The organism is Flammeovirgaceae bacterium SG7u.111, from assembly GCA_034044135.1.
Taxonomy (GTDB): Bacteria; Bacteroidota; Bacteroidia; order Cytophagales; family Flammeovirgaceae.
Window position 1 is genome coordinate 6,530,686 of the sequence record CP139021.1, and the last position, 922,746, is coordinate 7,453,431.

A 922,746-nucleotide genomic window follows, 5' to 3' on the forward strand; every position below is an offset into this window, starting at 1 on the left:
AACTACAAACCATCATTGGGGGGCCTGATTTAGAAGTTGATGATGACGACGATGATAATGGTTAAAAATCAACCCTGTGAAATAAATAAAATCTTTCAACTAAAAAACAAGAGTAAAATGAGAACAAAAGCAGAGAATACCAACACACAACCTGCCAACAAAGATGAGGTAAGGCAACTAAGCCAAGAGGAACTACAAACCATCATCGGGGGACCTGATATTGAGGTGCGTGATGACGACGATAACGGTTAAAAATTAATCCTTTGAAATAAATAAATCTTTCAACTAAAAAACAAGAGTAAAATGAGAACAAAAGCAGAAAACACAAATACACAGCCTACCAACAAAAACGAGGTAAGGCAGCTAAGCCAAGAGGAACTACAAACTATCATCGGGGGACCTGATATAGAAGTGAATGATGACGACGATGATAATAGTTAAAAATCAACCCTTTGAAATAAATTAATCTTTCAACTAAAAAAACAAGAGTAAAATGAGAACAAAAGCAGAGAATACCAGCGCACAGCCTGCCAACAAAAACGAGGTAAGACAGCTAAGCCAAGAGGAACTACAAACCATCATCGGGGGACCTGATATGGAAGTAACTGATGATGACGATGATAATAGTTAAAAATCAACCCTTTGAAATAAATTAATCTTTCAACTAAAAAAACAAGAGTAAAATGAGAACAAAAGCAGAGAATACCAGCGCACAGCCTGCCAACAAAGACGAGGTGAGGCAACTAAGCCAAGAGGAACTACAAACCATCATCGGGGGACCTGATATGGAAGTAACTGATGATGACGATGATGATAATTAACCCTTTGAAATAAATTAATCTTTCAACTAAAAAACAAGAGTAAAATGAGAACAAAAGCAGAGAATACCAACACACAGCCTGCCAACAAAGACGAGGTGAGGCAACTAAGCCAAGAGGAACTACAAACTATCATCGGGGGACCTGATATAGAAGTGAATGACGACGACGATGATAATGGTTAACAGTAAGTTAGATAGAAAGTGATATGGGAAAGCCTATTATAAAATAGGCTTTCTTTTTTTATACGTACCTGACGTATAGAAAAAAATGTTAGCAATACTTTGGACATCACATTAGGAATCTATAAAAAAGTACTTGTTGAAGTCATGTAAACTTGTTCACTGATTATAGTTGTAATACAGTGACTACCTGCCTCTTTAAAGAGGTCGTTTATTTTCTTTTGAGTGAGCGAGGCTTAATACCGCTAAAGCCGCACAGGAAACATCGCCTAGTTAACTGCCTCTTTTTTATAAATAGGTGCGACCTTTAGTCGTACATTTTCGATCTAATTAAAAGAGGCTTTAGCCAAAAGTTTAAATCAGTTCGTTGAATAGCCTACTTCTCTTGTTAGCTACAAGCAAAAAAAAATCTATATATTAGACTATATCACGGTGTGTAGCAACAAAGTTATTTCCAAAGATCAATAACGAGTATAATTTAGCCCAAAAACTAACATTCATGTTGTTATTAACAAAACAAAGCCTCTCGATAGTGAGAAAACCTCAATAGGCGGGGCTTTTAAGCCCCGTTTGAAAGAAAAAATGACATCGGCTTTAGCCTAAACTTTTAATCCAAAAAGTCTATACAACTCAAACCGTGATATAGTCTATTGTTACAAAGTAACCCCTCACCTATATTGCACACATCAAAACTTGCATTTACGGTCAAGTAACATTATCAATAATAACATCCCCCACATACTTAATATGATTTTCATGTAAAAAATACAGTGTTTAGAAACAATAAGGTATAAAATGCTTGGTTATACTTGTGGAAATTATCCAACAATAAGCCTTTAAAATCCAATTATGCTTATTATCTTTAGGGAGTTTCCATTTCTATTCACTCATATAAACTTAATATTACAAATGGAATCTGTAAAAACTGTAGCATCTGTAAAATCTGCAACCATTTTTATTACCAAAAACCCAGAACCTGGCAATACAAGTCTGGTCTTGTTTGACACAGAAGGAAATGTTGGTCTCCAAACAATTACTACCAAAATTGCTCCTGGAGGAACTATCACTTGGAAAATCGCCAATGAAAGCGGTGGTATCACTGAAATCACCAATATTTGCAAGAAAAACGATAGCCAAGATGTTTTTCAGTACGACCCTACAAAACAAGAAGACGGATCTTGGCTAGGAGTAGTTAGTAGCACAGCAAAAGGCACTGAATCTTATAATATAGGCTATGTAATTGATGGAGTACATTATTTAGATGACCCTGATATAGATGTCGAGGAAGATGACGATGATGATGATGATGAAAGCGGAAATTAATTTTATTTCGTTGTGGCATGATATGGGGAAAGCCTTTTTAATAGGCTTTCTTTTTTTGTATACAAGCTCTGTATACGCTCAAAGGAATCAGCAAAAAGCTGATAGTCTGATTACAGTCTTTGAAAATAAACAACAACAATTAACCGATACAGTCAAATTAAAAATTATATTAAAAATCTGTAAGAACAATAATAATACAGATCAGCGAATATATTATGGCCATAAAGCACTAGAACTTTCAAAAAAAACAAACAATTTATACTGGTTATACCAAAGCTCAATAGCATTAAGTCATGCATACAGAAAAAAAGGCGATCTCCAAATAGCTCTTAATTATCTTTTTGAAGCGTTAGAATATGCAAACCAAATGCACAATGAAAAACGGATAGCAATAGCCTATAGTGCTATTGGAACCGTTTATAAAGTTGAAGGAAACTTCGAAACAGCTCTTAAATTCCTTAATTTAGCTATCTCTCACTTAAGGAAAGTTAACGATGCTAAAAACTTAGCTAGGAGCTTGATGAATACGGGAGAACTGTACAGAACCAACCACATATTGGACACTGCCCTTCTCTACTTCCAAGAAGCAGGTGATTTATACCAACAACTTGATTACAAACTAGGAACTGCCTATAATATCGGAAATATTGGGCTAGTATATGCCGAACAGGGCAAGCATACATTAGCTGAAGAATACATAGCAAAATCTACAGCGGTTTTGGAAGAACTGGGCGATCGTTATCCAATTGCCGTATATAGTACTTGTATGTCTGATATTTATTGGGAGAGAGGGGAATGGGATAAAGCCTTTGCATATGCCCACCTTAGCCACAAAATAGGGGTAGAGGAAGGCTTGAAAGAACAAATACGAGATGCTAGCCTCAAGCTATCCGAGCTGTACGGTGAAGCAGGAGATTACCAACAAGCATTTGAGTACCACAAACAATATGTTTCGTATCGTGACAGTCTGAACAATGAGGATAATATCCGAAAAATGGCAGACTTGCGTACGAAATACGAGGTAGCGCAAAAACAAGTTGAAGTAGATATACTAGAAAAAGACAAGAAAATACAGCAGCTTCTATGGGTAGCTCTTACCATCATAACAATCCTTATATCCACCCTTGCCATTGTTTTTTACCGAAGAGGGCACAAAAAAATAAAAATCAACAAAATCCTTTCTGAACAAAAAGAAGAGCTGGCAGCCCAGCGAGATCAGCTCGACCAGCTAAACCATACAAAAGACCGTTTTTTCTCCATCATTTCCCACGACCTCCGCAGCCCTGTCAATGGTATTAACGGTTTGGTAGAGCTCATTAAAATGTACATGGAGACCAAAAACTACGATGAACTAGACGTTATGGTGAAGAACATAGACAAATCTTCTACCCACCTCTCCTTTTTGCTCGACAATCTCCTAGATTGGGCCATAAACCAACAGGGAGAGTTCCCCTACCATCCAGAGCAAATCAACCTTAAGGCAACCGCCGAAGAGATCATCGGGATATTTCAAGATTCGGCAAGGGCAAAAGAACTCAACTTGGTTATAGACATAGAAGAAGATGTATCTGTCTGGGCAGATAAGAACTCTGTAATGACTATCATCAGAAATCTGGTAAATAATGCCATAAAATTCACTTTACGGAATGGCACAATAACTATTAAGGGGTATCCTAATGGCGAATTTGTCTTTGTAAAAGTAATTGATACTGGCATTGGAATCCCTCAAGACAAAATGGACTCTCTCTTCTTGCTCAAAGAGAAAAAAAGCACCGGAGGAACCAATGGAGAAAAGGGCTTAGGGTTGGGACTCAGACTCGCCTTCGAATTTGCCGAAATGAACAAGGGAAGTATCAAGGTAGAAAGCGTGGTAAGGCAAGGAACTACTTTTACGGTAAGTTTGCCTCAAGCTTGCCCGGCTTCTTAAGAAAGTCGACAAATGTAATCATACAATGAAAACTGAGGTTTGTGGCTTACAAGCCTCTTTTTGGTAATACAACCTTATGTAACATAATGTAGAGACAATCTTAAAAACCCAACCTCTTGTCGCTACAAGGAGACGTAATAGAGATAGTTGTTTTTTTCATATTAGGTCTATGCCAAAAGGTAAGTAAATATTTTTCTTTTAGCTGGGAAAACCAAATTTGGCTTTCCGAAGCCTTGGTTTAATAAACACGGAAATTTCGTAAAAAAGACACCTACCTAACTGGCTGGCTCCCAAACCTCCTCCTCTACTAGATTGAACACATCTATTCTGAAATAAAAAAAATAAATGTAGTGGAGTCACCGTTATCCCAACAAATTTTACCTATTCAAATAGCACACAAATATTCTTTCATGCTCTCAATAAAACACAAAACTTTATGATGCACAAAAACACAATAACATTTATTGTTTTTGCCCTCCTAAGCTTAAACTCTTTATATGCTCAAGAAGCTGTTCCTGCCGCGGGGGGTGAAGCAACTGGTACAGGAGGAAAGGCAAGTTATACAATAGGGCAAGCGATTTATACCAGTCAAAATGGAAACAATGGCTCTATTTCACAAGGAATACAGCATACTTATGAAATTTCTGCTGTACTAGGAATAGACGATACCAGAATTCGTCTTGAATTAAATGCTTATCCAAATCCTACCATAGACGTCTTAAATCTTGAGATTGGTAATTATGACAACAGAAAGCTCACTTACCACCTCTACAACCTACAAGGCAAGCTAATAGATAGCAAGAACGTAATCCAAAATAGCGCATCCATACCTATGGAAACCCTTCCCAATGCCACCTACTTTTTAAAAGTAAGCAGCAATAACCAATTCCTTAAAACATTCAAAATCGTCAAAAAATAAGTACACATGAAGAAATTATTTATCTCAATAATAATAGCAATCATCTCCACAAGCGCATTTGCACAAGCTCCTGAAAAAATGAGCTATCAGGCAGTAGTAAGAAATGCAAACAACGAACTGGTCACTAATGAAACAGTAGGTATCCAATTCAGTATTTTACAAACATCTATTTCGGGTACAGCTGTATATGTAGAAACACAAAGCCCAACCACTAACAGCAATGGACTGATCTCACTAGAGATAGGGCGTGGAAATGTTATATCTGGTACTTTCAGCTCCATTGATTGGAGCAAAGGGCCTTACTTTATTAAATCAGAAATTGACCCTCAGGGTGGTACAAGCTATACAATAACAGGCACCAGCCAATTGATGAGTGTTCCTTATGCACTTCACGCCAAAACGGCTGAGTCGATAATTGGTGGTATTACGGAAGTGGACGGATCGGTGACAAATGAGATCCAAGACTTGAAACTCGAAGGAAACAACCTAACAATAACTAACAATGGAACGGCTACTACTATTGACCTGAGCCCTTACCTTGATGATACTAACACCCAACTTACAGAAGCAGAAGTAGATGCTCTTGTTGCAAATAATGGATTCTTAACTGCCGAAGTGGACGGCTCGGTGACTAATGAAATTGAACTACCTGCACAAACTGGAAACTCTGGGAAAGTATTGGTCACGGATGGCACAAGTCCTGCTTGGAGCACGGTAAGTTACAATGACTTGACAGATGTTCCAGCAAGTGTTTCTTTCGATGGTAACTTCTCTAGTTTGACCGGAGTACCTACGGGATTGAGTGATGGAGATGATGACACCCAGCTTACAGAAACAGAAGTAGATACTTACGTAGCAAACAACGGATTCCTAACGGCAGAAATGGACGGGTCGGTGACTAATGAGATTCAAGATTTGAAGCTTGTAGGGAACAACCTGACCATCACCAACAATGGCACGCCCACTACTATTGACCTGAGCCCTTATCTTGATAACACTGACACTCAGCTTACAGAAACAGAAGTAGATACTTACGTAGCAAACAACGGATTCCTAACCGCAGAAGTGGACGGATCGGTGACTAATGAGATTCAAGATTTGAAGCTTGTGGGAAACAACTTGACTATCACCAACAATGGCACAGCCACTACTATTGACCTGAGTCCTTATCTTGATAACACTGACACTCAGCTTACTGAAACCCAAGTAGATGCTTATGTAGCAAACAATGGATTCCTAACTGCCGAAGTGGATGGGTCAGTTACTAACGAAATTGAACTACCCGCACAAACAGGACAGGCTGGTAAATTTCTAACTACAAACGGGTCATCTCCTTCTTGGGAGACTCCGACAGCTACCCCAACAAGTTCAGTAAGAACAATAAGTGCCAACACTACTTTAACCACAACCGATGAGATAGTTTTTATCAATGGTGCTTTTACAGCTACACTCCCAGCTTCCCCTGTTGACGGACAAAGAATCACTCTTTGTAGCACTAATCAAACGGCAGGTTTAAATGGTAATGGGAAACTAGTTCATATAGCGGGAACCTCCTTATCATCATTAACATTTATGGATGCATCGAATAACATGTTCATCCTTATATACAGTAGTGCAATCGGTGCATGGATGACGAATTACTAATATTATTCCTTTTGAATATTTAAAAAAACAGAGATCGAGAAAGCAAAAAACTAGGCTATTCTCAATCTCTGTTTTTTTACCTAACCGGAATCCAAACCTCCTCCTCGGCATTTGGGTCAACGGGGCTATAACCTGCTGGCAACAGCTCAAAATGGGGGCGGTGGTCGAGCTGGAAGCCTGAGCTGGGCAGCCAGTCTACAAAGATCGCTTTCCAAGTTTTGGGGAAATCGCTGGGCAAGCCTTTGTGGGTGAAAACCGCATATTTCCCCCCTTCCAACTCAAACACTTCCATTCCTGCTGGCAGATCTTCTATTTCGGAAACTTCTGTCGCCGCCCATTTTTCAAACTCGGTGGTGGGTGTAACCGAAAGGTATTCCAAGCCTTCTTCGTACACTTGCATGGAAATTAGGTCAGTGCCAACTTGGTTTTTCACTTCATTTCTGTGCGGCATAAAACTGCGCCACAGCTCAGCAGTTTTTATCGGATTTGTGGCTAGGGTCATGGTCAAGTGCTTACCAACTAATTTCTTGGGGGAAAGGGTTTCTATTCTTGGGGTCATTTTGTTAAATATGATTCAATTGATATTTCTTAACTATGAGAGGTAGTATTTAACTTTTCACTTCATGGTCTATCTCTTCAATATTTCGAGCGTATTCCCTCAAATTTTCTATTGTTTTAGACAATCCTTTATCTTTATTATAAGCCATAATAAGCTCATCACTAACCCCCTGAAGTATTTTATATGCGAAAAACGCCCTTTTCTTTAAAATTTCAATTCTATCCGCTGAAAGCTTTTTGCTTCTATTTTCATACAAATTCCCAAAGCTACCTTTTTTGATGGCTCATTATGCGGAGGAATAGTGACAACTATCTCTTTCTTGCATTTTACATCAAATAAATATGGAATTATGGCTTTTTTTAATGCTTTAGTCAAATATCCTTTCTTCCTAAAAGCTTGCTGTATATACCAGTGTAAATCATTCATCATCACATACACAGCCCCAATATAACTACCTCTCTCATTTCTAATAAAAAAGAAATCCATTGAAGGAGATTCATTGTTTACTAAATCAGTTACCTCAGGAAACGAATCCCATACCTTAGCGACGTCAACAAATTCACTTATTTGTCTAATAAAAATCGTTTCAGCATATGTTTTTTTATTGAGCAGATCTATATACTTCTCAATCTCTTCATCTTTCATTTTATAATAATTTTGGTTTAACTACTCTTAATTTCAATGAGTATAACATACAAAAATAGCCATATACTTACCCATATAAGCAACGGCTATTGAAAAACTCCACTAATACAACCTAATCCCTACCAACTAATCTCTAAAACACCTCTACCTTAAATAACCGACCAATAATGGTTGGGTCGAGGGCGGAAGCTTTTTTGTTATAGTCTTTGCCTTTATTCTTCAAAAACTTGTTCAAGTTTAATATAATCGATGGCTAACTCTCCTTTTGAAGGCTTCCAATTTCTCTTGAATATACGTATCAAGTTATCACCGGCTTTCAACTCAACAATACCAAAATCTATTTCACGAAATGCTTCCGATTGTGGGAAAACAAAGTCTCTGTACTGATGGCTATTAATCAAAATATCATGATTCGATTCTCCATCTGGGGAAGCGTATCTTACTTTAAACCGATATTTTTCAGGTTTGGCTACCTGGGCTAAGATGGAAACATGGTCGTATGGATTATCAAAATTTGTAACATATCCTTTACCGCTGTATCCTTTTATCCATGTATCAACAAACACATTATATAATTCTCCGCCGGCTGCAAATCCATTTTCAGCTTCCAATTGAAGGGTTGTTTTGGTTCGCTCCGCATTGCCCAATCCTTTTTTAGAGGGTACAATTGGAATGATATTCCCTTCATTGTCGTAGTTTAAATAATCTGCCATTACCGAGCGGGTTTCACTTAAACCGCCTGAAAGCCATGCGCTGTGGTAGAACATGATATCCTTTCCTTTGTAAGTCACCGTTCCTCCGTGGTTTGTACCACCCTGACCTTCAAAATCATCGATAAAACAACCCTTAAATTCGTAAGGGCCTAGTGGCTTATCGGCTACAGCATAAAACATTTTTTCTGGCCACCGGCGTGGCGTTAATCCTGGGTATGTTAGGTAGTATTTCCCCTTGTATTTGTGTACCCAAGGCCCTTCAAACACATGTGTCAATTGAGAAGTCAAATCAACATAGGTTTCTGGCTTAATGGACATTAAATCGGCATTTAATTCTGCAGCAAAACATTTACGATCGTGCCCCCAAAACAAGTAGGGAGTTTCGTCATCATCAATAAAAATTGCAGGGTCTTGACCAAATTCTACACCTTTCACATATCCCAAGTCTGTGAACGGCCCTTCGGGGACATCGCTACGAGCAACACCCGTCCTAAAAAGCCCGATCCCAGCTTCTTTCATACAATATATAATGTAGTATTTGTCCCGGTAATATGCCGCATCCATTGCCCAAGCATGGCTCTCCGCCCATTTCACATTTTCTAAATGTAAAATACGTCCGTGGTCTGTCCAGTTCACCATGTCAGTCGTAGAAAATGCATGATAGCCGGTCATTCCATAGTGGTTGTTGGAACCAGGTTCATCGTGGGAAGTATACACCCACAAACGACCGTCGTTTGGCCAAACATGTGGTGAAGGATCCGCCGTGAAAACGTGGGTAAAAATTGGATTTTGGGCAAATGCAGACCCTGTCAGGGTTAAGCAAATTAAAAGGGTATAAAATCTCATATTTTGTATTGTATATTTTTAATGATCTAAAGCTACTGAATACACTTTGAAATTATCAATTTGTAAATGGGTTCGGGCTTGCCGAAAACCAAACCAGCCTTCGGTATAAGGATTTTGATCGTAGAAGTCCCAATAAATTCGCCCATCTCTGTACACACTAATTTGATTGTCAACACAAACAATTTTCATCTTGTAGGTTTGATTCGGACCGTTCAAATGCGTCTTATCATTTGACTCATGGACTAAGGTGCGCTCACTATTAAAATAGCGACGGAAACGCGTGGTTCTATTTTTATTCCCTCCAATGCCGGCATAGTACATATTATATTTACTATAGTCCCCCAAACTTCCTTCGCCAGTGGGCTGTTCATTGGGCAACTCAGGATTATGCGCCATCCAAAACAGGTTATGATCTCTGGGCAGACCATCTATCCCATCATCATATGTAGTCACTTCATACGTAATAACAACAGGTTGCTCCAGTTTCTGGTTGAACCACACGGTACTTCCCATCTCCGTGTTAATGTCAAGTTTCCCATCCACCAAACTTATGCTTGCAGTAGTCTCAATTTCTGTAGTCCAGTTTTCCAATGAAGTATTGAACTCATCCTGATATAATAAACTTTTCTTCAGTTTCTTATTGTCATTCATTGCACCAGCTCCGGTTTTCATGTCATATGAGCTATGGCTCGCATAGTTATAATACACGGCGCCTTCCATTTCACCAGCGGCGTTATAAAACCAGGTTTGAATAAAGGCAGGGCCTTTGGGTAAGTCCTTAATGGAAAAGTTTACTCCGTCAGCGTTTGGGTCAGCCTCCTTTTTTTCGTCTGCATAAACTTTATCTCCATTCCAGATTTTTATACGAGCACTTGCTATATCTAGCGCTTTACCCGAACCAGCAGAAGTTAACGTCGTTTCACCTTCAATCTCTTTGGGCCAACGGCGGAGATCGAAATGGTAAGTACCTGGTTTATCAAGTTCAACGGCAATAAAACCACTGCCTTTAGCACCTTTTTTAACATCATCCTGACTCCAAATCACAGTCCCATGAAAATCGTGAGCCAAAAGATGCGATTCAGGCTCTTCAGAGTTGTCCAAAATAATACGGGTGTATTCGCTGGAACGCTCATCTACAAGTTTCCACCATGCTTCATATTCTTCTTTTAGTTCGGCAACAACAGCTTTGTGAACAGGGTCGCCAATAATGTCGTTTTTCTGTGCCTCGTCAACCAAAACATCATACAGTTCCCAGTCGGAATCGCTACTAGTCCGGGTCAAGCGCCATTTGTGTTTTATGACATCACCATCCCAGCTATCTTTTTTTACAGACAATTTTTTGTACTTCTCAGGAAATTCAGTCCACATATCATTGATAGTAACTGCTCTGTTTTTATAATCTATCGGGTCGTTTGATGGGTCATCATCTAGGAAAGGCTTGAAGCTTCGTCCACGAATTTTTAGCTTTTCAGGTCTGTTTTCCACATCCTCAAGTCCTAACATATCCATAAAGGTCGGCAACCAGTCGATGTGGGCAGTTAATGGTAACACATCTCCCCCTTTTCCATCTCCTCCAAGGTTTCCATTTGCCCACCTGATAAAGCATGGAACCCGAGTACCTCCATCGTAATTAGACCCTTTTCCTCCTCGCAAGGGACCGCCTGCACCATTGTCGGTAGTAAATATTAGTATCGTGTTATCAGCAATCCCCTTGTCGTCAAGAAACTTCAATAACCTACCAAAGTTTTTATCAATATTTTCGATGGTTCCCGTTTTAGCACTCACCCCAGAACGAGCATCAGGGGGCATAACATGGGGGGCATGTGCGGTGGCAAGAGGAATATAGGCAAAAAATGGCTTATTCTTTTGGATGTTTTCATCCATAAAATCCATGGCGCAGCTGATAAAAAAGTTGGTGGTAAAAGCTCCCTCAATCCCATCATCTTCATCGACCATTTTTACCAAAGAATCATTCACCCACATGCTGGCACTTTGGTTGGTATTCCCCCAATAATCGGGCAATTGGCCAGTACCTCCGCCTTTGGTCCAAGCTACATACTCGAATCCGCGGTCTTTAGGGCGAAAGGGGTAATTATCCCCCAAATGCCATTTAAAAAATAGTCCGGTAGCATAACCATTGGCCTTAAAAATATCTGCCATGGTGATTTCATCGGCGCGCAGCATATTTCGACCGTTGATGGTATGCCAAACACCCACCACATCACTTGGCCTTCCTGTTAAAAGTGCCGCCCGTGTTGGTGAGCAACTTGGGGAAACATGAAAGTCGGTCAATCGAACAGCATCCTTTGCAAACCCATCAATACTAGGAGTTTGTGGTCCATTTTCCTTATAATACGAAAAGGCATTGTGGCTAATATCATCGGGCATTACAAAAATCACATTGGGCCTGTCCGTCGATTGAGCAGAAAGAGTAAGAGGTGTTATTAAAGTTAAAAAAAATAATAGCCGCAAAAGTTTCATGTCCTTTCTTTTTTTACAAAAATATTTTTAATGTCTGAAGTTATCCAAAGTAACAGCCCTCTCATATTTGACTAGAAAACCCTTCCTTAGATAACTTCTCCTTGTACAATTCCCCAACCTACTTCTTCACCAAAACAACTTTCTCCCCTGCCTTCGTTTCAACATCATATAGATATGTATCTGGCAGATCAAATCCCTTCAACACTGCTTTTTCAGAAATTAATGGTTCTTTGATCGACGGAGTTTGGTAAAATGGATTTTCGTTGTCTCCATTGGCAACCGTAAGGCCTCCTCCTCCTTCCAAAGCCAATTCCGAATAGCTTCTGATACGGCAATTGCCACCTAATTTTGATTTGATAATAGCCTTAACTACCTCTCCGTCTTTCCATTCCAATTCTTCTATTTCGAAACCGCCTCGTGCCCGTAAACCAGTAACTTTTCCTGTTTTCCAAGCGTCGGGCAATGCTGGGATCAGGTGAATAGCACCATCGTGACTTTGAAGCATCATTTCGGTTAAGCCCGAAGTAAAACCAAAGTTTCCATCGATTTGGAAGGGAGGGTGGGCATCCAACATATTGGCATAGGTTCCGCCACCTTTGGGAGAACCAGGACGGCCAACCAATTTAATTTGGTCGGTCATCATTTTATAAGCATGGTTACCGTCCAGCAAGCGAGCCCATTGGTTAATCTTCCAGTTCATAGACCAACCGGTTGATGGGTCTCCACGATAAACCAATACATTTCTGGTAGCCTCGGCTAATTCCGGGGTACGGAAAGGTGAAAACTGATTGGAAGGGTGCATGCCGTATAATTGCGAAATATGGCGGTGCTTATCTTCTGGGCTGTCCCAGTCGTTAATCCATTCCTGAACTTGACCATGCTGACCAATTTGATTTGGCGCCAACTTAGGAAGAGTGCCTTCAATTTGTTTAACCAGCCCGGCATCAGTACCCAATACTTTAGCTGCCTCAGCAGTTTTAGTCAGTATATCAAATATCAGTTGATTATCCATGGTAGTCGCATAAGCAATATTTACCATGTTTGGCATATGTGCAGGCCTGTTTTCAGGTGAAGTAGAAGGGGCAAAAATTAACCAGCCATTATCAGGTTCGGGCGTTAAAAAGCTAAGGCAAAACTCGGCAGCACCTTTCATGGCAGGATATACATCCCGCAAATAGTCCAAATCGCCATTATATAAGTACTTTTCCCATAAATGCTGGCTCAACCAAAGCCCACCACTTGGCCACATCCCCCAAGTTGCGCCGTCAACTGGGCCGCAGATGCGCCATAAGTCCGTATTATGATGGCATACCCACCCATCAGCTCCGTACATATCCTGGGCGGTTTGCTGACCGGCCACCGATAGTTCTTTTACCAACTCAATCAACGGTTCATGGGTTTCACTAAGGTTCGTAGGCTCAGCAGGCCAGTAATTCATTTCCGTATTAATATTTACGGTATAAGCACTTTTCCATGGAGGTGTGAGCTGATTACACCATATCCCTTGCAAATTACCAGCTTGACCACCTGGCTGCGAAGAACAGATCAACAGGTAGCGTCCATACTGAAAATATAGGGCCGCTAAAGCAGGGTCATTCCCTTGGCTAAATTCTTTAATACGAACATCAGTAGGATTCTTAACGGAATCGGTTGCGCCCAAATCAAGCGAAACCCTATTGAAATAATTTTGGTAAAAAGCGGAATGTTCAGACTTTAACTGCTCATAATTTTTCTTTTCGGCTCCAGCTAAATACCCTACGGCACGCTCGTGCTCATCGGCACTGACATCTTGATAGTTTACAAAGTTAGTCGCAATAGATACATACAAAGTAGCACTATTGGCATCGGTTAAAGAAAGGTTGTTACCAGATGTGTGTAATACGCCGCCATCAGGTACAATTTTAAGCCTCGACTCAAAATCTATGCGCCCTTTAATTGGAGTTGTATCTATGGGGGTTCTCTTGCTTTTGGTATCGGCACAAGTTCCTGTCATTTTTAGTATTTCCATCCCTTCGGTTTCAACTCTGACAGCAGCTGGCTCGGGCCTGTCCATGCCTGCGGAGAAAGAAAGCTTACCTTTTTCGCTAGCCGTAAGCCTTATTATCAACACCTGATCGGTAAAGGAGGTAAACACTTCTCGGGTATATACTACACCATCCACTGTGTAAGAGGTTTTAGCAACGGCATTTTCAATATCCAACTCTCGGTAATAATCAGAGTAATTTGCATGACCTTCAAAGTTGAGTCGCAGATTACCTACTGTTTCATAATTCATACCATGCGATATTTTTGAAATAATATTCGCATTAGCCAGATCGTGAGCTTCTTTGTATTTTCCATCAAACAACAGTTGACGAATTTCTTCTAAAACCTCCTTGGCTTCGGGGTTGTCGTTTCGGTGTGGTCCACCTGACCATAGGGTTTCTTCATTCAACTGAATATTCTCCTGATCAGGAATCCCAAATACCATTGCTCCTAGCCGACCATTCCCAATGGGTAACGCTTCATTCCAATTAGCTGCAGGGGCATCATACCATAGCTTCAAAGAAGAGGGTTGATCAACGTCAGCCTGCATACACGACATGCATAAAACACTCAGAAATACAGCTATCCAATAAGGAATAAAACGATTTGGTTTTCGGTTTTTATTTTCTGATAAAACATTTAGCCTCAACGAATCTTTACCATTCTCTTTCATTTCAATATTTTTAATTAATGTTCATCTTAGCCCAAAAGCTGTTTTGAAGCTAAATTTAAAAATGGTTATAGCTTATTTTGCCTCATTATGCACCGAAAGAAGCTATAATAAATTTGAAGGTATGTTTCCAAACAGCTTCTCAAGAAAGTAAATAATATTTAGGTCTGGCAATACCTGCAAATCACACGCCCAATGGCAATCATATGGACTGTTTCACTACAAAAACTCTCAAGTCAGAAGACTAAAAAAATCCTCATTCATGCCATTTTAGATGTTCTCCAACTCACCTCCAGAGATATTATAATTAGGATTTATCTTGTATTAAAAAGAAGCAATCAACAGTAATATTAGTGTTGACTATTGCTTGAATAAAAAATGTACTAGGCCAGGCGATCATCTCCCGACCCAGTAAATTTAAGGTTCAACAAATAAAAATGGCAACTTTATTCAAAATCAGCCTCTGAAATAGTAATTGTCTCACCCTCAGCAATTGAATACTCAAGGGTTTTCTCACCATGACGGACAACTAGTGGCTTGCCTAAAAGTGATTTGATTTTACACTGTACCAATTTTCCTTCTTCCCATTCAATATCCACCTCAAATCCATCCCTTGCACGGAGGCCTTTTACCGAACCATTTGCCCAAGCTTTGGGAAGTGCTGGCAGAAGATGAATTTCATTATTTTGACTTTGAACCAGCATTTCAGCAATGCCGGCCGTAGCACCAAAATTGGCATCGATTTGGAAAACTCGCCTTCCACTAAGCAAGTTTGAGGTCAGCCCATGCATCACATGGTTGTTGAGCATACTATGGGCACGGTCACCGTCACCTACACGAGCCCATAAAGAAATTCGCCATGCCCCTGGCCAACCGCCAGAGTTTCCTCTTTGAATCAGTGATGTTTTTGCCGCCTCAAAAAGGTCGGGAGTATCATAAGGATTAATCTGCTTACTTGGATATAGCCCATAGAGGTGCGAAACATGGCTATGAGGATTGTTGGGATTATCCCAGTCTTCCTGCCATTCTTGAAGCTGGCCATGTTTGCCAATTTTCATTGGAGCTAGGCGATCTTTTGTTTTCTTCACTTTCTTTCTAAAATCCTTATCCACCCCCAAAACCTCAGATGCCTTCATGCAATTGGCAAAAAGGTCGTTCAGAATCTGTAAATCCATAGTAGGCCCTGCACAAAGCGATGCCCCACTGCGGTCCGAACTCATCCCGTCCTTGTTTGTTCCTCCATGACTATGTTCTGGCGAAATTGATGGAGAAGTAATAAGGTATCCATCTTCATTCTTCACAAGAGCATCAAGGAAAAATTCAGCCGCCCCTTTCATGATCGGATATGATTTTTTCAGATGTTCGATATCGCCGGTGTACAGGTAATGTTCCCAAAGGTGTTGGCACAACCATGCGCCACCTGTTGGCCACATGCCCCAATGTGCCCCATCGACCGGTGCTGTGCCCCGCCATAGGTCTGTGTTGTGATGAACCACCCAACCACCAGCTTTATAATGGACTTCGGCCGTTTTCTTTCCTGGTTCTTGCAACTCGCCAACCATACGAAGGAAAGGTTCGTGACATTCACTAAGGTTACCAACCTCTGCCACCCAATAGTTCATTTGAATATTGATATTGATAGTGTACTTACTGCACCACGGAGGGTTGATCGTTCCATTCCAGATTCCTTGCAGGTTAAGCGGTTGTGTACCAGGACGAGATCCGGCAATCATCAAATATCGACCGTATTGGAAAAGCTGTTCATCAAGTAGAGGATCTGCCCCTCCATCTATTACACTTTTAAGTCGTTGGTCTGTAGGCAAATCATCATTTTTACCTCCAAGGTCAAGAGATACACGGTCAAAAAGCGCTGAGTAATCATCAGTATGCCTTTTGTAGAGTTGGCTAAAGGATTTGCCCTCTGTATTGGCTATGTATGCATTTACTTTTTTTACAGGATCACCGCTTACATCTTTGGCATTAACAAAACTGGTGGCTGCTACATAAACAAGCGTAACCGAGTTGGCATCCCTTACAGAGATTTTACTTCCTTGATCAATAACCTCCCCACCTTCTGCCAATACTTTCACCTTTGCCGCAAATTTGATCCCCTCGCCTTCCCATGGACCAATCAACCCTCTTTCCTTGCGTTTCCCTAGCTGACCGGTCATCAAAAGGGCATTGCCATCTAATACTTCGGATGTTGAGCGATGTGGACTAGTCAGCAACAAATCGAAAGTGATTTTCCCTCGCCCGCTGCTCTCAAGCCGCATAACGATGGCTTGGTCAGGATACGAGGCAAATGTTTTGCGTGTATAGTCAACTCCTCCAATAGTGTAGCTGACCGTACTTACTGCTTTTTCTAAATCGAGCTCGCGTCGATAATTCTGTGATTTTTCGCTCTGGGAAAACATGAGAAAAAGATCGCCAAGTGGCTGGTAGGCCATTTGCTTAACTGGGTTACCCATCATTTTCCCGGCCAGCTTTTCAGCTTCTATGTACTTCCCTTCGTCGAGCAACTTACGGACAGCCGCCAGATGCTGATAGGCATCAGGATTAGCGTAATCGTGCGGGCCACCATTCCATAAAGTTTCTTCATTTAGCTGCAGTTGTTCTTGGTGGATTCCTCCATATATCATAGCTCCCAATCGACCATTTCCGATGGGCAACGCCTTGGTCCATTCTGTTGCCGGCTCTGTGTACCAAAGCGATAACTTGTTGTCTTTGGTTGTAGTCTCTTGCGACTGGGCAAAACATATAGTTGGTTTTCCAAACAGTGAACTCAGCCCTCCTATTATAAGGGCAAAGAGAAAGTGCTTTATTTTCATATTATTTTAGGGTCTTGAAGTTTTAAAGCATGTTTAAAATAAATCTGCTTCGCTACAAATGCGCATATCGCACCCGTACCCGAGTCGAGAACTTTACTTCGAAATATTATAGTTTTCACTGAACAGCGCTGTTCCACGGTGGCTGCTACTGGGACACCAGTCCGATAAAACATTTACTTCTTTGGTAAGAATCACAATCTGAGCATTTTCCCTTGAAAGGATAATTTTAAACAAGCTCTTATTTTGATGAAAAAAGGTAAAAAAACTGATAGTATCGATTGTCTATCCTTATAATAAGGACTTCAATCATGTCTAGAAAATAGGCCACCGAAAAAAACCAGTGGCCTCACTAAAATTTATACTAACGCTCTATTAATATCCTGGTGTTTGTGTAAGTTCACCGTCTGTAGCATCGCCATTGGCTTTCTGAATTTCTTCAATGGCAATGGGAATAAAATACAATCTATCGTCCCAAGCTCTTTCGAATAAACTGACAGGAGTATATGTTTTTACACCGGTATCAACATCTTTGACAATATCTATCCCATGTAGGTTTACAACTTCTGTATACGGAGCAATTTTCCATCTTCTCACATCAAAGTATCTGTGCTCTTCAAAAGCCAACTCAACTCGTCGTTCGTTATAAAGTTTTGTTCGAAGTTCCTCTCCAGTAACTGTTGCCGGAATTGCAGGCATTTCAACAGTTGGCCTCGCTCTTATCATGTTTAAATACTCTCTGCAAGTAGCTTCATCACCAAGTTCAAACATTGCTTCGGCATAATTGAGGTATACCTCACCTAACCTGAAGCGGATATAAGGGCTGACGTAATTTTGGCTCCAGCCCATATCAGGCATAACATCGGTTCCTGGCATAAACTTTCTCAAGGTATAATTACTACGAGGGTTATCTCCGCTTTGCTTATACGAATCGAAGCCCCATGTAGCTCCATCTGACGAGATCCACTTCTCCATAATTACATCACGTAATTCTGTTCCATCAAAAGTGACTGATTGATAAAAGCGTGGGTCGCGATTAGCGTAAGGATTTTGCGGGTCGTATCCCGAAGCCGGGTTGATTGTAGCAGTGTTTACATGGTTCTCTTTGATAAAAGGAAGTTCTCCATTCGTCATTTCGTAATCATCTACCAGGTTTTGAGACACGCCACCGGCGCCTCCCCAACCACCATAAGCACCCCACCGGCGACCCATCATGTACATTGGCAGGTCATGGGCATTCGATGCCGTATAATTTCTAGCCCAAATTAATTCGTTATTAGCCGTTCCGCTAGGGGCATTAAAAAGTGTGGTATAATCAGGATGAAGCGAATAATTTCCATCATCGATCAAATCTAGCGCTGCATCTGCTGCCTTCTGCCATTTTGATTGATCATTACTCTCATTAAAAAGCGGAGAAGCCATGTATAAGTAAAACCGGGAAAGCAAAGCCTTGGCAACCGATTGGTTTACTTTTCCAAAATCACCATCGCTGGCAAATATTGCTTCAGGTAAGTCAGGCATAGCTGCTGCTATATCAGCTTCTACATATGCAGCACACTCATCCATTGTATTGCGTGGAAAACTAAATTCGTCGTCCAATGCATACACCTTATCAATAATGGGTACACCGCCATACCTTACCATAAGCCTAAAGTACATAAATGCACGAATAACCCGTGCCTCAGCAATTAAAGATGTTTTTTCGTCATTATCCAACACCTCGTTGCCCTCCATTTCATCAAGGAAGACTAGAATCTTTCTAATGACATCATAATCTCTGTTCCATGTATACACACTGCCTCCACCTCTGAAATTCGCCCTATCATCTACATTATCAGAATTGAGCGTGTTGTTTAATATAACACCAGGATAGCGGTTCGTCTGGTTGAAACACATTTCGTCGGTAGCTTTAGCCATCATATTGGGACCGACGGCATCTTCAATACTACTATATATTGCATTATGATAGGCTCTGATCAGACTTGCATCCGTCCAAACTGCGGTATCGGCAATCCGATCTTTTGGTTCAAGATCAAGAACACTATCGTTACATGCAACAAGCAAGAGTGTTGCTATAAATATTATTAATATCTTTTTCATTTTCGTCAGTTTTAGAATTTCACATTAACACCCAAATTGAGAACTCTCAACGGCGGATAGTATATTTCCTGACCGCTTACTTCTGGGTCGGTATACTTAATCTCCTTTGCCCATGTGAGTAAGTTGAATCCACTAACATAAAAGCGGGCGCTCTCTAAATTAATTTTGGACACTAACTCTTTTGGCAAGGTATAGCCAAGCTCGGTAGTTTTCAACCTGATAAATGAAGCATCATACAAAAAGAATGTAGACTGACCTATGTTGTTATGGTTGGATCTTGGCATGGTACCATTTGGGTTATCTACCGTCCAGCGGTCTTCTGCTCTCTCAGTAAAGGCATTCGCAAATTCATTTCTAATTGCTAAATCGGCAAACCGTCTCGCCCAGTTTACAGCACCAGCTTGTCCTTGGAAAAACACGTTCAAGTCGAAATTTTTATATTCGAACCCTAAAGTCAGCCCGTACACCCACTTAGGTGTTACTGTTTTATCCCACCTAACCCTGTCTTGATCATTGATTTCCCCATCTCCATTTTGGTCAACGATTTTAATATCACCAAGACCAGAATTACCATTATGTGGGTAAGCATCAAGCTCTGCTTGGGTGTTAAAAATTCCATCTGCCACATAAAATAGTTCTGCACCTATAGGCTTGCCAGTCTGATCTTGATACGCCTCGGTATTTGGTGTTTCATCCATAAACACCACTTTGCTTTCAGCATATGCCACATTTCCGTCAATAAAATAACTAAAATCGTTGAACGTCTTCTGATGTCCTAGCACAAGCTCAAAGCCCTTTCCATCAACCTCTCCAATATTCTCATTTGGCAAGCCAGGAAAACCTAAAATTTCTGGTATTGAAAGATTTCGTGAAGCAAGGATATTAGAGCGGTTTTCTTTCCAAAACGTCAAATCCATTTTGAGCAAATTATTCCAAAGAGCAGTTTCCAAACCAATATCGGTTTTCTTACTTACTTCCCAAGTGATATTTGGATTGGGCAAGGTATTCGGGTATACACCTGGTACATCAGAAGTACCAAACACGTAGTTATTGCCAAATGAATAAGACTGTAAATATTGCCATTGACCAACCCGGTCATTACCAATTTCACCGTATGAAAACCTCAATTTCAAATTATCTACAAACGTGAGGTTGTTTTTCATGAAAGGTTCTTCCGACATTCTCCAACCTGCCGAAATTCCGGGAAAGAACCCATAACGTTTTCCCTCAGGGAAGACTTGGGAGCCATCGTAACGGAACAGTAACTCAACCATGTACTTTTGATTAAAATCATAATTGAGCCTACCAAAGTAATTGTTGTAAGCACTTGCTCCAGAGGTACCTCCATTATCCTTGTCTTCAGCAGCAGTGCTTCCAACATTAATTTCATCAATGGCCGAACTAACATAGTTTCTCCTAAAAGCTCTAACCCAAGAAGATGTGTTTTTTTGTTGTTCTTGGCCTAACATGGCTGTAATATTGTGGCTGCCGAATGATTTTTCATAAACAAGTCGGTAATTCCACATCGCTGTTGTCCACTTATCATACCTGTCAGTAAGTTCTGGAGCTGTTAAGTCTCCTGCTACCACATCGTATTCCCCAGTATTTACATTATATTCATGTGCGTCCCAAGGAGTCCTCCAAGTCTTTTCTGTTTGGTTGCTAAAGTCATAATTATACGAACCATCCAGCCTCAACCCTTTAACCCCAGGTATTTTATAACTCGCTGTGAAAGTAGTGTATATTGGAGTTTCATCGATCAATGTATGTCCTCTTCGGTCAATTAACAGTGGGTTCTGAACAAAACGACCAGGCGCAATTAACCCGTTGGGATATTGAGCAACCATGGTTGGAATAGAGCGTGTTATGTTATAGAAATTAACAAAAGTCCCCTCTGATGAGTATTTCTTTTTATTCACCATACCACTAAGATTGGCACCAACTGTTAAATTTTTAGTCAGGTCAACATCAATATTAGCACGCATATTATACTGCTGATATCTAGTAGGGTTATTTTTCCAATGACCATCCTGATCCATGTAGGCAAATGAGAGTAAATACCTTACCTTGTCTGTTCCACCAGTCGCCGATAAACTCACGCGTTGTTGTAATGCACTACTTTTCATAGTTTCTTCAACCCAATCAGTGTTTGGATACAAAATTGGATCAGACCCATCACGGAATTTTTGGATTTCATCGTCAGTAAAATAAGGAGAAAAATCAGCATCATCTGGTCTCCCTTGAGCGTACCACTCTCCTTCATTATAAGTTTCCGCATACTCAGGTGAGCCCAACATATCAGGAACATGTGTAGGTGTTGACCATGCGCTATTATAAGAGAAATTAAATTTAGGCTTCCCGCTTTTGCCTTTTTTGGTAGTAACTAAAATAACGCCATTAGCTGCACGAGCTCCGTAAATAGCAGCTGAAGCATCTTTTAATACCGAAATATTTTCAATATCCTCAGGGTTTAACCGGCTTATATTACTACGAGGAACTCCATCGATAATAACGAGTGGAGTATTGTTACCAAATGTACCTTGTCCACGAATAAGAAGTGATGGGTCATCACGTCCTGGCTCACCTGTACGTTGGTTAGAGGTCAACCCAGGTAGTTTACCCTGCAGGTTTGCCGAAACATTAAAGCTAGGAGTTTTCAACAATTCTTCTCCATCAATATTTGACACTGATCCTGTTAGAGTTTTCTTTGATTTCGTACCGTAGCCGACTACAATGACCTCTTCCAATTGTGCCAAGTCAGTTATTAACGCAATTTCAAAAGTGGTCTGTGTTCCCACTGCCACTTCCTGAGTTTCATACCCTATATAGCTAAACTGAAGGACAGCCCCTTCAGCTACTTCCAAAGCAAATTTTCCATCTAAATCGGTAGTAGTGCCGCTTGAGGTTCCCTTTATTATTATACTTACACCTGGTAAAGGTGCTGAATCGTCGGCGGAAGTAACGATTCCCGATATTTTTTTCTGTTGAACAGCTATTTCAAGCACAGGTTGCCTTTTCCAAATTTTTGACTCCATCTTCCTTACAGTGATGGTTTGGTTCACCTGCTTGAACTTAAGCTTGGTTTCTTTAGAGATTTCTAGGAGATAATCGGCCACAGGCTTGTTTTTTCCTTCAAGGCTGATTTTAGTAAGAACAGACTCGGCAAGGCTTTCGTCGTAGGCAAATTTATATTCTGTTGCTCCTTCTATCATATTGAAGACTTCTTCAATACTTGCATTTTGTATGCGTAGATCTATCTTTTTTACCCACACATTTATTTCAGATTTGCCCTGACCAACTCCTTCTTTGGCGAACAGAAAGCTAAATGTCACCAAATGAATTAGCGATATGTATATAAAATATTTTGACAGCATAAGTATTATGCTTAGTAGTTTCTTTTTCATATTTTTACTAAGATTTTAGTTATCTAAAATTTCACAATCTTTTTAGACTGGCAGTTGGCGCTGCCAGTTTTTTTGTTTTTAGCTTGTATCATTCATTTCCATATGCTTTTATAGTTTTTCATTTTTCACAAGTAGTTACATGTTAAAATTTCAGTTCGACCTTCTTACCTTTTATCTGGTAAGAGAAGTTTTGACTAAACCCTATTGACTTTAATACATTATCGAGACTTTCATTATGAAACTCTCCTTTGAACCTCCAATTATCTGGCAGCTTTCCCGAAACGGTAAACTCTACACCATACCAGCGGGTAAGCGTTTTTAAAATATGGTTGATATTGGCTTGGTTAAAGGATATTATTTTCTTAGTCCAGCAATAATCCTCCTCCCCATCAAGCTCCGCTTTAGTAATTTTGCTAAGCTCCATATCAAGTTGGGCCGACTGACCTGCATCCAAAAAAGCTTCCTTGCAAGAAGTACCCTTCCTGTTTGGCTCTACTTTTACCCTTCCTTCGGCTAAAGCAACCTTGCCGTGATGCTCTTCATCGTAGGCATTCACGTTAAACTCTGTACCCAAGGCTGTAACATCGAGATAATCGGTTCGAACAATAAAAGGGTGCTCCGCATCTTTTGCAACGTTGAAATAGCCCTCCCCTTTGAGGTATACAAGACGGATACTGTCTTGGCCAAAAGATGCCGAAAAACGCACTTCCGACTCGGCATTAAGCCAAACATTGGAACCATCAGGCAAGAAAAAGTTTCTCTTTTCTCCTGATTTAGTAGCTCTCACCCACTCTTGAGGTGATGTAATGATTTCGGTTGGGGTATTTTGATAGGAATTGAAAATTGCAACACCCGCTATTACTAACAAAATAGAGGCGGCTATTCGGAGGTAGGGTTTGAAATCAAGTTTTTTAACTTTCTTCTCTGAAGGGGTATTTACATGCTGAGTAAGCTCGTCAAAAGTTTCCTGATGAGAAAAACCAGTGATACTCAAATCACCTTTTCCCTTAAGGGCTTTAATAAAGTTTAGTGACTTTGCCTCAGCAGGATTTTCTTGTAAATAGGCATCTAACTGACGTAGTTCTTCGTCTGTAGCTTCTCCCGTAAATACCTTAGCTATGATTGTATTTATATCCATTTAGTCGTTTCTTTCCAATTCCATTTGAAAGCATGACAACTAAGCGGACAAAAGTACCTATCCGGAAATCGCAATTTCTTCTTTCATATAAGAAGAAACTTTTTCACGAAGGGTTTTTACAGCCGTAACCAGCTGGTTATTAACTGTTTTTGAAGAAATATCGAGTAACTCGGCTACTTCATTATATTTCATTCCTCTATCTACAATAAGGTGATAGATCATTTTTCGGCGGTGGGGAAATCCATTGACAGTCTGCTCTACCAGGCTTTGTAGCTCGTTGAACCCATAGGTAGACTCGGGAGTCCGATACTCCCATAAAAAGCTAATAAAATAATCATCATCTTCTATGTCAACTTTGTTTTTACAGGCACTGCTTTTCAAATAGTTGAGGGAACTGTTTTTTACGGCTCGAAGCAAATAGGGCTCTAAATCTTTTACTCCTGCTAACTTTTGGGGGTTGGTGTATATCTTGGTAAAAACCTCAGAAACAATGTCTTTTGCAGTCTCTATCGATTTTATGAACGTATATGCAAAGGCTACTAACCTTTGATAAAACAGGACAAACAGTTCTTTTCGGGCACGCTCATCCTTACCTTCTACCAATTTATTAAGCAAGTCGCTTAAATAAACCTTTGAATTTTCCATTTTCATATTCCCTAACGGGTAGTTCTTTGTTATAAAAAAGCGTTTTTTCCGATTGGATATCGCAGTGAAAATGGGGTGTATTCAAATAAAATTATATAAAGTGTACACACCCACCTTACGAAATAAGTAATCTAATGAACTGAATATTTACCAAAAAGACAAGCTTTGTATTTGAATGATATCTTTATATATAAATCTTGATTCTAAGCATAAAAAAAAGCAATGTAAAATATATTTTAGAACAATGTTAACGTTATCAAAAACAATACTCCATGCCGTTATAAAAAACATAAAAATCAATTATTTCTGACCACCTATTACACGCCCACTTTGTTAAACTAACCCCACCTTCTATATTGCTTAGAACTTCCACCTAGCATTTACATAAAAATTTCTTCCTGGCCTTGGGATATTTCCCCAGTCTAGGTGTTCCCAGTAATTGGTATCGAATACGTTTTCTACTCCTCCTCCAAACTGGAAGGATGAATCAGCTCCCCATTTCCAGCTTTTTTGAAACCGAAAGTGCAGCAAGGCAAAGCGTGGTGTAGCATCTTCTCCAAAACTTTCCCTAAAATGGTTTTGCACTGCTCCTATTTCAGATTCTGCCTGAGCAGAAAAAGTAGGCAAACTAAAACGAAGCGTTGAAAGGTTTTTGAGCGGAGAGACCATGGGCAAAGGCTCTCCACCATTATCCACTCCGTGGGTATAATTCACCGAACTACTGAAGTTCAACTTCTCCAGTACCTGCCACTGAAACGTAACACTTCCACCCGAAATATTGGCGTAAGGCAATGTTTCATAAACTTTCACCCCTTTAGCCCCAATTGTCATGGCACTAAGCTCAGGGTCAACTACTCCTATATAATAATCCTTCACTTGTGTGAAAAACACTTTCGTGTTCAATTGTAATTGATCAAGCTGGTAGCTCCCCTCCCATCGGGCCTGCAGTGATTTTTCTAGGGAAATATCGGGGGTTCCTACGTAGTCGTAGCCATCGAGGCTGTTGAACAAATAGAACCCAAACTGCTCGCTGATAGTAGGCAAGCGCTCTCCATAACTGGCAACAAATACTGAATGAATTTTTGTGGTAGGTTTCCAGCCTAGCTGAGCCGAGAATGTTTTGGGCAATTCGCGATACGGTTGGCTGGTGTCGTAGCCAAATACCTCAAACTGGTTTCTCCCCATTTCGGAAGTCAGCCTCGTATCCGAGAAATCTATACGAGCGGTAAGTCCAAGACTAAATTGTTCGCTCATTTTCCAGTCATCATTCACAAAAAGCCCAATTACCCTTCGCTGGGCATCGGGCCAGGTGAGCATAAACATGTCTTGTTCACCTGGGAAAAACATAGTCATTTCTGCCCTAGAGGTGTTTTGGTAGCCATCTAGCTTAAGGGCGAGCTGGTGCTTCCCAACCACTAGCGTTGACTGGGCAAATGCTCCGTAGGTATTGCTCCACCCAGGCATATCCATCCTGATGGGCACATCGGGGCGTTTCGAATCGTCCATCTGGTGATGAATGTTATTTCCATAAATTTTTATTTCTATTTCCTTCCACTTGCTTCCTTCAAAAAACTTAAGGTAGCTCGCGCTGTAAATCTGTGCTTTGGCAAAACCCACATCCATGGGCAAAGCAGGGTAGCCAATATCCTTAGCATAATCGTACAACCAAAAGACTTGAAGTTGTTCCTTTTTAGAAAGCTGGTAAGCAGCATTTACCGAGAAATTGGTCTTGGAATATTGAGTGTACTCAATTTCTTCTCCACCGCCTGCTCTATAGTTTTCATTTTTCCTTACTTCCCCGTTTACCCTTGCCGCCCATTTCCCTTGGTTGATATTGCTACTAAAAAGTCCTGTCAGCCCGTTGCTTACGGCATCGTAGCCAGTCGCCAACATTCCTGTAACACTTTTTTGCGAATTGAAAATAGGCGATTTTGTTTGCAAATCTAGTCCACCACCCAGCGAGCTACCGTAGGTTGGCAGGTACGAAACTTCCAGTTTTTCAAGGTTATTGGTAGCCACGTACGAAGTCGCAGGGTCCATTTTGTCGGTGCAAGCCCCAAATATCCGCATCCCATCTATGGTCGTGTTCACTTGACCTCCGCTCAGCCCTTCAAGGGTTGGCTCCCAAGCATAATTTCCCCTCCTTATCACAGAGACCCCGTTTGTAAACGTCATCACCTTATCAATGGGAACGAGTGCGCCCGCTCCTTGGGTTCGTTCTTCAAAAGCTTTGCTATCTAACACCAGCACCTCACCCAAAAACTGGGCAGCTAGCGAGTCATTAAGCAAAACTGCTCTATTTAGGCTATCAATATTTTGCGCTATCCCATCGGCTGAAAGCAGCAGAAAAAGCACAATAAGTTTTAGAAATTTCATCTTGGAAAAAGGATAAAAGTAACCAAAGAGCCTTTACCAAATTTGAGCACCGGCTCTTTGGCTGCTAGGTTAAAAAGTAATGTCAAATGATGTTTCGGCAACTATATCCCCACCTTCTTTAATTACAAGGTTCACCCTCCAAAGTCCTGTCATAGTAAAGTTTAACTTACCTGCATAATGCCCCATTTCTGTATGAGTTGGGTTTACATTATTAGGCGAACCATGCCCCATAGTTGGCATTTCTGGAGTCATCTCAAAAGTGTAGTTTTCCTCTGGCAAGAACTCCATCATGGTTTTTCTGCTGTTCACCACAAATTCGATGTCATTGATCCCTACCTTAGGCTCTTCACCCAACTTGTAAGAAACAAACAAATTTTTCTGATCTGTTTTACTCTCAAATGTGCGGATTCTTGGCTCGCTATCCTCGGCAACCATTACCTCAAACTTTGCCATCCCTTCCTTCATATTTTTATGGTTGTGCACATGCACATCGAGTGTCCAAGTTCCCATCATGCTCGGCATGAGGAAAACCACCGCCCCCTCAAAAAAGCCCTCTTTGGCTTCGGATGAGGCTGGGTTTTCGTAAGGTGCAGAGTGGGACATTCCCGAGTTCATCGCCATCATCGGCATAAAACTCACATGGCTTTCTTCTATAAGTTCATCGGAGATAGAATCATATACCGCCACAAAAAGCTGGTTGTACCCCGAAAAAAGCTTTTCTTTTCCATAAACTTTTACTTTTGCCCCAGCACCTAAAGCATAGCCTTCTGCTATCATCACCTTTCCTTCTGTATTCAACGTAGGCTCAACAGGTTCATCCTCGCCACATCCTGCTAAAAAAACTACAGAAAAAGTGAAGCCAATCGCCAGTAAAATATTTTTTATGTAATTCATCTGTTCCATCTGTTTTTAATTTCAAAAAATTGTAGTGATGCATTTTTAGCACACCTATTTAAGTATTCAATCACTTTTTTACCTTTATAAATTTATCAAAGCAACTTTAATGAAAGAATACATCCATTATAGCTCTTTGTACATCTAGGTAAAATGTGCAATAAAGTAGCACATACGCCGATATGCCCAACCTAGGAAAACTGGTTGGCCATAAAAAAGAGTATAAAAACAGCCTCCTCCCATCGGAAAACGGAAAACAAGGAAGACGCTATTCGGCTACTTCTATAAAAAGAAAAGAGATTGGGGAGGGCGAAAAAAATCAGTATGGAATAGTTTAGTCTCTACAGCTCTTTCAAAGCCTTCAAGATCTATTTCATAAATCACTCTGCTCTTGAAAGCATAGGTATTTATATCACCGAAAACAATCGGTTTAAATTCAAATTCAGGTACTGATGGGGTTACGGGCACTTGCTCTTCTACATCGCCTAATTCTTCTACCACATGGCACATACCGTTACATTGCAGCTCAGGCTTGTCTTTGTTATCGCACAGCACCTCTGCATAGTAAGCCTTATTCAACTGGTAGTTGATAAGTACCCCTGCCGAACGTACCGTTTGGAGCATCATGCCCACTATTATCAATATGGAAAAAGCCTGTTTCAATGCCCTGCAAAGGTAACCCTTTTTAGCAAAACCAAACTATGATGTTCATCACTTATTCAACATCTCCAAGTCCAAGTAAATAGGCAAGTGGTCGCTAAACCCGCCTTTGTACGCAGGCCCTTGAAATGTACGATTGGTAGTCTGGTCGCCGTTGGCATTTTCCTTCAATAACCATTCGGCTTCAAATATTTGCCCTTTCTCTCCCCTTATTCTCAAACCGCTTTTTCCCTCTACCAATCCTTTGCTCACTATGAACTGGTCCAGCATTTCCCACCGCCCCTCAAAGCCGTGCGTTCCTTTTTGCCACTGGTCTTTTTCCATCAAATTCACCAAATCATTCCCTGCCACCAAGGAAACGCTACTGGCACTTGGGCTGTCGTTAAAGTCGCCCATAATCAGTAGGTGAGCCTGAGAGGATATGCTTTTTATCGAATCGACTTTCGCCCTTAGAACCCTTGCCACAGCTTCACGCCTTGGGGCAGAGCTTACGCTGTTCCCCCTCTTGGAAGGCCAATGGTTCACAAAAAGGTGGAGCGTGTCTCCGCTGGGCACTGTTCCTTTGGCATACAATATATCTCGGGTGGGGTATTCTTCGAAGAATGGATGGTTTATTCGGATAGGGTGTTGGGAAATGGGGTGGAAAAGGTCGGGGCGATAAATCAACCCAACATCAATACCTCGGCGGTCGCCCGAATTGAAATGAATGATTTTGTACCCAATGCTATACAGGCAACTTTTGTAGAGTAAATCTTCCAACACCTTTCGGTTTTCTATTTCGCAAAAAGCGACTATTGCTGGAGGTTCCCACTCCCCTATTGCCAACAACGTTTTTCCTGTTTTTTTGAGCTTGTCCTCGTACCTGTACTTGTTCCAATGCCTATCGCCCTCGGGGGTAAATTCTTCGTCTGCGGTAAGGGAATCGTCTTCGTAGTCGAATAGGTTTTCAATGTTGTAAAATACAACTCGCAAATGTGATTCCTTTGCCGTAAGGGTATCTGGAAAATCTATTGTCGTTTGAGAAAAGCTATGAGCAGAGCCAAAACAAAGGAAGAACAGAATAACTATAAAACATTTCATAAGCCATACCGATAATAATGTCTGGCTTTTTAACGAACAGTATTCATTTCAAATGTGAAAAACCTTTATTTATCCTGAGAACCAAGGGGCTTAAAAGGTGGGAAATAAAAAAAGCTACTCTTTAGGGAGTAGCTTTCAATGGCTGTAAGGGAAGGATTCGAACCTTCACGGAGTAGTTAGCCTGTCAAAGAGCGGGAGGTGCGCGGTACGCATCCATCCGCTCTTTAAAGGTTTGTCCAGAATCCCCACCCCCGGGATAGGAGGGCATGGCTGCCAGTTTCATCACCTTACAGTGTCGTAGTATTCGTATTTCAAATTCTGCCGATCTTCTATCGGCATGGCTGTAGGGGAAGGAGTCGAACCTTCACGGAGCGGTTAGCCTTTAAAAGAGAAGTCAGACTACAAATGCAGTCCATCTGCTCTTCAAAGGTTTCTACCGGATTCTCCACCCCCGGGATAGGAGGGCATGGCTGCCAGTTTCATCACCCTACAGTGTCGTAGTATTCGTATTTCAAGTTCTACCGATCTTCTATCGGCATGGCTGTAAGGGAAGGAGTCGAACCTTCACGGAGTAGTTAGCCTGTCAAAGAGCGGGAAGTGCGCGGTACGCATCCATCCGCTCTTTAAAGGTTTGTCCAGAATCCCCACCCCCGGGATAGGAGGGCATGGCTGCCAATTTCATCACCTTACAGTGTCGTAGTATTCGTATTTCAAATTCTGCCGATCTTCTATCGGCATGGCTGTAAGGGAAGGAGTCGAACCTTCACGGAGTAGTTAGCCTGTCAAAGAGCGGGAAGTGCGCGGTACGCATCCATCCGCTCTTTAAAGGTTTGTCCAGAATCCCCACCCCCGGGATAGGAGGGCATGGCTGCCAGTTTCATCACCCTACAGTGTCATAGTATTTGAGAGAACTGTTCCTTATTGTTGATACAAATGTAAAGGGAGTAGCTATATGTTGCAAATATTTCAATAAAAAAAATAAAAACTTTCTATATTTCTAAATAAAAAAGATTTTCATTGAAAAAATGATAATCGACATTGGTTTTTTGAGCGGTTAAATGAATTTTTTCTAATAAAGGAATGTATTTACCAAAATACACGTAATAAAATACCAGAATCAAGAAAAAAACACAGGTGATAAGTGGGATATTTCACTTAAAACCCATATTTAATTTGCAAACCCGAATGTAAGAAATGAATCTCCAAATCATATTTTAAGCTCGCTAAACCCAAAAACGGTCAGTAAGCCAAGCATCCCGACTTGAAAGCTCTGCTCATAAACAAGAAAAATCGACACGCAATGATTAATATACCAACCTTCAAAACAGATTGGTCTGAAATACATATTAAAGTTTTGTCCTGTTCGTTTATTAAGCAAAAAAATCAAGTAGTCCTTTTTTGGAGTCAAAAAAAGTTGTACTATTAATGTAACTGTTGGCATAGCTAAATCAACTACTCAACAACATTTTTGCCTAGCATAAAGGTGTTTGTTCTAAAAAAAACTCACGTCTTTAGAAGCTGTTTGGGGATGTATCTTCAAAGTAGCTTCTTAGAGAATTTATAATTATTTTTCTTTAAAATGCTGAACGCATGATTACCGTCAACAAAAAGTTAATGTCACAGGTACAGTTTTTCCTGTTGAACAATAATAGAATAAAAGCTATCGACTTATTGTGTGCACACAAATGTGATCTTGACTTGGCTTCCGAGATTGTAAGTAAATTAGCTACAAACGAAGCTTATATAGACCAATATATTATAGATCGGATCAAAAGGCTTTTGCCCCAGCAAAAAATAGCCGCTACCAAAACCCTCAGCATTTACTATGAAGTAAGGCTTAGCTATGCTAAACACCTCATTGATTCTATACTTAAAAATGATATTACGGAAGAAAATATCAGAAAGGTGTTGGACAAATTAAACCCTAAGAAAAGAAGCGGCATGACAAGTGAGCATGCCCAAAAACCTAGTGGATTTTATCAGTCAAAGCTTCTTCAGCTCATGGCAAATGGATACGATGAGCAAGGGGTAGAGCTCATTATGGATGTACTAGAAATGGATGAAGAAGAAGCTTCGGGTTATATGGAAGACTTCAGAAGCAACCTTACTAGAACCGAGTTTTAGTATGAAACAATAAACTTACCTGTGTCGCATAAGAAAAGGCTGCCTTGTTAGGCAGCCTTTTCTTATGCGACGAGATACTTAGACTTAATACATTATAAAACTAAGTTTTCGTGTTTTTTAAATAAAGCCTATTGTTGCTGACGGTCCGCCGCTGCGGTTTCTTGTTATTAGTTAATCAATACTTTGTAAACTAAGTTTTCGTATGTATTTGTAAGCTGTTTATCAATTCAAAATAGTCGCTGATTGTGGCTAGTTACTGGTTGCTCGTTGCTAGTTTTTTAGTAATGCTTATTCAATTGATGAAAACCGCAGCGGCGGACCGCCAGTAACTAGAAACCAGTAACCATCAGCAGGGTTCAAAAATCAACATAATGAAGACTATAAAACATTCGGTTATTTAGTTTACAGTGTAATCAACTCATTACTTAGTTGAAACAGTAACCCGTAACCCGCATCTAGTAACCGTCAGCAGGGTCTAAAAATCAAAATAATAAGCATCATTAAAACACTCGGTTATTTAGTTTACAAGGTACTTAATACCTTAAACACTGCTTTTAAGAACAGATACATCTATCATAATTCCTTCTGACAATACCTTGTCCTTTTGTTTATTCACATGGGCACTTAACTTAAACCAACCAAAACCTCCATCTTTCGTATTCCAGCGCCCTGCCCATTCAAATGTCTTCAGGTTATTGATCATATTTTGCAAACTAGCCATAAAGGCTGGTTTATCTTCAGGGTGTACTAATGCTAAAATTTGGTCGTAGTTAAATCCGCAAAGCTCAGTTGCACTGTAACCTATAAGTTCGGCAATATTATCGGAGAAATAAGTAAACTTGAAGTTACCTGACTGCATATCAAATTCAAGCCTATAAAAAGCCCCAGTAATTTTTTCGGCAAAGCTATCCGACACAGCTACTTGCGACTCTTGCGTAGGTACAGTTTCAACAGTTGGCAAATCGCGGGCAATCATACTCACTCCCAGTGGCTCACCATATAATTCATCTTCAATGGCAAACATAAAAACCTCACAATCAACCTCTACCTCATCCGCCCCTATCTTTCTTTTAGTTACAAAGCTGACTTCATCTCCTTTCACTGCAAGTGGCAAGTATTCGCCAAGTATCTTTTCAGACATACTTTCTGGGAAAAAGTCAGTAATAGAAAGTTTTGGATCGCCTTCTGTCAGTGATTCAAATTTCTTTTTTCCTGATTTATTTAAGTATTGAACCGTTCCATTCGAGCCAACAATTGCAACTATATCTGCCGTATTTTCCACAATTGCATTAAACATCTGCATCTCCTCCTGAACCTCTTCACTCTTTCTCTGATTATGCAATGCCTCTTCCTGCACTAAAAGCAACTGTTTTTCTTTTTCTTGGGACTCCGTCAACATCTTTTCCAGCTCGCTACTCCTACGCTGCATTTCTTCTTGGGTTGTAGCAAGCTCTTCCATATTTTGTCTCATTTCTTCTTCCTGAGATCTCATTTGCTCCGCTTGCTCTTGTGCATTTTCAAGCAGTTTGGTTGTTACCTCTTTTACTTTTACAGAAGAAATAGATGACGCGATAGTCTCTCCTAGTTTTTCAATAAATTCTATTTGGTAAGTTTCAAACAGTTTGAAAGAAGCCAACTCAATTACCCCTTCTACCTTATCATTTACTTTAAGAGGTACAATGAGTAAACTATTTGGTCGTGCATCGCCAAGACCAGAAGTAATATCTACATAATCTTGAGGAATATCTGTTAAATAGATTGTCTCCGCTTCTAAAAAAGCCTGACCAGCAAGCCCTTCCCCGTAGTCCTCTTCTATTTTAAGTTTTTTAGTTAAGAATTTATTCTTATTGTATGCATAAGTAGCCATTAGCTCCAGATACAAATCGTCCTTATTTTCAGAATTCAATACGAACAGGGCACATTGATTCGCATTTAGGTATTTGACTAAAGCAGATGTGATTTTTTCTCCAAATGTCTTAAAGTCCTCATTTTGCTCCCTCAGCAACTCGCCAAATTTGGTAAGACCTTCTGTAGCCCAGTTACGTTTTTTATCGTCATCAGCTATTTGCTGAAGCTTATTTCTCATTTGCACTAAGGCATTTCCGAGTGTATCTTCTCCACTGACTGGACTAAACTCATGATCAAATTTTCCTTCACCAATATTGATGGCAAAATGACTAGCTCTCCTCAAGTTGGTCTTTAAGCTTACCCCCGCATCTACAATCAGATCGAGCTCATTTTCATTTTTTTCTATAGACTCTGGCAGCTCCCCTTCTGCTAGCCTATTTAAAAACCCTGTAGTATGATCGACCGATTTCTTAAGATTTTTCCTGATCAAAAGCGCTAAGCCAAGAGCTATTGCTATCCCTATCAAAGCATTAATGATACTCACATTCTGAATAGAATGAGCTGTAGAGCTTAGGTCATTCATATCTTCTTCGAAGGAAGCAAACTGAGAGTCTCTCAAAGGTTCGAGCAAGGCTATAATTTGGGAAACAAGTGGGGTCAAGTCCTGATCAATTTTATCCTTTTTTTCTACAAGCGATGCTTCTTGACTTTCAATATCTTGAATGTATGCAACAATAGCCGCACTATCTAAACTATCTCCCATATAAGGTGCTTGAGCAATATAATTGTTGCTTGACCTACTTAACTGATCCATTTCTTGTGACAACGCCTCATATTTTGCCAACAAAACTTTAAATGAATCAATTTTTTGCTGCTCTTCTTGGGGCAAAAACTCACGGAGCTCAAAAAGTTTTTGAACGGAGGGCTTAATCCTCTCTTCCCAAATCTGGTCTTTTTTCTGAAAAATGACTTCATCTCCATGATAAAAGGCATCCTTCTGGATAAGCTCACTTTCATCCACTCCTTGCATAACTTCCGAGACTGCAAAAGCAAATGGATATTTAATATTCACCAGCTCCTCTCCCATCTTCGCCCCACTTTGACTTGCCACACCAATGCCCAAAACAATAGCAACTAAAATGACAAAAAATGAGGATAGAAGTAAAGTAATCTGCCCTCTCAGAGTATTAAAACCCAACTGGGTTATTAGTGATTTCATATATATTTTTATTTCACTTTTTGAATACGTTTCTTTTTCGTTTAGCACAAATGAAGCTTTTCGAAATCTATTAGGTAACGCAAAGAAAAGTGCCTTCTTATACCATATGAATGAAAAAAAGAGATTATGTTGAAATAAAAAAAGACCTACTAAAAGCAGGTCTTGAAACTGAAAAGAATAGAGGTTTATTTTTAATACGAAACTTTTATTCCGTGATATTTTTCTTGGTGCTGGTAGTCTTTCCTAAGTGGATGACCTTCCCAGTCTGCAGGAAGTAATATCCTTCTTGGGTCAGGATGATCTTCAAACTCAACACCTACTAAATCATAGGTTTCCCTTTCAAGCCAATTAGCACATCCCCAAATAAAGCTCAGCGTAGGAATGGCGGGAGCACTTTTGGGCAAAGTTGCTTTAAGCATTAGGGCAGTTTCGTTGGGTATAGAATACAAATTATACATCACATCAAGAGAGTCGCTATCAGCGCCATTATCAATACCTGTGATACAAGAAAGGCTATCAAACAACAGGTCTTCATGATCGTGAAGCAACAAACAAATATCGGCAACTCGATAGGGTTGAATCTGTACAATAGGTTGTAATCCCCCCTCTTCTACTTCCATAACCACTTCTTCGCCAAGTGCTTTTTGCAATAAGCTAACTATAGTTTCAATCGCTATCATTTCCCTTATTCTTATATTCAGAAGCTTAAACAAGCTCTTTTTCCAAAAGTTCTTCAATGGCAGTTGGTGCCATTAACGTCTCTTTTCGTACTTTTTCTTGTAATTTCAATATCCCCCCAATCAAGGCTTCTGGCCTAGGAGGGCAACCTGGAACATAAACATCCACAGGAATAATTCTATCAACACCTTTTACCACGTGGTAGCCATGTTCCCAATAAGGTCCTCCGCAATTTGAGCAGCTTCCCATCGAAATCACATACCTCGGTTCAGCCATTTGCTCAAAAAGCCTTCTTACCCTATCGGCCATCTTGAAAGTAACCGTACCTGCTACTATCATCACATCGGACTGCCTAGGTGAGTTTCGGGGCATAACCCCAAACCTGTCCAAATCATACCCCGAAGCATAAGTAGCCATCATCTCAATGGCACAACAAGCCAAACCAAATCCCATAGGCCACAGTGAGGATAGTCTAGCCCAATTTACCAAATCGTCTACTTTAGTGATCACTACACCGCCTGTGGAGAATTTCTGATCTAATAATCCCATATATAAGGTCCCTCTAAATTTTAATCCAAATATGTCCCAACCTTTACCTGCCTTAAAATTAGTTGTACCACACAACTATTTAGTATGATTAACAAGAAACTATCATAAGCTTACAGATATAGACAATTGCCAAATATACTTTCTTGATTCTGGAGGAGCAATTTATAATTGGGAATAAATAAAAAAGAAATAGTTGGAGAGATGTTATGGAGGCAAAAGGCTCTTTATATTATTTCAAACGTTCCCGATTGAGGATGTTTTTTTAGGAGACGGGGGAAAATGTCTCCTACAGGTATTTACAATAAATGAAAAAAGCCTATCTTGAATAGTCAAGATGGCGATTAATGCCCCTTTTTCCGCCTAAACTGCCTCTTTTGTACTTTGGAGCGTCTGGGTTAAATGACCCAAACAAGAGGGGAGAGAGGAGAAAGATAAACTTGAAAATGATGTACTTGAACGTTTTCATGAGTAATAGATAATAGAAATTAATAGTATCTGACATAAACACAACCTTGATGAATTAACATCAAAATCTATGCATTAAGAGAAAATGGTTAGTTTGAATTGGCGCAGTTATAAACAAAACCCATAGCTTTTATGTGACAAATACTTTGAGAGCTATGGCAAATTATAGTCGAATATAAATGATACTAGTGTTAAATCCTGCTTATTTCATGTTGCGCCATAGTTGCCTTAGCGCTTAAGCAAAAGTAATAAATAAGGAAGTAATTTCCTTCATAATCACATTAACTTATCATTTATTTAATTGTGGTTTTGCAATACTATTGTCTTGCAAATGATAAAACTCCATTTTTTATGGTATAGTTCGCAGATTTTCAAAAAATATGAGATTATTTTATGCCTGTAATTTCAGCTACCCATTCGTTTATATCGTCAAAAAGCCCTTCGGGATAGCCTTCAATTTCAGTATATTGAAAGTCCCCTCTTTTCTCTCCCAATAACATCAAGTGATTTGCCCCACTATACACATTGACCTTACTATTTTTCAGGCTTTTTTGTTCATAAACAGCAGTAAGCTTTTGCGTACTCTCTTCCACAGGTATAAGCAAATCCTTTTCCCCAAATATGGTCAGTTGCGGAATGTCGATCTTCTCTAGGAAAGGCATGGCTGAAAAATTATAATTTCTTCTCCACCATTGTACGTAGCTCTTGTTCTCAAAAGATGTAACATATCCTGACCAAATTTTGGTAGAAACAGTTTGAGAAGCTTCTGATAAAGCTACTGAATCAGCTTCCCCTTTGAGGTAATCGAACAAAAGGTTCTGATAAGCTATAGCTTCTTCAATTTCTTTTTCACTGAAACCATCTGCCCTCATTCGGAGCGCACACGCGCGGTATTCCTGCTCTTCCATACTCAAAATACTCCCCGATATATTTACCATAAATTTCACCTGCTCACTATTTGCAGCCACCATCGGCATAATCAACCCTGCTTGGTCTATACCGAGCAAACCGATTCTATCTTTATCTATACCAGGCTGAGCAGAAGCCTCGGCCACTACCGCTTCTAAGTCTTTGGCTAAGTCTTCATAGGTGTAATTTTCCAAAGAGCCCGTTGATTCGCCACACCCGCGCTTGTCATAGACCAAAGTGGCTATTCCGTAATACGGCATCAGCTTCACAAAATCATCTAAAATATTCCCCCTAGCTTGCATACCGCTACCAGGTACATAAACCACCAAAGGATGATCTCCTTCAGACTCAGGGTAGGTAATTGTCCCTCGAAGCATAACGTCACCATTTTGGGCAGTCACTTCTTGTTTGCGTTCTAAGTTTTTCAACCTCAAACCATGCTTTTCTTTCTCAATACCTGGGTAAGAAGATAGTTTTACCAACCCGCTATCCCCTCTTGAAAAGGTCAAATCAAAATCAGAAGGGTAAGGGCTCAACATTCTTTGTCCAGCCACAAATTTCAAGTCGGACTGAGGGAAAGCTACTCTTTTCTTACCTGTTTTAAAATCAAGTACCAATAAAGGGTTCAGGGTAAAATCAATGATATAAGAACTTGCTTCCACCACATGTCCAGGCGCAACTTCATACAAGCCTGTCAGCTCGGCCGTTTCACCTAAAGCCATGGGAATGGTACGCACAAAGCCACAAGAATAATGTTCTTCATTTATCGTAAGCAAGCCTATGATCGAGTCATTCTTATACTCACCGTCAAAGCTTGCTTCAAACACAGGTCCTTCTATCTTGAAACTCACCTTCCCCTCCTCATGTACAAAATCGGAGACAGGTTGGTACTCTACCTCGTTATAAAAGAGCTTCACAATTGCACCAGAATCTATGGTAAGGCTCACTAAATCAGGAAATGGTCTCGTCTCTACTGTGCCTATCCAAGCTCCACTTATCGGTTTTTGCTCTTTAGCACTTTCGCAAGAATTCAAAATAAAAATGCTAGTCAAAGCCAATAAGCTGAGTAAAAAGTGATGTTTTGCTCGCTTACTGCAAATGGCTTTGTAAAAATGAAAAAGTATATCCATTATTTTCTATAGTTTCAACTTCCCTGTGTGTAGTGGTATTGGAAAAAAACAGCCTAGGCAACCACTCTTTTACCTGAATATTTTTCACTGACCAAGCCCAATATTTTCATAAGATGACTGAGCAAATTTTCAGCAGCTTGGTAATTCCTTATTTTGATTCTCCGCAAATCTAAAACATTGAACTAAAAGAATGACCTCAGATTTCGTATTCTCTCTCCTTCGTACCATCTTTACCTTTCCAATCTGCTTTAGGCAATTTGGACCAAAACTATTTAGAAGAGTCAAACAAACCACATGTTGAGAATGGGTACAAAAGGCAAAAGCCTATTTTTGTTCCTAATGCTGGCTTCAGCATATGGAGCATTTGGGCAAAATACTACCAGCCAGTTTTTTCAATCTTTTCAGCTAAATATAGATACTGGAGTCTATACACTAAAAGACAATTCTATCCGGTATAGGGGGAAAGAATACTTATCTTTTTATTATGATAATGAAAATGAAATATGCGAGCTGTCGATTGTACCAAGACCATCTGCTAATATTGCCTCATTAGAATTGCTCAAATCAAACGATTTTGTAGCAACTGATTCACTTGTTTTTTTTAATAGTCAGTATTACCGGACCAAAATTCGGTTTAAGGACTTATCCACTGGGCGTTTCCAAAATTTCACCTTCAAAATAACCGACCGAAGCGGCAAGGAAACCATCACTGAAATAAGATTATTCCCCTACACCAATACTCAAGTAGATTTTCACCCTAAGGAAAAAGAACTTTTTATAGGAGAAGAAAAAACATTTGAGCTTTTTACCAACCACCTCGACAACATAGCCACTTCTAATACTTGGACCGAGGGAAAAGACATTGACTATAGGCTTAGCAAGGAAAATGGCAGACTGGTACTGCACGTCATCCCCCATCAGATAGGGACGCACTTGCTCAATGTAAAGATCTCTACCATCAAACCATTTCTGAAAGGAAGTAAAACACCTATTTTTTCCCTTAAACCTTTACAGGAATACTTCGAAGTAAAAGAAAGCCGATTAGCATTTTTGAGCATCAATAAAAAAGACATCACCAAAGAAGATGATTCGCACATCAAGGGTATTGAGATTGAAATTGAGGATAATCCAAAGCTCTTGCTCAACAAAACGTACCGTTTAGAACAGCAGGAGCTCCCTGGTGGAGCATTGGTTGCCGAACTATTTACAAGAAACCGCCTTAGTAATGGCCGCATACTCTGTTGGTTGCGCCCTTATACGTACCACTCACCTTCCGATGGCTACCTGTACATCAAAGATGGGGATGAAGCCAAATTCATCGCTAACTTTTCTATCTCTCCCAAAACCAGTATTTCCAAGCTCAGTCTAATGCGAAATGGGCAAGACTGGACAGAACATACTGCAATTTATCCTGGGGAAATTATTGATGTAAAAATAGAGGGAGAAGGGCTAAATAAAGCAAAACTAAAATTCGATGGGCTATTTAGGATCATGAGCGATTCGGCTATCAACAATGATAAGATCAAAATAATGACGCTCAAAATCCCTATCATGGTCTATAAAAAAAGGCTCGACTTATATAACCATGGCATTCCGACAGGTTTTAACCTAATGGTGAACGAGTTCCAAAAAGCCCAACAACTCGATTTTGTGAAAATAAGCAACGGCGAAACCGAAAGCTTACCCATTACCCAATTCAATACGCCTATACTTTATAGCAAAAATATCAACGATATAGTCCTGTCTTTTGACAATACCATGCTCGACAAAGGTGACACTCTTTTGGGGAAGCAATACCTTACCATAGATATAAAAGTGACAAACAAGCAACGGCAACTTGTAGAAAGCCATACAATTAACGACGTGGTGATTTGCCCATCTGAATCTTCCATTCGGTACAGGTATTACGATTTAAAAGATTGCAACAGAGGAAGCATCAATATCAACAATTATTTGAGAACAAAAACCCACCAAATGGAAGAATGGTCTAAAATAGAACTGACTATTTACCATAGGAAAAACATGCACAGGGAGGGAGGCTATAAGCACAAGGTGGAAATTTATTATGCAAAAACGTATACCTTCGATGTAGACGTTTCATTCCCAGCAGGTCTGCTCATTAGGGAACTGGATGGGGAAAACAGCGATATTACCAGTTTTACCGGAATTAGCTTGGCAGCCATTGCTCAGTTCACTTTTTATAACCCCAAGAGTATTGCAAAAGTGAGACCTTACAAAGTTGGAGCAGGAATTCTTGCTATCAACGCATTCAACTTTAGCTCAAGCGATGATGTACAAAGAGATTTGGCCTTGGTCGCCTTAGGCTCAGTTTATCCTCTGAGGAGGGATAACCGCAAACTTAGCTTCCCCCTTCATGCCGGATTTGGCTATTACCTGCAAGACAAAAAATGGTTCTTTTTAGTAGGTCCGGGCATTAGAATCAGGTTTTGATGCCTACCCTCTTAGTTTGTCCAGCAAGTAATTGAGCTGCGTTACTTCCTCTTCGCTCAATGACTCGAACCTGGATTCTATCTCATGGTTTTTGGCAGCTATTTCTCCCAAAAGCTCCATCCCTTGAGGCGTGATGGTTACTTCAACTTGTCTCCTATCGTGCATACATTCTTGGCGCTCTACCAAGCCCTTTTGCCTTAGCTTTTCCACCAACCTCGATGCATTAGACATCTTGTCCAGCATCCTGTCAATGATCAGGTTAATAGATGCGGGAGCTGGGTATTGTCCTTTCAAAATTCTCAATACATTGTACTGCTGAGGTGAAATTTTGTAAGGTTTAAAAAAACATGATTGAATAGTTGAAATCCAACTATTGGTATAAATGATATTCAGAAGAGCCTTCTGATATTCATTGTTGAATTTTTTTTGTTTTATTTCCTTTTCGAGTTCCATGCCCTAGTTGCTTATTTAATTTACCCAGACAACACATGTCTATACATACAATACAGGTTTGTCGCCGATTTTGTTCATTTCATTCCCTATAAAGCCCTTATGTGAAGTTACTTCATAAAAAGATAAACAGTACATCTTGAATCAAAAAACCTAAATCACACAGGCTCTTTTACCACTGATTACCGAGCTATGATTTGTTTATGAAAAGGCATATAACCTTTCATTCCAAACTTAGCGTATAAAAAAAATATATAGGCATAAAAAAACACCCCCGAGACAAAATCTTGGAGGTGTATGTTCAATTTAATCTAAAATTACTAACATAAACCAAATCTTTAGTACTAATAAGTTAGGGTTAGCATCCCTTATGAACTACAATACATTAAATATTTTTTGAACAACTACCTTAGTTGGTGTTGTTAGAAGGTAAGAGCAGGTAAACTCAATTAAAAAATCAACTATCGAAAAAATCTGTTTGAAAAAAATAGCTCAAAAAATAGTTTTCCTTCCTGTTCTTATTACAAAGATCATCTTCAAACGCCTAGTCTACTATGATGGTTGCAAATAAAAAAACTGATTTACATCAGGTTTTGCAAAGACCTATATCATTGTGCAAACGTTTGCAAAGGCACATATTTGTGTATAGCACATAAGCATAATAACACGCAAAATTTAATATTTTCACCCTGACAAACACTTTATCTTTACCACCTTAAACAGTAAATAAAAATGAAAAAGATACTAGTCCCAATAGATTTTTCTGACAATTCTATCAACGCATTAGAATATGCTGTTGAAATGTCAAAATTTTTAGGTAGTGAAATTGTACTATTCAATAGTTATCCTATAGATGTCGCTATGGGCATGGAGTATTCGTCTGGAGCATATATGCAAACCCTTAATGCAGAGGTGAAATATGACCACAAACTCCGGCTCGAAGAACTGTCCTCTAAATACACAAACACATTCTACAACAACAGCGATAGACACATTGAGTTTCTCACCATTATTACCGAAGGCGTAGCTGCCGATAGCATTTACCAAATGACCCTCGATCATGATTTTGACCTTATAGTTATGGGAACACAGGGGGCAAGTGGGCTTGAAGAGGTCTTATTAGGAAGCATTACCGCCGCAGTGATTGACAGGGTTGATATTCCCGTGCTGGCTATTCCCGAAAAGGCAAAGTTTGGAGGATTGAAAAAGCTCGTGTATGCAACTAACTTCCACGAAGATGATTGCAAAGCCATAGATGGCCTAAGCTTGATAAGCGAAAAATTTAATGCAGAGCTTACTTGTTTGCACATAAATACATCGCTAGACAAAAGTGAAGATGACAACCAAAAACTTGATGAGCTACAGCATAACTACAAGTTTGTGCCGCTCAACAAAATCAATTTCAAACTGGTACACAGCAAAGGTGTTGAAAAAGGGATTATACAATTCCTAAGGGAAAATGATGTGGATATGATAGCCGTACTGCCAGAAGACCGAGGTTTTATTGAAAGTCTTTTCCACAAAAGCACTACTAAAAAATTGGCTTTCCATTCCGAAGTTCCGCTCTATGTTGCCAAAAAAGTATAATGCTCACCAGCAGCTAAAACCCAGAGATTTAAGGCAAGCCTTTCGCTTGCCTTTTTCTTTACCTCAAATCGCCCTATATTCACAAAACTAATCGATTGAGGGCGGTTGAGGGTTATTTTTCCCCTTTTCACAACCCATAATTCATTTGAACCAACTCAAAAACTCTTTCAAATATGCCCAGCAGCAAGCTCGCTTTTTTAAGGTACATGGTCATAGACAGGATGCTTAGGAATAGGCAACATAAATACCCGACCAAAAATGAAATATTAGAAGTTTGCCACGAAAAATTTGGTGTAAGGTCTATTTCCACCATAGAAAAAGACCTCAATGCCATGCGACTAGAATTTGATGCTCCCATCCTCTATCACAAAACCTACAAAGGATATTACTACGAAGAGGATGATTTCCAGCTCTTTTCGGTCAACCTTTCCGATGAGCAAATGCTTGCCCTGAGCTTCGTGGAAACATTTTTAGAAGAATTTAAATACCTGCCTATTTTCAGCGAGTTTTCAGGTGCAGTAGATAAGGTACTCGACGGTTTGGAAATAACACGAACCTTTGGCAAGGACTCCAAAAATGTCAACAAATTCATCCAAATTGACAAGTCTCCCTATTTTAAAGGCAGCGATATATTGAGCAGGCTTATTCAAGAAATAGCCAGTAAAAAAGTATTGAGTATCGAATACCAAAAATTCAATTCGGAAAGCTCAAAATATTATACCATCCACCCCTACTTACTCAAGGAATTTGACGACCTCTGGTACTTAACAGGTTATGTTTCGGATGCTGGCTACGAACAAGTACGAACATTTGGGATAGATCGGGTTTTGGGCTTTGTACACCAAGACGACAAATATATTCCCCAAGATGAAGTAGGCTTCAATGCTGATGCTTTTTTTAAGAATTGCTATGGAATAACCGCACTCAGCGAAGAAGCCAACGAAGTAATCTTGTCATTTTCCCCTTTTCAGGGAAACTACCTCAAAAGCCGCCCACTTCATCCTACCCAAAAAGAATTGGTGGACAACAAGGATGAATATCGCATTTCCCTCGACCTTGTCAACAATTTTGAACTCAGGAAGCTGATACTTGGTTTTGGAGCAAATGTAAAAGTCCTTGCACCCGAAAAATTGAAAAAGGATATTCAAGAGGAGCTCGCAAAAGCAATAGGCTCTTACAAGAACTGATAGTATGGGAAGAAAAATATTAGTAGAAAAACTAAACGACTACCAACCTAGCGATGCAGCAGAAAAAGAAATGCAAGCTCGGATGATTGATTTTGTGGAAAAAAATGAAGATTGTTTTCTCAGAAGTAATCTAAGCGGTCATATGACAGGTTCCGCTATCGTCATCGACCTTGAAAGGGAGCATATTCTTATGCTTCATCACAAAAAGCTGAACAAATGGCTTCAGCCTGGAGGGCATGCCGATGGGGATACTGATATTTTGAATGTGGCTACGAAGGAGGTAAATGAAGAAACAGGTTTGATGGATGTAAAACCTGTACAAGAAACTATTTTTGATGTGGATATCCATGAAATCCCCGAAAGGAAAGGAGTGCCTGCCCACTTTCATTACGACCTACGCTTTTTGCTAGAAGCAGATAGAAACACCCCATTGCAGATCAACAATGAATCCTTGGATTTGGAATGGGTAGCTATAAGCGATGTACCGGCTAAAAACGACGAAGAATCGATCATGAGGATGGTTCGAAAATGTCAATCATTATTTCAGCAATCATGAATTTTTTAGGACATATTTATCTTTCCCATGGAATTGAAGAAATTACCATAGGCAACTTTATAGGCGATTTTGTAAAGGGGAACAAGCATGAAAACTATCCTCCCGAAATACAAAAAGGTATTTTGCTACACAGGGAAATTGACCGTTTTACAGATCACGACGAGCAAATCCGTGCAAGCAGCACTCGGCTAAAGCCTGATTTTGGGAGATACTCGGCAGTTGTTATCGATGTATTTATCGACTATTTGCTGGCAACTAGCTGGAAAAAATTCCATCCACTCAGTTTGGAAGAGTTTTCCCAAGATTTTTTCCGCATCATCACAAAAAACAAACCCTTACTCCCCGAAAGGGTGCAAGGGTTTGTTCCGCATATGATTGAACACAATTGGCTCACTGGCTATGCTACTTTATATGGAATAGAGCGCTCGCTTAAAGGAATAGACCGTCGAACATCGAGAGATACGCAGCTTTACAAGGCTACCGGAATTTTGGAAAAAAACTACACCGAATTCCAAGCCGAGTTCATGGAATATTTCCCACGGGTCATCCAACACACCAAAGCCTTTTTAGGCATCGACTAGAAATCGTAGCCCAAAGTGAGGTAAAACTTCGGATCGAGCACCACATTGTCTTCAAGTCCCCAAGCCACATCAAACTTAGTATAGTACCCCATCAGCACTGTTCTTAAACCAGCTCCATAGCCAATTAGGAAAGGGTTTTTGAAATTGGAAACTTTCCAGCTAAAATTCCCATCTTCATCTGTTACAGTATTAAGGGCATTTTCTCTGTTGAAAGGACTGATGCCCGTCCAAGCCGAACCTACGTCCGCAAATCCAACTAGCTGTAAATTCCTGAAAAAATTCGAGTTGATCGTATTTTTTGCAAAGAACTTAATAGGTGGGAAACGAAGCTCCGCATTGATAAGCAGATAATCTTGCCCGCTTAATTTGTTGTAATTAAACCCACGCATCGGAGTTACGAAATCTACAAAGAGCAAGTCACTATTATTACCTTGCGATACTCCCAAAGCATTATTTTCCCCACCATCATCCGTTTTGTTGAATAACCAATTGTCCATCCCCCCCAAAACAAAATCCTTAGGAGACTTGCCCAAAAACTTTCCGTAGGAGAAACGAGTAGCAAATACCAATGAGCGGGAAATCCGCTGATAATTCCTGAAATCAAGTGTAAATTTACCAAAACTCCTGTCGCCAATATTTAAACTATTATAGTTTTCGTACCTCGCCTTAAAGCGCGTTCCGTGCATCATATTCGTCCCGATCACTATGCTATTGTCAAAAATAAATTCCGCATTGAAGCCTGCATAGTTGATGATTTCATCCTGCCTGCCACTGTTGATCACAAGGTCGCTAAACCTTGTGGTAGCAAAAAATGGTTCTACACTCACCCTCGTAGTAATATTAAGCGGATAAGATACACTACCCTCAAACATGTTAATATAATACCTGTGGCTAAAAGCATCAGTCGCAGTCTCTAAGTTCCTTCTTTCATAGCGTACCCTATAATCAAACCTTTTCTTTAGGTATTCATATTCGGCATAGATGTTACTATTGTTGAGACTGGTCACAAAAAACAATCCTGCATTAATCTTATGATTTTCCAGCACATCGGTCATAGCCGCATCAAACAATAGCCCCCACCCTCTCAGCGGATCGATCTCCAGTGAAGTAGTCACATTATCAAGAGCAAACATCCTTTCGTAAGGTCTTGATTTGGAAATTTCTACCATCTCACCACTCTCGTCTTGCTCTTCTTTCCCCCCTTTTTGTTGCGCAACTTTCTCCCTATATTTTTCAAGAAATTTACTTCTTCTGTTTTTAGAAAAAGTATCAAACTGATAATCATCCGTATCTATTTCATCACCCCCTTGAGCCGTCGTAGTACTATCTGCGACAGGAGTAGGTTGCTCAATGATAATTTCATTTACGTCAGTAGAATCTGAGCCAGAAACTGCCCCTAAAGAATCTGGAACTGCTACAGCTTGGTTTTGCTGCAAAGAATCTGGCAGGTTCGTCAAAGTAGAATCTTGTATAGCCTTCAAACTATCTTGCGCCTCTTGAGTAGCCTTCTTTATTTTTTCTATAAGGCGATCTTGCTCTTGCTGTTTTATAAGCTTTTGCTCTTCTAACTTTTTCCTTCTTGCTTCTATCTCTCGCTTGCGCTTCATTTCTTGCACATAGCGCAAATCATTAAGCTGTTGGCGGTAAGTTTTTGTGGTAAAAATAGGCTTATCAGGGTTGAAATCTTTAACCTGATAGAGTAAGTCCTTTCCATCATCGAGCATGATCATCATCAACTCATTGTTCTTGCTCAGGTTATAATTCTGGATACCTGTTTGGTAATTCGTCACTTGAGTGGATACACTGTCATTCAGGTTATATTTGTATAGGTGCGAAATCCCTCTCTGATCACTTAGATACAGAATTTCACTTGTACTTATAGGAACAGGTTTTACATCTTTGCTCAACGTATTTGTCACCCTTCTCAATACTTGTGCATTATCAAAATCATACACAAACACATTGAAATTATCCTTTATATCATCCGCCACATAACCTCTGATTACATCTAGTGTATCTGTAACCCTGTTGGAGCTAAATACAATTTTCTTATCCCTTCCTGGCATAAACCTCGGGTTGATATCATCATAAATATCATTGGTAAGCTGGGTAAGTTTTCGCTGACGATAATCGTAGTAATACAAATTGTTTCTTCCTCTCCATTCCGCACTCAGTGCCAAATAATTCCCACTTGGGTCAATATCAAACCCTCGGATATTACTAAAACTCCTAAACACCCTTTTTTCTTTCCTCTTCCTTCCTTGCTTCTTGCCTAATTCGTAAAACCACAAGTGCATTCTTCCATTGTGTGGTGCAAAAATCCCAAGCTCCGCTTTATCGCGCCAAGCCAAAAGGGGCGCGTTTTTATCTATTTGTTGGTTAATAAGCTTATAACCTCCTGTCAACACCTTTTTAGTTTTATCTTTTTTAGTGTCATACACCTTTACCTTCCACCTACCTTTCGTATTGGTAGTGTAGGCAATATACCTCCCACTAGGGCTGTGGGTCATATCGTTGAAAATAAACTTCTTCCTATTTTTCTTGAATATTTGATCTTCCGTAGGATCTATATGCGATTCGGCAATTACCTTATTTTGTTTTCTATAATACTCCTCCCAGCCTTTCATAAAAGACTTGTACGAGATCCCTAACGTATTCTGAATACTATTTTCTTCATTTCTTACTATCCGAATCAAGTTCAACACGTTGGCAATATTTGACCTACCATACTCCTCCGCCATGTAGTTCCAAATAGATTGCCCAACCAGCCTCGCTTCCTCGCCTTTGAGGTTAGAAACTTTCTTTATTCTCTTCTGAGAAAACATATCTCTGATGTAATCATCCATCTCCTCGTCCCAGCCATTGGCTATATAACTAGAAGCTCCGCTCATAAACCACTCAGGCAAATTGAGCAGGTAAGAGTTTCGGAAAATATCCTTTAGAGAACCACCATACATCATCTCAAAAATCAGGATATCGGAAATACTCAGTGAAAGCTCCTCTTTAAATTCGGCTTTTAAACCACTAAAAGCCACCTCGACTTCCGAATGGATAAACCGTGTTTGCCCTCCAACCGAATAACCTTGGTAGTAAATACCGATATTACTCTGTTGCAGATCAATGATGGAGTTATAGATGAGGATTTTTGTCTTGTTGTAAGGAGAGAAACCCACCATATCGGTGATACGGTCAAAATCTTCTTCGGCAAACTGAGCCGCAAGCTTCGCTACGTCGTACCCACCGTCGTAGAAATAAATATCGAAGTTCATGGTGGAAATATAATTCCACTCTTTGTCCTTGTACTGAACCCTGTTCTTCCCAAACTTATTTTTATTAAACTGGGCATGGGTAGGCTGCACAGCGAAAAGCATGGTACCTATAGCAAAAAGTGTCCTTAGCCCAATGGTATTAAGCCCGAAGGAAGGCTTGAAGTGTTTCATATATTTTTTGATCATCGACAAACTATTTATCTTCCTGTCAATATTATTTTTCAAAGAGTATTTGGTCGCTTTTCAGCATTCGTATCAATAAATATAATAATACTTAAACTAAACTTGTTTGCAAAAGAACACCTTGATAAATCCTCAAATAAAGCAAGCATCGCTTTATTTAGGTGGATTAGCCTTTACGTTTAAGCACCCTTCTGATATCAATTTCCTTGGGAAGTTCATTTCCCTTTTCTAACTGATTTACAAAAAGCTCTGCACACCATGGAGAAAGCGAAATTCCTTTTGCCCCTAGCCCATTGAATACACCTATGCTCGGATGTTCAGGATGCAAGCCTACAAACGGCCTACGATCGTATGTAGCAGGGCGAATTCCCGCTCGCTGTTCTTTTATTTCAAAAGGAACCGACACGAGCGCAGTTAGTTTTTCTAGCAATTTTTCTTTAGCCAATTCGGTTGTTTCAAGACTCATATCATAATTATCATATGTTGCCCCTATCCTACAAAGCCCATCGTGATGAGGCAAAATCCAACAACCTCGGTTAATAGTCTCTTCAAATTGCTGATTTTTAAAATCGACCAAAAGCAGCTCACCTTTTACGGGCTTGAAGCGCAACCAATCAAAATACGGGTTGCCCTCTCCTAAAGTCCCCTCACAGAAAATCATTTTCCCTGCCCTAATGTTTTGCCATTCCACCCCATCGGGCAAAATTTTAACATCTTCTATCGATAAGCTCTTTTCTAGCAAGCATTTTTTCTCAATCAAAAAAGCTCGGTATACATCCAGCATCACAGGGATATCCACAAACCCAGCTTTGGTTATCAACATACCCCCAAACTCACCCTTGATTACCCTTTTGTACTTTTCACCTTTGTCAAAACCTTTTATATAATCGGCAAAAGAAGAGTCGGCACTTTCCGCCATCCAATAATTCTGCTTCTCTTGCGAGTCGAAAGGATGGTAAACATTCTTTTGATAGAAAAACCGCTTTCCTAGCTTTATTTCAAGTGTTGGATAGAAGTCAAATAGCTTGGGAAATAGCTCGTCGGCAACCCAAGTCTTGTTCATCCTTCGCCCAGTAATCGGGTTAAAAATCCCTGCTGCCACCCTCGAAGATGTCTTTTTTGCCCCATTGTCTACCACCAACACACTTTTACCCACCTGAAACAAGCTTTCCGCCAGTACAGTACCAGCTATCCCCTGCCCCACTAATATATAATCGTAATCCATCGCTTTCTTTTTTAGGACCTCAATTGTCAAAAATAACAAAGGACAACTACGGATTTCTTAAATTTGAAACATTATCGATTCAGGAATCCAATTTTTTCATCCATTTGTAAAGATTTCGAAATAACCTGATCGATAAATGCAGTGATTTTTGTTCAAATCAAGGCGCAAAAACTGAGCATAGCCATAGTTACATGAGGTTTTTTGTAACGCCGAGTTGGACAAAAAGAACAAGTTTATTGGTATAGGGTTATTTCTAATTATTTACATTAATTCTTCAAGCACTAAAAACTGTTATGATTACCATTCAAGAATTTACTTTTAATGCCTTTGGTGAAAATACCTATTTGTTATTCGATGACTCTCGCGAATGTATCATCATAGACCCTGGTTGCTATGATAAAGTTGAAAGAGAAGAGCTTGTTGAGTTTATAGAAGAGAAAAAACTTAAAGTGAGCAAGGTGGTAAATACTCATTGCCACGTAGACCATGTACTGGGCAACGAGTTTGCAAAAACGAAATTTGGGGTAAACCTTTACATTCCCGAAAAGGAGCAAGAAGTATTGGGTTCAGTCCCTTCTTATGCCCCAGTTTATGGCTTTCCAGCGTATAGCCACGCCGAGCCAGACGGTTTTCTTACCCCCGACCAAAAGCTCACTTTTGGAAATAGCAGCCTCGATATTCTTTTTGTACCTGGTCATTCCCCAGGGCACTTGGCTTTCTATTGCAAAGAGCAAAAATTTTGTATTAACGGAGATGTGCTCTTTCACGGAAGTATCGGTAGAACCGACCTTCCGGGCGGAAACCACCAACAATTACTCAATAGCATCAAAAATGTAATGTTCAAACTTCCTGACGATACGAGAATCTTTTGCGGGCACGGACCTTCTACCAATATTGCCTATGAGAAGAAGCACAACCCATTTTGCGGAGGGATGTAGCACGACCTTGTGCTAAAAAACTAAAAAAGGCATAAAAAAATGGGCATCCTGTAAGAAGAAATGCCCATATTTTTCGATAATGGTTTTAATAAATTAGCTAACGTAGTGTAGATACTGCTTCATATAATATTTCTTGTAGTAGATTGATTGTAGTTAATTAGTTAACACGTGTGTAGAAATAGTTAATTAGTCAACATGTAATTGTAATGGAGTTTGTTGGTAGTGTTGCAAGTAGGATTTAGTTGCTAGTGGAGTGGTTTAAATTATATTGTAAAGATTGCATTTTTTTTGCTCTAAAACCTTTCTTAGTTAGCCCTTATCTTACTCATGTAATTTCAAACCTATTTTTCACACTTTTTTAAGAGACTTAAAAACTCCTTTTCTCCTCTTATAACTTTATTGTTCTTCTAAAAAACAATTGGGAGAGAAGGATATAAGTAGTATTTATAACTGTTGTTTGCAAACGTTTTACTTTCTCAAATTGGTATAAAACCCATAAAAAAGGCTTTTTTGCTATAAAAACTCTAAAAACCACCTTCTTTCCCTATTCTGGCACAAAATGAGGAAAAAAGCATATTCCCCAACGCCGAAAATTGAAAGGATTCTATTTTTGGGAAAGCTTCAAATACTGTAAGATACCGAACAAAAACTCTTAAAAAATGAATAAAAAGCTCGACTTCGTACTCACATCAAAACACGACAACAGAAAATTCATTGGCGATATCAGGTTCAAAAAGGATGGAAAAGCTAAGCCAATCATCTTATTTGTCCATGGTTTTAAAGGGTTTAAAGACTGGGGACCTTTCAACCTCGTAGCCGATTTCTTTGCAAAAAACGATTTCGTTTTCGCAAAAATCAACCTATCTCACAATGGTACTACACCAGAATCACCCATCGACTTCGCCGACCTAGAAGCTTTTGGCAATAATAATTTCACCATCGAACAAGATGATATTGGAACTGCTATCGACTTTTTACTTAGTTACGATGAGATAAAAGACGAGGCGGACATGGAGCAACTCAACCTAATTGGCCATAGCCGAGGAGGAGGAATGGTTGTACTAAAAACAGCAGCCGATGCTCGGATAAGAAAGACGGCTACGTGGGCAGCCATCTGTGATGTGGCGGCAGGGTACAAAGATGAAACAGTAATTGAAAACTGGGAAAAAGATGGAGTAATCCACATTTGGAACAGCCGAACCGAACAGCACATGCCGCTCTATTTCCAGATTTATGAAAACTATATCCAGAACAGGGAAAAGCTTTCCATTGAAAAAAACGCAAAAACTATAACCCAACCCGTCATTCTTTTCCACGGCACGGAAGACCCAACCGTACCTTATGCGGCGGCGGAAAGCCTCCATTCATGGATTCCCAACGCTACGTTTGTCACCCTAGAGGGAAGTGGACACACGTTTGAGGCGGCGCATCCTTGGAACAGCGAAAAACTCCCCGAAAACTTGCAGACCGTAGTCGAAAAAACTGCCGCTTTTTTCAAGCAGTAGTATTTTATTGGTAGTTTTATCCACCAAAGTAGATTAAGTATGAATATCTGTTGGAACAGTATTTCCATTACAGAAACAGAAACTAGCCAAGGTATTTGGCAAGGAGAATGAAGAAAAAAGCTAAAAAACAAGTTACCAGCCGTCCTGCAAGCAACGCTAAGTTGTTTTTTTTAGTTGATGGCTCAGATATATCAGACCAGCAATTAAAACCTTGGATTGATTATACCAAAGATAGCCGCAAAGACATGAGCTTGGTCATTTTCAATGCAAACGAAAGTGATTATGCCCAGTCTGAAAATATGCTGGCTTCCCAAGGAAACGCAATTGAAGCACTCGAATTAATTCCTATATCTTCTGACAACTATATTTGTAGCCTTCATTTTGATGATTTTGAGCTTGCCAAGCAGGTTGGTTCTTGGTTTCGCCAGCACCATGCTTTACTTGGAGTAAGTAAAGCAGCAATTGGAGTCTCAGACAAAAAAGCGAGTACAGTTGATAAACTTTGGATTTCGATGGCGAGCTTTTTTGCACTTACTGGGCTTAAAGCCAAGCCTCTTGGGGCAAATATTCTTCCTCTAGAAAAGGCAAAAGAAACTTTAGGAGAAAGCACAGAAAAGCCATTGGTTCAATATAAAAAAGCTACAGAAGCTTGCCCTGAAACAGAAAAAATGCCTTTGAAGGCAACTGAAGAAACTTCAGCCATGAAGCTTTTTGTGCAGGCAAAAATGCTGTATTTCTCTTCCAAACTCCATAAATATTGCACCGGACCTATTGCAGAAATAAAACAAAAAGGCATTGGTCAAGAAATGTTGAAAGATGGAAACAGTGCTGTTTACCGCCTGTCCTTTTTCACCGTAGCCCTTGCGCTTTTTCTGCTCTTGCCAGCCCTAAGTTTCCAATATGGAATGACTTGGGATGAACCCGTGCTCGTAGAATATGCGGAAGACATTCTAACCTATTACAAATCTGGCGGAGAAGATAAAGGAGTTTTCGACATGAAAAAACATGCTCGGAACGCTACTATACACTACAGCGCCTTTTTTGACCTAGCCGCACAGGTTTTCCACGAATACCTATCACCTTTCGGTATTTACGAATCTCGCCACTTCCTCAATGCCATTTGCGGAGCATTGCTCATGCTTTTTGTTGGAAGGCTGGGAAAAGAACTCGGAAATTGGCGGATAGCTTTGTTGGCAATTTTGTTTGCCGCCTTATCGCCGCGCCTCTTTGGCCACTCCATGAACAACCCCAAAGACATTCCTTTTGCCCTAGGCTATGCCATGAGCTTGTTTTACCTCATTCGGTTTTTCAAGCAAATGCCACAGCCACCGTTTACCGCATTCTTTTGGCTGATCGTTAGCTTTGCTTTTATCATCAGCATCAAAATAGGTGGACTGATCGTATTTGGGTTTTTGGGTATTTTCGGAGGCGTATACTGGCTTTACCAAATTTCTCAAAACAACCTTTCTCATGGGTTCAAGCTTCTGCCAAGGTACATTGGCTACATGCTTATTATCATTATCCCTAGCTACTTTTTAGGAATTTTGTTCTGGCCTTGGGGCATTGAAAAGCCCTTGACCAACCCAATTACCTCACTCACGGAATTTACTAATTTCCGTTTTTTGATCACCTACGAGCTTTTTGAAGGAGAACGAATCAATATGGATTCACCTCCCGCCAATTATATATTCAAATGGATAGGAATCAGCGTACCTCTTTTCGTACTTATTGGTGCTGTTTTGAGTCTTATTCCTACAAAAGAAAGCTTGAAAGCGAAAAAAAGCGGAATGCTACTCATGATGCTTTTTGCCTTCTTTTTCCCAATCGTTTTTACCATCATCCAAAACTCTACACTGTACAGTGGCTGGAGGCACATGATGTTTACCTATATCCCTTTGTTGGTACTTGCCGCTGTGGGTTGGGACACGCTTTTCAGTCTTTTCAAATCGGTTTGGATTCCTCGCATCATCACTGCTTGTTTGGTAGTTCTGATGGCATTACCTGCTTACTGGATGGTAAAAAACCACCCAAACCAGTACGTTTATTTTAATGAAACAATTGGAGGAATCAACGGCGCTTACACCAACTACGAAACAGAATATTGGTGTAATGCGATGAAAGAAGCTACCGAATGGCTCATAGCTAACGAACCTGTGGACGAAAAGAAAATAAGGGTAGCAGCCAATTTCGAGATAAACTCGGCGCAATACTATGCCAATAAACAGACGGATAGCCTCCAGATGATTTGGACGAGGGAAAATGAAAAATTCAAGCCCAATTGGGATTATGCATTCTTCGGAACGAGGGGCATGCCTAAGTCTATGATCGAAAAATCATTCCCTCCAAAAGGGACTATCCACGTCATAAAAGCGGACACAGTCCCCCTCATAGCCATAGTAAAAAGAGAAAATAGTTACTTGCCAAATGCCCATCAGCTCCGCAGTCAAGGCAAAGCCCGTGAAGCATTGGCACAAGCCTTAAAAGCGGTTGAGTATGAACCTACAAATGCAGAAGCACTGAGACTTACAGGCATGCTTTATCTAAATGTAGGACAAGATGATAAAGCCCTTCGCTTCTTTAAGGAATGTATTGATATAAACGCAGATGACTACGTGGCCTATACCATGATTGGCATTGTGTATAACAACAAAAAAGACTACAAAAAAGCCATTCCTTTCTTCAACAAATCGGTGCAATTGAAAGTCAACAATACCAGTGGGTATTACCAACGAGGCAGGGCTTATGCACAGTTAAAAGATTATGACAACGCCTTGCAGAGCTACGAAACTGCGGCAAAATATGACAATGGGCGCAACCCATATATTTTCCTAGATGCAGCGGTAACGCTAATGCAGCAAGGTATGCAATATCCGCAAATCAAGCAGCAGCGCTTCAATATGGCTATTAGAAACTTACAGTTGGTATTGAAAATCAACCCGAACGTGGTAGATGCGTACCGCAATCTTGCTATCGCCTACCAAGAGCTGGGCGACCAAGCCAATGCGCAAAAGTTCCAAGCTATTTACCAACAAAAAGCACAGGGGCAGTAATCTGGTCCTTTATGCCCCACTTGATAAATCAATCATGGAAAAAATTAAGTATGATTGTAAAGAGATTAGAAACTAGAGGTTGGAAGTTAGAAAACGGCAAAACAGTGTTTTAAATAAGCATTTTCTAACTTCTTTCTGACCCTAAACAAGCCTCTTACTTAGCTTTCGAGTGAATCAGAAAGGTCCAATAATTTTAGCTAGAGAGAATGAATTTGAAATATAAAAAAATAGCCATCAAGCTAGGCTCCAATGTACTGGCTGCTAAAAATGGCTTGCCCGACAAAGAGCTTATGGGAAAAATAGTCGCTCAAATAGCGGCTTTGAGAAAGCAAGGGGTAGAAATTGTGTTGATATCTTCGGGAGCGGTGGCCGCTGGCAGAAGTATTTTCCCGGTAAACAAAAAGCTCGATACCATTGCCCAAAGGCAGGTTTTTTCCTCCATAGGGCAAGTTGAGCTTATCAAAATTTATACGGAACTTTTTGCATCCCAACAGCTTTATTGCTCACAAGTGTTGGTCACTCGGGAAGATTTCCGAAGCCGCACGCATTATGTAAACATGAAAAACTGCCTGAGCGCTTTGCTCGGAAACGGCATCATCCCCGTAATTAATGAAAATGACGTGGTTTCGGTCTCAGAGCTGATGTTTACCGACAACGACGAGCTAGCAGGGATGGTCGCTTCCATGCTCAATATGGATGCGCTTTTTATCCTCAGTAACGTAGATGGCGTTTTTAATGGTGACCCTAAAAAAGAAGGGACGAAAGTAATTCCCGTGTTAGATGCTGCAAAAACTGATTTTAGCAAGTTTGTGGTTTCCAGCAAATCGGACTTTGGGCGAGGCGGGATGATCACCAAATGCAGAAATGCCCAGAAAATTGCCGACTTGGGCATAGCCGTCCACATAGCCAATGGGAAAAACGAATTCACCATCGCTGAGCTTATGAAACCCGAAGCCCCAGGCACGCTTTTCCCACCTCGTAAAAACACTTCGAATGCAAAAAAATGGCTTTCCCAATCTGCCAATTATGTAAAAGGGGAAATCATCGTAAACGAAGGAGCTAAAAATGCACTGCTTTCCGAGCAGGCAACCAGTCTGTTGCCTATTGGTGTGGTAAAAATTAAAGGAAGTTTTGAAAAAGGAGATATTGTAAAAATAAAAAGCGAAGAGGGAACATCGCTAGGCGTGGGGAAAGCTGAATACAGCTCCGAAAAAGCGATCCAGCGAATGGGCAAGCAAAAACACCGTGCCCTCATCCACTACGATTATTTGTTTTTGGATTAAAAAAAATCCCAGACCAAAAGGAAGTAACCTTTCAGTCTGGGACCTCATTTCATTAGAAAACCTTATCCCTTATAATCACCAGCAGGTCCTTGGTATTTGGCATCACCGAAGGCTAAGATCGGGTAAAACACGAGTGATAATAGAATTAACCCTACGGTAAACCCTTCATCTTTTCCAAAGCTTTTAGAGAGAAGGTTTAAAGTCCAAACTGCAAAAATAATGTTCACTCCAGGAATGAACAGCAAGAAGAACCACCAAACAGGTTTCCCTACTATTTCAAGAAGGACAACAGTACTATAGATAGGAACAATAGAAGCCCAGCCTGGCTTGCCCGCTTTTTGATAGATAACCCAGTTAGAGGCGATGGCTAAAACAACGATGGCTAAAAAAATCAGCCCAACTAAAATCATTGTGATTAATGAAGGTTCTTGTTGCATGAATTCAATGTGGTTTAATAATTTAAAATTGTTTAACCTTTTAATGTCAATCAAACCTCAATTAGTATCTTTTTGATTAAAAAACTGAGTTTTTTTGCTCATTCCCTTCTATGTTGACCTGCAACTTTCAACCTTATGAAAGCCACTATTCGCTTATTGTATTTAGGTAAATAGGCAATTGTTTATTTTGATCAAACACTTATTAGCGGTATAATTAAACATATGTTTGATTACATAACTCTTCATTACTTAACATATTCACTTTTGAAGCTTCGGCTACGTAAACCAACTATTAGCTTTTGAAAACTAAACTATTTTGCGTGATAGGCGCATTTTTGATTTCGGCAGCTTCCATCGCACAAGTTCGCGTTCTACGCTACGAAATAGTGAGAAGCGGCAATCAGATTGGTAAGCTCCATGTACAACAAGACCGAGTGGGCGACGATGTCCATTATTATATAGAGGGAAATGTAAAGGAGAAATTTCTATTTGAAATCAACGTAAAATACATTTTCAAAAACAGCCTGACCAATGGCGTACTCACCTATGGGTATTCGCAAAACGTGGTGAATGACAAGGAGAAAGAGATGAGCGAAATAAAATGGGACGGCAGCAAATACCAGATTTTTTCCAAAGAAGAAGGAGAACTCGAACAGGAACGGAAAATTACACTAACACTCACCAATGTTTACCTCACAGAGCCCAATGATGCCACAGAAATATATTCGGAGCGGTATTGCGAGTTCTTGAAAATTGAGAAAATGGACGAGCCGCACAAATACGAGCTCCACTTGCCCGATGGAAAGACCAATGAATATACTTTTGAAAACGGCGTGGTGAAAGAAGTCAAAATCAACCATTTCCTCACTACATTTTATTTCCGATTGCTAAAAGACGAAGAGTAATCTTTCCTTTTTTCCTTCTTCACAAAATTAATATCCCTCTGCCCTTAGCCTTCTAATCCTAAGGTTGTAAATTTGAAACCGCTTTACGCTTACACCCTTTATCCAAAGCTGCACATATAGCTTAAAATTTACGAAGAGGGTGGCTCAATTCATAAAAAAATGCAATTTCATGGAATACTTGGATAGTTTGAACGAGCCTCAGAGAGAGGCGGTGGTGCATGCCGAAGGACCGTTGATGATCATAGCTGGTGCAGGGTCGGGGAAAACCCGTGTGCTCACGCTCAGGATTGCCTGCCTCATAGAAAATGGCGTTGACCCGTTCAATATTCTTTCGCTTACCTTTACCAACAAGGCCGCAAAAGAAATGAGGGAGAGGATAGAACAAGTGGTGGGCAACGATGCCAAAAACCTCTGGATGGGAACTTTCCACTCTATTTTTGCTAAAATACTTCGTTACGAAGCCGATAAAATTGGCTACCAAAGTAACTTCACTATTTACGATGCCGACGACTCCAAGTCATTGATCCGAACCATTGTAAAGGAAATGGAGTTGGACGATAAGCTCTACAAAGCAAATGCCGTATTGGGCAGGATTTCCATGGCGAAAAATAACCTCGTTTCGTGGAGGGCTTACATGAACAACACCGAGCTAATGCTGGAAGACGAAACTTCCCGCCGCCCAAAAATTGCCGAGATCTACAAAACATACAGTCACCGCTGCTTCCATGCCAACGCCATGGACTTTGACGATTTGCTGTTCAACACCAACGTACTTTTCCGCGACCACCTAGATGTGCTCAATAAATACCAGCACAAGTTCCACCATGTACTCATAGATGAGTTTCAGGATACGAATATTTCCCAATATATGATCACCAAAAAGCTTGCGGCTATCAAACAGAACATAGTAGTGGTGGGTGATGACGCACAAAGTATCTATGCGTTCCGTGGGGCAAACATCCAAAACATCCTCAACTTTGAGAAGGATTATCCCGACCTCAAGGTGATAAAGCTGGAGCAAAATTACCGCTCTTCGCAAAATATTGTAAACGCTGCAAACTCCGTCATCCGTTTCAACAGCAAGCAATTGCAGAAAAATGTGTGGACATCGAACGATGAAGGCGCAAAAATAAAACTGGTAAAATCGGCTACCGATAGTGAGGAAGGACGCTTGGTCGCCAATGCTATTTTCGAGACCAAGATGCAGGAAAACTTGCCTAATAGTGAGTTTGCCGTCTTGTACCGAACCAACTCCCAGTCGAGGGCGATTGAAGAATCACTCAGGAAATTGAACATTTCCTACAAGATTATTGGCGGGCTTTCTTTCTACCAAAGAAAGGAAATAAAAGACTTGATTGCCTACCTCCGCTTCACGGTGAACCAAAGCGACGAAGAGGCTTTTAAGAGAATAGTGAACTACCCAAAAAGGGGAATTGGGAAAACTACGGTAGATAAAATTGTAGTTGCTTCAGTGGAGCAAGATGTACCTGTTTGGGATGTGGTTGCTAATATCCAGAAGTTTTTTGGCTCGGGAAGGGCTGTGAAAACCGTACAGGAATTTGCCAACATGGTCAAAAACTTCATGCAATCTGTCCAGAATAAAGATGCTTTCCAAGCTGCAACAGACATTGCCAAAGGCTCGGGAATCCTGAAAGAGCTTTACGACGACAAAACCGTTGAAGGAAGAGTTCGGTACGAAAACTTGCAAGAATTGCTCAACGCCGTGAAAGCATTTGTAGACAACCCCGACAACGAGGACAAAAGCTTGCATGCATTCCTCCAAGACGTTGCCTTGCTCACCTCCTCCGACCAAACCGCCGATGAGGACACCGTTACCCTAATGACCATCCACATGTCCAAAGGGCTAGAGTTTGGGCATGTGTACCTAGTGGGAATGGAGGAAAACCTGTTCCCTTCCCAAATGATGCTCAACAGCCGAGCAGACCTGGAAGAAGAAAGAAGGCTTTTTTACGTAGCCATCACACGGGCTAAGAAAACACTCACTCTTTCGTATGCACTGCAACGTTACCGCTTTGGCAAGCTGGAAATGAAAGAGCCGAGCAGGTTTATAGAAGAAATTGACAAAACATATTTGGATGCCAGCCACACCGTAGCCCCAAGTAGTTTCGGTGCATTAAACGCTCCAAAAACCAAGTACCAAAACTTGAAAAAGCCAGCCCCATCTGCAGGGAAGGGGCATAACGTTTCTGCTTCTTTTAGCCCTAGCGACCCAAAATTACTCGCCGAAGGGATGAAAGTAGAGCACGCAAAATTTGGCTTTGGCACCATAACAAATATCGAATCTTTTGGCGGAGATAAGCGTGCCCGTATTATTTTTGATAACTTTGGAGAGAAAACCTTAATTTTGAGCTTCGCTAAATTGATGATCTGCAAATAATTGCATACCTTAAAAAAAGGAAACCTCTTCCCCACAAAGCGAAAAATTTATTTGACCCGAGAAATATGAGCGAATTAAACATGGATTACTATACAAATGACGAGCCTCTACTATTGAAAGAATATGGTAGAAATGTCCAAAGGCTGGTAAAATTTATAGCTACAATAGAGGACAAGGAAAAACGCACAAGAGCTGCCCACACACTTGTAAATCTCATGAAGCAGCTCAATCCTTCGGTAAAGGAAAACAGCGAAAGCACCCAGCAGCGTATTTGGGATCACCTTTATATCATGTCTAACTTCGAACTCGACATAGACGGACCTTTCCCTAAGCCTGACGAAACTATCTTAGATAAAAAGCCTGAACCGCTAACTTATAAAGATAAAGAACTCAAGCACAAGCACTATGGCCGCAACATTGAGCTACTTATAGACTTAGCGGCAAATACCGAAGATCCAGATGAAAGGGAAAATGCCATCATGTACATCGGTCGTTTGATGAAAACCTTCTATACTTCCTGGAACAGGGAGAATATAGGTGATGACGTGATCATTAATCACCTATATGAAATGTCCAAAGGAAAGATTGATATGAGAGATCAGCTCAAATCCGATAAGGTGGTTTTTGAAATTTCTATTCCACGAGATAAAGATTTAAACAACAGTAAGGGTAAAAGTAACAACCCAAGAAGAAGATCTTCCAAGCCTACCAACAAAAGGAAAGATAACAATAACAAAAGGAGGTCGTAAGACTTCCTTTTTTTTGCCCCTGCCCCATTTTGCCATTCATATCTGACCCAGGATATCCCGTCTATTTCCTAACAAGCTTTTTAACGACTTGACTTTTCCATTTAGAAAGTCATTCTTTCGTCCTGTTTTGAAGCCATTTAAACCAAGACGATAAAATTCTCATTGTCCCTATAATTACTATTAATAAAAATGAAAACAATAAGGAGTAAACCGATAAGCTTTCCAAGCCATCTCTCTTTTAATAAGCCACTGTTAATTGGTAAAAACCTTGTGGAGCAATAAAAATAACTGTTTAGGATTCAGTTCTTTTTATTTTTCCTGTATTTATTAGATAAATAAGGGAAAAGCCATTGCCTTTTATAAGGACACTCAAAAACATTCCCTCCAAATAGGCTACATTATTTTAGCACTATTTGCCATTAAAACGTATAATTGAAATTCAATCATTACGCCACAGGGCAAAATAACTATTTCTATCACCTAAACTCCCTAAATACCATGGACAGGGTCTATATTTTTGACACTACGCTCCGCGATGGCGAGCAAGTGCCAGGTTGCCAACTTACTACTATTGAGAAGATTGAAGTAGCTAAAGCGCTGCAAGCGCTGGGCGTAGATGTGCTGGAAGCTGGCTTTCCCATTTCTAGCCCTGGAGATTTCAACTCGGTGAGGGAAATTTCTAAAGCTGTTTCTAACCCTATTATCTGTGCACTCACCCGTGCCGTGCCCAAAGACATTGAAGTAGCTGCCGATGCCCTCAAATTTGCCAAAAGAAAACGAATCCACACAGGGATTGGCGCATCGGATTATCATATAAAACATAAATTCAATAGCACCCACGATAAGATTTTGGAGCGAGGGGTGGAAGCCGTGAAATATGCAAAAACCTTTGTGGAAGATGTAGAATTCTATGCAGAAGATGCGGGAAGGGCTGACTTGGAATTTTTGGCGAGGATGGTGGAAGCTGTGATTGCCGCTGGGGCAACCGTGGTCAACATTCCCGATACTACGGGCTATTGCCTACCAGAGGTCTATGGTGCAAAAATTCGTTACCTAATGGAAAATGTCACCAACATCGACAAAGCTATCCTTTCGGTGCACTGCCACAACGACTTGGGCATGGCCACCGCCAACAGCCTTGCTGGCGTAGTAAACGGCGCTAGGCAGGTTGAAGTGACCATGAACGGTATAGGCGAACGAGCGGGAAATACCTCGCTAGAAGAAGTAGCGATGGCACTTCGCACCCACAATAATTTGAACCTCGATACGGGAATAAATTCTACTAAGATTTACGATACCAGCCGTTTGGTTTCTAGGCTGATGCGTATGCCTGTGCAGGCCAACAAAGCAGTGGTAGGAAGAAATGCATTTGCCCACTCTTCGGGTATCCACCAAGATGGTGTGCTGAAGCATAGGGAAAACTACGAGATTATGTCTCCGCAAGATGTGGGCATCAATCAATCATCTATTTTGCTAACCGCTAGAAGCGGGAGGGCTGCGCTCAAACACCGCTTGGAGGTACTTGGCTACCAGTTTTCTACAGAAGAAATTGACAAACTCTACGACGATTTCTTGAAAATGGCAGACAAGAAAAAGGATATTGAGGATGATGATTTGTTGAAGTTGATTGGCAAGGCCAAACACGAACAGCAAATTGAATTGCTCAGGCTGCAAGTAGTCTGTGGCGATCCGCTAAGCCCTATGGCTACGGTGCATATAAAACACAATGGAGAGGAAAAAATGGAGTCTTCTACAGGCAATGGCCCGGTAGATGCATCCATCAAAGCCCTTCAGAAAATGGTGAGCATCAAGGTGAGGATAGAAGAATACTTGGTACAAGCCATTACGGGTGGATCCGATGACCAAGGAAAAGTACACATGCAACTTTCGCATGGAGAGCAGGTGTATTACGGATTTGGAACAAGTACCGACATCGTGATGGCATCAGTCTATGCCTACATAGATGCGCTCAACAAAATCACTGCCGTGAAATAAAACCATCTATAAAAATTCAAAACTAAAAAAGGGGCTTTATAGCCCCTTTTTTTTATCCCAAAACCAACATTACATTTTTAATATAGCAACCTTATTTTTTATTCTAAATAGGATTTACACACTTTCTGAATTCGTCTTCTTACTTTTGAAGTTCATTATTGAACCAACACCCATACCGAATACTCATTTCAAATGCTGTACTTAAAATTCACGTTGCCAATTTTCTTGTTTCTAAGCCTTTTTCCCGAAAATACGCTAGATACCTCATTAGCCATAAAGGGAGAACATGAAAAACTTAGCCCACTTGACTTTAGCAATAAGCTAAAGGAAATCCACGAAAGCGAAGGGCTGGAAGGCTCGGTAATGAGTGTTTTTGTGATGGAAGCATCAGAGAGCAAGCCACTTACCGACTACTACAGCCAACTCGGAATGGCAACGGCTTCTACCATGAAAGCCATCACCACGGCGGCTGGAATGAGGGTTTTGGGGAAAGATTTTACCTTCAAAACCAGGGTGGAATACGATGGAGAAATTGACGAAAACGGTACGCTCCAAGGGAATTTGTATATACGGGGCGGCGGCGACCCAACCCTTGGAAAAGATAATTTGCCTGCCCTTTTAGAAAGGATTACCGATAAAGTAAGAGATTCGGGAATCAATCAAATAAACGGTTGTGTGGTGGGCGATGCCCGTATTTTTGATAGGCAACTCACACCAGATACGTGGATTTGGGAAGATATGGGCAACTATTTTGGGGCGGGGGCATCTGGGCTTTCCATCAACGAAAACCTGTACCGATTGTATTTTAAAACCGGAAGTAGAGAAGGGACAGCCACCCAGATTACCGGCATGGAACCCAAAATTCCGGGGGTCGAGTTTGTAAATGAAATCACCACGGGCAAGCCCGGCTCAGGAGATAACGGATACATTTTTGGCGCACCTTACACCTATTTGAGGTATGTGCGAGGCTCTTTACCACCCAATTATCCTTCCTTTATGATAAAAGGCTCTATGCCCGATCCAGCCTATTTTTGTGCTTACGAATTGCAACGCTACATAGAGGCAAGGGGCATAGAAGTGAACCGAAGCGCAACTACCTTCCGCCTTTCTAAGGAAATCAAAGAAGGGCCTTGTAAAGTTATATGGAGTAAAGAATCGCCCACGCTCGACCGGATCATCACCCGCACCAATATGAAAAGTGTGAACCTTTATGCAGAGGCCATTTTGCGGATGATAGGCCATGTGAAGAAAAATGAGGGCAGTACTTCAGCAGGAATAGAGGCAATGTACGAGCTGTGGGAATCGGAAGGCATTGATATGAAAGGCTGCCACTTTGCCGATGGCAGCGGGCTTTCTCGCTTCAATGCGGTAAATGCACGACAAATGGTGCAAATCCTCCAGACCATGCTCCGCTACGATACCGACGGCAGCTACATAAAATCGCTGCCCATAGCAGGAAAAACAGGCACGCTCAAAAATATGTGCAAAGGTCGGCTAAGCGAAGGACGCATCCGAGCCAAAAGCGGGTACATCAACCGGGTTCGCTCCTATGCGGGTTATGCCGATTCCATTACGGGGAAAAGGCTGGTCTTCGCCATTATGATCAACAACTACTCCAAGCCCTACGGGCAACTCACCCACGATTTTGAAGATATTATGGATATGATTGTAAGACTGGGGAGGTAGTTTTTAATTCACTTCGATGACCGATTGACTCGAAAGACTAGTATGAGTTAAATATAAACAACTGGTTTGTAGGGGTTAAGAACAAATAAAAGCATCTACACCAAAATGGAAGAAAAAGAAGAGGTAAATAAAAGTACTTTAAGAAAAAGAGCAGATGAGATAAAAGAATTTAGGTGTAAAAATCTAATTGCAGTTCTTGAAGAACCAAACGATTATAAAAATATCGGTAAAGTAATAAGAAATATAAATGCACTTGGCGTCGAAAAATTATACATAGTTGACAGTCGAGACAAATTACCAGATAACTGGCAAGAAATGCGAAATCGGAAATCGCTTACTAAAACTTCGGTTTCTGCTATAAAATGGACATACGTAAAGAAATTCAAAAGTACAGAAGAGTGCTTAGAGCACTTGGAAAAGAAAAGGTTTGTCTCAATTGTAACGTCTCCTCACTTAAAAAGTGAAAAAAATGTAGTTTTAAACGAAGGAGATTATACACAAATAAGGCTAGCAGTTTGGTTTGGAAATGAATCAAGAGGAGTTAGTAAAACTGCAATCGAAAGAAGCGAAATGTGTGTAAGCATTCCGATGTATGGAATAATTGAAAGCCTAAATTTGGCTACCTCAACAGGAATTGTGCTTTATGAAGTAACAACACAAAGAAGAGAGTTTCAAAAAAAGTACAAACGAGGACAAAAGAAATATCAAAGAAAAGTAAAATCAGATAAAGGGAAGTAATCCTTTATCTGATTTTACTCTTTCAGAGTATATGTATATCGAAGGCCTCATTCTGAACGAGACCTTCGATGTTTTGATAGGCTACATGTTACTGCTCCATTTCAATTCCTTCCATGTCTGCTAACTTAGCTTTCAAGCCCCAGCCACCAAAGTTTTCGGTAATGGCGAAGACGATCTCATTTTTACCTTTTTTCAAGTCCAAATAGACTGCATCGAAATAGCCGATAGTACCTAGGTAGCGATAATCCCTTGTTCGGAAGGTTCGCTGCCCCGAATACACCAATTGCTCGTTCACAAAAACCTTGGCGATATCACTGTAGCCAAAGTCTAGCTTTTTCACTTGGTTTTTGCTGGAATTGATCGTCACTTTGGCAAAAACGGTATTCGTTTCTTTAGAGAAAACAACCATTTGCGCAAGGTTGGCTGTTCCGGTAAACTCGCTCCAAAGAGGCTTCCAACCCATTCCATCCATGTCTTTTTTATCCTTCAGCGAATAAACATTGTCAAGATCTGACTGAGCAAATGCTGGGGAAACTTCCCACTTTTGGATAGTCCCCAGTTCAGGTGTTGGGTTTTCTTTCACATTACTTACCAGCTCTACATTTTCCATGGACTGGTAAGATAGATTGGCAAAATAGGCACTGCCCCCTCCTGTGCTAAAACCAATACCACCCGCTTCTGCTTCTCTTTTTAAGTCATTCACATGCAATACAGGCTGTGCCATGTCATTGATGAAAACATCCATTTTATCGTCAGCAACCAATAGCTTCACATGAATCCATTCATTGAAATTGTAGCTGTAGGCAGTAGAGTGCCCTTCCCCATAGTAAAGCTGCCAACCAGAAATTCCATTGAATACGGGCGTATATTGCATGGCATCGGGGTTGCCAGATTGGTGGGCACGGATGTAGAAGTCCTCAAAGTTATTAGTGTCCTGTTGGCGAAATCGAACCCCCAAAAATTTTCTCGATTCAGCAAACAGTATATCGTATTCGATAACGCCATTTTTTAAGCTAGCGCCTTTTAAGCTTGCTGCGCCATTTTCTAGGTAAAGGGCAGGCTTGCCTTTGTGTTCTTTGAACTCGTACTTTTTGGCTTGTACTTCCCAAGCACTTTCATCAAACTTCGCCCATTCAGCTTTTTGAGCTAGGGAAATATTGAAAAGGAATAAGCTTAGGAGCAAGAAGGGGATGATTAGTTTCTTTTTCATGATCTTGTTTTGTCTTTTTTGCTTGAACATTTTGACGAATGTAAAGGCATGTACTCTAGAAACAAGATCAAGCCTTGAACAACTTGATACAAGTTTGTTCAAGGTTGTAAATCAGAGAGTTGGAATGGGGATGCTTTTTCCTTCAGATTCAAGTTGAAGGGATTTTACCGAGCCTGTTCCGTGGAATTGGTAGCGAACACCGACTACTTTCCCAGCAACTAAAGGCACTTCACCTTGGTAAGCTGGCTGCCCGTTCACCAAGATGGAAACTTGGTTGCCCGATGTTTCTACTTCCAGTGTTACCCACTCGGAAAAGTCCACTCCAAAGCCCGTAAGATCAGCTTGTGTACCGTTCATGAAATTCCCAGGAATCAGCATACCTAATTCGGCCACGCAACCCTTGATGGAAAAAGGAATGATAAAGGCAGATTTGGAACAGAGAATAGAAACCCTAGCTTCTTGGCATATGGCTTCTCCTTTGCCAAACGTATTTTTGAACTCGGTACTAAGTTTGAAATTTTGCGCACTTACCTCCCCAAAATCTTCCACAAAATGAAAGTTAGTGATGGGAATTTCACCCGAAAGGTCGACCCCATGCTCTACCAAATGAGCTTGGGTAATAGCCAGTTGCCCATTTTTAGCTACCGAGGCAAGGTCTAAGTAAAATGGCACTGGTTTTTTATCAATAGTAGCTAACCAGCCTTCCGACTTAATAAACAGATCTTTTTCAATGGCAATTTGGTCGTTCAACACCAACTTCGCTTGGAAAAAACCGGGGTAATAATAAGTGCATGCAAAAAAATCACTAGTTGGATCTACCTGATGCCTTAGCTTGGGATTCCAAGATTGTTGGATGAAAACTGAATCGGCATTCGCATGTGAAGCATCGTAGGTAAAGGTGACAGTGTTAGGCAAGCCCTTTGCCACAGGCTGGAAAGAAAAACTGGTTTTTTCCTTATAAACGGGTTTGATCCACTCGGTCATGGAAAGTAAGCCTACCACCAAAACTAATAAAACTGCTCCATAGAGGTATGAAACTTTTTGGCGAAAAAGCTTGGCAAGCCCTGACTTTCTAACACTTGGTTGTTGGGAAGGTATTTCTGTTTTTTGCCAATGTTCTTGTTGGAAATCTATCCAACTACCGTAGCCCAAAAACTTGGCAAGGGTATCTAGCGTGTTGGTAGTTGGGCTAGAATGGTAAGCTATTTTCCCCCAAAGGCGCTTAAGCGTAACAGCACTTAGCTGCACGTGAGTAGCTTCAAAAATTTTTTCGCTGAGCAAGTCAAAATGCCGATGTTGCCACTCGCTAGCCTCCGCCCAACCCAGTTTTTCCTCAATCTGCTTTAGGCATTTTTGCAATAGCTCTTTTTCCTTATCTATGGTCTGTTCGGTTGGCATTTGGCTAGGGAACATTTTGTTTTTGATATAACCAAGTTACGGAAATTGAAAGAGCGAAGCAATCAGAAGTTTATTTCTAAATTACATTTGGGTTTAATATATTATTTAATGTTGCTTGTAATTCTGTTTCTAATTTTTTTGCTCCAATAGCACTATCTGTATATTCTATACGACGTATGTGTGCAAGGTCAAATGGGAAATTTACCTCTTTGTCCTCTTGTTTTTGATATATTAGAATTGTCTCTTTTCCCACAGTATGGGCAATTCCCAACTCGTACATTACATTAGGGTTTAACTCAGTCAAATCTGCAATAATAACTTTCGCTTCACATATGCCCTTCCAGATATCTTGCATTATAGATTTATTTGTTTTGAAGTCATCAGCTCTTTGACAAACTAATCCCATTTCATTATTTTCAACAGAAGGTTTGATAATATTTATATAGATATCAGTCAAAGGGGTTGTGAAAGGCATTATTACAAATATTGATCTTTGGTTGATTTTAAAATTAGGGGTACCAAAGATTGGCTTAACTCTGACGATATTATTCATAAATTCAAATTTGTCTAATTCAATTTTTATGTACTCTTCTGTTAAATTATCAATAAATTCTTTGTGATTTGCTGAGTCAAGGTTAGCTGATTCAATTGGAACCTGAAATAGTACAGGGTCATCAAATCCAAAATCTAGAATTGAAGATTCGTATGCTTGTTGTGGGGATAATTCAATTGATTTGTCATAATGGTAGTTTATGCTTGTAATACCAAAGCTTTTTTCCATAAGAATATTTACAGAGCTTTTATCTCTAATAACAAGATACGTCGAAGGTTTCATTGCTCTAAAAATACCTCTTCGTAATTTTTTATCTTGAAGTTTTTTTTCAATAGATAAGAGTATTTCATCAATTAGCTTATCTACTATTTGTGTTTCATTAGTGGGGAAATTAACATTTATATTGCTTACTCTACCTTGATTTGAAAACATATTGAGTACTGCTTTACAGGGGTCAAAACATAATGCTATTTTACATAAAACTAAGTAAAAACTTTGTATAAACAATATATATTGTTTGCCTCTGTCAAATCTTAAACTCCAACGTCAAATAATACGCCCTTGGAGAAGATGGAATAATGCCTGGGCCAGGGTAGCCCGTTGCCCTGCGAGTAAAATATTTCTCGTCGAGTAAATTATTAACCCCAGTCTCTATTTTCACCTTTTTCACTCGGTAAGAAAGAGAAAAGTCCATGATGCTATACGCAGGAATTTCCCCAATTATTCCCTCACGGCTATCGCCTTTGGGGGGAACTGGCGTGTTCTCAGCATCCGTAAATTGCTCGCTGAGGTAAGTGTACTGGAGATTACCCATCAGGTTTTTGTAGCCAAATCGCAACCCTGTTTTTAGGTTGATGGCAGGAATGAATTCTACTTTTTTGCCAGCCACATTATTTTCTTCGCTCTGCAAATATTCCGAATCGGTAAGCGCAAGGTTCATAAACGGGCTGAGCTTGAACCTGCTGGCATCCAAACCGAAAGTTTCTACCACATTCCACTCGGCAAAAGCCTCTACTCCAAAAGTGAGAGCATTCCCAATATTTTGCCTCACTCGATCACCCTTGTTCGGACCAGAACTTTCTAGGATAGTACCTATTCGGTCTTTGTACATAACGGCGTATGCGCCCACATCGTAAGAAAGATAGTTTTTCCATTTTCCCCGCATTCCAATGTCGCTGGTAAATCCGCTTTCATCTTTTATGTTTGGATCGATGATAAACGTCGGGCTTACCACTCTGATATCACTAAAAGTGACCGAACGATAGTTTTGGGAAATATTTCCGTACAATTCCAAATTTCCGGAATGGCGGTAGCTTGCTCCCAAGCCAAGCAGTGCAAAAGCTCGGTCGAGGGTTCGGTTGTCAGTGGTATCCTTTCTGAATATCTCGTCGCCAGCATTGTTGTAGCGCACCTCGGTGTATTGCCCTTCCGACTGGGTGTTGATGTATTCCAACCTAAACCCTGGCGTTAGCGAGAACTTTTCGCTGAGCATAAAAATGTTTTCTCCAAAAAGGGCAAAGTTCAGGTTGGGGAAAGTAAAAGAAGATTGGTGTGGGTACGAAGGATAATCATTCGTGGCAAAGTTAAAATTTGCATCGAAACCACTAGTCCCTGGCCCTTGCTCGGAGTAATTCTGAGCTTGGTAATATTTCGCCCCAATCAGGAAAATAGCCTCTTTCTTTTGGATATTGTATCTCGTGAGCAACCTCGCTTCTGCTCCCCAGTTGTTGAATTGCCCTTTTATAAGGTCACGAGTAAACTCTTCTGGATCATCCATTTCGGTGATCGGGTTTCGCTCAGGCCGCTTCGGATCGCCTCGGAAGCCAAGTGCATTTCGTTCCGCATTCAACCCAAATAGGTTTACACTAAAGTCTGTTTTAGATGAAAATTTGTGTTTGAATTTGAGGGCAAAAAGTTTCCAATCTACCTCAAACCAATTTCGCTCACGGTTGCTAAACAAAGGGTCTTCTTCAAACTGCGAATCGGTCATACCGCCCGATTGCTTTGCCAAGTACTTCAAATAAGTTGTTTCTAAGGAAATAGAAGTTGACTCGCCCAAGGCATAGTTGAATGCACCAAAGAAATTTTTGGAATCGAAATTTGAATTTGGGCGAAAGCCATCGCCTTCTTTGTAGTTGAAATAAGTGTAATAACTGAATTTCCCTACCGTGCCAGAAAGGCTGTTGAAGCTGGTAAAAAGACCATAAGAACCCACTGACTGTCGAGAAGTCCATTCTATCTTCTTATCGGGATTTGGCTTTTTGAACTTAAAATTGACCAAGCCGCCAAACTGCGTTCCGTACTGCAAAGAAGCCGCCCCACGAACCACTTGGATTTGCCCTAAAGCTTCGGCTGGAGGGGTATAATAACTTTCGGGGTAGCCCAGCACATCTGCACTAATGTCATACCCATTTTGCCTTGTGTTGAAATTTGCTGTTCGGTTGGGGTCAAGCCCACGCCCGCCAATATTGAGCTGCAAACCCGCATCGCTGTTTTCATAGATATTCAGCCCCACCACTTGCGAGTAGATTTGCCTCGCATTATTAGCTGCCAAGTTCCCCACCGACTGGCTGAGCAGCACTACTTCCGACTTTTTCCCAGCAAAAATTGACGTGCCCTCCACGGGATTTAAGCGGCTTAGGCTAAAACTCATTTCCTCCTGCTGGCTCACCACCACTTCTGAAAGTTCTTTGCTGAAACCTATTAACGAAACCACGATAGACGTGTCCGAAGACAGGGAAACCTGAATGTTTTGTGGATTGTAGCCTACGCCAAAAATGGCAATACTGTATGTTCCTTTTTTTAGTCCTTCAAGCACAAACTCACCTTTTCCGTTAGTCTGGGCAAGCTGGTTGGTGGTTTTATTGAAAACATCGGTGTTGGCAACGGGCTTTTGGCTGTCGGTATCTTTCACCACGCCCGAGAGGGAAAACTGGGCTTGCGCCACCGAAACCAAGAAAAGAAAGCAGACCAAAAAATTACCCCCCTTCAAAAAGCCTCGGTCTGTGGCGCACAGACCGAAACAAAATGTCTTTAAACTGCCCAACGAAGATTTTTTATTATTTAAAAAATTATAAACCTTTAATTTCATCTTGGAATGGAAGTATCCACTGTTTGTGTTTGAATGATTCTTTTTGCGCAGCAAGATTCACTGAGCTATCTATGAAGGGTTGGCTTCGCCTGCCGTTAAGGGCGACGTAACTTTCCACATATATTTCTACTTGTTGGTGCCCTTGGCTTTCAAAATGCTCTTTGAGAAAATGGGCATATTGCAGCATAAAATCCGATTGGGTGGACATCTGCTTCTCTTGGAAAGAGCTGAGGAAATCGGAATTATCTACATGAAAACTTTCCTTTTTCACCCCATCTACCACCTTAAACTGGGCATAGCCTACTTTTTCTATCAGCATCACCCTCCACGAAAAGCGGAAGCCTTCTTCTGTCCAAAAAAGCTCTCCTGGGTACGCCAAGTGCCTGAACGGGAAGGCAATTTGGAACAGGAAAAAAAGTGCGAGCACTGCCATTTTGAGCTTGTTTGCCACAGCACTGTTGGTAATTAATTTGCGTTGGTTATCGAAGTTAGATTTGCTTGTTTTCAATAGTTTGGCCAAAGTGGAAAGGAGCTGTTCGTGTAGCTTGGCATCGAAGAAAATCAGTGCACTCACAATCATGATGAACGGAAACATGCCAATGGGAAAGAGCAGGCGTGTAAGCACATGGAAAATGACGACGAAGGCAAATGCAATAAGCCTTGTCCTTTTCCAAAGCAATAAAAAAGGGATGCACAAATCGTAAATAGCGCCACTCCAGCTAAAGGCAAAAATGAGCCATTCTTGGTGAAGAAAGTCGCCGAGCAGGGGAAGGTCGTATCGGGAAGGCAGCCAAATTTTGAGCGGCATGGCGGAAAAAAGCCAGTCCGAATTGAGCTTAGCCAGCCCAGCATAGAAATACACTATCCCGATGAGAAGCTTTAGCGAATCGATGGTCCAGCGGGGAACATACTGGAACGCTAGTTTTTTATTTCGCCTTGCGTCGAGCGAAAAATAAGCGTTAGCAGGCAAGAAGATGAGCAAAAAACTAAGGATGCTTATAAAGTAATAATGGTTGAGGTAGGTGGTTTTGTCCATCAGCTCTATGTAGGTGAAGCTGAGGAAAAAGGTGATGATAGCAGCTTTGTAACGGTAACCCAAGGCGATAGCTAGTGCCGAAATACCGCTTACTATAAATAAAATGTAGGTGTAATTCCCTAGGGGTTTTATGAATTCGAAACCGTAGTAAGAAAAGAAAAATTTGGGTTGGATATATAGTTTTTCAATCCAGCCATTAGCCCAAAACCGAACTACGCTCAAGAACATCATGACACCAAAAAAAACACGAAAAACTGCCAAAGGGGCAGCTTTCGTAGGTGTTTGGAAATATGTTTTGAGTGCAATGTTCATCAGTCCCCGTCGGCATCTACATAATCTACTTTAATATTCAGAGCTTGGAACATATCCACTTTCATCAGAATGACAATCTCCTGAAGAGCATCGTAGGTGGCGAGCATTGCCTGATTATTAGTTTCTACTTCTTGGTACAAGTTGTCGCCAAGTAGGTTTCCCTTGCTGAGCGCATTTTCAAATTTGCTTGAAATCTCTTTGCTCAGTGACTCTCCATTGGTGATGGTGTTAAGAAAATCGAGGTACGACTTAAGGCTTTCGCCAGTACTTCCGCCACTGAAATGCTTTCCAAGGAAAAAATCATAGGACGCCTGAAGCGAGGTGATGAAAAGGCTTTTAGAAACATCTTTATTGTAAAAAGCCTCAACGTTATCGCTGAGAGGCTGGTTGGAAAATACTCCTGCAGGAATACCGATTTTTCCAGCTCGCAAAAACTTTTCGTAGTAAAAAAGGTAATCGTTTACCAATTTGTTCACCGAGCTGTTGGCACTTGAGCCACTTTCCGCTATGAACGCTTCGCGGTAGCCGCCTTTCCAGTCTTTCAGCACTTGGTCGGCAAGGGAATGGATTCTGTCCGTCACATCACTGAGGTAGTTGCGGTGGTTTTCGTTGGTACTAAAAAGGGTTGTAGTTTCTGCTTCGGTAGCCGCCAAACCGTGGAGGAGGTAATCGAGGGCTGGAAATCCTTGCTGCACCCTAGTGGAAGGCAGGGCCAAGTTCCAAGTTCCCGACTGGAGGTTTGCATCAATTTCTGCCGCATTAGTGGGAAAAATATTGGTATAATCCCTGAGCGTGAGCTCTTCGGCTTTGCCTATTTCAAACATTGATACTTTCTGCCAAGCCGTATAAGCCGAAAGCCAAGTAGCTTTTAAGGTTTGGAGCTTCGTTTCGCTAGGCTCGTTTACAAAAGCGTCTTTTGCTGCAACCAAGTCGGCAGTTGTAACCACATACGCTTCGTAGGCAGGGATAATGATATTATCTGCCCAGTTGGTGAGCATTGCTTGCCTGTCGAAATTATCTTTTTCAGGCTCTTCTGCTTTTTTTTCGCTACAAGAAAAAAGAGTGCAGAAGAAGGGTATGATACATATTAGTAATAAAGTAGATGCCTTTCTCATTCTTATTTTAGAATTAGTCTTAATAAAAGGTTGGCAAATATAGTGAATTGCATAATTACCACAGCAAAAGAGCTTTATGATTTTTCCTATACTAAAATCATAAAGCTCTCTGCAAGTTGGGTAGGTATACCAAACTCAAAGTTGGTATTTGGCAAGGCTCGTAAAGGATCTGGTGTTAGTTGGTTTGCTCCACAGTAAAGTCAAACTTTGCAGCAATTTTGGTTGAAATATCATCAAGGGTGGTAGTCTCTACATCCCAAAGCCCGTTGGTTCCGTCTCCTAGCAATTGACTAAGGAAACCATCCACTTCTGCTTTGGTGAAATAAGGCTCGCTTGAATCAGGCATGCGAGTGAAACGAAGGCTATAAATAAACCCGTAACCTTCAGAAAGATCGTGGAAAGCACTTCCGTAAAGCGCAGAGTTGCCACGGTCAGTTGGAAGTGCCGCTTTACCTGCTTGCAAATAATGTACGGCACGGATAGCGATTACTTCAGAAAGCTTTTTCCTTATAATAGCAGCCTGCTCGTCGCGAAGCGTGTATTCTCCAGCTTCTATCGCAGCACGCCCTAGTTTAAAAGCATCAAAAATTTCAGCAGCAATCCCCGCAAAATCTTCGTCACTTTCTACCCTTCCCACGTATTTATTGAGGAAATTATCATCTGCGCCAATGGTAGCATTTGGGTTGGCGGCATCGGCAGAAGTTCCGTAGAGGTAGCCATACGCCTCGTCCCATTTGTGCTCCATATTCGTATAGCTTTTTCCTTCGGCAGGAGTGCCGTTGGTGTTATCTTCTCGGTTAGAAGCTTCGTCAAGCACAGCTGTGCCAAGGTAGTTGTTGGCTATTTGATCGAGCATGAGCGCACCAATTAATGATTTGTTCACCAACTGGTTGTATTCCAAGCCTTGTGCGTTTACATAGCGAGTCGAACTTCCATCGGCAATTTGCCCGGCCACGCCTGGGGCAGCAACAGTATTTTGGTTGGGAAATACTTCACTCACTTGCTCTTTTATCCACGTTTCAAACTGAGCTTTTATCTCACTCGCTTCAGATACATTTGCAGAGAAAAAGTCGACTGATGCAGCTGTTTTACTTTTGATATTTTTGGTAGCAGCGTTAAGATCTGCACTTTCAAATGGGTTGGCATCTCCGCCAGCTTCGGTCTCATTTCTAAACATCTCCAACAAAAGAGTTTCTGTCGCAGAAAAATCTTTCATTTTTCCTATCAACTCTTCACCCATCTGTATTCTAGTAGTTTGCCCGTCGAAAGAAACAGTGCTTTGTCCATTTCTTTCAAAAGTATAAGTAGCAGGGGCTACCACCTCTGGCTTTGGTTCGTCGTCGTTATCGCATGAAATAACCAGCGCAGCAATAGCTAATAGTAAAAAATATCTCTTGAGCATCTTTTGATTTATTTAGATTAAATTTAAATAGTATGCAAAGATAGAACAGGGTCTCAATGTTTCAAATTTTATTTAGATTAATTCTACATAGCCTTGCTCTCCTGCTTTATTTCTCAGAATTAACTGACAATTCATCTCAACTTAACTACCAACAAGCTAGGTTTTGCCAGCTTTGCGGTCTAACTTATTTATTCACAACGAACAAAAAAATGCTTACACTCAGAAATATATGTAGCCTACTATTGGTATGGGGACTATGTACCACTTGCTTTGGGCAAAAGCCTACACTTCTAATTAAGCCCTTTCTACAAGATGCAAGTCCAAGCTCCATAGTGGTGAAGTGGGAAACTTCCATGGGTGAGGAAAGTGTGGTAGAATACGGTACGAACCCTAAATTGGGTAAAAAAGCCAAAGGTGTGGCTTACCCAATCAATTACTCAGAGTCTAGAATCCATGAGGTGGAACTCACCGGACTTGATAGGATGAAAATGTATTATTACCGTGTGAAAACGGGTAAAATGGTCTCTGAGATTCACCAGTTTAAAACGCCTCCTTTTGCCTCGGACAAAAAAGCTTTCAGGTTAGTAGCTATGAGCGACATGCAAGAGGACAACAGCTACCCCGACAAGTTTGAAGAGTTGATAAACGACGGGTTGTTGAGTTACCTAAAGAAAGAATACGGTGGCGAAGTTCCCGAAAATGTAGCACTGATGATGATCCCTGGAGATTTGGTAAGCACCGGAACAGTTTACGAACAGTGGAAAAGAGATTTTTTTGATCCGGGAAGTAAGCTTTTCTCCCAAGTACCTATTTACCCTGTACCTGGCAACCATGAGAAAAACTCAATCTATTTCTTCAAATATTTTACCCTACCGAGAAATGGAAGCCCTGCTTATGACGAGCACTGGTGGCATAAAGATTATGGCAATATCCGAATCATCGGTATGGATTCCAACGAAGGCTACCGAACACAAGATCAACTGGAATGGCTAGAAGATGTGTTGGAAAAAACTGGCAGTAACGATTCCATAGACTTTGTTTTTGCCCAAATGCACCACCCATACAAGTCGGAAATGTGGCTGGTAGGGGAAGAAGAGTTTACGGGAAAAGCCGTGAAAATACTAGAAGAATTTAGTTCCGAAACTGGCAAGCCTAGTATCCATTTCTTTGGACACACTCATGCGTATTCGAGGGGGCAATCGAGAGACCATAAGCACCTTTGGGTTAATGTGGCCACTGCTGGGGGGAACATCGATTATTGGGGTGAATTTGCCCAAAGAAACTACGAAGAGTTTACCGTAACACAAGATGAATATGGCTTTGTGATGGTGGATGTAGATCCTAACAACGGCGACCCTAAATTGACAGTGAGAAGGTACAGCCGAGGCAATGAAAACAAATTCAGGAATAACGAATTGCGGGACAGCGTTACCGTGTGGCGATTTGATAAAAAGCCTGCTACTCCTTCACTTCTTTCCCCGAAAATGAAGGAAAAAATCCCTTACAGAAATATCATCCTAAAAGCCAGTGATTTCGAAAGTGAGCTAAACGGTGCGGAACACGGGGCAAGTCAATGGCAAGTAGCCGAAAGCAAGGATTTTGAAAAGCCTTTAATAGACAATTGGAAGCAATATGAAGATTGGTATGCCTACCAAAACCTCCAAAAAGCTGATGACCTGACCGATGAAAAAATTCATGTATTGAGACCTGCTACCACTTACTTTTGGAGAGTCCGCTACCGTGACAAGAACTTGAACTGGAGCGAGTGGTCAGAAACATTTTCATTCACTACCACCGAAGAGGAGGAATAGTTCTAGAATAAGAAGATAAAAAAAGGCTGCTTAATTATTTAAGCAGCCTTTGGTCTTCGTTTCTACATGTCGACCTTAAACCCTTACGCCTAACACAAGGATGTCATCTCGTTGTTCAGTATCTCCCTGATGATCTTTCAGAGCAGCTTCTAGAATTCCTCTTTGTTCTTCCATTGGCAACTTGCCCACCTCTTCCAACAGACTTAGGAAACGCTTCGTACCAAATTTCTCTCTGCTATTATTATTCTGATCTACCAAACCATCTGATGTTAGATAGAGAGCGTCATTTTCTTTTAGAATAATTTCGTTGTTAGTAAATTGTTTATTCTTATTTTGCCTTCCACCCACACTTTTAATATCTCCTTTGAACACCCTCACCTCTTTGCTTTCTGCGTCAAATAAAATGAGCGGTCTTTTCGCACCCGTAAATACAGCCTTGGTCGTTCCGTCTTTTTGCCTTTCTATCATACAGAGGCAAATGTCCATTCCATCATCGTTCACTTTTTCTTCTTGCCTCAAGCCTTCCCTCACACTTTTATTCAACTCTCGCAAAATACTGGCTGGCTCATATATTTTCTTCTGGTCAATAATCTCGTTGAGCATCATGTTTCCAACCATGGACATGAACGCTCCTGAAACACCATGACCGGTACAATCAACCGCAGCTATGTAAGCCCTTTCCCCATGCCCATTCTGACTTGGCAAATGGTTAAACCAATAGAAGTCTCCCGAAACAATATCTTTTGGAAAAAAGGTAATAAAATGGTCTTTCAGATAATTTTTCAAGCTAATAGGAGAAGGCAAAATAGCCTTTTGCACCGTAAGTGCATAACGCATATTATCAGTGATTTTCTTGTTCTTCAAGTTCACATCTTCGTTCAATTGCTGAAGAACTTCCGCTTGTTTTTGAATCTCCGATTTTTGTGCATTTATTTCTGTAATCGATTCTCTTAGTTGGTCAGTAGTATTTGCCAACTCTTTATTCACCAATTCAAGCTCATTTTTCTGCTTTCTGATTTTCTTACCAGTAATAAAGAAGATCAAGGCAATAGAAGCGAGGGAAAGAACAATAACTACAAAAATCAGCATCCCAAGTTCAAACTTCTCCTCCACTTTTCTCTTCTCATCGGTAATTACCTCCACTTGCTGTTGGGTAGCCACGTTCACCGAATCCTTTTTCAAAATCACATTGTTCATCCTATCGATGATCGCCTTGGTTTTTACTTGGGCATCTTCATAAGCAACATCCGTTTCTATGAGTGCACTTTCTAGCCTTTGCAATTGTCCGTGTAACTCTTGGATTTGTTCGTCGGTAAGCTCACCCTCTTGGTTTAGCTTATCCACAATTTTCTCCATTTCAGTTCTTAATTCATTACTTTTCTGAATTAATTGCTGTTTTTCAAGCTCCAATTCATTAATAATGTAATTGAAGTCATCGGCGTAAGCAGCGACTAAGGTATCTTCAGCTACCACAACTACTACCGACCCATCGCCACCTTCTTCCAAAATTGGCGATGCTACTCCAGGAGTTTCGGTCGAATTCTTTTTCTTAAGGTATAAGGTGATATGATTGTCAGATTCTAGGAAATAGGTATCTGCAATTTCAAATTCTTCAAAAGTAAAAGGATATGACTTGGGCTTCGCAAGCTTTACTTTAAAACCTCCTTGCGAATCGGTAGTGTAGGTTTTCCCTTTCACGGTTACTTCAAGACCGACAGCAGGTAGGCTAGTATCGTTATAACAAACCACAGTAAAGGTCTTTATAGGCATTTGCAATACAAGAATCCCCCCTTTTTCTTCGAAGCTTATTCCGTCTGAATCAATAGCTGTTCTGTTCACCAAAAACTTAGTTTCTTTCCCTACCCGGATATTTGGAGGAATATTCATGGAAAAAACACCGTTGCTCTTTGCCTTTACAGGGCCTACTTTTTCGCTCTCATTCAAAAGCACTTGCGCATTGGGAATCGGATCCCCATTCACGTCCAACGCTTTTCCTATCAAAAGATAGCTCACAGGGCGAACGGTTACCTTCAACTGCTCTTCCTCGAACTTCCATATTTTCATTTCGAAGCCCGTAGCCGAAATAGCTATTTCTGTAGGCTTAGTGCTACCTGCTGGCAAAGTATAATCAAAACTGCCTTGCTCATCAGAAATGGAATAGCCCGTGTTATTCACACTAACTTTCACATTAGCAATGGCAATACCATTCTCATCTATCACAGTTCCAATACTTTTATCTTGCGCAATGGCTGCACCACTGAGGAATAACAAAAGGATGAAAAATCTCATTTTAAATGTCTTCATAAATACCCGGATTCAATCTGTTTTTTGGATTTTAGCGCTCATGATATTTGTGTCAAAATCCTTGGATGGAACATCCAGTAATTTACCTCTCAAAAAAGGTTGCTTTTTTGATTTGAGCAAACACGTAGTATCAACGTAAGTAAGTGCTATTTATTAACAATAGACTAATATTTTCCACAAGAGATTCAAAAAGAGGCCGATCCCATTAACATTCTATGCTCCCAAATTCTTAACATACTACAAACTTTTACCAATTTCAATATAGCTTTTCTATTTTCGCAAAAGTCAATTTCTTAAAAGATAGTCGATATGCAAGATTGGAAAATTTGGGTGGATACAGGAGGTACATTTACAGATTGCATTGCCATTTCCCCTCAAGGAAAAGAGCACAGGGCAAAGGTCTTGAGTAGCAGTTCGCTTCGTGGAAAAATAAAAGAGGTTCACTCCTCCTCCTTGTTCACTATTTCTTGCAATTGGGACACCCAAGCCAATATTTTTGAAGGCTTTTCTTTTAGAATTTTGCAAAAAAAACAGGCTCCTATCCTTATCAAAAAACTCAATTTACACAGGAGTGAACTTTTATTATCAACCCCTTTTCCTTCAAAAATAAGGGCTGGAGAAGAGTTTGAAATAACCTCCAATGAAGAAGCTCCCATTTTGGCAGCTAGGCTAGTGACCAATACGCCTTTAAACCAAAATTTTCCCGCAATGAACATGCGACTTGGTTCTACCAAAGGGACAAATGCTTTATTGGAAAAAAAAGGGGCTGATGTAGCCTTGGTCGTAACCAAAGGCTTTGCCGATATCCTCAGAATAGGCACACAACAACGCCCTGATATTTTTGCACTCAACATCCAAAAACCTGAACCGCTTTACCAGCAAGTGTTTGAGATTGGAGGAAGGTTAGATGCAAAAGGGAATGTTATAGAAGAGGTTGGAAAAGAAGAATTAGAGAAATTGACAGCCGAAATAAAAAGTTCAGGAGTAGCCTCGGTGGCAATTGCTCTCTTGCACAGCTACCGAAATTCTGAGCAGGAAAATAGGGTGGAAAGCATGTTGAAAGACGCATTTTACACTGCCAATTCTTCTGCATTAGCTCCCGAAATAAAAATTGTCCCCCGAGCCGAAACCGCCGTGGTGGATGCTTATTTGGGTCCTATCATTATCAAATACCTCGATTCTATCAAAAAATCCTTGCCCAAAAATGCATTAAAAATCATGACCTCGGCAGGAGGCTTGGTCAGTTCCGAGTTTTTCAAGCCGAAAGACAGCTTGTTGAGTGGGCCTGCTGGCGGAGTGGTTGGCGCAGCAGAAATTGCCAACCGTACGGGGGAAGAAAAAATATTGACCTTGGACATGGGCGGCACCAGCACCGATGTAGCCCGCTACGACGGCGAATACGACTACCAATTTGAATGCAAAATAGACGATGCGACCGTATTCAGCCCTGCCTTGGCTATCCACACCGTAGCGGCAGGTGGCGGCTCTATTTGCGGGTTCGATGGGCTGAAATACACCGTAGGCCCAGAAAGTGCAGGAGCTTCCCCAGGTCCTGCTTGCTACGGGGCGGGTGGTCCGCTTTCCATCACCGATGTGAACTTGCTTTTGGGAAGGCTCGACCCTACGGGCTTCCGAATCCCTCTCGAAAAAGGGGCTGCACAAGAAGCTTTTGAAAAAGTAAAAGGAACATCAGAAACAGCCCAAGAAGAGGTGTTATCCGGCTTTCTGGACATCGCCAATGAGAAAATGGCAGAAGCTATCCGCAAGATTTCGGTGAGCAAGGGCTACGACCCCACTCAGTTTTCCCTCCTCGCTTTTGGAGGGGCTGGCGGGCAACATGCCTGCAAAGTTGCCGAGCTGCTGGGCATCAGCCGAGTGGTTGTTCCGTACGATGCGGGGCTGCTCAGTGCTTACGGAATGGGACAAGCACTGATCGAGCGTTTTGCCGAAAGGCAGTTTCTCCAACCTTTTGCCCAGCACCAACCAAATTTGCAGGAAATCATTACCGACCTTTCTGCTTCGGCTACCGAAAGTTTGCTGCAAGAAGGATTCAAAAAAGGGGACACCGAGGTGCGAAAAGTGCTGCTTTTCCTTCGCTTTGCAGGGCAAGACCAGTCCATTGAAGTAGAGTTTTCTTCCGAAAAAGCTCCTGAAAAAATATTTGAAGAAAAATACAAAAAGCTGTTTGGGCACTGGATAGCCAACCGAGAAATAGAGTTGGATACGGTGCGGGTCATCGCCTCCAACAAGCCAGTTGAAAAGCCTGCAATTCAAAAAACAGATGAAAAATATTCGCCTGCCCCTGCTCGGTTTGTCCAAAGTTATGTGGAGAAAAAATGGGTGGAAACGCCTGTTTTTGTGTGGGAAGAGTTGGAAAAAGGTGCGGGAATTCTGGGGCCTGCCTTGCTGCTCAGCTCCACCAGCACCACGTTTGTAGATAAAAACTGGAAGTTTGAATTAGATGCAAATTCCACGGGAACGATCAACCGAATAGCGGAAGCTAAAAAAGAAGGCAAGCAAGACAGCCAACCTGAGGCGATAAAACTGGAGCTTTTTACCAACCGCTTCAGCGGAATAGCCAACGAAATGGGCGCATTGCTCCAGCGCACGGCTTTTTCGGTCAACGTGAAAGAACGCCTCGATTTCTCTTGCGCTTTGCTAGATGCTTATGGAAGACTGGTGGTAAATGCTCCACACATCCCCGTTCATTTGGGCAGCTTGGGCATTTGCACCCGCCTCCTCGCCAAAGAACTCGCCATGGAAAAAGGCGATGTGGTCATCACCAACCACCCAGGTTTCGGAGGATCACATTTGCCCGACATAACCTTAGTTGCCCCTATTTTTGATGATAAAAACACCTTGGTAGGCTACGTTGCCAACCGAGCGCATCACTCGGAAGTGGGTGGCAAACGACCTGGCTCTATGCCGCCCGATGCCAAAAACTTGGCGGAAGAAGGCGTGGTTATTTCCCCCCAGTATTTGGTGAGAAAAGGCGAGCCGCAGTGGCAGGAAATAAGAAGATTGCTGACCGAGAACAAATTTCCCACCCGAGCCATTGAGGAAAACTTGGCAGACCTCAATGCAACTCTCGCATCGTTGGAAGCAGGCAAGCAAGCACTGATTTCCCTCTGCCGAAGCCATTCGAGCGAGGAGGTGGGCTATTTTATGAAAAAGCTCAACGACTACACCGCCAACTTGATGTTGGAAAAAATTAATGAGTGGAAAGGGAAAGTTTTCACCGCCGAAGAAAAATTGGACGACGGCACGCCGCTAAAGGTGAAATTTGAGGTAGAAAACCAGACGTTAAAAATTGATTTTGAGGGAACGGGGGGCGTCCATCCTGCCAACCTGAACGCCAACGAGGCGATTGTGAACAGTGCGGTGATTTATGTGTTGAGATTGATGTTGGGGAAAAATGTTCCGCTGAACGAGGGCATTATGCAGCATGTGCAAATGAATTTGCCCGAAGGAATTTTGAACCCGACCTTCCCGCCTGAACCCGAAAATTGCCCTGCCGTGGTAGGGGGAAACACCGAAACCAGTCAACGCTTGGTCGATACGCTGCTCAAAGCCTTTGGCGAGGTGGCGTGCAGTCAAGGCACGATGAACAACTTGCTTTTTGGCAACGAAAACTTCGGCTACTACGAAACCATTGGCGGGGGAAGCGGAGCAGGAAATGGCTTCCACGGCACGGACGCCGTCCACCAGCACATGACCAACACCCGCATCACCGACCCAGAGATTTTGGAATACCGCTACCCCGTTCGCCTAGAGCGGTTCGCCATCCGCAAAGGCTCGGGTGGAGCAGGAACATGGAAAGGCGGCGATGGAATAATAAGGGAACTGAAATTCCTAGCCCCAGTCGATTTGACCGTGCTGACCCAGCACCGCCAAGAAGCCCCTTACGGAAGCCAAAGTGGAGAAAACGGCTTGCAAGGCAAACAAATCGTCATCACCGCCGAGGGTGAAGAAATCCCCCTAAAAGGAATAGATGGCTATCCCATGAAAATAGGCGACAAAATTGTGATGGAAACACCCGGTGGGGGTGGATTTGGGGAGGGGTGATTTTTTTGCTTTTGGGAGTAGGAGTGCTTTTGTGTTATGTTTAGGAATGAAGACGTAATTGATTTATATTTACTGTTAGACCCAATTTCATAAATGGACGAAATAATATATCAAATTGATAATTGGAGCATTCTCAAACTTCTTGGAGGGACTGGTGTAATTCTTATAGGAACTTTGGTTCTGGCTAAAAAGCTCTTATTTGAACGAATCAAAGTAAGTTGGAATAAAAATGTCAAAAAAGAGATTGAAGAAATCAGAAGCGAGCTAACAAAAAATAACTCAACTCTCAATGCACTTCAATCAAACTACTTCTTATCAATACAAAAATTATATGATAAACGAATTGAGGCTGCAACCCATATTTGGAGTGCAACAATTGAAGTAAGAAACAAGATGCCATCAATTATATCACTGATTCTATCTATTTTAACTGATAACGAACTCAATAATCAGACTCTCGATAAAGCAAACTCAAATGGCGAACGACTAGGAGATCAAATTGCAAATCTCAATGAACTCGATGTAAAGAAAATGGTTGACCCCTCTATGGTCATAGATCAATATAAGCCATTTATAAGAGATGACCTATATAAAATTTTCAAAATATATGTAGCCGTTATGGGGCGTATAACGCTTAACATTATATTAGATTACAAAAAAGGATCCCTTAGAGGCTGGAAAAAAGATGATGGACTACACCAATTACTTCCTAACGCTCTAACAGAAATGGAAATCGATTATATTATGGGGCTTCAAATTGCTGCATTTGACAATCTTGCTAATATTTTTAATATTAAAATCGAAAACTTAATAAGGAAAATGTTATCCAGTGAAGACAGCAATATTGATACAATTAAACAACTGAAGGAACTCGAAAATGTATTAAATGCTACAAAACTAAAATAATTGAGTTTAACAGATATAGCTATGAATAAATAGGATTTTATCCGCTCGTACCTTAACAGCATTCCCTCAGCCACAAACGTAGCTTCAAGCTTTCCGCAAACCAAAAATACCTTTGCTAGCATGAAACCCCAAAATGCCCCGATGGATGTTGACATTGTAGCGTTGTTGGGGCGTAGGCGGGGGATTCCTGCGTTCGTAGGAATGACGGAAAATAGCGGGAAGCATCTGTAGCATCGACCTTTTAGTCTTGGCAAACCCGTCGTGGTCGTTTGGGACGCCCACGACGATGGGCGGGTGCGGGCAAAGCGTCGGGGGCGTAAAATAACGACCACGACGGGTACAGCTCTTGCGGAGCGCAATCAGGCAAGCCATACACCCCGTGCCTGCGGACGCTGACTCTGATGCCTGAAACATGGCTTGGGCGGCTGCTTTTCTCCCAAAACCCCTAATACAAATCCCAGTTCCCATTTCTATAATAAGCGGGCAACACTGGATTATGGATGGTATTTATTTCCACATCGGCACTGTCTATTTGGATGAGGTTTTTGCCAAAAGAGGTAATGAGAGGCATCGCATCATGATCGAGCCAAACCGTTTCTATATCGTCGAAATATTGGCTTTGGAGAGCTGGTTTGAGCTGCTCCGCAGGAATACTTTTCGCGCCAATTATCCAACCCCATTCGCCCAAGGTCAATACTTGGTTGTGAATAGGCAGTGTATTGAACCCTGCTTCCCTCATCGTTTTTTCTATGCAAATAAAAGCTTTGGTAGCATAATAGGGGCTACCCGATTGGGTGATGATCACGCCATTGGGGCGAAGGTGCTTGTGGCACATCTTGAAAAACTCTAAGGAAAATAGCCTGCCCAGTTCGATGGTTTTAGGATCGGGGAAGTCGATGATCATTACATCAAAAAACTCTTCTGTATCTTCTAGGTAATTATACGCATCGGTATTTAAAACCGTCGATTTGGGACTGTTGAGGGCATTTTTATTAAGCTTAGTGAATACGGGATGCGTTTTTGCCAAGTCTGTTACCGCCGGATCCAAATCCACCAGCTTCACCTTATTCACCCTGTCGTATTTTAATATTTCGCGCACGGCACAGCCATCGCCACCACCAAGTACCAGTACATCTACTGGACCTTTAGAAAGCTTCATCACAGGATGTACCAGCGGTTCATGGTACAGCCATTCATCAAATGAGCTAAGCTGCTGGTTTCCATTCAAGTAGAGCCAATGGTAGTTTTTCCACTGCGTAACTACTATTTTTTGGTAGCGAGACTGCTCCGAGTAGATAATCTTGTCTCGGTAACGCTTCTGCTCTCCAAAAATCACGATTGGTTTGGCAAATACCAGCCCGAGGGTGATCACCATCAAGGTAACAGCTGTACCACCCCATACCAATTTGGCAAGGCGAGGGATAATAAGCGGCTTGAGTGTGAAAAAGAGCAGCACGGCGACCATAAAATTCACAGCTCCCAGCACAAAAGGCGTGTAGGTCAGCCCCAAGTAAGGAAGCCCTACAAAGGCAAAAAACACTCCACCGAGCAAACTGCCGTAGTAGTCATTTTCCATCGCACTGGAAATATTGACCTTTAGCTCCTCAAAAGAATCGTTGAGACGGATAACCAAAGGGATTTCCATCCCAATGAGCAGCCCAATAAGTACGCTAAGACCATAAATAAGGTAATCTAGGTGATCGGGGTAAGCTGCTACGGTGTAGGTGATCAGTGCAGTGAAAGAAACTAAAAGCGAGAGGATAAACTCGATAAAAATAAATTTGACAAGCAGGTTCTTTTCAATGAATTTGCTAAACCTACTACCCAAGCCCATGGAAAAGAGCATGATGGATAGGATCATGGTCCATTGCAGAACCGAATTTCCCAAAAAATAGGTAGCTAGTGTTGAAAGAATATATTCGGCCACGATTCCTGAAAGCCCTGTGGCAAAAAGACATGCTTTGAGTATGCTGGATTTTTTCATTTATCCCCTCTTCGTTGATTTTGGTAGTAAATGCCCAAAGCTAAGAATTTGTGGAAATTTAATCACATTCAATAAGGATTTTACCCCAACACTTTGACCAATACTTCCAAGGTACTATGTTTACCTTTATGAAGAAATTTAGCTCTCAGCTCTTTTGGCGCTTATTCCCATTGCTGCTGCTCGCATTTTACCCTTTTGCCGACAAGCTGGAGGCTTTTCTTCCTTCCTTACAAATTTATACCAGCCTCGATCGATACATATTATTGGTACTTTTTGTCGGAGTAGGCTTCTTGATGTTCGATTATCTGTTTCGCTACACCAATTGGTTTGCCCACAACCGTTTTATGGTATTTGGGACTTTATTGCTAGGGTTTTCCTTTCTGATCAGAGTATCTATGTTCGGCTTCGAGTCCGACGATTACCTCGGCAACGGATTCTCCGATTGGTACGACTTCATCAAAACTAATGGAGGTTTTTCCGCCTTAGCGGAGAATAGTTTCACGACCTACAATGTGCCCTACCTTTATGTATTGGCATTTTTGAGTTACCTGCCCATTTCCAAACTCATAGGAATAAAACTATTTTCCGTGCTGTTCGATTACCTAGGGGCATGGGCTATTTTCAAGATTTTACGACTGAAAACTTCATTCAAAATCTCTTTTGTAGGAACTGTAGTTTTTCTATTTTTCCCCACCGTTTTACTCAACGGAAGCTTTTGGGGGCAAAGCGATGTGGTGTATACCAGCCTGTTGCTTTGGGCTTTTTATGGAATGCTTCTATTTGTAAAAAGTGGAAAGGAAGTAAAATTAGCGGGGCTTCCTGTACTTCTCTTTATTATGATTTGCATTGGGCTTTCTGTCAGTTATAAGCTGCAAGCTATTTTCTTTGCTTTGCCTCTTTTACTGCTTTATTTCAAAAAAACATTTAACCTCCTACATGTAGTTTTACCTCTGGTAGTTTGGTTTCTACTTTTGATACCCTGCTGGCTGCTGGGCAGAAGCCTACTCGACTTGTTACTCATCTACCCTCGGCAATTTATGCAAGATGCCGCCCTTACGCTCGATGCACCGTCTGTTTACCAGCTTTTTCCAAATGCCCCCTTCGAAAGCCTCCACAGTGCGGGCTTGCTGTTTGTTTTATTTATTTTGGCAGGGTTTGCTTGGCTCTTCACCTCCGAAAAATTTAAATTGACCGATGAAACCTTAATGTGGGTAACTATGCTCTCATTCCTGCTGTTTCCTTATTTTTTACCAAAAATGCACGACCGCTATTTTTTCCCTGCCGATGTATTCTCCATCGTCTTTGCTTTTTGGTATCCAAAAAAATGGTTTGTGCCTGTAGTGGTGGGAAGCATTTCTTTTTTTAGCTACATCCCTTTCCTCTTCGATACTTCGGTAGTTCCCTACTCATTTTTGGCAATTGGAATGGGACTGATCCTCCTTTTCTTGCTAAAAGATTTTGCCAAAAAATTCATGTTTGAGGTACAGGAAAAATAAAAAAAGGTACCCCAATCACAAGGTGACTGAGGTACACTGATTTTTTGCACTAAGGCTTGTCTGTTTTTTTAGCTTCCATCACCTAAATCTTGATGGAATTTATTTTTATTTATCTCTTTATGAACCTCTTGGTTTCAGTACCATCGGTAGTAGTGATTTTGTAGATATAGACTCCACTTGAAAGGGTCTCAATATTTAGCTGCTCTGTAAAATCACCTGCTAGCTGGTTGGTATCGATTATAGTTTCTACTAATTCTCCAGAACGATCATGGAGCGTAATTTTTACATTACCAGCTGACTTGAGGGTATAATCGATATTCACGATGGTGGTACCTGGATTGGGAGACACCATTGTGCCACCTAACTCTCCTCTTTTATCTCCGCCAAAACCAAAAGGTTCGTTCACATCCCATAGCAAAAACATTGGTCCAGCCATCATTTCTTTGCCCATCATTCCACCAGGACCTCCGCCCATTCTTCCTTTAGATCCACCATGTCCACCTCTTCGTCCGCCTTGATCCATTCCTTCACCATTGCCATGCCCTCTTCTTCCTTTTCCACCTTTCATTCCTCTGCCTTCTCCTCTCTCACCAAGGTGTTTTTCCTTAATCGCTTTCATATCATTGCGCCACTGTTCCCTGTCTTCCGCTGTAGCTGCTACCAAGGCATCTACTTCATCGGCATGATTATCCAAAATTGCCCAAGCTTGGGTCATCAACTGGCGCTGCTCTCTCTTCTTTTGCTGCATTTCGGCACGTTGCGCTTCAGTCAGCTCCCCTCTTTCTGGACGCCCACTTCCCCTCATATCTTCCCTCTTAGCCATCTTTTCTTCTTTCATCACCTTGGCTTGTACTCGTAGTTCCTCTACTTGTTTTTTTTCCGAGTTCGTCAATATTTGATCGAGTTTCTCTCTTTGGGTTTTCATCTCTGGTAAGATGTTTTCCTCAAAGTATTCCTTCATCTCCTTACGAAGCTCTTCGTTCCTTTCCCTACCATCTCCCCTTTTTGGTTGGGCAAATACGATAGTTGACACGGTAAATACCGAAAACATTAACAGGGCTAGTCTTTTCAAATTACTATTCATGATCTGTTTCATATTAATTGGTTTTATAAATTAGGTGATTACTTTTTCTCTTTTCTTATGTTACGAAGTAAGCGGGAGTGCACTAGTCTAGGAAATTTATTCAACCAATGACGGGAAGATTTCAATGAAAGCGTGATTAGTTGGTAGTTGCTGGGAATTAGAGGTTAAAATGATAAGATGAAAAAATGAACTGTTTTTTTCCACACTCTCGCCCAATACTCTCACCCCCTTGCCAATTCCCACCTATTTCTATCGTACCTTTTTTTATATTCCCCTTTTTCCTACATACTCACATCCCAACTCTTATCTACTTTCCACATTTCCCTTTATCCCTTTCCCAAGTCTGACTAATTTCTAGTAGTTTTGCCAACCCGTTGCAACCATAGATTGCAGATTCGGATAATGTGCTAGAAAATTTTTTTGAAAGATGAAAATATCAATTGATTGGCTGAAGGATTTTGTAGAGATAAAGGAAGACCCCAAAGACCTTGACCACCTGCTCACTATGGGCGGACTGGAAGTGGAAGGGCTTGAGGAATTTGAGACCATAGAAGGAGGACTTAAGGGCTTGGTAATTGGCGAGGTATTGGAAAGGGAACAACACCCCAATGCCGATAAGCTTTCGCTTACCAAAGTAGATATTGGCGGAGAAGAGCCTTCACCCATTGTGTGTGGCGCACCAAATGTAGCTGCTGGGCAAAAAGTAATAGTGGCTACTGTGGGGGCAACCCTATACCCTTCCGAAGGTGAGCCTTTCAAAATCAAAAAAGCGAAAATCCGTGGGGAAGTTTCCTTGGGAATGATTTGCGCCGAAGATGAAATTGGGCTGGGTAAAGGCCACGACGGAATTATGGTGCTAGACACTGACTTGCCAAACAGCACGCCAGCTAGTGAATATTTTGATATAAAATCGGACCATGTGTTGGAAATCGGGCTTACCCCCAACAGGGTAGATGCCGCTTCGCACCTTGGCGTGGCTAGGGATCTTAGCTCTTTGCTCAAAAGACCTATCAATTTACCAGATATTTCTGGTTTCAAGATAGATAACCAATCGCTGCCTATCGGCGTGGAGGTAGAGAAAAAAGAAGCTTGCCTACGCTATTCGGGCTTGACCATTTCTGGCTTGGAAGTAAAAACTTCTCCCGAATGGTTACAAAATAGACTTAAATCTATTGGACTTGCACCTATCAACAATGTGGTAGATGCTACCAATTATATATTACATGGCTTGGGCCAGCCGCTCCATGCCTTTGATGCCGAGAAGATAAAAGGGAATAAGATTTTGGTAAAAACGGTAGCTGCGGGCACAAAATTCGTCACGCTAGACGAAGAAGAGCGTGAGCTAGTTGCCAATGACCTGATGATCTGCAACTCGGAAGAGCCTATGTGCATAGCTGGGGTATTTGGCGGTTTGCACTCGGGCGTAACCGAAGGCACTACCAGTATTTTCTTGGAAAGCGCTTGTTTCGACCCTGCTTTCGTACGAAAAACTTCTCAGGTGCACGGTCTCAAAACCGATTCTTCTTTCCGCTTTGAAAGAGGAACTGACCCGAACATGCCTGTTTTTGCGCTGAAAGCCGCGGCTATGCTCATAAAAGAAGTAGCAGGTGGGGAAGTTTCTTCTGACATCGTAGATATCTACCCTGAGCCAGTCGCCAACTTTGAGGTAACAGTGAAGTACAAAAACGTAGATAGGCTCATTGGCGTGGTGATAGACCGAGAGGAAATCAAAGCTATTTTGGAAAGCCTCGAAATGGAGATTTTATCTTCTGACGAAGAAAAGTTGACAGTTTCCATCCCTCCTTACCGTGTGGACGTGCAGCGAGAAGCAGACGTAATTGAAGATATTTTGAGGATTTACGGGTACGAGAAAATAGAGCCAGCCGAAGCATTGGACTCCGACTACTTGGCTAGTTTCCCCGTAAAAGACCCTGATTTGATAAAAAACACGGTTTCTCAGCTACTGGCTGCCTCTGGCTACCAAGAGTTGATGACCAACTCGCTTACCAAAGATGCCTACGCAGAGAAGCACGAAGGGTTAGATCCTGCTCAAAATGTGTACATGCTCAATGCGCTCAGCGCCGATTTGAACGTAATGCGCCAAACGATGCTATTCTCTGGCTTGGAAGTAGTGCTGCACAACATCAACCGTAGGCAAACCGACTTGAAGCTTTTTGAATTTGGTAAAACTTATCATAAAAAAGCCGAGGGCGGATACGACGAGCAAGAAAACTTGGTCATTTTCCTTACCGGAAAAAAACAAGAGGAAAGCTGGATAGAGAAAACAAAACCAAGCGATTTCCACCAATTGGCAACAGCCGTTCAAAAAGTACTAGGCAAGTTGAACTTCCAAGATTACGACATGGAAGAAACGGAAGACAAAGCTTTTGCCTATGGCTTGGAATACAAATCGAGAAAAGCCACATTGGTGAAGTTAGGACAATTGAAACCTAACTTGACGGATGTATTGGGGATAGAGCAGCCCATCTTCTATGCGGAATTCGATTGGCTAACCGTGCTGAAGCAGATGCAAATGAAAGTGGTTTACCAACAAATCCCACGTTTCCCAGAAGTTCGCAGGGACTTATCGTTGGTAATAGATAGCTCTATTAGCTTTGCAGAAATAAAAAGGCTTGCACTCCGCACCGAGAGAAAACTCCTCAAGCGCATCAACGTATTCGATGTATACGAAGGAAAAAACTTGGGCGAAGGCAAAAAATCTTACTCGGTAAGCTTCATCTTGTTCGACGAAAATTCTACATTGAACGATAAAGTAATAGACAAAACGATGAACAGGCTCATCTCTCAATTTGAAAGAGAATTGGGCATCCTGATAAGAAGATAGCACAAATTGCACTTTTATAAATTGAAAAGCCGAGCAGTAAAACGCTCGGCTTTTTTTGTGAAAAATAGGTAATGTATACAGAAATAATGGACTAGGAAAAATAATGATAGGAATAGCCACATAAATTACTCATATTTAAGACATTCCTAGTAGGAAGTTAAATGACTGCTTTGAAGGGCTGAAGCTTTTTTTGAAATAGCACTGGTGCTTTTTTGATAAAATGCTACTTTTATAATGAGATTGAGAAATGCCGAAATTTAAAAAGGCGAAGTTGAAGAATTGAAATCCCAAGCAATGGAAAATAGTACTCTCGAATCCAAAATGAAAAAATTGCAGGAAACTGTGATTCTTCTATTAGCTGAACACAAAAAGCTAAAAGAGGAATATATTCTTGGCAAAAGAGAGAATGAAAAGCTAAAAGCTTTGGTAGAAGAGCAAAATGAAAAAATAAATGACTTTCAATATAAAACAAAAATTAGTAAAATTGTAGATTACTTAGCAGTAGATCCTACAAGTTCTACAGACCTGAGAATCAAATTGGATGAATATATAAAGGAGATAGATTACTGTATAGCTTATCTCAACAAAGAAGAGCTATAGACATTGTAATTGATGAAAGAAAATCTAATACAAATCCAGATATCAGACAGGAGTTATTCCCTAAAGATTAACCCTGAAGATGAACAAATATTAAGAGATGCGGCTCAGTTGATTGAAAAGAAGCTGTTGGAAAGGAAAGAGCGCGGAATTAACGATAAACAGGATTTATTAGCGATGATAGCTTTTGACGTTGCGGTACAAAACATCAGGCTAAAACAAAGTGGCGACGCAGTAGGCAAAAATATAGACGAACTAACAGAAAAGATTCAGAAAAGCCTTCAGTCCACTTAGTAAAAAACACTTCTTTCAGTACTTCTAGGTTTATTCCCTCCTAATTTGGCTCCAGCAAAAGTTAAGTAAGTCTGTGATAGGCAATGCCTTACGCATTCCTTGGTTCAGGTTTATTTATTATCTTAACAGAAAAACGATGCTAGAAAACATAGTAATTGCCGTCATAGCCCTCTTGATAGGTGCTGCGATGGGGAGGTATGCCCTCCAAAAGTTTTATAAGCGACTGGAAGAAGAGGCGAAGGCAAAAGCTGACTTATTGATAAAAGAGGCGGAAATTGAGGCAGAGGCGGCAAAAAAAGACAGAATGCTTGAGGCAAAAGAAAAATACCTCAAAATGAAATCTGATTTTAACAACGAAGCCAACAAGAAAAGAAACCAGCTCATTACCAATGAAAACAAGCTCAAGCAGATAGAATCCAAACTGAAGCAGCGAGAAGCAGGATTATCCAAGCAGCAAGAGGAAATCAAAAAGAAAGAAGATGACCTCGCTAGGCTCAAAGGAAAAGTAAGCACCCAAAATGAGATTTTGGACAAAAAACTAGACGAAGCAGAGAAAAAACTACATGAGCAGGTAAGTCAACTCGAAAAAATTGCCAACCTCAAGGCTGATGAAGCAAGAGAGCAATTGATGGAAGCCCTCCAAGATGAAGCCAGAAGCAATGCTTCTACACGCATCAAACAAATAATGGAAGAGGCAAAAATGTCGGCTACCAAGGATGCAAAAAAACTCATCCTGACCGCTATCCAGCGAACCGCTGCTGAAAATGCCATTGAAAATTGTGTATCTGTTTTCAACCTGGAAAGCGACGAAATAAAAGGAAAAATCATTGGTAGAGAAGGACGTAATATCCGTGCTATTGAAGCTTCTACTGGTGTAGAAATTATAGTAGACGATACTCCAGAAGCCATTATTATTTCTGGTTTCGATCCTGTAAGAAGGGAAATTGCCAGAATTGCCCTGCACAGGTTAGTAGCCGATGGCAGAATTCACCCAGCAAGGATTGAGGAAGTAGTAGCTAAGACCAAGAAAAGCATAGAGGAAGAAATTACCGAGCTAGGTGAAAGAACCGTGGTAGACCTAGGTATCCATGGTCTACACCCTGAGCTAGTGAAGATTGTTGGTCGAATGAGGTACAGGTCTTCTTACGGCCAAAACCTTTTGCAGCACTCAAGAGAGGTTGCCAACCTTTGCGCCACACTTGCTGCGGAGCTTGGGCTTAATGCAAAACTGGCTAAAAGAGCAGGTCTTCTCCACGATATAGGTAAAGTCCCTGAAGAGGAATCGGAGCTGCCTCACGCAGTTTTGGGTATGAAGATAGCCGAAAAATATGGGGAGAACCCAGAGGTTTGCAACGCCATTGGTGCTCACCACGATGAGATTGAGATGAATTCGATGATCTCGCCACTTGTACAGGCTTGTGATGCTATTTCTGGTTCTAGACCAGGTGCTAGGCGCGAAATGATGGAATCGTACATCAAACGCTTGAAGGACCTAGAAGACATGGCACTTTCTTTTAAAGGAGTGAACAAATGCTATGCGATGCAAGCAGGTAGAGAACTAAGAGTTTTGGTTGATGCAGAAAACGTAAAAGACGACCAAGCGAGTCAGCTATCTTTTGATATTTCCAACAAAATAGAAAAAGAAATGCAGTACCCTGGTCAAATTAAAGTGACCGTAATCAGGGAAATGAGAGCTGTAAACTACGCCAGATAAGATTTTTATCACTATTTATCAAAGAATTAGAGATCCAGAGGTGAAAAAATTTTCATCTTCTGGATTTTTTTTTAGATTTGAGTGTTAATGATTGTAAACAATCTGGTCAAACAGATGCACATTCATTTTTTCACCAGTTCTAAAAAATATTATTACAACATAAATATCGGCGCAATGGAAACTATATTCATTATTTTATCAGCTATTGTAGGAGGATTCATTTTCTCAACATTACTATTCAAAGTTTTTGCTTCTAAGGCTCTTCCTAATCCTGAAGAAGTAGATATTTATTCTAAAGTAAACCTAAGTACTAGCAAAGCTGATTTTGCCGAGGTACAGGTTGCTAAAGGGAAAGACAAAGAGAGAGTAGCTTAGTTTAAGCCAAACACTCATTGTGCCTGCTATAAACTTGATATCAATTATTTATCATAAAAAAAGGGTGGATAACTAAGTTATCCACCCTTTTTTGTTTTCTACCTGATTGGCTTAAAGTAGGTGGACATAAGTAAATACCTTGTAAACTAAGTTTTCGTGTTTTTTTAAATAAAGCCTATTGTTGATTTACTACCGTAATTGATTGTTGCTGACGGTCCGCCGCTGCGATTGCTCGTTTTTTCTTAAAAAAGTCTTTCACTTTTTAAGAAAAAGACAGTTAATCAACTCATTACCTAGTTGAAACCAGTAACCCGTAACTAGCATCTAGTAACCGTGAGCAGGGTCTAAAAATCAAAATAATAAGCATCATTAAAAACACTCGGTTATTTAGTTTACAGTGTACTTAAAATGCAAAACCAACATTAAAACTTAAGTAAGAGTAGTTAATTGTCTCTTTTGTTTTAAAGGCATAGTTGTACTTTATCTTAGCCATTAATTTCGTATCGGAAAGCCCCATTGGTACAAGCACGCCTATTTCAGGCTGAATTCCGAAGTGCCAGTTTTTATCCTCTATAGTATACACACCAAAATTAGTTGACTTGATTACGTGAGTAGTACCCAATCCTCCACCTATGTACGGCCTTAGAGAAAACTCATCAGCAAAATAGTAGTGGGCATTTATCATTAAAGGAAATGAGTTTACATATCTCCACTGCTGACCGGTAAGAGTTCTAGTACCGCCAAACGTTTCAGACCTTGAAGGAATAGCCTCATAAAAGGTATGCCAGCTAAAGTTACCACCTACAGTAGCCACATCATTTATATATCCCCTTCCATCTATACTTACACCTCTTGCACTTGTAGTGCTAATGTAGTCCTTCATTTCGCCCATAGGCACCGAAATATCATATGTTATGCTGAAAAGTCCTTGTGCACTTGCATTCATTGCAAAAGCCAGCACTACTATCGTTAAAAAGTATTTCATGGTTCTTCTATTTTATAATTTCAGAATAAGTTATTGGAGATAAGGAGACTGGTCGAACATCTGATCTATCAACTTATCGGCCCTAGCCAAGATACTCTGCTCGCTTCCTTGGATCAACCCATTGACACCTCCAAGCCATACTACAGGAACAGTATCTTCACCATCTGCAGGAGAAGGATCACCCTCAGGTTCAGCCATCATTACTACTATAGAACCAGTTGTGAAAGAGTAGGTAGAAACCCAACCAGGGTAATAACCTCCCCAACCCCATCCTGGCCCCCATCCCCATCCTGGGTAACCTGGGTAGCCCGGATAACCAGGATACCATCCACCCCATCCTGGAGGATAATAAATTGCTCCACTATTCTCGTTTCTAATTGAAGTCACAGTGACCATCACATCTGGAATAACTGTTTCTGCTACTATAGAATCTAATGGCACTCTTTCATAACCCAATGCAGCAAACTGAGCTTCCATTTTGGCTAAGATTGCGTCATCTACCTCTGGGTCTGGCTCAAAGTCCCTGTCATTGGTTACATGACCAATGGTATCTGGCATGTAGTACTTTTTGTTATCGCTGAATTTAAAGTCAGGATCATAATCGGTAACTACCAAATCGAGTTCATCAACATAATCTGCTCCACCAGGATAGCATGACACAAACATGCTAACTACCAGCAAAGAGAATAGACTTGCTTTAAATAAGAATCGTAATTCCTTTTTCATCTAAATAAAATTTTGTTCAACATAATAATTTGATATGGAAGTAACCGTCTTCACCTAAGGATAGGTTGGAAAAGACGTGAAGCTTAAAAAATTACTGTTAGTTTTATGAATAGTTTTTTCTTGGATAGGACAGATCTAATTCGAAGCAAAACTAGAATATTTCTATTTAACCAAGTAGATTAGCAGTTTTAAAATTCAACATATTTTTCTTAAAGAAACTGAGCTATGGTAAGACCATACAAAGCGATTGTCTTGCTTATTTATATAGGTTTAATGTCAGGCCTAGTTATGTTACTATCTCCTGGGAAAATTGTTTTGGGAGGGGATAGCGAACTGAAAATTTTTACTTGGGCAGATGCCTTTGAAAAACAAGCAGTTCAAAAAGACATTACGGACATTATTAACCTTGCCAACCAAGTTGATAGCCTTACAGAGGAGGAAGAGGAAACGGATTCGGTGCAAATGGAGTATAAGGAAAACCCGGACCCTAACATAGGCAAGAAAAAAGTACACCCTATCCAGTATGCATCCGATACGGTTTTCCCCCTCGATAACTTCTTTGCATCTCTCGTAAAACTTTCTTCTAGCGATGAGCTCATCCGGATATTGCACTATGGCGATTCGCAGCTGGAAGGAGACAGAATGAGTGATTACCTGAGGAACCGTTTCCAAAAAAGGTTTGGAGGCTGCGGAGTAGGTTTAGTCCCTGTTACGGAACTAGAAGGAGCACGCTCTTCGCTTTACCAAGAAGCCAGCCCCAACTGGGTGAAATACGCTACCTACGGCATAGACCGCAAGCAACCTAAGCACAAAAACTACGGTGTGTTGGGCAGTTATTTTACTTTCGACAAAAGTGCACCAAATAACACGGGCGAGATGAAGCTCTTTAGATCAAAGTACGCCTACAAACGATTTAATGTAATTGAAAACTTCAAAGTTCTGCTCAGAAACAAGCAAGACGAGGTACAGGTAGTGGTGGATATGAACGGCAAGCGGTTAGGCAAAGAGCTTGTAGCACCAGATAAAGACCTCACCGTTGTTAGGTTTCCCGTAGAAGAGGAATTCAGGAACATCAATGTGAACTTCATGAGCCAAGGCCAGCCCGATATTTATGGTATAGCCATGGACTGCAACAGGGGAATTGCGCTGGACAACATAGCCATGAGGGGAAGCTCGGGTACCGAATTTACCCAGATAAGCCGTGGCTTTTACAAAGAGCAAATCGAAAAGTTGAATGTAAAATTCCTTATTCTTCAGTTTGGTGTAAACGTGATTCCGAGCGTGCTGGACGACTACGGATTCTACGAATACAGCATGACCCAACAGCTCAAATACTTAAAGTCGCTCTCTCCCGACTTAGATATTTTGGTGATAGGCGTGTCGGATATGTCCCGAAAAAATGGAACGAAGTACGAAACCTACCCCAATGTAGAACTTGTGCGAGATGCCCAAAAAAATGCTGCGTTCAAAGCTGGCTGCGCCTTTTGGGACTTGTACGATGCCATGGGCGGGGAAAACTCGATGGTGAGCTGGGTAAATGCTGACCCGCCACTAGCCAGTACCGATTATACCCATTTTACCAGAAGGGGAGCAGGAGCTGTAGCCGAAATGGTGTACAACGAGATCATTGCCGAGTACATCCGTTACAAAAAACGCAAACTAGCTCAGTAAGCACCTTGTGTACTAAATTTTTGTATTTTTTAATAGTCTCATTTTGTTGATTTTTAGACCCTGCTGACGGTTGCAGGTTATTGGTTACTGGTTTTAACAAATTAGCATTGATTGCGAATTGTATTTCGCAACCAATACTTTCCAAAATTTAGGCTGAAGCCAAATCGTGTTTCTTTTGAGCCAGGCTTAAAAAAAACGCATGAAAGCTTAGTTTGCAGAATAGTAGGGAACAAATAGTTCCTACATCCGTTTTTCAGGTTGTCTAACCAGAAGTTGAACATAAACCGACTACACTGCTGTGAACTACCAAGGCCTTACCCGAATCATTTCTAAAGGAGAATCCCAAACGCTTGAGTTCAAGCAGACCATCACCCACAAGTACAAGCTTGCCAAGGTAATCTGCTCTTTTGCCAACACCAAAGGCGGCTTGCTGCTGATTGGCGTAGCGGACAATCAGCAGATTTTGGGGATAGATCCTGACGAAGAGATGTACAGCCTTGTAGAAATAACCAAGCATTTTTGCCGCCCCGAAGTCAGCTTCAAGGCACAAGTTGTAGAAGATAAAAATGGGGTTTCCGTATTGGTAGTCAATATCCTCGAAAGCAAAGAAAAACCGCACTATTCCCTTGGGAAAAAGAATAACTGGGAGGTGTATGTGAGGATGAACGACAAAAGCATAGCGGCGGGGAAAAATCAAGTGAAGCTCATGGAAAAAGCTGAAAGCGATGATCTTTTCCAACTCAACGATCTTCAATTTAAGATAGTAGACCAGCTCAACCGCCAAGAGTCCATCACGGTGAAGCAATGCGCCAAGTTGCTCAACCTTTCCCCTCGCAGGGCAAAACGCGAGCTTATCGAACTGATGCAAGGCGGCGTAATTTTCCAACAAGAGCTAAAAAAAGAGGAAGCGTTTTTTTTGGCTGTTTTGTGAAATCCTACGATTACTCACTTGCTTCTCCCCCTGTCGCCTTCTTGTTTTCCTTTATCTTATCGAGGATCAGTTGCTCTATTTCTTCCAGTTGGTTGAGCGGTACAGAATTGAGTGCTTTGGTTATATCTACCGTCTTTTCAGGCTTTTTCAGCTCCATGAGCGGGTGGTTCTTATCCAAAGGCAATGAATCATCGGGCTCCCACACCAGCAAGTCGTTGGGAGTACAGCGCAGCAAGTAGCAAAGCCTTTCTAGCTCCCTCAGTTCGAGCCGCCTGATCGAGCCTCGCCCACACCTCGAGGCAAAATTATCTGAAAAACCTGCTTTTTGGAGGAAGGTAAAAGGGCGGTCAATCCCTCTCGCCTTAAATATCCGCTTAAAATTGTAGTACATCATAACAGTAGGGGGAGTTTAAAGGTGAATACTGCAACTAACAAACAATATAACACCTCTTACTTACTAAAACAATTACTCTACCTACTTCCTCACTTTACTTAGAACATATATAGTTCCTTCAAACAGCATAATTATTCTTACTTATTAGCTATAACTTATTTATAAACACTTTATACTTCTTTTATACAAACCCATAGTTATCTATAAAAGGCATATAATTACTTATATATTCTATAAAATTCTCCATAGAAAACATGTAGTTACTCATAGCTTCTATAGAATTCTCCATAGAAAATATGTACTTACTAATAGATTATATAGAGTTACCCAAAGATTCCATATAGTTATCCAAATAATATATATAACTCTTCAAACAAAACATATAGTTCTTTATTCTAGAAAGTACTTAAGCACTTATACTGATTTGGGCAACTGGAAAAGCTATACGAAGACTAAAAGGCAAGACTAGCTTTTTTAAAAGGTATAATATCCTACTCCACTCCCCTCCAAACAAAGTTATTTTGTACATTTATACCGTGTTGAGCTCCTCTTCAAATAGGAAAAGGACGTTCAGCGCATAAGAGAAATAACAACACTAATTGTTGATATACAATTGTTGCCCCCAAATTTGGGGGAACATAGAATGAAGTACTTTCTATTTATGGTAATTGTTTTATGCAATAGCAACATCAATTCAGGCAAATTTCCGAAGAAGCTAATAAATACTATTCTGACGGCAACTATGATAGTGCAATTGAATTATATACGAAGGTAATTAATATCAATCCAGGCAATCTCGCCGCTTTTTTTGGATTGATCCTATGCTAGTTATAAATCATCTAGTGGGCTTTTAATTTTAGATTTTGTCACATCTGTAATATGCGTATATACTTGAGTAGTTTTTATAGAGTTATGGCCTAGTAAATGCTGAACATAGCGGATATCTGTCCCCTTTTCAACAAGGTGAGTAGCAAAACTATGCCTCAAAACATGTGGAGTTACAGCCTTATTTATTTTTGCTTTTTTTGCCACCCTTTTTACAATATTCTGAACACTTTTTTCAGAGTACCTATCTTTTTTCTGCCCTTCAAATAAATACTCTTTTGGTCGGAACAACTTAAAATATGCCCTTAAATCAGTTAATAGGTTTTCTGAAAGCATCACAGCCCTATCCTTTTGCCCTTTGCCATTTCGTACATGAATAAGCATGTTTGCAGAATCAATATTCTTTATTTTCATATCCAAAACTTCCGAGAGCCTTAAACCCGCACCATATAACAATTTTAATATACAAAGATGCTTTATGTTCTCTGTTGCTTTAAACATACGGCCCACTTCTTGTTGACTGATGAACTTGGGCAAGGAAGCTGCTTTTCTTTGTGGATATAAATAAGATAGCTTCATTTTTTTTTGAAAACATAAATTAAAAAATTTGTCTATAGCTCCAAGCATTTGTTTTTGATAAGAAGCACTGATGCTTTCTTTTTCAATAAGGTGCACGATATAATTTTCAATATTGCTTTCAACTACCTTTTCTAGATCATATCTTTGAAAGGCTCGCAAGAATTTTTGTAGGCAATTTGTATATGCGTTGATTGTATTTGGCGCATAACGTTGGAGCTTCAACTGTTGTTTGAAGCGGCTTACCAACTTAGCGATATCTTGGTCTGACATTCGTATATCCATTTATGTACAAAATATGTAATTGATATAACGTATTGATTTCCAAATTTATAGTATAATTTTAATATTTTTTATTGTCTGGATATACGAACATTGGACAAAGGGCAGATATGCGACATTCGTATATCCGGACGTTGGCTGTAATACTGGAAGACCCTGCAAAAATTGATAATTATGACAATAAAAGAAGCAATTTTAAAAACACTTGACGAATTAAACGGATTGACAAACTACATGGAAGTTTACAATCACATCGTTGAGAAAGAATACTATGATTTTAAAGATGCAAAAACACCTGCATCAACAATTTCAGCTTTATTAGGGGATTTCATTAGAAACGGTGATACGAGAGTAAAACGGATTAAAGAAACAGGTGGTACTTATTCTTACTATTTGACTAAAAATGAGTCAAACATTGGAATTGACACACTGATTGAAAAAACAACTACTGAAAATAAAAAGCAGATTAAGAAAGGCACATTCGAAGAAAGAGATTTACACTTGTTACTGAGTAGCTATTTGAAAAACGCTGACATTTATTCGAAAACAATTTTCCACGAACAATCATCAAATAGTAAGGATAATCATCAAAAATGGATTCATCCAGACATGATTGGAATAAAGTTTCTGAACTTACAGACTAAAGCAAGTCAGAATTTCTTAAAAGCTATTAATCGTGTGGATACTTTCAAAATGACTTCATACGAACTGAAAAAAGAGATTAATTCGGATTATGAATTAAAAAAATGTTTCTTTCAAGCTGTTTCAAATTCAAGCTGGGCAAATTATGGATACCTTGTCGCTTTTGAAATAAGTGATAGTTTAAATGAAGAAATGGAGCGATTAAACCAGTCTTTCGGAATCGGAATAATTGAATTGAAATCAAATCCTTATGAAAGCAAAGTGCTGTTTTCTGCAAAATATCGTGATTTAGACTTTAAGACAATTGACAAACTTTGCAAGATTAACAAGGATTTCGAGAAATTCATCGAACAAGCTGAAAAACTGATGACGGCGAGTGAAAAATATGTGACCGCAACGGAAAGAGAATTAGTTGAATTTTGCGACAAGTATTTTGAAAGCGACACGGAAATGGAAGATTATTGTAAAAAGAAAAATATAACGATTGAAGAATAAAGTACTACAGCCAACACGCGGTATAAAAAATTGCCGAGGCAGTAAGTTATTCAATGGTTGTAGCCCGCTTCAATTTTTGTGTAACTTGACAGGAAATCGCCCGCAATCGGCAACTTTTCATACCGCAAAACGTTGTGTGCAATTAGAAAAAACAAAAAAGCTTTGACAAAAAATATAATAAAAATACTTCTAGTACTTGTTACTTTTTCAATAATTAGCTGTAAACAAAAGAAAGAATTCAAGAATGGAAGCACTAAGGAAATTGTTGAATACTTTGCTAATGAATTTTTGGATGACGATAGAATTCATTCGGTTTCTATTGCGCTTTATAATAATGGAAAAGAATCTACATTCCATTTTGGAGAGCAAAATCCAAACAAGAAAAACCCACCAACTGACTCTACTCTTTATGAATTGGCTTCTGTAACTAAAACCTTTACTGGAACAATGGTTGCTAAAGCCGTTCTTGATGGCAAAATTTCGCTTGATGATGATATCAGGGATTATTTACCACAAGAATATTCCAATTTCCAATATGATAGAGAAAAAGTCACTATTAAAGATATTATTACACACACAGGTGGTTTCCCTAATTTCCCACCTGCTGGAGAAAACAAGAAAGCATTTTGGAATGGATTGCATCAAGTAGAAATTAGCTCAAAACCTGGAACGGAATTCCACTATTCAAATACTGCGCCTGAAATAGCTGCGTACATTCTTGAAAAAGCTTATGGAATTCCATACCAAGAACTTATTGAGGAATATATCTTAAAACCGAACCAAATGATAGACACCAAATTTGTCCTCAATGCAAAAGATAAAAATTTGTTGATACAAGGCTACAACGGTGAGAAAGAACCGCAAGAGCATTATCAAAACAATCTTTGGGGTGGAATTGCAGGAATTCACTCAAACACAAGTGATTTAATAAAGTATATCAAATATCATTTGAATGAATCAATACCAGAAATTGAAGAATCTCACAAGAATTTCTTCAGCACCCAATACGATTTTGATATAGGATATCATTGGAATATCGTAGAAATAGAAAATGAAGTTTGCTATCGTCACCATGGCGGAATTTGGGGAATGCAGAATTGGCTTATGGTATTTCCAAAATCTAACATTGGAATTGCTGTTTTATCGAACGCAAGTTTTGAAGGCATAGATGATAAACTTGAAAAATTAGCTCTGAATATTAAAAGAGGAATAAAATAACTGCACACAATCGAGTAGGCGGCCGTGAGCCATAAGCCCACGGTGCACCTCACTAGGCGTGCCCCTGGAACGCCAGCCCGGTCACACCACCCAGCGTACGGACTAGGCGTCCCCGATCTCGTACTGGGCGGTTCGTCAAGCATAGCATAGTCGCTCTTTACACCAACTATGCCTTTGCCGTAGTTTAAGATAGGGCTAGCTTAGCCTCCCTATCGAATTTTGGGCAACTTAACGTTCAGCCCTTCGTCAACCCGTGAGAACTCCGAGTCTTCCATCGGCTCTTTTCCCGGTCGGTACTATGGCCTCTGCCGGCAGGCGTCCCTGTGACTTCTCAACTTCGTTTCCAGAATCCCCTCCCCTACAACCTGGCTCATCGCTAAAATTGTCTACTAGACAATTTCTTTACACTCTGCCCTCTCGGTAAGGTGGATATCCCGCTGCCACGGTGGCTTGTATCTATCCCCGCTGGATCTACTATTTCGGCACTGTCCCCAATCGAAATCAGGGCTTTGGACTTCGGCAGCATGTGGTACCTCATCCGGCGGGGACGCCCAGTTCTGATAGCCTCTGTATCCAAGTTCCTCACTTCGTGATGTCCTTTCGAACTCCCGTTCTCAGGAATGTCAGTACAGATACCGCAGTCTGGCCGCTTCGGCGGTCCGATTACTTCAGTCCTTGGGTCGCCCCAAGCAACCTTGCCACTTGCTTTGCTTCGGGTACGACTCCCGCGCATACGGGTCGGGGACGCCCAGTCTTTCACCCTTTGGAACACTCAAGTTCATGAGCTATATTCACCATTCAAGGCGCACACAATGTATAAAAAACATAGGGCTTTTTGTGTTAACTCCAAAATCCTGTGTTTATTTACAAAGTCCGCCAAACCAAAACGTAAGGATATTTAATTGCCCTACGTTTCTTATACCGAACGTTGGCGTGCATTAGGTACGGTAAAGCTTCCTCCTTTACACTTTTAAACCTTCCTTGTTTACATTTTTAGGTTCAGATAATCTGACTCAAAATCGAATTATCATGGCTTGGAAAGTAAAAACAAAAATGGAACAAAAAGTAGAATTTATTTGTGAATGGAGAACCGAAAAGTATTCCATCACAGAACTTTGTAGGGCATTTAATATTTCTAGGCCTACTGCCTACAAGCTCATCCATCGGTATCTTAATTATGGAATTGAGGGCTTATTAGATCGTAGCACAGCACACAAAAGCCACCCTCTAAAAACTAACGATGAGGTTGTCAATAAAATCATAGAACTAAAGGAAAAACACAGGCTCTGGGGTGCTAAGAAAATCAGAAGATTGTTGTTTAACGTTTGTCTTGAAAAAGATATTCCAAGTGTGGTTACCGTTCATAAAATTCTTGCAAATCACGGATACGTTAAACCTCAAAAAAGAATGAAGAGGATCAAACCTCTTTTCCCTATTTTTGACCCTAAACACTGTAATGAAGTTTGGTCCGCTGACTACAAAGGAAAGTTCTTGATGGGTAACAAAACCTATTGTCACCCCCTAACTATTGCAGACTCCAAAAGCAGGTTCCTATTCACTGCAAAAGGTCATTACAACGAGACATTTAAGGCTGTTAAAGCGGAGTTTACCAAGGTTTTCAGAAAATATGGTATACCCCAACAAATCCATACAGACAACGGAAGTCCATTTGGTTCAGTCAGGGCTATTCAAAGGTTTACACAGCTCTCTTACTGGTTTATTGAACTTGGTATTTTACCCGTATTTTCTGATCCTGCACACCCAGAACAAAACGGACGACATGAACGCATGCACCGTGATTTAAAAGCCGCTTGTGCAAAACCTTCTGCCCAAGATTTAAGAGCTCAACAGCGAAGATTAAACAGCTTTGTAAAAGAGTACAATCATGTTAGACCTCATGAAGCCTTACAAATGGAAACTCCTGCTTCTGCCCATCAATTTTCTACCCGGCCATATCCCGAAATCATCAAAGATTTTGATTACAATTCTAACCTAAAAATCATGAAGGTAACCCAAAATGGTGCTATCAGATGGAAGTCTTATCATTGGATATATTTGACCGCTGCTCTTAAAGGGAAATACGTAGGTGTTGAAGATATTGGTAACGGTATATGGAGAGTCTTTTATCGTAACGTATTTTTAGGTTACTTTGACGAAAAGAACATTAGAGACAAACAAGTATCAATCAGATTAAGTCAGAATCTAGTGTAAACAAGGATCCTTGAACTTTGTAAACTAGGATGCTTATCCAACATTAAAAAGACCTTGATAATTTATAATACAATATGGAAGTAGTTTTAGGCTTAATTTTTTTCGTTATCTGTTTCGGTTCGATAATAACGACTTTTGTTGCCATTTTTCAGATCATAAGTAATGACTTCAATGGTTCGAAAGGACTTTGGATAATAATTTCAATGATTGGGATTATTGGTCCTATACTGTACTTAACCAAAGGACGAAAACTGATAATTAAAAGAGACCATAAGCAAATAATTAATAAAGATGGTAGCAACTCAATAAAGCAATATTACATTGACTTAATATCTGAACTTGACACTAAGGTTAAAGTGATATTTGGAGTTTCAACCTGCCTAATAGTCTTCGGTTACCTTATTAGAATGTTTGACCTATACTTCTTTTGGGAAAGTAAATCACTTGGATTTACTCTTCTGCTAGTATCGTTAGCAATAATTCTTAGAAAGGATATAACTACAAGAAAGAACAAAAAACTTAAAAATATCTGGAGCCATATTGGTTTTTGGCTAATTAGTTTTATCGTATTTGTTAAGGTTTTAATGTTGGTGATTATACCAAACACTGATGCATATGAGGCAGCAAAGGTCTATTTGAAAAACAATAGTGACTTGAAAACTGAAATTGGAGAAGTATTAGGACATACAATTCTACCAAGTGGTAGTATTCAGACAACTACAGATTCAAATGGGACTTATGGTTCTGCGGCTATTAGCCTGATTATAAAAGGAGAAAATAAATTTATTGAACGAACGATATATGTAAATAAATCACCTGATGAAGATTGGACAGTTGTTGCTGTTGAATAAAATAAAACGACACGCCAACACGGTATATAGCAAATAGGGCGTTCGGTGGTTTAAGAAAGTTCCGTGCTATTTACAAACACCGCCAAATCGTTGATTTGGCTTTTAAAAATGAATAAATTAAAAACAAAATACAACGATTTGGCTCAGAGCAAACTTGAAAGTTTATCGCTTTCTACTGCCCTACTTGCCATATACTAAACGTTGTGCGTCATTTAAAAAACAAAAGAACACTTAATGAAATATAGTTTAATAATCTTAACTTTTTATCTTCTAATTTCCTGTCAAACCAACGGACAGAAAAAACAAAATAACGACTCTGACTTGTCGTTAAAAATTGACTCGATTATTAACGAACAAAAATTCAATGGAGTGATTTTGGTTTCCGCAGACTCAATAGACATTTATTCTAAAGCAATTGGTTTTTCGAATTTGGAAAACGAAACTAAACTTAATATAAACGACCAATTTGTAATAGGTTCTATAAGCAAACAGATTACAGCTGTATTGGTTTTGAGAGAATATGATAAGGGAAATCTTGAACTTGACGATTCTATTGGGAAGTACTTAACCCAAATAGAGCAACCTTGGACAAAAGAAGTAACCATTCATCACTTGTTGACCCACACACACGGAATTGTTGACTTAAACAAACCTTTGGAATTTGAGCAAGGTTCGCAATTTCATTATTCCCAATTGGGATATGAACTGCTTGCTCAAATCCTTGAAAAGGTTACTGAGAAATCTTTTGAACAATTATCGACCGACCTTTTTGAAAATTATGGACTTAAAAATACATTTCATCCAAACAACAAAAAATACGGGCACCTAGTAAAAGGCTATGAAGAAAACGAAAATAGGATTTTGGTTTTTGCTGAAAATAGTTTAGACAATTATGTTCCTGCTGGTAGTTTCATATCAAATGCATCTGACCTAAAAAAATGGAACGAAAATTTATATTCGGGTAAGTTGGTTAAGAAAGAAACTCTGAAATTAATGACAACTAAATACGCAACTCGAACCCACCCGATTTTTGAAACGGTTGAATATGGATATGGACTACTTTTTAAAGACGAGGAACAAAATATTCAAGTTGGTGCATTGGGTTATGCACCTGGATTTGTATCTGCTTGCTATCATTATCCAAAAGAAAATATGAACCTTATTGTTTTGGAAAATACTGCAAACAATCTTGATGACTTTAGACAGACATTTAAGGTACATACAGAAATTATGGAATTGATAAAAAAACGAACGCACAACAATGTATATAAAAAATAGACTAAACAGTAATAAAATTAAAGCTTTTTGCTCTTGTCAAAATTTGTACTTAACTGAAAATTTAGTTCTTCTAAATCGCCTACTTTTCATATACTAAACGTTGTGTGCAATTAGAAAAAACAAAAAAGCTTTGACAAAAAATATAATAAAAATACTTCTAGTACTTGTTACTTTTTCAATAATTAGCTGTAAACAAAAGAAAGAATTCAAGAATGGAAGCACTAAGGAAATTGTTGAATACTTTGCTAATGAATTTTTGGATGACGATAGAATTCATTCGGTTTCTATTGCGCTTTATAATAATGGAAAAGAATCTACATTCCATTTTGGAGAGCAAAATCCAAACAAGAAAAACCCACCAACTGACTCTACTCTTTATGAATTGGCTTCTGTAACTAAAACCTTTACTGGAACAATGGTTGCTAAAGCCGTTCTTGATGGCAAAATTTCGCTTGATGATGATATCAGGGATTATTTACCACAAGAATATTCCAATTTCCAATATGATAGAGAAAAAGTCACTATTAAAGATATTATTACACACACAGGTGGTTTCCCTAATTTCCCACCTGCTGGAGAAAACAAGAAAGCATTTTGGAATGGATTGCATCAAGTAGAAATTAGCTCAAAACCTGGAACGGAATTCCACTATTCAAATACTGCGCCTGAAATAGCTGCGTACATTCTTGAAAAAGCTTATGGAATTCCATACCAAGAACTTATTGAGGAATATATCTTAAAACCGAACCAAATGATAGACACCAAATTTGTCCTCAATGCAAAAGATAAAAATTTGTTGATACAAGGCTACAACGGTGAGAAAGAACCGCAAGAGCATTATCAAAACAATCTTTGGGGTGGAATTGCAGGAATTCACTCAAACACAAGTGATTTAATAAAGTATATCAAATATCATTTGAATGAATCAATACCAGAAATTGAAGAATCTCACAAGAATTTCTTCAGCACCCAATACGATTTTGATATAGGATATCATTGGAATATCGTAGAAATAGAAAATGAAGTTTGCTATCGTCACCATGGCGGAATTTGGGGAATGCAGAATTGGCTTATGGTATTTCCAAAATCTAACATTGGAATTGCTGTTTTATCGAACGCAAGTTTTGAAGGCATAGATGATAAACTTGAAAAATTAGCTCTGAATATTAAAAGAGGAATAAAATAACTGCACACAATCGAGTAGGCGGCCGTGAGCCATAAGCCCACGGTGCACCTCACTAGGCGTGCCCCTGGAACGCCAGCCCGGTCCACCACCCAGCGTACGGACTAGGCGTCCCCGATCTCGTACTGGGCGGTTCGTCAAGCATAGCATAGTCGCTCTTTACACCAACTATGCCTTTGCCGTAGTTTAAGATAGGGCTAGCTTAGCCTCCCTATCGAATTTTGGGCAACTTAACGTTCAGCCCTTCGTCAACCCGTGAGAACTCCGAGTCTTCCATCGGCTCTTTTCCCGTTGACTACTATGACCTCTGCCGGCAGGCGTCCCTGTGACTTCTCAACTTCGTTTCCAGAATCCCCTCCCCTACAACCTGGCTCATCGCTAAAATTGTCTACTAGACAATTTCTTTACGCTCTGCCCTCTCGGTAAGGTGGATATCCCGCTGCCACGGTGGCTTGTATCTATCCCCGCTGGATCTACTATTTCGGCACTGTCCCCAATCGAAATCAGGGCTTTGGACTTCGGCAGCATGTGGTACCTCATCCGGCGGGGACGCCCAGTTCTGATAGCCTCTGTATCCAGTTCCTCACTTCGTGATGTCCTTTCGAACTCCCGTTCTCAGGAATGTCAGTACAGATACCGCAGTCTGGCCGCTTCGGCGGTCCGATTACTTCAGTCCTTGGGTCGCCCCAAGCAACCTTGCCACTTGCTTTGCTTCGGGTACGACTCCCGCGCATACGGGTCGGGGACGCCCAGTCTTTCACCCTTTGGAACACTCAAGTTCATGAGCTATATTCACCATTCAAGGCGCACACACGGTGTATAGTGCATACCCTTCGGGATACGCACCATACACAGAACGTTGGGCTTCATGCAGGAATAATACCCAAAGAATACGATATGTAATTTGAGTATATTTGTGTTTAAATAGTTTGAATAAATGAGAATAACAGAAAGAAGATATTTAGACACATATAAGCATTCAATTGGAGGTGAAGTTTCTCTATTGATAAAGGGTTTTGATTTTTCAGAGAATAGTGGAGGATTTGAATATTTGACAAAGTCCTCAGCAGTTTATTCATCAAATATTGAAGGAAATAGTATTGACTTAAATTCTTTCATGAATTATGAACTGAATAAGGATAAATTCAAGGTAGGAAAAGAAATCGAAGAAATTCAAGATTTGATTGAAGCTTATGAATTTGCGCAAAACAACAAATTGAATGAGAAAAACTTATTGACTTGTCATAAAATATTTTCAGACACATTATTGATCAGAAGTAAAAGAGGAAAGTATAGAATTGAACAGGTTGGTGTTTTTGGAAAATCTGGATTAGCATATATGGCAGTTGAACCTGAACTTGTTGCTAAAGAAATGAATATGCTTTTTGAGGACATTAATGAATTATTAGAATCAGAACTTGACGAAATTGAAGTCTTTTATTTTGCATCTTTAATACATTTACGATTTGCTCATATTCATCCATTTCGGGACGGAAATGGTAGAGCAGCTCGACTTATAGAAAAATGGTTTGTTTCAGAAAAATTAGGACGTGATTTTTGGAAAATACCTTCAGAAGAATTCTATAAAAAGAATCAAGCAAGATATTATGAAACCATTAATCTAGGAGTCAATTTTTATGAATTGAATTATGATAGATGTATTGGATTTTTAGAAATGTTACCAAATTGCCTGAAATAAAGTACAACACGACATAATACAAAGAAACATCTCACTGGAGGCGAGCATCCACCCGATCCACCCCACTACTCTTATGGTTTAAACAAGGGAATGCGTATAAATTTTTTCATATTTCCTGTTTTGGTTAATGACCGCAAAGATGCGGTGGACGAGCTTTGATCGGATGGCGTTTATGACGGACATCTTGTGCTTGCCCTCCTCCACTTTGCGGTCGTAATATTTTCGCAGCTCCCCCTTTGTCCTCAGGGTGGAGAGTGCCGCCATGTGGAATATTTTCTTCAGGTCCTTGTTGGCTTTTTGCGAGACCTTGTTGCGTGAGCGGATGCTGCTGCCCGACACGTACCTGAACGGGGCGCAGCCGATGTGGCAGGCAAACTTCTTGGGGTCGTCAAATTTCTGGAAGTTTTCCGTGGCCACTATCGTGGCGATGGCCGTCTGCTTTCCCACGCCCTCCACGGAGACGATCTTGTCGAAACTGTCCTTGATGTCCGGGTCGTCCTCTATCAACTGGGCTATCTGTTCCTCTATCTCCTCGACCGTTTTTTTATAGAGGGCGATGAGCTTCTTCACCCTCTTTTCTTTTTCCTTGAAATACTCTTTGTCCAGAAACCCTTTCTCCTGTTTTAGCTGCCCTTTGTATTTCGAGAGATCCTTCATGGCAAGTTCCCGCTCAGAGGACAAAAGCTTTAACTTATTGATAGTCTTGGGTGTAGGCTTTACCAATCTTGCCTTGTCGGCGAACCGCTTGGCATAGCCGGCGATCCTCTCGGCATCCACCTTGTCGTCCTTTCCCCTTGTCATTCCCTGCGAGCGGGAGATGGAATAAGGTGATTCCATCCAGAGGCAAAGCCCCAGGTCCAGGGACACTTCCATCAGCTTGTTGCCGAACTGTCCTGTGTGCTCGGCACATAGCAAGGTGTCTTCTTTGCCTAGCCCGTGCTCCCTGAACAGGGACTTGAGCCCTTTGCCCAGGGCTTTCCCGTCGTTGTCCCATTTGAGGTTGACAAGCTCTCCATGTTCGGCCAAGAGGGCCAGGTCGATGGTGTCTTTGCTGATGTCGATGCCGATAAAGTTTTTAAATTCCATGGTTATCCGTATTTTTATGTTGGACAAAAAACCTAGAGGCCAAGGACCTGGTGCGTAGCCTAACTACCTTAACGGTGGCAAACTCTTATACAGGCCTGGGCACGGGAGGGGACACGGGCATCCAGCAGTGGGATGAATCTTGTTCGTGGAGCGAGTTGAGTCGCCCATGCCCCCCTTGGCCAAAAGGAAATTAAGGTTTTACAATTAAACACAATCCTTCGAATAATACAACTGCACAAATCTAAGGTGGGGCGAGCATCCGCTCGACCCAAACAAGATAGCAATTGAAAACAGAAAACTATTATTGAAAAGCCATATCATCTTTTAGGACAGATGGGAGGTCTGCATATTTAAATCAATACCTCAAAAGTCCGAGCGGAGGCTCAATGTCGTCAACTTAAGAATATTTCTGAAAGTTCAGCGAAACGCTGAAGATCGTTTTAAACTTGAAAGCGAAATAATAAATAACTAATGAGAGATTTTAAACTAAAGGAGCTTTTTTACACACTTCTCATTCTTAAGCTACTATTGATTTCTGCATGTTCTAAGGATGAAATAACTATCTCCAAACAGGATTTAGTAAATAAAGATTGGAGCCTTCTCACAAATGAATATTTTTATCTAGATGAGTCCATTTTTCGAATAGACACAAGTATATATGAAAGTGGAATTATATTTTTCAATGGAAGTGATACGGATCGTAAAGGAAATGAAAGGATAGCATCAATAGAAAATGATAGAATCTACCTTCAAATCAACAAGAAGAAAAAGCTCTTTGGTACAATAACTTATTTAACTGCCGATACCCTTAAAATTAGTCTAGAGGAGTATTTAGATTTCAATATTCCAGTTCTAGGGGATTTTACTTTGCCTGAAAAAGAACTTCTATTTTATAATGATGATATAGATAGCTCAGAAAGCATGTCGTTTAATTCAATCTCTATCTCTTTCAGTTCATGTTGGGGGAGTTGTAATGAACAACAGCTTGAGATTGATCGAAAAGGAAACGTAAAGTATAACGGTATAAATAGTTATGCCAAATATCAAGGATTCCATGTAGGAACTTTAACTGAAGAACAACTTAAAACAATAGGCTCTCTCTTAAATAAGGCTACAAAAAATGAGTTGAGAACATTTTATCAGTCTCCAGAAATTAGTGGTGAACATTTAAGGTTAGTCCATATGATCGTAGATGTAGGTATGAGTTATCAATTAAAATTGCTCAATGGCCATGATAGGGTTGATACTCGCTTATTACCATTGTGGAATTACTTAGATACATTAGATGATATTATTGATATGCAAGCAATCCAAACTCCTTTAAGCTTTAAGACGAAGGTTTTTAAAGGAAATTGGCAGGCAAATCCATACTGTTCTATGAATTAAAAAAAGCTAAGCCCCTCTAACCCGCTGTTCGAGGTTTGCAATTCCGAAGAGCTCCTACTAAACTCAGGTGAGCATCCACCCGACCCAAACAAGCACTAAAAAAAAGGAAGCCCAAAAAAGGCTTCCTCTCAGTAAATTCATTTAGCTCCAAAGCAAATCGTTAAATTTCTCCTGCCGCTTCTTTGTCCAAATACCAGGTCAGGTTTTCTTTGCTTACGAGCGATGCAGGGAACTGCTCTGCCCCCGCTTCTTCTTTGGTAATTACCCTTACTTTCTCGGCTTTTCCCTTGCCCGTCACCAAAAAGGCAATTTGCTTGGCATGGTTAATTACTTTTCCAGTAATGGTTATCCTATTTTGCCCCGACTCAGGATGTGCCGCCACTTCACACAGGTTTGGCGAGTCCCAAAGGTTAATTTGGTAAGGAAATACCGAAGCCGTATGCCCATCGTCGCCCATGCCTAGCAGCACCAAGTCGAACTGAGGCACGCCGTTTACCGCAGGCACTCCCGCTTCTATTTCCTTGGCATAGCGAGTTGCCTCCTCGGCAGGAGTATTCTCCCCTACCATTCTGTGCACATTCCCTTTGGGGATATTCACCTTACTCAGCAAATGGTCTACCGTCATTTTATAGTTGCTATCCGAATCTGTCGGGGGGACACAACGCTCGTCCACCCAGTAGAAATGTACATTTTCCCATTTGATGGCTTCCGCTGCTTCTTCGGCAATGATATCAAAAATGATCTTGGGCGTGCTTCCTCCCGAAAGGGCGATAGTCACCTTGTCTTTTGAATTGATGAGCATTTTAAGCTCTTTGGCAAAGTCTTTTGAAAGCGCCTGTTTATCAGGATATATTTTTAGTTCTGGTTTCAATGTAATAGGGTTTAAAGTAATAATGAATCTTTCCCAAGCCCTTCAAAAATCGGATTAAAGAATGGACTTGTTTGAAAAGTTTCAAGTTACAAGTTTATGGATTTTAATAACCTGTAACTTGAAACCTGAAACAATTCTAAAGCTCACAGAAATTACCGTCGTTTGTTAGGTTTTTACAAGGGTATCTCCAAATTTCGTTTTCACCTTCTATCAAATCGTCGGCAGGCTCAGGTCCCCATGTACCCGCAGGATAGCCATACATCTTTATGGTTGGGTCTTCTTTCCAAGCTTTCAAAATTGGCTCTACAAACTCCCAAGCTGCTTCAACAGCGTCACCACGAGCAAACAGCGTACCGTCACCTTGCATACAGTCGAGCAAAAGCCTTTCATAAGCCTCTGGCAAGTCAGTTGAGGTCAGCTCCGAGTAGTGGAAATCCATGTTCACATCCTTCACCTTAAAGCCTTCGCCCGGCACTTTCACCCCAAACTTGAGCAAAATCCCTTCATTTGGCTGGATGCGGAGGATCAATACATTGTCCCCATTTCCTTGGTTTTGGTCGAATATCTGGTAATGGACTGGCTTAAAGTGGATCACAATTTCCGTCACCCTAGTTGGAAGGCGCTTGCCCGACCGAACATAGAAAGGAACTCCTTGCCACCTCCAGTTATCTATATAAAACTTGATAGCGCAATACGTCTCCGTCATTGAGTTTTTATCCACTCCCTCTTCTTCTCTATACCCAGGCACCACATCTCCTTTTATCTTAGAAGTAAGGTACTGTCCACGGATTACGTTGTTTTTCACATCGTCTGGCGAAAGTGGCTTCAACGAGCGGAAAAGCTTCGTTTTCTCATCCCTTATATATTTTGCCGACACCGAAGTAGGCGGTTCCATCGCTATCAGGGCCACCAACTGGAGCAAGTGGTTTTGGATCATATCTCGCAATGCTCCAGAGCTATCGTAATAGCCTCCTCTTTTTTCCACACCTACGCTCTCCGCCGAGGTAATCTCTATATGGTCGATGTAATTCCTGTTCCAAAGTGGCTCAAAAATGCTATTGGCAAAGCGGGTCACCAATACGTTTTGTACCGTCTCCTTGCCCAAATAATGGTCTATTCGGTAAATCTGCGACTCTTCAAAATACTGGTGCAAGCGTTGGTTCAGCTCTTTGGCAGTTTCTAGGTCATAGCCAAAAGGCTTTTCAATAATTACCCTTTTCCACCCATTATCTTGGCTGCTTAGCTTTGTCTCTTTCAGGCAATGACTAATGGTATCGAAAAGGCTTGGCGGGGTAGAAAGGTAAAATATATAATTGGAAGAGATATCTTTTTCCTTTTGGATACCTTCCAGTTTTGTTCTCAGGTTTTCATAATCTGCCGCATCTTTGGTGTTGAGCGGTTGGTAATACAGCATCTCATGAAAACCATCCAACTTCTCTTCCCTAGGCAAATGCTCGTTGCTAATCGCCACCTTATCCCTAAATTCATCATCCGTCATTTTGGTACGGCTCACGCCTACCACGGCAAAATTTTTAGGCAACAAGTTATTTTTATGTAATTGGTAAACCGCTGGTATGAGTTTCCGAGCTGTAAGGTCGCCCGAAGCCCCAAAAATTACAAGTATCTGACTTTCAGTTTTTTTCATCGATTTGATTTAAGCTTTTTACAAAATTGCGGAACGGAGTCCTTGTTAAAACCCCTTAGCCCCTAGGAGGTTTGGGAATTTTAAAAACTTAACCCTTTGGCAATTCGTCTTGAAGATTTAATAAGCTAGTTGCGGCTTCCGATTCCTATTGAAAAAAGTCTTTATTTTGAAAAAAATATAAGCTTGGAAGATGTCCTTTCAAAATCCATTACCTACATCCTGTGTTAATTCCAGACTTTCCTTTATAGCCCCAAAAATGCAACAAGTAACCCTTAAAAAACAACTTTAATCTTCATAAATCCTTTTTTCAGAAAAAACCACTTCTTTTTCTTTTGTAAAAACATGGCTTCCCCCCCAAATAGAAGCAGGCATTTCCATCCTTTTTTCCTAACTTTTGGGCACTGATCTATTCTCCACTTTTATAACCTAGCCTGGTATGCCAATAGAAGAAGAAAAAAACACCATTGACAGAAGATCTTTTTTGAAAACTACTGGCTTGGGAACAGGTGCAATGCTCTTGGGCTTGCCTACGCTACAAGGATGCATGAGCGAGGATGCCCGGCCCATAGACGATGATTTTTTCAAAGGCTTCCAACATCCCCCTGCCCTTGCTCGCCCTTTTGTACGCTGGTGGTGGAACGGCAACCATATCAGCAAAGAGGAAATACTTAGAGAGCTAGACCTGATGAAAAATGCAGGAATAGGCGGAGTAGAAATAAACCCCGTAGCTATGCCCGAAACAGCAGAGGCCGACCCCGAAGCCGGGCTCGTTTGGCTTAGCAACGAATGGTGCCAGATGGTGAAGTTTGTCTGCGACGAAGCCAAAAAAAGAAATATGCTGGTGGATTTGATAGTAGGGACTGGCTGGCCTTTTGGGGGAGAGTTTTTAGAAGAAAGCGAAACTATTCAGGGCGTAAGTGTAGAGATTATCGACATAGTCGGTTCTGGCCCTCAAAGTATCGAACTACCCAAAATAGATGAAGAAAATGAGAAGATCATGCAAATTGCCCTTATCCCAAACCACATGGGGGCTATTGGCGCAAAAAAAGACCTCAGCGACCTTCCTGTAAAGAAGGGGAAAATAGAGTTTGAAGCTCCCGAAGCCACTCACAAGCTTTATGTGGTAATTTGGAAAAATAAATTTAGGGAAGTGATGCACGGTGCACCCGGAGGAGCCGGCCCTGTGCTAGACCATTTCAACCTCCACGCTGTAGAAAAGTACCTCGACCGAATTTCCGATGCGCTGAACCCACTCTTTGAAGGATCGATGGGCAACGGCATTCGTTCGCTTTTTTGCGACAGTATAGAACTTGAAGGGGCAAATTGGACTTCGGACCTTGCCCAAGAGTTTGAAAAAAGAAGGGGCTACGAAATATTCGAATATCTCCCTCTCCTACTCGATAAAAATTTCAACCCTGAAACTAGTTTCCAAAAGGAATTTAGAAAAGTAAAATACGATTATAGCCTTACGCTGGCCGAGCTTTTTAAAGAACGGTTTGTCCAGCCATTCCACCTTTGGTGCAACTCCAATGCCTGCCAAAGTCGCTACCAAGCCTACGGACATCCATGGATTTACACCGACTTGCTCGATGGAAACCTCACCCCAGATATTCCCGAAGGCGATCAATGGCTTTTTAACGCTGGTTGGCAAAACTTCTGCGATGTGGACAATATCCGCTATGCTATTTGGAATAAGTATGCAGCTTCGGGTGGTCATATAAAAGGTAGAAAAGTCATTAGCACCGAAGCCATGACCAATACTTCGGGCGTGTTCCAAGCTTCTTTGGAATACATAAAGCAAGCGACAGATCTCAACATTGCTACGGGAATTAACCATACTATTTTGCATGGGTACAATTACTCACCTCCAAGTGCCGGCTTCCCAGGCTGGGTGCGCTATGGGACGTATTTCAGCGACCAGAATACATGGTGGCCTTATATGCCAGCATGGGCAAACTACACCGCAAGGCTTAGTTATGTATTCCAAGAAAGTAAGCCTGTTGGGCAAATAGCTTTGCTAGGCCCTACGCCAGATGTATGGAGCAAAGATGGCCTCGACCGCACCGCATTCAACTTTACCCCATGGTACTTGCACTCCTTTTGGCAAGCATTTAACCACAACGGCTTTATGAGCGACTTTGTGAACTGCGAAGTGGTGACAAAAGCAAGTGTGCAAAAAGACAAATTGGTTTGTGGGCACATGGCTTACGAAGCTATTTTTATTTGCAATGTGATAAACATGCCCCCCGAAACGGCTGAAAAACTGGTGGAATTTGCCAAGGCTGGCGGAAAGGTCTTTTTTGTAGGCTCTTTTCCCAATAAAGCCCCTGGCTACCAATCCAGCCCTGATGCCGCTAACAGGCTTAAAAAGGCAGTGGAACTGACCATGAACGCAGATGCCAAGCTTATTCAGTCTCCCCCCGACGACGACAAAGATAACCAACAGGAACTTGCCAAATGGGTAAAAGTTATTTGTAAGCAACATTCCCTTGTGCCAAAAGTCAACTTATCAGAACCGCATCACAAGGTGTTTGTAAACCATCAGCAGGCAGGAAAAAAGGAAATTGTTTTTTTTGCCAACATGGACAGGGAGAACAATAGCGTGTTTGAAGCGCAATTCCCCACAGGTAAAAAACTGCCCTGGCGATGGAATCCTGAAACAGGGGAAAGAACCCTCTACCCCCATAATGTCCCCCACATCCTAAAGTTTGACCTAGCTCCGCTCGAATCCATTCTGTTGGTATTTGAATCGCTAGGACAGTTTGATGTCCCCCGGCCAGAAGAAGCTCCTATGTTTGAAAATGGACAAACGATAAATGGCCCTTGGAAAGCCACTTTTGAGCAACCGATTACAGAGGAAACTTTTGAAAAAGAGTTTACCAAACTCGCAGACCTCAAAGACATAGAAGAGCTCAAGTACTTTTCGGGAACAGTGACCTATACGACCAGCTTCATCCCAGAAAATGTATCACTGAACATCTTAGATCTGGGAAAAGCCCATGAGATAGTAGAGCTGCGGATCAACCAACAATTGGTAGGCACAAAATGGTGGGGCAAGAAAGTATTCGATATCTCAGATATGCTCATAGAAGGGGAAAACGAGCTACAAATAAAAGTCACCACGCTGCTCTATAACTATTGCTGCTCCCTTGAAGGCAACCCAACCGTAGAAACATGGCGAAAGAGAAGCAAAGAAGTAGGCCTGCTTCCTTCGGGCTTGGTAGGTCCTGTGGTGGTTTATTAGAGGGGAGACGAGGCAACCAACAACGGGGTCTTTTCAAAAGCCCCCGTCGCTAAGCAGCCCATCCCAAGTGGGTAGCCTTTCAAGCGTCGTGGGCGTAAAAAAACGACCACGACGTGTGTGGAAAATTCAATCTTTACCTTTCTTACATAATGAAAAAACATAACCTATTACTCTTTATCATTTGTACATCTATTCTGTCTTGCCAAAACAAAAAAGAGATAAAGTATGCTGGATTTGATGATTTGGCGATAGGAAGTGAAACTATCAACCTTTATCAAAATGGTGATTTTTCTATTGAAATTGGCTTGGGGTATCACAAAGGAACTTACTCAATAGATAAAGATACTATTTTGCTCATCTACAACAATGAATCAGGCTTACCTAAAAAATTCTTGCTAAACGAGGACAAATTTGAGTCGGCTACCCTCATAAAATCTCAATAAGGCGAATTGATAACTATAAACATTCACAAAAGGTCAAAGCTAAGTTTGAGCATAAAAAGGTATTTGAAATAAAAGAAGCAATAAAATCAAACTATTACAAACCTCATGCAAAGGATTCTATCGACTGTACCGAATGGAGTTTAATAGAGCATGAAATTGAAATAATTATCAAAGAATCTGAACCTATAAATGGCTCTGAATGGCATCATCTCTTCGATCACTACCCCTGCCAAATTAAAGGAACTCTTATCCAAAGCTCTAAAAAATTTGATTATGCGATAAATATTGGAGCTTGGTTAACAATTTCCTCTGACGACACTACGTGGAGGTTTGGCAGCTTTAAAGATGAAAACAATACGTATTTTCTTTCTACAGCTTTTATAGAAGAATGAAAGGTATTATTTTGAAAGCGAGCCAACAACGGGGTCTTTTCAAAAGCCCCCGTTGCTTTGCATCCTACCAAATGAATAGCGTCGTGGGCGTAAAAAAAAACGACCACGACGTGTCTCAAAACTTTAGATCTTGCTTTAAAAGGAAACCTAAACAACAAAAACAGAGTACTAATACCCATAGCATTTAACCTACTTTTCTAAAAAAAATGGAGATAGAAACACTGAAAACAAGAACAAGCATTGACCAAAACGATAAATTATTCAAAATATACACCCAGTTTGAGGAAGTGTTGGCAGCATTGAGAAAAAAAGAGCTTCCAGAGCAAACTATTGGAGTTATCAACCAAGAAATCCAACTTGTCAACTCTATCCCCGAGAGTGGAAAAGAACTCAAAAAGCAAATCAAAAAGGGGCAAGGACGAATAGTAAAATTGCTAGAAAAGGAGCTAAAAATCGTACCACAAAGCTATTACCAATCGACATGGATGGGATTGGGCATGGCAGCATTTGGCTTGCCTATGGGCGTAGCTTTTGGCATGGCTTTAGGAAACTTGGCATTTCTGAGCATTGGGCTGCCTATTGGCATGGCAATCGGGTTAGCCGTAGGCTCAGGAATGGATAAAAAAGCACTGGAAGAAGGCAGGCAACTCGATGTGAAGATAAAGTTTTATGGGTAGGAGAAAGCAATTCAGCATCTGCCAATTTAGTTGGAAATCAATTTATTGGGACTAATTTTAGGATATATGTTTTTATGAAGATGTTTAAACCTTACTACCTATGAAAACTTTGCTTACCCTTGTTACTTTACTTTTACTCACTATGAACCTGCATGCCCAAAATCCAAACTTCCATATCTACCTATGCTTTGGGCAATCCAACATGGAAGGCTCGGCAAAAATAGAAAAACAAGACTCAACCGTTGATGCCCGGTTTAAAATGATGCCGTCTATGGACTGCTCTAACTTGGAAAGAACCAAAGGCAATTGGTACCCAGCTATTCCCCCGCTAAGCCAATGCTTTGTAGGGCTCTCCCCTGCCGATTATTTTGGCAGAACAATGGTAAAAAACCTTCCAGAAAACATTACGGTAGGGGTTATTAGCGTGGCCATTGGAGGTTGCGACATCCGCCTGTTTGACAAAAAAAGTTACAAAGACCATGTAGCCACCTACCCCGAAGATTGGTTTGTGAACAAAGTAGAAGGATATGGAGGAAATCCCTACAAACGCCTTATTAAGCTCGCAAAAAAAGCCCAAAAAGATGGAGTGATCAAAGGCATTCTTTTACACCAAGGAGAAACCAATACAGGAGATACCTTATGGACAAGCTATGTGAAAACGATCTATGAAAACATGATCGCTGATCTTTCATTGAACCCAGAAGATGTACCTCTGCTGGCTGGGGAAGTAGCTCATGCCGACCAAGGTGGGAAATGCGCCATCATGAACGAGATTATCGATACCTTACCAGAAGCTATCCCCACTGCCTATGTGATTCCTTCGAGCGGTTGTGCAGTACAAGAAGACAGTGTGCATTTCAGTTCGGAAGGAGTGCGAGAACTAGGAAAGCGATACGCAGAAAAAATGCTTTCGCTGGAGGGGGAGTAGAATAGGTAAGATAGTTATCACGATTCTGCACTATTTTCCAAGTATTCAAGCAACGAGCGACGGGGTCTTTCCAAAAGCCCCCTGTCGTTTTGCAAGCTACTCCCTAACTCTGCCCCATTTCCCAACCAAGCGTCGGGGGCGTAAAAAAAACGACCACGACGTATTTGACTTCCTTTTCCTAGGCAAGGAAAACCCTCAACTCAAACCTGATTCTAATCAGTTTTCAAAAGAAAATCTTTTTAAGGCTTGGAAATGAACCAAACATATGCTTGCTTTGTTCACGATAAAACCCCAAGGCACGTAACGTGTCATTTGGTTTATAAAGAAGAGAGGAGAGACTGGGCTCGCAGATCCTCTAGCAACCTTCCAACCCGAAAGGAAAAGGTGCTAATTCCCAGCCTAAATCTATTTTAGGACATATAAACTGAGAAAAAATGAAAAACTCAATCCAAGTAGAAAGTTCAGAATCAGTTCCGTTAAACGCAGCTCTAAGAGCTACTACCTACACCACGTGCTGTACGTGTTGCTGTTGTTGTATGCAGTAAAGCGCCGGCGTTCTACCTGAATTTCCTTTTCTAATTCTTCCAAGAAAACTGGTGCATCCTTAAAAATATGCGAGATGACCTTTTGTGTCTTCCCGCCTTTTTAAACCTATATCTTCACCCTAATCTAAACCCACATTATAATGTCTGAAAGTTTAAAATTTGAAACATTACAGCTACACGCTGGCCAAGAAGTAGATACAACTACAAACTCGAGAGCCGTACCTATTTACCAAACTACTTCCTATACATTCAACGATTCTGACCACGGGGCTAACCTTTTCGCCCTCAAAGAATTCGGAAATATCTATACCCGTATAATGAACCCTACCACCGATGTATTCGAGAAACGAATAGCAGCATTGGAAGGTGGCGTTGCTGCTTTGGCAGTTGGTTCGGGGCAAGCAGCCCAGTTCATCGCTTTAAATAATATCTTGGAGGCTGGAGATAACTTTGTGTCTTCTTCTTTCCTTTATGGAGGCACTTATAATCAGTTCAAAGTTGCATTTAAGCGCTTGGGCATCACGGTAAAATTTGCCGATGGAGACAAAGCAGCAAGCTTTGAGCAGTTGATAGACGAAAATACCAAGGCTATCTACCTAGAAACTATTGGCAACCCAGAATTCAGTATTCCAGATTTTGATGCGATTGCCGCACTTGCTGACAAGCACAACATCCCACTAGTAGTGGACAACACGTTTGGTGCAGGTGGTTATCTTTTCCGCCCTATAGAACACGGTGCTGCTGTGGTAACTGCTTCGGCTACCAAGTGGATTGGCGGACATGGAACATCTATTGGCGGCGTGATCGTTGACTCTGGAAAATTCAACTGGGGCAATGGCAAATTCCCTCAGTTTACCGAGCCTTCGGAAGGCTATCATGGCTTGAAGTTTTGGGAAGTATTTGGCGAAGGCGGTCCTTTTGGAAACATCGCTTTTATCATTAGGGCACGAGTAGAAGGCTTGCGTGATTTCGGCCCTGCATTGAGCCCTTTCAACTCTTTCTTGTTACTTCAGGGCTTGGAAACGCTTTCCCTCAGGGTGCAGAGGCACGTAGATAATACCTTGGAAGTAGCCAAATGGCTAGAAGCACATGACTTGGTGGAGAAAGTAAACTACCCTGGCTTGGAGAGCAGTGCTCACCACGAATTGGGCAAAAAATACTTGAAAAACGGCTTTGGAGGTGTGTTGAGCTTTACGCTAAAAGGAGATTTGGACAAGGTGAAAGCATTTGTGGATAGCCTTCAGCTTATCAGCCACTTGGCAAACGTGGGCGATGCAAAAACCTTGATCATCCACCCAGCTTCTACCACGCACCAGCAGCTTTCCCCCGAAGAGCAACTCTCAGCAGGCGTATTGCCAAACTTACTCAGGCTTTCGGTAGGCATAGAGCACGCCGACGATATCAAAGCCGATTTGCAAGCTTCATTCGATAAAGTTTTTAATTCATAACCTATTCAACTAAGCACCTCCTTGCCTAAGTGAGGAGGTGCTTCAATATCCTTAAAAAAGGACTAAAAAATGAGTACAAAAAAGTTTTCAATAAGCGGAAAAAAGGAAAGCCCCACTAGATTTGTGGCAAGTGCGAGAGGGTTCCGTATCACCATAGACCAACCTCGCGATTTTGGGGGAAGCGATCAAGCTGCCAACCCTGTGGAATATTTGCTAGCTGGCTATGCAGGCTGCCTGAACAGCATAGGGCATTTGGTTGCCCTAGAAATGGGATTCAGCCTGAAATCATTGGAAATTGACATTGAAGGATCGCTCAACACCGATAAGCTTTTCGGGATCCAAACGGAGGAAAGGGCTGGGTATAAAGAAATAGAAGTAAGGCTAAAAGCTGAAACACATGTAGATGGTTTTGTGCTGGAAGAATGGCTTAGAAAAGTAGAGGAGCGTTGCCCTGTGAACGATACTATCCGGAACCATACGCCAATAAGCGTTGGGGTGGAAAAAAAAGAGCCAGTGGAGGAAGTGGCGATTGTCTAGTTGCGAGTTACTAGTTTCTGGATAAAAGAAAGTAAATAGAATTAAATCAAGTGATTATCAAGAATCACATAAAATAGATACTTGATAATAATAGAAGGACGAGTAAAGCAGTTTTGTGTGGCTCGTATCAGTTAGTTGTTTAAAAAAAGAAATAAAAATGAAGTGCTGTTGTAAGAAATATAGGATAATATGATGTGTAGATAGCTGGTGGCTTTTGGGTTGCTGGCTATTCTTATTTTTGAGCCACTTTTTCGACAAAAATTCACAGCATTTCTAACCAATAATAAATTAATGCAGAACTACCTTTTTACATACGAACAAGACTTTCACCTAGAAGCAGGAGGAAAGCTTCCGGGCTTTGAACTAGCCTACTGCACCTTTGGAAAGCTCAATGCCGACCAGTCGAATGTGATCTGGGTCTGCCATGCGCTTACGGGCAATGCCGACGTAACCGAATGGTGGGGCGGACTTTTTGGAGAGGGGAAATTTTATAATCCAGAAGACGACTTTGTAATCTGTGCCAACATTTTAGGATCATGCTATGGTTCAACCGGTCCTCTTTCTACTAATCCCAAAACGGGCAAGCCCTATTACCACGATTTTCCTAAGCTGACCGTCAGAGACTTGGTGGCTTCCTTAGAAATACTGAGGCAGCACTTGGGTATCCGTCAAATAAACACACTTATTGGCGGATCGCTAGGCGGGCAGCAGGCTTTGGAATGGGCGGTGGAAAAGCCCGATGTATGCGAAAACCTGATTCTGGTTTCTACCAATGCCAAACACTCGCCTTGGGGCATCGCCTTCAATGAAGCGCAGCGGATGGCAATTGCAGCAGACCCTACTTGGATAACTGGTGGAGAAAAAGCAGGGCATAACGGCATGGCAGCCGCTAGGGCAGCAGCCATGCTTTCGTATCGAAACTACGACACCTACCGAAAAACACAAGAAGACCCCGATAACGAGAAAATTGGGAACTACAAAGCGGCAGCCTACCAACAATACAAAGGTGCTCGCTTGGGAGATAGGTTCAACGCCTATACTTACTGGACTATCTCGGAAGTGATGGATACCCACAACATAAGCCGAGGGCGAGGTAACTTGATAGAAACCTTGGAAAAAATAGAGGCTTACACCCACGTAATTGGTATCACCTCCGATATTTTATTTCCTATTCCAGAGCAGCGGCTAATAGCCCGATGGGTGAAAAATGTAACCTATGAGGAAATAAACTCTACGTATGGGCACGATGGCTTTTTGATAGAAACAGAAAAGCTTAGGAAAAGCTTTCGAGCTTTTTTCAGGCAAAAAAAGAAAAAACTATTGCACCATTCGTCATAATTTATTCTATGTGGGTGCTTCACATATATTGAACATTTTTACTAAAAAAATAACCACGAACTGACCAAGCTGGTCAAATAATTACACTTATGAGCAAGGATATCAAAATTGGACTTTTTGGATTTGGCTGTGTAGGCCAGGGACTTCACGACGTACTAAACAACAGCAAAGGAATCACAGCAGATATTCATAAAATTGCTGTAAAAGACCGCAACAAGAAAAGAAAACTGGATGCCAGCTATTTCACTTATACCAAAGAGGAAATATTGGAAAACCCAGACCTGAACGTAATAGTGGAGCTGATTGATGATGCAGAAGTGGCTTACAATATTGTAAGTTCTGCGCTGAAATCGGGCAAGGAAGTGGTAAGTGCCAACAAGAAATTGGTTGCCGAGCACCTCGAAGAATTTGTATTGCTCCAGCAAGAAACCGGCTCTTCCCTACTCTACGAAGGCGCGGTATGCGGAAGTATTCCCATCATCCGAACTATAGAAGAATATTACAACACGGAATTGCTTTACTCAGTAAGCGGTATTTTCAATGGATCATCTAACTATATCTTGAGTAAAGTATTTGAAGAAGGTTTGAGCTATGAGGTAGCCTTGAAGCAAGCACAAGACTTAGGCTTTGCCGAAACCGACCCAACCTTAGACGTTGGAGGGTTTGATGCCAAATACAAACTCGTAATCCTTACCGCACATAGCTTTGGGCTAATAGTGAAACCAGAAGAGGTTTTTAACTATGGCATACAAAACCTTTCTCCGTTCGACATGCAGTATGCTAGGGAAAAAGGATTGAAGATAAAGCTTGTACCGAAGGTGAAAAGGGTTAGCGATAATGAGATCACTCTTTACGTGATTCCTCAATTTGTGAAGGAACACGATTACTTGTACGAAGTAGAGAATGAATACAATGGCGTTACCGTGGCTGCTGCATTCTCCGAAAAGCAATTCTTTAGAGGCAAAGGTGCTGGCGGCCATCCAACTGGCTCGGCAGTACTTTCAGATATTGCCGCTTTGCGCTATGGTTACGGCTATGAGTACAGAAAATATCACGAACTCAACGGCTTGAAATACACGACTGACGTAGATGTGAAAGTATTTTTCCGCTACCTCAACAAGGAGCAATTTGTAAGAGAACAGTTTATTTCTGTGGAAGAGAAATACGAAAGCGAAGCAATCAATTATGTAACAGGCTCGGTGAAACTTAGTAGTCTCTTAAGGTCAGATTACTTCCAACAAGAAGGTACTTTCTTGGTAGAAATGCCTGATTAGGCAAGCTAAGACTTATAATTTAAGCACATTGTAAACTAAGTAACCGAGTGTTTTAATGACACCCTTCTTTCCACTTTTTGGCATTGCTGACGGTTGCTAGTTGCTCGTTACGGGTTTTAACAAATAAAGCTTCTAGTTTTAACTAGGTAGAAAACTAGTAACTATGGTAGTAAATCAACAAAAGGCTTTATTAATAAAAACACGAAAACTTAGTTTACAGGATATTAAGCTTTCAAATCAGACAATTTTTAGAAGCCCTGACCAGCAATGATCGGGGCTTTTTTTTTATCCTCCCCTCCTCCTCAAAAAAAAGTAAGAAAACAACGAGGTTAATAAACTACATACAAGTGCGTTATAGTTGCGAGCCTTCAAGAAATGCTAGTTCCATGAGGCTTTTTGTGTTATCTTGTTTTAATAAAATACAGGAATCCACTCAACCTAGAAACCTTAAAAATTCCAATGAAAAAAATTTATTTACTGATTCTCAGTTCATTCATCCTCGCCCAATCATTTGCCCAGCAAATAAGCCAAGAGGAGGCCTTGCAATATATAAAAGTTGGAAACACACTACGTGAAGCCCAACAATATGAAAATGCAGAATCTTACCTAGTGGGGGCTCTCAAAGTCATCAAAGGAAAAAACAAGTATTGGGAAGCGTCTGCTTATGAGAACCTTGGTTTGCTCTATCGTGACCAGCACAGAAGCGTAGAAGCAGTCAAATACCTCACCGATGCTTTTTTGATGTACAAAAAGCTCAAAATGAAAACCAGCGCAATGGCAGTAAAAACACTGCTAGACGGCGTGGAGGAAAAAGAACAGCTCTATGCTGGTATAGAAATTGGGGCAAAAGGAGTGAAAGCAAGTGTGATTGGGGTGTACCTCAATATGGATGGCGAGTATAAGTTTAAGGTAAAATACGATAATTCGATCAACCCAAATGTGGTAACTCTTACCGATGAGGCCATAGCCAAAGGAGCTGAGGCAGTAAATACTTTTTACAAAGAAATAAAATCGAAATACGATTTGCCAGACGAGCGAATATTCATAGTAGGAAGTAGTGGGGTAAGGATGGAAGCGATGAACCAAAACAAGCTAGATAAGCTGGAAAAAGCATTCGGCGAACAACTAAAAATTGGAAAATCCAAATTAAAGTTTATCACCCCCGAAGAGGAAGCCTACTTCGTGATAAAAGGAACTACCTTGCCCAAATACCGAGCAGTTTCTTCTACTATCGATATAGGTAGCGGAAACACCAAAGGTGGATTTTTGATAGGAGAAAACTTAGACAAAATCCAGCCTGTGAGCTTTCCTTTCGGTACAAAAACCCTTTCGGAAATGATACAGGCAAGCATGAAAGAATACCAAATTGGATACGACAGCGCCGCCAAGCTCCTAGCCAAAAAGTATGTAAGAAAAGAATTGAAGGAGCAATATGATAAAAACCGTGGGCTAAAAACTCGCTCGGTTGTACATTTGGTGGGAGGTGTAGCTTGGGCAATGACTACCTACCTTTACCCTCACCATGCCGAAGAAGCATTTGTACCTATTTCTGCTGTTTCTATTCATAAGTTTAGGCAAGAAATAATGAAAAACTACAGCATTATTACCAACCCTAACCTAGATCCTATCGATGATAAGGCTTTAAAGGCAAAGGCAGAAGCAGATATTTTGAAGGTAAAAGAAAACTTTAGTAGAGAAGAGTTGATAGCAGGCTCTATCATTTTGGATGAAATAGTGACCCAATACAATACAGAAGGACCGAAAAAGAAATTCGTGTTTGCCCGCCTTGGTTATGTAGGTTGGATCTCTGGTTATATAATGGAAGCCGTGAAAAAAGAATACGATTCCATGGAAGAACTGTAATTATTTCTTTTTCTGAGGATAATTCCAAACCCTTATCAGAAGCAAGACCAGAATAAATACGGCAATAATTCCAAAAACACCCATGTAGTAAAGAATTTATAAAGAATACAAATGTACAATTGAAAGCATGGCTTGGAAACAAGTCATGCTTTTTTATTGCCAAAAACCTTTTCTCCCCACTCCAGTTTTTAAATGGTGGAAGTTTATTAGAGCTTGTCCTCAAAGCTTGCTATTTTTGCGTTTATCGCATTGGAAAGGTAGGCTCTTAAAGCCCTAATTTTCAAATTAATTTAACAAACAATCCTACAGGAGAATTGGAAATCACTGAGACAGCAATACCTGAAGCCAACGGAGCAGCATCACCCGATTTGGAACAGGTCACGGTTATTGGAGCAAGAGAAAACAATCTCAAAAATATAAATGTAGCATTCCCCCGCAACAAAATGGTCGTGATCACGGGCATTAGCGGAAGCGGGAAATCGTCTTTGGCGTTCGATACTATCTACGCCGAAGGTCAGCGCCGCTACATGGAGAGCTTTTCGGCGTATGCCCGTTCTTTCATTGGTAACATGGAACGCCCTGACGTCGATAAGATCAACGGTCTTAGCCCTGTGATTTCCATCGAACAAAAAACTACTTCCCGAAACCCTCGCTCCACGGTGGGTACGGTCACGGAAATTTATGATTTTCTCCGCTTACTTTTTGCCCGCTCTGGCGATGCTTTTTCGTACAACACGGGCGAAAAAATGATCAAGCAGACGGAAGACCAAATCATAGACCAGATTCTCCAACACCACGACGGCAAAAAAATGATGTTGCTCGCCCCTATGGTGAAAGGTAGAAAAGGGCATTACCGAGAACTGTTTGTACAAGTACGAAAACTGGGTTTCAGTAAAGTAAGAGTGGATGGGGAAATCCTAGACCTTACACCTAAAATGCAGGTAGATAGGTACAAAATCCACGATATAGAAATAGTGGTGGACAGGATAGTGGTGAACGAAGAAGACAAATACCGCCTTACCCAATCGATAAAAACTGCATTGAAGCATGGAAAGGGTATCATGATGGCTCTTTTGCCCGAGCAAGACGGAATAGACAAGGAACTTGTCCGCCATTTTTCCAAATACCTGATGTGCCCCACCACAGGCATAGCTTACGACGAACCTGCTCCCAACTTGTTCTCTTTCAACTCGCCTTACGGCTGGTGCCCTACTTGCAAAGGCATGGGGCAAGTAAGCGAGATCACCAAAGAGTCGATCATCCCTGACCCAAGCAAAAGCATTAGCCGAGGGGGAATTTTGCCTTTGGGCGAGTACCGTGATATCTGGATTTTCAAAAAACTGGAAGCATTGCTCAAAAATTTTGAACTGAGCATAAGCACGCCCATTGAAAAAATACCCAAAGAAGTACTGGAACTGATCCTTTTTGGAAGTGATAAGGAAGTTGCGGTCAATTCGGTGAAATATCCTGGCACAAAATGGAAAACCAAGTTTGAAGGAATTATCCATTTCCTTGAAAAACAAATGGACTCTGGCAGCGATAAAACCCAGCAATGGGTGGAAGAGTTTATGGTGACCAGAACCTGCTCCGACTGCGAAGGAGAGCGACTGAACAAACAAGCTCGCCATTTTAAAATAGACGGAGCAAATATTTCTCAACTAGCGACCAAAGACATTAGCCATCTTTGGGAGTGGTTCGAGCATTTGGAAGATCGCCTTAGCAAAAGACAGCTTCAGATTGCCGGGGAAGTTTTGAAAGAAATAAGGAAAAGAATTGGCTTCATGCTCGATGTGGGGCTCGATTATTTGACCTTGAACCGCCCGCTCAAGACCCTTTCGGGCGGAGAGGCACAACGGATCAGGTTGGCCACCCAAATTGGAACACAGCTAGTTGGCGTGCTTTATATTTTGGATGAACCGAGCATTGGCTTACACCAGCGTGACAACGTGAAGCTGATAAAAGCTCTACATGACCTCCGCGACTTGGGCAACACGGTAGTAGTAGTGGAGCACGACAAGGACATGATGCTGGAATCTGACTACATTTTGGATATTGGTCCTGGAGCAGGGATGCATGGAGGAAAGGTGATAGCCGATGGACACCCTGATGAGTTTGTGAAGAAAAATGGAACGACGGCGAAATACCTAAAAGGGGAAATTGCCATTGAAGTTCCAAAGAAAAGAAGGGAAGGGAACGGGAAATCTATTGAGCTGATTGGCGCCTCGGGAAATAATTTAAAGAATGTAGATTTAGAAATCCCTTTGGGTAAAATGGTCTGTGTTACGGGCGTTTCGGGCAGTGGAAAATCTACCCTGATCCACGATACCCTTCACCCTATTTTCAGCCAACTTTTCTATCGTTCTCGCAAAGATCCTTTGCCTTACAAAGAAGTGAAAGGAATAAAAGATCTTGACAAAGTAATTGAAGTTGACCAGTCTCCCATTGGGCGAACTCCTCGCTCCAATCCGGCTACCTACACGGGGATGTTCTCTGAAATCCGTTCGCTATTTGCCAACTTGCCCGAATCAAAAATCAGGGGCTACAAACCTGGTCGTTTCTCCTTCAATGTGAAAGGCGGAAGGTGTGAAACCTGTGGTGGAGGTGGTAAAAAACTGGTGGAAATGGAGTTTTTGCCAGATGTGTACATCGACTGCGAAACCTGCAAAGGCAAACGCTACAACCGAGAAACCTTGGAAGTTAGGTTCAAAGGGAAATCAATTTCCGATGTGTTGGACATGACTGTGGAACAAGCTTCTGAGTTTTTTGAAAACCAACCGAAGATTGTAAGAAAAGTAAGGGCCCTCAACGATGTAGGGCTGGGATACATTACCCTTGGGCAACATGCCACCACACTTTCGGGCGGAGAAGCGCAGCGGGTAAAACTTGCCACCGAGCTCTCTAAAAAAGACACAGGAAACACGCTTTACATCCTCGATGAACCAACTACGGGGCTGCATTTCCAAGATATCCAGCACTTGCTTGATGTACTGAACAAGTTAGTGGATAAGGGCAACACAGTTTTGATCATTGAGCACAACCTTGACGTGATAAAAGTATCGGACCACTTGATAGATGTAGGCCCTGAAGGCGGAGAAGGCGGCGGAACCATTGTTTGCTCAGGCACTCCAGAGGAAGTAGCTAAGTCGAAAAACTCTTATACAGGAAAGTTTTTGAAAGAAGAGTTGAAGACGGGGAAGAAGTAAAGTTGCAGGTTGCGAATTTTATGCTTCAGGAGATGTTTAGATGTGCTTAATTGGGTGTATCTAATATTCTGCCTGCTCGCCCCTAAAATACATCCAACCCTTTGCGTTATTTACTCCTTACTTGAGCCAAAAGCACTGAAAAAACCACCTAACCTCCTCTATTTTAGTTAAAACCGAGACTTTTTTTTGATAAACCTTGTATCCTAGCGTATTTTTAGAGCAGATAAGGGAAAATTATTCATAGTAAAACAACCACGCTTTGGCATTAAAACACAAAGAAAGTAAGAACTATGGGGTATTGATTGAACGTACTATCAAAAAAATACGACAACATCTCCAAAAGAACTTCAACGAAAAAGAGTTGGGGTTAACCATTGACCAATGGGTTCTTCTAGAGCTATTGAACCGAAAGGAGGGCGTAAGCCAGAAAGTTATTGCCGAACAGTCAAATAAGGATGCACCTACTGTTACGAGGATTATCGATTTGCTTTGTAAGAAAAAGCTAGCCGAGCGCAGGGTAAACGAAGATGATAGGCGGCGTTTTAATGTTCACCTGACCGAACTGGGGAGAGAAAAAGTAAAAGAGGTCTACCCTGTGGTGCTTGATATGCGGCGAACGGGCTGGCAAGGTCTCGACGACAATGATTTTAATGAGCTCTCGCGTATTCTAGAAAAGATTTGCAATAACTTTGACTGACCGTCAAAGATTTTTTATACTCATACCTATTAATAACACATTATGGAATACGAAGTAGTTGTGATTGGAGGTGGCATTGTTGGCTTGGCCACAGCTTATAAAATACTAGAAAAAAAACCTGGGGTAAAACTCGCTTTGCTTGAAAAAGAAAGTGGTGTAGCCAAACACCAGACAGGCAACAATAGTGGGGTAATCCACTCGGGAATTTATTATAAGCCAGGCAGCCTCAAGGCAAAAAACTGTATTTCTGGTTACCAAAGGTTGTTAGCCTTCTGCGATGAACATGAAATTGAATATGACCTTTGTGGAAAAGTGATTGTAGCGACTTCTGAAGCCGAAAAAATTCCTTTGGAAAATATTTATAACCGAGGGCTTAAAAATGGGCTAGGCAAAATCAGGAAAATCAGCCAAGCCGAATTGAGAGAAATAGAGCCTCATGTAGCAGGCATTGCGGGAATTGATGTGCCCTACACAGGCATTGTCGACTTTAAGCAAGTATCGGCTAAGTATGCAGAACTAATACAGGAAAAAGGTGGGGAAATAATTACAGGAGCGAAAGTCATCAACATAAAAAGGCATAACCGCTACTCGGAAATAATCACCATTGACAAGACGTATACGACCAAACTGGCCATCAACTGTGCAGGGTTATACTCCGATAAAATAGCTGGCTTTTGCTCTGAAAAACTTGATGTTCGGATCATTCCATTCAGGGGGGAATATTATGAAATAGTGCCTGAAAAGCATCATTTGGTCAAAAACCTGATCTACCCTGTCCCCGACCCTAATTTCCCTTTCTTGGGCGTACATTTTACCCGCATGATTGGCGGAGGAATAGAGGCAGGGCCCAATGCTGTATTTGCATTTAAGCGAGAAGGCTATAGCAAAATGGCTTTTAATTTTACCGAATTTGCCGAATCTATCACGTGGCCAGGGTTCCAGAAAGTAGCAGTGAAATATTGGCAAACAGGTATAGGCGAATTTTACCGCTCATTCTCCAAAAAAGCATTTACCAAGGCTTTACAAAAACTCATTCCCGAAATACAGGAAGAAGATTTGGTACCGGGAGGCGCAGGAGTTCGCGCACAAGCCTGTGACAGAAGTGGAGGCCTTATCGACGATTTCAAAATAGTGGAAACCGAACACGTGATCAACGTGTTGAATGCCCCTTCGCCAGCAGCAACTTCTTCCCTAGCCATTGGCAGCACGGTTTCTAAATTGGCTATACATCATCTTAATGAATAAAAAAGTACTTTTAAAACCCCAAAAAAGAGCTTGCAGGTTGCTGCAAGCTCTTTTTTGGGGACTAGGCTTACTTGATTTCATTTCCCAATCAATTTCTTCACATCTCCCTCAGATATTTTGAAAAGGCTGATCCTAGGGAACCTTCCGGTTACATAGGTAAGTGCGGCAATCGCCATTCCCTTGTCAGCAGTTTCTACCAGCCCAGCAATTTTATACCCTTCCGAAAAACCTAAATATTTATTTCCTAAAAGCTCGCCCGTATCTTCATCATAAGAATACAAAACGATCTGATTCGATTTAGAATCCATCGCATAGATAGTCAGGTTTTGACTTTCGTAGGTCATCGAATGAATTCTCACATTTGCGTTTGGCTGCAATTCGGGGTATTCATTTCCTTCCAAGTCTTCACTTGAGCTTACACCAGCCTTATCTATAGCAATACGAGGATGTACATAATTTTTTCCAAATGTGAATCTTGAAACGGCAAAATCATCACCTGTAATATGGTTCATAGCACTGACTGCACCATCGTCACGGAAACCATTCATCACACCAGTCCATTGTCCTTCCACGTCCAAAAACATCACAGAAAGGGTATAGTTATAAAAGCCGTTTACATAAAATCCGCCTCCGTTGAGGTTACCCACAAAAAATGGCAAACGTTTGTTAGGATTGGTCAGATGATTGAAAATAGCTTCATCTGGGTCGTCCAAAATCTGGAAACTCTGCGTCCAGTCTTCAGAAAAATCTGATTTCAACTTGCTGAATGTTGAGCTTTGCCCATCCCTATTGAACCCTAGTACCCCCACTCCACCTTCGGGAGTAGCAATGGTACTGAGCGGATAGCTAATTGATCCGTATGTTCCCGCTACCTGCAAGCCCTGCCCAACTTCATCAACTTTCATAAGGTATGAACCAGAAGCACTCGGATCCATACACATAAAATAAAAAGAGCCATTGATTTCCATCAGGTTGGAAGTAGGAGCTACAAAACCCGAAGCAGGTACTTCCCACACAAAATTTCCCTCATCGTCTGTTTTCATCACATACACACCGCCAAAGTCAGAAATATCTACTTCGGTTTGCGCCAATATCAAAAAGCCGCCATCGGCAGTTTGCTTCAAATCTAAAGGGTAAAAACTACTGCTGAAATCGTAGTTGTCATATACTTTGGTAAAACGGTTGTTCGGCAGAATTACTTCTTCACTATCTGAGCTACAGCCCCAGCCAAGTAGCAATGGAAAAAGTAAAATTGAGAGTTTGCAGAGTTTAAGCATTTTATATTTTTTTCAAGAGTTTGAACTAGCTGTTGGTAAAAAAGTGAGCTTATTTCATGCGACGCATATCGTAAGGAACCACTGTTTTCTTTCCCTTACTTCCATTTCCAGGCGTATGCATGAAGCTTAGCGGAAAAAGAGCCGTCATCGAAAACTGTAAGCTTTGAAACGAGATATCGTCCATCACATCGAAAGAAAGCATGGAGGAACGGGCATCGCTATATCTTGCATTTGGGTTGGTGATATTTTTCATGAAGTGGCGGTAGCTACATTCTAGTGAAATCCTCACAAATGCAGTATTGATACTGATCCCCCCACTTGCCGCCAAGCCAAAGGTGTTGTCGTGCAATAAATTGGTAATCCCAACTTCATTGTTATCACCTGTAAGCTCTTGCAGGCCTCCGGCAGCCGCATCCATTCTGGTTTGGGTCACGGTCTTGCCCGCATCTATTAAAAAGTTATAAAACCCACCACCTTGTATGTAAGGAGAAACCACGCCTTTTAGGAAATTGAACTTCACAAACAAAGGAAGCTCCATATAGTTAAGTCTGTGGTCGTGGCGGAAGGTCATTTCCACAAACTGATCGGCAAGCTCTGGATGTTGCCAACTGTAGCTGTTTTCGTAGCCAAACTTATACGTGGCATAGCTAGGTTCAAAGCTAAAACCCAGCCCAGATCTGGTTTCCATTTGTACTAAAAAACCAAATTGAGTCCCTATTTTCCCATCAAACTGACCGTCATATTTCCTATCGAAGCCCTCAGGAACTTTTGATTGGGAAGTATAATTAAAAACAGAGTGATTTCCAGAAACTAGAGCACTGGTAAAATTCGCACCTCCTTTCATACCTATAAAGAAGTCTTGCGCGGAGAGAAGCTGGGGAGCAACCAAAACAAGAGAAAGCAGCAGCAACACAACTTTCTTCAGGGGCTTTTTTCCCATAAACATTGGTTTACTGTTAGTAAAAATCTTGACCATATTCCCTTAATGTTTGTGATTAAAATTTATAGAACGGTGACATTATTGAAACCTCGGACTTTGCTAGAAAATTGCTTATGCAATATTTTTTTGCGTTAACGTCCATTTACACACAGAAATCAGACCAAATTGAGGGGTGGGGAATTGAGGCAAAACAGAAAAAAAATTTTTATTATTTAGCAACCGTAAATAGCTTACGGTCTGAATGATTTTCTTTACATCATCAATTAAAGGAGAAGTGTCTGAACCTGACTATCTATCAAGCTCATATTTTGGTAAAAAAAGATAAGCAACAACTCACTCCTTTTTTGTAAAGAATAATTAAATTAGAAAGAATAAAATAACGCAAAATGGCAACAGAAGACAAAATAAGACAAGAGAAGGAAAAATCATTGGAGCTTACCATAGCGAAGCTTGAAAAAACCTACGGCAAAGGCGCTGTAATGAAGCTTAATGATGGAACTATCGTAGATGTACCAAGCATCTCTACTGGTTCATTGGGCTTGGATTTGGCACTTGGCGTTGGTGGTTTGCCACGCGGAAGGGTAATCGAGATCTACGGACCTGAATCATCGGGTAAAACTACCTTAGCGCTCCACAGTATTGCAGAAGCTCAGAAAAAAGGAGGCATTGCCGCATTTGTAGATGCAGAACATGCTTTCGATAAGCTCTATGCTGAAAAATTAGGAATTGATTTGGACAACTTGCTAGTAGCCCAGCCCGATCATGGTGAGCAAGCGTTGGAAATAACCGAACACCTTGTTCGCTCAGGAGCAATCGATATTATCGTAGTCGATTCGGTAGCGGCACTTGTACCAAAAGCCGAGCTAGAAGGCGACATGGGCGATAGCAAAATGGGTCTTCAGGCAAGGTTGATGTCCCAAGCACTCAGGAAGCTGACAGGGGTAATTAGCAAAACAAATTGCTGCTGTATCTTTATCAACCAGTTGCGTGAGAAAATTGGTGTGATGTTCGGTAATCCGGAAACCACTACGGGTGGTAATGCCCTAAAATATTACAGTTCTGTGAGGCTCGATATTAGAAGAATTGGAGCAATAAAAGAATCTGCGGACAATATTACGGGTAATAGAACTCGAGTTAAAATCCAGAAAAACAAAGTTGCCCCTCCATTCAAAGTAGTTGAATTTGATATTCTCTATGGAGAAGGAATTTCCCGAGCAGGTGAAATTTTGGACATGGGCGTAGATATGGAAATTATCCAAAAATCAGGCTCTTGGTTCTCGTACAATGGTACAAAACTGGGACAAGGTCGCGAAACCGTAAAAGAGCTAATAAGGGACAATCCTGAACTGATGGAAGAGCTTGAGAGCAAGATAAAAGCGATTATCAACAAAGACTCACTTCCTGCACAAGAGGAAGAGAAAAAAGAGGATTAGATTAGTGTAAATCACAATAGGGACTTCATCACACGTTGAAATCACTTGACAATTCGAGTAATTGTAAAAGTTTAATTGTGAAGAGGTTAGAAGCCAGAAGTTAGAAAAAGTAAACTACCATATCTAACGTCTAGCTTCCAGCCTCTAACTTCTTCTTAGAAGCTGCTTGGGAAACCTTGCAGCTTTTTTTATTCTCAAAAAAACTGGGAAAACTTAAATGATTTTGAAAAAAATAAAGGGTTTGCTGTAAATAGTTAAACCTAAATCGTACGCAAACAGATTAAATCTGTAATTTTGCCACCCATAAATTTTTAACTAGAAAAGGGCTTTTTTTTGCTCTTTTATTCCAAAAACAAATTACCAAAATCATGTTGAGAACTCATACATGTGGCGAACTGAGACAAGAAAATGTGGGTCAAAAAGTTACGCTTTCGGGCTGGGTACAAATTGTTAGAGACAAAGGTGCGCTCATTTGGATCGACCTTAGAGATAGATATGGCACAACCCAAATATTTGGCGAAAACGGTGTGACCGATCCTAAATTGCTAGAAGCGATGAAAGGCTTGGGTCGTGAGTTTGTGATCCAAGTAGAAGGAGAAGTTGCCGAGCGTTTTTCCAAAAATGATAAAATCCCAACAGGAGATATAGAAGTTAAAATTGAAAAGCTTACCGTACTCAACGGGGCAAAAGTACCTCCTTTCAAAATTGAGGATGAGACCGACGGTGGAGAAGAGTTGCGCATGAAATACCGCTACTTGGATTTGAGGCGTAATGTGGTTAGAAGCAAACTACAGTTGAGGCACCGTATTTCCAAGTCAACCCGTGATTACCTCGACAAGCAGGACTTCATGGAAGTAGAAACTCCTGTCTTAATAAAGTCGACTCCCGAAGGCGCAAGGGACTTTTTGGTACCTTCTAGGATGAACCCAGGTCAGTTTTATGCACTGCCCCAATCTCCACAGACTTTCAAGCAATTGCTGATGATCAGTGGTTTTGACCGCTATTTCCAAATAGTGAAGTGCTTTAGGGACGAAGACTTGAGAGCCGATAGGCAGCCAGAGTTTACGCAGATTGACTGCGAAATGGCGTTTGTGACTCGTGAAGATATTTTAAGCACATTTGAAGGCTTGATGAAATACCTATTCCAAGAAGTGAAAGGCATTGAGTTACCTGAATTCCCACGTATGTCATTTGCCGATGCTATGAAATATTATGGCAACGATAAACCAGATATCCGTTTCGAGATGAAGTTTGTTGAACTCAACGATGTGGCTCAAGGGAAAGGCTTCAAAGTTTTTGACGATTCGGAATTGGTAGTTGCTATCTGTGCCGAAGGCTGTGGCGATTATACCCGAAAACAACTTGATGCACTCACAGACTGGGTAAAACGTCCTCAAATTGGAGCAAGAGGAATGGTTTATGTAAAATGCAATGCAGATGGCACATTTAAGTCATCGGTAGATAAATTTTACTCGCAAGAAGACTTGAAAGCTTGGGCAGAAAAAGCAGATGCGAAGCCTGGCGATTTGATGTTGGTCCTTTCAGGAGAAGCTGCTCAAACCCGCAAGGCAATGAGCGAACTCCGCCTCGAAATGGGTGAGCGTCTGGGCTTAAGAAACCGTGAAGATTTCAAGCCACTTTGGGTATTGGATTTCCCACTGCTCGAATGGGACGAGGAAAGCCAGCGCTACCATGCGATGCACCACCCATTCACCTCGGCACTACCGGAAGATATGGAAAAGCTAGCCGACCAGCCTGGCGAAGTGAGGGCAAATGCATACGATATGGTCATCAATGGTGTGGAAATTGGCGGAGGCTCTATCCGTATCCACGACCGCGACATCCAGTCGAAAATGTTTGACGCACTTGGTTTTACCAAAGAAGAAGCTCAAGCTCAGTTTGGTTTCTTGATGGAAGCATTTGAGTACGGCGCACCTCCACATGGCGGTATTGCCTTCGGTTTCGACCGAATCTGTTCTTTATTTGGTGGAGTTGACTCCATCCGTGATTTCATCGCTTTCCCTAAAAACACTTCGGGCAGAGATGTGATGATCGACTCGCCTTCTGTGGCAAACAACGAGCAGCTAAAAGAACTAGGGATCAAAACCCTAGACTAAGTATAGCTATTCTTATAAACTTAAAAAGGTCATCAGTTTTAAAGCTGATGTCCTTTTCTTTTTGCCCAATTTCAATCCTACTGGGCAACTTTAAATTTGTATTTCGAAAAAATATGCTTCACTACATAGTTGATTTGGCTGTCGATCTGTGATTCCTTTTTGGTGATCTCACTTTGGGCAGCTCCGTGCCAAACTAGCTCTTTTTTTTCTGAGTCTACTAAGTCAATCATCACTGTTCCAGTTTTATAGTAGCTGACTTTTGGAATAGTTTTTCCTACGCTATAGCCAAACCCTACCCCTCCATAATAACTTCCTCCCCCAACTGAAACGGTGGTGTTATTCACCCGTTCCTGAGTTTCCACATTCACGTTGTACACGATAATTATGTCCGCATCTTCTGATTCCTTATAGCCTCTAGCCTTCATCTGATCATGAATAGCCGCTTCCAGCACATATAGCTTATCGGTCATTATGATCTTCATCTTTTGGACTTCCTCGGGAGTTGCATGCTCTACCTTGTAGGTTGTGTACTTGGCAAAATCGACACTTCTATCGTAATCGAAATACACTTGGCTGGAAGAGCAATTGGCAAAAATGGCTGTGAGTGAAATTAAAAACATTTTCACAAAAAGAGGTTTTGTATACTTAGTCATAGTTAAGTTTTTTTGAAAGAAACAAATTGAGTACTTATTTGCTTTACACCAAAAGAGTATGCACTTTTTTTACTTCGCTTTAGGACTTTCTGAGTTTATTTTGTCTTATGTATGTTATTTGATATTTAGAGCATGTTTAAGCTTTACCTATTTCGCTGTAGACGATCACAGGGCGTCTGTCCAATTATGGAACCTCACAGCAGTCCGCCACTGCGGTGATCGCTTTTGCTGAAAACTTAAATTTTAAACATATTCTTAACTAAACTTTTTACCAATCAACCCAACTCAAATGAAGAAGATTTATACTGTACTAGCAATTCTGACGCTGTTTGTTACCGCTGAAACTAATGCACAGTCGGGCCAAGTTTACACAACCTCTGGAGGTGAAATGATTTTTTCTTTTGCCCAGATAGACAATAACGGGAACGAGAAGGGAAATATCATGCGCTTTTCGCCCGTGTTCAACCTCCAGAATATGGTCAACTACGATATGAGCCCAAACTTTGGTGTGTACAGTGGGTTGGCAGTTCGGAACGTAGGGTTTATCTACAAAGACCCCAATACCGATATCAAGAAAAAATACAGGAACTATAACCTTGGAATTCCTTTTGGTGTCAAATTTGGGAACCTTGACGGACTTTTTCTCTATGGAGGATACGAGCTAGAAATCCCTTTTAACTACAAAGAGAAAACCTTTGAAGGGGAAAGGAAGACTGATAAATTTAATGTTTGGTTCAGCAAGCGCACTCCCTCTATTTATAATACAGTAGTGTTGGGAGTCCAATTCCCTTACGGGGCAAACCTGAAGTTCAAATACTACCTCACCAACTTTTTCAATAAGGACTATTCCGAAATGCAAAATGGTGTATCTGTAAAACCATTTGAAAATTTTGATGCCAACGTATTTTACTTTGCCCTTAGCTTCAAGCTATTCCGAAACACCGAGATTTATTATAAAGATATGAGAGATTAATCGTCTCGAATATGCATAAAAAAAGGCAGCCACTTGGCTGCCTTTTGTCCATAATCTATTTTATTTCTTATGGTAATTCTCCAAATACCATTCTATAAACTTCGCAGTACCTTCTTCTATACTCGTATCGGGCATGTAGTGGATTTTTTCCTTCATTTTGTCCATGGCTGCTGAGGTGGCAGGCACATCCCCAGGCTGGATAGGCATCAGATTGATCTTCGCTTTTTTGCCCAAGGCTTTTTCTATCCCCTTCACAAAATCCATCAAGTTTACAGGATTACTGTTTCCAATATTGTAAATATCGAATGGTGCACTACTAGTATCGGAAGGCAATTCTTTGATGTCTTTCCGTTGAGGAGCTACAGGCATCAGGTTGGCTATTCCATTTACAATGTCGTCGATGTACGTAAAGTCACGCTGCATTTTTCCATAGTTGTACACATCTATCGGCTCGTCGGCGAGGATTTTTTTTGTGAAAATAAACAATGCCATATCGGGCCTGCCCCAAGGTCCATACACTGTAAAAAACCGCAGACCAGTAGTCGGAATACCGAACAGGTGCGAATAAGAATGTGCCATCATCTCGTTTGCTTTTTTGGTAGCAGCGTAGATGGAAACAGGGTGCTCGGTTGGGTGGCTTTCTTTGAACTGCGCCTCTGTATTTAACCCATACACCGAAGAGCTAGAGGCATATAACAAGTGCTTCACAGGATATTTGCGGCAAGCTTCCAAAATGTTCAAAAAGCCAGAGACATTGCTGTCTACGTAAGCTTCGGGAACTTGGAGGGAATACCTCACTCCTGCTTGTGCCGCTAGGTTGATCACGTAATCAAACTTTTCGCTTTCAAAAAGCTCGTACATTTTCTCCTTACTTTCCTCCAAAGCAAGTTTGATGAAAGAAATATTTCCACTTCCTTTTATCAACTCTCCGTCAACAATATTTTTCACCTCAATTCCTTGGCGTTCTAAGCGCCCATATTTGAGGTTCACGTCGTAATATTCATTGATAGCGTCTAGCCCCACTACTTCATGCCCAAGGTCGGCAAGTTTGTGTGCCAAATGTGATCCTATAAACCCTGCTGTTCCTGTGATAAGTACTTTAGCCATTTGTTATTTTCTTTTTGAGAAGAAACCTCGGTAGTTCCTTCCGTTTTTTTGCTTTAAAGCCAATTAGTTAAGAGCTAGAGAATTGCTTTATCTAAATACAATTGGACGTATTTTTCAAACTTCTAGCCCCCAATCTCTAATATCTCTTTTTAGACCCGCCAAAATAAATTCTTTTTATCGGAATTACACTTCCACCCTATAAAAAAACTCGTCAAAATCCTATTTCTTCTTTCGGTTGAGAATCAATAAATTACGCTTTGAAGCGTTCAAATTTCCATAAACGGGAGTATTTTTTGTCCTGTTCTATGGTAATGCTTAACACGAATCCTACATAACTATTAACACTATGTCTCATTTTAAAGACGCCTTCATCTCTTATGGAAGAGCGGAAAGTATTTCTTTCGCTGCCCGAATTTACAAGCAGCTCCGCATGGCGGGGATGGATGCTTGGTTCGATAAAGTAAATATTCCCCATGGCGACGATTACCAACAGCGAATAGACAATGGCATAGAAAACGCCCATAATTTCATCATCATTCTTGCCCCCCACAGCATCAATTCTATTTATTGTAAAAAAGAAATTGACCTAGCGGTTTCTCTTGGGAAAAGAATTATTCCTATCATGCACATTGAACCTAGCTCAAAAGAGGTTTGGGATAATATTCATGTAGAGGCTAGCAAGCGTGACTATATTTTTTGTAGGGAAAAAATAGGAGACAAAGAAGAATTGGAGCACTGGGGCAAAAGCCAAGAGTGGGAGAAGCTCCAAGATGCAACGTACCTCGAAAACTGGAAGCATTATGAAGGTTTTGAAGGAATAGACAATTTTGATCGCTCGGCTACTAAACTAGTAGAGCTAATAGAAAAAGACAAGCAATACGTTCACCAGCATACGGCCATTTTAGAAAAAGCACTGATATGGCAAAGTAAAAATAAGGTGACTGCTAATTTATTGGTAGGAAAAGAGCGGATGGAAGCTGAAAAATGGTTGCTAACCGATTTCACGCCACCAGCCCAGCCTCCCTGCCATCCGTCAGACTTGCACGCAGAGTTTATTGCCGAGAGCAAGAAAAATGCGAATAACTTACTTACCGATGTGTTCATTTCGTATGCTTCGGAAAACCGCCCGATTAGGGAAAGGGTCTCGATGGCACTTTCGCACCGAGCGATTACAAGCTGGACGCATAGCAGAGATATAAAATCGAGTGCCAACTTCCACGAAGCTATACGAGAAGGAATAGAGCAAGCGGATAACCTATTGTTTTTCATCACCGAGGAATCGGTGGTTTCCGACTATTGCAAACGGGAACTGGAATATGCCAAGGAGCTAAACAAGCGGGTAATCCCTCTTTTGGTAGAGCCTGTGGACAGCTCAAAATTCCCCGAAGAAATTGTGGATATCCAGTACATCGACTTCACCGACAATACTGTTGAAGCTGATTTCCAAAAAGATATTGACGATATTTTGAGGGAGCTGGGCAACGACCAAGACTATTACAATAAGCATAAGGTTTTCCTCACCCAAGCACTCAAATGGGAACGCCAGCACAAAAACCCAAGTATCTTGCTGAGAGGCTACAACCTCGACGAAGCCTTGACTTGGCTTGCTTTGGGCAAAAAGCGCAAGACACATCGGCCGCTGGAGTTGCACGAAGAGTTTATTACAATAAGTGACCAGAAACGTGGACAGCTCGGCACAGATGTATTTGTTTCTTATTCGAGAACCGATGGAGATTTTGCCCGAAAAATAAACCATGCCCTCCAGTTCAATGGAAAAACTACGTGGTTCGACCTCGAATCCATCGCTTCTAGCAGTGATTTCCAAACAGAAATAAACAAGGGCATAGAAACCGCCGACAATGTGCTTTTCATCCTCACGCCCGATGCCATTGCTTCGGAATATTGCGCCGGGGAGGTTGCCTATGCCGAAGAGCTTGGAAAAAGGTTTGTCACTATTTTGTACCGAGATATAGACGTGGAAAAACTTCCTCCTGCCCTCGGGAATGTACAGTGGATAGACTTTAGTTCAGGAAATACAGATTTCAACACCTCTTTTGGGGAACTTATCCGAACAATAGACACCGACCGGGAATATGTGCAGGAGCATACATACTGGTCGCAACAGGCATTAGACTGGGAGAAAAAGGGCAAGCCTATTACCATGTTGTTGAGGGGGCAAGAATACGAAGATGCCGCTGCCTGGATGGACGTCTCAAAGCACGACAACAAGACGCCAGAGGTTTCGGTCCTCCAAGAGGAGTTTATAGAGCAAAGCCGCTTGGAACTAGAACGAACCACCCAGAAAGAGAAAAAAGCCCGCCAAATGATGATGGCCGGGGTAGGGATTTTCCTATTAGTCGCTTTGGTTACTGTTTGGATTTCCTTCCGCTCGGCAGAGCAATCGGAACAAGTGAGCCTTCAAAAACTGGTCTTCGACTCGCAAAATTATGCTCAGCGCAACCCGCAAAAAGCGATTCGCTTAGCTTATGAAGCATACCATTTTGACAGCGACCAGCCAAAGCCTCCGCATTTGGTAAAAAATATCTGCTCCATTATCCAAGATTACAGCGGGGAGAATTTGTATGTGAGCCTTCCACATACTCAGGTAAAAAAAATCAAATATTCCCCTGATGGAAAATACATCTTGACCATTGGAAATGATTTTGATGCCTACCTAGATGACTATGAAAGTAAGGAATCGTCGGAAGATTATTATGAAGGGACACAAGAACTGCTTGAGGAAGATGCGTATGATTATGGTAACTATGGGGAAATACTTTCGGTAAAAATTTGGACTTCGGAAGGAGAGCTGATAAATGAGTTGAATTATAAAAAAGATGAAAACCTTGACATTGTAGATGCTTACTTTGGTTTAGGCTCTCACAGCGAAGAAGAAATCCTTATAAAAACAAGTAATCCATCAGCTCCCATAATAGTTTGGGACTTTCTTAAAGATAAGTACAACAAGAAAAAAGTGAGAAGAATTGAGGACCTGAGTTTCTCACCTTCTCGCAAATACTATATTTCTAAGGAAGCTGGAAAAAATGGCTACCGCATTGTAAATACTAAGTCCGATAAAGAATTTGGGAATTTGGGAGACCTAGATATGTACATTTTCTCTCCAAATGAAAAATTTATCCTTTATACCTTAGCAGGTCAGAGTAGTGTCTATTTGCACACCATTAGCAATGGTAAAAAGCTGACCTTACCACTTGAAGCTGAACCAACTTATTTTGCTTTTTCCCATGCCACGGAAGAAGCCCCCCCTTACATCATTACTCGCTCGTACGAGTCCCCCACCTATGTATGGAATACTAGTGGAAACCTCATGTTTGAGGTCCCATTTAATGACATGTACTATCGTGGACACGATACAGAAACACTGCAACAAAGAAGTTTTGAAATAGGCGAGCACAACGGAGTGTTTTTTGCCGAAAAAGCACCTTTTGTTCTAAAAGGCCAAGACAAAAATATTACCCGCTATAATATGGACGGTACGGTAGATGCCACCATTGAACTATCAACCGACTTATATGAACAGCAGTTTTATTCTCCTAATGGAGATTATACCATTGTTGATTTGGGTGATATCTGGCTTTACAAATTCGATAAAACCTCAAACAAGCGACAAGAAGGCATCCAGCTGTTGGAGGACGGACACCTTAAAGATGTAACTTTTTCTCCTGATGGGCATAAACTGATTGTTAGTTGTGTAAAAACAAAATCCATCTCCTTTTTACAAAAACTCTCTAAAACCCTTTCTGAAGGTGATGGAGTTCAAAACACAGCAATTGAGGAAGAAAACATCGTAGCTTTATTCACGAAAGAGGGGAAATTGGTAGAGGAATTCTCCTTGGTAAGCCAAGCTCGTTTTTCTCCCAACGGAAAAAAAATCCAAGGCTTCACTCCTTATGGATCTATCATGTGGGCAACCAGCTCTCAAATAGATACTTTGGTGAGCCATTTGAAAGTTCAAGAGCTCACTTTCAACGAACGTTCAAATTATGGTTTGACTACATTAAAAGAAACCGTATTAAACTACAATGTCAGCATCTTGCTCGTATTGAGTTTATTTATCGTGTTCCTTTACAGGATAGCCAAACAATATAGGGCGCATTATTTTGAACATCATTACCTCAGCATCGGTATTTATTCGGTGTTCTATATTGTATTTGGGCTCATTCTGATTTCTCTAATGACCTCAAGCAGCACAACTCAAATGTCATTTTTGCTGTACTACTCATTAGTATTCATCATGTTGTCACTAAGAAAAATAGTAACGAAGGCAGAACCAAGACCCCAAGTGATCCTAAAGTTGGTGCTTGCCGTGATATTTTTAATCCTTTCAGTTTATAGAAGTATCAAAATCACCCAACAAGACCCATATGCGCAAGAAGACATAATTACAGGGTTCATCATAGTTACAGTACTCCTAAGCATTGCTTGGTTGTTTGTATTTATTCCTATCAGGTTTGCGTTAAGGAACTACTATGTCAAAAACTTTAAAGCCTTTTACATTCAGCTTGCCTTGCCTATCATTTTGCCGCTCATGACGCTTACGGGCCTTATCATTCTTATGCCTATTTATTATGTGCTAAAATATTGGCTAAGAAAAATGAAGAAAGTCAAAAAAATAATATCGATTTTGCTACTGATGTTTATAAACGCAAGTGTCTTTTATACAGCGGTTATTGCTACTGAAGGCATAGCCATCTTAGTATATTTGGGATTGGGGCTGCTCATCACATTAGTAAAAAGGCAAGTTTACCCAGAATCGGTACGGCAGGTGACTAGCGAGCTGTTTAAGAAGGCTACGTTCAAAAAAGCAAATGAACAATCGGTATTGGCAGTATAGCCTCAGCCAAAGTTCCATGCATAAAAAAAGCTCCAGTCTTCACTGGAGCTTTTTTTATGCCGAAGGAAAAACAACTATCTCTTTTTCTTCATAGAAGATTCTCGTACGATTAATTCAGTTGGCAGCATCTTAATTTCAGGGGTAAGCTCATCCTCTGCATCTATTTCGCGGAGCAAAATTTCTGCCGCCTGCTTTCCTATTTGGTACTCCGATAATTTGATGCTTGAAAGTGGAGGGTTAATAAGCGTATCCACAGGCTCGTCATTAAAACCAACTATGGCTATATCTTCAGGAATCCGCAAGCCTTTTTCCTTAATTGCCTTCATTGCATTGTAGGCAATCCTATCGCTCATTGCTATGATAGCATCAGGTTTTTTGTCTAATTCCAATAGCTTATTGGTAGCCCTAATCGTATCTTTCTCTGAAAAATCGCAATGGGTTACCAACTCTTTTGGTGTTGACATCCCATGCTTTTCCAGTGTTTCGGTGTAGCCCTGAAGCCTAGAGTTACTGAGCGAGAGCTTTTCAGGGCCAGCCATAAATGCAATCCTCTTGCAACCTTCGTCTATCAAATGCTCTACAGCTTGGCGGATAGCATTATAATTATCTGCCAATACTTTTGATGTATCCATTTCCTCGCATTCCCTGTCAAAAAACACCAAAGGAATTCCCTGCTTTTGAATGTAGCGAAAATGATCAAAATTGCTTGTTTCTCCGCAGATGGAAATAAGAAAACCATCTACCCTACGGGCAGTCAACTGCTTGGTATTGAGTATTTCCCTATCTACCGACTCGTTGGTTTGACACACCAAAACCGTATAGCCAGCAGCACTCGTCACCTCTTCAATTCCATCCATCACTTCAGAGAAAAAATGGTAGCCCATTTTTGGTACAATTACCCCAATGGTATTCGTCTTTTTTTGCAAAAGGCTAAGCGAAACCAAATCAGGTTGGTAATCTAGTTCTTGAGCCAACTCCAACACTGCTTTTTTTGTTTTAGGGTTGATCTCTGGGTGATCGCGCAAAGCACGAGAAACTGTTGACGTAGATATATTGAGTTGCTTGGCTAAGTCTTTTATTGTAATTCGGCTTTTTTTCATACTAACTTTATATAAAAAAACTTTGGATGGTTTATCTAATGTTGCCCTACAAACGCAGGATTGGTCATTTTCGATTCTTTAAAGGTAAAAAAACCACCTGTAATATTACAACTATTTTCGCTTGCGATAGATCACTTCTAAAACAAGCGAACTTAATTTAATCATTTTTATGAAATTCGAACCGTCTCTTTTCCCTAAATTGCTGTGTCTTTTAGGAATAAGGGCTAGATTTATGCCTTGCTCGCTTTTTCAAAACCTTGATCTGAACAGGTGCTTATAACTATGATGAATGCTTTCAAACACTGTCTATATACATTTTTTATCCTTGTAACGCTAAGCTGCGGCAGTCAAGTTTTTGCCCAACTAAACATTAGCCCAATCCCCAAAGCAGGGCAAAAGGAAAATATAGAATATAAAAGATCTGTTGTGCCTATTCCCGATACAGTTTTTGTCAATTTGCCTTTTTTCGATGATTTTTCAGGTTACGAAGGCGATGCCGATACTTTGCGATGGTCACAAATAGGGCTGGGAGCATACATCAATAATCATTATAGCGAAGAAGCTCCTTCCAAAGGCGTGGCAACTTTCGATGGGGTGGACGAATATGGAGTTCCTTACGATCTGGATGATGAGTTCAACTATGACGAGGCTGACAGCCTAGTTTCTCACTTTTTTGATCTAAGCACTTTTAAGCCGAGCGATTCGCTCTATATCACTTTCCAGTGGCAACCCGAAGCCTTTGGTGAAGCTCCAGAAAGTGAAGATTCCCTCCGCCTACAATTTGCCGATACGTCAGGTGTTTGGCAAACTGTCTGGTCCGTAAACGGTGATACCACCAAGCCCTTTGCTACAGTACAAGTTTCTGTAGATAATGAAGCCTTTTTCCATCAGTACTTCCGCTTTCGTTTCCAAAATATCGCCCGCCTTTCGGGTATTTACGATGCCTTTCATTTGGATTATGTCTATTTCTTTAAGAAAGAAGACGACATCTCTGAAAGACGCTTAGACGTAGCTTTAGTAAAGCAGCCTACTCCTGCCCTAAGCCGCTATACCGCCATGCCTCTTTGGCAGTTTTTAGCTGACCCAGCCAATGAAACGGCCGATACTATTTTCTCCAATATCAAAAACTTATCAGATACTTTCAACGTGGTGTCCCATGTCACTTCTATCAAAGATGTTTTCTCAGGGCAAGACTTTGGGAATTTGGTAACAGGCTCATCGAGAGGGAATGCCAGCTTTACGGGCACAAGTATTATTTTCGCCTTCGAAGAACTGACGTTAAAAGCAGTAAACGATCTTTCGTTTGTTACAGATAGCTACGATTCTCTCAAGCTCGAATACACCTACCAACTGGGTACAAATGAGACGAATGAGCTGATTAACACCAGAGATAACGACACGCTCCGAAGCGTTACAGCATTGCACAATTATTATGCGTACGATGACGGCACTGCCGAGTACGCTATTGGCGTATTCCAGCGCTTTGGGAAAGTTGCTTATAAATTTGAGCAAAATGAACCAGCCCAGCTTACCCACATAGATATGTACCTTACCCAAATTGGCGATAACCTCCTTGGACAAACATTCAACCTCTATGTGTGGCAAAGCATCGACACTGCAGAAGTGGACAACGATAATGTACGTTTTATGCAAAATATCCCATTGGTATACCCCTCTCGTCTCAATGAGTTCAGGCGCATAGAGCTTGCCCAGCCAGTCTATTTGGATGAGGGAGATTTCTACATTGGCTTCGAACAGGTAAGTGAAGAAAACATCACGATCGGATATGATAAAAACACTGTTTCAGGAGAAAATATTTACTATAATTTGGGGGGGAAATGGATTCAAAACAACAGTTTCCCTGGCAGTATGCTTCTCCGCCCCGTATTTTCCCAAGCCGACCCCAATGGGTTGGAAGAAGTGGAACTAGAAACCACCGTATATCCCAACCCTGCCACCAACATCCTCAACATTGAAGGCGAAGTGCTCCAAGCCCGTATCATCGACCTTTCAGGTCGAACGCTCCAATCTGCATCATTCCTTCTTTCCGAAAAAAAACAGTTCGATGTATCTACACTTCCTGCAGGACTTTATTTGCTAGAAATGCTCGGCAGGAACTCCAAATCTGTCAAGAAAATCATTGTTCAGAAGTAAAAAGTCGGCAAACTGAGTACTCGTATTTCATAAACATCTTAGCTACCTCTTTTTGTCTCTACTGAAAGTTACTGGTTTCTTGTTACTAGTTTTTAAAAGGAAAACCAGCCCAAATACTAAAGCAATTGAAAGCCAATATTTTATAATTAAAAATCAATAACCCCTAACGAGAAACTAGCAACCGTCAATAATACCTGAAAAATGGTAAAATGACTACCTTATAATAGAGCGGTAATTTAGTTTTAAGCCATTTACCAAGGCAGTTCATATTCGTAAGTACCGAGCATCAGCTCGCAGCGGGCAACCACCTTTGTGATTTCCGAATCATTTTTAAGGGCTTTTCTGGTGTTTTCCACAGCAAGTTTACAAAGCTGGAAAGGGGCAATAAGCGGGCTATTGGTACGAAGCGTGAGGTAAAGAATATTGTTTTGAATGTCATTGACCTCTACTTCTACCTGACCGAGGTCGACATAAATGGGTGTTGCTCCTTCGTTCAGCCATTGGATAAGATTTTCTTTTTGCATTGGTACACAGTTTATCGGTTAAAAATGGACTGTGCATCAAGGTTTGGGCAGGGTTTGAACTAATTTTCCCATGTACAAAATGGGCGCATCCTGCTGTTTTTTTATAACCACCGTGGCGTTCAAGCTCGGTTGGAAAACCAATTTCTGGTTTCTTGATGCGCTACAAAAATACGAGCTAAGCCTGAGCTAGGCAAGCCTTTTTTGATTTTATTCCTTATTCCGCTCAGCGCTAGCCAAGCGGAAATTAGTTTTTATTTCTCAATAAACTTCATCCCATATTTTTGAGCAAGTGAATCAATTTTGGGCTTTGACAAGGCATTGTTGCTGGCTAGTTCCGCCATTTCGTTAAAATAGCCCTCGAAACCTCCAGGAGTGATGGTGTTCATGGTGATGCCTGGAAGAGTGTCGGTATTGATAAATCCGTGGGGAATGCCTTTGGGCAAGCGAACAAAGTCACCCTCTTTTGCTTCAATAATTTCATCTCCGCAGTAAAACTCATAGGTCCCTTTCAGCACATAAAACAATTCGTCTTCATGGGAATGCACGTGCCTAGGCGGGCCACTTTGCGGTGGGGTTTCTGTAATGATCACCGAATACTCCCCGTTCGATTGCTCGCTGAGGATTTTCCCCGTAATCGTGACCCCATGGATATTCCACTCCTTCCCTTCGTCCGAAGAGACATAGACCGCAGTTGTATCAGCATGTGTATGTGATTCATTATCAGCAGCTGCGTGCTCGTGCTTATCGCAACTGAAAAGTAATAGAGCAAATAAAAGGGGCATTAGTATTTTTTGGTTCATGACAGTTGAGTTGGGTTATTCATTATTATTAATAGCTAAAAAGTATTCTTTATGATTTCACTTGACACCTTAGAAAATCTAATTTAGGAGAGGCTAGAAGTTAGAAAAAATAACCTTTTGAAGTTTTAACTTTTTCTAACCTCTAATTTCTTCACTTTCAGCCCTAAACTTTTCTTATCTCTCGAATTATCAAGTAGATTTATAAAGAGCCAATAAAAGTAAATCAATTCTTCCCCCGAAACAAACTAGCATGCTGCTCATCGGTTTTTTCCGATACTTTGGCTTCTATTTCCCCGTAGTTTTCGGGTGAGAAGGTGTGGTGGATTTTGCCTTCCCACAGCCAGTGAATTTGGTCGCACATGGAAGTGAGGGATTCTAAAATATGGGAGGTGACCAAGATTGTCCGTCCTTCTTCTTCGCTCAGGTGCTTTATGATTTTTTTCATGTGAAGGTTCGATTCTAAGTCGAGCCCGTTGAAAGGTTCGTCCAGCATTAGCACGGGTTTCTCTCGGCTGAGGGCTGCCATAAACGCCAGCTTTTTCTTCATTCCAGTCGAATAGTTTTCCACCAGTTTTTTGAGCGGGAGGTGGAAAAGCTGATTATATTCCTCTATGTTAAAGTCAAGGTTTTGCTTTTTGAAAAAGCCTAGGTATTCCTCCCCCGTCATTTTAGAATAGAAAAAACTTTCTGTTTCTAGCAGCACCGAATCTTTGCCCAGTTTCACCCCTTCACCTAGGGAAATAGTGCCTTCATCGACTTCCATTTCTTTGTTGAGCAGGCGGAGCATGGTTGTCTTTCCCGAGCCATTCAGCCCGATGATGCCGTGCACTTTTCCACTTTCCAAGTTTAAATCTAACGATTGGATAATGGGCGAACTGGCATCGTAGCCAAAGGTCAAGTTTTCTATGCTAATCATAAAGGTACAGGTTTAGATTTTTGGAAGCTTTTCGGGCATAGCGGATAAGCAGGAAAATAGGAACGGGCGCTAGAAAAGGAATGACAAAGCTGACCACCGAAAACCCGATCATCATGCTATTGAAGCCCAAGCGAAGCCCAGGCTGATAGAGCGAATATTTCATCAAAATAGCTAAAGCAAGTAGGAAACAGCCTACAAATGCTCCGTAGAGCGGCAAAAACCAAAACTCGGAATGCATAGCTATATAGACCACCGTTGGGATCGAAAACAGTAATAAATACAGCTTGAAAGCCATTCCTATTTTATGAAATAAAAATTTACCCGAACTTACTTCTGTTGCCCGCAGCATAATGAGCGGTTCGCACTCGAAATAAAAATTGGTACAAACAAGACAGCCTCCCAATAAAAGCAAGGGAAAAAAGTAGGGCGAGGGCATGAGGATGATGACAAACAGATAAATGGAAACAAGGTGGGAAATGCCTAAGCGCAAGCCACTTTTCCACTCAAAAGCTTCCGCAGGAATTATCCGAAGGGGCAATGTGAAGGTTTTCAGTTGCCGAGGTGTCCACTTCAGCAAACTCAACAGCCCAACTATTACTACATAAATAATAGCAGCCCACCAGTAAGCCGTGAGCGAGGCGATGAGCAAAATGGGAAAGGAAAGTAGTAAATATTCTGCCCAAAACACCCATTTGGTGCTTTGCCCAAAGGAATTCAAAAAAGCCTTATCGGGTCGGTAAAGGTGGAGGTAGGTAATGCTAGCCAAACTTACGCCAAGCAAGATGGCACTTAGCTCTACAAAAAAGATGGCCTTTTTGAGCAGCATGAGCCACAAAAACACAAGCAAGCCCGCACCCAAAACAGACCGAATCCAGCCAAGCTCCGCCATGTACCTGCCAAGCTGAGCAAGCCGGACTTTCAAAATATGTTGAATCATAATTCTCGTTGCTGGTTACTGGTGCGGTTAGTTCTGTACGTCATCCCGCACTCGATGCGGGATTCTCCCTGCCTACTCGCCTTCACGCTGGCTATTTATAAGGAGGGAGACCCCGTATCTCCGCTATGCTTCGTACGGGGTGACGGAGCTTTCTTTAAACCCTCTGGTCAGTGTCAAAATTCTCAAGGTAATCGGACACTCTTTTTACGAACATGCCGCCAAGCGAGCCATCCACCACTCGGTGATCGTAGCTGTGGGAAAGGAACATCAAGTGCCTAATTCCAATAAAATCTCCCTGGGGAGTTTCTACTACGGCTGGCTTCTTTTTGATAGCACCCACCGCCATGATGGCAACCTGAGGCTGCATAATGATCGGCGTGCCCATCACATTGCCAAATGAGCCAACATTGGAAACGGTATACGTTCCGCCCGAAAGCTCGTCGGGCTGGAGCTGATTGGTACGTGCCCTTTCGGCAAGGTCATTTACCTTCACCGCCAAGCCCGTAAGCGTAAGGTGATCGGCATTTTTAATCACAGGGACGATCAAATTACCACTTGGCAAAGCAACTGCTACACCAATATTCACCTCTTTTTTCACAATGATTTTATCACCATCTACCGAGATATTAACCATTGGAAAATCACGCAATGCTCTTGCAATAGCTTGAATAAAAATGGGGGTAAAGGTCAAGTTTCCATTATAATTCTTCTTGAAAACCGCTTTTTCCCTGTTCCTCCATTCTACTATCCCTGTCACATCGGCTTCTACAAACGAGCTTACGTGCGGGGAAATTCGCTTCGACTCTACCATCCTGTTGGCAATAAGCTTGCGCATCCTGTCCATCTCAATGATCTCATCTTGTCCGTTCACCGATTTGATCACCTTAGGTGCCTCAAAAGCAATAGTAGGCTGCGGAGCAGGTTTGGCTACTTGTGCAGCCACCACTGGTTGACTTTCAGCAGGAGCAGTTTTCTTTTGCTCTACATAGCCCAAAATATCGTTTTTGGTCACCCTCCCCTCCTTTCCACTACCAGGAATAGTTTCCAGTTCGGCTGAGGAAATATTTTCTTGGCGAGCAATGTTCATCACCAAGGGCGAGTAAAATCGTAAGGTCTGCGTACTAGATGTATGGCTACCATTTGATGTGCTTGCAGTAGGTTGCACTGCGGCAGCCCCACTAGTTTCGGCTACCTGGGCAGGAGCCTCTGGCGCATCTGCTTCTACTTCGGCAAGCTCTTCCGTTTCTATCAGCGCAATGGGCTTATCCACCTCTACAATATCCCCTTCTTTGGCAAGGATTTCCTTTAACACCCCAGAAAAAGGAGCGGGAACATCCGTGTCCACCTTGTCGGTAGCCACTTCTAGCACCGATTCATCCTGTTCTATTGTCTCCCCTGGTTGCTTAAGCCATTTGAGGATTGTGCCTTCCATCACGCTTTCTCCCATCCGAGGCATCACCATCTCTACTACAGCCATATGTATATTTTTTGAAGTTTCAGGTTATCTATTGGTTTTGAGGACTTGTACAACCCCTCTTATTTAACCAAAAAAACAGCATTATGTTAATAAAAGCTATCTAAGCAAAGCTAACAAATTTGAAGAAAAAAGCCGTTGGGCTGGGTGGGAATTGTGGGAAGCATCGGATACAAGAAAAGGTTTAATTTCACAAATCGCAACTGTACTTTGTTTTTAAGCGTTAAAAAAAGAACCTTATTCTTTCAGCTAACAATAATTTCATGGCACTCCAACCTTATTTTTTAAGAACTAACCGCAAAGCTATTTTCAAAAACCCTGAAGTCATATCAGGTATCCTTGTAGGCTTATTTTCATCCTACTTTATCTATCAGTTCTTTTTCTTTTTTAGAGAAACCATGCGAGCCTTCACTAACAGCTTAGGTGGGCGGGTTTTTCTTCAGCTAACAGATGAAGAGTATTTATTTTACAACCTGTTTTTAGCTAGCATAGCATGTGTTCTGGGTTTCTATATTTTTATCAAAATAGCTATTGAAGGCTCAATAAATAATCGAGATAAAAACCTGAGACGGAAACAGCGGCATATTCTGAATGAGCAAGGCTTTTTCTTTTGGTCATTTTTATCAACCTACGGGAGGTTTTCTGCCGTATTCGGGGGATTATTGATTACAATGCCTTTGCAGTTCGATTTGGATTTTTATGATGATTTTTTCTACCTATTTTTTCTTATCCCAATTGTTCTGTTTTTCAATGTTTGGCCAATCATTCTCAAGTCAGTAGGCAAAAAAGCATATAGCTGGATGCTGTATTCTTTTGTTTCTATCATGGTCATGAGTGTTTTTTATGCAAATCTCAATTTGGGTAATGACAGGGCAATGGATAAGGCAGTATTAGACAATCGAATTGATTCGCATTATAAAATAGAGCTCCCCCGTTCAAAGTTCTTTAGCTATCACTACAGAGGTATGTTTGATAATTTTCTACTCGTAAACGATACTATTGAGGGGCGTGAGCCTATTGTTTTTATAAATAACGACTTGAAAAATAAATGTTCAATCAATGAGCTGGGCAACCATATCAGCAGTTTTTTTCAGCAAATAGACGAAGCGGAAAGAGATAGGTTTATCCCTCGGTTATTGGTTGATAAAGATGTAGAGCTCAAATATGTAACTGCAGCTAAAGAAGAATTTAGAAAGTTAAATATCAATAAAACCATGCTACCTACAGCGGCTGCGTATTCAAAGTACCCATCTACCCACCCTGTATTTTTGAATAGAGGGTTTATAGGCTACATGCCACCAAGATCCGAAGAGATTGACTCTTTCCTCAATTACGCAGAAACAGTAGGTTTTAGCAACCATAAATTGATAATCTCAGAATCAGGGATGCGAAACTATCTGACTAGGACGGTCAATCATATCGTAGTTAGGGTTTCGAAGGAAAAGGTTTTTGTTGGGAAAAAAGAAGTGGACAAACAGGAATTGAGTGAGTTTATGCAGAAGGTAATAGAAAAACACACTCCCGATTACATGATAGTTTTTGAACCTGACGAAGATATTTCATACGGCAGATATATCGAGTTCAAAGACTTGTATTATTCCAAAATTGACCTCTTGAGAAAAACAGAAGCAATCCGTCTCTACGGCACTACATTTGAAAACCTCCGCTATAGAAATAGTAACGCATTTGACAAGGTTTCAGAGAAATACCCATTTGCCCTCATTGAATGGACACCTGAGGAAAAAAGGCTGAGGGCTCTGGAAAGAAAAGCTGGGAATATCAAGTAGTTTTTTGGGAGACTAAAAAATCTCCCAAGTTTTTTTTAATCAAACCATCCCCCTCGCCATTTCCTTAAGCAGCTCCCAAGCATTATCTACGTGTTTTTGGGTAATATTAGTTTGCCCAGTCACTATCCTAAGCGTGTATTTTCCTCGGATTTTGGTGTGAGTCAGGTATATTTTCCCAGTCTTGTTTATCGCTGCTACCAGTTGGGCATTTAGCTCGTTCACCTTCTCCTCGTCTTCCAGGCCTACAGGTTTGAAGCGGAAGCAAGCAAGGTTCAATGTGAGCGGGGTCAGCATCTCAAAATCAGGCGCAGCTTCTATTTTTCCCACCAAGCCCTCGGCTAAGTCCAGATGAAACTTTATTTCCTCACGGATCTTATCTGCCCCATAATTTCTCATCACAAACCAGAGCTTGAGCGCCCTAAACCTTCTGCCCAGTTGGATTCCCCAATCGCGGTAGTCGTTTACTTTTCCAGTAGTTTCTGTCCGCAAATATTCGGGCAAGATGGAAAAAGTGTTGAGTAGAGCATCCTTGTCCTTCACAAAGTAAGCGCTGCAATCGAAGTGGGTGAACATCCATTTGTGCGGATTGAACACATAGCTGTCGGCGTGCTCCACTCCTTTGAGGTAATGCCGGGTTTCGGGCAACACGAAAGCCGTTCCCGCATAAGCGGCGTCTACATGCAGCCAAATCTTATGCTTTTGGGTAATTTGGGCTATTTCTTCCAGAGGATCGAAAGCGGTTGTTCCCGTAGTACCCAATGCGGCTACCACGCAAAGCGGCTTTTTCCCCGCTGCCAAATCTTCTTCTATTGCTTTTTCCAATGCCTCGGCATCCATAGCCAAACCTTCGTCCACAGGAATTTTTACCAAATTCGCTTTTCCAAAACCAGCTATTTTCACACCTTTTTCTACCGAAGAATGCGTCTCTGTGGAGCAGTACACCCTGAAGTCGGTGAAGTTTTCAAAGCCATTCTCATTCACCTGAAATTCAGAATATTTTTCCCTTGCCGTGAGCAATGCGGTGAGCGTGGCGGTGGAAGCCGTATCTTGGATTACTCCGTGCCATTCGGAAGGCAAACCTGTGAGGTCTCGCAACCAGTTCATCATCATTTCCTCCAGCTCGGCAGCGGCAGGAGAAGTCTCCCAAATCATGCATTGCGTGCCTAGTGTAGCCGTAAGCATTTCTGCCAAAAGGGAAGGATAACTGCCGTTGGCGTTGAAATAGGCGAAAAAATTGGGGCTTTGCCAGTGGGTGATGCCCGGCATTATAACCTCCTGGAAATCTTTCATAATTTCCGACATTTCCTCGGGCTTATCTGGAGCAGATTGGGGCAATTGGCTGAAAATATCACCTGGCTGGCTCTGCGATTTCACGGGATATTCTTCCACGTTTTCTAAGTAATCGGCCATCCAGTCCACAAATTCGTGGGCGGTTTTTCTAAATTCTTTGGGGTTGAGCATTTCTTTGCGGTTGTTTCGTTGACGACCGAAAGATACGGCAAAGCACGCTTTTAAGTACCTTGTAAACTAGTTTTCGTGTTATATCAAAAATCCTTTTGTTGATTTCACTACCGTAATTGATTGTTGCTGGTTTCTGGTTTCTCGTTACTAGTAACCGTCAGCAGGGTCTAAAAATCAAAATAATAAGTATCATTAAAACACTCGATTATTTAGTTGTACTTACAAAAACCTACTTTGAAGCTCGGGGGTAGGCATGCGGCATTCATTTTTCTTTCCAAACCATTTGTACCTGTTTTTGGCTATAAGGCTATAAATTGCATTACGAAGCGAAGCGGGAATGATTATAAAAATAGACATCAGGCTCCACAACCCACCTAATTTGCTAGCTACTTTTATCGCAGCAGTGGATTTTTTGTAGATTTTACCCTTATCATAATACACAAAACTGTCAAAGTCGAATGTATCCAAATCGTGGTCTTTCAAAAGTTGCTGCCCTCCCTCTGACTGAAGCGAGGCGAAGGTAAAATAACCATCCTCATCTCGATCTATAATGAAATTCACACTACTGTTACAGAGGTTGCACACCCCATCAAAAAGAATAACTCGTTGTTGCTGGTAGTTCATAGAATGTATGACAGAAGTTGTTCAATGATACTTAAGTTCCTCCTACATAAAGGGGTTTTGAGGGTAAAATGTTCGGAGGAACAGCTACAACTTAGCCAAGTTAGCACTTTCGATACTTTCTACCATTTTATAGGCACTCCCAAGTGTTGAGGTAAAAGCATAGGGAATGGGTGGTTGGTAAACGGAATGCATGTTTTGGTAAATGGAACGCTGAATAGCATTGGGAATGACGTGGATGGCTTTCTTCACATGCAAGCTAAGCAGCTTACTATTTGTCTTGAGCCAATTGATCTTTGTGTTGATAAACTCACGTGGGATGTAAAGTGAATAGGTGGTATCGTAAATAAGGTAGACTTCTTTCGATTTATTCAACAGACCTCGAAGCTCTTCCAAATAGGACTCAAACTGCTCCCCCGAAGGGGAAACGCTATTGAATCTGACATGAATAACGATGTCGTTAATTTGAGAAATAGACGCAAACTCGATTTTCATTTAACATAGATACTTAGCGCGAAAAATATGAACTTATTCTTTAGAATAGTACTGAAGTACAACCATCAAACGGTCAATTCCATTCCCATTTTGCCAAATAAAATTTTAACTCTCACATATTATTAACTCAACAAATGAATAAAATGGATATTTTGCAGAATAAATATAATTTTATCTTTCTAAAAAGAAGAATAAGTTCATATAGTTTCGACTAAAGCCTGAAAACAGGGTATAAACCAGTTAACGAGTGGCACTGGCAAAAGCACCTTTATCACTCGTATTCAGCTTGTTATAAAGCTCAATTACCTCTAGTTTTTCATCATCTGATTTGAAGTACATCTTTTTTGCCTGAACTAATTCTTTAATTTCAGGATACTCCTTTGTCATAAGTGGAAGTAATGTCTTTTTGAAGCTAGAAAAGTGGTGTAAATCAGAACCAATTATCACTGTCATGTCATAAAGCGTGTTGGCTTTTTTAACTTTCTCGGCCTGTGTTTTGGCATAACCGTAATACTCTTGTTCAGTAGAAGTTTGAAACTGAGATTTAAGCTTGCCAATTACGGTCATATCACCAGTGATCAATACCTCGTAAAAACCCGTAGATAGGTATCCGTATTTATTAGGAATGTCCAATGAAGTAAAAACTCGTTCACGGTCTATATTTTCATCATAAAAACGAAAGTAAGTTACTTTGTCAGGCGTTAGGGCTTTTTTACCAAAAGCAGCATTCTCTATAAGGACTAAATCTTGTTTAAAGTGGTAAGAAATAGTCCCTTGGAAGGATTCTCCACTTTTTAGAACAACAACGCCAAAAGAATCATCTGTATAGAAGTTATTTGCAAACAACGCACAGTTGTAGCAAATAGCCAACATGGCTATGATAGCTAATTTTTTCATTAGTAATAAGGTGTTTATTGGTGTAAGGTGAAAGTCATTTCTTCAATAACAACGAGCTATTATCAAAATGTTTTAAGAAACAATAGATAATTTCTTGAAGAATTGAAAAAAAATTGTATCGAAATATAAGAAGTGTTTATGAGAAATAAAAATGACACGGATCATTAAAAAGTACAAATTCTAAAAACCTTTCCTTTGCCCCTTCCAAAATTCAAAAAAGCTCTTCTTCCGTTCTTTTGGAGGCTTCTCATAACTAAGTCCTACGCTATGCTTAACGCCACTCAAAAGCGTTTTGACAAGGTAATTGATCACGGATTTGTGCTCTATCCGCTCAAAATAAATTTTCCCCCTCTTCAAAAATAAAAATCGAGGGTTATCGGACTTCACCACCAAGGAGTTGGCAAGGAAGGAGGCAATCCCCAGCCCAAAGCCTGTCTTTTGCGTCTCTTTATTGATAAGAGTTACCTTCAGGTCATTATAATAAAACTTCATAATCCCATCGGCATACTCGTCATCGGCTTGTACTTTCACCAGTAGCTTCTTTGCCGTTCCACCATTTATTTTGGCAAAAGCTACATTCTCTAAAATGGGGTTCAACCTTCTCAGGTCCATTTCGTGCAGCTCTGCTTGATAGGTAAAGGCATTTTTCTCACTACCTAGCTGAAAGTTGAAAGCAGCATCGAGGTGCCCATTTCCCATCACCTCGGTAGATGCATAAAGCTGAAAAGCCTCATTGTTAGCAACAGCTACCGAATCGTTTGTGAGGTTATAGCCCCATATATTCATGTCTAAGAAGTCGATCTTTCCCGTCTGCTTTCCACCCACCGCAAGCTCTTCGTACGAAATCCTTGACCTATGTATAAATACGGTATCAATCTTAAGATAAGTACTGAGGTTCTTAATGGCCTCTTGGGGCAAAGGAGGCTTATTATTTTTTGGAAATGGAGGGCGCTTATCGCGAAAAATATCTCCGCTCAGCTTATTGACATCCAACTGGTTTGCCATGATCTTATTGGCAACCACCAGCGAGTCAAACTGAAAGTTTTTGAGGGCTATCCTATCCGCTTTAAAGTTCATCCAGTCGGTTTCGTGCCCCATTATTTCGCCAATCTCATATTTGCCCACCGTGGTATTGAACCTGAACTTGTCCACATACAGCAATTTCTCTCCTGTGGAAAACCCGACCTCGCCCAAGTCGATGCTATGAAGGCTATCGGGCAAGATATAATGATAGTTTTTGAGCTTTAGGTAAAAATCATCGGCATGCAAAAAGCGGCTATCGGAGCGGGCAATTTCCTCGTCTACCTCAAAGTGGGTAAAGCCTGTATGAATATCTTTCAGTTTAATATGCTTGCTTTCCTTCTCCCCATGGCTCACCAACTCCAAGGAAATATCTCCCATCTCAAACTTGCCAATGTTCACATCGGGGAATACCTTGGCCACAGCGCTGTAAATACTATCTACGGCAAACGGCTCTGCCTCCTCTCCATCGTCCTTGGCATAGGTCACCACCCTAAACTTTGGCTTTTGCAACTGGATACTCCCTAGCCCCAAGCTATCCCCTTTATAAATTCCGTAAGAGCCAATTCCCGAAAGGGCAATCCGTGGGGTGTACAATTCAAAAAGCTCTCGCTTATCTTCCCTTTTATCATTAAAAGTAGGGTCTGCCCAAATATCGGGAGCAAAATGCAAATAGGTGGCGTAAAACTCTGCTGTATGGGTAGAATATCCCACCTCGCTAGCCCGGATGGAGTAGCTGCTGTCGGGCAAGTAATGAACATAGTTTTTTATTTGCAGGCTCACATCGTCGGAATAGAGGAAGCGGTCTGCGCTCAGCTCCGTAGCCGAATCGATAAACAGATTCTCCACCCCTAGTTTGATAAAGCCTGTAGAAATTGTACTTGTTTTTCCCTCTTTGTGCTGTGCCAAGTTGAGCCTGCCCCTATCGAGCAAAAACTTTTGCACATTCAACAGCTTGAGCGAAGCAGTGAGTTGTTGGGGCAAGTCTTCCAGCCTAAATTTTTCTTTTGGCCCTGCCAAACTATCTTCTTTGGCAAAAAGATCGAGGTTGATCTGTGGCTCCCAAATCCTCATCTGCCCCACCACTGCTTCTTTATCGAGGTAAAACGAGCGCAGGTCAAATTCGTCTAACCGGAGCATGGGAAGGCTCAGGCGATAGGTACTGGCAGAATCGGGCAAGGCGACCCCTGGCTTGGGAGCAAGATCTGCTCCGTATGCAAATACGTAAGAACCACTAAGGGAAACACCCAGCTCTTTTACTTCTAACAAATGAATATCGTCCGCTAGCAATTGCCGATGGTTTTTGGTAAAAACCTCGAAATCTTCGGCATCGAATACCATTTTCCCCTCCATTACCTGAACTGTATCCATTTCCAACCCCCTCACGCAAAGAGAAACCTGATTCCCACTCAACCTGTTAGAAGCTCTTTCTCCCAGTTCTATCAAGCCATACGTACCACTGCTGATATTGATACGCTGAACCTCAAGCACACGAACCAACTTGTGTAGCGGTATTTCTTTTTTGAGGGTATCTAGCTCCTGCGCCAGCAGAACGGTATCTGGCAATTGGTTGGGCTCAAAAATCGGAGAGCTGAATCGCATAAAGTTAGGGCGCTTAATTTGGAGAAGGCCTACCCTCACTTCTTGGTTATAAATAAAGTCACGCATCCCAAACCCTTCTAGCCTAAAATCGAATAAACTGACATCGTAAAGAGGGCCAATATTTTCCACTACTTTTCTTACAAAGCCTCTGTTTCTATTAGTGGGGGATATACGAATGCTACTTGCCGAAACCAGCGAATCGGCACTAGAAACAAAAGGATTGTCGATTTGAAGGGTATGCAAGCCATTTCCCGGCTTCAGGCTTACCTGATTTGCTTTCACTTCGAAAGAAGAGGTGAACAACACTTTCCCACTGTCCAAATAGGTACTATCCTCAATAAGCAAATCGTTCAAATAAACTTGAGCTTCCTCTATGCTGAACAATGAAGTAGTGTCATGAGCTATTTCATTCAAATCAAAATCCGCATCGCTAATCTCTATTCCGCCGACATCTACCAAGGTAAAAACCTTTGAAATAAGTGGATAAATCCGAGCCATCAGCAAGGAATCCGCATCTACATGCTCAGCCGTTGGGCTATCAAAAAGGTTGATCATAGAAGAATCCTGCAATTGCATCCAAATAGAATCCAAGCCCTTTGCTATCAATGAATTCCCAATGATATCTCCCAACGTATCTGTTGGTAAAATACTTGCCGCACTCAGGTCTATCAGTACCACTGCCGAGTCGAGCGACCTCCGTTTTCTCCTTGCCAGTATTTCTTTTTTTACCTCAGGCGAAAAAAGACGGAGCAAGCTATCGGCCACCACCAATTCCGAATAGTCGTCTTGGGTAGGCAGCATGCTTGGTGGGGCTAGCGCAAGGGTATAGGGGTGGGAAAAGTAAAATGAATCGAATGTAAAAACAGGCTCGCCATACTTGGGCGGCGGCAAGGTATCGGGGATAGTGGCTAAAATAGAATCCACATCCATCATGAATATGAGCGAGTCCTGCAACTCGGGATCGTAGCGAGGCAATTCCGAAGGAGCCGTAACCAGCTCAGGCAGCACCAATGAATCCAACGGCAGGAGCTTAGGACGCCGGCTCGTGATCAGTACCGAATCGGGCAAGGAAGGCAATGGAGGAGGAGGCGCATCCATTTTGTATTTGTTCACTTCCACCTTGGGGCGGGTAATGTCTATTTTGTTGCAGACAAGTGATTTCCGCTGAACGAAGTCCCAAATATCTAGCCCTTGCAGCTCAACCCTCGAAAAATAAATATCGAGTAGCTTATCTTTGTTTGCTTTTTTTAGCCTAGCCTTATTTCCTCGTTTGTGCCTAGCTCCTATGTAAAAATTACTGGTAAAAAAGTGCTTTTTTGAGGTTGAAATCCCCATGCGAAACACCTTGAGCGTATGCAATCCATCGGGCAAATCGAGCGAGTAATTATTCACCACTAAGTCGGCATTGTCTACAAAATATTTCTTGCCCCGCTGCTTATAATTCAGCGAATCGAAACTAAAATTTTCTACGTCGAGGGTAAAATTATCGAGGTTTAGGTTATCGGCTGACTTGCCTTTTCCTATGGTAAGGTCAAAAGCAGCACTATCTAGCGAAAGGGAAGAAAGAGTAAACTTTGGGAAAAGCAATGAAAGTGCTTGGTGCAATCTTTCGGGCAAAGGGTTTCCTCCCCCACGCTTTGCCAAAGGGTTTTGCTGCTCATACGTAATGATCGGTTTATGAAGCGTAAGCGCTTTGGCCCTAAAGGTCTCGTAAAAATAGGCACTGTCGTAGCGAAGTTCGTCTATACGTAGCTTTGACACCAATAAATCCAGTTGGTTTCCCTCCGAGCCTTTTTTAGAACGGAGCCTAAAATCATCTAACCAAAAATACTGCTGATCGGTAGAAAGTTTAAGGCTTCCAAAAGCAACATCGTACAGCCAATCTTTGGAAGTGAAGCTATTTTCTTTGATATCCACATTTATCCCGTCCACAGAAAACTGTCTTTTGGACTGAACCGTGTTGGTAGAGTCGATTTGGAAATTTTTTATGTCCACAGAAAAGCCTTTGAGCTGGAAACTGTTGAGCGTATCGGTAGCGCCAACAGAGGCAAAAGCCACCATCGCGTCGTCTATTTCAAAACTTTCTACCCTAAAAAGATCGAGGTAACCCGAGATGATGTAGAAAAAATCGTTGAGCTGGCGGGGGTCATTGAAGGTACTATCGACTTTTCCTACATGTGGAAAAGAAATAATAGAAACTTTTGGCTTGTCCATCCTAAAAGCCTCTACCTCTAACCTATTTTCCAAATAGAGTTTTTTAAGGTCGGGCGTATTTACATACAAATTTGGAATCTGAATATTCACCAAAGCGTTAAAAGAACCTCCAGCATTCACCAATTGCTCGTACCGAAGCGAATCTCTCTGTAGGCTAAGTTCTTTGAGCTGCAGCTCTCTTTCAAAAAAGGAAAAACGGATACTTTCATAATCCAACTTGTACAAACCATCACTTTTGAGCTGGATTACTTCCTTTAGCACCCTGCCCAATATTTCGTTGGTATAATAGCGGACGTAGAGCTGAGCTCCTACAGCAAGCAAAAGCATAATTCCCACAAACCATGAAACACGCCTCAGCCATCTCCTCTTCTTTTTTTTAGGAAGGGCGGCATTTTCCTCAGGCGAGGAATGTTCCTGTATGTCTGCGTTCTCTTCTGACATAAAAAGACTGATAGCCTGTAAACCTGTGTAAATTAGAAGCTAATTACAAAAAATCGGTTAATCGGAAAGTAGTGAAGCCAAATATTTACTAGCCTAAAAATAAAAAAAGGCTCCTAAAGGGAGCCTTTTTCTTGGTAATTCTATAATTTATTTAATCAAAACTCCGTCTGCCTCAAAAGCCAAGGCCAGTTCGGGTTCCGTTATCGCCGCTATTTCTTCTTCGGTTTTCCCTGCATCTTCAGCATAGTGCTTCAACACATCTACTGCTACCGTATCCATACTTGCTACTCCGTGGATCACCACTTCTTTGCCCGCCAAGTCTTTTGGCATAAAGAGCGCATAGTCTTTAAACTTCACTCTCATTTCACTTCCGTCAGCTTTTTCGAGCTTCATCCAGCAACCTTTCTGTTGGCAAACTTCCGTTACCTTTCCCGTCACGGTCACATCTTCCAGAGCTGTTGCAGTTGCTATTTTCTCGTCGAGCGAAGCCAAGGTAATAGCAGCTTCGGGAGCTACTTCTACACCAAACTTGGTTGAGTCTGCTACCGCTACTTCTTCCTCCACATCAACAGTTTCTGCTACGGCTTCTTCTTCGTTGTGTTCTTCTTTGGGCGAGCAAGCGGCAAAAGTTGCCAGCGCCAAACCCATGATTACATACTTCCTGATCATTGTTTTTAAGTGGTTTTAGTGATGGAAAATTGTGGATTAGTTCTACTTTAAAATACATGGCAAATTAAGCTATTCTTTTCAGCACTTTTATAAGTTCTTGCCAAGGGTTACTAGTTTCACATTTTTGGTTTTAACCATAAAACCTAAGCTAAAAGATTTTGGAAATGTTTTTTTTTCAACCAGAAACAAGTAACTTTCAGTCAAAAAGCCAAAAGAAAGGAGTCGGTAAAAACTTGGTTTATAGTGTACTTAAAATACCTCAGACGCTATTGCCTTCACCGTACCCGATTTACTCATGGTATAGTAGTGCAAGCAAGGAGCTCCAAATTCCAACAATTCTTTCGACTGCTGGATACACCATTCAATCCCTACTTGCCTCACAGCTTTGTTGTCCTTACATTTTTCTACTTCTTGTGCCAAAGCCTGTGGCAAATCGAGGTGGAAAATACTTGGCAAAATTGTCAACTGCTTTTTAGTAACCATGGGTTTTAGCCCGGGGATAATCGGCACAGTGATACCCATATCTCGGCACTTATTTACAAAGTCAAAATACTTCTGGTTATCAAAAAACATTTGGGTCACTACATATTCAGCCCCCATGTCTACCTTCATTTTAAGGTATTTGAGGTCATTTTCCAAGTTTGGAGCTTCAAAATGTTTTTCAGGATAGCCTGCTACACCTATACAAAAATCTGTAGTCGGAGTTTCAATCTCTTCTGCCAAGTATTGCCCCTTGTTCATGTTCACCACTTGCTCTACAAGGTCAGAAGCATAGTCATGCCCATTAGGGTCTGGCACAAACCTCGCCTCCGATTTTATGGCATCGCCCCTGAGCAAAAGCACATTTTGCACACCTAAAAAGTTGAGATCAAACAGCGCATTTTCCGTGTCCCGCTTGTTAAACCCACCACAGATCAAATGGGGAACAGTATCTACTTCGTACCTATTGGCAATAGCAGCACAAACCCCTACCGTACCCGGGCGCTTCTTCGTTGTGATTTTCTCTAACAAACCATCATTTCCCCGCTGCTTGTACACATACTCCTCACGGTGATAGGTAACATCTATAAAAGCTGGGTTAAACTCCATCAGCGGGTCAATCGCATCAAAAAACATTTGTATGCTCTCCCCTTTGAGCGGTGGTAATATTTCAAAAGAAAATAAAGGACCTTTCGCCCTTTCCAAGTGTTCGGTTACTTTCATCTATTTTAATTTGCGGCCAAGGCCGTCGTTAGGTGATCGCACAAAATTAATTGAAAATTTGAGACAGGAAGGATGAAGGCAAAGCTTTTTGTCTTGCAAATACCTATTGAAACCATTCCCTCGCCCTAAAACTTACCCACTCTAGCTCTAGCCCTGCCCAACAAGTATAATTCCCGTTCACTCCTTTTTAGCTGTTGCAACTCTTTCCAGCCCCTATCTTGCATACATAAACACAAAGGGAACAGGATTTTATCACTTGTTTGGGTTTAATTTTTGGCAAGGTACAGACGCCAATAAACGAGTACAAGTTTTAGTGGATACCCAAAAAAGAGCGTGAGAGGAGGCATAGGTTCAAGCTAGAAGGAAACTTTTTTGGGAAATGTCAATTTCAATTTTTTTACAAACTTCAGGAGAGGCGGACGCTAATGTCCGCCTTTTTTATTGTTCTTTCGCAACTATTGCTATTTTATACATATTGGGGCGCACTTACTTCCCTCACGCTCAGAGCCAACGCTTCTGCCCGCCCCGTGCTACCAAGCCACCTTACGCACAAGCCATTTCGGTCTTGGCATTGCACTCTTCCCCTAGTGCGCAAAGATTCTTTCCATATCTAGGAAAACAGCAATCAAAACCGCAACGTACTTGGCAAATACTTGGCAGCCAAATCTTCGTAATAGGGTCGCAGCTCTTTTACATTTGGCGGTGTGGGCGATTTGGAATACAGATCGTAGGGATTAAATGCCCGTACCCATTTGAACATTTCCTTGTCATACTCGTCCATCAAATGATTGTAGGCTTCCTCCCGGTGCTGTGCATAAAAGGAGTGGTAACGGATCATGTACAATGCAGATTCTGGCAAATGATCTTTCATGATGTGGTACAAATACTCATCGTGCCCCCAAGACATGAATACATTTTTCAGCCCACAATTTCGCTCATACACACCATATTTCGAATTATACCGCTCATCGGCGGAATCAGGATTATTTTTGAAAAACTCTGGATAGACTATTTTATCGGAAAACTGGCAACCGACGGGGAAGGTATCTCCCACCACCGCCCACTGCGGCTCGCCAAATAGGCAAAGTACCTTGCCCAAATCATGCAAGAAACCCGTGAGCACAAACCAATCGGGATGCCCATCTGCCCTGATAGCTTCAGATGTTTGAAGAAGGTGTTGCGTTTGATCAAGGTCAATATCCGGATCGGAATCATCTACCAGCGTATTCAAAAAATCAACCGCATCCCAAAGCGTCATTTCCTTCTTACCGAACTTCAGGTACTCCGCCCTTTTTTGCTGTACGAAATCGTAGGTTTGGTACTGATGGTTAATCCTATAAAACTCCTTTACCGTATCCCGAGCAGGATCGTCGTAATTTCGGAATTCCTCTTTGCTCTTCTCACCGTTTTCAGGATATCTCTCTAGCAAGTCCTCTTCCCAGAGTTCTTCCATATCGAGGTTGTTCTTTTCATTTTCCATATCTCTAGTTTTTTTAAAGGTATAAGATACGGATTTTTGCTTAATCGCCATAGAACGAAAAAGCCAAGGCATGCTTTTCCCAAGTCAATAACGGATATAGTTTAGGCTAAAGCCTGTTCGTTTTTACTTCTGAGCGGGGCTTAAAAACCCCGCCTAATTAGTTTTTATCACTAGCAACGGGCTTATTAAGACTGACTAAATAACCGTCATTTTTGTAAAGATGTTTAGAGAAAAAACCCTGTAGGGGTTTCATAATTGTAGTAATTAGCGTAAACATTCTATCAACCCCGTGAGGGGTTGCAGAAACCTACATTTTACACAAATTCTGCAACATCCCACCGAAATGCGGGACAGGCTCTACGGCGTTGTTTTTATCTGCTTCGCCAAATCTACAATAATGGAACCTCCTGCTAAGGACGCAACAAGTTCTACGAGGTTCTTTTACATCTAATAAAACCTACAAACGGAACAGTTTGCAATGTTGCAGATGGACCACAGGCTACTATTAGACATATATAAGTATGTCGCTTAAAAAGTCAATCTTAATAAAGCCCCGTTTGGAAGCAAAAACAACAAGCCTATAACTTCTTAAACCATGATAAACGCTATTCTACTTCCAAAATAAAGGAAATTTCATACTTTTAATAGAAAATAGTACTGATCGTCAACTTCCATAAAAATAATGAGCGGCTCTTCCGAAAACTTATTTGACCATGCGCTACGACCTGTTACCACAGAGAATATTTATAAGAACCTAGACAGAGGTGTTTCGCTGAATGTATATGCAGCGAAAGATAAGGGGATGGACAGGATGCTGGAAGACTTGGAGCAAGCAGCTAGGCGGCACCAAACAGCCGTGGAGGTGATTCACCTAACTATGCGCTATTTTGTGGATAAATTTGAGGAATTTGGCAAGCAGCTATACCCAAAGCTGGGACTAAAAGAACAGGCTACCCCTAGTGGATCATTGGAGTCTGCCATTGACACAACCTTCACTCAACAAAATAAAAAATGTTGGATTTTTTTAGAAGAATTTGATGCCCTGCTCGATAACCCCGAGATAGATGCAGGATTTGACAATCCATTTTATGGCTACTTGAATATCCTCAAGCAACACCCCAGTGTATCGCTCTTGTGCGCCACAGAAAAAATAATTAAAAGCTATACGTATTATACAAAAACTGAAAATGCGGCTGGAAACATAGAGACCAAACAGCATGGCAGCTCACCTTTGGTTTTTAGTGAGAAAAAGGAACTTCTGGCATTGAAAGAATATGAAATCAGCCAAGAATTGAAGCGGAGAATAGCGCCACTGAATACATGGATGGAAAGCTGGCAAATAGACAGGTTGGTGCAAGGAGTAGGATCAACCCACTCCAGTTGGCTCTTGCTACAGCACAGTATTGGTGTGATTGAAGAGGAGCGGGAAGGGCTAAAAGTGCTAGATACTAAAGCATTTGAAACTTGGTGGAATACGAGTGAGGCAGATTGGAAAAAGAACTACGCACCGAGCTTAGAACGGAAGGTACTGGCCAAACAAAAAGAAGCAGGAAAACTACGGCGGCTTTTTATAGGAGTTTTAGCCATATTTATAGGAAAGCAAAGCAGCGAAAAAGCAGTGGCTAAGGTAAAAGTAAAGCTTTGGCAAAAACTGACAGGAGGGGCAATTGTAGGAGGAGGCAGCTTGTGGCTAGCCTTTCAAGAGTACATTAAAGAGTTTATTGAAGGACTACTGAAATGAAATAAAAAATAAGCGATGAAAAACCGCCCTTACATAGTAGAAGACCCTGCGTATTGGAAAAGCCACTGGACGAAGAAGCCAGGTGCTTTTGAGCCGCCGCCACCGCCAAAAAGTACTTGGGACTATTGGCGCTTACTCATTTTTGAAAGAGAGTTACTTGAAAAGTATACAAAAGGTTATTCGCTTATCAAACGATTATTCATTTTTTTAAAATGCTATTTGTGGGTAATTGTTTTTACGACTGCACTTTGGTTAGTGGGTATTGCACTCATTACGGTACTTGACCTACCTAGTAGCCACTATCCGAACCTCTTTCCAGAGGAAGTACAACAACTCTGGATACAATACCCAAGTAATTTGACCCGGGGGGGGGGGCTCATCCAGCTTTGGTATAAAGGTTTGATCGTAGGTTTGGCCTTCGGTTTGACCTTCGGTTTGGCCTTCGGTTTGTCCGTAGGTTTGGTCGGAGGTTTGGCCTTCGGTTTGTCCGTAGGTTTGGCCTTCGGTTTGGCCTTCGGTTTGGCCGGCGGTTTGGCCGTCGGTTTGGCCGGAGGTTTGGCCTTCGGTTTGGTCGGAGGTTTGGCCTTCGGTTTGGCCTTCGGTTTGGCCTTCGGTTTGGCCTTCGGTTTGGCCTTCGGTTTGGCCTTCGGTTTGGCCTTCGGTTTGGCCGTCGGTTTGGCCGTAGGTTTGGCCTTCGGTTTGGCCGTAGGTTTGGCCTTCGGTTTGGCCGGAGGTTTGGCCGGAGGTTTAAGTATTATCCGTGCCTACCTTTGGTCGCTACATGCATTGATAAAAACCAATCCTATCGTATATGATTTTTTTACACCCTTTTTATTCTTTGGCCATGAAAAACGCCTATTTGATTGGACTACAGGTAGCGCTGAAAATGCCAAAAAGCTGATCCACTTTGTAGAGACTTACCGTTCAACACAGGTCAAACTGCTGGGCAAGTTACTTCACACACAACAAGGTAGCTTGTGGTCTTTACGCTCAAAAAACCTTATAGTCCCCACCATCCCACAAGCACAAATTCGACCTCCTGAAAAAGTAGAATTTTGGTATCGCCCCTTGTACCGTTTGTTTTTGCCTTTAGAAAGTACAGATACCCTACAGCCTTCCACGGTTTGGAGAGAACAAGTACAGGCTCTTAAGGGAGAGCTTGTCCGCTTGGAGCAAGAGACTAATTTACGTTTGCAACTTGAACAAGCAAAAGCAGCCCAAGCCGCCCTTGTTACCCTTCGGAGGCAGACCCAAGCAGAGCACAAATCTTGGAACCGTTTTTACCTCCCTGCCCTTGAAACAATGGAGCGCCAGTTGGGCGAACAAATCGCTGGATGGAACGAACAATTGGAAAATGCCGAGCCTGTGGCGCAAAACCTTTATTTTGCCGGCGATGCGCTCAACCCCCAACAGCATGAGCAGGTATTTATGCGTCGCCCAGATTTGGAGGAGCAATTGCAGTTTAAAATTGCCACTGCCCAAAGTTTGCCCATGCTGGCCTTGCAGGGGCAGCGCAGAACAGGCAAGACCAGTTTGCTCAATTTCTTGGAGGTTATTTTACCCGAACGGGTCAAATTGGTTCGGTTCAACTGCCAAGATACGTATGGGAAAAATGTGCGGGAGCTTTTGCAAGAAATACGCCTGCGTGCAGCCCGTAAATTAGCGCTTCCAGTTCCAGAAGAACCCTTGCCCGAACCTTGGTTGGAAGCATGGCAGGCCACTCGGAAGTTTTTGGAAAGTACTTGTCAAAACCAAGCATTCAAGCTGGTGTTGGCATTCGATGAATACGAAGATTTCCACAACTATGCCCTTGCCCAAGACCGCTCTATGGCAGGTCAGCTATTGGGCGCAATGCGTACCTTTTCTCAAGAGCAGCGCGATGTCGTTTTTCTATTCATCGGCTCTGCCTTTTTTAGCGAATTAAAAAATCCCGATTGGGGCAGCTATTTCGTCAGTGCAGAATTACTCACCCTCGATTACCTCGACCAAAAGCGAAGCCTCCAACTTATCACTGAGCCTACCGAGGGTTTTGCCCTACGCTACGAAACTGGGGTGGCTGAAAAGTTATACGAACTCACCCAAGGCCATCCCGACCTTATCCAGCGTATCTGTCGAGAGGTATTAGACCGAGCCAACCAGCAAGCCCGTTACCAAGTCAGTAAAGCAGATTTGGAGGAAGCCATCAAAAAAGTAGTCTATCAGCCCTCCAATGGGGTTATTGATGTGTTTTGGAACGAGTTCTGTGGAGAGGCAGAACACCAAGCCGTTCGCCAATTGCTTTCTGGTGAAAACATTACCGAGAAAAAAGGCCTGCGTCGCCTGCTAGACCATCGCTTTGTTGTTCGTGGAAGCGAGCCTAGCTCATATCAAATGCGTGCCCCCTTATTCGCCGAATGGGTGCTTCGCCAAGATGAATATTTTTTGTAAAATGCATAATGCGAAAGCATTCAACTAATCCTACTCCAATTAGTAGCCTTTTTCTCAAAAAGCTCCAGCCTTTTTTTCACAAGTGAGTTAGCAGGTGAAGCTAAAGTTGAATCCGCTTCCAGTAGTTTTTCCACGGTGTGCCTTGCTTCTTTCACCACGTTGCTGTCTTGGGCGAGGTCGGTGAATTTGAGGTCGATAATGCCGCTTTGCTGCGTGCCCGCCAAGTCGCCGGGCCCACGGAGCTTGAGGTCGGCATCGGCTATTTCAAAACCGTTGGTGGTACGCACCATGGTTTGCAAGCGCACTTTTCCATCTTTACTCAGCTTTTCCCCACTCATCAATATACAGTAAGATTGTTCTCCGCCCCGACCGACTCGCCCTCTGAGCTGATGCAGTTGCGACAGCCCAAATTTCTCGGCATTTTCAATAATCATCACCGAGGCATTGGGTACGTTCATCCCGACTTCTATCACCGTAGTGGCTACCATGATGTTGGTTTCTCCCTTCACAAACCGCTGCATCTCAAAATCTTTGTCCTTGGGCTTCATTTTCCCATGGACAATGCTCACAAAAAAATCGGGGAACGCCCTTGCTACGCTCTCGTAGCCATCCATCAGGTTCTTGTAATCCAGCTTTTCCGACTCTTCTATGAGCGGATAAACGATATATACTTGCCGCCCTAGGTTCACTTGCTCTTTCACAAATCCCAAAACCCTAAGTCGCTGGGAATCGAACCAATGGATGGTTTTAATAGGTTTCCTGCCTGCGGGAAGTTCGTCAATCACCGATACATCAAGGTCGCCGTAGAGGGTCATGGCTAACGTTCGGGGAATTGGCGTGGCGGTCATTACCAAAATATGCGGATAAGCCTCGCTGGTTTTGTTCCAAAGCTTTGCCCGCTGGGCTACCCCGAAGCGGTGCTGCTCATCTATCACGCACAAGCCTAAGTTCTTGAAATCGACCACGTCTTCTATGAGCGCATGCGTGCCGACTATGATCTGAAGCTCTCCGTTCAGCAACTCTTCATGGATCACTTTCCGCTCGCTCTTTTTGGACGAGCCTGTGAGCTTGGCAATTTTTATCCCTAGCAAATCGGCGTATTCTTTCAAGCCTTCGAAGTGCTGAGAAGCCAAAATTTCGGTAGGCGCCATCATGCAAGCCTGCGCCCCGTTGTCTATCGCCATAAGCATACAGATGAATGCCACAATGGTTTTTCCACTTCCCACATCTCCTTGCAGCAGGCGGTTCATCTGCTTTCCGCTCAGCATATCTTGCCTAATTTCTTTGATCACCCGCTTTTGCGCACCCGTGAGGTCGAAGGGCAAATGATCGTGGTAAAACGTGGTGATGGAAGGAATAGAGGGAAACCTCTGCCCTGGAAATGCATAGGAACGCTGATTTTTTTGCCACAGCATTTTCAGCTGCACATAAAAAAGCTCTTCGAACTTAAGCCTAGCCACGGCTTTAGAAAGCGACTGCGGATCGCGGGGGAAATGGGCTTGCGCCACAGCATCTTGCTTGGAAATAAAATGAAATTTTTCAAGTACCTCGGGCGGCAAAGATTCGGGAATATGTTGGTACGCCTGCTTGAGCAATACTTTTTGCAGCTTGGCTATCGCCCTCGAATCCATGAATTTATTTTTGAGCTTTTCGGTGGTGTGATAGACGGGTTCTAGCCCACCTGCCGTATCGGTTTCTTGGGTGAGTACTTCTATTTCGGGGTGGGAAATGGTGTAGGTTCTGCCATAGCGAGTAGGTTTTCCAAAAATGACATAAGCCGACCCTGCTTTTATCCGCCTTTGCACCCAATTAGCCCCTTGGAACCATACCAGCTCCATCTGTCCCGTACCGTCTTCAAAGTAGGCGACCAAGCGCTGTTTTCTCCCACCTCCTACTATTTCCAAGTTACGGACCACGCCCTTTATCTGCACAAAAGGCATGTCTGGGGTGATTTGGGAAATTTGGTAGAACCGAGTGCGGTCTTCGTGCCTAAAGGGGAAATGCTCCAGCAAATCGCCATAGGTAAAAATACCCAACTCGGTTTTTAGCAAGTCTGCTTTTTTGGGACCAACCCCCTTCAAAAACTCTATCTTATTCTCAAAAAAACTCACGACTTCTTTTTCTATTTTTTCTCGACCTAGAAGGTCAGGCTACATTTCTGATTAGCCAATGCATGTATTGGCTCTACAACTAACTTTATTAATAGCGCATCGTTATCAATTTATCCCTGTATGCGGATAATATTTTTCAAGATGCGTTTTTAACTGGTGATACTTCTCCAACACTTTCGGAGGCTGGTTAGATTTGATGAGGTATTCTTCGTACAGCTCGGTAAGTCGCTCATATTTTTCACTTTTCAGCAGCCAAGAAACCACCGTTCCTTTAAAACAGCGATGTGTTTGGTTGTAAAGATACTTGCAAGGCTTAAGCGGCTTGTAATTAAAAGCCCTGTCTAAGCTCATGAGGGTGGAAACAGAGTCTAAAAATATAGAACCAACATCGACCATGAACTCGGTGATTTGCTGAATCACCAATGCTTCGTCTTCCTCATTTTGCACCTTGTATCTAAAATACTTATTGCTGGTAAGTTTCCCCACCGAAATTATCACTGTGTTCGATTCCTCCCAATGCTCTTGCTGGGTATCCAAAAACTGTTGGGCAATTTTTTCCACTTTATCATTCCTCACTCCTAGGTTCACTTCCAGCCAAATTTCGCTATCATATGTGGTGATCGAAAAAATCACATTTTGAAACCCCGTCTCTATCATTTTCCTGAACTGCTTTTTGTCGGGAAGCATTTCAAAATTTTTATCATAAAAAAAGTCGTAAAGACTATGGTATAAATTGCTTTCAAATTCTTGGATAGTCATAAAGCTAGATTCATGTGCTAAAAGAAGATTAGAGCATGTTTAAAACTTTAGGTTTTCAAGCGAAAATAGAAACTATGGTGGCGAACCGCTTTATGGTTCTCGCTTCAAAATAGGTGAAATTTTAAACTTACCCTCAGACTAGTGACTGGCGGAAACTACATAAAAAATGGAGGAAGTTCAACCAACCCTAGCACCAAACACTTCTTTTTTTTCAATCCGTCAAGCATAACAAACTACCAAACCACAAATCCTTCTTTAATGGAAATATTTCCCTGCTGTTTATCAATTAATTACATAAAAAATAATATTTTTGAAAACCTTTTTTGACGGTATTAGGTTGAAGAGGCAAGAACAACTTACAAGGTATAAGATAAAGTTCTACTACCATTCTAGCCTACCCAATAAAACAATATTACTCAACTCATCACCTAAGTTACTACCCCACCACCTTCCTTTACTAATCCATCTTGTTGCCTATCAACTGCAATGAGTTTACTTGATCATACAGCAAAGACTATCACTTCCATTCTATAGTTGTCTCTCAAAGAGCAATAGCTTTAGATCACAATTATTCATATTATTTCTATGTTTTCTAAAATTCACACAAGTACATTTATTATAGCCATAGCTATAACACTTTCACACTGCACCACAGTAAAGGAAGAAAAGCAGCAGTTTGTATCTACTGAGGTTTTACTGGAAGAAGGCACCAATATGGCAGCTGCGCTTTCCCCAGACAAATCGTCCCTCGCTATAGACCTGCAAGGAACAATCTGGATTCTACCTGTAGAAGGAGGAAAAGCAACAGCAATCACCGATGGAATGGGTGACTGCCATGAACCTGCTTGGTCGCCCGATGGTCAAAAACTCGCTTTCCACTCGTATAAAGCTGGCAATTACCACATCTGGACTGTAGATAAAAATGGTAGTTCCTTAACCCAAATCACAAAAAGTAAGTTTGATGACAGAGAACCCCATTGGTCACCTAATGGAGAAGATATTATTTTCTCATCTGACCGAAATGGCAACTACGACATCTGGAAAATAAACTTGACTAGCTCAACCCTAACGGCTCTTACAGATGATACCGCCAACGATTATTACCCTACCTATTCGCCTACAGGCGATCAAATTGCTTTTGTATCTGAGACCAAAGAAGCACCAGGCTTATACACCATGAAAGATGATGGAAGTACAAAAGAACTGTTAAAACCTTCTTCTTTTTCGTTGACTTCCCCTGCATGGAGTACCAATGGCAAACAGATAACCTATACAGCTTTTGATGGAAAGTTCAGCCATTTGTTGGTAAGCGGACTTGCCGAAGGTGACACTGCTACGGTTTTGAGCAGTGATGAAGATTTGTTTCCTTTTAGAGCATCTTGGCTCTCGGAAGAAAAAATAATTTACACCGCAGATGGGAAGATAAAAACCAGGCTGATAGGGCAAGACAGCATAGGCACAATTCCTTTTGAAGCTGTAGTGACCCTCAAGCGTGAGCCTTACAAAAGGAAGCAGTACAACTTTGATGACACTACAGCTTATCCTGTCAAAGGTATAATGGCACCGGTAATTTCTCCCGATGGAAGTGCAGTAGCGTATGCTGCTTTGGGTGATATCTATATTAAAAAATTAGATTCGGATTCATCTGAATCGATCACCAAAGATAAGTTCATAGACATTGATCCTTGCTGGTCGCCTGACGGCAACAAAATTGCCTTTCTTTCTGACAGAGGTGGAAATATTGACCTTTGGGAATATGATTTCTCTAGCAAAGAATTCAGCAAACTTGCCGACCTGGAAAATGACCTAAGTTTTCCCGCTTGGTCTCCCGATGGGAAATTCATTGCCTTTTTCAGCAGAGATACTCGAAATGTGTGGGGCTATGGAGAGATTCAATTACTAGAGTTGGCTACGGGCAACATCACCTCGTTAAAAAACACTTATTTTGTGCCTAGCAGATTGAGCTGGTCGCCAGATAGTAAAATTATGGCGGCAATGGTATTGCAACCCTATTCGAGTCGCTACAGGGAAGGACTTAGCAAGATCATGTTGATCACCAAGGAAAATAAAGTACTTGGGCAAATATCGCCGAAAGAAGGCAGGACTCCGGCCATGAGAAATGTAAACGGCCCAGTTTGGTCGCCCGATGGGAAATATTTTGCCTACATCCAAGACGGCAACTTATGGCAGCTGCCCATAGATACAGAAGGGCAACCAACTGGCAATCCCATCCAGCTCACAGAAGAGCTAGCATCCTCCCCAACTTGGACAGGAGACAGCAAAAAAATACTTTATCTTGCCACTGACCAATTGAAAATACTTAATATAGAAAGTAAAGAAGCAGAAGAAGTCCCTCTCAATTTGAGTTGGAAAAGGACTGTGCTTTCTGGATCGTATGTGGTGCATGCAGGCAAATTATTTAATGGTAAAGATTCTGTATATCAAGAAAATGTAGACATCATAGTTGAGGGAAACCGTATCAAGGATATTGTTCCTCACACATCTGATTATGATATCCCAGTGATTGATGCCTCGGACAAGACCATAATTCCTGGGCTTTTTGAAATGCACACCCACCAACATGCTTATGCAGGAGAAAAGCTTGGGCGTATTTGGCTTTCTTACGGAATTACCAATGTGAGAGAACCAGGAGCTGACCCCTACGATGCTCTTGAACGCAAAGAAGCTTGGGCAAGTGGACAACGACCTGGCCCCAGAGAGTTTTTTACAGGAGGCCTTACCGATGGAAGCCGAATATATTACGGTTTGGCTAATAGTGTTATAAATGCCGGCCATCTTTCACAAGAATTAGAAAGAGCCGAAAAATTGGGCTACGACATGATTAAAACTTATGTCCGGATGCCCGATTCTATCCAAAAAGTCATCACCACAAAGGCTCATGAGATAGGGATTCCAGTTTCTTCCCATGAAATCTACCCTGCTATGAGGTACAACGTGGATGCTGTAGAGCACATTCGCGGAACAAGTAGACGAGGTTATTCTATGAAGCAATCGAATATGAAAGCTACCTATAGTGATGTAGTCCAGCTACTGGCAAAATCCCAGATGAACATCACCCCTACTATTGGTCTTCAGGGTGGTTTCTACATTTTAGCAGAAAAAAAACCGGGTATTTTTGCCAATCGCCAGCTTAATGCACTGTACCCTGCCGATTATGTAAATGGGCTGCGGGCATCCATGGGCAGAATAACAAAAGTATTCCCTGCTTACCTAGAAAATTTTCAGACGATCCAACAAGGGGTATACAAAATAGTGAAAGCTGGAGGAAGGGTAACTGCCGGTACCGATTCGCCATTTATTCCGTATGGAACAAGCCTGCATGTAGAAATGCAGCTTTTTGTAGATGGAGGACTCAGCCCTTTTCAAGCCCTTCAGTCGGCTACTATTTTTTCTGCTGAAGCAATTGGAGTTGCCGATGATTTAGGCTCAGTTGAAAAGGGGAAATTAGCTGACTTTGTAGTAGTAGATGGCGATCCTCTCAATCATATTGAAGATGCATGGAACGTGGTAAGCACTTATAAAGAAGGAATCAGGTTTGATATTGATGAATTACTCAAACCTTCCATTACTGCACAGTAAAATTCTTGTTTAACAAATAAGCACATTTGCCATTGTAACAAAATAAAAAATTAAACACAATTTATTTCTTGTAACATAATATCTATTTTTCTCCATTTTATAAGTGAAAAATAGGGAAAGCCCTTGCGTTTAGACGAAAAACTCATTAATTTGATATTGAAAATGAAAAGTTTGCATACTCTAGAGAAAGCAAACTGCCCTTCCTATCCTTTATTTAACTTTAATTACTTCACTGTTAACAGCACAACTCTAACCGAACCATTAGCATTTATTTTGCGGCAAATCAACTAAGAGAATCACCTCTCTGTTATCATCCCTTTTTGTTTTTAGCTCAAGGTCATCCAAGATGACCCTGGTACAGGTACGTTCAATTTTAATCATAAATTTTCTACACAATTATGAAACGAAAACTATTACTGTGTTTATCGTTGCATCTCTTTTTGAGTGCATATGTGTTTGCGCAAGAGCGGGTATTGACAGGGAAAATAACTTCCAGCACAGATGGAAGCCCCCTACCGGGTGTAAATGTTTTAATAAAAGGAACAACCATTGGTTCTATCTCAAATTTTGATGGAAACTTTGCCCTAAAAATACCTGGTGACGCAACTACATTGGTATTTTCCTATATAGGATTTCAGAGCCTAGAAATGGAAATTGGAGAAAAATCCAAGTTCGATATAGTGATGACCGAAGATGCCAAGCAGCTTTCGGAAGTTGTGGTAACAGCGCTTGGCTTTGAAGAAGATGCGGACGGAAGTGGGGTCGCTTTTTCTAAAATAGGAGGCGAGGAATTAGTAAACTCAGGAGAAAGCACACTGATCAATAGCATGGCAGGAAGAGCTTCGGGGGTTCAGATATCAAAATCGAGCGGAGACCCTGGAGCAGGTGCATACATCCAAATAAGGGGGCAGAGCACCATTACCGGGGCATCTCAACCTCTTGTGGTGATTGATGGAATTCCGATGAGCAACACAACTGGGGCTCCAAACGCAGATTCTGGAAATAGCGGCGAAAATACTGGTGGCGTCCGCCAACAGAGTAGGATGAATGACTTAAATCCTGCTGATATAGAATCGATGCAAATTCTTAAAGGTGCGGCTGCAGCTGCTCTTTGGGGTTCAAGAGCTGCCAATGGCGTAATCGTCATCACCACCAAAAAAGGAAAAGCTGGTAACAAATTAAATATATCATTCCGCACAAACCTTTCTTTTGACCAAGTAAACGTTTTACACCCTTTACAAAATACCTTTGGGCAAGGACAAGGAGGAATTTATAACCCAACTTCTTCCCGTTCATTTGGCGATAAAATCTCGTTGAGATCGGGCGGAGCTGATGATCAAATCACTGACCCCACGGCAGATGGCTACACTGGTTATTTTGAAGGAAGGGATGGCACTCGTTATTACGCAATTCCTGCCGGAACTGCTGAAAACCCAAGTGGTGGAAAAAACTCTACTGAGACATTCAACAGCGAAAGAGAAAATGATGTGTTCAAAACGGGTACTATCGTAGACACCTACCTAAGCATGAGTGGTGGCAATGAAAACAGTAACTTTTTCTTGAGCTTTGGCGACCTCAACCAAGACGGTATCTATAAAGGTGTTTCGGACTACCGCCGTAGTACTGTCCGCTTAGGGCTTACCCGTAAGTTCAATAAAATATTCAAAGTTTCTGGAAATGCGAGCTATGCCAGAACTACTTCTAATCGAGTACAAACTGGATCAAACGTAAATGGCTTGTACCTAGGAATGCTTCGCGCAGCTACGGATTTTGATGGAAGCGATTATATAGGAAGCTATTATGCATCACCAGAAGCAGCACCTATAGAAAATAGCCATCGCTCGTACAGAAGGTATTTGGGCAACAACCCCAACCCTATTTACAACAACCCACTTTGGACAATCAATGAACTGGAAAACTCTACTATTGTCAATCGTTTCATTATGTCGAGTGAAATGAGCCTTAAACCTACCAAGTGGTTTGAGGTAATAACACGTGGTGGTGTAGATACGTATGATGATGTACGAAAGACACTCTTCCCAGTATTTTCTGCTGGTTCAAACAGTGCAGGTAGGTACAGAGAAGAGCTTTTCAAAGAAACGCAGCTCAATTTTGATGCAATTGGTCGCTTTACAGCCAATATTTCTCCAAAAATCAACTCTACCTTTTTAATTGGTTGGAACATCAACGACCGTACCTATACCAGACTAGGCGGCGAAATGCAGAACTTCCTCATACCTGGCGGCCCTAATGATTTTTCGAATGCTGTTGGTGCAGATCGTTTCCCTACCGACACGGAAACTCTTATCCGCGCAACTAGAACTTATGGTTCGGCTAATTTTGGTTTTTACGATCAACTGTTTGTAAATGTAACAGGTGCGTTGGAATCTTCCTCTTCGTTTGGTGCTGAAAACTTGACACACTTTTACCCTTCTGCCGACGTAGCTTGGCAATTCACAGGCCTATCCTTATTTGACAACATGACTTTCCTAAGTTTTGGTAAGCTAAGAGGAGGAATAGGCCAAGTAGGAGTGCAGCCAGATCCACACCGAACCAGCACCGATTATGTCGCCGGTTCTTTTGGAAGCTGGGGAGCTACACTTACCGGAGTTGGATATGGCAACGGTGCATTTGTACAAAGCTCACAACAAGGAGATCCGGGCTTAAAGCCAGAAATAAAAACAGAATGGGAAGCTGGTATTGACATGCGCTTTTTTGGCGATCGTCTAAAAACCGGATTTACTTACTACGAAAATGAGATCAAAGACCTCTTGTTAGAAGTAGCTGTTGCGCCATCAGTTGGTTTTACGGAGCGCTATACCAATGCGGGTATAATGACCAACAAAGGTTGGGAATTGGACCTTGGATATACTTTGATAAATAGCCAAGACTGGAACGTTGAATTATTTGCAAATGCAAACAGTAACAAAAACGAAGTAACCAGCTTAGGCGCAAGTGAAGGCGATGTGATCACTTTAGGAGGTTTTAGTACCCTAACCTCATCAGTTGCCGCTGTTGGTTATCCTCTTTCTGCACTTTTTGGCGGAAAATATTTGAGAGACGAGGACGGCAGCCTGGCACTAAATGAGGATGGGTTCCCTCAGGTTGCTCCTGATTTTGGGGTTATCGGCGATCCAAACCCCGATTGGAGAGGAGGGTTTGGCTTTAATGTTTCTTATAAAAAAGTAAGGCTGGGAGTATTATTTGAAACTTTCCAAGGAGCTGACTTTGCCCCAAACACAAAATCTGTATTGTATAACTTCGGTAAACATGCCGACACGGGTAATGAAGTTGTAGTGCCATCAGGAGGGCTTATGAACTACAACGGAGATCTAATTCCAGAAGGAACTGTAGCCAGAGGAAATATCGAAGACTTTGGTGCTGGTCCTGTAATATTGGATGAATCTTGGTATACCACCCTTGGTCAAGGGTTCAGCAACTTGCAAGAGCAATTTATAGTAGATGGAAGCTGGACTAGGCTCAGAGAAGTATCCTTAGGTTACTCAATCAGCTCACCTACTTTTCGTGAAAAAACAAAATTGTCTAGCATAGACATCTCTTTCACAGGTCGTAATTTATTGCTCTGGACGGATGTTGTAGGCATTGATCCTGAGACCTCACTTGATGGGGCTACTAACGCCAGAGGGCAAGATTATTTCAATAACCCTGGTGTAAAAACGTATACTTTCTCACTAAAAATAGACTACTAGATCATGAAAAAAATATTCATATACGCAGTTCTTATATTCGTCAGTTTCTCGTGCGAGAGCCTTGTAGAGGATTTAAATGACGACCCAAACAACCCGACCGATGCTCCAGCTTCATTGATATTTACGGGAGTACAATTGGCAAATGTCACCACGCACGAAGGTCTTACAGCTCGCCTTGCCGCTATGTGGACAAGCCAAATGAAAGGAGTTGATAGACAATGGGGAGATTTTCAAGCTTATAACGTAGGTGGTTCCAACTTCAACAACATGTGGGACAACATATACTACGGTACGCTCCGAAATGCTGATATCGTATTGTCAAAAGTAGAACCTCAAGGATTAAGAGTTTTTGCCGGTATCGTTAAAGTTACAAAAGCCCATTGTATAGGAAATGCTACTTCACTTTGGGGTGACATTCCTTTTACCCAAGCTGCTCAAATAGAACTATACGAGTCCCCAGAGTTTGATGCTCAGTTAGATATCTACACCAACTTGCAAAACTTGCTTGATGAAGCCATCACAGATCTAGAAACTGGCGTGGGTATCCCTACCGTAGATATCTATTATTCTGGTGATCCTGAGAAATGGATAGAAGCGGCTTATACTTTAAAAGCCCGTTTTTATATGGACAACAAACAATACGCATTAGCTGCGGAAGCTGCTGCCAAAGGTATCAGTGAATTTGGAAACTCGATGTACGTTCCACATGGTACAACAAACGACGTGGATTTAAATATGTATTGGGATTTCCTTGGCCCTTCAAGGGGTGGTGATATTGCTGCAGAAGACGACAAAGGAGTTGCCTACTTAGTAAGTTTGTTAGACCCTGCAAGTGATTCGTATAGAGGAAATGCCAAAACGGATGAAACAGCCCGTTTCAGATATTATTACCTCCTTGCCGACGAGGCTGTAAACACACCAGGTAAAATAGAACCCAATACGGCTTCGGTATCTCTAGGGAATATTCGCAATGGTTTTTTCGCACAAAATGCATCATTCCCACTGATAACTTATCAAGAAAATGTGTTGACCATGGCAGAAACTTCACTAAGGAGTGGCAGCTTCGAAGATGGGCTGATGTACCTGAATGAATACAGGGCATTCCTGAACGAAGGAGGCTATATTGATGCTACCTACCAAGCTGATTTTGACCTCGTGTATGAACCATTTGTTGCTGTAGATTTCGAGGCAGGTGGAATTGAAAACCCTGACGGGCTTTCAGCAAGCGATGCTTTGCTAAAGGAAATTATTGAAGAAAGATATGTTTCCTTCTATGGGCAAACTATTGCCTGGAATGATGAAAGACGAGTAAGAAGCACCAATGTTTCTATTCCGATTGTACCAAATAATGGAACAGAATTGCCTTGGAGATTTATTTATTCACAAGATGAGATTAATGGCAATCCTAATGTACCTACTCCAGTGCCAGATGCATTTGTAAGCATGCCTATTTTTGAATAAAGTTTATAGTTAAGCAATGGTTATGAAGCTTCCATTGGTTACAACCATAGGGTTCGTAGAAGTTTTCTACGAACCCTTTTTTTAATAGTTGTCTCGCCCTGAAGTAGCATTACACACCTCCATGAACTTTTAAATATTCTGAAGGAGAGCAACCTTTTAGCTTTTTAAACTTTCGGTTAAAGTTAGAGACGTTGTTAAACCCGGTCATGTAGCAGATCTGGGTGATGGTGTGGTTCTTATTGAACAGCAACTTGCAGGCTTGGCTGATCCGAAGCTCCATCAAAAAATTGAGGTAGGTTTTCCGGGTCCGTTGCTTAAAAAAGCGGCAAAAGGCAGATGGGGTGAGGTGGGCAATATTGGCCACTTCCTCGATGGTGATATGACGGTTGTACTCGTTCAGGGTGAATTGCAACACTTTATTGAGCCTATTTCCCTCCGTATCTTTCACATCATAATCATGCACTTCCAAGCTCAGCAGCTGATATTCCTCCGAATTAACTAGGGTGGCAAAAAGTTGCAAGAGCTGAATCACCCTATCTATTCCCTCAAGTTCTGGAATGGCGAGAATCGTACTTCCTATTTCCTCGGCAGTCTGCCCAGTTACCTTTATTCCTTGCTTCGATTTTAAGATAAGATCATAAATCTCCTTGGTTTCGGGAAGCCTCCCTGGTGTACCGCCAAAGGCATTTTCATCAAAAAAAACAGAAATACAATGCGCTATCAAACCCAAGTCGTCGTAATGCTCCTTGTCGCTCTTAAACACATGGGGAATATTTGAGCCAACAATAAACACATCTCCTGGCTTAAAATCGCCCACATAATCTCCCAAAAACAACGATCCAGTCCCTTCTACAACCAGCGTCAACTGCACCTCTGGGTGCTTGTGCAGCATATCGTATAAGTAAGGCTCATAATCTATCTGAACCATAAAAGTCTCCTCCGAGCTTTTAGGAATCTTGAATGGTAATATTTTCATAATACTCCAAATAAGTACAATATTTCCAAAATAAACTCAAACACTTATTCAAACATATCAAAATTGTATCAAAAGTAGGCAAAATGCCATAGACTTTATAGCATTTGCTTCTCTACTTTTGTTCCTATTCTTATTCGTTTAGACAAAATTTAATTTTTATGAAAGTCAATTGGAAAGGTATATATCCGGCAATTACAACAAAGTTTACTGATGATGACAAGATCGACTATGTAGCCTTTGAAAAAAGCGTTCAGGCACAATTAGAAGCAGGCATCGAAGGCGTGATCTTGGGAGGAACGTTGGGTGAGGCTAGCTCTCTTTCAGAAAGTGAAAAATGTGACCTTATTAAGGCAACGGTAGAGATGGTGGATGGTAAAGTTCCCGTCATCCTCAACATTGCTGAGCAGGCTACAAAAGTAGCAATCTATCAAGCGGAATTAGCTGAAAAATTTGGTGCTAGTGGTTTGATGATGTTGCCCCCTATGCGCTACAAAGCTACGGACAGGGAAACGGTACATTATTTCAAATCTATTGCCAAGTCAACGGAGTTGCCGATCATGATTTACAACAATCCAACTGACTACAAAATCATGGTTACGCTCGACATGTACGAAGAGCTTGCCGAATGTGACAACATCCAAGCGATAAAAGAATCTACCAGAGATATTTCCAATGTAACCAGGGTTATCAACAAGTTTGGCGACAGGTTCAGCGTGATGGGCGGAATTGATACGCTTGCGCTCGAAAGCCTTTACCTTGGAGCAACTGGCTGGGTAGGCGGCCTTGTTTGCGCATTCCCGAAAGAAACCGTAGCCATTTATAAATTATTCAAAGCAGGAAGGCACGAAGAAGCAGTAAAAATCTACCGTTGGTTCTTGCCATTGCTAGAGCTTGACCTTAGTCCTCAGTTGGTTCAAAACATCAAATTGGCAGAAGTTTATACAGGCATCGGTACTGAAAATGTACGTGAGCCACGTTTGCCTTTGGCTGGAAAAGAACGCGAAGCTGTAGTAAAAATAATTGAAGATAGCCTTGCTATCAGGCCTGAACTTCCTGATTACCTTAATCTTTAAGAATTTTTTATAAAACATCACAAATACTCAAAAAGAGATTTGCATATGATACATGGCAAAAATAGGATTGGCTTCGAATTGTCAGGAATAAAAACTCAAGCAACGGATACCATACAGGTAGAAGGGGCGGAATTTTTCCCAGCTACGAGCACTGACATCTCGCTGGCCATTGAAAAATCGACCAAAGCATTTTCCACCTACAAAACCTTAAGTGGCGAGAAAAAAGCGGCGTTCTTAGATGCGATCGCCGATGAAATCTTGGCCCTGGGGGATGAATTGGTAAAAACTGCTATGGCAGAATCTTCTTTGCCAGAAGGCAGAATAGTAGGGGAAAGAGGCAGGACTATGGGGCAACTGAAATTATTTGCCAGCCTGCTGCGCGAAGGATCATGGGTAGATGCCGTAATCGACCCTGCACTGCCAGAAAGGCAACCTTTGCCAAGAACCGACCTCAGAAAAATGTTGGTACCTGTCGGTCCAGTGGTCGTTTTCACTGCTAGCAATTTCCCTTTGGCGTTCTCAACCGCAGGTGGCGACACCGCTTCGGCGCTTGCTGCGGGAAACCCCGTGATTGTAAAAGCACATGAAGCCCACCTCAAAACCAACGAGCTCGGTGGAGAGGCGATCAACAAAGCCGCTGAAAAAACAGGCATGCCCGACGGGGTTTTCTCTTATTTGGTAGGAAAAAGCTACGAATTAGGACTTAGCCTCGTGAAACACCCTTCGGTAAAATCGGTAGCATTTACCGGTTCGCAAGGCGGAGGCATGGCTTTGTACAAGGCAGCAATGGAAAGGGAAGAGCCTATTCCAGTATTTGCCGAAATGGGGAGCATCAATCCTGTTGTGATTTTACCAAACAAATTGGCTTCAGAAACGGAGGCGCTTGCCAAAACGATGGCTGGCTCGGTTACGTTGGGCGTAGGCCAGTTTTGTACCAACCCTGGCCTGCTCATCGCCCTAGAAAGCGAAGCATTGAGCACGTTCATTTCAAGCTTGGGCAAAGAAATAGAGCAAATAGTACCGGGAACTATGTTGTACCAAAACGTGGCCAACGGATACCAAAAAGGCAAGGAAACTACCTTGTCACAAAAAGGGGTAAAAGCCGAAGGGGTAAGCTCAACAGCGCCTACCAATGACTTGGCGGGAGTTCCTACCGTAGCATCGGTAGAGGCAGCGGATTTCTTGGCAAACCCGAATTTGCAACACGAGGTATTTGGCCCATTTTCTTTGGTAGTCACTTGCAAAGGAAAAGAGCAGTTGGAAGAAGTTGTAGATGCGCTGAAAGGGCAGTTGACCGCTACGATTATGCACGCTGGCGCTGACCTTGAAACATACGGCTCAGTAGTGGAAAAAGCAGGTGCAAAAGTAGGCCGATTGATATTCAACGGCGTGCCCACAGGAGTGGAAGTTTGCCACGCCATGCAGCATGGCGGTCCTTTCCCAGCAAGTACCGACAGCCGCTTTACATCGGTAGGCACTGATGCGATCAAAAGATTTGCCCGCCCATTATGTTTCCAAGATTGCCCCGAAGATTTTCTGCCAGCAGAATTGAAAAGTAGCAATTCTAACAGCATTTGGAGAAGGGTAAATGGAGCGCTCACAAAAGATACAATTGCATAATCATTCAATCAAAGTGAATCAACAACAACGACAACTGATTTATTAATAAAAAGAATGGCAAGAAAATCCTTTTACTGCATTGATGGCCACACTTGTGGCAGTCCAGTGCGACTAGTGGCCGGAGGAGGCCCATTGCTCGAAGGAAAAAACATGAGCGAAAAGCGCCAGCATTTTCTTAAAGAATATGACTGGATACGCAAAGGGTTAATGTTTGAACCTCGAGGGCACGACATGATGTCGGGAAGCATTTTGTATCCTCCTTCTAATCCTGAAAATGATATTGCTGTTCTTTTTATTGAAACCAGTGGCTGCCTTCCCATGTGTGGGCATGGCACCATCGGGACTATTACCTCGGGAATAGAGGAAGGGTTGATCTCTCCCAAAATACCGGGTAAAATTAAGTTGGAAACACCTGCTGGCTTGATAAAAATTGAGTACAAGCAAGAAGGGAAAAAAGTAAAATCCGTAAAGCTTACGAATGTTCCAGCCTATTTGGCTGCGGAAAATATTACCGTGGAGTGTCCGGGTCTTGGCGTTCTTACGGTCGATGTATCATTTGGCGGGAATTTTTACGCCATTGTCGATCCGCAAGAAAACTTTGAAGGCATTCAAGCACATACCGCTGATTCCCTGATCCAGTGGAGCAGGAAAATCAGAACCTTGATAAACAAACAACACACTTTCACACATCCTTTGGACAGTACCATCAATGGGCTCAGCCACATTCTTTGGACGGGAGAAACCCTTTCCGAAGATGCAACTGCTAGAAATGCCGTATTCTACGGGGATAAAGCGATCGATCGCTCTCCCTGTGGAACTGGCACTTCGGCAAGGCTGGCCCAATGGTACGCTAAAGGAAAACTAAAAATTGGTGAACCTTTTATTCATGAAAGCATCATCGGTTCTAAATTTATTGGCCGAGTGGAAGCCGAAACAAAAATTGGCGATATCGATGCCATCATCCCAAGCATAGAAGGCTGGGCGATGGTCACCGGGTATAACCACATCATCATAGATGACGACGATCCGTATGCACATGGTTTTCAAGTGATTTAACTTGTTTTTATATCATTTATCTTAAAAAAATCGCGTGCCACCTTAACCTATTGGATGTACTCTAAAAGTTACTGGTTACCAGTTACGGGTTTCTGGTTTTTTTAAAAGAAATGATTGCGACTGTAACTGCTTTGCTAGGGCTATTTCATAAACTAAAATTGAGATCCAGCAACCAGAACCCTTCAGTAAGAATGGAAAACAGGTTTAATCGAGAAGCTTATTCTATAGTATTTTTTTAACCGGAAAAATGGCCAGCAAAAAAACAGTAATCATCGGAGGTGGAGTAATCGGCATCTGCTCTGCCTATTACCTCAATAAGAAAGGGTTTGAAGTAACGGTACTAGACCAAAACGACTTTCAGGACAGCGCCTCTTTTGGCAATGCGGGAATGGTCGTTCCCAGCCATTTTATCCCGATGGCCGCCCCTGGCATGATCGCCTTGGGCATGAAATGGATGTTTAATCCCGAAAGCCCTTTCCACATCAAACCTCGCCTCAACAAAGAATTGTTTTCTTGGGGCTGGAAATTCTACAAAGCAGCGACTCCACATAGGGTAAAACAAGCGATACCCGTCCTCAAAGACCTTAACCTAACAAGCAAAAAGCTTTTTGAAGAAATAGCTACTGACGAATCATTGGATTTTGCCTTCCAAAAGAAAGGCTTGATGATGTACTGCAAAACCGAAGCAGCACTTCACGAAGAAAAAGAACTAGCAACAGAAGCCAATAAAATTGGAATAAAGGCGGAAGTATTGGGAAAAGAAGAAGCCCAATCCATCGACTCGGGGTTGGAACTTGATATTCATGGAGCTATTTATTTCCCCATGGACGCTTTCCTCACTCCTCACCTATTTTTGAATGGATTGAAAGAAAAGTTGGAACAAAAAGGGGTAACGTTTTTGGCAAACACCCAAGTCACAGGCTTCGAAACAAACGGACAAAAAATAACGACTGCACAAACTTCAGCAGGAGCAATAGAAGCCGATGAGTTCGTCATCGCTTCTGGCTCTTGGTCGAGTTCCATGCTCAAAGGCTTGAACATTTCTATGCCGCTGATGGCAGGCAAAGGGTACAGTTTTGTGATTCCCGAGCCCAAAGCCAAACCGGAAATTTGTTCCATCCTCACCGAAGCAAGAGTTGCGGTCACGCCAATGGCGCATGGCCTCCGCATTGCGGGCACCATGGAGCTCGCCGGGATTGATTTAAGCATCAATAAAAGAAGATTAGAAGGGATTTATAAATCAATTCCCAAGTATTTTCCCCAATTTAGTGCAGATGATTTTAGGGACATCGAAGTATGGTCGGGGTTGCGTCCCTGCTCGCCAGACGGCATTCCTTACATAGGTAGGTTCCAGAAATATCCGAACCTCATTGCCGCTACGGGGCACTCTATGATGGGGCTGAGCCTTGGGCCCGTTACGGGGAAAATTGTTGCCCAACTAGTCGCCAACGAAAAGCAAGATGTAGAAAGTAAATTATTAGCCGTAGATCGGTATAACTAACTGCTTCGCAAAATAAGTTTTTAGTGGTCTTTGCTACTTAAAAACCTCTATTTTACTCTAGCTCATGGTTACAGGTTGCTAGTTTCATGTTACTGGTTTTGTAAATAAAAAACAATTCCACCAGAAATCAACAAACTGTATATCAATAAGTTTACTTATTCAATGATTGAAAAATGAGAATAACACGTAACCTTCAACCAAAGCTCAAAAAACACAAAATTTGTAATTATAAAAATTCAACAATCTAGTTTAAAACACACCAAACCTCGTAGCAGATGAAAAAAAGAGTATCAGCACTTTACCAGATTATTACTTCAACCTTCATCCTTTTATTACCATTTGCTACCTACTCACAAACCAACGATCCATCCTTGCTCAGCTTGGATAGGATTTTCACCCAATACGAATTTTCCTCCGGCTATTTCGGTCCTGCAAGGTGGATAGACGAAGGAAATGGCTACACGACCGTGGAGCGTTCCGCAGGCGGAGGGCAAGATATTGTCCGCTACAACACGGAAACAGGCGAGAAGGAAATTCTGATTCCCGCTACCCTACTTGTTCCTTCGGGAAGTGCTAGCCCTTTGCGCATCAGCAACTACGAGTGGTCAGGTGACAAATCGAAACTGTTGATTTACACCAACACCGCAAGGGTTTGGCGAACCAATACCAAAGGCGATTATTGGGTATTGGATTTGGCAAGCAAAAAACTTCAGAAATTGGGCGGCAAGGAAGCAAAGCCTTCTACCTTGATGTTTGCCAAGTTTTCCCCTCAAGCCGACCGCGTGGCTTACGTGAGGGAGCACAATCTTTTTGTAGAAGAACTCGCTTCTGGAAAAATCACCCAACTTACGTTTGATGGCACGGTCGATATCATCAACGGTACGTTCGACTGGGTGTACGAAGAAGAATTTCAAATCCAAGACGGTTTCCGTTGGAGTCCTGACGGAACTTCCATCGCCTTTTGGCAACTAGACGCCACAGACATCAAAGATTTCTTGATGATCAACAATACCGATTCTATTTATTCTTACACCATTCCCGTCCAATACCCCAAAGCTGGAGAAGACAATTCGGCCTGCAAAATGGGCGTGGTAAGCGCCAAAGGGGGCGAAACGGTGTGGATGAACGTTCCGGGCGATCCGAAAAACAACTACATCCCCCGCATGATGTGGGCACCTGATTCCAAAGCTATTTTGATCCAGCGCATGAACAGGTACCAAAACACCAACCAAATTATGCAATGCAACGCTGCTACGGGAGAGGTAAAAACCATTTTCACAGACAAAGAAGAAAATGCTTGGCTCGAAGTGGTGAACGATTGGATTTGGATGGAAGATGGCAAAAGCTTCACTTGGGTAAGCGAAAAAGACGGTTGGAGGCACGTGTACCTCATCAGCGCCGATGGGCAAACCGAAAAGTTGATTACTCCGGGGGAATTTGACATCATCAGCATAGAAAAAATTGACACGAAAAAAGGCTGGTTGTATTACATCGCTTCTCCCACTAATCCTACTCAGCGGTACTTATTCCGAAGTAAATTGAACGGGAAAGGCAAACCTGAAAGATTGAGCCCAGAAGACCAACCCGGCACGCACGGCTACACCATTTCCCCTGATGGAAAATGGGCGTTCCACAACTTTTCTTCCATGGGCGTTCCGACTACCACTTCGCTCATCAAACTTCCCGACCATTCCGTTCAGCGAGTTTTGGTGGAAAACAAGGAGTTGAAAGACAAAGTAACAGCCTTAAAACAGAAACCAACCGAGTTTTTCCGAGTAGATATCGGCGAAGGCGTGGAGCTGGATGCGTATATGATCAAGCCTTTTGACTTCGATCCTGCAAAAAAATACCCTGTACTTTTCCATGTGTATGGCGAGCCTTGGAACCAAACGGTGCTGGATAGTTGGGGCGGTGCAACCTATTTGTGGCACTTGATGCTTGCCCAACAAGGCTACATCGTGATGAGCATCGATAACCGTGGCACACCAGCGCCTCGCGGCAGGGAATGGAGAAAGATTGTCTACGGAGCAATCGGAGTGCTCGCTTCGGCCGACCAAGCAAATGGAGTGAAGGAAATCATCAAAAAATATGATTTTGTGGATGGTGACAGGATTGGAATTTGGGGATGGAGTGGCGGAGGAGCGATGACGCTCAACGCCATGTTCAGGTATCCTGAAGTATACAAAATGGGCATGTCTGTCGCACCGGTCACCAACCAACGCTTCTACGACAATATTTACCAAGAGCGCTACATGGGCTTGCCTTCGGAAAACGTAGAAGGCTACAAAAACGGTTCTCCCATCACTTTTGCCAAGAACCTAAAAGGAAACCTGCTACTGATGCACGGAACGGGTGACGATAATGTGCATTACCAAAACTCGGAAGCCTTGATAAACGAGCTCATCAAGTACAACAAGATTTTCACCATGATGCCCTACCCCAACCGTTCGCACGGCATCTACGAAGGGGAAAATACATCGAGGCACGTACGGGAAATGCTGACTTGGTATTTGAAAAATAACCTTTAGTAACTATTCAAAAAGAGTTTTGCAGAGATTCAAGCTGCAGAACTCTTTTTGTTTTAGAATAAATGGCTAAAGTTGCTACCTAATTCATACGACCACATTTAACGAACCATTTATGAGCAAAATTAAAATTTCGCTGCTGCTAGCGCTTACCTTCCAATCCCTCCTTCTTTTTGGGCAAACTATTTCTTGGGAAATTCAAGATAGTGGCAACAAGGCTTCCATTCGTGGAATTTCCGCGGTGAACAAAAAAGTTTGCTGGCTTAGCGGAAGCGGAGGAACGGTAGCAAAAACAGTAGACGGTGGCAAAACTTGGGTAAACCTAAAAGTCCCCAACGCAGATTCCCTCGACTTCCGAGACATCGAAGCTTTTAGCGCCAAAGAAGCAATTATCATGAGCGTAGGCAACGGAGCTAACTCCCGAATCATGAAAACAGTGGATGGAGGAGCGACGTGGAAAGAGGTTTTTGTGAACAAAGAAGCTGAAGGTTTTTTCGATGGTATTGCCTTTTGGGATAAAAAACACGGAATTTTGATGGGCGACCCGATCAATGGAAAACTCTACATCCTCAAAACGGACGATGCTGGGGAAACATGGACGCAAGTTCCCGAAAAAGACGCACCAGCGGTAGCAGAAGGGGAATTTGCCTTTGCCGCAAGCGGAAGCCACATCGCTGTTTTTGGCGAAAGCCAAGCGTGGATAGGCACAGGCGGAAGCAAAGCCCGCGTGTTTTACTCCACCGACGGTGGTCTTACTTGGAACGTAACCCCAACTGAAATCATCCAAGGAGAATCTTCTACAGGCCTTTTCTCTGTGGACTTCAAATCAGCTACTTATGGAGTGGGTGTTGGTGGGGATTATACCAAAGAAAAAGAAGGAAAAGACAACATCACCCTCACTACCGATGGCGGGAAAAGTTGGGAATTGGTGAAAGATGCCGGGGTAAATTACTGTTCTTCTGTCCGCTTTGTGGGCGACTATGTGATTGCCACAGGCCCTGAAACTTCTTACTATTCCGCAGATGCGGGGAAAACGTGGACGCAATTCAGCGAAGTTGGTTACCATACCCTGAGCATCGGCAACTCGCCCAAAGCAGTTTGGGCAGCGGGCAGAGATGGAAAAGTGGGTAAATTGATCATCAAATAAACAAACTATTTTTAACCTTAACCCGAACAATATGTTTGACAAAGAAATCTATATTCAACGAAGAGAAGTCTTAAAACAAAAAGTCGGTTCTGGACTCATTTTGCTGCTTGGCAATGAAGAAAGCAGCATGAACTACAAAGACAATTGCTACTCTTTCAGGCAAGACAGCTCATTTCTTTACTACTTTGGCTTGGACAAGCCTGGGTTCGTCGGCATCATCGATGTAGACAAAAACGAAGAAGTGATTTTTGGAAATGACCTTACCATAGACGATATCGTATGGACGGGGCCATTGCCCACCATGGCCGAACTTGTTGCTTCTGTGGGTGTCAAGTCAACTTTCCCTTACGCCAAAATTGCGGAAACTCTTCAAAAAGCCTTGGCGGCAAAGCAAGTTATTCACATCCTTCCCCCTTACCGCCCAGAAAACACTATCAAACTCAGCCAATGGCTTGGCTGCGGACTTGAAGAGGTAGCCTCAAAAGTTTCTACTACACTCATAAAAGCCGTTGTAGCACAGCGCTCTATCAAAAGCTCCGAAGAAGTTGACGAGATAGAAAAAGCAGTAGAAGTTTCCAATCAAATGCATTTGGAGCTGATGAAGCAGACCAAAATTGGGCAAAAAGAAGTGGAACTAGTAGGCAAGCTCCGAGGAGTGGCCATCAGCGCAGGTGGAGATGTTGGCTATCCAATCATTCTTACCAAAAATGGCCAAACGCTGCACAACCATTTTCATGACAATATCATTAAGGAAAATGACATGGTGCTTTGCGATGCTGGCGCTGCAACAGGGATGCACTACACGGGCGATTTGACACGGACAGTTCCTGCGGGGAAAAAATTCACTCCTCGCCAAAAAGAGCTATATAATATCGTATTAAACTCTTTCAAAGCGGCTGTAGCTGCACTGAAGCCCGGCGTACTTTTTAAAGATGTTCACCTCTTGGCTTGCGAAACCTTGGCCGACGGCTTGAAAGAAGTTGGGCTGATGAAAGGTGATACCAAAGAAGCTGTGGCCGCAGGCGCTCATGCCATGTTTTTCCAATGCGGCTTGGGCCACATGATGGGGCTGGATGTCCACGACATGGAAGATTTGGGCGAGCAATATGTAGGCTACACGGAAGAATTGAAAAAAAGCACACAGTTCGGCTTGAAATCCTTACGCTTGGGAAAAGCCTTGGAAGAGGGATTTGTGATTACCGTAGAACCGGGCATTTACATCATCCCTGAGCTGATCGACTTGTGGAAATCCGAAAATAAATTCACAGAATACCTCAACTACGAAAAGCTGGAAGAATACCGAGACTTCGGAGGTATCCGAGTTGAAGATGATTTCTTGATCACGGAAAGTGGTTACAGAAAACTAGGCGGCCACTTGCCTTTGGAAGTGGAGGAAATCGAAGCAATTCGTGCGGGCAGCTTTTAACAAATAGCTTTTTATAATACAGAGCATGTTTAGGATTACCCTTAAACATGCTCTCATAAATTATTCACAACTACAACCAATCTATCTATGCACCTCTTTTCTTCTATGCTTCTGAGCTGTTTACTGCTTTCAAGCATCACTTTTGCCCAAGGCACACTCGCGGATTTCAAACGGGCAGATTCCTTAAGAGAAGCCTTCAAAAACAAGGTTTATTATTCCCCCCAGCGCTTTCATTGGCAAGATAAAAGCACTTTGTGGTACAGCAACCAAACTGCGGAAGGGACGGAATACATGCTGGTAGATGTATTGGAAAAAAAGAAGGAAAAAGCATTTGACCATGAAAAACTAGCGGCAACTCTTTCCCAAGAAAGCAACAGCGAGGTAAAGTCTTTTGCATTAGAAATAAAGGACTTGAAATTTTCTAAAGAGGAAAATAGTTTTTCCTTCGAATGGAAAGACAGCACTTGGATCATAGGCAAGGGTAATTACGAAGTGCTCAAAAAAGAGGTGATCCAAAAAAACGAGCGCGACTGGGGCTACTGGGGAAATAGCCGAGATGAACTGGGAAATGACCCTATAAAATCACCTGACGGAGTTTGGGAAGCCTCTGTGAAAGAGTACAACATGTACCTACGAAACATCGAAACTAAAGAAGAATTCCAACTCAGTTTTGATGGCGCAGCCGGAGAATATTACTCTTCTTACCTCACTTGGTCGCCCGATTCTAAAAAGATTGCCACTTACAAATTTCGCCCAAACACAAAGCATTTTATCTACTTTGTAGACTCTTCTCCCGACGACCAAGTGCAGCCCAAGTTGGAGACCAGAGAATATTTAAAACCAGGGGATGCTTTGCCCGTAAAAACCCCTTCTCTTTTTTTGGTAGAAGAAAAGAAACAAATCCAAGTAGATAATTCACTTATAACCAACCAATTTTCTCTTTCAAGAATCAATTGGAAAAAAGACAGCCAAAACTTTACCTTCGAGTATAATCAGCGCGGGCATCAGCTTTACCGCATCCTTGAAGTCAACGCTTCTTCAGGTGCGATCAGAACGCTTGTGGAAGAAACCAGCAAGACTTTCATCGATTATGGTGCAAAAATGATGAGGCACTACACTGAAGATGGCAAGGAAATCATTTGGTCGTCGGAAAGGGACGGTTGGAACCACTTTTATTTGTACGATGTCGCCACGGGCACAGTGAAAAACCAGATCACCAAAGGGGAATGGGTGGTAAGGGAATTGACCTATGTAGATGAAAAAAACAGAGAAATTATTTTCCAAGCTAGTGGGATGAAAAAGGGCATGGATCCGTATTTCACCCAGTATTACCGCATCAATTTTGATGGAACGGGGCTACAAAAACTCACCAGCGAAGATGGAAACCACGCAGCTACGTTTTCTGAAGATCATCAGTACTTTGTGGATACCTACTCCAAAGTAGACGAGGCACAGATCACGCTTTTGCGCAGCGCAGCAGATGGAAAAGTCATTATGGAGCTGGAAAAAGGCGATATTTCTGCACTAGAAGCCGCTGGCTGGAAAAAACCAGATGTTTTTACAGCAAAAGGAAGGGACGGGAAAACGGATATTTGGGGGATCATTATCCGCCCTTCTACTTACGATCCCAAAAAATCGTACCCTATCATCGAATATATTTATGCGGGCCCGCACAGCTCTTTCGTACCCAAAAGCTTTTCGGGAAATTACCGCTACCTCCACGACCTTGCCGAACTAGGGTTCATCGTCGTTTCCATCGACGGTATGGGCACGTCCAACCGTTCCAAAGCCTTCCACGATGTTTGCTGGAAAAACCTCAAAGATTCGGGCTTCCCCGACCGCATTACATGGATGAAAGCGGCAGCAAAAAAATACCCTTACATGGACATTGACCGAGTTGGACTATTTGGAGGCTCAGCTGGTGGGCAAAGCACCGTTGCTGGCTTGCTTTTCCACCCCGAATTCTACAAAGTAGGTTCTTCTTCTTGTGGTTGCCACGACAACCGCATGGACAAAATCTGGTGGAACGAACAATGGATGGGCTACCCAATCGGAAAGCATTACGAAGAATGTTCGAATGTAGTAAATGCAGGAAAATTGGAAGGAAAGCTGTTGTTGATCCTCGGGGAAATGGACGATAATGTTGATCCTTCTTCTACCCTGCAACTGGTCGATGCGCTGATCAAAGAAAATAAAGATTTTGATTTTGTGATGTTGCCCGGCGTAAACCACACGCTTGGGGGAGATTTTGGTATGAAAAAGAGAAGGGATTTCTTTGTGAAGCACTTGTTCGGAGTCGATCCTCCAAGCTGGAAAGAGATGGGGAAATGAAGAAGGGACTAATCGAAAAGAACAAATTTTTAAGTAATAGATAAGGTGAAAAACATGACATTAAAAAATCAATTTTGGGCGATTGCCTTGGGAATATTGGTCATGCTGGCCTCCTGCACCCCGCAAAAGCCCATCAGCCAATTGAAGGTAATTTATACGGGTTCGGGAAAGCCTGCGGAAGGTGCGGTGGTATACTTGGATGAGCATAATTATGCGCTCAGGGTCAATAGAGAGGGGTTTGTAAGCATCCCCGAAAAATTTCAAGCCGCAGTGCTTCCCATTTCCACTATGGCAAAAAACTGCAAACCGGTAAAGCTAACCGCCACCGAAGATGGACAAACCATCGCAATCCAGATCGGCGATTCGATGGTGAGCGAAATTGAAAAAAACTTAAAAATTGACCCAGCGGATTCGCTCCGAGGCGATAATGGACCGTACCGCTCCAACTACGATTTGCTGTATTATAATTTGGATGTAAAAGTAGATCCGGCGGAAAAATACCTTGAAGGGAAAAACTTGGTTCGCTTCGAAATGCTGAAAGATGGCGACACCATCCAGTTGGAGTTGACACCTGCTTTGCAAGTAGATAAAATCCTTTACAAAGGCCAAGAACTTTCTTACGAAAGAAAATACAAAAGCGTGTTTTTGGCTTTCCCAGAAACATTAAAAAAAGACGCGACCGAGGAAATCGAATTTTATTATTCTGGAAATCCGAAGTCCGAAGGCAGGTTTGGAGGCGTAGTTTTCCAAGAAGATTCGCTTGGCAATCCTTGGATCTACACCGCTTGCCAAGGCCCTGGCCCTAGCGTTTGGTGGCCAAACAAAGACCAGCAAGCCGACGAGGTGGACAGCATGCTTATCCAAATTTCCGTCCCTTCTGATCTGGTGGATGTTTCCAACGGAAAGTTTATGGGCAAAGAAGAACTGGAAGACGGCTACACCAAATACGTCTGGAAAGTACACTACCCCATCAACAATTACAGCATTTCGATGAACATCGGGAAATACACGCATTTCTCAGATACGCTCGGCGATTTGCCGCTCGATTATTACGTATTGCCTTACCATTTAGAGCAAGCCAAGGTTCAATTTGCGCAAGCAAAACCAATGTTGGAATGCTACCAAAACCACTTTGGGGAATATGCTTTCATGAAAGATGGCTACAAACTGGTGGAAGCACCTTACTCGGGCATGGAGCACCAAAGCGCGGTTACCTATGGCAACCTTTTCCAAAATGGATACTTGGGCAGAGATTGGACAGGCGTAGGCACAAGCATGAAATTTGACTTCATCATCATCCACGAAAGTGGGCACGAATGGTTTGGAAACAGCATCACCTGCCACGATTATTCCGATGCTTGGATCCACGAAGGCTGGTGTACCTATGCAGAAGGCGTGTATGTAGAATGCATGTTTGGCTACGATGAAGCGGTAAAATACATCAACGGGTACAAAGAAAAGGTCGACAACAAAACACCGATGATTGGCCCGATAGGCGTGTACCACTGGCCTACCCAAGATATTTATTTTAAGGGCACTTTGTTTATGAACACCATGAGAAATGTGGTGAATGACGACACCAAATGGTGGGACTTTATCAAAAAGTATTCAGAGCATTTCAAAAGGCAAAACATTTATACTACCGATGTGCTCAACTATTTCAATGAAAAACTGGACAGAGATTTCAAAGCTATTTTTGAGCAATACCTCTACCGCTACACGCTTCCTGTGTTGGAAATGAAATTTGAGGGAGATTCGGTGCAATACCGCTGGAATGCCGAGGTGGCAGATTTTGATATGCCAGTAAAAATTGGATCAGGGGAAAAGGCAAAATTCATTTACCCCACCACCGAATGGAAAACCGAAACCTTAGGAGAGTTGCCCAAAGAAGATTGGAAAGTTGACTTGGACAAATTCTATATCGAGATGAGTGAGTTATAAGAATTAATTCCCTATTCAATTAATGGAAAGAGGCTGCATTTTGTAGCCTCTTTTGTTTTTTACCCCAACCCTAATTTATTGATCAATTCCATAAAATCGGAGCGGTAGGTCTGCCCAATCGGGATTGTTTTCCCTTTCATTAGGATGCAATTTCCTTCTATGGCTTCTAGCTTGTTCAAGGCGATGGCAAACGACTTGTGCACCCTAATGAAGCGGTCTTCGGGAAGCTGGGCAAGGAGTTTTTGGAATGTGCTGTGCACCATAATGAATTTGCCAGCATACTGAACCTTCACATAATCGCCGATTGCCTCAAGGTAATTGATTTCCCCCAACAGAATTCGGTAGATTTTCTTATCCGCTTTCCATAGCACAAACTCTTCTGGTTTGGACTCATTAGTTCTACTCCCCAATACCTCTATGGCTTTGTTTGCCGCCTTGTAAAACCGCTCAAAAGGAAAGGGCTTGAGCAAATAATCGATCGCATCTAGCTCAAACCCTTCCACGGCAAACTCTGGGTAGGCGGTAGTAAAAATCACAAAAGGAGGGCTTACCAAGGATTTGTAAAAATTGATGCCCGAAAGTTTGGGCATGTTGATATCCAAAAAGATCAACTGGACATCAAACGCATTGATGGCATCGGAAGCTTCAAAAGCATTTTTGCAGCTTTTCAACAGAAAAAGAGAAGGGCAATCGCCAATATATTTTTCCATCACCTCACGGGAGGCGGGCTCATCGTCTACTATGATGCAATTAATTTTCATGGTTTATCATTAAGTTGACTTTAAAGGTCGAATTGTTTTCCACAATCTCAAAAGAATGCTGATGAGGGTAAATTAAATCGAGCCGTTTTTTGATGTTGGCAACGCCGATACCGCCCTCGTCTTCCGCATCAATTTTATCTACTTTGCCTTTGTTATTTTCTATTTCAAAATAGGTTTCAGTTGAACTGGAGCGCAAGGAAATTTTCACAAAAGTATCTTCCAAATCTCCTTTTATACCATGCTTGAAGCTGTTTTCTACCAAAGGCAGGAAAAGCATGGGAGCTATTTTACCCTCATTTTTAATATCGGTCACAAATTCCACTTTGGCAGAATCGTCAATTCGGTAGCGCTGAAGGCTCAGGTAATTTTTGATCAGCTCTACTTCCGAGCTTATGCTCACCGTACTTTTCCTCGATTCGTAAATCACATAGCGCAATATATCGGCAAGCTTGATGATGGCATCGGGCGATTCCTCCGATTGCTTGAGCGCCAAGGAATGCAGCACATTCAAACTGTTGAACAAAAAGTGCGGGTTTATCTGGGCTTTTAGGGCATTCAACTGGCTCTCCGCATTTTCTTTTGCAATCTTATTGATCTGGTGGTTAAGCTCTTGTAAATGAAACCAAGACTTGGAAAGCTTAAGCAAGCTGGTAACCAATAGGTAAATAAAGACGGTAATAACTAGCTCTAATTCATCAAAATATGAAACAAAATAATAATTAGGCAATACTATATCTGCCAACCAATTGAAGGTGAGGAGATTCAAAAAAGTAGTGGAAAAAACTACTATGGCAAACAGGGAAAGGTAAATTAAGTAGCTCCTTTTTTGGAAAAACTTCGGAATCAAAAGCTCCAAGTTTATATACACACCTATCAATAAACTGATGTGAAAAAGCCCTGTAAACAAATAATCGTTTAGGGTGATTTCATCTGTGATGGCAAACACATAGTTGATGGTAAAAAAAGAAAAGACCCAAAAGAGAATATGCAGGACAATCCTGTAAAGGGCTTTGGAAGGAAATTTGTAGTTGTACATACTATTACTTGCTCAATATATACCTCATATGCTTGCTAAATACTTTTTCGTCGTTGGCATATTTAATAATGAACTTTTGTAATTCTTCTGGTTTAGCCGTAAGAAGAATTCTATCTTCATCTTCCTCATGTCTTATCCTGATCTTATCCTCGCCAAATAGATTTTCCAGCCAATCGGAATCGAACCAAACTATATTGAGTTCTTCCCCAATTTCAAGCTTGGCAAAAGTATGCACGGGCATAAGATGCTGCATAAAAAACTCATTTTCTATCCGCCCTTCTTCTGGGTAGAAATCCAAATAAGTTTTCCCATCTAGCTTTACGATATGTAATTGAAATACCGCACCGTCTTCCATCATATCATTGTAGTGCAAACTCAAAGTGTAGGTGTATTTATTCGTTTTCTTGTCATTTTGTTTGAATTCAATGCGCCAATAAATGGTATCGCCTGCATCATCGTTGCTCCCTGCCAATGACTGCCAATCCCCAATAATCCGATCATCCCTGACCAGTTCTTTTTCGGTATAAAGTGGATAAAAAGACAGCACCGTACAGCTTGAAATAAACACCAATGGAATAAATATGAGCAAAAGTGATTTAAGTTTTTTCATGGCTTTTTCTTTTTTGGGTAAAGAAAGTAGACAGCAGAGGAGTGACCAATTTTTTTCGTTGTACAAGGTCTGTTTGGGGTCAAACACTAAAAACAAACCAGAAAAACAATGCGGTTTTAATAGAAAAAGCCCCAACATCCATTCTGGTTTGGGGAAAGGATATAAACCAATATTCCCCTAAATTTAAATACCAGAATACAAACCATATCAAAATTGTACAACATCTGGGTAGAATATGCGAATTACAATGTAATTGTATTTTATACATTTGTGTAATTACACCTTAATCACCAACCCAACTCACACACTTCTTTGAAAACCTGCGAAGGTTCGAAGAAGCAATACGGCGATCCACTCGCTTCAACATACCTTCATTCAGGACCTGCCAGTATAACTGATCAATTACCATGAAAAAAGTTTATTTGCTTCTAGCGTTCATGTTGTTTTCTTTACTGCAAGCGTATTCGCAGGAAAATTTCAAATTTGATTCCCCGGGAGCTAAAAACCCGATCATCCCTGGTTGGTTTGCCGACCCTACTATCGTAAAAATTGACAACATTTACTACATCTATGCCACTACTGACAACGAAATGCTTGCCTCGGGAGCACCCACTTTGTGGTACAGCAAAGATTTCCAGAACTGGTACAACTACACCATGGAAGTGCCTTCTTTGGAATCGGTAAACCTCCGGAATTTCTGGGCGCCTGACTTGGTGATTGGAAACGATGGGAAATACTATTTGTACTTCGGGAATTGCCAAGCAGGCTGCAATATTTACGGCTATGTTTCCGACACCCCTTACGGACCTTGGGCCAAACTTCATGAAGACGACACACCCGTTATTCGTCATAGTTATCCTAGAGAAGGCTTCCCCTCGCTCGATGTACAATTCTTTACCGACGATGATGGAAAAACCTATGCCTACTGGGGAACTTGGGTGCATTACAACAACGGGTACGCCGTGGGGCAGCTCGACAACCAAACGATGGATAAGATGTTTGCCGCTGAAAATATCCCACTTGAGCAAACTCCCGAGCCTTTCGAAGCTCCGTATATGATGAAAAGGAACGGAAAATACATTTTGATGTATTCTGGCGCTTCTTGCCACGATGAAACCTACAACGTCAGGTATTCTTATTCCGACAGCCCTTATGGTTCTTTCACCCCAGGGCAGAACAACCCGATTTTGAGTACCAATGCCAACCAATCTGTCCATGGTCCGGGGCATCATTCTATCTTAAAAAATAACGATGATTATTACATAGTCTATCACCGCCACGATTACCCGTTTACCGCTGGAGGGCTTGCTAGACAAATCTGTATCGACAGCCTCGTTTTTGAAAATGACTCTACTATCCGACCAGTTGTTCCTTCCCACCAAGGCATAGCTAATTTTGAAACCTCAAAAGTGCCTGAAGACATCGCTTTTTTAGCCAGCACAAGCGCATCCTCATCTTACCATTTGGAGTCGCTCAATTACGATTACAAGCCCTCATTCGCAACCGACAACAATAATGCAACCATGTGGAAAGCTGCGAATAACACGCTGCCACAAGATCTTACGATTGATTTGGGCGAAGTAAAAAACATCAAAAGGATAATGACCCAATTTGAATTTGCCAGTTACTATTACCAATACAAGATTGAGCATTCTGCCGATGGCAAAAAATGGGAAATGTATGTTGATAAGTCGACTAACATGACATCGGGTAGCCCGATGATTGACGACAAAAATGTTGCCGCCCGCTACCTAAAGCTCACCGTGTTGGGTACTGAGAAAGTTGGGCTTTATGCTGCCGTTTGGAACATAAAAGTATATAAAGAACTTTTTGAAATTCCACTGCGACTGGTAAATAAACCTTCTGCTGAAGAACCAGCGGTGAGAAGCAAAGAAGAATTGTTGGTCAGTCTGGATTTAACAAACCTGTCCCCTCCTGATGAGCCGCTAAAAAGCATTCCAAACAAAGGCTCGGTTGGTGGGAGTTTCACTAAAAGCGGCGAAGTCTTCCTAGAAGAAGCAGGCGGAACAAAATTCCTCCATTTTAAAAAAGGGGCTTTAACCTTGAAAGACCGAGCTGTACCAAAAAGCTTGGCTTGGAACGGCGCTTACACCGTAGCAGTCTGGGCAAAAAATCCCGATATCAATAAAGCAGATGAGTGCCTAGTATCTTGGTGCGACCGAGAAGAGTTTTACTTGGCAAACTCTTACAATGCCCTATTTTACAACAGAAGCGGCTATGGAGCGGCTGCCCATTTGGATGGGCACTTTGATTTGCCTTACGAAACATTACCAACTGCAGATCAGTGGCACCATATCGTACTTACGTTCGACGGCGTGGTGGAAAAAGTGTATGTGGATGGTCTGTTGAATACTTCGCAAAACATCACGTTGGCGTCGGCTACCGACAGTGCCAAGATCATACTTGGGGCTTCCGATGTGGGCGAAAACTATACTGGTTACTTGGCATCGGTGCAAATGTACGATTATGCCCTAAGCGAAAAGGAGGTGAAAAAACTGATGGGCAAGACAAAGCCAAAAACGTACTAATATTTCCACTTTTATCTCATAAAAAAGATAGATTATGTTTAAATCGTACAACATCTAGGTAAAATGTGCGAGACAATAGTAAAAAGTATTTAATACATTTGTTATATATATATTATATAAATACCCAAAGCTAGCAACTAGCAACAACAGTCATTCAAACCACAAAAATTATTGACCACATAAAACCGGTTTATGTAAACCAGATCAGAAAAACATTTCTTGATCTGAAAATGTAGTTGCTTGAAATTTTTAAATATTATCCATAACAACTTATACTCTTGAACTACCATTAGTTAAAGCTATGTACTGAGACTTTACTTGAAAGTCTGGGGCGGGACTAGTATACCCTTAAACCACATCGGAAATAAGGGTTTCTGAACAAATTCAATTAACACTTATAATTAATCGATCAAACACTTATGGGCTTAATTCTACAATTCAACAAAAAGAGAAAGCTGCAAAGGTTCTCCTTTCGAAAACTTTCAATAACAGTGTATGCACTACTTGCAATGACTACTGTGACCATGGCACAAACTATGGTAAAAGGAAAAGTAACCACAACAGATGGGGAAGAGCTTCCTGGGGTGAGTATTATTGTGAAAGGCTCTTCCAAAGGAGCCGTTACAGGTATCGATGGTAATTTCAGTTTAGAAGTCGATTCTAAATCTGCCATTCTTGTCTTCTCCTACATTGGTTTTTTAACACAGGAAATACAAGTAGATGGCAGGACAGATTTTAATATCAGCTTGGTGGAAGACATTACCCAACTAACTGAAGTAGTGGTAATTGGTTATGGAACCCAACGCAGAGAAGATGTTACAACAGCAGTTACTACAGTAAAACCTAAAGAATTTGTACAAGGGGCTGTCCGCAATGCTGGTGAACTTCTAAGAGGCAAAGTAGCTGGATTGACCATTAGCACCTCTTCTGGAGACCCAGAAGCAGGAATAGAATTATTGCTAAGAGGGGTGACCTCAATATATGGTTCATCTGCACCTTTAGTACTTATAGATGGTTATCCGGGCGGGTTAAACTCAATTTCTCCCAATGATATAGAATCTATCGATGTTTTGAAAGATGCCTCTGCATCAGCTATTTATGGTACTCGTGGTAAAAATGGAGTAATCCTAATTACCACTAAAAAAGCCAAAGGAGATGGGTCAATGACCTTAGAGTATAGCGGCTACGTTTCAACTGATAGATTTCAAAAAACAGCAGATTTTATGAGTGCTGACGATGTAAGAGGGAAAATCAGCGAAGGTTTGATTGATCCTTCTTATGACCTTGGAGGTAATACTAACTGGCTAGACGAAATAAGTAGAAGCCCACTAAACCATTTTCACGACCTTTCTCTTAGAGGTGGAAACCAAAGAACTACTTATAGTGCAAATGTTAGCTTTCAAGACGCCGAAGGTATTTTCCTTGGATCAGATAATACTGAGGCGAAATTCCGTATGGAGTTGGATCATTACTTAATCGAAGACAAACTAAAAGTAAACGCAAATGTCCTTAAAGGAATCCAGAAATATGGTGCTTTTGACGGCTGGACGTATCGCCAAGCTTTGATTAGAAACCCTACCGATAATGTAACCGATAACGAAGGAAACTGGGTAGAGCACCCAGATCAATTCCAATATGAAAACCCTTTGGGGCTTATCAATGAAAGAAAATATGATAATAACTCCCAGTGGACATGGTTGACTGGTTCTGCATCTTATTTTCCACTCGATGGGCTAGAATTAAAAGTAGTTGGGTCTAGGCACGAATGGAGTCAAGATATTGGAAACTATGAAACCAAGAAGCATATCTCAAATGTACGAGATGGTAAAAATGGAGTTGCTTATATCTCAAATAACAAAACGGTTGAAAACTTCCTTGACCTGACTGCAAACTATTCAAAAAATATAAACAAACACCGTGTGTCAGCACTATTGGGTTACAGTTATATTGACTGGGAAAACTACGGAAACTCTATTACCAACTTTGATTTCCCTACTGACAACTTTACCTACAATAGCATAGAGCAAGGTCGTGCACTCCGAGAAGGATTAAGCGGCGCTGGCGTAGATAGTTGGAGAAGTGACTGGAAATTGATTGGCTTTTTTGGCAGGGTGGGTTATGGCTTTGACGACAAGTATAACATTTTGGCTAGTTTGAGATATGAAGGTTCATCAAGGTTTGGTGATGATAACAAATGGGGGTTTTTCCCAGCAATATCAGCAGGTTGGACCATTAGCAATGAAGCCTTTTTATCAGACGCTTCCACTATTGATAACTTGAAACTAAGGGTTGGGTACGGTAGAACTGGTTCAATTTCGTCTAATCCATATGAATCATTGACAAGATATGCCTACAGTTCCACACAGTTTTATTTTAATGGGCAAGACTGGGTAAGTGTACTTTCTCCTGTAGCAAACCCTAACCCTAATTTAGGTTGGGAAACAAACGTCGAGTATAACATAGGGCTAGACTTTGAACTACTTCAAAATGTCATTTCAGGCTCTATTGACCTCTATGACCGTACGCTGGAAGACTTAGTATACGATTACCCTGTTCCAGTTCCACCAAACTTGGTAGGTACAACTAAGGCAAACGCTGCTTCAATGAGCAACAAGGGTATTGAGGTTGCTGTCAACATCACCCCAATAAAAAGAGAGAAATTTGAATGGGTAACCAGCCTAAACTATTCTAGGAACACAAACAAACTTGAATCGCTTTCCAATGATGAATTCCAAGTTGAAAACGACTTCTTCTATGATGGTTATACTGGAGATCCAATCCAATTGAGTACTCATAAAGTAGAAGAAGGAGAGGCCATCGGTAGCTTTTGGGGATACAAGAGTGTAGGGTTGGATGATGATGGCAAATGGTTGATCGAAAGCGGAGTTGATGGAGAAATAAAAGCACTAGCAGATGCAGTACCTGATGATATGCAAATTCTGGGCAATGGATTACCACAGTGGTACGCCGCATGGAACAACTACTTTCGGTATGGACGTTTCGATTTGAATATCACTATGCGCGGCGCATTTGATTACCAAATCTTAAACTTCCAAAGAATGTTCTACGAAAACCCAACTGTTGTTTACAACAAACTAGCATCTTCTTATGATGAAATCGACGGTAAAGTATTAGCTAGTCCTCAATCATATGTTAGTCACTATATAGAAGACGGTGATTTCTGGAAAATTGACAACATCACCTTAGGGTATAATTTCAATACAGCTAACATCAAAGGAATCAAAAGTGCAAGAGTCTATGTTTCGGGTTCTAACCTGTTCACAATCACAAATTATAAAGGCTTAGACCCTGAAGTGACTAGAAACACCCAAGTAGGGGATAACTCAGGCTTAGCTCCTGGAAATGATAGTCGTGACAAATACCCAACTGTAAGAACATTTACTTTGGGAGCAAACCTTAGATTCTAGTAACAATAAAAATTTGTAACCATGAAAAGATTAAATAAACATATAATTACAGCAGCACTAGCTATAATTGGGCTGGTATGCTCATGTACAAACTTGGAGGAAAGTCCATACGATGTACTGACCGATAAAGACTTAGGTGGCTCACCAGAAGTTCTTGAAGCTCTCACTGCTCCAGTTTACACCAGTCTCACAGATGTAATGTTTGGTTGGATAGGATATTTTGATATGCAAGCAGAATGTGCCGATATCATTGTAACTCCTGCCAGGCCTAACGGTTGGGTCGACGGTGGAACGTATAGAGCAATGCACATGCACAATTGGAATGCATTTCAAGCACATCCGTCTGGACTTTGGAGCAGAGCCTATTCTGCATTAAATATTTTGAATACTTCGCTAGGTACCTATAGTCAAATGGAAGGTGTAGAAAGCCTAGTCAGCGAACTAAGGGCTTTAAGGGCATTATATTACTATCTGTTAATTGACAATTTTGGCAATGTTCCAATTGTAACGGAAGTAGATTTGACAAAAGAGGACTTTTTACCTACCCAAAGCACAAGAGCAGAGGTATTTGCTTATATTGAATCAGAACTGAAAGAGGTCATACCGATGCTTTCGGAAGAAAAAGTGTATGGGAAAATGAATAAATGGGCGGCAAAAATGATTCTTGCCAAAACCTACCTTAACGCAGAAGTTTACATTGGACAAGCAAAATATAACGAAGCAATTGCCCAAGTTGACGACATTATTGCAAGTGGGCTATATTCACTGGAAAGTAACTATCACTCAAATTTTGCAGTGGAAAATGAAGGCTCATCTGAACAAATTTTCTCAATTGTATTTGATGCCACAAGATCTGGTTGGCTCCATTACCCTTGGAAAACCTTACACCCATCCAGTTCGGCTACTTATAAATTAGGGGCACAACCTTGGGGTGGAAGTTGCGCTATTCCCCAATTCATCGACACCTATGACGAGGGCGATTCTAGGCTAAACATATGGATAAAGGGACCTCAGTTTTCAAGCTCTGGTGAGCCAATTTATAACTCCATGGATCCAGCCTTGGTAAATACCCAGCTCAATTACACCAAAGAGATAGGCAATGTTGATGAAACAAAGGAATACGAAGGCTACAGAGTTGGGAAATTTGAAATTGAAACTGGAGTAACGGGTACTGCTATCAGCAACGATGTTCCATTTTTCAGATATGCAGATGCATTAATGATCAAAGCAGAATGCTTATTAAGAAACGGGGATGCGGCTGGTGCAGCAGTTATTGTAAGTACTGTAAGGGAAAGAGCTTTCCCTGATAGTCCTGAAAAAGCAACGGTTACCGCCGACGATTTGCTCAAAGGAAGCATCTATAATTACGGAAATTATTCTCAAGGAGAAATGCTAACTACAGAAGGAGGAGATGACATCCAATACGGAAGGTTTTTGGACGAGCTAGGTTATGAATTTGCAGCCGAATTTCACAGGAGGCAAGACTTAATTAGATTTGGGGTATTCACAACAAAATCTTGGCTAACTCATACACCAAATGGGGACTACCGAACCATCTTCCCAATTCCACAATCAGCAATCAACGCGAACCCTAACCTAAAACAGAATCCTGGTTATTAATTTTAAGCATAGACAAATAAATCCTGCTTTTCCTATTAGTTTATTGGAAAAGCAGGTTCTTTCATTCAAAATAAAACTTTTCAAAACTGATAAATTAACATCATAATGAAGCTCAAACACTTTCCCCTGTTGGGATTTTTCATCGCCTCCTATTTTACAGCAGTGGGGCAAGGAAATGATTACCCGATCCAGCCCAAAGCATTTAACGAGGTAAAAGTAAAAGATGCTTTTTGGGCACCTAAGATCAAGACAAACCAAGAAGTAACCATCCCTATTGCCATCCAAAAAAGCATGGAGTCGGGCAGGGTAGATAATTTTAAGATTGCTGGAGATCTAATGGATGGGCAGTTTTGCTCTGAATACCCTTTCGACGATTCGGATATCTACAAAATAATTGAAGCGGCAAGTTATTCACTCCAAACTATTCCAGATCCTGAGCTGGAAAAAACCATCGATTCGCTCATCTATTTCGTGAGCGTGGCCCAAGAAGACGATGGATACATTTACACCACCCGCACTATAGGGAAAAACGTGCACGAATGGGCAGGTGATGAACGCTGGGAAAAAGTGAATGACCTCAGTCATGAGCTGTACAACCTTGGACATATGTTTGAAGCAGCGGCAGCGCATTACACCGCTACTGGCAAAAGAACTTTATTGGACATAGCCATCAAATCGGCAGACCTGATAGACGAAGATTTTGGTCCTGGTAAAATTGAAGACTACCCTGGCCACCAAGAAGTGGAACTGGGCCTAGTAAAACTTTATAGAGTTACCAAAGACGAAAAATACCTAAAGCTTGCCAAGTACTTTTTAGATATAAGAGGAAAAGAGGGTATAGGAAGCCCCACCACTTACAACCAATCGCACAAGCCTGTGACAGAACAAGAGCATGCGGTTGGCCATGCGGTAAGGGCTGCCTATATGTGGATTGCGATGGCAGACGTGGCCGCGCTCACTAGCAACGAAGACTACATTGAAGCTATAGACAGATTGTGGCACGATGTGGTAGATACCAAAATGTATGTGATAGGAGGAATTGGCGCAACTGGCAACCATGAGGGCTTTGACGATCCGTATGTGTTGCCAAATATGTCGGCATACAACGAAACCTGTGCCGCCATTGGTAATGCGCTTTGGAATCACCGCATGTTTTTGATGACGGGCGATAGCAAATACATCGACGTGATGGAACGCTCCATGTACAACAATGTTATTTCTGGGGTTTCTGTTTCAGGAGATCATTTCTTCTACCCAAACCCTTTGGCTTCTTACGGGCAGCATTCTCGTAGCGAATGGTTCGGTTGCGCTTGCTGCCCTCCAAACGTTGCCCGTTTCTTGCCTTACATGCCTGGCCTTATCTACGCCCAAAACGAAAATGATATTTATGTAAACCTGTTTGTATCGAGCGATGCTACTTTCAAACTGGGTAAAAATGAGCTTTCATTATCGCAAAAAGCGGAACTCCCTTGGGAAGGAACTGCCGAACTTGAAATCACGGCAAAAAAAGCGATGAAAAGCACCTTAAAAATCCGTATACCGGGCTGGGCTAAAAACCAACCTGTACCAAGCGACCTTTATACGTACGCTTCCACGTCTGACAAGAAAACCAAAATAACGGTAAATGGAGAAGAAGTTCCTTACGAGCTTGACGAAAAAGGCTACATCGACATTGACAGGAAATGGAAAAATGGAGATAAAGTTGGAATCGAATTCCCTTATGAAATCCGTGAGGTAAAGGCGAACCCAAATATTGCAGATGACAAATCGAAAGTAGCGATCGAAAGAGGGCCTATCGTTTATTGCACCGAATGGTCTGACTACAAAGATGGACACGTCCTCAACTTAGTTTTTGATCCAAAAAGTACCTTGACCGCTTCTTTTGATAAAGGTTTTTATGGGGGGGCTACCATTATAGAAGGAGATATAAACAAAGCGAAGAAAAACTTGGACGAGTCGGTAGATGTTTCGGAAAAAGATCATTTAAAACTCATCCCTTATTACCTCTGGAACAACCGTGGCCCAGGTGAAATGAGGGTGTGGCTCCCTACCGAAGTGGATGCGACCCGACCTCTCCCCGCTCCTACCAAGGCTAGTAAAAGCATCGTGACGGCATCTGTAAAAAGCAAAGCAATCATAGCTATAAACGATCAACAATATCCTAAAACATCTAACGACTCTTCAAATCCTTACCTTCACTGGTGGCCCAAAAAAGGAACATGGGAATGGGTTCAGTACGAGTTTGAAGCAGCACAAGAGGTGTCGGAAGTGAAAGTATATTGGTACGATGATGGTCCATTTGGCGGTTGCCGAATTCCTAACACATGGGAAGTGGTATATGAAAAAGATGGCGAATGGGTTCCAGTAAAAACAGATCAAGCATACAAAGTGAGCAAAGATGATTGGAACACCATTAAGTTTGAGCCAATTACCGCAAAAAAAGTTCGTCTAAAGATAAAACTAGATAAAAAATTTGCTGCTGGGCTCCATGAGTGGATTGTAGAGTAAATACACTGAAAACTAATTTTTCTGATGTTTTTCTCCTCTATTTTAGAGAACCTGAAGGTTGCTGGTTGCTAGATTCTGGTTACTAGTTTTTTTATAATTGAAACGCCTGAAAAACAAAAACTAGGAATCACCAACAAGAACTGGATAGAGGAATAAATAAGTACGGTCAAAAACCAGAAAACCTATGTTTTTGACCGTAGGTAACCAAGGGCTGCGGTACAGCCCTTGGTATTTAAAGACGGAAAATAACGAATAAATGAAACAACTTTTAAAACTGGGCATTGGCATGTCCCTGCTACTTCTTCCTTTCGGTTGTAACCAAAAGGAAGAAACTAGCAATACTTCACAAGACTACCCTATCCAACCTGTAAATTTTACTTCCGTAGAGTTTACCGATGGATTTTGGTCACCAAAAATTGAAACTAACCGCACTGTTTCTATTCCCAGTGCTTTTGGAAAGTGCAGCGTAACAGGAAGATTCAGCAACTTCGCCATAGCAGGAAAATTAGAAGAAGGCGAACATAAAGGTGATTTCCCTTTCGACGATACAGATGTGTACAAAGTGCTGGAAGGTGCATCGTACACCCTTGCTGCTCAAAATGACCCAAAACTGAATACCTTTCTCGACAGCGTAATCCATTTGATTGATGCTGCGCAAGAAGATGACGGTTATTTGTTTACAGCCAGAACCAACAACAGTGAGCACCTAAGAGGATGGATGGGCGACCATCGCTGGGAAAGGCTAAACAGCCATGAACTTTACAACAGTGGTCACTTGTTGGAAGCGGCAGTTGCCCACCACGAAGCTACTGGCAAGGATAATTTATTGAACGTAGCCATCAAAAATGCCAACTTAATCGACCAAGATTTTGGTCCTGGTGAAAACCAACTACATTGCCCATCGGGCCACCCAATTGTGGAAATGGCTTTGGTAAAACTGTACCGTGAAACGGGCGACAAACGCTACCTCACCCTTGCTCAATATTTTATTGATGAAACGGGAGTTGGTACAGATGGCCATAAACTGAACCCATATAGCCAAGACCATATGCCAATCAAAGACCAAAAAGAAGCGGTGGGGCACGCCGTGAGGTTTGGCTATTTGTACTCTGGCGTAACCGACATAGCCGCCATTACAGGAAATGAAGAGTATAAAAAAGCAATTTTACGCCTGTGGGACAATGTAGTTTCCAAAAAACTCTACATCACTGGTGGCATAGGAGCACGATCGATGGGCGAAGGTTTTGGGGAAAACTACGAGCTTCCCAATATGACCGCCTATTGCGAAACTTGCGCGTCCATTTCCAATGTCTATTGGAACCACCGCATGTTCTTGCTTTTTGGCGAATCGAAATATTATGATGTGCTTGAACGAACCTTGTACAACGGGCTGATTGCAGGAATTTCCCTCAGTGGCGACAAGTTTTTCTACGATAACCCACTCGAATCTGACGGTTCGCATGACCGCGCTCCTTGGTTCGAATGCGCATGCTGCCCGGGCAACATCACACGATTCATGGCTTCCGTTCCGGGTTACCAATATGCGGTGAAAGACAATAACATTTATGTAAACCTTTTTGCATCAGGAACTTCCAACTTGGATGTAGCAGGAAAAGAAGTGAGCCTAAAACAGGAAACAAATTATCCTTGGAAAGGAAAAGTGAGCATTGAAGTGTTGACTGAAACCGAAAGCGATATTAAAGTAAGGATTCCCGGATGGGCTCAAAACCAAGCCGTTCCTTCTGATTTGTACAAGTTTACGAGCGATGCCGCCTCGGCTTTCACCTTGAAAATAAATGGAGAAGATGTAAAGGCGGAAATGGAAAAAGGCTACGCCATTCTCTCCAACGATTGGAGCAAAGGCGACGTAATTGAACTGGAGCTTCCTATGGAAACGAAAAGAGTTCGCGCCCATGAAAAAGTGGTGTACGATGAAGGGAAAACCGCTTTCCAGCGTGGGCCTGTGGTGTATTGCTTCGAAGGAGTGGATTATAAAGAAGGAAGTGTTTTCAGCACCTACGTTCCTGAAAGCACAACCGTAGCATCTACTTTCGAACCTGATTTTTTGAATGGAGTAGTTACGCTGAGCGTAGCTGGAAAAGGACTTTACAAAGAAGGTGGAGAAGTGAAAGAAAAGGATGTGGAACTAAAAGCCATCCCCTACTACAGCTGGAACAACAGGGGGAAATCGGAGATGTTGGTTTGGATGCCGGAGGATGCGCAACATGCCAGCCTGAGAGATGAAAACAGCTTAATGGCAAAAGCAAAGCCTTCTACCCCAGATTGGGACCAAGGCAATGGATTGAAAGACGGGTTTACCCCAAAAAGCTCAGGTGATGTTGATAAAAACTTCTTCTTCTGGTGGTTGAAAAACGGAACGGAAGAATGGGTGAAATACGAGTTTGAAAAACCCGTAACCATTTCCAGTTCTGAAGTTTATTGGTTGGATTACGAGCATTACGATTATACCGCCAAACAGCCTAAGGCTTGGGAATTGCAATACCTAAAAGGAAACGAATGGATTCCCGTAAAGAACAAAAACGCCTACGGTACTGCGCTCAATCAATTTAACGAGGTAATATTTGAACCTATGACCACCACAGCAATCAGGCTCAATGCCACGCTTCAAGACAGCGTTTCAGCAGGAATATTGGAATGGAGGTTGAATTAATTACAAACCAAACTCTTGTAGTTATCAGCAACTAGCAACATCTATGTCACTCTGGCTAAAAGTCGCTAGTTGCTGGGCTCTTGTTACTAGTTTATGCTAACTGTTCACGCCCCTACTAGCAACTATCCACAAGGGCTGAGAAGTTGCGAAATGAATACATAAAAAAGTGCGCTGATTTAGTTACACAATTATTCACAACGAACCAACAAAAATGAAAAAAACAACATTCTTTCCGCTTGCTATCGCAGCTTGTATGGTCATGAGTGCTTTTTCTTGGATAAGCACCCAGAATGCTACTAGCCAAGGAAAACAGCTTCAAGAGGAATACAAAATCATTTCCCCACCCAAAAAACTGGGGCTTGACCCTTTTTATAAGAAATATGTGAACGTAAATGGCATCCATATCATTTCTTCACACAAAGTACCAGACGAAGCTGTTTTTGCAGCCTGCCGCACGGTCAATTTTATGACGGGCATGCTTCCTAAAAACGTATTGCACGAAATGGTGAAGCGCGATACAAAAGTGGGAATCATGGCGCGCTACGAAGGCACCACCGACATTCCCGAACACAAACACTTGGAAAGCGATACCACCCTGAACTGGGACCTGCGTGCAAGAGGCTTGGGAGGAACTTTGGAAGACCCATTAACCACTTGTGCCGAGGAAAACCTACTTTGCTACCAAATAGATAAATACCACGCGGAGGACATCCTTATCCATGAATTTTCCCATACCATCCACGGAGTGGGAATCCTATCAGTAGAGCCAGATTTCAACGAGACGCTGCAAAAAGCAATGGATGCAGCCTTGGCAGCGGGCAAATATCAAAATGTATATGCCGCCACCGATATCCATGAATATTGGGCAGAAGGGGTTCAAGATTGGTTTGGGGTAAATGCGGAAGTACCTGAGCCAGACGGCAAGCACAACTATGTGAACACTAGGGAAGAACTAAAAAAATACGATCCCACGCTCTATGAAATCATCGGAAGGTTTTTCCCCGAAACAGACGAAGTCGCTTCTTGCCATGCCAAGGAAAACCTTTACACAGAATAAACATTGCTATAAAGCTTAAGTCATAGATTATAAAACCAAATGAAAATCATACAACGAATCATCATTTTTGGGCTTTCCACTTTTTTATTGGCCAACTGCCAAACGAAAAAAGAAGAGGTTTTTATAAAAACAGAAGGACCAGAAGTAGTCAATTTTAAAGTACTTCCTTTTGAACTTCCAGATGTAAAACTGCTGGACGGTCCTTTTAAACACGCTACGGAACTCAACAAGCAATACCTCCTAAACTATGAGCCTGACCGCTTGATGGCAAGGTTCAGGGACGAGGCTGACTTAGAACCAAAAGCGGAGCAATACGGCGGCTGGGAAGGAGAAACACTTGCTGGCCACACACTTGGACATTATTTGAGCGCTTGCGCCTTGATGTACCAAACTTCTGGCGAAAAGGTCTTTTTGGACAGGGTAAACCACATAGTAGCAGAGCTAGATACCTGCCAACAAGCTGATAAGGATGGATACATGGGTGCATTTCCCGATGGGAAAAAAGTTTTTACCGAAGAAATAGCCAAAGGGGAAATTCGCTCCCAAGGCTTCGACCTCAACGGACTTTGGGCACCAATTTATACCATGCACAAGGTGATGGCTGGCTTGAGAGATGCGTACCACTTGTGTGGAAACGAAAAAGCCCTCGTGATTGAAAGCAAATTTACCAACTGGCTGGGCACTATCGTAAAAGACCTCAATGAGGAGCAAATCCAAAATATGCTGAATTGCGAGCATGGGGGCGTAAATGAAACCTTGGCAGACCTTTATGCCGATACAGGCGAGAAAAAATACCTCGACCTTGCCAATGTGTTCTACCACAAAAGTATTCTTGATCCTTTGGCTGAAGAAAAGGACATTTTACCCGGAAAACATGGAAACACGCAGATTCCAAAACTGATTGGCTTGGCACGAACTTATGAGCTTACGGGCAATGCCAAGGATAAAAATGCAGCTGATTTCTTCTGGGAGACAGTGGTAAAACACCACTCTTACGTAACAGGCGGGCATGGAAACCACGAGTATTTTGGCCCTGCCGATACCTTGAGAAACCGCCTGAGCGATGGAACTACCGAAACCTGCAATGTGTATAATATGCTCAAACTTTCCCGCCATTTGTTTGAGTGGGAAGCTTCTGCCGAAGTGGCCGACTACTATGAAAGAGCATTGTTCAACCAAATTCTTTCCTCCCAACACCCTCGTGACGGAAGGGTTATTTACAACATGTCCTTGGAAATGGGCGGGTACAAAGTGTACCAAGACCCTGAATGGTTCACTTGCTGCATAGGCACAGGTATGGAAAACCATAGCAAATACGCGGCAAACATTTATTACCACAACCATGAAGAACTTTACGTTTCCCAATTCATCGCTTCGGAACTAAACTGGGCGAAAAAAGGGGTGAAAGTGACCCAAGAGACTACTTACCCAGAAGGAAAAGACATCACCTTGAACTTTGAGGTGGAAAAACCGGTGTATTTCACCTTAAAAATAAGACAGCCTTATTGGTTGGTGACCGAGGATTTGAAAGTAATGGTAAATGGAGAGGAATTTACGGCGACTAAAACTGCTGGAAGTTTTTATGCCATCAAAAAAACTTGGAAAACAGGCGACAAAGTGGAAATTTCCATGCCTTTCAGGCTAAGGTTGGAAACCATGCCCGACGATTCGGACAGGGTGGCGGTGATGTACGGTCCGCTGGTTTTGGCTGGCGACTTGGGGGAAATAGAAGACCCGAAAGCACATGACCTCGATTTTGTTCCCGTCATCATGACCGAGGACAGAAACCCCGAAAATTGGCTAAAACCCGTTGAAGGCAAGCCCAATACTTTTGTGAGCACGCAAGTTGGAAACCCAAGGGACGTGACTTTCAAACCATTTTATAAAACCTCTGGACGCAGGTATTCTGTTTATTTCGACCTTTTCACACAAGAAAAATGGGCGAAATACCAAGCCGATTACCAAGCTGAGCTGGAAAGAAAGAAAAAGCTAGAGGAAATGACCTTCGACTTCTTCCAACCGGGCGAAATGCAGCCAGAACGCGACCATAATTTCCAAGGCGACAGCACAGAAGTGATCGAGTTTGACGGAAGGAAAGCCCGCCATGCCAACAGGAGCGGTTGGTTCTCATTCGACATGACGACCATGAAAGGACAGCCAATGGCTTTGGTGATAGAATATTGGGGCGGATTCACAGGCTCCAAAACGTTTGACATCCTTGTAGATGGGCAAAAAATAGTGACGGAAAATATTTCAGGCAAAAAAGACGGCTCTTACATAGATGTACAATATGACATTCCAGACGACCTGACCGTGAGCAAAGATAAGATAACTATCCGCTTCCAACCTCACGAAGGGCATAGAGCAGGACCGATCTTCGCCGCAAGAATGATCAAAAGATAACTTAGTTTTTTTAATTCACCTATTGGAAAAGGATAGAGGCTTCGTCTCTATCCTTTTTTTATGTATTCTATTTCTATAGTAAATGATTGCTTACTTTTGCGCAAAACCAATAAAAAGCAATTCGAATATGAAAAACACTGTATATCTCCTCCTATTTTTCCTATCCCTATATGTCAATATGAGTTTTGCCCAGCGGTTGTCCTCTCCTGATGGAAACCTGAAAATGGAATTCTCTTTACAAGATGATGGCTCGCCAGTCTATAGTTTGACTTACAAGGACAAAAAGGTGATTAAGCCAAGTACACTTGGTCTGGCATTGAAAGACGAAGAGGATCTTTTAACCAATTTCACGATTGAAAGCTCAGAAGAGTCTTCTTTTGATGAAACCTGGAAGCCAGTTTGGGGTGAAGAAAGTGAAATAAGAAACCATTATAACGAGCTAGAGATCAACCTCAGCCAAAAGGGGACAAACCGAAAACTAGTTTTGCGGTTCAGATTATTTGACAGCGGGCTTGGGTTCAGGTACGAATTTCCCCAACAAAAAGCGCTGGGGCATTTCGTAATAGAAGATGAAAAAACGCAGTTTGCCCTCACAGGTGACCATACCGCCTTGTGGATTCCTGGCGATTACGATACGCAAGAGTACGATTATACCGAATCGAAACTGTCGGAAATTAGAGGGCTGATGAGCAAGTCGGTAACTGAAAACTTATCCCAAACCTCCTTTTCCCCAACTGCTGTTCAAACTTCGCTGATGCTGAAAACTTCCGAAGGTTTATACATCAACCTGCATGAAGCGGCACTGATCGATTATCCAGTAATGCATTTGGACTTGGACGACAAAAACATGGTGTTTGAAGCTTGGCTTACACCCGATGTAAATGGCGACAGGGCGTTTATGATTGCCCCTTCCCAAACTCCTTGGCGCACCATCATCGTGAGCGACGATGCCCGCAATATTTTAGCATCCCGAATTACCTACAATTTGAATGAGCCTTCCAAAATTGAAGACACCTCGTGGATAAAGCCGACAAAGTATGTTGGTGTTTGGTGGGAGATGATCACAGGGAAAAGTACTTGGGCATATACCGATGAACTCAATGCTGTTTTGTTGGGTGAAACCGATTTTAGTAAAGTAAAACCAAATGGACGACATGGAGCAAATACGGCACATGTGAAAGAATACATCGATTTTGCGGCAGAACATGGTTTTGATGGCGTATTGGTAGAAGGTTGGAACGTGGGCTGGGAAGACTGGTTTGGGCATTCCAAAGATTATGTTTTCGACTTCGTAACTCCCTACCCCGATTTTGATGTGGTGGGAATTCAGAAATACGCACAAAGCAAAGGAGTGGAAATGATTATGCACCACGAAACTTCTTCTTCAGTTCGCAACTACGAGCGCCATTTGGATACAGCCTATACATTTATGAAAGAGCATGGGTACAATGCCGTAAAAAGTGGATATGTGGGAGATATTCTTCCAAGAGGGGAAAATCATTACAGCCAATGGATGGTCAACCATTACCAATATGCCCTTGAAAAAGCAGCTGATTATGAGGTGATGGTCAATGCTCACGAAGCTGTCCGTCCAACGGGTATTGGCAGAACGTATCCGAACCTGATCGGAAACGAATCGGCAAGAGGAACCGAGTACCAAGCTTTTGGCGGATCGAAGGCAAACCATGTAACCGTACTCCCCTTCACCCGATTGATAGGTGGTCCGATGGACTACACACCAGGCATTTTCGAAATGAATATCAGCAAATTAAACCCCGAAAATACTTCCCATGTAAATAGCACCATCGCTAACCAATTGGCTTTGTACGTGACTATGTACAGTCCCTTGCAAATGGCTGCCGACCTTCCTGAAAACTACAACCGCTTTTTGGATGCATTCCAGTTTATAAAAGATGTGGCTATTGAGTGGGACGAAAGCAAGTATTTGGAAGCCGAACCTGGTTATTACCTCACCATTGCCCGTAAAGAAAAAGGCAGCAACAATTGGTTTGTAGGGAATGTGAACGGCTTCGAAGCAAGAGTTTCAAATATTTCTTTTGATTTCCTTGAAGAAGGCAAAACGTATATTGCCACGGTATATTCGGATGCCACAGGTGCTCATTTCAAAACCAATCCTCAGGCTTATGAGATAAGAAAAGGGATTGTAACCAAAAAGAGCAAACTCAATCAAATTTCTGCTCCAGGCGGTGGATACGCCATCAGCATAGTAGAAGCCACAAAAGCCAATACCAAAGGCTTGAAAAAATTGAAATAAGAGCATTTTAAAAAGCAAAAAGGGTAGAGCTGGGAATAAATTTCCCAGCTCTACCCTTTTTATACAAATCTCTGAAACCTTACTGAAACCCAAATTTCTTTAGCCCTCCACGGCTGATCTTTATGGCTTCAGGCAGGTCTATTACTAAGATAAGGGAAATTTGGGAAGAAAGACTTGGCAAAATTGCTTCTAAAAAATTGCCTAGGAGGCGACATGAGCAAATCGGGCAACTTAAATAAGTTATTTTTATTGTTAAATAAAGTGAAATAAATCAAAATGATTTAACTTCGAGCCGAAATTGAAAATGAGAATTTTACTCCACACATCCACCTTAGTGTTTTTTGTTGTTACCAGCTAGACCAACAACTAAATCTTACAATCCTATTGATAGCACTTTCACGACTTACAAAATACCAATCAAACTACCTTCAATAACAAGATACAACCACGTTAATTAAAATTTACTTTTAATGACATTATTTGAAGTTACTTTTCAAGTTCGCCTGAGGCTGTCACATGCCTTTATAAAGCGGTACAAACAGTTCGTCGTACAAGGTTCATATCTTATTGGTTTGATTAAATCGAACTTTGAAAAACCTCCTATCATTCAGGAAAAAACCTCGTTTGCAGCTCTTATTCTACCTTTTGTTTTTAATTAACACCTAGTTATCAATTAATTAATTACTTAAGTATACTCTTAAGACTTAGAAAGATTCTTTTTGCAGAAACTAAAATATTCAGTTTTCTGAATACACTAAATTAAGCTTTGTTAATAATTACAATAACTATTTATGATGAGACAAAAACTAATATTCACAGTATTGAGTTTGCTGTTTGCGGCACAAGTTTTCTCGCAAACTGAGACAGTAGTTAAAGGCGTAGTAGAAGATGACGCTGGAGAACCTGTAATTGGAGCAAACGTGGTGTTGGAAGGCACTACGGTCGGTACCATCACAGATATTGATGGTAAGTTTAGTTTGAAGTTAACTGAAGGTGGCAAGCAAACATTGACCATTTCATTTATAGGTTTCAAGTCGGTATCTATTCCTTTGGACCTAAAAGGTGGTACGTTCGAGACAGGTACTCTTTCTTTGGAATCTGAGGCTATCGGACTTGCAGAAGTACAAGTTTTAGCTTCGGTTGCAGTTGATAGGAAAACCCCGGTTGCCGTTGCGCAAATCAACTCTGTGATGATTGCAGAGCAAGCTAGTAACCAAGAATTTCCTGAACTACTAAAATCTACGCCAGGTGTATATACAACTAAACAAGGTGGTGGATATGGTGATTCAAGAATAACAGTAAGAGGGTTTAATGACCAAAACGTAGCTGTAATGATCAACGGTATTCCTGTGAATGACATGGAAAACGGAAGTATTTACTGGTCTAACTGGGCAGGCTTAACTGATGTGACCGAATCTATGCAAGTGCAAAGAGGATTGGGAGCTGCAAAAGTAGCCGTTCCATCTATTGGCGGTACTATTAACATCCTTACCAAAACTACAGGAGCAAAAAAAGGTGGTAATATTTTTTACGGCACAGGTAACGACGGTTATGAAAAATTAGGTCTTACTTTATCTACAGGATTGATGGAGAACGGATGGGCTGTCTCTGTTTCCGGTTCTAAAGTAGAAGGTAACGGATATGTAGAAGGTACAGGTTTTGAAGGTTACAACTACTTTTTCAATGTAACTAAGCAAATCAATAAGTCACACATCTTGTCTTTAACAGGCTTTGGTGCTCCACAAAAACACGGTCAAAGAGTGAGAGCACAAACCATAGAAGATTATAGAAACGCCCCTCAAGGAATAAAATGGAATGAGACTTGGGGTTATAAAAATGGTCAAGAAACTTATTACGAAGACAACTTCTACCATAAACCTCAATTCTCTTTGAACCACTACTGGACTATCAACAGCAAGTCTGAATTATCAACTGCTCTTTATATGTCATTTGGCACTGGTGGTGGGGGTGGTACCTACGGTGATTGGTCGCCTGCATATGAAGCAAGATCTAAATATGAGCCCTTGGATCTTGATGTATTGGTAGACGTCAACAAAGACCCACAATACCTAGGAAATTCACAAGCATTTATGAGGGCTTCAAGAAATGACCACAAGTGGTTTGGTGCATTATCAACTTATACCAACCAGATCACAAGTAATTTCAACCTATTAGCGGGAATTGACTTGAGGCATTATGTAGGTTCTCACTTCTATGAAGTTACAGATCTACTTGGAGGCGAGTATGTGTTGGACAACTCAGATATCAACAATCCAAATAGATTGTTGAATGTTGGTGATAAATTCAACTACAACAATGATGGCGTTGTAAACTGGACAGGAGTTTTCCTTCAAGGAGAATATAGTCAAGGTAAATTGGATGCATTTGCAACAGTCTCTCTTTCAAATACTGGATACAAAAGGATTGACTATTTCAACTATTTAGATTCTGATCCATTGCAAGAAACTGACTTTGCAAACTTCTTCGGGTACCAAGTGAAAGGTGGAGCTAACTACAATTTAACTCAAAACCATAACATTTTTGTAAATGTTGGCTTTTTTGAAAAAGCACCTGACTTTGACGGCGTGTACTTGAACAATGACCAATTTGTGAATGACGCAGTAGAAAACCAAAAAATCTTGTCGTACGAACTTGGATATGGTTATAGAAGCGAGGTATTTAACGCTAACGTCAACCTTTACCGTACTTCTTGGTTAGACCGTACATTAACCGAATCATTCTCGCCAACTGAAAACGATCCTGATACTCCTGAAGACGAAAGAGACTTGATCTATAATGCAAGTTTACTTGGAGTAGATGCCTTACACCAAGGTTTGGAAATTGACTTTGTCTACAAGCCTGTTGAAAAACTTACAATTAATGGTATGGTTTCTCTTGGAGACTGGAAATGGTCAAATGATGTAGATGGACAGTATATTTTAGATGAGAACCAAGATACAGTTGGTGTGTTTGATAAACTATACATCGGCGGCTTGAAAGTAGGTGACGTTGCACAACACACCTATGCACTAGGTGCATCTTACGAGCCATTTAAAGGGCTTAAGCTTAATGTGAAAGGTAATTACTTTGACAAACTATTTGCAGAATATGATCCTATCAACCGAACTACAGCTCCTGAGGGTGGAGTGACTCAGCAACCTCTTGAGCTCCCAAGCTATATGACAATAGATGCTTTTGCTAGATTCGATTTCCCATTGGGCAATATAAATGCCACTTTACTGGGGAATGTAAATAACCTTCTCGATACAGAATACATAGCAGAGGGAACGGATAGTTCAATTGATAGAACTCAAGTGTATTACGGTTTCGGAAGGACATATACCATTTCCTTGAAATTGAAATTTTAATTGAATAAAGTGACTATTTATTTAAAGAGAAAAGATGAAAAATACATATAAAATATTGTTAGCATTCACACTGCTTTCATTGTTTGCTTGTGATCCCCTCAAAGACACATATGATGAACTCGATCAGGCTAATACTGGTCTTGTAAAGGATATTACTTATACCTTGACAGAAGATGACTATGAGCTAGTTGATAAATCTTACGGTAACTTCAACAATGAGGAGGAAGCAAAAGAGCTGACCCCAAAAATTCTAGCAGAAACTTTTGCTTATTTTGGAGCAGGTTCAACAGCGTTGATTACTTATGACATTTACAACGGAAGCTCACCTTACCTATCTGGTGATGCTGAAGAAGTAACTGTATCTGAAGATGAGTACCTTAGCTTAGGCTACACTTATAAAAACTTCGATGATTTGGAAGCTGATCTGCCTAAATACGCTGCCTTCAAATTCCCAGATGCAAGTACTGGCACCTACGCTGACGTTACGCACGATTACTACAATGGCTCTTATACTGAAAGAGACGTAGTAAGCAGGGTAGTTAAAACTGCTGCATACGGATGGAAATACACTTACGAACTAGATAGTGATTTGTATAAAGATTTCTTTGAAGAACCATTCAGCAATTTTAGCAATACGGATGAGGCAGAGGAAAAAATCCCTGTTTATCTCCCTACTTGGTTCAAATTTGCTGAAGCAGGTGATGATGTATTGGTTCAGTACATTTATTATGACGGTGGAGTAATTGAAGATTTGGCACATTACACTTTTGACGGAAGCAACTGGGTATTATACGGAGATGCTTTCCAAGTAACAAGTAGCCAGTTAAGCTTTGGCTTTAACGGAAGTGAGTGGATTCCTGACAATACTATCAAAGTTAAACTTGAATATCCTGATTACCAAGCTATTGGAACTGCTACTGCAGCTTCTAACCCTGCAGGTTCGGCAAGTATACTGTCTTACAGTAACTTTGATATTTCTCTGTGGAGCAGCTCAGAAATTTTTGACGCAATTACTGCTCATTTAGAAGATATTTATCCAGACACAGAAGAAGGTCAAAAGTACTTGGTTACCTACGATACATGGGAACCAGGAAATGGCGTAGCTACTTTGTATGTGATATACAATGGAACAGAATATATTCTATTTGAAGAATAGTAAGTTTATTATATAATCAAAACCCCTAGTATAGTTAAATATGCTGGGGGTTTTTCGTTTAAAACAAAGTACTAAATCAATGCAAAAACTACCGTTTCTTACCCTAGTGTTAACATTTTTTTGTTACCAAGTAAATGCACAATTCATTCCTAAAAAAGGGAGTTTTCCCAAAGCAGAAGACTCATATTACTATCAAAAGAAAATTGAAAATAGTTTTCATGATGATTCAGAGACTCTTTACGAGTTGATAGACTGTATTAGAGTACAAATCCGTACAGTCAGGCAAAAGTTCAGTAACATACAATTGAGCCCTGATTATAGTATTCCAATATTTCTCGATGATTTATTTATTCTAAACATAGACAGTTTGAAATCGGTCTCACTAGACGAGATAGAATCAATTACAATAGATTATAATTCAAGACGAGTGGGAATTGGGTCACAATCCATTTTTGGTGTAGTGGAGATCGAAACGTACAAAAAGAAGGAGGATTGATAAAAAAGTTTTTTTACCATCAACTAGGAAATTAAAGACTTGAAACGATACATTTATATTTTTCAAAGCTTATGATACAATTAAGAATACTAACAACATTATTTTTTTTAGCATCATTTTACGGCTCATTTGCCCAAATCCCAGCTAACTACTACGATGGCACTGAAGGGCTAACGGGGGATGCTCTAAAACTCAAACTTCACAGCATCATTCGTGACCATAAGGTTTTCACTTATTCGGAGGTGAAAGATGCTATAAGAAACCTTGATGAAGACCCCAACAATTCTGACAATATCATTTTATTCTATAAAGGAACTTCTATCCATAAACAGAGCTTTGCAACTAACAACGAGCCTGATTTTTGGAACAGGGAGCATACCTGGCCCAAATCCCACGGTTTTGCCGAAGAGTCAGACACTGCCTACACAGATTTCCACAACCTTACCCCATCCGACGCAACCGTAAACAGTTCAAAAAGCAACAAGGATTTTAACGATGTTCCCAATACTTCGGAATATGCAGAAGGCGAAGCAGAAGACACCTATACCGATGAAGACTTTTGGGACCCAAGAGATGACAAAAAAGGCGACGTAGCTCGTATTCTTTTTTATATGGCTACAAGGTACGAAGGCAGTGCAAGAGACCTTGAGCTGGTAAATCGTATCAGCCATAGTGGTGATCCTGAAATAGGCGTATTGTTTACCATGCTCCAATGGCATAAACAAGATCCGGTGAGCGATGAAGAAAAAGCTAGAAACGAAGGCATATATGGATACCAAGGAAACAGAAATCCTTTTGTAGACCACCCTGAGTGGGTTGCAGAAATATGGGGAGGGACTACATCTCCATTGAGTATTTTAAACACAGCGTCTTTCAACCAAGATTTTGGAACGGTAGCAGCAGGGTCTTCTTTAGAGCAGGTCTACAAATTGAATGCGTACCAACTAGAAGACGATATCACTGTCAGCGTAGATGCTCCTTTTGCCCTTTCTACAGACAACAGCAATTGGGCAAATACCATCAACTTAGTTCACTCGGAAAATGATAGCTCTGAAGTTTTTGATATCTACATAAGGTTTGCCCCTACAGAGGTCAATGGTGAAAGTTATACTGCTGAAGTTTTGCATAGCTCCATTAATATGGGAACAGTCAGCTTATCTGTAACGGGAACAGAAGGAACGCAAACGTTGATGACCATCGAAGAAGCTCGGCAAAAGGGCGATGGAGAAGCGGTGTATGTATCAGGTGTAGTGATAGATGCGGGAAATAACAGCTCGGATAATAGAGTGATTTATGATGGAACAGCAGGTATTGTAGTTAGAAGTTTCGATAATGGAAATGAATCAGCCAACCTTTCATTAGGTGACAGTATTTTGGTAAAAGGACTTTTAGATGATTACAATAACCTTTTAGAAATAGCCCAGTCGCCTATTACTATTGAAATATTGAAACAAAATGCTACACTTCCAGAACCTCAAGAAGTAACCATAAGTGATATTGGTGAAACATTAGAGTCTGAATTGGTCATTATCAAAAATGTAAGTTTTGTGAATACAGGTGGTACATTTGCTGGTGGAGGTTCAGCAGGCAACTTCACCGTGACAGATGGGACAAATAATCTTATCCTCAGAATAGGCTCATCAGAGCACCCACTTGTAGGCTCTGAAATTCCCGAAGGAAAATACGACATCACCGGTTTTGTAGGGCAGTTCTACAATGACTACCAACTTTCCCCAAGAACAGTTGAAGACTTGGTAGAAGTCGAGGACGATGTAACAGGGCTATTCGATGATTATGATCCTCTTTTCACGGTTTACCCCAACCCTACAACGGGTTCTGTTTACTTCGCTGACTTATTGCCAAACGAAAACTATACTTTCACCATCTATAACCTTACGGGCAAGGCATTTGGAAAACTTCAAAAGTTAACCAGCAACAAAATAGATTTGAGCCATTTGCAGAAAGGAATTTATTTTGTGAAGCTGGTAGGAAAAAATACGAACACAAGTATTAAAATTATAAAAGAATAAGGAATCCAAAAGCTCCTATTTGACTCTTTTACTACCCACAAGCAAGATCACAAAAGCTTGTGGGTTTTCTTTTTTTGAAGGACTTTGTACCGAACCTCGAAAAGGATTTAACAGTTTGGCCATGTATCTTTACAAAATACACTCAATTGTGTATAAATTTGACCGAACAAGGAAGAGTAAGAAGTGAAATTTATGCGAGCACCGCAAATCTCTATAGTAGTCCCCCTTTTTAATGAATCTGAAAGTTTCCCTTTCCTCATAGAACGGTTAGGGAAGCTGATGGACAAATGTGAGGACAGCGTGGAAGTGGTGCTGGTAAACGATGGAAGCCACGATAATACGGGAAGCCTCATCAGGCAAGTTGCTCTTTTGGACGAACGCTACCAAGGGGTGCTCTTGGCAAGGCATTATGGGCATCAAATAGCGTTGAGTGCGGGCATAGAAAAAGCGGCCGGCAGCCAAGCAATTATGGTAATAGATGCCGATTTGCAAGACCCTCCCGAAATGCTTTTTCCTTTTTATGAGGAAATAAAAAAAGGAGCGGACGTAGTGTATGGAGTAGGGCAAATCCGAAAAGACGAAGGGTGGTTCAAACGAAATAGCTCTTTCCTTTTTTACAGGGTTCTTCGCACCATCTCTCAAATAAATATCCCTTACGACAGTGCCGATTTTTGCATGATAAGCCGAAGGGTAGCCGATATTTTGAAGAAAATACCTGAAAAGGAAAAATTTATGCGAGGGCTTAGGGCTTGGGTTGGGCTTAATCAAGTTGGGCTACCTTATGTAAGGGAACAGCGGGTAGCAGGCAAAACCAAATACAGCCTAAAAAAAATGGTAAAGCTAGCCATGAATGGCCTGCTCGGTTTTAGCGATTTCCCTGTAAAATTCCTCTCTTTTTTGGGAGCGACTTCTTTAGTAGGTAGTTTTGCCTACTTATTAATAATTTCACTTACCAACATATCTTTCAACACCAACACCTTTCTCCTTCTATTTCTTTCTGGAATCCAATTATTGGCAATGAGCCTGCTGGGTGCGTACTTGTTACGAATTTTCAATCAAGTAAACGGAAGACCAACCTACATAATCGAAGAACATATATTTACAGAGGAAAAACAGTATTCAACAAATGACAAAAGCTGAACATAGCAAATTTTTGAAGGAAGCTATCAACTTAGCGCAGGAAGGAATGAACATAGGCGGAGGTCCTTTTGGCGCAGTGGTGGTAAAAGATGGGAAAATCATAGGGAGAGGGAACAATAAGGTAACGTCCACTCACGACCCTACTGCCCATGCCGAAGTAATGGCGATACGTAATGCCTGCCAAACCTTGGGCGACTTCCAACTTACCGATGCGGTAATTTATACTAGTTGCGAACCTTGCCCCATGTGCTTGGGCGCTATTTATTGGTCGAGGTTGGAAAAAATCTATTACGCTTGCACTCGACAAGATGCCGCAGATTATGGCTTTGACGATGAGTTTATTTATAAAGAGATCAACATCGATCCTAGCAAACGAAGCATTCCTGCCATTCCACTCCCCAAGAGCGAGGCAATTACTATTTTCGAAAACTGGAAACAAAACGAAAACAAAACGCCCTATTAACTGACCGTTTGAACGGCTTCTTTTCACTTTTTTGTACCTCAGTATTTTTTATATACCCAATAAGGCTGACCTATATTGGGCATATTATGTTTACTTTTGCAGCCCTTTAAAATTTAATAAGAAGTGATTGCATAGAATAAGAAAGGCAGCCTATTTTCCTGTAAGGAATTGGCTATCAAAGTAAATCTTGTTTTTTTAAAATAGCACTAGTGCTTTATGTTTATAGAACCACAAATCCATAGTAACCCCGAGCAACCCATTGGCTGGATAGAAGTAGTTTGCGGCTCCATGTTTTCTGGAAAAACCGAAGAATTGATCCGTAGGGTAAGAAGATCCATAATAGCAGGGCAAGATGTCCAGATTTTCAAACCTGCCATAGACACACGCTACGATGAGGTGAACGTGGTTTCACACAACAAAAACAAACTAACCTCTATCCCACTCGAACATTCGGACAAATTACTAGACAGCTGCAACGACCACAGAGTAATTGCTGTAGATGAAGCCCAGTTTTTTGACGAAGGTCTGGTAGAAGCCTGTGTAGAACTTGCCGAAAAAGGCAAAAGGGTAATTATAAGCGGATTGGATATGGATTTTGAAGGAAAGCCATTTGGCCCTATGCCCCAGTTGATGTCTGTGGCAGAATATATTACCAAGCTCCACGCCATATGCATGAAGTGCGGCGGGGTGGCTTCTTATTCTTTCAGAAAAATAAATTCGGGGGAAAAAGTACTTTTGGGAGAGACAGAAACCTACGAGGCAAGATGCAGAAAGTGCTTTGTAGATGGTAGAAAAAAACAAAAAGAAGTTTAAAAGCAGACTTAATCAAGAAAACTTATTCACTCCCAGTTGTTTAATACAAAATATTATTCCTAAATTTGCGCTCATTTTTGATGGACGTGATCCATCCTTTTCATAAACAAATAATTTTATGGCTGTTAAAATCAGACTGGCCCGAAGAGGCCGTAAGAAGCGACCTATCTACAGCATTGTTGTAGCAGATTCGCGTGCGCCACGTGATGGCAGATTTATCGAAAAACTGGGTGTATTCAACCCGAACGTACACAACGCAACTCAAGTCACTTTAAATAATGACAGAGCTTTGTATTGGGTACTTCAAGGTGCGCAACCTTCTGACACTTGTCGTACACTTCTTTCTAAAGAAGGCGTAATGTTCAGAAAACACCTTCAAGTAGGTGTGAACAAAGGTGCGATCACTCAAGAAACAGCAGATCAACGCTACCAAGAGTGGGTTGATAGCAAACTTGCTAAAGATCAAGCTTTCGTAGATGCTCAGGCAAAAGCAAAAGCTGATGAGGAAGCAAAAGTTGCTGCTGAAATCAAGAAAATCAGAGAAGACGAAGCGAAAGCAGAGGAAGAGGCAAAAGCGAAAGCTGTTGCTGAGGCTGCCGCTGCTGCCAAAGCTGAAGAGGAAGCAAAAGCTGCCGCTGAAGCCGAAGCCGAAGCTGCTGCTGCGGAGGCTCCTGCAGAAGAGGAAGCTCCAGCTGAAGAAGCCGCTCCTGAGGCTGCTGCACCTGAAGCTCCTGCTGAGGACGCTGCTGAAGAGAAAAAAGAAGAGTAGTAACTCTTTTCTCTTAAAAAATTTAAGCCCTGCATTTTTACAAATGCAGGGCTTTTTTATTTCTTCAAACCTGGGATGAGAGAAAGAAGCACATTTAAAACATAAACATACTCCTCTCTAAATTCCTTTCTAGTGCTTAAAGTGTCTTTTCCCAGTAAACACCATTGCCATCCCTTTTTCATCACAAAAGTCGATTGACTCTTGATCTCTCATAGATCCACCAGGCTGGATCACTGTCATCACACCAGCTTCAAAAGCCGCTTGTACGCTATCTGAGAATGGGAAGAAGGCATCAGAAGCCATTACAGACTTACTCAAATCAAAGCCAAAGTTCTTCGCTTTGTGTACCGCTTGTTGCAAAGCATCAATTCTTGAGGTTTGTCCTACTCCACTTGCAAACAGCTGACCTTTGTCGGCAAATACGATGGCGTTTGATTTTGTATGCTTCACCAATTTGTTGGCAAATACCATTGCATCAATTTCATCTTGCGAAGGCTGACGCTTGGTCGCTACGGTGAAGTCTTCTGCTTTTTCGGTGCTCATGTCCTTGTCTTGGCCAATGAACCCGTTGAGCAAAGTCCTGTACAACACGGTAGGCTGCTCAGTTTCCTTTCTTACCAACAAAATCCTGTTTTTCTTTCCTTTAAGAACTGCCAACGCATCCTCATCAAAAGTTGGAGCGATCAACACTTCAAAGAATAACTTGTGCAGTTCTTCTGCAACAGCAAGATCAACGTTCGCATTAGTGATCAATACGCCACCAAATGCAGAAACCGGGTCGGCTTGCAACGCTCTTTGGTAGGCTTCCAAGGTAGTTGCTCCTGTAGCCATTCCGCAGGCATTGTTGTGCTTCAAGATGGCAAAAGCAGTTCCTTCCGCTGCTGGAAATTCATCGATCAAACCAACTGCTGCATCTATGTCTATTAGGTTGTTGTAAGAAAGTGCTTTTCCATTTAGTTGGTCAAACATTTTTTCCAAGTCGCCATAGAAAACACCTTTTTGGTGGGGATTTTCGCCATAGCGCAACACCGCTGCATTTCTTTCGCTCACTTTCAGGCTTAAGCTTTGCTTCTCCACTTCTAACTCGCTGTTCATGTACGAGAAAATTGCGCTGTCGTAGTGAGAACTGATATCAAATGCTTGGGCAGCAAACCATTTCCTGTCATCGAGTTCGGTTGAGCCATTTTTAGCTTCCAGTACTTCTTGCAAAGGAGCGTACTGCTCACGGGAAGAAACGATTACCACATCTTTGTAATTCTTAGCCGCAGCTCTGATAAGGGAAATACCACCAATATCTATTTTCTCGATGATATCTTGATGTGCCGCACCTGATGCTACTGTTTCTTCAAAAGGATAAAGATCCACTATAACAAGGTCAAAATTTGGTATTTCAAACTCCTGAACCTGCTCTTGGTCTTTTTCAAAATCTCTTCTCGACAATATCCCCCCAAATACTTTTGGATGAAGCGTTTTTACCCTTCCTCCCAATATTGATGGATAACCCGTTACATCTTCCACGGCAATAACTGGAATACCAAGATCTTCAACAAATTTTTGCGTGCCACCTGTTGAATAAATCTTCACACCATTTTGATGAAGAAGCTTCACAATTGGCTCTAAACCAGTTTTGTAAAATACGGAAATAAGGGCTGACTCTATTTTTTTCATGTCAATAGATTTGAAGGGGAACTAATAAATAATTATAGTTTGGAAAAATAAACTGCAAAATTAAACATGTCCAGCTTTATTTCCTATTTCTTCTCCATTGATTCAAAGAGTTTATCAAGTCTAAGCATTACTTCGTCTTCAGTTCGGAATCATTCACATTAAATAAGTGCTGTTCAGTCGATAAGCAGGATTTTGGGAACAATATTTCAGGATGAGGTTAGTTATTTTAACAGTAAAAACACCGCAGAAAGCAGTAATTTTTCAAAGATTGAAAATAAAAGGGTATCTATTCAGAAATAGTATAATTACTAACTAATGACTCTCAGACAATTCTACATCTTGTTTTTCTTCTTATTGGTCTTTAGCAATGACAGCTATGAACTCAAATACTTTAAGTATGTGATCAATGATGATTTGATACATCATATAGAAGAAAGTGCACCAGATGAGATTTTTCTACAACATCAGGATAGTCTGAATGCCTATTTTGGCAACTTGGAAATTACCCTTCTCCAAAAACACAAAGAAAATCACGACAACATCCAAACCCCAGAAGACTTCCAGCAATTTTTCAGAAATGCGATTACCCTTCGCTCTAGCATGCACCAAAAATTACAAAGAAGAGCCGAATACTTTAAAGTAGAAAAAGGTGTAACAGAGTTGCCAGATGCTTCTTGGTTCAACGAAGTAGCTGTGGGAATGGAAGTAAAGCTTGTGAACAAGCTCAACTATAGGGTAATCTTTGATTACAATGACTTCATGGAAAAAGCTCGAAACACTGAGGGGAAAGCAGATGATGAATACATGATACTAATGATGGACAGCTTTGATCCTGAAACCAACTTCCCTGCATGGCTTAAAATGACACCTGATGGAAAAGTTTGCAGCGTATTAGGAAGTGGCGTTCACACAGAACTTCTTTTGCAAATGAACAAAGCCTTGGCTGAAGGGGATATTTTCTACCAAGAGGTAAATAAGGTTAAGAAACAAATAATCAATGACATTGTCTTTTCTACCGCTTATTACAAAGACTACAAAAAAGCATTGAGCGAAATGGAAAGGATTAAAAACGAAGTAGAACTAGATGAAAATGACACCGAGCTTATCTTAACTCGCCTGAACAACTTCAAACAACCTAACTTCAAAAAAGACGTTACTTTTTCCCTTGAAAGAAGCCAACCAGTTGCCCAAGTTCGCTAGTAATTAATCTTCTTTGTGATCCAAATCTTCCTCTACCTCCGATCGGATTTTTTCATGTTGCCTCTCCAAGTATTCAAGCTTCCATTTTTTCTCGCTCACCTTTTCTTTCACAATCTCCAACAGCTCGCTCAATAGCTCTATCGTCACCTCATTAATCCTTGGATCATGATTTTCGATGATCAGGTTTTGAAAAAAGGAATCTACTGCCTTCTGGATTACCAGACTTTTCTCCACAGACGACAAATCTTTCATTGCTTCGTTCACCACATTAAACACGATATCCCCTACTGCTTTTTCCAGTTTGGAGGTAACCACATCACCTAATACAGGAATTATGTCTATTGTAGCCAATTCTTTATTTTGCTCCATGGAGCGAGTTACCAAACCTTTGAGGTACTCTTGAGCGGCGTCTTTATTTTCCTCATAAGCCGTAGAAACACTAATACCAATCGCCTGGGTAAGCCACTCGGAAAGCGGCTCTTTGTGAGGGACTATAGCCTGGTCAATGATTTTATCTATAGACCGACTACCTGTTGCTACTTCCTTTTTTACCCCGTCGAGCACATTCAATACTACCCTATCAGATACTTCTTCCAAAATGATGTTGTAGTACCTCACCATGGTCTGAAAAAGGTAGGTTTTGGAGAGTTGGACAATTCCATTTTTTTCTAACCTATATAAAATAGTAAAAACCCGAAGCACCCTAAAAAACCGAAATGAACCAATTGGAATACAGCCAAGTGCATCGTACCAATGGATAAAAGGATAAAAAAGCCAGCTATGGTAGGTTTTATGCACAATCGCTACTATCCATCGTACAATGAACTCACCGAGGAAAACAGTTACAAAACATAAATCGATAACGATAAAATTCTGGTGAATAACTCGATCATACCACTTGGTTGCATCTGGTAGCAAGAACATTAAAAAATCTTGGATAACCTTGTAGGAGTAAATCCAGTCGAATAAGATCATGACCAAGTTGACCACCAAAAGTGTCAGCATCAATCCCTCCCACAGGTAGTACCTTATCTTTTTTTGGGTCTTTTCAGACTTTAGGTCAATTTTCTTCATTGTCAACTGGTTTCCATTTTAGATCATGTTTAAAAATTTTAAATAGGCATTTTTTTGATCCTATTAAGTATTATTTGGCAGTTTTGCCATAAAACCCAAGCTTCTTGGCTTTTGGTAGTTTTTTCATAGTCTTTGGACAGCCTCCGGAAGAAATTGAACGTGCCGAATGTCCTCTCGGTGACCCATCTCCACTTGATGGGCACAAAGCCCCTGGGGGTTGGGGGACAAGAGGATATCTCGACCTCTACGCCCCTTATGTTGTCCTCTACCCATCCGGTGAACTTCTTTTTATAGGCCTGGTCTGCCAGGATCTTTTCCATCCTGTGCAGGTAGCCCAAGAGGGGCTCCACCACCCGTTGCCCTATCGTGCCGTCATGCTCGTTGGCGCCAGTGGCGACCACTCCCCATACCAGCCCGAGCGTATCGGTGATGACGTGCCTTTTTCTCCCGTTCACCTTCTTGTTGCCGTCCAGCCCCGTGTCCTGCCCGATAAAAGGCGCGCACTTTACCGACTGGCTATCAATGGAAAGCATGCTCGGGGTCGCCTTCTTGCCCTTCCTCTTGCGCTCTAGTTGGTTGAGTGCCGCGTTCAGCCGAAAAAGCGTGTTGTCCCCCTGCCACTTGCGGAAATAATAGTATACCACATTCCAAGGAGGGCGTCCCTCGCCCGAGAGGCTGCGCCACTGCTGTCCGCTGCGCATGCAGTACAAGATCGAGTCCACCACGTCCCTGAGGTCATATTTGCGTTTCCTTTCCACGGGAAGATATTCTTTTATATATTGCCATTGCCGGGAGGTCAAGCGGGTATATCCTGTTTCCATAAACTTTGTTGTTTCGTCACTACAAAGTTTTAGCCTGCCCGGCTCTTTTCAAAATTTAAACATGCTCTTATACAAAAGGTGCAACCAAAACCCGACTGCACCTTTCTAATTCCATATCAAACTAAATATCTCATATTTACTTTATTACTTCAAGCATTTTCCCCACCTCGGTAAAAGCCTTCACAGCTGTATCGAGATGTTCTTTGTCATGAACTGCCGAAAGTTGCACCCGAATCCGGGCTTTTCCCTTAGGAACAACTGGAAAGAAAAAGCCAATTACATAAATTCCTTTTTTGAGCAACTCCTCAGCAAACTTTTGCGAAAGCGCTGCATCATAAAGCATTACGGGAACTATTGGATGCTCTCCTTTGGGAATATCGAAGCCTGCTTTGGTCATTGCTGTCCTGAAATACTTCGTGTTCCATTCCAGTTTGTCCCTTAGCTCGGTGGTTTTTGACAGCAAATCGAGCACCGCAATGGATGCTCCTGCTATGGAAGGCGCAAGCGTGTTGGAGAATAAATATGGCCTGGAACGCTGCCTAAGCATTTCTACAACTTCTTTCCTGCCCGAAGTAAAGCCTCCAGAAGCTCCACCAAGGGCTTTTCCCAACGTCCCTGTGATGATATCTACTTTGCCCGTTACTCCACAATGCTCGGGAACACCTCGGCCAGTTTTTCCCACAAAGCCCGTACTGTGACACTCATCGGTCATCACCAATGCATCGTACTTTTCTGCCAGCTCACAAATTTTATCGAGTTGGGCGATGATCCCATCCATAGAGAAAACACCATCTGTTACGATGATCCTGCTACGACAGCCCTGTGCTTCTTTCAGCTTTTCCTCCAAGTCCGCCATGTCATTATTTTTGTAGCGGAAACGCTGCGCTTTGCAAAGCCTCACTCCGTCAATGATAGACGCATGGTTGAGCTCATCAGAGATAATGGCATCTTCAGCTCCAAAAAGTGGTTCGAAAACACCCCCGTTGGCATCAAAAGCCGCTGCGTACAAAATGGTATCTTCCGTTCCTAAAAACTCGGAAATCTTCGCTTCCAGTTCTTTGTGAATATCTTGCGTGCCGCAAATAAACCTCACGGAAGACATTCCGTACCCATGCGAATCAATCGCCTTTTTAGCCGCATCAATCACCTGTGGATGCGATGAAAGTCCCAAATAATTGTTCGCACAAAAATTCAATACTTCTTGCCCGTTACTCGTCGTAATATTGGCACTCTGAGGGCTGGTAATCACTCGCTCACTCTTGAACAAGCCCGCCTCTTTTATTGACTGGAGCTCTTCTTCCAATCTGTTTTTCAATGAACCGTACATGATGTTTAGTTATATGTGTTGTTGTATTTTCTTTGCCTATTCATCAGTTTTAGGCTTTGGCCTTGCCCGCATCACAGGTCTAGGTTTCTTTTTCATAGGTACTTTCACCTCTGTTTCCTCTTCAGCCTGCAGCGGGTACGCCCGTCTAATTTTATTAATCAAAAAAAGCTTTTGCGCCGTAAAACTATCGGGATGGACTTGAGAAAAGACCTCTTCAAACTTATTCCATTGCACCGGTTCTGCTTTTTTGAATAATTCAGGATCTATTTTCTTTTTTTTGAGGTATTCCACCAATTCACTCATATTATTTTTTCTCTACCTATTTTTTATCAGTTTATCCTCGTCGGGAGTTTCCAGTACCGCTACAAGAAATGCGTATTCCATAGCAGTCTCTTCATACTGGGCAAACCTTCCTGATTTCCCCCCATGCCCTGCTTCCATGTTGGTATGAAGCAACAAAATATTGTCATCCGTTTTTAGCTCACGCAACTTGGCTACCCACTTGGCTGGCTCCCAATATTGCACTTGCGAATCGTGCAAGCCAGTAGTTACCAACATATGTGGATAATCTTTGGCTTCTACGTTGTCATAAGGCGAATACGATTTTATGTATTCATAATAAACAGAATCTTTAGGGTTTCCCCACTCGTCAAACTCTCCAGTAGTGAGAGGAATGCTTTCGTCGAGCATGGTCGTGACTACATCTACAAATGGTACAGCGGCAACCACTCCCTTGAACAAATCGGGACGCATATTTACCACCGCTCCCATTAGCAAGCCACCAGCACTTCCGCCCATAGCCGTAAGCTTTTCTTTGTTGGTATAATTTTCAGCAATGAGGTATTCAGCACAGTCAATATAATCGGTAAAGGTGTTTTTCTTTTTGAGCAGTTTTCCGTCGTCGTACCACTGCCGACCTTTGAGCTGCCCACCACGAATATGGGCTATGGCATACACAAAACCCCTATCGAGCAAGCTCAACCTACTTGCGCTAAAGTAAGGATCGATAGTAGAACCGTACGAACCATAAGCATAAAGTAGCAGTGGGTTTTGCCCATCTTTCACCATGCCTTTCTTATACACCAAAGAAATAGGTACTTTTTCGCCATCGCGGGCAGTTGCCCAAATTCTTTCCGTTGCATAATCTTCCGACTTGAAACCTCCTAATACTTCCTGCTGCTTTAGCAAGGTTTTTTCCTTGGTTTCCATGTCGTAGTCAAATGTAGAATTAGGTGTGGTCATAGACTGGTAGCCATAGCGCAGTACCTTAGTGTCAAACTCTGGGTTAGTAGAGGTATAAGCCAAATATGCCTGTTCGCCAAAGTCCAAGTAATGCTCAGTTCCATCTTTTTGGTTCATGATACGAAGCATGGTCAATCCATCTTTCCGCTCATCTAGCACCATAAAATCTTTAAAAAGCTCAATTCCTTCTAGCAACACCTCTGGGCGGTGGGCTATTACCTCTTTCCAATTTTCCTTCTCAGTCGCATCTACCGAAGTTTCCATCAGTCGGAAGTTTTTTGCCTCCCAATTAGTTACGATGTAAAACTTATCTTCGAAATGATCAACTGAATACTCGTGGTCCTTTTCCCTAGGCTGCAAAATCTTGAATTCACCTTCGGGCTTGTTAGCATCCAAAAAGCGGTATTCACTGGAAAGTGTGGCAAAAGAGCCAATCATGATAAAATCATCAGACTTAGTTTTAAACACATAAGCATTGAAGATTTCGTCATCTTCTTGGAAAAGGAGTTTATCTTCTGATGGATCCGTCCCCAAAATATGTTTGTATATCTGGAAAGGGCGAAGCGTTTGCTCATCTTTCACCGTGTAGAAAAGCGTTTTGTTGTCGTTTGCCCACACGGCCAAACCAATCGTATTTTTCAATACCTCAGGGTAAACTTCTCCCGTTTCGAGGTTGGTAAAAAAGATATCGTACTGTCTTCTACTCACGGTATCTACCCCATAAGCCATTAGCTTATTGTTGGGGCTGATGCTTCGGCTAGCTACTTGGTAGTAGTCGTGCCCCTCTGCCATTTCGTTTACATTAAGCAAGATTTCCTCAGCTCCTTCTTCTGACCCTTTTTTCCTACAATACACGGGATACTCCTTGCCTTCTTCGTAGCGGGTATAATACACATACCCATTTTTGAAATAAGGAACAGAAGTATCTTCTTGTTTTATCCTCCCCACTATTTCCTCATAAATCTCTTTTTGCAACGGTTTTAGGTTAGCCATCACCGAATCCTTGTAGCTATTTTCCGATTCCAAATAGGAAACTACTTGAGGGTTTTCTCGCTCATTTAACCAATAATAATCATCGACTCTAGTATCCCCGTGGATGGTCAGTTCCTTTGGTTTTTTCTCCACCGTAGGCGCTTGTGGTTGTTTTATTAACATCGTCTTTTTTGGTTTCTCATTTGTAGCAGCGGGACTGCATGCGTACATCACACATCCCAAAATTGCTAGAATTAAGCTGGTGCAAATGTAGTTTTTTAGGTTGCCAGAATAAAATTTCATGTTTTCTCATTTTTCTGAAAAATCAACTATATCACCCAATATATTTTAAAAAATTCAAACGGCAATATCTCTTATTGCCAAATGTGAAAGATTAGATATGAAACATTGTAGAAAATGAATTTAGTCACAACTATGATATTGTTTAAATATCTGATAAACAATTTGTTACAAAATATAATTATTTGTTCTTTTGAGTTATAAAACTGAACTAACCCAAAAGGATTTTGTTAGTTTTTTAGCAACCAACACGACCAATAAACTACATAATGACAGATATAAAAAAAGACGTGGTTTTGATAACTGGAGCTGGAGGGCAACTTGGCTCTGAGCTAGCAAATGGACTTATTGAAATCTATGGAAAGGAACATGTAATCAGTACCGACCTTCGTATTCCTGAAGCCGAGACGGAACATTTGTTTCTTGAGCTAGATGTAATGGACAAAAAAAGGTTGGGTGATTTGATCAGGACTTACCGAGTTACACAGGTCTACCACCTTGCCGCCATCCTTTCTGCCAAGGGTGAAAGTAACCCATTGCTTTCTTGGCAAATAAACATGGAGGGCCTCCTCAACATTTTAGAAGCTGCTCGCGAGTTCCAGCTAAAAGTGTATTGGCCCAGCTCTATTGCTACCTTTGGAGCAAACACACCCAGTAACCCTACACCGCAGTTCACCATTACCGAGCCGGGCACGGTCTATGGCATAAGCAAACATGCTGGTGAACTTTGGTGCCAATATTACCATGAAAAGTTTGGGGTAGATGTGAGGAGCTTGCGCTACCCTGGGCTGATTGGCTACAAGTCGTTGCCTGGCGGAGGTACTACCGACTACGCCGTAGATATTTTCCACAAAGCCATTAAAGGTGGGGATTTTACCTGTTTCTTGAAAGAAAACACGGTGCTGCCCATGATGTACATGCCCGATGCCGTTCGAGCTACGCTAGAACTGATGCACGCCGATGCTAATAAAATAACGGTACGAACTTCTTACAACATCCAAGCAATGAGCTTTTCCCCAAAGGAAATTTATGGGAAAATAAAAAAGCATTACCCTGAGTTTGAGATGGATTATGCGCCTGATTTCCGACAGAAAATAGCGGAAACTTGGCCACAAAAACTGGAAGACACCCTTGCCCAAAAAGACTGGGGCTGGAAGCCAGAATTTGACCTACCAGCCATGGTAGACGATATGCTCTTGAATTTAAAAAAAAGGGTGAACTATAAGAGCAAGGTACTAGAAGAGATATAGAAGTTGTCTAAAATAAAAAAGAGGCGTTGCAGATGCAACGCCTCTTCAAATATATATAACTTAACCAAATCTACTCCGCTACTTCCACTATACTACCCGTAAGTCTCATAAGGGCCGTATTTGACTCTATCAAATCTAAAGTGGCCTGAAGGTCTTGTAAGGCTGCTTGGAGATAGTTGATTTGCACTGTTCGGTAGTCAAATGAGCTTATGGAGCCCGTTTTATAACGTTCAAAGCTTAAGGTCATATTGAGCTCGGCAGCTTCTTTTCTACGTTCTGCAATACCTTTGAGCGATAGCCTGTTAGTATAAAGGTCATATTCTGAAGACAAGTCCCTTAGCAAAGATTGGGAAAATTGCTCTACCCTAAGGTTACTTATATCATACTGTACCATCGCATTTTCGATCGCTCTGTTCACCCTTCCTCCGTTATACAAATTGAAAGAAACAGTGAAATTAATGGACGCCGTATTGGTAATTGCATTACTTATAAGGTCTCTGGAAGGGTCATTTGCAAAACTAGAACCTGATAAATCTTGCCTTGCCTGATCGTAACTATAAGTAGAGCTCAACGCTAATGACGGATACCTATCGGCTTTCGCAATCCCAATATTATCTTTTATAATCGCTTGGCTGATATATTCCTTTCTTAGATTCGCATTGTTTCCTTTTAGCTTCTCTACCAAATCACTAAATTCATACGTATTCAATTCATAAGCCAAGGAGTCGGTAAAAATGTAATCTTTATTCGTGTTTTCTTCTGCCAAAAGCACGTTCAAATTTCGGATAGCATTCCTATAAACCACTTGTTGGTTGAGGTAATTGAGCGAGTCTGTAAGGTAAGTCCCTTCTTCCAAAAGCACTTCAGTGGTTACGGCACTTCCTAATTCTTTCTTCAATAAAATATACCGATACCTATCTTGGGAAACATTAAGGGAGTTTCTGATAACTTGTATATTTTCCCTTTGGTAAACCGCTTGGTAGTATCCCAAAATAATTGCCTGCATGGTGTTTTGAACTACAATAGCCGCATTTCCTTCCGACTCAGCCTGTAACTTTTCTAACCTTGACTTGGTAATATTCGCTCTGAAACCATCAAAAATTGTCCAATTTAAATTGACCTGTGGGTTAATATTGTTACTGATAATGGCTCCTTGCAAAAATGAAGCTTCATTTTCTATATTTCTGCGATTATTTTGTTGGTTAACTTGCAGATTAATAGAAGGATACCTTCCAGCCTCACCCCAATTATTATTTCTCCTATTTACATCAACAGTTAACTTTTCAAGCTTTATATCGAAGTTGTTCTCCAACCCTCTTTGTATAGCATCTGACAGCGATAAAGATTCTTGGGCCTTGGCAGCATTGACCGTTAAAAACGTAGTTGCCAAAGAGAAAAAAACCAGTTGGTAAAATTTCATGATCCGATTGTGAATTTTGTTGTTGTGTCCATTTGCTAAGAGTATGCTTGAAGCCTCAAGTATACTCTTATACTTTATTTACTGAGATATTCCCTTTTCATCTCTCGCACCGAAGGCTCTACTTCTTCCCTACTCGGATATACCACCCTGCTGTAGTCGTTAATCCAGAACCCACGGATTCCTCTTCCAGTCCAAACCAATACCCTTCTCACATCATTTATCACTACAATGAGTACCGGGAAAATAAGGAGGATAAACATGGTACCGAAAAGTACGCCATAGGCTACCGAAATAGCCATTGGGATGAGGAATTGTGCTTGGAAACTTTTCTCCAAAATAAGTGGATAAAGACCTGCTACGGTGGTCATACTGGTAAGGACAATCGCTCTAAACCTCGACAGACCAGCTTCGTAAGCCGCTTCTTTCACAGGCACACCTTCTTGCAGTAGGGAGTTAAACTTAGCCAAGAACACCACGGCATCGTTGATAATCACCCCTGAGAGAGCCAAAATACCCCACATACTCAGCATAGAAACAGGTTTTGCCTCAATGCCATGCCCCATTATTGCACAGAAAACGCCAAGTGGAATCATCATAAGAACCATTGATGCTTGAGGCAAGGAGCGGAAAGTAAGGGTCAGCAATAAGAGAATGGTGAAGACCAATGGACCAATAACCCTAGTAAATGAATTTATCGATTTAGTAGAGCGTTTTTGCTGGCCTCCATACTCGACATCTAACCCTGGATATTTTGCCTTAAGTATGGGAATTATTTCTTCGTCCACTTTTTTCAAAAGTTCTGGAACAGAAGCGTCTTGATCTTCTAGCTCAGCCTCTACCAAAACCTCTCTTGAACCATTAAAATGCTTGATATCGACCAATCCACGACCAATATCATATTTTGCTAGCTCTGTAAGTGGGTACTCATTATTTTCATTATTAGACGCCAGTTTCACTTTCATTTGTTCTAACTGACCTAGGCTATACCTATCTTTTTCTGGGTAGCGAACCCAAACCCTTAGTTCATCTGTCCCTTTTTGTAAACGCTGCACTTCTTCGCCAAAGAAACCCTGACGGATTTGCTTGGTGATATCGGCATGGGACAAGCCAAGGAAGTAAGCTCTAGGAGTAAGCTCAATTTGTAATTCCCTTCTACCCAATTTAGCATTGTCGGCAACGTCTTTTAGTTCTGCAAAATCTCTCAATGCTGATTTCAAGTCCTCTTTGGCATTTGCAAGCTCTTCTGTATTTTTACTAAAAAGGCTTATAGAGACAGGCTTTCCCCATCGGTTTCTGCCAGATACGTAGAATTTCTCTGCCTCGGGAATAGAGCCTATTTTTTGCTGTAACCTTTTGGCTATATCAAAACTTGATATATGCTGCCTATCGTCCATACCTGTCAGAATCACCCTAAGGTTTCCTGCATGAGATCCCGATTCGGTCCCATCAGAAGTATTACCCGTATTCATGTAGGTATAAGAAATATAATCGTCAGGATCGTCAAATTCCTTTTTTAACTCTTTGTTCAACTCCCATGCTTTTGTATCAAACTCACGAAGCCTTTCTTCCACTTTATCTTCTCTTGTACCTGCAGTAAAAGCTATTTCAACTTGGAACTGGTCAAAGGGAATAGAAGGGAAAAAGGTCGTCTTGATCATTCCTCCGTTCACTAAACCTAGTACAATCATGATAAATGCAATAGGCACTGCTGCATATAGGTAGCGAACTGACATAATATGCGTCAGTGCCTTTCCATACACTTTGAATTTCATAAAGTTAATAGCTTTGTTAAGTGCAGACCGGATAGCATTCGACTCTTCCCTACGGACTAGTACCTTTTCCGAAGCTAAATGAGCCGGCAACACCAAAAATGCTTCTACTAGCGAAACCGCAAGGCTGGCGATTACAACAATAGCCATTTCCTGTAAAAACTCAAAACCCTCTAGTATCAGCAAAGGAATGAAGGCAACAATGGTAGTCATTACAGAAGTAAAAACAGAAGGTAGAACCTCCATAGTACCATCTATAGCAGCATGATACGCTGTTTTCCCTTTTTCAAAATGGCTATAGATATTTTCGGCAATTACGATTCCATCATCTACCAGAATCCCAATTACCAAGATCATCCCAAACAGGGAAATCATATTCACAGTGATTCCGATGGCCGCTCCGATAATAAACATACCAAAGAAGGAGGCAGGAATACCCCAAGCTACCCACAAAGAAAGTCTCAAGCTAAGGAAAAGACCAAGCGAAACAAGTACCAAAAGAAGCCCTACACCACCATTGCCCAAAAGCAAGTTCAGCCTTTGGGTAAGTATATCGAAGAAATCAAAACCAATGATAAGTTGCATGGAAGAGTGCTTCTCGTTGAACTCATCCACATATTTACTTACATAGGTGGCTATTTCCTCAATATCTTCCTCTGCAAGCTTGTTCACTTGAAAAGAAACTGCACGCTTTCCATTGATATATAACTTATTGGGAACATCGGCAAATTGCTCTTTAACACTAGCAACATCTCTCAAATAAAGGTTACTTCCATCGTCATTTGCTCTCAACACGATATCGCCCAAATAATCTGCACTTTTAGTTTTCGCTCTCGAACGGATCAAGATCTCTTCTTCGCTCGATTTGATAGAACCGGCTGAGATATCTCTGTTATTGTTACGAACTGCAGCTGCTACTTGGTCGAAAGTGAGCCCATAACGTGAAAGATCAGATTCGGTTACTTCTACAGAAAGCTCTAGCTCAGGAAATCCTGAAAGGTTCACTTGGGAAATCACCCCTGACGCAAGAAAATCATCTTCTATATCTTGGGCGAACCGTTTGAGTGTTTCAAGATCCACATCTCCAGAAAGCCCCAGAATTACCGCTTGGCTACGAGGCTTTACCTCAAACACAATGGGACGCTCTGCTGCCGTGGGAAATGAGTTTATCCTATCCACAGCATTTTTCACCTCTGCCAAGACTTCATTGGGATCAAAGTCTTTGAAAAGAAGGATACTTACACTTACCCTGTTTTCCGAAGAAGTAGAACGCACCTCGTCGATACCCTCAATACTTTTTATAGCTTCTTCTATTTTGATGGTTATGCCTTCCTCCATTTCTTCTGGAGCAGCACCTTGCATCACTACTTCTACGTTAAGCGTACCAGGATCTATTTCAGGAAAAAAGGACTTCCTGATTTGGAAGAAATATGCTACCGAACCAAACAACACCAATGCAGCAATGATGGAGTTGGCCCAGATAGGATATTTCACAAAATACTCTATTAATTTTTTCATTCTTCGTCCTTGTGGTTGTTAAAAAGGAGTTTTTATATATAAAGCTACCATTCAGTTAATAGCAGCTATTTGTCTAAAATGATTGGTTTGGAAGAACTAAGACTTCTTTTTAGCCTCTCCCTTTTTCTTCGCTGAGTTTTCAGTTACTTCTAGGTTGATATGCTTTTCAGCATCGCTAAGTTTATAGGCTTTCATATTATTGTAAGCTCCAGCTAGCGGTTCTACTACCAAATCTGCATTTTCGTCAATCCCATTAAACACCACCGTTTCCTTATTCACTTTCAGGATATTGATCTCTTTTTCCCTCAATACACTGTCGTCTTCTATTACATACACTTTATTGTTTTTGAAGATAGCGTTCCGAGGCATGATCATCGACTGAGCAACTGTTTTGCCTGGGATATTTGCCTTGAGGTACAAACCATCAAAAATTGGTGCTCCACCAGCATTTACCGAGACAAAAACATCTATCGATTGAGTATTGGGGTTCACCACATCGCCAATCCTAGAAATTCTCCCTTCCCATTTTTGAAGGCCGTTTTCACTCGTAATAGTTACGCTTTCGCCTTGGGTAATCCACTGTACATCCTTCGTTTCTACAGGCACTAGCAACTCTACTTGGTCGGTTCTTACAATCCTCGCTATTTTATTGCCAGGGCTTACATATGACCCCACTTCCAATAGCACTTCTGAAATAGACCCGCTATAAGGAGCATAAAAACTGAAGCGTTTGAGTCTTTCTTCGGCACTCTTTATCGAATAGTAAGTTTTATAAATGTCCTTAGTAGCCAAATACATTTTCTCCGTATTGGACTTAGCCTGAGGGATTTCTGGCAAGTCTTTATTGAGGTTTATAGAGCGTAAATAACCTTCCCACATAGGGTAGGAATCTGGGAAATCTATTTTGATATCGGGTAAAACGGTAACCAGCATTTTGAGCAAATCACTCTTAGAAGACTGAAGGTTGAGCCTTTCTATATCGTCATCTATTTTAAAAAGAAGATCTCCTTTCTTAAAATTATATCCCGACCTGAGCTTTATATTTCCTTCCAAAATTCTACCCGCCACTTCCGAAGCTACATCCAGCGGTTGTGAGGACGCCACCCTACCAAAAGCTGTAATTTCAGTTTGAATATCATTGTAGTCTACCAGTTCGGTACGGACATACCTTTTTTGCTCTACTATTTTTTTCTTGGGAGGATCTTTTTTTAACCCTTCGAAAAATTTCATTAAGCCATACGAACCACCCAAAATAAGCAGTACTCCAAGTAAAATTCCTAGTTGTCTTTTAGTCATGATCAGTCGATGTTGTAGAATGGGGCTGAAGCCATCAATTTGCAGTTGCTAAGGAAGCATTTTTTTGAGAAATAAGCCATACCCGTCGAATAGTTATTAGGCCGCTTACGGAATAATACCTTCAAACAACCTAAAAGCCCTGCCCTACGCCCTGTAGCATTTTTCCTAAAACCAGAGATTGAACTTTTTAAGAGGGAAAAAGTTTGGCAATAGCACACAAAAAAGGCTTCCCATTTGCATGGAAAGCCCTTGAAAAACTCTTGTAAGAAATAAGCTACCTTACCTAGCGACCCATCCAACCGCCATCAACAGTTACGATAGATCCGCTCATATAATCCGAAGCTGTAGAAGAAAGGAACACAACAGGACCTTTGAAGTCGTCTGCTTCGCCCCACCTATCTGCTGGAATACGAGAAAGAATAGCCGGGTTTCTCACCGGATCGGCTCTCAACGCAGCAGTATTGTCCGTAGCAATATAACCAGGTGCAATCGCATTTACATTTACACCTTTAGAAGCCCATTCGTTAGAAAGTGCCATGGTAAGCTGACCGATAGCTCCTTTACTAGCAGCATAGCCCGGTACAGTAATTCCTCCTTGGAAAGTAAGCAACGAAGCGGTAAAAATCACCTTTCCGCTACCTCTAGCCACCATATCTCTACCAAACTCACGGCTCAAAATGAACTGAGCATTGAGGTTCACCTCTATTACTTTGTCCCAATATTCATCTGAATGCTCAGCAGCAGGCGCACGCAAAATAGTACCCGCATTGTTCACCAAAATATCAGGTGTACCGTTTTCAGACTTATATTTTTCTACAAAAGCCATCAGCGCTTTCCTATCCGAAAAGTCGCACTGGTATGCTTTAAATTTTCTTCCGAGGGCAGTTACTTGCTTTTCAACTTCGCTTCCCTCAAGCTCAAGCGATGCAGAAACGCCTATAATATCAGCACCAGCTTCTGCCAAACCAACAGCCATAGCTAGTCCAATTCCTCTTTTACATCCTGTCACTATTGCTGTTTTACCAGCAAGACTAAACATATCCAATACCATTTCTTTTTTATTTAATTAAGTTAAAAAAATTATTTCAACACGTCAGTTCCAGCAGGATCCATATCTGTGAATGTTTGGTTTTCACCACCCATTGCCCAAATAAAGCTGTAAGCTGCTGTTCCCGCACCTGAGTGGATAGACCATTCGGGGGAAATTACTGCTTGCTTGTTTTTCATTACTAAGTGGCGAGTTTCTGTTGGTTCGCCCATGAAGTGCATCACAGCTTGGTTTTCTGCCAAGTCGAAATAAAAATAAATTTCCATCCTACGGTTATGCGTATGCGGGGGAAATGTATTCCAAATACTTCCTGGTTTGAGAGCGGTGAAGCCCATTACCAATTGGCAACTTTTGATACCATTCTCGTGGATATATTGGAAAATCGTACGCTCATTGCTTGTTGCAGGAGCACCTAGTTCTACAGGGTTTGCTTCTGCTTGACTAGCCTTTGCTGTAGGATATTCTTTGTGGGCAGGTGTAGAACAAATAAAGAATTCTGCTGGAGCAACTGCATCATCACTGGCAAATACAACTGATTTCTTTCCTTTTCCTATGTAAAGACAGTCTTTATTAGCTAGTGTAAAAACTTCACCATCTACAGTTACTGTTCCGCTTTCTCCTACATTAAGAATTCCCATTTCCCTTCTTTCAAGGAAATATTCTGCTTTGGTGAATTCTTCACATGCAGGCATTTCTAGTGGTGTGTCGGTAGGCTTCGCTCCTATCGTCATCATTCGGTCATAGAGTGAGTAAACTCCTGTTACTTCTCCTTCAGTAAGGACATTTTCTATCAAAAAGTCCTTTCTCAGCCTTTCGGTAGTATAAGACTTGGCATCCTCTGGGTGTGCTGCGTATCTAAGTTCCATTTTCAATTATTATGTTATAGGTTTTTTGGGTATAATTATTTCGTATTATCTCAAAAATACATAAGCTAATGGGAATACCTAGCAGGAATCAGTAGCTATTTTCTCTGCAAACGTTTGTGGTTGGAAAAATTAATTTTCTGAACTTCAGAAGATTGCCAAATAAACTATATTTTTGCCCAGCTTACCAGCCAGAAAGAAGTGGAGAGGTTTTCATTCGATTTGGTTTGAGAAAAAGAGCAATTACGCCATCCTCAAAGGCAATCAGATACACATGAATCAGCAAAGTGCCTACACCAAACATGATAATTCCCTTATAAAATTGTATTTTTGACGCCTTTGCAATTAGCTTATAAAGGCATAACAACAACTAAAACTATATTCAGGATAAATTTTACCCTCGGGGTATAAACTTAAAAATTACTTATGGCATTAAGATCAGGCTTTTCAAGCAGGTTAGGGTTCGTGGCAGCCGCATCAGGTTCTGCAGTTGGATTGGGAAACATTTGGGCATTCCCCTATATCACAGGTGAAAACGGTGGAGCAGCGTTTTTGCTCATCTACATCTGCTGTACTTTTTTGATAGGATTTCCTATAATGGTAGGCGAAATAGCCGTTGGTAGAAAAGCCAAAGCAAACCCATATGGAGCTTATAAGCTATTGGGAGGCAAGCGCTGGTCGGTAGTAGGCCTGCTGGGCATCTTGTGCGGAATCATGATCCTCTCTTTTTATAATGTGGTTGCGGGATGGGCTTTTGGTTACTTCATCCAGATCGGGTTTGGCGACCTTCTCGCTCAAGGCGATTTCGGCTCTTTCTTTGGAGGCTACGTTGCCGATTACTCTGATAACCTTGTTTATTCGTTCGTATTTATGGTTCTCACCGCTATTATTGTAATTGGTGGTGTGAAGCAAGGAATTGAACTAGCAGCAAAAATCTTAATGCCTTTCTTGTTCATCATCCTTTTCGGGCTGATCATTTATGCAATGACCTTAGACAATGCGATGGATGGGCTAGCTTTCTACCTCAAGCCAGATTTTAGTTTAGTTAATGCCAAAACCATCTATTCAGCATTTGGGCAAGCCTTTTTCTCCCTGTCGCTAGGTATGGGCGCTCTTATCACCTACGGTTCTTATATAAGTAAAAACGAAAATATAATTTCGGCAGCAGCCATTGTTACTGTAGCCGATGTATTAGTAGCATTTTTGGCAGGTTTGCTTATTTTCCCATTGGTATTTTCACAAGGTCAAGACCCTACAGAAGGCCCTGGATTGGTATTCGTAGTATTACCAGGCGTTTTCCAACAAATAGGGCCAATAGCTGGACGCGTTATAGGTGGCGGTTTCTTCCTATTACTTTGTATGGCTGCACTTACTTCTACCATTTCTCTTTTAGAAGTGCCAGTAGCCTATTTTGTAGATCAGAAAAAATGGCCACGAAAATTGGTTGTTGCAGGTCTTGCAGCAGTAGTATTCTCTATAGGGCTTCTGAGCATGCTCTCGCAAGGAGCGGTTGACGGATTGACTAACTTCCTTTTCTATGAAGGAAAAAGCCAAACCTTCTTGGACTTCATCTCACACGTTTTCCTAGATGTATCCCTCCCTCTTGGAGGATTCTTACTGTCCATATTTGTGGCATATAAGCTTAAAACCAAAAATCTTTCTGAAGAGATTGCTCACGGAAATAGCGGTTATGTAGGGTCTAACATAGAAAAGTTTATCAACTTCTCTCTTACAGTTCTTTGCCCAATAGCCTTAGGCATTATTTTCGTAGTTACAGTGCTACAAAAATTTGGAAATGTGCATATTTTCTAACAGAAAAGAATGTTCTCTGATATTAAGGCGCTCATGTGTGAATCACATGAGCGTTTTTTGTAGCCACCAAATAAATAAAACTGCGGAAAGCGTATTCATAAAGTTAACCGTATGGTTATTCATATAGCCATTTCTCTGTAATGTAGCCCCCAATACCGAGTCGATATAATTTCCAACTAGCCCTGCCAAAAACACGTATGCGGCAAGCAAAACCTGACCTGAGGCAAGCAAATAAACCAGTGCCATTATTCCTGCTCCAATACCTCCCAAAAGCGTCCCTTCAAAACTCACTACTCCATCATCACCTTTCCTGCCTTCTTTCCAACTGATAATATCCACAAACCTCTTCCCATAGGCATTCCCAAGCTCCGAGGAAAACGTATCGGCAGTAGCAGAAGCCAAACTAGCCGCAAGCATGGCTAAAAAGAGTTCTTGCCCTTGGGGAAATACCCAAGCTAGCCCACCACACATTGCTGCTACTCCCCCATTCGCCAAAGCATTTGGCACTCCTCTTTTTCCCTGATTTTTTTCTGCTAACCCATTTTTGTATTTTTCTTTCTTTTTGATGAAAGTAGCCCCAGAACCCAGCACAAAAAACAAAAGCAGCAAGCTTAGAATTTCAAACCCTCCTCCTAAAAAAATCAAGAAGGCGATTATTCCTCCTACAATTGCACCTGAAATATCTATTTTCTTAGAAGCCCAGCTCAGCAAAACAAAAAGAAATACCGCGCCCAAGCCCCAAGACAAATTTGATGGAAGTACAAAAGAACCCACCATAAAAACCTTTATGAAGAAATAAGCAAAAACGGAGGCGACCAAGGGCACAACAATATTATCATCAACAAACCCTTCCAGTGTTTCGGCAATAGCAGCAACTATAGAGGAAAGAATAATAACTTGCACCCAACAAGTAAAATCAATAGTTAAGAGCGCATCACTTGGGAGAAGCAAAAGAAACAACGAGGAAAGTAGAGAAGAACTAATGATAAAAAGCAAAATCCCTCCCCATGTTTTTTTCATGTTCCAAGGCAGCGGTTTTGACCAAATACTCCTTCCGTAAAAGGCTGCGGCATCACCAAAAGCCAAAGCTCCCCAGCCTATCACCAAGTATATTTGCTGAGAAAAAAACAAGAGGGAAATACAGAATAAAACAGCTGGATAGGCTATAATTCCTATAGAATAACCTTTTTGTAAATCTTCTTGCTTTTCTAGAGATTTTTTGGTGAGCTTGGGAAGAAGAAATACATTAAATAAAAGTGCAGATAAGCACGTGAGGGAAATGGCAAGGGGGGAAACCCGCCCAACCAACAACCCAAAGCTAATCATACTTACATGCACGAACTTTCGTTTGCCTAGCTTTTCCATAGTAGTTGAAGAAATAAAGATGTGCTTACCTATAAAAGGACAATACTTAGCAAAGCTTAATCCTAAAAAGAAAACTTCTTTTTTTAACCATCTCTAAAAATCAAAATTAATTCCTACTTTTCTGAAATTACTTTCATGAAATTTGGCGTTGGTATAAAAATCGCCAAGCACTTAATATGCTTTCCATTTATTTAACAATCAATATTGGGTTAACTCAACGAGTCATATTTGATGGTGTATCCATGGAAAATCAAATATTACAAACGCAGGATAACTCAATATAATCAAGCCTAACATTACCTAACCTGATGAATAAAAAATTAATAATCATCATTGGTTTCATAACAATATCTGCTATTTCCCTGTGGCTATACTCAGGAGCAGCTAAATTTGTGAACTACTTTTCAGAAAAGCCCTTGGTCAGCCTTGAGCAAGTCTATGAAAGTGATAGTTTGAAGAAAGTATATGGTCTTGCCTCAAATAAATCTCCAATCGACTATGGGTTCAAAAATGTAGTAGAGCTTCAGTTTTCAAGTGTATCGGATAATTTGCAATTGAGTGGCTGGTTTATAAAGCCTGATTCGGCTATGCCCAACAAGTGTTTGATCTTTGCACACAGCGCAGGAAAAAACCGTCTTGAAATGCTCAAGTACCTCAAAATAATTACCGAATTTGAACTTCAAGACGAGTTCTGCATATTTATTCCAGATCTCAGAAATGCGGGAAATTCCAAAGCAGCCCCGACCTTTATGGGGTATCACATGTCAGATGATATTACTTCATCCATGATGCTGATCAACCAAAAGTTTCAGATTAATGATTTTGTACTTTATGGGGTGGCAGAAGGAGCAATGGCTTCAGCTCTTGCTGTAAGAAAAAGAGAGTCACTCTTCCGACTTAATCATGCTAATATTACTGTGGATAAGGTTATTCTCGATAGCCCAATTTCAGCTGCACGTGAAACATTGAAGAGAAAGGGAAATGATTTTTCCATTATCAATAGAAACTTGGGGCTTTGGCTTTATAATAAGAAAGTAGATGATTATTTAGAAAAAATGGATATTTCCATCTTACTCAGCAACCTGAACAAAGGCTACCTAATCATGCAAAATATTGGAGATGAAGAGACTCCTACCGATATATTACTCTCTAAATTACTTGATCAGCCAAATATAGAACTCCAGCTTTTTGATGGGGACGAGCATGCAGGAATGATAATCGACCCAGATTATTCAGAACGCTATATTCGATTGGCAGGGCTTTTCCTAAGCGAGGAATAACTTTTTGAGTTTTAAATAACCTTGGTAAGGTCTATTTAGCGATATATGGGCAACTGCCAGTGAAATAAAAAACTTATCACCAAGCTTAAGCCTATCTAATTTTTTGAGTAACCCAGCGTAGCCTTTCGCTAAAAAAAAGCATTCCATGAAGACTGCCTGCCTAAGGTGATACCGAACCGAAACTGCCAAGCAATGATCCTCTTCTTTGCTTTCATTAAGGGTAAAAGCCTTTTGGCAAATTCTTAGGGTTGATTTTAAGAAAGCATTATTTTTCCTTATAAACCATCCTGTGCTGCTAGACCCATCAGCAACTCTCTTTTTTGTAAGCATTTCATCTTGAAATAGGTATTTATACTTTCGGGATGATCTTATCCAAAAATCATAATCTTCGTAACTCAATGTTTCATCATATCCGCCCATTTCCACCAGCATACTTTTCCGCATCATCATAGTGGGACTACTAATGAGCTGCAGGCCAATCAAGTATTTATATAGATCACCTTGGGGAATAAGCTTTTTAAGCTGTCCATCACTATTTCTTGGATAAAATGTACCCTTCGCTTCAGATTTCCCATTTATAATCCACGCATCTGAGAAAGCCACCCCATAACTTTTGCCCGCTTGCTCCAAAGCTGCGACCTGCTTCTCTATCCTGTTGGGAACTAAGACATCATCACCCGCAAGATCTATTACATATTTCCCCTTACACCTCTTTAACCCCAAGTTAAAAGCAGCGCACATCCCAACATTTTTATCAAGTAAGATTAACTCTGCAAAGGGAGATTCATCCTTAAAAGCCTTTAACATAGCTGCCGTATTATCCTTACTTGCATCGTCTACGATTATCAATTCAATATTCTGATATGTTTGCTCTACAACTGAAGTAAGCGTTTCCTCCACATAGGTCGACTTATTGTAAGTAAGGCAAATTACAGAAACTAAAGGAGTTGTTTGATGGGACATAAATTGGGTTCCGGTTGAAACAAAAAACCGGTCTTCTTATAAGAGACCGGTTTATATATTTTTTAAGCCTTATGATTTCCATAAAGCAAGCTTGCTAGAAAGCTTATTACTGTAGTAAATACTACCAAAAAAGGCTAGTATTCATCCTCGTTGAAGAAAAAGTCTTCTTTAGTTGGGTAATCAGGCCAAATCTCTTCGATGTTCTCGTAAGGTTGACCATCATCCTCAAGCTCTTGAAGGTTTTCTACACATTCCATTGGCGCCCCAGTACGAATTGAATAATCTATCAACTCATCCTTAGTTGCTGGCCATGGGGCATCTTCTAAATAAGAAGCTAATTCCAGAGTCCAATACATAATTTTAATTTAGTTAATTCCTTAAAATAAGACTTATTAATAATCAATGATAACAGATCGAAAACCACAATATGTAATTTAGTTTTGTGGTTTTCCATTAATAGCAATTATATTTTCAATTTCAAACCTTAGTTTCCAAAAAAGGTTCTTTTTTTTCTCTTTTTTTCAGAGAAAGTGCAAAGAAACACTTTTTTTAGACAAAACAAACTCTTCAACCATCTGTAAATCAAACCTTTTGATTCGAGAACGTGACTTAACTCCAAATGTTACAAACCAAACTTTTTATTGAGTTTTTTTACAAGAAAAATACCAATAAACTAAAGTCATAAAAAAAAGCAACACGAATGTGTTGCTTTCAATTTTTTCAAGTTGGTTGAGAACAAAAGGTTTATTCAACATTAGCACCTTCGGCACTTCCCAATACTTCTTTGATGTCTTTTCTTTCGTTGTCTTCATAAGCAACAATCCAAGCATCTTTCACACCCATTTCTCTTATGTATTTTTTGAAAGAATCGGCTTCCCAGTAATCTCTAAAATAACCGATCGTATATTTTTTCATGCCATCACCATCTTCTTCCCAAAACTTACCTTTATTTTGGAACTGACTTAGCTCTTTGTTTCTAAAAGCACCAATCTGTACTTTATATACAATACCTTTGGTATAATCATCTCCTCCCGCAGTTACATTCTTTCCACAGTCAGCCTGAACATCTTTCAATTTCTGCTCAAGTTCTGCCAACTGTTGATCTTTAGAAGATGCCAATGCATCTCTTTCATTATTTGATTCTTGTGCCTTTTCAAGGTTTCTCCTCAATGCTGAGTTTTCTGCTTTCAAAGAGTTGTATTCTTCATACATATCCCTGAACTTAAGCGGATCCATCGACTTCATTTTCTTCTTCCACTTTTTGGCGTCTTTCTTTTGGTCTTTCTTGCTTTGAGCTGACACGTTAAAACACATTGCCAATCCTGCTAGTAGCATTATTGCAAAAGCTGTATTTTTCATAATTTTTAATTTTTACTTATTCGAAAGTTCTATTTGTAAGAGAGCGATGTTTCTTATATAAGATTAAATTGCACTATAAATATATGTTGATTAACATTTGATATGAAATAATATTGCTTGATTTTAGACGAAACCAGCCTAATTTTAGGTCAATCCCCCTGTTTTCAAAAGTTTCTAAATCTCATATCAATTATATCGATCTTGTTGTACTCCTAACAAAAAAGATGTTTCTAAGTATTTAAAACAACGAAAAACACTTGTCAAGAATCGGGCAAAAACTCCGAGCAGCTCATGCCACTCGGAGCAAATCTTGATTTTTTAGTCCAAACTACCAATCATTTTCGATGGAACAACCCATTCGTCAAATTGTTCGTTGGTAAGTAGTCCCAAATCTAGAGCCGCTTGCCTCAATGTGGTACCTTCTTTATGAGCTTTCTTTGCAATCTTAGCTGCGTTGTCATAGCCAATGTGCGTGTTAAGCGCAGTTACCAACATTAAAGAATTCTCTAAGTGTTCTTTTATCGCCTTATCGTTTGGCTCAATACCTATTGCACAATTATCGTTGAACGACTCACATGCGTCGCCTAGCAATCTGGCTGAAGTCAACACATTAAATGCCATCAACGGTTTGAAAACATTCAATTCAAAGTGTCCATTTGATCCGCCAATTGAAACTGCTACGTCTAATCCCATCACTTGAGCACAAACCATTGTCATTGCTTCGCACTGGGTTGGATTTACTTTACCTGGCATAATCGAAGAACCTGGCTCGTTTTCAGGAATCTTGATCTCTCCAATTCCTGACCTTGGTCCTGAAGAAAGCATTCTTACATCATTCGCAACTTTCATAAGGCTTACAGCCAATTGCTTCAATGCTCCTGAAGTTCCAACCACAGCATCGTGTGCTGCCAATGCTTCAAATTTATTCGGGGCAGTTATAAAAGGTAAACCTGTAAGGTCAGCTATCTTTTTAGCAACCAACTCAGAATATCCTTTTGGTGTGTTAAGACCAGTTCCAACTGCTGTACCTCCAAGTGCCAATTCGGCAAGGTGAGGAAGTGTTGCCTTTACTGCTTCAATACCATAAGCAAGCTGCGCTGCATATCCACTAAACTCCATTCCTAGAGTAAGAGGAGTAGCATCCATAAAGTGAGTTCTACCAATCTTCACTACATTGGCAAATGCTTTTGCTTTTGCGTCAAGAGTTGCCTGAAGTTTTTCAACTTTAGGAAGAGCTGTTTCTACTACATATTTGTAGATAGCAATGCTCATTGCTGTAGGAAACGTATCGTTTGATGACTGAGATTTGTTCACATCATCATTTGGATGAATTTTTTTCTTATCATCAGTAAGAGCTCCTCCTAGTAAAACATGAGCCCTATTGGCTACCACTTCGTTTACGTTCATATTTGACTGCGTGCCTGAGCCCGTTTGCCAAACTACCAAAGGAAACTGGTCATCTAACTCCCCTGCTGAAATCTCATCACAAACTTTGGCAATTACTTCTGCATTCTCTTTGGGCAAAACACCCAATTCATTATTTGTTAGAGCGGCGGCTTTTTTCAAAATAGCAAATGCATCGATAATTTCTTTCGGCATTTGGTTTCCACCAATTTTAAAATTTTGCAAAGAACGTTGGGTTTGGGCTGCCCAATATTTGTCGGCAGGTACTTTTACCTCGCCCATTGTATCTTTTTCAATCCTATACTCCATTGGATAAGTTCGATTAAGTGAAAAAAATTGGTCTATCGAGACAAATTTAGAGGAAGAAACAACCTAATTAAAAAGTTACAGCTTTTTTTTTGAAAATCTTGAGAACAATCATAAAAGAATATTCCAATCTTGATTTTCCTCTTAAAATGCTTGACAATCAATCTTCTCCATTTCATTTTACCCACAGCTTTTAAATTGTAATTTTGCAAAAGTCTAAAAGACCATTTCCAAGAACTATTTTTAAATTCAACTCAGCTCGTTTAATAAAAAACAACAACTATCCATGATCGCGATTATTCAGAAAGTAAGTTCAGCTTCAGTAACTATAGAAGGTGAAATAAAAGGAGAAATAGCCCAAGGGTTAATGGTTTTGTTGGGAGTTGGGCAAGACGATGGTGATGAGGACATAGAGTGGCTCAGTGGAAAAATAGTAAACCTCAGAATTTTTGATGATGAGAATGGCGTGATGAATAAATCTCTTTTGGACGTTAGCGGCGATATTTTGCTCATCAGCCAGTTTACACTCCATGCCAGTACAAAAAAAGGAAATAGACCTGGGTATAACTCCGCTGCCAAACCTGACATTGCCATTCCCTTATATGAAAAAATGATAAAAGCACTGGAGGGCAAAATAGGGAAAGAAATAGAAACAGGAGAGTTTGGTGCCTACATGCAAGTAGCCCTTGTAAATGACGGTCCTGTCACCATCGATATTGATACAAAAAACAAAAAGTAATATGACGATAGAAGAAGCTCAAAAAATAGTGGATGAATGGATTAATACGACTGGAGTTAGATACTTCAATGAGCTTACAAACACTGCCATTTTAATGGAAGAGGTTGGAGAGGTCGCCCGAATTATGTCCAGAAAATATGGGGAGCAGTCGTTTAAAAAGTCCGATGAAGAAGTTGACTTGGGAGATGAAATGGCAGATGTGCTTTTCGTACTTATCTGCTTAGCTAATCAAACAGGAATCGACCTTACCGAAGCCCTTAGGAAAAACCTAGATAAAAAAACAAACAGAGATTCGGAAAGGCACAAAAACAACCCAAAACTTTCTTAAAAAGCATTATTTCTCCACCAATGCTGAAATGCTAAAATTGTCCAAACACTGTTTTGATCAAAATTTGTTGTGTTGAAAATTGTGTGTTTTAAGTTTTTGATATAGGAAGGATCAAAGATTTTTTGCTCCTTCACAAAACTATCGTTCAAACACTCATTTTCTATCCAACTTCTTAGCTCTCTTTTGAAGCCTTTTGCCAAAGGAACTTCAAAGCCTCTTTTTGGTCGATTGTATAATTCTTCAGGCAATAAGTGGCGGGCAGCATCTTGCAATAAAACCTTTTTCATATTCGGCCTTATCTTGTAAGAAGCAGGTAAGCCGAAGGCAAACTCCACCAACCTATGGTCGAGGAATGGAACTCGAACTTCTAAGCTCTGCGCCATGGACATTGAATCAACTTTATGAAGCATATCGTTGGGCAACGTCATCCGCATATCTGCCCTTAAAAATTCATTGAAATCCTTTCCATTTATCCCCTTCAAAATTTCAGCTTTCCTGATTGAGTAGGCTTCCGAATCTACCTCTGCCAGTACTTCTTGGTTAAGCATTCCTCTTACACTTTGCTCTGCATTCCACGAACACAAAAACCAATAGCGCTCACTTGGAGATAGTTTCATCCCTTCAGAAAAACGGTGGAATTGCCTAATTTTATTCCCCATAGCCGTATTTCGGCTTTTAGGCAAAACTCCCAAAATTGGGTTCATTGCTTTGAGCAACTGAGCCGGCAAGGCATTTTCCCGAGCTTTAAACTCTCCAAAATGCTTATGGTATCCTGCAAAAATCTCATCTGCGCCATCTCCCGAAAGGGCTACAGTCACTTTTTGTCTTGTATATTTAGAAAGAATGTACACAGGAATAGCCGAAGAATCGGCAAACGGCTCACCGTAGAAGTCTAGCAGATCGGTGATATGCTGGAAAAAATCATCGTTGGTGAGGTTGAAAACCGTATGATTCGTTTTGTATTTATTAGCTACTTTTTCGGCATAGGCAGTTTCGTCAAACAAAGGCTCATTGCTGAAACCTACTGAAAAGGTATTGAGCAATGAAGTATGCTGGGAAGCCAAGGCAACAATTACCGAAGAATCAATTCCCCCACTCAAAAAAGCTCCAAGCGGCACATCTGAGATCATTCTTTTCTGCACTGCATCATCCAAAAGATCTATCAATTTGGACTTGGCATTATCATAACTCAATGCTGAAGAATAATCCGTAGTTTCTGGAATCTCGTACCAGTTTTTTATCTCTATTTCCCGGCCCTTTACTTTCATAAAATGCCCAGGCATCAGTTTGAAAGTATTTTTGTAGATAGTGTTGGGAGCGGGAATATAATTGAGTTGGAGGTATTGATAAAGAGATGTATGATCTAATTGAAGATCGAGATTATATGCTTTCAGTGCATTTAGTTCAGAAGCAAAAAGCAACTTGTCTTCATCGAGGTAATAAACTAAAGGTTTGATCCCGAACCTATCTCTCGCAATGAAAATACTATTTTCTTCTTGGTCAAAAATGGCAAAAGTAAAAAAGCCATTCAATTGATTCAAGCACTTTTCCCCATCTCGGATATACAATTGGAGCAATACTTCCGTATCCGTTTGGCTTTTAAAGGAAATCCCAGCTTGCTGTAACTTTCCTCGAAGTTCCTGAAAATTATAAATCTCTCCGTTGAAAGCAATGGTATACCTGCCAGTAGGATCGCTCATAGGCTGGTTTCCATCGGAAGACAAATCTAAAATAGATAACCTCCTATGTCCCAAACTCACTTTTCCTTCAGAAAAAAGCATAGCAGCATCAGGACCACGATGAGCCAATTTCTCATTTGAATTATGAGTATTGATAGTAAATATTCTGCCTAATTCATTAAAAGCGTATACACCTGTAAAGCCGCACATAGAGAGCCGTTTGGAATGATTATTATTTTGTAATGAGCGCTACGGCAAATGCTGCTACGCCTTCTTTTTCTCCAACAAATCCAAGTTTTTCAGTAGTAGTTGCCTTTATCGATATATCTTCTTCTTCAATTTCCATCACCTCGGCAAGGCATTTTTTCATAGCAGGAATATGCGGATTTACCTTAGGAGCTTGAAGGCAAATAGTAGCATCTACATTCCCAATTTCATAGCCCTTATCTCTTATAAGCTTCATCACATCCTTCAGAAGAATTTTGCTATCGATGCCTTTATATTTAGAATCTTGGTCGGAAAAATGAAAGCCGATATCTCGCATATTAGCAGCCCCAAGAAGGGCATCGCAAATAGTATGGATTAGCACATCTGCATCTGAATGACCAATAGCTCCATGGGTATGAGGGACAAGGATGCCTCCCAACCAAAAATCCGCTCCTTCGACCAATCTGTGGACATCGTACCCTTGCCCAATTCGTATTTTCATGGTTTTTATGATCTACTTCCAAAAATTAAACTCCCAACTCTGACCAAAGTGCTACCTTCCTCAATGGCAATTTTGTAGTCGCCACTCATACCCATCGAAACCTCCTTTAAATCTACATTTGAAGGAAGTTCCAGAGTAGCTACTCTATCAAAAAGTTGTTTTAATGACTTAAACTCACTCCTAACCTGTTCTTTGTCTTGTGTAAAAGTTGCCATTCCCATCAGACCTTTCACACAAATATTTTCCAAAGAAGCTAGTTTTTCATTTTGTAAAATCTCTAATAGTCCTTTTTCATCCAAGCCAAATTTACTCTCTTCCTGCGCTATATGTATTTGCAGTAAGCAATTGACTACCCGGTCGTGCTGGGCTGCTCTTTTATTTATTTCTTCAAGAAGTTTAAAACTCTCTACGGAATGAATCATGTTCACGAAACTAGCAATTTGCTTTACCTTATTGGTTTGCAAATGACCAATCATGTGCCATTCGATATCCTGGGGCAATTCCTCATTTTTGGCCACCAACTCTTGCACCCGGTTTTCACCAAAAATCCTCACCCCTGCATCATAAGCTTCCTGCAGCATGGAAACAGGCTTAGTTTTGCTTACCGCCACCAATCTACAACCTGCTCCAGAAAGTTCTTGATTTATTTTTTCTAAATTCTTAACTAACTCCACGTTCTTTCAAATTTTAGGAAATCACATCAAACCCACAATATGGTTGTAAAACCTTAGGTATTTTAATGCCTTCTGCTGTCTGATTGTTTTCTAAAATAGCTGCAAGAATACGAGGCAAGGCCAAAGCACTACCATTCAAGGTATGCGCTAAGCGCGGCTTATTGTCTTCATCTCGGTATCTCAACTTCAAACGGTTAGCTTGGAAAGTCTCAAAGTTACTTACAGAACTCACTTCTAACCACCTTTTTTGCGCAGCAGAATATACTTCCATATCGAAACACAATGCTGCATTGAAACTAATATCACCTCCACATAGGTTCAATATTCGGTAAGGAAGCTCTAATTTGTTCAACAAACCTTCTATGTGGTTTCTCATCACAATCAGGGTATCGTAAGAAGCCTCTGGAGTGGTAACTTGAATGATTTCTACCTTGTCAAATTGGTGTAATCTGTTCAAGCCTCTTACATCAGCCCCCCAAGAACCTGCTTCTCTCCTAAAACACGGGGTAAACCCTGCCAATTTGATAGGTAAATCTTCTTTCCTTACAATTTCATCTCTATAGATATTGGTTAGAGGTACTTCGGCTGTAGGGATCAAATAATAATCGTGATTTTCTATTTTATACATCTGACCTTCTTTATCAGGCAACTGCCCCGTACCCAACGCCGATGCTTCGTTCACCACTATTGGCGGTTGTACTTCGGTATAGCCGGCATCCATTGCTTCGTCTAAGAAAAAGTTTTTCAAAGCCCTTTGCAACCGAGCCCCTTTTCCTTTATAAAAGGGAAATCCTGCACCTGTTACCTTATTACCTAAATCAAAGTCTATAATGTCATATTTGGAAATCAATTCCCAATGTGGAAGAGCCATGTCGTCCAATTCGACTTTCTCACCTCCTTCCAAAACTATTTCATTGTCTTCTGCAGTTCTGCCTTCTGGCACGCTTTCATGGGGGATATTAGGAATCTGATAGAGTAATTTTGTCAGCTTCTCTTCCGTAATGGTTACCTTTTCGCTTATCTCTTTCGATTCATTTCGCATTCTAGCAGCCTCTGCCTTAGCTTTTTCAGCTTCTTCTTTATTCCCCGCCTTCATCATCGCACCTATCTGCTTTGATATCTTATTGGACTCAGCAAGGACTTGATCTCTCTGCACTTGCAAAGATCTTCTTTCCTCATCTGTAGCCAAAACTTCTTCTACCGTCTCACTAGCCTTGGGGAAAAACTTTTTTTCTAAGCCTTTGATTACTTTTTCTTTATTCTCTTTTATGAAAGAAACTTGTAACATAATATGGTGATTTTTAGATGTTGCACAAATATACTCAAACAAAAGAGCTTTAGCTTTCAACTCTTTCCAAAAACTTTTCTTTACCCAAAATGACTAAAGCAAGCTATTAAACAAAAAATATCATACCATGTATAACTTCAAATAGGTCACCGTATTCAAAAATTTGGAAATCAAAAATTTACAGCCTAATGCTATACTCCCAAAGTGGAGCAACTCTAGAAAAAATTCCAGATTTTGAAAACTTTGCAAAGTTTTTTTCTGCTAAATCGATGAAAAAACCACATACCCCAGAAAAAAACTGACAAACACCCCCAAATTCGATAAAATATTTCTTTTGCCAGACGAAACTCTCATATCATAGGGTTAGAATAGAGAGCAGTAGTTTCAGAAAAATGAGAACAAAGGGGGCATAGGTCGTTCTACAAGACCAAAACAATATGTATATCAACTTTCTATTAAGACCATATAGACTTGCTGCTTACTTCTTGCATTTTGATGGAATAAAATTTGCAACTGGAAGATACACATACTACAAGCAAAATTTTACCCCCCCTATCACGTTAAGAAATAGACTGGAGCTATCCTGATAGGAGAACTACGTAATAAACTTAAAATTAACAATCGACTGATCGTATGAATATAGCTTTCAGATTTATATTAATCGTCTCGTTGTGGTCTTGCATCGGAAGTCTTTCCGCACAGGATGATGCTATGCAAATTTTTGCAAGGGCTGAAAACCTCAGAAAAAGCAACAATTTCATCGCTGCTATAGATGAATATGAGCGTGCTATTGCTTTACAGCCAGAAAACCCTCGTTTTCCATTCTCTAAAGGCATGTGCTACTTCACCTTAAAGGATTATGACAATGCTGTTATGGCTTTTGAAGAAACATCAAAGCTTAAAAGTGATTTTGTTCCCGCTTATACCATGATGGCAAAGTCTTACCAAGCATTGGAAAGGTTTGTCAAAGTAGAAGAAAGTCTCGATTTAGCATTCAAATTTGAAATGAATGACAAAAAAAGGATGGCTTATAAAGAAAGCATTATCAAAATGCTTTTTGATCAAAAGAACTTTGAAAAAGCGTTGAGGCATATCAATGATGCTAAAGCTTTAAACCCAAATTCTTTGAACATTCTATATTATGAAGCATCTATCCATAACAGCAAAGGTAACTACGAAGCTGCCAAGCAAGCTATGGTTACCGCTACGAATGCAATACCTGTAAAAGACCCTAAAAAAGTCGCTCGTTTCTACTACGAGTTAGGATATGCTTATAATAAACTAGGTGAGTACGAAAAGTCTTCAGAGGCATTTAAATACGCTAACTTTGGTCCGTACAAATCTCTTATAGCCAAGCTTAGCCCCAAATTTTATACTACAGCTGCTATTTGCTATATGAGAATCAACCACTTTGAAAAAAGTAAGGAAATGCTCCACACAGCACTTAAAATGCAACCAAACTTCTCTCAAGCATACGTTTTCTTATCAAATATTTCAAAGAAAGAGGCAAACCAAAATGTTGCACTTGATGAATTAAAAAAAGCAGCTTCTGTAGAGTCAGACCCTAAAAACCTCGCTAATATCTATAAAAATATGGCTCAAATACAGCTTGACAACGGGTTGTATCAAGAAGCTATTAGTTCAGCTGAAACTTACCTCAAGTCCGAGCCTAAAAACTACCAAGTTTTGTTCATTAAGGGAATTGCTCAATATCACCTAAAAGATTTCAAGCAAGCTCTTGTAACTTTAGACAATGTAGCAAATACACCAGGTCTTGATGTAGAATCTTCTTCAAAATTCTACTTTGCCTTAGGTCTTGCTTATTGGGATGTAAAAGATTTTAAAATGGCTAAAAATTGCTTAAAAAGAGCTCAATACGGACCATATAAGTCAGTTTCAACCATGCTCTATGAAGAGGTTGAAACTGAAGAAAAGAACAATACTAATAAGAAAAGCTAGTAAAGGCAGTCGATAGTTAAGATGAGCAAAAGCCCTGTGAGGACATACTCACAGGGCTTTTTGGCTATTAATGATCCCCTACAATGAAATTAAAAACTTCCAAGTACCACTCATACCTGTAGATTTATCTACTAATACTATTCTATTCAGTTTATCCCCCCATACTTTTTGGATTGCACCATCTTGTTCATCCTCTCCCAATTTTTTTTCTTCAACACTTACTTTAAACCTTGAAAAATCGTAAATAATAAACAAGTTATAAGGTTTGTCATTTTTATCTCTGCCCCTCAACCTAATTTCTCCTGGCTCACTCAAAATCACATCACAAGGAGTTAGAAATACCTGAGAAGTTTGTCCGTTTGATTTTGTAAGCTTATACTTTTCAACCAAGGTTATATTTCGTTTTTGCCTATTCAGCTGTAAAGTCCTCTTCCACGAAACTACTCCAGCTTCTTTTGGGTAAGCCTTAGCCATATCCAAAGAAAACCGTGCATAGCTATTTGATGCTTTATATTTCACATCTATTGCGGCAAACTCTCGCCCATCCTTTTGCATCATCCCATTTATCACAGGAACATTATGATATGCCGACTGATTATTCCAAATAGAATAACGCTCATCGCTGAATGTTTTAGCTGTATAAGTCCCTTTTCCAGCATCGACCAAAATAGGGTTTCCATTCACATACACAAGAAAATGCCCTATATCATTATGATTGTGGCTTTCTGCATTATGCCCTCCTTTTGCCGCCAAATAAAGCCCCTTGTCAGAGTCAGGCACTGAGCGAGCTGCCATTACTTGTGTATCTGGATACCAAGTATCTCTCAAAAAAGGAGTCCATCCATTTTCCTTAGCCATCTGCAGATCAGCATTATTAAAAATACCCGCCAACACTCTATCTAAACTCCAATCGACAACGAAGGAGTTATTACTACTTGCCAAATACCCTCCAAAGGCAATCATTTGAGCATCACCAATCCGTTCGCCATACCTATGAACTAGATCATGAGAAGGAGTAAATCGAGCTGGGGCATCAGCAAAATTCACAAAGTAATTTCCCGAGACATGTACCTTATAAATATAAGCGCCCATATCCTTGACTAACTGATTGCTATACAAATCAATCTTTCCATCCGTTGCACTGTGAAGCAGTTCCAAACAATCGAATACGGAAGCCGCAGCCCTTCCCCAGTAACTTGGTCCTTCATCACAAGCCCCATCTTCAGGGTAAATATTTAAAAATTTATCTAGCACAGCAGTTGCCTTCGCAACTGACTGAATTCTCATTTTCTCATCTTTTTCAAGCAATAAGGTAGCTGAAAGCCAGCTAGAACATATCCACGGGTTCCAATTATTTACCGCTTTCTCTCCGTTCCCCATCCACCAAAAGTCATCTCTTTCCAACAGAGGAGTGAATACTCTCCGATTGGTTTCTACATATATTCTTTGGCGGATAAGCTTAGATACTTCATCTAGTTTATCACCTATCAAGTAATCTGTCCATGCAAGAGTACTTGCCGTTTGTGCTGCAAACAGGTCAACCGTTGGCTCTTCTATATTTGGCAAACCAAAACTATCTTTCTGAAGAAATAAATGCGCCGGTACTCCCCAATACGTTTCTTCACAAATAGCCCACACGCCATTCATCACCTCATCTACAAACCTTCCTTTCCCTTCTATCACCTCGGCTATGACCAAGTCCCGTAATTTCTCCCTCCGTTCAAAATGTTCCGCTTCGTATTTTGAGCGATTTGATTCTCTTACAAATTGAAGTGTTAGCGTAGCAGAAAGCACTGGCCAAGTATAGCCAAGAGCCTCTTCTCCCTTTTTTATATAAAAAGTCTTCAAGCTATCGGGAAGCGATTCCCAACTATCCCGATCCCCATACTTGGGAAATGGAGTCCATTTTTCTTTGGGGATAAGTTGTGTTTCTAAACAAGCTGCCCCACACGAAGTCTGCAAAAAATTACGTGGTGCGTCTTGTGCAGACAAAGAATTGCCTGTCCAAAATAAGAGTAAAATGGAAAAAGTAAATTGCAAAGCTGGCGTTGTGATATTTTTCATTTTCTTTAGAGCTAAGAATCTTAAAGGAATTCATGAAGTACAAAAAAGGAAGGCTTTTGAGCTATCTCTACTTAAATTCCTCAACCCTATAAAATTCAACTTCTTTTTCTAAAGATGCAAGCAATTGAGCAGACCTTTCTGGTCTGGCATCGGAAATGAAAATTTGCCCAAAACGATGGGCTTCTATCATGGAGAGGATTTTGGAGATTCTCAGGTCGTCTAGTTTGTCAAAAATATCATCGAGCAATAGAATTGGCGGGTCTTTATGCGCTTCCCTCGAAACCTCAAACTGGGAAAGCTTCAGAGCAATCACAAATGACTTTTTTTGCCCCTGCGAGCCAAATTTTTTAAGAGAATACCCTTCGCCTATTTCAAATACGAAATCATCTTTGTGTATTCCTTTTGAGGTTCTTTGTAAAAAAACATCTCTGTCCAAAGCTTTCTTAAAGACCGCTTCAAAATCACCTTTTCCCCAGTCTGACTGATACACCAAACCTACTTCTTCATGGCTTTCGCTTATATCTTTATAAAACTCTTGGAAGCAACTAGTGAACTCTTCTAAAAATAATTTCCTACGCTCAAAAATAAGTTTCCCCATTTCTAGCAGCAACTGATCGTAAGGCTCAAGCAAGTCCAAATCAACCCGCTGAGTTTCAGAAAATTGTTTCAAAAGTGCATTTCGCTGCCTCAAAGTGTGATTATACCGCATCAGATTTTGCATATAAACCTGATCTAGTTGAGAAATCATACTATCGAAATACCTTCTCCTAAACTCACTCCCTTCTCGTACCAAATCGATATCATCTGGTGAAATCATCACACACGGATACCTGCCGATATGCTCACTTATTTTCTCATGCTCTTTCCGGTCAACCTTTACTACCTTCTTTTTCCCCTGCTGAAAACTACATTGAACCTCTGTCTTATTCTCCTGCTTGATAAAATTTCCTCTCACCACAAAAAGATACTCTTCATGCTTAATATTCAACTGCTCTACAGACTGGAAGGCACTTTTAGTCAGGCATAAATAGTGGATAGCATCAAGCAGGTTGGTTTTCCCCACTCCATTAGGACCCACCACACAGTTGATGTCTTTTGAAAAACTCAGTTTTAGTTCTTCGTAATTCTTAAAATTATATAGATAAATTTCTTCTAAAAACATGCTTAACCTCTTGCTCCTGCTCAAAATATAGAGCTTATCCGCAGTAAACAAAAAAAAGCAGGACTATGATTTCACAAGCCCTGCTTTTCTATTAAAAATGCCTATTCGGCGAAATTACATATTAAATCACCAACATCGCATCGCCATAGCTCAAGAAACGATATTTTTCTTTTATCGCTACCTGATAAGCCTCCATCATCAAATCATAACCACCAAATGCAGCGGCCATCATCAATAAGGTAGACATTGGCTTGTGGAAGTTAGTCACCAACGACTTACATATTTTGAATTCGTAAGGAGGGAAAATAAACTTGTCAGTCCATCCTCCATTTTCCTTCAACCTTTCAGAAGCCGAAACCGAGGTTTCAAGAGCTCTCATGGCTGTAGTACCAATCGCACATACATTCTTTTTGTTCTCCAAAGCTTTGTTCACCATGTCTACAGTTGCCTGTGGTACTTGGAAATTCTCTGAATCCATTTTGTGCTTGGTCAAATCTTCTACGTCTACTTCTCGGAACGTACCCAAACCTACGTGCAACGTGATAGGAACCATGTCAACACCCTTGATTTCCATCCTTTTGGTCACCTGCTGGGTAAAGTGCATTCCTGCAGTTGGTGCTGCAACCGCTCCTTTATTTTTAGCAAAAATTGTTTGGAAACGCTCTCTGTCCGAAGGCTCAGCAGCACGCTCTATATCTTTAGGAAGAGGCGTTTCTCCTAAAGAATCTACAGCTTTGTAAAACTCCTCATCTGTTCCGTCAAACAAGAAGCGGATAGTTCTTCCTCTTGAAGTAGTATTGTCAATTACCTCGGCAACTAACTCGCCTTCACCAAAGTATAACTTGTTTCCAACACGGATTTTACGAGCAGGATCAACCAATACATCCCACAAGTGGGACTCTTGGTTTAATTCTCTCAACAAGAAGACTTCAATCTTCGCTCCCGTTTTCTCTTTGTTTCCATAAAGACGTGCAGGGAATACCTTGGTATCGTTCATCACCATAGTATCACCTTCTCCAAAGTAATCTACAATGTCTTTAAATACTTTATGTTCTATCTTGCCAGTATCTTTATGGATAACCATCAAACGAGACTCATCTCGGTTATCTGTTGGATATTTAGCAACTAATTCTGGGGGTAAATCAAATTTAAACGCTGATAATTTCATCTTGGGTGGGTTGAACAGTAATGTTATTAACCTTTCATCTCTATTTATGGACAAACAAAACCGCTTATCCAAAATAGGCTGCAAAATTAATAATTTGTAGGTTATAATATTAATTTTACCAAGTGAATATTCCATACTAATCCATTATCAATGAAAAAGTTATGGATAAATCCTTCAAAAACCTCAAACAAATCCGTACAAATACCCTGTTTGAATGATGTTCTTACCTATTTTCAATAGCTGTGTAACTTAAAGAAAAATGTTCATATATATCCGATTATTTCTAGAAAGTATCCGCTTTGCATTCAATGCTTTGCGTGAAAACCTCTTGCGAACTACGCTATCGCTACTTGGCGTTACCGTGGGCATCTTTGCCATCATATCGGTACTTACCGTGGTGGATACCTTGGAAAACAGTATAAAAAAGAGCTTATCTTTTTTGGGAAGTGAAGTGATATATATCGAAAAATGGCCCTGGCTGTTTGGACCCAACTATCCTTGGTGGGAATATGTAAATCGCCCAAACCCCAATATGAAGGAGTTTGAGTTCCTCGATAAAAGAATGACCTGGGCAAAAGCAGCCGCCATTTTTGATAACAAAGGTGGCGTAAACCTCAAATACAAAAGCAACAGCATAGGCGATGTAACTGTAATGGGAGTTAGCCACAATTACAATAATGTTGGTGAAATTGAAATTTCTGAGGGGAGGTTTTTTTCCAACCAAGAATCTTCAAAAGGGAAAAATATCGCCGTAATTGGCTCTACCATAGCCCAAGAATTATTTCAGGGAGGTAATGCCATTGGAAAAACCATCAAGATAAAAGGGATCAAATTCCAGATAATTGGCTTGCTAAAAAAACAAGGAGACAATCTACTGAATGCTCCAAGTAACGATGATACCTGCATTATCCCTTTTAACAGTATGACCAAAATTTATGCGTCCAAAAGCAGAGGACTTCAGCCTACTATTGCCGTGAAAGGCTTTGAAGAAGATGAAGGACTTATTGAACTGGAAAATGAAATAAGAGGGTTGATGAGAAATGTAAGAGGAATTAGACCCAAAGAAAATGATTCTTTTGCCCTCAACCGCCCCGAAGTATTTGCCGATTTCTTGGGAAATATCATTGGCGTACTCACCACTGCAGGCTGGATCATCGGTAGTTTTTCCATTTTGGTAGGAGGTTTTGGAATTGCCAATATCATGTTCGTATCGGTAAAAGAGCGAACCAACCTCATTGGTATTCAAAAATCTTTAGGGGCAAAAAATTACTTCATCCTCCTACAGTTTCTTTTCGAATCTCTTTTTCTGAGCTTCCTTGGAGGGGTTGCTGGCTTGTTGTTGGTCAATGCCATTTCGGTATTTTCCACCGAGACATTTGTCATCTCCCTCAATTTCAAGAACATAGTAGTAGGGATCACCATTTCGCTAATAATTGGCATCATTTCGGGAATTGTCCCAGCTATTTCTGCCTCCCGAATGGATCCAGTAATTGCCATCAGGTCCAAATAAGATCATGAAATCCAAAAGGCTTCCCCAGCTACAGGGAAGCCTTTTTTACCAATTCTATTCGTTAACCAAACTGCTTACATGATCGGCTCTAATTTATATTCATTCATGCTCATCATTAGTTGATTATCCATCTTTTCGAGCCTATATGTTTCTTTAAAACGAGGTTTTGTATGTGATAACTTAAAGCTCTCACCCCATTCCACACGCACTTTTTTCACTCCGTAAGTCTCCATATCAACCTGCTCTTCGTCTGTTAAGTTTACTTGAATATTATATCGAACTCCAGTTTCACTATTTCTTGCCAAGCAATCATATCTTTTCTTTAACACTTTTCCATTCCCAAGCATAATATCAATACGATTATCCATCAAATACTTTCCATAATAAAGGTATGAAGTGGGAGATGACGCTATCAAATCCAAGTTCGCTTCATTTTCTCCTAAAGTCATCACTCCATTTAATATTGCACTATCCACACCCACATTAGAGTACTTTACTGAAAGTGAATATTGATCTTGAGCAGAAACTACTAGGGTGATCATTGCCAAAAACGCTACTAAAATTACTTTTACCTGTTTCATGATTTATTTCGGTTTTTAATGGTGTCGTTTAGTCTATCAACACTGCTAAATTGCAGCGATTTCACCACATGGCACAACCAAAACCAATGAACAGGAATTTTAATCGTTGAGCAGGAATTTGAAGAGTTGGAGAATACACAATAAGCTTAAAAACGCCTTTTGGGCTGCATATAAAAGAGGTATTGGATAATGACGATCACAAAAAGGGTAAATACTGCAGTAGCTACAGTCTTGGCCAGCAAATCCCAAAACTGCTGCAGCCCACTAGCCTCAATGATAAAAAACAACAAATGATGGATAACCAAAAGCGGAAAAGCATATAAAATATACCAAGTAAGCCCCATCTCCCGCACCGCTGGCTCCGAGTCCGATTCGTAATCTGTCCTAGGTTTCAAAAGCTTTATCCAAAAAGGACGTAGATAGGCTATCAGCGTACAGGCTGCTGCATGGATACCCAGCGTATCGTAAAAAATATCGACCGAAAGCCCGAGTACAAACGCAGCGACTAGCAAATAAACTTTTGGGGTTTCTATAGGAAGGCTCAATAAAAACGCAACATACAAATAGCAAAAAGCAACATTAAACATTACCAAATTTTTCAAGAAGATCACTTGAAAAAGGACATAAATGAAAAAGCTGATTGTAAAAAGAATTATTTTTTTGTTGCTCATGCCAAGTCTTCATTTTTGTTTTGAAAACAAATATAACCGACTCATGGCAAAAAGCATCTTTCCCCCTCCCCATTGTGTTAGATTTATCCATCCTTAAGCTAAAGCTCAGCCAAAAAAGTCGATAGCTGCTCATCTAACGCATCAAAACCTTGGTAACCCCTACTCAGCGAATATAACTTCTCCCCTTGTTTCAAAATAAGAGAAGGGAAACCATTTATCCCAAAATCCCCCACCTTATTAAACTCCTCGTAAGTCAAGGTTCGGTATTCTTCGCTTCTCAGGCGTTTCAAAAACTCCTCTTTATCTATAGAAAAATCTTCTACCAATTGCCCATACACATCATCCCTATTCAGATTCTCACCATTAAAAAACAGGGCTTTTTGCAGCTTTCCAGCAAACTCCACCTGCCCCTTATCGCTCAACGACTTAAAAGCTGTCATCGCCACACCCGGCTTTTCCGAACTGTACATATAACTTCCCTCCTCCAAAATCCGCGTCAGAAACCCATTGCCAAACTTCACCCCAGACACATCTTCTACCTCCTTATATGCCCACTTTATGTAACCAGCCGTTTCCCCAACCGGCCCTACCCTTTCCCTCAGTACCATGCCACCACTCAGCGCCGTAAACTTGATCTGTTCCCCATACTTCTCACTCAGCTGCCTTATTACCGGGCTAAACCCATAGCACCAGCCACACAAAGCGTCGTACACATACATTATTTCTATATCTGCCATAGTATCTTCTTTCCTTGTCAACTAATCCCTTCCAAGAATGGTTTTGAGTTTTGTGATGAAAAAAAGATACAAGGATAAATTAAGATCTTACCTAGATAAAGTACTTTTCCCTTGCCAAGTCAATGAAACGCACTAAATTTGTAACCATTGAACAAGGTTTAACAAGATGGTTATACAAACAACTTTATGAAGGAATACTTAACATTATCAGAAACAGCCAAGCTCGTAGGCAAAAGCAAAGAAACGCTACGAAGATGGGACAAAGAAGGGATTTTAAATGCTGTCCGAGAACCTGTTTCAAATTACCGAGTTTATAAAAAATCGGATGTTCAAACACTTCTAGGCTCTTTGTTTGACGATGATGCCGAAGATGACGTTTCCAACTATGTCGAGCCTGAAAATCAATACACTGTCCTTGAACTTTTTGCAGGAGCTGGAGGCTTAGCTATCGGTCTGGAAAAAGCAGGATTGACATGCACCGCGCTGAACGAAATAGACAAATGGGCTTGCCAAACGCTCAGAACCAACAGACCTCACTGGAATGTATTAGAAGGCGATATTAAAGACTTCGACTTTTCCGAATATCACAACAAAATAGATGTGGTCACTGGCGGGTTTCCTTGCCAAGCATTTAGCTATGCAGGAAAAAAGCTGGGATTAAACGATGCCCGCGGAACCTTATTTTATGAATTCGCAAGAGTTGTCCAGCAAGTCAATCCCGCCATTTGTATAGGGGAAAATGTACGAGGGTTGTTAAGCCACGAAAAAGGGAAAACCTTGCAAGGCATGATTTCCATCCTCGATGAAATCGGGTACAATGTCGTTCCCGTTCAAGTACTAAAAGCAATCCATTACCGAGTTCCTCAAAAACGTGAGCGTTTGATTTTAGTAGGGGTAAGAAAAGATATTGATATAGAATTCGAGTACCCCACTCCTCACAAGAAAATATACAACCTTGCCGATGCCCTTAAAAAAGGTGAATTATTTGACTCGAATGTACCCACTTCGGCAGGAGCAAAATACCCAGAATACAAGAAACAAGTCCTTGACCTAGTACCTCCAAAAGGCTACTGGAGAGATTTACCCCTCGACATCCAAAAGGAATACATGGGAAGAAGTTTTTATTTAGGAGGAGGAAAAACGGGAATGGCAAGAAGAATTGGTTGGGATGAGCCTTCACTCACACTTACATGCAGCCCAGCCCAAAAGCAAACCGAGCGCTGCCACCCAGACGAAACCAGGCCCTTCACCGTACGGGAATATGCACGAATCCAAACCTTTCCAGATGAATGGCATTTTGAAGGCTCTGTAGCCCAACAGTACAAGCAAATTGGCAATGCAGTCCCTGTTAACTTAGGACAGGAAGTTGGCTATGCCATCGTTAAGTTTTTGAATACTTATTATAGCTTGTCAAAGCCTAAATAGTAACCAAAGTTTTCTACAGTGATTTGGTCAAAAACAGATCGTTTGCTCGTTTCGGTCATTTTCTTTATTTCAGCCAAAGCTGAGTTTTCAGTTTTGGCTTTTCCTTTTTCCATACTTTCCAAAAAATCAGAAATAGCCTTGGGCAATGCTCTATAGAGTTCAAAAAATGCTGTTTCTTTTCCAGTCAGGAGTGCATAAAATTGGTCACCAGATATTTTAAAAACCCTACTATGGCTATACTCTTTCCCGTTGATCTCCCCCACCCAATTTTCGTTAAAGCTACCCTTGGCAAGAATCTGCACCCAATAGCATTTGGCTTTTTTATAATCATCGGCATAGCGGGCAAGTTTTTGGAACAAACTTTCTGCCGCACTGCTATTCATCGTATTATGCTTATTTTTGATATCGGCAAATAGCGTGTCGTCCGTAGCCTTAATGTCAAAACCACTTAACTTTCCCATTTCATAGCCATTTATCCCCCCGAGAATTTCCTCGTGGAACGTCCCAATCGAATTATTGATGGACTTGTCTATTTGCCTCAGTATCTCTGCTTCAATAACACTTTCTTCGTCGAGATTATCGAACTTCACATCAAAGGTGAGCTTGACTGTATCAATTTTATTGCTGTAAAACTTCTTTTTGCTTATCCCTTCTTTAGCTCTCACATAAGCACCATAAAGATTACTAATACAATCGGTTAGATGCTCGTCTGTAATAAAATCGACATATTTATTCCCCATATTCTACGTATTTGTTGACAATTTCAAAAGCCATTTATGTATTGACGGATAAATTACATCAAAAACACGCATCCTCAAAACAAGTAGCACATCAATCTAATTATCTCACCAATACTTATTATTTTGGCGGATCAAAATAAAGAAACAAATATGATCAAGATTCCCTCACATATAGATGCTTTGCAGAGTTACAAACCGGGCAAAGCCGTAAAAAATGTTTTTGAAGGAAAAGGCTTAAAAAAAACAGCTATCCTCAGCAGCAACGAGAACAACTTGGGCTGCTCGTCTAAGGCCATTGCAGCCATGCAGGCAGCTGCACAAAATATCTACCTCTATCCGGATCCAGGTAGTATGGACGTAAAAGAAATATTGGCGAAGAAAATTAACCAAAAGCCTGAAAACATTGTCCTAGCCAATGGATCTGATGGAATCCTTTCACTCATTTTCAAGACCTTTTTCGAGCCAGGGGACGAAGTACTTTCTTCTGAGGCTACTTTTGTAGCGGTGGAAATGTACACTAAGCTCAACCAAATCCCATTCATTAAAGTACCGATGGCAGAAGGCTACCGCTTCGATATGGAGACCTTGACTACGAAAATTACAGACAAGACCAAGGCGGTGTACCTAAGCAACCCAAACAACCCTACCGGGGCGATGATCACCAAAGCCGAGTTGGAAAGTTTTATGGCAAAAGTGCCTAAAAACGTGCTGGTGATCGTAGATGAGGCTTATTTTGAGTATTCGGGAATGCTTTCCGATGAATACCCAGATAGCTTAGGTTATGGTTGGGAAAACGTGCTCACGCTGCGCACATTCTCAAAAGCATATGGATTAGCCGGACTACGGGTTGGCTACGGCATAGGTAATCCCCAGTTGATCGATGCCCTTTCGAAAGTCAAACTGACTTTCGACCCCAACTTTATGGCACAAGTTGCCGCTGCTGTTGCTCTGCAAGACGAAGCTTTTTTACAAAAAACAGTAGATCACAACCAAAAAGGGCTTGCTTATTTCTACAAAGAATTTGAAAAGCTTGGGTTGAACTATGTCCCCTCTTTCGGCAACTTCGTAATGATAGACTTTGGAACCGAAGAACGCGCCATGGAAATTTTCCAAACCCTTTTTGACAGAGGTGTATTCATTCGCCCATTGAAGTTCTTTGGCTTACCTCATTGTGTCCGCATTTCTGTTGGAACGATGGCAGAATGTGAATTGTGTGTGGAAAAACTAAAAGAAGTTTTGGGGTAGTATAGTCAAAACGTCGTGGTCGTTTCGGCCGCCCACGACGTTCTTTTTCCTACCCATGGGCTGTGACACACAGCCCACTTCTACCAAAAATCCCTTTAAATCACTCCTTCACCACCTTCCGCTGCACTTGAAAACTTCCGCTCTTCAGCAGCAAAATGTACGTGCCCGAGACAAATTTGGCAAGGTCAAAAGAGATTTCCTCCTCGCTTCCAAGTTGCTTACTCAACAATAATTTGCCATTCAGGTCAATCAATTGAAACTCTACTTTTTTGTTGGAAACTGGCAAAGTAACACTCACCTTCAACTGGTCAGAAGTTGGGTTAGGCCAAACTTCCCAAGCTGCTTCCAGCAACGCCTCATCCAGGCCCGTGACCAGTTCCACCGGGGAAATGGAAGCACAGCCCGAGCTATTGAACACCTCTACTTGGTAGCCAGCCGTACCCTCGGAAAAATCCGTAAGCTGCGTTTCATATTCCCGTTGCGTAGCCCCAGAAATACTTTTTCCATCCAAGTACCACTGATAAGCCGCACCCTCTATAGTCGAGCGCAATTGTACCATTTTCGCCTTCGCATCTTCTTTTACCAACACCTCAATTTGAGGCAAAGCAGGGGCTTCACTCACCGCAAGCATCGAAGTAGCAACACTCGCCACACAACCGTTTTCATCTCGTACAAAGGCAGTCAAACTTGTTGCTCCTAAGTTTTCAAAAACACCATCCGTTTGGAATGTGCTGCTATCCACGCTAAACGAATAACCTCCCGAACCTCCTGTTGCTTCCAAAGCTAGCAGACCGGTTTGATCCCCTTCACAGGTTGGAGCAACTTGCTCTTTAATGGTTAGTATCAGCTCATCAGGCCCTTCAATTCTCACCGCTTCCCTAGCCACATACCCAGTAGCCGAAATGCTTCGTACTGAAACCGTATAGGTTCCCGTATCTAGCATTTCGTACAGCGCTACATTGCTAAAGGGTTTTCCATCCAAACTAAACTCCAGATCGCCAGCGCCACCCGTTGCCGAAACCTCAATAGTTCCATCAGCAGCACCGTGGCAGCTAACATCTGTTTTTTGGATTGAGATTTTTATTTCTTCAATCGATTTGAGCGAGGTTTCGGCTGAAAACACTCCACATGCTCCGCCATTTATCGCTGCTAAGGAATAAGAAACTAACGACTCCCCAAAAACTGACTTGGGAAGTACCAACTCAGCTTCAGTTTCTCCAACCATCGCCAAACCATCTTTGTACCACTGCAAAGAATCGGCTGCAACCTCGCTTGAAAGCTTCAGTTCTTCGCTAATTCCTGGGATTCCTTCCACCAAAACCACGGGTTGAGCAGGCATTTCAATCTTACTTTTTAGAGCAACGACAAGCCCCACTTCACAGCCGTTGCTATCTCTCACCACAAATAAATACTCACCCTCGGTCAGGTTTAGAAAAGCAGGATCTTCCTGAAAATCACTTCCATTTTTGCTGAAAAGATAAGGTTCAGTTCCGCCCGTAGCGGCCAAGCTCACCTCACCATCAGTATTTCCTTCACATTGCAAACCGCTAGTTTCTGCTGAAAGCAAAAGCGGCTCGGGCTGGGAAATGGTTACAGAAACCGAATCGACATATTGAGGAACTTCGGAGCTTCGCACATAGATTTTATAACTTCCCGAATCGAGCTGTTCAAACAAATTTATATTGGAAAAAGCTTCTTCATCCAAACCAAACTCCAGCTCACCTTCCCCGCCCGTAGCCAAAACCTCGACGGTTCCATCTACAGCACCGTGACAACTCACGTCTGTGTGTTGGGTTGAAATTTTTATTTCTTCAATTGCTTTGAGCGAAACGTTCTCTGAAAATACTCCACAAGCTCCGCCATTTATCGCTTCCAAGTAGTAAGAAGAAAGTATATCGGTAAAAGCGGATTTGGGGAGAATCAACTCATTCGTTGTTTCATTTACTATCGCTATGCCATCCTTATACCACTGCAAAGCATCTGCTACCACCCCACTGTAAAGCTTCGTTTCCGCGCTGATTCCGGGAACTCCTTCTACCGAAACTGTGGGCTGTTCAGGAATCTTGAATTGATTGGAAAGCTGTACTTCAAGTTCAATTTCGCAATTATATGCATCGCTTACGGTTACAAAATAAGTGCCTTCAGCCAGCCCTTCAAAGCTCGAATTTTCCGTTGGCGAGTCCGTACCCATTTTGAACAAGTAAGAACCTCCTCCTCCATTTGCTTCTACTTCAAAGCTTCCGTTTGTTTCACCTTCGCAAGTCGGATCTGTTTTGGATATGAGGGACACATTCAGCTCAACCGTGTTAGGATCACAGTCGTTGTCCAAGCCATCGCAAATCTCCGGTGCGCCCGGATAAACCGTAGCATTTTCATCATTGCAATCCGTATCATCAGACACAAACCCTTCTGGCTGGGAACAAGCAAGGGTGTCCGCTGAAGGATCACCAAAGCCATCGCCATCCAGATCGGCAAACCAACGAGGGGCATCAGTTGCACTTTCATCTACTTGTCCATCGCAATCATTATCTTTTCCATCGCAAATTTCTACAGCTCCGGGGTAAGTAGCCCCATCGGCATCGTCACAATCACCCGCTTGGGAGACATAACCTACCGGTTGCGCACATGCTTTTGTAGTTTGGAGCGAGTCCCCAAATCCATCGCCGTCTGAGTCCAAGTACCAAGTGGCCAAAAATTCTTCCCCCACGGCTACCTTGAAGCTTTTCATTTCTGCTTTATTTCCCGAAGGGTCGGTGGCAAAAACCATCACGGTTGTTTCGCCAAGGGGGAAATCATACGGAGATGAAATACTTATCGTATCGTCGCTTTCCTGTTTTATTTTGTATTGAAGAGGAATTGAATTTCCATCGCAAGCATCTGTAATCGATGCAAAAAAGCTCAAGGGCACCTTACACAAGCCTTCCGCATTTTGAGCAAAAACATCGGTGGGAACAGAAATGACAGGAGCAGTCGTATCTTTCACCGTTACAGAAAAGGACTTTATATCTGCCTCGTTTCCAGCCAAATCGGCTGCATGCACCGTCACTTCAGTAGTGCCCAAGGGAAATTCATGGGGTGAAGTGATCACGATATTTTCACTGCCACTCGCTGACTTTATGGTGAAATAAGATGCAGCCAAAGCATCACAATTATCTGTTGCAGTTGCAACAAATGCGACTTGTGCTCCACACAAACCCTCAGAGTTTGTAGTATTTATATCGGATGGAAAATCAGTTATTACAGGTTTTATATCATCTGTGTAAGAAAAAGTGAAACTAGCGGTCAAGGTTTCAGCGCCCACTTTTGCTTCTACCTTCAGGTTTTTATCACAACCAGAAGGTAAATCTATGGCAACTTCAGTTCCTTCTGCATTTACAACCACGTTGGTGTATTCAGTCGCCCCGATGGTTACAGAGGTTAGTTCTTGTAGGCTTTGCCCTTTTAACACTACCTCTCCTCCTACTGAGGAAACGGTAGAAATTGAGGTGAGTTGAGGTGTACTATAAACACATTTCACCACTGCCTCCCAACCTTCTGCTTCCCAACTACTTGTCGTTTCAAACCTTAGTGTTAATTGCCCCGCAGGATTGGTAGCAGTCATTACCCCAGGTGAACTACTTTTTGTATAAGAGCCTATCAATGGTGAATTAATATCAGCCCCATCATATATGTAAAGCTTGTCTTCTTTAACAGTTGCGCTCGAGTTATAAGTTGGATCAAGGTAAAACCTACTAAAATCTAATTGGATTTTGCCCCCTGGATATTCTGGGGAAAGGGTTTGGGTCATATCAATTCCCGCAGGGTATTTAAAATGGTTTCCACTAGGATCAAACAACGTATAATCACAACCCGTAATATCTTCACCCATATCTGCCACTCCACTTTCTATGGTATAAGTCCCCAAAGATCCATAATCTGAATCTGCCCCCAAATCCCCTTTTGTACCAGATACATACAGGTAGTAAGTTCCTTCATCAAAAGAATGGCCAATACTTGCTGACCATCCTACAGGGTTGGCTGTTTTTACTATATTACCGTCCGAATCTCTCAGTTCAAGATACACATCCAAATTCGGCTTCCACTGATTTGGACGAACAGTAAGCACTTCAAACCCTCCTGAAGATGTAAAGGCAAACACATCTACGTCTGATCGATTATGAATAACTCCACTGTTATCTTGTGGACTTATTTTTCCTTCACTATTGTACAGTAACTGAGTAGCATTTAGGTAAGACTCTCCATGGTCATCGGGCTTAAAACCGATGTACGTATAGCCACTTGTATTTGAGATCAAGCCAAGGTCATCTTCTTGTCTATTTGCCGATGGATATTCTCCTTTACTCCATTGGACTACATTGGTATAATATCCAGCTCCCATAATAGTACCCCAATCATCGTGACCATAATAATATTCCTCTGAAGGGCTTACCCTTCCATCATGGTGAACCCCAAAAGTATGCCCAAGCTCATGGGATGCCGCATCAGCAGCATACCTATAATATTGATTAAAAACCCAGCATGGCGTATCGTCTACTGATGGATAATAAGGAGGAGCTCCTGTATTCCAGGCAAATGAGTAATAGTAGGCTATTCCACCATAATTACCTACCCAATCTCTAGTCGGTGTAAATATCACCCTCATTCGTTTGTTATTAGGCGCACTGAAAAACACCGCCTCACTAGTAGTGATGTTGATATTGAACGGAGCAAAGTCTTCACTCACCCTTCTCCATATATCAACCATTTCTTCTGTAGTGTAATTAGTAGATGCCGCTACTATGGGATTTCCACTATTATAGGAAGTGTTCCAAAAAGTACCAGTCACTGTTTGACCATCAAAATCCAAAAATGCTACTGCTTCTGCCCCTGGCATACTTTGAAGATCGGGAATTGCCCCTAATATTCCCCCTATCTGAGGTTTCCCTTGTACCAAGTCCTCCCTGTCATCCGCCCTTTCTAACCCAACACATATTACATCATGAATATCCTTTTCTTGCAGATAAACATTCGTACCCTCTGTTACAAAATCGAACAATTGCTCTTTATCCATCAAATAAATGCTACCATGAAGCCCCCCCTCATTGGACTCCAAAAATACTTTACTATTGCCTTCTCCTTTCACAGAACCAAAAAACTGCTCACCCCCATCTTCTTTTTTAGAAGAATGAATGAGAATATCCAACTCATTCCCTTGCGCTGAAAGAGAAACCATGCCGTTAGAGGAGGAAGTTGAATTAGTCTTAAGCACAACTTTATTGCCCCTAAAAGACTCTACCACCTCTCCTATAGGTCCTAAGTAGGACTTTCCAAAATCTTGTCCACTTGTTAAATGAGCGAACAACAATCCAAATAGTAACAAGTACAGTAATTTTATCTTCATTAGAAAAGCGTATTAATGGGTGTAAAAAAATACTGAGAAGTGAAGTGTGGATCCTGATAGCTAGGGTGTCACCTAATCAAAGGTAAATGTGAAATAGAAGACAAATGGTACTAATAGAAATTAGCCATTCATAGCTATTTAGTGTAGGTTGAGGAATGAATGTCACCAAAGCTATATTCATTACAAACATAAAACAAAGTTCCTATGTATTATTAAGGTTTGTTAACCATGAACCCAAAATATACCTCCCATTTGGAAGTTGATGTCAATTTGCTAGATGTATTTGTAAGTTTAGGCAATTCGCCCTCTGAATTGAAAACCCAGAAGTAGTGGTTACTAACCCTGTAAGACGTATAGATGCAGGATTTGGTAGCTAGTAAAATTTACTGGAAAGTTGCTCCTAAATGAGATTTTGGAGTACAGTGTAGAAGTATTATAAAAATAACACTTTCGCTTTCTTCTCCCAAGAAGAACCAATCAGGCGTTAACTGTTATTCACAATTCCTTTTCCCATTACAGAAAAAAAGCTCCTAATGCATTTATACCCTAGGAGTTGCTAAATTTCCCCTACTCCGAATCTCCCAGCAAGTTCTTAATCTCATTAAGTTTGAGCAAGGCTTCTACTGGGGAAATTGTGTTGATATCCAAGGCTTTGAGTAGCTCTTTCACTTGGGTGTAATGTGGATCGCTAGGCTCAAAAAGATTGAGTTGATAATTGACCTTTGGTACTTCTTTGAAGCGCTTTCGGTTTTTGCTGGAGATTTTATCCTTTTCCAAATGCTGCAAAATCTCGCTTGCCCGTATCACTACATTATTGGGCATACCCGCCATTTGGGCAACGTGGATACCGAAGCTATGCTCGCTGCCCCCTGGCTTTAGTTTCCTCATAAACATCACCTTGTTCCCCATTTCTTTCACCGATACGTTGAAGTTTTTGATGCGGGGAAAGTCCGATGCCAGCTCGTTGAGCTCGTGGTAATGGGTAGCAAAAAGCGTTTTGGGCGAGCTATCAGGATGGTTGTGCAAATGCTCCACAATGGACCAAGCAATGGAAATACCATCGTAGGTACTTGTTCCCCGCCCAATCTCATCCATCAATACCAAGCTTCTATCACTCAGGTTGTTCAAGATGCTGGCTGTTTCGGTCATTTCTACCATAAAAGTAGACTCCCCCTTGGAAAGGTTGTCCGATGCGCCCACTCTGGTAAAAATCTTATCTACCAAACCGATGTGCGCTTCTTTGGCGGGGACAAACGAACCCATTTGCGCCATCATCACTATCAGGGCTGTTTGCCTCAGCAATGCCGATTTACCCGACATATTCGGTCCAGTAATAATCATGATCTGCTGCTCCGAATCGTCCAAACGGATATCGTTAGGCACATATTCTTCGCCCAAAGGCAGTTGTTGTTCTATCACAGGATGGCGACCGGCTTTTATCGCCAAGGCTTTTCCCTCACTAATTTCTGGGCAGCAATAATTGTTTTCAATAGCTTTAGAAGCAAAAGAAACTAAGCAATCGAGCGTAGCCAAGGTCACCGCATTTTGCTGAATTTGCGTCACAAATTCCGAAGCAGTCACTACCAGCTCTTGGAAAATCCGTTGCTCTATCACGCCCAAGCCAGATTCTGCATGAAGGATTTTTTCCTCGTATTCCTTCAGCTCTTGGGTAATGTACCGCTCGGCATTTACCAACGTCTGCTTCCTTATCCACTCCTCAGGTACTTTATCTTTGTGCACATTTCTTACTTCCAAATAATAACCAAACACTTTGTTGTAGGCTATCTTCAAGGAAGAAATCCCTGTACGTTCAATTTCCCGCTGCTGGATTTGGTGCAGGTAATCTTTCCCCGAAAAGGCAAGCTTCCTGAATTCGTCTAGCTCCTTATCTACTCCGTCTTTTATCACTCCACCTTGGTGCAGGTTCATCGGAGCGTCTTCGCTCAGTTCTTTATCAATTTTTTCGATCAAAAATTCGCAAGCATGTAGCTTGGAAGCCAACTTTTGCATTTGCGGAAGCTCAATGCTCTTGAGCAAGTCTCGGATAGGAAGGGTATTTACCAAAGCCCTTTTGAGGTGGTTCAATTCCCTCGGGTTTATCCTCCCAACAGCTACTTTGGAAATCAACCGTTCCACATCGCCAATCTGCTGCAAGGGTTGTAGCAGCTCGCCAATGCGGTCTTCCTTTTCCACCAAATGTGCCACTACCGCCAGCCTGTCTTCTATTACCAACTTGTTTTTGAGCGGAAGCACAATCCACTTTTTCATCATCCGAGCGCCCATAGGCGTCACGCAACTATCCAAAATCTGGATAAGCGGAACACCGCCTTCGTGCTGCGGATATACCAATTCCAAGTTGCGGATCGTGAACCTGTCCAGCCACACATATTGCTCCTCTTCTATCCTCGAAATGGACGAAATATGGCTGATCTGATTGTGCTCCGTTGCTTCTAGGTAAAATAGAATTGCTCCAGCTGCAATAATGCCCGCTCGCATTTCCTCAATGCCAAAGCCCTTTAAGTTTGTAGTCCCAAAGTGCTTGGTCAGCTTTTCGTAGCCATATTCTTGGGTATAGACCCAATCTTCTAGGCGGTAGGTATTGTATTCATCGGCAAATTGGTCTTTGAACGCTTCCGACTGGTTTTTGCAATAAATCACCTCCGAAGGACGGAAGCTTTGCAACAATTTATCAACGTATTTTATAGGTCCTTGTGCCGTCAAAAATTCCCCCGTGGAAATATCCAAAAAGGCAACACCCGAAATATTTTTATCTAAAAAAACAGAAGCGAGATAATTATTCCGCTTCACGCTCAGCACATTATCGTTGAACGAAACTCCAGGCGTCACTAACTCTGTCACCCCTCTTTTCACAATTCCCTTCGCCTGTTTCGGGTCTTCCAACTGGTCGCAAATAGCCACCCTTTGCCCCGCCCTCACTAGCTTGGGCAGGTACGTATCCAGCGAATGGTGGGGAAAGCCAGCCAGCTCCATTTCCGAAGCCGAACCGTTCGAACGCTTCGTGAGCACAATATCCAAAATCCGGCTCGCCGTTACCGCATCTTCCCCAAAAGTTTCGTAAAAATCGCCAACTCTAAACAGCAACATCGCACCCGGATGCGATACCTTAATTGCATTGTACTGCTTCATGAGTGGGGTCTCTTGCCCTGCCTTACCTTTCGCCAATTTTCTAGAATATTGTTGTGTGAGATAAATTCAATTTGTGAAGTTGTTCCACCCTTTCATCAACACAAAATGACCTGTTTTAGGCAGGCCATTCGCAGATTGGAGGCTGGAAAACAATTCCATCTCAAAGCTATAAAAATTGGTAGGTAATTAAAACGTAGAGACGTAAGATCTTCTATTCTCTACCAGAATTATTTCATTTTTTCGAAAAATCAGCTAATGCTAAAACTTTGTAGTCACTGATACATTTATTTGTAACAACTCACTAATTTTGAATCAATTTAAACCGAATATTCTATCTAGTCTTATGAAAAACATCATTTTCCTTTTACTCATGGCTTTCACTTTTTCATGTGTTGAAGACCAAAATAAGAAAATCACAATTTCTATGTCGGTAGATGAGAATGAATTACTACCGTCTGAGTATGAGCAAGACTTTAAAATCAGGTATTTACTGTCAAATTCTGATACTATTGAGATTTTTTCCACAGATGGGTTTTTAGCACTGCCTTCTTACGACTCTAGTATGGTATATCTTGAAATAGTATATAAAGAGCATAAAGTTAAACTTACTAATGATTTTCTAGAAAATGTTCTACTTGATTTAAGAAATGAGCAAGTCACTAATTGGAAAGTAGAAATAGATACACCTCCATTTGTTCATGATTATGGTGAAAAGTCTGATAGTTTAAAATCCACCATTATGATCAAACATGAGTTAGGTGATTACTTCTGGTTATGCTTTGATGAATAAGCTTAACTTCCAAGTAATTGATATCAAAACTTAAAATAGCACGACCAACCCTTCTATATGAGAAAAAAACTACATCCTCGTTCTGTGATACACAGAACGAATTAAGATGGATCAATACTAAATGATTTACAATGTTATACACAGAGGACAGCATTTAAAAAAGACAGTCGAGCTACGAATTAATTTTACACTTTTTCCTAGAAATAGCAATGTCGTAGGCATCTAAAAAGGCTACGACATTTTTAAATCATCTATCTTCTCAATCAGCACATTAGCATATCATCGCATCATTAAATCATCTTCCCCATCAACTCTACCATTTCTTTCTGCAAAGAAAGCGTCTTGTCCGTGGCGTACCACTTATGGATTTGGGTAGAATATTCATGGTAAGGCGTGCCTTTTTCCCTGTTTTCATTCACTATTGCCTGAACTGGTTCTGGGCGAGGTCCCCACGTGCCCAGTTCTTCCAAGGTTTCCGCATCCAAAGCGATTAGCTTGGGGATAGACCTGCCACCGTTGGTGAGGTAAGCATCCATTATTTCCAAGTTCTCGTCTCTCAGAATGAGGCGAAGCTCGATGTTTGAAGAAGCTTCGGCTATTTTATTGATAATTGGAAGATTTTGTGCAGCATCGCCACACCAGCCTTCGGTAAGTACCAACCAGACAACTTTCTTTTCCAACTGCTGCACGGCTGCCAAAACTTCTTCGCTGAGCTTGGTGGTTTTATCGAGACGCTTCATCCGCTGCTGATTGATTTTTGCATATTCCAGCATTGCCTCACTTTGGTTTGGCCCTGTCGTTTTTCCCTCTTCAAAAAGCTGGTCGAGCAAGTTGCGATATTGCTGGTAAGTAAAAGCTTGCTCGATTGTTTCTTTCGAAATCACTGATTGTTGCGTAATCATCTGGTTGAAAATTTTGTATTATTAAGTTGATCAGTTTTTTATGCAAATTTTATTATCTCATCCACTAATCAGTTTTTGCCACAAAAGGTTCAAAAGTTTGATGCAAGTCAGTTCCGTATTTAGTTTTCTATCCGTAGAAAGTTGCAGACGAATGGCAAAAGTCTCGTGTTTATCGGAATAGCCGATGTACACCGTACCTACAGGTTTTCCCGGTACGCCTCCTGTCGGCCCGGCAATTCCCGTGGTGGAAATACCGTAGTCTGCTCCGTATTTGAACCGAGCATTTTCCGCCATTTCACAAGCCGTTTCTTCGCTCACCGCCCCGTGAGCCTCCAAGGTTTCAATTTTCACACCCAATTGCCCTGCTTTCACTGCATTGCTGTACGAAACTATTCCGCCCTCATAATAAGCCGAGCAGCCCGCTATGTCGGTAATTTTGCTGGCCAGCAAACCTCCCGTGCAGCTTTCGGCAGTTGCCAACTTTTCACCCTTACTTATCAACAGTTTTCCAATAGCTGCTTCAATTTCCTCATCTTCCAAAGAGTACACAAACTCGCTGGCTATTTTCTGGATTTGCTCCGTAGCGGTTTGCAACAAATTTTCTAGCTCTATATTTCCTTCACCAAAAGCCGAGAGTCGCAAGCGCACCTGGCCTGGAGAGGGCAAATAAGCCAACTTCAAATTCGAAGGAAATCCATTTTCCACCTCTTCCAGCATATCCGCTAACTTAACTTCTGGGATCCCCGAAGTGCGAATAAACTGGTGCCTAACTAGGCCTACTTTGAAATGGGCTAGCGCCTTAGGCAGCACTTCTTCTGCAAAAATTATTTTCATTTCATGAGGCACGCCCGGCATCGCCACAAATACGGTTTTGCCCTTTTCCATCCACAAGCCCGGAGCTGTTCCAGTCCTATTATTCAACACCGTTGCTTTGGCAGGCACCATTGCTTGTGAGCGGTTGAGGCCCAACAGTTCTTTCCCTTTTTGGAAATAAAGATTTTGGATGTTGTGGAAAATAGATTCGTTAAAAACCGATTCGGTACTAAAAAACTCAAGCAACACTTTATGGGTCACATCGTCTTTGGTAGGCCCCAAGCCACCCGTAACCAACACAAAATCTGCTCGGCTAGCAGCGGCCTCAAATGCTTCTAAAATTTTAGGACGATCGTCGCCCACGGTAATTTGCCTTTCTACATCAAAGCCATGTTTGGTAAGTTGTTCACCGAGCCATTGCACGTTAGTATTGGTGATATTTCCCAATAAAATCTCATCTCCAATGGTGATGATCTCCACAACTATTTTTTTCCTCATGTTTTTAAGGTTTTATGTTGGTTTAAGGTCATTTCTTTTCAACCACTCTCCTCCAGAACGTAAGACTTGAAACTCGTTACAATTAAAGTGATGTTACAATATACGATGTCATCCTCTTAGCAAACACAAACTTCTAGTGCTAAAAATCAAAGCAACACATTTTTACTAACTTTGCCCTATAAAAATTGAGTTTTCAAGCTTAGTTAAGGAACAAAGCAAGGGCAATCAAAGTTAGAAAAGCATCTATAATTAATCAGAAGAAAAATGCAAAACATCACCATATACACCGAGGCAAACCCCAATCCAGCTTCCATGAAATTCATGTTGAATTTTATGCTGATAGAAAATGGAGAAAGCAAAGATTTCCCAACCCCAGAAAGTGCGGCCAGCTCGCCTTTGGCACAAGAGCTTTTTGAATATGATTTTGTGACGAGGGTATTTTACATGAGCAGTTTCATCACCGTTACTAAATCGGAGGATAAAGACTGGCCAGAAATTATTCCAATACTCAAAAAGCATATAAAGGAATATTTTGAGGCTGAAAAACCAGTTTTTACCGAAGCGCAGCCAGAGGTGATCGTTGAAGCCAACAACGACTCAGAAGCAGTGAAAAAGATCAAGGGAATATTGGACGAATACATAAAGCCGGCAGTAGAAATGGACGGTGGCGCTATCCAGTTTCATTCGTACGATGAAATCACTGGAGTGCTAAAAGTGCATTTGCAAGGCTCGTGCAGCGGTTGTCCATCGTCAACGGTTACGCTCAAAGCTGGTATCCAGAACCTTGTGCAGCGCATGGTTCCTTCGGTTACAGAAGTGATTGCGGAAGGAGTTTAAAAATGTAGAGACGCGATTAATCGCGTCTCTAGCTTAATAACATTTCTTTTAACATTTCCACCTCCTTTTCCCCAATTCCCAGCACGGAATTTTGGTAATTTTCAAAAGAGCCGTGCAGTTGGTCTATAAGTTGAAAAGCATGTTTGAGGTACTCTTGCCGAACTTCCAAAAGCGGCAGGAGTGCCTCTTTTTTTACAAAAAGGCTAGCTTTTTTGGCGAGGGTCAGGTTCGCCTGCTTCCGGTACAGATTTGTAAGGATGTATTCAACCAAAATTTGCTCCGTTGAAAAGCCCAACATTTTCATGAGCAGGGCAGCAGCAAAACCCGTTCGGTCTTTACCTGCCGTGCAGTGGAAAAGGATGGGGTAATTTTTTTCTTCGAGCAAAAGCTGGAAAAACTGCTTTAGGCTATCCGCCCCGCTTTCCACAAAATAGCGATACACATCCCGCATCATCTGCTCCGATTCCTCAAAACTAATTTCCCCAGAAAGCAACTTGGCTTTTACTTTCCTAACCTCCCCTTGGTTAAAAATGGGCAAGGCATGTACTTGCATTCCCTCTTCGGCTAAGTTCCCTCTCCTTCGCTTGGAAACCTCTGCTTCGCTCCTAAAATCGGCGATGGTTTTGATGCCCAATCCTTTCATTACAGCCATTCCTGCGCTGGAAATGCTATCGGCATGCCCTGAGCGGAACAGCAGTCCTTTTTTAAGCTTCCGGCCATCGGCAAGCTGATGCCCTCCCAGCTCTCGGAAATTATCGACCCCCGCAACTATTATTTCCCGACCTTTCAGTAATTCCTCTAAATTTTCAACCTGCAAGCCTTCCAAACGAAACTCTCCGGAAATATCCATAGGGTTTCGTTCGGCATCCCAATCGACGTAATTTGCCCAAAAAGGGTAAAGCAACAGTTTGGCGGGGATGAGAATTTTCATAAGCTGTGTTTAATCTATTTGTATCTATTGGCAATTACCACATTATACAAGTGCAATTGAATTACATTTCTGTTTAACACATTAATACACCATCATGTTATCAAACAAATTTATCAGAATTTTGGTAGTAGCCAATGGGCTTATTTTTTTAATCGTAGGTAGCATTGCCCTATTTCGCCTATTCCCAGAATTTATTCGTGACCTCTCACGCAATAGTTTAGACGAGCCAGCAGGGGTAATTGTAGGAGAAGATTTGAATGAGGCAAAAAAGAATAATTTAGCTTTGCAAGGGATAGAATATGAATCACCTGAAAGAGTCTTTAATTCCACCAATTTTTATTTACGTGTCAGTGTGAAAAGTTATGACGAGGCAAAGAAAATTGATACAGGTGAAATGCTACTTTTAGAAGTACCACCCACTCAACAAGTTCCACCGGGAGGCTATCCTTTTTATGGATATGAAACACATGATATGAATATAGTTTTTCTTGATGAAAACCATGAATTGATCACTTACCTATTAAATAAAAAGGGGGTTGTCACTAAAATGAATATGCCAGTAAATTACTTCGAAAGTAAACCCGATACCACAATTAAAAACATTACTTATAAAATTGTATTTGAAGACTCTAACAAGGATGGAAAGCTCGATTACGAAGACGACCAAAACTTATACATTTCCAACCTTTCGGGACAAGATTTAACTCAAATCACCAAAGGAATTGAAATCGAATCCCATCATTTTCAAAATGACCACAAGGAGATTTTTGTTGAGTACTACGAGCAAGGAGATGATTCTGAATACCGAAGAAAGAAGTTTTTGATTTACAACATCGCCACCAAAACCTCTCGTAAGCTGGAATCGTTAGAAAAAGCCCTTGATAAAATTGAAGCACAGTTAGTGAATTGATTGTAGAGAGCTCTATTCATATGATTTATTCGTAACGCCATTACTTCCTAATTGGAGAATTTTTGTTCATTTTTAAGCTACTTCAATTCTTTTCTAACCAATTTGGAACAATCATGTTATCAAACAAATTTATCAAGTTCCTCGTCATAGCCAACGGGCTGATTATTTTGACCATTGCTGTAATCGCACTTCTCTTTATGGTTTCAGAGTTTGCGAGAGATTTTTTTGGGGGAAGTCGCTACGATGAGCCAGCAGGAGTGATAGTTGGAAATGAATTGGATAAGGCAAAAGAGAAGAACTTGGCTTTGCAGGGTATAATATACGACTCACCTCAAGAGATTTATAATTCAACAAATTTCTTTGTCACTGTAAATGTAAAAAACTACAAAGAAGCTAGGGAGTTAGTTGATAGCCATCACCAAAGGGATGAAGTATCTCTAGGACTATCTAAAAGCAGCTACTACAATTACTTTCCAGGATATATAAACATTGTTTTCTTAGATGAAAATTACCAGCCGATTATAAAGCTTTTAAACAAAAAGGGAGTTATAACAGAATACAACATTCCACAAAAGAGCGGAAACCTTTTCAATGAAATTGACACCACAGTGAAAAACATTGCCTACAAACTAGCTTTCGAAGACACAAACAAAGATGGCAAGCTTGACTCTGAAGACGACCAAGATTTGTACATTTCCGATCTTTCGGGCAAGAACCTTACGCAAGTAACCGAAAACATAGATATCGAGAGGTACAACTTCCAAAATGAGCACAAAGAGATTTTTATCGAATACTACGAACGAGGTGATGATTCGGAATACAAGCGGAAGAAATTTTTGATTTACGACATCGCCACTAAAACCTCTCGCAAGCTGGAATCGTTAGAAAAAGCCCTTGATGAAATTGAGGCGCAGTTGGTAAATTGAGAGAGATACCAGCATTATTAAAAGCCTTAATAGACTGATTAACATAAATTAAATATGCCAAAAAAGATAAACCTGAACATTTCCGTAACAGAACTAGACAGCGAAAACGAACTTTCGGAAAAAGAACAAGAATTACTTCGGGCAGCGAGAAAGGCGACCGAGAATGCCTATGCGCCCTACTCCAATTTTTTGGTAGGTGCAGCTATTTTGCTAGAAAGCGGTGAAATAATTACGGGCACAAACCAAGAAAATGCTGCCTACCCATCAGGCCTTTGCGCCGAGCGAACCGCCATTTATTGGGCGGGGGCAAACCGTCCCAATCAGCAGATCATCAGTATTGCCGTGACAGCCCGAAAAGCCGAGAGTAATGAATTCCTACCCGTCTCCCCTTGTGGAGGCTGCCGCCAAGCCATGCTCGAATATGAGCACAAACAGCAGAAAAGCATCAACATGATTTTGGAAGGAGGTAATGGGAAAATCGTCCTCGTAGAATCTATCGCTAGCCTTCTCCCATTATCTTTTACCGCTAAATCCCTCAAATGATACGCTTATAAAGTTGAGATAACTTTTACCCCCAAGCTCTTGTTAGGTTTGCTGTATCAGTTGGTTTGATAAACCAGGCTGTCGCAATAGCCGATATTACGGCAGCTTTGTTCAAGAAAGCCTAAGTCATAAAAAACACCCTATGCTCAATAGAATCATTTTCTTATTACTCGCAGCATTCCTAATGGTATTGCTGGATTTTTATGTTTTCCAAGCTGTAAAAACCGTTACCAGAAACTGGAACAATACAGCTACCCGCAGTATCCATATTCTTTATTGGACCATTAACATCTTGGCTGTTAGTAGTTTTTTGTTCTTGCTCCTTGGCAACCCCGAACTATTGAACAGGCAAGTTCGCACCTTCATTGGCGTGGGGATTTTCATGGTTTTCTTTTCCAAAATTATGGTGGCACTTTTTCTTGTCATCGACGATGTCCGACGGTTTGGGCAATGGGCTTTTCAACAGGTAAAACCCAGTAGTGAACCCAAAGGGGAAAGCGAAGGCATTTCCCGTTCTGAGTTTTTGGCAAAAACGGGCTTGCTCATGGGTGGGCTTCCTATGGGGGCTATGCTCTACGGAATTATCTCTGGAGCGCACGACTACCGCATCAGGCGACTGAGCGTATCGTTGCCCAACTTACCTTCGGAATTCGACGGGCTAAAGATCTGTCAAATTTCCGATATCCATTCGGGGAGTTTTTATAAAAAAGATCCCGTGAACCGAGGCGTCGATATGCTGCTCAACGAAAAACCCGATGTAGTTTTTTTCACAGGTGACTTAGTGAACAATGTAGCCTCGGAAATAGAAAACCATCAAGAGATTTTTGAACGAATTTCTGCTCCTATGGGTGTGTATTCGGTGCTGGGCAATCACGATTATGGTGACTATGTCCGCTGGGACAGCCAAGAAGAAAAGCGTGCAAACCTAGAGCGGCTCAAGGAAATTCACAAAGAAATGGGCTGGCGATTGCTGATGAACGAGCACGAGGTGTTGGAACGAAACGGGCAACAAATAGCGGTGCTAGGAATAGAAAATTGGAGCGCAAAAGGTCGTTTCCCCAAACACGGCGACTTGGCTAAAGCACATCAGGGCACAGAAAATATTCCTGTTAAATTATTGCTTTCCCATGATCCTAGCCACTGGGACGCACAAGTACGAAGCGATTACAAAGATATTGATATCATGTTTGCGGGGCATACGCACGGAGCGCAGTTTGGCGTGGAAATACCGGGACTAAAATGGAGTCCTGTAAAATACATGTATGAAAAATGGGCAGGGCTTTACCAGGAAGGAAGCCAATATTTGTATGTGAACCGAGGGTTCGGATATTTGGGATTTCCGGGCAGAATAGGCATTCTCCCAGAAATCACCATCCTTGAATTGAAAACAGCTTAGGCTATACGGGACGATCGTCTTTGATGCCTCTTGGGGCATCTACAGGCCATGAAATCCCTGGAGGCAAATCTATTACGGGAGGAGTTTCCCCTCTTCCCCAATCACCGCCACCATTGTCACTTCCACTGTTCCCATCAGTAGCGGCATCTTCCTTCAATGCCTTAATGATGATATAAATCACCACCACAAAGGACAGGATGAATATGATTAGGTAATCAGTTATCATAATTGAAATGGTTTAAATTATTGGTAGTCTGTTTTTTAGATAAAGCGTATTTTTCGGGAAAATGTTGACTAGAAGCCGATTTTTTTTTTGAATTCGAGAAAAACATCTAATTATCCTATTCAATCGGGGATCAGTAATATCGTTCTATATAATTTTCCTTAAAACCTCTTTTTTTTCTAACTCCTAAGCTTCAGTTTCTTGTACCTAATTTCCTAAAATTTAACCCTAAATTCAACTTACCTTTGCTAATTTGGCAGCTTGAACAAATACAGAACTGAATAAGATGGAACTTAGCAATAGGATCAAACAAGTAGTATCGGAGAATATTGGGGAAATAATAGCAAACAGAAGGCATATCCACAGCCATCCTGAATTATCGTTTGAAGAAGTTGAGACGGCAAAGTTCATTGCAGAGAAGTTGAGGTCTTATGGGCTAGAGCCACAAGAAGGCGTAGCTGGTACGGGTGTAGTCGCTCTGGTAAAAGGGAAAAACCCTGACAAAAAAACTGTTGCTTTAAGGGCAGATATCGATGCTCTTCCTATAAAAGAAGCCAACGATATAAGTTATAAATCAAAAAAAGAGGGCGTGATGCATGCCTGCGGGCACGATGTACACAGCTCATCGCTATTGGGCGTAGCCAAGGTGCTAAGCGAAGTAAAGGATGATTTTGAAGGAACGGTAAAGCTCATTTTCCAACCTGGGGAAGAAAAAGCACCGGGCGGGGCTTCAATGATGATAAAAGAAGGTGTATTGGAAAACCCAGCACCCAAAAGAATATTAGGACAGCACGTAATGCCACTTATTCCCGTAGGAAAAGTTGGTTTCAGAGAAGGAATTTACATGGCTAGTGCCGATGAGATTTACCTTACGGTGAAAGGAAAAGGCGGCCACGCAGCCATGCCCGATAAATTGATCGACCCAGTATTGACCACTGCCTACATCATCGTTGCTTTACAGCAGGTAGTGAGCCGAAATGCCGACCCAAAAATCCCCTCAGTGCTTTCTTTTGGAAGAATCATAGCTGATGGAGCTACCAACGTAATCCCTAACACGGTAGAAGTAGCTGGTACTTTCCGAACCCTAGATGAAGAATGGAGAGCCGAGGCAAAAAAGCGCATCAAAAAAATAGCCGGGAGCATTGCCGAATCGATGGGCGCTGAGGTAGATGTGAATATCGTTCATGGCTATCCTTTTTTGAGCAACCACCCTGAATTTTCCCACAAAATGAGAAAAGCTGCCGAGGAATACATGGGCGAAGAAAACGTGGTAGATTTAGATATCTGGATGGCAGCAGAAGACTTTTCTTTCTATTCTCAGGAAATTGACGCTTGCTTTTATAGGTTAGGGACAAGGAACGAAGAGAAGGGAATAGTTTCGGGAGTTCATACCCCTACCTTCAATATTGATGAAGATGCCCTTGAAGTTGGGGCGGGGCTTATGGCTTGGCTAGCTATTTCGGAACTTCACAGCGAAGACTAAAGCTCAAAATATGAAACAAATGCGGACTCAATTGGAAAAGCAATAAACATAAATTTCAATTTCCGCATTTTTTCACTTTTTTTGCCAAGCCAATAAATAAAAAAACACTTACATAGAGAGAGCTATTTCCTTGTGTTCTAAAGTCCATATTGACTTCAAAACATTCACTAAAACCTCTTAAACAAAGTAAGCTGTTACTAGTTATCGCGACTCAGAAACTCTATCCTCCAAAGGCTTAGTTTTTCTCATCATCATAAACTCACATACGTAGTATCCGATAATTTAGTAAACCCTACACATAGTAGCTATTAATTCCATCCACAATCAATGCTATAAAATTTCTTCTTTCATAGATTTTTGTAGGTTTGTGTTTGTTATCTACTTAAGTAGAAGAATCGGATTTATTTCGCTTTGATAAGGGTGCATTACAACATGCACTAAGAACAAGAGACACTTTGTATCAAAATCAATTTTGGTTAGTTATAAAATTTAAAACCAGTGAAAAAAATAGCAGTATTCACATCAGGTGGGGACGCCCCCGGCATGAACGCAGCCATTAGGGCAGCAGTAAGAGGAGCCGTTTATAACCACCTCGAAGTTTACGGAATCATAAGAGGTTACAAAGGGATGATCGAAGATGACTTCATTCCCCTTGGCACCAAAGACGTTGGCAATATTATCCAAAGAGGCGGTACCATGCTCAAATCAGCAAGATCTGAGGAGTTTCGTACCAAAATGGGCAGAAAAAAAGCCTACGAAAACATCAAGAAAAGAGGAATAGAAGGCATTGTGGCTATTGGAGGCAACGGTACATTCACTGGGGCAGAGATTTTTCATAGAGAATTTGGGATTCCTACTGTCGGCGTTCCGGGAACGATTGATAATGACCTGTACGGTACTGATTATACCGTAGGCTTCGATACTGCGGTAAATACAGCCCTCGATGCTATTGATAAAATCAGGGATACGGCCGACTCGCACGACCGAGTGTTCTTTGTAGAAGTAATGGGTCGCGACTCTGGCTACATAGCCATCCAAACGGGTATTGGTGGAGGTGCTGAGCTGGTAATGATCCCTGAAAACCCAACCGATAGCCTTGACGGCGTGATAGAAACCTTAAAAAATAGAGGCGGTCACCACAAATCTTCTTCTATAGTGATAGTAGCAGAAGGAGAAGAAATTGGCGATGCGCACTACATCTCGGTAAAGGCAAAAGAAATGCTGCCTAATATGGATATCCGTATGACTTCACTGGGTCATGTACAGCGTGGTGGAGCGCCTACTGCCATCGACAGAATTTTGGCTAGTCGCTTGGGGCTTGCCGCGGTAGAAGGGCTTATGGAAGGAAGGTCAAACGTGATGGCAGGTATCATTAACGACAAGATAGAATATACTACCTTCCATGACAGCATCAACAAGAAAAAAGCCTTGAACCACGACCTGATCAAGATGGTGAACATCTTGAGTATTTAGGTTCTAAAAAAAGAGACTGGAGGTTGGATGTTAGAAAAAAGTAAAACTCCAAAAAACATTTTTTTCTAACATCTATTCTGAATTGATACACTAACTCGGGGGCAATTCAAGCGGATGCTTGAAATTATGGTTTCGGCACGAGCGAGACGCTCGCGCCAGCTTTTTTCTTTTTTTGGAAAACCTATTTTTGATCCTAAGATACTGTGTCAGTTCATCTATTCTCTAGCTTCTCTTAATCTCCATAAACTAGTTTTCTGGGGCATTAAGTTATTCCTTGCCTTGCTCCTAATTTATACATTCTACTAATCAAGACTTCACCTTTATACTCGTACAATTTTCCGAATAGATATCTTCTTCTAAGATGATCTTGATTACCTCGTCGTGGTCGAGCGTTGTACCCAGCATTTCCATCTTTACCCCCTCTTCTTCTTGCTTAAATACTTTCCCAGACTTGTCCCATTTGTAAATACTGTGCCCAGTCCTCACCATTTTGCCATCGGCTACGGTTCGGAACACAAAATTATCGAGCGTGGTGGCATAGTTACTTCCCCTTGGCAAAGTTGTTTTCGATACATATTCCGCTTCTTTCCCCATACTTTCAAATAGCTCGCAAAGGCAAATTCCTTTGATTTTCTCATCTTCTATCTCTATGATGGAATAATGGATGCATTTCCACTCACCTGCTATTTTCTTACAAATAATATTGACCAACTGCGTACCCTTCACCAGCATACTCCCCGACTGGGAAATAGAATAATGGTCTACATAAGAAGCTATCCCGATATCATCTCTCACGATGGTGTTTAAAATATCACCTACCTTGTGCGAAATTGAGATCCCTTCATCTCGCACCATATTATCGAGGTGGTCTGCAAAGTTTTCATACCCTCCTCGCATCACATTAGTTCGGTTGGCTATGTTCACAAAAGTGATATCTACCGTAGATTTTTTGTGAAAGTATTGGAGTACTGTTTCCTTCTTCTTGGTTTTTGCCAAATCGGAATATGCCTTCGAAAAACCATAAATAAAGCTTTCTAAGCTCTTATTGGTCGACTTTACTTGTGCATTTAGCTGGTTGGAAAAAGTAAAAAGGAGAAAAAAACTAATAATAGCGAAGTAGTAACTATTTTTTATCATGTTGCTAGCTTTAAGGTTAGAGAAAAAAGGATGGTAGAGCAATTAAAGGGGCTTAGTTTAAATCTACTAATTTTTTGAGAAAAACCTGACCTTCAGCCCTTCTAGCACACAGCCTTTATTTATTTGTACGTAGTATTAGTCGCCCAAAGCCAAACATCCTCCCAAAATACTTAAAAACATCTTTACCCTCTCCAAGGTAATTTGCTTATCCTTACATTTGCAGCAAAGCAAAAAAACTGTATTCTATTCGATCAAAAAACAAGTACTCATGGATAAGCAAACCTTATTTTCCAACATACTTAGAAAAAAATCCTACCTCTGTGTTGGGCTAGATTCCGACCTTAGCAAGATCCCCCCACATTTGCTCAAGGAAAAAGACCCTATTTTCGAATTTAACAAACAAATAATAGATGCCACTGCCGATTACTGCGTGGCCTACAAACCAAATATTGCCTTCTACGAATCTATGGGAACAAAGGGCTGGGAAACCTTGGAAAAAACTTTAGAATACATCCCAAAAGATCAGTTCACCATAGCCGATGCGAAGCGTGGGGACATTGGAAACACTTCTAAAATGTATGCAAAGGCATTTTTTGAGCAAATGGACTTCGACTCCATCACGGTTTCCCCCTACATGGGCAGCGATTCGGTTACTCCTTTTCTAGAGTTTGATGGCAAGTGGGTAATCTTACTGGCCTTGACTTCTAACATTGGCAGCAGGGATTTCCAAAATCTCGAAACGGGCGATTACCAACTTTACCAAAACGTGCTCGACACCAGCAAGCATTGGGGAACAGCTAACCAGCTTATGTATGTGATTGGGGCAACCCGAGCCGAATATCTGAAAGATGTGAGGGAAATTGTGCCCGATCATTTTTTCTTAGTACCAGGCGTAGGCGCACAGGGCGGTAGCCTAGAGGATGTCTCAAAATATGGAATGAATAGTTCTTGTGGCCTACTAGTCAACTCTTCTCGTGGAATTATCTATGCCTCAAACGGAGAAGACTTTGCGCAGGAGGCAGGCAAAGCAGCCAAAGCACTACAAGAAGAAATGGCCGTGTATTTAGAGAAGTATTTGTAAAACTGGTTACTAGTTGCTTGTTTCTAGTTGCTGGTTAAAAAAAGAAAATCTAGCAACTAGTAACAAGCAACCAGAAACTGCCACCTACTTATAAGCAAGCTTAGCTGAACCAAGTAAAACTAAATTATTCAAGATTCTTACCAGTTGAAGAAAACCCATGTTCATAGATTTTAGAAGCGATACAGTTACCAAGCCCACCGAAGGCATGTTGCAGGCAATGATGACCGCCGAAGTGGGCGACGATGTGTTTGGCGAAGACCCGACCATTCAGAAGCTGGAACAAAGGCTGGCAGAGATGTTTGGGATGGAAAAAGGGCTTTACTGCCCCTCGGGCACTATGACCAACCAAATTGCTATTAAGCTGCTCACCAACCCTATGGAAGAGCTTATTTGCGATAGGCTTGCCCATATTTACAACTATGAAGGCGGGGGCATTGCTTTCAATTCTTCGGTGAGCACACGCCTAGTCCATGGAAAAAAGGGGATTATGACGGCAGATATGGTCTTGGAAAATATCAACCCCAATGATATCCACCAACCAAGCACCACCCTTGTAGCCCTAGAAAATACGATGAACAAAGGAGGGGGTAGTTATTATACACTGCCCCAAATTGCGGCGATTAGTAAGGTTTGCAAAGAAAACAACTTGTATCTCCACCTCGATGGCGCACGAGTTTTCAATGCGCTAGTAGAGACAGGAGAAGACCCGAAGGAATACGGAAAATACTTCGATACTATTTCTATCTGCCTTTCCAAAGGCTTGGGAGCACCTGCTGCTTCTGTTTTGCTTATGAGTGAAGCTAATTATCCAAAAGCACTTCGAATCCGAAAAGTGATGGGAGGAGGAATGCGGCAAGGAGGCTATTTGGCAGCGGCAGGTATCTACGCCCTCGACCATCATATTGAACGATTGAAGGAAGACCATGAACGGGCAAAAACCTTGGGCGAGACGTTGAAGATGCTTCATTTTGTTCGCTCTGTGTATCCTATAGATACCAACATTGTAATTTTTGAGGTGGACGATGCCAAGGAAATGGTTCAGCAACTCAAAGAGATGGGGATAGGCTCGGTAACTTTTGGCCCTACCCTAGTCAGGTTTGTAACCCACTTAGATATTGACGATGAAAAACTGGAAAAGGCTATTAATATTTTAAGGGGAATGTAGGATTTGTTTTAAGCGACATAATTATTATGTCTAATAGTAGCTTGTGGCCCATCTGCAACATTGCAAGCTATCCCGTTTGGAGATTTTATTAGATGTAAAAGAACCTCGTAGAGGTTCCATTATTGTAGATTTGGCCAAGCAGATGAAAACAACGCCGTAGAGCCTGTCCCGCATTTCGGCGGTATGTTGCAGAATTTGTGTAAAATGTAGGTTTCTGCAACCCCTCACGGGGTTGATAGAATGTTTATGCTAATTACTACAATTATGAAACCCCTACAGGGTTTTCTCTAAACATCTTTACAAAAATGACGGTTAATTAGTCAATCTTAATTAAGCCTCGTTCAAAAGAAAACGATTTGGCTTTAGCCTAAACTAGGCTCTGTAAATAAGCACCTAATCACTGCATTACATCTATAACCAGTGAAAAAGTTTAAATGATTTCTATTCTGAAACAACTTTTTTAAACTAACTACCTTTAGACATGAGCCTTAAAGACAACCTAGAAAAGTATCAGCTTTCATTGCCCAATGTTTCAACTCCTGGGGGTAGTTATACCTCTGTAAATGTCAGAGGGAATATCGCATATATCGCTATCCAATTCCCCATACTAAATGAGGAGTTTTTGTACACAGGGCGATTAGGAGATGAGCTTACAACAGAGCAAGGCTATAAGGCAATGGAATTATGCGCACTCAATGTTTTGGCACAGGTTGAAAACAAAATTGGGTTTGACAATATAGTAGGCCTCAACCATATTGATGCATATTTCCAATCGGGTAAGGATTGGGATGATTCGCCTAAAGTAGTCAATGGAGCCTCCGACTTATTCGTAAAAGTATTGGAAGAGAAAGGGCAACATTCGAGGGCTATTTTTGGTGTAGAAAAGCTACCAAGAAATTTTAGTGTTGGGCTTACTACTTCATTTACTACAATAGGCTAACGGTTTTACAGAAGGAGAGTAAAGACCTACAAAGTAAGTCCTCGGACATACAGACTGAGCCAATAGAAGTACAGACTGAGTCCTTGGACGTACAGACCGAGTGAAAAGAAGTACAGACCGAGTCCTTGGACACACAGACCGAGTGAAAAGAAGTACAGACCGAGTCCTTGGACACACAGACCGAGTGAAAAGAAGTACAAACCGAGTCCTTGGACGCACAGACCGAGTGAAAAGAAGTACAAACCGAGCCGATGAACGAATAGACTGAGTGTAAAGACGTTTAGACGAGCAAAAAGACATCAGTCATTACTGAATTTACAAAATAATCTTCTACATAGGATAACAAACAGAGAATATGTTCCAAAATATAGCTTGGGCAATTTTCACATTATGTTAAATAGAAGCGTGGACTTATCTATCTTAATCTGGCAATTCAACGCATACCACCCTTTGGAATTTCTAGTTTTGTCCCTACCTTCAAGATTTTATAATAGACCTATCTTAAAAGAAACATTACTTCAATACAAACCCAACAATAACATGTCAGAACTAAAACAACTAAGCTCCAAAGTAGTCTATAAAAATCGCTGGATGTCGGTGAGAGAAGATAAAGTTCAACGCCCAAGCGGTTTAGAAGGAATTTTTGGTGTAGTGGACAAGCCAGATTTCGTTGTGATCATCCCCTACCAAGATGGTTATGTCCATTTGGTAGAGCAATACAGGTATCCTGTGGAAAAGAGATTTTGGGAATTTCCCCAAGGCTCTTGGGAATTGGAAACTGATAAAAGACCAGAAGAAATAGCCATTGGAGAACTGAAAGAGGAAACGGGACTTACGTCAAGCAACATGAAGTACGTTGGGCATCAATATTTGGCTTACGGATATTCTAGCCAAGGTTATCATATTTTTTTGGCAACTGATTTGACTCAAAACGAGACCGAATTGGAATCGGAAGAAGAGGATTTGATCACTTCTAAGTTCAGCATAGAGGAATTTGAAAAGATGCTTACCGATGGAACCATAAAAGATGCAACCACGCTCTGTGCCTATAGCTTAGCCAAAATGAAAGGAGTGCTTTGATATGAAGTTGATTCTCTAAAATAATTAACTAATTTACCTCAATAACAAACTGACCCTCTGCTATGAACACCAAAATTCTAATGATCTCAAGTGCCTTCACCTTAGGCATGGTGGGAATTGCCTTATCATTTTTACCCGCTGAAATTGCCCAGTACCTAAATATCGGATCAGACGCCATATCTGCGCTTCCCTTACAGCTTCTTAGCTCCTTATATTTGGGATTTGCCATATTAAACTGGATGGCTAAGGACAACCTGATCGGCGGAATTTACAGCAGGCCAGTTGCCATTGGAAATATGACGCACTTCATCGTAGGCGCACTTGCCTTGATCAAAATGGTTACTAACATCCAATCACATCGCGAAATCGTCATCGCACTCACAGTAATATATGCTATTTTTGGCATTTGCTACGGTTATGTTTTTATGACCACCCCAAGTCAAGTAGGAAGCAAAAAATAATTTTACCCAACCACAACTATGAAAAAGACTCTCTCTCTCTCATTGTTCATGTCCATTCTTTTTCTTTTCTCTTGTAAGAAAGAAGAAAAAGCAGGCTTGGTAGAAGAAACAAAGACAATAGAAATTGATTCAGCCCAAGTGCAGGAAACCGAAACTGCTTCGGAACTCAACCAAGATTCCCTCGCCTATTGGAAGTCCATCGAACTACTTTCAGACACGGCATTGGTGGATTTGAAAAAGCTACATCCTGCCTTTATTCTCGATGTGAAATATGCCACTACCGATAACTTCACCAAGCAGGTATTGTACGAATGTGAGAAATGTTTGCTTCGCAAAAAACCAGCCCTTGCCCTTATAGAAGCGGCGAAATTTTTCGAAGGAGAAGGCTACAAGGTAAAGCTCTTTGATACGTACCGACCAAACTTTATCCAGTGGAAAATGTGGGAGATCGTATCCGATCCACGCTATGTGGCTGATCCCGCCAAAGGCTCCATGCACAACCGTGGTGCTGCCGTAGACCTAAGCCTGACCGACACAGAAGGAAACGAACTGGAAATGGGCTCGCCTTACGATTTCTTCGGGCAAGTCTCCCACCACGCCTACCAAGACCTGCCCAAAGAGGTGTTGGAAAGGAGAATCTATCTCAAAGAAAGTCTAGCAAAATTCGGCTTCGACCCCATCACCTCCGAATGGTGGCACTACTCCTACCGAGATGGGCATTACAATATTTTGAATGAATCTTTTGAGTGTGAGTAGTTCAGGTTGCGAGTTTCAGGTTACGAGTTACAGGTTTAACTTAACTCTCGCTCGGCTCTGTCGAGTGAGGAATATTTTCGGGCGTCCTCGCCCAAGGTAGCCAGAGGCTACCAAAATAGTTGCCACTCGGCTGGAGCCGAGCGGCTTGTAAATAATTTTAATTATGAAAACCCATTTTTTAATATTTCTATTTTTAGCGATAACCCTTACAGGCTGTAAAAACGACTTTTACGGTAAGACTTGGATTCCTGTTTTTGTGGAGGAGGATGGAGAAAGCCTTGAACCCAAACTACTTGATGGGTACAACATTGGTTTCAATTTTAAAAATGATACAACTGCTGAATATCATAATTTCAGAGGGAACTGGTTAGAGGAAGAGTCAATTGAATTCACTTCTGAAAAACAATTCAAACATATAAGCAAAAAGAATAAAGTCTACCTACATGATATTCTTTTTCAGTCAAAAGATAGCTTAGTTATTCAATATCATTCTTCTACTTCTGATAGCAGTAATAGTTTCTTCATAAGATATATCCCTATCCCTCAATCAAAAATTTATTCTTCTACCGATGAAATGAAGTTTTTCTTACTGAACAATTATTGGATATATGAAATCGATAGCATGCATTATGAAGTAGAATTTAGTTTTAATAAAAGCATTAGTAAAGGCTATATAGATGCTTACGACACAGAGTATCAATGTACAGTCCATCAATATACAAATGGAAAATACCAAGAAACAATGAACTGGAATTGGAACTTAGTTCAAAATGGTGATACCTTCATTTTGCAAATAGGAGATATTTATAATCACTATTATACCTATGAAACGTTTTATATTACCTCAATGACTGATAGTTCTTTAACTACTAGTGCTTGGTATAAGGGGAAAAAAGCAAATGTGACTTTCAAGCAGAAAACTTATCAATCAGACTATTGGAATAGCGTACGGCTTATTCTAACTTCAAAGAGATGGAATATTTCAGAAGCTAAAATCATAGAAAATGAATTGGACCTTGGAACGATGTATGGACTCACTTCAATAAACCCTGATTTAACTTTAAAGGAGGATGATTTACATAGCAATATTTTAAGCTATAGATTTGACTCCAATAAAAGTTTTCAACTGTTAAAAGGAGGAACAATTATTCAAGAGGGTTCTTGGCATTTATACCCTAACGGTACAATATTATCACTTTACAACCATCGCAAGGTTGATAATGAGTACTTTTACTCCATTCCAAATACACATATCAATATTTTGAGCATTGAGGATAGTATTCTTAAGATTCGCAAATGGGAAGAGTTTTATTTAAACAACCAAGATTACTCCTTTATTTCTAAAGAAACCATCCAAGTCTGGAAGTAATCAAATCACGCTTTGCCCCCAAGCTTGGACTTAAGAATCATCTCTCGCTCGACCCTGCCAAGTGAGGAATATTTTCGGGCGTCCTCGCCCAAGGTAGCCTGAGGCTACCGAAATAGTTGCCACTCGGCTGGAGCCGAGCGGCATGAATGCGGCTAAAAAAATCACACAACTGCTTTTGCCCCCTTCCTCATAAAGCCCATGTTGGCTGTTGCCAAGAAGGCTGCCCCGAGGATAAAGAAGATGATCATGGCTAAGAGGCTGTTACGCATGCTGCCTGTGAGTTGTTCTATGAAGCCGTAGGAGAAGGTACCGATGACGATGGCTACTTTTTCGGTGATGTCGTAGAAGCTAAAGAAAGAGGCGGTGTCTTTGGAGGTTTCGGGGATAAGCTTGGAGTAGGTGGAGCGGGAAAGTGATTGTACCCCTCCCATCACAAAACCTAGCACAGCTGCCAATATGAAAAATTGGTATTCCTCTTGGAGTAGATATCCTCCTACACAAACGCCCATCCAAATCAACACGGCGAGCATCAGGGAAAATTTGTTGCCTTTTTTCTCAGAAATAAAAGCAAAAACATACGCCCCTAGCACGGCTACTATTTGCAAGAGCAAGACCACCATAATGAGCTTGTCACTTTGCATATTTATTTCGGCTTCGGCAAAAAGTGGAGCGAGCAACATAACGGTTTGTACACCCATGCTGTAGAAGAAAAAGGCGGTAAGAAAACGGATGGAAACATGTCGGCTTCTGAGCTGAGCCAGTACTTCTGTAAGCTCTTCAAAGCCTTTGCCTATTACTTTTTTGGAAAGTTTATTCCCCGTTGGTCTGTCTTTCAGATACTTAAAAGCAATGTGGGAAAACAAAAACCACCAAATGCCTACTTGTAAGAAAGCCAAGCGAGTAGCCTCACCCGTACTCGCTATCCCAAACGCTTCATAATTCATGATCAAGACCAAATTGGCTACCAACAAAATTACGCTACCGATGTAGCCCATGGAAAAGCCCTTGGCACTAACCCTATCAAGTCGATCTGGAGTAGCTATTTCAGGCAGAAAGGCATTGTAGAACACCAATGCACCGGCATAGCCCACACTAGCAAGCACAGCACAGGTGATACCATATTCGATATTCCCCCCGTGGAAAAAATAAAGCGCCAAGCAAGCCAATGAACCTGTGTAGGTAAAAAGCCGCATGAAAAACTTTTTCCTTCCACTATAATCGGCTATGCCCGAAAGAATGGGCGATAAGAAAACGATGATGAGGAAGGAGAAAGAAATGGCATAGGTATAGAGCACCGTGTTTTTAATCTCCAAACCAAAGAAATTGAGCATATCCCCACCAAAGGCTTCCCTGGTAGTTGCGCTATAATAAACGGGGAAGATTGCCGCGGTGATAGTAAGGTTGTATACCGAATTGGACCAATCGTAAGAACACCACGCGTTTATGGTTTTCTTATCGTTGAGTGGCATTGCCGCAGTTTCAGAGGGTTGGTTCACGTTTTAAAAGGTTTTGTTTGGATTAACCCCCGAAATATAGGAAGAAAGTTACGGGTTTCAAGTTTCGGGTAGCGGGTTGGGCGAAAAAATTAACGACGTTACTTGAAGTAACGTCGTTAATATGGGATTTTACCTATACCTTATTTGAGACGCCCAGATTGGGCGTCTCTACGCCTTGCTGTTCCTAAATCGCTTGTAAAGGAAGAGTTTCCATTTTTCTTCGGCTACGCCCACTTTGTCCATTTCCGCCCTTGCCATGATGAAAAACAAATCTGAAAGTCGGTTGACATACGCAACAATGTATTCTTCTACGCAGTCGGGATCTTCGAAAGCGAGGGTCACCAACCTTCGTTCTCCACGCCTGATCTGGGTGCGGCAAAGGTGGCACAAGGCTGAAACTTCATTGCCCCCAGGTAAAATAAAATAATCGGAAGGTTCGCCCATGCCTGCTTCTAGCTCGTCTATCCATTTCTCACAAAACTCAGGACCATCTACTGGCTTGTCGTTTTTGTTTTCTTTGTTTGAGTCGGAAGGCCTGGCGAGGTGGGACATCATGTCCATCAGATCTTTTTGGATTTTGTGCAAGCCGGTTTGCCACTCATGGTCAGGGCCAAGCTTTGCCCTCAACATCCCTATGGTGCAGTTTGCCTCGTCGAGTGTACCATTACATTCTATGCGGGCAGAATCTTTTCTTTCCCTTTTACCGCCAAAAACACCGGTCATGCCTTTGTCGCCTTTTCTTGTATATACTTTCATTGGTTTATGGTTTTTTCTTTTCTAATTCTTATTTCAAGAAACTGCAACTCACAAAATTTCTTTAAGCTTTACGAATGGTTGCTGGTTTCTAGTTCCTTGTTACTAGTTTTTTAAAAATTTTAAAACGGCTTATAGTTTATGGATAAAACCCATTGCTAGAAGTCCCGTTCAAGTGCAAAATAATTTTGGCTTTAGCCCAAACTACTTGAAGAAGTTTCCTAAAGTAACTGGTTTCACCTGCGAAGTATTCTTTTCTTAAAACAAGCATTTTTTCAAATCGAAAAAACTCCTGAGCTGCAGAGCGACCCAGGAGTAAATTTGGATATAAATTATTTATAAAATCGTTAGAAGCTGTTTGAGCTTTTAGTTTCTGTTAAAGTGACTTCTTATTCTTTTAGAACCTAAAACGATATTTTGCCATGAAATTCCTTCCCATTAGGTTGTAGCCACGTTTCTCGTAATAGTTCTCATCGGTAAGATTAGCTACTTGTAGCACTACTTCGTGAGAAGGTGTGAAACGGTAGCCTGCTCTTAAATCGAGAGTCATAAATGGAGGATATTCAATCTCTATGTATTGGCTGTAGCTACTCCAATCACGGTCGTAGCGGTTGCCCACATAGCGCCCCGTTAAGCCTACTGATATCTTCTTCAGATTATCGAACTCTATCCCAAAGTTGATGTTCTCTTTGGCTACGTTGTGCATGTTTGTCTCAATTGGTTCGCTCACGCCATAGTGGTCGGCAATCTCTTTCGATTCAAGGATAAATACTGGGTTGGCAAATACTCTCAAAGAATAGCTATTTGCCGCCAACGAACCAAAGTCAAATGCGATGTTCATTTCCAATCCGCTCAAGGTACTTTTATCTGCATTGATGTAAGAAGTAACCGATGCAATAGTGTCGCCCGCTGGGGTCAATTCTATTCCAGTTGGGTAAGTCACTTCTTCCAAAGCATTGTTTTTGAACTTCGTGTTGAAATAAGTAGCGCTTAATAGGAATCCATTTTTGGCAGAACCGTCATAGGTAAAGCCAAGGTCAACGGTGGCGCTTTCTGGATTTTTCAAATCGGGATTTCCTTTTGTGATATTTACATTACCCGGCTTGCCCCATACACTGCTTTCGCTGTAGCCAGCTACATTGAATACCGAAGCAGGTGTGAAGCCTTTTCCATAAGTAGCTTTTAGGCTAAGATCAGGTAGTAGTTTGTAATTCAAGCCCAAACTTGGGTTAAACATGTTGATATCCTGATTCCTATCTTCATTCTCTATCAGGTCTGTCTTCTTGAAATCGTATTGCACCATTTCGTAGCGCGCACCCAGTTGGGCAATCAGTTTATCATTTAGCAAATTGAATTGTGCCTGTGCATAAACGCCTGTTGAGATATAAGCATAATTTGGATTGTAAGGGGCAATACCCGTTCCGTCTTCGGCAAATCTTTCTGAAGTGTAGCTAGCATTGTTGTGATCCAATCCTACCGTGAGCAAGTGCTTGCCAAAAGTAGTCCTGTTTTTCACCTGAAAACCTTTCCAATCGTTGGTATTATCTGCCGATTTGTATGGATCTATCGCATCAACTTCGCCTGTAGTCCAGTTCGATTCATAAACCTCGTACCGAGCTGAAGATTCCGTACCAATAAACCCTGTGATGCTCAGTTCATTATTTTGATTTAGCTTACCCGTTACATTCACGTCGTAAGAATTTCTTGCAACATCTTTCAAGCCGGGGTATTTATCTTCATCGGCAATGTCACCAGGGCTGTTCACATCATTGGCTATCAACATATCTCCCTTTACATCTATCCTCCAGTTGCTGTTCAACCGATAACCAAGGCGAAGTGCTCCAGCAATTTTATTATAGTTCGTATGTGCTCTTGTTTCTCCATCTCCACGGTTATCCATCACTGTTGCAGTAGAATCATTTGCTCTGAAATGCTGTGTTGCTTCATCCCAGCCAAAAGCATCTCTGAACACATTTCCTCCACCCATTTTGAAATCATCATTTTGGTTGAAATAATTCATACTCGCATCAAAATCGAGTTTTTCAGTAATATTTCCCCCAACACTTCCTCCAAAGTTGAAGGTATTGTACGAACCGTACCCTCCATAGGCGTTACCACTAATTTTACCTCGCGTTTTTTTGGTAATAAGGTTGATAACACCTCCCATTGCTTGTGCGCCGTAAAGCGCCGAAGCTGGTCCTTTCAAGACTTCTACTCGCTCTACATTGTTCATGTCTACAAGGGCTAGGTTGGTTGCTGCGGCAGGTCTTCCGTCTATCAAGAGTAAGGTGCGCTGGTTCAACCCGCTAAACTGAGGACGGAAACCACGGATACCTACGCCAGAAAGCATACCAGGGTACTGTACCACATCTACTCCTGCATTTTTCTTTAGCACATCGGTAAGGTCAGCTGCTACTGTATTTTCAATGGTTTTGGCAGAAATAACTTCTACACGCTGGGGAACATCTTTGATATACGCTCCCGTTCTGTTGGCTGTTACCACAACCCCATCTAATAATTGCCCGCCTTCTTTGAGGGTGATCTGCAAATCATCACCCAGTTCTACTTCTTGGCTGGTAAAGCCTACATGGCTAATCACCAATATCGTTGACCCTTGAGGCACGTTGATGGCAAATTTTCCATCTGCATTGGTAATTACACCAATGGTGGTGCTCTTTACCAATACATTTACACCTGGAATAGGCAAATTGTCTTCCGACATCACCGTTCCATTGACTAACCTGCTCTGAGCCGATACTGAACTGGGAAAGAGACTAACCAAACCAGTCAGTAACAGGCCCAAAAACAAGTTGGTAAATTTCTTATAACCTAATAGTAGATTTTCAGTCTTCATCTAAAATGAGTATTTAATTAAATTGAAAAAAGTAAGGATAGTTTGCTCGCAACATGTGCGGCTTGAGTAAAAACTTATTGAAGTTTCTTGTAGTAGTACAATTCGTAATCGGGCAGTAATTCTGGGTGGAAAATCTTGATCATATCGCTGAGTACCAAGTGAGGGTTGAGCGTTCCAGACTCCCAATAATCATTGCCTTCATTGTAGGGACTGATGCGTTTACGGTTGTTATACAAATTACCGTTTTTTACAGGTTTGAACTCTGCAAACCTTGAATCTACATCCATTGCTTCCTTCTTAGATCCCATATAGCCAATATTTATCCAGTAATCGGCCTCAAGACCGTGAGGATAAACCGCTTCTATATCGAGCCTTAAGCTCACACCCGAAGTATCGCTAGCCCAAGGCCAGTCCGCACCCGCATCTTTCAGCAACTTTCCTGCATAGGTATTGCCAGCACCAACATACCATACTCCTTTGAAAGGCAAACCTGAAATCACTTTAGGTCTATAATCTACGTCAGCAGCAAGTGCAACCAGGTCTTTATACTTCTTTTCGATCTTGTCAAACTTTTGATTGGCCAGCTCTTCCTTATCGAATAAGGCTGCAACCATTTTCACCCATTCGGCACGGGCAAGCATACTGCTTTCCATCCAGCCCGATTGGTAAACCACGGGTGTTCCGTTTTGCATTATGTTTTCAAAGTGATCAAATTCTGATGATGAGGTACCAGAAGCCATGATAAAATCTGCTTCTAACGACAAGACTATTTCAGCATTGAGCGAGCCAGAATTATTCACCTCAGCTATTTTCCCCTCAGCTATCATTTTTCTCACCTTCTCGTTCACTAAGTATTTGGCACTTGAAATACCTACCAATGCAGAAGTTTCATTTACAAAATCTACTTGAGCTACATGGGGGCTATAAAGCGTAATGATTCGTTTGGCGGGAGTTTGAATACTTGGAACCCCTTCAAAACCAACAGGTTTTTCTGTTCCTCGAGGGTATAGCAAATAAGTAACTGTATCGTTTTTGTGGCGATACGGGCGGAAAACATGCAAAAGCTTATAGCCCTCAAAATATTCTACACCAAAACCTGTAGCATACTTGACCTCCATTTTTGGAGTAACTTTTTTAGCTTCTAATTTTTCTTGAACAACAGTTTTGTCCTTTTGGCAAGAAAATGTGATGAGTGCTAAGAAAAGAATCAAAAACACAGCCTTGGCACACCCTGCACCAATCATCTGTTCGGACTTTTTTGTCCTGAGTTTTGTTGAATGAATTAATTTCATAATTTCCCTGCCTTCCACCCCGAAAGCAATAAACATGAAGTGCTGGGTAGGTCTTCTGGCTTCTCCTAAAATTGGCAGGTCTTCCCATCCCATTGCTTAAAATTGGAACAGTGACTTGGGTCTTTGCCAACTCCTTTTGGTGGAGTTACAGCAGCGGGGGCTGCACCGGAATCTAACCGGTTTCCCTTTTTAAGCTTTCTCTTGTGTTTGAAGAGAAAGCCACCGCAACACAGGGGCAAATGTAGATATCCTTTTGGATTATTCAACTCTACCTCGCTCAAAAAATAAGATGATTGTTGTCATTTTTTATAAAAACAAGAAGCAAATCAATCCTCAATATACTGAAAAACAATCAATTACATTTCAATAAAAAATATACCAAAATAGCAGATATTTTATATTCTTGACCAAATTTCAAAAGTAAAAGGATAAGGGTTCAGCTCATCTGGCTCGCAGTGCTTCGCTGAAGTGAGTGTCCATTCGGCTTCGTCAAACTTGGGGAAAAAGGAATCTCCCTCAAAGCTATGATGGATGCGGGTGAGGTACAGCCTATCTGCCAAAGGGAGTGCTAAGCGGTAAATTTGTTCACCTCCAGTGATGAACACTTCTTCCTCCTTACAACTATCAACGGCTTCTTTCAGGTCGCCAAAAGTCTCAAAACCTTCCTTTTCATAGTTTACATCACGAGTAATAAGGATATTTCTCACACTTGAAAAAAACATATCTGACGATTCGGCAGTTTTCCTACCCATGATTATGGTATGGTTTTCGACAGTTTTCTTATAATACTCTTGGTCGGTCGGCATAGACCAAACCAATTTGTTGTCTTTACCCAAAACATAATTTTCCGAAATAGCTGCTATAAGTGAAATAATCATTTGCTTACCAATTAAGATTTTTTGTAGTGGTGAATAAATTAAAAAATTGAAACTGACCTCCAAATCTTTTTTATCATACAAAAAAAGATTTTTCACTACCAAAAAAACACCTTTCTTTAACATTAAAAACCTCATATTTTGCACAAGGTTTTAGGAAGAAGAATAGTATTTGATTGATTCAACTTATTCTTTGAATAATACCACATTTTTGAGCTTACTCAGCCATATATCAGGGTGATTTACTAAAAGATTAATAGTTGGCAAATTACCAAGTAACTGGTTTAAAATTTGGCAAAGTAGCTAAGTTCAATAATTAACAATTGAAAGAAAACAAAAAATAAATTTATAATGTTAAATCAATATTGCAAAAGATGTAAATTATATGAATAGTTAAAAAAAGCGGTTTTCATAACGATATTTTTCGTTTAAAAACTTGCTTTATAGAATATAATTTCATTATCTTGCAAAGAGGCAAATAAAAATTAGTTGCACTTTAATCAAAAATGAAGCTAAGATGAGTTCACCTATTAAGCTAGATCAAACTGACAGAAAAATACTCACAATTCTGCAGAAACATGCCAAGATAACGAATGCCCAGTTATCGAAAGATATTGATCTTTCTCCAGCCCCAACTCTTGAGCGCGTCAAGAAACTGGAGAACTCTGGGATCATCGAAAGCTATCATGCAAAATTGAATTCCCACTTACTTGGCCTTGGGATTTCTGCTTTTGTAAAAGTTAGTTTGAAAAACTACAACAAGCAGAACAATGATTCTTTTTTAAAAAGAATTGACTTGGTTGATGAAGTAGTAGAATGCCATAGCATTACTGGAGAAGCCAACTTCCTTATAAAGGTAGTAGCTCGGGACATTACTTCTTATGAAGCAATTTTGAGAGACAAAGTAAGCTCTATTGAGGAAATTGGAAAACTGGACTCAATGGTGATCATGTCTACGGTAAAAGACAGCAAAGTAGTTCCTGTTTAAGGTATCAACATACTTAATACATACAAAATATCTCCAGCTTGTTATCATTGGTAACAAGCTTTTTTATTTTCACCCTTGCACTGTATTATATTTTTCGTTACCTTGTTACTACAAACATAACGCTACTATTTTCTAGTAAACTTTCACTTGCCCCTCCAAACTACCATTTGGATGAAAATGAAAACCCCAACCACCTTCAATTGTTTTTACTAGCACTCTCGCTTAACTACTGCAAATTTGCCTTAGTTATTCTTGCCAGTATTGACCCACATCAGGATAAATTAACACCTTTACAACTACCCTAACTAATGAAGAACCTATAATTGACAATAAACTACTCTTCTACAGCTTAAAAAAATTGGTTCTCCAGCGAAAGAATCACACCTCAGTATTACTACCAGTAACACTTATTAGGTTATCAATACTGCTTTATAAACTACACCAGTTTAGGCATGCCGGTATAAAGATTATCATTAGCGCAGCAGAGCCTTTTTAACCAAGATGCAACCATAGAACTGTGATCAAAACGGTGTTTGCTCTTTTAGGAGCTGAACAGATGAAATCAGGCTATTAAACAAACCAAGTGGCGTAAATCATGTAAGACATTCTCAATCAAAAACTTATGACATGCATATTTCTCTCATCAACTCGAAGAAGAAAGTAAAACTCTGTCGCAGTGGGTTTAGCCATCTGAAAAGAAATGGATTGGCTAATGGATGGAGGTTGCACTCGGCTGGTTATGCCGTTTATCAATTCACCCAATTTGGACGTGTACACACACTTTATATGCACAAGCTTTTTGCAGACTTGTTTTTGGAAAAACCTGCTACGGAAAAGAAACTATTTGTAAGAGTATTGAACGGTAACAAACTTGACTGTCGTGTGGAAAACCTCGAGTGGACAACTATGTCTGAACTTAGGAGGCAACAAGACAGCTCAGTAAGTTATCGAGGGGTATCGAAGGATGGGCGGAAATTCCGTGCTGTTCTTTACGATGGAGGAGAGCGAATCTACTTAGGAGTATTTGAAACAGCCGAAGCTGCAGCCAAAGCTTATGACGAAGAGTCTTTTGCTAGGTTTGGCCTTACCAATAGTCTTAATTTCTTGGAAGAATATGCTCAAGGACATGTTTGACCCCACTCTTTGTTGAAAATAAAAAGGGCAACGGAAACCCGCTGCCCTCTAACTTATTTGTAATAAAATGTGCTTATTTTTCTTTTGAAAGCCATTCAATATAGGTTTTCATGTCTTTATCTCCCCTACCCGAAAGGTTGACTACAACTACATCATCCTTTTTGGCTTGGAGCTTGGCAAGGTATGCCAAAGCGTGGCTTGTCTCTACTGCCGGAATGATACCCTCCATTCGGGTACATAAAAACCCAGCTTCCATTGCTTCTTTATCGGTAATGGGGAAATACTTCGCCATGCCCGATGCATAAAGATAAGCATGTACAGGACCGATACCCGGATAATCGAGCCCTGCGGAAATAGAATATGGCTCAATTACTTGCCCATCATCATCTTGCATCACTAACGAACGACTTCCATGCAATACTCCTTCTTTGCCCAGCATAGTCGTAGCTGCTGACTCCCCACTATCCACGCCAAGTCCTGCAGCTTCCAGCCCTATGAGCTGAACTCTTTCATCTTCCGTAAAATGATAAAATGCACCTGCTGCGTTACTTCCACCTCCTACACAAGCCAATACATAGTCAGGATAATCCCTGCCTGTTTTCTCTAATAGCTGGCTTTTCATTTCTTCACTGATAACAGAATGAAAACGAGCTACCATGTCGGGAAATGGATGAGGACCTACTACTGAGCCAATGATGTAGTGTGTATCTACAGGGTTACTTATCCAGTCACGAAGGGCATCGTTAGTAGCATCTTTCAATGTCATGCTCCCACTTACCGACTCTATCACTTCTGCACCTAGCATCTTCATTCTCTCCACATTAGGCTTTTGCCTTTCCACGTCAATTTTGCCCATGTACACCGCACATTTGATCCCCATAAGGGCACAAACTGTAGCAGTGGCAACTCCATGCTGACCAGCACCTGTTTCAGCTATTATACGCGTCTTACCCAACTTTTTGGCAAGTAAAATTTGCCCAACGGTGTTATTTATTTTGTGTGCACCTGTATGGCAGAGGTCTTCTCTTTTGAAGTAAATATTATATCCAAAGTGCTCGGAAAGCCTTTTGGCAAAATAAAGAGGTGTAGGCCTGCCAACATAATCCTTTAGCAAACTTTCAAACTCTTCTTTAAACTCAGGAGCATTGATGATTTCGAGATATTTTGCTTGAAGCTCTTCGATGTTCGGATGAAGCATCTCAGGAATATAAGCCCCTCCAAAATCCCCATAAAACCCTCTTTCTGAAACCTCTATCATATTTTCTATTCTTTAATAATCAATACAAAACCTTATCAAATTGGGCTAAATCCTCTATATTTTTAAGCCCAGGAGCAATTTCAAATTTACTATTTATATCTACAGCATGTATCTGTGGTAAGGATATTTCCTTGATCGAACCTGCATGCTCTAGACCTATTCCCCCGCTTAAGAAAAATGGCTTATCGTATGGATACTCTTTTAGCAAACTCCAATCGAATATCACCCCGTTACCACCAGGGTGCTTTCCTTTGGTATCAAACAAAAAGAAATCGCAACATGGCAAATAGGGTGACAGCGATGAAAAGTCAAAGGTATCGCCCATGCTGAAAGCTTTAATTAATTCGGTTTGTGGAGGGAGAATGTTTTTTAATTCTTCGCAAAAAGATGGAGTTTCTGTTCCATGAAGCTGGATAGCTTTTAGACCATACCCAATTGTTTTAGTCTTAATAAAATCTGATGAAGCATTTACAAAAACACCTGTTCTCTTGATTGAAGCAGGTAATGAGCGTGCAAACTCGGGGGAAAGGTTTCCTACAAAACGTGACGATTTCTCGTAAAATATAAAGCCAATATAATCAGGAGCCAATGCTACTACTTTTGAGAGGTTTTCCTCGATTTTTAGCCCACAAACTTTAAGTTTAATTCTTCTTTCCACAATGTATCCTTTCTAAAAACTACCATTAAGGTTTCCGTTTCCAAATTTAGAAAACCTTTTGTAGGAAAATGAAAGTTGTGGCTAAAAGAAAAGTAGTTGCTAAGCAGAAGTGGGGGATTAGCAAAAAAAATGACCAGACGTTGATCTAGAAAAACAGCAATATCATAAACACGTAACTTAGTTAGGCATTCTCAGAAATAGCGAGCGGAAGGTGAATGATAAACTCACTCCCCTTTCCTTCTTGGCTATTTACGACTATTTTCCCTTTGTGTTTTTGGATGATTCCATAAGAAATAGACATGCCTAAGCCTGTACCTTCCCCTACATCTTTTGTAGTAAAAAATGGTTCAAAAATCTTTTCTACCACCTCTTTTGACATCCCTTCGCCATCGTCTTTTATCGAAATCAGTGTCTCTTGATCTTGCTCATAGGTAGAAATCCAAATATTACCTTCGGTCTCTACAGCCTGAATGGCATTCGTAAGAATGTTCATAAAGACCTGGTTCAGCTGACCAGGATAACAATTTAACTCATGTATATTTCCATATTTTTTATGTACCTGAACTTTGTTTTTAATTTGATTTTTAAGCAAAATCAATGTAGAATCTAGTCCTTCATGAATATTGGCAAGTTTCATATTGTGCTCGTCCAGCCTTGAAAAGTTTCTTAAGCCTTTTACTATTTCCGAAGTTCGTACCGCACCAATCATAATATCTTCGATCAGCCCAAAAATATCTTCCTTAAGCTCTCCAAACTCAAACTCTTCCTTAAGCTCTTTAATTTCTTGAAGTACCGCTTCAGTATTTTCTGTCTTATCTAGCTCACAGTATTTATCCATGATTTGCATGAAATCTTCCATGCTAAACTTCAGTGTTTCCGTCCCTGCAAAAACAAAATTGATCGGGTTGTTTATTTCGTGGGCTATACCCGCAGAAAGCTGACCTAACGAAGCCATTTTCTCTGACTGAACCAATTGGCTTTGTGCCGATTGCAAGTCACTCAAAGTTGATTTCAGTTTTTGCTCAGTTTCTTTTCTGTGAGTGATATCGGACTCTAGCGCAATGTATTTTTCAATTTGCCCATATTCATTCAAAATAGGTGTCACGCTGATTTCTGCCCAATATGTCTCCCCGCTTTTACGGTAGTTCAGCATCTCTGTAGTGAATCCATCTTTCGACTTCAACTTTCTCAGCAGACCCCAAGAATCTTTCCTTACTTTTTCAGATGCATTTAAAAACTCAAAAGGCTTCTTGCCCATCACTTCTTCTAATGAGTAGCCTGTTATTTTGGTAAAAGAGTTATTCACCCACTGGATCTTACCCTTACAGTTGGTAATCATTACCGAATTGTTCGTCTTACTGGCAACTAAAGAAAGAAGGCTGATCCTTTCTGCCACCCTTTTCTTTTCAGTAATATCACGCTGTACAGTTGCATAACAAATAGGCTCATAGGTGTGCCTGTCGTACACTGTAAATACGGCTGCATCCATAGTAAGCTCCGAACCATCTTTCTGGTTAACAAGCACTAATTCACCTGACCATCTTCCATTTTTCTCCAACTCAAATGGAATTTCATCTTTCAGAATACTACTTTGTTTTTTAGTAATAAAATTTGATATACGCTGGCTAGTACAACTAATATCTGGAGCCACACCTAGCAACTTCCTACCGTTGACATTTACATATAAGAAATCTCCTTCAAAATCGAATAGGGCAATAAGATCCGAGCTGTTTTCCACCATAGCAGAAAACTTATGGTGCTCATTTATTGCTTCTTTTACTTGTTCGTTGGTATGTTTCTGAATGTCAATATTCGCCTTTATAACATCTTCTTGCGCTTGGAAAATCTCATTGTTCAAATGCGCCTCTTCCATCAATAGCCCAACTTGTTCGTGTATTTGCTCCGACTCAAGCATTGCTTTTTTCAGCGCCTCTTTTGTCCTTTCCAGTTCATCCATCGTCTTCCTGAGCTCAATTTCCTTTTGCACAAGCAAGTCGTTCTGCTCGTTATTCTCTTCCATTAACATATACTTTTCTGCTTCCACTCTTTGCAAAGCACCTCTTTCAGCAGGAGGATTGCCATGTTTAAATTGTGGCTTAGCAAACTTTTGTAGCCATATGTTTTTTTCAGCTTTCTGTTGTTTGAACAAGATAAACAGCGTACCTACATTAGATATCATCAGGATAATATAGCTGATATTTAGGTCGCCCATTTGAGGAAAAACAGAGGCATTAGCCATAGAAGAGGAAGAGCTCCCATCGCCATAAAGGAAAAAGAAGGCAAAGATAAAAGGGAAGGCAATCGTCGCCTTCCAGCTCGGATTCAAGTTTTTCACCAACAAATATTGAAGAACGGCTAAGTTGAAAACTATGGAAAGCGTAACAGCAGGGTCATCACAAATCATGGCTATACCTATACCTAGAATTTGGTAGAGAATAATGAGAAGTAAAGTGCTTAACTTCTCCAGAAGTGTATTCACCTGAAAGATAAGGACAGCAACCGATCCTGATAAAACGGCAAGGAAGAGTAGGCTCAATGATGAATTTACCATTAGCGTAAGCACAAAAAGCAAGGAGGATAATATAATGCCAACAAAAGCCATAAGCTTACCCATGTGACACTCTTCCTCACCACTTATAAACCCACAACCTACCCACATCTTAAAAGAGTGGTAGAAGTTTTTCATGTGTTTGTTAGTATTGTTAGTTTATCAAAATTCGGCGACGTAGTTTCATTCTTTACCCTATTAAATTTCCCTACATCCCGAAAACGATCACCGTAATTAGTATTTACGTAATCTCAAACAGTTTATTTATTAGTATTGAAAAAAGGTGGTTCAAACTTACCACCTATTCTTTGTGTTAGTTTTAGTTGTTTATTTGATTACGATACTCCATGATATTTCGAAGTATCTTTATTTGAAAGCTTATCTTGTAATGATTTAACTTGGGCTAGAAGCTTCTCATTATCCGTTTGCAAACTTCTCACAAAGTCTTTCTTACTTTCTTGCATCTGATATTGTTCACAAGCTTCGTCCAATATTTCTTTTAAAGTACCTATTTCCCAAGGTTTTGTAATATACCTATGTACCCCACCATCATTGATCGCATCTATAATGGCTTTTACATCACTAAAACCTGTTAATATCATCCTTCCCACATCAGGGTACTTTACCCTAGTTTTAGTAAGAAACTCAACCCCAGTCATTTGAGGCATACGCTGATCCGAAATGATAAGATGAATATCATTTGACTCTAAAATCTCGAAAGCTTTATCAACCAATGAGGCAGTATAAACCTTATAATAGCGCTTAAAGGCCGTCCGGAAAATCCGAAGGTTGCTTTCTTCATCATCGAGGTATAATATGTTGAACTTAATTGACATATATTCAATTTCTACTGGATATAATACACCTACATAGATAACTTAATATCTGTTAATAAATTGGATCGGACGGAAATTTTAAACGCATTTTCTACTGAATCCAAATAAGATTTTAGCGTAGCATGCGCATCTAACCCGTTATTCACAGATACTCTACTCCATTCTTGTAGCTTACATCTAATTGAGAAATCACTATCCTTACTTTTCTTTTCAAAGAAAAGATACTAATACACTAAGTATAAATTTTCCTTATATAGATATAAGTTTTTTCAAATCTAACTAGACTTACTTGTACATAATATTAAGTAGTTTTGCCGCTTCTAAAGAAATTTTTTTATTCAATAAGAAACAAAAAACTTTATGTCATTAGTAAACAAGCCAGCACCGAAATTTACAGCAGGAGCCGTTATAAACGGAGACGAGATCGTTGAAAACTTCTCACTCGATCAGTTCATTGGAAAGAAAGAAGTTATCTTCTTCTTTTACCCAAAAGATTTCACATTTGTATGTCCTACGGAAATCCACGCTTTCCAAGAGAAACTCGCTGAGTTTGAAAAAAGAGGCGTTGCCGTAGTAGGTTGCTCTACCGACACTGAAGAAACTCACTTGGCGTGGTTGATGACTCCAAAAGACCAAGGTGGTATTGAAGGCGTAACATACCCTCTAGTAGCTGACGTTAGCAAAACTGTTGCTTACAACTTTGGCGTTCTTGATGGTGAGTACGAATACACTGAAGCTGGAGGTCTTTCATTCCAAGGAGCTGGTATTGCTTACCGTGGTACATTCTTGATAGACAAAGAGGGCATCGTAAGACATGAATATGTAAACTTCTTCCCACTAGGAAGGAATATCGACGATACGTTGAGAGTAGTAGATGCATGGCAATATTTCCAGAAACATGGCGAAGTTTGCCCTGCTAACTGGGAAGAAGGCAAAGAAGCAATGAGCGCAACTAGAGAAGGCGTAGCTGAGTACCTTGCCGCTCATTAAAATCTTATTTTAAATTACAAAACGGGCTGCTTCTGAAGAAAAGCAGTCCGTTTTATTTTTACTTAGCTCAACTTCTTTTTCCAATATCTCATTAAACCTGCTACGCTCATCCAAGCAGGGTTTGCTGCTTCGTATTGATTTATGGCATGCTCATCCAAGCCAAACTCCCTCAATCCTTCCGCTACATAATCTTTGAACTCCTCGGTCACTTTTTCTTTATCTTCTCCACTTTCAAACCTCGGTTTCATCCAATTTGCCCATTCCATCAGGCTCTTTTCCAACTGTCCCAAATGCTTTTCTACTTCGAAAATTTCTCCATAGTGGGTAAGCATGAGCTTGGTAGGGGAAATTTTTCTGATGATATCTAATGAATTCATCCAAGCTTCAATGTCGATATCGGGAGGAGGACAAGGAGCCTGAACCACGCCATTTTCTATCTTAACCCCACCAACATCTCCTGTGAACAGCATATCAACTAGCTGCCAAGCAATATGATGTGAGGCATGCCCAGGCGTATGTTGAGCGACCAACTTTTTATCCCCCAAATCAATCTCTTCTTCATGCTCTACAGAAATGAGTTGATCCTCTGGAATACTATGCATTTGTCCCCAAAGCAAATCCATCTTATCCTGATAAATACGCTTTGCCGAGTTCATCAGCTTTGATGGATCAGCCATATGAGGCTTTCCAAAAGGGTGTAGATAAATCTTTGCCCCATGTTCGGCAAATGCCCAAGCAGCCCCAGCATGATCTAAGTGGATATGAGTAAGAAACACTTTCTGGATATCTTCTACAGCATAGCCTGCATTTTCAATACCCCTTTTGAGGTGCGGGTAAGTGGAATGTGGACCTGTTTCAATCAAAATAGGACCTTCCGCTGTCTCTATTAGATATGAGGCAATGACTTTTGGTATGCCTAAAAAATTCAAATCTATAGTTTTGACCATTTCATGTGTGTTTTGGGTGCTTCAACTTATTTTATATCAAATATACGTAGGCGAGAAATGAGTAAAAAGAGAATAGTACGAAAAGAAACAGAGGGGCACACATCCTTGTCGAAATAACATTTCCCCACTTCCAAAGGACAAAGTGGGGAATTAAACCACACTTTGGACATATTTCACACCTTGCTTTCACCACTTCTGAGCCTTGAAAACAAATTGGCAAAAGAAAAAAGTGCTTTTTTAATCATTTTGGGCACTTTGGCAAGAATACCTGCTTTCTGGCACTTTTTTTCCTAATACAGTATTCGAAAGGTTGTTAATAAAATTTAAATCTTTCATCAAAATACAATTGAAACTATATTGATCTTTTGGCTAATGATATAATGAATTGGGCGTCATGACAAAAGATTATAAAGATAATGCAGGCTCAACTGGAAAGTAGAAGTTGTAATGGTTGTAATATGAAGACAGACTCCATGTACAATCATTCAGGAAAACAGTAGATCATTTGATTTACTGTTTTTTTTATTTTCAAGAGTTTGAAAAAACACTGTTTCTTCTACACAAACCCTCTGCTTTTGAGCCACTTCAAGCCCTCCCTCTTGCTTAGCCCTGACAATTCCTCTTCATGGTTATCAATAAACTCTATCACCAAAGCCCCTTCTAATTTAGAATATTCTCGCAAAGCCCAACCTATTGCTTTTCTTATAAAAAACTCCTTTTCGTGGGCACAGGCTTCACAATAGCGAAATAAACGGCCAACATCTGTATTCTTTTTGAATTTGAGTTGATGGATAATAGCCGTTCGCCTCAGCCACATATTTTCATCAGTTATCCATTCATCCATCGTTTCCACTAGTTCTGGAAATCTTTTCACCAAGCTTCCCGCATGCCAAGTCGCTATCCAGTCCACCGAGTCCCACCAAGACTTGTTGGTCACCATAAACTCCACGGTGTCTATAAATTCTTTGGGAAGCTTTTTTACATATTTTGTCACTACTTCCAAGGCAAGGTACTGCATATCACGCTTAGGAAGAGCATAGGCTTCTCTCACAAATTTATCCAGTTCTTCGAGCTTAGGCAATCCATACGTTTTGAACAACTCCTTATTGGCTTCTTTCCGAGCGGGAGATTTTATGCCGTATAACTCAAATTTATTTTTTAGGTAGCTTTCCATCGCCTCTGCATTAATTGGGTCGGCAATGGTTTCATAAGTTGCTATGGCATTTTCTAGGAGTTCGAATGGCATGGGCTCGTCCTTTTACATTTGACATTCCTAATTTACAAAAAAAGCCTTCCCGAAGAGTTCGAAAAGGCATCTTATATTTAGACAACATTACTTATACATCTCTTGCCAACTGCACATATTCTCTCCAAACCTGGTCTTTAGGCAAAGCAGCTTGAATACGAACAGGCTCTTTTTTTACGGGGTGGATAAAATCCAATTTAAAAGCATGTAAATGGATTCTACCATCTTTATTTTTCTCTGGGTAACCATATTTTATATCCCCCTTTATAGGGCAACCAATTTTTGCCAACTGAGCCCTAATTTGATGAGAACGCCCTGTTTTAGGATGAATCTCAAGTAAATAATACCTGTTCACTTTCCCCAGAATCTTGTAGCGCAGCGTGGAAGGTTTACTTCCTTTCACCTGCCTTGTATAAGCTTTGGTAATGTTCTTTTCAGGATCTTTCACCAAGTAATTCATGATCTCGTCCTCGTCTTCTGGAGGGCGGTTCGATACCAGCGCCAAATAGGTTTTATCCAAGTCTTTATTTTGGAAAAGCGCATTCATCCGTTCCAATCCCTTGGATGTACGGGCAAAAACCACAACGCCACTCACGGGCCTGTCCAACCTATGGATCACGCCACAAAATACCTGCCCTGGCTTATTATATTTTTTCCTTATATATTCTTTTACGATATCAGCAAGATGCTCATCACCTGTTTTATCTCCCTGCACCAATACCCTTGCTGGCTTGTTAACCGCTATCAGGTGGTTATCTTCATACAATACATTCAACTCTTCCATCACAAATTATTTTTTTTCAGGTAATGACAATCTATAAAATTAATAACACTCATTCTCATTGGGGAAGTCGTTGCTTTTTACATCGGCAATGTAATCTTGCACCGCTTTAGTAATTACCCCGTGCAGGTCGGCATACCTCCTCAAAAAACGAGGGTTGAAATCTTGGTTTACCCCTAACAGATCATGGCTCACTAACACTTGCCCATCTACATGCGGCCCTGCTCCAATCCCAATTACAGGAATAGTCAACTCAGAAGCAACCCTCTTGGCAAGCGAAGCGGGAATTTTTTCCAGCACCAACCCAAAACAACCGCATTCCTCTAACATGTGCGCATCTTCTATCAACTTTTGAGCTTCCTCTTCTTCCTTAGCCCTTACTGTATAAGTCCCAAATTTATAAATAGACTGTGGAGTAAGCCCTAAGTGACCCATCACAGGTACGCCTGCACTCAATGTTCGGAGTACCGAATCTTTGATCTCGCTTCCGCCTTCCATCTTCACTGCATGTGCCCCCGATTCTTTCATAATCCTGATAGCCGAACGCAAAGCCTCCGAAGAGCTTCCTTGGTAACTACCAAAAGGAATATCCACCACTACCAGCGAGCGCCTGACTCCTTTTACTACCGACGTAGCATGATAAATCATTTGGTCGAGCGTAATTGGCAAGGTAGTTTCATTGCCCGCCATCACGTTGGATGCCGAATCGCCTACCAGCAAAATATCGATTCCCGTGGCATCTAATATTTTAGCCATGGAAAAATCGTAAGCGGTAAGCATCGAAATTTTTTCTCCTCGCTCTTTCATTTCGCGAAGGATGTGGGTCGTAATGCGTTTGATATTGGTTTTACTTTGCGTTGACATAACCTTTTTTCATCGGTTTTATAAAAAAATGGGCGAGCAATTAGCGTCCGTATTAAATTCAGTGCGAAGGTCAGCATATTTGTCTGAAATGGCAAATATTGTATTTTGCCATGAGACAACTTATTTTTTGGTTTAGAAGTCTTTACCTTAGAAAAGATAACAGATAGACAGATGCCAAGACCTTTATATTTCCATATCAAATCAATACTTTTTATAGCCCTTGCCAACTTAGCTACAAACGCTACTCTTGCACAAACAGAAAAAATCTATTGGGACGAAGCCCGAACCCTTCAGTGGGAAGATTACAAAGGGCAACCCGAAGCGCTGGAACACGAGTCGGCACTCACCACGTGCAACATAGAAGTTGGTTACAAAGCCAAGTTGGAAAATGAAAAACTGGTGATAACTCCCAAGGTAAAGGCATTTTTCAACCCTCAACGCTCTTGGGTAAATGAAACCCACAAAAACGAGCAAACCCTCCGGCATGAAAGAGTATATTTTACGATAACCGAGCTTTTTGCCCGCAAAATCCGCCAAGCCTTTGCCGAAACCAACTTCGACACAGAAACCTATAAAACAGAAATAAAAAAAATAACGAAGGAAAACCTTGATGCCATGTGGGAATACCGTGATAAATACGGGATAGAAACCTTCTTTGGCAGTAAAAAAGTAGAGCAAGCCCAATGGGAAAAAAACATCCAACTAGAAATGATGGAGCTGGGGGAGTATACAGGTAATTAGCAATAAGCAAGTTGTTTTTAATATATTTCTGTTTACTTTTAATGGCAAACAAAGCCCTATTAAAATGAAACTTACCGCCAGTCAATTATTTGATAAACTTGTCAACGAGTATAAAATCATAGGAGAGCAAGGCGTAATCAACTTCACCCTAAAAGACCTAACCATATCTATTGAAACCAAGGACACCATTGGCAACTTACTTCAGGAATGGCTAAAAGCTTGGTTCGCCAAAATGGAAATTGATTTTGAAGAAAATACCAATACTCAAAAGTTTCCCGACTTTTATTTGGATACAGAAAACAAACAAAAAGGGCTTTTAGAAGTAAAATCATTTGATTGGGATAGAGGACCGGGTTTTGATCTCGCCAATTTTGACTCTTATTGCAATTCGTTACTAACCGATGCTTACCGAATCGATTCGGATTATTTGATTCTTGCCTACCAAATGAAAGGCAGCACATTGAGCATCAAGAATGTTTGGCTGAAAAAAATATGGGAGCTTGCTTGCCCAAGTGGTACCTATCCTATAAAAGTGCAGGAGAAAAAAAGCATCATCTATAACCTTCGTCCTGCAACTTGGTATTCGACTCGAAGCACATTCAAACCATTTTCTTCAAAAGAGGAATTCCTCAAAGCCCTCAATGAAACCCGATACCAATATCCACAAACACGGCACTCAAATGGACATTGGCTCAGGAATATACTAAAATGCTATTCTTCTCAAACTGGAGTAGAACTCAATGTAAAATGACTTGATTCCAAGCATTTTTCTGCTACCCTACCTGCTATTGCTCTTACTACAGGAACAGCTACGGTATTTCCAAGTAGGTCAAACGCTTCATTTTGTTTTGTTGGAATCTCATATGTTTCAGGGTAACCGAACAAACGAAGGCCCTCACGAATAGTAAATCTCCGGAGCCCATCTCCGTCTGGAACAGCAAGCCTTGACATATCTGTGGCGACCAAAGTAGGCGCAATATCATCAGGAGAAATAACCTTATTGATCTCAAAACTTAGTTTTCCTGTCACTATATTATACCCTTTAGGCTTGGTATAGTCATAGCCCCGGTATGTTTTTACCCCCTCTAAGGTAAGTTCTTCCAACAGACCTTTTGGATGTTCAAATTTCAAATACCCTTTTTTTACCAAATCATCAAGCTGCTCCTTTAGGTCATCTGCTTGATGGAATGTCGCAATTTGATTTAATGTCAAAGGCATTCCATCCATCCATTTTATTCCAATTTCCTCTGCCCACTTTTTTTGACGACGAGCTTTGAATAATTTGCTCAACAATAATTTTTGCTCATCAGAAACAGCCCCTTTCAATTCAATATCCCACGAATGGATATTGTTTTTCCCTCCCCTCTTATCCTTTATACTTTTCCCGTACAGCTCTTCAATAGAGTAATGGCTTAAAAGTTTTTGAGAAAAATCGGTATCCATTGTAGGCAACCCCGTTTCCATCACATCTTGGAATGCCGCTCTCCTTTTTTCAAAATGCGTCAGGCTAATATCTGCATCCTTTGTCCCCACTATAAACACACGCTTTCGTGACTGTGGCAACCCAAAGTCAACCGAATCTAACACCTGCCACGAAACATTATAACCAAGTTCATCCAATACATGAAGGATTGTTTTTAAAGTTTGACCAACCTCGTCATTTTTATGCTCCAAGTCGTGCTTCACCAAGCCCTCCACATTTTCTAAGATAAACCCATATGGCTTCTTTGCTCTCAAAATTCTTTCAATTTCAAAAAACAAAGTCCCCCTTGTATCTAAAAAACCAAGGCGTTTTCCTCCAGCACTAAAGGGTTGGCACGGAAAACCTGCGAGCAAAAAATCAAAATCGGGAATTATTTTGGTTTCTACTTTAAAAATATCTCCTACAAAAAAATCATGTTCAAAATTATGCTCCAACGCCCGTACTGCATGAGGCTTAATCTCAGAAGTCATCACACACTCTGTTTCAATCCCTTTTTCTTCGAAAGCTTTTTGAAAACCTATTCTTATTCCACCAAGCCCTGCAAAAAGGTCTATGAATTTTATTGTTTTTTTATCTGAATAATCTTTTGAAGGCATATTCACTCTCGTTTAAATACAAGCTCAAAATCAATTTGGGCATTTTACTTTTTATCATACAAAATAAACCACTAACTCCGTAAGCTATTTACGTACCTATAAGTTTGTGTAACCTATTTTGATTTTTTATAACTTACCCTAGGCTCGGCTGCTACTAACAACTCACTTTCAACAATAAATTGATGGCATCCTATCACATGTAGGCACTGTAATAAAAAAGCTGCACTAAAAGTCCCCCGGCTGATTTTACTATCAATACTTGACTTGGTCTCATTAATCCCAACTTCCTTTAGCCTAAAAGCCAATTCCTCATGAGAAATTCCACGTTTTACCAATTCAGACTTTAATAGTCGTTTAGAAAGTTCATTCCAGTTTTGAGTAATCATAGCACTTAATGTTTTGCATATATGCAAATAAACTCATTAATATACAAACAAAGTAGCATATTCAATAAAAAAAAGCAAGGCATCTCTGCCTTGCTTCATACCTTTATAAAAAGCTTTTTGCGATTAAGCAAGTAAGCTCAATACTTCGTTCAATGTAGCACTTGGGCGCATTGCTTTAGCAACTAACTCCTCGTTAGGGTTGAAATAACCTCCAATCTCCTCGGCTTTTCCTTGAGCACCAATCAATTCTTCGTTGATTTTTGCCTCGTTTTCAGCCAATGCTTTTGCTACTGGGGCAAATTTCGCCTGAAGCTCAGCATCTTTACTTTGTGCAGCCAATGCTTCGGACCAGTAAAGTGCCAAGTAGAAATGGCTACCTCTATTGTCAATCTGACCAAGTTTACGAGCTGGCGACTTGTCGTTGTCCAAGAATTTGCCAGTTGCTTCGTCTAAAGTTTCACCCAATATTTTTGCTTTCGCATTTCCCGTTACACTACCAGAGTGCTCCAAAGAAACTGCTAAAGCCAAGAACTCACCTAGCGAATCCCATCTCAAATAACCTTCTTCTACAAACTGCTGAACGTGCTTAGGAGCAGAACCACCCGCACCAGTCTCAAATAAACCACCGCCGTTCATCAACGGTACAATAGAAAGCATTTTTGCGCTCGTTCCAAGTTCAAGAATTGGGAACAAATCGGTCAAGTAATCGCGAAGTACGTTACCTGTCACCGAAATAGTATCCTCACCTTTGATAATTCTCTCCATAGAAAACTCGGTAGCCGCTACAGGATCTTTGATCAATATTTCCAAGCCATCCGTATCGTGGTCAGCGAGGTACTTATTCACTTTTATAATCAACTGCGCATCGTGAGCCCTATTTTCGTCCAACCAGAAAACAGCAGGATCACCAGTTTCCCTTGCTCTTTTCACCGCTAGTTTCACCCAGTCTTGGATAGGAGCATCTTTCACTTGGCACATTCTAAAAATATCGCCTTCGGCTACTGGCTGCTCAAGCAATACTATTCCAGCAGCATCTACTACTTGCACCTTTCCTTTTCCAGAAAGTTGGAAAGTCTTGTCGTGAGAACCATATTCTTCTGCTTTTTGAGCCATCAAACCAACGTTTGAAACGCTCCCCATAGTAGAAGGATCAAAAGCTCCGTGTTTTTTACAGAAGTCGATAGTCGCCTGATAAACTCCAGCATAAGACCTATCTGGAATAACCGCTTTAGTATCTTGTTGCTTGCCTTCCGCATTCCACATCTGACCCGAAGTACGGATCATCGCTGGCATAGAGGCATCGATAATCACATCACTTGGCACGTGAAGATTGGTAATTCCCTTGTCGGAATTTACCATTGCCACTGCGGGGCGTTTCGCATAAACCGCATCAATATCTGCTTTAATTTCCGCTTGCTTTTCAACTGAAAGCGTACCTATTTTAGCATAAACATCGCCAATTCCATTGGTTGGGTCAATGCCCAACTCGGCAAATTCGCTAGCATATTTTGCAAAAACTTCTTCGTAATAAACTGAAACCGCAGCACCGAAAATGATAGGGTCAGAAACCTTCATCATGGTCGCTTTCATGTGTAAAGAAAACAACACTCCATTTGCCTTTGCATCCTCAATTTCTTTGGTGATGAAGCTCTTCAATGCAGCCATGCTCATTACCGAAGCATCTATTACCTCACCCGCTAGCAATGGGAAACTGCCTTTTAGTTCAGTAGTTTCTCCACTCTCAGCTACGAATTGGATTTTCACGCTTGTTGCAGCATCTACTGTCACTGATTTTTCACTTCCGTAAAAATCGTCACTTGCCATACTTGCAACATGGGTTTTAGAGTCCGAAGACCAAGCGCCCATTCTGTGCGGATTTTTCTTTGCGTAGTTTTTAACTGCTTTAGGAGCTCTACGGTCAGAGTTTCCTTCACGCAATACAGGGTTTACTGCACTACCCTTAATTTTATCGTATCGTGCTTTAATCTCTTTTTCAGCATCAGTTTTTGCCTCTGAAGGGTAATCTGGCAAAGCATATCCTTGCGATTGCAATTCTTTGATTGCCGCCTGAAGTTGTGGGATAGATGCACTGATATTTGGCAATTTGATGATGTTGGCTTCAGGAGTTTTTGCCAACTCGCCAAGCTCGGTAAGCGCATCACCAATTTGCTGCTCTTCCGAAAGGAAATCTGGGAAGTTGGCAATGATACGCCCGGCAAGGGAAATATCTCTGGTTTCTACTTCTACACCTGCAGGAGCGGTGAAAGCTTCAACAATGGGAAGGAATGAATAAGTTGCCAATGCAGGAGCTTCGTCCGTTTTGGTATAGATAATCTTAGATTTTTGTAAGGTCATTCTATTTATTTTTTGGATTATAAGCACTTAAAAAGTTGAGCTGCCTGGATATTTTGCAGCAAACGCAAATATATACATTGGAAAAGCTACATAATAGCCTAATAGTAAATTTGTTGGCTTACTGCGTTCCCGAGCAAAAATTATTTAGGCAAACTTTCTAATATTGATTTGGTATGTTTTTTAAAATCGTAGAGGTAAATACCAGAATCGTAACCTTTTTTCAGGTTAGCATATAAAAAATCTGCATGCCCAAGCTTTTCCCCATCCAACCAATATTCGATCTGGTAGATAATTCCACACTTTTGAGACCCTTCATATTTTTCATAAAAACCTGAAGAGATTTTCATTGTAATCACATCTTCTCCCGAAGCCGAACCCTCCCAATAGACCTGTTCGAAAAAATCTTTGTCAACAACTTTAGAAAGAACCCATTCTACTTTTTCATAATGCTTTTTTTCTACTTGAAAAACATCTTCATCGCCTATTGCCCCCACATACTCCTCTTCAAAGCAATCAGCAAATCTTGCTTGATATTCTTCAAAGACCTGTGCTTGATATTCTTCCCAGCCTATAAAGGCAACGGTATAGCTTTTTTCTTCTTGGGCAAAAACTTGAAAGGAAATAAAAAAGGCAAATATCGCGATAAAAAGAGGTTTCATTCTGTCGATTTTGTTTGGTTATATCTTACCAAAACTCAACTCGGCATTTGTTTATTATTTTGTATAAGTCAAGATGACCATTCCATTGGGGAAAGATTCGGTGCCGGCAAGCTTCCAAGTAGAATCTTTTGGCTTGTTGGGGAAAAGTGGGATGCCCTCCCCAATGATTGTAGGGGCAATGGAAATAATCATCTCATCTATGAGGTCTAAGTTTAAGAATGCTGTCACCAATTCACCTCCTCCCACTAGCCAAACATCTTTTCCTCCTTCTGCATTTAGCTTATCAACCAACTCTTTGATATCTCCAGCATAGATTTCCGTATTCTCAGTTTTTGCTTCACCTTTTCCACTTTTGGTGAGTACATACGATTTCGAATCGGGATAGGGCCACGGTACACCAAAACCTAGCACTTCTTCGTAGGTTTTCCGCCCCATGATCACTGTATCCACGCTATCATAAAAGGCAAAATATCCATAGTCCAACTTATCGGGGTTGGGAACTGCATCTAACCAATCGAGCTTTCCATCAGGGCGGGCTATATAGCCATCTAGCGAAGTTGCTATGTAGAGTTTTACTTTTTTCATCTGCTTAATTTCAGAAATATGAAGACATAAAAAAAGCCTTTTGGAATAAATCCCAAAAGGCTTGCCTATTAATTCAATAACGAACTTAATCGTTTATATCAAAACCTTTTTCACCGTGGTAAGCAAGGTCCATCCCTTCTTTCTCAATTTCTTCGTCAACACGACCCCCACTCGTAATCAGAGTAGTGACTTTAAACAATACAGCCGAAGCTACTGCCGAATAGCAAATAGTCACTACTACGCCGTAAAGTTGGGTGAGCACTTGCCCAGGGTTACCGTAGAACAAGCCTGTAGCACCGTTGATTTCTGGGTTAGCCCAAAGCCCTGTGGCAATTGCACCGAAAATACCTACCAAACCGTGGATACCAAATACATCAAGGGAATCGTCGTAGCCTAACATGCTTTTCAACTTCACCACACCAAAGTAGCCAATTGCTCCTGAAATAGTACCTATGAAAAGAGCGCCTTCTACATCTACAAAACCTGCTGCAGGCGTAATGCCCACCAAGCCTGAAATCACACCAGATGCGCTTCCGATAAGCGTCGGCTTGCGGTGAACCATGTTCCACTCTATGAGTAACCAAGTAAGACCACCAGCCGCTGCTGCAACATTGGTTACTAGCAATGCATTTGCCGTGATAAAATCAGCAGCCAATTCACTGCCACCGTTAAACCCGAACCAACCAAACCAAAGCAAAGCAGAGCCCAATACCATCAATTTGATAGACGCTGGCTTGTGATCAATATCATCGTGATTATATCTTTTTCCCATCATAAAGCTGAGCACCAAACCTGCTATACCTGCATTGATGTGGATAACTGTACCACCTGCAAAATCCAGCTCTCCATGTTGCAACAAGAAACCTGAATCACTCCATACCCAGTGCGCTACTGGTGCATACACCAAAATCACCCACAAAATAGAGAAGAAAAACCATGTAGAATATTTTACACGTTCAATGATAGCGCCGCTTACAAGTGCGACGGCAATGGCAGCAAATGTCCCTTGGAACATAATGAACAAAAATGTTGGAATAGAACCTGATACCGAATCAATTTTGATATCTCTCAGTAAAAAATGCTCCATGCTTCCAAAATAAGGATCGTCAGATCCTCCAAAAGCTAAACTGTAACCGATTACCACCCATACTATCGTAGCAGTACAAAAAGCAGTATAACTCATTCCAATAGTGTTCAACACACTTCTTCTTTGGGTAAGCCCACCATAAAAAAGGGTAAGGCCAGCTGGTGTCATTAGCGCTACCAAGGCAGTAGCAATAAGCATCCAAGCTGTATCGCCTTTGTCTATAGTAGGAACCACATCTTCGGCAAAAGTTAGTAGCGGAAGTGCTGTTAGTAATAAGGTAAAAAGGAGTCCTCGTTTTCTCATATTCTTATAAAAATTGGTTGTTTTTGCTAATTTCCTCAATAAGACATTCCACAAAATTATAAATTCTCAAGGATAATGCGATATTTTAAATAAAACATAATTGCAGTAATCCTATATTTTTTAATAAAATACCAAGAGGGATACTAAACCAACACACACCATGAAACAAAAAAAGCTGCTCGAACTTCCGTCCGAGCAGCTTTTTATATTGAAAGCTAGCTATTATTTTACTACTGAGCAATATCAGGATTCTTCTTTTTTTCTTCTAACTCTTTTTGATATTCTACCGAGCAAGGGTAATCAAACAAACAATTGGTTTTGATAGCTTCCGCTACCTGCTCAGGCATATATTTTTCCCAACCATCGTTTCCTGATTTTATCATCTCCAATACATTATCCGATACTATGTGGAGGTTTCCAATATTGCAGTCGTCCAAATCCTCTATCTTATTATTTTGCATAAAGTAATCGTAGAGCAGTTTGAGCGAAGGCTTAATTTTAGCCCCATCCGACTTCACCACTTGCATGCTGGTTCTTCGGTAAGTTGGATAAGCATATAGTTTTACATTTTCCCCAAACATAGCGCCCAAAGCTTGCAATATTCCACCAGGCACCTCTTTGTAGTACTTCTCCATAAATATCTGCTCAATATTATGTACCCCCACCAAAAGACCTATTTTTTTCTTACGGGTATAGCGGCTTAGGTAATTGACCAAGCGATAGTATTCCGGATAATTGGAAACCATTACATTATGCCCCAAAGAACACAGGATATTCACCCTATCTAAAAAGTCTTTCTCGTCTACCACACCACCCGATGTGTTTTTCAAGTCGGTAAGCGTAAGTTCCGATATGGTAATGATTTTATTTTCGTCTACTTCAGGATCATTTTTAAAATGCCTTAACCCCGCCTCCATCATGTCAATATTCACCCAAGTGATGGGCCTGAACCTTCCCCTTAGCACTAAAATATGTTTCTTATAAAGCACGTCGGAGGGTTGTAAAATACTGCCATCAGGGCCAAACATAGCCGCTCTTGTTAAGCCGTTTTTTACCAACTTTAAGCTAAATAGTCGATTATCAACATCTTCAAAATCAGGACCGGTAAGCCTAAAAAAATCAATTTCTATTCGATGTAGCATCAGCTCGTCAACCAGCGAGTTGAGCAAATCCTCTGCATTATGGTTGAGGTAATAGCAAGCATAAATCAAATTAATCCCTACCATACCAACAGCCTGTTGCTGAAGGAGCATATCATTATCACGAAGCTTGAAGTGGATAACACAATCGTTTGGCTCACTATGAGGACTCAGTTGAAAACGCAAACCTGCCCAGCCTCTTCCTTGGTTCGTCCTTGCATAGTTCAATACCTCAACGGTGTTGGCAAAGGCAAAAAAACAGGTGTCGTCAGCACGGTGTGTCAACCTGCGGACGCAAAGCTTAAATTCCTTGTCGAGCATTTTCATCACCCTTGGCTCACACACGTACCTACCACTTTCTTCCGGACCATAAATAGCATCGCTAAAGGCCATATCGTACGCCGACATTGTTTTAGCAACTGTCCCTGAGGCTCCGCCAGCCTTAAAAAAATTAGCAGCTACTTCTTGACCCGCACCAATCTCAGCAACAGAACCATACACCCTATTATCTAGATTGAGTTGGAGTGCTTTCTCTTTTATACTCAGCGTTTTTGTTTCCATATTGCAAAACCTAATAATTGGGTAGGAAATTATCTTTTTAGTAAATGAATGAGATTAGTTTATCAGTAACTCTCCACTTCGATAACCTAGATACCAGAAGAAGGTTATCAAATATCTTTCAAGTTTCAAAAAACTTAAACTCTTTACCAAAATCAACCCTTACTTTTTAGCATTATTTTCTAACCTTTTAGCTCTTTTCAAAAAAAAAGCCTTTCCGTCAACATTCCCGAAAGCTTCACCTTTGTTAATTAGCAGCCCGTTACCTAATTTGGGTTGCTGTTAAAATTTATAGAACAGATTTAGTATTCACCAAACCCAAAACAAAAAGTTAATATGAGCATGGAAAAAACATGGCGTTGGTATGGGCCAAACGACCCAGTAGTCCTCACAGATATTATGCAAGCAGGTGCCACAGGCATCGTAACCGCCTTGCACCATGTGCCAAACGGAGAGGTATGGACAAAAGAGGAAATCCTTAAAAGAAAGAAAACGATAGAAGACACCGGATTACTTCACTGGTCGGTAGTAGAAAGTGTGCCTGTTCATGAAAATATTAAAACTAGGACTGGCGATTTCAAAAAGTATATCGAAAATTATAAGCAATCTCTCACTAACCTTGGAGAATGCGGTATCAAAACCGTTTGTTACAATTTTATGCCCGTGTTAGATTGGACTCGTACTGATTTGGCTTATGAGGTAGAAGATGGTTCAAAAGCCCTTCGTTTCGAGTTTGACGCATTTGCCGCTTTCGAACTATTTATGCTCAAGCGCCCCGGAGCAGAAAATGATTATACCCCAGAGCAGATTGAAAAGGCTAAAGTATATTTTGAAGGAATGAGCGAAGAAGACAAGACACTCCTCCAAAACAACGTGATTGCAGGTTTACCAGGGTCTGAAGAAGGCTATACATTGGAAAGCTTCCAAGAGGTGTTGGACACCTACAAAGACATAGATGCCGCACAGCTCAAGAAAAACCTTGCTGCTTTCTTGCAAGAAATAGTACCTGCTGCTGAAAAAGCCGGGGTAAAACTAGCCATCCACCCTGATGATCCTCCTCGTAGTATCTTAGGCTTGCCTAGAGTTGTAAGCACCGAACAAGATCTTCAAGACCTACTGGGCGCTATAGACAGCCCATCAAATGGCTTCTGTTTCTGCACCGGCTCTTATGGAGTAAGGGCAGATAACGATTTGCCAGGAATGGTAAAAAGGAATGGGGCAAAAATGCATTTCATTCACCTAAGAAGTACTCAAAGCGACGAGGAAGGAAACTTCTACGAAGCTAACCACCTAGAAGGCGATGTGGACATGTACAGCGTAGTGAAGGCTATAGTGGAAGAACAACTCAGAAGAAAAGCTGCTGGAGAAGGGGAAACCTCTATCCCTATGCGACCCGACCATGGTCACCAAATGCTAGATGATTTGCGTAAGAAGACTAACCCGGGCTATTCGGGCATTGGTCGTTTGCGTGGTCTTGCCGAGCTCAGAGGCCTAGAACTTGGCATTGAAAAAAGCATATAAAGGTTAAGGCCTTTAAAATATACATCCAAGCCTATGTTGATAAGCATTTAATCAATATAGGCTTTTTCTTTAGCCTGCTTTACTATCATTTTGTATGTGAAAGGTTAAAGCTCTAACTTTGTTTAATACTATCTATTTTTTTGAGCCAAACTATTAAACAATCCTTCTTATGGAAGAAAGTCCCAAAAAGAAAATCCGGAATAAAGAACACTCAAAGCAACTCTTGATAGATGCCGTTGGTACAATAATTATTCGCGATGGTTTTCAGAAAATTGGAATTAACGCTATTTCAAAAGAAGCCGGAGTAGATAAAGTGTTGATATATAGGTATTTTGGCAATCTTGATGGTTTGCTTAAAGCATTTGCCAAACAAAAAGATTATTGGCTAAACGTGGAAGAAAGGCTGGATATCCAAAAGCTAGAAGGCACGCCTCAAGACCTTAAAAATGTAGCTACCCAATTACATATCGATTTTTTCAGGACTATTTGGGAAAATAAAGAATACCAAGAGCTTCTTCGCTGGGGATTGGTAGATAAAAACAACTTAACAGAAGCACTTGCATTAGAGCATGCTGAGGTTGCAAAAAAGATATTAAGCTACTTCGCCAAAGTTTCTGAAAAAGCCGGGATAGATGTCTATGCCATAGGAGCCATTACCATCAGTAGCATTAATTACCTCGCCCTCCACTCCAAAACCAACGATACCTTTGGCAGTATCCATCTCAATACCGAAGAGGGAAAGAAAAGGATAGAAAAAGGTATAATTGACTTAATGGAACTGGTATTTGACAAAATAGAATCGGTGAATAAAGAGAAATAAAAAAGCGCCTTTCTAAAGAAAGACGCTTTCAGTATTTTATAAGATATATGATCTGACCTAGGAACTTGTAAAAGTCGCAAAGGGCTGACTCCTACATTACTTATTCTTGAACCACCAGCTTCTTAGCCAATTTTTCATTCTTAGACGAAACTGACAGGAAATACAACCCTGGTGTCAGTCTATTATTTGGGCTAATGCTCAACGTTTGTTGGGGCAACCCTACAGGCTCCAATGTTGTATGGAAAATAACTTTCCCGATGGTATTGTAAAGAGTGATCTCTACTGCAGCAGATTTGATACCCTCTATATCCAAGTTAATATGCTCTCCCCTCGATGGGTTCGGATACATTTTAAAATCAAGCTTTGCACTCGTATCTATTGCCTGGGCAACTTGTTCAGTATCCACAGATTTCTTTGCTGCTTTTACCAGCGCTTCACCAGCAAATGAGTTGAAGAATAACGCTATAAGCATCAAAGTGGTCATTCCCACTGCTTTCATGCGATATCCAAATATTTTTTTTCTAGTAGTCATTTTAGTCATATATCTATTTCCAATTATTTTATTTCAAATCGACAACAAGTAATTAATTACCTACTTCACTTATATATATGCTTCAAAAACGCAAAAGGTTGCCTTGAATTTCTTTTTTAACATAACTTAACTGCTTCTATATATTAAATGGGGATTTTTGTTAAAACGCCCCTAACAATTCAGTAAAAATTTTGAAATTTTTACTGAACACAAAAATAAGCAGTGTTCTGAAAGAACGAGAATTCCCAAATAATAATTCACAAAAAGGACATTAACTTTCTTTTATTGGTTGTGTCCTACAAGATCTGATGGGTATGGTTTCTGTTCAATATAACCATTTTCATTGCCATCTCATGGAACATGTTTTTCTTTGAAAAACATGTCGTCCTCCTGACGGTTCTTTTGTTCCTTGCCCCTAAAGACGTGTTGACCCCTTCGATATCCTTGGTGAAGCTTTTGCCTATCAGGTGCTTAGTATAGGGCAATACCTTGGCGAACGCTTTCCAGTCATCGGTACAGAACCAATCGATGTCGGCATTTTCCAACCGCCCATAGAGCGACCTTGCCGTCCCCGTGTCCCTTTTCCCCCACTGCCATGTCAATATCTGCTTACTGCCCGGGCCATAGGCATATAACAGCCAGCGTTTATTTTTCTTTCTGCCCACATATGTCCAAAACTCGTCTATCCGCACCTTCTGGTGGCGCCCCGACACATCGGGCGGGTCGGTGTCCTGGAACATGCCCGACAAGCAGTTCGACACACATTGCTTGCTGATATGCAATATCTCGGCACAGTCCCTGATACCGTTGCACCTGCCCAACATCCTTGTTGCCAACCGTTTGACAAGGGGGCTTGCGCCCCAATAAAGGTATCCATGCTGGAAGTGCTTGCCACAGCCCCTGCACATGAACCGTTGGATACCTGCACGGGATTTGCCATTTTTTACTACATTGGCCCTATGGTAATGGGGACAATGGACTTTTGTTGTAATTTCGCACATTCAACAATTTTCCATACTTCCATTGCCTTTTGCAACCCATCAGATCTTCTAGGACACTACCCTTTTATTTAAATAAAGACCATCCACCCATCATTTATATTTTATTGACCACTACTGTCTTCTTGTACTTTTTTATAGAAAAAACACCTTTTATAAAAACTATAATTGAATCAGGTGGTAGATTTGAAGTCCTAAAAAATCATACTACCAGCAAAGACAAACTAACTATCTGATGAGTGAAGTCAAAAATGCAGAATGGTTTGCCAAGTGGTTCAACTCTCCCTATTATCATATTTTATATAGGCACAGGGATATCGGCGAGGCAAAATTATTCATTGATAATTTATCTTCTTATTTAGAAATACAGCCAAACAGTAGGGTACTGGACATAGCCTGTGGAAAAGGTCGTCATTCGCTTTACCTTAATGAAAAAGGGTTTAGGGTAGATGGGATCGACCTTTCGGAGGAAAATATCCGATTTGCCCAGCAATTTGAAAACGAACATTTGCACTTTGCTCAACACGACATGCGAATGCCCTACAAGTACAATGTGTTCGATTTTTCTCTCAACCTTTTCACCAGCTTCGGATATTTTTCTTCCAAACTGGAAGACCTGGCCGTGCTGAGTGCTGCCCGTTTCGGTCTCAAAGAAGAGGGAAAGCTCGTTATTGACTTTTTTAACACGAGCAAGGTGGTAGAAAGGCTTCGTCCTTCTGAAGAAGTCCATATAGATGGGATTGATTTTCAAATCACACGGGAACATTCCGATGGTTTTATTTGGAAAAACATCACCATCAACGACCACAAAAAGGAAAAAGAGTTTTTTTTCCAAGAAAGGGTACGGGCCTTCAGCCAAGAAGATTTTATGGGCTATTTCGAACTTACCGAGCTAGAATGTATAGACATCTTGGGCAACTACAAGCTAAACAGCTACGATGAAGGGAAATCGAACCGGATGATTTTTATACTGAAGCCTCGTTAGAGCTTTTTAAGTTGAAAAATCATGATTGTTTGGGTCTGAAAGGCTTGATTATTTCTTCGTTGCACACCAAATAAGGCCCTTCAATGAGGTCGATGCAATAAGGGACAGCAGGAAAAACCGCATCCAAACATTGACGGATAGCTTTGGGCTTACCGGGCAAATTGATAATAAGCGTATTGTTTCTGATCCCAGCCGTTTGCCTCGAAAGAATAGCTGTAGGTACGTATTGCAAGCTTACTTGGCGCATTAGCTCTCCAAAGCCTGGCATCATTTTTTGGCAAACAGCCTCAGTCGCTTCTGGGGTCACATCACGCTTTGCAGGCCCTGTTCCTCCTGAAGTAATAATGAGGCAGCAACCTTTTTCATCCGCCATTTCTATCATCGCTTGAGAAAGTTGGTCTGCTTCATCGGGAATCACTTTATATTCTTTTTCCCACTCGGAAACCAAATATTCATTAAGTGTTTCAACGATCGCCTTTCCCGGAATATCTTCATAAATCCCTTTGCTAGCCCTGTCAGACACGTTTATAATTCCTATTCTTATCTTCTTTTTCATTGTTATGTTCATTGAAAAAATCTTTGCCCAGCTTGTAACTTAAATACTCGCCGCTATTATAAGGTCGAGATTCTTGTAAGGCAACCCAAACTTATCAGCCATGTACTTGCTAGTTGTTCCGCCTTTGTAGGTATAAACCCCTTTGGCAAACCATTTATGGTTAAAAATCATCTCGTCTACTCCGTCAAGCTTGCCAAGTTGGAGCAAAAGTGGAGTGAAAATATTACTGACCGCCGCCGTAGCCGTTCTTGCCACCCGCGAGGCAATATTAGGAACACAATAATGAATCACCCCATGCTTACGGAAAATCGGTTTCATGTGGTTGGTCACATCCGAAGTTTCAAAACACCCTCCTTGGTCAATGCTCACATCAATAATCACCGAATCTTTTTTCATATCAGCTACAGTTTCCTCGCTCACTATTTGCGGAGTACGGCCTCTTTCTGGGCGAATGGCACCAATTGCCACATCAGCCCGAATTAATGCTTCATGCAACGATCCTGTATCTATGGTAGATGTGTAAATATTATTATGCCCTACTTGTTCCTTTAATCTTCGAAGCTTATAGATATGATTATCGAAAATCTTCACCTCTGCCCCAAGTCCCATCGCCGTTCTCGCCGCATATTCCGCTACCGTTCCAGCTCCTATAATCACTACTTTGGTGGGTGCTACACCCGTAATTCCGCCCAAAATAATCCCTTTCCCATCGTTAGCGCAGCTCAGGTATTCAGCGGCTATTAACATTACCGTACTGCCTGCTATCTCGCTCATAGCCCTTACCAAGGGCAAACCACCAACTTTATCTTCAATTAGCTCGAAGGCTAGGGAAGTAATATCTTTTTTATTGAGCGCTTTAAAATATTCATCGCTGATAACGCCTAGCTGAAGTGCAGAAATAACCGTTTTCCCCTTCTTCATATACCCTATTTCTTCTAGAGTGGGCGGAGCAATTTTTAGCACCAGATCGCTTTCAAATGCCTCTTTTGCCGAAGTGACTATTTTTGCTCCCGCCTCGCTGAACTCTGGGTCGGTATACTTGGAAGCCAAACCTGCCCCAGACTCTACCACCACCTCAAAGCCATTGTTCACCAACACAGATACTGCTTCGGGGCGTAGCGCTATCCGTTTCTCCAACCTCGAAAGCTCTTTGGGAATACCGATCTTTTGGGCATTTTTATTTTTGTTCGGTGTTTTCAGCAAGACCTCCTGTGGGTGGTATTGGTAATATTCGGCTGCAATATTGCTAAAGTCAACTTTTTTCTTGCTCATCGTATTGTTGCTTTAAGTGCCCTGCTTGTGTTAGATGTCGTAGTTAAAGAAATTTCCAAATGGTCTTCGGGAATTAGGCCTTCAATTTTTGATGGCCACTCGATGAGGCAAAGCTCACCTGAATCAAAATATTCCTCCACACCTATGTCGAGTGCCTCTTCGGGAGATTTCAACCTGTAAAAATCAAAATGATAACAGACTTGCCCCTCAAGTGTTTCGTATTCATTTACTATAGAAAATGTAGGGCTGCTCACCAGATCTACCACACCGAACTCTTGGCAAATACTTTTGGTCAAAGTAGTTTTCCCTGCCCCCATTTCTCCATCAAAAATCCAGATATTCCGTTCTTTTCCAAAATCGAGTAAGCGCCGTGCCACTCCTTGTATTTCTTCTAAAGAAAACTGATCTATACTCAGAATTTCTTCTTTTCCCATTTAGTTCAATTGATTACACCTTAGTTTTTCCCTCAAAAAGTAAAATCAAACACAGCTTTTCCTTATTCAGTAGCAAAAAACAAGTTCAAGCAATTTTCTATAAGCGAATTTCAAAAAAAAACTTTATTTTTAATAAATTTAAATAAATACAGATCGTTTTCTAAACTTTGGAAACAAAAGATAAGCGAGATTTTACGGTCAACGCTAATAAAAAAAGAGAAAAAGCTAGCTTGGCGACGTGCCCAATAAAAGCTTTTAGCCCACAAAAGTCGTAATATTCTTTTGTTGATGTATTAAACTTACAGTTATTAAGCTTTTTTGGATACAATACATTCAAACAAATTACTATTTTTGAAAGCTTTTTGGATCACAATACACTGATCCGACCATTAATTGGACGCCTAATTCAAAAGCATTTATGCTTTCTACAACTAAAACCGAGGGCTCTATACATCCTCTTCCGAGGAAACAGAGTCTGTTAAGGAACTAGGCAGGCGTCTTTCCATTAAAACTTCATTGGAGGAATAGGAGCACGTAGGGCTTGAAAAAGTATTGATCCTCTTGGTTGATCGTGCTTAATAATTTAGGCACAAGAGTTTTTTAGCCCTAAATTTAGAATGGAAAGCACACATTATTTTTTTATGAGAAGTTACTTATTACATAATATTTAAGATGCTAGTAACAGGAAATGTTGGAAGCTTAAAAGACAAGCTTAAAGAGGTATTTGGTTATGATAACTTTAGGGGAAACCAAGAAGAGATCATCCAAAATGTATTAGATGGGAATAATACATTCGTGATAATGCCTACAGGGGCGGGAAAATCTTTGTGTTATCAGTTACCGGCACTGATGCTGGAAGGAACGGCTGTGGTCATCTCCCCACTTATCGCCCTAATGAAAAATCAAGTGGATCAGCTGAATGCTTTGGGCATTACGGCGTATTTCCTCAACTCGTCACTTTCCAAGTCGGAATCGAACAAAGTTAAAAGAGAGCTGCTAGAAGGAAACGTAAAGCTCCTTTACGTAGCACCAGAGTCTCTTACCAAAGAGGCTACAATAGAGTTGCTCAAAAAAACCAAGCTTTCGTTCGTAGCAATTGATGAAGCACACTGTATCTCTGAATGGGGGCACGATTTCCGTCCTGAGTACAGAAGGATAAAATCCATCATTGAAGATATCCAAAATCTTCCTCTGATAGCCCTCACCGCTACTGCTACCCCGAAGGTAAGAGCCGATATACAGAAAAACCTCAAGATAGAAGTTGCAAAAGTTTTCCTTTCGTCCTTCCATAGAAAAAATCTTTTTTATGAGGTAATGCCCAAGGTTCAAGGAAGAAAACAGCTCATAAAATTTGTGCAGCAGTTTAAAGGGAAATGTGGGATTGTTTACTGTTTGAGTAGGAAAAAGGTAGAACAAATTGCCGAGTTGCTCAAGGTAAACGGAGTGAATGCCCTGCCCTACCATGCGGGTATGGATTCTGCCATTCGGATGAAAAACCAAGATGCTTTCCTCAATGAAGATGTAGAGGTAATCGTAGCTACCATCGCTTTTGGGATGGGAATCGACAAACCCGACGTGAGGTTTGTAGTTCACTACGATGCTCCAAAATCTATAGAAGGCTATTACCAAGAAACTGGCAGAGCTGGGAGAGATGGCATAGAAAGCCACTGCCTCATGTTCTACAGCGAAAAGGACATTAGCAAACTAGAAAAATTCAATAAAGATAAAACCGTAACCGAGCGAGAAAATTCCCTGCACTTGCTCAGAGAAGTTACCCATTATTCAAAGTCTGCGGTATGTAGGCAACGACAATTACTTTATTACTTTGGAGAATATTTGGAAGAGGACTGCGGCTACTGCGACAACTGCAAGCGTGAAAGAGACTCTTTTGCTGGGCAAGAATTAGTAACCACGGCCATGCAAACCGTGAAGCTGACTGAAGAGCGCTTCGACATGAATCATTTGGTGGATGTAGTAAGAGGAGTTGAAAATCAATATGTAAAAAGCTACGGGCATGATAAGCTTCCTGTGTTCGGAAAAGGTAAAAATGAGACCGAAGAATATTGGATGTCTATTTTCCGACAGGTGATGCTCATGAATATGCTGGTGAAAGATATCGACGATATCACCATCATGAAGATCACCGAAAAGGGAAAAAAATTTCTAGAAAACCCTCATTCGGTCTTGCTCTACAAGCTTCACGATTTTGAAGCAGATATAACCGACGACGAAGACGAAATATCAAGCGCAGCACAACACCAAGCTTCAGATCCTGTGCTTTTTGATATGCTAAAAGCACTTCGTAAAGAAATAGCAAAAAGAAAAAACTTGCCTCCTTATGTAATCTTCCAAGACCCTTCTCTGGAAGAGATGGCAACCATGTACCCTTGCAGCGAAAATGACCTTGCGCAAATAAATGGCGTGGGGCAAGGCAAGGTAAGGAAGTTTGGAAAAGAGTTTATCGCCCTCATCTCAAAGTATGTTGCCGATAACGACATTGAAACGGCATCAGATGTTGTGGTAAAATCAACGGTGAACAAATCAAAGACTAAGATTTTCATCATCACCCAAATTGACAGAATGATCGATTTGGATGAAATAGCAGAGAGCAAAGGAACTGACCTTAGTGAATTACTAGATGAAATTGAACATATTTGTTACTCAGGCACAAAGCTCAACCTCGATTATTACATAGACCAAATGATGGATGAGGATAGACAAGATGAAGTTTTCCAATATTTTATGGAAGCGGAATCTGATAGCATACAAGAAGCGCTAGACGAACTTGGGGATGAGGATTACTCGGAAGAAGAATTACGCCTGATGCGAATTAAATTCTTGTCTGAAATGTCGATGTAGGGTAAAAACAAATTTGTTTGAATACAAATGCAGTGCTGTATAGTTATGACAGCACTGCATTTTTTTTGATATTTGCCCTTTCAAACATCCTTTTCTGCATTGGGTGGAATTATTTTTTTGATCAAACATTAAGCGAAAAAGCAATGAACGTATTGATAGTTGGCTCCGGAGGAAGAGAACACGCATTTGCATGGAAACTAAAGCAAAGCCCAAAAATTGGAAAACTTTATGTGGCACCTGGTAATGCAGGCACTTCAGAAATAGCCGAAAACGTAGCAATTGGTGTTTCCGATTTTGATAAACTAGCTTCATTTTCTATCGAAAACAAGGTAGATATGATAGTAGTAGGGCCAGAAGTCCCTTTGGTAGAAGGCATTTACGATTACTTCAAAGCCAAACCAGAGCTTCAACACATCAACGTAATAGGGCCGTCGAAAGCTGGTGCAATGCTAGAAGGCAGCAAGGATGTGGCCAAGAAGTTCATGCAAAAGCATAATGTCCCAACAGGAAGAGCGCAGTCTTTTACCAAAGAGACATTGGAAGAAGGCTTGGCTTATTTGGAAACAGAAACCGCTCCTTATGTACTGAAAGCCGACGGTTTGGCAGCAGGAAAAGGTGTATTGATCATAGATAATTTAGAGGAGGCGAAGGCAAGTCTGAAAGAAATGCTAGACGGACAGTTTGGCGAGGCGAGCAAAAGCGTGCTCATAGAGCAGCATCTTAGCGGAATCGAGCTTTCTGTTTTTGTACTTACCGATGGAGAAGGCTACGTGATTTTACCAGAAGCAAAAGACTACAAAAGAATAGGAGAAGGAGATGCGGGACTGAATACTGGCGGAATGGGAGCAGTTACCCCAGTTCCATTTGCCCAAGGCGAATTCTTGAAAAAAGTGGAAGAAAAAGTGGTAAAGCCTACCGTAGCGGGGATAAAAGCTGAAGGTTTTGACTACAAAGGGTTTGTATTCATAGGGCTAATGAACGTTGAAGGCGAGCCTTATGTGATTGAATACAACGTGAGAATGGGCGACCCTGAAACAGAAGCTGTTTTCCTAAGAGTAAAATCTGATTTGCTTGATTTATTCGAGCTTGCTGGGCAAAAAAGAATCGGTGAAGCAACATTGGAAATCGACCCAAGGTTTGCCACCACAGTGATGCTTGTTTCGGGAGGTTATCCGGGAAATTACCCCAAAGGAAAAGTAATGACTGGCTTCGAAAACTTGGAAAATGTAGTTCCTTTCCATGCGGGCACTACTTTCGACGCCGAGGGAAATATTGTGACAAACGGCGGGCGTGTGATTGCTATGAGCGCATTGGGTAACTCTATGGACGAAGCGCTTGCCCTCTCCAACAAAGCTGCGGAGACTTTGCAGTTTGAAAACAAGAATTACAGAACAGACATTGGATTTGACTTAAAATAATGGCGGGAAATTTCTCAAACAAAACAGTAGGTATATTAGGCGGAGGGCAGCTCGGAAGGATGTTCATCCAATCGGCAATTGATTTTAACATAGATGTAAAAATTCTTGATCCCGACCCGTCTGCACCTTGTAAAAGCATTGCTAGCGAATTTGAATGCGGGTCGCTCAAAGATTATGATACCGTACTCAATTTTGCCCAAGGAATAGATGTGCTTACGGTAGAAATAGAAAATGTGAATGCTGAAGCCATGCAAGTACTTGCCGATGGCGGCTTAAAAGTATTCCCGAAGCCAGCTACTATCGCCATGATCCAAGACAAGCGGCTTCAAAAGAAGTTTTACGAGGAAAATGGCATCCCAACTGCTCCTTATATTTTACTAGAAAAAGGAGGCGATGAGCTTTTGCAATACAAGGATCGCCTTCCAGCAGTGCAAAAAGCGGGAAGAGATGGCTACGATGGAAGAGGCGTAAAAGTCATCAATTCCGAAGCCGATATAAAAGATGCTTTGCAGACACCTGGTTTGCTAGAGGAAAAAGTGAAGATTTTCAAGGAAATATCTATCATAATTGCCCGAAATGAATCGGGGGATGTGGCAGCTTATCCTCCTGTAGAGTTGGTGTACCACGAAGGCCAAAACATGGTAGATACCCTCATTGCCCCAGCCGATATTCCAGCAGCTTATGCTGAAAAGGCAAATAAGATAGCAAGAGACTTGGTGGAGAAATTGGATTACGTGGGCTTATTGGCTGTAGAAATGTTCACTACCGCAGAGGGAGATGTCTTGGTAAACGAGATTGCCCCACGCCCTCACAACAGTGGACATCAAACTATAGAATCGAACATTACTTCCCAATATGAGCAACACCTCCGCTCTATTTTGGATATGCCCCTCGGCTCTACCAAGCTTACCAGCCCTTCGGCTATGGTAAATTTATTGGGCGAGCCCCAACACACAGGCGAAGCATATTACGATGGGTTTGATAAAGTACTTCAAGAAGAAGGTATCCATATCCATCTGTATGGCAAGAAAATCACAAAGCCGTATAGGAAAATGGGGCATGTGACGGTAACGGGAGACAGCAGAGAGGAGTTAGTTGAAAAGATAGACAAAGTGAAAAAGCATTGCCGAATTATCACTCAGCCTTAGCTTCTTCCTCATTGGGACTTTCTGTACCAGATGAAGACTTCTTCTCATTTGTGAAGAGGTCTTCATTTTGTAACCTTAGCTCCTCTATCTTTTTCTTATAATACTTTACCTCGTTGAGTTTTTCCGATATAAAATCATCCGAAAGCGGCAATTCCCTATACCCCTCCTCATTTTTTTTATTCACATACTCCCCAATTTCTTTGTAAACACCCCCTATTCGTCCATTTAGCTGGTTTATTTCCAAGTGGAGCTTTCCCGATTCTATTGCTGTATTCGTTTTTCCTTGAAGCACCTTCAGTGTTTTGCGGGCTCCTGTCCAAAAATTTCCCATAGTTTTTCAGTTAAATATATTGATGTCCAAATTGGAACGTAATAAAAAGAAGAAAGTTAATTTGTACTATTTCAATAGAAATTTGCACATTCTAAATCAGGCGTATTTCGCATATCAAAACCCTCTCTGCAAAAGCCTTCAGTAGTTTGCTGAATTTACAATTCACTGATTTCATTTAACTTACAAAATCAGTTTCAAGTAATATTTGAGTACCATGTTTCCTTTTTTTAAAAATAACCAAACATTTTCATAATAAAATAGACCATTCATTACATTACATGAGCGGTAGGCTTCAAAAAATTTTTGATAAGCAAAAGCACTTCGGAACGAAATTTAATTGTACATATTTATCCTACACCAATTGGTTGTTTCCAATCGACCTCTATTATCAGGTTACTCCAAAGAGGTAAGCCTTTATTTACAGTTAAATAATGATAAACCTTACCAAGCATTTGTTTTTGGAAGTTAAAATGATAATAATTGTTAACGATTTCGTTTACTTGGTACACAATTAAACATCATAATCGACCAACTAGCTTCAGAATGTTAACTATTTACTTCAATTGGTTATGATCTTTTTATTAAAAATTTTATTGTTAGTATACATCTTAGTTTCAAGTGTAGCATTGCTCGTCTACATGTATAAAAGGTTTTTGCAGTATTTAACTCCTATCAAAGGATACCTTGCAAGTGCATTGATCATCTTATCGTTATTAGCTTTCGACTTGGTTTTATTCAATTTTACATCAGATAAAATCACACAACTGGCAAGTAACGACAATATAGAAAACATCGAGATTGTCGCTCAGATATAAAAAAAAGCTCCCTAAACGGGAGCTTTTTTTTATATCGCCTACTGGCAAACTCTATGGTCGAACCTTTCTCAAGTAGAATAATTCCTACTTAACTGAATATCTACATCTCACCCACACAAGTCAGAAACTATTGCGTAAGCGAAAGGGTTTATTAAAATATTTTCAAGAAATTTGAACCTCAAACCCTAAGTATTTAAAAACGCAAGCATGCTAAAACTCACTTCATTTACCTACCCTTCCGACTATCTCAACAAACTCAGAAGCGTTTTTTACCTCATGGTGGGTGCGCCTATGGGCATTTTCTTAATCCTATTTATGGCTGCAAAAAAAGGCTCACTTGAACCTCAGCTTCCCTCTTTAAGCCCTACACTTCAAATTGCCATCCCAATAATTTGCGGGCTAGGCGTTTCATTGACTTACCTACGCTATTTCAAACAGCTTAAAAAAGTAAGGCAATCAGAAAGCCTAAAGCAAAAGTTCATCACATTCTATGGGCTCAAAGCTCAAACCTTTACTTTACTTGTAATATTTACACTTCTTAGCCTACTTGGTTATTGGCTCACCGCCCATGTGCTTTTTGCAGGCTTATACATTACCCTACTCGTGCTCTTTGCCATGAACAACCCTAGCTACCACAACGTAGTCGGCGAGCTTAAGCTAAACAAAGAACAACGGGAAGCTTTTAAAACGAACCAGCCTATTGAGGGGTAAATCTTGACATATGCCCGACTCTATCCGAGTGACAGCTATCTTTCTTTTTAGAATGCTTATCAGTTTCAAGTATTCTTTTTGAACTTATTAAAGTGGGCGAAACGCCCACTGAAGAATCCTCGCTCTGCTGGATCCAAGCGATAGGTTAACCACTTTCCTTCATTTTTTTCTCTTCTCTACTCTTAATATTGTTAGCATTCATTAACTTTAGCGCTATTCACCGCCCCTAGCACATTCACCCTTCCTACCTAATTACGACTTTTCAAAAAGATTATCAATAAATTCTACAACCACAAACCAAATTAGTTTATGGATTTTCAATACCATTATTTGAACCAAAAAAGGAAAGCGCTTATGCTGTTCCTGCTCCTTTTTGCCTCTTGCGTGGCAATTGGTCAGGATAGAGATGATGATATCCCAGCTGTGAGCGATACCTATGCATTTACGAATGCAAACATTGTCACCGCCCCAGGACAACTCATAGAAAAAGGGACGATCATCATCAAAAAAGGAGTGATCACCGCTGTGGGCAGCGGTATTTCTGTGCCAGCAGGCGCCAAGGAGATAGCAGCTGACTCTATGTTTATCTATGCAGGTTTTATTGATGGGTTTTCCCATACGGGCATTCCTACTCCAAAGGACAAACCAAGCAGACCTGACGACTTGCTTCCAGCCTCTCCACCCGACGACTATGCGGGTATCCAACCGTGGCGCACTGCGGAAAGCTTCCTCGCCCCTAAAGACGGCAGCGTAGAAAGTTTACGTGAGGCAGGTTTTGCCATTGCCCACGTTGCCCCTCAAGGGAAGATGCTTCCAGGACAAGGAGCAATTATTTTGCTGAAAGGTGCATCACCAAGCGAGATGGTCTTGAAACCAAGCACTTCACTTTTCGCACAGTTTGTCGGAGCAAGCGGAGCATTTCCTTCTACCCCCATTGGTGTGATGACCAAATTCAGAGGTCTTTACAAAAATGCGGAGCTGACGTATAGCAACGAAAAACTCTATGCGCAAAATGCCGTTGGCTTGACTCGCCCAGTCTATGACAAATCGCTCAGCGCATTTTACCCAGTAATAGACAAGAAAACTCCTGTTTTTTTCAGAGCAGAAGAGTTATTGGAAGCGCACCGTGCCATGATTTTGCAAAAAGACTTGGGCTTTACGCTCGTACTCACTGGTTTGAAACAAGGTTGGGAACTTGCTCCTAAGCTCAAAGCAACTAATACTAAAGTGTTACTTTCTTTGAACTTACCTGAGAAAAAAGAGGAAAAGGAAGAAAAAGCAGATTCTACAGAAGTAGAAAAAGAATTGACAGTATTTGAAAAAGAATACGAAGCGCTTAAAAAGCGTAAGGAAGAAGCGCAGAAGATGTATTACGCCCAAGCTGCTACTATGCAAAAAGCAGGTGTAGATTTCGCTTTTTCCCTACTGGATACCAAACCAAAAGATGTGCACAAAAATATCCGCCTAATGGTGGAAAATGGTTTGTCGGAAGCGGACGCATTGGCCGCGCTAACAACCAAGCCTGCTAGTATACTCGGCATTTCCAGCTACACGGGCACACTCCAAAAAGGAAAAATGGGCAATCTGTTTGTAAGCACCAAATCGTATTTTGAGGAGGAAAGCAATATCAAATATGTAATGATAGACGGAGAGCTTTTCGAGTTTGAAGTGAAAGAAAAAGAAGACAAAGAAGCTCCAGCCGAAGGCATAAAAGCTGCTGGCACTTGGAAATATGAAGTAGAAAGCCCCGAAGGAGTGTACGACGGAAAGATGATTATAGAAGGAGACAATGACGATTTGTCGGCAAAAATGAGTGTGAACACACCAGAGGGAATCATGAATGTGAGCCCGAAAAATGTGGAGTTGAGCGGAAACACACTTAGCTTCGAGTTCGATTTCCCAAGTCAAGATGGAATGCTTGCAGTCTATGTCTCGGTAAAAATCGATGGAGATAGCTTTGAAGGTACTGCCTCTGTGGAAGGTGAGGCATTGCCAATTACAGGAACGAGAGTTCCCTAATCACTTTTCCATTTATTTTAACCCTTCTTTTCAAACCAAAGAAAATCTCACAATGAAAAAATATAGTTTACTAATAGTAAGCCTTTTCTTATCTCTTGCTGCTTTTGCTCAAGTGAAAAAGGGAAGCGTACTGATTAAAAACGGAACGGTGATCACCATCACCAATGGCATACTGGAAAACACAGATGTGCTGATAGAGGACGGCATTATCTCTAAAATTGGCAAAGACCTCAAAGCCAAAAAAGAAATGAAGACCATAGACGCCACGGGACAATTTGTGATGCCTGGCATTATCGATGCACATTCGCACATCGCACTCACCACAGTGAACGAGTGGACAAGTCCCGTAACTGCTGATGTTTGGGTAGGCGATGCACTCGACCCCTTGGACATCAATATTTACCAAGCCCTTGCTGGTGGGGTAACTATTTCTCATGCCATGCACGGCTCTGCCAATGTGATTGGTGGGCAAAACGAGACCATAAAGCACCGCTGGGGCGTAACCGACCCTGAGCTTATCCGCATGGAAGGTGCTCCTCGTACCATCAAATGTGCTTTGGGAGAAAACCCGACCCGTGTACACGGCAGAGGATTTAGAGTTCGCCCAGGTAGCAGAATGGGTGTTGAGGAAGTTTTTAGGGAATCGTTTTCTTTGGCACTAGAATACCAAGAAGCTTGGAAAAAATACGAAGCGGACAAAGCTAGTGGAGTTCGTTCATTGGCTCCTGAATACAACTACAGGCTGCAAACATTAGTAGATGTGATAGAAGGCGAAGTAATGATCCATTGCCATTCATACAGAGCTGATGAGATCTTGATGCTCATGAACGTGTGTAAGGATTTTGGTATCGACAAGATTTGTTTCCAGCACGTAAACGAAGGCTTTAAAGTAGCTCCCGAGCTTGCCGAATTTGGCGCGATGGCCTCGGTTTTTGCCGACTGGTGGGCGTACAAATTTGAAGTATATTACTCAACAGCTTTCAACGCTGCTATTCTTTCTAAAAACGGGGTAATCACTTCTATCAATTCTGATTCAGGAGAGCTTATCCGCCACCTTTACCACGAGGCGGGCAAAACCCAACGCTATGGTGGCCTTACCGATGAAGAAGCGTTAAAGCTGATCACCATCAATCCTGCTATTCAGCTGGGAATTGACAAAAAAGTTGGTTCGCTAGAAGAAGGCAAGCAAGGCGATGTGGTAATTTTCAATGCTCACCCGCTTTCAGTATATGCCATTCCCCAAAAAACATTGGTAGATGGAGTAGTGTATTTCGACATCGAAAACGATGCTGATGATATGCGAATTTTTGCCGATCCAGAGCAAGTGGTAGAAGAACCTGTTTTTGCTAATGACCACGACCATGACAGCTGCATGGAAGGTGCTGAACAGGCATTCCAATTCTTGTTTATGGGAAAATCGAAGTAAGAGCTTATCCAAAAATTTAAACTCGAACAAAATGAAATTTCAAAAAATATATACCTTGGTTTTGCTGCTAGGATTGGCTTTGAATGCCTTTGCACAAAACCCTAAGGCGGAAAGTGGCCTATTTGCCCTTACCAACGCCACCATTGAAACAGTTACAAATGGTACGATTGAAAACGGAACGCTGATCATCCAAGACGGGCTAATTGCCGAACTCGGAACAGATATAAGTATTCCTGAAGGGGCCAAAACAATTGATTGCACTGGGCTAACACTCTACCCCGGCATGATCGATGGCGGTACTAGGCTCGGACTTTCTGAAATAGGTTCCGTACCCGAAACCAACGATTATTCGGACGTAGGTGGAATCAACCCACAACTGAAAGCGCTAACAGCGGTAAACCCAAATTCGGTTGCCATTCCCGTAACCCGTACCAATGGAGTGACTACAGTACTTACCATGCCTTCAGGAGGACTTTTCCCTGGCACATCAGCCCTCATCAACCTGCACGGGTACACTCCCAAACAGATGTATGCAGACTTTGAAGGCATCAAACTCCAATTTCCAAGAGCTGGGAAAAGAGGACGCCGGGATAGAAGAACACCAGAAGAGGTTGAAAAAGAATACAAAAAATCAATAAAGGAACTGGACGATTTCTGGACAAAAGCAGTAGATTATGCCAAAATCGATTCGGCAACTGGCAAAGCCAGATACATCCCCGAGCTCATTGCCCTATTGCCCGTAGTACGTAAAGAAGCACCGCTAATGGTAGAGGTGAATGCTGCAAAAGATATCATGAAAGCCATCAAATGGGTAGAAGATAAAGGAATCAACGTGATCTTCACAGGAGTGGACGAAGGCTGGCGAGTAGCAGATTCTTTGGCAGCAGCCAAAATCCCTGTTATCACTGGACCAGTTCTTACCAACCCAAGCCGCTCTTCTGATCGATACGACCGCCCGTATGCCAATGCAGGCTTAATGCTGAAAGCGGGTGTAAAAGTGGCTATCCGTACAGCTGATACTGAAAATGTAAGAAACTTGCCATTCAACGCAGGGTTTGCTGCGGCTTATGGAATGGGCAAAGAGGAGGCGCTAAAGGCTGTAACCATTGTTCCTGCTGAAATATTTGGCGTAGCCGATAAACTAGGTTCTTTGGAAAAGGGAAAAGTAGCTAACCTCTTCGCAGCAGACGGCGATCCTTTTGAGACCAAAACCCAAGTAAAATACTTATTCATAGGAGGTTGGAAAATCCCACTAGTAAATCGCCACACCCAGCTCTACGATGAATTTTTGGAGCGTGATCCGGGGGTGAAGAAATAGTAGTTTTTTTAGGAAATTATTAGAGCTCGCCAAGATCTGGCGAGCTTTTTTTATGCCTATACCCACCTGCGTTACATATCAACAATCTGCAATAGTAAATAGATAATTTGCTATCTATTATACTATTTACAGTGTTAATTTTATAATTTTACACTCTGTCCACGCTCACAGGGCATAACTAATATCTCCTACTAGGCAATAGAACTCTATTGTCCCCACTAACCATGCTCAAAAACGAGCAAGTACTAACTTCCAAATACATTACAAGACGACAACCTACATGGGAAACATCGGAATATTTAGGGAGTTCCAAAAGCTTTGTGAGCACGATAGAGCTCCCAACTTCGACCTTATCACAGAATTAGTACAGAAAGGTATTTTCCTTACTGAAAATCAATTCTATTATTTTGTTGATTACAAATACCTGAAAATCATTTCCGTATCAAAGAGTATCGAAAAAGTACTAGGCATCAGTCCAGAAGAATTTTCGATTAAAAGCCATATGGACTCCATTCATCCAGATGACATAAAACTTGTACATACTATTGCCAAAAGGGCACATGATTGGTTTCTTTCACATACGATGGTTTCTTTGGAAACCGTGTTCATATTTGAATATAGAATAAAGCACGCTTCAGGACAGTACATTAAGGTCAATAGGAAAACTATTGTTTTTGATATGGGATTGAAAAACACATTATTGATGACTGTGGGAATTATGACAGATATTGATGGGATTAAGAAAGACAACCTCGTGAGGTATGATGTGAGCGGATCTGATACAAAGGGGTTTAATGTTCCTGAAGTAGACAAAATTCATCGAATAGAAGTAGCTATCAGCGACAGAGAGCTGGAAGTACTTCTGTTAATGACACAAGGCCTCAGCAGCAAGGAAATATCGGAGAAACTATCAATCTCAAAAGTGACGGTGGACGACCATAGGAGAAACATGCTCAAGAAAACTGGTATGAAAAATAGCGTAGAGCTGATCGTTTTTGGCGTACGGAATAATTTGATATGACTTAATAAATAATAGTTTTACACACAACCTACTTCTAATTTTCTCTTAGTTCAGGATTAACTTAACTACCAACAAGATGAAGCCATTCGACGTGTTTAAGGACTTCATAAAGCAGTTCCGAGAAGATAGAAAAACTGATTATAAACTTATAAATAATCTCATTCGCAAAAATGCTTATCTAACAAGTAATCAGTTTTGTTACTTTGTTGACTATCAAAAATTTTCTATTGTTTATACCTCGGCAGGAGTAGAAAAAGTCCTTGGCTATAAGCCGGAAGAGTTCAACATAGAAAAATATTTTGATATCATTCACCCAGAAGATAAGGAACTGGTAAAAGCCATTGCCACAGCAGGTTTTCTTTGGTGCAAAGAAAACCCTTTTGAACCAATGGAATCCGTACTTTCTGTTACCTACAGGGTGAGGCACGCCAATGGGCATTACCTCAATTCACAACGCCAGTCGGTGATACTGGACAGAAGTGAAAAGAATAATGTGCTAGCTACGGTAGGGATTTTGACTGTATTCAGTGGAAAAGAACTTGATACTGAGGTAAAGTACTCGTTTACAGGCCCAGGAACAGCAGGTTTTCATGTGCCAGAAGTAGATAAGGACAACACTCTTTCTCTCAGTAAGCGTGAATTAATGGTGTTGAAGTTAATGGCAAAGGGACTAAGCAGCAAAGAAATTGCTGAACAGCTTTTTATCTCCAAATCGACGGTAGATGGGCACAGAAGGCAAATGCTTCGGAAGTCAGGACTGAAAAACAGTATTGAACTGGTTGTGTTGGGTATTAAAAATGGATTGGTGTAAAAAATAGACAATGCTCTCATTGGCTACACGACTTCGGTTTCCTTACCTTCCTATGCTAACGACTTGAAGAATCTCAATAATAGTTTATTAAACTCTTTGGGTTGGCTTAGTTGGGTACAATGAAAGGCATTTTCAATTACTTGGATTTTTCTTTCGAAAAGAGTAGGAAAGTCTATTTGTTGAATATATTCCAAGCTTACGCCAAGCTCTTTCTCTCCGTGCGCTACCAAAATAGGGATTCCCGATTTTTTCACTATCTCGGCTTCGTCCTCTTCGCTCCAGTTGGAGATGTCTTGGTAAAGGGAAGTTTTAAATGCTGGATCGGTTCGGAGGATTTGCTGAACTAATATTTCTTGGCGCTCGACCTGGATAAACACTTTGGCAAGTACCAATGCTTCTTCGGATGTAAGCTCAGGCTTGAAAAGCAATCCAACGTCTAATGTTGGCAAAAAAGCTGTTGCCATATCTGCCACAGTTCTAAGCGGAGGAGTCCCAAAAATCCCAATCCCCCCAATGTCTCCCACCTCGCTGGCATAGTGCAAAGCGATATGACCTCCTAAAGAGTTGGCAATCACTATCGGTTTGTTCAGCTCTAGGTGTTCCACCACTGCTTGCACTTGGCTAACCATTCCTTGGATACTATAGTCTTCCGAGGGCGAAGGTGAGTTGCCCGAAGCCCCATGTCCCAAAAAGTCGAAGGCAACTAGATGGAACTCTTTCTCTAGTTCAGGGACGAATTGGGACGCAAATGTTTCGGAAGACAATGAGTTTCCGTGTAAAAACAACACAGATCGTGCATTGTTAGGGCTTTCATAAATTGCGTATTGTCTACCGTCTATGCCGTGAAGAGTAGGTGTCATAAGTAAAAAACCTAGTTAGGGTGTTAATACCATGAGCTTACATAGCTTACAGGCAGGAAAAAGACTAAGAGCATGTTTAAATTTTGAAAAGAGCCGGGCAGGCTAAAACTTTGTAGTGACGAAACAACAAAGTTTATGGAAACAGGATATACCCGCTTGACCTCCCGGCAATGGCAATATATAAAAGAATATCTTCCCGTGGAAAGGAAACGCAAATATGACCTCAGGGACGTGGTGGACTCGATCTTGTACTGCATGCGCAGCGGACAGCAGTGGCGCAGCCTCTCGGGCGAGGGACGCCCTCCTTGGAATGTGGTATACTATTATTTCCGCAAGTGGCAGGGGGACAACACGCTTTTTCGGCTGAACGCGGCACTCAACCAACTAGAGCGCAAGAGGAAGGGCAAGAAGGCGACCCCGAGCATGCTTTCCATTGATAGCCAGTCGGTAAAGTGCGCGCCTTTTATCGGGCAGGACACGGGGCTGGACGGCAACAAGAAGGTGAACGGGAGAAAAAGGCACGTCATCACCGATACGCTCGGGCTGGTATGGGGAGTGGTCGCCACTGGCGCCAACGAGCATGACGGCACGATAGGGCAACGGGTGGTGGAGCCCCTCTTGGGCTACCTGCACAGGATGGAAAAGATCCTGGCAGACCAGGCCTATAAAAAGAAGTTCACCGGATGGGTAGAGGACAACATAAGGGGCGTAGAGGTCGAGATATCCTCTTGTCCCCCAACCCCCAGGGGCTTTGTGCCCATCAAGTGGAGATGGGTCACCGAGAGGACATTCGGCACGTTCAATTTCTTCCGGAGGCTGTCCAAAGACTATGAAAAAACTACCAAAAGCCAAGAAGCTTGGGTTTTATGGCAAAACTGCCAAATAATACTTAATAGGATCAAAAAAATGCCTATTTAAAATTTTTAAACATGATCTAAGCTTATTTGAAAAAATCAATCCCTAAAATTGGGGATTTTACATATTTCTCCTTTCAAAAACCCTCACATGTGAGGATTGACTGATGTAAAATACACATGTAAATTTACATACGAATAACAGAGTAATTTTGCCCTTGTATAAATATAGGTTTGTGCTGAGTGGAAATAAAAGAAAAAGGGGGCTATTCTATCGTGCTTTTCCTTGTAGTTTTATGAGGATTGGCTTTTGTAAATGAATATAATGGAGCAATAATAAGATTGACAATTAAACCAAACTTATTTGAACAGCCCACCTAATATTTAGGTGGGCTGTTTTACTTTATCTCACTACATCATACGTCTGATGGGCTATTTCTAGCTCTTCGTTGGTTGGGATGACCAACACTTTTACCTTACTAGCAGGAGTACTAATTTCTATAGGTTCTCTTGCCCGTTGATCGTTTACTTCTTCATCTATTTCAATACCCAGTTTCTCCAAGCCTTCTAATGAATGTTTTCTCACGAATGGACTATTTTCTCCCACCCCAGCAGTAAACACGATCACATCTACTCCGCCTAATGCGGCAATGTAGGAACCAATGTATTTTCTGATACGATAGCAATAAATATCCAAAGCTGTAATGGCTTCTTCTTCACCGGCATCTTTTCTCGCTTCTATGTCCCTTAGGTCATTTTGCCCGGTCAAGCCTTTCATGCCGCTTTCTTTGTTCAGTAGTTTGTCTATTTCGTCAAAGGATTTCCCTAATGTTTTCCCTAGAAAAAAGAAAAGCGCAGGGTCGATATCGCCACTTCTCGTACCCATTACAAGACCTCCGAGCGGACTCAACCCCATGCTAGTATCTATACATTTCCCACCTTGTACCGCAGCCATACTACAGCCGTTGCCAAGGTGCACGGTAATCGTATTCAAACTTTCAAGCGGCTTATCTAAATAATCCGCAGCTGCTTTTGATACAAATAAGTGAGAAGTACCATGAAAACCATAAGCTCGCACACCATTTTCGTGGTAAAGCTCTTTGGGAACAGCGTAGCGATAAGCCCTTTTTGGCATAGTCTGGTGAAAAGCAGTGTCAAAAACAGCCACGTGGGTAGCATTGGGGAAAACCTCTTCGGCAACTTCAATCCCTATCAAATTGAGCGGATTGTGCAAAGGAGCTAGAGGGGAAAGCTTCTTTATTCCATCTTTCACTTCTTGGTCAATCACCACTGTTTTTTTGAAAAGCTCGCCACCGTGTACCGCTCTATGACCTACCGCAAAAATTTCATCCGCAGAATTTATTACACCAAACTCCTTATCCATCAGCAGCTCGTTTACTCTCAGCATACCTTCTCTGTGGTCTTGCAATTTCAACTCTTCCTTTTTGACTTTCTCCTCAGCTGAGTCTGGATGGATTACATGCTTGATTTGACTCATAGATTCGCCTATTTTTTCAACCACCCCCGAAGTAAGCACATCGTCCTTCTCCATATCAAACAATTGATATTTGATAGATGAACTTCCTGTATTTATTACCAATATTTTCATATCAACTATTTTCTTTTAATTCGTTTATTAAAGTTCTTCACCAATACTTTGCGCCTGTATAGCGGTAATCACTACGGTATTGATGATATCTGGAACAGTACAACCCCTGCTTAGGTCATTGACAGGCTTTTTCAGACCTTGCAACACAGGACCGATGGCAATTGCACCCGTTTCCCTTTGCACCGCTTTGTATGTATTATTTCCAGTATTAAGATCAGGAAAGATCAACACAGATGCTTGACCTGCCACTTCCGAACCTGGCATTTTTTGGGAGCCCACTTGCTTATCGACCGCGGCATCGTACTGGATAGGGCCTTCTATTTTGAGGTCCGGCCTTCTTTCTTTGGCTATTTTGGTCGCTTCCCTTACTTTGTCAACTTCCGCCCCTTTTCCAGAGTCTCCCGATGAATAGGAAAGCATGGCTACTTTAGGATCTACATCGAAAGCTAAGCTTGTTTCCGCAGAAGAAATAGCTATTTCTGCTAATTGTTCTGCATTTGGGTTCGGGTTCACGGCACAGTCGCCATACACCAATACCCTGTCTTCTAAGCACATAAAAAATACTGAAGAAACAGTGCTGCAGCCTTTTTTGGTTTTGATAATTTGCAATGCTGGGCGAATGGTATGCTGGGTGGTATGCATTGCGCCAGAAACCATACCATCTGCATGACCTTTGTGCACCATCATAGTTCCATAAAACGAAACATCACACATAGAGTCTTGCGCTTGCTCCTTAGTCATACCTTTCGCTTTTCTAATCTCTAAGAGAGTCTCGGTGTATTCTTCAAACTGCGGAGAAGTCGCCGGTTCAATTATCTTAATTCTGTCCAGGTCGATGCGCAAGCCCTGTTGGCGAATAGTGGTCACAATTCGATCTTCGTTACCCAAAAGCGTAAGGTCTACAATATCGTTTTCTAAGATATATTCAGCGGCTTTCAGTACCCTCAAATCACGACCTTCTGGCAATACGATATGTTTTCGAGAGCTTTTTGCCTTCTGCACCAGATTGTACTCAAACATCCTTGGAGTAACACCTCTCGACTTTATGGTACTTATTTTTTCTTCAAGCGCCTTTGTGTCTACATATTTTTCAAATATTTTCAAGCTCAACGCTATTTTAGTCGTATTCTCAGGAGCAATATGCGAATGGATAGAGCCTAGTTTGGAAGCGGTATTGAACGTATTCATCTCCACTGACAGGATCGGCACTAGGTTTGGGATACCGTCGAGCAAGCGGGTGATAGTAGCAGGAGGGTTATACTGAGTAGTGAGAATTACCCCCGAAATAGGCGGATAATTGGTAGACTGGTGAGCCTGCAACACACTCATTATCACATCTCCCCTATCACCTGGTGTAATTACCAAGCAATTTTCCGTAAGGTGTTCTAGATAATTTTGGATTTGCATAGAAGCAACCGAAAAGCGAAAAGCTTGTCTATCCAGCTGATCTTTGCCAAAAAGAATTTCTGCATCGAGGTGATCGGCTACCTCTTGCATGGTTGGGCTCTTGAGCACGATATTGTCAGGAATGACAGAAAGCACGGGGCTTTCTAGAGTGATCTTTTCCCTCATGCTCATCAGTAACTCGTGCGCATCGGCAGGATCGGCGCGGTTAAGCAACACAGCTGCTATTTCACATTCTTTTTCTATAAACTGATCGAGGTATAATTGAACGCCGCTTACCGCATCGTTTATATCACGGTTATTTGCACTGCCCAATATCAATACAGGGCAACCCAAGTTACGAGCTACTTCTACGTTTATATTAAAATCAAAAGCAGATCTTTCGCGAACAAAGTCAGTCCCTTCTACCAATACAAAATCACACTTTTGCTCTAGTTTTTTGTATTTATCTATGATCTTGTCGAGCAATGCATCTTGCTTTCCCTGAGCAATCATTTCTCTGGCCTCATGCCTTCGAAAGGCAAAAGTATCTTCATAGTCCAAGTCAAGGTCGAAGTGCCGAAGTATCAAGTCAATATTTTTATCTCGTTTTTCGGGGGAGCGCTCGGTAATGATTGGTCTAAAAATCCCTACTTTTTTAGTCTTTCTCAATACCATATCCATAATCCCCAAGCAAATCAGGGATTTTCCACAAGCTGGTTCTGGGGTTGTTACATATATTGATGCCGCCATTTTTTATAGTTAATCTGCTTTGTTTATAATTAGGTAAGATATAATCGAGTGCAAGTTAACAGTCGTACCTCTTAAATATAATGACCTTTGTCAAGCTATAAAGCCTAGTTTGGTTAATTTTTCAATCGGGAACGGTTGCCCTCTAAAAAAATATTTTCGGCCTTGAAAAGTAATCCCAAAAAGCAGGCTTCATTTCAATGCAACTCGGTACTCACCGCCAGCTATGTGAAAAGCAAAGGCGGTTTATAAGATGTAAAAAACAGAATCATAACAAACATAAAACGAAATCAAACAGCCTTTTGAATACAGAATAATCCTTTAAAAGGATGGAAAAATCCAACTTTATAACATGTCTTGAACCCCAATTGGCAAAAAAATAACGTTTTGAGTTAATAAACTCTCTGTCCTACAACCTACACTATCACTCATCACTTCGAAACAGTTTAGTTAAAAACCTTCAATTACTATGAACAAAAAGAATTTTATGAAAAAAATGTTACTAGCTATTCTTTTTAGCTTTTCATTAAATTATTTCACTTTCGCTCAAAACAACCAAGTAAATGTAATTGACCCTTCCCAAGAAGCCATGTTGGCAACCTACAACCAGGGCATTAGTTATCTCGAGCAAAAACGCTATACGGAAGCTATAAAAGAATTTGATAAAGCTATCAATGGCAGCCCAAACTTCTACAAGGCTTACTTTAATAGGGCACATGCTTATGAGAAACTAGAAAAGTACGGTTCGGCTATTTGGAACTACTCAAAATGCATAAGCTTGCAGCCTAGGGAAAGCAAAACTTATTTTGCCAGAGGGAAATGTAAGGCATCGCTCGGGCAAGCAGATAAGGCAATGACCGATTTTAATAGAGCCTTGGAGCTTGACCCTCAAAATACGGATGTTTATTACTTTAAAGGTCTTGTTTTGTTTGAGCAACAAAACTATCACGCTGCTATTTCACAATACGACCAAGCGCTTAAGGTAAACCCTTCTTTTGTAAATGCTCTTAACGACAGAGCTGGGGCTAAACGAATGATAGATGACTTGGATGGCGCTATTGAAGATTACCAAAAAGCAATTCAGGCAGAAAAAAGCCACGATTTCGTGTACAACAATCTCGCTTCTGCTTTTAGGCTCAAAGGAGACTTTGACAAAGCAATCGAAAACTACTCTGCCGCAATTACGCTAAAGCCCACTTCATTTTTATTTTACAACAATAGAGGAAGGGCTTACTTTGAAAAGGGAGAATTTTCAAAAGCGTTGAAAGATTTTGACAAGGCTATTGAGCTCAACCCTAAATATGCTTTGGCATATAATAACCGTGCAAGTGCCCACAAACAACTGAAATCGTATAAGCTAGCGGAAAACGATGCTACAAAAGCAATTTCGCTCAAGCCTGATTTTGGTGCTGCGTATTTGAACAGGGGTATTATCAGGGAAATGTTGAGAGACCAAGCAAGTGCGTGCCAAGATTGGGACAGAGCCGCACAACTTGGTATTGAAACTGCAAAACAATATACCCAAAGCTGCAAGTAACTCCTTGATGACCATTAGCATTTTATCAAAAATTAGCTAGAAATATCTATTATGAAACATTTTATTCTATATACTATCCTTATAGCCTGTTCGCTCACAGCCCAGGCACAAACAGATACACCGTTTAACAAGAAGCTTTTTTCAGACCAAAAATATGAGTTTAAAGAAGCTTACTTTCACTTAGAGGAAGGCAATGACTTTTTTGATGAAGGTCCTGTAGCTTACAAAGCTGCACTGACGAATTATCTTAAGGCTCAAGAGTTTAACCCTAATTCATCAGAATTAAATTTTAAAATTGGTATTTGCTACCTAAAATCGATCAACAAAGAAAATGCGTTGACTTACTTGGAAAAAGCTTTTCAGCTAAATGAAAGGGTAGATCCAGGCATCTTCTTTTATTTGGCAGAAGCCTACCATTACAAAAGCAACTGGAACGAGGCCATTGAATGGTATCAGAAGTTCAAAGCGCAATTGATCGCTATTGAAGATAGAAAAAACAGAGAGGTTGTAGATCTACAGCTTCAAGTAGTGAATAAAAAAATACAGGAATGTGAGTATGGCAAAGCAATGGCAGCCAACCCAGTACGAGTTTTTATTGACAATATTGGGCCAACTATCAATACTCTTTATTCAGAGTACGGCGTCACTATTTCTGCCGACGAATCGATGATGCTCTTTACTTCCAGAAGACCTGATGTGATCGGGTTTAGTTCAAAAAATTCGATTGACGAAACTACGGAAGACATCTACATGAGTGTGAGGGATAAAAATGGTAATTGGGGAGTAGCCAAAAACCTAGGAACGCCAATCAACGACAAGGGACATGATGCCACGGTAAGTCTTGGTCCTGATGGTCAATATATGATTATGTATAAAGATGAAGATGGAGGGGCATTATTTGAGTCGCACCTAGATGGCGAGTATTGGACTAAGCCCGAACTTTTGGACAAGCAGATAAATTCAAATTACCACGAAACAGAGGCTGTTTATTCTCTCGACCGAAAAAGAATTTACTTCGTAAGTAATAAACCAGAGGATAACCTAGGGATGACAGATCATGAAACAGGAGAATATACACATGATATTTTTTACTGTGACTGGGATGATAAAAAAGAAAAGTGGGGCTCTCCTAAGAATATGGGAGCATTGATAAATACAAAATATGATGAAATAGGCCTTTACCTTCACCCTGATGGAAAGACGTTGTTTTTTAGCTCTAAAGGGCATGATACCATGGGTGGGTACGATATTTTCAAGACCGTTCACAACGAAGATTATGACACATGGTCGGAGCCTGAAAACATAGGCTATCCTGTAAATACTCCAGATGATGATGTATTCTTAATCGTGTCTGCTAATGGCAAGCACGGATATTATGCTTCTGCAAGAACAGATGGGTTTGGTGAGAAAGACATCTACGTAATCACCTTTCTTGGCGCTGAGAAACAACTTTTACTTACTTCAGAAGATCCACTATTAGCCAATTTGCATAACCCTATTGGCGAAAAGCTAATAGAACCCAAGGCGGAAATGGCTATTTCCCAAGCCTCTCTCTTAAAAGGACGGGTGCTCGATGCAGTTACTAAAGAGCCGATTATGGCTGAAATTGAGTTGGTGGATAACTCAAAAAACAAACAGGTTGCCATTTTCCAATCAAACAAAGCATCGGGTAAATACTTAGTATCCTTGCCCGATGGCCGTAACTATGGTATAGCGGTAAAACATTCCGATTACCTATTCCATTCTGAGAATTTTGATATGCCAAAAGGAAATGGTTACCAAGAGTTTGAAAAAATAATTTACCTCAAAAAGGCGACCGTGGGCAGCAAGATAGTCCTGAAAAACATCTTTTTTGATTTCAACAAAGCAACTCTTCGCCCCGAATCAACATCGGAGCTTGAAAGGCTAGCCCAAATGCTTAAGGATGCTCCATCGCTAAAAATAGAACTAGGAGGTCATACTGACAGCAAAGGCACGGACGATTACAATCAAAGTTTATCTGAAAAAAGAGCAAAAGCTGTAGTGGATTATTTGGTAAATACGTCCGGAATCGCCCAAAGTCGCCTGACTTTCAAAGGATATGGCGAGAAAGAGCCTGTTGCGCCAAATACAACTGAAGAAGGGAGGCAACTGAACAGGAGGACTGAGTTTAAGATTATAGCAAATTAGGAAAGAACAGAAAAGTGGTTTTGATGAGCATAGGCTTAAATAAGTCTATGCTTTTTTTGTATTCTGAACAAAACCCAAGAATATAAAAGCTTAAAAAATACGAAACCCATACATCACTGATGTATGGGTTAAGAGTGTTTCTGAAATAGCCGGTTTCTCCGACTATCTATATTTAATACAAAACCATGCCATTTGTAACAGGCAATTATTGAAAATCATTGATTTCATTACTTACTTGATCATAACAACTACTATAGACCGAGACTGAACTTTATAAACTGCTTTATTTATTTCAATCCCTTTTTCATACTCGCAATAATCCTCTGGAGAAGGCAATGATGTATCGATTACCCTACGCCACTTGGGCTTGTCGTGCATCACGGGAAGCTCAAAATAAAGATCTTCCCAATACGCATTAAACATTACGTGGATAATCGGATCTTTTTTCTTCTTATGTAAAGTGAGAGCAATTGAATGAGAGTTTTTCCCCCAATCAGGCTTCCCGCATTTTACTCCATGCCATTGAATATGTGGAGATTTCTTTTCATGCAAATCAACCCAAAAGCGATCTTCTTGAAAAATGCTGTGCGAAATATTGAACTTGATCAGAGACTTTACAAAGCCATATACATCTTTATTATCATCCAGCATTTCCCAGTCTACCCAGCTAAGTTCATTGTCTTGGCAGTAGGCGTTATTATTTCCTTTTTGTGTCCTTCGGAATTCATCTCCCATCAAGATCATAGGCGTACCTTGGGCAAGGAAAAGGATGGTAAAGAAATTCTTGATTTGCTTGAGCCTTAATGCCTCTATTTCTTTATTGGGAGTAGGCCCTTCAACCCCACAGTTCCAACTAGCATTATTTTTCTCCCCATCTCGGTTGTGTTCACCGTTTGCTAGGTTGTGCTTCTCGTTGTACGAAACCAAATCATTAAGCGTAAAACCATCGTGACAGGTGATAAAGTTGATGCTTCGGTTGGGGTCTCTATCTCTTACCGAAAACATATCTGGACTGCCGATCAAACGTTGACCAAAGCCCCAAACAGTATCGGTATCACCTTTCATAAACTCACGGGCATCATCTCGGAACATGCCGTTCCATTCCGCCCATTTGTCTCCAATGAAATTTCCAACTTGATAAAGCCCAGCGGCATCCCATGCTTCGGCAATGATCTTCGTACCTGCCAAAACCGGCTCTGATTCAATTTCCCAAAGAATAGGAGGATTTTTCATCGGGTTACCGTATTCGTCTCGGGAAAGTACCGAAGCCAAATCGAACCGAAACCCATCTACGTGCATTTCTTTCACCCAATAGCAAAGGCTATCCATGATCAACCTTCTCACTATAGAGTGGCTGGCATCGAGGGAATTGCCACAACCTGAAAAATCTTTGTACTCTCCTGTTTCGGCATTGAGCGAATAATACGCACTATTTTCAAAGCCTTTGAAACATTGAATAGGTCCTGTATCCCCACCTTCCGATGTATGATTGTATACCACATCAAGAATCACTTCTATTCCAGCTTTGTGGAAAGCCTTCACCATTTCCTTGAACTCGTTTACCGTCTGAATAGGGTCGTCAGTAGTGCCATAGGCATGATGAGGGGCAAAAAAACTAATAGGACTATATCCCCAATAATTGACTCCACTTGGGGCATCTTGGTGATCGAACTGCTGAACTGGCAATAGCTCCACGGCCGTCACCCCTAACTCTTTGAGATATGGGATTTTTTCAATCAGCCCCAAGTATGTTCCTTTTTTATCATCTGCCACACCTGAGCTTGGGTGCTTAGTAAAGCCCGCCACATGGAGTTCGTAAATAATAGTCTTAGAAAAAGGCCTTGAAAGAGGCTTATCACCTTCCCAGTCAAAACTAGAGCTATCCAACACCACACTTTTCATTGCCTCTTTTATATTGCTACCAGGTTCTTCCCCTGCTTTTTTACTGTAACCCTTACCAATAGCAACACCTTTAGAATAAGGATCTAACAGGAGCTTAGAACCATCAAAACGCAACCCTTTGATTGGATTCATGGGGCCATATACCCTAAACCCATAAATTTGACCCTCTTCTATTCCTTGTACATTTATATGCCAGTAATAAAAGGTTTTATTCACCTTAGGATCGAGCTTGATTATTTTCGTAGGCTCTTCATCATCTGGTCCGTCAAAAAAAAGCAACTCTACCGCTTCGGCAGAGGCAGAAAAAACACAGAAGTTTACACCATTTTTAGTGAAGGTAGCACCGAGCGGATGGCTCATGCCAGGGGTAGTGGTAATCATACTCATTTCGTAAAAAAGGCTGTTAGGTTCAAGAATGTATTCAAAGCTAAGATAGAGAAAAAAATTACTCAGATAAGGTCATAGCTTAGTTTTTAGAAAATAAAAAAGCCCAATCTCAAATGGGACTGGGCTTCTGTTGAACTCTTAATCGTATTTATTTTTCTGCCTTTTGGCTAAGTTCTATGTTGAAAAGATCGTTAAGCGTTTCTGCCAAGTTTTCGGCATCTCCTCTTCTACATGCCGCTTTCAGTTGAAGCACAGGAAGCTTGATGATTTTGTTCATGATACTGCGGGTAATCATTTCTACTTTTTCCGCCTCCACATTGTCGAGTTGCTTAAGGTGTTTACTGATTTCCTCATTACGAATAAGCTCTAAAGCATCTTTAAATTTTTGAATGGCCGGAGCAAAACTATTTTCATGTACCCATTCATCGAAGTCGTGCAACGCCTCATCAATCAAACCTTTTACGGCAGGAATTGCTTGTTTTCTCGATTCTATTGCTTTCGAAGCTCGTACATTTACATCATCGATATTATAAACTATTGCGCCAACTACCTCTTCAATCGACTCGTCCACACTTCTTGGAACAGAAAGGTCAATGAATATTTTATAAGAAAGGAGGTTGAGCTTGGCCACTTCTTCTTTGGTGAAAAAAGCACCGTCCTGAGCTGCTATTGCACTAACGATGATATCAGCTCGCTCTACTTGCTCCCAAGCTTGCTCAAAAGGAACAGCTTTGTATCCAAACTCATCAGCTAATTCCGCTGCTTTTTCATGCGTTCTGTTGGTAATCACCACATCGGCAATCTCTGTATTTTTCAGGTTTCTCACTACATCTGCTCCAATCTCACCCAAACCTAATACCAATACTTTTGGGTTATTTTGCCCATATACCAATTCCTCTATCAGCTCAACAGCTGCATAAGAAACCGAAGCAGCTCCATCTCTAAAAGCTGTTTCTTGCACTACTTTTTTATTGGTAAAAAAGATAGTATGCATGAGGCGGTGCAAAATAGGCCCTGCTAAGTTCAAGTCGGCTGAACGTTGGTAAGCTCGCTTGAGCTGGTTGGTAATTTGAAGGTCTCCTATTACTTGCGACTCTAGCCCAATAGCCACATGAAACAAATGCTTCGCAGCTTTTTTATGGTTGGTAATTTTCTCGAAATAAGGGGAAAACTTAGATAGATCGGTTATACCTGCCTCAAGTGCCAATAACTTTATTAGGGTTTCAGAATAGTCAACATCAGACGAATAATAAATTTCGGTTCTATTGCAGGTTGAAACCACCAATGCTTCTGAGGTAGTAGTAATGTCTCGCACCTTATGAAGCAGGTCGTGACAGGCTTGCTCGCTGAGCGAGAGCAGTTCACGGACTTCAAGAGACGCGTTTTTGTGTGAAAGTGATATTGCTTTGAACTGGTGCTGCATAAAAATCAGGCTCTGCGCCACTTTAATTATCCAGAATTGATTTATGTTATTGAACTGGATGCCTTGATCCTAAACACTTTGTTCGTGTTTTTGTATTTTTTGTGCATTCTAACTGCAAAAGTAGTCCATAAACTTCTGGAGCACAAAAAGGAACAGGCACCACTATCTAGTTTAGATTCATTCTAAAAAAGAATCTTGTCAGTTTTAGATGGTTTTCCACCATTCTTATAATTTTAGTTCATAAACATAGCGATAGAACGCCCTCTAAGTTTATGATATCCATCAAGGCTTTCGGTGACTTTTATGATCTAAACAAGCCCTTGTGGGCAACAACTTACAAAGCAACTTAATTCCTTGAATTACTAAATTATCCCTATAATCTCAACCTTTTTCTATCACCATAATTAATTTCATTATCCATTAAAGGATTAATAACTTTGGAAGGAAAAAAATGAGAATTTGACAACAAATGAGCACAACTACTGAAAAAGACATTGCGGTATTATTGATGTACTGCCCCGACCAAAAAGGAATAGTAGCATCGGTGACAAGTTTTTTGCAAGAAAACAAAGGTAATGTCATTTACCTAGATCAGCATGTTGACACAGAACGCAAAATGTTTTTCATGCGGTTAGAGGTTGAATTGGATGATTTTGTAGTGCCAAAAGATAAAATTCGAGACTATTTCCAAACACTTATAGCTTCGAGGTATAGCATGACCTTCAAGCTTTTTTTTAAAAGCCATATACATCGGATGGCTGTATTTGTCTCTAAAATGTCGCATTGCTTATTCGATATCTTATCAAGGAGACAATCGGGGGAGTGGGAAATAGAAATACCTGTGATTATAAGCAATCACAAAAACCTTGAACCTATAGCCCAAAGCTTCGGAATTCCTTTTGAATATTTGCCCATTGCTAGAGATAATAAGGCAGAACAAGAGAAAAAACAGATAGCTATTTTGGAAAAGCACCAAATCGATCTTATTGTTCTTGCGAGGTATATGCAAATCATTTCTCCAGATTTCATAAAAGCATACCCAGATAAAATCATCAATATCCACCATTCTTTTTTACCTGCATTTATAGGTGCGAGACCTTACCATGCTGCCCATGAAAGAGGGGTGAAAATTATTGGTGCAACGAGCCATTACGTTACAGAGGAGCTGGATGCGGGACCAATCATTGACCAAGGTGTAACTCGGGTAAGCCACAAAGACTCAGTGAAAGATTTGATAAGAAAAGGAAAAGATTTAGAAAAAATAGTACTTTCTAGAGCTATATGGAATCATATCAACCATAAACTCCTTCATTTCGAAAATAGGACAATCATCTTTGATTAGGAAAATTTATTTGGAAACCGATTTTGTATTGCTGAGAAGAGATACAATTTTTTCCTTTAGAACATCTCGTTTGAAAGGCTTAGATATATAATCGTTCATCCCAACCGAAAAACATTTCTCGGCTTCACCTTTCAATGCATTTGCGGTCAGTGCCATGATAGGCACTTCGCTTTTCGGTGGCTCAAACTCATTTCTTATTGCATAGGTAGCATTGTAGCCATCCATTACAGGCATATGTACGTCCATCAGTACCAAGGAATAGTCTTTCCCCTTCATGAGGTCAAGCGTCTTTTGCCCATTTTCTGCTACATCTACCTCAAAACCCCAATCTTCTAGCAAGGTCACTACCACCATTTGGTTTACTTCGTTGTCTTCTGCCAGCAAAATTTGAGTCTTTCCTGAATTTGAATCAGCCGAAATGGTCTCGATAGGCACATCATTTACTTTTATATCCTCTTTTGGCTCTTCTCTTGGGTCTGTTTTTTTGTAAGACATTTCGAAGGCAAATGTACTTCCTTTACCCACTTCACTGTCTAAGGTCATTTTTCCACCTTGCATTTCTACTAGCGAGCGTGATATACTCAAACCTAGCCCCGTTCCACCAAACTTACGGGTTGTATCGTCACTTGCTTGGGAAAAAATACTAAATATAGATTCAAACTTTTCTTTCTCTATTCCAATCCCAGTGTCCTTCACATAGAAACGAATAATGAAATATTCGTGTGTTTCTTCCAACAACCTACCTCCTATGGTAACGACTCCTCCTTTGCTCGTAAATTTCACTGCATTGGAAAATAGGTTTAGCAAAATCTGACGAAATCTTACTGGGTCACCTACAATGTAATCAGGCAACATATCGTCTAATAACACATTTGCCTTCAATTGCTTTTCCTTGATCTTCACTTGGCAACTATCCACTACCGATTTCACCACCTCTTTTATATCAATATCCTTTTCTTCAAAAGTAAGCTTGCCCGAATCAATCTTGGAAAAATCAAGAATATCATTAATAATGGTAAGCAGATTACTGGCAGATGAACGAATGGTGTCCAAGTATTTATGTTGCAGAGCATTTAACTTAGTATCGCCCAAAAGGTCTGCTACCCCCATAATGCCATTCATAGGTGTCCTGATTTCATGGCTCATATTTGCCAGAAAAGTCTGCTTGGCCTTTGCCGACTCTTCGGCATGCTCTCTTGCTATTTCAGCTTGCTCACGCGAAAGCTCAGCCTGTTCCTTGGCACTCACCAATGCTTCGTTTTGTACTTTTATTTGCCCGAGCATATGATTAAAACCAGAAGCCAAAGTACCTATTTCGTCTTTTCTATAATCTTGATCGACCTTGATCGAGTAATCTTTTTCTGCCGAAACTTTTTTGGTAGTACTGGTGAGTTGGATAATTGGGCGAGAAATTACTCGTTGGATCCAGATTGAAAGTAAATAAGCACCAATTAAACCAATGACAAATACGATTGCCACTACGCTCCCGAAGCTTTTATACCTATCGAGAGGAATTCTTAAATCAGACCGAATAAATACCGTTAAGATCTTACTTTTTGAAGCAAAATCATCATCGTATAAATCTACCCAGATATCAATATAGCCCTGCTCGTAAATCTTAACATAGCCCCAAAATTTTTGAAGGGCACTCAGCTCGGAAGCTTCAAATCGATAAGAGGTATAAATAGGAGTAAAGCTACTTTTGTTCAAAGCCAAGGAAGGGCTGTTGGTAACGCTTAAGACAGTTTCTTTCTTTAAGGCAGCAGCACCTTGGGCTTGGTTAGGCACTTTTTGGGCTATGCCTCTTTCAATCAATTGACGGTCGTAATAGGCAAAAACCGAATCTTTTTCATCAAAGATAGCCCCATACATTATGTCTTCTGTCTCATGTAAGGCTGTCACAGTAGCCCATTGAGCTTGTTCTATAGCATTGTCACCTTTCAGGTTCACATAAATCTTATTGTCATCGCCTAAGAGGTAAGCCCTTTGTTCCAGACCTTGCACCATCCCATCGTGATAGTTCACAAAGTCATAAATACCAAAGGAGCTATAAGATAATAGTAATGCTATTACGCTGGTACAAATTGTAATAACTACTAGCTTATACTTTATGGGAGCATTATCTAGAAAGGATTGAACAACTTTGATTTTCATTAAGCACCCGAGCTAATTTACATAAAACATTAATCTAATAACTTACCTTCTCCTCTGATAAAAATTTGCATTTTCTACCAGCAAGTATTGGCTCTTTTACTTACCAGGTCCTTTAGGCGGGTTAGGGTTATTAGGAATAATTTGTTCAGCCATTTTCCAAAGCTTAGGATCGAAGTACAACCCTGCTTCGGTAGCTGCTTGCATATTGATATTAAAGGTTGGCCTTTCTCTATTAAAGTTGATAATCCCGCCTTTTTCGCAGAATCCTTCTATTCCATCGCCGATGGTGAGCACCCCGTAAGAACGGTACTTTAAAATCTCGCCAAGCGTTTCATTCATCCTGTATTCTTCCGAACGACCGACAAAAAGAATATGGGACCCTTTTAGTTCTCTGATGGTATTTCCTCTACGAATTTCGATAGTTCTACCCCCTGCTTTCCGATTGGCAACAAGCTCATCCAACACACCCCTAAACGGATCGTCTCCTAAAATGCCCAATACAATTACGTTTTTCTTGAAAACATCTTCGGGCCATGTTACGTATCTCGCAAAGTGATACACCCACCCTCCTTTTATTTCATGCTCCTTCCACTGTGCCTGTGTTTTTTTAGGCAACAAAATAATAGCACCCAATAATAGAAGACCCACGTATAATCTCTTCACATTTGGTTTTATATAGGTCAATGCTTTAACGTTAATTTGTTCAATTGCCAAAAGAATATTTGAATTTAAGGATTATTCCCAATATAATCATTCACTTTTATATTAAGATACTATTTTATATACCTTTATAACTATATACTCATCATCTTCTGCTCAATCACAATAAATAGTCACTTTTACCACATCATACACCTGATTGTTAACATAGGTATTCGTTGTCTGAGAACTATCATAGGTTAGTATTTGCGAAGAAGCCACTCCTTTTTCCATCAACTTATCTCTCAAGTAATTGAGGCGGTTAGTCGATAGGCTTTTATTGTTTCGAAGAGAATGCACATGTACTAATTCAATCTTATGCTGTCTATTTGATTTAAGAAGAGAAGCCAATTCACCTAAATCTTCTTCAAATTGAGCATCAGGACTAACTCCACTTTGTGCATAAGGAAAGTCGCCTTCTACGCATACACACCTACCTAATCTGTTAGAATAAGCACCTCTACAGGTCACGTCATTCATAAGTGAATTAAGGGGACCTTTCAGTCTATATACTATACTATATTCTCCTGTCTGAATAGCTCTATCGAGAGTTGATACCAAATTATCATATACATCTTGAACTTCAACTTCTTTAGGTATCAAAGGATCATCGACATATTGATATAGGCTATCCCTCCCTGTAGAATCGGCATACTCAATAATTTTATTTAGCACTTCAACTAGCATATCATACCGATTCGTCCTGATCTCATCTTCTGCTCCAGCATCAGTAGTGCTAGATGTTTTATACATTGGCTCTATTTCAACAATATCTGCTACAACCTTCCCAAATGCCGTAACTTCATCTATGTTTATCTGGAGGCTGTACTGATAATTAAACACATCCTCTTCAATCCTTAACTCTATATTTTCAATAGCTTGCTTCTCATAAATCACATCTACTGAGTAGAATTTATTAGGGAAAAGCACCATAAAATATTTCCCATCTTCAGGCTTTGGGCTATACACATATTGCTGGATAGCTCCTGTTCCTCCTTCTTTGACTTTAAGCTGCACAGGAACACTTTTACCATTTTTATGTAATTGAATTACCCCAGATACTTTGGTAAGAGGCATTGGGCTTTCTCCCCAAACCACTTTCAAAATATCGTATGAACCAAAAGAACCATCTCCTCCTCTGTCAGAAGACAAGTAAGCCTTACTGTTATCAGGAGTAATTTGGAAGTAATCATCATCATATACACTATTTATTGGATCACCCAGATTCAAAGCTTTTGTCCACGATGCACCTATTTTTTTAGAACGGAATATGTCAAAATATCCCATTGAATCATGACCGTTGGAACTGAAGTATAAGGAAGTATGGTCTGGATGCATAAAAGGATTTACCTCATCAGCAGAAGAATTCACTCCTTCTCCTAGGTTTTCGGGAATTGACCACCTGCTCCCATCTATCCTGTGCATTTTATAAATATCAAAACCGCCAAATCCTCCTGGCTTGTTACTAGAAAAGTAAATAACATTTCCATTGGAAGCCATACATGCACCTCTAACAGCTGTCCCCCTATCTACCATCAAGTCTATTGGCTGTGGTCTTTGCCAATCTCCATTATTCTTTCTATTGACCACAAAAAAACTTCCTTCACTTTCATCTTGACCTAAATAAACCAACAACTTTTCCCCATCATCGGTCATTGAAAGCGTTGCAACATAAGGGTATTCTATTCCTTGGGCAGTAGGATGCTCCCATCTCGTATTTTCAGCTGGAAAACTAGAAAAATAAACATCATCAAGGTTAGAGCGCAATTCTTTAGGCATGAATACAAACTGATCACCAAATACTAGTTCAAGCCTATCCTTTGGCCTATCAGAACTCAAAAACATAGATTGCCCATCACTAGAGACAATTGGAGCGATCTCATTATATGAAGTATTGATAGGAAAATCCATAAAGCTCACATTCACATCAATCCTTCTCCTTCCCAGTAATTTTTTACCATTTTGACAAAAACCAATGATTTCATTAGCCTTCTGCCTCATTTCATCACTTATGGTAGTCTTTTCTAAATACTCGTTCAATACATTCACCGCATCCACAAAACGATAATTGTAATGATATGCTTTTCCCAAATAATAAAAGGCATCGATAGGTACAGTGCCGTCATTTTCTGTTAGTGCTTTTTCAATATAAGATGCAGCATCTTTTTTATGATTTGGGGATTTCAAATAGCACAGCCCAATTTTATAATTGAAGATAGATTTGTTGTATGTGGTTCTCAATTGTCTATACGCAGAAAGAGCTTCAGCATATTCTTTTCTCAAAAACATTGCATCAGCCTGCTCTAGCGAAGCTAGCCAGTCTTGCGCCATCATGCTTAAAGGCAAGAACAGAACAAGCACCACAAATACAGATATCTTTTTAATTAATTTCATATTACAGAATAATAGTTCTGCCAATTGACTTATAAGTAAATAAAGCTGGCTATTGGAAAAAGTAAGTCGATTGGTTATTTAGTAGTTAGATGTAATATCATAAAGATTGGCTAAAGTCTTTTTTTATTGATTAGAAAAGAAACAGTCCCGAAGCTACTACACCCGGGACTGAATGATATCTTAGTTTCCTTGCGAACCAGTTGTCTTTTCTACATTTGCCTCTATCCATAAAGTGGTTTGAGGAGTTTTAGGATCATTACAAATTACCGTGATGGTTTTCCTTTGCTTTCCAGTTCTTGACTTGCTGTTAAATGTAACATCAATAGTAGTTGATTCTCCTGGAGCAAGACTGGTTTTTTGTGGGCGAGTAGCCGTACATCCGCATGATGCTTTTGTTTTTCTGATAATCATAGGAGCATCACCATTATTTGTCAATTTAAAGCTTGTATTGGCCTTAGTCCCTTCTTCGATACTTCCAAAATCATGCTTTATCTTATCGAAAGTCACTTTTGGTAACTTCGTATCGGCAGTGATCTCCCCAAAATTCTCTTTAATGTTTGCGCTTACATTTATCCTTTTTTCTGGACGATCTGAATCATCTGTCATCAGTTTGAAATAATCAAACAAATAGCCCCAATCATTTTTCTTAGTTGCGTCGTATTTGAAACTCAACGTTACTGTCTCTTTTGGAGCAACAGTAAGTTTTGAAGAAGTAAATTCAATATGACCAGGAACTTTTGTAGCTTCCAAATCAAGAGTAACAGCCTTTTCTCCAGCATTATACACAACAGTAGACGCTGTATCAACGCCATCATTCATCACATCTCCAAAAACTATGTGAGTTGTCTTGAAACGCAAATTACCAATTGCCATCGGATAGAAATCCTCAGGACCTTTTGGTTTTGGCAATACCTTACCATTAATTCTCAACACTACAATCTCAGGCTCGCCATTCGTCCATACCGTAACCGATTTATTGAAAGGTCCTGGGCGATTCTTTGGGTTATAAGAGGCTTTTACATAACCTTCTCCTCCTGGCTTTACTAATTCTTTAGTCCATTCGGGAGTAGTACAGCCACACGAAGCTTGGACTTTGGTTATTTTCAAAGGCGCTTTACCAGTGTTTTTGAAGCTAAACACAACCTCTTGAGGACCACCTTCTTCTTTAATATCCCCAAAACTGTGTTGAAGCTTATCAAATTCTACCTTTCCTTTTTCTTGTGCATTTGTAATAGCTACAGTGCCTAACAAATACATTACTGTCCCAAGGATAGTTACAAACTTTTTCATTTAATCTGATTTTTAATACAAAAGAATACTCTTACGTAATATGACTTTAAAACTAACGAAACTAAAACAAATAAGTAATAAAAGACAGCATATAGAAGCCATCTAAAATTCATCTTGTCGCCTATTAGCTACTGTTTACTTTTATCTAACAATAAAAATGCTGGTTTTGATGTTCAAAATATGATAAAAACATCAATACTGCTATAAAGTACATTGCTCCTCAATAGTTCATTTAAGAACATAATAAATACGTGCAAATACTGTTCTTACGGATGATAATACATCTTTAAAAACCAGCATTTAGTAATACTTATCATCTATTTACAATCAATCAGAATTTGGAATGGATAAATTTTATGAGCATTTCAGTGTAAAACAGTTTCGAAATGAAATCAAATCGAATTCCATTTCTATGGCTTTCCAAGGAGCTTTCTCGAAAGATATATTATCTTTGATAGCTATCAACTTAAAGAAAATTCCTAATAGTGACTTTGTTAGCAAAAAAATCTTTGCATTGGTAGTAGAAATGGCTCAAAATGTCCACCATTACTCTGCCAAAAGAGTTTACTCTAAAGAGCTTCAAAGAGATATTGGAATTGGGATATTGACCATAAGCGAAAATGATGATTGTTACATAATAAGCTCAGGGAACTATATTTACCAAAAAGATGGTATAGAAATAGATGACCGATTTGCCAAGATCAACCATTTGTCAAGTGATGAACTGAAAGAACTCTATAAAAAGCAAAGAAAGCAACCCCAAAGAAAAGACAAACCGGGAGCTAACCTTGGCTTTATTGACATGAGAAGAAAGTCAGGGCACCCACTTGATTATATGATAAAAAAAATTGACGAAAACGAATCATTCTTCATCCTTTCAGTGAAAATTAATAAAGTATAGTGATGGAAAACTTTTATATTGAGGGATCAACTTATATACCCAGAATAGATTTTAATGCAGAAACTTCAGTTCTTGAAATTGAAGGAGAATCTTACCACGAATATACACTAGAGTTTTTCCAACCAGTTTTTGAATGGCTGGAAGAATATTTAGACGAACCGGGTAAAGATGTCACGTTTAATTTTAAGATGACGTATTTCAATACGAGTTCATCAAGGAGATTTTTGGAAATATTAAACATGCTAGAAGAATATCAGGAAGATAAAGAAGGCAATGTGACCATCAACTGGTATTATGAGGAAAGCGATATAGATATGTTGGAAAGTGGGGAAGAATACAAAGAAGATGTTGAACTTGATTTCAATTTGATTCCCTATACTCCAAAAGTGGTTTAAAAAGCATAAGTTGAGTATATATATGAAAAATGTCCTCCAAGTGCTTGAAGGACATTTTTCATAACTTATGTATAGTAAGAACCACAACTTAATTAAGAAGCCCTGCTCTTTTTAGCAAAGCGTCTGGAGATGGTTCTTTTCCTCTAAACCTCTTATAAAGCGTCATAGGATGCTCGCTACCTCCTGCTGAAAGTATATTTTCCCTGAATTTTTCTGCCACTTCTTTATTGAATATCCCTTCTTCTTTAAAGTACTCAAATGCATCGGCATCTAATACTTCTGCCCATTTGTAGCTATAGTACCCAGCAGAATAACCTCCTTGGAATATATGGGCAAAAGCACAGCTTGAAGTTGTCCCTTTTACTTCTGGGAATAAATCGGTTCGCTTAATGGCCTCTTTTTCAAAAGCCATCACATCTTCTACTTTTCCATCACCTTGATGCCATGCCATATCCAGCAAGCCAAAACTCAGCTGTCTTACAGTGGCATAACCTTCCATAAATTTCGCACTGTCCTTTATCTTATTGATCAATTCCTCTGGAATTTTTTCCCCTGTTTCATAATGGATAGCAAACATATCGAGGCATTCTTTTTCATAAGCCCAGTTTTCAAGGACCTGAGAGGGAAGCTCCACAAAATCCCAAAAAACACTTGTACCGCTCAAACCTTCATATTTGCTATCTGCCAATAAGCCATGAAGCGCATGCCCAAACTCATGAAAAAGAGTGGTAACCTCATTAAAAGTCAATAAAGAAGGCCGAGAAGTAGTCGGTTTTGTGAAATTACATACGATGGATACATGTGGTCTTTTTTCAACCTCATTGTAGTTGGATTGCCCCCTATACGAGGTCATCCATGCACCATTTCGCTTGCCTGCCCTAGGAAAGTAATCGGCATAATAAACACCAATGTACCTCCCACTAGTATGGGTTACTTCATAAGCTGTAACATCTGGATGGTACACTTGGATATTTTTCCTTTCGGTAAAGACTAAACCAAAAAGCTTATTTGCCACACCAAATACTCCTTCAACCACTTTTTCGAGTTGGAAATAAGGTTTCAGTACTTCATCGTCTATGGTAAACTTTTCCTTTTTCAACTTTTCAGAATAGTAGGAAAAATCCCATCGCTGCAATTGGTCAATACCATCAAGCTTCTTTGCATACTCTTCTACCTCAAGTACATCTGCTTTGGCGGCAGGCAAACCTTTCTCTAAAAGGTCTTCTAAAAAGCTATAAACACGCTTTGGCGACTCAGCCATTCTTTCTTCCAACACAAAATCAGCATGCGTAGCATAGCCCAGCAGCTTTGCTCGTTCACTTCGAAGTGCAACTATTTTTTTTACTATTTCACTATTATCTAATTCATCACCCTTACACCCTCTTGATGCAAATACTTTGAATAATTCTTCACGCCTAGCCCTGTTTTTAGCATAGGTCATATAAGCCATATAGCTTGGAAAATCGAGGGTAAACACCCACTTCCCCTCCAAGTCTCTTTCTTTGGCAGCTATAGCCGCTGCCTCAATAGCACTATCGGGCAAGCCTTCCAACTCTGCCTCATCGCTGATCACCATTTTGAAATCATTGGTCTCCTTCAGCAGGTGTTCTCCAAAAGTGAGGGATAGCTGCGAAAGTTCTTTGTCTATTGCCCTCAATTTCTCTTTATCTACCTCTTCTAAGCCTGCACCATTTCTCACAAAACTTTTATAACTTTTTCTGAGCAAAGTTTGTGACTCCACATCTAAATCCAGTGAATCTCTTTGCTCATATACCGTCAAAATTCGTTCAAAAAGATCTTTATTGAGCAAAATATCATTGCTGTACTCAGTTAGTTTTGGAGAAATCTTTCTGGCCAAGTTTTGAATTTCATCGTTGGTTTCAGCAGAGTTCAAGTTAAAAAAAATAGTGGATGCCCTATCTAATAACTTTCCAGCAAGATCAAGTGCTACTATCGTATTTTCAAAAGTTGGAGCTTCCTTATTTTCAGTGATTTTAGCGATATCCTCCTTCCCGAGCTTTATTCCTTCTTCTATCGCAGGTAAAAAATGTGTTGTTTTTATTTCTTCGAATGGAGCGGTTTCCAATACCGTCTCCCACTTTTCCAACAAAGGATTCATAGGTTTCTGTTTCTTGTCCTCACTAATTAAAATTCACTCTGATAAACTTCAAAAATGGCGATCTGTTTGAGAAAGAAAAATTATTGGGTAGAGTAATTTGGATGGATACCTGGCAATTGTGCTCCAATATTCCTCCTCCACTTGCTAAATTCATCTTTCAGTTCTTTTGCCTTTTCGGGCATTTCCGCTGCCAGATCATGCTCTTCACCAATATCATTTTTCAAATTATAAAGCTCTACCTGATCATTTGCTCCAGTAATGTATTTTTCATACCAAAAAATAAGTTTATAATCTCCTTTCCTTAGCGCACCAGCGGGTCTCATCCCCGAACCTTCATGGTAATGGGGATAATGCCAATAAAGCGATTTTCTAGAAATAGATCCTGTATTTTGTAAGACTGGTAACATATCCTCTCCATCTAAATTTTCCACTTGAATGGAATCTTGCCCTGCAACATTTAGCAAAGTAGGAAAAAAATCTGTAGAAATCACCTGAGCTTCGGAAGTGCTTCCTGCCTCAATATTCTTATCCCAGCGGACTATCAATGGCTCTCGTATTCCACCCTCATACAACCAGCCTTTCCCTGCCCTTAGCGGCGCTTGGGATGCATGGGCTTCCTTTCCCCCATTATCAGAGAAAAACACGATCATAGTATGCTCTTCCAGCCCTAATTCTTCTACTTTTTGCACTATCTGCCCCACACTGTTATCAAGTATTTCTATCACCGCCCCGATTGTAGGATTGTTTTTCTCCTCACCCGCCCCAGCTTTTTTCTCATATTTTGCTATTGTTTCTGAGCTTTCCGTAAGAGGGTCGTGGATAGAATTGTGCGATACAAATAGTAAAAAAGGCTTTTCAGCATTCTTTTCTATAAAACTCAAAGAGCGAGAAGTAATCGCCTTTACATTGTGGGCATCTTCTTTCTTTTCCCCATTTTTAGGTTTGTAAGTAATAAAAAATTCATCGAAACCTTGCTTATCAGGATTAAAAGCATCACTTTCTGGTGAAGTTTTTTCCTTGCTCAAGTGCCACTTACCAAAAAGCGCCGTGGTGTAGCCTTTGGGTTTTAATGCTTCTGCTACAGTTATTTCTTCTAGAGGTAAAAACTTCTGCCAGAGAGGTTCAAGAAGCGTATGATCAGCCGCAGCATTTCCAGGGATAAAATCAGTCAACTTGAGCCTTGCAGGATATTTCCCTGTCATAATGGATGCCCTTGTTGGAGAACAAACAGCCGCCGCCGCATAGGCATTGGTAAACTTCATCCCCTTGGCTGCCAACTTATCTATATTTGGGGTTTGATAGTATTCGCTACCATAGCAGCCGAGCTGTGTCCAGCCCAAGTCATCTGCTAAAATGAAAATAATATTAGGTGGGAGAAGTTTGCGCTGTTCATTATCAACTTTTTTAAGCTGATTACAGCTACATACCAAAAAGATGGCTGAAAGAAAGACTAACCTATTCATTAACGAAAAGTTTTAGTTTAAAAGAAGTAAGGCTCACTGGTTAGTTTCAGTTTTTTTCATCTTTTTATAAGATGGAACTTCCTATATAGAAAAATACTTGGGTAAGTACCAATAGCAAGTAATAGTATTTCTAAATTTATACTGTTTTTTTGAAAAAAATCGGAGAACGATGATTTTGACAAATAAATAACAAAAATCTGATGAGAATAGATAAGTTTTTATGGGCAGTAAGGCTTTTTAAAACAAGAAGCTTAGCAACCGAAGCATGCAAGGCGGGGAAGGTATTAATTAACGGCCAAACACTAAAGCCTTCTAGGGAAGTAAAAGAAGGCGAAGAAATAAAAGTAAAAAAAATGCCGATTTGGAGAACATATCGGGTAAAGGCTCTATTAAAAAGCAGAGTTGGGGCAAAACTTGTAGAGGATTATATAGAAGAAACTACAGCAGAAGAAGAGGTAAAAAAATTAGAGTTGCATAAACTCGCCGAACAGTTTGACAGAACAAAAGGCACAGGCAGACCTACTAAAAAAGAAAGGCGTGATATTGAAAAATATTTCAAGTAGCCGAGCAACTTTACACGATAATTGTTTTTTTATACTTAATACCCCATCCTTTCCTATAAATCAACCACAAAGTTGCATGATATAATCAGGATGGACGTTTATGGTGGGAGTCCGAATTTCTATCAAATTATTCTGATAATAATTAACATGCTAAAAACAATTATCAAACTACAACCATTCCAAATAGCCTTAATCAGCTTTTTAAGTCAACTATTGGTTTCTTTTGGCTTATCTGCCCAGCAGCCCAAACTCCAGGTGCAGACAGGACATGCTAGTCCTGTTCATTGCCTCGACTATAGCCCCAACGGCAAAATCATAGCCAGTGGAAGTGAAGATAAAAGCCTCAGATTGTGGGATGCTGTTACAGGTAAGGAAATAAAAAATTTCTTCGGGCATAAAGAAGGCATCTATGCGCTTAGCTTCCGAAAAGATGGCAAAACCATTGCTACAGCAAGTTCCGATCAGACTATTAAGCTGTGGAACATTGAAAAAGAAACTGCTTTCAGGACATTTTACGGTCATAGAGGAGCCATTAATACGCTTCAATGGTCAGATGATGGAAGTGTTCTTGCCAGCGGAGCTGATGATAAAGTTATAAAAATATGGGATGAACTTGGAAGGGAAAAGCATTCTTTGGATGGGCACAGAAGCAGTGTCCTCGATTTATCTTTTCACCCTACCCATCCGCAGTTAGCCAGCTCGGGAGCTGATAAGCTCATTATTATTTGGGATTTGACTACGGGAAAACAAGTAAAATCCTTCCAAGCCCATACCGACTCCATCCATTCCATTTCTTTCACTCCTGATGGAAAATGGCTTGTAAGCGCTGGTGAAGACCGAACTGTAAAAGTTTGGGATACCTCAGATTGGTCTCTTAAGCAAGTGATGTTTGGACATGCTGGAGGAGTAAAAGCGGTAACTACAGACCAACAAAGTAAATTGATTTACAGCGGAGGAAAAGATGGGATAATTGTAGCATGGGAGCTTGCTTCGGGTAGAAAGGTGCTCATGATGCAAGGCCACAAAGGCAGTATAAATGCACTTTCTATTGGCGACAGGTCAGATTTGTTAGCCAGTGCCAGTGATGATGCCACGCTTGCTACATGGAACAGCATCACCGGCAGACGCTATCAAGTAATTACGAGTGAAGCTGCTAGCATCAAAACAATTGAGTGGCACCCTGAAGGCAAACAATTCTCTTTTGGAAACAAAGTAGGAATGATCTACAGCTGGGATGCTAAAGCTGGGAAAATTATTCGCTCCATTCATGCACATAAATCTCAGGTAACATCCCTTGCGTACAGCCCAGATGGGAAATACTTAGTTTCAGGTGGTAAGGATATGCTTGTGAAAGTATGGAACACAGCCACAGGAAAAGAAGTCAGGACTTTCCAAGGGCACTTCGAAGCCGTAAATGCAGTAGTTTTCTTACCCGATGGCAGGTCGGTGGCAAGTGCTAGTAGTGACCAAACTATCAAAATTTGGGATATAAATACTGGTAAAGAACTTCGAAACTTGTTTGGACACTTGGGCAGTGTCAACGGTCTTTCTGTAAGTGCCGATGGAAATTTGCTCGCTAGCGGAAGCAGTGATAAAACCATAAAAATATGGGAGTTGGCTACAGGAAATTTAAAAACGACTTTTGAAGGGCACGCCGGTGTAATTAATGAGGTCGCTTTTAGTCCAGATACAGTTCATTTAGCAAGTGCCAGCAACGATGAAAGTATCAAAATCTGGAATATTGCTACCCAACAACAAGAAAAATCTCTGGAAGGAACTTCAGCACCAATCACTTCGGTTGCCTACGATCACACAGGGGCTTTTATCGTATCGGGAAGTACAAACCAAATTACAAGAGTTTGGAAAGCACATACAGGTAAAGTTTCCCGAACCCTTTTTGAGCACGACGGAACAGTGAACGGTGCTAAATTTAGTCCCGATGGGGAATTGGTAATTAGCGCAGGTGAAGACCAACAAATTAAAATTTGGAGGTTGAAAGAAGGGATGGAAATCCTTTCCCTTATCCCCGCAGACAAGGGAAACAACTTTGTGGTCACTAACCCCGATGGATACTTCGATGGAACGGAAAAAGGGATAAACAACTTGCTCCACTTCGTATTAGAAGATTATGTAATTCCGCTAAGCGCCTTGTATGAAAAACGTTTTTCTCCAGGCTTATGGAGAGCTATTCTTTGGGGTGAAGAAGAGGCTATTGCTGATGTAGAAGTTCCAGCAACTTTTTCCACTCCACCCGAAGTTTATTTCACCTACCCAAGGAGAAAACAGAACCAAGGGCATTTTAAAGTGACTCAAAGTGGGTTAATGTGCGACACAGCCAATATTCAGGTAAAAATAGAGGCGTATGATCAAGGTGGCGGAATAGATGAAATTCAACTTTTCCAAAATAACAAACTTATTGCTGTAACCGATAGCACTTTCAGGTCGCCCGCGGAAGAAGGTGCATATAAATCTTACACATTCGATATCGTATTAGCCGAGGGAATAAACAAGTTCACAGCTATTGCACTAAATAATGATAGAACCGAATCTCTTCCCGATTTTCTGGAAATTGCATTCAAATCTTTTATCGTACCCGAATCGAACCTCTACCTTTTTACCATAGGTATAGACGAGTATAAGAATAAAAAATATAACCTTAATTATGCGAGAACGGATGCTACTGCCATTGAAGCTCAAATAGTGAAAGGAGGAAGAAAAATATTTAAGAATATCATTTCCCGAAAAATTTATGATTCCGAAGCTACAGTCGAAAATATTCGAGCAACTTTTGCGGAAATAATCAATCAAGCTACGGAAAATGATGTATTTATCTTCTTTTATGCTGGGCATGGTGTCATGAACGAAAGCCGCACAAGTAGGGAATATTATTTGTGCCCCCACGATGTCACCAAAATGTATGGAAATGAACGAATACTCAGAAACCATGGCTTATCCGCTAGAGAGTTGAAAGACCTTTGCAAAAAAGTGAAAGCCCAAAAACAATTGGTTTTACTCGATGCATGCCAATCTGGTGGAGCTGCTAGAGCTTTTAGCAGAAGAGGAGCTACGGAAGAAAAAGCAATTGTACAACTTGCGCGGAGTACGGGAGTGGCGTTGATTGCAGCCAGTGATTCGGAACAGTTTGCTGCCGAAGTAGAAGAGCTAGGGCACGGAGTATTTACTTATAGTATTTTAAAAGCTTTAGAGGGTGAAGCAGATTCAGGAAAAGGTGACAAAAAAATCACAGTAGGTGAACTTAGGGTATTTGTAGAGCAAAACATTCCCGATATCAGCGAACAATACAAAGGGGTGGCGCAATATCCAACGGTCTACACCAGCGGACAAGATTTCCCTATCGGCTTAATTGAGGAAGAATAAGATAACCTATTTCAGGACTATACAAACCGAGCGGCATAAAAAAAGCCCCGCAATGTGCGTGGCTTTCCTTTTTCCAAAAACTCAATTGAGTTCTTAGTAATATTTATAAAGCTCATTCTCAGCATCGGCAAATTTCTCCATTGCCTGAGCAATTTTAAAAGATACTGTACGGGCGTAATTTTGCTCAAGCTGTTGCTTGTATAATGCATAATTAGCAGCTTCAGAAGCTCTATCCATCCTATCTACTTCAAATACTATCACACCATTTTCATCTGCAATTGGCTCTGAAGTATCTCCTAATGACATGCTAAATACTCTACCAATTGTTTTTGGGGCAAAGCCTGCAATAGGAAGTGCAGTAGTGTTGAACGTGATATCTGTACCTGTACTTACCAAAGCTCCAGTTCCAAATTCAGTTCTCATATCATCTACAGCACCTGTCATTCCTTCGAACTTAGCCAATATCTGTTCCTTTTGCTTTTCTTTGACAAGCTCCCTGCGGATTTCATCTTTTACGTCATCCAACTTAGCAGGACCTTTTTCGCGCTTAGCAGTAAGGTTAGCACAAATATATTGCTCATCAAGGCTGAATACTTCAGAAACAGCTCCAACTTCAGTCTCATCATCATAAGCCCAACGAACAATTTGCCTTACGCCAGACTCAGTAATGTTGTTGATGTTTCTAGCATTTGGACCGATAGTCAATGCTTGGAAACGGATCAAAGTTGAATCTTTATCTGCTGCAGCTATAAAGTCATCACGACTTTCCGCTACATCGAAATTGATTGTCTTGCGGTAGATCATATCGATAGTCTCAGAGCTAGGAGCAATATCGCTTTGGACACTTGCTATATTGTATTTCGTATTGGTCTTCAAACCTGTTACTTCAATGATATGGTAACCAAATTCGGTTTCAACCAAATTTGGTAACAAACCAAGCGAAGTAGCTTTCATCACAGCATCATTGAATGGCTTAACCATTGTGTTTTCATCGAACCAACCTAGGTCACCACCACGAGTACGTGTTCCATCTGAACCGTACTGAGCTGCCATTACTGCAAAATCAGCGCCGCCTTTAATCTGGTTCAATACATCTTGAGCTTTAGTTTTTGCCGCAGCTTTATCGTCACCTTCAAACTGAATCAAAATATGGCTTGCTTTTGCATAGTCCAACGTATCTTCTACAATACTCAAAACTTTGTAAAGCATGAAAGACTCACCGCTACGAACAGGTCCATAAACACCACCTTCGGTTAAAGATGCTACGTCCAACTCAGCAGGAAGCTGACCTGGAGTATATGAGTTGAAGTTATTGTTTACATCTGAGTTTGCCTCTACAAAAGCTGTATCGTCTTCGGTAGTTTCAAACTGAGTTTTCAACCTCTCCAATGCATTTTTTTGATCTTCGATATCGTCTTGAGTAGGCTCTATTGGGAAAACCACGTACTCTATAGCACGATTAGCCTCTCTTTCATATTTTTCTTTATTCTTGTTATAATAGCTTTCAATTTCGCTATCGGTAACCGTTACCGAAGAATCAGGAATATATGTATAAGGAACGTACACGTAGCGAATATCGGCAGTTGAGTTTTGCGCCTCATATTCCTTCTTAGCCTCGGCAGTAGTTGCATAATATGTTTTGCCCAAAAGTGCTTCATATTTTGACCTTAGCCTATCTGGACGAAGGTTTTGCTCGAAGTTTCTGAATGAGATTTGGTCTTGTGGAGGAAAGGTGTTCATGTTCCTCAAGAAGTTCACGATCATGTTTCTATCTACCTGACCAGTTTCTGGGTTGGTAAATAATTGAGCGATAGATGGGTGGATGTTGTTTCCCTGTACCATGTCAATGATTTCCTCATCGGTCACATCAATCCCTAATTTCTCGAACTCTTCTTGGTAAACGATTTTGAAAATCATCTGATTCCAAGCTTCTTGCCTTAAGCCTGGCATCTGAGCCTCATTAGGTTGCTGACCTGTAGCCATTGCATAATTGTTTCGCAGCCTTTCCACTTCCGCGCTAAACTCTTCGAAAGAAACCTCCTGACCAGCGATCTCTCCTACTATTCTTTTGTTATTTCCTAGGAAAACCGAGTTAGGCGAGAGTAAATCTCCACCTACCAAGAATAGGATCAAGCCCACTGCCACAATACCTACAGCTAATCCTGATCTTTCCCTGATTTTAGTTATAATAGCCATTACTACTTAAAAATTACGTCTTTGATATATCTATTTCTTATCCCAACAATTTATGTAGAGAGTATCCCCTCTAAATTTAAGGAATGCAAAGCTACATAAAATTGCCGAATAACCATAGATAGACGTACAAGCATTCAGTATCTCAAGTTCTACTTTCTCCTATGTACTTTTCTTTCTTATAATGAAGCATTTAGAATACAAGAGCAATCAAGACTTCATTACCTTGGGCAGTGAGTACTTTCGAAACCCGATACTCTCCGCTTTCTTTGTATGGAAATGGTAACATTTAAAAAATTTGAATCGCCAAAAAATGAGTCCTGTATAACCAAGAAAGACTCTCAGTATTTATATGATTGTAGTAAAACTATATTCCAAAGAAAATAAAGTAGTCTGGGACAAATTGGTTGCTGAAGCCAATGGAGCGACTTTTATCCTTAAAAGAGACTTTATAGAGTACCACCAACACCGCTTTGATGACTACTCTCTTACGGTGTGGAATCAGGAAAAGCTAATTGCTGTTTTACCAGCAAACATATCGAAACTCAATATTTATTCCCACCAAGGGCTGAGCTATGGCGGAATGGTGTTTGAAAACGGGATTTCCGCTCAACTTGCCTACCACGCATTTATCAGTAGCCTTTTTTATCTCAAAGAAAGAGGTTTTGAAAAATTGATTTACAAACAACTCCCCTCCTATTACCATATTTCACCTGCACTCTACGATCAGTACCCACTTTTTTGTACCAATGCGAAGCTTACTCTCAGGGAAATGAGCCAAATAATAGATTTACAAAACTCAGGAGAAATTCAAAAAAGGCGCTTGAGAGGAGTAAAAAAGGCTCAAAAACAAGGAATAATTTGGAAAGTATCGGAAAACTGGGAAGACTTTTGGGAAGTTCTTTCCGGCAACCTCCAAGAACGGTATGGCAAAGAACCTGTCCATAGTCTTAAAGAAATCCTGTATCTCAAAAAACTTTTCCCCGATCACATCAAGCTTTATGTAGCAAAGAAAAAAGGTGAAATTTTAGGAGGAACAGTCATTTTCCAACATCAAAAAACAGCACATGCCCAATACATCGCCTCCACGGCTGAGGGAAAAGCCAGCAATGCTTTAGATTTCCTCTTTTTCCACCTGATCAAACATTATGAGGGCTTCAACTATTTTAGCTTTGGCGTGAGCAATACTCGAAACGGTTTTGAAATAGACAAAGGGCTTTTTGAATGGAAAGAAGGCTGGGGAACGATTCCTTGGCAACATGACATCTACGAAATAAACCTCCAGCCGCTCCCGCAAGAGCTGAAAAATAGTAGCGAAATTTTTAACTCCTTGAATAAAAAGTGATAGCAACTACCGAAACTTCAAGCTTTTCTTGTGTTCCCTTAGGTTTGGCCGTACTTTTGCAAACTGTTTTTTAGAAATAATGGATAAGACAATCACGAAAGACAAGGAAAACCTGCGAATGACTGACTATGAGGAATATGTCTTTCCCAACCGCATTCGGTTGGTGCATAAGCAAGTACCACACACAAAAATAGCCCACTGTGGCTTTTTCTTAGATATTGGCAGCCGAGACGAAAAGCCTCACCAGGTGGGGATTGCCCATTTTTGGGAACATATGGCTTTTAAAGGCACTAAAAAGCGGAAAGCTTATCATATTTTAAACAGAGTCGAGTCTGTTGGTGGCGAGCTAAATGCCTATACCACCAAAGAGAAAATCTGTTTTTACGCGTCGTTGCTCGATAATCACTTTGAAAAAGCTGTTGAACTTTTGACCGATATCACCTTCAATTCTACTTTTCCTGAAAAGGAAATTGAGAAAGAAAGAGGGGTAATTTTGGAAGAAATGTCTATGTACCTCGACGATCCGGGAGATGCCATCCAAGATGATTTTGACGAAGTAATCTTCGGAGAACATCCGCTTGGACAAAATATTTTAGGTACAAAAGAGAGCGTAAACGGATTTACCCGAGAGCAGTTTGATGAGTTCATAAAAGAGAATATCGACACAGGAAAAATCGTATTTTCTTCGGTGAGTGCACTCCCCATGAGTAAGGTGGTAAAAATTGTATCAAAATATTTTGAAAATATCCCTGATCTCAAAGCTCCCAGAAAACGCATATTATTTAACGACTTTTCCCCTAAAACCCTTTTTGTTGGAAAAGCTATTTCCCAAGCCCACTGCGCCATTGGCACAACTTCTTACTCACTTTACGATGAAAAAAGAATTCCTTTTTTCATGCTAGTAAACTTGCTTGGCGGTCCGGGAATGAATTCTAGGTTGAACCTTTCTATCAGAGAAAAATACGGGTTTGTCTATGCCATAGATGCCAGCATGCACGCCTACCAAGACACAGGACTTTTCTCCATTTACTTCGCCACTGAGGCGAAAACATTGGAGCGTTGCATCAAGTTGGTGAACAAAGAGCTGAAAAAACTAAGAGAAGTCCCTTTGGGCACTATGCAACTCCATACCACCAAGCAGCAGATAATGGGACAGCTCGCCATGAGCGAAGAAAGCAACATTGGCCTCATGCTCATGATGGGCAAAAGCATTTTGGACCTCAATACCATCGAAACACTGAACAGTGTGTTTGATAAAATCAAATCGGTAAGCCCGATGGAAATTATGGAGATGGCAAATGAAATCCTCACCGAAGAAAGAATAAGCAGCTTGGTTTTCACTCCTGAGTAAAGACATTTTAAATTTAATGCCCACTTTTTAGCTTAGTTTCCCAATCGAACTTCATATTCAATTTGTCTGTTCAACAACAAATTAGAGAAATTCCCTATCTTTAGTCTAGATAACAAAAAAATTGATTCCAATCCATTCTAAAAAAGAGGTAACCTATTTTGGAAAAACAGATATACATACGGGCTGCTTTTATCATCATTGCTATCATCTTTTTGGTGAAGCTCTTGCAGGTTCAAGTGTTCGACACCAACTACCGACAGGCTGCTAGGCAAAACATTGTAAGCAGATTGGTCAAATATCCGCTCAGGGGGATGATTTACGATCGAAATGAACACCTAATAGTTCGCAACCGCCCCGTTTTCGATATAATGGTGATCCCTGAGGAGTTTACTATCGAAGATACTGCTCGTTTCTGCGAGATATTTGAAGTAGAATTGGAGTTTGTGAGGGAAAAACTAGATGCAGCCAAACGCTACTCCCGCATCAAACCCTCTATTTTCATTAAGCAGCTTTCCACGGAAAAATTTGCCGAAATAGAAGACCGCCTTTCCGATTACCCAGGCCTGTATCCTTCTCCCCGTACTGTGCGCGATTATCCTCATTCTAGCTTGGCCAATGCACTGGGCTATGTAAAGGAGGTTGATAAAAAGTTTTTGGATGCCGACTCCTCTAAGTATTACCGCCAAGGTGATTTGATAGGAAAAAGTGGACTGGAAAAACAGTACGAAGAAGAGCTTCGTGGCATTCGTGGCGTAAGTTATGTTATGCTTAATGTACGAGGCGTGGTGAAAGGCTCTTTCCAAAATGGCGAGCTTGATACAATCCCCGAAATTGGGAAGGATTTGGTAACGGGCATCGACTTGGAACTGCAGCAATATGGAGAAAAATTGATGCAAAACAAGCGAGGGGCTATTGTAGCCATAGAACCTAGCACGGGCGAAATCCTCACCATGCTCTCGTTCCCTTCTTACGACCCCAATCTCCTTACTGGTGATGATAAAACAGCGGGGAAAAATTACTTAGAACTGGTAAGAGACCCAAACAAGCCCCTTTTCAACCGAGCTATCCAAGCGGTATATCCTCCTGGATCTACCTTCAAAACAGCTATGACCTTGGTAGGTCTGCAAGATGGCACGCTCGACTCGGCACGAACCTATTTTGGTTGCGATAAAAGCCTAGTTGGCTGCCACAACCACGCATCTCCCCTCAACCCTTACGGATCTATCCAGCACTCTTGTAACCCTTGGTACGTACAGGCTTTCCGCAAGATGATTCTTACTGGAAAATCGGAAGACAAAGACGAGGACACCCGCCTTGGTTTACAACATTGGCACGATCAAATGACCAAATTCGGATTGGGCGTTACCCCCAAAATCGACTTGCCTTTTGCTCGTAGAGGAAATATTCCTTCACCTGAATATTACGACAAGAACTACTACATAAAAAACTGGAGACTTTCCAATGTATATTCCATTGCCTTTGGGCAAGGAGAATTACTTGTTTCTCCGCTTCAGCTTGCTAACCAAGCAGCCGTAATTGCCAACCGAGGCTGGTACAAAGACCCTCACTTGGTAAAGAGCATTGGCGACAGTACCATGCAATTTGAAAAACACCAAACAGGAATAGAATATGCTTATTTCGACTACGTAGCCCGAGCTATGTCCGAAATTTATACAGCTAGCATGGCCAAGATTCCAGACATAAAAATCTGTGGGAAAACGGGAACTGCGCAAAACCCACATGGGGAAGATCACTCAATTTTTATGGCATTCGCCCCGCTCGACAATCCCCAAATAGCCATTGCAGTATATGTTGAAAATGCTGGATTTGGAGGTTCTTGGGCAGCACCTATCGCCAGCCTTATGGTAGAACAATACATAAAAGGCGAAGTAGATCCAAAAAGACAATGGCTGGAAAACTATGTTCTCAGAGGAAACTTTATGGAGCAGTAAAGCTTAAAGCTGCCTTTTTCTAGGTAAGAAATACCTTATAAGGAACACATAAGAATTTTGAAGATATTCAAAAACACAGCTTCTAGGGACTAAACCTTCAACCCTAAACTATTTTTCCCTTATTTTTGCACATATTTTTTCAACACCAAGCCATTCATACACATGTTGCATTTAAAACTTCCTTCTGACCCTAGGTGGGCAAATATTGCCGAAAAAAGCATCGGTGAAATTCTCATCGACCATGCTTTTTGCGAACAAAAAGCTGCCACTACCTGTATTTCCCTAATAGTCAAATACCCTCATTTGGAAGACTTGGTAGAGACCGTTACGCCCATAGTAGCTGAAGAATGGGAGCATTTTGACCGAGTGCTCAAAATGATGAAAAAGAAGGGATTTAAATTGGGGAAAGCCAGAAAGGACGATTATGTGAACGAACTGATGAAAATAGTGCGGAAAGGAGGACCTTGGGAAGACCGATTGGTAGACAGGCTACTAATTTCAGCCATGATAGAAGCAAGAAGTTGCGAAAGGTTTAAACTACTTTGGCAGAATCTTGAAGACAAAGAATTGAAAGATTTTTACTACGAACTCATGGTTTCCGAAGCTGGTCACTATACTACCTTCATCACCTTAGCGCGTAACTACCAAGACCGTGAAACTGTTGATGCTCGCTGGCAAGAATTTTTAGCCTACGAAAAGCAAATTATTGAAAGCCTTGAACCAAGGGGAGACAGAATGCATTAAGCTTTGGAAAAAAAAGAGTTTGACATTGGAGACAGTGGCTTTCTGCAAAAAGCCTTGAAATGGGCACAAAAATCTCGGTTTTTCGCCTATTTCGATCATAACCACATTCCCTATCCTCACGAAGCTTTTCAACGAGTAATGGCTGTTGGTGCTGAAAGTCTTTTCCTACCCGAAAGAGGGGAAGTTTTTGAACAATTAGATGGCTATTTCAACTCAGTTTCTGGCTGGAAATTTGGCTGTTGGGGCTATGACCTCAAAAATGAGATAGAAAACCTAAAAAGCAACAACCCTGCTTTCCACAATTTCCCCCAAGCTTTTTTCTTCACCCCCCTAACCCTGATCCACTTTGGGGAAAAATCGGTAACTATAGAAGCAGAAAACCCTCAACAGGTTTTTGATCAAATTCAGCAAACTGCAACCACTCCTTTCACACCTCTCCAAAAAATCACTTTCCACCAAAGGACAAGTAGACAGCGCTACCTCAATCGAGTTGAAAAAATTCGCCAGCACATTGAAGAAGGCGATGTGTACGAACTAAACTACTGCATCGAGTTTTTTGCGGAAAACATCACTCTCGATCCTGTTGAAACTTTTCTAAAGCTCAACCAAGAATCTCCCATGCCCTTTGCAGCTTGCCTGCGAATCAATGAACAGTACTTACTTTGTGCATCCCCCGAACGGTTCTTGAAACGAGAAGGCAAGCAATTGGTTTCGCAACCTATAAAAGGCACAGCAAGAAGGGGAAACTCTTCTGAAGAAGACGAAAGGCTCAAAAATTTCTTGAAAAACGATGAGAAGGAGCGGGCAGAAAACATGATGATTGTTGATCTAGTACGAAATGACCTCACCAAAAGTGCCCAAACTGGAAGCATTAAAGTTCCCGAACTTTTTGGTATTTATGGCTTTCGGCAAGTCCACCAAATGATCTCGACCGTGACTGCCACACTCAAAAAAGAGTGCAGCTCTGTTCAGGCTATCAAAAATGCTTTCCCTATGGGAAGCATGACGGGTGCTCCCAAAATTAAAGCGATGCAGCTCATAGAAGAACTGGAAGACAGCAGAAGAGGGCTATTTTCAGGAGCTGTGGGTTACCAAAGTCCCGACAAGAATTTTGACTTTAATGTGGTAATAAGAAGTTTATTTTACGATGCTGAAAAATGCAAGCTCTCTTATCAAGTAGGCAGCGCCATTACTTACGACTCTGTACCCGAAAAGGAGTACGAAGAGTGTCTATTAAAGGCAAAAGCCATTATGAAGGTGCTTGACGGAAAACTTCTTTAATGTAAGAAATGCATCAGTTTCTTTATTAAAACTCCCTCTATCGAGATTTTTTGCCGAGTATGTATTTTACATAACATCTGCTTTTGTTTTGGAGTATCTGCTACATATAGGCTTTACACCTAAACTCTTCTTGTAATTTCCATCACGTTATAAATTAAAAAATGAGCGACTTAGCCAAATTGATCATCTACCTAGTAATTGCAATAGTTCTTTTAAGTATCATATTCTTCTTTTTTAAGTTTTTATTGAAGTGGGCAATCATCGCCATAGTAATCATAGGTATTTTACGTATAGTACGACCGCTTTTTGCAAAGAAGGCTTAAAAAAGCATGCAGAGAGTCGACAATAAAGGCATGTGTAAGGTTTAGGGTGAAACTTGCGGGTAGCAAGTAAAAACGGGAGTTATTATTGAATAATAGTTAATAACTGTTAACCTAAACTATTTCAACCATGTCATACCTACCAGACCGCGACTTAGAATTTTTGAAATTTTGCACCCATGAGGACTTAGGCTTCTTGGTAAACCAGCTTACGCAAACATCAGGGGGTAAACAGAGAATCTCTAGTAAAATGGTGCATCTTGACAGGTTTAAGACTCATTTCCCCCAACACAAAAAATATTGGAACCTTATAGCTGGAGAAATCCAAATCTATGGAGGGCATGCCTTTGCTAATATATTTGCTGGCAGTGGCGTAAGCTATAGAAGTATCTTAAAGAGGGTATGCAAAAAGCTTAATGTAAGCTTTTCGGACGAAAAAAGCACTGAGGCTAATGAGGTCATGCTACTTTCGAAGGTAATGATGCAGTCATTGGAAAGGTTAACCTTTGAAGAACTACAAGCATTGGTAGACCAATTTCAGGTAGATTTGCACGCCAATACCAAAAGCTCGCTCATAAGTGAAATAAATAGGAGTATTACTTTGGGAAAAATCACCCCTAGACTAATAGCTACTCTTCTTACAGGTTCTTTGGCAAAATTTGCCTTTAATAGAAGCTTGAAATATGGATTACTCAAATTCCTTAAAATAGGCGCAAGCAAATGGTTTGGTAAAGCGCTGACAGCTTTTACAGGGCCAATTGGCTTAGCTTTCACCCTCACTTGGTTAATCCATGACCTCTTTGGCCCCGATTATAAAATATTAGTACCTATTGTTATACACATTGCTTTTTTAAGGATTATCTACAAAGAGCAAGGCAAAACACTACAAGCGGCTTAAGTACGCTGAGCAAAGTCATATGAAGATTATCGGTCTATCAGGTACTAAATATTGATGTAATATTGTTTCTTTGTTAACTTCGCATGAAGCAACAAACGAAACTTAATACTTCTATGCATAGTTCTTATTATGCAGATTGGAGGTTTCATACAAACAAAAATCAATATGTTTTATGTCCTAATAGTGTTGATCCCATTCCTTTCCGTGATGGCGTATCTGATTGATCAAAATAAAAAACTAAAGAATAGGTACGAACAAATAGAGAAGGTATTGGGTAAAGTTCAGCAAAAAGCCCAACTTGAGCATATCGAGTTTCCTATGGGTATAAATAGAGACCTGATAGTCACTAACAACTCTATCAAAAGGCTTGAATCGTTTATAATGAAGTTGGAAGAGGAATTATCGATTAAAAAAAGCTTGGTGGTTTCAAACACCTACTCTCCAAAGCTTCAGAAACTCAAAGTATTAGAGAAAAGGGCTAAAAAAATTCAATCGGTTGCCGTTGAAGAACCAGCCGAACAGATGATGAATTAGTAAAAATTATAGTATCACAAACAAAAAGAGATTGACGTTAAGTCAATCTCTTTTTTTATTTAAGTAGCTGGGAATAAGAAAACGTGTATTTGGACGAGGTTATTTTTTCGTTAGGCGAGGTAAAAAATCCTTGCATATACTATACTACGGAATGTTTTTTTATCGTGAACGGCTAGTCGAAGCATTACGGAATAAGAAACAGTCCAAAACCACGAGTTTTTATGTTCAGTTACTGAACCTCAAAGCCCCAAGTTTTTCAATAAAAAAGGGCTATTTCTTTCGAAATAGCCCTCACCATAAATTCTATATATTCAATTCTTAGAATGCATATACTGCACCGATCAAGAACTGAGAAGCACTGCTTGCAGGCATAGCATCACTATCCATAAACATACCGTCTTCTCCGCTATCAAGTCTAAACTCAGGAATAACAGTCAAAGGACCTGCTTTTAGGCTACCAGTCAAAGTAAATGCATTTACTGATGCACTCTCAGCACCATTTTCCACTTCTTTTGTCATGAAATATTCATATCTTAAACCTAAACCAAAAGCTTCAGAAATACTATACTGAGGATAAAGAGCAACACCAGTATATCCACCCTCATCGCTATCAGCATAAGTATAATCAGCTGCATTTAACCCTAAATAGAAAGCATCAGTAATTTGGTAACCTGTAGTTAAGTCAACAATAGTACCAGAAAATGGTCCAGTCAAGAAGTTTAAGTACACATCCCATCCATCTACTGGATTTAAGTATAGTTGAGCTCCGATGTCAGAAACACCATCCATATCTTGGTAGATATTCCAGTCATTGAAAAGACCAACCATCAAGCCTACTTTATCAGAAAATGCAATATCAGCTTTGATACCTGCATTTTGGAAAGGTCCACTTGTAAAAAGGTAAGAAGTAGAGTAGTTGAAGTTACCAGCAGGTGATATTACTTCGTAACCTACAAAAGTACCCATATAACCTGCAGTTAAGCTTACTTTTTCAGAAAGGGCATATGACATGTAAAGGTTTTGAACATGGAAACTATTGTTATCAGCACCAGCATTAATAAGAGACTGAGACTGTCCTCTTGGACCAAATGAAATATCCGCAACAAATGACGCTTTTCCTACTTCTTGAGAAGCAATTAGGTTGATCATTCCTATTGAAATTGAGTTTTGCTCGTTGGCAAAACTTGTTTGAATGTTAGGGTTTCCAGAAAAATCATATTTCCAGTAGGTATCAACCGAACCAGAAATAGTCAAATCTGGAGCTTCTTCTTCCTGCGCTTGCACAAATGAGAAAGAAAGCAAAAACAACATTCCGAGAGTAAATATTTTTCTCAACATAACTTAGTCTTTTTAATGAATGAAAATTTTAATTTGACAGCTTGTTAGTCTTTAAGCGCTACCCCGCACTTAGCTAGTTTGATTTTATTATTTAGGCAATTCATGCCCTGTGCTCATTTTAAATGAGCTTATAGGATTTATCAAGACAAGCACCGAGGTACTTGCCTTGATAAGTTTGAATGAATATTAAAAAGAAAGAGAGGACTATTCGTCGAAAGTGATGGTATAACCCCTGATACCGTGCTCGTGGCTATCAAGACCTTCAATTTCGTGTTGCTCAGTCACCCTTACACCCATTGTTTTGTCAAGGATGAAGAAGATAAGGAGAGATGCTCCAAAAGCAACAACACCGTAAGCTAACACACCAACTAGCTGAGCTACAAATTGCTCACCACTGGCCATTTGACCAAATACACCAACAGCCAAAGTACCGATCATACCACAAGTCAAGTGAACAGAAACAGCACCCACACAATCATCAAGCTTAAGCTTGTCCATACCAACCGCAGAGAATACAACTACGATACCGCAGATAAGACCGATGATAACAGCTTCGTTAGGCGACATTTGATCAGCACCGGCAGTAATACCTACCAATCCAGCCAACACACCGTTGAGTACCATACCTAGATCAAGACGTTTAAAAGTAATGTACGCACCAATCAGACCTCCAATACCACCAGCTGCAGCAGCCAAAGTAGTCGTAACAAATACCAATGAAATCAATGCAGGATCAGCAGAAAGAACAGAACCTCCGTTGAAACCGAACCACCCTAACCAAAGCAAGAATACACCGATAACTGCCAAAGGCACACTAGAACCTGGTTTATCAATCACTTTGCCGTCAACATATTTTCCAACCCTAGGACCAACAACAATGATACCTGCCAAAGCAGCCCATCCACCAACTGAGTGTACGATAGTAGAACCTGCAAAATCGTAGAAACCGTAAGCGTCTAACCATCCAGCGCCCCATTTCCAACTACCTAGTACAGGGTAGATAAACCCTACCAAGAAGAAAGTAAAGATGAAGTAAGCAGAGATTTTGATACGCTCAGCAACAGCACCAGATACGATAGTAGCACAAGTTGCAGCGAACATTGCTTGGAAAATGAAGTCAGTCCAATAAGTATAACCACCGTTATAAGCAAGGTCTAAACCTCCATCAGCACCTAGAGGAGCTGTAAGACCCCATCCCGCAAAGCCAATCCATCCGTTGAATTCGCCTGGGTACATCAAGTTAAAACCGAAGTATGCATAAGTGATGATACCTATACAAAGGTCAACCGTATTTTTAAATAGAATATTCACTGTGTTTTTTGACTGAGTGAAACCTGCCTCTACAGTCGCAAAACCTAATGACATAATAAATACTAAGGCTGCACTAATAAGCATCCAAATGTTATTCGCCGTCAAAAGAGTAGTATCAACTCCCTCCTGAGCGACGCTAGAAGCCGCAGCGATATCTGCAAGCTGACCCAAGCCTCCACTAAGCATTGGGCTTACCGCATCGATAAAGGTAAATGAATTAAGCATAAGCGTTTGATTGATTTAAATGATGATAATAATTCACTATATCTGAAAAAGAAATTACGTATTTATACCCACCAAAATATGGGCTAAATTATTCTACAAGTGTTTATCATGGGTGAGGACTGTTTTACTTTTGTACTTGCTATTGTTAAGTTGATAGTTATTTGATTAGTGTAATAACAAGTAAAAAACAGTCGATTGTTGGTAAGGTTTGTAAATTATGCTGCTAAATTATTACGAATTAATGAATAATACAAAGTTTACATTAAAAATAACATATAATTTTAGCTAATTCTTTACGATTCATCAAAATAGCATTTTTTCCAGCAACCCTTGCACCTTGCAAAGACTCTCCGTATTATTTAATGAATTAAGCAGGTTTATTTAATGGTGGCGCAATAATAATAAAGATTTTTAATATCAGTATTTATACTTACTTTTTTATTCATAAAATACGCATAATATATATTGCTTCCTAATTAGGGTAAAAACTGAATACTAATACGTATTTATCATGAATACACCTTTTTAACCAATCACCAAAAAACCATCAGTAGGTAGCATCAGCCACCTGACCTAAACAAAAGCAGGATATTTTAGTAAAACATTAATATTGAAGCACCCAAAAAGCACAGATGCCACTTATCTGAGTAAAAACTGGTTATTATTACTTTTGCACCTATTGAATTAGGTATATTGATAAGTAACTAAAGCAGTCATTTAAATTTACTTTAAAAATGAAATCGAAAGTTTATAGCATTTTTTTAAGCGTTATAGCAGGTTTTTTAGGCGCATACATTTTCAGCCTCATAGAAGGCTCATCTGAAAATGGGTTTTCAGGATTGAAAGCAGACAATATCCAACTCATATCAAACGATTCCGCAGAAGGCGAACTCCACATTTCGGAGAATCTTGAAAGCGAAGGTGCACACGGCAACTTACCATCCGTAAATATCGACTTCGTGAAGGCTTCACAGCAGACAAGGCAAAGCGTGGTCTATATTAAGACCATAGCAGGCGGACAATACCAAGGGTACAGCTGGTTCGATTATTTTTTCAGCAACAGGATGACCGAACGGCAGGTAACGGGATCTGGATCTGGAGTGATTTTTACCAGCAATGGCTATATAGTCACTAACAATCACGTAATTGATGGCGCTGATGAAATTCAAGTTATTTATAATAAGAAGAGCTATAAAGCCGGCTTGGTAGGGCACGATCCTTCTACCGATCTTGCTGTATTAAAAATAGAAGCAACAGACTTACCAGCCATTAAAATAGGTAGCTCTCGAGAACTTTCTGTTGGCGACTGGGTACTAGCAGTTGGCAACCCTTTCAACCTAGAATCTACTGTTACAGCAGGTATTGTAAGTGCTAAAGGCAGGAGAATAAATGTGCTTGAAGATCTTTTTCCTATCGAATCATTCATTCAAACTGATGCGGCCATCAACCCTGGCAACAGCGGTGGAGCCTTGGTAAATGGGCAGGGAGAGCTAGTAGGAATCAACACCGCAATTTTATCAAGAACAGGCAGCTACGCTGGCTATGGCTTTGCCGTCCCTTCGGATATTGTGACCAAAATAGTTGAAGATCTACGAAAATACGGGGAAGTCCAGAAGGCATTCCTTGGAGTAAGTGCCTTGGACATAGACGAAGACATTTCCGACAAGCTAGGCACAAACGACCTAGACGGAGTAGTGGTGAACACCGTAGATAAAGAAGGTGCGGCTGCAAAAGTAGGAATGTCACCCGGAGACGTAATTTCCGAAATAGATGGAAAATCTATTAAGTCAATGGCCGACTTCGATGAAATACTAAGCTATTACCGTCCGGGAGATAAAGTTAGTGTAAAATACAAGAGAGCAAAGGAAACTTTCGTTAGAGAAGTGATACTTACAAATATCGAGGGTACAACCAGTATTTTGAGGAAGATAACATACGATTCTGACCAACTGGGAGCCTTATTTGAAGTAGTTCCTAAAATAGAAAGAGCCAGACTCGGCATAGAAGGGGGGATAAGAGTGAAGAAAGTAGTCGGTAATGGCTTGATTTATAAGATGGATATAAACGAAGGTTTTGTGATTGTCGCCATCAATAATTACCTGATAGAGCGACCCGAGGACTTGGAAGAAATTCTATCTAAAATAAGAGGAAGAGTGATTTTGCAGGGGATTTCAAAGAATGGGGAGAAAAAATATTACTCTTATCGTTTTTAGGAAAATATAAATGCATTTAGTTAACATGTAGATAATCGTGAAGCGGTACCCATTTTGGGTGCCCTTTCATTTTTTAGGGCTATCCTAAAAAAAACAAAACGCCCAGTTGAATTAGTTTTCAACTGGGCGTTTTTACTTTTATACTAGAAAAGCTTAATCAAAAAGCTCTTCGTCTCTTTCTAGCATCAGGATAGAGTGCTGCGGAACTATGTAATATTTTTCGCCTTCGTACATTACTTCAAAAGCTCCTTTCAATAAAAAAATAGCCAAATCCCCTTCGTGAACTTGTAAAGGAACATATTTGACTTTCTCCTCATTCTGTTTCCAAGGCTCGTCAAAATCGTCGGAAGCCATAGGGATAGGATAACCAGGACCTACTTTTATTACATAACCAGTCTGCACTCTTTCCTTTTCCTGCACGCCAGGAGGCAAGAACAAACCGCTTTCTGTTTTATCGCCAGAAGCTTTCGGCTTTATCAACACTTTATCCCCAACTATCAGTAGTTTCTTCAATTTGTTATCTTTCGTCACCAACATAATTGTTTATCATTTGTAGTTGCTTGCTTTTATATTCATCATTCACAAAAAGCATACAGCTGCAAAACCTCCTGTCGAATTGTCATTTTCACGGAAAAATAGTCAGGACAGCCACATTAATCGTAATAATGCGTCTGATTTTTGGCACAATGCACCATAAATGTCTTAAGCTCGGCATCTGTCCCCAGCACAATCATCACATCGCCTTCTTCAAAAATAGTATCGGGAGTTGGGTTAAAAATGAAGCCATCCATTGAGTCTTTGTACCCAATTATATTCACGCCCGTAAGCCCACGGATATTCAGCTCCCTTATACTCTTTCCATGAAACTCATCCTTCATATCTTCAAACTTTAGCTCATCTAGCTTGAGCTTAGATTGTCCCACCCCATTCAACATCCCAAGAAACTCGACCACTTCTGGGCGGGTAACCAAGTTTGCCATATGCAAGCCACCTATGGCATCAGGCATTACCACATGGTGCGCACCAGCCCTTTCCAGCTTGGAAATAGAGCTTTCGTCCGAAGCTCTAGCTACTATTTTTATTTTGGGATTTAGCTCTTTTGCCGTAAGCGTCACAAACACATTTTCCGCATCGCGAGGGAGAGTGGTGATGATCGTTTTGGCTCGCTCAATTCCTGCTGAAAGCAATACATCATCCGAAGTAGCATCTCCCTGAACTAAATATACATTCTTTGCATGGGCATAGGTATCATCCACCACATCGGGGTTTTGTTCTATCAGCGCAAAAGGAACCCCGCTTCTATACAGCTCCTCACATGCCTTACTCCCATTATTACCATATCCGCACACTATCGTATGCCCCTTCATTTTGTCTGCAACCCTGTTTACCATATAGCTATTTAAAATCTCCCTAAGTTCTCCTTCAAACAAATATTTTGTGATTACCGACACAAAGTAGGCAAAAACACTGAAATTAAAGATGATATAAAAAGAAACAAATATTCTTCCCCCTTCATCCACCTTTTGGATTTCGTTCATGCCTACGGTGGAAATGGTTATCACCGTCATGTAAAACGCATCCCAAAAGCCCATGTCCTCTACCCACATGAAGCCTGAAATTCCAATAAATAAGCTGATCATTAGCAGGCCAAATGCCAAAAAAAGTTGATAGAGCCTATTTCGTACTGGGTGTATCATGTAACAACTATTCCAAGTTCATTCGACAATGTCCTAATTTCCGAGTTGAGGTTCATATATACCCGCATCAGCTCCGCTTGCTCTTCATCCAATTCCCCCATCCCTATTTCTTTTTCCCGTTCGCTCATTTTCACCTCCACTTTGGCTCGGTGATTTTTCAAAAGGTACAATAAAAATTGCTGGATAGCCTTGTAAACAATCACTCCCAAATCACTGTCCTTTGATTTCACCATCACCCCTTTTCTTTCCCAGCCGTGCAGCTCGCCTTCATCGGAAATCAGGTTCACTAGGTTTTCTTTAATGCCTGAGTCTTGAAAAATAAGGAATACCTCACTCACTTTGGGAAATACTTCTCGCTCTTCCAGTTCCTTCCGCATAAAATCAAGAACTTTTCTACTCACTTCATCTACCACTTCATACTCAGCTATACGCTCAAAAATCACTTTGGAAAGCATTACATTGTCTGCGGTAAGTTTATCGCCATGCAGGAGCAAAATCCGAAGTAATTCTTGCTCTTTTTGAGCCTGTAATGACTCAGCCGAAATTTGAAGCTTATTTTTATTTATCGCAACCTCATCTGGAGCTTCTGCCCTAGCGCCTGCTTCCCGAAAACCCTGCCCTGACTCTATTTTCTCGAGCAATTCATCTACTTCGTGGTCTTTCTGGTAGCTTTCTTTTTGCTGCTGTTTTTGCGCCTCTTTTCTGACAATTTTGTTCGCCTCAATTATCAGCGTTTCTTCGTCAATATCGAGCAACTTCCCACATTCTTTGAAAAAGACCGAGCGCTTTATAGAATCGGGAATCTTGACAATACTTTCTACAATATCCCGAATTACACCTGCTTTTTTGAGCGGGTCGTTTTTGGTTTCGTCTAAGAAAAGTTGGGTTTTGAAAAGGATGAAGTCTTTGGCGTTTTCCCCCAAGTATTTTTTGAAAGCCTCTCCCCCAATTTCCTGCACGTAGCTGTCGGGATCTTGCCCTTCGGGGAAAGTGACTATCCGCACGTCCATGCCCTTGGCAAGAATCATATCCACTCCACGGAGCGAAGCTTTTATCCCTGCCGTATCTCCATCAAACAGCACCGTTACGTTCTTCGTCCTTCGGCTAATCAGCTTTATTTGCCCATCAGTCAGCGAAGTTCCCGAAGCTGCCACCACATTGTCAATCCCCTCTTGGTGAAGGGAAATCACATCTGTATAGCCTTCCACCAAATAGCAATTGTCTTGCCTGCGGATAGCATCTTTGGCTTGGTACATGCCGTAGAGCACATCACTTTTGTGATACACCTCCGACTCTGGCGAGTTTAGGTATTTTGGTTTGTCGTCTTTTTTGAGCGTCCTCGCACCGAAGCCCAATACCTTGCCCGATACATCGTGAATAGGGAACATTACCCTGCCTCTGAACCTATCGTACTTTTTCCCCTCCTCTTTTTTGACTACTAGCCCAGCCGCTACCAAAATTTCTTCTTTGTAGCCATTTTTGAGGGCATCATTTTCCAAAGCGTTCCACTCGTTGAGGCTATAGCCCAGCTCAAATTTCTGAAGCGTTTCGTCCCTAAACCCTCTTTCCTTAAAATAGCTCAGCCCTACCGATTTCCCTTCAGTGTTGTGGAGAAGGATATTTTTATAAAAATCTTTTGCGTAGCGCAATGCGATCAACACACTGTCTTTCAGCGTTTGTTGCGCCTCTTGCTCAGGCGTGATCTCATCTTCTTCTATCTCTATTCCGTACTGCTTTGCCAAGTGGCGAACGGCCTCAATAAACGTCAACCCTTCCATTTCCATCACAAAAGAGAATGCATCGCCCCCTTTGCCCGTGCTAAAGCACTTGTAGATGCCCATGGCAGGATTCACCGAAAAAGAAGGCGTTTTTTCATCTTTAAATGGGGAAAGTGCCCACCAGTTTGTCCCTTTTTTTTTGAGGGAAACATAGCCTTCCACCACCTCCACTATATCAGCAGCTTCTTGTACTCTCCGTATGGTTTGTTCGCTTATTCTCATTCGCTAGATAAATCTCTCACCCAATATTGAACAAAATACCAAAGAATAATCGCAAATGGCAAAAGATTTTCTGAGGAAGGTGTTCGTAAACTAGATTTAATAATGATAAAGGCTTATTTTGGATACAAAACAAGGCAAAACCCTGCCTTTAATCACCAACAAAACACCATGAAAATATTCAGTGCAGCCCAAATTCGAGAAATTGACGCTTACACTATTGAGCACGAACCCATTCCTTCAATCGAGCTGATGGAAAGAGCTTCCCTTGCTTTTGTACATTGGTTTGTAAAGCGGTTTAGTGATAAAAATCCTATCCAAACCTTCTGTGGATTAGGAAATAATGGCGGAGATGGACTAGCTATCACAAGGCTTCTGTTGGAAAGAGGGTTTCAAGTAGAAGTTTTTATTTGCCGCTTTTCCAAGAATAGCTCGCCCGACTTCCAGCTCAACGAACAGCGGCTAAAAAAACTAACAAAGGTTTATGAAATAACCGACGAGGCAAGTATTCCCAAAATAACAGAAGGGTTAGTAATTGATGCGCTTTTCGGCTCGGGGCTTTCCCGGCCCATTTCTGGCTTTACAGCAAAATTGGTCGAGAAAATTAACCAAGGCAATTGTACAACTATCTCTGTTGACATCGCATCAGGGCTGTACTGCGATAGCTACAATGCTGACCCCAATATTATCAAGCCTGACCATACGGTAAGTTTCCAGTTTCCAAAACTTGCTTTTTTACTTCCGAAAAACCATAAATACTGCGGAGAATTTCATTTAGTGAATATTGGGCTTTCGCCAAAAAAAATAGCAGATTATGAAACTCCTTTTTTCTATCTTAAAAAAGAAACTGTTCAGCATTTGTACAAAAAAAGAGGGAAATACAGCCACAAAGGCACTTATGGACATCTACAAATTATAGCAGGAAGCTATGGGAAAATTGGGGCGGCGGTACTTGCACTAAGAGCTGGACTGAAAACAGGTGTAGGCTTGCTCACCGCTTTTGTCCCCAAATGCGGGTACGCCATCGTCCAAAGCTGCGTGCCCGAAGCCATGTGCCTCACCGATACTCAGGATGAACATTTGAGCACCATAGAAACTGCTCCAACTGCTAGCTATTTTGCCCTAGGCCCTGGAATTGGGAAGCACCCCGACACCCTAGTCGCCCTTCGGAATTTCTTGGAAAAAGCTGAAAAACCACTGGTGATAGATGCCGATGCCATCAACTTAATTTCGGAAAACCCCGACCTCTTAAACTCCATTCCCCAAAACAGTATTTTCACTCCGCACCCAAAGGAATTTGAGCGCTTGGTGGGGAAATGGGAAAATGAATTTGAACGGCTGGAAAAACTGAGGCAATTCTGCCAGCAACACCAGTTTGTTTGTATTATAAAAGGAGCGCATACAGCCATAGGCTTACCCAACGGGAAAATATATTTCAACTCCACGGGTAACCCAGGCATGGCAACAGGCGGCTCTGGCGATGTGCTCACAGGAATGATAGGCTCTCTCCTTGCCCAAGGCTACCCACCCAAAGAGGCCACTCTGCTAGGCGTCTACCTCCACGGGCTGGCAGGCGATATTGCCGCTCGAAAACTAGGCATGGAAGCGGTTAGCGCTACAGATATTATCAATAATATTGGGAATGCTTTTCAGGTGGTTGCACAATAAAAAAGAGCCAAGACGTACCTTGGCTCTACAAAAATTATATTTTTCGGCAAAAAATCTACTCCCCTACTCCAACTCTGGCAACATAAAGTCAGCCAAAGCACTTTTCTTTTTCATTAGTTTTTCGATCTCGTCTGAGCTGCGTGGAGCAAGGTCGGAAAGCAACTCGTAGCCCGTTTCGGTGATGAGGATATCGTCTTCGATCCTTACGCCTATTCCCCACCATTTTTTATCACAAGGGCTATCTAGCGGAATATAAATCCCTGGCTCCACAGTAAGCACCATGTTTGGTTCAAAGTTTTCATAATTGCCCTTATCGTGCACATCTAAGCCTATGTGGTGAGAAACGCCGTGTGGGAAATAATTATGCTCTGCGTCTGCGCTTTCGATCAACCCAAGCTCAGCCAGGCCTTCGTTTATTACTTTTCGGCAAACCTGTGTGGTCATGCGGATCGGTGTGCCCGGCTTGCAAATCTTGAAGGCTTCTTCTTGGGCTTTGTACACCAAATCGTAAATGGCTTTTTGCTCGGGGGTAAATTTACCATTGGCAGGGATAGTACGGGTAACATCGGCGGTATAGCCACGGTACTCAGCACCCAAGTCCATCAACACCAAATCGTTCCCAACTTTCATGCGGTTGTTGGTGATATAGTGCAACACGCAGCCATTAGCCCCAGCACCTACTATGGAAGGATAGCCTTCGTACTCCGCACCGTATTTTTTGAATACAAACTCATGGATGCCTTGCACCGCCGTTTCCGAAAGGTCTGGATTCATCGCTTTCATCACCTCGGCTTGCCCAATGCAGGAAATATCCACCGCCTTGCGCAGCAATTTGATTTCTTCGGGAGTTTTTACCTCACGGGCAGTAGCCATTATAGAATTTAGGCTGTAGGTATCTAAGTTATGCTCAGGCTCTGGGAATGAAGCTATCGCCAATTTCCTTTCCTCTTCTGTCTCACTTTTGAGGTAGTTTTTGATATTCGGATCGTTCGCCAGTTTCGGGCTCACCCTGCTGTAATAGGCAATTGTCCTTGCCACAGAAGCAGCGTTTGACATATCCGAGTTCCGAATCATGCTGTACACTTCTTCTTTTCTTGCATCATAATCGGCAGGATACGCCGCTTTGCTTTTAAAATCTTCTATAATCGAGAATAAATCTGCTTCGTCTCCTCCATCTCTCACATCATTTTTAAAATCAAAAAACAAGACTTTTTCGAACTTCCCAAACTCTGCTTCATAGCTTTTGAACTCGCTGCCATTGAAAGCATAGTCAAAACCTAACTTTTCTTTTACCCCTTCAACACCCAAGCGCTTACCAGTCCATTGCTCAGCACGAGCATTTCTTTCTTGGCAGAAAAATATTTCATTGTATTCTTTTCCATCTTTCCCCGTTTGCATTTCCTTGTAAACCAAAAGGATGGCATGTGGCTCCAAATAGCCCGTGAGGTAATAAAAATCAGGGTCTTGATGATAAACGTATTCTACATCGTTGGCTCGGTTGCGCACGGGGGCTGCAAAATACACCGCTACCGAATTAGCTGGTAACATATCCCTGATCTGCTCTCGTTTCTTTTTGTGAAAGTCCTTGGGAAGATGATCGGTGGGGTATTCCTGTGCCAATAACCAGAGTGGTAGGCAGCAGATAAGTACTGTCAATAATTTTTTCATGATTGTCAAAATAGTTTGTGGTTGACCCCAAATTTACTTCAGGGCAATAGCAAATTAAACCTAATTTGGGCTAAAAGGAAAAAAATCTATGCCAATGGGAGGGCCATGAGCCACAGGCTACTTCATTAATCCCCTTACCTCTACCTCTTCATTTTGCAAATACAGCTTACGGTATCCGACGGGGGAATACCCCAAAATTTTCTTGAATTGGCGATTGAAATTGGTAAGGGAATGATAACCACATTCCAGCGCTATTTGGGAAATACTTGTTTGCTGCTCAGCCAAAAGCTTGCAGGCATGTCCTGTTCTCACTTCGTTGAGGAAGCGGGAAAAAGTCTTTTGAGTACGTTTTTTAAAGTATCGGCAAAAAGGAGCTGGGGTCAGATTTGCCACTTCGGAAACTTCTTCCAGCCTAATTTCTTTTTTGAAATTCTCGATCACATACCTACAGACTTTGTTCATCCGAACTTGATCTGCTTCATCGTAACTATTGCTAAAATTTTTGCTGGTAAGCGTATGAAATTGAGAAGATGTTGAAAGTAAATCTAAAATATCGAGCAGCATTTTTATCCGCTCATACCCTCCTAGCTGGAGCAGATTTTCCATTTGCGTACTAACTTCGGGGATGTTCTTACCTCTAAAAACCATCCCCGAAGCCGCTTTTTCAAACAACCTTTTTATTTGTCCCAGTTCTGCTTTCCAGAAAAAATCTTTCCCCAAAAAATCTTTTGTAAAATGCACCACTACAAACTGAAAGCCATTTGTCGAACGGTGTTTATCTCCCTGCCACAAGTGGGGCAACCCCGGACCCAACAGGTACACTTCTCCTTCAGAAAAATTGCTCAAACTATTGCCCACAAACCTTTTCCCCGTTCCTTTTTGCACACAAACGAGTTCAAGTTCCGGGTGAAAATGCCAGTCTTCGTCCAGCTCATTGGTTATAATCTGCTGAACCTGAAAAGACGCTTGCTCTTGGGTAACATCTAGTGAGTTGGATAGGTACATGTTCTAATCGATACGACACTGATAGAATAAGGAGGTTCTTTTTGGTTTTACTTGATACCACTATTAATGCTATTGCTTTGGTGATGAATGGTTGAATAGAAATTAGAAGCTGGAACCTTGCCTCTTCAATATCAAACCTGCATTATCAAGTCTCTCCATTAAGAATCCAAATACAAGGGGAAAGCACCTTGATTACCGAATTTACGGTGAAAATAACGGGTCACAAGCTTTTGGCAAAGGTGATTGAAACCATATTGGAAAATTCAATATTTCTCGCTGTAGCGATAGAAAAGACTTACATCTCTTCACCCAAAAAAGGGGAGGGTTAAAGGGTTGCGGGTTTAAAGTGGCGGGTTGCAGGTTCAAAAAACATCTAACCAGTAACCTGCAATCCGAAACCCTCAAAAAGTTAGTCCATCCAAACAAGTTTTGGGGAAATAGAGGGCAAAAAGTATTTTTGGCAGAATCATTACTTACAACTACCAAAAAAAGCTATGATAAACTGCCTGATCATCGACCCCATGTACCCTGGAATAGTCGAGCTACTTGCCGAAATTGGGGTAAAAGCAGACCACCGACCAGACATCAAACCAGCGGAGGTATTTGAAATTATAGGAAACTACGAGGGGCTGATCCTTCGCAGCAAAATGAAAATAGATGAGAAATTGCTGGAAGCAGCTACAAAAATCAGGTTCATAGCCCGAGCAGGTGCTGGCGTGGACCAGATTGCAGGCGATGTACTTTCCAGAAGGAAAATCACATTGCTCAACGCACCTGAGGGAAACCGAGACGCCGTAGGCGAACATACCTTGGCGATGCTTCTTTGCCTTTACAACAATCTTCAAATTGGCAACAAGGAGGTAAGGGGAAAAAAATGGCTAAGGGAAGCCAACCGTGGAATTGAGTTATTTGGCAGAACAGTGGGGATTATCGGTTATGGAAATATGGGTAAGGCTACCGCTCGCAGATTGAGTGGATTTGGTTGCAAAGTATTGACATACGACATCAACCCTGAGGTAGAAATGAACGAGGATGCAGAACTCGTACCCATGGAGCGAATATGGGAAGAAGCCGATGTACTGTGCATGCACGTGCCCCTCAACCAAAGCAGCAAATTCATGGTGGATAACGAATACCTCGACAAATTCAAGAAAAATATCCATTTCATCAATTTGGCTCGTGGCGAGGTAGTTTCCCTCCAAACCCTGAAATATGGACTGGAAAGTGGTAAACTTTTGGGGCTTGGCTTGGACGTGTTGGAAAATGAAAAACTCCAAACCCTCACCCCAGAACAAGAAGAAGCATTTGACTTCCTCTGCCAAAGCGATAAAGTAATTTTCTCGCCCCACGTAGGCGGCTGGACGATTGAATCTTATGACAGAATCAATAGGGTATTGGTGGAGAAGATTGGGAAATTGTTGAAAGGATAGATCATCCCTTCAATATTTCTTCCACCAAAATTTCCCTACAGGTACAATGGTCGCCGAGGTGGCAGAGGGCTAGGCGGCTTGCTGTAAATTTTGCAGCAAAATTGACAGCAAGCTCCCCTGCTCCAAGGGTGATGTGCGGCCAGAAATTTTCTCCTGAATGCTTTCCTAGGTAATCGTCTACCCAGCTGAGGGAACTTTCGGAAACTTCGGGCGAACTGTGGAACATTTCTGGGCTTGCACCTTTTTCTAGTAGAAAAGTATAGTCCTGAACAAGTCGGTTGTGCAGCTGCTGTAACTCCGGATGGTCTGCCAGTTGCAAACTGCTCATTTTCTTTCCACTCGAAGAGGTTTTTACTGCAATTTCAGGAATTTCAAGCTCCATAGCACCAAAATCGGCAGCTATATTTTTTAGTATTTCCGCTGCTTCGGAAAGTCTTTCCTCGTCCAACACGCCCATGGTGAGGGAGATGTGGGGCATGACGCTTTCTGTATCCAAGGTGATTTTTGGAGGGTTGTTTTCCCTCAATTTTCTATTCAGTTCGATGGCTACATCCCGAATTTCTTCGGAGGGAAAAAGAACGATATCAATAGCTATTTTTTTCATGTGTACCAAAATCCATAAACCCAAATCATAAAAATAGGCACGAGCCAGAGGCATCGCACCAGCGTTCGCAAAGCTATAATGATTATAAAATTTCAAACTTATCTGCATCGAGTTGGGCGGGGAATTTTTCTCGGTATCGCTGTAGTTTTGCTCCGTCTAACTCTACGGTTTTTACCAATTCTTCTTCTTGCAAATCAGCTAATCTATTCCCCAAGTAATCGCAAACCTGTGAGCCTCCGCCGTAGGCAATCCTATTTCCATCTTCTCCTATTCTATTCACCCCAATCGAATAAGCCAAATTCTCTACCGCACGGGCTGGCAGCAAGGTTTGCCAAGCACTTTGCCTGCGCTGCGGCCAATTGGCTACGTACAACAGTAAGTCATACATATCCTCTGAGTTGTTCCTGCTCCAAACTGGAAAGCGGAGATCGTAACAAATAAGTGGAGAGATTTTCCAACCCTTAAGCTCTACCACCAAGCGTTCCGTCCCTGCCGAATAAACTTCATGCTCTTTTGCCATTCGGAAAGAGTGGCGCTTGTCGTAAGTCGAATAATTCCCATTGGGCTGCATCCAGACCAAACGGTTGAAAAACTCACCTTTTTCCTTCACGATATAACTGCCCACCATACAAGCACCCGTTTGTTTTGCCATCTGCGCCATCCATTTAAATGTACTCAAGTTCATGGGTTCAGCCAGTTTTGCTGCATTCATGGTAAAACCTGTGGTAAACATTTCGGGCAAAATAATCAGGTCAGTCTCCAATCTATTTCCCCATATTAGTTCCTCCAAATGAGCAAGGTTTGCCGAGGGGCTTTCCCAATACAATTCGGTCTGGATTAAAGTTACTTTAAGAATGTCCATATATTAATTTTAAAAATCGTATTCTATTTTTTTGTTTATATGTTCTGCTTTTTAAGCTAACAAAAGTATTTGTAAGCACATGGACTACCAATATCCTTCTCCTACTTCTCATAAACACCCAAAGGGCATAACATGCCCAACATTCGGCATTTTAATCAAACAAAGTAGTGTACTTCCTATAAAAAAAGCTGATCAATTTTTTGTTCAAAACTCTAAACAGTGTGGCTTTAACTCCAACTCCAGCCTAACACAAGAATTTGACAAAGCCATTATCTATTAGTAAGTTAGAGGAAGGCATCGGATCATAACACACCCTTCTTCACCTGCAAAAAACAACTACCGTTTACACTAAAATTTTTCTTGAATCCATTTTGATCTAGTGATTTTTATGCAAAAATCGAAACTAAACCTTTTGTATATTGAGGACAACCTCACTGATTTTCTGAAACTTGATACGAAGTTGAGGAAACTTGCTGGAAAATACGAATATTCCCTCATCCATTGCCTCAGCTTGGCAGAGGCAGAGAAGCAGGCAAGAAACAATTCCATCGATATTTTTTTACTAGATCTTTCCCTACCCGATGCAGCTGGTATTGAAGGATTACATTTTCTCACTCGTAAATTCCCTTCTGTTCCTGTGGTAACAGTTTCTTCCCACAAAGACAATGAAGCGTACATGGATTCGATAAAAGCAGGTGCGCAGGACAACCTTATAAAAGGAGAGTTTTCTGGAGAAATGATTTTGAGAGTTTGTGAAAATGCAATTGAAAGAAAAAAAATAAATACGCAACTTTCCAATGCTCTACAAACAGTGGAAGGGCTGAACAAAAACTTGAATGAAGTAAATGAAAAGCTGGCAAAAACAGTAGACCGATTACAAACTCAAAAGACAAGAACGGCAAAGAAAAAAAGACAGATGAATGCTTTCATCTCTACCTTCATTCACGAGCTTAAAAACCCCGTGAGCGCCATAAATTCCCTCACGGAAATATTGATGAGGGATGCCGATAACCTCACTATTCCTCAACTCAAATTCATCAATCAGATAAAATATTCCTCTAGCTCCATGCTTGACAACATCCTGACGATCATACAAACTACTAGTGCCGAGGAAGGAAGAAACCCACAGCTCAACATCGTTTTCGAAAATCCATTTTATACGATGAACGCAGCTATTGATAAGTTTATAATAGATGCGATACAGCGAAATGTGTTGTTAGAAATAGGTTATATAAAGGAGCTACCGTCGGTATATTTTGACAAAAGGATACTGGTAAATGCCATCGCCGCCATTTTGAAAACACACATCAATCACTCAGCAGATAACACAAGGCTGAGTATCCAATGTGAGTTGAATGTGGAGAAAGATTTAAAAGTCAGCTTTGAAAGCAAAGGTTTTACCTTAGATGTGGTTACACTCAACCAATTTATAGAGGGTGAGTTTGAAGAACTTGATGCCCGAAACAAAGAGTTGCTAAATGCGAATATTTCCCTTTCCTTGGCAAAAAAATATATTGAAATAATGGGAGGAGAAATAGGGGTAAACGAGACGACCGACCCAAACAAAACTTCAATTTGGTTTACTTTAAAATCGGCTAAAATGCCTAAAAACGAAACTTTTAAGCAAGAATAAAACACCCTGGTAAAAAGAAAAACTATTCCTCCATCCAGTTCCAAGCGCTCTGATAAGCATTTATTTTTTCGGTATAATCCAAAAACTGTTGGTAAAACTCATGGTGGGAAATAGTTGCGCTATCGCCCACTATCACCAGTTTTTTCTTAGCTCTGGTGAGGGCCACGTTCATTCGGCGGGTATCTTCCAAAAAGCCAATTTTGCCTTTTTCATTGCTTCTTACCAAACTGATATACATAATATCTCGCTCCTGTCCTTGGAAACCATCCACGGTGTTGATGTTGATAAATTCTTTGAAATCTCGGAGATCGGGAAAGTTGTGGATCAATTCTTTGAGATAAGCAACTTGGGCACTGTAAGGGGAAATCACCCCAACCCGAAATCCCGTTTCTAGCAAGGATTTGTTGGTTTGGTAAATGTGCATAAAAAGCTTTTCCATATGCCTAAAAAGCAGCCCTGCCTCCTCAGGGTTGAAGCGGCTCAGCGATTCTTCATTTTGCTTTTCGGTATAGCCACAGCCAGCAGTATCAATAAAATCGACTGGGCTGGCCAACATTACATCTTCTAGGTCAGCGGTAAGCAAATGATGCTGGACCGAAGTATCTGCTTCTAGCTCTCCTTTATAAAATTGTTCGTTGGAAAAACCCATTATTTTCTCGTTCATCCGGTACTGGGTCTTCAGCATCACATCCACCTTTTGCCTTTTAATACATTTCTCAAAAAGCGTTTCTTCCAGCCCCGCCTTAGCGGCTTCATGGGACTTTACCGTGGGTGGAAGTTGGCAGTGATCTCCAGCAAAAACCACTCGCTGCGATTTGGTGAGGGGAATCCAAGTTGCTGGCTCCAGTGCTTGGGCAGCTTCGTCAATAAAAACCGTGGAAAACTGTCTATTTCTGATATATCTATTAACCGATCCAACCAAAGTAGCCGTAATTACCTCAGCCTCGTTGATAAGCGCATTGACAATAAAATTCTCCAAATAGAGAGCATCAGCCTTTATTTTTCTCGACTCTTCCAACATCAACCTACGCTGCTCTCGCTCCTGCTTGCCAAACTTGCGCTTGTACTGAAAAGCCATCCTCTTGAATTCTTCTTCCTTTTTCCTCAGCTTTTTAAGGTGCCGATAATCTGAATGCTGAGCTATTTTCGCCTCCAAACTCAGGTGCATCAATTCTTCCGTCACCCTTGCCGGGTTGCCTATTCTTAGCACGTTCACCCCCCTTTGCGATAGCCTTTCAGTGAGCAAATCGACAGCAGTATTGCTAGGTGCAGCCACCAATACCTGCTCTTCATGCTTGAGGGTTTGGCAAACTGCTTCCACTAGCGTAGTGGTTTTGCCCGTACCCGGAGGACCATGGATAATGGCAACATCCTTGGCCGATAATATTTTATTTACTGCCTTATTTTGAGAACTATTTAGGTTTGGGTTTTCTATTTGGAAGTGGTTTTCGTCAAATTCAGCAGGCTTTTTCCCCAACAAAACACTTCTTAGTTCCGCTAAGCGCCCATCTTTCGCATCTATCACCCGTTCCATGGCAATGTCCATTTCCTTGTAGCTAGCCGAGTCGAACAGTACATCTACACCAAGCTTTCCATACTCCAACCAATCGGGAAGCTCATCTACATTCAGCACAATCTTCATGGAATTTTTCCACACCGAAGAAGCCACTCCGTTCACTGCTTCTACTTTTCCGCCCTGCCCGTTGTTATTAAAAAGCGAGACCATCCCTCCTGGCTGAAAAGCATGCGATTCGCCCTGAAGCGCCGTACGCTCTACCGTCACAAAATATTTTTCCCCTGTACCTATCCCGCTGTTTTCCACCACTACCGGATACCAACTTATCCCCTTCTTCCTCCTTTCACCCAGCGGGGTTTGCAGCACATTTTTTTGGTACTGCTTCAGGTCAGCCTCTTTTTCGTTGTGAAGTAAGTCTCTTATTAATTTTAACTCATCCATAGTTCTTTTTTATTGGGGCGTGTTCAGGTCTTAAAACAGGTGAAATCCAAACATACCTTTGAGGCAAAAATAGTTGATAAAGATGTGAATCAAGGATTTGTTTTACTGCTTTATGTGTTATTTCTAAAAGCCTAAATTCTTACTTCCGTCGAGAAATCAAGGCGAAACCTTGGGGGAAATCCTATTTTCGTCAAAATAACTTACCTTTTAACAATTCAGTTTTTAAGCGGTACAAAAGATTTAGTATCTTTACATATAGGTGAAAAGATAAAACAGGAATCCTAACCATTAAACATTCACCTTGTTTAATGAAATTTCACAAATAAAAAACGCCCATAAGCTACTGGGGCAAAATATTTATATATAAAACAAACGGTTATGACAACTTTATCATCAATTGTATTATTTGGAATGCCAGGTGGATGGGAAATGGCTATTATCATTTTCGTTATCTTGTTGCTTTTTGGAGCGAAAAAAATCCCAGAATTGGCACGAGGCCTAGGAAAAGGTATCAGAGAATTCAAGGATGCTACCAAGGAAATCCAAGACGAGATTGAGGAAGGTGTAAAAGACAAAAAGTAACCCTTTCCTATTCTCAGGAACTAGATATTTAATAAAAGTTTTAATACAAAAACAGGAGCAATCCTGTTTTTCATTTTTTAAGTGAAGTAAGTTGAAGAAGTACAGCTCATTTGCGGATATTAAAACCGCTCTCTCCAACGGTGATACCAGTTGCAAAGAACTGGTAAATTACTATTTGAAACAGATAGAAAGCCAGAAGCACCTCAATGTTTTTTTGGAAGTGTATGAAGAGGAAGCTCTGAAAAGAGCTGAAGAAATAGACCAGAAAATAGCAGAAGGCACTGCGGGCAAACTCGCTGGAATGGTGATTGGTCACAAAGATGTAATTTGCTACAAAGACCATCATATCCAAGCAGGCAGCCAGATTTTAGACGGATTTGTATCGCAATATTCTGCTACGGTAATAGAAAACCTATTAGCAGAAGATGCAATCATCATCGGAAGGCAAAACTGCGATGAGTTTGCCATGGGTTCTACCAATGAAAATTCTTCATTTGGTCCTACACTTAATGCTGCTGCTGAAACGCGTGTGCCAGGTGGTTCTTCTGGTGCTTCGGCTTCAGCCATTGCCGCCGATATGTGCTTAATCTCTTTAGGCTCAGACACTGGTGGCTCTGTTCGCCAACCGGCTTCTTTTTGCGGCGTAGTGGGTCTTAAGCCTACTTATTCACGAATTTCTCGCCATGGGCTGATCGCCTACGCATCTTCTTTCGATGTAATTGGAATCCTTTCGCACAATGTAGCCGATGCAGCGGAAGTGTTGGAAGTAATGGCCGGACCGGACGAATTTGATGCAACTGTTTCGAAAGAAAAAGTAGGAAAGTACGCTAAAGCACTTTCTAAAAATGAAAAATATAAGATTGGTTACATCAAAGAAACCATTGAGGCGGAGGGAATCAGCGAAGATGTAAAAGCCAATTTCATTGAGACTGTTGAACAACTGAAAGCTGATGGACACGAAGTAGAAGCCGTCGATTTCCCTATGTTGGAATATGTGCTTCCTACCTACTATATTTTAATCACAGCCGAAGCAAGCACCAACCTGTCCCGCTTCGATGGGGTACGCTACGGTTACCGCAGCCCCGATGCCAAAGATGTGGAGTCGTTGTTCAAAAAATCCCGTTCAGAAGGGTTTGGAGAAGAAGTAAGAAGAAGGATTATGTTGGGAACATTCGTACTTAGCGCCAGCTATTACGATGCTTATTTTACCAAAGCACAAAAAGTAAGGCGATTGGTAAAAGAAGAAACCGAAAAGTTATTGACCCAATATGACTTTTTAATTTCTCCAACTTCGCCTACTCCCGCTATGGAGCTGGGCAGTTTTAGCGAAAGCTCTGCCTTGGAAATGTACCTTGCCGACCTCTACACAGTGCAAGCTTCTGTTGCAGGCATTCCAGCTATTTCCGTACCTAATGGCAAAGGAGACCATAATCTTCCTTTAGGAATCCAAATTATGGCTGGTGCATTTGAAGAAGAAAAACTCTTGGCGTTCGCCCATAACTTCGAAAAAAACATCTTGGCAGACCAAACAAAAGGTTAACTCGTTAAGCTTTAAGAATTTAGATAATATGCTTATATTTTTAAAGTTTGACATATTTCTATATTTTTAAGCTTCATAATCTCAAAATTTAGCCAGTTTTATTATGCCATCATTAAAAAGGCTTTTCTTATTAGCAACTACATGTCTACTAATTAGCCCAGCATTTTCGCAAGAAATTGACAGCACTTACACTGTAGAGCCTCCAGAGGGGTATGAATTCCCTTGGGCACCCGAAGAGGAAATTGTTTCTGCTTCAGATGTGATCCAAGAGGCCAACCTTCTCAAATTTGATACTACCTCCGCTATTCTTTTGGAAGAAATAGCCTACGATAGGGATTATATCCCAACCGTATCGGATGAAGAGATCATGGCTAGGTTAAAAGAAATGGAAAAGAAAGGTGAGATCCCAATGAACTACCATGCTAGGGTTCGCCTCTTTATCGATTTCTTTTCGGTAAGAAAAAGAGAGTTTACGCTCAAAATCATGCAGCGTAAAAATCTGTATTTCCCTCTATTTGAAAAAACACTGGCAGAATATGGCATGCCAGATGAGTTAAAATATCTTTCCATCATCGAATCGGCACTTGTTCCCTCGGCTCGCTCTAGGGTGGGCGCAGTTGGTTTATGGCAGTTCATGCCCCGTACGGGCAGGGCTTATGGCCTAAAGCAATCCTATTCGATGGATGACAGAATGGATCCCGAAAAAGCTACCATTGCTGCTTGTAAATATTTGAAGTTTTTGCACGATATGTACGGAGACTGGGAACTAGCCATTGCCGCATACAATTGCGGTCCTGGCAATGTAAACAAAGCCAAAAGGCGTTCTGGAAAATTTCATTTCTGGGATATTTATGAAAAACTGCCACGAGAAACTCGTTCGTATTTACCCCAATTCGTAGCCATGGCTTATGTTCTTAACTATGCCGATGAGCACAACTTGGTGCAAGAACAGCCATTTTATGCAACTCCTTCTCAAGAAATATTTGTAAGTCAATCAGTTGACTTTGGCAAACTTGCTCAAAAACTCAACATCTGCGAAGAAGATTTAGCACAGCTCAATCCTCGTTTTAGGTACAAATATGTGCCATCAGGTGTAAAAGATTGCCCTGTAAAAATTCCAGCTGCTCGCTTCGATTATTTCATGGCAAACAAGCAAGATATATTGGATTCTGTAAAAGTTACAAGCAAGAAACCTACTTACTACGCAGGAGGAAAAGTAGGAAGTGGGGAAAAAGTATATTACACAGTAAGGCGAGGAGATGTTTTAGGAAGTATTGCGCAAAGACATGGAGTAAAGCTTTCTAACCTAAGATCATGGAACAATTTATATACAAACACCATTTACCCAGGTCAAAAGCTGGTAATGTACGGTGCTGGGGCAGCTCCAGCAAAACCTTCCACGCAAGCAGTTGCCAAGAACACACAACCTTCGGCAAACCAAGTTCAGTACACTGCCAATGGAAAAGTACATGTAGTAAGAGAAGGTGATACGCTCTGGGGAATTTCAAAAAAATACAACGGAGTAACGGTTGATAAAATAAGGAAAGCGAATAACCTTAAAACCGACAAACTTAAAATTGGTCAAAAGCTAAAGCTTGGGTAGCCATTTTTAATTCATTATAAATGAAAAAGTCCCTACAAGTCAATCAGATACTTGTAGGGACTTTTTTATATGGAAAAAGAAAATATCCAGCCTAAAAAAGAGACAACGCCGAGGAAATTCCAGGGCGCTGTCGTGGGAAATAGTAATCTGACAAAGTTTTTAGCATCACATAGGAGTTTTAGAAAGTCTAGAACTGAGCCTATATGAAGCCTTTCTGGTTGAAAGTTTAGCTCATTTATATGGAAAGGAAACCAATGTTCCTTATTCGTTATTCAGAGGGTTATCATAAAAAACCGATACTTCTGTGAAATAGGTATCTAGTTTTGTTGGCACTTCTGTTTCTATCCCAACTATTAACCAAAGCTTACCATCGGCATCGGTAGTACCTGTGATTTTTTCGTTCCTATTATCAACGGTGAAAACATTATCCTCATAAGCAGTTTTACCAATTTCAATCGAGCCCAAATAAGCCAAATCAGCCCCATCGCTACCGAGGTTACCTTTATCAAAACTAGTTGTATATCCTATGTAGCCTAATTCGGCTTCATCAGGTGTAAGAGTGGAAACAGGTTCTGTAGTGACCGCACCTGCTTTTACATATATTTTTTTAGCATCAACCACATTTGAGTCGGATTCAACATCAAATGCTACATTCATATTAATATCTAAATCATAGCTTACATTTGGTTCCAAGTTCTCTATGTGAACTTTCATGTACATAAACAATTCCCCATTCAGGCTTCTGCCTGTAAGCCTCATCGCCATATCATTATAACTTCCCCCTGCAAATGTATTTGGAAGAGTATCATGAGCCACTTCTAACCCATACTTTGCCTGTTCACTTTCCGGATAGTTAGAAAATTCGCCTACCCATTCCCCATCGCCATTTTCAAAGCTAAAAGCTGAAAAGAAATCATGACGAGAGGTTTGAGGTTCGAGATCATTGTCCATACAAGAAAAAAGCAATGAACTCAACCCAAAAACCAAAAAAATCTTTTTTATCATAACTCTATTCTCAAATAGTATTTTTTATTGATTAACTCCACACTGATGACACCTACTGCAACAAAAGAGTTGTAAAATAAAACTCGCTTCCTTTTTCCAGTTGTATTTTTAGCTTTTTACACATTTAATCCACTAAAGTACTTCTTCCTATCTATTTTTGCCTTTTCAAATACTCTTAGATGAACTACATACAAGTAATAAAGGGCAACCCGAGGATTTTGCTTTTCGGATTTTTAATGACTTTCTTCTCCAGCTTTGGACAAACCTATGTACATGCACAGTTTGTCCCTTCCATCATGAAAGCTTTCGACCTCAGCAACACTGCTTTCGGAAGCATTTATGCCATAGGTACTGTTTGTGGAGGCTTTACATTAGTTTATGTTGGGAAAAAAATTGATACCGTCCCTTTAAATAAATTCACATTTACCACAGTTGTTGGGCTAATTTTATCATTATTAGTACTGTCGCTCGCTCCGGGCGCTTGGATGCTCTGCATCGGGTTCTTTATCAACCGCCTCTGTGGACAAGGACTTTTTACCCACATTTCCCTTACTACCATAGCCAAAAGCTTTACCAAGTTGCGAGGCAAAGCCTTGAGCGTAGCAGTAATGGGCCATGCTGCCGGGCAAGCTATTTTCCCTATCACTATTTCATTACTAATCGCCTATGTAGGCTGGCAACACACTCTATGGATAGAAGCTACCATCATCACCTTGGTACTTATTCCTACCTTGTTTTATATCTTTAAGAAAGGCTTCAAAATAGTAGAGAAAAAAGGGGCTGCAGCTGTACAAGCCGATACAGCGCCTAAGCCTAAAAGTACTTGGTCGAGAAAAGAGATTTTGAAAGATCCGAGAACTTATTTGATATTGCCAGGCGCTTTTTCCATCCATTTCCTTATCACAGGTTATCATTTTTACCAAGTGGAAATGGCTTTGTCAAAAGGTTGGGCTGGTAACTGGATTGCCGCTTGTTTCATCGTCCATGCCATTGCCCGAGCAGTTTCTTCTATCTACACGGGTGTACTGATCGATAAATATTCTGCCGTAAAGCTGATGCCTTATTTCCTCACTCCATTCATGATTGGGCTGCTTCTCTTTATGTGGTTCAACAATAAATTTATTGCCATTCCCTATCTGATAGGAATTGCCGCCACGGCTGGAATGATGGCCAGCCTTAATGCCGCCGTGCTCGCCGAAATGTTTGGTGTTGAAAACTTAGGGGGAATAAAAAGCATGTACAGCACGCTTACCGTCATAAGCTCAGCGACTGCTCCGCTATGCATGGGCTTTTTCCTCGACAAAGGCTATGGGTTTGATTTTATCATAATAGGATCGGTTGCATTCATGCTTCTGGGGAGCTTTCTTAACTTTTTCTTGTACCCCAAAAGAGCAGAAGAAATACCCCAAGCCTTATGATTTACATATAATTTGGATAGCTCCACAGCTTTGTAAATCCGATTTCAATAAGAGTTTTTTAACCTTTCCATCTTTATCTCGGTAGGAAAGGGCTGCCGTATTGGGAGGCTTGTTGCCCATGGATGGCGCATACAAAATCAGGTAATTATTATTCCCTTTCTTAAGGGGCAACTCCAATTGGAGTTTCTTTTTACCTAACGTATAATTTTCAACTACCCACTTCCCATTGAGGTAAAGCGAAACCATATCGTCGTCCACTTCCCTATCGTCCCATATTTTCACTTCTAATATATCGCCTTCCACCTCTATTACTTGCTGCTTCAACACAGGTCTTCCTCCAAGCTTTTCCGCCGAAATCGTCGCCAAAAGCTCTGAAGCAACATTTTTCAAGCTATCTTCTGTCGATTGCTCGGTTCGTTTCGCTTTGGGCAATTTTATAGGTTCAAGAATTAAAGCATCTACCAAATAATAGGCGCAACTATTTCCATCTTCCGAAAAAACTTTGGGGGCTGCATTTTCATCAGTTCTAAAATTGCCTATGGTCAAATATTCGTAGGGTTTATCGGGCTTGAATGAGAAAAGATGCTTTTGCCACTTCTCTGAAAAAATCACATCGGTGGTTTCAAGTTGCGGCGTAACATCCATGGCATCATGCCCATTTTGGCTAGGTAATTCCTCGGAAAAATAAAATCCAAAGTAAGTCCCCAACCTTCCATAGTGCTTATTCCCATTGGCTAAATGCGCTATCAGTCTGTAAGTCTGGTTGGTATCGAGCGGCGAATTAAGCCTGATACTGAGGTATTCCCTAAAGCCTCGAATTACCTGATTGTATGCCATTAGCCCGACCATTCCTTTTCCTTCAAAAGGTTCTATTTTTCCAAAATAGGCTTCTGATACTTTTGCTTTATTTTTCCCATCCACTCGCAGGTAATCAGGAATGGCATAATGGAAATCATCCCCTTTTTGTGTTAGTACTTCCCAACCTTCCAAGTTATGCGCTTCGGCTTCAGCTTCAGGCACAAGATCGCTATTTTCAAAACTGTAGTTGGGAATAAGGTTTTGAGCTTGTAACAAAACTGTGCTTAGCGCAAAGAAAAATCCGCTTAGTAAACTATATCTGATTTTCATTGGGTGAAATATTCAGGTTTGTAAAATCGCCATATGAAGTTAGCACTTTTCGATAAGTATTTGACAAAGCCCCACAAACAAAAAAAGATTGCAAGTAATACTTGCAATCTTTTCAACAACAACCACAATTAGCTATCTATTAAACAGCTAAGTACTTCGAATCAGGAAGTATTTTTATAAGGCTAAAAGCCTTTATTTTTTCTTTAAATCTTTATCTACCAAGCTAGCGGTTACTTCGTTGAGTTTTTCCACTTTATAGCTAAAATCGCCTTTCAGCTTATCGCGGATAATACGCAAATTTTGCAACAATTCATCCGTTTGCTCTGGTAAGATTTCCTCCAAAACTTGGCGAAACCGTTTGGCAAATGTAGGTGATTTTCCGTTAGTAGAAATCCCTATTTTCAAATCCCCTTTTTTTACGGTTGACCCAAGGTAAAAATCGCACAAATCAGGCGTATCTGCCACATTTGTAAGTACTTTTCTTTTTTTTGCAAGCACTTTTATTTCCCTGTTCACCTCTCTGTCGGCCGTAGCCAAAATTGCAACTTCGGCATCGTCCAAATCACTTTCTTCAAAAGCTCGATGAATTAATTTAATAGATGGATGTTTTTTGGCAAGTTCCCGCACCTCGTCCTTAAAGTCGATGGATACAACTGTAACGTTAGCTTCTGGGTTATTTTTCAATAACGCCTCAAGCTTTTCTTCCCCCACATTACCCCCGCCTACTACCAACAAGTTCAGTTGGTCTATCTTCAAAAAAATGGGAAATAATACGTTGCCTTTTTCTTCCATCTATTTTCTAATCGTATTCTTAAAAGTTATTAAAATTAATTTGACACTAGGAGTTAGTTATAGTATGTTTTATTGACACTAGGAATTATAATCTGAGTATACTACCAAATTTCGGCAGTCACTTGTTTCATTTGTTCGTAAAAATACTCGTGGCTTCCCACCGCCTCCCCTATCACAATTAGCGCTGGCGAAGCTATTTTTTGAGAGGCAACTTGCTCCTCAAGTGTATCTATGGTAGCAAAATGCACCTTACCATCCTCCCAAGATCCTCGGCTAATAATTGCCACAGGCAAATGATTTTTCCCAACTCCCTCAAAGACCTCTGCAATTTCTCTCGCCTTTTTCAGACCCATAAACAACACCACTGTTGCTGTCGATTGCGCTGCCAAGGTAACATCAGCTGAAAGTTTTCCACTGCTGGTAGTCGCTGTTATCACCCAAAAGCTCTCGTTTACGCCTCTTTTGGTAAGAGGGATGCCATAATACCCTGGCAAAGTAACACTGGTTACTCCAGGAATCACATCTACTTCTATCCCAAAACTCTCGGCAAACTCTTTTTCTTCTTTTCCTCTACCGAATACGAAAGGATCGCCTCCTTTTAACCTTATCACATGCCCGTGGTCAAGCGCATTTTCCACAATCAATTGGTTGATTTCCTCTTGCTTATGATGATGTTTCCCTGCCCTTTTCCCCACAAATATCTTCTTCGCTTCGGGCTTGGCATATTCCAACAAACTTGGATGTACCAAGGCATCGTGCAGAATCACATCTGCATTGGAAATGGCTTTCACTGCCTTGAGCGTAACCAGTTCAGGATCGCCAGGACCTGCCCCCACCAACGTGAGGCGAGGGCTTTTCCTTGTTGGCTTATGCTTTGTAAAAGTTGCTAACAACCAATTTCTCATCTGATTCTTCGCTACCTAATTGTTCTTTTCTAAACTTCAACACATTATCCAAGAATGTTCTCGCTTGAGCCATGTACGACTTAGCGAAATCGAGACTAGGCTCGTTTTTGTTTACTTGCAATACCAACGAAGTAAAGTCAGTTGGCAAGTCGAATTCACCAGTTTGAACAAATTGCTCATCGAAATCGCTGATTATCTTGTTGTGCGTATTGCAATTCACGTCCTTGCTCAAAAGCAATGCTTTTGCACTTACCACAAAACTGCTGTAGCTGTAGTAAATAGCATCTGGCAATTTATCTTTGCCCAAAGCTTTGTTTGCAAAGTAGAGCTTCTCCTCTGCATCGTTGATGATGGTTCCCACCATATCATAGCTTACGCTGGCACATTCCCCCACACCAATTTCTTGAATGTACTCGTCGTTCTGTCCCCAATCTTTGTACTCGTCATCTTTCAATGTAGAAAGATCTGCCAATGGCTTCAATAAACCATAGAAATACATTTTTCCTTGGCGTTTGTAATAATCGTTGAAGTATTCGCCTTCTTCTCCGTTGGCATCAAAATCGTCTAATAGCGAGCGTAATGCATCTGGAATACGCTTAGTAGGAAGCTTAATTACCTTATCGGCGATAAAGCCTTTTCCTTGATCATCAACTCCGCCGCCCAATACTACTTGCATAGCAGGAACAATGAGCTTACCGTTTTTGATAGAACTACCGTGTAACCCAATTTGAGCAGACATATGTTGTCCGCAAGAGTTCATGCAACCGCTAATCTTTATATTTATATCAGAATCTGTGATTATATCAGGATATTCTGCTTTGATCACATTCTCCAGCTCAGTAGCTATTCCGGTGCTATTCGTTACACCCAAATTGCATGTATCAGTTCCTGGGCAAGCCGTTACATCTGCTATGGTTTCGAAGCCTGGCTCAGCCAATTCCAAGTGGTTCAAAGAATAGAACAAAAATGGAAGTGCCTCTTTGCGAACATATTTGAGCATCAAACCTTGGGTCATGGTAATGCGGATATCGTCAGCCGCATAATCTGTCACCAATTTGGCGAGTTGCTTTGCTTTTCCAGAAGAAATATTTCCTACTGGCAAGCTAATATTCACACCGTACCATCCTTTTTGCTTTTGCTCAAATACGTTGGTTTTCAGCCAAAGGTCGTATTTAGCTTGGTCAAGAATTTCCACTTCAGGAATTTCTTTTTCTGGTGCTGGCTCAGGCTGCTTCACCAAGTCAGGATCAATTTCTACCGTTTGGCTAGCCAATCCTTTTCTTTCAATCTCTACCAACTCCAAGAACTTCTCAAGACCCAAGCCTTTTTTCGGCTCAATCAAGAATTTCATACGAGCCTTGTGACGTTTTTCACGCTCTCCGTAGCGGTCAAACACCCTCAATCCGGCTTCCATAAATGGAATTATTTCGTTGGCTGGCATAAATTCAAAAGCAGTTGGGGCAATGAATGCTTGTGCTCCCAATCCGCCACCTACTAGTACTTTGAAGCCTCTTACGCCATCTTTGATTCTTGGGATAAACCCAAAATCGTGGATGTAAGCAAAAGCTGCATCTCTATCGGAAGAAGAAAAAGCGATTTTGATCTTACGCCCCATATCTTGGCATACCGCATTTCTGAGGAAATACTCAAAAGTAGCGTGGGCATAAGAAGAAACATCGAATAGTTCTTCTGGATCGACACCCGCATTGGCTGAAGCCGTTACATTTCTTACTGTATTTCCGCAAGCTTCACGTGCAGTCACACCTGTTTCTTCCAATTTTTCCCATACTTCTACCGAATCTTCCAAGTGGATGTAGTGCATCTGGAAGTTTTGGCGAGTGGTCGCATGGAGATTTGCATTTGTATATTCTTTAGCAACATCCGCCAATCTGATAAGCTGAGTGGTAGTGAGCTTACCATAAGGTATTTTGGTACGGTACATCTGCACACCTGCTTGGCGCTGACCGTAAACACCTCTTGTAAGGCGGAATGCTTTAAATCTTTCCTCTGGAATTTGCCCTTTTTTGAAGGCTGATATTTTATTGGTTAATTCTAAAATATCGTCTTTTACGTCTTGGGATAGGTTTTCGTTGTTAAGGAAATCCATGGCTAATTATGGTTTGGGTTTAGATTTTTCAACTTGTATTTTTATAAAAAAAGCCCCTGTGATTCGCTTCGCAGGGACTTTGTATATTTTTTCAATTGATCTGAAAACAATTTACGTAAGCTCTACGGCTGATATTTGGGCATACAACAGCATGCGCAACAACAACTGCACATCATAACTGCGAACATCAAAGCGATATGTTTAAAATTGTTATTCATTATCAATTACTTAGACAATTCTAGTGCCCTATCTATATCTGAAATTATATCATCGATATGCTCCAAGCCAACCGATATTCTAACCAACCCTGGCATAATCCCCACAGCTTCTTGCTCCTCGGCAGAAAGCTTGGAATGCGTGGTAGAAGCTGGGTGAGTAACGGTACTTCGTGTATCTCCTAAGTTGGGAGTCAAGGACAGTAACTCTAGGCTATCAAGAAAAGTTCGTCCCCTCTCCAAGCCACCTTTTACAATCATTGTTACCAAAGCCCCTCCGTGCTTCATCTGTTTTTTGGCAGTGGCATACATAGGGTGCGACTCCAAAAAAGGATACTTCACCAACTCTACTTCAGGGTGTTTTTCTAAAACTTTCGCCAAAGCGAAGGCATTTGAACAATGCTTTTCCATTCTTATCGCCAGAGTTTCCAAGCTTTTGGAAAGAACCCAACCGTTGAACGGGGAAAGTGCCGGCCCTGAATGGCGGGCAAAAAAACGAATATCTTTGATCAACTCTTTTGAGCCAAGTATAGCACCTGCAATAGTCCTTCCTTGGCCATCTATAAATTTTGTAGCCGAATGCGTCACTATATGTGCCCCCCATTTTATCGGGTTTTGCAAATACGGCGTGGCAAAGCAGTTATCTACATTCAATATCAAATCGTGTTTGTTTGCCAGCTCGCCCAACCACTCCAAGTCCAATATGTCCAAGGCAGGGTTAGAAGGAGTTTCCACAAACAGCATTTTTGTGTTTTCTTGTATCAAACCTTCCCATTCCTCTGGTTTGTTCACATCAGCATAGGTATGCGTGATGCCCCATTTGGGAAAGATTTGGGTTAAAATCTGGTGCGTTGAGCCAAATACTGAACGAGAAGCCAATACATGATCACCCGATTTTAGCAATGCCGCCATGCTTGAAAACATAGCTGCCATGCCCGATGCCGTCGCAATTCCGTCTTCTGCACCTTCCATCTGGCAGAGCTTTTCTACAAACTCATTATTATTAGGATTAGAATAACGAGAATAAATATTGCCTTCGATCTCATCAGCAAACAATGCCCTCGCCTGCTCAGCATCATCAAACACAAAGCTAGAAGTCATGTAAACGGGAACAGAATGTTCTCTATACAGGTTGTTTTTGCTTTGCGTACGAATCGCATTTGTCTCAAATTGGTGTTCTTTACTCATTCGTTAGTCTAAAAATAAAATGTGATTGTTATGTTTGAAGATACCGCTCAAAAAAAGGAGGGTAGTAGTAGCTTGTGATGCCAAGGAAAACCCTTTAACAACAACAGCACATGCAACAACATTTTGTTGAGTTATTGGCGGAAAGCGCTAGGCTTCTATTGGAGATATGTGGATGGAAATTTTTCACTTTTTTCATAATTCTGTAATGTTTATATTCCCCTAGATTTTACTGGGTCAGGAGTTAGCACCTCACCAAAATGGCGGCAGGTTGCTAGCGCTTCATCGAGCCTGTCTCTCCACGCTTCTTTATAAAAATTACTTCCCTTTTACCGAGAAATGTGCCGCAAGCTAGGCAATTCTTATTAATTATCAAAGAAACCTATATTTTTTTGAATTATTTTCAATAAAACCATATATATCTTACTAAAGACTAATTTATTTAGATTAGTTCCAAAAAATTCACAATTTTGATTTTAAAGAAAAACATGAAAATATGAACATACAAGTGATTAATGGGCCCAATTTGAACCTCCTCGGAACACGAGAACCAGAAATATATGGCAGCCTTACCTTCGAGCAATATCTTGTTCAATTGCAAGAAAAATTCCCCGATGTAGAACTGCATTATTTCCAGTCGAACACCGAAGGTTTTTTAATTGATAAAATCCATGAAGTAGGGTTCAGTTATGATGGAATTGTGATGAACGCAGGAGCATATACCCATACCTCAGTAGCTATTGCCGATGCCATTGCCGCAGTGAACACTCCTGTGATAGAAGTTCATATTTCAAACATACATGCGAGAGAAGTCTTTAGGCACAAAAGCTTCATGAGCCCTAAGTGCGTTGGGCAAATAGCCGGCTTGGGGCTAGAAGGATACCGACTAGCCATTGAGTATTTTGTTGAGAAAAACCGACCAGCTACAAAGTTGGTATAGCTGACTATTCCCCCGCCTTAGAAGCTTGGTGGGGGAATTTGGAAAATATGGAGCTCACCACTTTCTGCAAAAACTCTTCTTTATTTTTCCTGTTTTTCACCACCTCGGCTGTAGCCGTTCCTTCCCACACCATGTTTTTCTTTTTGGCGTCTATGATATCTATAACGAGGCTTCCTTCTTTGTAGCGACTCACTACAATGCTATCTGAGGCAGACCAACTGTAATTCCGTTGTCCCATATACCCCATCCTAGCATCTTGAATCGTACTTTCTCTTTTCTGCACCTTATCTTCAATGGTGATGAAATAGTCTACCAAAATATCAGGTGAGCTTGATTCTTCATAACCTCTTGCCTCCATTTCGGATTGGATTAATTCCATTATACGGTCCTGATCCGATTGAAGTAACACAGAGTTTGCCCTACCTGCATCTTTATCAAACTGATATGTTTGATATGCACTAAAGTCGGACGAATCACTTGTCACGCTCGTTACGTTTACGATGTTGCAAGCAGATAATGTGATACCTAGCAATACTAGGAAAATAAAGTTTCTAATAGCTTTCATCTTCTTCAAAAAAATTGAGTTGCACAAAGAATTATAATTTTGGGAATTTAACTCTCCTCAAGAATAAAGGTTTTGAGCTTTTTTCCCAACTACTCCTTATCTCAAACATAACCCTACGCTATCTCCACAACTTTTTGGCGGGTAATAGCAATAAGCTTTAGGATAGACTCTTACTATAAATTTGCCTTTGGTATTTAGATTTTTATAGCTTTGTAGCCCAATAAATTGAGAGGATATCATGCCGCTGAACATACCAGATAACTTGCCAGCAGTTGAACAACTGGAAAAGGAAAACATCTTTGTGATGAAAGAAACTAGGGCTATCCACCAAGATATCCGCCCTATGAGGATTGCCGTGCTCAATTTGATGCCGATCAAAACCACTACAGAAACGCACTTGCTCCGCTTGCTTTCTAACTCGCCTTTGCAAGTGGAAATAACTTTACTCAATACCAAAAGCCACAAGTCTAAAAACACGTCAAAGAAGCATCTAGAGTCTTTTTACAAGACTTTTGATGAAGTACACGACAAACGGTTTGATGGTATGATTATCACGGGCGCACCCATTGAGCACCTCAGGTTTGAAGAGGTGAATTACTGGGAAGAAGTCACGGGTATCATGGACTTTGCCAAGAAAAATGTCACATCTACTTTGTATATCTGTTGGGGTGCACAAGCAGGCTTGTACCATCATTATGGCATCCAAAAATATCCACTTGAGCAAAAAATGTTTGGCGTGTTTGAGCATAACCTCACGGAAAGGCGAATCCCACTGGTAAGAGGATTTGACGATGCTTTTTTTGCCCCACATTCTAGGCACACCGAAATTAGAAAATCAGATATTAAAAAGGTGAAGGAGCTGGTCTTGGTATCGGAATCGAAGGAAGCTGGAGTGTACATGGTAGCCTCTAAAGATGGCAGACAAGTGTTTGTAACAGGGCATTCCGAATACGACCCGCTCACGCTAAAGCAAGAATATGACAGGGATGTAAAAAAAGGCCTGGACATTGAAAAACCTAAAAACTATTTCCCTAACGATGACCCTACCAAGCATCCTAAAATAAGTTGGAGAAGCCACGCAAACCTGCTTTTTTCCAACTGGCTTAACTACTACGTTTACCAGCAAACTCCGTATTTATTGCAATAAAAAAAGCTACCGCAGCGGGGAAACCCGCAGTGGTAGCTAATGTTGATATATAACCCAATCTATCTTATTTTCCTTCCAGAGCTTTATTGATTTCTTCAACACTTTTATGAACTTCATCTGCCTCGGGACTCTTAGCCATTCCTATTTTAGCAAATACAGAAAGTGAGGCTCGGTAAGCTTTCATTGCTTCTGGATATTTTTCTTGTTTCTTGTACAAGTCTCCTAAAGCTTTCGAACAAAGGGTATACTCCTTTGTACTCCTTCCACTATAATTACCAAAGGTATTCAAGGCTTCAACCAGCAACGCTTCTGCTTCTTTGTCTTTCTCTTGCAAAGCTCTCATTTTGCCTTTAAGAGCCAGCGTATTAGCATATTCTCCATGATTCTTCTTGAATTTTTTCTCTTTTAGCACTAAGGTACGACTCAGAACTGTATCGGCTTCAACATACTTTTCTTGGCCAATGTAAAACTCCGCCAGCAAATCTTGTCCTTGTAAATAATCTAAATGATCTTTTCCAAGGTTTTCTTCTCTCAACTTTTGAGCTTCTATTAGTTTAGACTCAGCAAGATCAAACTTTTTGGCTTCTATATACAAATCGGCCACATCGCTAAGTGCCGAAGCATAAGCAGGGGCTTTTTTACCCAAAACTTTCTCCTTTATCTCGGCTGATTTTGCCAAGGCTTCTCCTGCTTGGTCGTACTCTTTTTCCAACTTAAGAACACCAGCCTTCTCTTTTAGCGCATCAGCATACTCTATGCTTTCTGCTCCTTTACCTTCTTCAATCAGTTTGAGCTTCTTGTCCAGCAAAACAAGTGCTTCTTTATTTTCTTCAAGCTTCACAAACAGATTGATAGTATTACTTATTTCTTTGGCATACTGCTCTTCCAAATCTTTCACCTGAGAAAGAATGCCCAAATACTCCTTGTAAGAACCGACTGCTCTTTCTTTATTTTCAAGCTTGTAGTAAGAAGCAGCCACTCTTTCATAAGATTCTACAAATTCCTTTTTATCTGCTTTTGCTTTTTCGCTAAAGGCAATATGCTCGTTGAATTTGGCTATTGCATCTTCATACTTTCTTGTACGGAAAGCAACTTCGCCAGAACCTGCAATAATCTCTCTAAATTCCTCCGAAGTAGGGCTATACACCTTTCTTCCACTTTCGTACAAAGTACCAAAATACCCTTTTGCCAAGTCATATTTTTGACCTATCAAACAAAGATTAGCCAGTTCATAAGCCGTACTCAAATATTCTTTCGAATCTTTTCCATCCAGCCTTTCTCTTGCTTGCAAACACTTCGTGAAATTCTCCGCAGCTTTTCCATATTTCTTCCCACTTAGGTAACAATGTGCTAATCCCTCAAGCATATCGGCATATTCTGACGTACCTGTAGCCCTATCTTCTTTAAAAGCCCTCTCTAAGTCCAAATAATTAACAGCAGCATTGCCATAATCTTCCAGTTCTTGGTACGATTTAGCCAAGTAAAGTACTACGGTACGATAGGTCTCATTTTTATTCCCAAACTGCTCGCTTGCTTTCACCCTAGATTTCAAAAACATCGTTACAGCATTTTTATAATCTTTGTTTTTGTAGGCTACCATTCCTTTAGAGTAAAACTCTTGCCAACCTTGTGCAAATGACAAAACAGGTAGGGAAATTAGTGCGATAAAGATGATTAGTTTTCTCAAGTTTATAAGAATTTTGAATGTATAATCCGTTACGTAATTTTGATAGTTAGACCTCCAACAGTGTATATGAAACAAGGCCTCATTATCAGCAAAAAGGATCAAATCACTTTTTCTTGATATCTAAGGACAGTTGGGTAGGATATTTGGTTTGTTATGTAATGGAACGACGGTAAAGGGATTATATTTTGAAAAAAAAGCAGATATACTGTTAGAAATACACACTTATAAAATGGATTCAGCAGAAAAGAATTTTATCAATCAAAACACTGTTTTTCAATAGGATATGTAGGTTTTATAAATTTTACTATACCATTACAAGGCAATAGAACTTGCAAGCAAACCTTAATAAATAAAAAAAAGAGAAGTAATTGTTGTTTATTCCCCTTAAGTAAGCTTTTCGAGATCAAAGCAAAATACCAATGATGAACGTTAGGATACAGGTTATTTTTTCACTTCTATTTCTCATAGCAGCTTCGCACAGTAGCGTATCAGGAACTTTCGATCCCGATAGGTTCAACAATGTGGTAGTATCCGAATACGAAATAGAAGACAAACCTTATTTTGCCGTATTGGAAATGGAATATGCCGATTTCGAGATCAAAAACCCAATTCTTTGGAAAACCGATCGACGCAAAAAAAAGGTATATGAAGTAGATTTGGTCTACACAAATTATCCCAAAAACAAAGCTGACTGGCTTACCAATTACGATACCCTGCTCCAAAAAAGAATCGATGCCATCACTAGCCTAATTCCCCAGCTCAAAGAAGATTCTCTGGTAAAATGGAACTTGGTTTTGCAAACAGACTGCCCCGATGCCGAGTCGGCCAAAAACATGTTTCATGGTGCAGTAGTCAAATACAGGGTCAAGCTTTCGAAAGGCTTACGGATAGCCATGAGCAGTGTAAGAGATATTATTATTGGCAAAAAGAGCTTTGAAGACTCTGTTGTTTTCCGAGCTTTTGAGCGCAACCCCGATTGGGAAGATATGCTGGTGGTAAACGACTGGACGGGAAGTATGTACGACTACTGCGCACAAGCTGTCCTTTGGCACCGGCTTCATGGCGAGCAAGAAAAGATTAAATACCTCGTCTTTTTCAACGATGGAAATCAAAAAATAAACAACCAAAAAGAAATTGGGAAAACAGGAGGGATTTATGCCGCTAGGGCAGACAGCATAAAAGAAATAATCACGGTAATGAAGGATGTGATGGTGGGAGGCGCTGGAGGAGACGACCCTGAAAATGATATTGAAGCTATGCTATATGGCATCAATAAATTTGATGATTTTGGAGAACTCGTCCTCATTGCCGACAATAAAAGTGCGGTTCGGGATTTGGAACTTCTGCCCAAAATAAATAGACCTGTACGGATAATCCTTTGCGGACTGACAGAGAAAAAAGGAATCCATCCCGATTACCTCAAAATTGCCAGAGAAACCAAGGGCTCCATCCACACCATCAGCGATGATTTGATAAACCTTGCAGAAACCCAAGAGGGGGAAATAATAGAAGCCCTTGGCTTGCGGTATAGGCTCACCAAGGGCAACTTCGATCAGGTAGATCGATTATAGACTCCGCAAGAGTTTGGAGTTTGAACAGGACTAGCCACCTACCAAAAGTGCTTTATGGTTTTACCTGAGACCTCAGTAAAACCTCGTTTATTGGTGATGGTTTACGGTTAAGAAGAGAGGTTGGAAAAAGTTTCAAAAAGAAACTTTTTCCAACCTCTAATTCCTCGCACCTAACCTCTTAACTATTAAACTTTTCCAATAGTTGGGTTTACCAAGTGGGGTCATAAAAAGCCCAAGCAACAAACACTGGGGAACCTTATATTTTCTCTACCCCAAGCCCTGGCGCATCGGTTAGGCGCATCACCCCATCTGTGATAGTAAAGCCGCCTTTCACTAAATCCCTAGCCAAATCCAAACTACCATCCAAGTCGATGTAGCGTGTTTTTTCACTGGCAAAAGCTGCATGGAGCGCTGCCGTGATACTGATGATACTTTCATCATTACAGCCCCACATGAGGTCTTGCCCACTATTTTTAGCAATTGTTGCTATCTCCAGCGCCTTCGACACCCCGCCACATTTCATCAGCTTGATATTAAAAATACCACAAGCTGCAGGCGGTGAAGCCAATTTGAAGCCATCTTCAGGAGAAATCAAAGATTCATCGGCTGCAATCAACCTTTTTACTGGCTCAGAAAGATGCCTTAACGGTTCAATATTTCCCGCTTCCATTGGCTGTTCTACCAGCTCTAGGTCTAAACTAGCCGTCCGCTTGTAAAACTCAAGCACCTGCTCAACACTGTAACCTTGGTTTGCATCTACCCGCTGGATAATTCTTGCACCGTACCTTTCATAAATCTTGGTCACACGCTCTATATCCTCTTCCAAAGAAATACCAAGCTTTACTTTCAGGTTGGTAAAACCTCTTTCCACATATTCCTCCGCCTCTTCCAGCGTCTCTTCTACGTTCTTAATCCCAATGGTTATAGAAGTTGGAAGTTCGTACAACTTCTGCCCCAAGAATTTCACCAAAGGAACTCCTAAATACTTGGCAAAAAGATCGTAAAGAGCGATATCCAACGCTGCCCTAACCGCTGGCTGGCTTGGGTATTTTGCATTTACCTCAAATAGAAGCTGCTGTACTTCTCGGATATCCCTTCCAATAAGCCAATCGAAGCTTTCAGCCTCAAGCGTAGCCATGGTCTCATCCAAGGTTTCGCCTATCACGTAAGGACTTGGGTTACTTGAACCTAGCCCATACATACCGTTTTCTCCAATAATCTCTACATAAGAAACCGAAACGGAATCTGTAGTTTTAAAGGCGATGGTATAAGGTCTTGTAAGCCCAAGCTCTTCCTTCCGAACTATTATGTCTTTAATTTTCATTGTTTTCTACTTAAAATTTTTCACAAAATCCGATACTACCTGCCCAAGTCTATCCACTCCTTTGAGCGGTAAAATCACTGGGATGCCCAACTCTTCTTCGGCTTTAGCCCTAAAGCTTTCCGCGTCTTCATTGCTCATCGTTTTAGTATTGAGCGTAACCGCAATGGTAGGCGCTCCATAGGTTTTGATCAACTCTATTTCTTCCGCCAAAGAGGGAATGGTATTTTTATACCCTTCGCACCCATGGAAGTAGGTTCTGTCTGGGTCGTGCTGCAGAACTACGGCATTGGTTTCTCCTGAAATAATAAACTCCGCTCCGCAAGGTCCTGACGGGTTTCTGAGTGCAGATTGCCCTTCCAATAAGATAGCATCTGGGTTTTCAGCATCAAAGCAGCTCACAATGGCATGCTCTATTTCTCCTGAAATAAAATCGTTGAGCGTTGAGTCAAAAATGAATCCGTATTTGTTTCCCTGCATCCAACCTGTTTGCCCTGTATAAATCATCTCCGCCTTGAAACCATTTTCCACCAAGGCTTCTTTTATGAACCTAGCCGTCGTCCTTTTGCCCATGTTGCAGTCTGTACCTAATACGGCAATTTTCGGGCAAGTCACTTTACTTATTTTCCCTTTCCAAAAATGAAGTTCTTTGAAGGATTTTGGCTTACGGATATCTATAATTTCTAGCCCTTTTTTGGCAGCCATCTCAGCTATTTCAGGATTATCCGAAAGGCATTCGTGCAAGCCACTCACCAATGACACACCACCATTCAAGGCGTCTTTCAGCTCAGGAATGAGTTCTTCAGGCATTACGCCTCCTTTGCTGGCAATACCCATAATGCAGTACTGGGCTTCTTCCTCACCATTTTTCAAAAAATCCTTTACTGAAGAAAAAACAGGAATATCCCTACACTTTCCATCCAATACCTCGCCTGCATCTTTTCCTACAAATTCAGGATCAATTACTCCTACTATTTTGTAGCGTTCCGTTCCTCTGATCAACCCATGCGCAGTCTTGGCGCTGTAATGATCCAATTGTCCGTTTGTTAATACGATAGCATTCCCATCCATAGTTGTGGTTGTTTTTAAAATGTCGATAAAAAGTTAGTGAGTTGGTTAATATGGTAGGTCGTTTTGCCAAAACTAAAGCGCTTTAGTCAGGCATTATTCAAAAGCATGAATAGGGCTAAACACGCCTATGTGTTGAATAGCAATGACTCAAAGCTAAATAATAATTGCTCGAGAAGGAAAAACTTTGGGGCAATTATTTGTGAGGCATGGCTAACCTCACTTTAAATCGAAAAATCGATGGTTTCAATGGTTGGCCATTTGCAGTCTTGGTGTAGCAAATACAAACACTCACAATAAATCACTCAAAAAAAACATGATTTATTCTCACTACGCCCCTTGCTCTTCTTCTGTTTGCAATTGCTTATCGTAAAGCTCTTTGTATGTCCCATTTCGCATCATCAGTTCCTCGTGAGTCCCTGTTTCTTTTACTTCTCCGCCATCTAGCACTATAATTTTATCTGCCAGCTTAGCCGAGGAAACCCTGTGGGAAATAATAATAGAAGTCCTCGCTTCCATGATGGATTTCAGATTGTTGAGAATCGCATTTTCTGTTTTGGTATCTACCGCCGAAAGGCAATCGTCCAAGATCAAAATTTCTGGTTTTCTCACAATCGCTCTTGCTATGGAGACACGTTGCTTTTGCCCTCCCGAAAGGGTAATACCCCGCTCACCAACCATCGTTTCTAAGCCCTTATTAAATGATTCGATGCTATTATAAAGGTCAGCATCTTTCACCGCCTTCATAATATCTTCTGACTTCAAATCATTGGCTCCAAAAGCGATATTATTTTCTATTGTGTCCGAAAAGAGGAAAACATCTTGAGGAACATAACCTATATGGCTACGCAGCTTGTTGATATTGTATTCGGCAATCGGTGTTTCATCTACATAAATTTCACCTCCTGTAGTATCATAGAGGCGGCAAAGCAAGTTGGCAATGGTGCTTTTTCCCGAACCAGTTGTTCCCAAAACAGCCAGTGTTTCCCCATTTTCTACTTCAAAACTCACATTTTTTAGTGCCTTTATCCCCGAATCCGGATAATCGAAGGATACATTTTCAAACTTAATTCTACCCTGTACATCCTTCTGAAGGTTCTTTTCAGAAACAATATCATTTGGTGTGTTCAAAAACTCATTGATTCTTTTTTGCGAAGCCGCCGCTCGCTGGATAATACTAGTTACCCAACCAAGAGCCGTTACTGGCCAAGTAAGCAAATTGACATAAATGATAAACTCGGCAATGTTTCCCGGTGTAATCGCCCCGTTGATCACTTCTACCCCTCCCACATACACCGTAAGAATGGTACTCAGCCCAATTAGCCCCAACATAAGTGGGAAAAATAGGGCATTTACCATCGCCAAGCGAAGGGACTTCACTTTATAATCGTCACTTTCTTTTTCAAAATTGTGCAAAGAATCCGCCTCTCTGGCAAAAGCTTTCAACACTCTTATACCCGAAAATGCTTCTTGTACAAAAGTAGACATATCGGAAAGCCCTTCCTGAATAGCTTCTGAGCGCTTGTTTATAAGCGTATTTACATAATAAATGCTGATTGAAAGTATCGGAAGTGGTGCAAGCGCATACAAAGTAAGCTTCACATTTACAGTAAGCATATAGCCGATTACCAAAACACAGGTTACGGTAAGATTGATACCGTACATCACCGCAGGTCCCAAATACATCCTCACCCTACTTACGTCTTCCGAAATCCTCGCCATCAAGTCACCCGTGTTATTTCGTTTGTAAAAACTCATGGACAAGGCTTGGTAATGGTTGAATATTTCATTTTTCAGATCGTATTCAACATACCTCGATACTACAATGATGGTCTGGCGCATGAGGAACAAAAAACCGCCACGTATAAAAGCCATCACCACAATCAGAATTCCGTAGAAAAGGACGATGTACCCAAACTCTTCGTAAAACTCTTGTTGAAATCCACTCCCTTCAAACATAGGATACACTTGTAAGGTCTCGTTCACCAAATCGAAGGCGTAACGCACCATTTGGGCAGGGAAAATCGCAAATATGTTGGCAAGGGTTACGCAAGCTACACCGAGCAATAAGCGAAATTTATACTTGAGAAAATACTTATTTAAGTAGGCTAATTCTTTCAAAAGTGAAGCTTTAAGTGGATGTCAATCTAATTAACCACAAATATCAAAAAATGATTTGGGAAATTGATGTAAAGTAAGAAAAGGCAAAAACAGAAACTTTTAAAACAGGTAAAATCAGACATTTCTTCCATCCACAAGTATGTTGCGAAGAACAAGATACAAGAAGAGCTTTCTAAAAATCCCACTAGCTTTCAGTTTGACTTTGTTTGTAAACACCTGATGAAGAACTCTTAAACAAAACCCGCATTTAGGAATAAATTTCGGAAAATATGCTGCTTTTTGCTTAGGTGTTTGCAATTTTGCGGGATTATATTTTTTAATGTTCAAAACTGCGTTTGTAGGCAGTTGGCAAAAAGTAAGATTCAGAAAAAGCAATGAAGGTACTCAAATTTGGAGGGACATCAGTAGGGTCTCCGGAAATCATTAAGCAGGTAATTAAAATTGTAAAACCTGCTACGCTCAAAGAAAAAGTTGTGGTGGTAGTATCTGCTTTTGGAGGGGTCACGGACCAGCTAATTGCCATTAGCCGACAAGCGGCCGAAGGTGACGCTACGTATAAGGAGCTTTACAAAGCCATTGAACATAGGCACATCGATGCCATAAAAGAACTCGTACACGCGCGCAAGCAAAGCGGTTTGCTAGCCGATATAAAATACCTTTTCAACGAGCTGGACGATATTCTTCACGGGGTATACCTAGTGAGAGAACTCAGCCCAAAAATGCAAGATTTCATTTTGAGCTTTGGCGAAAGGCTTTCGGCAAGAATTATAAGCGAAGCTTTCAAAGAACAGGATGTAAATACTGAATTTGCCGATGCTCGGAATTTCATTCGCACCAACCGAATTTTTGGAAATGCCGATGTTGATTTCGAAGTTACCAACAAGCAAATTGTTGAGTACTTTAAAAATACAGATATTACGCTACAAATAGTGCCAGGTTTTGTGGCAAGTACAGATCAGGGAGAAACCAGTACATTAGGAAGAGGCGGCTCAGACTATACCGCTTCTATTTTGGCAGCGGCCCTCAACGCCGATTTGCTAGAAATCTGGACGGATGTAAACGGCATGATGACTTCTGACCCTAAAAAGGTGAAGAAAGCATTTACCATCCCAGAGATTTCCTACGAAGAGGCAATGGAAATTTCCTACTTTGGGGCGAAGGTAATCTACCCACCAAGCATCCAGCCTGCGTACAACAAGCGCATCCCTATTGCAGTAAAAAACACCTACGATCCTGAAGGTGCTGACACACTTATCAACACCAATGCGCCTGACGGCAAAAGACCGATCAGAGGTATTTCTTCTATGAAAGACGTATCGCTCATTACCCTCTTTGGTAGCGGGATGATTGGGGTAACGGGTACGGCAAAAAGGCTTTTCAACTGCCTTGCCGATGCCAAGATCAACGTTATCATGATTTCCCAAGCATCTTCCGAGCACTCTATCACTATTGCGGTGAAAGAACTGGAAGCTTATGCAGCAGCCAAACTGATCAGAGAAGAGTTTGAAGAAGAAATAGCAGCGAGCAGAATTGAAGACGTGAAAGTGGAGAACGGGCTTTCGGTGGTGGCCGTAGTTGGTAAAAACATGAAAAACACGCCAGGTATCTCAGGAAAGCTATTTAGCTCTTTGGGGAAAAATGGCATTAATGTGCTCACCATTGCTCAAGGCGCTTCGGAACTAAACATATCCTTCGTAATCAACCGCTCGGACGAAAGCAAAGCCTTGAACGTAATCCATGAGGCATTTTTCCTATCCGACACCAAAGTGCTCAATATATTTGTTGCAGGGGCTACTGGCCTGATAGGAACTACACTGGTAAAACAAATAAAAGCACATTCCGAATGGCTCAAGTCAAACAACGCCATTGACGTGAAGCTTGCCGGACTTATCAACACTAAAAAAATGTTGATTTCTGAAGAGGGAATTGACCTAGATAACTATAAAGAAATTTTGGGCAGCTCAGACTCTGATGCGGATTTACCAAAATTCGTTGAGGAAATGAAAAAGGCTAATTTGCCCAACTCCGTATTTGTAGATGCTACGGCAAGTGCAGACGTTTCGGAGCAATATGCAAAAGTCCTCAATTCGAGTATTTCCATCGTAACGCCTAACAAGCTTGCTTGCTCGGGAAGCATGGAGTATTACAAGGAATTGAAAGAACTGAGCCACAAACGTGGGGCTAAATTCTTGTTTGAAACCAACGTAGGCGCTGGCTTGCCTGTAATAGGCACGCTCAATGACCTTGTGCACAGCGGAGATAAAATCTTGAAAATAGAGGCGATTCTCTCAGGTACGCTCAACTTCATTTTCAACACCGTGAGCAGCGAAAGGAAAATGAGCGATGTGGTGGTAGAAGCTAGGGAAAATGGCTTTACCGAACCCGACCCACGAATTGACCTCAGCGGATCAGACGTTGCCCGTAAGATCTTAATCTTGAGCAGGGAACTCGGCTACGACATGAACATCGACGAGGTGGAGATGAAACCATTTATTCCTGAAAAGTATTTTGAAGCAGATAGCGTGGAGCAATTCCTCAAAAACCTAGAGGAATTTGATGGTATTTTTGAAGCAGATCGCTCAAAACTCGATGCCAAAGAGCAGAAGTACCGTGTGATAGCTAAGTTGGAAAACGGCAAAGCCTCCATCAGCCTGAACACCTACGACAAAGGAGATTCCTTTTACGCAGCAGCGGGCAGCGACAACATTATCTTGTACACCACCGAAAGGTACTTGGAGCAACCACTAATGATAAAAGGTCCTGGCGCTGGAGCAGAAGTAACCGCAGCAGGCGTATTTGCGGATATTATCCGTGTGGTGGCGTAGTTAAAAAAATGTAACTAATAAGCACTGGAGCGAGCCTCCGCTCGTACCATTTCAGCACAATTCAGAAAGCAAAAAAGAAAGCATTGAAGGCTTCTTAACATAAGACATAAATCAATGAGCGAATCGGTAAAAGTATTTTCCCCCGCCACCGTGGCAAACGTAGCCTGTGGTTTTGATATTTTGGGTCTTTCCCTCCAGTATCCTGGAGATGAGATAGTGGTGAGGAAAACGGACACCCCCGGTATCAAAATCATCAACAGTACGGAGTATAAGGAAATCCCCGAAAATCCGCTCAAGAATACCGCATCGGTTGCCATGCAAGCTTTTCTCGACCACCTCGGAAGTGAGCAAGGTTTCGAGATGGAAATTTTGAAAAAAATAAAGCCCGGAAGCGGAATTGGTTCGAGCGCCGCCAGTTCGGCTGCGGGAGTATTTGCCGCCAACCATTTGCTAGGCAGTCCGCTTAGCAGAAAAGAATTGGTACAATTTGCCATGGCAGGAGAAGCGGCGGCTTGCGGTTCGCCCCATGCCGATAATGTTGCCCCTGCCCTGTTGGGTGGCTTTGCCCTCATCAGAAGCTACAACCCGCTCGACGTGGTGACATTGCCCTATCCAGAAGATTTATATTGCACCATTATCCATCCTCAAATAGAGGTAAAAACGGCTGATGCCCGAAGGATTCTCCGCAAGGAAATAGCCTTGAAAGATGCCGTGGTTCAGTGGGGAAACATTGCGGGATTGGTAGCAGGGCTTTTCAACAGCGACTACGAACTGATTGGCAGGTCTTTGGAAGATGTGGTGATCGAGCCCATCCGCTCGATTTTGATTCCTGGCTACGAAGATGCAAAAAAAGCGGCGATTGAAGCAGGCGCTTTAGGCTGTAGCATTTCTGGCTCAGGTCCTTCCATGTTCTCACTTAGCAAGTCAGAAGAAGCGGCAAAAGCGACTTCAGATGCCATCCAAGCTGTTTTTGAGAAGTTGGACATCGAAACCAACAATTACATTTCCAAAATCAACCCTGTTGGCATTTCCATTATTTCTTAAACTAAAAAAGTCATTTATTTGATAATTTAAATAGTACTGCTATTACATTTTATAAGTGCGATGGCACGAAAATCTGGCGGAGAGGAGCGTTGGGCTTGCGGGGATAAGCTTTAGATTTTTCGGCAGCCGACGCTGTTGATTTTTTCGTCCTTTTTGATCAAGCAAAAAGGACAAGAAGCTAAATTTAATTTACAGGTTTCAGCTTCTGTGCAAAAGACAAATATTACAACCTTATTTGAATCTTCCTATAATGAAATACTATAGCACAAACCAAAAAGCCCCTCTCAGCGATTTGTCATCGGCTGTGTTGAAAGGGCTTGCCCCCGACAAAGGATTGTATATGCCCGAGCAAATCCCTGCTCTTCCCGAATCATTTTTTAAGAATTTGCCTAACCTCAGCCTTGCCGAAATAGGCACAGCGGTATCTGAGGCACTTTTTGGTGAGGATGTTTCCAAAGCCAAGTTGCAAGAGATTTGCGAAGATGCACTCAACTTCGATGTGCCCTTGGTAATGCTCAACGACAAAGTCGGAAGCCTTGAACTTTTCCACGGCCCTACTTGCGCTTTCAAAGATGTAGGGGCGAGGTTTATGTCGAGGATGATGGCGCATTTCATCGAAAAAAGGGAGAAAGATACCTACGTTCTGACTGCTACTTCGGGCGATACGGGTTCTGCCGTAGCCAGTGGTTTTTTCAATGTGGAAGGAATAAAAGTGGTGTTGCTTTACCCAAAGGGAAAAGTGAGCCACATACAAGAACAGCAGTTGACCACTTACGGTGGAAATATCACCGCTGTAGAAATTGACGGCACGTTCGACGATTGCCAGCGATTGGTAAAAGATGCATTTGTGGACGATGACCTCAATGCAAAACTGACCCTGACCTCTGCCAACTCCATCAACTTGGCAAGGTTCTTACCCCAGTCTTTTTATTATTTCCATGCTTTTGCCCAGTTGGGAGAAAAAGCAAAAGACGTGGTTTTCTCTGTACCAAGCGGAAACTTTGGCAACCTCACCGCAGGGCTTTTTGCCTACAAAATGGGCTTGCCTATCAAGCGGTTCATCGCTGCTACCAATGTGAACGATGTAGTGCCTAGCTACCTCAACAGTGGTATTTTTGAAGCGAGGGCTTCGGTAAAAACTATTGCCAATGCCATGGACGTGGGCAACCCGAGCAACTTCGTCCGTATGTTGGAAATTTATAAGCACTCGCACCCTGCCATGCAAGCCGAGATTACGGGCTTCACCCAAACCGATGCGCAGATTAGGGAAACCATGGAACGCATTTACAAGAAACACGGCTACACCGCCGACCCACACGGGGCAGTTGGCTACGCTGCTTTGGAAGAGTTGCAGGAAGAAGGAGAAACAGGTATTTTCCTAGAAACTGCCCACCCAGCCAAGTTTATGGACGTAGTAGAAGAAACGCTAAACACCAAAGTAGAAATCCCTGAAAGGCTGCAAGCTTTCTTGAAAAAAGAGAAAAAAGCAACTCCTCTTTCTACGGAATATGCTGACTTTAAAGGCTTTTTGGAAGGATTGGCGTAAGAGGTTCATGCCGCTCGGCTCTAGCCGAGTGCTCACTATGTCTTGTAGCTCCAGCTACAAGAGGAAAAAATGATACTGTAGCTCGGGCAGAAATGTCCGAGTTTATTTTATTCAATTCCTCCTCAAACTAGAAGGTGAAGCAACAGGTAAGCTGCTTAAAAAAATAGAATCGTTAGAAATACACTTGCTATTATCCCAATCCCTCCAAATATAATTTTATATTTCTCAATGACTATATCCATAGGATAATGTGGATCATAATAAATTGTCACATAATCACCTTCCGTTAAGTATGCAGGAAAATAACCAATCGAACTAGTAACAGTCTTCGACTCTTTCTTTAATGTCTGAAACCTAATTACTGGGTAATAAAGAATACTTGTGCTATTTCCTCCACTTTTTTTAATTAGTTCCTGTACTATAGCATCATCAACTCTTACCCAATTCTTTTTTACATAAGCTAGACGTAGAAAGTTATATACTCCAAAACCTAACGCAGCAATTGTTATACAGTAAAATATTATCTCTTCTTCATTCATGATGATTAAAATTTAATAATCAAAAACACCCATCACTCGACTAGCGCCGAGCGAGAGGTTGAATTAAAAAAATCATTACCTACTATTCTTTTGATTCCAGCTATTTTACACAGTAGGCAGGAGATCCCGAATCAAGTTCGGGATGACCAAATAAGGGTTAAATACCCTCATATACAAATTTCCTCAGCCTCTCATCGAAAAAACTACTTCTTCTGCTGCTTAATCACTTGCTCTCGGTACACGTTGAAAATGCGGGATTTGGAGACGAAACCTTCGTATTTTCCCTTGCGGATTACGGGTAGGTTCCAGGCTTGGGAGGTTTCAAATTTGTGCATAACGGATTGCATACTCTCGCCGTATTCCACATAGTTGGGAGGAAGCTCCATAATATCGGCGATATCTACTTCTTTCTGCTTTTCGGGGTTGAACATGATGTCCCGCACATCGTCGAGGGTGACTATTCCTTCCAAGCCTCCATCTTCGTTTAGTACGGGGAAAATATTTCGTTTGCTCACGCTGATGGACTTCACCATGTCTTTCAATTTTCCATCAACAGGAACTGCTTTAAATTCCCTTTCAATAATTTTATTGATGCTCAAATTCCCCAACACCTGCATATCCTGTCCATTTTGCACGTATTCCCCTCGATGCATCAGATCGCGGATGTAGGGCGAGTTTGCATTGAAATAGGTAACGGTAGAATAGGAAATAGCCGAAACGATCATAAGTGGAATGAAGAGCGTGTAGCCTCCCGTAAGCTCGGCTATGAGGAAAATAGCGGTGAGCGGGGCATATTGCACACCGCAAAGTACGCCGCACATCCCCACCAAAGCAAAGTTGCTTTCGGAAATAAAGGCTAAACCTGAAAGGTTGATGAATTTGGCAAAAGAATAGCCCGTAACCCCACCTAGGAAAAAAGAGGGGGCAAATGTTCCACCGCTGCCTCCTGCCGAAATCGTAATGGCAGAGGCGATGGTTTTTACCAAAATTAGGGCAACGAGGTAGCCAAAGAAAGTCCAGCTATTGGTATCGGCACTCTTAAAAAAGAGCATTTTATCTAATAAGCCCGCGGTATTTCCATTGAGCATATCTTTTATAAAAAGATAACCTTCGCCATACACTGCGGGGAAAAGAAATATGGCCAAGCAAAGCAAAACACCACCAACCAAAGCCCTGTTAGTACCATTTTTTATCCTCTCAAATATCATTTCCATCCAGTGGAGGAAATCGGTGAAGTACCTCGAAATAAACCCGCATACTACTCCAAGTGCGATGTAAAGCGGAATATCAAAGGCGTTGAACGTATCTAATAACCTGAAAGAGAAAAGCGCATCCTCGCCCAGCAAGACTAACGATACCATTGTAGCACTTACCGAAGCCATGAGCAGGGGAATGAAACTGGCTACAGAAATATCGAATAGAATAACTTCGAGGCTAAAGATCAGGCCGGCAATGGGTGCATTGAAAATAGCAGAAATAACCCCTGCCGTACCACAGCCGATCATGAGTGTACGCATTTTATAGTTCATGTTTACCAGCTGGGCTATGTTGGATCCAATAGCCGAACCCGTAAGCACTATGGGAGACTCCAACCCTGCAGAGCCGCCAAGCCCGACGGTAAAGGCGCTGGTCACCATCCGCGAATACATTTTGCTTTTACCGATTATCCCCGATTTTTTGGAGATGGAGTATAAAATATCGGTAATCGCATGCCCCAACTGGGCCTCTTTGTACAGAATTCGGGCTAGGAAAATAGTGATCAGAAGCCCTAGCATGGGCAGCACTATCTGAAGATAACTGTAGCTAAAGGTCTCGGAAGTGAGCTTGTGCTGAATAAAATGTACCGACTGCTTAAGCGCCACGGCGGCCAAGCCAGCCACGATCCCTACTATACCACTTATGATGAATACAAAGTTCTTTTCGGAAATATAGCGTATTTTCCAAGTTAAAGCTCTTTCTAGCTTGCTCGATATGGCAGTTCGTATGTGAAATTTTCGCACAGGGCGCATTTTTTAAGTTAGAAATAAAACTTTTAGAAGCTGCTTGGGAATAAATTTTCAAAACAGCTTCTCTCAGACCGAACATAAAACCTCGATGCCTATCAAAAGTAAAATTATATCCTTCCTACTCAAAAGTGTAAAGATATTTTCTTTTGAAAAAGTGATTAGCTTCTGTATTTTTCTGTAATCTCGTAAACGTGGGCAAGAATACTCTTATCTTCTTCTGTCAATTCCAACCCCCTTCTAGCAAGAACTCTACTGGCTAATTCATACATTTTAGGCAGCCTAAAAGTAGCCACTTTTCCTTCCCCACCCCAACCGAAAGAAGGAATGAAGTTTTTGAGGAACCCAGCTCCGTAAAGAATAGCACCAACCCCTACTACCGTACCCGTATTGAACATGGTATTGATACCTGACTTAGTATGGTCACCCATCATCAGACCGCAAAACTGCAAACCTGTATCTACAAAACTATCTACCGAATAATCCCAGTTTTTCACATTGGAGTAGTTATTCTTTAGGTTAGAGGTATTGCTATCAGCACCAAAGTTGCACCATTCAGCTATTACGCTGTTCCCCAAGTACCCATCGTGCGATTTATTGCTATACCCAAAAATAACCGAGTTGGCCACTTCGCCACCTACTTTTGAGAAAGGTCCAAAAGTGTTGTCACCCCTGATTTTTGCCCCCATATTGATATGGGAATTTTCACATAAGCCCAATGCACCCCTCACCAAAGCACCCTCATGGATCTCTGCGTTTTTCCCTATATAAATTGACCCATATTCAGCATTTAGTATCGCTGCTTTTATGGAAGCCCCTTCTTCTACAAAAATATTTTCAGGATTATAAACTATGGTGTGCGGGTCAGTTATTGGCTCACTTTTCCGACCTTTTGTTATTAATTGGTAATCCTTATCCAATTCTGCCCTGTTCTTCTTGAATATCTCCCAGTTTTTATTGAAAATGGCAACTTTATTTTCCCAAGTCAACTTATTGCCTGATTGAGAAGCTTCTAGCAACTCTTCGGGAGTAGTGAACTTAGCAGAGCTACAAAAAGCCAACAGCATCCCATCTTTTTCGATGGATTGGTTTTCTGACAAGGACTTAACCGCAGCTATAAAGGCATCGTCAGGAGAGACCCCTCCGTGCACGTAATAGTTCAACCTCTCAAAATGTGGAGGGAATTTCTTGCTCAAGTAGCTTTCGGTAAGAAAAGAATAATCAGCAGGGAAGCGAGTCTTCCACTTTTCGGTGATCTTAATAATCCCGACCCTAATTTCGGCTACAGGCCTCAAATAGGTAAGTGGCAACAAGCCTTTTTTACTGCTAGGGTGATCGAAAAGAAGTATATTCATGAGTGGAGTTCTGAGTTGAAGCTACGGTTTAAAAAATTCAAAAATAACAATCAAGATTCGTCAATGCTACTTTTTCTTCATAATGAAATTAGAATTCAAATATATCAGCAACAGTTCAATTTAAGCTTAGCCAAAAGCAATCTATTATAACTGACAATAAACCACTGATTTTCAATACAAAACAACACACAACACACTACTTACATGAAACCTTCAAAAAAAGGGATAGTCGCAGGGGGAAATTGGATTATTGACCAAGTCAAGATCGTAGATTTTTATCCCCAAGAAGATGAACTTGCCAAGATTTTATATCAAGGCACGAGCAATGGCGGTTCGCCTTACAACCTATTGAAGAACTTCGCACGCCTAGGTGTTTCTATCAAGCTTTCGGCTGCTGGGCTAGTGGGTGGAGACTCTAATGGCAAGTGGATCATTGATGATTGTATAAAAAACGGTATAGACAAAAAATGGCTTCAGGTAAAAAAAGAGGCAATCACTTCCTTCACCGATGTTATTACTTCGGCTTCTTCGGGAAGAAGAACTTTTTTCCACCAACAAGGTACTTGCGCCCAGCTCTCCACGGAGCACTTCCGACTTGACAAATACAAGGCGGGAATGTTTCACCTAGGCTACCTCCTTTTGCTCAGCAAACTAGACGAGCTAGATGAAAAAGGAAGAACAGAGGCATCGTACCTGCTAGAAAAAGCTCAAAACCTCGGCATGAAAACTTCGGCTGATGTCATAAGTTTGCTAGATGCCGACTATCAAAAAGTTGCCACCCCCTCGCTCCCTTTCATCAATTACTTTTTCCTAAACGATTATGAAGCTGCTAAGCTCAGTGGAATAGAGGTAAAAACAAACGGGGAAATTGATATTGAAAAACTGACCTCAGCTGCGCAAAAAGTACTGGATATGGGCGTGAACAACTTGGTAAGCGTCCACTTCGACAAAGGGATTTTATTGGTAGAGAAAGATGGAAAGGTCTGGCTACAAGGCAAGCCGATAGTGCCGAAGGAAGAACATGTGGGAAATGCTGGGGTAGGCGAAGCGGTGATGACCGGAATTTTGTGGGCAATCCACGAAGGGTTGGACTTCGAAAAAGGCTTAGAACTGGCTTCTGCCATGGCGGGGTGCTGCATGCTGGATGCCTCTTGTTCCAACGGTATTTTGCCTCTGGAGCAAACGCTAGAAAAGGCAAAAGAGTGGAAAGTTCACCAATTTTAAGCTTTTCTTGAAAAGATAAACAAACAAGGCTTCCATTCATGATGAATGGAAGCCTTGTTTGTTTATGGCAACATATTATCTCAATCCTACATTTCCCCCGCTTTGTGGAAGAGCAACCAGTCTATTTCAACTGAAGCATTTTCAGTTCCAGCGTACTCAAAGGTAATGTAGATGTCTTGCGTAGCATTTACTTGTTTGCTAAACGTGAGGATGGTTTCTGAGAAATCATTCCTTTTGCCTGTAGTGAAAGGAACTTCACCCGATGCAACTATCTCACCTTTGGGGCTACCAAGCCTGAGGTTTATCTTAAAGCCTTCAGAACCTGTTGCCGAAGTTCTCATAGTGATTTTATCTACTCCAGAAAGGTCGATTCCCTTGAACATAAAATGGGAATCTGGTTGAATCCTATGAAGGTAGGTAACGTTCGTTCCAGCAGGTCTTCTCTTGGCAATTTTGAAGAAGCTGTCGTAATCTTCTGCTTCTACTTTAGCTGGGCGGAACTCAATGGTTTTCGTATTGTTTAGTGATCCTATTACCTCCCCTCCTTTATCGGTATAAGAAGATTTAAGTATATATTTCCCGTTTCCTTGGTCAAAATCCAACACTCCGGCCAATGGCAAAGATGGCTTGGTAGACTCTTCGTCAAGAGAAAGGACAAAGCCTATCATTGCCTCCGCTTGCTCTACAGATAATTGCGGATGGGCAGACATCATTCGTTCGCCCCAGTTTCCATTTCCACCGCTTATTACCTTAGCAGCCAAAGTGCTAATAGTTTCTTGGTTGGTCTCGTAGCGCTGAGCTACTTCCGTATAACTTGGTCCTACCGAAGCGGCATCTATTGCATGGCAAGTTTTACAGCCATTTTCATTTATCAAGGTTTCCCCATTCAGCACCGCTGATGATTGCTTATGCCCAGGGCCAACTGCCGCCAAATCTTCTCCTATCGAGATAAAATCAAAGAATACTTGGACTTGGCTGTCGTCAGGTGTGCCATCTTCCGTATCGGTCACTTTTATCGTGTATTGCTTCTTTTCCCCCGGCCAATAAAAAGTCTCATTAGCCATAAGTTGCAAATCTACATTCGGAATATCGTTTCCTACTTGTACTTCAATGTTTGCAACAGAAGAACCACCGCTAGGGTCGGATGCCCTCATTCTCACTTTATAAACACCAGGCTTGGTAAACTTGTAAGATGGCGCCATTTCTGTTGACTGTACTTCGTTTCCTTCAAAAATCCACTCATAAGTCAACTCATCTTCCTCGTCAAAGTCCGTAGATCCTTCTCCTGTAAACTGAACCGAGAGCGGTGCTGCCCCTACCAAACCTTCCGCACTAATCCTTGCAATTGGCTTTCTGTTTCCTTCGGCATAGTCAATCCTTGCCAGTACGGCATCTGGATTACGAGAGAACCAATTGGCTCCATATTCCAGCACATATAATGCTCCGTCAGGACCTAATTCCATGTCGATAATCTTCTCAAATTTCATATTGGGCAAAAAAGGCTCGTGTTCTATGAAATTCCCCTCTGCATCCAAAGTAACCGCATGAATCCAGTTCCTGCTCCAGTCGTAATGGAAAACCTTATTATGGTAGTACTTGGGCAATTTATTTTTAGAATAAGGGAATTGGTCATAATAATAAGTAGGTCCTGCCATGGCATTTCTACCTCCTTTGGTCATATCTTCAAAATCTGGACTTTCGGCATACGGATACCAAATAAGCGCAGGACGTGCTGGTGGCAATTTCCTCATCCCCGTGTTATTGGGTGAAGTATTTATTGGGTTTTCAGGGTCGAAAAAGTCAGAAACTTCGCCAGTCTCATAGTTCATTTTGCGGTAAGCGTAGTTATTTCCTACAAAATACGGCCAACCGTAGTAGCCAGCAGTTTTTGCCAAATTAAATTCGTCGTAGCCTCTTGGCCCTCTATTAGGGTTGTCATTACCTGCATCTGGCCCTACATCACCCCAAAATAGCCAACCTTTTTTGCTGTCAACCGACATTCGGTAAGGGTTTCTACAGCCCATTACAAATATTTCAGGTCTGCCTTGAGAGCCGTCTTTGGGGAATAAATTACCATCGGGAATACTGTATGTCCCGCCAATTTCAGGTTTTATTCTCAAAATTTTACCCCTCAAATCGTTTGTATTGCTAGAAGACTTTTGAGCATCGAAGGGAGAGCGGCCTTCCCTTTCGTCCATAGGGCCAAATCCATCTGTATCAAATTCTTGATTTGTATTGAAAGGGCTACTATCATCTCCTAAGGCAATGTACAAGTTTCCATCAGGACCAAACTGCATAGAGCCTGCTGAGTGACAGCACTCATCTCGCTGAACATCCATTTCAATAATGGTCTTTTCTGTATCGAGCAAGAGGCTATCGCCAATGTAACTAAACCTCGATACCCGCTGGATGGGCTTATCTCCTTTGGGCGAATAAAAAAGGTAAAGCCTGTAGTTATTTTCAAAATCGGGATCGAGCGCAAGCCCAAGCAAGCCATCTTCAAATTTGGTGTGGACTGGAATCTTCGCTATTTCCTTCACCTTTTCTTCTTTGGGCAAATAAAGGTTTACAGTTCCTCCTCTTTCAATAAAAAGGATTTTTCCGCTGTCCAACACCTCTAGCTCCATTGGCTCGTTGAGGTTACTGGCATAAACAGCCTTTACAAACCTATTTTCTTCAGGAACTCTTGGTTGCCTCACATGAGCATAGTCCAAATGGTTATCGCCAATAGCATAGGTGATTCCTCCTTTTATAATTTCCAAAAATTCTTTTTCCTCAAACGTTTCGTCCGTGTGGCCAAAGCCTGTATAAAACGCCCTTCCACCATCAAAATCATGATACCAAGTGATGGGATGGAAATCCCCATGTTTTCCTGCTCCATAGCTTTTTTCGTCTACGGTTATCAGCACATTTACATGCTCGTTGAAACTTTTGTAGTTATAGAACTCATCTGTTTTCACAAAAGAAGAATCGAGGTTTTCAACCGAAATATGGTCGTGGTTTATAACAGTCACTTTTCCTTCACGCACGTTAGGGTCAGAAGGGTGTCCATTGAACCAACCTCCTACAAGCTTGCCATACCAAGGCCATTTGTATTCGGTATCTGCGGCAGCGTGGATTCCCACAAAGCCACCTCCCGCTTGGATGTAGCGCCTGAAGTCGGCTTGCTGAATATGGTCTAAAACGTTCCCGGTTGTGTTCAGAAAAACAACTGCACTGTAGTTTTTGAGAGAATCTTCAGTGAAAACACTCGCATTTTCGGTCGTATCTACCGCAAAGCCCATTTCTTTGCCTAGCTTCAGCATAGCAACTTTTCCTGCGGCAATAGACCCGTGTCTAAATCCTCCAGTTTTTGAAAAGACTAATACTTTTTTTTCTCGGGTTTCGTGCGAACAAGAAAACAGCCCACTGATTATTGAGGTGAGTGCAAGGCAAATAAACGCCTGCTTCCAAAATTGTTTGTTCATATCTCGTAAATGACGATTTAGGGTATTTGTTAATGTAATTTTAAGATTAATACTATTGTTTAAATTCCGTTAGCCAGTTCTATTTCTTTCTTTTCATTTTCACGTTTGAGTTACCCTATCTTCCGTGAACGTAGTTAGTTAGTGGTGCTTTTTTGTTATCCAACAAAAAGCAGAGTATCAAATCTAGTTATTTTTATTGAATGAAAAGGGTTGATTGGGGTATGCTAATAAAAAAGCCACCTTGCCTAAGAAGACAGCAAGACGGCTTTTTCGAAGCATAGATTTATTAAACCCTAAAATTACGGGGCAAAACGATATCTAATACCGTCCCCACTTGAGCTCTTTCGTTCATTAATATTTGCCCCTGATACTTGGCAAGAACTTCGTTTGGCTTCTGAAGCAGAGTATTATTTCCTAGGCTATCACCTAAAGCTGCTGTAATAGCTGTACCCGAGAGCGAAACGGTCATGTTCATCTCATTTCTATCTAACGTCCACCACACCTCTCCTTCGGAAGGCAGGCTACTAGCCAAGAAAGAAACCAAAGGAGCAAAAAGTTGGAATAAAGCTACTCGGTCAGCAAAAATCCAACCATCAAACTCAAAGTTAGTTTGGGTACTCAGTCCTTCTGGAAAATCTGCTTTGTACAAAGAAAGCAGTGCATCCAAAAACTCATTGAGGTTGAGCAGCTCCATTTCTTCTTCCTTCGCATTCATTATTTCTTCCAGTTCTTCCAGCACTTTATCCACATTGGCAACTAGCCCTCCTTGAGCCATATCTACATCTCCGTCCTTTTGAACAGCCACTATTTCTTGTATACAAGCCTGTAGCTCGCCAGCCGAAGCACCACTATTTATCAATGACTTCAACTGAAAAATAGGATGTGGCTTTTCAGGCTCAGCAACTACTTCATCTATTGGAATTTCTTCTTGTACCTCTGGCTCTTCTACAAATGCTGAGGTTTCATGTTCTTGACCATTTTGGCTCGGCACTGGAAAGTCGTTTATTTCTGCCTGCATTTCGGTAGGTTCTTCCGGAATTTCTAACGAGGGGACAGCAACTGCATCATTAGCACTTCCTGATGCTTCAAGTGGGCTCAAGCCAATCCTGATGGCTTCTATCCCATGTACCTCAAGCAAGTTAGTGATGCTTAAGTTAAAGTATTTCTGCACACCCTCTTGGGCAAGAATAATTTTATGAGAAACGCGCTCTCCTCTTCCTGCCGAAGTAGCTTCGGAAAATAATTTTTCAAAAACACCTTTTTGTTCTTTGTCAAAAAGCGCCGCAAGTTTTCCTACCGAACTAATACTGGTTGGGGTCAGCTTCCTCGCAGTACCGTTTTGATAAAAAATATCACCGCTATCGTTGCACAGCAAAATTGATTCAGTCGCATTATCGAGCAGCCACCTTACATACAGCGTATCCTTCTCCATAGTAGCAAAAGATTGCTTGAGGTTGGTAATATTTTGACCTACAACAGCTATAGAGTTATCTTTTTTCACAAAAGAAAAGCTGACATACAGCCATTTGTTTTGCTGCTCGGGCGTCTTTATTTGAAGCTCTTTACGAATTACCTTATCCTTGCCTTTACTCAGCTTAGTTACTACCAAATCATAGATTACAGCCGACATTTCGTCCAGCATATCCCTGAATTGCATGTTGAGGGCATCCTCTTTTTTCAAACCCAAATGCCGCTCCGTATCGCCCTCTAAATAAGAAAAATCGCCTTGGTCATTGAGCATCATAAAGAGATGATCTGGGGTTTTCTTTATCGTTTGAAAAAGAATATTTTCCGTTGAGTCAAATGCGGGGGCGGGGTTCTCCAGCATCTCCACACTTTTTCCATCAATCGATTTTATCTCGAGAATAAACCCTTTGAAGCTTGAATTTTTCTCTGCATTTATCACCATCACCTTCACTTTTTTCCACAAACCATCTTTGTCCATGATCTTAATGGAAATCTCTTTCTCCTTTGTCTTACTTTTCGATGTTTCGGCTATGGCTTTTTGTACTTCTTCATGATGTTTAGAATGCACCCACTTTAGCAAGCTGTCTTTCGGCTGATACCCAAAAAGCATTTTCACCGCATTATTAGCATATTTGATAGTGGAATCTTCATCAATAAATAGCAGTACAGATGACACATTTTTAACTAATGCAGAATAAAAACTTGCTTTGAACGAAAGTTCTTTTTCTTCTTTTTTCTTTTCGGTCACATTATCGAGCTGAAAAAGCAGCCCTGTGAAAACTTTCTCTTTGGTAATGCTTCCCCCATGTGCCTCAACTTGCGCCCAGTTGCCAGATTTATGCTTGAACTGCAAATCGAGGTCGAGCGTAGCCGAATGGTCTGCCTCTAGGTATTGCATGTTGCGGAGCAAAGCAAGTTTTTCAGTTGCTGGCACAAAATCCAGCAAGCTTTTCCCTATCAACTCTTCAACTCTGAAGCCTAATTGGCTTGAGCAAGCATTGTTGACAAAGGTTATTTTCCCATTGGCATCGGTAAATACGTAGACCCTATTCGCTTTTTGGAGTACTTGTTTACATAAGGTCCCTTCTCCATTGGTACTTGCAGGAGCACTCACCGAAACTCCTGATACCGCTTTATTAAACGACATCAGCACGCTAAAGTCAGGGTCACCTCCCAAAGAGGCTATAATCAATTCTACTTTTTCCCAATTTCCATTTGCCAACAGAAAACTAATCTGTTCCGTCCCCGAATAATTTGCATCTGAATTAGCCAACTGCAAATGGTTTTGAACCTTTGACACATCATTAGAATGGATAAAATCGAGTCCACTTCGACCAACCCTGTCTTGCTGCGAATAACCGTAAAATGCCTCTATCGCCTGGTTTTCAAAAACGATATTTCCCAGCCTGTTCAATACACTGATAGGAGTAGGGATATTTTCTTGCAACATTTGTAGCTTTTTAAGCTCTTTTTTACTGTTTACAAGCTGGTTCTCTCTTTCAGTTACATCATCAATTTCTATCATCACCCCTTCAAAAGGGCTATCGCTTTCTAGGTTTACCAGCACGGTATCTCCTTTGCTCCAGCCTTTTCCTTCGGCAAAACGGTACCTAATTGAAGCACATTTCTTTGGCTCTTGTTCTCTCCTTACCTCCTCCAAGACCGATCTGATCTCAAGCTTGTCCTCTTCGTGTATGTACTCGAAAAACGTATCTTTTCCCACCAACCCTTTGAAGGCATGTTTGGCTGCCTGATTCTCATAAATCACCGAATTGTGGCTATCTAGTACTAATATAGATTTGGAAGAATAGCGGTTGATGGTATCAAAAAATGATTCTCGCCTGCGAAGAGTGGTAATATCTGTTGCTACCAACCATACTTCTTTTACAAAATATTGCTCAACTACCCCCAACAGGCTTCTTTGCACATACTGAGTCTCCCCATTTTCAAGCGAATAGCTCACCTCCTGCTTTAACACATATTCTTTCCCAATAAATTTCTGAATGAGCTCTTCGTGGTTTTCTTTACCCAAGAAATGTTTAAGGGGCGACATACCAGGCACTATTTCATCTTGACTCAACCCAAAAAGCCCTAGAAATGCATCATTATACATACTGATTACACTTTCCGAAAGCAGGGCGACTTGGTCAGGCTTTACTTCAGCGGTGCTAAAAGGACTTTTTACGGTAAATTTTGCAATGGCCGTATCTACTCCGTGAAAAAACTTTTCGAGCTTGCCAGATTCTTCCCTGAGTTCGGTACTGGCTTTGAGCCACTCATGTTCGCGATAGCTCAAAGAAATCACTTGGGCAATGAGCCGCCCGAGTGCTATTTCGCTCTCTGACCATTTCCGGATGTTGTTCTTATTTTCATAAATGCAAACCCCTATCGGTTTGCTATTATGGTACAATGTGGTGGTAAATGCCGCTACGGTACTATGCCCAGAAAAATATGCATCCTCTAAATCTGCCAACAACGGGTGACCGTGGGTATGCTCCGCAGCAATATCTTTTTCACTTAGTAGGGACCTGAAAAAGTTAGGGTGATCTACTTGGCTAAGTTTATCGTGCTTTTCGTGAGTATGACCATCGGCATTGAAAACATCGAGGCATTTCAAGCTATCAAACGCATCGTTGAGCAACCAAATACTTGCATAATTCACCTTGAGCATCGCTGCCGCTTTTTCGGTAAAGTACTCAGGCTGTTCGTAAAAGTCTCGTTCGCCTATTGCATCGGTAAAACTTTCTTCCAGCAAATGCAGCTCGTAGTTATTTTCGTTTACCTCTTTTTGATAATCATTTTTTTCTTTCAGAATATCCGTAAACCTTCTAAAGGTGCTTCGGAAACTTCCGTCTAGCAAGACCCAAACCAAGAGCACAATCAGCACTCCTGCTACAGATGTACCTACTGAGATAAGATTGGTAGTAGATTCATTTTCTACATACGAACTATAATTATCGAAAACTATCCAGCCTGTGGAAACCACTGCTTGGAAGCCCAAAATAAAAATGAGGAGGCTTTTATAAGAGCGGGTGCTCTCAAGGTACTTTATATGTTTTTTTTCCATAAATATTCTCTTTCAATCCTAACCCAGCCACCGATACAAATGCTCATAAAGAACTTCTGTGACCAATGAAAAGGCGAGCTCTAGCTTTTCGAAGCTAAGTAACAGGTTGTATAGCTAATAGTAGTATGTTCTGTTTAATATTCCAAAGTGAATATACTAAAGAATATGGAAATAACAGGGGAAGATCGGCCAAGGCAGATCCATGACCTATGGGCTAACCTGTGAAGCCACTTGTCGCAGCCGATTCGGTCATTTTATCCGACAGTTCTTTTCCCAAGTATTTATCAATAAAATGATGGACCACGTACAGCAATGGGGTAAGTACCACAGCTACAAAAAATTTATAAATATAGTTGATGATCCCGACCGCTATTACCTGCTTTAGCGACCAATTTCCAAAAACATAAAAAGCGACCCCAAGCACCACAAAACTGTCTATAAGCTGTGAGATCAATGTTGATCCTGTTGCCCTTAGCCAAATTTTGCTACTACCTGTAAATTTTCTGAGGTATTGGAAAGCCGCAACATCAACTAACTGTCCAATAAGAAAAGCCAATAATGAACCAATGATAATCCCCAAGCCTTGTAAAAATATAGTGTTGTAAGCACTATCTATATTAAAGAGGTTTCCATCTCTATCTACACTATTTACATCTATCCAAAACTGGGCTGGGGGCAGATCGGTGAGCACTACTATCACCAAAAACATATAGGCAATAAGCCCCGCCGTAAGAAATGAAATTTGCCTCACTCCTTTCTTTCCAAAATATTCATTGATCACATCGGTGGTGATGAATACCACAGGCCAAAGCACCACACCTGCCGTAAGGTTGAAATCAAGCACAAAATCTCCAAAAAGAGTGATTTGAGCTGGCTTAACGCCCAAAAAAGCTTCTAAAGAAAAGATTTTAACTCCCAATACTTCCGCCATGAGGGCATTGGAAAGAAAAATACCGAACAATACAAGAAGCAAAATATTTCTTTTGCTAAGCTCTAGGGGTGTATAGCTTACCGCTTTAAGTTGTGCCAAAAGATTAGTTTTATTTAGGTTCAATAAAATGAATGTATGCTAACTAAATTCAGGATTGAAGAGAATTGTTTCTTCGCTATCAAATATACAATACCCTTTCTACAATTCATCCAGCTGATTCTTTTGGAAAACAAAATGGCATTGGAGCACTGTAAAAAAGGCAAAAAGCATTGCTTCGCTTATTTTGTTAAATTTGTAGTAGTTGATGTTTCTAACTAAACAAATAAAATCATGGCAAAAGATTGGAAAGACAGATTAGGCGTGGTGTATTCTACCAACCCCGATTATGAATATGAAAACTCATCTGAAGATGGAGCGGAAACTCTTCCTCCTGAAAAGCAAAACTTGAAAGTTCAGATTGATAAAAAACAGCGCAAGGGAAAAGTAGCCACATTGGTGACGGGCTTTGTAGGAACTGAAGATGATCTGAAGGCCTTGGCAAAAAAACTAAAGTCGAAATGTGGTGTAGGCGGGTCTGCAAAAAACGAAGAAATTATAATCCAAGGGAGTTTCATGGACAAAGTAGTCGAGCTTCTAAAAAATGATGGATACAAAGTAAAAAGGGTGGGCTAACCTCACTCTTTCAGGTGGGTAAAAAAATAGTATTAAACCACCTATAACATGGATATATCCTAATTTTTCAGCTTTTAATTATAGAAAACACATGTAGAAGTTAACATATCTTACTGGCGAGCTGGTCTTGTTTATTTTTTAAAATTTTAAACTTTTCCTAAAGTTAAAATTATAGTAAATGAGTACGAATCCACTAGCTTATGCTTACCAACACAAACTTCAGCCCTGAGATTGAAAATTTCAAGGCACTTATAGAACAGCTTGATAAAGTTTTTTTTGTGAGAGATGCCAAATCGCAAAAAATGCTCTATGTAAGCCCAGCTTTTGAAAATTTATGGGGAATGAGCAGAGATGTTCTTTTTAAAAACCCAAGCTCATTTACCGAACTAGTCCACCCTACTGATAGGCGAAGCGTGATCAAACGCCATATTACTTTCCTATCAAAGAAAACCCAATTTGAAGAGAGTTATAGGATTATAAGAGCTGACAAATCTATTCGCTGGATCTCTGCCAAAACCATCCCTGTGTTTGATGAAAAGGGTGAACTTTACCAAATAGCTGGCATAGCCGAAGATATTACCAGACAAAAACAGCTAGAAAACATCCTACACGAAGTAGAAAAAGTTTCTAAAGTAGGAGGGTGGGAATTTGAACTTACCAACAAACAGTTCACCCTTACCGATGGTGTTTATAATATTTGTGAGCTGCCAACAGGCCATGACCTTTCCTTTGAAGAAGCCTTAAATTTCTTCACCCCCAGCTCGAAGTTCAAACTCATAAAAGCACTCAAACAAGCTTTTGTAGACTCAAAAAACTTTAGCCTTGACCTTGAATTTATTACTGCCCTAAAAACCAAAATCTGGCTTAGGACGGCTGTAAAACCTACTCACTGCAACCGAAATGTTTGCAAGTTCATTGGGACTATCCAAGACATTACTTCTACAAAAGAGGCTGAATATAAACTGATAGAACAAAAAACAGAAGCTGAGGAAGCTGCATACGCTCAGTCGATTTGCCTTTCGACCATGAGCCATGAAATCCGCACTCCTATGAATGCGGTAATTGGGATGACACACCTCCTGCTCAGTGAAAACCCAAAGCCATCGCAAGTAACCCCATTGCGTACTCTTAAATTTTCTGCGGAAAACTTAATGGTACTCATCAATGATATTTTGGACTATAATAAATTGGAATCGGGAAAATTCACTTTTGAAAATATTCCATTTTCACTTAGGGAAGTTGCCGAAGATGTTAAAGAAGCATTTGCCCATAAAGCAAAAGAAAAAAGCATCAGCATCAAACTCAAGCTGGATGCCGATATTCCAACTTTTGTAAAGGGAGACAAAGTTCGACTTACTCAAATCCTAAACAACTTGGTGAGTAATGCTATTAAATTCACCGAGAAAGGCGGAATAACTATAGATATTGAAGTAAAAGAAACAGAAGGAAATACTGTACAGATATACTTCTCGGTTGCCGATACGGGTATCGGCATCCCTAAAGACAAACAACATGCAATCTTTGAGCAGTTTACCCAAGCTAGCCCGGACACTTCCAGAAAATATGGTGGCACAGGATTAGGACTTCCCATTGCAAAAAAGCTCTTGTCGCTCCAAAAAAGCGATCTCAATCTAACTAGTGAAGAAGGGAAAGGCGCACAGTTTTACTTTGAGCTTTCTTTCGATAAAGTGAACAAAAATATAAGGACCTCACCTAAATCATTGCCAAAAGTGTACGATTTGAAAAGGATAAACGTACTTGTGGTAGAAGACAACCGAATAAACCAGCTTGTAGCAAGACGCTTTTTAGAAAAATGGGGTGCAGTTATCGACATTGTCGAAGATGGCAAAGTAGCCGTAGAACGGGTACAAAAGAAAGATTACGACATCGTACTGATGGACTTGGAAATGCCTAAAATGAATGGATATGAAGCCACAAAAATCATCAGGAAAATGGGCGGAGATTATGCTTTTCTGCCTATCATCGCACTAACAGCTTCAGCTATGCAAGATGTGAAAGAAAAGGTAATTAACGCAGGTATGAACGACTACATTCAGAAGCCGTTCCATCCAGATGATTTTTACAATACAATGACAAAATATTACAAATTAGACGAACAAAGTTTGGGCAAAAAATTCGTCGATAGTGGACAAATTCTCGATCTCGATAAACTTTGGGAACCTCAAAACTTATTTTCCATCATAAATGGAAGTGAGGATTTTTTCAACCAATTCTACGAAACAGCAGAAAACTCCTTATTAGAGTTCACAAGAATATACGAGGTAAGTCTTTTGAGCAATGACGTAAACAGTTACAGGCAAAATGCGCACAAAGCAAAATCCGTACTAAAACTTATTGGAGCTCAATCTGTTATCAAAGAGCTGCAAGTTGGCAGAAATTTAGTTGAAGACCCCCAAGCCAAACATGCCGACCTTATTCTTTCCATCGAAAAAGTACAGCGACATATCGAACAGATTTTTGCTGAAATGAAGCAATGTAAAGAAAAGCTATTAACTGGCGAAAACTGTTAACTAAGCCCCTTAACCTTCTTTACAAAAGCTGTGATGTCTTCTTCTAAATCATCACTGTTCTTTAGAAGGTTGATAAACGCACTGCCTATAATAGCTCCGTCGGCATGGCTGCAAGCCTGCTCAAATGTTTTATTATCCGAGATCCCAAAACCAATTAATTTCGGGTTTTGCAATTCCATCTTCTCTATTCTCTGAAAATACGCCAACTGAGTATTTTCTACTTTCGCTTTTGCCCCCGTAATGCTATTTGCAGCTACCATGTAGATAAACCCTCCAGACATCTCATCAATCTGCTTTATTCTTTCCTCTGAAGTCTGGGGAGTGATCAAGAAAATATTATGGATACCGTAATGCTTATAGAGCTTTTGGTAGTCTTTCACATACTCAGGCAGGGGCATGTCAGGTAAAATAGTACCATCAATTCCTATCTCGGCACATTTTTCCAAAAACTTTTCTACACCGTATTGCATTACTGGATTGAGGTAGCCCATCAAAATAATAGGAATATTCACTTCCATACGGATGTCTTCAAGCTGCTCAAAAAGGTGTGCGATGGTCATTCCCCCATCTAGCGCTTTTTGGTTGCTCTCCTGAATAGTAGGACCATCGGCCACAGGATCGGAATAGGGCATACCTATTTCCACCATGTCCGCACCGGCATTTTCGAGTGCTTTTATAATCCGAGTTGTATCTTCAAAGCTTGGGAAACCAGCTGTGAAATATATATTTAAAACTTTTCCTCCCTTTTTGAAGGCAGCATCTATTCTATTTTCTTGTATCAGTTCCATCATCTTAAATTCAACTCTTAGAAGTATTCGAGCCCAAAAATAAACTTTCAGTTTGACTTTCGTGAAATTGACTCCATTTTCAGTTTATTTTATTTGAAAGGTCTCTGCCCAATTTTCCAGCATTTTCAGACCAAAAGTAGTCAAGATTGCTTCTGGGTGAAACTGCAATCCCCAAATAGGTAATGTCAAATGCTTCATTGCCATTATTTCCCCTTTTGCAGTAGTCGCTGTTGGCACTAATGAAGGCGGCATATTTTGCAAAATGAGCGAGTGGTAGCGAACAATTTCTGTTTTTGGAGGAACGCCCTTGAACATATCTTGATCTATGCAACAAATTTCAGAAATTTTCCCGTGCATAGGTTTTTCAGCCTTTACCAACTCCGCCCCGAAATATTCCCCTATAGCTTGATGCCCCAAGCAAATACCTAGAATTGGCAACTTTTGCTCGTAATGTTCCAACACCGACATCAAATTACCTGCTTTCCGAGGGATTTCTGGACCAGGGGACAAAACCACCCCGTGATACTTCCCAGCCTTTATTTTTTTTAAGGGAAAGTCATTTCTAAGCACATCGCATTCGATATTGAGTTGCCCGAAATAATCAACCAAATTATAAGTGAAAGAATCGAAATTATCGAGTAATAAGATCAATATCGGTTATTTGGTTGTGTTAGAAATGAACGTTAAGCTCCTTTAGGGTCGAGCATAGCCCTAATATCATCGTAGAGCTCTCCTATAGAAGGCGAGAGTATCTTGCCAGTTTCCACTAGCCAAATCTGAAAGTCGAGTAACATGGGATAGATTTTAGTATCGTCGGTGATATCCTTGGGAAGTCGTAAACCTGCCGCATCCAACAGCCCAAGGAATATGCTCAAGAACACGGCATACTTAAGTCCCCCAAGTACCATTGCGGCAAAATTGTCGAAACTGTCGAAGATTGAATAATCTATTTTATTTTGAATTGCCCTCGTCATTTTGTTGAGGGCCAAAGAGCCCAACACAAAAAATAGAACATAAAACCCAAATTTAGCTATCCGAGGAGAATTCATATCCAAGGCTTTATCAGCACTCATAAAAACATTGGCTATGGCAAAAAAGATCAAAATGACCCCTGCCACAAATACAACGATAGAAATAAGCTCTACCAAAAAACCTTTTTGATAGCCTTTATAGGCTCCCCAAATAATAAAAAATGCCAATACTAAATCGACAACCCTTATGTAAGACGAAAAATAGCTCTCCACTTTGTTCGATTATAATGTGATGAATAAAAAGCGGTTAGTGAGTTTTAATAATTGTTTTTCTATTCAATCAATACTTTATCAAAGATAACATACCTTATTGAAAAGCAGTTTTCTACTTTATAAAATTAACCTGCAAGTGCTTTTTTTACCGCATCGGCTATACGCTTTCCATCAGCCCTACCTGCTATTTCGGCCCTTGCCTCGTTCATCACCCTGCCCATATCCTTCATTCCGCTAGCGCCTGTTTTCTCTACTATTTCCCCCACTATCTTATCAACTTCCTCTTCAGCAAGCTGCTGTGGTAAAAATTGCTCAATTACTTTTGCTTCTTCAAGCTCATTTTGGGCCAATTCTTCCCTACCATTGTTCATATATATATTGGCAGAATCTTTACGCTGCTTTACTGCTTTATTAAGAATCTGGATTTCGGTTTCGGCAGAAAGACCGTAGTAGCCAGGTTTTTCGGTTTCGGCTAATTGGATGAGCGACTTGATGGCCCTTAAAGCTACAAGTGCTTTTTTGTCACCTGCCCTCATCGCTTCTTTCATTGCCGCTTCAACTTTCTCTTTTAATGACATTATGATTGGTTTTGGATAAAAATTTCTTTTTAAAAAGATCAATTTTTTCTTCGCTCTAAAATGAGACTTGCCAATTTAAAATAGCAAATGGCAATTTCTATTACTAGAAGTCCTTAAACAAAGAATTTCATTATTTTCTACAAATATATTAAATCGCAGAAGGATTCTAAATTTGGAAAAGGTATGACAAAGCTAAGTGTTAATATAAACAAGATAGCCACGCTGAGAAATTCGCGCGGTGGAAATATGCCAAATGTGGTAAATGTGGCAAAGGATTGTGAACGGTTTGGTGCACAAGGCATCACCGTACACCCCCGCCCCGACGAGCGGCACATCCGCTATGCCGATGTGTTCGACTTGAAGGAAATTGTAACCACCGAGTTCAATATAGAAGGCAACCCTCAGAAAGGGAGGTATATGGAAGTGGTTCTGCAATCGAAACCTACCCAAGCCACATTAGTTCCCGATACGGATGGAGCCATCACATCAAATGCTGGTTGGGACACTATTGCACACAAAGCCTATTTGGTAGAGACTATAGCCGAACTCAAACGAAACGGGATTAGGACATCAATTTTTGTAGACCCTGATGAAAGAATGGTAGAAGGGGCGGCCGCAACCGGCACAGACAGGATTGAGCTTTATACGGAATCGTACGCTACTGGCTTTATGACAGATAAAGCAGCAGCAATCGCTCCATTTAAAAAGGCGGCAAAGCTTGCCAAAGAACTAGGTTTAGAGATAAATGCTGGGCACGACCTAAGCCTTGAAAATCTCCACTATTTTTATAAGGAAATAGAAGGGTTGGATGAAGTTTCAATCGGCCATGCACTGATAAGCGATGCGCTTTATTTGGGTTTGGAAAACACAATCCAGCTCTACCTCAAAAAGCTTACATAAACCATATTAAAACCTTCTTATTCCTAAAGCTGTGGAGTAGTTTTCTACTTGCTTTATGAAATGCAATTTTCTGATGGGGCCTGCTTTCACTTCAAAGGAAGTAATAGCCCCTTCTGCATTTCTATGGAAGCTCGCCAGGCCGTCTTCCATCGCCCATTTATCAATTTTTATCATAGAAAAAGGGGTTTTTAGTTTATTCCCAACCTTTAGGAAAAGCTTATCGCCTACCCTCGAAATACTGTAATATGCGTTTAGCTCATCGCTGTAATAGGTACCCACAAATTCATTCAAATCAACTCCATATTGGCTTGCCGCTTTCTCAGCAAAAATCTTCTTTCCGTTCAGGCTCAACCAAAAACTTGAGCCCCCTTTTTCTTTGGATGGAATAAAAGCAAGGCTCAAATCTATTTCTTTGGCAAAAAACTCACTTTTGCTTTTGGCAAAAAGCTGCATTTTTATTTGCCCCAAAAAATCGATATAAAACTCCCCTTTTTCGGTAAAAAGCTTCACCACCATCCCATTTGCTAATTCGTAATTTCCCACCAACTCTTGTAACTCCAGTTTTAGTTTGGGGTTACGACTCTCTACTTCTAGTACCTCCAAAGAAAGCTGGCTTTCAATATTTAAGCTATCTAGCATAACATCCGCTACTTGGTAAGCTAGCTTCGTTGCAGGAAGACTACTCACATTTGAGAGGCAAATTACCGTCATATTCAATTCTGGAAACCTAAGCAACTGCGACCTAAACCCCACAAAAGCCCCGCTATGACCGACTGTCTTAATACTTCGATGCTCTCCATGATCCAACCCCGCTGCATAGCTCAACTTTTCCCCATTGGAAAGCCTTCCCTTTTCCTGCATTTTTTGAGTAAAATTAGTGATAGGCAAACGGTTATAATAAAAATTCCAATCCCACTTGGCAAGATCTTCTACTGTAGTAAAAAGCCCTCCATCACCAATAATACTCAGGTTGGACATATAAATTTCAAATCCTCCATTTTCCCCACTAGCATAGCCCGAAGCCCTGTTTCTTACAATCATTTTGTGGTTATCGTGAAAATGGGTGTTGAACATTTTGAGCGGATCAAAAATATTTTTTTGAGCAAAAACACCTATACCCTCCCCCGCCACTTTTTTCACGATTTCACCAAGCAGAAAATAGCCCGAATTGTTGTAGAGCATATCCGTACCTGGTTCAAAATTAAGGTTCTTTTGCCTTTTGATCATTTCCAATACCTCTTCCGAAGTAAAGCGATCTTGCTCATTATAGCCCGAAAGCATAGCCAACTTAAAAAAATCTCTCAAACCACTCGTATGATACAATAAATGCTTCACCTGAATCTGGTCAGCATAGGCGGGAAACCCTTCAAAATAGTCGGACAGTTTATCGTCCAGCGAAAGCTTGTTTTGCTCCTCCAGCATAAGGATACACGCTGCCGTAAACTGCTTAGAAATAGACGCTACCCTAAAAACTGTTTTATTAAAAATAGGGATATTGTATTCGAGATTGGCCATGCCATAGCCTTTCGTATAAATCAAGTCACCGTCTTTTATAACCCCGATAATTCCTCCAGGCGTAGTAGGTTTATCCCATTCCTGAAAAATAAAATCGACTTTTTTCTGAAGCTCATCGCTGATTTTTTGTTGCCCAAAAAGAGGCAACGATGCCAGAAACATGACAAATGTGAGCGAACTAACGATGCGAGTGCGGAAAGTCTTCATAATTACCTGGTTTTAGTGTTGGTAGTTAGGCTGCATGGCTTTGAGAAAAACATAAAAACCACACAGCTTTCATTTCCAGCAATTTACCCCAGCCCTATCTGTCGGTTTTTATTCACATCCTCTCTATAATAATCCCATATTCTCAAATTATTGTTCACTTTCGACTAAGTTTAAGAAAAGGGTTTTTCTAAGAATAAGGATTTAGCAATTGCTAAAACGCTCAGATGGGTTCATATTATTTTGTACTTTAGATCAATTGCAGCGCAAGCATTTTATAATTTAGGCAAATGACTTGTGTATTTTTTTGAATAACTCTATAAAAAAATGTTTGAAAGTATACGTAAAAAAGCTCTCGACTTTGCAGGGTTGCAAGAGCTTAGGGAAAAGAACCCTCAGAAAAAGATAGTTTACTGCACTGGGTGTTACGATATATTACAATCGGGACATGCCGTATTTTTCAACCAGTGCAAAGCTCTTGGGGATATTTTGGTCGTAGGTGTGGGAAAAGATATTGTGATAGAAAAGCTTAAAGGACCAGGGCGACCAGTAAATCCAGAAATAAATAGGCTATACTTAGTTGCAGCTATGCAGGATGTGGATTACGCAACCTTAAATGGAGAAGAAATACTTGAAGGAAAAGTGGACTTTATGCCCGTACTGGAACACCTCAAACCTGATATTTTTGTTATAAACGACGATGACTCAGGACTTGAACACAAACAAGAGCTTTGCCATAGCCTGGATATTGAGCCCAAGCTTGTTTCAAGAGTAGTACCTCCCGAATTGATGCCTACTTCCACCACCAACATTATCAACAAAATCAATTACGCATACAGGGCTGCGCTTAGAATTGACTTTGCTGGTGGGTGGACTGATGTGCCTTACATAATGAATGGGAAAACGGGCTATGTTTCCAATGTAGCCATTAAGCCACTTATTGAATATAAAGCAGGGCAATTTAACTTCTCAGGATACCCAAGAGGCAGCGGATTGAGTACTTCCACCGCCGCCAAACTCCTTGAAATGATCAGCGCCAAAAACTACAATTCTGAGAATAAAACCCTAGAAACAATTGGTGAAGACTTATTCAACTACGAAAATAAAGAACTAAACTGGTTTATTGGCCGGCAAGACCAATACTCCATTGTGTATGGAGGGTTTCATTGTTTCGAATTTGGCAGCGATTATGCAAAACTACTTCCTATCGAAATACCTCCAGAAACGCTCGACTTATTTCGCTCCAAGTTGCTTTTGCTCCATACTAGTGTATCGAGAAATGCGCAAACTGCTGTAGAAGAAGTTTATCAGAATTATAAAACCCAAAGTGGGCAAGATGCATTGAAAAAGCTAGCAGAGTATGGCAAGGCTTTTTCTGAAGCTCTTTTGGCAAAAGATATAGAAGCCTGTGCTGAAATAATAGAGAAAAACTGGCAAGCCCAAATCCAACTTGCTCCTTCTAGCACCAATAAAGAACTGGATGAAATGTACAGTTTTGCGAAAGAGAATGGAGCACTTGGCGGCAAACTTTGTGGAGCTGGGGGAGGTGGTGCTTTTGTATTTGTTTCAAACAATCCTCTTGAACTTCGTACACAATTGAAAAAAAAGTTCTCAGCTTGTTTTGAAATTGATTTTGAGTTTGAAACCCTAGATATCAAATCTTTGAATAAGATATAACAAGCCAACCTCCAAATTCATAATTTTGTGAGCTTTTAATACAAAAATTCATAGATCAAGTAAAATGGAATTACACTTTGTAAAATATCAGGGAACAGGGAATGATTTTGTGATGATAGATGATAGAGCCCATGAGTTTGATGCATCAAATCATCAGCTAATAACGAAGCTTTGCCACAGGCGATTTGGCGTAGGGGCAGACGGACTTATTCTCCTGAGAAACCGAAAAGGCTACGATTTTGAAATGGTTTATTTTAATGCAGATGGGCACTTAGGCTCTATGTGTGGGAATGGAGGAAGGTGTACTGTTCATTTTGCCCACTCCCTTGGCGTTTTTGATAAAAAAACCACATTTTTAGCTGCCGATGGCGATCATGAAGCATCCGTTGCTGAAGGCATTGTACATCTCAAAATGAACGATGTGAGTAGGGTAGACAAAGGAGATGGATATGTGTTTATGGATACCGGCTCGCCACATTATGTGGCTCCCGTCCAAAACCTTAAAGCTTTTCCCGTGTTTGAAAAAGGGAAGGAAGTTCGCCATAGCTTTATGGATGGTGGGACGAATGTGAATTTTACGGAACAGAAAGGAGATGTACTGCATGTTCGCACTTTTGAAAGAGGCGTGGAAGATGAAACACTTTCCTGCGGAACTGGAGTAACAGCCTCGGTTATTGCCGCAAACCTGAACGGAACTCCTGAGCCTGTAAAGGTAAAAGTACTTGGCGGAGAGCTTGCTGTCAACTTTGATAAGGTCGGCGATTTGTACACCAACATTTACCTAATAGGTCCTGCTAAAGCTGTTTTTGCTGGAACTTTTGACCTTAATAATTTCTAATTACAACTATTGGGGCAAATGGAAGGTCTGTAAATTAACACAGGGAGAAAAACCTTTCTCCCTCCAAAATATTCAGCATATTTCACTAAATTCCCAACTGAATGTACTAGTACAGACAAGCTTTTGAGAAGATAAAAGACCACTACTGAAATAATATGAAAAAATTTGTATTTCCTTTTTTCTTACTGCCTCTGCTAATTTTTATAGCATCTTGCTCGTCCTCGTATAAAGTAGCCGAAAACCATTTTAAAAAAGGACACTACAACACTGCTATTCCTATTTTCCTGAAAACCGTCGAAACCTCTGGTTCGGAAGAACAAAAGGCAAAAATCAACTATATGGTGGGGGAATGCTATCGCCTTTCCAATAGATTGCCCGAAGCAGAACCCTTCTACCGCAAAGCTTTTGTGAGCAAGGCTTACAATGATGAAAACTTGCTTTATCAATACTGTTTCGCCTTGAAGGCCGCTGGGAAATATGAATCTGCCGAGAAAGGGTTCAAAAAATATATTCAGGAGGGAAAGGAATTTTTGAAAGTGAGAAGAGCCAAGCAAGAGCTTGAAAACTTGAAAGAAATAGAAGCTGTATCAAAAGTAAATCCGTATATCACCATTACCAATTGTGATGCACTCAATACGGAAGCGGCTGAGTATGGCCCCATGATGTTCCAAGATAACCAACTGGTATTCACAAGCTCAAGAATGGGCCAAGAAATTTTCGAATCTACTGGCAAGCCATTTACCGATTTATTTTACTACGACCTAGAGGCTAATGCAGATTGCAAAGGCGCAGCTCGCCCCTTCAACGAACTGGTGAACTTGGAAGGCTTCCATGAAGCCTCGGCAACGTTTAGCCGAGATGGAAAGGTGATGATTTTTGCACGTAGTAATAGTGGAAAAAAGAAAGACTTGGCCGAAGAGGTCAACCTTTATATTTCTACCCAAGAGGAGGGCGAATGGACTGAACCAAAGCTCTTCTTGCCCGTGACCACCCTTAAGTACTGGGACGGGTGCCCTATTCTCCACCCCGATGGAAAGACATTGTACTTTGCCTCTAACAGGCCTGGTGGATATGGCGGCTTGGACATTTACCGAACTCGCCGAAATACTAGAGGAGAATGGAGCCGCCCTACCAATATGGGCAAAGTGATCAATAGCGCTGGAAACGAGATGTTCCCTTTTGTTTCTAGAGAAGGCAAACTTTACTTTGCTTCGGACGGACATCCGGGAATGGGTGGTCTTGACCTGTTTGAAGCAGTAAGAAGGGATGGTAAAATTACGGTGAAAAACATGAGACCTCCGTTCAACTCTCCTTCCGATGATTTTTCACTGGCTTTCAAAACCCCAAAAACAGGTTATTTCTCTTCAAATAGAACTTCAGACGGGGCAAAGGGCGATGATGATATTTTCTACTTTGTAGATGAAACTCCCGAAACCAAAATCATCAATTATTACTTAGCAGGAACTACTTTCCAAGAGGAAAACATCAAAAAATCTTTGTTGGATGAAGTAACCTTGGAGCTGCTAGATGAGAGCGGCGATGTGATTGGCACTACCAAATCTGATTCTGTAGGAAGGTTTAAGTTTGAAAACAAGTTGCAAATAGGAATTGATTATACGGTAAGAGGTTCTAAAACTGAATTCATCGATGCCAACGAACTATTTTCTACTATAGGAAAAGGAAGGGACCCCGAAGAATTTGACGATCCTGAAAACGACGTAGTTTTTGAAACCGAACTTTCTCTTTACCAAAACATTTTTGCCGACCTCGATATGGAAGGTGGTGAAGAAACAGGCGAAGGAGGAAGAAGGTCGGTGGTGTTGGAAGGAATTCTGTATGATTTGGACGACTGGCGAATTAGACCTGATGCGGCTAGGGAACTTGACAAATTGGTCATCTACCTAAAAAGTCGCCCAACCCTAAAAATTGAATTAGGAGCGCATACGGATAGTAGGGCAAGTGACAGGCACAATATGAGGCTTTCGAAGAGAAGAGCCGAATCGGCTGTTGAATACATCGTTTCGAATGGGATTGACCCCGAGAGGATTGTGGCCAAAGGTTATGGAGAAAGTCAATTGCTGATTCCCGATGCTGTATCTGAAGAAGAACATCAACTGAACAGACGCACAACGGTTACCATTTTAGGAGAAGTTGGCGACGAGGAAGAAGGAGAATAAAATATTCTGATACAAATTACATCAATGGCTCAAAGTAGGTATGTATGGCATAGCGACTTTGAGCTTTTTTTATAACTTTTGAACAAGGAGATTTTTATACCCCCAAGCTTTATCCGCAATTAATTGAACTAGAAAAAAATGAGCATAAAGAGTTTTAGCATATTCGAAGGGAATAAAAGATTATTGTATTGGTTTTGCCAGTTCAGCGGATGGTCTCTCATGGGACTTTACACCCTCATTGTCAACATTCAAGGAGATGGGTTGCCCGAAACATATATTGTGCTCGATACGATGTTCACACTCGGCTGCCTAATGATGCTTTCGCACCTTTATAGGTATTTCATTATCAAATGGGGTTGGCTAAAAATAATATTTTCGAAGCTCATACTCAGGATAATGCTTTCTTCATTTATCCTTGCTATTGTCTCTACGCCCTTCTCGTTGCTTTCAACTTTACTTTTTCACAAAGACCAATTAGAAGTAGCGCTAACTCTTGAGAGCTTAATTGTAAGTGTAATTACCGTAACATTCCTTTACTTCGGCTGGTCGCTTGCTTATGTACTGTACCACTACGTAACCAACTACAACCGTAACTTGAAGTGGGAAGCATTGATCAATGAATTTGAACTGAATCAACTAAAATCCCAATTGAACCCTCATTTTATTTTCAATGCGCTCAATACAGTAAAAGCATTGGTAGATGAAGATCCCCAGAAGGCTAAAGATTCGATAAATCAGCTATCCAATATCCTCCGAAACTCGCTGATGATGGATAAGAAAAAGGTGATTCCATTTCAAGAAGAGCTGAATATTGTGAGAGATTATTTGAACTTAGAAAACACGAGATACGAGGAAAGATTAAGTGTTGCTTATGACATTGATGATTTGACACTTGGACATAAAGTACCACCTATGATGATCCAAACTATTGTGGAAAATGGGATAAAGCATGGAATTGCTAAGTTAAAAAACGGTGGGCAGATCACGATAAAAACTTCTTTGGGAGAAGATAGGTCAGCCATATTTGAAATAAGAAACACGGGAACTTATGACCCCAAACCAGAAAGAAGGGAAGGCTATGGTTTAAAAAGCACAAAACAAAGGCTCGCACTTCTTTACCACAACCGTGCTGATTTTTCTATTAATAATGAGAAAGACCAAAGCGTACTGACCTATATAAAGATACCCCAGTGGGACAATAGCGAGCTGGTTACTTCTACCGCTCCACAGTAAACTATTCCACAAAGTACTTAGCTAATCCTTTGGTTTGATAGGTTTTCACTTCTCCACCTTCATCGTAAATCAAAAAGCCTTCAAGGTTTGGCTGAGACTCTAGGATTTTAATTGCCCGCTCTACCCCTATCACCATAAACGAGGTAGCAAACGCATCGGCAGTCATACAATCATCGGCAAAAACCGAGGCGCTTAGCAAACTATGCTGCACGGGTACTCCAGATACTGGATCAATGGTATGTGCGTACTTTTTCCCGTCTTTTTCATAGAAATTCTGATAATTGCCCGATGTAGCCAAAGCTTTGTTTTCTACCCTAATTTTTGCGCTCAACAGATCGCCTCCTTTTTCTAGGTAATAAGGGTTATTGATACCAATTAGCCATGCCTCTCCATTTTTATTTTTTCCATAGCAAATAAGCTCACCACCTATTTCTACCATAAAATCTTTGATCCCGTGTTCAAGCAACAGCTCGCCAACCAAGTCTACGGCATAGCCTTTTGCTATCGCGCTAAAATCGAGCTGAATACCTTCTTTTAACTTCCAGACTTTTTCCTTATCAAAACCTACCTTATCGAAGCCTACATACTGAAGTAGAGAGTCCACCACACCTTTATCAGCATAAGGCTCTTTATCTGGGCCGAAGCCCCAGGCATTCACCAAAGGCATTACTGTCGGATCAAAAGAGCCTTCGGTAACCTTATAGATCTCTTTACTTTTTTGGAGAACTGGATAGAAAAAACGAGAACGGAACTCCACTGAGCTATCCCTGTTGAACTCCGATATTTCAGAGTATTGAATGTAGGTAGAAAGCGATTCGTTAAATGCAGCAAGTAACTCTTTGATTTCTTCTGTCAAATCTCTTTTCTCGACATCTAGGTATTTCACATTATAAGAGACCACGCCCATAGTAACTCCGCTCACAGTCATCTCCTGCGCTTTAGAGCTTCTATAGAAATAAACAATAAGTACAAGAGTAATTAGTACTGCCGAATAAATTAGGTTCTTTTTCTGATTTTTATCCATTTCAAAAAATATAATATGGGCTTTTGTTCGCTAGGGCAAAGGTAAGCACTTGAATATTCTATATATTTAATTAGTAGATAAATTCTAAAAGAACCTATTGTTAGATGAACTTGCTAAGCGGGCACATTATCTTTCAAATTTGGGATTTCTATTGAAAACCTCGTGCCCGAACCTGGGAGTGATTCAACAGAAAGTTCGCCTTGAAGCCTGTTTACCGTTTCCTTCACTATATACAAACCAAGCCCCGAACCAGTACTATTTTCATTTCCTCTATAGAACATTTCAAATACCCTATTTACATGTTCTTCGGAAATACCCACCCCGTTGTCGCTCACCTCAATAGAAGCTACGTTCTCGTTTACATTTACCTTCACCTTAATAAATGGTTCAGTTGTATAGGGGTTGCGGTATTGAATAGAGTTGGCTATCAAATTGCTAAAAATATCATACAACCTTCGCTGATCTGAATAAAAGGGGCTTTCTTGTATCACCTCTATTTCCTGATTGATGATAATGTTTTTTGAAGGAGGGAGCAATTGCTTAAGAATTATCTCTAAAAATGCTTTGAAGTTTATTTCTTGGCTTGCTATTTCTACCCTCGCATTTTTTGAAATATTTACGATATAGCTGATAAATCGGTCTAGCTTCCGCAGGCTTTGCTCTTGCAATCTGCTATAATGTCGGATTTTGTCTATATCCGTTTCATTCCTGTTCAATTCTAATAAGCCTAGCACAGTAGTTACAGGGGAACGGAGGTCATGTGCTGCCCTGTACACAAAATTATCTAGTTCGCTATTGATCTTTTTCAGCTCGGCATTTTGAGCTTTAAGCTGCGCTTCGTTGCGAGCAAGCTTTTCATTTACCAACATCAAATTATTAAGCGACTCTTCCAACCTAACCTCTCTATCTTGCAAGGCTTTATTCAGCATCTCTTTTTTGTGCAATAGCTGGATTTCCTTCTCGTGCCTCTCCTTATTTTCGGTAATGTCGGAAATAGTGCCAATGGTAAGCAGCGGGTGTCCTTCATTGTTTTGTGTAAAAACAGTTTCTTTTGCCAATATCCAGATCCAATTCCCTTCCTTATGCTGAACTCTGTATTCCAGCTCATCCACTACATCATCAAAAGACTTCCCTCTCTTTACCAAGAACTCGCAAAACATCTCCCGATCTTCAGGATGGACAAGTTCCAATAATTTCTTACCAGACTTTTTCATCAATTCGCTTGGGGTAAAGCCTAATAAGCGCTCGCTATTTTTACTAATGTAGGTAGGTTTTTGGCTCTCCAAATCAAGTATATATAACACCGAAGGACTAGCCTTCATTGCTTTTTCTATGAACCTCTTATTTTCTTTAAGTTGTTTTTCTGTTTCTTTTTGCGGGGTAATATTTTGGGAAACGGAAAATATTCTATTGATCTCTCCTTCTTCATTACTAATAGGGCTGGCACTCATCAAATAGTTGTTGCCCTTGTACATAATTTCAAAAGTAGTACTTTCCCCTTGTTTGACCTTTTCATACTCTTTTACAATGATTCCGGAGTTGGTCTTGTCAAAAATATCGGTAACCTTATTGCCCAAAAACTCTTCGTGCCCCAAACCTAGCTCATCAAGCTCTTTCCCTGAAACAAACTCATAAACAAACTCACCTGTCAATACCGAAACTATTCCATTAGGATAATTTTCAGCCAACAGCATATAAAGCTCCGTGCTTTCTTGAAGGTCTTTGGTTTTTACCTCTACCTGCTCCTTCAGCTGGTCATTTAGCTGGGCAAGCTCTTTTTGCTGCCTCATTACCGTTTTATACGATTCGGCCAGCCTTATTGCAGAATTGATCCTTGCTTTAAACTCTACTTTATTAATAGGTTTCTTTATATAATCTACCGCGCCTGCGCTCAAGGCATATTCTAAATCCTCATCTTCTGTTTTTTTCCCTGTCAGAATAATAACAGGAATATCCTTGGTTATACTTTGTTTTTTTAGTTTAGTTAACGTCTCTATCCCATCTAGGTCTGGCATACACCAGTCAAGAATTATTAAGTCTGGTTTTCTTTCGGAAGCTAGTCTGAATGCAATTTCCCCACTATTAGCACTAAGCACTTTATATTGTGCACTAAATGAGCTAATAAGCTGAACCAAAACCCGAATGGTCTCTTGCTGGTCGTCTGCGATTAATATTTGGTATTTTTTCATGTGGTCGGGTTATGCCTATCTCGTTCAATAGGGCTAATCTGTTCTTCTATTTAATTTCCCATTTTTTTACTATTTAAAGCAAAACATTACCTCTTCAATACTAATAAGTACTAACTGATTTTTTGCAAGAACTAAGCTAACAAATTAACATTTATTAAATAATAAACACTTGAAATATTCCTACAGCATCTTTGAATAAATCAATTTTTAACATTTTTATTCAAATAATCTATATTAAGTATTATAGAACTTAAGTTCATAAGTGTTCTTTTTCGATAAAAATAGAGAATAAATACTACATAAGTTACAATCTCAACGATAAAGTCAATACCAATCAGAAACATATAAAAAAACCCTGAGCCGAGGCTCAAGGTCTTGAATCTAATCATTAAACAGAATACGTATTTAGGTTGTTACCAACTCATTTATTTCAATTGGAAGCTCTACATAAAAGCTTGTACCTTCTCCCCCATTGCACTCACACCATACTCTCCCTCCTAACAACTCCGTATACTCTTTCACTACAGATAGTCCCGAACGACTTGCTGGTTCCCCATTTTTACTCCCACCTTTCAACCTGTATTTAGAGAAGATTGTTTCCATTTGCTCTTTCCCTATTCCTGGTCCCTGATCCTTTATTTTGGCAAGTAACTTTTGACCTTCCTGAGACAAAGCAACCTTCACCTCTTTTCCTTCAGGCGTATATTTAACCGCATTCAAGATCAATGTCTTGAACACTTGTTTTATATAATTAGGCTCAACTTTCGCTTGAGTAGTGCAATTGGCTTCCTTGCTAAATTGGATTTCAATACTTTTTGGCCTGGCAAACTCAGCTTGGGTATCAGCAATGATCCCATCTAAAGTTTTTGCAACATCTATCATTTCCATCCTAATTTTATGCTTATCCGATTTAATCTTCTCTATTTCCTCAATATCAGCTATCAGCGTTCGGAAGTGCATGGTTGATTCTGCCACCACATTCATAAAATCAATTTGAGCTGGAGTCAAGCCACTCACATGCTCATCAATAATTTCTAACAAATCTTCCAAATGTTCCAGTGGCTCCTTCAAATCCTTAGCTAGGATATTATTCAACTGACTGATTTCATCATGAAGCTCGAGCAATTTTGTGTTCTTTTCTTCAAGCTCCACATTCTGATTACGAATATTCTCCTCGCTTGCAGCAATCTTTTCATTTTGAATACGCAGTTGGATACTGCTCTTTTCTATCTCTCTTTTCTGCGATTGCAACAGCCTATTTGCTTTGTTCTTCTGAACATAAGCCCATGTAATTAGCACAACCATTACTGCGGTAAGCACTAAACCTATAATAATTGAAGTAATCAGAATTTTATCGGCTCTCAATTTAGCTTCTTGCTCTTGGAGCTTGGCATTTTGTAGTTCTTTGGTTTTCTCCAAAAGCTCAATCTCATTTTTCCTTGCCTTGGCAAGAGCAGCAATTTCTCGCTCCCTAAGTTTTATAATCTCAAGCTCTGTCTTGTGTTGTTCAAGCTCAAGTTCCGTCAACTGCTTTTGCTTTTGCAGTCTCGACTTATCAACATTAAACTGTTCGGTAAGGTCATTAATATAGCGTTGCCCTTCGTACTTAAAACCATCCGTATAAAACTTATGGTAGCGAAGCGCCTCTTCTTTATTCCCCAAAGCTTCATGAGACTTTGCTAAGTACAAATAACTATCCGTCACTTCCATGGTAGAGCTTATCTCTTTGGCTATGCTCAAGCACTCTTCCAAGTGTTGGATCGCTTTTTTTGGATTTCCACTATCAAAATTGATGATACCAAGCTGAAGTAGCGTACTTGAAATCCCAGATTTATCTTTCAACTTCCTTCGGATAGAAAGAGAATTTTTAAGATTACTGATGGCCAAATCACTTTGCCCACTCTCAGCACTGATAACACCTATATAATGATAGCCCTGTGCCGCACCATAGTCATTCCCAATGCTTTTATTGATTTCTACCGATTCGGAAAAAAACTCGATAGCCTTATCGCTTATCCCTTTATTCCAATAAAGAAAAGCAATTTGCAACAAGCTGGTATTTACATCGTCTTGATCACCTGCTCGCCTGTACTCTTCTAGGCGTTTCAAATACACTTCTATTGCCTCAGAATCTTGCTGAGCAAAGCTTTTTTGGACATCTGCCAAAAGAATTCCCAGCATGCAAGTAATTATTAAAAAAGCTGATTTCATATTCGCAATATTTTAAGGCTATGCCGAATAATTGTTTTCAATTCTAACTAAAACTAATGCCTGTAGGCACCATTAGTCAATTTAACCTTAAAAACGCCTAGCTATATGTTATCGCATGTGAATGTTAATATTATTCAATACTTATAATTGAAAGGCATGTAGGATTTGGGCAAGGTTCGAACAATATTACTCTACTTTGATAACCCTAATTTTAAAATGACCATTGCTAATGTCGGCAGATCTTGCTGCCAGAGCTTCTCGGTACGACCTACCCGAAAATTCACAATGTTCTAAGTACAGAAAAGGACTTTTTAAAGAAGGGCTAGCCACTTCAAATACAGCATCAGTACTATTGTAGCTTTCAAAGGAAGTGATTCCAGCATTTCTAAAATAATCATCCACTACTAAATAATCGTAACCTTTTTCATTGAGCTCTGCCATACTTTCAGGATAAAAAACCACATCCGCTTCTACCTCTGAACTAAGCCAAGGAAATATACCATTCCCAACAGTTGAAGCTACTTTTACTTTTCCCTGTCTATTGATCTCGCCTGCAACTTTTTGGTAATTGCTTTGGGCAAAAGGGTAGACATAACGATTCAGCTGGAATAGGTTTAAGGCGATCAAAAAAAACATAACTAAGTAAAACAAGGACTTTCGCTTGATTACTTTTTGGACGAAAAGAAAGCTCAAAACATAAACAAAAGGATACAGGAAGAGTAGCCCACGGGGAGCTTTTTGCAGCACGGACATCATTCCAAAAAACAATAAGAATACCCAAAGAAAAACACTACTCAACTTATTCTTTTCAGCATCTATAAGATTGATTTTCAGATTTTTCCTGCTTACTAAAAAGAACAAAACTGCGGTGGGAAAAGCAAGGTAATTCTCAAATGTGAGGAAGTACTTGGGGTAGAAAAAAATATCCCACTCAAATTTGGACAAATGGACGGTTGGATTTACATTTTTATCTACCGCACAGACGTAAAAACTTTTGTAGAGCTGAAGTGGATCTACTTCTAACCAGAGGTTTAAAAGTGGAAAAAACAGCCAAGGAGCAATCCCTATCGAAAATGCAACAGCAGTGTGTTTCAACTTAAATTTTCCCACGAGGACTATTACTAACAATAAATAAGGCAAAAGTAAAAATGCCTTGTAGTTCACAACAAGTAAAAACGAAAGGATGCCCGACCAAATCAGCAGATGTTTCATCTGGTCAGTTTGAAGATATTTGAACAGGTAAACACCTATTCCCACAAAGGCTGGCAAACTCATGCTTTCTATAGAAAAAGCCCGAGCATTTTGAACCAAAAAACAGGAAGAACCAACAAAAAGGAGAAGAATTATTTTTTCCCAATATGCTATCCCCAATTCCTTAGCAAGGAAGTGAACCAACCACCAAATGGCGAGCAAATTGAGCATGGCACTTATATGTACCAAAAGTGAAGCACTGGAAATAAGCTGATAAATGGGCAGATAAAAAAGGAAAAAAGCAGGGCTGACGTGGTGATACAAGTTGACAAAATCACCTTGTGCCATTTCCCTGATCACTAGAAAATTTTTAGCTGCATCATAGTCAGCAAATAGGTTTTCATTGAGCAGAAAGACCCTCAGCCCATATAAAATAAAGACAGCAACTATTTCCAAAAACCACTTAAACTTCATCGGGTAATGATATAAAAAAAAGCCCACGCTATTGGCGAGGGCTTACATATTTTATTAGCAAAGCTAGTTGATTAGAGCTTTATAGATGTCATTTCCAAAAGCAAATACCATTAAGCTCAACAACAGCACCATCCCAACTTTTTGCGATGTTTCCAAGAACTTATCTGATGGAGGGCGACCAGAAATAATTTCATAGGAAAGGAAAACCACATGCCCGCCATCAAGGGCTGGAATAGGCAAAAAGTTCATAAATGCCAATACCATCGAAAGCATGCCTGCAATGGTCCAGAAGCGAATCCAATCCCAAGTTCCTCCAAAGAATTTTGCTATGCCAATAGGGCCACTAATCGATTTGGAAGCTGACATATCTCCACTGAATATTTTCTTAAATGCCTTTAGCTGAACTGCAATAACAGAAAAAGCATCTTGCGTCCCTTTCTGAACCGACTCACCCAAGCCATAATGAAACCTTGACCTTTCCAGCATAGAACCAGGGTAAAAACCTACAGTACCATCTTCATTTACCTGAACGGTCAATTCTTTTTCTCCTTCATTCTCCCTCACTACTGTCATGCTCACCACTTCTCCTTCATTATTACGCAAGGCACTACGGAAATCTTGAAAATAAACAATTGGTGTATTATTGACTTCTACTATCTTATCACCATTTTTCAACCCTGCTATTTCAGCATTACTTTTTTCAATCACTTCCTGCACAAAAAATGGCTCAAGAACCTCGATGAAACTTCCACTTCCTTCCCGTTCGCTCATCCTATCCAAGAAGTCGGATGGAATGGGAATCACAACCTCTTTTCCATCTCTCAATACTGTATAGCTAGCATCTGTCTCCAGCAAATATTTTGGATTGCGGACATCGCTGAAGTTGCTAAACTCCTGCCCGTTGACCTTGACTATCTTATCACCTCGCTGCAAGCCAAGCTCCATTCCTAGCTCATTAACATAAATACCGTGCTTGTTCGCTTCTTCTACCGAGGTATAAGATTCACCTAAGAAATAGACGAGGCAAATAAAAATAAAAATACCAGTTATCACATTTACGATAATTCCTCCCAACATCACGATTAAACGTTGCCAAGCTGGCTTAGCCCTAAACTCCCAAGGTTCCGGCTCAGAATTAAGATGATCTGTATCTAACGATTCATCTATCATCCCTGATATTTTTACAAAACCTCCAAGGGGTAATGAGCCTATCGAGTACTCTGTTTCACCAAGTTTGATACCCCAAATTTTAGGAGGAAACCCAATGGAATACTTTTCTACCCTCATCCCAAAAGCCTTTGCGGCAATCAAATGTCCCAACTCATGCAAGCCAACTAATATCGATAGCCCCAAGATCAATTGGGCAGCCATTACTAATCCTTCCATATAAATCTTATTGTATTTTGTTTGACAGGGTAATCAGTAGCCGAATCTGTCATTTATGGTTTGTCTTAAAAAGGTGTCTTATACAAAAGTGTTGATAACCACTTATGTTTTGATAGTTAGAGAAAAAACTTCAACCTAAAGGTCAAAATTACCCGACTCCCAAAACTACATATTTCTACTTCAATAACTATGTATCCCAAAGGCTATTACCCTTCCAAAAGTTTTATTTACTTTTTTACCCCAGAATCAAGAGCAAATTGCCTTACAAACTTGTCGGTTTCCACATAGTCTTCATAGCTTGGGTTAGTTATAAAAGATGTAGCCTCCAAGCAAGCTTCATTGAGCTCCGCTATTTCTAAAAAACCTATTTCATCTTTCAGAAAACGTGCTACCGCAATCTCGTTTGCGGCATTGAGTGCACATGGCATATTCCCTCCTTCGCCTAGAACCTTAAATGCCAGCTCCAAGTTCCTAAAAGTTTTTCTATCGGGCTGCTCGAAGGTAAGCTGAGGATAGTTTACAAAATTGAACCGTTCAAAAGCATTGGGCAATCTCTGGGGGTATCCCAACGCATATTGAATCGGCAGCTTCATATCGGGCAAACCGAGCTGTGCTTTCATAGATCCATCTTCAAACTGCACCATGGAATGGATGATAGATTGCGGATGAACTATCACATCAATTTGATCTTGTTCCAGGTCAAAGAGCCATTTTGCTTCTATCACCTCCAGCCCTTTGTTCATCAACGTGGCCGAATCAATCGTGATTTTGGCTCCCATCTCCCAGTTGGGGTGCTTTAAGGCTTGTTCTTTTTTTATTTCCAACAACTGACCTCTAGTTTTTCCACGGAAAGGACCGCCAGAAGCCGTGAGGATTATTTTTTCAACCGGGTTTTGATCCTCTCCTACCAAACATTGGAAAATAGCCGAGTGCTCCGAATCTACAGGGTAAATATTCACTCCATGTTTTTTAGCCAATTCCATCACCATTTCTCCAGCTACCACCAACGTTTCTTTGTTTGCCAAGGCTATATCTTTGCCAGCTTTTATCGCCGATAAAGTAGGTTTCAAGCCCACATAACCTACCAAAGCGGTCAGCACCATCTCCACATTGTCGCGGCAAACCACTTCAGAAAGAGCCTCTTGGCCAGCCAAAACTTTGATATCTGTATGGGAAAGCGCCGAGCGGAGTTGTTCGTATTTTGCCTCATTTCCTATTACCGCCACCTCTGGTTTAAATTTCAAGGCTTGCGCTATCAGGAGTTCCACATTATTTCCAGCGGTAAGCACCGAGACTTCAAACTTATCTTTTTGCTCTTCTACTACCTCCAAGGCCTGCGTACCTATTGAGCCCGTTGAACCAAGAATTGCGATATTCTTTTTTTCCATTATGTATATTAAAAGGTGATCTTTGCAATCTTTCGATCCCAAGTTTAGCGGTTTCTACTTATGTTGCCAACAATTAGGAGCGGAAGAAAGATATTTTATTTGAGAGTAAATACTAAACAAGTTATTTGTATTAGCGTTATATTTATTATGCATGCATAATAAATTTTATTATTTTTGTTCGTGCACCCTTATTCTAAAAGAACTAATGACACCAACTCCAGAAAATAACAGACAGAAATCGGTGGACTTCAGCATCAAAGCTGCGTGGCTAGCCATTTCGAAAATGTACAACTATATAGGTGCAGATTTTGACATAACCCATTCAACTGGCTTTGTACTCTTAAATATAGACAGGGAAAATGGATCTCCTGCTACTAAAATTGCTCCATTGTTGGGCATGGAGGCACGAAGCCTTACCCGTATGCTTAAATCGATGGAAGAGCGCAAGCTGATCTGCCGAAAGCCCGATGCGGACGACAAACGAAAAGTAATGATTTTCCTTACGGATGAAGGAAAAAAACAACGAGAACTGGCTAGGCAAACAGTTAAGTATTTCCACTCAAAAGTAGAAGAGCGCGTAGGAAAGCAGGAGCTGGAAATATTTTATCATGTAATGGAACAAATCCATTTCACCATTGAACACTTAGATGAAAAAGAGGCGGAAGAAGCCATCTTTGGAAATACGGTCAAAAAGCTTGGTCTTAAAGACAAAAGCGATCTGAAAAACAACAGCAAGTAGCCTTATACTACTTGTTTTTCAATACAACTCTACCTGAATTTGCAAGTCATTTCTTGCTTTTAAGTTCTTACTAACATTTCTTTCCCAGCAAAACATCAGCCCTCCTTAAAAAAGGGCTTTGCAATGCATTTGGGAAAAATAGACACATAAAATTTCATTTAGTTACTTTCAAAAAAATCAAATATGAAAAACAGAACGATCAAGAAGGTAGCAGTGCTTGGTTCGGGAGTGATGGGTTCAAGAATTGCCTGTCATTTTGCCAACATTGGTGTGAACGTACTTTTGCTCGACATTGTGCCCAAAGAGCTCAATGATGCAGAAAAGGCGAAAGGGCTGACGCTCGAACACCCAGCGGTAAGAAACCGAATCGTGAATGATTCGCTGCAATTTGCCTTAAAATCAAAACCTTCTCCAGTGTACGAAAAGTCGGTTGCCAAGCTTATCCAAACAGGCAACTTTGATGACAACATGAAGCAGATCGCAGATTGCGATTGGATAATTGAGGTAGTAGTAGAAAAAATCGAGATCAAGCAATTGGTTTTCGAACAAGTAGAAAAATACCGCAAACCTGGCACGCTCATCACCTCCAACACCTCGGGTATCCCGATGTTCATGATGGCAAAAGGGCGTAGCGACGATTTCCGCAAGCATTTCTGTGGAACCCACTTCTTTAACCCTCCCCGTTATCTCCGCCTTTTGGAAATTATCCCTGGTCCAGAAACCGACCCTGAAATCATTGATTTCTTGATGCACTACGGCGACTTATTCTTAGGAAAAACAACCGTTCTATGTAAAGATACCCCAGCTTTCATCGCTAACCGAATTGGTATTTATGCCATCATGTCGGCTATGCACGTGGTAGAAGAAATGGGGCTTACGGTCAATGAAGTAGATAAATTGACAGGAACAGCCATTGGTAGGCAAAAATCTGCCACCTTCCGTACGCTCGATGTGGTTGGGCTAGATACAGTGGTAAATGTGGCCAGTAACTTGGAAGCGATCTTGCAGCACGATGAGTCGAAAGATAAGTTCAAACTTCCTCGCATCGTCAAAGAACTTTCCGACAGGAAATGGTTTGGTGACAAAACCAAGCAGGGATATTACAAGAAAACTAAGGATGAAAAAGGCAAGACGGTTATTTTAGAGCTTGACCTTAACACGATGGAATACGGTCCAAAATCGAAGGCTCGTTTCGAATCACTCAACCAGATAAAAGAAATAGAAGATACTCGTAAAAAAATTGAGGTGATGGTCAATTACCCCGATAAATCGGGCGAATTCCTTCGCAAAACTTTCTACGACACGTTCAAATACTGTACTTTCCGCATTCCCGAAATAGCCGACGACCTTTACAAAATAGACCAAGCAGTAGCTGCTGGTTTTGGGTGGGATTTAGGGCCATTCGAAACTTGGGACACTTTGGGCGTGAAAGCTACGGCAGAAAAAATGGAAGAAATGGGTTATAAGCCTGCCCAATGGGTGTACGAAATGCTAGAAAAGGGCATCGATTCTTTCTATTTGATGGAAGCTGGAGTGAAGAAATTCTACAGCATCAGTACTGGAAAATACGAAGTTATTCCAGGAACGGAAGGCTTCATCTACCTCGATACGCTTCGCAAAACTAACAAGGTTTGGGGCAACTCAGGCTCAAGCGTATTCGACCTTGGAGATGGCATTTTAGGAATAGAATTCCACACCAAAATGAACTCGTTGGGTGCAGAAGTAATTGAGGGAATCAATACGGCTATTGCCATGGCAGAAAAAGACTACCGAGGCTTGGTAATAGGCAACGAAGCACCGCAGTTTTCTGCAGGAGCTAACTTGGCGATGCTCTTTATGTATGCTGGCGAGCAAGAATGGGACGAGGTAAATATGATGATTGCCCAGTTCCAAAATACCATGATGCGGGCTAGGTATTCTTCCATCCCTGTAATTTCAGCACCTTCGGGCTTGGCATTGGGTGGTGGTTGCGAGCTTTCCTTGCACTGCGACCACATTCAGGCACATGCCGAAACCTACATCGGCTTAGTAGAATTTGGCGTAGGGGTAATCCCAGGCGGTGGAGGTTCTAAAGAAATGGCCTTGAGAGCAGCTGACCAATTTGTAGTTGGTGATCCTGAATTCAACAGACTACAAGAATATTTTATGAATATTGCTACAGCAAAAGTGGCTACCTCGGCACATGAGGCCAAAAAGATGGGCTACCTCCGCGATAAAGATGGAATTACACTCAATCGCTCTCGCTTATTGGCCGATGCTAAAGCTGCTGCAGTAAGCTTGGCAGATGCCGGCTATATTCAGCCTATCCAAAGAACAGATGTAAAAGTTCAAGGAAAAGCAGGGATGGCACTTTTTGAAGCTGGAATTGCAGGTATGCTATATGGAAACTATGCTTCGGAGCACGATGCAAAAGTAGCTCGCAAGTTGAGTTATGTGATGAATGGAGGAGACCTTTCTTATCCTTCTTTTGTTTCTGAACAGTACTTGCTCGATTTGGAAAGAGAAGCTTTCTTGAGCCTTTGCGGAGAGCCTAAAACGTTGGAAAGAATCCACAGTATTCTATTCAAAGGCAAACCTTTGAGGAACTAATTTTTGTTTTCCAATTAGAAATTTTTCATCAAAAAAAGATATTAAAATGGATGCATATATAGTAGCTGGCTATAGGTCAGCCGTAGGCAAGGCAAAAAAAGGAGGGTTCAGATTTACCCGTCCCGATGATTTGGCAGCCGACGTAATCAAACATTTGGTAGCTTCAGTGCCTAATTTCGATGCGAAACGTGTCGATGACCTAATTGTAGGAAATGCGGTTCCCGAAGCAGAACAGGGCATGCAAATGGGCCGAATGATTTCCCTTCTTTCATTACCAATGGAAGTGCCGGGCTTTATCGTGAACCGCTATTGCGGTTCGGGCTTAGAAGCAATCGCCCTGGCCTCGGCAAAAATCTCTTCTGGAATGGCAGATTGCATTATTGCAGGGGGTACGGAGTCGATGTCGCTTGTTCCTATGTTGGGCTACAAAACAGCCCTAAACTGGAAAATTGCAGAGAAAACCCCTGAATATTACCTCAGCATGGGCATCACGGCCGAGGAAGTAGCCAAAGATTTCGGCATTAGCCGTGAAGAAGCTGACGCCTTTGCCATTCAATCGCACCAACGAGCTTTCGAAGCAATAAAAGCAGGAAAATTCAAAGATGAAATAGTGCCAGTTACTGTCAACGAAACCTATGTTGATGCAAATGGGCAGAAAAAAGAACGCTCTTATGTGGTAGATACCGACGAAGGGCCAAGGGCTGATACAAGCCTAGAAGTATTGGCGAAACTTCGCCCAGCTTTCAAAATGGGTGGGCAAGTGACTGCTGGAAATTCATCCCAAACTTCCGATGGAGCTGCTTTTGTTATGGTAATGTCGGAGAAAATGGTGAAAGAGCTTAATCTTGAGCCAATTGCCCGCATGGTCACTTACCAAGCAGCTGGAGTAAATCCTCGTGTGATGGGAATTGGTCCAGTAGAAGCAGTGCCAAAGGCATTGAAAAAAGCAGGATTGACGCTGAATGATATTGACCAAATTGAGCTGAATGAGGCATTTGCCGCACAAGGCTTGGCGGTGATAAAGCAACTAGGTTTGGATCAGGAAAAAGTGAACGTGAACGGTGGGGCAATTGCTTTGGGTCACCCACTGGGCTGCACAGGGGCGAAACTTTCCGTCCAGCTTTTTAATGAAATGAGAAGAAGAAACCAGAAATACGGAATGGTAACCGCCTGCGTAGGGGGTGGCCAAGGTGTAGCTGGTATCTACGAGCTTTTGAAATAAAAACTAATTCTCTTCAGAAAGCTTTGCCTCTCAGTGAGCAAAGCTTTCTTTTTTTTCAACCAACTTCAACTGATTTTGGAAACAGATTTTTTACGCTACAAAAATTCCAAAATTGAGTTTCGGAAGCACGGAACAGGCAATACGTTGCTCGTAGCTTTCCATGGCTTTAGCGATAAAGCTGCTATTTTTGATATCATTCGCCCTTCTTTGGAAAAGGATTTCACCTTATTTGCCATCAGCTTTCCTTACCATGGAGCTACCGACTGGCAAGAAGGGCATTTTACAAAAAATGACATCGCCGAAATCATCCAGCTTATTCTTCAAAAAGAGAAAAAGGAACGGTTTGCCCTGATGGGCTATAGCATGGGAGGGAAAGTTACGCTCAATATGATTCCATTTTTTGCAGAAAAACTGGAAAAAGTAATCCTCCTTGCTCCAGACGGGATCAAAACCCATCCGCTCTACGATGTAAACGCATTGCCAGATTGGTACATGAATTTGTTCAAAACCTTACTGAAAGCCCCAAAACTATTTTTCAAATTGACCAAATTGCTTTATAAATGGCGGATTTTGAGCAAGTTTTTATATGATTTTACCATCAACCATTTTAGCACAGAGCAGCAGCGCAAGCGTTTTTTCTACGTTTCGGCGTCTATTAAAACATTTAAGCCTGATTTACTAAAAGTGAAACAACTGCTCAACCAGCAGCAAATTTCTACTTCTCTATTTTTAGGGAAAAGGGACGAGGTAATCCCTCCAGTAGTTGGACCTATTTTTTCCGAAGGGTTAGAGCGATGCAAAGTCCATTATTTACCCAAAGGACATTTACTAATTGACGAAGAGTTGAATGATTCGATTTCGGAATCAATTGAAACACCAACGGCCTCGCTATAAGCGAAGCCGTTGATTCTTTTTTTACAAAAAATTTCACTACTTATTCTGGTATTAATACCATCTTGGCATAATTGTCTAATGTAAAATATTTTGCCGCTACCTTTTTCAAGTCTTCGGCAGTCAATTTATCAATTCTCTCTTCGTAGTCTTCTATTTCTGTATAATCTCGGTCATACATATAAGAATTGCGGAGCGTGCTAAGCCAGAAACGGTTTTGCTTGAGATTCTCCTTCATCTCCAGCTTTTGCGTTTCTTTAATTTTCACCAAATCTTCTTCTGAAGGGCCTTCTTCTCTCAATTTCTTCAATTCATCGAGTGCTGCTTCGGTAAGTTTTTCAACATTATCAGGACCGCAAGGGAAACTGATATTGAGCATATAACTCCCTACTGGTAATTCTTGCACACTTGCTGAAGCACCTACACCGTACACACCGCCTATTTCCTCTCTCAATCTTTCAATAAGTTTGATGGTGAGGACTTGAGCCACCGAAGTCATTTTGTAGGCAGTTTTCTTGTCATAATCGAAATAGCCAGTTACTGCAAGTCGGACCATACTTTTAGGCTCAGTTCCTTTTTTGACTATTTTCTCCACTTTGCCCTCAGGGTAGCGAATGTTCAAATCCTTCCACTTTTCGTCTTTATTGAGCGCAGGCAAACTTCCCAAATAAGTTGCCAATAATGGTTTGATTTCTTCCACTTTAAAATTACCAACCAGAAAGAAGGTAAAGCCAGAAGCATCGGCGAACCGCTCTTGGTAAATCTCAAAACTCCTGTCCAAATCGATGTTGTTCCAATCTTCTTCGGTTGGGAAACCGCCACCTCTTATACTATTTTGGCTCATCACTTTAGAAGCCTGATCCATAAAATAATATTGGGGGTTTGAAAGCAAATTTTTATAAAGCGCTTTGTTCTGATTAATATAAGACTGGAACGCCTCAGGATCTTTACGAGGTGCTGTGAAATTCAAGTGCACCAATTGGAACATTGTTTCCAAATCTTTAGGGGCAGCAGAGCCTGAAATACCTTGGGTAAGCTGACGTATATACGGGCTTGCACTAGCAATTTTCCCTGTCATCAATTTCTGCAACGCAATATTATTCATGTCTTTTAAGCCACTTTGGGACATAATTGCATCTGCATTTGTTACCGATTGGTAATCTTCGTCTGGATACAATGAACTACCACCCCAAGAATATCCGTCCAAAAGGATTTCATCATTTTTAAAATCAGTCGGTTTCAATACTACTTTTACCCCGTTCGAAAGCGTCAACTCCGTTACACCCAATGCTTTCTTTTCTTCGTCCACTATTTTTCCTGCCGCAGGAAGCTCTTCCATAAGAGCCGTCGCAGACACTTCGTCCACATAAGGCTCTAGTTTTTTCTTATCTACTTTTTCAAGTAACCCTGTTATTTGAGCTTTGGTAGGAACTTCATTTCCTTCTTTCTCAACAGCTGTCACTACTACCACTCTATTGTTAGGAGTCATCCATTTTTTTGCCAAAGCATTTACCTCTTCAAGTTTAATAGTTGGCAAGAATTCTTTATAAATAGCAAACTCCGTGGCAATTCCGGGAATAGGCTCATCTTCAAGGAAGTTTCTCACATATTCGTCAGCGTAGTTACCAGACTCAGATTTGTCACGCTCATTATAAGCTCTTTCCATATAAGCTAAAAGCTCGGTTTTATAGCGCTCAAGTTCACCAGGAGTAAAGCCATGCTGCAATACACGATAGCTTTCTTCCAAAGCACTTTCCATGCCTGTCAAAATACCGTTGTCACCAGCTATAGCCGTAACTGTATAGGCATCTATTCCTGCCAAAAACCCTCCGTAAGAAGCACCACCATACATAAATGGAGGAGTCGCACTTTGGCGCAATTCATTCAAACGCTGATTGAGCATGCCATTATACAAAGAGTTCATCACCTGCTGGCGATAGTCGGCTATGGTCTTGAATGACTCTTTCTGATGTTTATAGTAAATACTGATCCTATTGTAAGTTGCTTCCTTGTCCTTGGCAATGGCTACCAAAGTTTCTTCATGCTGAGGCATGTCATATTCAATACGTTTCTTTGGCTTTTTTACCGCAGGTACTTTTCCAAACTGCTCTTTAATTTTTTTCTCCATCTCGTCCACATCTATGTCACCCACGGCTACTACAGCCATTAGGTCCGGACGATACCAGTCTTTGTAAAATCGCTGAATAGTTTCAGGCTTGAATGACTCCAGTACTTCTTTTGTACCTATTGGCAAGCGCTCTGCATACCTAGAATCTTTAAGCAAAACAGGCAACCAAACTTCGCGCATCCTGCCGTCAGCACCGAGGCCTAACCTCCACTCTTCAATTACCACCCCTCTTTCTTTCTCTATTTCTTCTGGGTCAAGTGAAGCATTAAATGCCCAATCTTCCAAAATCTGTAAGCCTTTGTTGAGCTTGTCTTCATCATCTACGGGAATAGGAAGAATGTAAACCGTTTCATCAAAGCTGGTGTAGGCGTTGAGGTGTGCGCCAAACTTCACCCCAATGGACTGTAAATAACTTACCAATTCATTTTTTTCAAAATTCTTAGTGCCATTAAAGCACATGTGCTCCATAAAGTGGGCAAGACCGAGCTGGTCATCATCTTCCAAGATAGATCCTGCATTAACTGCTAATCTGAGATCAACCTTATTTTCTGGCTTGGCATTTTTCTTAATGTAATAAGTCATGCCATTATCCAGCTTTCCAATCCGGATAGAAGGGTCTACAGGTATTTCATTGTTGATATTTGAAATTGCGGCATCGGCATTGAGCGTGCTTTGGGCAAAAAGGCTTTGGCCAACCACGAACATAATGCCAAAGAAAAAAACAATAATTCTTTGATACATAATAGTACTATGTTTTTGATTAAAAGCTATGAAACTTGTTGATAATGGGCTTGTGAAATCTGATTATTATAGAAGTTCAAACTAACGAATTTTGTTTGGAAAACCCTCTGGCAAGTAGATAAAAGAAATAGACTTTTACAAGATGAGTAAATACAGTGGATCAGCGGTAGTGCATTCGTAACAGGATGTTGAAACCCAAAAGGGCATCTTCGCTATGCAAAGACGCCCTTTTGGGTTTAACCTTAAAATCCAGACGGTTTAAAGCCCGACTATTGTATTGCTTTCATCGGAAGCACTTCAGCTTCAATTTGCCTGTTGTCTTCCAACAACTGATTTGTATATCTCAATTTTCCATTAGGAACTATGAGGCAAAGCTTACCACCCTTCATTCCCGCAAGGGCAGAAAGAGTAGTTAGTTTCGATACCATTTTCCCATCTGTATCTTTTCCTTTAGGTACTATTTCAAAATAGTGCTTACTATTTGACTTGCTTGCAGTAATATTTGGAATGAATATATCATCCGAATTTTTTCTGAGCAGCCTTGTAGGGCGTTCATACTCTTCTATATCTGCTTTTATCTCTGTGAAACCTTTCTTTTCAAGGTAAGAAATGATGTCTTTCATCATGTCCTGATTTTCCGGTGTCAGTAATTGTTGTGCAAGCATGTTTTTATGAAGGGTTTAAATAAAGCGATTTATTTATATTATTAAATTAATTTTTCGAGAACAATTCAGGTAGTTGTGAGACTCTAGCGCATAGAAAGGTGAAGCTTTAAGAAGGCGGTCAATCCAAAAATAAGCTGAAAAATATGTATCCAGAATATTTATGGGACTATCAAGCAGAAAGCTTTGGTCAGTCTAGAATAGAGTCGAAGTCAAGTCGATGAGTTAATGGGATGTCAAAAAATACCTTCTAAGACAAGCTGTTGAAGGTTGAAAGGGGATTATTACGTTACCTTTCCTATAATTTGGAACAAATATACTAACAATTTGTTTGCAAAAACTTAAAATACGAAACCTATTCCAATATGAGGTAAGAATAAATCAGTTTTAGATCTTTTTACATCAAACACTAACTGCTCATTTTTCTCGTCGTAAGTAACTGATTTTCGGGTAAGGTATTCAGCTTCTCCTCCTGCCAAATAAGTTAACTTCAGATCTAGGTACAAGCCTTGAACTAAAAAAATATTGACCCCTGCACTCCCGCCATAACTAATAGCCCAATCACTCACTTCTGTATCAGCCCCTAGCTTGTCCTCGTACCTGTCAGATTTAATTACCGAACGTGTATAAATATACTTCCCGCCAAACATAAGCTCGCCGTAAGGCTGCACTGGCAAGTCCACGTCGGGCAATACCCTTCCCACAAAATGGAAACCTATCATATTATTGTTCCTTGTTACATCCACCTCTTCCAAATTGCCATCCACATACATATCTTCTTGATTGGTCTCTGTACCATATACTATGTAGTTAAAATCAACCCCTAAATATATAGGGCTAGTTTCTTTTACCTGAACAAGAACGTTCCCCGCAGCCCCCAATCCCCATACGCTAGGTACGGCTTCTTTAAATTCATTGGTAGGAATGGCTCCTACTAATCCTAAGTTTACATTTACAGCTTGTCCAAACAAACCAAGGGGAAGAATAGCTATGACTATTAAAAAGAGGATTTTCATAGTAGAGTTTTTTTATTCAGATAGTTTCAGAAGCTACTTGTACACGATTAAGAAAATTTGAGAAGTAATTACTGACATAAGTCGCTATGTCAAGTTACGGATTTGGCACTCAAAAAGATATTTACTTGAAGTAATGTCAGCTATGCCTGTCCAAATTCAATAACGAAAAAACAAAATCAGTGACATTATGTCATAATATGTCGCTTGGCACAAGCATTGATATTTGAAGACTGATTTTAAAATGAATTAATTGACTAAAAAACATAAAAGCAATCATGGGAAAAATCATAGGTATTGATTTAGGAACGACCAACTCTTGTGTTGCTGTGATGGAAGGGAACGAACCAGTAGTAATCCCTAACAGCGAAGGCAGGAGAACTACTCCCTCTATTGTAGCATTTTTGGAAGATGGAAAAGGTGAGAGAAAAGTGGGCGACCCTGCTAAAAGGCAAGCCATTACCAACCCTCAAAATACCATCATGTCTATCAAGCGCTTCATGGGTAAAAAATACACAGAAGTAGGGAGTGAATTGAAGACAGTTTCTTACAATGTAGAAAAAGGAAACAACGATACGCCAAGGGTTAAAATTGGTGATAGATTATACACGCCTCAAGAAATTTCAGCTGTTGTGTTGCAAAAAATGAAGCAAACTGCAGAGGATTACTTGGGTACTACAGTGACTGAAGCGGTAGTAACTGTTCCTGCTTATTTCAACGATTCGGAAAGACAAGCTACTAAAGAAGCGGGTGAAATTGCAGGATTGAAGGTAAACAGGATCATCAACGAACCTACTGCAGCAGCTTTGGCTTACGGGCTTGACAAAAAGTCTGAAGACATGACCATCGCAGTATTTGACCTTGGTGGTGGTACATTTGATGTATCTATCCTTGAGCTAGGCGACGGTGTATTTGAAGTAAAATCTACAAATGGCGATATCCACTTAGGTGGTGATGACTTTGACCAAAAAATCATTGATTGGTTGGCTGAAGAGTTCATCAAAGACGAAGGAATTGACCTGCGTAAAGACCCAATGGCTATGCAGCGTTTGAAAGAAGCTGCCGAAAAAGCGAAAGTTGAACTTTCAAGCTCAACTTCTACCGAGATCAACTTGCCATACATCATGCCAGTAGACGGTATTCCTAAGCACTTGGTAAAAAGCTTGACTAGGGCTAAGTTTGAGCAATTAGCTGACGATTTGGTGAAGCGTACGCTTGAGCCATGCAAAAGCGCATTGAAAGATGCTGGCATGACATCATCAGATATTGATGAAGTCATTTTGGTAGGTGGTTCTACGCGTATTCCTAAAATTCAGGAAGAGGTTGAAAAATTCTTTGGCAAGAAACCTTCTAAAGGTGTAAACCCTGATGAGGTTGTGGCTATCGGAGCTGCTATCCAAGGTGGTGTACTTACTGGTGAGGTAAAAGACGTATTGCTTTTGGATGTTACCCCACTTTCTTTGGGTATAGAGACTATGGGTGGCGTAATGACAAAACTGATCGAGTCTAATACGACTATCCCAACTAAGAAATCACAAGTGTTCTCTACTGCTGCTGACCAACAGCCTTCGGTTGAGATCCACGTGTTGCAAGGTGAAAGACCAATGGCTAAGGACAACAAAACTATTGGTAGATTCCACCTAGATGGTATTCCACCTGCACCAAGGGGCGTTCCTCAAATTGAAGTTTCGTTTGATATAGATGCCAACGGTATTCTTCACGTAACTGCTCTTGATAAAGGAACTAACCGTGAGCAAAAAATCAGGATCGAGGCTTCTTCTGGTCTTACTGACGAGGAAATCAAGAAAATGAGAGATGAGGCGAAAGCCAATGAAGAAAGTGATAAGCAGGAGAAAGAGAAAATAGAGAAGTTGAATGCTGCTGACTCATTGGTTTTCCAAACTGAAAAGCAATTGAAAGAATTTGGAGATAAACTTTCTGAAGGCAACAAATCTGCCATAGAAGCTGCTTTGACAGAACTTAAAACTGCACATTCTTCTCAAGATATTGCTGCTATCGACAAGGCGATGGAAAGCTTGAACGGAGCATGGAGTGCAGCATCTCAAGAGATGTACGCAGCAGCTGGAGCAGATCCTAATGCAGCGGCTGGTGGTCCAGAAGATGCTGGAGGAGCTGAAGCAGGCGCTGATACTAGTGGAGAAGATGACGTTACTGACGTTGAATTTGAAGAAGTTGATAAGGATAAAAAATAAGACTTCTCAACATATAAATTTTTAGCCCTTCGGTTTTGTAACCGAAGGGCTTTTTTGTTATTATACCACTCATGTTCGATCCAAAGCAAATAAAATATTTCAAAGACCAAGATTTTCTTCTTACCAAACACCGAATAATGAAGCAAATGGCTTCTTTATTTCAAACCGTAAGAGATGAATTATCTAGCCAACTAGCTATATCTACCCAATTTTTGCCCAAAGAAACCGATATATCTTCTGGAAAAATCTCTAAAGGAGAAAACTACAAGGGCTTGCCTTATATGGTATTGGATTACCCTCGCTATTTCTCAAAAGAAAACATTTTTCTGATGAGGACTATGTTTTGGTGGGGAAATGAATTTAGCGCCATGCTCATTTTGAAAGGGCAACCGCATGAGGAATTGAAGACTGCATTGAGAAGCTTTTTAAGTCAAGAAATTGCACAGGATTTCTACTTGTGCGTGGGCGATTCTCCATGGGAATATGATTTTGGAACGGACAATTACTGCAAGGTATCGGCTATAGATGAGGATGAGCTGAATGCTATCTTGGCAAAATCTTTTTTAAAACTCGCTCAAAAAGCCCCACTCGACTCCTACAAAACCCTTCCATCATTTATTGTGCGCTTTTGGATATCAATTTTTGACAATCTTCCTGTATAAGCCGATACGATGCTAGGATTATTGTATTTTTGCTTTGGGTGGAGATGGCTCTTGCTTCATTTTGAGCCCCTCTACCTCCACAGCTCAATATAGCACTCGTGCTTACTTACATCAACCATAATTATTTAAACTATGAGAAAATTATTCATTAATCTATTTTTAACCTGCTGCCTAGTCTATTCGGCTTCTGCCCAAGAGGTAAAAAAATATGCCGAGACTATCAAAGCTAGCGATCTTAAAAAGCACTTAGAAATAATCGCTTCTGACGAGTACGAAGGAAGGGAAACTGGTGAAAAGGGTCAGAAAATGGCAGCAGAGTATATCGTAAACCAGTTCAAGGGCGATAGTTTGATTGGCCCTGTAAAAGCAAATACTGACAACCCTTACCTACAACCATTTGAACTTGAAAAGTCAAGTTGGGATGATGTAACTATTGAGACAGAAGGTAAAAAGCTTTCACTTTTCAATGAATTCTTTGTTTATGGCAATACCGTACTTGAAAACGGAGAGTATGAAGTAATTTTTGGAGGTTATGGCATAGACACTGAAAAATACTCTGATTACAAAGACCTTGATGTAGAAGGTAAGATCGTGGCGGTGATGGAAGGTGAGCCAAAAACAAAAGACATCTTCTTGATTTCAGGCTCAGAAGAAAAATCACCTCAAAATGACACAAGGGCAAAAATTGCCACCGCTTCAGAAAAAGGCGCTAAAGGCATAATAATCGTTTATGAATCAGACGAAAATTACCAAAAAAGGGCACAAGTTTTTAAGCAATATGCTAGCCGCCCTTCATTAGGTTTTCCTAAAGGCAAACAAGATGAAGGAACTGCACTGTTTTTCACCTCGCCAACTTATGCCGGTGACCTCCTTGGCACTTCTCCCAAAAAACTCCAATCCGCTATTAAGAAAATAAACAAAAAAGGAAAAACCTTAGCTGGAGAGTATTCTAACACGATTGCGATTACAATGGAGAGAAAAATAGAGTCTGTAACTACTGAAAATGTACTAGGCTTTTTGGAAGGAACAGATTTGAAAGATGAAGTTGTTATAGTTACAGCTCATTACGATCATATTGGAATAACTGGTGGAGAGATAAACAATGGAGCTGACGATGATGGCTCAGGAACTGTAAGCGTTTTGGAAATTGCTGAAGCATTTACCAGTGCTAAAAAAGAAGGTCATGGCCCAAGAAGAAGCATGCTATTTATGACCGTAACTGGTGAAGAAAAAGGTCTTTTGGGTTCTAGATACTATTCTGAAAACCCAATTTTCCCAATCGAGAACACAGTAACAGACCTAAACATCGATATGGTTGGCAGGGTTGATGAAAAACATAAGGACAATCCTTTTTACATCTATATCATCGGGTCAGATATGCTATCAAGCGAGTTGCACGAGCTTAGCGAAGATGTTGCGAAAAAACAATACCCAAACATAGAGTTGGATTACCAATATAATGCAAAGGACGACCCAAATAGGTTTTACTACCGCTCTGACCACTACAACTTTGCAAAACACGGTATCCCTGTGATCTTCTATTTTAATGGAACACACGAAGATTACCACCGCCCAACTGATACTGTCGAAAAAATCCACTTCGATAAAATGGAGCAGGTTGCGAGGTTAATATTTTCTACAGCATGGGAAGTTGCCAACAGTGACAACCGTCCTTTAGTTGACAAAAAAGCTGGAAAATAAGCCTACTTGAGTTAAAAACACAAAAGCCTCTCTATTCAGAATAGAGAGGCTTTTCAATATATATAGATGTTTTATTTTACATTCCAAAAACTTCGCAATTAGGAGTAGCTGCAACAAACTTCTGTACTTCTTCTTGAGTCACTTTTGTATCCTCACAATATACAACTGTCAAATTACTTAGTCCTTTTACTGGCTCTAAACTGCTTACTTCAGTATGCTGGAAAACCAACTCCGTCAGGTTTGCTTTGCCCTTCAAAGGCTCCAAACTATTTACACTCGTCCGCAAAAATGAAAGTTCACTAATCCCCTGAATCCCAGAGAGTGCATTTAAGTTTTTTATAGGAGTATTATTGCAATACAATACTTTTAAGTTTGTAAGGCTTTTGAGTGGGTCAAGCGACACCACACTGGAATTAGAACAATCAATCACTTCTAAACTAAGAACACCCGTTAAAGGCTCTAGACTTGTCACTTTAGTTCTATAAAACTCTAGCTTAGAAAGACTTTTCAAGTTTTTAAGCGGTGTCAAATCCACTACTTTAGTTGAACCAAAATTCAAATTTTTCAGGTTATCAAGACCAGAAATTGGTCCCAAGTCACTGACTTTAGTTTGGTCGCACCAAAGTGATTTTAACCCTTTAAGTTCTCTGACAGGCTCTAGCGTAGTAATCAAGGTTTGAGAACAGTCCAAAACAGTTAGCGAAGCAATGGCCGCAAAATGTTGTTGGTTAGGAACTCCATTGATACCAACTTCTTTAGCAAATAGTTTTTGCCAAGCTGGTTCAAGTTTGTTCCACCATTCTATGTTTATGCTACTTGATTGTGATGTATGCTCAAAAGCCGATTCAGGATACTCCCCTCTGTTTGTAAATGACATTAGCAACAAGAGGGAAAATGACAGTATGATCCTCATCTTTCCTATTATTTTGTTTAATATAGAAACTAAAATAATTGGTGTTTATTTTTCCAAAATTGATAAAAAATCAGCTTTTATATAGGAAGGCTTTTATAAAATGATTTTATCCCCCTATTCCTATGTGAAAGAGGGATATACATAGGTTTTTTACCTACTTCTAACTTTCTATTTTTACAAACCCCGCTTTCTTAAAATCATTCCAAAATCCAGGGTAAGATTTGTTGACCACTGTAGCGTCGTCAAAACTCACTTCTGTAAACAAACCAAGTGGGGCAAAAGCCATTGCCATTCGGTGGTCATCATACGTATAAAAATCAATAGGTTTAAATACAGGATCAGTACCAGGTATAATAATTTCTTCATTCCCAACCACTTCCACTTCCACTCCTATTTTCTTTATCTCTCGTTGCAAAGCATCAATCCTATCCGTTTCTTTAATTCTCAAACTTTGCAAACCTGTTAACTTTGCCTTTATTCCTTTTGCCGCACAAACTACGGCAACGGTTTGGGCAAGGTCAGGGCAATGGGTAAAGTCCCATTCAAAATCATTTCCAAAAGCCACTTTTTCCAACACTACCCCATCTTTTTCAAAAGTAGATTTGACACCTAACTTAACCATAATATCAGCAATAGCCTTATCGCCCTGCAAAGAGTTCTCTCTCAGGCTTAGCAATTTCACCTTAGCTTCTGAAGCTAAGGCAACTAAACTGTACCAATAGCTCGCTCCCGACCAATCTGGCTCTATGGAATATTGATTTTTAGTATACAATTGAGGCTTAATTGAAATCACATTTCCCTCCCATATATAGCTTATCCCAAAATGCTCCATCAAAGCAAGCGTCATGTTGATATAAGGACGTGAATTGACATCACCCACAAGCGATAGCTCTAACCCACTTTCTAATGTAGGCGCAACCATCAGTAGAGCCGAGATATACTGACTGCTCACATCGCCCCTTATACTTACGTTACTGCTTTTTTGCTTAAAGCTTTTGATATGAATAGGCGGGTAACCCTCCTTGTTTTCATAGGAAATTTCAGCCCCAATTTCCCTCAATGCATCTATCAAAATCCCGATTGGTCGCTGCTGCATCCTCTCAGTTCCCGTCATTATCGTTTCCCGACCTGTTGCAGCGCAATAAGCCGTTAAAAAGCGCATAGTAGTCCCAGCATCTCTTACATCAAAAGTAAGCTCATCCGAAGCCAGTAAACGAAGCATTGTTTGTGAATCGCGAGCATTTGATAGATTCGATAATTCAATATTGCCATGGGACAAAGCTTGCATGATCAGCGCTCTGTTACACTCACTTTTTGAGCCTTCTATTTGAAGCTCAATTAAAATTTTTTTTGAAGGATGGGTGATTGATATTTTCTCGTTGTCCAATGTGAATCAATTTTGAGGTTTTATGCTAGGCACAATACTTTTTAGTTTTTTAAAAGCTAGTTATTTTCTGTGGTTGCCATGACATTTTCGGGCAAATAGCTATTGGGCTGTGGAACAATTTCCATCTCAAACAAGCTTGACAAATGCCCTTGAAGTTTTGCCTCTACGTCAGCCATCTCAACTTTTTTACCCAATTCTTTCTCCATAGAAGTCACCGCTTTATCAGTGATTCCACAAGGGACAATATGCCCAAAGTAAGAAAGATCTGTATTAACATTGAGGGCAAAACCGTGCATAGTGACCCATCGGCTCATTTTCACCCCAATGGCGCAAATTTTACGAGGGTTTATTTTTTTCTCGTGGTCCAGCCACACACCCGTAAGACCATCGATCCGTCCTGCTACCAAGCCATAATCTGCCAAGGTGAGAATAATTGCTTCTTCTATCATTCTCATGTACAGGTGGATGTCAGTCATGAAATGGTCTAGGTCCAAAATTGGGTAACCGACCACTTGCCCTGGTCCATGGTAGGTAATATCTCCTCCTCTATTTATTTTGAAAAACTCAGCTTTATGCTCACGCAAACCATTTTGTTGGAGAAGCAAATTATTCATATCACCACTTTTCCCAAGTGTATATACATGAGGGTGCTCCACAAAAAGCAGATGATTGTGTGTAGTTTTCGGATGCCCGCCCGCTTCTTCCAGTTTGCGGTTTTCAAGCTTCATTTTCACTATTTCTTCAAAAAGTACAGTTTGGTAATCCCAAGCCTCTTTGTACGACATTTTACCCAAATGCCTCAAATATGTCACTTTGTTTTTTTTCTGTTCCATCTGCTCTTTGCAATACGCTTTTTTGTAAAAAAGGGAAAGCCACCCCGCCAAAAGCCTGTGCTTAAAAATTTAACACGAAGCTTTCAAAGTGCAAAACTAATCTTCCTTTTTGATTTAAAGAAAAAACAGCAAAAGAGAGAGACCTAAGACAGGCTAAAGCCTATTCCTTTCTGCTGCTTACCAAACAAACTTTCCACATTAATTTGTTTCACATCAGCATAAGTTAATGTTTGGAGCGCTTTTTTGGTTCGCTTCTGCTGAGGCAAGGCAGCCATACGCAGATGTTGTATTTTTATAGACTGGTCAATAAGCTTTCTCACTTCCCTCCCATTCCCAAAAAACTTATCACGTTTATGATAAAGAAGTTCGAAATGCCTGCGCAAATGGTCTTTTGCTTTTGCATCAGCCTTCAGGTTTTCTTCGGCAAGCATGAAACAAGCTATCTCGTAAAGCTCATCTACATTAAAATCTTCGAACAACATTTCTTTTTCAAATCGCGATTTCAAGCCTGGGTTCATCTTTAGTAACCGCTCCATCTCACCTGTATACCCTGCCATTATCACAATGAACTCGCCCCTGCTGTCTTCCATCTCTTTCAAAATCACCTCCATCGCTTCTTTTCCATAGTCCCCCGTTCCATTGCTCGAAAAAAGCGAGTAGGCCTCATCTACAAACAGCACCCCTCCTTTGGCTTTGCTCACTAGTTCTTGAGTTTTCATGGCTGTTTGACCTATGTAGCCCGCCACTAAATCTTGCCTACTGCACTCTACCAAATGTCCTCTTTCCAAAATCCCCAAGGCTTTGTAAGTCTGAGCTAAAATGCGTGCTACGGTAGTTTTTCCTGTACCAGGGTTGCCTTTAAATACAGTATGAAGAGGAAACTTCCCCAAAATATCTCGGTGCGACTCCCTGTAAAACTTCACCAACCTGATAAGCTCGTGAATATTATTTTTTATAGAAGTAAGTCCCACCAATTCATTCAACTTCTCCAATGAAATAGTCAAAAGTTCATGGTCAATTCCAATCTCTGGATTCTCTTTTTCTTGCGACTTGAAAACTGCTTCTAAATCCTCCAGCTTTATATTTTTCAATTTCTGTTTTTTAGGCTCATGACCTGCCACTCCAGCTACTTCTTTCATCACCCTTAAGCCCATTTCCATTTTGGCTTCGTCTATAATGGAGCTTACCAGCCTCGCATTGCCAAACGTATGGTCACGCTCCCTAAACTTATCGGTAAGCTTTTTCTTCAGAGATGCACGAGCACTTTTGGTAAAACTGATTTCCTTCTCTGCGGACATGATATCGGCTATTTGCATCAGGTCTTGGGGCAGGTAGTCAGGAAAGTTAAAATAGGTTTTAAAACGAGATTTGAGACCAGGGTTAGAACTTAAAAAGATCTCCATTTCCTTGGGATAACCTGCGGCAAAAATGGCAATATCACCAGGTCCATCCGACATTTCCTTTACCAAAATCTCGATAACCTCATGACCATAATCCTTATTGTCGTCCTCGTTTCGCACCAGTGAATATGCCTCATCAATGAACAAAACACCACCTCGGGCAGTCTCTATAATATCTTTTACCTTCGGTGCCGTCTGCCCAATATACTGACCTATTAACTCTGCCCTGCCTACTTCATGCAATTTGCCATTGCTCAGCAACCCCATCTGGTAATACAGCTTTCCTAGCAAACGGGCCACAGTAGTTTTTCCTGTACCAGGGTTGCCCAAAAATACCGAATGCAAGTTGGCAGGTTCACTTTCTTCAAAGCCCTGTTCTTTCCTGAGCTTCACAAATTCAAGGTATTTCACATAATCGTGAATCCGTTTCTTTATCTCTACCAAGCCTATCAGCTTGTTCAGTTGCTTTAAGTTATCTTCTAATTTTTCACCCGTACTTTCGGCCAAAGCATCGTCATCTTGTTTGATAAAAGTATCCTCACCTACAAGTACTTGGCAATTTCCCTCTACATTTTCATCGCCACATTCAAAAGGAACTATTGCCAGCAACTGATCCATGAACACTACTTCTAAAGTATAGCGACCATAATACCACGACCCTTTCAATTCGGAGCCCCAACCTGTTACCAAAACTACTTCCGATTCCGTATTTTTTATTTGTCTAAGCTCTACGGTGCAGCCTTTAAGTTGCCTTGCCTCATTATAAAAATTGAAGGTGATTTCACTAAACCATGAGCGTTCTTGAAGATTTTCTATCACAAACTCAGCCCACACATAGCGAGTATCTTTTACACTAAATTGCTTGAGGTATTTTCGTTGATCCTGTTCTATACCCGAATCCCCCCCCTCAAAAAGCTTGATATTCATGAGCTCAAAATAGGGATTTAGCTCAGGCGTTACAGGTCCGCTATCTTCTACATAAAAATACGCTTTCCCAACAAAGTCATCTTGAATGTAAGCTTCCCACAAGTAATCGCCCCTTTTCCAGTAATGTCCTGGCTCTTCATGCCCCCAACCTTCTCGTATTTTTACCACGTTTTCGGCCACGGGCACTTCCTTCTCCAAGGGCAGCTCACAAAGAAGTTCTTTTTCGCCCTCCACTAGTTTGTAACATTTTAATGTGAGGTGTATAAACCAATTTTCTACATCAAAATATTTGTTGAAAAATGAAAGTTCCACATACAGATAAGAAACCTCGCAGCTCTCAAAAACCCGTCTATATTTTTTTTGCCCATTAGCCAACCACTCGGTAGAGGAGTAAATTTTTAGCCCTTTGTACTTGTATTTGGCGGAATTTTCTGGGCTTCTACTTTCTTCCTTCATTCTCTTTGGTGTTAATTTTAAACTCGGTTAACTTCTCGTGAAAGCGATATAAAACTTCGTATAAATTCAAATTGACCATACAAACCTTTACAATATACATTTTTTCTAGTTGAAAATAAAGTTATTTCTCCAGCCCCACCCACACTTATTTAGCCCAAATAAAAAAAATACAAGGAGTACATTTGGATTATTCATTACATATTCATTTTTTTGTTGCCATGAAAACAACGGCACTACACATTAGGAATTGGTGGCACACTTGGATATAATCAAGTGGACAGGCTACGCCTATAGTGCATTTTTAAATATATAAGATATATAAAATGGCTTTCTGTTCACTCAGAAAGCCATTTTTGTTTTAAACTCATGCAAAAGACCCTCAAAAAAGTGGAAACATTTAACATCAAAACCCAAACACGAAAATTACTGGCAGACACTTTTACCCCTGTTAGTATCTACCTCCAGCTAAGAGATGTGTTCGTAAACAGCATTTTGCTAGAAAGCTCCGACTACCATGGCAATGACAATGCTTTTACCTACATCTGCTGTGAGCCTATCGCCACTTTTGAAGCAAAAGGAAAGTCTGTGACCGAAAAGCTTCCAAATGGAAAAACCATCAACCATTCGCTGGCATCTAACAGCGAAATGCTCGGACATCTCAACGGGTTTGTGGAAAAATTCAAAGCCGAAGATTTAGGACATAAGTTCATCCACAACGGGCTTTTTGGCTACATGACCTACGACTCGGTACAATATTATGAAGAAATAGAATTTGGGAACAAGCCTACCGAGGAAATGAAAATTCCCGATACAATGTATCAAGTTTATCGCTATATCATCGCTATCAATCATTTCAACGAAGAAATTTTCCTGTTTGAAAACAATGTAGAAGGGGTGGAAAGCCTAAGCAAACTCGACCAAATTCAGGCACTGCTCAGTAACCGAAGTTACGTTACCCACCAGTTTGACCCAGAACCCGAGGAAGCCACCAATTTTACCGACGATGAATATATGGGAATCGTGGAAAAAGGAATAAAGCATTGCAAGCGAGGAGATGTTTTCCAAATAGTACTTTCCCGCAGGTTCAGCAAAAATTTCAAAGGTGACGAATTCAACGTCTATCGCGCCCTACGCTCCATCAATCCCTCCCCCTACCTTTTCTACTTCGACTATGGCAACTACAAAATATTTGGTTCTTCGCCCGAAGCCCAAATTGTAATTAAAGACAAGCAAGCTGCCATTTATCCAATAGCGGGTACTTTCCGCCGAACCGGAAACGACAAGCAAGACGAAGAAGTAGCAAGGCAACTTTTTGACGATCCCAAAGAAAACTCAGAGCACTTAATGCTGGTAGATTTGGCTAGAAACGACCTAAGCAGAAATGGAGAAAAAGTAGAAGTTGCCACGTTCAAAGAAATTCAGTACTTCTCGCACGTAATTCATTTGGTTTCCAAAGTAATTGGCAAAGTAACGAAAGATAATATTTTACAAGTAGTTGCAGATACCTTTCCCGCTGGTACACTTTCCGGAGCTCCAAAATATATGGCCATGGAACTTATTGATAAATACGAAACCGTAAGCCGAGGGTACTACGGAGGCTGCATCGGATTTTTAGGCTTCAACGGCGAGTTTAACCATGCTATAATGATCCGTTCGTTCCTCTCTAAAAACAATACACTTTATTACCAAGCAGGAGCTGGAGTAGTGGCAAAATCGAACCCAAGAAGTGAAATGGAAGAGGTGAACAACAAACTAATGGCACTCAGAAAAGCCATTGAGGTTGCTTCGGAAATAAAAGCATAAAACCTTCTTACAACAAAAATCAGGTAAAAACATTTAGAGCAAACTTTTCATGAACTTACTCATACTCGATAATTACGATTCGTTCACCTACAATCTCGTCCATTTGGTGAAGCACCTCGGCTACTCTCCTGTAATTAAAAGGAATGACAAAATTAGTCTTGATGACGTAGATGCCTATGATAAAATACTCCTTTCCCCAGGCCCTGGCATTCCTGAAGAAGCAGGAATAATGATGGATTTGATAAAAAGATATGCACCGACTAAAAGCATAATGGGCGTTTGCCTTGGCCACCAAGGTATTTCCGAAGCTTTTGGTGCCAAGCTGCATAATTTGGATTTGGTCTATCACGGCATAGTCACCGATACAGAAATCACCGATGCCGAAGAGATTCTTTTCAAGGATTTACCTACTACACTGAAAACCTGCCGCTACCACTCATGGGTAGTTGACCCAGAAGGCTTGCCCAACTGCCTCGAAGTCACCGCTACCAACAGCGAGGGCAGGATCATGGCGATTAGGCACAAGGAATTCGATGTGCGCGGAGTGCAATTCCACCCCGAGTCTTTCTTGACCGAAGGCGGCGAAACCATGCTTAAAAACTGGTTAGAATCGTAGTTATCTTTATTTTTTGACCTTTAACATAGATATAAAATGAAAGAAATATTAAACCATCTTTTTGAATACAAAACCCTTTCAAAAGAGCAGGCAAAGGAAATTTTGACAAATCTGGCTCAGGGCAAATATAACAACAGCCAAGTCGCTGCTTTCATGACGGTTTACCTCATGAGGAACATTACGGTAAATGAACTAGCAGGCTTTAGGGATGCTATGCTGGAGCTTTGCCTCCCAGTAAAGTTTGACCACGATGTAATAGACCTTTGCGGAACGGGTGGCGATGGGAAAAATACTTTTAATATAAGCACACTGTCTTCTTTTGTTACCGCTGGAGCTGGGGTAAAAGTTGCCAAACATGGCAATTACGGGGTTTCTTCTGTTTCTGGTTCTTCTAACGTGTTGGAATATTTTGGCTACAAATTCACCAACAACACGGATGAACTCAGAAAAAAAATGGACGAGGCAAATATCTGCTTTCTTCACGCACCATTGTTCCATCCAGCCATGAAAAACGTTGCCCCAATTAGGCGGGAGCTTGGCATCAAAACCTTTTTCAATATGTTGGGACCAATAGTGAACCCGTCCAAACCCAAGTACCAATTAGTGGGTGTTTTCAGCTTAGAGCTCCAAAGGCTATATGCGTATTTGTACCAAAATACATACAAGCATTATGCAATTATCCACGCACTAGACGGCTATGATGAAGTTTCTCTTACGGGTGATATCAAATCGGTAACGCACCAAGGCGAACAGCTGCTTACCCCTTCTGACCTTGGTTTGCCCAAACTCACCCAAGAAGAAATTTCTGGGGGAGAATCGGTAGAAGATGCTGCCACTATTTTCAAAAATGTATTGGAAGGAAATAGCACCGAAGCACAAAGAAATGTGGTTTTAGCAAATTCAACCTTAGCTATTGCTTGCGCTAAAAACATCTCAAATACAGAAGCTCTTGAACTTGCCAAAGACTCCTTGGACTCGGGCAGGGCAAAAGCTGCTCTAAAAAAACTCATCGATTAACCTTACCCATCTCTTAACCAATACAACCATGACTAAATACATAGAGAGCATCCAACGATTTGCCAAACTGGAAAAAGATTATCATAGTAAATTCCCAAACGCTCAACCCGTTGGCAATTTTTTCGCTTATTTTGAACTAGACGACTTACTTGATATAATACAAGGAGCAAACGGAAAGGAGATAAAATTCACACTGGAAAAACAAACAAATAGCTGCTCGTATAGCTATTTGTAGAAAACTGGATAAAGAAAAATGTCGAATATTTTAGATAAAATAATAGCCCACAAGCTACAAGAAACCGCAGCTAGAAAGGAACAAATTTCTATATCAGAACTGGAAAAATCTATTCCTGAAAGAAGTATTATTTCTTTGAAAGAGAGCATCAAAAAAACAGAAAGCGGAATTATTGCCGAGTTCAAAAGACGCTCACCATCCAAAGGATTAATCAACGGAACTGCTTTACCAAGCGAAGTTCCAGCTGGGTACTTGGAAGCTGGAGTAGCTGGCGTTTCCATCTTAACTGATGAAGAATTTTTTGGAGGAACCAACGAAGACCTCAAAACTGCACGCTCATTTGCCAAAGGACCTATTCTACGTAAGGATTTCACTGTGGAAGAATACAACGTGGTAGAAGCCAGAGCCATAGGAGCTGACGCCATCTTGCTGATAGCCGCTGCTTTGGAGCCCAAACAGCTCAAAAACTTGGCAAAACTGGCAAAAGAGCTAGGTTTAGAAGTATTAATGGAGATCCACAACAAAGAAGAACTTAATCGTTCAATAAATGAATATGTCGATTTGGTGGGGGTGAACAACAGGAACTTAAAGACGTTTGAAGTTTCAATAAACACATCGATTGAACTAGAAAAAGCAATCCCAAATGAGTTTTTGAAAGTTTCAGAAAGTGGAATTAGCAATCCAAAAACAATTTTGGAACTTAGAGAGATTGGCTTTTCAGGCTTTTTAATTGGGGAAAACTTCATGAAAACTAATAACCCCATCCAAGCATGCAAAGAGTTTGTAAGTATGCTCAAAAATCTTGGATAGTCAAAAACTACCGCTTCTGTCTTTTCAACCAGTTTAATCACTCCTAGTCTCGACATTTCTTGAACACAAAATAGTAAGAACTGATCAAATAACCCTATTACTAGAAAATGATACAGACTGTATTTGAAGACAAAAATGAAAATTTTAAATGGGTAGATGTGGTAAACCCTCAGCCCGAAGAATATGAAATCTTAACCAGTAAATATAACCTGCACCCAGCAGCTGTCAAAGACTGCCTTGCTCCTGAGCATTTGCCCAAATATGAACGTATTGGCGAAAGCAGCTTCGTAATAGCAAGAATCTATGACGAGAGCTCTCAAGACGCTGCCGATACCGTGCAGCAACTAACCAACAAAGTTGCCATGTTCATAACGGATGAGTTTATTATTACTATCCACAGAAAAGATGAACCATTTATTGCTAGGGCAAAAGAAAAATGGCACAACCCTTCCAAGCTAGCGGAAAAAACCCCTACATACCTTATAAACCAGTTGATTTATAGGTCTATCAAAACTTACGAAGGAGCACTTTATCGCTCTACAGAGCGGCTAGATAAAATTGAGAAGAAAATATTTGCCGATTCGAAAGCACCTGAACTTATCAGGGAAATGTATATAATTAAAAGAAGAGCTTCAGTTTTCAAAAGAATGCTGCTCCTCTCTAAAGATATGCTCAACCAATTTGCCCGCTTTTCGGACGTGCAAGACCCCTTTACCCAAGACCTTATAGACAGTGCCGACAGCATGCACTTTAAGGCAGATGAGCTTCACGAAAACGTAAACAACCTATTAAATCTCCACCTATCTCTTGCATCACATCGCACCAATGAGGTAATGGGAGTACTTACTATCGTATCCATGCTATTCCTACCATTAACCTTTATAGTAGGTTTATACGGTATGAACTTCCAATATATGCCTGAGCTTAACTACAAATACAGCTACTTTGTAGTCTTGATCCTTATGATCATAATGGTGATTGTCTCCTACATTTGGTTCAGAAGGAAGGGCTGGCTGTAGCCCAAAGCCTGCTGGGTAAATGAGCTAAACTCAAGAAAATCAACAAAATATTGATTTTCAATTTGGGATAAGATTATTAATTGCTACTTTTGCACTCCTTTTTAAAGGGAAAACTGTGCCTAGGCGCAGCGTTTATTTTAATAATATTCCAATTTTAGAGTATTAGTTTATTTAACCAGCATGTTGCAACAATCTGCTTGTAACCTCTGCTACAACGACAATTTAAAATGCCCGGAATAATTGGTAAAAAAATCGGGATGACAAGTGTTTTTGACGAGAACGGAAAAAACATTGCATGTACTGTCATCCAAGCTGGGGAAAATGTTATTACCCAAGTCAGAACAAAAGATGTCGACGGATACGAAGCTATCCAGGTAGGATTCGGAGACAGAAAAGAAAAAAACACGCCTAAAGCCCTTCAAAGCCATTTCAAAAAGGCAAACACTACTCCTAAGCACAAGCTTACTGAGTTTAGAGATTACGAAGGTGATTACAGCCTAGGAGATGTTTTGTCTATTGGCGAAGTTTTCGAAATAGGAGACTTTGTCGATGTGTCAGGCACTTCAAAAGGTAAAGGTTTCCAAGGTGTTGTAAAAAGACACGGATTTGGTGGTGTAGGTCAAGCTACTCACGGTCAGCATAATAGAGGTCGTGCACCAGGTGCTATCGGAGCTTGTTCGTATCCTGCAAGAGTTTTCAAAGGTCTTAAGATGGCTGGACAAACAGGAAACAGCAAGGTAACGATTCAAAACCTTAAAGTTTTGAAAATCATTCCCGAAGAAAACCTCATCGTATTGAGCGGTGCAGTACCGGGAGCTAAAAATTCTTACGTGATCATCGAAAAGTAGTATTTGAAATGGAATTATCAGTATTTGATATAAGCGGAAAAGATACGGGCAGAACTGTTGCGTTGCCTGAATCAGTATTTGGAATCGAACCAAATGATCACGCCATCTATCTTGACGTAAAGCAATTCTTGGCTAACCAAAGACAAGGAACACATGCTGCCAAAGAAAGAGCGGATATCGTAGGTTCAACCAGAAAGATCAAAAAGCAAAAAGGAACTGGTACAGCTCGTGCGGGTAGTATCAAATCTCCTATTTTTAGAGGTGGTGGACGTGTATTTGGTCCAAGGCCAAGAGATTATAGCTTCAAGCTTAACAAAAAGCTTAAAAAATTGGCTAGGAAATCTGCTCTTGCTTACAAAGCAACAGATTCATCGATCTCTGTAATAGAAGGTTTCAACTTAGACACGCCAAAGACTAAGTCGTATTTGAATATCCTTAAAGGATTGGAATTGTCTGGCAAAAAGACATTGCTAGTACTCCCAGAACAAGATACCAACATCTATCTTTCTGCGAGAAACATTCCAAAGACGAAGGTAGTCACTGTTGACAACCTAAATACTTATGAAATTCTTTATGCAGACACGTTGATAGTTGCCGAGTCTTCACTCGAAAAACTTTCAGCCCTCTAAACCAATATTAGTTATGCAAATACTTAAGAAGCCCATAGTAACAGAGAAAGTTACTGAAATGAACGAAAAGGGCATATATGGATTTATTGTTGACAGGAGAGCCAACAAAATACAGATCAAGAAAGAGGTAGAGGCAACTTACGGTGTCAATGTAGATAGCGTAAGAACTATGAACTACCAAGGCAAAGCTAAAGTTCGTTACACTCGTACGAAAGTTATTAGTGGACGCCAGCAGTCTTTCAAGAAAGCAATAGTTCAAGTTGCAGAAGGTGAGTTCATCGATCTGTATGAAAATTTATAATTGTTACAAGACATTTAAAATTATATAAAAATGGGTGTTAGAAAACTAAAACCGACTTCCCCAGGACAAAGGTTTAGATTGGCCCCAACTTTTGAGGAGATTACAACCAGCAAGCCCGAAAAGTCATTGTTGGCTCCTTATAAGAAGTCTGGTGGTAGAAATAGTCAGGGACGCATTACTTCTAGAAACAGAGGCGGTGGTCACAAACAAAGATATAGGATCATCGATTTCAAAAGGACAAAACACGGCATGCCTGCTGAAGTATTGTCAGTTGAATATGATCCAATAAGAACAGCTCGTATTTCTTTGCTTCAATACGAAGATGGTGAGAAGACGTACATCGTTGCACCAGCAGGGATCCAAGTAGGACAAAAAGTAGTATCTGGACCAGAAGCTGCTCCAGAACTTGGCAACTGCCTTCCACTTGAAAACATTCCTTTGGGTACCATTATTCACAACATTGAGTTGAAACCAGGTAAAGGAGCTGCGATGGCTCGTAGTGCAGGGTCTTATGCTCAGCTAATGGGTCGTACTGGAAAATATGCCACTCTTAAATTGCCTTCAGGTGAAAGTCGTTTAGTATTACTTTCTTGCTACGCAACGATAGGTACTGTATCAAACAGTGATCATATGAACGAGCGTTTAGGAAAAGCGGGTAGGAAAAGATGGTTAGGAAGACGTCCACGTGTAAGAGGTGTTGCTATGAACCCTGTCGATCACCCAATGGGTGGTGGTGAAGGAAGGTCTTCAGGAGGTCATCCAAGGTCACGTACTGGTCTTTACTCTAAAGGTAAGAAGACTAGGAGTCCTAAGAAGTATTCCAACTCTTTCATTATTGGCAAAAAAAATAAGAAATAAACATGTCTAGATCACTTAAAAAAGGACCATATATAGATTATAGGCTTGATAAGAAAGTAGCTACTCTTGAAGAGTCTGGCAAAAAAACAGTTATCAAGACTTGGTCAAGAAGATCAATGATTTCCCCTGATTTCATAGGTCACACATTTGCAGTTCACAACGGCAACAAATTCATCCCTGTTTATGTAACCGAAAACATGGTAGGTCATAAGTTTGGTGAATTTGCACCTACTCGTAACTTCAGGGGGCACATTTCTAAAAAAGATAAAGGGAAAAGATAAATCATGGAAGCAGTAGCGAAATTAAATAACGTACCCATCGCTCCCCGTAAGATGCGCCTAGTTGTTGACACTATTAGGGGACAAAAAGTAAGTCACGCACTTAACCTGTTAAAGTTCGAAGCGAAAAGTGGTGCTCCACTTATAGAAAAGCTTCTTCTTTCAGCTCTTGCCAACTGGGAAGCAAAAAACCCTGATGAGGCTATAGAGGATGCAGATCTTTTTGTAAAAGAAGTATTTGTTACTCAGGGAAGGACTCTTAAAAGATTCAGACCTGCACCTCAGGGAAGAGCTCACCGTATCAGGAAACGCTCTAACCATGTAACTTTGGTAGTTGATTCATTCAGCAATACTTTGCTTGACGAAGTTGAGGAAGTCGAAACTGAAGTAACTGAACAATCTGATAATTAATTTCAAAGAAAATATTCATGGGACAAAAAGTAAATCCAATAGGGCTCAGGTTAGGATACGTAAAAGGATGGGATTCTAGCTGGTACGGAGGAAAAGACTTCTCAGACAAATTAGTTGAGGACGAAAAAATTCGTAAATATGTTAGTGCCAGACTCCCTAACCCAAGGGCAGGCATTTCAAGAATTGTAATAGAAAGAACGCTTAAAAGGCTAACCCTTACTGTTCACACGGCTCGTCCGGGTGTAGTAATTGGTAAGGCTGGTGCTGAGGTTGATAAAATCAAAGAAGAGCTTAAGCAACTTACTAGTAAAGATGTTCAGATCAATATCAGTGAGATCAAAAGACCTGAGCTTGATTCTAAACTAGTTGCAGAGTCTGTTGCACAGCAAATCAGCAATAGGGTATCGTACAGGAGAGCTATGAAACAAGCTATCCAAAACACGATGCGTGTTGGTGCTCAAGGTATCAAAATCAAAGCTTCTGGTAGACTAGGTGGTGCTGAAATGGCAAGAACCGAACTTTACAAAGAAGGTCGTATTCCATTGCATACACTTAGAGCTAACATCGACTATTCATTGGTTGAAGCTCAAACTGTATATGGTAAAATCGGTATCAAGGTTTGGATATTTAAAGGCGAAATCTACGGTAAGCCTGATTTGAGCCCAAATATCGACGAAGCTCCAGAAAGAGGAAATAGAGGCGGTAACAGAGGTGGTAACAAAAGAAAACCACAAGGAAGGAGAAGACCAGGAGGAGGCGGAAGACCTCAGAACAACGATAGATAATGTATCAAAAAAGGGCTGCAAGTTTGCAGCCCTTTTCTTTTTGCTTTTTTCCTATTGAAGAGAAATCCCAAACTTTTGCTCGATAGTAGGTTTAGGCATTATTTCTACCACAACCTTAAAAGACACATCGTCGAAAGGCCTGTCTCCTGAACCTGTTGGCACTTGACTTATTTTTTCCAACACATCTAATCCAGTAATTACTTCTCCAAAGACGGTATATTCCCCATCTAACGAAGGGTAGCCACCTATAGAAGTATAAGCTTGAAGTTGCTGCTCAGAAATTGGCTTATCAAGCTCCACTCCAAACTCCTCCTCAATCACCTCTTTATTGTCCATTATCAACTTTCCATATTTCTCCATTTCCCCGTCTACTTGAAGCTGCACTGCTTCTTGACGCACAGAGTAATATTCTTCTTTTTCAAGTAACTGCACAAACAATCCCTGCATTTGCTGATAATCAACCATCAAGTTTTTCAGCTCTTCTTCACTAAAAACTTTTCCTTCTACCACAAAAAACTGGCTTCCATTAGATTCTTTATCAGGATTGGCATCACCACCAATTCTGGCCGCAGACAATGCCCCTTTTTTATGAATTAAACTAGGGTTAAACTCAGCAGGAATAGTATAGCCTGGACTTCCCATTCCAAGCTTTGCCAATGAGCCAGCATCCCGTGAAGTTGGATCACCTCCCTGAATCATAAATTCAGACATCACTCTATGGAAAAGCAAATCGTCATAAAATCCATCTACCGCCAGTTTTACAAAGTTTTCCTTATGAAGAGGGGTTTCATCGTAAAGAATGGCTTGCATATTTCCCATACTAGTTTCTATGGTAATTAAATATTCTTCTCCTTCTTTTAGCGAACGGTATTCTGAGAGTCCTTTTTTCTTTTCCCCACCACAAGAAGAAATTATGGCCAATAGAAATAAGAATGGAATTAAGTTTTTCAACATCATTTTACCTAACTGTTTTGCATTATTGATTCTATTTCATCTGCCTCAATCGGAATATCTGCCATCAGATCAACTGGAGAGTTTCCATTGATAAGAATATCATTTTCAATCCTCACGCCTATTCCTTCTTCTCGGATATAAATACCAGGCTCGCAAGTAAACACCATCCCATCTTCAAATTTCCTAGCCCTTGAACCATAATCATGCACATCCAAACCCAAATGGTGAGAAACTCCATGCATAAAGTATTTCCTGAATAATGGCTTACCTCGTTTTTGGTTTTTCACGTCTTCTGCTGTGAACAGCCCGAGCTCAATCAATTCCTCTTCCATTATTTTCTGTACGTCTGCGGTATAGTCTATCAAATTATTACCTGGAACAAGCATTTGAATTCCCTGTTTCATCACTCTCAACACAGCATTATAAACCGCCTTTTGCCGTTCGGTAAACTTTCCGCTCACGGGAATAGTACGGGTCAGGTCAGAAGCATAATTAGCATACTCAGCCCCAAAATCCATTAAAAGCACATCCCCATCTTGGCACTGTTTAGCATTGGAGATATAATGTAGAACGCAAGAGTCTGAGCCCGAAGCGATGATAGGTTCATATGCCGACCCTCTTGAGCGATTCCTCAAAAACTCATGCATCATTTCTGCCTCTATTTCATATTCCCACACCCCTGGCTTCACAAATTTCAACACTCGCTCGAAGCCTTTTTTGGTAATTCCACAAGCATGCTTTATCAACTCAACTTCCGTTTCAGATTTGATCACTCGGAGGTGATGCATTATTGGGGACAAACGCTCATATTCATGCAGGGGAAATTTCTCTTTACACCATTTTATGAAGCGGGCATCCCTCGTTTCCACATCTTCTCCTGCCCTCAAGTGCTCATTTGTGTTCAAATAAATTCTTTCGGCTTCGTAAACCAACCTTGTCAGCACATCATTCATACTGCTCAACCAGTAAACAGTTGGCACTCCCGAAGTTTCTCTTGCCTGTTGTTTGGTATATTTTGCCCCTTCCCAAATCGCTATCAACTCACTCGTTTCTTTCAAAAAAAGAATTTCACGGTGCTTTTCCTCCCTCGCATCGGGAAAAACCACTAACACCGACTCTTCCTGATTTATCCCACTTAAATAAAAAATATCTGAATGCTGTTTGAAAGGCATCACACCATCGGCACTGGTCGGCATAATGTCATTAGAATTTAATATGGCAATTGAGTTTGGTTTCATCTCTTTTGCCAAGTTCTTTCTATTTTTGATGAATAAAGAATTGTCGATTGGAGCGTATTTCATGTCCTAATATATAATTAAGTTTAAGTTGTTTCAGCTACTCAATAATCGATTAGCAGAACTTTTAACATCTCGATTACCGTTTAAAAATAAGCATATTTAGCTGAGCGACACATTTTTCCCTTTGCTAATTAGTAAAAGCATAGCTATCAAAAACCATTTTTACTCACCCAATTATTGGTTTGAGATATCTAATTAAGAAATTTTACAATTTAATAAATCAACTAATGAGAATTTTAATTGGAGTATTGAGCTTTTTAATTCTTTCCTCTTCGGCTTTTGCCCAACAGCAAAAATACTGGGTCGTATTCAAAAAAAAGGAAATAAAAGAGCATGAAAACACAGCACTTGTGTCTGAAAAAACACTTGAAAACAGAAAGTCACAAGAGATTCCTTTAATTCAATATTCTGATTTTCCAGTTTCTGCCTCCAATTTAGAAAGCGTAAAACAAGAAGGGGCTGCTCCTCTTGTGGTATCCAAATGGCTCAATGCCGCAAGCGCAAAACTTACCCCCGAGCAAGTGAACAGGCTCAAGCAATTGCCTAATGTAAAAAAAGTCATCCCTATCCGAGGAAAAATGCTTCCTGCTAAATATACCATGCCATCGCCATCTTATGCTACTGCCATCAGCCAAATGGAAGCCAACGTAATGGCCGAAGAAGGACTCACAGGCGAAGGAGTTGTTGTTGGTGTAATTGACGCTGGTTTTTTCGGTGCAAAAAACAACAAATACCTGAAAGAACTTTTCAAAGATAAGCGAGTATTGGGCGTAAAGGATTTGGTAAACCCTCTTAAAACCGACCATTACGATTCTATGGAAACTTTTTCGGACAGCCACGGAACGACTGTTTTGAAAATGATAACGGGGGTGAAAGGAAAAGGAGAGCAGTCAGGCTTTGCTACCAATGCTACATTTTACTTGGCAAGAACTGACCACGGTGACAACGAAACCAGAGGGGAAGAAGATAACTGGGTACAAGCAATGGAATGGATGGATAGCTTGGGCGTTCGGCTCATCAACACGTCTCTGGGCTATGCACTCGGTTTCGACGATCCTAATGAGAATTACAAGTTGGAAGATATGGATGGGCAAACGAGCATTATCAGCAAAGCCGCTCAAATCGCCAGCGATGAAAAAGGCATATTACTCGTGGTTTCTGCTGGAAATGAAGGATCGGACCCAGCTTGGCGAATCGTTTCCACCCCTGCCGATGCTAAAGGTGTCCTTTCGATTGGGGCAACTGACCCAAGTGGGCTAAAAATGGGGTACAGCAGTATTGGGCCAGAAGAGTTACCTTACCTCAAGCCAAATGTTTCTTGCTTTTCTCTGAGCGGAACTTCTTTCTCCGCTCCGGTAATAACCGGTTTTGCCGCTTGTCTTTTGCAGAAAAAACCTGAAGCCAAGAATACTGAAATCATCAAAGTCATTGAGAAATCTGCACAGCTCTATCCTTATGGAAATAACTTCATAGGCTACGGAATCCCCAAAGCCTCCATGGCTCTTTCTCTGTTAAAAAATGAAATTGAGCTTACGGATTTGCCACAAAAAGTCTCTGCCGAAGGGAAGGATGTCTATACCGTAAAAGTGAAAGACAAAAAAATCACTAAGGGTATTATTTTCCACAAAAAGGATGAAAGAATAGTGCTTTTGCAAAATTATGTAAAAGGTAACAAGGGAAAGTTTGAAATAAAAAAAGCAAAAGATGCGCAATTCAGTTCTGTTATCATAGACGGTAGGGTCTATGAAATTGCTTGGTAAGCCTACTTTTCCATAACTATTTTTTCTTACAAAATGAAAATTCAAACTTTACTGACCACTCTTCTTTTTGCCATTCAGCTTAACAGTTGCATCACTCCAGAATCGGAACAAGCAAGTACTGAAGAATCTCTATATTACGACATTCAAGAAATGTTGAACCCTGAAATAGCACGCTTGCAAAGTGAAAAACCAATGGTGAGAAAAGTTACCATGATGAATGGGGAAACTAAAACGGAAGAAATAAAAGTAGAAGATTGGAAAAAAGAACTTGCTGTTTTCCTTAATGCCAACATCAACAAACCCATCTTGAAAGGGAGCTACGAGATAGAAAAAAAAGAAGGTCTGATAACCTATACAGCCCTCAAAGAAGATTTGCCCATAAAAGAAATGAAGGTAAAATACGTAGGAGAACCAACTACTAAAATTGAAGCAGTAGAAGAAAAAGAAACTGTGTTATTTCACAACAAGCGAGAACTGGGCGTAACTATTACTGACGGAAAAATTGCCAGTTACAGCTTGGTGGGCTACCAAAAAATGCCAGCAAAAGACAGTTTGGTTTACAAAATAGAGGCAACTATCCTTTATTGATCACCTACCAGAAGAACCTACGGCTAGTTTTTTCTTCACTTGATGCACATTTCCCTGAAGGTCAAAAAGTTCGATGAACACGAGGTAATACCCTGTTCTCACTTTTTGACCTTCATCGTTTGTCCCATCCCACCGAAAATAACTACCTTGCCCCAGCAAAGCATTTTGTATCAAGACCTTCACAGCCCTTCCGTTCAAATCATAAATGATTATACTGGCGACTTGGGCATTTGAAGAGCAATTGAAACGTATGGTCGCAAAATCATCTACTCCATCTAAATTTGGGGTGAAAATTTCAGGTGCTACTTCAAAACATTCTTTTATTGAGTTTTCAACAACTAATTCCTTTCGCTGAGAATTGGGTTTTCCTGGTGTCGCATAGCCTTCCGTAGCTGCAGCCGAATGCCAGTTTTCAGGATCACTAGAAGGCAAATCATAAGCAATGCGCTCCAAAGAAACCCCTCCTACATCGTGGAGAAGGGAGAAATGCATATTTTCATCGTAGTTCATTTCATCAATTACCAATCTCGAACTATCCAACAGAATTACGTTCCCCTCATCGTCATTGAAGGATGGCATTTTCATTTCTATCAGAATTGAATCTGGCACAGTAGGGTACTCTGATTTGAATATGTTTTTATCTGAAGTAAGGACTAAAAATGATCTTGGCAGGAAAATCAAGCTGCTTTCACTAAGTACTTTTTCTTGCTCAACTTCTCCCTCTTTCTGAGTAGCCAACTCCCATTTTTTAAGGTCGATGTATTTATTTGAATAATTATAAATCTCAACAAAATCAACTCCTCCCGTTTTCGGGTTGAACAATACCTCACTTATCAGAACATCATTTGATTCAGCCTTTTCTGGCATCCTAAAAGTTATTTTTTGCCCCTTCATATCCGTATTCCCAGCACAATCTTGTAGCCCTTTTACCGAAAAAGTATATTCTTGGGAAGGTAAAATTTCATCCCCAAGTTGCAAATTGACTTTTTGAGATTCGGCAGAAATATACCCAACCGATGTTATTTTGAGTGAAGGTTTAAATTCATATTCTGCATTCATCACCGAAAGACTGTCCAAATTCTCATCAAATACTACTTCCAAATTCAGCGAATCCTTTACAAATAGTTTTAAAAATTTTGGTGGGAAATGATCAGAAACAATTCCTTTCACAGAATTTTCACTTCCAGGAGTTCCCCCTTTATCATCAACTGACCCAGCCCAGTTTTCCGAAGTATAGCAAGGATACTCCAGATCTACCATCTCTAAAGACCACCCTCCTTCAGCTTTCTCGCTATCAGCATACCAGCTTTTTGAATATACAATACTAAAAACCAACTCACCTTGTCTATTTTCCAAACTCAATTCTTCGCCATCATTATTAAGCGAAAGCCAGCTTGGTACGCCCATCACCTCCCCGAAACCTTGAAAGTGGAAAACTGCGTTTGCAGGGCAAAGAATCAAATATTGTTTGGGTAAAAGCAAGTTTTTTGGCAAAATCACTTTTCCTTTTTCATCACTCAAGCTACATCCTTCAAGCGTAATAATTTTGTCCGAAGAATTGTATAGCTCCAAATATTCATACTCGGGCAAGCCAACAGCAGGTATAGGATCTGCCAATACTTCTGTAATCAACAATTCTTGAAAATTAGGCTGTTCGCCCAAGGCTAAAATAACTGAAGCCGAATCAAGTACATTTCCCCAGCAATCATAAATACTTGTTAACTTCAGTTCATAAATACTACCTTTTTCCAGCCCATCTCTCAAAAAAAGCTTGACAACTTGCCCATCTACTTTTAAGTCCGAAATAAAAATATAGGGATCAAAAACAAAGTTTGGAGTAGAAATTAGCAAAGAATCAGGCGCTTCTGAAAAGACCAACTCTAACGTATCTGGTGAAATCAATCGGTACGATTGCAATACATAAGGTTCTTCATCTTTCAATTTCCCATTTACCGAATTAATCCTGCCCGGAGTTCCTCCCAACACATCCTCCGAAGCCCGCCAGTTGGCTGCTCCATTTCCACATTTCGTTTCCAAATCGATCATTTCTAATGACCAGCCGCCGTTGGACTTTCCATCATCGCCGTACCAGTTGTCAGAGTAGGAAACTGAGAAAACTGTAACACCATTTGGATTGGATAGGCTCAAGGTTTTCCCCGCATTGGTAAGGCTTGGAAAAGAGGAAATGCCCAAGACATTCTCGATTCCAAATTCGGTTTCCTTTCCATTTTTACAAACAAGCACATAAGATTTTGAAGGAAGCAAGTAGTCTGGAATTTCCGCAGAACCATTTCCATCATTCAAGACCATCCCGCCCAAATTCAGCAAGCTGTCTGTCGAGTTATACAGCTCAATATATTCTGTTTCGGATAGCCCAACCGAGGGTGATTCGTCTGCCATGACCTCGGTGATCAGTAAGCCTCCTATTTGAGGGATTTTCCCCAAACCAATCAGAAAGCTATCCACCAGCACATTTCCTACGCAATCGCTGATTCCTTGAACCTTAAATTTGTAAAACCTTCCCGAATCAAGGGCTTGGGGAAAAATGGTTTCGACTTGGATTGGAGAAATCAAGAGAGCCGAATCTACTTTTTCATTTTCGAGAAGAAAGTTGTCTTTTGACGAAAGAACTAACGAGTCGATTTCTTCGGAAAAAATGATTCCAATTTTTCCATTTAAAACCAATTCCCAACTTACAATTTGAGGAGCAAGTGTATCCACGAAAACCCCATTCACAGAATTCACTCTGCCAGGTGTACCACCCAAGCTACCTTCCGAAGCCCGCCAGTTGGCAGCTCCGCTGCCACACTTCGTTTCCAAATCGATCATTTCCAACGACCAGCCGCCATCCGATTTTTCATCATCACCGTACCAATCACTGGAATAAAAAACAGATGAAATCAGGCTATCATCCACAGTAACCAAAGAGATAGTTTCCCCCGAATTGGTAAGCGAAGGAAAGGATGAAATTCCTAAGCAATTTTCGATCGAAAACTCAGTTTCTTTGCCTTTTGGGCAAATGAGCAAATAGGATTTGGGAGGGAGGAGATGATGAGGCAAACTCACTTTTTTACTGGCATCTTGCAAAGCCACAGACAGTAAACTCAAGGTATCGTCTGTAGGGTTGTACAACTCCAAATACTCCACTTCTGGCAAACCTTGACTTGGCGACGGATCGACCATTAATTCACTTATCAACAAGTTATTCACACTTACTTTTTGAGGAATATTTACCAAAAAAGTATCCTGTTCCATCACGTTTCCATCTAAATCAGCCACTCCTTCTACTACCAAATTATACGATTTCCCAAACTCAACTTCTTCTTCAAATAGTAGCTCAACTAGTGAGTCTTCAAATAATTCCACTTCCTGTGGGTATCCAATTTGTTGGAAGGCGAAATGGTTAAATGCCTTAGCGGAAGTTTCATTGAGTGGCTCGGAAAATGTCAGCAAAAGTGTAGCCCTGCCTTTCAAAATCAGTGTATCTAAGCTAGGTGGGCTTGTGTCCCATTCAAACGATATTTCACTAGCTGGAGCAAGCTTTTTGGTAGCTAATTTCACTCTATCCGTCCTCAACTTATAAGGAATATTTTCTTTAAAAGGCTTAGCAAAAAACAAGGTTACTATTTCAGGTTCTTCCTCATTTACAACTACGTTTAGCGGTTTTCCAGCTCCAGCAACCTCAAACAGATATGCTTCAATTTCTGCATCTAGTTCTTCTTCATAAATCACTTCTAAGATATTAGCCGCTATCACCTTTGCCTCCAACAAAAAATTATGATACACGAAAGTTTCAGAAAGGCTATCCACCTTTTTCCCGTCACCAGCAATCACATTCTTTACCCAAACTGTCTGTAGGCTATCCTCCTCAAAAGACTGTGGAAAATGAAAATCAACAGCTTGGGAATTGGCTTGAACTAAAGAGTCCGCCACGGAACTCGATACGAAAGCATGAATGGAACCTGGAAATGTTATTTGCTTGGAAAACCAAATACGTAGGCTGTTTTCCGACAACACTTCTGTCTCAAAAATGGCGGGAAACTGCGCCTCAAACTCTACTGCTATGCTATCCACCAAATTGCCTTGTAGGTCTTCCATCTCCAGTAAAAGCAACCGATTGTTTGCCTGAAAAATGGTTGGAAAACCGAGCTCTACTTTGTTGGAAGCCGATTCTAGTTTTGAAATAGTTGTGGGGTAATCAGTCGTATTTAAGGTAAATCTATTTGACTTTAGCAGCACCGAATCGGAAAGCTCTTCGGAAAATATCAGAGCCAAAACCGAATCATTTTTCACTCTCAAACCCAGCAATTCGGGAGGTTTTTCATCGTAAACAACCGACCTATTCCGGGTGTACATCGTATTCCCAACCTCATCTTTCACCCCTGTTATTTTTAAATTATAGGGCTGCTCTGGTTGCAAACTATTTTTGAAACTGAGCCAAACAACTGCTGGGTTCAGCGAGTCCCTTACAGCTTGGAAAGGATGCCCGATATCGGGGCCTAACTCATAAAAATTTACTATTCGTGCCGAAAGGGAATCTACTGGTTCGGTGAATACAACTTTGAGCATGGTGCCCTCGGTAGCAAATACCTGATCGGGATCTACCGAAGGTCTTTTTGTGTCTCGGAAAAACTCAACTTCCTGCGGTAGGGGCATTGCATTTCCGTACACATCTTCAACATTCGAAACCTGAAGTGTGAGGGTTTTATTTTCAGAAAAAGGCTGTGGAAAAAACAAATGGACAAGGCTTCGATCGTTTTCATCCCTAACTGCCGCAATAGCATTTTCCTCCATTTCCACTTCATAAAAATTTATTAGAGTGGAAGCTGAACTACTATCCACTTCTTCGGAGAAATAAATATCCACCGCAGAAGATGTAACCAACTCCGCTTTTATCAGATCAGGCGGCTTGGTATCTGCAAAGTTGAAAACTAGCGAGTCGGTGTTGATAAGTCGATTCCCCAAGGTATCGGACAAATTCCGAACATATAAAGTATAGCCTTCCTCAATTTCAAAAGGCTCGGAAAAAACTAAGTTCAGGCTGTTTTCACCTGAAAAAACGAGCGATTGTGGATATGAGAAAAAGTTATCAACAGAGTAGTTGGACTTATCAACAGCTTCGGCTTCTCTCAATGCTTCATCAAACTCAATTATTAGTTCTGATCCCTCTAACCCACTTATTTTGAGTAATTTTGGAGGTTCTTCATCTGGCTTTGAATAATAAAAAAATTGTTGATAAGTTAGGCTATCGGGTTGATAACTACCTTCTATATCAGTCATATTCTCAATTTCCAGCTTACTAGAACCATTTTCGAGAAATGGTTTTTCAAAGACCAACACTACTTTACGTGGGTCTGAAATATCTTGTGCAACAGAAGCCGGAACAATGGAATCGTTCAGTAAATAATTTGCCATATTTTCCGCCTGCGGCTTATTAAGATCCGTTGACCAAACCAATTCCAATTCAGTTCCGCTCACAGCATTTGCCGAAAGTGGAAAAGGATATTTAGTGATTTCAACATCATCAAAATAGAACTTATCCTCCCTCGCGCCCGATGAAAAATGAACTTGTATCCCAAAATAATTTCCACTTCCAACCCCCTCATCCACTGCCTCACCTTGCACACTATTATTGACATATAATTCCCAAACTCCATCTGGCTTTCTGATGACCTCAACTTCGGCAAATTCTTGTGCGCTGCTCAAAACTCCTTCACCGTCAAAAACTAATTCACTCCTACTCGAACCCGTTTGTTTATAAAGATGGTACGCCACCCCAGATGAGCTTGGCTCAAGCCTCGCTTCCACATAATAGCCGTCCAAATCCTCGTTGAGGTCTTCCGAATCGCTGATAAGATATACTCTGGCGAGGTTTCTAGTAACCAACGAGGAGGACAGGTTGGAAAAATCCAGTTTGAGGTTGAATTTCCAATGAACTATGTGCTGGGTAAAATCTAAATTTTGAGATGTGGAAATCCAGCCTTTTCTTGTTCCCGAACCATTATCGAATATCGCTCTGAGTTCATTATTTTCGATGAGAAAGCCTCCCACCAGCCCAGACGTTCCTCCTTGGCTATAGACAGTTGAGCCATTTTCCAGGTTTATTCTGTTGAAATCTTCTAACAACTGAGCATTGCTTTTAGCTAAACTCAAGCATGACAGAATAGCAATAAAGTAAGCTGCCTTTTTCATGAGAAGAACGCTTAGGTGATACCACTCCCTTTAATTTAAGCAAAACCATAACAAACCTTAAGTCTTTGTTATGAAAAGAATAAAAATATCTCCTTAAAATAGTATTCCATCTTAGATTTTTCCACTTCCATATCTCTTCTTAGTTATTTTTAATCGAACTTTGCACCATTATTTACACAACCACAACAGAATAATGGACAGCATTTTAGCAGTTGAATTAGGCATCAACAGTGATGTGATGCACTGGGTAATTGTTCCCCTTCTTATTTTTATTGCCCGCATTTGCGATGTATCTATCAATACGTTACGGGTTATGTTCATGCTCAGTGGACGAAAAGGTATTTCTACTATTCTAGGCTTTTTAGAAGCGCTAATTTGGCTACTTGCCATCAGCCAAATTTTGCAAAATATAGGCAGTGTGATAACATACATTGCGTACGCTGGAGGTTTTGCAACAGGAATTTATGTAGGGATACTCATTGAAGATCGACTTGCCATTGGGACTATGATAGTGAGAATCATCACCCAAAAAGATGCTTCGGAACTGATAGAAGCGCTGAAAGAAAAAGGCTTTGGGCTTACCTACCTCGATGCCCTCGGAAAGAAGGGCAAAGTGAATATTATTTTTACCATCACCAAACGGAAAAACCTAGACCGCCTTTTAGGACTGATAGAGCAATACAATCCCAATGCCATGTACACCATTGAAGGGCTAAAACATGCACGGGAGTACCATGACATCATGCCCGAGTCGAGGGAAAATCCACTGAGAAGGGTTCGTGGGATGATAAGAAAGTAGTTTTTTACAGATAATGCAACCTATCATTTCTTTCTCTGTCTTTACTTAAAAAATCCTCATAGCAATGAAAAAAATAGCATTTATCCTCTCTTTATTTATTTTCTGTTTATTTCTCGATACCATTTTGTTTGCCCAAACAACAGAATCTTTTTCCTACGATGGCATTACGGAGCTTACGGTGAAAGGTCGCTATGCCAAAGTGATAATCGATGGGCAAAACGGCAATCAACTGACTTTCAAAGGTGAGATTACAGGAAGTGGGAACGATGAAATTAAGTACGAAAAAAATGGCAACTCGCTAAAAGTTTGGTTGGAAGTGAACGGAAACTCTTGGGGCAACAAAAAAGCCACCCTAGATTTCAAAGTACCGAAAGGTATAGAGCTTGTTGTTGACAACTCTTCTGGCGGGGTAAGCGCCTCTAATTTGGATGGTCCAAAAATTGAACTTTTAGCCTCTTCAGGAAGTATTTATGCTGAAAATATCTCTTCGGGCTTGATTCTTAAGACTTCTTCGGGCGGTATAAAAGCAAAAGAAATTACGGGGGATATTAACGCTAAAAGCAGCTCTGGTGGGCAGCATTTGGATAATATTGTTGGAAATATAAAAGCGGTAGCTACTTCGGGCGGGGTAAAAGTAAGTAATGTGAAAGGCAGTTTGAATATCTCAAATTCTTCGGGTGGAATTTCAGGTGACGAGGTGATGCTTACGCAAAGCTCTTCTTTCAAAACAAGCTCTGGCGGAATCAAAATGGACTTTGTGAACGATTTGGATGATTTGAGCTTTGAGTGCTCGGCTAGCTCGGGCAATATAAAAATAGGCGAAGAAAGCAGTGGAAAAAAGATCATCCTGAAATATGGGGATATCATGATCCACGGAGTTTCCAGCTCTGGAAGCCAAAAATATTCGACGAAGTAAGTTAGAAAAGTTATACAGTATTTTCTTTTCCAAAAGGCAGGCGCATTCGTCTGCCTTTATTTTTTTAGCTTTGCGAAAATCTTTTTCACCACGCATTTGACCCCACAGATATGAAAGATATTAGTGCAAAAGTTGCGGAAATGTTATTGGAAACAGGAGCGGTAGTTATCCGTCCAGAAGATCCATTTACCTGGACCTCGGGCTGGAAATCACCAATCTACTGCGACAACCGCCTTACATTGTCCTTTCCCGAAGTTCGCTCTTACATCAAAAAAGCACTCACTGCTACCATCCGAAATAAATATCCTGATGTAGAAGTGATAGCAGGTGTAGCAACAGCAGGAATCCCTCAAGCGGCATTGGTTGCCGATTTTATGGAGCTTCCGCTCATGTATGTCCGCTCCAAGCCAAAAGGGCACGGCATGGAAAACATGATAGAAGGAACGGCAAAAGCTGGGGCAAAAGTTGTATTGATAGAAGATTTGATCTCTACGGGAGGAAGCTCGGTAAAAGCAGCGGTAGCCCTCAAAGAAGCTGGGTACGATGTACTTGGGCTTGGCGCAATTTTCTCCTACGGGTTCGATGTTTCTTCGGAAAACTTCGCACAGGCAGAAGTTGACTTCTTCTCCCTGTCCAACTACCAAGATTTGGTAAAAAACCTCGTGGATATGGGTAAAATGGAAGAATCTGTTGCCGCTTCACTTGGGGAATGGAGGAAATCACCTTCTACTTGGAAGCAATAAGCCTCTACTCTTCGCTGCCTAGTTCTTTTATCAGCCAGTTCACTTTTTGGTTGAAGCTTGTGATATAATTATTGACCTTGCTGGAAAGCAGGTGCAGATAGGCTTCGTTGGAAAAATCGATTTCGGCATTGCCAATTTCATGCGCTGCTTCCGACACTTCCACATAGAGCGTGTCGTGGAGCAAGTCAGGACCTTTTGGGATCATCATAGCCATCTTGGCGGGTGGTCCCATTTTTTTTGCCGCCCGTATCATGTCCTTCGCTAAGTACTTCCACTGCTCTTCGAAAGCAGGCACGCCCACCACCGAGCTGCTCAGGCTCAACACCACGGTCAGCACTTTCATTGCAGTCATCACTTCACCAGCCCTATAAGCAATATTGAACGCAGTCCCTTCTGGAGAATCTTCACCTATTTTCTCATTGAAGCCTTCGTTGGCAATTTTTGACCAAGAAAAATAGGCTTCAGGAAAACGAGGAGCGGGCAATAAAATAATATGGTTCTTCTCGGCAATGGACTGGACATTCATCACTTCGCCCATTACTTTAGGCGTATCGTTTTGTAAAGTTTTCATCTCGTCCGAAACCCTAGAAAGCAACTGGGGGTTGGGAAAATTGGTGTAATGCCCCAACAAATCCATTGAGTTGAAATATCCTCCAGACGCTGCTGCGTAAAACCCTGCTACAAAACTTTCTTTTAACGTGACCATATTTTTTAATTACCTCACTTTTGAACTTCATCCAAAAATAGGATAATAAGAGGGAACTTGGTGGATAATAGTGATTTTTGATTTTGTGGTACACAACAAAAAATCCAGCCTTTTCACAAAAGCTGGATTCAAATTTCGGATATGTATGTTGAGTAAAAGGCTTTAGTCCACAACTATTAGATTTTTGGTTCGCTGCCAGACAGATTCATACAAAACACACTTTTCTACCTTGCAGTAACCTCTTGCTCTTCCACCACTTGCCCCCAATCATTAAGCAGTCTTAGTGTAAATTTGGCATCAGGGCCTTGGGTATGCTGGAACATATAATTGTAGCCTTTTTTACCTGGGTAAAGTTTTGAATCTTCAAACACTACCCAAATCACTTGCCCGTTAGCATCGTAAATAACCAATTTCCCCTTCATAATCGCTTTTTTGATAGTTACCCTAAACTGTCCTCTTTTCACCATGGGCTTATATTTTTTGGCATCAGCCGCATTCACGTGGAATTTTTGCTCCACTATGGTTTTTCCTTCTTTTTTTATTTTCAAAAAATACTCTCTGTCGATAGGAAGCTCTCGCCCGTCCATAAAAGCAGCCCTGTTAAACCCTTTCTGGAATTTGCGGTCATCGGCAAGCAAGATGTAAAGTTTATCTTCCGAGTCGTAGATGCCGATGCGAGCAGTGGTAGCCTCTGGCAGCTCAAAGGTCACGAAGGTTTCTTTTGGCAATTTTTTGAGCCTAACTATGGAATCGGCTGGGGTTACGGTTTTCTCGTTCAGTACACCGCTTTCGTTTTCTAGGCGCATGGTAAAAGTAGCACTATCGCCAAAAGTATGGTGCATTCCTACTTTGAACTGGTAAAACCCAGGCTTCATGTCTTTGTCTTTCAGGTATTCCCTCACCATTTGCCCATTTTGGTCGTACAGCCTTAGCTTCACACCTTTGGCATAATCGAGCAAGAGGCACTCAAAACTGGTGTTGATCGTGGTAATATGGTGTTCCCTAGGTTCATAATTATTTTGGTCGCAAGGTTTTCCAGTTGCTTCGCTCACTATCTCGCATAGCTGTTTCACCATTTCAGGGTTCCTACCATAAATATTCCCCATGTGCCCTTCGGAAGTCACAGCCCACACCGCAGACTGTGCCGTACTGGATTGGTACTCATTTTCGCTAATAGTTTGGGCAAGAGCCAAAAGCGGTCCCTCGGCTTTCTTCCCAAGCGAAAAACCTGAGCCTTTGGAGGGAGCTGCGTTGTGCGATTGGGTACACATGGTGAACAAACCGAATTGGGAGATTCTCTTGGGGCCAGCTGCCAGTAGGGCTTCTTGGGTAACCACCAAATTTTGCCACCAGTCTTCGTCGCTTTGAAACATGGTACCCGGTTCTACTTTCAAGTTGAGCCTATAATTGGAAACATTGGTCACTTTCAACAAGATACACTCACCATTGTACCCACCCTTTCCTTCTATATCGAGCTTTATAAGCTTACGGTCAACGGCATCGTACAGTGAGATTTCGGCTTCGGGACCTTTTGCAAGCAATAGGGAGGGAAGTAATAGAATCAGAAAAAAAAGGCAGGTTCTAGATTGTTTAAAAGTCATGGAAATCAAGGTTTTGGAGTGCGGAAAGATTTAGTTATTCCCAATAAATACGAGAAATTTCATGCCACATTGTGAAATAGACTATTTGGAAAAGCAACCTAGGCATCATAGAAACATTTCTTTTTTTGTCTTTTTTTTAAACAAATCGAAACCTAAAGGGCTTTTTGTTAAAATATCATTCAACTAACCTTCATATTTTTCAAAAATTTAAAACTAAAGGAATAAGCAAAAAGGGTTTTTAAAACCAATACAATAAACTTACCTTTGCATCCAAAATTTGCTTAACGCCTTATTTAGAAAGCTAAATGCCTAGGAACAGAAGAATAAGATCGGTCTTAATCATTGGAAGTGGTCCCATCGTTATCGGACAAGCATGTGAGTTTGATTATGCAGGTTCGCAAGCAGCCCGCTCATTACGAGAAGAAGGGATAGAAGTTACACTAATCAATTCCAATCCCGCCACTATCATGACAGATAGTGTGACAGCGGACAATATCTACCTCAAACCGCTTGAAAAGAAGTACATCATTCAAATCCTGTCTGAGCACAACATAGATGCAGTGCTACCTACTATGGGTGGGCAAACTGCACTTAACTTGGCTATAGATTGCGAAGAAGCTGGAATTTGGGAAGAGTTCGGTGTAGAAATCATTGGTGTGGATATCAAAGCGATTGAAACTACAGAAGACAGGGAGCTTTTCAGGAATAAAATGATCGAGCTTAACATCAATGTTTGTAAAGGTCGAACAGCAAAATCATTTTTGGAGGGAAAAGAAATAGCCCAAGAAATAGGTTTTCCATTAGTAATTCGTCCATCGTTTACCCTTGGCGGTAGCGGCGGCGGGTTTGTACATACCAAAGATGAGTTTGACAAAGCCCTTACCCACGGCTTGCACACATCACCAGTACACGAGGTGCTAGTAGAGCAAAGTATATTGGGTTGGAAAGAATATGAGTTGGAGCTTTTGAGGGATAATGTAGGAAACGTCATCATTATCTGCTCTATCGAGAACTTTGACCCAATGGGTATCCATACAGGGGATTCCATTACGGTTGCTCCAGCTCAAACCTTGCCCGACACGGTTTACCAAAACATGCGCGACCTTGCCATCAAGATGATGAACGGTATTGGTCAGTTTGCAGGTGGCTGTAACGTTCAGTTCGCAGTAAACCCTGAAAATGACGATATAGTAGCCATCGAAATCAACCCTAGGGTATCGAGGTCTTCGGCACTAGCATCTAAAGCTACAGGTTACCCAATTGCCAAAATCGCTGCAAAACTTGCGATAGGCTACAACTTGGATGAGCTTGACAATGCCATCACGGGTACTACTTCAGCATTTTTCGAGCCTGCGCTCGATTATGTAATCGTGAAGATACCTCGTTGGAACTTTGATAAGTTCAAAGGTTCTGACCGTACTTTAGGATTGCAAATGAAATCTGTAGGTGAGGCAATGGGAATTGGAAGAAACTTCCAAGAAGCCCTCCAAAAAGCATGTCAGTCACTCGAAATAAAAAGAAACGGGCTTGGTGCTGATGGAAAAGGACTTACCAAACAAGAAGAAATAATCCCAGGTCTTGAAAAAGCAAGTTGGGATAGGATTTTCAGATTGTACGATGCCTTCAAGCTCGGTATTTCACTCAAGAAAATCCATGCCATCACCAAAATAGATAAGTGGTTCCTTAAGCAACTGGAAGAACTTATCCACCTAGAAGATAAAATTGAGGAATATACGATCGAAAGTATTCCTTACGAACTTATGCTCATGGCGAAGCAAAAAGGATATGCCGATAGGCAAATTGCTTTCTTGCTTAAATGCCTAGAGAGTGAGGTTTTTAAGAAAAGGAAGGACATGAAAATCAACAGGACATGGAAACTTGTTGATACGTGTGCTGCAGAATTTGAAGCAAAAACACCTTATTACTACTCTTCTTTTGACGAGGAAAACGAGTCGGTTTCTTCTGACAAGAAAAAAATAGTGGTATTGGGTGCAGGCCCTAACCGAATAGGTCAGGGTATTGAATTTGACTACTGCTGTGTTCATGGCGTGTTGGCTGCTAAGGAAGCTGGTTATGAGACTATCATGATCAACTGTAACCCTGAAACAGTTTCAACCGATTTCGATATTTCGGACAAGCTTTATTTCGAGCCAGTTTTCTGGGAGCATATCTATGAAATCATAGAACATGAAAAACCAGAAGGTGTAATAGTTCAGCTTGGTGGGCAAACAGCTCTAAAACTTGCTGAAAAGCTTAGCCGCTACGGTATAAAAATAATAGGTACTAGCTACGAGGCACTAGATCTTGCTGAAGATAGAGGTAGTTTCTCTGAGTTATTACAAAAGCTAGACATTCCATACCCTAAGTTTGGTGTGGTGGAAAATGCTGACGAAGCATTGGAAGCTTGCCAAGAACTAGGATTCCCATTGCTAGTGAGACCGTCTTATGTACTTGGCGGGCAGAGCATGAAAATCGTGATAAACGAGGAGGAACTAGAAGAGCATGTAGTAAGAACCTTGAGGCAAATACCTAACAACAGGATTTTGCTCGATCACTTCTTAGATGGAGCTATGGAAGCAGAAGCTGATGCGATTTGCGATGGGGAAAATGTTCATATCCTTGGCGTGATGCAGCATATAGAACCTGCGGGTATCCACTCTGGTGACTCTTATGCAGTACTTCCTCCTTATAACCTTGGAGATTTCATTCTTCACCAAATAGAGGAATATACTAAGAAAATTGCTTTGGCTCTCAACACTGTTGGACTTATCAACATCCAATATGCCATCAAAGATGATAAGGTGTATGTGATTGAGGCAAACCCAAGGGCATCTCGTACAGTACCGTTTATTTGCAAGGCTTATCAAGAGCCATATGTAAATTACGCTACAAAAGTGATGCTTGGGGCAAACAAAGTCACCGACTTTAAGTTTAATCCTCAGAAGAATGGATACGCTATCAAAATACCAGTATTTTCGTTCAACAAATTCCCAAATGTAAACAAAGAGCTTGGTCCTGAAATGAAATCTACTGGCGAGGGTATTTACTTCGTAGACAATTTGAGAGATGAGTTTTTCCTCAATATCTACTCTGAAAGAAACCTTTACCTCAGCCGATAAACCTTTATTGGTTTCAATATACACATACTGGCTGCCGTCTTTTGATGGCAGCCTTTTTTTTATTTCTTACAACAAAGTATTTAGATTTGTTAATCTAAGTTTTGAGCCTGCTTCAAGTCAACTGCTTACTTTTACTTGTCTAGAGTATTATTAGAAAAGAAGATAAATTTCTACAACTAATGAAAAAAACATTTCTACCCCTCCTCGCCTTCTCATTTTTGGCACTTTCCTTTATTTTATCCAAAAATGTCACTACTGTTTTTGTAAATACACCAGGGGTTGAGGTATCCTCCAGTTCAGAATCGGGCGGCAGGCTTCGTACAGGAAATGTAGAGCTTGAAAACAATGTTTGGGGACTGAAAGGTGACGGCTATTCGTACAAAATTTTCACTAAAGAAGATAAAACCTTTGGCTGGGAATGGCGCACCCCAGGCGGGCAAGATGGATCAGTAAAAATGTACCTACAGGCTATAATTGGACACAAACCATTCTTTCATTATACCATAGGGAAAGGATTTCCATTTATTCCTAAAGAACTCAAGAGCATGAAGGTGCACTTTAAGTACGAGGGCAGCTACCAAGGCAGAAGAAACTTGGCCTTTGAATTTTGGACGGTAGATGAATACCACGGTGATAACGAATATATCAACACAAGAAAAGATGGCTCTAAAAATATCATTGGGGAGTATATGTTTTGGATGCAAGCAAGCTACGGCATGCCCATAAAACATGAAAATGTGGAAATAGATGGTAGAAAGTGGAATGTAGCCGCAGGAGACCCTGGCCATACGTATGTTGCTTTCATGCCTGCCAATGGCGACATCAAAGAAGCAACAATCGATTTCAAACCTTTCATGGATTGGCTGATTGCCAATAATTATTTGAAAGATACGGACAAGGTCATTAGCCTTGAGCTGGGAAACGAAGTGATTGAAGGAACAGGAAAAACACTCATTAAAGATTATAGTGTTACGATAGAAAAGTAGAAGGTTTACTTTTAAGAATAAAAATGGTCGGCGCAAAAGTTGCGCCGACCATTTTTATTTTGCCTTTTTCATTTTAACCTGCTTTTTTGCCCCAAACCTAAGATTGATTTTGTGGCTACTTTCAAATTCCGTAAACTCGTAGGTAAATCTGCAACTGAGTACGTTAAATTTGGGTTTAAGCTAGTAGTATTAAGAGGAAAATCATGAGAGAAGACTATTTAGATTCGGATGGTGAAAATATGTCGAACGAAGAAAGGGACACGGAAAAAGCACTGAGACCCTTATCGTTTGGCGATTTTACTGGACAACAAAAGGTTGTTGATAACTTAGAGATTTTTGTAAAGGCAGCTTTGCAACGCTCCGAAGCACTTGACCACGTACTACTTCACGGCCCTCCTGGCTTGGGCAAAACTACGCTTTCTTATATTTTGGCAAATGAACTTAATGCTAATATAAATGCCACTTCTGGCCCTGTGCTAGAAAAACCTGGTGATTTGGCTGGGCTTCTGACCAATTTGGAGGAAAATGATGTATTATTCATTGATGAAATCCATAGGCTCAACCCAGTAATCGAGGAGTACTTGTATTCCGCAATGGAAGATTACCGAATCGATATTGTCCTCGACTCAGGACCTAATGCACGAACAATCCAACTTTCTTTAAGTCCTTTTACACTTATTGGGGCTACAACAAGGGCTGGATTGCTCACCTCGCCACTGCGGGCTAGGTTTGGTATAAATGCCAGGCTTGAATATTATGACGCCAGACTATTGTCTAAAATCGTACTTCGCTCGGCAGAAATCCTAAAAGCTCCTATTGAAGCGAATGCAGCTATGGAAATTGCCCGCAGGAGCAGGGGAACTCCTCGTATTGCCAACAATCTCTTGCGAAGAACCCGTGATTTTGCCCAAATAAAAGGTAATGGCACGATCGATTTGGCAATTACAAAAGTAGCTCTGGACGCCTTAAACGTAGACCAGAATGGGCTAGATGAAATGGACAACAGAATATTGAGAACAATCATAGAAAAGTTCAAAGGCGGGCCAGTTGGTTTAACCACTATTGCCACTGCGTGTAGTGAAGAGGCAGAAACAATTGAGGAGGTTTATGAGCCCTTTTTGATCAAAGAAGGCTATATAAAACGCACCCCGAGGGGCAGGGAAACAACTGCCTTGGCCTACGAACATCTCAATATAATCCCACCTGCTAGTGAAGGCACTCTTTTCGGTTAATTTATTGCAAACACGATATTTATCATTTTTATCTCTGCTTATAATGGTTACATTTACACTCCATTTTAGCAAGCGAAACATGCTGATTTTTTAAATAAAAAATTATTCATATACCTTTTTAAATAATAGAAATTTCTATGAAAAGCATCGATGATTTTAATTTTTCAGGAAGAAAAGTTCTTATACGAGTGGACTTTAACGTTCCTTTGAATGACCAATTACAAGTAACTGACCACACTAGAATTAATGCAGCTGTGCCTACTATCAAGAAAATTCTTTCTGATGGCGGTTCTGCTGTTTTAATGTCACACTTAGGAAGACCTAAAACAGGTCCAGAAGATAAATTTTCTTTAAAGCATATCATTCCTGATTTGTCAAAAGCCCTCGGTGTTGAAGTTAAATTTGGAGGAGATTGCATAGGCGCTGAAGCTGCTGCCGCATCGGCTGCACTTAAAGGCGGTGAGGTTCTTCTTTTGGAAAATCTTCGTTTTTACAAAGAAGAAACTAAAGGAGATGTTGAGTTTGCCAAAAAACTCTCTGTTCACGGAGACTTCTACATGAACGATGCATTTGGTACTGCACATAGAGCGCATGCTTCTACCGCCATTATCGCCCAGTTCTTTACCGAAAAAGCTTGTGGATACGTAATGAAAGCCGAGCTCGACAATGCTGAAAAAGTGATTGGCACACCAGTAAGGCCGTTTACTGCGATTATGGGTGGAGCGAAAATTTCTGATAAAATCATGATTATCGAAAAACTACTCGATAAAGTAGATAATCTAATTATCGGTGGTGGAATGTCATACACTTTTTCAAAAGCACAAGGTGGAGAAATAGGTAAATCTTTGCTCGAAGCTGATAAACAAGAATTGGCTCTTCAATTACTTGAAAAAGCCAAAGCTAAAGGAGTTAATTTGATTTTGCCTGTTGATACAGTTGAAGCAAATGATTTTAGCAATGATGCTGATACTAAAGTTGTAAAATCTGGAGAAATAACTCCTGAATGGGAAGGTCTTGACATTGGACCAGAAACTATTGAGTTGTTTAGCAAAACTGTTGCAGCATCTAAAACTGTACTTTGGAATGGTCCAATGGGTGTTTTTGAATTCCCAACTTTTGAAAAAGGAACTGTTGGTATCGCTAATGCCGTAGTTGAAGCAACTGAAGCTGGTGGATTCTCATTGATTGGCGGCGGCGACTCCGCTTCAGCTATCAATAACTTGGGTTATGGCGACAAAGTATCTTATGTCTCAACTGGCGGTGGCGCTCTTCTAGAATACATGGAAGGCAAAACCCTTCCTGGTGTTGCAGCACTCGACGAATAAACATATTTACTTCCAATATTTTGAAGCCTCGTTAACCAACGAGGCTTTTTTTGTTATTTTCGTCCACACATAAAACAACTTGTTAAAAAAGGAAATAGAATCATGTTCAATTCTCTAAAGTACTTCGTCATTATTGCATGCTCATTAGCGCTTTATTCTTGTGAAAACTCAGAAGAAAAAGTACCCGACATTTCAAATATCCCTCGACCTAAAATAGAAATTGAGCGAGTTGAAGATTTATTCAAGAGCAAAGACAAATTTCAGATTGCTGAATATTTAGATCAGCACCCAGAGCTTGCAAAGCAGTTTTTTAAAATAGATAACTACCCTGATGATTCGGTTTTGGTCAATATGATCTATAATTTTTCTATCGACCCTCATACCGATACTTTAATCAATGATGTAGAACGAATTTTTCCTTCAACAGAAAGTTTAGAAAAAGAGCTGGAGCAAGCTTTTACCTATATCAAATATTATTTTCCCGATTTTAATGTACCCAAAATATATACAAGCGTTTCAGGGTTTGGGTCTTTTGGATTTGGAGCAGATTTATTTTATTCTGAAAGTATGATTGTGATTGGGCTAGACTGGTATGCTGGACAAAAATCCACCTATAGGCCCCAAGACATTCCCGACTATATGCTTCGCAGGTACGAGCCAGAATATATAGTCCCAAATATTATCACCTATGTTTCGGCTAAATACAATTCCTACGATTTCGAAGACCGAACACTTCTTGCCGACATGATCTATTATGGCAAAGCTTATCATTTTACAAAAAAAATGCTGCCCTACACCGCTGATACACTTATCATCGGCTACACCCAAAATGAATGGGATCTTTCAGAACAGTTTATAGATATCATTTGGGGACACTTTATAGAAGAAAATATTTTTTATGTCACTAGCGAAAGCCAAAAGGCTTTATACATTGGAGAAAGACCAAACATTCCTCAAATAGCAGATAAATGCCCAGGCAGGGTTGGTAGATGGATTGGATGGGAAGTGGCAAGAGAGTTTTCACGAAGAAAAGAAGAAACTAGCTTACCTGAACTAATGTCAATAAAAGATGCTCGGAGAATATTCCAAGAATCAAGATATAAGCCCCAATAAACACAAAAAGCTGGATCTTAATGATCCAGCTTTTTTTAATGTATGATCGAGTCAAGTGACCTCGAATATGCCAGTATGTTGTCTATCGACCTTTGGCCAGGCTCTCCCTTCGCCTCCAGTCTATCGAGATTCCCCTTCAGGCTGACCAAGTTATAGAACTCGTCTTCCAGTTCCGGGTCGGAGAAGATCCGCGACGCTATCTCCCCTGCCTCCGATGGGCTTACCTCGTGGTATACATATCTTAGAATATCATTTTGAATCGCTGCTATCTTGTTTCTCTTTTTTTTCATTGCTCGCTTCAGGGTTCATTTGTTTCCTCAAGTTGATCAAGGCATAACGCATGCGGCCAAGGGCGGTATTGATACTCACGCCGGTAGTCTCGGCGATCTCCTGGAAGCTCATCTTCATGTAGTGCCTCATCATGAGCACCTCACGCTGCGCTTCCGGGAGGTTCTGGATCAGCTCCCGCAAACGGGCGTGGACCTCGTTCTTGATCTGCTGCGACTCGAAAGAGTCTTCCGAGAACTCCAACGTGTTGAAAACGTTGCTGCCGTCCTCCATCACGATCATCGGGTAGCGCTTCTGCTTCCTGAAATTGTCGATCGCCATGTTGTGGGCTATCCTCGAGATCCACGGGAGGAACTTCCCCTCCTCGTTGTACCTGCCTGTCTTGATCGTCTTTATTGCCTTGATAAAGGTCTCCTGCAGCAGGTCCTCTGCCACGTATTGGTCCTTTACTATCAACAAGATCGTCGTAAAGATTTTGTTTTTGTGTCTTAGTACTAGTTCCTCAAAAGCGCTTTCGTTTCCTTTTTTGTACTGGCTTATTAATTCGCAATCACTTACTTTGTATTTCTTCATTTCGGTAGTTGTATTTAGTTAACGATGATAATGAATTGGTATTGCTATTTTAGGGCTTCCACCGCTAACTTTTTTTGTTTTAGGGGCGGCAAACTTACAGACAGGAAGAAAACGATGTAGGTTATTCACATGGTTGACAGCACTTTACGTGATAGGTATGTTTTATTGGAAAAAAGCTGTTTTTTTATAAAAAAAATTGAAATACCCACAGAAACACACATACCTATACAGGGCACAAACCTTGGCAAACCAGGTAAAAACCCATTTTCCAGCTTATTTTTTTAACATTACCCCAAAAAGCCTACACCCAAAGTTCTTTCCGGGATATCGAGAATCCTATACAGAAAAGTATTCCCAAGATGGGAAAACATTACATCGGGGAGCAAGAAAGCCCACCTGCCCATGCAAGAAAAATAGGGTAAAAGCGAAAAAAACGGGCAATAAAATAGGCGATAAGTACAAAAAAACAGCGGTAAAGTGATAGGCGGGCCCAACTACCTGATAGGTATCAACTTTTGGAGGGGCAAGAAGCCAGCTTTCTGGAAAAGATAAACAGCCCATACGGGTTTTAAACCGATATTTGAAATTCGGGACAGTATCTTTCTGGAATTATTGTGCTATATAAGAATAGATAACAGCCTAATTTCATGACCAAACTCAGCTTCTATTCAATTGGACTCATAAATACTATTTTGTTTACCATAGCTTAACCTATCCATCGCCCAAACCTTCTATTTTTAAAGAATAAAACAAAACTATACCATTCAATCAGAAATCATGGGAATAAAAATCTACTATTCATTTCTAACAATACTATTCATTGCTTTTGGATGCCAAGTCGAATCTGAAGAATCTAAATCTAAAATCCCTAAAAATGATACTTATAAATACTTTGATGAAGAACTAAAGCCTTTTTACCACGGTGTCGCATCTGGCGATCCTTTACCAACCAGAGTAATAATATGGACAAGAGTCACCCCAGAAATTGCCGAATCAGTTGAAGTAGAATGGCAAGTAGCCGAGGACATGAACTTTTCCAAAGTCATCAAATCGGGGAAAGTTGCAACAGACAGTCTGGTAGATTACACGGTAAAGGTTGATGTAAGCGGCTTATCACCAGCCACCACATACTTTTATCGATTTACCTCGCTTGGTAAAACTTCGATAATTGGAAAAACCATGACTAGCAACCAGTCCCTAACCGAGCCGCTCAAATTTGCAATTGTGAGCTGCAGCAACTACGAAGCTGGATTTTACAACGCTTATGCCAGAATAGCCGAAAAGGAAGTGAACGCAGTTATCCATTTAGGCGACTACATATATGAGTACGCTCCAAAAGTATATGGAGACTCTACAACGGGACGGTTTCATTTACCAGCCCATGAAATTGTGACCCTCGAAGATTATCGCATACGCTATGCACAATATAGGCTAGATAAAGACCTCATGAAGGTTCATCAAAAACATCCTTTTATTACTATTTGGGATGACCATGAAATTGCCAACAATGTTTATAAAGATGGGGCCGAAAACCATCAAGATGATGAAGGTGATTTTTTAGCTAGAAAAGCTGCTGCAAGAAAAGCCTATTATGAGTGGATGCCTATAAGGGAATCAAAAACTTTATATAGGCGCTTTGATTTTGGACCGTTGGCAAACCTGCTTATGTTAGATGAGCGATTAGAAAGAAGCAAACCCGCAGATAGCCTACAGGCGACTGAGTATTTGGATGAATCGAGAAGTATGCTGGGTAGCGAGCAATATAAATGGCTCACCCAAAATTTGAAAAGCTCGCAAGCAACATGGAACTTGATTGGGAACCAAGTTATTTTCGCTGACCTAAATATGAGTCCTATCTACCCTCAAAGCCCTCGAAATCTTGATTCTTGGGACGGTTTCCCAATCGAAAAACAGAAACTCTTATCCTTTCTAGATTCAAGCAGCATCAAAAACACTATTTTTCTAACAGGAGATACCCATAGCTCTTGGGCATTTGAAGTTCCTTCTGAGCAAAAACGCTACAATAAAGGAGCAAAAATAGTTGCATTGGAATTTGGGACAACAAGTATAACCTCATCTAACTCCAATGAATATACTACGGACGATTCTGTAAAGATGGCGGAAAAAATACTTCTAGCCCCATCGTTGAACCCCCATCTAAAATTCACAAACTTAAGAGACCACGGCTATTTGTTGCTGACACTCACCCAAGAGGACCTGACCGCAGATTGGTATTATGTTTCTACTGTTAAAAAAAGAAGCAATGAAGAAATGTTAGCGTATAAAATTGTTGTAAAAAACAATGAGTTGAACCTTCAACAGTAACAGCATAAAACCCGAAAAGAATCTTGCCTGGGCAAGGTGCTTTTCGGGTTTATATAAAAAATCAGCTGATTTGATTATTCTGGAGTTTTTTCCTCTGGCCAATCCTTTTTAAAGTCTGTCCAGTATTGAGCAACTGTTCCTTTCATATCTTTATGTAATAAGAGAATACCAACCAAGTTTGGCAGTGTCATGAGGGCGATAGTGATACCAGAGAATGTCCATATAATAGTAGTGTCGACAAATGATGCCAAGAAAAAGCCTATTACATACACAATTCTGTAATACACAATTCCCTTTCTGCTAAATAAATATGTAGTCGCCCTGTCCCCATAATAAGACCACGAAATAGCTGTGGAGAAGGCAAAGAGAAGCAAACCTATGGAAACTATGTATTGCCCAAAGTCTTGGAAATAACTCTTTTTGAAGGCTTCGGTAGTGAGTGGGGCACTATGAATAAGCGACTTACCTCTCATTACCAAGTACTGGGCATCCTCATTAGCTATTTTCCCATTATTTACCGTAATCGGTCCAGAATAAAACCCATGCTCATCTTTAAATACGATTCCTTCTGCCAAAGAGCGAGCGTGGATAATAGATGGACTTGCTATAATTTGCCCCTCTTCTACAGTTAAATCACCGTTGAACAAAGGAAGCTCTTCGACACCATTGATATGGTCAAAAAGCTGAACTATATCTTCCTCATTTTGGTCATCATACGTGCTTGCTAATACGGTCACATCAGAGTATTGGAACTGGTTGTCCAATTTAGTGTTCCACACTCCAGATGACAAAATTACGAGACCTGTAATTGTACAAATAAGAATGGTATCAATGAAGGGCTCCAAAATAGCAACCATACCTTCAGATACAGGCTCATGGGCTTTCGCCGCTGCGTGGGCAATTGGAGCAGAGCCCTGACCAGCCTCATTGGAAAACAGCCCCCTGTTTACACCTCTATTAAAAGCGTAGGCAAAAGTAGCTCCCATAAAACCACCTGTTGCTGCCGAACCTGTAAAGATATCTGCAAAAACAGAAATAAAGGAGGGAACAATATTTCCTGCATTATAAAAAATAACCGCTAATGCGCCTATCAAATAGATAAATGCCATAGCAGGAACAAGTTTTTCCGTTATTTTGGCTATCCTCTTTATTCCACCAATAATCACTAGCCCGAGCAAAATAGCCAATACTCCACCCGTAAGCATATGTGGAATTTCGAACGTGGCAAAAAGCGAATTAGCAATACTATTGATTTGCGGTAAGCTACCTGTACCAAACGAAGAAAGAACAGTAGCAATGGCAAAGATCACCGCCATCCACTTCATGTTCAACTTATTTTTCATGAAGTACATTGGACCACCAGCGATCTCCCCTTTTTCATCCTTTTCCCTGTACTTGTGCGAAAGCGTAACTTCCACAAACTTGGTAGTCATACCTAAAAAGGCCGTTACCAACATCCAAAAAAGTGCGGCAGGACCACCTAAATGAATAGCGTAAGCTACACCTGCAATATTCCCTGTCCCTACCGTGCCTGAAAGTGCCGTTGTAAGTGCTTGAAAATGAGAAGTATCCCCCTCATCACCCTCTTTGTCAAACTTACCTTTTACAGCTTTAAGAGCATGTCCAAAGTAACGAATTTGAGGAAATTTTAAATAAATGGTAAAAAACAAACCTGTTCCTAGGAGCACGTAAACAAACCAGTCGCTGCTTCCTATGTAACTATCGATAGTAGCTAAAATGTCGTTGAGTTGTTGCATAGTTGATTCGAAGTATTTTCAGTCCTTTTATTGTGTGAATAATTAGGTAAAATTAGTACAATTTATTGTTTTTAAAATCCAAATCAGACCTTAAAGCAAAGTTTATCTCACAGACAATCACCTTATTGCATTAAAAAACAGAGCATAAAAGAAGTCAAAATAGTCTTTTGATTATCCTAAACTTAGTGAAATAATCGGTGAAATTTACTGCTCCAATCAACATTAGCAAAGTAAGAAAAGGGCTAAAACCAACTTTGTACCTTACCAAATTCCCAATATTTGGAGCGGCAATTGGCAAAATACAAAGCATTAAAAAAGAGTAAAGCAACACAGGAATCACCCAAGCCTCCAGCTTCTTTTTGAAAAGTAGTTTGATAAATACAGGTACCGAAAATATGCTTAAAGAGAAGATAAAAGCCGCTTCTATAGCACTTAGCCGTTTTAACCAATGACCTTCTTCCCACAGGTATGGGCGATACATCCCTTCCCAAACTGCCTTTGGAATATTTTTTAACACACAAGTCCAATCTGGTGTAAGCCCCTCAAAAAGAATCAGGTTGGACTCATTCGCCGTAGCTTCCACCATAATCTGGTTATTTTTTACCAAAGCATTTAGGAAAACACCGATATTTAGATTGGGGTGGAAAAATGTGCTTCCTATTAAAATTAGGGTGAAGAATCCAAGCATGCTTACATAACTCCATTTTTCAAACTTCCGAGGCAAAAGCAATTGAGTGAGGTAATAAGAAAATATAGCCGCAAGCAACCCTCCCAAATAGTAATATTTTAATTTTAAAATCAGAACTGAGAGCAAGCAGAAAGCCAATATCTTCCATAATGAGCTACGATTCACCCCCAAGCCACTATTGTTTTTAAAAGGAAGAAGTGCTACCAAAAAACCGATACTTCCAACCAACAAACTTTCTTTTATAATACCCGAACTCCAAAACACAAAAGAGGGAAAGTAAAAAAAGGAAAACGCCACCAAAGATTGATAGCTTCGAAAAGTATTCGCTAGTTTATTGGCACAAAACCAACTTCCTGCAAAGCTAAATAAAGAAAAATACACACTGGTAAGCCAATAGTTATCTGCCGTAAGCAAATTCACTATACTGATCGCCTTCGACATAAAAACTGCCCTTGGGTTGGTAATCTGCAGAATCCTATAAACATGTTGGTCTTCTTCCCATACATCAAAAAACAGGAAATGAAGATAGTCAGAAGGGTTTTGCTTGGCATATTTTGCCAGAGCCACCCCATCTCCAAAAAGCGTAACCGTATCTCCTCCTTTATAAAAGAACCAATAAACCAATCCAAGACCTATCCCAGCCACAACCCTCACCACTAGGGCAAACCAAAAATGCTTGCGCAAGCTTTGCTGTTTTGACTTTTTATAAAGCAAAAAGGAAATCAGCCCAAGAAATAGAAGGTTGAGAAGAATTAGCACAGTTTATCGCAGTTCGATTCTGCCCAAATTTAACCCCTACCACCCCAAACACCCTCTTATTTTCCTATCTTTATACTACGATAAGGTGAAATTATTCAACCAAAATTTTTAAAATGATGGCAACAAAAACCACAATCAGCTTTTTATTGGTGCTTTTACTTTCAATAATGAGCTCAAACGCCCAAAGCAAAAAGAATTATGCTTTGGTTATTCATGGAGGAGCAGGTACTATCCTCAAAAAGAACATGACCAATGAACGGGAAAAGGAATACCGTGACAAACTAAACGAGGTTTTGGAAGCTGGAGAGAAAGTTCTTGCCGAAGGAGGAACAAGCTTGGAAGCCGTAGTTACCGCTATCAAAATCATGGAAAACTCTCCACTTTTTAATGCAGGTAAAGGCGCTGTTTTTACCCACGATGGTAAAAATGAACTCGATGCCTCTATTATGGATGGAAGTAATTTAAATGCTGGAGCAGTTGCTGGAATTACTACCGTGAGAAATCCGATTACCGCTGCTCTTGCCGTTATGGTCAACTCAGAGCATGTAATGCTTTCGGGCAAAGGGGCAGAAGCTTTTGCAGCGGACCAAGAACTAGAAATTGTTGAACCTTCTTATTTCTTTACCGAAAGAAGGAAAAAATCTTTGGAAAGGGCGATCAAAAGAGAGCAAGAAGGGCAAGGATATTATCTAGATCCTCAGGAAATCAAGAACTTCAAATACGGAACGGTTGGTTGTGTTGCGCTTGATCAATATGGAAATATTGCCGCTGGCACTTCTACTGGGGGCATGACGAACAAAAAATGGGGGAGAATAGGCGATGCTCCCATCATTGGATCAGGAACTTATGCCAATAATGAAACATGTGGCGTATCTGCAACAGGACATGGCGAATACTTTATAAGAGCACAAGTTGCCCACGATATTTCTGCAAGGATGGAGTACAAAGGAATTCCCTTGCAAGAAGCGGCTGACGAAGTAGTGATGAAAAAATTGGTAGAAATGGGCGGAAGCGGTGGAATTATCGCCTTGGATGCAAAAGGAAACATATCTATGACGTTCAACTCTGAGGGAATGTACCGTGGCTTCGTGAAATCGGATGGCTCTAAAAAGGTAATGATCTATAAAGACGAAGAATAAAGTCAAGGTTGCACAAACAAAAGCGGCTCTTTTTCTATAAGTATTAGAAGAAGAGCCGCTTTGTATATAATACGTTTGTCTAGAAAAGTTTGATAAAAACTACTATGATTGGCGCAGCGATAAGCAATCCATCAAACCTATCTAAAAAACCTCCGTGTCCAGGAATAGTTGTTCCCGAATCTTTTATATGAATACTTCTTTTAAAAAGCGACTCTACTAAATCTCCATAAGTACCTGCCACAACTATAATAATCGAAATAGTAATCCACTGCCAAGTAGCCAACACAGGAAAATAATAGGCAAATATCGATGCTAGACCTATTGCAGTTAAAGCTCCTCCAACACTTCCTTCCCATGTCTTTTTTGGTGAAACACGTGCAAAAAGCGGTCTTCTACCAAAGTTTTTTCCCGCAAAGTATGCCCCAGTATCACTTCCCCACAAGGTAAAAAGTAAGCCTATGATGATCTCATAATGATAGACACTATCCACAAATGCGCACATATTAAGCAGGGCAAAGGGTGTGCCTACATAAATTACCCCCAAGAAGGTAAAAGCAATACTTGTGAATGGTTTTTTATCAGCTTTTTTATATAAAATAATGACATAAACTGCCGATAAACCTACAAATATGAGCATATAGTACTCATTTGCCAGAATATTCTTCTCCACCAAAAAGGTGAGCAAAAACATCAAAAAACCATTGAGCATTCCATAGGTTTTGAGGGGTACGTTTCCATCTAGCCCAAGCAGTTTGTAAAACTCTAGCATTGAGAGCATGCAAATAGCCAAGAAAATAACAAAGTAACTCCACTCATTCCAAAGAATAGCCCCCAATATGATACTTGCCCCAAACAAAGCAGCTATTATTCGCTGGGTAAGCTCGGGCAAATTATTCAAATGTGACCTCATTCTCTATAATTTTTAACGCTTCCAATACATCTGTATCTGTCACATACACTTCTTTTTCTCCAAAATTATTATAAGAAGAATCACGCTTATCCATAATAATGGAAGTAATGTTATTTCCTTCCAAAACTGTTTTTACCAATTCAGCCTGATATAAGTTAGTAGTGCTATATACTTTTTTCCAATTGCTCATTATAAGTTTCTGGTTGTTTTTGGTATATTTTTCATTTTCATTCTTGTCAGCAACAAACTTATAGTATTATTAGCTTATACTGAGTTTTTTTCTTTTGTACCAAACCCTCCTATTAGTTGGGTTTTGAAATAATACAACAACCCAATTACTAGCCAAAAGGAAGTCAATGCCCACCATATGTTCGCATTTTCAGCTTGTTGGTCTATATCGACCATTTCCTTTTTACTTAAATAAAATACAAGCAAGGTTATCCCATTATTGCAAAAATGAGCAAAAATGGGCACCCACAATGTTCCTGACCAAATATATAAATATCCGAAAAGCGCACCAAGCAACATACGGGGTACAAAGCCGAAGAACTGGAAGTGGAAAGCACTAAACAGGATAGCCGATATCCAAATAGCTATATGAGAATTATTGGTGAACGACCTCAGTTTATTTTGCAAAACACCTCTAAAAAGCAATTCTTCGCCAATTCCAGGCAACACTGCTACCACAAATAACCCAATCAGAAAATCGGTAGTAGACTCGAATTGGATCAAAAACATTGTCAGCTCTTTTACTTTATCCTCCATTTCCCTAGCCCTCTCGGCAAAGCCGCTCATCCACTCGGGGAAAACTATATTTTCATTCCATTGAATTATGAAAGCGCTCAATGGCATATAAAGCAACACGATGAACAAAGTCAGCACCAACATCAATACCAATGACTTTCCTCCAAATGTTTTGAAAGCATCAAAAGGCTTTGTTTTTTCATAAAATTTCAAATAAAGCAAAGGAGTCCCGATAAACATCATGACACTATTGGCTCCTTGTACCGCCATCAGTATCATTCGATTGGCTGGATCAGACTGGGGATCTTCAAACAAAACCTTGAGCAAATCTTGGTCAAAACCTAACAATACAAAAGCGAGTACCGCACCCACAAACTGCGCCAAGAAAAATGAACATAATGCAGCTCCAAATAGCACCATTAATGAATTTGGGGAGTTTTGGGTGAATAGCTGCTTAATATATTTTGGGGTATAATCCATTGGTTCGGTTAATAAAGCTGGAATTACAGAACACTACTTCCTTTTAGTGCATATACTAAAAACCGCAAAGTTAGGGAAGCCAACCGACAATCCCGTGGGCAAAACCTTAAAATGCAGAATATCTGTTCTTTAAAAGCTTATTTGTACTTTTGCAGAAGAAGCTCGTCATGAGCACCCTTTTTATTTAAAGAAAAAGAGAAGTGGTAAAAATTGGTGATATAGAATTAGGAGAATTTCCATTATTGCTTGCCCCTATGGAGGACGTGAGCGATCCGCCCTTTAGGGCAGTATGTAAAGAAAACGGAGCCGACTTGATGTATACCGAGTTTATCTCGGCAGAAGGCCTGATCCGCGATGCTGCCAAAAGCATCCAAAAGCTCGATATTTATGATTATGAGCGCCCAATAGGCATTCAAATATTTGGAGAAAAAATAGAGTCGATGCGGGAAGCTGCAGCCAGAGCCGAGGTCGCCCAACCTGAGTTAATTGACATCAACTACGGCTGCCCTGTAAAAAAAGTAGCCTGCAAAGGAGCGGGAGCCGGAATTTTGCTCGACCTCCCCAAGATGCAAAGCATGACGGAAGAAATTGTAAAAACATGCAAACTTCCCGTCACTGTAAAAACCCGACTAGGCTGGGACGATAATACTATCAAAATAGTAGAGGTTGCAAAAAGGCTTCAAGACGTAGGCATAAAAGCACTCACCATCCATGGCAGAACCCGCCAACAAATGTACAAGGGTGTAGCCGATTGGTCATACATTGCCGAGGTAAAAAACCATCCCGATATCCACATTCCTATTTTTGGCAATGGAGACATCGATTCGCCTGAAAAAGCATTGGAATACAAAAATAAATATGGCGTAGATGGAATAATGATTGGACGAGCTGCTATTGGCTACCCTTGGATTTTCAATGAAATAAAACACTTCATGGCTACAGGTGAAAAGCTAGCCCAGCCTGATATTTCAGAAAGGGTACGTACCTGTAAAAAACACCTCGACTTTTCACTAGAATGGAAAGGTCCTAAAACAGGGGTTTATGAAATGAGAAGGCATTACACCAACTACTTTAGAGGAATAAGCCATTTCAAGCCCTTCCGAATGCAACTGGTAGAAGCAGGGAGCTATGAAGAAGTTGTGGGGATTTTAAACAACATCTCCGAAACACTCGCAGAAAAGTAAAACGCTTAAAAAAACACAAGCAGGCTACTTTCAATGAGAAAGAAGCCTGCTTGATGTATAAACAAGAATAAAGACTAAAACTATGCAGCCAAAGAAGCTACGTGTTTTGCCAATTTAGATTTATTGTTGGCAGCCTTGTTCTTATGAATGATATTTTTCTTAGCCAGTTTGTCTAGCATAGAGCATACTTTTTTGTAAAGCTCATCAGCTTCTGCTTTTTCAGTCGTAGCTTTCAATTTTTTAACGAAAGTACGAGTTGATTTCAACTGGTAACGGTTTAGCGCACGCTTGGTCTCAGATGTTCTGATCCTCTTCTTTGCTGATTTGTGATTAGCCATTTTGAATAACTATATTTTGAATAAAATGATGTCGATTTTTCAGAACTGCAAAAGTAACACTACTTCTATTAATTAGCAAAACCTAATCAATTAATTTTTAACTAGTTCTGTTGTTTTCATCCATTTATTAGCAAATAAAACCCACAAAGTCTCCTTTTTTCCTTCGAAACCCAATTTTGCCAAGACATTATCTTTATAAAACCTTTCAATTCTTTCGCTCCCAGGCGTTCCTTGTTCACCTCCAATATGACAGAAGCATCTTCCCGATAGTAGCTTTTTACCTTCGCATTCCCCTCCCAACCGTCCTGATGGACTCTGGCTGAATATAGCTCACACCATTTATTATAAAATAGACAACCTCCTTTTGGGGTAAATCTGAATGAAATCAACAACGAAGTTCGCTACCATATAAATGGATAAATTTAAAAAGGAGCTGTAACGACAATACCACCTTACTACACCCAACTACCATAAATTAGGGGTTCTATGCATAAGATGCTCATCTCTATCGATTTTAACTTTCGTTTCAGCTTAGGGGCAAAAACTATGACATACGCAGCAAGAATTGTGACTTTGTTTGGTAGTATTTGGAGAGATGGAAAATACTTGAAGCCAACCGCCAACCTACCAGATAAGCTTCTTCGGCCGTGTCCTAGAAGATCTGATTACCACCAAAAGCCGTGGCTCGGGAACTAGGCATCCCACAAAAACCGCTTTTCCGAAGTAGTAGGACTGTGAGCCACACCTCAGGATATTCCTTTTTTTAGTGCATTTGTAGGGCACAACTACTTCTACAAGTCCATTGGCAGATCCACAAGCTGATGACAATGCTATTTACATTACTATGGAAGCCCTTTCCCTCAGCCGAAATCCACTGGCGGTCTTGGTAAACAGAAACCCTTAACGATTTTCATTATTTCTAGAGAAAACTGCATTAAAGCAATATTTATATTTTTTTACTTTTATTATACAACAAACAAGTAGAGAAAAAACAGGAAATATTTATAATAGAAAAGTACAATTTCAAGGCTTATCCATAGTTTTTGAGAAAAAAGCACAAAACCATGTAATATTTATAAGATGTTTTATATGTAAATGACAAAATAAATTGCTTTTTTTACACAAAAATCACTTATAAATATTTTTTTCTAAATAACGTTTACCTTACCCAACCAAAAAGAATAGACGCTCACTACTCCTCACCAGCTAATATCCCAATCTGAAAATGAAAAGCGGATTTAATTACAAATAACACCAATCATCCTACTTTATTTATCCCTGTTCGCAACAGTATCTATCAAATTTCAGATTTAAAAACCGCTCACACCTAGTTCTATTACACCAACGAGTACTACATCCAGAGCAACTAAACCCTGCAAAAAACTAGCATAATCAACGAAAAATTACGTGTGATTATCAACAATCTATACTTGTAATAAAAAAGGGTATCATGAAAAAAACCAAACCTCTTTACTTAATGACTACAGCCATATTACTAGTTTTTTTACAGTTATATACTGTACCTCTGAGTCATGCCCAAAACAATAAGCCATCTCAAGCTGAGCAGTTGATGGAGCAAAATAATTTTACCGAAGCAATTGGCATTTTAGAAAACCAAAGAAACCTATCTTTAGATAATAAGCTCAACCTTGCCATCTGTTACCTAAATACTGCTGAACCCAGAAAAGCTTTAGATGTTTTAAACAAAATGGAGAATAGTAGCGATAAACCTATGGGGTATCACTATATCCTAGGTCATGCTTATGCAAGATCGGGAAGGCATGTACATGCCGTTGCAAACTGGCATAGGTACTTGCACAAATACCAACACAAATTCACTAAGTACGAAATTGCTTGCATAGAAAAGAAAATCGACCTTTCCTTGGGTAAGATAAAGCCTGAGAACACGAAGGATTATAAAAATATCAACTTGGCAGATTGGTACTTAAAACTTTCCCAAATGGTTGAAAGTGAAACCGCTACCCTTTCTCAAGACGGATCCGTTTTTGTATTCTCAGCAGAACACTCTTCTGATAGTGCTTCTAACAATGACCTTTTTTATGCCGTAAAAGACAATTACGGTCTTTGGTCTAAATTCAAACCATTTGTAACCGATATAAACTCAAGCGAGTCTGAAATCAGACCTGTATTCCAGCCCAACAGCAATATTTTACAATTTAGCAGAACTCAGCTTCAGAATGGCGATGGAATTCCATCTATATTCCAAACCAGGTTCAACAAAAGCGATTGCTCTTGGGAAAAGCCGTTACCTCTTGAGGTATTTGTGAAAAAGGCTAATTAATTAGCCTTTTTCAATACCAAATCCGTATAATAGTGCTTACAATCATAAAGTACATTATCAATCTCGAAACCTGAAGCTTTAGCAATATTCCCTAGCTCTTTCACACTATATTTCTGCGAAACTTCCGTATGGATGGTTTCATGCGCATCGAATTGAATAGTCTTTCCCAAAGCTTCAATATATACTTTTTGGTCAGCTAAGCTTACAATATAGCTTTTACAAGAGCCCGATTGAGGGTCGTAAATGGGGAAGTGGGAGAATTTTTCTAGTTGGAAATTTGCCCCCAATTCCTCATTTATTCTTTTCAGCAAATTGAGGTTGAATGCTTTTGTCACTCCTCGCTTGTCGTTATAAGCATCCAAAATCACTTGTGGGTCTTTTCGAAGATCCGCTCCCAGAAACAGTAAGTCATCTTCGTCAAAAGCTTTACTAATTTGCTGCAGAAAAATAGTTGCTTCATGGTGACTAAAATTACCAATATTCGAACCTAAAAAAAGCACTACTTTTCTTGCCCCATCGTCATGTTTGTTGAGCTGCTCCAAACCCTTAAAATAATCTGCCGCAATAGGCTCTACCTCCAACTCAGGCAATTCTTCTTCGAGGCTTCGGCTCAGATCTTCCAATACATTTGCCGAAATATCAATAGGCACATATTCAAAATCAGCCTCTTTTTCCAAAAAATGCTTAAGAAGCACCTTGGTTTTAAGCCCATCGCCCGCACCAAATTCTATCAACTTAAACTTCTTACCACCCTCGCTGAATATCTTTAAAATATCATCCTTTTGCATAGAAAATATTTCAAATTCGCTTCTGGTAAGGTAATACTCTTCCAAATGCATAATTTCCTGAAAAAGCTTGTCCCCTTCCTCGTTATAAAAATACTTGGAGCTTAGTTGCTTTGGAAAAGAGTTCAAACCTTCAAGCACATCGCCCGCAAACTGGTTATGGTTTCCTTTAGGGTTGGATAGTTTTATATTTTCAGGTATACTTTCGGTTTTAGCTAGATAAAGCATATTTTGGGTTATGTTTGATTAGTAATTTTTTTTTAGAGAAAGCTCAAGTTCACAGACTTTTGGCAAGTCTAATTCCCGTAAACTGCCATTGCTTATCGGGCTGGAAAAAGTTTCGGTAAGTAGCCCTAGCCTGCACCTTAGGTGTGGCGCAAGATGCCCCCCTCAATACATGTTGGTTTACCATAAACTTCCCATTATATTCGCCCAAAGCACCTGGTGCTTTTTCGTAGTAAGGATAGGGCAAATAAGCACTCGAAGTCCATTGCCATACATTCCCCAAAAACTGGTACTCTTCACCTTTTTGAGCGATAGGGTGGAAATTATTTTTCTCCAAAATATTATCAGTTGCTACCACTTCTGAGGCAAATTTCTTGCATGCCACTTCCCACTCAAACTCGGTAGGTAATCGCATCCCTTTCCAGTTGGCAAAAGCATCGGCTTCATAATAATTTATGTGCGTAACAGGTTCGTTAGGGTTTACAGGCTCCAAGCCTCTGAGCGTATAATGCATCCACTCGCCTTTTACGTTGAACCAATAGAGCGGAGCGAATTTCTCATGTCCATTGACCCAAGCCCATCCATCCGCCAGCCACAATTCATGGTTTTTATATCCTCCTTCTTCTATAAAACCCATAAACTCTCCATTGGTTACCAACTTTTTGGATAGCTGATACGGGTGTAAAAACACTTTATGCCTCCCTGTTTCATTATCGTACCGGAAACCGTCCCCTTCGTGCCCTATCTCATACACGCCTTCGGGAATTTCAAAAAAGGACGGCCCATCATTCATTACCTTTGGCAACAATGATCCTTGAGAAGTGTAGGCAGGAAAAAGCGGATTGTTTCCCAAAATATACTTCAAGTCTGTTACGAGCAATTCTTGGTGCTGCATTTCATGCTGCAAGCCAATCTCCACCAAGTAGGACTCTTCTTCCGAGCCATCAAAATACTCGGAAAGCCACCTCTCCATTCCAGCATCTACCTGTTTCCTGTAGGCTACTATTTCGGCAGAGGTTGGGCGGGTAAGGTTCCCTCTGTTGGAACGGAGTATCCGTTCTCCTTGGCTTTCGTAATAACTATTAAAAAGATAATTGAACCTTGGGTTAAACAACGTATAGCCGGGAAGCTTTTCAGCCAAAATAAAGTTTTCAAAAAACCAGGTAGTATGTCCCAAGTGCCATTTGGGGGGGCTTACATCCTCAATAGGCTGCACTACCATATCTTCGGGCTTGAGGGGTTCGCACAGGGAAATAGTACGGTTTCTAACTTGCTGATAATCCGCAATAAGTGTTTCAGTAAACGTCTTCACAATTAATTAGTTTTCTAGGGTTTTGATATAAAAAAGTTTAATTCTCAAGCGAAGATGAGAATATAGTAAAGCCCTACGTAAGTTGGATTGATAAGTAGATGAGCATTGTTTTCCGCATCAGAAACAATACGTTTTTAGATAAACAGTATCAGAGAATAAAAGTTTCCTTTATTCTCAACCAAATAAACTTTGATAGATTACGCACCTCTAAAAAGCCCTATTGACAAAAAAATAGTTGGATAGAATAAAAAAAAACCTCGCCTTTTAAAAAGGCAAGGGATAACTATTTCTAATCAGGCAATCTTACTCTGTTATCTTTAGTTCAAAAAACTCACTGAAGCCTCTTTGTTCTGGGTAATACATAAGTTGGGTAACAGCTGGGGAAACTTTGTAGGTTCCGGGTATCTGCGCCCTTAGCAAATATGTATACTCATACTCACCAGGTTTCAACTTGGTAACGGTAGAAGCATAGCGGTTATCCCTATATTCTTTATGGGTGTACCAAAAGCTCCATCCCCAATGATGATGCTCCTCTTCTTCACCCTCTTCTCCTTTTATATTGTAGCCTGTTCGGTCTTGTACAAACTCACAACCGGCAGGAATTGGGTCTTCAATGAGCAAATACTCTTTTTCAGTTTTGCTTTTTATTTTCACTTTGACCAGTACCAAATCTCCTGACTTCACCGCTTCACCCTTCAATGCTTTTTTATTATACATCAACTTTCCTTTTGCCTCTTCTGCCTCTAGCTTGAAATACGATCTTTCCACCTCAAAAATTTCTGCATCTTTCACCTCACCAAGCAGCATTTTATGCTCTTCTTCTATGAAGTACTTCAACTGCGTGTTGAAATAGCTAGTACCTGAGCCTGTCTGCTTAATGGTTAATTTATTGTTTCCATGCTTCAGATAAGGATGGCTTTCCAAGGTTATTGCTGCATTTTTGCTGGCGAACAACTTTTCTCCCGTTAGCACAAAATTCTTACCCGCTTTAAAAACATCTTCTTTCTTTACAGAATAAGCTTCTACTTTTTTGCCATTGGCTAGCAGCTCTATTTCAAGCGAAGGGCTTAGCTCATTGGCAATAATATTTTGTAAAGAATAAATAATGATAGCCGTCTGGCGGGTATTGTGCCAGCTTTTTCCTTTCCGTTGGGTCATGAGCCACTGCACAGCTGGCGCAAGTAGTTCGTGATCAGGGTTGGTTTGGCTCAATGCCCTCACCACAGTTGCCGTAGTTTCTATGCGGTCGTCTTGCCACGAATAATAAAACTTTTTGCCTCCCCAGTAGCGAATAGCTCCCACCTGTACCACTTCTTTTTCTATTTTTTCCAAAAGAGTTGTGGCTTGGCTTTCGTCCCCTACAAAATGTGCTGCTTGCGACCACAGTGCCGCTTGGTAAGCCGTCATTTTTTCCACTTCAGGCATTTCCAGTTTTGCAAACCATTCCTTGCTTTCAAACTGAGAAGCAACCATCACTTGGTAGGCAAAAGTAACAGGGTCTTTGTCCTTTTTCTCAATTTGCTTGAGCAAAGCCTCCCTTCCTTTCATGTACATTGTACCATCAATTTCATACCCTACTTCATCTGCCAAGTACAAGCCATTTACCACATAGGCTGTCATAAACGGATGGGTAGCGTCATTGGTCCACCAGCCCCAGCCTCCATCGCTGTGTTGGAGTTCGGCAAGGCGTTTCAATCCTTTGGCAGTCATTTTTGCCAACTCGGCATCGTCTATATTAGATTCAAAACCATCGAGTGATTCCAAGGTGTTTTTTACCACCAAGTTAGGCATGAAGCGGCTCATGGTTTGCTCTACGCAACCGTAAGGATAGCCAATCAAATCTTCCAAAGAAGTAAGCAGTGCCGATGCCACTGAAGGCACTGAACTGATGTTCAATTTCACACTTGCCAGATTCACAGCTTCGGGTATATAAATATTCAAGGTTTCGCTTCGGGAATCTTTGAGGTGCGCTCCCTGTGCCACCAACATTTCCAAGCCATGCGGCTGCACGGGCACTTCCAGTTGCTGAGCATCCGATTCTTCATTGGTAAGTGCTTTTACGGTAAGCTTTGCCCCCGTTATCAGCTGTGTTTTCACATTCCAGTCAATCCGCTTTTCCCCATTGGCAGGTACATAAATAATCTTTTCCGTTCCTTTTACCGTCAGGCCTTCTGCTTGGAGGGAAACTTTAACTTTTTTGGTAGAAGAAAGGTAATTATGAATATTGGTGGCTATCACCACATCGTCGCCCAGCTTCATAAAGCGAGGGACTTCCATACGCACGAGCAGATCTTTGGTGACCACGGTTTTTACAAAAGCCTGCCCTATTTCGGTATTGGGGCTGATGACTTTTGCAAAAGTTCGCCACGTTGTGAGGTTATCGGGCAAACGGATGTTTACGCTTGCTTCACCATTTTGATCGGTATAAATGTTCGGATTCCAATAGATAGCATCTCGGAAATCTTTTCTCACAACAGCTTCTTTATAAGAAGAACCCTCTCCCTTGCGAGCAGACATCAATGCCATAGGTGCAGCCGAATCGGCAAAAGTTACCTCTTCAACTGACGCCTCTTCATCAAATTCCATATCGTCAACACTTCCCCAAGCATCATCGGCACTAAACGCTGCCGTGCGCTGAACTGCCATCATAGGAACACCAAAATTATCCGAGTTAGGTCGTACATAATCCAACTCCTTATACTTTCGGTTGCCAATAGCAGCATTTATTTGAACTTGCTCCTCTTTGCCTACCACCAACTCGTAAATAATGGTGCTATGCCCTTTGTGTGTAAAATGGATAATAGAATCGTATTCGGCGAATCCTATAAACTCGTAATAGCCGTGCTCATCGGTATGGGCTTTTTCTTTCCCCATCTTCACCTTCACCCCTTTTATGGGCTGCCCTGAGTAATAATCTACCACAAATCCTTTTACCCCACTTTGGGTACTATCCGAAACTGGTTTTAATAAGAATCTGCTCCATTGTTTTTCTTTGAGAAAAACATCACGACTCAAATCCTCCCCTTTTTCTCGAAGCTCAATTAACTGCTCTGGCGATAAAAAAGAGCTGCTCCCCGAATGATTTACGGCAGAAACCCCAAGGCTACTTTGCGCATAGACATTTCCATAAAATGCCTTCCGAATATCGCCAGAGTTATCAGGGTAAAGGGAATAAATACTTTCATCGGCGGTACTGAGCGTCACATTTGCTCCTTTCACAGGCTTACCATCTCGGTCGGTTACTTTTAGGATAGCCTCGGCAGTGGTTCCAGGTCGGTATTCCTTTTCGCTAAATTTCAGCTCTACGTTCAGGTATTTCTGGATAGGAACAACGCTGATATTCGCCGTGCGGGAATAGGTTTTTCCTCCTATGGCATACGCCACCATTATTTCCTGTTGGCCATATACACCTTCCTCCAGCTCTATTTCTATTTCACGAAAAGCCCCTTTGTTTCCTTCCTTCCCTTTAAACTCGTACAAGCCATATTGTTTCAGGTTAGGACCGTTCATGGCGAAAAGCACATCGGCTTCATGCTCTACATACACCATCGCCTTTACGTTCTCCCCTGCCTCATAAACTTTTTTATCTGTCATTATCTGTACAGAAGAGCCTCCCGTATCCCACCAACCATAATAATTATCATCAGGGCTGACAACATAAAAACTAGCCTGGCTCTTTGTTTTCCTTCCATTCTTATCAGTAGCCACTACTTCCACATAATAATAGCCCGCTTCTGGCGCATCGAACAGGACTATTTTCTCACCTCTAGCATCGGTTTTCAAGGTCTGTCGTTGGTACACTTGGTCTCGGTTGAAGCTATTGCTGTAGTACATTACTGCCTCAAACTCGGTTTCCACGGGCTTACCCGAAAAATCACTCGCACTGGCTATTATGCTTACTTTTTCATCCGTTTTGAAGAAATATTTATCGCTCCTAGCCGACATGTTGAACGCCGTGTTGGCAACAATGACCGACTTAGAGCCAGAAATGGTTCGGCGGCTGGCATCCGTCACCTCGACAATAACAGAGTAACGGTAATTTCGCTCATTATCATCCACAGGGGTTTCCACCGTAATACTAAAACTGCCATCTTCATTTATTTCCCCATTTCCATAATCCACCACCGTTTTTTCAGTATTGCGTCCGTAATAATCATCGTACCACCACCAGTAATAAGAAAAGCGATAGGGAGAAACGTAATATTCTTCGCGTACTATTCTGTACTCTACCTGAGCATTGGCCACCGGCGCACCAAAGAAATATTGGGCATCGATAGAAGCCGTGAGCGTTTCGCCCATCACATACTGGCTCTTGTCCAAGGCGACATTCACTTCGTACTCGGGCTTTTTGTACTCCTCTACTTTAAAAGAAAAATCTGCTACGTAGCGAGCCTTGCGACCTTCTTTTGAAATAAGGCTTGCGGAAATCAGCCACTCGCCAAGTGGCGCATCTTTGGGAACAAAGATGCTATCGGAAAAACTTCCAGCTTCGTCGAGGGCCACTTTCTTTTTGAAAACAGATTCGTAATTAGAATTTTTTATTTCATAAATGGCAGAATCTGAAGGTACTTCTAAGTTGTTTTTGAGCAGTTCTCTGAAGATAGCTTTGAAGCGAACCATTTGCCCCGGACGGTAGGCTGGGCGATCGGTAAAAATATAATGCATCGGTCTTGAGCTATTGCTAGCAGAGCCGAAGTAAAACTTAGACACAGCAAATTTCCCCTCTTTCACCGCAAGCAATGGGTGGTTCGTATAGCCCTGTTGGAGCGTATCATTCGAAAAATCGAAATAAGCCAAACCCTTTTCAAATGTATCTTGCTTTACCCTTCCTTTTTCCGAAACCATTACATACTCAAAACCTTCTACTCTTTTCCCCGTCTCCTTATCGGCTACAAAAGCAAGCAGCTCCGAGTCTACCTTGCGGGTAATCAGGTTATAATTTGTGACAAAAAACAGCAACCTTGCCCGCTGCCCATTTCCCCATGCTTCTAGCACATACGCTCCTTGGGAAAGCTTTCCTACATTTACAGTTCCATTTCTTCCCAGCTCCTGTCTCCACGTTTTTTCAAGCGCGAGCTTGCCCACAATACTATCGCTAAGAACCCCACCGTTCAGCTCTTTTTCACTTAAAAAGTGCTCGTCTACCGATGAAAAGCGGTACAATTTGAGCTGAAGATTATATTCGGATGTATTATCATAATAACTGCCATTGAAGCTGATTTTCACTTCTTCCTTTTCGGAAAAAGTTTTGTTTACGCTCAAGGTAACGCTCGGATAGTTTTGTGCAGAAATATGTGTGCTAAAACCGATCAATAGCATGAAATAAAAAAATACTTTTCTCATGACATTCTTTGTGTTGAATAGAAAATAGGTTCTTACAACCCGCCAAAGGATAAATTGCTCAGTAGGGTTGAGTTGTTGTTAAAAGTGTTTGTCAAAATAGAAGATGCATAGGGCTGGCTGATTCCATAAATAAGGAAACATTTTTTTCTATACGCAAACAAGATGAGGGGATTTTTTTACAAATACAAGCTCCTCAAAAGCCAAAAAGACGTCAATTCATAGAAATTAGACCTCGCTAGGAGAAGCAATTATTAGCTTTCGACCTTTTGGGCTGCCTCTGGATCGTAGGGAATACCCCCGAACAAATGCAGCATCATTGCCCTTGAAAGCCTGAAATTGAACGGCACGAGCAACACAGTGGGGATTACCACCAACAGAAGTGTTTCTACAAGGTTAGGGTCGCCCAGCACTTGGGAAGCTACAAAAATCCCTATAAGCAATGCGATGTTGAAGGCATAGGTGAAATACATGGCCCCAAAGTAGAATCCCAGTTCTGGGTGAAAGCTTTGCCCACATTTAGGGCAGGTCTCGTTCATTTTGTTGAACTTATGGATCCTGGGAATAATGGGCGCAACAAACATATTGCCTTCATGGCACTTGGGACATTTTTTTAAAACGATAGCGGCTGCTTTGTTCATGGCTAGGGCTAAAAATGGTTATTTTGTGGATTGGTTTGCAATATTACTTATCCCATCTCAGAAAGGTTCACTCAATACCTCATATTTTTCGCCAAAAGTGGCTTTACTAATCAAGCCATTCCCTTAACAAACCTTTTTTCGAAACATCTTTCAGCTTTTAATGCTTACTATCTGATAGAATTAAACTTTTACCTATGGAAGCATCATGCAGTTTGCAATCGCTATCAATTTTTGATGGTATCCCCCAAAACCAATTAGAATGGGTGTTGGAAAATGGGAAATGCTTAAATTTTTCCGAAGGCGATTACCTCTTTCAAAAAGGCGATCCCATTGATCAATTATACATCATTTTGGAAGGAAAATTCATCATCAATATTGAGCAAAATGGGGAATTTAGGAATACAGGGGAGATAAATGCAGGAGAACTCAGCGGGAGCCTCCCCTATTCTCGGGCTTCAAGTGCTTTTGGTTTTGCCATCGCCACCAAGCCTAGCAAAGTAGTCTCGCTGCATAAAAGTTATTTTTTGGAGATGATCCGAGAGCATCATGAACTCACCACCATGCTGGTACATACCATGACCAGCCGTGTACGAGATTTCACTAACCTACAACAGCAGCAGGAAAAAATGATGGCTTTGGGCAAACTCTCTGCCGGGCTTGCCCACGAGCTCAACAACCCGGCTTCGGCTATGGTCCGGAGTGCGCAAGACCTCAAACAGCATTTGGCCGCCGAATCTGAGAAATTTAAGGACGTAATCAGTATCGATATCACCCCCGAAAAAGTAGATGCGGTGAACGATGTCCTTTTTTCCAAGATAAAAACAAGAGAAAGACAAAAGCTGAGCCTAAGCCAAAAAACAGAGCTAGAAGATGAAATAGCCGATTGGCTGGAAGATCATGGATTTGAAGATGGCTATGAACTTGCCGATGTTTTTGTTGATTTTGCCTTTACCGTGCACGATTTTGAAGAAGTAGGAAAACATGTGACCGCAGGTGACATGGTCCCTGTAGTATCGTGGATGGGAAATGTGCTGACCACCGAGAGCCTGGTAACCGAAATAGAAGCTTCGGCTGAGCGAATTTCAAACTTGGTCAGCTCCATAAAATCCTATTCACATATGGACAAAGGGACTGATTTTGAACAGGTAGATATCCGATCGGGCATTGAAAATACGCTGAAAATGCTCAACCATAAGCTAAAGCAAAAACAAATTGCCGTGGAAACCGACTTTGGGAAAGAGGCTCCATTGATACATGGGAAAGTAGGTGCGCTCAACCAAGTATGGACGAATATTATAGACAATGCGACAGATGCGCTTGACCAAGGGGGAAAGCTTTCTATTTCGATTCAAAAAGAACTGGAATGCCTTACGGTAAACATAGAAGACAATGGGCATGGTATTCCAGAAGAGACCCAGTCTAAAATTTTCGATCCTTTTTTCACCACCAAAAAAATAGGACAGGGAACAGGGTTAGGACTTGATATTGTTGCTAAAATTTTGCGGGAGCATAAAGCCGATATTAGGGTCCAGTCCAAACCAGGGCAAACCAAATTTATTATTACCTTTAAATTGATTCAAGGATAAATTGAACCAATCTTTTTCTTTCCAATTAACACCTTTACTCAGAGTTTAACATGAAAAAACCATACATCTTTGCCGTGGATGACGACCCGCAAGTGTTGCAAGCGATCCAGCGAGACCTCCGAAAAGAATACCGCAAGGATTTTAGAATACTTGCCACCGCTTCTGCAAACGAAGGCTTGGAAGCCTTGAAAGATTTAAAAAACAAAGGAGAAGACATTGCCCTTTTCGTATCGGACCAGCGGATGCCCGAAATGTATGGAGTGGACTTTTTGGAGAAGGCAAAAAAGATTTACCCCGAGGCAAAAAGAGTATTGCTCACCGCCTATTCCGATATAGATGCTGCTATCAAAGCCATCAATGATGTACAGCTCGACTATTACCTCATGAAGCCTTGGACGCCTCCTGAAGAACGGCTTTTCCCTGTGCTCAACGACCTTATTGATGATTGGCAAAGTGGACATATTCCTAGTTTCCATGGTATAAAAGTAGTAGGTCATCAGTGGTCGCCACAGTCACACACCATCAAAGATTTTCTTTCGGGCAACATGATTCCTTACCAGTGGATAGATATTCTTTCCAATAATAAAGGAAAGGAATTGTTGCAGCTGAACGAACTTGATGACACAAGACTACCTATCATTTTCTTTGAAGATGGAAGCTACCTCGTCCAACCAAAACTGGCAGAATTAGCCAACAAAATAGGGTTAAAAACCGAAGCGAAACAAGCACTTTACGACGTCGCCATTATAGGAGCAGGACCTTCGGGATTGGCTGCGGGAGTCTATGGAGGCTCGGAAGGGCTAAATACTATTTTGATAGAAAAAAGAGCACCTGGTGGGCAAGCAGGAACAAGCTCTCGCATAGAAAACTACTTGGGTTTCCCCAAAGGCCTGAGCGGCTCTGACTTGGCAAGAAGAGCCATAACCCAAGCTACCCGCTTTGGCGTAGAGTTTCTTTCTCCACAAGAAGTCGATCGGATTGAGCTTTTGAACCAATACAAAACCATCCACCTCAAAGATGGGAGCAGTATCAATACCAAAAGTATTTTGATATCGACCGGGGTAGATTACCGCAAGCATCCCGCCAAGGGAATAGAAAAGTTCACTGGAGCTGGGGTCTATTATGGAGCTGCCAATACCGAGGCGCATGCCTGCAAAAACCAAGAAATTTTCATAGTAGGCGGAGGAAACTCGGCTGGGCAAGCGGCGGTGTATCTTTCCCGCTTTGCCAAAAATGTCTATATCGTCATTCGCCGACCAGATCTTACTTCTTCCATGTCTAGTTACCTCATAGACCAAATTAACGAAGTGCCCAATATCCACCTCCTGTCCAAAACCAACCTTATGGAAGTAAAAGGCGATGAGCAACTCAACTCTGTGGTACTCGAACATGTAGAAACCAACGAGATAACAGAAAAAAATGCAAGCGCACTATTTATTTTTATTGGCGCTCGCCCTTACACCCATTGGCTGCCCAAAGAAATCATGCTCAACAACAAGGGTTTTGTGGAAACTGGTCATTCGTTGAAACAGCACGGTGAGTTCAAAAAAACGTGGAAACTGGAGCGAGACCCCTCTTTATTGGAAACTTCTATCCCCGGTATTTTCGCATCTGGCGATGTGCGGGCAGGTGCCATGAACAGAGTTGCTTCGGCAGTGGGAGAAGGCTCCATGGCCATCAAATTTATCCACGAATATTTGGCTGAGAACTAGGTCATAGTTATTTCTTTTTAAAAAATTAGGGGTGTGCGAAAGCGATTTTGCCTTTAGGTTGAACAGCAAGTAAAACTCTTGCTTTTGATCCAAAACTGAAATTGCTTTATGGATAGACTATTTTTAGTTGCCACCTGCCTGCTTTTTTTGAGTGGCTTGGCAAATGCAACCGACCCCGATAGCACCAAAACCCGACCCGCTCAAATCACTTTTGTTTACCCTTTGGGAAGTAATGGTTTCGATGCCATGGACTATTCCAACAAGTTCTCGCTCAACGTTCTTTTTGGACTAAACGGCGGACTTGATGGCGGAACTGAACTTGCTGGCATAGCCAGTTATAACCATGGCGATGTAAGTGGCTTCCAAGCTGCCGGAATGTTCAATGTGAACAAAGGAAAAACCGAAGGTGCAATCATGAGCGGACTCGCCAACTTATCAGGCGGGGACTCTAGAGGAGCGCTGTTTGCAGGATACGTCAATGCAACAAATGGAAGTAGTAAAGGACTACAATCGGCAGGTTTTGCTAACGTGACCCTTAAGTCCTTTAACGGAGCTGGTTTTGCAGGCTTTACCAATGTTGTATTGGACTCTGCCTCCGGCTTTATGGGCGCAGGCTTTGCCAACGTAGTTACCAACAATGCTTCAGGTGTTCATATTTCCCCTTTCAATGTCACCACCAAAAGGTTCGATGGCTTCCAACTGGGCGTGGTCAACTATGCCAGTACACTGAGCGGAACACAACTGGGGATTATCAATGTAGTTACCGACTTGGAAAAGGGCGTGCCCATAGGGCTGTTTAGCGTAGTAAAAGGCGGGCTTTTCGAAATAGAGGTTTTGGCTGGCGAAGCCTTGTATAGCAACCTCAACTACAAAATGGGTGTAGACCAATTCTATACCATTTTCAAAGCAGGTTTTGCTACCTACAAAGACAAATCCGTGGTGAGTTATGGGGCTGGTTTTGGTACAAACGTTTCGCTGGGGGCAAGAAACGTCCTCAGCATCGACCTATCTTCTAGCCAGCTGAACTACGACAATAATTGGGATGGAAAAGTGAACCTACTTAACAAACTGGACTTCAATTTCAAAATAGCCCTTTCCGACCATGTTTCCTTCATCCTCGGCCCTTCGCTCAATGTGTATGTGACCCAAGAAAAAGTAGATGGGGAATTTGGTACGCTCAACGTGCCCTACACCCTTTACGAAGACAAAGACGGCGATACCGGAGTCTCTGGCTGGATTGGGGGAAATGCCGGGGTTTCATTTAGGTTTTAATGTTAGAGAGAATAGATTATCAATAAACAACCGAACCGTCGCTTGGCTTTGCTGGGCGGCGGTTTTTTGTATGTAGGTGAACAATTGCTTTTCCCTGCTAAAAAAGTACCTTTGTTTGTATGAGAACAGAACCAGCTGGCGCGAGCGTCTCGCTCGTGCCTCACCGTGCTAGAGTAAAATCAGTTTCTCCTCTGGTGAAGACAAATACAGTTAAACAGGAAATTGCATTCTTTCTCCCAACTATAATTCCCGCAAATCCTCTAACTAGAATATTTTTCTTGGTTACTTTGCAGTATGAGTACTTTCGAAGATTTCAATATCAAAAAGCAGTTAAAAAATGCCATTGCCGATTTAGGGCTTGAGAAGCCAACCCCTATCCAGCAGGCATCTTATTCCCCCATTCTTGCTGGGGGCGATTTTGTGGGGATTGCACAAACCGGAACTGGGAAAACAATCGCCTACTTGCTTCCTATCTTACAAGATTTGAAATATTCGGACCAGTTGCACCCAAGGATATTGATCTTGGTCCCTACCAGGGAACTTGTCATCCAGATAGTAGAAGAAATTGAAAAACTTACAACATACATCAATGTAAGAGTGGTAGGAGTTTATGGTGGCAGCAATAACATCAACTCGCAAAAAAGAGCCGTTGCCGAAGGGGCAGATATAATAGTAGGTACTCCTAGGCGATTATATGACCTTACGCTGAGCAATGTATTGCGCTTAAAATCCATCAAAAAAATGGTGATTGACGAGGTGGATATCATGCTAGACTTTGGCTACAAAACCCAGTTGAAAAATATCTTTGAGCACCTGCCCGCAAAGCGCCAAAATATCCTTTTTTCTGCTACCATGACTACTTATGTAGATGAGCTAATGGATGATTTTTTGGTAAACCCTGTCAAAAAAACAATTTCTATTAGCGGAACCCCTCTTGATACCATTAGTCAGGAATGCTACGCTGTTCCTAATTTTTATACCAAGGCCAACTTGCTCAATCATTTGCTTGCAGACAAAGAGGAGTTTAGCAAGGTTTTGATTTTTGTGGCTACCAAGGTAAGTGCCGACAGGCTTTTTGATACCTTAGATTTCGAATCCGAAATGTCTGTAATCCATTCCAGCAAAGAACAAAACCACCGTACCAATTCCATAGAAAAGTTTGAAGATGGTACGAGTAGAATCCTGATAGCGACCGATGTAATAGCTCGTGGAATTGACATTGAAAAAATCAGCACCGTAATCAGTTTCGATACGCCTTTCTACCCCGAAAACTATATCCACCGAATAGGGAGAACTGGCAGGGCCGAACAGAAAGGAAGAGCCATCCTTTTTTATAGTGAGAAGGAAAAAGATTTAAAAGAGGAGATTGAAAGCCTGATGAATTACATCATCCCCCCTTTCAATGAATTTCCCGAGGAAGTAGAAGTTTCCCACCAGCTAACTCCAGAAGAAAAGGACAAGCCAAAAGACCCTGATGAGGAATACCACAGAAAACTACCTGTAGAAACAGGAGCTTCTTTCCATGAGAAATCTGCGAAGAACAGTAAAACCCCAACCGAAAGAGTAAGTTACGAGAAAGCTTTAAAGCAGCGGTACAAAAAACCGCTCAGGCGTGGCGATAAAATCCAAAATATGAAAAAGAAAAAGAGGCGATAGATAGGTACCGAAGAAGGGTAGCCAGCACATACCACAAAAATAAGGACATAAAAAAAAGGAGCTCAAGTGAGCTCCTTTTGTATTTGGTGCAGAGGGTGAGGGATTCGAACCCCCGGTACCTCGCGGTACAATGGTTTTCAAGACCACCGCATTCGACCACTCTGCCAACCCTCTGTGTGATCAAATACTTAAATTTGGAGTGCAAATATGCACTCATTTTTTTGAGATTCAAAAAATCAGACAGATTTTTTTATAAAAAATTATACTTCCAGATGTGGTTTCAAAGCATCCATTATTTCGTGGGGTGGAACACATGGCTTTTTAGTCTTCTGATCCACAAAAACCAAAGTTGTTTTTCCTATGTTTATCAACTCTTCAGCCTCGTTATAAATCTCATATTCAAAATAAATTCGACTGCTGGGAAGTTCCTTTATAATGGTTCGGATAGTAATGAGCTGATCGTAAAGTGCTGGTCTGATAAACTTCGAGTAGCACTCCAGCACCGGCATAATCACACCTGTAGCCTCCAATTCGCTATAGCTCAAGCCCAATGAGCGCAAAGATTCCACCCTTCCAATTTCGTAAAACGAAGCATAATTGCCATAATACACAAAACCCATTTGGTCGGTATCGGCATACCTAATTCTCAGCTGATAATCGTAAGAAAACATATTTGTGTGTTATTAATAAAAAAAAGCTCCTTTGCTTAAAGGAGCTAATTTACTATAGTAATTATTTATTTCTAGTTAAAAAACTCTTTCATTCTGTCGAAAAAGCTTTTGTCTGAATTGCCTGGTGTAGGCTGGAAGTTTGGAGAACTTCTTAGGCTTTCCAACACGTTTTTCTCATCTTGGCTCAGCTTCTTCGGCGTCCAGATGTTCACGTGAATGAGTTGGTCTCCCGCTCCATACCCGTTCAAATCTTTTATACCTTTTCCTCTCAACCTCAACACTTTTCCACTTTGCGTACCTGCTTCTATCGGAATCTTCACCGACCCTGAGATGGTAGGCACTTCTACAGTTGTGCCAAGTGCCGCATCTATAAAACTGATATACAGATCGAAATGAACATTATTTCCTTCCCTTTTTAGGTTGTTGTCCTCAACTTCCTCTATCAGAATTAGCAAATCGCCAGGATAGCCCCCTCTTTTAGGAGCATTACCTTTGCCCGACATAGAAAGCTGAACTCCTTCCGATACGCCAGCAGGCACTTTGATGCTGATAACTTCTTCTTTATAGATCCTTCCGTCTCCGCTACAGGTAGAGCAGTTATCGTCTATGATTTTGCCATCACCCTCACAGGTTGGGCAGGTAGCAGTAGAAACCATTTGACCTAGCATGGTATTCATCACTTTTCGAACTTGCCCTGTACCTCCACAAGTACCACAAGCACGAAGCGATGTACCATTTTTAGCGCCATTACCTCCACAAGCATCACAAGCTACATAGCGCTTAACCTTTATTTTTTTCTCAACCCCATTGGCTATTTCTTCTAAGGTAAGTTTAAGCTTTATACGCAGGTTTGAGCCTTTTTTGCCTCTACCTCTGGAAGAACCTCCTCCACCACCGCCGAAGAAGTCGCCGAAGCCACCTCCTCCGCCACCGCCTCCGAAGATATCTTCGAAGCGAGAGAAAATATCTTCCATATTCATACCTCCGGCTCCACCGCCAAACCCTCCTGACGGATCTTGATGGCCGAAACGGTCATAGCGCTGCCTTTTCTCAGGGTTGCTGAGTATCTCGTAAGCTTCAGCCGCTTCCTTAAACTTATTTTCAGCCTCGGTATCACCCGGATTTTTATCTGGGTGAAACTTGATAGCTATCTTTCTATAAGCTTTTTTTATCTCTTCCGGAGTCGCACTATTGCTTACGCCCAGTATTTCATAATAATCCCTCTTAGACATTACTCAGCAGTTTCTGTTGTATATTTTTCTAAAATCGTATCATTCGACTTATGCATTCTGGCACATTTCAATAAACAAATAACGGTTTCTCACCCCATTCAAACTTGAATCAACCAGTATTAAACACTATTGCCTAAGTCTATTAAAATCAAGTACCTACCACTACTTTGGCATACCTAATTACCTTATCACCAAGTTTGTACCCTTTTTCAAGCTGATCTATGATCTTGCCTTTTAGGTCGTCACTAGGTGCCGGGAACTGGGTTACAGCCTCGTGCAGGTCGGTATCAAGGTCTTTTCCTTTCGCCTCTTCTATTTGGCTCAAGCCTTGTTTTTCGAGCAATTTCTCCAATTTGGTATGCACAATTTCGAAACCTTGTTTCACAGGATCATCCTCTTTCACATCGCCAAAAGACTTTTCAGCTCTTTCAAAATCGTCCAGTACTTGCACTAGCTCTATTACCAAGTTTTCAGTTGCTGTTTTTGTAAGCTCAATTTTCTCTTTAGCAGTCCTTCTCCTAAAGTTATCGAACTCAGAATACAGCCTGATAAACTTATCTTTTTGCTCGGCAAGCTCAAGTTTAAGTTTTTCTACTTCGTCAAGTTCTTCTTCGGGAGCAGCCTCTTCAGCAGTCTCCTCTTCTGAATTTTCTACTTGACCCTCTTCGTTTTGCTCAGCACCCTCTTCCACATTGGTTTCTGTGCTTTTAAACTCTTCCTTTGGTTCTTCTTGTGATTTATCTTTAGCCATTATCGTAATAAGGTATTTTTTTCTATCCAAACAATCGTACCCTTAATAAAAACTTAAGGGCACAAAACTATTTAATAACAACCGATGCCTTGTTTGATAAACAAGCTTTATTCTGGTCGTTGCCAACTTTCTTCAGATGGTCAATATTTTTGCCAAGCAAAGATATATGACAAAATGACGTAAAAAGCCCGCTAGCAACTGCTAAAAAGGCAAGCTCACTGTCAGGTGGCAGTACCACTTCTTAACAATGAGCTTACTTTTTTTTACAAAAAGGCTTCTAATAAGCCCTGCCCGTATGACCTTCCATAAAATTGATAAATGCCCTGTTCACTACCTTGTTTCCACCATCGGTCGGATAGTTCCCAGTGAAATACCAATCGCCCAAATGGTTAGGGCACGCCTTGTGCAAATTATCAACCGATTGGTAAATGACCTTTACATCTGCTTTTACATAATCAGGTTTTACAATCTCAGCTATTTCATCTGAAATTTGCTGATCGGTAAATTGATCGTAGAGCTCTTTGAGATAGTTTTTCTTATGCGCAATACCTTTTTCAAATGCTTTTTCGCATTTTTTCTTTACCTCTTCTAGCAAGTTCTCCTTTCCTGTTTTTTCCAATAAGTTCAGCATCGCCCTAAAGGCTACAAAATGGCTCATGGTGGACATATCTATGCCATAACAATCAGGATACCTAATTTGAGGAGCAGAAGAAACTACGACGATGCGCTTTGGCTTCAGGCGCTCTAACATATTGATGATACTTTTTTCGAGCGTGGTTCCCCTTACTATCGAATCATCTATCACCACTATGGTATCTTGCCTTTTCTGAAGCAATTCATAGGTGGTGTCATACACATGGCCTACCAAATCATCTCGCTGATCACTATCGGTAATAAAAGTTCTGAGTTTCACATCTTTAATCACCAACTTCTCTACCCGGATTTTGGTTTTGAGCAAGTCGGCAAGTCTCTCCCTATCTTTCTCGTTGTATGCATCTTGTCTTACCCTTGTCAGGTATTTGTCCAGCCCTCTTTCCATACCCATAAATGCCGTTTCGGCCGTGTTTGGAATATAAGAGAAAACTGTATTTTTCAGGTCGTAATCAACTTCTTTGAGAATATCGTTTACCAAAATCTCTCCAAGCCTTTTTCTTTCCTTGTAAATCTCAGGATCAGATCCTCTTGAGAAATAAATTCGCTCGAAGCTACAAGAAAGTTGCTCCAGCGGCTTGATGAATTCTTTTACTTCAACATCGCCATTTTTCTTTACAATGAGCGCATGCCCAGGAGGCACTTCTTTAATCTCATCGTATTCTATATCGAAGGTAGTTTTGATAGCAGGTTTTTCAGAAGCTGCCACTACCACATCGTCATCTACATAATAATACGCAGGACGAATACCGGCTGGATCTCTGGCGACAAAAGCAGCACCAAAACCAATCATTCCCAACATGGCATATCCGCCATCAAAATCCTTGCACGAACGTTTTAAGATTGCTTGAATATCGAGATCTTCTGAAATTCTATCCGTGATCTCTTCGTTGCTCAAGCCTTTTTCTTTGTATTGGCTAAACAGACGTTGGTTTTCTTCGTCCAAGAAATGCCCTATCTTTTCGAGCACCGTCACCGTATCTATTTTTTCTATGGGGTGCTGGCCCAAGTCTACCAAATGACTAAAAAGTTCATCAACATTAGTCATGTTGAAGTTCCCCGCCATTATCAGGTTGCGGCTTTTCCAATTGTTCCGCCTGATCATGGGGTGGCAATTCCTTATCTCGTTCTTGCCATGCGTTCCGTAGCGAAGGTGGCCCATGTAGAGCTCTCCCACAAACGGAGCGTTCTTTTTCATCCACTTAGCGTTATAATACTTTTTAGGACGCTCCTCTTTCAGTTTGCCCAGCTTCTTATTTACCTTTTCAAATAGGTCCATAATAGGCTGCGATTCTACTGAACGATACCTTGTCATGTAATGATTTCCAGGGGGGTGATCTAGCTTAATATTGAGCATGCCAGCACCGTCTTGCCCTCGGTTGTGCTGCTTTTGCATCAGCAAATAAAGCTTGTTGATGGCGTAAGTTGGCGTGCCATGCTTCTCGAAATAGTACTCTAGAGGCTTTCGAAGCCTGATCATGGCGATGCCACACTCGTGTTTTATAAAATCACTCATTGATTTGTTATAGTTGTAAGCCTATCGCTTCGTCTATTTGAAAGTGCAAATTTAATAGTTCGATAAAAACTAGCCCCCTTTTTTGTAACAATAAATCTCAACACCCTACGAAAGTACATTAGAGATTTTTAAACAAAAAAGATTTGGTGAATAAGCTATGAAGGAGAGATGATAGTGTCTGAATAAGATCCAACTGTTAGTTACAATACGCCCTTTTAAAGCTTTTAGCTCGTGAAAAGTTCAGGCTTTTCCACAAAAAAATGGATTAAAAAAAATAGGGAAATCAGCAGATATTCATAATTTCTGACTAAAATGGCAGGAAATTTCATAAAATATTAATCAATAACTTACTCACCTCCTTTTTAAACTACTGAAATAGTATTGGTTAGTTTATTACCACTCTCAAACAAACATATTTTGAAGTAGGCAAAATATGTGGTTAAAAATCAATCACCACCCAACAAAATCAAGCATTTCTTATTGTACTATTTTATACTGTTCAGAACATGTTTAAATTTTACCTTTTTCATTGCAAACGACCATTTCGAAAACTTCAACCTGATTATTTTCGCCTGAAAATTTAAATTTCAAACAAGCTTTCAAAGAATTAATTCTACCGATTTTAAAAAAATTATTTTTTTCGGATTTTTAATAAAAATCACCAATTTGAAATAAATGGGCATAGCAACGAGAACAGGTCTGTACATCCAGTGTAGCGCTTCTTTGAAGGAGCATATGGCTAAGGCTGACCAGTTGGACAGGTAAACAGAATTGTATAAAGACCAGCTAAACCCAACAACTAACTAAAATAATTATGGAGAATCCAGAACTAGAAAGATTAAAAAGTACTGTAAATAACTCTGGATGGAAGAGATGGGGACCTTACCTCTCGGAAAGGCAATGGGGAACAGTGCGCGAAGATTATAGTCGAGGTGGCGATGCTTGGTCGTACGTTTCTCATGAAATGGCACGAAGCAGGGTATATCGCTGGGGCGAAGATGGAATTGGCGGGCTTTCTGACAACAAACAGACGTTGTGCTTTTCAGTTTCGATGTGGAACGGAAAAGACTCTATATTAAAGGAAAGGCTGTTTGGATTGAGCAATGGCGAGGGCAACCACGGTGAGGATGTAAAAGAGATGTATTATTACCTCGACTCCACGCCTACCCATTCATATATGAAAATGCTTTATAAATACCCTCAACAAGCATTTCCCTACGAAGAACTAGTTCTTGTAAACCAAGTTCGCGACAAACCTGATGCGGAGTATGAGCTGATGGATACAGGCGTTTTCGACAAAGACCGCTACTTTGATGTATACATAGAATATGCAAAAGCCGACGAAGACGATGTATTGGTAAAAATTACGGTGGAAAACAGGGGAGACCGGGGGGCTTATATACACCTTGTTCCCACTGTTTGGTTTAGAAATACTTGGCGCTGGGGCTATGACGATTACAAACCCCAAATACGAAAGACCTCTAAAAAAAACCAAGTGGAGCTGGACTATTGGGCAGCACAGGGCTTTCACCTGAGCTACCAAGGCAAGCCAAAGTTGCTTTTTTGCGATAATGAAACCAACCGCGAACTTCTTTACAACCAACCTAGCCGTACGAAATACCCCAAAGATGGAATAAACGACTACGTAACCAGAAAAGACCTTGCTAAGGTAAACCCAGAGGAAGAGGGCACAAAGCTAGGACTATATTTTATGCACAAAATCCCTGCGAAGGGCAGCGTAACTTGCAAGCTAAGGTTGAGCAACTCGGATGCTGGAAATGACTTCAAGGACTTCGACAAAATTTTTAGCCTTAGGAAAAAAGAGGCAGACCTGTTCTACGAAAACCTTCACAATGGATTAAAAAACCAAGAATTACGCTCTATACAGCGACAAGCCTATGCAGGCATGCTCTGGAGCAAGCAATTTTATTATTATAATGTAGAACAATGGCTCAATGGCGATCCTGCAACTGGTGGACCTCCACAAGAAAGGCAAAACGGAAGAAATGGACAGTGGAAGCACTTGCACAACCAGAATATTATTTCCATGCCCGATAAGTGGGAGTACCCTTGGTATGCTGCATGGGACTTGGCCTTCCACTGCATCCCCTTGGCAAGGCTCGATGCCGAATTTGCCAAGCGCCAGATTTTACTGATGCTCCGGGAATATTATATGCATCCTAATGGACAAATTCCTGCTTATGAGTGGAATTTTGGTGATGTAAACCCTCCCGTACATGCTTGGGCCGCTTGGAATGTCTACTCCATAGACAAAGATATCAATGGGCAAGCAGATACCGATTTTTTAGAAAAAGTATTTCATAAGCTGCTCATGAACTTCACTTGGTGGGTAAACCAGAAGGATGACAACGGCAATAACCTATTTGAAGGCGGCTTCTTAGGTTTGGATAATATTGGAGTTTTTGACAGAAGCAATACCCTCCCAACAGGGGGAAAAATGGAACAAGCTGATGGTACGGCATGGATGGCTATGTACGCACTTAACATGCTTCGGATAGCCTTAGAAATTTCGAGTATTAGACCCTATTACCAAGAAATGGCTTCCAAATTTTTTGGACACTTCTTGAGCATAGCAGGCGCGATGTTCAATATTGGCGATGAACAAGTAGAGCTTTGGGACGATGACGACGAATTTTATTACGACATCATCCACCCCGACGGGCAGCCTAGCCACCGCTTAAAGGTAAGGTCGATAGTGGGAATTATTCCATTATTTGCTATTGAAGTTCTTAGCCCAGAATTACTAAACCAATTGCCAGATTTTACCCGCAGGCTAGAATGGACGCTCAAAAACAAACCTAAGTTGGCTAATTTGATTTCGAGGTGGTATGATCCGGGAAGAGGAGAAACCAGAATGCTTTCCTTGGTAAGGATCCACCGCCTGAAGTGTACACTCCGCAGGATGCTTGACGAGACGGAATTTCTTTCCGAATATGGCATTCGAGCTTTGTCGAAATTTCACAAGGACGAGCCATATTTGTACAAAGTAAAAGACCGAACCTACTCGGTTTCCTATGTTCCGGGCGAGTCTGATTCTTCCTTATTTGGAGGAAATTCCAACTGGCGAGGCCCTATTTGGTTCCCTATCAACTTTATGATTGTTACTTCCTTACTGAGGTTTCATGATTATTATGGCGATGATTTTACGATGGAGTGCCCCGTAGGCTCGGGGAAATTGTTCAACCTAAAGGAAATAGCGTATGAAATAGCAGAAAGGTTGATTAAGATTTTCACCAATGATGAGCAGGGAAATAGGCCGTTTTATGGGGAATCGAACAAACTTCAGAAAAATGTGCATTTCAAAGACCACATCCTTTTCTATGAATATTTTCATGGCGACTCGGGTTTTGGTCTAGGGGCTTCGCACCAAACTGGTTGGACTGGTCTTGTAGCCGAGCTTATACGAATGGTAGATGAGTACAAAAATGAAAAACAAAGCTCCAAATAAGAGGCTTTTATGGGCTTTTATCCCCCTCACATTTCTCAAGCAAGGGGGATATTTTTTTATACAAAACTCTGATACGTCTGCTCTATATGAAGCATCGCCCTGAAATGTGCATCGGCAATCCTCGAGCGGCTTGAACGGTTCATGAGAAATTCCCTACACTCTTGGTTATTGTCCATGAAAAAGTTTTCGGTAAGAACTGCTGGCATTTTGGTATGCTTCAATACATAAAAGTTCATTTCCTTATCAGGATCACCATCTCTATAATCCCTACGGAAATGCTTACTGGGCAGCTCGGCAAACTCCTCTCTCATTTTTTCATAGAAGATCGTCGCGATTTTGTCGGACTTGGTCTGTCCTTTTGAAGTGTAGATTTCCCAACCTTTTCCCCCACCTGCATTCGCATGTACGGAAAGGTAAATACAAGGCCCTTTGTTGTTCCACTTATTGGCTCTTGCTACCCTCTCTGGCAAAGAAGTATCTTCCATCTCGGGAGAAACATGGTAATAGCGAATGCCAGCAGGCACACATCTTTCAATTATCCTGTTCACTACTCCTCTATTAAACTCACCTTCGTAAAGCGTAATTTCATCGTCCCATTTCGGGCTTCTTTTGCCCGGAGTTTGGTATTCTCCATTGATTAACCCTCCGTGACCGGGGTCTAGTATCCAAAGTATTTGGCTCATGTTGTTTAGTGTTTTTTCTCAATTAAGAGATTTTTACCACAAGAAGCAACAATAAGAGGGGATAATTGGCAAATGGACTAATATCAAGTACCACAACCCAATGTACAAAATGTTGAATTTAATATATTTGCTTGTTTATTCTTTTTCCCATAACTAACTTTAGAGTAATATAATTCTCAAAAACAACGCTCCATCCCATGAAAAAGCACCTTATACTAATATCCGCACTTCTCTTACTGATCGGGTGTAAAAACACTCCTTCTGAACCTCTTCTTGAGGAAACAGAAAGCCCAAACTTACTTCTGACAGAATGGGCACCCATAGGTGCGAAATGGTACTATTCGGACGGATCTTCAGGCCAAAGCCAAGAGGATAGCGAGGGGTATTATTTGATTGAGTCGGTAAGGGATACAAATATGAGCCTAACAAATGCTCGGGGGACAGTTGATGCAAGGATATTGGAAATATCGAACTTTAGAAATGGAGAGTTTAAGAGCAAAGAAATTGAAGTAATGTACGGTTCATTAGACTCAGTTTACCACTGGGATAAACATTAGCAAGAATTTTATTTGTTGTATGATTTCACCGCTAATACAGGAGATACATTAGTAATTAAAAATGAACCTTTTAAGTCGTACTGGGGAGGAGAATATGACTACTTTATTGCCAAAATAAAGGAGAAGGAAACAAAAGATATAAATGGGCAATCACTTACTTATCAGATAGCTGAACTGGTACCCAAAGAAGGTGGTTTACGTGGATGGCAATATTACGAAGGTGGCGTAGATGCAACATTAATACAAGGTATTGGTTCTACCTTTTGGCTTTTTGGAGGAGAGGAGTTTACACCATTGTATGTAAAAGCACATGTTGGTTTAAGATGCTTTGAATACAAGGGCAGTGTTTACAAAGCAGATACACATTCTCATGAAGGATACCATTGGAAATTGGACTGTGATTATATGAAAAGTGGGCAGTAGCTAGTGCCCCGCCAACTCATCTACAAGAGCTATATATGCCTGCTTAGCCTCGTCCGAACTTTTACCGCTAAGTTTGTTCCAAGCATCCCACTTGAACTGGGCTTTGAAGTCGAACCCGCCTGGTCTTTCTTCTTTCACGTCGCCTTCGGTTGCTTGCTTGAATAAGCCATAAAGTTTTAGCAAAATTTCGTTTGATGGTTTTTCATCTAGCTGATGCACTCTTTTTTGTGCTTCTTCAAAATTTTGGTCTAAACCCATATTGTTATATTGGTTATTTATTCTAGTTGTTATTTAAAACTATTTGTCTTTTTCGTCCTCTTCTTCCTCTTCAAGGTTTATGATTTCAGGGCCATACTTTTCTGCCAAAAAGCGTTGTTTATAAAGCGTATTGGCCACATCGCAGACCTCGGTAGTAAAATAAGCATTGAAACCAGTCCCTATCACTGCCCCCTTTATAGAAATAGCCTGCCCCACTTTTGCCTTCAGCAATTGGAAAGTAATGGAACTAGTTAGTTTGGTAAAAAGCTTGAGAAACTTGGACTTATCGAGTTCTTCCTGCTTTTTCTTTCCCACCATTTTCTTCGTTTGCTCTACCAAACGCCTCATTACCTGTTTCTTGGTCATTTCATCTGTAGAGGCTGCATATTCTAAAATGTTCAGAGCAAATACCCTTTCGTGGTAAAGGGTGATATCGAAGCCATACATGGTAGCGTATTCGCTAATGGCTTTGTGGTTCATACTCACCAAAGCAATGATATCGGAAGGCATTCCTGGTAAGCTCAAAGCAGTAACTTCGTCTTCCTCTTCTTCTTTAGCCAAGGTGTGGTACTTTTTACATAAATCACCTACGGCATCTTCCACTACCTTCAAGTCCAGCAAGGCTATGTCTTCCTTTGTTTTCACGTCAGAAAAGCCTGCCTCAAAATATCTCTTGATGGTTTCTTCTTGCTTTACCGTCCAGTCGGTAACGTTATGGGCAAAAGCAGCCAGGGTCCCCTCGGTCTTTTCCATTGCCATATCCAGTCCTGGCATTTTGGTAAGCCACTCCCCCGCACGGTTGATCGGCTTGGAAAGTGAACTCAGTACTTTGGAAAACTTGTTTATTTTTTTGGGCACTTGCCTCCTTTCATTAAGCTCGTTTATAACTTTTTGCTCATATTCGGAAGGTTGAGAGGGTGGCTTTTTCATGTCTTTAATGCTAGATAAAAGATAGTGCAAATTAATTCATTCTAGGTATAAGAAGCTAATGAAGGGGGTGAAAGTTCAAGGAAAGTCGGCTTCAAAAAAAATCCCGCGGCACACTTGCGCCACGGGAAATTTAAAACAGGTTGTAATCTGCTTCAAAGATTATCTTTCAGCATATAGCAAACCATATGCTACTTTATTTCAATTATAAGTGAATTACTTCGTCGTAAGCCGCAGCTGCAGCTTCCATCACCGCCTCAGACATGGTTGGGTGAGGATGAACCGATTTCACTATCTCCATACCAGTAGTCTCAAGGTTTCTTGCCACTACTACTTCGGCAATCATCTCAGTTACATTAGCGCCAATCATGTGCGCACCTAACCACTCACCATATTTAGCATCAAAAATCACTTTGATGAACCCGTCTTTTGCCCCAGCAGCACTTGCTTTGCCAGAAGCCGAGTAAGGGAACTTACCTACTTTTATGTCGTATCCTGCTTCTTTAGCAGCCTTTTCCGTATAACCAACCGAAGCAATTTCAGGTGAAGCATAGGTACAGCCAGGGATATTTCCATAATTCAATGGCTCTGGGCTATGCCCCGCTATTTTTTCTACACAGATGATTCCTTCAGCTGAAGCTACGTGAGCCAATGCTGGTCCTTTTACTATATCTCCAATTGCAAATACACTTGGGATGTTGGTTTGGTAATAATCATTCACCAATACTTTTCCCCTATCGTGCGCTACACCTACATCTTCCAAGCCAATGTTTTCAATATTGGTAGTTACACCTACTGCAGAAAGAACAATGTCACACTCTATGGTAAACTCGTCGCCACCTTTGTTTGGCTTAACTGTAACTACACAACCTTCGCCTGATTTATCAACATTGGTAACCGAAGCGTTGGTATGGATTTTCATTCCTGATTTCTTGAAGCTGCGTTCCAATTGCTTAGAAACATCTATGTCTTCGTTAGGAACTATATTTGGCAAGTATTCTACTATGATCACCTCAGTGCCAATTGAGTTGTAGAAATAGGCAAACTCGACACCGATAGCTCCTGAACCCATCACAACCATTTTCTTAGGCTGCTTCTCCAACGTCATTGCTTTGCGGTAGCCAATGATCTTCTCATTGTCAATTTCCAAACCTGGCAATTCCTTAGAGCGACCTCCAGTAGCCAAAATGATATTGTCAGCTTCGTAAACAGTTTTAGATCCGTCCGCAGCTTCTACTTCAACAGACTTACCTGTTTTGATTTTACCGTATCCGAGAAGTTTCTCTATTTTATTCTTCTTGAACAAAAACTCGATGCCTTTGCTCATTCCACCGGCTACATCACGGCTTCTTTTTACCATTGCGCCAAAATCGGCCGTAGCATCTTTTACTTCAATACCATAATCTTTTGCGTGCTGGATATATTCAAATACTTGCGCACTCTTCAACAACGCTTTGGTAGGAATACAGCCCCAGTTAAGGCAGATACCACCAATCTCGGCTTTTTCGACTATTCCTACTTTCATTCCCAGCTGGGATGCCCTGATAGCAGCAACATAGCCACCTGGACCACTCCCTATCACTATCAAATCAAATTTTGATGACATAAGGCTTATGGATTATATATGTTATTCTTCTGTTAAATTGTGCTGCAAATCTACACGATTAGATGAAAAAAACTGAAGGATGAAGTAGATAGTTGGAAGATTCGCATAGAACTGAGCTTTAATTCATTACCACAACCGTTACCGAAGGAGTTAATGCCTAAAAAAATCTTTAATTCTTTTTCAGAGGACTCTCTATTTTTAGAATAATGAATATTTTCGTTTGTGCTTATTCATTTACTAAACCTCACAATCATCAGGTTCTTAAGATTAAAATTGAGATGAATACTATCCTTGTTATAAGATTTTAAATGATTAGCACCCTCTTTCAATTCAACAGAACTAATATAGATTATGCCCCATTTTGATTTAGAATATTATTTGGAGAAAAGAAGAAAGGGCGTTCCCTTTTCAGAGATCAGGACAGAATTAAAAACCAAAGGGTTCGACGAGTTCGAAATAAAACTGCATATAAAAGAGCTGGATGATGCAGAACTCGAAACTGCAACGACAAAATCTTATAAGGGAAGTGCAAAAGTATTTATGTACATGGGAATAGGCTTGATGACACTGGGAATTGGGATTACCTATTTTACGAAGCAGCTAAACTATAGCCAGTATATCATGGCATATGGACCGGCTGTAGCAGGCATATTTTTATACATGTATGGAAGGACTAACCTGAAGAAAGCAAAAAAATGATTTTGTAAACAAAAAAAAGCCCCACGCCATGGCGTGGGGCTCACTATTATAATTCGATAGGTTCGTGTCTATTGTTCAGGAAATGATATTCGGTCATCCCGAGAGATGAGTCTTTTATCATTTTGATCCATTTGTGGTACTTAAGCCACCACATTACCCTCTTAGACTTAATTCCTTTAGTAAAATATGCATGAAGATAAGGGTGCAATGCAATGGTAATCCCTTTTTCATTTTGCTTGTCCAATATAAAATCTAGGTCGTTTTCAAGCCTGTCTGCTATATTGATAGCCGCATCAATTTTACCAGTACCCATACAAGTTGGGCAAGTTTCTCTAGTTGCAATATTCAGCTCAGGTCTTACCCTTTGCCTTGTAATCTGCATCAACCCAAATTTGGTAAGTGGTAAGATAGTGTACTTCGAACGATCAGTTTTCATCTCGGTCTTGATATGCTCATAAAGCTTACGTCTATGTTCAGCTTTTTTCATATCAATAAAGTCCACCACAATTATTCCACCCATATCCCTAAGCCTAAGCTGTCGGGCGACTTCCGAAGCTGCTTGTTTGTTGACATTGAATGCGGTTGTTTCTTGGTCTGTTTCAGAGTTCGACTTATTCCCGCTATTTACATCAACTACGTGCAGTGCTTCTGTGTGCTCAATTACTAAATAGCCGCCGCTTGGCAGACTAACAGTTTGTCCAAACAGCGATTTAAGCTGTTTTTCAATTCCATATTGCTCAAATATCTTGGTTTTGCCGGTATAGTGCTTTACGATATTTTCTTTTTCAGGAGCAATTGTGCGGATGAAGCCTCTAATTTCTTCAAATGTGGAGATATCATCAACTGTTATGCTATCAAAGGATTCGTTAAGAATATCCCTTAGCATAGATTCAGCCCTATTCATTTCCCCAATCACCTTTTGGCGAGGTTTTGCTTTCACCAACGCACCTGCGCCAGCTTCCCATTTAGATACCAGATCACGAAGATCCCTATCGAGTTCGGAAACGGCTTTTCCTTCTGCTACAGTTCTGATGATTATGCCAAAATTATCTGGCTTAATAGAGGATATCAATCGAATCAACCTCTTTCGCTCTTGAGCATCAGCAACTTTTTTAGAGATATTTATCGAATTGGCAAATGGGACAAGCACCAAATATCTTCCTGCTATAGAAAGTTCGCAAGATAAGCGAGGACCTTTGGTTGATATTGGTTCTTTTACTACTTGTACGAGCACTCGATTATTAGGCTTGAATACTTCTGTAATTTTCCCCAGTTTATCTATTTGGGGCTCCATTCCAAAGCCTTTTAGGTTATGAGCGACTCCTCTTCCATTCTGCGATTGGCTGATGTATTTCTGAAGCGACCGGACATTGGGACCTAGATCAAGGTAATGCAAAAATGCATCTTTTTCGTACCCAACATCAATAAAGGCTGCGTTTAGCCCCGGCACCACTTTTCTTACAACGCCAAGATAAATATCCCCTACAGTGAATTTATTCTCCTGATTATCGTAATGTAGCTCAACTAAGCTCTTGTTTTTTAAAAGAGCTATTCGGCCACCACTTTGAGTAGAATTGATAATTAATTCATTACTCAATTTTTTAGTGTTTTAGTGATATTAATTTTTTCTGTATACCTGCATATAAGCATCAAAGATTTCAAATATGTAGGCAAAGGAGTTAAGGCATAAATTAATAACAATTACCATAACCTCCATACACCACAGCCCCGGCAAAAGCCGAGGCGTCGGTGTTAGCTAATACTCTACTCAGACTACTTTTTCTTGTGTCTGTTTTTTCTTAGTCTTTTCTTACGCTTGTGCGTCGAGATCTTATGTCTTTTTCTTTTCTTACCGCAAGGCATAGTCTTAAATGTTTAATGTTTTAAAAATTATTTTAAATTCCATAAGTAACAGCAAGCGCCACTACTTTATTTCTTTAATATACGCTTCAACAGACTGGAGCACTTGAGGGTTGGTCTCAACCGCTTTCACATGCTCAAACCTTTCCAACGCCTTCTGCTCACTCCCTGTTTCCAAATAACTCACACCCAAATAAAAGTGTGCTTGAGTATTTTCAGGTTCTAGTTCTATGAGTTTTTCAAAACGCTCAACAGCCCTATCAAACTGTCCCGACTGCATCGAGAGCATACCTAGATTGTAAATAGCCAACTTATTTTCAGGGTTTTTGCCCAATACTTCACGTATTTTCAATATTCCCTGCATCGGATTATCACCCGATACATAAGTAACACCAATTTTCACCTCTAAGTCTTCATTTGGCTCAATTTCCAATGCCCGTTGGTAGTACTCTCGCACCTTCACTCCTAACTTATCTGTTTTTTCCTTGCTCATCGCAAAAGAAAAAGCGTCGAAGTAAGCATCACCTGCTAAAATACTGTTGGCAAGTGAAGGATACTCATTTGCAAACTGACCTGCATATATTGCTGCACTGTCATAGAGATTGAAAGACTTAAACTCGTCCATTAATTCTGTCAGCTGCTCTAGCTTCTGTGCTTCAGAAGTAGCTTCCCGAAATAATGCCTTGTGCTCGTTCATGTGCGCCGCTTGCTCCTCTGGAATATCAGTCGAATGCATATCGGTCACCTCTTCGCCCCCTCCGCTTACATCTGATACAGATGCGGTTTGCGCTGGCTCGTTTTCTACAACTACCCTAGGTAGGAAATATAGCCCAACAGTTGCTAGTATAGCAATTGAAAGAATAATATACCTAATGTTAGGCATCAGTTCTTACTGATTAGCTAACTTAACTTTTTCGCTATTTTTCACCTTCTCAACAAATGTTTTTGAAGGTTTGAAGCTAGGCACATAGTGTTCTGCAATCACAATAGATTTGTTTTTGGAGATATCACGCCCGATTTTGCTAGCTCTTCTTTTGTTCACGAAACTTCCAAAACCTCTAACATAAATATTCTCACCTTCAGACATTTTGGTTTTAACTACCTTAAAAAATGCTTCTACTGTGGCGGTTACATCGCCTTTATCTATTCCCGTCTGGTTGGCTATCTCAGCGATAACTTCTGCTTTAGTCACGTCTTTTTTAGGATTTAAGTTTATAATACTCTAATTATCAACAAGATTGAAAAGGAGTGCAAATTTATACCTTCAATTCCCAATTAGCAAGCTTCCTGAAAATATTCATTTATGCTGGTTGTATAATTGGTTGAAGGTCTGCAACTAACGTAAAATTACGTTTGAATCTGCAAAGATAGTTTTATAATCAACACTACCACATCAAGACAAAATAATATTTTGAATAATTCCACTCTAAAGTTCTATTATTCTTGCAAAAACCACTCAATATAAATGGCTATAACAGAGTATTTTTTGTATATTAAACTTGTTTTTTTTCAAAAAGAAAGTCCATGAGAAAGTTAAAAATCTACCTAAAAGAGACATTTGGTTTTTCTGAAGCCGAAAGCAAAGGCTTTATCGTGCTTATGCTACTCGTATTTTTGGCCACTCTCGCCCCCATATCTGTCCAACTTTATTTGCCTCCACAAGAAATTGATAGAAGCCAAGATATTGCCCTCTTAAATAAACTTGTAAAAGAGCTACAAGCTCCTGAAAAAACAGGCAAGGTTCTTCCTGCTCAAAAAGAAATTCCCAAAACTCAAGCTGCCCGGCCAGAACCTTTTGATCCAAATGTAGCCACAGTTCAAAAAATGACTTCGGTAGGAATACCCAAATACCTTGCTGAAAGGATCGAAAAATATCGCTCAAAAGGCGGAAGTTTCAGGAAAAAATCAGACATAAAAAAGATTTACGGGTTTTCGGATGAGCTTTATGAACAACTATCTCCTTATATACTAATAGAAGCATCAGCTCCAAAAACGCCAAAAAAGGTCGCTGACAGCAAACCGACTCCAAAAAAAGAGAAAGAGGAATTGTGGTTCGATATCAATACCGCCGACACTACACAGCTCAAAAAAGTGAGGGGCATTGGAAGCGTGCTATCTGCCCGAATTATAAAATTCAGAGATAAACTTGGAGGCTTTCACGCTACAGAGCAACTTTCAGAAGTATACGGATTGAAACCGGAAGTGCAGAAAGAACTAATAAAGGTAAGTTATGTGGCAGATGAGTTTGAAGTAGCAAAGGTCAAAATAAATAAGGCGAGCGCCCAAGAGCTCATGCAGCATTCGTACATAGGGAAGAAGTCTGCTTGGGCAATTTTTAATTATCGCAAAAAGAATGGAGGTTTTTCGAGCATCGAAGACCTCAAAAAAGTAGAAGTATTGGAAGAAGGTGTTGCCGAAAAGTTAGCGCCATACCTAGATTTTGAGCTTTAAAGTAGAGTTATACAGACTATACCCAGCTTATTTTTTAGGGTTTTCTTTTCACTTTACTCAAAAAATCACTTATTTTTCGCCAAATCTTAGACATTTCACAAATAGATATTCCTATAAACTAACTGAAAAACAAAAAGTTGAACATTCAATCTTTACTGTTTTTGTGAAAGGAATATTCCCATTCTACTAAATTCTATACAATCCTGCACCTAGAAAACATTGTGAATGTATATTCTACTGAAACTCGCATTTACATTTTATTTATTCCACATTCTTACCAAAAGAAAGAACTCTTTTAACACCCTAAATTATTTATTATGAAAACATTTCAACTATTATGTATCACTCTAGCTATGCTTGTAGCCTCTTCTTGCGTGCCTAAGAAAGAACACGAGCAGCTCAAAAGTGAGCTGGATGCCATGAGGGAAACAATGGACGAAAGAGATGGGCTAATCTCCGAAATGGATGGAAAAATGGACTCTATTGGCATTTTGCTTGATTCTATTGAGGTTGCCGAAGAAAGTATAGTATTGAACTTGGAGCAAGGTATTCCATATGATGACTATGTATCCAGGCTTGCCAAAATCCAAGATTATATGCAGCGCACCAACCAAGAGCTTTCCGATATGGAAAATGCCTTGGTCAAAAGCAACTCGAACAACAAAGTTTATCAGAAAATGATAGCCAACTACAAAAGAATAGTTGCTGAAAAAGATGCTACTATCACACAGCTAAATGAAAAAATAGCAACGTACGAGCAAGAAAAAGAAGCGTTGGTAAAAACAGTTGACTTGCAAAACGATGAACTCGATGCGCTGCAGCGTGTGGTAGAACAAAAGGAAAAAGAAATAATTACAACTAATGAAGAATTAGACTCTACTCAGGTTGAAAGTACAAAAGCTGCTGCTCAAAAATATTTTGCCTTGGGCCAATCTACCGAAGAACTAGCCAGCAAAACCAGCAGTTTGTTCAACAGCAAGAAGAAAAAGGCTTACTACAGAAAAGCGCACGATTACTATAAGCAAGCATTTGAACTTGATGGGGAACTGACAGACGCCTTCAAGAAAATGGAAGAACTTAGCGAGAAAATTCAATAGACAAATTCTTGAAAAAAAAGAGAGAGCTGCTCATTAGGGCAGCTCTTTTACATTTGGAGTAATTTGTCCCTCACTTCTTCCATAAGCCACATGGGCGTAGATGTAGCTCCACAGATTCCAATAGTATCGTTAGGGGAAAACCAAGAAGCATCCAGCTCTTCTTTATTGGATATGAAATAAGAATGTGTATTTACGCTCTTGCAGATACTGTACAACACCTTCCCATTAGAAGACTTAGTACCCGACACAAATACGACTTTATCAAACCTTTTGGCAAATTCGTGAAGTATCTTATCTCGGTTTGATACTTGGCGGCAAATGGTATCATTGGCATTCACCTCTATTCCCGCACCTATTAATCTATTTTTTATTTCGTAAAAAGTCTCGGTGCTCTTAGTCGTTTGGCTATAGAGGGTAATATTTTTAGGCAAGTTCTCAATATCCAACTCGTCAATATTTTGAAAAACGACTGCATTATTACTTGTCTGAGCCATGAGCCCTACTACCTCCGCATGACCATGCTTTCCGTAGATATAAATATTTTCCTCCTTATCGTACGAAGATTTTATCCTGTTTTGGAGCTTGAGTACTACTGGGCATGAAGCATCGATAAGCTCAAGATTGTTTTCCATGCCTATCCTATAAGTAGAAGCAGGTTCGCCATGAGCCCTTATCAGAACTTTCTCTCCGTTTATTGAATACAAATCATCATGGTTGATGATTCTTAGCCCTAGTTTTTGGAGACGCTTTACCTCTTCATCATTATGTACAATATCACCCAAACAATACAATACCCCATCCTCCTTAAGGATTTCCTCAGCCATTTCGATGGCGTAAACCACACCAAAACAGAAGCCAGAATCTTGGTCTATAGTAACATCTAAGTTGTACATTTTTTGCTTTGTGAAAATGCTTTCTTTATACGGATACAAATTATCTTATTTTCTTCAGATAACCTAACGTAAAAGTTTTTGTTTAAACAAAACAACAAAATAGTAAAACAAAAACCCGCTCTTCCTAAGAAAAGCGGGTTCTGAAAGCTCATATAAATTCGCTTGCTTAGCTAAGCCCAGAAAACTGTCTCAAGAAACGAGTATCATTTTCTGTAAATAGCCTTATATCGTTGATCTTGTATTTCAACATAGCTATTCGCTCAATCCCCATCCCGAAGGCAAAGCCTGTATATTTCTCAGGGTCGATGTTGCAGTTGGCAAGTACGTTAGGGTCCACCATGCCGCATCCGCCAATTTCCAACCAACCTGTTCCCTTTGTAATCTTCTTGTCCGACTCCGTTTTGAGCCCCCAGTAAATATCCAGCTCGGCGCTTGGCTCGGTAAACGGGAAGTATGAAGGACGCAAACGGATTTTGGTGTCTTTGCCAAACATCTCCTTTGCAAAGTAATAGAGCGTGTTTTTCAGGTCTTGGAAGCTCACGTTCTCGTTCACGTACAAACCTTCCACTTGGTGGAAAATACAGTGCGCCCTAGCAGAAATGGTCTCATTTCTATACACCCTTCCCGGAGAAAGCGTCCTAATAGGAGGTTCTTGGTTTTCCATCACCCTCACCTGCACCGATGACGTGTGCGTACGCAAAGCAATTTCCTCAGGGTCTTTTTCTATAAAGAACGTATCCTGCATTTCCCTTGCTGGGTGGTTGGGTGGGAAGTTCAAGGCTGAGAAATTGTGCCAGTCATTTTCTATTTCTGGCCCTTCCGATAAGTTAAAACCAATTTTTTGGAAAATCTCCACAATCCTGTTCCTCACCTGAGTGATGGGGTGAATAGTCCCCAGCTCGTTGGGGATAGTTGGCAGCGTAAGGTCCACCGCAGCGGCTTGTTGCCCTCCCGATTTTTTCTTCGCTTCTGCAGCAGCATCCTTAAACTTCTGCTGAGCAAGGTTCTTCAATTCGTTTACCTTTTGCCCAAACTCCTTCCGCTTCTCGGGGGCTACATCTTTTATATTAGCAAAAAAATCGCCCATTACACCCTTTCTGCTAATGAACTTCAGCCTAAATTTCTCAATAACCTCCTCGGTTTCGAGCTTCGACTTTTCTACTTCTTTTATTAATTCTTCTAATTTGTCTATCATTTTCGCCTACGCTTTAGGTGAATAAGAGCTTGGTTAAACTTTATCTATTTCGCTACAAATGCACATCTCATGAACCTCGCTTCAAAATAAAATTCTTCAATAGCACTCTATTTTCAAATTTTCTTCATTCGCGAGAACCATAAGCTGAACATTTTCGCATGCGGTCCGACGGTTCGGAAAACCTAAAGTCTAACCAAGCTCTGAACGAGCAGCAAAGGTAAGAAATCTTTTTGAAGGTCGGTGGTGGGAAAACCGCTGTTTATTGCATGTCTGCCCATTATTGAACTTTTATCAAGAAAAAACAAAAAAGCTGCCTTAGCTTGGCTGCCTTTCCTCCATAATAAAAGTAGATGTTTTCTTTCTTATCTTTCATAAGTTTGGTGGAGTGAGTTGATCAATGAGTAATTAGATTTGCGTGAAAGACCAATGCTGTCAAGATCCGAACGGAGGCTCATAGTAGCAGGAACATTGGAGGGAAAAAGGTTTAAATAAAGCAAAACCCAAGAGTATTAAAATCAATATTAGATGAGGGTTAAATCAAGTGTATTAAGTTTGACTTTATTTTTATTTTGTGCTGTTGGCTATTCACAGCCAAGCTCAATTGATTCAATAATTCTTGAGGTCAAGTATGTGAGTATTAGAAAGGTTGAAACTTATAAATATGAGATAATAAAAACAGGAAAAAACAGCAATAAGTATGAGGTTAAATTGAATGAAGCCAGATACCATCCTTATACTGTAGGAACTATTCTAGGAGAAAATTGGGAAGTCCTCATTAGCTTAGATAGTCAATTGCTAAAAGTTGTAGACCAAGATATTGATACAAAAAAAGAATTTTTAGACGAGGTGGAAGAAAAGTATGGAAGGAGGGTGATGGCTCATTATTTAGAAAAATTAATTTCAGATGACAGACCCTTTAATATAAATTTCAAAGGAGATTCAATACTTTATGAAATGGAGGAGGCACCTATAGTAAGACTCGAAAAATCACTTACCAATTTCGAGGAATATAGTAGTGATGACATGATCCTGAATTCTTTGAATATAGATTCAGCTTGGGTTGCAAACAACTTGCATACAATACAAAATTATATAGTTATTAAAGAGAGTGATTCATCGAAACATCCACAACTCTTAAAGTGTATGGCTAACATTGAGGATATTAAACGTGTCTCTAAACTGTTACAAAAAAGGACTTCTGTGGGAATATCATATTTTTTCATAAAAACCAGAATTAGATATTCCAATTTTCATGAAATGGAGTTTATATGTGGTGGTAATAATCCATTTCTATTACCATGCAAAATGGGTTCTTTCCAATCATTCAACGCAAATATAAGTATCGCTCTTTCTGAAATTATACCAGAAAGTATCCTAAAAGGTGGGATAAAGTCAAAAGTAAGTAAAACAGAATATGTAAAAGAAATGATGGGCGAAATGCGAAGTTTTTGTCGATAATGAGTGTTATGCCCACTAAGGCAAGCATCCGCCCCTACTCTCGCTCGGCTCCAGCCGGGTGAGGAATATTTGTCGGGCGTCCACACCCAAGGTAGCCAGAGGCTACAACAATAGTTGCCACTCCATGCTAAAGCTTGGCAAGCTCTGGAGCCGAGCGGCAAGAGCAAAAACAAAAAGGCTGCCCAAACAAGGCAGCCTTCCATTTATAAAATCAAGTTATTTTCTTCCTTAAGAAAGCAAAGATTCACCCGTCATATCCGCAGGTTTTTCTACTTCCATCAGTTCCAAAATGGTCGGCGCCAAATCGCCCAACTTACCATCTTTAATTGGCTTTTTGTATTCATCATCCACCAAAATACATGGAACGAGGTTCAAGGTATGCGCCGTATGAGGCGAACCGTCTGGGTTGCTCATTATGTCTGAGTTACCGTGGTCGGCAATTACTATTACAGAATAACCATTTTCTTTGGCTACGTCTATTACCGCACCTGCACAGCTATCAACCGTTTCGCAAGCTTTCACCGCTGCTTCAAACACACCTGTATGGCCTACCATATCTGGGTTGGCAAAGTTCAAGCAAACAAAATCAACTTCTCCCTTTTTAAGCTCAGGAATAATTTTATCTCTGATATCGCCTGCGCTCATTTCTGGCTGCAAATCGTAAGTAGCTACTTTAGGTGAAGGGCACATCAAGCGAGTTTCTCCTTCAAAAGGCTCTTCCCTACCGCCAGAGAAGAAAAACGTAACGTGAGGATATTTCTCCGTTTCGGCAATTCTTATCTGTTTTTTGCCATTGGCTTCCAACACCTCACCAAGTGTATTTTCGATGTTTTTGTTGTCAAACATCACTTTTACACCTTTGAACGTTTCGTCGTACTGGGTCATGGTCACGTAGTAGAGGTCGAGCTTTTTCATGTCTTCCTCAGGGAAATCTTCTTGCGTGAGAGCAACCGTAATCTGACGGCCACGGTCGGTTCTGAAGTTGAAACAAACAACTACATCGCCTTCTTCAATCGTAGCAATTGGCTCACCGTTTCCATCTACTTTGATGGTCGGCTTGATGAATTCGTCAGTTACACCGGCATCGTAAGATGCTTGCATAGCTGCTGAAAGATCGGTGGTTTTCACCTCGCCTTCGCCTTTCACCATGGCATCGTAAGCTAATTTCACTCTAGCCCAACGCTTGTCCCTGTCCATGGCAAAATACCTACCTGTAATGCTGGCAACTTGGCCAGTAGTCTCGGCAGCGTGTTTTTCTATTTCTTCAATGAACGCTTTGCCCCCGTTTGGAGAGCAGTCACGGCCATCAGTAAACGCATGTACAAAAACATCTTTCAAGCCTGCCTCACTTGCTGCAGAAAGCAGACCCTTGAGGTGTAAAATATGTGAATGGACACCACCGTCAGACACCAAACCTGTAAAATGGACTTTTTTATTGTTTGCTTTAGCATACTCAAACGCCTCCACCAACGCCTCATTTTTGTAAATAGATTTATCTCTAACAGTAATATTGATCTTTTCTAGCATCTGGTACACAATTCTACCTGCGCCAATGTTCATGTGCCCTACTTCGGAGTTGCCCATTTGTCCCTCGGGCAAGCCTACTGCTTCGCCGCAGGCTTTCAATTTACTGTGAGAATATTTTGTGTAAAGACCATCCACATAAGGAGTGTTTGCATGGTCAATGGCTGAAACTTCTTTGTTAGTCGCTATTCCCCAGCCATCGAGGATCATTAGAAGAACTTTCTTGCTCATAGTTTTTTAAGATTATAAAAAAGATAGATGGATTTTTATCCAAACAATTAGGTAATGGGCTGTACCGATGAAGCCCTCTTGGTTTGTCTGTGTTGAACGGTTAAAAAAAATTGTCAAAAAAAATAGGGTGGCTCTTGCCGAACCTCCTCTAATTGGTAGGGTAAAATTAAAGCTAAAAAGAACGAGGAACAAAAGGGGGCGAGTTTTATTCACAAAATTGTAATTTCTTCTTTCCGAAAAAGAGGGAAAACCGACTGCTAGTACACAAACATTTAAAAGAATTTAGGGTTAGTAATGGTCAAACACAGAATTATATTGCGGCTTTTTTGGCTGTGTTATTAATTATCTTATAATTTTGGTCAAATTGCCCGATGTCTATCCTTGTAAGACAATCAGGTAAAAAGTAACTCATTTTTTAAATAGATTCTCCTAGCACATGATCGAACTGGCAGGTTTACTGGTACTTGGTTTCTTGGCTCAATGGCTTGCTTGGCGTATAAAAGTACCTGCCATCTTACCTCTCATCATCATTGGTTTGGCGGTAGGTCCTCTTTCCACACTCATCAGTATAGATGGTAAAAAATTCATAGATGGAGACCAAATTTTCCACGACCAGGACCTGATGTTCCATGTTATTTCCATAAGTGTAGGGCTTATCCTTTTTGAAGGTGGGCTCACCCTCAAGTTTAAAGAGGTGCGGGCAGTTGCCTTTACCGTAAGGAATTTACTGCTAGTAGGTACGGTAGTCACGCTATTTGGCGGGGCTATGCTTGCCCATTACATCATGGATATCAGCATGAGGTTTTCCTTTTTGTTGGCATCGCTCATCATCGTTACAGGTCCTACGGTTATTGGTCCCATCCTTCGAAATGTCCGCCCAAATTTCAAGATAAATACTATATTGAAATGGGAGGGAATCCTCATTGACCCTATTGGCGCATTGATCGCCATTTTGATTTATGAATTTGTAGTTTCGGGCAAGCCTGGGCAGCAATTTACCATTTTTGCCCTCGAAGGTTTTTTCCTCACTATCCTATCAGGAGTAGCTGTAGGGGTTATTTTTGCTTTGCTCACGTACTACATTCTCCAAAAAAACCTCGTACCAAAATACCTCAGAAATATTATCATGCTCGGTATGGTGATCATGAGCTTTGCCATTTCCGACCAGCTCCACGCCGAATCAGGGCTTTTGGCAGTTACGCTTTTTGGGATGATCTTGGCCAACATGAAAATAGAGGATTTGAAAGAGATTTTATCTTTTAAAGAAGATGTCACGCTCATCCTTATTTCCTTTTTGTTCGTAATGCTTTCTTCAAGGGTCAACCTAGAAGACCTTCGGATTTTGCTCAACTTCCAAAGTTTGGCTTTTTTCCTATGCGTGGTGTTCATTTTGCGTCCCATTAGCGTATTTCTCAGCAGCATCAATTCAGGGCTTTCCTTACGGGAAAAAATATTCATATCGGCTATTTGCCCACGGGGAATTGTTTCCGCAGCGGTGGCCTCTATTTTTGCCATTAGGCTTTCCGCTATAATGAGCGATGCCGGAAGGCTCGAAGATGCATTTTTTGCACAACTTCTCCTACCCATCACCTTCATGATAATTGTAGGAACGGTGGTGCTCCAAGGGCTCTTGGCCAAGCCTCTTGCCCGCTTTTTAGGTGTGGAAAGAAAAGAACCCAATGGGATTTTGTTCTTTGGGGCAAGTGAGCCTGCAAGGTTCATGGCCAAGTACCTCAAATCGCTCAACATCCCTATTCTTCTTGCCGACACCTCCAAGTCAAATATACACGAGGCCGAAGAGATGGGCTTGCCCGTTTTTGAAGGAAGTTTGGTCAGCGACGAGGCATATGAAGAAGTTGACCTATCACAATATGGACAATTGCACGCAATGACTTCTAACACGGAGATAAACAGCATGAGCTGCAAGTTGCTAAGCGATGAATTTGGAAAAAATAGGGTGTACCGTTTGGGCTCTAACAAGGAGTTAAAAATGAGCGTGAATCAGCAACCTAAAAATTTGCTTTTTTATGGCTATGCCGATTATATCAGCATTACGCAAACCTTGCGTAAAAAACCGGCTATCCATCAATATGACATCACCTCTAGCCAAGAACTAAGCGACTTCATCAAAGAATTGGACGATAAAATCATCCCGCTGTTTATCTTAAAGGATAACAATAAAATAGAACCAATTTCAATCAACCCAATCACGATGGGGCAAATCAACACGCTGCACTATATTATCAAATAACTGATGGGAATCGTGAATCTTGCCTCCTGCTTAAGTAACAGCAGGAGCTTTGGTGAGCTGATGGAAGATTCGTTCGAGGGAAAGCTCTTCTTTTGCCATGCCCTTCAGCACCCAATTCTCCCTTACGGCCAGCTTAAAAAGTTCGGACCTTATGTCTTCTTCCCCATCGGCTATCACTTCATACTGGCAGTTGCCCAGTTCGTTGAGCTGCTTTACCCCTTCCAGGGCGCCAAGCACAGCAAGGTCAATGGCTTCGTCAAATTCCAAAAGGATTTTTATATCTCCCGCTTGCTGCTTGAGTAATTCTACCGAGCTGTCCGCCACTATTTGCCCAAGGTTGATAATGATTACCCTATCGCAAAGTGCCTGTACCTCTTGCATGATATGGGTAGAAAAAATAACCGTTTTCTCCTTACTGATATTTTTGATCACTTGCCGAATCTCCAAAATCTGGTTGGGGTCTAGCCCCGTGGTCGGCTCATCCAAAATCAGCACTTTAGGGTCATGAATCAGCGCTTGTGCTAAGCCTATCCGCTGACGGTAGCCTTTGGAGAGCGCCCCTATTTTCTTGTGTTGTTCCCTTTGCAACCCGACCAGTTCTACCATTTCGGCTATTCTACCTTTCCTTTTTGCCCCTTTTATCTTGTTGAGCCCTGCCACGTAGCCAAGGTATTCTTTCACGTACATATCCAAATAAAGCGGATTATGTTCTGGGAGATAACCGACTATTTTTCTCACTTCCAAAGGCGACTTTTCTACATCGTGCCCACACACTTCCACTTTGCCCATAGAGGGAGAAAGGTAGCAAGTAGCTATTTTCATAGTAGTGGATTTGCCTGCTCCGTTTGGTCCCAAAAAGCCCAATATTTCCCCTTCCTTTGCCTCGAAGGAAATATTGTTTACCGCTTTTTGCTCACCGTATATTTTGCTCAGGTTGGAGATTTTTACGCTCATTACCTCTTCTTTTCTTTAGAAAACAACATTTGAAAAGTAATAATACCCAAAGAAAAAGGCTTTGCAAAGTTTTAGAGGGCAAAGAATACCTGATAAAAAAGATGAAGGGCAAGTGGGGAAAATCAAAAAAGCATCAAGCCAATTGACCTGATGCTTTTCTCTGCAAAAATTATTGACACTAGAACTCTTAAACTCTTACAGCTAACTATGATCTAACTTGGAAAACTGTAGTACTAAGGTAGGGTTAATTCTATTCCTCCACCATACCCCATTTTGCGTGATTTTAAAGAGCAAAAGGTCAAAAAAGTGCTATTCATATATTTTTAATATCTCTAAACATTCCAGCAGCAAGTTTTCATCCATTTCGTGGACCTCCACTCCTTTTCCTATTTTTTCTAATAACATGATAGTAAGCTCACCTCCAAGGTGTTCCCTAAATTCTTGCAAGCCTTTTATAATTTCTTTTCTTCCATCCTCAGCTTCTTGTTCCAAATCGGGGTGGAAAATATCAAACCCGATTGCCAATAGTGTATCAATTACCTCCTTCCATTCGGGCTTTACAAGCCTTTTGGTCAGATAAGAATAAGTAACATCTATGGCTATGCCAATGGCAACTGCCTCTCCGTGCCTAATCTGGAAATTGCTCAGTTTTTCGAGCTTGTGTGCTGCCCAATGTCCAAAGTCCAACGGGCGGGAAGAACCCATTTCGAAAGGGTCGCCATTGCCTGAAATATGGTCAACGTGCATCTGGGCACATCGGAAAATCAACGATTTCATGGGAGCTAGTTCTCTGCTAGCAAGCCCTTTGACATTTGCTTTTATCTCTTCAAAAAAAGAAACGTCTTTTATAAGGGCGACTTTCAGCGCTTCGGAAATTCCGCTTCGCCAGTCCCTGTCGTCGAGGGTTTGCAAAAAGTCATAATCGTTGATAACGGCAAAAGGTGGAGCAAATGTGCCGAGGTAATTCTTCTTCCCAAAGTAGTTCACCCCGTTTTTCACGCCCACCCCCGAGTCGTTTTGCGAGAGCACCGTGGTGGGGATACGCACATGACGAATGCCTCGGTGGGAAATAGCAGCGGCAAACCCTGCCATATCGAGCACTGCACCGCCCCCTATCGCTATAATATACGAGTGCCTATCTATCTTAAATTTGGAAGTCGCTTCGGCTATTTGGAATACCAACTGTATATCGTTTTTTGCCTCTTCCCCCCCGCTCACTACCATAGGCTCGGCACAAAGCTCTAGCTCCGAACCGTTAGCAGTTGTATAGTTTTTTATTTTGGAAGAAAGCTCAGGGCAATGCGCCATTACACCGCTATCTATCACAAAAAAGACCTTGTGGGGCTTGCCATTGGTCTTTTCTCCCAAAGAGCTAGCTAACAGAGAATTGCTTGGCTCAAAAAGGTTTTCAGTGAAATAGACATTGTAATTGAACTCTACAGGGAAAGATTGTTTTATTAATTGCATTTGTTAGTAAAAGTTTGACAGTATTTTAGAAGTTAGATCATGTTTAAAAATTTTAAATAGGCATTTTTTTGATCCTATTAAGTATTATTTGGCAGTTTTGCCATAAAACCCAAGCTTCTTGGCTTTTGGTAGTTTTTTCATAGTCTTTGGACAGCCTCCGGAAGAAATTGAACGTGCCGAATGTCCTCTCGGTGACCCATCTCCACTTGATGGGCACAAAGCCCCTGGGGGTTGGGGGACAAGAGGATATCTCGACCTCTACGCCCCTTATGTTGTCCTCTACCCATCCGGTGAACTTCTTTTTATAGGCCTGGTCTGCCAGGATCTTTTCCATCCTGTGCAGGTAGCCCAAGAGGGGCTCCACCACCCGTTGCCCTATCGTGCCGTCATGCTCGTTGGCGCCAGTGGCGACCACTCCCCATACCAGCCCGAGCGTATCGGTGATGACGTGCCTTTTTCTCCCGTTCACCTTCTTGTTGCCGTCCAGCCCCGTGTCCTGCCCGATAAAAGGCGCGCACTTTACCGACTGGCTATCAATGGAAAGCATGCTCGGGGTCGCCTTCTTGCCCTTCCTCTTGCGCTCTAGTTGGTTGAGTGCCGCGTTCAGCCGAAAAAGCGTGTTGTCCCCCTGCCACTTGCGGAAATAATAGTATACCACATTCCAAGGAGGGCGTCCCTCGCCCGAGAGGCTGCGCCACTGCTGTCCGCTGCGCATGCAGTACAAGATCGAGTCCACCACGTCCCTGAGGTCATATTTGCGTTTCCTTTCCACGGGAAGATATTCTTTTATATATTGCCATTGCCGGGAGGTCAAGCGGGTATATCCTGTTTCCATAAACTTTGTTGTTTCGTCACTACAAAGTTTTAGCCTGCCCGGCTCTTTTCAAAATTTAAACATGCTCTTATTTCCACAGCAAATGTAGAAATTCTGACAAGGAATTGACCTAAAAAATCGGTAGGTGGCAAAGTGAGGTGTGTGCAATCCTTAAAGCCACTTTTTGTATTTGAGAAAACCGAGCATTCCCACCCCAACCACAAACATAATGAGCAAAGCGGCGGGGTAGCCCCATTCCCAACCCAGTTCAGGCATTTTTTCAAAGTTCATCCCGTAAATGCCTGCAATGAACGTGAGAGGAATAAAAATGGTAGAAAAAATAGTCAGGAACTTCATCACACTGTTCATTTTATTGCTGAGTGCAGCGTGGTAGAGGTTGAGGTAGTCGGTCAGCATCACTCGGTAGGTGTCCAAGGTTTCCGAAGCATGGGTGATTATATCGTGCAAATCGCTTAAAAACGGCATTGTTTTTTTGCTAAAAAGCTTGGAGTCAGTCCGCTGCATGGTAAATATAAACTCCCTCACCGGCGTAATGATTTTCTTGATGAAGTTCAGCTCAATTTTATAATTGTTGATTTCCAGCAGCACCCTTTCATCTTGGTCTGCCACCACTTTTATTTCCAAGTCTTCTATTTCATTTCCCATGTGCTCCACTAGGTAAATGTAGTTATCCACCACCGTATCGAGCAGAGCATAAAGCAAATAGTCGTTTCTGAGTTGTTTGAAATTCCCCACCCTGTCTCGCATACGCTGTCGTACTCCACCAAACACATCCCCTTTTCTTTCTTGGAACGTGAGCAAATAATTTTCTCCCAGCACAAAACTCACCTGCTCGGAAGCTACCTCCTTTTTCACGGGGTCCAAATCCAGCATTTTTAGGGTAACAAACACATGTTTTTCAACTTCTTCAAACTTCGCCCTCTGTCCCGTGTTCACTATATCCTCTTGCAAAAGCGGATGAACGTCAAACATATCACAGACCTTTCCTATCAGCTCAGGTTCGTGAAGCCCATAAATATTCACCCAGTTGATATAGCCTTCCTTCAGCTCACTTTCAAGGTCTTCTACATTCGCTATTTCTTTTTCAATCAAGTCTTCATTAGAATATTGGAAAAGCGTGATCAGCGGCTTTTCCATCATCTTTTTTCCAATAAAAATCAGCGAGCCCGGCGGCTTGCCCTTGTTTTCTGTCCTCTTTTTATAAAACCTCGCCATTAGAAAGCATTTCTATTAAAAACATTATTCCTCCTGATTTCTCGAATTTACCAAGACCTCAGGAGGAATAATGTTTCACTTTACACAAATTTAATAATCTACTAACTGCACCTTATCCGAATTGAGCTTCACTTTTAGGTAAGAAAGCAGCCGCTCTTGGTGGTTCTTTTTATCCGAAGTCCTTGTCACTTTTTTGTTCCATTTCACCAAACCCATATATACTTGCTGGATGCCCGAGCTGTCATACGCTGTTTGCGTAGCTTTAGAGATGGTAAACTCGTCCAGTTCGGGGTACAAAGCTTTTATTTCTTCCTTCAGTTCCAAAAACGGAATGGTATCCTTCTGAAGGAATGTAATAATATTTTTAAGGCTATCTACTTGTGAAACCTTCCCATCTACCTCCTTTTTTTGGATTTGCTCCATGGTCACCAGCTTCGATTTGATGTTGACAATCTCTTCTTTTATCAACTTTTTCTCTTCGTCGGGCGGAGCATCGGTCGGGGTAAGTTCTATTCTGGTAATTTTTGGAGCAGACATTTTCAACAGCAAACTTTCTGCAAGCTGCCCCTTCAGTTTGGTCTCCAATACTTCCACTGAATCGGTGCGGATGTATTGCCCAAAATAATAAACTTTGAGAACGCCCAAAGAATCTGGGTAGTCCTCATAGTTCCACTCCGTTCCTTTCTCTACATCAAAGTGGATGTTTTCAGAAATGAAGGTGGTGATGATATTGGTCCTGGTAATATTTTTTAGAGAGTTGTAAAGAAAAATAAAACTAGGGATAAGCAAAATGGTAAGGAAGAAATATACAAAACGGGTCGCCTTTCTCGCCATTTTTGGGTCTGGCACTTCCACCAAAGGGAATTTCAAAATTCGCACAATAGCGTAGGTTGACATACAGATAAGCACGGCGTTGATGAAGAAAAGGTAAAAAGCCCCACCAAATACTTCGAGCCTGCCCGTAACCAAGCCAAAGCCTGACGTACACAAAGGAGGCATCAAAGCCGTAGCGATAGCCACGCCCGGTATAGCGTTGGTCTTATTGGTACGAGAACCTGCTATAATACCAGCCAAACCACCAAAAAAGGCAACAAAAGCATCCAAAATAGTAGGTTCGGTCCTTGCCCTCATCTCATCGGTAAAGCCTCCAAAAGGAGTGATTTTGAAATAAATCATGCTTACCAAAAGGCTAAGCCCAATAGCAACCAAGAAGTTTCGGAAAGATTTCAACAAGGTGTCCCTATCGTTGATGCCTACCGAAAGCCCAATACCCAAAATAGGGGACATCAGCGGTGAAATAAGCATCGCACCGATAATTACAGCAGGCGAGTTAGTATCTAAACCTATACAGGCAATAAAGGTAGAACAGATCAGGATCCAAAGGTTTGAACCTTCCAACACCACTTGGCTTCTGATACCATTGATTGTGCCTTCGATGTCCGTATCGTCTGCCAAGTTGGCAATCCGCCCCATCACCTCTTTGTTGTATTTCCAAATCTCCCTAACTAATGCTTTAATCCGTTTCATTTTGAGAGTTTACTAAAAGAAAATTTCTATTATCAGACTTTAAGTTTTAATCAATTAATAAGCAACATATACTATTCGTAGCAAACTCCCAAAAGTCACACCTCTTAAAAAAATTATTTTAACCCTTGGGCTATATAATGCGCCAATCCTTCAACTGAAAGCATTGGATTTGCCCCACTCGCATTGGGGAATGCGCTTGTATCAGCAACGTAAAGGTTTTTCACCTCATAGGTTTGCCCATCAGGTGCAAGAGGGCTGCTTTTTTTATCTCCTCCCATTCGGCAGGTACCCATCTGGTGGGCGGAGAAAAGGTTATAGCGGTGAGAAGTCCACTTAAACTTTCTCAGTTCATCATCAAGCTTACTGTCTGGCACATTTTCCATAAATGGCATTTCGTAATGGGGACCCATCACTTTTTGAGCCTCAGCCGCTTTTTGAATTTTCACACCTTCTTTCACTCCTTTCAGCAAATGGTTGAGGTCGAAAGCACTTGGGCGGTAATGCGCCACGGGGTTTCCTTCTTTGTCGAGCGTAACCCTTCCGCCAAACTTATCGCGGGTGAGAATGATAAAGGTACATACGTGCTTAGCTTGTAGCATTAGCTCTTTGTGTTGCTTGCCAGAGTGCCAGGGCATTGCCATGGAAATTAGTCCCAAATGTGCTGGCGGGGTCTCTATTTTGAAACCATAATTCCCATCAAGCTGGGCAAATTCATCGTTGGTAACGGTCATCATCCCGCCCCACCAACTGTTTATTTCTTCCTTATAAATCCCTGATACATTCACAACAGGATGAAGGAAAAGGTTTTTACCAATTTCTGGATGTTCCAGCCCACTTCTTTTCAAAATAGCAGGCGTATGGATAGACCCTGCCGCTACAACTACCTTATCGGCTACTATTCTAATCTCGCTTATTGTGCCATCGGCATGTTTTTGTAGCGCCACAGCCCCCACAGCTTTTCCATTTTCCACCAACACTTTTCGGGCTTCCATATTTGCCATAAACCTTGCTCCGTACTCTTGCGCCATCTTCAAATGAGTCACCAACATACTCTGTTTGTGCCCGTACTGGTCGCCAAAGCAAGAATAGCCAAACACTTTCTGATCCACTTCGGCTGTAGCTTTAATATTTTGGGGAATAGGGCGTACCTTGTGGCTGAGCTTGCTTGCACCTTCCCACAGCCGTTGGTTTTGGGCGTTATTTTGAACCAATTCTGTATTGGTATGGATAGCCTTGGCTGCTTCATCTAAGCTTTTTGCATAATCGTTGGAAAGAAAGTGTGGGGCGCTGGCAGTTTGTGCCCATTCTTCTAGCACATAGTCTGGCGTACGAATGGTTCCAGCCCAGTTGAGCGTAGTTCCTCCACCCACGCAACTCCCTGCAAAAATGGTCATCCCCCCGTCTGCCGAGGTCAGCGTCCCTCGTTTTTCATACAACACGGCCATGTCCAGCTCCTTTTGATTAAAATCGGGCTCATCAAAATACCCTCCTTTATCCACCACCAGCACATCTTTCCCTGCCTTTGCCAATTCTCCGGCAACCACACCACCACCAGCTCCACTACCAACTATCAACACCTCGCAATGGAGAGTAGAATTGTTTTTTGAAGTAATCGTATTGATGTTTCTTGCCTTCTGTGGCGGTTCAGAAATCACCCCAGGGTAGCCAATTGTTTCCCAATTTGGGTTAGTATTACTCGAATTGGTAACGGTATAGTAAATAAAGCACGATAATTTTTTTAAGGTAGAAAAGCCTTTCCTAAGGAGGAGGATGGAACTAGCAGACCAAGCCCGCAACCATTTTTCTTGCTTGGTTGGCGAGAGCTTGTCAAAGGGTTTGAAAGAGCCTGCAAAAAGCAACCCTGCGAAAGGACTGCCAAACACGTCGAGCAACTGGCAAAAATCTTTTTGATTTTCCAGACTTTGTATGCTTATGGCTTCTTCTACATATTGGGCAACATCGAGGTCTGAGGCTTTTCTGAGCCAATAACCTGCCCCCTCCTCTGCTTCGAGGGAAGGGATAATGCTATTGCATATGGCAACGAGCTGCGCCATCTGCCCGTGGCTAAGCAGGTTCTGCTTTTCATTTTCATGTGTGTTGGTCATTGCATGTGTGTTGTGTTGGTTTTGTTCCTAAAATTTAGTCAAAAAACGATCAACTAAATAGCGAACCTTAAAAAATAGTATGCATGAAGAGCAAAATATTTTGGAGCGGTGGTATGAAAATTGATGTCCTTTTAGGTGTATGAGCTGTAAAGCGACATGCTTAAGAAGATAATTTTCAAGAAAAGTCTCCGCAGATTGTGGAGACTTTTTTTTGTCCTTTCCGCTCACATCCCCATAAATTACCTAGATTTGAGACCTGCTTTATAAACACACTCCTTTACTTATCCTCCATTTCAACCTAACCGTTCATCTACATTTAGCTATTTGGTAATGAATTATACTCTCTCTAGAAAAATAAGCCAGCTTGTGGGTTTCATGTTGCTTTCCCCAATACTGCTATTTTCCCAAAGTAGTATGGCGCCCCTCAACTCCGACTATTATTACCTGATAGACAGGTATGAAATTCTTCAAAAAGATTTCTCTAGCAGCTTTTTTACAAACTCGAAACCTTACACCCGAAGCTCCATTGCCGAGTTTGCCCAAAAGGTGTACCATGGAAAGTTGAATCTCAGTAAAGTCGACAAGTTCAATTTACAATATTTGCTCAATGACAACTGGGAATGGCTCGATTCAGTTGACAACCAAAGCAAAAAGCCTTTTCTGAAAAAGATTTACCGAAACGTATCGGACTTTTACCATGTAGACGAACCTGACTTCGATTTGCACATTAGCCCTGTGCTGGCGGTTTCGGCTGGGAAGGACAATGGGCTTGAAAACAATACTTTTACCAATACGAGAGGGGTAGAAATGCGAGGGATGATTGGGAATAAGATTGGCTTCTACTCGGCTTTTACCGAAAATCAAGTAAGGTTGCCATATTACGTGCAGGAGCGTGTGGAGGAAAATGGAGCTATTCCAGGGGAAGGTTTTTGGAAAACCTACAAAGAAGATGGTGCTGACTATTTTGGAGTGAAAGGTTCGATAAACTTCAAGTTAATCGAACAAATTTCTGTGCAGTTTGGGCATGACAGAAATTTTATTGGAAATGGCTTCCGAAGCATGTTCCTTTCCGATTTTGCTACCAACTACCTTTTCTTAAAGCTCAACACGAAGGTCTGGAAACTGAACTATACCAACATTTTTGCCCGCATGACGGCCGAAGGAAACGATGGAATAGGAGAACCGTATGCTCGAAAAAACTTTGTAGCCCATCACCTCAGCATCAACCTTTCAGACAACTTCAATATCGGCTTGTTCGAGTCCGTGGTGTATTCCCGAAGAGATAGCTTGGGCAACAACCACTTTGAAATAGATTACCTCAACCCTATCATTTTCTTCCGAGCGCTGGAGCACCAACTTGGTGACCCTGACAATGTAAGCATGGGTTTCGACTTTAAATGGAACATGGCTAATCACCTGCAACTCTACGGGCAACTCTTCGTGGATGATATCTACCTCAAAGAGTTTTGGAATGGTAGCGGATGGTTTGCTAATAAATTTGGACAACAAATTGGGTTGAAATATATCAACGTGGCCAATATCCAAAACCTCGACCTCCAACTGGAATACAACTCCGCCTCTCCTTATACCTATTCCCACAAAAACACACCTAAGTTCACCAATTACCAACATTATGACCAACACCTTACGCATCCGCTTGGGGCAAACTTTAGGGAATTTGTAGGCCTGCTTAGGGTTCAGCCTATTCCAAGGCTCAATATTGTGGGCAAAGGGATTTATGTGTTTACAGGAAAAGATCAGGCAAATGAGAACTGGGGCAGCAACATTTTCCTCGACTACAACACAAGGCAACAAGACTTTGGAAATAAAATTGGGCAGGGGATAAAAACTAATATTTACATAGCCGAGCTAGGGCTTAGCTACCAGCTGAAGCACAATTTGTTTATAGATGCGAAGCAACTGCTAAGAAAGTACCAAAGCGATGACGAAAGCCTGAGCTACAACACCTCCTTTACAGAGATTGGCTTCCGCTTGAACATAGCCAAAAAAACATTCGACTTTTAAGCTCAGTTTTTTATCCAATATGTTTTCACAACAAATTACTTTAGAAAACGAGCGAGCGCTGCTACGCCCCCTCAGCTCTAGCGATTTTGAAAGCCTTTTTGCAATCTCTCAAGAAAAAGACCTTTGGACGTATTTTACCTATGACCTTTCCACTAGGGAAGGCTTGGGAAACTGGCTCGACGATAGCTTTGCCTCCAAAGGAAAAAGCCAACGCTACCCTTTTCTTATCATCGATAAAGAAAGCGGAAAAGTAGCTGGAGCGACTGCATTTGGCTCTTTTTCCCCCAGAGATAAGCGAGTAGAAATTGGTTGGACTTGGTTGGGGCCTGAGTTTCACGGTACGGGGCTTAACAAGTACTGCAAATTTTTGTTGCTTCAATATGCCTTTGAAGAAATGGAATACCTCCGTGTGGAGCTAAAAACCGATGTTAGAAATATGCGGTCGAGAAAGGCGATGAAAAAAGTAGGGGCGGTAGAAGAAGGAGTGCTCCGCTCGCATACGCTTTTGGGCAACGGAGAAAGGAGGGATACGATTTATTACAGCTTTTTGGCATATGAATGGTCCGGAGTAAAAGAGACCATCTTCAAAGGAATAAAATAATCAGGGTTTCTTTTTTAGAAAAAACAATTAAATGGAGCACATTGCAGCCGAACTTTTTCAAGACAAACTTCTGAAGTGGTACTACGAGCACAAAAGAGAATTGCCTTGGCGGCAGACCAAAGACCCGTATAAAATTTGGCTATCGGAGATTATTCTACAACAAACCCGTGTGCAGCAAGGGCTTCCGTATTGGGAAAAGTTTGTGGAAACCTTTGAGACCATCATCGATCTGGCTAATGCCGATGAGCAAACCGTCTTGAGGCTTTGGCAAGGCTTGGGCTATTATTCCCGCGCCAGAAATATGCACGCCGCAGCTCAGTATGTTCGTGATGAACTTGATGGAAAATTCCCCACTTCTTTTATTGAAATAAAAAAAATGAAAGGTGTGGGAGAATATACCGCCGCAGCCGTTGCCTCCTTTGCTTTTGGTGAAAAAGTAGCTGTGGTAGATGGAAATGTGTACCGGGTGCTTGCCAGGCTTTTTGGTATGGAAGAAGACATAGCCAGCGCCAAAGATCAAAAAGTTTTTAGGGAAAAAGCCAAATCACTTTTGCCCGACCAAAACATTGGTGATTACAACCAAGCCATAATGGAATTTGGTGCCATGCACTGTAAGCCCGCTAATCCCATTTGCCTATTTTGCCCCTTTTCCGATTTTTGCGTAGCCAGAAAGCTGGGCAAACAAGGTTCTTTGCCTTTCAAATCGAAAAAAGTTAAAGTAAGGGAGCGTTTTTTCCACTATTTGGTGTTCGAATATGAGGGGAAACTTCTCCTAAAAGAGCGAAAAGCTGGCGATGTGTGGCAAGGACTGTTCGATTTTCCACTGATAGAGAAGGGGGAATTTGAGGAACATGGAAAATTACTCGATACAATTAGTAGTTTTGCGGGCGTAAATACAGAAAATATAGCAGTAGAAGATGAATCTGAATTGTTCACCCATATTTTATCTCATCAAAAGTTGCAGGCAAAATTTTTCTCTTTTCGGTTAAACTCTGAAAAATTGGCAGAGATACTGACTAAAGAATATTATGGCAGCTTTTATGATATGGATGAAATAAAAGACTTGCCAAAACCTGTATTGATTTTGAAGTTTTTGAATAAAGGCGTATATTAATTGTTAATTGCACGCAATACACAATATTAAAAATAAATGGCAGCTTATAGCTGTAAGATGAATAACCCTAACACCAAAAAACAGTTACCATGGCAGGAGTAAATAAAGTAATTTTATTAGGAAACTTAGGGCAAGACCCAGAGGTAAGGTATTTTGAAGGCGAAAACACAAACGCAGTAGCCCGTATCACATTAGCTACTACTGAAAGTTATAAGGACAGAGAAGGCAAGAGGGTAGATAGTACTGAATGGCATGATGTAGAAATGTGGGGAGGGTTGGCAAAAATTGCCGAACAATATTTGAAAAAAGGCGATTCTGTATTTATAGAAGGAAAAATAAAAACAGAAAAATGGGTTGATAAAGAAGGAAATAACAGAAGAACTACAAAAATAAGAGCGACCAACATGACCATGCTTTCGAAAGCGGGAAGTGGCGGAGGAGGAAACTCTGGCGCACAAGAATCTTCTGGACAATATAAAAGCGGAGGCAGCAGTGCCCCTGTAGATCAGAACAGCGGAAGTAATGATATCGATGATCTTCCGTTCTAAGTATTTTCAAACCAAATTAACCGAAATTGGACAGTAGTCTTGAACCAGAAACGGGTAGCCTGATACTAAATTTAATCTTGGCAATACCAACTTCAGTTTACCCGATATTTTTCATATCAATTATTCTATTAGCACTTTCGGCACTAATATCGGGCTCTGAAGTAGCGTTTTTCTCGCTTTCGCCCAAGCAGGTTGACAATTGCCAAAACGGCAGCTCACCTTCCGAAAAAGCAATAGTTGACCTTTTGTCTAAACCTAGGCAGTTGTTGGCCACTATTTTGATCTTAAATAACTTGGTAAACGTAGCCTTGGTCACCTTGGCTACTTTTGCTACTTGGGAAATAGCCGGTCGCGATAATGAAAGTGCCATTGTTTGGCTTACCGTCATCGTAACCGCTGCCATCGTCTTCTTTGGGGAAATAGTGCCCAAAGTATTTGCCACGGAAAGAAACCTTTCTTTCGCCAAGTTCACAAGTAAGGTCCTCTTTATAGCCACCACGCTCTTTAAGCCCTTTTCTTGGTTGCTAATGACCATGACAGATGTGATAGAAAAAAGGGTCAAAAAGAAGGGCTATTCGGTTTCGATGAACGAACTGAACCAAGCGGTAGAGATAACGGCAAAAGTCAACCAAGAAAAAGAAATCCTAAAGGGGATTGTCAGTTTTGGCACTAAGTCGGTAAAGCAGATTATGCGCTCAAGGATAGATATAGAAGCGATAGACTCTGAGGAAAACTTTGAAACCCTTCTTGAAATAATCAATAAATCCACTTTTTCAAGAATCCCTATTTACCATGACACCATCGATAAAATCATAGGTGTATTGTATGTCAAAGACTTGCTTTCGCACATAGAAGAAGGCAAAAACTACAAATGGCAGGATCTCATAAGAACAGAGCCCTACTTTGTTCCCGAATCAAAAAAAATAGATGAGTTATTGCGCGACTTTCAGAAGAAAAGGGTGCATATGGCCATAGTGGTAGATGAATATGGAGGGACTTCTGGGCTGATTACCATGGAAGATATCATTGAGGAAATAGTAGGGGAAATAAACGATGAGTTTGATAACGACCAAGATGTTGGCTTCAGAAAAATAGATGAAAAAACCTATACTTTTGAAGGGAAGACCTCATTAAATGATTTTTGTAAAATTATCCACGCTGATCCTACTGAGTTTTCAGAAGCCAAGGGGGAAAGCGAATCGATAGGAGGCCTGATGCTTGAGCTTTTTGGTAAGTTCCCTACAGCAGGAGAGAAAATCGAGTTCAGCAAATATGTATTTACAATAGTATCTGTAGACAAAAAAAGGATAAGAAGCGTAAGGGTATTGCTAAAAGACAATGTGCAGCCTGAACAAATCTAGTCGTACCATTTTTGGAAATAAAACCTAACCTTGAATAAGGCCAGCTATGTTGGAAAAAGCTATATTATATACCTTCCTTACAGTATTTATCACAGGAATATGCATGAGTTGTAGTGACCCAGTATATCTTCCTAAGCCTAAGGGCTACCCAAGAATTGACCTTCCCGAGCATGAATACAAGAATCTTCAAGGGGAATATCCTTATACTTTTCAATACTCAAAGCACTCCAAGGTAATACCTGATTCTACTTTTATGACAGAGCCTTATTGGATTGAAATTGTATATCCCGAACATGAGGCTACACTTAATATTACTTACAAATCGGTAAAGGACAACTTGGATTCGCTCATAGAAATTACAGATAATTCGCAGCGGCTTACGAGTAAGCATTATGTGAAAGCTGTAAAAATTGATGACTATTTTGTGAGAACACCCAAAGGATACCCTGGTGTGGTATTCGAATTGGAGGGTGAGGTACCAAGTCCTTTTCAGTTTTATGTAACCGATTCGGCTAAGCATTTTTTGAGGGCAACGCTTTATTTCCCCCACTCGGACAAAAACGATTCGCTCAAGCCTGTGATAGATTACATTAAGCTAGATATGATACACATGCTAAATACAGTTGACTGGAGAGAAATTTAGCAAAAAATGGGAATTATTGCTTTATTTCAATATTTATCGTCCTAAGCATTACTTGAATTTTTATCAATTTTTCTTCAAACTTAATGGGAAAAGTTTTTCCTTTAAGGGTACTTAAAAACGTAAATACTTTTTGAGATTTCTCGTATAGGTTTTTACTTTGAGAAAACTGTTTGAGCTTATAATACACTTCTCCTTCTAGCATAAATAAATCACCCATCATTAGCAGTTCGAAATGATTGAGCTGACGGTGGTTATGAAGGAACACCATAATATCTTCAACTGGCAAATTATTAGTGGCACTCAAATCAAATGAAAAGCATTTGCTTGGTATTGCCGCAATCAACTCTAATGCTTCGTCGAACAACTGTTCGGAGATCAGCAATCTGATTTTATTTTTTAACTTATTAAATTCTTCAGCTGGTTCGCTAAAATCCAGGTAGTCCTCCATTTGTATCGATGGTTTAGAAAGAAGCTATGTATCGTTTTTTTAAATGCTCAATATGCATTTTCTAACGATCCTATTTGACAAATCATGTGAACAAGGAAGGATAATTTGGCTGTGTAGTATAATTACTAATACTGAAGTAGCACTGATAATGTTTACCTAGGTAAGTTTTAAATAATGAAACCTGGAGGTCAGAAAGAGATAACCAGAAGATAAATCAAGTACCATATTGAAACTTAAAATGATAAATACCATGAAAAAAAGTCTGTTATTATTTTGCTCGCTATTATTCATTACAAACCTACTACACGCTCAGTGTAACCCTTATTTTAATTATACAGAAGGAACAGAGATTGTGATGGAAAGCTTTAATGGAAAAGGGAAGCTGGATGGAAGTCAAAAAATCTCCATACTAGAGGTCGCCGATGAAGCTGGAGCACAAAAAATATTATCATCTTCTGTGCTGATGGATAAAAAAGGCGAACAAATCACTGAAATGAATTACACGCTCACCTGCGAAGGTGGCAATATAAAAATGGACATGAGTAGGTTTGCCATGCAAAATTCAGCAATGGATCAGATGGAAGGTATATCTGTAGAAATAGATGGTGACCATATGGTAATTCCATCGTCATTATCGGTTGGAGAAACTCTTCCAGACGCAAACTTTACCACAACTATCAAATCGGACAACCCAGCAATGGCTGCTATGATGGGTGCCCCTAGCAATTTCAGAATTTACAATAGAAAGGTAGAAAAAAAAGAAACTTTAGAAACTAGCGCTGGTTCATTTGAGTGCTATAAAATCACCTATAAATTTGATGCCGAAGTAAAAATAATGGGAATGACACAACGCATGACCTCTAGCGGAGCAGAATGGATAACAGAAAAGGTAGGTATGGTGAGAACTGAAAATTTTGATAAAAAAGGGAAACTAGTGAGCTATTCACAAATAGCGTCATTCAAACAATAGTGTATTTTAATCTTGTAAAGAAACCGGCCCTTGAGTTTAAAACTCAAGGGCCGGTTTTTGTTGAATAAGTATTGAATTTAATCAACTACCACAAATTTATAGACAACCTCGGCTTCTTGTCCTTTAGAATCGACTACATATATTTTCAACTCATATGTTTCACCTGCTACAGCGCTTTGAGGAATAGCAAAAGAGCTTTGGTCATGATAGCTTGCCAAATTGAGCGGGAGGCTAAAGAAAATATTTCTTTCTAAGTAGACCTGTGGAGTTTCACGTTCATTAAACCAATATATCTGTAAAAGATCAAGCTTAAACTCCTCTTCTACTTTCCCTTTAAAGGTCACATATTCCCCTGCTTTTATAGAAGTATACCCGCTCAATAAAAAGCCGGTATCAACATCGTTAATATACGTATCTGTAATGGTTATGAGTGGGGCTTTATCCTCAATCACAATTGTCTGCACCACAAAAAGTTCTGAATTATTCCCTGAGCTATCGCTAGCCAGCAAACTCACTTCGTATATATCGCCAATATTTGCCGATGCCGGAATTTCAAACTCAAGGTCTAAAAGCTGAGACAATTCTGTAGTTTCAGCAGTATTTAGCTCAGCTTCATCGTATAAAGACAACTCCTCCCCTAATTTGTTAAAATACACGGACACACTCTTCGTAAACCTATTGTCTGAAACATATATTTCTTCAATTGTGAATTGGTTTCCTTCGGTAACAAACGTCCTATTATTTATATTGACACGAGGCTGGGACTTAACCAAGCTGAAAGAAGGGGCAATATCATCGCAGTCAATTTTAATAGGAATAGTTTTAACCCCAACATTATCGAAAGAATCCACTGCTATGATATTAAGGTTAATTAGCGTATCGGAAGGTAAGTTTTTGGGAACAATCAGTTTATTATCAAATACCGAGGCAAGCCCGATAGAGTCTCCTGAATAAAAAGCTAGATTGGCCTTTGAGCCGCCCCAAGAAAACCCAACCTTATTTACATTTAAATTATCGCTTGCAAAACCATCGACATCAATTACGGTGGAGCGGCAAGCCTTGTAATTACCCTCACTATCCTGCTCCAACCCTATTTTCAACTCATTAATTTCTGGAGCGGTTTCATCACCTTTCAAATCGAAAAAGCGCTTGACTGTATCGGGATTACCTCCTTCATCAAACCCATAAACAGTGATAAGGTACGTGCCTAGCTCTTTGTACTCAGGGACTACAATCTCAAAAGAAGGTTCAACCCTTCTACCTGAAATCTCAAAAGTATCTATATGACTCCAAGCAGCTTCAGTAGCTGTTTCGATTGGAAATTTATTGATCAAGAGGCTTCCGCTATCTAGTCCATTATTATCAAGAAAAATCACAGAAAACTTGATTGTATCTTGGTAAAAGTATGTTCCGGCTATATCTAAGCCCTGCACCTTCGGATTGATTTTGTCCTCAATCGGAATGCAGCCATAAACCAGGATAACTGACACAAAAAGTATTAATAATCTCCTCATTGTATTGATGTAGCGCGCTAAATTAAAATGCTACTATCACAACGAGTTAATAACAGGATTAAGGTATGGGGGACAAACTAAAAAGCTTCAAATGAAGTGTTTTTCTTAGAATTTTGAGGGTTAATAGCTAATTTAACCTCTAAAATATCAGACAATGAACAACCATCAAACAACCTCTTGGATATTATCGAAGAAAAAAGATTTATTAATCCTTTTTCTACCCGTATGGGCTTGCTGGGTTGTTTGTTTCAACCTGCCTACAGATATTTTACAAATGGAATTACCCTTATGGTTTTGGGTAGTAATCATTTTAGGAATTGATGTTAGCCATGTCTGGAGCACTATTTTCAGGACATATCTCGATAAAGAAGAATTTTCCAACCACCGCAAGCTCCTTACGCTGACTCCTCTTGTTTGCTTTGCCCTTCTGTTCGGAATTGCCAGTGTTTCCTCTTTTTGGTTTTGGAGAATATTAGCCTATCTAGCCCTATTCCACTTCATAAAGCAACAATATGGTTTTATGAAAATCTATCAGATGAAAAATAGGAACAGCCAAATGGGCAAATATTTCAAGGATTCACATGTGATTTATTTTTCCATGCTGTACCCCGTTTTTTATTGGCATATCAACAGCAACAGAGGATTTAACTGGTTTGTAGACGGAGACTTTTTTGCGATTGGGGAATTGATCAACAACTGGGTTTTGGTTGTTCCAACACTCAATTTAATCGGGAATACACTCTATTGGTTGGTTTTAATAGGCTGGCTTACAGAGCAATTTTTAATAAACAAAAAGAATGACTTTCCTTGGGCAAAGGCTTTGTGGGTAATCACCACGGGGGTCAATTGGTACTTGGGAATTGTTTATTTCAATTCAGATATCGCCTTTACCCTAACCAATGTAGTCGCCCATGGCATACCTTACATGGCTTTGGTGTTCTTTTATGTAGAGAAAAAAAAGGTGATTACTGGCAATGAAGAAAGGAAAAAGGCGAATAACGGGCTTATCAATATCGCCTTTATGTTTATAATTGTCTTGCTTTTGGCTTTAGGGGAAGAATATTTTTGGGATATGTTCTTGTACAGGGAAAAAACAGCATTTTTTGAAGCTTGGTCAAGTTACCCGTTACCCGTTTTGAAGAGCCCTTGGGTACAGGCTGCTGCGCTTGCATTACTTTCCTTGCCCCAAGTTTCCCATTATGTAATCGATGGGTTTATTTGGAAAAACAGCCCCCGAAATCCATACCTAAGAAAAGTCTTATCATAACTCTTCCAAAATAGTATTAAAAGAAACATGCCTTTCCTTAAACTTCGTGTAGTGCCATTGGATTAAGCGCTCGGCATGGTCTTGCAAGAATACATTGAGCCTTGTAAGGTTTTCGCAGCGTAATTGGAGGGCAAAAGTGGTTCCCGTATTGTTCTCCTCTTCGTTTATCAACCGCATCAACTTATAGTCCACAAACACGCCTGTCTGCATCACTTTCGGGATAAAATATTGTTGCATCCACCCAAGCCATTCTTCTTTCGACGGTTTTTCAATATTGACGGTAAAATTATATACTATCATAGCTATCCTTTTTAGGTATAAAAAAACTGTAGGTCGAATTTTTGACCTACAGTTCCATTACAAATATATTTTTAAAATGATTCTAATCTTGCCCAAACTAAATTTAGTTCGAAACTTTAAACCATTTCATCAATAGCTTTTTAAAATTTGGAGAAACTCTTTCAAGTTTCATTTTTTGGCGATGGCTAATATTCTCGAGCCTTTTGGGGTTCAAATAATTCCTCAAGATAATCAAACTAACACCCACGTTCGATACCATGCACAAAAACGAAAGCGTCAACCCATAGATACCTGCCAAGGAATAAGAAAACATCAAGCCTGAAAGTACAAAAAACAGAGGCAGCAAGGCTAGAACTCCGTTGATCACAAACCTCAAAGAGATATTTACGATCAATCCTTTAAATGGCTTATTCAGCAAAAAATCAATGTACTTTTGAGCTAAATATGAATATGCCTTTACTGCTTTTCCCGATACCAAACCTACTAATATTCCTACCTGCATTGCCATCAGTACTTGAAGAGCCGTGAATTCCACTCCTTCGTTTAACCAGTTGAAGGGCAAAAAATAAGGAACAAGTTTGATAGCGGCATAAATAAGCAAGGCACTTGATATCACACTTACAAAAGGCTTTATGTATTCGCTTTTGTTGATATTCAGTTCGAAGAAAATAGCACCCAAATAAGTAATCATTAAGCTTACAAGGGCAAAAACCAAGGGAAGTAAAATAGCTCCTTGATACTGTAACGGTGATGCGGTTTCGGGTAATTGGAGGTACGAAAGCCCTAAATAAATAGTAGCAATCAACGCTCCACTAAAAGCATCATACCTATCCGGATCAAGCTGATAATTGATATGAAGGTCTTTGATTTTAAATCCAAAAACCTCGTAAACCAATGTAGCTAAAGCAGATCCTGCTAAAAATGAAAACAGGAGATAATTCAGCAAAAATACGTTCCAATAGGTTACTCCAGCATTGAGGAACAATACCGTGAAGGCTAATATTGAGACAAAAAGCATCCCAAGGCTATAGCCCGGCCGTGGCGCAAATAAAACTCCCACCCACTTATGGATTTGCCCTTTTTTTGTTTTTAAGAGAATTAAATTCCCCAGCAACCTAACCAAAAACATCTGACTAAAACCTACTAATGCCCCATACTGTATCAGTTGGGTACCGGTGGCATTGAAGTAAGATTTAGTGATGTAGATAGTCGTGAGAGCAAAGAATAATATAAGTACGGGTTTGTACTGGTTCGAGAAAAAAGTATTGATTTTCTCTTTTGATTTTTGATTGAGCATTACGTCAATTTCGTGGATAACTCGTATTCTAACTGCAACGTTATTAAAAAAATTCCCAACTAGCCCAATAAACCCTCCTAACTAACGTTAATTCACGCTTAACAGCTCAAAAATCACGATTAATTACAATCTTGGCATCAGATAGTTATATAAATCTACCATTGCCTCTATGTCTTTTTTCTTTACAATCTCGTCTGGCGTATGCACATTATCTTCGGGCGCACCTATAAAACACCAGTCGAAGGGATAAGGAGATTTGAGCAATTGGTTACCATCGCTCCCTCCAGCATCTTCTACTTCTAGCTGAAATGGAATACCTGATTCTTCAGCAAGACCTATAATCTTTTCAAGATACGACCTTCTTGGAAGCCCACTGTCCCTCATCGAAATCACGACTCCTTTTCCTGGGCGAACCCCATCTGTCACCCAAGTAATGTCGGAAATTAGTGCTTGCTTCACACCGTAGTTTTCATAAATATATTTTCCGAGGTACATTGCTGTTCCTCCACCAACTTCTTCGTAACAGGAAAAACAAATTATTCCATTTTCCAAGGTCTCAGCAACCTTCAATGCATTGAAACAACCTAAGCGATTGTCCATGTAGCACGACTGAATACTCTCGTCACTTGTTCTAAAGTCACTTTTGAAAACCAGATTTGTTCCTCTATCTATTTCCCTTTCGAACTTATAACTAGCTTTGTCTCCTCCTTCTGGCACGCTCATCAAGCATTCTATATCTCCTTGCTTATCCTTTCCTACCAGCGTCCAGTTATGTTTGATTCTCGGTCCTCCTATTTTCACTAGTTCGTTATCATACTTCACTGTGAAACCGATAGAATCCATATGGGCAAAAATGGCTGTTTTGGGCTTTCCAAATACCAACACGATGCAATCTTGCAAGTCATCGTTGGTGATCACTTCTGGCTGTACCTTCCAGTTTTTCTTGTTGTTTTCCACATAATCGAGCACAAATTGCTTCATCAATCGCTCGTCGCCCGCAGGGGCAAAAACTTGGCAAAGTTGTTTGAGTAGGCTATAGTCCATTATTTACAAAGTATTTACACTTACGCAGTATTTAATAAAATTATCAATAATCAATAATGTTTGCTCCCTTGCTTCTATCATACCCATGTGCCCCACACCATCAAGAATATGTACTGAGCAATCTTTAGGCAAGGCTGCCTCTTCCATGCTCTGAGCCAAAGGAACAGAACCATCCTCTTTTCCTACTATAAACAATACAGGTACTTCAGCTTTGGAAAGTACGTCTCTCCTATCAGGGCGCTCACGCATTGCCGCCATAGTACTTGTGAGGGATAGCTCTGGCAAGCTCGAAGCATCTTTTACGAAATAATTGATCTGATTTTTCAGCACTTCACGATTAGCTGGTGCAAAAAGCGCTGGAAAGAAGGAAGTGACAAACTTCTCAGTTCCGTTGTTCTTGATAAATTCTATCGCTTTCGTTCTGATTTCCTTTTTCTCTGGCTTATCGGCAAATGAAGTAGAGTGAAACAAACCGAAGCCCATTAATCTCTTAGGGTATTTATCAGCATAGGCCAGTGTTGTGTACCCACCAAGCGAATGTCCTATTACTATGGCATTTTCTATATCCATAAGCCCTAGGGTAGCTTCCACTTTATCGGCAAAATCTTCGAGGCTAGGGTTCCTAAACTCACATCCACTTTCACCAAAACCGGGCAAATCAAGCGTAATCACTCTGTATTTCATAGAAAGCAAGGCTGAAAATGCTTCCCAAAGTTTTTTATTCTCACAAAATCCGTGGATCAAGACCACCACTTGTCCATCGCCACTCTCCGTATAGTTTAGCGGTTCCATAGTTAAATATGTCCTTATTGGTTGTTTAAAAAATCCTTCCTATCCAAAAATAGACAAATAATACAATTGCCAAAGCCTTTACCTCACATTTACCTTCCTCACCACCTTTGCCATAAGTGCAGGGAAAAATCTTTTGAGGTAAACCCCAGCTACTTCTTTGAAGCCTCCTGGGTAAATCTCCCTTTTTCCTTTTTTTATCGCACTAATAATTTTGTGAGCGCAGAGCTCGGGCGATAAGCCATTTTTTTGCCCTGAATCCATTTTTCCTTGCAAACTCCCATCGCCCATAAAGGCATTTAGCGACAGCTTGGTTTTGATATAGCCTGGGCAAACGATCAGCACTTCCAAGCCATCTTTCCACACTTCTGCCCTAAGCGCATCGTAAAAACCGACCACAGCATGCTTCGATCCTGCATAGCCCGTACGAAGCGGCGTACCGAACTTGCCCGTCACGCTGCTTACCGTCACCAGCACGCCAGACCTCTGGGCAGCCATAAAGGGCAATACAGCCTTGGTGAGTGCCACCGTACCCATAAAGTTTATTTTCATTATCCTCTCAAAAACGCCTAGTTCTGTTTCGGCAAAATAGGATCGCTGACTTACTCCTCCATTGTTGATAAGAACATCTATCCTCCCAAACTTAGCCATCACTTCAGCTGCCAACACTTCGTACCCATCGTACTTTTCCAAATCAAGAGGTACGACTAGGCAATCCTCTTCACCAAGCCCAGCATCTGAAACTACTTTTTTAAGATCGGCTTCTTTTCTAGAAGAAAGTACCACTTTGCTGCCCAACTTGGCAAAAGCATGGGCCAAAGCCTCTCCTATTCCAGAAGATGCCCCCGTAATCCATACCACTTTATTTTTCAGTTCCTTCATATCAGTTTTCCAAAAGTATATTTACCTATAAATAAACTGAATAAGTTTGAAAACACGAGGGTACGATCAGCATTGAAGAAGCGCAGCAAGCAGGTTAATTTGTTATTTTTGTGATAACATCTACTATTTAGTCAGTATTTTTTTTAAAATTTGGAAAAGGATAAGGTGAAAAATTATACTATTTTCAAAAAGAGCTAATGAGAAAACATTCAGAACTAACTATAGCCCGGATAGAAAAATTCCGAGACTCTCTAAAGTACTCCTATTACTACAGCCTCACTCCCCTCAAAGCCCGATATCACAGAACCCGTGAGCCTATTTCTTATCATGATGCACTAAAGGCATCTTACCAAGAAATATTGCCAGGCACCAAGTGGGGGGCAAACTACGATTGTGCTTGGTTCGATTTTGAAGGGGTAGTACCAGCCGACCATGCGGGAAAAGAAGTGGTTGCCCTCATAGATTTGGGGGGTGAAGGTTGTGTGTTCGACAAAGAGGGTAATCCCGTACAAGGGCTTACCAATAAGCGGGTGGAATGGACAATGGCCGAGACCATTATCAAAAAAAGAGTCTACCTTTTTGAAGAAGCAACAGGCGGAGAGCATGTTCACCTTAGGGTAGATGCCGGAGCAAATAATATTTTGGGGGTAGAAAATGTACTGACCTACGAATCCATGGAAGATGGTGTTTTCAACCAAGCCGATTTGGCAATTTTCGATAGGCAAAAATGGCACATGTACATTGAGTACGACATGCTCACCAACCTTATGATGGAGCTGTACGAGAAAACTCGCCACCGAAAACTCTTGATTTATGCACTCAATGAAGTAATAAACAAGTTTGGGGATGGCACTCCTGAAGAAATTGCAGAATGCCGAGCTATCCTGAAAGTAGAACTCGACCGCAAAGCCAACTCTTCGGCCATAGAAGCTAGTGCCATTGGTCATGCCCACATAGACGTGGCTTGGCTGTGGCCCTTGAGGGAAACCGTAAGAAAAACATCAAGAACTTTCTCCACAGCCCTTCGGCTTATGGAAGAATATCCTGATTATAAATTTGGTGCAAGCCAGCCCGTGCTCTACGAAATGATGAAAGAGCACTACCCAGGGCTTTACGAACGCCTGAAAGCGGCCGTAAAGCGGGAACAATGGGAATGCCAAGGAGCTATGTGGGTAGAAGCCGACTGCAACCTTACCTCAGGAGAATCACTTGCGAGGCAAATTATATATGGAAAAAAGTTCTTCAAAGACGAATTTGATGTAGAGGTAAACAACCTGTGGCTTCCCGATGTATTTGGGTACAGCGCAGCATTGCCGCAGTTGCTCATAAAGTCGGACGTGGAATATTTCATGACCCAGAAGATTTCGTGGAACCAGTTCAACACCTTTCCTCACCATACTTTTATTTGGAAAGGACTGGACGGAACGCCTATTTTTTCCCATTTCCTCGCACCTAACAATTACCGTTCGGATGTGAGCTCAAAGGATTTGATAAACCTAGAAAGGGAAAATTTTGATACTGACAGAGTAGAAAATGCTCTTTTCTTATTTGGAGCCGGCGATGGCGGAGGCGGCCCTAGCAGAATTTATATTGAAAAACTAAGAAGGGCCAAAGACATTGAAGACTTACCTAAAGTTACCATGGAGTTTGCCCGTGACTTTTTTATAAAAGCAGAGAAAAACTCTCGTGACCTACAAGAATGGGTAGGGGAATTGTACCTCGAATTGCACAGGGGAACGCTAACCACCCATGCCCGTACCAAAAAGATGAACCGCCGTTTGGAATATCTTTTTAGGGAAATAGAATATTTTTATGCCGCTTACCTAATGGATAAATACCCGCAGGAAATGCTGGAAAAAAACTGGAAGATTTTATTGCTCAACCAGTTCCACGACATTATCCCAGGTACCTCGATTACGAGGGTTCATATAGAAAGCATGGAGCAATATGCTGCTGTTGAAAAAGAATTATTGGACACCTTAAAAGATGGTCACGAGCAATTTGTTGGCGCCATACACAACGAGCTCGAAGATGCGTATGTACTCTATAACAGCCTAAATTGGGATAGAAAATCTTCCGTAGAATTGAAAAAAGTCGCTTGGGAAAGTGTAGTAGACCAAGACGGCAATGCCATTCCTTCGCAAGTAATCACGCAAAATGGTAAAGAACGAACGGTGGTGGAAGTCGTAATACCATCGATGGGCTATATTGTGGTCGGAAATGGAGCTTCTCAGCACAAGGACGTTCTTGAAAACAACGCTGTTGCCTACGACAATATCCTCGAAAACGATAGAATTAAAGTCTTTTTCGACCTAAAAACAGGACAGATCACCCGACTTTTTGACAAGGAAGCCGAGCGTGAAGCCTTAGCTCCAGAAGCACGTGGCAATGCTTTCAAGCTCTACGATGACAACCCCAACCTCTGGGATGCTTGGGATGTAGATATTTTCTATGAAGAAACGAAATCGACTTCCCCTGAACTCGTTTCCATGGAAATTTTAGAGTCCGGTCCTATCAGGGCTGCCATTAAATTTGAGTATGAAGCCAATTATTATTCTATTAGCCAAATAGTGAGCATTAGTAGATATTCGAAACGGATTGATTTCAAAACTACCGTTAACTGGCAGGAAACGAATAAAATGCTTCGGGTAGAATTCCCAGTGAACGTACATGCAAACCAAGCTAATTTCGAGATCCAGTACGGCCATGTTCCCCGTCCAACCCATTACAATACCAGTTGGGATATGGCGCAGTTTGAAGTAGTAGGTCACAAATGGGCAGATCTTTCCCAGCCAAATTATGGCGTTGCATTAATGAACGACTGCAAATATGGATATAAGATCAAAGGAAACACGATAAACCTAAACCTCTTGCGCTCGCCCAAAAACCCCGACCCTTTGGCGGATATGCACATTCATGAGTTTACCTATTCACTCTTCCCACACTTAGGCAACCATATTCACAGCAATGTGATTAGGCAAGCTTACCAGCTTAACATCCCTCTTTATCCTATCAAAACTGGAAAACAGGAAAATGAGCAAAAGCTTCTAAAAAGTTTGGTAAGGGTAGATAGGTACAACGTGATAATAGAGGCAGTGAAAAAAGCCGAATATTCTAATGATATTATATTACGAATGTACGAAGCTAATGGGGTAGATTGTACCGCTGTCATTGATATCGATTTGCCTTTCAAGGAAGTTTGGCTGTCAAATATCGTAGAAAGAGACTTGGAGAAACTTTCGGTAGAAAACAAGCAGCTTAAGATGAAGTTCAAACCATTTGAAATACACACCATTCGATTAACATCTTAACACACCAATAACGTAACATTACTATGAAAAAAACAATCATCCTTTCGTTTATTCTCGCCACTTTTGCTGGTTGGGCAAGTGCCCAAAGCCCCGTAGGCCAATGGAAAACAATAGACGATGAAACCGGTAAAGAGAAGTCGATAGTAGAGATTTTTGAAAAAGATGGAAAACTATTTGGGAAGGTGATGAAACTCATTGACCCCGAAGAAGAAAACCCAAAGTGCGATGAGTGCGAAGAAGATGACGACAGGTACAATCAACCTGTAATTGGAATGGAGATTATTAGGGACTTGGAGCAAGACGGAGAAGAGTGGGAAGACGGAACGGTAATGGATCCCGAAAATGGCAAGATCTATTCTTGCAAAATATGGCTTGAAGACGAAAAAACGCTTAAGCTGAGAGGCTACATAGCATTTTTCTATCGTACGCAAACTTGGTATAGAGTAGAGTAACGGTTAGTTGAATCGTTTCCCTTTGAAGGGAGCTAAAAAAAGTGTTTTTTTGTAGCTACTTAATCGCTATCATTTTTTTAAACTAAAAGCTCTATCGTTTAATGAAAAACAAAATATTAGTAACCGGCGGATGTGGCTATATCGGATCCCATACCATTATCGAAATCATCCGAAGTACAAATTACGATGTCATTTCTGTTGATAACTGTGTGAACTCAAGCCCTGACACCATGGACAGGATTGAAAAAATCACCGGAAAGAAAGTCAAAAACTACGATGTGAATCTTTGCGACAAAGAAGGAACAGCAAAAATTTTCCAAGAAAATGAAGATATCGCTGCAGTAATCCACTTTGCGGCCCTCAAAGCTGTTGGCGAGTCGGTGGAAAAGCCACTTTGGTACTATGAAAACAACATCAACTCACTGCTAAATGTACTTTCTTGCTGCGAAAAATTTGGGGTTGAAAACTTTATCTTCTCATCTTCTTGCTCTATTTACGGAAATGTTGATAAGTTGCCAGTAGCTGAAGATACTCCTATGAGTGAGCCAGAATCACCTTATGCCCACACCAAAAAATTGGGCGAAGAAATGATCCAGCAGATCATTAGGGGTAAACAAATAAACGCGATTGCACTTAGGTATTTCAACCCTGTAGGAGCAGACAAAACTGGCTTGAATGGAGAAGCTCCGATCAATAAGCCAAATAACCTTGTGCCTGTAATTACCCAAACTGCGGCAGGAATCATCCCTAAAGTCACAGTATTTGGCTCTGATTACGATACCCGCGACGGCTCTTGCATAAGAGATTACATCCACGTTTCAGATATCGCCGATGCGCACATAAAAGCGGTAGATTATTTACTAGAGAAGAAAAATACGGAGAAATACGAAGTATTCAACCTAGGTTCTGGCGATGGGGTGACCGTACTAGAGGTAATAAAAGCTTTTGAAAAAGTAGCTGGGCTTGCCCTCAACTATGACCTTGGCCCCAGAAGAGCTGGCGATGTAGTAAGTATCTATAGCGATAGCTCTAAGGCAGAAAAGCTTTTGGGCTGGAAAACCAAAATCGGGCTGGATGAAATGATGGAAAGTGCTTGGAAATGGGAACAAGTTCTCATTGAAGAAAGGAAAAAATAAGAATTAGCGCTTGAAAAAAGTCTTTATTTTTTCGATGATATACTGCTGTTCGCCTTCTTGCAAACCAGGGTAAATAGGCAAACTCAGACAAGTTTGGGAGATTTTCTCGGCAACGGGGAAATCTCCTTTTTTATAGCCCAAATATGCACACGCTTTTTGCAAATGGATGGGAATGGGGTAGTGCATCAACGTACCAATTCCATTTTTTTCTAAATAACCCCTCAATTCCTCCCGCCTTTCCGTCCTAATAACATATTGGTGAAAAACATGCTTGGTTTTAGGCAAAGTAAAAGGAAGTACAAGTTCTTCCATATCGCCTAAGCCTTCGGTATAGCTCTTCGCAATTTTTATTCGCTCCTCGTTCCACTCTTCCAAATAGCCCAGCTTTACTTTTAACACGGCAGCCTGAATTTCATCCATTCTAGAATTCACGCCCACTTCGTTGTGGATATATTTCTCGCCCATACCCACATTTCTCAAAACCTTCATTTTTTGGGAAAGAACTTCGCTATCCGTTGTAATGGCTCCAGCATCGCCCATCGCACCAATATTTTTTGAGGGGTAAAAACTGGTCGCACTCATCAAGCCAAAACTTCCCGTTTTTTGCCCTTCGTACACCGAACCTTGTGCTTGAGCATTATCTTCTATAATAGTCAATTTATGAACCTTGGCAAGTTGCATTAACTTGTCTATTTGGCAAGGTTGCCCATACAAATGAACAGACATCAGAACTTGAGTTTTTGAAGAGATAAATTCTTCTATTTTTTGATTATCAAGGTTATATGTTTTTTCGTCCACATCTGCTAGCACTGGTTTCAACCCTGCATGAATTACTGCTAGAACGCTGGAAATAAAGGTATGAGCTGGAAGAACTACCTCCGCTCCTTTTTCTAGTTCCAAAGCTTTAAGGGCGATGAGCAATGCATCCGTTCCGCTATTTACCCCAACACAATGCTTCGTACCTATGTATTTCGCAAAATTCTCCTCAAACACCTCCAGCTCCTTACCTAACAAAAAACTTGAAGATCCCAACACCCTTTCAAAAGCATTTTTGAGTTCTTCAGCGCATTGCCCGTGCATGTAGCCAAGTGAAAAAAAGGGGATTTTTTTATTCATGGTCAAGCCTGTAAAAAGCCATTTCGTTATCGGAAAACAGAACAGCCGTTTTTTCGTGCATTAGTACAAATCGAAAATCCCCCTCAGGTATTGTGATGGTTTTAGTCGTAGAATTGTACAAGTTGATTTCGTTGATTGTACCTTCTCCCAAAAAATAAAGATTGTTTTGGTAGAAGTTGACCTGATTGGCCTCTGTATAAGGTAACGTTTTTATCAGGTTACCAAATAGGTCAAAAATCTTAATCCCAATGGAAGTGTTGAAATAAAGCAGGTTTTGGTACTCGCGAATATGCTTGAGCGTAAAGTCTTCCGAAACCACCAAGTCCAAGGGCACTTCCAGAAAAACTTCCCTTGTTTTCAAATTCAACTTTTTAAGGCTAAAAGACACTTGATCGAAAGCCCAATAATTATCATCGGCGGCAGGGGCTGCCATAGTTACAAACCCAAAATCGAAATCAGAAAAATAATAGGTTTCCCCTTTGCTAAGCTGCCTATCGAACAAGGTTAGTTGTTGGAAATCTTGATAAAAGGCAAAGGTATTAACCGTTTTCCAAGCCTCAAGCAAGGTGATTTCGGCAGGTTGAGCTGGAGAATAGGTATTCAAGAGCTCACCTTTAGGATCGTATTTCCTAATCACTCCATCTTCAATGGCTAGGTACAAATTCCCGTAAGTATCTGTGCTGACTTTTTTAGGCGTATCAATACTTTTTTTATAAAGAAAATGAAGAGTTTGTGCCGAAGTAAGTGTAGAAAACGAACTCAAAAAGATCAGGGTAAAAAAAATCAGGGCGCTATGTCTATTGAGTTTTTTCTTCATTAAAAGTCAATATATCCATTTTTTCACCATCGAAAACGCCATAAGTATAAAGCGTTAACCATTCGCCTATATTTATATAGCGACTATTTTCCCCTACTTTCAGGTCAAGCCTGAGGTGCCTGTGCCCAAATATATAATAGTCGAAATGCTCTTCTTGTTCTATTGACTCGGCATATTTCCAAAGCAGTTCATTCTCCTCGTTGAAGGGCTTCCCTGTTTTCATCTGCTTCTTTTTCCGGGTAGTGGACCAATAATTTGCCACAAATATGCCCAGATTGGGATGCAAAAAACCAAATAACCATTGGCAAACCTTGTTTTCAAACACAACCTTTAAAAGCTTGTACGAATAATCGCCTGGTCCTAGCCCATCACCATGGCCGAGCAACATTTTTGTTCCATTAATGATTAGCGTTTGAGGCTTGCGGTAAACTTTTACGCCAAGCTCTTTGGTGAAATAATCAAAAATCCAGAGGTCGTGGTTACCCGTGAAAAAACTAATTTCTATGCCCCTGTCAACCAATTCGGCTATTTTCCCTTGAAAACGGATATAACCCTTGGGAATCACGCTTTGGTACTCAAACCAAAAATCGAAAATATCGCCTACCAAAAAAATATGCTTGGCATCGTGGGACACAGCCTCGAGCCATCTAACTATTTTTTTCTCACGATCGCGACTATCTTCCCTTGTGGGAAAGCCCAAATGAAAATCTGAAGCAAAATATACTTTTTCGCCTGGCGATAACTTTATTTCCATCTCAACTAAATCAGTTCATTACAAATGGATAAAAAACAAACAAAAAAGCCAACAAACTGAATACAATTTGTTGGCTTTTGAAAATCTTGGTATGGAAAGACTAAAATCTTTTTTCTTTGATTTTTGCTGCTTTTCCTTTTCTTCCTCTTAAGTAGAACAATCTAGCCCTTCTTACTTTACCTTTTCTCACAATATCGATTTTCTCGATATTTGGAGAAATCATAGGAAAAATTCTTTCTACAGCAATGCCGTTAGAAATTTTCCTTACGGTAAAAGTCTCACCGTTACAGCCCTTGTTCCTAATCTGAAGAACAGTTCCTTGGAACTGCTGGATACGTTCTTTGTTTCCTTCCCTGATTTTTACGTGTACGTTCACAGTATCACCAGCATGGAATTCAGGAAGTGATTGCTTTTTTTCAGCGTACTCCTGCTCTACTATTTTTATTAAATCACTCATTATTGATAGGGAATTTTATTTGCTTCAAAATTAAGGAGTGCAAATATAGGACATTTCGTTTGAAAAATTCATAACAAATTTCATTAAATTCCTTGTGAATGAGGGTTTTCCCTCCTATTTATAAGTATTTCAGGTCTTTTTTCCTCTAGTCAAGCCTAAATTTCTAGCATATCACAAAATCCTACCCATTGTTACCCCCTACTTGGCTTACACTTTCTTGCACAATCAAGAACTATATATTGGTTTACAACTCTGTTAAAACCAATTGAACAATCTATACTTTGAGTAAGCCGACATTTTTTTTGTCTCTATCTTCAAATAAAAGTTAAGGAGGCGTTAGCTAATTGATATAAAGAGTTTCAACCCAAACACAACATCGGTCTTGTTTTTGCAAAAATCACAGCAACTAGACACCGAAACTATCCAATCAGACTTATGAACTTCTCAAAAATAAAAATTGCCGGACTTACATTATTATTTCTAGCCTCCTTAGCTTTCACTTCTTGCCAAAGAAAAACCGCTTTGGAACGTCAAAATCCTTCTTGGCAAACTTGGCTGCCTAGCCAAAATAAGAAAATGAAAAAGATGAACAAAAAGATGAAAAAGCACCAAAAGCGAAACAGAAAGGGCTGGTGGTAATTTTATAGCTTTTCAGCTATCGCTTCCGCCAATTGCTCCAAGTATTTTTTGTCTACTTCATCGAACGTATTTAACTCTACGCTATCGATATCCAACACCATTGCAACTTCTCCATTTTTAATGACAGGTACTACTATTTCCGACCTAGATGCCGAACTACAAGCAATATGTCCAGGAAAAGCCTCCACATCAGGTACCACAATCGTTTCTTTTTGAGCATAACTTGCTCCGCAAACCCCCTTGCCAAAGGCTATTCGGGTACAGGCAACTGGTCCTTGGAACGGCCCGAGCACAAGTTCGTTTTCTTTTTTGAGGTAAAAGCCTACCCACAAAAATGAAAAAGCCATCTGCAAAGCAGCAGACATATTAGCCAAGTTCGCCACCAAATCGGTTTCGAGACCTATCAGCGCCGAAATTTGTGGTAGTAATGATTCGTATTTCGCTTGTTTGTCCGCAGATACGGGAATGCTTATATCTTCAGCCATTTGACTTTTTTTGCTTTTAGTTCGATAAGTTTGGAGCTACTTGACAGACGTTAACCCCAATACTTAAATAGAAGTTTCGGCAAAGATAAAAATTCTGCTTTTGAGGCCAACCTTAATTTTATCTCTACAACCGATAGAAGTCCTGCGAATACTTTCTATTTTTAAGGAAAATCCGCCGATGAGGTATTTGTATTATTATTACCTTACTTATTAAGGTTAACTAACCGACACTATGAAGGAGAAAAAGTATAACATACTTTATGTTGACGATGAAGAAAGCAACTTGAGGATTTTCAGGGCTGCTTTTAAACAATACTATAATATTTTTTTAGCTGTAAATGCTGCGGAAGGGCTAGAGGTTTTACAAAAAAATGAAATCCACCTGATCATTACCGACCAACGTATGCCCAAAATGACTGGGGTTGAATTTCTGGAAAAGGTGATTGATGATTATCCAGACCCTATTCGAATCATACTAACAGGCTTTAGCGATATAGAAGATATCATCAGGGCATTGAACAAATGTAGTATCTACCGCTACATAGTGAAGCCTTGGAACCGTGAGGAAATGAAGCTCACCATAGATAAAGCCTTGGAAGCTTTCCAGCTCAGAAGGGACAATTCGAGCCTTGTGAATGAGCTAAAGGGCATCAACAATAGCCTAGAAGAAAAAATAAAAGACCGGACAGGTGAGCTGATTGAGGCTAACAAAATGATGCTTCAGGCTAAGGAAAAAGCAGAACATGCCTCAAAGGCAAAGGAAATATTCCTCTCTACCATGAGCCACGAGATTCGTACTCCTCTCAACGCTATTATTGGTATTTCCCACCTTTTGGCAAAATCTGAGCTTACCGCCGAGCAAACGGAAAACGTGGAAATATTAGAGTTTTCTGCTAAAAGCCTTTTATCGCTCATCAATGATATTCTTGACCTTTCAAAAATTGAAGCTGGTAAAATAGAACTAGAAAAAATAGAGTTCAATTTGCTCACGCTCATGAAAGGAATTTATAAAAGCCTTGCTCCTAGAGCCGATGAGAAAAAACTCCTTTTTGATATTGAACTTGATGATGAACTCCCTGAAGTATTGCTTGGCGACCAAGTGCGCTTAGGGCAAATCCTCAACAACCTTTTGAGCAATGCTATCAAGTTTACCGAAAGTGGAACAGTTACTTTATCGGCAAAAGTTCAGGCTTTAGAGGACAACAAGGCAACAATTCTTTTTTCGGTAAAAGATACAGGTATTGGAATCCAAGATGAGTTGAGAGAAAAAATATTCGAAGACTTTTCCCAAGCAAGTTCGGACACCACCCGCAAATTTGGCGGCACAGGTCTGGGGCTCTCCATTACCAAAAGACTGGTAACCATGCTGGGCGGCACCATTGAGCTGGAAAGCATTATGGGACAAGGGTCTGAGTTCAAATGTGTGATAACTTTTGAAACCAGTGCTGTTACCGAACAAGAGTTAAATGGCGAAGACAAAAACCTGCAGGTGAGAGACCTTAAAGGCCTTAAAGTGCTTGTGGTAGAAGACAACAAATTCAACCGAACCATTGCCAAAAAATTCTTATCCAACTGGAATGCTACTATCGACTTTGCCTTCAATGGGCTAGAAGCGGTTGAAAAAATGCAGGCGGATACTTCTTATCAATTCATTTTGATGGATATTCAGATGCCTGAAATGGATGGTTTCCAAGCTACTGAAGCTATTAGGCAACTAAGCGGGGATTACTACAAAAACCTTCCTATCATCGCCCTTACAGCATCTACATTGCCTGGAGAGCGAGAAAAAGTACTTGCCGCAGGAATGGACGATTTCATCATGAAGCCTTTCAACCCAGATACATTGTACGATACCATCGTCAAATTCTCGGAAGGAAGAAATGGACTGAAGCCTTCTCAAGGAGAAGATTCTCCACCTTCCGTATCTGTACCAGAAAGCCCGGAAAGATTACAGATCAACTTCGAGCGCTTCAAAAAAATGACGGAAAACGACAATGCTTTCTATATGGAACTGCTAGACATGACCGTAGAAGACTATGAAATGTTCAAAGACGATTTCCGTGGAGCTTTTCTTTCTTCAGACTTTAAAGCGATGAGCGAACTGTCTCATAAGATTAGACCCAGTATGATCGTAATGGGCATGGCTTGGCTCGATGAAGAAGTAATAAGTCTTCGTCAAATGCTAAAAGAAGGAAAACTTGACCATGTAAGCGTACTTGAAAAAAGAGTATTCGAAGGTCTTGACTTTGCTTTGCAAAACCTGAAATCAGAAGCAGAAGTCGTGAGAAAAATGCTTTAAGCCCTCTCAGCATATTTTGTAAACAAATCTCTGAGCTGACGGAAAACTTCGATTCTTAACAAGTATTTAAATCAAAAACGAAGTAAAAAGCTTCATAGAATTTGTTTTTTATTTTTAATAATGTAAAATTTACACTTATATATTTTTTGTACGACACTTTTTTGTTAGAACAAGCACGTATTCAACCTGATTATTATCACAATTTGGCATACCAAAACAAAAAGAAAATGAGCAGCAATAATTATGTAATCGGCGTAGACTATGGCTCCGATTCTGTCAGGTCAGTCGTAATAGATGCGGTAAATGGAAATGAAATAACCGCAGCGGTACAGTATTACAGTCGCTGGGCAGAGGGAAAATACTGTGTTCCTGCCCAAAACCAATTTAGGCAGCATCCCTTAGATTATGTAGAAGGATTAGAGAAAACAATAACCAAGGCTTTGGCAGAAGCTGGAAATGAAGTAAGAAAAAATATCAGAGGCATTACCGTAGATACCACAGGCTCAACCCCCGTGGCCGTAGACAAAACAGGAACTCCTTTAGCACTTACTCCCGGATTTGAGGAAAACCCAAATGCCATGTTCGTACTTTGGAAAGACCACACCTCAGTAAAAGAAGCGGCTGAAATAAATGAACTTGCCCACTCATGGGGTGGAGTGGATTACACCCAGTATGTTGGTGGAGTTTATTCTTCGGAATGGTTTTGGGCCAAATTGCTCCATATAATCAGGGAAGACGAATCGGTAAGAGAAGCTGCTTATTCTTGGGTTGAACACTGCGACTGGCTTCCCTTTTTACTAGTTGGGGGAGAAGATGTTACCCAAATGAAACGAAGCAGGTGCTCTGCTGGACACAAGGCTATGTGGCACAAAGAATACGAAGGGCTGCCTTCCGAAGAGTTTTTAGTCAAACTCGACCCGCTTTTGGCAGGATTGAGAGATCGCTTATACAAAGACACCTACACCTCCGATGTGCCAGCAGGCAACTTGTCGACTGGTTGGGCAGAAAAGCTTGGACTTTCTACGGATGTAGTGGTAGGCGTGGGAGCATTCGATGCGCATATGGGTGCCGTTGGGGGGCAAATTGAACCTTATTACCTTAGTAAAGTAATGGGTACTTCTACTTGTGATATTTTGATAGCTCCTACCAAAGAAACTGGTGATAAGCTTGTGAAAGGAATTTGTGGACAAGTTGATGGATCTGTTGTTCCGAACATGATGGGCTTAGAAGCTGGTCAGTCAGCTTTTGGCGATGTATATGCTTGGTTCAAAAGAGTATTGGCTTTCCCTGTTACTGAAATTTTAGGAAACACAACTTTAGTTGACGAGAAAACTAAAAATGCCCTAATAAACGAAGTATTGGACGGAATTATCCCGAACCTTTCCAAAGCTGCTTCAGAAATTCCTTTGGAAGAATCTAGCATTATAGCGCTTGACTGGATGAACGGAAGAAGAACTCCAGATACAAACCAACTCCTCAAAGGAGCAGTTTTAGGCTTGAACTTAGGAAGCGATGCACCTCGAATATTCCGCGCATTAGTAGAAGCGACATGCTTTGGTGCAAAGCTGATTGTAGATAGATTCATCAATGAAGGTGTAAGAATTGAAGGCTTGATAGGACTCGGTGGTGTAGCCAAAAAATCTCCATTTGTAATGCAGACCATGGCAGATATCATGGATATGCCGATCAAGATAGCCAAATCTGACCAGACTTGTGCCTTAGGCGCAGCTATGTTTGCCGCTACCGTTGCAGGATTGTACCCAACTGTAGGCGAAGCATCCAAAGCAATTGGCGGCGGGTTCGATGCCGAATATACCCCAAACCAAGCTAACGTAGAGAAATACAAAGAGCTTTATGCAAAGTACCAAGCATATGGCGAGGTAATAGAAAATCAAATCATGAAAGATAGCTTATAAGCACCCCAGTACTATTTTAATAAAAGAACTTCATCATGATAACCAATGCTTTATAGCACAATAGGTTATACTAATTTTTAATCAAACACTAAAAAAATGAGTTCATATTTAGATATAAAAAAAGAAGCTTACGAAGCTAATATGCAGCTCCCAGAGCTAGGGCTCGTACTTTTTACTTTTGGAAACGCTAGTGCTGTAGATAGAGAAAAAGGCGTTTTTGCAATCAAACCAAGTGGTGTTGATTACGAAAAACTGAAAGTTGAGGATATGGTGATTGTTGATTTTGACAACAACATTCTTGAAGGAGAAATGAGACCCTCTTCTGATACAAAAACCCATGCGGTACTTTACAAGCACTGGGAAAATGTTGGTGGAATTGTGCACACTCACTCTACATACGCAACCGGCTGGGCACAATCTCAGCTTGACATCCCAATTTTTGGTACTACCCATGCTGACCATTTGGCTGCGGATATCCCATGCGCACCTCCTATGTCAGACGAAATGATCAAAGGAAATTATGAACACGAAACAGGTTTCCAAATTATGGGCGCCTTCAAAAAACGTGGAATTTCTTACGAAGAAGTAGAGATGGTACTTGTTGCCAACCATGCTCCATTCACTTGGGGGAAATCGGTTAAAAAAGCTGTGTACAACAGCGCAGTTTTAGAGGAAGTTGCCAAAATGGCCTTGATCACTCGCCAAGTGAACCCCAATGCCCCGAAATTAAAAGACGCACTCATCAAAAAACACTACGAAAGGAAGCATGGCGACAAATCCTACTATGGGCAATGTTAGGTATTAAAAAAATATGTCAAATAATTTTTTTCCTAACAAAACAAAAATTGGTTAGCTAATTTTTAGGAAATGAATAAGTTGCATCATAAAATTGTTATTCAAATGTAGTATGGACTAACGTTCATATTATTTTGGGTATTTGTGAAGTTTTGTGAAAAAAAGCTGACCTTGTCGGCTTTTTTTCCTGTTTTAAAGGGACACTACTTCACAATAAGACCTTGATTTCCTCTTGTTACAACCCAAAATTGAAGCCCGATGCTTTCAATTCTTCGTACCTATTCTTATCAAACTTATACAAGTAAGCACCCTTTCTAGAGGTACTTTTATCTTTCTCATCTAATTTTGTCAACAATTTCATTGAGTGGAGCTTTTTGCTAAAGTTCCTCGGATCATACTCCGTTTGGTTTATTGCTTCGTAAAGGCTACGAAGCTGGGGAATGGTAAACTTCTCAGGAAGCAATTCAAAACCAATCGGCTCGGTTCGAGTTCTCCTCCTCAACCTTCCAAGAGCTTTTTCCACCATATCTTCATGATCAAAAATCAAGCTGGGGTGTTGGGTTACAGTGAACCACTTGGCCCCATGCAGCTTGGCCAACTCTTTGTTGTAGCTATCTACTTTGATTAGTGCATAATACGCAACTGAAACAGTTCTCGCTATTGGGTCTCGGTTCACGTCACCATAGGCAAAAAGCTGTTCCATATACACACCAGTCAGCCCCGTTAATTCTTCTAATATTCTTTCTGCTGCATCGTCAAGGCTCTCATCTTGTTTCAAAAACCCACCCATGAGCGACCAATTATCTTTTTCTGGTTCAAAACCTCTTTTGATCATGAGCATCTTAAGCTCCTGACCGTCAAAACCAAAAATAATATTGTCAAGTGCAATTAAATGTTGAGAGTGTTCGCTGTATAAATTACTCATCCTGATAATTAAAGGTATAACTAGTTGTTAGCTCTTTTTTCGTGATTTTATACTCACTAATGCCCGACCCACTTTTCAAGCATTTTTTTAGTGAACCGTACCTTAGCTTGTTAAAATTAAATTTTTATGGTGATAAACTGGGCTTAAAGATACCAAAACAAATATAAATACCCTTTATTAACCCCTCACTTAAATCCTATTTTTCATTTGGCAAAATAAATCTAAGCACTTATATTTCAATCGATAAAAAAACTTGCGTGTTTTATTTTATTGAGGCTAACTTTGCCCATGGTTAGAAATTTCTTTTTAGAAAACACATTAATAAGTTTACCATTCAACTTAACAGAGAACTAAAAAAAGTGCAATGTAACTACTTCTGTAGCAAGAGCAGAAGTAGTCGGTAGTGCATTATCCTATAAATTAAAGCTTTGGAGGAAAAAAAAATTAAAATATTACGGGTAATAGCCAGATTGAACATTGGAGGACCTGCAATCCACACCGTTTTATTGACTTCGGCACTGAACAACGACAACTTTTCTACAAAGCTTGTTGCAGGAAATATTTCATCTAACGAAGGTGACATGAGCTATTTAGCCGACCAAAAACAGGTATCGGTGCAATACATTCCACATTTGCAAAGGGAAATATCTCCTGCAAAAGATTTCAAAACAGCTTTGAGCTTGTGGAAAATAATAAAAGACTACCGTCCAAACATCATCCACACACATACGGCCAAGGCGGGATTGGTCGGCAGAGCCTGCGCCTTATTATTCAATATGGTGTACCGAACCGACATCAAAGTGGTGCATACATTCCACGGCCATGTGTTTCACAGCTATTTCTCGCCCCTAAAAACAAAGTTTTTTATCCTTTTGGAAAGGGCACTTGCCGAATTTTCCGATTTAATAATCACGATTACGCCAAAACAACAGGAGGAAATATTATCTTTGAAAGTAGGGAAAAGACTTAAAAATAAAGTGATTCCTCTTGGATTAGATTTAGATAAATTTTATTATTTTAATAAAAACAGTAATTTTATCTACCAGCAATTTAGAATAGACCCATCAAAAAAACTTATCGGAATTGTAGCCAGATTTGTTCCTATCAAAAATATCACACTGTTTCTCAAAATAGCAAGAAGTTTGCTCAATAAGAGAGATGATATCCATTTTGTGTTAGTTGGAGACGGAGAGGAAAGAGAATTATTAGAATCTAGTTGTAAAAAATTAAATATAGAGGAGCACGTTACCTTTACAGGTTTTGTGAATGACCTCCCGAAAATTTATGCCGATTTCTATTTAACCTTGCTTACATCTAACAATGAAGGTTCGCCAGTATCTATAATCGAGTCGATGACTAGCGGAACTCCTGTAGTAGCAAGTAATGTAGGAGGGGTGCCAGACTTATACAAAGAAGAAGCAAAATGGATGCTTTGCGAACCCGACAAAGTTGATGATTTTGTAAAAGCTACCGAAAAGCTTCTGGATCACCCTGAATTAGCAAATGAAATTGGCGAACTTCACAAACACGATACCTACAATAAATATAGTTTTTATAGACTCGTAAATGATTTAACCTTAGAATACAACAAGTTAGTATCATGAGCCAATACCTACTCTTAACCGGAGGAATTACAGGATTTATTACTGCTTTTTTCCTCACGAACATTGTAACCAAAACCTCTAACATCAACAATATTGTTGACAAACCACGGGCGGACCGGTTTCACACCAAAACCACAGCTTTGCTTGGAGGGGTTGCGGTGAACTTTAGTTTTCTGCTCACCCTCTTCTTTTTTGAGGCGATACCAATGGTGTGGCTAATCTCATTAATCTGTTGCTTATTTGTCAATGTGTTTTTCCTATTCAAAAGAAAAGCCATTGAATTTGTATTAAGCGCAGTATTTACCATATGCCTCTCACTAATCATGCTTTGGTTCATGGATGGTATTTTTCCTGAGAAAAAGTTTTTATGGTTAATAGCTACTTCACAAATCATATTTTTGGTAGGGGCTTTTGATGATGCTATAAAGCCTGTTTTTGCCTCCAGCAAGTTCGCTTTTCAGCTTTTAGCAGCACTTTTGCTTAGCTTGGAAATCGACCCTTTGGACTTTATCCCTTCTCCTTTCAACCATGTTTTCACTATTTTCTGGATTGTAGGCATCTCTAATGCTTTCAATCTGATTGATAACATGAATGGATTGTCCTCTGGTGTAGCAGCTATTTCCGCCATTTGCTTCTCAATTTTCAACTTTTATACAGGGCAAGTTTTTCTAGGAAGCCTAGCTCTTATGCTCGCAGCAGTACTTTTTGGATTTATTCCCCACAACTACCCTAAGGCAAAAATATTCATGGGCGACTCGGGTAGTTTGCTTTTAGGTTTTTTACTTGCAGGGTTTTCACTGTTCGGAAGCTGGGAAAACCTTACTACTTTTGATGTAGCAGCCTTACTTCCTATCTGCGTATTAGCCTATCCTATTTTCGATGTTGCATTTGTGAGTATTACCCGAACTAAAGAAGGGAGACCTGTTTATATCGGCGGCAAAGACCACACTTCTCACCTGCTGGTAAAAACTGGGCTAAGACCATGGGTAGCTGTTTTCTGCATCTATATCCTTGCGTCTATTACAGGATCTATTGCATTGCTTCTCGCTAATTTATCTTTGCCTTATGCCATCACCACCATGTTCATCGTGGTAACCTTCCTATCTGCCTTTGGGTATACCCTCAGGAAGATAGTACAAGTAAGCCAACGAAAAGTAAAACTTAGGCAGATTCGAGCTGAAAGAAAACAAAGAATGAGAGCAGAGGCAACGGGTACTTTTTAATTTGCATTTTTTAATCAGAGGCCTTTATACAAGGCTCAAGATTTCAAACTTGTGCAACCCTTTCTATTGAGGTTGCTCTTATAAGCACTCATTGTATTTCCATCAAATTGAAGCCAACTAACCGCCATTTAGAGGAAGAGTTAAAGATTATTGAAAAAGCAAAAACAAATCCTGCTGCTTTTTCAGATCTGTATGATCGGTATTACAAAGATATTTTTGTGTTCATCAATCGAAGGACGGAAGACACAGAGCTCACTGCTGACCTCGTTTCCCAAGTTTTTTTGAAAGCGATGACCAACTTAAATAAGTACGAGTTCAGGGGCTTTCCATTCTCTTCTTGGCTTTATAGAGTGGCAACAAACCAAGTCAACGAGTTTTTTCGTAAATCAAATAAACAGCGTACAGTCTACCTAGAAGAACACCATGTGGATAACTTGATGGGCGAGGTAGAGGAGCATAAAGATGATAAAATGCACCTGCTCATCAAATTACTAGAACAACTAAATGAAGACGAAGTTTTTTTGTTAGAACTCAGATTTTTTGAAGAAAAACCTTTTAAAGAAGTGGCTTATATTCTCGATATTACCGAAAGCAACGCTAAAGTGAAAATTTATAGAATTTTAGATAAGCTGAGGAATATTGCAAAAAGAAATGAAGCCTAATTGCGTGATATAGGAGATATGGGAAGTAAATACAAAATAAAAATCAATGAGCCAGCCCCATCAGAAGTGGAGATCAATAAGCATAAAAACTTCAAGAGGGTGCTTACAAAATATCGGAAGCAAAGGAAAACAACTAGGCTTCATTCATTGGTAAACAAGATGAACAAGTTTATCCCGCTTCTAATTATTATTTTACTAGTATTGATTTTACTCTTTTTTGGAAAGGTTTGGTTGGCGGTAGGAAAGTAACCCTCTACTAGTTAATCACTATTTTTTCACCTAAAAACTTTGGCTCTGTTTCCGTCACATAAAGATCAATAAACAATTTTACCCGGGCAAAAAGCTCCCTTGTTTTAACTTTCAAACCTCCAGAAAGCGTTAAATCTTGCGCATTGAACCCCACTGCATCTATTCCGGCTTTTCTTGAAATATACACAGCTCGCTTATTTTGAAAGCCTTGCGAAATAATGGTGAATTTGCTTTGCCCAAATACTTTATTGCAGCGAATAACCGAATCTAAGGTTCTGAAGCCAGCAAAATCCAAATAAATATCTTTAGCAAGCACTCCAAGCTTCACTAGCTCTTTCTTCATATCAATAGGCTCATTGTAATAAATAGTACCGTTATCCCCACTTAGTAATAAGCTTTTGACCTTGCCCAAATGATATAGATTTGCTGCCGCTTTCATTCTATAATGAAAATATGGATTTATCCCACCAGACCTCAAATATTTACTCGTGCCCAGTACCAACCCAACCCTATTCTGAGGCAAATCATCATATTGTTCAAACACGAACTCCTCGGAATAAGATTCCACTAGTAAATTACAGCAAATCAAGGGAGCAAACAACATGGCAAAGCAAATCAAAAAGATACTGATTAGTTTTTTAACCGGAATGATTGAGGCAAATGTCTTCATAAACCTATCTGAAATAATAAATATTCAACTAGTTGTTTTGAAGTTATGATTGTCAGCTGATTAGGAGCTTAGTTAATAGGTTGCCAAGTCATTTTACAAATAAGATTATACTTAGGCTAGTTCCCCTTTCCTAGGTATGACACTTAAATTGAGAAGAAAGTCAGGAATGATGAATAAAACCTCCTATTTAGACTCAAGTTAGTGTTTAAACATTATTACAATCTAGTAAAATAACAGTGGAATTGCAAGAAATTCCATGCAAGCGACATGCCTCCAACATAGAATTTCTTTTTTAAAACACCTTTTGATATCCAAAAATTCAATCTACCACAAAAAGTGGTGGATATTTCTCGTCGTGGTCAGTAGCATCTTGGTAAGCTTTCACAAACGCTAAAATTGTTGCTTCATCAAACAGATTCCCCAAAAAGCTGATGCTCGTTGGGCTTCCTTTTTCATTGAAGCCATTGGGCACGACCACACAAGGGTGACCTGTGAGGTTAGTAACTAACAACTGATTTCCACCAAAGCTTGGAGTGATGATCACATCATAGTCTTTGAACAGTTCATTCACTTTTTGAACCAGTAAATAGCGAACCCTATTCGCTTGGATATATTCCACAGCAGGAATAAGTCTTGCTTCACGGAAAACATTAGGCCAAGCATTTTTGATTTGCCTTACCAATAGATCATCTTTATCGCTAAGAGTAAGTTCTTCAAAAGCGGCAGCAGCTTCAGCGGATAAAATCAAACGAAGCGCACCAATGGGCAAACCATCGGGCATTTTTACTTCAACGGGTTCTATTCCCATCTCTCTAACTGCTTCTAAAGATGCTTGGTCATTTTCTTTGTTTGAATAATCGGCATCAAAAAACTCTTTGAAATAGCCCACTTTTAATGTGGAAATATCTCTGTTAGCTTTAAAGTTGAAAGGGGCATCAACTATGGTTTGGTCTAACCCATCCGAACCTCTAATTGCATCAAACACTAAGGCACAATCTTGCGCCGACCTACAAATTGGCCCAATTTTATCCATGCTCCAGCTTAATGCCATAGCGCCAGCGCGGCTCACCCTGCCAAAGCTTGGTCGCAAACCCGAAACACCGCAGCGAGTAGAGGGAGACACTATTGAGCCCAGGGTTTCCGTACCAATGGAAAAAGCAACAAGCCCAGCAGAAGTAGCTGAAGCAGAACCAGCCGAAGACCCGCTAGAACCTTGAGATAGATCCCATGGATTTCGGGTTTTTCCTCCAAACCAAACATCGCCCCAAGCAAGTGCGCCAAGTGTAAGCTTTGCCACTAAAACCCCACCAGCATTTTCTAGCTTCTTGGCAACCGTAGCTGTTTCATCAATCAACTGATCTTTGTAGGGCATTGCTCCCCATGTAGTTTTATAGCCTTTTACAGCCAACAGATCTTTTAACCCATAAGGTATTCCGTGTAATGGGCCTCGGTAAGTACCATTTGCCAATTCTTCATCTGCTCTTTTTGCTTGCTGCATGGCCAGATCTTCGGTAAGAGTTACCACGCACTGTAGGGAATCGCCATATTTTTTAAGACGGTCAAGGTAAATTGTCGTCAGCTCAACGGAAGAGATTTTTTGGGATTTGATAAGGCTAGCCAGTTGAGCAACGGTATAAAAGGCTAAGGTTTCCTTGTTCTCTGGAAGTGCTACGTCTGTTGGGATTCCATAATCTATCGTTTCCTGATTTTGGGAAATACTAAATTCTGTGGGAATGGGATTGAAATTGATAGAAGGAGGTACATCGTTCGGAAGTTCAAATTCCCGCAGGGCTTTGTAAGCATCTTTCATTTCATACACACCGTCCCTCAGCGAATCTCGTTCAGCTTGGGTAAAGCTTAAGCCAAGTACTTTTTCTGTTTCGGCTATATCATCCACCGATTGCTGGGGTGCTGAACATGAATTGATCATCACCCAAAAGCCTATAAAGGCTAGTTTCGTCAAATTTCTCATCTTATCGTAGTTTTTGTGGTTGTTGAAAGTCTTATTAAAACTAACTTTTTATTCCGAACCTTAAAAAAATACATGGAATCCATATGTTTGATTTCTGTGCCCTAGCTAAAGAAATATCGATCATTTGAAAATTACTTTCCCCATTTCATTCATAGGAAATAGGAAGCGTTAATTTTGCCCTCCTAGCTAATCGTCAATTGATTAAAGTGAAAAAAGAAACCATCATAAAGTACGGGAAATTTCTAGTAAAAATCGCATTGACCTGCGTTGCGCTTTATTTTGTGTTCCAAAAAATTGATTTTAGGGAAACTTGGTCGGCTATCACAAACATACACCTTGGTTATTTTGCCTTAGCAGTACTTGCTTTTAATGCCTCAAAAATCATTTCCGCTTTTCGGCTCAATTTATTTTACGACTACCTCAAGCTCTGGCTAAGGCAGGGCTACAACCTAAAACTGTATTACTTAGGTATGTTTTATAACCTCTTTCTCCCTGGAAGCATTGGTGGGGACGGGTACAAGGTTTATCTGCTCAAGCAGCATTTTGAAGTAAAAACTAGGCAACTCATAAGTGCAACCTTGCTCGATAGGCTCAGCGGAATGCTTGCATTGGGCATGCTTGCTTGCCTTTTCACTATCTTTACCGAGTTTCCCAAATACCTTCCGTATATTGACTATGTCGCCGCTTTTGCTACACTGATTGCCATACCCGCTTTTTACTTCATTGTAAAGTACTTTTTCACTCTTTTCAAACCTGTTTTTTTTCCGACGCTGCATCTTTCTTTTTGGGTACAGGCTAGCCAAGTTATATGCGTGATTTTTCTGTTGAAAGCGCTAGGTGTAGAAACATATTACACCGAATACCTCGCATTATTTCTCTTATCGTCGGCAGTCTCGGTGCTGCCTATTTCTATAGGAGGAGTAGGTGTAAGGGAGTTGGTTTTCTATTATGGAATAGGGCTTTTGGGCGAAGACGTAACCCAAGCCATAGCACTCAGCTTATTATTTTTCATTATCACAGCTTTTTCTTCTTTAGTGGGCTTTCCTTTTGTTTTTAACCTTGGAAAACCTGTATCTAGAAAGGAAAATCTTACCGAAAATTCTATTGCTAATAATTAGCTATAAAACTCAAAAGTTACTAGATCAGATAAATGGTATTTGAAAAATTCCTTGGTAACTTAAAGGCTAAATTCATTGAGTGAAAAGGAATTTTTTTGCCCAAGAATTTAATCACAAATACTCACCTAAAAAATATTGAAAATGAAAAAAACCAACCTATTCACATTAGTTTGCCTCGCTATTTCAGGCATCATAGCCAGCTGTTCTTCACCCAAGGCTGAAGAGGCTCCGCAAAAACAAGTAAAAGAAGGTGCTCCAAATATCGTCTTTATCTTTGCCGATGACCTTGGCTATGGCGACTTGGGCTGCTTTGGCGCTTCCGATATCAAAACCCCCAACATAGATAGGATTGCTAGCGATGGCATCAAGTTCACCGAATTTTATTCTGCTTCGCCTATTTGCAGTCCTTCGAGGGCAGGCTTGCTCACTGGCAGAATGCCCCAGCGAATGGGCATCAACGGTGTTTTTTTTCCTGAAAGCTTTACAGGAATGCCTTTAGAAGAAATAACCACAGCGGATATGCTAAAAGAAGTAGGCTACACCACGGGCATAGTGGGCAAGTGGCACTTGGGGCATCTTGAGAAATTCCTACCGCTCCAGCGAGGTTTCGATGAATACTACGGAATTCCATACAGCAACGATATGGAAAGTGTAGTTTATTTGGAAGGCAATGAGGTAGATTCTTTTAAAGTTGACCAACAGTACACCACGCAGACTTACACAAAAAAAGCGGTTGATTTTATAGATAGGAATAAAGCTGAGCCTTTCTTTTTGTACATAGCCCATAGCATGCCACATGTTCCAATTTATGCTTCCGAAAAATTCTTGGGAACTTCTGAAAGAGGTTTGTACGGGGACGTAATCCAAGAGCTGGACTGGAGCGTAGGTGAAGTGCTTAAAAAGCTAGAAGCAGAAGGGATTCTTGAAAATACGCTCATCGTATTTTCGAGCGACAACGGCCCTTGGCTGGTGATGGAAGACCATGGCGGTTCGGCAGGCGAGCTGAGGGAAGGAAAGCAATATACTTTTGAAGGAGGAATGCGAGTGCCCACCGTGGCTATGTGGAAAGATAAAATTCCTGCTGGTTCGGTCTACGACGATATGGCCTTGCAAATGGATTGGTTTCCTACTTTTGCCAACCTCTGCGGCGGAACAGTCCCTACCGATAGGCCCATAGATGGGGAAAATATCAGTGAGGTTTTATTAGGAAAAGGTAAGCGGAAAGGCGATAACTATTTGTATTATGACAATGCTCTGCTAGAATGCTACCGCAAAGGTGAATGGAAAGTGAAGCTTCCTTTCAAAGGATATTCTCCACAAGATTGGAAAAAAGGAGTTCCTGCTCACGATACGCTTTTGGTCAACCTCAAAAACGATCCGGGGGAAAGAATTAATTTGTACGAGGAAAGTCCTCAAAAAGCAATTGAGCTACTTGCAGAAATGGAAGAGGCACGAAAAGCTCTGGGCGAACTTCCTCCCAGCTTACATATACGCAGTGGTTCTGATAGGAGTCACTATAAATATTTGAATGCGAAGCATAAAAACGATGGAAAGTAGCACCGATCCATTGCCGAAATAAAAAACAAGACCAGTTCCATATGATAGGAGCTGGTCTTGTTTTTTATAGCTTAGCCAAGCTATTTTCTTGCAACAAAACTCTCCAGACCTTAACTTGTACCTATTCAAAAAATCCTACACTTAACTTTTGAAAATGAAGCTTTTTGGCAGTACTATCAAAGAAACAGTAGAAGTTCTTTTCCCTTCCAGCAAAAAAGAATACGATTGGGAAACTGTTTACCCCGAATTAGCCGAGCGTCCAATCGCTTCAAAAAAGCAAGCGATACCACCTCAGAAACTAGATAAAGTGGTAGAAGAAACCTCAGGAGAAGAACCTATTTTACCTCCACCTTCTCCAGTCCCAGTAGCAAAAGCTGCTACAGCTTCCCATGACAGAATGATAATCATCATGCGCTTTTCCATCACAGTTTCAGTAATTGGTTTTTCCATTTACCTTTATCTTCACCCAGAGTTGGATGGCAAAGGTTTGGCAAATACGATGATTGGCGCAGTGGCGGGCTATTGGCTCAAGTAAAGCAGTCACAAAAAAAACCTTCCCGCTAAGGAAGGTTCTTATAAATTTTTCAGTTTAGAGGAGAAGAAACTAAACAGTTTTTGCTTTGGATTCTTCCAATGCTCTTGCCATAGTTTCACCTATGTTGGCAGGAGATTCTACTACAAACAACCCACATTCAGCCATAATTTTCATTTTAGCTTCAGCAGTATCTTCAGCTCCACCAATGATTGCTCCTGCATGACCCATTCTACGGCCTGGAGGCGCTGTTTGACCAGCAATAAAACCAACAACAGGTTTGCTTCCGTTTTCTTTGATCCACTGGGCAGCTTCCGCTTCCATCTGTCCACCAATCTCGCCTATCATGATGATACCCTCGGTAGTTGGGTCTTCCATCAAAAGCTGAACAGCATCTTTTGTAGTAGTACCAATAATTGGGTCACCACCAATGCCAATACAAGTAGACTGTCCCAAACCAGCTTTGGTAATCTGGTCTACTGCTTCGTAGGTAAGCGTACCAGAGCGAGAAACAATACCAATAGTACCTGGGTTGTGAATAAAGCCTGGCATAATACCAATTTTAGCTTCACCTGGAGTGATTACACCTGGACAGTTAGGTCCGATCAAGCGAGAGTCTTTGTCTTCAAGATACGATTTTACTTTGATCATATCTTTGATCGGAATACCCTCCGTAATAGCGATTATTAACTCGATGCCTGCATCTGCTGCTTCCATAATTGCATCCGCTGCAAATGCAGGTGGAACAAAAATGATAGAAACATCGGCGCTTGTTTTTTTAACGGCTTCAACTACGGTATCGAAAACAGGTAAGCCTAAATGCTCTTGACCGCCTTTGCCAGGAGTAACACCACCAACCACGGTGGTGCCGTACTCAATCATTTGCGATGCGTGAAAAGAACCTTCGGATCCGGTGAAACCCTGAACTATAACTTTAGAATTTTTATTTACTAAAACGCTCATTATCGGAGTTTTTATTTATGATAAATATGAACAAAAATATATGATCAAAGTCAAAAAATAGTCAATTATTTGCGGTTTTTCATTTTTCATTTAATTGAGAAGCAGCTATTTCTCTTCGGGAACGTTCTATTATTTGTTTTTTAATAGTAATAAACTGAATAAAAAAACTCTCCGCCCCAGTAGATATGTATATTTATAACAGAGCAACTCAAATAGTGTTAATCATCATATAGAAGTTGTCTAAAGCAAGGGGTTTCATGCCGAGAATGAGCCTCCGTAGCAGCGAACGACTTTGGTCTAGACGCTTCAATTTTGACTCGGACTGGTCACACAGACAAATAGTCGGTGATTATTTAAGGAAAAATTGACCGGGCAGTCACTACTGGAAGTATAGGGCGAAACCGAGTATTCGTAGACGAAAGATTTTACTTTAGACAACTTTATAAACTCACTCACCTAATTGCCAAACACATGCGAATCATACTTTTTACGGGGAAAGGAGGAGTAGGCAAAACTACTATAGCCGCCGCTACTGCTCACCGTGCTGCCAAAGCCGGATACAAAACGCTCATTATCTCTACCGACCCCGCCCACAGCCTTTCCGACGCCCTAGATGTAGAACTCGGTCCCGAACCTACTTTTGTAAACGAAAACCTCGAGGGACAGGAGCTAGACGTATATTATTCGATGAAAAAATATTGGGGCAACATGCGGCAACTCATGCTCCAAGTTTTGCGCTGGCAAGGAATGGAAAACATGTTGGCAGAAGAAATGGCGGTGCTCCCCGGTATGGAAGAAGCGTCGGCTTTTTTATGGTTGGAAAAATTTTATGAAGAGGATGAATACGATCTGATAGTGATAGACAGTGCCCCTACAGGCGAAACCCTCACGCTTTTGACCTTGCCCCAAGTGAGTAAATGGTGGGTAAGCAAGGCATTCCCTTTCCAGAAAACTACGGTAAAAACAGTTGGGTCCATCATCAGAAATGTAACAGGCGTACCAGTAGACCGTGGCTACATGGAGCTGGAAAATATATTTGATAAGCTGGAAAAAATCCAAAAGGTCTTTGCCGATCCCGAAGTCAGTTCTATCCGTTTGGTGGCTAACCCTGAGCGAATGGTGGTGCAAGAAGCCAAGCGGGCGTTTACCTATCTTCAGCTCTATGGCTATAATGTAGATGCGGTGGTGGTGAACAAAGTTTTGCCTCAAGAAGAAATCCCTACTGCATTTTCCAAATACCTTGTTTCCCAAGAAAAATACCTGATGGAAATAGAAAACAGTTTTTCTCCATTGCCTATTTTTAAAGTAGAGCATGCTGGCGAAGAGGTATTTGGTGAAAAGCTGTTGACAAACATAGGTGAACAGATCTACGGGAAAAATGACCCTACAAAAGTGTATTTTAGCGAAAAGCCTTTTCAAATAACCGAACTAAAAAATGCTTTTGAGGTGAAAGTAAAATTACCTTTGGTAAAAAATACAGATTTCAAAGTGAGAAAATCGGGTGATGAATTGATCATCCAGTTGCAAAACCAAAGAAAAAACATTTTTTTGCCTCGGTTTACGCACTTTTACGAAATGGGCTCTTGCACCTACGACAATCCTTGGCTCACAGTAAGACTTGAAGCCTCGGAAGAAAGATAAAACAAGGAAACTATGGACTCGGAAACTAGTCAAATGATATGGGACGCCGCTTTTGGCAATGCGATAAACTTGCTGATTTTTGTATTGGCAGCGGTAAATGCCATTGTGCTCACCAAAGCTTATACCCAAATAAAACAACTGAAAAAAGATCTTTTTGAAGGAGATGCCCCGCTTGAACGATTTGTAAGAAAAAGGCTTGGGCAAGAAGGTGATATCGAGAATCAGCTTCGAAGCAACTTCAGCAAAATGGAAGACTCTTACAATGCAGCCACCCGCTGGTTCCATATTTTTTCCTCTATCATTTCCGTGTTTCCCCTGCTCGGGATTTTAGGGACAATTTTAGGTATCATCCCCGCCGTGTCAGACTTGGGCGACATCACCGATTCGTTCTCTTTAGCTCTTGTTTCTACTCTGCTAGGCGTGAGCTTTGCAGGGATTTTTAAGATCTTTGAAGGCATTCTTTCCGGAGATTTCACCATCATCTCCGAGCGAATTACCGTACTCACCAGCGATGTGACCAAGCATATTATTGAGAAGGAAGTACAAGGCTTAGTTACAAAAAAAGGGTAAATTTCAATTTTGACCGAAATTAGACCTTATCAAAAATTTAATCGGAAAGGTAAAAAAAGAGCCGCTCAAATTGGCGGCTCAACTAGTTATTCGTTCTCAGGCTTTTCCAACCAATATTGGTTGTAATCATATTTCTTGTGGTTTGGGTAAATCTCGTAATACGATTCCGATACCTTTCTGAATAATCGCTCCCTCAAATCATTAAAATTATCTTTCTCCGTAGCAGAAATAAACACCGCATTTTGCGATTTTGCCAAATAACTTTCTTTTAGTTCATCTATAGTAGCAGGAGGAGTTTCTTCCTCAAATGGCGGATATTCCTTTGGTTGGAACAAATCAATCTTGTTGAAGACCAAAATGGTTGGCTTATCAGCCGCTTTTATATCCTGTAGCGTTTGGTTCACCACCTCCATGTGCTCCTCAAACGATTCGTGGGAAATATCAATCACATGTAGCAAAATATCTGCTTCTACTATCTCGTCGAGCGTAGATTTGAAACTCTCGATAAGCGTAGTAGGCAGTTTTCTGATAAACCCGACCGTATCAGTCAGCAAAAAGGGGATATTGTGCATCACAATTTTCCTTACCGTAGAATCTACCGTGGCAAACAACTTGTTTTCGGCAAATACATCCGATTTGGAAAGCGCCCGCATAATGGTCGATTTGCCCACATTGGTATAGCCCACCAAAGCAACCCTAACTTGCCTATCTCTCGACTTTCTCCTTACGGCGCTTTGCTTATCTATTTTCTCCAGCTTCTTCTTCAGGATCGAAATTTTATCCCGAATAATCCTTTTATCTGTTTCAAGTTCCGTTTCACCAGGACCTTTCATACCGATACCCCCTTTCTGGCGGGAGTGGTGCGTCCAAAGGTTGGTCAACCTTGGCAACATGTATTGGTATTGGGCTAACTCTACTTGGGTTCTCGCTTGGGCTGTTTGCGCCCTTTTCATAAAAATCTGGAGAATCAACAAACTTCGGTCTATTACAAGGCAATCCTTCAGCTCCTTATCCAAGTTTTTAACATGAGCTGTTGATAAATCATCGTCAAAAATGACCATGCCTATTTCATGCTCTTTGATAAAAGCAACAATCTCCTCCAGCTTTCCCTTTCCTACAAAGGTCCGGGTATCGGGCCTTTCAAGCTTTTGGACAAAAACTTTTTTGGTTTCCACGCCCAAGGTCTTCGCCAAAAAGGCAAGTTCGTCGAGGTATTCCATTGTTTTTTCCTCAGTCTGATCTTGACTTTTTACCGCTACAAGTACCGCTTTGGGCTTATCGTGCTTTTGGGTGTATTCAAATTCCTTCTTCACTCACATCTAAATTAAAATCCCTACAATCTCAAACTTATCGAAAACATTCTCATTGTGAGGAGCATCCCCAAGTTCTTCGGTGAGGTCTTGCCCAGCCCAATGTTCGTAATGCTTTCCGTTTCGCCATAACCTAGAGTCCGTCACATCATATATAACCCCTTGGTAGGCACACCATATTTCGTCTCTGTCATTCCCGTTGCGCAATGCCAATTGCTGCACTGTATACTTTGGGTATTTATCTGCCATTTATACGTTCACATGTTTTTCGGCATGGTACGATGACCTTACCAACGGACCTGATTCTACATATTTCAACCCTCTTTTGAGTCCTTCTTCTTTGAAGAAAGCAAACTTATCAGGGTGAATAAACTCTGCTACTTCTATGTGCATTTTGGTAGGCTGGAGATACTGACCCAAAGTCAAAATATCGCAACCATGCTGCACCAAATCATCCATTAGTTTGAACACTTCATCATCAGTTTCGCCTAAGCCGAGCATTGCACCAGACTTGGTTCTTTTCCCAAAGTCTTTTGTTCTTTTTATCTGCTCCAAACTGCGTACATACCTGCCTTGTGGTCTTACTGTCCGGTAAAGACTTTCTACAGTTTCCATGTTGTGGGAAACCACCTCTTGCCCTGGGTTTATCATCGTGATAAGTGCGTCCCAGTTGTTCCTTACATCAGGAATAAGCGTTTCTATGGTTGTTTCTGGACTTTGAATTTTAATTTCCTTTACCGTATCGTGCCAAATGGCAGCTCCTCTGTCTTTCAGCTCATCTCTGTTTACCGAAGTAAGCACGGCGTGTTTCACTTTCATCAACTTCACGGCCTCGCCTACTCTCTTTGGTTCTTCCGCATCGTACTCGTTTGGCCTACCCGTAGCTACTGCACAAAAAGAGCAACCTCTGGTACATACATTACCCAAAATCATGAACGTGGCAGTACCTGCTCCCCAGCATTCGCCCATATTGGGGCAATTGCCGCTTTCGCAAATCGTATGAAGTTTATATTCATCTACTAATTGGCGCACATTTCTGTACTCTTTGCCCACTGGCAATTTCACTCTCAACCAATCTGGTTTCCTTTTTCTTTCTTGAGGTATAACTGGTAATTCTATCATCTGCTTTCTTCAATAAGTAAAAACAAGGAAAATATATTTATCAACAAAATATGTTGTTAAGATGCCTCTCGCCACTATCCAACCAAATTCCACTTCCTAAAATTCACTTTTACTGCTTTCTTGATTTAGGAATGAACCCTATGAGTATCATCTCTTTGCAAAAATACCCATAAAAAACTATTTATGGTGATAGAATGCAAGAAGCTGTATTTTTTAGCCATTTTGGGTTCTTACTTGTCTTAAAACATCTTCCCTTATTAAACATTTTCTCCTAGTTTTGTTTTGCCCTTTGTATGGAAAGCAAAAAATATAAGAAGGGCAACTTACCTACCAAAACATGCTCTACCTGTGGCAAACCATTTGAATGGCGAAAGAAATGGAAAAGCTGCTGGGAAGATGTGAAATATTGCAGCGAAAAATGTAGGAGAAATAAACCTTAAAAAGGAACTCCTCTCCTACTTTCCGAATTATAACAACTTAGCTTTCACACGTGCATTTTTTTTGCTTGAACAAACACATTTTTAGAACCATAACTATTTGGCTAATGCCACAAACAACCCAAACCAAAACCGATACAGCACCAAGGCTTATCGACTGGCTTACCTTGGTGCTCCTTTCATTGATATGGGGTAGCTCTTTTATTTTGATCAAAAAATCGTTGATCGCTTATAGCTTCGACCAAGTCGGCGCCCTTCGGGTAATTACTGCTTACCTATTTCTGTTGCCCGTGGCTATTTTGAGTTTGAGAAAAGTACCTAAAGGAAAATGGGGGTACATAGTAGCCATGGGCTTGCTTGGCAATTTCATCCCTGCTTTTCTCTTTGCAAAAGCGCAAACGCAAATACCCAGTTCGGTAACAGGTGTGCTCAATGCACTTACCCCGCTTTTTACACTTATTGCAGGCGTTCTTTTCTTCAAAGTTGGGATAAAGCGTACCCAGCTCATAGGACTGATTATTGGTTTTGGCGGCTGTGTAATCCTTAGCTTAGTAGGAAGTGATGGAGGATTTGGGCAGGTAAATTATTATTTTTCATTTATCATATTGGCTACCATCTGCTACGGGATAAACGCCAATATTATAAAGGTACACCTGACTACTATCCCAGCCCTAAGGCTTACCGCCTTAGCCATGTTCGGAATAGGCCCTTTGGCAATTATCTACTTGCTCACTACAGATTTTACGTATAGATTAGCCAATACAGAAGGAGCGTGGCTAGCTCTTGGATACCTCACCATATTAGGTGTGTTGGGTACTGCCATCGCCTTGGCTATTTTCAACAAAATGATTCAATATACTTCAGCTGTTTTTGCCACTTCGGTAACTTACATTATTCCCATAGTAGCTATAGCATGGGGAGTTTTTGATGGCGAAGTGCTAGAAACTTATCATTATGTGGGTATGGTAGCTATTATTATTGGTGTATTTATCACCAACCGCAGCAAATAACATTCATAAAAAAAGCAGCCTAATGGCTGCTTTTAAATTGATTCTAGTTTTTAAGCTTTTTATATTTTCCTTTATATCCTTTCATCTTTCTTTTCTCCCTCCTCGATGTAATCGGTTTCCTTGGCTTGTCGGCTTTTACTTTTTGTACCCCTCCTAGCCTAAAGCCTTTGCCTTTCTTAGGACCTCCGCTACCAAAATAACCAACATTATCGTTGCTCATGAACACATAGCGTAATACAATTTCATCAGAACTTCCTATGTCATTCGAATATTCATTGGCAAACGACTGGCGAGAGTACCCAATGGTAAAATAATCGTAATGCAATGCGGCAGATACATTATAGGTTGTATTTGTCCTATAAGCGCCCCCCACAGTTAGGAGATCGTTGTACGTATAATACACCCCGATATCGAGCAAGTTTTCAAAATATTTGACCGTACGATAGTTCAAGCGAGGTTCCAATACATCTCTATCATTTGCCACTGGCAAGAAAAAAGCAGCTTGGAACGTGGCAAATTCTGTAAAAAGATTTCCCGAAGGGTCTGAGTTGTCAGAAGAAAAGAAATTGATCATCCGGTTCATAGATGCCCCAACCGAATAATAGGTAGACCTCAGGTTAGCCCCGAAAGTAAAGTCGAAACCATTATACCCAGGATAGTTCAAAATAAGTGGGTCTGTCTCATTTATCACCCTCACATCACTCAAGTCTATCCTATTATTGAAATATTCACCTTGCAAGCCAAAAGAGAGTGTAGTGTTATAGCTAACAGGGAGATGATATGCCCCAGCCCCAGATACATAAAAGGTATTGAACAAGTTGATTTTCTCATTGAAGAAGTTTAGGCTCGCACCTATACTTCCGTCCATTAATGGAGCTTGAGCCATAAAGTACGAATTGTTCACTTTTCTATCTAAGCCATTCCACGCATTTTGGAACGCCAAATCGATAGAGCCTTCCGTTAAGCCCGAAAGAGCAGGGTTATAAAAGACTGAATTGCTAAATTTTTGGGTAAATACCGGCAGCTCTTGGGCAGTGGCAACCCCATTGGCAATCCATAAGCTCAGCAGAAAGAAGAGTATTTTAAAGTTTTTCATTATAATATTTTTTTCATGCACGAATGTATGTTTGTCAAATAAATACAACAATAGGCTATGGCCTTATTACTGCTACTATCTCCCTCAGAGGCTCTTTTCCTGATTCATTGAACTTCACTATACAGATGTAATTGCCAGGAGGAAGTGGCTTGCCAGAAAAATCGACAGCATTCCAATCGTTTTGATAGCCAGATGTTTTGAATACTTCGAAACCCCATTTGTTGAGAATGGTCACTTCACCGTCTGGGAAGAATTCGATATTTTCAATATAAAGCACCTCGTTCATTCCATCGGCATTTGGTGTGATCACGTTCATGATGGTCAGCTCCACATCGCTATCAATAATAGTAAGCGTAACTATAGCTGTGTTGTTTGTTTCATCTTCCTCATCTACTTCACCATCGGCATCAGCTACAAATATGAGGAAGTAGGTTCCTGGTTCTGTATCTACTGGCACGGTAAGGGCGAAGAATTTGCTATCCTCATCATTGAGGTCTAGCGAGCTTATATCTTGGGAAGAAACCTCAATATCATCGGCACCTAAGACTGTATCGGCAGATAAATACACCCTCATTGTGGTCGGTTGGGCTACCTCATCGCTGATATTTAGCACAGCAGCTTGTGCCTGAACTGTTCCCCTACTGGTAATTTGACCGGGGGTAATACTGGCAGAAGAAATAACTAAATCTGGTTTTACCAACCTCACTTCTATAGTAACTTCCGTTGGTGGGCTAATACAACCGGCAAACTCTTGGGTCACATAATAGGTAATAACCCCAGGCATAGAAGTATCAAAATCTGGCGGATAGACTTCGCCCGTAAAAAGCGAATCGGTTAAGGTAGAATCAGAATACCATTTGATGATCACACCTGGTTCACTGCCGCTAGCCACTAAAGGCGTAGGCGGGTTTCCAAGTTTGATTACTGGCTGGTAAGAAACCTCTGGAGCACCTAAGTCCGGCCCTAAAGTAACTGGAGTTTCATCTGTAAAACCTGATGAAGTATCGGTCACTCTAACCAAAGCAGCTCCATCTTTTGTCCAAACTATTCGAACCGGGTTATCAGTAGTCTCACCTAAAATAGTACCACCAACTACTTCCCATATAAATGACCCATCTATTGGTTCTGCTGAATAGGTAACTGTATCTCCCATACAGGCAATATCAGAGCCTATGATACTTACAGGGTCGCCAATAATAATTTCAACAGGTCTGCTGTATAATACTAGACCAGGTACATCAGGGTTAGTTATCTCTGCCCAATACAAACCTGCATCTTCAGCTTGTACATCAGTCAGATCAAATGTATTCACATTTAAAACCATTATTTCCACTCCGTCTTTGAACCACTTATAGCTACTAGTAGTAATAAATGGATCAATTTCAAGGTCAATGGTATAGTCGTCACCAATGTCAAGGTTAACCGATCCGCCAGGACCTACACTATCTTGGGGCGAATACTGATCTTCGCCTATGTCAAAATATTTTATATTGTCAGGAAGAAAGTCTTCAAAAGTCAACTGGTTATCTTGTATAAATACGATGACACTATCGAGCGACTCCATATCAGGCAAGCCAGTAAATTGGTTTTCGTTCAAAAGCAATACCCTGAGGCTATCCATCTGAGTAAATTCAACAGGAACATCTCCACTCAATGAATTACTCGTAAGGAATAACTCCACCAAGTTGTCCATATCCGCAATCTCTGGAGGGACATTGGAAATTTGGTTATTTGAAAGGTTGAGCGAATACAAAGAATCTAACTCGGCAATTTCGGCAGGAATAGTTCCGCTAAAAGCGTTATTGCTCAATGAAAGATCAACAAGGCTTGTCATATCTCCAATTTCTTCGGGGAGTTCATCGTCCAGCTGGTTTTGATCTAGCCATAGAACCGTAAGGCTAGCTAACTTTCCAAACTCTTTTGGGAAATTCCCTTCAAGCTGATTGTTAAATAGAGATAAAGTATCGAGCATAAAGAGTTTACCAAGTTCCTCAGGAATAGTATCGCTCAAAGTATTATTCTCCATTTTCAATACCCTTAAGTTCACTAGGTCTCCAAGCTCGCTAGGAATTTCTCCTGATAAAACATTATCGGCAAGTACCAGTCTTTCCAGACTTACTATTGACCCAAGTTCGGCAGGCACTTCACCATTTAAGTTATTTCCAGTTAAATCCAGCTCATCTACACAACCCAAAGCATTGGTACTTACACCATGCCAAGTGCTCATAAGTGTATCTAAGTTCCAAGTCTCCACCCAGTTGCCTCCGTTGGTACTATTATACAAAGTAACCAAAGCAAGTGAGTCGTCAACCCGGCAAGAAAGATCTGTTACAATAATTTCTACAGGGCGGGTATTAAGTGTAAGCGTTGGCGCAGACAGGTTTGTCACGACAACAGTATAAATTCCTTCATCAGCTTCTTGGGCATCGTTTATTGGAAGTTTATTTTCATTTGGCGCACCAACTATTTCTACACCGTCTTTAAACCAAGTATAGACATTCCCTTCTACTGTAGCATCAAAACCTAAATCTATCGTATAATTTTCTCCTGGGTTCAAAAATACAGTTCTCGCCTCTCCAATACTATCTTGAGGTGCATAAGCAAGACCAGTGTTCAATACATTATTAGGAAGTAAATCTTCAAAAGTGAGTTGATTATTGATAATAATGATATTATCAATATTCGTGTACGTATCTAGGTCGTCGGGAAGCTCATCGTAAAGGTTTCTACTCAAGTTCAATGTCTCTAAGTTTGCCAAGTTCCGAAGTTCCTCGGGCAGTTCCCCTCCCAAGCTATTGTCCCTCAGATCAAGTGTCCGCAAATTACTCAAGCCTCCAAAGCTTGACGGGATTTCTCCACTTAGGTTATTTCTACTCAGGTTAAGAACCTCAAGAGCCGAAAGCGAACCTAACGACGCAGGAATTTCCCCGCTCAGGTCGTTCGATGACAAATTCATTTCTCTCAGGTTGGCCAATGAGCCCAAGGTAGCCGGAATAGGTCCGGAAAGTTCATTTTCACTGAGGTTGAGCCTTTGCAAGTTCGTAAGATTACCCATATTCGGGATCGTGTCGCTCAGGTTGTTTTTATCTAGAAAAAGATCTTCGAGCAGGGAAAGGGAATCGATTTCTGGAGGGATAGAGCCTGTTAGCCCATTGTCGGTCAGCCTGATGCTTATCACGCAAGTATCGGCGTTTACCTCCACACCAAACCATTCAGTTATAGGAGTATTCAGGTCCCAAGTAGTTTTCCAGCTTGCCCCGTCGGTAGCATTGTAGAGCGCCACCAAAGACTCCCTATCGTTGCAGGCACCTTGGGCAAAAGAGGAATGCGAAGTAGCCAATAATACTAGCAACAGAGGTAAAAGCAGTATTTTTTTGACAACAGCGAGCTCAACTAACTGAAGCTTATTGGTAAATACTTTCTTGTTCATATTCTCTTTAGTTGTTTTATAGTTTTTTCGAAGTTGCAAAAAGCAGAGCTTGCGTATAATTTCTTCATCAATACTACATCTGCAGTACCCTATTTATTAATCAGTAAACTGTTTAGTGCAAGAGTGGTTCTTAATTTCTTTCTTGAAAAGAGCCACCAATATAGGTTAGTTAAAATGTAGCTGAAATTATTCGAAGATAAGAAAACCTTACATAAGTACTGTTTTACTACCAATCTTCACTATATCATCAAAAACCATTCAAATTATAGTTCTTCAGTGCAAAGACTCTTTTTTTGCATAAAAAGAAGGAATCATATTCGTAAAAAAATATACAAAATTCTCAAATAGATACAACAAACTTACATATTGAGAATGCAAAATGCATTATGAGCCTTGGGCTTATTAACTGTTTTTAAGCAATCAAATATTAACAAGTGACCTGTCAGGTTTTCTCGTTTTATTTACGATAACAGAAAAATATTTGGGAAAGAAATAAGAAGCTGTTCACCACAAATGTTTAGGTGAAGAGCGTGGCGAAAGCTATTTTTGCTTACATTTCACAAAACCAAATACAACCCGAGCAGCACTGCCTAAACCAAAAACACAGCACATGGAGAAAAGATGGGATTTTAAAGCAATACCTGAGGAAGAGTTGATCGATTCGCTTTCGGAAGAAATTAACGTAAGCAAACCAATGGCAACTATTTTGTGCCAAAGGGGAATCTCTACCTTCGAGCAAGCCAAGGCTTTTTTCCGCCCCCAGCTCTCCGACCTGCACGACCCTTGGCTCATGAAAGACATGGACATTGCCATCGACCGCATCAACAAAGCCATCGAAAACGAGGAGAAAATATTGATTTATGGCGATTATGACGTGGATGGCACTACATCGGTTGCTTTGGTTTTTGGGTATCTCAACAAATTTTACCAAAAACTCGACTTTTACGTACCCGACCGCTACAAGGAAGGCTACGGAATTTCCCAAAGAGGAGTTGATTATGCTCACCAAGAAGGTGCTAGCCTCATTATCGCCTTGGACTGCGGAATAAAAGCGTTGGACAAAGTAGAATATGCCAAGAAATTTGGGATTGACTTTATCATCTGCGACCACCACAACCCCGGCGAGAATCTTCCAAAAGCAGTCGCCGTACTTGACCCCAAGCGCAAAGACTGTCCGTACCCATTCAAAGAACTTTCGGGCTGCGGAATTGGCTACAAGCTCTTGCAGGCCCTTGCCCAAACAAGGAACTTGCCTCAAGAAGATTTACTCGAAATGCTCGATCTTCCTGCCATCAGCTCGGCCTGCGACATCGTTCCGCTCAACGGGGAAAACAGGATTTTGGTGAAATATGGCCTAGAACTGCTCAACGAAGAACCAAGAACTGGGTTGAAAGCGCTGATTGTTACCACGGCTAGGGAAGGAACAATTGATGTAAATTCGATGGTATTTGGCCTTGGACCAAGGATAAACGCCGCTGGCAGAATTGCCCACGCAAACCAAGCCGTAAAACTACTTTTGTCGGAAGACGAAGAAGAAGCGCAGGACATTGCCAAACAGGTAAACAACAATAACACCCTCCGAAAGACTTTTGATGAGAGCATCACAGGAGAAGCTTTGGCGCTGATTGAAGAGCATGTTGCCCCAGATGCAACTTCGTCGGTACTTTACAAATCGGATTGGCACAAAGGGATTGTGGGGATTGTGGCTTCTAGGTGTATTGAAAAGTATTACCGACCGACCATTATCCTAACCGAATCGAATGGGAAGGCGACTGGCTCTGCCCGCTCGGTAGATGGATTCGATTTGTACGAAGCAATTTCCGAATGTTCTGAATTTTTGGAGCAGTACGGCGGGCACAAGCATGCAGCGGGAATGACGCTGCAAATTGAAAATATAAAGGGCTTTGCCGAAAAGTTTGAGGAAGTGGTAAGCTCACGTATTACCCCAGAACAGCTCGTCCCAAAAATCAATATCGATCTTCAAATCGACCTAGATCAAATCAACTATAACTTTTACAAGGTAATGAGGCAAATGGCACCTTTCGGTCCTGCCAACATGCACCCTGTATTTGTTTCCGAAGTTGTTTGTTCCGAAGGTCATTGGAAACTTTTGAAAGAAAAGCATCTGAAACTTTCGGTTAGGCAAGAAGGAACAGATCGCTATTTCAATGCTATTGGCTTTAGTATGGAAGAGTTTTATGATCAGATTGAGCCAGAAGTCCCTTTCTTAATTTGCTACAATATAGAAGAGAATATATTTAGGGGGGAGAAGTCTTTACAGCTCCATCTCAAGGATTTGAAATTCCCCAACCACCAAGCTTAAAACCGCTTGAGATCAGAAGAAGTAAATCGCCATTCGGGAGTGATGAGCATTCCCGATTCTTTTATTTTTTCTACTTCGTACCAAGCACCAAGAGTTTGGTCAGTAGGGTTTACCAGCACGTGAATATCTTGGGCAGGCATATAGCTTTGGGCGAGCATTATCACTTTTTTACCAGAAGTAGAAACTGCCATGTCCACCACTATTATGGCATGCCCTGGAAAACCTCCTTGTATAAATACATCTCCGATTTCTACCTCCGAAATAGCTACCGGCTTTAGCTCCTTACTGAGCGAGGCTGTACCTGCATACATAAATATCCAAGTCATGTATTTTCTGAGGCTAGTATGCGTCCCGTTTGAAGAAGATGAAGCTACCCAAAGTGCCTTATTTCCCTTTACGGAAATCTTATAGCCATTTTTCCATTTTGCAAACGGCATATTTTGTCCATTGGTAAAGTTGAAATGGATGTTATCATATTTTTTTACAGAATAAAGATATTCCGCCCTTAGCCTCATTACCGCATCGGCACATTGCTGCAAATCCCTTTTGCCCACATCTATATTTACTACCGCGGCATGGTGACCTTGGGAGTATTTCTTGTCCCCGTTATATAACCTAACTTCTGACCCCTTGGGTTTTAAGGGTAAAAAACGAAGCCATTCACCATAGCTATTGGCTTTTTCATCGCTGCGTGTATAATTTGCTGGAGGGGCGATTTTTGAAATACGTTCTTTCTCACCATTCTCCGTGTCTAACCATAAGTACCTCGGATTGCCTTTGGGCAAAGAATCGCTCCCAACTTCGGGTATTACTGCTTTAGAACCTTTCTCTGGCACAGCAGCTATGGGCGCAGATTGCTGTTGAGTACAAGAAAGTAAAAACAGCAATAGCGATGTAAAAAGAAAAATGCGATACATATTTTGGGAAGTTGATTTTATGTTCATCCGCATCCTTACTTAGGATGTAAACTACTTTACATTTTTTTAACCCTACAATTTTCAACAAAGCTTAGCTTAAGAGCCCTATATTTGTACATCCATTTTATAAAAAGCAAAGAGGTTTCATGAGAGTTTCATACGTTTTTATTTGCATGGCAATATTGTGGGCAAGTTCCTGCCTTGAAGAAGACACTACTCCACCAGATGTAGAAGGGCTTACGCTAACTACAGGTGAGGGTTACGTTCAAGATGCCACTTCCGAAACAGTAAACATTCCTGGGGATATCAGAATAGAGGGGGCTTTCTCGGACGATGTGCTTTTACTTCAATTCATCACTACATTAGATGCAAATTTTGAAACTAATTATCCTCTTTCTAACCAAACTAGCATCACTCAGGTAGATACGTTTTATATAGCTGGAAATGCGAGTGTGGCAGACAGAAAACTAACAGTAAGCAATGAAGCGGCAAGTGGCAAATACACCCTAAACTTCGTAGCATCGGACGAGCGCGAAAATGAGGCTAACCTAGGCCCTTTTGAAATTAATATCCAAAACAACTTGCCCTTTATTGGGCTAAACATGCCTACAACAGATAGCGTTGCTCTTCCTCAAAGTGAGGTTTTAAATATAGAAGGACTTGTTAGTGCCCATGAAAATCTTAGCACCTTGACTATCGAACTTACTACCGATTCAACAGAGTTTTTGGTTGGAAGCTTTTCCGATATAAAAGAGCTAACATTCACCATTGATACTAGCTATACATCCACTGAAAAGGGGCTGCACGAGTTAGTAATATCTGCTGAAGACAGCTTAGGCAACAAATCTGAACAGAGAAGCCTTGTCAATTTCTTATAACAAAAACTTATTCCAAGACTTCCAACTTATCTCCCAGCGCTACTTTTGAGCCGCTTTCGCAAAGTAGGTTTTGCCCAAACATAATTTTCTTTCCAACTTTTCTGTAGCTAGCCAAGGTCTTTAAGGGTTCCTTCCCTTTTTCCCCTGTAAGCGGGTCGACCGTGGTGAGGACGCAACGGGCACATGGCTTTGAAACTGAAAAAACTGCTTCACCTATTCTAATTTTTTTCCAACCATCTTCTTGGAATGCTTCCCCACCACTCACTACAATGTTTGGCCTGAACCTTTCCATACCAACAGGAGTATCTAAGCGAGAATTGAGATCTGCTAAAGACGCTTCTGATATCAATAAAAAAGGAAAACCATCGGCAAAGCTTACCAATTTTTCACCTGGGTTATAATCCTTTTCCACCAACCTTTCGCTAATATCTGGCATATACACTACTTGGCATTCCTTGTCCAAAAACTCACTCATCCACCTGTTTAGTTTTTCATCGGGAGCTATAGCTTCACATTCATCGCCCCACACTTCCACTTCTACCGTTTTGCCCATCGTCGGCTCTGAGGTAAAAGCGTAAGCCCCCATGTTGGGAGCATGAATTTCAATTTTACCATCTTTTAGCTGAGTTTCAACCAGGGCAAGTTGGGTAAAAACCCGCTGTGTCAAAAATTGTCCCTCCATGTCCGTTATCATCCACCTCCGATCATGCGCAAAGCCTGTCTGGCTAATTGTAGCTTTGGGAACAGAAATGCCTTTTGCAGACTTGAGAGGGAAAACAGTAAGTGAGCTGACAGTTATTTTGCTATCCATGATTTAATATTTTTTCGATGATTGGAATAATTTGATCTTCGCTTTCTAGTTCAAAAAGCATTTCTTTCTTTACTAGTTTAAGCATTTTATCTAACATCGGGTGATTTCCTACTTTCACAAAAAACATCTCTCCTTTTTTCTTCACCAAGATGCTTACTATCGTTTTAATGATACCCAATTCTTCAGCATCATTAAGAGATAACACCAAAACAATAGGTTTTGACTCTTCGATGAGCTGTTTTGCATAGGTTAGCATTGATTGGTCGGAGTGGTTATCAACATCAAAGAAAGGTATATGTTTATATCTCGCTTTGAAAGAAACAGCCCAATCCTTTTGATAAGAATAATCCAAGCCATTGTTCAACTCTCCATAAAAAAGCAACCTTGATGTGTTATCCATGTTAGTTTGATTCAAAAAAATCCTTTGATTGACTAGTGATGTTTAAATTTTTCTACCTAAACTTGAGAAGAGGTTTTGTACACGGCTCCATAACTATTTTTTTTACCACCCTCAGAAAGTTTTTTCCAAAAATGAGAATCTTCATCTGAAATCAAGATAACTAACAGGTAATAAAGATCTTTTTGTACAGTTTTGTAGAAATATGTATTTTGGCATTGGATTTTCTTATGAATAAATAGCACCTACCCAAGAGGTATGGCAAACTAGCTAGGCAATTAATCAATTAAACCAAGGGAATTAACATGTACTACCACAACCTAAATGCGTTTAAACGCATTTTCTCTCTTTCTTCTTTCAACCCAACTAAAATCCATCAAAGGTTAGCCTATGTATTATTTTTCATCATAGCCCTAACCATATCTTCCAGCTCTTATTCGGCAAATACCAATGCTGTTTCTACTTCTTACCACTTAGTAAAAAAAGGCGAGACGCTATTTGCTATCTCGAGAAAATACAAGGTGACCGTAAGCAAAATCCAACAATTGAATAAAATAAAAGGCAGCAATATTTACGCTGGCCAACGCCTCAAGGTCAACGAAATCTACCGCCCGGTTACAAGTAGGAACAATTCGAAAAGCTACAGTTCTTCCAAAAGGTTCGTTACCACTATTGCTTACGAAAATTATAGGTTTATCCTGCAAGTGAAGCTAAACAGGCAAAAGCTTGGAATGAGATCTACTTACAACAAGAAACATGATATTACTTACGAGGGGGCAAAACTTGCTTCGGTAGAAGATAACATCAGAAGCCGCCATACGGTACACGCTGATGGAATTCGTTACTACGGACAAGAAAGAGCTCACCGAAACTTTATCTACAAATATGCTGGCTACGATATGAAGGTAGCCAAGGCATTGGCTTTCGCATCGTCCAACGAAGGCAGTTTCGATGCACTTAATTTTTACGATGGCTCTGGAAGCATCGGCTTTATCCAATTCAATGCAAAATATGGCGCACTAGGATATTTGCTTGCCTGGACCAAAGAACATCAACCTTTTTTATTCAGGAAATATTTCCAAGAGTTTGGGATCGATGTTGAGTACTACAGACATAACAGTTACACGTACTCCAGCATCAATATGGTTGTAGTAGACCCTAACCTGACTACTGGAAAACTAAAACTGAAGAACAATGATGCGGTTACTTATTTACGTAAGCACAAAGAACTAAGTGGAATCTTCGTGAGGGCATTTAGAAATGAAAACTTAAAAGCTTGCCAAGTTCAGTCTGCGGTACAAATGTTTGTGAAGCCAATTCAAAACTCAAAACTGATTATAGGTAACTACTCATACAGAGCTGGAACTGTGCTAAACTCAGATGCGGGAACAGCTGCCTTGGTTGATCTTAGCGTGAAACTAGGCTCAGACGGGGCGAAGAAATTGCTAGAAAAGGCAATTAAACTTCACCTTGCAAGTAATGGGAAAGGTTATAATTTGGCAGCCTATATACACGATAGGGATATTGTAAAGGCTATAATCAGAGCTAGTTACGATCCAGTTGTACAGAAGCGTATGCAAAAACTCCTCAGCTCGAGCTTAAGTTTTTCTTAGTCTACTATAACAAACTAATCAAGCTTAGCCCTTCCAATGGCAGCGTCTTCGTGGTAATCTTCAATAGAGCTGTAGATTATATCTTGAATGACCTGCCTTGTATTGTTCCTTATCAGCTTCCTGTTTCCTGCAAAAGGATGAATGCGATTGGAAAGAAACACATATACCAACTCATGCTGGGGATCTACCCATGCACAAGTTCCGGTAAATCCCAAATGGCCAAATGTTTCGGGCGAGCTTTTTTCCGAGGTAGGACCTTCGATATCTTTTACCCCTGGTTTATCCCAACCTAAGCCTCTGCGGTTTCTGTTCTTTACAAAGTATCTTGTATTGAACTTTTCTAAGCTTTCTTGGCTAAGGAGCTGTTTTCCTCCATAATACCCACCCTGCAGATTCATTTGTAAGAGTACTGCTATATCATGGGCATTGCTAAACAAGCCAGCATGTCCACCAACCCCAGACTGCAAAATAGCCCCCGGGTCATGCACATATCCGTGAACAAGCCCTTTGCGGAGGTAAATGTCCATTTCGGTAGGGGTAATATTATTTTTATCAAGTCTTCCAAGAGGGTTATAACCTAAATATTTAAGACCCAGTGAAGTATAAATATTTGATGTCACTATAGAATCTAACCTGGTGCGCTCCACCCTTTCAACTACTTGTTTCAAAAACATAAATCCCAAATCGCTGTAGCGATATGTATATGTGGAAGCCCTTCCTCTTCTTGTAGAAAGTTTTGTTTCAATCAACCACTGATATACAGAATCTTCAATGGTATTTATCGCAAACAAATCATCTGAGAGCTGAACGTTAAAACTATCGCTTTGTGTAGTAGAGAGAAAAGCGGGGTTGTGTTTCTTTTTCTCCATTATCTTACTCCAAAAAGGGTAAAAAGGGATAAGCCCTGCCTGATGTCCCAAAATTTGGAATAAAGTCATATTCGCTTTGTCCGTGCCTTCCAGCTCAGGAAGGTAATCAACAAGCTTGGCATCTAAGTTTATTTTTTTATCTCCCTCCAGTAGCATCACCGCTTGCAAAGTAGATAGCACTTTGGTGAGCGAAGCCAGATCATAAACATTGTCTGTGGTAACCGGTTTTTTCTTGCTATAAGTATGGTAACCATAGGCTTTTTCGAAAATGATTTTCCCCTTCCTTGCCACTAGCACTTGGCAACCTGGCGACTCTTCCTTACGGATAGCCTCAGCTACTACAGAGTCAATCATTGCCAACTTTCGGGCATTCATTTTTACATTTTCGGGAAAGCTATATCCCATTCTTCCAATCGAATTTACTCTGAAGCCCTGCCCCTCTTTCATCTCTTCAGAAACCGTTACAGGTAATTTCCCATAACTATTGAGAGAACCGAAAAGAACTTGCGGAACTGCTTTTTGCATAAGTGTATCATCTTCGTACGCACACACTAGCCAATCTTGAGAAGGCAAGTATTTTAAGCTATAAGGATTGCCAAACGCAACCACTACCACTTTCGTTTTTTGCCTCAATTTGTTGATAAAAGAAACCGCTCCAGAAGACAAATTATATCTTTTGCTTCTCCTGTTCGTCATCCCATGGATTCCTACTACCACAAAATTTTTGGTAGAAGCTTTTGCCATTATTTTGCTTACCTCGCCCGGCGTAGGAGTAGAACCCGTATTAAAATGCTCGAAATCGGTGTACTTCTCTAAGTATTTTTGAAAGCTGGTTTTACTCTTGCTTCCTATGGAAATAGAAGCATATTCCAAACTATCAACATTTACAAATGGCAACAGTCCTTCTTTGTTATTTACAACAGTTACCGCCTGCTCATATAATTCCGACTTGATAGCCAAAGCCCGTGAGCGGAACAGATCAGCTTGCAAGTTATCCATTGGCAGTTTTTCAAACCTATTGAGACCTACAATGAATTTTGCCTTTAAAATCTTGATTACTCGTTCATCAATATCTTCTTCGGCAAGAGTTCCGTCTTCTATCGCTTCTTTTATTTTTTTTATAGCCAAAGGAATGTTTTCAGGAGAAAGTAGAATATCGACACCTGCCTTTAATGCTTCCAGCTCTACTTCTCCTGCGCGATAATATTTAGTGACTCCTTTCATGTTAAGCGCATCGGTAAAGACCAAGCCTTGGAAACCAAGCTCATTTTTGAGCAAGCCGGTTACCACAGGCTTTGAGAGAGAAGTTGGTAAGTTCGGTGTGGAATCGAGAGAAGGTACATTCAAATGGGCAATCATCACGCTAAGTAATGAATCTGCTATCAGGCCTCTGAATGGATACATTTCAATAGAATCGAGCCTAGTCCTGTCGTGCTTGATAACTGGTAGGTCGTAATGAGAATCTAAGTTGGTGTCGCCATGACCTGGGAAATGCTTGGCATTTGCTATCACTTGATTGTGTTGCAAGCCTTTCATATAGGCTTTTGCCTTTCTTGTTACGTTTTCAGGGTTTTCCCCAAAAGAGCGCCAGCCTATCACAGGGTTTGCAGGGTTTATGTTTACATCTACTACTGGAGCAAAGCTCACATTTACGCCAACTGCTTTTAGCTGGTGGGCTATTTCCGCTCCCATGTCGTAGAGATATCGTTCATCATCAATGGCGCCAAGTGTCATTTGATTAGGGAATCTCATGGTACTATCTAGACGCATAGCCAAACCGTACTCAGCATCTTGTGCTATAAGAAGAGGAAGTTCGGAAAGGTTTTGATACCGATTTACCAACTTGATTTGCCGTATAGGTCCTCCCTGCATAAAGATCAAGCCCCCTATTTTATACTCCTTTATCAAGCTTTCTATTTGCTGAACATGCGCATTTCCCAAATTGGAATAAGCTGTAACCATAAACAACTGCCCAATCTTATCTTCCAACTCCATTTGCGAAAAGACGCTATCCACCCAATTGGTTTGCCCAATGGGGAACAGGTCACCTTTTTGCGGAGGCTGGTTTCTATCCTTCACGGACAAACCCATAAGAAAGCAGCTTGTTAATACAATAATTAATCTCACTGATGCGCTCAACTTCATAGTTAATCTTAATTTTAGCAGTTCTTGTTGTTCAGTTTAAGTATATAAACCTGTAATTCCAGATTTATTAAAACTTGTTTGGTATTGAATGAGAGGATTTGAACTCTGTAAAGATATAATTGACTTTTACCAATACGAGGTGCTTAGTTAAAAAAAATCATGCTTTTTCCCTAAGCTTTTGTCTTCTAAAAAGACACACTATCGCCCCGATGAGTTAACGAAGGTTAATAATTTTATTTCTTCTGGGCTAAGAACAAATCCTATAATTATTTTGATTACCAACAGGTTACAAATTGTTTTTTTCTTGTGGTAGATATTAAGTACATCAACTCTTTTGCCCGAAATACAACATAAATAAAGGTTTGCATTTTGAGTAGCAAAACCTGCTATACCGCCAATAAAATGAGTTATATTTGAAGGTATCGGCTTTTTGTCTATTTTTTTGCAACATATAGAATTAAGCTTTGTCACAAGGCAAAAACTAGAACCGATGTTTACCGATCCCTACAAACACAAAGGCTATGCGACTAAAAAAAATATTATTGCTTGGTGCCGGAAAATCAGCCCACACCCTCATTAAGTACCTTCTAGATAATGCTGCAGAATACAATTGGCAAGTTTCTATTGGAGATAAGAATATGGAAGCCTTAATGCGCAAAGTAAAAGGGTCTAGCGCACGGGTAATCGACTTTAGTGTACATAATGAAACACAGCTAAGACAAGAAGTGGGAATGGCAGACATTGTTATATCAATGCTACCAGCTAGGTTTCATCCCAAAGTAGCCAACACCTGCTTAGACCTAGGCAAGTCTATGGTCACGGCTTCCTACGTTTCTCCCGAACTTCAAAAACTCGATAAAGAAGCCAAGGAAAAAAACATCCTATTTTTAAATGAAATTGGATTAGATCCAGGTCTCGATCATATCTCGGCCATGAAAGTAATTGACGAGATACGAGGAAAAGGCGGTGAGATGATCAATTTCGAATCTTTTGCTGGTGGCTTGCTTTCACCAGAAAGCGAAAACAATCCGTGGAAATATAAATTCACTTGGAATCCCAGAAATGTAGTTTTGGCAGGGCAGGGGACGGTAAAATTCATCCAAGAAGGTAGGTACAAATACATTCCTTACCACAAACTGTTCAGGCGCACAGAAATAATTGAAATAGATGGCTATGGTAAATTCGAAGGCTATGCCAATCGCGATTCGCTAAAGTACCTAGATGTATATAACTTGAGAGGAATCAGCACAATCTACCGCGGAACGCTTAGGCGACCAGGTTTTTGCCGAGCTTGGAATGCTTTTGTACAACTGGGAGCTACGGATGATTCTTACGTAATGGAAGGTTCTGAAAACTTTACCCATCGCCAGTTTATCAACTCCTTTTTGTCATTCAACCCTCACGACTCTGTAGAGCTAAAGCTGATGCATTACCTCAAAATAGACCAAGATTCTGACATCATGGAAAAGCTGAAATGGCTTGGGATATTTGAAGACAAAAAAGTAGGGCTTCCAAATGCTACTCCGGCACAAATTCTTCAGCATATTTTGGAGAAAAAATGGAAGTTAAGTGCTGAAGACAAAGATATGATAGTGATGTGGCACTTGTTTGATTACAAACTAAAGGACAAGACTTATAGAAAAACCTCTTCGATGGTAGTGCTAGGCGAGGATCATGAAAATACTGCTATGGCAAAAACGGTTGGTTTGCCCCTAGGCATAGCCATAAAAATGATTCTAGAAGAAAAGATAAAACTAAAAGGCATCCATGTACCCATCACCCCCGAAATTTATGAACCTATTTTGGAGGAACTAACCAACATGGGAATCAGTTTCACAGAAAAGGAAGAAGAGCTTAGTTAAGTAAGGGAAAATGTCGGGAATCTATATCCACGTACCTTTTTGTAGGAAGGCCTGTCATTATTGCGACTTTCATTTTAGCACTAATTTTCAGCTAAAAGAAAAAATGTTACAAGCAATGGAAAAAGAAATGCGCTGGCAGACAAACTACTTTTCAGATACTATCCAGACAATTTATTTTGGAGGAGGCACGCCATCGGTTCTTTCTGCCCAAGAGTTGACTCAACTGCTTGCTTCAATCCAACAAACGTTCGATGTTTCGCCTACAGCAGAAATTACGCTGGAAGCAAACCCTGATGACCTTTCCTTAGAAAAACTTACAGAACTAAAGTCAGCCGGAATCAATAGGCTGAGTATAGGTATCCAAACTTTTAATGACGAGTATTTGGTGAAAATGAACCGCTCTCACAATGCTAAACAGGCTGTTGATTGTGTAAAAAGCGCTCAAGCAACAGGTTTCGATAATATCACGATCGACCTCATTTACGCCATTACCGAGGATAGCTGGGATATTTGGAAAAAAGATGTAGAAACGGCTTTAAAGCTCAATACCCAGCATGTTTCGGCGTATAGCCTGACTATTGAAGAAAAAACCGTATTTGGGAATTGGGCAAAAAAAGGAAAGCTTGAGCTTGTGGAGGATGATTTTTCTGCCGACCAATTTGAATATCTAATTGAGGAATTGACCAAAAATGGTTTTGATCATTATGAAGTCTCCAATTTTGGCAAACCAGGCTTCCATTCGCTTCACAATACCAACTACTGGAAACAAGTCCATTACTTAGGCATAGGCCCTGGAGCACATTCGTTTAATGGAACAACTCGCCATTTTAATATCGAGAGCAACCCAAAATATATAAAAGCGATCAATAGTGGCCACCAAGCTTATGAACTTGAAAGATTAACGAAAGAACAACAAATAAACGAGTTTGTCATGACCTCTGTTCGGACAATGTGGGGATGCGATCTTGAAACCCTTCAAAGTAAATTTGGCATTAATTTGAAGGAAATTAAAAAAGAAGAAATTTCGGTATTGGAAAAACATCAACTCATAGAAAAAAGCAAGGACTACATAAAAGCTAGTAAAAAAGGAATACTTCAAGCAGACTATATTGCCCAAACTTTATTTTTATAGTGAACATGCCTAATGTTACTAATGGCTTTTAAACAATTAGCTCGTAAAAAAAGAGGGCGGTTTCTTTAAAGAAACTGCCCTCTTTCTAAAAAAAATGCTCTGATTTAAGAAATATAGTTGTTGTCCACATGCCCCAAACTCATTACCATATTCTCAAAAACTGATTTGGTCTCTTTATAACTATCTACAATAGAGTTTATAGTTTTTCTCTTGTTTTCATGTCCCTCCAAAAAGACATCACTGTCAACTGCTAATATATTGACTGCGCTTATATGAGCTTCAATCGTCTGTTGCATCTCCTCTATATATAATATTTTACCCTCAACCTTACCCTTAAATTGGGCTGCTTGTTGTCGGATAGGTTTCTTCACATTTATGGTCATCAAATAATTCAATTTGTTATTGAAGTATCTAAACTCGTCTTGAATGAAGATAAGTTTATTCAACCACTCTTTATATTCCTGGGTAAATTGATTAATGTTTTTCATTTTTCAAGGATATAAGATATTGGCTATTGAAATAATAGCTTGATTTGTTAGTATAAAAAAAATGAATTTTATCTAGAAAAAGTTTCACCTATCTTAGATTGCAAATATGATAATTTATATTTTTTACTAATCACACATAGTATTAATCTGTATTAACATTTTGACTTTATATAAATACACCTCCCTCTTATATGGCAATCCACACAAAAAGCCATATTTAAACTTGATCTATACCTTTTAAAACCAAGTCACAACAACACTCCTTTTAGTATAAAACACACCTGTTTATTAACTATTGTTAACTTATAGGGATATTTCATTATTCTCTGAATCCATACACACCTATATACATTGGATGACTAAAATGTAAACAAGCACTCTTGACAAACCCAAAACAAAAGCACTCCATTAAAAAAAATGTAAAAAACACACCTATTTTTAGATAGTTTAATTATTTGTTAAAGCCCAAGATGTACTCCATGAGAGATCTTAGATTAGCTTTGCTACTTACTTTAAAGATCAAACATTGATACGCACTATTCAAAAGAATAAAATAACGGAAATCCTCAAAGATGTATTGAGCATCACTGGGATAGCCATGCTTTTTCTTTTGTCTTTAGAAATGATGACCCTTTCATTCATGGCCTTGGGCAACGACATTGCTGGGGAAATCATCTATGCGACATCTAACCCCTTTGTCGGGCTTTTTATAGGCTTGCTCTCAACCGCCATTATCCAAAGCAGCTCCACTACAACGACTATGGTAGTAGCCATAGTTGCAACAGGAAGGTTATCCTTAGAAAGTGCTATACCTATTATAATGGGGGCAAACGTGGGGACTACGGTAACTTGTGCCATTGTTTCTTTAGGTCATTTTACCAGAAGGTTGGAATTCAAAAAAGCCATTGCCGCAGCAGCATTGCACAACTTTTTCAACATCATAATTGTCGCCATACTTTTCCCGCTAGAATATATGACTGGCTTCATTTCTTCTTTATCTACTACAATTGGGAGTTGGATTGGAAGCACTAATGTGGGGCATTCTGAAAATACAATTTCATTCCTCAGTTTTAAATTCATCCTCCAATACCTCAACCCAATTATAGAAAAGTACCCTTTACTGATTATGCTTTTCGCCCTAACCCTGCTTTTTGTCGCAATAAAGCAATTTACCAGAAAGCTCCAAAACATGGTGATAGGAAAGGCACAAAGCAGATTAGAAGGCTTAGTGTTTGGTGGTGGGTTCAAATCATTAGGGGTTGGCTTTTTACTTACCTCTATTGTCCAATCAAGTTCTGTTACTACTTCTCTTACCGTCCCATTGGTAGCAGCTAGGAAGGTAGGGCTAAAAAATGCTTTTCCGTTTATAATGGGGGCAAACGTGGGGACTACAGTAACAGCACTTTTGGCCGCAATATCAAAGTCTGATGCAGCTATCAGTATTGCTATCGCCCACTTTTTACTCAACTTTATAGGAGTACTCATACTATTTCCCATTCCCACTGTAAGAAATCTACCTATTAAGCTAGCCAATAAGCTAGGTCACGCTACTGCTCAAAACCGGTTGGTTGGGTTTGCCTATGTTTTAATAACATTCTTCTTGTTTCCATTTTTTCTTATTTTCTTTTCAAACCACAGCAATATTTTAGCTAAAAGTGCAAATGCTAGAAAATTAGAATGGATTGAAACCAAGCATAGAACTGAACCATAAGCCACATCCCTGAGGCAAAGCTGCCAAAATTTACAAAAATGCTTACCTTTGCTGCTTCCAAGTGAGGATAGAACCTAAGTGGTTTTTACCTTGTTTGTAGTGCAGCAAAAGCTGTTTCCAAAAATATCATCGATAAGAAGTATAAAATGAAATACCAAGAGTACAAAGGGTTAGACCTAGTAGGAGCTGGAAAAGAAGTGCTGGAGTTTTGGAACAAAAACCACGTTTTCGAAAAGTCTGTGACGGAGAAAGAAGGAAACCCTTCTTTTACTTTTTATGAAGGACCGCCTTCGGCAAATGGAATGCCCGGCATCCACCACGTAATGGCACGTGCGGTAAAAGATATTTTTTGCCGTTACAAAACGCTAAAAGGTTTTCAGGTAAAAAGAAAAGGTGGCTGGGATACGCACGGCTTGCCCGTTGAGCTCAAAGTTGAAAAAGACCTCGGCATCACCAAAGAAGATATAGGTACGAAAATTACCGTAGAAGAGTATAACCAAAAGTGCCGCGAAGCAGTGATGAAGTTCACGGATGCTTGGGACGACCTTACCCAAAAAATGGGTTATTGGGTCGACCTTGATGACCCGTACGTCACCTACAATCGCAACTATGTCGAATCTTTATGGGCATTGCTCAAAAAACTTTACGACAAAGGCTTGCTTTACAAAGGGTATACTATCCAGCCTTATTCGCCTGCGGCGGGAACAGGGCTTAGCTCTCATGAGCTGAACATGCCAGGTTGCTACCGCGATGTGAAAGATACGAGTGTGGTGGCACAATTTAAGGTAGTGAAAAACGAGCAATCAGTTAAGCTTTTTGCTAATTCGGAAGCACCAGTTTATTTCCTTGCCTGGACTACGACCCCTTGGACTTTGCCATCCAACTCAGCCTTGGCAGTAGGGGAAAAGATCACGTATGCACAGGTGAACACGTTCAACCCTTATACTTTTGAACCTGCTTCGGTAATATTGGCAAAAGACCTTTTGGGCAAGTTTTTCACAGAAAAGCAGAAAAAGGCTGTTTTTGCCGACTACAGTGCTGGCGACAAGGTAATCCCTTACGAAATAGCTGCTGAATTTACTGGAAATGAGATAGTAGGAATGAGCTACGAGCAGCTTATGCCGTATGTTCAACCTAAAGGCGAGGGCTTTAAAGTAATCCCTGGTGATTTTGTAAGCACGGAAGACGGTACGGGAATCGTACATATCGCTCCAACTTTTGGTGCAGATGACCAGCGTGTTGCTCAAAAAGCAGGTATCTCAGCCATATTGGTGGAGGACGAAAACGGGAAAGAAGTGCCTTTGGTAGATAAGCGTGGTCGCTTCGTAAGCGAGGTAACTGATTTTGCAGGCTTTCCTGTAAAGGAAGAATATGCCAGCGAAGACGAAAACTTCGACAAGCCTACCGATGTGCTCATCGCCATCAAACTGAAAGAAGAAAACAAAGCTTTCAAAGTAGAAAAATACGAACACAGCTACCCACACTGCTGGAGGACGGACAAACCAGTTCTTTACTACCCTCTTGACTCATGGTTTATAAAAACCACCGAATACAAGGATAAAATGGTGGAGTTGAACAAAACCATTAACTGGAAACCTGCTTCTACAGGTTCTGGTAGGTTTGGAAATTGGTTGGAAAACTTGGTGGACTGGAACTTGTCTAGGTCGAGATTCTGGGGAACGCCGTTGCCAGTTTGGAGAAACGAAGATGGTTCGGAAGAAGTTTGCATAGGTTCTATTGCTCAGCTCAACGAAGAGGTAAAAAAAGCAGTAGCTGCTGGTGTAATGCCAGCGGACTCCAAGCTTTTGGAAAATGGCGAGCTTAAAAGCGACTTTGATTTACACAGACCATTTGTAGATGATGTTGTATTGGTAAGCCCTACTGGCGAACCAATGAGAAGAGAGCCTGATTTGATAGATGTTTGGTTCGATAGCGGCGCCATGCCGTATGCCCAATGGCATTATCCCTTGGAAAATGAGGATACCTTCAAAGCAAGTTTTCCTGCTGATTTTATAGCTGAGGGAGTTGACCAAACGAGGGGCTGGTTCTTTACGCTTCATGCACTTGGCGTGATGCTAGAAGACAGCGTTGCCTTCAAAAATGTGATTTCGAACGGGCTGGTGCTTGATTCGAAAGGAAACAAGATGTCCAAAAGGCTCAATAATGCGGTTGACCCCTTTGAGACCTTGGAGAAATACGGACCAGATGCCACAAGGTGGTACATGATCTCTAATGCCAACCCTTGGGAAAACCTGAAATTTAACCAAGATGGTATCCAAGAATCGCAACGGAAATTCTTTGGTACACTTTATAATACCTATTCTTTCTTTGCGCTTTATGCCAATTTGGACGGGTTTAACTTCTCAGAAGAGAGCATTCCTTTGAAAGAGAGGACTGAAAGCGATCAGTGGATCATCTCCAAGCTCAACAGTTTGATAAAAGCAGTTGATGAAGCATACGCTGACTATGAGCCTACAAAAGCTGCCCGCTTGATTCAGTCGTTTACCATAGACGATTTGAGCAACTGGTACGTAAGGCAAAACAGGAAAAGGTTTTGGAAAGATGAGCTTGGAAAAAACAAAGTTGCGGCTTACCAAACACTTTATACTTGTTTGAAAACTATTGCGAAGCTCATGAGCCCTGTTGCTCCATTTTATGCAGATAAGCTGTACAACGATCTCAATGCAGTGAGCGAACATGAAGGTGCTATTTCAGTACATTTGAGTGATTTTCCTCAAGCCGATGCTTCTATGATAAACATAGACTTGGAAGAGAAAATGGAGTTGGCTCAAAATATTTCTTCATTGGTGCACTCACTAAGGAAGAAAGAAGCCATAAAAGTTAGGCAACCGCTTTCGAGGGTTCTTATCCCAGATTTGAATGAAAAATTGACCCGTCAGATAAAAGATGTGGAAAGCATCATCTTGAGCGAGGTGAACATCAAAAAAGTGGAGTACATCGACGATTCTTCAGGAATTTTGGTAAAGAAAATAAAGCCAAACTTCCGAAAACTTGGTCAGCAGTACGGTCGCTACATGAAGGATATCAATGCAGCTATCAGTCAGTTTGGTCAGGCAGAAATCAGCCAGATAGAAAAAACAAACAGTTATTCTCTCACGGTTCAAGATCAGGAAATAAACTTGACTTTGGACGATGTGGAAATCACATCGGAAGATATCCCAGGCTGGTCAATTGCCAAAGACAATGGCTTGACCGTAGCGCTTGATGTGACTATTTCGGAAGAATTAAAGAAAGAAGGTGTCGCCCGTGACTTGGTGAACAAAGTTCAAAACCAGAGAAAGGATATGGGCTTAGAAGTTCAGGACAAAATTTATATCACGGTGGAGAAAAATGAAGCGTTGGTAAATGATGCTTTGGAAATCCACAAAGGCTATGTTTGTGCTGAAACCCAAGCATTGGAACTAAGCATCGAAGATTCGATAACCGATGGTGTTGAAATGGACTTGGACGATTTCAAATTGAATGTAAAAATCAGAAAGTAACCTTTCTCAAAATATCTCTTGTGTAGTTCTGATGGACTGCATAAGTTTTTTTTCACCCACTTCCTGAAATACGGGAGTGGGTGTTTTTTTTGAAGTTGTCTAAAAAATCACGAATCGGAGGGAATCCTTTTGTTTTTTGTAAACTCCCAAACCCTCAAAGAAAAGGACAAGACATAAATGATGCATAAAACTGGGAGGGGAATCAAATCACTTTCAGAATAGACGTGGAGGAACATAAAAAACATGGCAGTAATGACTGAAATTTCGGTAGCAAAGTAAAGAGTGGACTGAAAGCCTTCTTTGAACCATTTGGCAGGAAGAAAACGGATGATAATGGAAATAGTGGCGATAATTCCAACAATACCAAAAGCTAGAGGAATCATAGTTGTAATGTAATTTGGTTAAAAAAAATCATGATATCCTAAGATACAAACAAACTGTATTTGTTCAAAACAAAATAAAAACAATAAAAAAGTCCCAATAACCTGAAGCGGTTATTGGGACTTTGTAAAAATATATTTCAATAGCTTGCTCTAGCTATGGTTTTTCTTTACCATTAGCAGAAGCACAACGAAACAGCCAATAAGTATGGCAGGTAAAATAGTCATATAACCTAGTGTAGCCTGAGGTCCTGCCGTTTCAATTGATTTGCCCATGATAGGAAGAACCAATGAAGTAGCCGCCATACCAGCACCACCCATAATAGATAGGCCAAGCGCTCCGCTTTTCGGTACATATTCTGAAGTAACACCAATCATAGTTGGCCAGAAGTAACATACACCAAAGGCAAAAACTACCGCAGCTATCAGTGTTTCAGTACCGCCGCTTGCTATGCTCATCCAGTACAGACCCGCCGTTGCCAATACGGCTGAAGCCAATAAAACTCCCGTAGGGTTGAGTCGGTGGATAAACGCTCCTGCAAAGAACCTACCTACTGCCATAATCCCTGTCACCATCACCAAAATCAACATTGGATTCACTCCGTTATTTTCGAGCAAGGCATTGATCCATTGGTTAGTTCCAAGTTCAGACGAAGCTGTTAAAAGCATACAAAAAAGTAGGAATGGGAAAATTAGACTTACTTTGTTGAGCGCCTTCGTTTCCAAAATCACAAATACAAGGATAGCCCCGAGTACAATATAAGGGGTTGAAGAGCTAAAGTCCAATGCGATAAGACCTGGAAAAGATGCCATCAAAATCATCAAGAAAACAGCCACTAAGATAGTGTAGGGAGCGCCCACGTTTTTGAGCATATCTTTGTACGAAACTCCAGTAGCCACCCGCTCTGTTTCGGGAATTTTTTGCCCAAAGAATAAGAAACCATAAATAGCTAATGGGATGAACAACAAACCAACAAGTACATGCCAGCTTAAATCCATATAATCCATGAGCAAGGTAGATAATAAACCACCGATCACGATACCGCCAGGGAACCAAACGTGAAACCTATTGAGCATCGTCGTTTTTTTATCACTATGAATAGTTGCAACTAAAGGGTTACAAGCAGCTTCCACGCTACCATTACCAAGCCCTATAAATACATTGGCTATAAAAAGCATGGTTTTGTCTTTGGCCATAAGCAAAAGAACAATACCTATTAGATGTGTAAAAAATGCTAACCAAACAATTGAACGGGTTTTTACGATATCGATCAAAAGCCCTCCTATAAACATAGCAATAGTGAAGCCCCAAAACGCAGGACCGAACGCCCATCCAATTTCTTCTTTTGAGAGCCCATATTCTGCTCCAAATACGCCTTCAATTTTGGCTCGTACAGCAAATGTGAGAGAGGTAACTAATAAGGCAAGGCAACTGGCTATAAAAAGCCGTTTTTTGTTAATTTCCATTTCCATGATTTGTGAATAATTAAATTTCTTATAACACCATAAATCTTGAGCACAGTTTTCTACACTGTACTCTTAGATTAATACATAAATACTTAAAAAAAGTCATATTAGAAAATGGGAACAGAATTATTGGGAACGTTTGATTGAATCCTATAAGGATCATGAACAAAGGCTGAAATTAAGCTTCAGATTTTTAGAATGGCGTCAAATATTTTCTAAATTTAGCAACATGTTTCGTTTTCGACGTCTCAACTTTTTTGCCTTTGACTTTTTATCGGGAGCAATTTGATTTGGGCTGAGACGTAACTTGGACTTCATTTTATACTTAAACTTATTATCAAAGAAAAACTGAAATTTACCATGGACAGAAAATTAAGATTGGGAATGGTAGGAGGGGGTCGTGGTGCGTTTATCGGTGGAGTACACCGAATAGCCGCCGCAATTGACCAACAAATAGAACTGGTTTGCGGAGCATTCCACGTTGATCCGGATATTTCCATCGCTTCTGGTAAAGATTTTCACCTCGACCCTAATCGGGTGTACCGCACTTACCACGAAATGTTTGAAAAGGAAAGCCAACTTCCTGAAGACCAACGAATGGATTTGGTATCGATAGTTACCCCAAACCACGTCCATTACGAACCTACCAAACTGGCTTTGCAAAATGGATTTCATGTGGTGTGCGAAAAACCACTAAGCTTTTCATTGGATGAAGCTTATGAACTTGAAAAATTAGTTGAAGAAAAAGGCCTGTTTTTCGCTCTTGCCCATGTTTATACAGGCTATCCTATGGTAAAACAAGCTCGCGACATGGTCTCAAACGGTGAGTTTGGAGAAATCAGAAAAATAGTGGTAGAATATCCTCAAGGTTGGTTAGCCACAAAAGTGGAGGATTCTGGCTCTCAGCAAGCATCTTGGAGAACGGACCCTAAACGCTCGGGAATTGCCGGTGCTATTGGAGATATAGGAACTCATGCAGAAAACTTAGCCGAGTTTATCACAGGTCTGAAAATCACAGAACTATGCGCCGACCTTACCACTTTTGTACCCGGCAGGTTACTCGACGATGACGGCAATGTATTGCTGAGGTTCGATAATGGCGCAAAAGGTGTATTGCACTGCAGCCAAATAAGTGCGGGGGAAGAAAACGAACTGAATATCCGGGTTTATGGTGAAAAAGGTGGGCTAGAATGGCATCAGCACGAGCCAAACACTTTAATTGTGAAAAGATTGAATGGTCCATCCGAAATATACAGAACTGGCGCAAACCATACCTACCTTACCGAAAGCGCTTTGGCACATTCGCGTACCCCAGGCGGTCACCCAGAAGGATATCTCGAATCTTTTGCAAATATCTACCGAAATATAGCTAGCTGTATCAAAGCTAAGGCTAATGGAGAAGAACCTACTTCTATCAACCTAGATTTCCCTACGGTTTCGGATGGGGTGAGAGGTATGGAATTCATCAAAACGGTAGTAGAATCTAGCAAATCTGATGAGAAGTGGTACAAGTTTGCTGGATGGAAAGCTTAAACCCAACATTGATACAAACCTTTTTTTAAACACATTTACCCTTAAATTTTTTTATAGAAAATGAAAACGATTAAAGGACCTGGGATTTTCTTAGCACAATTTATGGGCGATGAAGCTCCTTTCAATACGCTTGACAATATCTGTAAATGGGCTGCTGGGCTGGACTTCAAAGGTGTGCAAATCCCTACTTGGGACGGCAGGGCAATTGACCTACAAAAAGCGGCAGAAAGTAAAGACTATGCCGATGAAATAAAAGGTATAGTAGAATCTCACGGGATGGAAATCACCGAGCTTTCTACACACCTTCAAGGCCAGTTGGTTGCAGTTCACCCAGCCTACAATGAAATGTTTGACGGGTTTGCCCCAAAAGAACTCCATGGCAATCCAAAAGCCAGAACGGAATGGGCAGTCCAACAATTGAAATACGCAGCAAAAGCTAGTCAAAACTTTGGATTAACAGCGTCTGTTTCTTTTTCAGGAGCATTGCTTTGGCATACGATGTACCCATGGCCTCAGCGCCCTGCTGGGTTGGTGGAAACAGGTTTCAAGGAGTTGGCAAACCGCTGGTTGCCTATCCTCAATGCTTATGACGAGGCTGGTGTGGATCTTTGCTATGAAATTCACCCTGGAGAAGATTTGCACGATGGAATAACTTTCGAGCGCTTTTTAGAAGCAACGAGAAACCACACAAGAGCAAACCTATTATACGATCCAAGCCACTACGTTCTTCAGCAATTAGATTATTTGGAACATATCGATATCTACCACGAGCGTATAAAAATGTTCCATGTAAAAGATGCTGAATTCAATCCTAACGGTCGCTCAGGTGTGTATGGCGGCTACCAAGACTGGGTAGACCGCCCCGGAAGGTTCCGTTCTTTGGGCGATGGGCAAGTTGATTTCAAATCAATTTTTAGCAAATTAGCTCAGTACGATTTTGATGGATGGGCAGTGATGGAGTGGGAGTGCTGCTTGAAACACCCTGAAGACGGTGCAAAAGAAGGGGCTAAGTTTATCAAAAACAATATCATCAGGGTGACAGAAAAAGCTTTTGATGATTTTGCAGGTACAGGTGCTGACGAAGAATTCAATAAGAGAATTTTAGGGATTTAAAAACTAGGTTTTCAATAGACAAACAAAAGGGCTTGTGATGATTTATCACAAGCCCTTTTTATATTCTTAGGTAAAATTATACCCCGCTAAATGCGCTAAAACCACCATCGACCGGTACAATAATTCCTGTAACAAATCTGGATGCATCACTACAAAGCCACTGAACAGTCCCATTAAGTTCTACTGCTTCCCCAAATCTTTTCATGGGTGTCTGATTTACAACAGCTTGCCCTCTTTCGGTCAAACTTCCATCTTCATTTGTCAATAACTTGCGGTTTTGCTCGCCTATGAAAAAACCGGGCGCAATCGCATTCACGCGAATCCCTTCACCAAATTTTAGAGCCATTTCTACAGCCATCCATTTTGTAAAATTATCAATAGCAGCTTTTGCTACAGAATATCCTACCACACGTGTTATCGCCTGAGTTGCCGACATAGATGAAATATTAATTATACTTCCTTTTTTTTGGTTGACCATAGCTTCGGCAAATACCATAGTTGGTAGCACAGTCCCATTCAGGTTGAGGTCGGTCACTTTCTGAAAATCATCCATGGAAAGGTCAAAAACAGTTTGCTCTGGTTCGATCGTAGCTCCAGGCATATTACCTCCTGCCGCATTTATCAAAATATCGACCTTCCCCCACTCTTTCAGCACCTTTTCTTTAGCAATTATCAACTGCTCCTTATCAAGCACACTACAGACCAAGCCCATGGCCTCACCTCCTAGCTCCTTTAATTCTGTAACTCTTTTTTCATTCGTTTCCTTCCTTGAACTGAGAACGGCAACCTTTGCCCCTGACTTTATTAGGCTTATTGCCATACTTCCGCCTAGCGCACCTGAACCTCCAGTTATAATTGCAACTTTACCTTTTAAGTCAAATTCATTTTCCATAGTGGGTATTTGTTTTTATAGTTCAAAAATCACGAGGCAATACGTTATTAAATACAAATTTAAGCGAAAGAAATAACTCCTCCATTATTTTGGAAGATTCAGCTTTTACACAGCTTGCTGAAAAACAAAAAAGCTACCTTCATTTAGGAGGTAGCTCACAAATTTTTCTAGAACTAGAATTGGTTACCTAATAGAAAAACCAAGACCAGCGGTAAGCATTGAATAATCATTTACAGAATAATCTCCATAGAACAAAAGAGGTCCTAGTTTCATGTTCATTCCAAAAGTCATCTTTGGGCTAGAATTTTTGAATTCCAATTGTAATGGGTCAACCAATGTAGTTTCGTCATTTATTTCATACTCTCCCAATACATCTATATTGGTAGAAATCGTATTGAAACCAAGTGAGCCATAAAAGGTAAAAACAGAAAGCTTTTTGGAAATAATACCATTGAAGGTCAAACCTTTAGTTACCCAAGATCCGGTCTGATCTAGGTCTTTATCAATATTTACAGTAGTGGTCATTTTGGTATAGCCAATCATAGCCGAAAGGTCGAATGGCATTTCTTTGATACCCGGAATCCATTGCTTTACATCGTGCATCACTCCAAAGCCAATAAGGCTGAAGTCTCCATCACCATAATCAATAGTCGGTACATACCTTATTTTTATATCAGTACCTTTTGCAATACCAAGGCCTAACTGAACCATAGGAGTTGGCACTACATTATACCCAATTTCATCTTTAAGACCTGACCCTTGTGGAGAGGAAATACGAACAACTTCGTCACCATTATCATCAAAAACTGTAAGCTCTGGTCCAGGCTCAGCAGGTCCGAATACGGTAGGAAGTTCTTTGCTCTGACCTTCAGCAACTAGGATATTATTATACTCGCTATTGACGAAAGTGAAATATTGATCTCTTTGAGGAACCATAGCTACATTAGCTGTAACTATTAGGTCAAAACCAAGGGTTTTGTGAGGCTTTGCAGTGTGAAACCAACCATTGTTAATGGAGTATCCAAAACCTTTGGCAAATGGTTTCATATAATTTTTTGTAAGTAATTCGGCATCTTCAATGCCGGCTTCTAGTATAACGTCTAACTGATCTTGAGCAGAAGCAGTAGTTACCGCTGAGCAAGAAAAAAGCAAGAATGCAAAAGCTACTTTTATGTAGTGAAAATGTTTCATAAGATAATTTATAGAAGTTAGGTTGTTAATTAGATAGTAATCCATTCGCCCCAACCTCCAAAAATGGACCAAGGCGAATGGAATTAAGAATTAGCTTGCAGGGTTTACTTTGGCAGTAATATCATATTCAAAAGTAACATTGAACTTGATTGGAGCTTCTCCTTCCATTTCAATTATAATAAGGTAAAAGAGCTCTTCTCCATTATTGAACGTATCGATCATACCATCAATTTCGCTTTGAGGGAATATGTCCAATACACTAATTTTTCCCGCTGAAGCTATTTTATCCAACGTAGAATATTCAGCACCTTTTCCAAGATCTTTATGAACAATCCAATTGTTGACAACAATATTACCATTATTCTTTAACCCAATACCTGCTTTTGTTATATCAGCAGTCCCAATTACAGAAGTCTCTCCTTCGGCAGGCTCTATTGTGACAAACATTTTATTGATAGACTCCACATTCATGTTGTCTTTGTACTCTTGGAACTCCTCACTGTCTTGAAGGTTTATTATTCCATTTTTCGTTTCTTCAATCACTCCAGATTTAGATTCAGTGACCTCCACCAAATAAGATTCTTCCATTGTTTTAGATACATTGAAGCCAATGTCTTCAGGGTCACATGAGATGGCCATTAGGAGCATAGAGGCGAAAATCGCAGAAATGTTTAATACTTTCTTCATTAGTAAAAGTGTTTGTTAAATTAAGAGTTAATTTATGTTTATTAAGATTACAGCTTTAACGCACCTACTTTAAAAAGATTATTTTATATCTGCTACTTGATTAAAGACATTAACAACCGATAGATGATTTTTAGCGAAAATAGCAATCATTTAAAGAAAAGTCTTTCACTAAAGGCGTGAAGAACTAAACTTTTTAACCAGAATATTCTTGCTGCGTAACATAAACCAGAAACTACTCTTATGAAGAAAGGATACAAAGATTTCGTGCGGCCCTTATAGAAACTTGGGGTACTCTGTAAAAAAGGTCCCTATCCATTTCTACGAATGAATAGGGAAGAAGTGTGCTACAATGGCGTCACTTTGGAAGTAATATCCACAAAATAGCTAATATGAAACTTAATAGGTGCTTCTCCATCCATCTCTAAGCCTACTTCGTATTTAAACTCTGTTCCAAAATTGAACATTTCAATAATTACATCAAGCTCCGCTTGGGTGAAAAGACCTTTGATGTCAACCTTTCCTACAGTTGCAAGTTGAGTTAATGTAAGTGTAGCAGAGTTTGGAAGTTCCTTGGTAATTACTGTACCGCTCATATCATCATATTTAAGATATGCCGATTGTACCTCTGCAGTACCTATCACGCTAGTTTCACCTTCCGCAGGCTCAATCATCAAGTACATTTCATTTATTGATTGTACTACAAAGTCATCTTTATAATCATTAAATGCTTCGTTGTCTTGCAAGTTGATCCTACCTTGCCTTTTCTCGCTCATGTAACCTGCAGTGGTTTTAGTTACCTCTACCAAATAAGTTTGCCCTACTGTTTTAGAAACATTGAAAGCTATATCTTCAGGTTCACACGACAATGCCATCAGAAGTATTGAGACGAAAATTACGGAAATGTTTAAAACTTTTTTCATTGTTAAAAGTCTGTTTAGTTAAAATTATTAGGATTCATGAATATTCAAATTACTACTTAAATACATCCTTCTTGAAAAGGTTAGTTTTTACTAAAAACTGCTATATGGGAGTTTTTGAAGAAGGATATGGTTTAATCAGTTCTCTATTTCAACCAAATACATAAGAAAACCATACCATTTTTGATAGAGTAATAGAGTAGTTGAACCTGAATAATCCCAAAACATGGGTAATACTGCAATAAAAGACGATTTTACAGCAGTATTCATGCATTTGTGTAGAACTTCACGCTTTAACTAGCGTTAATTTAATTAGCAATGAACCCCAAACTGAGTATTTAACGTAACGTTTTGATGATTTGTAAACGCTTATGTTTTCTCCTTCTAGAAGAAAACCTCTAAACGTGTGAAAAAAAACTTTTATCTTCGAGGCTTTAACAAATGGTGATAGTTTAAAGGATGGGATAGATTAAGCTGGCTTACATAAATTTTTTAAAACAGAGCGTTTGAATGGTAGATAAATGGCAAATAAGAAATGCTGTTTTGAAACTATCAATGCCTAGCCTCTAAACAAAAACCATATTAAAATTAGGTTATGAGTACCAAGAAGTATTTTATTATTTCTTTAACAGTTGCTTTAGTCGATCAGATAGCAAAACTTCTAGTCCATTACACAATGGATATGGGAGAGTTTGGAGAAATAGCACTTCTGGGTGATTGGTTCAAGCTTCATTATACACTCAACGAGGGAATGGCTTTTGGCTTCAAGCTTGGCTCAACCTACGGAAAACTAATTTTGACTTCTTTCAGGTGGCTTGCCATGGTCACAATAGCCATTTATCTTTTCAAATTTGCCAGAAAAAGAATCCACCCAGGCTTTCTATGGCTTGTTGCTCTCATTCTTGGTGGCGCCATTGGGAATGTAATGGACAGTACTTTTTACGGAGTATGGTTTGATAATGCTCCTTTGATGGAAAGCGAGCCACCTTTGTACCCTTGGTTTCATGGTCAGGTAGTCGATATGATCTTTTTTGATGTATGGCACGGCTCATTACCTGACTGGTTGCCCATTATAGGAGGTCGATATTATTCGTTTTGGCCTATCTTTAATATAGCAGATGCCGCTATTTTTGTGGGTGTGTCTGGAATAGTCTTATTCCAAAACTTTTTTTTTCCAGCACAAGCCAATGAAGAGGTAACTTTTGAACAAAACGATATCCACTTTGATAAGCAAATAAAGAATTAACCACATAACAAACCCATATTTAAGAATTACCAAATCGCCAAATTGAAGTACTAAATGGAAGAAGAAAGAGATGATGATGAGATGCTTTATGAGCATTATAGATTTGTGGCGGATCCAAAACAAGCCTTAATCCGAATTGACAAGTTTGTAAACGACCGGTTAGCCAATACTTCGAGAAACAAAATCCAAGAGGGAATAAAAGATGGATTGATAAAGGTAAATGACCTCACGGTAAAGCCAAATCACAAGATCAAGCCTGACGATATCATTACGATAAATTTTCTCAAGCCTAAAGTAGATTTTGAGATTGTCCCTCAAAATATCCCTCTCAATATTGTGTATGAAGACGATACACTCCTTATAATCAATAAAGAGCCGGGCATGGTCGTACATCCAGGCCATGGTAACTGGGATGGCACTTTGGTGAATGCCCTGTCATACCTTTTCCAGAATTTACCCACTTCCAGAAATGGCGAAGTGAAACCAGGACTTGTCCACAGGATAGACAAAGATACATCTGGCCTGATGGTTATTGCCAAAACTGAGCAAGCGATGAATAAATTAGCCATCCAGTTTGCCGATCACTCCATAGAAAGAACTTATTATGCGCTAGTATGGGGAGAACCGAAGGAAGACGAGGGGACTATAGAAGGTCATATAGGCAGAAGCTTTAAAGACAGGCGGGTCAGTATGGTGCATCCTGAAGGGGAATATGGAAAGCATGCGGTAACCCATTATAAAGTCTTGCAAAAGTTTAGGTACGTATCGCTTGTAAAGTGTAACTTGGAAACAGGTAGAACTCACCAAATAAGGGTTCATATGAAACATATTGGACATACACTTTTCAATGACGAGATGTATGGCGGAAATGCTATATTAAAAGGGGAGAGGTTTTCCAAATACAAGTCATTTGTAGAAAACTGTTTCCAATTGATACCTAGGCAGGCTCTTCATGCCAAGTCTCTTGGGTTTAAGCACCCCACTACCGATGAATGGATGCAGTTCGATTCAGAACTACCCGAGGATTTTTCCCAAGTATTAGAAAAATGGGAAAACTATGTGAAATTTACCTAAAAATATATTTACCAAAATGGAGAAAGTGCTAAAACCTATCTTATTTTCATTATTGATATTAGGTTTTCTAGCACTTTCTTTTTTTTATCTATGTGCCTTATTTTATGATTATGATTTCCTCATTGACAGCTTGCTCTCTTTCTACGACCAGCGAGACAAAATATCAGTAGTGAAGTCAAATTTCATTACTCCTTCAAAATTTGATCTATTAATAAAAGCATTTCCTTTTTTACTTTTTACCTACCTTACCTTCTCCTATTTCTTAATTAAGAATCTTCAAAAATTGATTGACTTTTTTGAAGAAGCTTTCCTAGAAATAAAATTACTTTTACAAAAAGCCTTTTTAGAAATTAGTGTATTAGGAAAAAATGAAAAAGCACTTTTTTATACATCCATTGTTTTATTGAGTCTCTACAGACTTTATTTCATCAACAACTATTATATCCATATCGATGAAGCTTTTTCTTATGTATTCATTGTAAACAAGGGTTTCCCAGCCGTAATCAGTTATTACCCAGGTCCCAACAATCATGTAGGTTACTTGTTTTTAGTCAAGTTTTTTGATTTGTTTTTTTCAGACCCAAAGTGGGCATTACGCCTTCCCACATTTTTTGCAAGCATACTATTGTTCATTTTCCAGTTTGTACTTGTAAAAAGGTATTTTGGATTTTACTTGGCATTAAGTGCTTCAATTCTTTTTGGGTTTTCTGAGTATGGAAATTTCTATTCTACCCACGGTAGGGGATATATACTCTTGACTCTACTAACATTTTTATCCTACTTTTTTTTGTTATCTGCAAGTATCAGAAAGCAACCCAGCACTTACTATTTTTTCTTCATCATAAGCTCATCACTCGCCTTTTATACCTTACCGACTTTTTTATATCCATTTCTAACATTAATTATTCTTACATTTTTCTTCTTACTATCATCCTGGAATATCCAACACCTTAAGTACCTGTTAATATCTTGTGCAGTTATAACAGGAGCAACCCTTTTTCTTTATCTACCAATCCTAACAGTGAGTGGGATTGATGCTATTATAGGAAACCGATGGGTCAAAAGCCTTAGTTGGGTAGAATATATTAGTCAGTTACCTCTTTATTTGTGGAAAACCTCTGGTACATTTTATAGTTTAGAAAGTTTTGGTGGGCTTATTACACTTATCAACATTTTAGCTTGGATAACTATTTTTTTCAAACCTTCATCAAGCTGTTCCTTATCTCCGCTACAGCAAAAAAGACTAAGCCTTGCTATTCTTTTTTCTTATTCAATACCTTTCTTAATCATTAGCCTCCAAAGAGTTTTACCATTTCACAGAGTTTGGCTTTACCAGAGCTTTTTCGAATACACAAGCCTAACTATTGCTAGTTATTTGGTCGTGAAGCCTATTTATAAAGGAACAATAAGACCATCTGTTATTATATTTTTTTGCACTTGCTATATCTTATTCTTTTTAAAGTTTACAGCCTATCAAGCATTTGAAGAAAAAGGTCCTTATGGATCAGTTGAAAAATTCTTAAGTACGATTGACCGCTCAAAAGATTATTTCTTTTATATCAGTTATGACACTTATAATGTAATGCTCAGGTACGAAGGACTAAAGCAAATTGACACCAATTGGACCTTTTTGAAATATGGTGAACAACAAAACCACTCTCCCGATTTCATCATATTAAAGAGAAGTGAAAAAGCTGAATTAGATAAAACTATTTATCATAAAGTTATTATTGATGCTTACGCCCATATCTACAAAAAAAGGCTACTTAACCAAGTTAAGCAGCCTTAAGCATTCGTGTTTATTGTGTTTTATTTTCCTGCACTCACTTCTCTTGAAGAAGAGCTAAGCTGATAAAACTCTAGGAAACTATTATATGAAGCGATAAACTCAGGAGCTTCAGATATTTCAATAGCTTCTTCGTAAGCATGAATTGCATTTGCTATCAGGTTGTGCTCTTCGAAGTATTTTGCTAGCACCATTTTACCTAAAGCCGTTTCGTCTTTTTCTAATATTTTCACCTCAGTACCCATCTGCCCGGCATGCATTGGGTTTACAATGTTCAACATCAGCTCATCTGATGTTACTTCCTTTGAATTGTTCATTACAACAACCTGATAAAGAAGCATCTTGCTATCGTTGAACCTTGCATCAGATAAATCTACAGTAACAGACTCTCCTGTAATTTCAGTATCATAAATTACTTTACCAATATTAAGCGGAGAACCGTCTTTTACTACAAACTTGTATTGAATATTGCTCTTAGAATCTAATATATTCGGGTTATTTACATACCACTTAATGGTAATTTTAGAATCGGCTAATACTTTGCTTGTTTTGCTGATCCCGTTTTCGTCAACAGGCATCAAAAACAAAATAGGTTTCTTGTGAAGACTTCGTGTTACCGAACCCGTTTTAGCTTTTCTGTTGAACCTTGAAGAACTAGAGTTCCCTGAGGTAAGCTCGTCCATTACAAATTTAGCATACTTACTTGCCAAATCACCATCTGCATTACCAAGCATAGACTCAAGGTCGCTTACCTTGTATTCTCCTGGTTTTGTGATCTCAAGAGTTTTAAAACTCTTGTGAGCCAGTCCCAGATATCCATCTGGCCCAACTGTTACTGTTTCACCGTCTTTAATCTTAGCTCCAACTTTTATTGCTGAACTTCCCTTCGTGTTTGTTCCTTTTGAGCCAAGCACTGTAAAAGTATAATCTTGGGCAAAAGCAGAAATGGAAAACAGCATGGAGACTAATATCAGGACAGTCGAATGAAGTTTGAGTTTGTTCATATCCTGTTTAGTTTAGGTTTGAATAGTTTAATCTTTAGTTTATTAGATAGTTTTAATCTCTGTATATTATGTACAAATATATCGACATAAATCTCTGTTACATCTCCTACCAGTATGATCACCAGGAAGGTAAGTGTAAGGTCTAGTTTATAATTATACATTCCGAACAAAAGAATTGTGATACTTACGATAAAAAGCACCTCAACCAACTGAACGATTTTAGTAAGCCCATAGTAAGGGGCTATCCTCTTATTAAATAATATCTTGGTGAAGAACACCACATTCAGGTGGCAGACTATAATGGCAATAAGAACCCCCATCCATATCGGCATTTCATTTATATATGTACGATCTAGTATCATTGACACTATATTAGCGTGTACTACAACTCCAAACATATCGGGAACCCCTCTACCTACCATTTTCTCGTTAAGGGGGGTATAAAACTTATCTTCATCAAAATGATAATCGGTGTACCCATCACCCAAATACCCCATCAATATTATTTTCCCCTTAATAGTCTCAGACGTGAAGTTTTCATCCAATACGTCTTCTACATCAAGCTTTTGATATTTATCAAGATTACCTTTAAAATAAATATTTTCAATATCGTTCCCTCTTGCCATAAATTCTTCAGCAACTTCTTTATCGTATAACTCCGCAATTTTTGCCGCAAAGCAAACCTCTTCCACACCAGCTCTAGTCTTTTCTTTTACAGGAATATCTCTCCATGTCACAAAATCATCAAACTCAATATTTCCTGTGTTCACATGTGCAGTATGAGCATATTGAGCAAACTGAACAGGTGGAACAATCAACGTATCCCAAGTGCTAGAAGTGTCACTAAGCACCCTAAACTCAGAGCCCATCACAAAATTCTTTGCATCTTTAATGGATTGAGCCAACATAAAATCACCTATTGGATCTTCATCTTTAAGCGTAAAAAACTTTGCATCTATCCCTATTACCTTAGGTTCATACTTGTTCAAAATAGCTATTTGAGCGGCAATACTTCTCCTGCCCCTATCAGCCCCACCAATATTTACCAGCACTATATTTTCATCATACTTAACAGTCGAATTATCCCTCACTTTTGTATAGTAGATATCGGTCAAGTTATAATCACTGATCACCTGCTCAAATACATTCAAAAAATCAAATTGGATACCTATCTCCCCCAAAACCCACAGGAAACCAAACAAAGACAATGTCCCAAAAACATTTACCCAACTAACAAATTTTTTCATCTTATCTTTTTTCATGCAAAGCCCTACCAAACCATAGTTTAATAAGGCATCATACTTTATCTTATATTCTACTCTCTAACCTTTTAATCCTAGATATATTTTGCTGAAAAATACCGTAATCGTAACAGTTATGGGCATGTAAGCTTTTTATACAATTCGACTATTTATTTCAGCACTTTTAAATAAGTCTACCCAGTCCATTAACCTTACTTTTTGAAAAAGCACGCAACAACGACTTGAGTTTAAAATCATTAACAGTGAGAATTATGAAAATAGAAGGTTAGTATTGCTCGGTTCAATTAGCCAAAGCCGAAATAATACTTATTAGTATACAAAACATACATTATATAATAAGCTTAGCAGGTTATTATCGGGAGTAACATTATTTTTTAGCAGAATAATTAACCCATAAATATTTACGATAGTATAGGTTCAAACCTCCTTTTGTTAGAATAATTCAATTATTCCCTTGATATCATCAATTTCTTGGTTTATTATCGTTACTTATACCTCAATTGTGCTAATATCTGTGGATAGGCTTGAAAAATAAGAGAAATAAAAATACCTTTATTTACTTGCCTGACATTGTTTTCCAATTACCTATTAAAACAAAAACATCTATATGGAAAGCTCAATTTTTTAATCAAATATTCCTCTATCGTTAGCAAATTGCTAGATGTTATAAAACAAGCATTAATATTGATGTCTTTCAGAAAAAATTTAATAATGAAGCTGTTTCCAAAATTACTATTAGTAAGCTTAGCGTTATTCCAATCGTGCTCATTCAACTCTAACAAGGGCGATGAACAACAATTTAGACTAGGTAAAGGAGATCGATATTATGGTGGTGTTTTCAGGCTAAGCGAGCCAGAATATATCAAAAGCCTATATCCACCCAGTATTATCGATGTATACTCATATAGAGTCGCGTCGCAAGTGTATGAAGGCTTGTTCAAGTTCAATCAACAAAATATCACCGAACTAGAGCATGGTCTTATAGAAAAGTATGAAATAGACGAAACTAAGACTGTTTATACATTCCACCTTAAAAAAGGTATCTATTTTCATGACAATGAATGCTTTGAAGGTGGAAAGGGCAGAGAGGTTACAGCTGAAGATATAGCTTACTGCTTTACAAATTTATGTACGCCCAACAGGCTCAATCAAAATTTCAATCTTTTTGAAAATATAGTAAAAGGTGCTAACGAGTACTACGATACTATAAAAAACGGGGGGGATGCTCCCGAAAAACTAGAAGGTTTTGAGGTAGTGGACAAATACACTCTTAAAATCACTATCAACAAACCTAATTCAATTTTTTTATACAACCTAGCAAGACCTGGTTCACTCATCTATCCAAAAGAAGCATATGAAAAATATGGTGAAGAAATGAGGATAAAAGCTGTTGGTACAGGACCATTCAGACTATCTAGCGTAGACGAAGGGCTTGCTATCAACTTGGTAAAAAACGAGAGATACTACGGTGTAGATGAGTTTGGAAACAAACTTCCCTTCTTGGAAGCTTTGAGCATTCAATTTCTGAAAGACAAAAAGGTAGAACTACTTGAGTTCAAGAAAGGCAACCTAGACATGATGTACCGCCTACCTACCGATTATATCATTGATATCTTGGATAATCCTAATGCCGAGCAAGAGTTTGAACTCCAGCGAGAACCTGAGATGTCTACGCAGATTTTAGCAATGAACAATAATAAAGGTATTTTTTCTGATGCTAATGTGAGGAAAGCATTTTCATTTGCATTGGACAAAGAAAGAATACTAGATTATGTACTCAATGGCGAGGCTTATAGTTCAGGAAAACACGGATTTACCCCTCCTTCATTTAGCAATTATGATATCACTGGTATAGAAGGCTATACATTTAACCCTGACTCGGCAAAGTTTTACCTCCAAAAAGCTGGCTACCCTAATGGTACTGGATTTCCAACTATCACACTCGACTTAAATGCAGAAGGGGAGAGGTACACCAACGTAGCCGTTGAAGTCCAAAAGCAACTCAAAGATTATTTAAATATCGAAATAGAGTTGAACATTGCCCCAATAGCCCACATTACCGAAAAAACACTATCAGGAAACTTTGATTTGGTAAGGCTTGCATGGGTAGCCGATTATCCTAGTCCAGAAATTTTCCTCTGGATGTTCTATAGTCAAAATATACCAGATGATCCAAGCTCAAAGTCTTATCCTAACCTTATAAGGTACAAAAACGAAGAAGTGGATATGTATTATGAAAAGGCTCTCAATGCTTTTTCAGAAAAAGAGGCGCTTGAAAACTTTATGAAGGCGGAAAAATTAATGATGCAAGATGCACCAATTTTGGTATTATGGTATGACGAAAGTTATAGATTGTTACAATCTTATATTAAAAACTTTCCAAACAACCCAATGCAGTACCGAGACTTCTCTCAAGTATACATGATTCCACATGAGAAGAAAGCAAATATTGTTGCCGCAGATAAATAATATCTGAAAATAAACTACACTCCTCTTTTATTTGTTGATAACTTATGTCGGAAATGTAGATATATCTTTCATATTATGATTAATTCTAACCTAAACCGTTTCAAACAGAAATACTACCTCAACTCATTGTTGAAAGGTAGTATTTCTGTTTTTGCAGTTTCTTTCACTGCATACTACTTAGTGAACATATTGGAGTACCTAGGAAACTTTAGCAGTGTGTTTAGGGGGATTCTGTTTTATTCATTTATACTCACCCTTTCTGCTTCTTTCTATTATTGGGTAATCCGTCCCTTATATAGGCTACTCAATAGAGACAAGCAGCTAGATGATTTTGTTGCCGCAAAAAAAATAGGTGATCACTTTCCTGAAATCAACGATAAGTTAGTAAATACCCTACAGCTCCAAAAATTAAAAACCGAAGGAAATGATCTAGTCTTGGCCAGTATCCAGCAAAGAGAGGAGAAAATAGACCAATTTGATTTCACTAAGGCGGTTGACTATTCTTCCAATAAAAGATACCTAAAATTCATTGCCTTCCCTGCATTTTCTATTTTTATTACCTTACTTTTTGTACCACAGCTCTTTACAGAAAGTACACCAAGGTTGGTCAACTATGAAAAAACGTACGCTCCTAAGGCACCTTTCGATTTTATAGTCCAAAATGATGCTTTAAAAGCTTTTAAAGGGGAAAATTTTGAACTCAAGCTCAAATATGCAGGCAGCGCTATTCCTCAAAACACAACTATTATTACAGAGGACGGTCGTAAATTAAAAATGTCTGCAACAGATTCAGCTGGGCAATTTTCCTTTCTTTTTAAGAAAATTCAAAAAAACACAAACTTTCATTTTGAAGCATCAGGCTTTAAATCAGCTAATTATAACCTTGAAGTACTTGCCAGACCAAGCCTGAGAAGTTTTAACGTTTACCTAGATTACCCTAAATATATTGGGAAGGAAAATGAAAGGCTCGATAATAACGGAAATTTGATAGTTCCCGAAGGAACAAATATCAAATGGCAATTTAATACACTAGAAACCAATAACTTACAAGTTAATTTCCCAAAAAGGGATAATCTTGTTTCTACAATAAAAAACAACAAAGATCTTTTTGAATTTGGAATAACCTCTTCTAAATCAGAAACTTACCAGTTACTCTTAACAAATGAGTTTAGCTCAAACAAAGACATAATAGAATACTATATCAATGTAATACCAGATGAATTTCCATCTGTGAATATGCAGCAATATGAAGATACGGTGCTTTACGATTACTTGGTACTAGGTGGAAATATTGGAGATGATTACGGGATCACCAACCTTACCTTTAACTATAAGGTGCTTAGCGGAAGAAACGGTGAAAGCAAAGCAACTAAAAGCATTAGGCTTAATTTCAATCCAAATGCCATCAACCAAAGCTTTTTTTACCAGTTTGATATTTCTAAACTCGATCTTTCACAAGGAGATGAGCTTGAATATTACGTAGAAGTTTGGGACAATGATGCTGTAAATGGTAGAAAGAGCTCAAAATCAAGCACTTTCAATTTTAAACTTCCTTCTAAAGCTGAGCTAAAAGAAGCAATAAGCCAACAAACGGAACAAACTCAAGAACATCTAGAGGAATCGTTAGAAAAAGCGAAAAACCTTAAGAAAGAAATAAAAGATATCCAAGATAAGCTTAAAGGAAAAAGAAAACTTGACTGGCAGGACAAACAAAACATAGAAAAGCTTGCCCAAAAACATGAAGAGTTGCAGAAGGAAATAGAAAAACTGAAGCAGCTCAACAAGATGTTTGATGAGAAGAAAGAAAAGTTCAATGCGCAAAATGAGGAAATTTCTCAAAAAGCAGAGCAACTCCAAAAATTGATGGACGAGCTATTGGACGAGGAAACCAAGAAGCTTTACGAAGAGCTTCAAAAACTGATGATGGAACAAAACTTCATCAATCCTGATTTCCAAGAAATGCTCGACCAGATAGAAATGAAGGAAGAGACTATTGAAAAAGAGCTGGATAGAGCACTTGAGCTTTTCAAACAACTAAAATTTGATAATAAAGCCAACGAAATAATAAAAGACCTTGAAGAGTTGGCTGAAAAACAAAAAGAACTTGCCGAAGAGACCGAGGAAGCGAAAAATTCGGAGTTAGAAGAAATAGAGGAGAAGCAAAAAGAATTGAACGAGGAGTTTGAAGAGATTCAAAAAGAACTGGAAGAGCTAGAGGAAATAAACGAAACTCTTGAATCCCCAAAAGATATTGAGCAGCTGGAGAAAGAGCAAGAACAAATAGAGCAAGAGCAGCAACAAGCTTCGGAAAACCTCCAACAAAAGAAACAAAACAAAGCTTCTGAATCGCAACAGAAGATGTCGAAAGACATGAAGAAAATGGGGCAGAAGATGCAGCAAATGCAACAATCGATGCAAATGCAGCAGATTACTGAAAATTATGATGATCTTAGGAAAATATTAGAGAATTTGATCAAACTTTCTTTTGACCAAGAAGACTTAATGCTAGATTTTCAGAAAGTTAAAAGAATAGACCCTAAATTTGTAGAGCTCGGACAACAACAACTTAAATTGAAGGATGATGCCAAAATAATTGAAGATAGTTTGGTTTCGCTTTCAAAAAGAGTTTTCGAAATAGAATCGTTTGTGACTAGGGAAGTTTCATCTATGAATAAATATATGGATGAAAGCCTTGAGTCGATTAGAAAACGAAGTCCTGAGATTGCCGCTAGTAAGCAGCAATTCGCCATGACATCGATAAACAATCTTGCTTTGCTTTTAAATGACATATTGAAAAGCATGCAAAACCAAATGAGCATGGCAATGAGCGGACAGCAAATGTCTGAAAAGCAGGGTGGAATGCCAAACATGAGCGACTTGCAAAAGCAGCTTAACCAAAAGATTCAAAACTTGAAAAAAAGTGGTAAGTCTGGAAGAGCTTTATCTGAGCAATTAGCCAAACTAGCTGCAGAGCAGGAAATGATCAGAAATGCGATGAAAAAGAGCATGGAAGGCCAGAAGGGGATGGGCAAAGGAAAACAGCAAGGTGGCGCTGAGGGAGGTGATGGACAGAATGGAGAGGGAGGTAACCCCAATGGAGAGAATGAGAACCCTGAAGGCAAGGGACCAGGAGAGGAGAAAGGTGGAAAAGAGGGGGGCAATGGTTATGATGAACTCCTCAAGAAAATGGAAGAAACTGAAGAAGATTTGGTAAACAAAAGGATTACCAATGAATTGATTGAAAGACAACAAGAAATCCTTACCCGTTTGCTAGAATCTGAAAAAGCCGAGAAGGAAAGGGAGTTAGACAAACAACGTGAGGCTAAAACAGCTGAACAAAATAAAAACCAAGCATCACCCAATGACTTTTCAGAATACCTTAAACTAAAGGAGATGCAAATAGAATTGTTAAAGACTATACCGACGTCTCTTAATCAATACTATAAAAAGGAAGTCAACGAATATTTCAAAAAGATTAAAGAATAAGAAAGAATCTCAAAAGGGATGACAAAAAACAATTCACTCAAACTAAAAATACCTTCACTGATCGACAATATCAGGATTGTAGAAAGCTTCATCGATCACGCAAGAGAAACATTTCACTTCAACGATGATATTTATGGGAATATAATGGTGGCAGTTACCGAGTCTGTCAATAACGCCATTGTACATGGAAACCAAAACAATAAAAACAAAAACGTCCATATATCCCTAGAGGTAAATGAAGCTAATATAAACTTCATTATAAAGGACGAAGGAAAAGGATTTGACCCAAAAAAACTTGCTGATCCAACTGCAGCAGAAAACATCAACTCACCAGGGGGCAGAGGAATATTCCTCATTAAGCACTTAGCTGATGAAGTAAAGTTCCTTTCCGAAGGAAAAGAGATTAAGATGACATTTTATATGAACACATAAGCCTTACAAAAAATGGAAAATATCTTTTTTTTTGTGAAGACATCACTTTTGAGCTAAAGAATCAAGAAAAAGCAGTTTCTTGGATAAATAAGGTTTCAGAACAACATAATCATCAGATAGAAGAGCTTAATTATATCTTTTGTTCTGATGATTATTTGCTTAAAATAAACATAGATTACCTTTCCCACGATACCCTAACAGACATAATAACTTTTGACAATAGTGAAACTGAAGGTAAAATCATTGGAGATATATTCATCAGTATAGATAGGGTAACAGAAAATGCAGGTACATTTCAAAATACTTTTGAAACAGAACTGGCAAGAGTTATGATCCATGGAGTTCTCCACCTCTTAGGCTTTAAAGACAAAACAAAAACAGAAGCCCAATTAATGACAGAGAAAGAAAACGAAAGCCTCAACGCTCTCATGAAAACATAAAATGTTCCACGTGGAACATTTTTTTTAGTTTAAAAGGATCATGGTTTTGAACTCAAACTAAATTACTTTTGTAGTATCAAATATTTTTAATTCGATTTAATCTAAAAAACTAGGAAAACACTTTACTTGTAAGAGTGTTCCACGTGGAACATTTTCGAAAGCCTAGTATATACACTTGTAGAAATGGATAGAAATTATGATGTAATAGTGATAGGAGGGGGGCATGCTGGCTGTGAAGCCACTCATGCATCTGCTACTATGGGAGCAAAGACACTTCTCATTACTATGGATATGAATAAGATCGCCCAAATGAGCTGCAACCCTGCAATGGGAGGTGTGGCAAAAGGGCAGATTATACGAGAAGTTGACGCATTAGGGGGGATGAGCGGAATAGTGACTGATAAAACGATGATCCAGTTTAGGATGCTCAATTTATCAAAAGGTCCTGCTATGTGGAGTCCACGTGCCCAAAGTGACCGTATGAGGTTTGCTGAGGAATGGCGTATAAAACTTGAACAGAACCCAAATGTGGATTTTTGGCAGGAAATGGCTACTGAGCTTATTGTCGAGAAAGGTGTATTGAAAGGAGTGAAGACTGCCATAGGGGTAGAGTTTTATGCAAAGAGCGTCATCTTGACTAATGGGACATTCTTGAATGGATTGATCCATATAGGCGAAAAGCAATTTGGTGGTGGAAGGGCAGGGGAGAGGCCTGCAAAAGGATTGACAGAGCAATTGGTTGCTTTAGGTTTTGAAGCTGGAAGGATGAAAACAGGGACTCCTCCTAGATTAGATGGCAGAACTATCAACTACGAAGCTCTAGAAGAACAAAAAGGGGATGAAAACCCTGGTAAATTTTCGTATTCTGATGAAACGACTACTTTGAAAGAACAAAGAAGTTGCTTTATCACCTATACCAGTGATGAAGTTCATGATATCCTGAAAAAGGGGTTTGAGGAGTCGCCGATGTTTACTGGTCGAATCCAAGGTATAGGACCAAGGTATTGTCCTTCTATAGAGGATAAGATAAATAGGTTTGCCGAAAGAAACCGCCACCAGATATTTGTAGAACCAGAAGGTTGGAACACGGTAGAAGTATATGTCAATGGTTTTTCAACATCACTTCCAGAAAGAGTGCAATATGAAGCGTTGAGAAAGATAAAAGGTTTTGAGAATGCAAAAATGTTCCGCCCAGGGTATGCTATTGAGTATGATTATTTCCCACCTACTCAACTGAAGCTAACTCTTGAAACAAAACTGATCGAGAATTTATATTTCGCAGGTCAGATAAATGGAACAACTGGATACGAAGAAGCCGCCTCCCAAGGTTTAATTGCGGGAATAAATGCGGTAAACAAAATAAAAGAGAAAGAGGAATTTATTCTAAGTCGTTCTGATGCGTATATAGGTGTGCTGATAGACGATTTGGTGAACAAAGGTACGGAAGAACCTTACAGAATGTTTACTTCAAGGGCAGAGTACAGGCTTTTATTAAGGCAAGACAATGCTGATGTCCGCTTGACCCAAAAAGGACATGCTATAGGTTTAGCTTCCGATGCAAGCCTTGAGACCGTAGAGAAAAAAATGTCGGAGGTTCAAGACTTGGTTAGTTTCTTAAAAAGTGAAAGTGTAAAACCTGAAGATGTTAATAACCGCCTAGAAGAGTTAAACTCAGCTGCTATTCCTCAGAAACTAAAGATTGCCCAACTGATAAAACGTCCTAATATAGGAATTGAAATGCTTGAGACTTGTAATGAGTCTATTCAAAATAGACTTGGTGCTGTCGACAATGTAGTAAAAGAACAAGCTGAAATTCTACTGAAATATGAAACATACATAGATAAGGAGCAAAAGATCGCTTTGAGGCTGAGTAAACTTGAGAATTTCAAAATAGATGAAAAGCTGAATTACGAAGAGATAAACGCAATGTCAAACGAGGCTAGGGAAAAGCTAAAAAAGATAAAGCCAAAAACTATTGGGCAAGCTTCGAGAATAAGTGGGGTTAGCCCCGCAGACATTTCCATATTAATGGTTTATCTAGAAAAGTAAATCATATATAATCTTATAATACTGCTAACCAATTGTTTAAACACTATTAAGCTAGGTTTCCAGTATTGAAATAGAAAGCATATCTTTGAAGCGAGATATGCTTTTTTTGTTTCAAAATCAATACGCTCTTTTTTTACACTGAAAAGAGTATTAAAATACATACGGCGTGAAAAATACATCTGTCAAAAAGCTAATAAGAACTTCTGTCTTTTATTTATTTGTAACACTTCTATTATCTGACTGTGCAAGTGTTCAGCCCCCTCCGGGCGGACCAAAAGATGAAGACCCACCTATTTTGATAGGTACTGTTCCTAAAACAGGAAGTATAAATTACAAAAGTAGATCAATCGAGCTCATTTTTAATGAATCAGTTCAGCTTGATAATATCTTTAGACAATTGATCATTGCCCCTTATAGCGATATCAGGTATGTAACCAAGATCAAAAAGAATGTGGTTACACTCGAATTCGACGAAGACTTGGAAGAAAATACCACGTATTCCCTCAACTTTAGAGAATCGGTAGTGGATGTCACTGAAAAAAATATTGCCAAGAATGTAAAAGTAGCTTTTAGTACGGGCGATTACATCGATTCGCTGAAGATAGAGGGAAATGTAAGTGAATTATTTTCCGGGAAACCCTCGGAAGAAGCTACGGTGATGCTACTTAGAGAAGAAGATACACTCAATGTTCAGAAGCCTTATTACCTCGCCAAAACAGATGAAGAAGGAAATTACCTCTTGGAAAATATAAGAGAAGGTATTTACCAAATCTATGCGGTATTTGAAGATGACAATAACTTGCAGTACACCGGTGAGGAAAAAGAGCTTTTCGGGTTCAAGGCTGATAATATAACGCTAGACTCCAACCTAATTGATATGGATTTTCAACTAGCTAAATACGATATTGAAGATATCTTTTTCAAAAGAACAGGTGTCGACGCTCAGTATGCAGAAATAGAATACAACAAGAAAATCGAGAGCTACGAATTTGAACTACTTGATGAGGACATGAAAGATTCCGTTTATCATATCTTAAACGAGAATATGATAAAGCTATATAAATTAAAAGACCCAGCTGATACTGTAATAGAACTATCAAGATCGGAAAGAAAAAAGGAAAGGAAAAAAGAAGCTGAAATAGAAAATAACCCTGAAGCAGCAGCAGATTCTCTCACAGCAATAATTATTGCATACGATGAACTAGGACAATCTAGTACAGATACGGTAAAATTCACTTTCTCAGAAAGAAGGTCAGTAGATCCTGAACCTTTATCAGTATCTATTTCCCCAAAAAATGGAGGGAAAATGATCCCTGAAGAAACATTTGATGTAGATATCACTTTCAACAAACCAGCCTTAAAATTTGACCCCGATAAGATAAATATTCTCCGAACCAGGGATACTACACTATATAACCTAGATACAATGTACTATGTATTACAGGCAGATACTTTATTATTAGAAGTTGATAGCACATTATTGATTCCTATAAAGGAAATCCAAGATGAGAATGAGGAAGAAGGAAAAATCGAACCAGTGCCTGTAGAAAGCGATACATTGGAGCTCGTGTATAATAAGGAGCTTAAATTTGATTATTCCATACTAGGAGATAAAATAGACCTTATAATCAAACCCAAGGCAACTGATAGGGATAAAAGTATCACACAAGTCAGTGCCAATGCCGATACGGTCATCTATGCTATCAATATATTGAATTTAAATAGCTTCACACTAGATACTACCTACTATGAAACCGAAGTGACCGACACGCTTCCAAACCCTTACGAACTTGAAACTCTTCCAAATTTTTCAAAAATAACCATAAAGGATTATTTACCTGCGGATAGAGAAGCTATTCTCCTCGACTCCTTAGCCTTCCTTTCGGTAGAATATGACACGCTTAAAGGTGAAAAGGCTAGTTATAAACTTAAGAATATTGATGACTACGGAAGTATAGAAGGAAGAGTAGAGACTGACTTTACAAGCTTCTTTGTACAACTGCTCAACGATAAGTTTGAGGTAGAGCAAGAACTTGTGAACCAAAAAGAATTTAGGTTTGACTACGTGGAGCCAGGCACCAAGTATTTGAGGCTTCAGGTTGATAATAATAATGACGGGGTTTGGGACAAAGGCAATTTCAGAGAGCGCCGCCCAGCAGAAGATGTCTATTTTAGTGAGAAAGGTGGGATAGATGTGAAACCAAACTGGGAAATACTTGGCGAGTTGATTTCAACAAAAAAGAAAAAAACGAAAAAGTAAGAAAATCACTTCATTATCAATAGGATAGCATTAAAAACAAAGAGGCTGTGGTTTAAGTTGCCAACTTATTCACAGTCTCTTTGTTGATAAATAGGCTATTGTTGATAAATCTCTAAAAAACACAAAAGTTATCAACACTTATCAACAGCTATCAACATAAATTTTGGATGAACGAGTTATTAACTGACTTATTGTATTCCGCCAACTTAGATTCACAACTTATTAACCACGAATAACCTGTCCTGAATTATTCACAAAAACAAACCTTAGTGTTGATAACTTATATATCTAACTAATTATCAAGTAATTACAAATTTATTAAATGTTGGTAAACATATGAATCACGAGGTTTTTACCAACACAAATAGTTATCAACAAATCAACACACCTAATAACAATAAGTGTTTTATTTATATATTAAATATATATTTATAATTAGTGTTGTTAGTTAATAAAGTCTCACGAGCTAACTAAATTCAGAATATGTCTAAGTCCTTAAAAAAAAACCTTAGTATTTTTTCTTTCCTTTTCATTTCATTCTATGCCCTTTCGCAAGACAATAATGTTGAGCTAGCAAATCAGTATTATGCAAATGATGAGCTAGACAAAGCTGTGGAGTTGTACGAAAAGCTTGTTAAAAAACCTTCTGATCGTGCTCTTGTGCACCGGAACTACTTGGAAGCTCTAATGAGATTGGAAGAGTATAAGGATGCTGAGAAGTACCTTAAAAAGCTTCTGAAGGATGAGCCTTACGATGCACGGTATAATATTGACTATGCGATGCTTGTAAGTGCCCAAAAGGGTGAGCCCAAATCAAATGAGTATTTAGATAATTACTTAGAGCAAATAAAGAAGAACGATTCCCAGCTTCAATACGCTGCCACGTTTTTTATTGATAACGGAAAGTTTGAATATGCTGAGAAGTCATTTTTAATGGCTCAAAAGAATAATGTTGAAAACTTTTACGATGAACTGGCAGACCTTTATGCGCTTTGGAACAAGCCAGAGAAAATGGCTGCTGAGTACATTAAGATTTTGGAGGAGGATCCAAGTAAGCTCGAATATGTGGAAGACATGCTCCAAGAAAGATTGGGCGAAGAAGAGGATTTTGATAAGCTAGGGAAAATATTGGTTGAAAATGTTCAGAAAAAGCCTGATCAGCCTGTTTTCAATGAGTTGTTGATTTGGTATTTCTTACAAAAACAAGAGTTCTACAAAGCGTTTATTCAGGCCAGGGCAATTGACAAGAGAAAAAGGCTTGAAGGTCGTAAAGTTCTGGAAATAGGAAAGTTAGCTTTGGGTAATGGAGCTTATAAAGATGCAAGCAGGATATTTCAATACCTTGTTGATAAGTACGAGAATAAGAATGTTTATTTTAGTGCGAGGCGCTTGTTGGTAAAGTCGAAGGAAGAACTTGTAAAACATACTTTCCCAATAGATCTGGATGAAATACGCTCATTATCAAATGATTATAGCAATATAGTAAAAGAACTTGGCATTCGTCCCAATACGGCAGACGCTGTGAGGAGTATGGCGTTGCTGCAGGGCTTTTATCTAAACAATGTTGATACGGCCATAATTATCTTGGAAGACTTGGTCAAAAGACCTGGCATGAAAAAATATTTGATCTCGAATGCCAAGCTCGACTTGGGAGATATTTACCTCCTCAAAGGAGAACCTTGGGAAGCCTCTTTGCTCTATAGCCAAGTGGAAAAAGCAGAGAAAGATGAAAACCTTGGTCACTTTGCCAAGCTAAAAAATGCCAAGCTTTCTTATTACAAAGGCGAGTTTGAATTGGCAAAGGCGCACTTAGATGTGTTGAAAATGGCTACTTCTAGGGAAATAGCCAACGATGCCATGCAACTCTCATTACTTATCCAAGATAACCTTGCGCTAGATACTTCCGATGTGGCCATGAAAGCATATTCTTCTGTGGAGCTTTTGGTGTTCCAAAGTAAGTACGAAGAAGCCATTGTTGCCTATGAAAATATGCTTAAAGAATTTGCAAACCACAGCCTGACCGACGAGATCTATTGGGAACTTGCCAACATCAATTTGAAGCTTGGGAATTTTGACGAATCAATTACTTCATTAGAAAAAATATTAGAGGAATATCGCTACGATATATTGGCGGACGATGCCAATTTCCTCATTGGAAAAATATATGAAGAAAACATGAATAACCCTGAAAAAGCAATGGAGTACTACGAAGCACAGCTCAAAGATTTTCCAGGGAGTATTTACAATGTAGAAGCCAGAAAACGCTTCAGGAAATTGAGGGGCGATAGCCTTAACTAGCAGGCGTGCCCCTAAAATCTACATTTCGATATTGACAGAGATTGGGCAATGGTCTGAGTGAACAGCATCGGGGTGAATATCAGCCCCTTTCAGTTGATCTGACAGCGTTTCGGTTGCCATGAAGTAATCTATCCGCCAGCCTTTGTTTTTGCCCCTAGCCCCCGCTCTGTATGTCCACCAAGTGTAATGGTGGGACTCTTCATTGAAATACCTGAAGGTATCAACAAAACCAGATTCGATAAACTTTGTCATCCAAGCCCGTTCTTCAGGCAAAAAACCTGAAGAGTTCTTGTTGCTAACAGGGTTGTGGATATCTATTGGTTTATGGCAAATGTTATAATCTCCGCAGATAATCAGCTTTGGTCTTTCTTTCCGGAGCTCGGTTACATAATCAAAAAAGTCATCGAGCCATTGGTATTTGAAATCTTGTCTGGCGTCGCCCGAAGTGCCAGAGGGCATGTAGACATTTAGCAAAGTAGTATCTCCATAATCCGTTCTCAGGACTCTTCCTTCCTTGTCATAAATTTCCATGCCCATTCCGTGTACAACGGCATCGGGTTTCTTTTTTGAAAAAGTGGCAACTCCCGAATAACCTTTTTTCTCGGCGGAGAACCAATCAATTTCGTATCCCATTTCCTTGAAAGTACTTAGGTCAACTTGTTCTTCTAAGGCTTTCACCTCTTGAAAGCAAATTACATCAGGAGCATTTTCTTTCACCCATTCGTCAAGCCCTTTTTTCAAAGCGGCCCGTATGCCGTTCACATTGTACGATACAAATTTCATTTTTTTCTAGTCTTAAAAATTTAGAACCCTATTTCAGTCTCGAAATATTCGATAACATGGATTTTTAAAAGTTTTTCTTGCGAAAGAAGATCAAAAAAAGGAAGCTTTTTTACCAATTTCCAATGAGGCCAACCCTCTTCATCCACCCCTTCAAGCTCATAATAACCCGACAAGCTCAATACCTTGCAAATGGCTATGTGCAGCAAGTCCTGTTTTTCTTCTTTGGTGTATGTCATAGGCCCTTTGCCCAGTTCGTGTACCCCAATTATGAACAAAATAGCATTTAGGTCTGGGGTTTTCACACCCATTTCCCTTGAAACTTTTGCCTGGAGAACTTCCCATTTTTGCTCTAGTTCTAATTCACTTTTTATAATCATTTGTTAATTTTTTTTAGAGCTAAAAATTAGGCGTCACCTTCAGTTTCTTCTTTACTCAAGGCTTCCAAAAAGTCAAAAGCCCGACGGAGATGAGGGATTACGATGGTGCCACCTATCAGATTGGCAATGCTCATGGCATCTATGACTTCCTTGTCTGTTAACCCAGCCTTTTTACAAGCTTCCAAGTGATATTTCACGCAATCGTCGCAGCGCAGCACTAGGGAACACGAAAGGCCGATAAGCTCTTTTGTTTTTTTGTCGAGCTCACCTTTGTCGAAGGCGAGGGTATCTACACCAAATATTCGCTTGAGTACTTTATTGTCGGCAGAAAGTATCTTTTCGTTCATTTCTGCCCTATAAGCCCTAAATTCTTCAGGAGATTCCATATTTTTATATAATCAAGTTAAAATTGTGTCTAGTGCTACAAGCACTAGACAATACTTCACGCCGTTGGTACAACAAGAGTTTAAACAAGGCAAATGCCCAAATTGATTTGTAAAACTAATGACTTCTTCAGTCTCTGGAGCTATTCCATCTTCCAAAATTGGCTGAAGACAACCCCCAAGGCTTATGTGGAAAGATTTTGTTGATATGTTGTACCCACGAAGTTGCGCTGGATGCGAAACGGTGTTGGTAAAAAACGAAGAACTGATTTGTACTTCATGCCGGCTCGATCTTCCTACTACAGATTATCATTTATTTCCCGATAACGAGCTTTCGAAGCGGTTTTATGGAAAATTGCCCATCGCTCATACCATGGCTTACCTCAAGTTTGTGAAAAAAGGAAAAGCCCAAAAGATAATCCATAACCTCAAATATCATGGAGAAGAAAAAATAAGCTACCAATTTGGTAGGTGGTATGGAAGAGAACTGTTAAAAAGTGAAAGTTATCAACAATTTGACCTTATCGCACCGGTTCCGCTGCACAAAAAACGCCTAGGCCAGCGGGGTTACAACCAAGCCGAAGGATTTGCCCAAGGGCTCTCGGAAGTTTTGGATATCCCTTGGAGCAAAGAGCTTTTGATAAGGACAGTGGCCAGCACCACCCAAACCAAAAAAAGAAGCTTTGAAAGGTGGCTCAACGTAGAAAAAATCTTTGAAGTAGCCCAGCCTGCACTCGTTTTGGGCAAGCATGTTTTGTTGGTAGACGATGTGATCACTACAGGTGCTACATTTGAAGCTTGTGCCAAAAAGTTATTAGATAGCCAATGTGGAAAAGTGAGTATAGCGGCTATTGCAGCTGCATAAAACAATGATTTGGGCAAGACTATGGAATATAGTGATTCTATAGCCCTCACTTCCTAAAAACACTTGCCCAAGCCTCAACAGTCTTCATTTCGGCTATTTTTCCTTCTTCAATTCCCAAACCCTTGCTCAAATCTTACCCTCAAACCTTGCATTCGTACATATCCTTTCCAAAAGGAGCAATCCTGCCCAAATATGTCTAACTTTGCGGATATTAAGTGGTTGTATAGAAAAAAGTGACCTTCTTTTCTTGATAAGGATTGGTTGCCAATATCGAGCTTGTTGTTAAAATAGCACTAGTGTTTGCTGATTTTATAGAGCTTATAAAAGTCTCAAAGTAATGCTGAACAGAAGAATATTAAGGGTGAAGGCGATGCAGAGTATTTATGCCTTCGAAAGAAATAAGGAATCTGCTTTTCATTTGGTATTGGCCAACATAAAAGAAGATTTTAGGTTGGAAATGCTCCGAATGGGCAAAGATAACCGCGAACTAATGAGCGAGCGTGAGAAAAAAGTAGCGGATGCTTTTAAGGAATATGTGCAAAATAATGTGACTACCTCCGAGTCGTTTGATGGCGATGAGTTTTCACAAAAAATATTTTTATCTGCCTGCGCTTCTTACCGAGATAAAATCTATAAAGACAGGCAATACCACAAAGAGCTGATGATCTCTGAGACGGAGAAAGTATATGACCGTTACCTGAGAATGCTCAATTTGGTGTTGAACCTTGCCAGTGTGGACAGGAGCCTGAACCTGCTCGAAAATAAGGTTATTTCATGTTGGAGAAACAATGCTTCCCTACAGCGGATTATCACAGAAAAGAAAGTTGATTGGGATACCGATTTGATAAAGCAATGGTACCGCAACCTTAAAAAAGATGAGGAACTGGTGAAGGGGATAACTGTGGAAAGTGGTGACTTTGCCGAGGAGAAAATGGCTGTTCGGGTCTTGATAAGAGACTTTTTATATAAAAACGAGCAAATAATCGAGTTCTTTGAAGAAGAGGATATCAACTGGTCGGAAAACAAGGATATTGTCAAGAGCATGTTGATAAATACGGTGAAGGGAATGGAGGACGATGACTGTGAGAACCAAAGACTTTATCTGCTTTCAAGAAATTGGGAAGAAGACCGGGAATTTTTCGTTGATCTTTTCGATTTCTATATGAAAGACAAAACCCAGTATGAGCAGATTATTTCCAAACAAGCAAAGAAATGGAGCTTGGATAGGATTGCTTCTGTTGATAGGATAGCGATAGAAATGGCTATTTGCGAAATGCTAAACTTTTCAAGTATTCCTGTAAAAGTCACGATCAATGAGTATATTGACATTGCAAAAACATACAGTACGCCCAAAAGCTGGCAGTTTGTAAATGGTATGCTAGATGAGATAGCCAAAAAACTGGAAGACGAAGGGCAGATAAGAAAGACAGGAAGAGGGCTGATTGATAATAAATAATAAATTAACTTTAGCACTTCCAAATTGGTTATAAGGGCATGGGCAGATAAAGCTTAAACATGTTCTAAATTAAATACTAAATCACTTTTTAATAATAAAAACCTAAAAAGCTATGAGCAGTAAAGGTGGAAGTAATTTATTGGCATTTATAGTTGGAGCTGCAGCAGGGGCTGCTGTAGGTATTTTGTATGCTCCTGAAAAAGGGATCAATACAAGGGATAAGCTTAGGTACAAGCTTGACAAATATAAAGAGCAACTCCAAGAATTAATTGACGATTTGTTGGAAGAAGAAGGCGAAGAGTCTGTGAGCGAAGCGAGAAATAAAAGCCAAATGGTGATTTCAGATGCTATAAAGCATGCTGAGCAACTGATGAGCGAAGTTGATGCGCTCAAAAAACAGATTACAACCCGAGAAAAAACAGTAGAAGAATAATTGAAGCCTAGCCCTATGGGCTGGTTTTTATAGTTGAACAATCACAAATTAATTAATGAAATAGAATTAGTTATGATGAAAATTAGCAGAACTTTTATCATAGTACTTGCTATCCAACTTGCATTTGTTGGATGTGATAACCGCAAGTCTGGAAGTAGCGAACAAGTAGCAGCTCCTACAACCGAAGAGGCGGCTTCTTCCTCAGAGACAAATTCAGGCGAAGCAGCAGCTTTAGCTGAGTTTTCTTTTGAAGAAAAAAGTCATGATTTCGGTACGCTAAACGCAGGAGACGTGGTAACTCACGTATTCAAGTTTACCAATAGCGGTGAAGCTCCTATGCTTATTCAAGATATTAGGACGACATGTGGATGTACCACGCCTGAATACACCAAAGAGCCAATTGGCCCTGGTGAAACTGGTGAGATCACGGTGCAGTTCAATAGTAAAGGAAAAGCTGGGGTACAGAATAAGAACATCACTATTTTTGCCAACACAAAAAATGGATCGGATGTGATAAGTATCCAGTGTGTGGTGAACCAAGTACAAGAAGTAAAAGGTCCTTATAAAGACCAGCCTGCTTCATAGAAGAGCAACTTTTTTATAATTTATAATGTACAGCGAATTAAGTATGATACTATTACAGGCGGGCTTAAATCCGCAATTGATGAATGTTTTGTTCATCGGCGGAATGATCCTTATTTTTTACTTTTTTATGATAAGGCCTCAACAGCAAAAGCAAAAAAAGCAAAAAGAGTTTGCCAGCTCAGTGAAGAAAGGCGACGACGTGGTAACTATTGGGGGGATGTATGGAAAGATTGCATCTTCAGAAGGAGATACCGTTTTGTTAGAAGTTGATAGGGGGGTGAAAATAAGAATGGATAAAAGTTCTATCTCTTTCGAAAACACAGCTCTTTTAAAAAAGAAAAACGAATCGTAGAAATTTGAAAACGATTTTTCTCTAAACAGCATTTGATGCTTAACTTAAACTGAAAATTCTGATTTCTAAAATCTGGGTTTTCAGTTTTTTTATTCCTTAAATTAATACCTATTATTCTATCTTATTTGTCATAAATAAGAATTGTCAATATTCTATTGGGAAGCATAGAAACATATGAAGGTCAAAGAATTTTTAAAGAAAATAAAGCTACCTGAAAATGAGCAGGTCAATCTGCCCAGTTTGAAAGGGGTGTTGGATTGGTCTAAGTACACTATTGAAAAAATGAAAGGCTGGGACTGGAAGGTAATTTCCATTTGTTTCGGAACGGCTTTTACCTTTTGGATATTCAATGCACTCAACGATTCTCACACCGATGATGTTTCTATCCCTGTAGAATTACTTTATGACGGAGAGAATGTGGTCACCTTGGTGAAGCCTCCTGAATCCATCACCGTCAATGTGTCGGGTAATGGCTGGAATTTGCTCAATAAGGTGGTTAATGTGGCACAAGAGCCTATTGAAGTGATGCTCAACAAAAAATCGTTGTTAGAGCTTAATCATATCATGACCAATAATCTATTGCCCCAAGTGGTGAACAGGTTTAGGGAAATGCAGGTAAATTATATCTTGGAAGATTCCCTTTATTTCGACTTCGATACCATTGCCACTAAAAAAGTACAATTGGCCCTCAGGGAGTCGGATATCGAGCTAAAGGATAATTATAAGATTATTTCTTCTTTAAAAATAGAACCTGACGAAGCAATCCTTACAGGAGCTGCTACGCTATTGAGCAAATACCCCGATACCATTCGAATATTTTTGGATGAAACGGATATAGATGCTGATTTTGAACAGATGGTGAAAATTGCCTATCCCGAGCATAGATTGGTGAGTGTAGATACTGAGGAAACTAAGGTCAAATTTATGGTAGCCCAGTTTGACAAGCGAACGATGCGTGTGAAACCTGAAGTAGTTAATTTTACCATCCCCGAAGGTAAAAAAATCACCATTATCCCTTCGGAGGCTACGGTGGAGTATATGATAGAAGTGGATGAACATTATATTCCACAAGACTCCCTAAAGGTACTGCTAGACTATAGAACGACGAGTAAGGTCGATTCCACTATTTCAGCCCAACTGAAATACCCTAGCTACATGATAGAAACGAACGTGGTGCCCAAAAAATTTGTGATCAGTATAGGAGATGAGTAAGCCCAAACTGATAGGAATAACAGGCGGAATAGGCTCGGGAAAGTCCTTGGTCTGCAAGGTTTTTTCCACCCTGGGTATTCCCGTGTATTATGCTGACGACCGTGCCAAATGGCTCATGCACCATGACCCTGTTTTGAAGAAAGGTTTGATAGAAGCTTTTGGCGAGGAAAGCTATGATGCCAATGGCATGCTGAACAGGACCTATCTGGCTTCAGTGGTTTTTTCTAATGAGGAAAAGTTGAAAACCATGAACGGCTTGGTGCATCCCCGAGTAGCCGCAGATTTTAAAAATTGGGCGAAGGAAAACAAGGACAAACCCTACCTCCTAAAAGAAGCGGCCCTGCTTTTTGAAAGCGGCTCATACAAATCCCTCGACGAAGTAATCACCGTTTATGCCTCGGAAGAAGAGCGAATAAAAAGAGTGCTAAAAAGAGATACCCACCGCACAGAAAACGACATCAAAGCCATCATCAAAAAACAATTCACCGAAGAGCAACGACAAGAGCTAGCTTCCTTTGTAATAGACAACAGCGGGGAAAAAATGCTGATTCCTCAGGTGTTAGAGGTGGATGGGAGGTTGAATGGGTAAGAGTTATAATAGCCATTACTAATAGCCTAAAGAGTTTTTAAAAGGACTTTCGAGGGTTTTCCATTTTGTGGTATTTAGTTTTTTTCCGTCAATATTCATAGGGGTAAATCTAACTTTATAACTTCCTTCATTATTAAATGTAAAACCACCAGCACACATTCCGTGTCCAACTCTTATTATTCCTGTCCTTGCTCCAATAATAAATGTACTTGAAGTTTTAGTAGTTTCATCATACACTTCTGTTTTATACCAAACTTCTGATTCTGGTAAATTATTTGGCTGAAATACGGCATAAGCAGCAGGCCCACAACCGTAGTATTCTACTTCCATTTGAACAAATTTTAAACTTAAATTTAGGTTTAATTCTGGTGAATGACTTTCTGTAACCTCCCAAGCTACTGGTTCATGTTCTGCGTTTGAAGAATTATATCTAGTTAACTCATGATAATTTTCACTCTCTGTTAAATGAGAAAATTTTAGAAAATACTTCTTGTTGAGTTCTAATTTTATTGATGGTTTAAAAACTGCCTGAGTTAAATCCATTGGTTCTTTATGAATTTACTTGAAACTGGTATTTTGCAAATACAAAGTAAATCATCTTGATGAAGTTGTCTTTAGACCGAAACCCTCTAGCAACCCGTTTAATGATTTGAATTTTAGAATTGAGCCCCTCTAAGATACCGTTATTAATCTTAGATTGAGCGTATTGAACAATTCCATCAAAATGGCTTTTAATCGATTTAGTGATCGGATTGGTTTCCATGGTTTCCTGGGCGAGGTCCATAATGAAGCACAGTTGGGCTTTTAGCTCTTGAAATTGATCTTTCCGATAAAAAGTATCTATCCTTTCCATTGATAGTTCAATTTGAGCTTGAAAGCAATAAGCCTTTTCCCCAAGTCGATCTAGATGTTTGTAGAGAAGTTTGATCACATGCCATTTGTCAAAAGTAACCTTAGCCTGTGGAAAACACTGTTTGGCCCCCTTGATGAAGGCAGGGGACATATCAATGGAAATTTCTTCTACTGCTTCTGGATAGGGATGATCTTGCTTAAATCGGGCAACACATTCAGAAGATCTACCTTCGTAACTACCGGGTAGTTGCCAAGTATCTAGATCAAAAAAGCTGGTGATGTATCCATGTCCCTTACGGGTAGAGGTTTCATCATAAGCAATCCTAGAGGCTGTATGCTGACTATAGTAGTCATCTTCAAGATGTTGGGTATAATGATGATAAATATGCTCAACCCGTTGGACTCGAATGCCAAGTGTCCTGGCTACTGCCGTAAAACAATGGTGGATATGCATCAAACGCATGACTTCTTGCTCAAACATAAGTGTGAACCGCGAATAATCTCTAGAAAAGGAAACCTCTGCCTTAGATAGTTTACCGGTATCCCTATCTTTGTATATAGGAAGCTTACAATGGATAAAACAGCGGTATTGAAAAAGCTTTAAGTGTTCCCAGGTACGGTCGTAATAGCTATGAATAGAGCATTTTTTTGGGGTAGCTTCAGGTGAAACCTCTAAATATAGATGTACAGTGTTGCTAGGCTCGTCACGTTCTGCTAGAACTAACTCAAAAGGTGGTAGAACAGGAAGTAAGTCACTAAATTGAGATAGAAAATTCATCGTTTTTTGAATACAAAGATAAGCGTTCAAGTAAATTCATAAAGAGCCATCCATTTGTCCTATTAATACTTCTTCTAATAGTAAATCTACTATTGTCCCATCTTCACTTTCCAAATATGCTTGCCTGTTCTTGCTAAATGAATTAATTACTTTTTGGCTATATGAGTAGCCTTCTATAATAAATATTGAATTTTGACTTATTTCTCTTTTTTCTGGGTAGAATTTAAATCCAGAGAAAGCACACTCAGCATATGATAGCTGGATAGTGAAGGACAAGGTTAATATCAGAAAGGCCTTTTTCATTTTGTTGAATTTGAATGAATTCTCAATAAATATACAAACATCGCTTTAAATAACAATAGAACATTGCTTAGTTAGATATTCGAGAATTTCTAAATCCAAAACAAAAAAAACTGGTCAAGCCTCCTAAAAAGCCTGACCAGTTTTAAATCACCACATTCAAGACCCATTATAAGCTACTTGTTATCTTTCTTAATGTCCTTTAGGATTTTCTTTTCTGTACTATCCATTCTGCGCTGCACTTTTTTGATATCTTCTTCAGGTGGCAACTCTTCGGGCTTAACCCCTCTTGTTAACAGCATTTTACGCACTTCTTTATTATTATCAACATGTTCCTTTGTGATTTGCTTATTGCCAGATAAATCCTTATCCACCACATTATGACTGGTTAGCTCGGAAGCAAAATCCTTTGCTTTTATCATCAGTGTTGGTAGAAAATCAGCCAGAGGTCTGTTTGTTGGTACACCTAATTTCTTTTTCATAAATTGAGTGGTTCTTCCACCAAACAAAGCTTTATCTCCCTCCGACCGAATTAAAGCAAAACTTCTATTATCAACTCCTCTTTCGTAAATTATTCCCGAAAGTTTCTTCTCCGATTTGGATAACTTTTCTCTTGCAGTTACCCTGGCAATATCTAGAAGTCTTTGCTCAATTAATTCCTGCTTTCTTGTCTGAACGGCAAAGTGTGTTTGGGCAAATGCAACTTCGGGTTTGGACGCATCTCCATTTTGTGCTACAAGATAACATGCATATCTCGTCAGTGCTACATCTTGAACTTCTCTTTGTCCACCTTTTCCTATTTCTATCATTTTGGTGACACCAACGAAATGATCTAATTCATGCTCTCCTGAGTTTTCACATGACTTTACCGCTTTTTGAATGGTATTAGTAAAATTGCGCCAATCTGAGTAGCCCAAAATCACCTGCAGTTCACGTCCACTCCAGCATTCCAGTCCGTCAAGGTCGTAACAGGCTTCTTCAAATTTTTCGAAAAGCTCTGCAATTAGTTCTTTTTTCATGCCGTACGAAGTTTCAATTTTTTAGGAAGGTTTTCTAGGTAGCAAAATTAGGCTACCCATTACGGCTAGTTTTAATTTACAAACAAAAGAGGTTTTTCACAACTACTTCAATGACCACCCTTCCAAAGCATAATAGCAAAACAAAAACAGGTCAAGCCTCCTAAAAAGCCTGACCTGTTTTAACTCGTAACTAGTAACCAGTTTTAAATCACCACGTTCACAATTCTTTTAGGAACTACGATGACTTTTTTCGGCTGTTTGCCGTCCAACCATTTTTGGACAACCTCGTTTGCCATCACTTCTTTTTCAATCGCCTCTTTCGACATATCCAATCCGAATGAAAGCTTGGTTCTCACCTTGCCATTGATAGAGATTGGGTATTCGTGCGCATCCTCTTTCAAATACGACTCATCGAACGCTGGGAATAATGCCAACGTAATGCTTTCCGTGTGACCTAGTTGCGACCAAAGTTCCTCGGTAATGTGAGGGGCAAATGGGCTAAGTACAACCAAAAGTGGCTCAAGAATTTCTTTCTTGTTGCATTTCAATGAGCCAAGTTCGTTGGCACAAACCATGAAGGCACTCACAGAAGTGTTGAACGAAAGTCTTTCGATGTCCTCCCCTATCTTCTTGATAGTTTTGTGGAGCACTTTCAACTCTTCTTTGGTAGCCTTTGCATCCGATACTTCGAACTCTCCTTTTTTATTTTCGAAAAGCCTCCAGAATTTCTTCAAGAACTTGGAAACACCTTCTATTCCATCGGTATTCCATGGCTTGGAATCTTCCAAAGGTCCGAGGAACATTTCGTACATACGCAAAGTATCCGCACCGTATTTCTCGATGATGGTATCAGGGTTCACCACGTTGTACTTCGACTTGGACATTTTTTCTACCACATGTCCACAGATATATTTTCCGCCTTCCAGTTCGAAAGTAGCATCAGCGTATTCTGGTCTCCACTTTTTGAAAGCTTCTATATCCAATACATCACTTTGCACAAAACTCACATCTACGTGCAAAGCTGAAGTTTCGTAGTTCTTTTTAAGTCCTGCCGAAACGAATTTATTTTCGTCTTTTACTTTATACACAAAATTGGACCTTCCCTGAATCATTCCTTGGTTTACCAACTTTTGGAAAGGCTCTTCGTGGGCAATGAAGCCCATGTCGTACAAGAACAAGTTCCAGAAACGCGAGTAGAGCAAGTGCCCTGTGGCGTGTTCCGTGCCGCCAATGTACAAATCCACAGAGTTCCAATATTCAGTTGCTTCTTTCGAAACAAATTCTTGGTCATTTTGCGCATCCATGTAACGCAAAAAGTACCAGCTAGAACCCGCCCAACCTGGCATGGTGGTAAGCTCGTAAGGGTATTCCCCTTGGTATTTCCAGTCGGTTGCCCTACCCAACGGAGGCTCGCCCGTTTCGGTAGGTTTATATTCGTTGATGGCGGGAAGCTCCAAAGGAAGCTCGCTTTTTTCCACCAAATAGGGAAGTTCATTTTTGAAATACACAGGAACAGGTTCGCCCCAGTAGCGTTGCCTACTGAACACCGCATCCCGCATTCTGAAATTTACTTTCTTCTTCCCTACCCCAAGCTCTTCTGCTTTTTTTATAGCAGCCCAAGAAGCTTCGCCAGTTCCTTCTCCGTATATTTTTTCGCCCATCAATCCATTCAAAAAGTCAGAATTGATCAATTTGCCGTCCTTGATTTCGGTTGGGTCGTCCAATTCTTCAGTGCCTTCTATCACCAATCGGATAGGCAAACCGAAGTGGTTGGCAAAGCGGAAATCTCTGTCATCTGAAGATGGTACAGCCATCACCACGCCTGTTCCGTAACCAGCCAATACATAGTCGGCAATCCAAAGCTGGACTTTCTCTTCGTTGATTGGGTTTACCACGTACGAACCAGTGAACACACCAGAAACTGTTTTCACATCTGCCATACGCTCCCTTTCCGAGCGATTTTTAGCCGAACTTACATATTCTTCAACCGCTGATTTTTGGTCTGGAGTAGTCAACTCAGCCACCAATTCGTGCTCAGGAGCAACTACTACGTAGGTAACGCCATAAATAGTATCGGGGCGAGTGGTGAAAGCCGTAAGCGTGATGTCGGTGCCATCTACTTTGAAGTCCAACTCACAACCGTGCGATTTTCCAATCCAGTTGCGCTGCATTTCTTTTAATGAATCTGACCAGTCTAGCTTGTCAAGGTTTTGCAACAACCTATCGGCAAAAGCGGTGATTCGCATCATCCACTGCCTCATTTTTTTGCGCTCCACAGGGTAACCTCCCCTTTCCGAGAAACCGTCTTTCACCTCGTCGTTGGCAAGCACAGTTCCCAACTTAGGGCACCAGTTCACCAAGGCTTCCGATACGAACGTTAAACGGTAGTTGAGCAACATCTCCAATTTTTCCTCCTCCGAGTAGGCATTCCACTGGTCGGCTGTGAACAAAGGCACGTCATCGTCGCAAGAAGCGTTTACGCTTGTGTTTCCGTGGCGTTCAAATATTTTGATAAGCTCGTCAATATGCTTCGCTTTGTTTTCCTCATTGGAATACCAAGCATTGAAAAGCTGCATAAAAATCCACTGTGTCCATTTGTAGAAGTCGGGCGAACTAGTTCTTACCTCACGAGACCAATCGAACGAAAAGCCAATTTTGGCTAATTGCTCTTTGAAAGTCTTGATGTTGATATCGGTAGTAATGGCAGGGTGCTGACCCGTATCTATGGCGTACTGCTCCGCTGGCAAGCCGAAGGCATCGAAGCCCATTGGGTGCAATACGTTGAACCCTTTCAGTTTTTTGAACCTAGTGACGATATCGGAAGCGATGTAGCCCAGCGGATGCCCCACGTGCAGCCCTGCACCCGATGGGTATGGGAACATGTCCAATACATAATATTTAGGTTTGTCAGAGGTGTTTTCAACTTTGTACAAGTCCTTCTCCGTCCAATACGATTGCCATTTGGGCTCGATTTCCCTATGGTTATACTCTGCCATTTCTCTTTATTTTTGACTATTGTGTTATTCGAAATTTCAAGGCTACAAAAGTAGCAGATTTGAAAGCAAAAGCTATTATTAATAGGAATCTAATTGGGTTTTATCCTTTCAGTGTCATCCCAAACTTGATTTGGAATCTCCCTCCCACGTCTTTGAAAAGTCTCCCAAATCAAAAAAGGAATTAAGTTTCCCAATTGGTGCATAGGCTAGAGACCTCGCATCTACGTGTGGAGTGACACAGTGTTTTCCAACTTACTCTTGCTCAAAACCCAACCCTAAACCAACCCCTTCCCATACATCTCCACTAACTTTTCCGCACAGCGTTCTCCGTCCATGGCGGCGGAAGCGATTCCCCCTGCGTAACCAGCTCCTTCTCCTGCAGGGAAAAGTCGTTTAGTTTGGACATGTTCGTAGGTTTCTCGGTCTCTTGGGATACGCACGGGGGAAGAAGTCCGGCTTTCTACGCCAACAATCTGGGCTTCGTTGCTCAAATACCCTCGCATTTTCCTACCAAAATCTTTGAATCCGTAGCGAAGGCGTTGGGTAAAATCGGGAGGAAGTACCTCGTTCATATCTGCCGAAGTAAGCCCTGGTTGGTAAGAGCTTTCCAAGAGGTTGGCAGAAACTTTTTTGTTTACAAAGTCTTCCAACAACTGAGCGGGAGCAGCTTGCGTTCCCCCTCCTATTTCACAGGCTTTTTGCTCCACGGCAGCTTGGAAATGCATCCCCGCTAAAGGTCCGAACTCGGCAAAAGCCTTAATGTCTTTTTCTTCCACAGGAACTACAATGCCCGAATTGGCATATTTGGAATCTCGCCTTGAAGGCGACATGCCGTTGACCACCACCTCGCCAGGGGCAGTTGCCGAAGGAACGATGAACCCACCTGGGCACATGCAGAAAGAGAACACGCCCTTTTTCACGCCACGGTTCATGGTTTGGGTAACCAAATTGTATGCCGCTGCGGGCAAATATTCCCCCCTACTCTCGCAATGGTATTGCAGGCTATCTATCAGGTTTTGCTGGTGCTCCACCCGCACGCCTAGGGCAAATGGTTTGAACTCGACTAAGACTTCCCGTTCGTGGAGTTTGGTGAAAATATCCCGAGCCGAGTGGCCTGTTGCCAAAATGACTCCGATGCCGACGAGCTTATCACCATTTTGGGTAACTACCCCTTTCATCGCCCCGTGGTTCACTATGAAATCGTCCACTCGTGTGTTGAAATGGATTTCCCCGCCTGCGTTCAAAATGCTTTCCCGCATTCCTTCAATAATCTTGGGAAGCTTATTGGTGCCGATGTGCGGATGGGCATCTACCAAAATTTCGGGCGTAGCGCCGTGGGCTACAAATATTTCCAAAATCCTACGGAAATCGCCTCGCTTTTTGGAGCGGGTGTAGAGTTTTCCATCAGAGTACGTTCCTGCGCCCCCTTCTCCAAAACAATAATTAGAATCAGGGTTGACCACATGTTCCTTATTGATAGCAGCCAAATCCCTTCTTCGGGCTTGTACATCGCTGCCCCTTTCCAGTATGATGGGCTTGAAACCGAGTTCTAACAAACGAAGTGCGGCAAAAAGCCCAGCTGGCCCTGAGCCAACGATGATTACTTGCGGAGCATGGTGTACATGTCTGTATTTTCGGACGTACTCGATAAGAGGAGTAGCATTTTCGTTGACAAACGCTTCGCACTGCACTAGCACCTTCACTTTTTTGAAGCGGGCATCGATGGAGCGGCGGGTTTGCCGAATTACCACTCTGTCTGTTTCCGATACCTTTAGCTTTTTCTTCACAAAGCTCTCAAACACTTCTGGGTCAAAAGCTACATGTGGCGGAAGGGTAAATGTCAGTTCTTTTTTCATGGGTGGTAAGGTTTCTATCCTTAAAATGGATGGGGTTTCAGGTTACGGGTTTCAAGTTGCAGGTTTACAAACACGCAATTTGTAACACGAATCTCGAAACTCAATCTGCAAATTTACACCAAGTTCATCTGTTATTCGGGAATGGGTTATAATTTTGGGCTCAGACAAGTAATTCAAATAATAGTTTTTTGATTAAAGTTACTTTTATAGAAAACCAGTCACAAGAAACTAGCAACTTTCAATCTGCTAGTAAATCAAGAAAAAAAATACTAGAACCTAACCATCTCTCATGCCCTACTCCGTTTTGTTTATCTGCACTGGAAATTATTATCGCAGCCGCTTTGCCGAAGAATATTTCAATTTTTTAGCAGATCAAAAGAAAAGAAGTTTTTATGCTTTTTCGAGGGGCTTGCGGGTAATCAACTCCAGTAACCCTGGTTCTATGTCGGTTCATACCTTAGAAAAGTTGGACAAGATGGGGATTGAACTAAAAAGACCATTGACTTTCCCTGTGAAGCTCCGCGATAGCGAACTGGAAAAAACTGACCTCACCATAATTTTGGACGAAGAAGAGCATCGCCCCATGATCCAAAAAGACTTTCCCGACTGGGAAAACAAACTGACCTACTGGCTGGTACACGACCTCGACAAAACCGAACCCATCGAAGCATTGGAAGCTATCAAGCTCAAAGTAGAAACGCTGTTTGAGGAATTGGTAGGGAAGTTTGGGTGAGTTATTTTCGACTTTCTCAACAACTCTAAAAATGCAAGTGGCGTAGTTGAAATGAGGTGAAGCAGCCTCGCTGGTTATACCTCACTTTCTCCTAGAAGCCAAAAGGCAACGAAAACCTTATGAGGCATCTATTATAGCTTTTAAATCTTCTGGCAAAGGATACACTTTTTCCTGAGGAAGTAATTGGATTGCTTCCTCTATTTTATTTTTGTTGATAAGTAAGTGGATATGTTTACACTTTTCAGAAATATCTTCTATTTCCACAATCCATTCATTTACATACTTTTCAACAGCTATACCGGTCAACCCCATTTGGATAGAGCGATATGGTAAGTTGTTCAAATGAATGTCTTTTTCAGGATCCCATTGAATACGGACAGGTGAATTTTGCAAAGAGGTTTTCCATGCTTCTTGTGATAGGTGAATGTCTTTTATAAAGTGCGATAAACATGAATTTTTCAATGCCCACTCCCAACCCTCACGTTTTATTTTAATAGCCAATACATGTTCTTGACCTTCTTTTTCTGCCCACCCGCACCGATACATCATCCATAAAAAAGAAGGTTTGATCCATGTCATTCGTTCCATTTTAAAAGGAGGTACAAATTTTTGGTGTTGCACTGCAGGATGGGCAATTGCTGACCGGTAGGCTTGGTATACAGTAATTATATTCTCTTCATATACTGCTCTAATATTTTTTTCTTTCATAAGTATTTTCTGATTTAGTACCTCTTTTGGTAGCGGAGTGTTGTTTATAGGCAAAATCGAAATTTCGGAAGAAGTCAAGTTGAAAGTAGGACTTTTTTTAAAAAAAATTGGCAGAGAAATTTAGGTGATTTTTAGCTATCTCTAAAGTTCCTGATTGCAACTCAAAAAACACAATGATCAAAATATATTCATTTCCCACCTTTCTTCTAACAATCTAGCCGTTTTAAGCTTATGTGTATTGGAACCTTTTAATATGCTTGATGGGGAAAATAGTATTCAAACTTATTTATCTTTTTATCTTTTTTGTGGGAATGCCAAAGGTTGGAGCACAAGTATTCAATAATGACTCCGAATTGCTTCAACTCTCCATGGAAGCTACACATGCGGTGTACAACTGGGAGTTTGATAAAACCAAAGTGGTTGCGACAAAGATAAAGGAGAAAATACCGGGGCATCCAGCCAACTATTTTTTGGAAGCGCTGACGTTGTATTGGCAAAATTTCCCCTTCGATTTTGAAAGTGAAGTGTATCGAAAACACATGGCGTTGCTCCAGAAAGTTAGCGACAAAAGCGAAGAGGTGTTGGAAGAAAACCCAGACGATTATGAAGCCAAGTTTTTTTTACTTTCAGCAAAGAGCATGATGCTCCGTAACTGGGACGATGATGGAAGCACCATGAAGGTGATAGGCGAGCTGAGGGAAATGTATAAGTTGTTTGTTGCTAGTTCCGAGCTCAAAAAGAATTATTCAGAATTCTCCCTTCCTTCTGGTTTGTATAATTTTTACAGAGAATTTTATGCGGAAGAAAAGCCTGTGTACAAGCCTGTCTTATTTTTCTTTAAGTCAGGGGATGTGGAAGAAGGGATGAAAGAGATAAAATATGCAGCGGAAAATGCAAGCTATTCGAAAGCCGAAGCATATTTCTACTTATGCTACATTTATTATCGATACTTGGATGATTCTGCTAAAGCGCTGGAATTTCAGCATAAGCTAATGGAGCTTTACCCCAACAATTTATTTTATGTGTTCAAATCGGCGGAAATACTGGTTTTGGAAGGAAAGTATCAAAAAGCTAAACCGCTAATTGCCAAGTTGTGTGCTTCGGATAAGGTGTATTACAAGTTGGCGGGAATGACTTTGAGCGGGTTAATAGAAGAACTTTATCATAAGAATAATGAAAAGGCTTGGGAAATTTATGCAGAGTGTGAAGACATGTTGGAAAAAGTAAATACACCGTATGCACGGTTTTTCAAAACCTATATTTATGTCGGTATTTCCGATTTTTACCATGAAAAAGGAGATGTGCATAATGCAAAAAAATACTATAAGTTAGCCAAGGAGTTTGACGAATGGGGATATTTGAAGAGTGAGTGAAATGTATTTAGAGTATTGAAACATAGATGAAAGTAGTTATAAAGCTGATTAAGAAAATAGGGGCAATTGTTGGTATTTTACTTCTTTTGCTCGCAGTGATTGGGGGGCTTTTTGTGAATATCAGCCCAGAGTTTGGGGGTGAACACAATGAGGAGCGAATAAAAATATACAGCGAATCGGGGCATTACAAAGAGGGGAAATTTGAAAACCTAATCCCTACTTCCATGGATATGGACTTTTTTGGGTTTATAGGTGTGATGGGAGAATTTATAAAAGGAAACCCTACTCGGCAGCCCAAAGGAGATATTCCGGTAAACAAGATGGATTCCATTAGTTTGGTGAATAGCCCTAAAAGTCTAACTCGCATTTATTGGTTTGGGCATTCAGCATTTTTGTTGGAGATAGAAGGAAAGAATATTTTGATAGACCCGATGTTGGGAGAAACGCCTTCCCCAGTTCCGTTTATGGGTGCGAAGAGGTACAGCAGATCCTTGCCAATTGAAATTGAAAAGCTTCCCAAGATTGATGCAGTAATTCTTTCCCACGACCATTACGACCACCTAGACTACGGTTCTATTCTAAAACTGAAAGCCAAAGTTTCCGAGTTTTATATGCCCTTAGGTGTGGGGGCTCATCTGAAAGAATGGGGAGTGGACGAGGAGAAAATTCACGAACTTAATTGGTGGGATACGATTTCCCTCGATTCGTTAGCGTTCACTTGTGCACCATCAAGACATTTTTCAGGAAGGGGACTGACGGATAGATTTACCACCCTTTGGGGGTCATGGATCATCCAATCACCTACCCAAACTATTTATTTTAGTGGAGATGGTGGCTATGGGCCTCACTTTAAGGAAATTGGGGAGAAATATGGCCCTTTTGATTTTGCGATGATGGAATGTGGTCAATACAACAAGCAATGGGCAAATATCCATATGATGCCAGAGGAAACAGCACAGGCTTCGGTAGATTTACAAGCAAAAATGATGATGCCGATCCACTGGGGAGCATTTACCTTGGCGCTGCATAGCTGGACCGACCCGATAGAGCGAGTTTCGGTGAAAGCGAAAGAGCTAGGAATGCCGATGACCACCCCGCAAATAGGCGAGCCAATTATATTGAATGAAAATATTTTTCCAAACTCAAAATGGTGGAAAGGGATTGAATAGGTATTAAAAAGAAACCCAAAGGAGTCCTTTGGGCTTCATACATCGGAGATGTCCAATTAATAACTTAAAAGGGATCTCATGGGATCTTTTATATTTTCATGTACACGCCAAAGGAAAATGCTGGGCTAGCTAATAGTCTTTTGCCATAAGCCGCAAAACCTCCACTGACAGACGCTCCAATTTTATCATTGAAATTGTAATTAATTTCAGGGCTAATAGCCAAGTATTCTATTTTATTACTGAAGATACCATTGTTGGGCACAAAATCTTCATTGCCTGTTTCGAGAGGTTTTATTCCGTTAATCCGTAAGATTAGCCATGTTTTATTGAGTCGGAGACCACCTTCTACTCCGTACCTAATTTCATCGGAAAAATTATTAGTCCTGTTATTATATCCAACCATAGCCGTAGCGTAGGTATTTCCTTTCCCAAAAGATCGGCTCACATCAAAAGAAAGCATTTGGTTAAATTCTCCATCGCCCGACTGGAGCAAGCCCGTGCTACCTCCAGCAGACTCACCTAAAGGGAGTCCAAAAGTCAAGCTCAAAGCTCCTACATAGGGTCCTTTGTTGAAGATCCCATACTTCAGAGTAAGGTTCGTATCACCAAAGCTGTTGAGTTCGTCACCTTCTTGCACCAGTTCACCTTCGGGGGTTTCTAGTCTGTTTAGCGTAGAGCGAACGAAAAAGGGAATGTATGCGATAGCGGTCAGTTTATCTGTAATGCCGTATTCGCCGTAGATACTTGTTGCGTAATAGCCAGTAGTGGTGATATCGACGACATCTCCAGCTGGGGTAAAGTATTTGTTCGCGATGATATTGTACTGACCAATTTTGAAAAAACCGCCGCCTTTTGGCTGTGGCCAACCGCCTCCGGCAGTAGCCGAAAGTGCTATGAGTAGGAGAAATGGTATAGTCAATATTTTTGTCATGAGTCAAATAGTTTCGGTTGAAAAGGGCTTATTCAAATTTTCCAGTCCCAAAAGGAACATTAAATGGCTTGCAGTGGATAATGACATGGTCATACGTATTTGCTTCTATTCCCGAGGGCAGGTCATATTCTTGCAAGCCATTACTAGATTTGAGCATACCCAATTCCACGCCTCCTTGCACTGAAGTGGCATTATTGGAAAGGTATACATACAAACCAGGTCCACTGTCTGCTTTGAAATTTTCTTGGAAAACAAGTTGACGGTTTTCCGTAATACCGAAAGTACCTTCTACCGAATAATTGTTCAAACCTGTAAAAGTGCCAGTTCTTTGCGTGAGAACTTCGATAGTTTCAGAACCAGCTTCTACATTAATAGCGTCGGAAATACCTCCTTTTGTAGCTTCAATGATCACTTTACCTTCTTTCAGAGCTGAAGCAAGACCATTATTGTCGATCGAAATAATACTTTCATCTGTAGAGGTCCAAGTGAAACCCGTTGTGGTCATATCGCCTACTTCATCGAAGAAAACAGCTTTGAACTGAGCTTCCTCTCCTACCTTAATACTCATGATGTTGCTGGTGATCTTGATTTCTGGATCCATCATTTCAATTTCCAGAATATCGGTTCCTATGCACCCGCTAAGCAGGAGCAATAGGAACCAAATAACACTAAGTTTTGGCATGTTATTTTGAGTTTAGATGAACTTATTCTGCACTTACACTACCAGTAGGAAGCGAGCCAAGGTTCTGGTTCATACCATAAGCAGTATGGTCCATTGCATTTGCCGGCGCAGCTCCCACCAATGGTTTTAACAAGAAAGGAGCAGAACTGTTATCAGGAACTGGCTCTATGCTGATGACCATAGTAGCTCCAGATAGGTCAGTTGGGAAAGTAAGTCCGCTAGGAGCGTTCATAAGGAAATCTTCACCTGGGAATGGAGGGCCTGGTTCGCTTCCGCTAAACGGGGCGGCATCGTCTGCAGCATCAACTGCTGAAAATGTACCAGAAGAGACAGGAGTGCCACCTATAACCGCCCATCCTTCGTATTTCCAACCAGCGGGAAGTGTAGGTAAAGTTAACCCAGCACCAGGTCCAGCAGCAGGGTCGAGGAACCATACACCACTATTCTCATTGTTGTCCATCCCATCGGTAGGCGTTGCCAAGATAAATTTGCCTGCCGAGCTAGCAAAATCACTTCCTAGAGCTGCGCCGTGCCCTACGCTTAGTGAGCCTGCCCCTTTCGTCAGATCTCCAGCTAAGATATGTACATCGCTTGGTGCTGGGTCATTATCTGGAATTGGCTCTATGGTAAGTACAAAAGCGCTGGCACTTTGAAGGTCAGCCATCTCCACATCAAACTCGGTTTGTGATAAGGCTCCGCTGCTGTTCACAGTAAAAGTACCAGTTGTTTTTGGGCTACCATTTACAATTATCCAGCCCTCGTAGGCATAATCAGAACCGAGGTCTTCCAACCCGTTGATCGCCAATTTCATTTTTTGTGTCGAAGAATTGTCTTCGTCGTCTTTGCAAGAGCTCATAAATAAAAGCCCTAACAAGCTTGCAAGTAAGATTACGTTTTTCATGATTTGAATAGTTTCTGTTTTAATGATGTTACAAATCAAGCGTGTAAATATTGCCTAAGTGTCACGCAATTCTCATATTTCTATCACAATGGATATTTATTTTTAAGGTGTTGTTTTTCAGTAGATTAAATATCTTTAAGCATATGAATAAGCCTCTGAGTAGTTGGTTTTTAGAAAGTGGCGTACAAAAAGGTTAGGGTATCGTGATGGTTTTGTGATACTTTCCCTACTATATTGTCATGCCAGTAATTAACACATACTATTTGACACACCCATGCAGATTTATTTTTTATGAAAAATGTACTAATAATAGAAGATGACAAGGAGATTGTTCAATTGCTAGAAATCCATTTGAATGATCTTTCTTGCCAGATTTCAAAAGCTTACGATGGGGAAAGCGGTTTGCACAAGGCTCTTTCGGAGAACCCTGATTTGATCATTCTCGATATCATGTTGCCTAAAATGGATGGAATAGAGGTTTGCCAAAAAATAAGAGCGAATAATGTGCATTCGCCAATTATGATGCTCACGGCTAAGTCAGAGGAGATAGATAGGGTGTTGGGCTTGGAAGTGGGAGCAGATGATTACCTTACCAAGCCGTTTAGCGTAAGGGAGTTTATAGCGAGGGTAAAAGCTATTTTCCGCCGAACAAAGATGATCCAAGAAAGCTTGGCAGATGACCATAAGCTTTTATTAGAGTTTGACAATTTGGTGATAGATACCAATAAAAGGAAAGTAACTGTGGATGGAAAGAAAGCAGATTTGTCACCCAAAGAGTTTGAGTTATTGGTATTGCTGGCTTCGCATCCAGGGAAAAGCTATGATCGCTCCACCTTGCTCAACTTGGTGTGGGGCTACGATTTTGATGGCTATGACCATACCGTAAATTCACACATAAATAGGTTGAGGGCGAAAATCGAACCCGATATGGCCAATCCTAAATACATCCTTACCATGTGGGGAGTAGGCTACAAGTTCAATGAGGAGATTGATTAACCGAAAAAAACATAAAAATGTCAACATCTACTTTGTCAAATCAGCTAATACGGAAATTATCCATTTCCTTTTTGTTGATTCTTCTATTGGTCGGGCTTACCCAGATCCTGATCACTTTTTATTTTACCCGAAAATATTTTGAGGAAACTACTCAGCGACTCAATGCCGAAGTGGCTGCCCACCTTATCAATGAAAAATTTCAAGATACCTCTCCTTTTTTGGAAGATGGAACTGTGAATAAGCCTTTGTTTGGAGATATTATGCACGATATGATGGCGGTAAATCGAGGTATTGAAGTCTTTTTGCTCGATGAAAAAGGGGTGGTGCAATATTCAGTTGTGCTGGACAACGATGGTAGGGGAAAAAATGTCACTCAAGTAGATCTGCAGCCTATCAAGGATTTTTTAGCTTGTAATAAACAGGCATATATCTTGGGAGATGATCCAAGAGACCAAGATGGAAAGAAGATTTTTTCTGCCGAGGCTTTCGAAATTGGTGATCACAAAGGATATATCTATATTGTATTGGCAGGGAAGGCATTTGAAGAAGTTACCGACAGTTTGTTTGCAAGTTATTTTATTCGGCTTGGGGTTGGGGCTTTTTCGGTAACCTTGGCTTTTGCCATTATCATAGGTTTGTTGGCCATTTGGTTTTTGACCAAGAGCCTTCGTGAGATCATATTTACGGTGAGAAGGTTCAAAGAAGGTGATATGCTAGCCCGTGTGCCTAATCCAGAGAGAACAGACCTATCGATTTTGGCCACCACTTTCAACGAAATGGCAGATACGATAGTGGGGAATATTGAAAAGTTGAAATCTGTGGAAAATTTGAGAAGGGAGCTGATTGCCAATGTATCCCATGACCTTCGGACTCCTTTGGCCATTATGCAAGGGTATGTGGAAACCCTCCAAATCAAAGATGAACACCTTGACCAAGTAGAAAGAGAAAAGTATTTGGGGATTTTGAAAGGAAGCGTGGATAAACTGAGCCATATGGTTTTTCAGCTTTTTGAATATTCGAAGTTAGAGGCTAAGGAGATCGAACCGCAAAAAGAGCCCTTTTCCATTTCCGATTTGGCCATGGATGTATATTACAAATGCCAAGTGTTGGCAAAAAAGAAAGATATCAAACTAGAACTTGAAATAGAAGAAAAGCTTCCTTTGGTTTTTGCCGATATAAGTTTGGTAGAGCGTGTAATCCAAAACCTGATGGACAACGCTTTGAAATTTACCCCAGAAAATGGTGCAGTAACTATCCAATTGAAACCTTCTCATGAAAGCGTGGAGGTAATGATAAAAGATAATGGGCCTGGGATTCCAGAAAACGAACAATCGTATATTTTTGAGCGGTACCGGAAAACAGAAAATGGGAAAACTCAGAGTGGAGGGGCAGGGTTAGGCTTGGCTATTGCCAAAAAAATATTAGAGATCAATAATTCTACTATCAAGGTCATTAGCCAGCCCAATAAAGGAACAACTTTCCAGTTTGGCTTACCTGTTTATGAAAATGCTATGGCTTGATACAAGTTATCCAAGGAATATTTACAAAACTCTTGAAGAGGGAATGGTATTTATCATTCCCTTTTTTTATGTCGAAGCGTAAAAATAACGACAAGGAGTAAGCGTATGACGCTTCTTTGATTAGTCCAATTTATCCTAGATAAAACACTATGTAAAAATACTGATATATTAGAAATATTTTATAAACAATGCTTAATAAGTAAACTTTTCTTTGAAAAATTCAATTTACTTTATACTATCGTTATTCAAATGTTACTATAACTTTTATCGTTCTTATTAGGAACATAAACCATTACCAAAACAAATAAATATCATGAAATCACCTAATATAGTAAGCACGTATTCGGAGCTTGAAAAATTAATTAGTGATTATGAATTTGAAAAGGCCCAGAATCTGATTGAAACCAACCTAACAGAAGATGCTACCAAATCGATGTTGGTAAAAATTGCAGACCATACTTCGGGAAACCTAGTTTACACTTTTGTATCTAAAGTCTTACAAAAAGATGAGAACAGCTTTTGGCACAAAGTTGCTTCCAAAGTAGCCTTTGAAACTTTTTCTGACGAGCATGAGGCAGAGAAAACAGGTCTTTACCATATTTTGAAAGCTATAGAGCATGAGCCAACTAACTGGAAGATGAAGGAAGAGGCGCTGAAATATTTCAGAGATGGGGCATTGCCAGAGAAATATATCAAGCCTTACGCCGAAGCGGTGTTGAGGCAAGAGCCTACTAACCATATTGCTTTGATGGCTGTAGAATCAGAAGTAGAAGCATTTTAATTTTTTGAAAACTATGCCCTCTTAGAGCTACGGAACCTTCGTTTCGTAGCTTTTTTTATTGGGGAAAGGTCAAGTTGGGATCTGAATGTGTACTTTTGGAGCTTCATTTTATTTCAATTCAAATCTAGATCTTTTATGAAAAGCCCCGATTCTTTAGCCCAAGTGGCAGAATTCCACAAAACATTCAAGCACCCGATCCAGCCTGAACCCATCGTCCCTTCACCTGAGCGTTGCCAGCTTCGTGTATCGCTTATAGCCGAAGAGCTAAAGGAGCTGGAAAAAGCTATAGAAGATAAGGATTTGGTGGAAATAGCCGATGCTTTGTGCGATATTCAATATGTCCTTTCTGGGGCTGTATTAGAATTTGGGATGGGCGAGAAATTCAAAACGCTGTTTGAAGAGGTTCAGCGCTCGAACATGAGCAAGGCTTGCAAGACCCAAGAAGAAGCGGAAGCAACAGTGAAATATTATACAGAAGAAAGAGGTACACCTTGCTACTACAAAGAAATAGATGGTTTGTACCTCGTTTATCGCAATGGGGATAACAAAACATTGAAGTCTGTAAACTATTCTCCTGCAGACTTGGCTCAGTTCCTGAAATAGGCTACGAGTTATTGTTTAATGATATTTTCAATCACTTTGGGGAAGTGTTCATGCTCTAATGCATGGATTTTTTGAACCAGAGTTTCGGGGGTATCATCGTCTGAGATACTACACTTTTCTTGGACGATGACGTCTCCATGATCGTAAATCTCATCTACAAAATGAATGGTGATTCCCGACTCTTTGTCGCCAGCTTCAATTACTGCTTTGTGAACTTTCAGCCCGTACATGCCTTTTCCCCCATAGTTAGGCAGCAAAGCAGGATGGATATTGATGATTTTTTTAGGGTAAGCTTTTACCAAGTATTCGGGTACGAGCCAAAGAAAACCTGCCAATATAATAAGTTCGGTATCTACTGATTTGAGGTACTCCAATACAACCTGCTGTTCGTTAAATTCTTTTCGATTGAAAACCAAAGTGTCTATGCCTAATGCCTGAGCTTTTTCCAACACAGGAGCTTTTGGGTTGTTTGAAAGCACGGTAAACCTGATGTTAGGCTCTTTGCCAAAGTAGTTGATTATGTTTACTGCGTTGGAACCTGTTCCCGAGGCAAAAATGGCGATATGTATTTCTTTGGTTTTCACAAATGAAAAAGTTTAGTTGACAGAACTGGCTGCAAAATTAAATTAAAACAATCATACCTAGCCCAAATAAGATAGCCAGTTTGCAAAAAGTACTCAGTCGGTGAAATTGTTTGGTAGAATCGGCTCTATAAAGCTGGCGAATGAAGTAGATGGAAGGCATGAGCATAAGCCAAAAATAGATCAGGACCTGTTTGTTTCCCGCATAAATAAGTAAGGTAATGAGCGATACGAAAAAGATGAGTAGAAGGAAATAAACCAGTATTTTGGTCTTTCTTATTCCCCAAATAATCGGCAGTGTTTTACACCCATAGCGCATATCTCCCCTTATGTCTTCCATATCTTTTATTATTTCTCTGATGAAAGAGATAAAAAAGGCGAAAATGGAAAAGAAGTAAATGAGGTGATTATGGGAACGGAAATAGAGCTCTACTATTAGCAAAGCGGCAGCAGAAAGAAAAGCTACACTGAAGTTTCCAACTAAAGGCATTCTTTTAAGTTGGTTGGAATAAAGCCAAAGCCAAACTGCGGAGCATAGGTTTACAGTTCCTATCGAGGGGGAAAGGTAAAAACCAATAAAAATCCCACTGAAATTTAGAATGGTATGAAAAGCCATCGCTATCCGCCTTCTCATGAAAGTACCTATAACGACTCTATCTGGCTTATTGATAATATCAATTTTCACATCATAATAGTCATTGATGATGTAGCCAGCGGCAGCTATAAATAGCGTAGATAGAGAGAGAAGAAAAAATTTTTCTTCTTTGAGATAGCTAAAATAGTTTGACGGTGATCCCACCAAAAAAACTCTGATGAGGTATTGGGTAGCTATAATAATGAGCAGATTGGGCAGCCTCACCAACTTATAAATGTTGGTGATTGCTCTAATGTTTATGTGCTTTGGCAAAGCAAGACTGTCCATTTAGTATATGAGGTTATATGATTAAAAATCAAACCATCATTAAGAGTTTTTAGCTGAGGCAATATTCACAGAAAATATGAGCTTATCCCAAGTAAAAATGATTTTGTCTTCTATACTGAATTTCAACCTTTCTTGTTTGTCACCATTTATTTGAGGGATGATGGCAACTCTTAAGATATCATCTTCTTGTTTATAGTCAAAAGCACCCCATTGTTCCCAATCTTTGTTCAAGATCAATGTCCACTCATTTTGATTTGGGATTGTAAAAAGGCTGTATTTTCCTTTTGGTACTTTTTGACCTTCTACTAGTACATCACTTTTAAACTCTATCCAAGTAGCCTCATCTGCACCAGTTCTCCACACTTCTCCATAGGGCACTAGTTCGCCCCAAACTTTTCTCTTTTTAACGCCAGGAGAACTGTATTGCATAGAAACCTCTACACCGTCAATTTCTCCACTGATCTTATTCATAGGGCTTGCGATTTGTTCGGGTGCATTTTCTGAAGTATCTCTATTTGCATTGCTATTTTCCGAAGAATTAGATCCACAGGAAGCTAGTAAAAAGAAGAGAGGGAGGGTAAGTGTTATGAATTTTAATTTCATGATATCTTGTATTGACTTTTATCTTTGATAATTAACTTCCGAAGTAAAACAATGCTGGTATTATAATGGTTTGCTCAACTTGAAAATGCTTTGCTATTTATTTGATCAAAAAAAGCCGATGAGTTTCATCGGCTTCATAATATACTGTAGTTAAGGTAACAAAAGGCTATAAACCAAATGCTTCTTTCACTTTATCAACATAATCAAGTTTCTCCCAAGTGAAGAAAGAAAGCTTTTCTACTTTCTTAGCCCTTGTTTCTTTGTAGAATTCATCAGTTTCTTCGATGGTTACATAGTTGAGAGCAACTTCTTCATCATAAGACTCTCTGCCCATATGACCATAGGCAGCAGTTGGAGAATAAATTGGCTTTTTAAGTTCCAACCTTTCAATTATAGCCTTTGGTCTCATATCGAAAATCTCTGAGATTTTATCAGCTATTTGGATATCGTCCATATCAACTTTGGCAGTGCCATAAGTATTGATGTTCAGAGAAACAGGTTTAGAAACACCAATTGCGTAAGCTACCTGAACAAGAACTTCGTCAGCAAGACCTGCGGCAACTACATTTTTAGCAATATGTCTAGAAGCATAAGCTGCACTCCTATCTACTTTAGAAGGATCTTTTCCTGAGAAAGCACCACCACCATGAGCTCCTTTGCCTCCGTAGGTGTCAACAATTATTTTTCTACCTGTAAGCCCAGCGTCTCCATGAGGCCCACCGATTACGAACTTACCAGTTGGGTTGATATGGTAAATGGTTTTGTCATCGAGAAGCTCCGCAGGTATTACCCTTGGGATAACGATCGCTTTCATGTCTTCAGCGATTTTTGCTAGCATTTCAGCCTCTTCCGCAAAATCGTCATGTTGGGTAGAAATGACGATTGTGTGAACTCTTACTGGAGTTTTTTCATCGTCTTTGTACTCGATGGTTACTTGAGCTTTTGCATCGGGCCTGAGGTAAGGCATCAACTCAGGTTCCTCTTTTCTGATTTTAGCAAGTTCTTTTACTAACCTATGAGAGAACGCTAGAGCCATTGGCATGTACTCCGGAGTTTCGTTAGTAGCATAGCCAAACATCATACCTTGGTCACCTGCACCTTGCTCTTTATCAACACCTTCTCCTACATTTACGCCTTGGGCGATGTCTGGAGATTGGCTATGAAGCGCTACGGTTACACCACAAGATTCGGCATCGAATTTATAATCATCATGATTGTAGCCGATTTTTTTTATAGTATCCCTAATAACATCAGGAATTTCTACATAAGCTTTGGTGGTGATCTCACCAGCAACAACTACAAGCCCAGTAGTTACGAGAGTTTCACATGCAACTCTTGATTCAGGGTCTTGTGCCAACATGGCATCTAAAATAGCGTCAGATATTTGATCTGAGATTTTGTCTGGATGTCCTTCTGAAACAGACTCCGATGTAAATAAATATGGCATAATTAGGTTATTTGAATTTTATGGTGTTACCAATATTAATTTCTTCGTTTTGAAGCTCCTTTAATGACTTAGAAAAAGTCAACTCTCTTTTGTCATCAGATAAGACTGCTTCATTATTTGAGAAACGTTTTATCTTTCCGTCGGTTTTGATGATCATTTGATAAGTAACCGTTTCATAAAAAGTGCTTAATTGCGCACTAACATCTTTCGATTGATCGTCATCTTCATTTTCAGGAATGATTTCATCGGTCAGATTTTTTAAGTTGAAAATATTTGCTTTTTCAAGGTTTCCCTTGGTGTAATCATAATACGGCTTGTACTGAACCGACTCTCCGCCTGCATCCATTTGGGATAGTGCCATATTAAGGGCATCTACATTTTCAAAACTCATCTTGATCCCATAAGTAAAGTTTTCCTTATCCTGAACTCCTTTAGCATTGGAAATTCCCGTGATGGCATTCAGTTCAGTGGCTAGTTCTATAAAGGCTGAGTCCAAACCTTCGGCAGGATTATCGCCTAGCCCGGCCTCCTTACCTTCTTCGCTGTCTGCCAGTTGGAGCATCATGTTGAACATCTGTTTACTTGCACTGAAATCCATTACCATGGAGTAAGAGCCAGAACCATCTTTTTTAATAAAGATAGATTCTTTTATTTCAAAGCAAGATGTTGCCAGAAATGCTAATCCGCACAGAAGGAAGCTTTTGATATATTTGGTCATTTATGTAATAAGGTTTGGAATACTTATTAATAGGATGGTTTGTTAGATTTGGGCAAAAGTAATAAAAAATAGAGTTCCCAATTGCCTTTCGCAAAAAATGCTGAATATTAGGCATTAAGGAGCTCTTAACTTTCAAGAGAAACAGTTCTATGGAAGGTGTTTCTCTTAGAATTTCAATACATAAACAGCTAGAAGAGTCAGAAGAACCACGATGAACAATTTGATCATCAGTGATTGGTTTTGTTCGTTTCTTTTTCTTGTAAAGGATTCGGAAATCCTTGTTTTTACATCTAGGTGATGATCTGGGTCACCTTTTGCATGTTGGCGTTTAGCCATTTCAATTTTCATCTCTATTTCCTCTTTTACAGGATCGTAGTAGCGAGGAGTGAATTCGAACCTAGTATGTGAAGGTAATTTCAAAAAGCTGGGAAACTTCTTCATATATTTTTTCTATTTATATTAATTGCAATATCATCCTTGTAACACGAGGGAATTGCTTTTTAGTTCTTTAAAAACTTATAGGAGGCTATTGCCTCAAACTATAAGGTAACCATACAAAGTTAGCAATTTATAGTTTTATGGTTGTGATATCCGCTCTACTAATGAAAGGTCGATATTTCTTCTTTCAAGGTTTGTGCCTATAACTTTTACCAGTAGTGGATCGCCTAGCCTAAATATTTCACCCGAGCTCCTTCCGCTTACATATTGCCGGTCTTCATCGTAGTAATATTCATCGTTGGGCAAGTCAGCTATTCGGAGCATGCCCTCACACTTCGTATCGTTTATTTCAATATACATGCCCCATTCGGTAAGGCTAGAGATAATTCCTTCCATTTCTTCGTGCATGAACTGCTGCATAAATTCTACTTGTTTGTATTTAACAGAAGCTCTTTCGGCATCAGATGCCACTTTTTCCCTTTCGGAAGAATGTTTACATTTTGACTCGTACTCCTCCTTCTCGGCAGGCTTTCCCCCATCTAAGTAGTGCTGAAGCAAGCGATGCGTCATTACATCTGGATATCTTCGGATAGGTGAGGTGAAATGTGAATAATGCTTGAAAGCTAGTCCATAATGACCAAATGGCTCAGTAGTATATCGAGCTTTGGACATGGTTCGAATAGCTTGGTATTGCATAATCGTTTGCTCTGGCTTTCCTTCCACTTCCTGGGCAATCTTATTTAAAGATTTTGCTAGACCATTTCCAGATGTATTTACTTGATAACCAAATCTCTTGGCAAAAAGCGCAAAGTTCATTACCTTTTCAGGATCTGGATCTTCGTGAACCCTATATACCATCGTGTTTTTATCCTTGCCTTTTCGCTGGTTGAAAACAAAAGTAGCTACTTGCTTATTGGCAAGAAGCATAAATTCTTCGATGAGTTTATGGGCATCTTTCCTGATTTTTGGTGTAAGCTCCAAAGGCTTTCCGTTTTCGTCCAACTTGAAATAAAATTCTGTGGACTCAAAACCAATAGCTCCAGCCTTAAACCTTTTGTCTTTTAAAACTTTCGCAATTTTATTTAGCACGGAAAGTTCTTCAGCGTATTCGCCCTCGTTAGTTTCTAGAGTTTCCTGCGCTTCTTCGTACGTAAACCTCCTGTCGGAATAAATAACCGTTCTGCCGAACCATTCGTTGTGGATCTTCCCTTTTTCATCGAGTTCAAAAACAGCCGAAAATGTTAATTTTTCCTCTTTAGGGCGTAAAGAGCAAAGCCCATTGGAAAGTTGTTCAGGAAGCATCGGGATGGTCCTGTCTACCAAATAGACAGAAGTAGCTCTTTCGTATGCTTCTTTTTCAAGAATGGAATCAGGCATTACATAATGTGAAACATCGGCAATGTGAATGCCTATTTCCCAAATACCGTTGCCTTTGTATTGGATGGAAAGGGCATCGTCAAAATCTTTCGCATTTTCGGGGTCAATAGTGAAAGTGGTGATTTCTCTGAAGTCCCTTCGTTTTTTGATCTCCTCACTGGTTATTTCTTCACTAATCGACTTGGCAGCTTTTTCTATATGGTCGGGAAATTTGAAAGGCAGCCCATATTCGAACATTATCGAATGGATTTCGGTCTCATTTTCTCCCGATTTGCCCAAAACATGCTTCACCCTTCCCACAGGACTTTTGTCACCCACAGGCCATTCTATTATCTCTACTACAACTTTTTCCCCATTTTCCGCCTTTTTGGTCATTTCCCTTGGTATGAAAATATCCGTATGCATTTTACGGTTATTTGGTACTACAAAGGCAAAGTTTTTAGAAAACTCGATTTTCCCAGCAAACTCTTTGCTGTGCCTTTCTACTACTTCTAGCACCTCACCTTCGGGACGGTTTCTTCTGGAATTGAAAAGCATTTTAAGTTTTACCTTATCGCCATGGAGCGCACCTTTTAGTCTTCTACTACTCACCCTAACGTCGTTTTCTTGCCCTTCTATAATCACAAAGGCAAATGAAGGGTTTACAAAATCTACTGTTCCTATAAAAGTATCTCCTGCTTTGTTTGAGGTATAGTATTCTCCATGCACATTTTCAATCATGCCTTTTCTAGCCATCTCATCTATGAGCATGCCCAATGAAACCTTGGCTTTGTGGCTATGGATTTTGAGCGCTTTGGCAAGTTGTCTTCTCGAAAAGTTTACATTTTCGTTTGCATTTAGCAACGTAATTATTTTTTTAACAAGATTATCCGAGACCTTTTTGGGCTTGGAATGTCTTGTTTTGTTCTTTTTCTTCATTATAAATTGGAATTTGTGCTGAGGGAAGGTTAATTGCTTTTATTGAGGTTAAGCGTCCCCCAGGCTTAAAAATAGCCTATTTGGCTGTGATATTGTAACGTTTTAAGATTTGTTATTTTGCTAAAACGCTAATTTAACTTCTGCAAAGATATAGTTAAAAAAAGATAAGTTTTAGCACAAGTATTAAAAATACCAAATTTTGGAGTCTAAATAACCGAAATATTTTGCTAGAAAAAATGCCTAGAAGAGCGAGTGTATTAATCTGACCTTGAGGGAAATAAAAAAGAGGCATAAGCCTCTTCTCTGTGTAGTTTACTATGTGTATGAGAGATTTCTTTAGCCCTGTGTTTTTTGCTCAGCTTCTTGCTGTTCTTTTTGGTACACTTCATTTTCAGGAACACGTCTGCTCAAAATGAAATAAAGGTTTTCAGCTTTTGCCCATTCGCCAGTAGTTTTATATATATCGGCTTGCTTTTCCAGCGTATGGTTTATTTTTTCGTAAATGTCTGCTTTTTCTACTTTATTATAAGCTGAATAGTAATAGCCAGCAGCATGTAAATATTGTTCTTCAGCAAACGCATCATCTCCGTCAAATAGGTTTTCGATGAAGGTAACTTTTTCCTCGAGTTGCCCATCTACACCGTACATAGAGACTATTCTTCTATATTCTTTGAGAGCTCCTTTGTAGTCACCCTCTTCAAACATACTGTTTATGTCGCTTACAATTATTCCAGTATAATCCATATTAACAATTAAATTTGTTTTATTTTTTAATAAAACACAATGTTTTAAATCTAGTTTGCAGGAAAAGAATAAGAGAAAATTCAATTTTTTAGCTATTGGACATATTCCTGCCACTAAAGAAACGCCAACTGTTGGTTGAGCTTATGAAGAAGCGAAAAAACTTTTTGTTTTTAAGGTTATTTTGAAATTTCTATTCAATATTTTACTCAATTATTTCCTCTTGAAGCTTCAAAAAGCCATTATATACTCCATTGGGGAGAGTAGAAAGTTCATCGTGGTTACCTGATTCTATAATGTCTCCTTTTTCAAGCACATAAATCCTGTCCACTTTACGGATAGTGCTCAGCCTGTGGGCAATGATGATGGTCGTTCTTCCAACCATTAATTTTTCCAATGCTTGCTGCACCATTTGTTCCGACTCCGAGTCGAGGGAGCTGGTAGCCTCGTCGAGAATCAAGATAGATGGATCTTTCAAAATAGCCCTTGCAATGGCGATTCGTTGCTTTTGTCCTCCAGAAAGCTTTATGCCTCTTTCTCCTACCAGCGTTCCGAACCCTTCGGGAAATGAGTTGATAAAACCCAATGCGTTTGCCTTTTCGGCTGCATCTTTTATTTCCTCGTAGGTAGCGTCAGGTTTTCCATAAGCGATATTTTCTTTTATGCTTCCTCCAAAAAGAACCACTTCTTGGGGTACTATGGCAATATTTGCTCGGTAGCCATTTATATCGTAGTCATAAATATTTTTACTATCTACGCTAATTTGTCCATTTTGGACTTCATAGAACCTTAAAAGCGTTTGGACGATGGTTGATTTTCCTGCTCCGCTGTGTCCTATCAAAGCTATTTTTTCACCAGAGGAAATGGTTAAGTTCAATTTTTTCAGTACTTCTACACTAGTACGAGAAGGGTAGGAAAAAGCGACATCTTTGAATGTGATGTTGCCTTCTAACTTGATTTTTTTAGCTGCAGTAATATCGTCCAATTCATGCTCGCTTTTTTCGGTCAGGATTTCCAATACTCTTTCTGTTGCGCCAATTGCCTTTTGGATAGAGCTAAAAATATCGCCCAAGCCAGCAATAGATCCACCTATAAACATGGTGTAAAAAATAAAAGAAGTGAGATCTCCGATACTCAGCTCCCCTTCTTGGACAAGGTTTGCCCCGTACCAAAGTACCAGCACAACCCCACCAAATAGGGCGAAGATGATAAATGAAATAAAAGCTCCCCTGAATCGTGCAGCTTTTAGGGCTATACCAACTGTTTTGTCCAATGCTTTTCCATACCTGTTTACCTCAAAAACTTCGTTGGTAAATGCTTTTACAATGTTGATGGCGGTAAGCGTTTCTTCCACCACCGTATTTGCCTCGGCTAGCGAATCTTGGGTTTTTCGGGAAAAGCTCCTTATAAACTTGCCAAAGGAAAAACCAATCAGCACCAAAACGGGAATAATGGCGAGCATAAAGAACGTTAGCTTGGGCGTGACAAAAAATAGAATAGTTGTTCCTATAAGTAGGATGGAAGTTTGCCTCACAAATTCGGCGAGGGTAACTGAAAACGTATCTTGAAGCAGTGTGACATCACTGGTGATTCGGCTCATAAGTGCACCTGAGCGGTGTTTGTCATAAAAAGCGAGCGGAAGCGTGATGAACTTTTTGTAGAGATCTTTGCGGATATCCGCCATTGCCCTTTCACTTACTTGGGCAAAAAAGAATACTTTTAGAAAAGAAAAAATACTTTGAAGTACTAAAATACCCAAGAGCAGAAGGGCTATTTGGTCGATACTCCAGGACACGTATGCTTCTCTCGTGGCCGCATCTACCAGTTTTCCCGTGAAAAATGGAAAAGATAGCAGAACTGTGCTGGAGAAAAGCAAGCTGATAAGCCCTGCGATGAAAGGTGGTTTGTAGGGCAGCACATATCTATAAATCCCAATTAACTTTTTTAGCCCTTTTTTGTCTAGTTTCTTTTTTTCTTCCCCTTCCGAGCTGCGTTTTCTTCTTGCCATTAATTTTTGAGGTTCCTAATTGAAAGTTGGAGTTGATACTTGAGCTTGTATTGCCAATTTGTACTTTTGGGCTGGTTCAGAAGTTTCAAGCTTCAATATGACTTAGTTTTTGTTTTGCAATGCAAAATTACTTATAAATTTTGCCGCAATTTATAGTTTGTTCATGGTTATACCAATCAGCTATTTTGCTTTGCGCCTAAGGCTTTGCAAAAAGCAAAACTTGTTGACGCAGTAGCTTGTTTGTTTATTCACACATACGATTCTTTTTTTAGTAGATTTAGCCGATTTTTAAATAGGTAACAAACAGAAGATAATGATGCAAGAAGTTGGGGAAAGAAAAACTTTTTTTGTGGATGTGCTGCTGCCAGTACCCATCCCCCAGCTATTTACCTACCGTGTGCCCGAGGAAATGAACGAGTACATAGCAACTGGCCTGAGAGTAATTGTGCCTTTTGGCCCTAGGCGGGTACTGACGGCTATCATTATCAATATCCACCACAAGGCTCCTGAAAAATACCAAGCCAAATATATTTTGGATGTGTTGGACGAAGAGCCTTGCGTAAACCCTACCCAAGTAAAGTTTTGGGAATGGATAGCGTCCTATTATATGTGTACCACTGGCGAGGTAATGAACATTGCCATTCCTTCGGGTTTGAAGCTCACTAGCCAATCTCGGATTCAGCTAAATCCTGAGTTTGACTTTGAAACCACCGAAATAGAATTTACCCCAAAAGAAGAACGCTTACTGGAAGCTCTGAAACGTGCCGACAATATGCCTTACGATAAGGCTGCAGCTATTTTGGAGGTAAAGAACATCTACAATATTCTTAAGTTTTTGATAGCCAAAAAAGCTATTTTGATTTTTGAAGAGGTAAAAGAAAAGTACAAGCCTTTAAAAATCAAAAAAGTACGGTTGCAAGAGCTATATGTGCAGTCGGAAGAAAGCCTTGAAAAGCTTTTTGAGCAATTGGCTAAAAAACCGAAGCAGGAAACGCTTTTGCTCAAATACCTTTCTCTTGTCCCTATTTATTCGCACCCTCAGGCAAATCTGGAAGGCATTGAAAAAAGTAAACTTCTGGAGCAAGGAATGTCTCCTTCTTCGTACAAAACCTTGGTGAAAAATGGTGCTTTTGAAGAGTTTGAAATCATTATCTCTAGGTTTGATGAGTACGAACCGCCAACAGACCTAGCTTCGTTTGGCTTGAGTGAAGAGCAAACTATAGTCAGGGATAAAATCTTGGACGATTTCTCAGAAAAAAACACAGTATTGCTTCATGGAGTGACGGGAAGTGGAAAGACAGAGGTTTACATAGATTTGATTTCTAAGAATTTGGAGAATGGAAATCAGGTTTTGTTCCTTTTGCCAGAAATAGCCCTCACCGCCCAGATAGTTGGGAGATTGAGTAAGGTTTTTGGAAAAAAAATGGGGGTGTATCATTCTCGGTTTTCAGACAATGAAAGAGTAGAAGTGTGGAAAGGAGTGCAAGACGGAACGTACAATTTCATAGTAGGTGTCCGCTCGTCAATTTTTCTACCGTTCGATAATTTGGGGCTGATTATAGTAGATGAGGAGCACGAGCCGTCTTACAAACAATACGATCCTGCCCCACGCTACAATGCCCGTGATGCCGCTATGGTATTGGCAAATTTCCACCATGCAAAAACCCTTTTGGGCTCAGCCACTCCTTCCGTAGAGTCGTACTACCTTGCCCGGAAAGGGCAATATGGTTTTGCGGAGCTTACGCAAAGATATGGCGATGCAGTGATGCCAGAGATTGTTTTGGCCAATACAAGACTTGAGCAGCAGCAGCGGAAAATGAAGGGCGATTTTTCGAGCGTTCTTTTGGGTGAAATAGAAAGAACGGTTTCGGAAAAATTTCAGGTGATTTTATTTCAAAACAGAAGAGGATACGCGCCTTATCTTACTTGCGAGACTTGTGGATGGATTCCAAAATGCAAGCAGTGCTCTGTTAGTTTGACCTATCATCTGTACCGCAACCAAATGCGCTGCCATTATTGTGGTTATTCCGAACCTCCCATTCATTCTTGTGCTGTTTGCGGGTCTAAGAAAATAAAAACGGTGGGGCTAGGCACGGAAAAAATTGAAGACGAGCTCAAACTCTTATTGCCCACAGCCCGCATCGACCGGATGGACTTGGACACCACGAGGAAGAAAAATAGTTACCAACAAATTATTTCAGATTTTGAACAGCAAAATATTGATATACTTGTCGGGACACAAATGGTGACCAAAGGGCTAGATTTTGACTGTGTTCATTTGGTTGGTGTATTCGATATCGACCGCCTGATTCACTTCCCCGATTTCCGCTCGCACGAAAGAGCTTTCCAAATGATGACCCAAGTAAGTGGTAGAGCTGGACGCCGAGGGAGGCAAGGAAAAGTAGTTATCCAGACATCTTCTCCGGAGCAACGCTTGCTCAAATTAGTGGTAAATGGAGATTATCAATCATTCTTTGCACGGGAAATTCAGGAGCGAAAAAAGTTTTTGTACCCTCCTTTTACAAGGATAATCGAGATTACATTGAAAAGTGAGGATAAAATTTTGTGCCAAGATGCTGCTGATTTTTTTACTAAAAACTTGGCAAAGCAACTAGGTAAAAGGCGAGTATTGGGGCCTGAAGCTCCCTTTATTGACCGAATTAGAAATCAGTTTTTGAGAAATGTGATGATTAAGCTGGAGCGAGGGACGGTTAATCTATCACTTGCTAAAGAACTTATTGAGAAAGAAATTGATGAGCTGGGTAAACATAAGCAGTATAAAGCAGTAGCTACTGTGATTGATGTAGATTCAATTTAAATAAAAGTTTTTCTAACCAGAACCTTTTTTTTAATCAATCGTTTATATATTTAGATAATTATCTAAATACTATGAAAAAAGTTTTTAAAGCAGTTGATGACCCTACCAGGAGGGAGATACTGGATATGCTGAAGTTAAAGGACATGACAGCAGGCGAAATAGCCGAGGTGTTTTCCATTAGCAAGCCAAGTATTTCTTATCACCTCGATCTTCTCAAACAGGCAGACTTAGTCAGTTCTGATAAAAAAGGGCAATTCGTGTATTACTCGCTCAACACTTCGGTGCTCGACGAGGTAATTGGCTGGTTGCTAAACTTAAAAAAATAATACTCTACCTTTCTAAACCTAATGTTATGGATGTTAAAAGTTATCTGAAAAAAGAATGGTTGTTTTTTGTAGTGCTTCTGATACCATTTGTGGTGTATGCAATTATGTGGGAGTCAATCCCTGAAAAATTGCCCTCTCATTGGAACTATAAAGGGGAGATAGACGGGTATACCCAAAAAGGTTTGAGAATATTTTTTCTACCTTTTATTAATGTAATCGTGTATGTCCTGGTTTTATTCGTTCCCAAAATTGACCCTAAAAAAAGAATAGATATTTATGTTCCTGGAGTAAGATCGCTTCGCTTTGTGTTATGTACTTTTTTATCTGCATTATCTCTACTGATTCTGGCGACTGGACTAGGTTATGTCTCAGACTCATCTAAAATCATCAACCAGCTTATTATTTTGCTTCTGGTATTTTTGGGAAATTATATGGGTAAAATAAAGCCTAATTATTTTATTGGTGTAAGGACTCCTTGGACTTTAGAAAATAAGGAAGTCTGGAAAAAAACTCACAGGTTCACTGGGCTTTTGTGGGTCTTAGCCTCTGTTCCAATGCTTTTTATAAGTATTTTCTTGAGTTCGGTACTCATGAGCAAAGTATTCACAGCTTTTGTTCTTACTATCGCTTTGATACCAGTGGTTTACTCCTATATTCTTTTTAAGAAGCTCCAACATGTAGAAAATACCAGTCACTAATTATAGAGGCTATTGTTATAGTGTGGAGGGCAAATAAGATTTGAAAAACGATAGCTAAAAGAAACACCTAAATAATAGTAGGTATCATTATCACTGCGAGGCGACCTTTGGAACTTTGGGAGGTTTGGGTTATCAGAAATACCATCAACATCATCAGAGAAAGTCTTGGTAGTGGTGAATTCCCAATTCATGGAAATTCGGCTGCTAAGAGCTTTTTTAATTCCTACTCCAAATGGTATACCTGGCGTTACAATATTACCGCCCGTATAAGGCACTCCTTCATCAGGAGATGAAGTGATACTAGATAAGGAGAACCCAGCAAAAATGTAAGGGCTAAATTTGTCAATTCGGCTATCCCTTCTGTAGTCAAAAAAGTGATATTCCAATATGGTATTACCTTCCACTATAAAAGAAGAAAAGGAAAAATCTCTCTCTTTGTAAAAAGGATCTGAAGAAAGGTTATCAGCTCCTGCGATTTGCCCGACAGTTACACCTGTTCTCCAACTTAAGCTAGGAACAAAGTTGAACCTAATATGAAAATTGCCTGCTGGTCGAGTATTTTGTATTTTAACAACAGGAGCTACGTCACCTTTATAATTCATTCCGCCAAAGCCTGCACCAATTTCAAATCGTTGGATAACAGACTGCCCATGAGCTAAATTTACGATTAGTAAAAGCACAAAAACTCCTAATAGCTTATGTAGTTTCATAACACTTATTCTTCTTGATTAAAGTATAGGTTGCTCTATATTAGGAAGCTTTAGGGTGTGGGTACTAACGATATTTAGGTGTTTTTATGAATGAGAATATGTAGGCAACATGGAATCCCATGACGAAATAAGCATCCTTATCAGATCCGCCTCTAAGCTCGCCTACACCACCCTGACCATATCCTCTAACAGAGGTGTAGGTTCTTCCATCTACAGTAGAAACAAAGGTTTCGGTTTCTGGTGAACGAGCCTCGCCACTATATCGATCTGTTGGTTCGGCTGAACGATCATGCAAAGACCTTGCTAAAGGGTCTTCAAACTCTCCTAGATCTACATAACTACCTCCTACATCGTCTAAATAGTCGGAAAATGTAAACCTATAACCGACTTCAAACCCGATGTCCATGCTTGTACTGATTCTATACCTAACACCAACTCCTACAGGAATTGAAATACCAACAGCAGCATAAGGCTTGTCTTGATTTTCTGTTTTTAAAGGTCTTAAATCAACCCATTTCGAGCCAGAATATGGTGTTCCAGTGTGCACGTCTGCTTCTGGGCGAATAGCTTGTGGGTTATGGTAATAGGCAGCAATACCTGCCATTAAGTAAGGTATTGGAACATCAGGTCTTCTTTGGGCAAGTCCTTGGTTTTCTATAAAGTCAAAAAGTACAGTTGTACTAAGCTCATAGAGGTTGTTTCTGAAATGTAAATTTCTTTTATATCTGTAAAAACCTCCTGTGTCTTTATCTGTAGGGTCGGCAGAAGTATGGTCACTACCAGCTAACTGTCCCCATGCAAAAGCCATTCTACCTGTGAAGCGTGGTAAGAACCTTTTTTGGGCAAAAACACCTATATTAGGTCGGGTGTATTTTATATCCATGCTACCAAGGTTGCTTTTGGGAACAATATCTCCAAAATAATGCATGGAATTAGCCGACATGCCGACACTCCAATACCTTTTCTTTTTAGTAAATCTACCTTGACCTCCCAACTTTAGCCATTGGGCAGACACAGGGGCTGCTAGCAAAAAAAGCGCAAAGAAGACAATAGAAAAGTATCTGTTGGTTTTCATAAGTAAACGTAAAGTTGGTTGCCGTAGTAATTCTTTAAGCAACATGTATAAAAGACATGGTTTTGTAATCAAATTTGATGCAAGAAAGCTTAAAACTTTAAAATATTGATTCTATAACAAAGAAAAAATTAGTGTATTTTTCAAATGTTCACATTTCTTTTGAAAAGCTATTCTGACCTCTAACGCTAAAATAAACATTTTTTTATTTACCGCTAGTTATGCATGCTGTTTATTCGGTGAAATTTAATTTTACAGTCATAAAATTATAAAACAATAAAGATCAATGCATTATAAAATATATTGACTTAAATCTTTATTTACGATTAAATCTGACAGTTTTTCCTCTACCATTTGCTTGTTTACGGAAATTTTAGAGTTGGGCACAATGGTATCGGGTACTTCAAAAAGAAAATCATTTAGTAAATGGCTCATAACGGTATGAAGCCTTCTTGCCCCTATATTTTCTATTTCCGTATTAATGTTAAATGCGATAGATGCTATTTCTTCCAAAGAATCATCAGTGAAACTTAAAGAAACGCCCTCTGCTTCAAAAATAGCTTCATACTGTTTTGTAAGAGCATTTTTTGGGGCTTTCAAAATTTGGTAGAAATCTTCTTTGGTAAGGCTGTTGAGCTCTACACGTATAGGGAAACGACCTTGTAATTCAGGAATAAGGTCGGACGGTTTTGAAACGTGAAATGCTCCTGCTGCTACAAAAAGAATATGTTCGGTATTAATTATCCCATACTTGGTATTTACTGCTGATCCTTCCACAATTGGGAGTAAATCTCTCTGAACTCCTTCCCTACTTACGTCAGCTCCTCCTCCGCTTTTGGATGAGCTACTTGCGATCTTATCGATTTCATCAATAAAAATAATTCCAGTATCTTGGGCTTTGGCAATAGCAAGTTCCTTTACCTCATCCATGTCGATCAGCTTGGCACTTTCTTCTTCGTGAAGGATTTTCCTTGCTTCTTCTATCGTAACCTTTCTCTTTTTTTGCTTTTTGGGAAGCATCCCGCCAATCATCTCTTGGATATTCATCATAGAAACTTCGTCCACAGAACCTCCAATTACCCCAACGCCAGAGTTATTGGCATTTTCTACAGTTATTTCAATCTTCCTATCCTCTAGCTCTTTGTTTTTTATCTTCTCTCTAAAGCGTTCCCTCGTTTTTTCATTCAATTCGGTATCTGTGGTTGGGGTTTCTGAGGAGCTGCTGGGAATTGGGTTATTCCCTCTTCCTTTAAGTGGAGGAATTAGGGCATCAAGAATCATTTCCTCCACTATTTGATCCACTTTCTCCCCTATTTCCTTTTTCTTCTGGTCCCTTACAATCGCTACTGATTGTTCCATCAGGTCTCTTACCATGCTTTCTACATCTCTACCAACATAGCCAACTTCGGTAAATTTTGAAGCTTCTACTTTGGTGAATGGAGCATCGGCAATTTTAGCCAACCTACGAGCAATTTCTGTTTTACCTACACCGGTTGACCCTATCATTAGAATATTGTTGGGCATTATTTCTTTTTGCATCTCGGGTTTGGCGTGCATGCGTCGCCATCTGTTTCTGAGTGCAATAGCTACATTTCGTTTGGCAGAGTCCTGGCCAATAATATATTTGTCCAATTCTTCTACTATTCCTTTGGGTGTCAGGTAATTATCGGGTAATGACATAGTTATGAATAAAATATTTTGAATGCTTGCGTATTAATTAATGATAATGAATTAGCTTGACTAACTTAGTAAGGGGCGATAGGGTTTGGCTTATGTAAACAATTCCCACCTAAAAATATTTTAAATGAATGGTTGCCTAAAAAGTTTAAGCTTGATTCTTTGAAAGCAAATTTACATTAATCAGTTAATTATTTGCTTCTTCTTTTTGATCAATGACTTTGTATTGGCTGTGATTGTGATGGAATTTGTTCCTTCAGATACAAATTGCGACGAACGGGAATAAGCAATTTCAATTTTTTTGACTCGCAGCATTGCTCCAAAAGAAAACCCTGCTAATCCCCGCCTTTGCTCAAGTATCAACTCTTTTCTTTGTAAAAAGTTGTACCCAACTCTTAAGTTGAAGTTTTTACTGAACACAACTTCGCCTCCTAATACAAAATGCCTTGATAGTTTATCTGCAAATGAAATATCGTTAGTAGTCGGTTGGCCAAATCCATCGTCGGAGTCCGAATCGTTAGGATCATCGTAAGCAATTTGCAGAAATCGGTGTAGTTCCCGAGCGGTAAAAGAGAGCCTAAAAGGCATTCTTTCTGGTTTGAAAGTGATACCGATTAATGCATCGAAAGGCATGGAAAAGGATTGATTGGGGAGGTAATTCTGAAAAGCAAAGCCAATATTCCTGAAGGTAAGCCCAATAGTAAGATCTTTGGTGGGGTGGGAGAAAACTCCCCCCAAGTCAAATAGCAATCCACTAGCTTGGTATCCAGCTATATTAGATTGGATGATTTTTGCATTTGACCCTAACTTAAAAATACCGAGTTGCTGCGAATGGGAGAGGATCATCATAAAGTCATTGGACTTAAAGCTTCCAGTAGCCTCCCCATTTTCGTCATACCCGTCTATCTCACCATAGTTTAGTTGTTGAATGGCTATTCCCCAAGTGCCTATTTTATTGAAGTCAGCGGTAAAAAGCAATTGGTTGTTTTGAATGCCTGCGTGGTAAGAGTGGTGGTTAAATGAAATAAATCGGTCGGTAGAGTCGGAAAGGAGTGCCGGGTTGGAGGTAAACATGGTTGGATCCTGATGAGACGAGGTGATGTTTACCCCGCCCAACCCAACTTGCCTGGCATTTATAGGCAAGTCCACAAACTGGAAAGACCCTACCCCTCCAATTTGAGCAAATGTAGAATAGCTGAAAAAACAGCTAAATAAAAAGAATGAAAGAAATCTATTTTTGTTTGAAAAGTCTAGAATAGCCCGAATATGCTGCATGTAAACCTTTTTTATTTACCTACCAAAACCCATAAATCAGGTTTTTGATTTCCTTTATCGCAAATATATCCAATAGAAAGCAGATAGCGGCTATTTTGTTAAACTCAAGACTTCAGGGTGTTTCTTGTAAAAGGATTATAAGCAAGTTTGCTTATTCTTCCTCTTTAATTTCTCCTTCCAAGATTTGGTCTGGGTTACCTTTATAGTCTACCGAGCTACCAAAAGATGTATTGATATTTAGCTTTTGAGAGGCAAAAACTTGGGCGTTGCTCACGCCAAGAGCATCTACTTTGACTCTTTTGGCTTTGAAATCATAAGCTTCTACAACTGAAGCACCGAGTATTTTGAGGCTAAGGGATTCCCCAACACCTTTTAAGGTTGCTTTTGAAGCACCGGTAGCTTCCAATTCAAGCATTTTAGCATCTATTTCCGCATAAAGCTCTACTGCTCCCAAGAGGTTGATTCTTGTTTCTTTTGTTTCAAAGCCTTTTAAATTGGCTTTAATAGCCCCTTCTAGTTTTAAATTCTCAAAACGTGGAGTAGTGATGGCAATGACAATTGCTTCGGGTTTTTCTGAAGATGATTGCTCAGATTTTTTTATCCATAATTCCCTATTTTCATTTATGATCTCCAAATCGTCGTACTGACTTTTGTTCGTCATGATCGATACTGTACGGGTATTTCCCTGGGTAAGTTGAACTTCAAATGCTCCGCTAATTCTTATGTTGTCAAAATCATCGTACTCATTCGTACTAGAAACTGAGCCAAAATTTTCCTGTTGTTGCTCAACTTTAGCACTGGCGCAGTCCACACAGTTCAGCCCGTTTTCGTCAAAGAACCAAACATGGTTTTCTCTCAGGTCGCTCACCGAAAAGTTATTAGGGTGTAGCGTATTCAGTAAAATATCCTTGAGCTGGTAATCCATGGTAAATTCTTTTTTGTAAGGAAGAAACAAGCGGAGTTTGACTTCCTGCATGCGATATGGAGCATCTTCTTTGAGGGTAAAATGCGTGTTGAAAACAAGGTTTTGATTAGAAGGCTCAAAGTCATAAACAGCCTTTTTGGCATTTTGAATAGCTTGTTGCCTAGTTTTTCCCCTTGACTCGTGCCACTGCACCAATTCTATCTCATTTCGTTCGTGACCCCTAATGGTCAGCTTTACATTAGAAAATTCGTCTTTTGCATTTTCATTGATAGAAAGCTCAAGTCTTTCTTCGGGCACATCAAAAACTTTCACCTGCTTTTCGGTACCGCTGGCTTGAAATTCTGTAAAGAAAATGGGTAGGGTAACTCCCGCTCCTATCAGCCCAATGATCCAAAGGCCTAATAGCCCCCAGTTGACCAAAGGAGCAGTGATTATGCGGCTGGCTATAAGTGAAAGCCCGAGAATTCCTACAAATATAAAAGGGACCCAAGCCGCCATAAATCCAAATACAAGACCTAGCGGAGGTAAGCTGTTTTGGATAATTGAAATTGGGATTTCAGCATTTTGTGCGATTTGGTCAAAGTTGTTGATAACTCCGAAAAACACGCCAAGCACTCCCAAAAGGGCTACTGTAACTGCCAAGGAAACGATAAATAAAAAGATGCCTGCAAGTACAGATAAAAATCGAAATAAAAACCTTCCAAATGGTTTTAAGTTTGGACCTGCCCCATCTAGAAGTTTAGAAATTAGCCTAAATGGGAAAAGAAGAATTTTTACTAAAATGTTTTCATCTTCCTCATCGTCTCCAAAATGCAGACTGTCCTTTATTTTGCTTTCTATATTGGAAAGGGTAATCGGTTCTCCCTTCATTTGCATCTTTTCGGTAATGGATCGGGCTTCGGGCGTTATAAACCAAATAATAAGATAGGTGACAAGCCCTATACCACCAGTAAAAGTACTTGCCACAAATATTACTCGGACAATTGTTTTGTCTATTCCAAAATATGCCGCAACTCCGCTGGCAACCCCTCCAATTACCTTCCGGTCCTCGTCGCGGAAAAGCCTTCTCATATTTTCATCTTCTTCGAGCGACCAAGAGCCAGGGATCACTATCCATAAAAGAATGTACGCAAGTACAAAAAAGCCAGTGATGGTAAAGTCAAACAAAAAGTCAAACACAGAAAGCATGAATACCAACCTGATCCAGAGCGGATCTATTTTGAGGTAATGTGCCATTCCAGAGCAAACTCCCCCAATCAGCCTCCTTTTTTCATCCCTAAATAATTTTTTGCCACTTTTTGGTTCGCTAGCAGCAGAATAATAACCCGACTCGGCACTTGAGTAACCAGTGCTATAACTCTGGTCACTCGTAGCTTCCGCAGCTTCAAAGTCAGTGACACGCCCCATAGTTTCAATAAGCAGGTCTACATCTTCAACTGTAATTATCTGCTTGTTCTCATTGAGTTTTGAAAGAAATATTTCAGCGATCCTATTTTCAATATCAGCAATAATTTCTGAGCTATCTTCGTAGTTGGCAAAGTAGGAGTTGATCTCGCTGAGGTACTCAGAAAGGTTTTCGTATCCATCTTCTTCTATATGGAAAATTATCCCCCCAATATTGATACTTATATTTTTCTTCATGACTAATGCTATTTTTCCTGAGGCTGCTTTTGAAAGGTATTAATGGTTGATAATTTGATTGGTAGAAGAAATAAGTCCTTTCCAAGTATCGGTAAGGTTGAGTAAAAAAGCCTTTCCTTTGTCGGTCAGTGTATAATATTTTCTAGGCGGTCCCGTGGTCGACTCTACCCATTTGTAGTCAACTAGTTCAGCTTTTCGTAGTCGGGTGAGGAGCGGATAGAGCGTTCCTTCCACCACCATGATCTTTGCGCTAGTAAGCTCGTCCAGCATGTCGGATGCGTATATCTCTCCCCTGGAAATTATGCTCAGCACACAAAATTCAAGAATACCTTTTCTCATCTGTATCTGGGTATTTTCCAGGTTCATGCTTATATATTTACTTAAAATAAAGAGATTTTCACTTTTCTGTAAAGCTAAAGTAATAGGGGAACTTGGTATTGCCAAGTACTATATTAAGAACATTAGCTTGTATAGGATAGTTGGTGTATTTTGAGGTTAAATGGCAAGAGTTGAAATATCCTAAAAAGAGCTTTTAGGATGTTTATTCGCTATTTTTATTGTTTTTGGTAAGGTAAGAAAGATCATCTTGGCAAAGTGCGGAAATAGTTGAGGTGATGAACTCGGCTCGTTGGTCTTGGCTAAAAAGGTCCAGTTTTTTGCCGGCAAGTTTGTGCAACATGGATTCGAGAATATCTATCGAAAGCTCGGCGCTTTTCTTCTTCAGCAAAAGATTATACCTTATTTGCTGTTTGCTGGGAAGGGGTTCTCCCATAAATTTCAGATGGGTTATTTTAACATTGGAAATCTCAATTCCAGCTTTTTTACAAGCCTCGCTTAGTTCTACATCTAGCTTGCTATTGAGGGTAGGGAGGTCTTTGAGCGTAGTGGTGGTTGCATTGTCAAAATGCTGATAAGGATATTGCCCAACTAGCTCACCAAGGCAGATTTTTGCTTGGTTTTTTATGAAAGCTTCGGGAGAATCAGAGGCAAATAAGCTGAGATATGAATCTTGGATCTTCCACACTATAGAAGCTCCAATTTCCACCAATTCGGCATTTTGGTCGGGGAGGGTAAGTTTTTCAGTTTCGCAAGAGTGTAGTTTGAGAGAAAGCTTAGTTCTGCTCATAAAGGGGTTTCCCCAATAAAAGCCCGCTTTTTTTACACTACCTTTGTACTCTCCAAAAAAAGTTAGTACGCTTGCTTCGTTTAGCTGAACGGTGAAATACCCTCTAAAAAGCACAAGCGAAACTAGGAGAATGACAATGCCAGTTTGCCCTAGCTGCTCAGTATAAAAACAGGCAAGTGCACTGGCAAAAATCAGCAAATGAATAATGATAAATGTAAACCCTGAAGCAGGTTTGAGCTTTTTTTCGGTTTGCATATATTTTGATTGAAAATGCGATAAGTGGTATGCACTGCTACTATTGCCTATATTAGCAAAAATAATCTGTTATGAAAATTAACTCGGCAACATTTATAGGTAGTTACCCAAAAATGGAGGCTTGCCCCAAAAGCGGTTTGCCAGAGTATGCGTTCATTGGCAGGTCAAATGTGGGAAAGTCCTCTTTGATCAATGCGCTTACCGACCGAAAAAAACTAGCCAAGATTTCTGGTACTCCAGGAAAAACACAACTTATTAATTATTTCACTATCAACGATAGTTGGTATTTGGTCGATTTGCCAGGCTATGGCTGGGCGAAGGTGAGCAAAAAAATGAGGGATAGTTTCGACGAGATGATTCGTACCTACATCTCCAAAAGAGAAGGGTTGATCTGCACGTTTGTGTTGGTAGATATCAGGCACTCCCCCCAAAAAGTAGATATGGAATTTATGGAATGGATGGGTGAAAATCAGTTGCCTTTCTACATCGTATTTACCAAAGCTGACAAGCTTTCGGCAAAAGGGGCTGAAAATGCCGTGGAAAAATACAAAAAGGAGTTTTTAGAAACTTGGGAAGAGATGCCAAGGCATTTTATAACCTCAGCAGAGAAAAAAATAGGGGTAAATGAGGTTTTAGATGCAGTTGAAGAAATTAATAAAAGCTTAAAATAGTCGAAGAACGACAAGGGTTAGAAAGGGAAAGCGGTAAATGTTTTACTTTTTAGCCGAAGTTGATTTGTTTTGCACCCTTAATCAATATTAGAAGCGAAAATACCAAAGAGATGAGTGGATTTACATTAAAAGAAATAACTACGATAGCTGGCAAGTCTGGCTTGTTCAAAGTAATTAAAACCACCCGTACAGGGATGATTGTAGAGTCCTTGGACGATAAGAAGACAAAAGTAGTTGTTACACCAAGTCACAGGGTTTCTGTGCTAAAAGAAATATCTGTTTATACTACAGGTGCCGAAGAGTCGGTAGAATTAGAAGATGTTTTCAAAAAAATAACTGCACTACGAGGCGAAAGCGTTGAAATCGACTTGAAAGATAACGCTGCCTTGATGTCATTTATAGAAGAAATCCTTCCCGATTACGATAGGTCAAAGGTGTATCCTTCTGATATTAAGAAAATTGTAAGTTGGTACAACTTATTGAAAAAAGAGCTCCCTGAGGTTTTTGCAGTAGAAGAAGCTGAAGCTCCAAAAGAAGAAACTCCAAAAGCTGAAGCTAAGCCGAAAAAGAAGAAAGCAGAAGAAAAGCCTGCCGAAGATAAAGAAGAAAGCAAAAGCTAGATAGACTTAAAAGAGGTAGGTTTCATAATTTGGAAACCTGCCTCTTTTTTGGTTAAATAGATTTAACCACATAAGTAAACCGAACACTGGTATTGCGAAAGACATGTTTTTCGGCATAAGGACCTACCGTATAATAAAAGGCAACCCCCAATCCTCCTTTCACAAGCCCTAGTATTTTAGATTTTAATAAGTTATTGAACAATAGCCCTGTTTCATAAAACCCTTTTGAATAATCTTCGAATGTAATCCCTACATGGTCTTCTTTGTTGCCATCAAATACTCCCCATCCTGCATTAAAGGCAATACCAAGCTCAGGCTTAAACTTTCCCTCTTTTGGGATTAGTTTTTTGAAATTATGAGTAACAAAAATGTTGGTGAACTTATTGGTTACAAACCCATACAAATCCATTGTTTGGAAAGCGTCTTTAATAAAAATACCACTACTGTACCCAATGCTATTTTTACCGCCCCTACCATTAAAAAGTACTGGATAAGGGTTGTTTGGTTCTACAACCCCAGCTTCTATAGTAATACTTGATTCGCCATATTTTGGGTAATAAATAGTAAAATCGACTTTCCCTGAAAGCCTGCTGTAACTAAATTCCCCATCTAATAAGGTGTTTATCCCTTTGCTATAATTTATAAAAAAAGCGGGATAACTAAAGTTTCCAAAAAGCTGGTCTCCTCCAGCTATTTCATACTTCCCCATAAAGTTTAGCTCTGTAAAGTGTAACTTGTAAGGATTGTCTTGAATTAAGGATGCTTCAGGTCTGTATATATAATCGTATGTATTTTCTTTGCTGTATTTAGCCCCTTCCAGTTTGATTTCAATATTTTGGTTTAACCTACCTGAAAAATCAACTGAAGTCTTTCGTAATATATCCATCCGAGAGGTGAATAACCTTCTGAAAAAACTTTGGGTTGTGTTTAGGTAATCATTCCTCCCTGGTTCTTCTAGGTCTTTTACGTAACTTCCCCCAAGGCTAAAGTTTTTGTTTTTGGTGAGATAAAAATCAAAATCTCCACCATATTTCCAAGCTTGGTCTTCAAAGCCATAAGCAGTATAAGCACCAACGGAAAACCTAGAGAAGAGCTTTTCTGATGTTCTGGCTCCTATTCCCAATCTCAAAAATTCGTAGCTGTTTATTTTAAATAGGTTATTTAGGTCAATGCCAATCCAATTGAAGGCTAGTTCATTTTTGTAAAAAGCCTTACTTATCTTGTACCATTTTTTTAGTTTGCTACCATCATAGTTTTGGTAATCGGTAAGGTAGCTTAGCCTTTCTGTTTCAGTGAGGTTTTCTTCTCTTTTGAGCTCCCAAAACTCTTCGTTTTCTTCGTTGAAATTATCGAATAGTATTATTCCAAATTGTAGGTCTCTTTTGGTGCTAAAGTCAAGGTTCGAATAATAAGATTGTTTGGTGATAGTACTTCCAAGGTATTTTTTAGGATATTCCTTGAGGCTTATTATTGAGCTTTCTTGTATCGGGTACCACTTTTTCTTTTTTCCAAAATACAATAGTTGCTGATAATAGGTGATTTTCCTCAGTACACCATTGTACGAAAACGTTATCATAGCAATGGAATAGTTCTTACTGCTGATGTATAACCGCCCCTTTAAAGTTCTGTTGAATGAGTTAGGCTTTCCCGAAAAAGCAATTTGATAAATACTGTCACCTTCCTGCCTTTTGTAGGAGTTTTCTAGGGTAAAAAAGTATTGCTTATAGCTTTTTCCCAACGGAGAAATAAACCGTTCCCCATACATAACAATGTTATTTTCATAAAGAGAAATATTATTTAAGCCAATTTCAGTGTTTTTTAACTCATCCATTTTTAGACCGCTTTCTTTGGCTGCCTTTATCGTAGTTTGGCTTTTTCCTACCTTGGAGTGCGTATTGCTTCCATAGGTTTCCAGTAGGTACAGGTGATGTCTGTTTTTAGACTTGATCATAGATAGGAAAAGAGAGTCTGGGTCATGCTCGATCATATTGGGAGTGAAAGTTAGGTCAACTTTGGTCTTCTCATAAAAATCATATTTATAAGCTCCTTGTCTCAAGAAATTGTTGGAATCGGCATTTGCCAACACTTGTTGAATGATCAATTCAGCATCATGTCTTGCGGTTTGGGAAAAAGGATGGGGTGTTTGGCTCTTTTTATCAAGAAACATCTTATAGCTAAAGTTTGAGATGTATTGGAACTTAGCGTCTTTATAGTCGGGGTGTGATGCTTTGAGCCATTTGGGAGACTGGTTGCTGGAAAACCGAAAGCGCCCATCTGCATTACAAAAAAAAGTATTGCTGCTATCTGTGGAAATATTAATTGCTGCAAATGGAATTGGGGTATTATTATCTTTGTCGTAGACCCGCCCCTCAAGTTTCACCTCTTGGGCGAAAGTAGTAAGGTTTATAAAAGACCATAATAAGAGTAATAATACATTCTTCATAAAGGTCAAAAAGCGCACTCAATTGAATTTGTTTTGGCTGCTTAAATCTAACCAAGAAGAGAAATATTTGGAGGGATAACAAATAAAACCCCGAAAAAATGTATCAGATACTCCTTCGGGGTTTTAATAGGGGATGTTCTTTTCCTAAAAAGAAGCTTGTTTTATTGGTTTTCCAACTTTTGGTTTGCTGTTCGGAATTATAAGAGTGAATGAAGTACCTTTCCCCAATTCTGAATCTACTGAAATTTCACCCTTTAGTTTTGATGTGGCTTCTTTCACAAGGAATAACCCTAAGCCTGAGCCAGGTATCTCATTCGTAGCTCTATAGAACATATCAAAAATCTTTTCGATATGGTCAGGGGCAATTCCTTTTCCATTATCGCTTACTTTAATATCAACTTAGAAATCCACGCTCTATGAGCGTGGTTAATAACCGCTCTGCGTGGCTAAGCCAGAAAACGGCCCAATGATTATATTCAAGAGTTGTCCCCACAACCGAAGAATATATTATGAGCCGTTTTCACAAATTGTCACATTCGATCTGGTATTGCAAGTACCATATAGTTTGGACACCTAAATATAGGTATAGAATCCTCGAAGGAGCAATAAAAAGGGCAGCAATAGAGCATATAATGCAGTACGCCTCCCAAAAGAAATGTATTATCGATACGCTGAACGTCCAAAAGGGCCATGTTCACTTGATTATCGATATCCCTCCCAAATATTCGGTTTCCGATGTGGTGGGGATCTTGAAGGGCCGGACAGCCATACGGTTGTTTTCAAAGTTCAAGAAGCTGAAGCAACGCCCCTATTGGGGCAACCGTTTTTGGGCAACAGGCTATTGTGTTGATACGGTAGGGCTTGACCCAGAAAAGATAAGGCTTTACGTGGAGTATCAAGAAGAACAGGAAAAAAAGAACGAGAGCTAAGAATAACAAAGTAATAAAATAGATTTATAACCGGGGACAATGAATTCCTTTGCCTCCTTTGGGGGCAAGGGCAGTTTACCCCCTTACAGGGGCTATCACAATTCCCCGCCCTTTGGGTGGGGATCTTTTAATCACTGTTTTTTCTTGTGTTATATCTATATGGGTTTCTACCCAAGATTTGTTCTTTTCGGGGAACGAATACCTGATTGCATTTGAGATCAGGTTACTCAAAATGATGCTTAACCTAGTTTTATCGGTAAAAAAGCGCACATCACCTGTGATGTAGAGCTTGGTTTCTACATATTTTGCTTGCTTCATGTATCTAAGCTCATCATACAAATCCGTAACAAGGCTATGGAAATCTATTTCAGACTCATCAATCTCCATTCTAGAATTTCTTGAAATACTAATAATGTCTTTGATGAAGTCATCAAGTTTATACATGCTCTTTTCGAGCAAAGCCATATATTTTTTCTGTTCTTCGGCATTGTCGGTCATCTTGAAAATATTGATGAGCCCAATGGCAGAAGTGATTGGGGCGCGTAAGTCGTGGGAGACGCTATAGACAAATTTGTCAAGCTCAAAGTTTACCTTTTTCAGCTCAGCATTTTGAATAGTCAATCTTTCCTCGGCAGCTTTAAGATCGTTTATATCGGTAAGGCTACCGGTAAACCTGTTGGGGCTTCCCCATTCGTTCCAAAGTGCAGCTCCTTTTATCAGGTACCATTTGTATTTACCTGAGCGATGTTTGAGCCTAACCTCTGATTCGAATTCTCCAGTTTCTTGGTTTAGGTATTGTGAAAGGTTTTCTTTGATTTCAGGAATATCCTCTTCGTTCATTAAATTGTAAACGGTTGATGATCTGTTTTCTAATTCCCCTTCTTTATAGCCTAATAGTTTTTGTAAACCACCTGAGAAATAGATTTGTCCAGATTTAATATCCCAATCCCAGATACCAGCTTTGGAGCCGGCAACCGCCAACTCAAACCTGTCCTTTGCTTTTTTTAGTTCCTCCTCGTTGAGCTTTCTTGTGGTGATGTCCGTGATTCGGAGCAAATATAATTTTTCCCCTCTCCGGTCTTCTATGTCTGTAAAGGCTACGTTGCCCCAAAGAGATGCGTTTTTACAAGTTTGAAAGTTTATGTTTCGGCTCCAATAACCTGATGTACTTATTTCATTATTTATTTCTTCAAACCTCAGTGCATTTAGGCAAATACTTATTTCTTTTCCTTTTAAAAAGCGTTTAGAGCTAGTATCAAAAATATCGAGAGCTCTGTTGTTGCAGTCTTTTATAGTTTTGGTTTCGGCATCAATAAGAAATATAGCATCAGCCGATTTTTCAAATACCGATAAAAATAAAAGCCGATTGCTTCTTACCTCAGCCTCTCTTCTAACAAACTCTTGGTTTAGCTTTTCTAGCTGCTCGTTACTTCGCTCTAGCTTATTTTGGTAATTCAGTAGGTTGCCTATGATTAAGAAAGCAACTAAGGAAGCATAAATAACAAGTTGAATGAATAATATAGTTGTTTCAAGAGGAGGAGACAAGAAAACTAAGGTGAGTAAAGTAATAGTAAGAATGGTGAGGACAAAGCACTTAAAATGGTTGATGGTTTTTATTCCTAGCGCAGAGCCAACTAGCCCGATTATCCAGAGGTAAATATAATGTAGGTCGAGGTTGTTGAAGTATAGTAGAATTTCAACCCATATAAAGAATGTGGCAGCTACTATGTAAAAAGATTTGTACAAGTATTTTTCTACAAAAAGAGTGGAAAAAGTAAGGAAAAATACAGTTGTAATTGGGATACAAACGATTAGTCTAAGCCAAATAGGATCATAAAGCCTGTTAATATGAGTGTTGACCAAATAACCATTTGAAATAATCCCAATGATAGCGACGACAAAAAGTAGTCTTAAAGGGTAAAGTTTGTTTGTAAATAATTTATCCATGCTGGAGTGTTCGTTAGAAACTATGAGTAAACCAAATAAAGGATTTAGTCTTGATTCCTACTTATTAAACAAGGTTTTTGGGGGGATTATTGGAGTTAATATGGGCAGTACACGAATAGAGTAGGCTTCAATGGACAGATTTATTAATAGAAGTATTTTAACATCTTGTAGTTATGGTATTGAGATTGATTATATATTGATTAGTTGATTTTTTAATGATTGTGAATAAAACGCTTACCGTTTTATACGTATGCTAATTGTGGACTTTTGAGATGAGTGAATAAAAAAAGCAGGGCTACAAACTGTGTAGTCCTGCTTTATAGAAAAGGTGAAAATATTTTTTACTGTCCCTGAGAGTTTTCTTGAGGTAGTGTTTTTTCTTCTGATGATTCAGCTTCAGGTGTTATTTCCTCTGGAGTTTGATCTTCTAATTGGTTAAGGATCTCCACGATTTTTATCTCAGTCCTTCTGTTTTCTTGGTGTTCTTCTTCAGTTTGAGCATTGAGAACTTTAAGCTCAAATTTCCCGTAGCCCCTTCCTGTTATTTGATCGGATGGAATGCCTTTTGAACTGAGGTAATCTGTTACAAAATTTGCTCTTTTCTGAGATAGTAATAGGTTGTAAACATCCGTACCTCTATCATCACAATGTGAGCGTAATTCTACTTTGATATTTTGGTTGTCTTTTAAGAAAGTTACGAGTTTATCGAGTTGTGGATTGTCTTTTTCCTCAAAATAATAAGAATCGTAATCATAATAGATTTGATCGAACTCATATCCATTTTTTCCTTTTCCCATGGTGATTATATCACCTACCTCTGGTCTATCTAGTTCATACTCCTGCCTGAATACAGTGTCTTTTATGCCGATTTTTACAAGTTCTTCGATAGGTACATCTCTTTTTGGAGGTGCTTTGAAAGTGACCCTTTTGGTGAGAGCTCCTTTTTTAGCCATTACGAAAGTATATTCCGTATCAGGATCCATCTCAAATTTGAGCTTACCGTATTTACCGGTAGTGTATTCTCCTACTTCTTCAAACTCTTCCGATACAGGGTTTGCTAAAGAATCTTTCACTACTTCTTCATAGCTGGCTATAAGCGAATCCTTCACTTCATTGATTGCGGGGGCAAGTGCCGTAGCAAGTGAATCTTTTACTTGTGATTCGTAAACTTCCACTAAAGAGTCTTTTACGTTCAGCACATATTCTGTTGCCAATTCCTCACCAGCTTCTGCCTCAAGTTGGGCAGTAAGAGGTTCAAGAATATCTTCTGCATATTGGGAAACCAATGAATCTTTTACATCAGAGGCAAGTACATTTACAAGGGAGTCTTTTACGTTGTTCTCATATTTCTTTACCAGTTCAATCTTAGCCATTTCAAGTTGCCCTGCAGTAAGCGTTTTTGGGGGGATCCTTTTCATCACCTTCACATTCGCACCTAATATTGGCTCACCGGCAAAGAAATTTCCGTCTTTATCTCCACCATCGTCACCATATCTTAAGCCTACTTCTACAAAGAAATCAAACTTAGGAGGCGTTTTGTCATAGAAAAAGAAGATATCATCGTCTCCTTTACCTCCCGGTCTGTTAGATGAAAAATAACCCGAAAGTGTATCTCTCCAAACTAAACTAAAGTCGTCGTAAGAAGAATTGTATTTGAGACCAAGATTTTCAATTGATGTTTTTTTCTTTTTTCGGGTGGCTTCAAACATATCCAAACCTCCAAACCCAGGGTGTCCGTCAGAAGCGAAGTAAAGCCTTCCATCTTCTGAAACATAAGGGAACATCTCATTTCTAGGTGTGTTTATTTTAGAGCCCATGTTTTGAGGCTTGTCCCAAGACCCATCTCTTCTTCTTTTTACTCTATAGAGATCCGTGCCGCCATATCCGCCAGCTCTGGTCGAGGAGAAATACAAAGTTTTTCCATCGTTAGAAAATGCTGGTGAAGAGTCCCAAATTTTAGGATCTGAGAAGGGCAAAAGCACAGGTTCTGACCAAATGGTATCATTGAATTCGGTAATAAATAAACTTACATCCTTTATCTTATCTTTTCTTCTCCCTGAGTTGCCTCTTGCAAAAATAATGGTCTTGCCATCTTTGCTCACAGCTACCGTTCCAATATTATAGTTTGCTTTTTCTACCAAAAATGGGATATCTACTTTTTCTTTCTGTCCTGTATTGTTGATGGTATCGGTAAGTTGCATTAAAAATAAGCGGCTGAAACCTTGACCAGTAGCACCAAAAATATCTGATTCGCTTGTAGCTGTATAATATAGCTTTGTGGCCGCCCCAGTTGAATCTCGAATAATGAAAGGGGAATATTCACCTCCATCAGTATTTACCGAGTCAACAGCATACAGGTGGATGTATTCGTTATTCTTTTTTTCATCATCCAATATTTTTTTGATAGAAGCTAAGTTGTTCAGCTCAAGCTTAGCCAAGTCCCAAAACGCTGTTTCTGACCCTTCCTCTAAGTATAGGTTAAACTGTGCGATGGCTTCGTCATATTTTTCGTTCATCTTATAAGCATAGCTCAGGTAAAACTTGGCATTTTCGTAGTCTCCGCCAGCAGCAAGTGCTTTTTCATAATATTCTTGTGCAAGGTAAACTCGGTTAGACAACCGGTAAGCTTCACCAATTTTATAGCTTACTTCTGCAGTTGTTTTATCTGTTAGCTTGGCTTTGGTGTAAAGGTCGATGGCATGCTGATAATGTCCTTTACGAAATTGCTTGTCGCCCTTAGATAGGAACTTTCCACTCTGCCCAAAAAGCGAAGTGGAAAGAAGTATGGTGGCAATACCTAAGAAGGCTAATTTTCTTTTTAAAGTTTTCATCGTACGTTCTATGTAGATTTTTATCAAAGCATTTAAGCTCTAAAAAGTATATCGACGAAATGTCCATTTTATTGATAGGCGAATGGATATTCTGCTAAGAAAAACGCCTATTTCCCTTCTACTAATATGTAAGTACCCCATTCATTTTCATTATGTTGTTTTTTATGCCGTTGCACATGTAAAATGTAGTTATCGTAGCGTTGAGTAGGCTGGGTAGGAATTTTACCTAGTATCTACATCAATAAATAGCAACTCTTGCGGTTATCAATAAGAAGCCTATTTGTATAGGGAGCTATAACCACACAATATTTATTAACAGCTCAAAAAATGAACGCGCAAAAAAAAGTCAGAATAAAAGGAATGAGAAAAGTACTCCTTCTGGTTGTGTTAGGAATTTTTACACATCTCACTACGTATGCACAATTGGCAAATAACCGAGCCGATGCAGAGTTTATTTGTGCAAGTGAATTAGGTGTATCCATAAGTAACAGCCTTTATGGTACAGAGGCAGGTGACCCAACACCATCTTGCTTAGGCGGGGCAGTAAGCCAAAGTGCTTGGTTTAAAGTAAAAGCCCAAGCCGCTGGTAATATTGAGATTAACCTAAAAAATATCCAAAACCCCAAACAGTTTGCAGTAGCTGCGTATCCTGAAGGAGCTATAAATAATGGGGGTGAGATTAATTGTGCCGTACTTGATAATGGAACAACCACAATGACTTTTGCTGCCACAGCAGCAGATGAAGTCTACTATGTAATGGTAGAGGGAGTCGCAGGGGTTGAAGGTAACTTTACCATAAGCGCAACTGGTTCTGCCATAGCTTCTCCAGATTTGATTTTGACTCCTACAAAGGTTATTGGAAGCTTTGGTGAGGATGTAATCTTTACGAACAACTCGGTAATAAAAGGAGACAATGACGCATTTGAGCTTGTTATTAAATTCGATGATTCTAATGCAACCATTCCTTGTGAAGTAAAAACAGATGACTGGCAAAAGCCGATGATTACGGATGTATCTGGAACGGCGAAAAATATAGAAATAGAGCCAGGCGGAGAGTTTACACTAGAAGATGACTTTCCTAATGGGGCTACTATAACACTTAATTCTGAATTCCCAGGTACCTGGGAGCTAACAATTCGCCCCAAAGACCATGAATGTTTCGATGCTAGGTATAGCCAAATGACTATGACCTCAGATGTATTGAGGTTAATGGCTTATATAAAAGATGCTAATGGAGATGACTTAGTAGATGACGGAAATGGTTGTCCTGCTCCCTTTTGTGAACAAACACCTCCTTCTAACTGGCAGGCAACTGCGATGCTACTCCCAGTGCAAGATCCTACAAGTGGCTTTAAAGGAAATGTGACTGATTGGACTTTTACTTTTACTGATAAATCAAACAACTCTCAACTTTTTACCATAAGCCTTGGCGATGCTGGTTTTAATACCCAAGATCAGAATAAGACTGTTGATTTTGTATATGCAGTTCCTATGGGCGTTGCTGACTTTGATGTACAAGTTGAAGTTGCAGGTGATTTTGGTCCGTTTGACGAAACCTACAATTATAAATCATATGCTCCTATTGTTCCTGAAGTAGTGACAGCGAATGGGACCGATTCAATTGTGGTTTGTTTGGCAGATATAAGTGCGGGAAGCCCTTTGAGCTTTAATGTGAATAATTTGGGTGATTTTACCAGTCACCCAGAAGCAATAGCACCTCCTATCACTTGGGAGTTTCATGCCGATATGGGCACGGATACAACTTCTACAGGATCGAGCAAAGAACAACTTAGCTTTGTCTCTGGTGATAACATAACACCTGGGAAATATACGGTGAAAGCAGTAATGGGAGATGAAGGAGGTTGTACAGCAGAAGGAACTGCAATCGTGATTGTGGTTCAAAAAGAAATTTTGGAAGACCCGGTTATTGTAACAGAACAACCTCGCCCAACTGGCTGTAACGAAGATACGTATTATCCGAATGAGAAAGTTGATTTCTTCTTTACTGTAAAAGATGTAACTGTATCGCAAAAGGCAAAGGTTACGGTGACTTATGCAGGAAACCCTGTTGAATTTTTAAGAGTTCTTCCTTCAGATACCACGGCGAATGAAATTATTGTTTCTTCGGATTCGGCAACTTTTGTGGCTTCGATAAATTATACGGGCAATACTTCGGACTTTGAAATTGTAGTGGAAAATCTGGAATACCCTACCACTTGCGAAACCAAGTATAGTAAAACGATGGAGCCAGCCTACGAGTTTGAGGAACCAGATTTGGAGGCGAATAGAGATACGGTTTGTATTAGTGATAACCTTGACTCACCTTGGTTACTAACTGTAGCCAACGCTGCTACATTTTCGCCAAAAGCTACAAAAGATAGTGTTGTTTGGGATTTGGGTGGCTTGGTAGCCGATGCTTCTAATTTTAAAGGGGCATTAAAAGATACTGTTATGTTTACCAAAGGAGATAAACTTCAGTACGGAGAATATACAATAACTGCTACACTTACTGATACTACTGGATGTGTGAGCGAAAAATCGATAGTTGTTAGGCTAGTTCAAAAAGAGACAATAACAATTACCAATACAGATAGAGACGGTGCGCTAGTTGGCTGTAGCCAAAACGCATTTTATCCAGGTGAAAAGGTTGATTACTATTTTTCGATAACCGATGTGACTCCAACCGAAGGAAGTAAGATAACGGTTTCTTTCGATGGAAGCCCTATTACTTTTGAGCAGGTTAGCCCTTCTACAGGTTCAAGTACTGAGTTTAACTTGACAGACTCAGCTTCATTTAAGGCAACTGTAGTTATGCCTGATGATTTTACTTCTATTCCATTAGTGATTCAGGCTTCAAATAATACATATACAGGGGTTTGTACTCCTGCAGTGCGGTTGAGCTTGACAAGGGCTTATGAAACTAATCCAGCAGTTTTAATAATTGAAAACGATACAGCATGTATTCAGGCGGTAAACAGTAGTAGTCCAATTTATTTTACGGTAGACAATGCCGATACATTCTCTCCAAGAGCATTGGATACGGTGTATTGGGATATGGGCGCAATTGACCCAGCGGCAATGATTGTTGTTGGAGACAAAGGAGATACAATTAGAATTGAAGATCGTTCATTATTGATGGCTGGTGTGTATGATATAGGAGTAAGGCTGGTAGATGTAAATGGGTGTGAGGGGCTTGGTTCTTCAAAACTACACCTTGTAAATAGTGAAATAATCACACTTACAGATACTTTGACGGATGTAACAAGAGATGATTGCGGAACGAGAGCTTATTTGATTGGCGATCAAATTACCTTCAATTTTGATGTGAGTGATGTAACAGCAGGGCAATCTGTGCAGGTAACGGCTAGCTATGCGGGGAGTGTTGTTTATAATGTAACCCAAAGTGATACAACTGAGAGCCATTCATTTGCCATTACTCACAATGGTAATTCGGCAAATGAGGTATTGATTGAGGTGACCAATATTGTTTACCCAACGGCATGTTCGGTTACTCGGAATATTTTCTTGCCTGTAAAAGGGGAAAATAGTCCTCAGTTGAGTGCAAGTTCTGAGACGGTCTGTGAAAAAGATATTACGGATGTCGATCCTATAGAAATTCTGATAAGCAATGCTACCATATTGCCGGGGGGAGCAGGTGCTATTAGGACTTTATGGACTTGGAGTGGCTTGAACCATCCAATGGATTCTACTAATATTTTAGGTAATAATATTGATGATACAAGGCTACAATTAGTAGGGCTAGAAGCTGATGTTTACACAGTTTCTGCTAATGTGACATATGGGTCGGGTTGTACAGATAGCGTAACGGTGTCATTCACAGTATTGCCTCAGGCAGATATTGCGCTGGATACGATAGAACTAGTAAGTACCGAAGCTGCATGTACCATTACAGATCAATTCCAAGCGGGAGATATTGCTGATTATAAATATCAAATAACTGGAATTGAAGAAGATTTGGTAGTTGCGATTAATTATCCAACTGATACCACATTTACAGTTAATGTAGCAGATGGGGATACTTTCAATGGATCACTAAGATTCAGCGTTTCGGAAGGTGGTGATTTGGGAAATATTACTGTTAGAAGTGCCGATGCAGCTAGTAATAGCTGTACAAGTACTCTTCCAATAAACATTCCGTTTACGGAAGCTCCATTAGCTGTGCAATGGGGGGCTGATTTACCGATTGATGGCGGTGTAATTTGTAAAAATTCCACAGATGATTTAGTACTTAATGTGGTCGTTACCCCTACTGCTGGAGCAACTATTTCTTGGTTCGTAAACGATAGTTTGAAACAAGAATCAACTAATAATCTTTTCTTGTTAAGTAACTTGCAGGAAGGCGAAGACTACAAGGTAGTGGTAAAGGTAAAAAATGCTATATGCGAAGTAAGCGATAGTGTACTCGTGCCTTCAATTACTACAAACTTGCCTAGCGTAGAAACCAATATCGTTTCCTCTCCTGAAAATGAAGGTTGCGATGGAGAGAAAGGTTTCTGTAAAGGAGAGATTATCGAATTTGAATATACCCCGGTGGGCGGAACTCCTCCTTATCAGGTTCATATCAGTATTCCATCGGAAAACATAGATGAAGTAGAGACATTAAATGACAATTCGACACAGACATTGCAATTCATTGTATATGATGAGGCTGAAGTTGGCTTTATAAAAATATGGGACGAAAACTCCAGTGAGGCATGTGCTTATACAAAAGCCATAGAAGTTCCGGTGTTGGAATTGGCAACAGAGATAGGTGCAGATAGCTTAGGCTCTTCAGAATGTAAAGGAAGCCTTACCCAAGTAATAGGTTATATCCCTGAATGTAGCGCAGTAGAGTTTGATTGGAGTAATTCTCCAAATAGTAACTTGATTGTTGGTGCACTAGACGAAAGTACGGTAACCTTGAGTTTTGATGGACAAACATCGGGAATGTATGATTTTGAGGTAGAAGTAAGTGGTTTTGGTTGTTCAAGGATCATGAAACAAACAATTGAGTTCTCTAGTAACCTACCTGATACGATAGTTGCTTCAACTGCTACTACAGGCTTCTGCTTGGAGAGTTTGCCACAAAACGGAATGGTTTTGACTGCTAAAAAGTTTGGCAGTAATGGTTCGAGTAGCCAAGTAAATTATGATTGGGGAGTTACTTCAGCAGAAAGCTTAGCATTTATGAGAGCAGGTACTTCTACAACAGAATCGAGCCTTATCATTGATGTTCCTGCGGACACGCCTGTAGGAGATTACGAATTTCTTGTAAAAGTAGAGGATAGAGATCCAGGTAATGAATGTTCAACTATTCTTTCCTATACATTACGAGTAATTGATATAGAGGAGGTAGGGGTTGTAAATGCTTCTATCAATAATGAAACATGTACGTATAAAGACATCACGCTTCACGCATCAGGAGGCCTGACAGGAGAGTATACTTGGTCTCAAGTAGATCCAACCACAGGAAGTGTAATCCAACAGTTCACAGAAACCTCACCTAATTTGGTGATCAATTCGGAAGTAGCTGGTACTTTCCGCTACATGGTGGAAGACGCATCAGGATCAGCTTGTGTAGAAGCCGGCTTCTTTGACTTGGTTGTTACCCAGTGTGATTTAGTAATACCAAATGCCTTTACTCCTGGAAAAGATAATTATAACCAAACGTTTGAAGTAAAAGGTGTGGGTGGAAAAGATTGGGAGCTGGTGGTGATCAATAGATACGGATCGGAAGTGTACCGCAATGCCAATTATGACAATACTTGGGATGGCGGAAGCTTGAGCGATGGAACATATTTTTATACCTTGACTTCTCCACAAGGCGAGAAGGTATACAAAGGTTGGGTAAGAATTATAAGAGTTAACCCTAAAGGGGACGTTAACAGATAAACTTTCATCTTAATTATTACCAAGGGTTGCGGCAAAGTCGCAACCCTTTTTTTATACTTTTTTTCCAGCGTTAAGTCCTGCCACATATCCAGTACTCCAAGCTGCTTGGAAATTGAACCCTCCAGTGATCCCATCTATATCGAGTACTTCACCTGCAAAATAAAGCCCTTTGCAAGCTCTGCTTTCCATAGTTTGGAAATCTACTTCCTGAAGTGAAATTCCTCCGCAAGTCACAAACTCTTCTTTAAAGGTGGTTTTTCCCCTTACCTCATATTCATCTGAAATAAGCGTATTAAGAAGTTTGTTCATCTCCTTTTTAGATAAATCGCACCATCTTTTTTCTGTAGGGATATCTGTTTTTTGAAGTAAGAAGTCCCAAAGCCTTTGAGGACACTGGAAAGGGTTTTTATTACTTACTAACCTTGTTTTTAATTCACTGGAGATTTGCCTGAGCTCTTCTCTCATCTGATCTTCTGATATATTACCGACCCAGCTTACAAGAATATTAAAAGAGTAATTTTTATCAGCTAAAAACCTTGCTCCCCATGCAGAAAGCTTCAAAATAGCTGGACCGCTCAGCCCCCAGTGGGTAATGAGCAGTGGATCTTGCTCTTTCAGCTTCGTTCCTACAATCCGGACATGGGCTTCGGGTACTGAAAGCCCCATAAGTTTGGTAATGGAATTTTTGGGGAGGTTGAATGTAAAGAGTGATGGAACAGGGTTTTCAATTTTGTGATTCAGTTTGGCAAGCCAGTCAAACCCAGTTTTTTTAGGGTTTCCACCAGTAGTGACAATTACTCTGTCAAAATGGAGTTCCTCTTTGTTCGTAACTAATAAAAAACCTCCCGATTCTTTCTTTTTTATTTTCGCTACAGCTGAATTTGTTGAAATAGTAACTCCTGAATTAACTGTTTCCCTTAAAAGGCAATCAATGATGGATTGAGAATTATTGGTGATGGGGAACATGCGCTTGTCGCTTTCGGCTTTTAGTTTTACACCTCTCGACTCAAACCACTCCACAGTATCGTTGGTCATGAATTGATGAAAAACTTTTTTTAGCTGCTTTGCCCCTCTAGGGTAGCTTTTTTGAAGCTCCGAAATAGTAAAAGTAGCATTGGTTACATTGCACCTCCCACCTCCCGATACTTTTACCTTGGAAAGGAGTTTACTGGTTTTCTCCAAAATTTCAACTTTGACTTTTGGGTTATTTTGGGCACATGCAATAGCAGAAAAAAAACCAGCGGCTCCGCCTCCTATTATAGCAACTTTCATTCAGGTTTTAGTTATTGGTAAGTGACAAAGTTAGGTATTTCGAACTGGAGCATACCCAACTTTTTATTCAGATTAAACCTTTATCATTTTATTTGTTCCAAGTATTAATGTAAATTGGATGCAGAATCACTTGAGTGTTTTAAGACTTGTCTGTAAACTACCATAATTTATTTTCAACAAATTTTAAGTCTTTAAAATCATGAAAAAGAAGTGTTTTTTACTGTTTTCCCTTTTGGTATTTATCAGCTCTTGGAGTATTGCCCAGCCCAGAGGTGGAGGCAATATGGAAGAAAGGACCAAAAAGCAGCTTGCTGCAGTTAAGGAAAGGTGTAACCTAACCGAAGAACAAATTCCTAAAGTAGAAGCAATTTACAATGCTTCTACAGAAAAGATGAAAGTTATTTTTGAAGAAAGTGAGGGGGACAGGGAACTAATGCGTTCGCAAATGCGGGAAGTGAGGCAGAATATAAACAAAGAGTTGAAAGCTATCCTCACCGAAAGCCAATTTGCTGAATATCAAGCTATGCAACAAGAACAAGCAGGAGGAAGACAACAGGGGCAAGAAGGTTCTCAAAAAGAAAAAAAGAAAGGAAAGAAAAAAAAGAAGAAAGTTGAAGAAGGAGAAAGCGGAAGTTAGTAGAGTATTTCTTTAAAGATTTAACTTGGTTGGTAAGTTTGCTAGCCAAGTTTTTTTATATCCAAAAAGTAGTATAAATAATATGTAGCTAATAGGGGAGCGAGGCAACAAATAGCGCAATTTTTACTCAAGAGAGGATGTCCTCTTGGTTGGGCTTTTTTGCAGCTTAGTTGGGCAAAATAGGGACAGCGGTATTTACTGCTCGCCCTACCGCTTCTTGAATATCGTGGATGAGCCTGTTGATTTCTATACCAGCTATCATATTCATACTAATATCTTCAATTTTCTCCCGCGCTATTTTTTGTTTTTTTGCATCCTTAAAAACCTCTCCCGTAAGGTTGCAAGCACCTACCAAGCTTATCAGCATGATTGTACGGGCACTGGGTTTGGGGCTGTTTAGTACAAGTTCGTGAAGCCTTTTGGTGATCTGCTGCTTCACTTCTGGGGCTTGCAAGATGTATTTGCTTTTGCTGAATATCCCTATTATTTTTTTCTTGTCCTTTATCAGGATGCCCTTATCTATGAGCGAATCGAGAAGCTTTTTTTGAAAGTCTTCAATATAGAAAACCAATTCTTGGGTCCAGTGGTCGATGGTGTATTTTTTACCCGATTTCTCAATCGCTTCAAGCCCTTCTAAAATCAAAGGGTCCCTTACTTTTTTACCCTCGTCAAAAAGCTCTAAAACATTGTTTTTTAGCTGAATACGCTCTGCAATAGCTAACTCCAACAAGATTGCACAAGACATGCTGAAGTTGATGTACATGGCTGCTGCTGGTGTTATATTTCCTGTATGATCATTCAGGGCCAATAACATCAATTCTTCTGGGAGTTTAAGCTTCATATTTGTGAGGGTGCTTTTATTGAGAGTATGCTGAGTATAAACAAAAACTTTACCCTAAAAACGTAGCAAGTACTGTTTAAAGGCTAAAAGGAGACTTAATAAATACTAAAGGCTGATATATTGGGAAGTTGTAGAAGGAGCAGTTGCCAACTATTAAAGGTACGGAATTATAAGAAAAAAGATGGAACGATAATTAACGATCTTATTTTTTTGCTTTTTGCTATGGAAAAGTTTCGGAAGAGCCTTGTTTTGTGAGAAGTGCTCGATACGAGTATTAAGAGGTTGTTTGTGCTCTTACTTATGGAAAGGTTTTTGTTATTAACGTTTGTTTGAAAATTGTATCCGTTGGCATAATCGATCAATTAAATGTCTCATTCGGGTATCGGTTATTTTTATACCTATGACGTATTAAAAAAAGCTGGTTTTTCAGATCAAATACAATTTTTGCCTAACTTGGCGACTAGTAACATCCAAAACCAAAAACCTAAAGAATTCAAAGTCATGATTACAAAACACAGCAAAAACGTCCTTAGAAATGTAAGAAGACGTATCCAATCTTTAAAAATGATGAGTGTCAGCGGATTGTTGATGTTAGCTTTGTTCTCTAGTATGTCTATGGGAATTGTTAGCTGTAAAAAACAACCAGTGACTACAGAGCCTACCGCAGAGGAATTGAAAATAGCGGAAGCAAAGAAAAAGCTTCAAGCGTTGCTTACCGACGCCAGCATGACGCTAGATGAAAAAGAGCAAGCGCTAGCTGAAATAAAAGCGATGAACATCCAGGATCCTACAGTTTTGGCGCTTATAGCACAAGTAGAGGCTAAGTTGAAAGCAGAGCGTGAAGAATTGAAGCGCAAAGCGGAAGAAGCGGCTAGACTAAAAGAAGCAGAATTGGCTAGGCAAAGGGAAATGAATTCTCCTCAGTATAAATTGAATAGCTTCTTTGGTGGTATTTCAAGTGCTGCAAGTGTGAGTGAAGCTAATATGCAAATCAACCAAGCGTTGAGCTTGTTCAGTTCTCCTGAAGCACCAGTACTCGTCGTAATTAGCGAAGAAAATGGCGAAAAAGATTATGACAGGCCAACTACTATCAAGAAGTACTTGGAATACTTGAAAGATCAGAAAAAGAAAGCTGATACTATTGAGAATATCGTATTCGATGCCAATGGGAAGATAAAAGAACTTGAATTAACAAAATTGAAATAAGTATATGAAGTCATTAAAAAATATAATAGCAGTAAGTGCACTTGTGCTTTGCTTTTTTTCCGCACAGGCTCAAAACGAAATAAGCCCTGAACGTAAAATAGCCATTGACTCCTTGGCTATGGAAAAAGTGAGGGATTTGAGTAAATATGTGAGTATTATTGGAAACAAGGAAACTCCTTTTTCTGAGGCAAACAGGGTGATTGACAGAGCTATGGAGCTTTTTGCCGACGGAAGCCAAATGGGAGTTTCTTCTGTTAACCGAAAGGCTATCAAGTATTATGGTATCAGGGAGTACTTCAAAAGGCTAATGGCCTTGAACTACGATAGGGTAACTATTGAGTGGTTCAATATCCAGTACATAAGTGATCTTGAATTGCAACCCGATGGAAGATATGTAGGGGTTATTACTATCTACCAACGTTTTGAAGGGGAATCTGACGATGGCTTGAAGTATGTTGATACTACAAAGAAAGACATCACTGTGTATGTAGAAAGGAAATCTACTCAAATCAGTGGTCGTACCATCAAGTTCTGGGATGTATTGCTTGGCGATATCAGAGTAAGCGAGACTTCTAAAGGCTAGATAATTGAAATATAACTGACCTGGTGCAGCCATATATTATATGGTAGCATCAGGTTTTTGATAAAAAAGGACTTGCTTTTGCTTGTATAAAGACAGTCCGATAGTTTTTCCAACCCAAAACCAACTTTCTGAAGAAAGCACCTCTACTTTTAAAATTCATCTGTATTTGAAGCGTAAGAAATAGACATTCCTCATAGGATGCTGCTTTACGCATTTTCACCATTAACTTTCAGACCAAATGAAGCTGAACAGATTATCAAGGTTGCTTTCCTTTTTCCTACTAGTGCTTATTTCCTCCCAGGCCAGCGCCCAAGTGGTGGGTAATTACTTAGGCGACGAAACGGCACTTTATGCCGAAACGAAACAAGTCAACCAGTTTTTTAGGCGATTTAACAACGAAGAAGGAAAAGACGGGGTAAAGTATAGCAAAAAGGACAATAGGTACAGAGATTTGTCTACCAGAGAAAAGTACCTGAATATTTTGTTCGATGGGCAAAATAAAAATATTTCCAGTAGCCAAAAGGCTCAGTTTATTTCGAAGGTAAATAATGGGCAAAGCCCAATATTTTTAGATTTTCATGGCAAAGATTGGTTTGCCGAGGTTCAAATTTCTGTTTTGTTCAATGGGAAAGCAGAGGAGGTAACTTTGTTCCTAAAGCTGGAGCAAGAAAACAAAGGTTATAAATGGGTAATGACCAACGCCTATTCTGACGTATTTGCCAAGCTGTTTTCTTCGGATACAACTTCTCAGCGGCTCTTTTTGCATCCTATGAGCCATGAACTCGATTTCATGAACTTGGTGAAAGTATTTAAAAGCCATGAGCATGTAGAAGATTATACGGCAAAAGAATACCATCCAGATTATTTGTCTATTTTCTTGTATGAGTTTAAGAATTCTAAGATCAAATTTGTGACAGTCAACGATGTAAAATTCCACTTTTTCCAAGTTGACGGATGGTATTTTGAACTATCAGAATTTAACCGCCCTGGCTTAAATAAGGGTTGGTTAATATCTAACCTAATGGAACTTCCAGCAGAGCATAAAGATATTTTTGTAAAGTACATTTATAGGCAGTAAAGCCGAGCTCAGTATTCTTTTGTGCTTAGCGTATGTATAGAATTTTATGTTTTCAAGTGGAACAGATAAAATTTAAACATGCTCTAAGTACAATTGCACTGGCAAATGCTTTTGCCTGTGCAATTTCTTTTTCATCTTTATACTTAAACAAATGCAGTTGATTAGCTTTATTCGAATTGCCTGAATTTGTTTGAGTATGATTTTAGACTTTACATAAGTTTTTTTAGAGGTAATTAATCCGAAACATTCATTTATTAAAAATAAATAAGCATGAGGACATTTTGCGCCAAAATCATTTTTTCTCAAGTTTTACTAGTGCTGGCTCTGTCTTTTGGTACGTTCGAGGCGAAAGCGCAAGCAGAGTTGCCTGCCGAAGAAATCGAGTCGTATAAAGAGCAATCAGCAGAGCTTGTACGTTTTTTGGAATTTACACTCAACACCATTGGGGACTCCAGTACCACCCCAAACGAAAAAGACATTATTATTAACCAAAGCTACTTGAAGCTTTTTCGCGATGATAAGGTGCAAGTAGAGGATGATTTGGTAGAAGGGCGTGAAGTAGTTACCAACAAAGATATTCAGGCATACCTTAAGGATGTTGATTTCTTTTATAAGTATGCAAAATTTGAATTCAATATCACAGATGTAAACCATTTTGTAAACGATGATAATGTGCTCTATGTCCGAGTGAGTCTTAATAGGAATCTACAGGGGATTAACATAGATGGGGAAGCGGTAAATGTGAACAAAGAGCGCTTTGTAGAAGTGAATGTGGATAGGATAAATAAAGATTTAAAAATAGTAAGTGTGTACACCACAAGGCTCAGCGAAGCAGAGGAGCTTAATAATTGGTGGTCTACGCTTTCTTACGATTGGCAGGCAATATTCAAAAGAAACTTGGCTGTGTTGGACGATACGCTCAGCGTGGAACAGTTGAAGCGAATAGTTTCAATGGAAGAATTAGATTTGTCAAATAACAAAAGTGTAAGAGAGCTTAGTGCACTAAGCAAGCTGACAGACCTAAAAAAGCTCAATATTTCAAATACGAGTATCAATGACCTAAGTCCTTTAAGAAGCCTTACGAGGCTAGAGATACTAAACTGTTCTCAAAACCTAGTCAGTAACATAGAACCACTTAAATATTCTATCAATCTAAAAGAACTGTATTGCAATGGAACATTGGTATCGGATATTTCTCCCTTGGCTAATTTTCCTAAGCTAGAAATTTTGCATTGCTATACGTCTCCTATCCTCAGCCTTGAACCATTGGCAGCCTTGGAGCACTTGAAAGATTTACGTTTTTACGATACTCGAATTACGAACTTGACTCCGCTTTCTGCAATTTATAGCTTAGAGCACCTCAACCTTTCTTATACAAGAAATGCTGACCTTACGCCATTGAGTGGCTTGTCCAACTTGAAAATATTAAATATTGAAAGCACGCCAGTAACCGATCTAAGTCCTTTAAAACCGTTGGGTAGCTTAAACCTGCTTTTCTGCAATAATACCCAAGTATCTTCCTTAGAACCATTGGTTTCGCTTACCAAATTGGAAAAGGTTTATTGTGACAATACACAGATTACTAAAGCTGAGGCTAGAATGTTCATGCAAACCAACAGGAGCGCCTTGGTGATTTACGAGTCGGAAGCATTGCTTAAGTGGTGGCAGGAAATGCCACAGGCATGGAAACAATATTTTTCCACCACTGCAAAAATCAGCGTTCAGCCAAGCAAAGAAGAGCTTCAGCAAGCAGCCAATATTTCTGAAGTAAATGTTTCTGGCAATGCTGCAATTAAGTCTTTGGCACCGCTCACTTCTTTGCTCAACTTAAAGTCATTGCGATGTGCTAGCACTAGCGTGTCGGATTTGAGCCCGTTAATGGATCTCATTATGTTAGAAGATATTGATGTTTCCTCTACACAGGTGGCTAGCATTATTCCGCTAGGGAAAGTAAGTAGCATGAAAAGCCTGAATATTTCTGGAACGAAAGTGAGTGATTTATCTCCATTGGGTTCACTTGATAAGCTGGAAGTGCTTGTAGCGGATAATACGCCCATCGCTTCTATAGCTCCTTTGGGAAATTCACCAAAGCTCAAGACTATTTACTGCGACAATACGCAGCTTCCTGCGGAATCGACTAAGGCATTTGCCATTGCACATCCCGATATGTTAATTGTTTTCCAAACGGAAGCACTTACAAAATGGTGGGCAAGCCTTTCGGCAGATTGGATAAAAGTATTTAAAGATCACGCTACAGTGGAAAGCACCCCCACTCGGGAGCAACTTCATAATGTAATTAGTTTAAGATCGCTCAACCTTTCTGATAATAATAAGATCAGGGATTTGGGACCGTTGGTAGAGTTTGTGGCCTTAAAAGAACTTCATTTTTCCAATACTCAAATAAGTAGCCTCGACCCTATCTCAGGCTTGGCCAACCTTACTGTTTTACAATGCTCTAGAACACCTGTAAATAACCTTACGCCTATAAGTAGGTTGAACAATTTAGAAGAGCTAGATATTGAGAACACACCTGTGGGAGACCTTGAAGCTATTAGCGGATTGTCTGGGTTAAAAGTATTGAAGTGCTCAGGTACACCAATCAAGAAGCTCAACCCGCTTGAATCCCTCAGGCAGCTAGAGCAGTTAGAGTTTTTTACTACAGGTATAAAAAGCTTGAAGCCAATAGATGGGTTGGCGAACCTAAAGATGTTAAAATGTTATAATACCAAAATCTCAAGCAAAAATGTTGATAAGTATAAAAAGGCGCATCCTAATGTAGATGTTGTGTACTATTAAGAGTTATAAGTGAAAGCCTAGCATATCGAAAAAGTTGCCTAGGCTTGCACTTATACAGCGTTAATTTGTTATACTAGATAAAGTGACCACTAAGGTGCTACCATCCCGTCCTACAAATTGGGTAAAATATCAGGTCAAAACTTATTCTGATGAGGAACAAAATTTATAAGTTATCTATATTTTTCTTCTTACTGCTATCGCTCACGGCTGCTTTTATTCCCAAAGACAGGTATTTTGAAATAGCCAAAAGCATAGAAATTTTTGCCTCGCTCTTTAAGGAGGTCAACCATTACTATGTGGAAGAGACAAGTCCTACCAGCATGGCAAAAACGGCTATAGAGTCGATGTTGGCATCTCTTGACCCATATACAAACTATATTCCCGAAGACAGGATTGAGGATTATCGAACCATGTCTACAGGGGAGTTTGCGGGCGTAGGTGCAGTTTTGCACGAAAGAGAGGGGGCTTTTATTATCACAGATGTAATGCTCGGTTATGCTGCCGATGAAGGAGGGTTGCTTATAGGAGACGAACTTATAAACATCAATGGAATAGATATAAAGGGAAGGCCTCAGGAAAGTGTGGAAAGGATGCTGAAGGGGCAAGATGGTTCTGTGGTAAATTTGGTGGTGAAGCGGTTTGGTAGCGAAAGCCCACTTAGTTTGAAGCTAGAATACAGCAAAGTAAAAAGAAAAAATGTTCCTTATTTTGGAATGGTCACGAACGATATCGGCTTGGTTCAGCTCACCGATTTTACCCAACAAGCAAGTTTAGAGGTTAAAAATGCAGTGATAGAACTGAAAGATCAGGGTGCGAAAAAAATCATTTTGGACTTGAGGGAAAACCCCGGTGGCTTGCTAAACGAAGCAGTGGATATTACCAATGTATTTCTGGACAGAGGTTTGGATATCGTGTTTATGAAAGGCAGGAGCGAAGAATGGAGTAAAAACTATACTTCTACAAACGAGCCTGTCGATACGAAAATGCCACTAGCTATTTTGGTGAACGAAAATAGTGCATCTGCTTCCGAGATCGTATCTGGCGTGTTGCAAGATTATGACAGAGGCGTGGTAGTTGGGAGACAGTCTTATGGAAAAGGGTTGGTACAGACTACGACAAAACTTTCCTATAACTCGCAGCTAAAAGTAACCGTTGCCAAGTATTACATCCCAAGTGGAAGGTGTGTACAGGCAATCGATTACTCCCACCGAAATGAATTTGGTATTCCAATAAAATTACCTGAGTCCAAAAGAGAAGAATTTAAGACTAAAAATGGTCGGGTAGTTTTTGATGGGGCAGGTGTAGATCCTGATGTAGAAAAAGAAAAAGTAGTCTATGCACCTATTACTAAAGCATTGATAGATAAAAATCTCATCTTTGATTATGCTACTGAGTTCAGAATAAAGAATGAGTCAATCGACTCAACCAGAATTTTTGAGCTTGACGATGCGCAGTACCAGAATTTTGTAAATTGGCTTAAGGATAAAGATTACAACTACACTACCAAAATGGAAAATACACTAGAAGAATTGGTAGCAAGTTCCAAAAGCGAAAGGTATTATTCTGATATTAAAAAGCAGATAGATAATTTGAGGAGTGGTATTGATAAGAACAAGGAGCTCGATTTGGTAAATTTCAAAGAAGAAATAAAGCAAGTGTTGGAGAAAGAAATAGCAACTAGGTATTACCTCGATAGGGGTAAAATAGAAGCAACCTTCGATAATAACCCTGATGTGTTGGCTGCCATCGAAATTCTTAATTCTCCAGAGAAATACAAGGAAATCCTTGCTCCTCAGTAAGCTAAAGTATTAGCAATCGTAATACAAGAAGAACTCGTAGGGGTGCGGGCGTAAAGCTATTTCATTGAGCTCATTCTCCCTTTTGTATTCAATATATGCCTCTATTAACCGAGTAGAAAAAACATTTCCCTTCGTCAGAAAATCATTATCATTTTCAAGGGCTTCTAAGGCTTCGTTCAATGTTTCTGGAACAGTGGGGGTTTCTATCAACTCCCCAGGTGACATATTAAAAAGTCCTTGATCCAATGGGTTTCCAGGATCAATCTTGTTGGTTATTCCATCTACCATTGCCATCAACACTACCGAAAACAGCAGATACCCATTATTTGTGGGGTCAGGACATCTAAACTCAAATCGTTTGGTAGAAGGCTTTTTTGAGTAAACAGGGATGCGTATTGCTGCTGATCGATCACTATCAGAATATGATAAATTGACAGGGGACTCAAAGCCTGGAACCAACCTTCTATAGGAATTGATTGTTGGGGCGGCAAAAGCCAAAATAGCTGGAGCATGCTTCAATACACCTCCTATCGCCCAAAGCGCTTCTTGTGAAAGGTCTGCATATTTTTCCCCTGAAAAAATGCTGTTCCCATTTTTCCACAATGAAAAATGTGTGTGCATTCCACTTCCATTGTCAGCATAAATGGGCTTGGGCATAAATGTCACCGTTTTTCCATGCTGCTTGGCTACATTCTTCACAATGTATTTGTACCATAAAAAATTATCAGCCATTTTAAGCAGGTCGGTATGCTTCAGGCCTATTTCGCATTGTCCACCTGTACCTACTTCATGGTGATGCGATGAAGCAATAATATCTACCTTTCTTAGGGCGCTCACCATTTCATTTCGCAAGTCTTGCGAGCCATCTGTAGGGCTCACCGGGAAAAAACCGCCTTTGTAGCTTGGTTTATAGCCTAGGTTTGGCTCTTCAATGCGGTTTTTGTTCCAAGAACCTTCTGTAGATTCTATGTTGTAAAAACTATTGTTCGCACTCTGGTGATACCCAACTTCGTCGAATACAAAAAACTCTGGCTCAGGCCCTACATAGCAGGTGTCTGCTATGCCTGATTGCTGTAGATAGGCAATTGCTTTTTTTGCAATTCCCCTTGGGTCTCTTTCGTAAGTAGCTTTCGATTGGGGGTCGAAAATATCTGCTATTATGCTTAGCGTGGTTTCTTTGAAAAAAGGATCTATTTGAGTGGTGCTAGGGTCGGGTATAGCCATTAGGTCAGTCGAGCCTACATGTTGCCAGCCCCGCATAGCCGCTCCGTCAAAGCCAATTCCCTCTTTGAAGGTATCTTCGCTCCAGGTTTCAATGGGGTAGGTACAATGCTGCCAAGTACCTAAAAGATCGGCGAATTTCATATCGACCATTTTTGCCCCAGTAATTTTGGCAAACTCGAAAAAATCTTTTGGTTTTTTAATGTTTTCAGCCATTGTTCTTGTAGGTTAAAATACTTGGCAACACTTTATTTATTCTTTTAGAAATTAACCAGTTCACCAAACTGTCTTACCCTGTTTTTCATTTCTTCTTCAGAAAGGTCAATGATTCTTTCAGTGCCAAAAGCTTCTACGGTAAACGAAGCCATAGCAGATCCGTAAATCACTGCTTTCTTCATGTTTTCAAAGGAAATATCGCCTGTGCTAGCCAAATAACCTATAAACCCGCCGGCAAAAGTATCCCCTGCACCAGTTGGGTCAAACACCTCTTCTAGCGGAAGGGCTGGAGCGTAGAACATTTCTTCTCCTTTAAAAAGTAGTGCACCATGCTCGCCTTTTTTGATGATAAGCGTGCTTGGTCCCATCGCTATTATTTTTTTTGCTGCTTTCACCAATGAATATTCACCTGAAAGCTGGCGAGCTTCTTCATCATTGATCGACAGCACATCTACCAAGGCGATTGTTTTTAGCAAATCGCCCATTGCAATATCCATCCAGAAGTTCATGGTGTCCATCACAATTAGTTTTGGTTTTGTAGGCAATTGCTCGATCACCGCTTTTTGGATAGCAGGAACTAGGTTTCCAAGCATCAAAAACTCACAGTTTTTGTAAGATTCAGGAACTACGGGGTCAAAGTCAGCCAAAACGTTCAGCTCTGTAGCTAATGTTTCACGAGTATTCATGTCGTTGAGGTATTTTCCAGCCCAAAAGAAGCTTTTGCCATCCTCTTTGATTTGTAACCCATCTACATTTACGCCGTGGTCTTCAAGTAGCTTGATATATTCCTTAGGAAAATCTCCACCCACTACCGATACGATGTTGACATTTTTTGTGAAATATGAAGCAGCTAAAGATATGTATGTGGCAGCTCCACCAATTATTTTATCCGTTTTTCCAAACGGCGTTTCTATAGCATCAAATGCTACGGTTCCTACGGTTAATAAACTCATGAAATGTTTCTTTTAATGATTGTTTAAAAGGATAGACAAACTTATTTGCCTATAAGGCTTTGGTTGTCAATACTAAATTATTTGCTTAAAAAGGCACAGGTTATTATGATTTGAACAAATATAGGTCTTTTGCAGCAACCTCCTAAAATTTGAAGGCAACTCCTAGGTTTAGAACGTGCTTGAACTGAACTCTAGGGCCAAGAGTTTCTTCTACCCCATTGTCGTTGAGACGTTTGATAGTGATATCCTCGTCGTAAATAAGGTGGGTGCTAAAGTTTGCATTCAGATACCTGTTGATCTTAAATTGTGTATTGGTAGTCCAGTTTATATCTACTTTGGTTATTCTATCTAGTCCGGAAAATAATCTTAGTGCAGTGTTGAGTGTGATATTTCTTTTAAAGGTCATGGTAAGGTCACCGTTAAACTGGATACCTATTTCTCGCAAAAGAGTAGAGCCTTCATCTAGACCATAATCTTCAGGTGGAACCCTTTTATCTAGTACATAAATCAATTTGCCAGAAAGTGGCGAAAGAAGTGCGTTAAGCTTAAGGTTTTCCTCTTTTACTTGAAACTGAATACCTGAAGAAATGAATATTCTGCCAGGTGCCATAAATGCTGAAATCAGCTCATCGTAAGTCGAATCATTTTCAGTAACAGTTTTGAAACCATCAGCGTATTGAGTACTAAAATCTAGTTTTCCCGAGACACTCCATTTTTCATCAATCTTTAAACTGTATTGTGTAGTGACTTGGATCGCATCGTCAGATTTGGTGAATTTCTTTGTCTTGTTACCAATCCGGCTTATACCAAATGCAGTTTGCAAAGTATTATTCCAGATCGAAGCATCTGTTTCCCTTTTAAGGGTGAAGTTGAGAGCTGTGCTCAGGGAAATAGAACTTTGCCCACCAGCAGCCCAATTACTTAGCCCTACATTAGCAAAATTGATATTGAAAATCCCGTTCTTGTCCCAAATTCGAACCTCGGGGGGCGGCTCTTTTTTTGAAAGGTCTAATTTCCTACTTGCACTTTCGAGACTGAGCAGGTAAACAGAATCGCCTTCTTCCAACAGCCACAAACTATCGCTCACTTTTGATAATCGAATATTTTCGTCTCTAGCTACTGTTTTGATCTGGTATGGCTTTTTTCGAATAGTTCTAGTAGTGTCTTTCACAACTTTGACCGTATCGGGTAGCCTTATGTATGCCGTATCTATTGCCTTAGTTGGTTTTTGGGCAAATACATCTAAAATAGCCAATAAAAAGGGTAAAGTGAAAAATAAAAATCGGTACTTCATTTGGCAAAACTTCTAGCTCGGCTTTGTGACGGCAGGGATATTTCCACAAAAGTAATATTAGATATCAAAGGTTGGGCTGTTTGAGTAGTTACTCTTTTATTTTTAGTCAATTCTTGGTCAGAAATTTTTTGGTATAACTCATAAAATAGACAATCTTGCATTAGCAAAACCATAAGTAAGAAGAAATAATGAGCCTTAGAATATTTTTTGATCCACTTCAAGAAGAGGAAATAGATGAGCTGGATAAAGTAAATGGTGTGATAGATTCGGTACAACTTCACACCCATGAAGGAATGCCATCTGTTAAAGCAGCAGATGTGGCTGTTTTTTGTTTCTCTGAATATTCTGGACCAGGTCAAGAAAAAGTACCTGCAACTGACTTTGCGAAGCTTAGAAAGGCCTTTTATAGCCTGAAATCATTCAGTAAAGAATGTAAACTGATTGATTTAGGTTTTTTGCGACCAGGACCTAATTTGGAAGAAAGCTACGCTAGGCTTAGGGAGGTTTGTGAAAAACTGATGGAGCAAAATACGCTTCCTTTGATTATTGGAGGGGCAGATGACCTCGGTTTTGCCCAGTATCTCGCTTATCAGAATTTTGAAAAAATAATTTCTGTAGTAAATGTAGATGCCCGTATAGACATGGGGAAAACTAAGTCCACAAACAAGGGAGGGCATGTTTATAAAATTTTGACCCATCAGCCGAATTACCTATTTGAGTACAACCACTTGGCTTATCAACGCTATTTCGTTGAGCCTAAAACTATAGAAGCGTTGCAGTATTTGCATTATGAGTCTAAAAGCGTAGGGCAAATTCGAGAGCGAATAGCTGAGACAGAACCTGTTATTCGAAGTGCAGATATGCTAAGTTTTGACCTGTCCGCCATAAAAGCAGCAGATGTAGGTGCGGTCTTGGATAAAACCCCTTTTGGCTTAACAGGCGAGGAAGCATGCCAACTTTGTTGGTATGGAGGGATGAGTGAAAAATTAACGTCAGTTGGTTTTTATAACTATAGACCAGAACTAGATAAGGATGGGCAATCGGCTCAAGTATTGGCTACAATGGTCTGGTATTTTGTAGAGGGTTTTAGCAACAGGAAAGAAGAGTATAGCTTTAAGAGCAATTTCCATATCAAATACTTAGTGCCTTTAGATACGCTCCACAAAAGTTTGGTGTTTTACAAAAGCAAGTTGACGGATAAGTGGTGGATGGAGGCAGGGCTGCATGACGATGCTGAAAAGTATTATCATAGAAATGCGGTGATCCCTTGTAGCTATGAAGATTATCAAACTGCTGTAAAAGGGCAGATACCTGAGAGGTGGCTAAAGGCAACAGGTAAGCAAAGTTGATTTTTTTTGTATTACTTACACAGCTTTCGTTTTACTTGGAGTTGACTTTTTTACCCCTAAAAATGCATTCTTTCATATTAAGGAACCTGTTTATATAAAACAGGTTTCAACGAGTAAATCATCCTAACCATTGAAATAGTACAATTTTGAAAGGATGTTCGTTGATTTTTATGCCTATAGATTGTTATATCTTGGGTAAGAAGTGAACAAAAATTAAGGAAATATTTTTCTGGATTTTATGGAGTTGCCTAATATTATTAGGATAATTATACTCTTTAACAAGATTTTATTTAAGTTTGATGCCATATTTAGCTATATGCTGTTTTAGTAGAAGTGAAGAATTGTCTAAAAAATAGAAGTAAGGTATTTGTTCAGATTTGAAATAAACTGAAGGTCAATGATAATAATGTCATTTAATTTTAGTTTATTTATAAGAGGAAAAAGTAACTTTTTTATTGAAGTCTTGATTTTGGTCAGAACGATAAAAAAATGTGTTTTTCCTTATTAAAAATTGAAATACTGCTCAAATATTACATCAGGGGGGTTAGCTCAGTTGGCTAGAGCGCTACGCTGGCAGCGTAGAGGTCATGGGTTCGAATCCCATACTCTCCACACCTTCTAGGTTAGATAATAATAGTGCAGAAGGATGAGGAGTATTTATCACTTTGAAGAAATAATCGAAGGAAATGGCTAAATTAAAAAACATCATCAAGCAACTATCACTTGATGATTACACAGCAATTTATGATTCTTTGATTGAAAGCAATGCCGAGAAGTCAGCATTTCTTCTCAAGACAATGAGAGAGAAGTCTCTTTCAGATCAAAAGATCATGGCCGAGCTAGAGGTAAACAATAATGCTTACTACACCCTACGCTCACGACTAAATCAAAAAATTGAAGAGTATCTGCTCCAGCAAATGGAAAGTCCCAGGACTGACCTACTGAAAAAGGTAGCAAATATAAATGAGATCATTTTTACCAAAAAGAGGGCTATTTCAGTTGCAACTCTTAAGAAGCTTGAGAAAGAGCTCCTAGATTATGACCTTTCCAATGAGTTGACGATTGTCTATAAAACGCTCAAGAAACTCCATATAAATACTGCCGATCACTTTCATTACTCTCAGCTTTATAATAAGCATGTAGCCTATATGCTAGCTGTGGATAAGGCGGAGGATCTTCTGGCAGAATATTTCAAGAAATTTGGAGAGTTCTCTCTTACAGGAGACGAAACGGACAAGCTAGGGCTTACGCTTATGGCATCTGAAATGGACAATGTATGTGGCTTATACAATTCACATAGGTTATATGTCTATCAGAACTGTTTGAGTATTTTCCATAGGTTGTTTATAGAACGAGGAGAAAAAGGTGATGATGGAAAAGAGCCGATTGAGGATATTTTAGACAATATTCAAAAGATATTCGATACCTATTTCTTAGACTCTATTTATTTCCACCTCAAGCTTGTGTTTGAGTTCTTGCGACTTGAATATTATGCACATTATAATGTGTTCAGAAAAGCTGAGAAGTTCTTCGATGAGGTAAATGAGCAAACAAGTGCTTTGCTTTCTAACTATGGTCTTTATACCTACCCTCCTTATTTCTTGCAAACAAGGCTAGAAAGGGCGATAAGGCACAAGACCGAAGGCGAGCTATATGAAGAGAACTTAAGCTTGTTCCAAGACTACGAGTGCGACAAAGAGGATGTTTCCAAATACATTAACTATGTGGTGTACAGATCCATCTCTTGTTATTATGCTGGTAAGTACGAAGAAGCTGCTAGGTTTATAAACAATATGCTCAATGATGTTAGCTTGAAGAAGTATCCTTATGCTACATTGGAAGTAAAATCTGTACTGGCTTTACATTACTGCTTGTTGAAGGATTACGATTTGTTCCACCAATTGGTGAACAGTATCCAACGCCAGATTAGGCTTATGGGCAAAGATCAGTGTGAGGATGTCGTATTCTTCATTAAGATATTGAAAATTTCAATCAGTGATGCCAAACGCGATAAAGCAACCAAGATCAAGGTGATGATTTCGAAGTTTGAATCTACTGTGCCTAAGAAGCTATTTAGCCCAACAAGGCTTATAGTGATGGATGATAAGTTTGTAGAGGCCTTGAGCGTAGAAAGATTAGCGGAGATTTAAGAGAAACAAGGTCAATTAGAAAATTTGAGCCACACAGATTTCTGTGTGGCTTTTATTGTTTTTGGATACCTCTACTAAGCATTTGTTTGTTTCATGCACAAAAAAAGAGCTTCACTATTTAGTGAAGCTCTTTTTGTAATCTTTTTTAGCTTTTAAAGCTCAAGCCCTTGCAAGTTTTGCTGCGTTAACGGCTTGTTGATGTATTTTTTTACGTAAGAATAATTTTTCGATTTGTTGATATCTTGAGGGTTGATAGATGAAGTAAGCATAACAATTTTACACTTACCTTTAGTATCATCATTCAACTTATCGAATAGATCTAAAAATTGAAAGCCATCCATAAGAGGCATATCTATATCAAGAAAAATGATGTCTGGTAATATTCTTGGAGCATCTGCAGTAAGTTTCTCGATATTTTTCAAAAACTCGATAGCGCTTTTTGCACCAGAATGTATAAAAATATTCTCGCTTATATTTGATGCCTCAATCATTTTCTGATTGATCAGATTATCAATCTCATTGTCATCAATCAACATTACTGAATGATATTTCTTTTCAGACATTGTCTAAGTGTAGTTAGTATTATTAAAAATTTTAAAATTTGCAAAATAAGTTGATTGCAAATCATTAAGATCACGACTAAAATTGGTAAATATTTTGGCTAGGAGCAAATTATTGATAATAAATATTTCTTTAGATATCGAATTTTATCCCCTGTGCCAAAGGTAGTTCTATGCCGTAATTTATAGTATTGGTTTGCCTTCTCATGTACGCCTTCCAAGCATCTGATCCTGACTCTCTTCCGCCACCAGTTTCTTTTTCTCCGCCGAATGCTCCTCCTATCTCAGCGCCCGATGTTCCAATGTTCACATTGGCTATGCCGCAGTCCGAGCCAACATGTGAAAGGAATAGTTCTGCTTCGCGCATATGGTCTGTAAAAATAGCTGAAGAAAGTCCTTGTTTCACATCGTTTTGGATGGCAATGGCATTGGTAACATCACCGCTGTATTTTATAAGATAAAGGATTGGAGCAAATGTCTCTTCTTGTACTATGGCAAACGAGTTGTCTACTTCCGCTAGAGCTGGTTCTACATAATTGCCTTTTTCGGGTAACACATTGCCGCCTTTTATAATTTCCCCCCCTTCTTTTTTTATTTCTGCAATAGCATTTTCAAATGCTTTCACGGCGAGGTCATCGATAAGTGGGCCTACCAGTGTATTTTCATCCAATGGGTTTCCTATACGCAAAGAGTTATAAATACTTATCAAGCGCTCCTTTACCTGTTCATACATGCTCTCATGAACAATGAGCCTGCGGGTAGAAGTACACCTTTGCCCTGCCGTGCCGACTGATCCAAATACAGTTGCCCTAATGGCCATTTCCATGTTGGCATTTTCGGTGATGATAAGTGCATTGTTTCCTCCTAGCTCTAAAAGAGTTTTACCAAGCCTTTCTGCTACTACAGCTCCCACTTTTTTGCCCATTCTGGTCGAGCCCGTTGCTGAGATCAGAGGTACTCTTTTATCAGAGGTCATCAGTTTTCCAACTTCAGCATCGCCAATTACCAAATTAAAAACCCCTTCGGGAAGGTCATTTTCTTTTAGCACATTACTGATAATTCTGTGGCAGGCAATGGCGGTTAGCGGGGTTTTTTCCGAAGGTTTCCAGATACAGACATTTCCACAAGCCGCTGCTATCATGGAGTTCCATGCCCAAACCGCCACAGGAAAGTTAAAGGCTGAGATGATTCCGACAATCCCCAAGGGGTGATACTGGTCGTACATGCGGTGCTCAGGTCTTTCGGAGTGCATGGTAAACCCATAAAGCTGGCGCGACAGCCCAACGGAAAAATCACAGATATCGATCATTTCCTGTACTTCGCCCAAGCCTTCTTGGTAGATCTTTCCCATCTCCAAAGTGACAAGTTTGCCAAGAGGATCTTTGTATTTCCTAAGCTCAAGCCCAATTTGCCTTACTACTTCTCCACGCTGGGGAGCTGGGATTTTTTTCCAAACGTCAAAAGCCTCGCTAGAGGTTTCGATTATTTTTTCATAGTCTTCGGCAGTAGCCTGGCTTACTTTAGCCAATAAGCTATTGTCAATAGGAGAAAAAACATCTATCAATAGGTTTTTATCTGTTTGTACGTTGCCCCAGTTGTTACCTGTGCAAAAGCCGGGGTTGATAGATGACAAGCCGAGTTCCTCAAATAATTGGGAAACTTCTGTGCTGTTTAGTTGGGTTACCATGGTTGTTGTATTGTTAAGGTTATTGACTCATTAAGAAAGCTTTAATATAGTCATTTAAGTCGCCATCTAATACTGCTTGTACATTCGTTTTTTCTACACCTGTACGCAAGTCTTTTATAAGTTTGTAAGGATGGAGAACGTAGTTCCTGATCTGAGACCCAAAATCAATTTTCATTTTGCTACTTTCCAGCTTATCTTTTTCTTCGTTGCGCTTTTCCAGTTCTACTTGGTACAGCCTAGACTGAAGCATTTTCATTGCCTTGTCTTTGTTCATAAGCTGAGAGCGTTCTTGCTGACACTCTACTACTATACCAGAAGGGGCATGCCTCAGCCTCACGGCAGTTTCTACCTTATTTACATTTTGCCCACCTGCTCCTCCTGAACGGAACGTTTCCCAAGTGATATCTGCCGGGTTGATTTCTATTTGAATAGAATCATCCACCACGGGGTAGACAAATACGGAGGCAAAGGAAGTATGTCTCCTTCCTCCTGAGTCGAAAGGGGAGATTCGTACCAAACGGTGGACCCCAATTTCGGATTTTAGGTACCCGTAAGCATATTCTCCTTCAAATTCTAAGGTAACGGAACGGACTCCGGCCACCTCACCTGGTTGGTAGTTGACTTGGCGAACCTTGTAGCCATTAGCTTCACCCCACATAATGTACATCCGCATAATCATCTCTGCCCAGTCTTGGCTTTCGGTACCACCTGCCCCTGGGTTTATTTCGATGATGGCCGAGAAGGGATCTTCTTCGCTGCTCAACATTTTTTTGAGCTCTAAGGCTTCGAGCGCTTTTGTAAATTTTTTAGAAGCGTCTTCAATGTCTTCTAAACTTGCCTCTTCAGCTTCATAAAACTCGAAAATAGTTTCGAGGTCCTCGAAAAGTTCTACTACCTTATCGAAGCTAATTATCCAGCTTTTCTTAGATTTTATCGCCTTTAGAAGTTTTTCAGCTTCTTTCGGATCGTCCCAAAAACCTGCTTCTGTAGTCTGGACTTCTTCTTTTTCTATTTCAGCTACTTTATTATCGTAGTCAAAGATACCCCCTCAAGGCTGTTACTCTAGCCTTCAAATCCTTCAGCTGTGCTGCGTTCATTGTTAATATTGTTTGATTAATTATTTTATTTCTACTTGTGATTAGGCTAAGCTAGTAAAGAAATGCCTATTTCCTGAGCACTTTCTTTGTTGTATTGCTTAAAATGAGACATCGCTCAAACCAAACGTTCTGTATAAGGACACAAAAGTAATCAAATAGATGAACTGTTTGTTTGCAGCGAAATAGATAAAATTTAAACATGCTCTTAATTAAAAAAAGTAGGAACGTGCAACCATTAATTTGGTCTTTTGTCTTTCAAATAAAAAAACATCCTATCAAAATGAAAAAGAATATATCAAAGGTTCTCTCTCTAGTAATTTGTTTGTTCGTACTTTCCTCTGCTTCGGTTCAGGCTCAATCCGAAACTCGAAAAGTTTCTGGGTTTGATCAGGTGAAAATAAGCGGGGCTTACTTGGTGTACCTCACCGAGGGCAATGAAGAAATGGTGGAAATAGAAACACAGAATATTGATCCTGAGGAAATAGTTACGGAAGTAAACGGAAATGTGTTGAAAATTGAGCCAAAACAGAAAAACTGGAAGTATAATAAGAGTAGGGTAACAATTAATATTACCTATAAAAAGTTAGTCGCTATCCATTCTGGCGGTGCATCGAATATTGTTGGTAACTCGGTGATCAAGACCAGTAATTTTGACCTTAAAGGAAGTGGCTCGGGCGATATGAAAATAAAAGTAGATGTGAATAACTTGAATATTTCGCTTTCAGGATCTAATGATGTAGAAGTAGAGGGAAAGACAAACACACAAAGCATAGCTATTTCTGGCTCAGGAGATATCTCTGCATTTGAACTGGAAAGTGGTACGACTACTGTTAAAATTAGCGGCTCGGGAGATGTAGACGTAAATGTGAGTGAAAGCCTTACTGCTAAAATTAGCGGTTCGGGTGATATTTCCTACAAAGGCAGTCCCGATAGGCAAGATGTAAAAGTATCTGGATCGGGAAGTGTGAAGAAGGTTAACTAAAACTTGTAGGGTCACAGAAACAAAAGCCTAGTTTGATAGTCAAGCTAGGCTTTTGTTTGTATGTGGGTAGCTATGCAACTATTTTATTGACAGCAACCACGCTTTTTATTTCTGGTACAGCGCTTAATATCGCTTGTTCTACACCTGCTTTTAAGGTCATAGAAGACATTGGGCAGCTCACGCAAGCTCCCAAAAGCTCAATTTTTACTACCAGTTCTTCAGTTATTTCAAGCAGCTTTACATCGCCTCCATCTGCTTCTAAATAGGGTCTTATGCTTTTTAAAGCTTCTTTCACCCTGTCAATCAAACTTTCTTTTTCTGCTGACATTTCTTTGTTGTTTTTGAATTTCTTATCGCCTAGAGGTTATTGAACTTCTACTGGCTGAGTTTGTGTCCCACTGGCATTTCTAATAGCAACGTTCCTTGCTAATTCGTTTGCAATATCTTTGAACGATTCTGAAACTATCCCTTCTTCCATCACCACAGGGCTTCCTTTGTCACCACCTTCTCTAATGCTTTGTACTATTGGTACTTCTCCTAAGAAAGGAACTTCAAATCTGCTCGCAAGGTTTTTACCACCGTCTTTTCCAAAGATATAATATTTGTTTTCTGGCAGCTCTTCGGGGGTAAAATAAGCCATGTTTTCTACAAGCCCGAGGATAGGAACATTGATTTGTGCTTGGCGGAACATCGCTATTCCTTTTTGTGCATCGGCAATGGCTACTTTTTGAGGAGTGGTGACAATTACTGCACCAGTAACGGGCACTGTCTGTACCATCGTGAGGTGGATATCACTTGTTCCTGGAGGCAAGTCTATGAGGAGGTAATCGAGCGCACCCCAGTCGGTATCGGCAAAGAATTGCTTCAAGGCTGAGCTGGCCATTGGCCCTCTCCATATCACTGCATTTTCGGGAGGGGAAAGGTAGCCAATTGAAAGAAGTTTTATTCCGTATTGCTCAACGGGTATAATGACATTTTTGCCGTCAACTTGCTTCACGCCTGGGTGGGCATTTTCAGTTCCAAACATGGTCGGGATAGAAGGACCAAATATATCGGCATCTATAATACCAACCTTTGCGCCTGTGCTAGCTAAAGCCATGGCAAGGTTTGAGGTTACAGTAGATTTTCCAACCCCGCCTTTACCAGAAGAAATAGCAATGATATTCTTCACTTCGGGAAGGAGGTTTGCATTACTTCTTATCGAAGTAACATCTGAGTCCATAAGTACCTCTACTTCGATTGAATCATCTACTTGGTCGTGGATAGCTTCGGTGCATTCTGACCGGATGCGTTCTTTAAGAGGGCAGGCGGGAGTAGTGAGTATCACGCTAAAGCTGACGCTATTTCCAGATATTTTTACGTCCTTGATCATGTTGAGGGTAACCAAATCTTTTTTCAGATCCGGTTCCTGAACAGTGGATAAGGCGTTGATGATGTCTTGTGTAGTAAATGACATGAATGATGTTGTTCTTATTGAATTATGTGATAGTAAAGTGACTTTGCTGTTAGTATAACAAAGATTTGATTATGTATCGATACTAATTCTTAGCGTATAATGTAAAGATAGGTATTTATGGCCAAACTCTTTTAAATCGGGCAAGCCAAAAGATCCCATTGTCTTTATTGGGGCTTTTGGCTTGTTTTAACCTTTATAGTTGCCTTTTTGTTGGCTAAAGTTGATTTTTCACTTGCTATTAGAGGCTAATGAGCCATCCAAAGTAGTTTTTCATTCCTTTTTGGTAATGGTTGTACATAAACAGCACATCCTCATAAGGCCATTTTCCCATTACTAGCGTACTTGTTCTGATTGGGATTGCAGGAATGCTTTCGTTATGGAGTCGATCTACCGAGGTAATTAGGTAATCGTACTGCTTCAAGTCTTTTACTGTTTTATCTAAAAAAGAAGTATCTGAAGCAGGTAATATTTGGAATATATTTTTAGCATCTTCTATCGAATAATTCTCCCCTGTTTTTGCCATTTTATAAATAACATAATAGCTAGGGCTTTGGCCATCATCGGCAGGGCCAGGGTTTTTCCAATGAATGGAAATTCCTTTTGGGCTCATAGAAACTGTAGCTTCCCGAGGGCTGAGCGGCGGGGTATTGTCTATCCAAGGCATAGAGGGTATAAGGGCAGGCTTTTGGTAGAAGGACAATTCAAGCGAATCTCTAAAATGCCCGCGGTTTCGCATAAAGCTTTCTGCCCTAAAGTACACACTTCCCGAAATATTTTCCAAAGACCTGTTGTACCGTAGCTGGAGCGGGATTTCCGATCTATTGTACCAAGTTTTATCGTAGTCCCAGTACACCTTAAAAGCGGCATGGCCTATATACACATGGCGGTCGAAGCTGTTTCTGTTCCACCACCGAACCAGCGTACGGTAATTCACAGCTTTCAGCTGCGTGCTAAAATATACTTGGGGAACAAGGTAATCTACCCAGCCTTTCTGCAACCAGCCTCTCACATCAGCATGAAGATGGTCGTAGCTTGTGATTCCGCCGCGTGTGTTAGAGCCTTGTGGGCTATCATAGATATTTCGCCATACTCCAGCGGGGCTTACCCCAAATTTCACATAAGGTTTTAAGGATTTAATGGCTCGATGCGTATCTTTTATCAGCAGGTCAATGTTGTTTCTCCGCCAGTCTTTTATGTTTTTGAACCCACCTTTGTACTTCCTGTAAGTGGCTTTGTCATCTAGTTTGAGGTTAGCCTGCGGAAAAGGATAAAAGTAATCGTCGAAGTGGATGCCATCTATATCATATCTCTCCACAATGTCTGCCACTATGTTTACCAAGTACTTTCTTACTTCGGGCAGCCCTGGGTTAAAGACTTTCATTGTGCCGTATTGGAGCATCCATTCGGGGCGGGTGTTGGAGATATGAGACTTGTGAACATTGGAAAACCGAGTGTTATAAACAGCTCTTAAGGGATTTATCCAAGCATGGAATTCCATATTCCGCTTATGGGTTTCTTCCAGCATGAACGACAGGGGGTCGTAACCCGATTCGGCGGGCTTGCCCTGTTTTCCTCCTAGCCATTCCGACCACGGTTCATATTTACTCATGTAGAAAGCATCGGCAGCAGGTCTTATTTGGACAATCACCGCATTCAAGTTTGTCTTTTGGCACCTGTCCAAAATATTAATGAATTCTTCTTTTTGCTGCTCTACGGACATGCCCTTGCGAGAAGGCCAATCCATATTGTTAAGGGTGGTGATCCAAATAGCTCGAAACTCTCGCTTGGGAGGAGGTACTTGTGCCGCAAGGTTGCTGTAATACACAAACTGGGTGATGATGATCCCCGATAATAAAACTATAAAAATAAGGGCTGCTTTTCTAATTCGTTTTTGCATATTGAGCTGATTGACCCATGCGGGATTTGATAGTACAAATGTTTGATTGTCAGTTGGCTTAATAAAGCTTGGTTTAAAAGTTTATTGTACCTGATTTACTAACGAGTAATAGATATCATACAATTGCACAAAAGCTGGTCGGTAATCAAAAAAAACATAGGGTTGCACAAACAGGTTACCGGTGCAAATTTGCCACGATCGCTCAATAATAATTAGGAAAAGTGAAATGTGAGGTATTTTTCACCTACTTTCTGAACCCATAAAAAAATGTAAGGAAAGCAGAGGTGTAAACTTGCCTATTATCTGCACGGGGAATAATGATGATTTCATTGGCAAAGGCATCGAGCATAAAGCCAGCTTCAAAGCCTGTTACATTTGTTTTGAAGGTTCCGAATTCAAATGAAAGCGACGATTTGAAAGAAATACCAGGTTCTATTTTAGCTTGGGAAAGAGATTCAGTAAACCTGCCGGTACCTAAAATATTATCAGATTGGCCAGCGTGAATGTCAGGGTTATATTGTTCGGTTCTTACAAGCCCATTTCTATCTTTAAACTCAATTAAGTAAGGTGCGACAATACCGAGCGTAGGCCCAATGGCGCTGATCCAGTTTACTTGGATACCTTGTTCCTTTGCCTTTTGGAAGAGGAGTATTTCCCTGCCGTATTGCGGGCGGATGGTGAATAAGTAATTCTGTTTTCCTTCTATGTAACTTCCTCCAGTGCTATAATTCTGTACCCTATTTTCCTTGGGGTGCTTTACATTGACCATTTCAATAGAAAAACTATGGTACATCTGTTTGGTGATAACCCTAGCATGCTTAAAGCTGATGCCCCCCAAAAGACCTGCGTTAGTGTTGAAGTTTAGGCCATAGACATATTCTTTATGATAAAGCACATCATCATCTGCCTCATCATAAAACTGGGCATGAAGATTTGTGCTTGCCACAAGTAGTGCGCCTATTAAAAAAAGAATGTGTTTTGCCGATTTACTCATTGTTCAAACTAACTTTTGTGCAAAAAAACCAACTATAACATGAATTTGCTTAGCTGTAAGAAAGCTTTATTATTGATTTAATATGGGTTGAATACCTCAGAAAGCACTAACTTTGGCTAAATAATAATGACTATTAATGCCTTATAAATCATTGTAGTGCCCACAACTAAACTGTCAAACACTAAGGTAATTAAAAATGTTCAAGTATCATCCTCTAGGGATTTTTTACCCAAAGGAATATTCGGTGCTTGAAACACAACTTAAAGAAGGCTAGCGCCGCAAATCATTTTTTCAACTCACCAGCTAATTATGTTGACACGCATTTATGCCATTTGGCTGTAATGCTGATCAACTCACATCCACTTTTAGAAAATCAGTGGATATCTGCTTCATATCAATTGCGGGGAATACCATTTTCCCAAACTCTACAAGCGTTTGGGTTTACTATGGCGCTTAGTCGAATATCAACCAAAGTAATTTTTAACTCTATCTCTAATATAAACTCATACTAGTATTAGTCAATCAAAATAATTATGAAAAGAGCTGCACTTATCGTTTTCAGTATCTTATTTATGTTCAATGTACAGGCACAAGAGGTGAAAGAAACTGTTGGCATATTTCCATTTACTTCTTCACAGTACAACTATTGGTCTCGCTACAGGAATTATGCTAATGGCCTGTCGGAAGTAGTGGTTGATGCTATGGTCAACTCCCAAAGGTTTACTGTGGTAGACCGGACCAATTTCGATGACGTATTGAAAGAAGGGGATTTACAAAAAGGAGAAGATTTTATAGAAGGCCTAGTGGTTGCCCAAGGCAAAAAACTTGGTGCTCAATATGCCATTACAGGGACTATCATAAGTGCTTCGGCAGATAAAGCTTCAACAAGTAAGATTCCAGTCTCGCTTCCAGGGGTTTCCAGAAATGTTTCAAGCTATTTTGGGTCGATCAACTTTACTATCAAGATAATAGATGTGGAAACAGGTCAAATCAAAGCTTCTGAGACACTCAAAAGCGTAAGTGCCGCAAATTTTGTGGTGAACACCCCAGAAGATGCGATATCCAATGCTGTCACTAATTCAGATGATGAAATTTTGAAGTTTATTAATAAGCATTTTAAAATACGTGCCGTAGTTCAAAAAGTCCGATTAGAAAAAAAAGGTGAAGCCAAAGAAATTGTGATAGAAGGGGGAACTGCAAAAGGCTTTAAGAAAGGCCAAATGTTTGAAATAAAGGAAATTTCTATAGTGCAGTTGAGTAACGGAAAGGAAGTAGAACAAGTGGAGACGGTAGGTGAGGTAAAGATAATCTCGGTTGATAATGAATACTTTTCTACCTGTAAAGTCTATAAAGGAGGCGATATGATCAAGAGTAAAATAGATAAAGGAGTCGTGCTGTATGCAATGCCTGAAGTAGACTAGCTCTTTTCATGCTTTTACTGATGGTTGCGGACAGTCTGCAGGTGCGGTTATTAGGTTACAAGTACTTCTGTTTTTCATAACCGCTGGGCAACTAACGGTTATTTTTTTTGGCTTTCATATTCGTTTAGTATCAAAAAATTGAACTTGGGTTTTCAATAAAATATGTAATTTCGCCCACTTTTGGAAAAGGGAAGGAAGAAGGGTTTCCTATATTTTATCAAACTAAAAATCTACTTTAACTTGAAAAGTAGAAACGCTTAAGCAAATGGATAAGAATATTTTATTAATAGCTCAAGAGTTAAAAATCAGCGATAAGCAGGTAGCTGCTACGCTAGAATTGTTGGATGGCGGCGCGACCGTTCCTTTTATCTCTAGGTATAGGAAAGAGGTAACAGGCAGCCTCGATGAAGTTGCCGTAGCAGCCATTCGAGATAGGGCGTTGCAACTTCGGGAAATGGACAAAAGGAAGGCGACTATCCTCAAAACCATAGAAAGCCAAGGCAAGCTGACCGATGAGTTGCAAGCAAAAATAGAAAGCGCCGAAACTATGACGGAGCTGGAGGATATTTACCTTCCGTACAAGCCTAAAAGAAGAACCCGTGCTACCATAGCGAGGGAAAAAGGGCTTGAGCCATTGGCAAAGGTAATCTTTGAACAAGCGAAAAACGATCCTGCCAGTGAAGCCGAAAAATATATAAGCGAAGAAAAGGAAGTAGCAAACACCGAAGAGGCACTTGCTGGGGCAAGAGATATTATAGCCGAATGGGTAAACGAAGACCAAGAGGCGAGGAAAAAAGTGAGGCACTTGTTTGAAAAGCAAGCTGTGGTGAGCAGCAAGGTGATCCCCGGAAAAGAGGAAGAAGGGCAGAAGTACAAAGATTATTTCGACTGGTCTGAGCCTTTGCACAACATTCCTTCGCACAGACTGCTGGCTATGAGAAGAGCAGAAAGAGAATTGATTATTTCTTTTGACTGTACACCTGAGGAGGAAAGGGCACAAGAAATATTGGAAAAGCAATTTGTGACCAGCAGCAACGAAAATGGACAGCAAGTCCAGTTGGCTATAAAAGATTGCTACAAAAGATTATTGAAACCCTCTATGGAGACAGAAATCCGTTTGGCTTCGAAGCAAAAAGCGGACGTGGAGGCTATCAACGTATTTGCCGAAAACCTCCGCCAGTTGCTTATGGCAGCACCTTTGGGGGAAAAAGCAACGCTTGCCCTCGACCCAGGTTTCCGTACGGGCTGCAAAGTAGTCTGCCTCGATAAGCAAGGGAAATTGGTTCACCACGAAGCTATTTACCCCAACGAGCCACAGAAGAAAGTTGCCCAGTCGGGAGCGATCATCAAGCATTTGGTAGAGAAATTTAACATAGAAGCCATTGCCATAGGTAACGGAACGGCGAGCAGGGAAACCGAAAGCTTTGTAAAAAGCCTTGGGCTTCCTTCCAGTATCATCATTTTGATGGTAAACGAAAGTGGCGCATCTATCTATTCCGCTTCCGAAACCGCTCGTGAAGAATTCCCTGACCAAGACGTGACCGTAAGAGGCTCGGTTTCTATCGGTAGGAGATTGATGGATCCTTTGGCAGAGTTGGTAAAGATCGACCCAAAATCTATTGGCGTTGGGCAGTACCAACACGATGTGGATCAAAACGAATTGAAGAAATCGCTGGACGATGTGGTGCTTAGCTGTGTGAACGGCGTAGGTGTGGAAGTGAATACGGCAAGTAAAGAATTGCTGACCTACGTTTCGGGCGTAGGAGCTTCTATTGCCAAGAACATCGTAAAATACAGAGAGGAAAACGGTCCTTTTACTAAGAGAAGCGAGCTGAAAAAAGTAGCCCGACTTGGCGATAAAGTATATGAGCAAGCAGCTGGTTTCTTGCGCATAAGAAATGCGAAAAACCCATTGGATGCCAGTGCGGTTCACCCAGAAAGTTATCACATAGTGGAGCAGATGGCGAAAGACCTCAACTGCACAGTGAAGGATCTCATGAGCAAAGACGAGTTGAGGAAACTCATAAAGCTCAAAACATATGTGACGGACAAAGTAGGCTTGCCCACTCTCCAAGATATTTACAGCGAGCTTGGCAAACCTGGGCGAGACCCAAGGGAGCAGTTCGAAGCCTTCCAATTTGCCGAAGGTGTAGACAAAATGGAAGATTTGAAAATAGGAATGAAACTTCCGGGAATTGTCACCAACATCACCAACTTCGGAGCTTTTGTAGATATAGGAGTTCACCAAGATGGCTTGGTACACCTCAGCCAAATGGCCGACCAGTTTGTAAAGCATCCTTCCGATGTGGTGAAAGTCCACCAAAAAGTGGAAGTGACCGTAACCGAAGTAGACATCAATCGCAAAAGGATAGCCCTCAGCATGAAGTCGGGCGATAAAAAAGCTCCCCAAAAGAGAAAAAGAAAGGACGGAGCACCAGCCCCAAAAGAGCAAAGTATGGAAGAAAAACTCAGCATGCTCAAAAGCAAGTTTGGGAAGTAGAGCTTAGGATTGAGTAAAAGTGTTTATTTATTGAAAGCCTGTGAGATTCGTCTTGCAGGCTTTCGTTGTTTTTCAGCCGCTCGGTTCCAGCCGAGTGGCAACTATTTTGTAGCCTCTGGTTGCCATGAGCGAGACGCTCGAAAAATATTCCTCACTCGGCAAGAGCCGAGCGAGAGGAGTGTCCTTAATCGGAGGAAGGATTAAAAAAACAACCCCAAATAATCTAAAAATCCACGGCTTAGGATTTAGTTTTGAAATGATGAGATTAGATGAAAAATGGATTAATGGCTTATTGTCCAAATAATATTCTGTGGTAGTTCTAGAAGTTAGCGGGGGAGAATAGAAATTTACTCGGCTGTAGAATAATTAAGAGCGGGAATGCGTCGGTTAAGGGCTTTGCCAAATAGTCTTCGGGGGGAATGCGAAAATCCAGCGGGGGAATAGGAAAAAATAGGATGATCGCCGAATAATCTAGACTGGGAATGCAAAAATGTAGCGGGAGTGTTGGTAAATCGCCTCCGTTTGTTAGTTGAGCCACCCTTTTTGCCCAGTTTCCCACTTCTTTTGTGGCAAAGTGGCAGTCAGGAGTGCTTGGGAAGCTTTCTTGTAGAGTAAAGAGCGGTTAGTTGGTAGTACGGGGCAAGGAGTGCGAGGTGTATCTCCAATCTTTTATGAGCGGAAAGCTTTTTTGAACCCTATGCCGTATCTTTGGGTTAGCAAAATAAAGACTTCACATCGAATAACCGTGCCGAGGGCACTTATGCTATATGATTAAGTTTCTTTTAATTCTCATTCTTGTTATCTATCTCGTTTCTCGCTTTGCAGGGTACATTTTTAGGGTGATCTACTGGCTTACAGGACAGACGCCCCCACACCAGCGAAAGGCACAAAGTGCTTCTTCGGCTACACAAACAAAGAACGGGATTCAGGTTATTATTCCTCAAAAAGAACAAAAAAGAGGAGAGTTTAAAGGCGGTGATTATGTCGACTTTGAAGAAGTGAAGGAAGATAAGAAGTAGGGGTAGGAAGAGTTGGGACTTGGGTAGGGGTTAGCTAAAAACGCTACTCGCCCCACTCGCTCCTAGCCGAGTGAGGACTATTGTTGAACATCTTGCTTAAAGGTAGCCAGAGGCTACAGTAATTTTACCACTCGGCAGAACCGAGCGGTATAACAGTTGGAAGAGGTTTAGGGGGGTAAAAGGCACGAGCGAGACGCTCGCGCCAGTTTTTCTTTCTTATTACTGCAAAATATGTCTTGCGATCACTAGCTTCTGGATTTCGGAAGTGCCTTCGTATATCTGGGTGATCTTGGCGTCCCGCATCAGCCTTTCCACATGGTATTCTTTCACAAAACCATATCCTCCGTGAACTTGCACGGCTTCCACGGTGGTGTCCATTGCCACTTGCGAAGCGAACAGCTTTGCCATAGCGCTGGCGTTGGCATAATCTAATCCCATATCTTTTTCATGCGCTGCTTTTAGGCAGAGCAGCCTTGCCGCTTCTATTTCCGTAGCCATTTTGGCTAGTTTGAAGGAAATTCCTTGATGCTCGCAGATGGGCTTGCCAAAGGCTTTTCGCTCTTTCGAATATTTCAGGGCGAGTTCGTATGCTCCCGAGGCTATTCCCAAGGCTTGGGAGGCAATACCTATCCTTCCGCCGTTGAGGGTTTTCATGGCTATTTTGAATCCGTCCCCATCTTCGCCCAGTCGGTTTTCTTTGGGTACTTTCACATCGGTGAAACCAAGGGAGTGCGTATCGGAACCTCGAATGCCGAGTTTGTCTTCTTTCTTTCCAACTACAAATCCTTCCTGGCCTTTTTCCACTATCAGGCAATTGATGCCCTTGTGCCTTTTCTCCCGATCGGTTTGGGCAAGTACCAAATAGACAGAAGCAGTTCCTCCGTTTGTGATCCAGTTTTTATTTCCGTTAATGAGGTAATGGTCGCCTTTGTCTTCAGCTGTGGTCTGTTGGGCGGTAGCGTCGCTGCCTGCTTCGGGTTCGGAAAGGCAAAATGCTCCCCAGATCTCTCCCTTGGCTAGTGGTACGAGGTATTTTTCCTTTTGGGCTTCCGTTCCGTATTTTTCTAGCCCCCAGCATACAAGCGAGTTGTTCACGGACATCACTACAGAAGCGGAAGCATCTATCTTAGAGATTTCTTCCATGGCGAGGACGTAGGAAATGGTATCCATGCCGCTGCCACCGTACTTTGGGTCCACCATCATTCCCAAGAACCCAAGTTCCCCCATCATCTTGACTTGGGCGTGGGGGAATTCCTGTTTGTCGTCGCGCTCGATTACGCCGGGCAACAGTTCTGTTTGGGCAAAGTCACGGGCGGCATCCCGCACCGCTAGTTGTTCTTCGGTAAATTCAAAAGTCATGTGTGTATGTTTTTGGTTTTTGATTTTGTTAAATCAAAATGGTTAATGTTGAAGGGTTAAGGTTTAAAAAAGGTGGTTTGGATCTTTCCTTTGGTAAGCATTAAACTTTAACCCGTAAACTTTTCAAAGCATTTCTCTGAAATAAGTGTTTGGTAGTTCTGTGGCACGTGCATAACTAACAATATAGTATGCGTGCATACCAAATATACTAAAAAGGAACGTTCCCGAAAAGGTTTTAGGTAAAACTTAGAGATGTAGGTAGATGTTTAGGTTAATCGTATTCGAGGAGGATAGGGAAATTGTTGGTAAGGATACCGAGTTTGTTGCATGCCGATTTAGAGAGCTTGAGCAAGGTGTTTTTAGAGGTATCTCGGGTAGAAAGTTTTCCTATTATTTTCACCATGATAGCCTTTTTGTTGCTAGGGTTGGTCACTTTTACCAGCGTGCCGTAGGGCAGGGAGGCATGCAGGGCAAAGTCTTGGGTAGATCGCTGCCCTCGGTCGGAAATCATTTGTCCCACACCTGATTCTAGGTGCTTATATTTCTTCAACACAGGACTTGCTTTTTTTTCTCCAAAACCTACTATGAGCTTTTGCCCAATGGAAAGTTTGCTCTTTGCATCGATCCCGTTCCACCAAAAAATACTGTCCAAGGTAGTTTGGTGGTACTTTGCTATCCCAAAATAGGTATCCCCTTTTTTTACTTCGTAGTAGTTCGTATTTTTATTTTCGATGCTTTTTTTGTCTAATATTTCCACATAAATGGCTTGTCCAGGAGAAAGTGTCTCGCTTTGTAGTTGGTTGAGAGATTTTAGCCTTTGATGGCTCATTCCGTAGGTATCGGCAATTTTCTGGAGTTGGTCTCCTGCTTGGGTAGTATGAACATGGATAAGTCTGAGGGGAGGATTGAAAAGAGCGCCTTGATGGGCGGGAATGACCAAAATAGTGCCTAGGCTCAGTACGCTGATGTTCCCATTTCTATCTTGAATTTCTTCTGCGCTTACCTTGTATCGGGTTCCAAGTTTGTAGAACGTTTCTCCTTTTTCTACCCTATGCAAGATAAAGATTTGGTTGTTGATCATCGTGATCCCCATGGAATCGAGCGAGGCATGGGCGCTTGCAAATGTGGAAAGTCCGAGAAGTATGGAAAGTAAAAAAAACAGTTGCTTCATAGAAGTTGTTATAATTCGATTCCTTTTAACAAGGTTTTGTTGCTAATAAAAAGCAAGAGGTTTTCAAATACAAAAAAATTAGAAGTAGCAATGCCTTTTAATTCTTTGTCGAGCTTTTCATGCAGAAGAGTATTGCCATTTTTATCCATTATCAACATGAAATGAGAAAGAAGCTTGTTTTCGCTTAGATAATAGCTCAATATGATTTTACCGTCTTTTTCGAGGTAGTTAATTACCTTACTGGCATTGACCTGAAGCTTTTTTTGCAGAAATATTTTTACCGTTTCGAAGTGTTCTTCTCCTTCAAAATACCTGAGAGGTAAGTCGTAGAAGTTTTTTGCTTCTTCGTTGGGCAAGGTGGAGTTCTCTTCTGAAATATCTCCGTTTTCAGCCTTTATTGCGTAATAACTTTTCTCGCCCTCTTCATTTTTGGAAAGGTAGACCAGTTCTTTTGTGGCTAATTCATATTGGCTTTTTTCTTTTTCCCAAAGTAAGCTGCCTGTTTGGCTATTGATGGCCATTACCGCTTCGGGCTCGGGGTTTTTCTCATTAGAATATTTTGAAATAAAAAGCTTACCATGGTCGGCGGCGATCATTCCAGACCACCAAGTACTCTCTAGGTCAAACTCTTTCCAAATGGTTTTGCGATCGTTAAGTTTGAGGCAGGCATAACTCAAAGACATTTCCTCCTCGTTGCGGGTTTCTAACCAAAGTAGTCGTTCTCCATGGTCTATTAAAAGCTTCCAAATAGACCCTTTTGTACTATAATTTATCTTTTCCTGCACGCTTATATTATCTCTTTAAAAGTATCAATGTTCTTGAATATTGGGCAAATTTCCTAGCGAAAAGCTTTGCTGTTTTCTTATTCGGGTTTTAAATTCTTTCGCCCAGTTGGTTGTTTGTAAAAGTAAAGAGCTTCTTTGCGAATAATACTCTTTCTAGTTTTTATCTTTAAATTCAAAACGAACCCTTTGAATAGAAGAAGGTTCTATTAACAACAAGTCTACTTAAGCCGAAAGGCTTTTCAATTGTTTTATATATGAAATTATTTCAAGTCTTTGGATTCATTTTGTTGGCAATGCTGGGTGCAATGAAAGCTCAGGCTCAGCAAAAAGTATTTGTGATGGAAATTAGGGCTGAAATAGACCCTAGGATGAACAGGTATGTGGAATTGGCGCTTACCGAGGCGGAGGATATCGAAGCTGATTATGTGGTGGTGGATATGAATACTTATGGCGGAGCGGTAAACGATGCGGATGATATCCGAACGATGTTTTTGGAGTTTGAAACGCCTGTTTTTGTATTTATAAATAATAATGCTGCTTCGGCAGGTGCGCTTATCTCGATTTCCTGCGACAGTATTTATATGGAGCAAGGGGCAAATATTGGGGCGGCTACGGTGGTGATGGGAGGCGATGGTTCGCAAGCTCCTGATAAATACCAATCGTATATGCGCTCTATCATGCGCTCCACTGCGGAGTCGAAAGGGCGTGACCCTAAAATAGCCGAGGCCATGGTAGATGAAGACTTGGTGGTAGACAGTATTTCGGAAGGTGGAAAAGTGATTTCGTTTACAGCATCTGAGGCCATGAAATATGGTTTTTGTGAGGGAATAGTCAACTCGGTGGAAGAGGTGCTTGCACTAAATGGAGTTGAAGATTATGAATTAATACGGTATGAAGTTTCTGCCACTGAAAAGGTTATTTCTTTTGCCCTGAATCCGTTTATCAGTGGGGTTTTGATCTTGGTGATCATTGGCGGGATCTATTATGAGCTGCAAACTCCCGGAGTTGGGTTTCCTATAGCTGCGGCTGTAGTGGCTTCTCTGCTTTATTTTATTCCTTATTACCTAAACGGACTGGCTGAAAATTGGGAAATAGTGCTGTTTGTGGTGGGGATATTACTTATAGCCGCAGAAATTTTTGTGATTCCGGGCTTTGGGGTTGCTGGTATTTCGGGAATCATACTTACGGTAGGTTCGCTTGTGCTGGTGATGGTCAATAATGACTTTTTCGACTTTACCTTTGTGCCCTCAGGAAACTTAGCTAGTGCCCTGGCGACGGCTATGGGGGGAATGTTTGGTTCTATCGTACTGCTAGTTGTAGGTTTGCAGCGGATAAGTAAATCTAAAAACATGAAAGATATTGTGCTTTATAGCTCCCTAGAAAAGGATGCTGGGTACACATCGAAGTTTGTAGAAGATGATTTGGTGGGGTTAACGGGGCTTGCTTATACCGTGCTTCGACCAAGTGGTAAAATAAAGATCAATGACCAAGTGTACGATGCTTCCACACGTGGAGATTTTATTGAGAAAGGAGAAGAAATAATAGTAGTTTCGGATGAAGGCTCTTCTTTAAAAGTTAAAAAATATGAAAAGGGTGAGCTAGGATTTTAAATCGATCATAAATTTTTTGACTCCGCCCAACTGGTGTACATTTGCCAAAAATTTTGAATAAGTAAATGAAGAAACTTCATAAACTCATTTTACTAGCGCTGTTATTATGTTCTGTGTGGGCATGTAGCGATTGCGAACCCATTTCCGACCCGGGGAATGAGCTTGTTCTTTCTTTTATAGATTATGAGGCTTCACTTGAAAGCGGAAGCCTTGTTGCTAAAACAATGGCATTTGACTCAATCTATGAAGTAGAAAAGCAAGTTAAGATAGATCTTCTCGATTCTAATATCTACCTTATCCCGTTGCCTTTCGATAGGTTGGAAGCTTCATATGTATTTGAACATAAAGAAACTGTTGATGATGGAAATGGGGGGACAACAGAGGTGTTGGTATATGATACGCTGGAGGTAAATTACCAAAGGAGCTTAAATCCTATCAGCCCAGACTGTGGTTTCTATGAGCAAATTCAAAATATCAGAGTGAGCAATACGACCTATGATACGATAGGCATATTCACTGATCAAACTACTTCTAATGATACGACTAATATTTATATTTTTCTTTAGCTTTTTAGTACTAACCAGTGTAGATGGAGTTGCCCAGAAAGCAAAAACTGGAGTAGCGAGTGACTCATTGATGTTGCCCAAAGTGAAACCTCCTAGGGAAAGGTTGTACCTAGCAGGTGTGCGGTTTGGTGCTGATATAACCAAGCTTGCCTTAACGGGGATAGACCCTGATTTTGTGGGTGCTGAAGTGAAGTTTGAAGTTTTGATCAACAACAAATTTTTTATCCCGATAGAATACGGTATTTCTGAAATTACCCGTACGGATGATCCCAAAACATTTGAATATACAACCACCGGTTCATATTACCGAGTGGGATTTGACTATTGCACCCTAAATAAAAAATCGGATGATCATGCAGTTAATATAGGTATGAGATATGCATGGAATTCATTTGATAACTCGGTGAATTATTCTCGTTCGGATGACTATTGGGGCGAATTTGAAAATACGGTGGAGGAAAAAGGCTTGAGCGGAAGCTGGGTAGAATTAGTTGTAGGGTTGAAATACATGTTTCTTAAAAACTTATATTTAGGAATGGATGCCCGCCTCAAATTTATAGGCTCTGTAAATGGTGGCAATTCTATTGATGTAAGTGAAATGCCAGGTTTTGGGGTAACCTTAAAAAATACAAGGCCAGAACTTAATTACTCTATTCTTTATAGAATTCCTTTTGGGAAGAAAAAATTGACTATTCTAAAGGCGCGGGAGTAGAATCAGCATTTACAACTGCATGCATGTCTGGTAAAGTGGAGTCTTGATCGGAAGTGCTTACACTTAGCTCAGATGTCATGTGTTCATCACCCATACTTCCATCTACATAAGGAATTTTCAATTTATAGGTCTGCCCTTTTTGCTTGATAGTGAGTTTGTTCCCAACAAGCCAAGGATTGTGGAGCTTGAGGAGTTTGTAGTTGATACCAAGCGACAAGGCAAAGTCCACAAGGCTGTTGATATTTTGGGAAACCTCTACTTCTTGTACTTCCTCTTCGTAATACAATTGCTTTCCTTTTAGCTCAAACTTGTACTTCTCTTGGTTTTCAAAAATCTCTTTGATGGCCATTGCCCTAAAAACATAGCGGGCAGTTTCACTGTTGAGGGCAAGGTCGTAATACGACGAAACCTTTTGCTTTTTTAGTTGCCTGCTCACTCCGCTTATTCCCATGTTGTAAGAGGCGGCAACCAAGGTCCAGCTTCCAAATTTTTTGTAAGCCTGTTTCATATAGCGGCAAGCTACTTCCGTCGATTTTATAGGGTCATACCTTTCGTCAACTTCTTTGTTTATTTCAAGTCCAAATTCTTTTCCTGTAACGGGCATTATTTGCCAAAACCCCGTTGCCCCAACTGGAGAAACTACGTTGCTAAGTGAGCTTTCTGTAACTACTAGGTATTTCAAATCATCGGGCAATCCGTGTTTTGCTAGGATTGCCTCTATTTTGGGAAACCATCGGTTGGCTCTTTTTAGCACTAAAAAAGTGTGCGAATGGAAAAATACATTTGAATGCAACTCCCTGTCTAGTTTTTCGCTAATATCAGGTTCAGTGAGGGGCACTTCTTCGCCACAAAAATAAAATTCTTTGGGCAGCTCAATATTGAATGTTTCATATTCATACTTCACCTCTTGGTTGATTATAGATGCTTTTTTACTCTCTAGTTTATCCAATAAAGCATAAGCAACTATGCCGATGACCAACACGAAAATGATGATGTTTTGTAAGTTTTTCAAAGTCTTGAAGTTTTGCTCCCTACCAAAAAAATTAAAAGTTAGGTGAAATCATGTAGCTGCCATAGAAGTCATCAATAACTTTTACAGCTTCAGAAGCGCTATCTACCAAGCTGATCAGGTCAAGGTCGCCATCGCTTATATATGAGGCTTTTGTGACCATTACCTCTTTTATCCAAGAGAGTAGTCCAGACCAGTATTCTTTTCCGACCAGCACGATGGGGAATTTTCCGATTTTTTTAGTTTGGATTAGGGTAAAGGCTTCAAAGAGCTCGTCAAGTGTTCCGAACCCGCCCGGCATCACAATAAATCCTTGCGCATATTTCACAAACATTACTTTTCGTACGAAGAAGTAATCGAATGTAAGAAGTTTGTCCGGGTCTATATAAATATTATTTCCTTGCTCATGAGGCAGCTCAATATTTAGGCCAACAGATTTTCCTCCTGCTTTTTTTGCACCTTTATTGCCTGCTTCCATAATGCCAGGTCCGCCACCTGTAATTACCCCAAAGCCGTGTTTTACAAGTTCTACGGCTATTTCTTCTGCCATTTTGTAGTACTTATGCTCGGGCTTGGTGCGAGCTGAGCCAAAAATGGAAACACATGGGCCTATTCTTTCCATTTTTTCGAAGCCTTCCACAAACTCAGACATTACCTTAAAAATAGCCCAAGAATTATGGCTTTTTATCTCGTTCCAGTCCTTTCTCTTAAATGCAGCTCTTATTTTTATTTCATCTTCGCTCATAGTTTTGTCTGTTTGGTTAAGGGAAAAGTGAGATCATCTCACTTTTATAGCTGTATAACATATAGCTAGCGTAGCCTGAAATTAACGATGAATTTCTTAATAAAGTTTAATAAAATGAAAGGCTTAATTTTTAGTACTGCAAATCAACGATGCCCTTGGTTTTGCTTTTGGTCTCGTTCCCAAGGTTTGTTTTTAGGAGATAAAATACGAAGAATAAGGGTTTTATCTTTGAGTTGCTATGGCCAAAATCATATTTAGATGCTGATAAACTGATTTGATATTGGAAGGCTATGCTATATCTTTGGAAAGTAAATTAGTGATGAAAGATTTTTTTAGGTAAGCACTCGTGCTTTTTTATGTATTTAAACAAAATATCAAAAATGTTAAATCTAGTACTATTCGGCCCTCCAGGTGCAGGGAAAGGAACTCAAAGCGAAAAAGTTAAAGCAAAGTATAGTCTCATACATTTGTCTACAGGTGACTTGTTGAGGTCAGAGATCGCTGCAGGAACAGAACTTGGTCTTACGGCAAAAACATTGATGGACAAAGGCGAATTGGTACCAGATGAGGTAGTAATTGGGATGATAGACCATAAGTTAGAAGAGAATAAAGATGCTGAAGGGTTTATTTTTGATGGTTTTCCAAGAACTGTAAAGCAGGCAGAGGCTTTGGACGAATTGCTCAAAAAGCATGGAGAAAGCATTTCAGGAATGGTGGCTTTAGAAGTTGAGGAAGAAGAATTGACCAAGAGAATCTTGAAAAGAGGAGAGACTTCTGGAAGGGCTGATGACAAAAATGAAGATTTAATTAGGAACAGGGTAAAAGAATACCGTACGAAAACTGAGCCTGTTGCTGGGTATTATAAAGAGCAGAATAAATTCAAGTCAGTAAGTGGTACAGGTTCTATTGATGAGATTTTTGAAAGCCTATGCGAAGCAATTGATTCACTATAAGCTTTTTGTAAGCGAAAATCAGGTCGTTATAAGATTGTCTTATTTGTCTATGCGACTTTTCAATATATAAAGGGTGTAAATGAGAGCAGTGTTATTCAATAACACTGCTTTTTTTGAATAATTTCTCTTTAAATTGATGATAATGGACTAATTTTGAAATTGCTATAAATGAATTCGTGCCTTTTTTGCCAAAATTCAATTGGCGATTGCTTGTTATACAAACTTTTGGTTACACGTATTAAAAACTTTTGAGAGGGTGTCAGGGACAAATTTTATTGATTATGTAAAGGTTTATTGCCGCTCGGGATCAGGAGGAGCAGGTTCTGCTCATTTTAGGCGTGAGAAGCATGTGCCAAAGGGCGGTCCCGATGGCGGAGACGGCGGAAGGGGAGGTCATATAATACTAAAGGGAAATAAAAACCTTTGGACATTATTACACCTCAAGTATAAGAAGCACATTATTGCAGATAATGGCGGAAGTGGTGAAGGAGGGTGTAGATCTGGAGTGCAAGGCGAGGATATTGTGTTGGAAGTTCCTTTAGGCACTATTGCTAAGCATGCGGAAACGGGAGAGCGAATAGCTGATATTTTGGAAGATGGCGAAGAGCGAGTTTTGCTGGCAGGTGGGAAAGGAGGCTTGGGCAATATCAACTTCAAAAGCTCGACTAACCAGTCTCCACGGTATGCTCAACCTGGTATAGAAGGAGAAGAGGTTCCTGTAGTATTGGAACTAAAAGTACTTGCAGATGTTGGTCTGGTAGGTTTTCCAAATGCTGGGAAATCAACGTTGCTTTCTGTTATTTCTGCAGCAAAACCCAAAATAGCTGACTATGCTTTTACTACGCTAGTCCCCAATTTAGGGGTAGTTTCCTATAGGGATAATCGGTCGTTTGTAGTAGCAGATATTCCAGGTATAATAGAAGGTGCTGCTGAAGGTAAGGGGTTGGGAATTAGGTTTTTGCGACATATAGAAAGGAATTCAGTGCTATTGTTCATGGTTCCTGCAGATAGCGATGATATAAAAAAGGATTTTGAAGTTCTATTGGATGAATTGAAGAAATTCAATCCAGAACTCTTAGATAAACAACGGATATTAGCTGTTTCAAAATCCGATATGATTGACGAAGAACTAAAAGGCTTAATCTCTCGAGAGTTGCCAGATATCCCATGTGTATTTATTTCATCTATTATGCAAAAAGGGTTGGCAGAGTTGAAGGATCAGCTTTGGGAAGCACTAAACGACTAAGTATATTTTACCATTTTTTGATGATTTAGGTTAAATATTGGAAAAATGGTAGTTTGAATTTGCTTTATTGTTTTAATTTTTGTTAAATTAAATGCACAATTGCTTATAACCGTTTGTGCAAATGCTTATATAAGGAAACATTGTTCACTAAATAAAATGAAATTAAAACATTTTAATCTCCAACTTGGCTGCCAGTTTTTAAAATCATTTAGTGATGAATCGCGAATAAGGATTCTTCAGCTGCTTTTTAAAAATAAGGAAATGTGTATTTCCGATATAGAGCTAGTGTTGGATTTTACTCAAACAAAGACATCGAGGCATTTAATTTATCTTAAAAATGCTGGATTGGTCGATTCAAGAAAAGTTGATCAATGGACGTATTATTCCATTAAAGAGGAAGTTTCCGAATTTGTGGATACTATATACAGATATTTGGATAAAGATCCGGTACTAGAAAAAGATCAAAGAGTTTATAAAACTCTTTATAATAACAGGGAGTTAGCTGTTTGTAAGTTGCATCAAAACAACAACCGTTGGGCTTACCAAGATTTTTAGTTGTACCCTTTTACATAGGTTCAAATAAAACAAAACTGGCCACACCAATATATATTGGTGTGGCCAGTTTTGTTTTATTGGCTAAGCTTTCTTTATTGAGTTGCTATTTGTTTGGCTACAGCAAGTTGATCTTTTAAAGCTTGGTTCTCTTCAAACAATTCTTTGTGCCTTCTTTCTATCTCTTCCTGAGTAGCCTGCATTTCTTCTTGGTTTTGTCTAAGCTCCTCTTCTTGTGAACGTAACTGTTCGGTCATTTTTTGGCTATGCTCCAAAAGCCCTTGGGTTTGCTCGGTTATTATCACAGCCGATAAGGTCGAGGCAAAGGTAGCTCCACTTTTCTCTACAAACTCTACTTCATAGTCTTCAAGGGCACGGAAGGAAGCCACCTCAAGTACACCATAAATCTTGTTGTTTGATATAAGGGGTATTATTAGAATATTCCTCGGAGGGGCATCTCCTAGACCAGATCGAATACTTACATGTTCTTCAGGGATTTCTTTAAGGAAAATCGTATCCTTTTCAAGGAAGCATTGGCCTAAAAGACCGTCTCCTGGTCGTACTTTTTTCCTTAAAAACTTACGCCTTTCATAAGCGTAACACGCTTTCATTTCTAAATAAGGATCATCCTTTTGTTCATCATTTAGAATAAAAACAGCCCCTTGGTTAAGCTTTAGGTAACTGATAATTGTTTTTAGGTACTTCTGGCTCAGCTCGGCTTTAGTACTTACATTTTCATGAAGAATATCGCTAATAATGTTAGCTCCTTCGTTACTCCAGTTCCTTATGTGCTCAATCTCTGTATTTTTCTTTAAGCTGTTCCTCATATTGAGCAACTCATTGCCTAGTACATCATCTTGGCTTCTTGGGGTAAATGGCTTGTTCAAATTCCCTTTGCCTATTTCTTTGGCGAAGCTTGTATAGCTATGTACCCCTTCCACTAGTGCATCCAAGGATTGAATCATCTCCCCAAGTTCATCTTTACGCTCAATTGATAGTTTTTCCACATTTTTCCCATCGGCCAGGGCTCTCAACCTGTCTTTTACTTCAATTACGGTTGAGATAAGTTGCTTGCTAAAATAGAGGGAAGCGCCTATGCCCAAAGCAAGGATGATAATGGAAATAATCGCAATCAACAATATAATTTGATTTACTTGACTAGCGATTTCCTTTTCTTTTTGACTAACATTAGCGTCTATAATTCCCGTATCTATACCAGTTGAAATTACCCATCCAAGGGGTTTGAAATATTTGGAATAAGTAAGCTTGTTAACTGTAACTGTGAGACTGTCTTGAATATCAATCTGATACTCAAGGAAACAGTCACTTGTTTCGCTGGTTTTGCACTTCTCAACCTGAGCTTTAAAGATATTATCAGTTTCACTGGTGATATTTGTTAGTATACTCTCGTCCATTACTCTGCCTTCTAGCTGTTTCCATTTGGCATGCATTACCATCCGAGGGTTTGGAAGAGAGTCGTTGGTGATGAGGAAATAGCTTTTCCCATCATTGAAACGCATATTTCTCAGCTCATTGACCAAATTATTGATGATGTCTTTACGTGCGTCGTCTTTGTAAATACCAGTGATGCAGACCCAGTCCCATTCAGGAATTTCCCTTGCATAGCCTACTTTTTCCACATCGGGGATAATGCCAAAAGCAGTAGGCTTGTCCCAGTTGTATTCAAAAATAGCATCGCCATTTTTATTACATTGTTTAATAGCATCAATGATTGTGTTATTGCCATCGGGGAAAAATTGTTCAATGTCAGGGTGGGTCAAACTCTCCCCATCTAGGGTAGGGTTGATAGGGTGCATAATAACGTAAGGGTTCGAAGAATTATCGGTTACCCAAAAATATCCAGTACCATTGTCATACCTCAAGCTTTTGATAAGCTGAAGGACTTCTCTCTGTGCCTCGAATTTTGAAAGGACGCCAATACGAGCTAGCGCAATTTTTTCATCAATAATAGTTTCTACAAGGTCGACGTTGCTGCGCAAGCTATTGCCAAAGTACTTCTCCATGAAGAACTCATCATCAAGCGCATAGTAATTACGCTCTACTGCCGTATATGCAACTTCCAAAAAACCTTTAAGATCTTGCTTAGCTTGGTTTATTGACTGCTCTTTATATTCGGTAACATCCCTTATGCCTTTTTGGTTGATACTCCAGATCGCAATAGAACTGATAACCAACACAGTGGTTACAAGTAATAAGCTGATCAAAAGAGTCACCTGATTTTTAATGCTCATATTATATGAAAAAGGTAAGCCTTGGTTATTTCACTAGGCTTTATTGTTACTTATTTTATATCTAATCAGGACGTATGGTTAAATTGTAAATATAGATTTAGGAACTAGAGCCCTTTAGTCTATATTATAAACTACGTTATCCCCCCTATATTTTATGGCTTTCCAATTTTGGTGAAACACTTGAAAAAGATACCATACAGATATAATATGTACACTTCAGGCTTTTTTGAAAATTCTTGGTTAAAATGCTAAATATTAAAACGGAAACTGCGAATAAGCTTCATATGGCTGGGAAGTAGCTATCCATGCATAATTAATCGCTTCTGCTTTTAGTACAGCTTTTACTGTATTGATTGGATAAAGCAATCCTTTTCGAGAAAGCTCTTGATGTATGTATTGTGGTTCGTTTAAAAATGCGGTTTCGTTGATCTCATTTTCCGAAGCCTTAGCATAGTATTCGTTCAGTTTCGCGAGGATAAAAAGCACTTCTTTTCTTGAGATATTGGATCGGTTATGAGAAGGCATTGTATGTAAAACTTGATATGCATATTCAGGGCAGAATGTAGCTTGTTCCATATTTTTTCTTTTGGAAAGGGTTAACAGTAAATTTTACTGCTAATATGCTTGCTTGCCCCGTACCCTATTTACGAGGTAAAAAAATACCAATAGTTGTTTATTAAAGCACTTTGAGGGTGGGGTACTGGATAAGTAGGTGTATATGAATAAAATTGTTGCTTTCTTGTTATTCTTCCAAACATTCCTTTAATTCACCCCCGCATCACTAGAATAATGTTTAAGCTTTCACTTATCTGTTTCAGGTAATTCATTTATATGGATTTACATTGTTGCCGATAGTTTTTTATTACCTATTGAACATTTTTCGACCAGTACACCTCAAGATTTGATAGGATCAGAGCTAGCTTCAGCTTAGCAAATGAAAATGAAAAGGGATAATTAGAAAAATTTCCACTTTTATAAGTGTGTTTAAATACAATTAGATCTAATCTCAATTTTTACTATTTGCCGATTAATCACTGAACATAAACTTTTATGAAAACCTTTAAGGATTTTAAGCATCCGTACAAGATAAATCCTCAGTACAAAAAGAGAGTAGCTTATTTTTCGATGGAATTTGCCATCGCACAGCCCCTAAAAATTTATTCAGGTGGACTTGGCTTTTTAGCAGGCTCACACATGCGAAGTGCCTACGAGCTGAAGCAAAATTTAGTAGGTATCGGGATTTTGTGGAAATATGGCTACTACGACCAAATAAGGAAAGGTGACCAGTCTCTTGATATATTATTTCAAGAAAAACTTTACAGTTACCTAGAAGATACAGGGATAATATTTGACATCACGGTTAACAACCATCCTGTAAAAGTGAAGGCATTTTACCTACCGCCAAATCTTTTTGGAAATGCCCCTATGTTCTTCCTTAGCACAGATTTGCCGGAGAACGATTACCTAGCACAAACCATATCTCATAAGTTGTACGATTCAGATATGGCAGCAAGGGTTGCACAAAACATACTCTTGGGTGTAGGCGGAGCAAAACTGCTCGATGAGTTGGAATACAATGCAGATATTTACCATTTCAATGAAGCCCATGCATTGCCAGCTGCATTCTACTTATATAATAAGTACCAAGATTTACCCACACTTAAGAAAAAAATAGCATTCACTACCCATACTCCAGAGGAGGCAGGTAATGAGAAGTCTGATATTAGGATGCTGAACAAGCTTGGGTTCTTCTGCGGCGTTCCTTTGGAAACTGTGAGAGAAATAAGCGGAACGTATGATGATGTGTTCAACCATACGCTAGTGGGGCTTAGGTTTGCTGGACTAGCAAATGGTGTTTCCAAACTACACGGAGAGGTTTCGAACCGTATGTGGAAGGGACATGATAAAATTTGTAAGATAATTTCTATTACCAATGCCCAGAACAAAAAATATTGGGCAGATAAAGCTCTTGACAAGGCTGCGGAGAAGAAAGATTTCAAAAAGCTGGCAGCTAGAAAGCGTGAGCTAAAGGAAGAGCTTTTTGAGGTAGTGGCAGACCAGACAGGAAAAATTTTCGACCCTGATAAGCTGACCATAGTTTGGGCAAGGCGTTTTGCAGCTTACAAAAGGGCTGATTTGATAGCTTCGGATGAGGCTAAGTTTAAAGAGCTTCTTTCTAATAAAGATTATCCGTTTCAGATGATTTGGGCAGGAAAGCCTTACCCAATGGATTATGGAGCGCTTAGTACCTTCAATAGGCTAGTGCATATGAGTAAGCGCCATAAAAATATGGCAGTACTTGTCGGTTACGAATTGAAGCTTTCGGCATTGCTCAAAAAAGGTAGTGATGTGTGGTTGAATAATCCACGCCTTACACGCGAAGCATCAGGAACTAGTGGGCAAACAGCGGCAATGAACGGTTCGGTGAATTTTTCTACTTATGATGGTTGGATGCCCGAATTTGCCAAACATGGAAAAAATAGCTTTATAGTACCAGAAGTTGATATTTCTTTGCCTCACCACGAGCAAGACCATCATGATTATGAGAGCTTGGTCAAAATCTTGGAAAAGGAAATTTTACCAACTTACTACGATAAGCCAGATCAGTGGTGGGAGGTAGTTACTAATAGTATGAAAGAAGTTTCCCCTCAGTTTGAGTCGGGAAGAATGGCAGATGATTATTACAAATTGCTGTACAGCAAAATAGGTAAATAAAGAATGAGGAATCCCAGCCTTTGAAGCTGGGATTTTTTTATGCCATTGGGCATTGTCCTCAAAAAGCCTGACCCCTCTCAGAGCCAGACTTATATGTAAACGAGCTTCTTTTTACTCTACCTAGATAGGTCTGTGCTTAATCATTTCAGCTTGACCTGCCAAGTATGGATATCTGGAAAAGACTTTTTCTATAGAGGATTTAATATCCCTGTCTATTTTTTTATTGTTGTCTTTCAATGTATTAGTATTGGCTGCATACCAAAGGAGCTTGTCTTCATCGGCGTCAATCATACTTACCATCAGCGTACCTTCTTTGTAGGTATATTCATTCATGTGGGTGTAAGATGAATTAAATCCATATCCTCCCCAGCCGTAGCCACCGTAACCATACCAACCTCCATAAGGACCGCCCATGTGGTTAGTAGTTCCTGAGTAACTTTTTTTCTCACCAATATCAACTCGGTAAGTTACCCAGATGTCGGGGTTTTCTGAGAAAATGTATCCCCTCTTTTTCATTTCTTCGTGGATAGCATTCTCAATTCTCTTTTTATTGAGTTGGTTGATGTCAGTTGGATATTTATCTGCTTCAGGGTTGGGCAATACTTTTAAGCCGTAGGTTTTGTATTGGGCAAAGTTAGCTTCGCTATCCATGTCTGTAATCACCCTTCCTGTGCTACAGCCTGCCAAAAATAGTAGCATAGCCATTAATATTCCTAAACTGAATTTCCCGATTGATTTATGATTTAACTTTTTCATGGTTTTAGCATTTTTTGTTAGTTGTTCGTGTTTCTGATGCTAAGATGCAGGAATTATTTCCAGCAATATCACGAATGCCGTTAAGTGGGAATATTTCCTCCTAATCGGGAATTTTAAGAAATGAATTGGGAATGATCTTGCCTAATAAGAACCTTTCACCTTTCTCATTACCCACTCAAAAGTGGCTAACAAAAGGAAAAGGGCAAGAATCCATTCGAGATTTAAGATTTCACTAAACTCTTCGCGGCTATGGATGATGTCCGGGGCCTTGTTCTCCAGAAGCCTTCCGTGCAAGTCATCAAGTTGGCTGGTATAATAAAATTCTCCACCGGTTTGCTTAGAAAGGTTGCGGAGCAGGTTGAAGTTAGCGGTAGTATTAAGTGCTTCTAGTTCTAGTTTTTTGATGGTGAAATCGCCCGTGCTTACTTCCACATTGCCATCTAGCACCGTACTGGCTTTGTATTTATACACACCTGATGGCAATCCATTTACCGCATAGCGGAAGTTCGAATTATTGTTCATAAACGTGTAGCTAGATGTTTCGCCTTCACTATCTACTAGTTGCAAGTCTATTTTTTGCCCATAAATTTTTTCATAAATAGCATTATATACTTCCGTTTCGAAGTACACGGTTTCAGCATCCGAATACTCGTTGGATGTAGGATATACCTTGAAACGTCGCTTATCTTCTTTGGTAGAAAGAAACTGGATGAGCTTGCCGACCATGTCATCAAAAGCATCGCTTTGTTCGAAAGAGGCAAATTCATGGAGCTTCCATTGCCAAATGCCTTCGCCAAGTAGCACAGCACTTTTTACACCATCCTGCTCATTTACTACCAACATCGGTTTGTTGGTAGGTACATTCCCCACTTTTTGGAAAAGAATTACTTCCGAATTCCCAAGTACATCAAAATTCCCGAAAGGTACAGAAATAGGTGGTGATTTTGCTAGCTTAGTTTTCTTTTGCTCATCAAAAGTAAACCTGTCAAATACATTGTTGAAATTAGGAGTTACTTTGTCCACTTGCCTGCCTGAAGGAATGATATTTACAGCCCCGCTTACCCTGTTGAAAGAAGGGATATCGGATTGGTTGCCCAAAATGAACCAAGTAGAAACACCTTTTGCCCTAAATTTTTCAAGCAGATCGCTTGCAACGCCTCTGATGTTTGGGACTTGGTGGAAAATTACCAGATCATATTTGTCTTCTAGCTCAAACGCTTCATTACTCGACGGTAAAAGTGTAGGGATATATACATTGAATTCGTAGTTTTTATTCTTTTCTACCACGCTCCTAATAGCTTTGATATCGGGATGTGGAGCTGCTGCTACCAGCAATATTTTTTCTTTGCTGTCGAGTACATCTATGTAAATATTCCTCAGGTTATTTCGGGTGGTAAATTCACCTTCTAGTGGAAGTACTTGGATGATGTAGTGTTGCATCCCCTCTTTTTCCGCATCAACCAAAAACTCCACATTTTGGATTCCATTAGAACTGGTGAAATCAATGGTTTTTCTTTCCAGCTCCGTCGCACCATTTTTAAGTAAAACAAGAGCTTGCTTGCCAGCGAAACCATTATTAGCAATTTCAGCCACTAAGGGGAATTTGTTTCCCAAATAAGCGATATTATTGGAGTAAATCGTTTTGAGGTTGATGTCTATTTGGGGCAAAGTATCTCCAATTCCTATGGTCGAAATCTTTATGTTGTAAGGAATGTAATCTGGGGAAATGCCTTGGTTATAGACGCCATCGGTGAATAATACCACTTCTGCTAGATTGCGGTTTTCATATTGAACTTGAATTTTTCGTAGTAAGTCACTCAAGTTTGTTTTTTTACTATCAAATTTGATATCAGAAGCATTTTCCACTGAAAGGTTTTCAAGTTCTTCCAAAGGAACAATCTCTACATTGTACTCTTTTTGTTTGAGGCTATTAGCTACTTCGTCAAACTCACCCAACAACTGTTTGACAGCGTTGCTATCGGTCACCAAAGGAATGGACTGGGAATTGTCGATGGCGAATACTACCGTAGGTTTTTCATATTCATTGGTGATTTGCTTCACATATGGACCTAATAGTAAAAGGCAGATTAGGGCAATGAGCGTGAAGCGGACAAAAGCCAGAAGATAGTTAAGTGGCTTACCCCAAGTAGTTTTTTTTTGGTAAAGCAAATACGCATAGCCTGCCCCTACTAAAAAGCAAAGTAACACGTACCAACCCGAATATTCTAAAAATAAGTTTGTCATATTTATTTGGAAGCGACCAATTGGTGCTGAAAAAATATCTTTATGGTGAAGTAATATCTTATTACAATCAGCAAATTACAAAAAAGTTTGCCCTTTGCTTCGCCAATCTACTCAAACGGCACTATAGTTCAAAAAGAGGTAGTTTAAAAGGAGGGGAAAGGGAATAAAAAAGCCAAGGTGTTCTCAAGAACACCTTGGCTTTTTTATAATTATTGCGATAGAAATCTAGTTTCCTACCAAGAATACGGCATTTCCCAAAAGGATTTTCCCACTTTCCCAGAAGCCTCTGATGATGGGCGAATCAGTCATGTAAATGATGGTACCATTTCCGTAAGATTCTTCGCCTATTGCCAGTGTGTTTTTAGCTTTCTCTTTCATGCCAGCGCCTGTGAAGCCGCTCACATGGCTGTCATCTTTGAACACGCCTACATTCCATCCACTTTCCAAGTATGGATATGTGCTTCGGTTTCTTTTGATCACATAAAAAGAGTTGTCCTCGCCAAAGGATAAAGGGTGGCTATCGTCCAAGTAAACTTTATAAACACTTCCTTCCACACTGTTGGTAATTCCACTTCGCTGACGGTCATCGAACCTTTTGAGCTCGGTTTCTTTCCCGTTCTTCTTCTTTTTATCTTTCGCATTATCAACAGCTTCGCCCAAAGAGGTGCTTTCTGCCGAGGCAAACATGGAAATAGCTCGCTCCAAGGCGATGACTTTTCCTCCATTATCAGCAAAGTCTAAGATTTTTGATTTTGCACTATTCACCCTTCCACTTGGCAAAATCAATACATCGTATGAAGAAAGATCGGTGTAAGAAAGGTTACTGCTATTGAGAATAGTTACAGGGAACTCTAGTTCTTCTTCGAAGAAAAACCATAGCTCGCCAAATGCTGTGGGGGAGATGCCGTCGCCGTTAACTATTGCCACATTTGGGCGCTGCATCAATTTCATAGAGGAAGAACCAAAGTCTTTTCCCTCGGTCACAAAACCGGTTTCGGTAGCCGTTACGGGCACTTCTAGCTCATTTGCCAAGTCTACCACCAATTTGTTGAACTCACCTGAGTTCATTGGGTTGTCAGCAATATTTACCACTAACGTACCCTTGTCGAATTTTTTCCCGCTAAGCGTAAAACCTTCTTCTGAGTAGCGAACTTTAAGCCCGTTTTTTAGCAAGCTTGCTAAAAATTTTACATCACGTGTATTTTTCCATTCGGCTACAAAGGCGTAGTTGTACTCGTTTGGAACTTGATTGGGTGTGAATGAATAGCTGCTTTTTCCAGAAGCTGTAATTTTATCCTTAAAGGCATAAGCTTCCACTCCATAAACATAAGGCAGTGCCCAAGCCGTAAGGTCGTAGGTGAGGGAATCTTCCAGCTTTCCTTCTGGCTCAAAAAGTACTTGAACCATCCTCGATTGCGGCTGGTAAGCGCTTACAACCAAATCACCTTCTTCTATACTTACCGATTTAGTTGCTTTTTCATCGTAACTAAAACCGCTTATGCTTTTACCTCTTGTACCTGTATGGAAAGCATATTTTATCTGTTGCTTGTCAAGCAATTCGGCAAGTGTTTTTAGTTTTATCGGGTCGTTCGAGCCTTTTACTACATACGATTTGTAAGGAGAAACTGGGGAAGTTTGCGCTTCGGAAAAATAGTTGTTGAAGTTTTCAAGTAATTTTTCACGTTGCTCAAAAGCAGCTTCTATTGTTCCAAAGCTTGATGTTTTGTGGTGCTCCAAGCGGCTTTTAAGCGTAAGCTCCACACCTGAGCTGGGCATCACGCCCAAACCACCTCTGCCTGAGCCGCCCTGCTCGTAGGTAAAACCGATCGCCCCGTTGTACATGGGCCAGGTATCGCCATAGCTTGGGTAATAAAGGTCAAATACTTCCCTTGTGAAGTATAGCCAACCGTTGCTGTCGAAATATTTTGAGTTATGCTCTCCAGAGATTTGATGGAATTCTTTTTGCCATTTGGTGATAACCTCGTGCATAGGCTTTGCCGCTGGGCCAAAAAAGTAAGGAGAGTTCATGCCCATTTCGTGAAGGTCAACGTGTACATGGGGCATCCATTCCTGGTAATTCTTTACTTTTCCTTGTGTTTCTACTTGTGTTTGCCAAGCCCAATCGCGGTTTAGGTCAAAAAGGTAATGGTTAAACCTACCGCCTGGCCAAGCTTCATTGTGTTCCCAAGCATTGGCATCGGTGTTGTAATTTGGCCCTTTGGTCTGTTTGTACCAATTTACGTAGCGGTCGCGGCCGTCGGGGTTTTCACAAGGGTCAATTACTATGACCATTTCCTCTAGCCACTTTTCCACATCGGGTGTTTCTCCTTTTGCCTTGGGCAAGTTATTTCCCGAAAGGAGGGAATAAAGTGTGGAAATAGCGGCTTCCGTTCCGGCTGATTCATTTCCGTGAATATTGTAGCTAAGCCATACTATTGGTAGTTGTTTGCCTTCTGTTTCGCCTTCTAGAAAACCCGCTGCCTTTAGGTTGTTTTGGCGGATTTGCTCCAGTTTTCTTTGGTTTTTTTCCGAGGTGATGAACATGAGGTAAAGCGCCCTTCCTTCATTAGTTACGCCATATTGCTCCATTTTCACCTTTTTGGAGTTATCTGCAAGATGGTGCAAATAATCTTCGAGGCGATGGTGGGGCGTAAATTTTCCCCCAGGGGCATACCCAAAAAAGTCTGTAGGAGAGAGTAGGTCTTGTGTAAAGGCTAGTTGAGCGCTAATGGCTATTAGAAGAAGCGCAATGAAGGTTTTTTTCATAAAAGTAAGTTCAAGTTTGAAAAATATTGTGGTTGAGTGATGGTATTGAATAATGTTAAAAATTATGCTCTTTTAATTAAATGAGCAAAGGGCTTCAGTTGGTTCCAGCAATTTTAGTCCATGGAAACCAGAAGCTACTTGTATGTTTGGTAGTCGGAAAATATGGAACCTTAAATTTAAACAAGCTACCAAGTTGCGCATGGTAACCTAGAATTTCTTAAATTTAGGTAAAGGGGATTTCCCTCAAAAGAAATAGGAAGAAAAAACTAGAAGTAGCAGATAAGATGTGGAGACAAAGCTAACAAATAGCTTGCAAAAATTGTATTATATATATAGGAGCTCAATTTTTTTAATAAGCCTTGTTCTATTAGGGAGCTTTCTTGCATTGATATCTCAACACAATCATCAACAAAATCCAAAAACTATGCGGTGGTCTTATCTTTTTATCGTTTCAGTCCTGGTGGCAGGAAGCATTGCCACTTGTCATGGGCAATCTGTTGTTGCCAATGAGAAATATGTAGAGTTTGAAATAGACGACAAGCACGGAGAAGATTACAAACTCATCCCTATGGGAGAGCTAGGTGTGCTGACACTACTCCACAGTACAAAATTCCAGAAAAATAATAAACGGGAGCTCCAAGCTACTTTTCTCGATACAGATCTAAACCAAGTGTGGAGCAGGACTTTTTTGATAGAGGGAAACTTAGAAAATATAGTATGGACACTAGATGGAGATAATGCCTATGTTCTTTTCGAAAAAGATAGTTATAAATATTACGTGGTAAAAATAGAGACAGGGACAAAAAGCTCTTCTATTTTCGAATACGATAAGGTAAAGCAGTTTTACATTTCAGATTTTTGTGTGCTAGATGATATGTTTTTCTTTGGAGGGGAAATAAAAGGAAACCCTGCCATACTTCGGTACGATCCTCAAACCGATCACTCGCTTGTATGCGGTTCTGTTCACCAGCTCAACGCTGACTTGCTTTCGATGACTCCGGCACCCGATGGAGAATCGTTCACTGCTATTTTGGAGAGCAAGCAACGTAAAGAAGATTTTTCTGTGTATGTGAATTCATACGACAAGGAGGGTAAACTCGTCACCAACTTTTCTTTGCCCCAGAGTTTTGATTATTCCCTTCTTACTTATCGCCCTTTAATATTGGATAAAGAAGAGACGATGATTTTTGGCACTTATGCACTTAATAATGATGAAAGTGCTCAAGGAGTGTACGCCATAAAGCTAATAAAGGGGAATATGGATATGTTGAGGTTTTATGATTTTGGCTACTTGAAAAACTTTTTCTATTTCTTAGAAGAGAAGAAGATGGAAAAAATTCAGTCGAAAATTCAAAAACGTAGAGAAAAGGGCAAGATTTATACCTTGCGCTACGATATGTTCGTACATGACCTGAAGCTGATAGATGGACAGGTTGTGTTTTCGGCAGATGTTTTTGATCCTATTATGGAGTCGAGCTATGCTAACTATGGAACCCTAAATGGATTGCCCAATACCTACTCTTGGAGAACAGCAGGAGATAGTTATTATAAATCCACCCCTTATTATGGTGGTACATTCAGGCCCGCAGCGCTTACCAAAGAAGCTATCAACAATAAGTTTGTAGGAAATTATGGTTTTGAGCTTATGAATGCATTTGCCTGTGGTTTTGATACAAATGGCAACTTGCTTTGGGACAATAGCTTTTCTTTTGAGGATGTGGAGGTAGATTACCCTATTGAAATGACGAATGTGTATGCTGAGAAGGATAGCTTATTCATGTTCACTGCCAATGAAGAAGAACTGATTTATAAAATTTCAGAACTAAAAGGTTTTACCGATAGCATAACTGTAGATACACTCAACCATATATTGGCATCTGAAAAAATAAACGAAGGCTTTGAAAATGGGGGGATTGTAGACTGGTATGGAAATAACTTTTTGGCTTCGGGGATACGATATATCAATCACAGGAAATCTAATGATTTGGATAGGGATGTGTTTTTTATCTATAAAATATCATGTAAAGCTATAGTAAGAAGGGTCGGTGAATAAGCTGAGCATATTTTAAGGTACTAAAAGGTGGGTTGTATAGCCTACCTTTTGTTTTTTCTGATGTATTGTGCTGTTTTTAAGGAGAAAACATACTTCCTGCAAAGTAGAAACAGGTAAATAGAGCAATTGTTAATAATACTAGTTGGGAGGGCGGATGCGTTATTAAAGCGCAGATTTGTAATTACAGACAAAGCCCCTTTCATGAAAAAAATAGTACGGAACAATAGCTTGGAAAAGCTCAAGCACTTTTTGCTATGCATTTCCATTTTAACGTTTTTAGCCCATACCCAATCAGTTCATGCGGAGACTTCTTCTTCGCTTGTGCCTCTTGGTGTAGAGCCAGCATATTCAGCAACTAGTTTCGTGGTCGATGGGGCTTCTTCAGGCTTCATTGACTTTTCCTTTGCTGCAGCATCTGATTATCCAGATGCCTATTTAGTATTGAGAAGAACTTCTGCCACTCCTACAGCACCGTTGGATGGGGTCACTTATTCAACAGGGACACAATTTAGCGGTCAGCTTGTAATAAGTACTTCCTCAGCTACATCTATAAGTACGGATGGGCTAAAGCCTGGAGAGACTTATTATTTTGATATTTATCCTTATAATGGAAGCGGAATTACCACCAATTATAAACAATCATCCCCATTGACAGCCACCGTCACCACGGTGTTGCCCCCCAAAATAAATGGGTATACCCCTGTGTATGGAGAAATAGGAGCTTTGTCAGTATCGATTACAGGGGAGCGTTTTGCAACAGATCCACTTAAAAATATTGTTTACTTTGGTGGTCAAAGGGTTGAGGTTGTTGGTGGTGCTTCAAGTAGCGTTGTAGAAGTTAATGTGCCAAATGGAATTTCTTCTGTTTCTGAGATTACGGTTATAAATATGGAAACGAAGCTAATGGGCTCTTCACAAGTAGCGCCCAATCCGTTGTTCCATGTGACTTTTCCTAATGGTGACTTAATTCCAGAATATACTTACCCGACTTATGAGCTTTCTGTAGGTGATGAGCCTCATGATGTCACAATTGCTGATATAAACAAAGATGGTTATTCGGATATCATTGTTGCCAACGATTATGATAATAGTTTGTCATTTTATTATAGAAAGCTTGATGGGAATGGGTTTGAGGCAGAAGAGAAGTTAAGTTTATTATCGAAACCGACGAGTATAGTAGCCAAGGATATCAACAATGATGGTTTGGTAGACTTGGTGGTAAGCCATTTTACTAATCCTGGAGTAATAAGCACTATTTTAAGAATGCCTGATAATTCAGGTTTTGCCCCATATGAATGGTTCAATGTTCCTGAAAACCCTGTGGATCTTGTAGTGACGGATATAAACCTAGATGGTTTGTTGGATATTGCTGTGGTTTGCCAAGATGCTTCAGGTTCGGTTACTATTTATCACCGCAAAGCTAAAAATACAGGGTATGAAAGTTCAGAGCTATATTCAACAGGCTCTAATGCGTCGAGTATGGTAAGCGGGGATTTCAATCAAGATGGTCTCCTAGATTTGGCTGTCTGTATGGAAAATTCATCGGCTAATCTTCAGTTATTGCTGAGGTCGTCTGATAATTCTGCAATGGACGTTACTTTTCCACAAGATGCAGGAGTATATCCCTCCAAAATTAGAGTGGGTGATTTTGATGCTGATGGAAATACGGATTTGGCCTGTATAACAGGTGATGAGATAACTATTATGGAAAATGCCGGCTCAGCAATTTTTGTTGATAAAGGATCCTATTTTGTAGGAGACACTCCTTTTGATCTTGCTATTGGCGATTTTAATGGAGATAGCAAAACAGATATTGCAACTACAAATTTAGGAGGGAATTCTATTTCGATCATTCAAGGCAATGGAGGTTGGTCATTTGAAGCACCTATTGATTTTAGCGTAGGAGATACTCCATCTGCTATAGCAACAGGAGATATAAATAACGATGGTAGGGCAGATTTAGTAGTAGCTAACTCTTATGACGATAATCTCTCTCTTTTAATGTATAAAGAAGCCCCTATTGAAGTACAAGACCTAGATCCGTTTATTAACGATACCAATATTGGAGCCGATCAAAAGATTACAATTGAATTTGATGCAGCCATTGATCCTAGCTCATTGATTAATGGTGAAACTTTTTCCATCAATGGAAGTATTTCGGGCTTTTATAGCAATGTAAATGTAGGTGTTACGGGGGCAGTGATAGAGTTAGACCCTATAACAGCTAATACAGCTCATTTTGCAAATGGAGAGACTGTTACGGTAAGTATCACCCAAAAAATAAAGAGTCTTAAAGGTGCCAATATGATTTCTAATCGTTCGTGGCAATTCACTGTAAAATCTGAGATGGCAAATGCCGAATTCAAGACTTTGCCACCTGTATCATTAAGTTACGCTCCTCAATCTTTTTCCATTGGAGATTATAACCGCGATTCTACGTTAGATGCTACCGTGTTGAGTGCAGTTATTGGCAAATCTTATATGTTAAAAAATAGCGATAGCACTTTTTCCGAAGTGGCTAGCAATTCTGCTTCTACAAATGCTAATAAAATCATTTCTGGAGATTTTAATAAGGATGGAAAAATTGACTATGCTGTATTGAGCTCTTCACCTGAAGAGATTCTGATCAAATTGAATTTAAATGGCGAAAGTTTCTCTGATTTTGCCACCTTGCCCCTTATGTCAGGAAGCAATCCTATAGATATTTTAACAACTGACCTAAATGGAGATGGACAACTGGATTTGGTGGCTCTATATGCTAGTATGGATGGTTTTGCAGTGTTTGAAGGAAAAGGGGATGGGAATTTTGAAACGCCAATTGAATATAGCACCCTTGCTTCTAACCCAGTGACTATAGCGGCAGCTGATTTTGACAAAAATGGTTACATTGATTTGATAATGGGGCATGGGAATGATGAAGGTGCTTATATTTTTTATAACGAGCCTGAATACCCTTTTTCAAACTACACGCAAGTAGTAGAAGGGTATTCGATAAGAAAAATTGTAGCGGGTGTGCTTAATAGCGACGATAATGATGTTGATATTGCTTGGTTAGATGATACTACAGGGGAGGTCAAGGTTCAGCTTTTTGATGGAGAGGGTTTCGGGGGTTCAACTGTCTTGACTATTGGAAGTAACCCCCAAGATTTGGTATTAGGAGATTTTGATGGAGATGGTCTTTCTGATTTATTATCTGCCAACTATGATGATAAATCCCTTTCGTTGAGACTCAATTTAGATGCGGGATCTTTTGAAACTACCAGTGAAGTGGCTCTAGATGGTGCCCCAGTAGGTATTGCTGTTGGAGATTTTAACTTTGACCACAAAGTAGATATTGTGGTACTGTTAAAGTCACCGCAGGAGTTAGTGATTCTTGAAAATGATTTTAAAACGCATATAGATGTAAAAAAAGGAGAGTTAGTTGGTGATGTTCTCCAACAAAGCTCTACTAAGAATCCTATTTATAGGGTGGATATGCACTTTACGGAAAAAGATATTTGGCTTGACGAGCTTACTGTAAAAACAAGTGGTAATTATACAACAGTCGATATCGCTACAGGAGGTTTTCAACTTTGGTTCAATAACACGAATAATCTTTCAAGTGCAACAGCATTATCAACTCCAGTTTCTTCAAGTTCGGGAGCTGGGGAGTGGTTGTATTATGGTGGGATTTCACAACCTATTTATGCAAATGACTCGGTTTATTTGTGGATAACTGCTGATATTTCTGCATCTGCTGTTATAGGCAATGAGATAGGGATCGTAGGTTTGGCATTTGAAAACATGTCTTTTCAAGATGTGATGTATAATGGAACAAATCCGATAGGAGATGGGAATATTTATAGTATAATTGGTCCCATCTTGCCAGAGCCCACTGGGCATGTTACAAGTCTAGCTATTAGCTATGAAGGTTCCGATTCGCTTACGCTAGAATGGCTAGATGCAACAGGTAGCCAATGGCCTGAAGGGTATTCGGTTCTCGCCAGAAAGTTGCCGACTGACTTTATCTCTTTGGTGGACGGAACTGAATCTCCTGAAGAATCCGATTGGAGCGACGATCAAATATTGGTGCTAGCCACCCATCAAGGGACTTCCAATCAAGTTGGTTTCGGTGGGTTACCAGTTGGGAAATATGAGTTTGCTGTGGTTCCTTATACCAATTCGGGGAGCTATATAGATTATAAAACAGATGCCTTTCCTACGGTAACGGCTGAGTTTTTTGCAGAGCCTAGTGTACCTGCCGATAGTATTCAATTCAATAAGCAACTCGTCCATAAGTTAGAGTTAAGTTGGAAAAATGGGGATGGTGATAGAAGGATAGTCGTGGCGAGTGAGGTTCCTACCATTTTACCTCCTACAGATATGAGCTGGTATTTAGCTGATACTATTTTTGGGAATGGAGATCAAACAGGGAACGGTAATTATGTAGTGTATAACGGAAATGGCAATTCGGTTTTGGTACATGGATTAAACCCTGAAACTCTCTATTATTTCCAAGTTTTTGAAATGAATGGCGATAATTTGTCAAATAACTATTCAGATGCCAGTACAGCATTAAACCCAAATTCAAAAATCACATTAGCACCTAATCCAATTGACGCGGTTACTTCTCTCGCATTCGGTGAAATTCAGCCAACATCTGTTAGATTAAGCTATAAAATGCCAGTAGTTGCACCCGAAGGTTTTTTGGTTTTGAGAAGAGGGGCATTAGCTCCAAGCAGCCCACGAAGTGGAACTGTCTATTCGGTAAATGAGCTTATTGGCGATCAGGTGGTCGTGTATGTAGGAAGCGATACAACATTTGTAGATACTGGTTTAATTCCAGCAAGTACTTACGGCTACGATGTTTATGTATACAATGGAAGTGGGGAATCAATTAACTATTTTCAAAGTGCGCCTCATTATGGTGAAATTACGTTGCCAACTTCAGAGCCGACCGTTCAAACATCAGGCTTAAAAGTGGTGTCGGTTGATACTAATGAAGTCAAGCTCTCTTGGGTGAATGGAAATGGAAATGGTCGAATTCTTTTGGCAAAAGAAAGTGGAGGGTTAAGTTTTGCTCCGCAAGATATGTTGAAATACACTGCAGATAATACTTATGGGCTGGGAGATGGCATTGGGGGAGGTTATGTGGTATATGTAGGTACGGGTGAGGAAGCAACAATTACCGGGCTTGTGCCAAATACATCTTATGAGTTTGCCATAGGGGAATATAATGAGCAAGGTATTGCTATAAACTACCTTACTCAACTCGATACTGCGAATAAGACATGGGTCACCACTTTACAAAGTGAACCATTGGTTCAAGCCTCAAACTTGATTTTTGAGAGTATAGGTGAGGGTTCGGTATCAGCTTCCTTTACACCTAGTGGTGCCGAAGGGTATTTGGTGATCAGGAGGACGGGAACTGCCACGGCTCCTATTGATGGGGTTACCTACTCAGATGGGGACATCTATGCCGGTCAATTCACCGTTTCGAGTTATGCAAGTTCAAGCTTTTTTGACACGCTGTTACTACCTGAAACTCCATATACTTATGATGTCTATGCCTTTAACGGCTTTGGGTCAACGATCAATTACTTACAGCTGAATCCGCTGATGGGTACTGCTACCACCTTGGCGCAGTCACCAGCATCGGCGCCTTCTGATCTAGTTTTCACAGAAATCACATCAAGTTCTATAAAAGGTAGTTTTAAGCCTGCTGCTACGCCTGTTGATGGTTACCTAGTTTTAAGTACTGCTGTAATTAATCCTGTGGTTGATGTTGAAAATGGAGTTGTTTATGTAGTAGGAGATGTAATTGGGGATGCTGTAGTAATAGGAGTGGGAACAGATACTACTTTTGAAAGGACTGGGCTTGTAGTCGATACGGAATATAGATTTGGTGTTTTTGCTTATTCAGGTAGTGGTACAACTATCAATTACCTCGCTGATAGTGTACTGCTTGATTCGGCATTTACCCAAAATAATGCACCAGAAAATTTAACTTTTACAAGCAACACTATTTTTGAAGGGATGCCAATCGGCTCTGGTGTTGGGAAATTTTCGGCAAGCGATATAGACCCAGGAGATACATTAAGTTTTTCTTTAGTAAGTGGGATAGGAGCAACAGATAATTCATCTTTTTATATGGATGGCGATTCACTTAGATTGAGCAATGTGCTTTATCATCATTTGCAAAATACGTATCGAATCAGGGTGGCAGCATCCGATGAACAAGGAGAGTCAGTAGAAAAGTTTTTTACCATTGACTTACAAAAGCTTCCTTTGTCTTCAGAAGATTCACTAAACCTTGTGGCAGTATATGACAGTGCTGCAACCAAAATACCTTGGGATACTTCTGAGCCTATTTCTACTTGGTCGGGAGTGAGTGTACAGTTTGGTCGTGTCGATAGACTCTCTTTAAAGAGCTATGGATTGTCTGATCTTCATACAGATGCAATTTCTGAATTAGACAGCCTAAAGACATTAGATGTTTCTAATAATAAATTATCATTCAAATACCTCGAGCCTTTATCAGGTATGTTTGATACTATGTCATACATACCTCAGTATACAGGGCTCGCCGTCGATACCATTGTAGTACTGACGAACTCGGAAGTTAAACTCGAAGTGGAAAGAGAAACTCCAAATGAAATATTTGAATGGAAAAGGCAGGGTGAAGTAATAGCAGGGGCTGATTCGGAAGTGTTGGATTTGGGTGTTGTAGAAAAAATAGATAGAGGCTTTTACAGGGCTCTTGTTACCAATAGCAAATTGCCAGGGCTTACGGTTTATCGAAATCCTATTTATCTTCAGGTAATAAGCTCGTTGACAAGTGAGGACTCTCTCGCTCTTCTTGAGGTTTACCAAGCTTTAGAGGTAACATTTGACCCTAGTACACCCGCAGGATCTTGGCCTGGAGTAGTAGAAGAGGGCGGTAAAGTAGTTGAAATTAATTTGAGCAATAGATTGCTCGGGGGGGTAATAAGTCAGGCTATTGGACAGCTAACAGGGTTGACTAAAATAGATCTGTTTAATAATAATCTGCAAGGTGAAATACCGGTTGAGCTCAGCTTTTTGCAAGAGTTGACTTATCTTGATTTGGATGATAATGACTTAGAAGGTGGGTTTCCAGATGGTATTGAGTTATTGACCAAGCTTAAGACTTTATGGCTTTCTCGTAATAAGCTTACCAGTATTTCTGATCAAATTGGAAGTCTATCTAATTTGGAGAACCTTTTTTTACAAGAAAACCAAATAGATAGCTTGCCAGATGAGCTAGGTACACTTTCTCAACTAAAGGTGCTGAATGTGAGCGACAATAAATTGACTTATATCCCCAGTTCCTTATCAGGTTTAATTAGCCTTGAGAAAATCAATTTAGCTAACAATGAATTGGAAGATGTAAGTGCTGATATTTTGCAGTTGACCAACCTTCTGTATATTGATCTCAGCAACAATAACCTAGTGGACTTGCCGGGTGATTTTAATACATTGCCAAACTTGCAAGAATTGAAAGTACATGGAAACTTATTGGATTTTGGAGACTTGGAGCCACTTGATTATAGCGGAAGTGTGTATGAACTATCATATATTCCACAGAGGTGGTCTTTCGATACCTACGATACATTGGTGATGGTGGGAAGCAATGTGGACCTAACTTCTGGGTTAGATGGAACAAGTAATGTATTTGAATGGCAAAGAGATTATGCAAGTATTGCAGGGGAAACTAATGAAGCGGTTTCTTTAATTAATATATCAGGATCTGATATAGGAGTTTATCGTTGTAAGGTTTCGAATAGCCTTGTTCCTAATTTGGTGCTTTATAATCAACCAGTTCGCATATTACTTGACTGCGGGGGTGAAAAGAAAGTAGAGGTTACTACCCAGTACGATACAGAATTATGCGAGGGGGAGAATATCTTTGTAGAGTTGGTGGCTGAAAGTGTTCCTGGTCGAGTGTACAGGTGGAAACAAAACGGAAGGACATTAGCACTTGCTGATACCTCAAGCTATATAGCTTTTGAACAAGGGATATACTCACTAGTTATTTCCGATGAAGATGGGTGTTCAGCGGTATCGAATGAAGTTGTCATTACTACGAAGCCTACTCCTGAAGTAAGCATTTCCGAAAGTGATAGTACTACTTTGGATACATATATTGCGGGAAATACCCAAAATGGTTTGATCAAATGGTACTTCAATGGACAGGAAGTTGTTGGAGCTAATTCAAGTTCGATAACTGTGGAAGAAAGTGGTGTTTATCAGGCTGCATTTGAGAATGAGTTTGGTTGTGAAGGTGTTTCAGAGGAGCATATTATGGTAATCACAGCTCTGGAAGATGAAGCGATTTCTTTGGAAATGAGTGTGTACCCCAATCCGACAAAGGGAAAGTTCTTTATTGATTTGGGCAAGCTATATAAATCGGTGCAGGTAAAAGCTGTTGATATGACAGGGAAAAGTTGGGCATTAAAAAACTTCCAACACAAATCCCAAATTGAAATGGATTTAGCAGATATGCCTTCTGGATTATATTTAATTACCATACAAACAGAAAGAGGAACTTCGGTGAAGCGAATTCAGAAGTTATAGAGAAAAAGTATGGTATAATTGAAACGGCAAGTCAATGGGCGGTAGAACCCAATGACTTGCCATTGTTTAATACTTGAGGGCTTTTTTGATAATACTGCCTTTATTTGTAACTATATGAATAAAGTAAATACCAGCGATAACATCTTTCATTTCAACTACAAACTTTTGTCCCGATAGCTGGATCAGTTTTGTATGAGGCACCACCTTTCCATCAATAGAAAAAACTTCTAGGGAAAGTAGTTTTAGGTTGCCTGTGTTTAGTTCAAATCGACCAGAATGTGGGTTTGGATGAATAAAAATAGATGCTTCATCCAACTGTTTTGAGATTCCGACTGTGAGGGTGCTTACTTCATTAGAATATTCAGATAGCCCTCCTTTATTACTTGCCGCTACTCTATAGAAATACGTATTACCTAGTCTTACCCCAAAGTCAAAAAACTTATTAGTTCCTGAAGTTATAGTTGCAATAGCTTGGTATTGCTGATTGTCGCCTAATGATCTTTCTATTACAAATGCTTCCTCATTATTTGAATTGTCTATCCAGCTCAAAGTAAGTTCATTGTTGCTGAATGATTGTATTTCAAGCTCAGAAGGCGCTGATGGAACTAGGGGTAAGGTTTCTATCTGAATTTCATTTGAGGTAGATGAAAAACCATTTTCATTGTAGGCTCGTACCTTAAAAAAGTAGATGGTATTAGGTAATAATGAAGTGTCGGTATAAACAGTTTGGTTGACCAACGTGCTATCAATTGAGCTATAATTTGCATAGGTGTTTTTTGATCTTTCTATAATAAACCCACTCTCATTGTTGGCATTGTCTTCCCAAGTTAATCCAACAGAGGTTTGCATTATTTCAAATACACGTAACTTATCAGGAGGCACTGGTGAGTCGGGGAATATGGTTATACTCAAATAGTTGGAGTTAGCAGAGTTCCCCCCCAAGTTATATGCTTTTACTCTATAAATATAAGCCACATTCGCAAGACGGTTTGTGTCAGGATAGTTTGTAGAGTTTGCGGAGAGAGAATCTACAAGCTGGAAGTTTTCAGTATTTCCTTCAGATCTTTCCAATATAAATCCATCTTCATTGGTAGCATTGTCCTTCCACCATAAATTGATAGTATTTGAATTAGTAATATTGCCATTCAGAAAAGAGGGTTCAGCTGGGGGGGAGGGTAAAGTTAATACTTGGATAGTATCGGTATATGTTGATCCACCTCCTTGATTTTGAGCTTTTATTCGATAATAATAGTTGGTAGCTGCATCCAGTTCTGTATCAAAATAGTTGGTCTGATTGGCGCTTACTGTTGCAATTTTTAGGAAGTCTTCGTTAATTTCTTTTCGCCTTTCTATTACAAACTCTTCCTCATTGTCTGACAAATCAGTCCAGGATAGTTTGATGGAACTAAAATCAATCACCTCCCCAATGAGGTTAGATGGTTGGCTAGGAGCTATTGGTAGAGTAAGAATAGTAATTTCAGGAGCATTTTCTGAACTACCAATACTGTTATAAGCCTTTACCAAAAAAGTGTAATTCGTATTTGTCTCAAGTTCTGATTCTTTGAAACGGTTTACATCGGAGGGAACTGTATCGGTATCTAAAAGAATTCCACTTTCACTAAACCTTTCAATTATAAACCCATCTTCATCGTCGGAGGCATCTGTCCATATAAGTTCTGCGCTAGATTGGGTAATATTAATAGCCTTTAATTTAGTGACTGCATAAGGAACATCAGGCAAGGTTATTATCGATATGGTGTTTGAATAAGCAAATCTGCCATCGGCATATTCAATTTTTAGTCTATAGGAATAATTAGTGTTTTTTGTTAAATTTTCATCTATGAAAATCCCTTTATCGGCTCCCAAGTTAGCTACGGTATCGAATACTCCCTGGTTTGAACTTGCTCTTTCTACAATATATGTAAGTTCATCTTCTAAAATATCATCCCAACTCAGTGCTACTTCAGAGGAAGAAAGTGGCATTGCGGAAAATTTAAACGGTAGTGGGCTAGAGCAAAGCTGTAATCCCCAACTATTGAGCTCTCCACCATCTAGCTCCTGATTGTCGAATATGTTGAGAATCCACTCACCTGCTGTATTCTCTCCTACAAGAGCCGAAAGACTTGTTTGAGGGCGCAAGGATATTCCATCAACAGGTGGGCAAGGGATAGTATCTGTGATTGCTTGATCATCAAAGCCCATATTGAATAGATCATTATCTCCACACTTATTTGTTAGTAACTTTACTTTAGTGCCCTGTGGGCTTATGAGCTCAAAACTCAAGTCGCTCATGTAACTATGTATGCCATTAATATTGGTAACATTTATATCAGTAAGAATAGCTTCTTCATTTACGAAAATAGAGGAGGAAATAGTAGGCGTGCCTTCCGCTGGAATTGTTTTGGGAAGATTTTCCCCGACATAAGAAGAACACGCTATTTCCATCGTATTGAAAGAGTCAGTGGCAGAGTAATACCCAGTACCACATGAATTTACACCCCTTACTCGCCAATAATACTTTTGGTCACTTTCTAATAACTTTTGAAGGGTAAAACTTGTACTTTCAATAGCGGAAACAGCATGAATAATATTTTTGAAGCTTGCCGTTTGTGCAATTTCGAGTTCGTATCGCAACTTGCCCTTGGCGGGCTGCCAGTTAAAAGTAGGGTAGAGAGGAGATACTACAAGCCCTCGTGATGGTCCAATAAGCTTAATGGAATCAGGTGTTCCATTGCTAATGTTTAATAAAACAGTATCAGTTTGAATAATTCCAGAAGAGCTTCCTTCTACTACAATTGGATAAATACCCGTTTCAGCTAATTCGCTTATCGAGAAATTTAAACTCGTAGTATCGGAAGGAGAGAGGCTGCTTTTGTCAAATGTAGCACCAATACCACTGGGTAGTGCATTTTTAATTGTTAGAGAAACTGGGTTGTTAAATCCTAAAATACTAGTGGCAATTAAGGAGTGGGTTAATGTACTGGGGGTGCATACGCTAGCTTCATTTGGAACGGAAGAAAGTATAAAGTTAGGGCTATTTGGTACTGTGATAGGAAAGTTCTGGTCAGAAATATCAAAGAAGATATTATTACTGGCTTTAATTTTAATTCTTGCCTCAGATGTTGGGATATCTGGTAAGGTTATGACTTCTTCTCCATCATTAGCAGTATTCATAGCTAATGTGTCAGGGAATGTCTGGCCTCCATCGGTTGATAGGAGTATATTGATAGCAGTACAGTTTACAGGAGCTGATTTTGTATTAGCTACGTTCCATTTAATCGTTTGCGGAATACCTGACATAAGGCTTTCAGTAGAATTTGGGGCGGTTATTCTAAATGGCCCTGCTTGGTCGGTTGCCTCAAAAGTTAGTTGGTCATAGGTAACTCCTCCTATTGCTGCATTGTCTCTAGCTGTAAACCTAAAGGATAGGGTTCTGCTATAGCTAGGTAAAACTTCGCCCAAGCTGGCTGAATTTTCTAAAATAGCTTGGAGCTTAGGGAATACTCTTACAGGAGAAGCGCTTGGGCTAAATGAGCGAAAGGAGGGAGCACTTCCTTCGGGTAAATCTAACTCGCTAATAGGACCAGTATCAAACTGCTCCCAGCAGTAAGTCAAGGTATTGCCGTCAGGATCCGACCCTTGACCTGTGAGCTCAAAAGGAGTGTTTATTGGAATATAGAATCCACCAGGTTCAACACTTATTTCGGGGGGAGAATTGCCACTTGGAATAAATTGTGCACATGAAAGAGCATGTTCATCTATGAAGGTCTGAATTTGTTCAAAACTTGCCGAGTGGAAATATGGGTCTACATTTTCCTGCAAATTTGGAGAGCAGGTTCCCCCATAACTCATAATAGTAGAACCGCTACCAGGTTCGTAAGCAGTAGCAGCATTTCTGTTACAATTATTGTTGTGGGTATGGCTTGCTCCAAATTGATGTCCTATTTCATGGGCGAGTATATCGACATAATATGAGTCGCCAATAGGAGAACTAGAGCCAGAAACCCCTCCTGCTTTCAAGGCAGAACATACTGAGGATGTATAAGAAGCACCTCCTGTTTGGGTACATAATACATGACCTATATCGTAGTTCCCAAAACCTATAACTGCATCTATATTAGATTGGTTTTCAGATAAAAGGCTGATTTTATTCCAGTTGGAGTAAGGGTCTGAAAGGCTGTCCAAATAAATAAGGTCGTCGTTGTTGTTGACTAATACCAAGCGTACCGCTAATTCCTTTTCATAGATAGCGTTCACACGGTTGAGTGCTGCGGTTATGGCTCCCATTGCCGCTTCTTTTGTACCGCCATGGAAAGAAGTAAACTCTCCTGTAGCGGCAATAGCGATCCTGAATGTCCTCAGCTGCGATCCAGTACTTTTAGCTAATGCAATTCGTGAATTCTTTGATACTGATGGAGGTGTTTGTTTTATAGCATCTTGGCTAAATGGTTCAATTAATGTTTCTTGGTCGTTTTTTAGCGGTTTGGACTTATAACTTATATAAGAATTGTTTTCAACAGGGTCAATGTAAACTGTCTGGCTGCCCGTCACCATTGCAAAAATGCGGTCATTGGTGGTGCTTATTCTACATTGTAGGTTTGGGTTATTATTAGCATGTCCATTAAAAGTAAGGATACTTGGATATGCTGTTGCTAAATCCCTTTCCATACTTTCAAAGCGTTGGACTTTGAATGTTGTGAAGTTGCCATTCGGTAGGGGGAGTAAAACCTCGTTATCGGTTAATAACTTGTCCTTGAATTCAGCTAGATCTAATGTAAAGCTTTGAGAGCTAGGGGCACTGGCATGATATGAGATCTTTTTTTCCCAATAATTAGCAGCATCTTCCAAAACATATTTCTGCTGTGCAAAAATAGAGAGACTACCATAAAGGAAGAATAAAAGACTAAAGTAAGTTTTTTTATAAATAAAAAGAGAATTCATAATAACTTGACAATCTTTAAACTACTCATAAAGATAAGTCAAATTGATTAGAATTCTCTTTTGTGCTATCTATTAGGTAGCATTATAAAGAACAAAGTTACAAGCCTTATGAAAAGATCTTGGCTTTGTAGGAAAACTAAGCAGAAGCTTGACCTCTTTTCTTAAGAGCGTCTTGTTCTTTTTTCTTAGCTTCTTTTGCCTCATCATTACGAGCTTTTCCATCAGCCCATTTTTTAGTGGCAATGCTAATCACACTTTCTGTTTTCTTAGATGTGATGTCTTGAAATTTTCCAGCCTTTCGTCTACCAGCTTTTTTCTTAACTGCAAGTGCATTTTTTTCGAAGCCCAGTTCTTTCAACTTTTCAGCTACTTTAAGGTAAAGTGCTCCAAGTTTTTGTTCGTCGGTTTCTTTCATTAGCTGGTTACGGTAACCGATTAGGTTGCCTAAGATCAAGCTGTAGTCTTTGGTGCCAGGAGTCCTAGGGTCACCAGGATAATTTTTCCTTCGCCTCATATTGGTTGTTTCCACAGATATTAGATTTTTTTGATAAATATATTGATAGTAAGAGCCTAAATTCTATAAATGAATTTATAAACACTGATTGTCTTTTCTTCTTTTGAATGACACTTTACATTAGTGAATAAAAAACATCATTGAAATGTTCTTAATTGAATTAAGAAACAAACATTAAGAATGCTTTAAATACTAATCAATGTAATTGAAAAAGAGTAAAATAGGATAGCTAATGCTGTGTTACACTTGAGTGATAATCGAAAAAATCAATAAAAGGTAGCTTCTGTAATCAAATCAACAATTATAGATAGTCAATTGTTTTGCCTATTTGATAACAACCTTTTAAAGAATTAACTTTAGTAATGGTGGTGTTAGTATAGAGTTAGGTGGGATTTAACAAAAAAACATGGTTGGGAATTGAATGATCCCAACCATGTTTGTAATAAAAATTACTTCTTTTTGTACCTCTGGTTGAATTTTTCAACACGACCTGCACGGCTAACAAAAATGTTTTTGCCAGTGTAGAAAGGGTGTGAGTGTGATGATATCTCCACTTTGACCAAAGGGTAAGTGTTTCCATCTTCCCACTCTATAGTATCTTGAGTCTTTATTGTGGAACGTGTCAAGAACTTATAGCCGCTTGTCAAGTCTTGGAATACCACCTCATTGTATTCCGGATGGATGCCTTTTTTCATGGTTTCTTATGTATAATTTTTATAAAATCCTTTTTTCGGACTGCAAAGCTAAATATTAATATTTAATATACCAACGCTTTACGAATCTGAAACATTGTTATTGTCCAAAAAGATGATATACCAAGGAGTTTACATGTATTGGTAACAATATTTTATCGGTTAATCTTGGCTTTATCAAAAATTTCGGCCTGTAACTGATAGGTTGGAAGCTATAATAAGTCTTTAAGTTCTGATAGATGGGAAATTTCATGTTGTACTTCTAGTGTATGTCCCTTTTTTTCAGGATTATAAAAAATACAATCAAGTTTTGCCCCTATAGCTCCCTTAATATCTGTTTCAAGGTTATCTCCAACCATTATTGCCATTTCGACGCTGGCGCTGGCTGCCGATAGTGCATATTCAAAAATTTTATGGTGAGGCTTTTTGTATCCAGTACTCTCTGAAGTAACTATTACATCAAAAAAATGGAAAATATTTGAGCTTTTGAGCTTGGTATGCTGCACATCGTCAAACCCGTTTGTAATTATATGGAGTTTGTATTTATCGTACAAGTAGCTCAGTATCTCTTGTGAGTTATCGAGCAAATGAGGCTTTTGGGGACAAGCCTGAAGGTAGTCGCTGCCCAAGTTTAACGTTAGGCTGCTGTCTGTAATGGCTATTCCTAATACTTCAAAAATCCTCTTGAACCTGTCGTTTCTTATCTGGTCTTTATTGATAAGGTTTTTATCATAACTATCCCAAAGGCTAAAATTCACATCTCTAAAAGTAGCCACAAACTCATTGCACGAAAAATTAGGGCTTAGGTTCTCCAGTTGATACTTTTCATATAGTTCAAAAAGTGTTTCGGTGCTGTTTCTATCAAAATCCCAAAGAGTGTGGTCGAGGTCGAAAAAAATATGTGTGTAATTTTTTTTCATAATGGGGCTTGTACTTAAAAAGATGTGTTTCAAACACGGTGTGAATCTATTAGGTTGGGACTAATAATAAAAGTATCGTTCGTAGTATTGATAATCTGGGAAAAGCCTTTGGAAAAGTTCATAAGAATATCATACCTTTAGAAGGTGTCCTGACTTCAAGTATTTTTTTGGATTTTTAAAACTATAATAAGCAACCTTCTTTCTGATTTTTATTAATGATCAAAATCATTTTTTGCTTTTGACCTTGGTCATGCCTCCTGAGAAATATTTGGATTTAGTTTGTAACCTCTAAAATGTATCATTTAATCTAATTTCTAATGAGTGCCATTTTTATTCTGATTGGGGTGAGTTTACTCGTAGCCCTTGGTTTTTTAGGCGCATTCCTCTGGGCGACAAAATCCGGTCAGTTTGATGATGAGTACACGCCATCTGTAAGAATTTTATTTGACGACAAAAAACATGAAAAATCCGGAAACGAGTGAACTTGACGTCAAGTTCGAGACCTTCTCATATGATAATGAGATTGTACGAAAGTTTATTATTGCGACCGTAGTTTGGGGACTGATTGGTATGACTGTAGGTTTGTTGGTAGCCTTGCAGTTAGTAATTCCAGAATTGAACCTTGGGCTAGAGTACACTACTTTTGGTCGTGTTAGGCCGCTTCACACCAATGCCGTTATTTTTGCCTTTGTAGGAAACGGTATTTTTGCTGGTTACCATTATGCTTTGCAGCGCTTGTGTAAAACAAGAATGTATAGCGATGCGCTTTCCAATATTAATTTCTGGGGATGGCAGCTCATTATTTTATCTGCCGTGCTCACATTACCGTTCGGTTATACTACCAGTAAAGAATACGCCGAATTAGAATGGCCGATAGATATAGCCATTGCGCTTATTTGGGTTGTATTTGGCCTGAACATGATGATGACCATCATCAAGAGAAGGGAAAGGCATTTGTATGTTGCTATTTGGTTTTTCATAGCTACATTCGTCACAGTTGCAGTGCTCCACATTGTAAACTCATTTGAGCTTCCTGTTTCGTTCCTAAAAAGTTATTCTTGGTATGCGGGCGTTCAAGATGCTTTGGTACAGTGGTGGTATGGTCACAATGCGGTGGCATTCTTCTTGACTACCCCTTATTTGGGTTTGATGTACTACTTCGTGCCCAAAGCAGCCAATCGCCCTGTTTATTCTTATAGATTGTCTATTATTCACTTCTGGGCACTTATCTTTTTGTACATCTGGGCGGGACCTCACCACTTGCTTTATAGCTCACTTCCCGATTGGGCTCAATCGCTCGGTACAGTATTCTCATTAATGTTGATCGCTCCATCTTGGGGTGGTATGCTTAATGGGTTGCTCACGCTTAGAGGCGTGTGGGATAAAGTGAGAGAAGATCCAGTATTGAAATTCTTTGTAGTAGCTATCACCGCATATGGTATGGCAACCTTTGAAGGACCAATGCTTTCTCTCAAAAACGTAAATGCAATTTCCCACTTTACTGACTGGACTATTGCCCACGTTCACGTAGGTGCACTTGGATGGAACGGCTTCCTTACTTTCGGTATGCTATATTGGTTAGTTCCTAAAATGTGGGGAACAAAACTTAAGTCTACAAAACAAGCCAACTTCCATTTCTGGATCGGTACCTTGGGTATTTTGTTCTATGCACTTCCTATGTACTGGGCGGGGCTTACCCAAAGTTTGATGTGGAAAGAGTTTACACAAGAAGGTTTGTTGGCGTATCCTAACTTCCTTGAAACTGTTACCCAACTAATGCCACTTTACGCATTGAGAGCTTTTGGTGGCATATTGTACCTTGTAGGTGTAATAGTGATGGCAGTTAACTTAGTAAAAACAGCCAAGACTGGTAAGTTCTTATCAAATGAAGAAACTTCTGCTCCCGCTCTTGCTGGAGAATATGAAAAGCATAAAGGTGAACACTGGCACCGTTGGATCGAAAGAAAACCAATGCAATTGCTAGTTTGGTCAACCGTGATGATCTTGATTGGTGGTATTATAGAAATGGTGCCAACCTTCTTAGTAAAATCAAACGTGCCTACCATAGCTAGTGTGAAACCATACACACCACTCGAGCTTGAAGGACGAGATGTGTACATAAAAGAAGGATGTAATAACTGCCACTCACAAATGATCAGGCCGTTCCGTTCTGAAACTGTCAGATATGGAGAGTATTCTAAAGCGGGTGAGTTTGTGTACGATCATCCATTCTTGTGGGGTTCGAAGCGTACCGGACCGGATTTGCATAGGGTTGGTAAGAAATATCCAGATTCTTGGCACTTCAACCACATGTTAGACCCAAGGTCTATGTCTCCGGGCTCGATCATGCCTCCGTACCCATGGCTTTTTGAAAAGCAAGTGGATGTAGAAGATCTTCCTGCTAAAATATCGGCTATGAGAACTTTGGGTGTTCCTTATGCCGAAGGTTACGAAGAGCAAGCTGTTGCAGATATGCAGAAGCAAGCAACTGGAATTGCCGCAAGCTTGAAGCAAGATGGCATTGAAGTTTCACCAGATTTAGAAATTGTAGCACTTATAGCTTACCTACAAAGATTAGGTACAGATATTAAGGCTGCTGAATAATATAACCAAGGTTTTGGCGAGGCATTGGTCTTGCCAAAACCCTAAAAAATCTAAAAATGCTAAAATTCGTAAAACACCACCTCGAATCTATTTTTGGTGTAGAAGTTTACCCCGTTATTTCGTTCGTTATCTTTTTTCTCTTTTTTATAGGGGTTACCATTATGGTAATAAACATGAAGAAGAGCGAAGTAGAAAGAATGGGGAATATGCCTTTGGAAGACGATAATGCCCATAACTATTCTGAAAACTGATCATAAACCCGAATACAATGAAAAGCTTTTTATATACAAAATTGAAAATAAGCAAACTGATGAAGTTGTTGGCAGTTTTGGGGCTGGCCATTTTTTCAACTAATACCTCTTTTGCCCAAAGTTCGACAGATGCTCTAGGAAGCCTGGCCTCCAATGATATGTTTTTGTGGTTCATTTTGATAGCTGTGATTTTGCTCAACCTAATGGCTGTAGTGCTATTGATAGTTGTGCTCAAAATTCAGCAAATTCTTTTTGCTAAAGATACTGATACAGAAGAAGAACCAAGCTTGTTCGGGTCATTGTCTAGTAAGCTTACAGATGCTGTTCCTGTGGAGAAAGAGGAGGATATTTTACTTGACCACGATTACGACGGTATCCAAGAGTTAGATAATAATCTACCACCTTGGTGGAAATACATGTTTTATCTCACCATTGTATTTGCTTTTATCTACATAGGTGTATACCATGTGTTCGATTTGGCTCCTTTGCAAGATGAAGAATACACACAAGATGTTGCTCGTGCAGAAGCCGAAGTTGCGGAATACATAGCAAACATGGCAAATGCAGTGGATGAAACGAATGTAGAACTGCTCGATGATGAGGCTAGGATAGCAAGTGGTGAGGAAATTTTCATGAAGAACTGTGCAGTTTGCCACGGTAAACTTGGTGAAGGTGGAGTAGGGCCTAACTTTACAGATAACTACTGGATTCACGGAGGAGACATAAAAGACCTGTTTAAAACCATTAAATACGGTGTGCCTTCTAAAGGTATGATATCTTGGCAGGCGCAATTGTCGCCAGGTCAGATGCAGGAAGTAGGTAGCTATATCTTGACATTGGTAGGTACGAACCCTCCAAATGGAAAAGATCCTCAAGGAGAATTATATGAGCCTGCTGGGGAATAACCCCAGTAGTGCTTTTTTTATAAGAATTTGACACTTCCCATAGGAATAACTAACGCAGAATAATCCCACTTACCGACTAGAAAGTGCAGCGCTCAATAAGTTTTATAGGAGCCAAAGCACCATTATCAAACGCTCATTCAGTCTTCTCCCAAAGACTTGGAAAGACTGATACTTATTAATCTATTTGATAGACCAAACTATGGAAGAAGTAGAAAAAGACGAGAGCTTTAGGGATGCCATCTCCACGGTGGACAAAGAGGGTAAAAGGGTGTGGATTTACCCCAAAAAACCTAAAGGTAAGTATTACAACTGGCGTACGGTTGTCAGCATAGCGCTGATTGGTATTTTAGTAGGAGCTCCATTTGTGAGAATAGGAGGCGAGCCTCTGCTTCTGCTCGATGTGCTCAACCGAAAGTTCATCATTTTTGGGCAAATTTTCTGGCCTCAAGATTCACACCTTTTTGCCCTTGGGCTAATCGCCATTGTTTTGTTCATCATCCTTTTTACGGTGGTGTACGGAAGGGTATTTTGTGGCTGGGTGTGTCCTCAGACTATTTTTATGGAAATGGTTTTTCGTAAGATTGAGTACTGGATAGAAGGGGACTGGATAGCTCAAAAGAAGCTTGCTAAAGCTCCTTGGAACCAAGAAAAAATCATAAAGAAAACGAGTAAGCATGTTATTTTTTATGCTCTTTCTTTTCTCATTGCCAATGTTTTCCTAGCTTATTTTATAGGTACGGAAGCTTTGACCGAGCTGGTAACAGATCCTCCTTCCAAGCATGTTGGAGGGCTTTCTATTATGATGATTTTCAGTGGGGCATTTTATTTCGTTTTTGCCAAGCTCAGGGAACAGGTTTGTACTACTATCTGCCCTTATGGTAGGCTACAAGGCGTGCTTTTGGGAAGAAATTCCATCGTAGTAGCTTACGATTATTTGCGTGGAGAGAAGCGTGGGCGCTTGAAAAAAGGACAAGATAAAGAGGCGGAAGGTATTGGCGATTGTGTGGATTGCAAGCAATGTGTACATGTTTGCCCAACGGGAATAGATATCCGTAACGGCACGCAGCTCGAATGCGTAAACTGCACGGCATGTATGGATGCTTGCGACAAAGTTATGTTGAAGTTGGATAGGCCAACTGGTCTTATCAGGTACGCTTCCGAAGAAAGTATAGCCACTCGAAAACCTTACAAATTTAGCACTCGCTCACTTGGATATACCTCAGTTTTATTTGTGTTGGTCGGGGTAATTACCGCATTGCTAGTAACGAGGACAGATGTAGAGACTACTATTTTAAGAACGCCTGGTATTCTTTACCAAACCCAAGACGATGGTAGGATCAGTAATCTTTATAACATGAAGATCATCAACAAAACAAATAATGACTTGCCTTCATTGGAGCTCAAACTGGAAGACGGTCTAGAAGGTGATATTCAATTGGTTGGTGGAGGTCTTTCCGTAAAATCGCAAGGGATAGAAGACAGGGCGATGTTCATTATTTTAGATAGGAAGTATCTTAAAAAAATGACTACCAAAATAGAAGTGGGTGTCTATTCAAATGGCGAACAGATCGAGGTTGTTTCAACAAACTTTTTAGGTCCGACTAATTAATCGGGCACTCTCTTATTATAAGGTTGGTTCTATTTGAAGAACCAACTTCCTTTTACATTACAAAATGCTTTTTTTCATTTGCCCATCTAGGGGCAATATCTAACATAAATAAAGAAATCATGAAATTTCATTGGGGACATGGAATAGCCTTATTTATAGCCTTTTTTGTCCTATTTATAGGTGTTTTAGTGGTAAAGAGTTTTATGACTACCTTCCACCTTGAGGCAGATAATTACTATGAACAAGAGCTCGCGTACCAGCAAAGAATTGACAATACGGAAAATGCGAATAGTCTAACTGAGCCGCTAAGTTGTAGGTTAGATGGCGGATCCATTGTAATTACATACCCTCCAGAGCATTTGGAAAAAGGGCTGAAAGGAACAATTTATTTATTCCGCCCATCGGATGCCACAAAAGACCAAAAAGTAGCTATCAACATAGATACTACTGGCAAGCAAAAGTTATCTACAAGCGGTATGCTCAAAGGATTCTATAAAGTAAAAGTTGAGTGGGAAATAGAAGGAGGGGATAAGTTTTACAGTGAAAACCCGATTTTTGTTAATTAATAAATCAGCGCAGAAATGGAGTTGTGGACAGCATTTACGGTAGGTGCTTTGGGTAGCTTTCACTGCATAGGTATGTGCGGACCAATTGCCTTGGCTCTACCGCTTAAAAATAGAGATTTTAGCACACGTTTTTTCGGCACGGCTACCTATAACTTAGGAAGAATCCTCACTTATGCCCTTTTAGGAAGTGCTTTTGGTGCAATTGGCCAGGCTTTGGGCTTCATAGGTACTCAGCAGTGGATCTCTATTACTATTGGAGTATTGATCCTCCTATCGGTACTTTTACCAGCTACCTTTACCAAAAAACTCAATCCAGAATCTTTCATAGCTAAAGGAATAGGACGGGTAAAGTCAGGTATGCGTGGACTTTTTATGTCTCGCTCATACAAATCACTTTTCCTCATTGGGCTATTGAACGGGCTGCTGCCCTGTGGCTTGGTTTATCTGGCCTTAGCAGGTTCGGTAGCTACAGGTCATGCCTGGTCGGGTGCAGCATACATGGCACTTTTTGGTTTGGGAACTTTCCCCATTATGCTTAGTATAAGCCTTTTGGGAAATATGATAGGGGTGAGGGTTAGAAATCAGATAAGAAGGGCTATGCCAGTGATAATTGCCTGCATAGGGGTTCTGTTTATTGTGAGAGGCTTGAATTTGGGAATACCGTATCTTAGCCCCCGAGTTACACCCCAAAGAGTTATTGAATGTTGTCACTAAAGACAATTTGAAGTGTTTTTTTTGATATTGAGAAGAGAGAGAAAGAGAAATGAACAGCGAACTTATCCAAAAATATAATGTACCGGGCCCTAGGTACACCAGTTACCCAACCGTGCCGTATTGGGATGCTGAGGCGCCTACTATAGAGCAATGGTCGGAAAAAGTGAAGGCGACCTTCGACGCAACGAATGGTGGAGAAGGCATTAGTATTTACATCCACCTGCCTTTTTGTGAAAGGCTTTGTACTTACTGCGCCTGCAACAAGCGTATCACGGTCAACCATGGAGTGGAAAAGCCTTATATCGAAGCTGTGTTGAAAGAATGGCAGATGTACTTGGCTATTTTCAAAGAAACTCCTAGGATCAGCGAGATACATTTTGGAGGAGGAACGCCTACGTTCTTTTCACCAGAAAACTTAAAATTTTTGATGGATGGCATAAAAGCAACTTCGGAATATGTAGAAGGGGCAGCTTTTAGCTTTGAGGGCCATCCAGGCAATACCACTAAAGAGCATTTACAAACCCTTTTTGAAGCAGGCTTCACAAGGCTGAGTTTGGGTATCCAAGATTTTGACCAGGCTGTTCAGCAGATTATCAATAGGATTCAGGCCTATGAGGAAGTAGAGCAGGTGACCAAGTGGGCGAGGGAAATTGGCTATACCTCCATCAATTTTGACCTTATTTTTGGACTTCCTAAGCAGAATAAGAATACCATTATCGATACCATCCAGAAAACAAATATTCTGAAGCCTGAACGAATCGCTTTTTATAGTTATGCCCACGTGCCTTGGGTGAAATCGGTGGGCCAGCGCTTGTTTACAGAAGAGGACCTGCCCAAAGGCGATGAAAAACGAGAGCTGTATGAGTTGGGGAAAAAGATGTTTTTGGATAATGGTTATGTGGAAATAGGCATGGATCATTTTACCCTCAAAGAAGACGAGCTTTTTGCAGCAGCAGAAGAAAAAACATTGCACCGAAATTTTATGGGCTACACACCTAGCCATACTAGCTTGCTACTAGGTTTAGGAGTTTCTTCCATTTCCGATACTTGGACGGCTTTTGGGCAGAACGTGAAAGTAGTAGAGCAGTACCAGAAAATTGTAAATTCGGGAGAGCTTCCTATTTTCAAAGGGCATTTGCTCAACGATGAAGACTTGTTTCTTAGAAAGCAGATTTTGAATATTATGTGTCATTTCGAAACGGAATGGGATGTAGCTAGCGAATATGCAGCCTACATGGAAGAAGTGAGATCGAGGTTGAGGGAAATGGAAGCCGATGGCTTGCTCAAAAGTTCTCTTGGTAGAATAGAAGTTACCGAACTCGGGATTCCTTTTATAAGAAATATATGTATGTCTTTGGATGCGAGGCTTTGGCGCTCTAAGCCAACCACACAGCTTTTCAGCGCAACGGTTTAATATTGGGATGAGAAATAAATCTTATGAATAACGAAGGCCTCGCTATATGGCGAGGCCTTTGTTTATTTTTCTACTACTATACCGGAGGTGGTACTCCTCCTGGTTTCACCGGGCTTAGGCTACTATTCAGTATGCTGTTAGCCCTCGTCTTTATTCGTTCATCAGCACCAGCATTGTCCCTAATGGACTGGACTACTAAGCGTTCATCTATCATTTGCAGCTGCTGAGGAGATTGCATCCTTTGCATGCCGGCCACTCTTTCTATAGCCGCCACAAATATTTTAGACATATTATTGATCCACTGGTTCACGGTAAGGTCTACCATCATGCCGTTGCCCATAGGCGAGCGGATAATAGAAGCCAAAGGAACATTTCTAAGTTGGATAGGCCCTGCGTTTATGTCCGTTTTCACACTCAAAGCAGGTCTTACATAACCGATGACAGCACGTTCGAGTTGTGCCATTTGGAAAGCTGGGTTGTATCCTGCTCTCAGGAAAGCGCCGTAAAGCTGCTTGTCATTTTTTAAGGCTATTTCCGCATCAAGTCCTTCAGTTTCTACTTTGCCAGTTACTTTGTACAAGTCAAAAACTTTCAAGTTCCCATCGTGGATTTCATTATTTCGCATAATTACATCCACATCGATACCTATTTTTTGGAAATACTCGGCAAAGAGCTGAGGTTGTCGGGCTTTCATGGTAGCTATTACCGCCCCTAACGACCCATTACTACCTCCGCCTTTTCCCGCAAACTGGATGAATCCCCAAGAGAAATTGGCTTTATCGTAGGTATTGATCGCATCGCAATTCCCCTCATGTTTTGACACATACTGGAGGGCAAGAGCCATACTTTCATCTAGCCCTAAGCTTTTGTAGGCATCTATCGATAGGCTAATGGGAGCTTCTCCGCTATAGCCCACACCGTTGTAATATTCATTGTAACTACTTCTCACAAAGTTATTGAACTCTGCCACAATCATTTGCCCACGGGATGTTGGATGGGGAAAGGAGAGTTTGTAGTCAGTGTACTCTCGCAACATTTTGTAAGTGATATCATCTGGGGCTACCAATCCTCTGGTGAATTTATTGGTGCCCATCATTTTCACGTGTTTATCTTTCTTCGTCCAATAGTCTACCCGTTTCTTTTGTTGGAAAAGCTCAATAGCTTTTACCGTTCTAGGAATATGAGCGTAGCTTATCGGAGCATTGCCTATTCTCGCTTGGAGTTGGCTGGGCGCTTCTCCATGGGCTTGGGTAAGCATTTTTAATTGTACCAGTCGTTGCTGTACTTTTTCTAGGTCGGCAGGGTTGTTCGAATTAATTCTTCCTACGGGGCCTACTATGCCATTACCAAATAGTTGGATACCATTATATGCCTGCAACTGGTAGATAGCCCGAGCTTTTTTGATAGCCTCCGCTTTGCCGCTTAAACTTGAAGGAAAGCTGATAGGGGCTTGGGTTACCACGTTAGGAGAGCCAGTTGGTCCACTTGTGGTGGTGGTAGTTGGCTGCGGCACAGGTTGAGAAGTTGGCAAGATCAATTTTTGTCCCACATACAGTGCGGGAGTTGCCAAGTTATTAATCCTCATGATTTCTTGAGGAACAGTAGAAAATTGATTAGCGATTTTGGAAAGCGTATCGCCAGCCTGAACCGAGTAAGACCGTACTTCTGGAGTAACTTTAGGAGGTTCGGTTTGGGGCTCCCCTACTTTCAGTATTTGCCCAATGTAAATAGTTGCATTGGGTGCAAGCCCATTTTGGGCAAGTATTTTTTGAGGAGTAGTATGGAATCGCTGGGCAATAGCATACAGCGAATCCCCTCTTTGCACAGTATAAACTGCTCCAGTTACTACCGGTGTTGGTTGAGTATGTGGAGATGTCGGTACTGTTTGGGGTTGTGGGCGCGGCTCGGTAACCACCAACTTTTGCCCTACATAAATAGAAGCATTCTGTGGTAGTTGATTGAGGTTGATTATGAGTGCCGGCGTAGTTCCATATTTTTTTGAAATAGCATAAAGCGATTCACCTGCTTGCACGGTATGATACTGAGCAGACCCAGATGAACTTCCAGAAGGAGGGGCAGTGCTTCCACCCCGTGTCGCCACTGAGCCAGATGCCACGCTTGGTGTTCCGGCATCTACCACTAACTGTTGGCCAATGCTTATGGGCTGGCTTGGGGTGAGGTTATTATTGCTAACTATTTTCTCAGGAGACGTATTGAATTTTTTTGAAATAGAGTATAAAGAATCTCCTGGCTTTACAGAATAATACCTGAAAGGTCTGCTTGAGCCACCTTGGGTAGAGGCTGTGCTTGTTTGTTTTTTCTCTTCAGACACAATCAGTTCTTGACCAACGTAGATGGTGTCATATGGATTCATTTTATTGAGTTCGAGAATTCTAGAAGTACTTATGTTGTATTTTCTCGAAATCTGATAAAGGGTATCTCCGGGTTGTACCTTGTGGATCATGTTATTTTGTTGTTTGATAACAGGTCTAGGAATGGGAGTTTTTTTAAGACCTGTGTATAGAACAAATTCTGGTATGCTCTATCTATTTATGTTGATAGAGTTATCTTAAATAAATCTAGTCTTCTTTTTTTTCATCATCAGGATCTACAGAATAATACCTAAACGGCCTACTTGATTGAGTAGATGCGCTTGCCTGATTGGCAGATAAACCGGAAGCATTGTTTATCTGCAAGTTCTGTCCAACTGTAATTGCCTCTGCAGAAGCCAAGTTATTCAGGGTGATTAAGTGCTCCACGGTCACATCATAGTTCTGGGCTATTTGAGCGAGTGTTTCGCCTTCCGTTACTGTATGTGTCATTAGTGTTTACTTATTAGGTGAAAAATAAAATTTAATTTTACCATATGTAAGTAAAGCAAAATATATAAACAAGTCAATGAATTGTAAGAATATTTTTTATAGGAAAAGTTAATCTTTTAAGAGTTCATGGGGTATTGTTACGGCATCTATAAATTCTTCAAACTTTGTTTTCCCCTGTCCGCTAAGCACCCAAATAGATTCCATATTTTCTAGCTTGAACATCAACTCTTCTTTTCCCTTTAGCACCTTGCAGGTAGAGAAATAATCATCATCAACCGATAGTATTTTGAGTGTGCCAACTTGTCTGTTTCTTGGTATCTGTTTTCCATCCAGCTCAACCATTACGGTTTCCACTATTTTCAATATTTGCCCTTCTCTGCATCCTTTTATTTTTCCAGCGGTTACTACCACTTGTTGCACCTTTCTTTTCGAGTTTTTCGAAATTTCAAATATTTTGGCTTTTACAGGGAAGTATTCATCTATAAAGTAAAAAATAGGCTCTCGTGAGTTTCGTATGGCGCTGGCAATGGCTTCTTCTTTGGAACCAAAGGGGATTTCTATCATCAATATTTTATCGCTATTTCCTTTTAGGCTTTCCGAGGCTATTATTTTCCCTGTTTCTACTTCTATCACCTTGATGGAAAAGTGTGCTTTACCAGAATAGCCTAATAGTTTTTTATCTTTTTCCTCTTCGTCTTCATACAGCTCGCTCACAGATATATTTATCAATTGCCCTGTTACTATAAATTGAGCTCCAAGTTTTTTGCCTTGTTCCACAACTTCGCCTTCTATAAAGCTTTCCCCTTTTTGAAGGTTTTCTTCTGAGAAAATATCATCAAAATTGGTGCGGTCTACTACGGTAAAGCGGTTCGAGCTTGTAAAAGCATCCACCACTATTTCGGTAATGCTGCTGGAATATCGGGAGGCGTTTCGGGCTTCGGAAGAGCCAAAGGTAGTTACCCCGATTATTTTCTTTCCCGGAGAAGTATCTTGGGAAAATGAAGGGGTTATTACAGAAAAAAGCAACAAGCAGAAAAATATATTTTTCATGAGTAGAGGTCGGTAGTCAAAGAAAGTATGCTAAAAGTTTTAGGTAGTATTGCTTACGAACCCTAGCAAATCTAGTTGCCATTCATTTGCAAAGGGCTCGTTTTAATCTAAAGTTTCCTGCCGACTTCTAGTTCTTACTAGTCTTTCGAAATGTATTGCTGAAGATCAATTTCTATTTTGTCGGAAATAACTACAGCCATAGGGTATTTTTTCTGTAGTTCTACGTATAGCCTATGGGCATCTAGTTTTGAAACAAAATTCCCAACTAATACAATGAAATTTGGTGGGTCATAGCGGAATTTTACATTGTTTCTACCATAATCTACCACAAGGCTTCTCTCTATGTCAGAGCCTTCCTTCCTGCCTTTGCCAGAGTAGACCATTACCTTATAACCTTGGGTGGTTTTTATTTCTTGGTTTTTACGGGCGATGAGCTCTAATTTATAATCAAGATCTTTGTTGATGGTATTTTCGGGTAAAACAGCCCTTTCGGTCACTACGGTATCTTCCTCTACCACCGTTTCTTCAGGTTCAATAGGCTTAGGAGCTACTTTTATTCTATACATTGAAAGGTCATCGTTAAACGGTCCAGTTGTAGTGGGAACTTTTGGTCCACACGAAGCCAACAGGGCAATGACCAAGAAATAAGGAATGAGTTTTAGATATCGCATTTAGCCAGTTTTTTTTAGCAAAACTACGCAGCTATTCTTACTTATCAAACTTGCAGGCTTTATTGGCAGCAAGTCTATTTTAGCTATTTGAATATTTTTCTCAAAATAATGCCAGCTATGATTCCGCCTACAAAGGTCTTTATCAGCTTCTTTTGAGGGTTTATAGGCATAAAACGAGTAAATTCGGCGGTGATTTCCACCATGCCAATCGGCTCTACTTGTATTCCTCCTCCGCCACCAAACCCAATACCCTGCCCTTCTACATCTACTTGTTCGTCACCAGCTCTGCTTTTGATCCACGGGCTTTTGCCCCAGCCTCCCCCAAACCCATATTTCACTTTCGAAACCGGAACCAATGTTTTTTCTTTAGATACAATGGGGGTGCCGAATACTGTATCTACTTTGCCAGTTGACTGGAATTTATCTATGATCTCTTTGAATGGGTTATCAGCTTGCATGTTTGCGAAAAGGTTTGGGTGGAAAAGTGAAAATACGGCGAGAAGGCTATTGTTTGCCCCCATCAAGATAAGGTTCATTCTGCTGATAACCCAGCAAACCTTTTCATTTTTTCCAAAAGGCTTGCTGGGCTTGTAATTCTACTTCCACCTTTTGTCTTTTAGGAGGGAGGCCATTCCTTTGTCTTTGTTGCTTTTGGCATAATCAATAGGTTTTTTGCCGTTCCTGTCTTTTATTTTAGGGTCAGCGCCCGCTTCCAAAAGCTTCTCGGTTATGTCGTACCTTTTTTCCTTGGCGGCAAAGTGCAGTATCGTCATCCTTTCACTAGTGAATTTGGCAGAAAGGTTTGCCCCGCTTTCTACCAATGCATTTACTGCAAGTAGTTGATCGGCATGGAGCGCACTGTAGAGTGGGGTTTGTTGAGCTTTGTTTAGCGCATTGAGGTCGGCATCGTACTCGGCCAGAAGGAGGATGATTTTATCATGGCCATGAAATGCCGCCACATGTAAAGGAGTGTTACGGAGCATATCCGTTACATTGGGGTCAGAGCCTGTTTCCAACAAGTTCTTTACTTGTTCATAGTTGTTTTTTTCAATTGCCTTAAACAAAATACCCGATTCGGCATCTTGGGCGCTTGCCGAAAATAGCCCAAGCGTGCTTACGAGTACGAACAAAATAATTTGCTTTAATTTCGAATTAAAAAAAGAAAGGGTTGACATCATTTTAGGTTTGAGTTACTTAGAAAAAAATAAATCGTAGTATGGAATCGATTGAACTTAGGTACAGTTATTTATCTTATTTTCTCAAAATGACCAATTGTTAAATAGGCTTTTGTGGAAAGCTAAGGGGCTTTAGCCGAATATTCCTTCACTAAAAATATTTTTTACTCCTTTGTCCACCAAAATATGGTATTTTTGCATTTAAGTAATTGTCTTTTTGGAAAGTGGACTTTATCTTATAACTAATAAAATCCACCAACAAGAGTGATTGCTAACTTTGTACGGAATTAAAATACTTTCGGTTATTGTGCAGAGAATTATTTTTCTTAAGCCTTATTGGTTTTCATTAACAACTATATGTTTACAAAATCTTTATCTTGTATATAGAGATAACCCAAACAACTTTTTTCCTTACCCAATATTCTACAACTACTTCGCCATTGCCTTGGCAAAAATTCAATCTTTCCCAACTAGCTTCTCAAACAAATGAAATGGCTGCTTTCAATTGAATACGGCTAGTGAAAAAATGAAAAGACAGATTAGATTATAGAAGATATATTGTACCAAACTCATCAGCTCAACTGAATTTATTATGAAAAAAATTGCAGTATTTGCAGTGATCCTTATGACACTGCTCCAGGCCAAACGAGTCAATGACTTTGCCCCAGAAAATCTAGGGCCAAATGTGAACTCTGAATATGAAGATCGCTCTCCTAGGATTTCTCCAGATGGGAATACCCTTTATTTCGCAAGAAATAACCATCCTCAGAACCCGTATTTTAGCCAAGTAGACGTAACCCAAAACATTTGGGTTTCAGAAAAAAATAGTGAGGGAGAATGGGGCGAGGCTCAGTTGATGACAAATGTGCTCAACAACGGCCCGGTCTCTTTTGTGACTAGTGTTCAGCCAGATGGTAACACCTTATTAGTTGGAGGGGTGTTTAAAAAAGGTGTTTATGAAGGTGGTGCAGGCTTTTCTATAACCCACCGCACTGAAAATGGCTGGACTCCTCCTGACCAAATTCAAGTTAAGGATTATCAGGAAATGGTGAAGGGACACAGGCACAACGCTCAAATGACCAACGATGGTCATGCATTGGTAATGAGCTTTAGCGAGGAGTCAGAAAGGACGGCCAACTACGATTTGTATGTGAGCTTTAAAAAGAAAGATGGTACTTGGCTAAGACCTAAAAATTTGGGTGAGATGATTAATACACCTGGTTTTGAATATTCTCCTTTTATGGCTGCTGATGGCAAAACGCTTTATTTCGCTAGTGATAGAGAAGGAGGTAAGGGAGGAAATGACTTCTATGTAACACATAGGTTGGACGAAACATGGGAGAATTGGTCGCCACCTAAAAATATGGGAAGCTACATCAACACCCTTGAAGATGAGACTTATTTTTGCTTAGATGCTTCGGGCGAGTTTGCCTACATAGTTTCAGACAACCATTCTTATGGAAAAGGTGATATTTTCAAGGTAATGCTGAAAGAGGAAGATAGGCCAGGTCCGGTTGTATTGGTAAAAGGAAAAGTCTTTAATGCAAGCACTAACGAGCCAATGAAAGCAACTATCGCTTACAATGATTTATTTGGCACAGTTGAACTAGGAAACGCAATTTCTAACCCAGAAACTGGGGAGTATAAGATTGTGTTGCCTTATGGTAAAAAATATGGCTTTGGGGCAAATGCCGAGGGTTTTGTGGCATCTTTCAGCAATGTAGACCTAAGCGATGTAAAGACTTATGAAGAAAAAACAGTGAACCTGTATCTGCATCCACTAGAAGAAGGTCAGACAATTAGGTTGAATAATGTATTTTTCGATACAGGGTTATTCGAACTAAAGCCAGAGTCAAACAACGAGCTGGATAAAATCTATAATTTATTGATAGAGAATCCTTCAATGGAGATTGAAGTAGCAGGGCATACAGATAACCGAGGCAACCCTTTTGACAACAAGGAGCTTTCTGAAAATAGAGCTAGCGCAGTAAGGAAGTATTTAATAGCAAAAGGCATAGCCTCAGAACGTGTTACTCCCGTAGGCTATGGTCATACCGTACCGCTTGTGCCTAATATTAATGAAGGAAACCGTCAGAAAAATAGAAGGGTGGAATTTACCATTTTGAAAAAATAAAAAGAATAGACGAGATCTATCTTCTTTACTAATGCGAAGGGGAGCCTAATTGGCTCCCCTATTTTTGTGCAATAGTTTTCATTGCCCAAATAATGTAAGTAGGCAAATGGACTTTTCTCAATACAACGTATTGTTTTTTTATAAAAAACCTTCTTAAAAACGATAGTATCGAACTTGTCCAGTTTTTGTCCATGACAAAAACTGTTCTATGTCCCAAACATTCTTTTTCTTCCCGCTTTCATTTTTTAGAAGCCCCCAGCACAGTTTTTTAGAATAGTAGGAATAGTTGAGGTTTTAGCTGCAAAGGGTTTTGTATAAAAAATATGATCATGAAACTAACAAAAAATTGACATGCAACCTTACAAAAGAAATGCCTTTGTTTATTCCACCATTGTTGCGCTTGGAGGCTTTGTGTTTGGGCTAGATGCGGCTGTTATCTCAGGCACAGTTCGGTTTATTACCCAAGAGTTTTCCCTTTCCGATCTTCAAGTAGGAACTGCTGTAAGTGCTCCTGGGTTAGGCGTATTATTTGCCCTTCCTCTGGCCGGATACATCAGCAATAAATTTGGTCGAAAAAAAGCTCTTCAAATAGTAGCAGCGCTTTACCTTGTTTCAGCAGTTTGTTCTGCTCTTGCACCAAGTTTTGTGGCATTAGTTGCTGCCCGTTTTTTAGGAGGTCTTGCATTTTGCTCTTTGTCTTTGGCATCTATGTACATAGGAGAAATTGCCCCACCTAAATGGAGAGGTAAATTGGTTTCCATGAACCAGATGAACATTGTCATTGGTTTGTCAGCAGCTTATTTTGTGAACTACCTTATTGTGCAAGCATCGGCTTCGGGCGCTACCTGGGTAGATACCTTAGGTATTAGCAAATATACCTGGCGCTGGATGCTCGGTTCGGAAATTATACCTGCATTAGCTTGGTTCGGTTTGCTCTTCATCATACCCAGAAGCCCATCTTGGTTGGTGTATAGCAATCGAATAGAAGAGGCAAAAAACTCCCTTCGAAAAATTTATCCAGAGAATGAAATAGCGCATCAGATTCAAGAAATGAAAGATAGTATGGGGAGCAGTAAGGCAGACGAGTCTATGCTTTCTCAGCTGAAGGAAATTTTGGGGAAACCGATGCGAACTACCTTAATTATTGGGGCTACTATTGCCATAGTGCAGCAAACTACGGGCATCAATGCCATTCTTTTTTATGCGCCTACGGTTTTTGAACAACTGGGCATAGGTACCGATGCGGCATTTATGCAAACAATTTGGGTCGGGCTAACTGGCTTGGTTTTCACCGCACTAGGTTTGTTGCTCATCGATAAAATAGGTAGGAGGCAGCTCACTATTTGGGGCTTGGTTTGGATCATGCTCAGCTTGGGCTTGTGTTCGTATGGCTTTATGGTTGCCCGTTACAAGCTCTCCGAAAAAAACATAACTGAGTTAATCGAAATCCCAAATGCCGAACGCTTGCTAAAAATTGCAGGGACAGAGTTCGCCAGCGATACGGAATATAAAAATGCGCTGAAAGAAGTGTTGGGTGAAACCGATGCGAGAGATCACTCGAGCGTATTGCTCCAAAAAGCGGCCAAGCTCAACCCAACGCTTATTTTAACTGGGATTTTGAGTTTTATAGCGGCCTTTCATTTTTCAGTAGGTCCTGTTTTGTGGGTGCTGCTATCTGAAATTTTCCCCATTTCCCTAAGGGGTATTGCCATCCCGATGTTTGCCCTCATTACCAGTATTACGAGCTACATCGTTCAGCAATTTTTCCCTTGGCAGCTTACCAATATGGGCGGGGCGTACATTTTTCTTTTCTATGCAATTTTAGTTTTTGTTGGCTTGGTGGTTTTATATCGCTATCTGCCCGAAACCAAAAACTTGACTATAGAAGAAATACAGTTAAAGCTTAAAAACCAATAAATAATCATGAGTAAAAAGTTAAGCGCAGCAAGCCTACGGGCTAAAAATTACGATAAAGGGCCAGAGTGGTATTGTGAAATAGTAACGAAGGAAATCACGGGCGACTTGGCAGTGAACGAAGATGGGATGGTGCGCCGTGACCCTAGTGCTGTTATAAAAGTAGGTGACCTTTACCATGTGTGGTACAGCAAATCCACAGGAAAAAGCTATGGCTTTGGAAGTGGGGATCTCGAAGCAAAAACATTTCCTTGGGATCAGTGCGATATTTGGCATGCAACCAGCAAAGATGGCTGGCACTGGGAAGAGGAAGGCGTAGCGGTTACACGTGGAGAAGCGGGCTCTTATGACGATAGAAGTGTATTTACCCCCGAAATTCTTGCCCACGATGGGAAATATTATTTGGTGTACCAAGTGGTAACATCGCCATACTTACGCCGCTCTTACGAGCATATTTCTTTGGCAGTGGCCGATTCTCCTTACGGACCTTGGGAAAAAGTACCCGGTCCTATTTTGGAAACTGCCCAAGACGGCGAATGGTTGGGTGAAGCCGACAACCGTTTTTTGGTGAAAAGCAAAGGGAGTTTTGATAGCCATAAAGTGCATGATCCCACGCTCATGTTTTTCAATGGGAAATTCTATTTGTACTACAAAGGCGAGCCAATGGGCGAAGAAATGTTTATGGGCGGAAGAGAAACCAAATGGGGCGTTGCTATTTCCGATAAGCCCGAAGGTCCTTATGTACGAAGCGAATACAATCCAATCACAAATTCTGGCCACGAAGTATGTGTGTGGCATTACAACGGAGGGATTGCCGCTATGCTAACAACAGATGGCCCTGAGCGAAATACGCTCCAGTGGGCGGAAGATGGCGTAAATTTCGAGATAATGGCGCACATAAAAGGAGCGCCCGAGGCTAATGGATTGTTCCGAACTCCCAACCACGACGATAACCCGCTTGAGGGATTGCGCTGGGGGCTTTGCCACGAAGTAACGGGGCAAGCTGGCTTCATGAAACGCTTTGAGGTAGATGAAGAATTGAAAGGTTATTTCCTAAGAAGGGAGACGTATGAATAGCAGTAAACAAAATTGTTTTTCTGAAAGGAGAAGGGTAAAAGTTTGGTAGCAGAATTTGACGATATTTGTTTGGTATCCACTATCTAGTACGAGAGGAGGGCTTTTATAGCCCTCTTTTTTTTTGTTAGATCTAATTCCTATTAGTTAAAAGGTTTGCATCAATCGCCGACTATTTAATAACTTGCCTCTAGTATATTTGTACAAATCCGACATTTCTTCCTCCTCTCTTAAGAAGGAAGAAATAATTTTCGACTTGTAACAAATACCTATGAAAATGTTAAAAAAACTGGTGTTTAAACCACTCCTTATCCTGCTTGCAACATGTGTATTTCATGTAGGGCAAGCTCAAGATGCCAACTTCAATGCAGGTTGGCTATTTTTTAATGAAGAAGCTACTGGAGCAGAAGCAGCCGACTTCGATGATTCTGGCTGGAGAAAGCTTGATCTCCCTCACGATTGGGCAATTGAAGGTCCTTTTGATGTAAAATACAATGCCCGTGCTGGAGGCCTACCTTTCCACGGAACAGGCTGGTACCGCAAGCACTTTAAAATGGAAGAAGCTGCCAAGGGCAAAGTGGTCAGGATGGAATTTGAAGGGGCGATGTACGATGCCCATGTGTGGATAAACGGAAAACTGGTTGGTAACCGCCCTTATGGCTACATCGGTTTTGAGTTTGATATTAGCAAAGAACTAAAATACGATGGATCTGAAAACGTAGTAGCCGTTCGGCTTACGCCTAAAGACCTTTCTTCTAGGTGGTATCCGGGAGCAGGAATTTATCGTTCAGTTTGGTTGAAAATAGACGAGCCTGTTCACATTGCTCAGTGGGGGACATATATCACCACTCCAACCGTGTCCGATAAAAAGGCAGTAGTTCAGAACGAAACTACGGTTATCAACAAAAGCGGTGAAAAAGTTGAAGTGGAAGTAAAGCATGAATACTTTTCCCCAGCTGGAAAATCAGTAGTTTCTGTAAGTGAAAAAATAAATATTGAAGCAAGTTCTTCGGCAATTTCGGGTGTGTTTTGCAACATAGAAAACCCAAAACGCTGGGATTTAGAAACGCCTAATCTTTATAAAGTAGTTACTACTATTACCCAAGGGGGAAAAGTGGTAGATACTTACGAATCAAAATTTGGAATTCGTACCATTAGCTACACCAAAAACGGTTTTTTCCTAAATGGAAAGCAAGTCAAGTTCAATGGGGTTTGTCTTCACCACGACAATGGCGCGCTGGGTGCTGCGGTGTACAGAAGAGCCGATGAGCGTAAGTTGCAAATCATGAAAGATATGGGTGTGAACGCCATTCGAACTAGCCACAACCCTCCATCAAGGGAGCTTTTGGAGCTTTGCGATGAAATGGGCTTGATGGTACAAGACGAAGCATTTGATGTGTGGGAAATTGCTAAAGTTCCAAATGGCTACAATGAGTTTTACAAGGAGTGGGCTGAAAGAGATTTAAAAGACATGATCATCCGTGACCGTAATCACCCGTCTATTGTGATGTGGAGTATTGGAAACGAGATTTTAGAACAAAGAGGAAAAGATGGTTGGAAAGAGGCAAAAAGGCTAAATGAGTTTTGTAAAGAAACTGATCCGACTCGCCCAACTTCAGCAGGATTTAATTATTACTCTGCACCATACGACAACAACATGGCCCAGCAAGTAGATATTGCTGGAATGAATTACAAGCCAGCCTCTTATAAAGAGGTGAGGGAGAATTACCCTGATTTACCTGTGTATGGTTCTGAAACATCGAGCTGCACGAGTAGCCGCGGCGTGTATCATTTGCCAATCGAAAAATACAAGACCCACGAGTCTATTCAGGTAACAAGTTATGATATTATAGGTCCACCTTGGGCATACCCTCCCGATGTTGAATTCCAATTCCAAGAAGACAACCCTTTCATTATGGGCGAGTTTATTTGGACTGGTTTTGATTACCTAGGCGAGCCGACTCCTTATGGCGGAAAAGACAATTCGACCAATGGTTATTGGAACGCCGACTGGCCTGCCAGAAGTTCGTATTTCGGTGCTGTGGATTTGTGCGGTTTCCCTAAAGATAGATTTTACCTTTACCAAAGCCAGTGGACGGAAAAGCCGATGATCCATGTGCTTCCGCATTGGAATTGGGAAGGAATGGAAGGAAAAACTATTCCTGTTTATTCGTACACCAACTGCGATGAAGCAGAGCTTTTTGTCAATGGAAAATCGATGGGCAAAAAAGTAAAGGGAAAAGATTTGACCGAATTGCCCGTAAGCTTTTTGAGGTATGAGCCTAAAACGTTCCAATCGAAATATCGCCTTTCTTGGGATGTGCCTTACGAGCCAGGCACTATCAAGGTAGTGGGTTATAAAGGTGGAAAAGCGATAGTGGAAAAAGAGATAACTACGGCCGGGAAACCTGCGAAAGTTACTCTTTCGGTAGATAGGTCCGAGATAGATGCTGATGGAAATGACTTGGCGTATGTAACGGTTAGGATTGAAGATAAAAACGGGAACCTTTGCCCAATGGCCGATAACTTGGTGACTTTCGAAGTAGCTGGAGAAGGTTCGCTTATAGCGGTTGATAATGGAAATGCAGCGACTACAGAGTCGTTCCAAGCGAGTTATAGAAAAGCATTCAGCGGCATGTGCCTAGCAGTTTTGAAATCGTCGAAAGAGGCAGGGCAAATAAAGTTGGTAGCCAAATCGAAAGGTTTGAAAAAAGCGGAAATTGTAGTTTCTACTAAGTAGGATAGTAAATTTCAGCTCTTAAAAGGTCAAATACATCTTGTGTATTTGACCTTTTTTTATGAAAAATTAAAAGTGGAAAAAGATACGGTGCGTATTATGCTTATATTGAGAGTGTAGATAAGTGATTAAGAATTTGTTTAAAATTCAGGTTTCCCTCCCTCTTGGCAGGCAAGCGCTTCTGTGGGATTTTGCAGCGAAATAGATAAAGTTTAATCATACTCATAATCTATAACCTACAAGTAACAAGCTTTTTAAAACTAATTTGCCTCAAGGAAGGTTATGTTCTGAAGCATATTTTTTTCAATTTTTAACCAACCAATAATTTGAACAGAAGCAAAGCACAGGAATCAAGAGCGGCAATCGAACGGATTTATATAGTAATGCGTCACCTTTTTAACAGAGGGCATTACAAGCCTTTGGGAGTTTCGGGGCAAGAATTAATAGACGCATTACTCACTCTCAGCCCCGAAATTTATGGAAGTATGGGCGACGCAAACAAGGTAGAGCTCGATGGGATGGTGTATGTAGTGGATAGGCTACCCAAGGGGATTGAACAATGCCGGTTTATCCGCCTTATTTCCGAAGAGGGCTATGCCTACTCCGATTTTGAAATTATAAAACCTGCCAAACGCCGCCGAAATTGTTATCGAATTGACAAGGAAACTATGTTGATTGAGGTGACAAGGGGGCGAAGCGAGATTTATGATGTGCTCACCCACCTTACGTTTATGTTCATCGAGTCTCGGAAGATCATGAAAAATGCCTTCCCTGAAAAAGGCAAAACGTTGCGTGAGTGGGAAAAACTAAAAGAAATAGTAGAAGGAGAAGTGGCTCTGAATGAGGAAAATAGGGAAAAAGCTTTTGCCTATCTCAGTACGGTTTTGGGTAGGACATACGACGAGGTAAGGGCTGCGTATTTCAGGTTTGAAGAAAACCGAGACCAAAATAAAGGGCTTTTTGAAGTGGTTTACCGCTTAGGTAAATTGGCATATGAAGAAGAAAAAGAGGAAAACCCTCGTGAGATAAGCTTTTCCCCTGCGCTAAAAGAGAGAATAGGTCATCATATCTATGGGGAAAGGTGGGCCTCGGAAATAAAAAGGACACTTTACCAAAAGGGCTTATTCGAACGACCTATGCATATTATCAGTGCAAACATGCACAGTGTGTACAATAGTTTTTATGCATATCCTATCCTCAAAAACCTGGGGATGGAAATGACCATAGAGGAAATGACCACTTCTATCAAAGAAGATGACAGCTTGAAATATCAAAGTCAGATAAAGTCGTATGCGAGATCATCGGGTTATTATGAGTTATTGGATAGCTCGGGTACGAATATTCCCGTGCAGATCATCGATACCGGTCAGCTCGATTTGGATGCACTTTCCCCTCAGCTTGGTATTGACAAAAAGTACATGGAGAAAAACAAGCCGGTTATTATAGTGATGGATTATGCTTTTGGGGAGCAGGCGTATGAAACTATGGACGAGTTACTGAGGCCTTATGAAGTAGAAGGTAAGGAAATTCCTATGCCGGTAGAATCCATTGCCATTATGGGCAAGGCGGGAATTTTACAAGGAGGAAAAGGCGATGTGATGATCCCTACGGCACATGTATTTGAAGGTACGGCAGATAACTATCCTATTGAAAATGATGTTTGTAAAAAGGATTTCAAAAAGCTTGGGGTGAATGTTTGCGAAGGGACTATGGTTACGGTGCTTGGGACTTCTCTCCAAAATAAAGACGTATTATCATTCTTTAAAAATTCGTCGTGGCAAGCTATTGGGCTAGAAATGGAAGGTGCACATTACCAAAAAGCTATTCAATCTGCTACAAAAATTAGGAGAAGCATCAAAAATGATTTAACCTTGAGGTACGCCTATTATGCCTCTGACAACCCGCTCGAAACAGGTAGTACATTAGCTTCTGGTAGCTTGGGCGTGGCAGGTGTAAAACCTACTTATCTCATTACGGTCTGTTTCTTAAATAAGATTTTGGGAAATAAACATCGTGGTAGAGATTAGTAATCATGAGATAGAACCGGAACTATAACTTAGTATATCATGAATAAAAAAATACTTTTAGTGTTAGCATTTTTACTTGGCTTAGCTTCGCAAGTATTTCCGCAAAAAATAGAGTTTTCACCCTATGCTGGGTACATGTTGGCGGGTAAGTTTAATGCGAACAGAGGGGAAATCGATATCAAAAACGGAGGCAACTTTGGGGCAACCCTTAGTTTTAACCTTTCTAATTATACCTTCGAAGATAATACTCACCTAGAACTGATGTATAATCACCTCAATACGTATGTCCTTAGAAGAGAATATGGTTCGGGAATTACTAAAAGGTTATTCGATATGAATGTGGATTATTACCAAATAGGGGTGACACATATGGTGGTACCTGATGGAATGTTTAGGCCTTTTGGTTCTATTTCCTTAGGCTGGTCTACTTTTAACCCCAAAGAAAGTGGTGTAAGTAGCGAATCGAGGTTTTCGATGGTTCTTGGTGGTGGCGCAAAAGTATTTTTCACAGACCATATTGGTATTAGGGTACAAGGGAGGTTACTGATGCCTATGTATTTTAGTGGTGGAGGATTATGGTGTGGTACTGGCGGGTGTAGTGCCGGCTTGGCTGCTAGTTCTGTAGTTCCTCAAGGAGATTTCACAGGCGGGTTAATCTTCGCCTTTTAGAGAAATAAAAAGAACAAAAAGGGGATTGCATTTTACATGCAATCCCCTTTTTTTATTGGCTTAACCCTCTTCAGGTTTATCTCACAATGCTACCGTTGCTTACAGCCTTGGTAGGGCTCACAAAGTTAAGAGAGCCGTCTTTGTCCTCAGCCATCAAGATCATTCCTTGTGATTCAATTCCTTTGATAGTACGAGGAGCAAGGTTTACTAAAATAGATACTTGCATGCCCACGATTTCTTCAGGGTTGAAGTATTCGGCTATGCCACTTACAACCGTCCGTTGGTCTATTCCCGTATCTATTTTTAGCTTCAAGAGCTTCTTGGTTTTAGCCACTTTTTCAGCATACATAATAGTACCTGTTCGGATGTCCATTTTTTGGAAATCGTCAAACGTCGCTGTTTCCTTTGCAGGTTCGGCAGGTTGGTTAGCTAGCTTCGAATTTTCTAATTTCTGAACTTGCTCTTCTACCTGAGTATCTTCTATTTTTTTGAAAAGTAACTCGGCATCGCTAAGCTTGTCGTAAGCATACAGCAATTCGGTATCCCCAGCCTTGGTCCAGTCAAGTCCTCTCAAACCAAGCATGCGCTGCAATTTCTTAGCCGAATTAGGCAAGAAAGGCTCCATCACTATGGAAAGGTTAGCGCAGATTTGCAAGGAAACGTTCAGTACGGTTTTTACTATTTCAGGATCGTGCTTTATCAGTTTCCAAGGTTCGGTATCGGCTAGGTATTTGTTGCCTAAGCGAGCTAAGTTCATCATTTCAAACTGGGCTTCCTTAAAGCGGTATTGCTCTATCAGTGCTCCAATTTTAGCAGGAAATTCCTCAACCTTTTGAAGTACTTCGATATCAAATTTGGCTAACTCACCCCTAACAGGTACATCGCCGTTGAAATATTTATGCGTTAGCACTACCGAGCGGTTTACGAAGTTTCCTAACACAGCTACGAGTTCATTGTTTACCCTAGCTTGGTAATCTTTCCAAGTAAATTCGCTGTCTTTATTTTCAGGAGCTATTGAATTAAGTACATACCTCAACTCATCTTTTTTATCAGGGAAATCTTGTAAATATTCGTGCAACCACACTGCCCAGTTTCTTGAAGTAGAAAGTTTGTTCCCTTCTAAGTTTAAAAACTCATTGGCAGGTACATTGTCGGGGAGCACGTAGCCTCCGTAGGTTTTGAGGATGATAGGGAAAATGATGCAGTGGAAAACGATGTTATCTTTCCCTATGAAATGCACCAACTTTGTATCATCACTTTTCCAATAATCTTCCCAGTTTTTTCCTTCCTTTGAAGCCCATTCTTTGGTAGCAGAAATGTAGCCGATAGGTGCATCAAGCCATACATAAAGTACTTTTCCCTCTGCATCTTTTAACGGAACTTTCACGCCCCAGTCCAAATCGCGGGTCATGGCACGAGGCTGAAGCCCGCCATCTACCCAAGATTTACACTGACCTAGCACATGGTTTTTCCATTCTTTGGGGTCGTGGTGAGGTTTGCCGTCTAGCGTACCTTTTTCTATCCATTCTTTCACCCATCCCTCGTGTTGGTTCATGGGCAAGTACCAGTGCTTAGTTTTTTTCAGCATAGGAGTAGAGCCCGAAATGGTAGATTTTGGGTTGATAAGCTCAGTCGGACTCAAGGTAGAGCCGCAATTTTCGCACTGATCGCCGTACGCATTTTCGTTTCCACACTTAGGGCAGGTGCCTACTATGTATCTATCCGCCAAAAATTGGTCGGCTTCTTTATCGTAATATTGTTCCGATTCTTCTACAGTAAACTCGCCCTTATTGTTGATAACTGTAAAAAAGTCTTGGGCAGTTTTGTGGTGAATAGGGGCAGAAGTACGGTGGTAGATATTGAAGTCAATCCCAAATTCTTCGAAAGTTTTTTTGTTGATTTTATGAAACTTATCGATGATAGTTTTCGGGCTAACTCCTTCCTTTTTAGCCTTTAGCGTAATAGCCGCACCATGTTCATCGCTTCCGCAGATGAATGCCACGTCTTTTCCCTGCATCCTCAAATACCTCACATAGGTATCGGCAGGAAGGTAAGCTCCTGCTATATGTCCAATGTGCAAAGGACCGTTTGCGTAGGGTAATGCTGCTGTTACTGTATATCTCTTTATATCCTCCACTGCCATAGTTGGTGTCTTCTCAAAGCAAGTTTGTCAAAATACTGACAATCACATTGATAATTTAGAACTATTTTATTATTGCAAAAGTACAAAGTTTATCAAGCCTTCTAAGAAATAAGGGGAAAATTATTCGGTAGCCCAAATGGCCAATTCGTTGCCTGTAGGGTCTGTAAAGTGAAATCTCTTGCCTCCTGGAAAGCTGAAAATATCTTGGGTGATTTTTCCGCCAGCATCTTCTACTTCTTTTTTGGAGCGTTTGAGGTTTTCGGAATAAAAGATTATCAATGCACCGCCAAGTTTGGCAGTTTCTACTTTTGCGAAACCGCCTTCAGTTTTGCCATCGGCAAAAGAAGTATATTCGGATCCATAATCTGTGAATTTCCAGTTGAACAGGCTACCGTAAAATGTTTTAGAAGCAGCTATATCGGTCACAGGGATTTCTAAGTAGTCTATGAGGTGGTGTTTGCTCATGTTTTTTGGATTTATAGATTGAACCATTTTCTTTTATAGAAGAATAGGGTTATTTAATGGTTTTTTAGGAATCTGCTTTACAACTTCAAGTAATTGAAAAATTCAATATTGAGAGTGAAGAGGTTAGATGCTAGAAATCAGATGATAGAAAAAAGTAAATCCCAGAGTAGATTTCTCTAACTTCTCTTAAACCATACAGAATCTTTTACTTAGCTCAACTTCACACTAAATAATATTCAAGGTAGAAAAAAATGAAGACACTAACAGCAATCTTGCTTTTCTTTCCAGCAATCATATTTGCACAGTCAGCACCAATCCACAAGCAGCTGGAGCAAACGTTCGATCAGTTCAGGGAAACCAGCATAGATAAAAGGCGCTTAAAACATTATCTGGTAAAAAGTTTGTTGGAAAAAACTGCTAAGCAGGATGCTTTTTCACTCACCACTTTAGGAAAGTCCATAGAAGGTAGGGAGATTAACATGTTGAGCATTGGCTCAGGCTCAACCACAGTTTTACTCTGGTCGCAAATGCATGGGGACGAGCCTTCGGCTACCATGGCCCTTTTCGATATTTTTAAGTTTTTGCAAGATGATGAAGTATTAAAAAAGGAGAAAAAACATCTTTTCAAGAACTTGACCATCCATTTTATTCCGATGCTGAATCCCGATGGGGCGGAACTTTACCAAAGAAGAAATGCCTTGGGAATAGACATCAACCGAGATGCCCTGCGCCTCCAATCCCCCGAGGGGCGCATATTAAAAGCGGCTAGAGATAGTTTAAATGCGGATTTTGGCTTCAATTTGCATGACCAGAGCCGCTACTACACCGTAGGCGAAACGAGGATGCCTGCTACTATTTCCGTATTAGCACCCGCTTTTAACTTTGAAAAAGATATAAACGAGGTGCGAGGAAATGCGATGAAGGTGATAGTGGGGATGAACAATGTTTGGCAGAAATATATCCCTGGTCATGTGGGGCGGTATTCCGACGAGTTTGAACCAAGGGCTTTTGGTGATAATATTCAGAAATGGGGAACGAGTGCGATCTTGATAGAGTCTGGTGGGTATCCCGGCGATAGAGAAAAGCAGCTGATCAGGAAAATGAACTACATCGGAATTCTTTCAGCTCTTTTTGCCATTTCAGATGAATCGTTTGCTGAGGAAGCTTTGGATGGTTATGAGCAAATCCCGAACAATAGCCGCAACTTATTGGATTTAAAAATCAGCAATTTTACCTACGAGCTTTTGGGTGAAAAGTATGTGTTGGATGTTGGTATAAACTATACCGAAGTAGATAATGAGGCTCATAATGATTTTTATTTCCGAGGAGTAATTGCCGATTTGGGGGATTTATCAACTTCTTACGGTTACGATGAAGTAAATGCCGAGAATTTGGAATATAAAGCGGGAAAAGTGTTTGAAAAGACATTCGAAACTCTGGAAGAATTGGAAAAAGAAGATATAAAAAAGCTATTGCAAAAAGGATACACCTATGTTCGGGTGAAAAATATAGATCCTAGTACTGCATTCACACATCTTCCCATCCATGTAATAGGTAGTGAGACGGAGATAAAGTCTGCTTTGAAGCAATGGCAAAACCCAACTTTTTTGTTAATGGATGGGCAAAAAGTGAAGTTTGCCGTGATCAATGGGTTTATTTACGATTTTGACTGGGAGAAAAATAACATTAAAAATGCCTTAATCCTAAGGTAGAAAACTTTACAAAATAGAAATTGTCTAAAGTAAGTGGTTTCGTAGCCGAAAGATTTTACTTGAGACAATTTCATAATCACTAAACAAAATATGAAGATGGACACACCTATAAAAGTAGTGATAGTGGGCTGCGGAAATATGGGCGCTTCACATGCGAGAGCGTACCAGAAAATGGCAGAGTTTGACGTTGTGGGGCTGGTGAGCAGAAGCCCCAAAAGCAGAGCTGCACTTAGCGGAGAGTTGGGAAATCCCGCTGGGTTCAATAGCCTAGAAGAAGCATTGGAAGCAGCCAAACCAGATGCGGTTTCAATCAATACGTACCCCGATACCCATGCAGAGTATGTAAAGAAAAGCCTAAGAGCTGGAGCACATGTTTTTGTGGAAAAGCCTCTTGCCGTCACGGTAAAAGAAGCGGAAGAGATAGTGGCTTTGGCAAAGGAGTTAGATAAAAAAATAGTAGTCGGCTATATTTTGCGAGTGCACCCGGCTTGGGAAAAGTTTATTGAAATAGCTCAAGGTCTAGGTAAGCCATTGGTAATGCGGATGAACCTCAACCAGCAAAGCAGCGCCGATACTTGGTGCACGCACTTAAACCTTATGAAATCGATGTCCCCCATAGTGGACTGCGGTGTGCATTATGTAGACGTGATGTGTCTGATGACAGGCTCAAAGCCAGTAAGGGTAAGCGGAATAGGAGCTAGGCTTACCGAGGAAGTTGCCGATGATATGTATAATTACGGTCAGTTGCAGGTGACGTTTGAAGATGGTTCAGTAGGATGGTACGAAGCTGGCTGGGGACCAATGATTAGCGAAACTGCTTATTTTGTGAAAGATGTGATAGGGCCAAAAGGCTGTGTAAGCATAGTGGACAAGTCTGGGGAAAGAGAAGGCGGATCGGATGATGTAGATTCACATAGCAAAACCAATACGCTAAAAGTGCATTACTCGGAGCTGGGCGAAGACAGGAAGTTTGTGAAAAAAGATGAGTTTGTAGATACCACAGATGAACCCGACCACCAAGGTCTGTGCGACAGAGAGCAAGCGTATTTCTTAAAAGCGATCAAAGAAGATTTGGACCTGACCCAACATTTAGATGATGCGATCAATAGTTTGAGGATTGTGTTGGCAGCAGATGAGTCGTTCAAAACGGGGAAAACAGTAGAGTTGTAATCAGAGCATGAGAATTGAATAAATTGAGTTTGGATTTTGATAAGGGGTTAGTTTTTTTACTCCCTAATTCACACTCCAAACTCACGCTTTTCCTAATAATCTTCCAAGCTCATCCCTTCTTCTAGCAATATCTCTACTTCTTTTGGTAGGTATGACTTGGCTTGTCCCACTCTGTTGCCTTCCTCAAATTTTCTATCGAGAATATTATATTTAATATGGTTGAGCAAGACCTCTTCGTCAAGTGAGGCTTTTTCTTTCGTGTCAAGGTTGTACCAACGTATTTTTTTGAGACAATAGCGCCTCAGCACGGTTTGTCTTTTTACTTCTACAAATTCTCCTTGCTTACCTTCCATAAACTCCAAAATCCCTGAGCTTTTCTTTTGTTTGAATACTAGGGTAACGCCAAAGGAAACTCTAAAGTGAATATCTGTGGCATTGTCGGATAAGTAGACGAATTCTGTGCAATAATTTAAGTCGAGAAGGTTGGTGAGTTCGAACATAGCTAGAGATTTAACAGCACCAATTTACAAAGTGCTTGTGCAAAAATAGGATGTGGATAGTGCAGGTAGGGTTACAAGTGTGTTGGGGTTCTGTAAAAGAACAGTTTGAATATACGGCGAATTGTAGGGAAAGTTTTGAGAGGCTGATAAAAAACACCTTATGGAAAACCTCTTGCTCGTTATTTAGTTAAGTAGGTGAACATAAAAAACCATATATTTTGACTGTTTCTTTTTCCGCTATGCGTCGTTAAAAAATCATTCCGTAGCTGGGCTATGCAAGGATTTTTTGTCTTGCCTAACGAAAAAATAACCGCATCCAAATATACGTTTACTTATGTCCACCTACTTAAAAAGGCGATATCCTTTTTTTGACTCATATTAATATGCAAAACAAAAAGCTCTTTTGGAGAAATGAACTATTCAGGCTTGCAGGCTTTATCGTTTTTCTGGTTTGTATTAAAGTTCTCCCCCTCTTTTTTACTTCAAACAACGAAAGCCAATTTTTTGTAAAATATTACAAAGGCAGGTTGCCTATAAATTTTTCCGTTTTCATCACCATTCTTTACTTAATAAGGGTTGCTTTCCTTTATGGTAAATTTCAGCTCCAACAAAGAAGGGCCCGTAAACCGAGCTGATTTTAGGCTATTATGCCACCTATATAGCTTTCAGCTTGCCTTTGGTTGGTAGGCATATACGCTTGTTCATCGGGAAATATTCCCGTTCAAAGTAACAAGATTTTTTTCTATGCTTTTCGCCCCCATCTTAGTCTCATAAGAAACCAAATCCACTAAGATTATGAAAGGTATGAAATCAGTTATAGTTTTTTTCTTCGGATTGTTTTTATCGTTTGGAGCATTGGCAAATAGCGGAGAGGGAGACCCGGAGAAGGACTCGGGAAAAAGCACAAAGCAAAGCCTCGAGCTAGCCCAGGCTGAGGCTGAAAAAGAAGCTATGCAGGAAATTATCCGAATGGGCGTGCCTGATGATTTTAAAACGATAACTCCTAAAAGATCAACAGCCTCCACATACGATTTGCAAAATTTAGCTGATAAAGAAACCCTAAAGGCTGATTTCATTCCATCTACAGCACCAAGCTACGGCGTAGGGCTGACCATTCCGCTAAAAAAATAAAGATATATGTTAACCAGAGCCCAACACAGGAGCGGCATTTTACCAGAGATGTACAAGTTCCTGTTTGGGTCATCTATTGATTAACGCGTCAGTACATAAAAAAAACAAGGATTTGGTTTCATGATTAGTTTAGATTTAACACTATGGAAAATCTCAGGTATTTTACCTGGGATTTTTTTTGTTCAGGGCATTCAGGCTATCTTGTGACCAATGGAAGTTACAGATTTCGATGTAGGAATAATTGGGTACGGACCAGTAGGAATGACGGCTGCCTGCCTTTTGGCAAAACAGGGCCACAGCGTAGTAGTTATCGAAAAAAGAAAGGAACTTTTGCAGCTTCCTAGGGCTATTCATTTTGATGCAGAAACCTTGCGGATATGGCAAAAACTGGGCTTGCATACTGCTTTGCTTAAGAATACCATGCCCACCGAAGGCTTGAAAATAGAAGATAAACATGGGCGGCTTTTGCTTCAAGGCGTAAACAAAACTGACTGTGGGTTTCCTCCCAACCTCATGTTTTACCAGCCTGATTTGGAAAACCTGTTAGATGAAAAAGTAAAGTCATTTGCTGAAATTGAGCTTAGAAAAGGCTGTGGATATGTGTCCCATTGGCAAGGGGATGAATGGGTTCGGTTGTATGTAAAAAGTAACAATAAAGAAGAACAGCTAAAAGTCAAGTATCTCCTTGGTTGCGATGGGGCAAATAGCTCGGTCAGAAAAGAAGAAGGGTTTGGGCTAAAAAAGCTGCCTTACTCGGGGCACTCCCTCAAAATCGACCTGTTTCTTAAAGAGGAAGAGAAACAAAGAAAAGCTGATTTCCCAAAGGCGGTTGTAAAAACGGCGAATCCTGCTGGGCCTAAGGTGTTCATTCCTGGTTTTGGGCGGCACTTGCGCTGGGAGTTTATTATCTCAAAAAAAAGATTGAAGCAGAAAAGCGAAGGTTATTTTTTAGAAAATAAAACTGTTTTTGAAAAGCTTTCGCCTTTTATTGCCCCAACATTGATTGAGTTGAAACATGTGGCTATCTATCATTTTCGCTCTGCCGTAGCCAAAAAATGGTGGGAAAATAGGGTGATGATAGCTGGGGATGCTGCTCACCAAATGCCTCCGTTTATAGGGCAAGGCATGTGTTCGGGGATTAGGGATGTTGATAACTTAATTTGGAAAACCTCGTTTTTGCTCAAAAAACAAAGTTTTAAAGACTTGTTAACAAGTTATCAACATGAGAGATATCCACATGTGAATAAGTTGATTTGGCTTACCATCCTCACTGGGTTGCTGTTTTCAAGCCCACTAGCTTTTGTGCTTTTCTTGTTGAGTGAAATCCCTTTAGTTTCAGGCTTTCTTAAGAAATTACTATTCCCGGAAGAAAAACTAACTGCTGGATTGCTTGGCAAGCATAAATTGAGGGGAAGGTTGTTTCCACAGGTAAATGGCTCCGATGAGTTGCTAGGGGATGATTTTGCGCTCATCTCTTTGGGGAAAATAAGCGAAGATGAGAGAAGGGTTTTGAAAACTTCTTTTCCGCTAAAGTTTGTTGTGGCTCCTGAAGGGGAAATTGCTGCATGGATGCGGAGGTATGAGATTGAAGTAGTCATTGTCCGGCCAGATAGGTATATTTTTGATGCGGGAAATAGACAAGAATTGAGGCAATTGTTTAACAGGCTGACTTTGCTGGTTTAGAAACTGCTTTGGTTACATATTTGCGAGAAGTCATGGGAAAAACAAGAGTTACTTCTCATTTCAGGTTATTACTTTAATAAGTACGGGAGTTTATGTTACGAGGGAAACAATCTATAATTCAATTGATCTTTTTGTTTTGGGGTATTACCAGTGTTATGGCTTCGGGTATAAAAAGCGATTCCACGGAAAAGTATTTTCGTTCTCCTATGCTGCTCAAGCCCCAAGCGACTCCTGTTTATAATAACCTTTACCGCTCTCGCCATCAAGATTACGATTTTCGCTACATAGAATTAGGTGGTGGAATTGCGGTTTGGCAAACATCCCACGAGCCTAAGATGGAAAACCAAAATATGGCGCTTCATTTCTATGGGGAATACGGAGATTTGCAAAAGCCTTTGAGCTATGTGGTGGGTGCAAATGTCAAGTCGACCTATCTCCAAGAAAACTTTCAGCTTGCGCCAAACTATTATTTTGCCCACTTAAAATACTCACCAACTCGTATGTATTATGGCTGGCCGGTTTGGTTCAACCTTTACGGCATAGCCGGTCTTTCGGCTTGGAACGCAAAGCTCAATTATGTAGGCAGGGATTTTAATAATTATGATGCCGGACGTGAAAACAAATGGGGGGCGGGTTTTGTAACTGGAGTTGGAGCAACTTTTGAGTTTTTGAGCCTTACGCTTAGCGGGCAGTTTTCCTATTTTTATGGTAAAGGGCAGTATGAAGGAGGCGGTTTTGAACCGCAAGATGTGTACACCGGATCTGCCCAGTTTAATATCCTTTTGGGCTACCGGTTTTGGCTTGGCGAGTCGTTGTGGAAGTGCCCTACTTACAAATAGGCTGATTTTTTCACATACTTATTTCCCCATTCCTGTAATTTCTGAGCCGTTTCTGCTAAGTATACTTTGATCCCAACGGCTTTTTGGTTACTTTTTTCTTATTGACTCAAACTACTCTTTGCTCTACACATGATCATCCCCTTGGTTAGCTTCCGCTTTTGAATGTGTAAAAGCGTACCCTGCTTAACCTAATGACACACATTTCTTCTTTCAACTACTGCAAAGTTGAATAACTACCCGCTTGCTTCTGATCTAATGGCAAGCAACCTACTACTTATTTCCTAACATAAACCTAGTGTCAGTTATGAAGAATAACCTACTTCGGCACTTATTGAGCGTAGCTTTGCTATGCCTGATAAGTTCTACGCTATTTGCCCAGCTTTTTATTAAAAACAATTTTGAATTGGAAATTGCCCACGCCGGCGATAATTACCGGGTTCTTCCTTTGAGCTCGGGAAATATCTTTTTGTTGTTCCAAGAAAATAAGGGAAGCGGTGCGAATATCCGCTCCGTTCTGCTAGATGACAGACTGCGGCTTAAGTGGGAGAAAGATACCCCTCTGGGGGCTAAAGGAGGGTTGATTGGGCTTACGGAAGATCTTGGTTTTGGTTATGCGCTTTTTCGAGGTACAGATAGCCAGTATATTTTGTTGAAAATCGACTTGGAAAAAGGAGAGGTTGAGAAGAGCATTTGCCCAAATGACCACGATATGGATATTTCCCACTTTGAGGTGGTAAATGGAAATGTATTGGCGGGTGGCGAGCTTGATGGAAAAGCTTTTGCTCTGAAATACCGCCCGGGGTCGGGTAAGTTGCCTACTATTTTGTTTCATAATTTGTATGAAAAATCAGAGTTGCGTAGCATCAACGTAGACCGTAAAGTTGGAGTAGTTAATTTTTTTCTCACTTCTCCCATGCGTTCTGCGGAACAGGTTTTTTACTTCAATACTTTTGATCTAAAAGGGAACTCTCTAGAGCGTTACAAACTAGATATGGGTACTGATTTCCGTTTGCTTACGTACCAAGTAGGAATTGTGGAGCAAGATGAATTTGTGGTAATTGGCAACTATGGAGTGAAGAAGGTGTACGAAGATAACTCACATGGAGTGTATAGTGCCCATATTGGTAAAAGGATGGTAAAGGCAACTCGGTACTATGATTTTGGTAGGCTAAAAAGTTATTTTAGTTTTTTGGAGGATAAGAAAAAAGAGAGGGTACTAAGGAAAATAGCTGTAAGCAGGAAAAAGAAAAAGCCTTTCAAGTCACCTTATGTTTTGGAAGCTAGGCCGCTTAGCTATGGTGAACAGCAATTTATATTTACGGCGAGTACCCACAAGTATTTCCCACATCCTGCTAGGGCTACTTATACTTATCTGAGTAGTTTTTCTTGTGGTTTTGATAAAAAAGGGAGGCTTGTGTGGGACAAAGCAATTCCTTATAAAGGCAGGGCAATGGTCACCCCTCAGCCTTTTGAGCTAACAGCTGCAGGCTTAGCAGAAGGGAGGGTGGCTGTTTTGCAAAAGCTAGATGGTGTAATGAGGTATAATTTCACCGCTAAAAAAGAATATGATCCGAAGATACAGATAGCTCTTTGGCCATCAGAGAAAAGGGACGATATTGATGAATATGTGATGGCAGAGGAATTAGTCCATCTTTTTGCAGGAAAGTTTTTGCGTTATGCTATTTGTGAAAAAGTAGACAGAAAAAATCCGGCAAAAAGCCGGATTGTATTTTCAGTCTCATCCATAGAAGCGGAAAACAATGGGTTTACCGCTGATAAAAAATTGTGAGCTATTTTAAATGCTCATTTCGGCATGTCCAGTTTCATGACAGAGGTTCTGGCATGCCGATTTTTCACCTTTCCCTATTAATCCTCATCCTCCTCAAAGTCTCCATAAGGATATATATCGTCTGACGGTGGTTTTATCTTCGGAACTTCGTCCTCGTATTTCTCCTCATCAGTTTCTTCTTCCTCGTCTAGCATATCTAGCCCATCTTTCTTAATTACCCAAGCAGAAATAAGAATACCTGCTTCGTAGAGCATGAAAATAGGGAAAGATACAAATATTTGCGTAATAGGATCTGGCGGGGTGATAATGGCACTTACTACCAATATAATTACCGCAGCATGTTTCCTGTACTGCTTCAAGAATTTAGGAGTAACCAGTCCCGCTTTTGACAAGAAAAATATCACGATAGGAAGCTGGAACATAACCCCGCAGGCCAAAACAATCATTACCAACGTCTGTACATATGAACTCAAATCAATCTCATTGAGAATGGATGGATCCACTTGGTAGTTAGAAAGGAAGTTGATGGCTAGCGGAGAAACGATAAAGTAGCCAAATAGGATACCCGTAGTAAAAAGAAGGGAGACGAAAAACGTAGCCCCTCTCGATACTTTTTGTTCTGTTTCATACAAACCAGGTTTTACAAATCGCCACATTTCCCAAAAAGCGTAGGGAAATGCACATACAAGACCAATAACAAATGAAGCCAAGATATGCATGGTGAACTGGCCTGTCAGCGTTCTGTTTTGCACTTCAAAAGGAAGATAGTCGATGCATAAGGCATCAGTTCCTATGTAGTCAGAAAACTTACACATCATTCTGTATGTCCAGAAAGTTGTTTTGGAAGGCCCTAAAATTAGAGTTTCAAAAACAAATGATTTAGCTAAAAAAGCTGCGATAGCAAAAACGGCAATAGACGCTACCGCTCGCATTAGATGCCACCTCAATTCTTCGAGATGGTCTAAAAATGACATTTCTTGTTCTTCTGGCATCAGAATTCTGCTGGTTTTCGTATTTGTGTATTATTGAGCCACAGTATAAGTAGCCGACTCTGTGCCTTCGTACCCATTAAAAAGTGGGTAAGCCGACATCCATTCGTTTATTTCGTTTCTCACTTGACCGATAGTGCCTTCGTTTTCATAATCGCTCAATACCCTGTCGATTAGGTCAACTACTTTTTTCATATCGCTTTCTACCAAGCCACGTGTAGTAATAGCTGCAGTTCCTACCCTCATTCCTGAAGTTACAAACGGTGACTTATCGTCAAACGGAACCATATTTTTGTTGATAGTGATATCTGCTTTTATCAAGGTTTCCTCTGCTATTTTACCTGTAAGGGCTTTTCCTCTGAGGTCGATAAGCATAAGGTGATTGTCAGTTCCGCCAGAAATCACATCGTAGCCTTTTTCTACAAAGCAATTTGCCATTTCGGTAGCATTTTTCTTCACTTGCTGAACGTAGTTCAAGTACTCGTCGCTGAGCGCTTCGTTGAAGGCTACTGCTTTTGCTGCAATTACGTGCTCAAGCGGACCGCCTTGCGTACCTGGGAATACACCAGAGTCGAGCAAAGATGACATCATCTTTGTTTTTCCTTTTGGAGTCTTGATGCCAAATGGGTTTTCAAAATCTTCTCCCATCATAATTACACCGCCCCTTGGCCCACGAAGGGTTTTGTGGGTAGTAGTAGTTACGATATGGCAGTGTTTTAACGGATCGTCGAGTAAGCCACGAGCGATAAGCCCAGATGGGTGAGAGATATCTGCCAAAAGCAATGCGCCAACTTCGTCGGCTGCTTTTCTGAGGGCTGCGTAGTTCCACTCGCGCGAATAAGCCGAAGCTCCACAAATGATCAGCTTAGGTTTAACCTCACGAGCTTGGGTAATCACTTTGTCCCAGTCTATAGTGCCAGTTTCTTGTTCTACACCATAAAAATGAGGTTCGTACAGCTTTCCAGAAAAGTTAACTGCCGAACCGTGGGTAAGGTGGCCTCCGTGTGATAAGTCAAAACCTAATATTTTGTCTCCAGCTTTCAGCACCGCAAGCATCACCGCAGCATTTGCCTGAGCACCTGAGTGAGGTTGAACGTTTGCCCATGAAGCGCCAAAAAGTGTTTTCAACCTGTCTATTGCCAAGTTTTCTGTTTGGTCAACTACTTCACATCCGCCATAATATCTTTTTCCAGGAAGTCCTTCAGCATACTTGTTGGTCATTACACTGCCCATCGCTTCCATCACCTGTGGCGATACGAAGTTTTCCGATGCGATCAGTTCTAGGCCAGACTTCTGCCTTTTGTACTCTTGGTTTATAATTTCAAAAACTTGGCTATCTCTTTTCATACTGTTAAAATAAGATTGTTTAGGTGAAGAGCTGTTGGACCTTGGAGGTGTCTCGAGTCAAAGCCCATTCTGTTGTCACTTAGTGAAGCCTCAAATTTACGCTAAGTACCATAATATCACAAGTAAGAACCGAGAGTTAAAAAATTAAGCGGCCTCTGATCGGAAGATCAGGGCCGCTTTTGCATGCTTAAGAAGATAGTTGCAAGCAATTGATAGTAATTTAATAGAAAGCCTATTGATGTTGTACATCAAATTCTAGGCTATTTTCGGTCAATAATGAATCGTTATATTTTCTAAAAAGATTGAGTAGGTCGTCTTCGTAAATTGTATGCATCATTCGAAGCCAAATAGACTGTTTGGATACGGTAGCCGAGTTTTCGGGCATAAAAGCAAGCACTTCTTTAATGGAATAAGGGCAGGGGATTAGCTCGTTTTTTTCCGTAGCAAAGTAATAGGTTTCTGCCATGCCAAACGGCGGCATGCTTACCGTCCGCTTAAAAAGGCTCATAGGGCCTTCTTCCAGCAGTTGAAAAAAGAAAAAACCTGGTTTTTCTTTTTCAAAAGTAAATGGAAGGCTTATGTAAAAAGCAAATGCTTGATTTTCCTCGTTTAAAAAGTAAAATGAAGCAATTTCTTCTGCTTTAAATGCTGATACTTTCCCATCGCGATAGAGGTACAACTTTTCTTGTTGAAAGCGTCTGCCTCTATATATTCCATACTCGGCTCTCGATTTATTTCCCGAACGTTGATCTTTTACCAACACATGTTTGGCTACCGACTCGTATTCCAAATAAAGTTTTCCGCTTACTACCTCGCCGTCGGCAAGTTTTACAAACCCTTCCATCCACTCTTCTGGTTCGAGCGGGTAGGGCAGGCTAAGCCCTGAAGAAAATAGGGGTACGAATAGAATGCAGAAAAACACGAGATGTCTTCTCATACTCTTGACTTTTGATAAAACTCAATGAACCCATTCCTAAAAAATGAGATGTGATTTTTTCGCTATTTTGCAAAGAAAAATACCTTGTGTTTAGGAAAATGATTGGTGTGAGGATTTGTCTCTGGTAAGGTGGCTGGTTGAAATTCTTGTCTAAAAATACGCAAAAAAAAGTGTAAATAAGGTTTTTGGATTTCAATTATTAACATGATTAACAAAAAAAATCCCTCAAAGAGCTTTTTGCTCCATGAGGGATTGTTGGATTTTGCCTGTAAGTTTTTCTGTTTTTGAGAAGGATTATGGCGCTATTCTGATAGTTGTGCCAACTACTACAACGTATCCGTCCAAATTATTCCAGCTTACGATATCTTCTACCGTTACATCATTTTTCTTGGCAATCGAATACATGGTATCGCCTCTTTTTACCTTGTAAGAGGTAGGTCGAGATACTTGTAGTTCCTGTCCTATTTTAATGTTGTTGCTGCGGATGTTATTCCATTCTTTTATTTGGTCGAGCGTAATTCCATATTGTTTAGATATAGAATAGAGGGTTTGTCCAGTGGCTACATGATGTTTTTGTTCAACAGCACTTGTGGCGATAACTTGTGTATTGGCGGCTATTGCTGTAGCGGCAGTTGCAGAATATTGTTCTTGGGCGGCTTCCTCGTCCTTAGCCACGCCTCTATAGCCAACATTTGAGGCAACTGCTACGTTCTCCCCATTAGGCTTGGCTGGTGCAGCAGCTGCTAATGATGCTGCTGGAATAGTTGTGGAGCTTCCGCCATCTCCAGCAAGTGGAGGGCTGGCCATGTTGGTGATTTCAGCACCAGGTAAGCGGCGGGTTTTGTTGAAGTAAACAAATCCTTTTTGGAGGCTTGACCAAAGCGCATAGTAATCGGGCTTGCCGGGAAAAAGGTTTTGGAGTTTGCCCACATTCACATCGGTCATGTAGGCTGGGAAAATATGTACGGGAATGGATTCTTGACCTGCAGCTTTGGCTTCTACCGCCATCACATAAAGCTCTTTTATGGCATCTTCTTCTAGTGGGATATTTCCTTCTGAAGAACAGCCTCCTCTCAAAACTACATCGTCTTTTGCACTGCCTCTGGCTTGGTCGGCAGCATTGGGATAGTTGATGCCCAATGCCAAAAAGTCTTTGTTATCGTGGTCAAAGTCATTTATCTCGTAAAAACCTTCAGGAATCTGTTGGTCTCCCTTGAGCAGTTTGGGGCCAAATGATCCAGACTTTTCACAGATCTTATATTTTTTGAGCAGTACATATTGCTTTATAGAAGGTGGTTTTACCCACAGTTCGGCAATTTGTTCGTACTTAAATGCCCTTATATAAATATGGTTGGAAAATGAAGAAATCCCTTTGCTGATCACGAGTTTTTTCAGCTTGTTCTCTTTGTCAAGATAAGCTGTTTTTACATTGTCGTAAGTGAGCTGTTGGAATTTAAAATCGTTGTCACTGGTGCTGGCCGCGGTAAACAGCAACAAGGCCAAACACATGGCGATGAGTGTTAGGTAAGATTTCAATGTTGTTAGGTTTAATGATATGAAAAATTGTACTACTGAATGAAGTAAGGGCTTGCTTAATCAGATGCGCGCTCTTTTTTGTTTGTTAGATATTTTACAAATAGTAGATTAGAAAAAATTATTTTCTGTTTAAACGCATGTTTTTGATTTATTACCCATAAAATAGCCATTATTTTGCTAAATAATAAATATTAAGTATGAAATTGTACTTATCAAGCATTCCAACTTTCCCTATCCAAACTTCTGTATTGGATGGCTTCTGCCAAATGTTCAATCTTAATTTCTTCGGATTCTGCTAAATCGGCAATAGTGCGGGATACTTTGAGTATTCTGTCAAAAGCCCTAGCTGAAAGCCCCAGTTTTTCCATGGCTGTTTTAAGCAGTGTTTTTCCCGCGGTGTTTATTTGGCAAACATCTTTCACTTTGTCGGAAGGAAGCATCGCATTCGAGTAAACGTTGGGCAATTCTAGTGCTTTAAACCGTTCGGCTTGAATTGCTCGTGCGGCAATTACCCTTTCCCTTATTTCGGCACTGCTTTCTGCTTTGCGGGTCGAAGTCATCTCATCAAAAGAAACAGGAGTGACCTCTACGTGTAAATCGATCCGGTCGAGCAACGGACCGCTGATCTTGTTGAGGTAGCGCTGCACTCCTCCGGGAGGGCAAACACATTCTTTTTCAGGGTGGTTGAAATATCCGCATGGGCAGGGGTTCATGCTGGCTATTAACATGAAGTTGGCAGGGAATTCCAAACTTATCTTCGCTCTGGAAATAGTAACCTTCCTTTCTTCAAGAGGCTGGCGCATCACTTCCAAGGCAGTTCTTTTGAACTCGGGAAGCTCATCTAAAAACAGCACACCGTTATTGGCTAAGGAAATTTCTCCGGGTTGGGGAATGCCTCCACCTCCTACCAAGGCGGCATCGCTAATGGTATGGTGGGGAGAGCGGTATGGCCTTTTAGAGACCAAAGTTGCATCGCTTCCCAATGTGCCCGCTACGGAATGAATCTTGGTAGTTTCCAACGCTTCTTGCAAGGTGAGCGGTGGCAAAATGGAGGGAAGCCGCTTGGCCAGCATGGTTTTTCCAGAGCCGGGCGGGCCTATCATAATGGCATTATGCCCACCTGCTGCGGCAATTTCCAAAGCTCTTTTTATATTTTCTTGCCCTTGGACTGCCGAAAAATCAGCGTCGTAGTCGTTGAGCGTATCAAAAAATATTTCACGTGTGTCCCTCACGGTCGGGGTTATTTGAATGTTTCCCTCAAAAAAGTCAATTGCTTCGCGAAGTGAGCTCACGCCTATTACATCGAGCTGGTTGACAATAGCGGCTTCCGAGGCATTTTCTTTGGGCAAGACAATTCCTTTGAGGTTCTTATTGCGAGCTTCAATAGCAATAGGAAGTACGCCCTTGATGGGGCGAAGTTTACCATCGAGCGAGAGTTCGCCCATTATTACATATTTCTCCATACCGCTCCCATGGATCTGCCCCGAAGAACTGAGTACCCCGAGGGCGATAGGCAAATCATAAGCAGAGCCTTCTTTTCGTATGTCGGCGGGAGCCATGTTCACCACCACTTTTTGCCTAGGCATTTGAAAACCATCGTTTTTGATAGCAGATTCCACTCGTTGCTGGCTTTCCTTCACGGCATTGTCTGGTAAGCCAACTATGAAGAATTTAGTCCCGTTGATTATGTTCACTTCTATACTTACCAAATTGGCTTCTACCCCATACACGGCACCTCCAAAGGTTATTGCTATCATGTTCGATTGGAATTAGTGTGTTTTCAAGATACAAAAAAAGTAAATACATTGCTCACGTTAGATAGACGAATTGCTTTTTTGTTTTGTGGCAAAATAATATATGGTTCTACTTATGTAATGGCCGACCTTAGGTTTTGTTATTGCAAAATAATGTAGGAGAGGGTAGGCAAGTGGAAAAAAATAAATATACTATTGACTTCACGGGCTTTTTGGTAAATTACTCATTGAGAAAAGCTCTTGTACCAAATAGTGGGAGGTGCTTGGAAATGGTTTTTTTGCTTCCTTCAAATAGATAAACTTATTAATATTACTGAAATGAGAAAAACGATAATTAGCTTGATAGCTGTTGCTATTTTTTCAACTACCAATATTTTTGCCCAAGACGATGACGCTATTCACGCTCAGATTGATTCTTTGAAAAAAGAGCGGGAGATTTTACAGGGGCAAGTCATGAAAATTGATCAAAAGATTAAAATATTAGAATCAAACCTAGCGGTTCAGGAGGTCATTACCGAGTCAGTGGCAAAACCCAAGTCGAGAGGAAAGATAAGCCGGAATGCGAAAATCCGGAAAGAGCCGAATGCTTTTAGTGACGTGGTCGGGAATTATAAGAAAGGGATAGATGTGGTTGTGTCCGACTATATGGATGAGTACTATTTTATAGAAGGTGTGGATGGAGAGGAAAATGGTTGGGTGCACAAGGGCTATTTGGTAGAATCGGCAATATTGAATTCTTATGCCAAGGCTGCGGAGTTAAGAAGGGCAGAAGAGGAAAAGAGAAATCCAACGCCAAAGAAGAAGGGCAAGAAGAAAAAGAAGAAGAATTAAAATAGGAAAGCCCTCGTGATAATTGCGAGGGCTTTCTTATTGTATCATGTTTGCAGTGAGCAGGTTTACTTAATATCTGGAATGCCTTTTTCCATGATAATATTAACCTTGTTCAATTTTTTTTCAATAAGGCCGCCAGTTTGAACGGCGCCGTCTTCATTGGTCAACTCACCCTTTTCTGCTCTGATGAAATAAGACTGGGCCTCAATTTTTTTGAACTTAATTCGTCCTTTTTCATCTGTTTTTCCCTCAGCCACTACGTTTTCATCATTATCATAATCATCTTCCGATGCATAGATTTTTACCGTAGTCCCACGCTGTACATTTCCCTTGTCGTCCAAAGTGGTTACCATCATGCTGGTCCATAACACTTGAGCTTGGGCAATTGTACCAAAAGCCATAAAGGCAACTAATAAAAATAGCAATCTCATTTTTTTCATTTTTTGGAAGTTTAATTGCTGTTAATCACAATTTTAATACTAAGACAAATGTAGAAATAGATACGCTAAAAAAAGCAATAAGTAGATATAAACTTATTGCTCATTCCATTCTTACTATATGCTATTGGCTCAATATACCTGCCATAAATCCCCTGGTAATACATATGTGTTTATTTTGAAAGCATAGTCCATATAATTGACAAATAATGACAATTATTTTAACTTTTTATTGCTTATATAAACGATATATGCTAATTTTATAACCATAATCTTTAATATGCTAATTATATTAACACTTTTGGCTTATGAAAAAGAATTTCACTGCACAAAATATTAAGCACCTTCGGAAGAAAAAAAACTTGTCTCAGGATCTACTTGCCAAAAACTTGGGGATTACAAGGCAAACATTGGGGAATTATGAGAATGGGGAGACCGATCCTCCATTTAATATAGCTGCCAATTTTGCGAGGTTGTTTAATATTAGCTTGGAGGAATTGTGTTGGAAAGATATAGAAAGTGGGCGCTACGCTATAAGTGATACCGCTCCTCAGGCAAAGCAAGCCTTGGTAGAAACAGGGGAAAAAGATTGGAATGTGAGCATGCTAGATGTTAAAGCTTCGGCGGGCTACCTTGCCAATATGAATGATATTACATACTTGGATAAACTAGAGAAGTACAACTTTCCTTTTTTGGACAAATGGGGCGATTATAGAGGGTTTATGATTGAAGGGGATTCGATGTTGCCTATTGCCTCGGGCTCTATCATTGTATGTGAGAGGATTCCCTTATCTAGTTTTTATATGCTCAAGCCAGGAGCGCTTTGCGTGTTGGTAACGATAGAGGGTGTGGTTTTCAAACAGATAAATATTTTACAAGATAAAGGTGCAGTACAGCTAATTTCTTTTAACAGGATGTATGATCCTTATGAAATTAGGGTAAACGATATTCGGGAAGCATGGAGGTATAAAATGTTTCTCAGTAAAGAAATCCCTTCTATGTAAATAGAAGGAAAATGTCCTACGTAATCATTTGGAAAGGTGTGTAACTCTTGTTGCGCACTTTTTTTTATTTTTCAAAAGCTAATAGGTCACCGTTTTCAGGGTTTCTTGCTCTAGCGAGTCTATTTCTTTTGTATGGAAGTTTTCAACTACATACACATGCCTAAGTGTACTGAAATCAGTTGAAAGCTTGATCTTGACAGATTGGAACATGTCAGATTTTACTTTGAAGGAAGTATCCACTACGCCTACCATTAATCCCTCGGGATATACCGAGTTGTATCCAGAAGTGATAACTGTATCTCCTTTCTTCAGTTTGTGGTCCATTGGGATGAACAAAAGCTCTGCGGTGGTATAGTCATTTCGGTCTCCTCCAGCACTGTTCCATTTGGTTGTACAAAGGATGCTATCGCTTTTTATCATGGAAGAGATAGTAAGATCGTTGTGAAGCAAGCTATAAACCGTGGCAAAATTTTTAGATGCCATTTTCACCTTTCCCACAATACCATTGGAAGAAACTACACCCATTCCTGGTTTTACACCGTCTCTTTCACCCTTGTCTATGGTGAGGTAGTTATCGTTGAAAATGACGGAATTGTTCACCACTTTGGCAGCAGTGAATTGATAATTGGCGGATGTGTCTAGTAGGCTTTTTGACTGGGAGGTTCTCAGCGATGTGTCGTTCCATATGATGGAGACTTGTTTCTTTAGTCTATCTTTCTCCTCTTCTAACTTGGCATTTTTCAAGGCCAATATCTCATTTTGGTCTTTAAGATCAAAGTATGCATTTATGTTACTTTTCGATTCGAGTATGTTGCTTGCCAAGGCATTGGAGCTTGATAAGAAAGTATAGCCTTGATAACTATTGTTTCTTACAATTAGCCAACTAGCCAATAGCTCTAAACCAACAAAGGCAAAAAATACTCTTAACTTATATATGAACAGAAAAAGTTGGCGCATATCAAACTAGATTACCCTGCCACTTTAATAGTGTGCATCAGACAGGTTTTGGTAAATGCTATCGCATCAATTGCCTAAAAATACAATTTTTGGAATAAAAAACGGATATTCCTTTTTGAAAGAAATATCCGCTGTGTTTTGTTTGTGATGACAATTTAGGTCATCAATACTGCTTTGAAGCCTTCAATGTTTTTCAAAGCATCGCCCGTGCCCCTAACTACGGCTCTTAACGGATCTTCTGCTACGTGAACGGGGAGCTTAGTTTTCAAAGCAACTCGCTTGTCGAGCCCTCGAAGCAATGCACCGCCGCCTGTTAGGTGGATTCCGTTATCGTAAATATCGGCAGAAAGCTCTGGTGGAGAGGTTTCTAAGGCTTTCAAGACTGCTTCTTCTATTTTGGAAATAGACTTGTCTATGGCAAAAGCAATTTCGGTATAAGAAACCTTGATTACTTTTGGAATACCTGTCATCAAATCCCTGCCCCTAATCTCGTAATCCTCTGGAGGATCGTCGAGCTCCGAGATGGCGGCTCCGACTTCAATTTTTATCTTTTCGGCACTTCTCTCACCTATCAATAGGTTGTGTTGCCTTCTCATATAATCGAGAATATCTCTGTTGAATACATCGCCTGCTGTCCTTACCGATTGGTCGCAAACAATACCTGAAAGGGCGATCACCGCAATTTCAGTTGTTCCTCCTCCAATATCGACAATCATGGATCCAACAGGAGCTTCGATATCGATCCCTATACCAATAGCAGCCGCAATTGGCTCGGGAATCATGTAGACTTCTTTGGCGCCTGCATGCTCCGCTGAGTCACGCACCGCTCTTTTTTCTACCTCGGTGATACCAGATGGAATACAAATTACCATTCGGTGCGAAGGGGTGAAAAATCTGCTGCCTGTATCAATCATTTTGATCATACCCCTGATCATTTGCTCGGCAGCGTGGAAATCGGCAATCACCCCATCTTTGAGGGGACGGATTGTCCTGATATTGTCGTGGGTTTTTTCGTGCATTTGCATCGCCTTCTTCCCTATCGCAATTACCTTTCCTGTAGCCTTATCAAGGGCGATGATAGATGGTTCGTCCACCACTACTTTTCCTTTGAATAGAAGTAATGTGTTAGCTGTACCAAGGTCTATCGCCAAGTCGCTAGTGAATAAATCAAAAATACCCATAGAGGTGATTGTTTTCTCTGTAATTAATTATAAAGCCGAATTTATAAACCTTGTCCTACTTATACAAAAGTATTTCCTATGTGATCAGCTCCTAGGCAAATACTAATCCACTTTGGGAGAAGTCAATGTATCTATTCTAAAATTGAAACTCGTGTGCAAAGCTAAAATTTTAAGTTTTTGGAGGTTTATTTTTCAAATAAGAGGAATGTTAAATCCAAGGTGTAAAAATGAATCACATAAATGAATGGTGATTGGGCCTTGGTAACTGCCTGTTTGTAAGTTTACAGTGGTATGGTCTGTAAATCCTAAGAGCGAAATTACTGTTTTGATTTCATTAAGACCATAGTTTAGAGTAGAAGCTTATGCCAAGATATATAAAAATACTATTTCAGCGCTCCCTTTTGTGCATAAAAAAAACAGTGCAAGTTTTTTTTGATCCTCTCAAACTTGCACTGTTTAACTAAGCTAATTGGCTTGGTCGTCACTTTTTCTTTTTTAAATCTCCCCGCTTGACAGATTTTATGAACTCGCCCCAAGCGAAAGGGTTGAAAATAGAGAATGATGGGGCGAAAAACTGGTTGGTAACTTGGTCGACTTGTTGGTACATATAATATCGGTGGTTAGAGCCAGCATCCATTCCCATCATAGCGGCGGCTCTTGCCATAGCTTCGGGTTGAAGGTTTTTAGCGACTTTTTCAGCATCGGACTCCGGAAGCTGGAGCGCAAGAAAGGCTTCTTTGAACAGTTCTTCGGTAGGGTATGGAAATACTTCCACCATAGGTAGGAAGGTAGTGTCTGTTTGCAAGTCTACAAGTACTGTAAAGCCTACATCTGATCTTTCGGGAATTACCAGATTTTTATTGCGGTAACCAACGGCACTAATTACAACGGTATCGCCAATTACAGTAGGAAGGGTAAAGAACCCGACTTTGTTGGTGACCGTACCCGTTCCCGCCCTTGGGATATAAATGTGGACGCCTGGCACGCCATAGGCACTATCGCCATCCACAACAATACCCGAAAGCTGAATTACCTCTGGCAAGCCTTGGGCTTTTGCCTTTTCTAAGCCCAAAAAAGAAAGTGTTGCTATTATCACTAACATTGACAGACTCCTCAATACTAGCTTTGTATAGTTTTTATCCATAGTTCTAATATTATGCTATTTACCGCCTTTTATGAAAATGATTTGATGAAGGCAGTAGTACAAATATACTATTTTTAAGAGCGGATATTTGGGGTAATAGAGAAAAACTCCTTCGCTCAAATGTTATTATGATTGAATATTGATGCGGTGTTGGGCCCAGCCAGAAAGGGGAAAAGCAAAGCCAATGTTGTTAAATAATGTAGCTAATCCCAAATAAGTTGCTCGGTCAGAAAAATATCAAGGAACTATTTGCGTCTTGTTCCATTTCCCTTCCTCTTTTTCAAACAAGGCTCGCTGATGTTGAAACGGGTTTAACTTCAACCAATCGACCTTGTTTATTTCAGATACCACCACTCCAAAATTTTTGAAACTTTCTTTATTGCTTAGCAAGTTCGATGTGAAGTTATTTTCTATCGAGCTACCTGGCGCTTGCGAGCTTGCATATTCTTTCCTATTGTTTTCAGGAAGTCTGTCCCAGTAGTTTTGGAGTATTTTGCTATCCTTTATAAGGAGACTGTCTCCGCTTGCCCTGATTTGAACTTGTGTTGTAGGGTCGTAAAACAACCAGCTGAGAGTAGGGTTTAAGCTCATGTCTTTCACCTTGCCAGACCGTAGGTCGGTAAAAAATGTGAGTGTATGAGCAAGGCGGTTTACCTCTCGGAGAACAACTGTTCTTAGCTCACAGCTGTATTGCCCGTTTATAGTACCGACTACAGGTGTTCGATATGGGTGGTTTTTTGTAGTGCAACTTTGGGTAAGTTCAGTCCAAATGTTGTTTAGCAATTGTTGTAAATCATCCATGAGCACTTTTTAATACTGTGAAAAATAGCATTTAAGTAATAAATAATAGCACTTTTTTTCTTCCCAAAACATTTGTGCTATTTTTGAAACAGGTTGATTTTATATACCCTACATATACATTAAACGAAATTAATAGCCATCTGTTTGGCGTTAAGCTCTTCACAAAAATGAATAACTACTCCTCTTTTTCGACTATCAGGCGCTATAACTGGCAACACCGAACTCTTGCAATATTAAAACTTGCCGCTTTTTTGATGTTTGCGGGAAGGGCTTGGCAGCACCTGTTTTGGGATGCACCTTTTAGGGTGTTGTTGTGGGATCAAGAATTGATGGAAAGTTTGGTAGGCATGCCTTGGGAAGAGTACCTAAAAAGTGAGGAGATAAACCAACAGATAGATGCCATAATAAAGGTTTTTGGAGGTTTTTATGCTATTTGCGCATTGGTGGTTCTTTTTATAAAACAAGTGAGCAAGAGAGTGGGGAAGGTGTTGTTGCTAGGAAGCTTATCGCTTCTTTTCCTTTTTGTACTTGGTTGGAAGGCAAAGGACTATCAGGTTGTTCAGCTTTTTGAGCATGCGGTCCAATTCATGACTCCTATTTTTTTGTATTTGGTAGTGTTCAAAAAATCTGAGCCTGCCAACTTGGCGAAGCCAGTAAGAATAACTGTGGCTATCACTTTTATTTGCCACGGGCTGTATGCCTTGGGCTTTCCTTATCCTCAACCAGGCAATTTTATTGATATGACCATGCGGATTTTGGGTTGTGATCAAGAAATGGCAAGCTATTTTCTGATGGCTGCGGGCGTTTTGGATTTGATTGTAAGTCTAATGATTTTTTTCCCTCCTCGTATTTCCAACCCTGCTTTACTCTATGCTGTTATTTGGGGCTTTTTGACTGCATTAGCTCGCACGGTTGCCTATTATGATGCTGGTGACATAATGACCAGCTTGAGCCAATGGGTATTCCAAACGGCTGTGCGTGTACCCCATGCCCTCCTGCCAGCTTTAGTATTCTTTTGGCAAACCCCAAAAATTAAATAAGAATGTAAGTTGTTGATTTTGTAGTGAATAAAACATAATAACTGATTTTTAAGTTTTAAAACTGTGTTATCAGTTGATAAACTGGAAATACAGTTGTATGTTTGTGTCATGGAACAATTAACAAAAGCCGAAGAAAAAGTAATGAGGGTTTTATGGGAGCTTAAAAAAGCTTTCGTAAAGAATGTCATTGCTGAAATGGGGGAGCCACAACCTCCTTATAACACAATTTCTTCTGTCGTAAGAGTATTAGAAAGTAAAGGTTTTGTGGACCACAAAGCTTATGGGAAGACCTACGAGTACTATCCTTTGATATCTAAAGGAGAGTATAAAAAATATACTTTCAAAAAATTGATGGGCGATTACTTTGATGGTTCGTATGAAAACTTGGTTTCTTTTATGGTTCAAGAAGAGCAGTTGAGCTCAAATGAGCTGGAAGAGATTAAAGAGTTGATCAATAGTATAGAGCCTAAAGGAGGGCAGGATGAGTAGTTTTTTATTTTACTCAATAAAATCTGGATTGTGCCTGTTGGCTTTTTATCTTCTCTACAGGTATTTGCTGCAAAAATTGGAAATATTTTCTTTGGGTAGGGTATATCTATTGTCAGCCGCCTTTCTTTCGTTGATCATTCCTCTTTTGAGTCTGCCTAGCTGGGTTTCGTATGCCCCTATTGTAGACTGGGGAGAGGTTGTTTTCGATGATATTGAGCACCCTGAGCTATTTCAAGGAAGGGTCTCAGAGAGGCAGGTCGAAGCTGTCCCATGGTCTGTTTATGAAATGTTATTACATATTGTTTATGAGGTTTACTTTCTCGGGTTGGCTCTTTTCCTAGGCAAGTTTATCTTTAAAATAGTAAAGCTAAGGAAGCTGGTAACAGGGAGCTTTTTAGAACAAACTAACGGCTTGTTGGTGTGCCATACAGAAAAAGCAACGACTCCATTTTCCTTTTTCCACTATGTGTTTTTGAACGGTCAATTAGACGACCTTGAAAAAGAATGTGTGATTGCCCACGAGGCAGGCCATGCAAGAAGGATGCACTCAGCAGATATTATTTTATTTGAGCTGGTAGAATGTGTTTTTTGGTGGAATCCATTATGGAAGATAATAAGAAAAAAACTAGCAGAGATTCATGAATATCAGGTAGACAAAGAGGTGAGTAAAATTTTTAGCGCGCAAGCTTATTCTCTTTTACTGCTTAAACTTTCCCAACGCAACTTCTCAGTACCGGTAGCGAGCCATTTTGCATATGTTTCACTTAAAAACCGGATTAAAATGATCAAGAAAAATCAGTATGCCCAACAAAATGTTGGTAAGTCGAAGCTCCAATTTTTATGGACATTGCCATTGATTTCCATATTATTGATAAGCTTTTCTACACCAATAGAACAATTCGTGCCAAAGGCAGAAATAAAGCCCCTGAACTATTTATTGCCTCCAAAGTCATCAGGAATCCCCTCGATCCTTCCCTTGCAAAAAGAAAGCATAGGTAAGGTAACCGCAAAATTCGGATTGTTTATGCACCCAATATTAAAGGAGGAAAGAGATCATAAAGGTGTGGATTTTTCAGCTGCTACGGGAACGTCTGTAATCGCTACCGCAGCAGGAAAAGTGTTTCTTTCGGAAGAAGACAAGGCCTGGGGCAAGAGGATCATCATAGATCATGGAGATGGTTATCAGTCGCATTATGGTCATCTAAGCAAGATTTTGGTAACTGAGGGACAAGAGGTAGAGAAAGGTTTTGAGATAGGAAAAGTGGGGAATACAGGACTCTCCTCAGGACCACACTTGCACTATGGGGTGAAATACAATAATGAGTTTGTTGACCCTATGGATTATTTTACAGAAGAAAAGAGCTTGAGATCTGTAAAAGGAATGTAGGAATGGCTAGCCCTCTGCCACAAACATTAAGGCAGGGGGTTATCTTATTTTCCCCTCTGGAATGCTGATCGTAAAAGTAGTGCCTTTGTTAAGTTGGCTATCTACATCAATCTCCCCTTTTAATCGATCTACCAATACCTTAATAATAGAGAGGCCTAAACCTGTAGAGCTTTCCCCTCCTGTAGGCTGGGCGCTTAGTTTCTGGAAGCGCTTAAACATTTTTGTCTGATCCTCTTCGCTTATGCCAGGTCCTTCATCTTGCACTTTTACCATGAGGTGTGTATCAGGCCTGGATACGGTGATTTTAACAGTTTTTTCTTGCTTCGAAAACTTGATGGCATTTGAAAGTAAGTTATCCAAAATACGGTTTAAGAAGTCAAGGTCTGTTGTGTGCTTAGTCGCATTAGGGTCTTTTTCTATTTCAAGCCGAATTCCTTTGTTGTTAGAAAGCTGTTGGTAGCTGTCGGTCAGTTCGTCTATGACTTGGTGGACATCTAGTTCAGTGAGTTTTATACGGGAATCGCTATGCTCGAACGTGTTTATATCGAGCAAATCTCTGATAAGTTGTTCGCTATTGTCCGCTACACTATTTATGAGTTTCAGGTAGCTTATTTGTTCTTCGTTAAGGTTGTTGTCGAGCATAATCACATTGGCTAAGCCTTTTACCTTGCTTAGAGGTGATTTCAGGTCATGGGCTACAATGCTCATAAGGCTGTCTTTTTCCCTATTCAATTCCTTGAGTTCTTTGTTGCTTTCCTGAAGCTTAGTTTGAGAGTTTTTCCTAAAAGTCACATTATGGAGAATCCCGACTATCCCGACTGTTTCCTTTTTATGGTTTTCTACAGCGGCTTTATGTATGATAAAGTGATTTTCGCCATCCTTAGGGATGGTTAAGGATGCTTCATATACGTAATTGCTTTTGTTTAATAAGAGTACATTATTAGCGTAATTAAGTGTTTTGTACTGCTCTTCATTTAATATATCTTTTGAGTTTTTGCCTATTATATCTTCTCTTTTTAGGTCTAACAATCTTGCAAAAGAGTCGTTGCAGTCGAGGTAAACCCCTTCTGTGTTTTTGTAGAAGAAAGGGTTGGGTATCGTTTGGATAATAGTTTGGAGGAATTGGTAATTCGCCCTTACTTCATTTTCAACTTTCTTTTGTTCTGTAATGTCTTGAAGTACCATCATTCCCAAGAAAACTATTCCGTTTTCATCGGTAAGAGGGACTATGCTTACTTTGTAGTCTTTTCCGCCGGTATTTGTTTCGTAGTAACTAGCCTCTCCTTGTAGCGCTTTTTTATACCTCGCAAGAGAATCTTCTAATACGTCTGGACGAAATGTTTTTGAAACGTGCTTGCCTTCAAAGTCTTCCTTTTTTCTATTTACTTGCTCTATTATTGGACCTTCGGCAAGTACATATTCCAAGTTTTTATCAAATAAAAACACTCCAGAATTAGGAAGCTGTTCTACAAGCGTACGATAGATATGTTCCTTTTTTCTTAATTCTTCATTGATCCTCTTTTTGTCCGTTACATCTTCCTTTATGGCTACAAAATGCGTGATTTTGTCATCTTTGTCACTGATTGGACCAATGGCTGCACGTTCCCAATAGAGCTCCCCACTTTTCTTTTTGTTGTGGAATTCACCCTCCCATAGTTGACCATCAGCAATAGTCTTCCAGAGGTTTGAGTAAAAATCTTTAGGTTGCTTGCCTGACTTGAGTAGCCTAGGCGTCTTGCCTATCACCTCAGTGGGGATATAGCCAGTAACCTCGGTAAAGCGTGGGTTGACATACTCTATCACTCCATGTTTATCGGTGATTACAATGGCAGAAGGACTGTATTTTACGGCGTTGTTTAATTTTCGGATAGTGTCTTCTGAGATGGCTCTTTCGGTAATATCTTGAACCATGGCAATATAAGAAGGCGGGGAGTCTTTGTGCATATATTGCAGTTGGACTTCAGCTCTGTAAGAGCTCCCGTCTTTCCTATTTATTGAAGCCTCATATACCAGCAATTTGGAATGCCCTAGCTTGAGCTCAACAAGGGCATCTCTAAATTCTGATTCAACTTCTTTGTTGAGTAGATTTAAAGGTGTTTTTTCTACAATTTCTCGCTTGGAGTAGCCTGTGTTTTTTAAGGCACCTTTACTGAGATAAGTGAATTTGTGTTCCTGAGCATCAAACACAAATATTTCAAAAAGGGAGTTTTCAAATATTTGTCCGAACTTCAGCTGTCTTTTTTCGTCACCATTATAGTTGCGCAATGGCGTGTAAATACAAGCAATTGCAACAGGGTTATTAGTTTCGTCAAAAACAGGGAATTTTTTAAGGCTGAAGTGTAACGGGTTTCCGTCGGGAGAAGTAAGTTCTATCCTTTGGTTTATTTTCTCACCTTTCGGGAGTGAAAGAATAAAATAGTTGTCGTGATCTAGGTCTAGTTTGGTATGACCAAAATGGCGGGTGAATATTTCTTGTTCCGACCTTCTTTGAAGCTCTTTAGTGTTGCGGAAGCCAAAGAAATCGGCAAAAGTAGAGTTTGCTGCAAGGATTTCCCCCTTACTATTTTTTATTATAGAAAGCCCCTCCCATCCATCTACTATGGTCTCAAAAAGCAACAGGTTCACTTTAGGTTTAAGAATATGTCTCACATTAATTCCAATTATAGCTTCAATGAGCAGTTGGTCTTTACTTCGGATAGTAATACTGCTAATTATAAAGCTGTAAGCAATGATGCTTTTTGTGTGCGAAAAAATGCATGAAAAGCTTGGGGTTTGATTAAAAAACTTACTCGCACATATCTCCCCAAAAAGTAAAAATTCAATACTCTAAGTAATTAACTCAGCTGGTTGGGAAAAATTGAGTTGAAATGTTAAAAAAATATTACATGAAATATCTTGGTTCTTCCGTCTTATGCCAGATTGGTTTTAGTCCAAAGTTTAGATAGCTTAATTAATGTCAAAATCTCACAAAATAAAAAGCGGGAAACCGTGATTGTATGTGCCGAAAAAAGGCGAGGGGTCAGTTATGGTGTGCAACATCTGGTTAATGTCTTAAAATACGTGTATAGGTGCTATTTGTCAGTATAAATTTGTAACTTGCGGCACTAAATTCGAGCTTGGAATATAGTGGCTTTGCATCATTAAAAATTATCTTATTCAAATAGTGTTGATGTGTGCAGGTCAAGGTTAAAATCCCAAGGTTTAAGTTAAAATTTTTGTAGAAAGAGAAGATTTTTTTCTAGAGAAAAATATATGGCAGAAGGAGAAAACATAATCCCAATTAACATTGAGGATGAAATGAGAACCGCCTACATTGATTATTCAATGTCGGTTATTATTTCAAGAGCACTTCCAGATGTGCGAGATGGTTTGAAGCCAGTACACAGGCGTGTGCTTTTTGGAATGTCCGAGCTGGGAGTACATTATAACAGGTCTTACAAAAAATCTGCAAGGATTGTAGGTGAGGTTCTTGGTAAGTATCACCCTCATGGCGATTCATCTGTGTATGACTCCATGGTGCGTATGGCTCAAGAATGGTCGCTCCGCTATCCTTTGGTAGATGGGCAGGGTAACTTTGGTTCGGTAGAGGGTGATCCTCCAGCGGCTATGCGTTACACGGAAGCCCGTCTTAAAGAGATTGCAGGAGAGATGTTGACTGATATTGGAAAAAATACGGTCGATTTCCAGCCTAACTTTGATGACTCTCTTAAAGAGCCGAGTGTGTTGCCAAGTACAATCCCTAACCTTTTGGTGAACGGAACTTCTGGTATTGCGGTAGGTATGGCCACTAATATGGCGCCTCATAATATGACAGAAGTAGTAGATGGTATTACTGCTTATATCGATAACCGTGATATTACCATTCCAGAGTTAATGGAGTTTGTAAAAGCTCCTGATTTCCCTACGGGTGGTATTATATATGGCTACGACGGTGTTTATAAAGCTTTCCATACAGGTAGAGGAAGGGTAGTGATCAGGGCAGTTGCCGAAATTGAAGTATTGCCTTCGGGTCGCCAGCAAATTGTGGTGACAGAGATTCCTTATATGGTAAACCTGTCTACCCTCATAGAAAAATCTGCTCAGGTAGTAAACGAAAAGAAAATTGAAGGTATCACCAATGTATTGAACCTTTCTGATAAGCACGGTATCCGTATCGTTTATGAGCTTAGGAAAGATGCTATGGCTGATGTCGTTCTTAATAACTTATTCAAACATACACCACTCCAAACAAGCTTTAGCGTAAATAATATCGCTCTAGTAAAGGGACGTCCTGAAACTCTTAACCTCAAAGATCTTATTAAGTACTATGTTGAGCATAGGCATGAGATAGTAGTAAGGAGAACAGAGTATGACTTAGACCAAGCTGAAAAACGCCTTCATATTTTGGAAGGTCTGCTGATTGCTCTAGATCATTTGGATGAAGTGATTGCACTGATCAGAGGCTCTAAGGATCCAGAAGTAGCCCGTACAGGCTTGATGGAGCAATTTGAACTTTCGGAGCTTCAAGCTAAAGCAATTCTCGAAATGAGGCTGCAAAGGCTGACAGGTCTTGAAAGAGACAAGATTATTCAAGAGCATAAAGAAATCACTGATTTAATTGCTCACTTGAAAGAAATCTTAGGTAGTGAAGAGTTGAGGATGAATATCATCAAAGAAGAGCTAGCAAACCTCAAAAGTAAATACGGGGATGAGCGAAGGTCTCAAATAATAATGTACGCAGATGATTTGGAGGTGGAAGATATGATTCCTAATGAGGAAATGGTCATTACTATTTCTAATGAAGGATATATCAAGCGTACGCACCTTAAAGAATACAAAACCCAAGGAAGGGGTGGTGTAGGTTCAAGGGGTGTATCTACCAAGGCGGATGATTACCCAGAGCATTTGTTTGTAGCAATGACGCATAATTACCTCCTTATTTTCACAGAAAAGGGTAAGGTATTCTGGCTCAAAGTGTACAAAACTCCAGAAGGAGCAAAAACATCGAAAGGACGTCCGCTTCAAAACCTAATAATGATTGATCAAGATGATAGTGTAAAAGCAGTCATCAACGTAGATTCTCTGAAAGACGAGGAGTATATCAACAATCATTACTTGGTGATGTGTACCACCAATGGTATTATCAAGAAAACTACGCTTGAAGCATATTCAAGGCCAAGGCAAAATGGTATCAATGCTATTACCATCCGCGAAGATGATAATCTGTTGGATGTAAAAATGACGAATGGTAACCATGAAATCATTCTTGCACTAAAATCGGGTAGGGCTATCAGGTTCAACGAGTCGCTGGTAAGGCCAATGGGCAGGAATGCCGCAGGTGTTAGAGGTATTACCAAGGCTAGTGATTCGGACAAAGTAGTGGGTCTGGTATGTGTGGAAGATAAAGAGACTTCATTATTGGTAGTTTCGGAAGAGGGTTACGGAAAACGCTCTCCTGTTGAAGATTACCGTGTAACCAATCGAGGTGGAAAAGGTGTAAAAACTTTGAATATCACTCCTAAAACGGGTCTTCTTATTGGTATAAATGATGTGTTGGATACCGATGAGCTAATGATCATCACCAAGTCTGGAATTACCATCAGGATGAACATGGATAGTATCCGCGTGATGGGAAGGGCTACTCAAGGTGTGAAGCTTATTAGGCTCAACGAAGGTGATAGCATTGCCTCAATAGCCAAAATAGAAGCTATTGCAGAGGAAGAAGTAGAAACCGAAGGTAGCGCTGAAGAGGTTGTTCAAACAGAAGGGTCTGATGAGGAAGGTAGCAGTGCCGAAGGGAATGAAAATGAGGGTGATACTTCGGAAGAAGATACAAATGAATAAGAAATGTTGACAGTTAAAGCTCGCCTATACTTTTAGGCGAGCTTATTTTTTACAATAAATAATTTGCCGTCTGGTAAAAGGGATTAAAGTTTATATTTTTGTACATCTCCATTCCTAAAGGTGCTAATTCGGAGGGGCAAATTGTCACAAGCGTTGGGTGTGATTGTCTATAGAGAGAATATGCACAGGCTTTGGAGGGTTTTTTAGAGTATTCTAAACTGAAATTATTTAGCTAGCAAGCCTATAATTTAATATTCACAAGAACAAAGTTTCAGCTTTTTTTTACAAAAACTAGAATTAAAACGCACACAGAAATGAAAAAGTTTTTAATCGTAATGTTCCAGGTTTCTCTGCTTTTTGTAGCGGTGAATCTATATGGACAAGAAATAAAAAAGCCTTCTGAGGCGAAAGCATTAGCACACTTAAGCAAAGGTGAACTAGACTTGGCAAAAGCACATATCGATGGTTATTTTGCCGAGCCAAAAAATGAAAAAAAATTAACGAAAGGTAAGCCTTGGGTTACTAAGGGTAAAGTTTACGCAGCAATAGCAACGAGTGACAACTCTGATTACCAAAAGCTTTCTGATAATCCATTAGAGGTTGCTATGGAAGCTTTTAATAAAGTGAAAGAACTTGAAAAAGAAGCTTCTTTAGTGTATATGGAAGTATGGGGTCCCCCATTGCCAGGTCAAAACCCTGCCGTTGATCAATTATATGCACACATGTTTGAGGCTGGTGTGAACGATTTCAATAGCGATAATCTTGAAGGGGCAATTGCTAACTTTGAAAAAGCCTTGATTATTTTCCCTGCTGATACAAACTCGGTTCTTAACATCATAAATGCAGGTTATAATATCGAAGATAATGATGTTGTAATGAAATATGCTAAGAAGTTGATCGACATGGAATATCCAAAAGATTTTCCATATAGAGTAGTTTCTCAGTTGATATTTACTGAGGCTCAGCCATTTCAGGAAAAAATAGATGAGTATGAAGGTGATCTTAGAAACCTTTACTTAGAAGTTAGGACTGCTGAAGATTCAACTAAGGTAAAAGATGAGGCAAGTGCTATTCAGACGAAACTAGATAAAGCTACTGCATCTGCTCATGAAGTTTATGAAAAGGCTTTGGAGTATGTAAATACAGGATTAGAGAAGTTTCCTCAGAGTCAAGACTTGCGCACACAGCAAATCAATTCTTACTTGAAACTTGGAAGGGACGAAGATGCTATTTCGGCTATGGAGCAAGCTTTAGCAGAAAAGCCAGATGACAAGCAGCTTCACTTCAACCTTGGTGTATTGTACGATAGAATTGGTAACCTTGAAAAATCTGCCGAGGCTTACAAAAAAGCAATTGAGCTAGATTCAGAGTACTTTGATGCAGTTTTCAACCTTGGCGCTGCTTATTACACAGCTGGTAATAAGTATATCAATGAAGGGAATGAGTTTATCGACATGATGGGTAACTATACTGACGATAAAGGAAAGGAATTGCACGAAAAAGGAAAAGACTTATTTACAAAGGCTATTCCTTATTTTGAAAAAACAAATGAATTGAAGCCAGAAGATAGGCAAGCCCTAGAAGTGCTTTATAGGTTGCACAAAGTTTTGGAGCATGAAGACAAAGCAAAGGCAATTATGGATCAATTGAATGCACTTCCTGAGTAATCATTCAAATTAGATAATATATTAAGCCTGGTAGTCGTACGATTACCAGGCTTTTTTTGTTAATTTATAGTATGTGGATTGATTGCTAATTAAAAAGAGGTTGCATGCTTAGATATTTGCTCACATTATTATTAGTAAGTCAGGTAGTTGTTGGTTTTGCCCAAATGAAAAGTAAGGTGAGGGGTCAAACTCCGACAATTTTGCTAGAAATAAGCCCAAGCGCCAATGCCTATAAGGGCGACTTGAACAATTCTTATGCTAAATGGGGGTCATCGATATATGTTGGGATAAGGTTCAATAAAAAGAAACGGGTGAATATGAATATAGTAGCAGGCTATGGAAGCATAAGCGGGCAAAAGCTACCTACACCTATTCCTGAAAGCGAAACGAAGGCAAATACTTTTTTTAAGACGAGTATGGTAACCACTCAGGTAAATGCCCAGATCAACCTTTATAGAACTGATTTTTTTGCGGTATATATAAGCCAAGGATTAGGGTTCATGCGCTTTAACCCCAAAGATGCTGACGGTAATGATTTGATCCTGCAAACAGAAACTAGGGAAGTAGGGGAAAGTTATTCAAATAATACTGTTTTTTTCCCAACCAATTTAGGGCTTATTTACTTGTTCAAAAATGGCTTTGGAGCTGGGGTGAAATCAGGGATAATGAATCCTTTGACAGATTATTTGGACAACGTTTCAGAGTTGGGTACTAAAAGTGGTCGAGATAATATCTTAAACGTTACTTTTTCCTTTTATGCCCCACTAGAGTTTGAGCATACTCGAAAGAAAAAGAAGAGTAGAAGGTAGTATATTGTCATTCATTCACAAAGTCGATCTGCTTAGATTTTTTCCTTATAGTAAGATTTTATAAATTTGGTATTAAGCTATTTCGCCTCTATTGATTAATAGAGGCTTTTTTATTGATAAAATTCTCAAATACTAAAAACTAAAAAGAGCTATGAAAATGACAAAAGTTACCGCTAGCATGATGTTCCTTCTTTTTGCCCTGCTTGGGTTTAGTTCACAGCTTCTGGCCCAAGATGAGGAGGCAGTGACTGACGAAGAGATAAGGAAATATGCAGTTACGATGGATTCGGTGGCGGCTATGAAGGAAAATGTGAAGGTAGTGATGAAAGAGATGATCACTAGTAATGAAGAAATTTCTGTTGCACGCTATAATGATCTTAACAATGCTATTGATGATGAGGCTAAGCTAGAAGAGATTGAGGCTACGGAGGAAGAAATTGCCTTTATTAAAGAAATCGCAGCGAAAAAAGAAGAGCTTACGGGAGAGATCAAATCTACCCTTACTACCATGGCGAAAGAATATATGGGGGGCGTGAAGGTATACAATAAGGTAAAGAAAGCTCTGAAGGCTGACCCTGAAGTAAAGGCTAAGTATGATGGAATAATGGAAGAGCTTGCTGCGGCAAGAACCCCTGAGGAAGAAGCAGAAGAAGAGCAGGCAGGCAACTAAGGTTTCCTGTATCGGAAATATGAGAGGCGGTAGCATTGCTACTGCCTTTTATTTTGTACTTTCGACCTGAACCTATTTTAATGCTATGCTTTTCAAGACAAGAGGGATCGTTTTGAATTTTGTGAAATACAAAGAGAGCTCAATCATTGTGAAGATATTCACAGAGCGGTTTGGCTTGCGGTCTTTTATCGTGAATGGAGTAAGGAGTCAGCGTAGCAAAACGAATAAAATAGCTCTTTACCAACCTCTCACTCAGCTTGAGTTGGTGGTGTACCATAAGGATAACCGTGATATCGATCGTATTTCAGAAGCTCGACTTTTCTATACCTACCAAGATATTGTGTTTGATTTTAATAAGTCGAGCATCAGTATATTTTTGGCTGAGGTACTGACAAAAGCGTTAAAAGAAGAGGCAGAAAACTCTTTGCTATTTGAGTTTGTGACAAGGAGTTTGCAATTTTTTGATCAGCAGGAAAAAGCATATGAAAATTTCCATCTTGTTTTTTTGATAAAGCTCGCTCATGTGTTGGGGATTGCTATCCATTCCCCCTCCGAGCTTTTTGAACAGGTAAACCATCTGCACAGAGAAGATAAAAGGCTAGAGGGTTTTGTTGAGGCTTTGCTCAATTGTGAGTATGCTAATTTTCTGCCTTCCAATGGGAAAGAACGGAGTGCTGTTCTCAAAATGCTTATCCAGTTTTTTCAGCTTCACCTCGAAAATTTTGGGGAAATACGTTCGCTTAGCATTTTACAAGAGTTAGTTTGAGAATGCTCGATATTACTCCCCCTTTCACTTCATTTTAGCGTTTTTTTTGGCTTATTTAGCAGCGTTTTTACAGGGTATCTCTCTGTAAGAATCCATATATTTTATTCATTTAAAATAATTTTTAGATATGCTACCGAGTATTCAACCCGATCAAACTCCTGCATGGAAAGACCTTACCGCCCTTTCCGAAAAAATAAAGTTAGGCAGTCTCAAGCAGCTTTTTGCTGAGGATCCCGCCCGCTTCAATACATTTTCTACTCAGTTTGAAGATATTTTGCTTGATTACTCTAAAAACCTGATAGATGCTGAGGTAATGGGCAAATTGCTAGACCTTGCCAAAGAGACAGGCTTAGCGGAAGCTATAGAAGCCATGTTTGCCGGGAAGCCAATCAACCAAACAGAAGGCAGGGAAGTGTTGCATACTGCGCTCAGAAATAGCAGCAATACGCCAGTGATGGTGGGTGGAAAAGACGTGATGCCCGATGTAAATGAGGTGCTGGCAAAGATGGAAGCTTTTTCCAACAAAATCACCGAAGGAACTTGGAAGGGCTATACAGGCAAGAAGATTACTGACATAGTAAATATAGGCATTGGAGGTTCGGACTTGGGCCCTGTGATGGTAACCGAGGCATTGAAGCCTTACTGGAAGCCAGGAATAGATGTACATTTTGTATCGAACGTAGATGCGACGCATATTGCCGAAACATTGAAAGGGCTTGATCCTGAATCAACTCTTTTCATGATCGCTTCAAAAACTTTTACCACCCAAGAAACCATGACCAATGCCCACACGGCTAGAAGTTGGTTCTTGGAAACGGCAAAAGACGAAGAGCATATCAAAAAACATTTCGTTGCTCTTTCTACCAATAAAGATGGGGTAGAATCATTCGGAATCGACCCTGAGAACATGTTCGTGTTTTGGGATTGGGTAGGAGGCCGTTATTCGCTTTGGTCTGCTATTGGGCTTTCTATTAGCTGCACTATCGGCTTTGACAATTTCAAAGAAGTACTTGACGGTGCTCATGCGATGGACAATCATTTCAAATCGGCAAGCTTTGAGGAAAATGTTCCCGTAATTTTGGCTCTTTTGGGTATTTGGTACAACAATTTCTTTGGTGCAGAATCGGTAGCGATATTGCCATACGACCAATACATGCACCGCTTTGCTGCGTATTTCCAACAAGGAGATATGGAAAGCAACGGCAAGTACATAGACCGAAATGGAAATAAAGTAGCTTACCAGACTGGGCCAATTATTTGGGGTGAGCCAGGTACAAATGGCCAACATGCTTTTTACCAGCTTATTCACCAAGGAACAAAATTAATCCCTTGCGATTTCTTAGCTCCTGCGGTAAGCCAAAATCCAATAAGCGATCATCACGAAAAACTGTTGGCTAATTTCTTTGCCCAAACTGAAGCCTTGATGAATGGTAAAACACGTGAGGAGGTTGACAAAGAATTGAGCGGAGCTGGACTTTCGGCTGAAGAAATGGAAAAAATAGCTCCTTTCAAAGTATTTGAAGGAAACAGACCAACAAACTCTATTTTGTTCAAAAAGCTTACTCCAAGAACTTTGGGAAGCCTAATTGCCATGTACGAACATAAGATTTTTGTACAAGGTGTGATTTGGAACGTGTTTAGTTTCGATCAGTGGGGCGTAGAGCTTGGAAAGCAGTTGGCGAAGCAAATTTTGCCAGAACTGAGTGGAGAAGAGCAAGTTAGTTCGCACGATTCGTCTACAAATGGCCTAATCAATGCTTATAAAGCAATGAAATAGTTTATTTATTCTGAAATAAACAGGAAGCGCACTTCTTTGGGGGTGCGCTTTTTTTATTTTTGTTGGACTTAGTCTAAATGTTTTAACAGCTCAATTTCCCAAAACCACAATAACGCTGATCATTATGCAAAAACGTCCAATTTTACCACTACTAATTTTCATAGCCCTCCTGCTCAATTTTTCGGTAGGCTATGCCCAAGTCGATCTCAAAAAGCTAGATAAGTATATTGAAAAAGCCCAAAAAGAATGGGGGCTGCCAGGGATGGCGGTAGCCATTGTAAAAGATGGGGAAATAGTAATGGCAAAAGGATATGGCGTATTGAAAAGCGATGCACCTGAAGATGCTGCTGATGAAAACTCACTTTTTGCTATTGCATCCAACACTAAAGCATTTGTGGCCACTTCGCTTGGAATTTTGGTGGAGGAAGGAAAGCTAAATTGGGACGACCCTGTGAAAAAATATTTGCCCGATTTTGAGCTATATAATGACTATGTGACCAACCATACCACAATTAGAGACTTGCTAAGCCATAGGGCTGGCTTAGGTACATTTAGTGGAGACCTTACTTGGTACAAAACCAATTATTCAGCCGAGGAAGTAGTAAAAAAGGTAAAATATGTTCCTCAAGCTTATGATTTCAGAAGTGGTTACGGTTATTCAAATATGATGTTTTTGGTTGCAGGTGAGGTTATAAAAAAGGTAAGCGGAAAGAGCTGGGCAGCCTTTGCCAAAGAACGGATTTTTGAGCCATTAGGAATGGAAAGAACAGTTACTTCCGTAAATGACCTTTTAAAAACAACGAATATAGCTGCTCCTCACAAGCCAAAAGAGGGGAAAGAAGAGCCAATAGAATGGACAAATTGGGATAATATGGGTGCTGCTGGTGGGATTATTTCTAGTGTAAACGATATGTCCAAATGGATGATGATGCACCTGAATGAAGGGAAAGTAGGGACGAAAACCATTGTTCCTGAAGAAGTTTATGGAAATATGTGGCGAATTCATAACCCACAAAATGTGAGCAAGCAAGCAAGTGAGATGTTTGGAAACCGTCATTTTAGAGGCTACGGCCTTGGTTGGGATTTGTATGATTATGAAGGAAAAATGGTAGTTACCCACAGCGGTGGTTACGATGGCATGTATTCTAGGCTAGGGATGTTGCCCGATGAAAAACTTGGAGTGGTAGTTTTGACTAATGCGATGCAGGGGATTGGCACTTACCTAATGTATTCCATATTTGACGAATATTTGGAAGTGGAAGATGGAACAGATTGGGCAAAGCTTGGTTTGAAATATCATAAAGATAATGCTGAATATAAAAAAGGGCGAGTGCAGCAAAGGATCGATTCGCGGGTAGAGGGAACAAAATCTTCTTTTGCCAATGAAACATATGTGGGAACTTACGAGGCTGATATGTGGGGAGAGGTAAATGTGATAGAAAAAGGAGAGGAGCTTTACCTTTCTTTTGGAGATGCTCCTGCGCTAAATGCAACACTTTCTCACTGGCACTACGATGTTTTTAAGCTGGAATGGGATAACTTACATGCATGGTTCGACTTTGGGACTGCCCATTTTGTGATGGATAATAATGGACGTATCACAAAAATTATTTTTGATGTTCCAAACGACGACTTTGATTTTAGCGAAGTGACTTTGACTAGAAAACAATCGAAATAAAAAATGGTAGAAATTCTTTCGCCTATTCGTTCGGCTCAGCTACTTGTAGCACTTTTCCTAGCTATTTTGTTTTTGCAATCGGGAATAGATAAAATGGTTGATAGAAAAGGGAATTTAGATTGGCTAAAAGGGCATTTTGCCAATAGTCCATTCAAAAATATCGTCCCTCTTCTGCTCACTGTAATCACCCTTACGGAAGTAGCTGCGGGGGTATTGTCGGCTACAGGCGCTATCCAAATAGCTTTTTTTGACAGAACACAAGTAGCCCTTTATGGTGCGCAGCTTTCGGGTTTGAACATCCTAATGCTCTTTTTGGGGCAGCGCCTTGCCAAAGATTATGTGGGTGCAGCTACTTTGGTTAGCTATTTTATCGCTATTTTGTTCGGAATTTGGTTGTTGTCATAAGAATTACACGATTTTCAGAAAATGTTTCAAGTTCTACTCAAAGAATTTAATGGATATTTAAACTCCTTGGCGGCATACATCGTCATGGTAGTTTTTTTGGTGAGTATAGGGCTCATTACTTGGGTTTTCCCTCAGAATAGCATTTTAGATTATGGATTTGCAAGCCTCGATCCGCTGTTCAACATGTCCCCCTATGTATTTATGTTTCTCATTCCCGCCATCACCATGCGGACTTTTGCAGAAGAGAAAAAAGGGGGTACAATGGAGTTTTTGTTCACTAGGCCCATCACTGATTTCCAAATTATTTTGGGGAAGTATTTTGCTTCCTTGCTTTTGGTCGCTTTTACGTTGCTGCCTACTTTGGTGTATTATTATACCGTGTATGAGCTCGGTATGCCCAAAGGAAATATAGATACGGCTGCTGTAGCGGGTTCGTATATCGGGTTGTTTTTGTTGGCAGCGGTTTTTACCGCCATTGGTATTTTTGCATCGGCTACTACCGACAACCAAATCATCGCGTTCATCATTGCTATTTTCATCGGCTTTATGCTGTACGATGGGTTTAGCTCCCTGGCTGCTATAAATGTGTGGTCAGATGCGGCGTATTTTATAAACCAACTAGGCATCGATTACCATTACGCTTCGCTAAGTCGAGGACTTGTCGATATTAAAAATGTTATTTATTTGCTTAGCCTTTCCTTTTTGATGCTTTTTGCCACCAAAACGGTACTGGCGAGCAGGAAATGGTAAGTCTAAATTGATTAGAAAAGAACCTTCAAATTTTTTGAAATAGAATGAAAATAAAAGCTAGGAAATGGGAAGATATTTTGATGCTCACTGCATTGGCATTGTTGCTGGTGTTGGTGAACATGAATTTATCGTATTTTCCCCTAAGGCTAGATTTGACGGAAGAAAAGAGGTATACCATTACCGATGCCAGTAAAAGGTTGCTAGGTGAGTTGGACGATGTGGTGTATGTAGAGGTGTATTTGGAAGGAGAATTGAATTCAGGGCTTAAGAGGCTTCAGCGTTCCATTCGGGAAACCTTGGAAGAGTTCAGAGTGTATGGTGGACAAAATATCGAATACAAATTTATAGACCCAAGCGATGCTCCAAATGAGGCTGCCCGCAACCGGTTTTACCAGCAGATTACCGACAAAGGGCTTCCGGCCACCACGCTTTACGAAAGCGTTGATGGGCAACGCCAACAAAAAGTGATTTTTCCTGGGGCTATTATTTCTTATCGAAACAAAGAAGCAGCGGTTTTACTTTTGAAAGGAAACAAAACTGCTTCGCCAGAGCAACAACTCAACCAATCGGTAGAAGGTGTAGAATACGAACTTATTTCGGCAATAAGCAAAATGACCTTAAAGGAACGAAAAAGCATCGCTTTTATAGAAGGACACAAAGAACTAACCGCCAACGAGACCGCAGATATTACCGCTGCCTTGAGCGAAAAATATATTGTAGATAGATCATTGATTGACCCACAACGTCTTGCAAATTACGATGCCATCATCATTGCCCAGCCAAAAACAGCTTTTTCCGAACAAGAAAAGTTTGTGCTAGACCAGTATATAATGAAAGGTGGCAAGGCTATCTTTTTGATGGACGAGGTTCAGATGAATTTGGACAGTATTAGCCGGGGTGGTACCTATGCATTTGGCTACAGCCTTAATATTGAAGATCTACTTTTCCGATACGGAGTTCGCCCAAATATCGACCTAATCCAAGATTTACAGGCAGGAGCTATTGAGGTTTATACGGGAAATGTGGGAAATCGCCCCAATATTCAGCGTTTGCGCTGGCCTTACTATGTATACCTGAATACCTTTTCTAAGCATCCAATTGTTCGTAATTTGGATGTGGTATATGCCAAATTTTTCGGTACGATAGATACCGTGAAAACAACTGGGATAAAAAAGACGCCTTTGATTTTTACCTCTCAATATACCCGGGTAAAGAAACTTCCGAGTATGGTAGATTTGAATGAGCTGCGGGAAGATTTGAAGCAAGAAAAGTATACTATTTCGCAGTTGCCAGTCGCTTATATGCTAGAAGGGGAATTCAAATCATTTTATGCCACCCGTTTTGCTCCAAAAGGCGCAACTGGGCAGGAAATAGTTAGGGAAAGTGTTCCTACGAAAATTTTGGTGATGGGCGATGCCGATATTATCAAAAATGAGTTTGATAAGAAAACTGGCGCCCCTTTGCCTATTGATGTGGATAAAAACTCGGGGCAGCTCCTTTCAAATAAAGAATTTATGCTAAATGCCCTGGCTTACATGACCGATGAAGACGGAATTATCGCTTCTCGGAATAAACAAGTAACGCTTCGCCCGCTCGACCAGTTTCGGGTGAAAGAGGAAAAGCATTATTGGCAAATTATCAACTTAGTTTTGCCAGTCGCCATCATTACCATTTTTGGGTTTATTAGATTTTACTGGAGAAAAAGGAAGTTCGCAAGAAATATTAAATAATGAGCCAGTTTGTTTCTAAAAGCTTAAATGTACTTTGGATAGCAATGCTTTCAGGGCTTGTTCTTTTCAATGTAGCCTTCTTTTCCTTAAAAAATTGTCAAGTAGTGGCAAGTGTTGGTCAACGTTCCCCTCAAATTGCTTTAGAGTTTGTACAAAAAAATATTCCAAAAGGAAGTAAGGTAGTTGGTGAGCCGATGTTTTTTTATGCTGTCACCGAAGCGGGAAGCGAGTATCAGTATTACGACTTGTATGAAAGCCTTGAAGAGCGGGAAAGAAAGCATAGGGAAGAATGGGGCTACGATTACCTGATAGTCACCCAAAAAAGCTATGCGATGCGGGCGATAAATGCTGATTATTACCTGAGCAAAGCTGAGCTAGAAGAAGTTGCTCGTCTAGAACTCCGTCCAAATACCGCAACTGGTTGGTTTACCACTCCTTTCGGGCTTCCTCTTTTATCCAAAGGTGAAAATGTTGGTTATTCTTCCGTCCTCTATAAGCGTGTCAAGCTTAGAAAATGACTTCCCAAATCAGGAAAAATGCGGTTTTAAATGTTAATACCTTAAAATGAGACTTTATTTTTTTATTTCTCCATAAGAAATTAAGCTGTTTCTGATGAAAAATCGCTGAAAACCTTCGCTTTTAAAAAAGGAATGTTTGTCGGCTAAAGTCACTACTTCACCGATGGTTTTGGAAGGAGAGTAATATGGGTGATTTATTAACAAGGTACACGAAATGAAAGTTTTGAGAAAATAAAAAAGGAATTGGCGCAGTCTATGCAAATATTATTGATAATTAATGATATCGAACTCCGTTATTATCAGGAATTCAACAAGTTTACTGCATCAATAATTTGTAACTAAACATGAAACAAAGACTTCATACCAGCATGGTTTACCGAATAGCTTTTATAGTTATTATTGTATTATTCGTCGGAACTAATATTCATACATTTGCCCAAAAATTAGAAGACCCTCTCAAAAAACCTGAACTTTGGGCAAAGCTTAAAAAGCAACCGACCAATGATCAGTATTGGAGAGCATATTTTGAAAAAGACCTTTTTTCTCTTTCACAGGAAGAATATAAAAATTACAATAGCTGGAAGGCTCAGCTAGAGGCTGACTACAGGGTGTTGCTAGAGAAAAGAGAAATAGCCCAGCAGAAAAAACGCGAGGAATACTATGCCAAGCGTTGGGCAACTCCTCCAACTGAAGACGATTATGAGGAGCTTTCTCATAATGTCTACAAGAACTTTTCTATTATAGAGCAGTATTTTGAGGAGCAATATAAAAGGCATGGGGAGAAATATGAAGCTTACGATACAAAGTACCCAGAAGGAAAATTCAATAAAATAAAATGGGTAGAAGAGCATGAACAAGCTTTGGAAATGCTAGAGCTTAACAATTAGAAGTAGTATTTTAATAATATATAGAAAGGCAGTGCTAACATTCGTAAATGTGGCACTGCCTTTTGTTGTTTATAAGGGGAAGTCATTTAATTTTGGAAAAGGAAAGAAATTTCCATTACGAAAGAAGAATTTTTTTATCCAAACCTAAAACTTGAAAACCCTGAAATAGCATGGATGCACAATTGAAAGCAAAAGTAGATAGCTGGTTAAATGGCAATTACGATGGAGATACCAAAGCAGCTATCAAAGATATGATGGCCAATAACCAAGAAGAGCTTGTTGAAAGCTTTTACAAAGACTTGGAATTTGGAACTGGCGGACTTAGAGGCCTGATGGGGGTTGGTTCTAACCGAATGAATAAATACACAGTGGGTGCTGCAACTCAAGGACTAGCCAATTATCTTAAAAAAAGTTTTGAAGGAGAGGAGATAAAAGTAGCTATTGCTCACGATAGCCGAAATAACAGTCCATTTTTTGCCAAAATTACTGCTGGTGTAATGGCTGCTAATGGAATCAAAGTATATCTTTTTGATGCGCTTCGCCCTACTCCAGAGCTTTCATTTGCCATCAGACACCTAGGCTGTAAGAGTGGTGTAGTTCTTACTGCTTCGCACAATCCAAAAGAATACAATGGCTACAAAGCATATTGGGAAGATGGTGGGCAAGTAGTTTCTCCTCACGATAAAAATATTATTGCTGAGGTTAGTGCTATTTCAAGTGTGGACGATATCAAGTTTGAAGGAGGCGATGACCTGATTGAAAAAATAAGCAAAGAGGTAGATGAGCCGTATTTGGAAATGATCAAAGGGCTTTCTATTTCACCTGATGCCATTGAAGCTCAAAAAGACCTTAAAATTGTTTTTACCTCAATTCACGGAACAGGTATTACGATGGTGCCTCCAGTTCTTGAGAAGCTAGGTTTCAATAATGTAACTATAGTAGAAGAGCAAGCTGAGCCAGATGGTAACTTTCCAACAGTAGTTTATCCTAACCCTGAAGAAGCTGAAGCGTTGAGCTTGGCTGTGAAGAAAGCGAAGGAAATTGATGCGGATATCCTTTTGGGAACTGACCCGGATTCGGATAGGGTAGGGATTGCGGTTAAAAACCAACATGGCGAATTCCAGCTGCTTAATGGTAACCAGACAGGAACACTTCTTTTCTATTACCTTATAAAAGTGAGGAAAGAGAAGGGCTTGAAAAAAGAGAATGATTTTGTGGCCAAGACAATTGTTACCACAGATTTGATTGATGCAATAGCTGAGAAAAATGGTTACACCTGCTTTAATACCCTTACTGGTTTTAAGTACATAGCAGAAGTGATAAGGGATAATGAAGGTAAATTGAATTTTATAGTTGGTGGTGAAGAGAGTTATGGATATTTGATTGGCGACGATGTCCGTGATAAGGATGCCATTAGTGCCGTGGCGATGATCTGTGAAATGACCGCTTATGCTAAAAATAAGGGGTTGTCTCTGTTTGATTTGCTAGCAGATATTTACCAAGAATATGGCTTCTACCTTGAAGGCTTGATTTCTATCACTAAGAAGGGAATGAGTGGTGCGGAAGAAATCGCTAATATGATGAAGGAGTTGAGGGCAACCCCTCCAGCTACTATAGATGGGTCAAAAGTGATTAAGGCTTGCGATTATCAATCGGGTATGGAGAAAAACATGCTTACTGGTGAGGAAACCAAAATGGACTTCCCACCTTCAAATGTATTACAATTCTTTACCGAAGACGGAAATAAAATATCGGCAAGACCTTCTGGAACTGAGCCTAAAATTAAATTCTATTTCAGCGTGAGCGCTCCACTAGCTTCTAAAGAAGAGTACGATGCTGTAAATGCACAATTGAAGCAAAAAATTGAAAGTATTATCAGTGATATGAAGTTGAAGTAAGTTATTCTACTTTGAGATGTTACCAAGCCTGTAAGGAACTCCTTACAGGCTTTTTTTATGCCCTGCAAGCAAATAGTTTTCTATATTTTTTTCCTAAAAGTGTATATTGACAAAAGTGCTTTATAAGTATTTCTGCTAATTTTTATCTAAATAAAACCATATTTTTTCTTGGTATTTTAAAAAATATCTGACTTTTTGAAGTAAGGTTTTGTTATGTTATCAATTTTTTTGGCATAGAAATAGCATGTTTATACCTCAAATGATGTGATTTTATTCTTTTACATGAAGTAAGTTTTACTATTAATTAATAGCGTTAAAACATCTAGTTGCGTACGTTGGTAATAAAAGAATATTATTTTAAAAAAACAGATATATTTGATAGTTAAATGTATTATAAAATAGTTTTTATTGTGTTATATACTGTTTTGGTTGTTAATAGGTTAAAATAATTTGTCTTATTATAGCAAAACCAAGATATATTTGTATCGACAAGCTAAGCACAAACAAGGGATTTACGACAGCTCTCAGATTTAACAATTAAACCAACCACCATTAAATTATCAATTTTATCATCTCTCCCCCTCTTCTCTCAAGAAGAGGGATTTTTTTGCTTTATATATTCCTTACTTTTTTCGTATATTAATAGAATATAGTCGAGGACCTCTAGGTTTACGGTCTGCGTAGCTACAAATGTTATTGACCTCAATCTGATATGTCAACACATGATTTTTCTAAAAGAAGTACAACACTTTAACTTTTTGATAAGGAATAGGTTGTCTATAAGCAAACTAGGTATATTATTTACAGAGCAATTCGAAATGAAGAGAAGTCCATTCCTCCGAAAACTATCCCTTTTATTAGTATTGGTTTTATTATTGGGTTGCAGGGAAAACTTATTACTTCCAGAGTCTGAAAGGTATTATGTTCATTTAAGCCCTGGTACAACTACTTTGTGCACTGGGGAGTGGGTTATATTTAGGTTTGATACTAATATCCCTAACCTAAGAAGAGCAGACTTTGACTATACCCTTAAGACGGAAGGAGAAGGTGATGAAGGTTATTTGAGTGATGATGGGTTTTATGTAGCTCCAGTTAGTATCTTGGGAACGTCTAAGAAAGTGGAAATTAGAGTGGTATTGAAGGCTAACCCTACTATTAATGCCTTTGCTACTGTCACTGTTTTTGCCAATGAAAATAAAACCTTTGTAAGGGACTTTAATTATTTTGGCGGCGAGGAAAATGAAAAAATGCAGGTGCTTCCTACCAAGAATGGTACTTTTATGCTCACAGGCTCCAATTATAATTCGGTGAGGACTTTGAGGGTGATGAATGTTGATATAGTGGGCCTTATAACTTGGGAAAAAGATTATGGGCTTGGTTCGGCATATGAAATAATTCAGGCTACAGATGGGGGATTTCTCGTTTCAGGATTTAAGCACGGTATAAATGACGCTGACTATAGACCCGTGTTAATGAAAATAGATGCGGGAGGTAATTTGATTTGGGAGAAGTTCATTGCTGAAGGCGAAGGAAGATCTTTGGTAAGCTATTCGGATGGCAACTTGATACTGAGCACGACGGGAGGAGAGGAAAGTTCTAATATGAATTTGAATGGCGTTGATAGAAGGGGGAATGTTTTATGGAATAAGAGCTTGGGTGCTGGAAAAGTTGATGTAATGCTTTTGGATGAAAATAATCAACTCATAATTGTCGGATCAGATTTCGAAAATAACCCATCTCAAATAATATTAAAGGTATTAGATGAAAACCTTGATTTGGTTTCAGAGCAAAAGTTTGATGGAACTACTCGTCCTGTGTTGAAAAAATTGACTCTTGGAGGATATGTATTGGGTACTTCGGTGGGCACAAAAGGATCATCTGCGATAAAGTTATATGAACTTGGGCTAGCAGGAGAGTTAAAGAAAGAAATAACGGTTTCTACAAATGGTGATGAAGAACTGTTCGATGTGATTGTTTCGACGGATGAAGGGTATGTTGTGGCAGGGAGAAGTACTTCTAAGGAAATAGGTAATGCAGTAATAGTTAAGCTAAGTGTTGAAGGTAGTGTTGAGTGGGTGAAGCCCTTCGGTAATGAAAATACAAGTGGAATAGCTTTTTCCCTTGCTGAGGTAAGAGATGGTGGTTATATGGTTATGGGCAACTTGGGAAGGGATAATGTAATTATAAAAACGGATGGAGAAGGTGGCATTAATCCATGTGAAGAATTTGGTCAATAGGACTTTACACCCTATTAGCCAAATTATGATGAACCAATCATAATAAATGCGGCCCAGAAAATAGGGTCTTGATATTTGTCCCTTAGGCTTTTCTTAGCTTCAATAAATGCTTTCCTTTTATCCATCTGCTTATTTAACCAGTTTTCATAAAACAGCAACATAAGGCTTTCGGTAGCTTCATCAGAAACTTTGAATAGACTCATAATGATAGCATCAGAGCCTGCCACCAAAAAAGCTCTTTGAAGTCCATAAACACCCTCACCTACTTTTACATCGCCCCTACCAGTTTCGCAGGCACTTAGAACAACTAGTTCTGTCCCGTCCAAATCAAGGTTCATTGCCTCATAGGCTGTTAGTACACCGCCTTCTCTGTTGAAAGAATAAACATTGCCATCGTCCATAAGGTCTCCAGCATTTTTAAGCAATAGCCCTGAGCGAAGCAAAGGATTGCTTACTATTTTATTTTGAGATAAAATAGCCTCTTTTTCAACGCTCTTAGTTTCATCAGGTAAGAAAAAACCGTGGGTAGCTATGTGAAAGATCCTTGGGCTTTCGGTCGCTTTTACCAGTTCTTCGGTTGCTTCAAGGTTTAGGTATAAAGAAGGAGATACTTGAGCATTGCTATTTAATAATTTTTCTAGTGCTACAACTTCTTTCTGAGTACCTGGTAGCTGTGGTATTTTCCTATCGTTATATATGTTGTAATCTTCTTCGGCTAAATCTTTATAGAAAATCGGGTTTCCGATTAATAAGGCATTTTTGCTAAGTTCTTTCTCCTCTGTTTTCTTATGTTTGATAATATCCTTGGTATTACTTACCAATACAATATCCCTATTGTCGATCACAAAATTTCCATTTTTTTGGCGCATGGCCTCAAGGTTTATCTGGTTATAAACCCCTTCTGTTGAAAGGTAGACTTTAGTGCCTTCTGGCAATTTCTGATCAATTGGTTCCCAGTAATTGGCAAAAGAGTTTTCATCTTGAATATTATAAATGATACAGGCTCTGTAATACCTCAAGTAATTACTTTCCAGTAGGTTTCCATTAGGAAGGACGACCAGCTCAGGGTTTCTACTTTTGGGTGTAATGATCATGGCGGCATATACAACCGAGTCCTTGAACTCAGTGTCAAAATGGCGATATCGGACTATTTCTACAGCTGCCTCATTTTTCCCTAAAGACTTTTTAATTTCTTTCCAGCTTTGTCTTGATACGCTTTGTCCACTAGCAAACACGCTGGATTTTTCACTTAATTCCTTTTCAATATCTTCAATTTCTTTTTCAAGTTTTTTAGGTTCTATATCCAGCTCCTTTTGGCGAGCGCTGCTCATTGCCAACACTTTTGTGAGCAGTTCTTTTTGCTCTACCCATTTTTCGTAAAGCTCTTGAACAGCTTCATCTCCACTTTGCTGAATTTGCCTTCTTATTTTTATCGAATTACTCAAAAGTAGGGCTTTGGTGGAAAGTGTATTGTCATAGACCTCGCCAATTAATTTTTTTTTCTTTTTGGCATTGGTAAAAGCCAAATTGTTATAAAATTCAAAATCACCCCTAATAGTATTCCAGTACCTCGCCTTTTCTCTTTCGCTTAGTGCAGGGAAAAATTCGTCAATGTAGTTGAGATAATTGCCGAATACTTCCGTGGTATATTTCCGTGATTTTTTCCAGTCTCCATCAGCGTAGTAGGCTTTACCCAATTTACTGGTAGCTTTTACATAGGATGGATGAGTTTTGTTGAAAATCTTAGAATAGGTTTTCTGTCCTTTTTGGAAATAAGAAATAGCTTGAGTTTTATTGCGCCTTTTTAATTCGGCCTCGCCCATTAGCAATGATATTTCAGCACTGTTGCTGTTGATTTCGGTACCAAGTCGGTTTACCCAGATAGCATTTGCCTTGTGTAACAAGGTTAAAGCTTCTGCTGGGTTGCCATTTTCTGTATAAATCTTTGATAAGTTTTGCAGCGAAAGGGCATATACAGGGTTGTCTTCGCCTAAGTTTTGAGAAATGATCTCTGTAGATTGTTTCATTATCCGTTCCACATTTTCCAAGCTATCTCCTTGGGCAAATTTGTTCAGGGCAAGTTTGGTATAGGCATTGGATAGTTCAATATGGTTTTCCCCAAAAAGGTCTTTTAGGATAAGAATAGATTGGGTGTAGTTCTCATTGGCAGTTTCAAAATCGCCAATAGCGGCATCAATATCGGCTCTTATTGTAATGCTTTCCACTGTTTGGTAAGAATTCTCTCCAAAAGTGTTTTTTGCAATAGCCAAAGCTTTATTCACCAGCTTGTCAGCTTGAATATAATCACCTTGTAAGAATCTTAGCCTAGCCAATTGGTTGTATGGGGTAATCAAAAATCGGCTTTCTTCACCATATCGGTTATTTCTAGAAAGGATGGCTTCCAGAAGCATGCTTTCGGTTTGTTTGAAACGTTCCGTTTGAATGTATAAATAAGCCAGCTCATCAACAGCAGAAGAGTTTGCCCTAGCATTTATAGATCGGTTGTAGAGCCGGTTTGCCTTCGAGAGTGCAGCCTCAGCTTCGGTAAAAAGACCCATAAGTGCATAGTATCTTGCAGAAGTTTCCAGTGCTTTGGAATATTCGTAAGCGTGGGCTTTTTTATTAAACCGTTCCTGATAGATGTCCAACATATTCGTGATGTTTGAGTCTGCGCTTTGGTAATGCCCAAGCCGCAAGTCCATATCTATCATTCCCTCAAGTCCAACGGCATATCCAAGCCCTTTTTTTCCAAACTTCCGTTCCTTGATTTTTAGAACTTCATTCGCTATATGCCATGCACTATCGTAATTGCCCGTAATTTTATAGAGGTCTTTATATTGGTTCAAAAATCGAGTGTAGTCTACATGGTCTTCTGAAATCCGCTTGGCAATCATCCCATCAAAGCTTTCTTGCATCATGGTATCAACCTTTTCAAAGTTGTTGCTGAAATTCATATAGTAATCAGCGAGTTGCATTAAGGAGTAGTGGTATTTTAAAGATGATTTCCCATAAATCCGTTCTTCTGTCTTTAGTAACTCGAACATGTAGTTAAGACCTTCTTCATAATTTTCATTTGCAAGTGAAATATCATAAAGTTGTTTCAAAAGACTTATACGCTCTTTGTGGTTTAAGGGAACTTTTCCCTCGGTTCTGTAGAGGGTGTGAAGGTCCTCCAAAGCTCCTTCGTAGTTTCTTTGGTAGAATTTTTTCTTGGCATCGAGGCGCTCAGAAATAGCATGTTGTGTTTTTTCCTTGCCAAAGTATTTGGTAGTATTTGTGCGAAGTTCCCATTGTTGCACTCGACTTTTCCCCGAATAGTTATCTATGTAAGAGTCGATCAACGTTTCTTGAATAGCCAAAAAAGTTTTGTGTACCAGACCAACTCTTCTTTCTGCAAGGAATAGGTTTTTCTCTAATAATTTTTGAACTTCAGCTGGGTCATCGCCTCTGTCGCGCATGAGCAAGTGATAAGCATGTTGGCATTGTGCCCAGGCAATATCTTTCTTGTTCAAGTTATCCTTAATCCAATTTTCAGCTTCTAGTAAGTATTTTTCAGCTTCTTTGTAATTTCCCGCCCCTCTTTCAATTTCAGCTTTTAATGTAAGTACTTCGGCGTATTCTCTTTTTCTTCTTCTTATCTTGAACCAATCCAGTTTTCTTTGTTCAAACCTATTGCTTACCTCGTTGAAATAAGTTTCTCGGTTTACAAGGCGCTGATTTTTTATCTTGAGTAGTTCTGGAATATTTTCACGTGCTTTATCAAAATCACCTTTGGCGAAAGCGATGTTTGTTTCTACAAATAAATATTGTGATTTAAAGTAAAGATCTTGGCTGTTTCCGTCTTTATCATTGCCCTTTGAAGAACTGCCTTGGAATATATGGCGGGAAGTTTCTAGGTAACTTTCAGCTGTATTAATGTCTGAATATAATAGATAAAGATAGGCTGCGTCCAAGTTGGCTTTTCCATAAAGTGTGGACAGTTCGCCCTTGTATTTTTTCTTTTTAAGTGTTTTCAGGAGGATATCTTCAAACTCGCCATATTCACCAATGGCTTCTAGGTATTTCGCCTTGTGCATATTTACCATAGCGACTACCAAGCCCTTTTTTCTCTTGTTGAGCTGGTCGATAAGCTTATCACAATTCTCTAAGGCCTTTTTGTATTCTCCTTCTTCATAATACCGTTCGCAGATTTCGAGTGACCTGTCCCAGTTTTGGGCGTGCAAACTGACGTTAAAAAGTAAGAAACTAGCTAATAAAATGAAGCGCATGGATTGTTTTACAGTTCCTGATGAATAAATCGCCCCCTATTTTGCGCACAAGCCCAGCCAAAAGCTGAGTAGAGCACAAGTCTAATGTGCTAGGAAGGTTTCAATATAATACAGCAGTAACGCAGTTTTCACAGAATTAGTCAGTTAATCGGTTGTTCAGATAAGTTTCTTTTTGGAGAAATAAATAAAGGCTGCTAGTTTGTTGCTAGCAGCCTTCCAGAATTGAAATATTTTAAATACTAACCTTTTATCTCTTCTCCTTTGTCTTCAGCAGACTCGTCTTTTTTCTCCTCTTCGGTGCTTTCCTCTACCTTTCCATTTGAACTATTGGTAAACTGTTGGTAAGTGGTTTCTTGTTCAAAAGGACGTTTTCCTATAAGTTCTTCTAGGTCTTTTTGGAAAATGATCTCTTTCTTCAGAAGCTCTTTGGCCAATATCTCTACTTCGCCTTTCTTGCTAATAAGCAAGTCCTTAGTATGAGCGTAAGCCTTATCTATAAGCTTTTTAACTTCAATATCTATTTTTTCTGAAGTAGCTTCTGAATAAGGCTTGTCAAATGAATATTCAGATTTTTTAGAATCATAGAAAGACAAGTTGCCTATTTCCTCATTCATACCATAAATAGTAACCATGCTGTAAGCCATTTTGGTTACTCGTTCCAAGTCACTTAAGGCGCCAGTAGAGATCTTGTTGAAGATGATTTCTTCGGCAGCTCTACCGCCAAGCGTCATGCACATTTCGTCGAACATCTGCTCAGTAGTATATAAGAATTGCTCTTTAGGCAAATACTGAGCATATCCAAGTGCAGCAATACCTCTTGGTACTATACTTACCTTTACCAATGGATCAGCGTGCTCTAAGAACCAGCCTGCAACAGCGTGGCCAGCCTCGTGGTAGGCAACTATTTTTTTCTCACTAGGAGAAATGATTTTGTTTTTCTTTTCTAAGCCACCAATTACACGGTCGATAGCGTCTTCAAAATCTTTCATGTCGACCGAGCTCTTGTCCTTTCGGGCAGCGATTAGTGCAGCCTCGTTACAAACATTGGCTATTTCAGCACCTGCAAATCCTGGGGTTTGAGCGGCAAGCTCTTTAGGATCTACATCTTTCGAAAGCTTAATAGGCTTCAAGTGAACTTTGAAAATTGTTTTTCTTCCCTTGATATCTGGCTTGTCTATGCTGATCTGACGGTCAAATCTTCCTGGCCTGAGCAATGCACTGTCCAATACATCTGGACGGTTGGTAGCTGCAAGAATGATAACTCCCGAGTCTGTTTGGAAACCATCCATCTCTACCAAGAGAGAGTTCAATGTGTTTTCGCGCTCATCGTTAGCGCCTGGCATTTGCCCTCTACCTCTAGAGCGGCCTATAGCGTCAATCTCATCTATAAATATGATACAAGGGGCTTTTTCTTTAGCTTGCTTAAATAAATCTCTTACCCTAGCAGCACCTACACCAACAAACATTTCCACAAAGTCAGAACCTGAAAGACTGAAAAATGGAACGCCAGACTCTCCAGCTACAGCTTTTGCCAACAGGGTTTTACCAGTACCCGGAGGGCCTACTAGCAAAGCTCCTTTAGGTATTTTACCTCCAAGGTTGGTGTATTTAGAAGGGTTTTTAAGGAACTGAACAATTTCTTCAATTTCCTCTTTTGCTTCATCAAGACCGGCAACATCGTTAAAAGTGATCTTAACTTTATTTTCAGCATCGAATAAGGCCGCCTTAGATTTTCCTATGTTGAATATTTGACCTCCAGCACCGCCACCAGTCATTCTTCTCATCAAGAACAAGAAACCAAAAATTAACACAAAGAAAAACCCCCAGCTAAAGAATAAGGAACTAAAGTCTTGACGATCAGTCACCCTATAGTCAATACGTTGGCTTACAGGCAACTCTTCCTGCATTTCGTCAAATTTTTCAATAAAAATCTCAGGAGATGCAATCACAAGCTGGAAATGAGGTCCTTGTGTAAGAGCAAAAGGGCTTCTGTTATTGAGTTTTGCCTTGTATTTAGGTTTGTCCAGTGCCGACTTGGTCAGTGTGACCTCAACAACTTTCTTATTGACCAATACTACTTCCTCCACATCTCCATCAGTCATCATGTGGTTGAATTCGGTAAGGCTAATATCAACGACAGAACTTCTGTTGTTAAAGTAAGTAAGTCCAACTATCAGTAGAATCAGGGCAACTACCAGCCAAATTTGATAGTTTCCTCTATTTGGAGAATTTTTAGGAAGTAAATTCTTCTTTTTATTTGGGTTATCAGCCATTTTTTCTTTTTAGTAGATTGTTTAGAGGTGTTGTAGTTTTCAATTGAATTTTTTTCAACATACAACCCCTATTTGTTTTTCAGCTTTTCAGCTTTCATATATTAATATTAGGTTGAAAATAATTTAATCAGAATTGTTTAAATTATTTTCAACCTTGAACTTCTCTATTAGAGTCAACAAACAACTTGGATTAAAGTTAGATTAATCGATGCTTTCAACTATTGCATCACCCCAGAGCTCCTCTAGTCCATATCGCTGCCGTTTTTCTTTGAGGAAAACATGGGCGACTACATCTACATAGTCGACCAAAATCCATTCTCTGCTGCCAGTACCTTCTGTTTTCCACGGGTACTGATTAAAGGTCTTGTAAACTTCTGCTTCTATCCCGTCCATAATAGCTTCCACTTGGGTGTCTGAGTTTCCCGAGCAGATAATAAAAAAATCAGCAATGGCATTTTGAAAAGGTCGTAGGTCTAATATAGTAATATCGATTGCCTTTTTCTCTTCCATGCCTTTGATAATGGCATGACTTAAATTCCTTGATGATTCTTGCTTTCGCTTTCCTTTGATCATTAAATTTGCGTTTTCATTTCGAAAGTAAGAAAAGGTGATTAGCTGCGCCAAGTTGACTTACTTTTCCTAAGTAAACAAAACTAATAAATAGTTGTATAAAATATCTGCCAATACTCTTTTCACGGGTAAAAAATGTGTTTACCTGCCAACTTGTCATTCTACCAATGACATTGCGACAAGAATACTCTCCAATGATGACACAATAGAGGGTACGGTCGTGGTGACTCCTTTCCAAACAAAAGGAAGGGGACAAAGGGGCAATTCATGGGAAACAGAGGCTGACCAGAACCTTACATTTTCCGTCATACTGAAGCCAGGTTTTTTGATGGCAGCGGCACAGTTCCAGCTTAATATGGCTGTTTCGCTTGGTATTTTCGATTTCCTTTTTTCTTTTTTGTCAAGAGGGGTAAAAATAAAATGGCCAAACGATATTTATGTTGGCGATAAAAAAATAGCAGGTATCCTTTTCGAGAATTATTTGAAAAAAAATAAGATTGACAATTCCATTGTAGGGATTGGGATAAATATCAACCAATCGGAGTTTGAGACACCCAATGCTATTTCTCTGAGTAAAGTAACGGGTAAAAAGTACAAACTGAGAGAAACTATAGAATTGGTTTTAGAAAAAATTGAAGCTCGCTATTTGCAATTGAAAGCGGGTACGCTAGATAAAATGAAACACGATTACCTCCAAGAGCTCTATTGGTACCAAGAGTGGCGGTCTTTTGAAGATATGAGGACTGGGCAAGCAGAACCATTTGAGGGGCAAATATTGGGAGTGGATAAGTGGGGTAAGCTGGCTATTGAAACCAAGAAATCTGGAGTGGTGTATTTTGATTTCAAACAAGTTGTATTTGTAAAATAAGAGCTTGTTTGAAATTTAAGTTTTCAATCGAAGCGGCTCAGTTGGGGGCTTTTGAAGAGAGATTCTCTAAATGTGCAGTTGTAGCGAAATAGGTAAAATTTAGACATGCTCTAAAAAAAGCACCCGCAATACTTAGTATTGCGGGTGCTTAATGATAAGGTGAAAATACTTGTCTTTTAAGACAAACAACAACGTTTGATCGTATACTTGTTTAAACGCTTAGCTAAATTAGTATGCGTATGCGTTTTGACTTTCTTTATAGACGTTTTGGATAAGGTGAAAGTGTCTATATCTTTTCGATCGTGTATGAATCCGAAAGTCAAAAGTGTTGTTTTTGGTATCAACAGTCACTATTTAGCATTGCTTATTGGCAAATTTGGTTATAAAGCCTAAGGATAATAGGCTAAAGGAAACCGAAGTTCCCATTTAATTATTGGTTAAGGTCCTTTGGATAAGGTGAAATATTATGTTACAATATTACGCCGTAATCGGGGTGTTCCCAATACCAATATCCATTGATTTTAATATCGTGTTATCACTTACTGCTTTCTAAGTATTTATACTTAGAGAAAGGGGGCGTGGCTTATGCAGTGTTAAAAGTTGTGCCTGAATGAACCTGTTTATTGGTCCCAAGAAAGGGTTTAAAACCCTGCACTTTCAGTACAGAGTGGTCTAGTGACGGTTTAGGTCGCTAATTGATGAGTTTCAGCTCAAGAGCTCTTTTAACCATTTCGGCTGAATTTCGGGCCTTCAGTTTTTTCATCACATTTACCCTATGGGTTTCAACTGTCCTAGAGCTGATAAATAAATTTTCGGCAATAAGCTTTGTGCTCAGCCCTTTTGCCACAAGTTCCAGTACTTCCTGCTCACGTGCGGTGAGGGCTTCAAAGTTTTGTTTTTTATCTCCAGAAAGGTTTTTTATCAAGACTTCCGAGACAAAAGGGGTTAGGTATTTTTCCCCTCGAGCTACAGTTTCCACTGCTTTTACAAGCTCTTCAGCATCTATAGTTTTGAGCAAATAAGCACTTGCCCCAGCTTTTATACTTTTAATAATGTACTCAGGTTCTTCGTGCATTGAGAGCACGATGAATTTCATATCATCATACTGCTTGTTCAATTGTTCTATTGCATTTATACCATTCATTTTTGGCATACTTATATCTACCATGGCTAGGTCGGGCTTTTCCTTCTCAACCAAATCGAGCAGATCAAGTCCATCGACTGCCTCGCCACATACGGTGATGTGCTCGTGCGCATTCAATACCATTTTTATTCCATTTCTAAGCAGTTTATGGTCGTCTGCCAATACTATTCTGATGTCGTTCATGCCTTGTCTGCTTTAATCTGTAAGGGTATTTCTACTTTTATTTCAGTGCCGCCGTCTTGCTCGGCATCAATATGGAAATTGCCATTCACCAAAGATGTCCTTGTGATGATATTTTTGAGTCCATTATGATGGGGGTTTTCTTTTATCTCGTCATCGGGCAAGAAGCCTATGCCGTCATCTTTCAGTAGTAAAACTACTTTATCTTCTTTCAGTTTGAGCATTAGCCATACGGTGTAAGCTTCGGCGTATTTTACTATATTGTTAAGCCCTTCTTGTGCAATTCTAAAAAGACATAGCGCAATTTCCCTTGATAGTGGGAGTTTTTTTAGCTGACTATCAAATTCAAAATAGATTTGGAAGTCGCCTTGAGTCTTAGATTCTTGGCATAGCTGTTTCAACGCGGCTTTCAGCCCAAAATCCTCTAAGAGCCTTGGCATGAGGTTATGGGAAATACGTTTTATCTCCTTAATCGTATCGTCCAAAATATCTTTGGCACCATCTCGGAGTTCTACATCAGAGCGAATGGCGCTTACGTTGAACCTTGCTGCTGAAACCATCTGGCTTATACCGTCGTGGAGTTCTCTTGCTACCCTTTTTCGTTCATTTTCCTGTCCGTTCACAAAGGCAAGCTGTTGTTTTCTGGTGGCGGTAGCCTCCATTTCTTTCGAAAATTTGAGCTTATTGCGCATTTGCAAAATAGCTAAACCCAAAATGTCATTTTCTCCTAGTGGGGTAAATTTTATATCGAAATTACCATTGCCGATTTCATCGGCTACTCGTGCTAGTTTGGTAAGCTTTTCTCCGAGTGAGTTTATGGAAACCATCATGTCCGAGATCTCATCGGAAGGCTCGGGGGAGTTGTGGCGAACCTTTGCCTTAAATTCTCCCATAGCGAATTTCTTCACCACATTTTGCACATTTATAATTGGTTCTGTTAGACGGTTGGAAAGGTAAAGGGTGACTAATATCACCAAGATGAAAACCAGCATGCTTGTACCAAAAACGTTGGCTCTGATCGTGTTGATCGGCTGCATAGCTTCTTCCAAATCAATTTCTGTAAGTATAGTCCATTTTAGCCCTCCTAATTCAATTTTACTATTTGCCGACAGTACTTCGATCCCTCTATAGTCTAATATTATCCGCTGCCTTCCTGCTGGTTCTATAAGCTCAATAGCTTCTTTATTTACAGAAAAATTTAGTGAGGAATCTTTGGGAGAAAAACGCGATTTGGTCCGGATCATAAGATCTTCGCCAGCGATATATGATTCCCCTGATTCCCCCATTCCCGTATGTTGATAAAGGATTTTTTCAACGCCTTCTTCTGGCAACTGGAAAATGGCAAAGTAGTTATGTTGTTCATTGCTTTTGAGTGGGCAAATGGCAAGCAACGCTAGTGAGTTGCGAGGTGTTAGTAAATCGCTGATATAATAGCCGTTTTTAGCAGAGTCCAACAAGCTTTTGAACCTGTTTGGCTGATCAACTATTAATTGAGATAATTGGCTTTGTGGGAGATGATGGGCTATTGCTAAACTAGAGTCTAAAATAGCATAATCTTCAAAAGCCAGGTTTTCTTTAGAATGCTTAAGAGTTTCGTCTAATTGATCAATATCCCAACTCTTTTCCCCATTGTGCTTGTTTAAAAAAAAATCAAACTGGTTTTGGTAGCCTTGGAAAAACTCTAAAAGGTGATCCTTTTTAAGCACATTAATAGAAGAAAGTTGATCATAAGACCGGTTTAGCAGTGCTTCTTCGAATGCTGTATAAAAAATAAAATAGGTCACTAATAGCGTAAAAATGCTTACGCTAAAAAAGGACATAAATATTTTATAGAAAATCTTCATAGGCTTAATACTATTTCAAGCTACAAGAAATTTGGTGTTTCATTGTATCTCTTCTTCTATTATTAAATGTAGCTATCTATCTCGCCCAAGCCGTAGCGCACCACTTCTGGTTCGTCTGAAGTACAATCGACTACGGTTGAAGCAGTGTTGTGCCCAAATCCTCCGTCGATTACCACATCTACTAATTTTTCAAACTTTTCAAAGATCAATTCAGGGTCGGTTTGGTATTCTAGCACTTCATCATCGTCTTTGATGGAGCTAGATATTATAGGGTTACCGAGTTCTTGCACCAGCATTTTGATGATATTGTTGTTGGGTACCCTAATTCCCACCTGTTTCTTTTTTGCATTCACAATTTTGGGCACACGGCTATTGGAGTGTAAAATGAACGTGTAGGGCCCAGGCAGCACTTTTTTCATCAACTTAAAAATATTGTTGGGGATAGCCTTGGCATATAAGCTAAGGTCGCTAAGGTCGGAGCACAAAAAGGAAAAATTCAGTTTGTCTGGTTTTACACCTTTAAGGTGGCAAAGCCGCTGTATAGCTCTTTGGTTGAACAAATCGCAACCAATACCATACACCGTATCGGTCGGGTAAATAATCAATCCTCCATTTTTCAAAACCTGGGCGATCTTTCTTATTTTAACCTCTTGTGGGTTTTCCTCATAAAGTTTTATAAACTCGGCCATAATAGCATTCCTCCTCGTGCTTAGTGTGTGAATATGTCCAATTGGTTTCAATTGGGACAAAAATACTTATATATATGTGATGTCAATTTGGCAGCTATTCTTTTTTAGCACAGCTTTAGTAGGAAAAATAATACTATTTTCCAGTTTTGGAGGGTTTATGGCATAATTTAGCGCAAATAAATATTCCGAGGTTAGTATGGGTTGTGTGTTTTTTGACTTGAGAACCAAAAATTAAACAGACTCTCGTACTTTTGTAGGGCAAACCAAGGCTAGTTTGAAGCTTAAGCATCCATGCCTAGAGAAAGTTTTTTACATTAGAACAATTGCATAAAATATAAATACGAGCATAATGAACTTTATCACAAAAGCAATAAGCAAGATAGTAGGGAGTAAGTCGGACAAAGACTTGAAAGATCTCCAGCCACTAGTGGGGACTATTAACGATGAACACCGAAAGCTTACAACTGTTTCAGACGATGCGCTACGAGCAGAAACTGATAAAATAAGAGAAGAGATAGATTCTTATTTGAAAGAAATAGATGGAGAACTTGATGCGCTTCACCAGCAAATAGCAGATAGCCCTGAGCTAGACCTCGATGCCAAAGATGCTGTTTTTAGCCAAATAGATAAGCTAGAAGAAGAGAGGAACAAAAAGCTAGAAGAAGTGCTAATGATAGTGCTTCCCCGTGCTTTTGCCATCATGAAAGAAACGGCGCGCCGATTTGCCGAGCATGGTAAGATGACTGTAACTGCCAACCAGTTTGACGAGGAACTTGCCAGCAAGAAGGATAACGTAGTGATTGAAAATGGCAAAGCAACTTGGCTGAACGAATGGGATGCCGCTGGTCAGAAGGTTACGTGGAACATGGTTCATTACGATGTGCAGCTCATTGGTGGTATGGTGCTTCATCAAGGTAAAATTGCTGAGATGGCGACTGGTGAGGGTAAAACATTGGTAGCGACATTACCTGCCTTCCTCAATGCTTTGGCTAGGCGTGGTGTTCACGTAATTACGGTAAACGACTACTTGGCAAAAAGGGACTCCGAATGGATGGCGCCACTTTTCGAATTTCATGGACTCAGAACTGATTGCATAGATAAGCATGAACCGCATTCGGACGGAAGAAAAGCTGCTTATGCTAGCGATATTATATATGGTACGAACAACGAGTTCGGCTTTGACTACCTAAGGGACAATATGTCCAGAAACTTGGATGACCAAGTTCAGCGCAAGCTTCATTATGCCATGGTCGATGAGGTTGACTCCGTTTTGATCGATGATGCTCGTACTCCATTGATCATTTCTGGTCCTATCCCCAAAGGTGACGAACACGAGTTTTTTGACCTAAAACCAAGGGTTCAAAAGCTAATTGACTATCAGCAAAAAGAAGTAAAGGCCTTTTTGAACGAAGCCAAAAAGAAATTAGGCGATGGCAACGATGAAGAAGGAGGGTTGGCGCTTTTGAGGGCGCACAGAGGTTTGCCTAAGTACAAGCCTTTGATAAAGTTCTTGAGTGAGATAGGTATCAAGCAAAAAATGCAGAAGTCGGAAAACTTCTATTTGCAAGAAAATGCCAAGATGATGCCCGAGGCTGACAAGCCACTTTATTTCACCATCGACGAAAAAAACAACTCTATTGACCTAACCGAAAAAGGGCTGGAGTTGATCACTGGAGAAGGTGAAGACAAAAACTTTTTCGTACTTCCAGATATTGCCATCGAACTTTCGGCTATTGAAAAAGATGAGTCGATTTCCGAAGAAGAGCGTTTGAAAAAGAAAGATGCCCTCATTTTGGATTATACAGCCAAAACGCAGCGTATTCATACCGTAAACCAGCTTTTGAAAGCATATGCGCTTTTCGAGAAAGATACCGATTATATTTTGGTAGATGGAAAAGTGAAGATCGTAGATGAGCAGACGGGTAGGGTAATGGAAGGAAGAAGGTATTCGGATGGCTTGCACCAAGCGCTTGAGGCAAAAGAAAACGTGAAGATTGAAGATGCAACGCAGACGTATGCTACGGTAACTCTCCAAAACTACTTCAGGATGTACCACAAGCTTGCGGGTATGACGGGTACGGCGGAAACGGAAGCAGGCGAGTTTTGGGAAATATACAAATTGGACGTGGTAGTAATTCCTACCAACAGACCAATTGTTAGGGATGATAGAGAGGACATGGTTTTCAAAACTGTGCGAGAGAAATTTAATGCCGTGGCTGATGAAATTCAGGAATTGGTTGGAAAAGGAAGGCCTGTACTGGTTGGTACTACTTCCGTAGAGATCTCCGAAGTATTGAGTAGAATGCTCAGCATGAAAAAGATTGATCACCAAGTATTGAATGCGAAGCAGCACGCTCGTGAGGCAGATGTAGTCCAGAATGCTGGTTTGCCAGGAACAGTGACTATTGCTACCAACATGGCGGGTAGAGGTACGGATATCAAGCTTCACCCAGACTCTAAAAAAGCGGGAGGTTTGGCAATTGTAGGTACCGAAAGGCACGAATCGCGAAGGGTAGATAGGCAGTTGAGAGGTCGTTCGGGTAGGCAAGGTGATCCAGGATCTACCCAGTTCTTTGTCAGTTTGGAAGATAACCTGATGCGTTTGTTCGGTTCGGACAGAATTGCCAAGGTAATGGATAGAATGGGCTTGCAAGAAGGCGAGGTTATCCAGCATTCTATGATTACCAAGTCCATAGAAAGAGCGCAGCGAAAAGTAGAGGAAAATAACTTTGCCATCAGGAAGCGTCTATTGGAGTACGATGATGTAATGAACTCGCAGAGGGAAGTGATCTACAAACGTAGGAGAAATGCTCTTCAAGGCGAGCGCTTGCAGTTCGATATTATGAGCAATTTTTACGATGTAGCTCAAAATATAGTAGAGAATTCCATCGGAGATTTCGAAGGGTTCAAAATCAACTGCTTGCATTCATTTGGTATCGACCCAAAAGGTATCACCGAAAATGATCTTGAGAAAGGCAATCCTGAAGATGTGGCTTACAAGCTCTACAATGAAGCATATTCGCATTATCTCAAGAAAAATGAAGTAATTCGAGAGCAGACCTTGCCAGTGTTGAGCCGAATTCAGGAAGAGCGTGGCGCTACGGTAGAGGAAATAGTAGTGCCGTTCTCTGATGGAACAAAACAAATTCCGATAGTTGTTGGGCTAAAAGATGCGGTTGAGACCAAGAGCCAAGAGTTGGTAAATAAAATGGAGCAAAACATCTCGCTAGCTATTATTGACCAAAACTGGAAAGAGCACTTGAGGGAAATGGACGAACTGAAAGAGCAGGTGCAAAATGCAAGGTTCGAGCAAAAGGATCCCTTGTTGATTTATAAATTTGAAGCATTTGAACTTTTCAAAGAGTTTATTGGCGGCATCAACCAAGAAAGTGTATCGTTCTTGGCGAAGGCAAATGTTCCTCAGAGCGAGGCAGATGATGTAAAAGCAGCACAAAGGCAGAAAAAACAAGCGCCTAGGTTGAGAGAGTCGAAAGCGGATTCAGGTTCTGTGCTTTCGGGTGGAGAGAGGCAAAGTGCCCAAGGTGGTGCGCCAAGAGCTCCGAGGCAAGAGGTAGAAGTGACCAAGCCGATAGTGAGCCAGAAAATGCCAAATAGGAATGATATAGTTACGGTTAAATATAAAGACGGAACGATCAAAAAAGACGTCAAATTCAAGAAAGTTGAAAATGATGTTCGTACCGAAAAATGTATTTTGATGTAAATCTTAAAGAAGTTCTCCTAAATGCAAACTGCCCAACAGAAATTAAATTCTGTTGGGCAGTTTTGTTATCTCTTTCTTGATTGAGTTTTTTTACAACTTATGTTCAGCTACTTAAAACCTACCACCTCTTGGAGGACCACCACCATCAAACGGAGGCCTACCGCCTCTTTCAAAGTCAGGTCTTTGTTGCGATCGGTTAGATGCTGTTCCAAAATGCCTAATTCTGTAGGTAAAAGTGAGCATGAGGTAGCGTTGGAGCACATTGGTTTGCACATCTTCAATGTAAGCATCGTTCACGTTTCGTTGGATACTGGTGTTTTGGTTAAGCAAGTCAAACACGGTTAATTTTAGTTCGCCTCGTTCATCTTTCAATACGTTTTTAGCCAAGCTCGCATTCCACAGGATATAGTTCTGGTTAAACCCATCGGAAAGCCCCACATAATATTGGTGAGCGACATCAGTCCTGAATACGGTTTTTGGTAGAAACTTCCAGTAAAACTCCCCTTTCGTATTTTGGTTTACATAGGTCTGGTTATACGCTTCTTGTGTGCTGTTGGTGGTGATATTATAAGTAGAAATGGAAGAAAGAGTAAAATCGACATTTTCGCTGATATTGCTACTCAATACTATACTTGTTTTGAAATCGGTAGTGTTAGAGAAGTTCTTTTGAAAATTCACCATGCTTGGGATTTTGGAATAAGTTACCCCAAAGTTTAAGTTCAAGTTGCTTTTGAGCGCACCCACAGGAAATCCGTAAGTAATAAAAGAGCGGATGTTCCAGTAGCCATCTAAGTTCGTTGGCAGGCTAAGTTGCGAGCCTGCTTTCATTTCTACCCCGTCAAGCACCACCGTATCCCTACTAGCAATGAGCGTAGAGTTGGCAATGTAATTATCGGTCATAGAGCTAGAAAGCATGACAAAAAAAGTACTTGCCTTATCGATGTTCGAAGAAGAGTAACGCCCAACTACAGTATGCTGGTATTGCTGATCAAGTAGGGGGTTACCAACTGATATTTGTAAAGGATTGGAGTTGTCAACTACATTTTGGAGTTGCGTTACCGAAGGCTGCTGCGTGTTTGTACGATAAAATATTCTCAAGTTTTTCTGCCTCGAAACACGGTACATATACATAGCCATTGGCAAAATGTTGTTGTACGTTATTTTTACCTGATCCTCGGCGGGGAACTGTTGGCTGTTTTCCAGCGTGGCCATTTGGTAGCCCGCTCTTACCATAAACATCGATTTCCCTTCTCGGTGCATATAGCCTGTAGACACTTGGTGGGTAGTATATTCGCTTTCGAACACATTGGAAAGTGCCGTGTCAAGTTCTGAATATTCCCCATCATCGGCTAAGTAGGCAAATGTTCTTCTGTCCGATTCGCTGTTATTGTATCTTACATCGTAGCTCAACTGAAGCATTCCCGACTTAGTAATAGGCTCTGTGTAGCGAATGCTCGAAGAAACATTATAGCCGTTTACATCTATGTTTGTTTGTTGGTCTAAAGTATCTATAAGTGGAGGCATGTCCATTGGGTAGTTATTGATAGCCATTAGGCTATTTAGCCCACTATTGTTATTTGCCCCTGAGCCTATGTTGAATGAAATAGTTCTTCTATCTTTCTTGAACTTGTGCCTGTAAAGTAAATTGCCGCTGTAGTTGTATCCATCAAGGTCATTGTTGGTAAAATTGGATGTTTCGTTCAGCAAGTTCCCAAATTGCGTAGTCTGCGCATCTATGTCCGTAATAGATTGGTTGCTTTGAAGGCTAAGCGATGGGGTGAAAAGGATAGAGTTGGCAGAATCAATTTTGTAATCTATTCGCATATTGATTCTATGGTTCATATTGTCGCTTTCTGCTCTGTTTACTTCCTCGTAAAACTGGTTCTCTTCATTTGGAATAATGAATTCCTGATTAGTGATTTGGTTAAGGTCATTTCCACTCATATTGAAAAAGTAACTTCCATTTACCTCTATTTTTTCAGTCCACTGGTCGGTGTAGTTGAGGCCAAAAGCACTAGTTTGCGAAATACCATTTTGCGAACCCACCAAGAAGTCGTTGGCATCTCCTCCAGATCCTCCACTTCTTCCTCCGCCTCCACCGCCACGGCGACCTCCTCCTCTTCCCCCCCTGCTAGATCCAGAGCTTACCACTCCAAGTAAATCTTCTTGGGAGAAGTTTTGAACATTTACATTATTCGATTGACCAATAAGGGAAATCCGTCTATCTCCGTTAAACACATTTACATTGCCACCGGCATGGTAGCGTTCATCGCTTCCCACCCCGCCGTATATTTTCCCGAATTTGCCATTTCTTTTATCTGGCTTCGTAATGATGTTGATGGTTTTAGAGCGGTTTCCATCGTCAAACCCAGTGAATTGGGATTGGTCGGTCATGCGGTCAAAGACTTGGATTTTCTCAATTACCTCGGCAGGCAGGGAGCGTAAAGCCAAGGTAGGGTCGTTGCCGAAAAACTTTTTCCCATCTACAAGAACTTCTTGTACGTCTTCACCTTGGGCTTGTACAGTACCATTTTCAACTACTACTCCAGGCATTTTTTTTATTAGATCTTCCGCATCTGCATCGGGGTTTACCTTGAAGGACTGGGCATTGAACTCTGTCGTATCGCCTTTTTGTACGGCAATAGGGGCTTTTTGCTCAATAGTAACTTCATCTAGCGTTTCGGTACTTGGGGTTATTTCAAATGTGCCTAGGTCTATGTTGGAGCTAGATTCTGCAATATTTTTTTCAAATTTGGTATATCCCACAAAGGTGACCCTGAGTTTGTAATTACCAGGCCTGACCTTTGGGAATTCGAAAATACCTTCTGGGTTGCTTATTTTGCCCATGCCAGTAGAATCATTGGGCTGCAAAAGAAATACCGTAGCGCCAATGAGGGGCTCACCGGTTTCGGCATCCAAGAGTTTGCCTTTTATAGAAATAGATGGAGATTGGGCATTCGTAGTTGTATAAAAAAAGCAGAAGACGAATACCAATGTTGTTGTAAGTTTCCCGAACATGTCTGATAGTATTTGTGTTTGAGTTACCAAAGTCTTTTAAAAAGTACAGCCAGACAAATTTATTCAACCAACACCCAGATAAACTCAATCAAAGAGAAGGTAGGGTATGCGCTTGGAATTAAAAAAAGAAGAGGGGAGACAGGTGCTAGGAAATGTTGAAGTTATTAATTGAGAAATCTTGAAAATTTCAGCAAACGTTTTAAATTTTGCTTCTTGTTGAAAATATCATGAAATTCGAAAGGAATAGTTTAAAATATTAAAATTAAATCCTTTCAAAACCACTGAATTTCAGATAACATTTTAACTTTGCGAGGTCTATAAATAAACCAAAATTGCATTATTAATCACTCAAGGCCATTTCGTATGGCGAATAAATAAGATAAGATATTTATGGCAGAAATAATAAGAATGCCGAAAATGAGCGACACCATGACCGAAGGTGTCATTGCATCGTGGCTAGTGAAGGTTGGAGATACAGTTTCATCTGGAGATATCCTTGCCGAGGTAGAGACCGATAAGGCTACTATGGAGCTTGAAAACTATGAAGATGGAACAATCTTGTACCTGGGCGTAGAAGAGAAAAATTCTGTAGCTGTTGATGGTGTTATTGCTATTATCGGTGAAGAAGGAGAAGACTACCAAAGTCTGTTAGACAGCGCCGCTTCTGCTGGCAATGGGGCAGTTAAAGAAGCTCCTGCTGAAGCTCCCGCAGCTGAAAGTGCTCCATCGTCTCCATCTATAGATATTTCATCTATTCCTGCAGAGGCTATCACTATGCCAAAAATGAGCGATACCATGGTTGAAGGCGTTATCGCTTCATGGTTGGTGAAAGTTGGCGATAAAGTATCTTCTGGGGATATTCTTGCTGAAGTAGAAACCGATAAGGCTACTATGGAGCTTGAAAACTACGAAGATGGAACAGTTCTTTACCTTGCGGTAGAAGCAGGGAAATCCGTACCAGTTGATGGAGTAATTGCTATCATAGGTGAGGAAGGAGCTGATTACGATAAAATATTGCAGCATTATGCTCAGAAGGAAAGCGGTGCTAGTGAAGCGCCTGCTCCTAAGGCAGAAACTGCTCCAGCGGCAAAAGCCGAAGCAACACCTGCATCGAAAGCAGCTGCTCCTCCAGCACCAGCTGGTACTGTTACGGCTCCTGGTGGTCGTGTAAAAGCTTCACCACTTGCTAAAAAATTGGCGGAGGAAAAAGGCTATGATTTAGCTAGTATTCCAGGTTCTGGCGAAAATGGCAGGGTTATTAAAAGGGATGTGGAAGCATTCCAGCCTTCAGCTGCTCCTGCAGCGAGTAGTTCAGTATCTGCTGCTCCTATTGGCCAAGAGAGCTATACTGATGAGCCTGTAAGCCAGATGAGGAAAGCAGTGAACAAACGTGTGGTTGATAGCAAATTTACCGCTCCTCACTTCTATGTAACCATGGACATCAACATGGATAAAGCAATAGAAGCTAGAAAAGGGATGAATGAGATTGCTCCTGTTAAAATTTCATTTAATGATATTGTAATTAAAGCAGTAGCAGTTGCCTTAAAGCAACACCCTCAAGTAAATGCTTCATGGCTAGAAGACACTATCCGCTTAAACCACCATGTAAATGTTGGAGTAGTGGTAGCGGTTCCGGAAGGGATGTTTATCCCTGTTGTGCGTTTTGCTGATACTAAACAATTGTCTCAGATTTCTGCTGAGGTAAAGGATTTAGCTGGAAAGGCGAAAAATAAAAAATTACAACCTGAAGAGTGGGAAGGGGCTACGTTCTCTATCTCAAATTTGGGTATGTTCGGTATTGAAGAGTTTACAGCTATCCTAAGCCCTCCTAACGCATGTATGCTTGCAGTGGGTGGTATTAAACAAGTGCCTGTAGTGAAAGATGGTGAGATAAAACCAGGTAATGTAATGAAGGTTACGCTTTCTTGCGACCACAGAGTGGTAGATGGAGCTATTGGTGCTGCATTTTTACAAACACTTAAACAGTTGCTCGAAGATCCGGTAAGAATCCTCGTTTAAACGACATATTGTATTCATTCAAGAGGCTGTTCTTACTAAAAGGACAGCCTCTTTTTTTATATTTGTAATTCTTATTCTAAACACCTTTAATTATTCAAACCCATGAAGTTAGCAGTAGTAGGCGCCACCGGCTTGGTAGGCGGAGAGGTTTTCAAAGTATTGGAAAACCGTAATTTTCAAATTGATGAATTGTTGCCAGTAGCTTCAAGCAGGTCAGTTGGGAAAAAGATCACTTTTAAAGGAAAAGAATATACCGTTATCGGAATGGAAGAGGC

Annotated in this window: 684 protein-coding genes, 2 tRNA genes, 1 pseudogene and 4 riboswitches (2 of these 691 cut by a window edge); of the genes and pseudogenes, 348 read left to right on the forward strand and 339 right to left on the reverse strand. The window is 40.5% G+C overall.

All coding sequences use genetic code 11. The features are described from left to right. From R9C00_25270 to R9C00_25315, 10 genes are all read left to right on the forward strand, one after another. On the forward strand, window positions 1-65 hold the 3' portion of the coding sequence (locus R9C00_25270; protein WPO35008.1) for a bacteriocin. It extends 73 nt beyond the left edge of the window; only the last 65 of its 138 coding nucleotides appear in the window; its start codon lies off the left edge, out of view; the stop codon is at window positions 63-65. Window positions 66-117: 52 nt separating this feature from the next. Then, the gene (locus R9C00_25275; protein WPO35009.1) at window positions 118-252 is read left to right on the forward strand and encodes a bacteriocin; all 135 of its coding nucleotides are present in this window, start codon (window positions 118-120) and stop codon (window positions 250-252) included. A gap of 51 nt (window positions 253-303) precedes the next feature. Further along, on the forward strand, window positions 304-441 hold the full coding sequence (locus R9C00_25280) for a bacteriocin (protein WPO35010.1): 138 nt from the start codon (window positions 304-306) through the stop codon (window positions 439-441). A 52-nt stretch (window positions 442-493) separates the two neighbouring features. After that, window positions 494-631 carry a bacteriocin gene (locus R9C00_25285; protein ID WPO35011.1) on the forward strand — a complete coding sequence of 46 codons (138 nt, stop codon included), beginning with the start codon at window positions 494-496 and terminating at the stop codon, window positions 629-631. A 52-nt stretch (window positions 632-683) separates the two neighbouring features. After that, on the forward strand, window positions 684-821 hold the full coding sequence (locus tag R9C00_25290; GenBank protein WPO35012.1) for a bacteriocin: 138 nt from the start codon (window positions 684-686) through the stop codon (window positions 819-821). Between the two features lie 44 nt (window positions 822-865). Continuing rightward, entirely contained in the window at window positions 866-1,003 is a 138-nt protein-coding gene (locus tag R9C00_25295; protein ID WPO35013.1) for a bacteriocin, read from the forward strand. A 906-nt stretch (window positions 1,004-1,909) separates the two neighbouring features. Further along, window positions 1,910-2,323 carry a hypothetical protein gene (locus tag R9C00_25300; GenBank protein ID WPO35014.1) on the forward strand — a complete coding sequence of 138 codons (414 nt, stop codon included), beginning with the start codon at window positions 1,910-1,912 and terminating at the stop codon, window positions 2,321-2,323. Window positions 2,324-2,345: 22 nt separating this feature from the next. Next, complete coding sequence (locus tag R9C00_25305) at window positions 2,346-4,250, forward strand: tetratricopeptide repeat-containing sensor histidine kinase (GenBank protein ID WPO38794.1); 1,905 nt, start codon at window positions 2,346-2,348, stop codon at window positions 4,248-4,250. Window positions 4,251-4,686: 436 nt separating this feature from the next. Continuing rightward, window positions 4,687-5,169, forward strand: a complete 483-nt coding sequence (locus R9C00_25310) for a T9SS type A sorting domain-containing protein (protein ID WPO35015.1) — start codon at window positions 4,687-4,689, stop codon at window positions 5,167-5,169. Between the two features lie 6 nt (window positions 5,170-5,175). Continuing rightward, the gene (locus R9C00_25315) at window positions 5,176-6,813 is read left to right on the forward strand and encodes a hypothetical protein (protein ID WPO35016.1); all 1,638 of its coding nucleotides are present in this window, start codon (window positions 5,176-5,178) and stop codon (window positions 6,811-6,813) included. A gap of 76 nt (window positions 6,814-6,889) precedes the next feature. On the opposite strand, the gene R9C00_25320 is transcribed toward R9C00_25315, so the two are convergent. From R9C00_25320 to R9C00_25385, 14 genes are all read right to left on the reverse strand, one after another. Next, complete coding sequence (locus R9C00_25320; GenBank protein WPO35017.1) at window positions 6,890-7,372, reverse strand: GyrI-like domain-containing protein; 483 nt, start codon at window positions 7,370-7,372, stop codon at window positions 6,890-6,892. A gap of 204 nt (window positions 7,373-7,576) precedes the next feature. Continuing rightward, a complete protein-coding gene (locus tag R9C00_25325) occupies window positions 7,577-8,017 on the reverse strand; it encodes a GNAT family N-acetyltransferase (protein WPO35018.1) in 441 nt (146 codons plus the stop codon). Window positions 8,018-8,229: 212 nt separating this feature from the next. Further along, on the reverse strand, window positions 8,230-9,576 hold the full coding sequence (locus R9C00_25330) for a family 43 glycosylhydrolase (protein WPO35019.1): 1,347 nt from the start codon (window positions 9,574-9,576) through the stop codon (window positions 8,230-8,232). 18 nt (window positions 9,577-9,594) lie between these two features. After that, window positions 9,595-12,057 (reverse strand): sulfatase-like hydrolase/transferase, encoded by a 2,463-nt coding sequence (locus R9C00_25335; protein WPO35020.1) that lies wholly within the window; start codon window positions 12,055-12,057, stop codon window positions 9,595-9,597. Window positions 12,058-12,175: 118 nt separating this feature from the next. Beyond that, window positions 12,176-14,755, reverse strand: coding sequence for a glycoside hydrolase family 95 protein (locus R9C00_25340; GenBank protein WPO35021.1), 2,580 nt, complete (start codon window positions 14,753-14,755; stop codon window positions 12,176-12,178). A 443-nt stretch (window positions 14,756-15,198) separates the two neighbouring features. Next, window positions 15,199-17,580: a glycoside hydrolase family 95 protein gene (locus tag R9C00_25345; protein WPO35022.1), complete on the reverse strand. Its 2,382-nt coding sequence runs from the start codon at window positions 17,578-17,580 to the stop codon at window positions 15,199-15,201. Window positions 17,581-17,952: 372 nt separating this feature from the next. Continuing rightward, on the reverse strand, window positions 17,953-19,677 hold the full coding sequence (locus R9C00_25350) for a RagB/SusD family nutrient uptake outer membrane protein (protein WPO35023.1): 1,725 nt from the start codon (window positions 19,675-19,677) through the stop codon (window positions 17,953-17,955). A gap of 11 nt (window positions 19,678-19,688) precedes the next feature. Beyond that, on the reverse strand, window positions 19,689-23,081 hold the full coding sequence (locus R9C00_25355) for a TonB-dependent receptor (protein ID WPO35024.1): 3,393 nt from the start codon (window positions 23,079-23,081) through the stop codon (window positions 19,689-19,691). Between the two features lie 142 nt (window positions 23,082-23,223). After that, window positions 23,224-24,219 (reverse strand): DUF4974 domain-containing protein, encoded by a 996-nt coding sequence (locus R9C00_25360; GenBank protein ID WPO35025.1) that lies wholly within the window; start codon window positions 24,217-24,219, stop codon window positions 23,224-23,226. A gap of 57 nt (window positions 24,220-24,276) precedes the next feature. Continuing rightward, complete coding sequence (locus R9C00_25365; protein ID WPO35026.1) at window positions 24,277-24,864, reverse strand: RNA polymerase sigma-70 factor; 588 nt, start codon at window positions 24,862-24,864, stop codon at window positions 24,277-24,279. Window positions 24,865-25,224: 360 nt separating this feature from the next. After that, entirely contained in the window at window positions 25,225-27,240 is a 2,016-nt protein-coding gene (locus tag R9C00_25370) for a TonB-dependent receptor (protein ID WPO35027.1), read from the reverse strand. A 69-nt stretch (window positions 27,241-27,309) separates the two neighbouring features. Then, the gene (locus tag R9C00_25375) at window positions 27,310-28,134 is read right to left on the reverse strand and encodes a FixH family protein (protein WPO35028.1); all 825 of its coding nucleotides are present in this window, start codon (window positions 28,132-28,134) and stop codon (window positions 27,310-27,312) included. Between the two features lie 282 nt (window positions 28,135-28,416). Then, complete coding sequence (locus R9C00_25380; protein ID WPO35029.1) at window positions 28,417-28,797, reverse strand: hypothetical protein; 381 nt, start codon at window positions 28,795-28,797, stop codon at window positions 28,417-28,419. 48 nt (window positions 28,798-28,845) lie between these two features. After that, the gene (locus R9C00_25385; GenBank protein WPO35030.1) at window positions 28,846-29,874 is read right to left on the reverse strand and encodes a hypothetical protein; all 1,029 of its coding nucleotides are present in this window, start codon (window positions 29,872-29,874) and stop codon (window positions 28,846-28,848) included. 1,590 nt (window positions 29,875-31,464) lie between these two features. Between R9C00_25385 and R9C00_25390 the strand changes: the two genes are divergently transcribed. Next, the gene (locus tag R9C00_25390) at window positions 31,465-31,998 is read left to right on the forward strand and encodes a hypothetical protein (protein ID WPO35031.1); all 534 of its coding nucleotides are present in this window, start codon (window positions 31,465-31,467) and stop codon (window positions 31,996-31,998) included. Window positions 31,999-32,539: 541 nt separating this feature from the next. On the opposite strand, the gene R9C00_25395 is transcribed toward R9C00_25390, so the two are convergent. The 4 genes from R9C00_25395 to R9C00_25410 all read right to left on the reverse strand — a co-directional run bounded on the left by R9C00_25395 (window position 32,540) and on the right by R9C00_25410 (window position 38,796). Further along, window positions 32,540-35,065 (reverse strand): PAS domain S-box protein, encoded by a 2,526-nt coding sequence (locus tag R9C00_25395; GenBank protein WPO35032.1) that lies wholly within the window; start codon window positions 35,063-35,065, stop codon window positions 32,540-32,542. 191 nt (window positions 35,066-35,256) lie between these two features. After that, complete coding sequence (locus R9C00_25400; protein ID WPO35033.1) at window positions 35,257-35,745, reverse strand: NADH-quinone oxidoreductase subunit C; 489 nt, start codon at window positions 35,743-35,745, stop codon at window positions 35,257-35,259. A 25-nt stretch (window positions 35,746-35,770) separates the two neighbouring features. Then, window positions 35,771-36,292: an NADH-quinone oxidoreductase subunit NuoB gene (nuoB, locus tag R9C00_25405; protein ID WPO35034.1), complete on the reverse strand. Its 522-nt coding sequence runs from the start codon at window positions 36,290-36,292 to the stop codon at window positions 35,771-35,773. 851 nt (window positions 36,293-37,143) lie between these two features. Next, window positions 37,144-38,796, reverse strand: coding sequence for an alpha/beta hydrolase (locus R9C00_25410; GenBank protein WPO35035.1), 1,653 nt, complete (start codon window positions 38,794-38,796; stop codon window positions 37,144-37,146). Between the two features lie 303 nt (window positions 38,797-39,099). Between R9C00_25410 and R9C00_25415 the strand changes: the two genes are divergently transcribed. Beyond that, a complete protein-coding gene (locus R9C00_25415; GenBank protein WPO35036.1) occupies window positions 39,100-41,247 on the forward strand; it encodes a hypothetical protein in 2,148 nt (715 codons plus the stop codon). Window positions 41,248-41,250: 3 nt separating this feature from the next. Here the strand turns inward: R9C00_25415 and R9C00_25420 are convergent, their stop codons facing one another. Then, window positions 41,251-41,700 carry a MarR family transcriptional regulator gene (locus R9C00_25420; protein WPO35037.1) on the reverse strand — a complete coding sequence of 150 codons (450 nt, stop codon included), beginning with the start codon at window positions 41,698-41,700 and terminating at the stop codon, window positions 41,251-41,253. 729 nt (window positions 41,701-42,429) lie between these two features. Between R9C00_25420 and R9C00_25425 the strand changes: the two genes are divergently transcribed. The 4 genes from R9C00_25425 to R9C00_25440 all read left to right on the forward strand — a co-directional run bounded on the left by R9C00_25425 (window position 42,430) and on the right by R9C00_25440 (window position 45,608). Next, window positions 42,430-43,284, forward strand: a complete 855-nt coding sequence (locus tag R9C00_25425) for a universal stress protein (protein WPO35038.1) — start codon at window positions 42,430-42,432, stop codon at window positions 43,282-43,284. Window positions 43,285-43,457: 173 nt separating this feature from the next. Further along, on the forward strand, window positions 43,458-44,471 hold the full coding sequence (locus R9C00_25430) for a WYL domain-containing protein (GenBank protein WPO35039.1): 1,014 nt from the start codon (window positions 43,458-43,460) through the stop codon (window positions 44,469-44,471). A gap of 4 nt (window positions 44,472-44,475) precedes the next feature. Next, window positions 44,476-45,027: an NUDIX hydrolase gene (locus R9C00_25435; protein WPO35040.1), complete on the forward strand. Its 552-nt coding sequence runs from the start codon at window positions 44,476-44,478 to the stop codon at window positions 45,025-45,027. After that, window positions 45,000-45,608 (forward strand): acyl carrier protein phosphodiesterase, encoded by a 609-nt coding sequence (locus tag R9C00_25440; GenBank protein WPO35041.1) that lies wholly within the window; start codon window positions 45,000-45,002, stop codon window positions 45,606-45,608. The genes R9C00_25435 and R9C00_25440 overlap by 28 nt, the downstream gene beginning before the upstream one ends. Here R9C00_25440 and R9C00_25445 read toward each other — a convergent pair. Both R9C00_25445 and R9C00_25450 read right to left on the reverse strand, forming a co-directional pair. Continuing rightward, window positions 45,605-49,048, reverse strand: coding sequence for a translocation protein TolB (locus tag R9C00_25445; protein WPO35042.1), 3,444 nt, complete (start codon window positions 49,046-49,048; stop codon window positions 45,605-45,607). The genes R9C00_25440 and R9C00_25445 overlap by 4 nt on opposite strands. Window positions 49,049-49,226: 178 nt before the next feature. Continuing rightward, window positions 49,227-50,285 (reverse strand): FAD-dependent oxidoreductase, encoded by a 1,059-nt coding sequence (locus R9C00_25450; protein WPO35043.1) that lies wholly within the window; start codon window positions 50,283-50,285, stop codon window positions 49,227-49,229. A gap of 293 nt (window positions 50,286-50,578) precedes the next feature. On the opposite strand from R9C00_25450, the gene R9C00_25455 reads away from it, so the two are divergent. The 4 genes from R9C00_25455 (at window position 50,579) to proB (ending at window position 57,061) form a co-directional block, all read left to right on the forward strand. Then, window positions 50,579-51,223, forward strand: a complete 645-nt coding sequence (locus R9C00_25455) for an MBL fold metallo-hydrolase (protein ID WPO35044.1) — start codon at window positions 50,579-50,581, stop codon at window positions 51,221-51,223. Window positions 51,224-51,882: 659 nt separating this feature from the next. Continuing rightward, window positions 51,883-52,728 carry an alpha/beta fold hydrolase gene (locus R9C00_25460; GenBank protein WPO35045.1) on the forward strand — a complete coding sequence of 282 codons (846 nt, stop codon included), beginning with the start codon at window positions 51,883-51,885 and terminating at the stop codon, window positions 52,726-52,728. Window positions 52,729-52,835: 107 nt separating this feature from the next. After that, window positions 52,836-55,778 carry a tetratricopeptide repeat protein gene (locus R9C00_25465; protein ID WPO35046.1) on the forward strand — a complete coding sequence of 981 codons (2,943 nt, stop codon included), beginning with the start codon at window positions 52,836-52,838 and terminating at the stop codon, window positions 55,776-55,778. Between the two features lie 206 nt (window positions 55,779-55,984). Continuing rightward, complete coding sequence (gene proB, locus R9C00_25470) at window positions 55,985-57,061, forward strand: glutamate 5-kinase (GenBank protein ID WPO35047.1); 1,077 nt, start codon at window positions 55,985-55,987, stop codon at window positions 57,059-57,061. 62 nt (window positions 57,062-57,123) lie between these two features. Here the strand turns inward: proB and R9C00_25475 are convergent, their stop codons facing one another. After that, a complete protein-coding gene (locus R9C00_25475; protein ID WPO35048.1) occupies window positions 57,124-57,498 on the reverse strand; it encodes a DUF5684 domain-containing protein in 375 nt (124 codons plus the stop codon). Between the two features lie 299 nt (window positions 57,499-57,797). Between R9C00_25475 and R9C00_25480 the strand changes: the two genes are divergently transcribed. The 6 genes from R9C00_25480 (at window position 57,798) to R9C00_25505 (ending at window position 65,969) form a co-directional block, all read left to right on the forward strand. Then, entirely contained in the window at window positions 57,798-58,403 is a 606-nt protein-coding gene (locus R9C00_25480) for a DUF6134 family protein (protein WPO35049.1), read from the forward strand. Window positions 58,404-58,572: 169 nt separating this feature from the next. Beyond that, complete coding sequence (locus R9C00_25485) at window positions 58,573-60,801, forward strand: 3'-5' exonuclease (protein ID WPO35050.1); 2,229 nt, start codon at window positions 58,573-58,575, stop codon at window positions 60,799-60,801. Window positions 60,802-60,881: 80 nt separating this feature from the next. Further along, entirely contained in the window at window positions 60,882-61,550 is a 669-nt protein-coding gene (locus tag R9C00_25490; protein WPO35051.1) for a DUF4290 domain-containing protein, read from the forward strand. 498 nt (window positions 61,551-62,048) lie between these two features. Next, complete coding sequence (locus tag R9C00_25495; GenBank protein WPO35052.1) at window positions 62,049-63,545, forward strand: 2-isopropylmalate synthase; 1,497 nt, start codon at window positions 62,049-62,051, stop codon at window positions 63,543-63,545. A gap of 192 nt (window positions 63,546-63,737) precedes the next feature. Next, window positions 63,738-65,231 (forward strand): D-alanyl-D-alanine carboxypeptidase/D-alanyl-D-alanine-endopeptidase, encoded by a 1,494-nt coding sequence (gene dacB, locus R9C00_25500; GenBank protein ID WPO35053.1) that lies wholly within the window; start codon window positions 63,738-63,740, stop codon window positions 65,229-65,231. Between the two features lie 105 nt (window positions 65,232-65,336). Then, a complete protein-coding gene (locus tag R9C00_25505; protein WPO35054.1) occupies window positions 65,337-65,969 on the forward strand; it encodes an RNA methyltransferase in 633 nt (210 codons plus the stop codon). An 88-nt stretch (window positions 65,970-66,057) separates the two neighbouring features. Here the strand turns inward: R9C00_25505 and R9C00_25510 are convergent, their stop codons facing one another. From R9C00_25510 to R9C00_25540, 7 genes are all read right to left on the reverse strand, one after another. Then, complete coding sequence (locus R9C00_25510; protein WPO35055.1) at window positions 66,058-67,179, reverse strand: hypothetical protein; 1,122 nt, start codon at window positions 67,177-67,179, stop codon at window positions 66,058-66,060. A 111-nt stretch (window positions 67,180-67,290) separates the two neighbouring features. Next, complete coding sequence (locus R9C00_25515) at window positions 67,291-68,577, reverse strand: hypothetical protein (protein WPO35056.1); 1,287 nt, start codon at window positions 68,575-68,577, stop codon at window positions 67,291-67,293. A gap of 76 nt (window positions 68,578-68,653) precedes the next feature. After that, window positions 68,654-69,562, reverse strand: coding sequence for a hypothetical protein (locus tag R9C00_25520; GenBank protein WPO35057.1), 909 nt, complete (start codon window positions 69,560-69,562; stop codon window positions 68,654-68,656). A 94-nt stretch (window positions 69,563-69,656) separates the two neighbouring features. Continuing rightward, window positions 69,657-72,176: a TonB-dependent receptor gene (locus R9C00_25525; protein WPO35058.1), complete on the reverse strand. Its 2,520-nt coding sequence runs from the start codon at window positions 72,174-72,176 to the stop codon at window positions 69,657-69,659. A gap of 25 nt (window positions 72,177-72,201) precedes the next feature. After that, window positions 72,202-73,569, reverse strand: a complete 1,368-nt coding sequence (locus R9C00_25530) for an HTTM domain-containing protein (GenBank protein WPO35059.1) — start codon at window positions 73,567-73,569, stop codon at window positions 72,202-72,204. Continuing rightward, window positions 73,569-74,684, reverse strand: a complete 1,116-nt coding sequence (locus tag R9C00_25535) for an imelysin family protein (protein WPO35060.1) — start codon at window positions 74,682-74,684, stop codon at window positions 73,569-73,571. Before R9C00_25535 ends, R9C00_25530 begins: the two co-directional genes overlap by 1 nt. A gap of 175 nt (window positions 74,685-74,859) precedes the next feature. Next, window positions 74,860-76,086 carry a DUF4856 domain-containing protein gene (locus R9C00_25540; GenBank protein ID WPO35061.1) on the reverse strand — a complete coding sequence of 409 codons (1,227 nt, stop codon included), beginning with the start codon at window positions 76,084-76,086 and terminating at the stop codon, window positions 74,860-74,862. Window positions 76,087-76,295: 209 nt separating this feature from the next. On the opposite strand from R9C00_25540, the gene R9C00_25545 reads away from it, so the two are divergent. Next, a complete protein-coding gene (locus R9C00_25545) occupies window positions 76,296-77,897 on the forward strand; it encodes a fibronectin type III domain-containing protein (GenBank protein ID WPO35062.1) in 1,602 nt (533 codons plus the stop codon). Window positions 77,898-77,972: 75 nt separating this feature from the next. On the opposite strand, the gene R9C00_25550 is transcribed toward R9C00_25545, so the two are convergent. Beyond that, complete coding sequence (locus R9C00_25550; protein WPO35063.1) at window positions 77,973-80,186, reverse strand: SpoIIE family protein phosphatase; 2,214 nt, start codon at window positions 80,184-80,186, stop codon at window positions 77,973-77,975. 324 nt (window positions 80,187-80,510) lie between these two features. Here R9C00_25550 and R9C00_25555 point away from each other — a divergent pair, with 324 nt between their 5' ends. Continuing rightward, the gene (locus tag R9C00_25555; protein ID WPO35064.1) at window positions 80,511-84,266 is read left to right on the forward strand and encodes a hydantoinase B/oxoprolinase family protein; all 3,756 of its coding nucleotides are present in this window, start codon (window positions 80,511-80,513) and stop codon (window positions 84,264-84,266) included. Between the two features lie 93 nt (window positions 84,267-84,359). Beyond that, window positions 84,360-85,172, forward strand: a complete 813-nt coding sequence (locus tag R9C00_25560) for a hypothetical protein (protein WPO35065.1) — start codon at window positions 84,360-84,362, stop codon at window positions 85,170-85,172. 445 nt (window positions 85,173-85,617) lie between these two features. On the opposite strand, the gene R9C00_25565 is transcribed toward R9C00_25560, so the two are convergent. Continuing rightward, window positions 85,618-87,156: a polyamine aminopropyltransferase gene (locus R9C00_25565; protein WPO35066.1), complete on the reverse strand. Its 1,539-nt coding sequence runs from the start codon at window positions 87,154-87,156 to the stop codon at window positions 85,618-85,620. A gap of 128 nt (window positions 87,157-87,284) precedes the next feature. On the opposite strand from R9C00_25565, the gene R9C00_25570 reads away from it, so the two are divergent. Next, entirely contained in the window at window positions 87,285-88,652 is a 1,368-nt protein-coding gene (locus R9C00_25570; GenBank protein WPO35067.1) for a hypothetical protein, read from the forward strand. A gap of 109 nt (window positions 88,653-88,761) precedes the next feature. Here R9C00_25570 and R9C00_25575 read toward each other — a convergent pair whose 3' ends face one another. Continuing rightward, the gene (locus R9C00_25575) at window positions 88,762-89,748 is read right to left on the reverse strand and encodes a T9SS type A sorting domain-containing protein (GenBank protein ID WPO35068.1); all 987 of its coding nucleotides are present in this window, start codon (window positions 89,746-89,748) and stop codon (window positions 88,762-88,764) included. A gap of 415 nt (window positions 89,749-90,163) precedes the next feature. On the opposite strand from R9C00_25575, the gene pheT reads away from it, so the two are divergent. The 5 genes from pheT (at window position 90,164) to R9C00_25600 (ending at window position 95,561) form a co-directional block, all read left to right on the forward strand. After that, complete coding sequence (gene pheT, locus R9C00_25580) at window positions 90,164-92,581, forward strand: phenylalanine--tRNA ligase subunit beta (GenBank protein ID WPO35069.1); 2,418 nt, start codon at window positions 90,164-90,166, stop codon at window positions 92,579-92,581. A gap of 321 nt (window positions 92,582-92,902) precedes the next feature. Further along, window positions 92,903-93,181, forward strand: a complete 279-nt coding sequence (locus tag R9C00_25585) for a hypothetical protein (GenBank protein ID WPO35070.1) — start codon at window positions 92,903-92,905, stop codon at window positions 93,179-93,181. 12 nt (window positions 93,182-93,193) lie between these two features. Next, window positions 93,194-93,472: a cell division protein ZapA gene (locus R9C00_25590; GenBank protein WPO35071.1), complete on the forward strand. Its 279-nt coding sequence runs from the start codon at window positions 93,194-93,196 to the stop codon at window positions 93,470-93,472. Window positions 93,473-93,608: 136 nt separating this feature from the next. Next, complete coding sequence (rny, locus tag R9C00_25595) at window positions 93,609-95,186, forward strand: ribonuclease Y (protein ID WPO35072.1); 1,578 nt, start codon at window positions 93,609-93,611, stop codon at window positions 95,184-95,186. Between the two features lie 174 nt (window positions 95,187-95,360). Further along, a complete protein-coding gene (locus R9C00_25600; protein WPO35073.1) occupies window positions 95,361-95,561 on the forward strand; it encodes a hypothetical protein in 201 nt (66 codons plus the stop codon). A 403-nt stretch (window positions 95,562-95,964) separates the two neighbouring features. On the opposite strand, the gene R9C00_25605 is transcribed toward R9C00_25600, so the two are convergent. Together R9C00_25605 and R9C00_25610 are read right to left on the reverse strand one after the other, a co-directional pair. After that, entirely contained in the window at window positions 95,965-96,546 is a 582-nt protein-coding gene (locus tag R9C00_25605) for an outer membrane beta-barrel protein (protein ID WPO35074.1), read from the reverse strand. Between the two features lie 30 nt (window positions 96,547-96,576). Then, the gene (locus R9C00_25610) at window positions 96,577-97,272 is read right to left on the reverse strand and encodes a DUF4136 domain-containing protein (GenBank protein WPO35075.1); all 696 of its coding nucleotides are present in this window, start codon (window positions 97,270-97,272) and stop codon (window positions 96,577-96,579) included. Window positions 97,273-97,560: 288 nt separating this feature from the next. On the opposite strand from R9C00_25610, the gene R9C00_25615 reads away from it, so the two are divergent. Then, a complete protein-coding gene (locus R9C00_25615) occupies window positions 97,561-98,943 on the forward strand; it encodes a hypothetical protein (GenBank protein WPO35076.1) in 1,383 nt (460 codons plus the stop codon). A 298-nt stretch (window positions 98,944-99,241) separates the two neighbouring features. Beyond that, window positions 99,242-99,874 carry an ATP-binding protein gene (locus tag R9C00_25620; protein WPO35077.1) on the forward strand — a complete coding sequence of 211 codons (633 nt, stop codon included), beginning with the start codon at window positions 99,242-99,244 and terminating at the stop codon, window positions 99,872-99,874. Window positions 99,875-99,884: 10 nt separating this feature from the next. Here the strand turns inward: R9C00_25620 and R9C00_25625 are convergent, their stop codons facing one another. After that, complete coding sequence (locus tag R9C00_25625; GenBank protein ID WPO35078.1) at window positions 99,885-100,268, reverse strand: helix-turn-helix domain-containing protein; 384 nt, start codon at window positions 100,266-100,268, stop codon at window positions 99,885-99,887. A gap of 828 nt (window positions 100,269-101,096) precedes the next feature. Further along, entirely contained in the window at window positions 101,097-101,942 is an 846-nt protein-coding gene (locus R9C00_25630; protein ID WPO35079.1) for a tyrosine-type recombinase/integrase, read from the reverse strand. 183 nt (window positions 101,943-102,125) lie between these two features. Between R9C00_25630 and R9C00_25635 the strand changes: the two genes are divergently transcribed. Together R9C00_25635 and R9C00_25640 are read left to right on the forward strand one after the other, a co-directional pair. Further along, the gene (locus tag R9C00_25635) at window positions 102,126-103,088 is read left to right on the forward strand and encodes a hypothetical protein (GenBank protein ID WPO35080.1); all 963 of its coding nucleotides are present in this window, start codon (window positions 102,126-102,128) and stop codon (window positions 103,086-103,088) included. 162 nt (window positions 103,089-103,250) lie between these two features. Beyond that, a complete protein-coding gene (locus R9C00_25640; GenBank protein WPO35081.1) occupies window positions 103,251-104,306 on the forward strand; it encodes a serine hydrolase domain-containing protein in 1,056 nt (351 codons plus the stop codon). Window positions 104,307-104,682: 376 nt separating this feature from the next. On the opposite strand, the gene R9C00_25645 is transcribed toward R9C00_25640, so the two are convergent. Then, window positions 104,683-105,066 (reverse strand): hypothetical protein, encoded by a 384-nt coding sequence (locus tag R9C00_25645; GenBank protein ID WPO35082.1) that lies wholly within the window; start codon window positions 105,064-105,066, stop codon window positions 104,683-104,685. Between the two features lie 269 nt (window positions 105,067-105,335). Here R9C00_25645 and R9C00_25650 point away from each other — a divergent pair, with 269 nt between their 5' ends. From R9C00_25650 to R9C00_25665, 4 genes are all read left to right on the forward strand, one after another. Then, on the forward strand, window positions 105,336-106,517 hold the full coding sequence (locus tag R9C00_25650; GenBank protein WPO35083.1) for an IS481 family transposase: 1,182 nt from the start codon (window positions 105,336-105,338) through the stop codon (window positions 106,515-106,517). 74 nt (window positions 106,518-106,591) lie between these two features. Beyond that, window positions 106,592-107,368 carry a hypothetical protein gene (locus tag R9C00_25655; protein ID WPO35084.1) on the forward strand — a complete coding sequence of 259 codons (777 nt, stop codon included), beginning with the start codon at window positions 106,592-106,594 and terminating at the stop codon, window positions 107,366-107,368. 234 nt (window positions 107,369-107,602) lie between these two features. Next, window positions 107,603-108,646 carry a serine hydrolase domain-containing protein gene (locus R9C00_25660; protein WPO35085.1) on the forward strand — a complete coding sequence of 348 codons (1,044 nt, stop codon included), beginning with the start codon at window positions 107,603-107,605 and terminating at the stop codon, window positions 108,644-108,646. A 130-nt stretch (window positions 108,647-108,776) separates the two neighbouring features. Then, a complete protein-coding gene (locus R9C00_25665) occupies window positions 108,777-109,832 on the forward strand; it encodes a serine hydrolase domain-containing protein (GenBank protein ID WPO35086.1) in 1,056 nt (351 codons plus the stop codon). A gap of 533 nt (window positions 109,833-110,365) precedes the next feature. Here R9C00_25665 and R9C00_25670 read toward each other — a convergent pair. Further along, window positions 110,366-110,563, reverse strand: a complete 198-nt coding sequence (locus R9C00_25670) for a hypothetical protein (protein ID WPO35087.1) — start codon at window positions 110,561-110,563, stop codon at window positions 110,366-110,368. Between the two features lie 203 nt (window positions 110,564-110,766). Between R9C00_25670 and R9C00_25675 the strand changes: the two genes are divergently transcribed. Next, window positions 110,767-111,528 carry a Fic family protein gene (locus R9C00_25675; protein WPO35088.1) on the forward strand — a complete coding sequence of 254 codons (762 nt, stop codon included), beginning with the start codon at window positions 110,767-110,769 and terminating at the stop codon, window positions 111,526-111,528. Between the two features lie 78 nt (window positions 111,529-111,606). On the opposite strand, the gene R9C00_25680 is transcribed toward R9C00_25675, so the two are convergent. Next, window positions 111,607-112,614 carry a transposase gene (locus R9C00_25680; protein ID WPO35089.1) on the reverse strand — a complete coding sequence of 336 codons (1,008 nt, stop codon included), beginning with the start codon at window positions 112,612-112,614 and terminating at the stop codon, window positions 111,607-111,609. Window positions 112,615-113,085: 471 nt separating this feature from the next. On the opposite strand from R9C00_25680, the gene R9C00_25685 reads away from it, so the two are divergent. Further along, window positions 113,086-114,000 (forward strand): DUF6438 domain-containing protein, encoded by a 915-nt coding sequence (locus R9C00_25685; protein ID WPO35090.1) that lies wholly within the window; start codon window positions 113,086-113,088, stop codon window positions 113,998-114,000. Window positions 114,001-114,160: 160 nt separating this feature from the next. Here the strand turns inward: R9C00_25685 and pgl are convergent, their stop codons facing one another. Next, the gene (gene pgl, locus R9C00_25690) at window positions 114,161-114,871 is read right to left on the reverse strand and encodes a 6-phosphogluconolactonase (protein WPO35091.1); all 711 of its coding nucleotides are present in this window, start codon (window positions 114,869-114,871) and stop codon (window positions 114,161-114,163) included. Between the two features lie 136 nt (window positions 114,872-115,007). Further along, window positions 115,008-116,516, reverse strand: coding sequence for a glucose-6-phosphate dehydrogenase (gene zwf, locus R9C00_25695; protein WPO35092.1), 1,509 nt, complete (start codon window positions 116,514-116,516; stop codon window positions 115,008-115,010). Between the two features lie 436 nt (window positions 116,517-116,952). Here zwf and R9C00_25700 point away from each other — a divergent pair, with 436 nt between their 5' ends. The 12 genes from R9C00_25700 to lhgO all read left to right on the forward strand — a co-directional run bounded on the left by R9C00_25700 (window position 116,953) and on the right by lhgO (window position 134,350). Then, window positions 116,953-119,760, forward strand: a complete 2,808-nt coding sequence (locus R9C00_25700; GenBank protein ID WPO35093.1) for a glycosyl hydrolase — start codon at window positions 116,953-116,955, stop codon at window positions 119,758-119,760. 149 nt (window positions 119,761-119,909) lie between these two features. After that, on the forward strand, window positions 119,910-120,203 hold the full coding sequence (locus tag R9C00_25705) for a hypothetical protein (protein WPO35094.1): 294 nt from the start codon (window positions 119,910-119,912) through the stop codon (window positions 120,201-120,203). 598 nt (window positions 120,204-120,801) lie between these two features. Further along, window positions 120,802-121,272: a hypothetical protein gene (locus R9C00_25710; GenBank protein ID WPO35095.1), complete on the forward strand. Its 471-nt coding sequence runs from the start codon at window positions 120,802-120,804 to the stop codon at window positions 121,270-121,272. Window positions 121,273-121,372: 100 nt separating this feature from the next. After that, complete coding sequence (locus R9C00_25715) at window positions 121,373-122,200, forward strand: sialate O-acetylesterase (protein ID WPO35096.1); 828 nt, start codon at window positions 121,373-121,375, stop codon at window positions 122,198-122,200. Between the two features lie 314 nt (window positions 122,201-122,514). Further along, window positions 122,515-122,626: riboswitch (SAM riboswitch) on the forward strand. Between the two features lie 259 nt (window positions 122,627-122,885). Then, window positions 122,886-124,193 carry an O-acetylhomoserine aminocarboxypropyltransferase/cysteine synthase gene (locus R9C00_25720; protein ID WPO35097.1) on the forward strand — a complete coding sequence of 436 codons (1,308 nt, stop codon included), beginning with the start codon at window positions 122,886-122,888 and terminating at the stop codon, window positions 124,191-124,193. A 69-nt stretch (window positions 124,194-124,262) separates the two neighbouring features. Beyond that, complete coding sequence (locus tag R9C00_25725) at window positions 124,263-124,730, forward strand: OsmC family protein (protein ID WPO35098.1); 468 nt, start codon at window positions 124,263-124,265, stop codon at window positions 124,728-124,730. 291 nt (window positions 124,731-125,021) lie between these two features. Further along, a complete protein-coding gene (metX, locus tag R9C00_25730; protein WPO35099.1) occupies window positions 125,022-126,068 on the forward strand; it encodes a homoserine O-acetyltransferase in 1,047 nt (348 codons plus the stop codon). 89 nt (window positions 126,069-126,157) lie between these two features. After that, a complete protein-coding gene (locus R9C00_25735; protein WPO35100.1) occupies window positions 126,158-127,342 on the forward strand; it encodes a homoserine dehydrogenase in 1,185 nt (394 codons plus the stop codon). Between the two features lie 459 nt (window positions 127,343-127,801). Continuing rightward, the gene (locus R9C00_25740; protein WPO35101.1) at window positions 127,802-129,205 is read left to right on the forward strand and encodes a tetratricopeptide repeat protein; all 1,404 of its coding nucleotides are present in this window, start codon (window positions 127,802-127,804) and stop codon (window positions 129,203-129,205) included. 335 nt (window positions 129,206-129,540) lie between these two features. Continuing rightward, window positions 129,541-132,408 (forward strand): excinuclease ABC subunit UvrA, encoded by a 2,868-nt coding sequence (gene uvrA, locus R9C00_25745; protein ID WPO38795.1) that lies wholly within the window; start codon window positions 129,541-129,543, stop codon window positions 132,406-132,408. A 259-nt stretch (window positions 132,409-132,667) separates the two neighbouring features. Further along, window positions 132,668-133,105 carry a MarR family transcriptional regulator gene (locus tag R9C00_25750; GenBank protein WPO35102.1) on the forward strand — a complete coding sequence of 146 codons (438 nt, stop codon included), beginning with the start codon at window positions 132,668-132,670 and terminating at the stop codon, window positions 133,103-133,105. Window positions 133,106-133,147: 42 nt separating this feature from the next. Further along, window positions 133,148-134,350: an L-2-hydroxyglutarate oxidase gene (gene lhgO / locus R9C00_25755; protein WPO35103.1), complete on the forward strand. Its 1,203-nt coding sequence runs from the start codon at window positions 133,148-133,150 to the stop codon at window positions 134,348-134,350. Between the two features lie 77 nt (window positions 134,351-134,427). Here the strand turns inward: lhgO and R9C00_25760 are convergent, their stop codons facing one another. Both R9C00_25760 and R9C00_25765 read right to left on the reverse strand, forming a co-directional pair. Beyond that, complete coding sequence (locus R9C00_25760) at window positions 134,428-135,627, reverse strand: hypothetical protein (GenBank protein WPO35104.1); 1,200 nt, start codon at window positions 135,625-135,627, stop codon at window positions 134,428-134,430. 49 nt (window positions 135,628-135,676) lie between these two features. Next, entirely contained in the window at window positions 135,677-136,567 is an 891-nt protein-coding gene (locus R9C00_25765; protein WPO35105.1) for a hypothetical protein, read from the reverse strand. 386 nt (window positions 136,568-136,953) lie between these two features. Here R9C00_25765 and recA point away from each other — a divergent pair, with 386 nt between their 5' ends. Further along, entirely contained in the window at window positions 136,954-138,000 is a 1,047-nt protein-coding gene (gene recA, locus R9C00_25770) for a recombinase RecA (protein WPO35106.1), read from the forward strand. A gap of 368 nt (window positions 138,001-138,368) precedes the next feature. Next, complete coding sequence (gene aspS, locus R9C00_25775) at window positions 138,369-140,117, forward strand: aspartate--tRNA ligase (GenBank protein WPO35107.1); 1,749 nt, start codon at window positions 138,369-138,371, stop codon at window positions 140,115-140,117. Window positions 140,118-140,194: 77 nt separating this feature from the next. On the opposite strand, the gene R9C00_25780 is transcribed toward aspS, so the two are convergent. Then, window positions 140,195-140,770: a DUF4136 domain-containing protein gene (locus tag R9C00_25780; GenBank protein WPO35108.1), complete on the reverse strand. Its 576-nt coding sequence runs from the start codon at window positions 140,768-140,770 to the stop codon at window positions 140,195-140,197. 289 nt (window positions 140,771-141,059) lie between these two features. Between R9C00_25780 and R9C00_25785 the strand changes: the two genes are divergently transcribed. Continuing rightward, on the forward strand, window positions 141,060-141,743 hold the full coding sequence (locus R9C00_25785) for a hypothetical protein (GenBank protein ID WPO35109.1): 684 nt from the start codon (window positions 141,060-141,062) through the stop codon (window positions 141,741-141,743). 60 nt (window positions 141,744-141,803) lie between these two features. Here the strand turns inward: R9C00_25785 and R9C00_25790 are convergent, their stop codons facing one another. Next, window positions 141,804-142,850 (reverse strand): NAD-dependent epimerase/dehydratase family protein, encoded by a 1,047-nt coding sequence (locus tag R9C00_25790; GenBank protein ID WPO35110.1) that lies wholly within the window; start codon window positions 142,848-142,850, stop codon window positions 141,804-141,806. Window positions 142,851-143,196: 346 nt separating this feature from the next. Here R9C00_25790 and R9C00_25795 point away from each other — a divergent pair, with 346 nt between their 5' ends. Continuing rightward, on the forward strand, window positions 143,197-147,705 hold the full coding sequence (locus R9C00_25795; protein WPO35111.1) for a TIR domain-containing protein: 4,509 nt from the start codon (window positions 143,197-143,199) through the stop codon (window positions 147,703-147,705). Between the two features lie 74 nt (window positions 147,706-147,779). Here the strand turns inward: R9C00_25795 and R9C00_25800 are convergent, their stop codons facing one another. Further along, window positions 147,780-148,805 (reverse strand): LacI family DNA-binding transcriptional regulator, encoded by a 1,026-nt coding sequence (locus R9C00_25800; GenBank protein WPO35112.1) that lies wholly within the window; start codon window positions 148,803-148,805, stop codon window positions 147,780-147,782. 282 nt (window positions 148,806-149,087) lie between these two features. Here R9C00_25800 and R9C00_25805 point away from each other — a divergent pair, with 282 nt between their 5' ends. Next, a complete protein-coding gene (locus tag R9C00_25805; GenBank protein ID WPO35113.1) occupies window positions 149,088-150,959 on the forward strand; it encodes a T9SS type A sorting domain-containing protein in 1,872 nt (623 codons plus the stop codon). 251 nt (window positions 150,960-151,210) lie between these two features. Here the strand turns inward: R9C00_25805 and R9C00_25810 are convergent, their stop codons facing one another. The 5 genes from R9C00_25810 to R9C00_25830 all read right to left on the reverse strand — a co-directional run bounded on the left by R9C00_25810 (window position 151,211) and on the right by R9C00_25830 (window position 155,613). Then, window positions 151,211-151,483 carry a hypothetical protein gene (locus R9C00_25810; GenBank protein WPO35114.1) on the reverse strand — a complete coding sequence of 91 codons (273 nt, stop codon included), beginning with the start codon at window positions 151,481-151,483 and terminating at the stop codon, window positions 151,211-151,213. A gap of 51 nt (window positions 151,484-151,534) precedes the next feature. Further along, a riboswitch (SAM-I-IV-variant riboswitch) is annotated at window positions 151,535-151,647 on the reverse strand. 87 nt (window positions 151,648-151,734) lie between these two features. Further along, window positions 151,735-152,283 carry a cupin domain-containing protein gene (locus R9C00_25815; protein WPO35115.1) on the reverse strand — a complete coding sequence of 183 codons (549 nt, stop codon included), beginning with the start codon at window positions 152,281-152,283 and terminating at the stop codon, window positions 151,735-151,737. Between the two features lie 223 nt (window positions 152,284-152,506). Next, window positions 152,507-153,199 carry an ABC transporter ATP-binding protein gene (locus tag R9C00_25820; protein ID WPO35116.1) on the reverse strand — a complete coding sequence of 231 codons (693 nt, stop codon included), beginning with the start codon at window positions 153,197-153,199 and terminating at the stop codon, window positions 152,507-152,509. Then, window positions 153,192-154,136 carry a hypothetical protein gene (locus tag R9C00_25825; GenBank protein WPO35117.1) on the reverse strand — a complete coding sequence of 315 codons (945 nt, stop codon included), beginning with the start codon at window positions 154,134-154,136 and terminating at the stop codon, window positions 153,192-153,194. The genes R9C00_25820 and R9C00_25825 overlap by 8 nt, the downstream gene beginning before the upstream one ends. Before the next feature lie 154 nt (window positions 154,137-154,290). Then, window positions 154,291-155,613, reverse strand: a complete 1,323-nt coding sequence (locus R9C00_25830) for a dihydrolipoamide acetyltransferase family protein (protein WPO35118.1) — start codon at window positions 155,611-155,613, stop codon at window positions 154,291-154,293. A gap of 260 nt (window positions 155,614-155,873) precedes the next feature. On the opposite strand from R9C00_25830, the gene R9C00_25835 reads away from it, so the two are divergent. Beyond that, on the forward strand, window positions 155,874-157,397 hold the full coding sequence (locus tag R9C00_25835) for a hypothetical protein (protein WPO35119.1): 1,524 nt from the start codon (window positions 155,874-155,876) through the stop codon (window positions 157,395-157,397). Between the two features lie 39 nt (window positions 157,398-157,436). Here R9C00_25835 and R9C00_25840 read toward each other — a convergent pair whose 3' ends face one another. The 8 genes from R9C00_25840 to R9C00_25875 form a co-directional block, all read right to left on the reverse strand. After that, window positions 157,437-158,858, reverse strand: coding sequence for an aminotransferase class I/II-fold pyridoxal phosphate-dependent enzyme (locus tag R9C00_25840; protein WPO35120.1), 1,422 nt, complete (start codon window positions 158,856-158,858; stop codon window positions 157,437-157,439). Between the two features lie 219 nt (window positions 158,859-159,077). Continuing rightward, window positions 159,078-159,482, reverse strand: coding sequence for a thiol-disulfide oxidoreductase DCC family protein (locus R9C00_25845; protein ID WPO35121.1), 405 nt, complete (start codon window positions 159,480-159,482; stop codon window positions 159,078-159,080). Between the two features lie 84 nt (window positions 159,483-159,566). Next, window positions 159,567-159,974 (reverse strand): hypothetical protein, encoded by a 408-nt coding sequence (locus R9C00_25850; GenBank protein ID WPO35122.1) that lies wholly within the window; start codon window positions 159,972-159,974, stop codon window positions 159,567-159,569. A 240-nt stretch (window positions 159,975-160,214) separates the two neighbouring features. Then, a complete protein-coding gene (locus R9C00_25855) occupies window positions 160,215-160,871 on the reverse strand; it encodes a hypothetical protein (protein ID WPO35123.1) in 657 nt (218 codons plus the stop codon). A gap of 180 nt (window positions 160,872-161,051) precedes the next feature. Further along, on the reverse strand, window positions 161,052-166,148 hold the full coding sequence (locus R9C00_25860; GenBank protein WPO35124.1) for a hypothetical protein: 5,097 nt from the start codon (window positions 166,146-166,148) through the stop codon (window positions 161,052-161,054). A gap of 147 nt (window positions 166,149-166,295) precedes the next feature. Next, entirely contained in the window at window positions 166,296-166,817 is a 522-nt protein-coding gene (locus R9C00_25865; GenBank protein ID WPO35125.1) for a DUF4920 domain-containing protein, read from the reverse strand. Between the two features lie 249 nt (window positions 166,818-167,066). Next, complete coding sequence (gene metF / locus R9C00_25870) at window positions 167,067-168,020, reverse strand: methylenetetrahydrofolate reductase [NAD(P)H] (GenBank protein WPO35126.1); 954 nt, start codon at window positions 168,018-168,020, stop codon at window positions 167,067-167,069. Between the two features lie 625 nt (window positions 168,021-168,645). Next, window positions 168,646-169,500 (reverse strand): inositol oxygenase family protein, encoded by an 855-nt coding sequence (locus R9C00_25875; GenBank protein WPO35127.1) that lies wholly within the window; start codon window positions 169,498-169,500, stop codon window positions 168,646-168,648. Between the two features lie 682 nt (window positions 169,501-170,182). Here R9C00_25875 and R9C00_25880 point away from each other — a divergent pair. Further along, window positions 170,183-171,241 (forward strand): hypothetical protein, encoded by a 1,059-nt coding sequence (locus tag R9C00_25880; protein WPO35128.1) that lies wholly within the window; start codon window positions 170,183-170,185, stop codon window positions 171,239-171,241. A 15-nt stretch (window positions 171,242-171,256) separates the two neighbouring features. Continuing rightward, complete coding sequence (locus R9C00_25885) at window positions 171,257-173,668, forward strand: hypothetical protein (protein ID WPO35129.1); 2,412 nt, start codon at window positions 171,257-171,259, stop codon at window positions 173,666-173,668. Window positions 173,669-173,688: 20 nt separating this feature from the next. Here R9C00_25885 and recG read toward each other — a convergent pair whose 3' ends face one another. Both recG and R9C00_25895 read right to left on the reverse strand, forming a co-directional pair. Continuing rightward, window positions 173,689-175,779: an ATP-dependent DNA helicase RecG gene (gene recG / locus R9C00_25890; GenBank protein WPO35130.1), complete on the reverse strand. Its 2,091-nt coding sequence runs from the start codon at window positions 175,777-175,779 to the stop codon at window positions 173,689-173,691. A gap of 105 nt (window positions 175,780-175,884) precedes the next feature. After that, the gene (locus tag R9C00_25895) at window positions 175,885-176,538 is read right to left on the reverse strand and encodes a hypothetical protein (protein WPO35131.1); all 654 of its coding nucleotides are present in this window, start codon (window positions 176,536-176,538) and stop codon (window positions 175,885-175,887) included. Window positions 176,539-177,123: 585 nt separating this feature from the next. On the opposite strand from R9C00_25895, the gene R9C00_25900 reads away from it, so the two are divergent. The 3 genes from R9C00_25900 to R9C00_25910 all read left to right on the forward strand — a co-directional run bounded on the left by R9C00_25900 (window position 177,124) and on the right by R9C00_25910 (window position 185,309). Further along, window positions 177,124-180,138, forward strand: coding sequence for an amidohydrolase family protein (locus tag R9C00_25900; GenBank protein ID WPO35132.1), 3,015 nt, complete (start codon window positions 177,124-177,126; stop codon window positions 180,136-180,138). A 398-nt stretch (window positions 180,139-180,536) separates the two neighbouring features. Next, the gene (locus R9C00_25905) at window positions 180,537-183,848 is read left to right on the forward strand and encodes a SusC/RagA family TonB-linked outer membrane protein (protein ID WPO35133.1); all 3,312 of its coding nucleotides are present in this window, start codon (window positions 180,537-180,539) and stop codon (window positions 183,846-183,848) included. 3 nt (window positions 183,849-183,851) lie between these two features. Further along, complete coding sequence (locus tag R9C00_25910; GenBank protein ID WPO35134.1) at window positions 183,852-185,309, forward strand: SusD/RagB family nutrient-binding outer membrane lipoprotein; 1,458 nt, start codon at window positions 183,852-183,854, stop codon at window positions 185,307-185,309. 109 nt (window positions 185,310-185,418) lie between these two features. Here R9C00_25910 and R9C00_25915 read toward each other — a convergent pair whose 3' ends face one another. Then, window positions 185,419-186,285, reverse strand: coding sequence for an AraC family transcriptional regulator (locus R9C00_25915; protein WPO35135.1), 867 nt, complete (start codon window positions 186,283-186,285; stop codon window positions 185,419-185,421). A 158-nt stretch (window positions 186,286-186,443) separates the two neighbouring features. On the opposite strand from R9C00_25915, the gene R9C00_25920 reads away from it, so the two are divergent. The 9 genes from R9C00_25920 (at window position 186,444) to R9C00_25960 (ending at window position 200,905) form a co-directional block, all read left to right on the forward strand. Beyond that, on the forward strand, window positions 186,444-187,358 hold the full coding sequence (locus R9C00_25920) for a dihydrodipicolinate synthase family protein (protein WPO35136.1): 915 nt from the start codon (window positions 186,444-186,446) through the stop codon (window positions 187,356-187,358). Window positions 187,359-187,403: 45 nt separating this feature from the next. After that, the gene (locus R9C00_25925; GenBank protein ID WPO35137.1) at window positions 187,404-188,978 is read left to right on the forward strand and encodes an aldehyde dehydrogenase (NADP(+)); all 1,575 of its coding nucleotides are present in this window, start codon (window positions 187,404-187,406) and stop codon (window positions 188,976-188,978) included. A 54-nt stretch (window positions 188,979-189,032) separates the two neighbouring features. Beyond that, window positions 189,033-190,034 carry a 4-hydroxyproline epimerase gene (locus tag R9C00_25930; protein WPO35138.1) on the forward strand — a complete coding sequence of 334 codons (1,002 nt, stop codon included), beginning with the start codon at window positions 189,033-189,035 and terminating at the stop codon, window positions 190,032-190,034. A 247-nt stretch (window positions 190,035-190,281) separates the two neighbouring features. Beyond that, window positions 190,282-191,535 carry an FAD-dependent oxidoreductase gene (locus R9C00_25935; GenBank protein ID WPO35139.1) on the forward strand — a complete coding sequence of 418 codons (1,254 nt, stop codon included), beginning with the start codon at window positions 190,282-190,284 and terminating at the stop codon, window positions 191,533-191,535. Between the two features lie 275 nt (window positions 191,536-191,810). Next, the gene (locus R9C00_25940) at window positions 191,811-194,063 is read left to right on the forward strand and encodes a DPP IV N-terminal domain-containing protein (GenBank protein ID WPO35140.1); all 2,253 of its coding nucleotides are present in this window, start codon (window positions 191,811-191,813) and stop codon (window positions 194,061-194,063) included. A gap of 112 nt (window positions 194,064-194,175) precedes the next feature. Continuing rightward, complete coding sequence (locus R9C00_25945) at window positions 194,176-195,207, forward strand: oxidoreductase (protein WPO35141.1); 1,032 nt, start codon at window positions 194,176-194,178, stop codon at window positions 195,205-195,207. Window positions 195,208-195,238: 31 nt separating this feature from the next. Continuing rightward, a complete protein-coding gene (locus R9C00_25950) occupies window positions 195,239-196,633 on the forward strand; it encodes an aminopeptidase P family protein (protein WPO35142.1) in 1,395 nt (464 codons plus the stop codon). An 87-nt stretch (window positions 196,634-196,720) separates the two neighbouring features. Next, a complete protein-coding gene (locus tag R9C00_25955) occupies window positions 196,721-198,964 on the forward strand; it encodes a DPP IV N-terminal domain-containing protein (GenBank protein WPO35143.1) in 2,244 nt (747 codons plus the stop codon). A 54-nt stretch (window positions 198,965-199,018) separates the two neighbouring features. Further along, the gene (locus R9C00_25960) at window positions 199,019-200,905 is read left to right on the forward strand and encodes a M1 family metallopeptidase (GenBank protein WPO35144.1); all 1,887 of its coding nucleotides are present in this window, start codon (window positions 199,019-199,021) and stop codon (window positions 200,903-200,905) included. A gap of 59 nt (window positions 200,906-200,964) precedes the next feature. Here R9C00_25960 and R9C00_25965 read toward each other — a convergent pair whose 3' ends face one another. From R9C00_25965 to R9C00_25975, 3 genes are read right to left on the reverse strand one after another with little or no spacing between them, the layout of a single operon-like run. Beyond that, entirely contained in the window at window positions 200,965-201,666 is a 702-nt protein-coding gene (locus R9C00_25965) for a LytTR family DNA-binding domain-containing protein (GenBank protein ID WPO35145.1), read from the reverse strand. Continuing rightward, window positions 201,656-202,702 (reverse strand): histidine kinase, encoded by a 1,047-nt coding sequence (locus tag R9C00_25970; protein ID WPO35146.1) that lies wholly within the window; start codon window positions 202,700-202,702, stop codon window positions 201,656-201,658. Before R9C00_25970 ends, R9C00_25965 begins: the two co-directional genes overlap by 11 nt. Before the next feature lie 4 nt (window positions 202,703-202,706). Next, on the reverse strand, window positions 202,707-203,312 hold the full coding sequence (locus R9C00_25975) for a hypothetical protein (protein WPO35147.1): 606 nt from the start codon (window positions 203,310-203,312) through the stop codon (window positions 202,707-202,709). 407 nt (window positions 203,313-203,719) lie between these two features. Here R9C00_25975 and R9C00_25980 point away from each other — a divergent pair, with 407 nt between their 5' ends. The 16 genes from R9C00_25980 (at window position 203,720) to R9C00_26055 (ending at window position 232,058) form a co-directional block, all read left to right on the forward strand. Next, on the forward strand, window positions 203,720-205,861 hold the full coding sequence (locus R9C00_25980) for a family 43 glycosylhydrolase (GenBank protein WPO35148.1): 2,142 nt from the start codon (window positions 203,720-203,722) through the stop codon (window positions 205,859-205,861). Window positions 205,862-206,352: 491 nt separating this feature from the next. Beyond that, window positions 206,353-209,289: a SusC/RagA family TonB-linked outer membrane protein gene (locus R9C00_25985; GenBank protein WPO35149.1), complete on the forward strand. Its 2,937-nt coding sequence runs from the start codon at window positions 206,353-206,355 to the stop codon at window positions 209,287-209,289. Between the two features lie 21 nt (window positions 209,290-209,310). Continuing rightward, window positions 209,311-210,909, forward strand: coding sequence for a RagB/SusD family nutrient uptake outer membrane protein (locus R9C00_25990; GenBank protein ID WPO35150.1), 1,599 nt, complete (start codon window positions 209,311-209,313; stop codon window positions 210,907-210,909). Between the two features lie 105 nt (window positions 210,910-211,014). Beyond that, window positions 211,015-213,417 (forward strand): glycoside hydrolase family 127 protein, encoded by a 2,403-nt coding sequence (locus R9C00_25995; GenBank protein WPO35151.1) that lies wholly within the window; start codon window positions 211,015-211,017, stop codon window positions 213,415-213,417. 256 nt (window positions 213,418-213,673) lie between these two features. Then, window positions 213,674-216,088 carry a glycoside hydrolase family 127 protein gene (locus R9C00_26000; protein ID WPO35152.1) on the forward strand — a complete coding sequence of 805 codons (2,415 nt, stop codon included), beginning with the start codon at window positions 213,674-213,676 and terminating at the stop codon, window positions 216,086-216,088. Between the two features lie 211 nt (window positions 216,089-216,299). Then, entirely contained in the window at window positions 216,300-217,145 is an 846-nt protein-coding gene (locus tag R9C00_26005; GenBank protein ID WPO35153.1) for a hypothetical protein, read from the forward strand. A 39-nt stretch (window positions 217,146-217,184) separates the two neighbouring features. Further along, a complete protein-coding gene (locus R9C00_26010) occupies window positions 217,185-219,548 on the forward strand; it encodes a glycoside hydrolase family 127 protein (protein ID WPO35154.1) in 2,364 nt (787 codons plus the stop codon). 127 nt (window positions 219,549-219,675) lie between these two features. Next, the gene (locus R9C00_26015; protein WPO35155.1) at window positions 219,676-221,823 is read left to right on the forward strand and encodes a glycoside hydrolase family 97 protein; all 2,148 of its coding nucleotides are present in this window, start codon (window positions 219,676-219,678) and stop codon (window positions 221,821-221,823) included. Between the two features lie 791 nt (window positions 221,824-222,614). Continuing rightward, window positions 222,615-225,191: a carboxypeptidase-like regulatory domain-containing protein gene (locus R9C00_26020; protein ID WPO35156.1), complete on the forward strand. Its 2,577-nt coding sequence runs from the start codon at window positions 222,615-222,617 to the stop codon at window positions 225,189-225,191. Between the two features lie 34 nt (window positions 225,192-225,225). Further along, window positions 225,226-226,347 (forward strand): hypothetical protein, encoded by a 1,122-nt coding sequence (locus R9C00_26025; GenBank protein ID WPO35157.1) that lies wholly within the window; start codon window positions 225,226-225,228, stop codon window positions 226,345-226,347. A gap of 79 nt (window positions 226,348-226,426) precedes the next feature. After that, window positions 226,427-226,843: a hypothetical protein gene (locus R9C00_26030; protein WPO35158.1), complete on the forward strand. Its 417-nt coding sequence runs from the start codon at window positions 226,427-226,429 to the stop codon at window positions 226,841-226,843. A 71-nt stretch (window positions 226,844-226,914) separates the two neighbouring features. Beyond that, window positions 226,915-228,873 (forward strand): endonuclease, encoded by a 1,959-nt coding sequence (locus R9C00_26035; protein WPO35159.1) that lies wholly within the window; start codon window positions 226,915-226,917, stop codon window positions 228,871-228,873. A 192-nt stretch (window positions 228,874-229,065) separates the two neighbouring features. After that, window positions 229,066-230,013 carry a glycosyltransferase family 2 protein gene (locus R9C00_26040; protein WPO35160.1) on the forward strand — a complete coding sequence of 316 codons (948 nt, stop codon included), beginning with the start codon at window positions 229,066-229,068 and terminating at the stop codon, window positions 230,011-230,013. Next, on the forward strand, window positions 230,000-230,476 hold the full coding sequence (locus R9C00_26045) for a nucleoside deaminase (protein WPO35161.1): 477 nt from the start codon (window positions 230,000-230,002) through the stop codon (window positions 230,474-230,476). Before R9C00_26040 ends, R9C00_26045 begins: the two co-directional genes overlap by 14 nt. Window positions 230,477-230,692: 216 nt before the next feature. Next, window positions 230,693-231,289, forward strand: a complete 597-nt coding sequence (locus R9C00_26050; protein ID WPO35162.1) for a thymidine kinase — start codon at window positions 230,693-230,695, stop codon at window positions 231,287-231,289. 118 nt (window positions 231,290-231,407) lie between these two features. After that, complete coding sequence (locus R9C00_26055; protein ID WPO35163.1) at window positions 231,408-232,058, forward strand: 30S ribosomal protein S16; 651 nt, start codon at window positions 231,408-231,410, stop codon at window positions 232,056-232,058. Between the two features lie 129 nt (window positions 232,059-232,187). Here the strand turns inward: R9C00_26055 and purH are convergent, their stop codons facing one another. Then, complete coding sequence (purH, locus tag R9C00_26060; protein ID WPO38796.1) at window positions 232,188-233,732, reverse strand: bifunctional phosphoribosylaminoimidazolecarboxamide formyltransferase/IMP cyclohydrolase; 1,545 nt, start codon at window positions 233,730-233,732, stop codon at window positions 232,188-232,190. Between the two features lie 309 nt (window positions 233,733-234,041). Here purH and R9C00_26065 point away from each other — a divergent pair, with 309 nt between their 5' ends. Continuing rightward, window positions 234,042-234,926 (forward strand): hypothetical protein, encoded by an 885-nt coding sequence (locus R9C00_26065; GenBank protein WPO35164.1) that lies wholly within the window; start codon window positions 234,042-234,044, stop codon window positions 234,924-234,926. 3 nt (window positions 234,927-234,929) lie between these two features. On the opposite strand, the gene R9C00_26070 is transcribed toward R9C00_26065, so the two are convergent. From R9C00_26070 to R9C00_26090, 5 genes are all read right to left on the reverse strand, one after another. Continuing rightward, window positions 234,930-236,006, reverse strand: a complete 1,077-nt coding sequence (locus tag R9C00_26070; protein ID WPO35165.1) for a hypothetical protein — start codon at window positions 236,004-236,006, stop codon at window positions 234,930-234,932. A gap of 32 nt (window positions 236,007-236,038) precedes the next feature. Then, a complete protein-coding gene (locus R9C00_26075) occupies window positions 236,039-236,821 on the reverse strand; it encodes an IS5 family transposase (GenBank protein ID WPO35166.1) in 783 nt (260 codons plus the stop codon). A 136-nt stretch (window positions 236,822-236,957) separates the two neighbouring features. Continuing rightward, window positions 236,958-238,148 (reverse strand): glycine C-acetyltransferase, encoded by a 1,191-nt coding sequence (gene kbl / locus R9C00_26080; GenBank protein ID WPO35167.1) that lies wholly within the window; start codon window positions 238,146-238,148, stop codon window positions 236,958-236,960. 36 nt (window positions 238,149-238,184) lie between these two features. Further along, window positions 238,185-238,451, reverse strand: coding sequence for a hypothetical protein (locus R9C00_26085; protein WPO35168.1), 267 nt, complete (start codon window positions 238,449-238,451; stop codon window positions 238,185-238,187). Window positions 238,452-238,463: 12 nt separating this feature from the next. Continuing rightward, window positions 238,464-240,545 carry a S9 family peptidase gene (locus tag R9C00_26090; GenBank protein WPO35169.1) on the reverse strand — a complete coding sequence of 694 codons (2,082 nt, stop codon included), beginning with the start codon at window positions 240,543-240,545 and terminating at the stop codon, window positions 238,464-238,466. Between the two features lie 386 nt (window positions 240,546-240,931). On the opposite strand from R9C00_26090, the gene R9C00_26095 reads away from it, so the two are divergent. After that, a complete protein-coding gene (locus tag R9C00_26095) occupies window positions 240,932-241,912 on the forward strand; it encodes an NAD-dependent epimerase/dehydratase family protein (GenBank protein ID WPO35170.1) in 981 nt (326 codons plus the stop codon). Window positions 241,913-241,982: 70 nt separating this feature from the next. Here R9C00_26095 and R9C00_26100 read toward each other — a convergent pair whose 3' ends face one another. From R9C00_26100 to kduI, 5 genes are all read right to left on the reverse strand, one after another. Next, a complete protein-coding gene (locus tag R9C00_26100; protein ID WPO35171.1) occupies window positions 241,983-243,332 on the reverse strand; it encodes a TolC family protein in 1,350 nt (449 codons plus the stop codon). A gap of 74 nt (window positions 243,333-243,406) precedes the next feature. Continuing rightward, complete coding sequence (locus R9C00_26105) at window positions 243,407-246,619, reverse strand: efflux RND transporter permease subunit (protein WPO35172.1); 3,213 nt, start codon at window positions 246,617-246,619, stop codon at window positions 243,407-243,409. Window positions 246,620-246,715: 96 nt separating this feature from the next. Then, complete coding sequence (locus R9C00_26110) at window positions 246,716-247,915, reverse strand: efflux RND transporter periplasmic adaptor subunit (protein ID WPO35173.1); 1,200 nt, start codon at window positions 247,913-247,915, stop codon at window positions 246,716-246,718. A gap of 283 nt (window positions 247,916-248,198) precedes the next feature. Next, on the reverse strand, window positions 248,199-248,966 hold the full coding sequence (locus R9C00_26115) for an SDR family NAD(P)-dependent oxidoreductase (protein ID WPO35174.1): 768 nt from the start codon (window positions 248,964-248,966) through the stop codon (window positions 248,199-248,201). Between the two features lie 29 nt (window positions 248,967-248,995). Beyond that, window positions 248,996-249,829 carry a 5-dehydro-4-deoxy-D-glucuronate isomerase gene (gene kduI / locus R9C00_26120; GenBank protein WPO35175.1) on the reverse strand — a complete coding sequence of 278 codons (834 nt, stop codon included), beginning with the start codon at window positions 249,827-249,829 and terminating at the stop codon, window positions 248,996-248,998. A gap of 423 nt (window positions 249,830-250,252) precedes the next feature. On the opposite strand from kduI, the gene R9C00_26125 reads away from it, so the two are divergent. Then, complete coding sequence (locus R9C00_26125; protein WPO35176.1) at window positions 250,253-251,638, forward strand: sodium-dependent transporter; 1,386 nt, start codon at window positions 250,253-250,255, stop codon at window positions 251,636-251,638. 42 nt (window positions 251,639-251,680) lie between these two features. Here R9C00_26125 and R9C00_26130 read toward each other — a convergent pair whose 3' ends face one another. After that, entirely contained in the window at window positions 251,681-253,003 is a 1,323-nt protein-coding gene (locus tag R9C00_26130) for a DUF92 domain-containing protein (GenBank protein ID WPO35177.1), read from the reverse strand. A 308-nt stretch (window positions 253,004-253,311) separates the two neighbouring features. On the opposite strand from R9C00_26130, the gene R9C00_26135 reads away from it, so the two are divergent. After that, window positions 253,312-254,283, forward strand: coding sequence for a hypothetical protein (locus R9C00_26135; protein ID WPO35178.1), 972 nt, complete (start codon window positions 253,312-253,314; stop codon window positions 254,281-254,283). Here the strand turns inward: R9C00_26135 and R9C00_26140 are convergent. From R9C00_26140 to fumC, 4 genes are all read right to left on the reverse strand, one after another. Continuing rightward, window positions 254,269-255,246, reverse strand: a complete 978-nt coding sequence (locus R9C00_26140) for a glycosyltransferase family 2 protein (GenBank protein WPO35179.1) — start codon at window positions 255,244-255,246, stop codon at window positions 254,269-254,271. The two genes, R9C00_26135 and R9C00_26140, sit on opposite strands and share 15 nt — an antisense overlap. A gap of 134 nt (window positions 255,247-255,380) precedes the next feature. Beyond that, window positions 255,381-255,602: a DUF2795 domain-containing protein gene (locus tag R9C00_26145; GenBank protein WPO35180.1), complete on the reverse strand. Its 222-nt coding sequence runs from the start codon at window positions 255,600-255,602 to the stop codon at window positions 255,381-255,383. A 388-nt stretch (window positions 255,603-255,990) separates the two neighbouring features. After that, the gene (locus tag R9C00_26150; protein WPO35181.1) at window positions 255,991-256,605 is read right to left on the reverse strand and encodes an SPOR domain-containing protein; all 615 of its coding nucleotides are present in this window, start codon (window positions 256,603-256,605) and stop codon (window positions 255,991-255,993) included. A 318-nt stretch (window positions 256,606-256,923) separates the two neighbouring features. Beyond that, window positions 256,924-258,318: a class II fumarate hydratase gene (gene fumC / locus R9C00_26155; GenBank protein WPO35182.1), complete on the reverse strand. Its 1,395-nt coding sequence runs from the start codon at window positions 258,316-258,318 to the stop codon at window positions 256,924-256,926. Between the two features lie 283 nt (window positions 258,319-258,601). Between fumC and dtd the strand changes: the two genes are divergently transcribed. Both dtd and R9C00_26165 read left to right on the forward strand, forming a co-directional pair. After that, on the forward strand, window positions 258,602-259,054 hold the full coding sequence (gene dtd, locus R9C00_26160) for a D-aminoacyl-tRNA deacylase (protein ID WPO35183.1): 453 nt from the start codon (window positions 258,602-258,604) through the stop codon (window positions 259,052-259,054). Window position 259,055: 1 nt separating this feature from the next. Next, window positions 259,056-259,382 carry a nucleotide pyrophosphohydrolase gene (locus tag R9C00_26165; protein ID WPO35184.1) on the forward strand — a complete coding sequence of 109 codons (327 nt, stop codon included), beginning with the start codon at window positions 259,056-259,058 and terminating at the stop codon, window positions 259,380-259,382. Here the strand turns inward: R9C00_26165 and asnB are convergent. Genes asnB through serS form a run of 4 tightly spaced genes read right to left on the reverse strand, consistent with a single transcriptional unit; the run spans window position 259,379 to window position 263,732 of the window. Continuing rightward, window positions 259,379-261,271, reverse strand: coding sequence for an asparagine synthase (glutamine-hydrolyzing) (asnB, locus tag R9C00_26170; protein WPO35185.1), 1,893 nt, complete (start codon window positions 261,269-261,271; stop codon window positions 259,379-259,381). The two genes, R9C00_26165 and asnB, sit on opposite strands and share 4 nt — an antisense overlap. 22 nt (window positions 261,272-261,293) lie before the next feature. Further along, window positions 261,294-261,770: a 2-C-methyl-D-erythritol 2,4-cyclodiphosphate synthase gene (gene ispF, locus R9C00_26175; GenBank protein ID WPO35186.1), complete on the reverse strand. Its 477-nt coding sequence runs from the start codon at window positions 261,768-261,770 to the stop codon at window positions 261,294-261,296. Between the two features lie 5 nt (window positions 261,771-261,775). After that, the gene (locus tag R9C00_26180; protein WPO35187.1) at window positions 261,776-262,444 is read right to left on the reverse strand and encodes a YggS family pyridoxal phosphate-dependent enzyme; all 669 of its coding nucleotides are present in this window, start codon (window positions 262,442-262,444) and stop codon (window positions 261,776-261,778) included. 13 nt (window positions 262,445-262,457) lie between these two features. After that, the gene (gene serS / locus R9C00_26185) at window positions 262,458-263,732 is read right to left on the reverse strand and encodes a serine--tRNA ligase (GenBank protein WPO35188.1); all 1,275 of its coding nucleotides are present in this window, start codon (window positions 263,730-263,732) and stop codon (window positions 262,458-262,460) included. Window positions 263,733-264,443: 711 nt separating this feature from the next. Between serS and R9C00_26190 the strand changes: the two genes are divergently transcribed. Further along, window positions 264,444-265,691: a tetratricopeptide repeat protein gene (locus R9C00_26190; GenBank protein ID WPO35189.1), complete on the forward strand. Its 1,248-nt coding sequence runs from the start codon at window positions 264,444-264,446 to the stop codon at window positions 265,689-265,691. 78 nt (window positions 265,692-265,769) lie between these two features. On the opposite strand, the gene R9C00_26195 is transcribed toward R9C00_26190, so the two are convergent. The 3 genes from R9C00_26195 to queA all read right to left on the reverse strand — a co-directional run bounded on the left by R9C00_26195 (window position 265,770) and on the right by queA (window position 270,085). Then, window positions 265,770-267,755, reverse strand: coding sequence for a heparinase II/III family protein (locus R9C00_26195; protein WPO35190.1), 1,986 nt, complete (start codon window positions 267,753-267,755; stop codon window positions 265,770-265,772). A gap of 67 nt (window positions 267,756-267,822) precedes the next feature. After that, the gene (gene recF / locus R9C00_26200; protein WPO35191.1) at window positions 267,823-268,917 is read right to left on the reverse strand and encodes a DNA replication and repair protein RecF; all 1,095 of its coding nucleotides are present in this window, start codon (window positions 268,915-268,917) and stop codon (window positions 267,823-267,825) included. A 121-nt stretch (window positions 268,918-269,038) separates the two neighbouring features. Beyond that, entirely contained in the window at window positions 269,039-270,085 is a 1,047-nt protein-coding gene (gene queA / locus R9C00_26205; protein ID WPO35192.1) for a tRNA preQ1(34) S-adenosylmethionine ribosyltransferase-isomerase QueA, read from the reverse strand. Window positions 270,086-270,344: 259 nt separating this feature from the next. Between queA and R9C00_26210 the strand changes: the two genes are divergently transcribed. Then, window positions 270,345-271,595: an ABC transporter permease gene (locus R9C00_26210; GenBank protein ID WPO35193.1), complete on the forward strand. Its 1,251-nt coding sequence runs from the start codon at window positions 270,345-270,347 to the stop codon at window positions 271,593-271,595. 74 nt (window positions 271,596-271,669) lie between these two features. Here the strand turns inward: R9C00_26210 and R9C00_26215 are convergent, their stop codons facing one another. From R9C00_26215 to R9C00_26225, 3 genes are all read right to left on the reverse strand, one after another. After that, window positions 271,670-272,176, reverse strand: a complete 507-nt coding sequence (locus R9C00_26215) for a hypothetical protein (protein ID WPO35194.1) — start codon at window positions 272,174-272,176, stop codon at window positions 271,670-271,672. A 146-nt stretch (window positions 272,177-272,322) separates the two neighbouring features. Further along, window positions 272,323-272,847 (reverse strand): rod shape-determining protein MreD, encoded by a 525-nt coding sequence (gene mreD / locus R9C00_26220; protein WPO35195.1) that lies wholly within the window; start codon window positions 272,845-272,847, stop codon window positions 272,323-272,325. A 98-nt stretch (window positions 272,848-272,945) separates the two neighbouring features. Beyond that, window positions 272,946-273,584 carry a DsbA family protein gene (locus R9C00_26225; GenBank protein WPO35196.1) on the reverse strand — a complete coding sequence of 213 codons (639 nt, stop codon included), beginning with the start codon at window positions 273,582-273,584 and terminating at the stop codon, window positions 272,946-272,948. A gap of 186 nt (window positions 273,585-273,770) precedes the next feature. Between R9C00_26225 and dcm (R9C00_26230) the strand changes: the two genes are divergently transcribed. Next, window positions 273,771-275,009, forward strand: coding sequence for a DNA (cytosine-5-)-methyltransferase (dcm, locus tag R9C00_26230; GenBank protein WPO35197.1), 1,239 nt, complete (start codon window positions 273,771-273,773; stop codon window positions 275,007-275,009). On the opposite strand, the gene R9C00_26235 is transcribed toward dcm (R9C00_26230), so the two are convergent. Beyond that, window positions 274,985-275,749: an Eco47II family restriction endonuclease gene (locus tag R9C00_26235; GenBank protein ID WPO35198.1), complete on the reverse strand. Its 765-nt coding sequence runs from the start codon at window positions 275,747-275,749 to the stop codon at window positions 274,985-274,987. The two genes, dcm (R9C00_26230) and R9C00_26235, sit on opposite strands and share 25 nt — an antisense overlap. Before the next feature lie 150 nt (window positions 275,750-275,899). Between R9C00_26235 and hisC the strand changes: the two genes are divergently transcribed. After that, on the forward strand, window positions 275,900-276,994 hold the full coding sequence (gene hisC, locus R9C00_26240) for a histidinol-phosphate transaminase (GenBank protein ID WPO35199.1): 1,095 nt from the start codon (window positions 275,900-275,902) through the stop codon (window positions 276,992-276,994). 100 nt (window positions 276,995-277,094) lie between these two features. Here the strand turns inward: hisC and R9C00_26245 are convergent, their stop codons facing one another. After that, on the reverse strand, window positions 277,095-282,374 hold the full coding sequence (locus tag R9C00_26245; protein ID WPO35200.1) for a MopE-related protein: 5,280 nt from the start codon (window positions 282,372-282,374) through the stop codon (window positions 277,095-277,097). A gap of 567 nt (window positions 282,375-282,941) precedes the next feature. After that, the gene (gene mutS / locus R9C00_26250) at window positions 282,942-285,557 is read right to left on the reverse strand and encodes a DNA mismatch repair protein MutS (GenBank protein ID WPO35201.1); all 2,616 of its coding nucleotides are present in this window, start codon (window positions 285,555-285,557) and stop codon (window positions 282,942-282,944) included. A gap of 307 nt (window positions 285,558-285,864) precedes the next feature. Between mutS and R9C00_26255 the strand changes: the two genes are divergently transcribed. Continuing rightward, window positions 285,865-286,311 (forward strand): hypothetical protein, encoded by a 447-nt coding sequence (locus tag R9C00_26255; GenBank protein WPO35202.1) that lies wholly within the window; start codon window positions 285,865-285,867, stop codon window positions 286,309-286,311. 290 nt (window positions 286,312-286,601) lie between these two features. Here R9C00_26255 and R9C00_26260 read toward each other — a convergent pair whose 3' ends face one another. After that, window positions 286,602-287,213, reverse strand: coding sequence for a thioredoxin family protein (locus R9C00_26260; GenBank protein WPO35203.1), 612 nt, complete (start codon window positions 287,211-287,213; stop codon window positions 286,602-286,604). A gap of 57 nt (window positions 287,214-287,270) precedes the next feature. Continuing rightward, window positions 287,271-288,524, reverse strand: a complete 1,254-nt coding sequence (locus tag R9C00_26265) for a competence/damage-inducible protein A (protein ID WPO35204.1) — start codon at window positions 288,522-288,524, stop codon at window positions 287,271-287,273. A gap of 264 nt (window positions 288,525-288,788) precedes the next feature. Between R9C00_26265 and R9C00_26270 the strand changes: the two genes are divergently transcribed. After that, window positions 288,789-289,361 (forward strand): NifU family protein, encoded by a 573-nt coding sequence (locus tag R9C00_26270; protein ID WPO35205.1) that lies wholly within the window; start codon window positions 288,789-288,791, stop codon window positions 289,359-289,361. 28 nt (window positions 289,362-289,389) lie between these two features. Here R9C00_26270 and R9C00_26275 read toward each other — a convergent pair whose 3' ends face one another. Then, window positions 289,390-290,292, reverse strand: coding sequence for a tyrosine-protein phosphatase (locus tag R9C00_26275; GenBank protein ID WPO35206.1), 903 nt, complete (start codon window positions 290,290-290,292; stop codon window positions 289,390-289,392). 94 nt (window positions 290,293-290,386) lie between these two features. Here R9C00_26275 and R9C00_26280 point away from each other — a divergent pair, with 94 nt between their 5' ends. The 4 genes from R9C00_26280 to R9C00_26295 all read left to right on the forward strand — a co-directional run bounded on the left by R9C00_26280 (window position 290,387) and on the right by R9C00_26295 (window position 294,067). Further along, window positions 290,387-291,202: a hypothetical protein gene (locus R9C00_26280; protein WPO35207.1), complete on the forward strand. Its 816-nt coding sequence runs from the start codon at window positions 290,387-290,389 to the stop codon at window positions 291,200-291,202. Window positions 291,203-291,315: 113 nt separating this feature from the next. Beyond that, window positions 291,316-292,128, forward strand: a complete 813-nt coding sequence (locus R9C00_26285) for a hypothetical protein (GenBank protein ID WPO35208.1) — start codon at window positions 291,316-291,318, stop codon at window positions 292,126-292,128. Window positions 292,129-292,182: 54 nt separating this feature from the next. Continuing rightward, window positions 292,183-292,671, forward strand: coding sequence for a cytidine deaminase (gene cdd / locus R9C00_26290; GenBank protein ID WPO35209.1), 489 nt, complete (start codon window positions 292,183-292,185; stop codon window positions 292,669-292,671). A gap of 142 nt (window positions 292,672-292,813) precedes the next feature. Then, a complete protein-coding gene (locus tag R9C00_26295; protein ID WPO35210.1) occupies window positions 292,814-294,067 on the forward strand; it encodes a metallophosphoesterase in 1,254 nt (417 codons plus the stop codon). A gap of 1 nt (window position 294,068) precedes the next feature. Here the strand turns inward: R9C00_26295 and R9C00_26300 are convergent, their stop codons facing one another. Further along, window positions 294,069-294,293, reverse strand: coding sequence for a hypothetical protein (locus R9C00_26300; GenBank protein WPO35211.1), 225 nt, complete (start codon window positions 294,291-294,293; stop codon window positions 294,069-294,071). A gap of 283 nt (window positions 294,294-294,576) precedes the next feature. On the opposite strand from R9C00_26300, the gene R9C00_26305 reads away from it, so the two are divergent. Both R9C00_26305 and pfkA read left to right on the forward strand, forming a co-directional pair. Then, window positions 294,577-295,773, forward strand: coding sequence for a M20 family metallopeptidase (locus R9C00_26305; protein WPO35212.1), 1,197 nt, complete (start codon window positions 294,577-294,579; stop codon window positions 295,771-295,773). A 498-nt stretch (window positions 295,774-296,271) separates the two neighbouring features. Further along, on the forward strand, window positions 296,272-297,246 hold the full coding sequence (gene pfkA / locus R9C00_26310) for a 6-phosphofructokinase (GenBank protein ID WPO35213.1): 975 nt from the start codon (window positions 296,272-296,274) through the stop codon (window positions 297,244-297,246). 306 nt (window positions 297,247-297,552) lie between these two features. On the opposite strand, the gene R9C00_26315 is transcribed toward pfkA, so the two are convergent. Further along, window positions 297,553-298,383: a hypothetical protein gene (locus R9C00_26315; GenBank protein ID WPO35214.1), complete on the reverse strand. Its 831-nt coding sequence runs from the start codon at window positions 298,381-298,383 to the stop codon at window positions 297,553-297,555. Between the two features lie 268 nt (window positions 298,384-298,651). On the opposite strand from R9C00_26315, the gene pyrF reads away from it, so the two are divergent. From pyrF to R9C00_26355, 8 genes are all read left to right on the forward strand, one after another. Beyond that, window positions 298,652-299,464, forward strand: a complete 813-nt coding sequence (gene pyrF / locus R9C00_26320; protein WPO35215.1) for an orotidine-5'-phosphate decarboxylase — start codon at window positions 298,652-298,654, stop codon at window positions 299,462-299,464. A 157-nt stretch (window positions 299,465-299,621) separates the two neighbouring features. Beyond that, the gene (locus tag R9C00_26325; protein WPO35216.1) at window positions 299,622-300,629 is read left to right on the forward strand and encodes a GntG family PLP-dependent aldolase; all 1,008 of its coding nucleotides are present in this window, start codon (window positions 299,622-299,624) and stop codon (window positions 300,627-300,629) included. A gap of 481 nt (window positions 300,630-301,110) precedes the next feature. Further along, window positions 301,111-301,569, forward strand: coding sequence for a RidA family protein (locus R9C00_26330; protein WPO35217.1), 459 nt, complete (start codon window positions 301,111-301,113; stop codon window positions 301,567-301,569). A gap of 100 nt (window positions 301,570-301,669) precedes the next feature. Continuing rightward, window positions 301,670-301,837, forward strand: coding sequence for a hypothetical protein (locus tag R9C00_26335; GenBank protein WPO35218.1), 168 nt, complete (start codon window positions 301,670-301,672; stop codon window positions 301,835-301,837). 272 nt (window positions 301,838-302,109) lie between these two features. After that, entirely contained in the window at window positions 302,110-302,649 is a 540-nt protein-coding gene (locus R9C00_26340; GenBank protein ID WPO35219.1) for an NUDIX hydrolase, read from the forward strand. Between the two features lie 62 nt (window positions 302,650-302,711). Further along, window positions 302,712-303,110, forward strand: a complete 399-nt coding sequence (locus tag R9C00_26345; GenBank protein WPO35220.1) for a hypothetical protein — start codon at window positions 302,712-302,714, stop codon at window positions 303,108-303,110. Between the two features lie 18 nt (window positions 303,111-303,128). Continuing rightward, complete coding sequence (locus R9C00_26350) at window positions 303,129-303,866, forward strand: M15 family metallopeptidase (GenBank protein WPO35221.1); 738 nt, start codon at window positions 303,129-303,131, stop codon at window positions 303,864-303,866. A 163-nt stretch (window positions 303,867-304,029) separates the two neighbouring features. Then, a complete protein-coding gene (locus R9C00_26355; protein WPO35222.1) occupies window positions 304,030-305,235 on the forward strand; it encodes a hypothetical protein in 1,206 nt (401 codons plus the stop codon). A gap of 161 nt (window positions 305,236-305,396) precedes the next feature. Here the strand turns inward: R9C00_26355 and R9C00_26360 are convergent, their stop codons facing one another. The 5 genes from R9C00_26360 to R9C00_26380 all read right to left on the reverse strand — a co-directional run bounded on the left by R9C00_26360 (window position 305,397) and on the right by R9C00_26380 (window position 312,508). Then, on the reverse strand, window positions 305,397-306,731 hold the full coding sequence (locus R9C00_26360) for an MFS transporter (protein WPO35223.1): 1,335 nt from the start codon (window positions 306,729-306,731) through the stop codon (window positions 305,397-305,399). A 168-nt stretch (window positions 306,732-306,899) separates the two neighbouring features. Continuing rightward, the gene (locus R9C00_26365) at window positions 306,900-307,487 is read right to left on the reverse strand and encodes a cob(I)yrinic acid a,c-diamide adenosyltransferase (GenBank protein ID WPO35224.1); all 588 of its coding nucleotides are present in this window, start codon (window positions 307,485-307,487) and stop codon (window positions 306,900-306,902) included. A 394-nt stretch (window positions 307,488-307,881) separates the two neighbouring features. After that, window positions 307,882-310,338 (reverse strand): TonB-dependent receptor, encoded by a 2,457-nt coding sequence (locus R9C00_26370; GenBank protein ID WPO35225.1) that lies wholly within the window; start codon window positions 310,336-310,338, stop codon window positions 307,882-307,884. Between the two features lie 74 nt (window positions 310,339-310,412). Beyond that, window positions 310,413-311,630 carry an ABC transporter substrate-binding protein gene (locus tag R9C00_26375; protein WPO35226.1) on the reverse strand — a complete coding sequence of 406 codons (1,218 nt, stop codon included), beginning with the start codon at window positions 311,628-311,630 and terminating at the stop codon, window positions 310,413-310,415. A gap of 27 nt (window positions 311,631-311,657) precedes the next feature. Beyond that, window positions 311,658-311,872: riboswitch (cobalamin riboswitch) on the reverse strand. Window positions 311,873-312,025: 153 nt separating this feature from the next. Beyond that, window positions 312,026-312,508 (reverse strand): dihydrofolate reductase, encoded by a 483-nt coding sequence (locus R9C00_26380; GenBank protein WPO35227.1) that lies wholly within the window; start codon window positions 312,506-312,508, stop codon window positions 312,026-312,028. 514 nt (window positions 312,509-313,022) lie between these two features. On the opposite strand from R9C00_26380, the gene R9C00_26385 reads away from it, so the two are divergent. Further along, window positions 313,023-313,493: an Lrp/AsnC family transcriptional regulator gene (locus tag R9C00_26385; GenBank protein WPO35228.1), complete on the forward strand. Its 471-nt coding sequence runs from the start codon at window positions 313,023-313,025 to the stop codon at window positions 313,491-313,493. Window positions 313,494-314,120: 627 nt separating this feature from the next. Next, on the forward strand, window positions 314,121-314,627 hold the full coding sequence (locus R9C00_26390; protein WPO35229.1) for a hypothetical protein: 507 nt from the start codon (window positions 314,121-314,123) through the stop codon (window positions 314,625-314,627). A 73-nt stretch (window positions 314,628-314,700) separates the two neighbouring features. On the opposite strand, the gene trpB is transcribed toward R9C00_26390, so the two are convergent. The 4 genes from trpB to R9C00_26410 all read right to left on the reverse strand — a co-directional run bounded on the left by trpB (window position 314,701) and on the right by R9C00_26410 (window position 319,927). Next, window positions 314,701-315,885 carry a tryptophan synthase subunit beta gene (gene trpB / locus R9C00_26395; protein ID WPO35230.1) on the reverse strand — a complete coding sequence of 395 codons (1,185 nt, stop codon included), beginning with the start codon at window positions 315,883-315,885 and terminating at the stop codon, window positions 314,701-314,703. Window positions 315,886-315,904: 19 nt separating this feature from the next. Continuing rightward, window positions 315,905-316,543 carry a phosphoribosylanthranilate isomerase gene (locus R9C00_26400; GenBank protein WPO35231.1) on the reverse strand — a complete coding sequence of 213 codons (639 nt, stop codon included), beginning with the start codon at window positions 316,541-316,543 and terminating at the stop codon, window positions 315,905-315,907. A gap of 181 nt (window positions 316,544-316,724) precedes the next feature. Then, window positions 316,725-319,229, reverse strand: coding sequence for a PAS domain S-box protein (locus tag R9C00_26405; protein WPO35232.1), 2,505 nt, complete (start codon window positions 319,227-319,229; stop codon window positions 316,725-316,727). Between the two features lie 197 nt (window positions 319,230-319,426). After that, entirely contained in the window at window positions 319,427-319,927 is a 501-nt protein-coding gene (locus tag R9C00_26410) for a response regulator (GenBank protein WPO35233.1), read from the reverse strand. A gap of 360 nt (window positions 319,928-320,287) precedes the next feature. On the opposite strand from R9C00_26410, the gene R9C00_26415 reads away from it, so the two are divergent. Beyond that, window positions 320,288-320,917, forward strand: a complete 630-nt coding sequence (locus R9C00_26415; GenBank protein ID WPO35234.1) for a peroxiredoxin — start codon at window positions 320,288-320,290, stop codon at window positions 320,915-320,917. Between the two features lie 62 nt (window positions 320,918-320,979). On the opposite strand, the gene R9C00_26420 is transcribed toward R9C00_26415, so the two are convergent. The 4 genes from R9C00_26420 to panB all read right to left on the reverse strand — a co-directional run bounded on the left by R9C00_26420 (window position 320,980) and on the right by panB (window position 324,755). Continuing rightward, window positions 320,980-321,864, reverse strand: coding sequence for an MBL fold metallo-hydrolase (locus R9C00_26420; protein WPO35235.1), 885 nt, complete (start codon window positions 321,862-321,864; stop codon window positions 320,980-320,982). Between the two features lie 556 nt (window positions 321,865-322,420). After that, entirely contained in the window at window positions 322,421-323,110 is a 690-nt protein-coding gene (locus tag R9C00_26425; protein ID WPO35236.1) for a DNA alkylation repair protein, read from the reverse strand. Between the two features lie 91 nt (window positions 323,111-323,201). Beyond that, a complete protein-coding gene (locus R9C00_26430; protein WPO35237.1) occupies window positions 323,202-323,894 on the reverse strand; it encodes an RluA family pseudouridine synthase in 693 nt (230 codons plus the stop codon). 39 nt (window positions 323,895-323,933) lie between these two features. Continuing rightward, complete coding sequence (gene panB, locus R9C00_26435) at window positions 323,934-324,755, reverse strand: 3-methyl-2-oxobutanoate hydroxymethyltransferase (GenBank protein WPO35238.1); 822 nt, start codon at window positions 324,753-324,755, stop codon at window positions 323,934-323,936. A gap of 171 nt (window positions 324,756-324,926) precedes the next feature. Between panB and R9C00_26440 the strand changes: the two genes are divergently transcribed. Both R9C00_26440 and R9C00_26445 read left to right on the forward strand, forming a co-directional pair. After that, on the forward strand, window positions 324,927-325,496 hold the full coding sequence (locus R9C00_26440; GenBank protein ID WPO35239.1) for a hypothetical protein: 570 nt from the start codon (window positions 324,927-324,929) through the stop codon (window positions 325,494-325,496). 64 nt (window positions 325,497-325,560) lie between these two features. After that, on the forward strand, window positions 325,561-326,247 hold the full coding sequence (locus R9C00_26445; protein ID WPO35240.1) for an NgoBV family restriction endonuclease: 687 nt from the start codon (window positions 325,561-325,563) through the stop codon (window positions 326,245-326,247). Here R9C00_26445 and dcm (R9C00_26450) read toward each other — a convergent pair. The 7 genes from dcm (R9C00_26450) to R9C00_26480 all read right to left on the reverse strand — a co-directional run bounded on the left by dcm (R9C00_26450) (window position 326,217) and on the right by R9C00_26480 (window position 334,650). Beyond that, on the reverse strand, window positions 326,217-327,575 hold the full coding sequence (gene dcm / locus R9C00_26450; protein WPO35241.1) for a DNA (cytosine-5-)-methyltransferase: 1,359 nt from the start codon (window positions 327,573-327,575) through the stop codon (window positions 326,217-326,219). The two genes, R9C00_26445 and dcm (R9C00_26450), sit on opposite strands and share 31 nt — an antisense overlap. Window positions 327,576-327,688: 113 nt before the next feature. Continuing rightward, window positions 327,689-327,961 (reverse strand): DUF6471 domain-containing protein, encoded by a 273-nt coding sequence (locus R9C00_26455; GenBank protein WPO35242.1) that lies wholly within the window; start codon window positions 327,959-327,961, stop codon window positions 327,689-327,691. A 123-nt stretch (window positions 327,962-328,084) separates the two neighbouring features. After that, window positions 328,085-330,316, reverse strand: coding sequence for an NADP-dependent isocitrate dehydrogenase (locus R9C00_26460; protein ID WPO35243.1), 2,232 nt, complete (start codon window positions 330,314-330,316; stop codon window positions 328,085-328,087). Window positions 330,317-330,456: 140 nt separating this feature from the next. Further along, window positions 330,457-330,975 (reverse strand): hypothetical protein, encoded by a 519-nt coding sequence (locus tag R9C00_26465; protein ID WPO35244.1) that lies wholly within the window; start codon window positions 330,973-330,975, stop codon window positions 330,457-330,459. 54 nt (window positions 330,976-331,029) lie between these two features. Beyond that, window positions 331,030-331,560 (reverse strand): dihydrofolate reductase family protein, encoded by a 531-nt coding sequence (locus tag R9C00_26470; protein ID WPO35245.1) that lies wholly within the window; start codon window positions 331,558-331,560, stop codon window positions 331,030-331,032. Between the two features lie 85 nt (window positions 331,561-331,645). Then, window positions 331,646-332,950 carry an ammonium transporter gene (locus R9C00_26475; protein WPO35246.1) on the reverse strand — a complete coding sequence of 435 codons (1,305 nt, stop codon included), beginning with the start codon at window positions 332,948-332,950 and terminating at the stop codon, window positions 331,646-331,648. A gap of 230 nt (window positions 332,951-333,180) precedes the next feature. Beyond that, a complete protein-coding gene (locus R9C00_26480; protein WPO35247.1) occupies window positions 333,181-334,650 on the reverse strand; it encodes a TonB-dependent receptor in 1,470 nt (489 codons plus the stop codon). Window positions 334,651-334,983: 333 nt separating this feature from the next. Here R9C00_26480 and uxuA point away from each other — a divergent pair, with 333 nt between their 5' ends. Further along, complete coding sequence (gene uxuA / locus R9C00_26485) at window positions 334,984-336,168, forward strand: mannonate dehydratase (protein ID WPO35248.1); 1,185 nt, start codon at window positions 334,984-334,986, stop codon at window positions 336,166-336,168. Window positions 336,169-336,337: 169 nt separating this feature from the next. After that, window positions 336,338-336,988 (forward strand): TetR/AcrR family transcriptional regulator, encoded by a 651-nt coding sequence (locus R9C00_26490; protein ID WPO35249.1) that lies wholly within the window; start codon window positions 336,338-336,340, stop codon window positions 336,986-336,988. 100 nt (window positions 336,989-337,088) lie between these two features. On the opposite strand, the gene R9C00_26495 is transcribed toward R9C00_26490, so the two are convergent. Continuing rightward, window positions 337,089-337,520, reverse strand: coding sequence for a T9SS type A sorting domain-containing protein (locus tag R9C00_26495; GenBank protein WPO35250.1), 432 nt, complete (start codon window positions 337,518-337,520; stop codon window positions 337,089-337,091). A 296-nt stretch (window positions 337,521-337,816) separates the two neighbouring features. Further along, window positions 337,817-338,521: an IS1 family transposase gene (locus R9C00_26500; protein ID WPO35251.1), complete on the reverse strand. Its 705-nt coding sequence runs from the start codon at window positions 338,519-338,521 to the stop codon at window positions 337,817-337,819. A 232-nt stretch (window positions 338,522-338,753) separates the two neighbouring features. Here R9C00_26500 and R9C00_26505 point away from each other — a divergent pair, with 232 nt between their 5' ends. Then, the gene (locus R9C00_26505) at window positions 338,754-339,503 is read left to right on the forward strand and encodes a class I SAM-dependent methyltransferase (GenBank protein ID WPO35252.1); all 750 of its coding nucleotides are present in this window, start codon (window positions 338,754-338,756) and stop codon (window positions 339,501-339,503) included. Between the two features lie 19 nt (window positions 339,504-339,522). Here the strand turns inward: R9C00_26505 and mog are convergent, their stop codons facing one another. The 3 genes from mog to tsaE are packed head-to-tail and all read right to left on the reverse strand — an operon-like array spanning window position 339,523 to window position 341,765. Beyond that, entirely contained in the window at window positions 339,523-340,059 is a 537-nt protein-coding gene (mog, locus tag R9C00_26510) for a molybdopterin adenylyltransferase (GenBank protein WPO35253.1), read from the reverse strand. Between the two features lie 39 nt (window positions 340,060-340,098). Next, window positions 340,099-341,331 (reverse strand): alanine dehydrogenase, encoded by a 1,233-nt coding sequence (locus R9C00_26515; GenBank protein ID WPO35254.1) that lies wholly within the window; start codon window positions 341,329-341,331, stop codon window positions 340,099-340,101. Continuing rightward, entirely contained in the window at window positions 341,328-341,765 is a 438-nt protein-coding gene (gene tsaE, locus R9C00_26520; protein ID WPO35255.1) for a tRNA (adenosine(37)-N6)-threonylcarbamoyltransferase complex ATPase subunit type 1 TsaE, read from the reverse strand. The genes R9C00_26515 and tsaE overlap by 4 nt, the downstream gene beginning before the upstream one ends. 672 nt (window positions 341,766-342,437) lie before the next feature. Here tsaE and recQ point away from each other — a divergent pair. From recQ to R9C00_26535, 3 genes are all read left to right on the forward strand, one after another. Continuing rightward, window positions 342,438-344,624 carry a DNA helicase RecQ gene (gene recQ / locus R9C00_26525; protein WPO35256.1) on the forward strand — a complete coding sequence of 729 codons (2,187 nt, stop codon included), beginning with the start codon at window positions 342,438-342,440 and terminating at the stop codon, window positions 344,622-344,624. A 143-nt stretch (window positions 344,625-344,767) separates the two neighbouring features. After that, complete coding sequence (gene purD, locus R9C00_26530; GenBank protein ID WPO38797.1) at window positions 344,768-346,042, forward strand: phosphoribosylamine--glycine ligase; 1,275 nt, start codon at window positions 344,768-344,770, stop codon at window positions 346,040-346,042. Next, window positions 346,042-347,190: a 5-(carboxyamino)imidazole ribonucleotide synthase gene (locus R9C00_26535; GenBank protein WPO35257.1), complete on the forward strand. Its 1,149-nt coding sequence runs from the start codon at window positions 346,042-346,044 to the stop codon at window positions 347,188-347,190. Before purD ends, R9C00_26535 begins: the two co-directional genes overlap by 1 nt. Here the strand turns inward: R9C00_26535 and R9C00_26540 are convergent. Then, window positions 347,177-347,521 carry a hypothetical protein gene (locus R9C00_26540; protein ID WPO35258.1) on the reverse strand — a complete coding sequence of 115 codons (345 nt, stop codon included), beginning with the start codon at window positions 347,519-347,521 and terminating at the stop codon, window positions 347,177-347,179. The two genes, R9C00_26535 and R9C00_26540, sit on opposite strands and share 14 nt — an antisense overlap. Window positions 347,522-348,543: 1,022 nt before the next feature. Here R9C00_26540 and R9C00_26545 point away from each other — a divergent pair. The 6 genes from R9C00_26545 to R9C00_26570 all read left to right on the forward strand — a co-directional run bounded on the left by R9C00_26545 (window position 348,544) and on the right by R9C00_26570 (window position 355,642). Next, window positions 348,544-349,047 (forward strand): hypothetical protein, encoded by a 504-nt coding sequence (locus R9C00_26545; protein ID WPO35259.1) that lies wholly within the window; start codon window positions 348,544-348,546, stop codon window positions 349,045-349,047. 309 nt (window positions 349,048-349,356) lie between these two features. Further along, window positions 349,357-351,066, forward strand: a complete 1,710-nt coding sequence (locus tag R9C00_26550; protein WPO35260.1) for an amidohydrolase family protein — start codon at window positions 349,357-349,359, stop codon at window positions 351,064-351,066. A 52-nt stretch (window positions 351,067-351,118) separates the two neighbouring features. Further along, window positions 351,119-352,492, forward strand: a complete 1,374-nt coding sequence (locus R9C00_26555; protein WPO35261.1) for an amidohydrolase family protein — start codon at window positions 351,119-351,121, stop codon at window positions 352,490-352,492. Between the two features lie 31 nt (window positions 352,493-352,523). Further along, complete coding sequence (locus tag R9C00_26560) at window positions 352,524-353,810, forward strand: amidohydrolase family protein (protein ID WPO35262.1); 1,287 nt, start codon at window positions 352,524-352,526, stop codon at window positions 353,808-353,810. Between the two features lie 280 nt (window positions 353,811-354,090). Beyond that, a complete protein-coding gene (locus tag R9C00_26565; protein WPO35263.1) occupies window positions 354,091-354,831 on the forward strand; it encodes a LuxR C-terminal-related transcriptional regulator in 741 nt (246 codons plus the stop codon). 76 nt (window positions 354,832-354,907) lie between these two features. Beyond that, window positions 354,908-355,642 carry a LuxR C-terminal-related transcriptional regulator gene (locus R9C00_26570; protein WPO35264.1) on the forward strand — a complete coding sequence of 245 codons (735 nt, stop codon included), beginning with the start codon at window positions 354,908-354,910 and terminating at the stop codon, window positions 355,640-355,642. Between the two features lie 50 nt (window positions 355,643-355,692). Here the strand turns inward: R9C00_26570 and R9C00_26575 are convergent, their stop codons facing one another. Then, entirely contained in the window at window positions 355,693-356,502 is an 810-nt protein-coding gene (locus R9C00_26575; GenBank protein ID WPO35265.1) for an alpha/beta hydrolase, read from the reverse strand. Between the two features lie 135 nt (window positions 356,503-356,637). Between R9C00_26575 and R9C00_26580 the strand changes: the two genes are divergently transcribed. Next, window positions 356,638-357,420, forward strand: a complete 783-nt coding sequence (locus tag R9C00_26580) for an IS5 family transposase (protein ID WPO35266.1) — start codon at window positions 356,638-356,640, stop codon at window positions 357,418-357,420. Between the two features lie 339 nt (window positions 357,421-357,759). Here the strand turns inward: R9C00_26580 and R9C00_26585 are convergent, their stop codons facing one another. Both R9C00_26585 and pta read right to left on the reverse strand, forming a co-directional pair. Beyond that, complete coding sequence (locus tag R9C00_26585; GenBank protein WPO35267.1) at window positions 357,760-358,965, reverse strand: acetate kinase; 1,206 nt, start codon at window positions 358,963-358,965, stop codon at window positions 357,760-357,762. Between the two features lie 27 nt (window positions 358,966-358,992). Continuing rightward, entirely contained in the window at window positions 358,993-361,101 is a 2,109-nt protein-coding gene (gene pta, locus R9C00_26590) for a phosphate acetyltransferase (protein ID WPO35268.1), read from the reverse strand. Window positions 361,102-361,585: 484 nt separating this feature from the next. On the opposite strand from pta, the gene R9C00_26595 reads away from it, so the two are divergent. Both R9C00_26595 and R9C00_26600 read left to right on the forward strand, forming a co-directional pair. Continuing rightward, window positions 361,586-362,635, forward strand: a complete 1,050-nt coding sequence (locus R9C00_26595) for a tetratricopeptide repeat protein (GenBank protein WPO35269.1) — start codon at window positions 361,586-361,588, stop codon at window positions 362,633-362,635. A gap of 51 nt (window positions 362,636-362,686) precedes the next feature. Further along, the gene (locus tag R9C00_26600; protein ID WPO35270.1) at window positions 362,687-364,804 is read left to right on the forward strand and encodes an OmpA family protein; all 2,118 of its coding nucleotides are present in this window, start codon (window positions 362,687-362,689) and stop codon (window positions 364,802-364,804) included. Window positions 364,805-365,035: 231 nt separating this feature from the next. On the opposite strand, the gene glgX is transcribed toward R9C00_26600, so the two are convergent. Both glgX and hemA read right to left on the reverse strand, forming a co-directional pair. Continuing rightward, window positions 365,036-367,093 carry a glycogen debranching protein GlgX gene (glgX, locus tag R9C00_26605; protein ID WPO35271.1) on the reverse strand — a complete coding sequence of 686 codons (2,058 nt, stop codon included), beginning with the start codon at window positions 367,091-367,093 and terminating at the stop codon, window positions 365,036-365,038. Window positions 367,094-367,241: 148 nt separating this feature from the next. Continuing rightward, entirely contained in the window at window positions 367,242-368,516 is a 1,275-nt protein-coding gene (gene hemA / locus R9C00_26610) for a glutamyl-tRNA reductase (GenBank protein ID WPO35272.1), read from the reverse strand. A 469-nt stretch (window positions 368,517-368,985) separates the two neighbouring features. On the opposite strand from hemA, the gene purU reads away from it, so the two are divergent. After that, the gene (purU, locus tag R9C00_26615; protein ID WPO35273.1) at window positions 368,986-369,858 is read left to right on the forward strand and encodes a formyltetrahydrofolate deformylase; all 873 of its coding nucleotides are present in this window, start codon (window positions 368,986-368,988) and stop codon (window positions 369,856-369,858) included. Between the two features lie 6 nt (window positions 369,859-369,864). Here purU and R9C00_26620 read toward each other — a convergent pair whose 3' ends face one another. The 4 genes from R9C00_26620 to R9C00_26635 form a co-directional block, all read right to left on the reverse strand. Continuing rightward, on the reverse strand, window positions 369,865-372,012 hold the full coding sequence (locus R9C00_26620; GenBank protein ID WPO35274.1) for a response regulator: 2,148 nt from the start codon (window positions 372,010-372,012) through the stop codon (window positions 369,865-369,867). 96 nt (window positions 372,013-372,108) lie between these two features. After that, window positions 372,109-372,675, reverse strand: a complete 567-nt coding sequence (locus R9C00_26625) for a YfiR family protein (protein ID WPO35275.1) — start codon at window positions 372,673-372,675, stop codon at window positions 372,109-372,111. 153 nt (window positions 372,676-372,828) lie between these two features. Then, entirely contained in the window at window positions 372,829-375,105 is a 2,277-nt protein-coding gene (locus R9C00_26630; protein ID WPO35276.1) for a hypothetical protein, read from the reverse strand. Between the two features lie 180 nt (window positions 375,106-375,285). After that, window positions 375,286-376,395, reverse strand: a complete 1,110-nt coding sequence (locus R9C00_26635) for a DUF1573 domain-containing protein (protein ID WPO35277.1) — start codon at window positions 376,393-376,395, stop codon at window positions 375,286-375,288. 343 nt (window positions 376,396-376,738) lie between these two features. On the opposite strand from R9C00_26635, the gene R9C00_26640 reads away from it, so the two are divergent. Both R9C00_26640 and R9C00_26645 read left to right on the forward strand, forming a co-directional pair. Continuing rightward, the gene (locus R9C00_26640) at window positions 376,739-377,296 is read left to right on the forward strand and encodes a SiaB family protein kinase (GenBank protein ID WPO35278.1); all 558 of its coding nucleotides are present in this window, start codon (window positions 376,739-376,741) and stop codon (window positions 377,294-377,296) included. Window positions 377,297-377,298: 2 nt separating this feature from the next. Next, window positions 377,299-377,691: a DUF1987 domain-containing protein gene (locus R9C00_26645; GenBank protein WPO35279.1), complete on the forward strand. Its 393-nt coding sequence runs from the start codon at window positions 377,299-377,301 to the stop codon at window positions 377,689-377,691. Between the two features lie 88 nt (window positions 377,692-377,779). Here R9C00_26645 and R9C00_26650 read toward each other — a convergent pair whose 3' ends face one another. Both R9C00_26650 and R9C00_26655 read right to left on the reverse strand, forming a co-directional pair. After that, window positions 377,780-379,810 (reverse strand): M3 family metallopeptidase, encoded by a 2,031-nt coding sequence (locus tag R9C00_26650; protein WPO35280.1) that lies wholly within the window; start codon window positions 379,808-379,810, stop codon window positions 377,780-377,782. Between the two features lie 80 nt (window positions 379,811-379,890). Continuing rightward, entirely contained in the window at window positions 379,891-381,273 is a 1,383-nt protein-coding gene (locus R9C00_26655; protein ID WPO35281.1) for a sulfatase, read from the reverse strand. Window positions 381,274-381,473: 200 nt separating this feature from the next. Between R9C00_26655 and R9C00_26660 the strand changes: the two genes are divergently transcribed. Together R9C00_26660 and R9C00_26665 are read left to right on the forward strand one after the other, a co-directional pair. After that, window positions 381,474-381,836: an RNA-binding S4 domain-containing protein gene (locus R9C00_26660; GenBank protein ID WPO35282.1), complete on the forward strand. Its 363-nt coding sequence runs from the start codon at window positions 381,474-381,476 to the stop codon at window positions 381,834-381,836. Between the two features lie 147 nt (window positions 381,837-381,983). Next, the gene (locus R9C00_26665) at window positions 381,984-385,214 is read left to right on the forward strand and encodes a caspase family protein (protein WPO35283.1); all 3,231 of its coding nucleotides are present in this window, start codon (window positions 381,984-381,986) and stop codon (window positions 385,212-385,214) included. 93 nt (window positions 385,215-385,307) lie between these two features. Here the strand turns inward: R9C00_26665 and R9C00_26670 are convergent, their stop codons facing one another. Next, on the reverse strand, window positions 385,308-387,410 hold the full coding sequence (locus R9C00_26670; protein WPO35284.1) for a SurA N-terminal domain-containing protein: 2,103 nt from the start codon (window positions 387,408-387,410) through the stop codon (window positions 385,308-385,310). A gap of 349 nt (window positions 387,411-387,759) precedes the next feature. Here R9C00_26670 and R9C00_26675 point away from each other — a divergent pair, with 349 nt between their 5' ends. The 7 genes from R9C00_26675 to R9C00_26705 all read left to right on the forward strand — a co-directional run bounded on the left by R9C00_26675 (window position 387,760) and on the right by R9C00_26705 (window position 395,832). Then, on the forward strand, window positions 387,760-388,752 hold the full coding sequence (locus R9C00_26675; GenBank protein ID WPO35285.1) for a GNAT family N-acetyltransferase: 993 nt from the start codon (window positions 387,760-387,762) through the stop codon (window positions 388,750-388,752). Window positions 388,753-388,870: 118 nt separating this feature from the next. Beyond that, the gene (locus tag R9C00_26680; protein ID WPO38798.1) at window positions 388,871-390,103 is read left to right on the forward strand and encodes a pitrilysin family protein; all 1,233 of its coding nucleotides are present in this window, start codon (window positions 388,871-388,873) and stop codon (window positions 390,101-390,103) included. Between the two features lie 158 nt (window positions 390,104-390,261). Next, window positions 390,262-392,055: a penicillin-binding transpeptidase domain-containing protein gene (locus R9C00_26685; protein WPO35286.1), complete on the forward strand. Its 1,794-nt coding sequence runs from the start codon at window positions 390,262-390,264 to the stop codon at window positions 392,053-392,055. Between the two features lie 162 nt (window positions 392,056-392,217). Next, complete coding sequence (locus R9C00_26690) at window positions 392,218-392,799, forward strand: tRNA-(ms[2]io[6]A)-hydroxylase (protein ID WPO35287.1); 582 nt, start codon at window positions 392,218-392,220, stop codon at window positions 392,797-392,799. A gap of 3 nt (window positions 392,800-392,802) precedes the next feature. Next, complete coding sequence (locus tag R9C00_26695; protein WPO35288.1) at window positions 392,803-394,080, forward strand: anthranilate synthase component I family protein; 1,278 nt, start codon at window positions 392,803-392,805, stop codon at window positions 394,078-394,080. 450 nt (window positions 394,081-394,530) lie between these two features. Further along, a complete protein-coding gene (locus tag R9C00_26700) occupies window positions 394,531-395,298 on the forward strand; it encodes a DUF3944 domain-containing protein (protein ID WPO35289.1) in 768 nt (255 codons plus the stop codon). 165 nt (window positions 395,299-395,463) lie between these two features. Then, window positions 395,464-395,832 (forward strand): hypothetical protein, encoded by a 369-nt coding sequence (locus tag R9C00_26705; protein WPO35290.1) that lies wholly within the window; start codon window positions 395,464-395,466, stop codon window positions 395,830-395,832. 318 nt (window positions 395,833-396,150) lie between these two features. On the opposite strand, the gene R9C00_26710 is transcribed toward R9C00_26705, so the two are convergent. Continuing rightward, window positions 396,151-397,170 (reverse strand): outer membrane beta-barrel protein, encoded by a 1,020-nt coding sequence (locus tag R9C00_26710; GenBank protein ID WPO35291.1) that lies wholly within the window; start codon window positions 397,168-397,170, stop codon window positions 396,151-396,153. A 204-nt stretch (window positions 397,171-397,374) separates the two neighbouring features. Beyond that, window positions 397,375-398,706: an ammonium transporter gene (amt, locus tag R9C00_26715; protein ID WPO35292.1), complete on the reverse strand. Its 1,332-nt coding sequence runs from the start codon at window positions 398,704-398,706 to the stop codon at window positions 397,375-397,377. A 734-nt stretch (window positions 398,707-399,440) separates the two neighbouring features. Here amt and R9C00_26720 point away from each other — a divergent pair. Further along, window positions 399,441-400,919 carry a trypsin-like peptidase domain-containing protein gene (locus tag R9C00_26720; GenBank protein WPO35293.1) on the forward strand — a complete coding sequence of 493 codons (1,479 nt, stop codon included), beginning with the start codon at window positions 399,441-399,443 and terminating at the stop codon, window positions 400,917-400,919. Between the two features lie 153 nt (window positions 400,920-401,072). Here R9C00_26720 and R9C00_26725 read toward each other — a convergent pair whose 3' ends face one another. The 3 genes from R9C00_26725 to dnaG form a co-directional block, all read right to left on the reverse strand. Next, window positions 401,073-401,456 (reverse strand): co-chaperone GroES family protein, encoded by a 384-nt coding sequence (locus tag R9C00_26725; GenBank protein ID WPO35294.1) that lies wholly within the window; start codon window positions 401,454-401,456, stop codon window positions 401,073-401,075. Between the two features lie 116 nt (window positions 401,457-401,572). Continuing rightward, complete coding sequence (locus tag R9C00_26730) at window positions 401,573-402,616, reverse strand: potassium channel protein (protein WPO35295.1); 1,044 nt, start codon at window positions 402,614-402,616, stop codon at window positions 401,573-401,575. Next, window positions 402,613-404,616, reverse strand: coding sequence for a DNA primase (gene dnaG, locus R9C00_26735; GenBank protein WPO35296.1), 2,004 nt, complete (start codon window positions 404,614-404,616; stop codon window positions 402,613-402,615). Before dnaG ends, R9C00_26730 begins: the two co-directional genes overlap by 4 nt. Before the next feature lie 168 nt (window positions 404,617-404,784). Here dnaG and R9C00_26740 point away from each other — a divergent pair, with 168 nt between their 5' ends. After that, on the forward strand, window positions 404,785-406,281 hold the full coding sequence (locus R9C00_26740) for an NAD(P)H-hydrate dehydratase (protein ID WPO35297.1): 1,497 nt from the start codon (window positions 404,785-404,787) through the stop codon (window positions 406,279-406,281). Window positions 406,282-406,344: 63 nt separating this feature from the next. On the opposite strand, the gene R9C00_26745 is transcribed toward R9C00_26740, so the two are convergent. Continuing rightward, complete coding sequence (locus R9C00_26745) at window positions 406,345-407,949, reverse strand: aminopeptidase P N-terminal domain-containing protein (protein WPO35298.1); 1,605 nt, start codon at window positions 407,947-407,949, stop codon at window positions 406,345-406,347. 117 nt (window positions 407,950-408,066) lie between these two features. Further along, window positions 408,067-408,954, reverse strand: coding sequence for an AraC family transcriptional regulator (locus tag R9C00_26750; protein ID WPO35299.1), 888 nt, complete (start codon window positions 408,952-408,954; stop codon window positions 408,067-408,069). Window positions 408,955-409,448: 494 nt separating this feature from the next. On the opposite strand from R9C00_26750, the gene R9C00_26755 reads away from it, so the two are divergent. Further along, window positions 409,449-410,384, forward strand: coding sequence for an NAD(P)-dependent oxidoreductase (locus R9C00_26755; protein WPO35300.1), 936 nt, complete (start codon window positions 409,449-409,451; stop codon window positions 410,382-410,384). 1 nt (window position 410,385) lies between these two features. Here the strand turns inward: R9C00_26755 and R9C00_26760 are convergent, their stop codons facing one another. After that, complete coding sequence (locus tag R9C00_26760; GenBank protein WPO35301.1) at window positions 410,386-411,096, reverse strand: 2'-5' RNA ligase family protein; 711 nt, start codon at window positions 411,094-411,096, stop codon at window positions 410,386-410,388. Further along, window positions 411,071-411,850 carry an amidohydrolase gene (locus tag R9C00_26765; GenBank protein WPO35302.1) on the reverse strand — a complete coding sequence of 260 codons (780 nt, stop codon included), beginning with the start codon at window positions 411,848-411,850 and terminating at the stop codon, window positions 411,071-411,073. The genes R9C00_26760 and R9C00_26765 overlap by 26 nt, the downstream gene beginning before the upstream one ends. A 388-nt stretch (window positions 411,851-412,238) precedes the next feature. On the opposite strand from R9C00_26765, the gene R9C00_26770 reads away from it, so the two are divergent. Continuing rightward, a complete protein-coding gene (locus tag R9C00_26770) occupies window positions 412,239-413,483 on the forward strand; it encodes a response regulator (protein WPO35303.1) in 1,245 nt (414 codons plus the stop codon). Window positions 413,484-413,505: 22 nt separating this feature from the next. Here R9C00_26770 and R9C00_26775 read toward each other — a convergent pair whose 3' ends face one another. Continuing rightward, window positions 413,506-415,440: an AAA domain-containing protein gene (locus R9C00_26775; protein WPO35304.1), complete on the reverse strand. Its 1,935-nt coding sequence runs from the start codon at window positions 415,438-415,440 to the stop codon at window positions 413,506-413,508. A 378-nt stretch (window positions 415,441-415,818) separates the two neighbouring features. Between R9C00_26775 and tatA the strand changes: the two genes are divergently transcribed. The 3 genes from tatA (at window position 415,819) to R9C00_26790 (ending at window position 419,165) form a co-directional block, all read left to right on the forward strand. After that, entirely contained in the window at window positions 415,819-416,022 is a 204-nt protein-coding gene (tatA, locus tag R9C00_26780) for a twin-arginine translocase TatA/TatE family subunit (protein ID WPO35305.1), read from the forward strand. A gap of 91 nt (window positions 416,023-416,113) precedes the next feature. After that, window positions 416,114-417,562: an Asp-tRNA(Asn)/Glu-tRNA(Gln) amidotransferase subunit GatA gene (gene gatA / locus R9C00_26785; GenBank protein ID WPO35306.1), complete on the forward strand. Its 1,449-nt coding sequence runs from the start codon at window positions 416,114-416,116 to the stop codon at window positions 417,560-417,562. 103 nt (window positions 417,563-417,665) lie between these two features. Further along, on the forward strand, window positions 417,666-419,165 hold the full coding sequence (locus tag R9C00_26790) for a LysM peptidoglycan-binding domain-containing protein (protein ID WPO35307.1): 1,500 nt from the start codon (window positions 417,666-417,668) through the stop codon (window positions 419,163-419,165). A 261-nt stretch (window positions 419,166-419,426) separates the two neighbouring features. Here R9C00_26790 and R9C00_26795 read toward each other — a convergent pair whose 3' ends face one another. Next, window positions 419,427-420,170 carry a hypothetical protein gene (locus R9C00_26795; protein ID WPO35308.1) on the reverse strand — a complete coding sequence of 248 codons (744 nt, stop codon included), beginning with the start codon at window positions 420,168-420,170 and terminating at the stop codon, window positions 419,427-419,429. Window positions 420,171-420,349: 179 nt separating this feature from the next. Here R9C00_26795 and R9C00_26800 point away from each other — a divergent pair, with 179 nt between their 5' ends. After that, complete coding sequence (locus tag R9C00_26800) at window positions 420,350-421,588, forward strand: MFS transporter (GenBank protein ID WPO35309.1); 1,239 nt, start codon at window positions 420,350-420,352, stop codon at window positions 421,586-421,588. On the opposite strand, the gene R9C00_26805 is transcribed toward R9C00_26800, so the two are convergent. The 5 genes from R9C00_26805 to R9C00_26825 all read right to left on the reverse strand — a co-directional run bounded on the left by R9C00_26805 (window position 421,583) and on the right by R9C00_26825 (window position 427,923). Further along, window positions 421,583-422,716, reverse strand: coding sequence for a hypothetical protein (locus R9C00_26805; protein ID WPO35310.1), 1,134 nt, complete (start codon window positions 422,714-422,716; stop codon window positions 421,583-421,585). The two genes, R9C00_26800 and R9C00_26805, sit on opposite strands and share 6 nt — an antisense overlap. Before the next feature lie 192 nt (window positions 422,717-422,908). Next, window positions 422,909-423,508 carry a bifunctional precorrin-2 dehydrogenase/sirohydrochlorin ferrochelatase gene (locus R9C00_26810; protein WPO35311.1) on the reverse strand — a complete coding sequence of 200 codons (600 nt, stop codon included), beginning with the start codon at window positions 423,506-423,508 and terminating at the stop codon, window positions 422,909-422,911. A 101-nt stretch (window positions 423,509-423,609) separates the two neighbouring features. Then, window positions 423,610-424,413 (reverse strand): uroporphyrinogen-III C-methyltransferase, encoded by an 804-nt coding sequence (gene cobA / locus R9C00_26815; protein ID WPO35312.1) that lies wholly within the window; start codon window positions 424,411-424,413, stop codon window positions 423,610-423,612. Continuing rightward, window positions 424,376-426,520, reverse strand: a complete 2,145-nt coding sequence (locus R9C00_26820; GenBank protein WPO35313.1) for a nitrite reductase — start codon at window positions 426,518-426,520, stop codon at window positions 424,376-424,378. The genes cobA and R9C00_26820 overlap by 38 nt, the downstream gene beginning before the upstream one ends. 224 nt (window positions 426,521-426,744) lie before the next feature. Next, the gene (locus R9C00_26825; GenBank protein WPO35314.1) at window positions 426,745-427,923 is read right to left on the reverse strand and encodes an aminotransferase class I/II-fold pyridoxal phosphate-dependent enzyme; all 1,179 of its coding nucleotides are present in this window, start codon (window positions 427,921-427,923) and stop codon (window positions 426,745-426,747) included. A gap of 206 nt (window positions 427,924-428,129) precedes the next feature. After that, window positions 428,130-428,238, reverse strand: a riboswitch (SAM riboswitch). 178 nt (window positions 428,239-428,416) lie between these two features. On the opposite strand from R9C00_26825, the gene aroQ reads away from it, so the two are divergent. Then, window positions 428,417-428,860 carry a type II 3-dehydroquinate dehydratase gene (gene aroQ, locus R9C00_26830; protein WPO35315.1) on the forward strand — a complete coding sequence of 148 codons (444 nt, stop codon included), beginning with the start codon at window positions 428,417-428,419 and terminating at the stop codon, window positions 428,858-428,860. Window positions 428,861-428,864: 4 nt separating this feature from the next. Here the strand turns inward: aroQ and R9C00_26835 are convergent, their stop codons facing one another. After that, window positions 428,865-429,425 carry a DUF4136 domain-containing protein gene (locus R9C00_26835; protein ID WPO35316.1) on the reverse strand — a complete coding sequence of 187 codons (561 nt, stop codon included), beginning with the start codon at window positions 429,423-429,425 and terminating at the stop codon, window positions 428,865-428,867. A gap of 238 nt (window positions 429,426-429,663) precedes the next feature. Here R9C00_26835 and metA point away from each other — a divergent pair, with 238 nt between their 5' ends. Then, on the forward strand, window positions 429,664-430,572 hold the full coding sequence (gene metA, locus R9C00_26840; protein ID WPO35317.1) for a homoserine O-succinyltransferase: 909 nt from the start codon (window positions 429,664-429,666) through the stop codon (window positions 430,570-430,572). 64 nt (window positions 430,573-430,636) lie between these two features. Here the strand turns inward: metA and R9C00_26845 are convergent, their stop codons facing one another. Beyond that, window positions 430,637-432,259 carry a tetratricopeptide repeat protein gene (locus R9C00_26845; GenBank protein ID WPO35318.1) on the reverse strand — a complete coding sequence of 541 codons (1,623 nt, stop codon included), beginning with the start codon at window positions 432,257-432,259 and terminating at the stop codon, window positions 430,637-430,639. Between the two features lie 419 nt (window positions 432,260-432,678). Here R9C00_26845 and R9C00_26850 point away from each other — a divergent pair, with 419 nt between their 5' ends. Continuing rightward, entirely contained in the window at window positions 432,679-433,830 is a 1,152-nt protein-coding gene (locus R9C00_26850; protein WPO35319.1) for a hypothetical protein, read from the forward strand. A 256-nt stretch (window positions 433,831-434,086) separates the two neighbouring features. Here R9C00_26850 and R9C00_26855 read toward each other — a convergent pair whose 3' ends face one another. The 3 genes from R9C00_26855 to R9C00_26865 all read right to left on the reverse strand — a co-directional run bounded on the left by R9C00_26855 (window position 434,087) and on the right by R9C00_26865 (window position 438,340). Beyond that, window positions 434,087-435,154, reverse strand: coding sequence for a dipeptide epimerase (locus tag R9C00_26855; protein WPO35320.1), 1,068 nt, complete (start codon window positions 435,152-435,154; stop codon window positions 434,087-434,089). A 6-nt stretch (window positions 435,155-435,160) separates the two neighbouring features. Continuing rightward, entirely contained in the window at window positions 435,161-436,222 is a 1,062-nt protein-coding gene (locus R9C00_26860) for a DUF1611 domain-containing protein (protein WPO35321.1), read from the reverse strand. A gap of 327 nt (window positions 436,223-436,549) precedes the next feature. Then, a complete protein-coding gene (locus R9C00_26865) occupies window positions 436,550-438,340 on the reverse strand; it encodes an ABC transporter ATP-binding protein (protein WPO35322.1) in 1,791 nt (596 codons plus the stop codon). A gap of 374 nt (window positions 438,341-438,714) precedes the next feature. On the opposite strand from R9C00_26865, the gene thrA reads away from it, so the two are divergent. From thrA to thrC, 3 genes are all read left to right on the forward strand, one after another. Continuing rightward, entirely contained in the window at window positions 438,715-441,165 is a 2,451-nt protein-coding gene (thrA, locus tag R9C00_26870) for a bifunctional aspartate kinase/homoserine dehydrogenase I (GenBank protein WPO35323.1), read from the forward strand. Between the two features lie 114 nt (window positions 441,166-441,279). Next, window positions 441,280-442,209: a homoserine kinase gene (locus R9C00_26875; GenBank protein WPO35324.1), complete on the forward strand. Its 930-nt coding sequence runs from the start codon at window positions 441,280-441,282 to the stop codon at window positions 442,207-442,209. Window positions 442,210-442,459: 250 nt separating this feature from the next. Then, window positions 442,460-443,755 (forward strand): threonine synthase, encoded by a 1,296-nt coding sequence (thrC, locus tag R9C00_26880; GenBank protein ID WPO35325.1) that lies wholly within the window; start codon window positions 442,460-442,462, stop codon window positions 443,753-443,755. Between the two features lie 155 nt (window positions 443,756-443,910). Here thrC and R9C00_26885 read toward each other — a convergent pair whose 3' ends face one another. From R9C00_26885 to R9C00_26895, 3 genes are all read right to left on the reverse strand, one after another. After that, complete coding sequence (locus tag R9C00_26885) at window positions 443,911-444,294, reverse strand: DUF3592 domain-containing protein (GenBank protein ID WPO35326.1); 384 nt, start codon at window positions 444,292-444,294, stop codon at window positions 443,911-443,913. Window positions 444,295-444,497: 203 nt separating this feature from the next. Next, the gene (locus R9C00_26890) at window positions 444,498-446,294 is read right to left on the reverse strand and encodes a chloride channel protein (GenBank protein ID WPO35327.1); all 1,797 of its coding nucleotides are present in this window, start codon (window positions 446,292-446,294) and stop codon (window positions 444,498-444,500) included. Between the two features lie 164 nt (window positions 446,295-446,458). Then, complete coding sequence (locus R9C00_26895; protein ID WPO35328.1) at window positions 446,459-447,652, reverse strand: GlmU family protein; 1,194 nt, start codon at window positions 447,650-447,652, stop codon at window positions 446,459-446,461. Window positions 447,653-447,856: 204 nt separating this feature from the next. Between R9C00_26895 and R9C00_26900 the strand changes: the two genes are divergently transcribed. Further along, on the forward strand, window positions 447,857-448,876 hold the full coding sequence (locus tag R9C00_26900) for a carbohydrate kinase family protein (protein ID WPO35329.1): 1,020 nt from the start codon (window positions 447,857-447,859) through the stop codon (window positions 448,874-448,876). 86 nt (window positions 448,877-448,962) lie between these two features. Here the strand turns inward: R9C00_26900 and R9C00_26905 are convergent, their stop codons facing one another. The 3 genes from R9C00_26905 to R9C00_26915 all read right to left on the reverse strand — a co-directional run bounded on the left by R9C00_26905 (window position 448,963) and on the right by R9C00_26915 (window position 457,907). Beyond that, the gene (locus tag R9C00_26905) at window positions 448,963-452,343 is read right to left on the reverse strand and encodes a ThuA domain-containing protein (GenBank protein ID WPO35330.1); all 3,381 of its coding nucleotides are present in this window, start codon (window positions 452,341-452,343) and stop codon (window positions 448,963-448,965) included. A 286-nt stretch (window positions 452,344-452,629) separates the two neighbouring features. Beyond that, the gene (locus R9C00_26910) at window positions 452,630-456,877 is read right to left on the reverse strand and encodes a PAS domain S-box protein (GenBank protein ID WPO35331.1); all 4,248 of its coding nucleotides are present in this window, start codon (window positions 456,875-456,877) and stop codon (window positions 452,630-452,632) included. 214 nt (window positions 456,878-457,091) lie between these two features. Beyond that, window positions 457,092-457,907: a queuosine precursor transporter gene (locus tag R9C00_26915; protein WPO35332.1), complete on the reverse strand. Its 816-nt coding sequence runs from the start codon at window positions 457,905-457,907 to the stop codon at window positions 457,092-457,094. A gap of 231 nt (window positions 457,908-458,138) precedes the next feature. On the opposite strand from R9C00_26915, the gene R9C00_26920 reads away from it, so the two are divergent. Beyond that, window positions 458,139-458,480 (forward strand): translation initiation factor, encoded by a 342-nt coding sequence (locus tag R9C00_26920; protein ID WPO35333.1) that lies wholly within the window; start codon window positions 458,139-458,141, stop codon window positions 458,478-458,480. A 200-nt stretch (window positions 458,481-458,680) separates the two neighbouring features. Continuing rightward, the gene (locus R9C00_26925; GenBank protein ID WPO35334.1) at window positions 458,681-461,011 is read left to right on the forward strand and encodes an ATP-binding protein; all 2,331 of its coding nucleotides are present in this window, start codon (window positions 458,681-458,683) and stop codon (window positions 461,009-461,011) included. Here R9C00_26925 and trpA read toward each other — a convergent pair. From trpA to R9C00_26945, 4 genes are all read right to left on the reverse strand, one after another. After that, window positions 461,008-461,802, reverse strand: coding sequence for a tryptophan synthase subunit alpha (trpA, locus tag R9C00_26930; GenBank protein WPO35335.1), 795 nt, complete (start codon window positions 461,800-461,802; stop codon window positions 461,008-461,010). The genes R9C00_26925 and trpA overlap by 4 nt on opposite strands. 81 nt (window positions 461,803-461,883) lie before the next feature. After that, window positions 461,884-462,450, reverse strand: coding sequence for an aminodeoxychorismate/anthranilate synthase component II (locus R9C00_26935; GenBank protein WPO35336.1), 567 nt, complete (start codon window positions 462,448-462,450; stop codon window positions 461,884-461,886). Between the two features lie 32 nt (window positions 462,451-462,482). Next, complete coding sequence (locus R9C00_26940; GenBank protein ID WPO35337.1) at window positions 462,483-463,043, reverse strand: CvpA family protein; 561 nt, start codon at window positions 463,041-463,043, stop codon at window positions 462,483-462,485. A gap of 125 nt (window positions 463,044-463,168) precedes the next feature. After that, complete coding sequence (locus R9C00_26945) at window positions 463,169-463,621, reverse strand: GatB/YqeY domain-containing protein (protein ID WPO35338.1); 453 nt, start codon at window positions 463,619-463,621, stop codon at window positions 463,169-463,171. Window positions 463,622-463,804: 183 nt separating this feature from the next. On the opposite strand from R9C00_26945, the gene R9C00_26950 reads away from it, so the two are divergent. Beyond that, the gene (locus tag R9C00_26950; GenBank protein WPO35339.1) at window positions 463,805-464,521 is read left to right on the forward strand and encodes a pyridoxine 5'-phosphate synthase; all 717 of its coding nucleotides are present in this window, start codon (window positions 463,805-463,807) and stop codon (window positions 464,519-464,521) included. Window positions 464,522-464,527: 6 nt separating this feature from the next. Here the strand turns inward: R9C00_26950 and R9C00_26955 are convergent, their stop codons facing one another. Next, window positions 464,528-466,243, reverse strand: a complete 1,716-nt coding sequence (locus R9C00_26955; protein WPO35340.1) for a serine hydrolase domain-containing protein — start codon at window positions 466,241-466,243, stop codon at window positions 464,528-464,530. Between the two features lie 324 nt (window positions 466,244-466,567). Between R9C00_26955 and R9C00_26960 the strand changes: the two genes are divergently transcribed. The 4 genes from R9C00_26960 to R9C00_26975 all read left to right on the forward strand — a co-directional run bounded on the left by R9C00_26960 (window position 466,568) and on the right by R9C00_26975 (window position 472,165). Beyond that, window positions 466,568-467,917 carry an adenylyltransferase/cytidyltransferase family protein gene (locus R9C00_26960; GenBank protein WPO35341.1) on the forward strand — a complete coding sequence of 450 codons (1,350 nt, stop codon included), beginning with the start codon at window positions 466,568-466,570 and terminating at the stop codon, window positions 467,915-467,917. A gap of 64 nt (window positions 467,918-467,981) precedes the next feature. Beyond that, window positions 467,982-468,755, forward strand: coding sequence for a diaminopimelate epimerase (gene dapF / locus R9C00_26965; GenBank protein ID WPO35342.1), 774 nt, complete (start codon window positions 467,982-467,984; stop codon window positions 468,753-468,755). Window positions 468,756-468,910: 155 nt separating this feature from the next. Beyond that, a complete protein-coding gene (locus R9C00_26970; GenBank protein ID WPO35343.1) occupies window positions 468,911-470,932 on the forward strand; it encodes an OmpA family protein in 2,022 nt (673 codons plus the stop codon). A 138-nt stretch (window positions 470,933-471,070) separates the two neighbouring features. After that, window positions 471,071-472,165 (forward strand): histidine kinase, encoded by a 1,095-nt coding sequence (locus tag R9C00_26975; GenBank protein WPO35344.1) that lies wholly within the window; start codon window positions 471,071-471,073, stop codon window positions 472,163-472,165. 1 nt (window position 472,166) lies between these two features. Here R9C00_26975 and R9C00_26980 read toward each other — a convergent pair whose 3' ends face one another. From R9C00_26980 to R9C00_27005, 6 genes are all read right to left on the reverse strand, one after another. Then, window positions 472,167-473,189 carry an FAD:protein FMN transferase gene (locus tag R9C00_26980; protein WPO35345.1) on the reverse strand — a complete coding sequence of 341 codons (1,023 nt, stop codon included), beginning with the start codon at window positions 473,187-473,189 and terminating at the stop codon, window positions 472,167-472,169. A 113-nt stretch (window positions 473,190-473,302) separates the two neighbouring features. After that, window positions 473,303-475,378: a response regulator gene (locus R9C00_26985; GenBank protein WPO35346.1), complete on the reverse strand. Its 2,076-nt coding sequence runs from the start codon at window positions 475,376-475,378 to the stop codon at window positions 473,303-473,305. A 405-nt stretch (window positions 475,379-475,783) separates the two neighbouring features. Then, a complete protein-coding gene (locus tag R9C00_26990; GenBank protein ID WPO35347.1) occupies window positions 475,784-477,589 on the reverse strand; it encodes a tetratricopeptide repeat protein in 1,806 nt (601 codons plus the stop codon). A 186-nt stretch (window positions 477,590-477,775) separates the two neighbouring features. After that, complete coding sequence (locus R9C00_26995) at window positions 477,776-479,254, reverse strand: hypothetical protein (GenBank protein WPO35348.1); 1,479 nt, start codon at window positions 479,252-479,254, stop codon at window positions 477,776-477,778. Window positions 479,255-479,317: 63 nt separating this feature from the next. Next, window positions 479,318-480,640, reverse strand: coding sequence for an RIP metalloprotease RseP (gene rseP / locus R9C00_27000; protein ID WPO35349.1), 1,323 nt, complete (start codon window positions 480,638-480,640; stop codon window positions 479,318-479,320). 227 nt (window positions 480,641-480,867) lie between these two features. Further along, window positions 480,868-482,028 carry a 1-deoxy-D-xylulose-5-phosphate reductoisomerase gene (locus tag R9C00_27005; GenBank protein ID WPO35350.1) on the reverse strand — a complete coding sequence of 387 codons (1,161 nt, stop codon included), beginning with the start codon at window positions 482,026-482,028 and terminating at the stop codon, window positions 480,868-480,870. A 205-nt stretch (window positions 482,029-482,233) separates the two neighbouring features. Here R9C00_27005 and R9C00_27010 point away from each other — a divergent pair, with 205 nt between their 5' ends. The 4 genes from R9C00_27010 (at window position 482,234) to R9C00_27025 (ending at window position 487,472) form a co-directional block, all read left to right on the forward strand. Then, window positions 482,234-482,767 (forward strand): MarR family transcriptional regulator, encoded by a 534-nt coding sequence (locus tag R9C00_27010; GenBank protein ID WPO35351.1) that lies wholly within the window; start codon window positions 482,234-482,236, stop codon window positions 482,765-482,767. Window positions 482,768-482,950: 183 nt separating this feature from the next. Continuing rightward, window positions 482,951-485,356, forward strand: coding sequence for a 3-hydroxyacyl-CoA dehydrogenase NAD-binding domain-containing protein (locus tag R9C00_27015; GenBank protein WPO35352.1), 2,406 nt, complete (start codon window positions 482,951-482,953; stop codon window positions 485,354-485,356). Between the two features lie 46 nt (window positions 485,357-485,402). Continuing rightward, on the forward strand, window positions 485,403-486,578 hold the full coding sequence (locus R9C00_27020) for an acetyl-CoA C-acyltransferase (protein ID WPO35353.1): 1,176 nt from the start codon (window positions 485,403-485,405) through the stop codon (window positions 486,576-486,578). Window positions 486,579-486,653: 75 nt separating this feature from the next. After that, entirely contained in the window at window positions 486,654-487,472 is an 819-nt protein-coding gene (locus R9C00_27025; protein WPO35354.1) for an alpha/beta hydrolase, read from the forward strand. A gap of 40 nt (window positions 487,473-487,512) precedes the next feature. Here the strand turns inward: R9C00_27025 and R9C00_27030 are convergent, their stop codons facing one another. The 3 genes from R9C00_27030 to R9C00_27040 form a co-directional block, all read right to left on the reverse strand. Then, window positions 487,513-490,338 carry an insulinase family protein gene (locus tag R9C00_27030; protein WPO35355.1) on the reverse strand — a complete coding sequence of 942 codons (2,826 nt, stop codon included), beginning with the start codon at window positions 490,336-490,338 and terminating at the stop codon, window positions 487,513-487,515. Window positions 490,339-490,607: 269 nt separating this feature from the next. Beyond that, window positions 490,608-491,003 (reverse strand): hypothetical protein, encoded by a 396-nt coding sequence (locus R9C00_27035; GenBank protein WPO35356.1) that lies wholly within the window; start codon window positions 491,001-491,003, stop codon window positions 490,608-490,610. 338 nt (window positions 491,004-491,341) lie between these two features. Next, the gene (locus R9C00_27040; GenBank protein ID WPO35357.1) at window positions 491,342-492,016 is read right to left on the reverse strand and encodes a hypothetical protein; all 675 of its coding nucleotides are present in this window, start codon (window positions 492,014-492,016) and stop codon (window positions 491,342-491,344) included. Between the two features lie 275 nt (window positions 492,017-492,291). Between R9C00_27040 and dnaK the strand changes: the two genes are divergently transcribed. From dnaK to R9C00_27055, 3 genes are all read left to right on the forward strand, one after another. Further along, a complete protein-coding gene (gene dnaK, locus R9C00_27045; GenBank protein WPO35358.1) occupies window positions 492,292-494,226 on the forward strand; it encodes a molecular chaperone DnaK in 1,935 nt (644 codons plus the stop codon). Between the two features lie 71 nt (window positions 494,227-494,297). After that, the gene (locus R9C00_27050) at window positions 494,298-494,888 is read left to right on the forward strand and encodes a hypothetical protein (protein ID WPO35359.1); all 591 of its coding nucleotides are present in this window, start codon (window positions 494,298-494,300) and stop codon (window positions 494,886-494,888) included. 132 nt (window positions 494,889-495,020) lie between these two features. After that, window positions 495,021-496,589, forward strand: coding sequence for a M28 family peptidase (locus R9C00_27055; protein ID WPO35360.1), 1,569 nt, complete (start codon window positions 495,021-495,023; stop codon window positions 496,587-496,589). A 76-nt stretch (window positions 496,590-496,665) separates the two neighbouring features. On the opposite strand, the gene R9C00_27060 is transcribed toward R9C00_27055, so the two are convergent. The 4 genes from R9C00_27060 to R9C00_27075 all read right to left on the reverse strand — a co-directional run bounded on the left by R9C00_27060 (window position 496,666) and on the right by R9C00_27075 (window position 502,505). Continuing rightward, complete coding sequence (locus tag R9C00_27060) at window positions 496,666-497,502, reverse strand: leucine-rich repeat domain-containing protein (protein ID WPO35361.1); 837 nt, start codon at window positions 497,500-497,502, stop codon at window positions 496,666-496,668. Between the two features lie 160 nt (window positions 497,503-497,662). Then, a complete protein-coding gene (gene aroA / locus R9C00_27065; protein WPO35362.1) occupies window positions 497,663-498,889 on the reverse strand; it encodes a 3-phosphoshikimate 1-carboxyvinyltransferase in 1,227 nt (408 codons plus the stop codon). Window positions 498,890-498,945: 56 nt separating this feature from the next. Beyond that, window positions 498,946-499,722: a lipoyl(octanoyl) transferase LipB gene (gene lipB, locus R9C00_27070; GenBank protein WPO35363.1), complete on the reverse strand. Its 777-nt coding sequence runs from the start codon at window positions 499,720-499,722 to the stop codon at window positions 498,946-498,948. Between the two features lie 143 nt (window positions 499,723-499,865). Next, window positions 499,866-502,505 (reverse strand): AAA family ATPase, encoded by a 2,640-nt coding sequence (locus R9C00_27075; protein WPO35364.1) that lies wholly within the window; start codon window positions 502,503-502,505, stop codon window positions 499,866-499,868. 366 nt (window positions 502,506-502,871) lie between these two features. Here R9C00_27075 and R9C00_27080 point away from each other — a divergent pair, with 366 nt between their 5' ends. From R9C00_27080 to rpsC, 13 genes are all read left to right on the forward strand, one after another. Beyond that, the gene (locus tag R9C00_27080; GenBank protein ID WPO35365.1) at window positions 502,872-504,308 is read left to right on the forward strand and encodes a chorismate-binding protein; all 1,437 of its coding nucleotides are present in this window, start codon (window positions 502,872-502,874) and stop codon (window positions 504,306-504,308) included. A 49-nt stretch (window positions 504,309-504,357) separates the two neighbouring features. Further along, window positions 504,358-504,924: an aminodeoxychorismate/anthranilate synthase component II gene (locus R9C00_27085; protein WPO35366.1), complete on the forward strand. Its 567-nt coding sequence runs from the start codon at window positions 504,358-504,360 to the stop codon at window positions 504,922-504,924. A gap of 36 nt (window positions 504,925-504,960) precedes the next feature. Further along, window positions 504,961-505,941, forward strand: coding sequence for an anthranilate phosphoribosyltransferase (gene trpD, locus R9C00_27090; protein ID WPO35367.1), 981 nt, complete (start codon window positions 504,961-504,963; stop codon window positions 505,939-505,941). Between the two features lie 28 nt (window positions 505,942-505,969). Then, window positions 505,970-506,176: a hypothetical protein gene (locus R9C00_27095; GenBank protein ID WPO35368.1), complete on the forward strand. Its 207-nt coding sequence runs from the start codon at window positions 505,970-505,972 to the stop codon at window positions 506,174-506,176. Between the two features lie 18 nt (window positions 506,177-506,194). Beyond that, entirely contained in the window at window positions 506,195-506,986 is a 792-nt protein-coding gene (trpC, locus tag R9C00_27100) for an indole-3-glycerol phosphate synthase TrpC (protein ID WPO35369.1), read from the forward strand. 107 nt (window positions 506,987-507,093) lie between these two features. Next, window positions 507,094-508,005 carry a magnesium/cobalt transporter CorA gene (gene corA / locus R9C00_27105; protein WPO35370.1) on the forward strand — a complete coding sequence of 304 codons (912 nt, stop codon included), beginning with the start codon at window positions 507,094-507,096 and terminating at the stop codon, window positions 508,003-508,005. Window positions 508,006-508,232: 227 nt separating this feature from the next. Continuing rightward, window positions 508,233-508,853, forward strand: coding sequence for a 50S ribosomal protein L3 (gene rplC / locus R9C00_27110; protein ID WPO35371.1), 621 nt, complete (start codon window positions 508,233-508,235; stop codon window positions 508,851-508,853). 8 nt (window positions 508,854-508,861) lie between these two features. Then, a complete protein-coding gene (rplD, locus tag R9C00_27115; protein WPO35372.1) occupies window positions 508,862-509,482 on the forward strand; it encodes a 50S ribosomal protein L4 in 621 nt (206 codons plus the stop codon). Window positions 509,483-509,495: 13 nt separating this feature from the next. Beyond that, window positions 509,496-509,783 carry a 50S ribosomal protein L23 gene (rplW, locus tag R9C00_27120; protein WPO35373.1) on the forward strand — a complete coding sequence of 96 codons (288 nt, stop codon included), beginning with the start codon at window positions 509,496-509,498 and terminating at the stop codon, window positions 509,781-509,783. A gap of 30 nt (window positions 509,784-509,813) precedes the next feature. After that, window positions 509,814-510,641 carry a 50S ribosomal protein L2 gene (rplB, locus tag R9C00_27125; protein ID WPO35374.1) on the forward strand — a complete coding sequence of 276 codons (828 nt, stop codon included), beginning with the start codon at window positions 509,814-509,816 and terminating at the stop codon, window positions 510,639-510,641. 2 nt (window positions 510,642-510,643) lie between these two features. Further along, on the forward strand, window positions 510,644-510,922 hold the full coding sequence (gene rpsS / locus R9C00_27130) for a 30S ribosomal protein S19 (GenBank protein WPO35375.1): 279 nt from the start codon (window positions 510,644-510,646) through the stop codon (window positions 510,920-510,922). 3 nt (window positions 510,923-510,925) lie between these two features. After that, complete coding sequence (rplV, locus tag R9C00_27135) at window positions 510,926-511,330, forward strand: 50S ribosomal protein L22 (GenBank protein ID WPO35376.1); 405 nt, start codon at window positions 510,926-510,928, stop codon at window positions 511,328-511,330. 17 nt (window positions 511,331-511,347) lie between these two features. Beyond that, window positions 511,348-512,115 (forward strand): 30S ribosomal protein S3, encoded by a 768-nt coding sequence (rpsC, locus tag R9C00_27140; GenBank protein ID WPO35377.1) that lies wholly within the window; start codon window positions 511,348-511,350, stop codon window positions 512,113-512,115. A 51-nt stretch (window positions 512,116-512,166) separates the two neighbouring features. On the opposite strand, the gene R9C00_27145 is transcribed toward rpsC, so the two are convergent. Together R9C00_27145 and R9C00_27150 are read right to left on the reverse strand one after the other, a co-directional pair. After that, complete coding sequence (locus R9C00_27145; GenBank protein WPO35378.1) at window positions 512,167-513,072, reverse strand: peptidylprolyl isomerase; 906 nt, start codon at window positions 513,070-513,072, stop codon at window positions 512,167-512,169. 5 nt (window positions 513,073-513,077) lie between these two features. After that, window positions 513,078-514,370 (reverse strand): aminopeptidase P N-terminal domain-containing protein, encoded by a 1,293-nt coding sequence (locus R9C00_27150; protein WPO35379.1) that lies wholly within the window; start codon window positions 514,368-514,370, stop codon window positions 513,078-513,080. A 224-nt stretch (window positions 514,371-514,594) separates the two neighbouring features. On the opposite strand from R9C00_27150, the gene R9C00_27155 reads away from it, so the two are divergent. Both R9C00_27155 and R9C00_27160 read left to right on the forward strand, forming a co-directional pair. Further along, the gene (locus R9C00_27155) at window positions 514,595-516,127 is read left to right on the forward strand and encodes a S8 family serine peptidase (GenBank protein ID WPO35380.1); all 1,533 of its coding nucleotides are present in this window, start codon (window positions 514,595-514,597) and stop codon (window positions 516,125-516,127) included. A 33-nt stretch (window positions 516,128-516,160) separates the two neighbouring features. Further along, window positions 516,161-516,715, forward strand: coding sequence for a hypothetical protein (locus tag R9C00_27160; protein ID WPO35381.1), 555 nt, complete (start codon window positions 516,161-516,163; stop codon window positions 516,713-516,715). Here the strand turns inward: R9C00_27160 and R9C00_27165 are convergent, their stop codons facing one another. Next, window positions 516,716-522,907, reverse strand: coding sequence for a lamin tail domain-containing protein (locus R9C00_27165; protein ID WPO35382.1), 6,192 nt, complete (start codon window positions 522,905-522,907; stop codon window positions 516,716-516,718). 193 nt (window positions 522,908-523,100) lie between these two features. On the opposite strand from R9C00_27165, the gene R9C00_27170 reads away from it, so the two are divergent. The 3 genes from R9C00_27170 to pyrE all read left to right on the forward strand — a co-directional run bounded on the left by R9C00_27170 (window position 523,101) and on the right by pyrE (window position 525,365). Then, window positions 523,101-523,706 carry a DUF2179 domain-containing protein gene (locus R9C00_27170; GenBank protein WPO35383.1) on the forward strand — a complete coding sequence of 202 codons (606 nt, stop codon included), beginning with the start codon at window positions 523,101-523,103 and terminating at the stop codon, window positions 523,704-523,706. A gap of 64 nt (window positions 523,707-523,770) precedes the next feature. Next, window positions 523,771-524,622, forward strand: a complete 852-nt coding sequence (locus R9C00_27175; GenBank protein WPO35384.1) for a hypothetical protein — start codon at window positions 523,771-523,773, stop codon at window positions 524,620-524,622. A gap of 110 nt (window positions 524,623-524,732) precedes the next feature. Next, on the forward strand, window positions 524,733-525,365 hold the full coding sequence (gene pyrE, locus R9C00_27180) for an orotate phosphoribosyltransferase (GenBank protein ID WPO35385.1): 633 nt from the start codon (window positions 524,733-524,735) through the stop codon (window positions 525,363-525,365). Window positions 525,366-525,369: 4 nt separating this feature from the next. On the opposite strand, the gene R9C00_27185 is transcribed toward pyrE, so the two are convergent. Together R9C00_27185 and R9C00_27190 are read right to left on the reverse strand one after the other, a co-directional pair. Next, window positions 525,370-526,071 carry a hypothetical protein gene (locus R9C00_27185; GenBank protein ID WPO35386.1) on the reverse strand — a complete coding sequence of 234 codons (702 nt, stop codon included), beginning with the start codon at window positions 526,069-526,071 and terminating at the stop codon, window positions 525,370-525,372. Window positions 526,072-526,295: 224 nt separating this feature from the next. Continuing rightward, window positions 526,296-527,672 (reverse strand): hypothetical protein, encoded by a 1,377-nt coding sequence (locus tag R9C00_27190; protein WPO35387.1) that lies wholly within the window; start codon window positions 527,670-527,672, stop codon window positions 526,296-526,298. Window positions 527,673-527,977: 305 nt separating this feature from the next. Between R9C00_27190 and carB the strand changes: the two genes are divergently transcribed. The 5 genes from carB to R9C00_27215 all read left to right on the forward strand — a co-directional run bounded on the left by carB (window position 527,978) and on the right by R9C00_27215 (window position 535,447). Then, complete coding sequence (gene carB / locus R9C00_27195) at window positions 527,978-530,791, forward strand: carbamoyl-phosphate synthase large subunit (GenBank protein ID WPO35388.1); 2,814 nt, start codon at window positions 527,978-527,980, stop codon at window positions 530,789-530,791. A 179-nt stretch (window positions 530,792-530,970) separates the two neighbouring features. Beyond that, the gene (locus tag R9C00_27200) at window positions 530,971-531,777 is read left to right on the forward strand and encodes a hypothetical protein (GenBank protein ID WPO35389.1); all 807 of its coding nucleotides are present in this window, start codon (window positions 530,971-530,973) and stop codon (window positions 531,775-531,777) included. A 203-nt stretch (window positions 531,778-531,980) separates the two neighbouring features. Further along, window positions 531,981-533,009, forward strand: a complete 1,029-nt coding sequence (gene ruvB, locus R9C00_27205; protein ID WPO35390.1) for a Holliday junction branch migration DNA helicase RuvB — start codon at window positions 531,981-531,983, stop codon at window positions 533,007-533,009. 137 nt (window positions 533,010-533,146) lie between these two features. After that, a complete protein-coding gene (locus R9C00_27210; protein WPO35391.1) occupies window positions 533,147-534,334 on the forward strand; it encodes a phosphoglycerate kinase in 1,188 nt (395 codons plus the stop codon). 102 nt (window positions 534,335-534,436) lie between these two features. Next, window positions 534,437-535,447 carry a gliding motility lipoprotein GldB gene (locus R9C00_27215; protein ID WPO35392.1) on the forward strand — a complete coding sequence of 337 codons (1,011 nt, stop codon included), beginning with the start codon at window positions 534,437-534,439 and terminating at the stop codon, window positions 535,445-535,447. Between the two features lie 35 nt (window positions 535,448-535,482). Here the strand turns inward: R9C00_27215 and R9C00_27220 are convergent, their stop codons facing one another. Both R9C00_27220 and R9C00_27225 read right to left on the reverse strand, forming a co-directional pair. Then, window positions 535,483-535,737, reverse strand: coding sequence for a hypothetical protein (locus R9C00_27220; protein WPO35393.1), 255 nt, complete (start codon window positions 535,735-535,737; stop codon window positions 535,483-535,485). Further along, entirely contained in the window at window positions 535,697-536,308 is a 612-nt protein-coding gene (locus R9C00_27225) for a sigma-70 family RNA polymerase sigma factor (protein WPO35394.1), read from the reverse strand. The genes R9C00_27220 and R9C00_27225 overlap by 41 nt, the downstream gene beginning before the upstream one ends. Before the next feature lie 777 nt (window positions 536,309-537,085). Between R9C00_27225 and R9C00_27230 the strand changes: the two genes are divergently transcribed. Beyond that, entirely contained in the window at window positions 537,086-538,633 is a 1,548-nt protein-coding gene (locus tag R9C00_27230; protein WPO35395.1) for an alkaline phosphatase D family protein, read from the forward strand. Window positions 538,634-538,707: 74 nt separating this feature from the next. On the opposite strand, the gene R9C00_27235 is transcribed toward R9C00_27230, so the two are convergent. After that, entirely contained in the window at window positions 538,708-540,390 is a 1,683-nt protein-coding gene (locus tag R9C00_27235) for an amino acid carrier protein (GenBank protein ID WPO35396.1), read from the reverse strand. Between the two features lie 154 nt (window positions 540,391-540,544). Further along, window positions 540,545-541,837, reverse strand: a complete 1,293-nt coding sequence (locus tag R9C00_27240) for a hypothetical protein (protein ID WPO35397.1) — start codon at window positions 541,835-541,837, stop codon at window positions 540,545-540,547. A 116-nt stretch (window positions 541,838-541,953) separates the two neighbouring features. Between R9C00_27240 and R9C00_27245 the strand changes: the two genes are divergently transcribed. After that, the gene (locus R9C00_27245; GenBank protein WPO38799.1) at window positions 541,954-542,976 is read left to right on the forward strand and encodes an isoaspartyl peptidase/L-asparaginase; all 1,023 of its coding nucleotides are present in this window, start codon (window positions 541,954-541,956) and stop codon (window positions 542,974-542,976) included. Between the two features lie 79 nt (window positions 542,977-543,055). Here the strand turns inward: R9C00_27245 and R9C00_27250 are convergent, their stop codons facing one another. The 3 genes from R9C00_27250 to R9C00_27260 all read right to left on the reverse strand — a co-directional run bounded on the left by R9C00_27250 (window position 543,056) and on the right by R9C00_27260 (window position 545,110). Then, on the reverse strand, window positions 543,056-543,886 hold the full coding sequence (locus R9C00_27250; GenBank protein WPO35398.1) for a phosphatidate cytidylyltransferase: 831 nt from the start codon (window positions 543,884-543,886) through the stop codon (window positions 543,056-543,058). Beyond that, window positions 543,867-544,076, reverse strand: a complete 210-nt coding sequence (locus R9C00_27255; protein ID WPO35399.1) for a DUF2007 domain-containing protein — start codon at window positions 544,074-544,076, stop codon at window positions 543,867-543,869. Before R9C00_27255 ends, R9C00_27250 begins: the two co-directional genes overlap by 20 nt. Window positions 544,077-544,150: 74 nt before the next feature. After that, a complete protein-coding gene (locus R9C00_27260; protein ID WPO35400.1) occupies window positions 544,151-545,110 on the reverse strand; it encodes a CPBP family intramembrane glutamic endopeptidase in 960 nt (319 codons plus the stop codon). Between the two features lie 200 nt (window positions 545,111-545,310). Here R9C00_27260 and dusB point away from each other — a divergent pair, with 200 nt between their 5' ends. Then, window positions 545,311-546,294: a tRNA dihydrouridine synthase DusB gene (gene dusB / locus R9C00_27265; GenBank protein ID WPO35401.1), complete on the forward strand. Its 984-nt coding sequence runs from the start codon at window positions 545,311-545,313 to the stop codon at window positions 546,292-546,294. Between the two features lie 80 nt (window positions 546,295-546,374). Here dusB and rpsT read toward each other — a convergent pair whose 3' ends face one another. Further along, window positions 546,375-546,632: a 30S ribosomal protein S20 gene (gene rpsT / locus R9C00_27270; GenBank protein WPO35402.1), complete on the reverse strand. Its 258-nt coding sequence runs from the start codon at window positions 546,630-546,632 to the stop codon at window positions 546,375-546,377. Between the two features lie 1,450 nt (window positions 546,633-548,082). On the opposite strand from rpsT, the gene R9C00_27275 reads away from it, so the two are divergent. Then, window positions 548,083-548,934: a hypothetical protein gene (locus R9C00_27275; protein ID WPO35403.1), complete on the forward strand. Its 852-nt coding sequence runs from the start codon at window positions 548,083-548,085 to the stop codon at window positions 548,932-548,934. Here R9C00_27275 and egtD read toward each other — a convergent pair. The 4 genes from egtD to R9C00_27295 all read right to left on the reverse strand — a co-directional run bounded on the left by egtD (window position 548,931) and on the right by R9C00_27295 (window position 557,237). Continuing rightward, complete coding sequence (gene egtD / locus R9C00_27280; protein WPO35404.1) at window positions 548,931-549,947, reverse strand: L-histidine N(alpha)-methyltransferase; 1,017 nt, start codon at window positions 549,945-549,947, stop codon at window positions 548,931-548,933. The two genes, R9C00_27275 and egtD, sit on opposite strands and share 4 nt — an antisense overlap. A 49-nt stretch (window positions 549,948-549,996) precedes the next feature. Then, window positions 549,997-551,256, reverse strand: coding sequence for an ergothioneine biosynthesis protein EgtB (egtB, locus tag R9C00_27285; GenBank protein ID WPO35405.1), 1,260 nt, complete (start codon window positions 551,254-551,256; stop codon window positions 549,997-549,999). A gap of 303 nt (window positions 551,257-551,559) precedes the next feature. Beyond that, the gene (locus R9C00_27290) at window positions 551,560-556,599 is read right to left on the reverse strand and encodes an alpha-2-macroglobulin family protein (protein WPO35406.1); all 5,040 of its coding nucleotides are present in this window, start codon (window positions 556,597-556,599) and stop codon (window positions 551,560-551,562) included. 251 nt (window positions 556,600-556,850) lie between these two features. Next, window positions 556,851-557,237: a DUF983 domain-containing protein gene (locus R9C00_27295; protein WPO35407.1), complete on the reverse strand. Its 387-nt coding sequence runs from the start codon at window positions 557,235-557,237 to the stop codon at window positions 556,851-556,853. 194 nt (window positions 557,238-557,431) lie between these two features. Between R9C00_27295 and R9C00_27300 the strand changes: the two genes are divergently transcribed. The 4 genes from R9C00_27300 (at window position 557,432) to R9C00_27315 (ending at window position 563,463) form a co-directional block, all read left to right on the forward strand. After that, the gene (locus R9C00_27300; protein WPO35408.1) at window positions 557,432-558,823 is read left to right on the forward strand and encodes an ATP-binding protein; all 1,392 of its coding nucleotides are present in this window, start codon (window positions 557,432-557,434) and stop codon (window positions 558,821-558,823) included. Window positions 558,824-558,873: 50 nt separating this feature from the next. Further along, window positions 558,874-560,535 (forward strand): FAD-dependent oxidoreductase, encoded by a 1,662-nt coding sequence (locus R9C00_27305; GenBank protein WPO35409.1) that lies wholly within the window; start codon window positions 558,874-558,876, stop codon window positions 560,533-560,535. A 108-nt stretch (window positions 560,536-560,643) separates the two neighbouring features. After that, the gene (locus tag R9C00_27310; GenBank protein WPO35410.1) at window positions 560,644-561,807 is read left to right on the forward strand and encodes a hypothetical protein; all 1,164 of its coding nucleotides are present in this window, start codon (window positions 560,644-560,646) and stop codon (window positions 561,805-561,807) included. Between the two features lie 294 nt (window positions 561,808-562,101). Beyond that, window positions 562,102-563,463: a DEAD/DEAH box helicase gene (locus tag R9C00_27315; protein WPO35411.1), complete on the forward strand. Its 1,362-nt coding sequence runs from the start codon at window positions 562,102-562,104 to the stop codon at window positions 563,461-563,463. Window positions 563,464-563,552: 89 nt separating this feature from the next. On the opposite strand, the gene R9C00_27320 is transcribed toward R9C00_27315, so the two are convergent. From R9C00_27320 to R9C00_27340, 5 genes are all read right to left on the reverse strand, one after another. Further along, window positions 563,553-563,637 (reverse strand) — tRNA-Ser (locus tag R9C00_27320). A gap of 86 nt (window positions 563,638-563,723) precedes the next feature. Next, entirely contained in the window at window positions 563,724-564,134 is a 411-nt protein-coding gene (locus R9C00_27325; protein ID WPO35412.1) for a thioesterase family protein, read from the reverse strand. Window positions 564,135-564,205: 71 nt separating this feature from the next. Further along, on the reverse strand, window positions 564,206-565,366 hold the full coding sequence (gene dnaJ / locus R9C00_27330) for a molecular chaperone DnaJ (GenBank protein ID WPO35413.1): 1,161 nt from the start codon (window positions 565,364-565,366) through the stop codon (window positions 564,206-564,208). A gap of 148 nt (window positions 565,367-565,514) precedes the next feature. Next, window positions 565,515-566,117, reverse strand: a complete 603-nt coding sequence (locus R9C00_27335) for a nucleotide exchange factor GrpE (GenBank protein ID WPO35414.1) — start codon at window positions 566,115-566,117, stop codon at window positions 565,515-565,517. Between the two features lie 277 nt (window positions 566,118-566,394). Beyond that, the gene (locus R9C00_27340; GenBank protein ID WPO35415.1) at window positions 566,395-568,284 is read right to left on the reverse strand and encodes an amidophosphoribosyltransferase; all 1,890 of its coding nucleotides are present in this window, start codon (window positions 568,282-568,284) and stop codon (window positions 566,395-566,397) included. A gap of 814 nt (window positions 568,285-569,098) precedes the next feature. On the opposite strand from R9C00_27340, the gene R9C00_27345 reads away from it, so the two are divergent. Next, window positions 569,099-571,753 carry a glucosidase gene (locus R9C00_27345; GenBank protein ID WPO35416.1) on the forward strand — a complete coding sequence of 885 codons (2,655 nt, stop codon included), beginning with the start codon at window positions 569,099-569,101 and terminating at the stop codon, window positions 571,751-571,753. A gap of 56 nt (window positions 571,754-571,809) precedes the next feature. On the opposite strand, the gene R9C00_27350 is transcribed toward R9C00_27345, so the two are convergent. Beyond that, window positions 571,810-572,436, reverse strand: coding sequence for an N-acetylmuramoyl-L-alanine amidase (locus R9C00_27350; GenBank protein ID WPO35417.1), 627 nt, complete (start codon window positions 572,434-572,436; stop codon window positions 571,810-571,812). A 197-nt stretch (window positions 572,437-572,633) separates the two neighbouring features. On the opposite strand from R9C00_27350, the gene R9C00_27355 reads away from it, so the two are divergent. Both R9C00_27355 and R9C00_27360 read left to right on the forward strand, forming a co-directional pair. After that, on the forward strand, window positions 572,634-572,993 hold the full coding sequence (locus tag R9C00_27355) for a hypothetical protein (protein WPO35418.1): 360 nt from the start codon (window positions 572,634-572,636) through the stop codon (window positions 572,991-572,993). A gap of 15 nt (window positions 572,994-573,008) precedes the next feature. Then, window positions 573,009-573,416, forward strand: a complete 408-nt coding sequence (locus tag R9C00_27360) for a hypothetical protein (protein ID WPO35419.1) — start codon at window positions 573,009-573,011, stop codon at window positions 573,414-573,416. Here the strand turns inward: R9C00_27360 and R9C00_27365 are convergent, their stop codons facing one another. The 3 genes from R9C00_27365 to lpdA form a co-directional block, all read right to left on the reverse strand. Next, on the reverse strand, window positions 573,417-573,674 hold the full coding sequence (locus tag R9C00_27365; protein WPO35420.1) for an acyl-CoA-binding protein: 258 nt from the start codon (window positions 573,672-573,674) through the stop codon (window positions 573,417-573,419). It abuts the gene before it with no gap. 39 nt (window positions 573,675-573,713) lie between these two features. Continuing rightward, window positions 573,714-574,604, reverse strand: coding sequence for an EcsC family protein (locus R9C00_27370; protein ID WPO35421.1), 891 nt, complete (start codon window positions 574,602-574,604; stop codon window positions 573,714-573,716). A gap of 202 nt (window positions 574,605-574,806) precedes the next feature. Beyond that, the gene (gene lpdA, locus R9C00_27375) at window positions 574,807-576,207 is read right to left on the reverse strand and encodes a dihydrolipoyl dehydrogenase (protein ID WPO35422.1); all 1,401 of its coding nucleotides are present in this window, start codon (window positions 576,205-576,207) and stop codon (window positions 574,807-574,809) included. Window positions 576,208-576,558: 351 nt separating this feature from the next. Here lpdA and R9C00_27380 point away from each other — a divergent pair, with 351 nt between their 5' ends. Further along, window positions 576,559-576,906 (forward strand): hypothetical protein, encoded by a 348-nt coding sequence (locus R9C00_27380; protein WPO35423.1) that lies wholly within the window; start codon window positions 576,559-576,561, stop codon window positions 576,904-576,906. A gap of 46 nt (window positions 576,907-576,952) precedes the next feature. On the opposite strand, the gene R9C00_27385 is transcribed toward R9C00_27380, so the two are convergent. The 3 genes from R9C00_27385 to R9C00_27395 form a co-directional block, all read right to left on the reverse strand. Then, a complete protein-coding gene (locus R9C00_27385) occupies window positions 576,953-578,503 on the reverse strand; it encodes an Rne/Rng family ribonuclease (GenBank protein WPO35424.1) in 1,551 nt (516 codons plus the stop codon). A 327-nt stretch (window positions 578,504-578,830) separates the two neighbouring features. Then, on the reverse strand, window positions 578,831-579,649 hold the full coding sequence (locus R9C00_27390; GenBank protein ID WPO35425.1) for a tetratricopeptide repeat protein: 819 nt from the start codon (window positions 579,647-579,649) through the stop codon (window positions 578,831-578,833). A 6-nt stretch (window positions 579,650-579,655) separates the two neighbouring features. Continuing rightward, window positions 579,656-579,982, reverse strand: a complete 327-nt coding sequence (locus tag R9C00_27395) for an HU family DNA-binding protein (GenBank protein WPO38800.1) — start codon at window positions 579,980-579,982, stop codon at window positions 579,656-579,658. Window positions 579,983-580,290: 308 nt separating this feature from the next. Here R9C00_27395 and R9C00_27400 point away from each other — a divergent pair, with 308 nt between their 5' ends. After that, window positions 580,291-581,217, forward strand: coding sequence for a helix-hairpin-helix domain-containing protein (locus R9C00_27400; protein WPO35426.1), 927 nt, complete (start codon window positions 580,291-580,293; stop codon window positions 581,215-581,217). 317 nt (window positions 581,218-581,534) lie between these two features. Beyond that, complete coding sequence (locus R9C00_27405; GenBank protein WPO35427.1) at window positions 581,535-582,314, forward strand: hypothetical protein; 780 nt, start codon at window positions 581,535-581,537, stop codon at window positions 582,312-582,314. A 47-nt stretch (window positions 582,315-582,361) separates the two neighbouring features. Here R9C00_27405 and R9C00_27410 read toward each other — a convergent pair whose 3' ends face one another. Further along, on the reverse strand, window positions 582,362-583,207 hold the full coding sequence (locus R9C00_27410; GenBank protein ID WPO35428.1) for a 4-hydroxy-3-methylbut-2-enyl diphosphate reductase: 846 nt from the start codon (window positions 583,205-583,207) through the stop codon (window positions 582,362-582,364). A gap of 166 nt (window positions 583,208-583,373) precedes the next feature. Then, entirely contained in the window at window positions 583,374-584,402 is a 1,029-nt protein-coding gene (gene pheS, locus R9C00_27415; GenBank protein WPO35429.1) for a phenylalanine--tRNA ligase subunit alpha, read from the reverse strand. 525 nt (window positions 584,403-584,927) lie between these two features. On the opposite strand from pheS, the gene R9C00_27420 reads away from it, so the two are divergent. Beyond that, entirely contained in the window at window positions 584,928-585,860 is a 933-nt protein-coding gene (locus R9C00_27420) for a hypothetical protein (GenBank protein ID WPO35430.1), read from the forward strand. A gap of 228 nt (window positions 585,861-586,088) precedes the next feature. Here R9C00_27420 and gpmI read toward each other — a convergent pair whose 3' ends face one another. Further along, window positions 586,089-587,615 carry a 2,3-bisphosphoglycerate-independent phosphoglycerate mutase gene (gpmI, locus tag R9C00_27425; protein ID WPO35431.1) on the reverse strand — a complete coding sequence of 509 codons (1,527 nt, stop codon included), beginning with the start codon at window positions 587,613-587,615 and terminating at the stop codon, window positions 586,089-586,091. A 436-nt stretch (window positions 587,616-588,051) separates the two neighbouring features. Here gpmI and R9C00_27430 point away from each other — a divergent pair, with 436 nt between their 5' ends. Further along, window positions 588,052-589,866 (forward strand): sodium:proton antiporter, encoded by a 1,815-nt coding sequence (locus R9C00_27430; GenBank protein WPO35432.1) that lies wholly within the window; start codon window positions 588,052-588,054, stop codon window positions 589,864-589,866. 30 nt (window positions 589,867-589,896) lie between these two features. On the opposite strand, the gene gldA is transcribed toward R9C00_27430, so the two are convergent. The 6 genes from gldA to R9C00_27460 form a co-directional block, all read right to left on the reverse strand. Next, window positions 589,897-590,820: a gliding motility-associated ABC transporter ATP-binding subunit GldA gene (gene gldA / locus R9C00_27435; GenBank protein WPO35433.1), complete on the reverse strand. Its 924-nt coding sequence runs from the start codon at window positions 590,818-590,820 to the stop codon at window positions 589,897-589,899. Between the two features lie 309 nt (window positions 590,821-591,129). Then, entirely contained in the window at window positions 591,130-592,287 is a 1,158-nt protein-coding gene (locus R9C00_27440; GenBank protein WPO35434.1) for a 3-dehydroquinate synthase, read from the reverse strand. Window positions 592,288-592,339: 52 nt separating this feature from the next. Beyond that, the gene (locus tag R9C00_27445; protein ID WPO35435.1) at window positions 592,340-593,122 is read right to left on the reverse strand and encodes an IS5 family transposase; all 783 of its coding nucleotides are present in this window, start codon (window positions 593,120-593,122) and stop codon (window positions 592,340-592,342) included. Window positions 593,123-593,272: 150 nt separating this feature from the next. Continuing rightward, window positions 593,273-594,337 (reverse strand): magnesium/cobalt transporter CorA, encoded by a 1,065-nt coding sequence (gene corA / locus R9C00_27450; GenBank protein ID WPO35436.1) that lies wholly within the window; start codon window positions 594,335-594,337, stop codon window positions 593,273-593,275. 90 nt (window positions 594,338-594,427) lie between these two features. Then, complete coding sequence (locus tag R9C00_27455) at window positions 594,428-595,864, reverse strand: TIGR00341 family protein (protein WPO35437.1); 1,437 nt, start codon at window positions 595,862-595,864, stop codon at window positions 594,428-594,430. A gap of 113 nt (window positions 595,865-595,977) precedes the next feature. After that, window positions 595,978-597,969 carry a GMC family oxidoreductase N-terminal domain-containing protein gene (locus R9C00_27460; protein ID WPO35438.1) on the reverse strand — a complete coding sequence of 664 codons (1,992 nt, stop codon included), beginning with the start codon at window positions 597,967-597,969 and terminating at the stop codon, window positions 595,978-595,980. A gap of 330 nt (window positions 597,970-598,299) precedes the next feature. Between R9C00_27460 and R9C00_27465 the strand changes: the two genes are divergently transcribed. From R9C00_27465 to gldD, 6 genes are all read left to right on the forward strand, one after another. Next, entirely contained in the window at window positions 598,300-599,994 is a 1,695-nt protein-coding gene (locus R9C00_27465) for a hypothetical protein (GenBank protein ID WPO35439.1), read from the forward strand. A 19-nt stretch (window positions 599,995-600,013) separates the two neighbouring features. Continuing rightward, window positions 600,014-600,595: a GNAT family protein gene (locus R9C00_27470; GenBank protein WPO35440.1), complete on the forward strand. Its 582-nt coding sequence runs from the start codon at window positions 600,014-600,016 to the stop codon at window positions 600,593-600,595. A gap of 31 nt (window positions 600,596-600,626) precedes the next feature. Continuing rightward, window positions 600,627-601,709, forward strand: a complete 1,083-nt coding sequence (mutY, locus tag R9C00_27475) for an A/G-specific adenine glycosylase (protein ID WPO35441.1) — start codon at window positions 600,627-600,629, stop codon at window positions 601,707-601,709. 89 nt (window positions 601,710-601,798) lie between these two features. Then, entirely contained in the window at window positions 601,799-602,257 is a 459-nt protein-coding gene (locus R9C00_27480) for a single-stranded DNA-binding protein (GenBank protein WPO35442.1), read from the forward strand. A 26-nt stretch (window positions 602,258-602,283) separates the two neighbouring features. Continuing rightward, a complete protein-coding gene (gldE, locus tag R9C00_27485; GenBank protein WPO35443.1) occupies window positions 602,284-603,618 on the forward strand; it encodes a gliding motility-associated protein GldE in 1,335 nt (444 codons plus the stop codon). Window positions 603,619-603,664: 46 nt separating this feature from the next. After that, the gene (gldD, locus tag R9C00_27490; GenBank protein ID WPO35444.1) at window positions 603,665-604,261 is read left to right on the forward strand and encodes a gliding motility lipoprotein GldD; all 597 of its coding nucleotides are present in this window, start codon (window positions 603,665-603,667) and stop codon (window positions 604,259-604,261) included. Between the two features lie 13 nt (window positions 604,262-604,274). On the opposite strand, the gene R9C00_27495 is transcribed toward gldD, so the two are convergent. Beyond that, complete coding sequence (locus R9C00_27495; GenBank protein WPO35445.1) at window positions 604,275-604,709, reverse strand: hypothetical protein; 435 nt, start codon at window positions 604,707-604,709, stop codon at window positions 604,275-604,277. Window positions 604,710-604,959: 250 nt separating this feature from the next. Between R9C00_27495 and R9C00_27500 the strand changes: the two genes are divergently transcribed. Further along, a complete protein-coding gene (locus R9C00_27500) occupies window positions 604,960-605,679 on the forward strand; it encodes a hypothetical protein (GenBank protein WPO35446.1) in 720 nt (239 codons plus the stop codon). 77 nt (window positions 605,680-605,756) lie between these two features. Here R9C00_27500 and R9C00_27505 read toward each other — a convergent pair whose 3' ends face one another. Continuing rightward, on the reverse strand, window positions 605,757-607,193 hold the full coding sequence (locus R9C00_27505) for a hypothetical protein (protein ID WPO35447.1): 1,437 nt from the start codon (window positions 607,191-607,193) through the stop codon (window positions 605,757-605,759). Between the two features lie 274 nt (window positions 607,194-607,467). Between R9C00_27505 and R9C00_27510 the strand changes: the two genes are divergently transcribed. After that, window positions 607,468-608,460 (forward strand): hypothetical protein, encoded by a 993-nt coding sequence (locus R9C00_27510; GenBank protein WPO35448.1) that lies wholly within the window; start codon window positions 607,468-607,470, stop codon window positions 608,458-608,460. On the opposite strand, the gene R9C00_27515 is transcribed toward R9C00_27510, so the two are convergent. The 5 genes from R9C00_27515 to R9C00_27535 form a co-directional block, all read right to left on the reverse strand. Then, the gene (locus R9C00_27515) at window positions 608,455-608,760 is read right to left on the reverse strand and encodes a DUF4286 family protein (GenBank protein ID WPO35449.1); all 306 of its coding nucleotides are present in this window, start codon (window positions 608,758-608,760) and stop codon (window positions 608,455-608,457) included. The two genes, R9C00_27510 and R9C00_27515, sit on opposite strands and share 6 nt — an antisense overlap. Window positions 608,761-608,863: 103 nt before the next feature. Further along, the gene (locus tag R9C00_27520) at window positions 608,864-610,057 is read right to left on the reverse strand and encodes a sodium/proton-translocating pyrophosphatase (GenBank protein WPO35450.1); all 1,194 of its coding nucleotides are present in this window, start codon (window positions 610,055-610,057) and stop codon (window positions 608,864-608,866) included. Window positions 610,058-610,180: 123 nt separating this feature from the next. After that, window positions 610,181-611,101, reverse strand: a complete 921-nt coding sequence (locus R9C00_27525; GenBank protein ID WPO35451.1) for an aminopeptidase — start codon at window positions 611,099-611,101, stop codon at window positions 610,181-610,183. A gap of 3 nt (window positions 611,102-611,104) precedes the next feature. Continuing rightward, window positions 611,105-611,893: an alpha/beta fold hydrolase gene (locus R9C00_27530; GenBank protein WPO35452.1), complete on the reverse strand. Its 789-nt coding sequence runs from the start codon at window positions 611,891-611,893 to the stop codon at window positions 611,105-611,107. 78 nt (window positions 611,894-611,971) lie between these two features. Beyond that, a complete protein-coding gene (locus R9C00_27535; GenBank protein ID WPO35453.1) occupies window positions 611,972-612,772 on the reverse strand; it encodes an SDR family oxidoreductase in 801 nt (266 codons plus the stop codon). Between the two features lie 197 nt (window positions 612,773-612,969). On the opposite strand from R9C00_27535, the gene R9C00_27540 reads away from it, so the two are divergent. The 3 genes from R9C00_27540 (at window position 612,970) to galE (ending at window position 617,671) form a co-directional block, all read left to right on the forward strand. Beyond that, window positions 612,970-616,083, forward strand: coding sequence for an alpha-mannosidase (locus R9C00_27540; protein ID WPO35454.1), 3,114 nt, complete (start codon window positions 612,970-612,972; stop codon window positions 616,081-616,083). Window positions 616,084-616,106: 23 nt separating this feature from the next. Next, window positions 616,107-616,535 (forward strand): DUF2147 domain-containing protein, encoded by a 429-nt coding sequence (locus tag R9C00_27545; GenBank protein WPO35455.1) that lies wholly within the window; start codon window positions 616,107-616,109, stop codon window positions 616,533-616,535. 101 nt (window positions 616,536-616,636) lie between these two features. Further along, window positions 616,637-617,671: a UDP-glucose 4-epimerase GalE gene (galE, locus tag R9C00_27550; GenBank protein ID WPO35456.1), complete on the forward strand. Its 1,035-nt coding sequence runs from the start codon at window positions 616,637-616,639 to the stop codon at window positions 617,669-617,671. A 3-nt stretch (window positions 617,672-617,674) separates the two neighbouring features. On the opposite strand, the gene R9C00_27555 is transcribed toward galE, so the two are convergent. From R9C00_27555 to R9C00_27575, 5 genes are all read right to left on the reverse strand, one after another. Next, the gene (locus tag R9C00_27555) at window positions 617,675-618,787 is read right to left on the reverse strand and encodes a DegT/DnrJ/EryC1/StrS family aminotransferase (GenBank protein ID WPO35457.1); all 1,113 of its coding nucleotides are present in this window, start codon (window positions 618,785-618,787) and stop codon (window positions 617,675-617,677) included. Then, on the reverse strand, window positions 618,780-619,604 hold the full coding sequence (locus tag R9C00_27560) for a hypothetical protein (GenBank protein WPO35458.1): 825 nt from the start codon (window positions 619,602-619,604) through the stop codon (window positions 618,780-618,782). The genes R9C00_27555 and R9C00_27560 overlap by 8 nt, the downstream gene beginning before the upstream one ends. Then, the gene (locus tag R9C00_27565) at window positions 619,585-620,358 is read right to left on the reverse strand and encodes a UDP-2,3-diacylglucosamine diphosphatase (protein ID WPO35459.1); all 774 of its coding nucleotides are present in this window, start codon (window positions 620,356-620,358) and stop codon (window positions 619,585-619,587) included. The genes R9C00_27560 and R9C00_27565 overlap by 20 nt, the downstream gene beginning before the upstream one ends. Before the next feature lie 100 nt (window positions 620,359-620,458). Continuing rightward, window positions 620,459-620,815: a 50S ribosomal protein L19 gene (rplS, locus tag R9C00_27570; protein WPO35460.1), complete on the reverse strand. Its 357-nt coding sequence runs from the start codon at window positions 620,813-620,815 to the stop codon at window positions 620,459-620,461. Between the two features lie 641 nt (window positions 620,816-621,456). Next, window positions 621,457-621,939 (reverse strand): GAF domain-containing protein, encoded by a 483-nt coding sequence (locus R9C00_27575; protein WPO35461.1) that lies wholly within the window; start codon window positions 621,937-621,939, stop codon window positions 621,457-621,459. Window positions 621,940-622,171: 232 nt separating this feature from the next. On the opposite strand from R9C00_27575, the gene R9C00_27580 reads away from it, so the two are divergent. The 3 genes from R9C00_27580 (at window position 622,172) to R9C00_27590 (ending at window position 626,952) form a co-directional block, all read left to right on the forward strand. Beyond that, window positions 622,172-624,238 carry a response regulator gene (locus R9C00_27580; protein ID WPO35462.1) on the forward strand — a complete coding sequence of 689 codons (2,067 nt, stop codon included), beginning with the start codon at window positions 622,172-622,174 and terminating at the stop codon, window positions 624,236-624,238. Between the two features lie 227 nt (window positions 624,239-624,465). Then, window positions 624,466-626,154, forward strand: a complete 1,689-nt coding sequence (locus tag R9C00_27585) for a ribulokinase (protein ID WPO35463.1) — start codon at window positions 624,466-624,468, stop codon at window positions 626,152-626,154. Between the two features lie 96 nt (window positions 626,155-626,250). After that, complete coding sequence (locus tag R9C00_27590; GenBank protein WPO35464.1) at window positions 626,251-626,952, forward strand: L-ribulose-5-phosphate 4-epimerase; 702 nt, start codon at window positions 626,251-626,253, stop codon at window positions 626,950-626,952. 232 nt (window positions 626,953-627,184) lie between these two features. Here the strand turns inward: R9C00_27590 and R9C00_27595 are convergent, their stop codons facing one another. Continuing rightward, entirely contained in the window at window positions 627,185-627,874 is a 690-nt protein-coding gene (locus tag R9C00_27595) for an NUDIX domain-containing protein (protein ID WPO35465.1), read from the reverse strand. 428 nt (window positions 627,875-628,302) lie between these two features. Between R9C00_27595 and R9C00_27600 the strand changes: the two genes are divergently transcribed. The 3 genes from R9C00_27600 to R9C00_27610 all read left to right on the forward strand — a co-directional run bounded on the left by R9C00_27600 (window position 628,303) and on the right by R9C00_27610 (window position 631,363). Next, window positions 628,303-629,478 (forward strand): glycosyltransferase, encoded by a 1,176-nt coding sequence (locus tag R9C00_27600; protein ID WPO35466.1) that lies wholly within the window; start codon window positions 628,303-628,305, stop codon window positions 629,476-629,478. Then, on the forward strand, window positions 629,475-630,701 hold the full coding sequence (locus tag R9C00_27605; GenBank protein ID WPO35467.1) for an MraY family glycosyltransferase: 1,227 nt from the start codon (window positions 629,475-629,477) through the stop codon (window positions 630,699-630,701). The genes R9C00_27600 and R9C00_27605 overlap by 4 nt, the downstream gene beginning before the upstream one ends. Before the next feature lie 107 nt (window positions 630,702-630,808). Beyond that, a complete protein-coding gene (locus R9C00_27610) occupies window positions 630,809-631,363 on the forward strand; it encodes a sigma-70 family RNA polymerase sigma factor (GenBank protein ID WPO35468.1) in 555 nt (184 codons plus the stop codon). 256 nt (window positions 631,364-631,619) lie between these two features. On the opposite strand, the gene R9C00_27615 is transcribed toward R9C00_27610, so the two are convergent. Both R9C00_27615 and R9C00_27620 read right to left on the reverse strand, forming a co-directional pair. Then, a complete protein-coding gene (locus R9C00_27615; protein ID WPO35469.1) occupies window positions 631,620-632,282 on the reverse strand; it encodes an ElyC/SanA/YdcF family protein in 663 nt (220 codons plus the stop codon). A 319-nt stretch (window positions 632,283-632,601) separates the two neighbouring features. Beyond that, window positions 632,602-634,254, reverse strand: a complete 1,653-nt coding sequence (locus R9C00_27620; GenBank protein ID WPO35470.1) for an amidase — start codon at window positions 634,252-634,254, stop codon at window positions 632,602-632,604. Window positions 634,255-634,460: 206 nt separating this feature from the next. On the opposite strand from R9C00_27620, the gene R9C00_27625 reads away from it, so the two are divergent. The 3 genes from R9C00_27625 to R9C00_27635 all read left to right on the forward strand — a co-directional run bounded on the left by R9C00_27625 (window position 634,461) and on the right by R9C00_27635 (window position 637,464). Further along, entirely contained in the window at window positions 634,461-635,372 is a 912-nt protein-coding gene (locus tag R9C00_27625) for a lysylphosphatidylglycerol synthase transmembrane domain-containing protein (protein WPO35471.1), read from the forward strand. A gap of 141 nt (window positions 635,373-635,513) precedes the next feature. Then, window positions 635,514-636,929, forward strand: coding sequence for a sulfatase (locus tag R9C00_27630; protein WPO35472.1), 1,416 nt, complete (start codon window positions 635,514-635,516; stop codon window positions 636,927-636,929). A 154-nt stretch (window positions 636,930-637,083) separates the two neighbouring features. Beyond that, the gene (locus tag R9C00_27635) at window positions 637,084-637,464 is read left to right on the forward strand and encodes a hypothetical protein (GenBank protein WPO35473.1); all 381 of its coding nucleotides are present in this window, start codon (window positions 637,084-637,086) and stop codon (window positions 637,462-637,464) included. 69 nt (window positions 637,465-637,533) lie between these two features. On the opposite strand, the gene sucD is transcribed toward R9C00_27635, so the two are convergent. After that, window positions 637,534-638,424 carry a succinate--CoA ligase subunit alpha gene (gene sucD / locus R9C00_27640; GenBank protein ID WPO35474.1) on the reverse strand — a complete coding sequence of 297 codons (891 nt, stop codon included), beginning with the start codon at window positions 638,422-638,424 and terminating at the stop codon, window positions 637,534-637,536. A gap of 471 nt (window positions 638,425-638,895) precedes the next feature. Here sucD and R9C00_27645 point away from each other — a divergent pair, with 471 nt between their 5' ends. Continuing rightward, on the forward strand, window positions 638,896-640,065 hold the full coding sequence (locus R9C00_27645; GenBank protein WPO35475.1) for an ArsA family ATPase: 1,170 nt from the start codon (window positions 638,896-638,898) through the stop codon (window positions 640,063-640,065). Window positions 640,066-640,077: 12 nt separating this feature from the next. Continuing rightward, window positions 640,078-640,635: a MotA/TolQ/ExbB proton channel family protein gene (locus tag R9C00_27650; GenBank protein ID WPO35476.1), complete on the forward strand. Its 558-nt coding sequence runs from the start codon at window positions 640,078-640,080 to the stop codon at window positions 640,633-640,635. Window positions 640,636-640,721: 86 nt separating this feature from the next. Here the strand turns inward: R9C00_27650 and hflX are convergent, their stop codons facing one another. Genes hflX through lipA form a run of 3 tightly spaced genes read right to left on the reverse strand, consistent with a single transcriptional unit; the run spans window position 640,722 to window position 643,067 of the window. Continuing rightward, entirely contained in the window at window positions 640,722-641,948 is a 1,227-nt protein-coding gene (hflX, locus tag R9C00_27655; GenBank protein ID WPO35477.1) for a GTPase HflX, read from the reverse strand. Window positions 641,949-641,954: 6 nt separating this feature from the next. Then, on the reverse strand, window positions 641,955-642,194 hold the full coding sequence (locus R9C00_27660) for a cytochrome b5 domain-containing protein (protein ID WPO35478.1): 240 nt from the start codon (window positions 642,192-642,194) through the stop codon (window positions 641,955-641,957). Then, window positions 642,195-643,067 carry a lipoyl synthase gene (gene lipA, locus R9C00_27665; protein ID WPO35479.1) on the reverse strand — a complete coding sequence of 291 codons (873 nt, stop codon included), beginning with the start codon at window positions 643,065-643,067 and terminating at the stop codon, window positions 642,195-642,197. A 293-nt stretch (window positions 643,068-643,360) separates the two neighbouring features. On the opposite strand from lipA, the gene R9C00_27670 reads away from it, so the two are divergent. Beyond that, the gene (locus R9C00_27670) at window positions 643,361-643,507 is read left to right on the forward strand and encodes a DUF2256 domain-containing protein (GenBank protein WPO35480.1); all 147 of its coding nucleotides are present in this window, start codon (window positions 643,361-643,363) and stop codon (window positions 643,505-643,507) included. Window positions 643,508-643,611: 104 nt separating this feature from the next. Further along, on the forward strand, window positions 643,612-644,514 hold the full coding sequence (locus tag R9C00_27675; GenBank protein ID WPO35481.1) for a DMT family transporter: 903 nt from the start codon (window positions 643,612-643,614) through the stop codon (window positions 644,512-644,514). Window positions 644,515-644,557: 43 nt separating this feature from the next. Here the strand turns inward: R9C00_27675 and R9C00_27680 are convergent, their stop codons facing one another. Together R9C00_27680 and R9C00_27685 are read right to left on the reverse strand one after the other, a co-directional pair. Beyond that, a complete protein-coding gene (locus R9C00_27680; protein WPO35482.1) occupies window positions 644,558-645,610 on the reverse strand; it encodes a PorP/SprF family type IX secretion system membrane protein in 1,053 nt (350 codons plus the stop codon). Between the two features lie 55 nt (window positions 645,611-645,665). After that, a complete protein-coding gene (locus R9C00_27685) occupies window positions 645,666-649,040 on the reverse strand; it encodes a gliding motility-associated C-terminal domain-containing protein (protein ID WPO35483.1) in 3,375 nt (1,124 codons plus the stop codon). Between the two features lie 610 nt (window positions 649,041-649,650). Here R9C00_27685 and recJ point away from each other — a divergent pair. Continuing rightward, window positions 649,651-651,363, forward strand: a complete 1,713-nt coding sequence (gene recJ, locus R9C00_27690) for a single-stranded-DNA-specific exonuclease RecJ (GenBank protein WPO35484.1) — start codon at window positions 649,651-649,653, stop codon at window positions 651,361-651,363. Here the strand turns inward: recJ and R9C00_27695 are convergent. Next, a complete protein-coding gene (locus tag R9C00_27695) occupies window positions 651,360-652,280 on the reverse strand; it encodes a DUF4846 domain-containing protein (protein WPO35485.1) in 921 nt (306 codons plus the stop codon). The genes recJ and R9C00_27695 overlap by 4 nt on opposite strands. Window positions 652,281-652,453: 173 nt before the next feature. On the opposite strand from R9C00_27695, the gene R9C00_27700 reads away from it, so the two are divergent. After that, on the forward strand, window positions 652,454-653,158 hold the full coding sequence (locus tag R9C00_27700) for a hypothetical protein (protein ID WPO35486.1): 705 nt from the start codon (window positions 652,454-652,456) through the stop codon (window positions 653,156-653,158). Between the two features lie 7 nt (window positions 653,159-653,165). Here R9C00_27700 and R9C00_27705 read toward each other — a convergent pair whose 3' ends face one another. Together R9C00_27705 and R9C00_27710 are read right to left on the reverse strand one after the other, a co-directional pair. After that, a complete protein-coding gene (locus tag R9C00_27705) occupies window positions 653,166-653,969 on the reverse strand; it encodes an MOSC domain-containing protein (protein ID WPO35487.1) in 804 nt (267 codons plus the stop codon). Next, complete coding sequence (locus R9C00_27710) at window positions 653,962-654,369, reverse strand: hypothetical protein (GenBank protein ID WPO35488.1); 408 nt, start codon at window positions 654,367-654,369, stop codon at window positions 653,962-653,964. Before R9C00_27710 ends, R9C00_27705 begins: the two co-directional genes overlap by 8 nt. Window positions 654,370-654,671: 302 nt before the next feature. Between R9C00_27710 and R9C00_27715 the strand changes: the two genes are divergently transcribed. After that, window positions 654,672-655,979 (forward strand): LysM peptidoglycan-binding domain-containing protein, encoded by a 1,308-nt coding sequence (locus tag R9C00_27715; protein ID WPO35489.1) that lies wholly within the window; start codon window positions 654,672-654,674, stop codon window positions 655,977-655,979. Window positions 655,980-655,993: 14 nt separating this feature from the next. Here the strand turns inward: R9C00_27715 and R9C00_27720 are convergent, their stop codons facing one another. Further along, window positions 655,994-658,939 carry a glycoside hydrolase family 3 N-terminal domain-containing protein gene (locus tag R9C00_27720; GenBank protein ID WPO35490.1) on the reverse strand — a complete coding sequence of 982 codons (2,946 nt, stop codon included), beginning with the start codon at window positions 658,937-658,939 and terminating at the stop codon, window positions 655,994-655,996. Between the two features lie 575 nt (window positions 658,940-659,514). Here R9C00_27720 and R9C00_27725 point away from each other — a divergent pair. Next, entirely contained in the window at window positions 659,515-660,855 is a 1,341-nt protein-coding gene (locus R9C00_27725) for a saccharopine dehydrogenase C-terminal domain-containing protein (protein WPO35491.1), read from the forward strand. A gap of 10 nt (window positions 660,856-660,865) precedes the next feature. Then, window positions 660,866-661,987 (forward strand): radical SAM family heme chaperone HemW, encoded by a 1,122-nt coding sequence (gene hemW / locus R9C00_27730; protein WPO35492.1) that lies wholly within the window; start codon window positions 660,866-660,868, stop codon window positions 661,985-661,987. A gap of 104 nt (window positions 661,988-662,091) precedes the next feature. Here the strand turns inward: hemW and R9C00_27735 are convergent, their stop codons facing one another. After that, on the reverse strand, window positions 662,092-662,475 hold the full coding sequence (locus tag R9C00_27735) for a hypothetical protein (protein WPO35493.1): 384 nt from the start codon (window positions 662,473-662,475) through the stop codon (window positions 662,092-662,094). Window positions 662,476-663,001: 526 nt separating this feature from the next. On the opposite strand from R9C00_27735, the gene R9C00_27740 reads away from it, so the two are divergent. Then, the gene (locus R9C00_27740; GenBank protein WPO35494.1) at window positions 663,002-664,186 is read left to right on the forward strand and encodes a Na/Pi symporter; all 1,185 of its coding nucleotides are present in this window, start codon (window positions 663,002-663,004) and stop codon (window positions 664,184-664,186) included. A gap of 146 nt (window positions 664,187-664,332) precedes the next feature. Next, window positions 664,333-667,689, forward strand: a complete 3,357-nt coding sequence (gene ileS, locus R9C00_27745) for an isoleucine--tRNA ligase (GenBank protein WPO35495.1) — start codon at window positions 664,333-664,335, stop codon at window positions 667,687-667,689. 107 nt (window positions 667,690-667,796) lie between these two features. Here the strand turns inward: ileS and R9C00_27750 are convergent, their stop codons facing one another. Next, entirely contained in the window at window positions 667,797-668,072 is a 276-nt protein-coding gene (locus tag R9C00_27750; GenBank protein WPO35496.1) for a hypothetical protein, read from the reverse strand. Window positions 668,073-668,222: 150 nt separating this feature from the next. Further along, window positions 668,223-669,536 carry an MFS transporter gene (locus tag R9C00_27755; protein WPO35497.1) on the reverse strand — a complete coding sequence of 438 codons (1,314 nt, stop codon included), beginning with the start codon at window positions 669,534-669,536 and terminating at the stop codon, window positions 668,223-668,225. A 360-nt stretch (window positions 669,537-669,896) separates the two neighbouring features. Here R9C00_27755 and R9C00_27760 point away from each other — a divergent pair, with 360 nt between their 5' ends. Beyond that, window positions 669,897-671,069 (forward strand): Gfo/Idh/MocA family oxidoreductase, encoded by a 1,173-nt coding sequence (locus R9C00_27760; protein ID WPO35498.1) that lies wholly within the window; start codon window positions 669,897-669,899, stop codon window positions 671,067-671,069. Between the two features lie 60 nt (window positions 671,070-671,129). Continuing rightward, window positions 671,130-672,182, forward strand: coding sequence for a sugar phosphate isomerase/epimerase (locus tag R9C00_27765; GenBank protein WPO35499.1), 1,053 nt, complete (start codon window positions 671,130-671,132; stop codon window positions 672,180-672,182). A 76-nt stretch (window positions 672,183-672,258) separates the two neighbouring features. Here R9C00_27765 and R9C00_27770 read toward each other — a convergent pair whose 3' ends face one another. From R9C00_27770 to R9C00_27785, 4 genes are all read right to left on the reverse strand, one after another. Further along, window positions 672,259-673,074, reverse strand: coding sequence for an SDR family oxidoreductase (locus R9C00_27770; GenBank protein ID WPO35500.1), 816 nt, complete (start codon window positions 673,072-673,074; stop codon window positions 672,259-672,261). A gap of 183 nt (window positions 673,075-673,257) precedes the next feature. Next, complete coding sequence (locus R9C00_27775; GenBank protein WPO35501.1) at window positions 673,258-674,265, reverse strand: DUF6588 family protein; 1,008 nt, start codon at window positions 674,263-674,265, stop codon at window positions 673,258-673,260. Window positions 674,266-674,355: 90 nt separating this feature from the next. Further along, entirely contained in the window at window positions 674,356-674,952 is a 597-nt protein-coding gene (locus R9C00_27780; GenBank protein ID WPO35502.1) for a hypothetical protein, read from the reverse strand. A gap of 344 nt (window positions 674,953-675,296) precedes the next feature. Next, on the reverse strand, window positions 675,297-675,872 hold the full coding sequence (locus R9C00_27785; protein ID WPO35503.1) for a hypothetical protein: 576 nt from the start codon (window positions 675,870-675,872) through the stop codon (window positions 675,297-675,299). 592 nt (window positions 675,873-676,464) lie between these two features. On the opposite strand from R9C00_27785, the gene R9C00_27790 reads away from it, so the two are divergent. The 3 genes from R9C00_27790 (at window position 676,465) to R9C00_27800 (ending at window position 679,978) form a co-directional block, all read left to right on the forward strand. Beyond that, window positions 676,465-677,115 carry a lipoprotein signal peptidase gene (locus R9C00_27790; protein WPO35504.1) on the forward strand — a complete coding sequence of 217 codons (651 nt, stop codon included), beginning with the start codon at window positions 676,465-676,467 and terminating at the stop codon, window positions 677,113-677,115. A gap of 54 nt (window positions 677,116-677,169) precedes the next feature. Continuing rightward, the gene (locus tag R9C00_27795) at window positions 677,170-678,189 is read left to right on the forward strand and encodes an RluA family pseudouridine synthase (protein WPO35505.1); all 1,020 of its coding nucleotides are present in this window, start codon (window positions 677,170-677,172) and stop codon (window positions 678,187-678,189) included. A gap of 169 nt (window positions 678,190-678,358) precedes the next feature. Next, on the forward strand, window positions 678,359-679,978 hold the full coding sequence (locus tag R9C00_27800; protein ID WPO35506.1) for a glycosyltransferase family 39 protein: 1,620 nt from the start codon (window positions 678,359-678,361) through the stop codon (window positions 679,976-679,978). 20 nt (window positions 679,979-679,998) lie between these two features. Here R9C00_27800 and R9C00_27805 read toward each other — a convergent pair whose 3' ends face one another. After that, the gene (locus tag R9C00_27805; protein WPO35507.1) at window positions 679,999-680,979 is read right to left on the reverse strand and encodes a hypothetical protein; all 981 of its coding nucleotides are present in this window, start codon (window positions 680,977-680,979) and stop codon (window positions 679,999-680,001) included. Further along, complete coding sequence (locus R9C00_27810; GenBank protein ID WPO35508.1) at window positions 680,976-682,226, reverse strand: CHASE2 domain-containing protein; 1,251 nt, start codon at window positions 682,224-682,226, stop codon at window positions 680,976-680,978. The genes R9C00_27805 and R9C00_27810 overlap by 4 nt, the downstream gene beginning before the upstream one ends. A gap of 726 nt (window positions 682,227-682,952) precedes the next feature. On the opposite strand from R9C00_27810, the gene R9C00_27815 reads away from it, so the two are divergent. The 7 genes from R9C00_27815 (at window position 682,953) to R9C00_27845 (ending at window position 695,675) form a co-directional block, all read left to right on the forward strand. Beyond that, window positions 682,953-684,710, forward strand: coding sequence for an ABC transporter substrate-binding protein (locus R9C00_27815; protein ID WPO35509.1), 1,758 nt, complete (start codon window positions 682,953-682,955; stop codon window positions 684,708-684,710). A 75-nt stretch (window positions 684,711-684,785) separates the two neighbouring features. Next, window positions 684,786-688,196 carry a DUF4175 family protein gene (locus R9C00_27820; GenBank protein ID WPO35510.1) on the forward strand — a complete coding sequence of 1,137 codons (3,411 nt, stop codon included), beginning with the start codon at window positions 684,786-684,788 and terminating at the stop codon, window positions 688,194-688,196. Window positions 688,197-688,214: 18 nt separating this feature from the next. Continuing rightward, complete coding sequence (locus R9C00_27825) at window positions 688,215-688,628, forward strand: ATP-binding protein (protein WPO35511.1); 414 nt, start codon at window positions 688,215-688,217, stop codon at window positions 688,626-688,628. Between the two features lie 41 nt (window positions 688,629-688,669). Further along, window positions 688,670-689,068 (forward strand): rRNA maturation RNase YbeY, encoded by a 399-nt coding sequence (ybeY, locus tag R9C00_27830; GenBank protein WPO38801.1) that lies wholly within the window; start codon window positions 688,670-688,672, stop codon window positions 689,066-689,068. A 183-nt stretch (window positions 689,069-689,251) separates the two neighbouring features. Continuing rightward, a complete protein-coding gene (gene mnmG, locus R9C00_27835; GenBank protein ID WPO35512.1) occupies window positions 689,252-691,117 on the forward strand; it encodes a tRNA uridine-5-carboxymethylaminomethyl(34) synthesis enzyme MnmG in 1,866 nt (621 codons plus the stop codon). Window positions 691,118-691,283: 166 nt separating this feature from the next. Beyond that, entirely contained in the window at window positions 691,284-693,377 is a 2,094-nt protein-coding gene (locus R9C00_27840; GenBank protein WPO35513.1) for an Ig-like domain-containing protein, read from the forward strand. A 483-nt stretch (window positions 693,378-693,860) separates the two neighbouring features. Then, window positions 693,861-695,675 carry a tetratricopeptide repeat protein gene (locus R9C00_27845; GenBank protein ID WPO35514.1) on the forward strand — a complete coding sequence of 605 codons (1,815 nt, stop codon included), beginning with the start codon at window positions 693,861-693,863 and terminating at the stop codon, window positions 695,673-695,675. Window positions 695,676-695,693: 18 nt separating this feature from the next. Here the strand turns inward: R9C00_27845 and R9C00_27850 are convergent, their stop codons facing one another. Genes R9C00_27850 through R9C00_27860 form a run of 3 tightly spaced genes read right to left on the reverse strand, consistent with a single transcriptional unit; the run spans window position 695,694 to window position 697,221 of the window. Next, window positions 695,694-696,458, reverse strand: a complete 765-nt coding sequence (locus R9C00_27850) for an exodeoxyribonuclease III (GenBank protein WPO35515.1) — start codon at window positions 696,456-696,458, stop codon at window positions 695,694-695,696. 20 nt (window positions 696,459-696,478) lie between these two features. Then, window positions 696,479-696,832, reverse strand: a complete 354-nt coding sequence (locus R9C00_27855; GenBank protein ID WPO38802.1) for a hypothetical protein — start codon at window positions 696,830-696,832, stop codon at window positions 696,479-696,481. A gap of 29 nt (window positions 696,833-696,861) precedes the next feature. After that, window positions 696,862-697,221, reverse strand: a complete 360-nt coding sequence (locus R9C00_27860) for a carboxymuconolactone decarboxylase family protein (protein ID WPO35516.1) — start codon at window positions 697,219-697,221, stop codon at window positions 696,862-696,864. A gap of 184 nt (window positions 697,222-697,405) precedes the next feature. Here R9C00_27860 and R9C00_27865 point away from each other — a divergent pair, with 184 nt between their 5' ends. From R9C00_27865 to coaE, 7 genes are all read left to right on the forward strand, one after another. Continuing rightward, window positions 697,406-698,083 (forward strand): ComF family protein, encoded by a 678-nt coding sequence (locus R9C00_27865; GenBank protein WPO35517.1) that lies wholly within the window; start codon window positions 697,406-697,408, stop codon window positions 698,081-698,083. 337 nt (window positions 698,084-698,420) lie between these two features. Beyond that, the gene (gene nusB, locus R9C00_27870; protein WPO35518.1) at window positions 698,421-699,539 is read left to right on the forward strand and encodes a transcription antitermination factor NusB; all 1,119 of its coding nucleotides are present in this window, start codon (window positions 698,421-698,423) and stop codon (window positions 699,537-699,539) included. 112 nt (window positions 699,540-699,651) lie between these two features. After that, complete coding sequence (locus R9C00_27875; protein ID WPO35519.1) at window positions 699,652-699,972, forward strand: YtxH domain-containing protein; 321 nt, start codon at window positions 699,652-699,654, stop codon at window positions 699,970-699,972. Between the two features lie 72 nt (window positions 699,973-700,044). Next, window positions 700,045-700,557 (forward strand): DUF1573 domain-containing protein, encoded by a 513-nt coding sequence (locus R9C00_27880; GenBank protein WPO35520.1) that lies wholly within the window; start codon window positions 700,045-700,047, stop codon window positions 700,555-700,557. Between the two features lie 43 nt (window positions 700,558-700,600). After that, window positions 700,601-700,909: a preprotein translocase subunit YajC gene (gene yajC / locus R9C00_27885; GenBank protein WPO35521.1), complete on the forward strand. Its 309-nt coding sequence runs from the start codon at window positions 700,601-700,603 to the stop codon at window positions 700,907-700,909. Between the two features lie 174 nt (window positions 700,910-701,083). Next, entirely contained in the window at window positions 701,084-702,121 is a 1,038-nt protein-coding gene (locus tag R9C00_27890; GenBank protein WPO35522.1) for a hypothetical protein, read from the forward strand. Next, window positions 702,114-702,710 carry a dephospho-CoA kinase gene (coaE, locus tag R9C00_27895; GenBank protein ID WPO35523.1) on the forward strand — a complete coding sequence of 199 codons (597 nt, stop codon included), beginning with the start codon at window positions 702,114-702,116 and terminating at the stop codon, window positions 702,708-702,710. The genes R9C00_27890 and coaE overlap by 8 nt, the downstream gene beginning before the upstream one ends. Before the next feature lie 18 nt (window positions 702,711-702,728). Here coaE and R9C00_27900 read toward each other — a convergent pair whose 3' ends face one another. From R9C00_27900 to R9C00_27925, 6 genes are all read right to left on the reverse strand, one after another. After that, window positions 702,729-703,253, reverse strand: a complete 525-nt coding sequence (locus R9C00_27900) for a hypothetical protein (protein ID WPO35524.1) — start codon at window positions 703,251-703,253, stop codon at window positions 702,729-702,731. Window positions 703,254-703,260: 7 nt separating this feature from the next. Then, on the reverse strand, window positions 703,261-704,340 hold the full coding sequence (locus R9C00_27905; protein ID WPO35525.1) for a transposase: 1,080 nt from the start codon (window positions 704,338-704,340) through the stop codon (window positions 703,261-703,263). Between the two features lie 36 nt (window positions 704,341-704,376). Continuing rightward, the gene (locus tag R9C00_27910) at window positions 704,377-704,643 is read right to left on the reverse strand and encodes a hypothetical protein (GenBank protein WPO35526.1); all 267 of its coding nucleotides are present in this window, start codon (window positions 704,641-704,643) and stop codon (window positions 704,377-704,379) included. Window positions 704,644-704,816: 173 nt separating this feature from the next. After that, a complete protein-coding gene (dinD, locus tag R9C00_27915) occupies window positions 704,817-705,659 on the reverse strand; it encodes a DNA damage-inducible protein D (protein WPO35527.1) in 843 nt (280 codons plus the stop codon). 203 nt (window positions 705,660-705,862) lie between these two features. Further along, a complete protein-coding gene (leuS, locus tag R9C00_27920; GenBank protein WPO35528.1) occupies window positions 705,863-708,655 on the reverse strand; it encodes a leucine--tRNA ligase in 2,793 nt (930 codons plus the stop codon). A 275-nt stretch (window positions 708,656-708,930) separates the two neighbouring features. Then, a complete protein-coding gene (locus tag R9C00_27925; GenBank protein ID WPO35529.1) occupies window positions 708,931-710,511 on the reverse strand; it encodes an FAD-dependent monooxygenase in 1,581 nt (526 codons plus the stop codon). Window positions 710,512-710,800: 289 nt separating this feature from the next. Here R9C00_27925 and R9C00_27930 point away from each other — a divergent pair, with 289 nt between their 5' ends. Next, window positions 710,801-711,244, forward strand: coding sequence for a hypothetical protein (locus R9C00_27930; GenBank protein ID WPO35530.1), 444 nt, complete (start codon window positions 710,801-710,803; stop codon window positions 711,242-711,244). 117 nt (window positions 711,245-711,361) lie between these two features. Here R9C00_27930 and R9C00_27935 read toward each other — a convergent pair whose 3' ends face one another. Then, window positions 711,362-712,030 carry a DUF4291 domain-containing protein gene (locus tag R9C00_27935; protein ID WPO35531.1) on the reverse strand — a complete coding sequence of 223 codons (669 nt, stop codon included), beginning with the start codon at window positions 712,028-712,030 and terminating at the stop codon, window positions 711,362-711,364. Between the two features lie 233 nt (window positions 712,031-712,263). Here R9C00_27935 and R9C00_27940 point away from each other — a divergent pair, with 233 nt between their 5' ends. Both R9C00_27940 and R9C00_27945 read left to right on the forward strand, forming a co-directional pair. After that, window positions 712,264-713,325, forward strand: coding sequence for a hypothetical protein (locus R9C00_27940; protein WPO35532.1), 1,062 nt, complete (start codon window positions 712,264-712,266; stop codon window positions 713,323-713,325). Window positions 713,326-713,351: 26 nt separating this feature from the next. Beyond that, the gene (locus R9C00_27945; GenBank protein WPO35533.1) at window positions 713,352-714,494 is read left to right on the forward strand and encodes an MBL fold metallo-hydrolase; all 1,143 of its coding nucleotides are present in this window, start codon (window positions 713,352-713,354) and stop codon (window positions 714,492-714,494) included. Between the two features lie 88 nt (window positions 714,495-714,582). On the opposite strand, the gene R9C00_27950 is transcribed toward R9C00_27945, so the two are convergent. From R9C00_27950 to R9C00_27960, 3 genes are read right to left on the reverse strand one after another with little or no spacing between them, the layout of a single operon-like run. After that, window positions 714,583-715,425 carry a hypothetical protein gene (locus R9C00_27950; GenBank protein ID WPO35534.1) on the reverse strand — a complete coding sequence of 281 codons (843 nt, stop codon included), beginning with the start codon at window positions 715,423-715,425 and terminating at the stop codon, window positions 714,583-714,585. A 28-nt stretch (window positions 715,426-715,453) separates the two neighbouring features. After that, a complete protein-coding gene (locus tag R9C00_27955) occupies window positions 715,454-716,107 on the reverse strand; it encodes a DM13 domain-containing protein (protein WPO35535.1) in 654 nt (217 codons plus the stop codon). A 22-nt stretch (window positions 716,108-716,129) separates the two neighbouring features. Next, window positions 716,130-717,008 carry an anti-sigma factor gene (locus R9C00_27960; protein ID WPO35536.1) on the reverse strand — a complete coding sequence of 293 codons (879 nt, stop codon included), beginning with the start codon at window positions 717,006-717,008 and terminating at the stop codon, window positions 716,130-716,132. A 291-nt stretch (window positions 717,009-717,299) separates the two neighbouring features. Between R9C00_27960 and R9C00_27965 the strand changes: the two genes are divergently transcribed. The 4 genes from R9C00_27965 to R9C00_27980 all read left to right on the forward strand — a co-directional run bounded on the left by R9C00_27965 (window position 717,300) and on the right by R9C00_27980 (window position 720,908). Next, window positions 717,300-718,004, forward strand: coding sequence for a response regulator transcription factor (locus tag R9C00_27965; GenBank protein ID WPO35537.1), 705 nt, complete (start codon window positions 717,300-717,302; stop codon window positions 718,002-718,004). 17 nt (window positions 718,005-718,021) lie between these two features. Beyond that, window positions 718,022-719,524: a HAMP domain-containing sensor histidine kinase gene (locus tag R9C00_27970; protein WPO35538.1), complete on the forward strand. Its 1,503-nt coding sequence runs from the start codon at window positions 718,022-718,024 to the stop codon at window positions 719,522-719,524. Between the two features lie 313 nt (window positions 719,525-719,837). After that, window positions 719,838-720,305, forward strand: a complete 468-nt coding sequence (locus R9C00_27975) for a hypothetical protein (GenBank protein ID WPO35539.1) — start codon at window positions 719,838-719,840, stop codon at window positions 720,303-720,305. A gap of 135 nt (window positions 720,306-720,440) precedes the next feature. Then, window positions 720,441-720,908 carry a nucleoside triphosphate pyrophosphohydrolase family protein gene (locus R9C00_27980; GenBank protein ID WPO35540.1) on the forward strand — a complete coding sequence of 156 codons (468 nt, stop codon included), beginning with the start codon at window positions 720,441-720,443 and terminating at the stop codon, window positions 720,906-720,908. An 8-nt stretch (window positions 720,909-720,916) separates the two neighbouring features. Here the strand turns inward: R9C00_27980 and purN are convergent, their stop codons facing one another. The 9 genes from purN to R9C00_28025 all read right to left on the reverse strand — a co-directional run bounded on the left by purN (window position 720,917) and on the right by R9C00_28025 (window position 730,661). Beyond that, on the reverse strand, window positions 720,917-721,492 hold the full coding sequence (gene purN, locus R9C00_27985; protein WPO35541.1) for a phosphoribosylglycinamide formyltransferase: 576 nt from the start codon (window positions 721,490-721,492) through the stop codon (window positions 720,917-720,919). Between the two features lie 37 nt (window positions 721,493-721,529). Then, on the reverse strand, window positions 721,530-722,411 hold the full coding sequence (locus R9C00_27990) for a geranylgeranylglycerol-phosphate geranylgeranyltransferase (GenBank protein WPO35542.1): 882 nt from the start codon (window positions 722,409-722,411) through the stop codon (window positions 721,530-721,532). A gap of 39 nt (window positions 722,412-722,450) precedes the next feature. Then, window positions 722,451-723,014 carry a DUF2911 domain-containing protein gene (locus tag R9C00_27995; protein ID WPO35543.1) on the reverse strand — a complete coding sequence of 188 codons (564 nt, stop codon included), beginning with the start codon at window positions 723,012-723,014 and terminating at the stop codon, window positions 722,451-722,453. A gap of 166 nt (window positions 723,015-723,180) precedes the next feature. After that, complete coding sequence (gene metK / locus R9C00_28000; GenBank protein WPO35544.1) at window positions 723,181-724,461, reverse strand: methionine adenosyltransferase; 1,281 nt, start codon at window positions 724,459-724,461, stop codon at window positions 723,181-723,183. Between the two features lie 7 nt (window positions 724,462-724,468). After that, entirely contained in the window at window positions 724,469-725,179 is a 711-nt protein-coding gene (locus tag R9C00_28005; GenBank protein WPO35545.1) for a hypothetical protein, read from the reverse strand. A gap of 165 nt (window positions 725,180-725,344) precedes the next feature. Beyond that, on the reverse strand, window positions 725,345-725,620 hold the full coding sequence (locus R9C00_28010; GenBank protein WPO35546.1) for a hypothetical protein: 276 nt from the start codon (window positions 725,618-725,620) through the stop codon (window positions 725,345-725,347). A gap of 135 nt (window positions 725,621-725,755) precedes the next feature. Further along, the gene (gene rnr / locus R9C00_28015; protein ID WPO35547.1) at window positions 725,756-727,912 is read right to left on the reverse strand and encodes a ribonuclease R; all 2,157 of its coding nucleotides are present in this window, start codon (window positions 727,910-727,912) and stop codon (window positions 725,756-725,758) included. A gap of 336 nt (window positions 727,913-728,248) precedes the next feature. Then, complete coding sequence (locus R9C00_28020; GenBank protein ID WPO35548.1) at window positions 728,249-728,656, reverse strand: hypothetical protein; 408 nt, start codon at window positions 728,654-728,656, stop codon at window positions 728,249-728,251. A gap of 202 nt (window positions 728,657-728,858) precedes the next feature. Next, window positions 728,859-730,661, reverse strand: a complete 1,803-nt coding sequence (locus tag R9C00_28025) for an ABC transporter transmembrane domain-containing protein (protein ID WPO35549.1) — start codon at window positions 730,659-730,661, stop codon at window positions 728,859-728,861. A gap of 313 nt (window positions 730,662-730,974) precedes the next feature. Here R9C00_28025 and priA point away from each other — a divergent pair, with 313 nt between their 5' ends. The 3 genes from priA (at window position 730,975) to R9C00_28040 (ending at window position 734,503) form a co-directional block, all read left to right on the forward strand. After that, window positions 730,975-733,479 carry a primosomal protein N' gene (gene priA / locus R9C00_28030; protein WPO35550.1) on the forward strand — a complete coding sequence of 835 codons (2,505 nt, stop codon included), beginning with the start codon at window positions 730,975-730,977 and terminating at the stop codon, window positions 733,477-733,479. Window positions 733,480-733,550: 71 nt separating this feature from the next. Further along, the gene (locus tag R9C00_28035; GenBank protein ID WPO35551.1) at window positions 733,551-733,805 is read left to right on the forward strand and encodes an autorepressor SdpR family transcription factor; all 255 of its coding nucleotides are present in this window, start codon (window positions 733,551-733,553) and stop codon (window positions 733,803-733,805) included. 26 nt (window positions 733,806-733,831) lie between these two features. Next, entirely contained in the window at window positions 733,832-734,503 is a 672-nt protein-coding gene (locus R9C00_28040) for an SdpI family protein (protein ID WPO35552.1), read from the forward strand. Here the strand turns inward: R9C00_28040 and R9C00_28045 are convergent. From R9C00_28045 to R9C00_28075, 7 genes are all read right to left on the reverse strand, one after another. After that, window positions 734,500-735,213, reverse strand: a complete 714-nt coding sequence (locus R9C00_28045) for a DUF6089 family protein (protein ID WPO35553.1) — start codon at window positions 735,211-735,213, stop codon at window positions 734,500-734,502. The two genes, R9C00_28040 and R9C00_28045, sit on opposite strands and share 4 nt — an antisense overlap. A 64-nt stretch (window positions 735,214-735,277) precedes the next feature. Continuing rightward, a complete protein-coding gene (locus R9C00_28050; GenBank protein ID WPO35554.1) occupies window positions 735,278-736,288 on the reverse strand; it encodes a DUF6089 family protein in 1,011 nt (336 codons plus the stop codon). A gap of 288 nt (window positions 736,289-736,576) precedes the next feature. Then, window positions 736,577-737,965: an ATP-dependent protease ATPase subunit HslU gene (hslU, locus tag R9C00_28055; protein ID WPO35555.1), complete on the reverse strand. Its 1,389-nt coding sequence runs from the start codon at window positions 737,963-737,965 to the stop codon at window positions 736,577-736,579. 180 nt (window positions 737,966-738,145) lie between these two features. Continuing rightward, window positions 738,146-739,237, reverse strand: a complete 1,092-nt coding sequence (gene porQ / locus R9C00_28060) for a type IX secretion system protein PorQ (protein ID WPO35556.1) — start codon at window positions 739,235-739,237, stop codon at window positions 738,146-738,148. A 151-nt stretch (window positions 739,238-739,388) separates the two neighbouring features. Next, window positions 739,389-741,803 carry a PspC domain-containing protein gene (locus R9C00_28065; GenBank protein ID WPO35557.1) on the reverse strand — a complete coding sequence of 805 codons (2,415 nt, stop codon included), beginning with the start codon at window positions 741,801-741,803 and terminating at the stop codon, window positions 739,389-739,391. A gap of 39 nt (window positions 741,804-741,842) precedes the next feature. Continuing rightward, entirely contained in the window at window positions 741,843-742,169 is a 327-nt protein-coding gene (locus R9C00_28070; GenBank protein ID WPO35558.1) for a PadR family transcriptional regulator, read from the reverse strand. A gap of 175 nt (window positions 742,170-742,344) precedes the next feature. Continuing rightward, window positions 742,345-743,184 carry an SPFH domain-containing protein gene (locus tag R9C00_28075; GenBank protein ID WPO35559.1) on the reverse strand — a complete coding sequence of 280 codons (840 nt, stop codon included), beginning with the start codon at window positions 743,182-743,184 and terminating at the stop codon, window positions 742,345-742,347. A 71-nt stretch (window positions 743,185-743,255) separates the two neighbouring features. Between R9C00_28075 and yihA the strand changes: the two genes are divergently transcribed. Together yihA and R9C00_28085 are read left to right on the forward strand one after the other, a co-directional pair. Beyond that, window positions 743,256-743,855, forward strand: a complete 600-nt coding sequence (yihA, locus tag R9C00_28080) for a ribosome biogenesis GTP-binding protein YihA/YsxC (GenBank protein ID WPO35560.1) — start codon at window positions 743,256-743,258, stop codon at window positions 743,853-743,855. Window positions 743,856-743,965: 110 nt separating this feature from the next. Next, the gene (locus R9C00_28085) at window positions 743,966-744,475 is read left to right on the forward strand and encodes a DUF5606 domain-containing protein (protein ID WPO35561.1); all 510 of its coding nucleotides are present in this window, start codon (window positions 743,966-743,968) and stop codon (window positions 744,473-744,475) included. A 52-nt stretch (window positions 744,476-744,527) separates the two neighbouring features. Here the strand turns inward: R9C00_28085 and R9C00_28090 are convergent, their stop codons facing one another. Further along, the gene (locus R9C00_28090; GenBank protein WPO35562.1) at window positions 744,528-746,918 is read right to left on the reverse strand and encodes a DUF5686 family protein; all 2,391 of its coding nucleotides are present in this window, start codon (window positions 746,916-746,918) and stop codon (window positions 744,528-744,530) included. Window positions 746,919-747,427: 509 nt separating this feature from the next. Between R9C00_28090 and tnpA the strand changes: the two genes are divergently transcribed. Then, window positions 747,428-747,847: an IS200/IS605 family transposase gene (gene tnpA / locus R9C00_28095; protein WPO35563.1), complete on the forward strand. Its 420-nt coding sequence runs from the start codon at window positions 747,428-747,430 to the stop codon at window positions 747,845-747,847. Between the two features lie 75 nt (window positions 747,848-747,922). Here the strand turns inward: tnpA and R9C00_28100 are convergent, their stop codons facing one another. Both R9C00_28100 and R9C00_28105 read right to left on the reverse strand, forming a co-directional pair. Further along, the gene (locus R9C00_28100) at window positions 747,923-749,794 is read right to left on the reverse strand and encodes a PAS domain-containing sensor histidine kinase (protein ID WPO35564.1); all 1,872 of its coding nucleotides are present in this window, start codon (window positions 749,792-749,794) and stop codon (window positions 747,923-747,925) included. A gap of 341 nt (window positions 749,795-750,135) precedes the next feature. Then, window positions 750,136-752,625 carry an OmpA family protein gene (locus R9C00_28105; protein WPO35565.1) on the reverse strand — a complete coding sequence of 830 codons (2,490 nt, stop codon included), beginning with the start codon at window positions 752,623-752,625 and terminating at the stop codon, window positions 750,136-750,138. Window positions 752,626-752,985: 360 nt separating this feature from the next. Here R9C00_28105 and R9C00_28110 point away from each other — a divergent pair, with 360 nt between their 5' ends. Beyond that, a complete protein-coding gene (locus R9C00_28110; GenBank protein WPO35566.1) occupies window positions 752,986-758,517 on the forward strand; it encodes a gliding motility-associated C-terminal domain-containing protein in 5,532 nt (1,843 codons plus the stop codon). A 51-nt stretch (window positions 758,518-758,568) separates the two neighbouring features. Here R9C00_28110 and R9C00_28115 read toward each other — a convergent pair whose 3' ends face one another. After that, window positions 758,569-759,789, reverse strand: coding sequence for an NAD(P)/FAD-dependent oxidoreductase (locus R9C00_28115; GenBank protein WPO35567.1), 1,221 nt, complete (start codon window positions 759,787-759,789; stop codon window positions 758,569-758,571). 199 nt (window positions 759,790-759,988) lie between these two features. Here R9C00_28115 and R9C00_28120 point away from each other — a divergent pair, with 199 nt between their 5' ends. Then, entirely contained in the window at window positions 759,989-760,426 is a 438-nt protein-coding gene (locus R9C00_28120) for a hypothetical protein (GenBank protein WPO35568.1), read from the forward strand. Between the two features lie 166 nt (window positions 760,427-760,592). Here R9C00_28120 and R9C00_28125 read toward each other — a convergent pair whose 3' ends face one another. Then, the gene (locus tag R9C00_28125) at window positions 760,593-761,267 is read right to left on the reverse strand and encodes a GPP34 family phosphoprotein (protein ID WPO35569.1); all 675 of its coding nucleotides are present in this window, start codon (window positions 761,265-761,267) and stop codon (window positions 760,593-760,595) included. Between the two features lie 501 nt (window positions 761,268-761,768). Between R9C00_28125 and R9C00_28130 the strand changes: the two genes are divergently transcribed. The 5 genes from R9C00_28130 (at window position 761,769) to R9C00_28150 (ending at window position 768,729) form a co-directional block, all read left to right on the forward strand. After that, a complete protein-coding gene (locus R9C00_28130) occupies window positions 761,769-762,473 on the forward strand; it encodes a hypothetical protein (protein ID WPO35570.1) in 705 nt (234 codons plus the stop codon). A gap of 4 nt (window positions 762,474-762,477) precedes the next feature. Then, window positions 762,478-763,056 (forward strand): hypothetical protein, encoded by a 579-nt coding sequence (locus R9C00_28135; protein WPO35571.1) that lies wholly within the window; start codon window positions 762,478-762,480, stop codon window positions 763,054-763,056. Between the two features lie 238 nt (window positions 763,057-763,294). After that, window positions 763,295-764,134, forward strand: a complete 840-nt coding sequence (locus R9C00_28140) for a hypothetical protein (protein ID WPO35572.1) — start codon at window positions 763,295-763,297, stop codon at window positions 764,132-764,134. Window positions 764,135-764,404: 270 nt separating this feature from the next. Next, window positions 764,405-766,930: a hypothetical protein gene (locus R9C00_28145; protein ID WPO35573.1), complete on the forward strand. Its 2,526-nt coding sequence runs from the start codon at window positions 764,405-764,407 to the stop codon at window positions 766,928-766,930. Window positions 766,931-767,079: 149 nt separating this feature from the next. Beyond that, a complete protein-coding gene (locus tag R9C00_28150; protein WPO35574.1) occupies window positions 767,080-768,729 on the forward strand; it encodes a S41 family peptidase in 1,650 nt (549 codons plus the stop codon). A 9-nt stretch (window positions 768,730-768,738) separates the two neighbouring features. On the opposite strand, the gene glnA is transcribed toward R9C00_28150, so the two are convergent. The 3 genes from glnA to R9C00_28165 all read right to left on the reverse strand — a co-directional run bounded on the left by glnA (window position 768,739) and on the right by R9C00_28165 (window position 772,413). Continuing rightward, a complete protein-coding gene (gene glnA, locus R9C00_28155) occupies window positions 768,739-770,166 on the reverse strand; it encodes a type I glutamate--ammonia ligase (GenBank protein ID WPO35575.1) in 1,428 nt (475 codons plus the stop codon). A gap of 44 nt (window positions 770,167-770,210) precedes the next feature. Further along, window positions 770,211-771,119 (reverse strand): PfkB family carbohydrate kinase, encoded by a 909-nt coding sequence (locus R9C00_28160; GenBank protein WPO35576.1) that lies wholly within the window; start codon window positions 771,117-771,119, stop codon window positions 770,211-770,213. Between the two features lie 142 nt (window positions 771,120-771,261). Beyond that, window positions 771,262-772,413, reverse strand: a complete 1,152-nt coding sequence (locus tag R9C00_28165) for a DUF3078 domain-containing protein (protein ID WPO35577.1) — start codon at window positions 772,411-772,413, stop codon at window positions 771,262-771,264. Between the two features lie 188 nt (window positions 772,414-772,601). Between R9C00_28165 and R9C00_28170 the strand changes: the two genes are divergently transcribed. The 3 genes from R9C00_28170 to R9C00_28180 all read left to right on the forward strand — a co-directional run bounded on the left by R9C00_28170 (window position 772,602) and on the right by R9C00_28180 (window position 775,912). Next, window positions 772,602-773,762 (forward strand): formimidoylglutamase, encoded by a 1,161-nt coding sequence (locus R9C00_28170; protein ID WPO35578.1) that lies wholly within the window; start codon window positions 772,602-772,604, stop codon window positions 773,760-773,762. A 538-nt stretch (window positions 773,763-774,300) separates the two neighbouring features. Further along, window positions 774,301-774,374 (forward strand) — tRNA-Ala (locus R9C00_28175). Between the two features lie 74 nt (window positions 774,375-774,448). Continuing rightward, window positions 774,449-775,912: a hypothetical protein gene (locus R9C00_28180; GenBank protein ID WPO35579.1), complete on the forward strand. Its 1,464-nt coding sequence runs from the start codon at window positions 774,449-774,451 to the stop codon at window positions 775,910-775,912. A gap of 152 nt (window positions 775,913-776,064) precedes the next feature. On the opposite strand, the gene R9C00_28185 is transcribed toward R9C00_28180, so the two are convergent. The 3 genes from R9C00_28185 to prfB all read right to left on the reverse strand — a co-directional run bounded on the left by R9C00_28185 (window position 776,065) and on the right by prfB (window position 779,256). Further along, window positions 776,065-776,475 (reverse strand): response regulator, encoded by a 411-nt coding sequence (locus tag R9C00_28185; GenBank protein ID WPO35580.1) that lies wholly within the window; start codon window positions 776,473-776,475, stop codon window positions 776,065-776,067. Between the two features lie 130 nt (window positions 776,476-776,605). Continuing rightward, window positions 776,606-778,159, reverse strand: a complete 1,554-nt coding sequence (locus R9C00_28190) for an aldehyde dehydrogenase family protein (GenBank protein WPO35581.1) — start codon at window positions 778,157-778,159, stop codon at window positions 776,606-776,608. A gap of 19 nt (window positions 778,160-778,178) precedes the next feature. Beyond that, window positions 778,179-779,256 (reverse strand): peptide chain release factor 2 gene (prfB, locus tag R9C00_28195; GenBank protein ID WPO35582.1). Its coding sequence is split into 2 segments (ribosomal slippage): window positions 778,179-779,195 and window positions 779,197-779,256, totalling 1,077 coding nucleotides; the frame shifts between segments, so codons are not numbered across the junction. Between the two features lie 280 nt (window positions 779,257-779,536). Between prfB and R9C00_28200 the strand changes: the two genes are divergently transcribed. After that, complete coding sequence (locus R9C00_28200; GenBank protein WPO35583.1) at window positions 779,537-780,238, forward strand: head GIN domain-containing protein; 702 nt, start codon at window positions 779,537-779,539, stop codon at window positions 780,236-780,238. A gap of 70 nt (window positions 780,239-780,308) precedes the next feature. Here the strand turns inward: R9C00_28200 and R9C00_28205 are convergent, their stop codons facing one another. From R9C00_28205 to R9C00_28220, 4 genes are all read right to left on the reverse strand, one after another. Continuing rightward, a complete protein-coding gene (locus R9C00_28205; protein ID WPO35584.1) occupies window positions 780,309-780,566 on the reverse strand; it encodes a NifU family protein in 258 nt (85 codons plus the stop codon). A 36-nt stretch (window positions 780,567-780,602) separates the two neighbouring features. Continuing rightward, window positions 780,603-781,694 (reverse strand): Mrp/NBP35 family ATP-binding protein, encoded by a 1,092-nt coding sequence (locus tag R9C00_28210; GenBank protein WPO35585.1) that lies wholly within the window; start codon window positions 781,692-781,694, stop codon window positions 780,603-780,605. A 238-nt stretch (window positions 781,695-781,932) separates the two neighbouring features. Further along, a complete protein-coding gene (locus tag R9C00_28215; protein ID WPO35586.1) occupies window positions 781,933-783,591 on the reverse strand; it encodes a family 10 glycosylhydrolase in 1,659 nt (552 codons plus the stop codon). A gap of 244 nt (window positions 783,592-783,835) precedes the next feature. Then, window positions 783,836-784,585, reverse strand: coding sequence for a hypothetical protein (locus tag R9C00_28220; protein WPO35587.1), 750 nt, complete (start codon window positions 784,583-784,585; stop codon window positions 783,836-783,838). A 533-nt stretch (window positions 784,586-785,118) separates the two neighbouring features. Here R9C00_28220 and R9C00_28225 point away from each other — a divergent pair. From R9C00_28225 to R9C00_28235, 3 genes are all read left to right on the forward strand, one after another. Beyond that, complete coding sequence (locus R9C00_28225) at window positions 785,119-786,006, forward strand: CsgG/HfaB family protein (GenBank protein WPO35588.1); 888 nt, start codon at window positions 785,119-785,121, stop codon at window positions 786,004-786,006. A 265-nt stretch (window positions 786,007-786,271) separates the two neighbouring features. After that, a complete protein-coding gene (locus tag R9C00_28230; protein WPO35589.1) occupies window positions 786,272-788,506 on the forward strand; it encodes a Tex family protein in 2,235 nt (744 codons plus the stop codon). 767 nt (window positions 788,507-789,273) lie between these two features. After that, window positions 789,274-789,525, forward strand: coding sequence for a hypothetical protein (locus R9C00_28235; GenBank protein WPO35590.1), 252 nt, complete (start codon window positions 789,274-789,276; stop codon window positions 789,523-789,525). 219 nt (window positions 789,526-789,744) lie between these two features. On the opposite strand, the gene R9C00_28240 is transcribed toward R9C00_28235, so the two are convergent. The 3 genes from R9C00_28240 to R9C00_28250 form a co-directional block, all read right to left on the reverse strand. Continuing rightward, window positions 789,745-790,884, reverse strand: coding sequence for an acyl-CoA dehydrogenase (locus tag R9C00_28240; protein ID WPO35591.1), 1,140 nt, complete (start codon window positions 790,882-790,884; stop codon window positions 789,745-789,747). Between the two features lie 271 nt (window positions 790,885-791,155). Continuing rightward, window positions 791,156-792,055: a LysM peptidoglycan-binding domain-containing protein gene (locus R9C00_28245; protein WPO35592.1), complete on the reverse strand. Its 900-nt coding sequence runs from the start codon at window positions 792,053-792,055 to the stop codon at window positions 791,156-791,158. An 8-nt stretch (window positions 792,056-792,063) separates the two neighbouring features. After that, a complete protein-coding gene (locus R9C00_28250) occupies window positions 792,064-792,840 on the reverse strand; it encodes a DUF4905 domain-containing protein (protein WPO35593.1) in 777 nt (258 codons plus the stop codon). A 254-nt stretch (window positions 792,841-793,094) separates the two neighbouring features. Here R9C00_28250 and R9C00_28255 point away from each other — a divergent pair, with 254 nt between their 5' ends. From R9C00_28255 to R9C00_28265, 3 genes are all read left to right on the forward strand, one after another. After that, window positions 793,095-794,450: an NfeD family protein gene (locus tag R9C00_28255; protein WPO35594.1), complete on the forward strand. Its 1,356-nt coding sequence runs from the start codon at window positions 793,095-793,097 to the stop codon at window positions 794,448-794,450. Between the two features lie 65 nt (window positions 794,451-794,515). Then, a complete protein-coding gene (locus tag R9C00_28260) occupies window positions 794,516-795,016 on the forward strand; it encodes a DUF6452 family protein (protein ID WPO35595.1) in 501 nt (166 codons plus the stop codon). After that, window positions 794,985-795,728, forward strand: a complete 744-nt coding sequence (locus tag R9C00_28265) for a DUF6048 family protein (GenBank protein WPO35596.1) — start codon at window positions 794,985-794,987, stop codon at window positions 795,726-795,728. Before R9C00_28260 ends, R9C00_28265 begins: the two co-directional genes overlap by 32 nt. Here R9C00_28265 and R9C00_28270 read toward each other — a convergent pair. Continuing rightward, window positions 795,706-796,740, reverse strand: a complete 1,035-nt coding sequence (locus tag R9C00_28270; protein ID WPO35597.1) for a lytic transglycosylase domain-containing protein — start codon at window positions 796,738-796,740, stop codon at window positions 795,706-795,708. The two genes, R9C00_28265 and R9C00_28270, sit on opposite strands and share 23 nt — an antisense overlap. 31 nt (window positions 796,741-796,771) lie before the next feature. Beyond that, window positions 796,772-797,482 carry a TIGR00730 family Rossman fold protein gene (locus tag R9C00_28275; GenBank protein ID WPO35598.1) on the reverse strand — a complete coding sequence of 237 codons (711 nt, stop codon included), beginning with the start codon at window positions 797,480-797,482 and terminating at the stop codon, window positions 796,772-796,774. A 380-nt stretch (window positions 797,483-797,862) separates the two neighbouring features. On the opposite strand from R9C00_28275, the gene R9C00_28280 reads away from it, so the two are divergent. From R9C00_28280 to R9C00_28290, 3 genes are all read left to right on the forward strand, one after another. Then, window positions 797,863-798,435 carry an adenylate kinase gene (locus tag R9C00_28280; protein ID WPO35599.1) on the forward strand — a complete coding sequence of 191 codons (573 nt, stop codon included), beginning with the start codon at window positions 797,863-797,865 and terminating at the stop codon, window positions 798,433-798,435. A gap of 256 nt (window positions 798,436-798,691) precedes the next feature. Then, entirely contained in the window at window positions 798,692-799,681 is a 990-nt protein-coding gene (gene obgE / locus R9C00_28285) for a GTPase ObgE (protein ID WPO35600.1), read from the forward strand. 156 nt (window positions 799,682-799,837) lie between these two features. Beyond that, on the forward strand, window positions 799,838-800,236 hold the full coding sequence (locus R9C00_28290; GenBank protein ID WPO35601.1) for a metalloregulator ArsR/SmtB family transcription factor: 399 nt from the start codon (window positions 799,838-799,840) through the stop codon (window positions 800,234-800,236). Window positions 800,237-800,328: 92 nt separating this feature from the next. Here the strand turns inward: R9C00_28290 and R9C00_28295 are convergent, their stop codons facing one another. After that, window positions 800,329-802,485 (reverse strand): cache domain-containing protein, encoded by a 2,157-nt coding sequence (locus R9C00_28295; GenBank protein WPO35602.1) that lies wholly within the window; start codon window positions 802,483-802,485, stop codon window positions 800,329-800,331. Between the two features lie 255 nt (window positions 802,486-802,740). After that, window positions 802,741-803,061, reverse strand: a complete 321-nt coding sequence (locus R9C00_28300; GenBank protein WPO35603.1) for a hypothetical protein — start codon at window positions 803,059-803,061, stop codon at window positions 802,741-802,743. 474 nt (window positions 803,062-803,535) lie between these two features. Between R9C00_28300 and glgP the strand changes: the two genes are divergently transcribed. Further along, on the forward strand, window positions 803,536-805,200 hold the full coding sequence (gene glgP / locus R9C00_28305) for an alpha-glucan family phosphorylase (GenBank protein WPO35604.1): 1,665 nt from the start codon (window positions 803,536-803,538) through the stop codon (window positions 805,198-805,200). Between the two features lie 120 nt (window positions 805,201-805,320). On the opposite strand, the gene R9C00_28310 is transcribed toward glgP, so the two are convergent. The 3 genes from R9C00_28310 to R9C00_28320 all read right to left on the reverse strand — a co-directional run bounded on the left by R9C00_28310 (window position 805,321) and on the right by R9C00_28320 (window position 810,966). After that, window positions 805,321-805,956 carry a DUF4136 domain-containing protein gene (locus R9C00_28310; GenBank protein WPO35605.1) on the reverse strand — a complete coding sequence of 212 codons (636 nt, stop codon included), beginning with the start codon at window positions 805,954-805,956 and terminating at the stop codon, window positions 805,321-805,323. Window positions 805,957-806,097: 141 nt separating this feature from the next. After that, entirely contained in the window at window positions 806,098-808,200 is a 2,103-nt protein-coding gene (locus R9C00_28315; GenBank protein ID WPO35606.1) for a VWA domain-containing protein, read from the reverse strand. 225 nt (window positions 808,201-808,425) lie between these two features. After that, window positions 808,426-810,966 carry a M14 family metallopeptidase gene (locus R9C00_28320; GenBank protein WPO35607.1) on the reverse strand — a complete coding sequence of 847 codons (2,541 nt, stop codon included), beginning with the start codon at window positions 810,964-810,966 and terminating at the stop codon, window positions 808,426-808,428. Between the two features lie 424 nt (window positions 810,967-811,390). On the opposite strand from R9C00_28320, the gene R9C00_28325 reads away from it, so the two are divergent. Further along, window positions 811,391-813,019 (forward strand): hypothetical protein, encoded by a 1,629-nt coding sequence (locus tag R9C00_28325; protein WPO35608.1) that lies wholly within the window; start codon window positions 811,391-811,393, stop codon window positions 813,017-813,019. Window positions 813,020-813,220: 201 nt separating this feature from the next. Then, window positions 813,221-821,593, forward strand: coding sequence for an FG-GAP-like repeat-containing protein (locus R9C00_28330; GenBank protein WPO35609.1), 8,373 nt, complete (start codon window positions 813,221-813,223; stop codon window positions 821,591-821,593). Between the two features lie 66 nt (window positions 821,594-821,659). Here the strand turns inward: R9C00_28330 and R9C00_28335 are convergent, their stop codons facing one another. The 4 genes from R9C00_28335 to R9C00_28350 all read right to left on the reverse strand — a co-directional run bounded on the left by R9C00_28335 (window position 821,660) and on the right by R9C00_28350 (window position 828,660). Further along, window positions 821,660-826,534, reverse strand: a complete 4,875-nt coding sequence (locus tag R9C00_28335; GenBank protein WPO35610.1) for a fibronectin type III domain-containing protein — start codon at window positions 826,532-826,534, stop codon at window positions 821,660-821,662. Between the two features lie 136 nt (window positions 826,535-826,670). Then, on the reverse strand, window positions 826,671-827,063 hold the full coding sequence (locus R9C00_28340) for a hypothetical protein (GenBank protein WPO35611.1): 393 nt from the start codon (window positions 827,061-827,063) through the stop codon (window positions 826,671-826,673). Window positions 827,064-827,497: 434 nt separating this feature from the next. Beyond that, a complete protein-coding gene (locus tag R9C00_28345) occupies window positions 827,498-827,743 on the reverse strand; it encodes a type B 50S ribosomal protein L31 (GenBank protein WPO35612.1) in 246 nt (81 codons plus the stop codon). Between the two features lie 209 nt (window positions 827,744-827,952). Continuing rightward, window positions 827,953-828,660, reverse strand: coding sequence for a YjjG family noncanonical pyrimidine nucleotidase (locus R9C00_28350; protein ID WPO35613.1), 708 nt, complete (start codon window positions 828,658-828,660; stop codon window positions 827,953-827,955). 317 nt (window positions 828,661-828,977) lie between these two features. Between R9C00_28350 and ccoS the strand changes: the two genes are divergently transcribed. From ccoS to hemN, 8 genes are all read left to right on the forward strand, one after another. Next, entirely contained in the window at window positions 828,978-829,142 is a 165-nt protein-coding gene (gene ccoS, locus R9C00_28355; protein WPO35614.1) for a cbb3-type cytochrome oxidase assembly protein CcoS, read from the forward strand. After that, entirely contained in the window at window positions 829,120-831,264 is a 2,145-nt protein-coding gene (ccoN, locus tag R9C00_28360; GenBank protein WPO35615.1) for a cytochrome-c oxidase, cbb3-type subunit I, read from the forward strand. The genes ccoS and ccoN overlap by 23 nt, the downstream gene beginning before the upstream one ends. A gap of 56 nt (window positions 831,265-831,320) precedes the next feature. After that, entirely contained in the window at window positions 831,321-831,515 is a 195-nt protein-coding gene (locus R9C00_28365; GenBank protein ID WPO35616.1) for a CcoQ/FixQ family Cbb3-type cytochrome c oxidase assembly chaperone, read from the forward strand. Window positions 831,516-831,532: 17 nt separating this feature from the next. Then, a complete protein-coding gene (locus R9C00_28370) occupies window positions 831,533-832,420 on the forward strand; it encodes a cbb3-type cytochrome c oxidase N-terminal domain-containing protein (protein ID WPO35617.1) in 888 nt (295 codons plus the stop codon). A 199-nt stretch (window positions 832,421-832,619) separates the two neighbouring features. Next, window positions 832,620-834,029: a cytochrome c oxidase accessory protein CcoG gene (ccoG, locus tag R9C00_28375; protein WPO35618.1), complete on the forward strand. Its 1,410-nt coding sequence runs from the start codon at window positions 832,620-832,622 to the stop codon at window positions 834,027-834,029. Between the two features lie 119 nt (window positions 834,030-834,148). Then, the gene (locus tag R9C00_28380; GenBank protein WPO35619.1) at window positions 834,149-834,595 is read left to right on the forward strand and encodes a FixH family protein; all 447 of its coding nucleotides are present in this window, start codon (window positions 834,149-834,151) and stop codon (window positions 834,593-834,595) included. 15 nt (window positions 834,596-834,610) lie between these two features. After that, entirely contained in the window at window positions 834,611-835,309 is a 699-nt protein-coding gene (locus R9C00_28385; protein ID WPO35620.1) for a sulfite exporter TauE/SafE family protein, read from the forward strand. A 49-nt stretch (window positions 835,310-835,358) separates the two neighbouring features. Then, complete coding sequence (gene hemN / locus R9C00_28390) at window positions 835,359-836,723, forward strand: oxygen-independent coproporphyrinogen III oxidase (GenBank protein WPO35621.1); 1,365 nt, start codon at window positions 835,359-835,361, stop codon at window positions 836,721-836,723. A 76-nt stretch (window positions 836,724-836,799) separates the two neighbouring features. Here the strand turns inward: hemN and R9C00_28395 are convergent, their stop codons facing one another. The 6 genes from R9C00_28395 to R9C00_28420 form a co-directional block, all read right to left on the reverse strand. Then, complete coding sequence (locus R9C00_28395) at window positions 836,800-839,187, reverse strand: LysM peptidoglycan-binding domain-containing protein (protein ID WPO35622.1); 2,388 nt, start codon at window positions 839,185-839,187, stop codon at window positions 836,800-836,802. A 115-nt stretch (window positions 839,188-839,302) separates the two neighbouring features. Further along, window positions 839,303-839,545: a LysM domain-containing protein gene (locus R9C00_28400; protein ID WPO35623.1), complete on the reverse strand. Its 243-nt coding sequence runs from the start codon at window positions 839,543-839,545 to the stop codon at window positions 839,303-839,305. 108 nt (window positions 839,546-839,653) lie between these two features. After that, window positions 839,654-840,595, reverse strand: coding sequence for a CsgG/HfaB family protein (locus tag R9C00_28405; GenBank protein ID WPO35624.1), 942 nt, complete (start codon window positions 840,593-840,595; stop codon window positions 839,654-839,656). A 137-nt stretch (window positions 840,596-840,732) separates the two neighbouring features. After that, window positions 840,733-841,266, reverse strand: a complete 534-nt coding sequence (locus R9C00_28410) for a hypothetical protein (GenBank protein ID WPO35625.1) — start codon at window positions 841,264-841,266, stop codon at window positions 840,733-840,735. Between the two features lie 83 nt (window positions 841,267-841,349). Further along, on the reverse strand, window positions 841,350-841,802 hold the full coding sequence (locus tag R9C00_28415) for a spore germination protein GerW family protein (GenBank protein ID WPO35626.1): 453 nt from the start codon (window positions 841,800-841,802) through the stop codon (window positions 841,350-841,352). A gap of 60 nt (window positions 841,803-841,862) precedes the next feature. Beyond that, window positions 841,863-842,396, reverse strand: coding sequence for an ankyrin repeat domain-containing protein (locus R9C00_28420; protein WPO35627.1), 534 nt, complete (start codon window positions 842,394-842,396; stop codon window positions 841,863-841,865). 637 nt (window positions 842,397-843,033) lie between these two features. Between R9C00_28420 and R9C00_28425 the strand changes: the two genes are divergently transcribed. The 6 genes from R9C00_28425 (at window position 843,034) to R9C00_28450 (ending at window position 852,996) form a co-directional block, all read left to right on the forward strand. Beyond that, window positions 843,034-844,575: an OmpA family protein gene (locus tag R9C00_28425; protein WPO35628.1), complete on the forward strand. Its 1,542-nt coding sequence runs from the start codon at window positions 843,034-843,036 to the stop codon at window positions 844,573-844,575. Window positions 844,576-844,926: 351 nt separating this feature from the next. Continuing rightward, window positions 844,927-846,492: a sugar porter family MFS transporter gene (locus R9C00_28430; GenBank protein ID WPO35629.1), complete on the forward strand. Its 1,566-nt coding sequence runs from the start codon at window positions 844,927-844,929 to the stop codon at window positions 846,490-846,492. Window positions 846,493-846,498: 6 nt separating this feature from the next. Continuing rightward, a complete protein-coding gene (locus R9C00_28435) occupies window positions 846,499-847,566 on the forward strand; it encodes a family 43 glycosylhydrolase (GenBank protein ID WPO35630.1) in 1,068 nt (355 codons plus the stop codon). Window positions 847,567-847,834: 268 nt separating this feature from the next. Beyond that, entirely contained in the window at window positions 847,835-850,303 is a 2,469-nt protein-coding gene (galB, locus tag R9C00_28440) for a beta-galactosidase GalB (protein ID WPO35631.1), read from the forward strand. Between the two features lie 323 nt (window positions 850,304-850,626). Then, window positions 850,627-852,327 (forward strand): hypothetical protein, encoded by a 1,701-nt coding sequence (locus R9C00_28445; protein WPO35632.1) that lies wholly within the window; start codon window positions 850,627-850,629, stop codon window positions 852,325-852,327. Window positions 852,328-852,366: 39 nt separating this feature from the next. Further along, window positions 852,367-852,996, forward strand: coding sequence for an outer membrane beta-barrel protein (locus R9C00_28450; protein WPO35633.1), 630 nt, complete (start codon window positions 852,367-852,369; stop codon window positions 852,994-852,996). Between the two features lie 76 nt (window positions 852,997-853,072). Here R9C00_28450 and metG read toward each other — a convergent pair. Both metG and R9C00_28460 read right to left on the reverse strand, forming a co-directional pair. Further along, window positions 853,073-855,148, reverse strand: a pseudogene (gene metG / locus R9C00_28455) (methionine--tRNA ligase). Between the two features lie 111 nt (window positions 855,149-855,259). Further along, the gene (locus R9C00_28460) at window positions 855,260-855,604 is read right to left on the reverse strand and encodes a VOC family protein (GenBank protein ID WPO35634.1); all 345 of its coding nucleotides are present in this window, start codon (window positions 855,602-855,604) and stop codon (window positions 855,260-855,262) included. 251 nt (window positions 855,605-855,855) lie between these two features. Here R9C00_28460 and R9C00_28465 point away from each other — a divergent pair, with 251 nt between their 5' ends. After that, on the forward strand, window positions 855,856-857,316 hold the full coding sequence (locus R9C00_28465; protein WPO35635.1) for a M14 family metallopeptidase: 1,461 nt from the start codon (window positions 855,856-855,858) through the stop codon (window positions 857,314-857,316). Window positions 857,317-857,412: 96 nt separating this feature from the next. Next, on the forward strand, window positions 857,413-858,486 hold the full coding sequence (locus R9C00_28470; protein WPO35636.1) for a Gfo/Idh/MocA family oxidoreductase: 1,074 nt from the start codon (window positions 857,413-857,415) through the stop codon (window positions 858,484-858,486). A gap of 92 nt (window positions 858,487-858,578) precedes the next feature. Here R9C00_28470 and R9C00_28475 read toward each other — a convergent pair whose 3' ends face one another. After that, window positions 858,579-858,986, reverse strand: a complete 408-nt coding sequence (locus R9C00_28475) for a hypothetical protein (protein WPO35637.1) — start codon at window positions 858,984-858,986, stop codon at window positions 858,579-858,581. Between the two features lie 804 nt (window positions 858,987-859,790). Between R9C00_28475 and R9C00_28480 the strand changes: the two genes are divergently transcribed. The 4 genes from R9C00_28480 (at window position 859,791) to R9C00_28495 (ending at window position 864,428) form a co-directional block, all read left to right on the forward strand. Further along, entirely contained in the window at window positions 859,791-860,117 is a 327-nt protein-coding gene (locus tag R9C00_28480; protein WPO35638.1) for a hypothetical protein, read from the forward strand. 210 nt (window positions 860,118-860,327) lie between these two features. Continuing rightward, window positions 860,328-861,800, forward strand: a complete 1,473-nt coding sequence (locus R9C00_28485) for an FAD-dependent monooxygenase (protein WPO35639.1) — start codon at window positions 860,328-860,330, stop codon at window positions 861,798-861,800. 92 nt (window positions 861,801-861,892) lie between these two features. After that, window positions 861,893-862,639: a hypothetical protein gene (locus R9C00_28490; GenBank protein ID WPO35640.1), complete on the forward strand. Its 747-nt coding sequence runs from the start codon at window positions 861,893-861,895 to the stop codon at window positions 862,637-862,639. Between the two features lie 304 nt (window positions 862,640-862,943). Continuing rightward, complete coding sequence (locus R9C00_28495) at window positions 862,944-864,428, forward strand: hypothetical protein (protein WPO35641.1); 1,485 nt, start codon at window positions 862,944-862,946, stop codon at window positions 864,426-864,428. 77 nt (window positions 864,429-864,505) lie between these two features. Here R9C00_28495 and tatC read toward each other — a convergent pair whose 3' ends face one another. The 5 genes from tatC to R9C00_28520 all read right to left on the reverse strand — a co-directional run bounded on the left by tatC (window position 864,506) and on the right by R9C00_28520 (window position 870,994). Beyond that, window positions 864,506-865,420 (reverse strand): twin-arginine translocase subunit TatC, encoded by a 915-nt coding sequence (tatC, locus tag R9C00_28500; GenBank protein ID WPO35642.1) that lies wholly within the window; start codon window positions 865,418-865,420, stop codon window positions 864,506-864,508. 30 nt (window positions 865,421-865,450) lie between these two features. Continuing rightward, window positions 865,451-866,764: a serine hydroxymethyltransferase gene (gene glyA / locus R9C00_28505; GenBank protein ID WPO35643.1), complete on the reverse strand. Its 1,314-nt coding sequence runs from the start codon at window positions 866,762-866,764 to the stop codon at window positions 865,451-865,453. Window positions 866,765-866,996: 232 nt separating this feature from the next. Further along, window positions 866,997-867,701: a hypothetical protein gene (locus R9C00_28510; protein ID WPO35644.1), complete on the reverse strand. Its 705-nt coding sequence runs from the start codon at window positions 867,699-867,701 to the stop codon at window positions 866,997-866,999. A 294-nt stretch (window positions 867,702-867,995) separates the two neighbouring features. Continuing rightward, window positions 867,996-869,237 (reverse strand): LysM peptidoglycan-binding domain-containing protein, encoded by a 1,242-nt coding sequence (locus R9C00_28515; protein WPO35645.1) that lies wholly within the window; start codon window positions 869,235-869,237, stop codon window positions 867,996-867,998. Window positions 869,238-869,449: 212 nt separating this feature from the next. Then, a complete protein-coding gene (locus R9C00_28520; GenBank protein WPO35646.1) occupies window positions 869,450-870,994 on the reverse strand; it encodes a YifB family Mg chelatase-like AAA ATPase in 1,545 nt (514 codons plus the stop codon). 315 nt (window positions 870,995-871,309) lie between these two features. On the opposite strand from R9C00_28520, the gene R9C00_28525 reads away from it, so the two are divergent. Next, on the forward strand, window positions 871,310-871,822 hold the full coding sequence (locus R9C00_28525) for an SH3 domain-containing protein (GenBank protein ID WPO35647.1): 513 nt from the start codon (window positions 871,310-871,312) through the stop codon (window positions 871,820-871,822). A gap of 65 nt (window positions 871,823-871,887) precedes the next feature. Here the strand turns inward: R9C00_28525 and R9C00_28530 are convergent, their stop codons facing one another. Beyond that, the gene (locus R9C00_28530) at window positions 871,888-872,262 is read right to left on the reverse strand and encodes a hypothetical protein (protein WPO35648.1); all 375 of its coding nucleotides are present in this window, start codon (window positions 872,260-872,262) and stop codon (window positions 871,888-871,890) included. Between the two features lie 305 nt (window positions 872,263-872,567). Between R9C00_28530 and R9C00_28535 the strand changes: the two genes are divergently transcribed. Then, window positions 872,568-873,263, forward strand: coding sequence for a LexA family transcriptional regulator (locus R9C00_28535; protein ID WPO35649.1), 696 nt, complete (start codon window positions 872,568-872,570; stop codon window positions 873,261-873,263). A gap of 78 nt (window positions 873,264-873,341) precedes the next feature. On the opposite strand, the gene mreC is transcribed toward R9C00_28535, so the two are convergent. The 4 genes from mreC to R9C00_28555 form a co-directional block, all read right to left on the reverse strand. Next, entirely contained in the window at window positions 873,342-874,220 is an 879-nt protein-coding gene (gene mreC / locus R9C00_28540) for a rod shape-determining protein MreC (protein WPO35650.1), read from the reverse strand. Window positions 874,221-874,375: 155 nt separating this feature from the next. Further along, window positions 874,376-875,401 carry a rod shape-determining protein gene (locus tag R9C00_28545; protein ID WPO35651.1) on the reverse strand — a complete coding sequence of 342 codons (1,026 nt, stop codon included), beginning with the start codon at window positions 875,399-875,401 and terminating at the stop codon, window positions 874,376-874,378. A gap of 481 nt (window positions 875,402-875,882) precedes the next feature. Next, window positions 875,883-876,545 carry a carboxypeptidase-like regulatory domain-containing protein gene (locus R9C00_28550; GenBank protein WPO35652.1) on the reverse strand — a complete coding sequence of 221 codons (663 nt, stop codon included), beginning with the start codon at window positions 876,543-876,545 and terminating at the stop codon, window positions 875,883-875,885. A gap of 237 nt (window positions 876,546-876,782) precedes the next feature. Then, the gene (locus tag R9C00_28555; protein ID WPO35653.1) at window positions 876,783-877,346 is read right to left on the reverse strand and encodes a pyridoxamine 5'-phosphate oxidase family protein; all 564 of its coding nucleotides are present in this window, start codon (window positions 877,344-877,346) and stop codon (window positions 876,783-876,785) included. A 167-nt stretch (window positions 877,347-877,513) separates the two neighbouring features. Between R9C00_28555 and R9C00_28560 the strand changes: the two genes are divergently transcribed. The 3 genes from R9C00_28560 to R9C00_28570 all read left to right on the forward strand — a co-directional run bounded on the left by R9C00_28560 (window position 877,514) and on the right by R9C00_28570 (window position 880,262). Next, entirely contained in the window at window positions 877,514-878,386 is an 873-nt protein-coding gene (locus R9C00_28560; protein WPO35654.1) for a hypothetical protein, read from the forward strand. Between the two features lie 108 nt (window positions 878,387-878,494). Then, the gene (locus R9C00_28565; GenBank protein ID WPO35655.1) at window positions 878,495-878,875 is read left to right on the forward strand and encodes a BlaI/MecI/CopY family transcriptional regulator; all 381 of its coding nucleotides are present in this window, start codon (window positions 878,495-878,497) and stop codon (window positions 878,873-878,875) included. Continuing rightward, window positions 878,868-880,262, forward strand: a complete 1,395-nt coding sequence (locus tag R9C00_28570; protein ID WPO35656.1) for a M23/M56 family metallopeptidase — start codon at window positions 878,868-878,870, stop codon at window positions 880,260-880,262. The genes R9C00_28565 and R9C00_28570 overlap by 8 nt, the downstream gene beginning before the upstream one ends. Window positions 880,263-880,301: 39 nt before the next feature. Here R9C00_28570 and R9C00_28575 read toward each other — a convergent pair whose 3' ends face one another. Then, on the reverse strand, window positions 880,302-882,911 hold the full coding sequence (locus R9C00_28575) for a PAS domain S-box protein (protein ID WPO35657.1): 2,610 nt from the start codon (window positions 882,909-882,911) through the stop codon (window positions 880,302-880,304). Between the two features lie 603 nt (window positions 882,912-883,514). Between R9C00_28575 and gyrA the strand changes: the two genes are divergently transcribed. The 14 genes from gyrA (at window position 883,515) to R9C00_28645 (ending at window position 901,877) form a co-directional block, all read left to right on the forward strand. After that, window positions 883,515-886,085 (forward strand): DNA gyrase subunit A, encoded by a 2,571-nt coding sequence (gene gyrA, locus R9C00_28580; GenBank protein WPO35658.1) that lies wholly within the window; start codon window positions 883,515-883,517, stop codon window positions 886,083-886,085. A gap of 314 nt (window positions 886,086-886,399) precedes the next feature. Next, window positions 886,400-887,752, forward strand: coding sequence for a tetratricopeptide repeat protein (locus tag R9C00_28585; GenBank protein ID WPO35659.1), 1,353 nt, complete (start codon window positions 886,400-886,402; stop codon window positions 887,750-887,752). Window positions 887,753-887,856: 104 nt separating this feature from the next. Then, on the forward strand, window positions 887,857-888,561 hold the full coding sequence (locus tag R9C00_28590; GenBank protein ID WPO35660.1) for a hypothetical protein: 705 nt from the start codon (window positions 887,857-887,859) through the stop codon (window positions 888,559-888,561). A gap of 151 nt (window positions 888,562-888,712) precedes the next feature. After that, complete coding sequence (locus tag R9C00_28595; protein ID WPO35661.1) at window positions 888,713-889,231, forward strand: hypothetical protein; 519 nt, start codon at window positions 888,713-888,715, stop codon at window positions 889,229-889,231. An 85-nt stretch (window positions 889,232-889,316) separates the two neighbouring features. Further along, the gene (recO, locus tag R9C00_28600) at window positions 889,317-889,997 is read left to right on the forward strand and encodes a DNA repair protein RecO (protein ID WPO35662.1); all 681 of its coding nucleotides are present in this window, start codon (window positions 889,317-889,319) and stop codon (window positions 889,995-889,997) included. 127 nt (window positions 889,998-890,124) lie between these two features. Further along, window positions 890,125-891,774 carry a glucose-6-phosphate isomerase gene (gene pgi, locus R9C00_28605; GenBank protein ID WPO35663.1) on the forward strand — a complete coding sequence of 550 codons (1,650 nt, stop codon included), beginning with the start codon at window positions 890,125-890,127 and terminating at the stop codon, window positions 891,772-891,774. Between the two features lie 124 nt (window positions 891,775-891,898). After that, window positions 891,899-893,452, forward strand: a complete 1,554-nt coding sequence (locus R9C00_28610) for a serine hydrolase (GenBank protein WPO35664.1) — start codon at window positions 891,899-891,901, stop codon at window positions 893,450-893,452. Between the two features lie 3 nt (window positions 893,453-893,455). Further along, window positions 893,456-893,857 (forward strand): DoxX family protein, encoded by a 402-nt coding sequence (locus tag R9C00_28615; protein ID WPO35665.1) that lies wholly within the window; start codon window positions 893,456-893,458, stop codon window positions 893,855-893,857. Between the two features lie 21 nt (window positions 893,858-893,878). Next, window positions 893,879-894,607, forward strand: a complete 729-nt coding sequence (gene gldF, locus R9C00_28620) for a gliding motility-associated ABC transporter permease subunit GldF (protein ID WPO35666.1) — start codon at window positions 893,879-893,881, stop codon at window positions 894,605-894,607. A 44-nt stretch (window positions 894,608-894,651) separates the two neighbouring features. After that, complete coding sequence (gene gldG / locus R9C00_28625) at window positions 894,652-896,337, forward strand: gliding motility-associated ABC transporter substrate-binding protein GldG (GenBank protein WPO35667.1); 1,686 nt, start codon at window positions 894,652-894,654, stop codon at window positions 896,335-896,337. Continuing rightward, window positions 896,337-896,855 (forward strand): hypothetical protein, encoded by a 519-nt coding sequence (locus R9C00_28630; GenBank protein ID WPO35668.1) that lies wholly within the window; start codon window positions 896,337-896,339, stop codon window positions 896,853-896,855. The genes gldG and R9C00_28630 overlap by 1 nt, the downstream gene beginning before the upstream one ends. Window positions 896,856-897,199: 344 nt before the next feature. After that, window positions 897,200-897,742: a hypothetical protein gene (locus R9C00_28635; protein WPO35669.1), complete on the forward strand. Its 543-nt coding sequence runs from the start codon at window positions 897,200-897,202 to the stop codon at window positions 897,740-897,742. A 170-nt stretch (window positions 897,743-897,912) separates the two neighbouring features. After that, window positions 897,913-899,640: a phospho-sugar mutase gene (locus R9C00_28640; GenBank protein WPO35670.1), complete on the forward strand. Its 1,728-nt coding sequence runs from the start codon at window positions 897,913-897,915 to the stop codon at window positions 899,638-899,640. An 818-nt stretch (window positions 899,641-900,458) separates the two neighbouring features. After that, window positions 900,459-901,877, forward strand: coding sequence for a hypothetical protein (locus R9C00_28645; protein ID WPO35671.1), 1,419 nt, complete (start codon window positions 900,459-900,461; stop codon window positions 901,875-901,877). Between the two features lie 23 nt (window positions 901,878-901,900). Here R9C00_28645 and R9C00_28650 read toward each other — a convergent pair whose 3' ends face one another. The 3 genes from R9C00_28650 to rsfS all read right to left on the reverse strand — a co-directional run bounded on the left by R9C00_28650 (window position 901,901) and on the right by rsfS (window position 908,991). Continuing rightward, window positions 901,901-906,145 (reverse strand): CHAT domain-containing tetratricopeptide repeat protein, encoded by a 4,245-nt coding sequence (locus R9C00_28650; protein WPO35672.1) that lies wholly within the window; start codon window positions 906,143-906,145, stop codon window positions 901,901-901,903. 239 nt (window positions 906,146-906,384) lie between these two features. Beyond that, window positions 906,385-908,418, reverse strand: coding sequence for an ATP-dependent zinc metalloprotease FtsH (gene ftsH, locus R9C00_28655; protein ID WPO35673.1), 2,034 nt, complete (start codon window positions 908,416-908,418; stop codon window positions 906,385-906,387). Between the two features lie 201 nt (window positions 908,419-908,619). Continuing rightward, complete coding sequence (gene rsfS, locus R9C00_28660; GenBank protein ID WPO35674.1) at window positions 908,620-908,991, reverse strand: ribosome silencing factor; 372 nt, start codon at window positions 908,989-908,991, stop codon at window positions 908,620-908,622. A gap of 91 nt (window positions 908,992-909,082) precedes the next feature. Between rsfS and R9C00_28665 the strand changes: the two genes are divergently transcribed. Further along, the gene (locus R9C00_28665) at window positions 909,083-909,856 is read left to right on the forward strand and encodes a biotin--[acetyl-CoA-carboxylase] ligase (protein WPO35675.1); all 774 of its coding nucleotides are present in this window, start codon (window positions 909,083-909,085) and stop codon (window positions 909,854-909,856) included. A 691-nt stretch (window positions 909,857-910,547) separates the two neighbouring features. Here R9C00_28665 and R9C00_28670 read toward each other — a convergent pair. From R9C00_28670 to R9C00_28680, 3 genes are all read right to left on the reverse strand, one after another. After that, window positions 910,548-911,183: a response regulator transcription factor gene (locus R9C00_28670; protein ID WPO35676.1), complete on the reverse strand. Its 636-nt coding sequence runs from the start codon at window positions 911,181-911,183 to the stop codon at window positions 910,548-910,550. Continuing rightward, window positions 911,180-913,024 (reverse strand): histidine kinase, encoded by a 1,845-nt coding sequence (locus tag R9C00_28675; protein WPO35677.1) that lies wholly within the window; start codon window positions 913,022-913,024, stop codon window positions 911,180-911,182. Before R9C00_28675 ends, R9C00_28670 begins: the two co-directional genes overlap by 4 nt. Before the next feature lie 62 nt (window positions 913,025-913,086). Beyond that, a complete protein-coding gene (locus R9C00_28680) occupies window positions 913,087-913,764 on the reverse strand; it encodes an L-threonylcarbamoyladenylate synthase (GenBank protein WPO35678.1) in 678 nt (225 codons plus the stop codon). A 295-nt stretch (window positions 913,765-914,059) separates the two neighbouring features. On the opposite strand from R9C00_28680, the gene secA reads away from it, so the two are divergent. Continuing rightward, window positions 914,060-917,434 (forward strand): preprotein translocase subunit SecA, encoded by a 3,375-nt coding sequence (secA, locus tag R9C00_28685; GenBank protein ID WPO38803.1) that lies wholly within the window; start codon window positions 914,060-914,062, stop codon window positions 917,432-917,434. A 111-nt stretch (window positions 917,435-917,545) separates the two neighbouring features. Here the strand turns inward: secA and R9C00_28690 are convergent, their stop codons facing one another. After that, window positions 917,546-920,452, reverse strand: a complete 2,907-nt coding sequence (locus R9C00_28690; protein WPO35679.1) for a TonB-dependent receptor — start codon at window positions 920,450-920,452, stop codon at window positions 917,546-917,548. Window positions 920,453-920,842: 390 nt separating this feature from the next. Here R9C00_28690 and R9C00_28695 point away from each other — a divergent pair, with 390 nt between their 5' ends. After that, complete coding sequence (locus R9C00_28695) at window positions 920,843-922,471, forward strand: pyruvate dehydrogenase complex dihydrolipoamide acetyltransferase (GenBank protein WPO35680.1); 1,629 nt, start codon at window positions 920,843-920,845, stop codon at window positions 922,469-922,471. 102 nt (window positions 922,472-922,573) lie between these two features. Continuing rightward, a protein-coding gene (locus R9C00_28700) for an aspartate-semialdehyde dehydrogenase (protein WPO35681.1) crosses the window boundary here: on the forward strand, window positions 922,574-922,746 show its 5' portion. The gene runs 826 nt beyond the window's last position; the window shows 173 of its 999 coding nt (coding positions 1-173); the start codon lies at window positions 922,574-922,576; the stop codon falls past the right edge of the window.

What these genes read in the sequence shown, in the direction of transcription:
- cobA (WPO35312.1), bottom strand. Translation starts at nt 424,413, where the DNA reads ATGAGAAATTGGTTGTTAGCAACTTTTACAAAGCATAAGCCAACAAGG.
- R9C00_25465 (WPO35046.1), top strand. Translation starts at nt 52,836, where the DNA reads ATGAAGAAAAAAGCTAAAAAACAAGTTACCAGCCGTCCTGCAAGCAAC.
- R9C00_25710 (WPO35095.1), top strand. Translation starts at nt 120,802, where the DNA reads ATGGAGATAGAAACACTGAAAACAAGAACAAGCATTGACCAAAACGAT.
- R9C00_27725 (WPO35491.1), top strand. Translation starts at nt 659,515, where the DNA reads ATGCGACTAAAAAAAATATTATTGCTTGGTGCCGGAAAATCAGCCCAC.
- R9C00_26050 (WPO35162.1), top strand. Translation starts at nt 230,693, where the DNA reads ATGTTTATAGAACCACAAATCCATAGTAACCCCGAGCAACCCATTGGC.
- R9C00_26860 (WPO35321.1), bottom strand. Translation starts at nt 436,222, where the DNA reads ATGGATGGGAATGCTATCGTATTAACAAACGGACAATTGGATCATTAC.
- R9C00_28395 (WPO35622.1), bottom strand. Translation starts at nt 839,187, where the DNA reads ATGATCCACAAGGTACAACCCGGAGATACCCTTTATCAGATTTCGAGA.
- rseP (WPO35349.1), bottom strand. Translation starts at nt 480,640, where the DNA reads ATGGAAGGATTAGTAATGGCTGCCCAATTGATCTTGGGGCTATCGATA.
- queA (WPO35192.1), bottom strand. Translation starts at nt 270,085, where the DNA reads ATGAAATTATCAGCGTTTAAATTTGATTTACCCCCAGAATTAGTTGCT.
- R9C00_27790 (WPO35504.1), top strand. Translation starts at nt 676,465, where the DNA reads ATGAGTACCAAGAAGTATTTTATTATTTCTTTAACAGTTGCTTTAGTC.
- R9C00_28125 (WPO35569.1), bottom strand. Translation starts at nt 761,267, where the DNA reads ATGAAGCTTAAACTCCCAGAAGAATTGATGTTATTGGCCCTGAATGAT.
- R9C00_27975 (WPO35539.1), top strand. Translation starts at nt 719,838, where the DNA reads ATGAAATCACCTAATATAGTAAGCACGTATTCGGAGCTTGAAAAATTA.
- R9C00_27190 (WPO35387.1), bottom strand. Translation starts at nt 527,672, where the DNA reads ATGACTTTTAAACAATCTAGAACCTGCCTTTTTTTTCTGATTCTATTA.
- lipB (WPO35363.1), bottom strand. Translation starts at nt 499,722, where the DNA reads ATGGAACAGAAAAAAAACAAAGTGACATATTTGAGGCATTTGGGTAAA.
- trpB (WPO35230.1), bottom strand. Translation starts at nt 315,885, where the DNA reads ATGATAGAGGTTTCAGAAAGAGGGTTTTATGGGGATTTTGGAGGGGCT.
- R9C00_25605 (WPO35074.1), bottom strand. Translation starts at nt 96,546, where the DNA reads ATGAAATACTTTTTAACGATAGTAGTGCTGGCTTTTGCAATGAATGCA.
- R9C00_27420 (WPO35430.1), top strand. Translation starts at nt 584,928, where the DNA reads ATGAGGGTTAAATCAAGTGTATTAAGTTTGACTTTATTTTTATTTTGT.
- R9C00_26030 (WPO35158.1), top strand. Translation starts at nt 226,427, where the DNA reads ATGCAAAAACTACCGTTTCTTACCCTAGTGTTAACATTTTTTTGTTAC.
- R9C00_27865 (WPO35517.1), top strand. Translation starts at nt 697,406, where the DNA reads ATGTGGAAAGATTTTGTTGATATGTTGTACCCACGAAGTTGCGCTGGA.
- R9C00_27695 (WPO35485.1), bottom strand. Translation starts at nt 652,280, where the DNA reads ATGTATCGCATTTTTCTTTTTACATCGCTATTGCTGTTTTTACTTTCT.
- R9C00_27615 (WPO35469.1), bottom strand. Translation starts at nt 632,282, where the DNA reads ATGAAGACATTTGCCTCAATCATTCCGGTTAAAAAACTAATCAGTATC.
- R9C00_25785 (WPO35109.1), top strand. Translation starts at nt 141,060, where the DNA reads ATGAAGAAGATTTATACTGTACTAGCAATTCTGACGCTGTTTGTTACC.
- R9C00_28630 (WPO35668.1), top strand. Translation starts at nt 896,337, where the DNA reads ATGAGCCAGTTTGTTTCTAAAAGCTTAAATGTACTTTGGATAGCAATG.
- R9C00_26005 (WPO35153.1), top strand. Translation starts at nt 216,300, where the DNA reads ATGAAAAAAACAACATTCTTTCCGCTTGCTATCGCAGCTTGTATGGTC.
- R9C00_25340 (WPO35021.1), bottom strand. Translation starts at nt 14,755, where the DNA reads ATGAAAGAGAATGGTAAAGATTCGTTGAGGCTAAATGTTTTATCAGAA.
- R9C00_25355 (WPO35024.1), bottom strand. Translation starts at nt 23,081, where the DNA reads ATGAAAAAGAAACTACTAAGCATAATACTTATGCTGTCAAAATATTTT.
- R9C00_27080 (WPO35365.1), top strand. Translation starts at nt 502,872, where the DNA reads ATGCAAAAGACCCTCAAAAAAGTGGAAACATTTAACATCAAAACCCAA.
- R9C00_26125 (WPO35176.1), top strand. Translation starts at nt 250,253, where the DNA reads ATGGCATTAAGATCAGGCTTTTCAAGCAGGTTAGGGTTCGTGGCAGCC.
- R9C00_27635 (WPO35473.1), top strand. Translation starts at nt 637,084, where the DNA reads ATGAAGCTTTTTGGCAGTACTATCAAAGAAACAGTAGAAGTTCTTTTC.
- R9C00_26150 (WPO35181.1), bottom strand. Translation starts at nt 256,605, where the DNA reads ATGAAAAATACAGCTTTTGCAATAATGCTACTAGCAGGATTGGCAATG.
- R9C00_27810 (WPO35508.1), bottom strand. Translation starts at nt 682,226, where the DNA reads ATGAAAAAATTTGTTAGTTGGGTAAATGTTTTTGGGACATTGTCTTTG.
- R9C00_25760 (WPO35104.1), bottom strand. Translation starts at nt 135,627, where the DNA reads ATGCTTAAACTCTGCAAACTCTCAATTTTACTTTTTCCATTGCTACTT.
- R9C00_26795 (WPO35308.1), bottom strand. Translation starts at nt 420,170, where the DNA reads ATGATAAAAAAGATTTTTTTGGTTTTTGGGTTGAGTTCATTGCTTTTT.
- R9C00_27365 (WPO35420.1), bottom strand. Translation starts at nt 573,674, where the DNA reads ATGGGTTTAGACCAAAATTTTGAAGAAGCACAAAAAAGAGTGCATCAG.
- aspS (WPO35107.1), top strand. Translation starts at nt 138,369, where the DNA reads ATGTTGAGAACTCATACATGTGGCGAACTGAGACAAGAAAATGTGGGT.
- R9C00_27355 (WPO35418.1), top strand. Translation starts at nt 572,634, where the DNA reads ATGAAAAAGCACCTTATACTAATATCCGCACTTCTCTTACTGATCGGG.
- R9C00_27675 (WPO35481.1), top strand. Translation starts at nt 643,612, where the DNA reads ATGCCACAAACAACCCAAACCAAAACCGATACAGCACCAAGGCTTATC.
- R9C00_25575 (WPO35068.1), bottom strand. Translation starts at nt 89,748, where the DNA reads ATGAAACAGATCATGAATAGTAATTTGAAAAGACTAGCCCTGTTAATG.
- R9C00_27510 (WPO35448.1), top strand. Translation starts at nt 607,468, where the DNA reads ATGGAATTACCCTTATGGTTTTGGGTAGTAATCATTTTAGGAATTGAT.
- R9C00_26720 (WPO35293.1), top strand. Translation starts at nt 399,441, where the DNA reads ATGAAATCGAAAGTTTATAGCATTTTTTTAAGCGTTATAGCAGGTTTT.
- R9C00_25415 (WPO35036.1), top strand. Translation starts at nt 39,100, where the DNA reads ATGGGTACAAAAGGCAAAAGCCTATTTTTGTTCCTAATGCTGGCTTCA.
- R9C00_26645 (WPO35279.1), top strand. Translation starts at nt 377,299, where the DNA reads ATGGAAAACTTTTATATTGAGGGATCAACTTATATACCCAGAATAGAT.
- R9C00_25680 (WPO35089.1), bottom strand. Translation starts at nt 112,614, where the DNA reads ATGGAATTTAAAAACTTTATCGGCATCGACATCAGCAAAGACACCATC.
- R9C00_27290 (WPO35406.1), bottom strand. Translation starts at nt 556,599, where the DNA reads ATGAGAAAAGTATTTTTTTATTTCATGCTATTGATCGGTTTTAGCACA.
- R9C00_27660 (WPO35478.1), bottom strand. Translation starts at nt 642,194, where the DNA reads ATGGCAGATAAATACCCAAAGTATACAGTGCAGCAATTGGCATTGCGC.
- R9C00_25350 (WPO35023.1), bottom strand. Translation starts at nt 19,677, where the DNA reads ATGAAAAAGATATTAATAATATTTATAGCAACACTCTTGCTTGTTGCA.
- R9C00_28110 (WPO35566.1), top strand. Translation starts at nt 752,986, where the DNA reads ATGAGAAAAGTACTCCTTCTGGTTGTGTTAGGAATTTTTACACATCTC.
- R9C00_25365 (WPO35026.1), bottom strand. Translation starts at nt 24,864, where the DNA reads ATGGAAAATTCAAAGGTTTATTTAAGCGACTTGCTTAATAAATTGGTA.
- R9C00_27325 (WPO35412.1), bottom strand. Translation starts at nt 564,134, where the DNA reads ATGTTTTCTTACGATTATCAGCTGAGAATTAGGTATGCCGATACCGAC.
- R9C00_27145 (WPO35378.1), bottom strand. Translation starts at nt 513,072, where the DNA reads ATGATGTTGAAAAACTTAATTCCATTCTTATTTCTATTGGCCATAATT.
- R9C00_26770 (WPO35303.1), top strand. Translation starts at nt 412,239, where the DNA reads ATGCAAAAATCGAAACTAAACCTTTTGTATATTGAGGACAACCTCACT.
- R9C00_25600 (WPO35073.1), top strand. Translation starts at nt 95,361, where the DNA reads ATGGAAACTATATTCATTATTTTATCAGCTATTGTAGGAGGATTCATT.
- R9C00_27560 (WPO35458.1), bottom strand. Translation starts at nt 619,604, where the DNA reads ATGAAGAAAAAACTCAATAGACATAGCGCCCTGATTTTTTTTACCCTG.
- R9C00_28400 (WPO35623.1), bottom strand. Translation starts at nt 839,545, where the DNA reads ATGACACATACAGTAACGGAAGGCGAAACACTCGCTCAAATAGCCCAG.
- R9C00_28645 (WPO35671.1), top strand. Translation starts at nt 900,459, where the DNA reads ATGAAGAGAAGTCCATTCCTCCGAAAACTATCCCTTTTATTAGTATTG.
- R9C00_27250 (WPO35398.1), bottom strand. Translation starts at nt 543,886, where the DNA reads ATGAGGTCACATTTGAATAATTTGCCCGAGCTTACCCAGCGAATAATA.
- R9C00_26225 (WPO35196.1), bottom strand. Translation starts at nt 273,584, where the DNA reads ATGGCAGATATAGAAATAATGTATGTGTACGACGCTTTGTGTGGCTGG.
- dapF (WPO35342.1), top strand. Translation starts at nt 467,982, where the DNA reads ATGGAATTACACTTTGTAAAATATCAGGGAACAGGGAATGATTTTGTG.
- R9C00_26065 (WPO35164.1), top strand. Translation starts at nt 234,042, where the DNA reads ATGACTCTCAGACAATTCTACATCTTGTTTTTCTTCTTATTGGTCTTT.
- R9C00_28230 (WPO35589.1), top strand. Translation starts at nt 786,272, where the DNA reads ATGGATAAGAATATTTTATTAATAGCTCAAGAGTTAAAAATCAGCGAT.
- recF (WPO35191.1), bottom strand. Translation starts at nt 268,917, where the DNA reads ATGTTTTTAGAAGAAATTTATCTATATAATTTTAAGAATTACGAAGAA.
- gldD (WPO35444.1), top strand. Translation starts at nt 603,665, where the DNA reads ATGTTGGAAAAAGCTATATTATATACCTTCCTTACAGTATTTATCACA.
- R9C00_28460 (WPO35634.1), bottom strand. Translation starts at nt 855,604, where the DNA reads ATGAGCAAACACCACCTCATAGACTACTTAGAAATCCCTGTGACCGAT.
- R9C00_27220 (WPO35393.1), bottom strand. Translation starts at nt 535,737, where the DNA reads ATGAAAAAAAAGAGAAACAAGATAGCAGCGATTCAAAATGATATTCTA.
- R9C00_27095 (WPO35368.1), top strand. Translation starts at nt 505,970, where the DNA reads ATGACTAAATACATAGAGAGCATCCAACGATTTGCCAAACTGGAAAAA.
- rsfS (WPO35674.1), bottom strand. Translation starts at nt 908,991, where the DNA reads ATGATCAAAGGAAAGCGAAAGCAAGAATCATCAAGGAATTTAAGTCAT.
- R9C00_27150 (WPO35379.1), bottom strand. Translation starts at nt 514,370, where the DNA reads ATGAAATACGCTCCAATCGACAATTCTTTATTCATCAAAAATAGAAAG.
- R9C00_28190 (WPO35581.1), bottom strand. Translation starts at nt 778,159, where the DNA reads ATGGTAACCCAACTAAACAGCACAGAAGTTTCCCAATTATTTGAGGAA.
- R9C00_26635 (WPO35277.1), bottom strand. Translation starts at nt 376,395, where the DNA reads ATGAAAAAGTTTGTAACTATCCTTGGGACAGTAATGTATTTGTTAGGC.
- R9C00_26300 (WPO35211.1), bottom strand. Translation starts at nt 294,293, where the DNA reads ATGATAACTGATTACCTAATCATATTCATCCTGTCCTTTGTGGTGGTG.
- R9C00_25955 (WPO35143.1), top strand. Translation starts at nt 196,721, where the DNA reads ATGCACCTCTTTTCTTCTATGCTTCTGAGCTGTTTACTGCTTTCAAGC.
- carB (WPO35388.1), top strand. Translation starts at nt 527,978, where the DNA reads ATGCCTAGGAACAGAAGAATAAGATCGGTCTTAATCATTGGAAGTGGT.
- R9C00_26045 (WPO35161.1), top strand. Translation starts at nt 230,000, where the DNA reads ATGACAAAAGCTGAACATAGCAAATTTTTGAAGGAAGCTATCAACTTA.
- R9C00_27340 (WPO35415.1), bottom strand. Translation starts at nt 568,284, where the DNA reads ATGAGTGATTTTATAAAACACGAGTGTGGCATCGCCATGATCAGGCTT.
- R9C00_25865 (WPO35125.1), bottom strand. Translation starts at nt 166,817, where the DNA reads ATGATCAGGAAGTATGTAATCATGGGTTTGGCGCTGGCAACTTTTGCC.
- R9C00_26995 (WPO35348.1), bottom strand. Translation starts at nt 479,254, where the DNA reads ATGAAGTTTAAGTGGTTTTTGGAAATAGTTGCTGTCTTTATTTTATAT.
- R9C00_26690 (WPO35287.1), top strand. Translation starts at nt 392,218, where the DNA reads ATGTTGCATTTAAAACTTCCTTCTGACCCTAGGTGGGCAAATATTGCC.
- R9C00_27710 (WPO35488.1), bottom strand. Translation starts at nt 654,369, where the DNA reads ATGGATAACACATCAAGGTTGCTTTTTTATGGAGAGTTGAACAATGGC.
- R9C00_27020 (WPO35353.1), top strand. Translation starts at nt 485,403, where the DNA reads ATGGATGCATATATAGTAGCTGGCTATAGGTCAGCCGTAGGCAAGGCA.
- R9C00_27960 (WPO35536.1), bottom strand. Translation starts at nt 717,008, where the DNA reads ATGAAAAACGTAATCTTACTTGCAAGCTTGTTAGGGCTTTTATTTATG.
- R9C00_25655 (WPO35084.1), top strand. Translation starts at nt 106,592, where the DNA reads ATGGAAGTAGTTTTAGGCTTAATTTTTTTCGTTATCTGTTTCGGTTCG.
- R9C00_27200 (WPO35389.1), top strand. Translation starts at nt 530,971, where the DNA reads ATGAAAAAAACATTTCTACCCCTCCTCGCCTTCTCATTTTTGGCACTT.
- corA (WPO35436.1), bottom strand. Translation starts at nt 594,337, where the DNA reads ATGGCGAGGTTTTATAAAAAGAGGACAGAAAACAAGGGCAAGCCGCCG.
- R9C00_25650 (WPO35083.1), top strand. Translation starts at nt 105,336, where the DNA reads ATGGCTTGGAAAGTAAAAACAAAAATGGAACAAAAAGTAGAATTTATT.
- R9C00_28385 (WPO35620.1), top strand. Translation starts at nt 834,611, where the DNA reads ATGGAGTTGTGGACAGCATTTACGGTAGGTGCTTTGGGTAGCTTTCAC.
- R9C00_25905 (WPO35133.1), top strand. Translation starts at nt 180,537, where the DNA reads ATGAAACGAAAACTATTACTGTGTTTATCGTTGCATCTCTTTTTGAGT.
- R9C00_26535 (WPO35257.1), top strand. Translation starts at nt 346,042, where the DNA reads ATGGCGGGAAATTTCTCAAACAAAACAGTAGGTATATTAGGCGGAGGG.
- R9C00_26755 (WPO35300.1), top strand. Translation starts at nt 409,449, where the DNA reads ATGATAAACTGCCTGATCATCGACCCCATGTACCCTGGAATAGTCGAG.
- R9C00_26515 (WPO35254.1), bottom strand. Translation starts at nt 341,331, where the DNA reads ATGAGCAAGAAAAAAGTTGACTTTAGCAATATTGCAGCCGAATATTAC.
- R9C00_27575 (WPO35461.1), bottom strand. Translation starts at nt 621,939, where the DNA reads ATGGCTGAAGATATAAGCATTCCCGTATCTGCGGACAAACAAGCGAAA.
- pheS (WPO35429.1), bottom strand. Translation starts at nt 584,402, where the DNA reads ATGATAGACAAATTAGAAGAATTAATAAAAGAAGTAGAAAAGTCGAAG.
- R9C00_28320 (WPO35607.1), bottom strand. Translation starts at nt 810,966, where the DNA reads ATGAAAAAAACCTTCATTGCGCTTCTTCTAATAGCCATTAGCGCTCAA.
- rpsT (WPO35402.1), bottom strand. Translation starts at nt 546,632, where the DNA reads ATGGCTAATCACAAATCAGCAAAGAAGAGGATCAGAACATCTGAGACC.
- R9C00_26025 (WPO35157.1), top strand. Translation starts at nt 225,226, where the DNA reads ATGAAAAATACATATAAAATATTGTTAGCATTCACACTGCTTTCATTG.
- R9C00_26705 (WPO35290.1), top strand. Translation starts at nt 395,464, where the DNA reads ATGTTTTATGTCCTAATAGTGTTGATCCCATTCCTTTCCGTGATGGCG.
- R9C00_25855 (WPO35123.1), bottom strand. Translation starts at nt 160,871, where the DNA reads ATGAAAAAATTAGCTATCATAGCCATGTTGGCTATTTGCTACAACTGT.
- uxuA (WPO35248.1), top strand. Translation starts at nt 334,984, where the DNA reads ATGAGCATGGAAAAAACATGGCGTTGGTATGGGCCAAACGACCCAGTA.
- R9C00_27900 (WPO35524.1), bottom strand. Translation starts at nt 703,253, where the DNA reads ATGGATTTAACTCAGGCAGTTTTTAAACCATCAATAAAATTAGAACTC.
- R9C00_27430 (WPO35432.1), top strand. Translation starts at nt 588,052, where the DNA reads ATGATCGAACTGGCAGGTTTACTGGTACTTGGTTTCTTGGCTCAATGG.
- R9C00_25625 (WPO35078.1), bottom strand. Translation starts at nt 100,268, where the DNA reads ATGATGTACTACAATTTTAAGCGGATATTTAAGGCGAGAGGGATTGAC.
- R9C00_25725 (WPO35098.1), top strand. Translation starts at nt 124,263, where the DNA reads ATGAGTACAAAAAAGTTTTCAATAAGCGGAAAAAAGGAAAGCCCCACT.
- R9C00_28225 (WPO35588.1), top strand. Translation starts at nt 785,119, where the DNA reads ATGAAAAGAGCTGCACTTATCGTTTTCAGTATCTTATTTATGTTCAAT.
- R9C00_27400 (WPO35426.1), top strand. Translation starts at nt 580,291, where the DNA reads ATGAGAAAGTTAAAAATCTACCTAAAAGAGACATTTGGTTTTTCTGAA.
- R9C00_26550 (WPO35260.1), top strand. Translation starts at nt 349,357, where the DNA reads ATGGATTTTCAATACCATTATTTGAACCAAAAAAGGAAAGCGCTTATG.
- R9C00_28130 (WPO35570.1), top strand. Translation starts at nt 761,769, where the DNA reads ATGATTACAAAACACAGCAAAAACGTCCTTAGAAATGTAAGAAGACGT.
- R9C00_25820 (WPO35116.1), bottom strand. Translation starts at nt 153,199, where the DNA reads ATGATTAGCATAGAAAACTTGACCTTTGGCTACGATGCCAGTTCGCCC.
- R9C00_25565 (WPO35066.1), bottom strand. Translation starts at nt 87,156, where the DNA reads ATGAAAAAATCCAGCATACTCAAAGCATGTCTTTTTGCCACAGGGCTT.
- proB (WPO35047.1), top strand. Translation starts at nt 55,985, where the DNA reads ATGAATTTGAAATATAAAAAAATAGCCATCAAGCTAGGCTCCAATGTA.
- R9C00_27965 (WPO35537.1), top strand. Translation starts at nt 717,300, where the DNA reads ATGAAAAATGTACTAATAATAGAAGATGACAAGGAGATTGTTCAATTG.
- R9C00_26415 (WPO35234.1), top strand. Translation starts at nt 320,288, where the DNA reads ATGTCATTAGTAAACAAGCCAGCACCGAAATTTACAGCAGGAGCCGTT.
- R9C00_27230 (WPO35395.1), top strand. Translation starts at nt 537,086, where the DNA reads ATGGGAATAAAAATCTACTATTCATTTCTAACAATACTATTCATTGCT.
- R9C00_27860 (WPO35516.1), bottom strand. Translation starts at nt 697,221, where the DNA reads ATGGAATCTCCTGAAGAATTTAGGGCTTATAGGGCAGAAATGAACGAA.
- R9C00_27995 (WPO35543.1), bottom strand. Translation starts at nt 723,014, where the DNA reads ATGAAATTAAAATTCATAACACTTACCCTCCCTCTCTTCTTTTTACTA.
- gldF (WPO35666.1), top strand. Translation starts at nt 893,879, where the DNA reads ATGTTTCAAGTTCTACTCAAAGAATTTAATGGATATTTAAACTCCTTG.
- R9C00_25720 (WPO35097.1), top strand. Translation starts at nt 122,886, where the DNA reads ATGTCTGAAAGTTTAAAATTTGAAACATTACAGCTACACGCTGGCCAA.
- R9C00_26115 (WPO35174.1), bottom strand. Translation starts at nt 248,966, where the DNA reads ATGGTATTGGATATGTTTAGTCTTGCTGGTAAAACAGCAATAGTGACA.
- R9C00_27970 (WPO35538.1), top strand. Translation starts at nt 718,022, where the DNA reads ATGTCAACATCTACTTTGTCAAATCAGCTAATACGGAAATTATCCATT.
- R9C00_27580 (WPO35462.1), top strand. Translation starts at nt 622,172, where the DNA reads ATGAAGGAGAAAAAGTATAACATACTTTATGTTGACGATGAAGAAAGC.
- R9C00_28525 (WPO35647.1), top strand. Translation starts at nt 871,310, where the DNA reads ATGAGAAAAACGATAATTAGCTTGATAGCTGTTGCTATTTTTTCAACT.
- R9C00_25520 (WPO35057.1), bottom strand. Translation starts at nt 69,562, where the DNA reads ATGTTTTCAAATCAAGGTAGAGTAAGCAATATAAATGTTAATTTCCCC.
- glyA (WPO35643.1), bottom strand. Translation starts at nt 866,764, where the DNA reads ATGAAAAGAGATAGCCAAGTTTTTGAAATTATAAACCAAGAGTACAAA.
- R9C00_28010 (WPO35546.1), bottom strand. Translation starts at nt 725,620, where the DNA reads ATGAAGAAGTTTCCCAGCTTTTTGAAATTACCTTCACATACTAGGTTC.
- R9C00_26355 (WPO35222.1), top strand. Translation starts at nt 304,030, where the DNA reads ATGAAAACCCATTTTTTAATATTTCTATTTTTAGCGATAACCCTTACA.
- R9C00_27925 (WPO35529.1), bottom strand. Translation starts at nt 710,511, where the DNA reads ATGAAAAAAGAACTGACATTTACCCTTCCGCCACATGTAGCTTTTGAC.
- R9C00_27980 (WPO35540.1), top strand. Translation starts at nt 720,441, where the DNA reads ATGAAAAGCCCCGATTCTTTAGCCCAAGTGGCAGAATTCCACAAAACA.
- R9C00_26370 (WPO35225.1), bottom strand. Translation starts at nt 310,338, where the DNA reads ATGAAGACTGAAAATCTACTATTAGGTTATAAGAAATTTACCAACTTG.
- R9C00_26495 (WPO35250.1), bottom strand. Translation starts at nt 337,520, where the DNA reads ATGACTACTAGAAAAAAAATATTTGGATATCGCATGAAAGCAGTGGGA.
- R9C00_27380 (WPO35423.1), top strand. Translation starts at nt 576,559, where the DNA reads ATGCCCCATTTTGATTTAGAATATTATTTGGAGAAAAGAAGAAAGGGC.
- ileS (WPO35495.1), top strand. Translation starts at nt 664,333, where the DNA reads ATGAAATACCAAGAGTACAAAGGGTTAGACCTAGTAGGAGCTGGAAAA.
- R9C00_27890 (WPO35522.1), top strand. Translation starts at nt 701,084, where the DNA reads ATGAAGGTCAAAGAATTTTTAAAGAAAATAAAGCTACCTGAAAATGAG.
- R9C00_27170 (WPO35383.1), top strand. Translation starts at nt 523,101, where the DNA reads ATGGACAGCATTTTAGCAGTTGAATTAGGCATCAACAGTGATGTGATG.
- ispF (WPO35186.1), bottom strand. Translation starts at nt 261,770, where the DNA reads ATGAAAATACGAATTGGGCAAGGGTACGATGTCCACAGATTGGTCGAA.
- R9C00_26555 (WPO35261.1), top strand. Translation starts at nt 351,119, where the DNA reads ATGAAAAAATATAGTTTACTAATAGTAAGCCTTTTCTTATCTCTTGCT.
- R9C00_28245 (WPO35592.1), bottom strand. Translation starts at nt 792,055, where the DNA reads ATGAAGCAACTGTTTTTTTTACTTTCCATACTTCTCGGACTTTCCACA.
- R9C00_26265 (WPO35204.1), bottom strand. Translation starts at nt 288,524, where the DNA reads ATGAGGAAAAAAATAGTTGTGGAGATCATCACCATTGGAGATGAGATT.
- R9C00_28200 (WPO35583.1), top strand. Translation starts at nt 779,537, where the DNA reads ATGAAAAAGAATATATCAAAGGTTCTCTCTCTAGTAATTTGTTTGTTC.
- R9C00_28300 (WPO35603.1), bottom strand. Translation starts at nt 803,061, where the DNA reads ATGGAACAAGCTACATTCTGCCCTGAATATGCATATCAAGTTTTACAT.
- R9C00_25315 (WPO35016.1), top strand. Translation starts at nt 5,176, where the DNA reads ATGAAGAAATTATTTATCTCAATAATAATAGCAATCATCTCCACAAGC.
- dtd (WPO35183.1), top strand. Translation starts at nt 258,602, where the DNA reads ATGATCGCGATTATTCAGAAAGTAAGTTCAGCTTCAGTAACTATAGAA.
- R9C00_27350 (WPO35417.1), bottom strand. Translation starts at nt 572,436, where the DNA reads ATGAGCCAAATACTTTGGATACTAGACCCCGGTCACGGAGGGTTAATC.
- R9C00_25875 (WPO35127.1), bottom strand. Translation starts at nt 169,500, where the DNA reads ATGGAAAATGAAAAGAACAACCTCGATATGGAAGAACTCTGGGAAGAG.
- R9C00_27305 (WPO35409.1), top strand. Translation starts at nt 558,874, where the DNA reads ATGAAAAAACCATACATCTTTGCCGTGGATGACGACCCGCAAGTGTTG.
- R9C00_26500 (WPO35251.1), bottom strand. Translation starts at nt 338,521, where the DNA reads ATGTGCGAAATTACAACAAAAGTCCATTGTCCCCATTACCATAGGGCC.
- R9C00_26790 (WPO35307.1), top strand. Translation starts at nt 417,666, where the DNA reads ATGCCATCATTAAAAAGGCTTTTCTTATTAGCAACTACATGTCTACTA.
- purU (WPO35273.1), top strand. Translation starts at nt 368,986, where the DNA reads ATGAGCACAACTACTGAAAAAGACATTGCGGTATTATTGATGTACTGC.
- R9C00_26545 (WPO35259.1), top strand. Translation starts at nt 348,544, where the DNA reads ATGCTAAAACTCACTTCATTTACCTACCCTTCCGACTATCTCAACAAA.
- yajC (WPO35521.1), top strand. Translation starts at nt 700,601, where the DNA reads ATGATACTATTACAGGCGGGCTTAAATCCGCAATTGATGAATGTTTTG.
- R9C00_25390 (WPO35031.1), top strand. Translation starts at nt 31,465, where the DNA reads ATGATTACCGTCAACAAAAAGTTAATGTCACAGGTACAGTTTTTCCTG.
- R9C00_28415 (WPO35626.1), bottom strand. Translation starts at nt 841,802, where the DNA reads ATGAACCTTATCTTGATGGGGGCAAACAATAGCCTTCTCGCCGTATTT.
- R9C00_26210 (WPO35193.1), top strand. Translation starts at nt 270,345, where the DNA reads ATGTTCATATATATCCGATTATTTCTAGAAAGTATCCGCTTTGCATTC.
- R9C00_25960 (WPO35144.1), top strand. Translation starts at nt 199,019, where the DNA reads ATGACATTAAAAAATCAATTTTGGGCGATTGCCTTGGGAATATTGGTC.
- R9C00_27750 (WPO35496.1), bottom strand. Translation starts at nt 668,072, where the DNA reads ATGATTCCTCTAGCTTTTGGTATTGTTGGAATTATCGCCACTATTTCC.
- recQ (WPO35256.1), top strand. Translation starts at nt 342,438, where the DNA reads ATGCTAGTAACAGGAAATGTTGGAAGCTTAAAAGACAAGCTTAAAGAG.
- R9C00_25285 (WPO35011.1), top strand. Translation starts at nt 494, where the DNA reads ATGAGAACAAAAGCAGAGAATACCAGCGCACAGCCTGCCAACAAAAAC.
- R9C00_27820 (WPO35510.1), top strand. Translation starts at nt 684,786, where the DNA reads ATGATTAATTCTAACCTAAACCGTTTCAAACAGAAATACTACCTCAAC.
- R9C00_26410 (WPO35233.1), bottom strand. Translation starts at nt 319,927, where the DNA reads ATGTCAATTAAGTTCAACATATTATACCTCGATGATGAAGAAAGCAAC.
- mog (WPO35253.1), bottom strand. Translation starts at nt 340,059, where the DNA reads ATGAAAAAGAAGATAAGAATAGGAATTATAAACGTGTCTGACAGGGCT.
- R9C00_25935 (WPO35139.1), top strand. Translation starts at nt 190,282, where the DNA reads ATGGCCAGCAAAAAAACAGTAATCATCGGAGGTGGAGTAATCGGCATC.
- R9C00_26895 (WPO35328.1), bottom strand. Translation starts at nt 447,652, where the DNA reads ATGAATATACTTCTTTTCGATCACCCTAGCAGTAAAAAAGGCTTGTTG.
- R9C00_25815 (WPO35115.1), bottom strand. Translation starts at nt 152,283, where the DNA reads ATGAACCAAAAAATACTAATGCCCCTTTTATTTGCTCTATTACTTTTC.
- R9C00_25915 (WPO35135.1), bottom strand. Translation starts at nt 186,285, where the DNA reads ATGAAAATATTACCATTCAAGATTCCTAAAAGCTCGGAGGAGACTTTT.
- R9C00_25460 (WPO35045.1), top strand. Translation starts at nt 51,883, where the DNA reads ATGAATAAAAAGCTCGACTTCGTACTCACATCAAAACACGACAACAGA.
- R9C00_27160 (WPO35381.1), top strand. Translation starts at nt 516,161, where the DNA reads ATGAAAATTCAAACTTTACTGACCACTCTTCTTTTTGCCATTCAGCTT.
- R9C00_25420 (WPO35037.1), bottom strand. Translation starts at nt 41,700, where the DNA reads ATGGAACTCGAAAAGGAAATAAAACAAAAAAAATTCAACAATGAATAT.
- yihA (WPO35560.1), top strand. Translation starts at nt 743,256, where the DNA reads ATGAAAATTAACTCGGCAACATTTATAGGTAGTTACCCAAAAATGGAG.
- R9C00_26730 (WPO35295.1), bottom strand. Translation starts at nt 402,616, where the DNA reads ATGATACACCCAGTACGAAATAGGCTCTATCAACTTTTTTTGGCATTT.
- R9C00_28145 (WPO35573.1), top strand. Translation starts at nt 764,405, where the DNA reads ATGAGGACATTTTGCGCCAAAATCATTTTTTCTCAAGTTTTACTAGTG.
- R9C00_28275 (WPO35598.1), bottom strand. Translation starts at nt 797,482, where the DNA reads ATGAGCGAAGATGAAATAAAAATAAGAGCTGCATTTAAGAGAAAGGAC.
- R9C00_26135 (WPO35178.1), top strand. Translation starts at nt 253,312, where the DNA reads ATGAATAAAAAATTAATAATCATCATTGGTTTCATAACAATATCTGCT.
- aroQ (WPO35315.1), top strand. Translation starts at nt 428,417, where the DNA reads ATGAACATACAAGTGATTAATGGGCCCAATTTGAACCTCCTCGGAACA.
- R9C00_27555 (WPO35457.1), bottom strand. Translation starts at nt 618,787, where the DNA reads ATGAATAAAAAAATCCCCTTTTTTTCACTTGGCTACATGCACGGGCAA.
- R9C00_26280 (WPO35207.1), top strand. Translation starts at nt 290,387, where the DNA reads ATGTTATCAAACAAATTTATCAGAATTTTGGTAGTAGCCAATGGGCTT.
- R9C00_27515 (WPO35449.1), bottom strand. Translation starts at nt 608,760, where the DNA reads ATGATAGTATATAATTTTACCGTCAATATTGAAAAACCGTCGAAAGAA.
- galB (WPO35631.1), top strand. Translation starts at nt 847,835, where the DNA reads ATGAAAATGTTAAAAAAACTGGTGTTTAAACCACTCCTTATCCTGCTT.
- R9C00_26325 (WPO35216.1), top strand. Translation starts at nt 299,622, where the DNA reads ATGTTCATAGATTTTAGAAGCGATACAGTTACCAAGCCCACCGAAGGC.
- R9C00_25860 (WPO35124.1), bottom strand. Translation starts at nt 166,148, where the DNA reads ATGTCAGAAGAGAACGCAGACATACAGGAACATTCCTCGCCTGAGGAA.
- R9C00_26375 (WPO35226.1), bottom strand. Translation starts at nt 311,630, where the DNA reads ATGAAATTAATTCATTCAACAAAACTCAGGACAAAAAAGTCCGAACAG.
- R9C00_25965 (WPO35145.1), bottom strand. Translation starts at nt 201,666, where the DNA reads ATGAAAATTAATTGCATCATAGTAGACGATGAGCCCGCCTCCCGTGAG.
- R9C00_26875 (WPO35324.1), top strand. Translation starts at nt 441,280, where the DNA reads ATGAGCGAATCGGTAAAAGTATTTTCCCCCGCCACCGTGGCAAACGTA.
- R9C00_26105 (WPO35172.1), bottom strand. Translation starts at nt 246,619, where the DNA reads ATGAAAAAATTAATAGAGTATTTTGTGAAATATCCTATCTGGGCCAAC.
- R9C00_26670 (WPO35284.1), bottom strand. Translation starts at nt 387,410, where the DNA reads ATGGCTATTATAACTAAAATCAGGGAAAGATCAGGATTAGCTGTAGGT.
- hemA (WPO35272.1), bottom strand. Translation starts at nt 368,516, where the DNA reads ATGCAGCACCAGTTCAAAGCAATATCACTTTCACACAAAAACGCGTCT.
- R9C00_26975 (WPO35344.1), top strand. Translation starts at nt 471,071, where the DNA reads ATGAGCATAAAGAGTTTTAGCATATTCGAAGGGAATAAAAGATTATTG.
- cdd (WPO35209.1), top strand. Translation starts at nt 292,183, where the DNA reads ATGCCAAAAAAGATAAACCTGAACATTTCCGTAACAGAACTAGACAGC.
- R9C00_25325 (WPO35018.1), bottom strand. Translation starts at nt 8,017, where the DNA reads ATGAAAGATGAAGAGATTGAGAAGTATATAGATCTGCTCAATAAAAAA.
- R9C00_25950 (WPO35142.1), top strand. Translation starts at nt 195,239, where the DNA reads ATGTTTGACAAAGAAATCTATATTCAACGAAGAGAAGTCTTAAAACAA.
- R9C00_26825 (WPO35314.1), bottom strand. Translation starts at nt 427,923, where the DNA reads ATGAGTAAAGAACACCAATTTGAGACAAATGCGATTCGTACGCAAAGC.
- R9C00_26465 (WPO35244.1), bottom strand. Translation starts at nt 330,975, where the DNA reads ATGAAACCTCTTTTTATCGCGATATTTGCCTTTTTTATTTCCTTTCAA.
- dcm (WPO35241.1), bottom strand. Translation starts at nt 327,575, where the DNA reads ATGCCTTCAAAAGATTATTCAGATAAAAAAACAATAAAATTCATAGAC.
- R9C00_28255 (WPO35594.1), top strand. Translation starts at nt 793,095, where the DNA reads ATGAAATTATTTCAAGTCTTTGGATTCATTTTGTTGGCAATGCTGGGT.
- R9C00_27945 (WPO35533.1), top strand. Translation starts at nt 713,352, where the DNA reads ATGAAAGTAGTTATAAAGCTGATTAAGAAAATAGGGGCAATTGTTGGT.
- R9C00_28585 (WPO35659.1), top strand. Translation starts at nt 886,400, where the DNA reads ATGAAAAAGTTTTTAATCGTAATGTTCCAGGTTTCTCTGCTTTTTGTA.
- R9C00_26440 (WPO35239.1), top strand. Translation starts at nt 324,927, where the DNA reads ATGCCAAGACCTTTATATTTCCATATCAAATCAATACTTTTTATAGCC.
- R9C00_28635 (WPO35669.1), top strand. Translation starts at nt 897,200, where the DNA reads ATGAAACAAAGACTTCATACCAGCATGGTTTACCGAATAGCTTTTATA.
- metF (WPO35126.1), bottom strand. Translation starts at nt 168,020, where the DNA reads ATGAAAGTAACCGAACACTTGGAAAGGGCGAAAGGTCCTTTATTTTCT.
- R9C00_25895 (WPO35131.1), bottom strand. Translation starts at nt 176,538, where the DNA reads ATGACTATCCAAGAATTTGAAAGCAATTTATACCATAGTCTTTACGAC.
- R9C00_26275 (WPO35206.1), bottom strand. Translation starts at nt 290,292, where the DNA reads ATGAAAATTCTCATCCCCGCCAAACTGTTGCTTTACCCTTTTTGGGCA.
- R9C00_28675 (WPO35677.1), bottom strand. Translation starts at nt 913,024, where the DNA reads ATGAAGATTTTCTATAAAATATTTATGTCCTTTTTTAGCGTAAGCATT.
- R9C00_28205 (WPO35584.1), bottom strand. Translation starts at nt 780,566, where the DNA reads ATGTCAGCAGAAAAAGAAAGTTTGATTGACAGGGTGAAAGAAGCTTTA.
- tatC (WPO35642.1), bottom strand. Translation starts at nt 865,420, where the DNA reads ATGCCAGAAGAACAAGAAATGTCATTTTTAGACCATCTCGAAGAATTG.
- lhgO (WPO35103.1), top strand. Translation starts at nt 133,148, where the DNA reads ATGGAATACGAAGTAGTTGTGATTGGAGGTGGCATTGTTGGCTTGGCC.
- R9C00_27775 (WPO35501.1), bottom strand. Translation starts at nt 674,265, where the DNA reads ATGAAACATTTTCACTACATAAAAGTAGCTTTTGCATTCTTGCTTTTT.
- R9C00_26955 (WPO35340.1), bottom strand. Translation starts at nt 466,243, where the DNA reads ATGAAGACTTTCCGCACTCGCATCGTTAGTTCGCTCACATTTGTCATG.
- R9C00_26595 (WPO35269.1), top strand. Translation starts at nt 361,586, where the DNA reads ATGAAAAAAATGTTACTAGCTATTCTTTTTAGCTTTTCATTAAATTAT.
- R9C00_28135 (WPO35571.1), top strand. Translation starts at nt 762,478, where the DNA reads ATGAAGTCATTAAAAAATATAATAGCAGTAAGTGCACTTGTGCTTTGC.
- R9C00_27805 (WPO35507.1), bottom strand. Translation starts at nt 680,979, where the DNA reads ATGAACAAACTCAAACTTCATTCGACTGTCCTGATATTAGTCTCCATG.
- ftsH (WPO35673.1), bottom strand. Translation starts at nt 908,418, where the DNA reads ATGGCTGATAACCCAAATAAAAAGAAGAATTTACTTCCTAAAAATTCT.
- R9C00_27260 (WPO35400.1), bottom strand. Translation starts at nt 545,110, where the DNA reads ATGGATTATACCCCAAAATATATTAAGCAGCTATTCACCCAAAACTCC.
- R9C00_25530 (WPO35059.1), bottom strand. Translation starts at nt 73,569, where the DNA reads ATGAACATTGCACTCAAAACATATTTCCAAACACCTACGAAAGCTGCC.
- R9C00_25980 (WPO35148.1), top strand. Translation starts at nt 203,720, where the DNA reads ATGAAAAAAGTTTATTTGCTTCTAGCGTTCATGTTGTTTTCTTTACTG.
- pta (WPO35268.1), bottom strand. Translation starts at nt 361,101, where the DNA reads ATGGCGGCATCAATATATGTAACAACCCCAGAACCAGCTTGTGGAAAA.
- R9C00_27175 (WPO35384.1), top strand. Translation starts at nt 523,771, where the DNA reads ATGAAAAAAATAGCATTTATCCTCTCTTTATTTATTTTCTGTTTATTT.
- gpmI (WPO35431.1), bottom strand. Translation starts at nt 587,615, where the DNA reads ATGAGCAAGAAAGTTCTTCTAATGATCCTCGATGGCTGGGGAATAGCG.
- R9C00_28045 (WPO35553.1), bottom strand. Translation starts at nt 735,213, where the DNA reads ATGAAACTACATAAGCTATTAGGAGTTTTTGTGCTTTTACTAATCGTA.
- R9C00_28040 (WPO35552.1), top strand. Translation starts at nt 733,832, where the DNA reads ATGGATGTTAAAAGTTATCTGAAAAAAGAATGGTTGTTTTTTGTAGTG.
- R9C00_27950 (WPO35534.1), bottom strand. Translation starts at nt 715,425, where the DNA reads ATGACAAAAATATTGACTATACCATTTCTCCTACTCATAGCACTTTCG.
- R9C00_28170 (WPO35578.1), top strand. Translation starts at nt 772,602, where the DNA reads ATGAGCCTTAGAATATTTTTTGATCCACTTCAAGAAGAGGAAATAGAT.
- R9C00_27215 (WPO35392.1), top strand. Translation starts at nt 534,437, where the DNA reads ATGTTCAATTCTCTAAAGTACTTCGTCATTATTGCATGCTCATTAGCG.
- zwf (WPO35092.1), bottom strand. Translation starts at nt 116,516, where the DNA reads ATGAAAAAAACTGAAAGTCAGATACTTGTAATTTTTGGGGCTTCGGGC.
- R9C00_26090 (WPO35169.1), bottom strand. Translation starts at nt 240,545, where the DNA reads ATGTTAATAAAACAACCACAAGCGCCTACGGTGGAGAAAAAACCAAAG.
- R9C00_28160 (WPO35576.1), bottom strand. Translation starts at nt 771,119, where the DNA reads ATGAGTTTATTAACCGTAGGAACCGTAGCATTTGATGCTATAGAAACG.
- R9C00_27680 (WPO35482.1), bottom strand. Translation starts at nt 645,610, where the DNA reads ATGAAAAACTTTAAAATACTCTTCTTTCTGCTGAGCTTATGGATTGCC.
- R9C00_26765 (WPO35302.1), bottom strand. Translation starts at nt 411,850, where the DNA reads ATGGACATTCTTAAAGTAACTTTAATCCAGACCGAATTGTATTGGGAA.
- serS (WPO35188.1), bottom strand. Translation starts at nt 263,732, where the DNA reads ATGTTACAAGTTTCTTTCATAAAAGAGAATAAAGAAAAAGTAATCAAA.
- recO (WPO35662.1), top strand. Translation starts at nt 889,317, where the DNA reads ATGCTTTTCAAGACAAGAGGGATCGTTTTGAATTTTGTGAAATACAAA.
- R9C00_25805 (WPO35113.1), top strand. Translation starts at nt 149,088, where the DNA reads ATGATGAATGCTTTCAAACACTGTCTATATACATTTTTTATCCTTGTA.
- R9C00_26710 (WPO35291.1), bottom strand. Translation starts at nt 397,170, where the DNA reads ATGTTGAGAAAAATATTTACTCTCGGAATGTTGTTTTTGCTTTCTTTC.
- R9C00_26380 (WPO35227.1), bottom strand. Translation starts at nt 312,508, where the DNA reads ATGATTATTTCACTTATAGCAGCTATTTCGGAAAATTATGTTTTGGGT.
- R9C00_25780 (WPO35108.1), bottom strand. Translation starts at nt 140,770, where the DNA reads ATGACTAAGTATACAAAACCTCTTTTTGTGAAAATGTTTTTAATTTCA.
- R9C00_28140 (WPO35572.1), top strand. Translation starts at nt 763,295, where the DNA reads ATGAAGCTGAACAGATTATCAAGGTTGCTTTCCTTTTTCCTACTAGTG.
- R9C00_28510 (WPO35644.1), bottom strand. Translation starts at nt 867,701, where the DNA reads ATGAGAAGACATCTCGTGTTTTTCTGCATTCTATTCGTACCCCTATTT.
- R9C00_25345 (WPO35022.1), bottom strand. Translation starts at nt 17,580, where the DNA reads ATGAAAATAAAGCACTTTCTCTTTGCCCTTATAATAGGAGGGCTGAGT.
- R9C00_25685 (WPO35090.1), top strand. Translation starts at nt 113,086, where the DNA reads ATGAGAGATTTTAAACTAAAGGAGCTTTTTTACACACTTCTCATTCTT.
- rplS (WPO35460.1), bottom strand. Translation starts at nt 620,815, where the DNA reads ATGAGTGATTTAATAAAAATAGTAGAGCAGGAGTACGCTGAAAAAAAG.
- ccoN (WPO35615.1), top strand. Translation starts at nt 829,120, where the DNA reads ATGAAAAATCCGGAAACGAGTGAACTTGACGTCAAGTTCGAGACCTTC.
- R9C00_27235 (WPO35396.1), bottom strand. Translation starts at nt 540,390, where the DNA reads ATGCAACAACTCAACGACATTTTAGCTACTATCGATAGTTACATAGGA.
- R9C00_25375 (WPO35028.1), bottom strand. Translation starts at nt 28,134, where the DNA reads ATGAATTACATAAAAAATATTTTACTGGCGATTGGCTTCACTTTTTCT.
- panB (WPO35238.1), bottom strand. Translation starts at nt 324,755, where the DNA reads ATGTCAACGCAAAGTAAAACCAATATCAAACGCATTACGACCCACATC.
- R9C00_27060 (WPO35361.1), bottom strand. Translation starts at nt 497,502, where the DNA reads ATGAGGATCATACTGTCATTTTCCCTCTTGTTGCTAATGTCATTTACA.
- recA (WPO35106.1), top strand. Translation starts at nt 136,954, where the DNA reads ATGGCAACAGAAGACAAAATAAGACAAGAGAAGGAAAAATCATTGGAG.
- R9C00_27585 (WPO35463.1), top strand. Translation starts at nt 624,466, where the DNA reads ATGAGCAGCAATAATTATGTAATCGGCGTAGACTATGGCTCCGATTCT.
- R9C00_28405 (WPO35624.1), bottom strand. Translation starts at nt 840,595, where the DNA reads ATGAAAAATATATTTTTCTGCTTGTTGCTTTTTTCTGTAATAACCCCT.
- R9C00_25810 (WPO35114.1), bottom strand. Translation starts at nt 151,483, where the DNA reads ATGCAAAAAGAAAATCTTATCCAATGGCTGAACGAAGGAGCAACACCC.
- asnB (WPO35185.1), bottom strand. Translation starts at nt 261,271, where the DNA reads ATGTGCGGCTTTACAGGTGTATACGCTTTTAATGAATTAGGCAGAATA.
- R9C00_26640 (WPO35278.1), top strand. Translation starts at nt 376,739, where the DNA reads ATGGATAAATTTTATGAGCATTTCAGTGTAAAACAGTTTCGAAATGAA.
- R9C00_28235 (WPO35590.1), top strand. Translation starts at nt 789,274, where the DNA reads ATGATTAAGTTTCTTTTAATTCTCATTCTTGTTATCTATCTCGTTTCT.
- R9C00_25940 (WPO35140.1), top strand. Translation starts at nt 191,811, where the DNA reads ATGAAAAAAAGAGTATCAGCACTTTACCAGATTATTACTTCAACCTTC.
- R9C00_26630 (WPO35276.1), bottom strand. Translation starts at nt 375,105, where the DNA reads ATGAAATTAATTAAAAAGATATCTGTATTTGTGGTGCTTGTTCTGTTC.
- glgP (WPO35604.1), top strand. Translation starts at nt 803,536, where the DNA reads ATGAAAACCTTTAAGGATTTTAAGCATCCGTACAAGATAAATCCTCAG.
- R9C00_25550 (WPO35063.1), bottom strand. Translation starts at nt 80,186, where the DNA reads ATGAGATTTTTCATCCTTTTGTTATTCCTCAGTGGTGCAGCCATTGCG.
- R9C00_26775 (WPO35304.1), bottom strand. Translation starts at nt 415,440, where the DNA reads ATGGATGAGTTAAAATTAATAAGAGACTTACTTCACAACGAAAAAGAG.
- R9C00_25395 (WPO35032.1), bottom strand. Translation starts at nt 35,065, where the DNA reads ATGAAATCACTAATAACCCAGTTGGGTTTTAATACTCTGAGAGGGCAG.
- R9C00_26140 (WPO35179.1), bottom strand. Translation starts at nt 255,246, where the DNA reads ATGTCCCATCAAACAACTCCTTTAGTTTCTGTAATTTGCCTTACTTAC.
- metA (WPO35317.1), top strand. Translation starts at nt 429,664, where the DNA reads ATGCCGCTGAACATACCAGATAACTTGCCAGCAGTTGAACAACTGGAA.
- R9C00_27785 (WPO35503.1), bottom strand. Translation starts at nt 675,872, where the DNA reads ATGAAAAAAGTTTTAAACATTTCCGTAATTTTCGTCTCAATACTTCTG.
- amt (WPO35292.1), bottom strand. Translation starts at nt 398,706, where the DNA reads ATGCTTAATTCATTTACCTTTATCGATGCGGTAAGCCCAATGCTTAGT.
- hemN (WPO35621.1), top strand. Translation starts at nt 835,359, where the DNA reads ATGAACAGCGAACTTATCCAAAAATATAATGTACCGGGCCCTAGGTAC.
- R9C00_27760 (WPO35498.1), top strand. Translation starts at nt 669,897, where the DNA reads ATGGACAGAAAATTAAGATTGGGAATGGTAGGAGGGGGTCGTGGTGCG.
- R9C00_26245 (WPO35200.1), bottom strand. Translation starts at nt 282,374, where the DNA reads ATGAAGATAAAATTACTGTACTTGTTACTATTTGGATTGTTGTTCGCT.
- R9C00_26680 (WPO38798.1), top strand. Translation starts at nt 388,871, where the DNA reads ATGACTGACTATGAGGAATATGTCTTTCCCAACCGCATTCGGTTGGTG.
- R9C00_28480 (WPO35638.1), top strand. Translation starts at nt 859,791, where the DNA reads ATGAAATCAGTTATAGTTTTTTTCTTCGGATTGTTTTTATCGTTTGGA.
- R9C00_25410 (WPO35035.1), bottom strand. Translation starts at nt 38,796, where the DNA reads ATGGATATACTTTTTCATTTTTACAAAGCCATTTGCAGTAAGCGAGCA.
- R9C00_26820 (WPO35313.1), bottom strand. Translation starts at nt 426,520, where the DNA reads ATGGATTTCCTTAACAACGAAAACCTATCCCAAGACGTAAAAGACGAT.
- R9C00_27030 (WPO35355.1), bottom strand. Translation starts at nt 490,338, where the DNA reads ATGTATCAAAGAATTATTGTTTTTTTCTTTGGCATTATGTTCGTGGTT.
- R9C00_26540 (WPO35258.1), bottom strand. Translation starts at nt 347,521, where the DNA reads ATGGGAAATTTTTGGACAGGAGCCCGCAAAACACTGAAGGTGCTTCAA.
- R9C00_28520 (WPO35646.1), bottom strand. Translation starts at nt 870,994, where the DNA reads ATGATAGCAATAACCTTTGGAGGTGCCGTGTATGGGGTAGAAGCCAAT.
- R9C00_25945 (WPO35141.1), top strand. Translation starts at nt 194,176, where the DNA reads ATGAGCAAAATTAAAATTTCGCTGCTGCTAGCGCTTACCTTCCAATCC.
- R9C00_25360 (WPO35025.1), bottom strand. Translation starts at nt 24,219, where the DNA reads ATGGATATAAATACAATCATAGCTAAGGTATTTACGGGAGAAGCTACA.
- R9C00_25475 (WPO35048.1), bottom strand. Translation starts at nt 57,498, where the DNA reads ATGCAACAAGAACCTTCATTAATCACAATGATTTTAGTTGGGCTGATT.
- R9C00_25385 (WPO35030.1), bottom strand. Translation starts at nt 29,874, where the DNA reads ATGAAATGTTTTATAGTTATTCTGTTCTTCCTTTGTTTTGGCTCTGCT.
- rpsS (WPO35375.1), top strand. Translation starts at nt 510,644, where the DNA reads ATGTCTAGATCACTTAAAAAAGGACCATATATAGATTATAGGCTTGAT.
- R9C00_27470 (WPO35440.1), top strand. Translation starts at nt 600,014, where the DNA reads ATGTTTTCACAACAAATTACTTTAGAAAACGAGCGAGCGCTGCTACGC.
- rplV (WPO35376.1), top strand. Translation starts at nt 510,926, where the DNA reads ATGGAAGCAGTAGCGAAATTAAATAACGTACCCATCGCTCCCCGTAAG.
- R9C00_27770 (WPO35500.1), bottom strand. Translation starts at nt 673,074, where the DNA reads ATGGAAAATGAATTTGACTTAAAAGGTAAAGTTGCAATTATAACTGGA.
- thrC (WPO35325.1), top strand. Translation starts at nt 442,460, where the DNA reads ATGAAATACTATAGCACAAACCAAAAAGCCCCTCTCAGCGATTTGTCA.
- R9C00_28220 (WPO35587.1), bottom strand. Translation starts at nt 784,585, where the DNA reads ATGAGTAAATCGGCAAAACACATTCTTTTTTTAATAGGCGCACTACTT.
- dinD (WPO35527.1), bottom strand. Translation starts at nt 705,659, where the DNA reads ATGAAAAAAGAACTAATTGCAGAGCTTTTCGAAAAATTTGAAGAAGCC.
- R9C00_25930 (WPO35138.1), top strand. Translation starts at nt 189,033, where the DNA reads ATGGCAAGAAAATCCTTTTACTGCATTGATGGCCACACTTGTGGCAGT.
- R9C00_28610 (WPO35664.1), top strand. Translation starts at nt 891,899, where the DNA reads ATGCAAAAACGTCCAATTTTACCACTACTAATTTTCATAGCCCTCCTG.
- R9C00_27630 (WPO35472.1), top strand. Translation starts at nt 635,514, where the DNA reads ATGAAAAAAACCAACCTATTCACATTAGTTTGCCTCGCTATTTCAGGC.
- rnr (WPO35547.1), bottom strand. Translation starts at nt 727,912, where the DNA reads ATGAAGAAAAAGAACAAAACAAGACATTCCAAGCCCAAAAAGGTCTCG.
- R9C00_25510 (WPO35055.1), bottom strand. Translation starts at nt 67,179, where the DNA reads ATGAAAAAGAAACTAATCATCCCCTTCTTGCTCCTAAGCTTATTCCTT.
- R9C00_28695 (WPO35680.1), top strand. Translation starts at nt 920,843, where the DNA reads ATGGCAGAAATAATAAGAATGCCGAAAATGAGCGACACCATGACCGAA.
- R9C00_28260 (WPO35595.1), top strand. Translation starts at nt 794,516, where the DNA reads ATGAAGAAACTTCATAAACTCATTTTACTAGCGCTGTTATTATGTTCT.
- R9C00_28310 (WPO35605.1), bottom strand. Translation starts at nt 805,956, where the DNA reads ATGAAAAAGTTAAATCATAAATCAATCGGGAAATTCAGTTTAGGAATA.
- R9C00_27595 (WPO35465.1), bottom strand. Translation starts at nt 627,874, where the DNA reads ATGAGTAATTTATACAGCGAACACTCTCAACATTTAATTGCACTTGAC.
- R9C00_27505 (WPO35447.1), bottom strand. Translation starts at nt 607,193, where the DNA reads ATGAGGAGATTATTAATACTTTTTGTGTCAGTTATCCTGGTTTATGGC.
- R9C00_28450 (WPO35633.1), top strand. Translation starts at nt 852,367, where the DNA reads ATGAATAAAAAAATACTTTTAGTGTTAGCATTTTTACTTGGCTTAGCT.
- R9C00_26295 (WPO35210.1), top strand. Translation starts at nt 292,814, where the DNA reads ATGCTCAATAGAATCATTTTCTTATTACTCGCAGCATTCCTAATGGTA.
- R9C00_27245 (WPO38799.1), top strand. Translation starts at nt 541,954, where the DNA reads ATGGCAACAAAAACCACAATCAGCTTTTTATTGGTGCTTTTACTTTCA.
- rplC (WPO35371.1), top strand. Translation starts at nt 508,233, where the DNA reads ATGCCCGGAATAATTGGTAAAAAAATCGGGATGACAAGTGTTTTTGAC.
- R9C00_25635 (WPO35080.1), top strand. Translation starts at nt 102,126, where the DNA reads ATGACAATAAAAGAAGCAATTTTAAAAACACTTGACGAATTAAACGGA.
- R9C00_25995 (WPO35151.1), top strand. Translation starts at nt 211,015, where the DNA reads ATGAAGCTCAAACACTTTCCCCTGTTGGGATTTTTCATCGCCTCCTAT.
- lipA (WPO35479.1), bottom strand. Translation starts at nt 643,067, where the DNA reads ATGATAGAATTACCAGTTATACCTCAAGAAAGAAAAAGGAAACCAGAT.
- R9C00_26810 (WPO35311.1), bottom strand. Translation starts at nt 423,508, where the DNA reads ATGGAAGAAAAAGGCAACGTATTATTTCCCATTTTTTTGAAGATAGAC.
- galE (WPO35456.1), top strand. Translation starts at nt 616,637, where the DNA reads ATGAAAAACAAAATATTAGTAACCGGCGGATGTGGCTATATCGGATCC.
- R9C00_27850 (WPO35515.1), bottom strand. Translation starts at nt 696,458, where the DNA reads ATGAAATTTGTATCGTACAATGTGAACGGCATACGGGCCGCTTTGAAA.
- R9C00_27310 (WPO35410.1), top strand. Translation starts at nt 560,644, where the DNA reads ATGGATAGACTATTTTTAGTTGCCACCTGCCTGCTTTTTTTGAGTGGC.
- R9C00_26365 (WPO35224.1), bottom strand. Translation starts at nt 307,487, where the DNA reads ATGAAAGTATATACAAGAAAAGGCGACAAAGGCATGACCGGTGTTTTT.
- R9C00_27390 (WPO35425.1), bottom strand. Translation starts at nt 579,649, where the DNA reads ATGCCTAACATTAGGTATATTATTCTTTCAATTGCTATACTAGCAACT.
- R9C00_28570 (WPO35656.1), top strand. Translation starts at nt 878,868, where the DNA reads ATGAGTAGTTTTTTATTTTACTCAATAAAATCTGGATTGTGCCTGTTG.
- R9C00_25560 (WPO35065.1), top strand. Translation starts at nt 84,360, where the DNA reads ATGGACGAAATAATATATCAAATTGATAATTGGAGCATTCTCAAACTT.
- R9C00_28565 (WPO35655.1), top strand. Translation starts at nt 878,495, where the DNA reads ATGGAACAATTAACAAAAGCCGAAGAAAAAGTAATGAGGGTTTTATGG.
- R9C00_27620 (WPO35470.1), bottom strand. Translation starts at nt 634,254, where the DNA reads ATGAGAAATTTGACGAAACTAGCCTTTATAGGCTTTTGGGTGATGATC.
- R9C00_27535 (WPO35453.1), bottom strand. Translation starts at nt 612,772, where the DNA reads ATGAAGGAACTGAAAAATAAAGTGGTATGGATTACGGGGGCATCTTCT.
- R9C00_27765 (WPO35499.1), top strand. Translation starts at nt 671,130, where the DNA reads ATGAAAACGATTAAAGGACCTGGGATTTTCTTAGCACAATTTATGGGC.
- pyrF (WPO35215.1), top strand. Translation starts at nt 298,652, where the DNA reads ATGGATAAGCAAACCTTATTTTCCAACATACTTAGAAAAAAATCCTAC.
- R9C00_26315 (WPO35214.1), bottom strand. Translation starts at nt 298,383, where the DNA reads ATGATAAAAAATAGTTACTACTTCGCTATTATTAGTTTTTTTCTCCTT.
- R9C00_25845 (WPO35121.1), bottom strand. Translation starts at nt 159,482, where the DNA reads ATGAACTACCAGCAACAACGAGTTATTCTTTTTGATGGGGTGTGCAAC.
- hemW (WPO35492.1), top strand. Translation starts at nt 660,866, where the DNA reads ATGTCGGGAATCTATATCCACGTACCTTTTTGTAGGAAGGCCTGTCAT.
- R9C00_26725 (WPO35294.1), bottom strand. Translation starts at nt 401,456, where the DNA reads ATGTTGGTGACGAAAGATAACAAATTGAAGAAACTACTGATAGTTGGG.
- R9C00_26945 (WPO35338.1), bottom strand. Translation starts at nt 463,621, where the DNA reads ATGTCATTAAAAGAGAAAGTTGAAGCGGCAATGAAAGAAGCGATGAGG.
- R9C00_27940 (WPO35532.1), top strand. Translation starts at nt 712,264, where the DNA reads ATGCCAAAGGTTGGAGCACAAGTATTCAATAATGACTCCGAATTGCTT.
- rny (WPO35072.1), top strand. Translation starts at nt 93,609, where the DNA reads ATGCTAGAAAACATAGTAATTGCCGTCATAGCCCTCTTGATAGGTGCT.
- R9C00_28075 (WPO35559.1), bottom strand. Translation starts at nt 743,184, where the DNA reads ATGCAAACCGAAAAAAAGCTCAAACCTGCTTCAGGGTTTACATTTATC.
- mutY (WPO35441.1), top strand. Translation starts at nt 600,627, where the DNA reads ATGGAGCACATTGCAGCCGAACTTTTTCAAGACAAACTTCTGAAGTGG.
- R9C00_28065 (WPO35557.1), bottom strand. Translation starts at nt 741,803, where the DNA reads ATGAAGAAAAATATAAGTATCAATATTGGGGGGATAATTTTCCATATA.
- R9C00_28240 (WPO35591.1), bottom strand. Translation starts at nt 790,884, where the DNA reads ATGACTTTTGAATTTACCGAAGAACAACTAGCGGTGCGGGATGCCGCC.
- R9C00_26990 (WPO35347.1), bottom strand. Translation starts at nt 477,589, where the DNA reads ATGAAATCAGCTTTTTTAATAATTACTTGCATGCTGGGAATTCTTTTG.
- R9C00_28215 (WPO35586.1), bottom strand. Translation starts at nt 783,591, where the DNA reads ATGCAAAAACGAATTAGAAAAGCAGCCCTTATTTTTATAGTTTTATTA.
- R9C00_27440 (WPO35434.1), bottom strand. Translation starts at nt 592,287, where the DNA reads ATGCAATTAATAAAACAATCTTTCCCTGTAGAGTTCAATTACAATGTC.
- R9C00_28370 (WPO35617.1), top strand. Translation starts at nt 831,533, where the DNA reads ATGAAAAGCTTTTTATATACAAAATTGAAAATAAGCAAACTGATGAAG.
- R9C00_25835 (WPO35119.1), top strand. Translation starts at nt 155,874, where the DNA reads ATGGCACTCCAACCTTATTTTTTAAGAACTAACCGCAAAGCTATTTTC.
- R9C00_26580 (WPO35266.1), top strand. Translation starts at nt 356,638, where the DNA reads ATGGAAACAGGATATACCCGCTTGACCTCCCGGCAATGGCAATATATA.
- R9C00_26100 (WPO35171.1), bottom strand. Translation starts at nt 243,332, where the DNA reads ATGAAATTTTACCAACTGGTTTTTTTCTCTTTGGCAACTACGTTTTTA.
- R9C00_25300 (WPO35014.1), top strand. Translation starts at nt 1,910, where the DNA reads ATGGAATCTGTAAAAACTGTAGCATCTGTAAAATCTGCAACCATTTTT.
- R9C00_27880 (WPO35520.1), top strand. Translation starts at nt 700,045, where the DNA reads ATGATGAAAATTAGCAGAACTTTTATCATAGTACTTGCTATCCAACTT.
- R9C00_28280 (WPO35599.1), top strand. Translation starts at nt 797,863, where the DNA reads ATGTTAAATCTAGTACTATTCGGCCCTCCAGGTGCAGGGAAAGGAACT.
- R9C00_25790 (WPO35110.1), bottom strand. Translation starts at nt 142,850, where the DNA reads ATGGCTAAAGTACTTATCACAGGAACAGCAGGGTTTATAGGATCACAT.
- R9C00_26260 (WPO35203.1), bottom strand. Translation starts at nt 287,213, where the DNA reads ATGATTACGCAACAATCAGTGATTTCGAAAGAAACAATCGAGCAAGCT.
- R9C00_28615 (WPO35665.1), top strand. Translation starts at nt 893,456, where the DNA reads ATGGTAGAAATTCTTTCGCCTATTCGTTCGGCTCAGCTACTTGTAGCA.
- R9C00_26190 (WPO35189.1), top strand. Translation starts at nt 264,444, where the DNA reads ATGCAAATTTTTGCAAGGGCTGAAAACCTCAGAAAAAGCAACAATTTC.
- R9C00_26850 (WPO35319.1), top strand. Translation starts at nt 432,679, where the DNA reads ATGATGAACGTTAGGATACAGGTTATTTTTTCACTTCTATTTCTCATA.
- R9C00_26925 (WPO35334.1), top strand. Translation starts at nt 458,681, where the DNA reads ATGCTTACCAACACAAACTTCAGCCCTGAGATTGAAAATTTCAAGGCA.
- egtD (WPO35404.1), bottom strand. Translation starts at nt 549,947, where the DNA reads ATGCTTTATCTAGCTAAAACCGAAAGTATACCTGAAAATATAAAACTA.
- R9C00_25435 (WPO35040.1), top strand. Translation starts at nt 44,476, where the DNA reads ATGGGAAGAAAAATATTAGTAGAAAAACTAAACGACTACCAACCTAGC.
- R9C00_28100 (WPO35564.1), bottom strand. Translation starts at nt 749,794, where the DNA reads ATGGATAAATTATTTACAAACAAACTTTACCCTTTAAGACTACTTTTT.
- fumC (WPO35182.1), bottom strand. Translation starts at nt 258,318, where the DNA reads ATGGAGTATAGGATTGAAAAAGATACAATGGGCGAGGTAAAAGTACCT.
- R9C00_28115 (WPO35567.1), bottom strand. Translation starts at nt 759,789, where the DNA reads ATGAAAGTTGCTATAATAGGAGGCGGAGCCGCTGGTTTTTTTTCTGCT.
- R9C00_28650 (WPO35672.1), bottom strand. Translation starts at nt 906,145, where the DNA reads ATGCGCTTCATTTTATTAGCTAGTTTCTTACTTTTTAACGTCAGTTTG.
- R9C00_26585 (WPO35267.1), bottom strand. Translation starts at nt 358,965, where the DNA reads ATGAAAATATTGGTAATAAATACAGGAAGTTCATCTATCAAATATCAA.
- R9C00_28690 (WPO35679.1), bottom strand. Translation starts at nt 920,452, where the DNA reads ATGTTCGGGAAACTTACAACAACATTGGTATTCGTCTTCTGCTTTTTT.
- R9C00_26235 (WPO35198.1), bottom strand. Translation starts at nt 275,749, where the DNA reads ATGGGGAATAAATATGTCGATTTTATTACAGACGAGCATCTAACCGAT.
- R9C00_25970 (WPO35146.1), bottom strand. Translation starts at nt 202,702, where the DNA reads ATGTACAACTACAAATTTCCTTCCAAAGCCCTTTACAGGATTGTCCTG.
- R9C00_27295 (WPO35407.1), bottom strand. Translation starts at nt 557,237, where the DNA reads ATGAACAAAGCAGCCGCTATCGTTTTAAAAAAATGTCCCAAGTGCCAT.
- R9C00_26565 (WPO35263.1), top strand. Translation starts at nt 354,091, where the DNA reads ATGGGAAACATCGGAATATTTAGGGAGTTCCAAAAGCTTTGTGAGCAC.
- R9C00_27720 (WPO35490.1), bottom strand. Translation starts at nt 658,939, where the DNA reads ATGGGTTTGTCCGTGAAGGATAGAAACCAGCCTCCGCAAAAAGGTGAC.
- R9C00_28105 (WPO35565.1), bottom strand. Translation starts at nt 752,625, where the DNA reads ATGAAAACTTTAAAAAGAAAATTAGCCTTCTTAGGTATTGCCACCATA.
- R9C00_26475 (WPO35246.1), bottom strand. Translation starts at nt 332,950, where the DNA reads ATGAGAAAACGAGGACTCCTTTTTACCTTATTACTAACAGCACTTCCG.
- R9C00_28295 (WPO35602.1), bottom strand. Translation starts at nt 802,485, where the DNA reads ATGAGCATTAAAAATCAGGTGACTCTTTTGATCAGCTTATTACTTGTA.
- R9C00_26010 (WPO35154.1), top strand. Translation starts at nt 217,185, where the DNA reads ATGAAAATCATACAACGAATCATCATTTTTGGGCTTTCCACTTTTTTA.
- R9C00_27155 (WPO35380.1), top strand. Translation starts at nt 514,595, where the DNA reads ATGAGAATTTTAATTGGAGTATTGAGCTTTTTAATTCTTTCCTCTTCG.
- R9C00_26350 (WPO35221.1), top strand. Translation starts at nt 303,129, where the DNA reads ATGAAAAAGACTCTCTCTCTCTCATTGTTCATGTCCATTCTTTTTCTT.
- R9C00_27050 (WPO35359.1), top strand. Translation starts at nt 494,298, where the DNA reads ATGTTCGATCCAAAGCAAATAAAATATTTCAAAGACCAAGATTTTCTT.
- pyrE (WPO35385.1), top strand. Translation starts at nt 524,733, where the DNA reads ATGAAAGATATTAGTGCAAAAGTTGCGGAAATGTTATTGGAAACAGGA.
- R9C00_27460 (WPO35438.1), bottom strand. Translation starts at nt 597,969, where the DNA reads ATGACCAACACACATGAAAATGAAAAGCAGAACCTGCTTAGCCACGGG.
- R9C00_28070 (WPO35558.1), bottom strand. Translation starts at nt 742,169, where the DNA reads ATGAACCTGGAAAATACCCAGATACAGATGAGAAAAGGTATTCTTGAA.
- rplB (WPO35374.1), top strand. Translation starts at nt 509,814, where the DNA reads ATGGGTGTTAGAAAACTAAAACCGACTTCCCCAGGACAAAGGTTTAGA.
- glnA (WPO35575.1), bottom strand. Translation starts at nt 770,166, where the DNA reads ATGGCTGAAAACATTAAAAAACCAAAAGATTTTTTCGAGTTTGCCAAA.
- R9C00_28490 (WPO35640.1), top strand. Translation starts at nt 861,893, where the DNA reads ATGTTACGAGGGAAACAATCTATAATTCAATTGATCTTTTTGTTTTGG.
- R9C00_26620 (WPO35274.1), bottom strand. Translation starts at nt 372,012, where the DNA reads ATGAAAATCAAAGTTGTTCAATCCTTTCTAGATAATGCTCCCATAAAG.
- R9C00_28005 (WPO35545.1), bottom strand. Translation starts at nt 725,179, where the DNA reads ATGACCAAATATATCAAAAGCTTCCTTCTGTGCGGATTAGCATTTCTG.
- R9C00_25310 (WPO35015.1), top strand. Translation starts at nt 4,687, where the DNA reads ATGATGCACAAAAACACAATAACATTTATTGTTTTTGCCCTCCTAAGC.
- R9C00_27520 (WPO35450.1), bottom strand. Translation starts at nt 610,057, where the DNA reads ATGCTCAATCAAAAATCAAAAGAGAAAATCAATACTTTTTTCTCGAAC.
- ccoG (WPO35618.1), top strand. Translation starts at nt 832,620, where the DNA reads ATGGAAGAAGTAGAAAAAGACGAGAGCTTTAGGGATGCCATCTCCACG.
- R9C00_25825 (WPO35117.1), bottom strand. Translation starts at nt 154,136, where the DNA reads ATGATTCAACATATTTTGAAAGTCCGGCTTGCTCAGCTTGGCAGGTAC.
- R9C00_25570 (WPO35067.1), top strand. Translation starts at nt 87,285, where the DNA reads ATGAAGAAATTTAGCTCTCAGCTCTTTTGGCGCTTATTCCCATTGCTG.
- R9C00_28290 (WPO35601.1), top strand. Translation starts at nt 799,838, where the DNA reads ATGAAATTAAAACATTTTAATCTCCAACTTGGCTGCCAGTTTTTAAAA.
- R9C00_25430 (WPO35039.1), top strand. Translation starts at nt 43,458, where the DNA reads ATGCCCAGCAGCAAGCTCGCTTTTTTAAGGTACATGGTCATAGACAGG.
- R9C00_28150 (WPO35574.1), top strand. Translation starts at nt 767,080, where the DNA reads ATGAGGAACAAAATTTATAAGTTATCTATATTTTTCTTCTTACTGCTA.
- ruvB (WPO35390.1), top strand. Translation starts at nt 531,981, where the DNA reads ATGAGAGAAGACTATTTAGATTCGGATGGTGAAAATATGTCGAACGAA.
- R9C00_28425 (WPO35628.1), top strand. Translation starts at nt 843,034, where the DNA reads ATGAAAAAAATTGCAGTATTTGCAGTGATCCTTATGACACTGCTCCAG.
- R9C00_26085 (WPO35168.1), bottom strand. Translation starts at nt 238,451, where the DNA reads ATGAGTGAATTGGTGGAATACCTCAAAAAAAAGAAAATAGATCCTGAA.
- R9C00_27315 (WPO35411.1), top strand. Translation starts at nt 562,102, where the DNA reads ATGAGTACTTTCGAAGATTTCAATATCAAAAAGCAGTTAAAAAATGCC.
- R9C00_28560 (WPO35654.1), top strand. Translation starts at nt 877,514, where the DNA reads ATGAATAACTACTCCTCTTTTTCGACTATCAGGCGCTATAACTGGCAA.
- R9C00_27040 (WPO35357.1), bottom strand. Translation starts at nt 492,016, where the DNA reads ATGAAAATCCTCTTTTTAATAGTCATAGCTATTCTTCCCCTTGGTTTG.
- glgX (WPO35271.1), bottom strand. Translation starts at nt 367,093, where the DNA reads ATGAGTATGATTACCACTACCCCTGGCATGAGCCATCCGCTCGGTGCT.
- R9C00_27540 (WPO35454.1), top strand. Translation starts at nt 612,970, where the DNA reads ATGAGAAAACATTCAGAACTAACTATAGCCCGGATAGAAAAATTCCGA.
- R9C00_28495 (WPO35641.1), top strand. Translation starts at nt 862,944, where the DNA reads ATGAAGAATAACCTACTTCGGCACTTATTGAGCGTAGCTTTGCTATGC.
- rpsC (WPO35377.1), top strand. Translation starts at nt 511,348, where the DNA reads ATGGGACAAAAAGTAAATCCAATAGGGCTCAGGTTAGGATACGTAAAA.
- R9C00_25585 (WPO35070.1), top strand. Translation starts at nt 92,903, where the DNA reads ATGAAAAAATTGCAGGAAACTGTGATTCTTCTATTAGCTGAACACAAA.
- R9C00_28350 (WPO35613.1), bottom strand. Translation starts at nt 828,660, where the DNA reads ATGAAAAAAAATTACACACATATTTTTTTCGACCTCGACCACACTCTT.
- R9C00_27845 (WPO35514.1), top strand. Translation starts at nt 693,861, where the DNA reads ATGTCTAAGTCCTTAAAAAAAAACCTTAGTATTTTTTCTTTCCTTTTC.
- hisC (WPO35199.1), top strand. Translation starts at nt 275,900, where the DNA reads ATGATCAAGATTCCCTCACATATAGATGCTTTGCAGAGTTACAAACCG.
- R9C00_27225 (WPO35394.1), bottom strand. Translation starts at nt 536,308, where the DNA reads ATGAAGAAATACAAAGTAAGTGATTGCGAATTAATAAGCCAGTACAAA.
- R9C00_26095 (WPO35170.1), top strand. Translation starts at nt 240,932, where the DNA reads ATGACAGATATAAAAAAAGACGTGGTTTTGATAACTGGAGCTGGAGGG.
- R9C00_26885 (WPO35326.1), bottom strand. Translation starts at nt 444,294, where the DNA reads ATGAATGAAGAAGAGATAATATTTTACTGTATAACAATTGCTGCGTTA.
- R9C00_27930 (WPO35530.1), top strand. Translation starts at nt 710,801, where the DNA reads ATGCCCTACTCCGTTTTGTTTATCTGCACTGGAAATTATTATCGCAGC.
- R9C00_27685 (WPO35483.1), bottom strand. Translation starts at nt 649,040, where the DNA reads ATGAACAAGAAAGTATTTACCAATAAGCTTCAGTTAGTTGAGCTCGCT.
- R9C00_26650 (WPO35280.1), bottom strand. Translation starts at nt 379,810, where the DNA reads ATGAATCCTTTGTTGGAAAAGTGGGAGACGGTATTGGAAACCGCTCCA.
- R9C00_28025 (WPO35549.1), bottom strand. Translation starts at nt 730,661, where the DNA reads ATGGCAAGAAGAAAACGCAGCTCGGAAGGGGAAGAAAAAAAGAAACTA.
- R9C00_28535 (WPO35649.1), top strand. Translation starts at nt 872,568, where the DNA reads ATGAAAAAGAATTTCACTGCACAAAATATTAAGCACCTTCGGAAGAAA.
- R9C00_25455 (WPO35044.1), top strand. Translation starts at nt 50,579, where the DNA reads ATGATTACCATTCAAGAATTTACTTTTAATGCCTTTGGTGAAAATACC.
- R9C00_28530 (WPO35648.1), bottom strand. Translation starts at nt 872,262, where the DNA reads ATGAAAAAAATGAGATTGCTATTTTTATTAGTTGCCTTTATGGCTTTT.
- R9C00_26460 (WPO35243.1), bottom strand. Translation starts at nt 330,316, where the DNA reads ATGACCTTACAAAAATCTAAGATTATCTATACCAAAACGGACGAAGCT.
- R9C00_28180 (WPO35579.1), top strand. Translation starts at nt 774,449, where the DNA reads ATGGCTAAATTAAAAAACATCATCAAGCAACTATCACTTGATGATTAC.
- mnmG (WPO35512.1), top strand. Translation starts at nt 689,252, where the DNA reads ATGGATAGAAATTATGATGTAATAGTGATAGGAGGGGGGCATGCTGGC.
- R9C00_27525 (WPO35451.1), bottom strand. Translation starts at nt 611,101, where the DNA reads ATGGACTATAGCCTACTCAAACAACTTTGCCAAGTTTTTGCCCCTGCG.
- R9C00_28265 (WPO35596.1), top strand. Translation starts at nt 794,985, where the DNA reads ATGATACGACTAATATTTATATTTTTCTTTAGCTTTTTAGTACTAACC.
- R9C00_25290 (WPO35012.1), top strand. Translation starts at nt 684, where the DNA reads ATGAGAACAAAAGCAGAGAATACCAGCGCACAGCCTGCCAACAAAGAC.
- R9C00_28315 (WPO35606.1), bottom strand. Translation starts at nt 808,200, where the DNA reads ATGACAAACTTATTTTTAGAATATTCGGGTTGGTACGTGTTACTTTGC.
- R9C00_26390 (WPO35229.1), top strand. Translation starts at nt 314,121, where the DNA reads ATGCATATTTCTCTCATCAACTCGAAGAAGAAAGTAAAACTCTGTCGC.
- R9C00_26800 (WPO35309.1), top strand. Translation starts at nt 420,350, where the DNA reads ATGAACTACATACAAGTAATAAAGGGCAACCCGAGGATTTTGCTTTTC.
- R9C00_25735 (WPO35100.1), top strand. Translation starts at nt 126,158, where the DNA reads ATGAGCAAGGATATCAAAATTGGACTTTTTGGATTTGGCTGTGTAGGC.
- R9C00_26215 (WPO35194.1), bottom strand. Translation starts at nt 272,176, where the DNA reads ATGAAACAGGTAAAAGTAATTTTAGTAGCGTTTTTGGCAATGATCACC.
- R9C00_26075 (WPO35166.1), bottom strand. Translation starts at nt 236,821, where the DNA reads ATGGAAACAGGATATACCCGCTTGACCTCCCGGCAATGGCAATATATA.
- R9C00_28550 (WPO35652.1), bottom strand. Translation starts at nt 876,545, where the DNA reads ATGGATAAAAACTATACAAAGCTAGTATTGAGGAGTCTGTCAATGTTA.
- R9C00_27210 (WPO35391.1), top strand. Translation starts at nt 533,147, where the DNA reads ATGAAAAGCATCGATGATTTTAATTTTTCAGGAAGAAAAGTTCTTATA.
- R9C00_26575 (WPO35265.1), bottom strand. Translation starts at nt 356,502, where the DNA reads ATGACACCTACTCTTCACGGCATAGACGGTAGACAATACGCAATTTAT.
- R9C00_25425 (WPO35038.1), top strand. Translation starts at nt 42,430, where the DNA reads ATGAAAAAGATACTAGTCCCAATAGATTTTTCTGACAATTCTATCAAC.
- trpD (WPO35367.1), top strand. Translation starts at nt 504,961, where the DNA reads ATGAAAGAAATATTAAACCATCTTTTTGAATACAAAACCCTTTCAAAA.
- R9C00_28365 (WPO35616.1), top strand. Translation starts at nt 831,321, where the DNA reads ATGCTAAAATTCGTAAAACACCACCTCGAATCTATTTTTGGTGTAGAA.
- tatA (WPO35305.1), top strand. Translation starts at nt 415,819, where the DNA reads ATGACAACTTTATCATCAATTGTATTATTTGGAATGCCAGGTGGATGG.
- R9C00_25450 (WPO35043.1), bottom strand. Translation starts at nt 50,285, where the DNA reads ATGGATTACGATTATATATTAGTGGGGCAGGGGATAGCTGGTACTGTA.
- R9C00_25320 (WPO35017.1), bottom strand. Translation starts at nt 7,372, where the DNA reads ATGACCCCAAGAATAGAAACCCTTTCCCCCAAGAAATTAGTTGGTAAG.
- gldA (WPO35433.1), bottom strand. Translation starts at nt 590,820, where the DNA reads ATGAGCGTAAAAATCTCCAACCTGAGCAAAATATACGGTGAGCAAAAA.
- R9C00_27645 (WPO35475.1), top strand. Translation starts at nt 638,896, where the DNA reads ATGCGAATCATACTTTTTACGGGGAAAGGAGGAGTAGGCAAAACTACT.
- R9C00_28670 (WPO35676.1), bottom strand. Translation starts at nt 911,183, where the DNA reads ATGAACGACATCAGAATAGTATTGGCAGACGACCATAAACTGCTTAGA.
- R9C00_27005 (WPO35350.1), bottom strand. Translation starts at nt 482,028, where the DNA reads ATGGAAAAAAAGAATATCGCAATTCTTGGTTCAACGGGCTCAATAGGT.
- R9C00_28410 (WPO35625.1), bottom strand. Translation starts at nt 841,266, where the DNA reads ATGCGATATCTAAAACTCATTCCTTATTTCTTGGTCATTGCCCTGTTG.
- R9C00_25505 (WPO35054.1), top strand. Translation starts at nt 65,337, where the DNA reads ATGGAAGAAAAAGAAGAGGTAAATAAAAGTACTTTAAGAAAAAGAGCA.
- R9C00_25920 (WPO35136.1), top strand. Translation starts at nt 186,444, where the DNA reads ATGAAAGTCAATTGGAAAGGTATATATCCGGCAATTACAACAAAGTTT.
- coaE (WPO35523.1), top strand. Translation starts at nt 702,114, where the DNA reads ATGAGTAAGCCCAAACTGATAGGAATAACAGGCGGAATAGGCTCGGGA.
- lpdA (WPO35422.1), bottom strand. Translation starts at nt 576,207, where the DNA reads ATGTCATCAAAATTTGATTTGATAGTGATAGGGAGTGGTCCAGGTGGC.
- R9C00_28120 (WPO35568.1), top strand. Translation starts at nt 759,989, where the DNA reads ATGAAAAAGAAGTGTTTTTTACTGTTTTCCCTTTTGGTATTTATCAGC.
- kbl (WPO35167.1), bottom strand. Translation starts at nt 238,148, where the DNA reads ATGTACGGTTCATTGAAAAACAGATTGGAAGAAGAGCTCCAGTCAATA.
- R9C00_26285 (WPO35208.1), top strand. Translation starts at nt 291,316, where the DNA reads ATGTTATCAAACAAATTTATCAAGTTCCTCGTCATAGCCAACGGGCTG.
- R9C00_27465 (WPO35439.1), top strand. Translation starts at nt 598,300, where the DNA reads ATGAATTATACTCTCTCTAGAAAAATAAGCCAGCTTGTGGGTTTCATG.
- mreD (WPO35195.1), bottom strand. Translation starts at nt 272,847, where the DNA reads ATGAGCAACAAAAAAATAATTCTTTTTACAATCAGCTTTTTCATTTAT.
- R9C00_28640 (WPO35670.1), top strand. Translation starts at nt 897,913, where the DNA reads ATGGATGCACAATTGAAAGCAAAAGTAGATAGCTGGTTAAATGGCAAT.
- R9C00_28475 (WPO35637.1), bottom strand. Translation starts at nt 858,986, where the DNA reads ATGTTCGAACTCACCAACCTTCTCGACTTAAATTATTGCACAGAATTC.
- R9C00_26330 (WPO35217.1), top strand. Translation starts at nt 301,111, where the DNA reads ATGAGCCTTAAAGACAACCTAGAAAAGTATCAGCTTTCATTGCCCAAT.
- R9C00_28330 (WPO35609.1), top strand. Translation starts at nt 813,221, where the DNA reads ATGAAAAAAATAGTACGGAACAATAGCTTGGAAAAGCTCAAGCACTTT.
- kduI (WPO35175.1), bottom strand. Translation starts at nt 249,829, where the DNA reads ATGGAACTTAGATACGCAGCACACCCAGAGGATGCCAAGTCTTATACT.
- R9C00_26055 (WPO35163.1), top strand. Translation starts at nt 231,408, where the DNA reads ATGGCTGTTAAAATCAGACTGGCCCGAAGAGGCCGTAAGAAGCGACCT.
- R9C00_27370 (WPO35421.1), bottom strand. Translation starts at nt 574,604, where the DNA reads ATGAAAAAGCCACCCTCTCAACCTTCCGAATATGAGCAAAAAGTTATA.
- R9C00_27715 (WPO35489.1), top strand. Translation starts at nt 654,672, where the DNA reads ATGTACTACCACAACCTAAATGCGTTTAAACGCATTTTCTCTCTTTCT.
- R9C00_25280 (WPO35010.1), top strand. Translation starts at nt 304, where the DNA reads ATGAGAACAAAAGCAGAAAACACAAATACACAGCCTACCAACAAAAAC.
- R9C00_26905 (WPO35330.1), bottom strand. Translation starts at nt 452,343, where the DNA reads ATGAACAAACAATTTTGGAAGCAGGCGTTTATTTGCCTTGCACTCACC.
- rplW (WPO35373.1), top strand. Translation starts at nt 509,496, where the DNA reads ATGCAAATACTTAAGAAGCCCATAGTAACAGAGAAAGTTACTGAAATG.
- R9C00_26305 (WPO35212.1), top strand. Translation starts at nt 294,577, where the DNA reads ATGGAACTTAGCAATAGGATCAAACAAGTAGTATCGGAGAATATTGGG.
- nusB (WPO35518.1), top strand. Translation starts at nt 698,421, where the DNA reads ATGCTGAACAGAAGAATATTAAGGGTGAAGGCGATGCAGAGTATTTAT.
- R9C00_27910 (WPO35526.1), bottom strand. Translation starts at nt 704,643, where the DNA reads ATGAAAAAGGCCTTTCTGATATTAACCTTGTCCTTCACTATCCAGCTA.
- R9C00_25610 (WPO35075.1), bottom strand. Translation starts at nt 97,272, where the DNA reads ATGAAAAAGGAATTACGATTCTTATTTAAAGCAAGTCTATTCTCTTTG.
- R9C00_26760 (WPO35301.1), bottom strand. Translation starts at nt 411,096, where the DNA reads ATGCAGATAAGTTTGAAATTTTATAATCATTATAGCTTTGCGAACGCT.
- R9C00_27905 (WPO35525.1), bottom strand. Translation starts at nt 704,340, where the DNA reads ATGAATTTTCTATCTCAATTTAGTGACTTACTTCCTGTTCTACCACCT.
- R9C00_26740 (WPO35297.1), top strand. Translation starts at nt 404,785, where the DNA reads ATGAAAATATTCAGTGCAGCCCAAATTCGAGAAATTGACGCTTACACT.
- R9C00_26385 (WPO35228.1), top strand. Translation starts at nt 313,023, where the DNA reads ATGAGTTCACCTATTAAGCTAGATCAAACTGACAGAAAAATACTCACA.
- R9C00_27085 (WPO35366.1), top strand. Translation starts at nt 504,358, where the DNA reads ATGAACTTACTCATACTCGATAATTACGATTCGTTCACCTACAATCTC.
- priA (WPO35550.1), top strand. Translation starts at nt 730,975, where the DNA reads ATGATGCAAGAAGTTGGGGAAAGAAAAACTTTTTTTGTGGATGTGCTG.
- R9C00_25840 (WPO35120.1), bottom strand. Translation starts at nt 158,858, where the DNA reads ATGCTCAACCCCAAAGAATTTAGAAAAACCGCCCACGAATTTGTGGAC.
- R9C00_27530 (WPO35452.1), bottom strand. Translation starts at nt 611,893, where the DNA reads ATGGAACCGCTAAACTATACGGAGAGTGGCGATGGACAAGTGGTGGTC.
- R9C00_28430 (WPO35629.1), top strand. Translation starts at nt 844,927, where the DNA reads ATGCAACCTTACAAAAGAAATGCCTTTGTTTATTCCACCATTGTTGCG.
- R9C00_25675 (WPO35088.1), top strand. Translation starts at nt 110,767, where the DNA reads ATGAGAATAACAGAAAGAAGATATTTAGACACATATAAGCATTCAATT.
- R9C00_27825 (WPO35511.1), top strand. Translation starts at nt 688,215, where the DNA reads ATGACAAAAAACAATTCACTCAAACTAAAAATACCTTCACTGATCGAC.
- R9C00_25615 (WPO35076.1), top strand. Translation starts at nt 97,561, where the DNA reads ATGTTACTATCTCCTGGGAAAATTGTTTTGGGAGGGGATAGCGAACTG.
- gyrA (WPO35658.1), top strand. Translation starts at nt 883,515, where the DNA reads ATGGCAGAAGGAGAAAACATAATCCCAATTAACATTGAGGATGAAATG.
- R9C00_26015 (WPO35155.1), top strand. Translation starts at nt 219,676, where the DNA reads ATGAAAAACACTGTATATCTCCTCCTATTTTTCCTATCCCTATATGTC.
- trpC (WPO35369.1), top strand. Translation starts at nt 506,195, where the DNA reads ATGTCGAATATTTTAGATAAAATAATAGCCCACAAGCTACAAGAAACC.
- R9C00_27300 (WPO35408.1), top strand. Translation starts at nt 557,432, where the DNA reads ATGGAAGCATCATGCAGTTTGCAATCGCTATCAATTTTTGATGGTATC.
- R9C00_25555 (WPO35064.1), top strand. Translation starts at nt 80,511, where the DNA reads ATGCAAGATTGGAAAATTTGGGTGGATACAGGAGGTACATTTACAGAT.
- R9C00_26165 (WPO35184.1), top strand. Translation starts at nt 259,056, where the DNA reads ATGACGATAGAAGAAGCTCAAAAAATAGTGGATGAATGGATTAATACG.
- R9C00_27955 (WPO35535.1), bottom strand. Translation starts at nt 716,107, where the DNA reads ATGCCAAAACTTAGTGTTATTTGGTTCCTATTGCTCCTGCTTAGCGGG.
- R9C00_27875 (WPO35519.1), top strand. Translation starts at nt 699,652, where the DNA reads ATGAGCAGTAAAGGTGGAAGTAATTTATTGGCATTTATAGTTGGAGCT.
- R9C00_26130 (WPO35177.1), bottom strand. Translation starts at nt 253,003, where the DNA reads ATGGAAAAGCTAGGCAAACGAAAGTTCGTGCATGTAAGTATGATTAGC.
- R9C00_25880 (WPO35128.1), top strand. Translation starts at nt 170,183, where the DNA reads ATGAGCGGCTCTTCCGAAAACTTATTTGACCATGCGCTACGACCTGTT.
- R9C00_28555 (WPO35653.1), bottom strand. Translation starts at nt 877,346, where the DNA reads ATGGATGATTTACAACAATTGCTAAACAACATTTGGACTGAACTTACC.
- R9C00_25630 (WPO35079.1), bottom strand. Translation starts at nt 101,942, where the DNA reads ATGTCAGACCAAGATATCGCTAAGTTGGTAAGCCGCTTCAAACAACAG.
- trpA (WPO35335.1), bottom strand. Translation starts at nt 461,802, where the DNA reads ATGATGGAACTGATACAAGAAAATAGAATAGATGCTGCCTTCAAAAAG.
- R9C00_25975 (WPO35147.1), bottom strand. Translation starts at nt 203,312, where the DNA reads ATGAAAAAACTTAAATCACTTTTGCTCATATTTATTCCATTGGTGTTT.
- R9C00_25765 (WPO35105.1), bottom strand. Translation starts at nt 136,567, where the DNA reads ATGGGAAAAAAGCCCCTGAAGAAAGTTGTGTTGCTGCTGCTTTCTCTT.
- R9C00_27545 (WPO35455.1), top strand. Translation starts at nt 616,107, where the DNA reads ATGAAAAAAACAATCATCCTTTCGTTTATTCTCGCCACTTTTGCTGGT.
- R9C00_27345 (WPO35416.1), top strand. Translation starts at nt 569,099, where the DNA reads ATGGAGAATCCAGAACTAGAAAGATTAAAAAGTACTGTAAATAACTCT.
- R9C00_26745 (WPO35298.1), bottom strand. Translation starts at nt 407,949, where the DNA reads ATGAAAAAATTATTGACAGTACTTATCTGCTGCCTACCACTCTGGTTA.
- R9C00_27495 (WPO35445.1), bottom strand. Translation starts at nt 604,709, where the DNA reads ATGGAGGACTACCTGGATTTTAGCGAACCAGCTGAAGAATTTAATAAG.
- R9C00_25370 (WPO35027.1), bottom strand. Translation starts at nt 27,240, where the DNA reads ATGAAATTTCTAAAACTTATTGTGCTTTTTCTGCTGCTTTCAGCCGAT.
- R9C00_25990 (WPO35150.1), top strand. Translation starts at nt 209,311, where the DNA reads ATGAAAAGATTAAATAAACATATAATTACAGCAGCACTAGCTATAATT.
- R9C00_27670 (WPO35480.1), top strand. Translation starts at nt 643,361, where the DNA reads ATGGAAAGCAAAAAATATAAGAAGGGCAACTTACCTACCAAAACATGC.
- R9C00_27700 (WPO35486.1), top strand. Translation starts at nt 652,454, where the DNA reads ATGGCAATATTGTGGGCAAGTTCCTGCCTTGAAGAAGACACTACTCCA.
- R9C00_26470 (WPO35245.1), bottom strand. Translation starts at nt 331,560, where the DNA reads ATGAAAAAAGTAAAACTCTACATAGCAACTTCGCTAGATGGCTATATA.
- R9C00_27590 (WPO35464.1), top strand. Translation starts at nt 626,251, where the DNA reads ATGAGTTCATATTTAGATATAAAAAAAGAAGCTTACGAAGCTAATATG.
- R9C00_26270 (WPO35205.1), top strand. Translation starts at nt 288,789, where the DNA reads ATGCAAAACATCACCATATACACCGAGGCAAACCCCAATCCAGCTTCC.
- R9C00_27035 (WPO35356.1), bottom strand. Translation starts at nt 491,003, where the DNA reads ATGCTTGCACAACAATTACTGACACCGGAAAATCAGGACATGATGAAA.
- R9C00_28335 (WPO35610.1), bottom strand. Translation starts at nt 826,534, where the DNA reads ATGAATTCTCTTTTTATTTATAAAAAAACTTACTTTAGTCTTTTATTC.
- R9C00_26110 (WPO35173.1), bottom strand. Translation starts at nt 247,915, where the DNA reads ATGACTAAAAGACAACTAGGAATTTTACTTGGAGTACTGCTTATTTTG.
- R9C00_26665 (WPO35283.1), top strand. Translation starts at nt 381,984, where the DNA reads ATGCTAAAAACAATTATCAAACTACAACCATTCCAAATAGCCTTAATC.
- R9C00_26750 (WPO35299.1), bottom strand. Translation starts at nt 408,954, where the DNA reads ATGTACCTATCCAACTCACTAGATGTTACCCAAGAGCAAGCGTCTTTT.
- R9C00_27480 (WPO35442.1), top strand. Translation starts at nt 601,799, where the DNA reads ATGGCAGGAGTAAATAAAGTAATTTTATTAGGAAACTTAGGGCAAGAC.
- R9C00_27010 (WPO35351.1), top strand. Translation starts at nt 482,234, where the DNA reads ATGACACCAACTCCAGAAAATAACAGACAGAAATCGGTGGACTTCAGC.
- rplD (WPO35372.1), top strand. Translation starts at nt 508,862, where the DNA reads ATGGAATTATCAGTATTTGATATAAGCGGAAAAGATACGGGCAGAACT.
- R9C00_25885 (WPO35129.1), top strand. Translation starts at nt 171,257, where the DNA reads ATGAAAAACCGCCCTTACATAGTAGAAGACCCTGCGTATTGGAAAAGC.
- R9C00_26490 (WPO35249.1), top strand. Translation starts at nt 336,338, where the DNA reads ATGGAAGAAAGTCCCAAAAAGAAAATCCGGAATAAAGAACACTCAAAG.
- leuS (WPO35528.1), bottom strand. Translation starts at nt 708,655, where the DNA reads ATGGCAGAGTATAACCATAGGGAAATCGAGCCCAAATGGCAATCGTAT.
- R9C00_28210 (WPO35585.1), bottom strand. Translation starts at nt 781,694, where the DNA reads ATGTCATTTACTACACAAGACATCATCAACGCCTTATCCACTGTTCAG.
- R9C00_25400 (WPO35033.1), bottom strand. Translation starts at nt 35,745, where the DNA reads ATGATAGCGATTGAAACTATAGTTAGCTTATTGCAAAAAGCACTTGGC.
- R9C00_27500 (WPO35446.1), top strand. Translation starts at nt 604,960, where the DNA reads ATGAAAAAAAGTCTGTTATTATTTTGCTCGCTATTATTCATTACAAAC.
- R9C00_27410 (WPO35428.1), bottom strand. Translation starts at nt 583,207, where the DNA reads ATGTACAACTTAGATGTTACTATAGACCAAGATTCTGGCTTCTGTTTT.
- R9C00_26980 (WPO35345.1), bottom strand. Translation starts at nt 473,189, where the DNA reads ATGGATAAAAATCAGAAAAAGAACCTAATTTATTCGGCAGTACTAATT.
- R9C00_26445 (WPO35240.1), top strand. Translation starts at nt 325,561, where the DNA reads ATGAAACTTACCGCCAGTCAATTATTTGATAAACTTGTCAACGAGTAT.
- R9C00_25705 (WPO35094.1), top strand. Translation starts at nt 119,910, where the DNA reads ATGAAAAAACATAACCTATTACTCTTTATCATTTGTACATCTATTCTG.
- R9C00_25535 (WPO35060.1), bottom strand. Translation starts at nt 74,684, where the DNA reads ATGAGAAAGGCATCTACTTTATTACTAATATGTATCATACCCTTCTTC.
- R9C00_27405 (WPO35427.1), top strand. Translation starts at nt 581,535, where the DNA reads ATGAAAACATTTCAACTATTATGTATCACTCTAGCTATGCTTGTAGCC.
- R9C00_25445 (WPO35042.1), bottom strand. Translation starts at nt 49,048, where the DNA reads ATGAAACACTTCAAGCCTTCCTTCGGGCTTAATACCATTGGGCTAAGG.
- recJ (WPO35484.1), top strand. Translation starts at nt 649,651, where the DNA reads ATGGAGAAAAGATGGGATTTTAAAGCAATACCTGAGGAAGAGTTGATC.
- R9C00_27185 (WPO35386.1), bottom strand. Translation starts at nt 526,071, where the DNA reads ATGGTCACGTTAAAAGAAAGTTTTGTAGCAGGGTTTTACGCAGCAGCG.
- R9C00_25740 (WPO35101.1), top strand. Translation starts at nt 127,802, where the DNA reads ATGAAAAAAATTTATTTACTGATTCTCAGTTCATTCATCCTCGCCCAA.
- dnaG (WPO35296.1), bottom strand. Translation starts at nt 404,616, where the DNA reads ATGAGAATAAGCGAACAAACCATACGGAGAGTACAAGAAGCTGCTGAT.
- R9C00_28020 (WPO35548.1), bottom strand. Translation starts at nt 728,656, where the DNA reads ATGGATTATACTGGAATAATTGTAAGCGACATAAACAGTATGTTTGAA.
- R9C00_25485 (WPO35050.1), top strand. Translation starts at nt 58,573, where the DNA reads ATGGAATACTTGGATAGTTTGAACGAGCCTCAGAGAGAGGCGGTGGTG.
- R9C00_28325 (WPO35608.1), top strand. Translation starts at nt 811,391, where the DNA reads ATGCGGTGGTCTTATCTTTTTATCGTTTCAGTCCTGGTGGCAGGAAGC.
- R9C00_28485 (WPO35639.1), top strand. Translation starts at nt 860,328, where the DNA reads ATGGAAGTTACAGATTTCGATGTAGGAATAATTGGGTACGGACCAGTA.
- R9C00_26910 (WPO35331.1), bottom strand. Translation starts at nt 456,877, where the DNA reads ATGGAAAAAAAACATATAAAGTACCTTGAGAGCACCCGCTCTTATAAA.
- R9C00_26960 (WPO35341.1), top strand. Translation starts at nt 466,568, where the DNA reads ATGTTTGAAAGTATACGTAAAAAAGCTCTCGACTTTGCAGGGTTGCAA.
- R9C00_28345 (WPO35612.1), bottom strand. Translation starts at nt 827,743, where the DNA reads ATGAAAAAAGGCATCCATCCGGAATACAATGAGGTGGTATTCCAAGAC.
- R9C00_26340 (WPO35219.1), top strand. Translation starts at nt 302,110, where the DNA reads ATGTCAGAACTAAAACAACTAAGCTCCAAAGTAGTCTATAAAAATCGC.
- R9C00_26835 (WPO35316.1), bottom strand. Translation starts at nt 429,425, where the DNA reads ATGAAAGCTATTAGAAACTTTATTTTCCTAGTATTGCTAGGTATCACA.
- R9C00_26425 (WPO35236.1), bottom strand. Translation starts at nt 323,110, where the DNA reads ATGCCATTCGAACTCCTAGAAAATGCCATAGCAACTTATGAAACCATT.
- R9C00_25925 (WPO35137.1), top strand. Translation starts at nt 187,404, where the DNA reads ATGATACATGGCAAAAATAGGATTGGCTTCGAATTGTCAGGAATAAAA.
- R9C00_26560 (WPO35262.1), top strand. Translation starts at nt 352,524, where the DNA reads ATGAAATTTCAAAAAATATATACCTTGGTTTTGCTGCTAGGATTGGCT.
- R9C00_25305 (WPO38794.1), top strand. Translation starts at nt 2,346, where the DNA reads ATGGGGAAAGCCTTTTTAATAGGCTTTCTTTTTTTGTATACAAGCTCT.
- R9C00_25590 (WPO35071.1), top strand. Translation starts at nt 93,194, where the DNA reads ATGAAAGAAAATCTAATACAAATCCAGATATCAGACAGGAGTTATTCC.
- mreC (WPO35650.1), bottom strand. Translation starts at nt 874,220, where the DNA reads ATGCGCCAACTTTTTCTGTTCATATATAAGTTAAGAGTATTTTTTGCC.
- R9C00_26345 (WPO35220.1), top strand. Translation starts at nt 302,712, where the DNA reads ATGAACACCAAAATTCTAATGATCTCAAGTGCCTTCACCTTAGGCATG.
- dnaK (WPO35358.1), top strand. Translation starts at nt 492,292, where the DNA reads ATGGGAAAAATCATAGGTATTGATTTAGGAACGACCAACTCTTGTGTT.
- R9C00_26035 (WPO35159.1), top strand. Translation starts at nt 226,915, where the DNA reads ATGATACAATTAAGAATACTAACAACATTATTTTTTTTAGCATCATTT.
- R9C00_27445 (WPO35435.1), bottom strand. Translation starts at nt 593,122, where the DNA reads ATGGAAACAGGATATACCCGCTTGACCTCCCGGCAATGGCAATATATA.
- dcm (WPO35197.1), top strand. Translation starts at nt 273,771, where the DNA reads ATGAAGGAATACTTAACATTATCAGAAACAGCCAAGCTCGTAGGCAAA.
- hslU (WPO35555.1), bottom strand. Translation starts at nt 737,965, where the DNA reads ATGTCATTACCCGATAATTACCTGACACCCAAAGGAATAGTAGAAGAA.
- R9C00_26505 (WPO35252.1), top strand. Translation starts at nt 338,754, where the DNA reads ATGAGTGAAGTCAAAAATGCAGAATGGTTTGCCAAGTGGTTCAACTCT.
- R9C00_25850 (WPO35122.1), bottom strand. Translation starts at nt 159,974, where the DNA reads ATGAAAATCGAGTTTGCGTCTATTTCTCAAATTAACGACATCGTTATT.
- R9C00_26660 (WPO35282.1), top strand. Translation starts at nt 381,474, where the DNA reads ATGAGAATAGATAAGTTTTTATGGGCAGTAAGGCTTTTTAAAACAAGA.
- metX (WPO35099.1), top strand. Translation starts at nt 125,022, where the DNA reads ATGCAGAACTACCTTTTTACATACGAACAAGACTTTCACCTAGAAGCA.
- R9C00_27255 (WPO35399.1), bottom strand. Translation starts at nt 544,076, where the DNA reads ATGAGCAATTGGAAAAAAGTATATAGCACTACTAACTTATATCAGGCT.
- R9C00_25715 (WPO35096.1), top strand. Translation starts at nt 121,373, where the DNA reads ATGAAAACTTTGCTTACCCTTGTTACTTTACTTTTACTCACTATGAAC.
- R9C00_26255 (WPO35202.1), top strand. Translation starts at nt 285,865, where the DNA reads ATGAAAAACATCATTTTCCTTTTACTCATGGCTTTCACTTTTTCATGT.
- pheT (WPO35069.1), top strand. Translation starts at nt 90,164, where the DNA reads ATGAAAATATCAATTGATTGGCTGAAGGATTTTGTAGAGATAAAGGAA.
- R9C00_26000 (WPO35152.1), top strand. Translation starts at nt 213,674, where the DNA reads ATGAAACAACTTTTAAAACTGGGCATTGGCATGTCCCTGCTACTTCTT.
- R9C00_26480 (WPO35247.1), bottom strand. Translation starts at nt 334,650, where the DNA reads ATGGAAACAAAAACGCTGAGTATAAAAGAGAAAGCACTCCAACTCAAT.
- R9C00_25900 (WPO35132.1), top strand. Translation starts at nt 177,124, where the DNA reads ATGTTTTCTAAAATTCACACAAGTACATTTATTATAGCCATAGCTATA.
- nuoB (WPO35034.1), bottom strand. Translation starts at nt 36,292, where the DNA reads ATGGGATTATTAGATCAGAAATTCTCCACAGGCGGTGTAGTGATCACT.
- R9C00_26950 (WPO35339.1), top strand. Translation starts at nt 463,805, where the DNA reads ATGACAAAGCTAAGTGTTAATATAAACAAGATAGCCACGCTGAGAAAT.
- R9C00_25545 (WPO35062.1), top strand. Translation starts at nt 76,296, where the DNA reads ATGCTTACACTCAGAAATATATGTAGCCTACTATTGGTATGGGGACTA.
- purD (WPO38797.1), top strand. Translation starts at nt 344,768, where the DNA reads ATGAACGTATTGATAGTTGGCTCCGGAGGAAGAGAACACGCATTTGCA.
- R9C00_28380 (WPO35619.1), top strand. Translation starts at nt 834,149, where the DNA reads ATGAAATTTCATTGGGGACATGGAATAGCCTTATTTATAGCCTTTTTT.
- R9C00_27455 (WPO35437.1), bottom strand. Translation starts at nt 595,864, where the DNA reads ATGAAACGGATTAAAGCATTAGTTAGGGAGATTTGGAAATACAACAAA.
- R9C00_25515 (WPO35056.1), bottom strand. Translation starts at nt 68,577, where the DNA reads ATGCCAACCGAACAGACCATAGATAAGGAAAAAGAGCTATTGCAAAAA.
- thrA (WPO35323.1), top strand. Translation starts at nt 438,715, where the DNA reads ATGAAGGTACTCAAATTTGGAGGGACATCAGTAGGGTCTCCGGAAATC.
- R9C00_25495 (WPO35052.1), top strand. Translation starts at nt 62,049, where the DNA reads ATGGACAGGGTCTATATTTTTGACACTACGCTCCGCGATGGCGAGCAA.
- R9C00_26040 (WPO35160.1), top strand. Translation starts at nt 229,066, where the DNA reads ATGCGAGCACCGCAAATCTCTATAGTAGTCCCCCTTTTTAATGAATCT.
- R9C00_27055 (WPO35360.1), top strand. Translation starts at nt 495,021, where the DNA reads ATGAGAAAATTATTCATTAATCTATTTTTAACCTGCTGCCTAGTCTAT.
- R9C00_25700 (WPO35093.1), top strand. Translation starts at nt 116,953, where the DNA reads ATGCCAATAGAAGAAGAAAAAAACACCATTGACAGAAGATCTTTTTTG.
- R9C00_26855 (WPO35320.1), bottom strand. Translation starts at nt 435,154, where the DNA reads ATGAAAATTAAAGACATAATAGTTCGGAAGGAAGAGCTTGGGCTTACA.
- R9C00_26805 (WPO35310.1), bottom strand. Translation starts at nt 422,716, where the DNA reads ATGAAAATCAGATATAGTTTACTAAGCGGATTTTTCTTTGCGCTAAGC.
- R9C00_26655 (WPO35281.1), bottom strand. Translation starts at nt 381,273, where the DNA reads ATGAATAGGTTAGTCTTTCTTTCAGCCATCTTTTTGGTATGTAGCTGT.
- R9C00_28050 (WPO35554.1), bottom strand. Translation starts at nt 736,288, where the DNA reads ATGAAAACCAACAGATACTTTTCTATTGTCTTCTTTGCGCTTTTTTTG.
- gldG (WPO35667.1), top strand. Translation starts at nt 894,652, where the DNA reads ATGAAAATAAAAGCTAGGAAATGGGAAGATATTTTGATGCTCACTGCA.
- tsaE (WPO35255.1), bottom strand. Translation starts at nt 341,765, where the DNA reads ATGGGAAAAGAAGAAATTCTGAGTATAGATCAGTTTTCTTTAGAAGAA.
- R9C00_28435 (WPO35630.1), top strand. Translation starts at nt 846,499, where the DNA reads ATGAGTAAAAAGTTAAGCGCAGCAAGCCTACGGGCTAAAAATTACGAT.
- R9C00_25295 (WPO35013.1), top strand. Translation starts at nt 866, where the DNA reads ATGAGAACAAAAGCAGAGAATACCAACACACAGCCTGCCAACAAAGAC.
- ccoS (WPO35614.1), top strand. Translation starts at nt 828,978, where the DNA reads ATGAGTGCCATTTTTATTCTGATTGGGGTGAGTTTACTCGTAGCCCTT.
- R9C00_25660 (WPO35085.1), top strand. Translation starts at nt 107,603, where the DNA reads ATGAAATATAGTTTAATAATCTTAACTTTTTATCTTCTAATTTCCTGT.
- R9C00_25275 (WPO35009.1), top strand. Translation starts at nt 118, where the DNA reads ATGAGAACAAAAGCAGAGAATACCAACACACAACCTGCCAACAAAGAT.
- R9C00_28090 (WPO35562.1), bottom strand. Translation starts at nt 746,918, where the DNA reads ATGAAGAATGTATTATTACTCTTATTATGGTCTTTTATAAACCTTACT.
- R9C00_28085 (WPO35561.1), top strand. Translation starts at nt 743,966, where the DNA reads ATGAGTGGATTTACATTAAAAGAAATAACTACGATAGCTGGCAAGTCT.
- R9C00_27165 (WPO35382.1), bottom strand. Translation starts at nt 522,907, where the DNA reads ATGAAAAAGGCAGCTTACTTTATTGCTATTCTGTCATGCTTGAGTTTA.
- R9C00_25830 (WPO35118.1), bottom strand. Translation starts at nt 155,613, where the DNA reads ATGGCTGTAGTAGAGATGGTGATGCCTCGGATGGGAGAAAGCGTGATG.
- R9C00_25910 (WPO35134.1), top strand. Translation starts at nt 183,852, where the DNA reads ATGAAAAAAATATTCATATACGCAGTTCTTATATTCGTCAGTTTCTCG.
- R9C00_27275 (WPO35403.1), top strand. Translation starts at nt 548,083, where the DNA reads ATGAAAAAAACCAAACCTCTTTACTTAATGACTACAGCCATATTACTA.
- R9C00_26600 (WPO35270.1), top strand. Translation starts at nt 362,687, where the DNA reads ATGAAACATTTTATTCTATATACTATCCTTATAGCCTGTTCGCTCACA.
- R9C00_28035 (WPO35551.1), top strand. Translation starts at nt 733,551, where the DNA reads ATGAAAAAAGTTTTTAAAGCAGTTGATGACCCTACCAGGAGGGAGATA.
- R9C00_28545 (WPO35651.1), bottom strand. Translation starts at nt 875,401, where the DNA reads ATGGGTATTTTTGATTTATTCACTAGCGACTTGGCGATAGACCTTGGT.
- R9C00_27795 (WPO35505.1), top strand. Translation starts at nt 677,170, where the DNA reads ATGGAAGAAGAAAGAGATGATGATGAGATGCTTTATGAGCATTATAGA.
- metK (WPO35544.1), bottom strand. Translation starts at nt 724,461, where the DNA reads ATGCCATATTTATTTACATCGGAGTCTGTTTCAGAAGGACATCCAGAC.
- R9C00_25330 (WPO35019.1), bottom strand. Translation starts at nt 9,576, where the DNA reads ATGAGATTTTATACCCTTTTAATTTGCTTAACCCTGACAGGGTCTGCA.
- R9C00_25440 (WPO35041.1), top strand. Translation starts at nt 45,000, where the DNA reads ATGTCAATCATTATTTCAGCAATCATGAATTTTTTAGGACATATTTAT.
- R9C00_26020 (WPO35156.1), top strand. Translation starts at nt 222,615, where the DNA reads ATGATGAGACAAAAACTAATATTCACAGTATTGAGTTTGCTGTTTGCG.
- R9C00_27650 (WPO35476.1), top strand. Translation starts at nt 640,078, where the DNA reads ATGGACTCGGAAACTAGTCAAATGATATGGGACGCCGCTTTTGGCAAT.
- R9C00_26405 (WPO35232.1), bottom strand. Translation starts at nt 319,229, where the DNA reads ATGAAAAACTTCTACCACTCTTTTAAGATGTGGGTAGGTTGTGGGTTT.
- R9C00_28165 (WPO35577.1), bottom strand. Translation starts at nt 772,413, where the DNA reads ATGAAGTACCGATTTTTATTTTTCACTTTACCCTTTTTATTGGCTATT.
- R9C00_25335 (WPO35020.1), bottom strand. Translation starts at nt 12,057, where the DNA reads ATGAAACTTTTGCGGCTATTATTTTTTTTAACTTTAATAACACCTCTT.
- sucD (WPO35474.1), bottom strand. Translation starts at nt 638,424, where the DNA reads ATGAGCGTTTTAGTAAATAAAAATTCTAAAGTTATAGTTCAGGGTTTC.
- R9C00_27015 (WPO35352.1), top strand. Translation starts at nt 482,951, where the DNA reads ATGAAAAACAGAACGATCAAGAAGGTAGCAGTGCTTGGTTCGGGAGTG.
- tnpA (WPO35563.1), top strand. Translation starts at nt 747,428, where the DNA reads ATGAGCCGTTTTCACAAATTGTCACATTCGATCTGGTATTGCAAGTAC.
- R9C00_27565 (WPO35459.1), bottom strand. Translation starts at nt 620,358, where the DNA reads ATGGAAATAAAGTTATCGCCAGGCGAAAAAGTATATTTTGCTTCAGAT.
- R9C00_26920 (WPO35333.1), top strand. Translation starts at nt 458,139, where the DNA reads ATGGCAAAAGATTGGAAAGACAGATTAGGCGTGGTGTATTCTACCAAC.
- R9C00_26970 (WPO35343.1), top strand. Translation starts at nt 468,911, where the DNA reads ATGAAAAAATTTGTATTTCCTTTTTTCTTACTGCCTCTGCTAATTTTT.
- R9C00_26430 (WPO35237.1), bottom strand. Translation starts at nt 323,894, where the DNA reads ATGGAAGAGTTGAATGTATTGTATGAAGATAACCACCTGATAGCGGTT.
- R9C00_26570 (WPO35264.1), top strand. Translation starts at nt 354,908, where the DNA reads ATGAAGCCATTCGACGTGTTTAAGGACTTCATAAAGCAGTTCCGAGAA.
- R9C00_28470 (WPO35636.1), top strand. Translation starts at nt 857,413, where the DNA reads ATGGACACACCTATAAAAGTAGTGATAGTGGGCTGCGGAAATATGGGC.
- dacB (WPO35053.1), top strand. Translation starts at nt 63,738, where the DNA reads ATGCTGTACTTAAAATTCACGTTGCCAATTTTCTTGTTTCTAAGCCTT.
- R9C00_27815 (WPO35509.1), top strand. Translation starts at nt 682,953, where the DNA reads ATGAAGCTGTTTCCAAAATTACTATTAGTAAGCTTAGCGTTATTCCAA.
- R9C00_25795 (WPO35111.1), top strand. Translation starts at nt 143,197, where the DNA reads ATGTCTCATTTTAAAGACGCCTTCATCTCTTATGGAAGAGCGGAAAGT.
- pgi (WPO35663.1), top strand. Translation starts at nt 890,125, where the DNA reads ATGCTACCGAGTATTCAACCCGATCAAACTCCTGCATGGAAAGACCTT.
- porQ (WPO35556.1), bottom strand. Translation starts at nt 739,237, where the DNA reads ATGCAGCATATTCGGGCTATTCTAGACTTTTCAAACAAAAATAGATTT.
- R9C00_26900 (WPO35329.1), top strand. Translation starts at nt 447,857, where the DNA reads ATGAAACCTTCAAAAAAAGGGATAGTCGCAGGGGGAAATTGGATTATT.
- R9C00_26145 (WPO35180.1), bottom strand. Translation starts at nt 255,602, where the DNA reads ATGTATTGGACTCTGGAATTAGCTTCTTATTTAGAAGATGCCCCATGG.
- R9C00_27605 (WPO35467.1), top strand. Translation starts at nt 629,475, where the DNA reads ATGAGCCAATACCTACTCTTAACCGGAGGAATTACAGGATTTATTACT.
- R9C00_25670 (WPO35087.1), bottom strand. Translation starts at nt 110,563, where the DNA reads ATGCGCGGGAGTCGTACCCGAAGCAAAGCAAGTGGCAAGGTTGCTTGG.
- R9C00_27990 (WPO35542.1), bottom strand. Translation starts at nt 722,411, where the DNA reads ATGGACAGTCTTGCTTTGCCAAAGCACATAAACATTAGAGCAATCACC.
- corA (WPO35370.1), top strand. Translation starts at nt 507,094, where the DNA reads ATGATACAGACTGTATTTGAAGACAAAAATGAAAATTTTAAATGGGTA.
- R9C00_28185 (WPO35580.1), bottom strand. Translation starts at nt 776,475, where the DNA reads ATGTCTGAAAAGAAATATCATTCAGTAATGTTGATTGATGACAATGAG.
- R9C00_27735 (WPO35493.1), bottom strand. Translation starts at nt 662,475, where the DNA reads ATGAAAAACATTAATCAATTTACCCAGGAATATAAAGAGTGGTTGAAT.
- R9C00_25800 (WPO35112.1), bottom strand. Translation starts at nt 148,805, where the DNA reads ATGAAAAAAAGCCGAATTACAATAAAAGACTTAGCCAAGCAACTCAAT.
- R9C00_27705 (WPO35487.1), bottom strand. Translation starts at nt 653,969, where the DNA reads ATGGATAGCAAAATAACTGTCAGCTCACTTACTGTTTTCCCTCTCAAG.
- R9C00_25490 (WPO35051.1), top strand. Translation starts at nt 60,882, where the DNA reads ATGGATTACTATACAAATGACGAGCCTCTACTATTGAAAGAATATGGT.
- dnaJ (WPO35413.1), bottom strand. Translation starts at nt 565,366, where the DNA reads ATGTCTAAGAGGGATTATTATGAAATACTGGGCGTAAGCAATAGTGCG.
- R9C00_27075 (WPO35364.1), bottom strand. Translation starts at nt 502,505, where the DNA reads ATGAAGGAAGAAAGTAGAAGCCCAGAAAATTCCGCCAAATACAAGTAC.
- R9C00_26985 (WPO35346.1), bottom strand. Translation starts at nt 475,378, where the DNA reads ATGAAAAAATACCAAATATTAATCGCAGACGACCAGCAAGAGACCATT.
- R9C00_26420 (WPO35235.1), bottom strand. Translation starts at nt 321,864, where the DNA reads ATGGTCAAAACTATAGATTTGAATTTTTTAGGCATACCAAAAGTCATT.
- R9C00_28590 (WPO35660.1), top strand. Translation starts at nt 887,857, where the DNA reads ATGCTTAGATATTTGCTCACATTATTATTAGTAAGTCAGGTAGTTGTT.
- R9C00_25540 (WPO35061.1), bottom strand. Translation starts at nt 76,086, where the DNA reads ATGCTCAAGAGATATTTTTTACTATTAGCTATTGCTGCGCTGGTTATT.
- R9C00_27335 (WPO35414.1), bottom strand. Translation starts at nt 566,117, where the DNA reads ATGGCTAAAGATAAATCACAAGAAGAACCAAAGGAAGAGTTTAAAAGC.
- R9C00_27780 (WPO35502.1), bottom strand. Translation starts at nt 674,952, where the DNA reads ATGAAGAAAGTATTAAACATTTCTGCGATTTTCGCCTCTATGCTCCTA.
- R9C00_27755 (WPO35497.1), bottom strand. Translation starts at nt 669,536, where the DNA reads ATGGAAATTAACAAAAAACGGCTTTTTATAGCCAGTTGCCTTGCCTTA.
- R9C00_28465 (WPO35635.1), top strand. Translation starts at nt 855,856, where the DNA reads ATGAAGACACTAACAGCAATCTTGCTTTTCTTTCCAGCAATCATATTT.
- R9C00_26675 (WPO35285.1), top strand. Translation starts at nt 387,760, where the DNA reads ATGATTGTAGTAAAACTATATTCCAAAGAAAATAAAGTAGTCTGGGAC.
- R9C00_28595 (WPO35661.1), top strand. Translation starts at nt 888,713, where the DNA reads ATGAAAATGACAAAAGTTACCGCTAGCATGATGTTCCTTCTTTTTGCC.
- R9C00_26700 (WPO35289.1), top strand. Translation starts at nt 394,531, where the DNA reads ATGTCATACCTACCAGACCGCGACTTAGAATTTTTGAAATTTTGCACC.
- R9C00_26195 (WPO35190.1), bottom strand. Translation starts at nt 267,755, where the DNA reads ATGAAAAATATCACAACGCCAGCTTTGCAATTTACTTTTTCCATTTTA.
- R9C00_26455 (WPO35242.1), bottom strand. Translation starts at nt 327,961, where the DNA reads ATGATTACTCAAAACTGGAATGAACTTTCTAAACGACTATTAAAGTCT.